Source organism: Aquimarina litoralis (assembly GCF_039523995.1).
GTDB classification, from domain to species: Bacteria; Bacteroidota; Bacteroidia; order Flavobacteriales; family Flavobacteriaceae; genus Aquimarina; species Aquimarina litoralis.
On sequence record NZ_BAAAGE010000003.1, the window covers coordinates 1 to 922,746 of the forward strand.

Here is a 922,746-nt window from a genome sequence, read left to right on the forward strand (position 1 = left end):
GCTCACCTCTTACCATTCCGAACAGAGAAGTTAAGCCCGTTAGCGCCAATGGTACTACAATCGTGGGAGAGTAGGTCGCCGCCTTCCTTGAAAACCCTTCATTATAACAATGAAGGGTTTTTTTATGCGCAAAAGTGAACTATAGATTGTAGAAAACAATTACTTTATCAACGATCAACCAAAAAGCACTCAGACGACATCCTCTAATACAAGCCACAGGAAAACCAGGAAGGATGGGTCTACATTAAGATGCAACACTACAACTCTGACCTGTAGCACCACTTCCATTAGATGGACAACTTGATTGATAACCACCATTTATAGTGGATTGCTCTTGCTTGTTTAATTGAATAGTTAATGGATTGGTCTAGGTTAAATGTTATGGATTTATTTTTGCTAAAAATAAACCCCCAAATTGGTACTTCAATTTGGGGGTTTTTAATAGAGAATATTTAACTAATTAGTCTCTAAGAATGGCTCTGGAAATTACAATTTTTTGTATTTCGCTAGTTCCTTCGTATATCTGAGTGATTTTAGCGTCCCTCATTAGTCGTTCTACATGATATTCTTTTACAAATCCATTTCCTCCATGAACTTGTACAGCTTCCACAGTTACGTCCATGGCCGCCTGTGAAGCAGCTAATTTTGCCATTGCACCTGATAAATCATAATTTTCATGATTGTCCTTATCCATAGCAGCTTTATACACTAGCATTCTTGCAGCTTCTATCTGTACATGCATGTCTGCTAATTTAAAGGCGATCGCTTGGTGATTCATAATCTCAGTACCAAAAGCTTTTCTCACTTTAGCATATTCTTTGGCTAATTCATATGCTCCTTGCGCGATTCCTAATGCTTGAGCTGCGATACCAATACGACCTCCAGCTAGGGTTTTCATCGCAAATTTGAATCCGAATCCATCTTCACCAATACGGTTTTCTTTAGGTACTTTTACATCATTAAAAATTAAGGAGTGTGTATCACTACCTCTTATTCCTAATTTATCTTCTTTAGGTCCTATTTCAAATCCTTCCCATCCTTTTTCTACGATAAAAGCATTGATACCTCTATGTTTCTTTTCTTTGTCTGTTTGGGCTATTACCAAGTAATAATCTGAAGTGCCTCCGTTGGTAATCCAGTTTTTAGTTCCATTAAGAACATAATGATCACCCATGTCTATAGCGGTAGTTCTTTGAGATGTTGCATCACTACCAGCTTCGGGTTCAGATAAACAAAAAGCTCCAATAGATTCTCCAGTAGTTAGTTTGGTTAAATACTTTTCTTTCTGTTCAGGTGTTCCATAAGTATCAAGTCCCCAACATACCAAAGAATTATTTACAGATACGATTACAGAAGATGATGCGTCGATTTTAGATAACTCTTCCATAACAAGAACATAGGATAAAGTATCCATTCCTCCACCACCGTATTCTGGAGATGCCATCATTCCTAAAAATCCAAGTTCTCCCATTTTTTTTACTTGTTCTGTAGGGAATTCTTGTTTATTATCTCTTTCTATTACTCCTGGTAAAAGTTCTGCTTTCGCAAAATCACGAGCAGCATCACGTATCATTAATTGTTCTTCGGATAATTTAAAGTCCATATTTGATCCTTATTTACTGTGCGTGCATAACACGCAAATTCAACATTTCGATGAAAATAAATCGAGATAACCTCAATTTTTTTATTAATTCTACAAATATAAGCTATAATATGATAGTTTTGATGTTTTTTTAATTTTTTGATATTTTCTTTCAAAGGTTTGAATTTTGATTCCATTTTTATTGAATTTAGTGCTGTTTTGAAGCTTTGTTATTCATTTGTCAATAGAAAATATTTTTGAGTTATTATTTTTTTAAATTAAGGGTTTGACCTGTTTAGTTTTTTATATTTGTGAAGTCACTTTAACGTGATCATATATTCAATTTATTAAATGATTTTTTATGAGGCAGCACTAACTCCGTTCTAGGAGTGATTATTAATTATAGAAGTTAGGTTTATAACAGAAACTGTTAGTAAAAATGTGTTTAATAAATTGATGTTAAAAAATGAAAGAACTATTAAAAAAATACGAGAATAAAGCCCCAGAAATTGTTTTTAATTGGAGGGATTCTGAGACAGAAGCAGAAGGTTGGACTGTAATTAACTCCTTAAGAGGTGGTGCCGCTGGTGGTGGTACTAGAATGCGGTTAGGATTAGATATGAATGAAGTACTTTCGCTAGCCAAAACGATGGAAGTTAAATTTACTGTATCAGGTCCTGAAATTGGAGGTGCGAAGTCAGGGATTAATTTTGATCCCAATGATCCAAGGAAAAAAGGAGTTCTGGAAAGATGGTATAAAGCGGTTTCTCCTTTACTAAAAAGTTATTACGGCACTGGGGGAGATCTAAATGTAGATGAAATTCATGAAGTAATTCCAATTACTGAAAATTGTGGTGTTTGGCATCCTCAAGAAGGTGTTTTTAATGGACATTTTCAGCCAACAGAAGCCGATAAGATTAATAGAATTGGACAACTACGTCAAGGAGTGATTAAAGTATTGGAAAATACTGTGTTTTCTCCAGATGTTTCTAGAAAGTATACTGTTGCCGATATGATTACAGGATACGGAGTGTCAGAAGCAGTTCGACATTATTATGATATCTATGGTGGATCTGTTAAAGGAAAAAGAGCTGTAGTACAGGGTTTTGGTAATGTTGGATCCGCTGCAGCGTATTACCTTTCAGAAATGGGGGCCAAAGTTGTTGGTATTATTGATCATGCGGGAGGACTGATTAAAGAAGATGGATTTTCTTTTGAAGAAATCAAGGAATTATACCTTAATAAGAAAGGAAATAAACTATATAGCGAAACACTCATTCCTTTCGAGGAGTTGAATAGTAAAATTTGGTCTTTACAGACGGAGATATTTGCTCCTTGTGCAGCATCCAGATTGATTACTAAAGACCAGATTACTCAAATGATCAATTCTGGTTTAGAAGTAATTTCTTGTGGAGCTAACGTTCCTTTTGCTGATAAAGAAATATTTTTCGGCTCAATTATGGAATATACAGATGAGCAAGTAAGTTTGATTCCAGATTTTATTTCTAATTGTGGAATGGCAAGAGTTTTTGCCTATTTCATGGAAAGAAGAGTATTAATGACAGATGAGGCGATTTTTAATGATACTTCTAAAACCATTAAAGATGCCATTCAGAAAATTTTTAATAAAAATAGTTCTAAAACAAATATTAGTAGAACAGCGTTTGAAATAGCATTCAAACAATTAGTATAATCGTCACATAAATAATTTAAATATATCATGTTAAAATATTTTTTAGGTAATAGTCCAAAATGGTTCAAAATGGTAATGATAGGTTTTTTGCTTATCAATATCGCGGTCTATTTTATAAACCCAACAGTTTGTGCTTGGCTTTTTATTGCTGAATTTATATTCACACTTGCTATGGCATTAAAATGTTATCCTCTGCAATCTGGGGGACTTTTAGCTATAGAAATTTTAGCATTAAACCTTACAACTCCCAAAAATGCTTATCATGAAGTAGACCAGAATCTAGAGGTAGTATTACTACTGGTATTTATGGTAGCTGGGATTTACTTTATGAAGCCTTTACTAATGTATATTTTTAGTAAAGTATTTACAAAGATTAAATCAAAAATGGTACTGTCGGTACTATTTGTTTTTCTAGCTGCGGTATTATCTGCTTTTCTAGATGCATTAACAGTTACTGCAGTTCTGATCAGCGTAGCAGTAGGTTTTTATGGCGTTTATCATAAAATTCACTCGATGCCAGAGTCTGATTTTGATAAAGATGGATCTTTGGACAGAAAGGATTTGAGTGGAGAAACTTTAGAGCAGTTTAGAAGTTTTTTAAGAAGCTTAGTGATGCATGGTGTTGTGGGTACAGCACTTGGTGGTGTTTGTACTTTGGTTGGAGAACCTCAAAACCTACTAATCGGAGAAAGAATGGGATGGGACTTTATAGAGTTTTTCTTAAAAATGGCTCCTATTTCGTTGCCAGTGCTAGTTGCAGGAATCATCACAACGATGGTGCTCGAAACTACAGGTTGGTTTGGCTTTGGTGAAAAATTACCAGAAGTAGCCAGAAGAATTATTGAAAATTATACCGATGAAGAAGATGCGAACAGGTCAGATAAATCAAAATATGGATTAATTGTACAAGGTGTGTCGGCTATATTACTAATTATTGGATTAGCATTGCATTTGGCACCTGTTGGGTTTATTGGTTTAGCGCTGATCATTGTACAAACTGCTTTTATGGGTATTACAGAAGAACATCAGTTAGGAAAAGCGTTCGAAGAAGCATTACCTTTTACAGGATTACTAGTAGTTTTCTTTGTTATTGTGGCAATGATTCATGATCAACACCTATTCTCTCCAATTATCGAATGGGCATTGTCATTAGATCCTGCAAAACAGCCTTCTATGTTTTATGTGGCAAATGGAGTATTATCAATGATCAGTGATAATGTGTTTGTAGCGACAGTATATATTGGTGAAGTTAAGCAAGCTTTTGATAATGGAGCAATCACTAGAGAACAGTTCGAAAAATTAGCAATAGCCATAAATACAGGAACAAATTTACCAAGTGTTGCAACACCTAATGGTCAAGCAGCGTTTTTATTCTTGTTAACCTCTTCCTTGGCTCCGTTAATTGGTTTGTCTTACGGAAGAATGGTGAAAATGGCTTTGCCTTACACGATAATATTAGGTGGAGTAGGATTATTAGGAATAATTTATGTATTATAAGATTTAATAAGAATATACTTAACCTATAGAATTAACGTTAGTATACTAACACTAAATTAACAGAAGGACATATGACCTATTTATTGACGCTCGGTATGTTAGCCCAAAATACCAAAGAAATTGATCCGGAAGCAGAAGAGAAGACACTTTCCATAATTGACTTATTGTTAAGTGGTGGAACTGGTGGAGTAGTTATTATAGCCATTCTCTTTGTGCTTTTGTTTGTTGCAGTTTATATATATTTTGAAAGGATATTTGCTATAAAGGCTGCTTCAAAATATGATGAAAGTTTTATGCATCAGATAAGAGATAATGTAGCTAGTGGTAAAATTGAAGCAGCGAAAATTTTATGTGCTCAAACAAATAACCCGGTTTCAAGATTAACGGAAAAAGGAATTTCCAGAATTGGAAATCCTCTTGAGGATATTAATAAGGCAATAGAAAACGCAGGACGTTTAGAAGTTTATAAGTTAGAAAAGAACGTAAGTATCCTTGCTACTGTAGCAGGAGCAGCACCAATGATTGGGTTTCTAGGTACCGTAATTGGTATGATTTTAGCATTCCATAATTTGGCTTCGAGCTCTGGGAGTGCTGATATGGGATCATTAGCAGAGGGTATTTATACAGCTATGACAACAACGGTTGCAGGGTTGGTAGTGGGTATTGTTGCTTATATTGGATATAATCATTTGGTGGTTAGAACCGATAAGGTTATTCATCAAATGGAAGCAACTACGGTAGATTTCCTTGATTTACTTAACGAACCTGCATAATATGAATTTGCGAGGAAGAAATAAGGTAAGCCCAGAATTTAGTATGTCCTCAATGACGGATATAGTGTTTTTGTTGTTAGTGTTTTTTCTTTTAACATCCCCGACAATTACACCAGAGGCATTAGATCTGATATTACCAAAAGCAAAAGGAAAAAGCTCTAATGTTCAGAATATATCTGTTAGCATAACAAATAAGTTGCAATACTATGTGGATAGTGAAAGAGTAAGTCAAACGAGGTTAGAATCTACATTGAAATCAAAGCTAGCAGGACAAAATGAACCTACTATAATACTAAGAGCAGAAGAAGGAGTGCCTATCGAAAAAGCAGTAGGTGTTATGGATATAGCAAATCGAAATAAATTTAAAGTAATCCTGGCGGTAAAACCAGAATAGTTTTAATGCTGAAATTAGATACTAAACATAAAAAGAAATCTTTCGTTATTACCACGATATTACACGTGTTAATTATACTGCTGTTGTTTTATTTAGGATTAAGTAATATCGATCCTGATCCAGAAGGAGGTATTGCCGTTAATTTTGGGACTACATTAACTGGTTCGGGTAATGTTCAGCCAACGGAGGCAATTAAGTCTTCTCCTAAACAAACCACTCCAGAATCTACACCAGTCGATCCATCTGAACCAGAGCCTGAAACACCTGAGATTACAGAAGAAGTCGTTACCCAAGATGTTGATGATGCTCCAGTGGTAGAGGAAAAACCTAAAAAAGAGCCTAAAAAAAAGGTTGAAAAGCCTAAGGAGAAACCAAAAGACAAACCTTCAGAAGAAAAACCAATAGATAAGCCTGTAAAAAAGCCAGTGGAGAAGGTTGAAGAAAAGAAACCGGATCCTAAACCGGATAAATCTACTTTAGATATCTTGGATAGTTTTGCGAATGGCCCTAAGAGTGATGGTAAAGCAAAAGGAGGAGAAGGAGATGATGGAAAACCTGGAGATAAAGGGAATCCCAACGGGAATCCTTATGCTACCAGCTACTATGGGCAACCTGGTCCAGGAGGAACAGGAGGAGTTGGATATGGTCTTAATGGACGTGGACGTCCTACGAATTCTAAAGTTGTTCAGAAATGTAATGAAGCGGGTAGAGTAGTAGTTAAAATTGTAGTAAATAGACAAGGACGTGTTATACAGGCAATTCCTGGTGTTAAAGGAACTACCAATAGTGCACAATGTCTTTTGGATCCTGCAAAGAAGACTGCGCTTACTTTTAAATGGAAAGCAGACCCTAAAGCTCCTGCAAAACAAATAGGTTTTGTAGAAGTTACCTTTGGTTTAGGAGAATAATTAGTGTTTCCAGATATTCATTTTTTTTAAATAGCAGATATTAAATCTAAAGTATAGAATCATCAACTATAAAGAGACTACAGAATGGATGTTTGCGCAATTACCCATGTATCAACTTCAAGGGGCAAGTGCATACAAAATAGATCTAACTAATATTGTCAAGTTAGCAGCTCATCTAAATAACCCAGAAAATAAGTTTAAGACCGTTCATGTAGCAGGTACCAATGGAAAAGGGTCTACGAGTCATATGTTGGCATCTGTATTACAAGAATCAGGCTATAAGGTAGGTTTGTATACTTCTCCGCATCTAAAGGATTTTAGAGAACGTATACGAATAAATGGTCTTGTGATTGATGAAAATTATGTAGTAGATTTTATTGCTAAGCATAAATCTTATTTAGAAAAAAATCAATTATCCTTTTTCGAAATGACAGTCGGTTTAGCCTTTCAATATTTTTCAGATCAGAAAGTTGATGTGGCGATTATAGAAGTAGGTTTAGGAGGTAGATTGGATTCTACTAATATTATAAGGCCAGAAGTTTCTGTGATTACAAATATAGGCTTGGATCATACCCAGTTCTTAGGAAATACGCTTGCTAAAATAGCTTATGAGAAGGCTGGGGTTATTAAAGAAGGTGTTCCAGTTGTTGTGGGTAGAACTACACCAGAAACTAAAAAAGTGTTTTCGGAAATTGCAAATGAACGCGAGAGTAATATTTTATACGCATACAACTATGCAGGACCTGTATATGAAAGTGACTTAAAAGGAAATTATCAACAAGAAAATATTAAAACTGCGTTGCAAACGATATCCGTTTTAAAAGATAGAGGATGGAGCGTGCAAGTAGAAGCTATTAAATCTGGATTAGCTAATGTAGTAAGAAATACAAATTTGCTTGGCAGATGGCAAATATTAAAAAGCTCTCCCAAAGTAGTGTGCGACACAGCTCATAATCAAGATGGGTTGAAAATTGTGATGGATCAGTTATCTGAAGCAAAATATCAAAAATTACATATGGTATTAGGAGTTGTTTCTGATAAAAATTTAGATGAAATTTTACCATTGTTTCCGAAGCATGCTACCTATTATTTTGCAAAATCTGAAATTAAAAGAGGCTTAGATGAAAAAAAGTTACAAGAACAAGCGTTAAAATTTAAATTAAAAGGAGAAGCATATGATTCTGTGCAATTGGCGTATGATGCTGCTATACAGAATGCTATGAATGAAGATTTGATATATGTAGGAGGTAGTACGTTTGTGGTTTCAGAAATAATTTAATTTTTCTTTTAAAATCTTTTGGTAGACTGCAAAACTGTGTTATATTTGCATCCGCAATCACGAACAAGGGTTGTGAAAAACATAAGGGCAATTAGCTCAGTTGGTTCAGAGCACCTCGTTTACACCGAGGGGGTCGGGGGTTCGAATCCCTCATTGCCCACAAGAAAATCCATTCATTTATGAATGGATTTTTTTATACACAATAGTTGCCTAGAAAAGTAGTTTCTATTTATAAAAACTGTGGATAAAGTTTATGGCTAGAATAACATGTGTTTTAAGTAAATTATAAAATATAAAGATCATATGGAAAGATTTGGACTTACTAAGGAAAATTGGGATCAGTTTGTAGAATGGTTATGGAATTTTATACCTGATTTGATCTCTGCTGTCATTATTTTTTTTGTAGGAGTGTGGGTGATAAATATTTTTAGCAAAGCACTACGTAAATTCTTTCAACAAAAAGACTATGACGAAACATTAGAAAGATTTTTATATGATTTAATTAATATAGGTCTTAAAATTTTATTAGTGGTGTTAGTCGTAACTCAATTAGGAGTTCAGACATCTTCACTTGTAGCGATTTTGGGGGCAGCTGGTTTAGCAATAGGGTTGGCGTTACAAGGATCGCTTTCAAATTTTGCTGGAGGGGTTCTAATTCTGTTTTTCAAGCCATTCAAGATCGGAGATTATATAGAGGCGCAAGGAGTATCTGGTACGGTAAAGGAGATCTCTATATTTACAACGAAAGTAAATACGTTTGGAAATCAGTTAGCTGTTATACCTAATGGTAAGATATCAAATGGAAACATTATTAATTATTCGGCAGAAGAAAGAAGAAGAGGAAAGATAGAAATTGGTGTTTCTTATGAAAGTAATATTAAAGAAGCAAAAGAAATTCTTTTAGATCTTATAAATACTCAAGAAAAGGTGATTAAGGATCCTGCTCCAGAAATTTTTGTTACCGAATTAGGGGATAGCGCTGTAACCTTATCTCTAAGGTTTTGGGCTCTTAATGATGACTTTTGGGAGGTTCATTTTTATACAATTGAAGAGGCTAAGAAAAGATTAGAGGATAAAGGAATATCTATTCCGTTTCCTCAAAGAGATGTGCATTTGTATTCTCATGATAACAGGTCTTAAAGCTGGATAGATATTATTTCCTTAAATAATTTATAAAAAGAGTTAGTGTTTGGTATAAATCGTTAGATTTAGAATTAGTTTGTAAAAAAAAAGAACTAAATGTCTAAATCTTTACTATTTATCCCTGATATTTCTGGGTATGCCCAATTTGTTCAAACTACAGAAATTGAACATAGTCAGCATGTAATTGCAGAGTTGTTAGAGGTGTTAATTAATGCTAATACTCAAAATTTAAGACTAGCGGAAGTAGAAGGGGATGCTTTATTTTTTTATAAAGAAGGAGAAGTGCCTTCCCAAGAAAAGCTATTAGCGCAGATTGAGACTATGTTTACTGCTTTTTATAGTCACCTCAAGTTGTTGGAGAATAATCGCATTTGTCCTTGTAATGCCTGTGCTACTGCACCAAATCTTCAGTTAAAGATTATAGCGCATTGTGGAGATTTGCAATTTATTACTGTTCAGAATAAAAGAAAACCATTTGGTCAAGTTGTAATAGAGGCACATAGATTGTTAAAGAATTCTATCCCTAGTGATAATTATGTTCTTTTAAGTAGAGATTTGTCGCAACAAATAGGGCTTTCGGATGACTATAAAAGTCAATTATTTAATTTTTCGAAAGGAGAAAATGAATATGATGGTAAGAAGATTGATTATTTGTATTCTGAAGTTGATAAACAATATCTTAAACTTACTTCTTATGAGACACCTTATGAAGTGCATTTTGATAAAGCCCCTTTCTTAACAATCCAAAAAAAATATAAAACTTCCGCAGAGAGTTTGTTAGAATATATTACAAATTACAGTTATCGTCATCATTGGGTTAAAGGTGTCGATGAGTTCGAGTATAATCCGGATGAAGTTACTCGTTTAGGAACAGAGCATGTTTGTGTGATCGATGGGAAACGACTCAATTTTACTACAGTAACAAAAGCGGTAGATACTGGTAAATTAATTTATGGAGAATATACAACCGATATTCCTATTATTGATGGGATGTATCAATTTTATACTATCATTCCTGTGTCTCAAAGTTCGTGTGAAATCATAATAGAATTGTATCCTAAAGTGAACTCAATTTTTAAAAAGATGATCCTGTATTTTATAATGAAACGAAGTTTTCAAAAATCAATAAATGAATCTCTTAATAACCTAGAGAATTATATGGCTACAGCATAAGATTAGGTAGCGTCTTAGTGTAGAATATCTAAAACACGTTCTAATTTCATTCCGCGAGATCCTTTGATTAGAACAGTACCTTGCAATTTTTCAAATGTTTCGTTTTGTTGTAAATCTTCAAAAGATCGATATTTCTTAACCCTAGGATCTGTGGTAGATACCTGATAGAAATTTTCGCCAATTAGGAATATAACATCAAAAGATGAGGATGACGCCTTGTCTGCTATTTTTTGATGCTCCTCTTCTGCTGTTTTTCCAAGTTCAAACATGTCTCCAAGAAATACTGTTTTAGGATAGCTTTCTAATTGTTTTAAATTATCAATTGCAGCATTCATGCTTGAAGGGTTGGCATTATAAGCGTCCATGATAATGGTAAAGTCATTTTTAGCAATGATTTGAGATCTATTATTCGATGGAATGTAAGATTCTATAGCTGTCTTGATCAATTTCTCATGTACTTTAAAATAAGAACCGATTGCTATTGCAGCTGCAATATTGGTAAAATTGTAAACTCCGATTAGGTTACTTTGGATTTCTAGATTTTTATAGGCGACACTAACCATGGGATCTGCGTTCTGTAATTGTATTCTAGCGTTACTACTGCCTTGTTGAGAAAAAGTGTAGGTGTTCATACCGCTTGATGCTTTTAGAAGCTTAGGATCTTCTGAATTCAAAAAAACGAGTTTGTCTTTTTCTCGTAGATGTTGATAAAGTTCGGTTTTTCCTTTTAAGACTCCTTCTATTCCTCCGAATCCTTCGAGATGAGCTTTTCCTATATTGGTTATGTATCCAAAGTCTGGCTGTGCTATATTACATAAAAACGCTATCTCTTTTATGTGATTTGCACCCATTTCCACAATTCCAATTTCGGTGTTCTTATCCATAGATAATAAGGTTAAGGGAACGCCAATATGGTTGTTTAAGTTGCCGCTGGTTGCTGTGGTGTTAAATTGTGCAGAGAGAACGCAATTGATCAATTCTTTAGTAGTGGTTTTTCCGTTACTTCCGGTAAGTGCAATTATCGGAATGGCAAGATAGTTTCTGTGATAAGTTGCTAAATGCTGCAATGTCTCTAGTACATCATTAACTACTATAAATTGGTCTGAAGTATGATATTGTTTGTCATCAATTATGGCATAAGATGCTCCTTGCTTAATGGCTTCTTCTGCATATTCATTACCGTTAAAGTTTGCTCCTTTTAAGGCGAAAAAAAGATTGTTTTTTACGATTTTTCTGGTATCCGTGCAAATACCACTACTTTCAAGAAATAATTGATGTATGTTAGAGATGTTCATATTATGAGTAATGTAATTGTATTAAAAAGCCCTGATCAAATGTCAGGGCTTTATATATTTTAACGAACTTTTCTTAAAGTTTCTATCTAGGCTTTCTATGCTTAGGTGTTTTTTTGCTTTTTGCTTTTTCACCTACACGAGACATTGCATTTCGGAATCCAATATAATCCGTAGCCATATCTTGTGGAAAGAATCTTCTCTGAGCAGGGTCTAACCAATATGCTCTATCTTTCCAAGAACCTCCTTTGTAAACTCTTACCTCTTCACTTACAATAGTAGTTCTCTTACTAGATTCGTCATATCTTCTATCTAGCTTAGTACTGTCTGCTGCGCTTGGTTCTACACTGTGGATAGGAGAGTTGTACATTCTTCTATTAGGAATGTTTTCATCTTGGAAACCTTCGTAATATCTTGAAGAACTTTTGTCACCGTCTCTGAAATTACGGTTATCACTTTGTGTAAAGTTAGTTCTTAAATACGTTTCGTTCTCATCAACTGGAGTTTGTAATATTCCTCCTGGTAATACTCTTGCTACAATTTTTCCATTACTTAAAGTATCATATATAATAGAATCTGTAGTAACAATCTTTACAGTTCCGTCAGGATTGATTGCATTTTTAGTGTATACATTTCCTCTGTAGTAGTTAAAATCGTTATACTCATCGTCTACAATTGGTCTGTAGACATCTGCTACCCATTCTGCAACGTTTCCTGCCATGTCATAAAGACCATAGTCATTAGGGTCGTAAGAAGCTACTGGAGCTGTAATATCTGCACCATCATCACTCCATCCAGCAATTCCACCGTAGTCACCATCACCTTGCTTAAAGTTAGCTAATTGGTCTCCACGAGTTCTTCTTTTTCCAGAACGTGTATATTGTCCATCCCATGGGTATTTTTTTCTACCTCTGTAAATATTATAACTTCTTAATTCTACAAGTCCTAAAGCAGCATATTCCCATTCTGCTTCTGTTGGTAGTCTGTATTTTGGAAGTAATAATCCATCTTTACGCTGGATATATAATCCTGTAGAATCATTTCTTTTTTCATATTGCTCTGACTTCTTTCCACCTCTGGTTGCTTCGTCATTACCTCCATAAGTTTGTGAAGGTGCATTTAAATATGTGTCAGTATTAAAAGTGCTTTCAGCAGAAACATCTTCGAAAGGAGCATTTTCTTTTATGACTCTCTCTTCTTCAAGGATTCTTTCGTTAACTCTATCTGTTCTCCACTTACTAAATTCTACTGCTTGAATCCAGTTAACTCCTACAACTGGATAGTTAGCATAAGCTGGGTGACGAAGATAGTTGTTCGTCATCATTTCATTAAATCCTAAACGGTTTCTCCATACTAAAGTATCAGGAAGTGCACCATGATAAATATTTTTATATTTTGGTTCTGTAGGAGGATAAACACCTTTTAACCAATCAAGATATTCCAAATACATAACATTGGTAACCTCTGTTTCATCCATATAAAAGGATTGAACATGTTGTTGTGTAGGAGTGTTGTTCCAATCGTGCATTACATCATCCTGAACTCGTCCCATAGTGAAGGTACCTCCCTCAACAAAAACTAATCCTGGTCCTGTTTCTTGTTCTTTGTAATTTGTGTTTACTTGGAATCCACCGTCTTTGGAATTGTATTTCCAACCAGTGGCTCTAGAACTGCTGCCGTAATCGGTTTTGTTACAACTAAACAGTAAGGTACTAATGGTTAGGGCCATCAGAGACTTAAAAACTAACGCGTTTTTCATAATCTTAAGTTCGTTAAAGTAGAAATTAGGGCTTGCAATATAATAATTAACGTTAAATTTACCCTAATATTTTTAAAATAATATCAAATCTTTGAAAATTTATGTTTTCATGATTGACTTTGGTTTAACGTAATATTTTTGTCTTTATTATTATTTTTGAAGAAAAACAATAATTTTAGAGACACTAAAACGGCGCCAAACCCGTTATACGCTATGATGAAGAAAATTACAATTTTATATGCGCTATTGATTTCTATGTTTATTTCAGCACAGAAATCGATTCACATAGACATAAACTGGAAAGATGTAGAAATAAATACTTCTACTTTTTCATTTACAGTTCCTGGGTTTGATGAGGAAAATTTTGAATACCAGGATGGCTTAGGAGTTCAATTTGTTACTAGATGGGAAGAATCTTCTCCGATAAATGAACGTACAGCAAGGCTGGAGAATGTTGCTTATAAAAGTATTTCTAGACAGGAGTTAAAAGATTTAAATGTTGATTTTATTCCAAGAAAGTTAAGCTACAATATTAGGTCTACTTCGGCTAGGAATAAAAGAGCAGGCTTTTTAAGTGTTTTTCCTATTATAAGAACAGGTAATAGTTTTAAGAAAATAATTTCATTTGATGTTGTTTATCAAATAGGAGGAAGCTCAAGTGCAATTGCCAAGAGCGCTCCTATAACCAATTCGGTATTAGCTACGGGAGAATGGTTTAGATTTTATGTGGATAAAACCGGTGTTTTTAGAATTACTCCAGAATTCTTAGCTAGTTTAGGAATGAATGTTAGTGCTATTAATCCTAGCACAATCAAAATTTATGGTAATGGTGGGCGAATGTTACCATTACTTAATGAAGAAAATAATGAGTTCGATCTTAGGGAAAATGCTATTCAGGTAGTCGGTGGAGAAGATGGTACTTTTTCGGGCAGTGATTACATCTTGTTTTATGGTGAAGGTACCGCAGGGTATTATAGCGAAGAAAATATTACAAATCTAAACTTATATGCAGATAAATCTTATTATTACATAACTACAGGGGGATCTAGTGGAAGAAGGGTCTCTAATTACACAGAACCTACTGGAACGGCCGTTACTCAGATAAATTCTTTTACAGATTACCAGTTTTACGAAGTAGATGAATATAATATAGTGAAAGTTGGTAGAAGGTGGTTTGGAGATAGATTTGATATACAAAGTAATCGTACATATGACTTTGACTTTCCCAATTTAATTACTTCAGAACCTGTTGAACTAAATGTATATGCAGCGGCTACATCGGCTAGAACCTCCAGTATGAGTGTAACAGTGAATGGGACTCAAGAAGCTATTTTGAGTTTTTCCCAGGTCACGGGAACTACTTTAGGTTCTCCTAGGAACATTACTCAAGATATAACATCATCATCAGATAGAATAACAGTTGGATTAAACTATAATAACAACGGTAATCCTTCAGCAATAGGATATCTTGATTTTATTAGCTTGGAGGCTAAAAGAGCTCTTACAGGAACTAATAGTCAGATGTCATTTGTTTATGAAGAAGCTGCTACTTTAACAGGTGTAGGTCAATATAATATTGCTAATGCTTCATCAATATCTCAGGTATGGGATGTTACCAATCCGGAGGCGATTAGTCGAATTTCAAATGATGGTAATGCCGCTACTCTAAGCTTTAAAGCCACAATGGGAGAGGCTAGGCAGTATATATCAGTTGTCCCTACAGATTATTTTAATCCGTTAGCTGACCAGACGAGTAGGGTAAGTAATCAGGATATTAAAGGAACTATATTTTTAAATAATCAAGGTCAATTCGAAGATATTGATTATTTAATTGTAGTGAATAATGATTTAGTGCAATCTGCAAATCGTTTAGCAGATCATCATCGCAATCTTAATAATTATAATGTAAAAGTAGTAACTCTAGACCAAATATATCATGAATTTGGAAGTGGTAAGCAAGATATTTCCGCGATCAGAAATCTTGTACGGTATGTTTATGATAATGCGTCAGATCCAAGTGAACGATTAAAATATGTGTGTCTTTTTGGAGATGCTTCCGTGGATTATAAAGGGATATTGCTTAGAGAAAATTGTCCAGATAGTAATATTGTACCCACCTTTGAAAGTTTAAGTAGTTTTTCATTAGTGAGCTCTTTTGCAACTGACGATTTTTTTGGTTCTATGGATCCTGTAGAAGGAAGAATGATTTCTAGTGATCAATTGGATGTTGCCGTAGGACGAATTTTAGCAGATTCTCCGCAATTGGCAGATGCTATGGTTACTAAAATTATCAACTATGATAATGAGCAATCCTATGGAAGATGGAGGAATTCTGTCCTGTTAATTGCAGATGATGTTGATGAAGATTGGGAGGAAACTATTCAGAGAAATTTAGATGAGCTTGGTGATGATTTAATAGTAAGAAAACCTTACCTAAACCTAACAAAAATATATGCTGATGCTTTTGAACAAGAATCCTCAGCATCAGGGAGTAGATATCCTAAAGTAAATGAAGCAATCTCCACTGCAATAGAAACAGGTGCTGTGGCAATAGATTATTTTGGTCATGGAGGAGAAGATGGCTTGGCAAAAGAATTTATATTTAATAAGTCCGATGCAATAGATTTAGCAAATACAAATCGCCTTCCTATATTTATAACAGTTACTTGCGAATTTACAAAATTTGACAACCCTTGTAGGGATTCTGCAGGGGAGCTTACCTATTGGAATACACAAGGTGGAGCAGTAGGTTTAATTAGTACTACTAGAGATGTAATCGTTACATTTGGTATTTCAGTAAATGATCGATTGTCAGAATTTTTATTTCCTGATGGGTCTGAATATCCCTCAATCGCTGAAGCAGTAAGGCAATTAAAGAATACTTATACAACTAATAGTAGGAGAGTAGTGTTCTTTTTTGGAGACCCTGCTATGAAAATGGCAATTCCTAAACCCAATATTCGTTTAACTGCTATTAACGATGCTCCTGTCACGGGAACAGTAGATACTTTTGAAGCCTTAGCTAGGATGAAAATTTCTGGAGAAGTGGTTAGTGAATCAGGGGTTTTATTATCCGATTATAATGGTGTTTTATCTACTACAATATATGATAAGGATGTGGATAGAGTTACATTGGCCAATGATGGCGTAAGAAATAGTTCGGGAGAAATCATTAAGTTGAACTTTGAAACTCTTGGAGAGATTATTTTTAGAGGTAAAGCATCTATCACAAACGGGTTGTTTGATTTTGAATTTATTGTTCCTAGAGATATAGGGATACCAGTTGATAATGGAAGAATAAGTTTTTATGCATCAAGAAATGGAGCTTTAGAAGATCAAACAGGTTCAGACGAAACCATCTTAGTAGGTGGACTCAATGAAAATGCACCAGAGGATAATGTGGGGCCACAAATTCAATTATTTATGAATGATGAAAGTTTTGTTTCCGGTGGAGTAACTAATGACTCTCCAATATTGATTGCAAAATTAGAAGATGAAAATGGAATAAATACAGCTAGTGGAATTGGACATGATATTTCGGCAATACTAGATGGAGATGAATCTAATCCTTTTATTTTAAATGATTTTTATGAAACAGAAATTGATGATTTTACCAGAGGAGTTGTTAATTTCAAATTAAGAGATCTGGAACCGGGTTTACATACGCTCACATTCAAAGGCTGGGATGTTTATAACAATTCTTCTACACAAGAAATACAATTTGTGGTAGCTGATGCATCAGGTTTTTCACTTAATAATGTATTAAATTATCCAAATCCATTCGTAAGTCATACCGAGTTTTGGTTTGAGCATTCTGGGGCAATAAATGATGTTTTAGAAGTTCAAGTTCAGGTATTTACTGTTTCAGGAAAAGTGATTTGGACCAACAATCAAACCCTGTCCGGTAAAACAAGTTACCGAGAGGACATCCAGTGGAATGGGCGAGATGATTTTGGGGATAAATTAGGAAAAGGAGTATACGTATACAAGATATCTGTAAAATCAACGTTAACAAATCAACGGGTTGAGAAATTTGAAAAACTCGTCATCTTATAATAACTAAATAACTATATATTTGTCTAAATTAATTTTCACATGAGAAAAATCATAATCCTTGGCTTAGTGTTTTTTACACTGTTCAACTACAAGACACAGGCACAAGAAGAACCGAATCGAGCTATAACAACAGCTACGCCATTTCTTTTAATCGCAGCCGATGCCAGAGCAGCTGGTCTAGCTGATCAAGGGGTTGCAACTTCAGCAGATGCGTTTTCACAACAATGGAATCCTGCAAAATATGCGTTTATTGGTAAGCAGCAAGGAGTTGGTATTAACTATACACCTTACCTAAGTAACCTAGTTGATGATATCTTTTTGGGAGGTGTAAATTACTATAACCGTTTTGGGCAAGATGGTAGAAGTGCTGTTGCAGCTAGTTTTAGATATTTTAGTTTAGGAGATATCGAATTTAGACAAGGGCCTAATGATGAACCAAATGTTCAAAAACCAAACGAATTAACATTAGATGTTTCTTATGCATTACAATTAAGTCCAACATTTTCTATGGGTATAGCTGGTCGTTATTTAAGATCAGATTTAAGGTTGCAAGGAGCAGGGCAAGCTGATGCAAGTGCTGCGAGTAGTTTTGGAGTTGATGTAGCTGCTTTTTACCGTAGTGAAGAAATAGCATATAATTCTTTTAATGGTAGATGGAGAGCAGGATTAAACATTTCTAATATCGGACCTAAAATCAAGTATGATGACGCTGGTCAGGAAAATTTTATTCCAACAACTTTTAGATTAGGTGCTGGTTTCGATTTTCTATTAGATGAGTATAACAGAATTACGCCTTCTTTAGAATTTGCTAAACTATTAGTTCCTAGTCCGCAGGATTTTGATGGAGATGGTGATATAGATGCAGAGGATAATGCAGAGTACCAGAGTATTAGTTCTTTTGGAGCAATATTTTCTTCATGGGGAGATGCTGATGGAGGTTTTAGTGAAGAGTTACAAGAATTCACATGGTCTCTAGGAGCTGAGTATGTTTATAAAGATGTATTCTCTTTTAGAGGAGGATATTTTAATGAAGCTGAAGAAAAAGGAGCGCGTAAATTTGTATCTCTAGGTCTTGGATTTAAGTATACTATAGTGAATCTAGACGTGTCTTATTTATTTAATGCTTCTTCCGTACAAAGTCCATTAGAAGGAACACTTCGTTTTGGTCTTTCATTTAATTTTGGAGAAGATTTTTACGACAGATAAAAACTTCAGAAATATTATAAGAAAAAGTATCAGGCTATATGTTTGATACTTTTTTTGTTTATAGTACATTGTGCAATCCTATTAAGGATATTGAAGGATCAGTAATTTATGGTATTGATATTTTTAAAAGAGAGAGAAAAGTGATAACAAGGATTCTTAATTTTGTAATCATTTTTTTGATATCTAATTACTAAAATGTAAAAGTGTGAAAGAAATAGAAATTAAATCAACACTGCAGGTGTTCGACTCTTTCGAGGAACTACCATTAGATGTTCAGAGTTTAATGGAACAATCTTTTAAAATAAGAGATCAAGCATACGCTCCGTATTCTGAATTCTTAGTAGGGGCAGCTTTGCTATTAGAAAATAATGAGATTGTGTTAGGAAATAATCAGGAGAATGCCTGTTATCCTTCTGGTCTATGTGCTGAGAGAGTAGCTATATATGCTGCAGGAGCTAACTTTCCGGGTGTGCCTATTATAAGAATGGCGCTTTCGGCAAAATCCCTTAAACATCAGCTAGTAACACCTACTCCACCTTGTGGAGCTTGTAGGCAAGCGATTGCAGAATATGAAATCAATCAAAAGAAGCCAATTGAGATTTATTTTATGGGAGAGACAGGAAAAGTAGTAAAATCTTACTCTTTAGCTAATTTATTGCCTCTTATTTTTGATAATTCGTATTTATAACGTTTTCGTAGATTTTTATCTAAAAACTGCTTTCTCCTTAGTAATGAATATCTTATTTTTGTTTTTCGCTTAATTGAAAAATTGGCAGAAAAATTCTGTAATTGTTAGAGAGGTCAGTTGTAAAACTGACTTAATTTTGAAATATCATTACATTTTAGATGAAAAAAGTAACCAAAGAAGTTTACCTGAAGTGGTACGAAGATATGCTCTTCTGGAGAAAGTTCGAAGACAAATTAGCACAAGTTTATATCCAACAAAAAGTAAGAGGATTTTTACATTTATATAATGGTCAAGAAGCTATTTTAGCTGGAGCATTACATGCAATGGATCTTACTAAAGATAGAATGATTACTGCATACCGTAATCATGTTCAGCCAATCGGAATGGGTGAAGATCCTAGACGAGTAATGGCCGAATTATATGGTAAAGGAACAGGAACTTCACAAGGAATGGGAGGTTCTATGCATATTTTTTCTAAAGAACACAGATTTTATGGTGGTCATGGTATCGTAGGAGGACAAATACCTTTAGGAGCTGGACTTGCATTTGCAGATAAATACCATAAGAGAGATGCAGTTACTTTAACATTTATGGGAGATGGTGCTACAAGACAAGGATCACTTCATGAAACGTTCAATTTAGCAATGCTTTGGAATTTGCCAGTAGTATTCTGTGTAGAAAATAACGGATACGCTATGGGAACTTCTGTTGAAAGAACTGCAAATCATACAGATATCTGGAAGTTAGGATTAGGTTATGAAATGCCTTGCGGACCAGTAGATGCTATGAATCCAGTAAAAGTAGCGGAAGCTATGGATGAAGCGATTACAAGAGCAAGAACAGGAGGTGGCCCAACGTTTTTAGAACTAAAAACGTATCGTTATAGAGGACATTCTATGAGTGATGCCCAAAAGTATCGTACAAAAGATGAGGTTGCTGAATATCAAAAAATAGATCCAATTACTCAGGTATTGGATGTTATTAAAGAAAAGAAATATGCAACGGATGATGAAATAGCAGCAATTGATAAAGCTGTAAAGGATAAGGTAGCAGAATGTCAAAAGTTTGCTGAGGAATCTGCATTCCCTGAAAAAAACCTTATGTATGATGTTGTTTACGAACAAGACAATTATCCGTTTTTATCACACAAACCACAATAAATTATGGCTACAGTAATTAATATGCCGCGATTGAGCGATACCATGGAAGAAGGAGTGGTTGCGAAGTGGCTTGTTAAAAAAGGAGACAAGATTAGCGAAGGAGATATTCTTGCAGAAATTGAAACTGATAAGGCAACAATGGAATTTGAATCCTTTTACGATGGGATTTTACTTCATATTGGGATAGAAGAAGGAGAAACAGCTCCTGTTGATAAACTATTGGCGATTATAGGAGATGAAGGAGAAGATATTTCAGGATTATTAAACGGAAGTACAACTTCTTCCTCATCGGATGAACCAAAAGAAGAAAAGGTAGAAGAAACAAATACTAGTAGCGAGGCATCTGCTGAAATTCCTGAAGGAGTAGAGGTAATTACTATGCCAAGACTTAGTGATACTATGGAAGAAGGAACAGTGGCTTCTTGGCTTAAAAAAGTTGGAGAAACTGTCGAAGAAGGAGATATTCTAGCAGAGATAGAAACTGATAAAGCTACTATGGAATTTGAATCCTTCTACAATGGTACCTTACTGCATATTGGTATAGAAGAAGGGCAAACAGCACCTGTGGATGCTTTATTAGCCATTATAGGGCCTGCAGGAACTGATGTGTCAGGTATTAAGGATGGAGGTGTTACAAAAGCTTCAGCTCCAACAAAATCTGAAGACGCACCAGCTCCTAAAAAAGAAGAGCCAGTTGCCGCTCCTACAAATAATGCATCATCTGGTGGAAGAATATTTGCTTCTCCTTTAGCTAAAAAGATTGCTGCAGATAAAGGAATTGATTTATCTCAGGTTAAAGGTACAGGAGAGAATGGAAGAATAGTTAAGAAAGATGTTGAATCATTTACTCCTGCTGCTGCACCGACAAGTACTGACAGTGTTAAAGAAACAACTTCCACACCAACAGTACAACCATATGTACCTGCTGGAGAAGAAAGTTTCGAGGAAGTGAAAAATTCTCAGATGCGTAAAGCAATTGCTAGAGGACTTTCTGCTTCAAAGTTCAATGCACCTCACTATTATCTAACTATAGAGGTAGATATGGAAAATGCAATGGCTTCTAGGAAATATATTAATGGATTACCAGATACAAAAGTATCATTTAATGATATGGTTGTAAAGGCATGTGCTATGGCGCTTAGAAAACATCCGCAAGTAAATACACAATGGTCTGATGATGTTACCAAGTATGCAAAGCATATTAGTATCGGAGTTGCAGTTGCGGTACCTGATGGATTGGTAGTGCCTGTATTACCATTTACAGATCAAATGTCACTTACACAAATTGGAGCGAATGTAAAAGATCTAGCTGGTAAAGCAAGAAATAAAAAATTAACTCCTCAGGAAATGAGTGGAAGTACATTCACAGTTTCTAATTTAGGGATGTTCGGTATTCAGGAGTTTACTTCGATCATTAATCAACCTAATTCTGCCATATTATCTGTAGGTACTATTGTAGAGAAACCAGTTGTTAAAGATGGTCAGATTGTAGTAGGTAATACGATGAAGGTAACCTTAGCTTGCGATCATAGAACTGTTGATGGAGCTACAGGAGCACAGTTCTTACAAACCTTGAAACAATATCTGGAAAATCCAGTAACGATGTTAGCATAATTCCAGAAATGGAAATTCATACTATAGATCCTACTTCTTGTGAAGTAGGATTTTTTATTTAATTCATTTCCATTAAAGTAAAATTTTTTCAAATTAATGAAAGCACATATTAGTAATATCCAAAGCAGAACTTTATCAGATAAAACTTTTTCGTTAAAAGAATATACCTTTAACTATCAGCATACAGAAGGTGATATTGTTGAACAACATTTGAGGGAAGTATATGATCATGGAGATGGAGCTTCTGTTCTATTGTATAACCTATCTAAAAATACAGTTGTGTTAACTCGACAATTTAGACTACCAACACTTTTGAATGGGAGTCCATCAGGGATGAGTATAGAAGTGTGTGCGGGATCTTTGGATGGAGATACTCCAGAAGTATGTGCTAAAAAAGAAGCAGCGGAAGAAACAGGTTTTATTATTGAGAAGCTTGAAAAAGCATTTGAAGTATACGCTTCTCCAGCAGTGATGACAGAGATTGCTCATTTGTTTATTGCAGAATATGATGATAACCAAAAAGTAAATAACGGTGGAGGTTTATCAGAAGAACAAGAATATATAGATGTTTTAGAAATTGAATTCGAAAAAGCATTTGGTATGATAGCCTTAGGCGAGATCAAAGATGCAAGAACAGTAATGCTTTTACAATATCTAAAGATAAAAGGTATAATGAAAAGCTAATGCCGGTTAGTTAAGTTCCATTTTTAAGTATATTTAGCAAAAAATAATTCGTTAATCAAAATAAGAACTATAACGAGTATCACAAAAGGATATTAAATTATAGTAATGAAAGAAGTAAAAAAACAGAATATGAAACGTATTGCACTTTTTATAATAGCTATAGTGTTTATTAACTGCAAACAAGTAACTACAGCTCAGTCCAGTGAATCAAAAATTAAAGCTTCAGAAGTAGAAACTATTATGAATTTTTTGGCTAGTGATGAGTTAGAAGGCAGAGATACTGGATCTGAAGGATTGAAAAAAGCAGCAAAGTATATAGAAGATATATTTAAAAATTCTGGTATTAGTCCATATTTCGACACCTATTTACCATCTTTTGATGCGAAAGGAACGGAAACCTATAATGTAGTAGGATATTTAAAAGGTACGGATCCTGATTTGGCGAATGAATTTGTAATAGTTGGAGCTCATTTCGATCATATCGGGAAAGGAAAAGAAGTTAATGGAGATACTATTGCTAATGGAGCTAACGATAATGCTGCAGGAAGTACAGCAGTAATTTCTTTGGCCAAATATTTTGCAGAAGCTAAAGATAATAAACGTAGCGTTTTGTTTGTGTTATTTGGAGCAGAAGAAAAAGGTTTGCTTGGATCAAAGCATTTGGCTAAGGTTTTAAAAGAGAAAAACTTGAATTTGTATACGATGGTAAATTTTGAAATGATTGGAGTACCGTTGAATAACAAATCTTATAAAGCATATATCACAGGATATGAAATATCTAATATGGCTGAGAAAATGAATGAATATGCAGGGAAAGAATTAATAGGGTTTCTTCCTAAAGCTAAAGAGTTTCAGTTATTTCGTAGAAGTGATAACTATCCTTTTCATAAAGAATTTAATGTGCCTTGCCAAACGATTTCAACATTCGACTTCACTAACTATGACTATTACCATCATGTAGATGATGAGGTGTCAGAAATGAATTTTGAATTTATGGCAGAACTTATCAATGATTGCATTCCAGTAATGACAAACATATTGAATTCGAAAACACAGGAGATTAAACTCAAGTAACCCTGAGAAAAATACCTAAACGATTAAGTCTAGATCAAATCGACATGTTTCTATGGCGATTCTATACGACCGCTAAGAAACGATAAAACAACCAGATGAAAAACGTAATAATTACTGGAGCCAGTAGGGGAATAGGATTCGAAATGGCAAAATTGTTCGCAGATGAAGGGCATCAGGTACTTGCACTCTCAAGAAATGAAAAACCTATATCAGCGTTAAACCACAAGAATATTCATGCTTTTTCTTGTGATTTATGTAGTTCCGATGATCTTTTAAAAGTTTCCGGTTATATTAAAGAAAATTGGAATAGCGTAGATATTTTGATCAATAATGCAGGTAAATTGTTGAATAAACCTTTTGCAGAAATTAGTTCCGAAGAATTTGAAGAAGTATATAAAGTAAATGTTTTTGGGGTTGCGGAAATCACACGTTTATTACTGCCTTTTATGAAATCCGGAAGTCATGTTGTAACTGTAAGTAGTATGGGGGGAATTCAGGGAAGTATGAAGTTTCCGGGTTTAGCGGCATACAGTTCTAGCAAGGGAGCGGTTATTACTTTAAGCGAATTATTGGCAGAAGAGTATAAAGAAAGCGGAATAGCATTTAATGTATTAGCACTAGGAGCAGTACAAACAGAAATGTTGGAAGAAGCATTTCCAGGGTATCAAGCACCATTGACGGCAATAGAAATGGCAACTTACATTACCAATTTTGCACTTACCGGAAATAAGTTTTACAATGGTAAGGTAATGCAAGTTTCAAGTTCCACTCCTTAATTCATTACATCTTAAATTTTGATTTTAAGTGTTATTTATTTAAGTAGATTAATTTTTCTATTTTAGAGAAGCTAATTTTCCTTAATAAATGCTCACAAAATCATTTTAAATATGTCTAAAAAAATTGGATTACTTCTGCTATTGGTAATCTTAATTTCCTGTGCAAAAGAAAAATCGAATCTTACCACAGAAATCAGTCAGGATTGGAAGTTTAAAAATACGAGAGATACACTTTGGCTTCCTGCTAATGTTCCTGGTACCGTTCATACCGATTTATTGAAGAACAAGAAAATCGAAGAACCATTTATTGGTAATAATGAAGAGAAACTACAATGGATTTCAGATGAAGACTGGGAATATAGTGCTACATTTCAATTAGACGAAGAACAGTTAAAGAGAAAATATCATCAACTTCAGTTTAAAGGATTAGATACCTATGCTACTGTTTTTTTGAATGATAGTTTATTGATCAATACATATAATGCTTTTAGAACTTGGAATATTGATGTTTCTAATCGAGTTCGGAAAGAGAATACGCTTAGAATTATATTTAAGCATACTGATACGATCGAAAAACAAAAGATGAGTAAACTAGCTTATGAACTTCCGGTATCGGGAAGAGTTTTTACTCGTAAGCCGCAATTTCACTATGGATGGGATTGGGGACCTACGTTCATTACTTCTGGCGTATGGAGGCCAATTATTCTAGAATCTTGGGATGATGTTTTTTTAAATGATTTATATCTCAAACAACAATCCCTTACAGATCAAAAAGCATCGTTGCAAGCAAAGCTGGATCTTACCATAACATCAGAAATTGAGCTTACATATAAGGTCTTTGTAAATGACTCTATTGTTTTACAAAAAGAGATTCCATCAGTGCCAGGTAATCACTTATACGATTTCGATTTTGAGATTTTGAATCCTAAAAGATGGTGGACTCATAATCTAGGAGATCCATATCTATACGATATAAAGCTACAAATAATGGAAGGTAGTAAAGAGATTCTTTCCAAGAGTGTTAAGAAAGGATTACGTACTATAGAATTAATACAAGATCAAGATGGTGTAGGAAGTACTTTTTATTTCAAGTTAAATGACATTCCTGTATTCATGAAAGGAGCCAACTATATTCCTCAGCACATTTTTCAACCAGAAGTAACGACTGAGGATTATCAGCAAATCTTTAAAGATGCTATGGCTGCCAATATGAATATGCTTCGTGTTTGGGGAGGAGGAATTTATGAAGAAGATATTTTCTACGATTTAGCCGATAAAAATGGAATCCTAGTTTGGCAAGATTTTATGTTTGCTTGTGCGATGTATCCTGGTGATGATGAGTTTTTAGAAAATGTGAAGCAAGAAGCTGTAGACAATATCAAAAGATTACGTAATCATTCAAGTATAGCTGTTTGGTGTGGCAATAATGAAAATAATGAAGCTTGGCATAATTGGGGTTGGCAAATCGATAGATCCGAAGAAGAAAAAGAAGAAATATGGAGCAATTATCAAAAGCTTTTTAACGGAGTCTTGCCAGAAGCTGTAGCAAGTTTAACAGATAACTCTTATTGGGAAAGTTCTCCTAAATACGGACGAGCAGATAAAAGATTTAAGCTAGAAGGAAGCGCACATGATTGGGGAGTATGGCATGATGCATTACCTTTTGAAAGATTTGAAGAAGAGATTCCAAGGTTTATGAGCGAATATGGATTTCAATCTTTTCCATCCTATGAAGCAATTAAATATTTTACGCAGTTAGATAGCATCAATATTAATCATTCTAGTTTCCAAACACATCAAAAACATAATAGAGGATTTTCATTAATTAAAGAATATATGGAAAGAGATTTTCCGGTTCCGTCCGATCCAGAAGATTATGTATATGTTAGTCAATTGTTACAAGCGTATGGTATAACGAAAGGTATTCATGCCCATAGAAGAGCAATGGCCTATAATATGGGATCGCTATATTGGCAGTTTAATGATTGTTGGCCAGTAGTGTCATGGTCTGGAATCGATGGATTAGGAAACTGGAAAGCCTTGCATTACAAAGCAAAGAGAAGTTTTGAAAACTTAATACTGTCCTCACAAGTAAAAAATGATTCTTTATATCTACATGTTGTGAATGATCATCTTCATGCCAAAGAAGGAGCTTTAAAGATAACGTTCATGGATTTTGAAGGGAATGTATTGTGGAAAAATAAAGTGAATGTAAAAGCTAAAGCGAATGCCTCAACAAAAGTATTGGAGCAAAAAATACCAAATGAAATTGTAGACCCCAAAAATGTAGTAGTAACAACTGAATTTGATGGTGAAAAAGCTAATTTTTACTTGGTGCGTCCTAAAGATCTAAGATTGCCTGATCATAATGTGCAATTAGAGATAACCAAGGTTTCCGACGGATACGAAATAATAGTTTCATCTTCATCATTACAGAAAGATGTATTTCTGTACACTGATAAGAAAGGACATTTTGAAGATAATTTTTTTGATGTTTTACCCGGAGAAACCAAAAAGCTTTTATTTCAAACTAAAGGTGATATAAAGCTTGAAGATATCAAAATCAAAACATTGAATAATGTTATGAAAACTACATCTGTGTAAGAAATGTATAGGAGGATAAGTCATATAAAAATTCTATTAATTTTCTATCTAATCAGTAGCTGTAGTAAGGCTCAAGATCCTGTAGTGTTTGAGGGTCTTATTCCTCTGCCAAAAGAACAAAAAGTAGGAAAAGGTCATTTTCTGTTTTCTCAAAATACATCCATAAAATATCATCCAGATCTTAAAAAAACTGTAGCGTATTTTAATAAATTGGTTGAAAAAGGAATTGGAAAATCGTTGGAAATACAAACTTCTAAAAATTCGAATTTTGTTTCTTTTGAAATAGATACTACCATCACTAATATAGAAGGTTATCAACTAACCATTTCTGAGAAAGAAGTTTTGATCCGTTCCAAAGATCCTAAAGGTAGTTTCTATGCAATCCAGACGTTACGACAATTATTCCCGCCTTGTTTTGAAAATAATAGTTGTAATACCCCTTTACAATTACCAGTGATTTCAATTTCTGATGCGCCTAGATTTTCGTATCGTGGAATGCATTTAGATGTAGGGCGACACCTTTTTTCTGTTAAGGATATCAAACAATATATAGAGATTCTTTCCTTATTAAAGTTCAATACGTTTCATTGGCATCTTACCGAAGATCAAGGTTGGCGAATCGAAATCAAAAAATATCCGAAGCTGACACAAGTAGGAGCGTATCGAAAGGAGACTTTGGTAGGCCATTATAATGATCAACCACATCAATTTGATGGAAAAAAATATGGAGGATTTTATACACAGGAAGAAGTAAAAGAGATTGTTGCATTTGCGCAAGAACGGAATGTTACGATCATCCCTGAAATCGAAATGCCAGGGCATTCTAAAGCCGCAATTGCAGCATATCCAGAACTTGGTTGTGGAGATAAAAATATAGAAGTTGCCACAAAATGGGGAGTTTTTGAAGATGTGTATTGTCCAACCGAAAAGACATTTACTTTTTTACAAGATGTGTTGGATGAGGTTATGGAACTTTTTCCGAGCGAGTACATTCATATCGGAGGAGATGAAACCCCAAAAGCACAATGGAAAGCTAATGAATATTGTCAGAATCTGATTCAGAAAGAAGGACTTAAAGATGAGTTTGGATTACAAAGTTATTTTATCAAAAGAATTGAAAAATACTTGAATAGTAAAGGAAGAAAAATTATTGGTTGGGATGAAATTCTAGAAGGTGGTTTAGCGCCAAATGCTGTGGTAATGTCCTGGAGAGGTACAGAAGGAGCTATTTCTGCGGTTAAAGAAAAGCATAAAGCTATTTTAACACCATCTTCTCATTGCTACTTTGATTATTATCAAAGTGATAGAACCGATGAACCTCTGGCGATAGGAGGCTATTTGCCGTTAGAGAAAGTATATAGTTTTGAGCCAATTCCAGACGGGATATCAAAAGAAGAAGCAACATACATTATTGGAGCTCAGGGAAATGTTTGGACAGAGTATATGAAAACTTTTGATAAAGTAACTTATATGGCATTTCCTAGAGCTATAGCATTAAGTGAAGTAGTTTGGAGTCCAACTGAAACAAAGAATTATTCCGATTTTATAAATCGATTAGTACCTTTTCAAAAACGATTAGATATGCTAGGTATTCATTATGCAAATCATTTATATGAAATTAATGGAGATATAGATGTTACTAATCAAAATGTAAAGTACTCTTTAGAAACATTTTTTAAGGATAAAACAATTAGATATACTTTAGATGGAACTGATCCGGTTGGAACTTCATTAGTATATAACCAACCTATTTTGATCGAAAAAAATTATACGCTAAAAGCGAATGTCTTTCAAGGAAAAGAGCCTTTAGGAGCTTTATTTACTCAGAATTTTTTGATACATAAAGCGATTGGTGCTGCCGTAATTATGAATACAAAACCACATCCATCATACAATGCTGGTGGTAAAGAGGCTTTAATAAATGGGATAAATGGTAGTAATAATAGGTATGGAGATAAAGAATGGTTAGGATTTTGGGGAGACGACGTGGAAATTACTATAGATCTAAAACAAGTATCAGAAATACATGCAATAAAAACCCGGTTTTATAATGCAAATGGACAGTGGATTTATGCACCCAAAAAGGTTGAAGTTTCCTTCTCTCAGGACAATGTCTCTTATTCCAACGGAGTTTCTAAGGAGTTAGATGTGAAATTTTTAGAAGGATCAATTGTGCCAATTGCAATTGATAACAATATAAAATGTCGTTTTATAAAGATAAAAGTCAAAAATTACGGTGTTATTCCTGAAGGGCTACAAGGAGCAGGAAATAAAGCCTGGACGTTTATTGATGAAATTATTGTAGAATAATAAATAGTATATCATTCTGTGAAAACAATTACAATAGAGATTTGTGCGAATTCCTTTGAGTCTGCTGTGAATGCGGAAAAGGGAGGGGCAGATAGAATTGAACTATGTTCAGAATTGGCAGTGGGAGGAATTACTCCTTCTTATGGTTTGATAAAAAAAACTGTAGAAGAAATTGCTATTCCTATTCATGTATTGATTAGACCCCGGAGCGGAAACTTTACGTATTCAGATACTGAATTCGATATTATGAAAAAAGATATTGTTTTTTGCAAGTCCATAGGTTGCACTGGAATTGTTTCTGGAGTTTTACACGAAGATCATACACTTGATCAAAAAAGGACTGAAGAATTGATTGAGCTTGCTTCACCACTATCTTTTACATTTCATAGAGCCTTTGATTGGATCCCTAATCCAGAAAAGACAATTCGAATTTTAGAAGAGATAGGAGTACATCGAGTTTTAACATCAGGTCAGGAGGTAAAAGCACTGGATGGTATTAATTTACTTGTAAAGCTAAGGGATAAAGTTTCAAAATTAAAGATTTTACCTGGAGGGGGAATTAACGTGGATAATGCTAAAGTTTTTAAAGACAATAATTTCGAAGAAATACATTTATCTGCTATTACTATAAAAAGAGATAAAGTCACTCCTAAACTTAGTATGAATAGTTTAAAACTTTTTGATGATCAGGTGACTGTATTTTCTGACTCACAAAAAATTCAACAGCTTATAAAAACAATTTGTTAAAAGATTGATTATATATTTCGAAATATTTCAATTTAAAGTAGGGTTTGTAATTATTTAACTGTTTTATTATATGTCACACAGTTTAATATTTACTCTTAACTCAAAAAAATGAAAAGAATTTTATTTTGTATGTTATGTGTTCTCTGCATAACAAGTTTGTTTTCACAACAAGAGGTAGGTCCAAGTACAATCGCAAAAGGGAACTACAAAGGAAAAACCAAACCGTTTAAAGATTATCCAACGGTAAATCAATCAAAAGCAAAAGAAACAGTAAAAGAGCTTACGGTTATTTTCAATAACCTTCGAGCTAATGAAAAAGTAAATCAAAATGCTTTGCCGATAGGTCCTGATCCTAAAAGACAGCAGGCATTTGGAATTAATTCTAATAATAATCTTGGAGTTAATTTTGAAGGTACGGATAGGAATGAGTCTGGGGGTTTCTTACCTCCTGATCCCTCAGGCGCGGTTGGTCCTAACCATTATGTTCATGGGGTTAATGTTGCTATAAAAATATTTGATAAAAGTGGAAATGTATTGGCAGGTCCTACATCATTATCAGATTTTTTAGGTTCTGGTAACAATGATGGAGATCCAATAATCATGTATGATCATTTGGCAGATCGATTTTTTGTTAGCCAATTCCGAGTTGCCGATAATGCTTTAATTGTAGCTATTTCAGAAACTCCTGATCCAACGGGTGCTTATAATATGTATGAGTTTCCTTTGGATGCATTTCCTGATTATCCTCATTATGCTATCTGGCCAGATGGATATTATCTTACAGCAAATAAAGGAATAGGTAATACTACATATGTTTTAGATCGTGAAGCTATGATTGCTGGAGACCCGGACGCTCAAATTATTGGATTTGACCTTCCTGGAATTGAAAGAAATCCTAATACGGTTTTTAGCCCTGAACCAGCAAATCTGGTAGGAGGTGATTTTCCAGTAGATGTACCTGGGTATATCGTGTATTTTCAGGATGATGGATGGAGCAATTCAATTACCCAAGATGAATTAAAAATATGGGAAATTGAGATCGATTTTGCTAATCCGTCTAACAGCACAATCTCACAACCTTTAGATATTCCCGTTACTCCTTTTGATAGTGTTTTTGCACCTTTTGGGACGGGAGATGTTGAACAACCAGGAACTTCTCAAAAAATTGATATGATTGGAGGTGTTATATCATATGCAGCGAATTATCGATCTTTTGCAGATCATAATTCTTGGTTGATTACTTTTAATGTGGATGTGGATGGTAATGATACCGCAGGAATTCGTTGGATAGAATTAAGAAATAGCGATACCGAAGGTTGGTCAGTATACCAAGAAGGAACGTATGCTCCAAATGATGGACATAGTAGATTTATGGGGAGTGGATGTATAGATGCTTTAGGAAATATAGGATTAGCGTTTAATATTGCAAGCGCAACATTAGAACCAGGTATTAGATTTACAGGAAGGTCTGTTAATGATCCTTTAGGAGAGATGACATTAGCCGAAGCCATTATAATAGATGGTGCAGGGGTACAAACGATATCTAATAGATTCGGAGATTATTCTCACTTAACAATGGATCCTGACGAACGTACTTTTTGGCATACGGCAGAATATTTTACAGATGATAATTTATGGGCTACCAGAATTGCATCTTTTAGTCTTATTACTGATTTAGCTGATGATGTAGGAGTCAGTGCAATTCTTTCTCCAAGTGATGGTTTGCTCACAAATGCAGAAACGGTGGAGGTAAGTATCAGAAATTATGGTACAGACCCTCAACAAAATATTCCTATAGAATTAAGAGTAGATGGGGTGTTAATAGCAACAGAAACTTTTGCAGGTACAGTAAATCCTAACGAATCGGTTAATTATACGTTTACTGCAACGGTTGATCTATCCAATCAAGGACAGACTTATACTATCCAAGCGAATACTGTATTAACAGGTGATGGAATAGTTCAAAATGATGATACTTCGAAAGAAGTTAGAAGTCTACTAGCGCGAGATGTAGGTATTGTTGATATTACAGCTCCTTCTACAGGAACGGGATTAGGTTTAGAAGATGTAATAGTGGATATCACTAATTTTGGAGGAGAAACTGCTACTAATATAGAAGTGCAATACATTTTAGATGGTGGTACACCGGTTGTAGAGACTTTTGCAGGACCAATAGCGCCATTAGAAACTGCTAGTTATACATTTACAACTCAAGCAGATTTAAGTACCATTAATGTTACTTATGTCATCGATGCAAAAACAAATTTTAGTGGAGATCAAGTAGCAAGTAATGATAGCTTTTCTAAAAGCGTTTCACATACAGTTTGTATACCAACAGCCGGTGGATGTAACGTAGATGGAATTAAACAATTTATTCTAAACACGATTAATGCCGATGACGGGGGTAGTGGGTGTAATACTGAAGGAGGACTTGATGTAACCGGATATTCAGACCGTACTAACCTGTCTACTGTATTATCTAATGTTGATGGAGATAACGAATATATACTACAGGCACAACATAATTGGATAGATGGGGCTGGTGTTGAGGCTCTTTCTGTATGGATTGATTTTAATGATAATTTTATATTTGAACCATCTGAACAGTTGATTGCAGGAGAGTTTTTTCAATCTTTTGGTGTTTTAGAGGACTTTAATTTAGTAATTCCTGTAGGAGCTAATCCAGGGAGTCATATTTTAAGAGCCAAAGCAATGGATACATCGGCAGCTGGAGATGTTAATGATCCCTGTGGTGATTTTGCTTTTGGAGAGGTTCATGATTATACCGTAGAAATTGATCAGACATTAAGTGTGGATGAAAGAGAATTTAACGATGCTCAATTAACGGTGTTAACAAAACCAGATAACAAATTTGAAATTAGTTTGGTTCCACAGAATACACTCGATACTGAAATTTATATCGGAGTATTTAATATGTTAGGACAGCAATTAAAAACAGCTTCTCTTAGCCGAATAGGAAATGAGTATAGAATTAATGTAGATATGGCACAAGCAACAACAGGTCTATATTTCTTTAGAATAGGCGATGGTAGCAATAGATTTGTGAAAACTGTAAAAGTAGCAGTGCAATAATATTTTAGGTTGATTAGAATTTGCGAGCGGTTGTAACAAAATTCATAGGTTGCAACCGCTTTGTTTTTTTAGGACGAAAGTTGGTTTTTAAGATTATGTGATAGTTCTACTTTTTATCCACCCATAATATAGGATATATCCATAACAACAAATCACTAAAATAAATGCAAGCTTAAAGCCAACATGATCAGTTAGTAAACCAAATAGAGGAGGGATAATTGCACCTCCAACAATAGCTGCGCATAATAGTCCCGAAGCTTTTGGTTTTAAATCTCCCAGTCCATCGATTGCCAAAGTAAATATAGTTGGAAACATAATGGAATTAAATAATCCTACTGCCAGAATACTCCACATAGCTATGTAACCACTACTAGCTATTGAAATTAATATCGATATAATTGCCAAAGAAGCAAAAAGTGCTAAAACTTTTCCTGGTTTCATGATTTTGGTAAGATAGGACCCAACAAAGCGACCAATCATAGCACCAGACCAATAAAAGATTACAAAAATTCCAAGTAGTGCTTTTGCATCTGCACCTTCCAAACTTTTAAAGAAAATGGTAGCTACAAAATCTGCGATATTCATCATAGTACTACTCTCTTTAATAAGAGGGACCATATTCATGTCTAGAAAATAATTGACCAAATAACTGCCAATAGCTACTTCTGCGCCTACATAGAAGAATATTCCTAGTACTCCTAGCACTAGTCCCCTTTTAGCAAAAGCCTGTGCATAGGTACCACTGGATGTTTCATTAATTAGTTTTGGGAGTTTTGCGAAGAAAAAGATCCCACTAATAGCAATAATAAATATTGCTAATCCCAAAAAAGGATTTTGAACAGCAGCTGCTTCGGATGCTAGATATGTTTCTTTAGCACTTTCTGATAATTGTGCAATTTCCTCTTTACTTTTGATACTATCACTCAAAATAAATAGTGCTCCTACAGCTGGTGCAATTGCAGTTCCTAAAGAGTTAAATGCTTGGGAAAGATTCAATCTACTCGATGCTCCATCTTCACTACCTAGTACAGCCACAAAAGGATTAGCAGCCACTTGCAAAATGGTCATTCCGCCAGCGAGTATAAAATAAGCTAGCATAAAAATTCCAAAAACTCGATAGGAAGCTGCAGGATAAAATAGTAGACAACCAGTAGCCATCGTTAATAATCCTAAGATAATTCCTTTTTTATACCCAATTTTTGACAGGATATAACTAGCTGGGATTGATAATAAAAAGTAAGCGCCAAAAAAGGCAAATTGTACCAAACCAGCCTGAAAATAGGATAGAGTAAATAGTTCTCTTAATCTTGGAATTAGAGAATCTACCAGCACAGTTATAAAACCCCAAAGAAAAAAGAGTAGGGTTAACAAGATAAAAGAACTACGATATGATGTGTTGTTTGACATGTCTATGGTTTTAAGAGGTATGATAAAATTTAGTAAGTACATTCTCATTAACTCCATTTTGATATTTCATAATAGAAAAACCTTCATGAATGCAATAATGACCAATTTCTCCAGCTTTATTAATAGCTACATAGGCTACTTGAAAATCTTTGTATTTATCATTTTTAGTCACAATACGACGAATCGCTTCTTCACATGCTTTTTGAGGACTCATACCATTACGCATTAATTCTACGATTAGAAAACTCCCAACAGTTTTTAGAACTTCTTCGCCCATTCCTGTAGCCATAGCGCCACCTACTTCATTATCTATAAATAAACCGGATCCAATGATAGGAGAATCACCAACACGACCTTTCATTTTATACGATAAGCCCGATGTGGTACAGGCACCTGCAATATCTCCATTGTTGTCAATCGCTAGCATGCCTATGGTATCGTGATTTTCGATATTAATGATTGGTTTGTATTCTGAAGTTTTTTTCCATTCTTCCCATGCTTTTTTAGATTCTTCGGTGAGTAAGTTTTCTTTGGTAAATCCAGATTGATATCCAAATTCTTCTGCTCCTTCACCGGCAAGCATAACATGTGGAGTATCTTCCATAACTTTTCTGGCTAAAGCGGCAACATTAGTGATATTCTCTACACACAAAACCGCACCGTAATCTCCTTCAGGGTTCATGACACAAGCATCTAATGTTACATTACCTTCTCGATCTGGAGCACCTCCTTTTCCAACAGTTGTATTTATTAGATTTTCCTCTTCTATAGCAACTCCTTCGATAACAGCATCCAACGCAGATTTTCCAGAAGCTAGTGCTTCTCCAGCTTTTGCATTTGCTTTGGTAAAACGCCATGTACATACTGCAATTGGAGTAGAGGCTGTATTTGTCATAATTTCTTTTTCTTTTTGTGGTTGTTCCTCAGATTGTTCTTTACAACTTATTAATGTGGTTCCTAAAGTAATCCCAACACTGGTTAGTGAGGTGTTTTGAATAAATTTTCGTCTTTTCATTAGTTTACAGTGATTTCGTCGGCAAAAATCCAGGCTTTCCCATCATAGTTACTTCCAATATGCCATTCTGGAATGGTTCCAACGGTTTGCGCTTTGATTTTTATAAACTTGGCTTTCCTAGAAATAGAGGAAACATCTATCTTTTTTATAGATACTTCCGCAGAAGGAGTTGGCGATTTTATAAAGGTGTTTTTATCTAATGGATTCCACTGTTTTCCATCTTCAGAGATCCAGAATTCTACTTTTTGTGGATAAAAGATCCAACTTCTTTGATCTTCTAGAAAACCAATGGATATGGTGTTGATATTTTTTATTGATCCTAAATCCAAAGAGGCGATAAGATCTCTATTATGAAAGCCTTGCCATGAACCTGAACGATAATCCATAGCTCCTTTGATACCATTAATTAAAGCATCGGGTCCACCACCATTATAGCGATTGGCATATTCATTCTCGAGTGTTATTTTTAGATTAGGATTAATTTTAAAAAATTCGGTTTCTATAATTGGACTTTTTATCCCTTTTTCTGTTGCGTAAGTTTTTAGGATAGCAGGTTTTGTAATAGTTATTGGAGTACTATATTTACGAAACTCATCATTATCCAATGTAAAAAAGATCTCTGCTTCTTGATTGATACTTTGCAAAGTAATTTGAGATTTCTCTTTAAAAGCAATATCACCTTCTGCTATAAAAGGAGGAGAGGTAATTAAGTGTTCTTCGATTTGTGTTTTTGGGATATCATTGTCATTGGTTCCCCAAGTTGAAGGAGTGTTTGTCATCTCAAACACCAACGAACCTCCATTCATAATATCTTGATGTTTGATGTAGGTATATGGATACTCTTTTCCGTTTAAAGAAGCACTAGCGATATATTTGTTAGCATCGTTGATGTTGTTTGCTACAATAGTAAATTGATTTCCGTTTTCTAATTGTATCGTTCCTTTTTCGAATAATGGAGTACCAATCACATAATAATCACTACCAGGAGTAACTGGATAAAACCCTAAACTACTTAACACATACCAGGCACTCATCTGTCCACAATCTTCATTACCAGAAATCCCATCGGGAGTATTGGTATATAACTTGGTAAGTATCTCGTGTACTTTTTCTTGAGTTTTGTGTGGTTTGTTGATAAAGTTATAGAGGTAAGCTATGTGATGACTAGGTTCATTACCATGTGCATATTGTCCTATCAGTCCGGTAATATCTACTTGATGCGCTCCAGAAGTTTGATCTTTTGCGGTAAAAAGTGCATCCAATTGCTGCTCTAACACTGCTTTGCCACCCATTAGTTCGATGAACCCAGAGATATCTTGAGGCACATAAAAGCTATACTGCCATGAATTTGCTTCGGTATAATTAAAGTTTACTTCATAAGGATCAAAAGGTGTAAACCATGTATTTCTATAACGGCCTCTCATAAATTTGGTAGACGGATCAAAAACGTTTTTATAATATTGAGCACGTTGGGTATAAGTTTTTGCATCGTCAGATTTACCCATTGCTTGAGCCATTTGTGCAATCGTCCAATCATCATACGCGTATTCTAGGGTTTTGGATACCGATTCTGCCTCTTCTTCCACAGGAATAAAACCTCCACTTTTATAAGATGCTAACCCTAATTTGTTTTGAGTAGCACTATGTTTCATCGCTTGTAATGCTTTTTCGGGATCATAATTCGAAATTCCTTTTAGGTAAGCATCAGCAATGACTGGTACAGCGTGATATCCAATCATGCAATGGGTATAGTTACCGGCTAGATCCCAAATTGGCATAATACCACCTTCATCATATTTGGCCAAAAATGTATTGATATAATCATTAGTCCTTTTTTGATCAATGATCGTATACAGAGGATGGGTTGCACGATAGGTATCCCAAAGAGAAAATACCGAGTAGTATTCAAAGTCTTTGGTGTTATGGATGTTGAGATCCATGCCACGATAACGTCCATCCACATCTTGATATAAATTAGGAGCGATCATCGTATGATATAAAGACGTATAAAAATTTGTTTTGTAATCTGTATTAGGACTTTCGATTACTATTTTTTGAAGCTCTTTTTCCCAACTGTCATTAGCTGCTTGTTTGATTTGATCAAAGGTTTTATTGCCAACTTCTGTAGTGAGGTTTTGTAAAGCACCCTCTTCATCAACTGCAGAGATTCCTATACGGATGCTTAATTCTTCAGAGGTTTTGCTATCAAATTCTAAGGCTACTTTAGTTCTATTTTCGTTAAAAGTTTTGTTGGTAATTGGTTTTGAAAATCGCATATGATAAAACAACAATTGTTTTTCTGCCCATGCTTTGGAATGACGATAGCCATTAATTTCTGTATCAGAAATGATGTTTATGTTATGATCGAGTAAAGCATCTCTATGTTCTAGATCCAAAATCACCACTTGTTTTTGAACTTTTGGGAATTTGTATTGGTGTATGCCCGCTCTTTTGGTTACTGTCAAAGCTACATCTATATTGGTAGTGTCTAAATGTACTTGATAAAATCCTGGAGTGGCTTTTTCGTTAGCATGTGAAAAATGTGCTCGATAACCATTTTGACCATCTGCTCCATTATTAAAAACAATCGTATCTGTAGGCATTAATAAGATATCTCCGTAATCCGAAACTCCGGTACCGCTAAGATGTGTATGTGAAAACCCATAGATATAGGAATCTGTATAATGATATCCAGAACAACCATCCCAACCGTCTAGTCGGGTATCAGGGCTTAATTGCATCATCCCAAAGGGCATTGTTGCACCTGGATATGTGTGTCCATGGCCACCTGTACCTATAAATGTATTAACATAACTAGTAAGTGGAACATCACTAGTAGCTGGATGAATGATGGGTTTTTGTGTGCAAGAAAAGAAAAAAGTTATTGAAAGTATTGCAAATACCTTAGAAAAAGACGTCATAAGTTGTGTGAATCTTAACGTTAACGCTTCTAAGGTACTAAAAAACTAATGACGTATTACATCATATAGAGAGCATTCGCTCATGAGGCGAATTTTTATTGTAAATCTGTTAGATATTCTTAAGTTTTAAATACTTATAAAACTGGTGTACAGTAAGTACTTTTTTAAAATCTTCGTTTTGGAAGTACACGATATTACTTAAATCTTTGGATTTTTCGCTAGCAGAAGCATTGGATTGAATCACCTTATTCGCTTGCTTCGAGTATTTAATGATCATTTTTTTGATACGTTCACTGGCATAATTGCTTAGATTTAATTCCTGCTGTAATAAAACGGCTCTTTTTTCTGCTAATTCGTTAAATCTTTTGTCCTCAGCTTCTTTCTTTTTCTTTTCTTCTTTTTTCTGCTCTTTGGTTAGTTCTACTGTTTCCGTCTGAACTTCCAATTGATCTTGCGCCATATTAGAGGAACAGATCATAAGTACTACTAAAAATGTAAAAATTCTCATAACTTTTTCCTTTAAATTTTCCCTTCCAAATGTTAAATCTTGGGTCTCAAAAATATTAATAATTGATTAACAACAAGTTAAAAAGTTAAAATACTCGATAAATGTTAATTTTTTTACGATAAACAACCCTGTTTTTAATGGTTTTATAGGTTTAATTAGGTGGTAAAACCGTAAAAATCAGATAAAAACAAGGATGCTACTTTTGTTTTTTGGAGGTTTTTAACCTTTCAAAAGAAACTTTAGAGGTTCTAAACTTAACTCCATCGATCAGGGTCGAAGAAGTTTTGATGTAAGAAATAACTGTGTCTTTTTCTAAGTTACTAAACTGAATTTCCGTAGTTATTATTGTAATTGAGTCCGAAAAGTTTTTAGGTTGATCTAGAAACCTTATTTTTTCAATGTAGTTACGATTCTTGAGATCGAATAAATAAGCAGTGTCAGTTGCGGTTTTAAATTCCGGATGTTTTTGAATGAGTAGCTGTTTATCCAGGTAGTCTTGTAATTTTTCAGAAACTAGAATCGTGTATGAATCTTCAAGAATATCAAAGGACATTTCTTCTTCGTAAGAATCCATAACAATTTCATCATTGCTCACTTCAGTAGCTTCCATGTTTTTATAAGAGTTGTTGGAACACCCTAGAAGTATAAATGATATGAGAATATACATAAGTTGTTTCATGATTTGATCTTAAATTTTAATTTAACAACTTGTCCTTCGGATCTTCTGGATTCGATAATCTCAATATTTTGCAAGCTCTTTGTTGGGGTAGTTAGCTTATTTATAAATTCTATTTTAGAATATACTTCTATTCCTAATCCCGATGGTAATACTTGGAATATCACGGCATCATCGGCAATCATTTTTGATAATTCCTTCTTTCTATTCTTCCAATTATCCAATTTTCCATTGGCATAATAATGAAGCATTAAAGCATAATCATCTGTACTCACCCTGATATTTTCTTTAGTTATAGTAGATATACTTCTAAAAATGGTATCGGTTTTGTGATAAGGTGATTTAATGACAAAATGAATAAAATCATCTTTGGTTGTCCAGGTAAAACAGCCTAAACTGTCACTTTTTGTATAGTAAGGAGATTGCTCATTATTGAGTACTATAATCTCGATAGGGTTTTTAGTAATCGGTTCATTTCTGTCTCTATCTATAAAACAAAAATTAAAGGTGTTTGATTTTGGGATCAAAAAGTACGCTGAGGTAATAAATAAGATTCCAATAAGAAAGAAAACAATCCATTTCCGTTTTGTAGTTTTCTTTTTGGTATTGTTGGATATAATCTTAGAATTTTGAGTCTTAAAATCATTCCAATTTTCATAGCCACAATATTCAGATAACATATTAAGAATGTCAACTCTTGGGATTTTTTCGGAAGATGTTTTAAAATAATTATAGAATGACTTTTCACTAATACTACTCTTTACTTCTTTCTTTAAGTCTTCTTGAAATAAGATAATATCTTGCCCTTTCCACTCGGTTATATCATTAGTAGAGGCAGAATTATTCTTCAAAAATTGTATTGCTACCTTTTTTTTGAGAAGAGAAAAAACGATATGTTCTTTTGTTTTTTCGATTACAATTTGTTGGAGTATAGTGTTTTAGGTTTTGTAAAATAGTTTACAAAGGTTTTACAAAGGTTCTACAAACATCTCTATTATGATGATACTAGGTTTGTTTTCAGTTTAACAATGTAAAAACAAATAATGATGAAAACAAAGAGAATTAAGAAAATCCAATATGTAACGCTGGGTTTGGGTATGATGATATTAAGTTCATGCAATCAGTATACGAATAGAAGTTATAATGTAACAGAAAGTATCGTGTTAGATACAAATGATAAACTTGCTTTAGAGACAGCAGCTAATGCTGAAAATTATAAAGAAATTATAGAAAATGATTTTAAAAGAGTAGCGCTTTCACCGTTATCTACATTCTCCATAGATGTTGATAAAGCCTCCTACAGTAATATTCGAAGAATGATTAATAATGGCCAAGAGATTCCTGCAGATGCTGTGAAGATCGAAGAAATGATTAATTACTTTAAGTATAGCTATGAACAACCAAAAGATCAACATCCTTTTGCAATTCATACAGAAGAAGTCAATACTCCATGGAATGAAGGTACCCAATTAATAAAAATTGGTATTAAAGGGAAAGAAATCCAGAAAGATGATTTTCCTGCATCCAATCTTGTCTTCTTAATAGATGTTTCTGGATCTATGAACGCTACTAATAAACTTCCTTTATTAAAGAAAGCTTTTAGATTACTTGTGGCACAGCTTAGACCAAAAGATAAGGTGTCGATTGTAGTATATGCGGGAGCTGCTGGTGTGGTTTTAAAACCAACATCTGGTAAAAATAAAGAGAAAATATTAGAAGCACTAGATAATTTAGAAGCGGGTGGATCTACTGCCGGTGGAGAAGGGATTCAGCTTGCCTATAAAATAGCTCAGGAGCATTTTATAAAAAATGGAAACAACAGAGTTATTCTAGCTACTGATGGTGATTTTAATGTGGGAGAAAGTAGTGATGTAGCAATGAAAGAATTAATCGAGGAGCAAAGAAAAACAGGAGTATTTCTTACTTGTTTAGGTTTTGGAATGGGAAACTATAAGGATAGTAAGTTAGAAGTACTTGCAGATACAGGAAATGGAAATCACGCGTATATAGATTCTATGCAAGAAGCACAAAGGGTATTAGGAATAGAATTTGGAGGAACGCTTTACACAATTGCAAAAGATGTAAAAATTCAGGTAGAATTCAACCCTAATAAAGTACAAGCATACCGATTAATAGGATACGAAAATCGTTTGTTACATGATGAAGATTTTATAGATGATACTAAAGATGCGGGTGAATTAGGTAGTGGACATACTGTCACTGCTTTATACGAAGTAATTCCAGTAGGTGTAGAAAGCAAGTATCTTAAAGATATTTCCAATTTGAAGTATACAAAAAAAGAAACTAATAATTCTTATCGGGATGAATTATTCACAGTAAAGTTTCGATATAAAAAACCAAAAGAAGATCAAAGTATAGAAATCATCCATACACATAAAATGGGTTCCGAAAAATTAATGTCCAGTGATTTTGGATTTGCTGCTTCGGTAGCTTGGTATGGAATGAAATTAAGAAACTCTAAATATTTAGAAAATAGAGCAGTGGCCGATATCATTTCACTTGCACAAGAGAACAGAGGAGATGATGAGTTAGGTTATAGAGCGGAATTTATACGGTTAATGAATAGCTATGAAAATTATGAGCAGGAGAAATAGAAATATAGAATCTTGAATTTGGTGATTTTTTGGAGAAAAAAGAAATCATAATTTAAATAAAGCGCATCGAGCAGATGCGCTTTATTTTGTATTTTGCGAAAATGAAGGAAATCTTAGCAAGATACATTCCGGAAAGAGCATTAGACCCAGCATTTGACCTTATCGTAAAATGCAATGTGCATCTTAAAATTGTTAATGAACGAGTTACAAGGCATGGTGATTACAGAAAGACTCCCGATGGTAGGCATCAGATTACTGTAAATGCTTCTCTTAATTCATATCGTTTTTTAATCACTTTAATTCACGAAATAGCTCATTTAGTAGCTTTTGAGAAATACGGGCGTTATATAAAACCTCATGGTATTGAGTGGAAACGTACTTTTCAGCAATTAATGCTTCCGTACATTAATCCGGACATTTTTCCATCAAAATTATTACCTGTTATCGCAAATCATTTTAAAAATCCAAGAGCAAGTAGTGATACTGATGCAAAATTAGCACTTGCGTTAAAACAATATGACCCAGAGAATGATAAAAATTATATCTTTGAAATACCGTTGGGAGGAAAATTCAGATTGTATAATGGAAAAATTTTTCAAAGAGGGAATAAACGCGTAAAACGATACGAGTGTATTGAAATCAGCACAGGTAGGATTTACCTATTTAACCCCAATGCTGAAGTTGAACTATTATAAATGAACTTATGAAAAAAAACTATTATGCTATTTTAATGGCCGGCGGCGTGGGGTCTCGTTTTTGGCCTGTAAGTACCACAGAGTTTCCAAAACAGTTCCACGATATGTTAGGAACTGGAGAAACATTGATTCAAAGAACTTTTAAACGTTTAGAAAAAATTATTCCTACCGAGAATATTTTTATCCTTACCAATGAACGTTACAATGATCTGGTATTAAGTCAACTTCCAAAGGTGACACAAAGACAAGTAGTAACTGAGCCAGCAATGAGAAATACCGCTCCTTGTATTTTATATGCAGCTTTAAAGATTCATAAAGAAAACTCTGATGCTGTGATGGTGGTGGCGCCGAGTGATCATTGGATTGAGGATGAAACAGCATTTACCAATAATTTACAGCAGTGTTTTGAAGCTTGTAGCGCTCAAAATATTTTAATGACATTGGGTATTCAACCTACTTTTCCAAATACTGGATACGGATACATACAGTATCAAGAAGAGGCTAAGCTTATTAAAAAAGTAGCTCAATTTACCGAAAAACCGGATTATGAAACTGCAAAACAGTTTTTGAGTCAAGGAAATTATCTGTGGAATGCAGGAATCTTTATTTGGAGTGCCAATAGTATTTTGAGTGCTTTTAAAGAATTTCAAAAAGAAATGACAGCATTGTTCGAAAAAGGAATGGATGTCTACAATACCAATGAAGAAGGAGATTTTATAGTGAATAATTACCCTCTTGCGGAAAACATATCTATAGACTATGCTATTTTAGAAAATGCTAAGAATGTATATGTACTTCCCGCTACTTTTGATTGGAACGATCTGGGAACTTGGGGCTCTTTGTATGATAAATTAGAAAAAACAGAAAGTAATGATGCGATCGTTAATGCTAGGGTACTTTCGGAAGATGCATCGGGGAATATGATTCGAACGTCGGATGATAAAATAGTTGTTGTTGATGGTCTAAATGATTATATTATTGTGGATAAAAAAGAAGTACTATTAATTTATCCTAAAAAGAAAGAGCAAGACATAAAACAAGTACTGAAAAAAGTTAAAGAGACCTACGGGGAAAAATACGGATAATACGAATGGAAGAAAATACAAATCAGCCCATTAATTCAGATCACGAAGGACACAAAGAATCTGTAAAAAGAGATGCCAAAGGACTTTTTGAAAGTATGAAGCTATTTCTTTCTGGCTTATTGGATATAAGATCTGATACTGATCGGGATCAAACCATAGAAGATGTAAAAAAGGATATACCTTTTAAGGGGCATACGGCTTGGATTTTGATATTTTCAGTATTTGTGGCTTCTATTGGTTTAAATGTTAGTTCTACAGCAGTGGTTATTGGAGCCATGTTAATATCTCCATTAATGGGTCCAATCGTTGGAGTAGGATTGTCAATTGCCATTAATGATATCGATACACTCAAGCGTTCTTTTGTGAATCTAGGAGTAATGGTTGGACTTAGTGTACTTACTGCTACGTTATATTTTGCCTTATCTCCGTTAACAGAATTAACGCCTGAGTTAGAATCGAGAACTGCTCCTACTATTTTAGACGTATTTGTAGCTATATCAGGTGGTTTAGCACTAATTGTGGCTAAATCTAAAAAAGGGACTATGCCTAATGCTATCGCAGGAGTAGCAATAGCTACAGCATTAATGCCTCCTTTGTGTACGGTAGGATATGGGATTGCTGAGCTAAATGCAGGATATGCGTTAGGTGCTTTGTATTTATTTAGTATTAATGCAATTTTTATTGCCTTATCTACTTTTATTGTAGCAAAGTTGTTACGTTTTCCAATGTTGCGTTATGCCAATGCAGCTAAAAGAAAACTTACTGCTAGAATAGCCTCTGCAGTAGCAATTATCATGGTGATACCAGCAATTTGGACCTTTTATAATATCCTTAATGAAACAAATGCCGATCGAGATTATAAAGGGTTTTTAGCTAATGAAATAGAAGCAAATGAAAGTTTATATTTACGCAAGGAGTTTTATGATTATGATAATAAGTCGATCAAGCTATATTTTGATGGAGAGATTGCAGATGCAACTGTTAGCGATTTGCAAAATGAACTTGAAAAATATGAACATATCAGTGACTTTACACTGAAAATCAGTGGTAATAAAGCACGAGGAATCGAACAAATATCAAAAGCGAATGATCGATACATCGTAGAGTTGAATCGATTAGAAACGGAGAATGAAGCCTTGTTGGATAAAGTAGAAGATTTGAAAATTCGTCTAGCTTTGCTTGAAACGCAATTAACAGAGGCGCAAAAAGTAGTTCCCGTAGATATACTTCCTTATAATAATATCGCAAAAGACGCTAAAATTCGTTTCCCAGATCTTTCTGAGTTAGGATATGGAGAAGTGTTACAATCTAATTTCTTAAAAGTAGATACCGTAAAAGTTATCTTCCCGCAATGGAAATTTCAGGTTTCTGATAGCTTGAATACGGTTAGAAATAAGGATTTACGAGAATGGATTACTGTAGAACTAAAGGCGGATACTTTATTGGTGAGGTAATAGCCGATTTTAGGAATAAGTTTAAGCTTACAAAATGATTAGACCAAAAATAATAAGTATTCTACTTATTTTATGTGCGATTTCAATTGTCCACTCCCAAAGTAGTTTACATGTGCCAAGGGAAATACAAAAGGCCTACAAAAATCAAACTAGATCTGTTGATGGTAAACCAGGAAAAAAATATTGGCAAAATTCTGTTGATTATAAAATAAACGTTAAGGTATTTCCGGAGACAAGAATAGTGGAAGGAAGTGAAATTGTGAATTTTATCAATAATAGCCCAGATGAATTATCTGAAATAGTTATACGTTTATATTATGATGTATTTAAAAAAGGAAATAAAAGAGATTCACGTGTAAACCCTAAAGATATAGGAGAAGGTGTGGAGTTAAAAACGATTATCGTTGATGGAGTTAATTATGATCTTGCTAATAGTGATAAAATCAAAAGATATGGCACCAATTTGACTATTAGACTAAGAGAACCTTTAAAGTCAGGTCAAGATTTAAAGATAGAATTTGAATGGCAACAAAAAGTGACATTAACTCTTGACAGAACAGGAGCAAAAGATGATACTTCTTTTTTTGTAGGATATTGGTATCCACAAGTATCCGTTTATGATGATATTTTTGGTTGGGATAGGCTAGATTATACTTTAGATACTGAATTTTATAACAATCTATCTAATTTTGATGTAAATATTACAGTTCCAGATAATTTTCTAGTTTGGGCTACTGGTACGTTGGAGAATGGTGAAAAGGTATTGCCTAATAATATTTACAAAAAATTTTTAAAAGCAAAAGAATCTAAAGAGGTAATAGAAGTTGTTAATGAGAAAGATCTAGAAGGACTAAAACTAAAACATAATACTTGGAACTTTACGGCAAAAGAAGTTACGGACTTTGCCTTTGCGATGAGTGATCATTATTTATGGCATGCAGCTTCGGTAAATGTTGCTGGGAAAGATGTACTAATTAATTCTGCGTTTCCTAAAGGTAAGGCTGAAAAACACAAGAAACTTACTTCTATTCAGCAAAAGGTAATGAAGCACTTTTCTGAAGATGTCCCTGGTATTCCTTATCCTTATCCCGTTTTTTCAACATTCATCGGTCTTAGATATTCTGGAAGTGGTATGGAATTTCCGATGATGGCTAATAATGGTGGTTCTGGGGTGCCGGTTACTGTTCATGAGTTGTTTCATATGTATTTTCCAATGTATGTTAGAATAAACGAGAGACGATTCGCATGGATGGATGAAGGTTGGGCGGACTTTATGGAGAATTTAGTGATTCATAAATTTTTCAATGAAGATAAATCTAATTCTTTTTACTCTCGTTTTAAATTAGTGACACAAGGTACTTTGGGTACTATTGGAGATTTACCAACGGTAACGTCTTCTCAATACACTGGTGATAGTTACGGATATCAAGCCTATAGTTTGCCTTCGCTTACTTACGCTTTGCTATATCAATATTTAGGAGAAGAAAAATTTTTCAAATGCTTTAATTCTTATGTAAAGAGATGGGCAAAGAAGTCACCAACACCATATGATTTCTTTAATACATTTGAGAATGTGAGTGGAGAGGATTTAAGTTTTTTCTGGGAGCCCTGGTATTTTGAAATGGGATATCCTGATGTAGGAATCAAATCATTTGAGGAAGGAAAATTAATTGTGGAGAAAGTAGGATACAAACCAATACCAATAAGTATTGACGTAGTCTATAAAAATTCAAAAAAAAGCTACTCTAAAATTATAGATCTTTCTGTCTGGAAAAATGATAATAGAACTTATGCTATTCCAGTCCCAAATCATGATCAAGTGGAATCAATAGTGTTGAATTCAGATTTTCCTGATTTTAATGAAACAGATAATTTTTTCCCTCCTTTAAAAGATAGCTATGAAGAAAAGGGAGTAAAGAGTTCAATCGTTGGTAATTATTATGTAGAAGATTATAATATAGAATTGAGCATTGCAAAAGAAAATGAGGCTTTAGTTATTTATTCGAATTCTTGGGTATGGCTAAATACAATTCTTATTCCTAAAGATTCAGTTAATTTTAATACTTCGGACAAAACAGGAGTTTTAAAATATCTAGAGGATGTATCAGGTAGGGACGAAATTGAACTTGAGTATCCAAAATATAATTTAAAGCTTAAAGGAATTAAGAAATGATATAATTGCTTGTTTTCTAAAAATCTAAAAATCTAAAAATTGGATGAAATTAATATACTGGATATCAACTTCGCTAATTGCTCTGTTTTTAATGTGGAGCTCATATTCTTATATGTTTAGCAAAGCTACTATTGATGGCGTTAGAGAGTTGGGATTTCCGGATTTTTTTAGAATACAATTAGCGATCCTTAAGATATTAGCAATCCTTATATTAATAATTCCACAAGTTCCGCTTCAGATAAAAGAATGGGCATATGCAGGTATTGGATTATTCTTTATAACTGCAATCGTAGCACATATTGCTCATAAAGACTCTATATTCATCTTGTTAATAAATATAGTTTTTATTGGATTGCTGATACTTTCTCATATGTATTTGCATAAAATCCTAAAAATGTAAATTTTAGTTTTTAAAATCGACACTTTAAAGAGTTGTCATTAGAAAGTAAACGAGAATAGCTCTTATTTGAGTTGTTGTTACAATCCTTTTAATTGTGCGTCTCTAACTTTTTTGAATAGGTTAGAAGAGTATACAAACTCGGTAACGGCTTCGTTATCCGTTCGGAAAATTTGACTTTTATCACCTTCCCATTCTAAATGACCATATCGTAGGAAGACAATCTTTTCTCCAATTTCCATAACAGAATTCATATCATGTGTATTAATGATGGTAGTAATGTCATTTTCTTCAGTAATCTCCTTGATGAGGTTGTCAATAACGATTGCTGTTCTAGGATCCAGACCAGAGTTTGGTTCATCGCAAAACAAGTATTTTGGTCTTGTTACGATTGCCCTTGCAATCGCAACACGTTTCTGCATACCACCACTTATTTCTGAAGGAAGCTTGCTGTTTGCATTTTCTAGATTTACACGTGCTAATACCTCGTTTACACGTACCAGCATTTCTTCCTTTTTTTGTTTTGTAAACATCATCAAAGGAAACATCACATTTTCTTCTACCGTCATAGAATCAAATAATGCACTTCCCTGAAAAACCATTCCCATTTGCTCTCTCAGATCTCTTTGCTGTTGTTCGTTTAGCTCAGAATAAGTAGCACCATCATAACAAATACTTCCTTGCTCTGGAGTAAACAAACCAAGCATACATTTTAAGAAAACTGTTTTACCACTTCCACTAGTACCAATAATTAGATTGGTTTTTCCTCGTTCGAAGGTAGTAGTAATTCCTTTTAAAATTTCTTCTCCATTAAACCCTTTATGTATGTCTTTTACTTCTATCATTAGCTTAATAATAATTGAGTTAGTACATAATTAGCTATAATAATTACTACTGTTGTCCATACGAATGCAGAGGTACTGGCTTTACCCACACCTAAGGCACCACCTTTCATATAATACCCATGAAAAGAAGGGATCGTTGCTAATAAGAAAGCAAAAATGGTTGTTTTTATAAAAGCATATACCAAATGATATGGAATGAACTCTTCTCTAAGTCCTGCTAAAAATTCAGTACCAGATACAAAACCTCCATAAACACCTGCGATATAAGCTCCGAATATCCCCACAAACATAGCTATGGCAATTACAAATGGGTACATAAACATCGCGATAACCTTTGGGAAAACTAAGTAGTTTAGAGAATTAATTCCCATTACCTCCAAAGCATCAATTTGTTCAGTAACTCTCATGGTACCAATACTAGAAGTGATATATGAACCTACTTTACCAGCCATAATCACCGATAAAAAAGTAGGAGCAAATTCTAATATTACCGATTGTCTAGATGCAAAACCAATGAGCTGTTTCGGAATCAAAGGATTGGTGAGATTTAATGCAGTTTGAATCGCAACTACGGCTCCGATAAAGAATGCTAAAAACACTGTAATTCCTAAAGACCCAAGAATAAGGTCATTAATTTCTTTGAAAATCAAATTTTTAAGTACGGACCCTTTAGTCATTCGACTAAAAACGCCTCTTAACATTAAAAAATAGCGACCTATATCGTCGAGATAAAACATAAACTCTTCGTTAGAAGGGCTAAAATAGAAAAAAAAATATCGACAGCATTTAACCTTCTATTAAAGTTTTACTTTTGTGGATATGGTATTTTTGTCATCCAAACAAAAACAAGAAATGATAAGGAAGATTTTTTTAGGTATAATTTTGTTAGTTATCACCATTCAATGCAACACAAAAGAAGCGAATGTGGTAGCTGTTAATTCTGATCAAGCAATTTCTGTACGTCCAAAATTGGTCGTTGGTATTGTAGTAGATCAAATGCGATATGATTATTTAACTCGATTTTATGATCGTTTTGGAGAAGGAGGTTTTAAAAGAATGATAAAAGAAGGATTTAATTGTAAGAATAATCATTTTAATTATATTCCTACGTATACAGGTCCTGGACATGCTTCGGTTTTTACAGGTACTACACCTCAGAATCATGGAATTATTTCGAATAATTGGTATGATAAATTCGGAAAAGCTATGGTGTATTGCGCGAGTGATTCTTTGGTAAGAGCTGTAGGTTCGGATAGTGAGATGGAAAGGATGTCTCCTCGGCGAATGAAAACAACCACATTTGCAGATCAAAACAGGTTACATACACAACTAAAAGGAAAAAGTATTGGGATTGCCATAAAAGATCGAGGAGCAATTTTACCTGCTGGTCATTCAGCAAATGGTGCATATTGGTTTAGAGGAAAGGATGAAGGAAAATGGATTACGAGCACATATTATAGAGATGATTTACCGGATTGGGTGGAAAAATTTAATAATTCGGATGTCGCAGCATCTTACTTAAAGGAATGGAATACTTTGTACGATATTTCTACTTATGAAGAAAGCGGTGATGATGAAAATGATTTTGAAAGAGGTTTTAAAGGAAAAGAAAAAGCTACGTTTCCTTATGATTTAGCACAACTTAAAGATCAAAATGCAGGGTACGATATTATCAAAGGATCTGCATTTGGTAATAGCTTAACCACAGATTTTGCAATTGCCGCATTGGATGGAGAGTCGCTGGGAGCGGATGATATTACTGATGTACTTACTCTTAGTTTTTCTAGTACTGATTATGTTGGACATAATTTTGGAGTAAACTCTAAAGAGGTACAAGACACGTATCTACGTTTAGACAAAGATCTAGAGCGCTTTTTTACAACATTGGATGCTAAAATTGGAAAAGGAAACTACACGATTTTCTTAACTGCAGATCATGGTGCGGTGCATGTGCCCTCATATCTACAAAAAGTAAATATACCTTCTGGTTATTTTGATATGGTTGAAATAGCAACCAGTATTATGGAATTCACCAAGAAAACCTTTAAAGTAAAAGGGTTAATAGAGAAAGTAGCTAATGACCAGGTATTTTTTGCGTATGATGTGTTAGAGAAAAATAATATTGATGCACAGGAATTACAAAAAGCAGTAGCGCATCATATATTACAGTATGATAAGATTGATAAGGTTTTTACCAGAGAGCAATTGCAAACGGGAACATTTACCGAAGGTATTGCTGCACTGATTCAAAAAGGATATAACCAAAAAAGAAGTGGTGATGTAGTATATGTATTGAATCCTTCTACGATTGCATATTCTAGAACAGGTTCTACTCATGGGAGTGGTCTAAATTATGATACACATGCACCATTATTATTTATGGGAAAAGGAATTAAACAAGGAAGTACTACGCAAAAAACGACTATTCCAGATATAGCACCAACCATTTCAACCTTGTTGGGAATTACATTTCCTAATGGAGCTACTGGTGATGTATTATCATTCGTGCTCGATGAAAAATAAAAATACTACTAAAAGATCCCTTATTATCAAGTATAATAAGGGGTTTATTTTTATAATAGAATTCCTTTATTATAGTTTTAATTCCTTAAAAAGATTAACTAATCTTGGATCTGAAGGTCTTGGCGCATCGGCATTTACAATTTTACCTTCTTTGTCGATTAAAATAAACCTTGGAATACCTTTAATGTCGTAGTCCTGTACAAATTTCGAACTCCAACTGTTATCAGCAAATAGTTGAATTCCTGAAAGTTCTTTTTCTTTTATCATAGTCTTCCAGGCATCATGGTCTTTCTTGTTATCTACAGAAATACTAACAAACTTAATTTTCTCATCATATTCTTTTTCGAGTTTTTTTAATGACGGAATTTCTGCTATACAAGGTTTACACCAAGTTGCCCATACATCGATATATACATAATGATCTTTTAAATCAGCAAGGCTTGTAGAACCACCGCTGTAGTTTTCATAATCGAAAGTAGGAGAGTTGTTCCCTTTTGTCAACAATTTGATTTTATTAAAACTTTCTGTAATTCTTCTTTGAAAAGCTGTGTCAGTTGACTTATCCATTAAAGATGTATATATTTTTTCAGACTCCGGATTTCCTGCCGATATATACCATGTCATTTCATCCATAAGACTATTTCTAATATAGTCACTTTTAACATCGGATAGTCCATTGATAAAAGCTTCATAATAGGGAATACTATCTTTAGAAGATTGTTCTCTCTTCTCTCTACCATAATTAGAGGAAACTAGAAACCTATAAGCATTTGAGATTGCATAGTCGCTCTCGTTGCCAAGATCAATACTTGTTAATTCTTCTTTTAATGACTTACTTGTTATGGTATCTAACTTGCTCGAATCGAAATAGTTATAATTTAGATATTCATTTGTATATGCTAAATAATCATAATGATTATATCTTAATTGTTCACTAATAAAATTTGTATCCGCTATTTTGCTATTTGTAAGGAGTTCTGAAAGGTCTTTTTTGAGTGAAAGAATTTTTTGTTTAAAGTCTTTCGGAACCGATTTGTTTAGACTGTCTCTTTTTCCAGTAGTTTCGCTAAATTTTTCTTTTACTAGGTATTTAGTAGCAAGATAACTATTCATACTAGCTGCTTTTCCAGTGTATCGTATAGATTCGTCAAATTCTTTTGTGTCAATAGAAAGATTAAGGTCTTCTCCTTTCTTTAGATAAATTTCAGATGATTCTGAACCAATAGAAAAGCGATAGTATCCATTTTTTGTAATATCTAAAGTATCCATAAAAGTATCATCCTCTAAGATGTTTATTTTTTTAGAAAAATCACTTCCTGAAACGGAGAGTTTATCTGCATTTTTATGAACTACTTTTCCCGAAAAAATAACGTATTCAACGGGGGCGGTTTTTTCTTCAGAACAAGAAGCTAATAAGAAGGCGGTTATAAGAGTATATAGTATTTTAGTTTTCATCTATTATGGATATTTATGGTTTTTACTGATGAGACGGAATCATCAAAGAGTCATTTGATTATTATAAATTTAATTCTCTTAGTTTATTTCATAAAGGTAAGATTTGTTTTTAAAGATAGAATTTAATTCTAAGATCATCTAATATAAAAAGGGATGGAATTCAAATTAATTGTTTGTAGATAGATTCGGCACTATGAACTGCTCCTTCCATATATCCTCCATGTATTGGAGACGTTTCTGTTCCTCCGATGAAAAAACTGTTATTTAAATATCCTTGCTGATAATATGCATGGCCATTATTTTGATGTGGGAAAATAAATTCTGATGCTGGAAAAAGTGTATAGATTTCGTTTTTCCATACCATATCTTCGTATGATAAGTAATTTAGTGCATCATCACCGAATAATTTTTGTAATTGGTTAAATACTTTAGAAATTCTTTCCTCTTTTGAATATTCCGACATTCCATTTTGCAGGAACCCTTTTAAAGCAAAACGATCATTTTCTACATTAGAATGATCATATAATTCTGTAATGGGGCCAACATTACTAAAAACAGTTCCAGAATACTTTTTTTCTTTCCAAAATGGCTTTGTGTATGAAATCCCAAATTTAATAGATTCTCCCATCCATGTGTGGGTTTTGTTTGCGATAGTGTTTAGTTCTATTGGTAGTGGCGGATGTATTTCAATTGAGTTTACTAGAAGCCTTGGTGGGAGTGTAGAGACAACTTTATCGGAGAAATAGGTGTTGTCTTCTGTTTTTATAGAGAACTTATTATGTTCATATTCGATGTTCGCTACTTTCTCGTTAACAAGTAATTCTGTGTTGTCCAGAAAAGATGAGAGTTTATGAATAATAGTGCTAGTTCCATGCTGAATTCTATAACTGGGTTGTTGATTCGTAGGTAATTGAATTTTTTGCGGAGGAGCTGTAGAAAGCGGTTCAAAAAGAGCAATCCCTTCCATAAATTGCTCAAAAATTGGGATTTCTAACTCTTCTAATAATTGTAGTAGTCTTTGATGGTGGTTTCCGAACCAAGTGGCACCCATTTCTATTGGAGTGTTTTTTGCAGAGTCTATAGTTAGTATTCTTCCTCCAACTCTATGATTTGCTTCTAAAACCTTTACAGGAATACCGCTATTTTTTAACCTGTAAGCTAATAACAAACCGGTGAGTCCAGCGCCTATGATAAGTACTTCTGTTTTCATTTTGTAGTGTAAAAATAAAAGAGTAAAACTCCTAAAAATAGGAGTTTTACTTCTAAAATCTGATTATGAATTTAATCATCCATTAAATGTGTGCCGTGAACAACTGCGGCGCCTGCTCGTAATGCAGCAGAAATAAAAGTTGCTTCCGCTAATTCTTCTTGAGTTGCACCTGCCTTAATAGCATTCTTTTTATGAATTTCTAAACAATATGGGCATTGTGTAGTTAGTGCAACCGCAACTGCCATGAGTTCTTTATATTTCACAGGAATTGCTCCTTCTTGTAATGCAATGCTGTCGAAAGCCTGAAAAGCTTTCATAGCTTCTGATGCATTCTTTCCTAGTGTACCTAATTTCTTTAGGTGGTTCATGTCATACATAGCTATTCTTTTAGGGGTTTAGTTTCTTCCTGCGATTACACCTCCATCAGTATCCCAAATAGCTCCTGTTACCCAAGATGCTTGATCCGATAAAAGGAAAGTGATGCTATTAGCTACATCCTGTGCAGTACCATTTCTTCCAATCGGATGAAAGTTATTAAATCCTACTAGTGCTTTTTTAGCTTCGTCAGCACCTCCAAAAACACCATTATAAACTGGAGTTTCTACCACTGCAGGAGATACTGCATTTACTCGGATACCATGATCCGCAAGTTCCATGGCCAGATGCTGTGTTAAAGAATGTAATCCTGCTTTTTGCATTGAGTAGGCAGAAGAAGGTGTGGCTTTTACGGCTTGTTTTGCCCACATAGAACCTACATTTACGATAGATCCTTTATTATTTTCTTTCATTTTTTGAGCAGCGGATTGTGTGATAAAAAAGAATCCTCTGTTTAAATCTTGATATGAATCGTAATCCTCTACCGTGTGATCTAAAAATGCTTTTGGTCCAAAAATACCAGAAGCATTTACTAAATAATCCAAACGATCTAAATTACCAATAGCAGTACGTAATTGTTCTACATTACTATTGTTAGTGATATCTACCTGATGCTTAATGATATTTTCCCCATCCGCAATCTTAGAAGTATTTCTTCCTACTACATGCACTGTAGCACCACCATTGATTAATGATTCTACCGTTGCTTTTCCGATTCCACTTGTTCCACCAATTACTAGTGCTACTTTGTCTTTAAATTGTGTCATTGTATTATATTTAGTTTAATTAATAATTAGACAGACAAGTCTGTCTTTTTGTGTTCAAATTTTTTTATTCTAGAATTTTTTTACATAGCGATAACGAAGCTTCAATAGGCCAAGTGTTTTGATGTAGTTTGCTTTCTGAAATAGCTCCCTCATATAGCAAATATATTTTTCTGGCTAACATCATATTTTCATTATCAGATTCTTGACTATGATTTTCTACAATCAATTCTTTAATGAAGTCTATAAAATCATTCTTTTGTTGCTGAATCTCTTCTCGTACAGTTTCATTTTCTTTTGGCATTTCCGTATAGGTATTTAGACACCAACATCCATTAAAGTCTTTTTGGTCAAAAAACAACTTTAAAAATTCAAATAGTGCGTAGATACGATCTTTACCTGGAGCTGCCTCATTTACAAATGCATTGATATCTTTTGTAAAAGTGACATTTTTGGATTGCAAGTATGCGATACATATATCCTCTTTAGAAGGGAAGTGATTATACAACGTAGCTTTGGCAATGCCAGCTTCTTTTATAATCTCATTGATTCCAGTAAGATTATATCCTTTACTATAGAATAAATTAGAAGCAGTTGTTACGATATGATCCCTAACTTTTGAGTGTCTCATGGTACAAATATATAAAAAAATCACAGAAGTAGACAGACTTGTCTGCTTTTGTGATTTGAGTAACAAGTTTTACACTTGGTAAAAGTTTTAGTGAATAAAAGAATTCAAAAAAAAATGAAGCCTTAATCCAATGCTGTATATCCTTTATATTTTGGTGTAAAAGTTAATGGGTCGTTGGTGTTTATTCTTTGGATGTTAGGTCCTGTTCGATCTCCAAAAGATTCTATACGTCCAGAATTAATTAAGCTAATATGGTCTATTGTGCTAATAGCCCATCCTGGATCTTCATATTTTATTGCTCGTCCTCCTTTTCCCGAATCAACAAAAACCAAATTATCCATATTCAGTTTTTGAACACCCCATAATAGTACCACGCTTCCAAGATCCTTGTTGTTTACATTTACAAAAGTCGAGTTTTTTAATTCTAAAAAGGGACCAGTCGTACTTTCATCATTACCCATTCGTAATAAGGATATTGCATTACCCATTACTTTACTAAAATGACAATTGTCTATTTTGATATATTCCGCATTATAGCGACCTCTATTTTCATTTTCGCCATCCAAGCTAATTGCATTTCCAGAAATATTATGAAATATAGAATTCTTAAAAACAATCGTATCTGCGTACGTATTTTTGTGAGCTCTAAATGCTGTTTTTCTACTTGCATCGAAATTCTTGAATTCGCAGTTGTTTACCTTTAGTTTATAATGAGCAATCATTGGTTTTGAAGAAGTTGTAATTGCAGATTGTGCAATACCATTTTCAGATGCTCCATCGAAAATAACACCATCTACGGAAAGACTTCCTCCGTTATCAATAATAATCAATGGTTTTTGAAATTCATTTTTGTCGTAGGTAAATACTGTCGGCGTTTTACTGTCAGAATTGATAAGAACAATGGACTTATCCAATATCAACGGTTTAGAAAATGTATATGTTCCTGGTTTTAAACGGATCGTATCTCCAGAAGAAGCACTTTTAATGGCCTGGAACAAAACATCATTTTCATTTCCTGATACTTGTACAGCGTTGGAGTTTTTATTGACTATCTGATAGTATTTTTTTTGAGGAGTATACCAAGTAGGACCTACTTCTGTTTTTGTAAAAGGAAGTTTAGGTTTGTAAGACGTGCTTTTTAATAAGCCATCTTCTGGATCTTTAGTAAATTCTAGATTCGCTATTTGAAAACCATTATGGTTAAATGTTTTATCTGAAGATACTACCTGATTTTCAGAAAAGGTAAATGTCCCATATTCAGAAATTGCTTCAAACACTTGTTTTCTATTGGGATGGTAAAAGATGTTATTTGTAAATCGTATATCTATAGGAGGATCGGTTCGCTCATTATCTGCTCCAACTCCAAACTGAATATGATCACACTTTAGAAATTTATTTCCTACAATATCCGTGTTTTCAGCTTTATGGTATCTATTTATTAAAGAGTTAGGTACTCCATTCATTATAGGTAAAGCTCCAAAGAAACGTTTTCCTTTTAGTTCTTGAAAATGATTATTCTTTATAGTATGTCCTGCATTGATAACACGAACACCACCTGTTCCCGGTTTATTGTTTCCAATAAAGAAATTATTTTCTATTAGATTTCTATTTCCGTGTCTAAGTGCTAATACTCCTGCAGATTCATAAAACACATTATTTCTAACAATGTTATCACTAGATTTTAGAGAGACAATTTCTACTTCTCCATCACACTGTTCGAAATAGTTATTTTCTATGATCGTTCTGGATGGACTCAAGGAATATGTAGAGACACCTACTCTTAGCGTTTCTCCTCCGTTGGACCCAAGATTAGGTCTATAGCCAAAATAGTTATGATCAATCTGGTGATGATTCTCAAGACTATTTTTATTGTTTAATCGAACAACTAAGGTAACTCCTGCGTTTAACTTTCCTCCAAAATAACTATGATCTACTCTATTATGCTGACCATGTAAATGGATCCATTCGGATTTGTCAAATCTGTTTTCTGGATTAAAATGATCGATTGCAATTTCTGTTAATCTGCAATAATTAGCCAATTTACCATCATCAGTTTTGAAACTTATTAAGGCATCTTCTTTGGTAAAACCATCTGTAAAAACAAATCCTTTTAAAATTAAATGTTGTCCACCTATTTTTATAGAAGTATTACCTGAAAAAATCACCTTACCTTTTTCTTCTGCCCTAATGAGAATAGGTTTTTCTTCTGTTCCTTCGGCAGAGATTACTAAATGGGCGTCTTTCCAGACACCATTTTTTAAAACGATCTCATCTCCAGGTTTTGCACTTACAATGGTTGCATTAAATTCTTTAACATTGGTTACGGTTTGGTCGTCATTAGAAGCTTTGGTTTTGTTCGTTTCAGAACAAGAATTGATAACCAGAAGCATTGCCATTAAATAACCGTAGAATCCACTTTTTTTCATTTGTTTTTTTTGAAATATTCGTACTAAACATTTCCCACTAAACACTATAATTGTTCAATGCTTCGGTAGAAGTGGATACCTAAAATTGTGTGTGTGAAGGCAATTTAGTTTTAATTTTTATAACTACCAAGTTAGATGATATTTTAACTTAAAATAATGAAAAAACAGAATTACATGATAAGACGGTTCATATTTTATAAGTGATCTTGAAGAATGATCTATTAGCTATTAAGGAGTTATATGGATTTCAAAATTTTGCTAAGCATTTTTTTCCATCTTAGTTTTCGAATAAATGTTCCTTCTGAAGCAGATACTAGAAATGGTTGCTGTGCATTTTTTGCTTTTAAAAAACCTCTGATATAATCAATAATTAGTTTTGGTTTCTTTTTTAATAAAGCCAATTTTATTGAAGCAATTAATGTAATGATAAAGCCATAGCGCATTCTGTAAAAAGCTTCACCTTGTTTGTATTTGGCCTTTGTATTATAAGTGTTACCTGTAGGTTTTAAGTGCTTTACATGTAAAGATGCGTCTGTCTTTATTTCCCAATTATGATACTGTGCTAGTAGCTCATCTATAGTGTCCCAACCCATTGCGGGTTTTAATCCTCCAATAGCATCAAAACAAGCTTTCCTATATGATTTTAGCGCACCACGGATATGATCCTTGTTGGTTAAGTTTTCCAAAACCCATGCATCGTTTTTTTGGATATAACAAAAACCTCCGAACATCCCTGTTTTGGGATTGTTTTTAAAATTAGCAATAAGAGTTTCCAAATAGTTTTTGGGAAAAATAAGATCAGCATCAAATTTAGAAATGATATCGTAGTTACTGTCTAAAGTTTTAAAACCCTGATAAAAAGCATTGATGACTTTGCTTCCTGGCATATGATCTGTAGAGGAGTTCGTATGTACTAAAGAAATATAAGGGTGTTTATCTATAAATTTTTGAACTTTAGCAGAGGTGCCATCGGTAGAATTGTCGTCTACTACGACTATCTTTTTTGGTAGAACTGTTTGGTTTACTAATGATGTTAAGGTTTGACCAATCAAAAGTTCTTCGTTATGTGCTGGTATGACAATATAGATGTTCAAAAGTATCCGAATTGATAAAATCTATTTCCGTTCTGCGTATACAATATAATATCGTGGTGTAAAATACCTTAGTAAAGGTCTAAAACCAATTTTTTTAATTGGATGTGTCCATTTCTTTTTAGCTTTTATCTCCCAACCAGCTTTTTCTAGTAACCAATCGAATTGCCAATCTTCAAACTCATGATAATGTCGATCCCAAGGATCTGTTTTACTTCTATAGGCTGGAGAAAACCAGAGTTTTAATGGTATGGAAGCAACTAATTTGTTGGCTTTAATATCTCTTAAAACATTGAAAGGAGCGATGAGGTGTTCGAAAATTTCGAAAGCAGTGACCACTTCGGCTTCACTGGTCATTACTGCTTTTGTTTCTAGATCAAGATCTTCTCCAGATGTATTACTTACTGTATAACCTTCTTTTTCCATAAATTCTACAAACGGATTGGGAACTCCCAGATCCAGTATCGTAGCAGGAGCAGTTACATGCGCTCTTAAGAATTCTAGTGTTTCTTTGTATCTCTTGTGAGGAAAAGTTCCTTCGTACATCTACTTGCTAATTATAATCTTACTATTGGATGTAAAAATAGACATTTAGCAAGATCCAGATGTTGTTTGTGGTAAATTTTGTTACGAATCAATTGATTTTTAATTGAATCACTGTAGCAATTGATAGCGCTCTTGTTTTCATAAGATTGGCTTTTTCACCTTTAAAGCTTTGATCTATAACACTTGTAAATAAATCCATCCACGTATCAAAATCAATTTTTTGCATTGTCTTTTTTGAGTTTAAGTTTTGATGAATTTGTAAGACGTTTTTTTTATAACTTCCAGTATAGAATAACTGTTGTTCCCAGAAATCAGTGATATGGGGTATGTGATCTTCTAGATTGATTTGAGCAATTTCTGTGAAGAAAACACCAATTTTGTGGTTTTTAATAGCTCGCCGATAAAATTCCCAAAGGATATATTCAATATCCTCGCGACTTTTTATATCATTAATAAAACTCTTGTCCAAAAATACCCTGATTTACTTAAAAAGAACAAAATTACAAGGTATATGGACAAGAATGATGGTTTCAGGTTACATTTTTTGTTTGGATACGATTAAATCTCTTAGTTCTTGTTGTTTTTCTTTTTCGATCATTTTTTGATGTGCAAATGCAAAAATGGCATTCTCAACAACTTCATTTTCCCTTTCGCCAGAGAGAATATAGGATATACTAGTTTTTGAATATTCTTTTTTATTCGGATTATAGATTTTGTTTTGATTTAAATATGCTTGTATTTTTTTTACGTGCTTACTTCCAATAACCTTTAGAATTGCAGCACGCTCCTCTGGTGTGATCATAAATAAGTTGGCTAATGTTTTTGGTATAAGTATCTTTGTGAATATAATGTTATCGTTTTGGTATACAATATTATATAAAATATTGGATATACACAAATAATAGTCAATATTTTGGATAAAAAAGATAAAATTTTAGATAGAGTTATCCTATTTGCAGCACATCTAGGCGTTAGTTTAAGAAGTTTTAGCCTTTCTATAGGGGCAAGCGCGGGTTATTTGCACAGATTACAATCCGCGGATAGTAATATTGGTGGTGATTTTATAGAAAAAATTATACAATTGTATACAGAAATTAATCCAGTTTGGCTGATTACTGGAGAAGGGGATATGCTAAAAGAAGGGCAGATGATGCAAGAATCTGCAGCTTTATATGGTAAAAGTGATTTGTTTAAACAAGTTTTACTCCAATATCTTGATGATAAAGATATTAGAGAAAAACTTGCTGAGATTACTAATAATTTTGATCGTTAGATTGAGAATTGTAAAGGATTTTTAGCACTCCTTTTTAATAAATTTCTTTTGTTTTTATAGCCTCTTCAAGATCTATATTTACTGTGTTTAAACTATTAAAAAACTTCTTTCCGTCTTTTCTTTTTACAGTAATAACGGTCTTCGATTTTTTTTCTTCTCTTTCGGTTACGGTTACCTGTAATCCTTTGATTTTCTTGTAATTTGGGTTTCCTCCTCTTTTTATGATAAAGTTAGTTTTTGGAAATAAAATGTGTCGATAAGTGTTTCGAGAAGGTGCCCCAATGGTAATAATGTCTCCCACAGTCACGGTTTCGGAATTTAGTTTGTTCGAGTCTTGAGCTTGCAGTATGCCTATAGAAAGACATGCAAGGAAAATTAATTTTTTCATGTTTATACGTATTGAGTTAATAATTGAGAAATGTATACTATAAATTTACAGGTATTTAGGTTAACACTAAAACATAAACTATGGTTAAATAATAGTTAATATATTATAATATGATAGTAATACTATTAATTTTGTGTCAAATAGTTTTACTTATGAAATACATACTTCAAGACTTAAAAGTAAATATCAACAATAATATATATTTAAAAGATCCAGAATCTTCTGATTTAGGTAAGAAGATTGTGGAGTTCAGTATTCTTTTAATAAATGATATAGGGTTTGATAGTTTTACCTTCAAAAAACTAGGAGCAAAGATTGGCTCTAATGAAAGCTCTATCTATAGATATTTCGAGAACAAGCATAAACTCTTATTGTATCTTACTTCGTGGTATTGGGGTTGGTTAGAATATCAGTTGGTCTTTACAACGAATAGTATTTCAGACGCCAAAGAAAAACTAACCAAAGCAATTGAAATTATTACCAGAACTACTAAAGAGGATTCTGCATTTTCGCATATCAATGAAGTACTGCTTAATAAAATTGTTATTAACGAATATTCAAAATCGTATCTGACGAAAGAAGTCGATAATGAAAATAAAGAAGGATATTTCTCTATTTATAAAAGACTAATTAATCGTATTAAAGATATGATCATAGAGGTGGATAATACCTATCGTTACCCTACAAGTTTAGCGAGTACTGTAGCTGAAGGTGCTTTACATCAGCATTTTTTAAGAGATCATTTTTCGTCATTAACAGATTGTGATGACCAAATCACCCCTACAACCTATTTTATCGACTTAGTATTTAATTCATTAAATCACACAACTAATGGCTAAAAATATTCTTACCGCTTGGCAACGTCTTATGGGGTTACTAAAGCTGGACAAAAGAGATATTCTACAGATTTTTTATTATGCAATTTTTGCTGGATTGGTAAGTTTATCGCTTCCTTTGGGTATTCAGGCGATTATCAATTTGTTGCAAGGAGCTCAGGTGAGTACATCTTGGGTGATTCTTGTGATTTTGGTAACAGCTGGTGTGCTGTTTGTGGGAATACTGCAGTTTATGCAAATACGTATTATAGAAAATGTGCAGCAAAAAATCTTTACAAGAGCCTCATTTGAGTTTACGTATAGATTTCCAAAAATAAAAATGAGTGAGTTACGAAATTACTATCCGCCCGAATTAGCGAATAGATTTTTTGATACGCTAACCATACAAAAAGGATTATCTAAAATTTTGGTTGATTTCCCAACTGCATTGGTACAGATTGTATTTGGGCTTTTATTACTATCCTTTTACCATCCGTTTTTTATTATATACGGATTACTACTATTGGTGCTAATTTATATTGTATTTAAGTATACTGCTACAAAAGGATTGGAAACAAGTTTAAGTGAATCCAAAAGTAAATACAAAGTAGCACATTGGATACAAGAAGTTGCTAGGTCTATAGTAAGTTTCAAATTATCAGGAAGAACAAGTTTAGCGCTTAGTAAAAATGATAATCTGGTGGCGGATTATTTGGATTCTCGAGAGAGCCATTTCCGAATTTTAGTACTCCAATTTATTCAGATGATAGGTTTTAAAGTATTGGTAACGGCTGGTCTGCTGCTTATTGGTGGAGTACTTGTATTAAATCAGCAAATGAATATCGGACAATTTGTTGCAGCGGAAATCATTATCATTTTAGTGATAAGTTCCGTCGAAAAGTTGATCGTAGGATTAGAATCTTTTTATGATGTTTTAACTTCTCTAGAAAAGATAGGTCAAGTTGTAGACAAAGAATTAGAACCTCAAGAAGGCGAAAAACCTTTTAAAGATGATGAAGGATTTGAGATCGAGTTAGACCATGTTTCTTATGCAGTCCCAGATCGAGATAAAAAAATTATCGATGATATTTCATTAAAAATTACAGAGAGTTGCACCATTCTAATTCAAGGACCTAATGGTTCAGGTAAATCAACACTTTTGCGATTGATTGCCGGATTAATAGAACCAGATAATGGAAGTATCTATATCAATAATATTTCGCTAAAAGGAGTGAATCTCAACTACTATCGTGGATATATAGGGCAATCTTTGATCGAGGAATCTCCTTTTGAAGGAACCATTTTAGAAAATATCACTTTTGGAGATCCAAATATCTCTAGCGAGCAAGTATACTGGGCTTTGGAAAAAGTAGGTTTGCTACAATTTGTAAAAGAACAGCCTAAAGGATTATTAACTATGTTATATCCAGAGGGTAAACAAATACCGTTTACGGTAGCTAAGAAAATAGTATTAGCTCGTGGGATCGTTACGAAACCAAAATTATTAATACTGAAAGATCCTTTAGATCAGTTTAATGAAGCCGAAGCAACCAGAATTATGGACTTTCTGGTAGATCCTGAAAATCCTTGGGCACTAGTGGTTGTAAGTGAGAATACGAAATGGATCTCAAGATGTGGTAGAGTGATTACAGTGGATAATGGTAAAATAATTAGTGAAAAGTAAAAGAGTCATGTTAAATATTTCAAATAAAAAATTGAATAAAACTGTTGATATTTTAGGGTATAAAGCATCACAGAAAGTATTTGGGAAAGACCATTATAAGTACTTTAATAGATTCTTATTAGCTTTTACGATTATAGTATTTATAATTTTATTTTTTCCTTGGACGCAGAATATTTCGGGAACTGGCTATGTTACCACATTAACGCCAGATCAAAGGCCACAAACAATCCAATCACCTATTCCAGGTCGAATAGAAGAATGGTATGTAAAAGAAGGAGATTTTGTAAAAAAGGGCGATACTATTTTACGAATTTCTGAAATTAAGAATGAGTATTTTGATCCAAATCTGGTAGAGAGAACTGGAAAGCAGATCAAAGCGAAATCTATGGCCGTTACTTCTTATGAAGAAAAAGTAAAGGCACTAGGAAATCAGGTAACGGCGCTTACACAAGAACGAGCTTTAAAATTAAAGCAGGCCAATAATAAACTACTACAGTCTAGATTAAAAGTTAAGAGTGATAGTATAGATCTTGAAGCAGCTAAGACGAATATTAGTATTGCAGAGAGACAATATAACCGTACGCTACAATTAGAGAATGAAGGTTTAAAATCGCTAACAGATGTAGAAACGAAACGACTAAAACTTCAGGAGACACAGGCAAAATTAATTTCTCAGGAAAACAAATTACTAGCTAGTAAGAATGATGTGATCAATGCACAGATCGAGATGAACAGAATTCAGGCAGAGTATGCTGAGAAGATTTCAAAATCTCAGAGTGATCGTTTTACGGCACAATCCAGTCAGTTTGATGCTGAAGCGCAGGTGACAAAACTGGAGAACGAGTATACCAATTATGAGATTAGAAATGGCCTTTATTATATTAAAGCACCTCAAAATGGGTATATTAATAAAGCCATTCAATCAGGAATCGGAGAAACATTTAAAGAAGGAGATCGATTGGTAGGGATTATGCCTTCGGATTATGATTTGGCTGTAGAAACTTTTGTAAGACCAATTGATTTACCTTTAGTTCATCTTGGAGAGGAAGTTAGGATACAATTCGACGGTTGGCCGGCTATTATCTTTAGTGGATGGCCCAATGTTTCTTACGGTACATACGGAGGAAAAATTGTAGCCGTAGAAACCTTTATAAGTCCTAACGGAAAGTATAGAGTTTTAATATCACCAGATACCAATGATCATGCTTGGCCTGATGGAATACGGGTAGGTTCTGGAGCCAATACCATTGCTTTATTAGAAGATGTACCTATTTGGTTCGAGCTTTGGAGACAATTAAATGGTTTTCCTCCTAATTATTATCAGCCAGAAGATAAAGTAGCCACTACAGCAAAAAAATAATCTATGAACAAATTTTTGTTACTCAGTTTTCTTTTTGTCTCAGCAACATTGTTTTCGCAAGAGCAAAATCCTTTAATTCTTAATTTCCAAGAGTACTTAGGATTTGTAAAGAAACATCATCCTATTGCGAAGCAAGCGGAACTAACAATTAGTGTAGGTGAAGCAAACTTGTTAAAGTCAAGAGGAGGTTTTGATCCCAAGATCGAAGTTGATTACGATCGTAAAGATTTTAAAGGTTCGGAATATTATGATTTGCTAAATGCTACTTTTAAAGTGCCAACGTGGTATGGGATTGAGTTAAAAGCAAATTTTGAACAGAATGAAGGAATCTTTCTAAATCCTGAAAGAACAGTACCTGATGAAGGACTGTATAGTGCGGGAATTTCAGTACCTATCGCTCAGGGATTGCTCATTAATGAGCGTATGGCCGCCCTTAAAAAAGCGAGGTTGTTTAGAGATCAGACTAAAGCAGATAGAGATATTTTGGTGAATGAGATTTTATATAATGCGTCCTTGGCTTATTTTAACTGGTTGGAAGCTTATAACGAAAAGGAAATTTACCAGAATTTCTTAATCAATGCACAAACTCGTTTTGAAGGAATAAAGAAAAGTGCATTAGCAGGTGATAAAGCCATTATAGATACGGTAGAAGCTAAAATTACGGTGCAGAATCGCCAATTGAGCTTGGAACAGTCTAAGGTAAAGTTGATGAAATCATCCTTAGAGCTTTCTAATTTTTTATGGATCGGAAATAATATCCCTATAGAATTACAACCTAATGTTATACCCGATAATAATGTAGACGCAGTAATTGATCAGACACTGCAAATACAACAAGCTATGATTTCTGAAGTGGATTTAGAAAATCATCCTAAGCTAAGATCTTTAAATTACAAGATTGAAGGATTAGAAGTGGATCGAAGATTAAAAGCAAATAAATTGTTGCCAAAAATCAATTTAGAATACAATTTTTTAACACCGTCACCAGAAGTTGCTAATTCGTTTAATAATGCTGACTATAAAGGAGGAGTGACTTTTGCGTTTCCTTTATTTTTGCGTAAAGAACGAGGTGCTGTAAAGTTAGCGAAGTATAAAATTCAGGACAGTCAATACGAGTTGGCTAGCGTGCAATTACAAATCGAAAATAAAGTTAATGCAATCACAAATGAATTGGATTCCTTTACCACGCAAAATCAACTTATCGCTGATATTGTAAATGATTATACTACTCTTTTAAAAGCGGAAGAGCGCAAATTTAGTTTTGGCGAAAGCTCAGTTTTTTTAATAAATTCCAGAGAAAGTAAATTAATAGACGCTGAGTTAAAACGAAACAAGCTGCAAAATAAATACTTTAGCACCAAGGCTAAATTGTTTAAAAATCTGGCAGTAAACCCAGAGAATTTATAATTTTTATCTTTTTCTGTTCCGTATATCGTAGAGCATCAATGGGTTATCTGTCATTGGTGATTTTTTCTAGAATTATTGAGTTATTTATAATTAAAATATGGGAATATTCCCTATCATTGCAAAATATGGAAAATCGGGTATATTCCCCTATTTTTAAAAAAAACAAGGATCTGTATTTTTAGCGATGGAAAACACCCCATTAAAGTAAATTATAAAGAATACTCAATATGTCGACCGCATTTTCTATGATGGTTACACAAATTGTAAGTGAAAGTAGTGCAGATTCTATTCCCAATCCTGCTCGATCTGGATACTTTTGTAAGCCAAGTAAATTTTTATCAGAATTAATTCGATTTGTGTCCATGATGCAAGTAATGAAAGTAGGAGTAAGTAGTGAAATTGCTTCGATAAAAAATGATCTCGAAATCGCCAATCAATCTCCAGTAATTACCCGATCAGATAACCGATTATATGCGCTGATGGTAAAAGCAATTGATCGAATTCGTAAGGTGTGCGTAGCAGAAGGAACCGCTGCAGAAAATAGTAAAGAAAGAGAATTGGCAGAAACCTACGCATGGTCAGTAGCAGGTTGTAATATGTTCTTGCAATATTCTGAATCTATTGGAGATTGATAATCATATGCCAATCATATTGCTATCTTCATATTTATAAGTTCGTCTAGTTTGATTTTTCAAATCATAGTAATTTGTATTTTTGATCAACATGCTCTAAAAACACTTAGAAATGGATCAAGATGTTGTACTAAGACCTTTAGAAATATCCGATAAATCGGTATTGGCTAAGCTTGCTAATAACAAGAAGATATGGGATAATTTACGAGATTATATACCTTTTCCATATGATGAAAAGGATGCTGAATATTTTATCAATCAAACACTAGAAGAAAATCCGAAACAGAATTTTGGGATCGTCTACCAAGGAGAGCTCTGTGGCGTCATAGGAGCGATTCTACAACAAGATGTATATCGTAAATCAGCAGAGATTGGATACTGGATAGGAGAACCCTTTTGGGGAAATGAAATTGCCACTAGAGCAGTACGTTTAATAACAGCATATGGATTTAATGATTTAAACGTACAAAGGATCTATGCAGCCATTTTTGATTACAATAAAGCTTCTATGAAAGTACTGGAAAAGAATGGATTTCAGAAAGAAGGTATTTTTAAAAATGGCATTTTTAAAAATGGAAAATTATACGATGAACATAGGTTTTTTAAGCTTAAATAAATGTGTTTATTAGTTTCGAGGTAGTTCTTAACCAATGTTTTTTAAATATTTCTAAGTATGATCTATTTAACCATGCTAATTTTTATAAAAGAAGGAAAAGAAAGTGTTTTTCATGAGTTTGAAGATATGGCAATTCCTTTATTGAGTGAATATAATGGGAAACTTATTTATAGAATACGACCTACAAAAGAAACCTTTATATTGTATGAAGAAGAATTACCATACGAGATTCACTTTTTATCATTCCCTTCTGACGAGGATTTTATCAGTTTTGCCAATGACAAACGCAGAAAAGAATTTCTGCATCTCAAAGAGGCTTCTATTAAATCCAGTTTTTTGGTAAAAGGTGAGGAGTTGTAATTATGATTTCACTTGCTTTACAAACTCGATAAAGTAGCTTCTAACGATTTTGCCTTTCGGAACGGAATATAATTTTCATCTGCCTTAGACCAATACTGAAGCGCAGTATCTAAATACTTTTTAGCAGCATTTGGATCTTCCTTTTCAAGAACCAACGCCATTTGATAATAATAAATGGCATCATCATCTTTTTGATCAATCATCTTTTGTAACAATGCTTTAGCCTTGTCTAATTGATTCGTTTTTATATATACATTTACTAAAAATGTCTTTTCAAAAAATAAATTGATAACTCTACCATCATCTTCTTGCAAGATCTTTGTACAAGTTTCGTAATCTTTCGCATGATAAGCAATTATAAGTTTAAAATACATATCATATCCTTTACCGAAAAATTGGTATTGTTTATTACAAAGGGATATCTTTTCAAACTCTAAATAAGGGTCATAGTCTTTAATGATTGCGCCCGATGCGGCCATACATTCATAGTAGTTAACTTTCTCAGGTGAGTATTTTCGGATTTCTTCTAATAGTTCATGAGCTTTGGCAGACTGACCAATAGATTGGTACATATCTACCTTAGCGGTAAAAGTTGAAATTATAACTTGGTTGATTGGAGCTCTTTTTAGACTAAGTTTTTCAATTGTTTCTATTTCATTGAAGGCTTTTTGTATTTGCCCAGACATTCTAAGAAAATGCATTCTTAGAGACATAAATTGTAAGCTATCTGTTAGTGTTGTAGCTTGGTCTATACCTTGGTTTAATCTATCAAACGCTTTTTCTTGCTGTAGGTCTCGGTAGTCTAAATAGGCAAGCCTTCTTTGTATATCGGTACTAAGTGGATCTAAGGTTTCTTGTTCCAGTAGTAATTCTCTAGCCTTATCTAATTCACCTTGTCTTTCATAAATGGTTGTGTACTTTACTTTATCTTGTTCTCTTTCGGGAAATTCAGTGCTTAGTCTGTCCAAGGTAACCTTGGCATCTTCAAATTCCTCATTTTCTAACTGTAAGTTATACATTGTTAAGAGCCCTTTTTCTAAATTTCCATTATCAATAGCTTCTTGTACTAATTCTTTCGCTTTATCAATTCCATATTTGGATTTGTAAAGAGGTAGTAATTGATTGTAAGGACCAAAGTCATAAGGATACATTTTCCTATGAACTTCTTGTAATTTTAAATAAGCATCTGTATTATCGGTAATGCTATATAAAACTCCTTTTGCAGCAAATTGCATTCTCTTTGGTAAAGAAGCTCCATATTTTATAGCATTTTTTATATATATCAAAGCTTCTTCTCTTTTGCCTAAACCATATAATGGATCTCCCACATAATACTGACAATAAGAACAGGTTGGATCTAATTCGATTGCTTTTTTTGCTAACTGTACTACTTTTTGTAAACCTGAAGGATTTTGATAAAATGCAATTCTGGATAATGTATGTTGCTTAAGCGCTTCTTGATTACTTGTTAATAAAGCAGAAGCAGGTAAGTTAACTTCATTTCCTTCAATTGTAAGTGGATTTGGTATATTTTCAAAAATTTGTTCCTTTACCGCATCAATGGTAGCATATGGGTCCTCATTTTTGGCATTGATTGATAGTATACTATTTCCTGTCTTGGTTTCATATAAGTTACCTTTGAGAACGAAGGTATCTCCTTCTTTATCATAGGAAACTCTTATAAAATAGTCGTTTCTGGATTTCTGTGCGATTTTTCTTTGTATACCCACATTAGGAATTTCAAAAGAGTTAAGACCTGCACCGTCATAAAAACTATATAGGGAATAGGGTGAGTAGGAATAAAACTCTGGACGTTGATCTAAATTGAATTCTAGTAGATTGGCAAATGCAACACTCCACCAATCAAGAGTTGTATCTCCTGTTGAATTTTCAAACTGAAAGCAAGCAACTGTCTTTACAGTGTTTAGTTTGGGAATTACAGCTGTGATTTTTTGACCTTTCTCATCCGTAAGTTCAATAACCTCACTCTGGGCAATTGCTTCGCCGTTAAATAGTAATGCTCCGAGTAACACAGCAATGCCTATGTTTCCAATAATCAAAAACTTAGGCCATTTAAGAGATTTAGATCTTAATGAGGGTGTAAGATGACTGCTAAAATAAGCGATAAGGATAATCGCGGGGATTAAGGCAAGCCAAACTAATAAGTACTTATCTACCCAAAATTCACTTAACTCATAACGTTTTGTTATAAATTCTAAAAACTGGAGTAAACCAAAGCCTAATGCGAAGTAAGTTCCTAAATACTGTGGGACTTTACGATCCCATAATTTTTTTGTCCAAGATTTTTTTGTTTCCGTTTCCATATACAAGAACAAAGTTACAAAGATAAGTTGGATAGAAAATAATTGATAAATTCTTTATAAAAATAGTTGGATGAAATATAAAGTTCATAGTTTAGAAATATTAAAAAGTTTTGTACTGATATCTTAATATATCGAGAAAGCAAAAGAGTTTTTATGCAAAAAAAAAAAAGAAATATAATGAAGGCAGAATTTTTAATTCTGCCTTCATTATATAAGGTGTTTAGTACGAATCCTTTATTACTTTGCTAATGTTGATTACTCTGTTATTTGAGTTAAATAGTCTTATAAAGTAAATTCCGTTAGGAAGACTTTTGGGTACATTAAGACTATTAGAAGATCTTATGTTCTCTGTTTTGTGCACTTCTCTACCATATACATCCACAAGTTGTATGCTGAATATTTCAGTATTATTATTAGGTAGTTCGATTGTTAGGTTTGTTGTAAAAGGATTAGGGTATATGGAAACATCGCTAAACTCATCAAACCCTATTCTATTGGATAGACTTTGACTAGCACCAGCACAAATTATTTCGAATTCTCTGATCGACGACCAATTTCCTGTATAGCCAGAGGCACCAGTAATGGTAAGCTTTACATATCGTACAGATTGTGTAGAAAAACTTCTATGAATTAGAGTGCCACCAGATGTGTTATTAGAAGCATCAGTTAACACAGAAAAATCTGAAGTCGCAGAACTGCTAGAGCCTTCTACAATAAACTGATAGGCTCTATTATTATATGGATACACATTAATTTCGCCAACTGGGTATTCATCTCCCAGATCTATTACTACATTTTGAGGAAACCCTTCTGCAGACCATCTGTTTTCTGTATTATCATCTATAATGTTGTTTGCAGGATTAGTAGTCTGTTGATTGCTATAAGAAGATACGTTTCCACCTAAACTCAAGTTGCTTCCAGTGGTACATTTTGAAATATCTATTGCATTGCCAAATACTCTAAATTCTAATATACTAATCCATGGTCCAGAATATTCATATGCTCCAAGAACAGTAACTCTAATATATCGAGCCTCAATAGAAGAGATAATATCAGTTACAGGAGCGGAGACTGTTCCTGGTGAAGTATTGTTTCTTCTGTCAATTATTTCAGTAAAAGAGCCATTAGATTCAGTGGCGATTTCTATAAAGTATTGATATGCTCTATCTTGATAAAACACCAATTCTGTTTTCTGGATGCTAAAAATATCACCAAGATCTAATGTAAAGGATTGTGGAAAACCGTTAACGGACCAACGTGAACTGGTAGATCCATCAACAAGATTAGAGGAAATATTACTTCCATCTGGTGTTCCGGTAGCAGTCACAGGTTTGTTTAAAGCTAAATTGGTTTCAGAGGTCACAGGAACTACTGTTATTACAGTCGTATCCATAAACTGACCGTCTTCTGTCGTTACTGTAATAGTGGCTTCTCCTGTATTTATGGTATTGATAAGTCCATCTGCATTGATAGTGGCAATAGCTGTATTACTACTAACATAAGTTATATTTTGATTAGTGGCGTTAGCAGGAGATATGATCGCTGTTATAAATGTTGTACTTCCAACTTCTATAGGACTGTCAATAGGAACAATACTCACCGAATCTACTGGAATATTAGATGTTGTGCCCGATTGTATAATGGTAATTGTTCTGGTTATAGAACCGCCAGTCACGGTTACAATACCCGTTCTTGAAGATGTTTCCGAATTTGCTGTTACGCTAATGTTGGTAATTCCATTATTAACACCAGAAGTAGGACTTACTGAGATCCAAGAACTGTCATCAGAAACCGTCCAATTTACATTCGAAGTAATTGTAAGTTCTTTACTGCTAGCACTAGCATTAAAATTATCTATAGAAGATGTTATCAATATATCTGTCGTTGTGCTATCACAAGAATTTATTGGATTTCCATTAGCATTAACAAAACAAGCACCAACATTTACAGCAATATCATTATCAGTATATGGCGATTGTGAGATAGAAGATCCAGCGTTAGTCCCCAAAATAGTAAATATTTCTCCATTAGTAGATGCAGATAAGTTTGTTGCCGAAAATCCGCTTATTGATGCTCCTAAAGTTGTATTGCTATATACATTTCCAGAATAAGATAAAGAGGAGCCAATAGCCGAAAAATCACCATTATCATCTTCGGTGATAACATCAGTCGTATTGGGTGATCCATTAGAAAAGAAAATAACATTATTAGAAACAATCCCAGTATTGTCGTTGGTACCTTTGTCACCGTTAAAGAATAATGGAGCATTGGTGTTTACTATGGTATTATTAGAAACGGTAATATCTTCAGATTTTTGATAACCATTAGATACACTTGTGGAGTTGCAATTATCTTGAGAATTTGTAGAGCCTCCCATAAATGTAATTCCGTTATTCCATTTTGCCTGATCAATTACTGTAATGCAATCCTGAATGTAGTTATTGCTTATTTCGTGGTCGCTATCTACGATTCTAATTCCGCCTGTTCCGTCAACATTTTCTCCTAAAAAGTAATTGTCTTTTACCGTCGCTCCAGAACCATGGCGTAGTGTTAAAGATCCTCTACATCGTCTAAAAGTATTGTTTTGATAGGTATTATTATCACTTTTGTTGGTGATTATTTCATTTTCACCATCTGCTTCAACAAAGTAGTTGTTACTAACGATGGTTCTACAATCTACATTCTGAAATTCGCTAGTTCCTACTCGGATGGTTTCACTATCGCCAGAATTTGACAGAGAAGGATCTATTTTTTCGTATTTATAAAAATAATTATGGCTTATGGTATGTCCTACAATATCACAGCGATTATTTGCTGCATTGTATTCCAGTTCTACTAAAACTAAGGCTCCAGCGGTAGACTTGTTTAGAAAAGAGCAATACAATACATTGTTATTGTTTCCATATAAAACTACCCATCGATGTTTTACAACAGCTCCATCTTGTTCGGCTTCTGCAGCATCGCCAGGTTCCACGCCTAAACCATCGATGACACAGTTTTGAATAGTGGAATTCTGGGCGTAAGTTGTTCCATTTCTAAACTGTATGAAATTACTAGCTCCGTAACCTCCTTTCCAATGAAACCCTTCGACAATCAGAAAGTTTCCAGCAATATCCATCTGCAATCCATTATTAAAAATTACTCCACCTGGAGTTTCAGCTCTTAAAATAATCGGATCGGAGGAAGTTCCGTTAGCTTTAAAAACTAATCTTTCATCAGAATTATATGTTCCGTTTTTCCAGGTTACTATATCACCAGGAAGTAAACTTAGATTTTTAAATTCATCGATAGAGTTAATGAAGTATTCCTTCGCAAATAGATGCGAGGAAAATAGAAAAAGAATGATTAATATTTTTTTGAACCTTCTTTTGTCAACAGGTAAAATGGCTACAAGGTGTTTTTTTTGTTTGCTAGATAGATAATAAGAGTTGTGATTTTTCATGTGATATTTGTTAAATAGATAGTTGTTTTATCGTGAAGTGCTTGTTGGTGTTAGTTCATATGGGAGTTTTTAAAAAAAAAAGGGGGGTCTTTGAAAAAAATACTGTTGTTTAAATAAACCAAATTGGTCAACCAATTTAAAAATAAATAGATGATATATCAATTTTTTGTGTTTAAAAATCATGAAATATCAAAAAAAAGGTTAATTAATTGAGTAGTTTATTTTCGTTGTAGGTTTTGGTTATACTATATCTCATTTTTATGGTGCGAATATTAGTGCTAGATTTTTTCTGATTCTTGTAAACTTTATTTTTTAGAAGACTACCGACAATACTTAAAAAATTATATACTAATTTTGGAAAGATGAAAGCCGTAGGAATTGAAATTGATAAAAAAAGAGCTATTTGTGTTATCGTGTCTAAAGATGCTAACGGTATATTACAGAATGTGACAGGTAAGACTAAATACATCGAAATAAAGGATGATCATAACAATCAAGAGATACAAGATTTTCTGCAAAAGGTAGAAACTTTTTTTGATGAGGTAGCACCTAACAGTATTGGTATTATTAGTCGACAAACAAAAGGCAAGTTTGCCGCAGCTTCAGTTTCTTTTAAACTAGAAGCACTTATTCAGTGTTATAAAAAAACAGAAATAACTTTTGTTTCTAAACAGACATTAACGGCATATTATAAGAAAAATGAGCTTCCTGTTTCTTATGATAATGCATATCAGGAAAATGCTACTCGCTTGGCAACCTATCTTCTGAGATAGTAATTTTATGAATAAATAGGAAAAATTCCATTTTAAAAGGAAAAATTCCAAATTTTAGATATTTCTTTTTAGATTTGTAACCCAAAACAAAGGTAATGTCAGAAAAATTATATGCTGTTATTGATGTGGAAACTACTGGTAAAGGCATTCATGGAAATCGCATTACAGAAATTTGTATTGTTGTATTAAAGGGAGATACTGTTATAGATAAGTTTACTTCTTTGGTAAATCCTGAGTGTCCAATTCCTCCATTTATTACTGGGTTAACAGGTATCGATAATGATATGGTACGAGATGCTCCAAGATTCCATGAGATTGCTCAGCGTATCATTGAATTGACTACAGGAGCAATTTTTGTAGCACATAATGTAAATTTTGATTATAACGTAATCAAAGAAGAGTTCAAGAATCTAGGGTACTCTTTTGTGCGAAAAAAATTATGTACCGTTCGATTATCCAGAAAACTCATTCCTGGAATGTTTTCCTACAGTCTTGGTAAATTGTGTTCTGCTCTCAATATTCCTCTCGAAGATCGGCATAGGGCTGAAGGCGATACGGATGCTACTGTTGTTTTATTTCAAAGAATTTTAAGCTTAGATCCAGAGTTTAAGGTTATCAATAAGTTTTTAAATGTTCGTTCTAAAGAGGCAACATTACCACCACACCTAAAAGCAGAAAACATTGATCAGTTGCCAGAAGAGACTGGGATATATTTGTTCAAGGATCAAAAAGGGAAAGTAATTTATGCTGGCAAAGCAAAGAATATAAAACAGAGGGTAGTTAGTCATTTTTATGATAAGAAGAATAAAGAATATGCCTTAGGTCAGGAAACCTATACGATCGATTTTGAGGTAACTGGTGATGAATTGGTGGCATTGCTCCTCGAAGCTGAAAAAATTAGAAAACATTATCCTAAATTTAATAAAGCGCAGAAAAAGCCAGTAGCTCCTTATTGTATTATGTATTATACAAATAGGAAAGGAGTAATTCAATTAGCAATTGATAGATCGCATACTTTTGATCACTCTATAGAAATATTTTATACGAGGGCAGAAGCAATCGAAAAATTGGAGCAATTATGCGAGAAGTTTCAATTATGTCCAAGGTATTGCAGTTTACAAACTACCACAGAACGATGCTCACATTATAAGATTAAAAATTGTAAAGGTATCTGTATCGGAGATGAGTCAGTAGCATTGTATAATATGAGGGCTCAGCAAGCATTATCTTCATTAAAAAGAGATCAGAAGAGTTATTTTATTAAAGGGAAGGGTAGAACGTTTAATGAACAAAGTTTTGTGATGATTCAGGATGGTGTCTATAGAGGTTTTGGGTATCTTCAAAATGATGAGCAAATCTTAAATTCAGAAGATTTTGATACTTATTTGCAATTACAAAAACACACCTATCATACTACAAAAATCATAAAAAGTTATTTGAGAAAACACGGAGATAGAAACATTGTCCCTATCTAGATTTAAACATTGTCTTTTAGTTTTTAGAAATTATAACAAAATAATAGCATTTCACTATCAGCTAATTTAGTATTTTGAGAGACTTATTAACTCATAATTCCCTTGTGTCATAAGCCGTTTTGATTAATTAGACTTTAATTAGATGATTATTCGAACACGCTTTTTGATTATTTTAAAAAAATACACTGATGAAAAATATCTTTTTAGTACTTATTTCCTTTTTAGCAATATCCATACATGGTCAGAAAACAATTGATTTTCAATCAAAAGATGGATTAATGATAACGGCAGATTTATATGAAGCATCAGGTAGTGATTCGTTTATTATTCTTTTTCATCAAGCAGGATGGAGTAGAGGAGAGTATATGGAAATAGCTCCTAAACTTACCAAGATAGGGTATAATTGTCTTGCGGTAGATCAACGATCTGGCATGATCGTAAACGAACGATTAAATCATACAGCACGAGAAGCAAAAAAAGAAGGTAAGAAAACTGAATTTATCGATGCGTATCAAGATGTAGAAGCTGCGATTGCCTTTGTAAAAAAAACATATCAACCTAAAAAGTTGATCATTTGGGGAAGCTCTTATTCTTCGTCTCTAGTCTTAAAATATGCTGGTGATCATCCTAATGATGTCAATGGAGTACTGTCATTTTCTCCAGGAGAATATTTTGATAAGAAAAACTATATCTCTAGTAGTGCTGCTAATATTAAATCTCCTGTATTTATTACTTCGGCAAAAAAAGAGAAAAAGAACTGGTCAGGAATTTATGAAGCTATAGTATCAGATAAAAAGCAGTTCTTTCTTCCAGAAACAGATGGTAATCATGGTTCCAGAGCACTATGGGAACGATTTTCTGATAATGAAAGTTATTGGAAGGCTGTAAAGGGTTTTCTAGAAACGATCTAGTATAAATAAAAATGCCTGGTATTTTTTACCAGGCATTTTTATTTGAAATAAAGAAGTTTAGATTAAACCTCTTCCATATATTCTTCTATAGGCGCACAAGTACAGATAAGATTTCTATCTCCGTATGCATCATCCACACGTCTTACTGTTGGCCAGAATTTGTTATCTGCAACATACGCTAATGGATAAGCAGCTTGTTCTCTTGTGTATGGAAAATCCCAAGAATCTGCTGTTAGCATAGCTAAGGTATGTGGTGCATTTTTCATAACGTTATTAGCATCTTCAGAACTCGCTTCTGCAATCTCCTGACGTATACTAATCATAGCGTCACAAAAACGATCTAATTCCGCCTTACTTTCACTTTCTGTAGGTTCTATCATAATAGTTCCTGCTACCGGAAATGAAACTGTAGGTGCATGGAATCCATAATCCATAAGGCGCTTTGCGATATCCGTAACTTCAATGCCATGTGCTTTAAAAGGGCGACAGTCTACAATCATTTCGTGTGCAGCACGTCCTCTCTCACCAGAATACAATGTGCTGTAATGACCATCTAATCGCTCTTTGATATAGTTTGCATTTAAGATAGCGTATTCAGTAGATTCTCTAAGTCCTTTTGCACCAAGCATGGTAATGTATCCATAGGATATTAAACAAGCTAATGCAGATCCCCAAGGCGCTGCAGAGATCGCTGTGATTGCTTGATCGCCACCAGTGGTAATTATAGGATTGCCTGGTAAAAATGGAACCAACTGTTTTGCTACACAAATAGGTCCTACGCCAGGTCCACCACCACCATGTGGAATGGCAAATGTTTTATGTAAGTTTAAGTGACAAACATCTGCTCCAATTGCTCCAGGATTTGTTAATCCTACTTGGGCATTCATATTAGCACCATCCATATATACTTGTCCACCATTATCATGGATAATCTGTGTGATTTCTTTAATAGCTGATTCATATACTCCGTGAGTAGAAGGATAAGTTACCATTAATGCAGAGAGATTGTCTTTGTATTTTTCTGCTTTTTCTCTTAGATCCTCAACATCGATATTTCCTTCTTCGGTAGCTTTTGTAACTACTACTTTCATACCTGCCATTACTGCTGATGCCGGATTGGTTCCATGAGCAGAAGAAGGAATTAGACAAATATTTCTGTGGTGATCACCTCTCGCTTCATGATAGGCACGAATAACCATTAATCCTGCAAACTCTCCTTGTGCACCAGAATTAGGTTGTAAAGAGGTAGCTGCAAAACCAGTGATTTCTGTTAATTGGTCTTCTAACTTTTTTAATACTTCTTGATATCCTTGTGCTTGCTCTACAGGAACCAATGGATGTATATTACCCCATTGTGGATTACTTAAAGGAAGCATCTCCGAAGCGGCATTCAATTTCATGGTACAAGAACCAAGAGGAATCATAGAATGATTCAAAGATAAATCCTTACGCTCAAGCTTTTTGATATAACGCATTAATTCAGTTTCAGAATGGTAAGTATTGAAAACATCATTTGTTAAAAATGGTGTATTTCTTTTTACCGAATCTGGAATGTTAGTTGTGCTATTATCAGAAGTAACATCGATAGTATCTTTTCCTGAAGCTTCTGCAAAAATCGAAACTATGTTATTTAGGTCAGCTAGTGTTGTTGCTTCATTTAATGAGATAGATACTACATTGGTATCTGGATAGTAAAAATTGATACTTTGAGCTTCTGCTATTTGTTTGATTTTATTCGCATCTGCTTCAATTCTAATAGTATCAAAGAAACTAGTATTTAGTTGTTTGTAACCAAGTTTGGTAATAGTATTCGCGAGGGTTGTAGCGGCACTATGTACTTTGGTAGCGATATATTGTAATCCTTCTTTTCCGTGATATACGGCGTACATACCAGCCATTACTGCTAATAGAACCTGCGCGGTACAAATATTAGAAGTCGCTTTATCACGTTTGATATGCTGCTCACGAGTTTGTAAGGCCATACGTAGTGCTCTATTGCCATTCATATCTTGGGTAACCCCAATAATTCTCCCAGGAATATTTCTTTTGTAAGCTTCTCGAGTAGCAAAATAAGCGGCATGGGGTCCTCCATATCCTAATGGAATTCCAAATCGTTGGGTTGTTCCTACTACTACATCTACATCAAAACTACCAGGAGATTTCAAAGAAACAAGACTTAAAACGTCTGCAGCTACAGCTACTTTTATTTCTGACTGATGTGCTTGCTCTACAAATGAAGCATAATCATATACCTGTCCCGATACTCCAGGATATTGCAAGATTGCGCCGTAGAAATCAGTAGAGAAATCAAATTTAGTATGATCACCAATAACCAGTTCAATTCCTAATGGAATCGCTCTTGTTTTTAACAATGAAATAGTTTGTGGTAAGATTTCCTCAGAAACGAAAAATTTATGAACATTTTCTTTTTTCTGAGTTCTGGATCTAACAGCAAATAACATGGTCATTGCTTCTGCTGCTGCGGTACTTTCATCTAGTAACGAGGCATTTGCCAATTCCATACCAGTAAGGTCACAAACCATGGTCTGGTAGTTTAGCAAAGCTTCTAGTCTTCCTTGCGCAATTTCAGCCTGATAAGGAGTATAAGCAGTATACCATCCAGGGTTTTCTAAAATGTTACGCTGTATCACTGCCGGCAAACATGCTTCATGATATCCTAAACCAATATAAGTTTTAAAAACTTTATTCTTCGCAGCTAATTGCTGTATATGAGCAGAATACTCTTGTTCGCTCATAGCTTCATCAAGTTGCAGTGGAGCTTTTAGTAAAATATCATCAGGAACAGTTTCGTAGATCAGTTGATCCATAGATTCTGCCTTGATCATAGATAACATATCATTAAGATCCTTTTCTGAAGGACCTATATGACGTAGTTTAAACGAGTCGGTTTTCATAGCAAAAAACAGTTGAGATTGAAAGCGCAAAAGTACATATTTAATCCATAAAAATTTCACAATTAATTAACCTTACGCTATCAAGTTTTTAACCAACTTAGACGGTTATTAACAGATTCCCCTAAATTTGGAACGTGAAAACCATTAAAAGTATATTTGATTTTTACCTAAACAGCAGTATCCATGTGGCATTAGCTGTAGCGGCATTGGTTAAAATAACTTTTTTGAAGTTCGAAATTTTAGGAGGAGATACTTATGTGTATTTTGCATTTTTTGGATCAATCGTAGCATACAATTTTGTAAAATACGCTTCAATTTCAAGATTGTATCATCGTAGATTAACAAAATCTATGACCAAAATTAGGGCGTTAACCGTTATAAGCAGTATTGTTTTTGTTTATTTTGGGTTTCAATTATCCATAGATACAATAGTATTTATGTTGCCATTTATATTATTGACGATTTTATATACGGTACCTGTTTTTCCAAATAAAAAGAATTTAAGAAGTGTTGCTGGAATTAAAATCTTTATTATCGCGGTTACATGGACAGGAATTACCGTAATAGTGCCTGTATTATACGCAGAAGGGAACTTAGGTTTTGATATGACTATTGAAGCAATACAACGTTTTCTTTTTATTGTAGTAATTATGTTGCCTTTCGAAATAAGGGATCTACAATATGATGCCAAAGAGTTGGAAACGATTCCTCAAAAAATGGGAATTACGAGGACTAAAGTTTTTGGAAGTATTGTCTTAGTAACTTTTTTATTGCTTACCGCATTTAGAGATGAACTAACTTCTACGGAGATTTTAAGTACCGTATTTATAACCATCATTAGTCTGTTGTTTTTATGGGGTACTGATAAAAAACAATCGGAATACTTTTGCTCCTTTTGGGTCGAAAGTATTCCGATGATATGGTTGTTTATATTGGTTCTGATGCAAAGCCTATTCGGCTAATTTTTTTCTTAATTGTTCTTTCATTTTCTCCTTCATAGAAGTTTCCATTACTTGAACATTAGAATTTTTTATCGTTTTTGTGAGCTTTGTATTCCTTTTAGAATATGCTCTGGTTACCTTGCAATACACTAACCTGATATTTAACTTGATGATCTCTAAAAAAGAGGCTTCACCATATTGATTTTTGTCACAGATAAATTTTGCTTGTTCGCAAGATACAAATAAACTATTACTCGTTTTCATTACAATTTTAATCTTATTTTTTGGGGCATTATTAACTTTTTTTATTCCATTTCAGACATTTTTTTCTTTAACTGCTCTTTCATAGAATCCTTAGCCGATTGATTGATACTAATGACTTTAGGATCTTTAAATAATTTTGTTAGTTTCGTATTCTTAGACGAATATTTTCTGCAAGCCTTACAATAAATTAAATGAATATTTAATTTTATTTTTTCCCAAAGTGAGGCTTCCTTATATTGATTTTTATCGCAAATGTGATTTGCATCTTCACAACTTACAAATATTTTGTTTCCAGTACTCATATTATATTAAAACCAGTTTTTTTCTAAGCATTCTGCCATTGCTGTACGTGCTCGGTGAATGATTACCCAGAGGTTAGACGCGGTGATATCAAATTCATTACAGATAGCTTCTGTATCAAATCCTTGAATTGTTTTCATAGAGAAAATACGAGCTTGTTTTTCTGGTAATTTGCCAATACAATTATGTATAGCTACTCCTAATTCTGTATTCTCTATTTTTCCTTCGGCATTTTGATCAAAAGGATCCGCTACTCGCTCTTCGAGCCAATCACCTTCAGTCTCACCATCATTTGTATAATTAATACGTACTTCAGCTTTTCCTTTATTACTATTAATTTTTCGGTAATGATCAATAATCTTTCTTTTAAGAATCGAAATGAGCCATGTGCGTTCACTAGCTTCACCCTTAAAATTTTTCATTGATTTTAGACCTGCAAAAAAGGTCTCCTGCACTAAATCTTGTGCAATCTCTCTATCATCGACCCTTACTATAGTATAATTAAACAAATAATCACTGTATTTATCAATCCACGTATTAGGGTCTATCGTGTTTGTAGGCATATGTTATCGGCTCTTTTTTCCAAAAATATGATAAAAAGTTGAATCTCAAAGAAGTTTGTACTTCCGAATTACTTCAAAAACAGCTTATCTATAGATATATACCTGTAATTGGGTATTTTTTGAAGGAGATGATGAGGTTAAGTTTGCTTAAAACATTTTTAATCAATCCGTCATTTGCTAGATCCTGATTTATTAACGCTGTTTAATAAAATTAACAGGAGTACCATCATTTGCCGGCCAAATAAAAAAAGTAGAAATAATGAAAAAAATTACTTGGTTACTAATACTTCAATTAGGGTTTTTAGTTAGTGTGCAAGCGCAAGAAGTAGAAAAAAACTTTGTTCCCTATTATATAAAGGATGGGAATGTACAATCATTTGAGCGTAAAGGTGCTAAAATAGAAGCCAAAGCAATAGGTTTTGGATACGGAGGGGTGAATCAATATTTGACCATATTTAATAGTAAATATTCAGATGTTAGATTTCGCCCAAATGAACTTCCGAAATTTATTATAGCACTAGACGAAGGAATTGATCCGCTAGATATTGTTATTATCTCTAAGGCAGATGTTGTAAAAAAACGAAAGAAATACAGACGATTTATACAAAAAGGGAACTCTATAGGCGGAGGAAGTAAAGATATTAGCCAGCATTTGGTGATTCCAGAGTTGAGAAAAATAGAAGGTAATTTATATGAAATGATAATGCCAGCTTTAGCTCCTGGCGAGTATGCTTTTCAGCCAATTTATAAAGGTACTGAAGCAAATAATATTATGGGTACTTCTGGAGATGTACGTATTTATTGTTTTGCGATTGAAGAATAATATAAGGTTAATATTCTTATACAATAGTTAAATTGGGAGTGGTTAACCTGAAAAGTCGTTAATGAAATTTTATTACCGAATTGAGTGATGAATCCTCGTAATGTTTGTTTATATACTCAGCCTGAAATGCCCACGATGGCAGATTCATAATAGTTTTTCAGAACTTTTCAGGTTTACTCTTGATAAGCGCTATTTTTTCAGTTTCGATTTTAATATGATCATTTCTAATTTTTAAAAAAGTGATGAGATGTTTTTTTAGAAGCAATCGATCAAATAGGCGACCTATAAAACCATAAGGAGTTTTGTATTCCAAAACATCGATCATTTCGGTTCCAGAAGACGTTTCTTTAAAAATATGCTGATGCTTAAAACTTTTAAAATGACCTTTGATCATTTCATCAATAAAATAAGTAGGATACCTAAGTGATGTTATTTTACTTTGATGTTGTAGGGAGCAACCAAAGTGTTTTCCTTTCCAAGTTACGGTTTCGTATAGATTGATCAAACCTGATGTTTTTCCTGCAATAGCTTTTTCTCTAGTTTTGTGAGCGGATTTCATATGAAGATCTATATTTCTAGCTGCATCAAAGACAGTTGCTATGGGAGCCTTAATCATTGTATGTAATGTAATAACAGTCATAATTATGAAGTAAGTTCTTTGGTTGCTTCAGTAAGATCTGGATATGTAAATTGAAAACCTGCTTCCTGTAATTTTTTTGGAATTACATTTCTGCTTTTTAAAATGAGTTCAGTTTCAGTTTTGATCATACGAGCTCCAATCTCCAAAAGAAATTTTGGTAAAGGCATTCCAATACTTATATTGGTTACCTTTCTTAATGTTTGCATTAGAGTCTTGTTATCAGATGGATTAGGTGCTACGATATTAATCGGGCCTTCCATCTCAGGATTGTCAATAATAAACTCCAAGCTTCTTGCAAAATCAATTTCATGGATCCAACTAAATTTTTGATTTCCTTTTCCTTGTTTGCCTCCAAATCCAATTTTTACAAGATTAAGAATAGGTTGTAAAGCACCTCCCTTTTTTCCCAGTACTATCGAGGTTCTTAGTGCTACTTTTCTAGTTTTTGGAGTATGATGAGAAAAGAATGCATGCTCCCAATTGGTCGCTACGTTTACAGAAAAGCCAGTTCCTATTTCACCATTGATTTCATCCATTTCCATATCCAAAGAATGTCGGTAGATCGTAGCTGTAGAAGAATTTAACCACACTTTTGGAGGATGTGTACAGTTGGTGATTACTTTTCCTAAGACATTGGTTGATTCCACTCTAGAGGAAAGAATCAGATCTTTGTTTTTTTGATGATATCTACAATCTACTGATTTCCCAGTCATATTGATTAAGACATCTGCACCTTCTAATTCGCTTTGCCAATTACCAATGGTTTTTGCATCCCATTGTACATATCGGATATTATTAATCGTTCTGTTTTCTCCACGAGTTAGTATGATGATGGTATCAACTTTATTTTTGAAATATTCTACCAAAATATCTCCTAAAAACCCTGTGCCTGCTGCTATAACTAGTTTTTTCATTCGTATTCTTTTTTTAAAATAATAAAATAGGTAACCAAGCGAGTCTGTATAGAACCCAAGTTGCTGTAAGATAAGAGGGGAGTTTTAGTTTTTTTACTCTCCTGGCATGTTCAATGATCATTAAACTTACCACTATTAGAAATAGAAGAACTTTGATTTCTAAACTTATCAACGCTATTTGATATAAAAATAATAATGAAATTAGTACTAAAGAGCCTAATAAAGAAACTGTAATCATATGACATAAGTATGTATGAATTTTTCTTTTAATGCATAACATTATAATGCCACCTTGCCATATTAACTGCCCCGTACACATTACTATTTCTTTGGATAATTTATCATTACTAATCAATTCTGGCAATTCTTTGGCATAATAGAACAATGTGATGGTTGATATAATAGTTGCGATCACGATATAGCTCCATTGATATATGATTTTAATTGTCATCCTTAATATACCTTATTTTTCAGCTGTTACGATGTAATATCCAAAACTTTGCATATGCAAACCAGAAAGCAGAGCAAACAAAGAGCCTTTTAGGTTTTTCCAGCTTTGTACTTTTAGATTTTCTTTTCTGATCAGTTTTTTGAATATAAATCCAGTAATCGCAAATGGCACATGGAGTACTGAAGGAGCAACTCTAAAGGATACATCTTCTATAGTTACTTTTTTGAATCCAATACGTTCTAATGACTTTTTTACATTTAGAATACTTCCTAATCCTTCTAAACTCCATCCTTTGCACAGTTGTTTATAACAATAATGGCTTCCCATACATAATTGATCTTTTTCTTTCTTAAGAAAAGCATCTGCAATCACCAGTTTACCACCTGGTTTAATAATTCTATACGCTTCAGAGAGCGCAGTATCACTATGACCAGAATGGCAAAAGCTTTCTATAGCGTAAGCACTGTCAAAACTGTTATCAGCAAAAGAAGTATGATTATAATTTTCCTGTAAAATAAGTCCATTCATTTTATGGAGTCTCTTATTTCCTTCAGTTACCTGAAAAGAAGAAAGTGTTACACCTAGCATATGTAGTCTTGGGTATTTTCTGAGTCCATATTTCATAGTGCCTCCTATGCCACAACCAAGATCCGCCACAAGACCTTTTTGCTTATTAAAATGTAATCGCTTAAAAACTTGATTATTCATCTCATTAAGCATAGTGTCTCTTTTAAAAAGAGTAGTTTTAAAAGGAATATAATACCCAAAATGCATATTGAAATCTTTGCTCCAGAATTCATAATCTTCGGTAGCTTCGTTATAAAGTTCTATAAGTTTTTCTTTGTTTGATTTTTGAAATCTAATTTTATGTAAAAGAGGGATTGTAGTGTTCATAATGAAATGTTTAATCGTTAGACGTTTGGACTTTGTGGTTTGATCACCTGAGTTACTACTGGAATCTTTTGTTTAGATTTTTTTCTTCCTCTAAAGAATAAATACATATTTAAGAATAACATGAGTCCTAAATAAATAGAGAATCCACCTATTTTGAAACTTAATATTTCTATGAGGTTTTGATAGGTGTCATTAAAACGGTAATTATCAATTTTTAGAATTAATAAAGCCCAACCAATATTTAATAAATAGAACCCAACTTCAAAAAGGCGATTGGTTGCAAGAGCGATATCATCTTTACCTTTGAAAATATCAATCATAAAGGTTTTTCCATTTCTAAAAAGTGTTTTAGAAACAAAATAAGTAAGGGTAATTGCAATTGGTAAGTAGATGATATATCCAATAAAAATTTTAGATGTTTCCATAAAGTAGTTTTTATAATTATTTAATGTTCTTAATAAATTTTGTGATCCAGAATAGATTGAAATAATGCAGCACTGCTAGTATGCAAACTATGATTGCTGTATTTTTAGAAAGACTCTCGATCATTTGTGAAATTGAAATGACCGTAGTCCAATCTGATAATGTAATTACGGCGTATCCAATATTAATTAGATAGTATCCTATTAGTAGTACATTGTTTACACGTAAACAAAAATCTTTGTCATCAGGAACTAGATGTGCTACAAAAATGTTTCCGTTTCGATAGCAAATCAATCCTACTTTTATAATGATAAAGACCATAATTAACAAGTATATGCCATATGTAATTAGATTTAAATTCACTTTTAGTTTTTTTTTACTAATTACAGTATGCGGGTCTAAATTCAATTTGCTCTACATACTTCTTTATCTTATAAGTTACATAGACAAAATAAGAAGCGATACTCATCGGGATTACTGAAAAGAAAAACAATCCAAATAGGCTTTCGAAGTTTTGGTTGAAAACGAAAAATGTTATCCAATACAAAGCAAAAAAAGACCAATAACTAACTATTAATTTTTTGGATATGCTATTCAGTTTTTTCCAATGCGCCAGAATGGAACATGCTAGAATAAACTGTATAATCCCAAGAGGAATCTGTGCTAATAATCCTAGATAAACCGTTATGTAAAGCAATAATGTGATAATAAAACTCCATTTGTTAATGTTATGTATCGTTTTCATAATTCTAATAGTTTTAAAGTTTCAATAATTTTTGAAACATATTTTGAAAAAGAAAAGGAATTGCTTCCTCTCTATTGTTTAAAGTATGTTTCTGTTATTTATTTAATCAGTTTCATTAATGTCTTAGTAATCCAATTAGATTCTTGATTTACAATTTTGTTCATCATCGTATCTGCACTATCTGCCAGTTCATAGAGCGATTTGGTTTGCTTAATCAATTCTTCTGTTTTTTTAGAGCCATCATTTTCAATTCCAGATACTTCTCTTAGTACTTTGATCACAGGCTTTATTTCACGTCTGCTTCGCTCTTTAGCTACTTGTCTAGCGAGTTCCTGTACATCTTTTTCGGATACGAAATACTCTTTACGTTCTCCTGGTTTACTTTCTTTAAATACAATACCCCAATCCATTAATTGACGCAAGTTCATGCTCGTATTCCCTCTAGAGATATGTAACTCTTCCATAATGTCCTCCATAGAGAGTGGTTCTGGGGATATCCATAACAAAGCATGAATTTGTGCCATGGCTTTGTTGATGCCCCAAAGAGTTCCTAAAGCTCCCCAAGTAGAAATAAATTTATCTTTTGCTTCATTGTAATTCATAGGACAAATATATAAAATATTTTAAACTTTCAGTAATTTTTGAAATTTTAATTTTTATAGACATATTAAAACCTCTAAAAATTTAAGAGTTAAGAGGTCACTATTAAATAACTATTAGCTCTTATTGATTGATTTTGTTCGATATGTAATTAATAGCATCTTCAATATTGGTTACTTTATTGTTATATACAGAATCTGTTAGAGCTCCTATTACAATATCTAATATTTCTAGTAAATCTCTTTTTAATCCATAATCTAGATAGTAATCTTTAAGATTATAATGTACTTCAATATTTCTCTCCTCATAAGCGGATTTGATTGACTTTACAATCCAATTATTTAGTTTCAGCTTTTGAGAATTCTTTGATTCTTTAAACCTTTTCATTTCATCTTTGAATTCTTCTATGATTGAAATATTAGGAAGCAGATGGCTTGCTTTTGATAATTTATCACCTGTTATTTGTTTTCCAATTTCAATTTCATTCAATCCTATTTTCTCTATATCTTGCGGGGTTAGAGAATAATTAGAATAGAAAGGGTTATTCTCAAAGGAATTCGATAACAGTGCTTGATAACTAACAAAAATATTGACTCTATACTCTAATGCTTTTTTTGCTACTTCAATTAATTCATCATAATTATTGAAAAAGGGCTCAATACAATCTATCCATATAGACTTAAAATCGAAAAAATAAAAATTGATTCTGTAATCAGCTAGAGCGGAATGACTTTTTAATAGTTGTAGTAGAAAATTACTTTTATTGTTTATAGAGTTTAGAAATAATAGTTTATCATCGAACATCTTTTTTCGAGTACTATCTAGTTCAAATACAATTTTATTTTTTTCGTTGGTTTCGCAAGTAGCATGATAACAGTAATCAGAATTGGTTAAAATACTAACAAACGAAGGTCTGATTGAAGGTACGTCCTTAGACCAGTACCCTGATGAAGAATAACTAATTGAATTTTTTAAAATATTAATAGAAAATAGAACTTTGTCAATTGCTTTTTTGTAACTGGCAGGAACTTTGTTTGATAAATCAAAATATAAATCTTCCATTAAATATTCAACTGGTACCATTGCATTACAGGTTGAATCTTCGCAATCATTTTTGTTAAAAATATCTTTTTCAGAATGAAATAGTTCTCTTCTTTCAAAAAAACTTCTATATTCTTCAGAATTGTTATTTGAATGAGGAGTTGTTAAAAATTTATCTTTTTGCGGATTATAAAACTTCACATCAAATATTTCAATGGGATCATTCTTGAATTCTATACCTTCAATTTTAAAAAAATGATAACCTCTTCTTTTATCTTGTTTTAAAAAGAATAATAAATAATTAATTCTTTTCTCTAGATTAAGCTTTTGAAATTCAGATTCTACATAATTATCATAATCTTGTGTGTTTGAGAATTCATTTCTGTTCTTTTCATAAATGAACCTGTTCTTCCCATATGGATTTAGGATTGTGTTTTTTAGTAAAGTTTTTATAAAATAAATGGAGTAACCTTTTATTTGTAAAAGGTCAATTATTGAATTAGAAAGAAATTTTAAGTCTGACTTTGTATCCTGTAAAGTCTTGTTAGAGTATAATAATTTCCATAACTTCTCTATTAAAAGTTCAGATAAGCTATTTGAATTAAAGCCTATTTTCTTTAGCTCTTCAATTTTTATTAATAAAGGTGGTCTATCATCTTTAAATTGCTGAATTGAAGTTTTAAATGATTTAACCTTTGTTGTTAATTCAGAGTTTCCTCTTAAAATTAGGTTTTCTTTTTTAAAATAGTCATGTTCACTATACTTTAAGAGCTTTTTGGCATTTATTCCGTTGTTGTATTTCAGATGTTTCTCAATCTTATTAAGTAATGATATTTGGGATATAAACTTAGGTTCCTCAACTAATATTAATTTTCTATTAGTTGTGAATAGGAAATCCCAAAAATGCCAGAAGTACTCCACTTTTCGAATTACTTCTGGCTTATAATTTTCACCTATGCTTTTGTCTAATGAATAAAATTTCATTTTTAAGAAATCAATCCTGCACGCTTTAATAAAGCTTCGGGTTTTGGTTCTTGTCCTCTAAAACGCTTATATAAGGTCATTGGATTTTCTGTACCTCCTTTAGAGAGTACATGGTCCTTAAACTTAGTTGCTACTTCTTTATCAAAGATTCCTCGTTCTTTAAAATAGTCAAAAGCATCTGCGTCTAATACTTCTGCCCATTTATACGAATAATATCCTGCAGAATATCCTCCTTGGAAGATATGTGAAAAGGCAGTACTCATACAATTTTCTGCTACATCAGGATATAAAGACGTGCCTTCAAAAGCCTTTTTCTCATGTGTTTTTACATCTTTAATTTCACTAGGATCGTTGGCATGCCATGACATGTCTAATAGCCCAAAGCTTAATTGGCGTAACGTAGCTAACCCTTCCATAAAAGTGGATGATTCCTTTATTTTTTGAACCAATTCCATCGGAATGACTTCTCCTGTTTCATAATGTTTAGCGAATAGTTCTAAGGCTTCTTTCTCATAACACCAGTTCTCCAAAACCTGACTTGGTAACTCTACAAAATCCCAATAAACACTGGTTCCTGATAATCCAGGATATATGGTGTTTGCCAGCATTCCGTGTAATGCGTGTCCAAATTCATGAAATAAGGTAGTAACTTCATTAAAGGTTAATAACGATGGCTTACTAGGTGTTGGTTTTGTAAAATTGCAAACTATAGAGATATGTGGTCTTATATTTTTTCCATCTTTTCTCATTTGCGGTTTATAAGATGTCATCCATGCACCATTTCGTTTTCCAGCTCTTGGATGAAAATCTGCGTAAAATACTGCAATAAAATTACCTTCGGTATCTTTTACATGATAGGTTTTTACTTCTTCGTGGTATTTGTCTACTTCATTAGTCTCTTCAAATTGTAATCCAAATAAGTTAGAAGATATCTGGAAAACTCCATCAATTACATTTTCTAATTTAAAATAAGGTTTTAATTTTTCATCATCTAGATCAAAAAGCTTTTGCTTTAGTTTTTCCGAATAATAGGCACCATCCCATTTTTGTAATTGGTCGATACCATCCAATTCTTTTGCAAAATTTTCTAGTTGCTTGAATTCTCTTTCTGCTGCTGGTTTCGCTTTTTCTAATATCTCATTTAAAAAGGAGAATACTTTTTCTGGAGTTTCGGCCATGCGTTCTTCTAAAACGTAGGCAGCATGGGACGAATATCCAAGAATTTCTGCACGTTGATGTCTTAATTTTGCAATTTTTAAAACAATTTTTTGATTGTCTAGCTCGTCATTATGGAAACCCTTAGATGCAAATGCCAGAGACATTTTTTTTCTTAACTCTCTATTATTGGCATATGTCATAAAAGGAATATAACTAGGGTAGTCTAAGGTGATTAACCATCCTTCTTTTTCCTTGGATTCGGCAAGCGCTTTTGCAGCTTCTTTGGCTCCTTCCGGTAAACCGGAAAGATCAGCTTCATCGGTTAATAGCATTTCAAATCTATTTGTCTCCGCTAGTATATTTTCACCGAATTTTAAACTTAATTGAGAAAGTTCTTTGTCAATTTCTCTTAGTTGTTCCTTTTTATCATCAGGAAGATTGGCACCATTTCTAGAGAACGATTTGTATCTTTTTTCTAATAATGTGGTTTGTTCTGCAGAAAGATCAAGGTTACTTTTATTTAAATAAACCGTTTCAATTCTCTTAAAAAGATCCGTGTTTAAAGCAATATCATTTCTAAACTCTGATAATAGAGGAGAAGCTTCTTGTGCTATTTTTTGAATCTCCTCATTAGTTTCGGCACTGTTTAAGTTAAAAAATATGCTTGTAACACGATCTAGGAGTTCACCACTATATTCTAATTTTTCTATAGTGTTTGAAAACGATGGTGTTTCAGAGTTTGTTACTATAGTATCTACTTCTTCTTTTGCGATGGATATAGCATTTTTAATTGCAGGTAAATAGTATTCTGATTTTATTTGGGAAAAAGGAGCTAGGTCAAAAGATTTTAATAAAGGATTTTTCATGTGTTTTTTAATATTGTTTTAGTAATCAAAACGGAACTTACGATACAAATGTATTTTGTTATGTTGTACAAGTAATGTTAAGTGTCGTTTCGTAATCTAATATTCTATTATTTAAAATAAAGCGTGTCTTTATCGAAAAAAGATGTCTTTTATCGATAATTAACAATCTAATTCAATCGATTTTTGCTACAAAGATATGGGATAGAATTAAATTTGTTTAGGTTTATTAGTAATGGTCTGAACAAAGTAATAAACACATTATTGTAATCAGGGGTATGGATGTCAATAATATTCTTTGTAAAGATCAAATATTAAAAGAGTTGCATGAAATGTAGCTCTTTTTTTTGTTAATAAACTATCAAAATCTACTATTTTAATAGAGAATTCTTCAAAATGTCTGGTTTTTCTATAAGAAAAATTCAAAAAAAAGTAAAATTTAAACTTTTTATCGGCAAAATATGTAATTTATCGAAATTGTTAATAAGTTTTGAGAGATAATTATTGCGTAATTAAAGTAAGGGTTTACCTTTGTACTAGGTTTTAAGAGTATGGTCTTACGATGAATTTTTTGTGTAATATATTTAAGTTGGTTAATAAATATTGTTATATTCTATTGTAAGACCTGATATTGGAAGAGCCGCTGAGGAGCGGCTCTTTTTTTTATACTCTGTTTTATGTACTACTTATTAATCTGCTTAGCGCCTTCGATTACTTTTTGCTTTAATCCTTCTTTATAGACTAGTATTTTGTCTAATACACATTTGTCTGATGCGCCGATAATTTGTGCGGCAAGAATTCCCGCATTCATAGCGCCATCAAGGGCTACAGTTGCTACAGGAACTCCTCCAGGCATTTGAAGAATCGATAATACAGAATCCCATCCATCGATAGAATTTCTTGATTTTACAGGAACTCCTATTACAGGAAGAGGAGATAGAGATGCTACCATACCTGGTAGATGTGCAGCTCCTCCAGCACCTGCAATGATAACAGATATTCCACGAGTATGAGCATTTTTACCGTAATCAAATAATTTTTCAGGAGTACGATGAGCAGAAACAATATCTACTTCAACTTCGATATCAAAACCTTTAAGAATTTCAATTGCTTTTTCCATTACGGGCATATCACTTGTACTTCCCATAATGATTCCTACTTTGCTCATATAATTGTTTTTGATTTTAATTAATATTTGATGTTTTTAATCTAAGCATACATATGCTTTCGAATTACAAAAAACCAATTTTTTAGCGTATTTATTCGCTTATCACTCTTATAGTATTTTTTACTTTTTCGGCTATTTTTCTGGCTTCTGAAATATCTTCATTTACAATAGTAACATGTCCCATTTTTCTGAAAGGTCTTGTTTTCTTTTTACCATAGATATGAGGAGTAACTCCATCCATATTCATAATGGTCTCAATATTTTCATAGACTACATTCCCCGAAAATCCTTCAGCACCAACAAGATTTACCATAATTCCTGCTACTTTACTTTCTGTAGCTCCTAGAGGTAAATCTAAAATAGCTCTTATATGTTGCTCAAATTGATTTGTATAACTTGCTTCAATACTGTAGTGTCCACTATTATGTGGTCTAGGGGCTACTTCATTAACTAAGATTTCATCATCTTTAGTTTGAAACATTTCTACAGCCAGTAGCCCTACGTGTTCAAAAGCTTCCGAAACTTGTGTTGCTATTGTTCTAGCTTTTTCCGCAATTTCATTGTCTATTCTAGCTGGGCAAATAACATATTCTACTTGGTTTGCTTCTGGATGAAACTCCATTTCTACTACAGGATACGTTTTAATTTCTCCTTTGGGGTTACGAACAACAATTACCGCTAGTTCATTTTTGAAATCAATCAACTTTTCTGCGATACATTCATTATCAGGTAGTTTGGCAATATCTGCTCCAGTTCTAATAATAGAAACACCTTTACCATCATAGCCACCTTGCGTACTTTTCCAGACAAAAGGAAGTTTTACCTTCCCATTAGTAATGCCTTCTGCCAAGTGCGCTTTATTAGAAAATTGTACAAATGGAGCAGTTGGTATTTCCTGTTTTTTATAAAAAAGCTTTTGCCTGCCTTTGTTTTGTATTTTTTCTAAAGTAGCAGCATTAGGATATACTTTTGTGCCTTCTTTTTCTAATTGGGCTAATGCTTTGGTATTTACTGTTTCAATTTCAAAAGTGAGTACATCTACTTTTTTTCCAAAATTGTAAACAGTATTATAATCCATTAAGTCTCCTTGCTGAAAATGATCACAAGCAATTCTACAAGGGGCATCGGGGTTGGGGTCAAGAACATAAGTGCAAATATCATATTTCCGGGTTTCATACAGCATCATCTTACCTAATTGGCCACCACCCAGAATACCTAGCTTAAATTCTGACGAAAAATAGTTTGTCATTGTTTTGGAGTATCTAAAAATTGCCTTAGGCAACAAAAATAAATTTTTAATAAGTAAAAACCTTAATATTATACAGTAAATGCAGTAGATAACTAATATAAGTGTTGTTTGTAATCACTATCTTTGCGCCTTTAAAAACAAAAAGGCCACCGTGATAATCTAATACTATGACGATTACACTGCACGATTTAAAATTTACACCTTTTATTGCCGAAGATGAAATCTCAGCAGCAATAGATGCATTATCTCTTAATCTTTCTAATGATTTATCGGATAAGAAACCACTTTTTTTAGGGGTGTTAAATGGTGCGTTTATGTTTGTTTCTGAGGTATTGAAACGATTTAATCATGAGTGCGAGATAAGTTTTGTAAAATTAGCCTCTTATGATGGTATTCAGACAACTTCTGAAGTATCTAGACTTATTGGTTTACAGGAAGATGTTTCTGATAGAACTGTTGTTATTCTAGAAGATATAATTGATACAGGTCATACCATAGAGGAATTGATCAGCATATTGAAAAGTAAAGGTTGTACCGATATAAAAATTGCTACCTTATTTTTTAAACCAGAGGCATATACCAAAGAAATTCATATAGACTATATTGGGATTGAGATCCCAAATCGATTTATTGTAGGATACGGATTAGATTATAATGGTCTGGGACGAAATCTTACAGAAGTTTACCAATTAAAACAAGACAACATGACAAATTTAGTGTTATTCGGACCTCCAGGAGCAGGAAAAGGAACACAAGCAGAAGTTTTAAAAGAAAAATACAATCTAGTACATATTTCTACGGGAGATGTATTTAGATACAACATAAAAAATGCTACAGAATTAGGTACATTGGCAAAATCATATATTGATAAAGGTCAGTTGGTTCCTGATGAGGTTACTATCGATATGCTAAATGCTGAAGTGGATAAAAACCCTCAAGCAAAAGGATTTATTTTTGATGGTTTTCCAAGAACAGAAGCGCAGGCTGATTCCTTAGCAGAACTATTAACTTCTAAAGGATCAGAAGTTAGTGCTATGGTCGCATTAGAAGTGGATGATGAAGTATTGGTACAACGCTTATTAGAGCGTGGAAAAACATCCGGACGTCCTGATGATGCCGATGAAGGAGTGATTAGAAATCGTATTAAAGTATATTATAACGAAACTGCGATTCTTAAAAACTACTACCAAAAACAAGATAAATATTATGGAGTAGATGGAGTAGGAGGAATTGAAGAAATCACTGAGCGTCTTAGTTCGGTAATCGATACTTTATAATTAAGAAAGTTTATGATATGGTCAAAAAACTAGTAAGGTTTTTTGACCTGTTCAGAAAGTACCAGAAAACAAATCATTGGATACGCTTCCAATTGATCTAAAAAGATATCACGTAGGATGACAGAAGGGAATTTTGTAGATTATGTAAAGTTGCATGTAACTTCAGGAAATGGAGGTAAAGGATCCGTGCATTTACATAGAGAAAAGTATATCACCAAAGGAGGACCAGATGGAGGAGATGGAGGTCGAGGTGGTCATATCATTATTAGAGCAAATGCTAATATGTGGACTCTGTATCATCTAAAGTTTAAAAGACATTTTAGAGCGGAGCATGGAGGACACGGAAGTAAAAATAGAAGTACAGGAGCCGATGGAGGAGATGTTTTTATAGATGTCCCTTTAGGTACTGTAATAAGAGATACAGAAACACAGAATATTCTTCATGAAATTACGGAAGCAGGACAAGAAATTATCATTGCCGAAGGAGGAATGGGAGGAAGAGGAAACTGGCATTTTAAGAGTTCTATAAATCAAACACCTCGATACGCACAACCAGGTGTGGAGGGACAGCAGCATGATATTACGCTAGAATTAAAAATTTTAGCGGATGTAGGATTGGTAGGTTTTCCGAATGCAGGAAAATCAACATTGTTGTCTGTGATTACATCTGCAAAACCTAAAATTGCAGATTATGAGTTTACCACATTAAAGCCAAATCTTGGTATCGTAGAATACAGAGACTTCCAGACCTTTGTGATGGCTGATATTCCTGGGATTATAGAAGGGGCAGCGGAAGGAAAAGGAATCGGGCATCGTTTCTTAAGGCATATAGAACGTAATTCTACTTTATTGTTTTTAATACCTGCTGATGCAAAGGATATTAAGGAGCAATACGAAATACTATTAGATGAATTACGAAGATACAATCCTGATCTATTAGATAAAGAGCGATTAATAGCTATATCAAAATGTGATATGCTCGATGATGAATTAAAAGCAGAGTTGCGAGCTGAGCTAGATGAACAGTTAGAAATTCCTTATCTGTTTATTTCTTCGGTTGCCCAGCAAGGTTTACAAGAGCTTAAAGATAAGTTATGGCAAATGCTTAACTAATCTATACGTATACTTTTTACATAACATTATTGTTGTTTCTTATTGTAAAATTAGTTTTGTAGCAATATCAAATTTTTCCATTTTAAGAAAATATATTCCTTTGGAATATCCATTTAGGTCAACAGTTTTACCGTTACCATTTTTTACTTCTTTTCCAGTGATATCATATACAATCCAATTTGTGCTTTTAGGTAAGTTGTAATCGCCAGTACTTGGATTTGGGAAAATTTTGTTGGATATATCATTAGACTCTTCGACGGATAAAGTATTGGTGTAAAAATCCCATTCGTTGATTCTTTGTTCCGATACTCTAAATTCATCAAACCATACGTAAAAATCTTTGTCCTTAGGAGCGTAATCGTCATAATCAGAACCTCCTAAGAAGGTGGAAATGAGAATATGATTAATAGTTATGTTTTCTCTGTTTTCTGAAGGGTTTCTGTAGTAATTGAAATAGTCAGAACCAACGAAATCATAATTCACACCATCTACCCAACCTTCAAAAAGGCCATCATTACCATTTGGACTACTTTCCAATACGTAATGTAGTTCGATATTGTGCCATCCTTGTGCTTTCAGATAGTTTTCATATTCAAACGAACAAATGTTATCACCATCTACCACTCGATCTCCCCAAAAGCGTAATTCATTTTCATCTTCATTAGCAGCATCATCAGCAGGTTCTTGTTCTCCAGGAAGCTCCATATAAAACTGAATTCCACCTCCTTTTCGAAACATAATTCTACCTTTCCATCGATTTCTATCTCTTTCTCCATCAGGAGTATTTGGATCTGATCCACCTAAGCTTGGGAGCTTTCCGCCACATAAACTAAAGTCAAAATCATCGCTAAATTTAATCCAGTACGAAAGATATAAATCCGAAGATTCATAATAATTATCTTTAAAGGTATTCATTAATGGAATTCTAGTGTCTATTCCAGAATTCCCTGTTTTTAATAAGCCTTTTGGGTACTTTACTTTTAAAGAAACACCTCCTGGATCGATACTATTTTCATAATCTACGGATGCTCTGTCTTGTGTATCATCTTTTTGACCATTTACTAGCTGACCGTCGTAAAAACCAATTCCGTTAGAAGTGGGGAAGTCATCCTTTAGTTCATTTTCTGTGTATGTATCTCCAACTCGCAAATGATCAAAGCTAATATGGTATTCATCAGTTGCTAATAATTGATCTGGAGCAAGTACTATATTTCTTTCTGAGGTAACCTTTATGGTTTCGTACTTAAGTGCCCCAATTCTTAATTGAGTATTACTATTACCTAAGGGCAAATTAAAATTACCACTTTCATCAGTTTTAGTGTAATTAGACACATTATTAGCATCACAGACTAAAGCATTTTCTACTGGATTTCCTGATTGATCTTTTACAGTTCCTGATAATTGAGCACGTACGCAAGTAACAGATATAATAAATACTAGGAGATATGTCAATCTCTTTTTCATGAGGTTAAGAGTTTGCTAAATAATAGTATAGCTCTATAATATTTACTTTACTATTATTTATGGTTTACGTTGGTTATACTGCAAACCTAACGTAAAAAGCAAATCTTTGTTCTGTTTACTAAAATTTTTTTACGAAAATTTACTTAAAAAATAATTTATTGGTTTTTCTAGAAGTTCTTCCTAGTTGTTATTTACTATTTTTTGGAATCGCTTGGAATTGGAGGAGGGCCTTCTGGTACAATAGCTTCATAAACTTCATCTCCTTTACGTTCTTTATATTCAGCTTTTACCTTTTCTAAAGCTTTTGGATCTTCGTAAAGATCGGTCATAGTCATTGCCATTGCTTTTGATGCATACAACATTCCTTTATGTCCAATACTCATTCCACCACAAGCAACAACAGCCCACGAATGCCATGGGGTATCTTTAGGAGCTGTAGTAACTCCAAGATTGATATTCGGAACATTCCAGCTAACATCTCCAACATCTGTGGAACCACCACCAGGATGTTCTTTCGTTTCTTCCAGCGGATTAATAGCACTATCCATACCTACTTGTTCTTTCTTGGTAACCTCTTGAATTTTTTTACCAAAAGCAATTTCTTCATCTGTATAAGTGATTGGCCCTAAAAGTTCTAAGTTCTGTTGCATCAATTTTCCACCTTCACGATTAACTAAGACTTCATAAATTCCTGAAATTAGAGAGATTTTATAATCTACATTCGCCATAATCGCAGCTCCTTCTGCCATTTTTTTAACACGCTCATATACTGGCATCATTCCGGAACGTTTAGTGTCTCTTACTCGCATCCATAATCTAGAATAATCGGGTACTACATTTACTACTTGACCTCCATCCTGAATATGGTAATGCATTCTCACGGTTGGTTTTACATGTTCGCGGTAATAGTTGATACCTGTCGTATAAAGTTCTAATGCGTCTGAAGCACTTCTACCGTTCCATGGATCGGCAGAAGCATGTGCTGCCTGCCCAAAAAATTCGACTTTAAAATCTACCAATGCCAGAGAACTTTGAACATCAGCTTTTGTAGAAGCTGATGGATGCCAACTAATATTAGCATCAACACCATCCCATAAGCCTTCTCTAACCATCCAGATTTTCCCGAAGTACTTTTCTTCACTCGGAGTTCCAAAAAACTTAACAGTTCCTTTAATTTTTCCAGATTCTATTAATTCTTTTACTGCAATTGCAGCTCCTAAACTTCCTGCACCAAACAGGTTGTGTCCACATCCGTGACCAGCACCTCCTTCCGTTAATGCAGCTTTTGTAGGTTGTGCTTTTTGAGATATTCCTGGTAATGCATCAAACTCTCCAAGTACACTAATTACTGGTTTTCCTGAACCATAAGAAGCTACAAAGGCAGTTGGCATTCCTGCCACACCTCGTTCTACTTTGAAACCTTGTTTTTCTGCATAATCGGCCAGTAACTTTGATGATTGATTTTCCTCGAAAGCAGTTTCTGCTAATGCCCAAATTTGATCGCTGATAGCAATTAATTCTTTTTGATGCTTTTCTACAGAAGCCATAATAGCTTGTTTAGTAGATGATAACTTTTTTTGGCTATATATTGGAGTAAACGCTAATACAGAACAAAATAATAGATTTATGAAGTTGAATGATTTCATATGATAATCTGAATTGAATGAGTTTGCTTGTGATATGAGTTATAAAAATAAGACTTTTTTATGGTTTCAATCCTATATAAAGGATTACCTGTAATAAGCTGGCTTTAAAGATTTAAATGTATTTGTATAAAACGCTTACGGTACAACCACATGTACTTAAAAACGATTACTAACTTACTACTTACGAATACTCATTTGTTAACATTTCTTAACGTTAATTACAATAGATTTAACCCAAGATAAAGTAATAGAATAGATATTAAGTTGTTATCCATACTTAAGAATTAATAATAAATCAATTTTTAAAATGAAGATTAAAACCCCATTTAATTTTTTAGCTCTTATTCTTATCATAACTTTTGTTTCTTGCGATAATTTGGTTGTAAAGAAAAATCCAAATGCAGGAAAAAATGACAAGTTAATTGCACAGGCTGATATACCTGTAGAAGAAAATAAAAATCTTACCATCAATGAGATTTTATCGTTTGATATTGCTTTTACTCAATTAAATGAAATCGTAAAATCTTCAGAATTTTCTGAGAAATTCAAAGGAGAAAAATCATTTACTGTTTTTGCACCTTTAAATGGGGCATTCTCTAAACTTCCAAAGGGAACGTTAGAGGATCTTAAAAAAGAAGAAAACAAAGAAAGCTTAGCAGCTATTTTAAATTGTCATATTATACCAGGTACGATAAACGAACAAGATATTATCAAAGCGATTAATGAAGGAGGCGGAAGTGTGAAATTAAGAACTCTTGGAGGAAACAAATTAATAGCTAGTAGAAAAAGAGGAAAGATATACTTGATCGATAAAAATGGAAATGCTGGAAGATTGATGAAAACAGATATTGAAGCCACAAACGGAATGATTCATACCCTTGAAACAGTTATGCTTCCGAAAAAATAAAAGACCATAATTTAATGTGTTTGTTTAAAACCGGGAAACCTCACAATAGATAGAGTTGTGAGGTTTTTTTTTGTTTTACGATTATTTTACTTTTTTATAAATATCGCTTCCGCAATCGAAGCAAGTTCCTTTTCCTTTTGTCAGTTTAAGTAAATCTCCCTCTAGTAGAAATATATTGTATGTTCCTTTTTTACTAAATGTTATGTATTGATTTAAATAATCTCTTGTTATCGGATGGTATTTTTCTTTAGAGGTTAATTCACCATTTTTGAAAAACTTAACTGTTTTATCCTTTTCGAAAACAATTTGTTCTTTTCTTTTGATTTCTAAAGGGAATAGAGTGTTAGTTCTTGTTTCCCATTTCCATGACCCTACTAATTCGTTTATTTTAATCGTTTTTCTTTTTTCTTTAATTGTTTTGATACGGTCAATCGCATACATGGAAAAGTAAGAATTAGGAAATCTCTTAGCAAAATTTAAATAAGATGTAATTATTGCTGAGTCTTTAGTTTTTAATAAGTTGTTTTTTAACGGTGAAATGTATTTTGCTATTGATTCATTTCTTAATGAATCTAAGGAAATATCTTTCGTTATTATTTTTTCAAAGTGAATACTAGGGAGATTTTTTAAAGAGTCTATTTGTTGTTGTAATTGTTTAACTTGATTTGTAAGTTCTAAATTTTGATTTTCTAAGATCTTTGTTTTATCCGTGCAAGAGATTAATAAAGTTAAAGCAAAAGGAATGATAAGAAATTTCATAACTTAATTTTTTGTACGTATCGTACTTTTCCACAAATAACATTCCTAAATTCAAGTTTGTTTAATTTTTTTTGAAGTTTTACTAACCAAAAGTGATAAGGGTGTTATAAGTTTTGATGTTAAGAGTTTATAAAGTTCTTCGATCTGATCCGATTAATAATTCTAGAACTACCAAAGCCAGAATGATGAGAGCCTCCAGACCAAAATAAAAGAATCCCCATAGAGTCATCTGATCATAATAAAAGATAACCGTCCCTACAGTGATAAAGAAATAGGTTAGATTAGCAAATGCGATTATTTTTACGAAAAATCGGTATTTTAAAGGGTTTAAGAAATAGCAAGCGGTAGAATATAGGAGCAGTACGATTGCTATTACGGCCAAAAAATGAAGTGCTTTTAGCGGAATTCCTATAAACTGTCGTATAGCAGGAAGTACAATGGATAAAAACATTAAAGTTAATAATGCGCCTATTCCATCAACTAAAAATAATAGTTTAGGATTTTTCCTAAAAAATGGAACTAATGATGACAAAATATAGCTCATTAATTGATATGTTTTTTAACTATACAATTTACCAAAAGCAATTAGTTTAGATAGCGTAGAAATCCTCGTAGTAGCAAGTTTTATTTCTGCTTTAACTTTTACCAACACTAAATGAATAGGTAGCTACAATATCACCATTTATTCTAAGATGTGTGTCATAACGTCCTTTATTTTTAAAAGTACAAGTGAAAGATGTGATGTTATTTTTGTTTTGAGTATTGTAGATATGAATTTTTTTTTCTTCTGATCTCGAGTAATAAACCAATTCAATATGATCTTTTTTAATCTTCCGTGAAGATTTGAAACTAAAAATGACTTCGGTATTTTTAGGTATAGCTGTATCTAATTTATTTGGCGAAACGGGCTGTATATCGTTTGCAAAAGCTTCTCCATATACTAACGGGGCACTTACAAATGAAGAGACTTTTATCGTATCATCTAATAGCCATTCTTGATGTATTGGAAAATGATTTTTGGCAAAAAATACTGGATCAGTTAAGAAATAGCCATCATTGTAAGAAGCTACAAAAACACCATATTCATCGAGGTAGCCACTAGACCAAGTAGCATCACATAAATACCATTTGTTATGTAGCCGAACAGCATTCCAAGAATGATTAGGCATTTCTAATTTTTTGATATTAGAGGCAACAGACCTGCCATAACCATCAATAATTTCACAAGAAATGTCGACCAAATTGCAAAGTTCTTTAACCAAATATGCATATCCTGTACACATGGTTTTCTTTTTGTTTACTAATTTCTTGAATACTTTTTTCTTGTATTGATGATTCCATTTCATAAATGAAACGGAATCATTTCGAAACTTCTTTCTTTTTCTGCTTACTTGGGAGAACTGTGCTTGATCTCCTTTTATATTTTGACACACCCATGTGTATATCGCTCGAAATTTCTCTACCTCGGTAGGTAATTCATTAGTAAGTTGATACGCTAATAACGGAAGATTTTCTAATGAAGCTCCTTTGTAAGAAAAAGCAATCTTATCCGCTTTGGTAAAGTCTACAGATTTAAAATCCGAAACTTGGGAAAATACATCGCAAGCAATTAAAAGAAAGAGTGTAGTGCTAAGAAAAAATTTCATGTGGATACTTAAATTAATCTTTTGTAGAACTATATAATTTTTTCACAGCTACTTTTCCCATCAGTACACAACCATCTGGTTTTAGATTTACATTAAGTGCAATATTATTGCCGGACGTGTTATCTTGAATTTTTACTTTTTTTGACGTAAAACCAATATAACTAAATACCAGAACATCTCCTTTTTTTAGCAATACCGGAAATTCAAAATTACCATCAAAATCTGTTGATATACCGATGGCAGTTCCTTCTAATAGGATATTAGCACCTGGTAATGGATTTCCACTTTCGGAAACAATACCCTTAACTATAATCGAATTGTCATTAATAGCACTTTGAAGTTTTGAAGTATTATTAATTGAGTTTCTTGTTTGATTATCTATGTTTTGAGCATGAGTTTTGGCAAAAGAAAATAATGCCATAAAAGCTATAGTGATTGCTCCCAAAACATTAAACTGGCTTTTTCTAGATTCCGTGTAAGTAGTTAATTGGTGTTTCTTAAATCGACCACAAATGTTATTCGAGGTGTGGTTTCTAAAGTAGTTTGCAATTTCTACAGAAGTCATACCGGAGAAATCTATTACTTCTTTAGTACAATGATTACAAAACCCGCCTTTATCTGTTGGAGAAAAGTTCTGGAAATTCTGATGGCATGGCTCTTTGATGTTTACAGTAAATTGATTCATAATCTTATTCTTTTTAGTTTATACATCAAACTTAGACCCTTTGTTTTGTATATAAAATGTAGAATTAGGGAACACAACTATTAGATTGGTAAAAGTTACTTTTTAAAGAGTGAAGAAGAGTTATGTTGGCGGTTAAATGAGTTAATCTCTATTTGTATTGTAAATCTTTGGTTGTATACGTCTTATCATAAAGTAACCAACAATTAAACCAATAAATGAAAAAATGATGTCATTAATATCATAGACATTATTGCCTCCAAGGTTATGAATTTTTAGTTCTTGAGTTATCACATATACTCCAGCTAGTATAGTTGCTAGTACATAAAGTTTGTAGATGGAGATTTTTGTTTTTTCAGGGAGTATACGGAAATTAATATAAAGACCTATTCCTGTTAGTAGGAATGTCCCTATGATTGCTTCAAAGAAATTGGGTAATGAAAGTAACACGATTTTAATCCAGTTATAGGTGCTGCTATTTAAAACAGTTGGTCGAATGAATTTGAGTATAATAAACAGGAAGACTAGTATGGTTTGAATTCTCGCTAGTTTCAATAAATCGGTCATGAAAATAATTTTGTTGATGCTTACTGGTCCATTAAATACATGAAATGTTACTCATCTATACTCTATTGCATAAAATGATTATTAATTCTTTAGAGGGGTATTCATCCAGTAGTTGGATAATATTTCGGGAGAGATAACAGATTTACTTTTAAAGATTGGTTTGGTTTTTATCATAAATAAGCTGTCGCGTATTGGTTTTGTATCCATGGATAATTCTTGTACAAAAAACTCTCTGTACTGATGGAAAGAAACTGATTCTCTTTCGTTGATGAGGTTTCCTTCTAAATCTCTGATGTTTTTAATTTCTATAGCGATTGCTCTATTGCTTTGCTTTTTTTGCTTGCTAATAAGCTTGGTGCCGAAAACTAATTTTCTCTTTTTAGGATATATATTGATGTTTTTTTGTAGTACCCGAATACTGTCTATTTGTAGTTTAGTTCCATAATACCATAGGCTATAATTTCTTTTTCTAAGAGCCTCTCTTGAAAAAGGTCTTTTATTAAGAACAATTTCGAAACGTTTTTGCATTTGATTTACAGATACTTTTTCAGGGAAAAATTTTGGAGGATATGATGTTTCAAATGTATTATCAAACGAAATATAACTTGGATACATTTTTTCAAAACGTTCTTGATATTCTATAATGATTTCATAGAGTAATTTTCCAGATGTTTTTTCCGTTGTATTTTTTTCTTCATCTTCAGGTTTAGATGAGTCAAAAACTGCATATATCATCTTATAGATTTTGAAATCTCCTTTGCTGATATAGATTTTTCCAGAAACCTTTATGTTTTGCTGGGTTTTGGAAATACCAATGGTATATAATGGTATATTATCAATAGAAGTAGAGGGAAGTATTTTAAATCTATGGTTCTTTATAAAGTTTCTATTGAATCTATTCACAAAATCATAAGTATTTATGCGATAGTTTCGGAGTGCATCATGTAATCTTAAGAGTGTATATTCATTTCCGCCTTGTCCATTCAATGTTGCGTTGTTGGATATAATTTTATCTCTATTTACATAATTATAGGGTTTGGCGGCAATAGTATCAATGGGAAAGTCTAAATTATTTTTGTATTCGAATATTTTTATTTTGGTTTCTTGTAAATCATCAGATTCAAAACCTTTATCAAAAACTTCTAAAATGGCTTCATTTAAATTTATATACGATTGATCTTTTATTTGGTAATCTCTATAATAGCCTACATATGAAAAAGGAGAAAATGGATAATTTTCTGGTATCTTTTCTATGGCTAGTCGTACAATTCTATTTGCTCCATATCGTTTTATCTTTTTGGTATTCGTTACAACGACTTCTTCCAATTCTTCAATTTTCTGAACTAATGATATGACATTAACTTGTTCAGATTTGAGTTGAGATAATAGTATGTTTTTAGAAATATATCCTATTGAAGATACAACTAGCGTATCGCTTATGTTTTGAATGTTCGTAGGAATCTTAAATCCACCATCTGCATTTGAAATTAGACCTTGAGATTTATTTTTGATTCTAATGGTTGCAAAAGAAATCGGTTCTTTGGTTTTAGAATCGACTAATTTTCCTTGTATAAATTCACTTTGTTGTCCAAATACTATAATCGATTGAAAAATAAATAAAAAGATATATGGTTTTGGTGTCAGTTTTGAAAACAAAGACATACCGTTTTTGATTGAATTTGATTAGATGAATTGTAAAACGTATTAAAAATAAAGTTTAATTATTTGTTTTACAATTGCATATGTTAAAATAACAATTCTGTAACATAATTGAAGTAATAGTAGTACTATTTAAAATTTTACGTTTTTACTAATTCAAAAACGGTAATTTCTGGTCGTACATTAAATCGTACCTGATATAAATGTCCGATGGCTCTGTTGATGTATAGTTTTCTTCCATCCTTAAGATCGATCTCTCCAGCATCGTATTTTTTATTCTTAACTGGAAGTAGAGGTGGTTTTAGAAAAGGTGGTTTGCATTGCCCTCCATGGGTATGGCCAGATAATATCCATCCTTCATAATTATTCCAAACATCCAAATCACAAACATCCGGATTGTGGCAAAGTGTGATATTAGCTTCGTTTTGGTTTTGTTGTGATAATATTTGTTTTGGGTTAAAATTTAATCCCCAATAATCATCAATTCCTATAATGTTTAGCTCGTTTATTTTTTCCGAGTTATTGCTTAAAATTTGAATTCCAGCTTGTTCGAGTTGGTTGGTAATTTGATCTGCAACATCTTGTTCCGACCATTCATCTCCATAATCATGATTGCCAAGAACTCCGTATGTTCCAATTTTTCCTCGAACTGTGTACTTCAAAACTTCGTCTAATTGTGCAAATTGTTGTTCATTTTCGTAGCTAACATAATCACCTGTATACACCACAAAATCTGGATTAAGTTTTTGAGCTTTGATAAAAGATTCAATGATGTATTGATAATCAAATTCATTTCCGACATGTACGTCACTAATTTGCATTAGTGTTTTTCCGATAAATTGATCTGGAAGATTTTTCACAGGCATTTTTCTATGAACAAATTCTAACCAAAAAGGTTCTATTTGCCAAGTGTAAAAACCAGCTGCTATCGCAATTCCAGTAGTTCCTAATATTCCTTTTTTTACAAACTTTCTTCTATTCATACAATTTTTTGAGAAAAATAGCTTAGGGATACTAATTCAATAAACAACAGTGGATTGATTTATTTTTAGACCAGTTATTTATAGAATTGACCTAAAAATACAATTCTTTTATCTGTTGAATAAATTTTTAGGTTGAATGACATCCACTCGTACTATTTTATCATTCTCAAAAGTGAAAATTTCAACAATGTTTTGGCCAACCTTATCAGATTCATCAAGCCAAACCTTGTCATGTAGAATTACTTTATCATCTATTTCCACTAGGTGTTGTATTTCAGATATTACATTGGGATGGTTTTTAAAATGATTTTCTCTATTTGTTTTCAAATTTTCTCTTCCATGTATCCTTATATCAGATTCAACAAAAATCTTTACATTTTGATCAAATCCAAGTACATATTTTTCAGCGTTTTTTTCGTTAACGGCATCAATTATAGAAACAATCGTTTTACTATTCTTTCCTGAAATTTCATAAGCGGGTTTTGAATTATTATTACAACCGATAAAGCATAGACAGAATAGTACGGATAGTATTTTAATGGTGTTCATAATTCTCTTTATTTTTTGTTCTTTTTATTCCACTCCTCCCAGTTTTTAGATTCTTTTCGCCAAAGTGGTTTTGCTTCTATATCTAAAGAGTGTTCGGGATACAAAACGTACCAAGTTGTTGCAGTATATCGATCAGTGCCACCGCCAACAATAGAATCTTTGAGATAATTGGTCATGAAGTTGGTAGCATAGCCGTTAGTTCCTGAAATTTTTGTCCAATGGTTTTGTGTTCTGAATCGAAGTTTAAGAGAATCGTTATCAATTGCTGGAGCTTGCCCAATAATGGTATTTATTTGTGCAAAAACTTCTTTTCCTTCGAAAATGGTTAAAAAGGTTGCATCCGCAATATGTTCGACCCGATTACCACCCCAACCAATTCTAACGGGATACCCTAATCGTACCGCATCGATTAGTTTTGATTTATCTCCGTAAATGACATTACCACTTTCATCATTTTGAAAAACCTTTAGCCAACCAGCATTAGATTTTTCAGTAGAATTACAAGAACAGCATAGGATATATATTAAGCAAAGAATTTTTACTAAGTGATTTGTTGTTTTCATTTTGAACAATTTTTATTAGCATTTCTTTTAATAAGATGATATATCCTATGGAGGTGTTCATCCGATATAATGGGTAACCAGTCCTTAATGTACGACTAATTTTTACGGTATATTAAATTCTTACTTAACAATTATTTGTAAATGTATAATTAAGTATGTGTATTTAGTGAACTTTTACCCGTAATCCTTTAGAATGGCTGCTAAATTCTGGAGCGTACATACTTTGAATGGTAGTGATACCGTTGGAGAAATCCCCTTTATTATTGACACGCAAATCATATTCAAACACATGTACTCCCTTTGGTAAATAATCAAAGAAGAAATTGGTAGATGCATCTTTGGTACTTTCATAATAACCCAATCCATCCTGCCATTTGTATTTAGAGATAACATTGGTAGGTTCTAATCCAGATGCTCGCATATCTTTCATATGTACAAACTCGAAGTTATTTTTGACATTGAGCTCTACACGCACAGTGATTAGGTTGCCTACCTTAAGTTGTTCGCTACTTGTAATTCTTTTTAAAATCGTTCCTTCGGTAGTATTTTGTTTAAGAAAAAGTTCTTTTTTGATCATAATCTTATCTTCTTTTGGACCGGTAATTTTATCGAGATCTTCAAAATATTGCCAATAATATCCTCCGTACTGCGGCACAGCACTTTTGTTTTGTACCGTTATATGGTCCATTGTATTAGTGATCTCTTCTGCATTCCATTGTATTTTACTATATCCGGTACCTGCTTCAATTGTGTTCATTGGGAGCAATTCAGTTTTATTTAATGTTGTTCCAAATGAAATTTCAGCGTTTTTTTCTACAGATAACCAATCACTACCTTGTAATAGTAGGGCATAAATGGCTTCTGTAGTCGCTTTAGTGGTACTCCAACTTTCTAGTTGTTTCTTTTTTAGTAACCAAGTTTTTAATTCATTAATATTATTAGTGTTACCGGTAATTTCAGAAAAAGCTTCTATTATCAATGCTTGCAATTCTATAGGAGATTGATACCAATACCAACCAGATTTGTTTTCTTTCCAGTACATTCCATTTTCTTTAGATATTACTGCGTTTTCTTCTAATGTTTTAATAATGTTTTTGGCGATTTTGGAGTCACCATATCTATATAGTATTAATGCTAGCATAGTTTTTTCAAATAGACTTTTTTGCATCCATTTGTTTTGCTCTTTGGGAATATGTTTCCTGTAAATACTATCGATTTTTTTGCTTATTGGATATTTTTCATTCCAAAAGCTTCGTGCATAGAAATAGTGAAGATCACTTCTGGAAAAAGCGTATGTGCTGTCGATACGTAGTTGCTGCTTATAATTTTCCAAGTATTTACTGTCTAGATAAGCAATTGCTTTTTTTGCAATGACATTAGAAGTGTAGGCATGTTCTGTATCTATTTGTAGTTTTTTAAGATGTCCCAATCCAGATACAATATGTCTGGTAATATACTGATTTGTATTACCGCCACTAAACCATGGAAATCCTCCAGATGTATCTTGCATGCCTTTTAGTTTGTCCAAAATAGTTTCTTGTTTTGTGGTGATTTTGACAAGATCAAATAATTCTGCTAATCTTGTTTGTTGTTCTTTTTCATTTTTAGAATTTCTGAGCCACGGCGTTTCCTGAATCAATATGCTTTTTAACTCTTGATTCTTTTCTAGATCAGATACTAATTTTCCATTTGCTTTCCAGCTGTCAAATACTTTTTTAATTTTCGGATTGCTGTTCAAGATATGACTAGCGATCTCATTGCTATAATATTTGGCAAAGGTTTGCTCTGCACATTCGTATGGATATTCCATTAGATAGGGCAATGATTTTATGGCAAACCAGGTAGGGTTGGTCGTATATTCTAAGGTGATCTGGTGGTTTTGCCTGGTAACAGAAGGTTGATCTATCATTTTAGGAAATCCAAAAGTCTTTTGTTCTGCGGGACGTACCCACATAGGAATACTTTCTGTCACTAACATTCTATTGGTTAAAACTGGAATCACACTTTCTTCTCCATCACTAAATTTACCAGCTTTTGCTATAATCTTGTAGCGAATAGCTTGTACGGATTTTGGGATGTATAATTTCCAACTTACAGAAGTATTTCCTCTAGCATCTATAGCAAAGTTTTGTACAGTATTGTTATCTAGAAAAAGTGTTTTTAAATCGTTTTGAGAAATTTCATCAATTAGGGTTAGAGATGCCAGTCCTTTCATTTTCTTAATGTCCATATTAGCAATTTTAGCTGATATAGTTACAGTATCGCCTTCTCTTAGAAAACGAGGAATATTAGGAACAATGCTTAGTTGTTTTTGGGTAATTACTTCGCTTTGAATTAATTTCGTATTTAGTTGTTTGTCATAAGCAAATGCCTGAAATTTCCATCGAGTCAATGCTTCCGGAGAAGTAAAACTAAAACTCACGTTTCCTTTTTTATCGGTTTGTAATTGTGGAAAGAAGAAGGCTGTTTCTTTCAAGTTTCTTCTGGGTATCACTTTTTGTAATGCCTCTACACCTTTTTTAGTAGTGATAATGATAACACCATTAGCGGCTTTACTTCCATAGATGGCTTTGGCCGCACCACCTTTTAATACTTGCATATCTATAATGTCCTCGGTGTTTAGCGATTGACGACCTTTTAGAAAGGGTTTTCCATCTAAAATGATTAACACTTTTTCTTTATCTTTTACAGAAGCATATCCTCGTATTTTTATAGAGGAAGAAGATCCAAGGACTCCTATTGCTGATGTAATTTCTACCCCTGCAACTTTACCATTCAATACGCGATCAAATTCACCACTAATCTCTTCTGAAGTTATTGAAGAAACGGTATAGTTCAATGAGGCTGTTCGTCGTCTTATTCCTTGAGCAGTTACCACAACTTCTTCTAATTCAGAAGGATCTTCTCTCATTACTATTGTAGCCTTGTTATTAAGGACTTTAATTTCTGATGTGGCAAAACCCAGATAGGAAAATATAAGAATGTCGTTTTTTTTAACCTTTATAGTAAATAACCCGTCAAAATCTGTTTGTGTTCCTCGAGTGGTTCCTTTAATAGCTATATTTACTCCTGGTAATGGAAGCCCTAAATTATTTACTACAATTCCAGTAATCTTACCACCTTTTATTTTTAATTGTTTGCCTACTTTAGGTTTTGCTAATTCGGAATGATAGCTAATGGTACCTAGATAATTTCTTTGACCTCGTTCTGGATTAGAAAAATGAAATCCAAAGGTGTTGATTGAATTGTATGTAAAATCTACTGGTTTATAGTGTTTTATCTGTAGATTTTTTATCCTTGTAATAGCATTGCGAAAGGAAGTTCGAGTATTTATTTTAGGGGCGTCATTATAATAATCAGGTTCTTCTCCTAATATTTTTATATCACCTTCCCACTCGTGACTAAGGAAGGTGTCCAAAGACATATCATACATAGAAGTCAGTATTTCTGCAGAAGAAGCTTTGTTGTTATTATTTAAAATTTTAAGCTTCCATGTTTCATTAGCACCTGGCTGTAGTTTATTTCTAAAAGTTTCTAGTTCTATTGATAAATGATCATTTCGTTTTTTTAGGGGAAAGTGATATTGAAACTTATCTGTCCAGATACAGTTGTATTTTATGAATGAAACCTGTATATGAACTTCCTGTTTGTTCTGTTTTAGATCGATAGGTATGTCATACTGACCATTGATAATTTCTACGACATCTTTAAAAATCACTTTGTGTTTTTGGTAGACTTCTACATGAACAAATAAAGATTTTGCAGCAGTTCTTAATTCTATGTTTAGGATGTTTTTAGTCTCTACTTGACTGTCATTTATTTTAAAATCAAAAATTTGATTATCTGCAAGGTATTTTTCTTTTGGATTGGTTAGTGTAAATTGTTGTTCTGCAGTAATTTCATGCCCAAACTCATCTTTAGTATGAAATTTAGCAATGTATTTTCCTCCTTTCCAATTTTTTATATTACCTAATGTTATTTTATCGTCTTTCTCAGTATTTATGGTATAGGTTTTTATAATATCCTTATCGTTATGCGTATCGAGGTCTTCGGTTTTATATACATCGTTCGGAAAGAATTTAACAAATGTATCTTTTGGAATTTGTTGAATATCTGGTGAGTTCCAGGGTCTTTTACGTAAAATTCTGTTTGGATGTTTTAGTTTATAAATGGATACTGTTCCTTTATAACCTATAGGATAATTGTTCAGATTTTTGATGCTAACATAAAGTGCGTTATCTGTTTTATCTGATGATAAGTTCTGATTCATAAGGATATTAGCTTCTAAGCTATGGTAGCCTATTCTAATACCTTGCGTTTCATTTCTCGTTTCACCATTGATATCAGTAATCTCAGCAATTATGTTATAATTATATATGAGGTTAGATACTGATTTAGTTGTAGAATTGATTGAAGGAATAAAAGAGATAACAAAATTACCTTGCGAATTTGTCGTTGTACTTCCTGTGATCACAACTTCTTCTCGATCGTCGGGGAATTGATAATTTTTTTCTCTGGTAATAGTGTAATTTACTTTGGTATTTGATATTGCTGCTCCTAAAAAAGCTTTAGCTACTCCTTTAATTTTTACAGAATCATTTAGTGTATAGGTTTCGGTTATTTTATCAAATGTAATTTCAAACCTAGGACGCTTATATTCCTCAACTCTAAATGTATGTTCTTCTACTTCAAAATTATACATATCCTCCCAGAACTTAGAGTCCTCTTCATAATCTTCATCCATTTCTATAGTGAATTCTCCGTTTAGTCTATTTTTAGGTAACGTAAATTCACCATGTACAGAACCGAACTCGTTCGTTTTAAGACGTAGTTCTTTAACTTTGTTATTATTGGCATCATATAATGTGACGATTACAAATTCTCCAGCAACCGGGCTAGATTTTTTCTTTTTTCGTTGTGTTAGAACTCCTTTGAAATATACTTTTTGTCCGGGGCGATAAATACTTCGATCCGTGAATATTTTAGCTTTAGCTTCTAAATCATTTGAATAATCATTATAATAGGAGGAAGACACATATCGGCGATTTATGGATGTTTCTACAAAAAGAGAATCACTACCTTTTGATACAAATGTATTTAATTGGTGCGATTTTTTTTCTAAACGGATGCTTGCGATTCCTTTTTTATTGGTGGTGAGTTTTCTAAAAAAGGGACTTTCTAATCTATTGTCTTTTAATAAGATTGTTGCTTTTTCTATGGGTGATCCACTATTTCGATCTACGACCATATAACTGTTTTTTTGAGCAGTAGAAGATGGTATCAAAGCCAATGGAGTAACTTGGATATAATTAATACCATAGATATCATTTTTGAAATCTGTATCGGGATTTTTTCTAACGATAATAAGATATTTTCCTAATGTTAATTCAGGTAAAATCACCTCGGTTGATTTTTCTATGTGATACTGATCCTTTGGTAAATTATATACCTTTTTTTTAACAGGAATGTGATTTTTGGTAAAATCTGTGATTAAAGAATCAATATCATAGTAGCTATCTTTTATGGATTGATAAGAAAAAGGTACTTTATAAAATGAAATATGGATGCTATCGATATCTTTATATTTAATGAGAGCTCTACTTTTTTTATTTGGCATAAGAAAATTTTCTGTGGTAATTTTTAAACTTGAATTGGTAATTAATTCTTTAAGTTTTTTTGCTTCAATTCCTGGAGGGGTATTCGGTGCTTCTTTTAGAATCTGATCACATATTTCTATAGCTTTCGTATTGTAATCCGGACGAAAATAGATATGCATATTATTTTTATAATACTTTGCTAAATCTAAGAGTATCGGTGTTCTAGATATTCCTGTGTATTGTGATTGTAAATTTTTTAATGCATCGAAATATAATTTGTTTTGAGAATTATTTTTTTGTTTAACAAATTTTAAACGATCTAAAGCTGTATGAATAAGTGATAAAGAATCTTTTCTTAGTAAGTGTGTTTTTTCAATACTTTGATATAATTTCAAAGTGTTTTTTATGAATGAAAATTCATTCTCATTACCAATTTCTTTAGTGCTAAAAACGGTGGGGATACTATAATAATCGGGTAGGATAGGAGCAAGATCCTTTTTTGTATGGGAATAGTTGTTTGAATTATAAAAACCAATAGCTCTATTGGCTAAAAGATCATATAGTGTATTACGGTATTTTTGGTCATTATCTCCAAGTTTTAAAATTTCTGGAAATATGGCGTCATTAATTATTAAAAGTTGCTCTGGTTGTTTTAGAGAGTTTTGATAGTGTGTGTGTATTTGTTTGTTTAATGTGTTGATATCCCAAGTTCTATAATCTAAGGATATAATTGTGTCAGTACTAGTTCGGTTTCTGATTTTATATGCATTGCTGTCTAAATAGTTTTCTAAACTTTTAGCAAGAATAGACTCTAGAATATTTTTAGTAGGGAATTTTGTTTTCTTTATCTCAGAAAGTAACATTTCATATACATTACTTTCCGCATTTTCCTCCAATAGAAGTTTATACTTAGCTTGGTATAAAAATGATTTGATGATTTGCGATTGGTTGTCTTCTCGCTGTGCTAGTTTACGTATTTGATCAATTTCTTTGTACGCAGATCTCGTTTTGCCTTCAATTTCTAGGTTTTCAATTTTTGCCCATACTTTATTGTACTTATATTGAGCACTACTGCTGATTGTAAGAAAGAAAAGTAGGAAGAAGATGTAGTATGGATTTCTCATAGTAGTTAGTTTACTACGAAGTACATAAATCAATACAGCTTATACCATCAAAAATGAGTGAATGAGGTATTTGAATTAGGGAAGTGATATATATTAAACATTCTCTTCTTAATACATATGGAAGAAGAGAATGTTTAATATAGAATACAATATTCTTTATTCCTCATAGATATCGAATTCTGCCGAAATAGCTTTCATTAATTCTCCATCTTCGAAATCACTGTCAGACATTTTAGAGAGCTTTTCTAAGTAGAGGTCGAATTGTCCATTTTTAAAAATGGTTAGCATTTTACCTCCTTCTTTACAACTAGCTGCATGCCATACGTTTGGAGGGACAGTTATGGTATCTCCAGTTTTTGCGATAACGGTCTCATCATCAAAAATTAATTCTACTTCACCTTCGAGAATGTAAAATACTTCTGTCATAATTTTATGATGATGTCTTGCTAGGTAGAAACCAGGTTTTAAGGTGTCTTCCACAAAGCATAACTCACCGTTTGTTCTATCTGAAGAAAGTTTGATAAAACAGTGATCCTGGGAATAGTTATAGTTTTCTCCTTGTCCGTTTCTAATAATTTCTTTGTCTTTCATTTATGAATATTTTTAGTGAAACCAAATTCGTTTTAATGTGTTTTCTTTTTTCTGGATTAAATGGAGTATAAAACCAGCGATATGTAATAGTAATAAAAGGAACATCATTTTAGCAATGATATGATGCGATAGCATAATCGGATGAAATCCATCTGCACTGATTTCGGGTAAATCTTTCCAATTTCCGGATTGTAAAGAAGGTACTATTCCTTCCAAAACGAGTGATAGGAATCCAGATGTACACATCCAAATAATAACAAGATAGAAACCATAATAAACACCTTTTCTTAGTTTTTCTCTGAATGATTTAGTTGGATACAAGTTCTTAGGTTTAGTATCGCTGAATAATGCAATGATTCTAATAATCGTTAATAAAAACACCAAACTTCCCATTGAGAAATGCAATTGATATAGGAAGTATTTTTCTGTACTTACGGATAGTTGTTCCATTTTAATCCCTGTAAAGATGAGTCCAAAAATTAATACTGTAGAAACCCAATGAATCCATACGGTTCGAGTGCTATATGTAGAAAGTGATGTGTCCATCGTCTTTTAATTTTTGGTTATAGACTGCTTATCAAATAAACTTTACCATTATACATGGGTTGTAAGTGATATGTTGGATTTTGACTTATCACATCCAAAAAGTGCTGTGTTTCTTTCATGTCTGCATTATCTACATAAACCAAAGTATCTTTATGGAAATTAGGTGCTAACATTCGGAATAGTGGTAGATAGAGATCTTTCCAACCATCTAAAACCAAAAGATCTATGGGTGTTGTGTGATCTTTTAATGTTTTCATAGCATCTCCAATTTTTACGTTAATAAGGTGATCTACTTCGGCTTTTTTAAAAGTTGTGATAGCTTTTTGAGCTTTGGACTCAATGAGTTCTGTAGTTATAATAGAACCATCAGTTTCCATAGCACCTAATGCTAAGTATAAGGTTGATATTCCGAAAGAGGTACCAAATTCTACAATATTTTTATAATTGTTTTTTATGATAAGTTGTGTTAGATCTTCGCCTTGCTCTTTGGAAATTGAAAGATATAGATCTTTAAAATCCTCGGGTTGTAAAGGTCTGATCACACCTTTTGAAACAGCCTTTATCATTTTGAAAAAATCACCTCTAGAATCGAGAAATAATTCATTTATCACTGAGTTGGTTTTTTCTTTGTTCATATTCATTTCCATAGTATCTTGTTTTAAAGGATAAAGACTGTTTTTAGGGATGTTTGTATACGTTAAGTTTAGTTCTGTTTTAGTTTAGGGTAATTGTAAAGGAAGCTCCTGGTTGAAATTCGAATCCTTCTCCAATTTCAACTACTAAAATATTATTAGCGTCAATTCTTAGGTTCACCGAACTGTTACTAGAAGAAAATCCTTTAACGTTTTGTGCTTCATCAAAAGTTAAATAGTATCTGTCGAATGTATCAGGTTCTAAGGTTCTAAATAAAGGTCCATAATTTGGATCATTAGCCTCAGCTACTAGTTCAAAAGAAATACTGTTTTGATCGATATCAATATCATACAACCCTAGTAAGTACGCTGGAAATTCAGTAGCATCACTTATATTGGCGGTTGCTTCTAAGGATCCTGCTGGTTGCATGAAAAGATCTTCAATAGCGGTTTCGACTCCTGAAGTGATAGTAGCAGATTGAAATGTGTTTGCCACTGTAACGCTCACTCCAGTATTGATAGGAGGTGCATTATTATCATCATCACTATCGCAAGAAATGAAGAATGAGGTTGATACTATTGCTATACATAGAAATAGGGTTTTTTGCTTTAAAATTTTCATAGTAAAGGTTTTAAAAGGTTTACGTTTGTTTTGAAATATTTGAATAGTAAAAGGGAATCCTGATTTAGAATTTCCCGTTTTCGTTTTTCCAATCTGATTTTGGTGGTATGGTAGTAATTACATCCCAATGCTCTACGATAAGACCATTTTCTAGTCTAAACAGATCGTAAAATGCAGTAGGATCTCCTTTACCAAATTTCCCTTCGCTAACAACTAATACGAAATCACCTTCAGCTAAAGTCATATGTACTTTATCGTATTCCATAACCAAACTGTTTTTAGCAAAGTATTCCATAGCTTCTCCAAAACCCTTTAATCCATCTGCCACTGCAGAATTGTGTTGTAAGTATTTTTCTGGATTGATATAGGAGGTTATCTTTTCATTTTGGTGATTGAGCAATACATCATTTATAAAGTTTTTTACGATAGCTTTATTAGCTGCAGTTTTATCACGATCACTAATTTCTGATGTCCCGTCTAATTGTGTTCTTCCACTTGGATTTGGTGGAGTAATAGGAGCTAGGTTGTCCCAATGTTCTACGATTTTACCGTTTTCGAATCTGAAGATGTCAAAACCTACTTTTGGACCAAAAAAGTCATATTCGGTATGTGTGAATATATAGTCACCATCTTCAAAAGCTCTAACCACTTTTGCTTTAAATCCACCTTCTGGAGCATGTTTCATTACTTCGCCAAAACCTGCTAATCCATCTGCTACATCTAGATTATGCTGGATGTATTTCTGCGGATTGATATAAGAAATTGGTGTTTGATCTCCAGTATTAAAACTGTTTAAAAGTGCTATAACCTTTTCTTTGTTACTAATATGTGCTGTTAATGATTCATAACGACCCATGAACATACTGGATTGGTCCATTTTGGACATAAATTCTTTGGCTGTTGGATCTGCCATAAAATCATTGATGGAAGCATCGGACGCTTCTTTAGTAGTCCAATATACTGCTACAGCTTGCTTTCCTTGTTCATTTACGCCAGTAAGTCTTTGTAGAAAACCATCTCTTTTTCCTGTGAAATCTGCTTCTACTTTTTGATTTAAGATATCGAAACTATCTATATCCGTATTTGGTTTTAGATTAAAAGTCATTACTTCTACAAACTCACTTTTATCCGCGTTGAAAGTCTTATCCATACCATAACGCTCCATTTTCATCGTAGATCCATTGATCATTTTTGCGTAATCCGCAACAGATGGATCACTCATGAATTTTTTCATCGAGGCGTCGGCGTCTTTTTGGTTTTCCCAAAAGACAATGACTACATACTCTCCTTTTTCATTAATTCCACTTTGTCTTTTGATAAAACCAGATTGTTTGCTGGTAAAGTTTGCTTCAATTTGTGCATCTCTGGTTTTAAAATCTAATGGATCTACTGTTCCGTTAATTCCAAAAGTAGTTACTTCCATAATGGTTTTTACTTCTTTTGACGTTCCTTTTTTTTCTGAACATTGGCTAAATAAAACAGCCAATAGAACTATCGAGGTAAGGTTGATTGCGTGTTTCATGTTACTGTATTTGATAATAATTAAAAGTTATCATCAAAATTAATTTACAGATACAAGAGTTAGATGGTGAATTTGATCCTAAATAGTGTAAAAATCGGAAAAATGTTAACGATGTGATTTTCTGAAGATTTCTGGTGAGGTTCCGACGTGTTTTTTGAAGTATTTAAAAAAATTAGCAGGATCATCGAAACCAGATGTATATGCAATTTCTTTTATGGGTTCATCAGAACCGATAAGAAGTCTTTTGATCTGGATAATCGCAATCTCATCAATAAAAGTTTTAGCAGGTTTGTTCAATATAGCATTCACGATATTGTTGATGGTTTTTGTAGAACATCCCATCTTATCAGCATAATACATCACTTTTTTATGTTGAAAGCAATGCTCTTCCACTAATTGTTGAAAGGATAAAAACTCTGCTAAGTATTTTTTCTTTCCTAATAGCTGTTCATTTTTGAATTTAGTTCTAGACAGTTTTGTAATTACCATATGCAAGGCACTACGAGTTATACTAATAGAGTACTCATCTTTGATCTTATATTCTAATTGCATTTGATTAATCAAAGTGGAAAAATCGGAAAATGCAATATCATTAGGGTCTAGTTGAATTTTAGGAAAGCTAAGCAGTTCATTAAATAATTGAAACGATTTTATTGCTTCTAATTTGCTAAGATGACTGATAACAAATTCTTCTGTAAAGATTAATAAGAAGCCTTTCACATTAGGGCTTTTAAAAAACTTTTGAATTTGATCTTTTCTTATTAAAAGTATCGTACCTTTTTGATATGGATAGTCTACAAAATCAACTGTATGAAATCCTTCTCCTTCAGTAATGAAAAGAATAATATAGAATTTAACGAGATGGTTTTTACAAATATCATGATCTAGTTTTCTTGTTAATAGTTCTTCGATCTGAACAATTTCAAAATACGATTTTGGATTCGTTTTGTTGTCAAATTTTATATGTTTTATGTCATTCTTCATTTTGAAATTTCAAATAAACATTATAACCATTCAGCATCAACCCCCATTTTTTTAAGGTCTGGAATTATATGTTCCTTTGCATAGCAAAGAGTTACTTTTTTCAGATTTGGAAATTTTGTAACGTCTTCAATATTTTCAATGTCCCAATAATCTTCCCATCCTTCGGCAAATCGTATCAGATTTAGGTAGATATCATTACCGCCATCTTGGTAGATTTCAGTTACTTCTGAGGCTAATCGTTTAGGGATCGGTAAATCCCTGAAATATTGAGTTACCTCTTCAATAGGATCATACCCTTCTTCTTCGAGATCAATTTCTCTTTTGGAATACCATAGTACAAATTCAAATAGGTCAAATTTAGGTTGTATAAATTCTTTGGAATACATCAATTCTTGAACGATCGCTAGTTTGAATCCAAAATCTGTAAAGATAATTTCTTCTTCATCTAGTTTTCTAATAATGTATTTGTCTTTAGGTATTTGTTTTATACTTGTACCTTGATAGCTTTTAATTTCAATGGCTTCAATAGAACCTTGATCGGTACTAAACCAAACACTAATATCATTTAAGACTAAAGCACCAGAAGTATCTCCTTCAAATAGCTGTACTCTTTTATTCTTATGCTCTTTGTAGTAGGAAATAGCATCTTGGTTTTCAAAAAGAAAACTACCTATGAAAAGTTGTTTAGGGCTAAAATCAAAATCTTCTTTTTGTAGTTCCAGATAGATGCTATCTATGTGTTGTTGATCTTTTGAGTATCCTAGAATACCAAGATCATCCCAAGTATAAATAGTATTGTATTTTTTTTTGTGAACCCGATATGGAACTTTTAATATTTCGTGTAAACTTTCAAAAGATATAGGGAAACTAACAGAGATATTGTTAATCAAAAAGCTATTCTCAATCAATTTAATATTAATCATGGTATTGATTTATAAAGGAATTTAAAAGCTTATAGTGGATTGTAATATTTAATTTCCCAGTTTTTATCTTGTAGATCTAAATATTGATAATGTATTTCATCCGTCTTATCAAATTCACCATCTTTATTTTTGTCTTGTACTGTTTTAATATACAACCTGTTTTTAGAAGTAAGTATTTTCCAATTTATTAATTCCTCATAATCTGGAGTCAATTTTATAAAATCAGAACCATCAATCTTGCTAATGTACAAAGAGGTAATATCCTGATGATTTAATTTTTGATCCTTATTGGTATCTTGATCAATTACTTTATAGAGTAGATATTTTGATTTTGTTCTGTCGAAAACTTCTTTTAAAAATCTTACGGATGTTATGATGAGTGTTTTCTCGGTAAGTGGAATCATTTTTTCCGAATCTATATGTTGGAATTTTAAATTCGTAAGTTTTCCCGTTATTTCATAGTTTGAATGTCTTGATAAAACAAAATTTGTATTTTCATAATTTGACCTGAAGGAGATTTTAGATCTCGATCCATATACTTTCAGATACCCTATTGGGTGTATCAAATAATTAGTACTATCTATCTGAACTGGAAGATCGGCAGCTTCAATTAGTGTAGAGTCTTTTTTTAATTCTGTCGTTTCTTTATTTGGATCAGTATCATAAACTACTCTGGGTTTTTTATCATTTCCGCAGCTTGCAAATACTATTATCGAAAATAAAAGTAATATTGTTTTGTTCATTTTTTTAATCTTGAATATTAATCTATTTGAACTCGAACACCTTCTGAATGACTACTAAATTCTGGTGCATACATACTCTGAATAGTGGTAATTCCATTGGAGAAATTCCCTTTATTGTTCACGCGAAGATCATATTCAAATATGTAAACTCCTTTTGGTAAATAGTCAAAGAAGAAATTAGTAGATGCGTCTTTCGTGCTTTCATAATATCCTAGTCCATCTTGATATTTGTATTGTGATAGTACATTTATTGGCTCTAATCCAGAAGCACGCATATCTTTCATGTGCACAAATTCCATTGCTCGATCGGATCGCAACTCAATACGTACTCTTACTAAGTCACCAAGTTGTAGTTTAGTTTTTTCGGTAATCTCTGTAATCTCTTCTCCGCGATCAGTGTTTTTCTTTAAGAATAGTTTTTTCTTAAGTTTTAGTGGAGTTTCTGCTGAGGTGATTTTATCTAGATTTTCGAAGTATTGCCAGTATAAAGCTCCCCAAGCGATTCCTTTTCCTTTTTTGGTGATTTTGGCAGTAGCCATATCCTTTTGGATTTCACTACCGTTCCAAGAGGTTTTAAAATATCCGGTTCCAGCTTCTACTTTTACATCTTCGATCTTACTAGGATCAATCTTTTGATTTCCAAGCACGATTTCTACCATATCTGTTACAGATAACCAATCACTACCTTGTAATAGTAACGCATATACAGCTTCGGTAGTAGCTTTTGTAGTTTTCCATTGATTGGTTTGTTTATTTTTTAATAACCAAATCTTTAGGTTGTCAACGATTTCCGTTTTTTTAGGTTCTTGCTCAATTTCAGAAAAAACTTCGATCATCAATGCTTGTGTTTCGATGGGTGCTTGATACCAGTACCAACTACCTACATTAGATTTCCAGTACATTCCTAATTCTTCATTAGTAATACTTTTTTCATCTAGAGATCTGATGATTTTTGTAGCAGTGATAGAGTCATTATTTCTATGTAAGATCAGCGCTAATAGTCCTTGAGGATATAAACCTCTTTTTAACCAATATTTTTTAGCCTGACCTAGATAATACTCCCAAGCTTCGTTGGTATTGTTATTTCTTTTGATATCAGAAAAGAAGCTACGCATATAGAGATAGTGCATTTGGGTATAACTCAAATGATCTTTATTGATATCAACCTTATGTTTTTTGCAATATCTTTTTAGCTCTTCATATTCATCTACAAACTCTTGATCTAGATAGCGAACTGCTTTTTGTATCATTCCTCTGGTTTTACTGTCGTATTGCGTAACACCAAGTTTTTTAAGATGCCCAAACCCTGAAGCAATATGCTGTGTGATGAATCTGTTTTCTCTTCCACCTTTAAACCAAGGAAAACCACCAGACCCATATTGCATTTGTTGTAGTTTATTAATAGCGCGTTTCAGCTCATTATTCATCTTATTAAGATCAAAAAGTAAAGCTATTCGTTTCTTTTGTTCACTTTCGCTCTGCGCATCTCGTAGCCAAGGTGTCTCTTGGATGATTAATGATTTTAATTCCTGATTCTTTTCTAAGTTGCTTTCTAAAGCATCTGTGTTTTTCCATTGATTAAAGACTTCTTGAATTCTAGGATTAGAATTGGCAATATGACTTGCCAAAGAGTTAGCATAATATCTAGAAAACGTTTGTTCTGCACATTCATAAGGATATTCCATTAAATAGGGTAAGGCTTGCACTGCATACCAAGCTGGATTAGAAGTCATTTCTAACGTAAGCTTATGATTCTTTAAGGTATTAGAAGTGTTATCCTTTAACTTGTCTAACGTAAATGTCTTAGTTTGATCAGATCGAATCCACATTGGCAATGTTTCTGTAACCATCATTCGATTGGATAGTACAGGTAATACATTTTGTTCTCCATCAGAAAATTCACCTGCTTTTGCTATGATTTTGTATTGTACTGTTTGTACATTATCCGGAATTTTTAATTCCCAAGAAATATTGGTGTTTCCCGCAGCTTTTACAGCAAATTCCTGTCTGATATTGTTGTTTTGTAAGTCGGTATCTATTGATTTTCCAGTGAGTGCATCGGTAAGTTGTAACTCTATAATACCACTCAGATCTTTGGTGGAAATATTAGATACTTTAGAACTCAGAATGATTTGATCTCCTTCTCGCAAAAACCTTGGTGGATTGGGTAAGATCATTAATTCTTTTTGTGTAACTGTTTCTAGTAATTGCGTTCCCGCATTTAACGTTTTGGTATGTGCTAATAACTGTACTTTCCATTTTGTTAATGCTTCTGGAGTCGTAAAATTAAAACTTATATTTCCTTCATTATCAGTAGTTAACTGTGGAAAGAAAAATGCTGTTTCTTGAAGGTTTTTACGAATTTTTACTCCTTCTAAAGAAGAGTCATCTTCTGTCTTTTTTCCTTGATTTTTGTTTTCAGCTCTGCTTAATGAATCAGCCTTGTTCTCTTCTTTGGCTGCGCTGCCCATCACAACAGATTCTTCTAATTCAGCTTCATCTGCTACCATTTCCATAGCGGCTGCAGGAGCGGGAGCACTTAAGTTAGACATTCTGCTCCTTTTTTGCGATTTAACCAAGCCATAATTATAAGAGTTTCCAAAATATAACCCAAACCAATTAAGCTGGTCATAGTATTGACTGGTAAAGCTAGTTTTCCAGAGTTTGTGAGGGTAGATATTAAATTTCCCTTTAGTAAAACTCTTATTAGCATTACGCTGAGAATACGAGTAGAATGCTGGTCTATTGATAGGGCTGAAATACCATTGGTGTGGTTTAAATTGATCCAACGATGCATCGTACATACTAGCTAATAGTTCTGCAGATACTTTATCTCCTTTAGGTCCTTTGATAGTAAAACTCCAGGTTTCTTGCTGTCCAGGTTGTAGTTTGTCTCTGAAAGTTTTAGTTTCTATAGATAACTGCGTTGATTCATAAGGTACGGTAATAGGTATAGTACCACTCTGATATGCGTTATAGTTGGCAAAACTGTACGAAATAGCAAATCCTCCAAGATCAGTTTTGCTTACTGGAATTTTAATCGTTTTACTATTGTTAGAAAGTTTAATAATTCTGGTATCAACTTCTTGTTTGTTTTTTTCGATATCTAAGGTTACTACGATATCTTCAGAAGCAGAACTGATTTTTAATAAAACATCATCTCCAATGGCGTATGTATTCTTATCTGTAGTAATTTCGAAGAGTTTATTGTCTGCAATAGATTTTTCGGATTGATCGAATACATTGATATAGGTAATATCTTTTACTTCTTGTCCAAATTTGTCTTTGGTTTTAAGCTCTATGATATATTTACCTGTTTCCCATTTTTTTAAGTTTCTAAGCGCTATTTCTGCGGTTCCTTTGGTCTTGTCTTTTGTTTCTTTCGTATCGTATGATGCTTCTAAAACTTGATTACTTTTTTTCCAGTTTCTAAAATCATCTTCATCCTGGAAGGCATCATGGGGGAATAGTTTTTTAAATTCTTCTTTAGTACTACTTTTATAATCAGGTGCTTTCCACGGGCGCACTCTTAATGGACATTCTGGAGCTTGTAATTTGAATATTGCAATATTTCCACTATTTTCAACAAGTTCTCCGTTTAGATTTCTTGTGGATACGGATAAAAATTGATCTTTTTTAGTTTTATCAATTTCCGAACTAATGTTTAAAGAGGCTATCAAAGCATGGTATCCTACATTTACATAGGTTGTAGTACTTCTGGTTTCTCCATTGATATCAGTGACATCGGCGGTTACTTTATATGTAAAAGTAGGTTGATTTTCTTTAGAAACACTTTTGTCAGGTAATGCTGCAAAAGTTATTTTATATTCACCATTATCATTTGTTTTTGTTTCTCCGTGGGTAATTTCTTGTTCTTCGGATCCGTATGAAGGGAACCAATAACACCAACGAGGATATTGCACCTGTCTATATACGCGATATACCACTTTGGCATCGGTAATATTACTGCCTGCATATGCAGTTGCGGTTCCTGTTAAATGGATACTATCATTTACTTTGTAGGTTTCGGTTACAGGATTAAATTTTGTTTCAAACTTAGGTCTTTTATATTCCTCAACAGATATATACGTGCTGTTATAGCTATCCGTTTGAATTGTGTAATTACCTTTTAATCCTGATGAAGGTAAAATAAACTCTCCTGCAAATGATCCATATTCATTAGTAGTGAAATTAAGAAGTTTTACTTCTTGTCCATTCATGTCTATAAGTTTTGCAAAAGTGGCTCTGTTTGCTACAACTTTATGCTTTTCATTTCCAGCAGAAGACATCATTATTCCTTTAAAATAAACTGTCTGTCCCGGTCGGTAAATACTTCTATCTGTAAATAGAAATGTAGTATATCGCGTAGTATTGTCAGATTCAGAATCACCACCATAATGGTTTAGGTACAAACCATTAAAATAAGCAGTATCTTCTCCTTTGGTAACTGTGGCTAATACATTATAATAATATCCTTCTTGGGTAAAAAAAGCTTCTCCGTTATCATTGGTACTAAGCTTTTTGTTTAATTGGTTTCTTCTTCTATCAGAAGTAAGTTTAATAGAAGCATTCGCAATTGGAGTTCCGTTGGTTCTGTCTATTACCTGAAGTTTTGTAGCCTTGTTCGTTTTGCTTTCTACAAGAGTTAAGTCAGTTACCTGAAGATTACCAAAAGAGAAAGACGTATTAACACTAAGATCTTTAGAGGTAGATCCAACAATCATATAAGATCCTTGAGGCAATACTGGAACGTTAATCTCTATAGTATGATTCTGATAATCCTTTTCGTCTATCAGCTTAGAATTCAATGAAGTTACAGTAGATAACTTGTTTAAAAAAGATATTTTTTCTTTGCTTTGGTAAAGCTTGTTAAAGAATTTTAGTTCACTTCTATTAATTTTTAAAACTCTAAAATAGACCTGATCTAGATTTTTGTAATTGATTAGAAGTTTAGAAGGCTTATTTATCGGTATATAGCTTTCTAATGTTATACTATTAATATTTGGATCCAGAATTTGTTCTTTGAGGTAAGCACAATTATTAGCTCCTCTGGATTCTGGGTGTTTAGAAATAGCATTATCACATATTTCTATTGCTTTTTGTAATGTCCAACGATGTGTTTCATTTTCTTGAGGTATGTATGTAGCTGCCTGTGTCTTATATAAATCGGCAATCTCATAATTGTATAAGGTAACTGCAGGAAATTGTTGGTGTTTTTCTTTTTCTGATAATAATGTGGTTAGCAGTAGTTTTTGTTTGTTGCTATAAATAGCATGTTCATACACGAATTTTAGACGTTCGATATTTACCTCGATCAAAGCATCTGGTTTCTTATCTCTTTTATGAAAATTGATAAGGTTTTGATATATTTTTAAAGCATGAAATTGTAGTGATAAAGAATCTTTTGTTTCTAGTTTTATTAAAGAAAATTGTTGGTGATCTTTTAAATAGTCTGGAGAATCGATTTCAAAAGCATACGCTGGTTTAGTAATACTTGTTTCAGAGGTCTTGTAAAATGCTAATGCATTATGAGATAAAAAATCAAAAAGAGTAGGGCGGTATATTTTAGAATCTCCCGATAGTTCTAAGATATCGTTAAACCGTATTAAATCTGTTTGTTGGGCTAGTAAGCCATTATCCAAGGATTTTTGATAATAGAAATGAATTTCTGCAAACAACGTTTCTAAATCCCAAGTTCTAAAATCTTCTTTATCTACTTTTTCGGCAGTTTTAGTTCTGTTATAAAATTGCCATCTATGTTGCTGAAAATATTGCCAATATAAATTAGCTAAGATGCTTTCTAGTATGTTTTTACTAGGAAATTTGCTGTTTGCAATTTCTTTTTTGAACTCTTTGATAATATTTAATTGTGCGTTTTCTTCTAAAACCAAAAGGTATTTGGCTTTATAAATCAGCGCTTTTGTAATCTGATTTGTATTGTTAGCTTTTTTGGCTTTACTATGTATAGCTTCTACAATTTCTAATGCGGATTTAGGTAGTCCATCTTTATCAAAGCTTTCTACTTTTTTCCAATCATCTTGGTAGTTATTATTGTTTTGAGCCATTGTATAATTTAGGTTTATTATAACGAGTATGAAAACAAGAATGATTCGTTCTTTCATCTGTTTGATTTTTTGTGTTTATTAAAACTCATTGCAAGTCCTATACCATTTCATGATAATGTGAAAACTTACGGATAGTAAATAACTTTATAAAGCTACATAATTGCAACGATAAATTAGGGAAAAGCTTATGTGGTTTAGTGTACTATTTAATTTGTTGAGTTTTGAGATTTTGTAAACTGCTGATTTTTAAAGGTTGATGTCAAATTAAATAATGAATTAATGAAGAAGGATGTTTAGGGTGTGCTAACTTATTTATGCTGTTTAATTATCGATTCATTTTTGCTAATGATATCTTTTGGTAATTGCAAAACATAATTATTGATTTCGGTAATTTCTTATTTTATGAGTATCTTTAAGAAGATTGTAAGGTTGATTTTTCCCCACTTCGTAAAAAAACTTTGATCAAATAGAAAAGACACTAATTTATTTCAATTACTATAAACCAAATTTTCAATTATGAAGGGCATTATTATTTTTTTGTTAGTCGTTATCACTCTGGTAATGGGGTATAATCAATATCATAAATACCAAAGGTTTCACCCTAAGAATGTAGCCTATATGTCTAAGGATACTGTAGATAATTCTTATCACGATCCGCAAGTTGTTATGAATTATTATGAAACTATCGAAATACTGAATGGATATATAATCTCACAATGGTCCACAAACCGCATAGATGTAAGGAATCCGAAAAAAGACAATTCAGCCACACGATATGCTATTAACGAATATCAAAAGAAATTAGGAAAGGTGAAATATTACGAAGCTATCCTTATGCAATCAACAGTGTATAAATCTAAAGGATTATCTAATGATGAAATAAAATTGCTAGAGCAGAATCAATTATCACAAGAAGATATAGCAGAGTACAATAGAAAGGAAGCATTTTATGATTTATTTCAAAAAACAGTTTTGCAAAAAACATTAAAAACGGGAGATCGAGGTCCATGGGTGTATGAAATGCAAAAGCGCTTGGTTGCTAGTGGGTATACGATTGCGGTTGATGGGAATTTTAAAATAGAAACAGAAACAGCGCTAAAAGATTTTGAATATAAACATGAACTATTTCCGGATGGAATATTGGATGTTTTAACTCTTCGGGAACTTTTAAAATTACCAGAAGAAGCCACTAGACCCTTATTGGCTACGCAATAATTTTACAGTAAAATCTGAAATTGATACAATCTACTCGTTATTTTAAAGTTAGTTTCTTTAATAATTAAAAGTAGGTTGTATCTTTACTTTTTAGAATTAAGAATACTATTATGCGCGTACATTTTATTGCGATAGGAGGTAGTGCTATGCACAACCTTGCTATGGCGTTGCATCAAAAAGGATATAAAGTTACAGGAAGTGATGATGTGATTTTTGAACCTTCGAAATCACGATTAGCTAAGCATGGTTTGCTGCCTGAAACTTTTGGTTGGTTTCCTGAAAAAATCACTAAAGAAATTGATGCTATTATTTTAGGAATGCACGCAAAAGAAGATAATCCAGAATTGCTGGAAGCTCAAGAACTAGGTTTGAAGATATATTCTTATCCAGAGTTTTTGTATGAACAGTCTAAGAATAAAACTCGTGTTGTGATTGGTGGTTCTCATGGTAAGACTACTATTACATCTATGATTTTACATGTTCTACACTACCATGATAAGGAAGTAGACTATATGGTAGGAGCACAACTAGAAGGTTTTGATACGATGGTACACCTAACGGAAGAGAATGATTTTATGGTGTTAGAGGGTGATGAGTATCTGTCCTCTCCGATAGATAGAAGACCCAAATTTCATTTATACAAACCAAATATTGCATTACTAAGTGGTATTGCATGGGATCATATTAATGTGTTTCCAACTTTTGATAATTACGTAGAGCAGTTTCAGATTTTTGTGGATAGTATCGTACGCGGTGGAAGTATTAATTATAATGAAGAAGATCCTGAGGTGGTTAAAGTAGTTGAGCATTCTGAAAATCAAATTAGGAAAATACCTTATACTACACCAGATTATCGAGTAGAAAATGGAGAAACCTTATTAAATACACCGGAGGGGGAAATGCCTATCGAGGTGTTTGGAGCCCATAACTTAAGTAATTTAGCGGGAGCAAAGTGGATTTGTCAACATATGGGTATTGATGAAGATGAATTCTATGAGGCGATTGCATCATTTACTGGTGCTTCTAAAAGACTAGAAAAAATAGCAGAGAGTAATGCTGCGGTTGCATATAAAGATTTTGCTCATAGTCCTTCTAAAGTTAGTGCTACTACAAAAGCAGTAAAAGAACAATATCAAGACAGACAACTAATAGCTTGTCTAGAGTTACATACGTATAGCAGTCTAAATGCAGAGTTTTTAAAAGAATACGAGGGAGCGTTGGATGCAGCAGATCAGGCAATAGTTTTTTATTCGCCTCATGCTGTGAAAATAAAACAGCTAGAAGAAGTATCCGAAGAACAAATTGCTACAGCATTTAACAGAAAAGATTTGTTGATTTATACAAATCCTGAAGAGTTTAAGGAATATCTGCAACAAAAGGATTTTGCTAATTCTGCACTATTGCTTATGAGTAGCGGTAATTATGGTGGATTAGATTTCGATGAGGTAAAGGAGTTGATATAATATTTTTTTCAATATAATTTATGAAGCATCACATGTATTTGTGATGCTTTTTTTGTTATTCTAAAATAAAAACTTACAGACTTTCTGTTGATTGTTTTATGGTTATGGTTAGTATATCACTAAGCCCTTTATTTTCTTCGATTGTACCATCATTACTAAAGGTGTCCCCTACAGCTATAATCGAACCATTACTTAGTTCTGCCACATCATAAATGTAATCGAACTGAGACCCTCCGGTACTTATTTGCCAAACAATATCTTGATTAGAGTCTAGTTTGATAATCCAGCCGTCTATTTGCCCTTGATTTTCGGAAACATCTCCATCTTCGCTCCGCGATGATCCCGCAATTAAATAACCTCTATCAGCCGTATTGATAATTTTTTCTGCTGTATCAAAATTACTACCTCCAATAGTTTTTTCAGAAATCAAATCTCCAGATGGCGAAATTTTTACTAACCAAATATCCGTAACACCTTTGTTAGCTGAAACATCAATATCTGAGCTTTTGGTAGCCCCAACAATTAAATAATTCCCATCATTCGCTTTAGTGATACTAAATCCATTATCAATATTACTTCCGCCAAAAGACTTTTGCCATTCTAAAATTCCTGTATTTGAGATTTTAATAACCCAGAAATCATAAAAACCTTTGTTGTTAGTAATGTCTAAATCATCACTGTCGGATTCGCCAACAATAATATAACCTCCATCATCCGTTTGGATTACATCTTTTGGAGTTTCTGAAAAACCACCACCAAAATGTTTACTCCATTCTAATATCCCATCTTCAGTAATCTTAATTGCCCAATAATTGCCTCCTGCATGTCTGTTGTTAGTAGTTTTCGTTGTGTCACCTTCACCATTCGATCCCACAACATCTAGTTCTCCAACCAGTACATATCCACCTTCACTTGATTTAATTAGAGATGTTCCAAAATCCTCACCAGAATAGCCAAAGGATTTTTGCCAAATAATTGATCCGGTAGAAGATAACTTAAGGATCCAGTAGTCTTTATCACCTTCATTATTAGTAGCATCTCCATCGTTACTTGTACTATACCCTAATACAACTAAACTTCCGTCTTGATTTTCTACTAAATCATAACCTCTGTCGTCACCCGTTCCTCCGTAGGTTTTGCTCCATTGCAATTCGTTTAACCCATCGTATTTTAATAGATAGAAGTCAGCATCTTCTCCTTCCTTATCAGTTATGTCTTGGTCATTGCTTAATGTATATCCCAAAACAATATAACCTCCATCTTGAGTAGCTTTAATTGCTTGTGCACTATCATTATTACTTCCTCCGTAAGTTTTGACTTTATCCAATATACCTACATTTATATTGTTATCGGTAACGGAATCTTTATCATCATTAGAACAATTTATAACGATAAATGATATAAGTAAGATCAATGAAATATTTAATGTTCTTGTCATGGCTACAGTTCTTTTCTTTATGAGATCTTTTGATATATGTAGATTTGGAACTCTTATTTATGGTTTTAAAAGTCTTAAGAATTATGTAAACTCAATTTAGTGTTTAGAACTTTAATAAATTAGGTTTAGTATACGTTAGAAGTAATATTTTAATCTAATGGTATTCTTAAGTTCATAGAACTTATATTGAAAAGGAATTGAATGGTAGTTGAAACCTTTAGAGAATAAGGAATCTGAAGAGATGTTTAAAAATTATTTTGGAATAAACCATTAACAAAATCAGCAATACTGATCTGGTTATTTTTGATCAATTCATGTTTTGCATTTTCTATGTCAGCTGGTATTTTATCTTGACTTAATTTAAATTTACCTTCCCAATGTTGTACTTCAATCTCAAAACAATGAATATACGGAACCAAACGGTCCATTCTAGGGTCTTCTTTTGATAGTTTAAAACCGTCATTAGAATTTTCTAAAAAGTCGGTCATTATTACCATTGATTCTTTAATTAATTCTGGATCTTTGATCGTCTTTACTATACCTGCTGCGTGTGTAATGATGTAATTCCAGGTAGGTAATTGCTTGGTGGTATAGATCGTTGGAGAAATATAGGTTTGAGGTCCTTGGAAAATAGCTGTGACTGGATAGTTATTTTGCAATAAAGCTACATGTGGATTGTTGGCATCTATATGGCCTACAAGAGTATCTCCTTTCAGAATTAATGGTGCGTGAGTAATGTATGGTGTTTTGTCTTTAGCAGATACTAAGGTAGCAAAGGGATATGCTTTCGCTACACTTTTAATATTCTCTACATTATAGTCTTGATGATGTTTTGGTGGATACACAGACTATACGTTAAATTGTTGTAAATGATGATCTAAATGCTTGTATTGCATTTTTCCCCATTGATCTTTTGTAAAGGTTCCGAACATAGGATGTGGATCCCATTCAGATATAGTTCTCTTTTCTGAGAATTCATTAATCAATTCTAGTAATATCTTTTTTTCTTCTTCAAAAACTTTGCTATCTACTACTTTTAATTTAGGGTGCGTAGGTAAATTTTTTTTCCAAGGTTTGTCGTTATACAAGGATTTTTTAAAAAATATCTTTGCTAATAAATTTGGTTTTACCGTTGGATGCTCCTTCTTGAGTGCAATTTTTAAAGGAAACTGACAATGAAATAACATTTGAGAAATATCCATTCTGCCCCAATTTGGAGCACTTTCTGTAGATAATTTCTGTATTCTACCTTCTATTTCATTTTTTACGGGTTCATCAAAAAGAGATTTCATCTTTTGGCATATTTAGGGTGTACATATCAAAAATAATAGAATTATTTTAAATATGATCCATAAAAATGCTAAGCTATTGACAAAATAACTTCAAAGATTTATTCGTAAAAATGAATGATTTAATTAACCAACCTTTTCGAAGACAAGCTTAAGAATTCCTTCCAAATCTCCATTTGCAGATATGTCTGAAGGTGTTCCAAGATTTATCATTAAAGGTTGATTTTTAATTTTTCCCATTAAAAAATATTGGAAAGTAGTACCAGATTTAAATTTAAAACCTTTCAATTCAGATCCAAACGAAGTAAATGTCACAGCAGTTTTAGAAGAGTTATCTGCTCCAAAAGCATCAATAGTAGCATCGAATACTGCAGTTAGCATATCATCACTGTAATAATCCCATTTAATAGAGGTTCCATTGCACGCTTGTAATTCAAATTCTGATTGTGCTTGACATCCTCGTGGCACTTGTATGTGGTTTCCTACTAAATTTAGGAAGCTTATACGTTTTCTATCTTGTCCATAAAAACTAATAGTAGCTAATAGTAATGCGAAGGTAATAATGTTCTTCATAAATAGGTTAATTTGAAGTTGTTAAATTCTCTTTTTTTAGATTATGGGTGTTCAAATATAGTAAAAGTTTCATTTTCAAACAAATATATATAAAGAGAATCTTTAAATATCGACAGGGTAGACAATTTTTATTTTTGTAAATTATAGAATAATATCTTGTATTTGAGAAGGATAGTTTATAGATAAGTATTGGAAATTTTAGGGAATAATGCTTCTAAAAAAAAATATATGATTGAAGATAATGCTTCATTTTCGATTAGAAAATGGAATGAAAATGATCGTCCAAGAGAAAAATTATTGGTTAAAGGGAAGAATTCTTTAAGTGATTCAGAGTTAATAGCAATTTTGATTGGCTCAGGGAATAAAGAAGAAAGTGCTGTAGCATTAAGCAAAAGGATTTTGGCAAGTGTGGACAATCAGATTAATGCACTAGGTAAGCTCTCGGTAAAACAGCTTATGAATTTTAAGGGAATTGGAGAAGCTAAAGCAATATCGATTGTTGCGGGTTTAGAATTAGGGAGGAGAAGAAAAGAAGAGAGTGTTTCAATTATACCTAAAATAAACTCTAGTATAGATGTGTTTCATATAATGAATCCGATTATCGGGGATTTAGAACATGAAGAATTTTGGGTTTTGTTTCTTAATAATGCCAATAAGGTTTTGCAAAAGAAGCAAATAAGTATAGGAGGTAAGACAGGGACTTTGGTAGATCCAAGAATTGTATTTAGATCGGCGCTAGAATTTAATGCGACCGCAATTATATTAACACATAATCACCCTAGTGGGGCTTTAGTGCCTAGCGAATCGGATAAAGTCTTAACGCAAAAACTGAAACAAGCAGGACTGAGTTTAGATATTAAACTATTGGATCACTTAATAATTACAGAAAAGGATTATTTTAGCTTCGCAGATCAAGCTATACTATAATAATATGCTATTAATCCATGTTTATAAGATAACACCTAGAGTATTATATACTTTTAAGCATATCTGTAAGAGAATTTTGGGTTTAGAAGTTGATTTTACTTCCAAAATAGAATCTTTTATTGCTCACGATGGTCCCAAGTTATCTTATGGTAAACAACCCTTGGGAAAGGAACTTTATTTTCAAAGTGTAGATTTACTTTTTGAGCATGGTTTTAACGAAGTAGAAATACAGGTAATATCTTGGGAAGATACTCAGTGTTTTTTTTCGGTTAAACACCAAAGTACTGCTTTGCCATTTGATATATTCGCAGCAACTTTTTATTTGTTGACACGATATGAAGAGTATTTGCCTCATGTAAAAGATGAACTCGGAAGATTTGCTGCAACAGAAAGTATTGCATATCAAAATGGGTTTTTACAAGAACCTGTTGTTGATATTTGGGCACTGAAATTTAAAAAAATTCTAAAGGAAAAATACCCAGATATTGGATTTAAAGAAAAGGAGTTCAAGATGCAACCTATTATTTATGTGAGTCAGACTTTTGCTTATTGGCAAAAAGGGATTTTAAGATCTGTAGGTGGTGGTATTAGAGACCTATGGCAGCTAAAAGTTAATGAGGTTACCGATAGGATAAAAGTAATATTGGGTATTAAAAAAGATCCGTATAATACGTTTGATTTTGTAATTGATTTGCAAAAGAATATACAGAGAAAATGTCTTATGTTTTTTGGTTTAGGGGATTATACGAATTTTGAAAAAAATATCAATCATAGTAATCCAGAACATAAGAAAGTTATTAAGCATGTATCGGATTATTTGGATGTCGGTTTGAAAGTTTCATATGATGCTATTGCCGACTTAGAAATATTAAAGCAAGAAAAATCAAGAATAGAGAATATTGTGAATAGACAATTGCGGTCTTCATTATGTTCTTTTTATAAAATTAAACTTCCTGAAGCCTATCGAAACTTTATTGAGTTAGAAATTCAAGAAGACTATTCAATGGGGTATCCAGGGCATGCTGGTTTTAGAGCTGGAACTTGTACACCCTTTTTGTTTTATGACTTAGATTATGAAGTGCAAACCCCTTTGGTAATCTATTCTTTTTGCATCACTCCTAAAAGTTTTGAGGATACTGATAACGAGTATGCGGTTAAACAAGAAATTATAGATTATTTAGAAAAGGTGGAAAAAGTAAATGGCTTATTTATTCCTGTCTTTAGTAATGGTTTATTTGGAGATCTTAATGAGCAACCATTTTGGAAATCAATTTTTAAATTTATTTGGACTAGGGATGAAACTAACAAAAATTGATCACATATTTTTTGATCTTGATCATACTCTTTGGGATTTTGATAAAAACTCGACCTTAGCATTTCAAAAGATGTTTGATAAATTCAATATTGGAATAGATATTTATCAGTTTTTGAGTGTTTATCAACCTATTAACTTACAATACTGGAAATTATATAGAGAAGAAAAAGTTACTAAACAAGAGTTGCGTAGAGGACGTTTAATAAAAGCTTTTAGTGCTTTTAATATATCTTTTCCAATACAAGTGATAGATCAGTTGTCTGAAGACTATATAAGTTTTCTTCCTTTAAATAATTATTTGATAGAAGGAGCTGTGGAGTTGTTGACTTATTTACACCCAAACTATCATTTGCATATTATAACGAACGGCTTTAGAGAGGTGCAAAACACCAAGCTATCTAATTCTAACATAGCACAATATTTCAAAACTGTAACGAACAGTGAGGATGTAGGTGTTAAAAAACCAAACCCAATTATATTTGAGCATGCGATAGCTATTTCTGGCGCGAATATTGGTAATAGTTTGATGATTGGAGATAACTATGAAGCAGATATTTTGGGAGCAGAATCTTTGGGGATCAGGTCTATATGTTTCAACTATCATCGGGAACAAATACCTCAGAATATATTGCAAGTTTCTTCATTAAATGAAATAAAAAATTACATTTAGTAATAAATATTTGTATATTTTCGTTACATACTAAACAACTCCCCCAGATGAAAACAAAAAAAACTTATGCATTGCTGCTGTTTTTCAGCGCAATATTGTCAACCGTTTCCTGTGTTGAAGAGCTAGATTTTGAACAACTAGAAGATGTTGTTTTAACCCCAGTCTTTGAGGCGGATTTTATTTATTCAGAATTTGATATTGAGGAATATATTCCCGACGGACTTCCTCCCGATACGGAATTTACAATACCTCCTGAAGTTGTTAGGGATACTGCAAATTACGATTTGGTAGGGACTGATTTTGCAGTTGATAATCTAGATAGAGTCGAATTAACAATCGAAGTTCGAAACACTATTGAACGAGAGTTTACACTCCAATTTCAGTTTTTAACCCAAAATGGACAACCAATCAATGATCAGTTTTATTCCATATTAGTACGTCCAGGATTAGGGCCTGGAACAGAACCGGTCGTTTCTCCACAACCAGGAGACCCAAACAATCCTATTGAACTAAGTCAACAAGATCTGAATCAATTATCTTCTGCACAAAAAATTGCAACAGAAATTATTGTACCTACATTAAACACGGACTTAAGAGGTGTTTTACATATCAGATCAAAAGCCAGTTATTATGTAAATTATGAATTATGAGAATCTTATTATGCCTTTTCTTAGGTTTATTGGGATGCTCAGTATATTCTCAAAATAAAGAAACCTTATACGATTTTACCGATCTGCCACAATCGCTTATGCTTAATCCAGGAGCAGAAGTGAATTTTAAGTATCATGTCGGAGTTCCTTTTTTATCACAAATTCACCTAAATGTGGGCTTTAGAGGAGCCTCGATCTATGATGTTTTTGCGGACGACGGGAGAGATATTAATGACAAAATAGAGAACACGATTAATACACTAACGAGTAAGGATTACTTTACCTTAACCCAGCAATTAGAACTGTTAAGTTTTGGTTGGCGTAGCAAAAAAAACAAAGACTTGTATTACTCGGGAGGATTGTATCAAGAACTTGATCTGATTGTATATTTCCCTAAAGACTTTGCTGTATTAGCGTATCAGGGAAATCAAGATTTTATAAATATTCCCTTTAGATTTTCAAATGTGAGTGCTACTGGAGAATTATTGACAGTTTATCATTTTGGTTATAATAAAAAGGTAAACAAGAAACTAACTTTTGGTGCTAGGGCAAAGTTATATTCGAGCATATTTAATTTCAGAAGTACAAAAAATCGTGGAACATTTACTACAATCGAGACTCCACAAGGTAATAACATCTATCAACATGTAATTAGCAATGCTGATGTAAGCCTCCAAACTGCCGGTTATGCTTCACTTCGAGATATTGAATCAGAGGATAATGCAGATGGTGCAAGCCAAGTTGTAAATAAGTTTCTTGGTAGAGCACTTCTTGGAGGAAACTTGGGAGTAGGTGTAGATCTAGGGTTTACTTATCGCTTAGAGGATCAATGGACACTTACAGGTAGTATGACCGATTTGGGAATGATCTTCTATACCAAAGATGTAGAGACCTATAGAGCTAGGGGTAATTTTGTTTTTGAGGGATTAGAGACCCCCATTACAGATGATAATGGGCAAGATATATTGAATGAATTAGAAGAAGCGATACCTATTGATACGCTAAATACGAGTTATGCCGCATTAAGACCATTAAAACTAAATAGTTCTATTAAGTATTCGTTTAATAGATATGATGATGGAACTTGTAATTGTGCGATAGAAGGTGAGGGGCCTTTATATCAAGATGCATTTGGATTACAAGTATTTTCGCAGTTTAGGCCTAAGAGACCTCAATATGCAGCATCATTATTTTATTACAAACGATTATCCAGTTTTCTAAGAACAAAATTGACGTATACTGTTGATGATTATTCTTATAAAAATATTGGTTTTTTAATGTCTACTCATTTTAATAAAATTAATTTTTATATTTCGGCAAATAATCTTTTAGAATATTCTAATCTGGCGGATGCAAGGGGTGCATCTATACAATTAGGATTTAATGTAATAATGTAATGAATATAACACGTGTTTTCTTTTTTGGGTTTGCTTTATTCTTAATGAATAATTTATGTGCTCAAAACTCGGTGAATGATTATAAATATGTAATTGTACCAGAAGGTTATGTCTTTTTGGGAAAAAATGATGATTATCAATTAAATTCTTTAACCAAGTTTTTGTTTGAAAAATATGGATTTACCGCTTTTATTCGAGGTGAAGATTTACCTGAGGATTTAAAAACAAATGGTTGCAAAGGCTTAAGAGCAGATGTAAGGAGAAATTCTGGGTTATTGAAGACTAAGCTTATCGTAGATTTAATAGATTGTAACGGTATTGTAGTTTTTAGTACTAAGGAAGGTACTAGTAGAGAAAAAGAATATAAAAAGGCTTACCATGAGGCTTTGAGAAAGGCCTTTAAAGATATTCAAGCTTTAAATTATAAGTATAGTGGTAAAAAAGATAATACCATAGCTGTAAGTGTACCGCAATCCAATACAACAACAGAAGTAAAAAGTTCTATGGCTACTAAGTCTGCATTAGAAGATATGGATACGCCAATAAAAGAGCAGAGTAATAAAGGAGAGGTCAATCAAAAAAATGATGTATCTACTGATAAAACTATTTCCTTAATGTATAATGATGAAATATATCTTTTAAATAAGAGAGAATTTGGTTTTGAGTTATCACAGAAAAAAGGCGAGTCTATAGTTTCTTTAGGTAAAATTTTAAAATCAAGCAGAAAAAACGATTATATTGTAAATGCCGGAGACTTAAGTGGTAGCGGTTATTTTGATGCTTTTGGTAATTTTATTTTAGATAGAATTAATCCTGCTACCGATAAATTGATTACAGATACTTTTGCCCGCCAATAGAAAGGTTAGTAATTGTATTTATCTTTCCAGCGTGATTTAAGAAATGATCTAAAACTGTTTTCTCGTTGATTGTTGCCAGGTTCGTAGAGTTTTGTGTTTTCCAGTGACTCTGGAAGGAATTCTTGGTTTACAAAATTATTGGCATGATCATGAGCATATTTATAATCTTCGCCATATCCCAATTCTTTCATTAACTTAGTGGGAGCATTTCTTATGTGTAGCGGAACAGGCAAATCTCCGGTTTGTCTGACTAATTGCTGTGCTTTATTAATCGCCATATAAGAAGCGTTACTTTTGGGAGAAGTTGCTAGATAAACAGCACATTGACTTAGGATGATTCTGGCTTCTGGGTATCCGACTGTTGTAACTGCCTGAAAAGTATTATTAGCCATGATCAGTGCTGTTGGATTTGCATTTCCAATATCTTCTGAGGCTAGAATGATCATTCTACGAGCTAAAAATTTAAGATCTTCTCCTCCTTCAATCATTCTAGCTAACCAATACACAGATGCATTTGGGTCACTACCTCTTACTGATTTAATAAATGCGGAAATAATATCATAGTGTTGTTCTCCAGTTTTATCATATCTAACAGTGTTTTGCTGGACTAACTTAAGAACTAAATCATTTGTGATAACAATCTTATCATTTTCCTGACTACTAACAATAAGTTCGAAAATGTTTAATAGTTTTCTTGCATCGCCACCACTTAAACGTAATAAAGCATCCGTTTCTTTGAGTACAATGTCTTTTGATGATATAATCTCATCTTGGGCCATTGCTCTAGCCAGGAGTGCTTCTAATTCTTTTTTTTCAAAAGGTTTTAAAACATATACTTGACACCTAGAGAGTAAAGCTGGTATTACTTCAAAACTAGGGTTTTCTGTTGTAGCTCCTATTAGTGTTACCCATCCCTTTTCAACTGCTCCGAGTAAGGAATCTTGTTGTGATTTACTAAAACGATGAATTTCATCAATAAAGAGAATGGGGTTTTTTGAAGTGAATAAGCCACCACTTTGTTTCGCTTTATCAATTACCTCTCTCACTTCCTTTACACCACTATTAATCGCGCTAAGTGTATAAAATGGACGATCAGATTCGCTAGCAATAATATTAGCTAGTGTTGTTTTTCCGACTCCTGGAGGTCCCCAAAATATTAGAGAAGGAATGATGCCTTTCTTTATCTGTTTGGTTAACGAACCATCATCGCCAATCAAATGTTCTTGACTTAAATATTCTTCTAAAGACCGAGGACGTATTCTTTCAGCTAGAGGTTTATTCATAATTACAAATGTAATAAATGGTCTTTGTTTTCATCATGATCTATATAAAAATTAAGTTACTGACAATTTAGCGGTATATGGTCTTTGGAAGATTTTTTGATATATTTTACAAAGCTATGAGAAAAAGAGATCAATTTGTTTTTAGTACAGGAGTAGTTGGATATCCCTTGTTGTTTGTATTGCTAATATGGATAGTTTTCTGGTTTGAAGTAAGATTCGGTTTTGATTTTAATAACTTTGGGATTTATCCACGAACGTTAGTAGGGCTGAGAGGAGTTTTGTTATCTCCGTTTATTCACGGAGATTTGTCACATTTATGGCATAATACATTGCCATTACTTATTTTATCTGCATCACTTTTCTTTTTTTATCCTAGAAACTCTTGGAAAGTTATTCTCATAGGAGGTCTTTTGACAGGTCTTTTAACATGGATGTTAGGTCGTACAGCAAATCATATAGGTGCCAGCGGATTAATTTATATGCTCTTTGGGTTTTTATTCTTAAAAGGTATAATAGCTAAGCATTATAGATTAATTGCATTATCATTTGTTGTTGTTTTTATATATGGTAGTATGATATGGTATACATTTCCTATCGATCCAAAGATTTCATGGGAAGGACATTTGTCAGGGCTAATAGTTGGCTTTGTTTTGGCTTTTGGTATAAAAAAAGGAATAGCAATACCCCAAAAATATAATTGGGAAAAAGAAGATTTTGATCCCGAAGAGGATGATTTTCTAAGACATTTTGACGAGGATGGTAATTTTATAGAATGTTTACCAGAGCCTGATTTTCAAGAAAACATTGAAATTATTTATAATTATAAGCCTTCTGATTCTAATAATTCTGAAGAAGAATAACAGTTTTTATATAATCATAATCGCTGTCTAATAGCTTCATATAAAAATACTCCACAGGCCACAGAAACATTTAGTGATGCTATTTCTCCGTACATTGGAAGTTTAGCCATATGGTCAGCAATTTTCAAAACGGAATTTGATATACCTTTTCCTTCGCTTCCCATTACAATAGCAGTTGGTGTTTTAAGATCTATGTCATAAATTGGAACCGCTGCTTTCTCACTTGCAGCAACGATCTGTATACCTGAACCCTGTAGGTAAAACATAGCGTCTTTAATATGATCTACTTTGCAGATTGGAATTTTAAAAATCGCACCAGTTGATGTTTTTACAGTATCTGCGCTTACTGGAGCACCTCCTTTTTTTTGAATAATTATTCCATGAACGCCAGTGCATTCTGCAGTTCTGATAATAGCTCCAAAATTTCGAACATCAGAAAGCTGATCAAGGATTAAAAATAGCGGAGTTTCACCAGATTCAATTATTTGCATTGTAAGGTTTTCTAGATCATGAAACTCAATAGGGGAGATGTATGCCACTACTCCTTGGTGATTTTTACGAGTAAGTTTATTTAACTTTTCTACAGGGACTTGGGAAAAAGAAAGTTTTTCTTTCTTTAGTAAGTTCATCAATTCTCTAGATAGTTCACCCTGTAAACCTTTTTGAATAAAAATTTTATCAATAGTTTTTCCTGAGTTAATTGCCTCTATTATTGTCCTAATTCCAAAAATTAATGATTCATTTTTCATGTTCGGTAAATGTAATATAAAAAAACATCCCAATGATATAACATTGGGATGTTTAATTTCTACTATAGGAATTTTATATTTTTCTATAAATTTCCAATGTTTATATAACTTGTTACACCAGTTACTGCATCAGTTGATTTTTCAAAAGTTGCAATTGGAGTACGAGTACTAGCAGCTGATCCAGCAGGTATAACTCCACTAACAACAGTTAATCTTCCATCAGGTAAGGTAAATAATACATTAAAGTTTATGTCTTCCGTTGGAGATGCACTAAAGATCGTGTAATATACATCATAAATTCCGTCAGCTCTCCCTGTTGTTTGGAATAAATCTGATTCGAAACGACTTCCAGTTCCAGAACTTTCAAAGATACTAGTAAAAGCTCTGTCTATCACTTCTAGATCTAAATCATTTACAGCAGGATTATCCCAATCGAATAAAATATTCAATCCACCTGCAGCAGGCAATGTGTCAGGGTATAAGCCCAAACTTAAAACATTTGATGAAATAGTGTAAGTTGTATCAGGAACTAATTCGTCTAAAAGGATACCTATAAGTTCTATACTAACAGCATCAGCAATACCATCAATAGTTGATCCATCTATAACACTGTCATCAGGAGACAATGTAATAGAACCAGTACCAGTTGTAGCACCTGCATCAATTTCAGCTGTTCCAGTAGTAAAGTTTCCGTTATCCAGAGTAGCTCTAGCAGTTACGGTAACTGCTGAATTAAATGATTGTGGTAAAGTAACGGTAAAATCAACTACATTACCTTCACCAGTAATGGTGATGTCAGAAGCAATTGTAGCATCTAAATTAATAACTTCTTTAGTTAAAGGGTCTCCAATCCCAGCTGTTATAGGATCATCATCTTCACATGCAGTGAATAAAAGACCAAAGACTGCAATTGCTAGTATATATTTTAAATTGTATAATTTCATAATTCTAGGATTTTATAATTTTTGTGCTTCAAAAGCTCTGGCACCAAAAGTAAATCGAGCACCATCAGAAATTCTTTCAATAGAAGTATCTACTGTAGTTGTAATTACTCCTACGCAAGAGAAAAAGAAACCACTTTCTGTTTCAATACTAGTAGGATTAAATCCATTATTTCCAGTGTCTGCAGTATCAAACGCAGGCTGATCTTCAATAATTATCTCACCACTAGTTGGATTTACTTGCATTACAATGTTGAATGGCTCTCCAGTATCAGGGTCAAAAGAATTGTATGGGTTTTGCATTATTACAGTATTTGGATCTTCACCAGCTACTATCTCAAATGTATTACCTCCGTTACAAAAAGTTAATCCACAATCTAAAAGTTCATAAGTTCCTAAAGCTTCTTCTAAAACAAATGGACAAGATACAAATGTTTGTAAGCTATAGGCTTGTCTCTGTCCAATTTCCACCAATAAATCTGGCTGAAGATTTTCTTGAAGTACAATAGTCCCATCAGTACTTGTTGTTTTTCCTGTAAAATCAAAACGATCACCAGGTAAAATATCTGTAATGTCTAAACCAAGAGCAGTTGCAATTTCTGGTGCTCCAATTTGGAAGTCAGCAGGAAATGTATCAGTCATGAAAATTGAAACAAATTCAGATGCTGTACCTCCACTAACTCTTCTTACCATAAACTCATGGCTAGCTACCAGATCAGATGTGGCTCTTAAAGTACCTCCATAAGTTGATGTTTCTATAGCGGTAACATCGATTACAGGGTTTTCTATATCAACAAGAACGAATGCACCGTTCTGCTGCTCTGCCAGAGGAAATTTCTCATTGTCCTCACAATTTGTCATAGTAAATGCTACTAGACAAACTATTAATATTTTATATATATTTTTCATTGCTATCAATTTTTAGTTTATAAATCCTGCAGGATTAGTATCCCAGAATATTTGTTCTGTACGCTCCTTTTGAACAGCATTACTGTTGTTGTTAATATAGTTTGCTGGGTATAGAGCACTACGATAATAATCACCTGGATTAGGATCTAAAGTTGGCTGATAATTACTTGGGAAACCAGTTCTACGGTATCCATTGTATATTTCTAGACCATTACCAAAAGCAGCGATCTGATATTCTTTCATTAGGATATCAAGTCTTTCGCTAGGACCAGCAGCATCATATGCGTCTAGTACTACTGTTACATAGGCACTGATGTCAACTGCTGTAGGAGCAAATGTGCTTCCTACTGTAGAAGGATCAAAATTCACTACTTTATTGATAGAAGTACGAATACCACTTTCCAAAAATGCTCTAGCATCTCCACTTGTACCTAACTCTAATTGAGCTTCTGCTTTAATGAAATCTACATAAGATGAAAGAAGAATAGGTGTGATTCCCGCTCCTAAAGCTCCATCTTCACCTTCGTTTTGTACGCTACCTGCATCATCAACGTCAAATGCACCACCTACAGGGTAAACACCATAAACAGTTCTTTTCTCATTATCAGGTGGAATACCAGCATTATCTCCGTGATCTCTACCCCAATATCCTCTTCCAGGATCAGCAGTACAGAATGGCATACCAATATTGTTATCATAAATAGATGTCTCAGTTCCATAGTGACCAGGAGCGGATTGTACAAGACATCCTAACGTAAAGATATCTTCGTCATTAGCATTGTCATCTTGTCTGTAGAAATAGTATCTTAATCTTGGATCATCCCCAGCACCTTTCTCTTCGATCATAGACCACATAAGGTAATTAGACATATATCCTACAGCACCAACTTCATAATATCTATTATATCCAGGGTGTCTAGAATTTGGATTAATTCTATTAGTACCATAGTTAAATTGCCAATCTTCTGCTGGAGTATCGATTAAATCGTTCTCCGCTAAAAGAGCATTAATCGCAGACACAACATCAACTCCAAGAGCTGTACTGTTTTTTCTTGCGTTGTTATAAATTCTTAACTTCAATGTTTTAGCAGCAGTAATCCACTTTGCTTGTGAGTCTTCATCAGTATCACCTTCATTTCCTGCAGCATAATATAAATCGTCGCTAGGGAAAGTAGTAGGAGCTGTTGCTAAAATAGCAATAGCCTCATCTAATTCTGCTAATGCAGCCTGATAGATAGAAACTTGATCATCTACACCTGGATTTTGATTTCCGTTTCCTTGCAATGCTTCAGTAAAAGGAACGTCACCAAATAAATCAACAAGAGTAACTAAAACATATGCTTTCATTACTTTAGAAGCTCCTAATTGATAAGTTAAACCTTGTTCCTCAGCAACTGGTTCTAAAGCTTGAATGTCATTTAATACACCAGCATACGCAGAGGTCCAAATTCCATTAAAGCTAATAGGAGCAAAAGCATTTGCGTATTGATTTCCACCTCCCATTTGGAAAGATCTCGTAACCTGAGATGTAAATGAAGCATCACCTGCTACATTTTGAACAAAATTATTAAAACCAAGCTGGATGCCGTTAAATAATTGATCTGGATCTAATTGGTCTTCACCCACTTGAGTAGGGTCTGCTAAAAGATCTAATTCTGCAGTCTCACAAGACATTAGTCCCGCAAAAACAAGAATAGATACTATAATTAATTTTAAATTTATTTTTTTCATTTCCTTTTAATTTTTTAGAATGTAAGATTTAAACTAAAACCAAATCTTTTTGCTGTTGGACCTGTTAAGTAATCGAATCCTTGTCCATTACCAACACCTAAACTTGTTACTTCAGGGTCAAAGTTTAAACCGTCAGGGAAATTGATTGCTTTGTACCACATGTTTTGTCCAATAATTCTAACTGATAAACTTCCGAACGGAGTTTTTTCCAAATATTTTTTAGGGAAGTCATAACTTAGAGAGATCTCACGTAATCTGATTGTACTTGCATCATAAATAGCTTGCTCGTCAATAAAGAATCCAGAATTCACAAAACCATAATCAGTAGCTGCAATCTGCGTAGTGTTTGGAGCACCGTCAGCAGTCACACCAGGTAATATAAAAGTTTGTGTTCTGTCAAAATCAGTATCAGTTGTTAAACCTCTTGATAATAATGCTGATGCAGTTGTAGAAAAGATGTCTCCTCCATGAGTATATTCTACTTGAGCAGCAAGAGAGAAATTCTTGTACGAAAATTCATTGATTATTGTAGTTCTCCAATCAGCATTAGGATCACCAATTATTTTTAGATCATTATCAACAAGATAGTTTCCGTCAGACCCAACAATAAAGTTTCCATTTGCATCTCTTGAGATAGATGTTCCAACGATAACACCATAAGCTTCACCAGTGATAGCTGCATTTCCTTGATTACCAAAACCAGCAAATATTTCAATACTTCCAGGTTCTCCACCGTTATCTTCTACAATGTTTTCATTGATTGTATACTGACCTGAGATATCCCATCTAAATCCATTTTCATCTTTTGGTCTGATTGGGTTTAAGTTGAATCCTACTTCAATACCTTCATTCGATACTTCACCAATGTTATCCGCTGTTACTGTAAATCCAGTAGATGGGTCTAACTGTCTTGCTTGTAAGATAAGATCTTCAGAAATTCTTCTATATACAGAAACATCAAATCCAATTCTGTTATCAAAAAGCTTAGCTTCTAAACCAGCTTCAAGCTCTGTTTGTAATTCTGGTTTAAGATCTGGATTTCCTAATTGATTAGATATATTCAGAGTGTTAGTTGTTCCACCAGTAGGGCTGTCAAAAACATTTGTACCACTTCCTAAACCTACTACAGTAGAATAAGCTGCAGGGAAACCTGCTGAAGATCCATATCCTAAACGTACTTTAAGATAGTTAATAGCGTTAGTTTCTTTTAATGCTCCTATAGCTGATGTTGGAACGAAAGATAAACTAGCTGATGGATAGAAAATAGATCTGTTTCCGCTTGGTAAAGAAGAGAACCAGTCATTTCTTCCTTGAAGGTTAAGATATAAATAATCTTCGTAACCAAAATTGATACTTGCATAAGCTCCAACGATATTAAATTCATTGAAACCTGTAAATCCTATTTGTTCCTCAAAATTCTGGTGAGTAAATAGTCCGTAAATATTTTGTTGACTACTATTAACACCATTTACTTCAATTCGTTCTTGTCTTGGGTTAAGACCGATTGTACTGTTGATGTTAAAACTATCACCGATGTTTTTGTCTATATTTAAACTTAAAGTATGATCCCATACAGTACTTTCAATATTTACATCATTAAGACTTCCTCCAACAACTTGTTGTCCACCTTTATTAGCTCTTCTCTGATTTAACTGATTGTATCCATCGATAGTAACACGGTAAGACAAGTTCATCCAATCATTTATTTCGTAATTTGTAGTAACATTTCCGAAAAATCTTCTAATTCTTTCTTCATCTTCGATATTGTTAAGCGTCCATAGTGGATTCTGGATGTCATTACCAGCTCTATAGAAAACAGAAGAATTATCTAAAGGATTTTCGAAAGGTAATCCGAATAAATCAACACTACGAGGTGTATAAAGAACGTTTGCGAATAAGGAAGCTCCTGCTGGATTACTTCCAAAACCTACAGCTGTTGGTGGTACAAGACGGTCGGTTCTAACATAGTTCATAGATGTGTTGATAGAGAATTTGTTAGATAACTTTAAAGATCCACCAACACTAAAGTTAATTCTTTTGTATTCGTTTGTTTCAACAAAACCTTGATCATCAGTATGACCAAATGAAATATTAATATTTCCATTCTCACCAGATGAAGTAGCAGAAACAGTGTTTGTAATTACAGATCCCGTCTTAAAGAATCTTTCTACACTTTCATAAGGGCGATATTCATATCTAGCACCTTGAAATTCAGGAAATGCAGTAGCAAGAGCGTCTCTGTCATATGGGTGAGGCACTGTACCATCAGCAGCAATTCCTTGTTGACCTCTGGCGTTGAAATTAGGACCCCAGTTACTAAAAGCTTGAGAATAGTTCTGATAAAAACCATTCCCATAAGAGTTCTGGTAATCAGGTAAATTAGCAATTTCGTTAGCGAAGAACGATGTGTTTACTGATATTTCAAACTTCTTATTAGCGTCAGAGCTAGAACCAGTTTTAGTAGTTATCAAAACCACACCGTTTCTACCTGCTTGTCCATATAAAGTAGTTGCACTTAATCCTTTAAGTACTGAAATTTCTTTAATGTTATTAGGGTCGATATCTAAAAAACGACTCGATGCCGCTGCTCCACCCTGTACGAAGTTACTTGTATTGTTTGTATCTGAATTAAAAGGAATACCATCAACAACAAAAAGAGGTTGGTTACTTCCATTAATAGATGAATAACCTCTAATTATAATGTTAGTACCAGATCCTGAAAGACCTGAAGTTTGCTGTATGTTAACCCCAGGAGCTTTACCTGTAAGAGCTCTTACCACATCAGTTTGTGGTTTCGAAGAAATATCTTCAGAAGCAATAGTAGCTACGGCATAACCAAGAGCTTTCTTTTCTCTCTTAATCCCTTGTGCTGTTACAACTACTTCTTCTAAGGTAGCAGCATCTTCTTCTAATTTAACGTTAATTACACTATTGTCACCAACAATAGCTTCTTTTGTTGTAAATCCTAGATAACTGAAAGCAAGTACAGATCCTCTACTAGCCTGAATGGTATAATTACCATCAAAATCAGATTGAGTACCCTTACTAGTACCTTTTACAACGATGTTTACCCCTGGAAGCGGCAACCCACTATTGTCGGTCACATTACCTGAGATCGTTTTTTCTTGTGCAAACGTTAGTTGCACTACAAACGCCAGCAATAGCGTTAGAATTCCTCTAAACTTTGTTCTCATTTTATAATTTATTTGAATTAGCCAATGCCAAAAATCATAATAATATCTTAATTAAACAACTTTTATTTAGTTAAAAATTAAATTATTGTTCAGGTCAAGTTAATATAATGTGAAATCCTACTATAACGTTGTAGTTCTGTGATTGGGCATTTTTGAAGTTCGTTTTTTGTTTCATAAATAGCTTGTAAAAATAATGATTTTTGGATGTGGTTTTTGGCCTAAATCTTTTGTTTTGAGTTTGTTATAGTTTGTGTTTGTTCTTTAGGTTTTTCCGGTAGGACTGGGTTTAAGAGTTTTGAATGATTTGTGGTTGAAATGTTAAAATGTTGGATTTTTATAAATTAATTATTTCTAGATGATTTTAGAATAATGAGTGTGTGATTTCTTTGTTTTGGTATTTAAGAGGCTTTTTTCTTGAAGGTTTGTCTTTTAGAATTTAGCATTTAGGCTAAGATGTACTTTGGTGTTTGAAAACTCGAAGTTAGTGTCACTATTTTTTCCGTTGGCGAAAATTATTCTGAATAAACCAGTTTTTGTATTTAAGCCTAATCCAAAACCAAAGCTGGTTAAATTGTCTGAAATGTTGTTTGTTTCATCTTCAAAGTAGGAGTAGTCGGTTATTGTATGTATGTATATATTGTTTGATAGAATGTATCTGTATTCCGTAGAAAAAACGTTGAATAATGAAGCGTTAATACTGTTTTCTTCAAAGCCTCGAATAGAATTGATTCCACCAAACCTATAAAGCTCGTTAAATAAAAGGTCGTCAGAAAAAATTGTAGCCGAACTGTTTTTTATAAAAATATTATTTCTAGTGTTTAGCTTGAAGATGTATTCGATGTTAATAGTTCCTTTTATTTGGTTAGTTTTTAAATCTTCAGTTTTGCGTGTTCCATATTCTACTTCTATGTTGTAGTTGTTTTTTATAGGAAATAGAGTGTTGTTTTGTCTTTTTGTGTGGTTGAAGCTTATTCCAAAAAAGTTAGAGGAATAGTTTTCTATGTTTAAACTGGGCTGTGGTTCATCGAGAAGATTGTCTGAAGAAACTGATTTGTATCCTAGCGATATGTTGTTTTTGTCATCTATTAAATAATTAAGTTTTAACCTTTGTTCGGTAATCAGAAAGCTAGAGTCTTTTTTGAAAATATCAAGACCAGCTTCAATACCAATAGGAGATTTGAATAGATAGGGTAGGAATAAATTGGCTTGGAATCTTTGTTGTTCATTTCCGTCACTCTTATATATTAGGTTTAACCTTTCTCCAAAATTAAGGTTGTTTATCAGATTCAAATTTAAATATCCATTTAATTCAAGGTTGTTGGATTCGGAGTCGTTCGAAAACCCAAGGAATCCATCAAAGCTATTAGCCGATTTCTTTTCTAGATATAGATAGATTTTGGTGGAATCTTTTTCAAATAATATTTCAGGAGGTTTTATGTTCTTGCTGAAGCCGAGATTGTCGATTGCTTGTGATTTCTTTAAAACATCATTTTTGTTAAAGACATCTCCCTTTTTTATTTTGCTGTTATATTTCAAAAATGAATTTGGAAATTTGGTGTATCCCTTTATAATTATATCGTCGATTTTTCTTTCAACTCCTATTTTGCTCACTAGGGTAGCAAAAACTTTTTGTTTCTTTTTTTTTATTTCGGTTAAGTAAAGGTTGGTAAATGTGTTTCCTTGGTTTACAAGATAGTTGGTCAAAAATTGTAGTGTTTTTTCAGTTTTGTTGATGGGGATAATAAATTCTGTGGTAGTAGTATTTTTGGAGATCTCTTCTATTATTTTTAAGGGTAATGTTTCATTGTCATATTTTATAATAAGTTCGGTGTATTTTTGGTTAAGTTTAAAACTACTTAGAAATGTGGTGTCTGAGGTTTTTGTGATGCCTCCCCATTCTGCGTCAAGGTAACCTGTTTTTAATAGTTTTTTGTGTAAGTTGTTAGTTTCAGTTTGTAAATCAATATAGTTGTCGAATGTTTTGTTGTAAGAAATGCTATCAATCTTTGCTGTTTCGATAGAATCTTGCCCTTTTATCTGAAGGGTAATTGATGAATTTTGTCCATTACAAAAAGAATGTATACATATATTAAGGACGAAGATGTAAAAATATAAGGTTTTCAAACTGCAATTTAATACTGCTAAAATAACGGAAAATACAGGTATTTCTTACGGTTTAATCCTATCATTTTAAATGTATTTGAAAATTAATGCATTAGGATTTGAATTGCTAAAAAATATTTCTACCTTTGCAGCCCTCTATAAAGAGGTAATTTAAAATTATTTTAATAATAGTGTAAAGCAAATTATGCCAACAATTTCACAATTAGTAAGAAAAGGTAGAGCCAAAATAACTAAGAAGAGTAAATCGGCTGCTTTGGATTCGTGCCCGCAACGTCGCGGTGTTTGTACGCGTGTTTATACTACTACACCAAAAAAACCAAATTCAGCAATGAGAAAAGTTGCTCGTGTTAGGTTAACTAATGGTAAGGAAGTAAACGCATACATCGGAGGTGAGGGTCACAATCTACAGGAGCACTCGATAGTATTAGTTAGAGGTGGAAGGGTAAAAGATTTACCAGGAGTTAGATATCACATTGTTCGTGGAGCTTTAGACACCGCTGGTGTTGAAGGTAGAACGCAACGTAGATCTAAATATGGTGCAAAACGCCCTAAAAAGTAATTAAAAAACTTTAAGAAGAAGACATGAGAAAAAGAAAGGCTAAAAAAAGACCTATTTTACCTGATCCACGTTTTAATGATCAATTAGTGACTCGTTTCGTTAATATGATGATGTGGGATGGTAAGAAATCGGTTGCTTTCAAAATTTTCTATGATGCGATTGATATCGTAGAAGAGAAAAAACAAAACGAAGAAAAAACAGCTTTGGAAATGTGGAAAGATGCGTTATCAAACGTAATGCCACATGTAGAAGTAAGAAGTCGTCGTGTTGGAGGAGCTACTTTCCAAATTCCTAATCCAATCAGACCAGACAGAAAGATATCAACTGCGATGAAATGGTTGATTCAGTTTGCTCGTAAGAGAAATGAAAAGTCTATGGCACAGAAACTTGCTGCAGAGATTATTGCTGCAGAAAAAGAAGAAGGTGCTGCGGTTAAGAAAAGAGTAGATACCCATAAGATGGCTGAAGCAAATAAAGCATTCTCACACTTTAGATTTTAATCACGAACAGAAATGGCTAGAGATTTAAAATATACAAGAAATATTGGTATTGCTGCACATATTGATGCAGGAAAAACTACAACTACAGAGCGTATCTTATATTACACAGGTGTAAGTCATAAGATCGGTGAGGTGCACGACGGTGCTGCTACTATGGACTGGATGGAGCAAGAGCAGGAAAGAGGTATTACAATTACTTCTGCTGCGACCACTTGTGAGTGGAAGTTTCCGACAGAAAATGGTCAGGCTGTTGCAGATACAAAAGGATATCATTTTAATATCATCGATACTCCGGGACACGTTGATTTTACGGTAGAAGTTAACCGTTCTTTACGTGTTCTTGATGGGTTAGTTTTCTTATTTAGTGCTGTTGATGGTGTTGAGCCTCAATCAGAAACTAACTGGAGACTAGCAGATAATTATAAAGTACCGCGTATCGGATTTGTAAATAAAATGGATCGTCAAGGGTCTAATTTTATGGCAGTGTGTCAACAAGTGAAAGATATGCTAGGTTCTAATGCAGTTCCTATTGTAATGAATATTGGTGATGAAGCTGATTTCAAAGGAATTGTGGATTTAGTAAAGAATCGTGCTATTGTATGGCATGATGAAACACAAGGGTCTACTTTTGATGTGATCGATATTCCAGAAGAATTAAAAGAAGAAGCGGCAGAGTTAAGAGGAAAACTTATAGAAGAAGTTGCTGCTTATGATGAAGAGCTTCTTGAAAAATTCATGGAAGATGAGGATTCAATTACAGAAGAAGAAGTTCATGCTGCTTTAAGAGCTGCAGTAATGGATATGTCTATCATTCCGATGATTTGTGGTTCTGCTTTTAAGAATAAAGGAGTTCAGTTTTTATTAGATGCAGTATGTCGTTACTTGCCTTCTCCAACGGATAAAGAAGGTATTGTAGGGATTAATCCAAATACTGATCAAGAAGAGTTACGTAAGCCAGATGTTAAGGAACCGTTTGCTGCGTTAGCATTTAAGATTGCTACAGATCCTTTCGTAGGGCGTTTAGCATTCTTCCGCGCATATTCAGGGCGTTTAGATGCTGGTTCTTATATCTTGAACAATCGTTCAGGTAAGAAAGAGCGTATTTCTCGTATCTATCAGATGCATTCTAATAAGCAAAATGCAATAGAATATATTGAAGCTGGAGATATTGGAGCTGCAGTAGGTTTTAAAGATATCAAAACAGGTGATACGATGTCGGATGAGAAGAATCCTATCGTTTTAGAATCAATGGATTTCCCTGATCCTGTAATTGGTATTGCTGTTGAGCCAAAAACTAAAGCTGATGTGGATAAGTTAGGTTTGTCTTTAGCTAAGTTAGCAGAAGAAGATCCAACATTTACAGTAAGAACGGATGAGGCTTCAGGACAGACAATTATTTCTGGAATGGGAGAGCTTCATTTAGATATTATCGTTGACCGTTTGAAGAGAGAGTTCAAAGTAGAAGTTAATCAAGGTCAGCCACAAGTAGAGTACAAAGAAGCTATTACACAACGTGCAGAGCACAGAGAGGTTTATAAGAAGCAGTCTGGTGGACGTGGTAAGTTTGCGGATATTGTATTTACATTAGAACCTGCAGAAGAAGGAAAAGTAGGATTAGAGTTTGTTTCCGAGATTAAAGGAGGTAACGTTCCTAAGGAATTTGTTCCTTCTGTAGAGAAAGGATTTAAAATGGCAATGCAAAATGGACCGCTTGCGGGTTATGAAGTAGATGCTATGAAAGTTACTCTTACAGACGGTTCTTATCACGATGTGGATTCTGATCAGTTATCATTCGAATTGGCTGCTAAGCTTGGTTTTAAAGCAGCGGCAAAAGCAGCTAAAGCTGTGGTGATGGAACCTATCATGAAACTAGAGGTTATTACTCCAGAAGAAAACATGGGTGATATCGTAGGTGATTTGAATAGACGTAGAGGTCAGGTAAGTGATATGGGTGATAGAGCAGGTGCTAAAACGGTTAAGGCTACAGTACCACTTTCTGAAATGTTTGGATATGTAACAACATTAAGAACTTTATCATCTGGTAGAGCGACATCTACAATGGAATTTTCTCACTATGCTGAGACTCCTTCGAATATATCAGAAGAAGTGATTGCAGCAGCAAAAGGAGTTAACGCTTAATTTTACAGAAATGAGTCAAAAAATTAGAATAAAATTAAAATCTTACGATCATAATTTAGTAGATAAGTCTGCTGAAAAGATTGTTAAGACTGTTAAGAGTACTGGAGCTGTGGTGACTGGACCAATTCCATTACCAACACATAAAAAGATCTTTACTGTTTTAAGATCTCCACACGTAAATAAGAAGTCGAGAGAGCAATTTCAGTTAAGTTCTTATAAAAGACTTTTAGATATTTATAGTTCTTCTTCAAAAACGATCGATGCGTTAATGAAGTTAGAATTACCTAGTGGAGTTGAAGTGGAAATCAAAGTTTGATAAAACTTCCAGTAAGAAAGTCTTACATGAAATGTCCCAAGCTGCGTGCGAGGGAAAAACGGCAAAAATACATTCAGGGTTGAAGTATTTTGACCCTGTTTTTTTGCAAAATTTTAAATAAGTATACTAATTAATAATTAATAAATATGTCTGGGTTAATAGGAAAAAAGATCGGTATGACCAGCATCTTCGACGAGAATGGAAAAAACATTCCATGTACAGTGATCGAAGCTGGACCATGCGTGGTTACCCAAGTCAGAACTGAAGAAGTGGATGGTTATGAGGCTATTCAATTAGGTTTCGATGACAAAGCAGACAAAAATGCTACGAAAGCGGCTTTAGGTCACTTTAAAAAAGCAGGAACTGTTGCTAAGCGCGAAGTTGTGGAATTCCAAGGTTTTGATGAGGAGTACAAATTAGGTGATACAATCACTGTAGAGCACTTCGTAGAAGGAGAGTTCGTGGATGTAACAGGAACTTCAAAAGGAAAAGGTTTCCAAGGAGTTGTAAAGAGACACGGTTTTGGTGGTGTTGGACAAGCAACACATGGTCAGCATAACCGTTTAAGAGCTCCTGGTTCAATCGGAGCTGCATCGTATCCTGCAAGAGTGTTTAAAGGAATGCGTATGGCAGGAAGAATGGGTGGAGATAAAGTAAAGGTTCAAAACTTGAAAGTGTTAAAAGTAGTAGCTGAAAAGAATCTACTAGTTGTGAAAGGTTGTGTGCCTGGACATAAAAACGCTTACGTAACTATTCAGAAGTAATGAAGGTAGCAGTAATTGATATTAACGGAAAAGAAACAGGTAGAAAGGTAGATCTTTCTGATGCTGTTTTTGGTATAGAGCCTAATGATCACGCTGTTTATTTAGATGTTAAGCAGTACTTGGCGAATCAACGTCAAGGAACGCATAAAGCTAAAGAACGTGCTGAGATCGCAGGTAGTACAAGAAAAATTAAGAAACAAAAGGGAACCGGTACGGCTAGAGCAGGTAGTATTAAGTCTCCAATTTTCAAAGGTGGAGGTAGAATATTCGGACCTAGACCACGTAATTATTCTTTTAAATTAAATAAGAATTTAAAAAGATTAGCACGTAAATCTGCGCTAAGTATAAAGGCAAATGATAAGGCGATTACAGTGGTAGAGGACTTCACTTTTGATACAATTAAAACAAAGAATTTTACTGCAGTTTTAAAGTCGTTAGGGCTGGAGGATAAAAAATCTTTATTTGTGTTGGGAGAGTCAAATAAAAATGTATATTTGTCGTCACGTAATTTAAAAAGCTCTGAAGTTATAACTTATTCAGAATTAAGTACTTACAAAATACTTAATGCTAAGAATGTTGTTCTTTTAGAGGGTTCTTTGAAAGGAATTGAAACGAATTTAAGTAAATAGAAGCCATGAGTATCTTAATAAAACCTATTATTACGGAAAAGGCTACTGCAGATAGTGAGGTTTATAATCGCTATGGATTTGTGGTAGATAGAAATGCGAATAAGGTAGAGATCAAAAAAGCAGTAGAAGCTGCTTATGGAGTATCTGTTACTAAAGTTCGAACTATTAATGTCCGTCCAGATCGTAAAACTCGTTATACAAAAACGGGAATGATCACTGGTAAAACAAAAGCTATTAAAAAAGCTATTGTACAGGTGGCGGAAGGTGATGTAATTGATTTATATAGTAATCTTTAAGACTAAAAAATGTCAGTAAGAAAATTGAAACCAATTACCCCAGGTCAGCGTTTTAGAGTAGTTAATGGGTTTGATGCCATTACTACTGATAAGCCGGAGAAAAGTTTATTAGCTCCGAAAAAAAGATCAGGCGGTAGAAACAATCAAGGAAAAATGACCATGCGCTACAAAGGTGGAGGTCATAAGAAAAGGTATCGTATTATCGATTTTAAAAGAGGCAAGCAAGGAATTCCTGCTACTGTTGCTACTATCGAATATGATCCGAACAGAACTGCTTTTATAGCGCTTTTAAACTACCAAGATGGTGAGAAGCGTTATATTATCGCTCAGAATGGGCTGCAAGTGGGTCAGAACGTAGTTTCTGGTAACAATGTTGCTCCAGAAATTGGGAACGCAATGCCACTTAGCGATATCCCTCTAGGTACTATTATTTCTTGTATAGAATTGAGACCAGGTCAAGGTGCTGTAATGGCACGTAGTGCTGGTTCTTTTGCTCAGCTTATGGCGAGAGATGGTAAGTTTGCTACAGTAAAATTACCTTCTGGCGAAGTGAGAATGGTGTTAGTAAATTGTATGGCTACTGTCGGAGCAATTTCTAACAGTGATCACCAATTAGTTGTTGGTGGTAAAGCGGGTAGAGGAAGATGGTTAGGTCGTCGTCCTAGAACTAGACCTGTAGCAATGAACCCTGTTGATCATCCAATGGGTGGTGGTGAAGGACGCTCTTCTGGAGGTCACCCACGTTCTAGAAAAGGTCTTCCTGCTAAAGGATTTAGAACCCGTTCTAAGACAAAAGCGAGTAATAAGTATATTGTAGAACGTAGAAAGAAATAATAAGATATGGCACGTTCATTAAAAAAAGGACCTTACATTCACTACAAGTTAGAGAAGAAAGTTGCAGCGAATGTTGAGGCTAATAAGAAAACTGTTATCAAGACTTGGTCAAGAGCTTCTATGATTTCTCCTGATTTTGTTGGTCAGACGATCGCAGTTCACAATGGTCGCCAGTTTGTTCCTGTGTACATTACAGAAAATATGGTAGGTCATAAATTAGGAGAGTTTTCGCCAACACGTTCTTTCAGAGGGCACGCTGGTGCTAAAAATAAAGGTAAAAAATAATTTAAGCTATGGGAGTTCGTAAAAGAGAAATGGCAGAAAGAATTAAGGAAGAGAAAAAGCAGATTGCTTTTGCTAAACTTAATAACTGTCCTACGTCACCTCGCAAAATGCGTTTAGTAGCAGATTTAGTTCGTGGTGAAAAGGTAGAAAGAGCGCTTCATATTCTTAGATTTAGTCAAAAAGAAGCTGCACGTCGTTTAGAAAAGTTATTGCTTTCTGCAATAGCAAACTGGCAAGCAAAAAATGAAGACGCAAACATTGAAGATGCTGATCTTTTCGTAAAAGAGATTCGTGTAGATGGTGGAAGTATGTTAAAAAGATTACGTCCAGCACCGCAGGGTCGTGCACACAGAATAAGAAAACGCTCTAATCACGTTACAATCGTGGTTGCGGCAAAAAATAATACACAAAGCTAATATAAATAGTATGGGACAGAAGACAAATCCAATCGGAAATCGCCTTGGTATCATTAGAGGATGGGAATCCAACTGGTACGGAGGTAATGACTACGGTGATAAATTAGCCGAAGACGATAAGATTAGAAAGTACGTACACGCACGTTTATCTAAAGCTAGTGTATCTAGAGTAATTATCGAGCGTACGCTTAAACTTGTAACCGTTACTATCACTACTGCTAGACCTGGTATTATTATCGGAAAAGGTGGTCAAGAGGTAGACAAGTTAAAAGAAGAGCTTAAGAAGATTACAGATAAGGAAGTTCAGATTAATATTTTTGAAATCAAGAGACCAGAACTTGATGCGTTTTTAGTAGGATCTAGTGTTGCTAGACAGATAGAGAGTCGTATCTCTTATCGTAGAGCAATAAAGATGGCTATTGCGGCTGCAATGAGAATGAATGCTGAAGGTATCAAAATTCAAATTTCAGGAAGATTAAATGGTGCTGAAATGGCACGTTCAGAGTCTTATAAAGACGGAAGAATTCCTTTATCAACATTTAGAGCTGACATAGATTATGCTTTGGTAGAAGCGCACACTACTTATGGTAGATTGGGTGTAAAAGTATGGATTATGAAAGGCGAAGTATATGGTAAGAGAGAGCTTTCTCCTTTAGTAGGTCTTTCTAAGAAACAAGGAAAAGGAGGCGACAGAGGAGCCGGACGAGGTGGAAATAATAAATCACGTCGTAGAAAGTAATTTTTTAAAGTAAATTAACAATGTTACAGCCTAAAAGAACAAAATTCCGTAAGCAGCAAAAAGGACGTATGAAAGGTCTTTCTCAAAGAGGTCATACGCTTTCTAATGGAACTTTCGGAATCAAAGCATTAGATTCAAGTTTTGTAACCGCTAGACAAATAGAAGCAGCTCGTATTTCTGCTACTCGTTATATGAAAAGAGAAGGTTCTCTGTGGATTAAAATTTTCCCAGACAAGCCTATTACAAAGAAACCTCTTGAAGTACGTATGGGTAAAGGAAAAGGTGCTGTAGAATATTGGGCAGCAGTTGTAAAACCAGGAAGAATCTTGTTTGAGATAAGTGGTGTTCCTCATGATGTGGCTAAAGAAGCATTACGCTTAGCCGCTCAGAAATTACCAGTTAAAACTAAGTTTATCGTAGCTAGAGATTATCAAGCTTAATAATTGAAGATTATGAAACAATCACAAGTAAAAGAATCGTCGACAGCTGAATTACAAGAGGAACTTGGAAAATATCGAAAAGAATATTCAGATTTAAAAATGGCTCACGCTATGTCTCCATTAGAAAATCCTTTACAAATCCGTAAGGTTAGAAGATCTATTGCGAGAATGGAAACAGAGCTTACTAAAAGAGAATTAAACGGTTAATTCTGCTGAAAGATGGAAAAAAGAAACTTAAGAAAAGAACGTATAGGTGTAGTTACTAGTAACAAAATGCAGAAATCAATTGTGGTTTCTGAGGTTAAAAAAGTGAAACACCCGATGTACGGAAAGTTCGTGTTAAAAACAAAGAAATATGTTGCACACGACGAGAAAAATGACTGCAATATTGGTGATACTGTAAAGATCATGGAAACAAGACCTATGAGTAGAACCAAATGCTGGAGATTAGTAGAAGTAATTGAAAGAGCTAAGTAATTATGGTACAACAAGAGTCTAGATTAAAAGTAGCAGACAACACAGGTGGCAAAGAAGTTTTAGTTATCCGTGTTTTAGGTGGTACAAAAAGAAGATACGCCTCTGTAGGAGACAAGATCGTTGTCAGTGTTAAAGAAGCAACTCCAAATGGAAATATCAAAAAAGGAGCGGTTTCAACTGCAGTTGTAGTTCGTACCAAAAAAGAAGTGCGCAGACCAGATGGTTCTTATATTCGTTTCGATGATAATGCATGTGTTCTTTTGAACCCTGCTGGAGAAATGAGAGGAACACGTGTGTTTGGTCCTGTAGCGAGAGAACTTCGTGACAAGCAGTTTATGAAGATTGTATCACTAGCGCCAGAAGTGCTTTAATAGTATTGCAGACATGACAAAACTAAAAATTAAATCAGGAGATACAGTAAAGGTTATTGCTGGAGACAATAAGGGTCAGCAAGGAACTGTACAAAAGGTATTGAAAGATAAGAACAAGGCAATTGTTGAAGGTGTAAACCTTGTTTCAAAACACAAAAAGCCTAGTGCTGCTAATCCACAAGGTGGTATAGTAAAGCAAGAAGCACCAATTCATATTTCCAATTTATCATTGTTAACATCTAATGGTGAGACTACAAGAGTTGGATATAGAATGGAAGGAGATAAGAAAGTGAGATTTTCTAAAAAATCTAATGAAGTAATATAGTTATGGCTTATATCCCAAGACTTAAACAAGAGTATAAAGACAGAATCGTGTCAGCTCTTACAGAAGAATTTAGTTACGGTAATGTAATGGAAGTACCAAAACTTAAAAAAATAGTTTTAAGCAGAGGTATTGGTGCAGCTGTAGCAGATAAAAAGTTAATCGATTACGCTGTAGATGAATTAACAACAATTACAGGGCAAAAAGCTGTAGCTACAATTTCTAAGAAGGATGTTGCTTCTTTCAAATTACGTAAAGGAATGCCAATAGGTGCTAAAGTTACGTTAAGAGGAGAAAGAATGTATGAGTTTTTAGATCGTTTGATTACTTCAGCTTTACCACGTGTAAGAGATTTTAATGGTATTAAAGCAACTGGTTTTGATGGTAGAGGTAATTACTCTTTAGGTATTACTGAGCAGATCATTTTCCCGGAGATTGATATTGATAAGGTGAATAAAATTTCAGGAATGAATATCACTTTCGAAACTTCTGCGAATACTGATAAAGAAGCAAAATCATTGTTAACTGAACTAGGTTTACCTTTTAAAAAGAATTAATTATGGCTAAAGAATCAATGAAAGCCCGTGAGGTGAAGAGAGCTAAAACGGTTGCTAAATATGCTGAAAAGCGCAAGGCTTTAAAAGAAGCTGGAGATTATGAAGCATTACAAAAATTACCGAAAAACGCTTCGCCAATCCGTATGCACAATCGTTGTAAGTTAACAGGAAGACCAAAAGGATATATGCGTCAGTTTGGAATTTCTCGTGTTACTTTCAGAGAAATGGCAAATAAAGGATTAATTCCAGGTGTAACTAAAGCTAGTTGGTAATAACAAAAAATTAATTGGTCTAAGGTTCGGTTAAGAAATAATTGAAAACCAAGATCATAAATATTAAATAATGAATACAGATCCTATTGCAGATTATTTAACTAGAATTCGTAATGCAAATAGCGCTCAACATAGAGTAGTTGAGATTCCTGCATCGAAAGTTAAAAAAGAGATTACTAAGATATTATTCGATCAAGGATATATCTTAAGTTACAAATTTGAGGATAATACAACACAAGGTAGTATTAAGATTGCTCTTAAATACGATAAGTTAACAAAAGAGCCTGTGATTAAAGAATTACAAAGAATCAGTAAGCCTGGTTTACGTAAATACGCAGGATCTAAAGAAATACCGAGAATTCTTAATGGATTAGGTATTGCTATTGTTTCTACTTCTCACGGTGTAATGACTGGTAAGCAAGCTAAGCGAGAGAATGTAGGTGGAGAAGTACTTTGTTACGTATACTAACAGTAAAAAAAGACAAAAGAAATGTCAAGAATAGGAAAAAATCCAGTAACTATTCCGTCTGGTGTCACTGTAGAAGTGACAGGTAATGTTGTTACTGTTAAAGGAAAATTAGGAGAGCTTTCACAAGAGATTGATAGTATTGATGTGAAAGTAGAAGAAGGTCAGGTTGTTCTAGAAAGACCTAGTGATGCTAAAGATCATAGGGCGAAGCACGGATTATACAGAGCTTTAATCAACAATATGGTACAGGGTGTTTCAGAAGGTTTTACGAAAGAGCTAGAATTGGTAGGGGTAGGATATAGAGCTTCTAATCAAGGACAGAAATTAGATTTAGCTTTAGGTTTTTCTCATAACATCGTGATAGATGTTGCACCAGAGGTAAAAATCGAAACAATATCTGAAAAAGGTAAAAACCCGATCGTAAAATTAACTTCTCATGACAAACAATTGGTAGGTCAGGTAGCCGCTAAGATTAGAGGATTCCGTAAGCCAGAACCGTATAAAGGAAAAGGAGTTAAGTTCGTAGGAGAGCAATTAAGAAGAAAAGCAGGTAAATCTGCATAATAACGAAGTTATGGCATTCTCAAAAGATTTAAGAAGATTAAAAATCAGAAAGCGAATCCGCGGAACAGTAAGCGGAACAGAACAACGTCCTAGATTATCTGTTTTTAGAAGTAATAAAGAGATCTATGCACAGATCATAGATGATGTAACTGGTAAGACTATTAGTGCTGCTTCTTCAAGAGATAAGGATATAGCGGCTGCATCAGGAAGCAAAGCAGAAAAAGCTGGCTTAGTTGGTAAAGCTCTAGCAGAAAAAGCTAAGAAAGCAGGTGTAGAAACCGTATCTTTTGATAGAGGTGGATATTTATACCATGGAAGAGTTAAATCATTAGCTGAAGGAGCTAGAGAAGGAGGACTTAAATTCTAAGAAATTATGTATCAAAAATATAAAAACGCAGAATTAGTAAAGCCAAGTGGACTTGAATTAAAAGATCGTTTAGTTGGTGTACAACGTGTTACTAAAGTAACAAAAGGAGGTAGAGCATTTGGATTCTCTGCTATCGTTGTTGTAGGAGACGAAAACGGTGTTGTAGGTCATGGTTTAGGTAAGTCTAAAGAAGTTGCTGAAGCTATTGCTAAAGCAGTAGAAGATGCTAAGAAGAATCTAGTACGTATACCATTAAATAAAGGAACTTTACCTCACGAACAAAAAGGGAAGTACGGTGGAGCAAGAGTATTATTAATGCCTGCTGCAACAGGTACAGGAGTTATTGCCGGTGGAGCGATCCGTGCGGTATTAGAATCTGTTGGTGTGCATGATGTACTTTCTAAAAATCAAGGATCATCTAATCCTCATAATGTGGTGAAAGCAACTTTCGATGCTTTGTTACAAATGAGAAGTGCAGAACAAGTTGCTAAGCAACGAGGTGTTTCACTTGAAAAAGTATTTAAAGGATAATAAATTAGGAACGATGGCAAAGATTAAAATTACTAAAGTAAAAAGCGCGATAAACCGTACTCAGAGACAGAAAAGAACTCTAGAGGCTTTAGGTCTTAAAAAGATCGGTCAGGTTGTTGAGCACGATGACACTCCTAATATCCTAGGGATGGTAAATAAAGTTAAACATTTAGTTTCAGTAGAAACAAAATAATATAAGCACATGGATTTAAGTAACTTAAAACCTGCTGCAGGTTCAGTAAAAAATAACAGCAAGCGATTAGGTCGTGGTCAAGGTTCTGGAAAAGGTGGAACAGCTGCTCGTGGTCACAAGGGAGCTAAGTCTCGTTCTGGTTACTCTAGAAAGATTGGTTTCGAAGGAGGGCAGATGCCTCTTCAAAGACGTGTGCCTAAGTTTGGTTTTACTAATATTAATAGAAAAGAATATCAGGGAATCAATTTAGATACACTTCAGAAACTAGTTGACGCTGGTAAGATAACTGATACTGTAGATCTAGACGTGATATTGGAAACACGTTTAGCGGGAAAAAATGATTTGGTTAAGATACTGGGAAGAGGTGAGCTGAAAGCAAAACTAAAGGTTTCAGCACATAAATTTACAGCCACTGCAAAAGCTGCAATTGAAGCAGCAGGTGGTGAAGCGGTAACCTTATAAAAGATATTTCATGAAATTTATTGATACAATAAAAAACGTTTGGAAAATCGAAGAGCTAAAAAATAGAATCCTAGTAACATTAGGATTGCTTTTAGTATATCGATTTGGAGCACAGGTTGTGCTTCCTGGAGTAGATGCTGCGGAGCTAGCTAATCTAGGAACGCAAACTCAAGATGGTTTACTAGGTTTACTTAATGCCTTTACAGGAGGAGCATTTGCAAATGCTTCTGTATTTGCCTTAGGTATTATGCCTTATATCTCTGCGTCGATTGTGGTTCAGTTGATGGGGATAGCTATTCCTTATCTCCAAAAATTACAAAAAGAAGGTGAAAGTGGTAGAAAGAAAATTAACCAGATAACTAGATGGTTGACTATTGCAATTACTTTGGTACAAGGTCCAGGTTATATTTATAACTTATTTGCAACACTTCCGCCAACAGCTTTTAGTACAGAAATAAGTCAAACTGTTTTTGTTGTATCATCTGTTATTATCTTAACTACTGGATGTATTTTCGCAATGTGGTTGGGAGAAAAAATCACTGATAAAGGTATTGGTAATGGTATTTCTTTATTAATCATGGTTGGTATCATAGCAACTTTACCACAATCTTTTGTTCAGAACTTTATTTCAAGAACTTCTGGAGAAGGTGGTGATATCATTATGGTATTGATTGAATTAGTGATTTGGTTTGTTATTATCCTGGCTTCGGTGCTATTAGTTATGGCCGTTCGCCAAATTCCAGTGCAGTATGCTAGAAGAACTGCTAGTGGAGGATATGAGAAGAATGTTTTCGGATCTAGACAGTATATTCCATTGAAGTTAAATGCTTCTGGTGTAATGCCTATTATATTTGCTCAGGCAATTATGTTTATTCCTGCTGCAGTTGCTGGACTTTCTGAGTCTGAGACTTCACAAGGAATTGCGGCTGCGTTCAGTGATATTTTTGGGTTTTGGTATAATGTAGTATTTGGTTTGTTAATTATAATTTTTACATATTTCTATACTGCTATTACCGTACCAACGAACAAGATGGCTGATGATTTAAAAAGAAGCGGTGGTTTCATTCCAGGTATCAGACCAGGTAGTGAAACAGCAGAGTATTTAGATAAAATAATGTCTCAGATAACATTACCAGGATCTATATTTCTAGCTTTGATTGCTGTTTTCCCTGCTATTGCAGTTAAGTTATTAGGTGTTCAACAAGGATGGGCACTGTTTTTCGGAGGAACCTCCTTACTAATTATGGTGGGAGTAGCAATCGATACAATGCAACAGGTTAATTCATATTTGTTAAACAGACATTATGATGGATTAATGAAAACTGGTAAAAATAGAAAAGCGGTAGCATAATGGCAAAACAACCAGCAATAGAACAAGATGGAAGTATTATAGAAGCATTGTCTAATGCAATGTTTCGTGTGGAATTAGAAAATGGTCACGTGGTGACAGCTCATATCTCTGGTAAAATGCGTATGCATTATATTAAATTACTACCAGGTGATAAAGTGAAATTGGAAATGAGTCCTTATGATTTATCAAAGGCTCGTATAACATACAGATACTAATAATTTTAAGAATATTAGTTAATTAAGATTTTTTGTGTACTTTTGCAGGCTGAAAATCTTGTTAACGAGACCTTCTGAAATGCTAATACGTATTTTCAGGATTTAAACACAAAGAGATGAAAGTTAGAGCATCAATAAAAAAGAGAAGTGCCGAGTGCAAGATTGTGCGTAGAAAAGGCCGACTTTACGTAATTAATAAAAAGAATCCTAGATTTAAACAAAGACAAGGGTAATTATGGCAAGAATTGCAGGGGTAGATATACCTAAACAAAAGCGAGGAGTTATAGCATTAACCTATATCTTCGGAATCGGTAGAAGTAGAGCTAAAGAGATATTAGCTACTGCCAAAGTAGACGAGAGTATTAAAGTTTCTGACTGGGATGATGATCAAATTGGTCGTATTCGTGAAGCTGTAGGAGCCTATACCATTGAAGGAGAATTACGTTCTGAAGTACAACTGAATATTAAGCGTCTTATGGATATTGGATGCTATAGGGGTATACGTCACAGAGCTGGGTTACCACTTAGAGGACAACGTACAAAGAACAATTCTAGAACACGTAAAGGAAGAAGAAAAACAGTTGCTAATAAGAAAAAAGCAACTAAATAATAAGTAGTATGGCAAAGTCAACTTCGAAAAAACGTAAAGTAATCGTTGAATCTATAGGAGAAGCTCATGTAACGGCATCTTTTAACAACATTATTATTTCGTTAACTAATAAAAAAGGAGACGTTATTTCTTGGTCTTCAGCTGGTAAAATGGGATTCAGAGGTTCTAAAAAGAACACACCATATGCTGCACAGTTAGCTGCAGAAGATGCTGCTAAAGTGGCTATAGAAGCTGGATTAAAGAAAGTAAAAGTTTACGTTAAAGGTCCTGGAAACGGTAGAGAGTCAGCAATACGTTCTATTCATAATTCTGGAATAGAGGTTTCGGAAATTATCGATGTAACTCCAATGCCTCATAATGGTTGTCGTCCTCCTAAAAGACGTAGAGTATAAGTAAAAGTGTCCCGAGTTCATTCGGGATCTCTTTTATTAATATATTATAAATCAAAGTAAGTCTAAGAAGAGGAAAAACAATTATCGAAGGAAAGAGACCTTAATTCATAATTACCTCTCAAAATTTAAGTAAAAATCAAATGGCAAGATATACTGGTCCAAAAACTAAAATCGCTCGTAAATTTGGTGAAGCGATCTTCGGAGACGATAAGTCGTTCGAAAAAAGAAATTATCCTCCTGGTCAACATGGAAATAACAGACGTAGAGGAAAGAAAAGTGAATATGCTATCCAATTAATGGAAAAGCAAAAAGCTAAGTATACATATGGAATATTAGAACGTCAGTTCAGAAACATGTTCGAAAAAGCAACAAGGTCACAAGGAATTACTGGTGAGGTTTTACTTCAATTATGTGAATCTCGTCTAGATAATGTTGCTTTTAGAATGGGATTGGCAAATTCTCGTAGAGGAGCTAGACAATTAGTTTCTCATAGACACATTACTGTTAATGGAGAGTTAGTAAATATTCCTTCTTACCGTTTAAAGCCTGGCGATGTAGTAGGGGTAAGAGAAAAATCAAAATCTTTAGAAGTTATTCAAAATTCATTAGCTAACAATAGCAAAGTGTATGAGTGGATTACTTTTAATAATGACACAAAAGAAGGTACTTTTGTATCTGTGCCGGCAAGAATTCAAATTCCGGAAAATATCAACGAACAATTCATCGTCGAATTATATTCGAAGTAATAAATAACTCTTAGAAGAAACAATAATATGGCAATATTAAATTTTCAGAAGCCCGATAAAGTTATCATGATCGACTCTAGCGAGTTTGATGGTAAGTTTGAATTTAGACCATTAGAACCTGGATACGGACTGACAGTTGGTAACGCTTTGCGAAGAGTTTTGCTATCTTCTTTAGAGGGATTCGCTATAACTTCATTGAGAATAGAAGGAGTAGATCATGAGTTTTCTACAATTTCTGGAGTTGTAGAGGATGTAACTGAGATTATTCTAAACCTAAAACAAGTTCGTTTTAAACGTCAGATTGAAGATATAGATAATGAGTCAGTAACAATTTCTATTTCTGGTCAAGAGCAATTAACAGCTGGAGATTTTCAGAAATTTATTTCAGGTTTTCAAGTTCTTAATCCGGACTTAGTAATCTGTAATATGGATAAGAAAGTTGCTCTTAATCTTGAGATTACTATAGAAAAAGGAAGAGGATATGTGCCAGCTGAAGAAAACAAAAAGGCAAATGCTCCTATTGGAACAATCTTTACTGATTCAATCTATACGCCAATCAAAAATGTAAAGTATAGTATTGAGAATTATCGTGTGGAACAAAAAACAGATTACGAAAAGTTAGTTTTCGAAATTGTTACAGATGGTTCTATACACCCTAAAGATGCTTTAACTGAAGCTGCTAAAATCTTGATTCACCACTTTATGTTATTCTCAGATGAGCGTATCACGTTAGAAGCTGACGAAATTGCTCAGACTGAAACATATGATGAGGAATCATTACATATGAGACAGTTATTAAAAACTAAATTAATCGATATGGATCTTTCTGTGAGAGCATTAAATTGCTTGAAAGCAGCAGAAGTTGATACATTAGGAGATTTAGTTTCTTACAACAAAAATGATTTAATGAAGTTCCGTAATTTCGGAAAGAAATCTTTAACAGAGCTTGAAGAGCTTGTAAATGTTAAAGGTCTTAATTTCGGTATGGATCTTTCTAAATACAAATTAGATAAAGACTAACACATCATATTTTGCTCTCTGCACGAGGTAGATTGAGCAAGATGATGCTAAATTTTTAATGTCATGAGACACGGAAAAAAAGTAAACCACTTAGGTAGAAAAACTGCACATCGCAAGGCAATGCTTGCAAACATGGCTTGTTCTCTTATCGAGCATAAAAGAATAAACACTACAGTTGCAAAAGCTAAAGCTTTAAAACAGTTTGTTGAGCCATTAGTAACTAAATCTAAAGAAGATACTACGCACAACCGTAGAATCGTATTCAGTAAATTACGTAATAAGTATGCAGTTGCTGAATTGTTTAGAGATGTAGCAGCAAAAGTTGGAGACAGACCTGGAGGATACACTAGAATTATCAAGTTAGGGAATCGTCTTGGAGATAACGCTGATATGGCAATGATAGAATTAGTGGATTACAACGAATTGTATAACGCTGGTAAACCTGCTAAAAAGAAATCTACTCGTAGAGGTAGAAGCAAAAAAGCAAGTGCTCCTGCAGCGCCTGCACCAGAAGCTACTAATTCAGAAGAAGAATAAATGATTAGTATTAATCACACATAATAGAAAAGGATAAACGTTCTGTCGTTTATCCTTTTTTTTTGAATTTTTGTAAAAACTTAAATCCTAAGAAAAGGGAATCGTAATATTAAATAATTATAAAGGATGAAATATCAATCTCGAAAAAAGGCAATCGTTTTATTAGCAGATGGTACTATTTTTTATGGAAAAGCAGTTGGAAGAGAAGGAACTGCATTTGGAGAAGTATGTTTTAATACTGGTATGACAGGATACCAAGAGATTTTTACAGATCCTTCCTATTTTGGTCAATTAATGGTAGCTACCAACGCGCATATTGGTAACTACGGGACACAAAAAGAAGAGGTTGAGTCTGACTCTATTAAAATTGCAGGATTAATCGTAAAGAATTTTAGTTACGAATTTTCTCGTGATCGTGCAGATAGTTCCTTACAAGATTTTTTAGAGGAGAATAATCTTTTAGCTATATCTGATGTGGATACAAGAGCACTAGTAAGTTATATCAGAGATAACGGAGCCATGAATGCACTGATTTCTACAGAAATTGATGATATCGAGGGGTTGAAAAAAAGATTAGCTGAAGTTCCTGATATGAATGGATTGGAACTCGCATCACAAGTATCAACAAAAGAGCCTTATTATTTTGGTAATCCTGATGCTACTTATAAGATCTCTGCTTTGGATATAGGAGTTAAGAAAAATATTCTACGTAATCTTTCTGAAAGAGATGCGTATATAAAAGTATTCCCTTATAATGCTACTTTTGAAGAAATGAGTGAATGGGGACCAGATGGTTATTTCTTATCTAATGGTCCTGGAGATCCTGAACCTTTATCCCAAGCCATTGCTACGGCAAAGGAAATAATCAGTAAAGACTTGCCGTTATTCGGAATATGTCTAGGACACCAAGTTATTGCATTAGCTAACGGAATTGGTACCTATAAAATGCATAATGGGCATAGAGGAATTAATCATCCGGTAAAAAACTTAATTACAGGAAAAGGAGAAATTACTTCACAAAATCATGGTTTTGCAATCAATAGAGAAGAAACAGAGGCAAATCCAGAAATTGAAATTACTCATGTTCATCTTAATGATGATACTGTGGCAGGTATAAGAATGAAAAATAAAAATTGTTTTTCTGTACAATATCACCCAGAAGCAAGTCCAGGTCCTAATGATTCCGTTTATCTATTTGATCAGTTTATAAATAATATTAAAAACGCAAAAGTAGAGGCTTAAAAAAACATAATTTTTGCAAAACCAAAGGATAATATGTAATAAGTTGATCTATAACGTTATAGTTGATAACTTGTTGTGTTTACTGGTGTTTAAGCAATAAATTAAGAGGTTTTCTGAGGTATTTAAACTAACTCGTTTTGTATATTGCGAAGAATTAAAATTATCCAACAAAAACAAATCAAGAAATGAGTGTAATTATCAATATTCACGCCAGACAAATTTTAGATTCACGTGGTAACCCAACTGTAGAAGTTGACGTGATAACCGAAAATGGTGTATTAGGAAGAGCGGCTGTTCCATCTGGTGCATCTACAGGAGAACATGAAGCGGTAGAGCTAAGAGATGGTGGTAGTGACTATATGGGTAAAGGAGTAAAAAAAGCTGTTGAAAATGTAAATACCATAATCGCAGAAGAATTACTTGGTTTTTCAGTGTTTGATCAGAATTTATTAGATCAGACTATGATCAAATTAGATGGAACTCCTAACAAATCCAAATTAGGAGCGAATGCGATCCTTGGTGTTTCTTTGGCTGCTGCAAAAGCTGCTGCTAATGAGTTAAATATGCCATTATATAGATATGTAGGAGGGGTGAGTGCTAATACATTACCAGTTCCTATGATGAATATCATTAATGGAGGATCTCATAGTGATGCACCAATTGCTTTTCAAGAGTTTATGGTAATGCCAGTAAAAGCTGAAAACTTTACACATGCTATGCAAATGGGAACCGAGATTTTTCATAACCTGAAAAAAGTTCTTCATGATAGAGGATTAAGCACAGCTGTGGGAGATGAAGGTGGTTTTGCTCCTACATTAGATGGTACCGAAGACGCTTTAGATTCTATAGCACTTGCGGTAGAAAAAGCTGGGTATAAGTTTGGAGATGAAGTAATGGTAGCATTAGATTGTGCAGCGGCAGAATTTTATGTAGATGGGAAGTATGATTATACCAAGTTTGAAGGGAAGTCTGGAGTAATTCGAACTAGCGAAGAACAAGCTGATTATTTAGCTTCTTTAACTGAAAAATATCCAATTATCTCTATTGAGGATGGTATGGACGAGAATGACTGGGATGGATGGAAATATTTAACAGAAAAAGTTGGTGATAAGGTTCAGTTAGTGGGAGATGATTTGTTTGTAACAAATGTAGAACGTCTGTCTAGAGGAATCGAGAATGGTATAGCGAATTCAATTTTGATAAAAGTGAATCAAATAGGAACGCTTACTGAAACTATTGCAGCAGTAAATATGGCACATAATGCTGGATATACTTCTGTGATGTCACATAGATCAGGAGAAACTGAGGATAATACCATTGCTGATTTAGCAGTTGCTTTAAATACGGGACAGATAAAAACAGGTTCAGCATCTAGAAGTGATAGAATGGCTAAATACAATCAATTACTTCGAATAGAAGAAGAATTGGGTATGGTAGCGTATTATCCAAAAGAAAAAGCATTTAAAGTCAAAAAATAAATGTACTAAACAGCTCACCATTAAGGTGAGCTTTTTTTTTATATGTAAATCAATAAAAAATTAGGTAATATCCTTTAAGTAATCTTTTTCATATTCGTAAAAGTTATACTTATTTTCCTTAGTCCTAATAATTACGTATTGGACTTTTTATGGTAATGGAGTGTGTTATGATTAATGAATTATATGATTATTGAAAGTTATATGAAAAATAACTTCAAAAATGATATTTCCTGTGCAAAATTGATAGTGCGATTAATAATATATTAACACTATATTTTGTAATTTAGCAACCCTTATTATAACAGCAAAATTCTAAATAATAACAATGTCAAAAAAAGCTATTTTAGAAATCGACGGTAACAAATATGAGTTCCCTATAATCGAAGGAACTGAAAAAGAATTAGGAATAGATATCAAAACTCTCAGAGGTGCTACAGGAGGTATCACTACAATAGATCCAGGATATAAAAACACAGGAAGTTGTGAGAGTGCAATAACTTTTCTAGATGGAGAAAAAGGAATTTTAAGATACCGAGGATATTCTATAGAAGAATTAGCAGAAAAAGCTGATTTTTTAGAAGTAGCTTATTTGTTGATTTTTGGTGATTTACCAACTGCAGAGCAATTAGATAAATTCGATAAAGACATTAAAGAAGAGTCTCACATAGATGAAGACATGAAAAGAATCTTAGATGGATTCCCTAAAAGTGCTCATCCAATGGGCGTGCTTTCTTCTTTAACAAGTGCATTAATTGCTTTTAATCCTGGATCAGTAGATGTAGATTCAGAAGAAGCAATGTATGGTGCAATTGTAAAAATAATGGCTAAGTTTCCTGTCCTAGCTTCATGGACGATGAGAAAGCGAAAAAGTCTTCCTTTAGATTATGGAGATAGTTCTTTAGGGTATGTAGAGAATTTGAGCAAAATGATGTTTTCTAGACCAAATAAGACATATGAAGCTAATAAAATTGTAAATGATGCACTAGATAAGCTATTAATTTTGCATGCAGATCATGAACAAAACTGTTCGACATCTACGGTGAGAATTGTAGGTTCTTCTCACGCAGGTTTATTTGCTTCCTTGTCAGCGGGTATTTCTGCTTTATGGGGTCCATTACATGGAGGAGCTAATCAAGCGGTTATAGAAATGCTAGAAGCAATTAGAGAAGATGGAGGAGATACTGCAAAGTATATCGCTAAAGCGAAAGATAAAGAAGATCCATTCCGTTTAATGGGATTTGGACATAGGGTATATAAAAACTTTGATCCTAGAGCAAAAATTATAAAGGTTGCTGCGGAAGAAGTATTAGGAGATCTAGGGATAGAAGATCCTGTTTTAGATATCGCTAAAGGGCTTGCAAAAGTAGCCTTAGAAGATGAATACTTCGTTAAAAGAAAGCTTTATCCGAATGTAGATTTCTATTCTGGGATTATCTATAGAGCTTTAGGTATACCTACAGAAATGTTTACAGTTATGTTTGCTTTAGGTAGACTTCCAGGTTGGATTGCACAGTGGAGAGAAATGCGTCTTCGTAAAGAACCAATTGGAAGACCAAGACAAATATATACAGGAGAAACTTACAGAGCGTTTAAATCGGTTTCTGAGAGATAAAGAATACTATATGTATTAAAAAGGGTATTGAAAAAATCAATACCCTTTTTTTTATGGATTTATTAAAATATAGCTTATGAGTAGATAGAATTTTAGAATTTCTTAAAAAGTTGATATTTTTTTGAATAAAATTAGTTTCTACATAATCCCTCTTCCTATATTTGTTTAACATGTAGAGTTGATCTATACTATGAGTTTTACCTTAAATTTATTCCATTGAAATTAAACGTAAAAAACGAAACTTCGAGGCTTAGAGCTGTTGTTTTAGGAACCGCTGTAAGTAATGGTGCTGTTCCCAAAGTCGAGGAAGCATATGACCCAAAATCTATAGAGCATATAAAAGCGGGTACTTATCCCAAAGAAGAAGATATGGTGGCAGAAATGACAGCCGTAGCTAACGTTTTTGAAAAGTATGATGTAAAGGTTTTCAGACCTCAGATAATAGAAAATTATAACCAAATTTTTGCACGTGATATTGCTTTAGTAATTGAGGATAAATTTGTAAAATCCAATATCCTTCCAGATAGAGAAAAAGAGATTCAGGCTATCCAATACGTTATTGATGAAATTGCACCAGATAAAGTTTATAAAGCTCCATCAGATGATATTCATTTTGAAGGAGGTGATATTATGCTTCATAATGATCATATTTTTATTGGAACGTATAAAGGAGAAGATTACAGTGATTGTATTGTTGCAAGGACAAATATGAAAGGAGTTTCTTATATCCAATCACTTTTCCCTAATAAAATAGTTAAAGAATTTGATCTCAATAAGTCTATGGACGATCCAAGGGATAATGCATTACACTTAGATTGCTGTTTTCAACCCGTTGGTAAAAATAAAGCTATTATACATAAAGAAGGCTTTAGAAACTTAAATGACTATCAATATTTAGTGGATCTTTTTGGAAATGAAAATCTATTTCATATCGATAAAAATGAAATGTACCACATGAACTCTAATATATTTTCCATTTCTGAAGATGTTGTAATTTCTGAAAAAGGCTTTACAAGATTGAACTCTTGGTTACGAAGTTTAAACATAACGGTAGAAGAAGTTCCTTATTCCGAAATAGCGAAACAAGAAGGATTACTTAGATGTTCTACGATGCCATTAATCAGGGATTAAATGGCAGAGAATTATATAACAACTTTTGTAAAAAGATGAAACAAGTTACAAATACCATAGTAATGATTCGTCCTGTTAGATTTAGGATGAATGAACAAACAGCCGTTAATAATTATTATCAGAAGAACTCAGACAATAAAATAGACGTTAACAAGAATGCTCAAGAAGAATTCGATGCTTTTGTTGGAAAACTGAGATCAGTTGGTGTAAATGTTATCGTTATCGAAGATAAATTGGAAAATGATACTCCAGATTCTATTTTTCCAAATAATTGGGTGTCTTTTCATGAAAATGGAGATATTGGTTTATATCCAATGTTTGCTGTGAATAGACGTAGAGAAAGGCGCTCAGAAATATTAGATGCTGTAGAGAATGAAGGTTTCGAAATTAAAAATGTTGTTGATTATACCTCTGCAGAAGAGGATGATGTTTTTCTTGAAGGTACAGGAAGTATTGTTTTAGATAGAGAAAACAGGAAAGCATATTGTGCTTTATCTCCGCGAGCAGATGAAGATTTATTCATAGAGTTTTGTGAAGACTTTGAGTATACTCCCGTAATTTTTACAGCGTATCAAACGGTAGAAGGAGAAAGATTGGCTATTTATCATACGAATGTAATGATGGGTATTGGTGAGACTTTTGCAGTAGTTTGCCTAGATTGTATAGATGACAAAAAGGAACGTAAAAACTTAGTAAACCATCTGAAAAACGACGGAAAAGAAATTGTAAAAATCATTGAAGAACAAGTAAATCAGTTTGCCGGAAATATGCTTCAAGTTGTTGGAGCAAAAGAGCAAAGATATTTAGTGATGTCTTCTTCGGCATTCCACAGTCTAACTCAAAATCAAATAACAACCATAGAAAAGCATTGTGAAATCCTTCATAGTAATTTGGAAACTATCGAAAAATTAGGTGGAGGAAGTGCTCGTTGTATGATGGCTGAAGTATTTCTTCCAGAAAAATAATGAAATTTATCTCCAGTTATTTGTCTATTCATATAGGCTAGAAAAAACATAAAAAAATATAGAAAAAGGTGATGTAATATCTTTTAGTTATTTTTGAGTATTGTAAAAATGATTAAATGCTCTCGAAAAAAACAAAATATGGCTTAAAAGCTTTGACCTATATCGCCAGAAAAAAATGTGAGCATCCGGTTTTGATATCCGAAATAGCCAAAAGTGAAAATATTTCGCAAAAGTTTTTAGAAAGTATATTACTAACTTTGCGTAAAAATGGAATTCTAGGATCTAAAAAAGGGAAAGGTGGTGGATATTATTTAATTAAGCCGCCTAAAGAAATTTCAATGGCCGCCGTCATTAGAGTGTTAGAAGGTCCTATTGCGATGCTACCATGTGTGAGCTTAAATTTCTACGAAAAATGTGATGATTGTCCAGATGAAGATGCATGCACGGTTCATAAACTGATGATAGAGGTAAGAGATAATACTTTAAAAGTTTTAGAAAACAAGAATTTAAATGATTTTATAGAATAAAAAAAGAGTGGTTTATTGATTTTCAGTAACCCTAATAAAATTATAAGGTCCTTGAATCTTACCCCAAACCTGCTTTCCTTCCTTGTCATATCCTCGATCCCAAGAAGATATTTTTTTGCTACTTATCACGATATTACTGGTAGTATATAGGATTTTTTTACTAAAACTACTAGAACAGGAATTCTTAGAAGTTTTTCCTTGATAAATGGTGGATGTCTTTTTTTTGAAATAAACGTCGCAACCTTCTCTAACAGTTAGACTATCAGTTGTTAATTGATCAAAAAGCGATGGATTTTTCCAACCGTTAATATATTTTTTTTGATTTGGAATTATATAGCTAGTACTACTTAAGGTAATACTGTCTACTCGTTTGATGTTGATAATTCTCTGATTGTAAATAGCAGTACTTTTTTCTTCACTAAATAGTTCTTGATAGAACCAATAGCCAGATTGATGTTTCCATATAGGAGTATTGATAAGACAAACTGCTGCATATCCAGATTCTTCCTTAGCCTGTTTTTTCGAAGAAAATTTACCTGTTAAAATCCGCACAAAACCTTCTAGTTCTGGATCGGTTACAACGTTGGTATTACAGTTGTATAAGAGGATTAGTGTGATAAGAAAAAGGAGTAATTTCCGCATTTGCCTTTTTTTCAAAAATACTAATATTTATAAGAAAAAACGCATTTTATCGATTTAAATTGCATTTTATCTATGTTGTCTTGCATTTTGAGAGCAGATGTTTCGTATCATTCCGCCGAAAATGAAGTAATGAAAAGGAACCATAGTGTACCAATACAATCGTCCCCATATACCTCTTGGTCTAAAGGTAGCAGTTTGATGAAGTATGTTGTTTTGATCGATATCAAATTCTAACCAAGCTTCTCCTGGCACTTTCATTTCTGCGAATAGTAGTAAACGTTTTTCGGTTTTGTCTGCAACAAGTACTCTCCAAAAATCTAAGGCATCTCCCGAATTAATTTTATCTGGATTTGTTCTTCCTCTTCGTAATCCGACTCCTCCAAAAAACTTATCAATATGACCTCTTATTTTCCACATCCAATCTCCATAGTACCAACCCGTCTCCCCACCAATTGCCCATATTCTTTCTATAACAAGTTCTGGATCTTTTATTTTTATCTTTTTTTTGTCTTTTAAACACCCTTTTCTGGGTACCGTAACATATTTTTGGATGTCTTGATTAAATCGACCACTTATCATGGAATCTTTCCAACTCGATACAACCTGATTCTGCTCTATTTTTATAAATGCAAGTTCTAGAGCTTTGGTATACGTCATAGGTTCTATACCTAATATTTTTTGTAATCGCTTATCATTAGCAACCACCGGAATACTCATACTATCTACTAGGTTTAGTGCGAGTTTATAGGATGTGGAAGTCACAAAATATAGCCAATACGAAGAAAGCTTAGGAGTCATCACCGGTAAGGTGAAAATAAATAGTTTAATACCTCTAACCTTAGCGTATAATTGAAGCATTTGTTTGTATGTAATAACATTTGGGCCGCTAATGTCAAAGGATTGGTTATAGCATTCAGAATTTCCAAGTACGCCAGTCATAAAACTTAATACGTCTCTTATAGCTATAGGATGTGTTTTGGTGTTTACCCATTTTGGAGTAATCATGATAGGAAGTTTTTCACAGAGATCTCGAATGATTTCAAAGGAAGAACTTCCAGAACCAACAATGATTCCAGAACGTAAAACTGTTAAATTAAAATCGCCTTTATATAATGTTTCTTCCACATTTTTTCTAGACCATAAATGCTTAGATAGGTTTTTTTCATTAACTATTCCACTTAAATATATTACCTGTTTAATATGGGTGTTTTTAACTAAAACGTTAAAATTTTGAGCAGAGATTTCTTCTTTCTTATCAAAATCTGAGGTAGAAGAACTCATAGAATGGATAAGATAATAAGCTACATCGATCTTGTGTGGTAGTTTGCTTGGATCTGGACGCTCTAGAAAATCTATTTCAACAATAGAGATTTTATCGGCCATTTCATTATCAACAGAAAATCTATCTCGATCTCTTACACAACAGATTACGTTATGACCAGCATCTAAAAGTAAGGGCAATAACCTCATGCCAATATACCCATTGGCTCCAGTAAGTAATATTTGCATTTTTTTTGATTTGGAATTGCTTAGCGCATTACTAAAAATGTGTTTTTTCTTTTACTACAAGATACGAATTGATATCGATAGAACTGGTAGAACCTGATATTTCTTTTATCTTTGCAGCCTGATTTTGAGATCAAATACAATGAATAAAATGACATTACAGCAAATCATTTCAGAACAGGTAAAAGCCGCCATAAAGAAACTGTACAACGCAGATTTAGAATCTGTAGAATTGCAAGGAACTAGGAAAGAGTTTGAAGGAGATATAACCGTAGTAGTTTTTCCTATGCTTCGTGTGGTAAAAGGTAATCCAGTTCAAATAGGGGAGGCCATAGGTGCATATCTTGTCGAAAACGTTGAAGATATTACTTCTTTTAATGTGGTAAAAGGATTTTTAAATCTGGTAATTGCAGACTCATATTACCTAAAATTCTTTAAGGATGTTAAGGATAAAGAAAACTATGGTTTCGTAAATCCAAAAGAAGGAGATAAAGCTGTAATGGTAGAGTATTCTTCTCCTAATACCAATAAACCTTTACATTTAGGGCATGTCAGAAATAACTTATTGGGATATGCAGTAGCCGAAATTATAAAAGCTAGCGGTAAAAGGGTGTACAAAACACAAATTATCAATGACCGTGGGATTCATATTTGCAAAAGTATGGTTGCATGGCAAAAATTTGGTAATGAAGAAACTCCACAATCTACCGGTTTAAAAGGTGATAAATTAGTAGGTAATTATTATGTGAAATTTGACAAAGAATATAAAAATCAGATTGCTACACTAGTAGATGAAGGAAAATCAGAAGAAGAAGCTAAAAAAGAAGCACCAATATTAATTGAAGCCCAAGAAATGCTACGTAAGTGGGAAGCTGGAGATACAGAAGTTGTAGATCTTTGGAAGACCATGAATAATTGGGTATATGATGGCTTCGAACAAACGTATAAAGCCTTAGGCGTTGATTTTGATAGTTATTATTATGAAAGTAACACCTATTTACTAGGTAAAGATAATATTGAAGAAGGTCTAGCAAAAGGAGTGTTCTTTAAAAAAGACGATGGTTCTGTTTGGTGTGATCTTACCGATGAAGGTCTCGATGAAAAACTAGTATTACGAAGTGATGGTACGGCAGTGTATATGACTCAGGATATAGGTACAGCAATTCAGCGAGTAAAGGATAATCCAGATATTGGAGGGATGATCTACACGGTAGGAAATGAGCAAGATTATCATTTCAAAGTTCTCTTTTTGATTCTTAAGAAATTAGGATATGACTGGTCTGATAATTTGCATCATTTAAGTTACGGAATGGTAGATTTACCAAGCGGTAAGATGAAAAGTAGAGAAGGTACTGTGGTAGATGCAGATGATCTAATAGTAGAAATGACCGAAACAGCAGGTGAAATTTCTAAGGAATTAGGGAAATTAGATGGGTATAGCGAAGAAGAAAAAAATAATGTTTACAATACTATCGGTTTAGGAGCATTAAAATATTTTATCTTAAAAGTAGACCCTAAAAAAAGAATTCTTTTTGATCCAGCAGAGTCGGTAGATTTTCAAGGGAATACAGGGCCTTTTATACAATATACCTATGCTAGGATTCAGGCCATTCTTCGCAAAGCAGATTTTAATTGGAAAGAGGAAGTTAGTAATATAGCTCTAACAAGCAGAGAGAAAGAACTTCTTAAATTATTAGAGGTGTATCCCGAAATTATTCAGAATGCAGCTAAGGATCTTAGTCCTGCGGTGATCGCAAATTATACTTACGATTTGGTAAAGGCGTACAACTCCTTCTTTCAAAATGTGTCTATTTTTGGAGCGGATTCCGATGCAGAAAAGATATTCAGAGTACAACTTTCTGGAGCAGTAGGAGAGACCATTAAATCTGCGTTTGGATTGTTAGGGATAAGTGTTCCAGAACGCATGTAAATAGGAATTTATGATGTATGGTGCTTAGGTAATCTGATACAAAATGTACTTCCTTGCCCAAGCTTACTTTCTACTTCTAGAGTTCCATGATTAAGTAATATTAATTCATTACATATTTTTAATCCTAACCCTGTTCCCGATTCATTATTGGTTCCTTTAGTGGTTAAGGTAATATCAGAAAACAGTTTGGTTATGTTTTCTTTTGGTATTCCAACACCAGTATCTTTGAAATAAATACTTACTGAGTCCTTTTGCTCTTTTTTATTTATAGTTAGAGAATCACCTGCTTTGCAAAATTTAACTGCATTTGCAATAATATTTTGAGCTACAATCGTGCACATATCTTTATCTGCAAATACTTTGGTGAAATCAGTAATATTATTAATAAGTTTTACTCCTTTTTGAGAAGCACGAGAAGTAAAGAATACAATTTTATCATTGATGATTTCGGTAAAGTCAAAGTCCTTTGGAGTAGCTTTGAGCTCTTTCATTTGTGATTTTGACCAATTTAAAAGGTTGTTTAATAATATTGAAGTCTGATGCGTACTATTAGCCAAGATGGGAATGATTTCTTTAAATTCAGTTTCCGAGATAACATCATCTTTTAATAAGTTAAGGGTTTTATCTAAACCGTGAATTTCATTTTTTAAATCATGTGATACTATAGAGAATAATTTATTTTTTACCTGGTTCGATTGGTTTAGTTTCTTTATATATTTTGCTCTTTGTATGCGTGCTTTGATGATTCCTATGATGAAAATAAAAGCAACTATAAACGCTGCAATGGCAAGGTATGTGTAGATTTTTTGTTTAAATAGTTCTTCCTTAGCTTCTTGTTTTTCTCTTTTTTGTTTATCTAAGGATGCTTGTTGTTTCTTCTCATTTTCCAATCTACTTTTTACAATGTCAATTTGTTGTGTGGTTTCTTTTAGTGTGTGTTTTTGATATAGATCTTTATACTGTTTTTGCCATTTGTAAGCATTTAAAAAGTCGCCTCTTGCAGAATCTAGAACAGCATATAGGTCATAAGAGTTAAGAAGTAGTGGTGTAGAATTCATTTTTTCTGATTCTTCTTTTGCAGAAGAAATATAATTTTCTGCTTCTTCAAACTTCTGTGTATTAATAGCAATTTCACCTAAGGATAATTTTGTTCTAATCAGTCTTTCTTTATAGGCAACTTTACCTCCAATGAAAAGAGCAGATTCATAATATTTTTTAGCTTTTTGATAATCTTTTTTGATAAATGATATTCTTCCTAATGCACTATAACTTTCGGCTATTCCGTAGCTGTAGTTTTCCTTTTTATTCATTTCTAAGGATTTATTAGAAAAATATAAAGCACTATCTAATTTGTTTTCTTTTATATAAATAATTGCTATGTTATGAAGAGTAGAACCTACAGTATTAGAACCTGTTTTCTTTTTTAACTCCAAAGATTGTCTGTAATATTTTTTAGCAGGCTCAAAGTTTTTCAAATGCGCATATACGTTGCCGATATTGTTTATGGTGGTGGCTAATTTTAAACTATCTTTTAGTTCCTCATAATACGAATGCGCTTCCAAAAGATGGATTAAGCTTTTTTCTGCATTTCCAAGCCTCTGTTCGATAACAGCTTTGTTGTTTTGAGTAATGGCTAGTCCTCTTGTGTAATTTATCCTTCCATAATATAAAAAGGCTTGATCGTAACAACGCAAAGCTTCAAAAAGTTGATCGGTTTGGTTATAGATATTGGCTTTTTCATTGTAAAGTTTTCCGACACCTTTATCATACTTTATTTGTTGAGAGATGTGTATAATGCTGTCGGAATATCTTAGACCTTCTTCAAATTTTTCCTTTAGGCTTAAATCATAGATTAAGTCAGCAGCCAGGTCAATATTTGAAGAATCAGCGATAGAATTTGTTACATTCACAATACTATCCAACTTTTGGTGTTGGCCGTAGGTATGTAAATACAGAAATAGCGCTACAAACGCTAGATAGTAAGTAGTAGGTTTCATAATAAAATTTAAGGCACTTAAAAATTACAATATTTTTGGGGACTTTATATTTTTTTTAACAAAAAATTTTATTCCTAAGTCATTTTTCTTATTTTTATGGAGACTGACGTTTTACCCCAAAAGATTAGAAGAACACTTCTGTTTATTTCATGAATTACCTAATATCAAGAGCTACCGATACTGATTTACCATTAATGCAACGACTGTTTTATCAAACAGTAACGATGTATGGTTCGAAAATTTTCACTAAAGCCGAAGTGAAAATATATTCCCGTCTTGCATTGGATAAAAACCATTGGATTCAAAAATTTAAAGATGATTTTATTTATAATGCCAAGCTTAATGGAGAGATAATAGGGTCATTTACTCTTAACAAAAATGGAGATATAGAATACATTTTCGTTCATCAAAACTATCAAGGAAGAGGGATTGCTAAAAAGCTATATCAAAAATTAGAAGAAGTGGCAAAAGATGCTGGAGTAGAAATGCTTACGACACCAATAAACCTCAATACAAAAGCTTTTTTCGAGAAAAACAACTTTAGAATTATTAAGAACATTGAAAAAGTAGCTGGAGGTGATGATATAGTAAGTTACAGTGGAATAAAACATCTTTAAAAACTAAGGCGAAAAAAAGCGTTTGGAGTTACTCCAAGTCCAAATTCCTGTATTTCTTCAATCTGATTCGCATCGTTTAACGAATAGTATTGATTAAATGTATTTTCTTGGTCCAAAACATTCCATAAGGAAACACCTGTTAATCCACTTACATAGTTGTTGATTTTAAACCTGTACGTGGCAGACAAATCAACTCTTATATAGTTATTAAGTCTTGAGCTATTTGGAGCTTCATACGTTATAGTGTCTTGCATATCATTGTTTGCAAAATCTGGTAGAGTGTTTGGTTTTCCACTATGCCAATTGATACCTGCGGATATTTTTAGATTATTTCTATTGTAGGCAGCGGCAAAGTTAATATTGTGTCTTATATCTATATTATTAGCAAAATTAGATGGGATCAAATTATTAAAAGAATAAGTGTTGTCTGCATAGGAATAACTAAGCCAGGTGCTAAAATTTTTAAATCGTTTATTGATTAGAAAATCTATTCCCAAAACTTCATAAGCGCCATGGTCATCAGAAAATTCGAATTGATTTTGAAAACCTTGACTTCGGGTAATGATACCAGATACTTCTTTACGATATATATCTGTAGATATCAGCCAATTGTCATGGTTATAACTAAGTCCTACTGAAATTTGGTTACTTTTTAAAACAGGAATGTTATTATCATTGGATAGCACCCATCTCCTGTTTTCAATACCTAAAAAGTCATTTTGGAGATCAATGATTTGAGAGGTAGATTGACTTTTAATTTCTCCTAAGATCTCTAATGTAAAATGATTAGAAAATCTCTTATAAAAATTTATTCTTGGTTCTAAGATGTACTTATCAAATTTTTCTAGATAATTAAGGCGAGCTCCTAAATTACCGTATAAAGATCCATCTTTTGAACGGTATGCAATTTCTGAAAATATACTATGAGTTCGTATTACTTCTTTAGTCAGATTCCTAAATGTAGGATTATTAAGATCTTGTAAATAGGTAATACCAGTTTCATTAAATTGATATCCATTTTTTAAATTGAGATTGGTACTCACCTTTAATTCAGTATTCAATTTTAAACCATTTTCTAGTACATCATTTTCCTGAAGTAAGCGTTGATTATTTTGTATATCTGAGTTGATGGTTTCTAATTGATAATTGGTTCCGTAGAGCAGCAATTCTGTTTTGAATGTATCACTCCAGTTTCTTTGATATAAAAGACCACTAACCAAATTATTCTGTTTAGCACTACTTTCTCGAGAAATATCCATTTGGTTATCAAAAGAATTTTCTTGGAAAACTAGATTGTTTCTCATGACTAGTCCATTAATTTTGATCAGGTCCTTATCAGATAGTTGATACAACCACCTAAGACTTATGTCATAAAAAGAGAATCTTTGCCCAGAATTACCATTACTAATCACTTCTGAATTTTGAAAAGCTTTGTCAAAATATTGATCATAAGTAGGAGTTTCTAAAATATCATTGATAGAGTGTCGAATAGCAAATTGAACCGAAGATTTTTTGCCAATTGGAGTATCAATGTAGGTGTCCGCACTAATTAGGTTTAATCCAATACTAGCATCTAATTCTTTATTTATTTTATCTGAGGTATTCATGGCAATAACACTAGATACTCCATCTCCATATCTGGCGCTAGAGCCATTTTTAAAAACTTGTACATTCTTTGTTAAAAATGGATTAAAAGCAGATATTAAACCAAAAAAATGGCTGGATTGATACATTTTAATTCCGTCCCAAAGGATTAGGTTTTGATCATTTGTTCCTCCCCTTACATTAATGTCTGAAACAGTTTCATTTACACTTAAAACACCAGGAAGAGCTTGGATAGTTTGTAGTAAATCAGGTTCTACAAGACCCGGAAGAATTCCAAAATCATTATAATCAATTTGTATAGAACCGTCTAATTGTTTGTCAATACCCTTGATCAAATAATCATTGATGACAATTTCATTTAGATATTCAAATTTAGGTGTAAGAGTGATCTTTTTACAAGGTTGATTAATAAAATTAAAAGCCGAAATTGTGACAGGTGCATATCCTAAAAAACTGATAGTTATTTTTTCATTTGGAAAATCTACTAAAAGCGAAAATTTTCCTTTGGAGTTACTAATAACAGAATTTTTTGAACTTAGGATAGATGCGTCAGCTATGACTTGTTGTTCAGTATTGTAGATGATCCCACAGATATTTTGAGGAATAAATTGTACAGTAACAGTTTTGTTGGATAGTTTAGTATACTCAAAAGGAGTATTTTTTTTTAAATAAAGTAATATTTCTTCGAAAGAGAGATTTTGATCAGGTTTCTTAATAAATATATTTTCTAGCTCCTTATTTACATAGGAGAAATCAAACCCATACAGTTGCTGTATATCGGTTAAAATATAAGTAAGCGGATATTTATCTTTTTTAGTTTGAGAATAACCAGAAAAAAGAATAAAAAATATCAGAACAATAGAAACGAGGATTTTGGGTCGAATCACTCTTTGTATAAAGTTACAGTTTTATTATTAATCACATATTTCAAACGCATTGGAATCGTAATAGATTTTAATGCTGTTTGAATATCTGAATGTACAAAATTACCTGTAAATATTATACTTGGATCTATATTTTTTGTTTTTATAACAACTCCATATTGCCATTCTAGCTCTTTTAAAACTTTTGAATAAGAAACTCTATAGAAATAACTTTTATTATTAAACCATTGTGGTTCAAAATCTGCTATTTTTAATTTATTCACAACTTTTGAGTCATAAACAATAGCATCATGTTCTCTCAGATATTTTGTTTCGTTATTAATGGTTACACTTACAACACCTTCATAACAAATTACCTCTAGAAACTGCTCCCGTTGTTTAATATTAAATCTTGTACCAATAACACTAATAGTCCCTAGCGAAGTATTAACATCAAACTTTTGACCTTCAGAAACATCAAAATAAGCTTCGCCTTGGAGATGTAATTGTCGTTTGTTTTTCCAGTTTTTTTCATCGTAGGTAATAGACGATGTTGCATTTAGTTTTACTAAAGATTTATCAGGAAGCTGAATATCTTTTTTCTGACTAGCGATAGTTTCTACAGTCGTATTTCTGTCGGCAGTAAAAAATGAAAAATATAAACCTAGTCCAACAACAAAAATCGCTGCAATTCTCAAAAATAGTTTTAAATTTTTCTTAGTAGAATTGGAAGTGTTCGACTTTTTTGTAGAAAGACCTTCTTTTAATTTCGACAAGTTATCCGAAACCACATATTCAGGAGCACTAAAGCTCTTTGCAGTTTCGGCAATTTTTACGTAAGAATCATAGGCGTCCAATTTTTTGAACGCCTCTAATTCTTCTTTAGTGAGTTGCTCGTTGTCCAACCACTTTTTTATAAGATCTTCCTTTTTCATAACAAGATTCTTAATACTATAACAATTGATAGAACTAAATTCCTACCTTAATCTATTATTTTTTTTAAATTCCTTCTATTTCTGTTCTTAATTTTTCTAGAGCAGTATAAATTCTCTTTTCTACAGCTTTTCTAGATATTCCTAAAAGTTCTGCAATTTCTTTATGTCTTTTTCCCTCAACTCTATTTAATAAAAAAGCTACACGTTGCGCTTCAGTAAGTTTAGAGAGCGCATTTTGATATTTTAAAAGGTATTCTTTTTCTTCTAAAATGAATTCAGGGCTTTCATTTGTCCTGTCTTTTTTTTCAGATAATTGATATTTTAATTTTACTTTATCGTGTTTTATCTGATTTAAAGTTAGGTTGTTGGCCACAGTGAACAAAAAGCTTTTAGCTTTGTCCATAGAAACATTTCCACAATTATCCCAGAGTTTCATAAATGCTTCTTGTACTTGATCTTTTGGGTTAACTTGCGAACCATATTTATAATAGATAAAATCATGGAGGTTTTTAGAGTATTTTGTAAAAAGTTCAGAGAATAACCTTTCCTCACAAATATCCTGAAACAAAGATTTAGGCATTTTTATTTTTTTTCAAATGTAAAAAAAATATGAAGTTGGTGGGAATTTGATCTTTGAAATTGTTATAGTAGTGAATATAAAAAAGAATAGAGTATGGGGATTTTAAGAAAAAATTTTTTAGCAGTTATAGCGAGTTTTGTGCTATTATCCATATCAACTTCTTGTCAAGAAGAAGAGCTGGAAGTGGTAGACCCCAATATTGATAATACGATACCTCAGAACTCTCAATTAGCTGGGCTCATGAGAAATATAGTCACGCATGATGGTTCTTATGATGATGTTGTAGATGGGGGTAATTGTTTTAGTGTTAATCTACCATATTCAATAACCCAGAATGGTCAGCCATTAATAATTGATTCGATTGAGGATTATAGTTCATTGAGTGATTCAGATGATATACAAATTCAATTTCCAATTAAAATAACAAGGGCGGATCATGTTGTAGAAACAATTGAAAATCAAAACAACTTGGATAAATTAGCAAATACTTGTCAAATACGAGATGAAGATATAGAGTGTGTCGATTTTGTATATCCTTTTATATTTGCAACCTTTGATTCAAATAATAATATTATTGCCACAACAGAAATGTTTCACGATGCCCAAGTATTTGGGTTTATGGAAGGTTTAAACGAAAATACAGTGGTATCTATAAATTATCCTATTCAATTACTTCTCAGTAATGGTGAATTTCTCCAGATTGCTCATAATACCGATTTGCTGTCAGGTATTGAGGCCTTTCAACAATCATGTGAAGAAAATGATGGGTAATTTTGTTTATTTTTTTAACTAAAAGATTAAACAAAAAGTTAAAAAAGTATTAAAATCAATTTTTGAAGTAGCAATTTTCCAGAACCAGTTGTTTCATCATCGAACAAATAATTAAAAATAAAAACCAATAACATGAAAAATTATTTCAAGAAGGCTTTTTTCGTATTGTGCTTAATTTCTATCGTTTCCTGTAGCGATGATGATGACACAATTTTTATACCACCTTCGAATACTATCGCAGATTTAGTTGCAGCTAATGCAGATTATAGCTCTTTATTAGCAGCGCTTGAAAGAACAGATTTAGATGTTACACTTAATAGTACTTCAGGAACTTTTACCGTTTTTGCTCCTGATAATGATGCTTTTGATGATTTTCTAGATGGGACGCCTTTAAATGATGTTCCTGTAGAAACATTAAGACAGATTTTATTAAATCATGTACTATCAACGTCCGTAACTTCGACACAACTTTCTACGGGATATGTAAATAATTTGGCAATAGAGTCAAGTTCTGAAGCTAATCTAAGTATGTATATTAATACTTCGGGAGGGGTAACAGTAAATGGCGTATCCACAGTTGTGAATGCTGATGTGATGGCTTCCAATGGAGTTATTCACTTTGTAGATGAGGTTATTCCATTACCAACAGTAGCTACTTTTGCTTCAGTAGACCCTACTTTTTCAACTTTATTAACAGCAATTACGGATTTAACTCCAGATACAGATTACGCAGCTACATTAAGCGGAACTGCCTCTTCACCTTTTACGATTTTTGCACCTACCAATGCTGCTTTTGACGATTTATTAGAAAGATTTGGATTAACAGACTTTTCTTCGCTAACAGCTGCTCAATTAGAAATTGTAATTAATTATCATGTTCTTGCAGAAGCTAATGTACGAGCAGCAGATCTTCCTGGAATTCCTGATGGGATTACACCTGCAACATTACAGGGAGAAACTATTTTATTAAACTTAGATGGAGGAACTTTTTTAAGAGACAAAACAGGAGTGGATTCCGAAGTGATAGCTACAAATGTTCAAGCGTCTAACGGAGTTATACACGCAATAGATAAAGTCTTACTTCCGGCAGCGGCTCTTGATGCATTGGGTAGAAGTTTTACAGCAGTCACCTATAACAACGGTGAGGAGGGTGATTTTTCATCTTTGTATGCGGCTTTAAGACAAACAGGACTTAATGACGCTTTGGATAATGCTATGATGCGCACAGTTTTTGCGCCTACGAACGATTCGTTTACAGCTTTCTTGGATGGTACACCTCTTGCAGATGTTCCTAATGAGGTTTTAACTCAAATATTACTGAATCACGTAGTTTCAGGAAAATTATTATCGACGGACTTATCTACATCATATGCAAATACTCTTGCAACTTATGGCGATACAGATGATAATTTAAGTATATACATAAACACTAGTAGTGGTGTAGTATTAAATGGAGGTATTGATAACGGTGGAGCAAGTGTAACAACTGCTAACGTAGAAACAAGAAATGGTGTAATTCACGTAGTAGATAATGTGATTGGTTTACCGAATATCGTAACTTTTGCAGCGGCAGATCCAAGATTCTCTACTTTAGTTTCTGCCTTAACCACATTAACACCTTCTACTGATTATGTAGCAATACTAAGTACCGATAATGGAACAGATCCTGCTCCTTTTACAGTGTTCGCTCCTATTAATGACGCATTCAATGGTATTTTATTACCACCAAATGAAGAAGATTTAGCTGCAATTTTGAACCATCATGTAGTTGGTGGGGCTAATGTTAGGTCTTCAGACTTGATGGATGGTGCTGTAACAACATTAAATGGGGATGTAACAATTGATGCATCTGCGCCAAGCGTAACTGGAGGTAGTAATTCTAGCGCTAGTAACATAATAGTAGTTGATGTACAAGCGGCTAATGGTATAATTCATGCAATTGATCAAGTGTTATTACCACAAAACTAGTCGGATACTCAATAGAGAATTCTTAATTACCCCAAGATAAATATTACCCTTATGAAGGGCATTTAGAGATTGATCTTTTACTTAATTCATAACTAAATGCCCTTTTTTATACACTCATTTTAATATTAACTAATTTAAATTAAAACCTATGAAAACGTTAATCAAAAGATTATCGGTACCCTTGTTGTGCCTTTTTGTAATCAATGTTTTTATCTCATGTAAAACAGATAACGAAGAACTAAACGAATCAGATCCAGGTCTAATTGAATTTGAAGAGTCAAAAATTATTGGTTTCGATGAAATAGAAGAAATGACTCAAAATATTATCGATGGCGAATTGTTAGAGCCTGAGAATGAAGAAGAAGCTTTTGGTCTTTCTAAAAATTCTGTATTCGATATAAGTAGAGAAAGACGCGTATATGATTTCTCTGCAACAATCGAAAGTGGAGCTGGTGCAGGAACTAGTATTGAAGGAGAACTTCGCCTAAACTTCACTTTGTACCATGCCAGTTTTACCATTGTTCGAGGGAATTTAGTATTACCAGACGGAACTAGAGCAAGAACAAGAGGAGCGATCATAAGTGATGGTATTGTTTATCTAATTATAAATCCACCGGGAAGGGATTTGATTTTTGGAATTGGTAGAGTCGATGAAGAAGGAAATTTGGAAGGTGGATTTAGAATCTTTGGAAATGGAATAGGAAGAGGAGAATGGACTGCAGAATTGATCAAAATAATTTTTCCCGATAAAACAATAGTAGAATTAATAGTTGAAGATGGTAGATTTACTTCTTTGGTAGGAGCATTACAAGCTACAGATTTAGTAACACCTTTATCAGGAGAAGGACCATTTACTGTTTTTGCTCCCACTGATGAAGCGTTTGCTGCGTTGGATGAAGTTCCCGAATTAGAAGTTTTAAGACAGGTGCTGTTATATCATGTAGCGAGTGGTAGGTTAAATACACCACAGTTATTAGCACAAGAAATAATTGAAACATTACAAGGAGAAAACGTAAAAGTTAGTCTTGATGAAAATAATGAAATAGTAATTAATGATACTGTTAAACTACTTTCTGCTAATATTGGAGGGTCTAATGGTGTGATTCAGGTTATAGATGCAGTATTAATACCACCATCGTTTCAGCCGTTACCAAGTATCGTGGAGATTGCCGTGAGCACTCCAGAGTTGTCAACTTTAGTAGGAGCGCTGCAAGCAGCAGATCTTGTTGATACTTTAAATGGAGAAGGACCTTTTACTGTATTTGCTCCAACCAATGATGCATTTGCAGCTTTAGAATCCATCCCTAGTGGAGAAGCTCTTACAGAAGTTCTTTTATATCATGTTGCTGCTGGTAAGTTTACTGCAGAAGATTTAATCACTGGTCAGACAGTAACAACGATTCAGGGAGATGAAGTGACTATTGAAATGATTGATGGAGAGGTATTTCTAAATGGATCTATCAAAGTTATAATTGCTGATGTTGAGGCTTCCAATGGTATTGTTCATGTTATCGACGGAGTTTTGCTGCCTCCTGCAGATCTACAATCAATTGTAGAGATTGCTGTGAGCACTCCAGAGTTGTCAACTTTAGTAGGAGCACTGCAAGCAGCAGATCTTGTTGATACTTTAAATGGAGATGGACCTTTTACAGTATTTGCTCCAACTAATGATGCATTTGCTGCTTTAGAAGCGATTCCCGGTGGCGAAGCTTTAACAGAAGTTCTGTTATATCATGTTGCAGCAGGAAAGTTTACTGCCGAAGATTTATTAGCTGGTCAAACCGTAACTACCGTGCAGGGAGAAGAAGTAACCATAGAAATGATTGACGGAGAGGTGTTCCTAAATGAGTCCATTAAAGTGTTATTGGCAGATATAGAAGCTTCAAATGGAATTGTACACGTAATTAGTGAAGTTTTAATTCCATCATCATTACATTAAAAGAAACAGACACTTGAGTTAGCCAAAAATAATTGTCTGAAGAGCTATTAGAGAGAAAATTTAACGTCTTTCTAATAGCTTTTTCTTTTTTTAAAATTAATTCTAGGATGATGTAGAATTCTATATTAACCATTCTTCATAAATACACTTCAAATCACTAAATTTGCACCATTCTGCTAAAAAAGTAGATGTTGAAAAATTAGAATAAAGTATATGTTTGATAATTTAAGTGATAAGTTAGATAAAGCGTTACATATTTTAAAAGGTCACGGTCAGATTACTGAAGTAAATGTTGCTGAGACACTTAAAGAAGTACGTAGAGCATTAGTAGATGCTGATGTTAATTATAAAATTGCTAAAGATTTTACTGCAACTGTAAAGGAAAAAGCTTTAGGTCAAAACGTGCTTAAATCGCTTAAGCCTGGTCAATTAATGGTTAAACTTGTAAAAGATGAGTTAACTGAATTGATGGGGGGTGATGTAGCTGGAGTCAATCTCTCTGGAAATCCTTCTGTGATTTTAATGTCAGGTTTACAAGGTTCTGGTAAAACAACATTTTCTGGAAAACTAGCAAATTATTTAAAGAATAAAAAAACTAAGAAACCACTTTTAGTAGCTTGTGATGTATATAGACCAGCGGCGATAGACCAATTGCATATTGTTGGAGAACAAATTAATGTAGAGGTTTTTAGTGATAGAGGTAATTCGGACCCCGTTGCTATCGCAAAAGCAGGTGTTGCTCATGCTAAGGCTAATGGATTTAATGTAGTTATAATTGATACTGCAGGTCGTTTGGCGGTAGATGAGGTGATGATGACAGAGATTGCAAATATTCATAAAGCAGTCACTCCGAATGAAACACTGTTTGTTGTAGATTCGATGACAGGTCAGGACGCTGTGAATACTGCTAAAGCATTTAATGATCTATTGAATTTTGATGGTGTAATCCTTACAAAACTTGATGGTGATACCAGAGGTGGAGCAGCTATTTCTATAAAATCTGTCGTAAACAAACCAATAAAATTTATTGGTACCGGTGAGAAAATGGAAGCTATTGATGTTTTCTATCCTTCGAGAATGGCAGATCGTATATTGGGAATGGGAGATGTAGTTTCTTTAGTGGAAAGGGCACAGGAGCAATTTGATGAAGAGGAAGCAAGAAAACTACAAAAGAAAATTGCTAAAAATCAATTCGGCTTTGATGACTTTCTAAAACAAATCCAGCAGGTAAAGAAAATGGGGAATATGAAAGATTTGGTAGGGATGATTCCTGGGGCTGGTAAAATGATGAAAAATGTAGATATAGATGATGATGCTTTTAAACATATCGAAGCGATTATTCATTCCATGACACCTGAGGAGCGTACAAAGCCTCAGATCATTAACGCGAGTAGAAAAAAGCGTATTGGAAAAGGTTCTGGTACGTCGGTTCAACAGGTAAATCAACTACTTAAGCAGTTTGATCAAATGAGTAAAATGATGAAGATGATGCAAGGTGGAGGCGGAAAGCGTATGATGCAGATGATGGGTAAGATGAGATAACTTTTATAAATCAATTAATAATTTTAAATATAGAGTAGGGGCTTTTACTATGGAAGTTTTAGACGGAAAAAAAATAAGTAACGATATAAAAAATGAAATCGCTGCGGAAGTTCAAAAAATGAAAGATCGTGGTGAAAAAGTTCCTCATTTAGCGGCTGTTTTAGTTGGTAATGATGGGGCAAGTTTAACTTATGTAGGTAGTAAGGTTAGAGCTTGTGAAAGAATTGGTTTTGAATCTACTTTAGTTAAAATGCCAAGTACAACAAGTGAAGTAGAGTTGCTTGCAAAAATTAAAGAATTAAATGAGAACTCAGATATTGATGGGTTTATAGTTCAATTACCTTTACCGCCTCAAATAGATACGCAAAAAGTTCTTTTAGCAGTAGATCCAGATAAAGATGTGGATGGTTTTCATCCAATGAATTTTGGAAAAATGGCTTTAGATATGTCAACTTTTATACCAGCTACACCGTTTGGTATATTGGAGCTGTTAGAACGATATAATGTGGATACTAAAGGGAAGCATACAGTTGTAATTGGAAGAAGCCATATAGTAGGTAGGCCTATGAGTATCCTTATGGGAAGAAAAGGTTGGCCAGGTAACTCCACAGTTACACTTACTCATAGTCATACTAAAAACATTACTCAGATCATTTCTCAAGCTGATATTGTGATTTCTGCTTTAGGTGTTCCTAACTTTTTAAAAGCAGAAATGGTTAAAGATGATGCTGTTATTATTGATGTAGGTATTACCAGAGTTGCAGATGATTCTAGAGAAAAAGGATATAAAATTGTAGGTGATGTGGATTATGAAAACGTAAGTAAGAAAGCTTCATATATTACTCCTGTGCCTGGAGGTGTGGGACCTATGACAATTGCGATGTTGCTTAAAAATACATTGTTAGCAAGAGAAAGACATAGAAAGTAAATATTTCATTTCATTTTTCTTCTTTAACTACTGAAAAAAGTACAAGAAATAGAAAATTAAAAAAAACTCTGGTATAATTATACCAGAGTTTTTTTAGTACTAATGTTTAGGTTATAAATTTGATTTTATAAAAGCTAAAATTATTGGTTGATTTAGTTAAACTGAATCAAATGTAAAAAATAAGAGAGATGTCATTTTTGACATCTCTCTTATTTTTTACATTTATTATTGGTGATAATAAATTATAATTATGTGATTATAATATTATAAAATCTGTATGGAGTTCAAATTAGTATTTACCAAATTCCTCTACTCCTATATTGTCAAGATCCTCCACTTGGTTGTTATACCCATTCTTTTGATATCCTAAATCTAAAGATAAAGTATATGAAGGAACGTTTATACCTTCGTCAGTTTTGATAGTTTTGAAATCTAAGATATCCTGATGCTTTTCATACAATTGGTTTTTAGTAAATTGCCCTTTTCCTCTTCCTTTAGGAGCATTTGGATCTTCTCTCCAATCTTTACCATAAGCAACAACACAGTAATATTCACCTTCTGGAATGTTTCTAATAAATTGTGTTTGATTGCTATTTACATATACTATTCTTATAACCTCGTCATCCTTGGCAGTCTTACCCATTTTAACAAGCTTAACCACAACGTCTGTGTTTTCTCCTATTTGTAACTTAAGGTAATTGTCTAACTTATAATCGTATTCACCTTTAAAGTTAAATGATTTAGGTGTAGCTCCAGACTTATAAGTTTTTCTTTCCCAGCTAGAAAATTTGTTCTCTCTGACAGCTTTGGAAGAAGCAGCTACAGCTCTTGTGTTAGAGCCAGCATTGCTGCCATTAGATGCTGTTTTTGATTCTATAGGATTGTATGCTGTTTCCGAACTATTAAGTGTTCTTTTATTTGCTTCCTCTAATGCCTTTTGTGTTTCTGCTAATTCAGCAAGTCTTCTTCTCTCAGCAGCACTTTTGTTCTGATTTGCAGCAGCGGCAGCAGCGGCAGCGGCAGCGGCGTCAGCTTCTGCTTGTCTTTGTAATCTTTCTGCTTCCGCAATTGCTTTCCTAGCAGCTTCTGCAGCGGCAATTTTTGCGGCTTCTGCTTTACGGATTGCTTCTTCTGCTGCAAGTTTAGCAGCTCTTTTCTTAGCTTCTGCAGCTTTAGCAGCTCTTTCTGCTTCAGCAATACTATTATCTTCTGCTAATAATTTAGTAAGTACAAAACCATTACCGTTTTTGTGCTGTACAGTACTCCAGTCACCATATCCAGAACTAATAACATATACTTGTGTTCCTTGTGGTATTTCTGCGATAATATCGAAGTTCGCTCCAGGTCCAGTTCTTAATTCTAGCTTTGCAGTAGACATTAAATAGCGGTCTAATGACTTTATCTGAGCGAAAGTCGAAGAAGTCATCACCAATAACAAAATAAATGTAAAAATTGATTTCATAATCTTTCTGTGTTTACATAATTAAAATTCAAAAATAAAGCAGATTAGGGTCTAATAATCTTTTTGTTGCTTTTATTTCGGGTTTACTCTATAATATTAAAAATTTATTCAAATTCATGTTCAAAAATGCGTTCTCAAAAAAGATGCCAAACTTATTTTGGTGACATTTAGAAATTGTTAACGATTTGTAATTACGTTAAAATTATTTCAATTTTTAAAGAACAATTTAGTTTTTATAATTCTGATTTTCAGTTGTTTACACATCTTTTTCTGTAGTGTAAGTTTAAACTTGGTAATTAATTGCCTGAAATGAAAACTATTAAACTATAAACAAAAGTAAGTTATTAATCTGAAAAACGCAACTAGTTTTCACTTTATTTACATAAAATTATACTTTTTTTTTATTCGATTTGTGTTTTTCAACGAGTTTTTTGTGTATTACATCTGATTTATGTTGATTTTATTGGGCTTAAAGTCGGTTCGTGTTTTTTAGTAGTTCGTGATAATATTTATTGGCTTTTTTTAAAGATACTAGTGAAGTTGAAAATTTAAATTTTCACAATACTTTAACATAATTAATTATGCTTGCATAGTTTTTTTTGAAATTTGAGCAGATTGAATTTCACTTTTATCCGATTTATTATTTTGATAATTAAATAGTTATATGTTTTCTACTGCTCTTTCTTATTAAATCGAAAATTGTCTTTGAATTCTTGAAAAATGGTGTTTCATTTCATCTATTATGGTTTTACCACGAGGATATTTTGAAGTTTATTTGGTGTATTTTTTGCCCATATTTATTCACGGTCAGAAATTGCTGACGGTTTTTTTATGTACGATTTTAGTGAGAATTTGATTTTTATTCCAGAGAATTTGTTGTTATGCAATGAGAATATGCTTAGTGAGTATTCTTTATTAATTCAGGGAATTTTTTCTGAAAACGTTTTAATCTAGGTACTGAAATATTTTGAATATATCTGTTGTAAGGATTTCTTTTTTCATAATCCTGATGGTATTCTTCGGCTTTCCAGAATTTTTGAAAAGGTATGATTTCTGCGGCAATTTTTCTATTGATACTTTTGCTTAAAAAATCTTTCTTTTTTATAATAATATCCTTCTGAGTATCATTTTGATAAAATATAATGGATCTGTATTGAGAACCTCTGTCTGGACCTTGACCATTTATTTGAGTTACATTTTGAGATCCAAAATAGACATCTACTAGGGTTGCAAAAGAAACTATTTTAGGATTATATAATACTTCTACAGCTTCTGCATGACCAGTGCGACCTGTATTGCTTGATTCGTATGTAGGGTTTTCTGTGTGTCCACCGGAATATCCAGAAATAACTTCTTCTACACCAGTTACGCTTTCATAGATTGCTTCAACACACCAAAAACATCCACTGGCAAAATAGGCTCGTTCCAAACCATTAATTGGTTCTACTTGAACAGGTGTTATATTTTGTGTTTCTACGTTTGCTATGTTGTTTTTGGTTTGACTGGTTCCTTGGCAGCCAAACAGTAAAATTGAAATAGTAATAGTGCTATATAATAATGTCTTCATAATAATAGTTTTGCCATTAGTAGTCTTAGTTTTAAAAGAAACCTTTCAGAATATGTATGTAGCAAAATTAATTAGATTCCGAGTAATGAGGTCTTAAAGAAGTTTTAAATAAAAGAAGGCTATCATATTGATAGCCTTCTTTTACCAAGTTTTGTTCGGTTTTTTAACCGTTCATGGATATTAAAAACTCATCATTATTTCTCGTTTGCTTAAAGCGTTCATTAATGAATTCCATAGCTTCTACAGGATTCATGTCTGCTAGATATTTTCTCATTACCCACATTCTTTGAATTGTACTTTCGTCTAATAAAATATCATCTCGACGCGTACTTGAAGAGGTAAGGTCAATTGCAGGGAATATTCTTCTATTAGAAATTTTACGATCTAATTGTAATTCCATATTACCGGTACCTTTGAATTCTTCAAAAATAACTTCATCCATTTTAGATCCGGTTTCGGTTAAAGCTGTTGCAATGATTGTTAATGATCCTCCATTCTCTATATTTCTGGCAGCTCCAAAGAATCGTTTTGGTTTGTGTAAAGCATTAGCATCTACACCACCACTTAGGATTTTACCAGAAGCTGGCTGTACTGTATTGTATGCTCTTGCTAGACGCGTAATAGAGTCTAATAGTATTACAACATCATGGCCGCATTCTACTAATCTTTTAGCTTTTTCTAGAACGATATTGGCGATTTTAACATGTTCATGAGCTTCTTTGTCAAAAGTGGAGGCAATTACTTCTCCTCTTACATTTCGTTGCATGTCTGTAACTTCTTCCGGGCGCTCATCAATTAGTAGTATCATTTGATACACTTCAGGGTGATTTGCTGCGATTGCATTTGCAACATCCTTTAATAACATGGTTTTACCAGTTTTAGGTTGCGATACAATCATACCGCGTTGTCCTTTTCCGATTGGTGAGAATAAATCCATGATTCTTGTAGAGATAGTACTTTGCTTCTCTGCGATTTTGAATTTCTCTTGAGGGAAAAGAGGGGTAAGGTGTTCAAAAGATACTCTATCTCTTACTACCTGCGGATCAAGTCCGTTGATTTTGTTTACTTTTATTAGAGGAAAATATTTTTCTCCTTCCTTTGGAGGTCTTACTTGTCCTAATACGGTATCACCTGTTTTTAATCCAAAAAGTCTTATTTGAGATTGAGATACATAAATATCATCAGGAGAAGAAAGGTAGTTGTAATCACTAGATCTTAAAAAACCATAACCATCTTGCATGATGTCCAGAACTCCTTCACTCTGAATAATTGCATCAAATTCATAATCAGGTTCTTTGTAGCGATTTCTGTTATCTCTATTTCCATTATCCCTGTTTCCGTTATTTTCTTTTTTATTATTGTTGTTATTATTACGGTTTTTGTTTTGGGATTTATCGTTATTCCTATTTCTATTGTCTTTTCTTTCTTCTTTTCGCTCTTCCTTTTTGTCTTCTTGTTTTTTATCCTCCTGCTTTTTCTGAGGTTTTTTGTTTACAACAGGTTGTTTGTTACTTTGATTTGTATCTCTTGCTTCTTTTTTAGGAGTAGTGTTTTTTTCCTGAGCGCCTGTTGCTTCTTTTGTAGCAGTTGTATCTGGTGCTTGAGTTTTTTTTGTGCGAGGTCTTTTTTGACGAGTAGCTGGCTTAGGTTTAGCTTTTTCCGTTTTAGCCGAAGTATCTTCTGTAATGACCTCTTTTACCTTATTAGGGTTAGCTGCTTGGTAATCTAATATTTGATATACCAAGTCTAATTTTTTCATGCTGCGAAACTTAGGTACATTTAAACTTTTCGCAATTTCCTGTAGCTCAGGAAGCTTTTTCGCTTTTAATTCAGAAATCTCTAACATTTAAGTTTGTTATATAATTTAAGGTTCTGGTATTAAATTTTCTAAAGAAGAATTCTAGGAAAATTTTATTATGAAGGTAAGTAACCTAATTAAGAATGGGTTACATCAATTGTGATGCAAGTATACGACTTTATTTTTGATTTTTTACACATATTTATAAAAAGAAACTCTTATTTTTGCTTTTCCAAAAGAAGAAGGGGTAATGATACAACGAATTCAATCCATATATTTACTATTAGTAGCGTTAATAGCTAGTGTAGTTTCTACATTGGTACCTTACGGATTTGATCAAGATAAAAATCAATTATTAGCAAAAGATAATCTTTTGGTGTTAGGAATGTTTGCTGGATCTGCGGTTTTAGCAGTGGTGAGTATTTTTTTGTTTAAAAATAGACAGCTTCAATTTGTTTTGGGGCGAATCAATATCTTATTAAACTTTATTTTACTAGGAGTATTTGTTTATTGGTCGCTAACATTATCTGGAGAAACATTGGTTTCAGAGAAAGGTATTGGGATGTTACTTCCTATTATTTCTATCGTTTTATTAGTGGTAGCCAATAAGGCTATTAAAAAGGATGAAAATCTCGTAAAATCAGTAGACCGATTACGATAAACCTAAAATCTTAGTAGTATTAGTGCGTTAGAACCCGGAGTATGCCAACTTCGGGTTCTTATTTTTTACCAAGTTCGATTACTTCTAGATTTTCTATTTTATCCTGATCGATAGTAAAACGCAACATTGTTCTTACTTTATGGAAACCGTGTTTTCCTGCAGCTCCAGGATTCATATGTAATACTCCATTTGTTTTATCAGGAATTACCTTTAATATATGAGAGTGGCCACATATAAATAAGTCAGGAGGATTGTTTTGTATTTCTTTTCTGGTATTGCTGTTATATTTTGGTGGATAGCCGCCAATATGGGTTATCCATACAGATACTTTTTCGCAATGAAATCGTTGATGTAAAGGAAAGCTTACTCTTGCTTTATCATTATCTATATTTCCATATACCGCTCTAAGCGGTTTTATATTTTCAATTGCATCCGTCACACTCAAGTCTCCTATGTCTCCTGCATGCCAAACTTCGTCTGCTTGTTCTACATAGTGCAAGATCCGGTCATCTATATAACTATGAGTGTCACTTAGTAAAAGTATTTTTTTCAAATTGATGTATTGGTTTGGTTTATTATCCTATAAATAATCACAAATATGATCATAGAATTAATCTCTTTATATGAAGTATATTTGCGATCATATTAAGAACAAAAATAGAATAAAGCTTTGAGATATTTTTTAGAACTTTCTTATAAAGGAACTTCTTATCATGGTTGGCAAAGACAACCTAATGCAATTTCTATACAAGAGGTGTTAGAAAGTTCTTTGTCCTTATTATTAAAAGCAAAAATAGAGATTGTTGGAGCAGGAAGAACGGATGCAGGTGTTCATGCAAAACAGATTATGGCGCATTTTGATTATGAAAATGATATTGATGTAGACCAATTATGTTATAAGCTTAATTCTCTTCTTCCCAAAGATATTGCAATTCAAAAGATATATTTGGTGCAAGAAGAGGTGCATGCTAGGTTCGATGCTATGAGTAGGTCATATGAGTACATTATTACTTTAGAAAAAGATCCTTTCAGTATAAATCATGCTTACTATCTCAAAAAAGATTTAGATGTAGATTTAATGAATAAAGCTGCTAAATTACTGTTAAACTATACGAACTTTAAATGTTTTAGTAAGTCCAAAACCGATGTAAAAACGTATAATTGTACTATTACAAATGCTGTTTGGGAAAGAAATGGCAGTTTGTTGATTTTCAAGATTACGGCTAATCGTTTTCTCCGAAATATGGTTAGAGCTGTCGTAGGAACTCTTGTAGAAATAGGAGAGCATAAACTAAATCTTGAAGATTTAAAAGAAATTATAAAAAGTGAAAATCGTAGTGAAGCTGGATATTCTGTACCAGCTCATGGATTATATTTAACAAAAGTAGCATATCCCAACACTATATACTTAACACAATAATGGCTGGAAAAAGCGTAAAAGCATTTGATTTTAAATTATTCAGAAGATTGATAGGGTATACAAACCCTTATCGATTTACCTTTTATTTCGTAGCGCTATCTGCAATATTGTTGTCAGGATTTGCTATACTAAGACCACTTTTGCTACAAAAAGCGATTGATAAAAGTTTTATTCCTAAAGATGGTAATTTAATCTTGTTTTATATTAGTTTGATGCTTGGAGTATTGCTGTTAGAAGTAGTGTTTCAATTTCTGTTTATTTATTTCGCTAACTGGTTAGGGCAAGAAGTTATTAGAGATATAAGGGTAAAACTTTTTGATCATATGTTGAGTTTTAAAAAACAATATTATGATCAATCTGCTGTGGGAAGATTAGTTACTCGTGCGGTTAGTGATATAGAAACCATTGCAAGTATTTTTAGCCAAGGACTTTTCATGATTATTAGTGATCTGCTTAAAATGTTTGTGATTCTTTGTTTCATGATTTATTACAGTTGGCAACTTACATTAATTGTTCTTGCTGTATTACCTTTTATTGTTTTTGCTACCAGAGTTTTCCAAAGAAAAATGAAAACAGCGTTTGAGGAAGTAAGAACGCAAGTTTCTAATCTTAATTCTTTTGTACAAGAGCGAATAACAGGAATGAAGATTGTTCAGCTTTTTACCAGAGAAGAAATAGAGTATAATAGTTTTAAAGAGATTAATGAAAAGCATAAAAAAGGTTGGATAAAAACCGTGTGGTATAATTCTATCTTTTTTCCAATTGCCGAAATGTCGAGTTCTATTACTACTGGATTGATCGTATGGTATGGAGGTTTAAAAGCTGCACAAGGAGATGTGATTACCTTGGGTGTGGTGATTGCTTTTATAGAGCTCTCACAGATGCTTTTTAGACCTCTGAGACAAATTGCAGATAAGTTTAATACACTGCAAATGGGTATGGTAGCGGCAAATAGAGTATTTGCAATTCTAGATACCGAATCTAAGATCAATGATTTTGGACAAATAGAGCTTGAAACAATAAAAGGAGCAATTGATTTTGAAGATGTAAGGTTTAGTTATTTAGAGAATGAAGAGGTTTTAAAAGGAATCTCGTTTTCAGTAAAACCAGGAGAAACCGTAGCGATTGTAGGAGCTACTGGTGCTGGGAAGTCTACTATTATCAATCTACTAAATCGGTTTTATGAAATAGATAATGGAGTTATTTCCATTGATAACACAAACATTCATGATATTGATTTAAAATCTTTAAGAAATCATATTGCAGTAGTATTACAAGACGTGTTTTTATTTGCAGATACTATTTTAAATAATATTACACTAAACAACCCTACTATTTCAGAAGAAAGGGTCGTAAAAGCTGCTAAAGAGATAGGGATCCACGATTTTATAAAAAGTCTTCCGAATGGATATCATTATAATGTAAAAGAAAGAGGTGTAATGCTTTCTTCTGGGCAAAGACAATTAATTTCTTTTCTTAGAGCGTATGTAACCAATCCTGGAATTTTAGTATTGGATGAAGCTACTTCTTCTATAGATTCACATAGTGAACAGCTTATCCAAGATGCAACAGATAAAATTACCCAGGGAAGAACCTCGATAGTAATTGCTCATCGACTAGCTACCATCAAAAATGCAGACAAAATTATTGTAATGGATAGCGGTAAAATTGTAGAACAAGGAAATCATAACGAACTTTTGGAAGTAGAGAATGGATATTATAGAAATCTCTACGACGTACAGTTTAGTGAAATGAGAGAGGTTTAATTAATTAACCCATTTGCTTCCAGAATTTTAGATGCTAATGCGCTAATTATTCCAATTCCCATTACAAGTAAACCTATTAATAGAAACCCAACAAAACCTTTAATTAGAACTCTCCAATAGCTTAGGTTATATAGGTTTTTGAATAAGAAGGTTGCATAAACAAGTTGTATTAATAAAAATATGGAACTAGTCTCTTCTACATAGTCCCCAAAACAAAAAGTAATAATGTAGGGTATAAAAGTAAGTATAGTAATATGAGCTATGAGGTATGCATTGATTACGTTGTGTTCTAGAAAATTATACCTCCTGTATTTTCTGAAGATAAAGCGAGACATGAGCGAAAACATAGGTATTAGGATGAAATATCCCAGCGTTGGAAATTTTTCTACTGTTTCTATTAAAAATTCTACCACTTCAGAATTTTTATCACTTTTATCTATTTCTGGAGTGATGTCAAATGCTTTCTCTTTAATAAAGGTTAAAAGAGTAGATAGAGTAAGAGATAATAACAGATATGATGGTAAGTTTAAATGCTTTTTTCTAACTCCATTGATATAGTCATTAATAACAATGTGAGGTTTTATTGTTAAGTCCTTAATGGTTTTTATAAGTGTGTTATCGATATTTAGATATACTTCTGTTATTTCAGAAATTAAATTTTTGTAGGTAATTCTTTTTGTAATCTTTTTAGCACCACAGTGAGAGCAAAAATTTACTTTTTCAACATTGTGCCCACAGTTCTTGCAATTAGAAATTGTAACAGTTTTATCCATTTATTTCTTAGGTGATTTTTAAATATTTAATGTTTTTAAATAGAAGAGGTTCCGTCGATTGGCATTACCCCTGTTTGTATCATGATGAAAGCAACAACTATGGAGAAAATAACAAATAGTATGCTCATGATTACAAAAAATAACAGTGTTTTTAAGATAATCTTTTTCCAACTTAAATCATATAGTTTCTTTAAAACATATGCGATATAGAATATAGAAGTAGGGAACTGTATCCATAACACCAGATAAAGATTCTCAACAGTTAAAAGTATAGGTAAGGTTATGAAACTTATCACCATAGTAATATGAGAATAGGCGTATAGATGAATAACCAGGTGTTCTGTAAGATTATACTTTTTGTAATTTAAAAAAACAAGCCTCGATATTAAGGCTAATATCGGAATTGTTAGGAATGAGGTAATAGATTGGTATTCAAAAGAAATATCAGAGGCTATTTTACTTACTTCCATTTGTTCTTCAGAAACCATTGTTTTTGCAAAGATATCCTCCATATATTTTTTTAGAATGAAAGTGTATAAACTGGCGATGGTAAGAGAAATTGCGAAATAACTAAAAACATTTATATACCTTTTTCTAAGTCCATTAATAAAACCATCAATTACATCCTTTGGTTTTGTGAAAAGATGAACGAATGTTCTAATAAAAGAATTGTCTAAATTTAAAAAGCGGTCACTAAATTCCTGAGTTAGATTTTTAAAAGTAATTCTCTTTGTAATTTTTTTGGCACCGCATTCTGGACAAAAGGCAAAGTTGTTGATTTCGAAGCCACAGTTCTTACAATAATTAAGATTACTAAGTTTGCTGTCCATCTATTGTAGATCTTTCTTTATTTTTTCAATCAATTCTTCTGGTGTTTTAAAGATGACAAATTCACCATTTTTTATATAAGATATCTGACCCGTTTCTTCACTTACAATAATAGCTAACCCATCTGTTTTTTCGGTAATTCCTATGGCAGCTCGGTGTCTTAATCCAAATCGTAAAGGGATGTCTCTATCATTTGATACCGGTAATATTACTCGAGTTGCAACAATTCTATTGTCTTCTATAATCATAGCTCCATCGTGTAATGGGCTATTTTTATAAAAAATACTTTCTATAATTGGTGTTTTTACTAATATATCGAGTTCATCACCTGTGTTTTTAACAAAGTCTAAAGCAGTATTTCTTTTAATTACGATCAATGCACCGGTAAAGGTGTCTCCCATTTTCTGACAGGCTCTTACAATAGCCCCCACATCCGTTACACTATCTTCTGGCGTGTCTCTTATGAATTTTAACTGTCGCAAAAATTTTCTTCTTCTACCAAAGTTTGTAGATCCAATCATAAGTAGAAATTTTCGAATCTCTTGCTGAAAAACAACAATCAACGCGAACATTCCTACGCCAATAAACTCGCCTAAAACACTACTAAGCATCTCCATTGCCAGAAACTGAGTTAGTTTCCAAACAAGATAGATCATTACGATTCCTATAAAAATATTAATAGCGGCAGTACCTTTAACCAATTTATACATATAGTAGAGTAGCAGTGCTACCAACACGATATCCAGGATATCTAATATTCTAACATTGATTAAATCCAAAGGCGGTCTTTTTGTAAAAATAGAAAAATTAGCGAAACTCTGTTTCAGATCTTTTATTCAAAATGATTAATCCGTAAAATTATTGTATTTGTTTACTAGATTTACACATTCCATAGCTTCTTTTACATCATGAACTCTTAAGATAGAAGCTCCTTTTAACAAAGCAATGGTATTTAGAGAAGTAGTCCCATTTAAGGATTCGGAAGGAGTACTGTTCAGAGTTTTATATATCATCGATTTTCGAGAGACACCTGCTAGAATAGGAAGCCCTTGTAGCTGTAGTAGTTCTAATTTATTCAGCAGTTCAAAATTCTGATCAATATCTTTAGCAAAACCAAAGCCAGGATCTATAATAATATCGTTGATACCCGCTAGTCTTGCTTCTGCTACTTTCTGAGAAAAATAAAACTGAACTTCTTTCACCAAATCCGAATATTGATTTAATGATTTCATAGTTTGTGGGGTGCCCTTCATATGCATCAAAATATATGGTACTTTTAATTGACCAACAGTGCGAATCATATCCGTATCAAGATTACCTGCTGAGATATCATTTATAATTGCCGCTCCGGCATCAATACATTTTGTGGCGATACTACTTCTAAAAGTGTCAATGGATAAAATGGCATTTGGAAATTTAGAAAGAATTAAAGTTACAATAGGTAAGATTCTTTTCTCTTCTTCATCAACAGAAATATGATCTGCTCCTGGTCTGGAAGAATAAGCGCCAAGATCAATAAATGTAGCTCCTTCATGCAGCATTTTTTCTACCTGCAATAAAATTTGTGATTCATCTTTATATTTTCCTCCATCATAAAAAGAATCTGGAGTTAGGTTTAAAATTCCCATTACTTTCGGGGAACTGAGATCAATTAAAGACCCTTTGCAATTGATAGTCATTAGATTTTAAAAAGTGTTGATTAGGCAATCGATTATAAGATGGTAAAGATAATTCCTTTGTTCATTAATAATATTTATTTGTTTCTCAGATATAGTTTTTGCGGATATATAATCGCCATGTAACAAGAAATTACGAATACTAGTTATTTTATCCTTTCCAAAAGAGTTGTTATGATTTTCTATCTTCTCTCTAATTTCTTTAACTTTTTTTCTTGAGTAGTCAGGAGGATAACCATTTGGAAATGTTAGCATGATTTTGAAACTGTTGTGGAGGCTTTTATTTTGATTGTTTTGTCCCCAGAAACCTTCAATGAAATTCCATAATAAACCAACTTGAAAATATATATTATTGATTTTCATTATTTCTAAGACTTTCTCTAAAAAGACGTGGTTTTTAGAATCAATTTGTTTTAACAAATAGAAAGTACTAACAATTTTCTCTAAGCTTTTTTGAGATAAATTATGATTTGTGTCAAAGTTGTCAATTCTCCATGGCTCTATAAGTCCAGCTCCTGCGCCGCCATCAATGATATAATTGATTGCATTTCCTATTTGTGTAGGAGGGTAAAGAACTAATCTAATTGCTAATTCGATATCTCTTCCAATGTGTATTTCATTAGGAACTGGATCAAGAGTGATTAAATAATGAGCTTCTCGATTTATAGTTGTGATATTTGTGTTTTTGTCTAAACCATTTCGCATGACAAAATTTTGAAAAATGTCAATCCATTTAGGTGAAAGTTTTTGAATTTCCGAGCCGTTAATTATTAATAACCTAATTATGGAATCATCTAGCTTAATCTCAGTAATTAGTTCTGTTTTGGTGAAATTTCTGTTTATAATTGGAAATATCAGAACTCTATCGCCACTTTTTAAGTTTGAACGATACATATTATATGATTTTGTACGATCAATTTTTTTAATTGCCATATTAAAGCGAAATTTACGCAAAATTCAACAGTTATATGCAAGATACGTCTACCCAATATGACGCAATAATCACCAAATGTCGTGATTTGTTTACTAAGAAAATGAAAGATTATGGAAGTGCCTGGAGAATCTTAAGATTACCATCTCTTACAGATCAAATTTTTATAAAAGCGCAACGAATTCGTGGATTACAGGAAAATGAAGAAAGAAAAGTAGATGAAGGAGAAGTTTCAGAGTTTATTGGGATCATTAACTACAGCTTAATGGCTTTGATTCAATTAGAAAAGGGAGTGGTAGATCAGCCAGATTTATCTGTAGGTTTGGCGACAGAATTATACGATAAGCATATCAATATTACTAAAACATTGATGATGAATAAGAATCATGATTATGGCGAGGCTTGGCGTGATATGAGAGTAAGTTCACTTACCGATCTAATCTTACAAAAACTATTAAGAGTAAAACAAATCGAAGACAATAAAGGTAAAACTATAGTGAGCGAAGGGATTGATGCAAATTATCAGGATATGATTAATTATGCCGTATTTGCTATGATTCATTTGGGTGAAGCAAATTAATTTTTGATTTTATAAAATACTGTTAAACTAAAAATAACAAGGTATAAACCCTTTATCTTGTTCGCGATAACTTATAATCTCCATATTAATGATGAAAATACTAGTTGGTTTTTCCAGAATATTTGTAGCAGCACTTTTCTTATTTTCAGGATTTATTAAGCTAAATGACCCACTTGGGTTCTCTTATAAATTGCAAGAATATTTCAGTGAAGGCGTTTTAAATATGGAGTTTTTGATTCCGATTGCGTTATTACTAGCAGTGTTTCTATGTATTTTTGAAATTATTGTCGGAATCACCTTATTACTCGGATATTTACCAAAGTTTACGGTTTGGTCGTTATTAGGCATGATCGTTTTCTTTACATTTCTTACGTTCTATTCAGCATATTTCAATAAGGTAACAGATTGTGGATGTTTTGGAGATGCACTTCCATTAACTCCTTGGGAATCTTTTACGAAAGACGTGATTCTCTTAGTATTCATTCTTATTTTGTTTTTTGGAAGGAAATATATTACGCCTATTCTTCCAGAGAATTCACATAAGTGGATCGTATTTGTATCCTTTACAGCTTGTTTGGCATTTGCGTATCATGTACTAATGCATTTACCAACTTTTGATTTTAGAGCATATAAAATTGGAACTAATATAGAAGAAGGAATGTCAGTGCCCGAAGGAGCTCCTGAGGCAGAATTTGAATATTCATGGAAGTTCGATGTAAATGGAAAAGAAGAAATCATCAAAACTAGTGGAGAATATCCTCAGGTAGATGGTAAATATATTGGGGTAGAAACTAAAATGATTGAGGAAGGATACATTCCACCAATTCATGATTTTGCGATAGAAAAGGATGGAAATGATTACACAGCCGAGTTTTTAGAAAAGGAAAATGTGATTCTTATCGTAATGTACAATCTTTCTAAGAGTGAAGGAGAAGGAATGAGTGTTATCAAGGGATTAACAGATAAAGCAATGGCTCAAGGTTATGATGTGATAGGGCTTACCGCCTCATCTCCTGAAGCAGTGGCACAGAAAAAAGAAACCTATAATCTTAATTTCGATTTTTATAGTACCGATGAGACAGCGTTAAAAACAATTCTAAGATCCAATCCTGGAATTGTAAAGTTGAACAAAGGAACTATTACCGAAAAACTAAATTGGAATGATGCCGATCAGCTGATTTTGGATAAAGTAACACCTTCCAAACCTAGAATAAACAAAGAGCTAAAGTCTAAATTAGATAGTATTGCTAAACTAGATCAGAAGTTTAGGAAATTAATGCAAGCTAAAACAGTTGAAGAACGTGATAGTATTGCGAAGTTGGTAGGAGCTACAGAGGAAGAAGCTTTGAGTGATTATTGGTTCCAACAAAATAAAATTGATTCTTCAAATACGGTGTATATAGAGGGAGTATTTAAACAATATGGGTATCCCGGTAAATCTCTTGTAGGCGAACCTACAAATAAAGCCGCTTGGTATGTAATTCAACATTCTGATAAAATAGATAAATACCTTCCTTTAATTAAAGAAGCTGGTGAAAAAGAAGAAATTCCTTTTAGACTTGTAGCAATGATGGAAGACCGATATTTGATGGGTAAAGGAGAAGAGCAAGTATATGGTACACAAGGAATGACATTTAATTCTGATACCAATAAACCAATTGATATTATCTGGCCCATAAAAGATGCGGAAAGTGTGAATGAAAGAAGAGTAAAAGCAGGATATAATACTACAATTGAAGAGTACGCAAAGCTCTTGTATGGCGATACTTTTGAATATAAAGTTTATACCTTAGAAGAAGTAGAGCAGTTAAAGCAAAAGTCGAACTAATATGATTTCGTACTTCTATAAATTAGGGTATGCATTACTTACTTTATTAGGAGTGATAACAGTAATCTTTCTTTTATTTACAATTCTTCCTGGTGATCCTGCTCAGATGATGATGGGGCAAAACGAAAATCAGGAACAGTTAGATATTATCAATAAGAAATATGGCTTTGATTTGCCATTGACAACACAATACCGATACTATCTAAATGATCTGTCTCCTATTTCTTTTCATAGTGCTCAAAAGGATGACTTTTCCTATTTCGATACAAAAAAGTATGTTGGAACATCTTTATTAAACATCGGTAATGTACACATGGTTCTGAAATACCCCTATTTAAGAGAGTCTTTTCAGAAAAACGGAAAAAAGGTAAGTCAAGTCATTAAAGAAACCTTACCTAATACAGTGGTTTTAGCTGTTTCTGCAATTTTTATAGCTATTTTATTGGGGATTACCATGGGTATTATTAGTGCGTTGACCAAAGATCAATGGCCAGATCGATTATTGCAATTGGTTAGTACAATCGGTATGAGTGTTCCTTCTTTTTTTAGTGCTATTATTTTTGCTTGGTTGTTTGGTTATGTGTTACATGAATATACCAATTTAAATATGACAGGTAGTTTGTATGAGGTAGATGATTTTGGAGAAGGAACGTATATTCAATGGAAAAACTTACTATTACCAGCAATCGTACTGGGAGTTCGTCCATTGGCAGTAGTAACTCAATTAATGAGGAATTCTTTATTAGAAGTAATGAGTCAGGATTATATAAGAACTGCTAAAGCAAAAGGTTTATCCCTATTTCAGATTATCCGAAAGCATGCATTGAAGAATGCGTTAAATCCTGTAGTGACAGCCATCTCTGGATGGTTTGCATCCATGTTAGCAGGAGCTGTTTTTGTAGAATATATTTTTGGATGGAATGGATTAGGGAAAGAAATTGTAGATGCCCTAAATACTTCGGATCTTCCAATAATTATGGGTTCGGTTATTGTAATTTCTTCTGTATTCATTCTAATCAATATATTTGTAGACGTTATCTATAAATGGTTAGATCCCAGAATTAGAGCATAACGATAGTGTTAAAAATGTAACCAAATAAAAACCACACAAATAAATTAAAATTAATGAGAGCAAAAATTGTAGCAGGAAACTGGAAAATGAATAAAAACCTTGCCGATACTGGAGTTTTACTTTCTGAGTTAAAAGAAAAACTAAACACATCAACAGAAGCCCAAGTAATAGTGGCACCAACTTTTACGAATCTTTATTATGCTTTTGAAGAATTAAAAGGATCCAATATTGGAGTGGCAGCACAAAATATGCATCAGGCAGAAAGTGGAGCCTTTACTGGAGAGATTTCTGTAGATATGCTAAGTAGTATTGGAGTAAAGACTGTTATTTTAGGTCATAGCGAAAGAAGAGCGTATTTTGGAGAAACGGATGAATTGTTAGCCGAAAAAGTTACGACTGCTTTAAAACATGGTATGACAATTATATTTTGTTTTGGAGAAGAATTGGAAGAACGTAAAAGTGATAATCATTTTAATGTTGTCGAAAGCCAGTTAAAGAATGCGTTATTTAAGTTAGATAGTGAAGCTTGGAAACAAATAGTATTAGCATACGAACCTGTTTGGGCAATCGGAACAGGTGAAACCGCAAGCCCAGAGCAAGCACAAGAAATGCATGCGTTTATACGCAAAACAATTGCAGAAGCATATACAACAGAGATTGCAGAAGAAGTTTCTATATTATACGGTGGTAGTGTGAAACCCAATAATGCCAAAGAAATTTTTGCTAAACCAGATGTTGATGGTGGTTTAATAGGAGGAGCTTCATTAGATGCAGAAAGTTTCTCTGCGATCGCAACTTCTTTTTAAACACTAAATATTATTATAAAACAGGAAGGTATTCGCTAAAACGAATGCCTTTTTTGTTGCACAAAAGATTAACTTTGCGCTTTAATTTTTAGTATATGACAGTACCAGTATATATAGGGTATTACTTTACCATACAGCCATTACAACCTGCTACCGAGATTTTGATCGCAGAGTTAGGTTATGCAGGTTTTGAAAGTTTTGTGGAAACAGAAAATGGAGTGGAAGCATTTATTCAAAAACCAGAGTGGAATGAACATATTTTAGATAACATCCATATTCTAAATTCGGATGAATTCGAGATTACTTATACAACCAAAGAAATAGAACAGGTAAACTGGAATAAAGAATGGGAAAAGAATTTTAATCCCATTGTAGTGGATGATATTTGTGGTGTTAGAGCTCCGTTTCATGAAAAGTCGGATGTGATATATGATATCGTCATAGAACCTAAAATGTCATTTGGAACAGGGCATCACGAGACTACACATATGATGATCCAACATTTACTGAAAGCTGATTTAGAAAATCAAAAAGTGTTGGATATGGGTTGTGGTACAGGTGTTTTGGCAATTTTAGCAGAGATGCGTGGTGCACAACCTATCGATGCAATTGATATAGACAATTGGTGTTATTTGAATACTGTAGAAAATGTAGAACGAAATCATTGTAGACATATTACAGCATACGAAGGAGATGTTTCCTTGTTAGATGATAAAAGATATGATGTAGTTATAGCAAATATTAATAGAAACATATTATTAAAAGATATATCTAGTTATGCAAAAACACTAAAATCCAAAGGACAACTTTTTTTAAGCGGTTTTTATAGCGAAGATTTAGAGCTAATTACTAAAGAATGCAATGCAAATAATTTAGAGTTTGTAAATAGTTTGGATAGAAACAATTGGATAGCAGCTTGTTACAAGTTAAAATAATCTAATATACGATTCGTTTTTCTGTATGAAATAGTATATTTGTATAAAAATAAGGAGATGAGCACACAAGAAAAGGTTTTAGAAGAAGTTTTAGAAAAAACCACAGAACAAAATAATAATGAAATTGTTCTCTATAATGATGATGTAAATACTTTTGATCATGTTATAGAAACTCTGATTTATACGTGTGAGCATACACCAGTTCAGGCAGAACAATGCGCAATGTTGGTACATTATAAAGGAAAATGTACGGTAAAAACTGGTGCTTATGAAGAATTAGTGCCTAGATGTTCAAAGCTTCTCCAAGCTGGTTTAAGTGCAGAAATTGTTTAAGAAAACATATTTGTAAGAATATTCGCTCAATAAATTTTGTTATTGAGCGATTTTTTTTACTCAAAAATTAAAATTGAGGTAAAAACTTAATTATAGTAAGGTTTTTATGTGTTTTTGTAATTGTGTCATTCGTCGAAAAAAACATTTTTAATTGATAAAAATTTAATTATTTTGTTGTTTTTTAAGGGATAATTCAATGAATTAACTTTTTTAAAAGAAAAAATGTGATATCTTTGAATCGGAAAAATTGTACGCCCCAAAACTTTCTTATTGATTTTTAAGCTAGCGCAATTCGTTGGTTTTGCTTGTACTTCCCAAAATAATATATACAAACTCAACACATTTTTACAATGAAAAGAATTAAATTCTTGGCACTTTGTGCTATCGCTGCAGGTCTTATCACTTCATGTCAAAAACAAGACCTTTCTAATGAAATCGAAACTGAAAACAAAGAAGTATCAAAAGAAGTTAAATTACATCTAGAAGCTATTGGAGTAAATGCTGCGGATGCGATCATGCAGACAAGGACACTTTTAGATGGTTCTCAGGTAACAGGAGTTAGATCAGGAGACTATTTTTCTACGATAGAGGATCTGATGAAAACACCAACTTTAGCTACTGGAGAAGGAAATACAAAACAATATAGAACAAATAACTTAGTTACAGGTTCTAATAGAACTATCGATATTATAGGTTATACCGGTGGTGGAGGTTTCGGACTTACCAGTAAAGAAAGGACTGGTCTGCAATGGGCGGTAAATAATTTTAATAGGTTAAATATCTCTATAAGCTTTAGACTTACCTTCGGAACAGATTATCAGTCAAAAGATATGGTAGTGTATCATGATCCTAATGAAGAAGCTGCTGGCGAGCAAGGTGGAGTGGCTGGATTTCCAGATGCACAAGGAAGGCCAAACTTTGGAGTTGCGATTTATGGTTTATCGGGATATTCCAATAATGTAAATGAGCATGTGATTACACACGAAATAGGACATTCTATAGGTTTCCGTCATACAGATTGGTTTAGTCGTCAGAGTTGTGGGCAGTCTGGAGAGAGTGCTGGATCTGATGGAGCTATTCATATACCAGGAACGCCAACAGGTTATGACTCAACTTCTATTATGTTAGCCTGTTTTAGTACAAGCGCTACTGGGGAGTTTAATAGTAATGATATCACTGCATTGAATTATTTATATTAAGATCTTATTTCTATTTTATATTCTGATAATCAGAACATAAAAGTTATAAAAACCCAACTTTGGTTGGGTTTTTTGTATTTGTACTATTAAATAATCCCAATGTAACAGGAAGTAAATGACATATAATCTTTAGGCATTTTGAGAAAAAAGTAAAGAAAAGATGGTGTTAATAAAATTTTAACACTAATTAGTTAAAAATTTATAAGTTGTAAGAAAAAACCTTCTGTTTTAAACAAAGTGTTTTTTTATTTACATTTCTTTAACATTAGCGAAAATATAATAGTTAGCTAACTTGTACTGTTAACTTTTTGTAAAATTTTGATTACACTTTATCGATTTTATTGTGTGTGTTGAGGATGAGGTATTATTGTATTTTATGCAACTTTGTTGCGTTTAATCTATTGTTTTTGTAAATTCACCGAGAATCGTTCAAAGTATTAACTGATATATCCAAAAAATTATCATATCTTCAACCCGCTTTAAATTTAAAAAGATTCAAAGCTTATTAAATTAATAGCAGTAAAATAGGTTTATTGATAAAGTTTATTTTACAAAAAAAGTAACTACACAAACTCAACTTTTTTAAAATGAAAAAAATCAAAGTATTAGCGCTTTGCGCTATCGTGGCTGGTGTAATCACCTCTTGCCAAAAAGACGAAATTACTAATGACGCTCAACCAGAAGCTTTAGAATTAAGTAAAGATCTTCAAGATAAAATGTTGGCTGCTGGTGTTAATCCATCAAATGCTTTTATTAAGGATATGGTAAATCCACTAACGGGAGATTCTGATCAAATGGTGGTATCTGGAGATATCACAATGTTTCTGAATACTCTTGAGTCTGATGGATATGCATTGGGAGATACCGAGGATGGGAACAAACAATATAGAACTAATAACCTTGTATCTTCCGGTAACAGAACTATCGATATTTTAGGTTTCACAGGTTCTTGTTGTGCATTATCAAGTAGAATGCAAACAGGTCTTCAGTGGGCTGTAAATAATTACAACAGAATCAATACTACATTAAATTTCAGATTAACATTTGGAACGAATTTCCAAGCTGCTGATATGGTAGTATATGATAACGGACAAGGTGGACAAGGTGGTTCTGCAGGATTCCCAGAAGGAGGAAGACCATTCAAGTTTATCCAAATTTTAAGCGGTATGGCTAATGCAAGTAATAACGTAAATGAGCACGTTATCGGACATGAGATAGGACATGCTTTAGGTTTCAGACACACAGACTACGCTCGTAGAAGATGTGGTGGAGCTAACGAAGGAACTGCTGGAGTTGGAGCAATTAATATTCCTGGAACACCTTCTGCTAATCAGTGGGGGCAGAGTGGTTTAGACTCTGGTTCTTTAATGATTTCTTGTTTCGACGGAAGCGAGGATGGAGAATTTTCTAACTTCGATATCGTTGCCTTAGAATTCTTATATTAAGAAGAAATTAAACCCTATTAAATATAGGTAAATAAAAAGCTTTGAATCCATATTGGAGAAACCATCTCGATACTGTTGAGGTGGTTTTTTTATTTCCTATTTATAAGTTTCTTAGATTATCAAGTAGATAGTATACAACTCAATATATGTTTGATATTAGAGTTTTTTATTTCTTAAACTATTAAGAATGGATAGCAATACCTCTTATAGTTGTTTCTTTTAATGATTTTAAGTCAAGATATTGGTTGTGAAAGAAGCTTCTAGAAATCGATTCTAAAGGATAAATTTGGTGTTATCCCGGCGGATATTGTATTGACTTCTTGTAACAAAAAATCATTGTTGTCATCAAATCTAATATTGTAAGTTCGATTTAGGGTGTTTTCTTTATCGTATAAGTTGAATAAAGAGAAACCAATCTTACTTCTCCAAGTATCATTTTTGGATAACTTGAATTTATATGAAGCAGAGAAATCCAATCTATGATATGTATTCAGTCGTTCGCTATTCGTCTCTTCATAATCAATGAATAGAAATCCATTATCTTCTGTAATTCCTGATGCAGGTGTGTACGGTCTTCCATTTCTAATAGTCCATCCAAGAGAGAATTCAAAATTATTCCATTGATAACTATGAATCCAAGAAAGATAATGTCGAACATCAAAATTTCCAGGAAAATAGTCACCATTGTTTACATTTTCGAACTTGAAATCCTGATTGGTATAGGAATAACCAATCCAAGTTCGATAATCACGTATTCTCTTTTTAACTAAAAGGTCAACTCCAAATGCTTTGCTTTCTCCTGTTTCTAGTTCTAATACTCCATTAAAACCATTAGCAAATGATGTTAAACCTTCAGTAGATTTAAAATATCCTTCAATATCAATGTACCAATCATTTTTGTTAATAGTGAAACCTCCAGATATTTGATCACTACTTAACATGGATACAAATTCTGAATCTGCTAATAGCCAAATTTGATTATCAAGGTTGAAGTCGTTAGGTAAATAATTTGACACTTGACTTATTACTTGATTTCGTCTTTCTGCCGCTACTTTCGTGATAATATTCTCTGATAGATTAAACTCTAAGTTAAGTCTGGGTTCCCAATATGTTTTATCCAAAACTGAAAAATAATTGCCTCTTATTCCTGCACTTAATTTAAATTTCTCATTTAGATTTAATTTATATTCTCCAAAAACAGCGTGTGTAATATTACCATCACTTTCGTCAAAAGTAAAATTATCTGCAGAGTAGTCCGCATTGTAGGTAACAGCATTAGTGGAAAAATCATAACCAAAAAGAAAATTATTCTTTGCGTTTATGATCCAATTAGTATGGATCGAAGCTCCTGCATCTCTTATGGTATTTGTTTCTTCAATGTTATTTTCGAAAAACAAAAAGCCATCTCTTGTAGCTCTAACTTCTCGCAATCCCTTATAATTAAAGTCATAATTTGAGAAATAGATATTAGCAGAATGGGAAAAGTTTTTATTCCAGAATTTTTCCCATTTTATATTTGCACCTTGATTTACAAATTCTAAATTATCTTTTTGGTTTTCATCAAATGGTTCGTTAAAACCTTGTATGTTTTTTATATTTAGTGTGTAATCTAGATTGTTATTGGTGAAAATAGTACTAATGGTTAGTTTGTTATTTTGTTCGCTGTTTTCGGATAAGTCTAAAATTGCTTTAATCGTAAGATCTGTGAAATAGAATACATTTTCATTTTCTACAGTTTCCTGATCAAAATTTTGATTGTCAACAAAGAAACGTATACTTTGAAATGCTCTATCTGAATAGCTTCTAAACGTTGGGGTCTCAATAAGATCCGTGAACGCTCTACGGGCGGATATAACAACACCAAAGCCATCGTCTATAGGGGCTTCAAAATATGCGTCTATATTTGTCATATTGATGCCAATACCAAAACCTAAATCCTTTGGAATTTCGTTTTTTGATTCTATGTCTACTACCCCAGAAATTCTATTTCCATATTTAGCTTCCGTGCTACTTCTGAAAAGTTTGATATTTTCGGTTATATAAGGATTAAAAATAGAAAGTAAATCAAAAAAATGACCAGAACTATACATTTTAATACCATCCCAAAGAACAAGGTTGTGATCTGGAGTACCTCCTCTTATATGAAGGCCTGAGGCAGTTTCTGTGGGACTCTGAACTCCAGGTAAAAACTGTAATGTTTGTAAAATATCGGGTTCAACTAATCTAGGTAGAATGCCTAGTTTACTAGGATTGATGTTTATCGCGCTATTTGCACCTTGTCTAGATATTCCAGAAGTTACGTATTCAGTGATTACTACTTCTCCTAATTGAAAATCATCTTCTGTCAAAAAGATTCTCAAACAATCTTTGTTTTCCAATTCTTTTGCTGGAAAACGTTTGTTTTTATAGCCTAAAAAACGAATTTCAATGGTGTCGTTTGGTTTTATTAAATGAAATTGAAAGTATCCCTTGTGGTTGGTAGAAATAGTCTTAGATTGACTTTTATTAATGATTGAGACTTCCTCAATAGCTTTTCGTCTTTTTGTATCTAATACATATCCGCAAATAGTTATGAATCCCTCTTTGTTTTTCTTTCGTATAGCGTAATACCTATCATTAATTTTTTCAAAAAAAATTGATGTTTGGTTCTCTAGGTTTTCTAATAGTTTCTCTAATGAATTTCTATTTGATAGGGTAATAAGTTCATTTTTAACGATTTCAGGATTGAAAGAAAACTTGATATTATAAAACTGTTCAATATCTTTCAGAACTGTTTCTAAAGGAATATTATCATAGTCAGGTAGCTCAGTTTTTTGTGAAAAAGAGGGTAGGTGTATGAGGACTAAGAGAGAAAAAAAAATCGATTTCATTTATTCTTTAACGAGAACTATGTTGTTTTCGTTGTTAAAAGTATATGAAATTTCCATAGGAACAAAGATTGTTTTTAAAGCTATCTCAATATTTTTGTGACTATAACTTCCAGTAAAGCGTTGATTTAAATTAATTTTTTTTGTATCAAACGAAATATTGAATTGATTTTCTAAGGATTGGATTACCTGTTTTAATGGAGTATTGGTAAATGTAGTTTCTCCAGATAACCAGCTTGGAAGCGAGGTTTCTGTTTCCCAATTTTCCACAACAGTATTTGTAATTCTAAATGCTTTGCCTTTGACGAGGATTGCTGAATCAGAATCTTTAGCTCCTATAGCTTTTACTTTACCTTCATGACAAATAACTTCAAAAAAATCTTTTTGTGTATTAACATTAAATTGGGTTCCTAAAACCTGAACACTTCCAGATTCTGATATCACTGTAAACTTAGATCCTTTTTTTACTTTAAAAAAAGCTTCTCCTAGTAAAACTACCTTTCTATTTTCTTTCCACTCAGACTCTTTATAGGATAATTTTGATTTAGAATTTAGTATTACTTCTGATCCGTCTAGAAGTTGAACAGTCATCTGTTCTCCGTAATTTGTTTTATAAACAGTAGAGCGATTGAAGAAAAAGAAAAGACCAAGAAGAACCAATAAGGTCGCAGCGATACCGTAAGTCCACTTCGGAAGGAAAGAAATTACTTTACTAGTATCCGTGGTATTAAGCATCTCTTCCTTTATCTTTTTTAAATTTCTGTCTTTGTCATAAACAGGAGACTTCAACATACCAACCCTATCAATAATAACTTTGTATTTTTGATATTCTTCAGAATTTTCAAATTCCATTTTTTCTTTAGGGTCGAGGTCATTATTGAGCCATCTTGCTAAGAATGTTTCGTCTGAATATGGATTTTGCATTTGTTTTTTTGTTCTTCGTTTATGCTTTCTAAATAATTAACAGTCTTAAGCTGTATAACCCTACATATATTTATAAAATATCTCCTAACTTTTCTCGTAAGCTTACCAGAGCATAATGTATTCTTTTTTCTATTGCCTTTACGGAAACCCCAGTTATTTCTGCAATTTCTTTGTATGATTTTTTGTCAATTCTTGATAATAAAAAAGTTTCTCTCTGTTTTTCAGGAAGATTATCAATGGCTTTTTTTAATTTGGCCATAAATTCCTTTTCTTCAATTATAAACTGCGGATCTTGATCATTTAATTCAGTGTGCGGTTTTTGTTCATATTTTAGAACCACTTTCTTGTGCGCAATATGATTTAATAAATTATTATTCGCTACTGTAAACAAATAAGATTTTGCTTTGTAAAAAACAACTTTTTTACAATTCTTCCACAATTTTACAAAAGCATCTTGAATGATATCTTCTGCCAAATTGAGATCACCGCACTTATAATAAATAATATTGCGCAGAGACTCGGAACAATCATCGAAGATTAGTTCAAAATTCTTTTCCTCACAAACCGATTTCTTTTCCATAAGAATTCTCGAAGATATTTATTTTATCTTCATATTAAAAAAAAGTAAAACTTATTTTGTTTATTTACACAGTTAAACAGTTATAATATTAATTTAAATATCACGTGTTTTTTGTAGTTAAACTAAAAAATAATAATAATGTTATATGGTTGTTGATTTAATCTTACCCAATCATATAAAATCTAGTACTTTCTTCAAATTATTCGAGTATAAAATTAATGTTTAAAAAAATTAGGGTTTCTCCTAGTTTGGCTGTTTACTATAAAAATAACTCAACAAAGTTTATAAAATGAAAAAAATTATTTTTCTAGTCATTGCTTGTTCTTTTTCTTATTTAAGTAATGCACAATTTAATTCCAATGCCCCTTGGATGAAAGAGCTTGAAGCTCAAAAAAAATCTAAACGAACTAATGAACCTCTAAAATTTCAGGAAATTGTCGATGCTTTTAATGAGTATTGGAAAGACAAAGATTATACAAAAAAAGGATCTGGATACAAACCATTTAAAAGATGGGAAGACTTTTGGAAGGACTGTTTGAATGATGATGGAACGTTAATGTCTGCAAAACAAATATGGGATGCGGGATTACAAAAAAATGCTTCATACAATAGAAAAGTAGATCAGAGCAATTGGATTGCTTTAGGTCCAGATGATTTTATTGATCGATCTTTTTCTAGTTCTAATATAGGTCGAGTTAATACGATTATAGTAGATCCGATAGATTCAAATACCTATTACGCAGGTACACCTGCAGGAGGGATATGGAAGTCATTAGATGCTGGAGCGAGTTGGGTTCCATTATCAGATGAACTTCCTCAGATAGGAGTTTCAGCAATTGCTATAGACCCTGTAGATAATAATATCATTTATATAGGAACTGGTGATGACGATGCTAATGATACCGTAAGTGTAGGTTTGTTGAAATCAACCGATGGCGGTCAAACATGGGAGACAACAGGTTTGAATTTTGATATTTCAAGAGCTGAAAATATCAATGAGATTTATTTAGATCCAACAGATAGAACTAAAGTATTTGTTTCTACCAGTGATGGTTTTTATAAATCAACAGATAGCGGAGCTAATTTTATTCGTACGTTGGGTGCGAACTTAAATGATGCTAAATTAAAGCCTGGTGATTCTAATGTTATATATGCGGTTTCTGATTCTAGGGTTTATAAGTCTACTAATAATGGAGATTCTTTTTCTATTATAACTAATGGTTTGCCTAGTTCATCCACAAGATTAGCGATAGATGTTACTCCCGCTAATTCTGATTATGTGTATATACTTAGTGCAGGAGATAATTCTTCTTTTCAGGGGGTTTATAGATCTACTGATAGTGGAGATTCTTATACAAAATCATCGTCTTTATCAACTAACGTTTTTGGGGCAGGACAAGCATGGTATGATATGGCAATTGCCGTTTCGGATACAAATGCAGATGAGATATATACCGGAGAATTGGATATTTGGAAATCTACTGATGGTGGTGTGAGTTTTACTCAGGTAAATCAGTGGTTTTCTAGAACACCATCATATACACATGCTGACATACATTTTTTAAGATTCTTTGAAGGTGATTTGTATTGCGGAAGTGATGGAGGTATTTTTAAATCAACCAATGGAGGAACAACTTTTTCTGATTTAACCGAAAAAATGCAAATTGGACAGTTTTATAAAATAGCGGTTTCTAAATCAAATGGTAAGTCTAAAAAAATGGCTGGAGGTTTACAAGATAATGGAAGTTTTGGATTAACCGGCTCTGGAGAATGGAATGTGTATGGAGGAGGAGATGGTATGGATGCAGCAATAGACCCTAATGACGATGATAAGTATTATGGTTTTATGCAACGAGGACAAAATCTTTGGATTTCTAATAATGGTGGTTTAAGCCAAGTTGCTCGTGTAAGTGAACCAGATCCTAAAACAAGTCCTAATGATACTCAAGAGTTTTTTGGTAATTGGATTACCCCTCTTAAAGTAAATAAAGAAGGTGAGGTCTACGCTGGTTATAATGCAGTTTTTAGATTAGATCAAGATAAATTTGTTCAGGTATCACCTAAGTTAAGTTCATCAACAGGTATCGCTAAGTTTGAAATTGATCCTTCTAATTCGGATATTATGTATGCTGCAATTAGTAATACTTTGCGAAAAAGTACTGATAGAGGAGTTACTTTTAATGTTGTTGAAAGTTTTACTAGGTCAATTACTTCTATTATTGTCCATAGTGCCGATAGTAATATCGTATATGCAACCACTTCAGGTACTTCTGGTAAAGTGTATCAATCCGTAAATGGAGGTCTTGATTTTACTGATATAACAGGAGATTTACCAAATGTGCCAAAGCTTGTGATAAAGCATCAAGGAGGACACTCTGCTAATCCATTGTTTATTGGTACTACCACAGGTGTGTATAGAACAGATGACACCACACCTGGAGTATGGGAAGTTTTTGATAAAAATTTACCAAATGTTCCTGTTAGGGATCTAGAGATTAATATAAATGATGCTAATATTACAGCAGCGACTTATGGTCGAGGAGTTTGGCAATCAGAAATACCGGTAGAGTTGGTTGATAATGATGTTCGTTTACTTGCAATCAACACTTCTAGTATAGAAATAAATTGTGGTGATATTGCTCCATCTATAGAAGTTCAAAATAATGGTTTAAATGTAATTTCTTCTCTTGATATAGAATATATTGTAGACGGTAACTCTAATACTACATCTTGGACTGGGAATATTAATTCTAATGAAACACAAATGATTGAGTTACCTCAATTGAATGTGGATCTTGGAGTGCATACTCTTAATATAATAACTTCTACCGCAGGAGATGCTAACGCAGGAAATAATTCTTTATCCAGTGTTTTTATAACAAATAAAGAAGCAAGTATAGAGGTTAATGATTTTGAGAATTCAGGAGACGATGTTTTGATTGTTGGAGGTTCTTGGGAACGTGGAGTACCTACAGGGACAAATCTTAATACAGCTGCATCAGGACAAAATGTATATGGAACCAACTTGGATGGGGACTATGCGAATTCAAGTACTAGTTACCTAGTCTCTAATTGTTATGATCTTTCTTCTGTGGAAAATCCTGTGCTTAAGTTTAATATGGCGTTTGATATAGAATTAGATTGGGATTTTATTAATGTAGAATATTCTCTTGATGGAGGTTTGAGTTGGACCATATTAGGATCCGCAAATGACCCTAATTGGTATAATAGTGATACACTACCAAATGCTAGCAATTGTAATAATTGTCCTGGTGCACAATGGACAGGGACTGATGCTACAATGAAAGAATATAGTTATGATCTTGCAGCTTTTATAAATGAGCCAAGCTTTTTGTTTAGATTTAATTTTGTTACAGATCAAGCAGTAACTCAGGAAGGTGTTATTATTGATGATTTGGTAATCGAAGGTAATTTCTTAAGTGTAGAAGATGTTGTGAACAGACCAGCGTTAAGTCTATTCCCAAATCCGTCTACTGGTGTTTTCAATATACAGTGGAGAAATGCTGCTAATATTTCTTATACAGTTACGGATTTAACAGGAAAAGTAATCGCGTCTCAAAAAGAATTAACTTCTTCGGATAATTCAGCTCAAATCGATTTATCTAACTATGCTAGAGGAATGTATTTTCTTAACGTTAATCTAGACGGTGTAGAAGAGACTCAAAAGCTCATTAAGAACTAGAAATTCTTTCTGTTAGATATCTTTGTATGCTATCTAACTAAAAGAGAGAATGGTTTAATATAAAAGAAAGCTGTCAGCAATTTATTGCAGACAGCTTTCTTAGTTTTAATAATCAATACTACTAAACGAAAATTGATCTAACGATCAGTTTTCGTTTAGTAAACAAACATACCCCAAATAGAGTATAGCATACACTTTTCGTAGTGTACCAAAAAGTAAACTGATAAAAAGCCCCAGAAGGGACACCACTCGGTTTTATAATGATGAGTATGTATAATACTATCCTTAGTAATCCATAACCAATTAGTAAAATGCTCCAATACTTAACTAGTTTTGGAGAGTAATTTTTTCTTTTCAAGTAAACGTATAAGAAGGGAGATGTTAGGATTGCTATTATCAAAAAAGGATAGAATATACCTACGAATGAATATTCAATACTTCTTATGATACTGGGAATAAAACTCACAATTAATAAGGTTTCATATAGTTTGTTAGTTAATATTTGTCGGTTAGTTATCATTGTGCTAGTTTTTTAAAAATTTTGAAAATGAAGTTTGTAGTTGATAGTAGGTACTCAAAATTGATGGTCTCATAAGTATCTTTTGGAGTATGAATAAAAGGTGTTGTATCTCTTTTAACATATTCTTCAGAAATTCCAACAGTATTAAAACCCTCATCTATAAATGATTTATGATCAGAAGAGCTTACTGAGGTACTATAAATAGGGATGTGGTATTTCTTAGCATATCGTTCATATAGCTTTTTAAGCTTCTTAGAGGGGAGTTCTATTTCAATTCCATAGTTTTGATCCTTGTCCCATCCCATCATATCTATAGTGTGTACAGAATGTATCTTTCTATTCGTTTTTTTTAGCATTTTTGCGTAAGCTTTACTGCCGACTTCTCCATCCTCCTCTTGGTCGAATAAAACGATAATAAAGTTGATGTTTCTTTTTTTTAGTTTTGCGAGTTTATACGCAATGGCTATGCTCAAAGCTATTCCAGTAGCATTATCAATAGCGCCAGGACAATTACGTTCAGAATCATAGTGTCCTCCAAATAGTAGGTATTCATTGCTATCTGTAGTAGCGGGTAATACTGCAGCAACGTTAATTCCTTGTACGGGTGGTAAACATAAATCAAGTAACGGATTTCCGTTTGAGGTGCGGTAATAATGATTTTCAAGTTGCCAGTCTATCGAAGATAAATAATCAGATAGATAATTTGCAGTGATGTCACGCTCTTTGGGAGATGCTCGTTGGTTTAAATAGGTTTTGTCTTTAATAGGAGTCTTTCCTGTTAATTTTTGTAAGATCTCCATTTGCATTGAGGTGATGTCTTTCTCTGGTACTAGTTGATTTTGAGAATTAGATAAAAAAGGAGTTAATAGTAGACCAACGACACTGAGTTTTTTTAATAAATAATTCATTTACATTTGTTTAAGTGTTTCTCAAATCTATATGGAATCATTCTTTTGAACTAAGTTTTATGATCAATATAGATTTGTATACTGCACACTATATAAATTTATGGGTGCAGGCATATCTATGTTTTTTTATAGCGTGTTGGTCATTGTTTTAATAGTGTTTATCCATTAAATTAGTTGAGATCATCAAAAAAAAATACATTTGGATTATGTCTAAGAATTGTAGAGAATATTTTCATGTCATACTTGTTGGAACTGTTATTCTCATTTCTGTCATTGGAATGGTTCGATTCAAAAGACTAGAAGAACTTTCGGGATTACCAATTCATGATCATTATTTTTATGTGTTTCAACTTATCTTTTTGCTTACTGTTGGATACATTGTAATACGTTGGTTTTTTAATTTGTGGAAACAATATCAAATACTTAAGAATGATAAGAACGAGGCTGAATTAATGCTATTGAAGAGTAAAGTAGACCCTCATTTTTTCTTTAATACTTTAAATAATCTTTATGGTCTGGCTATAGAGAAATCTGATAAAACTCCTGAGGTAATCTTAAAATTGTCGGAAATAATGCGTTATACTATTTACGAAGGAGCAGAAGCTGTTGTTTCTATACAAAAGGAAGTAACGTATTTAGAACAGTATATTGAGATTCACTTATTGAGATATAAAAAAGACGTAACTATTTCTTTTAAAAAAGAAATAAGTGATGATCAACTAAAGATAGCTCCATTGTTATTTATAATGTTATTAGAAAATGCTATTAAGCATGGTGTGGAGAGTATGATTACAAATGCATACATTAAAATAAATTTAAAAGTAAAAAGTAATGTAGTGTCTTTTCAAATAGAAAATAATTTTAAGTCAAATATTCAAAATAAAAATGAAGACGGTATAGGTTTAAAAAACTTAAAGAAAAGACTTCAATTGTTATATCATAATAAACATCAATTAATACTTCATAGTAATAATGATGTTTTTAATGCAATGTTAGAGATAAAGCTATGATTAGGTATATGATTTTGGATGATGAGCCTATTGCGCATCGGATTATTGAAGGTTTTGCAAATAAACTCCCAATGTTGCATAATGTTGGCAGTGCATATAACGCATTCGAAGCACTTTCTCTTTTAGAAGAAAACAAAACAGATCTTTTGTTTTTGGACATTAATATGCCAGAGCTAAGCGGCTTCGAGTTCTTAAAAACACTTTCTCGTCCTCCGAAAATTATTGTTACCTCTGCTTACAAAGAATTTGCACTAGAAGGATACGAGTTGGATGTGGTAGATTATTTATTAAAACCTTTTGCATTTGAACGGTTTATAAAAGCCGTTAATAAAGTAATTCTTTTGGAAAAGAATGAAATACCGGTAGAAAGCTCGGAAAGGAATCAATATATATTTATCAAATCAGGTAAGAAACAAATTAAAATATCTTTATATGATATTCTTTTTATCGAAGCTGCTGGAAACTACTGTAAAGTATTTCTGGAAAATCAAATAATTCTTACCTTATATAAAATATCAACCTTCGAAAAAGAGTTACCCGACAATTTTTTAAGAGTACATCATTCATTTATCGTATCAAAAGAAAAGATCCAAATTATAGAGGGCAATCAAATTAAAATCACAGATCATAACATTCCTATTGGGCAAACTTATAGAAGTACTGTGAATAAAATGTTATCGAGATAGAAGAAAGCATTCTGGAGATTAAAAAATATAAAGAGGCTGTGTTTAGCAGCCTCTAATAAGTTTAGAAATTATTATTAATTTAAGGTAGCAATAGGAGCAGTATATCCACCTTTACTTACAGATCCATCAGTAGCGGTACTGTTACCTCTTAATAACAATATTCCTGCTACGTGTGGTGAAGCCATTGAAGTACCTGAGATTCTATTAAACTGACCATTTAACCAAGTAGACCAAACAGCTGTTCCTGGAGCCCAACGATCAACACTTCTTCCGAAGTTTGAACCAGAGGCAGGAGCATCTGTATTTGTCATATTACCTACAACCCAAGTATTAGGGGTTTGTAATAATTTTGGAGAATAAAACTGAGTATCATCATTGCTATTACCCGCAGATGTGGCTCCATAGGTTGTACGCTCTAAGTTTCTAAATGCATCATCTATTGCCTGAGAGGTAAATCGACTATTGAAACCTACACTAAAATTCCAGGTTTCGCCAGCATTTGCGTTATCGGCAACATAATCTACTCCTTGAATCAAACCATCGACAGTACCATTTCCATTAGCATCCAGAACTCGAACAGAAACTACAGTTGCGCCGTATGCTACACCAATAACTCCCGAGCCATTATTTCTGGCAGCAACAGTTCCAGCTACATGTGTTCCATGTCCGTCTTCATCTACCCAAGACCCACCAACAAAACTTATGCTTTGATTCGTATCGATAGTTAAATCGCTATGAGGAGCTATACCACTATCTATTATCCAGCATGTTTTTCCGACACCATTTCCTCTACCTACTCGATTTATACCCCATGGTAAAAACTCTCCATTACTCAGCTGTGAGTCATTAGTTACAGCTTTGTTTTGTACCGTTGGAGGAAGATTACTCACCGGTTTACCTGATTTAAAATCTGTTTTTAGTATATAATTAGGTTCTACGTAGGCAACTGCGGGATCTTCTCTCAGTAATTTCACCTCTTCTTCGGATAAGTTTTTAGCAGTAAAACCTTGGATTGCTTTTGAGTAAGTATTTTTGATATTCTTAGCCGAAATCCCTTGTCTGGATACTATTCTGTTGGATTTGTTTTCTATTTCCACAGTTTTGCCAGAAATTGATTGATCGGGATGATATATGATAATATATTCTCCAGGTATAGCTTGATCAGCTCCTATATCATTTACGATGTCAATTTCTGATGCTGTATCGTTAAAGGTTTCTTCATTTTTTTCACAACTGTAAAATAGAAATGAAAAAATGGTAATTGTGCTTAAAATTCTAAATCTAATTTTCATGATTTTGAGTTTTGTGTTAAGGTTTAATTTAAGAGTATGATGAGCAATTAGTTTTTGTGCCCATCTGTATTATAAACGTTCCAAAAATGAAAATCCCTAATGAAAAACTGACTTATTGTATAAGCGGAATATTCCGCTGTATAAAAAGTTGAAAACACTAAATAAACAACAGAAATAAATTCAATAATTTTGATAAAAGAGGAGTTGTTTTTTCAGTGTTTTTGTGAATAAATGGAATTTTTACCATGAAAATAAAGGATGTGTTGATAAAATTTTAGCGGGTAGGGGTAGGTTAAATTTCAAAAAAAGATCGTATTTCTTTACTGTTGCATTTACTTTTGTTTGTTTTAGGTTTATTTTTGTGTATTAATATAATCTGTTTCCCACTCTCTATTTGGCTTGTCACCACAAAACACCCTGAATCCTTATTATCCAAGTGTTGTAAAACTATTTTTTGTTTGTATAGTTTTACTGAAGTTAATTTTCGTTGAAAAAATGATTCAAGAATTAATGCAAGATCGAATAATTGTAAATAGAATTGATTTAAAAGAGTCAATTTATGTTTATAGTAAAATTTCTCCAGAAGTTAAACGGGGTGGGCCTCCATTATATATTAATAAAAAAACAGGAGAATATAAGTTCTTATTTGTAGCAGATTTAAATAATGGGCATGACGATTTAAGAGAATATTTTTTCAATATTACATAACTGCCGAAGCTCAATAAAATGATGAATGATCACAACAAAAATAGTTTAGGACCAAAAGCGGTTGGATTTTTTATAATAGCGTCATTGACATATTATTTGCTAAAAACCATATTTCTCTAAGGTTCTATAAAGAAAAATCAAAAAAAAATGGGTAACGTTTTACTTTAATACGATACTTATAATAAAAGTTAGTCACTATTAGACACCTTAACTAATCTCATTTATGAAAATTAAAATATATTATATATTATTCTTTTATCTACCATTTACTTTATGTTTAAATGCTCAATCCTTTTATCTCACAAAAGAAAATGAAAAAATTTTCTCTGATGAAGTCTATGAAGGTCCTTTCTCTAGTCAATCTAAATTAAAATTTAAAGAAGAAGGTGGTTATATAAGTTTTGAGAATATCCAAGGAAAATATGATGATAAGCAAGATGTTTTTTTCTTCTTGAAAAAATATAAATCAAAATCTATTTTAAATAAGAAAAACGTCATTAGATACTTATTGATGGCTCAAATTACTTAAGGAGAAATTAAAATATATGAATCATTAGTTCCTGCTGGTGATCAGTCAAAAACAGTATGGCTCATTGAAAAAGGAACTAATTCTGATCAAATTCATGAAGATGGACTTATATATAAAAAAAGAAAGTTATTTGATAAACTAACAGAATTTTCAATAAACGAACCTTATCTTAAAGAAAAAATTAATAGTCCTAAATTTTCCAAATCATTAAAAAACATACGCGCAGTGGTGCAAAGCTTTAACATTGAAAAACATCTAAAAGCTAATAAGAGTGAAAGTAAGTCGGATAGTAAAATAGTTTTTTTTAGAGATGGTAGTAAGCAAAATAAAATGCCTGCCAAATTTTTGGTAAATGGAAAAGCTTTTGTTTTGGATAAAAAAGAAAAAATAGAAATAATGTTACCATCTGATTCAGAAAGTTTAGTTGAAATCACTAATGCCGACGAAAAAGTACAGAAACTAATCAACCCGAATATTAACTATCCTTTATATTATGAAATTAGTCTGAACAAAAAGAATGTTGGGGATATAGTGCGTAGAAATCCAAATAGCTCATTTATAAAAACTCGACTTAAAACTATCAAACTAATAAGATATTAATTTTAGCTAAATATCCTAAAAACACAATCAAGAGTTTTCTGTAGAATAGTTATAATAGAAAATTCAACTAAGTGAACTTTGATAACAAGATTGTTAATTGGTAATTATAAGAAAATTTGAAAGCATTCTTAATCATATTTATTTTAATAGTAGTTCTAATTGTATATTTTATTCGGTATCTAAATAAGAACCGTTGTCCCAATTGCAAGGCAAGCTTTTTCTACTATAATACTATAGAGCAAAAAGATTTAGGCTATGATCCAAATTATAATTACGTAAGAGTCAGTCAACAAACTTACAAATGCTTAAAATGTAAACATACCTGGAAAGAAATAACTAAACATGATGAAAGGAATGCATTCTAGCGTAAATAGTAGGAGCAATGATTAGAGTTATTTACTGTGTCATCTCCAACTTTCACGACCATATGAATATACGATGTCATCTACTTAAAACCATTCTTCGACAAAAAGAGTATTAAGTTAATTTACTATTTGGTTTGTAAAATACAGAATTATAAATCTGTGTATTTAAATAAAATTGTATTTAATATTTGTATCATGTTTGGTTTTGAGTATTCGTTGTTTATATCATTTCTGTTTATGAAATTACAGAAATACCAATTTTTCTAGTAAACCGACTTTTTAATTAAAAATTTGATCCATACTCATGATCTGTTCATCTTTAATACTTTCTGCTATGTGCACATAGATCATTCAGAATGTCCTAATAGTTTTTGTAGTACTTCCACACGTCCACCTTACATGAGATAGATAGTCGCAAAAGTGTGCTTAGATGAATGAAAATAGATTCTCTTTGAATATTATTAATATTGGCAGATTACCTTTGGTGTTCCTTTAAGTTCCGTAGTCTAAATGAAAAGCCACAAATCATAGATTTGCATTTTTTTGTTTGTATTTTGATTCTTGAATAAGTTTAAATTTTATACAAACAAAAAAAGCTCACCATTCGGTGAGCTTTCATTCTTAAGTGACCTCGGCAGGATTCAAACCTGCAACCTCTTGAGCCGTAATCAAGTGCACTATTCAGTTATGCTACGAGGCCTTTTTTGCGGGTGCAAATATATGTGAAAATTATAAATTAAAAAACTATTTTAAAATTTCTTTTTTAAAATTTTCAGTGATTTTATAAGCTTCTTGTAAATCATGATCCTGCACCAAAAGCTCACTCGAATTTTGAAAAGTTCCAAAACCTGCTAATCTTGCAGATTCATCATGATTTTTAGTTATGGTAGCAATGCCTGCCTCATTTAGTAAAAAAGCTAACCTGTTTGTAAGAATAGATGTTCCGGTATATAATTTCACATATGTTCCCATAATGTTATATTTTTAAATGTTTTAATTAGTGGGATACAATATGCATCCCACTCTTAGATTTTACTCTTTAGATGTTTTTTGTGACATCATTTTTTTTGCTAAGTCCGCGCCAATTAATGATTGTAATAGGTTAGCGTCCTTATCTGATTTTCCTCCATCCTGAATATAAATTTCAGGTAGTTTTAGGTCTTTTAATTGCTTGGCAACATTCACAGAAGTTTTGTACTCCCATTCAGCTCGTTCCTGTGGGGTAAGCCCGGCATTTACTAGCTTTGCATTCTCGTAAGACTGTGCGTCTGCCATTGTTTTCTGAGTTTTCGCTTTAAATTGTGCTACTTCATAGTTTTTTCGCTCTTCAATAAGATTGAATTCAGCTACTTTAGCCTTTGTTTCTGCTTCGATGGTTTTCTGAATTTGCTCTTTTTCTAAACGAGCTCTTTCTGCAGCTTTTTCAGCTTCTCCACGAGCAATCTCTTTTTGCGCTCTATAAAATTCGCGTTCTGCCTGCTGTTTTTCTAATTGTGTTTGTGCTACTTCTTCTTTCTGTAACTGAAGACGTTTGTCAAATTCAGGCTCCCAGTCGATTTCGGTTACAACTGCTTGTACAACCGTTAAACCATATCCTCTTAATGAGTTGCCTTTTTCACGAACAGGCTCTCCGTTATGATACTTTATGCGAAATCTTTTTTGTTTCGATTCTTTATTAGGGATCGTTCTTACGGTAGTGCTATCTCCGATAGTTTCTCTGGTTTCTGTAGCAATAAACTCTTCCAAAACATACATTCCATTTTCTAACTGATCTTTAAAATACCGATCAAAATCAGATGCTTGTCCAGATATATAATCTTGTGCATCCATTAGTTTACAGGTATTCTTAATAGACTGATCTATGTTAGGGATAATTCTGGATCTGATTAAGTTTTTCTCCGTTTTGTTACGATCTGCCACAGATAAAAATTGATCTTCGTCTGCGGTGTTGATACTAATCACCACCGATGTAGCGATTCTCGCTTTTACCGCATCGCTAAATGCCCAATATTTTGCTTTGTCTACGTTGGCGTATTTGCTTTGCTCACCCAACTCGTTTTTCTTGTTAGGGATGACGTATTTAATAGGTAATTCAAACTGAATAGGGATCAATCTTCCCCACATCTTAGTGTTGATTCCCTGATTAACTACTGCTTTTTGACTTCCCCAAGGATATTGCACTGCATACGCAGTTCCTGGTTCTGCATAGAAAAACATCCCAGAGATAACACTCATACATAATCCAATAAGGATCATAGCAATGTTTCTTTGTCTAGTGAATTTGTGTAATAATTTTGATTCTTTAAAAAATGGTTTGATGATGAAAATAGTAACTCCAATAATAACCATTATGATTCCTAAATATGTAAGCATAGTAATGACTTTTTAAACTGTTAGTTATTTATAATTAATCAAAAAGAAAGACTATAGTTTACATGATTTCTAGGTTTTTAAATTGAAAATAATTGTTATCGTATTGTTGTACATTTTTAAAATATAGTATTAGAAGTTTATAAAAAAATATTTTGGAAGAAATCTATGAAAGTGAATATTTTTTGTAATCTAAAAAAAGGTTTATGTTTTAATATGTAATTGTATTCTCTTTAATATTGTTTTAAAGTATAACTTAAAGTAGGTATTTTGATAAATAATTGTAAGAATTGAAGGCTCTTTTTTGAGATGGTTTTATAATCCAAGAGGCTTTTGATAATTTTTGAGGCTCTTTTTTCGATTTTCATTATTTTGCAACTATGAACATAAAAGAACTGATAAGAGATATTCCTGACTTTCCTAAACCAGGAATTATATTTAAAGATATTACTCCTTTACTAGCTAATTCTGAAGCGTTGGTCTATGTAGCAGATCAACTTGCTGAATTGATTCCTACTAATGCTAAAGTAGATAAAGTAATTGGTATCGAAGCTAGAGGTTTTATTTTAGGCGGAATGATTGCGCAACGATTAGGTGCTGGATTTGTGCCGGTTCGTAAAAAAGGGAAATTACCGTCAGATACTTATAGTAAGAGTTATGGGTTAGAATATGGAGAAGATGTTTTAGAAATCCATCAGGATGCTATCAAAAAAGGAGAACGTATATTAATTCATGATGATGTGTTGGCAACTGGTGGAACGGCAAAAGCTGTTTGTGAATTGGTAGAACAACTAGGAGGCGAAATCGTACAGTGTAATTTTATTATGGAATTAAGCTTTCTAAATGGAAAAGATAAACTTGATTATCCTATAGCTTCGGTATTACAATATTAGCAGAAGGGACAAATAACAAGAGTCTTTACCGTGTTAAAGACTCTTGTTATTTTTGTGTTGTTCATTAAAAAATTATTTTTTGGTAATCGCAATGATGGCGCCATCTTTTGCTTTATCTCCATATAGGCTAACGGCAATATTAGATTTTAGGAAATCTACTTCTTCCAACTTATCGGCTTTGGCTAATTCATCCAACGTTTTGAAGTCTGCTTCTTCTCCATCTATAATGATTAATTTCTCGATATCTGGATCATCTACAAAACTGTACTTCTTAGATTTTCCAAAATTCGCAGGGAACTGCTGATTGTTAAAAAATATATTCCCATCTTCATCTTCGTTAAAATCAAAAGAATTCATGATTTGATCTTTTAATTTTCCAATGTTAAAATGTCTCCCATTGAAGAATATTGAATCCCCTTCCTGGTCAAAATCAAAATTGAATCTGAAATTTTGGTTTTTTAAAATACTGTCCAAATCAATAGTTTGATGATTAAAACCAATTTGATTTCTCCAGGAGTTAATATCAAACATTCCTGAATTTGTTATGTACAAATTACCATTTTTATATCCAAGTTCTACATCAGATATGGGTTCTGATGAGGAAGAGGAATATTTACTTTTCGCATTTCCCTTTTTTAAAACGATGCTTAAACTAGTAATTTCATCTTGCTCATTAAACTGTATCTTTTCGATAATTAACTCAATACCACTTTCAGAAAAAAAGTCCTTTAGGTCTTCTAGCTCCTTTTCAGTGGTGTCTTTATTAATTGTTGCAATAATCTCATTAGGTTGCAAAGTATATTGAGCGGAGTCTGTAGGTAGTTTGGATGTAAATGCTGTTAAGGAAAGTATACCTAGTATACCCATTCCTAAAAAGATCCATTTTTTCATACTAAATATTATTTTTCGGGTTTCGATTTTTAATTGAAATGAATTCGATTATAAATACGAAAACGGAATAAAGATGTTGCAAAAAAGATCTTTTATTGTCGTGTAAATTTCTGAAAGTAAGATTTATAAAGCTCTTTTTGTGACATATAATCTCCACCCAAAAATAAGTAGCTGAAGTTTAGAGGCTTTACTTAGATCTAAACTTTTTTTTGTAAAGCTAGGGAGTAATATTTTGTTAACTCTAGCTAAAAAAATAAAGAATGGTTTTGTCATATCAATAAATCATAAGGTATGAAGAAAATCTTTCAGATATAAAAGTAAGCAATTTTGAAGGATTAGATAATTTAAAAAAAACTCACTTGATTTCAAGTGAGTTTTTGATATATATTGCAATATGGATGTGTTACTTGGTTATGATTTCTACTACACCATTTTCAGCTTCAACACCGAATTTTTTTAGTGCTTTTTCGCCTTTATAAACGTTGACAGACTTAATTTTATTTTTATTCAAGCTGCCTAATAGACTTTGGTTTGCTTTTTTTCCGTTAATAAATATTATCGGTTTTTTGCCATCGTCAGTAGAGCCAAATCGAATATCATCATTATCTATATGAATATCCAGACCAGTTTCTTTCTTATAGTTCTTTTTGGCATATTTCTTTGTGGTAATCTGAATAACTCCATCTTCCGCTTTTTTTCCGTATTTCTCAATGCTTTTTTTGCCTTTAAGTACTTCTACAGTAGCGATATCATCAGATTTTAGTTTTTTGACATCTTTTTGACTAGCTTTTTTACCATCTATGTAATAAAGAGGTTTCTTTTTAGAATTACCATCAAACTTAAAGGTGGTTTCATGACTGTCAGAATGGAAATGAATACCATCTTCATCATCATTACTTTTAATTATGAAACTATTTTCACCTTTCTTTTTGGATAGTTTGTGTTTAGATTCTTCATTGATAATGAAATAGCTTTGTCCTTCATCATCTGATTGTATTTCTATACTTTGAATATCAACATGTTTGCTTTTGCCGTCTTTGCTGATCCAAATATTCTTGTTTCCAGACTGACCAATATTGATCTTTTCTTCCTTACTGTCATAGGACAATACCAAAGGATTGATAGGTTTGTCATCGGAAACAGAAAAATTAGCATTGCTTTTACTAGAGGTTACTTCTATGCTAATGCTCGTGATTTCGTTACCACTATTTCTTTCGATATCGCTAAAACTTACTTTTACATCGTACTCGTTTTTTAAAATACGCTTTACTCTCTCTAGTTCTTCTTTTGTAGACGTTTTATTAATAACAAACTCGATAGTGTTTTTCTTTTTGATTTTTGAAACCTGCGATTCGACGATCTTGTTGTTCTGTGAATTAATTTTTGGTTTTTTAGTTTTCTGCACAGTATTTACCTGTTGTTTTGTAAGAGAATTTTTGGCAGGATACTTTTTTTCTGATGGAGTTGGAACCTCTTCCTTTTTTGGAAATTCAAGTTCTTTTTCTTCTTTAGTGATATCAGATGCCGAAGAAATATTGACATCAGAACTAATAACTTCTTCAGGAGTATCGGCCTGATCGATATATCGTATTTCGGTTTTGGTATTAAAACTCCATAAAAATAGACTTAGTAATGGAAGGATGATAGTGGTTTTCCATAAGTTCCTGTGATTCGATTCTTTTTTGTTTAACATAACGATTCGTTTTTTGATTAATGATTGATAAAAATTATTTGTGATTGATGAATAATTAGTAGCTGATACTTTGACTAATGTTAATTGATAGTCCTTTATAGAAGAAAGGTCTCTGGTAGCTTCTTGATCTGCAATAAACTCCAGGTTTTGTTGTAAACTTTTTTTGTATAACCATGAAAGAGGGTTCATCCATTGAAATATTACAAATAAATTGATGAGTAAGATATCAATGCTATGGTATTGTGCGGCATGGATTTTTTCATGTTTCAAGATCATTTCTAATTCTTTAGAATCATGTAGTAAGGGGTTGAAAATAATGTATTTGAAAAAGGAAAACGGTGCGATATCTTCTTTGGTTTTTACAAAAGAAAACCCCTCATCTTGACAATTACGGCTTTTATTTAAAATTTTGCGCAATGAAAAAAGTTGAATTGCAAAACGAACTAATAGTATTGATGTAGTTACCAGATAGATAACTAAAAGAACGGACCACCAATCAAGAATTGAAGATGTTGCTGCAACTTGTGCAGGAGTATCGTTGCTGTATTCAATAAAATGAAAATTGGGTTGCTCTATAAATTTTATTTGGGTAAACTCTAAGAAAGGTAATAAGATTGCTCCAAGTACTCCTGCTATCAAAAAATGTCTATTTGCAGAAAAGAAAGTGTCTTTTCTTAGTAAAAAGAAATAGACAGCGTAGAACAATGAAAGTATAATACTCGATTTAAGTAAGTAAAATAGAAACGCTTCCATAGCTTTATTTTTTTTGTTCAATTACATTTAAAATCTCTCTTAGTTCTTCTGCAGTGATTTTTTCTTCTTTGGCAAAAAAGGAAACCATGTTTTTGTAAGAGTTGTTGAAGTACTGAGTCATTGCTTTACCTACAAAGTTGTTTCTGTAAGCTTCTTTAGTTATTACTGGATAGTATTGATGTGTTTTTCCAAAAGCTTTGTGATCGATATATCCTTTTTCTTCAAGATTTCGAATAATCGTAGAAACTGTATTATAATGTACTGTGTTGTTTAATTCAGCTTGTACTTCTTTTGCAAATGCTTTTTCTAGCTTCCATAAAGCTTGCATAATTTCTTCCTCTTTATTGGTGAGTTTTTCCATAGTCTCATTTATTTGAGTTCAAATATATAACTACAAATCTAGTTTCACAACTATTTTTATAGTTATTTAACTATTTTTATAGTTTTCAATTGATTTCAAGGTGTTTGATTTGTTAAAAAAACGCTGTAACATTTACTAGATATGATATACTTATTCTATATTCGCAATCAAATTAATAGCATATGATTCAGAGTATACTTTTTGTGGTAATTGGTTTTGTTTTACTCGTGGTAGGAGGAGAGTATCTAGTGCGTTCTTCAGTAGCATTATCGTTTCGATTAAAGTTGTCGAAGATGGTTATTGGACTTACTGTGGTATCGTTTGCTACTTCTGCACCGGAGTTATTGGTGAGTTTGCAAGCTGCCTTGGGCGGATCTGCAGATCTTTCTCTTAGTAATGTAATAGGATCTAATATTGCTAATATTGGTTTGGTTCTAGGGATAACTGCATTAATTGGTCCTTTGGCAATTGATAAGGATTTTTATAAGTTTAACTGGCCAGTTATGGTGTTATTGTCTTTAGTGTTATACTTCTTTCTCGACAATGATGGTGTACTTACTAGAATAGAAGGTGGTGTATTGTTGGGTTCTTTGTTGGTATATATGTTTTTGTTGATAAAAAGAGCGAGAAAGCAGGCCGATAGCTCCGTTGAAGATGTGGATGATTCTTTAGAAAGTGTTTCTAATTTTAAAATGATACTTTGGTTGTTGATAGGTGGTGTTGCTTTGTATTTTGGTTCCGAATTGTTAGTAGAAGGAGCAAAGGATATTGCTACTAGAATGGGAGTGAGTGAGGCGGTTATTGGACTTACTATGGTAGCTGTTGGAACTAGTGTGCCAGAATTGGCAGCATCTGTGATTGCCGCATTAAAACAGGAAAAAGCAATCTCATTAGGAAATCTTATTGGGTCCAATATTTTTAATATTGCTTCGGTATTAGGTGTGACTTCTTTAATTCAACCTATTTCTGTTACGGATACTCGGTTGATGAATATTGATATTTTTTGGATGTTAGGTTTCGCTATGATATTATTACCGCTTGCTTTTATTCCCAAGAAAATGGTTCTGGGTAGGCCTAAAGGATTCTTGATTTTTGCGGGCTACTGTGTTTTTATAGCCTTAGTTTTTATAGGTTAGTTTTAGAAATAAACATCATATTAGTGAAGTTTACTTTAAAAAAGAGGTTTCCTATAGATTGTTTTAGCTGTTATTACAAATTAAATCATGAACGTATTATTTTATCTTGCTTGTATATAAGTTTTCTTTTGTGTTAACTTTTCAAAAGGTAAAGGTAAAGAGTAGGCTTTGTTATAGTTAATAGGAAAGAAACTCGTACTTTCTTTGTTTTGGATTGTGTATTTAATATATAAAAAAACAGCCTTCAATTACGAAGGCTGTTTTTGCGTTTAACAACTTTAGTTAGTTACTATCTTTATGTTATGCTGTAACTGGTATTTCAGCAGTTTTTACAGTCTTAACAATTCTTGCTGCAATTTTGTATGGATCTCCATTAGAAGCTGGACGACGATCTTCTAACCAACCTTTCCATCCTTTTTCTACAGTAATGATAGGAATTCTAATAGATGCTCCTCTATCGGATACTCCATAAGAGAATTCATGTATCGACTGTGTTTCGTGTTCTCCAGTAAGTCTTTGGTCATTAAACTCTCCATAAACTGCTATATGCTCTGCAGTAACAGGTCTGAATGCTTCACAAATTGCTTCGTAAACCTCTTTAGAACCACAAGTTCTTAAAATCTCGTTAGAGAAGTTTGCGTGCATACCAGAACCGTTCCAGTCACCTTTGATTGGTTTTGGGTGGTACTCAATGTAGTATCCATACTTTTCCGTTAATCGGTCTAGTAAATATCTAGCTACCCAGATTTCATCTCCTGCTTTCTTAGCTCCTTTAGAGAATAATTGAAATTCCCACTGTCCACTTGCAACCTCCTGGTTAATACCTTCGAAGTTAAGGCCTGCATCGATACATAAATCAGCATGCTCTTCTACGAAATCTCTTCCGTGAGTATTTTTTCCTCCTACAGAACAATAGTACATTCCCTGAGGACCTGGATATCCACCTACAGGAAACCCTAGAGGTAACTGAGTAGTTTTATCCATAATAAAGTATTCTTGTTCGAAACCAAACCAGAAATCGTTATCATCATCATCAATAGTCGCTCTTGCATTTGATTCGTGAGGTGTTCCGTCAGCATTTAAAACCTCAGTCATTACTAAATATCCATTTCTTCTTGTTGGATCTGGATAAATAGCAACAGGCTTTAATAAACAATCAGAAGATCCTCCTTCTGCTTGCTTTGTAGAACTACCATCAAATGACCAAGTTGGGCAATCTTCTAACTTCCCACTAAAATCTTCTTCAATTTTTGTTTTACTTCTTAGATTAGCAGTTGGTTTATAACCATCTAACCAAATGTATTCTAATTTAGCTTTACTCATAATTAACACTTTATAAATTGAACTCTTAAAGGTTTCAAAATTAGTTTTATTTTGTGATAACCGAAAAAAAATAGGGGGTCAAATGTATTTTTTTTATTAATTTTTATCAACACCCTACTTTTTTATAGGGTATTTTAGTTTTATTTTAATTTTTATGGAGCATTTTTTTGATTTTAGCAATGAAAACTTCCTTTATATTTGCAAATAAATTTTCTTGATTATGGCAACACTTAGATTCGAAGCATTAAAAGAAACCTTAAATCGTAAATCGGTAATAGTTACAGAAACCGAAAGAAGATCTGTACTGTTTGGTGAAAACGTTTTTAATCAGGCAACTATGCTTCAGTATCTAACCAAAGATGCATACAACAGTGTCATGGATGCTATTAATAATGGTGCTAAAATTGATAGGCAAATAGCAGATCAAATTGCATCAGCTATGAAAGAGTGGTCTTTATCTAAAGGTGTTACACATTACACACATTGGTTTCAGCCGCTTACTGGTGCCACCGCAGAAAAACATGATGCATTTTTTGAAACCATAGGAGATGGTCATGGAATTGAAAAATTTGGAGGAGGTCAATTAGTGCAACAAGAACCTGATGCGTCTTCATTTCCACATGGTGGTATTCGAAATACATTCGAAGCTAGAGGATATACTGCTTGGGATCCATCATCTCCAGCGTTTATATATGGTACAACACTTTGTATTCCTACAGTTTTTGTGGCTTACACTGGAGAAGCTTTGGATTATAAAACACCATTGTTAAGAGCTTTGCACGCTGTAGATCAGGCTGCAACTGGGATTGCTAAATATTTTGATAAAAACGTAAAAAAAGTGAATGCCTCTCTAGGATGGGAGCAAGAGTATTTTTTAATTGATAAAGCTTTGGTAGAATCAAGACCAGATCTTGTAATGACAGGAAGAACCTTGTTAGGACATTCTTCTGCAAAAGGACAACAATTAGATGATCATTATTTTGGCAGTATTCCAACGAGAGCACTGAATTTTATGAAGGACCTTGAGGTGGAATGTATGCTTCTTGGAATTCCAGTAAAAACAAGACATAACGAAGTAGCTCCAAATCAATTTGAATTGGCTCCGATTTATGAAGAAACAAATCTTGCTGTGGATCATAATTCATTGTTGATGGATATCATGGAAAAAGTAGCTGCTAGACATCATCTAAAAGTATTATTACATGAAAAACCATTTGCAGGAGTAAATGGATCTGGAAAACATAACAATTGGTCTTTGGGCACGGATACTGGAGTCAATTTGTTAAGTCCTGGAAAAACACCGATGAGTAATTTACAGTTTTTAACTTTTTTTATCAATACAATCAAGGCAATCAATGAGTATGAAGAACTAATGAGGGCTGGTATTGCTTCTGCAAGTAATGATCATAGATTGGGGGCTAACGAAGCTCCACCTGCAATCATGTCCGTGTTTATTGGTGAACAGCTTACTTCCGTACTTAAGGATTTAGAAGGAGTAACCGATGGGAAATTGTCTCCAAAAGAGAAAACAGACTTAAAATTAAACGTAGTTGGTAAAATTCCGGAAATTTTACTTGATAATACCGATCGCAATAGAACATCACCTTTCGCTTTCACAGGAAACAAATTTGAGTTTAGAGCAGTAGGGTCTAAAGCTAATTGTGCGAATCCTATGACAATTCTAAATACCATTGTAGCGAAACAATTGGTGGATTTTAAAAAGGAAGTAGATCTTTTAATTGATAAAAAAAGCCTTAAAAAAGACGAAGCAATTTTTAATGTATTAAGAGAGTATATCAAAACATCTAAGGATATTCTTTTTGAAGGAAATGGTTACGGAAAAGATTGGGAGAAAGAAGCTAAAAAAAGAGGGCTAAGTAATAATAAAACTACACCACAAGCACTAAAGGTAAAGATTTCTAAAAAAACACTTGATCTTTTCGAAAAGATGAGTGTGATGAATAAAATAGAAGCCGAGGCTAGATATGAAATCGAAATAGAAGAGTATGTAATGCATATACAAATCGAAGGCAGAGTGTTAGGCGATATTGCTCGAAATCATATCATTCCAACAGCGATTAAGTATCAAAACATGCTTATCAATAATGTTTCTGGATTAAAAAACCTATATGGTAATGATTTCAAGAAATATGGAAAAGAACAAATGGATATTATCGAAAAGATTTCTGAGCATATAGGTGTTATTAATATGAAGGTGAATGAAATGATTGACGAAAGGCGTAAAGCAAATGCTTTAGGAAATCTCGAGAAAAAGGCAATTGGTTATTGTGAAAAAGTAAAGCCTTTGTTTGATCAAATTCGATATAACTGTGATGAATTAGAGCTGTTAGTAGATGATGAGTTATGGCCTTTAACTAAGTACAGAGAGCTTTTATTCATTAGATAGGTAAGAATTTACTGACCAAGAAGCTTTTTTGTTTTATTTTTAACAAAAAATTAATATCTGTTAAAACCTTGAAAAAATCGCATAAAACTCTGTATATTATGGGTTTTCCGTAATGCATTTTGTCGAATTCTTACTAATATTATAAAAATCCCCTTAATGTTTTCATAAATTTGTTTCATTCCTAGAAAATATAAGGACTCTCCCTTTTTAGGAATATCTCCCCAGATTTTTCATTGAAAACCAGTTTTTAGATAGTTTAAGAGATTATCTAAGGATTAATCATGCGCCCCAAAATAATAAGTTGAATTATTAATCAAATTTAATATATTTTACGTATGAAAAAAGTAATTTTTAGTCTAGCAGCTTTATTAAGCGCGTCAGTGATGGTGGCACAGTCAAACACCAGTAGTGTTGATCAATCAGGTGATGCCAATGCAGCAAATATTACGCAAGTTGGTTTAGCAAACACTAACACCACTACTCAATTGGGATCAGGTAACAGCGCAGAAGCCATTCAGGGTAGTGAAGCATTTGCTTCTAGAAACGGAGTTGTTACTCAAATGCAAACAGGTGATAAGAATACTGCATTTGCTCAGCACGAAGAAGATAGAAATGAAGTGTATCAGGTTCAGATTGGAAACGGTAACTCTGCTTCTGCTACTCAAAACCTTTTAAATTTCGGAGGAGATAACCTTTCTGAACAACTTCAAGAAGGAAATGGTAACACTGCTACTATTTCTCAAGAAGGAGCAGGATTTTTTGGTGATGGATCTTTAAATTATGCTGGTCAAGGACAATTTGGAGACGCAAACACTGCTACAACTTCTCAAGGTGGAGAAGAGAACTTCAGTTTAATCATTCAGTCTGGTTCTTTCAATACAGCTTCTATGGCGCAAGTAGGAGATGTAAACTTAGCAGATCAAAGACAAACAGGAGAAGCTAACTCAGCTGCTGGAGAGCAGTGGGGAACAAGCAATACTTTAATTCAGTCTCAAACTGGAGGAGGTAATATCGCAACTTCTCTTCAAGGAAGTAGCTTCTTTGACTCTAGAGGAGGTATCGTAGATCAATTACAAGAAGGTGATGAGAACGAAGCATTTGCTCAGCACGAAGAAGATAACAACTTTATCATCCAAACTCAGATTGGTGATGGGAACTCTGTTTCTGCTTCTCAAAACTTAGCTTTCTTTGGTGGAGAAAATACAGCAAGCCAATTCCAATTAGGAAACGGAAACGTTGCTACAGCTACTCAAGAAGGAGATTTCGGTCTTTTCGGAGAAAGTAACTTAGTTTTACAAGGACAAATTGGTGATGAGAACACAGCTATCTCTTCTCAAAACGGAGCTAGTAATGTTAGTGATATTTTCCAGTTAGGAGATTCTAACTTTGCACAAGATACTCAGTTTGGACAAAGCAATACTACTTTTGTAACTCAAACAGGAGAGTCTCATAGTAGCATTATTCTTCAAAGTGGAACTGGAAACGCAGCTGTTGTAACTCAGTCTGGTTCTGGAGAACTATAAGAAATATTTTAATATATTTGAAAGGGTTATGCTAACTAAGGTTAGCATAACTCTTTTACTACTTTTAAAACCCTTTACTGATGAAAAAATATTTCGCATATTGTTTAGTGATAGTATCCTTACTTTTAAATGGGAATATCTACGCTCAGAATAACGATGATCAGGATGAGTCATTGGTAGAGAGCCAAGAACGATTCATTACATTAAACCAATTACAAAATAACTCAGTTGTGCAAGCTCAAAGAGAAAGCTTTATGAATAATAACTCTGTTTTTATTCAGCAAGTGGGTACAAACAATCAGGTTTTTTCAACCATAACAGCGCAAACTTCTGATATTCGACTGAATCAGAATGGAGAACAAAACTTGATTGATATTAATGAAACTTCTAAGGATATCGAAAAGTTTATTACTCAAAATGGTAATAACAATCGTGTTATTGATTTTTCTTTTAATCCAGAAGTTTCTACCAATTTAGAAATTCTTCAAGATGGAGATAATCTTTCATTTGAAAAGTTTGGTAGTAACGAATTATCAAATAATCTAAAATTTAAAATGACTGGAAATGCTCGTACGATTATCGTAAGAAGTTTTTAAGGTACTAAAAAGCGGTTTGTTTTATGCGTTTTAAACTGGCTGTAATATTTCTATTTGTATTCCAATTTGTTAGTAGTCAGTTTACTAATACTGATGTTGTTGCTAAACTAAAGACTGAAAGAATTGACGATATTATTTCCGTAAATGCGGAAGCAACCAACGCTACCGAAGTATACAAAAGTTTAAAATATACATTTTCAATTTTTAGAACTGATACCACAAAAACTGTTTCCAAAAGTAATCAAGAAGAAAGATTTACATTAGAAGCTAATGAACAAAAAAGTCTTACTACTACTACAATAGGTGTAGACGAGAAAGACAAGATTGTGATGCTTTTGTTAATCTATGAAGAAGATAAGATTGTAGGCAAAGCTCGAATTGCCTTTAATGAAAAAGATCAAAAAAAAGAAAAAGAAGAAGAATACGTTGAGGATGATGGTATTGTTTTAAAAGGGATTGTTATCGAAGAAACCAAAACCAAACCTGGAAAGGATTTTTATGATTTCTTCTATACGTCCTATACCTTAAATAGAATCAACGGTTCTAAGATAGTCGGAGTTTACGAAAAACTTAGTTTTGGTAGAAGTACCATCATTCAAGTAAAAATAGAAGATAAAGTCATTCATGAATTTTTAGGTAAACCAGATATCGAATATTTGGAGCAAATGTCAAAGATTTCGATTCGAAGAGTTTATAAATATTTCAAAGATTTAAAGAAACAGAAAAGAGATATTTTTCAGTATTAATAATTACTTATAAAAATGAAGTCAATAATAGTCACTATAATACTTGTCTTTTGCTCGTATCAATACAGCATAGGGCAAGACTTGGTTTATAGACCTAAAAATCCAGCTTTTGGAGGTGATACTTTTAATTATCAATGGTTGTTGAGTTCTGCGGAAGCTCAAAATACATTTACAGATGAAAGTGATTCTGATGGTGATAATAGATCGGAATTGGAGAGGTTTACCGAAAGTTTAAACAATCAGTTACTTAGTCAGATATCCAGAACTTTATTTAATGAGCAGTTCGGGCAAGAAGGTCTTACCGAAGGTACTTTTAGTTTTGGAACACTGTTTATAGAGATTTTTCCATCTGGAGAAGGTTTGGTAATTAATATTTTAGACACAAGTACTGGAGATCAATCCCAAGTAATAATTCCTAATTAAATTTTAATGTATCACAAGTTTTATCAAGTAATTCTAGTAATTACTTGTGTCATATTGTTATCCGGATGTGGAACATATTTTAACCAACCCATCACGGTAGAACAAGCAAGAATAGGGGAAGACACAAAATTCACTCAAACACTCAGAGATTTACCGGTACCAAAAGAACCTGTGGTTGTAGGGGTCTATAAGTTCAGGGATCAAACAGGACAGTATAAACCTACGGAAGCTGGGAGTACTTTTAGTACTGCAGTTACTCAAGGTGCAACTACCATATTGGTAAAGGCATTGGAAGATTCTAAATGGTTTGTGCCTATCGAACGAGAGAATCTAAGTAACTTACTGAATGAACGTAATATTATTCGTTCTACCAGAAAAGAATACCGAAAAAATAAAAACACGAATGAGCCACAATTGCCTCCACTTTTATATGCAGGTATTATTTTAGAAGGAGGGATTGTTTCTTATGATTCTAATATTATTACTGGCGGATTAGGAGCAAGATACTTTGGGGTTGGTGGATCTACTCAATACAGACAAGATAGAATTACTATTTATTTAAGAGCTGTTTCTACATCTAATGGAAAAATCTTAAAAACTGTATATGTTTCTAAAACAATTTTGTCACAGGCGTTGGATGCTAGTTTCTTTAGATATGTGAAGTTTAGTAGATTGTTAGAAGCGGAAACAGGATTTACTAAAAACGAACCAGGTCAGATAGCAGTTTCTGAAGCTATAGAGAAAGCTGTAGAATCTTTGGTTATTGAAGGTATCGAAGATAGATTATGGAGTCCAGCAGCCGATCAACAAGAGGTAAATGAGCTTTTGGTAGACTACAATGCAGAAAAAAATGAAGCACAAAATACAGGGCTTTATGAACGTTATTTTAAGGAAAGACGTGGAAAAAAATCACTTTTTGTAAACGGAGGATTGGCATTAATAAGTGGTGATTACAACAATGCGGATTTATCGTATTCTGCCCGAGTAGGAGGTAAATGGTATTTTAATCCATATATCAATGCTAATGCCAGCTTAAGTAAATTTCAATTGAGAAATGAAGAAGCGTTCTCCGAAGGGTTTAATGCGATCGATATCAATGCTGAATTAACACTCTTACCTTTTGAAAAGCTTACACCTTTCTTCTTCGGAGGTTTTGGAAATGTAAATTCGGATGATTTTGATCGAACATTTTTCAAATTTCAATATGGAGGTGGAATAGAATATTTAGTTACTGATCAAATAGGAGTAGCGTTTAATGCTACTCATAATCTTGTTTTAGGAGATAAATTAGATAATGTATCACAAGGTAAAAGAGATGATCAGTATTTTAATTTCTCTTTGGGACTCAATTGGTATTTTAAAAGTCCCTTAAAAATGGATAAAGAGTTACGTAAACAAAAACGTAGAGAAGAAAAAGAACTTAGGAAGTTAAAAAAAAGAAACAGACAAGTAATTGAAAATGGTGAGGTTCCTAAAGGATAATGCCTAAAACTCTTATGAAAATGAAAAGATATTTTATAAAATTAATATTAGTTTTTACTGCGGTATTAGTGAATTCCTGTAGTGAAGATACTATCGATTTAGAAGGTTTAGGATCAGTGCGTGGACGAGTAGTGGCTGTGGGTACCAACGAACCATTAGAAAATGTGAAAATTTCAACAAATCCATCTTCTAGTACAGTTTTTACAGATGAAAATGGAGAATATTTAATAGAGAATATTCCTTCTGGTGATTATTCGTTAGCAGCGCAGCGGGATGGACTTTTGGCTCAATTTGAGGCAATATCTATCATTGCGGATCGAGAATTGGAAATCGTTTTTGAAATGGATATAGAAACCGCCGGGAATAGACCGCCTGATGCAGCTGTTCTAGATACTCCAGCAGACAACGCTGTAGATCAACCGGTAGAAGTTACACTGGTTTGGACTGGTGCAGATCCAGATGAAGATTCACTTACATATACAGTAACTTTGAGAAATGACGAAAATACAGATGTCGAGATATTCGAAAATATTACGGATACAACTTATGTGCTTACCGATCTTCAGTATAACGTAAAATACTTTTGGCAAGTAAGTAGTAGTGATGGAATTAATGATCCTGTAAATAGTAATACTTTTGCTTTTGAAACAGCAAGTCCTCCTAATAATCGAATTATTTATACTAGATCCGTAGGAGATAATAGTGTTATTTATTCTGCAAATGAGCAAGGTGATACAGAAATTCAATTAACTTCTGAAGCTAACAACAGTTTTAGACCTAGACGCCATGTTGCTACTGGAAAAATAGCATTCTTGCAGTCAGTAGGCTCAGATACACATTTATTTGTTATGAATGAGGACGGAACTCAAGTTTCTCAGGTAACTTCTCAGGTATCAGTTGCTGGATTTGATTTAGGCGAGATTGATTTTTCATGGTCCGATAATGGTGCAAGGTTATTATTTCCTAATCAAGATAAATTATATAGTATTGATGTTGATGGTAGTGGGTTAACCCTTTTATACCAGACATCTGATGGAGATCTAATTACAGAAGTAGATAAAAATGATAATAATGGAGTGATTGCTTTAAAAACTAATAATTTAGATGGCTATGAGGTGGAGATATTTACAATTAATGCAGCTGGAATGGTTCTTGAAACTATTTTAACTGGAGTCTCTGGAGCCGCTGGTAGTATTAATCTTTCCGTTGATGGTACAAAATTATTGTATAATCAAGATATTTCAGGTTTTGAGAGTAGTGATTACAGACAACTAGATTCTCATTTGTTTATCTATGATTTTGGCGATAGTTCGCGTTTAGATATTTCTATTCAGAAACCATCGGGGACTAATGATTTAGACGCACGATTTTCTCCAAACGAAGCTGCGGTGATTTTTGTGAATACATCTAATGATGGGATATCACAAAGAAATATTCAAACCATGACAATTCTGGAAATTGCTAATAGAGCAGATCTTATACTTAACGCTTCTATGGCAGATTGGGAATAATCTTAATATCTTACAGAAAATACGAGAATTGCGATTTACTTCTAATAAATCGCAATTCTTAGTGCCAAAATCGAAATTAATTCGATTATCTTTGCCCTTTACTAGTGGTATAATATAATAATAATGAGTCAAGAAGTAAGTAAACGCTACGCTCAGCGAGGTGTTTCGGCATCTAAAGAAGATGTTCATAGTGCAATAAAGAATATCGATAAAGGTCTTTTTCCACAAGCATTTTGTAAAATCGTTCCTGATTATCTTACAGCGGATGAAGACTATTGTTTAATTATGCATGCGGATGGAGCTGGTACAAAATCTTCTCTTGCTTATATGTATTGGAAAGAAACGGGAGATGTTTCTGTTTGGAAGGGGATAGCACAAGATGCATTAATAATGAATATAGACGATTTATTATGTGTAGGTGCTACAGATAATATCATGTTGTCTTCTACCATTGGTAGAAATAAAAACTTAATTCCTGGAGAAGTAATTTCTGCAATTATTAATGGAACAGAAGAGTTGTTAGAGGAACTTAAAAGCTTTGGAGTTACAATTCATTCTACAGGTGGAGAAACTGCTGATGTGGGTGATTTGGTGAGAACAATTATCGTAGACTCCACAGTAACCGCAAGGATGAAACGTAAAGATGTTATTGATAATGCGAATATTAAGGCTGGTGATGTGATTGTAGGCCTTGCATCTTTTGGTCAGGCTACTTATGAAAAGGAATATAATGGTGGAATGGGTAGTAATGGTCTTACTTCAGCAAGACACGATGTGTTTCATAAGGTGTTAGCAGAGAAATATCCAGAAAGCTTTGATGCTGCAGTTCCTTCTGAGCTTGTGTATTCAGGAAAAACGAAGCTTACGGATGCAGTAGAAAATGCTCCCATAGACGCAGGTAAACTTGTATTGTCTCCTACTAGAACTTATGCACCAATTATAAAAAAGATATTATCTAAATTTGATAGTGATACGATTCATGGAATGGTACATTGCAGTGGAGGAGCGCAAACTAAGATTTTACATTTTGTAGAAAACCTTCATATTATCAAAGATAATTTATTTGATGTTCCTCCTTTGTTTCAGTTAATACAAGAAAATTCTGGAACTGATTGGAAAGAGATGTATCAAGTGTTCAATATGGGGCATCGAATGGAATTGTATGTTTCTCCTGAAATTGCAGATGAAATTATTACTATTTCTAAAAGTTTTGATGTCGATGCTAAGATTGTAGGTCGAGTAGAAGAAGCTACATCCAAAAAACTTACTATACAGAGTGAGTTTGGTGAGTTTATGTATAGCTAAATAAGCCCTTTTGTTTTCTGAGCATATTTTTCCCTTAGCAATTGTAGTTTTGGGTGTATGTAACGTTTGCAAAATGGTTTTTCAGGATTATTAGTATAATAGTTAAGAAGTTCTTCTCTTGATGCTTGAAATGATTGAAATTTTAAGATTTGGGTAATCAACTTATTATCAAAATCGGGATTTAGTTTTGAGATAATAGCAGCTAAGATTTCTTTTTCAAGATCATTAAAATAATAAATTGCACTTCTGTATTTTTTTCTGAAACTATGATTAGAAGTACTTTTATGAGTATGTAAATGGATTTCTATTAAATCATGTAGCTTGATTATTTGTGGATCATAGGTTACGACAACTGCTTCAGAAAAATAATTATTTTTATCAGTGCTGGCAATATAGCCTTGTTCTACTGTTATGATTCCACGTAAGGACTGAAAAACAGCTTCTGTGCACCAATGACATCCACCTCCAAAACCAATTTTTACATAACTCATAATTGTAAAAATCGTAATTAAATCCTTTATTCGTACTTTTTAATTAGTTAAATAGTTGTGGGAAATCCAATAATTAAAATAAAGAAAGATGCTGCGGATATTGTATTTGAGGTATGCGCATTTATAGGATTGGGAGTTTTGTTATTACTTCCGATTATCTATAATGCTGATCTACCGGATCAAATTCCAACACATTTTAATGCAAAAGGTGAGCCTGATAATTATAGTTCTAAGACTACAATTTGGGTGTTGCCAGTAATCGGTTTGTTAATGGTAGTAGGTCTTTATATTCTTAATAGGTTCCCTCAGAAGTTTAATTACCCTTCGAAAATATTAGAAGATTCAGCTCCCAGGTATTATAAAATAACCACTAGATTAATCAGAATAATTAATTTAATCATAGCTTGGTCTTTTGCTTATATTTTATATGGTTCTATACAGGTTGCGATTGGTGTTTATGATGGTTTAGGGAATTGGTTTTAGCCAGTATTTATTGGTGCTTTACTTGGTGTGATGATATATTTTATTTTGAAATCTAGGAAAATTACTAATTGATTTTCAGGAGCTCGAAACATTTGTTCAAGCTCCCGAGAATGTAAACTTTGATCTACAAGGTATTATCCCAGTTCTTTGTTAAATTGAATTGTTTCTGATTCGTTGTCCTCTTCTTTTGTTTCTATGAGTTCAATTGCGTTATCATCATTGAATTTGCCTTCTTTTTTCTGATAGAAGATTGGTACGGGAATCATTGCGACCATAATAATAAATAATACTAAGACAGTTCGTCTTATTACTTTTTTAAATCTTTTCATTTTTAAAATAGTATAAACCACTAGCAGGTACGATAGTGGGATTAATGATATTTGAAATAAAGGATTAGGTGTTTTGGAAGACCTATATTTTAAACAAAAAGACTTTCTTCTTCAGAAGAATAAGTAGGGATGTGGAATAATAAATGATACTTAATTTCCGATGAAATTATCGTATCAAGTTTTTTATACATGATCGAAGCAATAGTTTCATGGTGCTTCGAAATTGAACTTAGTGTGGAGGTAGTAATGAAATAGGGAGACTCATTAAACGCATTCCCAAAAGAAATTACTTTAACTAAGCTTTGCTGATCAGAAACAACAAGTTCAACATTTTCTTGAAAAGAAATAGGTGATGTATAATTAGAATATCCTCCAATGCCCCAAAAGAGCAGAAGAGTCATAAACCAACTAAAAATCAGCTTTTTGTTGTATGTATTATTGTTTCGAGTCATATAAGTTGTAAAAATACAATTTTTTGAGTTACAAGATTGTTGTTTAGATTCAGAAAATGCGTATGACCTTTGCTCAAAAAAATGTACTTTTGTAAATTCCACGGACAGGACAGATAGAATTATGATTGATAAATTAAATATCGTTAAGCAGCGATTTGATGAGGTGAATGATTTGATCATTCAGCCAGATATTATTGCAGATCAAAAAAGATATATAAAGCTTAATAAAGAATATAAAGATCTCAAGGCATTAATGGATGAAAGAGATCGGTATATTGAGTTAACGGACAATAAGAAGGAAGCTGAAGAAATTATTTCAGATGGCAGTGATCCAGAAATGGTAGAAATGGCTAAAATGCAGTTAGATGAGGCTAAAGAGGAGCTACCTGCTTTAGAAGAGAAAATTCGTTTTATGCTTGTTCCTAAAGATCCAGAAGATGCTAAAAATTGTGTGGTCGAAATTCGAGCGGGTACAGGTGGTGATGAGGCGAGTATTTTTGCGGGAGACTTGTTTAGAATGTATACGAAATATTGCGAAGGAAAAGGATGGAGTACTAGTGTAGTGGATCTTAGCGAAGGAACAAGTGGTGGATACAAGGAGATTATTTTTGAAGTAAACGGAGAAGATGCATATGGAACCATGAAATTTGAAGCAGGAGTGCATCGTGTACAAAGAGTTCCACAAACAGAAACGCAGGGTCGAGTGCATACCAGCGCAGCTACTGTAATGGTATTGCCAGAAGCCGAAGAGTTTGATGTAGAATTAGATATGACAGAAGTGAGGATCGAACGAACAACTTCTACAGGGCCAGGAGGACAGTCAGTGAATACCACATATTCTGCGATTAAGTTACATCATGAGCCTACAGGAATGATCGTAAGTTGTCAGGATCAGAAATCATCTCACAAGAATTTAGAAAAAGCACTAAAAGTACTTAGATCAAGATTGTATGAGTTAGAACTTGCTAAAAAGCAAGCTGCAGATTCTGAAAAGCGTAAAAGTATGGTGTCTTCTGGAGACCGTTCTGCTAAAATTAGGACCTATAACTATCCGCAAGGTCGTGTGACAGATCATCGTATTGGATTAACCTTGTATGATTTGGGTAATATTATAAATGGAGATATTCAGAAAATTATAGATGAACTCCAGCTAGTAGAAAATACAGAGAAATTAAAAGAATCCAACGAAGTTTTTTAATCTTGGTTTGACTATAAAGGCTAGAGAAAAGGATTTCTTTAAGAGAACAAAAAAGAGGAAAGTTTTAAAACGTTCCTCTTTTTTATATAATGTACTTGGTTAGTTATTTTAACGTGTATGACTTTGGTGCTTCTTCTACTTTTTTTGCTCTGATTACAAAATAAAGACCAACTAAAATAAAAGGTATACTTAGCCATTGTCCTGTAGATAGAGCATCTCCTAGGGCATCTTCAAAACCACCTTGACTCTTTTTAACACTCTCTACGATAAATCGAACAATAAATATCAACATCATATACATACCAAAAAGGAATCCTCTATTATTTCTTTTATCGGTTTTCCAATAAATAAACCAAAGAATAAAGGATACAAATATATATCCAAAAGCTTCGTATAATTGAGCAGGATGTCTATAAGGAATGGCCTCTAAAAGGTTTGCGAATTTAGGATTATTTACCACTGCAGAATAGGCCTCATTTACATTCTTAATTCCAGTTTCTCTTATCACTTCTGCTTTACTTAGACCATCACGAATAAATTTTACACCAAATGGCGAATCTCCAGAAGGTTCTCCTATAATTTCTGAATTAAAGAAGTTTCCTAAACGCACAAAAATACCTCCAAATGCTGCAGGAATAGTTACTCTATCCATTATCCATAATGGGTGTTTTTTTAAGACGTTTTTAGAGTAATAATACATAGCAATGATAAAGGCGATGGCAGCACCATGACTTGCGAGTCCTCTAAAACCAATGAATTCAAACGCAGGATTAAACTTAAAGGGTAAAATGATTTCAAGAAGATTGTTTCTGTAGTAGTCCCAATCATAGAAAAAAACATGACCAAGCCTAGCTCCTAATAGTGTTCCTATAACTGCATAAATGAATACAGAATCTAGTTTTTCCATAGAAATCTTTTCACGGATGTATATTTTTTTCATCAAATACCATCCTAAAGAAAAAGCCACTACAAACATTAGACTGTAGAAACGAACAACAAAAAAACCAAGATCCAATCCTTCAATCGGATTCCAAACTATTTTAGAGAATATCATATAGAAATCTATTTTTCTAGGGTAAATATAGGTATTTAATTAAAGTCAAGATTATAATTGAAATAATATTGAGTTAAACTATGATATCATTGAGTTAACTTTTCTCTTCACAGCAGGAATCAGGAACAGGGTCATATCCACTTCCTCCCCAAGGATGGCAACTAAAGATACGTTTTATAGCAAGCTTCCCACCTTTGATTAATCCGTGTTTTTGAAGCGCTTCCAAGCTGTAATGAGAGCATGTTGGTTGGTAACGACAAGTAGCAGGTGTTAATGGAGAGATGAAATTTTGATAAAACTTAATCAATCCAATAAATGGAGCTGTCAAAATTTTTCGCAACGTTACCCTAGAGCTCAAAATATATTAATTAAGTGTAAAACTGGTACCTTCTCGACCATCTTTTAACTGGATCCCCATTGCTAGCAATTCATCTCTGATTTTATCACTAGTAGCAAAATCTTTATTTGCTCTAGCCTCAGCTCTTAAGTTGATTAACAATTCTACTGTACTAGAAAGCTTGTCACTAATGCCTGAAGATGCTTCATTAATATTTACTAGTCCCAAGACATCGAAAACAAATTCATTTATTTTTGTGCTAAGATTTTCATGGTCCTCCTTAGAGATAGTAGCGTTTTCTTCTTTTACAGAATTGATGAATTTTACCGCCTCAAATAGTTTAGCTATTAAAATAGGGCTGTTAAAATCATCATTCATTGCGTCGTAACATTCTTTTATCCAATTTTGAACGTCAAAACCAGTGGTGTTATCACTAATCTTTGTGTTTTCTAAGGTTTTAATGGATTCCATTAATTTGTAGAAACCCTTTTCGGAAGCTTCTAAAGCATCATTAGAAAAATCTAAAATACTTCGGTAGTGAGCTTGTAACATAAAAAAGCGCGCTACTGTTGGAGCAAAAGCTTTATTCAATTTATCACTCTCACCATTAAATATTTCTGCTGGAGATAGAATGTTTCCAGTGGATTTTGACATTTTTTTACCATCCAAAGTCAACATGTTAGCATGCATCCAGTAATTTACTGGTGTTACTCCACAAGCTGCTTCTCCTTGAGCAATTTCGCATTCGTGATGCGGGAATTTAAGATCCATTCCTCCACCATGAATATCGAATTTTTCGCCTAAGTATTTTGTGCTCATTACGGTACATTCTAAGTGCCATCCAGGGAAACCGTCTCCCCAAGGTGATGGCCATCTCATGATATGCTTAGGTTCTGCTTTTTTCCATAATGCAAAATCCTGTGGATTTTTCTTATCACTCTGAGCGGTTAATTCTCGAGTATTAGCAATCATATCTTCTAGATTACGACCACTTAATTTTCCGTATTGATTAGTTTCGTTAAATTTCTTTACATTAAAATATACAGATCCATTCACTACATAAGCAAATCCGTTATCAATGATGGTTTTGATAATCTCAATTTGTTCTACAATATGACCTGTAGCAGTTGGTTCTATACTTGGCGGAATGTTGTTGAACTTTGCTAAAATATTATGAAAATCTAAAGTGTAACGTTGCACAATTTCCATGGGTTCTAGCTGTTCTAAACGTGCTTTTTTAGCAACTTTATCTTCACCTTCATCAGCATCATTTTCTAAATGACCAGCATCTGTGATATTACGCACATAACGTACTTTATATCCCAAGTGTTTTAGATATCTGTAGACTAAATCAAAAGAAATAAATGTGCGACAATTTCCTAAATGTACATTACTATAAACAGTAGGCCCACAAACATACATGCCTATGTTGCCTTCTGTAATTGGAATAAATACCTCTTTCTGACTAGAAAGAGAATTATAAATTTTAAGTTCCTGAGTTTTGTACAACGGAGTTGCTGCCATAATTTTGATTGTGCTTATTGTAATTAATTAATAAAGGTGGATTAAAATCTAGTTTCTAATTTAATGTAGTCTAAAAATTCTCTACGAACAGATTCTTCTTTAAACTTACCTCCGAATTCGCTGGTAACCGTACTACTTTCGATATCTCTAATTCCTCTGGAGTTTACGCATAAGTGTTTTGCATCTATTACGCAAGCGACATCTTTAGTGTTTAGTACTACTTGAAGATCCTGTACTATTTGCATTGTCAAACGTTCTTGAACCTGTGGTCTTTTTGCATAATAATCCACGATACGATTCATTTTTGATAGGCCAACAACAGTACCGTTAGAGATATAAGCTACATGTGCTCTTCCTATAATAGGTAACAAATGATGTTCGCAAGTAGAATAAACTGTAATGTTTTTTTCAACAAGCATTTCACCATATTTGTAGTTATTGTCAAAAGTAGAGGCTTCTGGTTTTCGCTGTGGGTGTAAACCAGAGAAAATTTCATTTACGAACATTTTTGCAACGCGTTGTGGAGTTCCACTTAGACTATCATCATTAAGATCTAATCCTAAGGTTTCCATAATGTGTTTTACATCTTCTCTAATCAAAGCGATTTTTTCTTTATCACTTAATTTAAAAGCATCTTCTCTTAGAGGTGTAGTTGCGCTAGTAGCTACATGATTATCACCTAGCGCTTCAATAGCTTCAAGGGCCTTGTCTATCTTCACAAGTTCAAATTTTTGTTATTACTTCAAGAATTATAATCGTACACTTGTGTTTGCAAATGTTTATTATCTAAAAATTGAAAGAGGATAACTTATACTTACAATTTTAAGGTATTCTTTTTTTAATTTCCTACATTTTATAATCAAGTTGAATTCTAAAAAATGTAATTCAAATAAAATCAATTATAAAACAGGCTGCAAAGATACAATTTTGTCTTTTTACTTAGTAAAAGCTATGTTAACAATTATAAATATTCTCGTCGTTTTCTACACACTTTCTTAAAAATTAGTAAATTTAATTCCTACACAAGAAAATGTACTAACCTACGTTATATAAAATATGTCAAAATTACTACCTCAAATCTTATTTTATTTTACGCTATTTGGCCTTTGTGGTCAATATACAAATGCTCAGGATTTTGATACTGCCTGTCAGAATTCTCAACCCTTTTGTTCTGATGAATCATTAGAACTTACTTTTCCTAATACAACTGGTGATATCAGTGGGCTAGGAGAAGTTGGGTGTTTAAATACTACTCCAAACCCTTCTTGGTATTTTATTCTCATAGATGAACCTGGAGAATTAGTCTTTGATATTCGTCAATGGGTAGATGCTGATGGAGATAGTCGTTTAGATCGAGATGAACGACAGCTTGATGTTGATTTTATCGCTTGGGGTCCATTTCAGACATCTTTTATTATCGACTGTGAAGATCAGCTTTCTCGTGGGTGTGACCTTAATGGGGATGGAGAGAATATACGACCCGCAGAGTGCGTGAATAATGCAGATGAGCCGGATTTTTATATTAATGATGAGGATAATACAAATATTGTAGATTGTAGTTATGCAAGAACCTCAGATGATAATTTTATTGAAACTTTTACAATTCCTGACGCCCAAACAGGGGAGTTTTATATTGTACTAATCACTAATTTCGCGGATGAATCAGGAGTAATTCAATTAGAGCAGACCAATCTTGGTGAAGATGGAGCAGGAACTACAGATTGTAGTGTGTTAGAGCCTGGGATACCGCAAGATAGAATTGCTACATGTGGAGAATTTCCATTAACAATAGAAGGTAGGTTTCCAGCAAGTACGGGGCCTCCTGCAGTTCCAGCGGCGGTAACATTTCAATGGGCCAGAGCGGATTTAGGAGATACTAATTTTGTGGATATACCTGGAGCGACACTTCCTTTTTATGATAACGTTACTTCAAATGGGATTTATCAATTGAGAGGTTTTGATTCAAATGGTATCGAAGTTCCGGATTCACCGGATCAGGTATCTGTATTGGATGTTTCTCAAATTGCTTTTCAGGTAGATTATACAATAACAGAAGAATCTTTTTCAGGGTTTTATACACTCACTGCAGAAGTATCTACTGATCCCATAGTAGAGGCAGAAGGTTTTACAAACTTTGAATATAGATTGGATTGGGATGTAGATATGGATGGTACTTTTGTTGAGTATAGAGCCTATCAGTCTTCACCGGTTTTTGAACAAGTTCCTCCCGGAGATTATCGAATCGTTGCTAGATATGCAAATTGTCCGGATAATGAAAGAACTTCTGTAGATATTATGATTTTAGGATATCCTAAATATTTTACACCAAATGGAGACAGTGTAAATGACACTTGGAATTTGATTAATCCAGAGGATCAACCTACTCCTGCATTAGTATATATTTTTGATAGACATGGTAAATTATTAAAACAACTTAATCCAACCGGACCTGGTTGGGATGGAACCTATAATGGAAATTTAATGCCTTCTTCTCAATATTGGTTTAGGGTAGAGTTCAATGAGCAATCAGATAGAGATCCTAATAGAGCAAGAAAAACATTTGCGGGTAGTTTTTCTCTAATTCGATAATGAATTTGATATGAAATAATAAAAAAGGAGTTGAATAAAATCAACTCCTTTTTTATTGCGACTCTATATTTGTTTTTATAGATTTAAACTTAGTGTAAAAGTAAGGTTGTCTCTATAGCTGTCAACTGATGCAAAATTTGTAAACGAAGAATTCGGATAAAATTGCTGATTTCTTTCCTGTTCTGAATAATCATAGGCAACATCGAATTTAACTTTTCCAAAATTATATCCAATACCAAGAGATAAACCAGTTCTTTCACCAAGAATTAATTCATCTTTATATGGGCTTTCTTCATAACTGTATCCACCTCTGAAGCTCCAGTTGCCATTTCGTAATTCACCACCGATTCTTAGAGTAGATGCTCCTTGTAAGGTGTTTTCAATTTCTCTATTTAAATCTGAAAAATCATCAAAGCCATCTGAATCAAATTCAGTGGATCCATAGTCTTTGTAGGAGTAATCTAAACTGATCAGACCTCGTTTTCCAAACAAAATAGCAACACTTCCAGTTGCTCTTGCTGGGGTTCGTAATTGATATTCTGGAAAAATGTTAATTACATTAGGGTCTATTAATGCTCTTCCGTCTGCATTGCTAAAAGTTTCTACTCTTTGTGTAGTTTCTTCTTCTATGTAATACCAAGTAGGAGATTCAAAAGACGCGCCTAATCTTAAACGATTAGATACCTTTAAGATTCCTCCAACTTGTGCAGAAAATCCAGCTCCTAATGTAGATAGTCTATTTGTAAATATAACTTCATTTATAGAACTTCCGGCATTGTTATTACCTTCGAAAAACTCAGTAACTCTATCATAGTTGATGAAATGAGAATTTAAGTTAACACCAATGTAGAATCTTTCATGTATTTGTGCTCCAGCATTTATAGTAAATTTACCATTAAGACCTGTGCTTTCGTAATAATATTCTTGATCGAAAAAACCGGGTGATATATTCGAGAAATAAGCGGTGTTATTTGGGTCGCTTGAGTCGTTTGGTTCAATTATAAACGAGTTGTAGCCTAGAAATGCCTGTTGAGCGCCAAAACCTTCGGTTTCTCCTAAAAAACCATATACTCCATCAATAGTTTCTCCAGGAGCTACCGCAATTAGATTAAGAGGAATGCCTTGTGCTTGATCCGTAAAAAAGCGATCAATTGAATTATTACTTCTTCCAAAAGCAAATAATTCTTCTGCAAAATCTGTAGTTTGGTCATATGCTAATCCTAATGATATTCTATTAATTTTAGAGGATTCATTTCTGTTGTTGTAAACAAAAACAGCTCCTAATTGATTGAAATTAAGGTTGGACGACGACGACTGGCTAAAACCATCAAAATAACTAGCGTCATTTTGGACGTTAGAAGATGAAATAGTTATGGATCCGGACGAATTCAAAAAAACAGCAGAGCCGGCAGGATTTATTTGAAGAGCAGAAAGGTCGCCACCTAAGGCTCCAAATGCTCCACTCATCCCTCTAAAACGAGCTGTTCCTAAGATTTCTTGTTGCGAATACCTAGCTGCGTCGGTGATATCCTGTGCATTTATAAAAGAGAAGGATAGTATGCTTATAAATAAAAATATCTTTTTCATATATTTAATTAAATAGATAAGAGAATCTCTAGATTATTTAAAAATAGGAGATCTAGCGATTAAGATATCTATAGAAATCATATAGATATCTTAATCGAATAACCTGTGTTAATTTATAATGTATTTATGCGTTAAGAATAAGGTTGTGTCAATGGATTTGTTAGAATTATCTTCTTCCTCCACGACTTCTTCCTCCTCGGCTTCCACCTCTTGATCCACTACTTCTAGAACCACCACTACTACGGTAAGAACCAGAACTACGACTACTTCTAGATGAACCTGAGTAGCTTCTGGAGCTCCTAGAACTTCCGCTATAAGATCTTGATCGCGAACTACTTCTGTTAGGGCTTACAGATCTGGATCTTGAATAATTTCCATTATTGGAGGATCTAGTTCTTCCAGAGTATGTTGATGTTCTAGAACGTCTGTTGTTATCGGCAGATATTCTTCTCCTATTATTGTAGGAGCTTCTGTTATTATAAGTTCTGCTTCTGGATCTGTTATTAAACGATCTAGATCTTGAATTATAAGCGCTTCGACTTCTAAAATTACTAGCGTAAGCATTTCTAAAACCACGATTTCTAAATCCTCTATTATACGCTATTCTGTTACGTCCGTAAAAACCATATCCGTAGTTGTAATATGGAGGGCACCAGAATCCGCCGCCATACCAGTATGGGTTACCCCATCCGAATCCAGCATTCCAACCCCATCCAGCATTCCAACCCCATCCGGCATTCCATCCCCATCCAAATCCAGGACCCCAACCGGCGTTCCAACCCCAGTTATTCCATCCCCATCCAAATCCAGGACCCCAAGCATTCCAGCCCCAGTTGTTCCATCCTGTATTAACAATGTTAATAGATACTTCGTCATAATTACTGCCCCATGCAGGTTGACCACCTTCATAGTTTAAAGCAACATTCGTAGAATCAGCAGGATTATAATTATCACTAGAGTAGGAATCTACATCGGTAAAAATCGCATCTTGTTCAATCGCATTGTCAATCTGAGCAGATTTTTCTGAAAAATAATTAGAATAATAATTTGAATTAGATTGTGGTGTAGTTTCAGTTGGTCGAGGTTCATAGTTTCTTTGGCTTCTTGCTTCACCATAAATACCATCTTCATACGATACATATTCATACGAGCCACAAGATGTCAACATAAGAATAGAGACCGCTAGGAAAGTCCCCAGAGCTCCATTTTTTTGAAAATAATTTTTAAGTCGCATATCTCCTTATTTTATTGTTGAACAATACAAATTTAGTTAGTTTTGCGCTAACTATTTTTTATTTAACAAAGTCACAACATTTGTGCCAAATAGCAAGTTATGAGCAAAAATCTAACGAAACGCAGTGAAGATTATTCTAAATGGTATAACGAATTAGTCGTAAAGGCTGATTTAGCTGAGAATTCGGCGGTAAGAGGATGTATGGTAATTAAACCTTATGGATATGCTATTTGGGAGAAAATGCAGGCTGAATTGGATAAGAAATTCAAAGAAACGGGTCATCAAAATGCATATTTTCCACTTTTTGTACCTAAAAGTCTCTTTGAAGCTGAAGAAAAAAATGCGGAAGGATTTGCAAAAGAGTGCGCTGTTGTAACCCATTATAGATTGAAAACAGATCCCGATGATGCTTCAAAATTAATAGTGGATCCAAACGCAAAATTAGAAGAAGAACTTATAGTACGTCCTACTTCTGAAGCTATAATTTGGAATACCTACAAAGGTTGGATACAATCTTATCGCGATTTGCCAATATTGGTGAATCAGTGGGCTAATGTTGTGAGATGGGAGATGAGAACACGTTTGTTTTTAAGAACTGCAGAGTTTTTGTGGCAAGAAGGACATACGGCTCATGAAACAAGACAAGAAGCAATTGCGGAAACAGAACAAATGAATAATGTATATGCTGATTTTGTTGAAAACTTTATGGCAATTCCGGTTGTAAAAGGAAGGAAGACAGAGAGCGAACGTTTTGCAGGGGCTGAAGATACTTATTGTATCGAAGCCTTAATGCAAGATGGTAAAGCATTACAGGCAGGAACCTCTCACTTCTTGGGGCAAAACTTTGCGAAAGCTTTTGATGTGAAATTTACTTCTAAAGAAGGAAAGCAAGATTATGTTTGGGCAACTTCCTGGGGAGTTTCCACAAGATTAATGGGAGCGTTGATTATGACACATAGTGATGATAATGGATTGGTTCTACCTCCTAATTTAGCACCGATTCAAGTAGTTATTGTGCCTATATATAAAGGAGAGGAGCAGTTAAACCAGATTTCGGAGGTAGCGGATCAGTTAGTTGAAGATTTAAGGGCTAAAGGTATTTCAGTAAAATTTGATAATCGAGATACACATAGACCAGGAGCAAAGTTTGCACAGTATGAGTTACAAGGAGTTCCTTTACGTATTGCGATAGGACCTAAGGATTTAGAAAAAGGAACTGTGGAGCTTGCTCGTAGAGACACATTGTCGAAACAGTTTATACAGAAGGATGATGTTGTTAACACTATCGAAACTTTATTGGTAGAAATTCAGGAAAGTTTACATCTAAAAGCAACTCAGTATAGAGATAGTCATATTACTGAAGTAAATTCTTTTGAAGAGTTTAAAGAAGTTTTAGAGAATAAGGGAGGGTTTATATCTGCTCATTGGGATGGTGCAGCAGAAACCGAACAAAAGATCAAAGAGCTAACAAAAGCTACTATACGTTGTATTCCGTTTGATGCGAAAGAAGAAAATGGTGTTTGTGTGTATAGCGGAAACCCTTCTAAAGTAAGGGTGTTATTCGCAAAAGCATATTAATTTTAGAAAAAAATAAAATAACACTTGCGCCATTAAAAAATAGTTGTATTTTTGCATCCGCAATTAGGCAAACAACTATGGCCCGTTCGTCTATCGGCTAGGACGCCAGGTTTTCATCCTGGTAAGAGGGGTTCGATTCCCCTACGGGCTACGAATAAAAAAATAATTGCAAGTTTAGAGTGAAAGCTATAAATTTGCAATCCTTGAAAAAGGAAAATGGCCCGTTCGTCTATCGGCTAGGACGCCAGGTTTTCATCCTGGTAAGAGGGGTTCGATTCCCCTACGGGCTACGAATTTTTAGAAGAAAGAATTTTAATAGAGAAAAGATGGCAAATCATAAGTCAGCATTAAAAAGAATTAGAAATAGTGAGACTAAGCGTCTTAGAAATAAGTATCAGCATAAAACTACACGTAATGCTATAAAGAAATTACGTGAAGCTGATAAGAAAGAGGCTGAAGCGTTATTTCCTTCTGTAGTTTCTATGATTGATAGATTGGCTAAGCGTAATATCATTCATGATAACAAGGCGGCTAATTTGAAATCAAAATTAGCGAAGCACGTAGCAGCTCTTTAATATAAAGAGAATTCTTAAAAAGAAATTGTAGCCTCTTCATTTTTTGAAGAGGCTTTTCGTTTTATATGATCAAAAACGTAACCAGATTTTAAGAACTATCGTCTTAATTAGAAAAGATAAGAAATGAATTCTAAGTTTTTATATTTTCTGGAGTTAGCTTCTCGATGGTACGTTTTTATGTTGCTTACTACATATGGATTAGGGAAGTTAATAGGTGGTCAATTCCACAGAAAAGGTAATTTGCCAGATGAGATAGCGAATATTCCATTATCAGAAGTTGGTGGTTTTGATTTAGCATGGTCTTTTATGGGGTATTCATATGCTTATATCTTATTTATAGGTGTTTCCCAACTGATCGGAGCGAGTTTATTGTTGTTTGAAAGAACTAAATTGTATGGTGTTTTTGTTTTGATTCCTATTTTGTTAAATATTATAGTATTCGATGCGATCTTTTTTGATACCTATGGTGCAATGGCAAGCGCAGTACTGTACTTTCTTTTACTTGTTTTGGTGTTGGTGTTGAATAAGGAAAGATTGATTAAAATTATTGGTTTAATTGGTTTGCGTCAATCTTTGGTGGTAAAACAACATTGGTTAGAAACAGTTGGTTTTGTTGTTTTATTAGTGCTGTTGTTTTTTGGGGTTGATCAATTTTTTGTAAATGTCTTAGGGCATTAGTTGTTCTTATTCTTCTCTTCAATCCATCTAGACATGAATTCGGTACTTCGCATTGTGTGATATTGTAACATCGAGCCAATAAAATTTGAAGCACGATGATTGTCTAGGTTTTTTTGAATGCTTTCAATACTTTTTATGAAAGGTGTGCTTAGGTTGTCTTTGTTAAATCGTGTATTTATGATTTCAATTCCATTTTGTTGTGCTTGATACCAAATGTTTTTGTTGTTGTATAGTGTTACAGCTGCTTTAGCAAACTCCTCAGGATTGTCTTTAATAAAACCATTCCAGTCTGTATCGTGGTTAAGCATTCCTTCGGATCCTATTTGTGTGGTAATACTTGGTGTACCACAAAGCATAGCTTCTGCAAGTTTGCCTTTGATTCCTGCTCCAAAACGTAATGGTGCTAGACATACTTTTGCTTTTTTCATAACTTCTTTAGAGTCTTTTGTCCATCCTTTTATAAGGAAGCCTTGCTTTTCGTTATGTAGTTGTGTTGCTTTTGGAGGTGGATAAGCACCGTAGATATGCAATTCGGCAGTTGGTAACTCCTTTTTTATTAGGGGCCAAATGGTTTCTTTTAAATATAAAACACTGTCCCAGTTGGGTTCGTGACGAAAATTCCCAATGGTGATAAAATGATTTCTATCTTCGTAAGAAGGCCAGTTTTTTTTAGATTCAATATGTATTGGATCCAATAAGAAGGGTAAATAGTATACTATATTTTGTGGAATTTCAAATTCTGTTTTTAAGATATCTATTTCGGTATCTGAAATAATAAGCGATTGATCACATCTATATATACTTGCAATTTCTCTTTTCGTAATATCGCTTTTCTTTACATCGAAGAAGTTAAACTCTTTTTTGTTCTTAAATAGTTCTTGTCTGGATTTTCTTAGGCTATGTAAATCTTCTGTATTTAATATTTTAAGTGCTTCTGGAAGTTGTTTGGATACTCTCCATCCAAATTGTTCTTCGGTCATAAATCTATCGAATAAAACAATATTTGGTTGTAAGGGGAGTAAGAAATCATCAAAGCTATTATTGTTGATGAGAATTGTAGCTTTTTTTACCCCAAGACTTTCTATATCGTGCATATGCTCACATTCTGAAGCTGTACTAGCAAAGGTGATGTTCCATTTATGAGATAAGAATAGTTGTATTAGTTGGAGCATTCTCACGCCAGCTGCTGATGAATTAGGCTCGGGCCATACACTTCCAATAATTAGTATCTTATTCATTGTCTTCTTGTAATTATAATTGTAGAGTTTGCGTTTTGATTAAAAAAAGAAAAGCCTCAGGAATTCTGAGGCTTTTTGTATTTGTTGAAAAATGGACTTAAGATAATTTAGAGAATAAAGCTTCCATTTTTTCTTTTTCTTCTTGTGCTAATGCTTGGTCTACCAATATACGTCCACTGTGCTCATCGGTAATAATCTTCTTACGAGAAGCAATTTCCATTTGTACTTGTGGAGGAATAGTGAAAAATGAACCTCCAGATGCTCCACGCTCGATAGGTACAACTGCTAGTCCATTTTTTACATTTTTTCTAATTCTTTTGTAAGCAGAAACAAGTCTTTCTTCTATGTTGTTTTGAAAATCTTCTGATTTAGCTATTAATGCTTGTTCTTCTTTTTCAGTTTCAGCTAAGATTGCATCAAGCTCCCCTTTCTTATGGGCAAGGTGCTTATTTCTTTCAGTAAGGCGTTCTTTTGTCTGATCAATAATTTCGTTTTTCTGAACGATCTGAGCTTTAAATTCCTTGATGTGCTTTTCAGACAATTGAATTTCTAATTCCTGAAATTCTATTTCCTTGCTTAGAGAATTATATTCACGGTTGTTACGAACATTCTTTTGTTGTTCACCGTATTTTTTGATTAAGGATTTTGCTTCTTCGATTAGATTTTTCTTCGACTTAATGCCATCATCTATGTTTTCAAGATCTGTATTTAGTTTTTCTAATCTCTTATTTAATCCGGCTACTTCATCTTCAAGATCTTCTACCTCTAATGGAAGTTCTCCACGTACATTTCTGATCTCATCAACTCTAGAGTCAATTAATTGCAAATCATATAGTGCTCTTAATTTTTGCTCAACAGTAACTTCTTTCTTTGCCATATTTTATATGTATTGAATTGGATTGGTGTTTTTATCCGATAAAATGATTGCAAAATTACTGATTTTTTTTCTAAGATAGCTAACAATTAAGTTTTTTGTGTACTGTTCGCTTTCATAATGACCAATATCTGCAAGAATCAATTTGTTTTCAGCTTCATAAAATTGATGATATTTGAGATCAGCGGTGATAAAGATATCCGCTCCTGCGGATTGTGCGTTTCTTATCGCAAAACTACCGCTACCACCTAAAACAGCAACTTTTTTTATAGGTTTTCCTAGTAGTTTAGAGTGTCTTACACATCCCGTTTTGAAAGTAGTTTTTATGTGTTTTAAAAAAGCTATTTCTTCCATCTCTTCTTTTAATTCTCCGATCATACCCATTCCGATATGTTGGTTTGTATTCTCTAATGTGGTTATCTCATATGCAACTTCTTCATAAGAATGATTATTAAAAAGAGTTTTTAGAATTTCGCCTTCACAATGTTTCGGATATGTTATTTGGATTTGGGTTTCTTTTTCTTGGTGTGTTTCTCCTAATTCACCTATTGATGGATTAGCATTCTCTAAGGCTCTAAAAGTTCCTATTCCTTCAGAAGAAAAGCTGCAATTATCATAGTTTCCAATTGTTCCTGCTCCTGCTTCAAATAATTTAGATTTTAATGCGTTTGCTTCTTTTATTGGTGCAAAAGTGATTAGTTTTTTGATCGTACCTTTTTGCGGAATAAGAATTTTCCTGTTAATGAGTTGTAATTGTTCGCAAATCATATCATTAACACCTTGTAATGCATTATCAAGGGCTGTGTGAATTGCAAAAATTGCAATATCATGTTTGATCGCTTTCATTACTACTCGCTCTACATAATTATTACCATTGAATTTTTTGATTCCTTTAAAAACGATCGGATGAAAACTAACAATCAGATTACAATTTTTTTCAATGGCTTCGTCAATAATTATTTCTAAAGTATCAAGCGTAACTAAGACACCGGTTACTTCTGTGTTTTTGTCTCCTACTAATAACCCTACATTGTCGAAATCTTCGGCATAGCTAGTAGGAGCCATGTTTTCAAGGTGTTGTATTACCTCTTTTATTTGCATCAAAATATGTTTTTAAATATCTATTATGGAATGTAAAAAAACTTTTAAGAATAATCAAAGTTTCAATGGTGTTTTAATTTTATCCGCTAAGAAATGTTTTTCATTTATAGGAACTTACCAAAAGTTTTGTAACGCCTAATTTCGTTTTATACATTTGCCAATATTGCTTTATTAATAGAATCGTTACATTTTTCCTTTTGAACTTTTTAAGAAAAATACTTTTACCGATTGTTCCGATATACTTTGTTGTTACCTGGTTGAGGAATAAATTATATGATTATAGGATTAAGAAATCTACCAGTTATGATTTTCCTGTCATAGCTGTGGGAAATTTAAGTGTTGGAGGAACTGGTAAGTCGCCAATGGTAGAATATCTTATCAGGTTATTAAAAGATAAGGCGGTGCTCGCTACTTTGAGTAGAGGTTATAAACGGGAGACAAAGGGTTTTCAGTTAGTAAAAACTTCTGCTACTGCTAAAGATGTTGGAGATGAACCATTGCAGTTTAAAAAGAAATTTTCTGAGGTGTTAGTTGCTGTTGATGCAGATCGACGTAATGGAATTGCTAACATAAAAAAACAAGTACCCAATCCAGAAGTTATTTTATTAGATGATGCTTATCAGCATCGTAAGGTAAAAGCGGGTATGTATATTTTGCTTAGCTCCTATTATGATTTGTATTGTGATGATATTGTGTTGCCAACTGGTAACTTAAGAGAGCCCCGGAGTGGGGCGGATAGAGCAGATGTAATAGTTGTTACAAAATGTCCTAATCATCTTAATAATAAAGAACAAATAGCAATTAAAGATAAACTGAAAGTTAAACCTTCGCAACTGGTTCTGTTTTCAACTATACATTATGGAGGTTTTATTATGAATACTTCGGATACGAAGTCTATACAAAATATGAAAAACACTCCTTTTACACTTGTAACAGGAATAGCTAATCCTAAACCGCTTATAAAATATTATTCTGAATTGGGATTAGAGTTTACTCATATTAATTATCCAGATCATCATAATTTTTCGGAACAAGATATCAATAGTTTAAAAGCACATCCTTTTATTATAACTACAGAAAAGGATTATGTAAGGTTGGTATCACACATTTCTTCAGAATCTCTTTGGTATCAACCTATAGAGATGCAGTTTATTAATGATCAGGAGAAGTTTGATGATTATATCATTTCCTTCATAAAAAAATGAGACCTTCTATAAGATCTCATTTTATATATTTTGGCTAACTCAACAACAGAGAAAAAGGTTTCTATGCTATGTTGGTAATATCAATAGATGTGCCAAACTTTAAGTTGCAGTTTGTTTTTGAGATAATGCTTTGTGTAATTTTGTAAAGAACTCTTCTGTTTTATAAGGTTTGGGAATAATATCATTAAAACCATTATTATAAAACTCATCTAAATTATCGTCTAATGTTACTGCTGTAAGCGCTACGATAGGAATCTTAGTATTAAATTCTCTAATTTGTTTTGTTGCTTCGATTCCACTTATGCCTGGCATATGTATATCCATCAGGATTAAATCAAAATCTTTATCTTTTGTCTTATTAATAGCAATATTTCCATTGTCTGCTACATCACAAATCATCTTATTTTTTTCTAAGATTTTTCTAGTAATGAGTTGATTTATCTTATTGTCTTCTACTACCAAAACTTTTTTGTCAACCATTATATTGTAGTCAATCTTCTTAGCTTCTTCTTGGTAGTTGGAAACAACGTCTTCAAATACCTCGAATTTTAAGTCAAAATGAAATCTTGATCCTTGTCCTAATTCACTTTCCAATTTAATTTCACTATCCATTAACGAAAGTAGATTTTTAACGATGGAGAGTCCTAAACCAGTACCTCCAAATTTTCTATTAATTTGAACAGATCCTTGTGTAAAATTTTCAAAAATACTCTGTTGTTTTTTATCGGAGATACCAACACCATTATCCTTAATTTCAAAATTTAAGAACACTTTATTTTCAATGCGGTTGATCATTTTTACAGTAATCCAAATATCTCCATTCTGAGTGAACTTAATGGAATTTCCTATCAGATTGATTAGGATCTGAGAAATTTTTAATGGATCACCTTTCAGCTTGGCTGGGATTGATTTGTCAAATTCGTAGTGTAGTTTATTATTTCTGTCTTTGGCGGATTTGCCAAGAGCTATCAATACGTCGTTAATTCTCTTTTGTAGATTAAATGAAGTGTTTTCGATCTCTACTTTGTTAGCTTCTAGTTTGTTGAGATCAAGTATGTTGTTTATTAAAGATAATAGGTATTCTCCAGAAAACTTTAAAGAGTTTAAATGCTCTTTTTGATTAGGAGTAGGACTCTCTTCTAATAATAAATGTGTTAACCCTGTAACTGCATATAGCGGAGTTCTGAGCTCATGTGTAATAGTTGATAAGAATTGAACTTTAGCTTCGCTAGCTCTTTCCGCATTTTCTTTTGCTAAGATTAATTCGGTGTTTTTATTCTGTAAAAGCTCGTTTGCTCTCGCTCTTAAATTATTGTTTTTATATAAGGAAAGAGTAAGTAGAGATAGAATAGTAATTAAGGCGATACTTAAAATAGTAGTTAGTCTTCCTAGTTTTAAAGATTTTTGCTGTTGTTTGTTCTCTTCTTTAAGCTCTTCTATTTCAAATTTTTCATCTTCAATATTAAATTTGGCTCTTGCGTCTTGCGCAATGATTTCCTTATTGACGTTAAAAAGAGAATCTTTGAATCTTTCATGAGATCTTAGGTTAATTAATGATGTTTCAAATTCTCCTTTTTCCTGAAAAATTCTACTATTTAGTTCTAAGCTTTCGGATTGTATTTCTAAAAAGCCCATTTTTGCTCCTATGTTCATAGCGAGCTCATTTGTGCTCACTGCATCATCTAATAATCCAAGCATCATTTGAGCTTTAGCTTTTCCAATATAAAGTTTGGCTTTATAGTAGGATTGCTGTAAGGATTCTATCTTTGGTAAACCATTGTTGAAATAATTTATAGCTGATTCTGGTTCATTCATCTCCAACGACAATAGTCCAAAATTTATTTGTATCGGTCCTTCTAATTCCTTTAGACTATTTTTTTCGGTTAAAGAAGCAGATAAATCAAGATGTTTTTTGGCATTTTCGAATTCTTTCAACTTGGTAAGAATAGATCCGCATACATTATAAGAATTCGCTAGTGCAATTTCATTTTCGAGTTTAGTTTGTATTTCTATTGCTTTTTTTATTTGTTCTTTGGCGCTGTTTAAATCACCTAATTCTAAATATAATTCAGCAAGTACTCGATTAGTTTGGGCTATATATTGAATGTCCTGACTTTCTATAGCAAGTTCTTTAGCTTTACTTATGTTTTGTAAAGCGTTTGCTAATTTATCAGTGTTTATTGCTTCAGAAGCATTGATGAGATAATTTTCAATAGAGTCTTTTATTGCAATATTTTTCTCTGTTTCTTCGGATTGCGAATACGCATAGAAACAACAATTGAATAAAAATATAAGTATAAAATGTTTGATTTGGTAAGGCATTTTCCTTGTTATAACTCAACTAATATAGTTATTTCTTAGAAATGTTAATAATTAAATCAATTATTCTATTGCTATATCCTATTTCGTTATCATACCAGCCAATAATTTTTACCATTTTTCCAATAACAGATGTCATTAGAGAGTCAAATACACAAGAATGTGAGTTGCCAAGAATATCTACTGATACAATAGGGTCTTCTGTATAAGCTAATATCCCTTTAAGATCAGATTGAGCCGCTTTTTTAAAAGCGGTATTAATTTCTTCTATAGAGGTTTCTTTTTTTACATTAAAGGTGATATCCGTCAGGGATCCATCTGGAACAGGTACTCTTATTCCGCATCCACCAATTACATCACTCAGATCAGGAAAAACTTTGGTAAGGGCTTTAGCAGCACCAGTTGTTGTAGGGACTATGGATTGACTTGCGGCTCGGGCGCGTCTAAGATCTCTATGCGGTTGATCATGTAGGCTTTGATCGGTGGTGTAACTGTGAATTGTTGTAATATATGCTTGTTCAATTCCACAAAGCTCATTTATTACCTTAATCATCGGTGCAGCGTTATTTGTAGTGCAAGATGCATTGGAAATAATCGTTTCTGTGCCATCTATTAAATCATCATTTACTCCAAGTACGATCGTTTTTACAGAATCTTCTAAAGGAGGTGCGGATAGTATAACTTTTTTGGCACCAGCAGTTACATGTTCCATTGCCAATTCCCTTGTCTTAAATTTACCAGTGGCTTCAACTACTATATCTACATTGTAATCTTTCCAATTACAATCAGCAGGTTGTGTTGCGTTTAATAAAGGAATGGACAAATCATCTACTATAATATGACCATTATTATGAGAAACGTTTTCTTGTAACACTCCGTGAATACTATCATATTTGAGTAAATGACTAAGAGTTTTGCTGTCTGCAAGGTCATTTATAACTACAACATCAATGTTAGGGTTCTTAAGCAATAGTCTAAACAGGTTACGACCAATTCTCCCGAATCCATTAATGGCTATTCTTATAGGTATATTCATTAATTCTTAAGTAAAGAAAAGATATTATTAGGTAAGATGTTTTTGTGCCTTGTAGGAAGATCGAACTAGTGCTCCACTTTCTACATGCCTGAACCCCATTTCTAATCCTATCTGTTCATATTTTTTGAATTGATCAGGAGTTATGAACTGTTTTACCGGTAAGTGCTTTTTACTAGGTTGTAAGTATTGTCCAATAGTTACAATATCTAAGTTTACAGCTCTTAAGTCTTTTAGAACTTGGATTACTTCTTCTTCTGTTTCTCCTAGTCCTAACATTATCCCACTTTTGGTACGATTAATACCGTTGTCTTTTAGGTATTTTAAAACTTGTAAACTTTGTTCGTACTTAGCTTGTATACGCACCTCTCTAGTTAACCTTTTTACCGTTTCCATATTATGAGAAACAACTTCTGGCTTAACATTTACAATACGATCAATGTTTTTTGTTTTTCCTTGAAAATCAGGAATTAGAGTTTCTAAAGTTGTATGTGGGTTAAGTCTTCGAATTGCCTGAATAGTCTCAGCCCATATAATTGATCCTCCATCTGCTAAATCGTCTCTATCCACAGATGTAATCACTGCGTGTTTGATATCCATTAGTTTAATAGAGCGGGCAACTTTTTCTGGCTCTTCCCAATCGACAGTCTCTGGTCTTCCAGTTTTTACACCACAAAATCCACAAGAGCGAGTGCAAATATTACCAAGTATCATAAAAGTAGCTGTTCCTTCGCTCCAACATTCTCCCATATTCGGGCAGCTACCAGAAGTACAGATGGTATGTAAATTATATTTATCTACAAGTCCTCTAAGTTCGGTATACTTTTTTCCAGTAGGCAATTTTACACGTAGCCATTTTGGTTTTCCTTTGGGTGGTGCTACTGCGGTCACTTCATTATTCATACTAAGCAATATTTTAAGCAAAAATACGAAGAAAGCTTCTATAAAAATAAGGTTTTTGATTTTCTTGGGACTTTACTAATGAAGATTCAAAAGGACATGAAATAGTAAGTGCAGACAGGAAATTTGTAAGAAATCACCGTGTTCTCAAAAAAAAAGCATACAATTATTGAGTATATTTTCTGTTAATAGTATATTAAGGATTAAAATCTTCTCAATTTTTTGCAAAAGGGAATTTTTGAAAAAAAAAGAGAGAATTTTTCAACTAACTAATTGCCGAAAATTATGGTCTTTGAAAATATTGTAAATTTCTGTAAATCAATGTTTTAAATCAATAATGGTTTGATTTTGTAGGAATAAAAAGGGATTTATTCGTATTAAAATTGCGGTAAAACCGTAATTTTAATGAGGTTTTTATAGCTTAATATAAATTCTTTTCCTATTTTTGATGTACATAATTTTTAGTAGAAATACTTTAGGTCATGGTTAAAATTAGCTTAACCCCATTTTTTAGTCATTAAAAAAAAGTTAAAAAACCAATTAAAAATGTCAAAAGAAGAATTAGAACAACAGAAACAACTGAAAAAAAACAGAAAGCGAGTAGAAAAATGGTTAATTAGTAATCAAAAATTTATTAATATAACCGGAATCGAAAAAGAGATATCAGCTCCTAAAGGACTGGTTCAGAAGTTTATTAAGTATGATAAAAAAATCAATGATAAATGGATAGAGCCTTTACACGGAGTTTTAAAGAAAATTTCCACTTTTAGTTTACGATAAAAAGGGAATTGTTTACTCTCATAATAATGAAAAGAATTAATCACTGTTAAAAATGGATTAATTCTTTTTTTTATTTGTGATGATTTCTGCCAAAAGCTTTCTAGCTCTTAACAGTTTTACTTTTACGTTGTTCATAGGCTCATCTAAAACTTCTGAAATTTCTTTATAACTTAATTCTTGGAAGTATCTTAAGTTAATAACCTCTTGGTAATGAGGTTTAAGTTGTTTGATAAACCTAAGTAGTTGAGCGAGATTTTGCTCGGTAATCAACTTGTCCTCTGGAGTAGGAGCATCATCGATTATTTTATAAACCGAATCATCAACATCTGTGGTAGTTTTCGATCGTATGGAAGCGTTCTTTTTTCTGAGTAAATCAATATGAATGTTTTTAGAAATCTGGATTAGCCATGTCTTAAAATTGTACTCTTCTTTAAAAGTATCAATTTTATCAAAAGCTTTAGAGAAGCTCTGTATGGTTATATCTTCAGACTCATACTCATTATTTGTTCTTTTAAGTTGAAAATTGAATACATCATTCCAAAAAGTATCCAATAAATAATTAAAGGATGCTTGCTTTCCTTCTTTAGCTTTTTTAATATGCTCTAGTAATTCTATTGATTCGTTTTTCAATGAAGTGGTTTTGAAAAGAAGTGCTTTGTTATTTATTTAGCATGTTCAGTTTCATTGCAATTAGCATATTGATCTGGTGTTTTACCGCAAAGAGAACAAGACTCACCTTCCTTATTCAGAAAAGGACTTTGACTAGCGCATGTTCCGGCAAATTTTCCGTCTTTCTTCGCCCATAATTTAATAGCAATCCCAGCAAAAGCAACTAATAAAAGTGCTACGGTAAGTAATACTAATTTCATAATTAAATATGTTCCTTAATTTGGTACAAAGATACGAAGAAAAACAGCTTAAAATGAGAATTTAAGAAAATTAGAAGTGCTATTTTTATAAGGATTTTGCTATTTAATAATATTTACTTCGGTTTCTAAAGAAATATCAAATTTTTGCCGTACAGTTTCTTTTATTTTTAAGGATAGTTCTAATATTTCTTTTCCAGTAGCATTATTGTGATTTACTAATACAAGGGCCTGTTTACTATGAACTCCTGCGTCTCCCCAGCGTTTTCCTTTAAAGCCACTTTGCTCTATAAGCCAACCGGCAGGTACCTTAATATGTTCTTCATCAACTTTATACGAAGGAATAGTAGGGTAGGTGTTTTGTAAAACCGTAAAAGCGGTAGAAGAAATCACTGGATTTTTGAAAAAACTACCACTATTTCCAATTTCTTTCGGATCCGGAAGTTTACTTTTTCTAATGCTTATGACTGCTTCAGCGATATCTTTAATTGTAGGTTTGGTACAATTTTTATCCTTTAACGCTGCCTCTATTGCTCCATAACTAGTGTTTAAGAGATGTTGAGCTGTAGTTAATTCAAAAGTTACTTTAGTGATTATATAAGTTCCTTTCAATTCATTTTTAAAAACAGAGTTTCTGTAGCCAAAATTACAATCTTGTTTTGTAAAGATTCTTTTTTCTTTTGTTTTAGTATGAATAGCCTCACAGCTCACGAAGTTATCTTTTAATTCTACTCCATATGCTCCTATATTCTGAATCGGAGCACTACCTACATATCCAGGAATTAAGGAGAGGTTTTCAAGTCCTCCGTATCCCTTATTGATACAGAATTGCACAAAATCATGCCAGTTTTCCCCAGCATTAGCAGATACTAAAACCGTGTTATCGGTTTTTTCTGTAACAGAAATACCAGATATGGAAATGTGTAGTACAGTTGCGTCGATATCTCGAGTGAGTAACATATTGCTTCCTCCACTAAGAATAAAAATGTCTTCATCTTTACAAAGAGTCAATGCTTCATAAAGGTCCTCTTCCGAGTTTATCGAAATGAACTTTTTTGCCCTAACGTCTATTCCGAATGTGTTGTACTTTTTAAGAGATTTCTGATATTCTATCTTCAAAAAATAAGAATTTTAAAGTTGTATGAATTTTAATGATGTGAAAGATATAAATATTTATAATTTTATAAACTAATTTTTTCTTCTGTTGGTACAAAAGATTTCTTATCCATATATTTTTCCAATCCCAGTTTTAGAATATTCACAGCTTTTTTTAAATCTCTCCTGTTAAGTACATATGCAATTCTTACCTGATTTAACCCTTGATTTGGGCTAGAATAGAATCCCGAAGCAGGTGCTAACATTACCGTTTCATTATTTACATGAAATTCATCTAGTAACCATTTAGCAAAATCATCGGCGTCTTTAATGGGTAATTCGACAATACAGTAAAAAGCTCCACGAGGAGTAGCTACTTGTATACCTGGAATACTCTTAAGACTTTCAACTAGAGTATCTCTGCGCTCCTTATATTTTGCTACCGTTTCTTTATAATATGATTCTGGTGCTTCCAAAGCAGCTTCACTAGCTATTTGTGCCAATGTTGGTGGGCTTAATCTAGCTTGCGCGAATTTCATAGCTGTCTGCATCACATCTTTATTTTTACTTACCAAACAACCTATGCGAGCTCCACACATACTATATCGCTTAGAAACAGAGTCTACTACAATAGCATGATCCTTAAGTGATCTTTCTTGCAGAATTGAATAATGCTCTGAGTCATCATACACGAATTCTCTGTATACTTCATCTGAAATTAGAAATAAATCATATTTTATTGCTAATGCTGCTAAATCTTTTATTTCTTCCTTGCTGTATAAATATCCTGTTGGATTACCTGGATTACAAATTAAAATAGCTTTGGTTTTTGGTGTAATAAGTTTTTCAAACTCCTGAATAGGAGGTAAGGCAAAACCATTTTCTATTTTAGAGATTACAGGTACAACTGTAACTGTTGATTGTGTAGAAAAACTATAATAATTGGCATAAAAAGGTTCTGGAACAATAATTTCATCTCCCGGATCGGTAATACTACCCATCGTAAAAATTAATGCTTCACTACCACCAGTGGTGATCAGAATATCTTCTGATGATATTGTAATATCGTGTTTTGCATAATAACCAGCTAGTTTATTTCGAAAACTTTCAAAACCGGCTGAATGACTGTAAGCAAGAACATCTAAATTGTGTTCTCTGACCGCTTTCATTGCTTCTATAGGTGTTTTAATATCTGGTTGACCTATGTTAAGATGGAAAATATGTTTCCCTTCTTTTACCGCTTTTTCTGCAAAAGGAGCTAGTTTTCGAATCGGTGATTCGGGCATCGCTTTTCCTTTACTTGATATTACAGGCATTCTTTTTAAATTTATAAAGTAAAATAGCGGTAAATTTCTTAAATTATTTAGGATTTAAGTTAATTATTATCAGGAATTTTCAAGTATTTTTCTATATTTAGTGGAATGAAGATTTTATACTGGGATTTTTATCATTTTCTTAAAGAGAAGGCCCTTATTCTACTTTTACTTATTCCTTTTATAGCACAGGCTCAAGATGGTTTTAGACTACCGGAAGGTGAGACCAGTGATAAAATTAAATTTGAACTGGCTAATAATCTCATCATTATACCTGTAGAGCTTAATGGAGTACAGTTGTATTTTATATTAGATACAGGTGTAGGTTCAACAATACTTTTTAGTATAGATAAAAGGGAGTCGTTAGAATTAAAGAACGCTTCTAAAATTTATCTAAGAGGATTGGGAAATGAGGCGCCAGCAGAAGCAATTAAATCTACAAATAACTTATTAAAAATAGGTAATGCTTACAGTGATAATCATACGATTTATATGATTTTTGACGAATCTATAAACTTTTCACCTTTGATGGGATTTCCTGTTCATGGAATTATAGGCTATGATTTCTTTAAAAGATTTATTTTAAATATAAGTTATTCAAAAGAAATTATTAAAGTATATGATCCAGTATCTTACAGATATAAGAAGTGTAAGAAATGTTATCGTACAGACTTGGGATTAGATAGCAGCGGCAAAAGACCAATGATTAAAGCAAAATACAAGACTGATAAGGGGTTAGTAGATGTTAATCTTTTATTAGATTCAGGGTCAAGTTCCGCCTTGTGGCTATTCGAGAATCCTGAAATTGGTTTAGCTGTTCCAGAAGATTCATTTGATGATTTTCTCGGAAAAGGTTTTAATGGAGATATTTATGGAAAAAAGACGAAGGTAGAAGGATTGAATATTGGAAATTTTGAAATAAAACAAGTAACAGCTTCTTTTCCTGATTCTTTATATATTCAGGGCATTTCTCTTAAAAAAAGACAAGGCTCTATTGGAGGCGGTATTTTAAAAAGGTTTGATATGATAGTTGATTATCCTAATAAGAAAATCACCTACAAAAAGAATAAATTCTTTAATAAACCTTTTTACTATAATATGAGCGGAATTACTATTCAACACAATGGAGTTAGAATAGCTAAGAATTATAATATTCGAAGAAGTCCATCAAGGCCCTCTTTGGATTTTGTTACTAAGAAGAACGGTAAAATTTCCGTAAATGTTTTTAAAGCTGATGTAAGTTCATTTGTCTATTCTTTAGAACCTGAATATAAAATTACGGAGGTACGGCCCGGTTCACCAGCTGCTGTAGTTGGTTTAATGAAAGGAGATAGTGTGTTAGAAGTTAATGGAAAGAAAGCTAGCCTATATCAGTTATCTGATCTTAATGATTTGTTTTATTCTGAGGAAGGGAAAAGAATAAGTATTAAAGTCGAACGATTAGGCATAGAAATGAAGTTTACTTTTAGACTTAAAAAAGTAATATAAAAAAGGCTTTACTGATCGTAAAGCCTTTTTAGTGATTAATAGATATAATTTTTAATTTTTCTTTTCTAGTACACTTTTGGTGTCATCCAATACTCTTCCTGTTATTCTAATAGCTTTTGTAGATTCTTCAGCATTTGAATATACAGTTATTAATTTACGAATTGGACCAACACGTTTGGTGTCATATTTTACTTCAATAACTCCATTTTCTCCTGGAGCAATTGGATCTTCCGGTTTTTTTGGAATAGTGCATCCACAACTAGAATATACTCTAGAAATAATTAGGGGAGCATTTCCGGTGTTTGTAAATTCAAACTGGCGAACACCATCACTACCCTTAGTAATTTCACCATAATCAATTACTTCTGATTTAAATTCGATTTTTGCTTTGGCATCCTGAGCGTTTAGGGTTATTCCCAGAAAACCAATAAATAAAATCATCATTACATTTCTCATAACGTAGGTTTTTATAATATGTAAAAGTAGTTACTTTTTATCCAACTTCAAAATTGCAAAAGACTTTCAAGTTGTCGTATATAATAATTACTTTTGCACTCTAAAATCCAAAAATCGGACCAAACTATGGCGTTAGCAGGAAAATATGATGCAAAATCAGTAGAAGAAAAGTGGTATAACTACTGGATGGAGAATAATTATTTCCATTCTGAAGTTGATGAAAGAGAAGCGTACACGATTGTTATTCCTCCGCCAAACGTCACAGGTGTATTGCATATGGGACATATGCTAAATAATACGATACAGGATGTTTTGATTCGAAGAGCTCGTCTGAAAGGGTATAATGCATGTTGGGTGCCAGGAACAGATCATGCTTCGATTGCTACTGAAGCTAAAGTCGTGGCTAAACTAAAAGAGCAGGGAATTAATAAAAATGATCTTACTAGAGAAGAATTCTTAGAGCATGCTTGGGAATGGACACATAAACATGGCGGAATTATATTAGAGCAGTTAAAAAAACTTGGAGCCTCTTGTGATTGGGAGCGAACTGCTTTTACTATGGATGACAATTTGTCGCAATCCGTAATCAAAGTATTTGTGGATTTATTTAATAAAGGACTTATCTATCGTGGATATCGAATGGTTAATTGGGATCCAGAAGCAAAAACAACACTATCCGATGAAGAGGTTATTTATGAAGAAAAACAAGGAAATCTTTATTATTTAAACTATAAAATAGAAGGAAGTGATGATGTGTTAACAATTGCGACTACTCGACCAGAAACTATTATGGGAGATACTGCAATTTGTATCAATCCAAATGATGAAAGATTTACACATCTAAAAGGTAAAAAAGCAATAGTACCTATCGCTAATAGAACAATTCCGATCATAGAAGATGAATATGTAGATATGGAATTTGGTACAGGATGTCTTAAGGTGACACCTGCTCATGATCAGAATGATAAAGTTTTAGGAGATAAACATTCTCTAGAAGTAATTGATATTTTTAATGATGATGCAACTTTAAATTCTTTTGGACTTCATTATGAAGGAAAAGATCGATTTGTAGTTAGAAAGGAGATTGTAAAAGAACTAGAGCAGCTAGGAGTGCTTGAAAAAGTAGAAACACACCTTAATAAAGTAGGAACAAGTGAACGTACCAAAGCTGTTATCGAGCCTAAACTTAGTGATCAGTGGTTTTTAAAAATGGAAGGTTTGGCTAAACCTGCTTTAGATGCTGTTCTAAATAAAGATGTTAATCTGGTTCCAGAAAAGTTTATCAATACCTATCGCCATTGGATGGAGAATGTTAGAGATTGGAATATCTCAAGACAATTATGGTGGGGACATCAAATTCCGGCATATTTCTATGGATATGGAAAAGAAGATTTTGTAGTCGCTGAAACCAAACAAGAAGCTCTTGTATTAGCGAAAGAAAAAACAGGAAACACTGGATTAACAGAAGATGACTTACAGCAAGATCCTGATGCATTAGATACCTGGTTCTCTTCTTGGTTATGGCCAATGAGTGTGTTTAACGGAATTTTAGAACCAGAAAATGAAGAAATAAATTATTATTATCCAACAAATGATTTAGTTACTGGTCCTGATATTATTTTCTTTTGGGTAGCCAGAATGATTGTTGCGGGGTATCATTATAAAGAACAAAAACCTTTTTCTAATGTTTATTTTACTGGAATTGTAAGAGATAAACAAAGACGTAAAATGTCAAAGCAATTGGGTAATTCTCCAGATGCTTTAAAGTTAATTGATGAATATGGAGCGGACGGAGTTCGTGTAGGACTATTACTTAGTGCACCGGCAGGAAACGATTTGATGTTTGATGAAGACCTTTGTGATCAGGGAAGAAAATCATTTGTAAATAAGATCTATAGTTCTTTTAATTTAGTTAGTGGATGGGAAGTGGATAGTTCTATCGAACAACCAGAAGCTTCTAAAGTGGCTATACAATGGTATAAGTCTAAATTTCAAAAGGCATTAGTAGAATTAGAGGATGCGTACACCAAGTATCGAATTAGCGATGCGTTAATGATTACGTATAAATTGATTAGAGATGATTTTAGTAGTTGGTTATTAGAAATGGTGAAACCGGCTTATCAAAGTCCTATTGATGCTAAAACTTATAAGGAGATTATTGAGATTTTTGAGGATAATCTAAAAATCTCGCATCCGTTTGTACCTTTTATTTCAGAAGAGATTTGGCAACAAATAGCTGACAGAACTAAAGAGGAAGCATTGATTGTTTCTAGTTGGCCTATTATTACTTCGGTTGATGAAGAGTTGATTGCGGCCTTTGATTTTGCGAGTGATGTGATTTCTGGTATTAGAACTATACGTAAAGAAAAGAATATTTCTTTTAAAGAAACTATAGAATTATCAGTTTTAAATAGTGAAAATAGTACAAAAACTTTTGATTCTGTAATTTCTAAACTTGGTAACATCGAGGCATTATCTTATGTAGATGCTAAAGTAGATGGGGCTCTTTCTTTTAGAGTAAAATCAAATGAATATTTTATTCCTATTTCTGGTGCGGTAAACGTAGAGGATGAGATTAAGAAATTAACAGAAGAACTAGCATATACTGAAGGGTTTTTAAAATCTGTACAGAAAAAACTTCAGAATGAGCGTTTTGTTAATAATGCTCCAGAGAAGGTGATTGCTAATGAACGTAAAAAAGAGGCGGATGCAGAAGCTAAAATAGCTACCTTAAAGGCAAGTCTTTCAGGACTTCAATAGTAGGGATTAGCGGTATGTATATCATAGAAAAAGGCTTTGATGTTATATCAAAGCCTTTTTTATACATCTGTAATATGCTTATTGACTAGTTCTATATATTTAAATTTTGCTTCTTCTGAAGTAAGGTTTTTTACCTGAAAGAGCGCATTGAGTTTGAAGGCGTTTCTTAATTCGCTATCTCCAGATGGTGTGTAAAAACCTTCTGTATGGGTTGCGTGTTTATAGTATGCGTAAAAATGAAGCATTACATCAGGAGGTAATTCAATTTTTGTGTTACAGGCTTTCTCAAAAGCCTTTTGGAAAGCAATATTTAATTCCTCGCTGGTCATACTTATACATTGGCGATAATACTTTCGCCACCTCTTACTTTTTGATTTAAGGAAACGTTTACTTCTGTTCCTACAGGTAGATAAACATCTACTCTGGATCCAAATTTTATAAAACCACTATCGGATCCCTGTACAACTTTTTCGCCTTCCTCTGCATAATTTACAATTCTTTTTGCAAGTGCGCCAGCAATCTGTCTATAAAGCACTTCTACAAAATTGTTTTTTACCACTACAGTCGTGCGTTCATTTTCTTCAGACGCTTTTGGATGCCAGGCAACAAGGTATTTTCCAGGATGGTATTTACTAAATGCTACTTTTCCATTAATCGGGTGTCTAGTTACATGAACGTTTATAGGAGACATAAAGATCGATACCTGTAGTCTATTTTCTTTAAAGTATTCCTTTTCGAATACTTCTTCAATGACAACCACTTTTCCATCTACCGGAGCAACAACTGTATTGTCATTAATATCCGTATGTCTTTTTGGATTTCGAAAAAATTGCAGTATTAATATTAAAAACACTAATGTTACTGCAAATATGGCAATAATCCATTGGTCTATTTGAATTGCAACATAAGATGCTGCATTAATGCCTAGAAAAAGTACTATGGCTACTGCTATGATTTTATAACCTTCTTTATGAAACATGGTTTAATATTTGTAAAAATGCGTATAAAAATGGACTTGCAAATATAATACTATCTAAACGATCAAAAATACCACCATGACCTGGCATTATTGAACCGCTATCTTTTACTCCAGCTTGTCTTTTGAACTTAGATTGTATAAGGTCTCCTAGTGTACCAAAAATACTCATTATTATGCTTATAATCAACCAAAGATAGATAGATAAGGTGTCAGAGAATATAGCAATTAAATAACCAGCTATTAGTGTGAAAATGAAACCGCCGATAAAACCTTCAATTGTTTTTTTAGGAGATATTCGTTCTAGTAATTTATGTTTTCCAAAGTTTTTCCCAACTAAATAGGCAAAAGTATCATTAGTCCATATCATTAGTAAAGGCCCCACAATCATAATTGGGTTGTATATACCATCATAAGAGGGTATAAGAGTAAGGAAAACAATGGACGTAATAAGATAAAATATACTTGTAAAATATTTTCTTTTCTCGAACATAGGAATGATCCTAATGGTGATAAGATCTCTAACCAAGAATAGTTGAGTTATTATGGTAAGCCCCAAAACAATTAAAGGGACCCATATTGGAATTTTCAAAGCAGGAATATGAAATAATAAAAGAAAACCAATAAACACAAGATATAACCAAGTGTTTTTTAAATGAATTAATTTTTGAAATTCATATAAGCAGATAATCCCAAAGATTACGAATACTCCAATGAAGGTATATTGAGAAACGAAAATAGAAATTAATAATAACGAGATATATAAAAAACCCGATAAAGACCTTGTGAGTATTTCCTTCATATTATAAATCTTCCAACAGCAGCAAATATAGATTTTTTGAGCTACTTCCGTAACTTAAGAAGTCTTTTTCTTTTTGCGGTTCGAAGTTTTTTATGGTAGTGATATTAGAAGGAATAGCATTTTTATTTTTCTCTTTTATTCCTTTTAAACCTTCGCCAATACTATTAACTAATTGACTTGTTGATGCTAGTATTATAAAATCATCTGGTAATTCTGTTAGTTTCTTTTCTCTAAGCTGATTAGAGGAAACTAGAATTGCGCCACTATCTGCAATCAAATATTCACAAGTGGCGAAAAAAAATGAAGCGGGCGATTTCTTGATATAATTGAGGTTAAATCCTGAAAATTTATGTTCTAATCCAATATCAAAACAGCAAACATCTTTTTCATACCAATCATTTTCTAAAAGGATCTTGTCAAAAGAATCAAGAACTTCATCATCACTATCGCAATAAAGGAATTTACCACCATTCCTTTTAAAATTTATCATAAAGCTTTCATCAACAGGTAGGTTGATTTCAGGCATATATTTACTGCGATCTTCAGCATGTCGCTCCTTACTCTTTTGGTCTGATTTAGATTTCGAGGAAAATAATCTTCTAAATAGACTCATTTTTAGATGTGATAGGGGATTTACGGGTTAACATTACTTTCAAAGATAAAAAAATCTTAACCTAATACTCTTATTAGATTAAGATTTTTTTAATTTACTTGTAAAAAAACGATCTCTTTCTAAGAAGGTTCAATGATCGTTTCTTCTTTTTTGTCGAACGGACGTTTACCAAAAATTTTCTCTAGGTTGTCCTTAAAAATAACTTCTTTCTCTAACAATACTTCTGCTAGTTCGGTAAGTTTATCCTTGTTTTTTTCTAACAATTCAATAGCACGCTGATATTGCTCTTCAATGATGTTTGAAATTTCTTTATCAATCAACTCGCTAGTTTGCTCACTATAAGGTTTTGTGAAACCATATTCGTTTTGACCTGAAGAGTCATAATATGTAAGGTTTCCTATTTTATCATTAAGTCCATAAATAGTAACCATGGCTCTGGCTTGTTTTGTAACCTTTTCTAAATCACTTAACGCACCTGTAGAAATTTCATTGAAGATAACTTTTTCAGCAGCACGTCCTCCTAAAGTTGCACACATTTCATCTAGCATTTGATTTGGTCTTACGATCAATCTTTCCTCAGGTAGATACCATGCAGCTCCTAGCGATTGTCCTCTCGGCACAATGGTTACTTTTACTAAAGGTGCAGCATGTTCTAACATCCAGCTTACTGTAGCATGTCCCGCTTCATGAAATGCAATTGCGCGTTTTTCCGCTGGAGTAATAATTTTATTCTTCTTTTCTAAACCACCAACAATTCTATCTACTGCATCTAGGAAGTCTTGTTTGCCAACAGCTTTATTTCCTTTACGAGCAGCTATAAGGGCTGCTTCGTTACAAACATTCGCAATATCCGCTCCAGAAAATCCTGGAGTTTGTTTAGACAAAAAGTCTGTGTCTAATTCATCTTCCTTTTTAAGAGGTTTAAGATGAACTTCAAAAATTTCTTTACGCTCTCGAACATCTGGAAGATCTACATAAATCTGTCTATCGAATCGACCAGCACGCATTAACGCCTTATCTAATACATCTGCACGGTTGGTAGCAGCAATTACAATTACATTAGTATTGGTTCCGAAACCGTCCATTTCGGTAAGAAGTTGATTCAACGTGTTTTCTCTTTCGTCGTTAGATCCCGAGAAATTACTTTTACCTCTAGCTCTACCAATGGCATCTATTTCATCAATAAAAATGATAGCTGGTGATTTTTCTTTGGCTTGCTTAAATAAGTCACGTACTCTCGACGCACCGACACCCACAAACATTTCTACAAAGTCAGAACCAGATAATGAGAAGAAAGGTACTTTAGCTTCACCGGCAACGGCTTTTGCTAATAATGTTTTTCCTGTTCCTGGAGGTCCTACTAATAATGCTCCTTTTGGAATTTTTCCCCCAAGAGAGGTGTATTTTTCAGGGTTTTTAAGGAAATCAACGATTTCTTGTACTTCTTCTTTTGCTCCTTCTAATCCAGCTACATTTTCGAATGAAACTTTAACGTCTGTATTTTGATCAAAAAGTTTTGCTTTGGATTTACCAATATTGAATATCTGACCACCAGCGCCTCCACCAGCACCTCCACTCATTCTTCTCATGATAAATATCCAAACACCAATGATTAAAGCAAACGGAAGTAAAGTGATAAATATATCTCCCCACATATTACTTTCTGTATCATATCCTACTTCCGTGGAAAGATTGTTCTCACTTTTTATCCTAGAAATTTCATTCTCAAAATTTTGAAGATCACCGAATTCAAATTCATAATCAGGATCATTTGGGCTTGCTGGCAAAAATGAATTTCTTTTGTTCTTCGTGTGTTTATCTTGATTTTTTGCCTCCTGTGTAAGATATACTCTGGCAAGTCTTCGATTAGTAATAATAACTATTTTCTCTACTTCTCCATTACTCAAGAAATTATTAAAATCAGAAGTGGATGTTTCTGGAGCGGATCCCATACTTCCTCCACCTAAAAAATTTAATGCTAAAAATCCAACGATTATTACACCATAAATCCAATATGCGCTAAACTTTGGTTTTTTATTCGAGTCCATTTTTTTATTGTCTTTAGCCATTTACGCCTTTTTTAATAGTTTGTTTCGATAGTTGTTGTTTTCGCATCTCCCCATAAACTCTCTATGTCATAAAATTCTCTGATGTGTTTTTGGAAAACATGGACAACTACATTTACATAATCAATCAATACCCACTCTGCATTTTCTCCACCTTCTACGTGCCAAGGTTTATCTTTTATAGATTTGCTTACCGTTTTTTGAATGGAATTAACAATGGCATTGACCTGAGTATTAGAAGTACCGTTGCAAATAACAAAATAACTACAAACTGTATTTTCAATTTCTCTTAAGTCTAAAATGGTAATATCATTACCCTTTACTTCTTCAATACCTTTGATTATATGAGTTATTAGTTGATCAGTACCGATTTCTTTTTTAGTCATGCATTTTTTTTAATTTGTGTAAAGTTATTACTTTTTATGTTTATATGTTTGCATTTGCAGACATTTGTAAAAAATTTCACACTGTTATTTATGCATATAATCAAAGTTGATGCCATTGACTCTACAAATATTTTTCTTCGAGATATGAATCGAGAAAAGTCTTTGGATAAACCTGTTTGTGTTGTAGCACATGAGCAGCTACAAGGCAAGGGTCAGATGGGGACTACTTGGCAAAGTAATCCGGGAGAAAACCTTACCTGCAGTGTGTTTATGCCTATTAATGACCTAGATATTGTTCATCAATTTTATGTATCTATGGTGGTTTCTATTAGTGTTTACGAAACTTTAGAATCTTTATTACTGCCAAAACTGTCTATAAAATGGCCAAACGACATTCTGTCAGATAGGTCCAAGATATGTGGTATATTGATAGAGAATATGGTTAATAATGGCAGGCTAAAAGGTGTGATTGTTGGTATTGGAATTAATGTGAATCAGCAGCATTTTGATAATCTTCCTCTGGCATCATCCTTAAAACAAATTCTAGGTAAACATTTTGAGCTAGATGAAGTGTTGTCTATTCTTTTGGAAAAGTTACAAAGTAGATTTGCAATACTAACTCCAGCTAATTTTTCATTTATTAAAAAAACATACGAGTCGTTGTTGTTTAGAAAAAATAAACCCTCAACATTTATGGATGTCAAGGGTAATTCGTTTGTGGGTATTATTAAAGATATAACTACAGCCGGAAAACTTCAAATTCTTTTAGAAGATGAAATTATTCGAAGTTTTGATCTTAAAGAAGTAAAGCTTCTTTATTGATCAACAATCTTAAAACTATAATTTACCTATGTTTTCGCTTAGCGTATTGATAAAATTTTGAATAGGATTTTTTATCATCATTCCCATCATAGCGTTAAATTGCCCTTCAAATACTAATTGAGTAGTGCTTTTTCCTTCTCCTACATCAGTAATATTAGCAGTAAGTGTAAAAGGGAGTTTGTCGCTAGCCGCTCCAAGAACAACAGTTGTAGGAGCAGTGTTACTTTTTTGTTCTAATACGATTTCTGGCATTCCTTTTAATTGAAAAAGAAATCTTGAATCGTTTAATTTTTCGAATTTTTGTTTGCTTTCTGGCATAAGTTCTTCAAAATTTTCAACTTTCGTCAAAAAATCAAAAACTTCTTGTTGAGTTTTTTCTACAGTAACTGTAGGGCTTTCTAGATTCATCGAGATTAAAAATTTATTGATTCCACTCTGCTGGATTTACTCTCCAGTTTTGTAGTGTTTTTTGTTGTTCTTCTGTAATGTAGTTTGTGTCCAAAGCTTGTTCCAGAAGATTTTCATAATTACTTAAGGTGTGCAAAGATAATGCCGCATCTTCAAAGTTCTGAGATGCTATATCAAAACCATAGTTGAAAATAGCTACCATTCCTTTAACATTGGCATTTACCTCTTTAAGAGCTTTTACTGCATTTAAACTACTTTTTCCTGTGCTGATAAGGTCTTCAACTACTACCACATTTTTGCCAGACGGCACAATTCCTTCAATTTGATTTTTTCTACCATGTTTTTTAGCCTCAGGTCGAACGTAGATGAATGGAAGGTTTAAGTAATCAGCTACAAGCATTCCTATTCCTATTGCTCCTGTAGCAACCCCAGCAATAACATCTGGTTTTCCGTATTTTTCTTCAATAAACTTTGCAAGATGTTCTCTTAAAAAGTTACGAATAACAGGATAAGAAAGAGTCACACGATTATCACAATAGATAGGAGATTTCCATCCAGAAGCCCATGTAAAAGGTTCTTGTGGTTGTAATTTAATTGCATTAATTTGCAATAGTAGTTCAGCAGTTTTTTTTGCTGTATTTTTGTCAAAAATCATAGTTGCAAATGTATAAAGTTTTTGTGAATAATACGCCTATTATTCTGTCCACAAAAAAGGGAATTGAGGATTATAAAACAATTCATATTAAAGATGTGGAATTTCCTGAAATTATTAGAGATATTTTGCATAAAGAAGATAAAGGTAGAGAGGCAAAATATCATTTCTATCATAAAAGTGAAGAAAAACTTTTGGAACATTTGTATGCAAAACTTCCAGTAGTTGTCGCAGGAGGAGGAAAGGTATATAATTCTAAAAAAGAGGTTTTATTTATTCATAGAAATGGGAAGTGGGATTTACCGAAAGGTAAAGCAGAGAAGAAAGAAGATATGGAAACTACCGCCATTAGAGAAGTAGAAGAGGAAACCGGAGTTACAGGATTAGAGATTACCAAATTCTTGTACAAAACCTATCACATCTTTAAAAGGAACGGAGAATTTAGACTTAAAGTTACTTATTGGTTTGAGATGAAAACTGAATATGATGGAGTCCTAACACCCCAAAAGAATGAAGGTATTATGAAAGTGAAGTGGAAAGATGCTAAAAAAGCGAAAAAGGCTTTAAAGGATTCTTACGCAAATATCAAACAATTGTTTTCTCACGAATACTTATCATAAAATAATAATCAATATATGAGAGGCTGTTTTACACATATATTGTTTTTTTTTATGATACATGTGTTTGCTCAATCTCATAAAGAATATACTCCGATTATAGAAGATTTTAATAAGGATGGTGTTAAAGATACTTTGTATGCGATTTATGATGGGGGAAGTAATTTTGGGGGAACAGATGTAAAACTTATTAATGGTAAAAATGCTGAGACCTATGAGCTTAGTAATTTTGGTTGTTTTTGTGCTATGACGACATTGCATTGGATTCCAGATGCGTTACAGAAACCTGAAAATCAATCGTTCTTGTCAGCTATTCAAAAAAGATTGTTTCCAATAGTACAAGAAGTTGCTGACCCTTCTTTAGAATGGATAATCAAAGGAAAATCTTCCAATCGAAAATTGTCTAAAAATAAATATTTTGACCTTATTATTTATCCAGATATCCCTTGGAATAGTGCTCCAATAGTTATTCCTAAAGATAATTACAGTATGATTTTGGATAAAGATATGATTAATATACTTTTTTCTGAAGAAATAAAATTATCTGAAAACAATATTCCAGAAGTAAAAAAAGGTTTTTTGTCTTATTGTGGAGGATGTCATCAAATGAACGAATCTTCTCCAAAGTTAGTAACTAAAAATGATCTGTATGAGGTTTTTAAAACATCGCATGGAGTTTATGTAAGGAAAAAAGATTTACAAAAATGGATTTTGGTAAATGAGATTAATCTAACCGGGAGTGTTGGTAAATTAAGATGGGATTCTATTAAAAAAGTAGTATTGATAGATGCTTATTTAGTAATCCAGTTTTCTGGTGCTCCAGATTATTTTGATACAATATTTGTGGGTAATATCGAAACAGGAATGATTGGAAGGTTAAAATACCTGTACAGAGATAATACCAAAGATTATCAGAATATATTGGTTAAAGATCAAATGATTCGCTACGTGGATGAAGAGGAAGAAGAATCCTTTTTTCTAAATGCTAAAGAGGTTTTTGAAGAGTTGGATAGTTTAGAGGAATAATGATATTTGAGTTACTATTTTATGTGTTCTAATTTATACTAGAAAAGAGAACTATTTTTGAAGAATTTCTTTTTTTTCTACTAAAACGCTTTGTTCTTTAATTTGAATTTCTTGGCTGATTTTATCCAATAATACGCTAAAATCATTCTGATTGATAATGCTATTTTTTCGATTAGGAAAAATCTCTTCCATGGGGATTTTACGATTAAGATCAATAGTGAATTCATAAAAATTAGTAAGTAATTCTCCTTTTGTGTTTAAAATAGGTACATCTAATACAATCGGTTCATTATCACTGTTAGTATAGCTTGATACGATCCAAGGATTGCTAGATTTAAGAACATTAAGATCTCTCTTTAATGTAATTTTAGCGCTAGGGATCCGTTTTTTATTGGTATACCATATGTTGTTAATGGCATTGTATGCGTCATAGGTTTCTTTTGCAGTTTTTACAGCACCTAAACTATCTAATGTAGATTTGATAATTTCTGTAGCTGCTTGATTAAACGGTTTTTCTGAATGCAAAGTTTTCATTCCTATGTGTATTCCAAGTAAATTTGAATATACGTCTTCAACGGAAAAACTTGAGAATTTTTCTGATATGAGAGGAACTGTTGATGCTCCAAACCAAGTCGAGATTTCGTGCCATAAAGAAAGGTCATATGTTATTTTTCCTGCTAATAGAATGCAATCATCATCATTAAGCTCTTCGGGGATGTTTAAATATAAGGTCTTTCTTCCTGCTTCGTTTCTAAGTGGTAAAATTACTTCTCCTTTCCCTTTACTATCTATAATTAAAGTATATAAATAGCGCGTCCAATCAAGTTGATCTCGTAAGTGCCCAAAATCAATAAATCCTCCCTTAGTACTATAAATAGTACCCGTGCCCTCTTTTTTATATCCCATATAATGATGTTCGTTCAAATCATCAATACTAATTACTTGGTCAATCGAAATGAAAGGGATTCCCCATATTTTTAAATCATAACCGAAAGCACAACAAGCTCTAATGATTCTTGGAGGAGTTTTGTTAAGATTTACTTCTTCTTGGATTCTTTGTGCACTTACATGTAATGGGGTGACTACAAAACTTACTACTATCAGGAGTTTCATATATAGCAGTAATGTTGTTTTACGGGTTGCAAACTTCATAGAACTATATAGTATACATTATAGATTATTGCGTTTCAGCATATCAGGATAAAGTTCATCTTCGACCCACATGAAGTTAGGGAATATCCGCATTATTTTCTCATAACATAGTTTGGCTTGTTGTATTTGATTTGTAGCTTCATATGCTTGTCCTAACATAGTCATAGTATTTATATACATCCAATTATTTACGACTAATCCTTGTTTTTCGAAGCTTTCGACCGCTTTTATATAGTATTTAATTGCTTTTCCTTTATCACCTCCAAAAGCTGATGGGCGATAATACATGGAGTTGCCTTTTTCAATATTTCCTTGGATGTTCTCTGGATCTAGTTTAATAGACTTATCTATATATCTCATACTTTTTGGACCTAAGTAAATAGCTTTCAAGCTTGTGATGCCAATAGTAAATGCAATATAGGCTCCTTTGTAAGCAAGTAAAGTTGGGTTTTCTGGATATTCTTTTAGTAGTTTATCAATGATTTTTTCTGATTTGTCGATGTATTCTTCGGCAGTATCATCTTTTTCAGCACCGATTAACCAAGCTGTATAACCATAGTAATAATTAATAAGTTCCATTTGTTCTTCAAAATTATTTGGATCTACATTGTTTTCACATGAATGCATTAATTGGAACCACTTATCCATTTTACCTCTCGAATACGCTTTATAAATCGGGTCTCGGTAAGGACTTTGTGAAAAGCTTACTTGTATCGAAAACAGTAAAGAAATGATCGTAATTATAGATCTTGTAATATATTTCTGTCTTTCCATATTAGTTTTTTCTGTTTGTTATTGATAAGCCCTTTAATTATAATTAGAAGAAATATAATGTGTTGTGGAAATGCTAAAAGTATGTTTTGAATCACTGATTGCTGGCTAGCCAACATTACAAAAAATCGAATACATACAATACCGACAAGATATGCAGTTAACCACCAGAAACCCATGTATAGATACACGACAAATGGTGCTATGGTGGTTAATACTCCAAAAATAATTGTAACCAAAATACTATTTCCGAAGAACTGAAATATGTTTTTTATGAATCCTTCAATTGCTTCATCTAATCCAACATACATTCTACAAGAAATATCATTGTCTCCCAGTCGTGTATCGCTGGCAAGTCCTTTTTGTTTAAAAAGTCTTATGATGGCTATATCTTCTACTTTATTGGATTTATATCTTTTATGAGGCCATATTTTTTTATAAGTATCTGCTTTAAACATCATAAATTGTCCATTAGCAGCAGAAAAAATTTTGTTCTTTGATCTTCTAATTAAATAAATAGGAAGTATACTTAATAAAACCCAGTTCATTAGTGGTACCGAGACTTTTTCTCCAAAGGATTTTACTATTTGCTTTGGAAATATTGATAGTAAGTGTAATTTGTGTTTCTGAAGATAGCCAATACTACGTTTGATTACGCCTTTTTTTACACTTACATCTGCATCTAAAAATAGTAATATATCGCCGGTTGCGGCTTTTGCTAGTTGATGACATGCATAATTCTTACCTAACCAACCTTTTGGAAGTATATCTCCATTTATGAGTTTAATATTAGGTGTAAGCTCAGTCCAATGTTTAATGATGCTTTCGGTTTTATCAGTGGAATTGTCGTTATAAACGATGATTTCTAGCATTCCATATTCAAATGTAGATAATTGTTCTAATAATCTGCCAATATTATCTTCTTCATTACGAGCAGGTATTAAGATTGAAATTGAGGGTACAGATATTAATGTAGTTGTCTTCGGCAGGTAAGCAAATGAAAGGTAATTAACAAATGCTACTAGCAATCTGATAATCATTAAGGTTATTAAAAAGCAACAAAAATAAATCATTTCACACCTTGTTTTGTAAAACACGCTTTTGCAAAACTATTAAATTCTTGTTCTATATCTTCTGCATTCATAGATGTATTTATAGTTTGTGTTTTATAATAAACATATATATCAGGTTTTAATTTGGTTCCGTATTTGATTAAATTTATATTATACACTAGTTGATAGTCATTGTTTGCGTTTTTTAGAATATGAGTTAGTAATCCTTTTTCAAAAGTAAACTCTCGTGTATAAATACTTTGTATTTTTCCTTGTGGAAAGAATAAAAATAGGTTCTCTTTATCCTGTAACATTTCAACAGCATAATCGAGGCTTTCAATGCTTGATTTTTTGCCCTTACTAATGGAACTAGCACCAATCTTAGTTAATATCATATTTTTTTTTAATTCTTTTTCTAACATCATAAAGTTAAATCTTCGTTTGAAAACTTCAAGATTTAACAAGATGTGTATAAAGCCATCATAAAAAGAGAAATGATTACTAATCATAAGTATAGGGAGTCCTCTTTCCTCATACTGTCCCATGTATTTAACCTTTCCAAAAAAAAATCCAATTAGTACTTTTGTATAATACTTAGAAATTTTCACCCAGAATTTACTATGATTAGCTCGTATCATTTACTATTATAAATATGGTGAATAACTAAAACGATAAAGAATCCGAATTGGATAAAGAATAGCCAACGTGCGGGTCTATTATTTGTATTGATGTTAAATTTTTGAACAGCCCAATTAAATAACAGCGCTAATAAAAACCAAGCGATATAGTTATTTATAGGTGGGTTGTTTTCTGAAAACACCCACATATCTATTAAAGGAGCTACCATTTCAAGTAAGATATCGTATAGCACCATTAATGATGCAGCACCCGCAATAATTAAAGTGTTTTTGGAGGTGTATTTAGAAATAATACCATTAGAAGCGTAAGTCAAAAAAATCCAGTTAAGTCCAATGATAATGGGGACATTAAATACCTTGATGCCAAGTCCCTTGCCATAGGTGTAAATCCCAAATAATTTACCAGTAGTTACACCAAAAATTTCGGCAGAAATACTTAGAATAAAAATACTTGTTAAAACTATAATTGTTTTTGTATTCCACTGTTTGTGATGATAAAAGACAGCCGAAAAAACTAATATTAATGTATATGGTGTAATCTGTATAAAAAGATTGTTAGTAATAGGAGTGAAATATAATATCAAGCCTACACAATAAAAAACTATGAAAGTTATTGGTAGTCCGTCGTTAACTATATATTTGATCGCCCGATTCATTCGCTAACTTTGTTGATGTTTTTCTCTTTATTGTTTACGATAAAAGTATTTTTTTCTAACGCAAGATTAGTCAATTTATCAATTCCAAAATCTATCAAAGCAAGCTTCATACCTTTTTTATCCTTTTTTTGATTTTGTTTCAAAAATCTGAGTTAATACTAATGGTAATAAAAGCAATGAAAAATTATAAAACATATCCTCTAGAGGAATAGAAAGTATACGAATACCTAGAATTGCATCAGGGTTATAATCAAAAACAGCTTGTTCAATTCCTGTGCCTGTCAAGATTCCATTTATAATGAAAAATGGGATTAGTAAAATGGGATATATTGCTAAATAGTACTGTACTATTTCTTTGGCAAAAAAGTAACTGAATAAAAGAACTACTGGTAAAACGAGAAAATTAACAAAAGTATATGTACGACCTATGTTTAATAAAGAGGTTATTACTGATGCTATTACGATCAGAAAGATCAAAATTTTTGTCCATTTCTCACTTAATTTGAATTTTGGAAAATGAAATTTTACTGCATAAAATGAGAATGCACAAGCATAAGGAATAGCAATAAAGAACAAATATTCTTCTAAAGGGAGTTTGTTGATATAGATCCCCGAATTATACATTGGATTAAAAAACCAGCACCCTATATGAGTAAAAATAATATCCCAGAATACAAAAAGTACCATTGTTATTAAAATAGCAGGAAGCAAATATCTCCAACGCTTATAAAGCATAAGGTTTTTCTCAAAACTTAACGCCAGAGGTCCTGCAAGGGAAATGGTGAGAATAATTAAGTAGAGAGACATAGTTTTTGATTTTAATGATTTCTATGCCAGTTTAAGTTTGTTGCTCATATAAATAGATACCAATGTCCATATTTTTGATCTGTTTGGTATTCGAATTCGTTCGGTAAGCAATTTCTCTACAGGAGTATATTCTATTTTTGTTGTAAGCTTAGTATAATACAAATAGGCTGCATACACTCCGTTTTTTGAATTATCTGGTAGTTCCTTAATCCCTTCTAAAGCAATTTTAAAATCTTCATTTATGTATTCAATGATTTTTTTCTTTATGTTTTCAGTTAATTCATTATCCTTTAATATAGGAAAGTAAATTCGGTGTAATTGATTTATATCTTCGTTGATGTCTCTAAGGAAATTTACTTTCTGAAAAGCTGAACCTAAGCTCATAGCTGCAGGTTTTAATGCTTGGTACCTTTCTTCATCACCATTGACAAAAACTTTGAGACACATTAATCCAACTACATCTGCAGACCCGTATATGTACGTCTTAATCTCATCATCAGTAAACTCTTTTTTAGACAAATCACTACGCATGCTTTTTAGAAAGGCTTGAATTAGTTCATCATCAATATTATATTTCCGAACGGTAATTTGAAATGAATTTAATATTGGATTAAGACTTATTCCTTGGTTATAAGCACGATAGTAATCTTGTTCAAAATTGGAAAACAAAGTTTCTTTATCATAATCATGAAATGTATCAACAATTTCATCTGCAAAACGTACAAAACCATAAATACTAAATATGCTATCTCTTATTGATTTATCAAACAGTTTAATACCCATTGAGAATGAAGTACTATAGTTTTGTGTAACAATTTTGCTACACTTAAATGATACATCGTCAAATAAATCCTTCATCTACTCTTTTTTAATTTTTTAGTGTAGTTCCATGTTGATGAAATAGCATTTTTTCATTATTCCAACCAACAACTCTTCACTCTTTTATTATTAATTCCGCAAACTATTTAAGTATTAGAATTTATTCATTCTTAAAGGTTGTTACTTAGTATTTTGATAGGTTACTATTCTCCGCAAAAGTAATCATCTTTTTCAAACTACTCTATTTTTTAAATCTGCAATTAAACTATGCAGAAAAAACAGCTATAATCCGTTATAATTTAAATATTTTAAATCGTCAAAACGCATACATAATAATTTGGAAGTGATGTTAAAAATGAAATAATTAAAAGTAATGTAACAGAAAAGCTCTGAGGATGACTTATATTATAATCTCTATAAGTAAATCTACAATTTGAAATACTACTATCAATTACAATATAGACGAATATATCGTGCTTTTAAAGATTTTGGTACAGAGCCGGTTATTGGATATCCTATTATAGCTTTTCTTTTTGGCTGGATGTCTCTAAGTTTTTTTGATCGAGTTTTATATGCAAATTACATCTATATTTTTATAGCAACAATATTTGCATATAGTCTTACGAATGCCAATCATATAGAATTTCTTAAACAGCATTTTTTGGCTGCTGAATATAGGAAAATCATGATTCTTAATAATCTTATAAAGGTTATTCCGTTTGCGCTTTTGTTGGTTATTAAGGGGTTTTTTATTGAGGTATTTGTATTATGTGTAATAGGTTTTTTAATTTCTTTTCTTAAAAAAGGAAAACGACAAACTATAATAATACCTACTCCTTTTGGAAAAGAGCCTACAGAATTTATCATTGGTTTTCGAAAAACATTTTGGGTTTTCCCGTTGGTTTATGGTTTGGCAGGTATAGCAATGTATAAGGAGAATTATAACCTTGGAATCTTTGCTTTAGTTCTAGTTTTGTTGGTATGTTCTGGGTATTATACAAAACCTGATCCCGCGTATTATATTTGGATATATGATAAAAATCCAAAAGAGTTTTTAAAACACAAAGTTATGCTGGCTTGGAAGAATAGTTTGCTACTGGTTCTTCCCATTTTAATTGTATTAGTTGTTTTTTATGCTAAAGAAACTCATCTTACATTGCTGTTTTTATTAGTAGGTTGGTTGTATTTGATAATGTATGTTTTTATGAAATATGCTTTTGAATATTATGGATTAGGTATATTTCAGGGAATTGTGGGAGCATTATGTTTGTTGTTTCCACCAATAATGATCATCACGATACCATATTTTTATAAAGAAGCTTTACGTAATTTAAATCAATCATTAAAATGATATCTATCAAGTCTTTATCAAAAAACTATAATGATAATGAAGTATTAAAGGATATAAATCTGTCTTTTAATCCAGGAGAGATTCATGGAATAGTTGGAGAAAATGGTGCTGGTAAGACTACACTTTTTAAAGCTATTGCTGGTATCGAAAGTTTTGAAGGAGTTATTGGGTATTCCAAGGGGAATCTTAAAAACGTGATGGGTTTTTTGCAAACAGATCCCTATTTTCTATCTAAGATTACAGGTAAAGAGTATTTAAGATTACTATGTAAAGCTAGAAGTCAAAAAGAGATTGCTATAAGTGAAAAAAATATTTTTGATTTACCATTAGATCAATATGCCGAAACCTATTCTACGGGTATGCAAAAGAAATTGGCATTAACAGGAATTTTAATGCAAAAAAATGATGTTTATATTCTAGATGAACCATTTAATGGTGTTGATATTCATAGCAATACTATTATTAATCAGATATTATTAAAGTTAAAGGAGCTTAATAAGATTATAATCTTGTCATCACATATTTTTTCTACATTATATGATACCTGTGATTATTTACATTACTTAAAAAACGGGAGTATTCTTAGAAGTGCTGATAAATCAGAATTTCAAACTATTGAAAAAGAAATGCAAGGGGCTGGTATTCAGTATAAAATAGATAAGCTTAACTTAAAATAGCCAGTTTCTTATTTGCTAATTCGGTAAATAGGATATCGCATATGTGCTTTTTCATAATTATTAGATTGTTTATGGATCCATTCTAATTGTGCGTACCAATTTTTTGCAAATACAGTATCTTTTTTCTTTTCTTCAAACTGTTGCTTTAAAGTACTATCATTCTCCAATAATTCCAATGCTTTATCTTCCCATACATATGGTGAGAACCCTTCCTTTTGTTGTAGAATAGTATCAAAGAAATTCCAATTAAAGAAAGAATCTGGAGCTTCAGGTTCTAAGGTTTCTAAAATATATCTAAATCCTTTCTGATCTGTAAAAACAATATGATCACCTTCTTTGAATAAGATGGTTTCGACACTTTTGCGAACTTTTGTATTATAATGAAGATAATGTCCTTCATATGGAGCTTTTCTACTTTTGTAGTCGTCAATATGATATACTTCAACAGATATTGTGCTGTCTTTTTCTAAGGTTTTATATGAAATCTGATTAAGATCTAATTTTTCTATAATTGGCCACCATCCTTTTGGAATTACATAGGCTTTTGGTGTTTTGATTGTTGTAGTAGGACTAAAATAATTTTGGTAACGAACTTCTTTAGTATAGGGTTTGTCATCGTAATATTTTAATCGTTTTGCACCCGTAACTTTACTCTCAATATAAGCACTTTCATATCCCTTGAATTTAAAATAAGTAGCTTTCGTTGTGTCTACTTTCCAATTTACTGTATACGTTTCTTGTTTAGGTAAATTGCTAAATGCCTTGGATCGTAAATCTTTTATTTTTTCACCGTCTTTTTCAGTAATGTCAATCATAGATCTCATAAGTTCATAAGTACCTTCGACTCTAGGTTTATATGGTTTAAGCATATGAGTTTCTACCATCATTCCTAGGGTGTTCCACAATGTGGTGTATCCAGTGGAATATCTTGGAGAATCCATAAATTGAGTCCAACCCTTATCTGGAGTAGTACCCCAAACATTTACATAAGGTGTAATGTCCCATTGTTTTTCTTTTAGAAGTGTTTCTAATTGTGGGTGCATCTCTTTGTTTAGATAAGCTCCTAACTCCCCATTTAATTTATTGTGTTGGGTGAAAAGATGTGTTAGCGTGTATTGATAATCGGCTCCATTACTAACATGATTATCTATGAAAACATCAGGTTGTACTAGATGGAATATTTTAGCAAAAGTTTGAGCATTTTTAGTGTCACTTTTGATAAAATCTCGATTCAAATCATAGTTTCTCGAATTTCCTCTGAACCCATATGCTTTTGGGCCGTTTTGATTAGTTCTTGTTCCGGTGTTACGATTCAAAGCACCACCAATATTATAAATAGGAATAGTAACTAAGACGGTGTTTTTAGGAGATTCAATAGTTCCATTTACTATGTCTCTAAAAAGCATCATGGTGGCATCAATACCATCACTTTCTCCAGGATGAATACCGTTATTTATCACTAGAATGCGTTTATGTTGTCTTATTTTTTCAAAATCGAATATCGCTTCCGGGTTTAAAGTAACTATATGCAAAGGATTTCTACTATCCGTCATTCCGATTTTCTGTATGTTGATCTCTGGATAAGCTTTTGCAAGATTTTTATAGTAGGTAATCACTTCTTGATACGTTGGTGTTTCGGTACCATTACTTTTTTCAAAGTTTGTCTTAAAATCGAAGTCTTTTAGGGAGTTTTCTTTGGAAGTGTTACAAGATATAATAGTTAGAATACTGATAATGAGTGTGATGATTCGCATGTGTAGTGTGAGTTAGGCATAAATATACTAAGTTTTACTTTTTTTTGATCTTCTATAACGTTTTAGTTTATTTCTTTCTTCAGATAGCTCTAGATTTTACTTGTTGGGATGTAAAATAACTGTATTTTTGCACCCTCAAAATAAACGGATTATGACTGAGTTTGTACGAAAAAGAGTAGCGAACGCCAAAAATGATATTCTATCTGGATTAACTGTAGCCTTAGCTTTGGTTCCAGAAGCAGTTGCCTTTGCCTTTGTAGCAGGTGTGGACCCCTTAGTTGGTTTGTATGCAGCATTTATGATTGGGTTAATTACTTCTGTTTTTGGAGGTCGTCCTGGTATGATTTCTGGTGCTACAGGAGCATTAGCGGTAGTTATGGTTAACTTAGTTGCCGAAGGGAATGCTATGGGAGCAGAAGGAGAGCAGTTAGGCTTGTATTATCTTTTTGCTACCGTTATTTTGATGGGAATCATTCAAATGTTAGCGGGTGTTTTTAAACTTGGTAAGTTTGTTCGTTTGATACCACATCCTGTAATGATGGGATTCGTAAATGGTTTGGCAATCGTTATTTTCCTTTCTCAGTTGGGAATGTTTAAAGAGTTTGTAGGAGGAGAAAAGGTTTGGATGCAAGGATCCGAATTATTCTTAATGTTAGGGTTAGTAGGATTAACAATGCTAATCATATGGGGATTGCCTAAGATTAAAGCAACAGCCAAATTACCAGAAGCATTGATCGGAATTTTAGTAGTGTCGGCTATTGTAATTTTTGGTAAGTTAGATGTGGCAACTGTAGGTAGTTTTATTAGAGATGGAGGAGGAGAAGGTCTTAAAGGAGGATTACCTCAGTTTCAGTTTGATATTTTTGATAAAGTTCCAATGAATATAGAGACTTTGAAGTTTATTGGTCCTTATGCATTAATCTTAGCAGCTATTGGACTAATAGAATCTCTAATGACTCTGAATCTTATTGATGAATTAACAGAAACTCGTGGAAATTCTAATAGAGAGTGTCTTGCTCAAGGAGGAGCGAACATCATCACAGGTCTTTTTGGAGGTATGGGTGGTTGTGCTATGATCGGGCAATCGATTATTAATATCAAAGGAGGAGGACGTACTCGTTTATCTGGTATTGTAGCGGCAGTAACCTTATTAATGTTTATTTTGTTTGCTTCTGGATTGATAGAGCAAGTGCCTATCGCGGCCTTAGTAGGTGTAATGTTTATGGTGGTTATCGGTACTTTTGCATGGTCTAGTTTTAGAATATTGAATAAGATTCCTTTAACCGATGCTATCGTTTTAATTGCAGTATCATCGCTTACTGTTTTCTTTGATTTGGCAGTAGCTGTAATAGCTGGTGTGATTATGTCTGCATTGGCATTTGCCTGGGAAAATGCTAAAAAGATTCGAGCTCGTAAACATATTAAAGAAGATGGTACAAAGGTATATGAGATATGGGGGCCATTGTTTTTTGGAAGTATTCAGGCATTTAACTCTAAATTTGATGTAGCCAACGACCCAGAAAATGTGGAAATTGATTTTATAGAATCTAGGGTTAGTGACCACTCTGCTTTGGAAGCAATTTTTAATCTTGTGGGTAAATACGAAGAAGCTGGTAAAAAAGTTAGAATTAAACATCTTAGTGAAGAATGCCAAGCATTAATGATTAAAGCGTCTCCAAGATTAGCAAATGTGATAGAGCACGATATTGATGATCCAAGATATCATGTAATGGCCAAGGCAATGAAGTAGGCTATAGTTTGTTAAACCCTCTCCAAAAGATATAAGTGTTCGTTTAGGATTTCATTTGGATCTTCTAATGGGGTATTTGGGGTGTAGATTTTAGATAATTTACATTCATCAGTATGTTCTACTAACCGATATCCTTCAATTTGAGTGTAGTACGATGTGGGTATTGTTTGATGGGCAAAAGAATCATTAGTGTTATTATGACTATCAAAATAGTGTAATAGTCTTTTGTAAACATCTGTATGTTCAATTTCGGGAATGTAGGATACACTACCTACCACATCACCACTTGACTGTATATTTTTAAAAACCGTAAAAAGTTTATCTGTTACTTTTCGATCTAAAAAAAATAACACTCCTTCTAATACAATGAATATAGGTTGTTGGTTGATGAATTTATTTAATTCTGTAATCATGGTTTCTTCAGAATCATGATTAAAATCAAAACTGATGTAGGTTGTATTACGTTCAGGTAATTTTCCTTCTTCGGTCCAAACTTCTATCTGATTCTTTTTGTATTCGATGATATCTTTCTTGTCTATTTCGATAGTATGCACATCAGCGCCTAATAAAAATTGATACATACTAAAACCTGCACCAAAATTAATTAGAACTCCTCCTTTGTTTTTAGAGAAAAAAGATTGTAAGCTTTCATGAAAAAATCTATTTCGTAAGCTATGAAGGATGGATTCATTTGTAGATACGCTATCTAGAATTTCTGGAATAATAGCCTCTGTTTTCGGGTTATTCCATAGTTTGGCATAAATATCCTTACTTACACTTTCGTGATAAGAACGATACGTAGATACGATAAAAGCTGTTTCATGAATTTGCATTCATAAATGTAAGCTTTTTGAATTTTAATTAAAAAAATAAACACCACTATATCAAGCAAGAAAATAGTGGTGTTTTAATGTGTATATATTCAAAGAAATTATGGCAATAATCCAGTGATTTGTGTAGTATCCACCATGATGGTGTCTTTTCGCTTTTTGTCATTACTATTCGCTAATCTTGTTGTCTTCGTACTATCAGTGATAAAACCATTTTTTATCATTAACGCCTTGTAAAAATCCTTTTTTGTTTCTCTAGTACTTGTTTTTACCTCTTTAACTTTAATGTCAAAATTATTAACAGCAATTAATGTTTGATAAAAATCTACTTTGGTATTCTGTACATTACTTATTTCCTTGTTGATTGTATTTAATGAAGTAATTTCTTGAGCATTCATAGTAGAAAAAGAAAGTAAAACAAATAAGGAAAGAATAATGCTTTTCATAGGATCGGGGCTTAGCGATTGTACTACTTGATTTGTACCAAATTTACAATCAAATAGTTATGAAATAAAATGATTTCACATCTTTTAGATAAAGAGGTCTTTTGTATCGATAAAAAACACAGTTTTTACGGTTTTACCGTAAAAACTGTGTTGACTTTTGTTAGAAAAAAGGGTTTTTGATAGTTTTTTTATTGTTAAAACTTCTTGATTTTTATTGTTTTATGAGATTTTGAAAATGTAAAATAGATGGGTAATGTTTTTTAAGATTGAGTTGCTTTGTAGCTTATGGCTTACATTTAATTTTGGTTTTTCTAATCTATCTTTAGCAAGATAGTTATACAAAGGATAATTTATTAAAATCGGAGCCTAGAATTATATGATCATTTACTTCGAGCCAGTTATCTAAAATAGATGCATAAATACTTCTAAAATCGACGGTATATTTGATATCTCCATTATTATCAAGGTCAGATAGATTTGGTAATTCATTATAAATACCAGCTTTTTTAAGAGATCCACTCATTATCATTACATTATTTGCTGCACCATGATCTGTTCCTCTACTGCCATTTTGTTTTACTCTACGTCCAAATTCTGAAAAGGTAAGTATTAATGTGTCTTTAAATTTATTGTTCTTTTTTAGATCCTTTACCAGAGCACTAACAGCGTTTGCATATATACCCAGTAATCGATCTTGACTATTTACTTGATTAACATGACTGTCAAAACCTCCCAGCGAACTATAGTATACTCTTGTTTTTAATCCGGATATGATAAAATCAGCAATGGTCTTTAAATTCCGCGCGAATGCTGACTGCGGATATGTTACTTTAGATTCGTAAATTTTGGAAGTTTCATAAATATAAGAAGCAGAAGAGTACGTTTCTAACATGGTTTTATAAAGATAACCTTGGTTGTCCTCATGTAACATGTCTTCTTGAGTATTATTAATCAATTGATTGAAGAAAGGCTCTCTGGTAGTACGATGTAACTGTTTCGGATCCGAAACTGCGATACCATTTAATGTGTTACCTTTCATAGCAAGAGATAAAGAATTATCAACTTCTATTGCTTGATACGGATGCTGGCAATTAGCATCGAGATATCTGCCTACCCAACCAGAAGATAAATACTGGTTAGTATCACTAGCCGTTTGCCAGATGTCCGTACTTCTAAAATGAGATCTGTTGGGATTAGGATATCCTACATTGTTTATGATACAAACATCACCTTCATCATATAACTCTTTTATGGGTTGTAAAGCACTATTGAAAGCTAGATCATCGTTTATTTTTAAAGTCTCACTTTGCTTTTTGGCGATAGTAGGTCTTAAGCGATGATAGATATCATTCTGTATTGGAATGATGCTGTTTAATCCGTCATTACCACCTGATAATTGAATAATGATTACATTTTTATATCCAGATAATTGTTCTGGTGTTAAAAACTCCATTCCTTTTAAAAATGATGGAACTAATGTGATTCCAGATGCGAAAACGGATTGTTTTAAAAAGTTTCTTCTGTCCATAATTTCAAAGTTTTAACAAAGTTGGTATTCTGGTAAGCTCATCAGTTCTATGATAAAATTCTTGGTGTTTCTTTCGTCAATGGTAGAGATTACTTCTTGGGCACCTTTAGATAAATTGGGTTGAAGTACATAGTCTATCAATTGTTGTCTGGATTTTTGTTCTATAGCATCTAGAAAAGGTTCCCAATGAGGAGTAGCTTTCACTCTTTTCTGCATTTGTGACCTCATTTTGTTATAATACTTCTCTTTCATCATTGTTGTCATCTCGCTATCAGCAGTGTCATTTATTTCAATAACACCATTATTGAGTGCAACAGAGGCTAGTTTTAATCGGAGCATAAGTGTAGAGTTATCTATCCAGGATTTTCCACCTTTCCATCCTGCAACATTGGGTGGGAAAAATAATACTTGATTCAATTTTCGCTGCAGGTATAATAATACCTTTGGATTCTTGTAGTGTATGTTAAAAGGTTTACTAAGTCCAACGATTAATTCTATCGGGGATTTTATTTTGGCTCCTATATTTTCATGATCGTAAAACCAGTCACTTTCCAAAATACCTCTTAATAAAGCTTCTATGTTATAATTTGTTTCATAGAAAATAGAACTAAGTTTCTCTAGACGAGTTGGGTTTATATGTTCATTTACGAGGAACTTGTATATTTTTTTTGTAACGTATTTTGCCGTTTGCTTTTGTTCTAGAAGAATTTTTATAACATCTTCTCCTTTGAAATTCCCTGTTTTTCCTAGAATAGTTTTAGAGCCAAAGTCATGATGTTTTTGTCTAAAAACAAAAGTCCCTTGTTTATTAAAATTCCATCCAGTAAAAGCTCTTGCAGCTTCTTTTATATCTTTTTCGGTATATCCATTATCTCTGCCAAGTGTAAATAACTCCATAACTTCTCGAGCAAAGTTTTCATTTGGATTGTTCTTTCTGTTTTGTCTGTTGTTTAGGAATAGTAACATCGCTGGAGATTTAGAAACCTCCAATAGCATATCCCCAAAACTTTCCAGAGCATTTTTTCTGATTACATTATTTAAGTGTAGCGCTGCTCTTGGAGTTTTTAATCGAACAGCAAAATGATTGTGAAAAAACAAAGTCATTTTCTCTCTCAATACTTGTTTGCTCTCTGCTAATTGCCGTAGCCATAGTAAGTTGAGATCTAGCATTTTTTGATTACGAAGCTTTCGTAATTCCTTGCGTTCCTCGCGTGATAAGTTTCTTGGATCTTTTTGTAGAATACCAAAGTCAAGAGATAAATTTGTTATCCCACTACTTTCAGAAAACAAGTGATCTACAATTTCTTCTTTAGAAAAAGTTCTTGCACGTTTTAATTCAGAAGGAGAAATTCCAAAACCAGTACGCCAATAAAGATGTTGTATTTGTTTATCTCTTAGAAAAGAACTCATAATCAAAGTGTTTCTACTTTGACTATCAATTTTAGAAAAGGTTTAAAATGCGAACTTTCTATTCTTAATTGCAGTTAATTTCGCTTAATTCTGCAGTTTCACTTGTAGCATCACTCAGAGAAACATTTTCTGTAAAAAGTACGAATCGATCAAGTGCGTGAAAAGAAGATCTTGCAGATACTTCCATCATGTATGTTCCTGGAGTATCAAAAGTTACAAAAATATCATGTGCGTCATTATCACTTGTAGATGCTTGCCATTTCCATTGATCTGCTGGACCACTCTTGTAGATTTTGAACCACCCATCTTTGCTAGAACCATTAGGATTTGGTGTTTGACCTGTATCTCCTGGATAGACAATACTTTCATTGCGTTGACCAAAAAAGGCAGAGGCATCAGGAAATCGTAACCAAGAATCGTTATGTTCGGATCCAGAAGTCCCATTCGTAATTCTTGATCTCCAAATAAATCTATAGGTTCCTGTGGTAGTAATGTTTATGTTATAAGTTAACAAACCATTTCCAGGAGCATTTAGAAATTGATCTCCTTTCCATACTAAATAACTAGTACCTGAAAAACCAGCTACAGAGTTTTCGTTATTCCAATCATTAATATTGTTGATACTTTCAAATTCTGCAACCACTAAACCATCCTTTTCTTCAAAAATGAAATTAGTCGCATTTTCGCAGCTAATAGGCGGTTCTATAGTGTTGTCATTTTCATCATCATCCGTACTACATGCGAAAAACGTTATGGACATTAAAAGTAGAGTGATACTAAGTTTTTTGTAGGTTTTCATAGCTAATTGATTGGGATTTTAGATTTGGGATTATGTTGTTTGGTGTGTTATTTTCTTTTGTATACTACTGTTTCAGGAACCAAGCCAGTTACGTCACCTCCGTTTCGGATAACATCTCTTACGATAGAAGAGGAGATATAGCTTTTTCCTGAGGAGGTTAGTAAAAATACAGTTTCAATTTCAGACATTTTTCTATTGGTGTGAGCAATTGCTTTTTCAAATTCGAAATCTGCAGGGTTTCTAAGTCCTCTAAGAATAAAGTTCGCATTTTGTTGTTTGCAGAACTCTACGGTAAGACCTTTATACGTCATTACTTTTATCTTTGGTTCATCTTTAAAAGCGTCTTCTATAAAACGTTTTCTTTCTTCTAAAGAGAACATGTATTTTTTTTCAGCATTTACTCCAATTGCCAATATAACTTCGTCAAAAAGAGTTAATCCTCTTTCGATAATATCATAATGCCCTAGCGTTATAGGGTCAAACGATCCCGGAAAAACAGCTCTTCTCATAAGTGACTTGTGATTATTTGGTATAAATATAGGTAAAGTTGAAATTAGTTCGATGCAGAATCAATGTTTCTTCCGTTATTTTCTGGTTATCGCTTCTTCTATAGTATTGGTTAATAGGTCTTGTATACTTATTCCAGCAGCGATTGATTGCTGAGGTAAAATGCTTGCTTCGCTAAAACCAGGATTTGTATTCATTTCTATAAAATGAGGCTCTCCATTATGAAATATATATTCGCTTCTAGAAAAACCACTCATTTTTAAAATTTGATATATTTTTAAGGCTAGATTCTTTACCTTTTCTTCATCTTCTTTACTTAATCTTGCTGGAGTAATTTCTTGAGATTTACCTAAATATTTAGCTTCATAGTCAAAGAAATCATTTTCTGAAACAATTTCTGTAATTGGTAAAACTACGTCTTTTCCTTGGTAAGTAATTACACCTACCGAAACTTCTGTTCCACTAAGAAAAGATTCAATAATAATCTCATCATCTTCTTTATAAGCTACATCAATAGCAGGAAGTAATTCTTCTTCGGTGTTTACTTTAGAAACTCCATAACTACTTCCAGCCTTATTTGCTTTTACAAAACAGGGTAAACCAACGGTATCAATAATTTCACTTGTGCTGATTTTATCTCCTTTATTTAAGAAATAATTTTTGGCGGTAGGAATTCCATAAGGTTGTAAAGTGCTAATACAGTCTCTTTTATTAAAGGTGAGTGCTGCTTGATAAAAATCACAAGCCGTTTGTGGTATTCCAATTAATTCAAAATAAGCTTGTAGTAAACCATCTTCTCCAGGAGTTCCATGTACAATGTTAAAAGCAGCATCAAAAATAATTTTAGTGCCATTCAGATTTAGGGAAAAATCATTTCGATCAATGGTGGTTTTTTGATCATTGTCATCAACGTAGTACCAAGAATCTTTGGTAATATGAATTTTGTACGGTTCATAAAGGTCTCTGTTCAAGTGCTTATAAACTACATTTCCACTTTTGATAGAAATATCAAATTCGCTGGAGTAACCTCCCATAAGGATGGCAATATTTTTCTTCATTGGATATGGTTTGCAAACAAAAATATCATTTATCCAACAACAAAAGCTAAAAAGTTTCCGTTTTTATATCTTTGCCGAAACTATCATCAGATACATGGATTTTTTTAAAGGACTTTTAAGGTTTATTTGGAGTAAAGCATTTCTTATTCAATTAGTGATCGCTGTCGCAATGACTGCTATTTTATGTTTTATAGCATTGAAATGGTTAGATAGTTCTACAAATCACGATCAGAGAATTGTAGTTCCAAGTTTAAGTAAAAAAACACTCGATGAGGTGAAAGAGCTTGTCGAATCCAAAGATTTGAGATTCGAAGTGCAAGATTCTGCTAATTTTAATCCTGATTATCCGCGTTATTCTGTAATTGAGCAGAATCCTCCTGCAGGAAATATGGTAAAAGAAAATAGAAAGATCTATGTAACCCTAAACCCATCGGGATATCGAAAAGTAGAAGTACCTGATGTTATTAGAAAAACCAGAAGGCAGGTAGAACCAAGACTAGTGGCTCTTGGCTTTAAAATAGGATCTATTACTTTTAAACCAGATCCTTCTGATCAGGTACTAGAGCTTAGGTACAAAGGCAAAAGGTTGAAGCCAGGAGATAAAATAATGAAGACTTCTACCATTGATCTTGTCGTAGGTGACCAAAGTGGTAATTTGCGACTTAATCCATAAATAAAACTTCTAAAAAATAACACCTTTTGGAATCAGATCCAGATATAGACGATTTAGGACCTAATGAAGACGAATTGTATGAACATCATCGTTTTGTAGCAGGAGCAGGTCAAGTACCACTTAGGGTAGATAAATTTTTGATGAATTTTGTTGAGAATGCTACCCGAAATAAGATTCAACAAGCAGCCAAAGCAGGAAGTGTTTTTGTCAATGATATTCCAGTAAAATCAAATCATAAGGTAAAGCCTAATGATGTGGTAAGAGTGTTATTTGCTCATCCACCTTATGAGAATTTGCTAACACCAGAGGATATTCCATTGAATATTGTTTATGAAGATGATGCTCTACTAGTAGTGAATAAACCTGCAGGAATGGTAGTACATCCTGGTCATGGAAATTACTCCGGAACTTTAATTAATGCCTTGATTTATCATTTTGATAATTTGCCTAATAATAGCAGTGAGCGTCCAGGTTTGGTGCACCGAATTGATAAGGATACCAGTGGTTTATTGGTGATTGCTAAAACTGAAGATGCTATGACGCATTTAGCGAAACAGTTTTTTGATAAAACCTCAGAAAGAGAATATGTGGCAATTGTTTGGGGGAATCTAAAAGAAGATGAAGGCACTATTGTAGGTAATATTGGTCGTCACCCTAAAAATAGACTTCAAAATACTGTTTTTGAGGGCGATGAAGCAGAAAAAGGAAAACCTGCAGTAACACATTACAAAGTTATCGAACGTTTGGGATATGTTACAATGGTTTCTTGTAGATTAGAAACAGGAAGAACACATCAGATACGTGTGCATATGAAGCATATTGGTCATACACTATTTAATGATGAACGATATGGTGGTGAAAAAATCTTAAAGGGTACGACTTTTTCTAAGTATAAACAGTTTGTAGAAAATTGTTTCAAAATATTACCCAGACAGGCATTGCACGCAAGAACTTTGGGGTTCGTACATCCCGTTACTGGTGAAAAAATGCACTTCGAAAGCTCCGTGCCTGATGATATGCAACAATGTGTAGAACGTTGGAGAAATTATGCTAAAAATCAGCTAACTAAAGAATAAATTTGTCTTTATTGAAATAAATTGGGAAATGCTCATTTATTAATAGTATATTGGTGCTTTAATTATTTATAATGAACAAAGGAACAGTAAAATTTTTTAATGACTCCAAAGGATTTGGATTTATTACAGAAGAAGGATCTAATCAAGATCGTTTTGTACACATTTCGGGCTTAATCGATGAAATTCGTGAAGGTGATGAAGTAGAGTATGAACTTAAAGAAGGTAAAAAAGGAATGAACGCGGTAAACGTGAGAGTATTATAATATATACATTTTGACTTTTTTAAAGAACAAGCCCGTCTGATAAAGACGGGCTTTTATGATTTCAGTAACTTTTTTTGATTATATAAAGTTAAGAACAGAATCGTTTAACCGCTCTAATGATTTTATCAGCGCGTTTTAGATTTTGTCTTTTAATATGTGTATAAGTTCTATCTAGATAAAATTGCGCTGTTGAGTTATCCTTAAATGCTTTTCTTGCTAAGTACAAATCCAAGGCAACATTTAGATCATCCGTGGTATATTCAACACCAGTATATTGCTGAAGTAATTGCAAATACATAAAACCATATTCTTCTGTAGGTTCAATCATAGTGCCTTCTCCAAAATCATTCCAAGTAATAAGTTGAATGAAATCTGCAATTTCATGATGTGTGTAATTAAGTGTTTCAGCAAAGGTTTGTCCTTCGTTGTGATCAATGCTCCATAAATTAATCCCTTCGGACCATCCACCTTCTACATAATAGCTTTTAAAACCTGGATAAGTGGATCCAACTACAGTTAAATTTTCCGTATTATAATGATTATAATAATGTTCATGAGCTAATAAATGATCTTTATCTACCCATAAAAACTCTCCAGTGGCGTTCTGTCCAACTCTATTATTAGCTGCCCACAAGGTTAAAAAGTCTGGACGATTATCAGTGGGTAATATATCAAAAATAGTATCCCAATCTTGTTGGCTGGTAATATGATGTGGCCCAAAAACAAATAAGAGATTTTTATCATTATATTTTATATAATTAGGACTTGTAAAATAAGTGTCATTAATATAAGCAAAATCTTCTTGTGCAGCTTCTATTGTACTAGTAGATAATCCTTGTTCATATGCTTGTTGTGCGACTCTGTCTTCATACATAATAGAAAAGTCAAAATCTAAATCTTCCATCATGTCGATGAAGCTTTCTGTAGCGCTTTTAATTTTTTCATAATCGTAGAGATCCTTACTACCATACCAGTCAAATATAACACCATCAATTCCTGCTAATTTCATCATTAAAAAATGATATTCATGTAAGTCCGGGTCGCTAGAGGAATACGGGCCAATGACGGGGTAAAAATAGGAAGCTATTTCTCGTTTTCCGTTATTATCTATGATATCAGGATTTTTATTAGTCATTGTCCAGTGTTTTCCCCAGTAGCCATCATAGTCCTTGCTCTGGAACCAAGGCATGTAATGCATATATACCTTTTTAGGGTTTTCTTTTGTAACATCCATACCAGAGATGTCTTTAACAAGTCCTTTTCTTTCTAGCTCGATAATTTCTAATTCTTCTTCTAATACTTTTTTTAGTTGAGCATCCGTGTACGTAGTATCTTGAACGGCTAGAGGAATTGCATTTTCCTCTATTTCGACAATCGGTAGTTCTTCTTTTTCACAAGAATAGATTAAAATGGTTAAGATAATGCATAGAAATGCTTTAGTTGTTGTTTGTAGATTCATATCATATAGGTTGTTTAAAATTATTCAATACTAATAACTGAGTTGAGTTAAGAATAAGATAATTGGTGAAACGTAGATTGAGAATATCAATCAAACCATATATGACTGTTGTGTTTAGTAGAGTGAATTACGTTATTGACGTAGTAAATATAGGGGATTATTTCTGTTAAAAATATTAAAGTTTCTATTTTTATGTGTTAATTTGTTTATTAACAGCATGTTAAAATGTTTCTATAAGAAGTGTTTACGCATATTATAATAAGAGATATCAATGCTTCGATAAGGAAGAATTACTCCAGTTGATTTTATTTATTGTGGTACTATTGTATTTTTGAAAAAACGAAATTCACTTCATGAGGCACGTCAAAGTATAATAAACAATGATGAGTTTTATGTCTAACACTAGCCTTTAGCGGAGTGTAACTTATAAAGTAATATTGTAAACACATGAAAATTGTAGTATCACCAGCAAAGTCTTTAGATTTTGAAACCGCATTACCTACTAAAAAATATACAGAACCTTCTTTTTTGGTCGAAGCTGAAAAATTAAATACTGTTCTGCAGAAGAAATCACCAAAAAAATTGTCTGATCTAATGAGCATTAGTGATAAGTTGGCACAGTTGAATTGGCAGCGAAATCAGGATTGGAGCCTTCCGTTTACTCAAGAAAATGCAAGACCAGCGGTATATGCTTTTAATGGAGATGTATATACTGGATTAGATGGCTATACTATCCCAGAAGATAAATTGGACATACTACAAGATAAATTAAGAATCCTTTCTGGTTTATATGGTATACTAAAGCCGTTAGACTTGATTCAACCATATCGTTTAGAAATGGGGACAAAACTAAAGGTAGGTCGTAGTAATAATCTATATGAGTTTTGGAAGAAACAGCTTACAGAGCGGTTAAATAATGAATTGCAAGATGATGAATTATTTGTAAATCTAGCGAGTAATGAATATTTCAGTGCGATTGATAAGAAAGCGCTGAAAGTACCTGTGATCACACCTCAGTTTAAAGATTGGAAAGGGGATAAATTAAAAATGATCAGTTTCTTTGCTAAAAAAGCAAGAGGAATGATGGTTCGTTATATTGTAGATACTGGAGCGGAAACTATAGAAGACTTAAAAGGTTTTAATTATGATGGTTATGGTTTTAGTGATGAGTATACAACAAAACCTAATGAATTGGTTTTTGTAAGGTAATTCCAATGTTCTTATTTTGCTTTTATATTCGATATTAGAATAAATTTCTAAATGCTCCTAATTTTAGTATCTTAAGCCTTCAATATTTTAGGCTTTTTTGGATGCAAAAAATCATTAATTCTCTAGATTGGATTGGAGAAAAAATTGGAACTCTTGTCAGTTGGGTTGCGGTTCTATTGGCGGTTTTGGTAGGATTAGATGTCGTTATGCGATATGTTTTTCAGTTCACGTTCATTTGGATGATCGAAACCGAAATTTATCTCTTCGGAATGCTTTTTCTAATAGGTTCTGCTTATACGTTTAAACATGGGAAACATGTTAGAGTAGACGTTTTTTACACTAGATTCTCTGAAAAAGGAAAAGCATGGATAGACCTTTTAGGAGGGGTGTGTTTATTAATTCCTTGGTGTTATGTAGTGATTGTTTCTTCTTGGTATTATGGATTGTCATCTTTTATGATCAATGAAGGGTCTCCCCAACCAGGTGGATTACCGGCTTTGTATGTGCTAAAATTTTGTATCACCTTAGGATTTGTTTTTTTATTGTTACAGGGAGTTTCTGAAATGCTAAAATCTATTCGGATAATTTTTAAGAGAGAGATCTAATGGAGTTTTTAGCGGTTGTTTTATTTGTAATCATATTCATTTTAATTCTTAAAGGATATCCTGTAGCTTTTACTTTAGGTGGGATTTCTGTTGCTTTTGCTTTTGGTGTTTCAATTTTTGCGCCAGAACAGTTTACCATGTCTACATTTTATTTATTGCCTTCTAGAATTATGGGGGTAGTTAATAATTATGTGTTAATGGCAGTTCCACTGTTTATTTTTATGGGAATTATGTTGGAAAAATCTGGACTCGCTCAAAGTCTTTTAGAAACCATGGCGATGATGTTCGGTAGAGTTAGAGGAGGACTAGCAATATCCGTAGTAATTGTGGGTGCATTATTAGCTGCATCAACAGGAATTGTAGGTGCTACAGTAGTAACTATGGGTTTAATAAGTCTTCCAACTATGTTAAAAAGAGGTTATAAAACAGAGCTTGCTGTCGGAGTTATAGCTTCTTCGGGAACTTTGGGGCAAATCATTCCGCCGTCTATAGTCTTAGTACTATTAGCAGACACTATTAATAGCTCTTCAAGAGGAGCTGCTTCTGTAGATGTGGGAACTTTGTTTTCTGCGGCCTTATTACCTGGCCTGATACTAGTTGGATTATATATCATCTATATTTTAATAAAATCATTTGTTCATAAGAACGACGCACCGAGTATTCCAGCAGAAGAGATTGCGGAGTTTAAAGGAACTCGTTTTGGTTCCAAAGTTGTTAAGGTGTTATTGTTACCTTTACTATTAATTGTTATTGTACTGGGGTCCATATTTAGTGGTATAGCATCTCCTACAGAAGCTTCTGCAATTGGAGCTTTGGGAGCAACGACTTTAACGATTATTCAGAAAAAGTTTTCATTTAAAATATTAAAAGAAGTAGCTCAAGAAACTACACGTCTTACATCGATGGTGTTTTTTATATTACTTGGAGCTACTACATTTACATTAGTTTTTAGAACTTTAGGAGGAGATCGATACTTGCAAGAATTGATTATTTCGTCTCAGTTGACACCCTTAATGTTTCTATTATTAGTAATGCTGGTTATTTTTATCGCTGGTTTCTTTATTGATTTCATAGAGATCGTTTTTATTATTGTGCCAGTGGTAACACCTGTTTTTAATGCTTTGGATATGAATATGCTTTGGGTGGGAATTTTGATGGCATTGAATTTACAAACCTCATTTTTAACACCTCCATTTGGTTTTGCATTGTTTTATCTTAAGGGAGTCGCGCCAGATACAGTAAAAACAAGTCAAATATATAGAGGGATAGTTCCTTTTATTCTTATACAACTTTTAATAGTAGGCTTGGTATTATTTTTTCCAGAGATTATTTTTAATGGTAATTAATTAGAATAACTAAAATCATGAGTTTATATAAGATACGGAGAGATAGATTTTTGAAAGCATTCATATATGGTATTTTAATGATGTTTTTTTTGTCTTGTTTAGGAGAACCTCCTGCGAGTATGACCAATCCGACATCTTACGATACTACAAAACCAGATAAAATATTCCATTGGAAGATGACTACAACTTGGCCACCTAATTTTCCAGTGGTTGGAGAAGTTGCAGAAAAGTATGCAGAATGGGTAGATGAGTTATCTAATGGTCAAATTAAAATTAAAGTATATGGAGGAGGAGAATTAGTGCCTCCTTTAGAGGCTTTTGATGCTGTTTCCCAAGGTACTATCGAAATGGGGTGTGGAGCATCGTATTATTGGGCTGGCAAAACTCCAGCCGCTCAGTTTTTTGCAGCAGTTCCTTTTGGGATGAATAGTCAGCAGATTACTTCTTGGCTAGAGGTAGGAGGAGGATATGAACTTTGGAAAAAAACATATGCACAGTTTAATTTGGTTCCTTTTATGGGAGGAAATACAGGGGTGCAAATGGGAGGGTGGTTTAATAGAGAAATTAACTCAGTCGAAGATTTTAAAGGGTTAAAGATGCGTTTGCCAGGTATTGGGGGTAAAGTGTTAGAAAAAGCTGGAGGAGCACCAATTTTGGTAGCTGGTAGCGAAATTTATACGAGTTTAGAACGAGGAGTTATTGATGCTACGGAATGGATCGGACCTTATCATGATTATAAAATGGGATTTCATAAAATTTCAAAATATTATTATACCCCAGGTTGGCATGAAACAGGTTCTCAATTAGAATTTTTTATTAATAAAAATTTACATGACGGATTGCCACCAAATCTTCAAGCTGTTTTACAGGCTGCTGCAAAACGAGCTCAGGTCTGGGTATTGTCAGAGTTTGATAAACAAAATGGGATCTATCTGGATAAATTAGTGAATGAAGAAGGTGTAGAAATTAGAGAGTTTTCTAAAGAAACCTTAGATGCTTTAAGAGGTTTTACCGAGGAAGCCATTCAGGAAATGATCGGAGATGATCCTTTATCCAAAGAGGTCTATGAAAGCTATTCCAACTTCCAGAATAGGATTGCTAAATGGTCTGAAGTAACCGAAAAAGCATACTATAATAAAATACAGAAATAGGTAGACTGCTAGGTATTATTATGGTTTAGCATGAATAAGCATTATTTAGAACAAATCTTTCGGTATTTTGCAAGAATATTTGAAGGAAATTTCTTATTTTAAAGCAATTGATTTAGGAACAAAAAAGGTCGTTGTTTTCAGATAAATTCCTAATCATGTAAGCCCCAAATTTTAAGATTGCTATGAATAAGAGAAACTTATTAGTGGTCCCCCTTATGTTTTTAGGCCACTATATGACTTCATACGCTGTCCCAGATTTTTTTTCAGATTTTCCTATTGAAAATTATGAAAGAAAGAGTTTAGTTCCTGGAGATAATGATGATGATAGTATTTTAGATGGAGATGATGATGATGATGATAATGACGGAATTTTAGATGTAGAAGAAATTGCCGCTTGTAATAATAATTTATCTTTTGAATTTTATGATAGTGTTCCTTCTGGGAATACAGTGAATAATATTCCTACTACTGGAGCATTTGCAGTAGGTTTGGTAAATTCTTTCGATGTAGATGCGTTAGTCGCTTCTTTAGGACAGACTAATGATACCTATGGAATACGTTATAAAGGGACTATCACCATTACTACACCTGGTAATTATACATTCTATACCAATTCTGATGATGGATCTAGCCTTAGTATAGATGGTACGCTAGTTGTAGATAATGATGGATTGCATGCAGCTCAAGAGAGAAATGGTGTGATTAATTTAACGGCTGGTGAACACACTATTACTGTTTTGTTTTTTGAAAATTTTGGACAGGAGATTTTAGAAGTACAATATGAAGGTCCAGGAATAGCCAGGCAAGATGTTCCTTTTTCAATTCTTGGATGTGATCCAGATATCGATAACGATGGTTTGCCAAATGTTTTTGATACGGATAGTGATGGAGATGGCTGTCCTGATGCACTTGAAGGGGATGGAAGTTTTAACCAACTCGATTTAGATGTTGATGGTAGTTTTGGAGATAACGTAGATACTAATGGAGTTCCCATTGTAAATGGTATGACTACCGAACAATTAAATGTTTCATCTTATCGAAGTTATGTACTATCGGTAAAATGTGGACCGGATAACGACCTTGATGGATTAGCTGATGGGGTCGATTTGGATGACGATAATGATGGTATTCTGGATTTCGATGAAGCTATATCTTGTATAAATACGTTGAGTTATGAATATTATGATTTGGTCCCATCCGGAAATACAGTAAATAATATTCCTACTTCGGGAGCAGATGCAACAGGAACGTTTACTTCTTTTGATGTAGACGCTTTGATAGCTTCTCTTGGAGTTTCTAATGAAACTTTTAGTATTCGTTATACAGGATTACTTAATATTAATACCGCTGGGGCATATACTTTTTATATCTCCTCAGATGATGGATCTAGCTTTTCTTTAGATGGCAATTTGGTAGTAATAAATGATGGTTTGCATGGAGTAACCACTCGAAGCGGTACAGTAGATTTGAGTATAGGAGCTCATTTTTTTACTGCATTATTTTTTGAGAATTCAGGAGGAGAGTTTTTACGAATAGAATATGAAGGACCAGGAATTCCAATACAAGATGTTCCGTTTTCCAGTATTGCCTGTAATTTAGATACTGATGGCGATGGAGATTCAAATTTTTTTGATACCGATAGTGACAATGATACTTGTTTAGATGCCATTGAAGCAGATGGTTCCTTTACAATTTCCGATGTTGATATTGCTACTGGTATGCTTGCCGGAAATGTCGATGCAAATGGAATACCACTATCAGCATCACCAGGAGGACAATCAAATAATGTAGCTGTGATCACCGCTGGTAACGTATCAGAAAATACTTTTGATGCTATAAATAGACAGGTTTTTGTAGGAAGTGCAACGTTTTTTAGTATATCGGTTAATGAGGTTAATGGAAGTTCAAATTTTCAATGGCAAATGAGAACTTCTACTTCTGATCCATTTACAGATCTTAGTAATGGAGGTGCTTCACCTTCATATTCAGGAGTCAATACGGCAACCTTAACTATTTCTGATATTCCATTGAGCTTGAATAACGCAGAATTCAGAGTTGTTTTTTCAAATGAAAATACGGATTGTATAGAGGTGAATTCCACGATAGGAAGTTTGTCTGTTAGATCAAGAACAGTAATCACAAATAGAAAGATTACTTACCGAGTTAGAGGAAACTAAAAAATGACATGAAATTGCCCAATCAACCGAAATACCTAGAAAATTGTTTTTACAAAATACAGGAATAAGTATTTCTGTTAATTCAACGTATGAATTTGCTGTAAACGTTTAAGGGGTAACAGAAAGAAATAGTTGGTTAATAATGACTACAAAAATTAATTATTTCAGGGATTCTGTTTAAAATGTATTGGAAGTGTTCACTCGAATCGATATCTTCGCAGCGAATGTTCGCTAAATATTATTTAAACACAAAATTTTTATTATGCAAATCAAAAAGGTTTTAGTTGCTAATCGAGGGGAAATTGCCATCAGAATTTTCAGAGCTTGTACAGAGATTGGTTTACAAACCGTAGGAGTTTATACCTATGAGGATAGATATTCTTTACATAGATATAAGGCTGATGAGGCCTATCAAATCGGTGCGGATAATGAACCTTTAAAACCGTATTTAAATATTGAAGCAATTATACAAGTTGCTAAAAATAATAATGTAGATGCGATACATCCAGGATATGGATTCTTATCAGAAAATGCAGATTTTGCACAACGATGTAAGGAGAATGATATCATTTTTATTGGTCCTAAGGTATCCGTGCTACGATCTTTAGGAGATAAAATTATGGCAAAAGAAGTTGCCATCGCTAATGATATCCCAATTATTCAAAGTAATAAAGAAGATCTTACGGATATTAAGATAGCAGTTAAAGAAGCAAAGAGGATTGGTTTTCCTGTAATGCTTAAAGCCGCTTCTGGTGGAGGAGGTCGTGGTATGCGTGTAATCCGAAGTGTGGAAGAGTTAGAAAAAGCCTATCCAGAATCACAAAGAGAGGCATTAAATGCTTTTGGAGATGATACTGTTTTTTTAGAAAAATTTGTAGAAAATCCTAAGCATATCGAGATACAGATTGTAGCAGACCATCACGGAAATATGGTACATCTTTTTGAACGTGATTGTTCAGTACAAAGACGTTATCAAAAAGTAATTGAATATGCTCCTTCCTATGGAGTGTCTCAAGATATATTGGATAATCTTTATCAATATGCACTAACGATATGTAAAGCTGTAGATTATAATAATATAGGTACCGTAGAGTTTTTGGTAGATGATGACGGTAGTATTTATTTTATTGAAGTAAATCCAAGAGTACAGGTAGAACATACCGTTACAGAGATTGTGACGGGTGTAGATTTAATTAAAACACAGATTTTTATTGCTGGAGGATATCAACTTTCGGATAAGCAAATTAAGATCGAAAGTCAGGAAAGCCTTAAAGTAAATGGCTATGCTGTACAATGTAGAATTACAACAGAGGATCCAGAAAACGATTTTAAACCTGATTACGGAACTATCACTACGTACAGAAGTGCTTCTGGATTTGGTATTCGTTTAGATGCAGGAAGTGTTTATCAAGGTGTTACCATCTCTCCTTTCTTTGATTCTATGCTAGTAAAGGTTTCGGCAAACAGTAGAACCTTGGATGGAGCTTGTAGAAAAATGCGAAGAGCACTATCAGAATTTAGGATTAGAGGGGTGAAAACCAATATGCCTTTCCTTGATAATATTCTTAATCATACTACATTTAGAAAAGGAGCAGTTACTGTTAATTTTATCAGAGATACCAAAGAGCTTTTTAAAATTAAAGAGTCTCGTAACAGAGCGACAAAGCTGGCAAACTTTTTAGGAGATATCATTGTTAATGGAAATCCAGATGTGAAAAAAATGGACCCATCCAAAACCTTCGTTACTCCTCATATTCCTGAATTTGATAAAAAAGCAGCCTATCAAAAAGGTACAAAAGACCTGCTTACAGAATTAGGTCCTGAGAAATTTGCGGAATGGTTAAAAAATGAAAAGAAAGTTCATTTTACAGATACTACCATGAGGGATGCGCATCAAAGTTTGTTAGCTACTCGAATGCGAACGTATGACATGCTTAAAGTCGCAGAAGGATTTGCAAAGAACCATCCAGAAGTGTTTAGTATGGAAGTTTGGGGAGGTGCTACATTTGATGTATGTCTTCGATTTTTAAGAGAAAATCCGTGGGAACGTTTACGCTCACTGAGAGAAGCAATGCCAAACCTATTATTGCAAATGCTTATTAGAGGATCTAACGGAGTTGGATATACTGCCTACCCAGATAATCTAATTGGTAAATTCGTAGAGCAATCTTGGGAGAATGGAGTAGATGTTTTTAGAATCTTTGATTCATTAAACTGGATGAAATCCATTGCACCTTGTATAGAACATGTAAGAACACGTACACAAGGGTTAGCAGAAGGATCTTTATGTTATACGGGTGATATTCTAGACCCAAAACGTACCAAGTATACTTTAGAATACTATTTGCAATTAGCGAAAGATATAGAAAATGCAGGAGCACACATATTAGGAATAAAAGATATGGCAGGTTTACTAAAACCTTATGCTGCCTACGAATTAGTTTCAGCATTAAAGTCTGAAATTAATATTCCGATACATTTACATACGCATGATACTTCTTCGGTACAATCAGCAACATATCTTAAAGCGATTGAGGCTGGAGTAGATGTGGTAGATGTAGCTTTAGGAGGATTATCAGGATTAACAGCGCAGCCTAATTTCAATGCAGTTATGGAAATGTTGAAGTTCCATGATCGTGAGAATCCGATGAATATGTCTAAATTGAATGAGTATTCAAATTATTGGGAAGCGGTTCGAGAATATTACTATGTTTTTGAATCTGGTTTAAAAGCGGGTACTGGTGAAGTATATCAACATGAAATTCCTGGTGGACAGTATTCTAATCTGAAGCCACAAGCACAAGGTTTAGGACTGGCAGATCGTTTTCATGAAATTACCAAAATGTATGGAGAGGTAAATGAACTCTTTGGTGATATTGTAAAAGTGACTCCAAGTTCTAAAGTTGTTGGGGATATGGCGCAATATTTAGTAAGTAATAATTTAACCATAGAAGATGTAAAAGAGAGAGGTGAAACGATTTCTTTCCCGCAATCTGTGGTAAGTTTGTTTAAAGGAGAATTAGGGCAGCCAGAAGGAGGTTTTCCAAAGGAGCTTCAGAAGTCTATACTAAAGGATCAAAAGCCATTTACCAATAGGCCAAATGCACATCTCGAACCTGTTGATTTCGAAACAGAGTTTAAGGATTTTGTAAAAGTCTTTAAAAAAGGAATGGGAAGGGAGCTTGATATTACAGATTTTCTTTCCTATAAATTATATCCAAAAGTATTTACAGGAGCTTACAATCACCATTTACAATATGGTAATGTAATGAATATTCCTACCAAAAATTTCTTCTATGGAATGACTCCAGGAGAAGAAATTATTATAGAATTAGATAAAGGTAAAATCCTGTTGTTTGAATTGATTTCTATTGGAGAGCCTCAGGACAATGGAATGGTTACAGTCTTTTTTAAAGTAAATGGGCAAACCCGAAATGTTGAAATAAAGGACAATTCTATTAAAGTAGATAAAATAGTTCACGTCAAGGTTGATAAAGCGGACGGAAAACAAATCGGAGCTCCATTACAAGGATCTTTATCATCAGTATTGGTGAAAACTGGACAAGAAATAAAGAAAAACGACCCATTGTTTATTATTGAAGCTATGAAAATGGAAACTACTATTACTGCAAATGAGGATGCAGTAGTAAAGAAAATAGTGCTTAAATCAGGAACGATGGTAGAAGCCGATGATTTAGTGATTACTTTAAAATAAAGAATAATCCTATTTATATGTATAAAAAAAGTCTTTCAGGTTTCTGAAAGACTTTTTTTAGCTAAAGATGGATGCTAATCTTTTATAATCTGTTTTATTGTATTTCCTTTTTCTCCTTCAATATTCATAAAATATATTCCAGAATTTAATTCAGAGATATCAAATATGGTATTACGAGTTTCGAATACTTTTTTACCTGTGATATCGTATATCTCCGCTTTTTTTATGGTAATAGAAATGTTTAAAGGTCCTGAAGTTGGGATTGGGTATACTTGTAATTTATCAATAATCAATTCTTCATCTTCATTACCAAGACTTGCTACCAAATAACAAGAAGATCTCTGAGTACATCCATCTAATGTAATATCCACTGCATAATTTCCATCTTGTGTTGCTGTAAAAGATTGATTCGTCTCACCTGATAAAGGAGTGTTGTTATCACAATTAATCCATTGATAGGTAGCACCGGATGTAGTTGCAGTTAAAGTTGGACTAAGAGAATCATCTACGGAAGCATCAGGTAATTCAAACACCTCTACACTATCAGAAGCAGTATCGGTACATCCATTTGCATTGGTGAAGCTATAGGTAATATTTTGATTTCCTGTTCCTGCGGTAGTAGGATTAAATGAATAAGTGGTTCCATTACCGTCATCAGTTACTCCATTACCTGAATACGTTCCTCCACTAGGAGTTCCACCACCTAATCCTGTTTGTATTCCTGTATCGATACATAGATCAGAAGGAGCTGTAAAGGATACTGTTGGTAATTCAAACACCTCTACAATATCAGAAGCAGTATCAGTACATCCATTTGTATTGGTGAAGCTATAGGTAATATTTTGATTTCCTGTTCCTGCGGTAGTAGGATTAAATGAATAAGTGGTTCCATTACCGTCATCAGTTACTCCATTACCGGAATATGTTCCTCCACTAGGAGTTCCACCACCTAGTCCTGTTTGTATTCCAGCATCAACACATAAATCAGCAGGAGCTGTAAAGGATACTGTTGGTAATTCAAACACCTCTACAATATCAGAAGCAGTATCAGTACATCCATTTGTATTGGTGAAGCTATAGGTAATATTTTGATTTCCTGTTCCTGCGGTAGTAGGATTAAATGAATAAGTGGTTCCATTACCGTCATCAGTTACTCCATTACCGGAATATGTTCCTCCACTAGGAGCCCCACCACCCAATCCTGTTTGTATTCCAGCATCGATACATAAATCAGCAGGAGCTGTAAAGGATACTGTTGGCAGATCAAATACTTCTACACTATCAGAAGCAGTATCAGTACATCCATTTGCATTGGTAAAGCTATAAGTAATATTTTGATTTCCCGTTCCTGCGGTAGTAGGGTTAAATGAATAAGAGGTTCCATTACCGTCATCAGTTACTCCATTACCGGAATATGTTCCTCCACTAGGAGTTCCACCACCCAATCCTGTTTGTATTCCAGCATCGATACATAGATCAGCAGGAGCAATAAAGGATACTGTAGGCAGATCAAATACTTCTACACTATCAGAAGCAGTATCAGTACATCCATTTACATTGGTAAAGCTATAAGTAATATTTTGATTTCCCGTTCCTGCGGTAGTAGGATTAAATGAATAAGAGGTTCCATTACCGTCATCAGTTACTCCATTACCGGAATATGTTCCTCCACTAGGAGTTCCACCACCTAGTCCTGTTTGTATTCCAGCATCGATACATAAATCAGCAGGAGCAATAAAGGATACTGTTGGTAATTCAAACACCTCTACACTATCAGAAGCAGTATCAGTACATCCATTTGCATTGGTAAAGCTATAAGTAATATTTTGATTTCCTGTTCCTGCGGTAGTAGGATTAAATGAATAAGAGGTTCCATTACCGTCATCAGTTACTCCATTACCGGAATATGTTCCTCCACTAGGAGTTCCACCACCCAATCCTGTTTGTATTCCAGCATCGATACATAGATCAGCAGGAGCAATAAAGGATACTGTAGGCAGATCAAATACTTCTACACTATCAGAAGCAGTATCAGTACATCCATTTGCATTGGTAAAGCTATAAGTAATATTTTGATTTCCCGTTCCTGCGGTAGTAGGATTAAATGAATAAGAGGTTCCATTACCGTCATCAGTTACTCCATTACCGGAATATGTTCCTCCACTAGGAGTTCCACCACCTAGTCCTGTTTGTATTCCAGCATCAACACATAAATCAGCAGGAGCTGTAAAGGATACTATTGGTAATTCAAATACTTCTATAGAATCGTTTGCACTAGAACTGCAGGTTCCTGAACTGGTATATGTTATACTATGTGTTCCTATTCCTGCGGTAGTAGGATTAAAAGAATAGGTAGTTCCGTTTCCATCATCAGTTACACCGTTCCCAGAATATGTTCCTCCACTAGGAGTTCCGCCACCTAATCCTGTTAGTATACCTGCATCAATACAAATGTCTGCAGGAGCATTAAAAGTAACGATATCGTCTGGAGTAACAACAACATTAGTATTTCCACAAGCACCAGGTACAACACATAAACCACCTTCACCTCTTACAAAATATGTAGTATTCGCTGCAGATGGTGTTACTATAAAAGTTGATGAGGTGGTTGTTCCTATCTCGGTTCCACCACAAGATCCTGTATAAACATGCCATTCTGTGGCATCATTAAGATTTCCATTGATCGTTAAAGTTGTAGATTCACCATTGCAAATTGTTGTAGGACTATAGGTTACCATTGGGACATCTGGATCGGTACAAGGAATGGCAGTAAGATTTACTAGAAATAGTAAATCAGTAGCATCTGATAAAGCACTTCCGCCAGAAAATCTTTGGCCATCAGTGTAATCTGGAGTAGATTCATTGTCATATGCGATAAGACCTGATCCATTCGAAATATCGAATGTATACTTTTCACCGGATATTAATACTATGTTTTGAGAGGAGAAATCAAGCATAGAATAATCAGTAGATGATAAAAAAGGACTTGTGGATTGATTGGTTAATGTTCCTAGAACCGTTCCGCTATAACCTTCTCCCTCATAAATAGTAACATCCACTAAGTCACTTGTAAAGGTTAGAATCCCGATAGAACTTAAAATCCCGTTACAAGAAGCTGTAAAACTTTGTCCTACTTGACCAGAAGTCGCATTTATCAATTGGTCATCATCGTTTTCCGTAGAACACTGGCTATGAGCATGATGTAATATGAATAATAATAAGAAAAAGAATATGTTTTTTTTCACTTTAAAAATATTTAGGGCATACCTCTTTTAGAGTTGTCAACACCTTGTTTAAAAGTTATTAACAATACGAATTAAGGGCTATGTTCTTTAAAAGCACTTACTCTTATGACTCTGAGATTGTTAAATGTTTACGGTGTAAATATAGATAATTATTTTTTGTTGATAACTTTAACCTTTTGGAGTTTCGTTTTAAAACGTTGTTTTGGATACTAAAAAGTGATTTTTAGTTGGTTCGTAATGTCTCTTAAATTAATTTTTAAAGCCTTCAAAATGTTAGTTAGAAATACCTGAGTTTTCTATTTTTGCGGCATGCCGTATTTCTTAATTATAGCGTTGCAGATTTTTTGTATTTATCACGTAGTTAAAAATAGACGAGAGTATTATTGGTACTTTCTAATTTTGTTTCTACCTGTAATAGGTAGTGTCATCTATTTGATTACTCAAGTTTTTAATAAGAAAGATTTGGATAAAGTACAAAATGAATTTGTAAATGTAATCAATCCAACAAAAAAGGTTAATGACCTTAGAAAACAGGTAGAATTTGCAGATACTTTTCAGAATCGAATAAATCTCGGTGATGCATTATATGAAATGGGGGATTATAGGGGCGGTATTGGAGAATATGAAATAGCTTTAAAAGGTAATTATGCATCAGATCTAGGAGTAGTTAAAAAGCTATTGGAAGGGTATTATCGAACAAATGAATATCAAAAAGTTATTTTTTGCGCTGAGTATGTCTCCGAAAGATCTGATTTTAAGGGGTCTAGAAGTCAATTTTTATACGGTTTAGCACTAGAGGAGGAAGGGAGATCTGAAGAAGCAGAGAAGAATCTTAAACCAATAGATCAACGTTATTCTAATTATGAGGAGCGTTATATATTGGCTAAATTCCTTTTGGAAAAAGGAAAAGATACGGATGCAAAGGAAATCTTATCTGAAATTATTTTAGAATCTCAGCATATGTCAAAACCGAATCGTAATAGATATCGTGGAGTGATAAATGAGGTAAAAAAAATGATTAAATCAATTTAGATATATTATAAGGATCATTTATTAGGTAAAGACTGATATTAAGATCATGTTATATTATTTTTTTAGTTGATATTTCCCCCATATTTATTTGTGTTTATCTTAAAAATAAGTTTACTTAGTGCTGAGAACAAAGGATTTATGTTGTATCCTTATTTTCTTTTTTAACTCAAGGTTGTCTAAAAGCAACCAAAGTAAACATTAATTTTAACTCATAAGTTATGATCAAAACACTCTTAAACCTTAACGGGGTAGAAAAAATCAGTAGAGAAGACCAAAAATCTATTAAAGCAGGTGGTTCCAGAGGAACTTGTTATCCTTTCTTTCATTTAGGAAGTTGTCGATTCGACTGTAGTTGTCCTAATACTACAGCTAGACAACCTTCAGGGGCAAGTCAATATTGTCTATTAAACTATCCAGCTATTATCTTTAACGCTCGTCAGTGTGGAGGAGGATCTGGTGGAGGTGGTCCAGTTTACGCTTAATTCAAATCAAGATATCATAAAAAGCTGTAATGGAAACATTATGGCTTTTTATGATTACCTTACAAATACCTTTGCATTTCATAAAAACTTTCTATTTTTACAGAAATCAAAGTCCCCCGAGAGTCTTGAAAATCAAACCTATTCAAATATCCCTGTTCTTAATACTCATATTGGGTGGATTGTTTGGACTAATGTTTTTAAGTCAAAAAGGAGGAATCCAAAAAGAACAGATTCAAGAAGACGGGTTTTCTTTTGAAGGTTTATCCTTAAAATATCCTACCTACAAAACATTTTTAGCTTTAGAAAAAGACTCTTCTCTTACCAAAGAAGATATACTAAAAGTAACTGAGATCGTTACTCCTGTAGCTGACGAAGGAGACTTAGAAGAAAACATTTCTCCTGAAATTGTTGCTAAAAAAGATAGTATTCAGCGTCCTGATTTTTCTAAAATAGATACTACTCAGATTGAAAGGATTCAGTACCCTGCCAGCAATCCTGATTTTGCTAAAGAATTACAAACTAAACTTTCTTCGAGATCTTGTCGAATCATTCATTATGGAGATTCACAAATTGAAGGAGACCGGATAACGGGATACATCAGGAATAGATTACAAGGAATGTATGGTGGTAGCGGACCAGGTTTTATTCCGGTTAAACCTGTTTATAATCAAATTGCAGCCATTGTAAAACCAAGTGAGAATTGGTATAGGTATGCCAGGTTTGATCCTACACAAGAGAAGTTTAAGCATCGTAAATACGGAGCTTATATGTCTGTATCAAGATTTACAAAGCATCTTGAAAAGCTTCCGGATAGTATTGTGTTAGATTCCATGCCAATTGTAAAAGCATCTGTTGTGATTGGTAAATCTAAGAAAGCTTATGCTAAATTTAGAAGGTTTACGAATATTGGCTTACACTATGGAAACTGTAACTACCCAATAAAAATTTCAGTATACAATAATGATAAGCTAATTCAACAAGATAGTTTGAAAGCGGATGGTAAGTATCATAAATATAGAATCAAGACCAATACTACTCCAAGTAATTTAAAAATTGAATTGGAAGGTAAGATAAGTGCAGATTTTTATGGACTTACATTGGACGGAGGCTCAAAAGTACAAATGGATAATGTAGCTATGCGAGGTTCTTCCGGAACCATTTTTTCTAGTACAAATGCTTCTGCATATGGACAAATGGCAAGAAACTTAAATCCCAAAATCATAATTATGCAGTATGGAGGGAATACAATGCCATACCTTAAAGATTCTACAAAAGTGGATAGCTATGCAAAATCCATGGTAAATCAGATTAATTGGTTAAGACGTAGGACAAAGAATGCTAGTTTTATATTTATAGGTCCTACAGATATGTGCCTTCCTGTTAATGGTAAAATGGAAACTTATCCATTATTACCTTATCTGAATGAAAAACTCATACAGACTTGTTCGGAGAATAATGTTGCCTATTGGAGTATGTATGATGCAATGGGAGGAAAGGGATCTATGCCTTTTTGGGTAGAAGAGAAGTTAACTGCTAATGACTACATGCATTTTACATGGAAAGGAACTAAAATTATTTCCGAATTATTTTTTACCGCTTTGTATCTAGATCTTAAAGAAGAACTGAATGATGAAACATAAAATAGTATGTTTTTATGTGTTTTTATGTAGTTCCTTGGTCTTGGGACAGGATTACACTTTGGATACCATTCAGAATAGATATTCCTTTATCAATTGGAAAGCCAATCAGATTAAGTTTGTAGAAAACGCTCCTTCGTTTGCGAAGCTATTTCGAAAACTAGATACCATTGCTAAAGGAAAAGAAGAAAATGTTCATATTTTTCATATCGGAGGCTCTCATATTCAAGCAGATATTTATTCCAATAGATTAAGGACATATTTACAACATATGAGTCCTACTGCCAAAGGACAAAGGGGGTTTATTTTTCCATATAAAATAGCGCATACCAACAATCCAAGTAACTATAATGTAGAGTATGACGGAAACTGGACTGGATACCGTTGTTCCATCAAAAAAGATAGTGTGGCTTGGGGAATGTCTGGTGTAACAGCAGTCTTCAAGGATTCTGTTGCTAATATTAAAATAAAGGCGAATCATAGAGGGTATGATGCGCAACAATATGATTTTAATAGGATTCGAATCTTCTATGATAACTGGAGTGAGGATTATGAAATTCACTTTAAAGAAGAAGGTTTAATAGCAGACACCAAAGTAAACAAAGAAGCTCATTTTGTAGAGTACGTACTGACGCAAACACTAGAAGAATTAGAGTTTTGCGTGCAAAGAATAGGAAATCCAGAAAACCCAGAGTTTTTAATGATGGGGATGGAGCTTATGAATGATAATCCTGGAGTACAGTACACAACAATTGGAGTTAATGGTGCTAGTTTTAGCTATTATGATCGCTGTAAGTTCTTTAATGATCAGTTGATGTTGTATACTCCTGATTTATTTATTGTTTCGGTCGGAACTAATGATGCTTACCATCCAGATTTTGATCCAGAAGAATATACGATGTATTACGAGAATCTTATTTTGAACGTACAAAAAGCCAATCCTGATTGTGCTGTTTTGTTAACTGTGCCTAATGATTCTTATTACAAAAGGAAATATCCAAATCCTAGAACAAGGGTAATGCAAAAAATTATCTATAAATTGGCCGAGAAACATAAAATGGCTGTTTGGGATTTTTATGAAATAATGGGAGGATTTAATTCTTCCAGAGATTGGTATCAGCATAAACTGATGCCAAAAGACAGAATACATTTTACACAATTGGGATATAGAATTAAAGCAGATTTATTATTACAGGCTCTTACTAATTCATGGGAAAAAGAATTACAGTTAGCTCCTAATTCTGTTTTGAATCAAATTATTAATGAATAGATTAGTAGATATTTTTTCTTTTTCGGAGGATTTTCCTTTGATATTTACACAAGCAGATTTCTGGATTTTCTTTGCAGTGATCTATTTCCTGTATGCAATTATTTACAGTAAAAAGAATTTACGAAGTGCTTATTTGTTTGCGATAAGCTTACTTTTTTATTACAAAACCAGTGGTTTGTTTATTGGTATTTTGCTTTTTAGTACTGTAAATGATTTCTTTTTAGGAAAGGCTATATATCACAGTAAATCAATTATAGTTAAAAAACTACTGGTAGCGGTTAGTGTAATTATTAATCTTAGTACCCTTTGTTATTTTAAGTATGCGTATTTCTTTACAGAATCCTATAATACCCTTTTTAATACAGACTATGAGGTAATTAATTATTTAGCACAATTTGCTAATTCATGGGCGAATGCAGATTATTTTACCGTGGATACTATCATTTTACCAGTAGGAATCTCTTTTTACACCTTCCAAACGATTAGTTACAGTGTAGACATATACAGAAAACAAATAGAACCTTTGAAATCGATCATTGATTTTGGATTTTTTGTAAGTTTCTTTCCTCAGTTAGTGGCGGGACCAATCGTTAGAGCTGCAGATTTTGTTCCTCAAATCAGAAAGGAAATTTCAATTACTAAAGAAGAATTTGGTAATGCAACTTTTATGATCCTAAAAGGATTGATTAAAAAGATGTTGTTTGCGGATTTTATTGCCATGAATTTTATGGATCGGGTGTTTGATGTACCGGATATGTTTTCTGGATTTACAAATATCATGGCAATGATCGGATATTCTTTGCAGATTTATGGAGATTTTTCTGGTTACACAGATATTGCTATTGGATTGGCTTTACTAATGGGGTATAAATTGCCTGTTAATTTTAACTCTCCTTATAAGGCTATTCATTGTGGGGATTTTTGGAGGCGCTGGCATATATCCTTATCAAGTTGGTTGAAAGACTATTTATATATTCCTATAGGAGGAAATCGTAATGGAAGTATTTTTTCTTACGTTTTTATCATTGTATTTACCTTTTTAGGAGCTTTTGCATTTGCGGATTTTGGGGTTGCTATTATTTCCACAGCCTTCATAGGTTTTTTATTAATCATAACAGTGTTTTCTTCTAAAGTAGCATGGCATTTTAATAGGAATGTAAATATCATGATTACAATGTTGGTTGGAGGCCTGTGGCATGGTGCTTCTTGGAAATTTGTTATTTGGGGAGGTCTTAATGGTATTGGAATTGTAACCTATAAATATTGGCGTAAAATTAGCCCGTATGAGAATTCTACAGCTTGGTATGCGTTATTGTGGAGAATTGCATTAACATTTGCATTTATAACTTTTACTAGAATTTACTTTAGAGGAAATAGTATGGATCATATAGATCGTTTCTATCAGGCAGTAATGACCAATATGGATTGGGGGAACGCTCTAGCGGTATTATGGGAGTATAGATTGGTTTTTATCGTAATGCTCATAGGATATATTACCCATTGGTTACCCTATAAAACAAAAGATTGGATATTAGACCAGTTTGTAAAAAGTAATATTGTTATCAAAGGTCTTATTGCTACAATCGTAGCAATCATATGTTATCAAACTTATGCAGCCGATTTTCAACCGTTTATTTATTTTCAGTTTTAATTTTAATTTTAAAGTACGATTTAAAAGTTGTCAAAAAAGAACTTCATTTCCATCAGCATAAAATTATGTAAGCGTGTTTCATCATATTCATCCATACGAGCCATTTTTTCCCAAAGATGCTACTAAATTGATAGTAGGGACATTGCCACCACCGAGATTTACAACAGGAGAATTAAATGAAAGAGATGTTGATTTCTGTTATGGAAGTAGTAATGGATTGTTATGGCCTGTACTAGATAAGATTTTTGATCTAAATTTAAAATTTGAAACGACTCATGAAGCTGCAGAACAGCGTAGAAACTTTTTGACTTCAAGAGGTATAGGAGTTTGTGATATTGTGGGTAGCTGTGTTCGTGAAAAAGTAGACGCTTCGGATTTAGGAATGAAAAATCCAAAACTGAGAGATATTGTGTCTTATTTAAAACAGTATCCCAAAATAGAGATGCTTATATTTACAGGAGGTAACAGTAAAAATGGACCAGAATATTTTTTTAGAAAACATTTGAAAGATTATAACCTTAGGTTAGAGGTAATATCTAACGAAGTTCCTAGAATTCATAGGTTTCAGTTAGATAATCATTTTATAAAGACTGTTTCATTAACAGCTCCTTCAGGTACTGCAAATCGCGCCATCGGTAGCCTACAGCTTTATAAAGACTTAAAAAGTAATGACCCAAAATTTAATACTATTGATTTTCGAGTGATGCAATATCGTGAGTTCTTTTAAGATAATATTATTTTTGATAGCAATAATGCCCAATAATAGTATAATCAAATAAACAATCAGCTAGTACTTGTCCATCGCCAATGTTATGTACGATGAGATAACGTTTTTGGTCACTGGATTTTTTATCTACAACCAAGCCGATATGCGTGAGTCCGCCACCTAAACTCCAACAAACGATATCTCCAGGAAGGTAATCCTCGGATTTATTGGAAATGGATTTTACGGTACCAAATCTGGAAAAAAACCTCATAAGATTAGGAACTCTTCTATGATCTATATTTTTATCGGTTTTAGATAATCCCCAGTTTTTTGGATAGATGCTAAAATTTGATTTCATATCCTCGTGCACCTCTTTTTGTAGGTCGATTCCTAGTTTACGATAAGCTCTTATAACTACATCGGTGCATACGCCTTTATCACTAGGTACATCGCCATTAGGATAGGAAATGGAGAAATAAGAAGGGTCGTACGTAACTTTTTGTTCTGTTAATGTTAAGGTAGCATCAGATAACTTTTTGTAAAAATCTTCTTGGCCTGTTATGATATTACATAACGTACAAGTGATTAAGAATAGAATAAGTTTATGCATGAAATATTATTTTGAGTTTATTAACGTTATTAATGTTTTATTATTAAGAAAAATCTTGCATTATCAAAGATTAATTCTTTTTTTTGAGGCCAGATTAAAAATAAATGAATTGTTTCAAAATACAAACAAACATTTATTTTCGTCCCCCTAGTCTGCATCTGAAATAATACCTCTTAGCGAAGGTGACTAAAAGTAGTTACTAGGATATTTCGTTATGAGAATTCATCATTTATTTGTTTTTATATTTCTGCTAGCAGGCTATTCCTATGGGCAACAGCTTGACATAGATTTTTCTAGGAATGGTTTGTTAGTATTTAAAGAACTTGGATCAGAATCATCTCATATCATTGATTTCGATGTCGTTGCCGAAAGCAAGATTAATGTCTTATACGAGGCAGACTCCAAAAAGCATTTGGTTCGTTTATATAAAAACGGTAAGAAGGATACTGATTTTTCAGCTAGAACAGGTAGTTTTAATAATGAATATACAATACCTGTAGCAATTGATTCTAAAGAAGACGGAAGTGTATTGGTGCTATCTAATTTTTGGAATGGTCATAGCTGGATGGTTTCCGTAAATGAGTTTTATGAAGATGGAATGATGAATATTGGTTTTGGTAGTAGCGGATTCTATAAAAAGAATATTATGGATAATTTTGATGATAATTATGGTCAATATATCCATGCTTCTTCTACAGACGAAATAATTGTTGTGGCCAAGGTGCAGCATTTTAATATTAATACTGCTGCTAAAAAAGAAAAGATTGGGATTCTTAAGCTTTCGGGTGTTGGGGAGACATTATCAGCTGGGTTATATGATGATCATGATTTTACGCTCAATTGTTCTGCAATGGATAATGATCAATTGTTATTAGCATATTCTGAATCTATAGATGGTGGACAAGAACAAGCCACCTATTTGGCGAGTCTAGATAGTGATCAGATGGCTTATAATAAGTTAGATTGTATTACTATCGAAGAGAATTATCAATCCTTTGATCAAATTATACTATGTAATGAAAAGTTATATACCTCTCAAATGGAAGATGATTCGGAAGGTGTATATCATATTCGTAAATACGATGTAGATGGTACCCCTGATACCTCATTTTATGATAGCGGAAAGATGAGCTACAGTGCGGATATTTATAACACTAATTTTGTTGTAAATAAAAAAGGAGAAGTGTTTATTATTTCCACAAGCTTGGATAATGAACTTGAAATACTTATCAAAAAATTATTAGATACCGGTGAAGTAGATCCTAGCTATGGTATAAATGGTGAAACTTCGATCTATCTTAAGTATCCTATTTTTGATTTAGGAAAGATGCATTTAGATGATAAAGATGAATTGTATATCTCTGGTTCTATGCGAATTGATGGAGGATCTTATGGTTTTATATCAAAACTTAAACTTAATATTCAGCAATTAAAAAGAGAGAAATTAGAAAAATTCTTAGATAACTTATTCAAAAAAGAATAGCAAAGCTATTTAGATAGCTCTTCTAATCGTTCTCTCTCTGTTTTACTTAGTTTATCAATACCTTGATCATTTATTTTTTCTAATAAATCATTGAGCTCTTTTTCCTTTTCAACTTTGCTAACGTTATATCGATCATCTACATCTAATAAGCCTTCTGGTTTTTTCTGAATATCTTTTTTAAAAGCTAAAAATCCTGGTTTAAACCATTTAATGAATATGAAAATCAAAATAATGGCGATTATTAGTGGTATAGATATAAAACTCATCAGTTATGATGTTGTTATAAAAGTTCTTGGATTTGTCTCAATGTATTTAGGATTAAAAATATAGAAAAATATAGTATGTTATAAGTTTTGTACCATATTATCGTATTTGCTTAATAAAATCTTCCACCGCATCAGCGCCATTTTGGGTTAGATGTTTAATAAAAGCAGATCCAATAATGGCACCTTTTGCTGTTTTAGTAGCTTGTAAAAAGGTTTCATTATTACTAATTCCAAATCCTACTATTTGTGGATTTTTTAATTGAAGCCCTTCGATTCTTTCAAAATATTCTTGTTGTACATTACCAAAAGTGTTTTTTGCACCTGTAGTACTTGCAGAACTTACCATATAAATAAACCCATTAGAAACACTATCTATAAAACGAATACGTTCTTCAGAAGTTTGTGGAGTAATAAGAAATACATTGATTAATCCATATTTTTCAAAGATTTCTTGATATTGTTCATGATACTCAGCAACGGGTAAATCTGGAATGATTAAACCATCAATTCCTATTTCCTGGCATTTTGCGCAGAATGCCTCTACACCATATTGCATCATTGGATTAAAATATCCCATGATGATTAACGGAATGGAAACAGTTTCTCGAATATCTTCTAACTGTTCGAAAAGTAATTTGGTGGTCATTCCATTTTTTAAAGCTTCTGTAGAGCTTTCTTGGATGGTTGGACCGTCTGCTAAAGGATCACTAAAAGGCAATCCAATTTCAATCATATCTACACCACTTTTTTCTAAATCTTGAATGATTTTTTTTGTGTCATGTAATGATGGGTGTCCTGCAGTAAAGTATATAGATAATAGCTTTTTGTCTTGTGCTAAAGCTGTGTTTATTCTGTTCATGTTTTTTAATATTGAGTATTTAGTATAAAGTGTTGAGTAAAAATGACTTTGATATTAAATACAAACTGTTAATTTTCTTAGATGGTTTATCTTTATTTTGTCATCCCAGCGTAGGCTGGGATCTATTCTGTATATTTAATTATACCAATCGGAAGCCAAATCATTCCAAGAAAGATTGTCTTCTGCTTATAAGATTAATTTTCCATTGTCTTTTCCAAGTTTTTAATCTTTTTTCTCTTATAATAGCATCATTTACATACTGATGAGTTTCAAAGTAAACCAATGTATTCAGGTTATACTTCTTTGTAAAGCCGTAAATCAATTTGTTTTTATGCTCAAAAACTCTTCTTTCAAGATTGTTAGTCATCCCTATATAAAGTGTTCCGTTTTTCTTGTTTGAAAGAATATATACAGCATATTGATGTTCTGGTTTTAGCATTTTGTTTTAGTATGGATTCCAGCTTACGCTGGAATGACAATTTCTTAATTTTCTTATATAGTTATATTATTTTATTGAGTATTAAACTATAAAATATGGAAGAAACGAAGTATTCCAGACATTAGAATTTTCAAACTAACGACTAAATACTCATTGCTAATTTTACAATTTAAAATAATCGATATACGTGTTTAGATCTTTATCACCTCTTCCGGATAAACTAATTACTACAATATCGTCTGGTTTGAATTTTTTATCGTTAAAAATCGCTAAGGCATGTGATGTTTCAATAGCCGGAATTATTCCTTCTAACTGAGATAATTCTAAACCAGCGGTCATTGCATCATCATCGGTTACCGAAAAGAACTCTCCACGTCCTGATTTGTACAAATGCGAATGTAATGGCCCAACTCCTGGATAATCCAATCCTGCAGAAATAGAATAAGGTTCGGTGATTTGTCCATCAGGAGTTTGCATTAGTAAGGTTTTACATCCATGAATGATTCCTTCTTTACCTAATTGCGAAGTTGCAGCACTTTCGCCACTGTTCACTCCTTTTCCTGCAGCTTCTACCGCTATGATACCAACACTCGGTTCATCCAGGAAATGATAGTAAGTTCCGGCAGCATTACTTCCTCCTCCAATACAGGCTACAACATAATCTGGATTTTCTCTACCTTCTTTTTCTTTTAACTGCCATTTGATTTCTTCAGAAATAATAGACTGAAAACGAGTTACCATATCAGGGTAGGGATGAGGTCCAATAGCAGAACCTATAATATAGTGGGTGTCTACTGGATTATTAATCCAATCTCTAATAGCTTCGTTAGTAGCGTCTTTTAAAGTTTTACTACCTGATTTTGCTGGTCGCACTTCTGCACCTAACATTTTCATGCGTGCTACATTCGGAGCTTGACGTTTGATATCAATTTCTCCCATATATACGATACACTCGATACCCATCAAAGCACAAACAGTTGCTGTAGCTACACCATGTTGTCCGGCTCCTGTTTCTGCAATAATTCTGTTCTTACCTAATTTTTTGGCAACAAGGATCTGACCAATCGTATTATTTACCTTATGTGCTCCTGTATGATTCAGGTCTTCGCGTTTAAGGTACACTTTGGTATTATGTTTTTCCGAAAGTCGTTTCGCATAATACAAAGGTGATGGTCTACCCACATAATCGCGTAATAGTTGATCGAACTCTTCTTTAAAAGAAGGTTCGTTCATAATGTCTAAATACGTAGATCGTAATTCTTCTACATTTGGATATAGCATTTCTGGGATGTATGCTCCACCAAAATCTCCGTAATATCCTTTTTCATTTACTTGATAGCTCATTTTATTTTTTGTTTTTATGTTTTAGGCGTGACCTTCGCTCTTCTTAGGTCGGGCTATCCGTTGCAATTCCTCGTTTTATTTTTCCCTGTTTATACTTCGACAAGCTCAGTATGACAATCAGAGAAAAACAAATCTCCGGGATTTACACTGCTATCCCTCACGCATTCTATTTAATTCTTCTTTAAAAATCTTTAATTCCTCAATGTTTTTCAATCCTGGTGCTGTTTCAAATTTACTATTTACATCAATGGCATAAATAGGTAAATCTGTTTTTAGAATTTCTTTTACTTTTTCAACCTCATCTAATCCAATACCACCACTTAAAATAAAAGGTGTTTTGGATGGATAGTTGTTTAAAACACTCCAGTCAAATGTATATCCATTGCCTCCTTTTTCTTTGCCTTTGGTGTCAAAAAGGAAATACTCTACAATACCTTCATAAGGTTGTAGTATTTCAAAATCAAATTGATCTTTGATTGAGAAAACTTTCCATACTTCGAAATTATAAGGCTCAAAACCAACTTCAATTCCATTTTCGACAATCGGTAATGACAATTCCACTTCTTTTAGTGCTTTGCAGTATTCTGGACTTTCATTGCCATGAAGTTGTATAGCTTTTAATCCATATTTAGCTATTTTTAAAACAACTTGGTTTAAAGGCTCGTCTACAAAAACTCCTGTTTTTTTTATTTCAGTAGGTAACTTTGGAATTTTTCCATCAAAATTTCTGGGTGATTTTTCATAGAAAATAAAGCCCAAATAGTCTGGCTGTAATGCAGCAACTGCTGACATATTTTCCTGATATTTCATTCCGCAGACTTTTAACTTCATGATTGCAATGCTTTTAAGAATTCTATAGCACTCTGACCTGGATTTTCTGTTTTCATAAAGTTTTCACCAATAAGAAAACCTTTGTAATCATATTGCTGTAAATCTTTGATAGCTTCGATACTACTAATACCACTTTCTGAAACTTTTACAAAATCATCAGGAATATGTTTGCTAAGTTCTTTGCTTACATCCGTACTAACTTCAAAAGTTTTAAGGTTACGATTATTAACTCCAAGCATATCTAGAGAAGGCATGATAGATTTTTCTAATTCTTCTAAATTATGCACTTCTAATAATACATCTAGTGATAATTTTTTAGCAAATTCAGAAAGTGATTTTATTTCATCTCTCGATAGTACTGCAGCGATTAATAAGATGACATCTGCGCCATATGCTTTGGCTTCTAGTAACTGATATTCATCAATAATAAACTCTTTACGTAATAAAGGCATCGATGCGGACGCTCTTGCAAGTATTAAATCATCTAAAGATCCTCCAAAATATTTTCCATCCGTAAGTACTGACATTCCACATACGCCAGCGGTTTCATATCCAATAGCCACGTCTTGTACACTAACCTTTTGATTAATGACAGCTTTTGAAGGCGATCTACGTTTATGTTCTGCAATAATTCCAGTATCACTGTTGAGTAGAGCCTCAGCAAGCGAGTTTCCTTGTCTATTAAATAATACTGAATTTTCTAGTTGTTGAACTGGTATGATACTTTTTCTAAGTTCAACTTCTTTGTGTTTATCGGCAACTATTTTATCTAGTATGTTCATTGTGTTGTTGATAGTTGATCGTTTTTGGTTAATAGTTTTTTGTTGATGGTTGATAGTTAATTGTTACTGGTTAATAGTTATCGATTGATAGGTCATTTATTTTTTAAAGTCTCATAATAGTTAATAAAACCATTTAATAACTTTTTGCAACTTATGATTTGATCCAATATTTCCTGATGTGATTTTTCAGTACAATATTCTTGATCTAATGCAAGATATAATTGTGTTTCTAATTCATATAATGATCCTCTTGAAATATGAAAAAAATGAATACTATCTTTTGGAGTTTTTCTTCCACAACCTTCTGCTATATTTGAAGGTATCGAAATTGCACATCTTCTCATTTGATTAGTTAGACCATAAGTCTCGTCTTTTGGGAATAGTTTGGTCATTTTATAAATAGTATTCACTAATAGTCTAGTTTCTTTCCACACTTTTAATTCTGTATATTCCATTTATAAACTATCAACTATTAACCAATAACTAACAACTTAACTCCTGTACTTTTTTTAAGGCTGTTAATCCTTTTCCTGACAGCAACGATTCTTTTGCTTTTTCGAAGCCTTCTTTAGGTCGTAATCCTTCTACAGTGGCGATTGCCATACCAGCATTGGCGCAAACTACATCATTCTGTGCTTGGGTACCCTTACCACTTAAAATGTTCATGAAAATAGCAGCAGATTCCTCAATGGAATCGCCCCCAACAATATCTTCCATTTGTAAAGCTTTTACCCCGAAATCTTCTGGAGTAAGCATTCCTTCGGTATTATTAGAAATTGTTTTAGTACTTCCAGTAAGTGAAATTTCGTCATATCCATCTAGTGCATGAATAATGGTAAAGTTTTTATCTGTATTTTGATATAGATATCCGTACATTCTTGCCAGTTCAAGGTTAAAAACTCCAACGATTTGATTCTTTGGAAATGCCGGGTTAACCATTGGTCCTAACATATTAAAGAACGTTTTTACTCCCAATTCTCTTCGTATCGGAGCTACATTTTTCATGGCAGGATGAAATAAGGGAGCGTGTAGTACACAAATTCCAGCTTCATCGATACTTCTTTTCAAAAAGTCTTTGTCATTACTAAACTTAATTCCTAGATGTTCCATCACATTGGAGCTACCACATTTTGAAGAAACTCCATAATTACCATGTTTAGTAACTTTGATTCCTGCACCTGCAGAAACAAAAGAGGACAGTGTAGAAATATTAAAAGTGTCTTTTCCATCACCTCCAGTACCACATAGATCTATAGGGTTATATTCGCTAAGATCTATTGCGATACATAGTTCTAATAGTGCATCTCTAAAACCTTCTAATTCTTCTACAGTAATGCTACGCATCATATACACAGTAAGGAAAGATGCAATTTGACTTTGATTATAAGCTCCTTGAGAGATATTTACAAGAACTTGTTTAGCTTCTTCTTTAGTGATTGTTTCGTGATTGATTAATCTATTTAGTAATGCTTTCATTGTGTGTTTTGATTTTGTACTTCTTTTTTTTGTGTCAGATACTAATTATTAATCCAATTTTCTAACATCTTTTTTCCATCGGGAGTAAGCACTGATTCTGGATGAAATTGAACACCTCTAACGTCTAATTCTTTATGTCGGATAGACATAATTTGTCCATTTTCGTCAAACGAAGTAGCTTCTAGGCAAGAAGGTAGGTCTTCATCCGATACTACCCAAGAATGATATCTACCAACATCAAAAGAGTCATTGAGTCCTTCAAAAATCACTTCGTCAGATACCGTAAGTTTTACTTTTGTAGCGACCCCATGATATACATCATCTAGATTAATAAGACTTCCTCCAAAAACTTCTCCAATTGCTTGTTGTCCGAGACATACTCCAAAAATACTTTTCGAATCCGCATAGGTTTTAATGATGTCCTTTAGCAACCCAGCTTCATCTGGAATACCAGGACCTGGAGATAGTAATATCTTATCAAAAGCAGCTACTTCCTCGATATGTAGTTGGTCATTTCGTTTTACTACCACCTTGCAACCTAGATCTTCTAAATAATGAACTAGGTTATACACGAATGAGTCGTAGTTATCTATTACTAATACTTTTTTCATTTTTTAAGTAAGAGTTTGTAAGCTCTTTATATTTCTTCAGCAAGTTTTAATGCTTTGGTTAATGCTCCTAGTTTATTATATACTTCTTGTAGTTCGTTTTCTTCGTTGGATTCGTTTACCAACCCCGCACCCGCTTGCCAATGTAATGTGTGATTTTTACTCAAAAATGTACGAATCATAATAGCGTGATTAAAGTTTCCGGAGAAATCCATGAATCCAATAGCGCCTCCGTAAAAGTCTCTGTTCACGGTTTCATATTTTTCGATAAGTTGCATTGCCATATGTTTTGGTGCGCCACTTAAAGTCCCTGCAGGAAAGGTATCTGCAACTACTTGCATCGTTGTGGTATCTTTGTGTTTTTTACCGGTAACTTTACTAACTAAATGGATCACATGAGAGTAAAATTGTACTTCTCTATAGGTCTCAACTGTTACCTCACTCCCGTTACGGCTTAAATCATTTCGTGCTAAATCTACCAGCATTACATGTTCTGCATTTTCCTTTTCGTCAGAAGAAAGTTTTTTTGCTAGTTCAGCATCTTGCTCGTCATTACCAGTTCGTTTAAATGTTCCGGCAATAGGATGTATCTCGGCAATTTCGTCTTTTACCACTAATTGTGCTTCTGGAGAGCTTCCAAAAATTTTAAAATCACCATAGTCAAAGTAGAATAGGTATGGAGATGGGTTGATACTTCTTAATGCTCGATAAACATTAAATTCATCTCCTTTAAATTTTTGAGAAAAACGTTTCGACAATACTAATTGAAAAACATCTCCTCGTTGGCAATGTTTTTTAGCCAGCGCTACATGTTCCTTATATTGCTCATCATCCAGATTAGAAGTGGTTTCATCAACAGTACTAAAGTTGTAGGAAGCGAAGTTTTTTACATTTAAAAGAGATTCTATTTCTGCAATATTACTTTCTGATTCATAACAATGTGCAAAGATGTAGGCTTCATTATTAAAATGATTAATAGCAATAATATTTTGATAAACCGTGTATTGCATATCCGGTATGTCTAAAGCACCTTCTTTTTTTGTAATACTGATATTCTCAAAATAGCGAACGGCATCATAAGCGATATATCCGAATAATCCATTATTAATGAATTTAAAATCGCTTTTAGAAGTTTTGAATTGCTGTCCGAAATTTTCAATAACCAAAGGGATGTTTGTTTCTTCTGTAATAGCGGTTTCTATATGGGTTTTATCGGGGAAAGATTGATAGATGGTTTCGTTTTCTATTTTGATGTTAGCAATTGGATTACAACAGATATAGGAAAAACTATTTTCATTTCCTCTGTAATCACTACTTTCCAAAAGCAAACTGTTAGGAAATCGATCTCTGATTTTTAGATAAACGCTTACCGGTGTTATGGTATCAGCCAGAATTTGTTTGAAATGTGTGGTTAATGTATAACTCATTTTAAATTTTGATATTTATATTTTAGAATACCCTTTGATTATGCCAATAAAAAAAGGCTTGTCGTGATTTGACAAGCCTTTGATATGTTTACTTAACTATATGACAGGAGCTATCTCACGACGTTTTCGTTATAAGACAACCACCACCAAGTATTTGTTAAGATTAAATTCATTTTCTATTTAATTGGTTCAAATATATAAATTAATTATAATTCAAAAAATAAAAAATTACATTTTTAAGTTTACTGCTAATTCGAACTCATCGTTAATAGCCTTGTCTCCTAAGTTATCAAAGAAACTACCAGATCCATATTTAATATCATATTTAGTTCTATCTATGCTAAGTGTAGTACTTGCAGAGCTTCCTTTTACAGCAAGATCAAAGGTTATCGGATTGGTTTTTCCTTTGATAGTAAGGTCACCAGCTATTTTATATCCATTTGCTATTTTTGTCGCTTTTTTAATAACTAATTTGGCTGTCGCGTAATTGTTTACTCCAAAAAAGTCATCAGAACTTAAATGACCTTCAAGTTTTTCTTTTCCTTTTCCAGCTTCGAGATCTGTTACCTGAATAGAAGTCATGTCTACTAAAAACTCTCCTCCTGATAATTGCTTGTTTTCGAAACTTAGAAATCCACTTGAGAAATTAAGGGTTCCTGTGTGTTTACCAGTGATCTTTTTTCCTGTCCATTCTATAGTGCTTTCAGCAACATTGATCTTTTTTTGTTGCGCAATTGAAGATGCTGTAATAAATACAATAGATGCGAAAATTACTAATTTAAGTTTGGTTTTCATGATTTTGAAATATTAGTGATTATTAAATTGTGATTACTTGTTTAACTTCTTAGTTTGTTTAATAATGTATTAAAGGTAATTAATTCTTGTTCTGTAAGATTAGAAGTGATGTTTTGTTCTAACCCTTCTACAGCAATACTAGTTTGATCTAAAAAACTAATACCAAGAGGTGTAATAGTGATCTCTACCTTTCTTCTGTTTGATGTGCAGGTAGTTCTATTTACGTAACCTTTAGATATCAATTTGTCGACTAGTCTGGTTGTGTTACTCATTTTACTTACCATGCGTTCTTGAATTGTCGATAGATTAGATGGTTTTCCTTTCTGTCCTTTCAGGATTCGTAAAACATTAAATTGTTGGATAGAGATATCAAATGGTTTTAAAACTGCATGAATCTGATCATTAATAATACTATTCGTGTAAAATAAATTGATCACTGCTTTTTTTGATAGCGGTAAGGATTCATTTGTCTTTATGATATCTTCAATTTTCATTTGTATATACAATTATTGTCTATACAAATGTATGAGTTTTACCTTTTAAGAAAATTAAAAGAGATACTAATTCTTTGTTAAAATTATTATGAATACAATGGTAAATATTATTATTGTCAACTTAACTTAAGTTCTAGAATCCTAAAATTATCTATATGAATTATTTAAACCTTGTTAATTTCCTTTTAGGTAATGACACGTTTTAATATTTTAGTATAATGCGAAAATTGATCTTATATATAGGATTAGCGGTATTCTTATCGAATTGTAAAGGAGAACAACAGATAGCTATTGAGGCTTCTAATGTTTTTTCTGACAAAGGGGTAGAGATACCTGTGTACGATTTTGAAAACTTCGAACATCTTCTGAATATTAATGATGGGAAAACCCGTGTCATTAATTTTTGGGCAACGTGGTGTAAACCTTGTGTAGCTGAGCTTCCTTATTTCGAGCTTATTAATAGTAGATATCCTAATAAAGAGGTAGAAGTAATACTAGTAAGTTTAGATTTACCTAATCATGTAGAGTCTAAACTGATTCCTTTCGTTAAAAAACAACGCATACAAAGTAAAATAGTATTATTGGATGATCCAGATGCTAATACCTGGATTCCTAAAGTAAATGAAAATTGGTCAGGTTCTATCCCTGCAACCATAATATATAAAGGTAATACTTCAAATTTTTATGAACGCTCTTTTACGTATGACGAATTAGAGAGAGAACTTAAAAAAATATTATGATAATATTTTTGGGCTTGGATATCAGAAAAACTTAATAACACAAACAAAATGAAAACTTTAAAAATTTTAGTGGTAGTAGTCCTAGTAATAGCAGTAAGTGCATTTGCTATTGATAAAGTTAATGTAAATGAAGCGGATAAAGGCTATGCAATAGGTGATACTGCTACGGATTTTAAATTAAAAAATATTGATGATAAGATGGTTTCTTTAGAGGATTATAAAGATGCCAAAGGGTTTATCGTTATTTTTACGTGTAACCATTGTCCTTATTCTGTTGCTTATGAAGATAGAATTATCGAGTTAGATAAGAAATTCAAGACAAAAGGATATCCTGTTATCGCTATCAATCCTAATAATCCTAAAGCTTATCCAACAGATAGTTTTGACGAAATGAAGGTACGCGCAAAAGAAAAAGGATTTACATTTCCTTACTTATTTGACGATGGTCAAAAGATCTATCCACAATATGGAGCTACGAAAACACCCCATGTTTATATCTTAGAAAAAACAGGAACTGGTAATTTAGTGCGTTATATTGGTGCGATTGATAACAATTATAAAGATGCTGCAGCGGCAGATGAAAAGTATGTCGAAGATGCAGTAAATGCTTTGCTAAAGGGAGAAAAAATTCCTGTAGAAACTACCAAAGCAATTGGTTGTAGCATTAAAGCTTAATTAGGGAAAAGCCGATATAATTGCGATTAATATTCTCGTAGAATTCATCTTGGTGACTTATATTTGTAAAGAATTACTAATCTTTACGTACAATTAAATAAACGAAACTATACAATGGCCGAAGATATAACTCAAGATCAATGGGAAGATCTTATTGCTAAAGACGATAATGCAGTAATTTTGGATGTTAGAACCGAAGAAGAAGTAGAAGATGGTTTTATTCCAAATATGCTAAATATAGACATAAGAAAAGGGCAAGGTTTTTTGGATGAGATCGAAAAATTGGACAAATCAAAAAATTATTATGTCTACTGCAGATCTGGAGGTCGTAGCGCTCAGGCGTGTACGCTAATGAATCAAATGGGATTCGAAACTACATATAACTTACTTGGCGGGTTTATGAATTGGGATGGTGAAGTTGCTGAATAAAAATCACTCATACGTATGAAAATTAAAACAATAGCCACCGCATTGATCTTTTCGATATTACTTATTAATTGTAAAGATCAAAATAAGGATACAGCAATAGTAGAGCTTATAACCGTAGAGGAAATGGATTCCTTGTTAGAAATGGAGAAAGTGCAGCTAGTGGATGTAAGAACTCCTCAGGAATATGCTGATGGACATATCGAAGGTGCTATTAATATTGATTTTACCGATGAGAATTTTGAAACTTTATTATCCGAAGTTGATAAGTCTAAACCTGTAGCTGTATATTGTGGTCGTGGAGGTAGAAGTGGTAAATGTTCGGCTTATATGAAAAAGGCAGGATTTACTAAGATCTATGACCTCGACGGTGGTATTACCGAATGGAAATATAAAGGAAAACCTGTTACAAAATAACAAATAGAAAATAGAAAAAGGTTGCTAATTTTAGCAACCTTTTTTATTAAAGATCAAATTATTGAACAGCTTTTGCTACGTCTATTTTTCCGTATCCATATCGATTACTTCTATTAGGATAATATTCTCCAGCTTTTTGCATTTTTTCTAGAATTTCCTGCCTACTTAGATTTGGATTTTTTGCCCAAACTAAAGCTGCGATTCCTGCAGTAGTAGCCGTTGCGATAGAAGATCCTCCAACTACATTTCTTAAATCAGAGCTAAATCCTAAAACAGGCATAGTTCTATTAGAATCTGCATCTCTTTGCATAGCTACTGTAAAGTCTATCTTTTTTCCATCATGACAAATCGAACATCTTTTTCCGTTTTCTTTTATTCCCGTTACAGCAACGGTCTCTTTCATACTCGCTGGAAAAATAACAGCATACCAGTTTGTAAAAGTTGTTGATGTCCCTCCTGCAGCCACAATCATTTTATCTTTTGAATAAGCGTATTTTACAGCATCTTTTATATTTCTTACAGTCCAAACCCAGCCAATGGACATGGAAATAATCTTAACATCTGGCATATCTGCTAGTTCTTTTAGTGCTTTGCTAACCGCTTTTCTTTCTTTTCTGCTTTCCAGAAGTACATCTCCAGTTCCTCGATATACAACAAGATCACAGTTATAAGCCACTCCTACAGGCATGGCGTTATCGTTTCGCGGAGATGCAATAGCAGCCGACATTGCTGTTCCATGTCCACAATCATCAAAGACAGAATCATCAAATGTTCCAAATTGTTTAACTGTTCGCCCGTTAGAAAATCCATCATTAAAATCACTACCCAAAAATTTTTGTGATTGAGAAATTCCTGAATCGATTACTCCTACCGTAATTCCGCGTCCAGTACTATATTCCCAAGCTTCAGGAATGTTATGAATGTCGAATGTCCACGGCACCCATGAATTAGGAGAAATAACCCGATAGTCTTCTGGGTTAACGGTTCTTCCTTCAAAAGCACATCCAAAGTTTTTTTCTTCTGGATCTGGTAAGAAATAGTTGTATTCACTCGGTTCTATATAACGAATGTGGGATGCTTTTTTAATATTTTCAAGAGTCTCTTTTTTTGTAATCAGGACTTCAATATAGTTTAAGATTTCATCATCATGTTTTAAGGATTTGGAAATTCTCTGCTCTTCTGTCTGATCTACGATTTCTAAAATTTTTGATTTGATATTAATGAGTCTGGTAGAACGGTTGTTAGAAAAGCTTTCACCCTCATTTCCGTAACCAATATTTAAATACCCTCCACTATGTACTAAGGCACTCCACAAAATGTCAGTTGGGGTTTTGGTCCAATCGAGATCCCCATTTTTCTTGAGTTGATCAGAAATATAATTATTTATTTCTTCTATAGAATGTAATTTTTGATTAGAGTTATTTTCTTGAATTTCTGTAATGTCGTCTTTTGAACATGATAAGAATACGATAACCACAGAGATTAGTAAAGTTATTTTTTTCATCAGTATGAAGTTTATGAGTTTGCATTTGTGTGGTTATCTGTGGTGGTGGAGTTGGTTTTTAATTTTGTTAGGTCACCTCCTTTCTTTTTTATAAAGCCTAACCAATGGTTGCGATATTGATTAGGCTTTAGTGGTCTGTAAATGAATTGTTATTGTTTTATAAAATTGATAGTATTTGAAATCCTGGAATTAGATATTTTTATAAAATAGTGTCCAGCAGATATATCAGAGATCTCGGTATCAATATTTAGATCCACAACTCCAGTATTTGAACTTTTATAAGTGATAGTTTTTATTTTTTTGCCAGTTAGATCATAGATTTTGATTACTGATTTCTCATTTTTTACAGAAGGGAATTGTAGTGTTGTACCATTTCCATCAGTAGGATTTGGATATAAAGTTATTTTGTTGTTATCCAGTTTTGTATCATCTAAAATGTTCGGATTCTGTCGAGAAAGAGAGCTGATGGTTACGTCTAGATTTCCTGGTAATGACCAATTGCCTGCGCCATCGCGAACCAAACTTTTTATTTTTCCGTTTCTTCTTCTAATATCTTTTGTTACTGAAGATCCTGCTGTAATGGTTTGTGTATTATCAACTCTAAATTTGTACACCTTTAGATCATCAAACTCCATACTAGTTTTGTTGGTTCTAAGAGATATAGAACTCCCATTTTTAATAGGTGATGTGTCTGTCCAACGTAATAATGATTTATTATTTTTAAAGACTTCTATAACTCCAAATGCTGGACTGTAGGTGATCTTATAGTTTACCCAATTATTATCTAAAACCACATTTCCAATGGCTCTAAAGTTTAATTGATTGTTGATAGTTTCATAAATTCTTACTTTATTATCTTCACCACTAAACCATATTAGGTAGGAGTTTCCTCTTTGAGTTTGTGTAACATCATCAGCCATAATGTGAATTCCAAATTTTCTTGGACCACTGGTAGAAATAGTTTTAGCAGAGAATTCGTATAAATATGGTAAGCCTGAGTTTTGTGATAAGAAGGTATTTAATTTTGTATTATCAGAAGAGGTATTGGATTGGCGTAGATGCCCATCACTAATATCCCAATTTCCAGCTCCTATTGTATATCCAGAGTACAACACATTAAAATTATCATTAAAAAACCCATTACCGCGATTAGCATACCAGTTATCACCATATTTTTCTAGAGCTTGATAAAACTTCCTTGTTACTGCTATATTATCATTATCGTTAAAATTTGCTGTAAAATCATCAGATTGTGTGTTACCTCCAGAAGCGCTGATAGTGGTAGTTGGCGCTTCGGTATCCGTCTCGTCACCATTATCACCTCCGCTATCTCCGGAGCAATTTCCTAAACTATTTAGAAGAGCAGTCACATATGCATCAGCAAATCGATCTCTCCATGTATCATTCAACAATTTGTTTTTATCCGAAGAATCTACAAAACCAATCTCATTTAGAATTCCTATCGCGTTGTTTTTGTTTAGCACTCCTAAAGTATAGCCTAAATAAGGACGATCTTCTGAAGATCTTCGGTCAAACCATTGTCCCTTGGAGACCATTTGATCTTGAACTTCTCTAGAAAAACGGCTATTACTAGCGTTTGGTGTGTTACTTGATTTTGACCAAAAGGTTTCAGTTCCGGTTCCCCCACCACCATTACAGTGAATACTGATAAAACGATCAGCGTTCCAACTGTTTGCCATAACTCTTCGTTGTGATACAGAAACCCACCCGTTTCTAGTGGATCTGGTCATTCGAACTGTCCAATTGCCACAACTGTTCTGTAATTTAGTGCGTAATTTTAGTCCTACTGCTAACGCGGTGGCATGTTCGGTTTCCGTTCTTCCATCTGGATCAGCGCCTGTTGAAGTATATCCATGACCAGGATCTATAACAACTACCTGAGACTGTGTTTCGGAAGAAAAAAGGATAATAATAATGAATAGAAATATAGTCTTTAAAATATACGATTTGTTTTTCATGAGCTTAGTTTTTAATAATAAGGTCAGCAATAAAAATTCTTCCAGTTTTTTCATCAGAAAAAGCAATTCTTTTTCCATCTGGTGATACATCTCCCCATGTTGCAACAATATCATCAGTAGCAATGGTTAAATTAGTTTTGATAGAAGAGTCTTTTGAAATGTGATATAAATCAGAAGCAGAAATCTCATGTCCATCATTACTTTTATCTTCAAATGTGATAATTCCGCTGCTGTCACTAAGCCAAGATGTTGCTATTCCAACTCCTAAGAGTTTTCTTTTCTCGTTACCATAAATTGAATATATATAGATATTTGGACCTTCATGTACAGCTACAAATTTTTGATTTGGAGAAACTACAGGATGATAGAACTGACCATTTTCTTTCGTTATTACCCATGGTTTTCCATTCAATCCTTCTTTGGCTTCCAGTTTTAATGTTTCGGAGTTGATATATACCATTAAGTTTTTGCCTGATCTTGCTTGCATGGATGGATTGGTATTATCTGGATGCACATCATTCAGAATTGTTTCTTTGCTCGTTTCTAGGTGCAAGCTTTTTATTTTTAAGTTTTTTGAGAAGCTTCCTTCTTGTTTTTCTCTGAATACAACACTTCGTCCATCAGGAGACCAATTGGCAAGATATCCAATGCCTTTCCCTTTTTTTATCCTGTTCAGACTATTGTTGTTGGTTAGGTCAATGACGTAAAGAGAGGTGTAATACTGATTGGTTATTAGTAGTTTTTGTCCGTCTGGAGACCAGATTGGAGTACTGTATCTTCCTTCCGGAGATATCGCAGTAATATTACTTAACTGTGATTGAGCGTTGATAGTAAATCCTACCTGTAATAGATAGAAAATTACCATTATTATCATATGATTTGTTTTCATTTTAAAAATTTTGTTTTTTATAAAATTGACAGGATTTGAAATTCAAGTATTCTTATGGTTAGATTAAAATACTTTTGCCAGTTTTTGGAGTTTGATTCAATATTTTATTAAGAGATCTTTTCTCTTTTAAACTTGGTTTTTTGAGACCATATTCAAGAGTTATTTACATAAATTGTTTGTTAATTTTCATAATGATGATAGTGTTTAAGTTTGTGTTCTAGAGATAGTTTTGTAAGAAAAAGGACTCAGACTCGTTGTTAACCAGATGAGTAGAGCCCTTTTTACACACTTACAAAAAACTTACCTTTTGATTACCGAGATTGTTTTAGATGACCGATCGTCCTTTACTCGTATGAAGTAATTTCCATTTGTTAATGGAATAAAGTAACTACTTAGGTCAATTTCTTGGTTTTCAGTTTCTTCAATGTTTTCTCTAACAGATGTTATAACTCGCCCAGTAATATCTATAATGGAAATAGAAATAGGAGAATTGTATGATGATAGATTGGTCAACTTAATATCATTACCATTGGTAGGATTTGGATATACCTGAATGTTGCTTTCTAAATACGTATCATCCTTAATGAGAGAATTTTGTTTAGTCAGTGAACTAATGGTTACATCTAAATTACCAGGTTGAGACCAATTTCCAGCAGCATCTCTAACCAAGCTTTTGATTTTACCATTTTGTCGTCTAATATCTTTTGTGATTCCAGAACCAGCGGTAATCAATGTACTTGCATCGGCTCTAAATTTATACACCTTTAAGTCATCAAATTCCATGATGGTCTTATTTGTTCTTAGAGAAATGGTACTACCGTTTTTAATTGGAGAAGTATCTGTCCATTTAAGTATGGATTTGTTATTTTTAAATACTTCGATGACTCCAAATGCTGGACTATAGGTTATCTTATAATTTGCCCATTTGTTATCTAATGTAACATCATCAATCGCTCTGAAATTAAGTTGATTATTTACGGTTTCATAAATTCTAACTTTGTTATCTTCTCCACTAAACCATATCAAATAAGAATTTCCTCGTTGGCTTTGGTCTGGATTGTCTGCCATGATATGAATACCGAATTTTCTTGGTCCGGAAGTTGATATGGTTTTTGCAGAGAATTCATATAAGTAGGGGAGTCCAGAGTTCTGCGATAAAAATGTATTTAATTTTGTGTTGTCAGAAGCGGTATTAGATTGACGTAAATGTCCATTATTAATACTCCAGTTCCCTTCTCCATAGGTATAGCCAGAGTATAATACATTAAAATTGTCATTAAAAAATCCATTACCACGATTAGCGTACCAATTAGTACCATATTGTTCTAATGCCTGATAAAATCTTCTTGTAACAGCAACATTATCAGAATCATTATAATTAGCTGTAAAATCTCCTGATTGTGTATTACCTCCAGAAGCACTAATTGCAGTAGTTGGAGCTTGAGTATCCGCTTGTGATCCGAAAGAATTTTGAGATCTATAAATAAAGTTTTGTCTGGGTTGCCCTGCATCTACAAAAGATCCAGGAGTAGAAGCATTTCCTCCAGCGGCTCTCCATTCAAAATGGATATGATCACCAGTAGATCCGCCGGTGGTTCCTTCTAAAGCAATTACTTGTCCTTTCTGTACGGATTGTCCTTGGCTTACCAGCAGTGTTTTGTTATGCGCATAGTAGGTTCGTGTTCCATCACTATGCCTTATAATTACCAATCTTCCATAACCACTCGATAAACTACCACTGATTCCAGAGAAAGAAACTACTCCAGCTGCAGAAGCTCTTACATTATCATCGCTAGATAAAGATGTTGCGAAATCTATGGCATGATATCCATGATGTCCACCAGGTGTAAAAAAACCACACTCTCCTACTGGGCTATGAGAACCTGTCGGTCCCGGAGTTCCATGTCTAGATACACAATTCTCCTCTCCAAAATCCCAAGGTAAATAATATGATAATGCGGATTTGTTACTATTCTGTTGCTTGCCTGTTTTTACCTTGCTTTTCCAGCCTACTATATCAATATGTTTTCCTTTGCTTTTAAGTATAACTTCATTCTTTTTTGTTTGGATATTATACTCATAAACAATATCAGATACACCATGTAGATAGTCTGGTTTGGACGATGTCGTAGATCCAGAGAATATGAATGTATTTCTATTGGGGGCAAGTAATGGAGTTCTGGTGTATGCAAAAGGGATATTGACTTTCTGTAATTCTTTAGTTGCTATATCATAAATAAAAATACCTTCATGTTCTTCTGCGGCATCCAAATACATTGCTTCCACAAATATTTTATTTGGATCATTAGTCCATGCAATCGGTTTGAAAGCCTTTTCCTGTCTATTTTTATTCACTTTGCTCAATAGAGTGGTTTGAATATTGGTTTTTAGATTAACTTTATGTAGTCGAAATGCACCTCCAATTTGTTCCCGTTCCATATATATCCATAGGTTTGGATTAAATGGACTTTGTAATCCTTGAAAAAAATCATAATCAGGAGTTATCTGAAATTTAGAGTTGATAGCATGGTGTCGGTAGATTATATGATCAATCTGAGCTGTTGGGAATAATTGATTATTACTGAGTCTTAGAGCGCTAATTTTCTCATTTTGTTTCTTACTATAAATCTGGTTGTCTTGTTTTAGAATAAGTTCTTGAGCATGTGATAGTGATATCAGCCACAGTAAAACCAAGAAGGTTTTTAGTGTAGTGTTTTTCATTGTATTTAGAGTAGTTAGTTTTCGAATGGAAAATTAGAAACTCTTCTATTTAAAAAAATGGGTACAAGTGCTCATTTTTATGATTGAAACATAATCCTAATAAAAATTAATGATATATATCCTTTAGCCTCATGGTATATTTAAAAAGCGCATTACTACCAGTTATTTGTAACTTTTTACAAATATTCTGGCGATGATTTTTAATGGTTTTTTCACTTTTAAATAAGTCTAAAGCAATTTCCTTGTTGGTTTTACCAAGTGCTACTTGATTGAGTATTTTGACTTCAGTTTTTGATAATTGCTGATAAGACTTATCAGATACACTCGGAATCGGATTTCCTTCTTCTTTCCACCAGGGTTCTCTAAATAATTTGCTTACATATGGTTTATTTTGAATAGCTCTTCCAGCACATTTAGTAATGTTTTGTACTGTTTCTGCTTTGTATAGAATCCATTTAATTTCCAAAGTTTTAAGTTCTTTAATTAACCAGTCTTCTAAGGTAAAAGCCATAATAATAATTCTAGTCTTCCTAGAGTGTAATCGGGTATATTTGGCCAGTTCGATTCCAGATTTATTAGAGTTTAAAGTAGCATCTATGACGATAAAATCGGGTTGATTATTAACAATAACTTTTCTGGTGTTTTCTAAGTCTGATATATCTTCATATAGCTTAAATTTCATGTCTTTTGGGGCTTCTAACATGGCTTTGATGCCTAATCTTTTGAGTGGGTCATCATATGCCACAACAACGCTAAATTCTTGCATAGCTTTGATGGGTTTAGGGTGTGACATCAACAATAGACATGGTTCGGTTTCATCTATTGTCGAAAAAAATAATAAATACTACTAGAGAGCTACTACAAAAGCTAATTGGGCGAATGTTTTTGCTGGTACGTAAAAGACATATTTTTTATTAAAAGAAAATTTTGGGTGTGGTTGGCACTTTTCATTTGGGTTACGTTTGTGTGTGACTTTATAAAGTTAAATCTTATTTTGTTTTGAAATTCACTTTGATATCACTTTTCGATATAACGTTATCTTTTTTAGCTAAATACCTTTTGGGAATAAAAAGTGAAAATTACAAATCCTATCCTAAATCATAGAAGCTGAAAAAGTGATTATCCTAGTGTTTTGGTAGGTTTTATAGGGAAGCGTGTTTTTGTCATTTATTTAAAAATAAGTAGGTTTTAACTTACCTATTTTACAAAACTTGTTTGATGAAGTAGAAAGGTTTTCGGTTCGTTTTAGTTACTTTGTACTAGTAAATTTTAATTCCAAATTCCTAAAATCAAACTTTTTTAATAAAAATAGTTTGATTTTTTAAGTTTCACACATGAGATTACTAAGAATTATACAATTCATAATGCTAGCCAAAGTAATTTTTATCTGCATTGTTACAGTATATCCTAAAGTTGTCTTAAGACAAGTACTTTTTATCATTTATTTAACCTAATAATTATTTGAAAATAAGTAAATTAAAAATAAAAAAGATGAAAAAAATACTACTTGTTTTAATTGTAATGTTCGGTATAAATACAATGTATTCCAAGCCTTTTGTGGATATAACAATACCTATAGATTTTTCTAATGATAAAACTCCTGCTATAATACTCAAAGCTACAGCGGCAGATCAGTATATATCTATCGTTTCGGATATAAAAGAACCAATGGTTATTAAGATTATGGATGCATCTGGTTTTATTAGAATCGAAAAAAAGCTTCATCTGGATAGAGATATTGATATTTCTTTATTGTTAGAAGGTCTTTATGTCATGAAAGTTTCTGTTGGAAATCGAATAGAGCTCAAAAGATTTTATAAAGGCAAAGATGGTGTAGATATTAGGTGAAGTTACAGTTTAGTCAACGATAAAAGGAATTTAAAAAATAAAAACTCCCATAATCATTAGTGATTTGGGAGTTTTTTGTGGACTTAGATGAAGTGATTTTATATTTTTTTTGAGATCAGATGTTGTTTGATCGTTTTGTGTCTACATTTAAGAGACGTTGGATTTTGGATGGATGGATCAAAGAATACTTAAGAATATGTCCAAGAATAAAGGGAAGTATAAATACAACAATAATGTTGGTTAAGAAAATTACCAAGAGGAGAAAGAATGAAAGTACTTGGGAAGTAAAGATTAAGGTCTAAACTATTTAGTTTGATTTAATGGTGAATTTCATGAACTTCTGTTGATTACCGTGTTTATAACTATTTAACAGTTTAATTCCCCATACTAAATAAATAGTTTACTTTTAGATAGTTAAATAAACTTGGGAAAATGATATTTGGCTATGCAAGAGTAAGTACGGAAGAACAATCATTGGATCTCCAATTGGATGCTTTATTGAAAGATGGTGTCAGTGAAAAAAATATTTACACTGATAAAGTATCAGGTATCAAATCAGAGAGAAAGAACTTATCGAAACTACTCAAGCATTTAAGAGAAGGCGATACATTAGTCGTTTGGAAGTTAGACAGATTAGTTAGAAGCCTAATCCATCTTACAAATCTGATGAATGATTTTGAACATAGAGGAATTAAGTTTCGCTCTATAACTGAACCTTTTATAGACACCACTCAGGATTCACCCCATAACATGTTTATAACGAATATTTTCGGTGCGTTAGCTCAACTCGAAAGGGATATTATCATTGAGCGCACTAAGGCAGGATTAGAATCTGCTCGCAGACGTGGTAAGATATTAGGAGCACCCAAAGGAATCAGCGAAAAAAATAAACAAAGAGCCGAGTTATGCGCTTATTACTTTAGAGAAGGTAAATTAAGTGTTAGTGAAATTTGTGAGAGAGTTGGAGTGTCCAGAGCTACATATTACAAGTATCTTGATTTCAAAGGACTTAGTAATAAGAAGAGGAAATATCAAAGTAATAAGATTAAATAAAGAATAATTTAGATGGAAAAATATAATGCAGTTGTAACTTATTCAACCATAAGAAATGGGCACAGAAGAGGAAGATTAATTAAAGTGGTCTATAATGATGAGAATATTTCAAACGAAGAAATAATTGAACTTGCTGATAAAAAAATCATAGAAGATAGTAACCATGTAGGGTTTACTATTGAATCATCGGGTTCTATTCATTCAAGAGATAAAGTAAACTAAACTCTTAACAAACCAAGAACTAATTAGAGTATGAAAGATATTCCACATATTGCAATAGAGTTTCCAAGCTACTTTCCAAAAGATTTTAGTAATCTTTTGTTGGATGGAATTGAACATGAATATTTAGATCTTAGAATTGAAAGGAAAGAACCAACAGTTTGGGCAGCTATTGAATGGATGGTACCAGGAATAATTGCAGTTTATATTTTGAAACCATATTTTGAATCATTCCTAAAAGAAGCCGGAAAAGATCATTATTTACTCTTAAAGAAAAAACTTAATGATATTCTTTCAAAAACTAAAGAGATGAAAGTTAATACTCTTACTTCAACAGGAACAACAAATAAACTTGACAATTCAAATACACAGTCCAAGGCAATATCTGTATTTATTCAAACAGAAAAAGGAGTAATGATTAAACTTCTTTACGATAATGAACTTGACTTAACAACATGGCAAGAAGCAACTAATGATTTCTTAGGGTTTATAATGGAACATTATGAAGAATCTAAAACAGATCCTTTAACAGAGTATTTAAATAAAACTGATATTAACAGAAACACAACTATTTACGCAATTATTGACAAGACAAGCAAAGACTGGATTTTAATTGATAATATCGGAGAATACGAAAGGAAAAAAAGAAACCAATAAAGTTTAAAATAAAGATGAACAACGAAATTATTACCTGGATAATTCAAGGAGTATTTTTATTAGTATATGTAATTATATTTTTTATACAGAAATCTCAAATAGAATCTTCTAAGCAAATTAATGCTTCTATGAAAAATTTCATGGATATTTTTAAAATAGATGAACTAAAAAAATACGTTCAACTCAAAGAAGAGCGAATTAATATGCAGGTTAAAGATTTTGTATCAAATAGTCAAGAATTAAAAAGAATTGCTTTTGAGGCTACTAACGAAAATATTGAGCCTTTAAAAAAAATGTATTTTGATCAAATGGGTGAAGAACATAATGAACTTATTCTGTTTGCCATTGCTGCGATCAAAAGTCAACCAGAAGAAGAAAGACAAAGCCTAATTGAAAGAGGGCTTCCAAAAACAAAAAGATATTTTTTAAAAATGTTAGACGATATTAATAATGATGTTATTTAACTAATCAAAAGTTCAATAAAACGATGGGAGAAAGCCTAACTATTTTCGATATGGTCAATATGAAAATTAAACAGCATGAAAATGGTTTTAGTCTATGGATGCTTGAACCATGTGATGATGGAGAGCTGCGCGAAAAATGTTTAATTGATGGTTCTTTAGTTAAAGAATCTGGAGAAATAAAATTAAATAATAAAGAGCATAGAATGTTTCAGCCTATTTATCATGAAAATGATAGTTCTATTAAAATCAAAAAGTTCAAATAAACGATGAATATAAAATAATGTCAGTAGCTGGTTCTAATGAAAAGAAGTTTGCTAAAGTTTTAAATGATAAAATAAATGCGCAGCTTAAAGGAAAATTAAATTTTAAATCAGAAGATGGAGGAGTTTCGATAAGTGTAGATAATTCTCTTGTTTCCGATGAATGGATTGTAATGTTTGAAATTGATTCTGCAAATATGGCTAAGTTGATAGCTGGTCAATACACTTTACTTAATATTTTAGCAAGAGATAATGAAAAGACAAAAGGTAAAAAGCTATTATTTGTAATTGTACATTATTATAAAAACTACAATTCAGAAAGAACTTCTAAAAATCTTTCATTAATCAACAGCTCTTATTATAATGGATCCGGAATTCCTTTTAGGGCGTTTTCTAGTAGAGAGTTTTATGAATATATTGATGATTGTAATACAGAAAAAGAATTGATAGAGAAATTAACCAAAGTTCAACAAAACGATAAATAATCTAACAAATCATAATGGCAATTAAATCATTCCACTACATTCCTGCTGATTTCCCGAATGGGAAAGAACCAGTGATTAAAAAAATTATTCAAATGATTTTTGAGAATGTTGATAATTATGAAGAGTTTCAATTACATCTTTTACGAGATAAAATTGGATTAGATGATAATGAAAAAAGGCAGTTCAACGAATTATTGTCAATATTACGTAATGAACTCATCAAAAGTGATCGTATAGAAATTGTTCGAGGCACTCTTTTTAGAATGTTACCTGAAAAACCTAATAACGACCAACCTACTGTACAAATTGAAAACTTTATAAGTGGCAATAATCTTGGAATCCAGTCTAACAAAGGCAATGTTAGTGACTCAATGAATCAAAACCCAAGATCAAATAAATATCCACTACTTCAATATCTATTTTGGCTAGCAGTAATAATTGGTACCGTTATTACTATTTACAATACTTTTTTTAATAATAAATAAAAGTTCAATAAAACGATGGGAATATAAGGGACATATGCCATTTATTTCATTGTTGCGTACAAAACAAAAAAATGTACTCGAAAAAAGACAGAATTAAAGTTGAAAAGCAAATAATCGATTTTGCCAAATTAGATTCAAATATTATTGATTGTGCAATCGTTGGTTCTAAATCTGTAGGTAATGATGACAAATGGTCTGACATTGATTTGGCATTTGGATATGAAATCGATGCAGATATAAATCAAATATTGAGATATTGGAGCAAAATAATGTTTGAAAGTTTCGGTGCTAACAAACTATTTGACATGTCTTACAAAGAGTCTCTTTACAGGGTTTTCCTTCTGCCAAATGCTTTACAAGTAGATTTGTCCTTTACGCCAAGTGATCATTTTGGAGCGATAACGGATAATTTTAAACTAATTTTTGGTAACCAGAGAAAAAGAGAATTTAAATCACTTCCAGAAATTAATTCTATTGCTGGATATACAATTTTATTTGCATTAAAGACAAGGACTTCCATTGAAAGGGAAAAATATTGGCAGGCGCAATATTACTTAACCAAATGCCGGGAAAATACGATGATACTTAAATGCCTTAAAGAAAATCTTAATTCATTTGACGGAAGAAGTTTTGATGAATTAACACCTAGTTTTTTAAACCAAATTCAGAATACAATGATTAACGAACCAAACAAACGAAATCTAGAAAATGCCTTAAAGTCTATGATACACATACTGATCAAAGAATTGTCCACCGTTGACAGTTTAAACTATAAATTTATTAACGAATTAGAAATAATTGGCAAATAGGTACAGTATACAACAATTTGTGTAATGCATATGCTTTCTTCAAAATCTAATGCACCATACAAAAGATGTTATAAAAGTTCAGTAAAACGATGAAAGGAATTATAGGAAAAAATATTAGTTGTAATTTTAGTACTTATAGCCAAAGATGGTTATTCCTGTACATGTACTCCCGTTAAAATTAAAGAAAAATTTAATAATTCTAATTTAATCTTTACAGGAGAAGTTGTTGCAATAAGTCATGTTGAAGTAATGGATTCAATTCCAATACCATTCGAAGATAAATTTAGAGTACGAAGATTTCCTTGGAAGGTTTATAGATTTAAAGTTAACGAATTGATTAAAGGAGATTGTGATAATGATTTTATTGAAATAAAAGTATCCGTCGGAAATTCCTGTTCTAAACATTTTTCATTAAATGAAAGAAGTCTGGTGTTTTCGAACCCATCCAGTTATGGATATCGTATAGCAGATAAAACTGAATTCCAAACATCTAGTGCTTGTAGTGGGACGGATACATTGAAAAATATAAAACGTAAAGATTTTAGAAAACTAAGAAGACTTGGAAAATCATTTTTAAAAAGAGATAAAAGTTTACTTAAATGATGGGAATACAACTTTTTATATAACAGTTAAAAACTCAGTTACTAGATAAAATGAATCAGTTTTACATAAGGGTTTGTGGAGTGTTTGGAATCATTGGAGGATTGATTTTATTTGCTGGAGATATGCTTCTGTATTATGACTCAATTAGTATGAGCCTAAAGCGGAATATGGGTAATGCTTCTGATTTAAGAATCATTGCAAGTGGTGTATGCGCTTTATTTGCGACGTGGTTTTATATGATTGGATTAGCTCAGGTTTATGTTGCTTTTAAACCAACTAAACCCATTTATAAAACAGGAGTTCTGATTTTTTTTGGATGCATCTTAATAGCATTTGGAATAGTTCATGGAGCTTTTCTTACAATTGCAACCACTTCAAAATTAGCGATTGAGCATCATCTTGATTTAAAACAAGCTGCACTGCTTTCGGAAAGAATAAACGAAATAATGAGATTAATTGTTTATCCTTTTGTTGCGGTTTTGTCTTTTCTATTTATTTATCCAGTTTGGAAAAGGAGAACCTTATATCCAAGAGGGATACTATTCTTTTTTCCGCTTATTCCATTTTTAGTAGAAGACCTGGTTACTAAATATTTGCCAAACCACATTTGGATTATAGTTAAAGGTGGGTATTTAAACATAATATTGACATTATTTTTTATTGCATCTAGCATAGCTTTATGGAATATAGAGGAGTTTAAATCAAAAGCTTAATAAAAACGATAAATGAAGTAAATTATATGACTCAAAATATAAATATGGCTGTCTTAATTGATGGTGATAATATTCCTTCAGCGAATGTTAAAGAAATGATGGAAGAGATCACTAAATATGGCAATCCAACAATTAAAAGAATTTATGGTGATTGGACAAGACCTGGATTGACAAAATGGAAAAACTTGCTGTTGGAAAATGCAATTACTCCAGTTCAACAATACGGATACACAACTGGGAAAAATGCAACTGACTCTGCAATGATTATTGATGCGATGGACATTTTATATAGCGGAAAAGTCGAAGGGTTTTGTCTAGTCTCAAGCGATAGCGATTTTACTCGATTAGCTACTAGACTACGAGAGGCAGGGATGTTAGTTATTGGAATTGGAGAAAAAAAGACTCCAAGTCCATTTATTGTGGCTTGCGATAAGTTTATTTATATAGAAATCTTGAGAAAACAAACTGAAGATAAAGCGGAGTCCAAGGAAACGAATAACGCTATTGTAGATAAAATTACTAATAAAGAGATCAGCCTGATTTCTTCTTCAATTAACGATTTGTCAGATGAAGATGGATGGGCTTTTCTGGGAGATGTAGGAAGTTTGATTCAGAAAAAACGCCCAAATTTTGACTCAAGGAATTATGGTTTTGAAAAACTTACACCACTTATTAAATCGATTAAAAAATTTGAAATAGAACAGCGTGAAAATCCAAAAGGTCGAAGTAAATTGATTTACGTTAAAATTAAAGAACAGAAAACCGCAAAAAGTAAGAAAATATAGTCGTTTTTTGAAGGGCAAAACTTTTAACCAAAACAACAAATTGAAAGTTTAAATAGCTTATGAGAATAATATTTTGGATTCTTTATGTTTTGACAATAGCTGGGTTAATTATTTCTTTGATAATGATCGCAGCTGGTAATAGACCTTGCTCTGGCGATGGTTGTATGATTCAGTTTTTATACATTATAGGGACACCACTTTTGGTAATTTTTTTGATATTATTTTTCTTTATGACAAGAACGATTATAAAACAATGGAAAGCTAAAATTCAATAAAATAATGACTATTCCTAAAAAGGTTTTGAATCTCCAGAAATACAAAATCCTGCCATAAAGTAGGATTTTAGTGAAGCTGCAGGCCTTTCAAGTTTGCCAAATCCCCTGAGTGCACAAAAAAACCACCCGTAGGTGGTTTTTGAATGTGGAGTCCATGAGACGAAGTTCGAACTTTTTGATTGAGGATATTAGCTTGATTATTTCGAAATCAAAGTGTTTTTCTAATAAGTTAATTACAATAAAACTTGAGTGATTATTAATTTTATTTCAATACCAAGTAATCTTAAATGATAATATTTTTTATTTCTTTTAAGCACTTTTCTATTTTTTTCAATCGGTGTGAAATTTAAATGTAAATTATTTGAGTTAATACGATGATTAATCAACTTGGTTATGTTTTATGCAAGTAGAATCCAAGTTGTATTTAAGTAAAATGTCGTTTTATATAAAGCAGTATATCTTTTTAGCAAACAGCTTTGTTTTTTTCATTTTAATTTTACTAAAACTTTTAAAACATTTAAAAATGAAAACTTTAAAAAAGACTTTGGAAGATATAGACAATGTGAAACTTCTCACTAAGAAGCAACAAAAGGATATTAAAGCGAGTTCGTCAGGTATAAGCTACTATTATAGAGAGTGTGCCTATTATATCAATGGTCCTGTTTTTTGTTCTTTTAGAGGAAAACGATTTCATAGTCACAGTTATGGTTCGAGCTATGGATGTTTCTATGGTGGGAGAGATCAAGAAATCGCTTGTTATTAAATAAAGCGTTCAGATTCAAATATTCTAAAGTTTAAGATTTTTGACTATTGTTTAAATATTTTAGTTTCATGGATGGACTTATAATTATCCAATAATTTAATTCGTAAACATGGGTTTAAGCGGAATCGCATTAAAGTTTGCGAGGTTTGAAAAACAGGTTTGCCCCCCGCCCCTTATAAGATTGTTGGGTATGATATAGTTCATCCTTGTTCAGCTATTGATTAAATTAGGAATAGTTGACTTTAACAGCGTAGTAATATTAACTGTGGTTAATGAATTTAATCCTTATTAAAATTCTGTGTTATTTTTTCTCGAGAAAAATTAATATAATTTATGATCACATTTGGAAAATTAATTAAAATAATTACTTCTAAGATATTCGGCAAAGTATTTAATAAGAGGAGGTTAAAAGATTTTTAAGAGCGATAATGGTAAAAACAGTTTGTCTTAATTAAATATAAAGGTGTAGATAGTTTCAGTTAGATTAAACAAAAACTTTTTAAAACATCAATACTAACATAAAAAATTATAATAATGTACAAGAAAATTATTTTTTTAATTATATGCTCGGTATTATATTCCAATATTTGGGCGCAGAATAGCTTGACCGCTTATCCGGAGGTTATTCAAAATAACGGAAATGGTAGTCAGAATTGGGGTGACAATGTTACCTTAAGAGCTTTTAAAATCGATGGTAGTCCTGCTCAACTAATATATGATAATGAATTCAGAGATAAAGGGTTTGGTGTTAAAGGTGCTAGATGGGAACAGATAGATTTTTATAGAGATTATCAAGGGCGTAGAGTTAATGCAAGTGAGTCTATAAGAGTTGATTTTAATGGTCCTGTTACTGATGTAATTCTAAGGATCGGCATGTTAGGATTAAACGAAGGGTTTAATGGACTCGATGAGACGGGAAAATGGATAGCCTATGGTGCTAATGGAAGTATAGTTGCTACTGGGATTTTTGGTCCGGATGATAGTGATTTAGGTCCAGGAAATAAAGAAGGAGGAACTTATGGGACTTATCCTTTTTCTATCAATTCGAATTCTCGCATTTATTCTATAGCGATTGAGGCAACAGCGTTTGGTTACGGATCGGGAGAACCTAAATATGTTAACAGATACGATAACGAAAGTGGTAATAAAGAGAACAATTCTGATTTTAATCTTGTAGGGGTTTCATACAAAAGGTTAAATACTGCAAATAGACCTCCGATTGCAAATGGTGATGGAGAAATTGCTGGAGATCCAAATTTTACAACAACTTTGGGAGAAACACTTCTTATTCCTATTTCTAGATTGTTAGCTAATGATACTGATCCAGATGGAGATAGTTTAAGATTGATATCAGTACAAAGTGAAAGAGGAGGAAATGTTGAAATTAGAGGAAATAACGTTGCTTTTACAGGAACCGTTGTAGCACCAGGAGCATTATTTAGATATACAATAGGAGATGGTAGAGGTGGAAGAGACACAACTAGTGTTTTATTAAACGTATTACCTGTATCAACCCAAGTTAATGCTATTGACGATAATTTTGAAATTAAAGAGGATATAGGGCTGACTTCTATATCTTATGATAAGATTTTAGAAAATGATACTGGTAATAATATTAACATTAAGAGTTTTAATTTTAACAATTTTCCTGGAACAATAAGAAATTTAGCTGGACAACGAAGAATTGAATTCAAAACAAGATTAGACTTTAGTGGTAATATCAGCATACCATATAGGATTAGTAATGATAGTCAAGAAGATCAAGCTAACATTGTTATTAGAGTAATTGATATTAATGATTCTGCAGTTCGAATTGTTCAAGATGGTCCATTTACTACCATGGTAAATAGCACATTAAGAATACCTACTAATTCTTTAATTAGTAATGATCAAACTTCAACCACTCAGGGGAATATAGAATTAGAAAGCGTACAGAATGCAGTAAATGGTACTGTTAATATGAATAATGGAGAAGTAATTTTTAAATCAAATCAAGACTTTGTTGGAAGAGCTTCTTTTACTTACACAATTATTACTAGAGGGTTTAATAATACTATTACAGCGAGAAGAAAATCTAATCCTATCATAGTAAATGTAATTTCTAATTCTAATGAGGTAAGTATCAATCAAAATGCAGTTTTCTTGTCGAAAACTGGGGATCTTAAAACTCTTCAGGTTAATAAAACATTAGATCGATCTAATGTTTTGATAGAGAACTGCGATAGCCAGCAACATTCTTGGAAGGTTACAGATTTAGGAAATGGGTTTCATAAAATTTTAAACATATATTCTGGAAAAGCGCTGGAGTCATATAGACCTTCTCCTGGCAACGGTGATAATGTAACAGTTTTCACGTCTAATAATAAAAGCTGGCAACAATGGAAAATAATAGATGTAGGAAATGGGTTTTATAAAATTAGAGGTAGATATAATCCACGCTTTTTAACTAATAGTAATGGAAACGCAGTATTATTAAATCAAAATAATAATGATAGTCAGTTATGGAGATTAAGACTACCGAGCCAAGTATTATGTGATCAAGAAGATTCCAATAGGCCTCCTGTCGCCAATGGTGACGGTGAAATTGCAGGCGATCCAAACTATACACTAACTTTAGGTGAAACTCTTCTTATTCCTATTTCTAGGTTATTAGCTAACGACACTGATCCTGATGGAGATGTTATTAAACTTGTATCTGTACAGAGTGAAAGAGGTGGAACTGCAGAAATAAGAGATAATAATGTGGCGTTTAAGGGTACAGGAGCTTTTCCTGGAGCCTTATTTAGGTATACTATTGACGACGGTAGAGGTGGTAGAGACACTACAAGCGTCTTGTTAAATGTGCTTCCTGGTTCTCCTACAGATGAAGATTTTAGTTTACATGCAGAAGATCTAGATCTTAACAATACTAATAAACCACAACAATGGGGAGATTGTGTAACATTACTAGCAAGAAATCAGAATAATAAGTTAGTTCAGATAACACGAAATAGAAAAAGACTCGGTATAATGGGAGGTAGATCTAATACACAACTAGATTTTGACGGAGCAACCAGTAAAACTGAGGAGTTTTTAGTGAATTTTGGTAGTGAAGTTAGGAAGATTTCTTTTGTTCTAGGAAATCTTGAAAAAGATGAGTACGGAGGTTTTGATGAGACAGGTTTGTGGATTTTACTCGATAGTAATGATAAGGAGATTGCAAGAGGACTAATTGCTCCTGACAAAGGTGAAAAAGTAGGAAAGGGTATTTATAAATTTAATACTAAGGTTAGCAGAGGAGCTAGTAAATTAATTCTTAGGTCCACAGCATACGGGAATGGTCTGAATAATAGGGTAGATAATAATTCTGATTTCAGCTTAATGTCGATTAATTACTCTACTGGTAAAGAGAGTTGTAGCGTATTGGATAAAGAACCTTTAAGTAATGTGGGATTACTAATTTATCCGACAATAGTTGATGATATTTTAAATATAGAAATTCAGGGAGATGTTAGTCAGAATTCCTTATTACAAGTCTACAATGTTAATGGAAGTCTTCTACAAGAGTTGAAAATTGGAGGAAAATCGAATATTACATTGGATTTTCAAAAAAGGCAATCTGGAATGTATTTTGTAAAGTTAGTTGATTTTAATAACAATGAAAGAACTTATCGTATTTTGAAGAATTAAAAGTTCGACAAATATTAGTATTTGTATAATGTAAGATTTTTTCTGAACTGGATGGTCCTGAGCTATTTTTAAATTAGCTCAGTTCTTCTTTAAATTTTTACCTCAAAAAATCTAATCTTTACTTAATAATTACAAAATAGAAAATAATATGATTTAATAAGCCTGATGAGTTATCATGATGGGGTAGTTTAGTTTTGATTTGCGTAAAGCTGAATTGTGGAAACATTATTCAGCTTTTTTTATGGAATAAAGTCATTAGTTTTTAAATGGTGTATTTATTTCGAAATCTCATCGCAATTAGTAATTGTAATTTTAGTTATAAATAACATTAACTTATTAATTATGAAAAATTTATTTTTATTATTTATTGTAAGTGCATTCATATTCTCTTGTCAACAAGATGAAATTGAAGAACAAATTGTACAAGAAGAAAACCAATCTAAGCTTTATGATCCGGTTCAAGGGCGCAAATATTGGGTTGGGTATGGTTACGATTTAATAACTGATATTCAAAGAGAACCTGCTCTTGATATCAGTGATGAACACGTTACCCGTAGTTTTAATCCCAGAAGAGGAACTACTGTCGATGTGAATATAATTTCTAATAAAGAAGATATTACCAAAACGTTAGCTAAAATGGATGAAGTTAACTTTGGGGTTAATGAAATTCCTGTTACTGCCGGAGGTGTGTCAGGAACATTTAGCTTTTCTGTTGGGATCAAAAAAAGTCTTACAGAAGTAATCACTAAAAGTAAAAAACATGTTTTTGCCGTTGTGAGGATTACTAGACCAATTAAAGAATTTACCTACACCAGAGGTGTGCCTAGATTAAATGATGATGCTTTAGAAGGTTTGGATAGATATGGACCAAGATTTTTTGTAGAGAATTATGGTTCTAATTATGTTCAAAAAAATGTTTATGGAGCTGATCTTGTTTATATTTATAGATTAGATTTTAGTAGTGTATCTGAAAATAAAGTTAAAGATGTTATAAGGAATTTCCAAGTTGGTTTTGCTCCTTACTTTTCTTTTGGTACCAGTAGTTCATTATCATCGTCTGAGATCAGAGAAATTCAGAACTCTATAACTGATGTAACGATTCTTTCAAACTTAAATGGTTTTGCCCCAAGAATAGTTAAGAATGAGAAACAGGCAGAAAGAGAAATGGATAGATTAGAAGCATACCTAAAATCTCCACAAGGAAGAAAAGAAAACCCACTGCTAGCAACCTATACCAAATCTTATGAAAAAGTAGCAGATTTCAATTTTGGGGAGAAAAGAAGAATGAAAGGCGCATTTGTAAAGGCGGCTAAGTGTCATCAAAAATTACAGCAATGGCTTTCAGAAGAAGCGAAGGTTTCATTTGTAAGAAAAAGTACCCTTACTCCATCGATAGCAGCTCAGGCTGATAACGCTTTGAGAACTATAAGAGTTCAAATAGAAAAAGCTACTAATTGCGAGCAAGGATCTCGCGCTCCAAGATTTAACGAATTCAAGAGCATTCAATTAGAACCAGAATTAAGAAGAGCCTTTGAACTTTAAATAAAACCTACCAGTCAACCGGTGAAGATAGTTTTTCATCGGTTGATTAGTATTTATTTTTTAAATCTTTTATCGGTTTATATAATTGCCCCTACACACTTTTTTAATTTAAGGCTAAGAATTCATCAGCCTATTTAAAACTAATTAACTATGAAAAAATTCAGTTTAATAATATTAGGAGTCTTGATATCCATCTCTTGTGAGACAGACAATTTAGAAGATTATGAAAATGTAGTGCTAATTGAGGAAAATATAGATGAAGCAAAAGGTGCGGTTATTAGTTCACAGTTTAACAACAAGACATTAAAATCTCCATCTGGCAGAGTTTTTTATGCAGGAATTGGTTATAGCCCTAGCCGTGATAAAGTATATAATAAAATAGCTTTTAAAACTAAGGATCTCGTGAATAGGGTAAGTAATGAAGGGCATCAAGGTACTACTGCTGAGATTAGTGTTATCAAAACATATAAAGAACTTAAGACTTTTGTAAAATCGTATAAATTAGAATTTGGAGAAGGTGTTGAATTTTTTAGTGAAAACGGAGAGTCTCGTAATTTAGATCGGTTATCTCAAGACTTGACCATAAGAGAAAATGCTATGACTGTCATAGCAAAAATAAGAATCACCGATACCAGACGCTATGATGCCTTGGTAAATCCGGATTTTACTCCTCAAGCGTTAGAAATGGTTCAAAAAGGCAAAATCAGAGAGTTTTTTCGGGAGTATGGTTCCATGTATATAGATAAACAGCGTTTAGGGGGAGATGTCTTTTATTACTTCACATTTCGTAATAGTAACTTTCGTAGTGATAGGGTTACTCCTATGGAAACTGAAATAGCTAATTTGTTTTCTAACTTAGTGTACGACGCATCTGGTAATGTAACTTTTACAGATGAAAAAGTGATTAGAGATAATCTAATCAAAAGAGGTTTTATAACTAATATAAAAGGTTTTAGGCCTAAGCAGGTTAAAAATGTTCAAGACTTTAGAAGAGAACAAATACGTGTTAAACGTTATCTAAACGGGAGACCTTCTGCTGCTGCTACCGTTGATCTAAAATTAAGGTCATACGCTTCAATTTTAGCCAATGTTCCAAATGGTAATGAATTATTACCACTATTCAATCGAGAACTAAAATGTAAAAACGATTTAGATCGATGGGAACGATTCGAGCAGGAAATCAAGTTTATCAGATTAAACACCTCCAATTCTACTTTGCGTTCTCAGGCTACTCAGGCATTAAATGAAATCAGAACAAACATAAATAGATCAACTAATTGTAACAATTCTGTTACTCCATCAGAAACCAGATATCAATCAATTAAAATTGCCTACTCCGATGAGATCATATAATAAATCTATCGCCATAAACTATCAAAAAGTTCTACTTTACATCTCGAAGACTTCATTGGTTTTAATTTTTGGCTTACTTGTTCTTATGTTTTTCTCCTGTGAGCAAGAACAAATAGAAGATACAATAATTGAAAGTAATGAAGAAGAACAAGAGAGTACTGAGAATTTTTCTCAAAAAGGAGCGTTTTACTATCAAGGTTTTAAGTATTATGCAGGCACAGGATATGATCCTTTAAATGATGATTATTATCCACCGGCCATAAATGGTATTAAAAACAGCTTGGCTAAGCAGGCAATAAACAAGACCAAGGTAGAGGTTAAGATCATTGAGAACAAAGAAGATTATGATGCATTTACCAGACAGACTACTCAACGAAGAGCTTCTGTTTTTACAATTTTTAACTTTAGAGGAAAACAGCGAGTTTTAGAGAATAAAATAGGTTTTGATAATAATCACGTAACCGCTGTTGTAAGGATCAATGTACAAAGCTTTAAATATAGCGTTACCAAAGGTTCACCAAAATTTAACAGAGAGACTAACAAATTATTAGTTGATGGTAAATTTGATCGATTTTTTAGAAAACACGGAGGTAGTTATATTGATAGCCAAACGTATGGTGGCGATGTGTACTATATATATAAATACAATACTACAAATTATACTAAAGAACAGAAGTCTAATTACAAACGCAGTTTAGAGAGTAGTTTCAGAGCGATGTTTAATATTAATGGCGGGGGTGCCACTAACGAGCAGCAACAGGTAATTAATTCGAATAGATTGTCAATAAAAACGTTTACAAATGTAAAAAATTTCACACCTTCAAATACTATAACGAATGTAAACGCAGCTCTTAGAGAGGCACAGAAGGTAAAACAACATATCAACAGAAGACCGCAGGATGCTGCAGGTATAGGATGGCGTTTAAAATCTTATGCGGGATTAATATTAAGAGATACAGAGGCATTCAAACCAAGTGTTCGTAATCGTCTAGTACAAGAGTTCGATAAGGCGGCCAAATGTTTTGCTAATAGAGTCGGTTGGAGATCCCTTCGCTATGAGATCCAGAAACAAAAAGAAACTGACCCGACTGGTAACTTGTTTAGAAATTATGATGCTGCCATAAATTATGCGAATGGAAAAATAACAGCTGCTCAACTGTGTCAAACTATAGGTACTGCCCCTGCTCCTGCGGAAATTATTAATAAATATTATACTCCTTCATTTAATACACGGATACGTTCAGATCTACCAGACTCTTATTGGAGAAGAACGGATTCCTATATTGTAGGTTACTCGAAACCTGAAACTTTCAGAGTTTTTGATAGAGCAGATTTAGGGATAGGAACCATTGTAGTACAAATGCCTTCTGGTGATAATAGATATTTAACATATGATAATAATGGACTAACAGGCAAAGATAGCGGTCTGGATGGCAATAACTTTTTTAAGTTAACAAAATCATCTAATGATGGGTATTTTATAAATTTTAGATATGAACCATCAAGATACATTTATATGGAGCCAAGAATTTTGAATAGTACTCCGTATTTCTTCCCTAGATCGAATAATAAAGATCAGGCCACTAGATTGTATTTTGTAAGATAATTCAAAAATAAATCAACATGAAAAATATTAAAATAACAACTAATTACTATTTGGTAATTATAACAATATTCTTCTTATTTTCCTCCTGTGAGCAGGAACGAATTGAGGATACTACTTTAGAGAGTAATGAAGAAGAACAAGAGAGTACTGAGAACTTTTCTCAGAAAGGAGCATTTTACTATCAAGGTTTTAAATATTATGCAGGTACGGGATATGATCCTTTAAACGATGATTATTATCCACCCGCCATAAATGGTATTAAAAATAGCTTGGCTAAGCAGGCTATAAACAAGACCAAGGTAGAGGTTAAGATCATTGAGAATAAAGAAGATTATGATGCATTTACCAGACAAACTACTCAACGAAGAGCCTCTGTTTTTACTATTTTTAACTTTCGAGGAAAGCAAAAAGTGTTGGAAAACAAAATAGGCTTTAGTCGAAATCACGTAACCGCTATTGTAAGGATCAATGTTCAAAGTTTTAAATATAATGTCACCAAGGGTTCACCTAGATTTAACAGGGAAACCAACAAATTACTAATCGATGGTAAATTTGATCGATTCTTCAGAAAACACGGAGGCAGTTATATTGACAGCCAAACGTATGGAGGAGATGTATATTACATTTATAAATACAATACTACTAACTATACCAAAGAACAAAAGTCCAATTACAAGCGTAGTTTAGAGAACAGTTTTAGGGCAATGTTTAACATTAATGGTATCGGTGTCTCCAATGAGCAGCAACAAGTTATTAACTCTAATAGATTGTCAATAAAAACATTTACTAATGTAAAAAATTTCACACCTTCTAACACGATAACTAATGTAAACGCTGCTCTTAGAGAAGCACAGAAGGTAAAGCAACATATCAATAGAAGACCTCAGGATGCTGCTGGTATAGGATGGCGTTTAAAGTCTTATGCCGGATTAATATTAAGAGATACAGAGGCATTTAAACCAAGTGTTCGTAATCGTTTAATACAGAAATTTGAAAATGCGGCTAAATGTTACCAAAATAGAATTGAATGGCGAGGTTTACGTAGTGAAATTCTTAAACTAAAGGACGGAGATCCTGCCGGAACACTTTTTAGAAATTATGACGCAGCTCTCAATTACGTTGATTCTAGAATATCACAAGCTCAGTTATGTCAAAATCTTAATGAGCCTGCACCCGCACCGGTAGATTTAATTAATAGATATGCTACCAACATGCGAAGAGTTATTATGAGATCCGTAAATTATGAAGACTCTTGGATGCATCAGACTTCTAATTATATAGAAGGATGGATGCCACATCCTAGAGCAAATTATGGTCCATCGGTTTTCAGAATGTACGAGCATAGTTTTGGTAAAGTTTTTATTCACATGCCTGGTAGTGACCACAGATTAGTTACCTTAAAAAGCAATGATAAAATCAATGGATCTGACAGCCATCTAACTGATAGAAATTTATTTGACATTCGCATACAGGGAGATGGTAGTTTTAAGTTGTTTTATCAAGGAAGATCACTAACAACAATACCATATCAAAGAGAATATCGTTACAAACCAATGGGAAGCTCGGAGTGGAAAAAGGAATTCCATAAAGCATACTCTTATAGGTTTTATCCAGATTATCCAAATCATAGAATATATATAGTACCACAATAAAATCATAATTTAATATCGAAAATACTGTATCTGCCAGTACCAACACTGGCAGATATTTTTATTTATAACTTTTAAAACCTTAAAAAATGAAAATGAACAATAAATTTTTATTATTAAAACTTTTATTAACCATCACAATAAGTATTCATGCACAATGGAATCAAATTAGTAATGGCGGGGGTGGAGCTTTCCAAGATATTCATTTTGATCAGAACAATCCTAACAAATTATGGTTGTGCAGTGATGTTGATGGTATTTATCAAACTAATATTAATGATATAAATTGGGAGTATAAAGGAGAAACGCTAAAACATGCTTTTTCATTTAAAGTTAAAACGAGTAGAGGTATCAAAAGGGTTTTTCATGGTGGAATCTATGGAGCGCATTATTCTGACGATGATGGTGGTAATTGGAGTTTTATAGAAGAAACTCGGGGGAGACCTATAGGTACCATAGCACTAAGTTCTCAAGGAGGTCTGCGAAATCGTATCATAGTATTAGCAGAAAGCTGGAATAATAAGGATAGCCAAGTAAAAGGACCAAACATTAATCCAGTTAAACCAGTTTATTCACCAGTAGGTAGAAGATCCATTTTTATATCAACTAATGGTGGTGAATCTTTTGAAGAAGTTCAATATGAGGATCAAGAAGGATATAAACAGGTTTATAGTGCATATATAGCCGATAATGGAAATATTTATTTAGGTGCTGCTTCTGGTGTATATGTAGGAAAACGCCAGAGAAATGGAGAATATAATTTTTCAAGAATTAAAAATCCTAATCAAGCACTCCCAAGAGTAGGTAATGGAGTAAATTCACAATCTAAATCTGAGGGTGGGTGTACAGGTCTTTCACTAAGTCAAGATGGTAAAAGAATCTTTGCATCTTATCAAACAGAGTCAAAAAAAAGATTAAATAGAGATGGATCGTTAACACAAGACAAATTTCCTACTTGGAATGTTTTTACAATAAAGACTAGAGATATAAACAATAATAATCCTAGATGGCAAAAAATATCTATAGATATGGAAAATAATACTCAGTTTCCTGTTGCTGAATTTGCTCCATGGGGAGAACCAGTTGTGAGCCCGCATACCAATCAAAAAAAATCTTATAAGATTATGTGTGGAGTGAGTTACGATACATTTGGTGGTTTACAGCGTCAAGGTCTCTGGGAAGCAACGATAAATGTAAGAAACGATAATATAGTTGGGCAAACAAGATGGAATAAAATAATTGATAGAAACTTTAATCAAAGTTATGGTCCTAATAGCAATGGAAGAAATTTTTCCTTTAACATTGGCTGGGAAGATAGGGGTCTGGTAGTTAGAGGCTATGAATATGCGCCCAAAACTAGCCTTAGATCAAGAAAACTAATAGCACTTACAGGAGGACAAAATCTTTTTCTTGGTAATGCAAGTATAGCAGACTTCCCATATTCTAGTAACAGTTGGAAAAATATCTATACTATACAAAATACTAATGATGATTATAATCATACATATTCTAATGTAGGAGTTACAAACACCGTAGTTCAAGATATAGATCAACATAAGAATTATATGATTCAATTAGGGCCAGATCACGGGCCAATGCATTCATTTGACTCTGGAAGATCGTGGACCATTGAAGGTTTTCCTAAAATTAGAAAAGGAAAAATCACCAATTCTACAGGAGGGGCCGTCTTAGATATCAAGGGAGATACCTACGTCGTTTTAGATGCGAGATTTGGTTTCGGAGCGCCGCCAAAAGATAAAGGAATTTTGTTCGCATATAGACATAGAGGGAGAGAGATTAATGAGTTAAGCCAAGAGGATAAATGGGTTAAAATTGGCGGTGGAACTAGTAGAAGTTCATTACCCAATGAGAACCCCAACTTTAATGGATATAATGATCTGCCACAAAGAAGATTGCGAGAAATAGTTCAATCTCCACATAATAGTAAGCGCGTTTTTTTATCTCTTGCTGGAGAAAAACGATTTAGAAATAATAAGGGTTATGATGGTGCTTTAAATGGTGGAATCTACATGACAGAAGACTTTCAAAAATTGTATGACGGTAACTCATCATTTAAATGGAAAAAAATAAGCCCGGATTCGAATTTTTATGATCAGGAAGATTTTACAAGACTTGCTGTTGACCCTACAAATGAAAAATTTATATGGACAATGGCATCGAGATCGAGATCATTGGTTAGAGGTGAAAGAATGAATAATGGGAATTATATTTTTGAACAGTGGAATCCTTCTAAATTTATTACAGACCCTAAAAATGATAGAAATAGGATACCAAATCCAAATATTGGATATAAAATGTCAGATTTTACATCTTTTGTAGGGACGGATGGAAAAACTTGGGGTGTGATTGCTAGAGTTGAACAAAAAAGAGGATCTGATGGCCTATCATTTAGTGATAAAAAGGTTACGCAATTATATTTAAATAGAGATTTAAAAAGGTATTGGAATGATGTCGATAGATGGGAAAAATTAGATTTATCTGTTGAGACAGTTTTGGAGGATTTAAGACCTGCTTCTTATTTAGATAATCAGGAACTATATCAATTTCAGGGATTAGTAGCCAATAAAAAACATATTATAGTAGCCTTATCAATTTTTAATAAAAGAAGAGGATTAGGTTTTTTTAAACTAGATATTGACTCTAACGGAAACTTTTCAAAATGGGAAGATTGGACTGGTTTTAATGAGAAATCAATGTATTTAAGTAGAGTAGAGGAAGCCAAAATAGAAACTCTAAACAATGAGAGTTATTATATCTGTGCTACTAGAGGAGCTGGTTCTTGGTCAAAAAAGATTTTAGATACTAAAAAAGGGTCTAAAAAAGAAAAAAGCATCAAAGAAGAAACTAAGAATACAGTTTTTCCCAATCCATTCATTAATAGCCTTAGAATCAAATCTGATTACGTCGGTCAAAGAGCAAAATTGATAGAGCTTTCTGGTAGGATAGTAAGGGAATTTGTTTTTAAGGATAATCTTACTAATATAGAAACGAAAGAATTGAAAAATGGTGTTTATATTCTAAAATTTGAGAATGGAGAATCCATTAAACTAATTAAAAAACAGTAAGAAATTAAAGTCAGTTATCTATTCTTGGTAACTGACTTTGTAAGAAAAATCTATCAAAACAATAATAAAGAAGAATTTTGTGAGAGTTTTTAAGGCATTTACCTTAGAATAAATAAAGTTAAATAGTAATTGTTATGTTACATATTAAAAAAATTACTCTGTTAGATATGTAAAATCGAATTTGTTAAACTCTTCAAAGGTTTTGAGATGGCGGTCTGAGTTAGTAAATAAATCAGCTGGCAGTTTTACCGAGTTCATACCGAGTTAATAAATAACGTCTTATAACAATTGTTAAAAAATCAATTTTTAAAATCTTTTGTCATTTTTTATAAAAAGAATATTCTGTTTAGATATTAATTTAGTAGAGTTACTAAACAATTATAAATAACGGAGACTAAATTATGGGGAATTTAATAGCTTTTTTTATATTTTAATTGTTAGAAGTTTTCTTGCTTCAAGAAATAAAAATATAAAAGTAAAAGTTTTAGTTTGTCTTTGGTTTTTTTGATTCAAAGAGACATTTTGCGCTAGAATTAAATAATAGCATCTACTGATAAGAAATCCAAGGTAGACTTTTAAAAGTTTGGGGTTTTCTTTGAGTAATTTAGCATTGTTGAGGTTGAAATATTCTCAAATATTTAAAAGCGTGTTTCTCAGATCTTGTGCTGATTAATGTTATTTTTCTGGAAAGAAAATTTCATTCTAAGTAGTGTTAAACTTATTTTTTGTTTAAGTAATCTCTGGGGACAGAAATTTACTAGATTTTAAAACTAAGTTATTGTGGAATATTTTTTTAAATTACAATTAACAATATTGTCATTGGCACTTATTATCTCTTTCGGATTATTTTTATTTTTTAACTCAAAATTAAAGGTAAGAAGGAAGGGTTTCATCTCTAGAGAAGAAACTTTTGAGAAAGATTTTTTTATATATAGTTATTATGATATTTTGATCAATCACCTAATTGTCGGAATATTACTTTTATTCTATCATCAGAATTTAAAAATTATAACTTTTTTAGTTTTATTTAATCTGCTAATGTCCTTGGTAATGTACTATAAAATTGGTAAACTTTTTCAAATAAGAAGAGATTTTTTATTCTTTATAGCTTCTACTTTTCTTTTCTTTCAGGTATGTGCTATTCTTTCGGGCAATTTAGTTTTAATCAAATTCGAAATTAATTTTCTAATCAACTTTTTGGCCTTATACTCACTAAGCCTATTAGTTTATGGAATAGCTAAATATTGTTATAATAATTATAATTCTCTAAATAAGTCAGTTGAGGATTATGTGTTATTGAAAAAGGATCCAATAATTCAGAAATATTTGTTAACACAAAACGGTTTGTTTTCCACAAGAGGATTGAAGCCTATGAGGTTTGGAAACAGAAATGCTAAGGTGGAATTAACATTGGTACTAAGTTTTAATCAAACCCTAAGCGGTTACTATTTACAAGAGTGTGTAAAACTTCTTGATAATAATCCAAGAAAGTTTAGGTTATCTATCGTATATCTTATTGCTAATATTAATACAGAGGGAAAAGATATTGATGAAAAAGTTGTAGATTCCTTTATCTATTGCTATAAGACTGAAGGTGAGCAAGAAGCAATACTAAAACAGAAAAAATGGTTTTCTGATAACAGTATGAAAATACTGGGAGAAGTTGGGAATGACATAAAATACAATTTTAATGATATTCATAAGAGTAACTATGATTGGTGTTTTAATAATGAGGTGTTAAAATCAACTCCATTATTGTTGATAAATGGTTTTATAAAGCCTAGTAGGTATGGTATACAGGAATTGAGCTATTTCATAAATTATTTTGAAGAGTTTAGAATTCCTAGCTTCTATACTGACGATTATTAAGCAATAGACTGGAAATAATTATAGCCATCATTTTTTTTAAAATGGTGGCTTTTTTTAATAAATAGGTTTTTAGTAAATAATATAAATTTAAACAAAATTTATTGAGTTTTTTCCTTGGCAAATAACTGGTTAGTTTATTGTTTGTCATTATTTATTCGTAAATTATAGAAAACCAATTTTGTATAAATCCAGAAGTGTAATAAAATCAATGTGTTACGAAATGTTTAATTCTTAAGAAATGAGAAATTTTTGTTGCTTACTGATTATACTCTTTTTAAATAAGAAAAATCTTGTCGCTCAAGAATATGAGTATCAAAAAACTATTGATAGTCTGCTCTTACAGATAAAAAATAATGCTAACGTCGAGGTAAAGAATTCTTTGACGTATAAAATTGCCCAGAATTACTATTATATTGGGAACAATGATCTCTCGAAATTATATTTGGATTCGGTTCTTCTTAGTTCAAAAGATAATCGACTAAAATATAGAAGCTTTGTTCTATTACAAGACATTCATAGAAAGAATAATAATATAAAAAAGAGGTTAGAAGTATTAAAAGAACTCTTAAGCGTATCTAATAAAATTGATACAGAGCATTCTGTTGACGCAAATACCCGTGTCGCATCATATTTTTCTGAGTTTATGAAAATTGATTCTGCGGAATTCTATATAAATAAAATAAAAGGAAACGCATTAAAAGTTAAAAATGATACTATTTCCAGTTTTTTTTATGAAGAAATGGGAATATTGCAAAGTATAAAGGGTGAGCACGAGCTAGCTTTAGAGAACTATTTAACTTCATTAGAAATCAGAGAAAATAATAATCTTTCAGGTATCCCTAGGTTATATAACAACATAGCTATAGAATTTCAAAATAGCTCTCAATTTGAACAAAGCAATGAGTATTTAAAAAAGGCATTAAGACTCGGAAATAATGAAAACCCAGACTTGGTCGCGTCCTGTTATTATAATATGGGTGTAAATTTTCAAGAATTAGGAGAACAGGAGAAAGCTTTTCAGGCCTTTAGTAAAGTAACAGGGTATGAAATTCGATCAACTAATATGTTGAATGCAAAGGCGGCGAGCTTTTATAACATTGGTTATTATTATCAATTAAAGAATCAAATAGATTCTTCAAAATTAAATTCCTACAGAGCATTGGATATTGTTAATGATACAAAAAATGATTATTTAAAACTTTTAATTCTACAAGATCTATCAAACAGTTATCTATTAGAAAATAAGCTTGACAGTGCAAAGGTTTTTTTAAACTCTACTTTTAGTATCATCAAGGAAAATGGATATGATGACCAAAAGGCATATGCGTTTCATTTATTAGCAAAAATAGACTCTATTGGTAAGGATTATAAAGCATCATTAATAAGTTATAAAGAAGCTATAAGAATAAAAGATAGCTTAAGTAATATAAAAAATTCTGATAAAATTAAAGAACTACAAGTTCAATTTGCAACCTTAGAGAAAGAAAAAGAAATTGAATCATTAAATAATGAGAACAACGCAAAGGAGTTAAGTTTAGCCAAACAGAAGTTGCAAACGTTTGTTTTAATGGTTGCCGTGTCTTTCTCTTTCTGCATTCTTCTAATAATTATATATCGATATCTGCTTAAAAGAAAAAATAACAGAGTTCTTCAGAAAAAAAATGATGAAATAGAAATCAAAAACCAGAATTTAATCAGAAGAGGAAAAGAATTAGAGCGATCGATAAAAGACAAAGAAGTTTTATTGAAAGAGATTTTTCACAGAGTAAAAAATAATTTACAATTAGTTTCCAGCATGCTTAATCTCCAAGCGGAAAACTACAATAATTATATGGTGAATGATTTTGTTTCTCGAAGTCAAGATAGAATTTTGTCAATGTCACTAGTTCATCAAATACTATATAAAGGTAAGGATATTGATAATGTTAATTTTAAACAGTATCTATCAGGTTTAATGGAAGCGATTAAATCTTCATTTGATTTCACTGATTCTGATATAAAATTTATTATATCTTCTGACGATGAGTTTTACGATATTGATGTAGCAATACCTTTAGGTATAATAATTAATGAACTAGTTCATAATTCAATGAAATATGCATTCCTTGAAACTAAAGAAGGAAAGATTGAAATATTGTCCGAAAAAACTGAAGACGGGAAAACCAAAATTACAGTTTCAGACGATGGTCCTGGTTTTTCAAAATCTGATACGGAACAGGAATCATATGGCTTACGTTTGGTCAATTTGTTAGTGAGACAGATTAAGGGTAAGATTAATTTCTCTAGTGTTTCGGGAACTAGGGCAGAAATTATTTTTTAAAATTTATCCTATGAAAAAAAAAAAAATACTTATTGTTGAAGATGAATTAATAATAGCAACTGACTTAGAAAGAATAATAAAGAAGAAAGGTTGGGAACCTTTGCAGATTTGTACCAATGTAAAGGATGCTATACATAGTATAGATAATAATGAACCAGACTTGGTTCTAATTGATATTAATTTAGATGGTCTTGAAGACGGTACTGAGGTAGCCAAGCATTTACTAAAAAAAGATACCGTTCCTTATATTTTCATAACTTCTCTTACTGATCAGGTAACGGTGGATAATGTGAAAATAACTAGACCAATGGGTTTTATTGTAAAACCTTTTAAACCTGAATCTGTTATGTCTTTAATTGATATTACATTTCATAATCATCAGCATAGAAAAATAGATCCTATAAGAAATTCCTCAACTCTCAAAAGTGATGTTCCATTTAAATTAAGGGTTGTTACAGAATATATTTCTGAGAATCTTGATAAGAAAATTTCGATTGAAGAATTAGCAGATTTAACAGAGTGGCAGTTTCACCATTTCATAAGAAACTTCAAAAAATATGTTGGTATAACACCTTACCAATATATTTTGCACTCCAAAATTGATAGAGCAAAGACTTACCTGACAGAAACTGACTTACCTATTTCTAATATAGCGTATGATCTTGGTTTTCAAAGTCATTCAAGTTTTTCAGTTAATTTTTTAAAAATAGTAGAAGTTACAGCAGAGGAGTATCGAAGGCAGCATCTAAATTCTTAAGATGATACCACTTCAATTATACAATTTTTGCTTCTAACAGTATACTCGGCACTACGAATCCCTAGCAATTCAGCATAAACATAAATTTATTAATCAACTAAAACTATTGAATCATGAAAAACTATTTATTTTCGGTATTAATAATTTTAATATATATTCAACTAGGGTTTTCCCAGAATTGGAAATGGGAAAATGTCAATTTGCAGGGGATGGGATTTGTTACAGGTATAGAAGCGCATCCTGAGCATGCAAACATTATTTATGCTAAAACTGATGTTGGAGGTGTGTTTAGATGGAAGAATTCTACCAATGAATGGATACCGTTAATGGATGGTAAAAATATAGGTAATAATATTTCAAGTATTTCTCTAGATAGAAGAAATAAAAATATAGTATATGCTAATGTAGGGCATAAAGAGCGGGGTGTTTTATATAAATCAATAGATTTTGGGAAAAACTGGAAACCTTTGCCCTTAAATGTATATGTAGAAGGTAATGGTAGATGGAGACAAACCGGAGAAAGATTAAGTGCTCTTGGAAATTTCCTGCTATTTTCATCCATTAGAGATGGTCTTTGGAGATCTACTAATGGAGGCAATAGCTGGACTCAGGTCACAAATGACAAACTGCCATTTGGGGTAGATGCTGGCCAGTCATTTTCTGTGATACACCCGAACAATCCAAAGGTTGCCTATGTTGGTATTCAAGGACATGGGGTCTATAAAACCATTAATAGGGGCGTTGATTGGAACTTAATAAAAGGAGGACCAGATATAAGGTTTAAACCTATAAGAGGAACGGTTTCAAACTCTGGAGTATTATACATTACTTATGCAACAGGACCAGCTTCTAATAGTGAAGGAAAAGTTTATAAATATAATGGAACAGGAACTCTTTTTGATATTACTCCCGAAGTAAGAATTAATAAAGGTTTTGCTGGAATTTCGGTTAACCCAAAGAATGAAAACGATGTTATAACATTTCAATGGGATTTTGGAACTAGAAATGGGATTCATCATAGTACCGATGGAGGGAGAACCTGGAAAGCACTTCCTTTTGATTCTAAATATGTAACCACTCCGGCATATTACCCTTCATGGAGTAGTTTTACAAATGCAGGACAAATAATGATAGATCCTGTAATTTCTAATAGAGCGTGGTTAACTACAGGCTTTGCAGTATATCAAACCAATAATTTTAGAGAAAATAACCCTAGCTGGAAAGTTGTAAACAAAAACTTAGAAGAATTTGTATGTATTTCACTAACTGCACCTCCGAATCAGGATAAAGAATTGATATTGGGAGTAGCTGATATGATAGGGATGCCATTAACCAAATTTAATCAAGTTCCTGATAGTAAGTTTTATGAGGATGAATTTGGGGTAATGAGTCATACGACATATTGCACGTCAAAACCCAATAACATTGCATATGTTGGCAGTACTCAGTATGGATCATTAGAATCAAGAACAGGAATTTCTACTGATGGAGGTAAGACTTGGAAACCATTTGAGTCTATTCCTAAAAATATGCAGAACGGAAATATTGCATTTTCATCAAAAAATCCAAATATCTTGGTCTGGGCTCCGATGAGTCAATCAAATTTGGGGCTTGTCTCAGATAAATGGCAAGTAGATGTTCATTATACAAAAAATCAGGGTAAAACTTGGAAAAAAAGCAAAGGTCTGCCTAAAAGAGTAGAATCCTTAAGACAATTCTGGTTTGGTAGTCAAAGTTTAATCGCGGATCCCTTAAATGGTAATATTTTTTATCTATACGATAGGAGGAATATATATAGAAGCACCGATGGAGGAGAAAATTGGATGATCGTTGGAAATGTTCCTGTCGATTATTATCGTGTAATACTTAAGGCAAACCCATCTAATGGAAACCTTTACTTTATAAATAAAGATGGAGGCTTATTATATAAATCTGTAGATAAAGGGCAAAATTGGACAGTTCAGTCTGGGATTCAAAATTGTACAAACTTTGCGTTTGGTAAAAATTCCAGTAACGGGGGTAATCATATTTTGTATGCAGTAGGAGAAGTTGACGGAAAAATGGATTTATATCAACTTCAAAACAATAATTCAGATTGGACTTCATTGAATTCATCCAACAGATTACCGATGGGTTTAATAAAAACAATGGATGCTAGCAAAAATCAGTACGGGAAGATTTATTTGGGTACAGGAGGAAGAGGTGCATTTGTCGGCAATTTATCTGGATCAGAGAATGGTAACCAAAGAACATTTGGTAATCGTGGAGAAAATTGGGTAATTAGAAACCAATCCAAAGTAGAATTTGAAAATTTTGATATAGGAGGACAGGGTGTTTCATATTATGATGTTGATGAAGCCAATAATGGTGGAAAGTATAGAAATACTCAAGTAGACATTGAAAGTAATCATTCAGGGCATAATATAGGATGGATTAATAATAATGAATGGTTAGAATATTCTGTGGATGTCAAAAAAGGAAAGTATGACTTGATAATTGATGCTGCTTCTGGGCATTCTAATCCTGGTAAAATCAAGGTAATATTAGATAATAGAACTCTTGGATTATTTGATATAAAGAACACGGGAGGATGGCAGGTTTATAAAAAATTTATAGTTAAGGGAATAAATTTGAACGAGTCTTTTAATAATGTACTTAGATTTGAAATAATAGGTGGAAACTTTAATGTTGATAAGTTTAAGTTTGTTAATTCAGTTATTAGTAAAAAAGTAACTTTTAGAGTAGCTGGTTCTACTGGTGAAGAAAGGTTTCAGGTTTATGCAAATGATCAAAAGATTGGAAATAGAATTCAAGCAACTAGAAACTTTAAAGAATATTCTTTTAATGTTGAGTCTGTTGAAAAATTAAGAGTTCATTTTGTGAACGACGGATTTTTACCAAATGGAAGAAATAAAAATCTTCGAGTCGATTATTTAGAAGTTGATGGTGAAAAGTATGAATCTGAGGAACAAATAAAAAATACTGGTTCATGGAACAAAGATTCTAGACGCTGTGGAGGAAAAAAATCTGAGTGGTTACATTGTAACGGATATATTCAATATGATTTGAGTAATAGAAATCAAATTAATACCACAATATATTCATCAGGTTTATCAATGAAAATCTTCCCTAATCCTGTTTCTGATATGTTGAATGTAGAATTCCAAGAATTTCCTGACAATAACGAATCATTAGCTACTGTAAAAATCTTAGATATAAATGGTAAAACTCTTTTTAGTAAAAAATGTATCATTGATAAGACAGATCATAAAATAGATGTTTCAAATTTGAAAGATGGTCTATACTTCCTTAAAGTTTCTTATGGGAAAAATATAGTAAGAACAAAATTCTATAAGCTTAAAAAATAGGATTGTTTATTTTTTTTTTTTTAAAAATAAACAAAAATAGAAAAAAGCTAGCATTTTTATTAAACTAAATTCATAGTTGAATATTTAAATTTGTTAAGAATAAATTTTAAAATTTTTTATTATGAAAAGATTTAAGAAAACAAATTTGCTAGTTTTGATCCTTACAATTGCTACTATCTTTGCTTGTGATAGACAAGAAGAAATACAAGAAGATTCTTCAGAAGTTCTAGAAAATAAAATTTTAACTTCTAACGAAGTAATTAATTTTAACGGAAATTTGCATGGGGGGTATTTAGTAACAGATGAAATGGCAGTAGATAGAATATACGAAAACGGAGTAGAGCAAGGTGCTATCATAACAATACCCATAAATACTAAAAGTACTGAGTCTAAAGGATTATTTGCATATTATGACAGTGAGACTGAGAGTTTAGATTTTCAAGTAATTGGTATAAAATATTCAAATTCCTTTATCCAGAAAGCAAGAGAACTTAATTATACTTTTGACACCAGTAAAAGTGATAAACAACTTGAAGCTGAAGGGATAGTCTTGGATGCTGAATATAACTATTATGATTTAAACGGTACGTTAGTCGCTAAACAAACCTTTAGTAATAATAGAATGAATATGCAGAAAAGAGTTCAACTGAGTCCAGAGGCAGCAAGAGCATTTTGTATTTTTACCTGTGTGATTAATAGAATGTCAACTAGAGAAAAAATAGCTTGTGGTTTTACATTAGTTAGTTGTTATTCTCAAAATTACGCTGCTTGTGTTAGAGGATTAATTAGATGCGCAGTTTCTGCTGCACTAAACCAGCCGTATTGCTCTTATAGATGTAGGTAACAAAATCATTTTAGCGAAATATAAGAAATCCTTGTGGTTTTTGGATTAGTTAAAACTATAATTTAAACACTAAAGAGTAGCAACTCTTTAGTGTTTAGTTTAGTAAGATTTGATTTATACCTATCTTACCTATTAATTTTCTTTGGAGTCAATATCCTAGGTGACAAATGTTGTATTTCGGTATTATTAAGTAAGAGTATAATTTTCTTATACTTATTGTGCTCTATTATTTAGTAGTGCTTAAAAATCCTTTTTTAAGAATCTATCGATTCTTTCAATTATGGCATTTTGATACGGATCACATCCTGCAACTCCACTACAATAATATTATTCTTAATTATAATTTTGATACTAATAACTTCAGTATTGCAATCTCCCGCAAGAATGATACATAAGCTGTTGCCTTGAAAATTTTTCCTATTACAAAATACTTTAGTATAGGCTGTTGTACATTGATTTATAACTTGGGTTTTCTATCAAAGTCACCTAAATTTTCATAATTGGATGACGCCTAAGGACGAATAAACTATCTTAGTTCGATCTACTATACAAAGTCCATTTAAAAAGACAAAAAATAGTCTCTTTCTAGGTGATCTTTTCATTACACTTTAGAATTAAGTGTAAAACTATTTCAGATCGAGATACTTTTATCTGATATGATTTTTTAAATAAATATGAAATAATATTCTTTTTTATAAAACAGAGTCAATATTTATAAATCCGCAAAATTTAATTTAAAATAATTTTACATTAAATTTTTAACCAACTTAAAATATTCTTTTGAAAAATTATACTACGTTAAATTTGTTAGTGTGTCTTTTTATTTTGGCAAATTTTGTTTCGGGACAAACCAATATTCAATCGTCTTCTTTTATTGGAGGTGATTTAGATGATGACCGGGTTTATGGAAGTAAATTTTTGAAAGACGGAACTATTATTTTAGCAGCAAATATTAGTAACACTAATTTTATCGGGATTACCCCAAAATTTTTGAATGGAGCAAATGAAAATTCTTCTGGAGCTATTATTAGATTATCAAATGACGGAAGGAGAGTTCTGTCTGTTACGAAGATAGCATCATATATAACCGACATATCCATAGATAGTAGCGAAAGATTGTATATAGCGGCTTACGGAAACTCGCAAGCATTAATATTAGACAAAAATGCTAGTAAAATTTTATGGTCAAAGAAATTTGATAAAAGAGTACATAGAATAGATGTTGGGAATAATGGTAGATTTGTTGTTTTGACAAGTAATGCTCCTCATGATGATAAAAAGGTTTCTGGAGCAAGTATTTATTCTTTTGATAATCAATGGGGCCAAGTTGGTAAATGGGGTTCAGTATCACAATATACTAATGACGTTTGTATTGATGAAACTTCAAAAACTATAATAGGAATTGGTTTTAAGAATATCAGAGCTGCAGATCAATCAGGAAGTAACCCAGTTGATGTTTCGGTTTATAGAGGTTGGTCTTATAATGGAAACTTAAAATATACTGGCTACGACTGGAATGGAAAAAGAGGTAATGCTAATTGGATAAATAGACCTCGAAACAATATGGCTGATACTAGAGGGGCTAGATGTGAGATGGGTAAAGATGGTAAATTGTATATGTCATTTGCAGCAGACGGAGGGAATCATATTTTTAGACACGATCCCTTTGATATAAATAAAACAGTAAATATTGTAGGAGGGGACAGATATCATGTTTTTTCTAATACAGGTACAGAGAAAAAAACCTTTTTTGGGAGATATGAGGCTTCTACAGGAAAATATTTAAAAGGTCAGCAGTTTTGTGCTCGAAGTAGTTCTGGTAGAGGGAATACGGCTCACCCTGAGTTTGGAGATATAGCTGCAGATTCTGAAGGTCGTGTTTTTTTGACAGGTACTAGTGCTTCCGGATTACCATTAACATTAGACCCTTTGCCAGGAGGTTATTCAGGTGGACCTTTTGTACTTGTAATGAGCCCTGATTTCAAAACTAGAGAATTAGTAACGAGGTCAGCAGAACATTTTTCAAGTAGAGGACACTCAATTGATTTTTTAGGTAACAAGATATTAATGGGCGGGTATATTAATTCAAAAAAAGGAAGAAAGCTCGCTACTGTTTCAGCTATCGATAATTCTGCTAATGGTAATGACGGCTTCTTTACCTTGTTTTCTACTTCATCCGATATTGATCCGAATATTTCACCTTCTGCTTCCATTACTTCTCCAACGTCTGGTTCTACATTTAATTTAAGCGAAGACATAATTATCCGTTGTAATGCTTCAGACTCGGATGGTACTATAGATAAGGTTGTTTTTTATGTTAATGGAAATAAGATTGGAGAAGATACTACATTTCCATTCAATATTACTTGGCGTTCTAATACTTCTGGACAATATGTTTTAAGTGCAAAGGCGATAGATAATGATGGTGCTTTTACTACTTCTGCAGAAGTAGTTATTTCTGTAACCAATGATACAGCAGTTCAGTCTCCGTACTTGGGTACGCCTATATCCGTTCCTGGAGTTGTGGAGATGGAGAATTATGATCTAGGTGGAAAAGGTGTGTCGTACAATGATACAGATGCTGCTAACCTAGGTGGAAATTACAGAAATGATGGTGTTGATATTGATGTTGCAGAAAATGGAGGATATGGCATTGGTTGGATCAGGAAAGGAGAGTGGTTAGAATATACTGTTGATGTGAAGAGGTCAGGATTATATAAGATAGAAGCTCGCGTTGCTTCAGCTACTAATTCAGGATCATTTTATTTAGATTTTGGTGGCTCTCGAACATCTACTATTTCAGTTCCTAATACAGGAGGCTGGAGTTCTTGGCGTACAATTTCATTAAGTAATTTTACCTTATCCTCAAAACTTCTTGAATGGAAGTATTATTTAGTAAAATAAGCAATCCAAATCATCTTTTATATATTCTAATGAATAAAATGGATTAAAATAGATGTACATTGATGTTAAACACGATTAATCATGTCAAAAATTGAAAATGAAACTTTCCAACTATTAAAGGAAGTTTTTACTGATTTAGGTTGGAAACCCAATATTTATGAAAATGAAATGGTTTGTAAACTCCATTGTAATTTATCAAGTTTGAGCGTTGAACTTAACGCAGTAATTTCGGCTGATATAGCTCAGTTTTTTATTTTAATTGATAGCTCTATAAATATACCTAATAATAAAAAGACTATTGCTTCGGAATACTTATTAAGGGTAAACTATGAATTAGGTGCAATTACTTTTGATATGGACTTTGATACTGGAGATGTGAGATGTAAAGCCGCAATTGATTTTAAAAATGGATCAATATCAAAAATGCTAATGCAAAACACCATTCTCACAGGTCTTAAAACAGCTGACATTTATTTTCCTGGTTTACATAAAGTTATTCTAGGCAATTTTGATAGCTCTGGTATAAAGGAAATTATACGCAATCAAGAACAAACTATACATAACAAAAAATAAAAAAACCAAACTATGAGCAATATTATTTTTGAACAACTTACAGAACAACATAATAACTTAAAATTATGGAAAGAATATGGTCTATCTTTAACTAAGGAAAAAAGTTTTAGGGGTAAAATAATTACAACTGAATTGAAAAAGATTAATTCCGAAGATAGACCGACTCAAGAAAAACAAAAAAAAGCGCTCAAGAAATTATTAGAGATAAATTTTAAAAAATGGGTAGAAAAATTCGAATTATTTGAAGAAATAAATTTCCGTTTTGGTTATATAAGCTCCATTCATATTAAGGAAAAAGTTATTGAAGAATTAAAAGCTTTGACATCTGAAGGCTTATTGGAATTTCCATTCGCACTCAATTTAGATGATTATTTATTTGACCAAGATGAATTAGAAGAACTAATAGAATCAAGCTATGTGAAAAATGTTAACAAACTTGATTTTTCACGTTGCCAACTTGATTTAGATATGCTCAAACACCTTGTAAATGCAGATCTTCCCAACTTAGAAGAGCTTGTCTTGTCTGACAATGATATTGGTGATAAGGGTATAGAAATTATAGTAAATTCAACATCACTTAAAAAACTTAAAACTCTAGATATTTCAATAAACAAAATAAGAAATAGTGGATTAATCACTCTTTTTAATTCTAAGAGTTTACCATATTTAAAAAATATAATATTAAATAATAATTCGATAACCGATGAAGATGTTATTACAATTACCCAAAGTAAATCATTGGAAAAAATTAATTCATTAAGTTTTGAATGTTGCCATATTAGTGATAAAGGAGTTCAAGCGTTGGCTAATTGCGAAGGGTTAAGTAGCTTAATTTCTCTAAATTTAAAAGAAAATAATATTGACGACAAAGGTTTAATTGCTTTAGCAAATTCTAACTTTTTAAATCAACTACAAGAATTAAATTTATCAACCAACGGAATAATAACGGACGAAGCCATAAAAGTTTTATCCAGTTCAGCAAATTTTAAGAACTTGAAATCTTTAAATCTAGATAGCAGTGAGATTAGTGATGAAGGATTAAAACATCTATCTTCATCAAATTCATTGCCAAGTTTGACTAATCTAGAGTTTTCGTTTACAGGGCTGACTGATAAAGGAGTAAGTTACCTTATCAACTCAGATTCTTTTAGAAATCTCGAATGTTTGAAAATTGCCTATACAGACATCAGTGATGAAGGTATAAAAAAACTAGAAAATTCGAATAAATTTTCAGCACACTATAGAACAATAACAGAAATATGATGTCTTATCATCGGGAGGATGTCAGGTTTCCCATCAAGATCACCTAAATTTTCTTAATCAATTTCTATTAATAGCCTTGTCTGAAAGTCATAATTGGATGACGCCTAAGGACGAATAAACTATCTTAGTTCGATCTACTATACAAAGTCCATTTAAAAAGACAAAAAATAGTCTCTTTCTAGGAGATCTTTTCATTACACTTTAGAATTAAGTGTAAAACTATTTCAGATCGAGATACTTTTATCTGATATGATTTTTTAAATAAATATGAAATAATATTCTTTTTTATAAAACAGAGTCAATATTTATAAATCCGTAAAATTTAATTTAAAATAATTTTAGATTAAATTTTTAACCAACTTAAAATATTCTTATGAAAAATTATACTACGTTAAATTTGTTAGTGTGTCTTTTTATTTTGGTAAATTTTGTTTCGGGACAAACCAATATTCAATCGTCTTCTTTTATTGGAGGTGATTTAGATGATGACCGGGTTTATGGAACTAAATTTTTGAAAGACGGAACTATTATTTTAGCGGCAAATATTAGTAACACTAATTTTATCGGGATTACCCCAAAATTTTTGAATGGAGCAAATGAAAATTCTTCTGGAGCTATTATTAGATTATCAAATGACGGAAGGAGAGTTCTGTCTGTTACGAAGATAGCATCATATATAACCGACATATCCATAGATAGTAGCGAAAGATTGTATATAGCGGCTTACGGAAACTCGCAAGCATTAATATTAGACAAAAATGCTAGTAAAATTTTATGGTCAAAGAAATTTGATAAAAGAGTACATAGAATAGATGTTGGGAATAATGGTAGATTTGTTGTTTTGACAAGTAATGCTCCTCATGATGATAAAAAGGTTTCTGGAGCAAGTATTTATTCTTTTGATAATCAATGGGGCCAAGTTGGTAAATGGGGTTCAGTATCACAATATACTAATGACGTTTGTATTGATGAAACTTCAAAAACTATAATAGGAATTGGTTTTAAGAATATCAGAGCTGCAGATCAATCAGGAAGTAACCCAGTTGATGTTTCGGTTTATAGAGGTTGGTCTTATAATGGAAACTTAAAATATACTGGCTACGACTGGAATGGAAAAAGAGGTAATGCTAATTGGATAAATAGACCTCGAAACAATATGGCTGATACTAGAGGGGCTAGATGTGAGATGGGTAAAGATGGTAAATTGTATATGTCATTTGCAGCAGACGGAGGGAATCATATTTTTAGACACGATCCCTTTGATATAAATAAAACAGTAAATATTGTAGGAGGGGACAGATATCATGTTTTTTCTAATACAGGTACAGAGAAAAAAACCTTTTTTGGGAGATATGAGGCTTCTACAGGAAAATATTTAAAAGGTCAGCAGTTTTGTGCTCGAAGTAGTTCTGGTAGAGGGAATACGGCTCACCCTGAGTTTGGAGATATAGCTGCAGATTCTGAAGGTCGTGTTTTTTTGACAGGTACTAGTGCTTCCGGATTACCATTAACATTAGACCCTTTGCCAGGAGGTTATTCAGGTGGACCTTTTGTACTTGTAATGAGCCCTGATTTCAAAACTAGAGAATTAGTAACGAGGTCAGCAGAACATTTTTCAAGTAGAGGACACTCAATTGATTTTTTAGGTAACAAGATATTAATGGGCGGGTATATTAATTCAAAAAAAGGAAGAAAGCTCGCTACTGTTTCAGCTATCGATAATTCTGCTAATGGTAATGACGGCTTCTTTACCTTGTTTTCTACTTCATCCGATATTGATCCGAATATTTCACCTTCTGCTTCCATTACTTCTCCAACGTCTGGTTCTACATTTAATTTAAGCGAAGACATAATTATCCGTTGTAATGCTTCAGACTCGGATGGTACTATAGATAAGGTTGTTTTTTATGTTAATGGAAATAAGATTGGAGAAGATACTACATTTCCATTCAATATTACTTGGCGTTCTAATACTTCTGGACAATATGTTTTAAGTGCAAAGGCGATAGATAATGATGGTGCTTTTACTACTTCTGCAGAAGTAGTTATTTCTGTAACCAATGATACAGCAGTTCAGTCTCCGTACTTGGGTACGCCTATATCCGTTCCCGGAGTTGTGGAGATGGAGAATTATGATCTAGGTGGAAAAGGTGTGTCGTACAATGATACAGATGCTGCTAACCTAGGTGGAAATTACAGAAATGATGGTGTTGATATTGATGTTGCAGAAAATGGAGGATATGGCATTGGTTGGATCAGGAAAGGAGAGTGGTTAGAATATACTGTTAATGTGAAGAGGTCAGGATTATATAAGATAGAAGCTCGCGTTGCTTCAGCTACTAATTCAGGATCATTTTATTTAGATTTTGGTGGCTCTCGAACATCTACTATTTCAGTTCCTAATACAGGAGGCTGGAGTTCTTGGCGTACAATTTCATTAAATAATATTACCTTATCCCCCGGAGAAAAAGTGCTTCGTTTTTATGCTGTGGGTCGTTCTTTTAATATAGATAAGATAAGGATTAGCATAGATTCTGCTTCAGACCAACAACCTTTTAAGGAAATAATTGCTATTCCTGGTGTTGTGGAGATGGAGAATTATGATTTGGGAGGACAAAACATTTCTTATTACGATAAGGATCAATTAAATCAAGGGGGATCATATAGGAATGATAGAGTAGATATTAGTGTTTCTGGTGCCGGGCATAATATAGGTTGGATAGAGGCTGGCGAATGGTTAGAATATAGCGTTAATATTACTCAGAGATCACTATATGATGTTCGAGCTCGTGTTGCATCTGGTAGGGATTCCGGGTCCTTTCAGCTAGAGATAGATGGTAATCCGGTTGTGGTTTTTAATGATGTTCCCAACACAGGTGGCTGGAACAAGTACACAAATCTAACAAGACGTACTATAATGTTGGATAGGGGAATACACATTATTAGGTTTTATGCTAAGGGAAGCGCGTTTAATGTAGATAAGCTAGTATTTTCAACAGCTAGTCGATATGCTGAACAAGATAATCCTGAACCTGCTTTTAGAGATATTTTTAAAGACTCAAATATTCAAGTATATCCCAATCCATTTAAAACTTATCTTCATATAGAATCCGGATCAGAAAAGGTTGGTAGTGTAAATATTTTTGATTTTTTAGGCAAGAAGGTTTATACAATAGATAATGAGGTAGATCAAATAGACTTGGGTAATTTAAAGTCTGGATTATATATGGCTCATATCATTTTGAAATCAGGAAAAAGAAAGATTATTAGAATCGCAAAAAAATAGTAATATGAAAACAATTTCTTTAACGCTTATAAATGTGCTTATGCTGTTCTTAGTTTTATCATGTGAGACTGAAACAGAGGAACTAGGTGTCGCACAAAATAAAACAAATTCAAATAATTTTATTTCGGGGTTTGAAGGTTCCTTTTTATTAAACCAGTCGTGTTCTGTTAGTGGATCTGATATTTTAACATTGACTACCAAAATTAAAGGAAATGATCTATTAATCGTTGAATTTGATGGGATTACTGTTGAACAAAAGTTTGAATTATCAAACACCTCTGAGCCGACAATTGAATATGTTGGTGATAACTATCAAGTCCAGGGCTTCATCGAAAATAATCAAGTAAAGTTCAAAGTTCAATATTTTAATATAGAATACTGCTCAATTGATTTTACGTTAGATGAACTTTTTTCCTTTAAGGGGAGTTACGAACTTTTCTCTGTGAAAACAAACAGATTATTAAAGATAAACTTAGGAAACTTGATTAATGGAACAGTTGTACTTACATCCATAAATGATTTGAGTACATATGATTTCTTTAAAATAGGAAGTAATGAAATTAATTTTTCCAACAACGATTTTGCTATTAGAGGGAAAATAATTGACGGTTCTCCTTTCATTTATGCTATTGATGCAGGTGGCGATAAATATTACACGAAATTAGACCTGCCCAAAGAACTTGGTTTGAGAGGTTCTAATAATAAATTCGTAAGTTCTGAAAATGGTAGAAAGCCTATGTTTGCAAATCGAAATAGACTTTTATCTTGGGAAAATTTTGAGATAGTTGAATTAGGAGGAAATAGAATAGCATTAAGAGCGAATAACGGAAGATATGTAAGTTTCAGTACGGGACATATTAGAGCAAATAAAACTTCAATAGGGCTCACAGAAGTATTTACTGTGTTAAGAGTTAACAATTCATCTGCTAAAGTAGCTCTATTAGCTAACAATGGAAGATATATAAGTACTGAAAACGGATTTAGAGGAATGACGGCTAACAGATCAGCGATAGGTCCTTGGGAAACTTTTATTCCTGTAAAAAAATAGTTTCTTCATTGATGGTAAGAGAGTTTGTTTGATTTGTTAATCTATAATTCTAAGTATTATTTTTTATTTATTATATAAAAAGAGCATATACTAGGAATCACGGAATTTTATCTAAATGAAATAAAAAAGACCTTCTTTCTTTGTTTAGAAAAGATTGTATGGAGTATGATTGTTAAAACTTATTGCTCTATTAGATTAAGTCAATTGTCTGATTTGACTTACTTCTTGTCAAATCTTGATCCTAATTCGTAATCATACAATGTAATAAAGATTAGAATAAAAATTTTAGAAGAATTACAATCGCAAAATTGTTAATTATTTTCATAGGAATTAAATGACAATTTAGTTTTAATTGGTAATTTGGTTTAATCTCTAGGTAATAATTTATTTATTTATCTAGGGATTTTTCTTAATAGCTCGGATTTTCTACTTTCAACCAGTACCTAAATCTGGGAGGAGGTCATTAGAACGTCACACTTTTCTGAATAATTAAAGTCATTATTAAAAAAAACCTCTTTTTATTTGATAAGAAAGTGCGACAGCAATACCTTTTTTTTGTACTTAAGAATTATAAATGATTAATACTACACATTTTACTCAGACATTCTAGTTTAAGATGTTAAATCTATTAAGGAAAATTATATCATCGATGAAAATAATATAATTTTTGAGAGTACATTTTCTGGAATTGTTGATTATTTAATTGTAGAAGAAGCACATTTAACATAAGTGATAGAAGAGAAGACTGTAAAAGGAACACATAATCAAAACCTAGTACCTCTTAGTTTTGTTTTTGAAGCTAAACAAGCCTCAAATGCTATTGTTTACTTAGTTGGTGATTTTATATTAATGGATGGATTTATAAATGATTATTTTTTATCCAAGCTTGCTTAATTAAATGATGACCCAACAAAAATATTATTTTTATGAGATTTTAATCAATATCGTGGAGGATCTGGTAAAAAATTGTTGTCTTGTCTACACTAAAAATGAGTTACATACTTTTTACTTTAATCACAAAAAAAAATGGAATTTATATTCTTCTGAGACTTTTATAAAATTTATATCTTTTCTATTAAAAAATCATATTGTGAAATTATTTTCTTTTTTAGAAAATAAGCATATTGATGAGCATTCATTTTTTGTAATGTCAAATGTGACATTAAAGGATATAGCGTTTCATAATTTTGATCATGGCTATCTAAGTCATTATAGTGCATTAGAAAAATTTGGATTTGTAAATGCTTCTAAGAGATCTGTCTATTTAACTTGTGATTTCAAGTTTTATAGAGAAAAAGGATTTAGAATATTTGTTGATAACAAGACAATATTTAAAATGGTATGTATCAAAGAAAAATCAAAGAATTCTGAAATAGGTATAATCAGAAAACCTGAGATTTCTAGATATCCTTTTACAGATCTCGAGCGAACCTTAATAGATTGTATTGTATATCCACAGTTTTCTGGTGGTTTGCTCATTGTTCAAGAGGTTTTCGAAAAAGCAAAATATTTCATAGATATTAAAAAAATCATTCAGTATGTTGATGTAATGAATATTGATTTTCCGATTTATCAATTAATAGGTTATTTACTAACAAGGTCAGGTGGTAATATAAAAAATATACACTTTTTGGAGAAAAAGATATCATTATTTGATTATTATGTCAAATATTGCTCTAACGAGAGGGAATATTGCCCAAAATGGAAAGTTTATTATCCTAAATTCAATTTTTAAACTGATCTAATGCCTTTTGAAATTACACATTATAAAATCCGTGAACCTAAATTTAAAGGGTATTTAGGATTTTTTTCCTTGATCCTTCTGTAGATTTCATATGTAAGTCTATTATGTGTCAACTTATTTCAGGGAAAGGCCTAATATTCTATGAAAGTCAATTTTTCAACATAAGCCACTTTATTTATAAAGCGCGTGTATTCTTTTAATTGTATTATTATAGGTAAGAAATAAAATGTCAAAAAGTCTATCTGTAAATTAATAAAAATGATATGAAAAATGAGCCTAAAATTAGTCAGATTTGTTATATACACAAAAGATTAATAATATTCATTTTATTCGCTTTTACTTTTTTAATAGGTTCTGCGCAGCGACCATACAAAACGCTATATGTAGATGCCAGTCAACCTAATGATTCTGGAAATGGTTTAAGTTGGCGTACTGCCAAGAAAACCATTCACGGAGTAAAAAGAGAGATTAGAAAATACAATCGAAAAATGAAAGGTGATATAGAAGTAATCATTAAAGGAGGCACCTATTACACAGGTAGAAATACTTTTCTTTTTGGAGAACCCGATTCTGGGTTTAATGGGCATCAGATAATATATCGCAATGCAGATAACGAGAAGGTGGTTTTTTCCGGAGGAAGAAGGTTAAATTTGAGATGGAAACGTTACAATAATAATTTTTATTATGCACGAAAAAATTATCAATCTAATTTAAGGACTTTATATGTAAATGGTAAAAGATCTCAGATAGCCCGAACACCCTTTACAGCAAAACAAGCAAAAGCTGTTATCAAAAGAGATGCAAGTGGCAAAATTATAGCGGAACAATGTTTTTTTAAAATTCCTATACAATATCTTCCCGCTTGGAGCGGTCACCATCCAGTAGAAATGATGATTAATCATTATTGGACTTTTAGACATTTTAGGATTAGAAAAGTAGTACGTGTTGGTCAAGAAGCACATATATATCCTAGAAATCCAGATCTAAATTTTAAAAGGTTTAACAACATCTTTCTAAAAGGAGAATTTTCTTTCTCTTTTATAAACTCTGGAAATTTTTTCCATCAGGGGCAGTTTTATGATGCAGATGGTGATAATATAAACTACTCTCCTAGAGTTAATGAAAATATTAATAGTGCTGTTGTTATAGCGCCTGTTCTAGAACAAATATTGAAACTACAAGGAAGTAAAAGCAAACCGGTACATGATATTTCTTTCTATGGAATTAATTTTAATCATTCTAATTATGAAAAGATTAATCAAAGTGATATTGTAGGTGGTCAAGCAGGGGTATTGGAAGACGGAGTACTTCCAGCGGCTGTACATTTGGAGAATGCAAATCATATAACATTTGAAAAATGCGTTTTCGAAAAATTAGCAGCAGATGCATTATCTTTAAACAGAAACGTCTCACAATGTAATATTATAGGTAATTACATTGGTGATATTGGAGGTGGAGGTATTTCTATTTTTAATGGTACGCAATCTAAAGGACTACATAATAGTTTTGAATTCGAAGGATTAGTACATACAAATATCATCGCTCAAAACCTTATAGAAGGTATTGGAATAGATTATCCAGGCTCAGTTGGCATATGGATGGTTTATGGTAGCTGGAACCTTATAAAAAATAACACCTTGAGACATCTTCCATATTCCGGTATTTCAATAGGATGGGGATGGGGGCAGCATAATGCAGCTCCGATCCAAGGTAATAGAGTGGCTTCTAATCATATTCACAATGTGATGGGGCAGTTGGTAGATGGTGGTGGTATATATACTTTGGATGATCAAGACGATAATACCGGAAATCGGTTAGAAATTTTTGAAAATTATATTCATAATCTTCACAGAAGTGGATTAGGAAATAAACGATCTCCAATAGTAGGATTATATTTAGATCAAGGGTCTAATAGTATAGCGGTACAGCATAATGTTTATCAAGCTATTCCAGATAATGGATCTGTTCCTGATCCGTGGTTTCATAGTTTAGTTTTCAATCAATCTGATATTAACAATCTAAACATGTCTATTCCACAAATTATTGCCCATCCAAATACCGATTTGATATACGATAAAGAAAATACTTCTGATCCTTACGTGCGTAACCATGCAGGAAGACATCGCGAATATCATCAAATTGCATCTCCTAAAATGAAAAAATCTGTTAATGTAGCTCTTAATGCAACTGTTACAGCATCTTCATCATTAGGGAATAACGACAATTTTAATCCTCAAAAAGGAGTGGATGGTAATATAAATACAATATGGCATACCAGTAACAATAGTAATGGTAATACTTGGTATCAGATAGATTTGCATCGTAAATACCCAATTAATAGAGTAGTTATTACTGCTAGACAAAATATGAATCAGCCTGAGGCGCGGTCTTTCTTTAGAGTACTCGCTTCTAACGATCCTAAATTTAGAAATCATGTAGTATTAGGAAATGTTGGAGCAGTTCCTTTTGATAATAAAGGGAAAGCTTACTTTAATGTTAATAATAGAGTATTTAGATATCTCAGAATTGTAAAAAGACCGGGAAAACCACTTTTTAATTTTGCAGAGTTAGAGGTGTTTTCGAATATAAAAAGAACGAATGTCGCTACGAATGCCCGATCATATGCATCTTCAGTTTTCAATAATAATTATAACTTCTATCCTAATAGAGCATTTGATGATGATATTAATTCTATATGGGCAAGCAATGGTAATGATAAGTCTCCTACTATAGGTTTAGATATGTATAGAAAATATCCTATAAGCCGCATAGAGCTTGTTGCTCGCAAGGATATTAATCAAGCGATATCTAGATCTAATTTTGAAGTTAGAGCGTCTAATGATCATAGTTTTTCTACCTATGAGGTAATTGGAAAAATTGGTAATAAACCCTTCCCCCACAAGGGCAAATGGGCTATTAACGTTTCCAGCACTAAACCTTATCGATTAATCAGGGTTGTTAAAACTGATGGAAAACACTTTAATATAGCAGAGTTAAACGTGTTTACTGATGGGTCAGTAAATAATGGATCTTCTGCTAATCAGGTAAGAAATGAAAAAACATCAGATTCTTATATCTCAGAAAAGGAGGTATTAAAAATATATCCAGTACCATCAAAATCTTTTGTATATCTAGATTTTAAAAGCAATGACACTATTCGAAAAGTCGTTTTACGTGATTATTTAGGAAGAATTGTAAAAGAGTTTCCTTCTTCTACGAATAAAATTGATATCTCAAATATGAACCAAGGATTATATTTTCTAGAGGTGTTTACTACAAATGGTAAGACATTTAAAAAGAAAATTTTAAAACAATAAATGTGATATATAAATTGTAGTCTTCTCTTTTTTAGGGGGCCTCTAAATTCGATGAGTTAATTTTACTTAGTTGAGACTTACAGAAAAATTTAAATTTTTCTGTAAGTCTGGGTATAAATTCTACTGGAGATTTTTTTTAAGCGATTTATGCGGGTAATTGTAATATAGTCTTCTCTTCAATGTTTACTTATTTTTTGTAATTGATAAATGTCCTCAAAGTAATACACATCTAATAATTTAGAATCCCTTTTCTTTTTCTAATTCTCTCGTGTTTCGGTTATTGTCTTTTTCAAAATAAGATATACTAATATTAATAATCAATACTTTACAATTTCAGTTATTAATTATATTGAAGATTGTTGCTTTACAACCACCTATCAAGACATCACTCATAAAATCCTATACTCTTCGACATTGGTTGAGTACTTCAGGGACTTCTTAAGACTGTTTAATACACTTAATAATACTTTTTTTACGTTTCGCCTGAGCTTAAGTTTCTTATTGCAATGAACCTGTAGTACACTTTTTCGATTCCAAACCAAGCCTTCACGACGGATCTTATTAAAGTATTCATCAAAACCTTTGGTGGCGATAGTTATGGACAAGCTTATTTAGCTTATCAATTACCTAACTATCGTACTTCATACTCTGATAATACTAAATCGATCTGGTTAGTCTAACAATATAGCAAGCACGGACAATAGAAATATGATAATGCTCGATTAGATATTTTGTGTGATATTAGATGTCAGAAGGCTTTAGAACTTTTTTGAAAGTATATCTTTTAACATGATAATATCAATACTTACATCAGTATACATTTGCTTGAGTTTTCGATTTTCTTCTTCTAACTCTTTTAGTCTTTTTTAATTGATTGGATTCCATACCACGATACTTCTTTCTCTAGTAGTATATGGTATTTTTGTCAGCACCTAATTTTCTGGTAATATCAGGAATACTACTGTCTTGTTCATTTTTCTTTAAGATTTTGACAATCTGGCTCTCGCTAAATTTATTAATTTTAAATATTATATTTACTAGGGAAGACTACAAATATGGGAAGGCTATGATTTTAAGGCTAGTAACAAACGAGTATAAAAGTAGAATTAAAATGAATGAATTATTATACAAAAGCAATAATTACTTAACTAGCATTATAAATAACAATTCCCGTACTTTTTTTTATTAAAAGGTAATTTACCGTACAATTAGGAGCAACTTGTTATCGCCTTAGAATTTGCGGTAATGATAAAAAACCTATAAAAATGCTTGGCAAGAAATCTTAATAATAAGTAGAAATTTTTGTTTTGATTCTTTATCACTTTTTTAAAATGACTAGTCCTAAAAAAACCGTGCTGAGACAAGGCACGGTTTTTAATTTACAAAATCACGTTGCATTCAAGGCAAATCCGTGATTTTTCTATTGTACTGGCCTATAGTTTTATATTAAATTATCTTCCATATAACTGCCTAAGACCTCTTCTATCTTGTTGAAAGAAAGTTCCTTTGTCCGAAATACTTAAGCAAGCTCTCATGATCGACGTTTGAGAATTTCCACTACGATCTGTACCAGGGATGTATATGGCGCCAGGCTGAATACCAGATAATGAATCCTCATCTATTATACTACCGCAAGAACTTCGTGTTTTATAATCAGAATGCCTTAATCCGAAACAGTGACCTAATTCGTGCATTAAAATAGTAGTAATCGTACCGTCGTTAACGTTACGGAGTAAAGCATAATTAACACGAACTCTTTTAAATGGGTTTCCTCTATTAGGAAACCCAGCATCTGCAGCGGCTGGTATGTTGCTATTAACTCTTACTATAATATCTTTACCTCCTTCTGTATTACCGAAACTTAAATTTAGCTTAATCTTTAAATCAAGCTTATTGTAATTATTTACAGCTCTCCTTAAAGTTCTTTTTAATTTTTCTGGCAACTTAAGACCTCGAACGGAGATGTTCCTTCTCCCTTGATTAGGTACTCTAACCAAATTTCTGGTCCTATATAGTTTTTGACCTTCTATATCATCAATTGAGGGTAGATCCTCGATGGTTTTAATGTCATTTATTGAGAAGAAAATATCTCCTGCCAGATAGCCTTCAGTAATGTTTCCTTCGCCATCATCATAACTATGATCTTCTATAACATTGATATTTACACCTTGTTTTGCTAATTTTTCTAAGACATAATGAGGTATCTTTGTTTGTGAGTTGTTGTTATCAATGTCTTCCCTTTCACAGGAAAACATTAGAATTGTCAATAATGTTAGTGTTATAATCTTAATTAACTTCATGATTCTTCTGTTTAGTTAAACAATTAGTTTGTATAATAAGTTATCGATAATTAAAAATTTCGATTATCAAAAAAATGCTTAGGTAGATAAAAAAGTGACTATAATAATCTTCTTATCTATAAATGTTTTAGTATTTATGAAAATCAATTATAGTAAAATTCACATCCTTTAAAGAATTAAAGATGTCTTGTTATTTTATAACAAAATATTAATACGCTGTTTTTATTGAGAGATGTCCAACATCGCCATGATGATGAATTAATTTAGAAAAATAATTCTGAAAATGGCACTATTTTGAAAGGTGATGTAAGTAATAGCATTTCCACATGCGTCATGAGTTCCTATCTTCTTATGGATATAAGTGTTAGAGTAAAGAAATTAAAGGGGTATTCATCTCGAGACCTACAATGTGAGTTCCTTAAATCAAACAAACAATATTGGAATAGATGCTTTTGGTCATTGTACCTTAAGTACAGGTAAATTACCAATAAAATGGTTTAGAAATATCTTGAATATCATAAGGAATAAGCTCAATCCAGAATAGGGATTTTAATATTAAAATAATGAGGAGGGGATATTTTTCTTTTATTAAATATTTTTCGATTTAAAACTATGCGTCCGTAACGGGTTCTTTTATGTCTGTTGTAATAGGTTTTAAGAGTTATAATAATCTAAAAAAATACCTGACAATTAATAAACAAAAAAATCAAAGGTGGAACTGCTACAAATCTTTATTATAATTCATCAGAATGATAGGCCTATGCAATTGTTATTATTGTTATAGGGTGTTTTTATATTTCATTCCACTTTTTAGAAACAAATTCTGGTATCTCAATTCCTTTTCTTTTTACCGTGTCGATATAAAGCCCTAGTAATTCTGATTCAGAAACCACAATTCCAGTTTCCAAATTTTTCATAATATGTTTTAATAATATTTTCTTACCATAAACTTCAAGAAAATGGGAATTGATTCCTAAGACCTCTCCAGCTACCACTTCCCTAAAATATTTAATATTTTGTTCCAACGCCACCATTCCACTATTATTTTCTTTCATATATTTAGCAGTCAGCCCAAGTGAGGAAAACAGATTCCAAGTTGCTTGGTCGAATTTTTCAACATAAAATTGAACATTCATATGGTTCATATGGTCACAATTCCACGGATATACGGTTCCTTGATAAGTTCTAATCATTTTTGTTTTTCGGTTTTCTTAAATTAAAGATACTGTATTTGTTAGTCATTTTTCGTAATTTAAAAAAGATAACTGATAAGATTGAATTTCAGGAATAAAATTCAGCTACTATTCTTATACAGAAATATGTTTGTAATGAAAGTAAAAAAGTGTTAGTTTCAAAGTCTGTAAGACAAGAAAGTATGTTAAATGAAGTTTTTTAATAATTTTTATTTGAGTGAGCATATTCCTAGAGCAAATTTTGTCGGCGGTCAAAAGCATTATTAGATTTAAACTTTCTTTATAAATATACTTCACAATTTTGTACAGATAGTGGTTAAAAGAGCACTTATGCTCTATTTTTCTTTAATTTGGATTTACTTGGTTTTAATAGAATATCATACGAAACCACAAGCTTTGTGAGCACGTCAGTCTGTTATTGAAAATTGTGTGTTTTTTAGACTATTTTATGACGGAGGACTGTCATGACACTATACAATTATCTGGACACTTCAGTTATTTCTAAAGTCTGTTTTTAAAGAGGTTTTTATTCATTTATTGGTTCCGTAAATAGGTTTAGGTAGGTCAGTAATCGTTCACAGGCTATATATCCTGCGTATGTCAGGATACATGTATCTAAAGAAACTCGTATTTAGAAGTTAAAATAAGGTAAGCTAAATCTAGTTTATCTAAATTTATAAAAAATTAAAAGCTCGTATAATGATTATTATTACATATGCTGCCTTTTTCGTTTTTCTTTCCCGTAAGAGTTTTTGCGTTGGCTTATAAGCCTTTTTGAATTTCTAGTTTTGAGTGATGCGTTGGAAAAAATACAAGTTTGCTTACAAAATCGTAGGCTATTACAATGCTCGATTTAGAAACTCAATTATTGGTTTTACTTCTCTATAGTTATTTATTATTCCAGTTACTGTATTTTCAGATGTTATTTCCTTATCGGTTAGTTTTCTCATTGTGTAAAAGCCCTTCATTCGGAAATATTCAAGAGCTGGACTTTCTTTATCAAATCCTTTTGGAACTGTTTTTAATTCCAATGGCGATTCTATACCGTTCGGAAATGTCTTTCTAAAGGAAGTTGAATTTAATATACTTTTCCAATCCTTTAAATTGGATTCAATTTCTCTACGGAATTTATTTAATGTTGGTGTCTGTGGCATATAAACTCCTCCACCTACAAATGAATTACCTGGCTCTAAATGTAAATAATAACTTGCGTGTTCAGATTTTTTTCCATCAGGATTAAAATTGGCAAAGTAATTTGTTTTGTACGGCGACTTATCGTTTGAAAATCGAATGTCACGATTTATCCGTTTAATACACTTTTTAGCTTGTAAATCCTGTTTCTCTATTTCTGCATCTATGGATTCCAATGCATTTATGATTTCTGAAACAAAGTTTTCAAAATCTGTTCTTGAAGCCTTGTAGTCTTTCTGGTTTTCCTTGAACCACTCTGTCGAGTTATTTTTTTTCAGTTTTCTTAAAAAAGCGAGTGTTTTATCTTGTAACATAATTTTTAATTTTGGATGGTTTCTATCTCGTTTATTGCTAAACGTGTGCATTGCATAATTATATCTTGCATATCTGCACCTTTACTGTTAATTGGGTCTATTGCCGCAACCAAATTTGCGCGAAGTTCATATAGCTTTTCCTTTGATTCTTTTTCGGCTGACTTAACCATTTTGATTTTCAGCAATTCAGATTGTTTGGTTTGTTTCGGGTTGTAAATACCTGCCAATTCAGAACATTGATGGCACGTTCCATTTTTATTGATTAAAGCGCAGCGATTGTCAAAAATTTCAACCATCAATTTTCTACCATTAAAGAGCAGGTGTTTTACAACGCCTTCTGATTTATCTAAAATAGCTGCTATTTCCTGACGAGAAAATGAATAAATATCCTTCAATATAATGGCTATTTGCTCTTCAATGGTCAATGTTTTTGAAATACAGGTAAAACAAAAATCAATATGCTCTTTCAATTCGTAACGTCCTTTATAGGATGTCTTATTAGTCATTTCAAAAAGTTGTTGAATGTATTCGGTCGACATTGCCAATGATTTAGCTTGGTCTTGTGCGTTGGGCAACCAGCGTTTTCTTTTCTTTAGAAAATCATATGCAAGATTTGTTGCAATTTGAAATACCCAGGTTTTAAAAGAAGAATTACCTTTAAATGTTGAAATCTTATCAAATGCTTTCACAAATGCGTCGTGTGTAATGTCTTCGGTATCATTCCTGTCAGTCAACAAACGATAAAGATAAGATTTCAACTGCGGTTGAAATTCTGCAAAGAGACTTTGGAAAGCATTAATGTCGCCTTCCAAAGCATTTTCTAAGATTTTGTTTTGATTGTCCATAGTTTAAAATTTAACGTATCTATCATCTATTGCTACAAACTTTGCATAAATCAATGCCGCCCCAGCCATTGCAGTATCTCTAAAAATTCCTATAAACTGAACAAAATCGCCTTCAATCGCTTTTGGTATATGAATTAGAAGTACAAAAAGTATAAGCTCTAAAGCTGATAGTACTGATGCCAATTTATCAAATTTTTTAAATATGGCAGCTAGTGTAAATGCTATAAGACATAAACCTGAAAAGTAAATCCAAAAAACTTTAAATGGTAAGTAATCTGGAATGTAGTCTATTGTGAATTCTGTTGGTCCAAAATGTAAGAACCCAAAAATTGCGAATGGAAGGATGAATAACCATTTTCCTAAATTTAGTATTGATTTCATAATTGTTTGTTTTTTAAATTACACTCGCGGTTCCGAAATCCACGTCCACTATATGACTGTTCAGTGCAGCACCAGCGTCAGAAACTAAAAAGGCAGCGACCTTTGCCGTACCCATGGTAGAAAGTGTACTTTTTAACAAACTTGATTTAGGCATTTGCTCTGCCATCATTTCGGCTGGGATTCCCATCGTCTTAGCATTTTGAGCAGTAGTTTCTTGAATGGTTCTCGTGTCAGGCATCGCAGTTGGGTTAATACAGGTCACTTTAATACCAGACATACCAAATTCTGATGCCAGTACTCTTGTCAATCCCTCAATTCCTGCGCAGGCTGCTGTAATTCCTGACATAAAAGGTGCTTTTAGTCTTGAAAGACTTGCGGTTAGCATTAGAATTGTTCCTTTAGTTTCGGTTTTTTGTATAAACCTTGCACCAATTCGAGCCGTCAAAAATTGTGAACCTAAAACGGTTTCAAGTGGTTTCATAAAAGTTTCAAAAGGTAAAGTTGTCGAGGGTGTTCCATATCCGCCTTCTTCGGCTCTGATTCCAATACCGTTGAAAACAATATCAAGTTTACCTTCTTTATCAATAATTTGTTGTAAGAAGTTTTCAATCTCATTTTCATTAGTCGCATCCACTTGGAATGTTTTAGCGCGTTGTCCTGAGTTTGCCGAAAGGAAATCAACATTTGCATTAATCTCATCTGAAAGTGATTTCACTTCATTCAAGTTTCTTCCTGAAACGTAAACAAATGCTCCTTCTTTTGCCATTTCTATGGCTACTTCGCGAGCGATTGCTCCATTGGCAGCAAATATTGCTGCTACCTTGTTTTGTAATTTCATAATTTGTTGTTTTTAATGGTTCATACTCTTTAGACTTTTGAGCAAACCAAAACGGTCGGGATTTTTGAAATTATTTTTTATACGTGCTATATCGGTAAATAAATTGGAAGAAGTTTTATGGCATTTAGATCGAACTTTAACCTTAATGATTTGTAATAAAAATACCAATTTTCAGTAAACATTTATGTGTGCGAGAATCGATTTTTTACTAGTTTATTTTGCTTGGATTTTTATGTCATAATTTATTAAACTAATACTAGTAATGAGATAAAAAGTGATTTTCTTAAAAAATGTAATTTATTCAAAAACACTGCAAGCATTTTAAAAATTTTTAAATACAAGCCTATTTACATTTGCATTCGAAATTTTAAAACCTATTAAAAATGAAAAAAAAATTAATGTTAATCGCTGTTGCAGCAATGACCATTCTACAATCTTGTAATAATGATGATTTAAATGATCAGGTTGAGTTGCAAGGTGAAGAAACAGAAAAAGAATTACAAGAAAAAGCCAATAATTCAATTCCATTGCCTGTAATAGAGCCGTTTAACCCAGAGAGTTGTACTAGAGAATTAGGATGCCCCGGAGGAGCTACTATCTCTGTAGGTAATGTAGATAATCAAGAGGATATACATTATATTTTACTGAATGAGAATGATGAATTTTTACCAAAGTTCGGGGATAATATTAAAGATAAAAGGACTTGGCGAGGAACAACTGATTTTTTAAATGTACCTGATGGGGAGTACAAAATAATTTCAGTTGGAAATTATGAGGATTTATGGGATTATGAAAAAGGTGAGGATGTTCCTACGAGTGATCCTGTTTATGTGACAGTAGATTGTGGAGCTAACCCTAATCATCATCCTGTTATTCACGGAACAATTTATGCTAGCCCTAATGTTGGAGAAACAGAGATTGTCGATGTCTTTGAGAGAGGAGTCTCGGATCCAGATGGTGACGATTTAGTAATTGGTGATGATTTTTTTGGTCACTATGTGCCGCATTATCCAAAAACAGTTGATGTACAATTAGTTGAGAATAAGTTAGTAATAAAGAGAATTGCCAAGGGACCGTATAAAATAGTTTATTATACAGTAAGAGACGGTAGAGGAGGTATCACTCAAGGTAAGATTTTTGTTCAAGGAAGAGGAAGTACAAACGGAAATAACATTTAGTTAATAAATATTCTATAATCTTAAAGGTCGTCTTTTATTTGAGTTAATATTTAGTTAGTAACCTGAGAATCTCATATAGTTATTATATAATTTCTAGTTGATTCTCAGGTTTTACATGTTCATAAATTAGTTGTATAAATTTAGTTTTAAATTTCTTATATTCAGGGAATAATTTAAAAATGATGAGATATAGATATATATCATGTATGATAATTTTTTGGACAGGTATTGTCTGTTCTCAAGAGAGATTGGACAGGAATAATATTCAGGATAGTGTTAAATATTGGGTAAGCAAGATTGAATACTACAATAACATTCAAAGTGATTCTTCTAATTTTTTTATAAAAAAAACTATTCTTCACGAAAAAGAGCTTGTCTTAGAGGATAAGCATAAGTTATATCAAGAGTTAGATCGTTATTACGCAATAAAAGATCAACATAAAAAAAGAAGATTTGTAATCGAAAAAGGGATTGGCATTGCCAAGAAGTTAGACGATCCAAATTTATTATTTCATTCTTTAAGTTCATTAGGATCAATGTATACCTCCTTAAGACTAAAGGACTCTGCTTTGATTTTTTTTAATAGAGCAGACTCTTTACTGTCGAACAATATTGATCCAAACTACAAGTTTAAACATTTGGTCAGTAAAGGTCTTTTATATAGTAGAAATGGAAACTTAGAAAAAGGACTGAATAATTACCTAGAAGCTTTAAATTTTATAAAAGAAAAAAAAGACTCTGATCCTAGCTTGGCTTTGTTGTATAATAATATAGGATCTACTTATTTTAGACTAGATAAGAATAACGAAGCAATTGATTATTTTTATAAATCGTATAAGTACAGCAAGAAATCGGGTCAATATAAATTGATTTCAATGAATCTTTACAATATAAGTAGCGTTCTAATCGAGCTTGAGGATTCATTGCATATCGCAAAAAAAAGATTAAAGGAAGCTCTGGTATATGCAGAAAAATCTAAAAGTGATTTATTAGTAGCGAAAATTTATAATAATAATGCCGTAATCTATGAATATGAAAAGGACTATAATTCTGCAATCGTAAATAATAAATTAGCAATTGAGGTATACAAGTCTCTGGATGATCTAAATAGCATTTCTTTAACATTACAAAATTTAACTCTCAACTATGTTTCAAAAAGGAACTTAGATAGAGCAAATTTTTACACGGATTCAGTACTAAAATTTGTAGAATCTAATAGCCTAGTTTTTGAAAAGCCATATGCGTATGAGTTAAAATCAAGTGTCGATTCAATTACCGGAAATTATGAGTCATCTTTAAAATATTATAAAAAATATATTTTTATCAGAGACAGTTTAAATGATATTAAAAACACTGATAAATTAAAAGTACTTCAAACCAAGTTTGCAACTTTAGAAAAAGACAAGAAGATCGCAAGTCTAAAAGGTCTAAAACAATCTAATGAAATTAAATTAGCTCAACAAAAACTTGAAAAATATATATTACTTGCGACGATTGGTATGGTACTGATCATTTCATTTTTTGTGTTTGTGAGTTATATAGAAAAGAGAAAAATGGCGGTATTGTTAATTGATAAAGGGCTAGAGATCAATGATAAGAACCAAAGTTTAATTGCTCAAAGTATATCATTGGAGCAAACCATAAGAGATAAAGAAACACTACTTCAGGAAATCTATCACAGAGTGAAAAATAATCTTCAGTTAGTATCAAGTATGTTAAATCTACAAGCAGAAAAGTATGACAGTGAGGTTATCGATGGGTTTGTGTCTTGTAGTCAAGATAGAATCCTGTCAGTTTCTCTGGTACATCAAATTATGTATGAAGGAGATAATATCGAAAAAATTGATTTTCACAAATATTTAGAACGTTTAATGGCTATGATAGTTTACTCTCCTGATGATAAGATTAGTAGACTTAATTATAAAATTAACGCAGAGGGCCATTTTTACGGTATAGACATTGCAATTCCCTTAGGGATAATTATTAATGAGCTTATTCATAATTCTATAAATTTTGCATTTATCGATAAAGAAGATCCAGAAATTATTATCAAAGCAGAGCAAATCATAGATGATAAAAAGGTAAAAATTACCATACAAGATAATGGTGAATTTAACCAAGAAATAAGTAATAAATCTTGTTCAGGCAAACTTCAATTAGTCAATATATTGATACAACAAATTAAAGGAACAATTCTTTTTAATAACATTGATGGAACAGAGGCTACTATTGAGTTTGCAGTTTAATCTTATTTTAAATAAATGCTCTTTCTAATGATATTATTAAGAGGAACTTTATAGATTAATCGTATCCATCCGTCTAAACGCATCTTGATTTGATTCTGTTCTAGGTATATTTTTGCTAAAAAAAACAGATATGTCTAAATCCTCAGTATGAATAGGATGAGTAATTTATTATCTCTTTACCAAAGTTCAGGTCAAAGTAAAAAAGCATTTGCCAAATCATATGGCTTAACAGAAGGGAAGTTATATTATTGTGTTAAGAAGTTTTCAAAAGAAAATATTACAACTTCAGTAGTTACTTCTTCTGTAACGGTTGGGCAAACCACATCTTGTATACCATTCATTCAGGTTCTAGTTTTGTGGTATGCAAAAAGAAACTACCAAGAGAAAGAAAGAGATGTACTCCATATTAAAGAACTGGCGAAAAAGTTCTTTGAGTTTAAAAGAATATGGCGAAAAACGCGGTATCAATTATGGTATTATGAAATACTGGAATAGACAGTTTAGGATTGAATTTCCAGAATCCAAAAAAACAATTTCAAAAAAGAAGCCTATTTTTATTCCTGTTGAAGTTTCTAACCCCATTAAGAAAGAAGTTGTTTCCAAAACAGTACCCATTGAGGTTCATTATCCTAATGGAGTTTTTCTACAATGCTCTTCTGATATCTGTAAAAAAGAACTGAAAACCCTAATTACTCTTTTCTAATGTTTGGACTTACTACGACTCATCGGTTTTATTTGTGCAGTAAGCCAGCTGATATGAGAAAGGGATTTAACGGTCTTTGTGGTTTGATACAAAATGATCTATCTACATCACCTACCGATGGTTCTGTGTATATTTTCATCAATAAAACCCGTCATAAGGTGAAGCTACTTCATTGGAGTGGCAGTAGTTTTATTATGTATTACAAGCGATTGGAGTCTGGTACTTTTGAGATTCCTTATTGCGATCAGAAAGCAGGTAGTATTTCTCTTAGCTATTTACAATTGGTTTTGCTTATTGATGGAGTTTCCATAACTGATATCAGTAGAAGAAAACGTTATAAATCAGTACTTGAAAATGTATGATTTAATTTTACATATCCTAAGGTTTAAGTATTTTTACAATACGGAAATTACCCCAAACAATTCTTTATCTAACGATCAGTTTTTCTCCAAGAAGCATATGATAGTCTAGTAAAAGAGCATCAAAAACTACAATTTGATTATCAATATCTACAACAGCAATTATCTGAGTTAAAACGAATGATTTTTGGCAGTAAAAGTGAACATACATTTCTTCAGATACCGGACAATTAGATTTATTTGTTGAGCAATTGGAAGTTTCCAATACTACACCTGAATCTATCGAAGTAAAGTATAAAAGAGAGAAGCAATTAATAGAAAAACAACAACCTATTCGCAGCTCACTTCCATCGCACTTACCCCGAATAGAGGAGATTATAGAACCTAGTAAAGTTTCTCCTAATTCCAAAAAGATTGGAGAAGAAGTTGCCGAAATATTAGAATATAACCCTTCTAGTATTTTTGTTAGAAGAATTGTTCGTTCTAAGTATATAATACTAGAAGATAATACAATAGTAATTGGCTCACTGCCATCATTTCCAATTCCAAAAGGAAATGCTGGGGCTGGATTACTGGCCCATATCATGGTTAGTAAATTTGTTCACCATTTACCTTTTTATAGACAACTACAAATATTTAAAAGTCAACAATTTAATATTAGCAAAGGAACACTATGCAATTGGTTTAATGCAACTACTAAACTACTAGAATCTTTATATGACACATTGCAAAAAGAGCTTTTACAAAGTAATTACCTTCAGATAGATGAATCACCAATTGGAGTTCAGGATACTAATAAAAAAGAAAAACTTCATATGGGGTATCATTGGGTACATCACGCTCCATTAGAACGATTGGTCTTATTTAAGCATGCTCCCAACAGATCAAGAAATGTACCAGAAGATATATTATAGTACTCCCCATTTTTAAGACAGCAAGTTAAGATGTAACTTTAATATCGATATTCGCTGCTATCTCAAACGATACTTAAAGACTTAAGAATCTATTATAAAGAATGGAAACCCAAGGAATATCTATTTGAAGGCGCAAAAGGTGGTAAATACTCAACAGAAAGTGTGGCAAAAATTGTTAGAAGAGCTAGTACCAAGTCTGGTATCTTACGAAAAATAACTCCACAAATGCTAAGGCATTCTTTTGCAACCCATCTTTTAGAAGATGGAACGGATATTAGATATATTCAAACATTATTAGGGCATAATAGCACAAAAACAACCGAAATCTACACACAAGTTGCCCTAAAAAATTTTCAATCAATTAGAAATCCACTAGATTTGGAAAAAATATAATGGAAATATGTGTACCGGTGCACATATTTCCATGTTATCTGTGCATTTTAGGAATCCGAAAAGTAGAACGAAAGCAACAAACGGTTAACCACACCATGACTTGAGTATTTTTGTGATGGTTAGTGTCTAATCGAGGAAAAAGCGATAAGAAAAACCAAAATTGAGGAGGATTACGGAGCAGTAACGTGCTAAAAAATCGCTTTTTTGGCTGATCAGCTTCTGACGAAAAAAAGTTCAGGTCCATTTAGTAAGGTCCATTACTAATCCAATGATTGCAAGGTGATCGCAAGAAGAAAAAATAAAATTGACGGAATAATTACGCAAGTAATATCACCTTGCTTGGCATGTTTGCTAAGGTTAGCGACTGAAAAAATAAACGCACGATAACAAGATATATGTGCCATAGCAGCAAAGTGATCAATCGAAAAGTTGTTGTATTTTTGGTAAGGCACAATGCTTGCAGAATGGAAAAGTTAGCAACCAATGCGCAGAAAAATCGAAAATCAAGGTAACAATTTACTCTGCTACGACACATATATTAAACGTTGTGTGTCATACCCAAGCAAAACGTAAACTGAATTTAAAAACGATTAAAAAAACAGAAATCTAAATGTTCATTATAAACTTGACCTATAAAGCCGAACTTGAAAAAATTGACCAATTTCTCAATGACCATATTGATTTTTTGAATGAACAATATGAATTGGGAAATTTTCTTGCTTCAGGTCGAAAAATACCAAGAACAGGTGGAATAATATTATCAAATATCGAATCTAAATCTGAATTGGAGAAAATTATACAAAAAGATCCTTTCAAGAAAAATGAGTTAGCGGATTATGAACTGACTGAATTCGTGCCAAGCAAAACTTGTGAGGAATTGAAATTCTTGATGGAATAAAGAAGTACGAACACACAACAATGTGTATAAGTAATAGCGGTTTAAATGATAAAACGAAAGACAAGATATAAAACAAGGGTCAGTGCAAAACCGAAAGGTTCGTGAGTAGAAATCCGCTACTACTCGTACACTAACCGTTGTAGTTAATTAAAGTAAATTAAACATGAGTTACGATTTAGATTTTTGGAAATACAAAAAAGACACATACTTGAACAATCAAGAGGTTTATGAAAAATGTTCTGAAGAAAAATTTGTAGAAGGTTTAGAAGATTTACCAATCGATTCAATTCTAAAAGACGTTCAAACCGAATTTACTGATTGGAAAATGGAGGAAAGTAATATTGATTATGAAAACCCTAAAGGAAATGGAGCTTTTCAAATATTCAACACAAAGAAATTTGTTCGATTTGACTGTTACGGAATGGAAGGAGAAGATATGAATCGAATTATCGATGTGATGGATAAATATGATTGTCCTCTTTATGATCCACAAGTAACTCAAAGATTTGACGGAAAATAGAACTAACTACAACACTGTATATGTTTAATTACGCGCAAAGCCTACGCTACAGCCTTTAACTAAACATATACGTTACCTGCAAGGCTAAAAGACCGAACACGATAACAAAATTTGACTGTGAAATTTGAACAAGTTAAGACAATTCATAGAAAACTACACTTCACTTCCGACAGACGAATGGAAGCAAATTTCTGTTTGCTTTGAGAAACGAGTGATTAAGAAAGGTGAGATTGTTTTAGAAGAAGGTAAAGTGTGTCAACACCTCTACTTTTTGGAAAGTGGACTACTTCATTTTTATATCAACAAAGACGGAAATAATTTCACAAAGTTTTTTACCGAAGCACCTTATTTTTTTCACTTCTCAAGCAAGTTTTAATTCTCAAAAACCAGCAAACGAAAATATTCAATCCATTGAAAAATCAGTTGTTTGGCAAATTTCATATCGGCATACTAATGATTTGTATAAACTGAAAAGTTGGACATACTTTGCGAGAAAAATAATCCAAGAAGTACAGTTTTTTACCGAAGAGATTTTAGAAGAACTTCAAACAGAAACAGCAGAATTTCGCTACAAAAAAATGCTTGAAAACGAACCTGAACTTTTGAAACGAATACCATTAAAAATTTTGGCTTCTTATTTGGGTATTGCACCACAGTCTTTAAGCAGAATTAGAAAAAAATTGACGACTTAACATACAATAGGTGCAGTAGTTTCTCATTTTTCAGACAGAACTTTGCAAAAAGTTTCAATAAAATTCCTGAAAATGAAGCAAAGTAATCATCATTTTAGTTTTACAATTTCTGTAAACACCACAAAAGCCAAAGTTTGGCAGACACTTATTGACGTTCAAAATTGGCACGAGTGGGACACCGAACTTATTGAAGCAAGCCTTGAGGGCATTTTTGAAAAAGGTGTAAAGGGAACTATGATACCTAAAACAGGACCAAAACTGAAATTTTACATTTCCGAACTAATCCCTAATCAATCATATACTATCAATACAATAATGCCGGTTGGAGAATTGGTAATTAAGCGTAGTTTGACAGAAACAAACAACGAAGTTCATTTTACGGACGATATTGCATTTACAGGGTTTCTGAAATATGTTTTTGGGTTTATGCTTGGCAGTAAATTCAGAAAGGTATTGCCAGAAGTGATGAATAACTTTAAAAGAATAGCAGAAAGAAAATGAGAACAATATTTCTTTTATGTTTGGTTTGTACGTTTTCAAAGTTGCAAGCACAAACAACTGAACCTAAATTGCCTATTGGAAATATCAGATTAAGTTTTTTAATTTTTCCATCGTTTACCATATTGCTAACTTTGGAAATGCGGACTTTGGACAAATTAACCATTCAGTTAGAAACAAATTTTATAAAGACTCACGGTGTGAACTTAAAGTATTTTATCAGTCAAAGAATGGATGGACATTTTGTATTTGTTGGAAATGCATTTTTAGAAAGTGATTTTTTGCGAAAAGAGAAAAACATAACTTTCCTACCTTATGCAGGTTATGGATACGCTTACAGATTTGGAAAATCAAAGGCTTGGACCTTTGACAGCCGTTTAGGCATAGGCCGAACAATAAATGCAGACAATAACCTAATTCTTCCTGTTTTAAAAACAGGTATTGGACGAACCTTTTAAAAAGTAAAAGTGATAGCACTAAAAATAGTTTACATAGCAAACATCATTGTTGCAGGTTGGATAAGCGTTACTTCGTTAATAAGTCCGCAAAAAGCTGCGTTGACAATTTTTCAAAATGCTTACCAGCCGACAGAAATTATAAGACTTGTTGGTTGTTTGTGGTTAGCCATAGCAATTTTATCAATTTTTGGACTTTGGCGACCAATTTCGTTTTCGCCCATTCTATTAGTTCAATTAATTTATAAGGGAACTTGGCTTTTAGTAGTTGCATTGCCAGCAATTATAAATAATCAACTTTATCCATCAGGAATGGCGTTGTTTTTTCTAACTTGGGTATTAGTATTACCTTTTGTTATCCCGTGGACCGAGTGGACAAAGTAAATTGACCGAGAAGATGCCCAGCAGGTAACAAAGTGTATAAGCAATAGCGGTTTAAGTGCTAAATCGAAGCTCAATTGTTTAAATTAAACTATATTGCTATCGGAAAAGCAGTTGTTTTTAAATCCTATACTACTCATAAACAGACAGTTAGGTACAAGGAGAAAAATGAGTAACAATATCTCGAAAATTAAAAACGACGTACAATACAGAAATTCTGAAGCTTGGAAAAAGCTATGTGAATATGTAGATATTGTTGCTAAAGATGGCTCTGATGAATTTTCTCCAAGAGACTATTTAGGAGATGAATTATTTGCACAAATATATACTCTACCTGAAACTATTGGTAAACTAAAAAAAAGTGAAGAAAGTTTGGCTTTATGGAAGTAATCTTAAAAGAATTCCTCCTGAAATTGGACAAATGGAATCATTAGAATATTTTGCCCCGTATACTTCATACGACCTAAAGTGGTTTCCATATGAACTTACCAAATCCAAGAATTTAAAGGACAGTAGAATAAGTACAAGAGCATTTTTTGGGAATTTTAAAAATAGAAAGCCGTTTCCCAAGCTAGACCATAATCCTGTGAAGTATGAAGGAGAAAAAGTCAAATGTAGTGTTTGTGATAAAAGTATGTCCTATGATGAGACAAATCAATTATGGATAACACTAAGAATTGGAACGAATACCTTCTTCTCTCATACCCTTAGAAATGAACAGTACAGAATCTTGTTCTTCGAAAGCTATTATCATTCCTGCTTTGGATGGGTTGGATATCCAAATTTCTATATTATGTTTGCATTAAGTAGTTCGTTAAATTTTAAGTTGTATGCTCATTCTGTAGATATACGGAAAATTTTTGATACGCTCTGCAATTTGGTTAGTAATAATCTATAGAGTAACCCTACCAATGGCTCAGTATATATTTTTATCAATAAGCTTAGCAATAAGACCAAGTTGTAGCACTGGCAAGAAGGTGGTTTTGAATTACCCATTCATGATGCTACTACAGCTAGCTTTACTTTGGATTATTCTTAATTGGTTTTATTGAAGGATGGAGTGTCTACTACCAATATTAAGCGAAGAAAAAGATATAAACAAACACGAAAACAGATTGTAATTTAGCAGTTGTCTATTATTATTATGTGTTTTGACCTATCAAGATTTACTTGCTGGATATGAATCTCAAAAGAAGACCATAGCTTCTTTACAGCAACAGCTAGCAAGTCTCTATAAAATTGTTAATGGTTTTAAATAAGAACGTTTTTTACTAGTCAAAGTATATTCGTTCCAATAATAGACCTAAATTTATCTATAATCAAAACAAAGCGTGGTGTTTAGGTAAAAACATAACACCAATATACTCAGAGCTAGAAAAACCAATGCAAAAACGGTTACGTGGAAGGATTTAATAGAAAGTTTAGAGAAGATATGTTAGATGCTTATCTATTACAGAGTCTTAAGCAATTTCATTTGATAACCGATAAAACAATCACCGATTATAATCACAATCATCCTTATGAATCCTTCAGAGGAAAGAGCTCTAGGTATATTTGTAAAAAGAAAAATCCCATTGTCAGCTTAAACCGGCAATGGGATCAATAATGAATTTATTTTTAAATTATAGAATGTCTTAAGAATTATAAGTTTACATTTCTTTAAATACTAATTTGAGCGTCATTTGATAATCGGTGCTCATTCCGTTTTTAAGCTGAGCCGGTATCATATCTGGTAATTTTAGATTAGTAACATCAATATTTTTCAACTCTGCTTCTAGTTCAGGTAATGAAGATCTTAAGTTGTTGGCTATATAAGCCCTGCCATTAGAATCAACTGTAAGATTGTAATTAGAGTACATTTCATTTATTTGATTATCATTAATTATTTTATTTAAAATTTCTTTATCAATTAATGAAAATAGTAAGGCATTAATTTCTTTGTTTACACATTCCTGTATGCTATCATTATCGGTTAGGCTTATACATTTTTGAGTTTTTGGGTAAACTATACCTTGAGATTTTTCAGTATCATTATTCGCTGCTATATTAGCAAGGCTTTCACCCTCGAAGTGTAAATCGTAGCCTACTATCTTATTAGTGTTAATATCATAGTCTACTTGTTTTAGTTCTTCTTCGATAACAAATGTCTTTTTAAACTGACCGATACAGCCTGTTTCACTTTCTTTTTCATAGTATTGAGTACCGTATGACACATCTACTGTCAATTTTTTACTAGGTAATTTTTCCATTTTATACTCTTGTCCGGGTTTTAGATAGGCAGCCCTTATATAATTTTTAGAATCCATAGGACGTATACGTACAATAATCTCATTCGGGTGACTAGATCTTAGATTTAAATAATTCTTATTGTTTTTTTCTATGACGGGGTCTTTTAGTAGACAAGATGATTCTTTACTTAAATCTATTAATGATCCAAAATTTTGATTTTGATTGTTTAGAAAATTATTCGTATAAGGCGTTACTAGATGTATACATAAGAGTAATACAAATGACCGGACAAATTAATAGATATTTAAACTTGTTGATTTTTTTTGATTTTCTTTTTAGTATCATTTTTATTCTATTTTTAATTAAACGTGTATTATAAAAGTTGTTTGTAAATTTTATTCCTTTAGAGTCAAATGCCTTATTAAGTAAGAGTTGTATGTATATATTTTTTTCGAACTTAAACACTGTTTCTTGGTCTGCAATGAATTCATGTATCTCTGCTAACCTTGATTGGTATATCTTTATTATTGGGTTCCACCAAAAGATGATTTTAATTATTTCGATATATATAAGATCAAGAGAATGTTTTCCTCTAACGTGTGCAATTTCGTGCTTTAATATTTTCTTCTTTTCATAACCATGAACCTGATCACCTAGACAAATAGTATTAAAAAAGGAAAAGGCCTCCTTACTATTAGGAATAACAACTACTCGCATATTCTTTACTTTCTGGTATGTTTTTAGCCTCATTAGCTTACTTATTCTTTTTAGAAAAAAGATTAAATTTATAAGTATACCAATGATATAGATCACTAATATCCAATTAATAGCTTTTTTTTGAGAGTGGTTTGTGTCTTGAATCATAGTCTCAAGTGTATAAGGCTGATCACTTGTATTGTGAGTGATAAGATGTTCCACTTGATTGATATAATTAGCTACAGGTATTTTAGTTTCAAAAATTGGGGGTATTTCTACAAAAGGTAAAATCAGAGAAATTGATACCGTGACTAGCAGATAATAACGATTCCATTTAAAAAATGTCTCTCTAGCAAAAAAAATGTCGTAAATAAATATAAATAAAAGATGAAGAATTACGATATGTAATGTATAATGTAACATAATTATTGTGTTTTTATTTCTTTTAAAATTTCCTCCAATTCATTAATGTCCATTTCTTTATTTTTTATAAAAAAAGAAACCAAGCTTTTTACGGATCCATTAAAATAGTTGTCGGTTAGCTTATGTAAGGATTGTGATGTATATTCTACTTTTTTCAGAACAGGAAAGTATATATACCCCTTTCCCTCTGGGTAATGGGATACAAATTCTTTGCTTTCAAGAATTCTGACAATGGTAGAGACTGTATTGTAAGCAGGTTTAGGCTTGCCTAAATCTTCAATTATGGACTTGATAGTTGCGGTTTTCTGTTTCCATAAAATACGCATAATTTGCTCTTCGGCTTTAGTAAGATGAATCATTTAACTATGGTTTTAGTTGAAGCAAATATATATCTTAATCCATACAACTAAAAACTTAGTTAAAAAGTAAAGTCTTTAATTCTAAAGTAGTGTCACTTTGTTTAAAAATAGTAGGGATTATTAGTAGTTGAAGATTAGTGTTTAGTTTGTATCTTTTTGATATAGTTGTTTTTATGTTATGATTAAATATTAAGCAAAAAAAAAGTTAGGTAAGAATATTTTGATTTTATTTTAGGGTAAAAGTTAAAGGTTAAATAAAATTAAGACTCCTAGGTTCTATTTTCTGAAGGTTTGTTGTTTAATCAATATATAACATAAAAATATAACATAATGAAAAATTTATTCAACTTAACAGTAACAGTATTGGCAACTTTTCTATTTTTCTCCTGTTCATCAGATGATCTAAATTTGGAGAATCAAGGTACAGAGGATTTTAAAACTGAGTCTTCAATAACAAATGCTTCGATAATAGAAGTTTTAAGGCAAAATGAAAGATTAACTACATTGGTAGAAATCTTAGAAGAAACAGAATTCTCTGAAGCTTTGTCGGGTAATGATAACTTTACAATTTTTGCTCCTACTAATGAAGCATTTTCTTCTTTAGAAGGTGATCTGGATTTAGAAAGTTTAATCGAAACTTTATCGTATCATGCCATTCTCGGAAATTTCGATTCTAATTCCTTATTAGAGCTAGACTCACTAGAAACTCTTCAGGGTACAGATATAGAAATTAATATTAACGAAGTAAATGAAATAATAATTAACAACAGCGTAAAGATAATTACGACAGATATTCAAGCAACTAATGGAGTAGTCCATATTATAGATCAGGTTCTCGTTCCGAATTTTTCAGATGATGAGCAGTCTTTAGTAGATGCTATTGCATCTGTACAGGATTTATCAAAGTTTTCAGCTTTATTAAGTTCAGAGGGTTTTAATGAATTCGTAGAGGCTGAGGAATCTTTAACCATTTTTGCCCCATCCAATGAAGCTTTTGAAACTTTGGAAGAAATTCCTTCAGGTAATGAATTATCCAACATTTTACAATATCATATTGTTAGAGGTAAATTAGCGACGGAGGATCTAGTTTCAAAACAAACAATCCTAACAACTCAAGGAGATGTTCTATTTGTGGAGCAACAAGAAGGAAGTTTGGTTATTAAGGGAGAAATAGAAATTTTAACTACAGAAATAGAGACATCCTCAGTCATAGTGTATAAGATAGATAGTGTTTTAATCCCTAACGGTGTTCAGACTATATCTGGAATTATTAGTACTACATCAGAACTTTCAACATTAAGTGAGATTTTAAGCGCTACTGACTTTAATAGAATATTAAATGAGGAAAGTTCTTTTACTATTTTTGCACCTACTAATAAGGCTTTTGAGTCACTAAATGAACTACCGTCTAATGTAGATTTAGCTGAAATTTTACTTTATCATGTTGTAGCAGGTTCTTTTGAAATTGAGCAGTTGGTATCAGCAGGTGTTTTCTCAACAATTCAGGGACAGGAAATTAAAATAGAAAGAGTAGGAGATGATGTAATTTTAAATGATAAAATTAAAATTGTTGTAGAAGATGTTGTGGCTTCAAACGGAAGGATAAACATTATTGATAATATACTTTTACTTCCATAATAAAAAGTAATTGATCATAATTAAGCTTGTATAAAGGACCTAGAAATAGGTGCTTTATTATTGTAGTTATTCTATTATTTTGAACAGATGGTCTTGATGGACTACATGTTAAATATTCATAATACCATAACTATAATAAAATGTATTATATAATGAGAAATAATCAAAATTTGTTTTTCCGATATATATATATAATAAAAAAAACCTATAAAAGCGACATTGTATGAGTTATGTCGTTTAATACATAGGGTAGCGATTATAAGTTTTGTAACATAAATATTCAAAACTTCTTATTCTAAGAAAGTTAATACCCCAAGGCTTGCCTCGTGAGTAAAACGCAAACAGTTGGAAAACCAAGCAATCCTTTGAATGCTCTGTGAGCTTGCTCCGGATATTTTTACTTTTTTCAAAAAAAAATCAAAATGACTTCAATAAGAGCTGATAATTGATGCAAATTATATTTTAGCATTTATCTTTTAGCATTTATCTTTTAGCATAAATGAATAAATAAGTACTTAGATTTTTATTATAAATAATATTTTTAGATTTAATATCTACTCTGTATATCGTTGATCGCGAAGATGTCTGTAATGCTTTTATAAAATAATATCACTAATGCTAAAAACAGAGCAATTATCATCAACTAAATCCTTAGTTAGGAAACTAATTTTGACCAAAATAATTAATTGTGCTTTAATTATATCGATAATTACAGCACGTAAATAAATCAACTTAAAAATTTTATTATGGTTAATTACACAAAATTATTTAGAATTATGACCTTCTTGCTAGTGATGTCATTGGTTATAACATCTTGTGAGAAGAATGAAGAAGTGCAATCCCCGCAGATCCAAGAGGTAAGTGATGAAGTGATTGAAAATGATGCAGATTTTATTGCTTTAAGAGATTTGCTGTTAAACAATGTGGACTTAATTAAAAATTCAATGATTGAAGAGGGTGTTACCCTAACTGAGTTCAAAAATGTTGTTATTGAAGATGATCAAGCAAAAATGCAAGAGTTTTTTGAGGCAAATCAAAAGGAAATTTCACAAAATTTTATTTTGGCAAAAACTCATTATGAAAGTTTAGTTGCAAAATATCCAATTGTAGCGCAAGAAGTAAATAATGCTGTAGATTATAGCAATATGTCTAAACAAGACAGAATCAGTATGTTTGATGGCATTGATAAATCTAACTTTTTAAGTACTTCGTCTGCTGCCAAAAATGACAGAAGACAGTGTAGCTGGCGATACTATACTTGTTTGATATCTATTGGCGCACCTGCTTTCGCTTGTGTTGTAGGTGCTGGCTCTACCGGTGTTGGTTTAGTTATTTCATATTCTTGTATTATAGGCTTTGGTGCCGGGGCAATATTATGTGCTGATTCATTCTGTTGGCCTTTTTAGTCTGAGTAGATAACTTAGATAACAGAAAATTATAAAAGTTTGTAATTGTGGAATTTGTTTGAGATTTCATTAGTTTAGCGACCCTAAATCAATATTATTGATTTAGGGTTTTTTAGTTGAGAGATTCCAGTATAAAGAGACTAGCCTCTTTAATAAAATCTAAAAAAAATTAACCAAAATTTTATGGTTTTTTTTGGACTCGTTAGTAGGTTTTTATTGTTTTACGAATCAGGAATGTCTAATATAAAAGTTACCAAAAAGATGTAACAGATGTATCTAAACAGAATACAAATTGGTTTCATTCAAAAACCAAGATGTGAATATACTTCTTCTTTTAACGCTAAGAGACTTAAGATAGTTTCGGTGCTGCAAATAAACTTGGATTATTACGGTTTTAACAAAAAAGCGAAAGAATATTACTATCAATCGAAGAGGTAAATTGTAAAAATGATTGTCCACTTTACGTAATAATGATATGATTTAAGCGTCATTCAGAATTTATTTCGGAATCTCATTATATTCATAAACAGCTATTTGAGATGAGAACCTAAAACAAGCCTGTCTTCCTCAGGTAGATTCATGTTGACGACAACAATTTATTACACTTTACAGGTGTTCAATTATAAAAAGTATAAATATAGTATTATTGGCAATTTTTGGTATAATTTAAAAAACAAATATGTTAAAATCAAATTAAGACAAATAAGTGGAAAACGTATAAGCTAAACTCAAATTCTATTGCTAAATTGCCTGTAAAGCATAAAAAAATGATGGTCATTCAATCTTGCTAAAAAGATTATAACCTTTTGAGATATCAACGCTTTAAAATACTTTTCTTGAAAGCACTAAAACTAGAAATTACAATTACAATATATCCGTTTTATGTGAGAGCTTCGGATTATCTATAAACAAAGCCTAGTGCTTATGAAATAGTCAATATAACTAAATAATAACGTTTCTAAAAGATTTATGTTTAGTTATTCCTCTTTAATAAATCGAATTATCAAACTTTTCTTTTTCTCATTACGAGGTAAGATTTTCAAAAAATAAGAACCTGAGTTTAATGTTTTTAAATATTCAGTAAAATCAATTGGATCATTGTTGGCAGCATTTCTTTTTTTGATTTCAATTGATTTTAAGATTCTCCCTGTATAATCTATAATAATGGCATTAGCTCCTTCCTTAAAACTATAGTTAGAACAACTAAGCTTTAAGTTTGCTCCATTAGTTGGATTAGGATATAACGTACAAGAGTTTATATTTTCACTAGTTTTATATGATATAATATCTTCTGTTTTTCCTCGGTTTGAACTACTAAAATCAATAAATCCGCGGCAATGTAACCATTCAGAAAAGCCTTTGCCACAAGCTTTTGTGCTTTTATTCCACGCGCCGGTATTAATTGGTCTTGATTCTGATTGAATTATCGTATTTTTAAGTTTTATATAATCAACTCTTAGGTCATAATTAGGGCGATCGTTGTCGAATCTAATCTTAATATTGCCGTTAGGCAGGTCTCTAGTATAATTGTAATTTTGCCATTTATCAGATACAGTCCAAGTTTGTAATACTTTATTATTCACTAAAAGACTCATTTTTTCTTTGCCAAATTTACCTTTGGCTCTTATGTCTAAATTATTCTCTGAGCTTCCTAAACCGATTTTTAATGTCGGGCTACTGAATGTAGTATTTTCTTTAGAACTAAAACTGAAAAGATTATTATTTTTTTCTATTCGAGTTATAATTAAAGTTATAACCCCATTTGTGTCAGAATTTATTAAATCTGACAACTTTGTACTTTTTAATTCTAGAATCTCTCTAATACCGTTCCTACTTTTAATTTTGCCTAAAAAAATAGTTTTAGTATTATCAACTCCTCCGCCAGAATTGTTATTACTATTATAAATTCCACCACCGGATAAAATGTTTCCAGGAGCATTATCATAATTAATCTCATTACGATTAGAGAGTTGATCTTTTTTGTTACCTTCTGCCCAAAATTCATTTAATTTATTTTCACCATAAGAACTTAATTCTTTTAGCCCGAAAACATTAAATTCCCACTCTTGAATTAATCTCTGGTTTTTTGTGGATATTTCTATATTCAACTCAGAAAAATTTACCTTCCGATCAATATCGGAAATATCAAACCTAAGATAAATTTTATTATCAAATATGCCGGGATGTTCTCTTGATTGTAGATCAGAATCACCCCCAAAATTATTCTTCGATTTATTAGCTGCTTTTATCGTGGCATCTGCACCTTTTCCATAAGATGTACTTCTTGAAAGATTATAGACCGAAACTATTACATCATCTTGGGTGGTATATTCTCCATCGTTAGCACTTAATCTAAATTTATATTCTCCGCTTTTGGCGAAATTAATTTTTGGATTAATTTCATTAGAGTCAAAATTCACTTCATTTCCCGAAAGTTGTTTCCAATTGTATTCAACAAAACAGTTTTGATTGGGTTGTCCATCATCATTAACAATTCCTTTAAGAAAAAAAATCTCATTAATAGTAATGCTTTCATCCTTTCCTGCATTAACTACAGGAGGCTTATTAGATGAGGAAGAAGGGTAGCCAACATAGAGAGGAAACCCGCTTCCTCCGATCCCATAATCTGCTTCGCCTTTAACTAGCTTTCTAGAAATATTTCCTCTTTTTTCTAAAATCAGGTTTGAGTAGGGATTGTTATTAAAATTTGCCTCTCTGATTCCGGAGAATGAAACTGAAGAATTTTCTGAAACAAACAAAAAGTCATCACTAGCAGGTCCGTTTGAGTAAATAAGCCCTCCTAGTACCTCTGTTTTACCTCCATTTATAGTTTTGATTTTTGTTCCTCTGGTTTCGGTTTTCAGTCCTAATATCCATAGATTAGAATTATTATTTAAAATATTTACACCTCTTTCGGTAAACTCTGAATTAAATTGCCTGGCCCATACATTTTGATTTTTAAATGTAACATCTGTTAATACCACATCTTCTAAAAATAGGTCTGCACCCCCTGATGTTTTATATCCTTCAGGTCGCATAATGGTGTTTTTAATAATTAGAGTTCTCTTTGCTTGATGATTAACCCCATTGGCAATTGCTTTAAATCGCTCAATAATCAAAGGTTGGTTACCACCAATAATATTAAATCTACCAGTTCCTGCAATAAGCCCTTCTGTACCGATAAATCTTTTCACAGTTTTAGGAATGGTTACATTCTTGTTCATTATATAACGTCCATTTCTGAATGATGAAACTGGTACAAAAATAGTGGAAGCACCAGAGTTTAATGCTTTTTGAATGGCATCACTATCGTCTTCTCGGTCATTACTGTTTGCTCCGTAATCATCTATGTTGACCCATTTTCTTATGGGCTCAGAGGGTATTCTTGGGGTTTCTTTTATTGTTAAATTTAGAGATTTTTCTATGTTATTACATAGTTTTATCGGGTTTTTAGAAACAAACTCATCAATGTTTTTTTCTGATATAGTAATCACTGGTGTAGTTCCTTGAAATTCATAACTCAAGGAATTTTTATAGCCGGAAGTTTTAACATTTCTTATAAATATTTCATTCCCATATAAGATAGCTGGTTTTTTAGACGCATTACCCTTACCTCTAAGCTCAGAATCTATTATTGTTACATAGGAACCTTGATTCTTAGTTTTAATTGCAGTCACCTCATTGAAACTTTTCAAATTTCTGATATTTATAACTTGTTGTTTTATGAATAAACCAACTTTATTCTGATTTTTTATACTTAAGTTTTCAAAAGTTATACTATTTACATTAAAATTTGTTTCGATAGCAGTGTCGAAACCTAGTATTTCAACATCCTTAACTAATAAAGGTCCTATTTCATTTGTGTAGGCAAAATCTAATCCAATTTTTCCTTGTCTGTCTTCAGATACTATATTTACATCAAAAATCCCACCTTGATTATTAGCTTTGAATTGAATTCCAATTGCTCCAGGATTGTTTTTACCTACGTTTATAGTAATATTACGAATAGCATTTCGAAATCTTTGAGCAGCACCAAGTCCTGTCCATATTACTGATCTGGGTTTACTGGTATTTTGATAGCGTGGAGAATTATTTTTCAATTTAATTATAGTACCGTTCTTATTTTCTCCTTGCATAATCGTGTATCTACAAGATTGTTCTGTACCACAATTAATGTCATTATTAGAGACCCTTGGCCATTCAATTCTATCCGATACTATATAGACACCCTTTGGAAAATATATTATGAACTGACCATCAGGATGATCTCGAAATGCTTTATTAATTGCATTAGTATTATCTGTTACGCCATCACCCTTTGCAAAGTAAGGAGACTTTGTGATATCAATTACCCCAGAATCTGATGGAAATTTGATATCCTCTTGCGAGAAAAGAAAATTGAAATTGAATACAGAAATTAGTATAAGGAATATTACTGTCTTAATCATCACTACAAAATTTAGTTCTATAAATTTAGTGAGGAATAATCTTTGTGAATTTACAAGAAAAGCTACCTATTTATAATAATTGATTTTAATAACCCTCAACCTGTGTAAATATGTAGTTAGTTGTTTTTTAGCACTATATTGAAAATAGAGGCAGTTTTCAGAAAACAAAAAATACATGTAATTATTAATTTCAGCATATTAATCAACTTTAAAAACAACAATCATGAAATTATTTAAATTCACACAATTTGTTATCTTATTATTAACAATTACATTGTTTACAAGTAATTGCACAAAAGATGAAATAGACTCTACAGAGCTAAACTCCTCTAAGGCATCTTCATTAATTAAGAAAATAAGCGGAGAACTTAAATTTTTAACAAAAGCCCCTCGATCCGTAGAATTAAATGAATTGGTGTCCGACGATCATTTATTTGTTTTCTTAGAAAAAACTAATCATCGCCTAACGAAAGATTTGAAGCTTGATTTATCTAAACCTGGGGACTATTTTCCTGATTCAGTTCCTGATAATTTGCAAAATTGGAAAACATTGAACCCTGGTATAGTAAAAAAAGGGACTAAAGTTCATTCTGTCTACTTTCATTATGATAACGAGACATACAATCAATCTTTGAATGTACAAGACTATTTTAACTGCAAAGGGCAGTACCAAGTGAATGGAAAAATAACATTTAACAGACCTATATTAGGAATAATTATGAGAGCTTCTGGAGGGAAGAAAAACAATAGTCTTATTAATAGTGATAAAGAGGTAGGTCTTCCTAGGGTTGATTATTGTGAGCATAATTTTAGACATTTTCCCGGTATTAATGTAGCTGATGGGTGTAAATCCGATAGGTTTGTTTTAAGCCAAGATCGCAGAACATTAACTGTAAAGAACAATACAGACGTTCATCATGACAATTATAGAGTAATATTATTGGCAGAATAAAAATAAGAAGTTTATATTTTTTGTCCCGATATTGAAATCCACTTAATTAATGATTAAAAATAACTTTTATAATGATCACCAATAATTAAGTGGGTTTTTATAAACCTATGCTTTCTTTTGATAGTATCCTTTACTATTATAATCTACATCTTAAAACCTGACCAAATGAAAATTGCTTTTTACACTTTTTTTGCTTTTACGTTATTATTCACTTATATAAATTCGAAAACTAAGATTAGTATTTCTGATTATATAGAGATACCACCTTCACCAAGTCAATTACCAATAGTTTTACCTATCGAGGTGTTAGGTAAGGAAGGTGTGATTGAAGAAGTTCAAATTCATCTAACTGCCAATCAGGCTTCAGTCGGATCAAAACTTTGGTTGTTAGTAAATAATTTAAGTTATCAGGGGAAGTCAAGTATAAAGGTCAATGAGGGAAATTGGATTTCTTTAAACCATAAAACTGCAGAAGTATATGACAAAGAAATGGCTTATGGAGGAATGGCACACGGTGCTATGAATACGATTCGATTAAAGGTGCCAATTAAAGGTTTAAAAAAGGGGATAAACAAAATCAAATTTCGTTTTAATAGATCTGACGGTATATCCATAGGTTACAGAGTAGTAAGATTAAATATATTGGATAAAAATGGTCGTAATATATTAGATAAAAGTGTTTTTAAATTTGATATTCCGAAAGACTGGAAAAAGCCAATAGGAAGTTCTGTGGAAAATGGTAGGAATTTATGGTTTAATAGAAACAACCTTTGGAATCATTATGATCTGAGAGACAAACACGGCTTTTGGTACGGTCATAAATTACCTGTTAAGCGAAAGATCTTAGCGAAATGTACAGACTGCCACACAAGGGATGGAAGGGATTTAGAAATGTTTAGTTATTCAAATAAATCGATAATAGAAAGAGCCAAATTCCATGGTTTAACAGAAAAAGAAGGGAAAGACATTGCCGCTTATATTAGAAGCTTATCAAAAAAAGATGGAGTTAATAGGTATGGTAGACCATGGAATCCACCATATCAACCAGGACCGGTTTTAAAGAATAAACCAATTGAAAGATGGGCCGCAGGAGCGGGTTTAGGGTGGGTCTTAGAAAATGATGATCAGATGGTGCCCTATTTATTTGGTAAGAATATATCAAAATATTCTGTAAAGGATTATTTTGATTCGGATAAAATGGACGACCGTACTACAATACCACTTTCTATTCAGTTACCAGACTGGAAACACTGGCTTCCAATTGTTCATCCTATGGATGCTTTTTCTAAGAGTAACTTTATCCATAATCAAGGAACAAAACCATTAGAAGCAACAAAGAACTTTTTGGATTGGCTTAAAACTAATAAGGAGAACACAGCAGAAATAAAGAAAAATTTTATAGAAAAACATGCAAGATGGTATAATACCTTTAGGTTTTTTATACAGGATGGAGCAAAAAAACCTAGACATTGGAGAACAAGATTCAATGATAGTCCTGCATTAAAACATTTGACTGCGGGAATTCACGGGGAGATAGCATCGACAAGTTTAGCAAGGTTTATGGCTGTTAAAAACTTTGAAATAATGAACGAGTATGGTTTGCAGGATAAAGCACATTGGTTCGTGTTAAAAGAAGATCAGCCTGGAGAGCGTCAATGGCCTTCAATAAGGTACAATGTGTTCGAAGTTCCTCCTCATTTTACAGGCGTTTCTTATGATGGAGATAGTAATAGTTTTGAGGGTCAAACAAAAGCTGCTGGTATTTATGAATCAACAAATTGGTACAATCTTCAGTTTGTTTTAAATGGTGGGAATGGTTTTGTTAGAGGGGTTCAGCCATCTGATTTTAATTACCTCAACGAATTTATAGCAAAGAATTCTATAACTTCTGGTAGGGATGAACCTGTTCGTTATTTCTCAACAATTAATCAAATGTATCAAATAAGAAGCTGGAGTGGTAATCTTGGAACTAAACAGATAGGAAGTTATCACCCTAGAGAAAAAGGTTTTAGGATAAGGAATCAAGGGCCCTTTAATTTTATAGGTATACATCATCAAAATCAAATGTGGTATGGTAAGGGAAATCCTGAAAAAATATTGGAACCATTAACTAAAATTCATCCCAAGCTTGATAAATGGGTAATTGATGCTTTGATACAGCAGTTTTTAGTGGAGGTTAGAAAACCAAAGAATGGATTAGATAGATGGGACCGTAATCAAGATGATATTTGGGATAAAAAAGAATTACAATACATGTTAGATAGAAAGAATATAGTTAAAATACGTGATCTAAGAAAAGTAGGGCTCTATCAAGGTCATTTTGCTGCAAAAATGTATTATACAATTACACGCTTAAAAAAAACAAAAGTAGATTGCAATCTTTTAAACAAGCTTATCAATTGGTGTCATAGGGCATGGCCTAATGTGAAACAAGTAGGTAATACCAGCATACCTTTTGGTTTTAAGGGATTGTTGGATAGAAATTGTGGTCAGGAAAATTGCGAGAACAACTTTAATCTTGATAGTAATATTTTTAGAATAAGAACAAAGTATAATAAATGTGTTACGGTTAATAACCAAAATAATATAGTTGTTCAAAGAAGTTGTACAGATCATAGTAATAATGAATGGAAACTTGAAAAAGTAGGGAGTAGTTTCCGACTAAAAAATATATTTTCTGGAAAATATTTAGATATCATTAATCCAGATAATAGTAGTTTCTTAAGGGTTTCTGATACTAAGAATTCTAATCAACTATGGTCAATTACTAAAAATAAAAATTGTTCTTTTGAATTAAGAAATATAAAGACAAGTAAATTTATGAGTCTAGAAAGTGAAGCAATAAAAAATGGGATTAGATTAGAAATTTTAAATAAAAATCAAATTTCAAAATCACCAAATAAAGAGTTTTATCTTGAGTTGATTAATCAGCAAAAATCTAATATTATTGATGAAGAAAATTTTAAAATACCTGAATTAAAAATTTATCCCAATCCTGCTAAAGAATCTTTAAATATAGCATTTTCTAATTTTAACGAAGAAATTCGCATTGAAATATACACTATTAACGGTAAACTAATAGATACAGTTACCAGTAAAAGTAAATTATCAAGGATTAATACGGGTAGACTTAAATCAGGTATTTATATTCTGAAAATAAAAGGAGAGAATATTAATGAAACTTCTAAATTCATCAAATTATAATTCTATTTCAAATGATTATCACTCAAAATATGGGTTTGAATTTATTAATAAGAAAATTTTATTTATTAATACCTTTTAGTATTCTATTGTCTATAGAAAATATAAATGCGCAAAATCAGGAACAATTGGATTTTCGTGATCCAAGCGAATGGCCATTTACTAAACACTCAATATGGAATATGCCTATAGGTAGTGATGCTAATTACAAAGATGCGAAATTCCAAAATGCGCGTTATGTTGGGATTGACACCCAACATATTATTATAACTAATAACAATGATCCTATATATAAGGCAATAGATAGCCCTACTTGGGGACCAGGTCGTTGCTCTGGATCTGAATACTTGGGTTTTGATGTGCCATTTCCAAAAGAAAAAATCATTCACGATGCAGGTAACAGTCCTTATGGAAATACTCCAAATGCCAATTTTGTAATAATCTATCCTGATGGGGAAACAGCCTTAGAAGGTAGTAAGATTGCACGTTGTAAAAAAAATGGAAAAGTTTATTTTTCCACATTCATGAAATACCCTAATAACAGAAAAAGAATTAATATTAAAAAAAATGATGGGGTAAAAGGAGTAAGAGGTCAAGGAGCTACAAAAATGTCAGCATTAGGAGGTACAATAAGATTAGGCGAGCTTACAGGAAAGAAACCATTACGACATGTAATAAAAATTAATCCATGGGCAGCCAAATACTGTCATTACTCGTCAAAGATTCCAGGATATAAATGGCCAGCTACAAAAGCTGATAATTATGCTGGAAATTCAAGTCATCCACAAGCTTACAATAAAAAAGCAGATCCTGATATAGTCATGGGGTCATTATTCGCTATTCCTCCAAATTTAAAACCTCAAGACATCAATATTAAAACAGAACCCGGTAAAATACTGTTCAAAGCTCTTCAAGACTATGGGATGTACTTTACGGAAAATGCAGCGTGGGATGCTTGGAATATTATAGCTGAGGAAGGTGTTCAAGAAGAAGTAGAACATAAGTATAATATTGACTTGGCAAGTACTAATGGTATCTGGAAAGATGAAGTGAATAAACTAATGAGAGCATTACACGTAATAACCAATAATTCTCCCAATAGCATAGGCGGAGGTGGAATACCCAGAAGAACATTAGCACCTGATTTCAAAAACTTGAGTAAAGTTATCATAAGAGCTAAAGGAAAATCAGGAAAGGAGAATATGAGGCTTATTGTAGGAGATAAGGTCTTAAAAAAATGGATTAACGTAAAAAAGAGTTATAAAAATTATTTTTACAAAGGAGTATTACCTTGCAATAGTAATACAGTGAAGGTTGAATATTATGGAGACGATGGGCCACATAAAGAGTTAATAGTTGATTATCTAAAAATAGATAATACAATTTTTCAGTCTGAAAAGATGGAAATCAACACAGGGGCTTGGGATAATGATAGTAGAACTTGTGGTAAAAGTTACAGTGAAAAAATTCACTGTAACGGATTTATAGAGTATAAATTAAGAGATACGAATTTTACTAGCATTACTATTAGAGCAAAGGGAAAATCAGGAAAGGAGAACATGAGGCTTTTGGTAGGAGATAGGGTGTTAAAAAAATGGACTAATATAAAAAACAGTTACAATAATTATTTTTACAAAGGAGTATTACCTTGCAATAATAATACAGTAAAGGTTGAATATTACGGAGACGATGGACCACAGAATGATTTAATTGTTGATTATCTAAAAATAGATAATACAATTTTTCAGTCTGAAAATATGGACACAAATACAGGGGCTTGGGATAATGATAGTAGAACTTGCGGTAAGAGCTATAGCGAAATAATTCATTGTAATGGTTATATAGAATTCAAAACTATTAATAAAGCTAAATCTGATACTGATAATGATTTTGATTTAATAAGATTGCAAGACGAGTACGATATTAAATTATTTCCTAATCCATTATACGAAGGTAATGATCTAGGTATAAATCTTGTATGTAACGAAGATAACGAAGCTTTTAAAGTTGAAATTTTTACTTTATCAGGTAAAAAAATATTTAGCAGTAAATTGAAATATCCACAAGAGGAAAAATATGTAATACCAAGACATGTTTTTTCTTCTGAAGGAATCTTTATTATAAAGTTTACGAACATAAAGAATGTTGAAAAACCTATTATTAAAAAGATTTTAGTTAAATAATTTTTTTAATTACTTATTTTCAACACATAAAGAACTCCCTCTGGGATTCAAGTTGTAAACTTCCCTTTTTTAGAGAAGGTTAAAAGTCTTTGGCTCAGTTTCTAGATAGGATGTTGCTCGATTCTAATTTATTAATGCGATATGGAAACCTTCTTTAATAAAGTTAGGGTTACTCTATTTAGCATTTAATATCGACGTCGGGATAAGTACTTTTTGGTAAGTAGTCTTTTTCTTTGTAATTACAAACCTTTGTATTAAGGTACAGAATAATTTAGTACAATATTTGTGTCTTGAAGTTTTTAAAACACTATTGCTAAAAAGATTTCATTTAAGGTAAACTTTTTTTGTTTGAATGTGTGCGTTTTCTTCAATTCTTATTATATAAAATCCTTTTGAAAATTTACTGACATCTATAGAGTTTTTATAATTGTTTGTTTTTTCTGAAAAAACCAGAACTCCATGAATATTCATGATTTGAACAATCCGATTTTTTATCATATAATTAAAATCTACGTGTAAAATTTTTATTGTTGGGTCATAATAAGAATTGAACGTATTTTCACGCGCCAAGTTGCTTTTTTTCCTGTTATCATTTTGACTAAAGTCAATATATCCTGCACAATGTAAATACTCAGAAAACTTACCATTACCACAACCATTATCCCAAGCGCCAGTATTTAGTTCTCTCGACTCAGCCTCAATTTTATTACCCAATGTTCTAAGCCAATTAATTCTTAAATACCTGCCAGAGCCATAATCATTTTCAAATGTAACCTTTATACCTAGATTATTAGAACTAGATTCGTCATTAACCAAAGCGTAGTAATTCTGAAAATTCTTACCATTACCTGATTCATTTAGCTTAACTTTTTTTATAATTTTTTCATCTTTACTGATACCCATTATAATATTTTCACCGTAGCACTTAGCTCTAACTTCAATCAAATAATTAGAAAATAAACTTACATTTCTACCTCTAAGATATGCTATTAACCAATTAAACGAATTTCTTTTCTTGCCATTAGTATACATAAGAAAAGAATCGGTTTGCCAAATATGCTTTTTCTTATAACCCCAGAAAGTGATACCTTTTATGGCAGGATGTTCCCAAAAAATCCTAAAATGAGAAGCTAGAACTTTCTTTTGAAGGATATCATTCTTTTGGTTTAAATCAAATTCTGTTATGTAGATTGGTAGATCATTATGCTCTAAATAATCTAAAGATTTTTTGACTATAGATGGGGGGACAGTTTCTAAAAAATGTGCTTGAACCCCTATGCCGTCAATCAAGTTGCTTTGTTTTAATAAATCAACTACTTTGTTATATTCAATTATTCTTTCATCTCCTTTCAGAATTCTGTTTTCATTAATAATAAGTCTACATTCTTTTGGGGCATATTTTCTGGCAATAGAAAACATAGTTTTTATCCAAGTATAATTTTCAGTTCCTCCTAAAGCTTCCATTATTATTGCAGGTGGAGGATTGTCGATTGGTTCATTAACAACCTCGGCCATTTCTGTTTTCGGATATCTATTAAAGAAATCTTGAATCCATTCCTCTAATTCAGCTTTAATTTCTTCCTTAGGAAGATCTAATAGCCATAATGGAGTAGTAGATTCAGACCAAAATAAAAATGCATGTTGTTTAAAAGGTATATTATTAGAGATACAGTAATTATAAATTTCATCTAGTGTAGTCCAATCATATTTGTCTCTTTCGATTTCTACTAAACCATGTTTTCCTGCATTTTCTGGGGTAGCTTGATTCCAGAAGTTTTTAAAATAAGAATCATCTTCCATTCCATTATTAGCATAACCTCTCAAAATATTTCCAATAAACTTTTCTTCGTTTTCTAAAATTTGAGAATGTGACTTTAGGGATAGAAAAGTGAGGGTAATAAGAACAATAAATTTTAACATTGTGTACGGAGTTAATTTACATAAAATTAAAGTTTTTGGTTTGATTCACGTTTACGAAAATTGCGCATACATTAAAAAGTAAACGCTGAGAGTGGAATTAAATAAAAAAGCATTTTTAATAAAGCACACACAAATATCAAGGATGCTGAGATACATGACAACATTAATTTTGCCCTTTGTTAACTAATTTTATGACAATTTATGAATATTAAAAAAATACTTTTTTCGTTTCTGTTTTTTATAATAGGTTTAAATTTTTATGGTCAAACCTTATTATATAAGAACAATAATCAATTAATGAGTTTTGATTCTTTTACTGGAGAAACAAGGCAAAAACTATCTGTTGACCTTGTCAACTCGGTACAAGTATCAATTGATTCAAAAATTTACTCAAGTGATTTTTTAAAATTAAAAAAGTCTAAAACTATAGAAACAGTTTTTTTTATGGGATTGAAAAATCCCTATAATGAAAAGGAGTGGATTTACATTGAGAGACCAAGATTTGGCAAAGGATTTTCTTTAAAATCAAAAAATTTGCTAACTAACGAAGTAACGATGCTATATGCCAATAGTAAACAAGGTATAATTGGTGAGAATGGATATTCTGAAGGTGTTATCAATGAAAGAAAACTAGCCTTTATTCCTGTTGGTTGGACGAATAATAAAGATGAAATATATGTTGAGTTTAGATTTTTTAATTCTGCTTTTGAGCACGAGGGGATTGGAATATTTAATCTCAGGACAAAAAAAATAAGAAAAATTGATTTGCCGTTTACATATCATCAAACACCTTTAGTATCTCCTGATAGAGAAAAGTTATACTTTGCGGCCTCGTTGCAAAAGAACGATAATAGAGTACATGGTCATTCTAATTGGCTGTTAGAATTTGATTTGCGAAATAACAAATTAAAGTCAATTTTGAAGGATAATAAAAGTGTAATAAACTTAATAGGGTGGAAAGGTAGTGTATCAAAAAGGTCTCAAGTAAGTATTTATAACAAAGCGCCAAGTACAGTATATCATTTACCTTGGCAAGATGGATTAGAAAATGTTGTGTCAAGACATGGAACGCCTCCTCCTCCTCCCGGGCATAACCCTAGCAGGGCTTGGACGGGACGCCCATTTACGGGACAACATGGGCAATTAGCCACAGATTATGCTACAAACCCTTCTGGTGACGAGATAGTAGCAGCCTCAGGTAAAGGAAGGGTTGTTTATGCTCAAATAGATGGGAGTTTAACATCAGGTTTTGGTAGGCTGGTAATTATAGAACATCCAGATGGCGAAGAGACATATTACGCCCACAATAAGAGATTTTTAGTTTCTGTAGGACAACAAGTTGAGAGTGGTCAGCCAATTGCAATCGAAGGAACTTCAGGTGGATCTACGGGAGACCATATACACTTTGAGTGGAGAACCAATGGAGGGGGGCTTCGATTACAGAGAACATTTCAGGACGGAGGTCATCCAAGAAGAAATTTTTGGTATAGGGCAAATAGAGGTCAAAACCCTTCTTCAGATAACGAATCTCCAGTTACATCAATGACTGCTGTGGGAGGTTCAATACAAAGTGATGATTTTACTATTAATTTCAGTGATAGTGACAACATAGGTGTAACGGGTCGCTATTATCAGGTTTTAGAGAAGTATGGAGACACTTATTTGGCAAATCGCGGTAATGGTTTTTTTAATGACAACTATGGTTCATTTTATAGTGGATATCAAAAGATAGGAGGGTCGTGGAGTATTTCTAATAATCATTTGTTACAATCGGATATTTCTTTAGATAATACCAATCTGAGCTCATTTTTGTCACAAACATCATTAAGGCCTTATTTATATGAGTTTGATGCTCGCATTTTGTCTACAAGCGGTCCTAGGAAGTTTGGTTTACATATTATGGCATCAGATGTGCGACAATCACAGCGAGGTAATTCTTATTTAATTTGGTTTAGTGGAGAGGATAATAAAGTACGAATTTACGAGACTATTAATAATAGACTTTATTTTAGAGCCATAGGTGACGTATCATTAAACAATCTTTATGCAAATTATAAGATAGAATATAACCCTTTAGATGGCAGAGTCAATGTTTTTAGAAACAACAAGCAGGTTTTGTCTTGGCAGGATACTACGCCAATTAAAACGGGAAGTGGGATTTCTTATAGGACCAATTCTACCAGAGTAGAGTTTGATGACTTAAAGGTTTACAAACAAAGGAGTAGTAGTGCCAAGATTACAGTTGGTTCTTCTAATATAAATGATGCGCGTACCAGAAATGTTAAGATAAAAAGTTTAGCAAGAGATAAAGCAGGTAATTGGTCTAAGAGAGGTAATTTAGATGTTGTAGTTACGACAAACAGGAGTCAATCTACAAATCTTTCTACAACTCCAGAAGAACTAAGAAGATCAGCTTTAGGTTTTACTGTTTATCCAAACCCTATTAACGGGTCAAATTTTTATATACAACACAAAGGGGATGTAGATTCAGATCTTGATGTAACCATATTAGATCTTACTGGTAAAAAAGTTTTAGAGAGACATTTTGATTATCATTTACAAGATGTCGAATTAATAGATTTAAGTAAGGAAGCATCTTTATTAAAATCAGGACAATATTTTATAAAAATTACTACAGATGATACACAAGAGATCATAAGTGTAATTAAAAAGTAATAACTCAAAATTTAATATAGTTGCTAACATTCAAATAATATGAAATCGATTTTAACTAGAATAACATTTAGTTTGCTCTCTTTATTTATTTACAAGGGATTTTCTCAAAACCAAATAACGGATATATATTCCATAAATTTTTCAGACGAGTTAACATTTCCAAAATGGTCTCCTAATGGATCTAAAATTTTGTGTACTGACCATCATAATTCTAAATTATATATAATTGATTTAAAGTCTGAAGAGGTAACAATGATAAAAGAAAAGGAGGGAATCGGTTACATGGCGAATTGGTCTGCTGATGGAGATAAAATTATTTATAGAGATAAACCACTAAATGGATATTTTTCGGATTCTAAGGCAAAAAGCTTAAGCTTAACAGATGGAGCGGTAAGAAATGAAATTAATATAAATCCGCAAAATACTAAAGTAATGAATCAAAAGAATAAGAATTTACAAATTTATATTAATCCCGAAACACTTCAATTAGAAGCAAAAAATACTGATACCAATGTTGTTAGGAAGATTTCAAATGAGGTAGGACAATACTATCACTGTTTAGTCTCTCCTTCTGGAAACAAGGTAGTAGTTCATGAGGGTTCTTCAATCTATCTATACCACATATACGATAAAAAGAAAAGAGAATATTTAGGTGAGGGTATTGCAACCTCTTGGTTGAAAGATGACAAAGGAATAATAACATTTGAAGATAAAAGTTCAGACGGACATAATATTACTGCCTCAGAACTTTATATGATTTCATTAAAAGATAAAAAAAAGGTTCAATTAACGAGAACAAAAGACAGGATAGAAATGAACGCTGACGTATCACCTGATGGAAAAAAGATTGTTTTTTCAGATGAAAAGACTGGTAAGTTATTTGTTGGTAATTTAAAATATAGATTATGATTTTTAGAAAAAATATATATACTCTTGTTCTTTTAATGTCTTTTTTCTACTTCAATTCTATAGCACAAGTTATAGTTATAGATCCGGGCCATGGTTATGCAGTTGATGGTTCTAATCCAGATGGTAGGACAGATATTGAGCACTCAACAGCTTTAGCAGTTGGACTTAAACTTAAAGAAAAAATTGAAAGTAGATGTAATGGATGGACAGTTAGATTAACTAGATCAACTAGAAATGGTCATTTGAGCTTAGGTCAAAGAAGAGCTATTTCAAATAATTGGAATGCAGATAGGTTTATAAGTATACATTGTAATGCTGGAGGCGGAACAGGGACCGAGACCTTTTGGTGTAATAGGAGTAATTCGTCAGCTTCGTCGAATTCTAGGTTTTCCAGGGACATACAAAACCATATGGTAAATATTGGTAAGTGGACAGACCGAAGGTCAGTAGAAGATGCTTCTTTTATTTTTCATCTAGGTGTTTTGACTAATAATAATGCAATAGGTGTTTTGAATGAAATAGGTTTTGTGGATTCGCCTGACGCTAATAAATTATTAAGCAATAATTGGAGAGACACTTTTGCAGAAGCATATTTAAAAGCTTTAGAAAGTGATTTAGAAAGAACCTGTGTACTAGAAAATTCAGATTATGAATCTCCAGTTACATCAATGACTGCTGTGGGAGGTTCAATACAAAGTGATGATTTTACTGTTAATTTCAGTGATAGTGATAACATAGGTGTAACGGGTCGCTATTATCAGGTTTTAGAGAAGTATGGAGATACTTATTTGGCAAATCGCGGTAATGGTTTTTTTAATGACAACTATGGTTCATTTTATAGTGGATATCAAAAGATAGGAGGGTCGTGGAGTATTTCTAATAATCATTTGTTACAATCGGATATTTCTTTAGATAATACCAATCTGAGCTCATTTTTGTCACAAACATCATTAAGACCTTATTTATATGAGTTTGATGCTCGCATTTTGTCTACAAGCGGTCCTAGGAAGTTTGGTTTACATATTATGGCATCAGATGTGCGACAATCACAGCGAGGTAATTCTTATTTAATTTGGTTTAGTGGAGAGGATAATAAAGTACGAATTTACGAGACTATTAATAATAGACTTTATTTTAGAGCCATAGGTGACGTATCATTAAACAATCTTTATGCAAATTATAAGATAGAATATAACCCTTTAGATGGCAGAGTCAATGTTTTTAGAAACAACAAGCAGGTTTTGTCTTGGCAAGATAGTACACCAATTAAAACGGGAAGTGGGATTTCTTATAGAACCAATTCTACCAGAGTAGAGTTTGATGACTTAAAGGTTTACAAACAAAGGAGTAGTAGTGCCAAGGTTACAGTTGGTTCTTCTAATATAAATGATGCGCGTACCAGAAATGTTAAGATAAAAAGTTTAGCAAGAGATAAAGCAGGTAATTGGTCTAAGAGAGGTAATTTAGATGTTGTAGTTACGACAAACAGGAGTCAATCTACAAATCTTTCTATAACTCCAGAAGAACTAAGAAGATCAGCTTTAGGTTTTACTATTTATCCAAACCCTATTAACGGGTCAAATTTTTATATACAAAATAAAGGGGATGTAGATTCAGATCTTGATGTAACCATATTAAATCTTACTGGTAAAAAAGTTTTAGAGAGACATTTTGATTATCATTTACAAAATGTCGAATTAATAGATTTAAGTAAGGAAGCATCTTTATTAAAATCAGGACAATATTTTATAAAAATTACTACAGATGATACACAAGAGATCATAAGTGTAATTAAAAAATAAAAATTTTTGGATAATTATTGGGAGAGGGTATGTGTATTGATTAGAATATTTTAATCATAATGACTTTAGAAATCTTATAAAGGATTAAGCTAGTAGTGATTGGTGTGGTCTTTATTAAAATTAATATTTAGAATTCATTTGAGATCTTCAGAAGATACTTATACTGTTTTGCATATAGATGTTATTGCAATATCGTTTTTTTTGGGATTTTGAAAGTTTTCCTTACCCCTTCCTCTTATCTTATATACTACATCTCCAGAACCTAAAAGCATAAAATAAAGACAACTATTTTAAAACAAGTGTAATAATGATAAAATTGTATGTGTATTAATAATCTAAATTCGCACTCTAATTTTGTTAATTTAAAATACACACACAATGAAAAATCATTTCATTAATTTATTTTTGGTAACGACCATATTGTTTAGTTGTCAGAAAGAAGATATTGATATAACTGAGGAAACAGGAGATGCCAAAATTGAATACTTAGCTAAAAATTTCTATGAACCACAGGACGAAAACAAAATTCATGAAATAGTTAATGCTTACAATGAATTGAATTATGAAGAGATGAAAAAATTCATCAATTATTCATACACTAACGATACTGAAAAAGGAATGTCTGTAGAAGATGCAGCACTAAAAAAATCGTTTATGTTAGAATTGAATGAGCTTTCTTACTCTAGAGCTGGGAAATCTTTAGCATTAGTCGATGATCAAAACGCTGATGCATTTTTTGAAGAATTAAGCCAAAAAGAAAAATATAAAACGTTCTTTGAAAATCAAGATAATGATGTTTCATCAAAAACAGCTAGATGCTATGGTGGAAATTGGTATAGGTCAAAAACACTTCCTTGGGTAGGAAATAGTGTCTATTATATCAATTGGCCTGTTTATGCTAATAGTCGAGTAAATTTTCAAGGAACTTCTTCTGATTGCGACTATTTATTCAAATCACAACCTTATAATATTTATTATAAAACAGGAGCAATTGTTGCACAAACACCGGCAGCTGCAAACGTATTCGCTTATGGAGGAGAACTAAGAGTGCCTTGTAGAGAACCTCAAATAAACTCGCGAGAAGCTCAATTAGAATTTTTATTAGGATTTGGTAGAGTTGCCAGATATTATTCATTTAATGGAGGTTGGAATACATTCGCAAGTCATGTTAAAATATCATTGGTAAGAAGATAAAGGTGCATCTTTATTTACCTACAAGTATATGGAACTTTATAGGTATGAACCAACTAAGTAAATATACTCTTAGCATTATATTTGTATCTGTTCTTATTTTGTCATATACCGTATATACATATCACATTACAAACGTGCGTGGTTAATGGTTAACGCAAGATATTTTTTAAAGTCACGCTGTCTACGTTCTTTATGATAATTAAAAAGCACAAATCGACTAATGGGGATATTGATAAGCCCTGTTAGTATGCTTTGTATGTACTGCCTTTTTTATCAGAATTGACTCTCTCAATGGGATGTCAGCTTAAACGAATCTTAATATGAAATAGCTCATGTATGCGCTTTGGATAATAAGATTATTGGATAAAGAGATGAATGTTAATCTGTCAAATTGATTTTCTGCAATTAAGAATATATCAAGTTATTTTCAATTTAAATTGATAGACTATATTCTTAATCAGGAGTTTACTTTTAAGCATTTTTATAAAATCAATGGCATTATTTATAAATGCCCTACACATATATTTTATTTATTTGCGTTGCTAAAATTATCTTAAAATCTGTAATCATGAAAAAAATAATATTAATATTCTCAATTAGCCTTTGTTTGATTTATTGCTCGACAGAAGAAATAGAATTTACCCATAATTCAGAAAGCAAAGTAACAACAAAACTGAGTTCGCTAGGTATTACATCACTAATTTTAATTGATGCTGAAACTGATACTGAACTTTTTCCTATAGGCGAATCTACTATCTTAGATTTAAGTAAACTGCCTAAATCTCTTAATATTAAGGCATTGACTACAGATAATGTCAGGAGTGTTAAATTTGAACTTAGAACTAGTTCAAGTTTTATTAAAATAGAGAATACAAAGCCATATGCTCTTTTTGGAGATAACCCAAGGGGTGATTTTAATGGTGGACTTTTGGCGCCAAATAGTGATGGAGATAATATTATAATCGTTACTCCTTTTGCTGGCAGAAATGCTACAGGACAATCAGGTACATCTCTAAGATTAAATTTAAATTTTATAAATCAAAATTCTTCACAATTGAAGATTACTTCATTATTTCTAGTTGATGCAGATAATAATGATATTTTATTTCCAATAGGGGAATCTACTTTGATTGATTTATCAAGATTACCGCAAAATTTGTCTATAAAAGCGAATACTTCTCCAGATCAAGTTGGTAGTGTAGTGTTTGAACTTGATGCTATACCTAATTTTAGAAATATAGAAAATACAGCTCCTTATTTATTATTTGGAGATTCCCCTAGAGGTAATTTTATTGGAGGAAACCTTCCTTTAAGCTCGACTGCTAATGGTAATAATATTATTAGTGTTACTCCGTATTCTTCACGCAATGGTGAAGGGACAAAAGGAGAAACATCAAGAATCCAATTAAATGTAATTAATTAAAATGGGAAAATGGGTACAATTGTGAACGATGTAATTCAACTGTCTACACCAAAAGGCAAATAACCTTGTAGCCGTCGTTGCAGTAAATGTTTTTGAGACCGAATCTACTACAGCAGCAACTTTATTCCACAAACTTTAGTTATAAACTTAAAGTTTTTGCAATGTTCTAGGAGATTTAGACCAGTAAGAAAGGAACAAATAGTATTTGGTTCTGAGAAATTTTTGGTCTGAATCAAAAAAAACAACATGGGCATTTCGTCAGAAAGTACATTTATTTATTAAAAGTAGAGAACGATACCCATTAGAAGATGAAGCTCATGTTGATGAGTTCGAGATAGGTTTATTTCAAAGCTAAGAAAAAGAAAGGAGTAAAAGTGATAAGAAAATGAAGATTGTGATTTCTTTTGAGCATAGCGATGGTAAATCAGAAAAGGGCTATGCTAAAATTATAGTCGATTATAGCCTCAAATCCTTAAAATCATTGTTTGATACTAGTACAAAAAATGGCGTAAGTATATTAGTCGATGGTTTGTCCCGTTATAATCCAATCAAAGAAGAATATCCTGATTTGAAACAAACTTTATCAAATAAATGAAAGAACTTTAAAAACTGGTTGAGAGGAGTACATTCTTATTGTAATAAGGAATATCTGCAAAAATATATCTATGAATTCAACTAAAGATAAATTCGCCTAATTGTTGGAGAAGTTCCAAATATTGAAAAATAAGTCGTACTTCTCCAAGAGAATTTGGAATGGAGTCTTATGCATCTTCAAACGGCAACAATGACACAATGATAAATAATATAATTAATGATAGAATAATTAATCACAGATAGATAAAATTGGGAACAAAACAATTTATATAAAAATAAAACCTAACGCCAAGAATATATAAAATAGAAGGATTTTTACTGATTTTAAGGGCTTTGGCTGGTTTCAAACTTTTGTTCTACGTAAAATTTAGTACTTCAAAACCGCTTCCTAATTATACTAAACATTGTGCGCAATATAAAAAAATAAATACTTAAATAAAAAAGAAATTATATGTCAGCTTTATATAGCATTTTAGTCAAAGAAATGGAAAACAAAAAAATAATTCTGGATATCAAAGTGATTCATCCAGATAGCATGGTGATTCCTGCTTCTCCTGGATTCGCATTGTCAATCATTCACAGTCGAGCAGAAAGAAATTCTCCCATTTCAGAAGAAGTTTCTCTTGATTTAATTTTAAATAAAAATTGGATGGCAAAGTATGCTCGTGGTTTTATTTTGGATGTAGATGTAGAGATAGAAAACTACCCAGGTGATGAGATGATACGTGACTATGCCAACCAGTACTGGGAAAATGTAAATAATTGGTTAAGAGGTGATATGACTGTGCTAGTATCAGACTCAGAATGGTTACACCATCTTCAGGTTGGTGACAAATGGGAGACAGCTTCATTTGATCCAACCGAACACTATGAAAGTTGTGATCCGATTATTTCTGAAGATACTTCTATTAAAATTCAAGCTTCAACTACTTACGATATTGAAAATGGTCTGATGCCAATGTGGAAATATATGGCTAGCGGTTACGCTTTAGCTTCAGAGTCTGATATTTTTGAGATACCAAAATACCCTGTCAATTCATATATAACGGATCCAGATGGTCAACCCAAAGATGGACAAGATATCATGGATTATGTTAAGGATAATATAGGAGAAATGTTTGTTTCACGTAATGAGATTGGTGTTTTGATGCGAAAGAAGGGTTTTCAAAATGACTTAGTACTCTTATCATGTAGAAGTAATTCGTATGGATATGGAGGTGCTTTAGACTTACTAGAAGACCTTACTAAGGTGGTTTTTAACAATAAGAAAAAAAGACTTCCTGAACCTCTTTCTTATCGTAAAATTCTTCAATACAGTGATCCTGTTATTATTGGTTCTAATATTACAGGTGTGAGTATAGAATATTCAGTTCTAATTTTTAACCGCGAATATCCCATTGAATTAGCCGATAAAAGAGAGGCTTTTAACCTTCTAATTCGACCGTTTGAAGATGAATTGAGATTCCCTCCTGATAATGGCTTGCCGATGATGATGACCTTAAAAGAAGTGATGGTGAAAGATAAGCTAGGAGGCTATGTATTAGATCCTAATGAGTCAATTATTGATCAATTTATCAGTGATTATGAAATCATTGAGATGCCTGATTTGAAATTTCCAGATCTTGATTCGCTTAGCAGAAAAGAGGTCGTTCAGAAATTTCAGTTCAATGCATGGCCAATAGTAAAAATTAGAATCACAGTGTGCAATCCAAAATTGCTAGAAGGTTATTCTTCAAAAATTCCTTTTGCTTATGGATTCTAGCGGTTATATGAATAGAACATAGCACAATAGAGAATATGGAGCGTGGATGACTGAAAGGATCCATGCTCCATATCCGGGTCGTAGCTGCCAATTAGAATGAACGAAAATTGAACCTAAACAATAAAAAATTTGTGACTGTTGAAAATGAAAGAGAATTATCATCAGATGAAACGATTTTTTTACTACTCACAAAAGGAAAAGACAATTACTAGAAAATATATAGGAAGGATAATCTTGGAAGGACTGATTATAGGAAAACAGGCTCAAGATTTAAAAATAGAACTTTTTTATTATTGCCTGACAATTGATGGTGAACTAAAAGTAGTAGAATGAAAAGGATTGATTTCAGAAACTAAAAATGAGAAACTGACATTGGAATTTGAATATAATTGGCTGAATGGTGATCTATCTGGAAGGAAATCGGAATATATAGAAATTGATTAAAAGACTAGCCACAACAATACTGATACACAATACTATCTGGGACGCTGATTTTTCCTACTTTTGGTAAAATCAATAATGAACGCGAAAAATATTATTCTTTCTGAAGAAGATGCTTCTGAAATACCTTCTGTGGTAAGAGAATATTATTATGTTCATATTTATTTGTATAGTAAGTAAAAAGATTGTTTTTACCCTAAATAATGGCAGCTTCTACAAAATTACATAGTTTCATAATCGTACAATTAAAGATCTTACAATGATTACGAATAAGTCTACTGTTTTTTTAAGATCTAGGAAGTTTTATTGTATCAATGATACTTGTCAGTTAAAGGTTTTTACCGAACGATTTTCTAAACATTTTTTCTCTACAAAGGAAGTGTATCTAGATAAGAAAAAGCTGCCTTGGATCTTGTTATTGAATCTGGAGACAAGCCTTCTGAGAGGATTGCAAAACTCCTTGAGTTTCCAATTAGTGACACTACACATTTAAGGATTTTAGAAAAGGAGAAAATATCTTTACATAATACCCCTGGAATTTTGGGATTTGATGATTAGGCATTTAAAAAACGAGATCTACATGAAACCATCCTGGTGAACTTGGAAAACAGAGGAAATGTTGACTTATTAACAGATAGAGAAGCTTCTACATTATCAAATTGGTTAGCGAAACACCTAGAGATTGAAATTATTAGCCAAGATCGATAAGATAAATATATTCAGGGAAGCTACCCAAGGAGCACCAAATGCTACTCAGGTAACGGATCGTTGGCATTTACTAAAAAATCTAAGGGAAGCAATTACCAAAATTATGTGTTGAGAATATAATAGATTAGGTAAACTTTCCGACCCAATTAAATCTTCTGCTCCAAAAAAAATAAAACCACCATTACCACCAAACAAACCACAGAATACTAAATCTAAATGGAGGTTTTTAGAAGTAAAAAGGATGCAAAAAGAAGGGTTCGCTATCAGGGCTCTCACAAGAAACCTTAACATGCATAGGCAAACAGTTAAAAAATATTTTGATAATGAAGAACTTTCAAGAAGAGTTTATAAGGAGAGACATATTATAACATATCATTTTAAATATATCAAATCTAGAATGGAACAAGAACCAGATCTTTTGTTAACAACGCTTTGGAAAGAACTTAAACAGCGAGGATATACAGATGCATATCGTACTTTATCCGAAGCACTTCTTTTCTATAGTATATGAACTAGTAAAAAGGCAAAACAGAAAAAGTTGCACGAAAACAAATTATATTTCTTCAAACTATCGAAAACAGCCTTTCTGTTTTTGAAAGACGAAAATAAGCTTTCCGAGATACAACAAAATCTGATACAAAAACTATGTGTTAAATCCTAAGAACTAGCAACTACTTTGACTCTAACAAGAATATTTAAAAGGATGATGAAGGAAAAGGCAGAGTATAATTTAGATAATTGAATAAAATCAGCAATCGATTCTAATATAAAAGAAATCCAATCCTTTGCAATGGGATTGAAGTCGGATTACAACGCTGTCAAAAACCCTATCGCACTATGTTGGAGCAATGGACCAGTTGAAGGAAGTGTAAACAAACTTAAAACCATAAAAAGACAAATGCACGGTAGAGGAAGTTTTCAATTATTAAAGAAGAGATTAATCCTAAATACATCTTAACCACCAAAAGTGGGGAACAACCTGCTGATTATCCTAATAATTGTCGAATTAGTCAGCAGATAAGACTATTTGATTTTACAGGTGGTGGTAATTTAGGGTTGTCATTGAGTTTAAAGTTTGGTAAAAATATACCTTACCTCAAAAAAAACTGTACAAATGAAATAAATTACCTGATCATAATATCCAAAAACAGGAAGAATTACTCCTAGGATATCAAGAAAAAATCACAACGGAGTCAATCGGACTTTTACATAAAATTTAATTTTGATTGCAGAAAAATGTATATTGAGAAAAATATATTTCTTAATTTCAAATGAATATACATATAGATATTACTAAAGACATAATAAATCAGTTTGTAGAACCCTTAAGTACTAAGGTAATAGATGATGAAATAACCTTTAATAATACCTTAGGTAAAGGACAAATTGAAAGACGAAACTTTAATGATAAGATTGAGCTTTTAAAATTCAGTTTTCAATTAAGCATACCGATTACCTTAACTTCTTCCAACCCCACTGATAGCGAGTACCTATTAATAAATATTAACCTATCTAAGTTTGGGGTACATAAAAAAGTAAATGATACCAGTATTTCAGTTCAAAGAAATTTACCAATTGGTATTTTATTTTATACCCCTAATATTGAAGTTTCTTCCACCTCTGCTACTAAAATGCCTTTTGAGATAGTACTCTTAAAATTTAAAAAATCATTTCTTTCAGAAATAGATTATGGTAATCTTACCATTTTAACTAACACAACAAAAGTATTGGTGTACGAGGATTTGGATATTGACTCAGAATCTTGTCTCAGAATAATTTTAAATCAAGAGAGTAGTAAACTAAAAGCATATTCCAAGATTCTTGAATTGCTTGATATCAATTTTCAAAAATTAGCAAAAAGGGAGGTAGAAGATAAGTATGAAGAATTACATCCGTTAGATTTAAAAGGATTATTTACTGCTGCGACACTTTTGAGAGACCCTATCATGGATAAAACATTTTCTATTGATGAATTGTCAGAGGTTGCCAATATGGGTAAAACTAAATTCAAAATGCTCTTTAAGCAAGTTTTTGGTTTACCCCCTATTTCATACAAACAAAAAATTAAGATGGAATATGCAAAAGAAAAGCTTAGCTCAAAAGAAATGTCCGCCAGTGAAATCAGTTACCAAATAGGCTACTCGCACCCATCTAAATTCACCATAGCTTATAAAAAATACTTCGGGGTATTACCCTCTTCCATATAATTTGGCTTGTGGAGTAAGCCAAACGACCTGATAGGATAATTGAAACCTACTTATTGCCAGATCTTTGTGAAAAAACAAAGATTATGAAGGTATTTATCACAGGAGGCTCAGGTTTTGTAGGGCAAAATATCATACCTATCCTCATTAAAAATGGGCACGAGATTTTTGCAATTTGTAGAAGTGAAAAATCGGCTAAAAAAGTCCAAACTCTTGGTGCAAAGGCAGTTTTAGATGATTTGACTTCGATGTCAACCAATACTGCAGAAGCATTAAAAAAATGTGATTGTGTATTGCACTCAGCCGCTCATATGGATTTGACCTATGACAAGGAGCCATTTTACAAAATCAATGTTGAAGCTACCAAAAAACTTTTACAATTATCAAAAGATAATGGTATTCAAAAGTTCGTCTATATCAGTGCTGCACCTGTTATACCGGGTTCACCTATCATTAACTGTACGGAAGCCGAAGCTAAGAAAGGACTACCATCAGCTTTATACCCAAAAACCAAAGCCATTGCAGAAAGAGCAGTTTTAGCTTCTAATACCAATGATTTTAAGACTATTTCGCTTAGGCCACCAGCGATTTGGGGTCCAAACAATCATCACTATGAAGATTTAATGTCGAACGTGGCAAGTGGTAAATGGCGATGGATTGGTGGAGGCAATCAAATTCTATCTACTATACATGTGAAAAATCTGGCTAATGCAATTATAGCTGCCTTTGATTCTGAAAAAGGTGGAGAAGCATATTTCGTGACTGATGGAGATAGAAGGTCAATGCGTACTACGTTTACGTCAATTTTAAAAGCTGAAGGATTAGACCCAGGATCTAAAGAAATACCACGTAGTGTCGCAGTTATTTTGTCTCACTTATTTGGAGGTATTTGGAAAATATTGGGATTAAAATCAAGACCACCTGTTATGCCACTTATGATTCGGTTAATGGCTACCGAATTCTCAGTTAATGACAGTAAAGCAAGAAAGCAATTGGGCTATACAAATGCCATATCGTTTCAACAAGGCGTTCAAGAATTAACTCAATAAAAACGAATATAATGAAAATATTAAGTTTATTAATAGCAACACTTTTACTATCTGTTAATGCTTTTTCCCAAGTAGAAGCAGATGATGTTATCGGTCAATTTTGGACTGAAAATAAAGAAGGTAAAATACAGATTTATAAAGAAAATAATAAGTACCTTGGGAAAATCATTTGGAGAAAAGATGCTCGTCTTGATATTGAAAATCCTGAAGAATCTCTTAGAAATAGAAGTGTTATCGGAATTGTTTTTATGAAAGATTTTGTTTTTGATGATGATAAATGGGGCGATGGTAAAATCTATTCTATAGATAATGGGAATACATATTCAAGTAAGATGTGGCTTGAAGAAGATAAAGATATCTTGAAACTTAGAGGCTTTGTTGGAATCTCTTTACTTGGCAAGACTGCTACATTAATCAGGGTCAAAGAGTAAACACCTTAAGCAAGGTATGGTGATAACATTTAGAAAAATAATAAAGCGAGTGGTTATATATATTTTCGGTTCTCTTTCAATACTATTATTAATTGGTATCGTGATTGGTTATTATTTTTCAGAAAAAGGATATTCTGGTCAAATATCGTCACATTTTGATGGGAGTAAATTTTTTAATCCAAATGGAAAAAGTGGTAACGGTATAAAAGAAGTATTCAAACTTATTCATTCTCGTAAACCTACAAAATGGATAGAAAACTATGAAACGTTTACTAGAGATACATTAATCAATGATAATCTTACTGATAGTCTTAGATTAGTATTCGTAAATCATAGCACATTTCTGATACAGGTAGATTCAGTTAATATTCTAATTGACCCTATCTGGTCAGATAGATGCAGTCCTATACAGTGGATGGGACCTAAAAGAAACAGACCCCCAGGAATAACTTTTAATAGCCTACCAAAAATAGACGTAGTACTAATAAGTCATAATCATTATGACCATTTAGATAAAAATACGGTCCTAAAACTACAACAAAAATTCACCCCACAGTTCATTGTTCCATTAGGAGTGTCACATTTTTTTAGAAGATTAGGTATTGAGAATGTAACTGAAATTGATTGGAATAAAAATATGAATGTAAATAATTTAAAAATTACTGCAATGCCTGCAGTACATTTTTCGAGTAGAGGTCTTTTTGATAGAGATAAAACACTATGGTGTGGTTTTATGGTTGAAGGTTCTAAAACGATTTACTATGCAGGTGATACTGCATACGATGATACTATTTTTAAAACCATAGGTGAAACTTTTCCTAATATCGATGTAGCTATAATTCCAATTGGTGCTTATAAACCAAATTGGTTTATGGCGCCCATTCATACAAGTCCTAATGAAGCTGTTCAGATACATTTAGACATTAAATCAAAAAAGGCTATAGCTACTCATTTTGGGACTTTTGCCTTAGCAGACGAAGGACAGGGAGAGGCTGGTGATGATTTAAGAAAAGCATTAGAGTATTATAAAATTCCAAGAGAACAATTCTTATTACCAGACGAGGGTGTTTTCTATACTTATTAAATGATATAAAGTTTATCTGTTAATAAAGATAACACGACAAACGTATCCATCCCTCTAAGTGCATTTCGATTTGATTTTGTTCAAGGCATATTTTTGCTAAAAACAGATTTGTCTAAAATCTCTATATCTAAGGAGATGCGCAAGCTAGTATAGCTGTATCAATTTCAGGTCAAATTCAAAAGGCATTCGCTCAATCTCGTGGTTTAACAGAATACAAATTATATTATTCGGTTAAGAAATTTTCAAAAGAAAGTACAAAGCTTTAGGAATTACTTCTTATTTCATACTTTTTTAAATGACCAATACAGAATCTTCTTCGAAGGTTATTATCATCTTTACTTCAGATGGTTGGAGGATCAAATTCTCATTTGATGTTTACTTTAAGTAGTTTGCTAAATTTTAAGCTGTATGCTCATGCTGTAGATATGAGAAAAAGTTTGCGTGCCATGAACATTATTTATTACATGAATACTGTATAATTTCCCCTATGTTTAGGACAGAATATTAAAAAAATAAGATGTTAATGATGTCGGAAGAGAGGGCTGGGGAGTGTAAACTTATAATTCTTAAGACAATCTATAATTTAAAAATATAGTCATTACTGATCCCATTGTTGGTTTAAACCAACAATGGGATTTTTCTTTTTCCAAATTCCCTAGGGCTTTCTCCACCTAAGGATTCATGTGGATGATTATTATTGTAATCGGTAATAGTTTCATCGGATATCATTTGAAACTGCTTTCGACTATGGAATAGATAAGCATCTAAGACATCTTCTCTAAATGTTCTATTAAATCTTTCTATGTAACCGTTTGCATTGGTTTTCCTGGTTCTGAATATATTGGTGTTATGTTTTTGTCTAAACACCATGTTTTGTATTGATTAGAGATAAAATCAGGTCCATTATCGGTACGAATATACTTTGGCTCTCTATAAAATATAGTTAATGGCTCTTCCATTACCATCCATATTTAACCGGATATTTCGATGTTTCATTACATAGTTGCTAAATTTCATTGCAGTAAACTTGCTACCTTGGTCAGTAGATGAAATTAATGGGAAAGCGTAGTGCAGAAAAACCGCATGCTGCGTTTGACATTGCGGGAGCTGGAAACAAAAAAAGGATAAATACGCCAGTTCTCGACCCTAACTGTGAGAGATTTGTGGTGAAATTCCTCTTATTTACCCGACTGATGGGTTATCTAATTTGATTACTAATGATCTGGAGAGCAACCTTACCAATGGTTCGGTCTACATTTTTATTAATAAGCTTCACAATAAGGCTAAGTTATTGCACTGGCAAGGAGGTGGTTTTGTGTTCTATTATAAACGTTTAGAACAAAGTAGTTCTTAATTGCCTATTTATTATGACTTCACAGCTAGCTTTGCTTTAGATTATTAAACTTTTTTATATCTATTGGAACAAGCACATATGTTATAGCTAATTTCTCATTTCCTACTTTTTTTTAAAACATCTTATCCTGAATTATTCATTTTTTTATTGAAATATAAATCTCTAATAAGCAGGTTAATATCTGCTTTTACTCGGTCAATAATCCAATCTTTTTTTTCACTATCTATACCTTCTAAAATTTCGTAATTATCTAAATTAAAATCCTGTAATACATCTTCTAAAAATTCAATTTTTATTTCATTCATTCTTTTTTGGTTTTTAAGATCAAATGTACCTATCTTGGAAATGGCACTATCTAAACGATTTTTTGTTACATAGCTGCGTATTTCGATTATTAAGAAAGATAGTTCAACCGACTGAGAGTTTGTATTTGTCGTAAAACTCCACTTTTTCGCTAAGTGAAATTTCTTTTCTTCTTCGAATTTTTTGTTCTTTATTTTAATTATTGGTCTTTCATCTGAGTTGGTAAGAAGATCATACTGTTTAACTACTATTCCCTCAATCGTATTATCAATTATACTAGGTAAGTTTAGATCATCAGGTATTCTAGAATTAATTAATTTATCAAAATTTAAGGCATCCGACAATTTCCCGATAAATAATGGTTTTAAGAATGGAACATCGTGAGTGTAAAAATATTTTATACATTTTTTGTAAGACAAATAGTATTTAGTATCGGATACGATGGCTATATCAAATGCAGCAAAACTGATCGAAGGATTATAATAAACACCAGTTTGTATAGCTTGAACTCTTTTGTCTGGTACAACATCGATATGTGGATATGAGCCTCCAAAAAGTTCTCCGTATATGATATATTTAGTAGCTTTGTAATGCAAGCTTAGCTCTTCGAATAGTGCAAGAACTTTATTCTCCATTTGTTTGACGACTATTTGAAAGCCAAAAAAATCACTTTTCCAACTAAGGAGTTCTTTTCTTTTAGCAAATTTAAGTTCTCTATTTTCATAAATGAAACTAAAATTAGCACCGTGAATTTTTTCTGTAACTACCCAATCAACTTTGTTAAAACATTTGAAATCCTTATCATTAAAACTCTTCAAGTTTTTAACTATTTTTTCATAACTAGAAAAATCATTTTTCATTTAATTATTTTTTTTGATGAAAACACTATTCTCCAAAACCTATTAACTTTACGGTTTTTGTTTTAATATCGACATGAAAAATTACTTCTCCTCCCTTCAAGAAATATTCATCTTTTACACCTATTCTCTTGACTTTATAGATTATTCTCCACATGGACGATTTGAAATTTTTATTACCTCCTCCGAATAATAATAAATTTTCGAATTTAACAAGATTGTAATTTTCTCGTTTTAGATGAAGTTTGTCAAAATACTTATCTCCTATTTTTATTGCTTGTTTATAATCTAACATTTGAATTTGAATCTTTGGTTTTTCTGATGAGATTTTGTCGTTTTTAAACTTTTGACCTTTGATGGTTTGATTTAGAAATGCTTTGTTTGTTATAGTTCTAGTTTGCCTTGCATTGTCATATTTTACTAATAAGTTTTCAATAGAATTTGAGTGATTTTTTTGGGAAGCGGTTGATAGTAAACCCAAAGTGCTGATTGTTAACATTTTGTAAAAATTGTTCATATTCTGCATTTTATTTAGAACTCTAATTAGAGAAAATTGGTTATGTTTTAGTTTATTATCACTATAATTATCTATTCTCAATTATATTGTTTTTGTAAACTGTTGAGATTTGACGTATTTCACAAAAGTTATGATCTCCTCCCAATAGCTCGGATTTTCTACTTTCAACCAGTACCTAAATCTGGGAGGAGGTCAAGTTGAATTGTGGTTTTAGTAATAATTTGACCTGTTTTTGGTTGATAATTTATTTTATAAAATGAGTCATTCAAATTGTGTTATATGAATTAATATTATTTTGATATTACTTTTGCTTGATTCAAATAGTTTTCATTGACATCTGTTTTGATTGATAATATGGTAATTAGATCTATTATTAGTCTATCGAATAGTTTTTCCTCAAAATATCTTCGATTGAGTTAGTAAATAAATTCATTTAGATATATTTGCACATATTTATCTTTAATAATTTTCAAGTAAGTTTTGTTTTTCATTGCTTATAGTTATATGTACCCACTTCAACGTTTCTTTATCTGATTTCTCACTGATATGTAGTTCTACAAAATCAGTGATATCTATATATGAGGTACTCTTGTTAGTAAAAATAATACTTTGTTAATTTAAAGATTCTTTAACGGTGTAACCTTGGCCATTAGCCTTGTGATCTGTCAATATTTTTGCTTTAATACGACATTGACGATCTTTTTTATCGGTCTTAGGATCTTCTAAAGGAGTGTATTCTCCCATAATTATTACGTTTTACTTTTCCACTGCACCATGACCTCTTTTTCCTTTTTTTGTTACTCTATGTAAGAAGATTCAACCGTAAAATAATCTTCATACATTTCGATCTTACCTTCTAAAGTATATCAAACATACCTGTTTCCAATTGCTTTACGAAGTTTATGAATCATCGTCCAAACAGGTTCATGTCTTTTTAAACCGAGCTGTTTCTGGATTTATTTGCAAGAAAATTTTTATTTGGAAGTACTCATCAAAAATAGCATAGTCTTATATCATATAATAAAATGCAGATTAGAATTTTGCATATTAGTACTAATTCTCAAAGATGTCAAAAGCTCAACAAGATTTGCATTCATAGCTCCAAACAGATTTTATCCAATAAGGCCTGTCATGACTTTATCGTTGGCATTTAAATCTTATCTTGCCCCTTTATTGCTTGAAACGATACGATAAGTTTCTTCATTATCGAAATAAGTATTTCTAATCAATTAATAGTAATTATAGATATTCAAAAAAATGTTGCGTAGTTTGTTTTAGTTTAAAACCCAGTAAATTAATTTCACTGGTTTTTTTAATTTTAACTATCATTTAAAGCATAATATTTTGGCTATCACCAATTTTATAGTCATTATTCGTTTAATAAGCTACATTTAGTATACCTCGATCCACATAATAGAATTTCCAATATCCTCCTGATCCGTCAATCCAGTTATCCAACCAAAAATGGTTGTAACCGTTTTCATTCCCAGATATTTTGTATGCTTTAATTGCTCTACGATCTCTATACCAGTCTAATGATTTATTTGGTTTACATCTTTCTGGACCAGAAGTGTGCTGTTTTAAAAAAAAAGCATATCCATTACCAAAAATTGTAGCTTTACCTTTTTCATCTATACAGACAGCAGTTTCTTCATCGATACCTATACCTTTTCCATAAATATCCCAATCTTGGTATATGCGTGCTAGAAAGGTTATATGTCTACCTCTTCTATCTGGATCGTTGTAGTGGGTATCTGTGATAACATTATTCAAAAAAGGATTCTTAATAAAATTGTGTTTTTGTAATGTCAAATATGAGTCATATGGATTTTTTAGTGCTGTTTGGGACGTAATAGTTCCTTTTTCGGCATCAAAATAAATTCCACCCTGTATTACACAACCAGCGCTGGTGCCTCCGATTACAACTTTTTTTTCATTCCGTAGATAGTTCAAGGCGTCTTCTACTTTTGTATCTTTCCAGTAACTTACGTAGTTATTTTGATCTCCACCGGCTATAAAAACAGCCTCAGCATTTCGGATGGTAGATTCAACCAATTCATTATTGGCCATTGTCTTTGAGTTTATTAATAGAGTTTCTACCGAGTTAACCTTACCTAGGTTAAAAATATATTGGTTGTACGCATCCGTTCCATTGGCACGAAGTACTACAATATCTCCTCCTCCAGATTTATTTATCATCCAAGATATTGCTTCATCGACATCGGGCCCGCCCCCCATAAGAAGGGTTCCCCCAGAAGTTTCTGAAATCACATCATCAGGATCTCCAACTATACCAATCGAAGCAGGAGATAATTCTTTTTTTATATTATTTCTAGTTTTAGAGTTTTCAATAGAAAGGTATATTGAGCTTTCCTCTTTTTCACATGATAGATGTAATAAGCAGATTGAAAGTGTTGTAATTAAAATTAGGTGTCTCATAATAATAATTGATAAAACTCCAATAATACTACCATTATTGGAGTTTTATTACATTTTATAGTTTAACTGTAAATATTATCTTTTAATAAATTGTTTAGTGAAATTACCCACTTTTAAAAGATAGGCGCCACTATTTAATTTAGTTAAATCAATTAGTATTTCGCTGTAATTAGATTCTGTACTTTTCTTCATTCTTTTAACAGAAAAATTAGTTATTTCCATTCCATTAAGATTAAAAATTTGTACGTAATTTTCATTTAAAGTATTAGTGTCTAACTCTATAATAAGTTTATCCAAAACAGGATTAGGATAAATTTTAACTGGCTTACCTTTTAAGTTTTCTGCAGACATAAATGACATATTCCTTGAACTTGTTACAAAATTAAACCAATCTAGGTTTGCTATACCTTGCTTATTTTCTATACCCACAAAGTATATATCTTTTAGACCTTTTAAAATTTGCGCTTTGTCAATTGGTATAGGAATTTCAAAAACTTGATATCTACTCCAATTGTTTGTGTTAGGTACATTGAATTTAAGAATTTCAGGACCATTACTTGCATTGGCTCTAAGCGAAATTCTTCTATTGCTAAGTGCACAAGCTAACTTTACTTTAATAGATGAAACATCAGCTTGCGAAAAATTAAGATTAGAGAATTTAATCCAGTCTCCTGAGTCAAAATAGGATACAGCATTTGAACCGATAGTCACTCCTTTAGAGTCTGTCGCATTTTCAAATTGTATTCTCGAAAAAGCATTAATATTAGAAGTTTCTTCTCTTTTAAATTTAAACCAATCAATATTTGCTATTCCTGGACTTGTACCTACTCCTCGTAAGTATATGTCATGTACTCCTGTTATATTTGAGTTTATAGCAGTACTTTGAACCTGATAGATTGGGAAACCACCTGTTCTATTAACATTAAACACACCAAGTATAGGACCATTAACGTTATCTATTCTAATTTCAAATGTTCTATTTGTGTTATTAGAAGAAATAAAGGTCTCAAATCCTTTAGGAGATTGATCGCCAAAGTCAACATTATTGTATTTGATCCAGTCTCCGCCACTAAAATAGCCTATGACATTTGATCCTACTTGAATTCCTGAGTATTGATCTGTACTCTCTGCTTCGATCTTTTCATATGCATCACGTGAGATAGACTCATTGGCTTCCACATTGACTCTAATCGTATCTATAAAGTTTCCATCTAATGTTTTAACCTGAATATTTGTACTACCTTCTTTTAACGCAGTAAAAGTAAAGTCTGAATTGATTTTAACAATATTGTCGTTACCTATTACCCAAGTAACTTGTTGATTTGAGGCGTTTGTTGGTATAACTCTATAATCTATGTTAAAAACATTCCCTTCATCTATCGTTAAATTTGTTCTGAGAATATCAACCCCGCTAACAGAAACATTATCTGAATCAGTTTTCTTTATATATATCACCCAATCATTATTAGTATTATTTGGTGCTGTTCCTATTGATACTCTATTACCTCCAGTTACTGACCTTTTAGAGCCATTTTTAAGATTGCCTCCTTCTCTAGGGTCATACCACTTTATACTAAACTCTCCTGAAGGTAAATTAATTTCAGAACTACCTCCTGATTTAAGATATAGAATATACTCATTATTGTTTTTTGATAAGCACCAACCTCGCGATACAATATTGTCAGATGCCTTAAATAGATTGTATTTAATATTGTTATTCTTGAAGAATAACTTTGCATTTCTCAAATATTTCCAATAATCACTGTATTCTCTATAGTTCTGTACACGTAGATCAAATCCACCACCCATATAAAATTCAACGCCCGCTGCACCAGCAGTTATTGATGCCCAGATGGCATCTTTTCTAAAAGCATTTTTATTTACTAGTTCTTTGGTATAAGGCTCGTCATATGATACTACCCATTTTCTCCCTGCTTGTTTTGACTTGTTTATCCAAGAAAGAACTTTATCATGACCATTTTTTTCATCGACATCATCTTGATATGCTATACCGCTATAGCTTGAGTTTCCTAATAATGGTGTAAAAATATCAATAGGAGGGTAGTTATGAATTACAATATGATCGTTATACGGGATTATTTTTTTTAAATAATCAGCAAAACTTTTTCGCTGTGCAGTAGTATTTGGTTTTCCTCTTTGATTATTGAATTTCCATCCATTTTCTTCTCCGATATCCCAAGTAATAGCATTTAGATACCCAAATCTCGCAACAAGTTCTCGATAGTATATCTTTCTACTAATAGCAAAATCACCCCCTTCAGCAAACTCAAAGTAGTTTTGATTTTCTCTTTCGGTAAGTTGAAAGTGCACCATTAGTCCTTTTTTCATCATATGATCAAAAACAAATTGCCATTGATCTAATTTTGAAACATCATAATTATAAAAATTGTCTTTACCTGTCCACGGAAAAGCATTTTTTCCATCTCCATAGGCATTCATTGTAAGAAAATAGTTTGAGTTTATATCTTGATTAGATAAATAATTTACTACTCCTAATATATTTTTTCCTTTTCCATTCTTCCAACTACCATCTGAGTTATTCCAGTCATTTCTATGTGCATCATAAGTTCTATCGGAAGGGGTTCCGTCAAAATCATTGTATTCTAGAAATACTTCTGGTGAATTAGCTCCGAATTTTAGAAAGTACTCACCATTGTTCCATTTCAGAAAATGCTGGTTTGCATAAGAGAGTTTACCTTTAGATCTAAAATCTTTACCATTTTTATTAGTGTTATTGATTTGAAAAGTTCCAGAGTTTCCGTGAAAAGATGTAGGACTACCAGCATTAGGGTCAAGACTAGCAGCTATATTTTTACCTTTTTTAAAGGATACAGTATACTGGTAAGTTCCAGTCTCTTGAGGTAGAAAATGACATCTCCATTTATTACCTGTAGATGAACTTGTATTTTTGGCATTACCATCTGCAGCAAAATATCCTGGAACGACATATGTTTTATTGGAAGGACTTTTAAAGGTTACATTTAATCTATAATCTGCAAAAGTTTCTTTTTTTTCATTAGTATTTGGTCCATTCCAGGTAAGAGTTATTTTATGAAATTTTCTTTTTTCTCCTGCTATAGTTGCTGATACATTTTCATTCGAATCGGTTAAAGCATTGAGTACGGCATTTATATAAAGATGGTCGGCAGGGTTGTCAGTTGTATTGTTGGTAACAGCTATTACTATATTATGATTTTTAAATACAAAAACTTTATTTCCTCTCCAACCAGAAGCGTTAATGACATCTTCATTTACTTCATTAAACCTATTTTTTGCTAACCACCAACCATAAGAGTAATTTCCTTTAAGAATATTAGTAATGTCGATTTGGTTCCACTGAGTGTTTGGTCCTTGGCTTAAATTGGCTGATAAGTTATTAGGGATTTTAGAGGTATAAAGATCATCTACAAAGCTTTTTGATATAATTTGCTCACCGTTCCAAGTACCATTTGATTTTACTAACCATCCTATTCTGGCTAAATCTCGGGCACTCAGATCCCATCCGCCTCCCCATCCACTCATTATTCCATTGAAACCTACTCCATCCTGATTGCCTATAAAGTTAAATAAAGCTAGGTTTATTGATTCCTTTCGTGAAATATTGTTGAACACTTGATTTCTTAATACAGAACCATAAAAATCTACAGCATTATTATTATAAGCATAATTTTGTCCAGGTTGGTGAGGAGATAAACCATAGTCGCTAGTCATACTGAGAAACTGTTTATATGTAGCTAATGGGTTAGTTGGATTATTAGAGTTAGGAACATTTTGTTCCAAATTAACTCTTCCCATCTGCATTGCACGGGCAAATATTAGGGATGTAATGCTTTTACCTATAGAGTAAGTTTTAATTTTTTTGTTAATACTGCCAGAGCTGTAAATTAGCTTTCCATCTTTAATTACAACAACATTTCCTTTTTTAGGAATAGATTGCATATTGGCATTTAATTTGGATTGGTCTACACCAACTGAGTTAGGACTAGCTGTTTCCCACGATTGTCCTGGAAAAGTTTGCGCTAGTATTATAGGAATACTTATAAAATAAAATATTAAATAGGTTATAAGTATTGTAAACTTTTTTGCGTAAAACATACTTGAAATTTTTTTAATATGATTTGTAAAAAATATCGGCCACCAGAAAGATGATTTACTATACTTTCAAAGTAGCCGATTCCTAGCTGAGATAAATGTCAATTCTCTAGTTTGCGCCCAACTTAACTTGAGCAATTGTTTTTAATTCATTAAAAACTCTAAGTACATATAAACCTTTTGAAAGAGGCTTAAATCTAATCTGACTTTGATTATCGTTGAGATTTCCAGTTTCAATGATTCTTCCTGTTATATCATATAATTTCCAGTTCATTTTAGATGTTACTGAAACCGGAAGGGAAATATTTGTGGTATTTTCAACCAATGGATTTGGATAAACTTCTATTGGCATTAAATCTAATTCTCTGTTTTGATTTAGTTCGGAGGACTTACCATTATGTTTGATTGTAGTTTGTTGCAAACTTACATTTGGATCATAAACAAATTTTAAATGTAAATGACGAGAACGATTATCATAAAAGTAAGATGTTTTATTTACTTGTTCTAATTCTCTAAGTGTTCTTACTTTATTAAGGGCAGTTTGATTTTCTTCTGGATTTCCAAGTAATACTGTCACATTAGAAGAGATGTTCTTTAAAGTTATAGTACTACTTGAAGATGGTTGTAGTTCCATACTTACTTGAAATTCTTTTGACCAAGCTTTGTCATTATTTGCAACATATTTAGAATCGCCGAAGATATGAGAGAATTGATTTTTTTTGCTTCTTCCTAAACCTTCTTTACCACCTCTTGTTTTTATGCTATGTCTACTACTAACTAAGGTTAAATTAGAAAAATCATTACTTTTTCTTCCCGAAGCTTCAAAATAAGCAACATTATAATCCTCTCTGGGACAAATATAAGCACGCCATTCTTTCTTATAAATACATTTATTAGATTTAAGCTTAGATTTTAAAGAAACAATAAAGGAATCTGAATGTCCTGTTAAGCTACCGTCTTTATCTTCAAAGCCTCCGCCTACTTCACTATTTCTATACCAAAAAGGTTTTACTACGTTTATCTGTTTAATGTTTTCAGTAAAAGAATTAGAAAGCATTTCTTTATCAGCACCAACTACTGCTGCATATCTTTGGTCTATGATAGTAACATTTTTAGCACTTGGTCTTTTAGGACCCCCGTGTGCTATCAATTGAATTGCCCCACTGACATGATAAACTCCTTGTGTAGGAGCTTCACCTCCAATTTCGTTATCACTTTGACCTACTATGATTGAATCTTCTAATAGATTTTGCATAAGCATATGTCCCGTATTATTGTCTGCAGACATACAATTTCTCAGAATTGCGGTTTTACCTTCTATCCAAGTTCCGGATAGAGAGTTTTTATAAACTGTAAAATTTTCAAAAAGACGTTCACCCTTACTGCTGCGATCGTTACTAAATATTCCATAACCTCTAGTAGTTGGACCGTAAACATCTAAACCTCTATTAAAACTTGAATTAGAATGGGCAACATTATCCCTAAAAACTATAGGCTCTGTTATAGAATTGACAATTTGATTAATTTCGTTAGAGTTGAAGCTGTGATCATAAAAGAAACCCATACCTTGAACAGTACCGGCAGCATGATTTCCAACTAGTTCATTTAAAGGGTTTTTAAGCCAAAAAGTTCCTGGTCTATGCTCACTTTGATTAGATCTAGCAACAGTATGATTAGGAAAGGCAAAGTCTTTTACTTCTAATCTTTTGGTTAAAATACCTAAGTTGTAATAAAAGCTATTTCCTGTTTCTGTTCCATCTTCTGCAGGAACAAATGTATGAGATAGAATATTGTAAGCAACATTACGCTCTACTAATACATTATTCGTTCTATGAACAACTATACCTCTGTGGTAACTATTATGTACACTATTGTGCTTTGCGTAATTATTTACTTTAGTGCCACTAAAATGCCAGTGAATTGGATATCTTGCCTTTTCGCCAACTTGTCCCATTTGATATAGTTCTACTCCTTCTATACGTGCATTTGATCTAGGCATAACCATAATATGTCCTCCCATTCTGCTATTTCTACTATCGTCGCTTCCTTTAATCACTATATTTCTGGTTAATAGACCAACTTCGGCTCTCTCATCTAAAGTTTTGCCTTCATATTGCTGTAATTTTCCATAATGATCATATTTCAAAGCAGGAGTAAAGTTTACTGTTTTTCCATTTATATTTGTAATAGTCAGCTTTTCAGCTTCTTCAGGATCAAAAGAACTTGAAGCAATAACGATTTTATCCCCAGCTTTCCATCCTTTTGGTTCGTCTTTGAGTAATAAACTATTTTGTCCTTTTAATGCATTTTTGTTAATCTGAGACCAATCGAGATACCTAGCACTAATACCATGTAGTTCCAGAGTACCTCCATTCATTGGCATTATAAACCTTGAATTATGTTGATCTCCCGATTTTTTGGGTCCATTTAGCGTTATAATAGCTTTGTTTCTATATGGATTTTGTACTGTCCCAATTTCTAGAACACCACCATCTATTAATATTGTTTTAGCTGTTAAATTTAAATTTTCACCTTGCTTAAACATTAATTTACCTTTAATAATGATGTTACCAAGATTTGGCGTTGATACGTCTAATAGAATAGTCTTCCCTTGAGGAATAGTTATATTTTCGTTTGTTTTAGGCACATCACCATTCCAAGTTTCTGGATCTGACCATAATTGTTGTGCATTGATACCTACGGAAAACAGCAGAAATAAAATGTAAATCTGCTTGAAAGACCATCGTCTTTTGGAGTTGTTTGCATTCATGAATAAATGTTTTAAATGTTAAAAAAATGATTTGGTATATTTCTATGACTAATTTTATCCTTAGCTTTTACTAAAGGGATTAACTATTTAAATAAAATCCCTATTTCTGTTTTTCTTATGCTATCAAGAATAACATCTATTTCTCTTATATTTTTGATCATATCTACCGATTACTTTCATAATTACATGTAGATTTATGTTTTATGAAGGTTTCTTTTTACAACTTTATAGCTATATTTTTAATCTTATCTATACCTTTTCATTCATAGCCTATTTAATTCATTGAATTTTGAACATTTCATTGAATGGTCTAATACTTCTTAAGTTTTAACTTTAATAATTTCGAAACTATAAAGTTTTATGAAATCTTGTGTTTGATTCTTAAAAGTTGCAAATAAAATCAAACTCCATATGCTTATATTAAATAAGTAATTTACTGTTTGATATACTAATTATAGTTACAAAATTAAACAGCCCAATTAGTAATCCTTTTCCAATAAAAGCCTTGGTTTTAAAAAAAATGATAGAATATAAACTTGGGGAGCGATTGATTTCGGGTGATTATATTGTTAAATACAATAAATCGATAGAAACAAAAGCAGCACTATTTAAATGTTGATGCTGCTTTTGTTAGTGTTAGAATAATTCAAAATAAATATATTAATCTTAATGCATTTTTCAATAACAATTGTTAGAGATCCAGCTTCTAATAATATTTATTTTGTTTTTTAATAGTTGTGACATTGGACTATGATTATGGGTGTTGTGTAAAATTGTTGTAAAAGATCCTAAAGCATTTATTGCAGACAAGCAGTTTTGACTGCGAAACATGTTTTGTAAATTTAAATTTGATTGATTTGCTTGATTTGTTAAGTTGTTAATTTGTTGACTATTACCAAATCCAGCGTTAATTTGCTTTAGGTTATCTCTTGTTAAATGGTTTACACCTTCAATATTCTTTAAGTTTTTCATAATAATTGCTTTAATTAATATTAGCCGTTTTTGTAGACCAAATTGCTTTTCCTGTACCAGATCTAAGTACGATATTACCGTCGTTTTGTAAGATTAGTTTAACATTATTATTACCCCCAGTTGAGGATGACCATGTAGGTCGATTATTTGTGTTGTATAAAACTAAATTACCATTACGTTGCATAACCAATCTGTTTGAAGAGGTACCTGCGGTTTTACTTTGCCAAACTATTTTACTGTCTCTAAAAGCAACAAGATTACCATTTGACAAAATTCGGAAATATGTTCTTCCATCTTTTGAATTTAAAAACTGACCTTTACGCAGTACCCTGCCCGTTTCAAGAATATCATTAAAGTACATTCTTCTTACACCTTCGATATCTTTTGGAGATAAAGCTCTCCTATTGACATTGTAAATTGATCCATTTTTTCTGGTAATCGTAGGCTGCCCATTTTTACTAAAAAAATAAGGTCCATACATCATAATGCTACCTATGTCGAAAGGCGAATATTCGTTACCATCAGCATTGAAGATTTGTGGATACGAAAAGAAGTTAAATCTTGCATTATCTTGAATATTATTAAAGTTTATGGTAATAAATTTATCTCTATCCTTTCTGCTTTGCTCGTGCCATAACCCTACAGCGTGTCCTATTTCATGAATAGTATTACCGGTTGAGCAAGCAGCAGAAAGAGTAATAAATTGTTGTCCACCTATCATTCCAACGCTAGAGGAACACCCTGACCCGCTTCTAAAAGTTACATAATTAGGCTGATTACTTCTTCTTACAAATTTTATCTTAGTTTTTTGCTCCCAATGTTTGATGGCATCAAAGATCCTCTGCTTATTTGTAAGGGTTGACTGGATATTGTAAAATACGACGCCTCTGGGCCATCTGTTTTTAGTTCTGCCTGTAGCTTTTTGGTTTACTTTTTTTACTGGGATTATAATATCTCCATCTAAAATATAATTATCTTCTATTCGTTCAACTTTAAGATTTTTGCCATTATAAGTTATAGTTTCAATTGTTCCGAATTTTTCGGGAAATGCAATTTCGGAATTTTTATTTGATACAGTCTGTAAGTTATCTGTATTTTCTGTAGTATAGGAATCAATTGGTTCGCTTTCACATGAAGTAAACGTTACAAATGACAGAAATAAGATTTTTACTAAAACACGTTTCATAATAGTTTAATTTTTATTTATTATAAATCATAAATTTTCAATATTTTAGATAAGCTTCCCTCTTCTCATTGACCAAATAACTGTACCGGAACTAGAAATAATAACCATATCTCCATTATTTAAGAGAGCTAGCCTACTGTTAGGATACCCGTTAGTTCCTGAAGCCCAAGTTGGTCTATTATTGATGTTATAAAGAACTAAATTACCATCACGCTGCATTACAAGTCTATTAGATGTAGTCTTATTTGTTCTTGTTGACCACACGGCTTTCCCATCTCTATACATAACCACATTTCCGTCATTCTGCATTTTTAGATAATTTCTTCCATCTCTAGAATTTCTAAAGTTCCCTTTGTTTAATTTGTTACCAGCAGTTAGAAGATTGTTAAAATACATTCTACGTACGCCTTCTTTATCTTTCTGAGACAAAATTCTACTATTTGCATTGTAAAGTGATCCGTCTTTTTTAGTTATTGTTGGCTTACCGTTTATGCTGAATGCAAATGGATTATACATCATTATACTGCCAAAATCGAAAGCTGTATACTCATTTCCTTCTCCATTGAAAAATTCATCATAACGTGTAAATTGAGATCTTGTGATAATATCTGAAGGTAAATTTTCCCAAAGAATGTTCACATACTTATCTCTGTCTTTTCTATTTTGTTCGTGATATAAACCTACCGTATGTCCAATCTCGTGTATTACACTAGCTGTAGAACAAGAATTGCCTAAAGTGATAAATTGTGGAACACTAATCATTCCTACATTAGATGAACATCCAGAACCCTGTCTGAATGTTACGTAGTTTGGTTGATTAGTTCGCTTCACAAAACGAATTCTAGTATTTTTTTCCCAATGCTCAATGGCTGCTGTTACACGATCTTTATTGAATAAATTCGGATCTATAACATAATAAACAACTCCACCGGGCCACCTAGACTTAGTTGTACCGGTAGATTTAGATTGATCAGAAACTTCGCTAATAGGTATTATTATATCTCCATCTAGAATATAATTGTCTTCTTTTTTTATAACGGTTAAGGTCTTACCATCATAATTAATAGTTTCTATAGATTCGTTTATATCTGTGCTAGAATTTGTATTTTCGGTTAAGTCGTCCGTCAAATCCTTTTCACAGGATATTAGAGAAAAAATTAAAATTGTAAATAGTGTTGAAAACTTAAAGTAATTTTTCATTTTGAGTGATTCTTGAATGTTATTGATTAATACATTGAAAATTACATTTTCTTCTTTATGTTGTTTTTATGATTTAAATCTCCATTTTAATAAAAATGACATAAATAATCGTTTTAATAAATTAATAGGGGATCATCTATTTGTATAAAAAGCCGATGTCTTTGCAAGGGAAGTAATTCATTTTAGAATCTAATTTGCTAGAGGTTTTATTTTTAAAACTTTTTAGTTTTTTAGTAAAGTGATATTGAAGCTTATAAGATAGGTTGTTTTCAATAATGAAGAGTGTGATGTAAGAGGTTTAAATTTAACCTGAATTATAAGTTCCATTATAGTATCAATAATTAATTAACTCCCTCTCTTTTTGCAAATTTTTGTTGTTTATAATCATATGTCTTTACAGTTTATAATTTTAGCCTACAGTTGTAAATAAAAAAATCCATACGAATTCACTTATATTATTTGGTGAAATTTTTTCTTTGGTATCCTGAGAGTTGGATTTATCTAATTGTCTAGAAATGAAGGTAGATGGTCATGAATGACACAATGATGTAGAAGTAAATAAATCTCAAACAAATGAAATTAGTGCAAAACTTAATCTACCTGAGGATATAACTCCTAACTTTTGGGATTAAGATGAAATCGCATTTATTTGGCAGAGTGGTTATTAAAGAAGAGGATGGTGTTAGTTTTAATCCTGAGGATACTTTAATAAGAACTGAATTCGCAACGCTAATTAGTTTGATTATTAAACCTCGTGTAGATCCTACAGGACCCTTCAGGGTTTTTAGTGATGTAGTAGGTCACTGGGCTGCAGAAAGTATTCATCATGCTGCAAACTCCTGATATTTAATAGGTTATAATGATGGAACTTTTAGACTTAATAATAAAATTAGCAAGTTAGAAATGACCATAGCGATATCTAATGGTCTTGGATTGTCTAATGGACGTCCTTGGCAGACACAATATTTATTAGACGCAGATCTGATTCCTGAATGGGCTTTACAATCCGTGCAAAATGAAATTTTTAATGGGTTGGTAATTAATTATACGAAATGGTCAAATTTTGATCCCTATTGCGATACTGCAAAAGAGGATACTACTATGATATTTTTTCAAACATTAAACATACTTGGTAGAGCCCCGATATCATATAATACGTACATACATGATTAATTACTTAACTTCTTTAATATTAATGAGTTTTAAAAAAAATCATTTTATATAAAGCCACAGCAATTTTGGTAAAATGAAATCTGGAATTAGCTCCTAAATTTGCAAAAAATTTAAAATCATAAATTTATGTTAAACAAAAGCGGGAATTTAATTTTTGGAATAGGTATGAGTCTTTTCATTACATTTTTTTCTTCTTGTGAGAAAGAAGACCTAAGTGAGATATCGAATGGTGAATTAGGTTTAGAGTCAAATATTGAAAAAGAATCTTTTTTAAGCTGCAGTTGGGAAAATGCAGATTTAATAGATGGCAAAGGAATGTATCATAGTGATTCACAAAGGAAATGGCCCAATGCTACAGTTAAATATGTGATATCACAACAATATTTGGACGTGGATAATGCACGACCCCAAGAAATGGTTAGGACCTTGAAAAGAGCAATGAATGAGTGGACTAATAAAACTGGAATTAGGTTCCAAGAGGTTAATCCAAATACCACCTCTAGAAATGATTATACACTTGTTAAAGAATCAGCTGGAAGCAGTTCAACTCTTGGTTATGCGCCTGGATTACTTCCAATGGAACTGAAAATAAGATACAATGCCCCTTTCGGTGTTTACTTACATGAATTAGGACATGCCATTGGTCTTTATCACGAGCAACAAAGACCGGATAGAGATCGATATGTCACTGTCCACCCAAATTTAATTAATAATCAGTTATATAAGATTCCTTCTAGACAATATGTAGTTCATACTCCTTTTGATTTCAACAGTGTGATGTTGTATTCATCGTCTGGGTATTATGGTGATTACAACATGGTAAGGGCTGATAATGGTCAACCTTTTGTTTCTAACGGGTACTCTAACGGAGTTTTATCTCAGGGAGATATTGACGCGGTAAAGGCTATGTATTTTTCTAGTTTGCCAGAGGATGTCTCTTCAAATTATTGGGCCTATAATGAAATAGCCTTTATGTGGCAAAATGGTTATATAAGAGGCAGTGATGGAGTTAACTATAGGCCTAATAATAATTTAACTCGGGCTCAGTTTGCTTCTTTGATTAGCAGTATTATTAATCCGCCTGCTATAAGAGGAGATAGAAATTTTACGGATGTGCCTTCTAATCATTGGGCCAAAGCAGCTATATCCAAGGCTGTAAGAGGTGGATATTTATCCGGTTACAATGATGGTTCGTTTAAACCAAATAGGAATGTATCAAAACTAGAAATGACAATTGCTTTAGCTAATGGTCTTCGATTATCAGGTGGTAATAGTAATCATTTACTTTCATTTTCAGACCGTTCACAAATTCCATCTTGGGCTAGAGCCTCTATTCAGAATGCAACAGCGAATAAACTTGTAGTTAATTATCCTAATAAATCTTATTTCAGACCAAATAATAGTGCTACAAGAGCGGATGCGGCTATGATATTTTATCAGACACTAGTAAGATTAGGTAAGGCTCCTCGTAGAAATAATCCTTATATAGTACTACCGTAATTAATGCTCTGATTTCGGATTACGTAGTGACCTAAGAGCTTTATGCTCTTAGGTTTTTTATTTGAAGAAGCTAAAAATCAAAGGCGATGTCTAAAAAATGGATTAGAACCAAGGATAAAGAATATACTTTTTTTATTGGTAAAGAAAAAATTGGGGCTATGACTCTTTCTGTCAATTCCTTGAATATAAATGCATTTTTTACCATAAACCAAGACAGATATCTGATTAGAAAAAAAGGGTTTTGGCAACGAAATATAATCGTGTGTAATCAACGTGGGGAAACGGTAATTAGAGTGTATCCCGATAAAATGTTTGCTCACTATTTTAAATTAGAGTATTGTTCAAAAACTATTGAGTTAATTATTAGAAATAATCCTCTGTCAGAATGGGTTGTAATTGAGAATGGTAACGAATTGATAACCTATAGTTTAATGAGATGTTATGGTGAAAAAGGAATTAAAATCTAAGCCAAAACATACAATAAAGATTATATTCTTGATTTTTTATTATGATTCTTATTTCTCCCTATTGCGAATGATAATATGGGAAAGGAATTCATGTTTAGTAAAGATAGAACATACCAAATTACTAGTGATTTTTAACTCTTATTAATTTTAACAAAGATCATTTTAAGATAACTTTTTAATATCACCAAAATTGAAGTGGATAGAAAGTTTAAGAATAAATTGGTGAAAACCCAGAGGTTTCTTTCTGTTGTAGAATGTTTGTTTTTAAAAAGATGCTAATAAATTGACTTGATTTACACTCCTTTCCATTCATTATAAGGCCTTGTCTATTATTGAAATTAGTAATTAGCTATTTTTATATTAAATTCCTACAACTCATTAAAACGATGATGTTTCTGTTGTAAAAGATTGATTTTTATTATTTATGATTGTTAGATGATGTTTTACGATTTTGAAACTTTTCTACAACCAAAATAAGAAGAACCGAAAGGCCAAATAGGGGAAATACTATAGCCAATAGAGCTATAACAAAAATGACGACGGGAGAAACCACAAAGCTCTTAGGCACTTTAGGAACCATCCATTTTCCAGCAGGTTTTCTGGAGAAATAAGAAAATATAGCAGTAATACTTGAAATTGTCAAAAGGATAGCGCTAAATAACATCAACCACCAATTCCAAGGACCAAATTGTCCTTGATGAAAAGCCATTACCCACATTCGACCACGCATTAATACGCCAACCTCATTCCAATTTTGATGTAAACTCAAATTGCCCGTATATTGATTAAAATGAAATTTTTGTTGTAGACTAAGGTCAGGATAGTAAGTGTTTCCTACGCTATAGACACCATTAGGCCCTTTCGGAAAATCAATCCGAACTTCTCCAGACAGGTTTAGTGTTTTAGCCTTCGCAACGATCTTATCTAACGATATTTTCTTATCATTTGAAGGCTCTTCTATTCCAATCCCCATCCAGGATTTGGGAAATCCAGTTCCAGTGACCTTTTGTACTGTCTTAAAATTACTTCCTACTACCTCAGTCCAAGGGAAGGCTCCAGCTAATACCAGTAATAATAGCCCGGATATCCAAAAAGCTGTTATTGCGTGCAAGTCACGGAGAAGTACTTGTTTTCCTTTTTTCCATCTTGGGATGAAGAACCCTTGCAATCTCCAGTTTCTAGCAGGCCACCAAATAAATATACCAGTTAGTAGAAGCACGACCATCCAACTGGCAATAAGTTCAACTACCAACGTCCCTGTAGAACTAAGTAATAATTCACCATGCAGTTTCCTTACCGTATACATAAGACCATCAGTAGCAGTTATTCTTCCGGTTGGCTCATTGGTGTAAGGATTTATATAGATACTTTTTTTATGTCCAAATCTTCCGGAAATAAACTCTGTTGCCTGTGTATTTTTAGTGGAAACCAACATTGCATTATGAGATTTTCCTAAGATGGAATCTGCTACTCTTTTCTGTGCTTCGTAACTGAAACTGGTATGTAGAGGTTTTACCGCCTTAATAGGCTCGCGAGTTGGTTTTTCATAAATATCTTTAAAAAGATAAATACATCCGGTTATCGCCAATAAAATTATAAAAGGCGCTGAAACTAGACCAGCAATGACGTGCCATTTCCAAAGCCATTGATTAAGTTTTTTGTTTTTCATGGTTTTATGATTTAAAACTACTGCACATTATATGTTCAGTAGGCTTTGAATTACTTCTAAGAGATTAAAGGTGCACTTTTATCCCGACATGAAATGACCTTGGGTTTCCAATCGTAAAACTGTTTTCATTGCGAAATCGATTATACGAAGCCCTTGCAGAATAAAGGTCATCAAATATATTTAAGAGATGCCCCCATACTTCTAAATTTTTATATCGATAGGTAGCCCTTAGATTAAAGATATTATGTCCATCATAAGTAGCTGTCCCTGTAGTTCCATCCTCATTTTCGACTTGATTTTCAAAACTAGTATTGTATTTACCTATAAGTTCGTGTTCGGCTGTGACACTAAAATCTTCAAAGGGTCGGTATGTGATTAACGATGTTCCTAATAAATTAGGTGCAGTTTCTCTATCGGTGTCTGAGTAGTCTATTCCTGCATCAAAGAATGTTACATATCGATGAAATGCATAACTACCGTTATGGGTAATTGATAATTTTTGAGTAGGAGAATAGGTTAGACCATATTCGATACCGTAAGAACGTGTTTTACCAGCATTTGTGTTAAAAAAAGCATCATCGTCATCACGTAAGGTAATCAAGGTGTTTTTACCTTCTAACAGATAAATAGCTGTGTCAAAATTCCATTGCTCATTTAGGTTAAAATAGCCTCCGATTTCATAATTATCATAGGTACTGGGCTTAATATCCCTAAGTTCATTTCTATTGCGATAAAGTGTTGATACTTGTGGAGGCGTAAATCCTTGTGAATAATTAATATATAGTCCAATACCACTTTCAAAATTATAGTTCATTCCTAATTTTGGAGCCCAATTTTCATAATCATCTGTCGAAGACGGAACTCCTACTTCTGGAGTGCGATTTAGATAATTGTATTCAAAACGATCATAGCGTAAGGCAGCAGTAACTTTTAACCGCTTTATGGGTTCAATTTCGTATTGAAAAAATCCTGCATAGTTAAGAATATCTGCCTCGTAATTAAGGATGAAATCACCTTCTCTAATATTAAAATCTATATTACGCCCAGATTCAATATCTACAATAACATCTGTTCTTTTGGATGTATAGTCTTGGGGAGAGTAATCCACTGTACCACCAATAATAAGCGACGAATTATTAACGTTTAGCGCAACTTTATGCTGTACTAAAGCCATGTAACTTTTAAATTGATTTGAGTTTACCTCTCCAGAACCAAAACCAGTCAATGATCCCATTTCACGAAATTGACGTATACGAAACGAAGGATTTTGATCCATTCTATTATCTCTCAATACCGCATTAAAAGTTGTCTTATGAGTGTCATTCCAATTTGCCGTTAAAGTGCTTCTCAATCTAAACGCCAGCGCATCTCTTTCTGTAAAAGTCTGATCACTTTCAAAATTACCTCCAAAATAATCATCTTCTGTCAATGATCCAGACATATCAGAGCGATAGTCTATCAAATCAAATACGTTAGTCCACTCAAATTTTGATGATAAAGTGTACACTGTTTTAAAGGTTAAAGCAAATTTTTCATAATCACTATGCTCAATTGGCCCATTATTACGATTCACAAAATGCGAACCTAGATAAAAGCCAAATTTATCACTAGCCTGGTCTGAAACTTCAAAATCATAACGGCTCAAACCGATATCATTAATTTGGTATCCTAACGTTGCGGAAAATTCTGGAGATGGAGTTTTTGTTATAAAATTAAAACTTCCTCCAATGGATTCGCTACCATATATACTCGAGGCAGGACCTTTTAAAACCTCAATACGGCTATATGAAATATCATTCATTTCTAATAGTGCATTATGGTTGAATACTGATGTTGGCCTTACTTGTAATCCATCTTCTAAATAAAGAAACAATGCTCTTGTTGAAATTGGAGAACGAACAGCCATAAAGTGCTGTTCATTACTTGCTGCTCTTGAGGTAGACATAAAAACTCCTGATACCTGATTAACTAATTGGTCAATTCCAAAAGCTTTGGTCTCCTTTATGGATTGGCTATTTACAATCCCAATTGCTGCGGGAACCTCAGAGCGGAACTGTTTTTCTCGGCTAGCCGAGACCACCACTTCACTGAGTAATGAATAATTATCGATAAGTTTTATCTCTAATATAGTAGATTTTTTACTGACCTCTGCAGATAAGGTTTGGGGCGTGTAACCCAAAAGAGAAACATATAATTTATAGATCCCCTCTTTTAGCTTTATGGTGAAACGCCCTTGACTGTCTGTGGTAGCACCTTTGTTAATTTCAAGGACGGTAACATTAACATCCTTAAGTGGGATGCCATTTTGAGTTGTAATGATTCCTTCAATTTGCTGAGCTAAACATAGTTGAGTACTTAAACAAAATAAAACTATTACTAATTTATGAATTTTCATTATCTGATTTAATTTAGTATTTGTATAAAATTTATATAATTAAATGAAGTATAATTTAAAGTCAGATGACTTCTTTAGTTGTGTAGTACTGCGCGAAGCTAAATAAAAAAAGCAGAAGGTTTTGATAATTCTAATTTGAAACTAGACTTAGTATCATTTTTTTGATAATGATGTTTTTTTATGAAAAATTAAAATTGTGGATGAATACTATCTTTAAAGGAAATAAAATTTAAAAACATGAAATTTTTTACTTTACTACTGCTATTGGTGTGTTTTTCTATGAATTCACAGGGGATTAATGCTGTTAATGCGAGTTCTTCGCTATGGCCAAAAAAGAATGTCATTGACAGAAATAAAAATACGGTATGGAGCAGTAAAATCCAACCCTCACCAACCAATAAACAATGGATATCTATCCAGTTTAATAAAGCAAAGAAAATAAATTTTGTTAAGCTTAGTCCGAGATATATAAATGGTTTGGCTTACGGTTTTCCAAAATCTTTTGTAATACGTTATAGGAATAACTCGAGATGGATAAATATAAGAACAGAGAATAATTTTCCTAGAGCCAGACGAGGTGATTTTATAATTTTACCACTATCTAAAACAATAACTACAAACTCTATACAAATACTAGCGACGGTATTAGGTAATGATAATGAAGGTAATAACGTTTTTCAATTAGCTGAGTTTAATGGAGGGTTTCACCAACATTTTCAGTCTAGATTTAAATATATAGGTGGTAATTCCCCATTTAAATCAAGAGGTACAAATGAAATCAGAAATGTGGGATCAAGCAATTTTAATCCTAATAAGCTCAATGTATGGCATTATGATATTAGAAAACCTTTAATGAATAACATAAATGCTCCTAACTATTATTCTCCTTCTATTGTAAAAAACGGTAAGACGTGGAACATATATTATGGAGGTTTTGATTTCGCTAATTATGATCAGGATAACATATATCTCACTACGTCCAATGATGATTTTTTATCGTTCAAGGGTAAAAGTCATGTTATAAGTAATGTAAATTATAGGCATGCTAATAATTGCTCTGTAATCAAACAAGGTAATTCTGATTGGAAAATGTTATATACAGCATATCCTTTAAATGGAAAGAACAAGCCTCATTATGGTACATCAACCAATGGTGGTCGATGGGTCTTTAATAAACCTATTACAATGAGTAATTATCCAAGATGGGCTCAAACAAATTCTGATGGAGGAAATGTTTTATATTTTGAAAATGGAACCTACCATTTATATTTTACTGATTATAATTACCCGGATGCAGATTTTAGAGTTCATCATGCTACAAGTACTAATTTTATAGATTATAAATATAAAGGGGTGGCTAAAAATATTGATCGAATTGCTACTGATATGAAAGCATTCAGGTTCAATAATAGAAAGTATTATTTACTTGGTACACACAGAAATATTTCTAATGTACAGCTAACTGTTAGTACTAATTTAAACTCTTTTGATAAGCCATTTGTCTTCGAAAGAACCTTACCCACGTCTAATTTTCCAAAGGATAAGAACATCGCAACTTTAGGTTTTGTTACTAACGGTAACAGATTGTATGGATATATGTATGGTTCATCGTTTAAAAATTCTTTAACAGATAATAAGATTTATGCTAATTGGCTTCAGAAGAAGGTTATCTTCCAGAATAAACACGTTAGGTGGGGTGATCAGGCAGATGCATATGGACCGAATAGAGTAGAGTTATATATGAATACCCAGATAGAGACCGGTAATTTTTATATCTATGATAGTGATGGAACCACACTATTGTACAAAAGCCCTTTGGTAACAATGAAATCAGGTGATATTTGGCATTATTTAAACAATAATAAATCATCCGATTTGATAGTTGATTATGCTGATGATATATTAGAAGATGGTTTTGATTTATTAGAACCTTCTATTAATCATTATGTTACTAATAACTCAGTTTATTTAGAAACTAATGAAGACATTCAGAAGATAGAAATTTATGGTATCACAGGATCGCTATTGAAATCCGTGGAAAACAATGACAAGTATATTAACATTGATGGATTAAATACAGGTATTTATATTCTAAAGGTATATACAGATAGTAATTCACATACGCTAAAATTTATTATAGACAAGTAAAACTCTTATTAACCTAAAAATAAAGAATAATATGTTACGTAATTCAATTATTTATTGTTTGCTGAGCATTTCTATGTTTTCTCTGAAAGCTCAGGATATCAGTAAATTTATACATGTAGACCAATTTGGTTATTTACCAGATATGGAAAAAGTAGCTGTTCTAAGTAATCCTAAAATAGGATTTAATAGCCATCTTACTTATCAAGCGCCTTCTGATATCGAAATTAGAGATGCAAAAAATGATCGTATAATAATGACTGTCAAACCAAAAAAATGGCAAGGAGGTCAAACACATGATCAATCCGGAGATCAGGGTTGGTGGGTTGATTTCAGTTCACTAACCGAAGAAGGAGATTATTACATTATAGATACTAAAAGAAATCAAAGATCAGCAGTTTTTAGCATTAATAAAAACGTATATAATAGGGTGATGCGAGCAGCAGGTCGTATGTTTTATTATAATAGATGTAATAGTCCTAAAGAGGAGCCTTATGCAGAAGGATGGGCTGATAGAGATAATTTTTCTCAGGATAGAAGAGCTAGGTTTGTTTTTGATCAATCTAATGTTAACAAAGAAAAAGATCTTTCAGGCGGGTGGTTTGATGCAGGAGATTACAACAAGTACGTCACTTTTGCTAGTAGAGCTATTCATGACTTATTATCTGCCTATGAAGAGAATCCGAAGGCCTTTTCTGACAATTGGAATATTCCTGAATCTGGAAATGGTATTCCCGATATTATAGATGAAATAAAATGGGAGTTAGATTGGTTGAAAAAAATGAACAATCCGGATGGGAGTACAATCATAAAAATTGGAAGTATAAAAAACTCAAGAGGAGAAGTTGAAAATAAAAAATCTCCCCCAAGTGCTAATAATGACCTTAGATATTATGGACCTACCTGCACATCTGCCTCTATTGCGATAGCAAGTATGTTTTCTCACGCAAGTAAAGTTCTGTCTAAATTCAATTCGTTAAAACCTTATGCAAATGATCTAAGGAGAAGAGCTGTTGTTTCATATGACTATGTGACATCAAAAGTTATTAATAATCGATTAGAGACTAATTGTGATGATCAAACAATTAGAGCAGGTGATGCAGATCGCACTGTTGAAAGACAAAAAGAAGAATATCTAATAGCTTCAATTTATCTTTATGAAGCTACATCCAGCAATAAGTATAATAAATACATAAAAGAAAATGTACCTAAACTTAAGACTATAAAGGGAGGTTCGTGGGATTCCTATAAAAGAGATTTGCACGATGCATTGATTCTTTATTCACAATTGTCAAATGCAGATCAAGAAATATCCTCATCAATTTTAGAAACATTACGAAAAAAAGTAATATTTAACGGTGAAGGTTATTTTGGATTTAACAAACGTGATCTGTATAGGGCATTTCAACCTAATAGATCTTATCATTGGGGGTCAAATAATCCCAAGGCGGGTTATGCCACTGTTAATCAGCAAGTAATCAATAGTAAAATATTTTCATCAGACAATTCTAAATTCGAAAATTATATAAGTGAGGTTATACATTATTTTCATGGTGTTAATCCTTTGGGTTTAGTGTATTTGTCAAACATGTATAGTTATGAAGCAGAAAGAAGTGTAAACCAAATAGTTCATACTTGGTTTGCTGATGGAACGGATTACGATCATGCTCTTGATAGTAAATATGGTCCTCCTCCAGGTTTTGTCACAGGTGGGGCAAATAAAGATTTCACATTACCACGTTTTACTCCTCCCTACGGTCAACCAGCACAAAAAAGCTACTTGGACTATAATGATAAATATCCTAATCAAGCCTATGAGGTCTCAGAGCCAGCAATTTACTATCAAACTTCTTACATTAGGATGTTGGCTAACAGAGTAACAGTAGAAGAAGATGATCAGAAAAATAATATAACAATTAGAGCAATTGGAAAATCTGGAAAAGAAAGGATGAGTTTATTAGTAGATAATAAAGTTTTGAAAACTTGGTCCGTTTCAAAAAATTGGAAAAACTACGTGTTTAATGGAACTCTGCCAAATGGGGAGATAAAAGTAAGATTTGATAATGATATAAACGAATCTGACCTTAGAGTAGATTATGTAAAGTTTGATAGTACAATTGTTCAATCAGAATCAAGAGCTATTAATACCGGTGCTTGGGACAAAAAAACTAAAAGTTGTGGTGAAAGCTTTTCTGAATGGTTACATTGTGAAGGTTATATCAGTTTTGGGAATCCAATTAATAATTCTAATAGGAGTAAATTGATAATTAAAGCAAAGGGTGACACAGGAGAGGAGTTATTAGCAGTATTAGTAAATAATAAATTAAAGAAAGATATCAGCCTATCCAATGAATTTAACTTCTATGAAGTTTCTGGTATTAAGACGAGCGATGGATTAAAATTAGCATTAAAGAATGACAATGGCCCTCGAAATGTATTAATTGATTACATAATTAATGACAATGTATTAATCCAAGCAGAAAGTAGAAATGTTAATACCGGATCTTGGAATTCTAATCTTAATAAATGTGGAGTACCTAATTCAGAATGGTTACATTGTAATGGATTTATAGATTTTGGTAATAGTCGTGAAAGGAGTGAACAATCTTTTGAAAGTGGGAATAACAGTCCATTTTTGGAAACCGAATCAAAAGTGTTATTTACTCTTTTTCCTAATCCATCAGATGGGAAAAGACTAATATTAGAAATCAATAAGAAAATAGTAGATCCAATTAATGTTTCAATTTTCGATGTTCTAGGTAAGAAAATAATAGACTTTAAAATGGAGACAAAATTCCATGATGGTAACAAACTCGATATATCTAATTATTTTAAAGGTTTAGATTCAAGTCAATACTTCCTTAAAATTCAATATGGAAAAAATAGTCAAACACTTCCGTTAGTTATTAATAACTAATTATAATAAACTAATACAAAAAACTCTCGTTTTAACGAGAGTTTTTTGTATTAGTTATATGTAGTTTTAAATTCATAATTTTCAATTCGGAACTTATGCATAATTTGATAAATCCAAGAAAGATCTTTTCTATGCCATATGTATTTTTAGTTAGTGCTATTTTGATTATATGAATTTCGTTTTGTGTGCTATATTTAAACGACTACAAACGTTTAAAAGAGTGTAATATATGCCCATCACATATCTTAAACATTTCCTGAAAAGTATTTCCAAAAGAATTTACTCCAGCTCTTCAAAAAATTTCTTCAAAGTCAATCCATGGATATCAAGTATTCGAATTAAGGATTCGATCGTAAAATTATGACCCGCCTCAACTCGCCAATAAGTCTTGCGCGGCAGATGATGATCTGTGGCAAAAGTTTCATAACTGGTATAGCCAGCTTTTAGTCGCAATAACTTTACCTGTTTACCTATACGTTGAATTTGATCTGGTTTGTTTATATCATTCTTAGCTCCAATTTTATACTTTTTACCAGTACCTAAATTTGTGAGGAGATTACAATAGCAATGTTTTTTAAATAATAACTGATTAAAATCATTATTTCTACAATAATGATTTTTTCTGAAAAACTAGAATAACCTAGAATAACTATTTTGCATATAATACTTACTAAAATACTCAATATAAAAACTTATTGTCAAAAATCAATGTATCTATAATAATTTTACTTGAGGAAATTCTAACTGTTTAAAAGAGCTAATGAAATATGTATGATAACAAATTACCAAGATTTTTAATTTCTCAAATTGGAGTTAAAAAAGGAACGTATCAAGATTACAGAAAATGGGTAACCTGCACTTTGTACTCTAGTGTCGCAGAGTTTATATGTTTAGATTATGTCGGTGCATTTAGTACAACAAATATAAATATGACATTTTATTTCAAAAGAGAAACATGGATAGGATCACTTACTGTTAACAATTGTGATATATACGAAATGGATCCTTTAAAATTGCTCGAAGAAGCCTGGGATTATTATTCAAATTATCTTGAATGGTTGGATACACAAATAAACTCGTTCGATAAAACAATTTCAAATTAAATTGATATGTAACTATATTTAAAAAGGTTAATATTATAATTCAGGATGATTATCAAATATAAAATACTCTTTACTCTAATATTTAGCTGCTTATTTAGCGTACAAAGTTTTAGCAAAGAAGTAAAGAAACCGTTAAAAGTTGGAATAATAGGTTTAACACATACACACGTACATTGGATTTTTGGTAGTGAATCAAGAGGAGACATTAAAATTGAAGGCATTGTTGAACCTAATCAAAAACTTGCTAAAAATTATTCTGATCAATATAATTTCTCTTTGGATATTGTTTATTCTTCAATTGAAGAAATGTTTAATGAAGTAAATCCCGAAGCAGTGACAGCGTTTGGAACAATCTACGAACATTTAGAAGTAGTAGAAGCCGCTGCACCTAGAGGAATACACGTGATGGTTGAAAAACCTCTTGCTGTAAATATGGAGCACGCATTAAAGATGAAAAGTTTAGCAAAAAAACACAACATCCATTTACTTACTAATTATGAAACCACTTGGTATCCAACTACTCATAAGGCCTACCAATTAGCCAAGAATGAAAATTTTATTGGGGATATTAGAAAAATTATGGTGAATGACGGACATAAAGGACCTAAAAAAATAGGTCTAAATGAAGAATTCTTGCAATGGCTAACAGATCCTATACAAAACGGTGGAGGAGCTGAAACCGATTTTGGTTGCTATGGTGTGAACATTTTAACTTGGTTTATGGATGGAAAACGTCCTGAAAGTATAACAGCAATATTAAGGCAATTCCAACCAGAAAATAATCCAAAAGTAAATGATGAATCCATTATTTTACTTAATTACGATAATAGTTTGGCTATTATACAAGGTTCTTGGAATTGGCCAATTGGACGAAAAGATATGGAAATTTATGGCGAAAATGGTGTAATCTATGCTGATAATAGAAATGATCTTCGGATACGTATATCAAAAGGTTATGACAAATATGAAGAACAAGTGATGCATTTAAAAGAACGAAATGCTCCTTATGATGATCCCTTTGCACTTTTAGGTGCGGTAATAAGAAATGAAGTGCAACTTAATGAGTATGACTTAAACTCCATAGAAAACAATATACTTGTTGTAGAGATTTTAGACGCTGCAAAAAAAAGTGCTAAATTGAATAAAACTATTTATATGGATAAATAGCAATTGAAAAAAAATGAATATAAGACACATAATATTTGTAGTTATTACTATAGTTCAGTTTAAAACTTTTTCACAAAATCCTAAACCAAATCCAGAAACCACCATTCTGTATGATAAAGCTCGTTTTACAGTACTAAACCCTGCATTAATTAGAATGGAGTGGGATAACGAAAAGAGGTTCGAAGACAGAGCTTCTTTTACGGTTATAAACAGAAATACAAAAGCACCTAAATATAGTGTTAAAGATTCCAACGGTTGGTTGATAATCAAAACTGATTATATAAAACTTCAATACAAAAAGAACTCTGGAAAGTTTTCAGCATTGAATTTGAAAATTTCTTTTACAATTAATAAAAAAGAATTGACTTGGAAACCAGGTCTGAAAAATGAAGGAAATCTATTAGGTACAACACGTACCTTAGATGGTTGCAATGGAGAGAATACTTGGAATGGAGAATCAATTGTGCTTGAAGAAGGTATTATTTCAAAAGATGGATGGTATATGTTAGATGATTCTAACAATTTTCTGTTTGACAATACTGAATGGAACTGGGTTTCAGAAAAGAAAAATGCATCTGAACAAGATTGGTACTTTTTTGTCTATGGATATGATTATAAAAAAGCACTTAAAAATTTTACTACAATAGCGGGTAAAATTCCGATACCTCCAAGATATGCATTTGGATATTGGTGGTCTCGCTACTGGGCATATTCTGATAGAGAATTTAAAGATTTGATTGCGGATTTCAGAAGATATCAAATACCAATAGATATTTTGATTATAGATATGGACTGGCATCTCACTCATGGAGGATTAAAAGATATTAAAAATCCTAAAAAAGACCCGTTCGGAGAATTATTAGGATGGACTGGTTATACTTGGAACAAGGCTTTATTCCCGGAACCTCAAAAATTCATAGAATGGACTAATCAAGAAAAACTAAAAACAGCTCTCAATCTACACCCTGCTTCTGGTATTGCTCCTTTGGAAACTCAATATGAAAATTTTGCAAAACTTTATGGGTTTGATTCAACTAACAAAGATTGGATTCCATTTAGAATGGGAGAAAAAAAATGGGCAAAGACTTATTTTAATTCAATTCTAAAGCCTTACGAAAAATGGGGTGTAGATTTTTGGTGGATTGATTGGCAACAATTTCCTACCAGCAAAGTAATTAAAGACCTAAATAATACTTGGTGGCTCAATTATACTTTTTTTTCTAGTATGGCTGATAGAACGAATACACGTTCATTGCTTTTTCATAGATGGGGTGGTTTAGGTAATCATCGATATCAGATTGGTTTTTCGGGTGATTACAAAATTTCTTGGGAGTCCTTAAAATATCAATCTTATTTTACAAATACTGCTTCCAATGTCGGTTATTCTTATTGGAGTCATGATATAGGTGGACATTCATCAGGTAAATTAGATGATAATGCTGAATTATACACACGATGGTTACAATATGGTGTTTTCAGTCCAATTCTACGAACTCATAGCGCTAAAATATCTTCAATAGAGCGAAGGTTTTGGATGTATCCAAATGAATTTCCTCATATGTTAGAATTAATTAATCTTAGATATGCATTAGCTCCATATATTTATACTATGGCCAGAAAAACCTTTGACGATGGTATCTCGATATGTAGACCAATGTACTATGATTATTCTAAAAATGAAAATGCTTATTTATTTAAATACCAATATATGTTTGGGGATCAAATGCTTTTTTCTCCAATTTCCGAACCTGTAGGATCAGATCTAATTGTTGATCAAGATATTTGGCTTCCGGAAGGAATTTGGTATCAATGGTCAACAGGAGAACGTCTTAATGGAGAAAGGGTTATTCAAAAAAACTTTATGTTAAAAGAATTACCTCTTTATATAAAAGAAGGATCAATCATACCAATGTATCCTAAAATATCTAATCTGCAAGAAGTTCCAAATCACTTGATATTAAGAGTGTTTCCTGGTAAAGAAGGCTATTTCAATTTATACGAAGATCAAGGAGATAATGAAAACTATAAATCAAATGCTTTTTCTTTTACTAAAATTTCCCAAACTGAAAAAGAAATATCAAAAACAATAATTATTGAACCTGCTACAGGGACCTACAAAGGGATGCCAGAATTAAGAAGTTATGAAATTCAATTACCTATAAGTTTCCCTCCTGCAGAGGTTGTAGTAAATGATGAGGAATATAAATATTCTATTGACGATTCCTCCAATAGTTGGAGGTATGATGGAAATGAATTAAGTACTAGTATCTTTATACCTGAACAGTCTCTTTCTAAAAGGATAGAGATAAAGGTTACCTATGATAAATTTTATTTAAATAAAAAAAGACTTCTCTATGGGAAAAAAGGAGCTTTCAAAAGATTACAGGAAGTTGTAAGGTTAATGAAAATTGAGATAGCAAGAGAAAACTGGTGGGCACTACTCTCAGATAAAGTATTTGCTTCTGAACAAGTTCCGATTCAAATAAATTATTCCCCAAATACCATTATTGATCAGCTAGAGTTTTTTGAAAAAAATTTTAATGAGATTTTAAATGATATGCGGATGCATAGTGATGCACGAAAAGAAATTACAGATGAAATACTTATTCCCTTAGAGAAATATTAAATGGGGAAGTATCTATTTCTCAAAATTAACCACTTCCTATTGCACAAAGAGCTATTTTTTAATGTAAAAGCCTATGTTTTTTAGGAAGCTGATAAAATAAATACTAAAACGGGTAATTATATATAAGTTTACACTAAAACCTAATTAAATTAGTTTAAAATAGTATGTAATTGCTTAATAACTATCAGATTGTCATAGCCCTTCAACTCTATAATTAGAATGTTTTTTTATTAAAATAGATGGTTGTGTCTAAGTAAATTCATTAAGAATTGATACTGTATTATACTTAAATTCTGAACTTGATCAAAAAAGATTTCTGGATTGATTAAATTAGAAGATAATGACTAATATTTATTCGTTATACTCTTGGTAATACATTTTAAGCTTAAAGATTGTCATTCGCTATGATAAGCTGTGTTAATAATGTTTTTGATCTTCCATGAATAGAGAAGATGTTCGACTAGTAAAAATAGAGGGATTAATTTGTTATTTAAGCAAATGTTTAGGAATGTTCTTTTTTAATATAAATATTTAAATTTTGTCTTTTAAACTACTTTATTTTGACTTTAAATTTATTAGCTCGATAGTTTATTTCTATTAAATTTTATGGTTGGTAATTACATCGATAAAAAACTTCTACTCAGGTATTTTTTTGATTTAAAAAAAACTGAGTAGAAGTTTTTTATCGTAATTAATTGTATTTTGATATATTCTTATTAAATAATTTTTTCTCAATTCATTAATCCGTTATGATAAGATTGGTTATTCAAGCTAGAAATATTTATAAATAGAAGTTTTCGCATTAAAAACTATTAACAAGGCACTTATTGTATAGAAATATAGCTCTTAAATACATTTTTAATCATTGTCTTACTTTTTGAAAAGAAGTTGTAGCTTTAAATTTTAAAAATAGCAATAAGTTGAATATAAAATTCTTCATTGATAAATAACGCTATAAACTCTTGCACTTTCCGTGTTTTAAAGATGTATCATTTTTCTTTTGCAAACTATAACAATCAAAACGCTTTATTCTAATAACTATTAAGTCAATTTATTTTCTATTTATCTTACAATTTTAGATGCGGTATTTTTGATCAAAAAAAGCCTTTATAAACAATTTTAGAGTCGTTAAAAACCTCCTTTAAAAAAGTTTTACTACACCCTAACATCTGTCAGCTATTATTAAACCTCATTTTTTCTGTTTTTTGAAACAGGGGAGTAAAAGTTGTGCAATGAATTCTATTTCTAGTTCAATAACTTTACTTAAGTTTTAATACCAAAGGATCCTAAAGGTTATTGAAATATGTATTAGGTACTATAAGAAGTTTAATGATTGAGAAATATTAAAAAATCGCTTTTTCAGTAATTCTGACAACTACCATAAATAGGTGAAATTATTTTCGTACCGCTTGATTAGCTTGTTTTGCCCGCGGATGCTACAAAGATTTTTTTTTACGTCACGCGGAACACAAAAGGTACGTGGATTTTTAAATGTAATTTCTCAGTTTTAGCTTCTTTAATTATTAAAAACATATCAAAATGACATTAAGAGAAATTGAATCAGAGAGGCATGAATATTTTGTCGACTACGAAAAAGTATGGAAAATCATCGAAAAATATAATTGGACTCGAGAGGTTGAAGACAAGATCAAAGGAGCGCATATTGACACCCTTATTTGTACACTTAATCTGTATGAAGAGTATATAAATAGCAAGCCTCCTGTGGTAGATGAGGATTTTCTTGAGAGAAGGCTTACCATTGATGCTTTTAGAATAGGAAAACTTGCAGGATATGGAACAAGTACAATCAAAAAACACCTTCAGAAGTTGAAGGATTTAGATGTACTACAGATCGAACTGCCAATACCAGGACCTACAAAAGGCTATTACGATATTCATGTAAATTCATCTTACATCTTTATTGCAGAACCCATGGGGCTTATACTTACCAAGTAAAACAGCCTTGTAGTTTGTAGTATTACATTATTAATTTTTTAAAAACCATTATTATGAAACAACATCGTTTATTCGTCAACTATCGATTACTTTGGAGAGAAATACAAGACTCCAATAAGTTTGAACCAGTTCACAGTTGGTTATTGAGAAGAGGAAATAGTTATGTCCTTTATCAGCTTTGTAACCGCTACAAAAACCTCTTAAATCAATATATTAAAGAAGGTAAAACTATTGACGTGGATAACTTGCCTTTACTTTACATTGGTTCTTCTGATATATACAAAAAATCGCCATATCGAATGAAATCTATTACCAATGGTTTACAGACTTTAATGCGCCACACATATTGGCATTTAATTACTATTAAACCTATTTTCAATGAGTCAAAATTTGCGGTAACTATACCTTTGCGATATTTTTTCTCATTAAGCCAAACAAATCCTAATGCACCTTTAGAAGAGGAAGAATTGAGGAGATATAGGAGGTTTTAAAATGTTAAATTACGATATCGTAATTTATTTAGTATATTCGTGTGAAGTCTTGAATAAAATCAAAAATAATGCTCGATCCACAATCCGACAAACAAGAAAGTTTGCAAGAGTTGTTATCTGAAAAATTGTTCAGATCAGAACACCTTTCTTTTGTAACCAATAGACAAGTGCACCATTGGAAAGAAATTGGGTTGATAGATGATCATAGAGAGTATGCTGCCAGTGGAATGAAGAGTAGTTTTAGCTTTTATGAAGCTTTATGGATCAGAGTTATTACTGAAATCCGAGCCTTTCGGATTAGTAATTTGACCATTAAAGAAATAAAAAAGTATCTATTTAATGGTTTTAGAGAAAATTCAGTAAACATAAAGGAGGAGCGTATTTTATTCGAAACAATTATTCAGGATATTATTAGTAAGAATCAAGTTATGTTTTTAGTGTTTCTGAATGATAATACAATAAAAATCTTGGATAGAGCGACTTTTATTGGGGAGATATATGATAATAATATTGGTCATCATTTTTCTTTGAGATTAGATACTTTAATTTGGAAAATGTTATCATTATTTGTTTTCGAACCAAAAATAGAACAGATTATTCAACAATATAAAAACACGAACATGGAGTAGTTAGAAATACGGCCGCTACAAGCCGAAAGAGTACAAACCCACCTTATGACCGACGATGCAATCGGAGTAAGGCTATGGAAAACTAGAATGTTAAAGGATAATGAAGTAAGGAAGAAAAAAGAAAAGGTTTCAAGAGTTCAAAGAATGACAGCAGAAAGACTAAGGACTTTTAAAGGATTTGAAACCTACACGGATCAGAAAGCAAAAGAGGCGATTCAACAATTAGAAAATTTTGCCAAAATTATTATTAGGTACATAACCAAGAGAGAAAAGTAATGAAGGATTTATCAATGTTTAATGGCTTTGCCAAGAAAGGAAGTTCAACTGTATTTAAAGCAGATGGAAAAGCGGTGATTTATACCAGAGTTTCTTCAAAAGATCAAATGGATAATGGAGCTAGTTTGGAAACTCAAAAAGTGTACTGCGAACTATTAGCAAAACGCAAAGGAATTGTAATTGCATCCTATTTTGGAGGGACTTATGAATCCGCCAAAAGCGATGAACGTAAAGAATTCACTAAAATGTTGAATTATGTTAAACGTAAAAAGGATATATCTTACATTATTGTCTATTCATACGAACGCTTTTCGAGAACAGGTGCTAATGGAGCTTATATTAGCGATCAATTAAAGAAACAAGGTATTGTTACCTTATCAGCCACTCAAGACTTAGATCCTTGGTCTTCTTCTGGTGAATTTCAACAGAATATGTTTTATCTCTGGGGACAGTTTGATAATAATCAAAGAAGAGATAAATGTGTTACAGGAATGCAAAGTAAAGTGCGCAAAGGGTATTGGATAGGTGCAACTCCTTTCGGATACACCAATTTAAATCCAGGTAATGGTAAAATACCAAATCATGTAGTAAATGAAGAAGGAAAATTATTGCGAAAAGCTTTTCTATGGAAAGCGGAACACAATATGGCACATACAGAGATTGCAAAAAGACTCAAAGATAAAGGATTAAATGTTACAGATAAAAAGCTTAGTAAATATTTTAGAAATCCTTTTTACTGCGGTGTTATTGTAAATTCTATAGTTCCAGGAGAAGTAATTGAGGGGAAACATGAAGCAATGATCTCAAAAGAAACGTTTCTAAAAATACATAATCTATTGCAATCAAGAGAAGATGGAGTTAAATATACTTTAGATGATGAAAACCTTCCTTTAAAAATGTTTGTTCGATCATCTACTTGCAATACTCCATACACCGGTTATATTGTCAGAAAAAAAGGATTATATTATTATAAAAACAGAAGAAAAGGAAGCAAGGAAAATAAGAGTGCTAAAATTATGCACCAGAAATTTAAAGAACTATTAACCACCTTTTCATTTAGAGATACAAAATATATTCCTCCGTTTAAAGAAATTTTGACCTACACATTTTATGAAATGAATAAAGAACGGTTAGAAGATATTAAAAGAAAGGAAAATGAATTAAAACAACTTCAAACAAAATTGGATAGAATAGAAGAACGATTTGTTTTTGAGGAAATTTCAAAAGATCAGTATGATAAATTCAGAAGTAAATTAGAGCAGGAAAAATATCAAATTGAAGAAGAAGTCCAAAAAAATGATTTTAAGAGTTCGAACCTTGAAAAAGCATTGGATTTAGGGTTGCAGTATTCTTGTAATCTCCCATTATTATGGGAATCTGGGGATATTGAAACCAAAAGAGCTATTCAGTTTATGGTATTTCCTAATGGAATCTTGTATGACTTCAAAAATGATGCATTTCGAACCCCCAGAGTGAATTTAATTTTTGATTCAATTAATTTGTTATCAAGTAGTTGTGGTGTAAATAAAAAAGAGAATCTTCATTTTCAAAACGAAGATTCTCTTTTGGTGGAGTCGGAGGGATTCGAACCCTCGTCCAAACAAGTAATACAACAGCTTTCTACACGCTTAGTCCTTGTTTAATTTTCGTCGATAAGAAAGACCAAAGACCGCCAACCTATCGCTTATTCTTACTTAAATTTCGAAATTATATCAAGACACTATAATTTCTAGGTTTACTTTTACGATACCTCAAAACCAATCGCCGTAAACCAAGGCTCTTGAGAGGTATCCTGCTTGTTCGCCTAGCGAACCGAGGCACTATCTTACTATAATTCAGATTATGCAGCTAGGGCGTAGTTATTCTCGCCGTTTAAAAAAGATGAAACATGATATTTACGAGCTATATTCCAGCGCTCGACGTGCTTACCACTCCATTAATCTCGCTGTCAAAACCAGTCGACCCCGATAACTTATATAATGCATTCATTTAAAGTTAAATTGATCCAATAAACTTCATTTGAATACCAAAATGGTTGGCAAAGATAATCATATTTGTCATATCTTAGCCGCGCTTTTACATAAACAAATTACATACCAAAGCTATATGACTACATTTGGAATCATCAGAGAACGAAAAAACCCGCCAGATCGTCGCGTAGTCTTCTCTCCGCAAGGTCTTAATGACACAATGACCAAGTTTCCAGAAGCTTCTTTTAAAGTAGAAAGTTCTGATATTAGAATCTTTTCTGATGAAGCGTATAGATCAGCTGGTTTTGATGTTACAGAGGATATCAGTGATTGCGAAGTATTGTTAGGTGTAAAAGAAGTTCCCATTGATGCGTTGATCCCTAATAGAAAGTATTTTTTCTTTTCTCATACCATAAAAAAACAACCTTATAATCGTAAATTATTGAAAGCAATTCTGGATAAGAACATAGAATTGTATGATCATGAGGTAGTAGTGAATCAAGGAGGATGGAGATTAATTGGTTTTGGTAGATATGCTGGAATCGTTGGTGCTTTTAATGGGTTTAGAGCTTTTGGGTTGAAAAATGAAAGTTTTACTCTTCCCAAAGCTGAAACATTACCAGATCAAAAAGCACTTGAGGAAGAACTGTCTAAGATCAAGTTGCCCAATATCAAAATTGTATTGACCGGAAAAGGAAAAGTTGGAGGTGGAGTGAAAGAAATTTTGGATGCGATGAAAATCAAAGAAGTTTCTGCAGAAGAATATATAGTAAATGATTTTGAAGAACCAGTTTATACGCAAATAGATGTCTTGGATTACAATAAACGCAAAGACGGAACAGTAATCAATAAGCAAGATTTTTATGATAATCCACAGGAGTATGTTAGTGATTTTATGAAGTTTGCCAAGGTTAGTGATATATACATGGCGGGTCATTTCTTTGGAGATGGAGCTCCTTTTATCTATACTAGAGAAGATGCAAAATCAAAAGATTTTAATATAAAAGTAGTAGCAGATATTTCTTGCGATATTGATGGACCAGTAGCAACTACTATAAGATCCTCTACAATCGCAGATCCAATTTATGGATATCATGCCCAAAGAGAAGAAGAAATCGATTTTAAAGATCCTGAAGCTATTGTGGTGATGGCAGTAGATAATTTACCTTGTGAGTTACCAAAAGATGCTAGTGAAGGATTTGGAAACATGTTTTTAGAACATGTAATACCAGCCTTTTTTAATGATGATAAGGATGGTGTTTTAGAACGAGCGCGTATGACGCAGAATGGTAAATTAACACCGAGATACCAATATTTGCAAGAATACGTAGACGGTAGAGAATAAATAAATCAAGCTTAAATAAAAAACAATGACAACTCAAGAACTTGTAGATCAAATCTGGAAAAAGAAATCGTTTCTATGTATTGGTCTTGATGTGGACCTTAATAAAGTACCTTCATATCTGTTGGAAACAGAAGATCCAATTTTTGAGTTTAATAAGAAGATTATAGACGCCACACATCATTTAGCAGTAGCATATAAGCCAAATACCGCTTTTTATGAGGCTTATGGGTTAAAAGGTTGGAAATCTTTAGAAAAAACGATTCAATATCTCAATACGAATCATCCCGAGATTTTTACGATTGCAGATGCAAAACGAGGAGATATAGGAAATACAAGTGCTATGTATGCCAAAGCTTTTTTTGAAGACTTGGCTTTTGACTCTGTTACCGTTGCTCCGTATATGGGAAAGGATTCAATAGAACCGTTTTTGTCGTTTAAAGGAAAGCATACAATTATGTTAGCATTAACGTCTAATCAAGGAGCGTTTGATTTTCAGACAAAAACAATAGGAGGAATTGAATTGTATAAAAAAGTACTGGAAACTTCTAAAGAATGGCAAAATTCTAAGAACTTGATGTATGTGGTTGGAGCAACTAAAGCTGAGTTTATAGGAGAAATAAGAAAAATTGTTCCTAATAGTTTTTTATTAGTACCTGGCGTAGGAGCACAAGGAGGAAATTTACAGGATGTATGTAAATATGGAATTAATGATCAGATTGGATTATTAATTAATTCATCAAGAGGTATTATTTACGCTTCTAAAGAGTCAGATTTTGATGTAGTTGCTGCAGAAAAAGCAAAAGAATTACAGCAACAAATGGAAGAGATACTAAAGGCTCAATCTTAAAAAAGGAAATTAAACCTAAATTCAATTTCCTTTTCTAGTTACATTTTAAAAATCGATTAACGTCTATTGGCTTTAAACACTTGTTTTGCATAACCGATAAGTCCGTATGCAATAAAAACAACAAAAAATGCTAAGCAACAATAGATGATAATGTTGAGTATTATTGAATTCATAGCCCCAAATATTTAAATTAAAACTCTTTCTTACAATTTACTTGTTTTTTGTAAGAATTCCTAATTTAAGCTGTTGTTAATTAAGTGTTTGTGGTTTTTTGAAGATTGTGTTTTGTGGAAATAAGTTTAAGTAGATAGTTATGATTTATAAAGATCAATTACATAGGAATATCGAACTATTAAATACACCCAAAAGAATAATTTCTTTGGTTCCTTCGCAAACCGAACTATTGGTAGCATTAGGATTACAGGACTGTATAGTAGGTGTTACGAAGTTCTGTGTGCATCCAATACATATTAGAAAAGATACTTTTGTAGTAGGAGGAACGAAAAAGATTCATTTGGATAAAATTGAAGAATTAAATCCTGACATTATCCTTTGTAATAAAGAAGAAAATACCAAAGAAATAGTAGAGGTATTAGAAACAAAATATACAGTTCATGTATCCGATATTAGTACTATGGATGAAGCGATAGAACTAATTTATCAATACGGGAATATCTTTAATACTCAAGAAGCAGCTAAGCATTTAGTTTCTAAGATTCTTGAAGAACAAAAGGATTTTTTAGAATTTATCAAGTACAAACCGCAGAAAAAAGTTGCTTATTTTATTTGGAGAAAACCTTGGATGGTAGCTGGAAAAGGAACATTTATTCATCATTTACTAGAGTTGAATGAATTTGTCAATTTCTATGGAAACGAAGAAAGATATCCTGAAATATCAGAAGAGGAATTAACGTCTTTAAAAAATATTGATTTGATTTTATTATCATCAGAACCTTTTCCTTTTTCTGAAAATCATAAACAAGAAGTGGAAAAAATGATACCAGATGCCAAAGTTGTATTGGTAGATGGAGAATATTTTTCGTGGTATGGATCAAGACTTACCTCGGCTTTTAAGTATTTTAAAAGCCTTCATTGATCAATAATTCTTGAACAATCCATTAAATACTGTTAATACTCTGCAAATAGTGACTAATAAGTACTTATCTTTACGTCGTCAGTTAGTATATGCTCAATTATTCTATATATCGCCATAATACGAACCCTAAATGGGTAACCTTTGTTCATGGAGCAGGAGGAAGTTCTTCTATATGGTATAAACAAGTTAGAGAATTTAGAAAGCACTATAATGTATTGCTTTTGGATCTAAGAGGTCATGGTAATTCCAAACCTGCTATTAAAGATGCGTTTAATTCTAAATATACTTTCGATTCTATTACCGATGATATTGTAGAGGTAATTAATAAGGAAGAAATTAAATCATCACATTTTATTGGAATATCTTTAGGTACTATATTAATTAGAAATCTAGCCGAAAAACATCCTGATCGTGTAGAAAGTATGATTATGGGTGGAGCGATTATGAAACTCAACTTCAGATCACAGGTATTAATGAAGCTTGGAATTGTTTTTAAATCGGTAGTTCCTTATATGTTCTTATATAAGTTTTTTGCTTTTATTATCATGCCCAAAAAGAACCATAAAGAATCAAGAGTTCTTTTCGTAAATGAGGCTAAAAAACTATATCAGAAAGAATTTGTTCGTTGGTTTAGATTAACTTCAGAAATTAATCCTTTACTAAGATTCTTTAGATCTAAAGACATTAAAATACCTACCTTATATGTAATGGGAGAAGAAGACTATTTATTTCTGCCATCTATAAAGAAAGTCGTTTCGATGCACCAATTTTCTAATCTTTTTGTGGTAAAAGATTCGGGTCATGTAGTAAACGTAGAACAACCCGAGGTTTTTAATGAAGAATCCTTAGCCTTTTTACATCAATTTAGTAAATAGGAGATAAGTAATTAAGATTGTTGATGGTCTAATTTTTTGATTTCTATCAAAAGCTTATTTGCCTCCTCATTTAAGTTATCACTCTTTTCTTTATCTTTTAAGGCAACGATATAGGAGCTTTTCATTAAACGACAATAGCGTTTTTGTAATTTTTCGAGATCAGATTTATCCTTAGACCAATAAAACATTTTTCTTTCCTTTACTTTTAATGCAAAAATATTAGCTCTAAACAAAAATGATTCTTAAGACTAAGTTAAGTTTATTTAATACAATACTAAAAAAAGGATCGAGCAAATAAAATTACACGATCCTTTTTTTATGGCTAATCAAATAAATTATACTAATACCCGTCGTTTTGCTCTAAATTAGGATTAATGTTTATTTCTCTTTGTGGTATAGGTAATACCAATCGATTATCATCGAAAGGTATCTCTCCAACAGAAATTTCTAATCTTTTAAAATCGTGTAGTTTGTGACCTTCAAAAGACAATTCACGTAATCTTTCCAAAATAATGTCGACATAAGTAACATCAGGTAATATGAATGCATTTGATCGATTTCTTACAATATTTACGTCGTTTAGTGGAGTTGCCCCGATTGTTGTGTTAAGAATAAAATTAGACTCAGCTCTGATTAAATACATTTCTGGTAATCTAATAAACGGAATGTTCGAATTTCCAAATATCCATTTAAAGGAAGCTATCCCAGATCCAGTCTCCGAATCAATATAAAAATAACCAGCTCTTGCATCATTAAAATCATCAAAGATTCTAAAAAAAGCATCTTCTATGGAGATATCGGGATTTCCTGGTCTTCCTCCAAATCTATCAGTTGCCCAAAATGTATTCATACTATTTGTGCCATCAGAATCAGTCACCTGCCAAGCAAAAATATCTTCGGTAGAATTATCATCATTGTTATATGCATCATTAAGATTTTCAGTAAGTACATAGCGTCCTGATTGAATTACTTCATTGGACAGGTCTCTTGCTTTTTCATAATTGCCAATTTGTAAATATATTCTAGCTAACAATGATTTGGCAGCAAGTGAAGAAGCGAACACACCGTTAGTCTCTGGTAATAATACGATAGCGTCTTCTAGATCGTTTATAATAAAATCATATACTTCTCCAATTGTATTTCTAGATGGGTAAGTAATATCTTCAAGTTGGAGAACAGGTTCTCTCATAATTGGAACACCTGGCTCATCATTATTAATGCTATTGTTATTGTGCTTAGAGAAAAAACGAAGTAAATCAAAATAGGTAACTGCTCTTAAGAATTTAGCTTGGCCTTCAACAGAATTCTTTCTATCCAGATTCTCAAAAACATCTAAATTATCCAACACAATATTTGCTTGGTTGCTAATATCATATCCATTTAACCATAAATTAGTTACGAAAGTGTTGTTAGTGTTTATGGCTTTGTTGTTAAATTCACTAGGATCGGTAAAAGTACCATTCCATTTTAATTCTTGATCATTGACAAGTAATTCGGCAATAGTGTATAATTGGCCACCATAACTTGCACCTTGTCCTGCCTGGGCATAGGTCCCGATTAGTATGTTTATTACTTTCTCGGGAGTGTCAAAGGCATTTTCTGATGTTAGTGATTGCTCAGGTTCTGTATCCAGTCTGTTCTCGCAACTAATGTTAGCGAAAATTATAGTTAGGATGAATATGGTTTTTATATATCGTTTCATTTCTTTCTTAACTTTTTGGTTATAATAATAGGTTTTAATCACTTGTTAAAACTCTATGCTAACACCTAACGAGTATGTTTTTGCAGGTGGAGCAGAGTAGAAGGAAATACCAGTTCTTACTCCAGAATTTCCATTAAAATCTGCTGTTGATTCAGGATCATATCCATCATAATCTGTAATAGTAAATAGATTAAGACCACTAAAATAGAATCTTACTTTTTCCAAAAAGAATTTTTTGGAGAAGATCGGATTGATAGTGTATCCTAAGGTAATATTTCTTAGTCTAATAAAATCAGCTTCTTGGAGATAACGAGTAGAATCTGCTTGTCCATTATCTTGATTTAGTCTGGCTTGTGGAACATCCGTAATATCACCAGGATTTTGCCATCTGTCTAATTGATCTATAGTTTGGTTGTCAAAGAATTTACCATTTCCAGACGAGAATTTACCAGCTTGATCGAAGATGGACGCTCCAAACTCACCTTGGAAGGTAAATTGAAAATCAAATCCATTAACTTTTAAGGTGTTTGTAAGGCCAACTTGATATTCTGGAAAAGGATTGCCAGTTACTATCCTGTTGGCATTTGATAGATTATTGGTTGTTGATTTATCCAGTGATCCATCTGCATTTAAGGTGTTTGTGTAAAATAATGCATCTCCGTTAGCAGGATCTACTCCAGCATATTCGTAAAGATAGAATGAAGATAAAGTTTCTCCTTCTCGGATAATATTAACTCCATCTATAATATCTCCACTTGGGAGATTAGTAACTTCATTTGTATTTTTGGTAAAGAGTGTGCCTATATTCCAAGTAATTGATGGTTTAGAAATAATTCTTGCATTAAGACTAACTTCAATTCCTTTATTTACTATTTCTCCAATATTTCTAACAGTAGAAGTAAAACCAGAAGTACCTGGTATTGGTTGGTTGAATAATAAATCATTAGTAGTTTTATTGTAATAATCAAATTCTCCAGAAATAAGATTATTAAACAAACCAAAATCAACACCTAAATCATATTGAGTTGTTTTTTCCCAACGTAATTCATCGTCTCCTATCTGTATAGGGGATACACCAAGTCTTTCGTTATACGTGGTAACACCAAAAAGATCTTTGCTTGCAAAATCTCCGATCTCTGCATTTCCGGTAATACCCCAACTTCCTCTTAATTTTAAATTGCTTAAGAAGTAAGAGCTATTTAAAAACCTTTCATTACTAACTATCCATGCGGCAGAGGCTGCAGGAAACCATCCGAATTGTGAATCTTGGCCAAATCTAGAGGAACCGTCTCGACGTATACTTAAGTTTAAAAGATATTTTTCGGCGATAGAAAAACGGGATCTTGCAAAATAGGATAGAAAGTTATATTTGGTTTTGTTCGATCCGCCATTCGTTATTAAAACAGCATTATCTAAAGTTTGTAAATCGTCTGACGGAAAGCCTTGTCCTATTGAGAATTGACTTCTTCGATTAGTTTCTTCAAAACTCCCTCCAAGTGTTGCAGAAAAATCCACAGCATCACCAAGATTACGTTTGTAGGTTAGGTAATTTGTTAGAATATACCTTTCTGTGATAGCATTACTTACGGTACCAACACCTCCTGCAGAAGCGAACTCAGTTAAACTCCCTGAGAATCTTTCGGCATTTTGATTGTTAGAATCATAACCAACTTCTGATTTAAATCTTAAATAATCATTGATATAGAAATCGCCGTACATATTTGCTGTGGTTCTCCAAATATTGGTGACAAATCTTCCGGTTTGCTCCTGTCCTAAGAAATTTTGAAATAAAGTAGAATTACCATCTACATTCGCTGTTCCATCTTCCAAAAGGGCAGGTGTAAGGGGTGATTGTGCAATGGATTGGAGTGGAGATATAAAGGCATTGTCATTAGATAGACGATCAATTGTTACTTTTGAGAGATTTACATTAACTCCAATTTTTGATTTTGCAGTAATATCTGCATCAACTTTAGCTCTTAAAGTATATCTATCTAGTTCATTTCCAAGGATGATTCCTTCTGTTTTGTTGTATGAAGTAGAAACAAAATAGGTTAGGCTTTTAGTTCCTCCAGAAGCGGATAGATCTATATCCTGAGTAATACCTTCTACCAATGCTAGGTCTTGCCAATCGGTGTCTACTTCGTTATTTCTCCAATCTCTTCCTAAAGATAATTGATCAAATCTACTTTCAATTTCGCTTAATGAAAGTCCACTATTCAATGCAGCTTCTGTGTAGAAATCAACATACTGCTCTGCATTTAAGTATTCTCTTTTGTTGGTCGCAAAGTTCCATCCAGAAGCAGTGTTTAGAGTAACTTTAGTCTTTTCTGCTTTCCCTTTTTTGGTAGTAATAATAATAACTCCATTGGTTCCTCTAGCTCCATATATGGCGGCTGATGATGCATCTTTAAGGAAGTCTATAGATTCAATATCATTTGGATTAAGACCAATTAACGGATTGATCGGAGAATTGTTGATTGACTCATCATCATTAATTAAGGGTACTCCGTCCAAAACATACAATGGCTCTTGAGACGCACCTACTGTAGAGACACCCCTAACTCTTACTTTTATTCCCGATTCAACTCTTCCAGAGAGTTGTGTAATTTGAACACCAGTAACCTTACTGGTCATCAACGATTGGACACTTGGAGTATTAATATCAGCTATTCCATCAGCTTTTATACTCGCTACACTCGTTGTGATTTGTTTTTTAGAGGAGCTTCCATATCCGATTATTACAACCTGATCAAGTCCTTCAACGTTATCTTTGAGTGTTACATTGATTGCTAAAGACGAGGTGATTATAATTTCTTGAGTTTCGAAACCTACATAAGAAAAAATAAGTATATCACCTATATTAGCTTCGATGGAGTAGTTACCATCAAAATCAGTTTGTACACCATTATCGGTATTCTTAACTAAAATATTTGTTCCGGGAAGTGGAATTCCTGAAGGGTCTGTAACCATTCCGGTCACTGTTTTCTCTTGGGCCTGAATAAGTCCAGAGCACACGAACATAGCTATAGCTATGCTAAGCTTGATTAAGTTTTTCATTGAGGGCATTTTAAAATCGGAGGCGAAATTAAATTAATCTCTCAATAAAAAAAGTCTTACAACGTGGTTATGCCTTAAAAATGATGGTTAAGTTTTGAGAATACTTAAAACACTTCAAGAGAAGGGTTTCCGTATTCTTATAAAAAAATATTATTATTTGTTATTAAATCTATAAATTAAATAAAAAGCTGAATTTTTGTGAAAAATTTCAAAAATCGTTGAAAACCATACAAGGTTAGATAAAGTGTACTAAATGTAAGGTTATTCTTTCTATATTTTATTTACCATCCTGAAGCGCAAAAACTTTTCTAAGTAAATCGGTTGTTCTGGAGCTCAGTTTAGTCCTAATCTCACCTTCTTCTACAGCAATCATGGTATAAACACCGTTTAATGCTTCACCTGTCACGTAATCTGTAAGATCTGGGTTTACCTTGTTCTTAAATGGAATACTGTTATACTTATTAATAATATTAGACCAAACTCTATCCGCACCTACTTTAGAGAGTGAACTTTTTATGACAGGATTAAATTTTGAATATAAGGCAGTTTTTGTAGTTCCTTTAAGATATTGAGTAGCAGCATCCTGATTACCAAGTAAAATTTGTTTAGCATCATTAAATGTAATTTGCTTTACGGCATTTACAAAAATAGGAGTAGCTTCTTTTACTGCATCTTCTGCAGCTCTATTTAATACTTTTAAACCTTCATCGGCTAAATTGTCTAAACCAATATCTCTTAATGATTTGTCCACTTTTTTTAGCTCATCAGGTAATACAATCTTTACCAATTCATTTCTGAAAAAACCATCTTTTTGCGTAAGTTTTGTTACTTGTTTGTCGATCCCTTTATCTAACGCTTGTCTTAAACCATTTCCGATATCAACATTACTCAGGCCAATACCTCCTGTGGTTTCTTGCGGAAGGCTTTCTATTACTTGCTGCAATTCTGCGCAACTGGTAAATTGAAATATAACGAGTACTAGCAAAAATCTTTTCATCTGTTTTGTATTTAGGTTTTTTTAATCAAAGGAAGAGTTTCTTTTCTGGACAAATTAAATGTCATTAATCATTTCTTATATTATTGTTAGATTTGAGCAGATATCCTTTATTATGAATTCAAAGTTAATTTTTTTCGCTCTATCTCTTCTGATTATTTCTTGTAAAAATAAAGAAGATTCGACAAAAGGAACATCTTCGCGATATAATGACGCTCTACAATATATCACTGTATTAGGAATCGCACAAGATGGAGGATATCCGCATATTAATAATACTAATGAATTTGAAGCTGTAACTTCAGGTTCAATTAAAAAGGAATTGGTAGTTTCTTTAGGGATAATCGATAAGGAAGCGAAGAAAAAGTTTTTGATCGAGGCAACTCCTGATCTGCCAGAACAATTGGCAATATTAGATGCACATTTTCTAGATCAAGATCCTATTATTAATGGTGTATTTCTTACGCATGCGCATATCGGACATTATACAGGTCTTATGTATTTCGGTAGAGAAGCAATGGGAGCAAAAGATATTAATGTTTTTGCTATGCCTAAAATGAAATCTTTTTTAGAATCAAATGGGCCGTGGTCTCAATTGGTAACATTAGATAATATTAGAATACAGGCTTTGAAGGATAGGGAACCTTTGAAGGTTACAAATGAGATTAATGTCACTCCATTTACAGTACCTCATAGAGATGAATTTTCTGAAACGGTAGGGTATAAAATATCGGGTCCAACAAAGACGGCATTATTTATTCCAGATATCAATAAATGGTCTCTTTGGGAAAATAATATTGTGGATGAGGTGAAAAAGGTGGACTATGCGTTTTTGGATGCTACTTTTTACAAGGATGGAGAAATTCCGAGACCTATGTCCGAGGTTCCTCATCCATTTATCCAAGAAACCATAGAGTTGTTCAATAATGAGGTTGAAGAAATAAAATCAAAAATTATATTTATTCATTTTAATCACTCTAACCTTCTAATAAATCCAGAAAATAAGGATAGAAAAAAGTTAGAAGAAGAAGGATATCGTTTTGCTAATACAGGAGATGTATTCGGTTTATGAGAAAATGACTGTTTTGTTATTATAAACCAATACTTTTCTTTCTATATGGTGTTTGATAGCTCGTGATAGAACTATTTTTTCCAGATCTCTACCTTTTAGAATAAAATCCTGAACATTATGGATGTGTGATACACGAACTACTTCCTGCTCGATAATAGGACCTTCATCCAGATCTGAAGTGACATAATGGCTAGTAGCGCCAATAATTTTTACACCACGTTCATAAGCAGAATGATAGGGTTTGGCTCCTGGAAATGCTGGTAAAAAAGAATGGTGGATATTTATAATCCTATTCGTAAATTGATTTACAAAGTTTTCTGAAAGTATTTGCATATATCTCGCTAAAACAATGAAATCTACTTTATGCTCTTTAAGTAATGCCAATTGTTCGGCTTCGGCTTCAGCTTTATTTGTTTTATTAACAGGAATATGCTTAAATGGAATTTTAAAACTATCAGCAATTGGTTTTAGATCAAGATGATTACTAATGATAATGGGTATTTTTACTTTAAGCTCTCCAGAAGCATGTCTACTCAAAATATCATACAAACAGTGGTCATATTTAGAAACAAAAAGAGCCATTTTAGGCTTTTTTTCTGCGTTATACATTTCCCAATGCATGTTATAATTATCAGCAACCACTTTATTAAATGATTCTTTGAATAATGCTAACTTTTCTTCATCTTGGTCAAATTCACATTCTAACCTCATGAAAAACTCACCTAACTCTCTATCTACATGTTGCTCTATGTAGACAGTGTTTCCTTTTTTTGCTAAAATAAAATTGGTGACTGTGGCAATGATTCCTTTTTTGTCTAAACAGTGAATAAGTAGGGTGGTTTTTTTCATTTGTTTTAAATGTGGCAGATTGGTTTAAGTTTATTCAAGATATAAACATACTATTTAGTAGGTGAAATTTGTAATAATCTCCTACAAATTTAAAATGAGTAAAACCTTTTTAGATATTTTAAAATATATTACTGTTTTTTCTGAATTATTGGTAATAAAAAAGGCTAATTTATCTAATCAGCCTTTTTAAATTATTAAGATATAGAAGTTTATTTTATGTCTTCTACTACATTGTTAATTAAAGTTCTTAAATGATCTTTATGCGCTTTTGATAACTTATCTCCAGATCCATTAGAAATCATTGATCGAATTCTTTTTAAGTTGTATAAGGCCATAGATTTAGATGCGTATGTGTACTTTGGGCCTCTAGGTGTATTGGACGCAATAATATTGATAAGTCTTTTAGTATATTCTAACTGCAGGTTTTGTCTAAATGTATTAATTGATCCTGCAGCATCTACCTGGAAAATAGCATTGTTTAAATCTGTCATATACTCAGATAAAACATACTTATTTCCGTATAATTCTGAATCTGTGATACGTTGTAAAGTATTTGGGTGCAGAATATGATCTAAAACTCTTTTCTGAAGACCAAGTGTAAGATCATGAATTTTAGGATCTTCTGGGCCACCGAAAAAGTTATATCCTCTTCGTTGCATTGCGATATAATTATATAGATCATTAGGAGCACTATAAGCATCAGGAGCAAAGACATGTTTTTTCAGCGCATTCATTGCTCTTTTCTGATCTTCATAACTTACAGGAGTAAACGGTTTAGCATTTGGATCTTGACCAACCATACTTCTATCAACATATACACCTCCAATAAATCTAGAAATGACATTTCCAGCACTAGCATATTGACCTCTTAGGATGTAAAATGCTTGACGCAGTTCTTGATAGGAAGCTCCTTTTCTACTAAATTTCAGTTTAATTTTATTCATCATTTCATTCACTAATTCTATTCGGTTAATAGAATAAGTAATTTGATCATTAGACATATCTCCAATCATCACCCTTGGATCAATAGCCTTACCTGGAGAACGCATATCATCGGCATCATTACCAAAAATTAGTTCTGGTCTATGTGATTGACTTGCTATTTTTTCTAATTCATTCTGAGATGTTACTGGAGTATATCCGAATTGAATCGCCCAATCGTCATAAGGTCCAACGGTGGTAGAAAAATATGCACCTTGTTTTGTAGGATCATTGGTAACATTTATGGCAGTGTAGTCCATTACTGATCCAGTAAGACACTTTCCTTTTATCAATTCTGGATTACTAAGTTCTTCCGGAGAAAATAACTGACTAGCTTTCATATTATGATTTAAGCCTAAAGTATGTCCTACTTCATGCATGATAAGCTCTTTCATTGCCTCCTTCTTCATACCTTCCATTTCATTGTCACTAGCACCAAAAGCAGTTAGTGCTGCTTGACCAAATAATGAATTTTCCTGCATTACATGTCCGTAAGAACAATACATATGTTTATTCTTTACCATGGTTGGATAATTTTCTTCTTCCGAATAACTGCTAGCAGATAGGTTAAAAAGACGATCATACATGACACGATTGGTATGATAAACATATTCGAGCATGATATCTGCTCCTAAGATTTCACCAGTTCTTGGATTAACGAAACTAGGTCCGTAACCTCCAAAAGGAGGTCTTGGTGAAGAAGTCCATCTAAGAACATTGTATCTTATATCTCCAGCATCCCAATCTGCATCATCTGGCTGTACTTTAACGACCATAGCATTTTTAAAACCAGCCTTTTCAAAAGAATGATTCCATTCTAAAACAGCTTCTTTAATCGTTTCTCTAAACTCTACAGGAGTTGTGTTTTCTATCCACCAAGTAATCGGTGTTACTGGCTCTGAAAGTGCAAGGTTAGGGTCTTTTTTTACAAGACTCCAACGATGTATAAGATCTCTGTACGGCGTCGCACTTGCAGAGGTCATATCAGTTACTTGTGTAAAGAAATACCCTATTCTTGGATCGTCAAACCGTGGTTCATAATCATTTTCTGGCATAGCTATTAAGCTATGCTCTACCTTAATAGTTACGTTTCTACCGTCAGTCACTGCAGAAGATCCTCCATTAAGAACATTCGGTTTAGAATAAACATAATGAGTGTTGATATTTAAATTCTCTGGGTAGTTTTTAATCGTTTTGATTTTGGTTTTTTCCTTACTAAGAGAACCTACTTTAAATGAGAAAGGAGATTGTCCCGGAAAATTAGGCATTTTAATCTGCTCAAAAGTTTCTTTAAGGAAAAGGTTGTCCGATTTTATAAGATAAAAACCTTTTTCATCATCCTGCGCTTCAATTTTTAAACTAGCCATAATTCCTTCACTAATATTAGCGTTGGAGGCTTTTGATAAAGCACTGCTCTCATCAAAATAGAAAGACGCATTTTGAGTTACAAATTCAATCTTATTAAAATGTTTTTCAATTTTAAAAACCTTATTATTCATGTAGGATCCTCTAAAAGCACCTGCTTCTAAAACTCCATCAGAAATCTGACTGAAATAAATGAATTCTTTTCCAATCTGATCTTTTTTGATCAGCATTTGGGTACTCCCGTCTATGGTATCTCTATACACGGTAAATAAACCTTCGATTTTTTTACTCTTTTTGGTAAGATCTTCAATTGATTTTTCTTTAGAATCCTTTTTAGGAGTATCAATTTGTTCAGTATCTCCTTTTTTTGATTTTTTCTTTTTCTTACGTTGTGCATCTGCATTTTGGATCCCCAACCCTAATGCAAAAGCGAGCGATAAGATGATTAATTTGTTTTTTGATGATGAAATTTTCATTTTAAAAAAGTATTTGTTCAATAATCGGGGAAGATATCACTTTCTCTATATAGTTTGAAATTCTTTAACAATAGTGTTAACATTTTATTAATGAGTTTTACCATCAATTAAAATAAGTTTTTGTCGTAATCCATAAAAATAAATAGATGTAACTTTGAATGAAAATTAATGAAACGACAAATAGGGTTAAATAAATTATATAATTCTAAAAAAATATTCGTTTTCAATGCGTATTTCGTAAATTAGCAGCGCTAAAAATCCTTTTTATTATCAATGGAACAAATTGCACCTTATAAACCAAAGAATAAAGTTAGAATTGTAACTGCAGCATCTCTTTTTGATGGTCATGATGCCGCTATAAATATTATGCGTAGAATTATTCAATCCACAGGAGTTGAAGTAATTCATTTAGGTCATGATAGAAGTGTAGAGGAAGTAGTGAACTGCGCAATACAGGAAGATGCTAATGCGATTGCGATGACTTCCTATCAGGGAGGTCATAACGAATACTTTAAATATATGTATGATTTGCTAAAAGAAAAAGGAGCATCTCATATCAAAATATTTGGAGGAGGAGGAGGAGTGATCCTACCGGAAGAAATTAAGGATTTGATGGAGTACGGAATCACACGTATTTATTCTCCAGATGATGGTCGTGAGTTAGGATTGCAAGGTATGATTAATGATTTGGTACAGCAATCTGATTTTCCTATTGGAGATAGTCTTAATGGAGAAGCAGATCATCTTGTAGATAAAGAGATTGGAGCTATTGCTCGAGTAATTTCTTCTGCAGAAAATTTTCCTGAAATCGCTAAAAAGACTTTAGATCAAATACACGAGAAAAATAAAACATCCAAAACCCCAGTTCTTGGTATTACTGGAACTGGTGGAGCAGGAAAATCTTCTCTGGTGGATGAGCTAGTTCGTCGTTTTTTAATTGATTTTCCGAATAAAACCATTGGACTTATTTCTGTAGATCCTTCGAAAAGAAAAACCGGTGGAGCTTTATTAGGAGATCGAATTCGTATGAATGCAATTAGCTCTCCAAGAGTATATATGCGTTCATTAGCCACACGACAATCCAATCTTGCATTATCAAAATATGTAGCAGAAGCTATTGAAGTTTTAAAAGCTTCTGAGTTTGATTTGATCATATTAGAAACCTCAGGGATTGGACAATCTGATACCGAAATTCTAGAGCATAGTGATACTTCTTTATACGTAATGACGCCAGAGTTCGGAGCTGCTACACAGTTAGAAAAAATCGACATGCTTGATTTTGCAGATCTTGTAGCTATTAACAAGTTTGATAAAAGAGGTTCTTTAGATGCATTAAGAGACGTAAAAAAACAATATATGCGTAATCATCAGTTGTGGGATGTTCCACAAGATGATTTACCAGTATACGGAACTATTGCCTCTCAGTTCAATGACCCTGGAATGAATACCTTATACAAGGCAATCATGGATAAGGTAGTGGAGAAAACTGGTGCAGATCTACAATCGGATTTTCATATTTCTAAGGAAATGTCCGAAAAGATTTTTGTTATTCCGCCAAGTAGAACACGTTACCTGTCTGAGATTTCAGAAAATAATAGAGCCTATGACAAAACGGTAAGCACTCAGGTAGAAGTAGCGCAAAAGTTATATGGTATTTATAAGACGATTTGTAGCGTTGTAAATCTAGATTTTATAGACCTGTCCAAAAATGGTATTGATGATGAGATATTAAGAAAGGCAAAAAACGAGGATAATGAAGATTTCTTAAAATTATTATTGGCAGAGTTTGATAGAGTAAAGCTAAATCTTGATCCTCATAATTGGGAAACCATTATTGGTTGGGCAGCTAAAGTTCAAAAATATAAAGATCCTATTTATACTTTTAAAGTTAGAGATAAGGAAATAAAGATCGAAACACATACAGAATCCCTATCGCATAGTCAGATTCCAAAGGTGGCTTTGCCAAAGTATCAAGCTTGGGGAGATATTCTAAAATGGTGTTTGCAAGAAAACGTTCCAGGAGAATTTCCTTTTGCTTCTGGTTTATATCCGTTTAAACGTACTGGAGAAGATCCAACACGTATGTTTGCTGGAGAAGGAGGACCAGAACGAACCAATAGACGTTTTCATTATGTGAGTTTGGGAATGCCAGCAAAACGTTTGTCAACAGCTTTCGATTCGGTTACGCTTTACGGAAACGATCCTGATCATAGACCTGATATCTATGGTAAGATTGGTAATGCCGGAGTTTCTATCTGTTGCTTGGATGATGCTAAGAAACTATATTCTGGTTTTGATCTTACGCATGCGATGACTTCTGTAAGCATGACGATTAATGGACCAGCTCCAATGTTGTTAGGATTCTTTATGAATGCTGCAATTGATCAGAATTGTGAAAAATATATCAAAGAAAATAATCTTGAAGCTGAGGTAGAAGCAAAGATTAAGAAAATATACAAGGACAAAGGCGTAGAAAGACCTGCTTACCAAGGTGATCTTCCGGAAGGAAATGATGGATTAGGACTAATGTTATTAGGTGTTACTGGAGATCAGGTGTTACCTGCAGATGTCTATCAAGAAATTAAAGCAACTACCTTAAATACGGTTCGTGGTACAGTACAAGCGGATATTTTAAAAGAAGATCAAGCACAAAATACGTGTATTTTTTCTACAGAATTTGCTTTACGACTGATGGGAGACGTACAGGAATATTTTATCGACAAACAAGTACGTAACTTCTATTCTGTTTCTATATCCGGATATCATATTGCAGAAGCAGGAGCAAATCCAATTACACAATTAGCTTTAACATTAGCGAATGGATTTACATATGTAGAATACTATCTAAGTAGAGGAATGGATATCAATAAATTTGGACCAAATTTATCTTTCTTTTTCTCTAATGGAATTGATCCAGAGTATGCGGTTATTGGAAGAGTAGCCCGTAAGATTTGGGCAAAAGCACTGAAGCATAAATATGGAGCTAATTCTAGAGCACAGATGCTTAAATATCATATCCAAACTTCTGGGCGATCATTGCATGCTCAGGAAATTGATTTTAATGATATTCGTACTACGTTGCAGGCGTTATATGCCATTTATGATAATTGTAACTCATTGCATACCAATGCATATGATGAGGCTATCACAACACCTACAGAGGAATCGGTACGAAGAGCCATGGCCATACAGCTGATCATCAATAAAGAATTAGGGTTAGCTAAGAATGAAAATCCGATTCAAGGATCTTTTATTATCGAAGAACTAACAGATTTGGTAGAAGAAGCTGTGCTTACAGAATTCGATAGAATAACAGAAAGAGGTGGTGTTTTAGGAGCCATGGAAACCATGTATCAGCGCAGTAAGATACAAGAAGAAAGCTTGTATTATGAAACTTTAAAACATACAGGAGAATTCCCAATTATCGGTGTGAATACCTTTTTAAGTTCTAAAGGTTCTCCTACGGTAACTCCAGGAGAAGTAATTAGAGCTACCGAAGAAGAAAAACAGTATCAAATTACGATGCTTAATGAATTACATAAAGGCAATACAACTGATACCGCAGAACTGCTAAAAGACTTACAACATAAAGCGGTGAATAATCAAAACATATTTGAAGCGCTTATGGAGGTTTGTAAGAAATGTTCTTTAGGTCAAATTACTTCTGCCTTATTCGAAGTGGGAGGACAGTATCGAAGAAATATGTAAGCAGACTCTTGCTTTTGCTTTCGCAAAAGCTTAGAGGTCGCTTACCCCAAACTTGTTTTGGGATCTATACCTTATTAAGTGAAAATAAGTTAAAATCCCGTTTTATAACGGGATTTTTCTTTTCTTATAGTTTTTTATCTTTAAAGAAACACAACTCATCATGAAAAAATTACTTCTGATATTTTTTATTTGTAGTAGCACTTTTGGGCAACAAAAATCGTTAAAAGCACTAGTTGGCGGAACATTAATAGATGGTTTTGGAGCCACTCCAATTAAAAATAGTGTCATTCTTATTGAAGGAGATAAGATTAAGGAAATAGGTACGATAGCAACTTTAAAAGTGCCAAAAGGAACAGAAGTCATTTCTACCGAAGGAATGTCTGTTTTACCGGGATTGTGGGATATGCATGTACATACAATGATTAATGGTCATGCGGATTATACCTATTGGGACAAAACGTATCCACCATTATTAGAAGATGTAATTATGCCAGCATCTGCTGAGCAATTATTAATGGCAGGCGTAACAAGCGCCAGAGATTTGGGAGGTCCGCTAAAGGAAAGTTTATCTGTTAGGGATCGCATAAATAAAGGAGAGATTCCAGGAGCAACACTTTATGTCTCTGGACCATTTATACAAAAAAAGCCGTATCCAGGAACGGAAGCATTTCGATGGGGAATTAATGGAGTTGAGGATGCCAAAAAGAAAATTAAAAAGCTAGTAGATGCTGGTGTGGATTGTATTAAGTTAATTGATCAGGATCAAATGACAAGCGCAGAAGTCAAAGCAGTCATAGATACAGCACATAAGTATAAGTTAAAAGTAGTAGCGCATGGACATCGTCCTGATGAAATAAAAACCGGACTTAAAATGGGTGCAGATTGTTTCGAACATACAGGTTTGTCATCAGCCCCAAGATATCCGGATGATGTTATGAATGCTATAAGAGAACGCACAGCGCAAATGAATTTGGGACCGCTCTTTTGGTGTCCTACGGTAGAAGGATTATACAATTATGAATATGTACGAGATCATGGGGAACACTTAGATAATGATTCATGGCACAGAGGGTTACACGATACTATAATTGCAGATATAAAAAGTAGCTTTAAACATAAAGATCGCCTACCTTATTTTCAATTAACACCATTAAGAAAGCCTACCCTAGAAACCAAAATTAAACAATTAATGGATGCGGGTGTGGTATTAATGATTGGAACTGATAGTGGAATTCCTATGAAATTTCATAGCCAATCTACTTGGAATGAATTAGATGTGTGGGTAAACGAATTTGGAATTGATCCCATGTATGCTATTAAAGCAGCTACCTATTGGCCATCTGTTTGGATGGGAGTTTCCGACAAGGTAGGAACGATTACCGAAGGAAAGTATGCTGATATCATTGCTGTAAAAGGAGATGTGTTAAGACATGTAAGTTTGCTTCAGGATGTAGATGTGATTATAAAACATGGAAAAAGGTATAAGTAATGTTTAGATGGATCATATTAATATCGTTGTTATTGGTAAACGTAAATTGCTTCGCACAAAATTATGAAACTGGGAAAGTGATAGATTCTGTTTTGGTTTCAGGAAAAACACAAGAAACGTTTACGCTGTATTTGCCGAATTCATTTGATGCAACCAAAGAATCTCCGATTGTTTTTATTTTTGATCCAGGAGCAGAAGGAAAAAGAGGTATTCAACCTTTTATTGAAGCTGCAGAAAATTATGGATATATCTTGGTTTGTTCTAATCATACTAGAAACGGTCCGTATGATAGAAATTTTGATATTACCAATCGTTTGTTTGATTTCGTATTTGCTAATTTTAAGATCAAGAAAAATGAAATGTACTTATCAGGATTTTCTGGAGGTTCCCGTTTAGCTTCTGCCATTGCTGTATTAACGAATCAAGTAGCTGGTGTAGTGGGATGTGGTGCGGGTTTTTCATTGGAACCTTCACATTTACCTAGTACTCAAAATTTTTCGTATGCCGGTGTTTGTGGAGATCGAGATATGAACTATCAGGAAATGATAAGAGCAAAAGGATATTTATTGCAGTTAAATTTCTCTAACACATTAATTACCTATGATGGGAATCATAGTTGGACACCTTCAAATCAAATTCTCAGGGCATTTGATTGGTTAGAAATTCAGGCACATTTAAAAGGAATAAAGAAAAAAGAAGCTCCCGAAATTTATAAAAGCTATCAAAAGATATACAGAGAGGCTCAGGAATTCGAAAAAAAAGGAGATTTATTATATGCTATTGAAAATTATGAACGAGCACTGATTACCTTTAACTCATTTTACAATTTAGATAGCGTTTCGAACAAACTAAAAGCAATTCATAAAAGTAAAGCGTACAAAAATAAACTCAAATCAGTATCCAAAGCATTTGATAAGGAAACTACCTTAACGAAAAAGTTTACGACACGTCTTTTTGAGGGTTATAAAAATCCAAATAACATAGAATTCTCTTGGTGGGAAAAAGAATTAGGGAAACTAAAAAAGTTAGACGAGGATGATGATCCAGAAATGAAAAAAATGTTAGAGAGATTGAGATTTCAGATTTTTGCAGTTGCGTATTCTATGAATAATCCAAATTTATACCAATCTAATACGAAGCAAAAGGAATTAGCGGATAAAATCAGAGGATTGATTTATCCAAAAAAGTGAGGATTAGAAATTATAGGGTCATCATCCAATGACGCTGCAACTTTTTGAATTTCTTTACTTCTTTTCTTAAAAGTCTAACAAAGTCCTTTCCATTACTATGAGAACGTTCCAGTCGTTCACAGTTTTTGTATAGTTTGTTCGTTAGGTTTTCTAAAAGGTTTGCATGTTTTAGACGATCATCCTGAAAAACTTGATTTTCAACATCCATAATTCTAGGAACCAAAGAATCAGAATCTTTTACGATATCACCTGTAAAGTAAATAAATGGATTTTCATTACCGTTTTTTTCTAAGGGAGCTAAATCATAAGCTAAATATTTAGAAACACTTTTAGATAGTATAAGTATTTCCAAAGCTTTTTTGTAAAGAATTATATTTTCGGGGCGTCTCTCCATTCTACTATCAAAATTAAGTGTATTTACAAGGATATTGCTTTTTAGTTTAAAGCAGAATGATTATTTTGCTTTAAATATTAAAGTTTTTCATTTAGAAAAGTTAAAATAATAATGGACGATACAAATTGGAAAATTCTACAGCTATTACAAGAGAATGCTAGATTGTCAAATGCGGAGATCGGAAGAAATGTAGGACTAAGTTCTCCCGCAGTTGCAGAGCGAATAAAAAAAATGGAAGACTTAGGAATTATAGAAGGATATACCACAAAAGTTTCTTACGCTAAAACTGGTTATCAATTAAAAGCAATCATAACAATCAGAGCTTTTATGGGACGCCTTAAACCTTTTTTGTCAAAGATATCAGAATTCAAAGAAGTGCTTAATTGTTATAGAATAACTGGTAATGAAAATATCATTATGGAAGTAGTGTTGGAAGATCAGGTTCATCTTCAAGGGTTTATTGATAGATTGATTACATATGGTGAGGCCAAAACACATATTATTCTATCGAATGTGGTCGAAAACAACCCTATTCTGAACAGAAAGGACGATAAATAGATTAAATCTTATCTTTAAGACGTTATGTATGTCACTTTAGAATATTATGTTACCGCCATTGTATGTTTGATTACAGCTTTTGTAATTCAAAGAATTTATCATAAAGAAAAGTTCAAAAATCAATCTTCTATTTCCATCATTGGTATTAAATGGTTCGGTTTAGCAATATTCCTTTGGGGTTTTGGAGCCCTGATTAACATATCCCTAATAGAAGTATCTCAAATAAACCCAACACATAAACTTGTCATTTATGTAGGAGTTCTAATTTCTTTGGCAAATTCATTAAGTATTCTACTTTCATTACCATCCATAGAACATCACAAGGAGCGCAATATAGTGGTTCGATTGGTTCAGCGTTTTTCCGAAAAAGAGTTTGTCACTTTGTTTAGTGGAATATTAATAATGATTGCCTTTGTATTTATAGTAACTTCTTACAGTAATACAGAGATTAGTAATAATTTTATTTGGCTTATCGATATTCCTATTTCTTTAATTGTTGCATTTGCATTGTTAAATGAGCTTAATAAAGCTTTCGCAAATCGTAATATGAAGTTTATGGTAGTACCTTGCTTTTTACTTTTTGTTTTGATTGTTATAGCGGTTACGCAAAGAATCATTCCTCAGGATAAAGCATTAGAACTTCTAGACCAGAAATTTTGGAGTTTGTTAGGAGTTATAACAGGATTGTCATTTAAGTTTCTATTTATATTACTATTTTCTATTTTATTATACAGTTGGAAGTTTCTTTCCGAAAAAGAATTAAAACAAAATGAAGTAGAGTTACTTAATAAAGAAAAAGAGATTTTACTAAAGGAACAGCAGAAGTTGATATTGGCTAATGAAAGTCATTTAGATACTATTGCAAGATTACAAGAACGTATAAAGGAAAGTGATTTTGAAATCAATTCTTTAAAAGAATCTACAAAAATTACATTGTCTGATCGACAAAAAGAAGTTTTAGGAAATTTAGGTGTTTGCGGAGAAGGTAAATCTTATACTGAAATTGCGGAAGCTATGAATATTAGTTTAGATGGTTTTCAAACTCATATTTATCAGATTAAAAAAGTGCTTAAAATTAGTGGAGCAGATGGAAAAGAACAACTTATTGCTTTCGCCAAGGCAAACCAACTTTTACAATATGCTAGTATAGATAATGATACTAGTGATTAAGTATGTGCTTACGTACTTATAGTAGCTAATTTGATCAATGCGTAATCTTTTCTCATAGATAGTTTTATTCAATCTTCGTCCGAAATCAAAAAATCGGTCAGATGAAAAAAAATATATTGGGATGTCTTTGTTTTCTGGGATACCTAAAAGGAACAGCGCAAGAACTTCAATCTTTTGATCAAAAGATTAATACAGGATTTAAAAATATGACAGATTGGTTTGTGGATGCAATTTTTGCTGAAATTCCAATCACATCGGAGGTAGGTACTCCTTGGGTGTTAGTTGTGCTTTTAATGGGTGCTTCATATTTTACTATTTATTTTAAAGGAATCAATTTTAGGAGTTTTTGGACTTCTATTCGTATTATAAGAGGAAAATATGATGCACTTGAAAATTCAGAAATACTGGAAGTATCAGAATCTGTGCATACAACAGATGGAGATCAACCTGATACCGTTAGGGCAGAAGGAGAAATTGGAGAGGTAAGTCATTTTCAGGCATTAACAGCTGCTTTATCAGCTACCGTAGGATTAGGTAATATTGCAGGTGTAGCTATTGCATTATCAATCGGTGGAGCAGGAGCTACTTTCTGGATGATATTAGTTGGTTTTTTAGGAATGGCATCTAAGTTTGTAGAATGTACGTTGGGAGTTGCGTATAGAGAAGTTACAGAAGATGGTACTGTTTATGGTGGTCCAATGTATTATCTAAGTAAAGGTCTTAGAGAAAAAGGATTTTCTAAATTAGGAAAGGTTTTAGCAGCAATTTTTGCAATTATGTGCGTTGGCGGCTCTTTTGGTGGAGGAAATATGTTTCAAGCGAATCAAGCTTTCAAGTTATTCGAACATGTAACCGGAGCAGAAAACAGTTTCTTTTATGGAAAAGGATGGCTTTTCGGTTTAATCATGGCAATTTTAGTAGCTATTGTAATTATAGGAGGAATTAAGAAAATTGCCAAAGTAACAGATAAAATTGTACCTGCAATGGTTGTAGTCTATGTACTCGCTGTTATTACGATAATAGTAATCAATTATCAAATAGTTCCAGAAGCTTTCATGTCTATAATTGATGGTGCTTTTAGTACAAAAGGGGTAACTGGTGGAATGGTAGGAGTTATGATACAAGGGTTTAGACGAGCTGCTTTTTCTAATGAAGCTGGTATTGGATCTGCATCCATTGCTCATGCAGCAGTTAAAACAAAATATGCAGCAAGCGAAGGATTGGTGGCCTTACTAGAACCATTTATTGATACAGTTGTGATTTGTACAATGACCGCATTGGTTTTAATTATAACTGGTCAAATTAATGTTGGAGCTGAAATATCTGATGAGCAAGGTGTCTTGCTAACTGCAAATGCGTTAGAAAGTGGTATTTCATGGTTTCCTTATTTGCTAAGTTTTGCAGTGATACTCTTCGCTTTTTCATCAATGATTTCTTGGTCGTATTATGGTTATCAAGCTTGGTCCTATTTATTTGGAAGAAAAAAATATGTGTCTTATATCTACAAAACTATATTTTGTATTTGTGTAATTATTGGCTCTGCAGCTAGTCTAAACGCTGTAACTGATTTTTCGGATGCCATGATTTTTTCGATGTTAGTTCCTAATATGATTGGATTATTTATTCTAACTCCAAAGGTAGCAACTGAGCTAAGGAAGTATAAGAAGGCAATTGCTAATAGTAATTAGCTAAGTCAATGTTTTCTAAATTTTGGCACAAGGTTTGATGTATTATAAGTGTGTAAAATTTATCGAAATCTTGTGTGAGGACATTGGTTTTTAGAACCAAAGAGAGTACGGGAAAAGGATAGGAAAAACGCTCGAGCAAAACTCTGAGCGTTTTTTTATTTAATTTTTCTATTTTAGATATTTCAAAAGCCTAACTATGGAAAAACTACAGGAATATTTTGAAATAGCGATTGATAAAGTTGTTTTTTTCGCTCCCAAAATTATTGCAGCAGCTTTAGTGTTTTGGATCGGTTTTAAACTTATTAAAAAACTACTAAAGTTATTAGACAAAACGCTGGAGAAGACTGGAATTTCCGACACAATGCGCCCTTTTTTGTTGTCTATTATCTCTGTAATCTTAAAAATAGCTATCGTTTTTGCTATTGTTACCATTCTTGGAGTGGATCTTTCAGGATTATTGGCAATTCTCGCCGCAGTTGGATTTGCAATCGGAATGTCTTTACAAGGCAGCTTAGGAAATTTTGCTTCAGGAATATTAATTATGTTTTTAAAACCTTATGAGGCTGGAGATTGGATACAGGTAGGAGATTCTTTTGGGAAAGTACAAGAAATAGGAATCTTTAGTACAATTGTAGTAACGCCAGGAGATAAAGTTTTGATTATTCCAAATGCTAAAATAACGGACGATGTAGTTGCTAACTATTCTAAAAGGGGAGTTGTACGATTAGAGATTACCGTTACGATGCCGTATAATGAAGATTTCTCTAAGGTAAAAAGGGTAATAGAAAACGCTATTAATCCTATTGATAAAATTTTGGATACTCCAAAAACTGAAATAGGAATAGAAAACTTTGATTCTCATAATATTCTAATTGCTGTGCGTCCTTATGTGAAACCCGATGATTTCTGGGAAGTAACATTTATTACGCATCAAGAAATCAAAAAAGCTTTTAGTGAGCATGATATCCAAGTTGCGTACTCAGAAGGAGTAGAATTAGGAAAGATTGGAGCATAAAGTGCTATTGTTTTGGTAAAGAAGAACATACATAAAGGAATGGCATTTTTTTTGTAGCCAATATGATAGCGTAAACTTTCTAATATGAAATGTATTTCTACCAAAATTTGGTCATTTTTTATATTTATTTGTATCGTAACATCTACGTCCGGTCAGAATAGCTTAAAACTTAGAAAAGGCGTAGTCACCGACTCTATAGCAGTGCCTGAAACGGAAGGAGTTTACAGTATATATCTACCAAAATCTTTTGACCTTAATAAACCATGGCCTATTCTATTTGGTTTTGATAATAATGAAAATATAAGTGCTTTAACACATTTGTTTAAGAATGCAGCTGAAGAATTTGGATATATAGTAGCCATTTCTAATTATGGTAACAAGTTAAGTGAGAGTGATAAATCAAGTTATATACCTGTTTTTGTAAAACACATTATATCGCTTTTCCCTATCCAAGAAAAAAGAATGTATGCATTAGGTGTTGGCGATAATGCTTCTTTAAATACTTCATTGCCATTATTTTATGAACAGTTTAGTGGAGTAATCGCGATTAACGATAGTTTTGATTATCATCAGAAATTACGTAGAAATAGGAACTTCTCTTATTTTGGAATTGTTAATACCCATAATTTTAGATACCAAGACTTTTTCTTATACAATAAGTATTTAGATAGGAAAGGAATCTCTTCGTCATTATATACATATGAAGGAAATATGAAATTACCCTCTCAAGATATTGTACATAGGACATTACCTTTTTTCACTATAGACGCCATGAGAAAAGGAAATATTCCTGTTGATTCTTTATGGATTAATATGTTATACAAAAAAGATAAAGAGAACATATTTGAATTAAAAGAAAAAGGAGATTACTTAGAAGCGTATGATGAATTAACTAGAATGCAGAAGAAATTTCAAACTTTTGTAGATACTGACGAATTGAAAAATGAGCAGAAGGAAATTAAGAAAATAAAAGCCTACAAAACAGAGAAAAGAATTAAATCTAGGAATAAAAACAAAGAAATGTATTTAAGAGAATCATTGGTTTTCGATTTGGAAGAAGATATAGGTTTGAATGCATATAATAATCTTGGATGGTGGCAATATAAAATGGAGGAATTCGATAAACTATCTAGTACTAAAGAGCCATATACAACGGCTATGGTAGTAAGAATAAAAGGTTTTTTACAAAATATAGTAACTAATTATAAAAAGGAGCTTTCTAAAAGTAAAAGAGAAATCGATAGGAAAATATTCTTGAATATTTTAAGTACTATCATTGACAAAGATGATTTTGACTCCTACAAAACTATTATTGCTTTGAGTGCTATAGACGAAGATAATGAAACTGCAATCTTCTATTTAGAAAAAATGCTACAGCAGGGCTATAAAGAGATGGACAGTTTATACAATATAGAAGGCACTTTGACACTTAGAATTTCTAAGGAGTACAATAGGGTTATTAAAAAGTACTTAGGTTCCTCAAGATTTCATTCTTATTAATACTTGAAATACTGTAAAAAATGTATTTCATCGTAATTAATCAACACTTAATCGTGTTTTTGTTAATAACTTTTTGTTTGATTACGGTTTTGAAGTAGAAAAACTATTATCTTTATAATGCGTAAAATATTAAAGATGTGTATGATACAAATTAACATATCAAGAAATATGACGATATGGATTTGAAATATTAATTTGGAATACGCATTGGGATAAATTAAGTGTGAGGACATTAGTCTAAAGACCCCAAATCTAAAAACTAAAGAGAGTACATAATTTGACCCATAAGAGAAAGCGATCTATTTGTAGATCGCTTTTGTTTTATAACTATATCTGTATTTAGTAAAAAATGGAGGTAGAAGAAGAAATATCCCTCTTTTAAATAAATAAGACGATATGAGAAATCGTTAAAAACATGTATTTTTGTGTATTTCATCGATTTTTTGTGTTTTTTATCGTTTAAAATTTTGTATTAACAATTTTTTTACAATATATTTACATAAGCTTAAAAACATAACGGTGTATGGCCAGAATTAACATTTTTAAGCTGTATGACGATACAGGTTTGAAATATTAGTTTGGAATACATCAGGGCATATTAAGTGTGAGGACATTAGTCTGAAAGACCCCAAATCTTGAAGCTAAAGAGAGTACGTAATTAGCCCTAAAATTGATGAAAGCGTTTCCCGAGGGAAGCGCTTTTATATTTTCTAATACTTTTTAGCTTACTTAGAAATTATTAAATGTGGGATATTTTTTAAGTCCCAGTTAATTACCAATCCTCTTGCTAATGATTTTGCTATTTCCTTACCATATAAATGTTCGGACAAATACAAGGCAGCCTCAAAACTTTTAGCACCACCAGCCGAAGTGATATATTTTCCATCATGTACAAATAGAATATCTTTTCTGATATCCAGATCAGGAAACATATTTTTCATTTTATTGATATCGCTTGGGAAGGTAGTTGAAACTTTATCTTTTAATAATCCAGCTTTTGCTAGTACAAAAGCACCGTCGCAGTGGGACGTCATATATAAGGCTGTTTTATCTACTTTTTTTACAAAGTTGATCATAGCAGTATCTTGTAGATCTGTATCGAGATGATGTTCAGCACTGGGTACTACTAATATATCAATCCTTGGAATAGAATCTTGAACGTAATTGTAATCCGGAATAATTTTTACACCTTCAAAAGTAGTTATAGGTTTATCAGTATTAGCAACCGTAAACACATTCATTTGTTTGATGTTTTCTCGATATTGCGTATGCTGGAAAATATCAAAAGGAGCTGTAAATTCCGTATTGTAGGTACCATCCATAATTAAAAAACCTACATTATATCTGTTAGGCATTAATTTTGGAAATGTTTTTTGTCTTTGTCCAGTTTCCTTGAATTTTTTCACATCCATTGGGGATTGCTCGGGCTTGTCAGTTTTACAGCTGAATAATATGATAATTAACGAGATATGAATTAAGTACTTCATCGGAATAAATTATATTTTGTGTGTTCTTTTAGCAGTGTTCTTTAATGATATTGTGGTTTAAAAATATTGAATCTATAGGTTTTATTAGTAATTAAGTTTTTTTAAGGAGTGCTGTTTTTTCTTTTCCAATTTTATATTTCACAATAAACAATAAAAGCGTTCCTAAAGCGGCAATACTACCCATAAATAACCATGCGTTGTTATAACCATAATTATTAATGAATTGCATTCCGGTATTATGTCCCAATATATGTGCTAAAGAAAATGACATGCTATAAAAGCCCATATAATCTCCTTGTTTTCCCTTTTTAGAACGGTCTAGAGCAAAAGCGTTGCCAAAGGGAAATGAAATCATCTCGCCAAGAGTAGCTATGATCATACCAATAATAACAATTCCAGCCCAAGGAGTGATGACTAATAATAGGAAACTTATACCTGTTAGAATAAATCCATGAATAACATTTTTTATTTTGGATAATGAGGTAGATTCTAAATAAGCAATTAAGGGCATTTCGAAAATGAAAATTAGAATTCCATTCATAGCCAGTATGAGGCCAATACTTTTTTCTGATAAAAAATGAACTTCTTTATAATATAAAGGTATGGTAGAAAAGTATTGAACAAAAATAAATCCAAACAATGTTAAGGCTATTAGAAATAGCATATAAATTCCATCACTTGCTGCGGGAGTAGGGTTTTCTATGACAATTTCTTTATCAATTACTCTGGCTTTTTTAGGATGTAAAGTTTTGATCATAATAAGTCCTGCGATGATACAAGTAATTCCATCTACCCAAAACAATCCTGAATATCCTAAGGTAACTATTAAAAATCCTCCAAGAGCTGGGGCCATAGAAAATCCAAGGTTTATCGCAAGTCGTATAAATGTTAATGATCGAGTTTTGTTTTCTGGTTTACTATATGCACTAAGTGCTACGAAAAATGCTGGTCTTGCGGCATCTGCAACCGTAATTAAAATAAAAAAACTAATACAAATACTCAAAAAGCTCGAAAAATACTGTACAACGAAGAAAGAAATCCCAGTTAGCAGCAGAGATCCTAAAATTACTTTGTAATAACCAATTCGATCACTTAATTTCCCTCCAATCCAGGCACCTAATAGAGAACCTAAACCATAACAACTCATAACCCATCCAATCTCTTGTAGTGTAAAACATAAATCATCAGAAAGGTATAAAGACAAAAATGGGATGACCATAGCTCCCATTCTATTGATCAGTGTTATCAAGGCTAACCACCAGACTTCTTTGGATAATCCAGAGAAGGTATCTATATAGTTTAGAAACAGTTTTTTCACGATATGGTTAGTTGATTTGTTTAGAACCGGTAAAAGTAGCTTTTTGTCGAAAAATTGGATACAATTTTAGAGAATATTAACTTGTTTATTGTGAATGCTTTGTACTTTTGCAAAAAATAAGGGGACAGTGTACAGATTATCTTTTTTACTAATGCTATGCTTTAGCCATTTAGCGGCTCAAGATTCTACAGCAATAAAAAAAATATTAGCTTTTCAAGAAGGATTGAATAAGAAGTTCGCTTCAGAAGAAAAATCACCATTAACACCAAAGGATTTTAAAACATTTAAGGCATTAGAGTTCTTCAAAATTGATACAAACTATAGCATAAAAGCAAAGTTTGTAAGGACACCCTATGAAACTCCTTTTATTATGAAGACTACTACGAATAGAGAACCAATTTATGTGAAATATGGTGAAGCTCAATTTGTTTTAGAAGACAAAAAACAAAAACTTAATATTTATCAAAATCAAGGGTTAAAAACACAACCTGAGTACGAAAATTATCTTTTTTTACCTTTTACAGATTTAACGAATGGTGAAAGCTCATATGATGGAGGACGTTTTATAGATCTTACTATCCCAGAAGGTGATACAATAATAATCGATTTTAATACAGCATATAATCCTTATTGCGCTTACAGCGCTAGATATTCTTGCCCTATTCCTCCAGAAGAAAATCATTTAGATATAGAAATCCCAGTTGGTGTCAAAAAGTATAGTACCGTCGAAGAAAATAAATAAAAAAAGCACTCTGATATCAGAGTGCTTTTAGCATAAACAAACAATATATTAAACTATAATATATTAGAACTTATAGATTGCTCCAAGAACAAAAGAAGAAAGACTACTTGTAGCTTCTAAGTCTTTGTCAAGAAAAGCATCTTCAGATGAATCAAGTCTGAATTCTGGTTTAAAAGTTAGGTTACCAATATCATAACTTCCAGTTAGAGTGATAGCAGTTACATCAACATCATCAACACCATCTGTATCTACAAATGTATTAAAATACTCTCCTCTTAAACCAAGGGCGAAACTGTCAACTAATTGAAATTGAGGATATATTGCAGCTCCGTAGAATCCTGATCCATCTGTATCTAAATATGTACCGTTAAAACCTAGGTAAAATTTATCAGATACATCCCATCCTGTTGTTAAATCAACTTGAAACGTAGGTTCTGATGGTCCAGGTTCTCCTTCATTTCCATATCTAAAATTTAAATAAGCACTTCCACTATCTGCAGAATATCCTACTTGTGCTCCAACGATGTATGTGTCAAACGGATTATTTTCGGTATAATCTGTTGGATTCATAATTGCAACCATTGCAGACCATTGATCGCTTAGCGCAAAGTCGGCTTTTAATCCTGTATGAGAAAAAGGACCGTTAGTAAACATGTAAGAAGTGGAATAGTTAAAGTTTCCTGTAGGAGAAATTACTTCATATCCTAAATAGGTGTTGAAGTTCCCTACAGTAAGTTTAAATTTTTCCGTTACATTCCAGTATACATACAATTGATTTACGATATTAGAAGAACCTACTGAATTGAATACAGCGTCTTCACCTCTAGGACCATATACTAAATCAGCAACAAACCCTACTTTTTCTCCTTCATATCCTAAAATAACATTAGCCATACCAAGAGCAAATCCAGATTCATTTGCAAATGAAGTTCCTGGTGCTTGAAAAGGATCTGGTGTGTCTGGATTATTGTCTAAGTCAAGAGTATTAGGAGCACCAATATTGGTTCTAAAATATCCATCTACAGATCCATTAACAGAAAAATTATCGAACCATTTTTTTTCTTCTTCCTGTGCAATCGCAGAAAAACTAATAAGCGCTAGAGAAAAAAGGCATACTTTTTTAAAAAGTGTTGTTACGGTTTTTGTTTTCATAATAAACATTAATTGGTATTAATTTGTTTTTAATTGGAGCTGTAAAACTATGTTAAAACAAATTTATCCCAATAAAAAAAGGGGTATCCACCCCCATTTTTACGTTTTTACTATTTTATGCCCCTTAAAAATTAGACATTATCGTTTGTGAGTCGATTTTTTAAGAATTTGAAAGTGTTGTTTTTTGTAAAGATGTTAAATAAGTAAATAATCTTCACTAATTGTTAAATTAAGTTATATAAAAGTTAATGAGGATATAATAAGAAAAGCTTATCAAGTACTGATAAGCTCTTTTATATTAGTAAGGATTTTTTTTAATTCAAAGCTTGATTACCATGCTCGCCAGTTCGAATTCTGTAGGTATTTTGTATTTCCGAAATAAATACCTTTCCATCTCCAATTTCTCCAGTTTTTGCGGCATCAATTATGGTTTGTATTGTTTTTTCTGCAAATTCATCTGAAACTACTACCGATAGATATCTTCTTTGGATATCAGACGTACTATAACTAATACCTCTGTATAAATGCCCTTTTTTTTCATTACCAACACCCGTAACATCCCAATAAGTAAAAAAGTTTACCTCTATATCATGCAAGGCATCTCTTACTTCTTTAAATCTTGATTTACGAATGATTGCTTCTATTTTTTTCATTGGTTATAATGGTGTTGGTTATTATTTAAAATGATACTTTAAAATTATGATTTTGATAGAATATTGGTTGTTATTTTACGATCCACATACCTAAAAATACTAAAAGAAACCCTATCACAAAAGAACCAAGCGTATACACTGCGAAGTTCATAAAGTCTCCGGATCGTAAAAGCATATGATTTTCATACGCGAAAGTGGAAAATGTTGTAAACCCTCCACAGAAACCAGTAGCAAGTAATAAAACAGTGTTTTGTGATAATACATTGTTCTTTAAGGCAAGCCCAAGAATAATTCCTATAAGAAAACTACCTAGTATATTGGCAATAAAAGTCCCATAGGGTATTCCGCTAGTTTCATTATTTAGGTATTTACTAATAAGAAATCTTGCTACGCTACCTGTACCTCCTCCTATAAACACGAGCAGTATCTGTTTCATTTATATGTTATTATACTTTTGTTTTACTACTTTATCAAAAGGGTTTATTGCACAGGGATATATATTTCCGTTATCCATTCAGCTGGATTTGGTTGTAAATCTGGGCCTGACCTATAAACTTCAAAAGCAGGAGATTCGGTCGATGGAACTAAACCACTTTTCTGTATATACTGATTCGCAGCTTCCCACGCTTCTTTTAAATTCTTATAATCTCCTTTTAAAGTAGTTTTTACAACTTGTTGGCGGGGGAGTGACCCACATAAGATATTACTATCAGCTGGAGTAATTACTTCTTCTCTTACCGGAACTCCTGAAGAATATATAGCAGTTCCTAAAGCTTCATTATATTCATTAAATACCGTAAGAGGCATTCCGGTTTGTGGTAAGTTGTTCTGTCGTACATATGCCAAAACCGAGGATAACATTTGTGCTGATTTATCGGGAATCTCATCGATTGAAGATGCTGTTGCGTTATACATATAAAAACCACCTCTGTGCTCTGTTACACCATCCACATTAATAGAATATTCTTCCATTTTTTTCTGAGTATAGGTGTCCAGTTTATCTAAGCCTTTTTTATACATAGGTCTTAAACTTTCGGATACCGTGCTATCTCTAGTCATCCAAAATAGCTTTTCCATAAAACCTTGTTCTCCTTTCATTCCCCAGGTTACTTTGGTTTTTTGGTTTTCCAATTTTTCAAATTTCCAATAAACATCATTGGTAATTTGATCAACCACAGGTAGTACTATTGTTAGCTTTTGATCTATACTCGAAAAAGGAGCAGATTTTACAGTTTTCATCCCTCCATCTTCTTGTGATTCACTTTTCCAACTATAAGAAGCTCCTACACCGCTAGTTTGATTAGAATATTCTATAATTAGATCATCAGAATCAGTCATCCAAGGATTCCACTGTTCCCATGTTTTATAATCGTTAACCGTGTTAAAAAGCAATTCATCCGGAGAATTAATTACTTTACTTTCTTCTAATTGAAATGTTCCATCTATCATTGCTATGTAAGCCCCACCACCAACAACTACAATAAGAAGAAGAAAAAATAAATATTTTATGATTTTCATGTTAGTTAGTTTAGAAAATTTGAGTAGCTAAGATAATCAATTTTTGAAATGGGTTTTAGTGTAAAGGTTTTCAGAGTGTTATGCTTTTTTATTATTTGAGTGAAGTATAGAAATGTTCTTTGTAGGTTACTTAAAAATGTGATTTTTTTTATTTCGTTACATTTGCTGGAAACAATAAACATAAACAAATGATAATTAAACGTATAATCTATTTTATGCTAATTAGCGTATTGCTAATTGGATGTAAAAATGATCCAAGCATTCAGGATCAGATCAATCAACAACAAGCCGAACAAACTTCAGAACAAGAAGTTGAAGATAAGAAGTTCGATTATGTTGTTGAGCAATTTGCAGACCTTAAGATTTTAAGATATCAAATACCTGGATGGGAAAATCTTACACTAAAAGAGCAGAAGTTAGTATACTATCTTACACAAGCAGGATTGAGCGGTAGAGATATCATGTGGGATCAAAACTATCGTCATAATTTAAAGATTCGTAAGGCACTTGAAAATGTATATACTTCTTATAATGGAGATAAAACTAGCAAAGATTGGATCTCTTTCGAAACATATTTAAAAAGAGTTTGGTTTTCTAATGGTATCCACCATCACTATAGTAATGATAAAATAAAACCTGAGTTTAGTAAGGAATATTTAACTACTCTTCTGGAAGCAACGAAAACAGAGTTGAGTGAGGATGCGCTTACAGTTATTTTTGATGATAGTGATGCTAAAAAAGTGAATCAGGCAAAAGGTATAGATAATGTGGCATTATCTGCTGTTAACTTTTATGGTCCAGGTGTTACTAACGAAGATGTTACTTCTTTTTATGGAAAAATGAAATCACCCGATCCCAAAAAACCATTGTCTTATGGTTTAAATTCTCAATTGGTAAAAGAAAATGGAGAATTAAAAGAAAGGGTATATAAATCTGGCGGTTTGTATGGTGCAGCTATTGATGAAATTATCAAGTGGTTAGAAAAAGCAAAAGAAGTAGCAGAGAATAAGGCACAAGGTGATGCGCTGGGATTACTAATTGAGTATTACAAGACTGGAGATTTACAAATCTGGGACGATTATAATGTAGCTTGGACAGCAGCTACTGATGGAAATATCGACTACATTAATAGTTTTATAGAAGTGTATAATGATCCACTTGGATATAGAGGTTCTTACGAAACTATTGTTCAGATAAAGGATTTCGATATGTCAAAAAAAATGGCGGTTTTATCTGAGAATGCACAATGGTTTGAGGATAATTCTCCATTGATGGATGAACATAAAAAAGACAGTGTTGTAGGTGTAACTTATAAGGTGGTAACGGTAGCAGGAGAAGCAGGAGATGCATCGCCAAGTACTCCAATTGGAGTGAATCTGCCGAATGCTAATTGGATTAGAGCAGCAATTGGATCTAAATCCGTTTCCTTAGGGAATATAATTAATGCCTATAACAATGCTGGTGGATCAGGACGTCTTAAAGAGTTTGTTCATGATGAAGAAGAATATGAGTTAGAAGAAAAATATGGACAATTAGCAGATAAACTACATACCGCTTTACACGAGGTGGTAGGGCATGCATCTGGTCAATTAAATCCTGGTGTTGGAGAAACTAAGGAAACTCTAAAAAACTACGCTTCAACTATGGAAGAAGGAAGAGCAGATTTAGTAGGATTATATTATTTAATGGATCCTAAACTACAGGAGCTGGGATTAGTTGAAGACTGGGAAAAAGTTGGAAAAGCAGCATATGATGGCTACATCCGTAATGGACTTATGACTCAATTAATACGTCTTAATTTGGGAGATGATGTAGAAGAAGCACATATGCGTAACCGTCAGTGGGTAAGTGCATGGGCTTATGAACAAGGAACTAAAGACAATGTTATAGAAAAAGTAAGTAAAGACGGGAAAACGTATTATAATATTAATGATTATACTAAGCTGCGTGAAATTTTTGGACGTTTGCTCCGCGAAACACAGCGTATTAAGTCTGAAGGTGATTTCAAAGCTGCCGAGGAGTTAGTAGAAGGTTACGGAGTAAAAGTTGATCAAGCAATTCATACAGAGATTCTAAGAAGAAATGAGCAATTTACATCCGCTCCTTACAGTGGTTTTGTAAATCCTGTCTTAGTACCTGAAATGGATGAAAATGGAGAAATTACTAAAATAAATGTTACACAGCCTAAGGATTTTGTAACACAAATGTTAGAATATAGTAAGTCATTTGGATTCTTACCAGAAGTAAATTAGTAAAAAACATTTGGTATAAAATAAAACGCCTTCTGATCAGAATCAGAAGGCGTTTTTTAATGCTACATTTTAAGAAGCAATATCAAGTACTCCAATTTTAGATAATTGTTTTGTTACTAAAACTTTACTTTCATTATCAAGGTTACAGTCAATTTTATGAATAGGTAAAGGATGATCTTCGGCAATTAATCTATCCAGAAATGGTTCACATTGTATAGGCATGGATAATTTCAGATCATAGAATTTCACATTAATTTTGGTATTTAAAGATGTTATTCTAAATTTATTTTTTTCGCGGATTTTAATCGTTGAATTTTCATTAATCTTATCAATGTTTATCATTTGCTTCAACTGTCCTTGCGCAATGGCTTTTTGTCTGCTGTAGAAATCATCTAAAATCTCTTCGTCATGTTGTAGATTTTCTATTAGAGCTGTAACAACCTGTTTTATTTCTTCAAGCTCTTTACTTTTTTCTTTCCCATCCATTAAATGGAATTTCGTGAATTTTCTTAATGGTAAGTTATTTTTAGATTTTTCTATAAGAACCTCTGCCAAATGTTCTGCCCATGTTTTGCCTACAATTCCGGTAGTAATATGCCCAGAATTTTCATCGGTACAATAAGCATCATGAACTATACCTCTTGGGATGTATAATACATCACCCTTGTCTAGAGTAAATTCATCGATTACTTTACCAGGAACAAACGTTTCTTTATCAAAAGGAATTGTTTTATCTGCCAACGGAATTGGCTCATCATAAATACGCCAATGTTTGGAGCCTTCGAATTGAAAAATAAATACATCATGCGTATCATAATGAGTAGAAAAGCCTTGCGACTTTTTTGGTGTAAGGTAAACATTGGTTTGAATACGATGTTTGAAAAAGGTTTCTAACTCATTGGTCAGTTTTCGCAAACTATAAATTTTATTTTGTAAACCGGACATTACTAAGGTACTTCCATTTTCAAAAGCGTTGGAAAATTTTAGTGGATCTATAATATCAGATCCCTTAATTGTGTATTCTTTAGGATCTGGTTTTTCAGTTTTGGAATGATCAGCTAATCGAAAATCAGGATGATGATTAGTTAATGAAAATAAGATGGTGTCAAGATCATTTACTGATAACAAATCATCAAAAAAGCGTTTGCTTCTATTCTTAATAATTAGATGTTTTTTTTCGTAATAATCTTTAAAGAAAACATCAGGTGTGATAGGATATAATATTTCTTGTAAATTCATTGTATTGACTTTTATGGATAAGTAATTAACTAGTGTTTATATATTCATTGTAAAATGAAAAGAGCAGGAGTGAAGTGAAATTATACAAATGAGCAATAATGTTTTAACTATTTTGATGAGCAATTTCTTATGCTTCCGCTTTACCGATATAACGCTAGAGATTGATGATTTTATCATAATATTGTGTTTAGTGTTATGATAAAGTTATAGTAGATTATAAAATGAAAAAATACCCAATTAAGGGTATTTTATTTTGGTGTAACTCCAAGCATTGAATGATTAAATTAATCAGAATCAACACAATTAACTCCTGCAGCAACTGCATCACCACTATTACTATCTGTACAGACAGAACTATCCGAGGTACAAGATGTAGCAACGGCAAGTGATGATACTACGAGAGCTGAGTAAAATGTCCTTCTAAAATTGTAGTTTTTAGAAGCATTTTCGATTTCGAAATCAGAAAGTTTCAATTTAGTCATAATAACGTATTTTAAAGTTTGGGTTGAAATTAAAAACCAAGAACTCATCAAAAAATACCCAGTTAAAGGTATTTTCTGGAGATGTTGGTTATAAATGCCTCTGGAGATTTAGTTTTTAGTATAGCTTAGTGTATTGGAGTCTCCACTACTGATGGTTCCATTAAATGTATTTACAGTACTACCATTATCTCTAACCGTAATTGTATAAGAAGTAGTACTTCCACTAAAAATATTTACATAGAACTGATAAGTTCCGGAAGGACCACCATTAGCCCAGGTAATATTTTCTGAATTTCCACCAGTACAGTTCCCGGTACAGTCCACGTCTAAAGCTCCACCTGAGTTTGATTGTGGATTATTAAAAGACAGTGTTTCTCCATTAGGATCTCTAACATAAAGATCAAGATCTGCACTTCCTGACCAGGTAAGATTAAACCTAGGACTACCATCCTGACCTGCAAGCCCGCCGCAATCCGATGCATCTACCAAACCTTGACAAGATGGTTCATCACAATTTCCGCAAAGCATAGCCACATCCCTAATATTTGCTCGAGAAATATTTCCAGCGGATGTTTGTGCAAATTCATAACACTTGATATCATGACATACTTGCGAAAGATCGGCACAAATTCCTTGATTAATTAAAAAATCAAAGTTTCCTGTACCTGCGGTAGCTCCATTGGTATTGATTGGAACAAAATAAATAGGACCAGTGGTTCCAAAACGCATACCCACAGCATTGACATTACCATTAGGAGCGTTAAAAGAAATTGCATTTGTCATAGACTGTCCAGAAGCTATGGGAACGATACTAGAGGATCCACTTCTAATGGTAATAGATTCATCAATCTCAACAGTACTTGGATCCACTATAAATGAACCAGCAGGTAATACCAAATTGTCATTCATTAGGTTAGCGATTTGCGTTGGATCAGAAATACCAGGATTTCCAGAATCTCCGTTATCTTCACTACAACTGTAGCAAAATAGTATTCCAATAAGTGTGAGTAAATAAAAATTTTTCATTTGAAAAGGTGTTTTTTGTTTAAACCAAAACTACCTTTCGAACAGATACAAAAAAATACCCGTAATAGGGTATTTTGATGTTGTCGCTACCTCATTTTTTTATCGTTATTCATTCTTTGCGAAGTTTATTTCGGCTTTATAACCAAATTGTACATTAAAAAAGTTAGCACTAGCATTCAGGTCTCTTCGACCTTCTTCGTATTTCATTCTCAAAAAAAATGCGTTATCACTTTGTGGTACAAAAAAGTATACTTCAGAATGAACACTAAAAGTATCGAAATTGACGATATTGTTTTCCGTTATATTATTATTCTGATATCTATTGAAATATATGGAAGCGTTTATTCCAAAATTGGAAAAACGTTCAACTTGTATTTCCGTGCCATATCCTAAACCTAAAGTGATGGTGTTTTCCAAGTCTTCTGAATTTTCTTCGGAAGTTTCAGTGAGTCTAAGACTTCCTTTCCCTTTCGCTAGAATTTTATAAGGAAATTTTTTGCCTAACCTGACTTCATATATATCAATTTCAGTTTCTGCAGTTAAAAATGATTTTTGTATTAGATCTAAGGAATTTATGACAGGAAGATTAACTTCTCTATCATCATTGTCGAATCTAGAATAGCTAACTCCAGCTTTAAATTTTTTAAATAAATAGTGAAAGCGTCCAAGATTAAATGGGTTGAGAAAAAATGTACTATTGCCTTCGAAACTTACAATACCATTAGACGATTCATCTATTAATCCTAAAAAATCTGTATAAACCCTGAAATCTATGATAGATTTTAAATTGTTATTGATAAAAATTTTATGTTGTGAGGAGTCTTTGTGCGAAGAAAGATTGATCAATTCATTTTCTATGATATATCGTTTCCCGTTTTGATAATCATAAGTTATAAAGTCTATAAGTTTTATGTATACTCCTTCCCTTTTATTGCTCCAAAGTTTAGTTTTGTTTTTATAAGAATTAAAGCTATAGATATTAGTTGGGGATTTGTTATAAAAAAACAAAGTCTGATCATTTTTAGGGAAAACTTTGATATTGAACATTTCACCATCTTTAATTTCGATAATAACTTTTTTAATATCTATAGTTTCTGAATTTATTTCAGATGTTACAGAAACATCAGATTGATATAATTCAATTTCTGTAGTATCGACTAATTTAAAAATTCCGAAGTACTCATTTTTCTCAATATTGTAATTGTTTTTTAGTAGTTCTATGAATTCAGATGAACTTTTGTTTTGATCTGCTAGTTGTGATATTTCTTCTTCAGCGCTCTGTGCTATCGCAATAAAATTATAGCATAATATTGCGATGGTTACAATAGATTTTGTTTTCATGATTTGAAATAATTAGGAGTTAATGATTCCTAAAATTATTTCGAAATATCAAGGGAGAAAATACCCATAAAAGGGTATTTTTTTAGTTTTCAATAGGTCTTAGACCTTAGAAATCATATTTTTTCTCGATAGCATAGCGTAATAATTCTCCTTTTCCTTTAAGTCCTAATTTACGGATGATGTTTTTTCTGTGTGTTTCTACAGTTGATACAGAATTAAAACGTATAGCAGCAATTTCAGATGAGGTTTTTCCTTGTCCGATTAGGGTAAGAATTTCTCGCTCGCTTTTAGATAGCACTTGTTTTTTTACTTGTTGAATTGTATTTTCTGAAAAAAAAGTGGGGTCTATAGAAGCATCATAATAGGTGTTTCCTTTAGTCACTTCATGGATGGCAGTAAGTACTTCTTCTAAAGGAGAGTTTTTTAATAAATACCCAGAAGCACCTGCTGCAACCATTTGTCTTACAGCATCTTCCTGATCAAACATAGAGAAAGCGATAATCTTGGTGTGCGGTAATTCTTTTTTGATGATTTTAGTTGCAGCAATACCATCTACTTTCGGCATTCTAATATCCATTAATACAACTTTAGGTTGCTTTCTTCTTACAATGGATAATAATTCTTCGCCATCATTGGCCATACCAACAATACTGATTCCTTCTTCATATTTTAATAATAAATCAATACCATCAATTAATGATTGATGATCTTCTGCAATGGCTACTGTGATCATATGGGTATGTTTATGATGATGTTTGTTCCTTTTCCTATAGTAGAGTCAATTTCAAAAGTACCTTCCAGATGTTCAATACGTTTCTCTATACTTTTTAACCCCATTCCATCTTTTTCCGGTAATACTTTTGCATCGAATCCTTTTCCGTTATCCTCCACAATAATATTTAATAAAGAATCATGGTTAGTAAGAGAAATATTAATTTCTGAGGCCTTGGCATGCTTAATGGTATTGGTAATCAATTCCTGGATCATTCTAAAAATTGAAATTTCTAACGCATTGTCCAAGCGTTCCTCTAATCCATAATCCTGCACTTCTATTTGCAGCTGATCTCCGTTGGAAGCTTTTGTGGCTAATTTTTTGATCGCAGGAAGCAATCCTTGATTTGCCATAACTCCGCTATTTTTTTCATGAGCAATAGTTCGTACTTTCTGATAGGCTTCGTCTAGCAAATTATTGGTTTTACTGTAGAGCTCTTCTACATTTTCTACATTAGGATTGTTTCTATTGTTTTTTAAATGATCGAAATGAAGTTTTACAGTCGCTAGAGTGCTACCTAGGTTATCGTGCAGATCATTCGCTAAGCGCTGCCGTTCTTTTTCTTGTCCAGAAATCATGGCGTCGATCGCTGTTAGTTCTTGTTCTTTAAGCAGTTTTTCGGTTTTTTGAATTTCAATTTCTCGTTCTTGCTCGGCGATTCGTTGTTTGCGTTTGGTGTTACGATATACAAGAATTGCAATAATACTTCCCAAAAAAAGAGAACCTCCTAACCCAATTGCTATGTTTTGATTTCGTTTCTTTTGTTGCTGTTCGATTAGGATCTGTTTTTCTTTTTCGGCGGTTTGAAGTTGTTTGTTAAGTTTGATATTATCCGAAGTATTTTTTTGATAATCCAGTTCATGTTCTAATTGAACAGATCGTGTGAATTTTGTGTAGGATTCTCGATAGCTTAGAAAAGCTTTTTGAGCCATGGAGTCAATTCTAAATAGATTCTTATTTTTTTTTAATGCATTAAAAGAATCAACATATTTTTCGGCTAAACCCTTATAGTTCTCTGATATATATTTTGATATAAAAACTTGACTCCTAAGTTTATCTGAAATATCGATATGTTCTTCGGCCATTTTAATATATTTCAAACCATCTTCATTGTAGTTATTAGAATTGTATAATTCTGCCAATTTATAACAAGTTCTAAACCTAATGTATTTTAAAAAAGGAAAGTCCATAGATTCTTTTAAAGCTTTTAAATGAAGTTTTTTGGACTCTTCCATTTTTCCTTGTCTTCCTAAGTTGATTGCTTTTAAAGAAAGGAAGAGTGGTCTAATTCTATGATTTTTTTTTAACAATTTGATTTGTTGTTCGAGTTTATCTATTTCAGCAGATACTTCTCTTTCGTTTTTGTTAGTACTTTCCAATTTAAAGTAGATATAATGTAAATAATACCAAGAGTGTAAAATTGGAGTTTTTGCAAGACTTTTGAGTTCTAATAAGTATTTTTCATATTGTCTACTAGTTAGAACAAACTCATAGTGATAAAATTCAAGTATACCTAACAAGGTAAGTATTCTTAAATTAAGGTTCTTTTTTTCTTTAGCCAATCGGTAAGCCTCAAAAAAGTAAGTAAACGATGTTCCTTCATTGGGATTGTGAAATAATTCATTATATCCAAACGAAAGATTATTAAAAATTAAAAGAAGCTTGTCTTTAGTATTTAGATTTATTTGATATCCAACCGAAGTGGAGTCTTGTATTTCCTGGCCTTGATTGTATAGTATTAGATTTAATGTTTTTAAACTTTCTTTTAATCGCAAATCTTCAATTTTTTCTATTAATCTATCTGCATTCTCATACTCTAAGTTAATAATGTTATTAATGATCAACTCATGGGTTTGCCTATTACTTGAAAATGAATAAACGGTTGTTGAAAGAAAACAACAACCGTATAGAGCAATAAAAAAGAATAATTTTATCATTTATCACTATCTTATTTTAACAGTGCCTCTTGGACAAATTCCTCCTGAATGAGACATAAGTAAACTAACAGGTCCATCCGATTGAGTTTTTGGTTTTGGACATACTTCTGGATATTGATCTCCATCTTGAAGAATCCCTTCTCTATAATAAAATTCTGAATCAAAAACATTGTTTTTTAATGCTTCGCCATTTTCATGAATCTTCTTTAATCTTCTATCAAAATGTAAAAAATTATTTTTGTCAACTTTTATGCCATTTTCATTACCGCCATTTTGATGGATAAAATTCATATATTCAATATCTGGATCTGCAGTTTTTAACGCTTGGACTTCTATTAGAAAAACTAGAACTTTTTGTATTGTTGGCATTGGACTTTCTTCATCAGCATTTGGATCTTGAGGAGGTTGGTAATCTTTAGATTCAGGTCGCTTAAGATCAGAAATATTAATGTTTAATATTCCTTTATAGTTAATTGTTTTGAATTCTATTTCTTGTATATAATATCCTTCTTCCGCTTCTGTGGTAGTAAATTTTCCATAAATTCCAAAAAGAGTTCCATAAAGTTGGCTTCCATATAGAAATTGAAAGTTCTCGTTGTCAGTAAGATCAACATTTCCGATGTGTAAGTTTGACATATTTTAAATATTTGGTTGATAGTTATTATTTAGGTGCAAGAGGAAGTCCAATACCGTACAGATTGGAATTGCCCCATCGATCTAAAACATTTTTGTTAATTGCATTTAACAATTGTTCTGGACTAGCTCTACGTCTGTAACTATTGATCCTTCTATTGTTGTGAAATTTTGAAATTGTTAAAGCGAATATACCTGCTACAAATGGAGCGGAGGCACTTGTTCCAGTACAAGTTTTATAGTTTTTTTCTCCATTTTCAGATAACCAAGTTGAATAAACATCTACTCCAGGTGCTACAAAGCCTAAAGGGAGTCTTGGATACACTCCAACATTACTTTTGTTGTATAATTTGTAACATTTGTCAATTGCTCCTACCGCAATTACAGAATGCGAAGCAGCAGGGTTTGATATTATATGAGTTGTGCCAGAAGAATGATCACTATTGTTACCAGCTGCTGCGATCATAACTATTCTTTTTTTCTCTGCTTTTTCAAATAAATCAGACTGAACAGCATTACTGATGTCGTATAATTTGGAGGTTAATGACATTGATATAATGTTGCATTCATTTTTTATAGCCCAGTCTATAGCACAAAGTAAGTTAGATAAAAAACCTTCTCCATTATGATCCAACACTTTGCCAACATATAATTTCGCCTCTGGTGCAACACCATATCTTCGACCATTGGAATCCACTCCTCCCACAATAATACCAGCACAATGTGTACCGTGACCGTTTGTGTCAGAAAAATCACTTTCATTATCAATCCATGATTTTCCATCCGCAATCTTTTCTTTTAAATCTGGATGTTTTTTATCTATTCCTGTGTCAAGTATAGCTATTGAAACTTGCTTTCCATTAAAATGAGAGTCAAGTTTAATTTCGCCCATTCTAATTCCATATGTCATTTTGGTATTTTGGTCATCTTGAGCTAAGATTTCTTCTGAGGTCTGTTGATTAGAATTTTGAATTTTTAAGTCTGGAATGATTAAAAGGTTGGAATGTTTATTGGAGGATTTAAATTCCTCATCAGATAGTTTGACGATACCAACACCAGTTTTTTTAATTATGATGACTTTTTTTTCAGAAAGAACATTGTCGATACTTTTTTTTTGACTTAAAATTTTATCATAACTTATAGTTTCATAATTGAGTTCGCTACGTTTGATGTTTTTTTCTATCCTATTGGCATTATGATCATTTTGGGATAAAATAATGTATCTGCCATTAGGACTGGGTTCTTGAGAAGAAGAATCATATTTTTCTTTTAGCTCTAGGAACTTTTCAGCTCTTTTTTTCCAATAATTCATAATGACTAAAAATTAAATATTAACTGCTTGAACAAAGGTTTGTTTTATAGCATAACTTTCCCATACCCAATACCCGGTATTTTTCTAAAATTCTTTAGAAAAAACCAAAAAAGCATTTACTAGTGATCAAATGATCCTAGATAATAAAAATTACTATTTAATTGAAAACTAGGGGTATAGTTTGTTATTCTGGTCTTAAATACGTTTTTAACGCAAAAAGCAGCAAAATAAAGATAATAAAACCGATGAGAATAAAAATACTGCCTTTGTAATATTTGCGATGTAGTTGTAAGTCTTTTCTATAGCTAATAATCATCAAAACAATAAAAGCAACTACAAAACATCCTGCAAAAATCAACTGACCAGTACTAAACATAAATTGTTATTTTTACCGCAAAGATAACTTATAGAAGAATCACTTGAAATACACCATCACAAAATTTTGACAAAAGCAGATGATTAATGGTAGGTTCTAAAGAACTTCTAAAACAATAGTGTAAAAACATGAAAGATAAAATTGCAGCTGTACAAGAATTTCATACAGCATTCGAGATTGGATATAAAAATGAACCTATCGCAGATTTAGGAGAAGCGAAAAACACCCTTCGTTTTAATTTAATGAAAGAAGAGAATGAAGAATATTTTGAGGCGGCTCAAAATAACGATTTGGTAGAAGTGGCGGATGCCTTGGGAGATATGTTGTATATCTTATGTGGTACGATTATAGAGCACGGCATGCAGCATAAAATAGAAGAGGTTTTTGAGGAGATTCAACGTAGTAATATGAGTAAATTAGGAGAAGATGGTAGGCCCATCTATCGGGAAGATGGTAAAGTACTCAAAGGGCCTAATTATTTTAAACCAAACATTAAAGAAATTTTAGATAAATAAGATATTACTGCTACACTAAAACAGGTTCTATAATGATATAAAATCGGTTTTAGTGTAGCAGTAATCAAAGTTCTATTTTATGACTATTTTTTTGGTTATTGTATAATCATTTGTTGTTATTTTTAATATATACATACCTTTTAGCATAGATAGATTGATAGTATTTTGTTCTTTGTTGGCACTAAAAGACAAAATGTTTTTTCCTAAGGTGTCGTATATATATATTGTTGCATCAGTTGTTAATCCTTCTACAGTCAGCACGTCTCGTGCTGGATTTGGATATAAATGAATTGTGTTTTTCTCAAATTCTGTTGTGCTTAGTGTATTCCCCCAAACTTCTCCTAAGTTATTTCCCCATAGATATTCCGCTAATTCAGGATGATCGATAAAGGGATTTCTGTTTTGTTGGAATGAGTAATAGATGACATCATTTCTGTTACGTTCGAAATCATCTACAGGATCATCTCGATGCCATTGTAATAAGGTAGATTGTACCCCAAGGAAAGGAGTGTTATCACCAAGAGGAAGTACAGTTTCTGTTAATTCTAAATCTACGTAACCATCTAACCCTTCATAACGAACAGCCATATAAAATAGCATTCTCGCAACATCTCCTTTTACAGCATCTCTTGGCTCAAAAGAATATTCATTTGTATCTCTTTTAGATCCTGTGTCATTTCCAGATTGATCCTCTACTATTTCACAATTGGTACAATTATTAAATGCTCTGTTATTTCGACTTACATTGGTTACTATATCTAGCGGTCTCAATGCGTGGACATCCGTTCCTGGTCCTATTTCGGTTCCAAAATCTCCTCTAGATTTAGCCCAAACGTGTTCTCTGATCCATCCATTCGTGTTAAAAGGGTTAAATCTGTCATTACCATCCATGCTTACTCCAGAATAGATAAGGATCACATTATCAGGATTGTTTGGGTCTTTATCAGTCTCTTTCAGAATATCCCAAACATCTGTTTCTGAAGCTGTGTACGGAAATTCTATATGGTTGTCTATGATTTGATTTAATTTAGATTTAAGATTCGTACCACTATGGTTGACTGCTGTATCATAGTATCCATTAGGTATTTGGGAAATGAGAATTTGAAACGAACAAAGAAAAGTAAAGGTTAGAAATTTATGTAATGGTTGTAGTTTTTTCATTTTGGGCATTTTTTAGGTTTCAATAGTGATTGATTTGTTAAACTGTATTTGTATTACAATAGTATGTTTATCGCATTAATCTATCCTTTATAATCAGATAAGCGTCGGCTAGTACAACGAAATCATAAAAAAGTCCGGAAAATAATCCCGGACTTTTTTATGATTAGTATATAATTATTCTGTTATACTTTTGCTCTCCATCCAAATGGATCAGCAGCTTGGTTATACTGAATATCCATTAATGCTTTCTTAAAATAGGATGCATAGGAGTTTTCTTGTTTTTCTAATTCGTAATGTTCTCCTTTATAACCAAAAGCTTTTACAGGGCTTACTACAGCAGCAGTACCAGCTCCAAATATTTCCTTTAGGCTGCCATTTTTAAAAGCTTCTACGATTTCACTAACTTTTATAGGTCTTACATCTACATTATACCCTTGTTTTTCTGCTAATGCAATCAAACTTTTACGCGTTATACCATCAAGAATTCTATCACTCGTTGGAGCGGTTAATAAGGTGTCGTTAATTCTAAAGAATACATTCATAGTACCTGCTTCTTCTACATATTCATGTGTATTAGAATCTGTCCAGATAATTTGCTGATATCCTTGTTCTTTAGCTAATTTAGTTGGGTAGAACTGTCCAGCATAATTTCCAGCTGCTTTGGCATACCCAAATCCTCCGTTTGCAGAACGGCTAAATTTTTCAGCTACTAAAACACTTACATCTCCACTATAGTATGATTGAGCTGGAGAACAAATGATCATAAATCGATATTCATCAGCTTCAGAAGCAGAAACACTAGGTTGTGTAGCAATAACAAACGGGCGAATATATAATGAGTTCCCAAAACCAGATTGTATCCACTCATTATCTAAACGTAATAAAGTATGTAATCCATCAAAGAAGTATTCCTCAGGAAATTCTGGCATTGCTAATCGCTCAGCAGATTTATTAATTCTTTTGAAATTTTCATCTGGTCTAAACAAAAAAGTATCTCCATTATCATCTTTATAAGCTTTCATTCCTTCGAAAACAGCTTGTCCGTAATGAAATACACGCGCAGAAGGATCTAGTGTTAGAGGTCCATAGGGGACTATTTTTGGTGTTTGCCATTCGCCGTTGACGTAATCGCAAATAAACATGTGATCTGTAAAGACTTTACCAAAAGCTAAGTTTTTAAAATCTACTTGCCCAATTTTTGACTCTTGTACTTTGGTGATTTCAATCTCCTGCGGAACTGCATTTCTCATCCGATAATTATTTATAAGGTTGTGAAAGTTTGATTATAAACTACTATAGTATACAGTATGATAAGTCCGAAACTCATGACGATTCTTACAGTAGTTCAAATTTTAAACAAAAATACCCTTTTCTTATAAATTAAGAATTTTAAAAATGTTTAATTTTGCTAAACATTATTAATAATAACACATTATGAAAAAAATCGCACTATTTTTTGCAGGATTATCATGTCTAGTAGCTTGTAATTCGGTTCAAAACGAAAAAGAATCTTTTGCAATGCAGGATATAAAAATAAGCGAGTACAATACTTTTGGGGGAGAAGTTTCTTCTAATACTGTTTTATATAAAGACGCAATAACCGAAAAATATGAGAACCTTAAAGAAGGTGATACTATTGATATTGCTTTTTCGAGTACCGTAAATGATGTGTGTAAAGCAAAAGGATGCTGGATGAAAGTAGCCTTAACCAATGATCAGGAAACTATGGTGAAGTTTAAAGACTATGGTTTTTTTGTGCCGAAAGATATAGAAAATGATACCATCATTGTACAAGGAAGAGCATATGTTTCGGAAACTTCGGTAGAAGAATTAAAACATTTAGCATCCGATGCCGGAAAATCCGAAGCCGAAATTGCGGCAATAACTAGTCCTAAAAAGACCTATTCTTTTATGGCAGATGGCGTTTTGGTAAAACAATAATGGAGAAAAAACTCAAGAGAGAGATTATTAAAACTTCAGATGGCTCAACGACCATCCATTTTCCAGAATTGGATGAACACTATCATTCTAAACATGGTGCTATTAGTGAAGCAAAACATGTGTTTATAAAGAGTGGATTTGATCATCTTCTGGCTTCTAGGCAGTTTTTTGAATTGAAAATTCTGGAAATAGGTTTTGGAACTGGACTTAATGCGTTTATTACATATTTAGAGGCATTAAAGAAAGGACAACAAATTCAGTATACAGGAGTGGAGGCGTATCCAGTATTGGAAGAAGAAATACAACTCCTTAATTATGTGAATGAACTTAACGCTGAGGATTACCAGGCTATTTTTGATAGTTTGCATCAATCATCTTGGGAAAAGATGAACTCAATTTCTGATTCTTTTTTTCTAATAAAACGTCAACAGCTATTCGAAGATATTGAAGATAAAGATGCTTTTGACTTGATTTATTTTGATGCATTTGGGGCAAGAGTACAGCCTGATTTATGGGATGTAACCATTTTCAAGAAAATGTATAAAGCCCTATTGCCTAATGGAGTACTAGTAACTTATGCTGCAAAAGGAAGTGTAAGAAGAGCAATGCAAGAAGTCGGTTTTACGGTTGAACGACTTCCAGGTCCTCCTGGTAAAAGAGAAATGCTAAGAGCTTCAAAAATTTTTTAAATACCAAGTTTTTCGTAGAAATAAGAAGGTTTTAACTACTTTGTTAAACCTATAATAAAGGGATAGGTTTTGTTAAAATCACATACTATTTTGCAATTCATAATAGCAGTAATGAGTCTTTTTTTGAAGATATTTGTCTTGTGTCGTAAACGGCATCTTTGATCTTATTGATTTCAAAGCGGCTAAAATTAATATAACAAACATTAAGAAACTTAAAAATTACTTCGCCCTAGAGAATATTTAAAATTCTTAAAAAGAGAACAGATCGATAAAAGATGTTCTTCATTTTATAATGAATAATTTATAAAATAATTATTAAAAATTTAAACGTGTGAAAGTTTTAATTACGGGTGCTACTGGACTGGTTGGTCAGGAAATTGTTAAGTTATGTCATCAATCAAATATGGATGTACAGTACTTAACAACAAGTAAAAGTAAACTTACATCTCAGCATAATTATAAAGGATATTATTGGAATCCGAGTGCAGGAGAAATAGATCTTGATTGTTTTAAAGATGTCGAGGTAATTATACATTTAGTTGGTGCTACAGTGGCTAAGCGCTGGACCAAAAGCTATAAGCAAGAAATACTCGATAGCCGTACCGTCACTACTTCTTTACTTATTGATTCTTTACAAAAGATAAAGCATTCTGTTCGTCAAATTGTATCGGCAAGTGCTATTGGCATCTATCCAGATTCTTTTCAGAATTATTATATGGAGGATTCTAAAGAAGTGGATACAGGTTTCTTGGGAGAGGTAGTACAAGAATGGGAATCTGCAGTTTTGGATTTTGAAACCTTGGATGTCGAAGTAACGTTGCTAAGAATCGGACTTGTGCTATCATCTAAGGGAGGAGCTTTTCCGAAGATAGTAAAACCAATTAAACAAGGAATAGGAGCTGTTTTCGGAAACGGAAAACAATGGCAAAGCTGGATACACGTGGAAGACTTAGCCCGATTGTTTCTATATGCTGTAGAAGAAGAAATATATGGATTGTATAATGCTGTGGCTCCGAATCCAGTTTCCAATCATAAGTTAACACATACTATTGCCAATAGATTAGACAAGAAAATAGTATTACCAGGTATTCCACGTTTTGTAATGAAACTTGTTCTAGGAGAAATGCATGTATTACTATTTGGAAGCCAGCGAGTATGCTGTGATAAAATAATGAAGAGTGGTTTTAATTTTATGTATGATAATATTACGCACGCCGTAGAAGATTTAATCTAAATATTAATTTTAAGAAGTCTTTTTACATGGCTTTTGATTCTTTTGTATAAGGGTAAATAACAGATAAAATAAAGGCTAACATATAGTTTATGTTAGCCTTTATTTTATTATAATGTTGGAATGTCCAATATTAAGCTTTGTTTGCTTTTAAGCTTACTTTTAATTCTATATCGTCTAAGATAAACTTATCTCCTAGGTTTTCGAAAACAGATTTAGAACCATAGTTTACACCCCAATCAGTACGATTAATGGTAAATACTTCACTATTTAAGGTCATTGTGTCTCCTTCTACAGTGGTAGTTGCAGGAAAAGAAATATTTTTCTTGATTCCTTTAATAGTTAAATTTCCTTCGATCATAGATTTACCATCTTTTTCAGTGATACCAGTAACTTCAAAAGAAGCATTAGGGAATTTAGCTACATTAAAAAAGTGATCTTCTTTTCCTTCACCTTCACCTTTAAGGTGACCTTCTAAACCTGCTTTTTGCTTTCCTTCTAAATCAGTTACATTGATAGAAGTCATATCGATTACGAAAGAACCACTTTGAATTTTTCCATCCTGTGTTTTTACTTTTCCTTTTGCTATACTAATGGTACCAGTATGATTTTCGGTAGGTTTTTTTCCAACCCAATCAATAGTACTAGCGGCGTTATCTACAACAAAAGTGATGGCTTCTGCTGGAGCTTCTTTTACTTCTTCAGCAGCAGTAGCTTCAGTTTCATTTTTTTTCTCTCCTTTACAAGATATTGCAGAAACAATAATTACAGCAATTGCAAGTAGATTCACTAATTTAGTTTTCATAATAATGTTAGTTTATAAGTTTTAGAGATCAAAATTATTTTTTTCGAAAATGAATACTCTTAAATATATACTAAAATATTCCTGTGACATTATGACATTAATTCAAAAATGGCAGTACTTTTGCATCTTCAGAAAATAAACTTATAAAAGGTACTAGTTACATGAGTAAGAAAAATAAAAATACAGAAGAGGTAAAAGATCAGGTAGAAGAGGTACTTGACACAACAATAGAGGAAACTGAAGTGGAAGAAGTAGAAGAAAAAGATGCAGAAACTCAATTAAAAGAGGATCTTGAAAAGGAAAAAGATAAATTTTTAAGACTTTTTGCTGAGTTTGAAAATTATAAAAAACGTACTTCCAAAGAGCGCGTAGAGTTATTTAAAACTGCTGGTCAGGATATTATGCAATCTATGTTGCCAGTACTTGATGATTTTGATCGTGCCATGAAGGAAATTGAAAAGTCTGAAGACAAGGATCTTTTAAAAGGTGTAGAACTAATACATAATAAATTGAAGGAAACCTTAAAAGGTAAAGGGCTAACAGAGGTGGAAGTAGGTGCTGGAGATGCTTTTAATGCAGATGATCATGAGGCAATTACACAAATTCCTGCTCCGAGTGATGAGCTGAAAGGAAAAATTGTAGATGTTATAGAAAAAGGATATAAATTAGGAGATAAGGTAATTCGTTTTCCTAAGGTGGTAACCGGACAATAATAGAGAGATGAAAGAAGATTTTTATGATATTTTAGGTATTAGTAAGAATGCTACGGAAGCTGAGATAAAGAAAGCATACCGTAAAAAAGCTATAGAATATCATCCGGATAAAAACCCTGGAGATGCCACGGCAGAAGAAAAGTTTAAGAAAGCTGCTGAGGCGTATGAGGTTTTAAGCGATCCTGATAAGAAAGCACGATATGATCAGTTCGGACACCAAGCTTTTGAAGGCGGAGGTGGCTTTGGAGGTGGCGGAATGAATATGGATGATATATTCAGTCAGTTCGGAGATATTTTCGGTGGCGGAGGTTTTGGCGGCTTCGGTGGTTTCGGAGGTGGCGGTGGAAGACAACGCCGAGTAAAAGGAAGTAATCTTCGCATTAGAGTAAAACTTACTTTAGAAGAAATAGCTAATGGTGTAGAGAAAAAAATCAAGGTAAAACGAAAAATTCAAGCACCTGGAGTTACCTATAAAACTTGTTCTACATGTAATGGTAGCGGTCAGGTTACAAGAATTACCAACACGATATTAGGTAGAATGCAAACTTCTACTACCTGTTCTACCTGTGGTGGATCTGGACAGATTATAGATCATAGACCTGCAGATGCAGATGGTCAGGGTCTTAAAGTGTCTGAAGAAACTGTAAGTATTAAAATTCCAGCTGGAGTGGAAGATGGAATGCAGCTAAAGGTGTCAGGTAAAGGAAATGAAGCCCCAGGAAATGGTATTGCTGGAGATTTATTGGTAGCAATCGAAGAACAGGAACATCCACAACTGCAACGTGAAGGGGATAATCTTCACTACGATCTTTACATCAGTTTTTCAGAAGCTGCTCTAGGAGCGTCTAGAGAAATTGATACAGTTTCAGGAAAAGTTCGTATTAAAATCGAAGAAGGAGTGCAGAGTGGTAAGATATTACGTCTTAGAGGAAAAGGTATTCCAAGTATAAATGGCTATGGAAAAGGTGATCTATTGGTACATGTAAATGTATGGACTCCTAAGACCCTTAATAAAGAACAAAGAGAGTTTTTCGAAAAAATGGCACAGGATGATCACTTTAAACCAAGTCCTGATAGTAAAGACAAGTCATTTTTCGAAAAAGTTAAAGATATGTTTTCTTAAAAAGGAAATTCAAAAAATATGAGAAGAATCATTTCGAAATGCTAATTTTTGTTTAATAAAAATTTGTATATTTGAGACATCACTAGCGCATTTAGTGATAATTTTTCTTTTTCATAGCAATTTTTTTCCCATCCTTAATACTCGTATTTAGGGTGGGTTTTGTTTTTAGATGAAAGAATCATCATGATTTTACCTTTTATAAGCCATGATTAGATGGTATTAAACAATATGTAGGTGTATAATAGGTTTATGTAGGAGATTTATTTCATTTCATCAATATTTTGACTTAATTAGCATAGTTTTTAATTCTTTTACACAAATCAAATTATTTATATGTCTAATCTTTTAGAGGTACAAGAAGCATCAAAACGATTTGGAGATTTTATAGCTCTTAATAACGTTTCTGTTACCGTACCTAAAGGAAGTATTTTTGGTTTACTAGGACCAAATGGAGCTGGAAAAACCACGCTTATTAGAATCATCAATCAAATAACACTTCCGGATACAGGAAAGGTGTTTTTAGATGGAGACCCTTTGCAATCTCATCATATTAAAGATATTGGGTATCTGCCAGAAGAACGAGGATTGTATAAATCAATGAAAGTCGGAGAGCAAGCACTATATCTTGCTCAATTAAAAGGATTAAGTAAAAAAGAAGCAAAAGAACGATTAAAGTATTGGTTCGATAAATTTGATATTTCTCATTGGTGGAATAAGAAAATACAGGAATTGTCTAAAGGAATGGCGCAGAAGGTACAGTTTATAGTAACTGTCTTGCACAGACCAAAACTGTTAATTTTTGACGAACCGTTTAGCGGATTTGATCCTATAAATGCAAATGTAATTAAAGATGAGATTCTTCAATTACGGGATGAAGGAGCAACGGTGATTTTTTCTACCCATAGAATGGAAAGCGTCGAAGAATTATGTGATCATATTGCATTGATTCACAAGTCTAATAAAATATTGGAAGGTAAAGTTTCAGATATTAAGAAAGCGTATAAATCAAATACCTTTGAAGTTGGGTTGTTATCGGACAATATGTTGGAGTTAGAAAAAACTTTACAAAACAAGTTTAATACCGAACCTGCAGATTTTAAAGCTATAGATGAGCAATTAAAACTCAAAATTTCTTTGGATAAACAAGTAGCACCCAATGAACTTTTAAGCTTTTTAACAGAAAAAGCTCAGGTAGTTAGATTTAATGAGGTGATACCAAGCGTAAACGAAATATTCATTAAAACCATCACAGAAAATGAGTAGTAATTTACAGTTGATTATTAAAAGAGAATTTATATCTCGAGTTAGAAATAGAACCTTTGTCATAATGACTTTTTTAAGCCCATTAATTGTTGTGGGAATGGTCGGTTTAATTGGATGGTTAACAACGTTAAATAGTGATGAAGTAAAAGAGGTTGTAGTAGTAGATGAAACCAAGCTGTTTATACAAGATTTTCAAAATACAAAAGAGGTAGCCTATTTAGATTATAGCAATTTTGATCTTGATGTTGCTAAAGATTCGGTGATATCTAAAAAGCTGTATGGTCTGCTATATATTCCAAACAAAACTTCTAATGATGATCTGGCCAAGTCTATTCAGTTTTATGCAGAAGAATCGCCTAATTTTTCTGTTTTAAATAAGATCGAAAGAATCATTTCCAATAAACTAACCGAACAGAATTATAAAAATGAAGGTCTTAACTTGGCGGTTATAGAGAGATCGAAAGCAAAAATTAATATTCAGATAGAAAACTTTTCAGGAGAGAAGACTTCAAAAATGTCTAATTATGTAAAAATGGCTTTTGGAGGTTTGGCAGGGTATTTATTAATGATGTTCATTATCATCTACGGAAATATGGTAATGAGGTCTGTGATAGAGGAGAAAACAAATAGGATTATAGAAATCATTATATCTTCTGTAAAGCCTATGCAGTTAATGTTGGGTAAAATTTTAGGAACTTCTTTTGCTGGGATATTACAATTTTTGATTTGGGTATTATTAGGTGGAATATTGTTAATAATAGCTACCTCTTTATTTGGAATTGATCCACAACCAGCAGGAGTTGATCCTTCGGTAGCATTAGAAGCTAGTAATCAAGAGGAGATTCAGTTATTAATTCAAGATATCTTAAAGCTGCCTTTAGTTACCTTAGTGTTATCATTCTTTATATACTTTGTAGGAGGGTATTTTCTATATAGTTCTATATATGCAGCAATTGGAGCAGCAGTAGATAGTGAGACTGATTCGCAACAATTTATGTTGCCAATCATATTACCACTTATGTTGGGTATTTATGTCGGCTTTTTTGCGGTTATAGAAAATCCTCATGGAACAGTTTCAACGGTTTTTTCTATGATTCCACTAACTTCTCCGATAGTAATGTTAATGCGAATTCCTTTTGGAGTTCCTTGGTGGCAAATATTAGTGTCTATCTCGTTATTAATTGGAAGTATTATTTTTATGGTATGGTTTGCTGGTAAAATATATAGAATAGGTATTTTGATGTATGGCAAAAAACCAAGCTATAAGGAGTTATTTAAATGGTTGAAGTATTAATATGATACAAGAGGAAATAACAGATCAAGTTAAAGAAGTAATTCAGGAAGATGTTTGGGGAAACATCAAGAAGTTTCTGGATTATGAAATCATTCATATTGGTCCAGACGACCATTCGATTATACTTACAGTAGGTCTGTTACTCTTTGTAATCTTGATCCTCGTTGTTACTACAGTATCATTAAGACTTATTCGGAAAATTGTTACTAGGAAACTGAGAAAAGAAGATAAATTAAAATTTGAATCGGTTTTTTCGTTTTCTAAGTATTTTATTTATGTTATTGTTGTTCTGATCACTCTAGATAGTATTGGTTTAAACATTACGGCTATTTTTGCAGCCTCGGCAGCGTTACTAGTAGGAGTTGGTCTAGCATTGCAAACATTAATTCAGGATGTAATATCAGGTATTTTTATTCTGATTGATCAAACAGTTCACGTCGGTGACATTATTGAATTAGAAGGTAAAGTAGGAAGAGTAGAAGATATCAAACTAAGAACTACAAGGGCAGTAACCATAGATAACAAGGTGCTGATTATTCCGAATCACAAGTATCTTACGTCTACATTATATAATTGGACACAAAATGGTAAAATCACTAGAGAATCGGTAGAGATTGGAGTGGCTTATGGAAGCGATGTCAATTTGGTAAAAGAATTACTGCTAAAAATCGCGGTCGAAAATGATAAGATTTTGCAATATCCAGAACCTTTAGTTTTATTTACTAACTTCGGAGATAGCTCTTTAAATTTTAAGCTTATTTTTACAATGAATGATAGTTTTCAGGCTGCCGTTCCTAAAAGTGAAATAAGATTCGAAATTGATCGTTTGTTTAGAGAAAATAATATAAGTATCCCATTCCCACAACGAGAAGTAACGATCTTAAACCCTAGCAAAGAGTAATATAAAGTTTTATGAGGTAAAAAATGAATTATAAAAGTCTACTTGTGCCCTTTATTTTGATCTGTTGTGCTATTCAAATAGTACAATCACAAGATACAAATCTGGCTAGAGTAGAATATGCATACATTCCTCAGTCCAAAAGTGATAATAGTTATAATAGTCTAAGGGTTTCAGGGAATTATCCTATTAAAATGAATGAAAAGGGTACGTACTTGGTATTGGCCTTTCAGTATCGATTGAATAATCTACAACTTAAGGACGATATCGTAGTAGATACTCAAGGTCTACAGGAGTTTCATACATTTGGATTTGAGCTAGGATATACCTTTAAGATGAAGAATGATTGGAGATTTGGAGCAAAATTAGGAACCAGACTTTCTTCCAATTTAGAAGCTTCGGGTGTGGATAGTGACGATTTTAGATATGTAGGTTCTGTCTATTTCGTAAAGAGCTATGGAAATAAAAAAGCAATAAACTCTTCAAGATTGGTGCTTGGGCTTAGATACGCCTCTCCGGCGAGCATTAATTTTCCATTACCAATCATTAACTATTCAAAACGCTTTCATCCAAATTGGTCCTATTCGTTAGGTACACCTAAGACAAGTATTAAATATTTTTTTAATGATAAGAATACGTTACAGGCATTTATAGGTTTGGATCGTTTTTATGGTAATATACAGAATAACAGAGCGTTTGTGGATGAAAATGGAGATACGAAACTTGCAGAAAATGCTTCGATGTTACTTATAAATAGTGCTTTGGGTTATGAGTATTATTTTACGGAACATTTATTGCTATTTGCATATGGTGGATATACATTAAGCAATGAAATCCGCCTTAGAGATAAAAATCAAGAAAATGTATTAGTTCTCAATGATAGAAATACGTTCTATATGCGAGGAGGAATTAAATTAAAATTATAATGGCGAAAATATTAGTTATAGAAGACGAAGCTGCAATCAGAAGAGTGCTTGTAAAAATATTATCTGAAGAAAATGATAAATATGAAGTTTTTGAGGCAGAAGATGGATTAGCAGGTATTGATATGATCAAAAGTGATGATTATGATTTGGTTTTATGTGATATCAAGATGCCTAAAATGGATGGAGTAGAGGTATTGGAAGCTGCAAAAAAAATAAAACCAGAAGTACCTATGGTAATGATTTCTGGTCATGGAGATTTAGACACAGCGGTGAATACAATGCGTTTAGGAGCTTTTGATTATATTTCGAAACCGCCAGATTTAAATAGACTACTTAACACGGTTCGTAACGCATTGGATAGAAAGGAACTGGTAGTAGAAAATAAAATGCTTAAGAAAAAGGTGTCTAAGAATTATGAAATGATAGGAGAATCTCCAGCTATTACAGACATCAAAAATATGATCGAAAAAGTCGCTGCTACCGATGCTAGAGTGTTGATTACAGGTCCTAATGGAACTGGAAAAGAACTCGTAGCACATTGGATACATCAAAAAAGTGATCGTTCTAAAGGACAAATGATCGAAGTTAATTGTGCGGCAATTCCTGGTGAACTTATCGAGAGTGAATTATTTGGTCATGTAAAAGGTGCATTTACTTCGGCTAATAAAGATAGAGCTGGTAAATTTGAAGCAGCAAATGGCGGTACTATTTTTCTAGATGAAATTGGTGATATGAGCCTTTCTGCACAAGCAAAAGTATTGAGAGCTTTACAAGAAAATAAAATACAGCGTGTAGGTAGTGATAAAGACATTAAGGTAGACGTAAGAGTAGTGGCTGCAACAAATAAGGATCTGAAAAAAGAAATTGCGGATAACAAGTTTAGAGAAGATCTTTACCATCGTCTGGCCGTTATCCTTGTGAAAGTGCCTGCACTAAATGATAGAAGAGAAGATATTCCGCTTTTGGTAGATTACTTTACAAAGAAGATAGCAGGCGAACAAGGTTCTCCGGCGAAAACATTTTCTGATAAAGCTATTAAGCAATTACAACAATATGATTGGACAGGTAATATTAGAGAACTTAGAAATGTTGTTGAACGACTTATTATTTTAGGAGGAAACGAAGTAAGCGAGGAAGATGTTAAACTTTTTGCTGCAAAGTAAGGAGAATCATTATCTTGCGACTTATCTCTAATATATTTGCCCCTAATGAAGAGAGTTCTTTTTATCATTTTACTATTTGCTAGCTTTTTATCAAATGCGCAATACGAACCCAGTGCGATTAATTATGGTTTGGTGGCTATCAAAAGTTTCGGTTCTGTAGAAGAGGTTGGATTGGGAGCACGTTTGGAATATGCTCCTAATTGCTATACCACTTATATGGGAGAATATAATAGATTGTTTTCTATTGGTGCTAGTGATGAGGTAGAAGGGTATAATGAATTGGCAATTGGAGTAAATCTGATTCTGTTTAATTGGTACCCAACCACAATAACAGCAGGTTTCGGCTATATTGGTAATGATTCTAGTGTTTTCGAAGAAATTGAAGATGATGCGTTAATAGCATTTAGAAGTGGGGATTTTAATCATGGAGCTCAGATAAAGCTAAGAGCTTTGCACCAGATATCAATTCCGATACATATTTTTGCAGAATTAAACATTAAAAGTCTCGGAAGAAGATACGATACATTTCTTATCGGATTTAGCTATGATTTCGACGCTAGATAAACTACGTTTAGTTTGACGTTAAATTATCAATTTGGGATACTTCTTATGTGTCTATTCTGGCTAGAATTATTGTGCTTAGGACTTTTCTTTTTTTCAACAATCCAAAACTTTAGTATCTTACAAAAGATAATACAAATCATACTATGAATACGATCAATCACGAAGATTTTAAAGTTTCTCAATCAATAGAATTGTCTAACGTTCCTACTACGTTTGATCTTGGAGCGGATAAAAAGAAAATAGAAAAAGAATTAGAAGAGGTTCGGGAAAAGTTAGGGGACTTTCAGGATACCATTTATGCACATGATAAATATGCCATCCTAATATGTTTACAAGGAATGGATACTGCTGGTAAAGACAGTCTTATTCGTGAAGTTTTTAAGGACTTTAATACCAGAGGTATTGTAGTTCATAGTTTTAAAGTTCCTACAGAACTAGAACTTGGTCATGATTATTTATGGAGGCATTATATAGCCTTGCCACAACGAGGTAAGTTTTCAGTCTTTAATAGGACTCACTACGAGAATGTATTGGTAACCCGAGTACATCCAGAATATATTATGAGTGAAAAACTTCCAAATGTTAACTCGGTAGATGATATTGATGATGCATTTTGGGAAAAGAGATTTGAGCAAATTAGAAACTTTGAAAAGCATATTGCTGAAAATGGCACCTTGATTTATAAATTTTATTTACACTTGTCAAAAGACGAACAAAAAAATAGATTACTCAGAAGGCTAGAAAAGAAGGAAAAGAACTGGAAGTTTTCTGCTGGAGATCTTAAAGAAAGAAAACTATGGGATCAATATCAGTCTTGCTATCAGGATGCAATTAATAAAACATCCCTTCCACATGCTCCATGGTATATAATTCCTGCAGATGATAAGCCAACTGCGCGATATATTGTGGCAAAAACACTTTATGATACGCTTACTAAGTTTGAAGATATTAAAGAACCAGAATTGGACGATGAAACAAAATCCAATTTATCATTATATAAAGAACAATTAGAAAACGAATAGTTGATCATTTAGAAAGATAAATAATTTATATAAAATACCTCAGTGAAAAAGATAGTCCTTATACTTTGTGCATTTTTTTTCTATACGTCCTACGGACAAGAGAAAGTTAATAAAGAAGATTCGATAACCATTAAAAATTTTTATAATTCATCATTATTAAAAGGTAAGAGTTATTCTTGGCTGGATTATTTGTCTAATCAAATTGGCCCTAGATTATCAGGATCTTTAAATGCACAGAAAGCCGTGGAATGGACAGAGGCTGAACTAAAGGAAATAGGCTTAGATAAAGTATGGCTACAGTCGGTAATGGTTCCAAAATGGACAAGAGGTGTTACCGAGTTTGCTTATATCGAAACACAACCAGGTCAAACTACCAATGTACCTATTTGTGCTCTGGGAGGTTCTGTACCAACTCCAATAGGAGGTGTGAAAGCAGAAATTGTGGAAGTACAAGAGTTAGAAGATCTTCGAAAATTAGGGACTGATAAAATAGAAGGAAAAATCGTTTTCTATAACCGTCCGATGCAGGCAGATTTAATTAATACTTTTGAAGCTTATGGAGGATGTGTTGATCAGAGATATTCTGGAGCTGCTGAAGCTGCTAAATTTGGAGCGGTTGGAGTAATTGTTCGCTCTCTGAATCTAAGGTTAGATGATTTTCCTCATACAGGAACGATGAGTTACGGTAATTTAACAGACTTAGAGAAAATACCGGCGGCTGCTATCAGTACAAATGGTGCTGAGTTATTGCATTCAATGTTAACGCTAAATCCAAAAATCAAGTTTTTGTTTAATATGAACTGTAGAACATGGAAGGATGTGGAATCTTTTAATGTAATTGGAGAAATTACCGGAAGTGAATTTCCAAATGAATATATGGTTGTAGGTGGTCATTTGGATTCATGGGATTTAGGAGATGGTTCACATGATGATGGTGCTGGTGTGGTGCAATCTATGGAAGTATTACGTTTATTCAAAGAAACAGGATATAAACCCAAGAGATCTATTAGAGTAGTTTTATTTATGAACGAAGAAAATGGATTACGAGGAGGTAAAAAATATGCTAAGGTAGCAGAGACTAAAGGAGAAAATCATGTTTTTGCGCTGGAAAGTGATGCTGGAGGTTTTACTCCCAGAGGTTTTTCATTTGATTGTAATATGGATAATTATACTCAGATTCAAAGTTGGAAACCACTTTTTGAACCTTATTTGATACATTATTTTGCAAAAGGTGGAAGTGGTGCAGATATTGGACCATTAAAGAAGGATGGAGTTGTTTTAGCTGGCTTACGTCCAGATTCCCAAAGATACTTCGATTATCATCATGCTAAAAATGATACGTTTGATGCCATAAACAAAAGAGAATTAGAGCTAGGTGCTGCTACCATGGCAAGTTTAGTTTATCTATTCGATAAATACGGAGTAAAATAAGTAATAAGTATTTTGGCTTAACGTAACCTTTAATTCTCAGTGTTTTAAAGCGTAATTCACTTGTACTTTTTTATTCTTTAAAAAATAAGAGAAGATTTTAGTAATGTTACCGATTAGCTAGGGAATTCATTTCTAATAATATTCTAATTCATTTAAGTAGTATCCTGTCTTTATGATCAACTTGCTATTATAATATTCCTGTAGCGTATAATTCTATGTTAGTATGTTTTTGTTCAATAAAACACATGTAAAAAGGGGAATATTTCTATTAATTGGACGTAATAATGTAAAAATATTATGTTTTTGATCTAGCTGTTTTTTCAAAATTCCAATATACTGTAAGTTGTTTCTTGTTTAAAAAATTAACGATTTTAAGAATATTTTTATAGGAAAACATGTGTAAAATTGTTTTTTTGTTAAATAGGTTTATGGTTTTACCATTGAGAAAGTTATTTTTTTTTATAAAAAAATGATTTTTTCAAAATTATTTTAGCTTAAAAATCTTAGTATCTTCTTAACAAAGTGTTTTTTTTCATTTTTCTGTAAGTTAAGAGCTAAGTATGCTATACCACTTTTTTCCCCTAAAACAGCATGCTATAGAACTGTCTATGAATACTGTCTATGTTTATATGAAGACATGTTAAGAGGTAGTAAAGGTATCAATGCTCATACTTTTACCTCGGAGTTGTTATAACTTTGAATATCGTTTCGATGGTAATCAGATGTTAATAGTAAAAAAATGAAAATCAAATCTGATAACGTAAAACATCGATGAACGGAATGATTTAAAATAACACACATTGTGTCATATATCTTCCCTAAAAGATGGTGATGCAATTTTAATGACATTGAACTTAAACTAAACTAACTATGCACAAACTCACAACTAAAGAGATATTATTATCTCAAGCGCTATTGTATCTAATAGGATACTTCTGATCTCAATAACGAAGCATACATTCTATAGCTGATTTCTCAAAATGATTTTAGACTAATCGGATATTAAGAACATATAATATTCAGGTAGAATAATTTTAAATTTTAAAATTGGTTAACCAATTCTATTGAATATTAAATTAAAACCAACAAATTCTTTCTAAACCATATCACTTACTAATTAGTCCCAAAAGAAAATTGATTTCACAGCTAGTTTTGTCGTTTCGGTAATGGTAACAAAAAACTTAAAACCTAATCTAAAAACACAATTCTTAAAACTACACTTACAATGAAAAATTTAATTAAAATGGGCACAGTACTCCTACTGTGTTTATTTTGCACACACTTATCCGCACAATTTAATTACGGAGAAGCATTGCAAAAGTCTTTGCTTTTTTATGAAACCCAACAGTCTGGGGTGTTACCCGATTGGAATAGAATAAGTTGGAGGTCTGATTCAGGAATCAATGATGGAGCAGATGTAGGACTTGATCTAACAGGAGGGTGGAATGATGCAGGAGATCATGTAAAATTTGGTTTCCCAATGGCATTTTCCGTCACTGCACTTAATTGGGGGTTTCTAGAGTATAAAGATGGGTATGATGCAGCCAATCAAACCGAGCATTTCAAAAGAAATATTAAATGGGTAACGGATTACTTTATTAAATGTCATCCTTCTCCCAATGTTTTTTATGCTCAAGTGGCAGATAGTAAATCACAGGATCATAATTTTTGGATGCCAGCCGAGATGGTGGATGTGCATCCTATGTATGGACAACGAAAATCCTACGCATTAACAACAGCTAATCCAGGTACGGAAGTAGCTTGCGAGACTGCTGCGGCTTTAGCATCTGCAAGTATTATATTCAAGGATAGTGATCCAGCATATAGTGCAACCTTGCTAAGTCATGCTATCGAATTATATGAGTTTGGAGATACCTATAGAGGATTATATACTTCAGAAGGAAATATCCCAGCAGTGGGGACGTACACATCTGGAAACTTTCAGGATGAATTAACTTGGGGTGCACTTTGGTTATATAAAGCTACTGGAGACCAGAAATATCTGGATAAAGCAGAAGCAGAATATACACAGCCAGATTTTTTATGGAGTTTGGTTTGGGAGGATAAATCCTATGGTAATATGGTTTTATTATCCATTATTACTGGAAAAGATATTTACAAAACAGATGCAGAACGTCATTTGGATTGGTGGCAAGAAGGTAATGGAGGAGTAAACTATTCTCCAGGAGGTCAGGCTCACTTAACTCAGTGGGGATCTTTACGTCATGCTATGAATGCTTCGTTAACAGCATTAATATATAGCGATAACGTAAATACTCCAAAAAGCAATCAATACAAAAACTTTGCGATTAATCAGGTGAATTATGCGTTGGGTGATAATCCGAATAATAGAAGTTTGGTAACAGGTTTCGGTGTAAACCCTCCAACAAAACCGCATCACAGAGGACAACACTCAAGTTGGTCAAGAAGTAGTGCTAATCCTGTTGAGTCTCGACATACAATGTACGGAGCATTAATGGGAGGGCCTGCTAAACCAGATGACTTTTTCGAAGAAGATAGAGATGATTTTCAGGCTAATGAAGTAGCAACTGATTACAATGCTTGTTATCAGGGAGTATTAGCAAGAATGGTTATGGAATTTGGTGGATCACCATTACCTAATTTTCCACAGCCAGAAACTCCAGGATTAGAGTTTGCAAACGAAGTTAAACTCAATAACGATCAAGCAAAATTTACAGAGGTTGCTATCTGGCTTAACAACCGTTCTGGATGGCCAGCAAGAGTTCCGAATACTCTTAAAGCTCGCTACTTTGTAGATATTTCAGAAGGTATCGCGGCTGGATATGCTGCTAGTGATTATGAACTAACAGCTAGAGGAGCTGGAGGCACAACAATTAACGGTCTACAAGAATGGGATGCTACAAGTAATATTTACTATGCAGAAATAGAGGTGGATCAAGATCAGATGCCATTCCCAGGAGGTCAAGGAGAGTATAGAAGCGAAATACAATTAAGAATTTCTCTCCCTACAAGTGCACCAGAAAGTGCATGGGATGCATCCAATGATTTTTCGTATCAAGGACTAAATAATACTTTAAAAATTTCTGATAACGTACCAATCTATGCAGATGGCGTATTGGTTGGAGGAAAAGAACCAAATGGTGGAGAAATACCAACTGCTTCTTTTACCGCAACTCCAGAATCTGGAACAGCACCGTTAGAGGTTTCGTTTGACGCTTCTTCTTCTTCGGATCCTAACGGAGATGCGTTAACATACAACTGGGATTTCGGAAATGGACAGACTTCATCAGTGGTAGATCCACTTATTACCTATACAGCAATAGGTTCATATTTAGTGACATTAACTGTTAGTGATGGACAAAATACATCTTCAGAATTTACTAGAACCATTACCGTATTAGATGGTAATATTGCTCCTGTAGCAGATTTTACTGCTACGCCAACATCTGGTGTTGCACCAGTATCTGTTAATTTTGATGCATCCACATCTACAGATGAGAACGGAGATTCACTAACCTATATATGGGATTTTGGAGATGGAGAATCTGGTGCTGGTGTAACCATTACACATGAATATGCAGCAATTGGAGAGTATGAAGCGAAACTAACTGTTAGTGATGGAAGTAAAGAAGATAGTAAAACAATTACAATAACTGTTACAGATGGCAGTCCGATTGCTTCTTTTACAGTAAGTACAGATTCAGGAGTTGCTCCTTTGGATGTTACTTTTGATGCTTCAGGATCAGTAGACCCAACAGGTGGTAGCTTGGCATATAGTTGGGATTTAGGTAATGGACAGACCGCTTCTACGGTAAGCACGTCTACTACTTACACACAAATAGGCCAGGTTACAGTTACTTTAACTGTAACAAATGCAGCAGGCGATACAGATGTTGCTACGCAAACTATTAATGTTACTGATGGAAGTACAAGTTGTGCTTTTGATACACCGATTGCAACGCCGTTACAAAATATTAATGATAGATATACCAATGTATTTGTCTTAGGTGAAGGTGGTCCAAGTTTAAGTAATTTTAGAGAGTTCTCTATTAATTGGGACTTGCAAAATGATGGATTGTATGAATTCGCAATGAATACAACAGATGGACAACCAAATTGGTACATAGATCTTAGAGACAATCTTACCCAGACCTTTAACTCCGCTAGTCCTGATGCTGTTCTTGCAGGTACTGGAATCCCAGGTTTTGATGGTGCTTATTGGGTGACAATTGACGAAGGAAGTTTTGTTATGGTTTCTAAAACTGCAGGATATACAATTTACTTTACAAACTCTGATGTAGAACCACAATGTGGTACTGTTACTCCAGTTGTAGTTGACGGAGGAACAATTACAGGAGGACCATTTACATTTACCGTTGGAGATGGTGTTGCAGATAATGTATCTGGAATAACTTTAGCTGGAGCTGAAGGAACCAATAGTACTTGGGTAATCACCGATGATTTAAACAATATTTTAGGATTACCACCAACATTAGCAGACGTAGAAGGAGTAGATTTTGATGGCGCTGGTACAGGAGTTTGTTTGATATGGCATTTAAGTTTCGAAGATGGATTACAAGGAGCAACTGTAGGTAATAATGCAGCGGATCTTATAGGAGATTTCGATCTTTCGAATTCAATAACGGTTACTAGAAATCCAGTGGCTACTCCTGTAGTTGATGGAGGAACAATTACTGGAGGACCGTTTACATTTACGGTTGGAGATGGTATTGCGGATAACGTATCTGGAATAACTTTAGCTGGAGCTGAAGGAACGAATAGTACTTGGGTAATCACCGATGATTTAAACAATATTTTAGGATTACCACCAACATTAGCAGACGTAGAAGGAGTAGATTTTGATGGCGCTGGTACAGGAGTTTGTTTAATATGGCATTTAAGTTTCGAAGATGGATTGCAAGGAGCAGCTGTAGGTAACAATGCAGCGGATCTTGTAGGAGATTTTGACCTTTCGAATTCAATTACTGTAACTAGAAATCCAGTAGTAACTCCAGTTGTTGATGGAGGAACAATTACTGGAGGACCGTTTACATTTACGGTTGGAGATGGTATTGCGGATAACGTATCTGGAATAACTTTAGCTGGAGCTGAAGGAACGAATAGTACTTGGGTAATTACTGATGATCTAAACAATATTTTAGGATTACCATCAACATTAGCGGACGTAGAAGGAGTAGATTTTGATGGCGCTGGTACAGGAGTTTGTTTAATATGGCATTTAAGCTTCGAAGATGGATTGCAAGGAGCAGCTGTAGGTAACAATGCAGCGGATCTTATAGGAGATTTTGACCTTTCGAATTCAATTACTGTAACTAGAAATCCGGCTTCAAATGGGAATGATTGTTCTTTCGAAACACCAATTTCAACAGCTTTACCAAGTATTGATAACAGATATTCTCATGTTCATGTATTAGGAACTGGAGGTCCAAGCTTAAGCAATTTTAGAGAATTCTCTATTAATTGGGATTTACAAAATACAGGATTATATGTATTCGCAATGAATACGAACGATGGACAACCAAATTGGTATGTAGATCTTAGAAGTAATTTGACCTATAACTTTAGCTCTGCAAATCCTGAAGCAAGTCTATCAGGAACAGGAATAAATGGATTGGATGGAGATTATTGGGTTACTGTAAATGAAACTGATTTTGTAATGGTTGCTAAAACAGGAGGATTTACGATATACTTTAGTAATTCTGCTATCGCTCCAGATTGCGATAATAGTGGAGGTAATACTGACCCTGTGGCGGATATTTCAGCAACTCCTATTTCAGGTGATGCACCATTGCTAGTAACGTTTGATGCTACGGCTTCTTCTGACCCAGATGGAGATGCATTAAGTTACGCATGGGATTTTGGTGATGGAAATACAGCAAATGGAGTAACAGTTGAAAATACATTTACTGCTATTGGAACGTATTCAGTAACCTTGGTGGTAGATGATGGAAATGGAGGAACGGACCAAGCTGTTATTACCATTAATGTTACGGATGGTGATATTATCATTACTCCTCCTTCAGATAATGCATACATCAATAGATTTATAGAGTTACGAAATGAGTTCTATGATCCTGCTAACGGATACTTTAGTGCGGACGGTTCTCCACATCATTCTATAGAAACATTAATTGTAGAGGCGCCAGATTATGGTCATGAATCTACAAGTGAATTGTATTCCTATTGGTTATGGTTAGAGGTTATGAACGGAAGAATAACTAAAGATTGGGCACCATTAAGTAACGTATGGGACAAAATAGAACAGTTTATTATTCCTACAACCGCTGATCAGCCTAGCAATGCTGCTTATAACCCTTCTTCTCCTGCAGCATTTGCAGCAGAATTCCCGTTACCAAGTGATTATCCAGCTCCGTTAGAGTTTAACGCGCCTGTAGGAGTAGATCCTGTTTCTGCGGATTTAACAGCAACCTATGGACCAGATGTATACCAAATGCACTGGTTATTGGATAATGATAATTTTTATGGATATGGTAATAGAGGAGATGGAGTAAGTACACCATCTTATATAAATACATTCCAAAGAGGAGAGCAAGAATCTGTATATGAGACAATACCACATCCGTCTTGGGAGTCATTTGATTGGGGTGGATCAGATGGTTTCTTACCATTATTTGTAGAAGATCAGAATTATGCGCAACAATGGAGATATACAAGTGCTCCAGATGCAGATGCTAGAGCAGTACAAGCAATGTTTTGGGCACAATTATACGCCAAAGAACAAGGAGCTAGTTTAGGAAGCTTAGACTTAGATAAAGCTACCAAAATGGGAGATTATTTGAGAATAGCCATGTTTGATAAATATTTTAAGCCCTTAGGAGTACAAAGTGCTTCTAGTGGAGCGGGGTCTGGATATGACAGTGCACATTACTTAATGTCGTGGTACATGTCTTGGGGTGGTTCGGCAGATCCTGCTTCGCAATGGGCATTTAGAATAAGTTCTAGTCATTGTCATTTTGGATATCAAAATCCGATGGCTGCATATGCATTAACGCAAGTGAATGAACTAAAACCTCAATCTCAAAATGGAGAAAGAGACTGGAATGAAAGTTTAACTAGACAAATGGAGTTCTATACTTGGTTACAGTCTAAAGAAGGTGCAATCGCTGGTGGTGCTACTAATAGCTGGAATGGTGATTATAGTGTATATCCTTCAGGTAAATCTACATTCTATGGAATGGCGTACGACAAAGATCCAGTATATCATGATCCAGGAAGTGGAACTTGGTTTGGATGGCAAGCTTGGTCAATGGAAAGAGTAGCTGAGTATTACTATATTACCAATGATCCAATGGCCAAAAACTTAATGGATAAATGGGTTGCTTGGGTAAAAAGTGAAGTAAAACTTATCGGTACCGATGATTTCGAAATTCCAGCTACATTAGAGTGGACTGGAGAGCCTGATACTTGGGACGCTGATAGTCCAGGAAGTAACAATAATTTAAGTGTTACCGTTACGGATTATGGAAAAGATCTGGGAGTTGCTGCTTCAATGGCTAAGGCATTAATTTATTATGCTGCAGCTACTCAGAAACATGCTACTTTTGACACAGACGCTAGAGACCTTGCTAAAGAAGTACTTGATAGAATGTGGAATACCTATAGAGATGATAAAGGAGTTTCTTCTCCTGAAGATAGAGGTGATTTTGCAAGAATCTTCGAGCAAGAAGTATATGTTCCAAATGGTTTTACAGGAACTATGCCTAATGGCGATATGATCGAACCAGGTGTTTCATTCTTGGATATAAGATCTGATTATAAAAATGATCCAGAATTTGATAGACTTCAAACAGCTTATAATGCTGGAGAAGAATATACACAACGTTACCATAGAAGTTGGGCTCAGATAGAAGTTGCTTTGGCTAATGCTGAGTTTGGATTCTTCTTTTCAGATCAAGAACCAGGAACTAAGGCTCCAGAAGAAGTGCTTAAAGTAACAGCGACTCCAAATCCAGCCTCAGAGTTTATCAATATCACAACTAATTTTGATATGAAAAATACTAGAGTTAGAATAATTGATATTGCTGGAAATGTGGTAAGAACAGAATCGCTAGTGAATAAACAAAAGTCTACTAGACTTTCAGTAAATGAATTACCTACTGGAATGTATATCTTAGAAATTTATGATATCATTTCAGGAGATAAATTCAGAGATAAAATTATTAAAAATTAAAGTCCAAAACGAGAGAGGTATTATGTGCCTCTCTCTACTTTTTTTGCCCTTTATAAAAGAAGAAGATATAATGATAGCTATTTATTTTAATCAATTTGGTGAAGAAATTGGTTATCACTATATCTACACTTCTAAAATCTAAATACATAATCAATAAAGATATTTTAGAATATTAGAATTTACTGATAAAATCAGCCACTTAACTTTTATCAATAGTAAAATAAGATGTTACTAATAAGTATCACTCCGTGTTCTGAAAAACTCTAGATGATCAAATTTCATCTCAGATCAAAAACAATAAAAAACTAACTACAAATGAAACGATTTATAAACTATACGATAGCACTGCTATTGCTTTTGGGCAATGTGTCAGGTGTCTATGCACAACAACAAAACTGGCTTTCGGTTTCTGGGAATAAATTATTCGATTCCACAGGAAAGGAAGTAAGACTTACTGGGGTAAATTGGTTCGGTTTTGAAACACAAACCTATTTTCCTCATGGAATTTGGAGTCGTGATATGAAAAGCGTACTCCAACAAATCAAAGATTTAGGATTCAACACTATTAGAGTACCATGGTCTAATGAAATGCTAAATCCAAGTTCTACTATTAGTATTAATTCGTACGGAGCCGATGCGTATACTGGGATATCTCCTATGAATGAGGAAGAATCACAAATCACCAAACCAATAGAACTCATGGATATTTTGGTACAGTGGTGTCAGGATAATGATATTAAAATTGTATTGGATAATCATTCCAGAGCAGCCGATGGATACTTAATAGAAGATCTTTGGTATACGAATGAATATTCAGAACAAAGATGGATTAATGATTGGCTATTCATGGCTGAGCGTTATAAAAACTATTCGGCTGTGGTAGGTATGGATTTAAATAATGAGCCTCATGGATCTTCTTGGGGTAATAGCAATCCAGCTACCGATTGGAATAAAGCTGCAGAACGATGTGGAAATGCGATTTTGGAAGTAAATCCTAATGTGTTAATCATTGTAGAAGGCGTTGGTGAGTTTGAAGGAAATTCCTATTGGTGGGGAGGACAGTTAATGGGAGCAAGACAATATCCTGTACAATTATCAAACCCTTCGAAATTAATGTATTCTGCTCATGAATATGGACCAGAAGTGGCACCTCAAGATTGGTTTGAAGCAGCTTCATTTCCTCAGAATATGCCACCAATATGGACAGAAAATTTTCATTATTTATATGAAGAAGAAACATCACCATTATTTATTGGAGAGTTTGGAATTAAAGATCAAGATGCCTTCGGAGGGGTAGCTTTTACTTGGTTTACAGAATGGGTTGATTTTATGGGAAGTATATATTCCTGGACATTTTGGACGATGAACCCAAATTCTGGAGATACGGGTGGAATATTACAAGATGATTGGACTACTGTAAATGAATGGAAAATGGATGTGCTTCGACCACACTTCGCACCATTTATTCCAAATGTTATTGGGGGCACAGGTAATTTACCACCTTCTGCTAGTTTTACAAATGATCTTAGTTCTGGTAATGCACCATTAACAGTACAATTTGATGCTTCTCAATCTTCAGATCCCGATGGTGATACACTATCGTATTCTTGGAATTTTGGGGATGGAACCACAGCTACTGGTGTTAGCATTTCACATGTTTTTGACACACCTGGTAGCTATCAGGTAAGTTTAACAGTTAGTGATGGTTCTTTGAATGATACAACTAGTAAAACTATAACTGTAAATGATGATACTACTCCAGTAATTACAGCAAGTATTTCGGTAGATAGTAATTCTGGAATAGCTCCTGCGACAATTACTTTTGATGGATCAGGTTCTACATCATCAGATGGAAGCAGTTTATCATACAACTGGGATTTTGGTGATGGTACTTCTGGTACTGGGTTTATTGTAAGTCATGATTACACAACAGCAGGGGATTACATTGCTATCTTAACAGTAACAAACACTGATGGAATTTCGGATACGGATCAATTAACGATAACCATAACAGGATCAGGTAATGGAGGTGATTGTACATTCGGTGCTCCATTAGCAAATCCGCTACCAACCATTGCTAATAATTCTTATTCTAATATTTACGTATTGGGATCTGGAGGTCCAGACTTAAGCAATGTGACTAATTTTACAATCAACTGGGATCTACAAAATAATGGATTATGGCAATTCTCTATGAATACCAATAATGGAGTTCCAAGTTGGTGGAATGATCTTAAAAACAATGTAACTAGTCAAAATTTTAATTCAGCACAGCCAAGTATAACACTTTCTGGAACTGGATTTGCAAATCTTGATGGGGCGTATTACGCAACACAAGATGGTCAAAATTTTGCTCTAGTAGCTCAGGATAAAACCTACACCATCTATTTTAGTAATAGTGATACGGCACCTAATTGTACAGATCAATTAAGAAAGCCTGAAGAAGATACTACTATTGAAATCAAAGCTTATCCAAATCCTGTCTCTGATAAATTAATAATATCATCAAAGAGTATTCTTAAAACCAATCAGGTAGATATTGTTGATGTAACAGGGAAAGTACTGAAAAAGGTTTCTTTAAACAAAAACATGAATACTGACTTTATTGAAGTAGATCTGGTAGATTTAAAATCAGGGATTTACTTTTTGAAAATCAGAAACCAAAAAGAAACAATCACAAAACAGATTATAAAACAATAATAAAATCATCAAAGGAAAGAGATTATTACCTTCCTTAACTCTTTAGTCTCTTTCCTTTTTTATAGCATTCAAAAACAGCTTTTTTTTAATAAAAAGTACAACAAAACAATTCAAAAAACTCACAACTTATTATGGGACCAACACCAAAAAATAAGTGTGGATGGCTCGCGTATTTTAAAAATGTACGTAAAACGCTTTTTTACACAATAGGAGTTCTCATTTTATCTGGTCTGGTAGCACTATCTTCATTCAATATGATGTACGATGGTACTGCCGGTCCGGAAATGACAACACAAACCTGGCCTGCAGGAACTTTTCTTGCCAACTTTCCGGAAGGGGATAGAATTAATACCTACCACCGCAATTACTTAATGATTAATGGACAGGCAGGAACGGGAGTTTGGGATATCTCTAATCCTACGGCTCCAAAAAGAGTTCAGTTTAGTGATGCAGCAAATAATGGGCATCGATGGTGGAAACTAGATGGCGATCTTTTTTATAGAGAATATTCTGTGCCAGAAGTGGAGGGTACAGGTTATAAATATTTAGATCTTTCTGATATGTTAGATCGTAAGCCTGTTACTTCTTCGGATATACTGTATACTGTACAAGATGGACAATCTAACTATGATAATTTAGAAACATTTCCACATACAATTAATGGCAGTCGAGTATTCGACATGCGATCAGGAGATCAGGTAGATGATATACCTGTTTCGGTCTCACTACCAGATGTAGTAGTGCGTGTAGGGAATTATGTCTTTTATGCTCCTCAAACTGGTGATATTAGTGTTTTCGATTTTGGAAACCCTGATGACATTAAGTTTTTAGGATCTTTTGGTGGAGATATTCCACATGAACAATATAGCACGGGAATTCAACTTTGGAGAAACTATCTGGTTTTCATGAGTGGGAACCAAGGTCCTGATGCATTAGTAGGTTTTGATATTAGTGATCCTACAAATGTAAAAAGAGGATTTAGCTTGCATTCTGATCAGATTACTTTAGGTCGATACATGATCTTTCAGGATGAATATGGTTTTTCTGGAAGATTTGACAGAGGTGTGAAGTTCAATTTTGAAACGATGGAAATTGAACAAGAGTTTATACCTCCTTCTAGTGATGAAACGCTACAGTTTATAGACAATCAATGGATGCCAATCGGGCATATTTTGGTAGCTAGTGGAGATGATAAGACATCGATTTTTGCACACCAAGATGGTTTAGATACTAAAGCCCCTTCTGTTGGGCATCATTTCCCAGTAGCAGGAGCAATTAATCAGCCTGTTACCACAACTGTTGGTTTTGTAATTAACGAAACTCTAAATGATCTTACCCTTAATGATCAAACGATTCAGGTAAGTCCGTTAGGTGGTCAGCCGATTAAAGGAGATATAACAACTACCTCTTATCAAGTTATTAATTATGCTCCAAAAGAAAAGTTATTACCTAATACTACGTATGAAGTAAAGTTTGTGGAAGATGGAATAAAAGATGCTGTTGGTAACGGAATGGAAGAATACATATTTTATTTCACTACAGGAGGAGATTCTTCTAACCAATCGCCAGAAGTTACTAATATAGAATTGAATATTCCATCACCAATAATTGTGGGTACTAATTTAGAGTTTACCGTAAATGCCACAGATCCCGACGGTAATTCATTGAACTACCGATGGGATTTTGGTGATGGTTCTCCTAAAACAGATTGGATAGGGAATACTACAAATCACATTTTTACCGAAGCAGGAAATTACACTGTTCAGGTACAGGTTTCTGATAATAATGGTGGATTTGCAGTAGCATCTCAGTCAATAGTGGTGACCAATAATATAGCAGGTAGTGGACCAAAGCAATCAAGTCCAATTATAGTGGATGAGGATAATAGAATTGTATGGTCTGTCAATCCAGATAATAATTCAGTTACACTTATAAATGCCGATAATTTTTCGATTATAGACGAAGTTACTGTAGGAGAAGATCCAATAAATATAGCACTGGATACTAATAATAATGCTTGGGTCACCTGTAGAGATTCGGATGAACTCTATATTCTAAATAATCAAGGTATTCTTATAAAGAAAATAGCTTTAGATAGAGGATCTAGACCTTATGGTATTGTATTTACTCCAGATGGCACGCGTGGTTTTGTTTCTGCTTTTGGATCAGGAGAATTGATAGAGGTTAGCGCTGCCACAAATACTCTTACATCTTCAATAGCTATAGGAAATACGCCAAGAGCACTTGCTATAACAGGTGATGGCGAAAAACTATTAGTAACAAGATTTATATCACCAGATCAAGAAGGTCAAATATGGGAAGTAGATCTATCTACTTTTACTCTTCAAAATACCATTGGGTTAGCATTGGATGACTTTACAGTGGATAATGGTAATGAAGGTAGAGGATTGCCTAATTATATTGCTGGAATTAGTATTCATCCAGATAACAATACAGCTTGGTCTGTAGCAAAAAAAGATAATACATTACGAGGTTTAGCTAGAGATGGAAAAACATTAACTTTTGATAATGTGGTACGAACTGCAATATCACCACTTAATCTAACGACCAGCACCGAGATCCTTCAGAATAGGTTAGATATTGATAACCATGGTCAGCCTTCTTCAGCATTGTTTAGTCCTACAGGAAATTATCTTTTTATCACGATGCAAGGTAATAACCGAATCGTAGTTATTGATCCTAAAACTGGTTTAGAACTAAATAAAAAAGATGTAGGTAAAGCACCTCAGGGAATGGTGTTTGATCAAACTACGAATCGATTATTTGTGAAGAACTTCATGGATCGTACGGTTACCGTATTTGATGCGGATCAAATGGTTACACAAGGAACAACGCTCTTAGAAGAAATAGCAACAATTCATACGGTTACTCTAGAATTATTAAGTGCTGAGGTTCTTAAAGGGAAGCAAATATTTTATGATGCTGCCGACATCAGAATGGGAACAGATGGTTATGTAAGTTGTGCTAGTTGTCATATCGATGGAACCCAAGATGGAAGAATCTGGGATTTTACAGATCGTGGAGAGGGACTTCGTAATACTATTTCTTTGGTTGGTCGCTCTGGAACTGGTCATGGAAGAGTGCATTGGAGTGCCAACTTTGATGAGATTCAAGATTTTGAGAATGATATTCGTTTTCATTTCAAAGGACAAGGATTTATCGATAATGCAACTTTTAATGAAGGTACTACAGCATTAACTTTAGGAAGTCCAAAAGCTGGTAAATCTCCTGATTTAGATGCTTTAGCAGCATATATAGAATCTTTAAATCAATTTGACCCAAGTCCATACCGAAATCAAGATGGTTCCTTGACCGCCGATGCAGTAGCTGGAAAATCAATTTTCACAGACCTACAATGTATGTCATGTCATGGTGGCGATAGTTTTACAGATAGTCCATCTGGAAAATTACACGATGTAGGGACTATTATTGCTACAAGCGGGAATCGTTTAGAAAAATCATTGCTAGGGATAGACGTTCCAACGTTAAAAGATGTTTGGGCTACTGCACCATATCTGCATGATGGGGCTGCTCCAACAATTAGAGATGTACTAACGACCTATAATCCAAATGACGCACACGGAGCGGTATCTGCATTGAGTGCTAGTGAAATTGATCAACTAGAAGCATATATCAAGCAGATTGATGGTTCAGAGTCTGCGATAGCAGGAACTCAACTATTAGAAATATCTTCTCCAATTGATGGAGCTCAAATTGATACCTCAGATGCTGTAAGACTTGCTGTAAATACGAATATTACAGATGTTTCTAAAATCGAATATTATATAGATGATGATTTAATAGGAAGTGTAACAACCTCGCCTTATGAAATGGATTGGAACCCTGTGATTTGGAAAACGTATAGAATAACAGCAAAGGTTTTCTATAATGCGGGCAAAACAGCTTCGATTACACCAGAAATTGAAGTAAACTACAAGAATACGATCAAAGTGATGTTTGTGGTAGGAGATAAGGATAATCTTTCTAATGAAGATCAACGTATAAAATCCAGATTGGAACAAAAGTTAGGATTTGCAATTACGTTATTCTCTGATGAAGAAGCTACCAGTCCTCAATCTGCTAATCCTTTTGATTTAGTATTAATTTCCTCTTCTGTAGATCCTAGAGAACTAGGGAATGATCTGGAAGGTGCACGTGTGCCATTAATGACATGGAATCCTTTCATGTATGGAAAACTAAGAATGACTTCAGGACCATTAAATTCTGGCTTCGGAATTACCTCTGAAGGGTTTTCTAAGGTTACCATTGCAGATACAGATCATCCAATGGCAGCTGATGCTGATGCGCAAACTGCTTTATATGGAATCACTCAGAGTTTACCATTCGGAAACCCATCTGATGAAGCTATTATCGTGGCAAAGGCAGGAACGCAACCAATTTTGTTCGGATACGAAGCCAGCATTTCAATTCCATCCAGAAGAACAGCATTTCCATTAAGAGATCAGTTCATGCATTTACTAACAGAGCAAGGGCTTAAAATGTTTGATGCTGCTGTTATCTGGACACTACATGGTGGTGATGCTACTACTCCAATTGGGCCATTGCCAGATATCTTCTTTACATCTCCAGTAGATGGGCAAATGGTGAATGCTCCAATAACCATCAATTTTGAAACAGAAGGCTGGGAATTACCATCACAGCAATATAAACTTCGATTTAAAATAGATGGTCAGGATAGAGGACTAATTGATGCCGAAGGTCCTCATGCAGATGGAACAGCTTTATCGGAAGGTCCTCATGAATTAACCTTGCAAATGGAGCGAAGTGATAACTCCGTTACAGATTTGGGAGAAACAATTACCGTAATTGTTACCAAAGATCAATTACCTCAAGATCCTACTGTAATGATACAATCTCCATCTGATGGTGGATTGGTAGGTCCAGATTTTGAAATAGAATTTACCACATTCTTATGGGATATCGCTCCTAATGGTCAGCATATTAAATATTTTATTGATAATATTGAACAAGGTTCGGTGTATACAGTGGCACCAATTGCCGTAACAAATCTTACTGAAGGAGAACATACTGTAAAACTAGTAAGAGCTGCTACAGATGGAGAAATAGTTGGTGATCCTACCGAGATTACGATTACTGTAGATGAAAGATTTGGAGATTTACCAGATACAGATTTCAGTGTAGAATATCGTGATAATAGTTCAGGAGTTGCTACTGTAGAATTAAAACCAGTATTCCAAATTGTAAATGAATCTAATCAAAGTGTTTCGTTAGATGATTTCAAAATAAGATATTGGTTTACTCCAGAACATGATATTCCGATGAACTTTAATATTGACTATTCACAACCTATTGGTGTTAATGGTACTTTTGGAATTCAGGATAGTGAGCATTATCTAGAAGTAGGTTTCTCTGCATCATCAGGTAATATCAATGCAAATGATAAGTCTGGACAGATACAAACCAGATTACATCACGCAGGATTCCAAACACATAATCAGAGTAACGATTTCTCTTACGATGGATCTAAAACTTCGTTAAAACCACATGTGCTGGTAACGTTGTACTATCAAGGAGTATTAGTTTGGGGATTAGAACCAATTTCGGGAGACAATACCAATAGAAGTCCTAATGCAGTGATAACGAATAATGTTAGTTCTGGAGAAGCTCCATTAGCTGTTAGTTTTGATGCTAGTAATTCTACTGATCCAGATGGTGATATACTTTCTTACAGTTGGGATTTTGGAAATGGAGATACAGCTACAGCTACAGGAGTAACTACTTCATATACATATCAACAGGTTGGAACCTATCAAGTGGTACTTACAGTAGATGATGGCAATGGAAAGACAGATACCGATACTCAGACAATAGAAGTACAAAGTACCTTACCTGGATTAGAAGCTAATTTTACGGCTACACCAGTTTCTGGTGATGTTCCATTACTAGTAAGTTTTGATGCTTCAAGTTCTGTTTTCCCTTCAGGAGCTAGCATTGATTATTTATGGGATTTTGGAGATGGTAATACTAGTAATTTAAAAAACCCTTCGCATACCTATACTTTAGCTGGATCTTATGCTGCTACTTTAACCATTAGTGATGGAGTACAATCAGACACATCGATACCAACGACAATTACTGTTTTGGAAGGAAATGTAGCTCCTGAGGCAAGTTTTGATACTTCTGTAACAACAGGAATAGCTCCATTGATCGTAGCTATGGATGCATCAGCATCTTCAGATGCCAATGGAGATATTTTAGAGTATGTATGGGATTTTGGTGATGGTTCTACCGGAAATGGTGAAACTGTAAATCATACGTATACGATAGAAGGAGTATATGCAATTACATTGACGGTGAGTGATGGTTCTTTGTCAGATAGCGTAGCACAAACTATTACCATTACCCAACCATCATCTGGTAATGATTGTAGTTTTGGAGCACCAATGAGTACCGCATTACCAACCTTAGCTAATATTTCTTATGATAAAGTTTATGTGCTAGGTCAGAATGGTCCAGATTTGAGTAACGTAACCAATTTTACAGTCAATTGGGATTTACAAAATAATGGATTATGGCAACTTTCTATGAGCACAAATAATGGAAATCCAGGATGGTGGATAGATTTGAAAGCTGCTATTACCAGCCAAACATTTGAGCAAGTGGGGCCTGATATTGTTTTGTCCGGAACTGGAATATCAAATTTTGATGGTGCTTATCTGGTAACCATGGATGGAGATAATTTTGTTCTGGTCTCTAAAAGTGGAGAATATACCATTTATTTTACGAATCAGAGTGACATTCCTGACTGTCAAAATAAAGAAAATGATCCTTCATTGTCAGAACAATCTTTAAGTGTAACTGCTTTTCCAAATCCGGTAACAGATTATCTAATATTAGATAGTAATTACAGTTTTAAAGATGCCTTCATTCGTGTCGTAGATATCAGTGGAAAAACAATATCATCCAGATATGTTCAAGACGATATAAAAGAAATGAAACTAGACATGACTTCAGTTCAGTCAGGTATGTATTTTATTCAGATTCAAGTAGATAAAAAAACAATAATTAAACAGATTGCCAAATAAATGTGAAACTGTTGGGTGTCAAATTCTTCATAGACATCCAACAGTTATCTAAAACATCAAATTAAAGAAGTAAAAGTGATCGTTGATCCAGGACTAAAAAGGGGAATGTCTTGTGATTAAGTGATGCTGTGTTGATAGTTGGAGTACAAAAGATACAATTCAAAAAACAACAAATTTAAAAACTCAACTAATCTATTTTAAGATGAAAACTAACATTAGCACAATAACATTTCTATGCTTACTATTTTTTGGTATGGAATCGTTTTCGCAAAGAATGCCATCATCAGACTTTGTCTATACAGATGGTGAGAAATTTATGCTAGACGGAAGGCCCTACTATTTTTCTGGGGCCAATGTATATGACTTTTTTACTTATGGTTCTTCTAGCGGTGATATCGAAACACAATTTATGGACAAAGATCGCATTGATGAACATATGCGAAGGTTATATGAAAATGGAGTGAGAGTAGTACGACTATGGGGTTTTAGCCACGAGGATTGGCATGGATTCGAACCTCAAAAAGGAGTCTACAGTGAAGGACAATTTTCACTATTTGATTATGTGATCAAATCTGCAGAAGCAAATGGAATTAAACTGATCGTGGCTTTAGAAAATTACTGGAATGATTACGGAGGCATCAAAGATCGACTCAAATGGGAAGGTATCGAGGTAGAAGGAGCAGGAACGCATGATCAAGGACAGTTCTTTACAAATGCCTCTGCTATTCAAGGGTATAAAGATTATGTAGAATATTTTCTTACTCGTGTTAATCACTACGATGGTGTAGAATATAGAAATGATCCTACAATTCTTGCTTGGGAGTTGATGAATGAACCAAGATATCAAGGATTTGGAGATGATGTAACTTCGGATGTATTGAGAGCTTGGGTAGATGATATGGGAGCTTTTATAAAAGCTATTGACTCTAATCACTTATTGAGTACTGGTTTAGAAGCGCATGGAACTCGCTATGGATTTGGTGGAGATGAAGGAAATGATTTTATCAAAATTCATCAATCACCTTATATAGATTTTGCTTCTGCACATCCCTATATTCGTGAGAGTTGGTCCAATTTTACATTAGAAGAAACCTTAAAACTAGTCTGTGATTGGGCTGATGAATCCCATCAAATTCTAAAGAAACCATTATACATCGGAGAATTTAATGTTGAAATTCAAGAGCGATACGAATGGTGGGAAGAAATGTATGGATTCATCGAACAAAAAAAGATTGGTGCTAGTGCGTTTTGGTGGTTTCCAGATAACAATACACCAAGGGATAAATTCGGAGTTTTTGAAGGAGATGTAGAAGTGGCTATTTATAAAGAACATTCGCTTAAAATGGAAGCAATGTCTGGGGGAGAAGCTATTTATTTATCATTAATGTCTCCAAAATCTGGTGATAAATATGTTTCAGGAAGTACAGTTCATATAGAAGCCAACTTATTAAATGAAAGTAATAATGTTCTTAAGGTAGAATTTTTTAGTAATGGAGAATTAGTAGGTGAAGATACAACAGCACCTTATGAATTAGATGTAACTGGATTGCCAGATGGAAATTATCAAATTACATCTGTAGCGACAGGAATTAACGGTGTTACCAAAACATCAACTCCAAGAAACATTCAAATTGGTGGAGATGGCATTCTAACATTGGAGTATAAGGATGCTTCAGAAGGAGCAGTTACGAATATTATCAAACCACATTTTAGAATTTTTAATAATTCTTCGGAAGATGTTGCATACGCTGATCTAAGTATTCGCTACTGGTTTGAAACAGAAACAGATTTACCGCTGAATTTCTTTGTGGATTATGCAATGATTGGTAGTACTAATGTAAAAGGGCAAATCGTAAATACCGAAGGAAATAATCATTATGTAGAGATTACCTTTGATCCAGCAGCAGGTATGCTAGGAAGAAGTGATGGTTCTGGTAGAATGGAGCCTAAAATAGCCAATAGCAATTGGTCAGATACGGATCAATCTAATGATTACTCATATGACGGCACCAAAAAAGAGTTTGCGCCGTGGGATCAAGTAGCATTATATCTCAATGGAAAGTTAGTTAGTGGGATCGAACCTGGAGGAAGTAATGCTCCCGTAGCAAGAGTAACTGCAACACCAGTTTCAGGCTTTGCGCCATTGTTAGTAGATTTTGATGCTTTAGCTTCTAGCGATCCTAATGGTGACACACTATCGTATGCTTGGGATTTTGGAAATGGAGATACCGCAGTTGGAGTGACTACATCTTATGAATTTACACAAATAGGAGATCAATTAGTAACACTTACCGTAACTGATCCTGATGGAAACTCTAATAGTACTACAATAACAATAGAAGTACTAGATGCTAATCAAGCTCCGATAGCTCAATTTACATCAGATGTTGATCTTGGAATTGCACCATTATTGGTAGGTTTTGATGCGTCTGGGTCTTCCGATCCTGATAATGATGTATTAACGTATTCATGGGATTTTGGAAATGGTGAAACAGCTACTGGAATTACTACCGATTTTGAATTTATAAATCCAGGAGTCTATGAAGTCAAGCTTACAGTAAGTGATGGGAAATTAGAGGATATGATTACCAAATCAATAACCGTTTCCGATGGAAGCCTTATTGTTGACTTTGTAGCAGATAATCAATCAGGGTCTGCTCCTTTGATAGTAAGTTTCGACGCATCAGCATCTTCTGACCCATTAGGGAATCCACTTTCATACACTTGGGATTTTGGAGACGGTACTACCGGAAATGGAGTTAGTATTACACATACATTTGATAGCATTGGAACATATCTAGTTTCATTAACGATCGATAATGGTGTTGGACAAACAGCTACAAAATCGCTAGAAATTTCTGTTACTGATGCACCTAGTGGTGATTTAGTACTAGAATATATTGATGGAGGGAGAGGAAATGCAACGGATAATATGATCAATCCACATCTCAGAATAGTAAATAATGGAAGTCAATCGGTATCTTTTGAAGAGCTAAGCATTAGATATTGGTTTACTTCAGAAGGTAATAATGATCTCAATTTTTGGTGTGATTGGGCACAACTAGGAACTAATGTTGTGAATGGTACTTTTGGTCAGGATAGAGGTATGGATTATTTAGAAATTACTTTTGATATCGGTGCTGGAGTATTAGATCCTTCTCAAAATTCAGGACCTATTCAAACTCGTTTTGCCAAAGCAAACTGGAGTGCCTTTAATGAATCAGATGATTATTCATATCAATCTGCTGGAACAGCGTATACGTCAAATCAAAATATAACCCTTTATAGCAATAATAACTTGGTTTGGGGTGTAGAACCATCCTCTTCCTTAGTGGCATTAAGAATCTTTGATGAGATTAAGGTATTTCCAAATCCAACAAAAGATTTTGTCAACCTTTCGGGTCTTGAATCTCTTAAGAATCCAGAATATAAGCTGACTGATTTTGTTGGAAACGTCATCAAAACAGAAAAACTAAAAGAGCAACAAAAGCAAGTGTCTATCTCATTTCAAGGATTGCATCAAGGAATTTATGTTCTTGAAATAAAAGATACAGAAAGCAATCAAACCATTCGAAAGAAAATTTTTGTAAACAGATAACTCTGATATCAGGTATTTCAGGAAAAATTATGAAGAATAGGAACAATTAAAAGCTTCCTAAGATTGTCTTCTCTTGTCATAATTTTTTCTGGAATACTTAACGAATTCTTTAATAAACAATACGATTACTAAAACTATAACGTCGGAAAGCTAGAGTAGAACTAACTTTCAGGCAACTAAACTCAACTAACAGTCATGAAAAATTTTAAAACTCTCTTAAGGAGGTATGTTTTGGTGTTTTTAATCGCCATCGTATCTTCTGTAAATGCTAAAAACATTTACGTATCGAAAAACGGGAATGATTCTAATCCCGGAACACAAGCCAAACCCTACAAAACTATTTCAAAAGCATCTTCAGTTGCGCAACCAGGTGATGTTATTGTTATTGGAGGAGGTACCTATGAAGAAGTCATCAGACCAGCCAGGTCAGGTCAAGCGGGTCAACCGATTACATATACTTCAAAACAAGGAGAAAAAGTGATTATCAGTGCCATGCAAGCACTTAGCGGTTGGCAAAAGGACAATGGAGCTATCTACAAAATCAAAATAAACTGGGATTTAGGACAAGAAAACTTTGTTCTAAATGGTAATACAGCAATGGATTTAGCAAGGTGGCCTAATAATACAGATGGAGATCCTTTTACATTAAATTCTCGTAGAAATGATGGAGGTAGTGGAAGCAATGTCGTTAACGGAGCTTTTTTAACATCTTCACAAATTCCTAATATTAATTGGTCAGGAGGATCTGTTTTCTTTTATGGTGATAAACCTGGATCAGGGTGGATTGCCTGGAAAGCATTTATTAATAGTAGTTCCTCAGGAAGGGTGAATTTTACACTTGATAAAAATCCTGCATGGATTAGAACCTTTCATGCTCCAGCTGATAAAGGAGATTTCTATTTAGAAGGAGTAAAAGGAGCTTTAGATTATCAAAACGAATGGTGGTTTAATAAGCAAACAAAGGAACTATTTGTGCAAATGCCTGGTGGACGGGCACCAGTTAATGGGGTTGTGCAAATGAGAAGAAGAACAACAACCGTAGATCTAAGTGGTAGAAGTTTTATTCATATCAGAAACCTCGCTGTTTTTGGAGGATCGATCAATATGCCTAGAAATTCAAACAATAATGTGATTTATGGTGTTTCTTCTTTCTACGGAAATCATACACAAGGAGTTCAAAAAGGTTTTTCCGCCAATAAACAAAGCGTGTTGATGGAGGGAAATAATAATACTATAGAGCGTTGTGAGATAGCTTTTGGAGCTGCCAATGGTATTAAAGTAAGTGGAGATAAAAATAGAATTCTTAATTCTAGAATTCATGATTTTAATTATATCGGATCTTATGATGCACCTATAAATGCGAGAGGTGGAAAAAATACACTTTTCAAAGGAAACACAATTTTTAGAGCCGGAAGAGATGGTATTCAATTCTTTAATAATAGAAGTGAGTTTGCCTATAATGATGTATACAGGTCAAACTTAATTAATGATGATTGTGCTTTACTGTACACGGTAGGTGGACCGCATTATGGAGAGATTCATCATAATTGGTTTCATGATAGTGAAGGTAGAGGAAAATTAAGAAAAGCTGCAGCCATATATTTGGATAATGATGCAGAAGCATTTTCGGTACATCATAATGTAGTATGGAATGTAGAGTGGACTGGAGTCCAGATTAATTGGAATGGTAAAGACATTGATATTTTTAATAATACTTTAGTTAAGACAGAAGGAGGAGCAATGGGAGCTTGGCATAAGCCAGGAACAGCGTTTTCGAATGTAAAAGTTTGGAATAATATTGCCGATGTTAGAACTGAAGATGACCCTTCTACACAGGAAGACGAAGGTACTTTTGAAAGAGATGCGGATAAACAAAATAATGTAATTACTAAATTAGGATATACGAACTACAACGGAAATGATTTTACGTTAAGGTCAAACTCCCCAGCCGTAAATGCTGGTAGAAGAATATCTGGTATAACAGATGGTTTTGTAGGATCTGCACCAGATGCCGGGGCATATGAATATGGAGGAACAAAATGGGTTCCAGGAATCAACTGGAATGCAGATTTAGGTCCTACAGGAAATGGATGCTATGGACTACCAGGAGAAGATTGTAATGTTAGTACTACTCCTGATGAGGTTACTTTTGTAAATCCAGCAATGACTATTCAACCACAAACTTCCTACGATTTTAAAGTGAATTATAGTGCTTCCACGAATAGAGAAATTGTGGTAGAATTTTGGTCGTCAACTGGCTGGTTAGGTCAGCAGATGGTTACGGTGAATGCAGGAACAGGAACAGCAAATGTTACTGTTGATTTAGCCTCTGCACCAACTCCAGGTACTGGATATATCTACAAAGCACATATAAGACCAGTAGGAACTACTTGGCAAGAAGCTATCGATAGAGATCAGGTGGAAAATGTAACTGTTGCGAATCAAACATTTACAGATAAGGTTTCCTTTAGCAATGCACCAACTACTATTGTACAAGCTACTTCATATTCATTTGATATTAATTATGAAGCTTCGACCACCAGAGATATCATCGTAGAGTTTTGGTCATCTACAGGTTGGATTGCACAACAAAATGAGCAAGTTGCTAAAGGTTCAGGTACAAAAACAATTACTGTTAACCTACCTAGTTTGCCTGCACCAGGAAGTGGATACGTTTATAAAGTTCATATTCGACCATTAAATTCATCTTGGCAAGATGCTATTGCTAGAGATCAGGTAAATAATGTGACAGTAAATGCTCGTTTTACTCAGTTGATTCCAAATGGTATTTATCATATAGAATCTCCTCAAAATAATGAAAGATTATTAGCACGTGCTCTAGAGAGTCATAGTGCTAGAATGCATAAGCCAGCAAATTTTGATGATCAGAAATGGGAGATTAATCATGTGAGTGATAATTCATATACGATTAGGAATGTGGGGACTAATAGATATTTAGAAGTTCCTTATGCTCGTTGCGAAAATGGAACCAATGTTGCCACATGGACCGATGATGTAGATTCACATAAGAAATGGAAAATCGTTACGAATGGCAACGGTATTTATGGGATAAAACCAATGCATTGTCTATCGAGAGGTTTGGATAGAGCAGGAGGAGCAGTTGGAGCAAATGCTATTATCTGGAATTATAGTAGTACTAATGCAAATCAAAAGTGGAAGATTTTATCTGTTGGAAACAGACAGGATCCGACAACAGATAATTCATTATTAGCGGTATATCCAAATCCATCCAAAGAATCTATTACTATTCTAGGAGTTGAGGATAATGATATTGTTACCATTTATGATATCACTGGTAAGACAATTAAGAAAGCGAAACTAACTTCTGCAGATGAATTGATATCCATTTCAGACATGGAATCTGGAGTCTATATCTTGTCTGTCTTCGGAAAGAGTAAAACACAATTTGTAAAAGAATAAATCAGCTAATTAGATTAATTTATAATAATCAAACCATGAAAATTAAATTTTTAATTGGCTTTCTCTGGGTAGTTTTTACCCAGAGTTTACTTGCCAAAGACTATTATGTCGCAACTAACGGGAATGATAGTAATAATGGTTCTTTAGGTAGTCCTTTCAAAACTTTTGCTAAAGCAGTTTCAGTAATGAAAGCTGGTGATGTTTGTATTATAAAAGGAGGAGTGTATACAGAGCCTTTAGTAATTAATAAAAAAGGAACCCCAAATAATTATATCACCTTTAAAGCTGCAGATGGAGAAAATGTAAAAATCAAGGCAACAAAGTTTATAAATGGATGGCAATTACATGCAGGTAATATTTATAAAGCTTCTGTTAATATGACTATTGAAGAAAGGTTTAGGAATGTGTACCATAATCAACAATATATGGATTTGGCTCGATGGCCAAATAATGTTGATAATAATAGATTTACGGTAGATTGTAAGTTTGTTGATAATGGAGGTAGTAATTATTTCAGTGTTTCAGGGATACCAAGCTTCGATTGGACAGGCGGATTAGTGTATTATATAGGAGGACATTCTGGTACAAGTTGGACGAGAAGAATTACTCGTAGTACCGGAAATAGAATTGAACATGCAGGAGTAAATATTAATAAATGGCCATTCAATCCTCATAACCCGACAATTGTAAGAAATGGACATAGAGGGCAATTGTATTTATTTAATAAGTTAGAAGCCTTAGATTATGCCAGAGAATGGTATTATGATACTGCTACTAAAACGCTTTATTTTCAGCCAGCTAATGGTAAAAAACCTGCTAATAATACTGTAGAGTATGCTACTCGTAAATTTATTGCTGAAATAAAAGGGGATTATGTAAAAATTCAGGGTATTGAGTTTTTTGGAGGAAGTGTAAAGATCAATGGACGTTCTAATATCTTTGAGAGTAATAAAGTAATCCATGGTAGCGAAGGTTTTGACAACATAAATAGTACGAGTGCAGGAGTAGGTGAATCCTCAATTGAAGTGTTGGGACCAAATACCATTATAAGAAATTGTACTGTTAATCATAGTTCTGCAAATGGAATTTCGGTTCAGAGTTGGGCAAATGCTCATAATTCTATTATCGAGAAAAATACTATTTCTAATATCGATTATTTAGGAATTCATGCAACACCAATTAGAACAAGAGCTAATAATGTAAAAGTTTTAAAGAATAAAATAATCAACTCAGGACGAGATGGAATGTACGTTAGTGGAGATAACTGCGAAGTTGCTTATAACGATGTGTCGAGAGCGCAGTTAATTAATGCTGATTCTGGAGTTTTTTATACGGTTGGTGACGATAGACGAAAAGGAACTGAAATCCATCATAATTGGTTTCATGATTCAAAACCACCTTCATATGCTGGAAATAAAGCTGCAGGTATTTACCTAGATAATAATAGTAAAGGATATGTTGTCCATCATAATGTAGTTTGGAATGTATCCTGGACCGGTTATCAGGTAAACTGGAATAATGAGCATTTAGACTTTTTTCATAACACTATCTGGAATGCAGGAGAAGCAATGGGTTCATGGGTAAATGGTTATCCACAAAGTAATAATAGAGTTTATAATAATTATTCTAATAAAGAGGGATGGCATGAAGCGCCAGGATTTGATTACAAGAATAATATTATAAGTGCTACTTCTCCATTTGAGAATGCAAATGGTCTAAATTTTATGCCAAAATCTAATGGATCTGTAGTCAATAGTGGAAGAGTGATAGCAGGATTCGAAAAAGCTTATAAAGGTTCTGCGCCAGATATTGGAGCTTACGAACGAGGAGGAACGAGATGGACCGCAGGAATTGATGCAGTAGAAGATACAGGAGAAGGAGATACAGAAAATGATCAAATAGCATTTATCAATCCTACCACTACAATTGCTTCTCAAACTTCCTATGATTTTGAAATACAATACAGTGCAGATACTAATAGAGATATTGTGGTACAATTTTGGTCAGCTACCCAATGGTTAGGTCAAAAGAGAATTACTGTAGGAAGTGGTTCTGATAGAGTCACAATCACCGTAGAATTGCCTACTGCGCCTAATCCAGGGACTGGCTATATCTATAAAACAGATATTAGACCTGTAGGAGCTAGTTGGCAAGAGGCAATTGATACAGATCAGGTTAATAATGTCACTGTCCAAGGTCAAACATTTGAAGATAAAATATCTTTTAGTAATTCTCCGAATAGTATGGTGCAGGCCACTTCTTATACTTTAGATGTAAACTATGAGGCTTCTTCTAATAGAGAAATTGTAATGTCTTTTTGGTCAGCTACCGGATGGATTGCAGCGCAAGAGGAAGTTGTAGCAAAAGGAATTGGATCTAAAGCAATTACAATCGATCTTCCGAATATGCCACAACCTAGCCCAGGATATTTATTTAAGGTTCATATTAGACCAGTAGGAACTGGTTGGCAAGATGCATTAGATACTGATCAGACAAATGATATTACGATTACTAAGCTTTTTATGCAGTTAATCCCAAATGGTATTTACCATATTGAATCTCCTCAGAATAATGAAAGATTACTAGCTCGTGCCTTAGAAAGCCATAGTGCGAGAATGCATAAGCCCGCAAATTTTGATGATCAGAAATGGGAGATTAAACATGTGAGTGGTAATTCATATACCATTAGAAACGTGGGGACTAACAGATATTTAGAAGTTCCTTATGCTCGTTGTGAAAATGGAAGTAATGTGGGTACTTGGATCAATGATGTAGATTCTCATAAGAAATGGAAAATCGTTAAGAATGGTAACGATATTTATGGAATAAAACCAATGCATTGTCTATCGAGAGGTTTGGACAGAGCAGGAGGAGCAGTTGGAGCAAATGCTATTATTTGGAATTATAGTAGTACCAATGCAAATCAAAAGTGGAAGATTTTATCTGTTGGAAACAGACAAGATCCGACATCCGATAATTCATTATTAGCAGTATATCCGAATCCATCCAAAGAATCAATTGCTATTCTAGGAGTTGAGGCTAATGATATTGTCACTATTTATGATATCACCGGTAAAACAATTAAGAAAGCGAAACTAACTTCTGTAGATGAATTGATATCTATTTCAGACATGGAATCTGGAGTTTATATCTTATCTGTCTTCGGAAAGAGTAAAACACAATTTGTAAAAGAGTAACATACTCTGAGAACTATTCAATTCAAAGAAAACATTCCTTATGCGGTTATCAAGAATATGGTAAGCGCGTAAGGTGATGTTAGCGAACTAAACCGATTGATATTTTGGATCAAAATTTTTAGGGGAAATTATCTATATCTAGAATAAAAGAACCTTGATATAGTACTAAATTATATAATGGTCTCAAAATATCCAACGAATTCTTTTTGAATCCTAGCGATTAATAAAATAGAAAAACAACTTTTAAATGTAGTTTATACATTTAAAAACCAAAAACTACTCAAAACCATGAAAACTAACCAAAAACTTCAATTCATATTGCAAAAATATGTTTTGATATTATTCTTAACACTAGCATCATCGTTATGTGCTAAGAATATTTATGTTTCCAAGAATGGAAACGATAATAATCCCGGAACCCAAACTAAACCATATAAGACGATTGCAAAAGCTTCTTCGGTTGCTCAGGCAGGAGATGTGGTGATCATTGGAGGAGGAACGTATGAAGAATTGTTACAACCTGCACGATCTGGAACAGCAGGGAATCCAATAATATACCGATCCAAAACAGGAGAAAAGGTAATCATAACAGCAATGCAAGCTGTTAACAATTGGACTAAAGACCAAGGAAAGATCTATAAGGCACAAGTTTCTTGGGATTTAGGACAAGATAACATGACACTACACAATGATAAGCTCATGGATCTGGCTAGATGGCCAAACAATCTGACCCAAAACCTATTCGACCGTGATTATTTACCGGCTTGTAATAGAGGTGCCGCAGGTGGTGGAAAAACTTGGTTAAATTATAATGGGAGTCAATCCAATGGGCATGCAACAAGTATTCCTCATGCTGGTAAATGGGAAAATGGAGGTTCGATTCACTTTTATGGTGGAGCAGGGTTTTTAGCCTGGACGGATTATGTTACCAATTCCTCTTCTAGTAGAGTGGATTTTAAATTACAGAGAGCTCAAAACTGGATTCAATTAAGACATAATCCAGGGTATACTGGACATGGGATCAAAAAAGGAGAGTTTTTTCTTCAAGGTATAAAAGAGGCTTTGGATTATAAAAATGAGTGGTTTTATGATAAAAAAAATAAAACACTTTATGTTCAAATTGAAGGTGGAGGAGTACCAGCAAACAATTCTATTCGTTTTAGGAGAAGAACACAAACTATAAATCTAAATAAAAATTACATTCATATTGAAGGAATTGCTGTCTTTGGCGGTTCCATTGATATTAGTGGTAGTAATAATAAGTTGTATGCGGTTTCAAGTTTTTATGGTAATCATACCTTAGGTGTTATCAATGGATTTGACTCTAGACGACAAAGTGTTTTGATAACAGGTAATAAGAATCTTATCGAAAAATGTGAAATTGCTTGGGGAGCAGGAAATGGAGTTTATGATAAAGGGGATGATAATAGACTTTTGAATTCTTATGTTCATGATTTTAATTATTTAGGTAACTATGATTGTGTGCTAAATACTCGTGGAGCGAAACGAGGAAAATATAGAAACAATACCCTAACTAGAGCGGGTAAAGATGTAATTCAGGCATATGTTGATGGCGGAGAATTTGCATATAATGATATTAGTAATAATAACTTTATCGCTGATGATGGAGGATTACTTTATACGACTAACGCAAGAGCTGCTAAATCATCTATTCATCATAATACTTTTCATGACTCTAAAGCTCGAACAGGTCGATTTAAAGGAGCAGGAATTTATTTGGATAATGATTCTAAAAATTGGGATGTCCACCATAATGTTGTATGGAACACTAAATGGACCAACATACAGATTAATTGGGATGGTACAAACCTCAATATTTTCAATAACACCTTTGCTAAAGGTTCTGCAACCATGGGAGCATGGCACAAACCAGGTACTCAATTCAGTAATGTAAAAGTTTGGAATAACATTACAGATAAAGAAGCTACAGATCAAGATGGAAATCAAGAAACGGAAAGTACTTGGGAGCCACAGTCCGATAAGCAGAATAACTTAGTAAGCAGAAATTCTTTTAAAAACTATAATAATAATGATTATACTTTAAAATCAGGAGCTCAAGCAATTGATTACGGAAGAGTGATTAGTGGGTATACAGATGGTTACCAAGGGAATAAACCAGATGTAGGAGCTTATGAGTTTGGTGTGCCACCATTTAGAACAGGAATTAACTGGAATCCGGATTTAGGTCCTACAGGAAATGGATGCTATGGACTACCAGGAGAAGATTGTAACGTAAGTACCACTCCAGATGAGGTTGCTTTTGTAAATCCGGCAACGACTATTCAACCACAAACTTCTTATGATTTTAAAGTGAATTATAGTGCTTCTACCAATAGAGAAATTGTGGTAGAATTTTGGTCATCAACTGGCTGGTTAGGTCAGCAGATGGTTACGGTGAATGCAGGTACAGGAACAGCAAACGTCACAGTTAATTTAGCATCTGCACCAACTCCAGGTACTGGATATATCTACAAAGCACATATTAGACCAGTAGGTACTACTTGGCAAGAAGCTATCAATAGAGATCAGGTCGAAAATGTAACCGTTGCTAATCAAACATTTGTAGATAAGGTATCTTTTAGTAATGCACCAACTACTATTGTACAAGCTACTTCATATTCATTTGATATTAATTATGAAGCTTCTACTACCAGAGATATTATCGTAGAGTTTTGGTCATCTACAGGTTGGATTGCACAGCAAAATGAGCAAGTTGCTAAAGGTTCGGGTACAAAAACGATTACTGTTAACCTACCTAGTTTTCCGGCACCAGGAAGCGGATATGTTTATAAAGTTCATATCAGACCATTAAATTCCTCTTGGCAAGATGCTATTGCGAGAGATCAGGTAAATAATGTGACAGTAAATGCTCGTTTTACTCAGTTGATTCCAAATGGTATTTACCATATCGAATCTCCTCAAAATAATGAAAGATTATTAGCACGTGCTCTAGAGAGTCATAGTGCTAGAATGCATAAACCAGCAAATTTTGATGATCAGAAATGGGAGATCAAGCATGTTAGCGATAATTCATATACGATTAGAAACGTGGGTGCTAATAGATATTTAGAAGTTCCTTATGCTCGTTGCGAAAATGGGACCAATGTTGCCACTTGGACGGATGATGTAGATTCTCATAAGAAATGGAAAATTGTTACCAATGGCAATAATATTTATGGGATAAAACCGATGCATTGTCTATCGAGAGGTTTGGATAGAGCAGGAGGAGCAGTTGGAGCGAACGCTATTATCTGGAATTATAGTAGTACTAATGCAAATCAAAAGTGGAAAATTCTCTCTATCGGAAATAGACAGGATCCGACATCAGATGATTCATTATTAAAAGTATATCCAAATCCATCCAAAGAATCGATTGCTATTCGAGGAGTTCAGGTTAATGATATTGTTACCATTTATGATATCACCGGTAAAACAATTAAGAAAGCGAAACTTACTTCTGTAGATGAATTGATATCAATTTCAGATATGGAATCTGGGGTTTATATCTTATCTGTCTTCGGAAAGAGTAAAACACAATTTGTAAAAGAGTAAATCAACTAAAATAATTTCAGAACAAATAACAATGGGGGATGAGTCCTTCCAAATCCCCCTTTTTCAATTCTTAAAATATTTTGTGAACAATAAACAAATAAGTTAAATAAAAGTTAAAAAATCAATTCAATTTAGTAGGATTATGATACTCAACAACTCATTTTAGGTAAAAATAGAATAGAATGACATAATGATTAACTATCGAATTCTAGACAAAGAGTAACGAATTCTATTTGTAAAATATCGTTTAATAAATTCTTAAAAAAAACAGAAATTTTTGGTCCTTTAACTCAAGAACTTTTTAAAACGTTTAATACGTGTTAAAAGCTGTTAACCGAATGGTTATGTGGGTTTTAACGTTGGAATTTAACGTAATAAAATCCGTTCTTTGAGGTCTTACATAAACTCATACATATTTAAAAACTACACACGCAAAAAACAATTTGAAATTATGAAATTAACCAAGCTTAATGCTTTCTTAGCATTGTTATTCTTAGGATTTTTAGTCCAAGGACAGACCCCAGAAGGAGAATTAAAACGGTGGCATAAAGTCACATTGACATTTAACGGACCTAATACGTCCGAAACAGCAAGTCCCAATCCATTTTCAGATTATCGTTTGGATGTAACATTTACACATCAGGGAAGTAATGCAAGTTATACGGTACCAGGATATTTTGCAGCTTGTGGAAACGCAGAAAATAATAGTTGTAATTCAGGAAACAAGTGGAGAGTACACTTTGCTCCTGATAGAACTGGTACATGGAATTGGTCCGCTTCCTTTAAATCTGGTTCTAATGTAGCCATAAATGGAGGAGGCTCTAATGCTGGATTCATGAATGGAGATACTGGATCTTTTAACGTAGCAGAATCAAACAAGTCTGGAAGAGACTTTAGAAGTAAAGATCTTGGAAGATTAAAATACATAGGTGAACACTACCTAAAGCATGTTGGATCAAATCCAACTAGTCCTAACGGACCTTGGTTCGTAAAGGCAGGGGCAGATTCACCAGAAAATGCATTCAATTATGTTGATTTTGATGCTACACCAAGTTTTAATAATAACCTAAATAAAATAGGAAATAAAACTTGGCAACCACACCAAAGAGATTACGTAGCCGCTGATGCTTCTGCATATACTTGGGGAAATGGTAAAGGAACCGAAATCTTAGGGATGATCAATTACCTTTCTAGCGAAGGAGCTAACGTTGTTTCTTTCCTAACCTGGAATACTTCAGGTGATGGTGGAGCAGTTTTTCCTCATGTATTAAAAGTTTCTGAACAAGAGTATGGAAATACTTCCAGAGCGCAGCAATGGAATAAAGTACATCACGATAGATTTGATGTGTCTAAAATGGCACAGTGGGAAAAAGTGATGGAGTATGCAGATAAAAAAGGAGTATATCTGCACTTTAAAACCATGGAGACAGAAAATGATAATAAGATGGATGGTGATAATTTCGGTAGAGAAAGAAAATTATACTATCGAGAATTAATTGCTAGATTTAGCCATCATTTGGCATTAAATTGGAACCTAACAGAAGAAACAACGTTAAAGGATCAAGTTGCAAAAGCCACTGCTACTTATATCAAAAATATTGATCCATATGATCATAATATTGTAATCCATACATATCCAAATCAGCAAGATCAACGATATAATCCATTATTAGGAAACAACTCTGATTTAACAGGAGCTTCTATCCAAACAGGAAAAAACAACGTTCATAATGACGTAAGAAGATGGTTAGAAAAATCCAGAAATTCTGGTAAAAAATGGGTGGTTGCTAATGATGAGCAAGGACCAGCATCTACAGGAGTTAGAATTTCGGATAAGGAAGTAAGACATAGAATCCTTTGGGCTACTTTAATGGCAGGAGGAACAGGAGTAGAGTATTACAGCGGTTATACCAATGATGACGGTGATATTAATGGTAATGACCAGAGAAAAAGAGGTAATAAATATAAAGAAGGTGGTTACGCTCTTAATTTCTTTAATCGTTACCTACAATCTAATATGGTAAATATGGTAAGTTCTGATGGAGTAACATCAGATAGCAATGATTACGTATTTGCTAAGGCAGGAAGTGTATATGCGGTTTATAGACCTAATGGTGGATCTACAGGATTAAATTTACCAGGAGGTAATAATAAATATGATGTACAATGGTACAACCCTCGTTCAGGTGGAAATTTATCTGCGAAGCAAACTTTAGGTAACAATTTAGTTGCTCCAGATAATAATGACTGGGTAGCATTAGTAACTAGTAAAGATGGTGATAATAATGGAGGAGGAAATTGTGGTACAATTTCTATGCAGGCTATTACAGATTTTCCTACACTTTCGGTTGCTGGTTTTTCACCTGCCTACAAAGATAATGCCCGAAATGCTCTAGCAATTAATGCTGCACAATACAAGGATAAGTTTGCTGCTGCAGAAGCTACTTTTAATGGAGATTCTGGAACTTATGATATCAATTTAGCTACACTTACAGAAATTGATGGAGAATCAACATATAGAGTTTCTGTTAATGGAACACGTATTGGTGAATTTGTAAACCCAACAACCAGCACGGATTATACTGCATCAGGTACAACTTTTACAGGTATTCAGGTTACTAAAGGTGATAAAATTAGAGTAGAATTTAACTCCCATACCAATGGTACCATACCAGAAGGTAATAGCACTGCATATTCTAGAGGAAGATGGACAGCTTTAAACTTCACTTGTACCGACAATGGTGGTGATGGAGGCGACGGCGGAGACGGCGGTGGCGATGGAGATAACTGTATCCCAACGGAACAAAATGGAATCGTAGCCGTAGAAGCGGAGAAGTTTGAAAGCCAAACTAAAGTAGCTGATAGAAAATGGTATGTATTAGATGGTAGTGGGGCTTCAACTCCTACACCAGACCCGGATCCAGATCACTCTAATGGAGCTAGTGGGGGCGGATACTTAGAAATTTTACCAGATACGCGAGTAACTCATAGTGATCCATTAGTAAATGGAGTAAGTTTTTCTAATACTCCTGGACAAGTAGCGATCATCGATTACAAAGTTAAGTTTACGAGTGCAGGAAGATATTTTGTGTGGGTTAGAGCGCATTCTACTGGATCCGAAGATAATGGAATTCATGTAGGTTTAAATGGAAACTGGCCATCATCAGGTGCCAGAATGCAATGGTGTGCTGGTAAAAACCAATGGACTTGGGAAAGCAAGCAAAGAACCAATGCAAATCACTGTGGAGAAGCACAAAAGATCTATTTAGACATTCCTTCCGCAGGAGTGCATACAATCTCTTTCTCTATGAGAGAAGATGGTTTCGAAATGGATAAATTTGTATTATCAAAAGCATATAATAAGCCATCAGGTGCAGGACCAGATGTATTCTATACAGATTGCCAGGATCAAAATACAGCTCCTCAAGTTTCTGTAACATCTCCTGCCAATGGAGCAAGCTATGATATAGGTCAAACAATTCCATTAGTGGCAAATGCTTCTGATAGTGATGGATCTATTGCAAAAGTTGAGTTTTATATCAATAACAACTTAACAGCTACAGAGCAAGTTGCTCCTTATGAAACATCAACAACCATTAATGCTGCAGGTAACTACACAATTACTGCAAAAGCAACTGATAATGATGGAGCGACAAAAACATCTTCTCCAATAACGATTACTGTTAAAGATGATTCTACTCCACCAACTGATGCAATCGATATTCCTGGTTCTTTTGAAGCAGAAGATTTCGAATTAAAATCAGGAAGTGTGCGAATAGAAAATACTCCAAATAGTACTGGTAAAAATCTTGGGTTTATTAATAATGGAGATTTCGTATCATACAACGTGAATGTTGATGCAACTAGCGAATACACTTTTGATTTCTATGCTTCTAGTAAAGGAACAGGTGGTACTGTGGATATTATTGAAGCAGGAGCAGTTGTAGGATCTGTATCAATTCCAGTGAATGGGCAATGGCACGATTACAAGAAGTATTCTACTTCAGTGTCTCTTTCTTCGGGAGAAAAAGAATTGAGATTCGTATTCAAAGGAGGAGAAGGATATCTATATAATGTAGATAAAGTGGTTGCTACAAAAATACAACCAGTAGAGCAAACCGTAACGCTTACACCAATACATGATGCATACATGCAAGGATCAACAAGATTCAATAACGATATGGTTCGTGTAGAATCAAATAAGAGAACAGGATATTTAATGTTCGACCTTTCTTCTATCAACGGAACCATTACCAAAGCAGATCTTAAGTTCACTGTATATTCTGATCCTGGAAATGGTAACATTAGTATAACTAAAGGGAACAGCAATAACTGGACAGAAGGTAATTTGTCAAATTCAAACAAGCCTGGAAAAGGAACTCAGTTAGGATCTCTAAATGCTAATTTCCCTGAAGGCAGCACAAAGACGATTCCACTAAAAACTGGACAGATATCAGGAAATAGACTTTCGTTGATTATTGATGCGCTTTCAGGAAATGATTTTGCTTTTGCATCCAAAGAAAATGGATCTGTATCGAAACCTCAGTTAGTAATTACATATACCACAAATAGAGATGATGGACAGGTAGAAGATGATATTACATTATATCCAAATCCAGTTGTAGATGTAATCAATATTTCTGGTTCTACTGCTGGAAAGACAATCAAAGTATTTAATACCGTAGGTGTTCTTGTAAAAGAAGTATCATTAACAGATGGTCAAAATACTGTTGATATGAGCAACTTGTCATCTGGATATTACATCATAAATATCTTAGAAGCAGGTAAAACGAATAAGGTTCTTTCTGCTAAGAAAGTATTAAAACGTTAATCAAATTCTTTCATCTTTTATTAGATCAAAATAAAATGTAAAGAGAAAAAATAGGAAAATAGGCGGTCATTTTGAGACCGCCTTTTCCTCTAATGTATTATGAGTATAAATGGTGAAAAGTTTTAAATTTTTTACCTCAAAATATTTAGACTTCTCGTGTTATGCAATCTGAAAAAGATTGGGTTTTGATCTAAAAAATAAAACGATTTTAATCATGGAAAAAAATAACAAATCAATCATATTCTTATTGTTATGTATGCTAACAGTAAGTGTTTTTGCACAACCAACACCTCCAAATGGAAAGAAGTGGGAAAAAATAGACATTATGTCTGATGAATTTAATGGTTCTTCATTAAATACTAATAAATGGGCAATAAATAGTCCTCAATGGGAAGGTAGAAAACCGGCCAGATTTGAAACATCATCAGTTTCTGTTGGTAGCGGAAACCTTAAGATTTCAGCTTCTAAAAAGACCAATCCATTCAATGGTTGGACTCATAACGGAGGTCTTGTTAGATCCTTAACAAAAAATACATACGGATATTACGAAACCCGAATGAAAGGTAATAAAACCTTTATGTCATCTACCTTTTGGCTTATTAATCAACGAAATGAAGGTAGTGGATGTAATCTTCGTGTAACAGAGTTAGATATTACAGAGACGGTTGGTGTTAATTCTAATGGAGCAAATTGGGTGAATAATATGATCACCAATATGAATTCCAATACACATAGCAGAAATACAAATTGTAATAATACACCTGTTGGACAGCAGGGAAACAAAGCTCCATTGGGAGAAGCTTCTTGGAAGAATTATCATACTTATGGAGTTTGGTGGAAAAGTAAAAGTGAGATTTTATTTTATCTAGATGGTCAGTTTGTTGGGCAAATAAAGCCACCAGCAGATTTTAATCTTCCAATGTATTTACGTATGGTAGTCGAGACTTACGATTGGAATCCACCAAAAAATGGTCAGGATGGAATGAATGATTCTCTAGAAAATCGTACTACATACTATGATTGGGTACGTTCTTACCGATTAGTCGATGATTCAAATCCAAATACTCCTCCAACAGTTAATGTTACGGCACCTACAAATGGTGCAAGTTATCAGGTAGGTCAAACGATACCTCTAAAAGCGAATGCGTCCGATAGTGATGGATCTGTCTCCAAAGTGGAATTTTTTGTAAATAATAGTTTAACAGCGACAGAGCAAGTTGCTCCATATGAAACAACAACTGTTATTAATACAGTAGGCAGCTACACTATAACGGCAAAGGCTACTGATAATGATGGTGCTGTAAAAACTTCTCAGCCAATTACCATCACTGTTAAAGATGATTCCACTCCACCAACTGATGCAATTGCGATACCAGGTTCTTTTGAAGTGGAAGATTTTGAAGCTAAATCAGGTAGCGTAAGAATAGAAAATACTCCAGGTACCAATTCTGGTAAGAATTTAGGATATATAAAGAATAATGATTTTACAACCTATAAAGTAAAAGTTAATGGAACTAGCCAATATACCGTAGATGTTTATGCTTCTAGTCAAGGGGTTGGTGGTAAAGTTGATATTTTAGAATCGGGAAATCTAGTTGGTTCGGTAAATATTCCTGTTAATGGACAATGGCATGACTATAAGAAGTACTCCACAACAGTTTCTCTTTCTTCTGGGGAAAAAACCTTAAGATTATCGTTTAAGGGAGGTGCTGGTTATTTGTATAATATCGATAAGGTTGTAACTACAAAAATTCAATCTGTTGAGCAAACAGTAACATTGAGTCCGATACATGATGCGTATATGCAAGGATCTACTCGATATAATAATAATATGGTGCGTATAGAATCAAATAAGAGAACCGGATTCCTAATGTTTGATCTTTCTTCCATTAATGGAACGATTACAAAAGCTGATCTAAAATTTACCATATTTTCTGACCCAGGAAATGGTAACATTGCTATCAATAAAGGAAATAGTAGCAACTGGACTGAAGCTAATTTATCCAATTCTAATAAGCCAGAAAAAGGAACACAATTAGGTTCATTAAACGCTAATTTCCAAATTGGAGCTACGAAAACAATACCTTTAAAGACTGCTCAAATTTCAGGGAATAGACTTTCATTAATTGTAAGTGCACTTTCAGGAAATGATTTTGCTTTTGCTTCCAAAGAGAATGGATCTGTTAGCAAACCACAATTAGTAATTACATATACTGTCAACCGTGATAATAATGATGCAAATGAAATTGTATCACTATATCCAAATCCTGTAATCAATAGCATTAATTTTTCTCAAGAAATGACAGGAAAGACGATTAAGGTCTTTAATGTTCAAGGATTATTAGTAAAAGAGAAATTGATGAAAGAGGGAGAGAATTTTATGGACGTGAGTAGTTTGTCATCTGGATATTATATCGTTAATATTTTAGAAGCAGGAAAGACAAATAAGAATATTAAGTCTATAAAAATAATCAAACAATAATTTAGGGTGCTAAAAACAAATATTGAATAACTATCAATAGAGTTCTAACACAAACTCAGCCAGGAGAAACTGTCTTTTTCGTTAAAGGCAGTTTCTCTTCTTAATTTTAGAATAACATAAAAAATGTTCTTGTAGGATTTTTTTTCAAAAACTAAAAAAGATCTTATCACTCTCTTAACAAATCAAAAAAAACATAATATAAAAGCCAAAAACAGAGTTAATAATGACTTATCAAACCACACAAATTATATAATCACAAATCATTCAAAACATGAAAAAAAACTTACTAAGCTTATTGGTAATCTTTTTAGGATTACAAGGAACACAAGTCGTCGCACAATTTAATTATGGAGAAGCATTACAGAAATCAATTTTATTTTATGAATCCCAACAGTCTGGAGTATTGCCGGATTGGAATAGAGTAAGTTGGAGAAGTGATGCTGGAGTAAATGATGGTCAAGATGTAGGATTAGATCTTACTGGTGGATGGTTCGATGCTGGAGATCATATAAAATTTGGATTTCCTATGGCATTTTCAGTTACAGCATTAAACTGGGGATTTTTAGAATACAAAGATGGATATGACGCGGTAAATCAAACAGAACATTTTAAAAGAAATATTAAGTGGGTAACCGATTACTTTATTAAATGTCATCCAACAAAATTTGAGTTTTATGCTCAGGTTTCTAAAAAAGGACAAGATCATAGTTTCTGGATGCCAGCAGAAATGATAGATGTTCACCCACAATACGGCCAAAGAGAATCTTTTAAACTAGATACGAGCCATCCTGGAACAGAAGTAGTTTGTGAAACAGCTGCTGCATTAGCTTCGGCGAGTATAATTTTTAAAGATAGCGATCCAACCTATAGTGCTACATTATTACAGCACGCCAAAGATTTATATGAATTCGGTGAAACGTATAAAGGTAAATATACCGAAGAAGGTGGTATTCCTGCTGTAGGAACCTATTCTTCTGGTGGATACGAAGATGAATTAACATGGGGAGCCCTTTGGTTGTATAAAGCAACAGGAGATAATACATACCTACAAAAAGCAGAAGCTACCTATGGAGAACCTGATTACTTATGGAGTCTTGTATGGGACGATAAAAGATATGGTAATATGGTATTGTTAGCAGAGCTTACAGGGAAGCAACAATATATTGATAATACAGAAAGGCATTTGCAATTTTGGATTGATAATAATAATGGTATCACATACTCTCCAGGAGGTCAGGCACATTTAACGCAATGGGGATCTCTACGTCATTCTATGAATGCAGCATTAACAGCTTTGATTTTTGTGAATAATGTAAATACTCCTAATAATCAAGACTATTATGATTTTGCTGTAAGTCAGGTAAAGTATGCTTTGGGAGATAATCCAAACAACCGAAGTTTAGTAACTGGATTTGGAGTAAATCCACCAACTAAGCCACACCATAGAGGTCAACATTCTAGTTGGACTCGAAGTGAGTCTATCCCAGAAGAATCTAGACACACTTTGTGGGGTGCATTAATGGGAGGACCTGGAAACCCTGATGATGTATTTGTTGAGAATCGTTCAGATTTTCAGGCAAATGAGGTAGCTTGTGATTACAATGCTTGTTACCAGGGTGTATTAGCAAAAATGGTCATGGATTTCGGAGGATCGGAATTACCAAATTTCCCAACAGAAGAAGCCTCTGGAGTAGAGTTTTTAAATGAAACTAAAATCAATAGCGAATCTGGGAGGTTTACAGAATTAGCAATTTGGTTAAATAATAGATCGGCTTGGCCAGCTCGAGTTCCAGGAAGTCTAACAGCTAGATATTTTATCGATATCACGGAAGGAATTAATGCGGGATACGCTCCAGAGGATTATGAAATCACAGGAAGAGGAAATGGTGGAGCAACAGGTGGATTGCAAGCTTGGGATCCAGATAACAATATTTATTATGTAGAGGTAGCGATTGATAGTGACCAAATGCCTTTCCCAGGTGGTCAAGGAGAACATAGAAAAGAAATTCAGGTAAGAGTATCCGTACCTAATAATGCTGCCGAAAGCTCTTGGGATCCTACCAACGATTTTTCTTATGATGGTCTAAGTAGTACCCTGATAGAATCTGAGAGAGTACCAATTTATGCAGATGGAGTTTTGGTTTGGGGTATCGAACCGTCGAGATCATTGTCTGTAGATGAACTTGAAACATTAGGATTTCAATTATATCCTAATCCAGTAAAGAATGAGCTTTATCTTTCTGGAGATTTATCAAAAATTCAGAATTCAACAATTGTTATTTCTGGAATTACTGGTGCCACAGTAAAGTCTGTAAAAGTGTCTGATGTTACTGCAAATCAAATTTCAATACCAACATGGGATTTGTCTTCGGGAATGTACTTTATCAGTTTAACAAGCACTAATGGAAGTACAGTCACTTCTAAATTTATGAAAAACTAATTTATAAAACTACAACAGTTTGATAAAGAAAAAGGTGCTTGAGAAAGCACCTTTTTTTGTGCTTAAAGTTCCGTTAATCATACAATATTCCAAAAAGGAATCTCCTTATCTTTGACAACTTAATTTGTATTCATGTTGCAACAATACACAAAAGAGTTTAATTATAACCTTCGGTTAGCAGCTCCAGTAATGCTAGGTATGCTTGGGCATACTTTTGTGGGATTGATAGACAATATCATGGTAGGTCAATTAGGTACTGCAGAATTAGCAGCTGTATCTTTAGGTAATAGTTTTATGTTTATAGCAATGTCTCTTGGAATAGGGTTTTCTACTGCTATTACTCCGTTAATTGCCGAGGCTGATGGTGAGAACAATTTTGCAAGTGGAAAGCTCGCCTTTAAGCATGGACTATTTTTATGTACTACACTTGGAATTATCCTGTTTTTAGGAATTCTTGTTGCCAAACCCTTAATGTATTACATGGAACAGCCTATAGAGGTTGTAGAATTGGCGATTCCCTATTTAGATTTAGTAGCAGTTTCATTAATACCCTTGATTGTTTTTCAGGCATTCAAACAATTTTCTGATGGATTATCCATGACCAAGTATCCAATGTATGCAACATTAATCGCCAATATTGTAAATATATTTTTAAACTACTTATTAATATTTGGAAAATTTGGTTTACCGCAAATGGGTATCGTTGGTGCAGCCATAGGAACTTTGGTTTCCAGATTGATAATGGTTGTGTTTTTATGGTTCTTTTTAAAAAGAAGAGAAAAATCTAAAGCTTATGTTACCAATGTTAAGCTCTTTGTCCTTCAAAGTAATATGCTCAAAAAGATACTTACGTTAGGGTTTCCTTCTGCGTTGCAGATGTTTTTTGAAGTTGGAATTTTTACATCGGCGATTTGGATTTCTGGGATATTAGGTAAAAATCCACAAGCAGCAAATCAAATAGCGCTAAACCTGTCTGCTATGACTTTTATGGTTGCTATGGGACTAAGTGTCGCAGCCATGGTACGAGTAGGTAATCAAAAAGGACTGCAACAATATAGAGAGTTAAGAAGAATTGCTTTTTCGATCTTTCTACTTACATTTTTTATCGAGATTATTTTTGCCTTGTGTTTTATTATTTTTAATAATATGCTACCAGAAATTTACTTGGATGTAGATGATATGGAAAACCTTGTGGATAATACAGAAGTAATGACTATTGCCGCCAAACTTTTATTGATTGCTGCTTTGTTTCAAATATCTGATGGAATCCAAGTAGCAGTACTAGGAGCATTGAGAGGATTGCAAGATGTAACAATGCCAACAGCTATTACATTTTTTGCTTATTGGGTGATTGGTTTTCCAGTTAGTTTTTATCTTGGGTTGTATACAGAATATAAAAGTGTAGGAATTTGGATTGGCCTATTGGCAGGTCTAACAACATCGGCTTTATTACTTTATGCACGTTTTCATTATTTGAGTAAAGATTTGATAATTAAAAAGGATAATTCATAACAGTTTTGGAATCTTTTTTGTCACTTACAATATAGATAGTTTTGGTTCGTTTCTTTTTTTGGACTAGTTTTTGTTACTTGTCAAAGTATATTTCATATTAAGAAATATTTAACTATATTTCGAATATATCTAAACCTGAAAAGAAAAGAGATGAACAGCCCAAAATCTAACCTTTACCTTTTATTGATTACCATTGCTATGATTAGTGTTACTTCTAATGCAATAGCCCAAAATTTAATTCCTAATCCAAGTTTTGAAGAAACTAATCCTTCAGTAAAAAAGATGAAGCATGCCATGAGAAATTTTGGTATTCTTTCAGATTGGAAAACCTTAACAAATACACCAGATGCCCATCATCCAGCAGTAAGCGAAATGAAATTTACTCACAAGGCACCTGGTTTTCTAGAACAGTTTGGCCCTCAGGAACCAAGATCGGGTGAGGCAAAAGTAGGTTTATATATAACTAGTAATAATACTAAAGAATCTATAGTAACTAAACTAAAAAGTCCTTTAAAAGCTGGTAAATATTATTATTTTCATATGTATGTTTCTTTAGGCGAAGGTGCTATCACTAATTCTTGTACATCATCTATTGGATCTTATTTTACTGCTAGAATGCCAAGATTTACTGAAACATCGGAATACAAACTGCATATAGAGTCTTCGGAGATGATTTGTGATACGAAAAATTGGACAAAGGTATGTGGAGTGTATAAAGCAAAGGGAACTGAAAAGTATATCTCAATTGGATATTTTTCTGATAATCCAAATGGGAAATCATTAAGATCTGGAAGTACATTCAGTGATGCTTATTATTATATTGATGATGTGGAGCTAAGAGAGATGCAAGATGTACGAGGAGTTAATGTAGATGCTATTTGTGATATGGCGTTAGATTTCTCAGATATCGAATATTTAATTGGAGAAAGTGAAGTATATGAGGAAATCAAAGCTGCTTTAGATTCATATCTGCAGTACTTGAAAGTATTCAAGTTTAATAGCATAAAAATAGTAGGTCATGCCAATGATTCGGAAATAGAATTCGAAAATGAGATCCTATCATCTGCTCGTGCAGGTTTTGTAAAAGACTATTTAATAGCCAATGGCATCGATGAGACTTTAATAACCTATGAAGGTGTTAGCAATACCCAGCCTAGAGAAGAAGAAGGTGTTGATAATAATGAGTTAGGATCCAATGCTAGAGTACAAATTATTATCGAATAATAAGTATTAGAAAGATATTTAAAAAGAGGTGAATTCTAATTTATAGATTTACCTCTTTTTGTTTTTGTTACTTTATCTGTAAACTTTGTAGCTTTGCTGAATATAATTTAAGTGTATATGAGTCTTCCAAAATTCTTATTAGGTGATAATACTGATTATCCCAATGCTATATTTGTAATCCATACGGAGTTTCCAAGGTTTGTGATCAATTTAGAAAACGATGAGGTCGAGTGGTTCGAAGAATTTGATAAAAGCGATGAGAAAGAGCTTGAGAGTGAAGCTGAGAATTTATTCCAGGCTGCTAATGATTTTTATGATCGTGAGATCGAACGATACGAAGAATAGGATTATAAAATCATATATTTATCAAATAAATAACCAACTGTTCTTATGGATGAAATCATACAACTAGATAAAGATCTTTTTTTATATCTGAACAACTTAGGCACGCCGCTTTGGGATGGATTTTGGTTATTTATGACCGAAAAGCTTTATCAAATTCCATTGTACGTATTACTCTTGTATTTTTTCTATAAATATTTTGGAATAAAAGGAACCATAATTACACTCGTAATTGTGGCTGCATTGATTACAGCATCGGACCAATTATCTAACTTGTTTAAAAATGTATTATTTATGAGACCAAGGCCTTGTAGAGCGGAAGGTGTTGGAGAGTTTACAAGATTTATTGCAGAAAGATGCGGAAGACATGGTTATTTTTCGGCGCATGCAGCAAGTTCTATGGCATTAGCATTTTTTACAGGCTTGGCACTACAAAAAAGGCTTAAATATATCTTCCCATTTATGGTTGTTTGGTCGATTGTTGTAAGCTATAGCAGAATTTATGTTGGAGTACACTATCCAGGGGATATCATAACAGGAATGGCTATCGGTATTCTTCTAGGACTTGGAGCATATAAATTACATATATTTTTAGTAGCAAAATACGGCACCCAATAACACGCCTATTTTATAATTATTTTTTGAGGTTTTTTATTTTCGAGAGATAAAAAGTATAAGCCAGATTGTAATGAAGAAGTGTTTATGGAATTTGCGTTTCCTTCTTTTATTTTTTTACCATTACTATCAGAAAGTATCCAAGGTTTAGAGTTGTTTGTAAAATATAATATTTCAGAAGCAGGATTTGGATAAAAAGAAAGTTTGGTTGTCTCAAGGTTATCTACGGATAGTGCTTCCGTGCATTCTGATGGAGTAGAGAATTGTTTTCCAGTATTATAATCTATGTTTAAGTCTATTGGAATATTTTCAAAAGTTAATTCTTCTCCCAAAACTGAGGTAATTCTTAAATTCATAGGAGAAGCAATACCTTCGGTTTCGATAAAGAAATTAAATAACTCACGGTTTACCGATTTCCATGTATTATCAGGTAATTGATATTCCATTTTGGTTATAGCATGCTTAATATCTCTAAATTGTATTGCTGTCCAATATATACTGGAACCTTCCTTAAAATTAATTTTTATGGATTCGTTATTCGTGATATCGCAAGGCACAAATTTCCAGGATATTGGTACTCTTCCATCTACGATGTCGGCGATCATACCAAAAGCCTGTTCTGTCATATCCACATCTCCTTCAACACATTCTGGGCATCGGTCTACAACTTTTAGTTTTACGCTGCCTTTTGCTCCAGTTACTTCGATGCAAGCTCCACACGCATTACTACTATTATAGTTAATGGTATTTAGTGCACAATGCATATAATCTCCTGTTGCTACAGGCAAAGAACAATTTCCAAAAATACCACCATCAACACCATCGTAGTAGGTACCTTCTCCTGTATGAACTGTATCATTACAGTCTTGTGCGCTTAGATTGAACGTACAGATAAATGCAAGGCTATATATGAGTAATATGTAGGTTTTCATAAGTGAAGTTTTAAGTTGGTATATTTATGTATGTATCATTACGCAGAAAAACAGGTATTAGTATATTTTTCACCACAATTTTTACCGATTAAATAATATTACATATGAATTTTAGTCGATTTTAGACTTTCTAAAATCTATAAAGAACAATAGGATCATTATAACCATTAATAACGAAAAAGGGAGCGAAGTAATAATTAGTAGCTTTTGCATTGCGGTCAAGACGTTAATGTCTTCTTTTGCATTTCCTAATAGTATGATGCCAATAGCAAATATAGTAAGTACAATACTCCATAATAAACGATGTTTTTTAGAAGGATTTTGTTTGCCTTGATCAGTAAACATGCTAAGCACAAAAACTGCTGAGTCTAAGGATGTAACTAAAAAGCTAATAAGCAGCAGTATAACTGTGGTATTGATGAATCCTTGAAAAGTATAATTTTCAAAAAAAACAAAAATAGAACTAAAGACATTGTCAAACTCTCCCTGATAGAAATCAAGATTGTCTACTATTTGAAATGCAGATTCACCAAATACGGTAAACCAGAAAAAAGTTCCTAATGATGGTACAAGCAAAACACCTATAATTAATTCTCGTAGTGTTCTTCCTCTAGAAATTCTAGCAATAAAAATACCAGTAAAAGGAGCCCAAGCAAGCCAAAAGGCCCAATAGTAATAGGTCCAATCCGTAAGAAAGCTTTCTCCTGGATCATAAACTCCATATGCAATACTTAAAGGAATAAAATCAACTATATAATGGAAAAGCGAATAACAAAATTGAGAGAGAATAGCTACTATATCACTCTGAGTAAAAACAAAAATCAACAAAGCAAAAGTAATATAGATATTCCAAGTGGAAATCACTTTTATTCCTTTGTTCACGCCTTTAAAAACGGATATGAATGCCAAACCAGAAATTAGGATTAGTAAGAGGATTGTAATTTTAGAATCAAAATTTGTCTGCAATAAATGATCAAGCCCTCCTTTTATTTGAGTAGTTCCTAATCCGATTGCCGCTACCAGTCCAAATACGGTCGTTAATATTGCAAGAATATCAATCCCCTTAAACACCAAGTTTTGAGCGTTTTTAGAAACGATGATACCTTCTAATGAACTAAAAGCGCTACTAGATAGTACTTTTTTAGATCTCACAAAAAGATAATATCCAATAACAATCGCAAAAACTGCATAAAACGCCCATGCCGTAAAACCCCATTGATAAAAGGTATACTCTAACGCTATGTTTTCTAACGTAGTGTTAGTGTAAATAGGGGCATAGCATCTCATAAATACAGGTTCTTGGACCGCTCTTAATAATATCCCAGATCCCATTCCAGCACTATACAACATGGATATCCAAGCAAGTCTAGAAAATTGTGGCCTGTCTTGATCCTGCCCTAAACGACGTTTGCCCCATGGTGAGACTGCTAACACTAGTAAGAGTAAAACTGTTCCTAGCCCTAACCATAAATAAAAACCACCAAACCATTTTCTTATGAAAATCGAAGTAGTTTCAATTTGTATATAGACTTCCTCAGTGAATATGTAAAGAAAGAAGGAAAAAAATAAAAGAATGCCTAATGAGATTTTTAATAAACTACTCGAAGTATACTTAGACATCAGAAGTAATATTAGTGTTACTTTTTTAAATTATTTTTCTAAATGTACAGGTTTTAATTTTTATAAATTGAAAGTTTGAGGAAAACACCCCATTTTTTTGAAGATTATTTGCAAAGATTTTAATTTTTTTATTTTAACTTGTAATAGTCATTTACACATTAATATAGTGAGAGAAATTCATGTGAAATACTTAGCTGACAGTTGTTTAAGTTTTTTGATATGAAATTAGGATAAGATATTCAGTAGTACCATAACCAACTAATTCTTATAGACTATGAAAAGAGTAATTGTTGACTACAAAAAGCTTAATAAAGACATTGTAAATCTTTTAGTAGAAAAGTTTCCGGATGGCTATTCAGATAAAGATATAATATCTTTCAAAAACCATCATAATGATACCATAGAAGCGGTAGAAGTAAAAACCATTGACACTATTTATTTAGTAAAAATTAGTGAGCGCTTAGCAGGAGTTATGCAAGATTATGAAGAAAATACTTCCGATTCTGAAATTCCAACATCAGTGACAAAAGAACAAGTAGGAGAGGTGGATCTTGATGATTAACTTATCTAGTTCTAAGGGTTTTATGATTATTAGGAGTTTTTATGCTTGTCCAATAAATATTTGGCCGCAGTAAAAGGAGTAATCTGGTGCTTTTGTATAGCATCCAACTGATCAGATAAAGCCTTTTTAATTTCTGGGTGATTATAAAAAGAACTTTTTAGTTGCTCTTCAATAGTTTGCAGTAGCCAAAATTTATTTTGTTCGGTTCGATTTTTTTCGAAATATCCATTACTAGCAGAAATTTCTAAATAGTTTAGAACTAACTCCCAAACTTCTTCTATACCGTTTTTTGTTAATGCACTACAAGTAAGTACTTGAGGAGTCCAGGCATTTTCTCCAATGGGATAGAGGTGTAAAGCTTTTTTAAATTGATTTTTGGCCTCTCTGGCGCGTTTTACATTATCTCCATCAGCCTTGTTAATAACAATAGCATCAGCCATTTCGATAATACCTCGTTTGATGCCTTGCAATTCATCTCCAGCTCCTGCAAGTTTTAATAATAAAAAGAAATCAACCATACTATGCACGGCTGTTTCGCTTTGCCCAACCCCAACCGTCTCAATAATAATCACATCATATCCAGCAGCTTCGCATAAAATAATGGATTCTCGTGTTTTCTGAGCTACACCACCTAATGAATTTCCAGAAGGAGAGGGTCTTATAAACGCTTCTTTGGATCTGACCAAAGATTCCATTCTTGTTTTATCTCCTAAAATACTGCCACCAGAAATAGTACTGCTTGGATCTACAGCTAATACAGCTACTTTCTTACCTTTTTCAATAAGTACATTCCCTAATGCTTCTATAAATGTGCTTTTCCCAACTCCTGGAACTCCTGTAATACCAATTCTAATTGATTTATTGGCATGTGGAAGACATTTTTCAATCAGTTCTTGCGTTTTTGCACTATGCTTTTGTTGGGTGCTTTCTACTAAGGTAATACCTTTACTAAGAGCAGCGGTGTTTTGTGTAATGATCCCTTCAAAAATATCGGAAATTGAAATCTCTTTTTGTTGTAGTTTTCTAAATCGATCAATGGCACTTTTATTAGTGCTATGGGGTAGTTTCGAAGACTTATCACGATGTTCCATTTGATCTCAATTAAAAAGCGGCAAAGTAACAAATGTATGAATTCATTTCAGTTAATTGTAGTATTTCTAAAGTAATCTAAAGATATACAATTACTCAGATTTTATAGGTATAGCAATACTAGTTTGATCCCAAACTAAAAACATTATAGTAAAGTTGTTTGCTTCCTGAAAATAAATAGAAAATTGCTCTACTATATTTAGCAAATGTTGTACTGGTACCTCGATAGTCAATATATCTTCTTCTGGATTTCTTGCTGGTTCTCCATTGATTAGATCCACTCCCCATTTGTATTGATCTTTATTAAAAATAACTTTCCAAGATTCTTTTCCCGGTATTGTCCATAGGGTATAGGTGCCTGCTTCTAATTCAGAACCATCTACTAGTATGTTTTTATCCGTAGTAAAAGTAGTGGCTTCATTCGCGCCCGTTCTCCAAACTTGATCAAATGGTACTAGATCTCCAAAGATTACCCTTCCCTTTTTGAAGGGGCGGTTATAGAATACAGTAAAAGTATTATCCTTACTAATGTGTGTGATGGTATCTTCTGGACTGTGCTTTTTGGTATTGAGTTTAAGAATAAACACAATGATTACAGAGAGACTGATAATTCCAATTAATAAAATGAATGATCTTTTCTGAAATATAGACATACACTTTTTTAATTTTAAAGATACCTCTTTTTATATATGCAAATACATATATTTCTTACTTTTGATTCCTTACTTCATATATATGGTAGAAAAATCCTATAAAAAATTTACTGAAGATATTGAGTTTACCAATGATACTTATGTAATTGTTGGTTCTGGTGTTGGTGGATTAACAACTGCAGTTTTTTTGGCAAAAGCAGGTAAGAAAGTAGTGGTATTAGAACAGCATTATACACCAGGTGGTTTTACTCATACCTTCAAAAGAAGAAAAGGATTAGTTTGGGATGTAGGTGTTCACTATGTTGGGAATATGGAAGAAAATTCTGGATTGCGTAGGATATTTAATTATTTATCCGATAACAAACTGGAATGGGATGCCATGGGAGATCCATATGATGTTGCATACATAGGAGATCGTAAGTTTGAATTTGTTGCTGGGAAGGAAAATTTTAGGAAAAAATTTCATGAATATTTTCCAAATGATCAGTCGGCAATTGATAAATATTTGCAATTGTTAGAGAAGTCTACTAAAAAAAATCTTTTATATTTTGCGCAAAAAGCTTTCCCTAGTCTATTAAGTATTAGTCTAGGTCCTTTGTTTAGAAGAATTCAACGTCCGATTTCTAGTAAAACTACCTATGAAGTACTGAGTAGTATCACAGATAATCAAGAATTAATTGCGGCCTTATGTGCACAATGTGGTAACTATGGATTGTCGCCAAAGGAAAGTAGTTTTGCTTCGCATTGTATTGTGATAAATCATTTTATGGAAGGAGGTTATTATCCAAGAGGAGGAGCTAATAGAATTCATGAGACCATTATAGAAAATTTAGCATCTTTAGGGGTTCCTGTGTATATTAAAGCCAATGTAGAAAAGATCATCACAAAAGGAAAAGCAGTAAAAGGACTATTGATTAATGGAAAAGAGTATCCTTGTAAAAAAGTAATAAGTAACGCAGGTGCTCGTAATACTTTTTTACATTTATTAGATCCATCAGCAGTTAATAAAAAGCATGTCCATTTTAAAAACGTACAAGCTTCTACCTGTCATTTATGTTTATATATAGGATTGAACAAAAGTGATCTTGATCTGAAGCTTCCCAAATATAACATATGGTGGTATGAAAATAAGGATACTGATCAGATTCTAAATGATAAAAATAATCTTTCTAACGATAAGTTATCCTTTGCTTATATCTCATTCCCTTCTGCAAAAGATAGTGCCTGGTCAAAAGAGCATCCAGATCAAGCAACTATTCAGTTGATTGGACGCGCATGGTATCCGGATTTTAAGAGCTATGAAGATAAGCCCTGGCTAAATCGTGGTGATGCATATGATCAGATTAAAGAAGATTTTAAAGACAAAGGATTACGATTGTTATTTGAGTTATTTCCACAATTAGAACAACATATTATTCATGCAGAGGTTTCGACTCCAGTTTCGACCCGAAAATTTAGTAACTATAAAGAAGGAGAGATTTATGGGGTTACACATGCTCCAGAACGATATAAGACAAAAGTTTTAAGACCTAGAACTCATATTAAAGGACTGTATCTAACTGGGCAAGATATCACATTGGTAGGTGTAGGTGGTGCAATGGGAAGTGGAATTCTAACGTCTACTACTATTATAAAGTGGAATATGAGTAAACAATTTAAAGAGATAGCGGCAAAGTACTAGATACTATATTCCTTTCATTACCTTCATAAAATTCATAGCGTTTACTGCATATGCATTTCTTTGAGTAACCAAAAGATCTAGAACTGACTTCGGAAGCGGTTTTGATTCTAAAAAATTGTCAATCTGCTTAATTATTGCATTGGTATGATCAACATTACTCTTCATAAGATTCATCACACTTTCTAATTCATTTGAGTTTGTGTAGTTGTAATTAATAGAGTTATACATTTGTTTGATAATTTGTGATTAAAATGATGTTGTTGTTAGAGTAGTCTTTGATTTCTTTAAAAACTTACTAGAATTTTATTTTTTTATTAATGTTTTGAAAATCAGTACTTTTTATTTTTTTCGTTTTTTTATCTTTAATTTTGCAACATATTAATCAGTGATCTCGTCTTTAGAAGAGAATAGTAATTAGAACAGTTTTAAAGAAGTAATCACTAACCAAAATTCAAGTAAGTTTGTTACAGAGCGAGCTAATAGAACAGTGTAGAGCTAACGACCGTAAAGCGCAGATGAAGCTTTATAATAAATACTGTGATGGTATGTATTATGTTGCTTTGCGATTTCTTAAAGATCCTTTCGAGGCTGAAGAAGCAATGCAGGAGTCTTTTATAAAGGCCTTTATGAAATTACATCAGTTTACAGGTGATGTAACCTTTGGTGCGTGGCTAAAAAGAATAGTGATTAACAAAAGTATTGATATGCTGAAGGCGAAAAAAATGAATATGGTTGCTATCAATGAACAAGTGATGTCTACGGTAGAAGAACAGGATGATTGGTCTGTTTCTGATGGAACTACTGTAGAGGAAGTGAAAAACGCAATTGAAAGATTGCCAGAAAAGTATAAGTATGCCGTAATGCTATTTTTAATAGAGGGATACGATCATAAAGAGATAAGTGAAATATTAGATATTACTCCAGTTGCTTCTAGAACTTTAGTACATAGAGGAAAGAAACAACTTCAGGATCAACTAAAACATTTAAGAGATGGGACAGGATATTAGAGAATTGCTTAAGCAAGATAATCGGATTCCTTCTGAACGTTTAACAGAAGGTCATCAGGATCGTTTTTTAGCTAGATTAGAAGAAGAACTTCCTAAAAGAGCAAGAAAGTTTAACTATGGTTGGTTAAAAATTGCTGCAAGCGTAGTTGTGATCTTATCAGTCTCGATGCTAGCGTTCAATGAGTTTGGAAAAAACGGAGGTAATAATACTCAGATTGTAAATGCTGATAATTCAGAAGTAAAAAATGCTACCGTGGTTTTGAGTAAGCAGACGTCTTCACTAGCCGAGATGTTTCCTGAGTATGAAAAAACAGAGAATTATTTACTAACAGGAATAAAATTTCAATTATCTCAAATTAATGTAGATGATACTAATAGAGACTTAGTAGAAAGTTTTATGAAACGATTAGAAAAATTAAATACGGAGTATCTGGATCTTAATAAGGAATTGATAGAAGTAGGTCCTAACGTACAAAGTGCCGAGGCAATGATAGAAAATTTGACACTTAGATTATCTCTCTTAAATAGACTAAAAGACAAACTAAAAGAATTAGAAAAAATTGAGAATGAAAATTACATTGATATACAAGCTTAATCTTTTTGCACTTAGCGTAACATGTTTTTCCGGTGTGTTTGCTCAGGAAAGACTACCAAAACTTAGTGAAAAGTTTGTAGTAAATGAGGATGTTACTATCCATTTAAATACTAGTCATACAGAAATTGTTTTCGAAGGCTGGAATAAAAACACAGTCGAAGTCGAAGCGTATATCGAAGGAGATGACATTAATGAGAATAATAAAGAACGTTTTCTTCAGAACTGGAAGATAGAAGCTTTAGGTAATAGCAGAGAGATTAAGATCAATTCGTTGACAGGAAACTTTTGGTCAGGAAATATATCTTCTACCAACAATGCTCCTACTCAACCAGAGTATAATAGGTTGGAACCAGTAATTTCGGATATGCTAAGACCCATTCTGAAAAATATAGAAAATAATCCAATGCCTAGCGCTCTTTCTGAAAACTTAGCAAGTATGAATTTCGATACAAACAAGTTTAAAGAAAATGAAGAGAAATATATCCAACAATGGGGAGATCAAATCAAGGAAAAGTTTGGAGATAATTATGAGAGTGTTGTCAAAAATTGGACAAATGAACTAAATAAAAACGCACAACAAATTCAACCCAATTCCAACTTGAATTCACAAGATTGGGCTGGAGAAGAGTTTGCTAGAAAAATGCAAGCATGGGCTTCTCAATTCTCGGGAGATTTAGAAATTACACAACGTAATGGTTCCAATGTAACTGTCTATAGATATAGTTCTAGAATGAATAATTCTTCAAGAACAGTACATAGAATAGTAAAGATAAAAATGCCTAAAGAAGCTTTGCTGAAACTGAATATCAGACATGGAAATGTACAATTGGCTGAAAAGACAACGAATATGATTGCTTCATTATCTCATACCAGTTTACAAGGAGATATAATAGATGGAGATCGTACTTTTATTAGAACATCTTATTCTCCTATATCCATTAAACAATGGAATAATGGAAGATTAGCGGTAAACTATGTGAAGAATTGTAGAATTCAAAAGGCCAAAAATCTCAGAGTTAATGCAGATTCGAGCAATTTGTTTATTCAGGAGTTAGAAGATAATGCTGCAATATCTGGTAGTTTTGGAGCAATTACAGTTGCTAATCTTTCAGCATCTTTTTCGACTTTGGATCTAGCAGTGGAGAATAGTGACTTCAAATTAAAACTACCTGAAGCTGCCTTTAATATCGCTTATAGTGGAGTGCAAAGTAGAATTTCATTACCAAAAACAATGGAAGTTAATGCGCGAAGAAATTTTGGGAATGTATTTGTAAATGGTTTTAATCAGACTAGAGATACAGATAAAGTTATCACTATTAACTCTAAATATAGCGATATCATACTGCAATAATTTTATTATAATGTGTTAATTGTTTAAAAGCTCTGCTAATATAAATTGGCAGGGCTTTTTTGATTAGATGTCAATTATCAACTATGTAAACTAAAAGAATCTGTTATTTAATGGTGTTTAAAGGGAAAATATCTGTTAATAAACGGTGATAAACGAGCGTTGGTCGTTAAAAAATAACGTAATCTGTTCGATTATGCTAAATAATTGGTTATCAAAATACAGCAATTCAGTACTTGGAAATTTCCTTAATATAATGTTAAATGAATTTGTATTTAGATTGAATTATTAATAATTTTTTAAGAAATCTATAACAATAAAAATATACATAATTGTCTTTTTAACTATATAATATGTATTTAATCTATGATTCTTACAGTTTAATAATTATTAAACAACTGATTGTTAGTTATTTAATTTTTAAATCCTACGCAAAAATACTATTTTGTGTCATTGATCGAAAATCGAAATCATTTGATCTAAAAGTTGCTCAAATTTTTCCATTAACGGTAATTAAACAATATTATTGTATGGTAATCACGTAAAAAGTTTACCGTTAAATTTCCAGACAATGAGGGCTTTTGTAATTATTTTATCATTCTTTTTCTTTAGTAATGTAAGTGCGTCCAATGAAGATAACTTGCAAATTACTAAGGACGGTTTTATTGTAGTTGTAGTAGATTTTAAAGAAGGTGATAAAATAAAATTGTTTGAAGTAGAGACTGGAGATCATATTTTGTCTAAAACTAGAGGTCAGGTTGATTTAAGTTTATTGCCTTTAGGGAAGTACTTGTTAGAAAACAATGAAGGAAAATCTGTTGTGATTGAAAGAACAGATGAAGATATTGTGATTGAAGAATTAGGTACTGAATATATGGTGGAAAGGGATAGTGAACGAATGGCTGCAACTGAAATCACAGTGGAGGAAGAATTAGAAGATATTTATTACCGTTCTGAAGTGAATCCATTAGCAGTTTCAAGAGAAGGTGATGTGTTTACGGTTTTGGATTTTGTAGAAGGAGATACCATCAAATTATTTGAGGTGGTTGATAAAATTCATGTATTAACTAAAACAACTAAAATTGTAGATTTAACTCAATTGTCAGTTGGAAAATATATTTTAGAAAACGATAGAGGTCAGTCTATCATCATTGAGAAATATGATATGCAGATGGAATATACCGACATTGTAGCTTATAATTAAGATTTACTTTATTTATATAAAATAAGTAGAATTTGGGGAAGACCTATCAGAAATGATAGGTCTTTATAATTTATGGTCATTTTAGTTTTCTTTTTTGTCTAGGTTTTTTGTCATCGTAAAACCAGTGAACAATCCCATACCTGCCATAAAGAAAATCGTACCAGGATATGCCACTTCTCCGTGAACTCCCAAAGAGTAATGTAAAATACCAGCAATAAAGATTCCTGATCCTATACCCATTAGTAATAATGAAAAATTAAGAATAAAGACTTTCCATACAGGAGTTACTCTTTTTTCTTTACTGCTGTAGAAAATAGAAGCATCGGCCCCTTTTTCGATTAATGACATGCGCTCTTTGTTTCTAGCAGCTATAAACAAATAGAAAATACCAAAAATACATCCAAATATAGATAGTGGTATTAGTGCTTCAATAAAACTCATAATTTTTAGATTTAATAAATTTAACTTAACTGTTCGTTTTTCATTATGACGGCACTTCCTAAACTATGGTTACAAAAAAATAAGAAAAAAATATTTTGTATATTTTTTGTAACCGAAAAAGATTCTTATTCGTCTTATGAATAAATGAACCATCAATCAGATCAATATTATATCAACCAAGTATTAGAAGGAGATGCAAATTCCTATGGAATACTGGTGCAACGTTATCAAAGTTTGGTATATACAGTGGTATATAGAATGGTTAAGAATAAAGAAGAGGCAGAAGAAATAGCGCAAGATACTTTTGTGAAAGCTTACCAATCATTGGTTAATTACCGTGGAGAATCAAAGTTTTCTACTTGGCTTTACACTATAGCATATCGCAAAAGCCTTGATGCGATTAAGGTAAAAAAACGGTTTGTATCCACAGAGTTAATCGAAGAGATTAGCGAAGGAGAAATAGGAATGGTAAATGACGCATTAAATTATTTGCAAACCAAAGAAAGAAAGAAAATAATAGCTGATAGCATTCTTAAACTGCCAGAAGAAGAGGCTGCAATTGTAACGTTATACTATTTTGAAGAAAAAAGTGTAAAAGAAATAAAAGAAATTGTAGGCTTAACCGAAGAAAATATTAAAATAAAACTGTACCGAAGTAGAAAAAAGTTATATTCGGTACTTAGACATTATGTTTCACCAGAAATGAATACTAGGAATGGAAGAGCAATATAATGACATAGGAAGATTAGTAAAGGAAGCCGGAAACGAATCTCCATCCTTGGATTTTTTGCAAAATGTAATGCAAGAAGTAAAAACTATTCCAGTACATGAACCTTTGGTGTATCAGCCGTTAATTTCCAAAAAAGCTTGGATGTTTATCGGCATGGTAGTATTCAGTATATTGGCAATTCTTCTATATTTTTCTGAAGGAAATTCTCTTTTTGATAATGTAAATGGTTCTTTAATAAGTTTACCAAAAATAGAAAATCCATTTTCAGGCTTTAAATTCCATAATACTACGATGTACGGAATCATTTTTCTAGCTATTTTATTGGCTATACAAATCACCGTAATCAAAAGAAGAATGGATAAATCGTATTCTGTTTAGAACTTTTTAGTGTTGTAAACCAAAAATATTTTTTAAAAATCAATACATTCTTTATTTTACCTACGCTTTAGTTAGCTTAAAGTATGAAAAAAAGAATATGTATTATTGGAGCAGGTCCTAGTGGAATTACAGCACTAAAAAATTTGAAGGATAAAGATCTTGAGGTTGTAGTATATGATCGCAATCTAGATGTGGGTGGTAATTGGATCTTTTCTGAGAATATAAGTCATTCTAGTGTTTTCGAAACTACACATATCATTAGCTCCAAGACCTTATCACAATACGAGGATTTTACTTTTGATGATTTTGATGCCACAGTAGCGGATTATCCCTCACATGATGAATTAAGAAGATATTTTCAGGCGTATGCCAAACATTTTAATTTGTATCCTTTTATAGAATTTGAAACTGAAGTAAAATATTGTAAAAGAATAAATGAAACGCAATGGAATATTTCGATTGTTCAAAACGGAAAAGAACGATTAGAAAAGTTTACAGATTTAGTAGTTTGTAACGGGCATCATTCTGTTCCTAGAATTCCAGATTATCCAGGAAAGTTTTCTGGTGATTTTATCCATTCTCATGCTTACAAAAAGGCTGCTCCTTTTACAAATAAAAGAGTTCTTGTTATTGGTGGTGGTAATTCGGCCTGCGATGTAGCAGTAGAAACAAGTAGAGTAAGTAAAACTACAGCGATTAGCTGGCGAAGAGGTTACCGTATTATTCCTAAGTTCTTTTTTGGGTTGCCTTCAGATGTTGTAGGAGCAAGATCAGCGTGGCTTCCATTGAGGATCAGAAGTTGGTTTAATGATATCTTACTAAAAATAATGCTTGGTAGTAATAAATTGTATGGACTACAAGAAGTTAAAACTAAATTCGGAGCAACACATCCAACAATTAATGATGAGCTTTTGTACAAATTAAGACACGGAAAAGTGCATCCAAAAGTAGATATTGATAGTGTAGATGGGCAAACAGTATCTTTTAAAGATGGAACTAAAGAAGATTTTGATACTATTATTGCATGTACAGGATATATATTAAAGCATCCGTTTTTTGATTCTTCATTTATTGATTATAGTTCAGGAGCTGTTCCCTTGTATTTAAAGATGTTTCATGAAACGTATCATAATTTGTTTTTTGTAGGAATGTTTCAACCTTTAGGGTGTATCTGGCCTGGATCAGAATTACAAAGTAAATTACTAGCTAACTATTTAACAGGAACATGGAAAATGCCTTCGAATATCAGTAAGCTATGTAAAAAAGAAATTACCCATCCACATTACAGACAAATTGATACTCCTAGGCATACCATAACAGTCGATTATCATAAGTTTAGGAAAGCATTACTAAAACAATTACCTAAAAATTGGATTCATAAAACACCAAAAACACAAAAAGCTTATCATGATTGAAACTCCATTTTCTAAATTTATAAATACTCTCTCGCAAAATTTTGTTCCAGTAGTTAATGCACAGTTTTCCAAAAAAGACTATGCTCCTATAGATTTATCATTAGATAATCCATCTCTAAAGGTAATAGACGTTTCTTCTTCTGCTGCATTCGATATATATATAAATGAATATTTAAAGACACGCAATGCATTAGTTGCTTTTGGTGGGTATAATGAAAAAAGAGGGATTTATAATAGGAGTGAACATTTTAATCAACAAGATCCTGAAACCGAAAGAAATATTCATTTAGGATTAGATGTTTGGTGTGATGCGGGTACAGATGTGTTAGCTCCTTTAGAAGGAAAGGTTCACAGTTTTAAGAATAATCAAAACTTTGGTGACTATGGTCCAACGATTATTTTAGAGCATACGATTCAATCTATTACCTTTTATACTTTATATGGTCACTTAAGTGAAAAATCGATAGAAGATCTCACTATCGGTCAAAGTTTCAAAAAAGGAGAAGTGATTGCACAATTAGGCTCTGCAGAAGTTAATGGTGACTATGCCCCTCATTTACATTTTCAAATTATAAAAGATATTGAGGATAAGAAAGGGGATTATCCAGGCGTATCTAATAAAATAGATCTAGACTTCTATCTAGAGAATTGCCCCGATCCCAATTTGTTGTTAAAGATCTAATACTTCTATATGCCACAATTCGCAGTTTTGAGTTCGATTTGGCCAATAAACTACCTGAAAAGTATGTAAATGCTTTGTTAATTATTTTTTCAATTTTTTAGATCTATGATGATTTGTAGGAAGAAATTTGTGTTTTTAAACGATTAAACAATGTCGTTAAACAGTTTTATTTCGTTTTTTGTTTTTTAAATAATTGAAAATCAGTTATTTGTATTTTTTTTAACAATATTTTTGTATTTGAACGAAAATTCGAGCTATTTGATCTAAAAGTCTGATTTCTAGTTGGTGGCACAGATATTTTGAACTATACTTGTATGGTAAAGCCGTAATAACTTAACTTTAAAGCCCCCGAATAAAATGAAAGTTACAGCCCTAATATTCAGTCTATTTTTATCACTAACGATTTTTGCAAACGAAGATAATAAGCTTACTGTTCAGCAGGATGGTATGACGATCGAAGTTCTTAATTTCGAAGATGGAGACAAGCTTAAATTATTTGAATTAGAGTCTGGTGATCATATCTTATCTAAATCATACTCTTTTATTGATTTAAGTCAATTACCAATAGGATCTTATTTGTTAGAGAATAACGAAGGAAAGTCTGTAATCATTGACCGTCAGGAAGAAGAGCTTATTATAGATGGAGCAGTTATTACTATAGAAGAAGATTTTGTAGTGGAGGCTGATAGTGAATTGGTAAGTGAAGAGGCTGTAAGTGTAGAGGAGGAGTTTATCAATACATATGTAAATAAGAATGATAACTTATTAGCTATTGAAAGAAATGGGGATGTTATCGAAGTGATAGATTTCGAAGATGGGGATAAGTTAAAGTTATTTGAAGTAAAAGATACAGTACACGTATTGTCAAAAACTACTAACGTAATCGATTTAAGTCAATTACCTGTAGGATTATATGTTTTAGAAAATAGTAAAGGAGCTTCTGTAATCGTTGAAAAGTTTACAGAAAGTCAAAATACACTTACAGATTTGTAAAAATCTGTAAAAGTGGGGGGAAACAGGATCTAGGATCCATTAATTAAAGCGGATTGATTTTCAGTCCGCTTTGATTTTTTATAAAGGTTTTAAGTTTGTTATTCGTTTATTATTTCTTTTAAGATGTAGGAGTTTCCCTCTCCATGTGTAAACACCCCAGTAATTTGTTCTTGATTGTTAATATGGTTTATCAGCTCTGAACATAAATCTCCACAGTTTATAGAAATAGTGGAGTTGGTTAAATAAAAGTTGTTTTCCTGATCTAGTTCCACCCAATTTAGAAACGTATCGTTATTAGTATGTAAAGTTAACTGTATTCTGAATTCAGTATCCAAAAGTACCGGTTGCTTTGATAGTACTTCAATTAACTCTATTTTAATACTAGAACCGTCCTGAGGTGGATCAGATATTTGAGTTTTCTTTACTAAAAGATCATGTATAAAACCAAGTTCATACTGAAATCCTTGAATTCCTTCATAACTACTTAAAAATTCTTCTTGCCCAATTTGATCTCCTTCTTGGATTAAGTTAATTACTCCAAGATCTCCAAAAAAGGTGATAAAACCTGTGTCTAAATAATGGTTTACTCGAATTGAGGTGATTTCCATATGTTCATCGTCATCTTTACATGTGATTGTAGTTAACGATATGATTAGTAAAAGAGTTAGCTTTTTCATGATTGATTGTTTGTTATAAGATTCAAAATTGCCCAGATGGTTGCGGGGATGATCTGCTATAAATATTTCCAAAACATAAAAATAATACATAGAATTATGATGTATTGTTTTTTTATGTATATTTGAACTATGTATTCAAAAGAACTTTTAAAAGGAACATTGTCGGTAATCATTCTTAATCTTTTATCAGAAAAAGGAAGAATGTACGGGTATGAGATTTTTCAACAGGTAAAGGAAAGGTCTGATGGTAAAATATTGTTGAAAGATGGGTCTTTGTATCCAGCACTTCAAAAAATGCGAAAAGATGGTCTATTGTCTTGTGAGGAAGAATATGTGGGTAAAAGAGTGCGAAAGTATTACTTGTTGACCACTAAAGGAGAAGAAGAAAAAGTGAACTATCTCGAGGAGTTAAAGGACTTTATGGAGACCCTGAATAAGGTAATTTTTCCAAAACTAGATGTCATATGAGATTAGATGAAGAGCAGGAAAAAAGAATCGAAGAATTTGTAGACAAGCAAGACTTTAGGTTGGTATCTCTAAGAGATGATATTCTTGATCATCTATGCTGTGTAGTAGAGAGTGATCTTAGAGCAGGAAAAACATTCGATCAGTCATTAAAGGACGCTGTGTTTGATCTGGCACCGAATGGATTGATTGATTTAGAAAAGAAAACATTTTTTTTATTAAACTCAAAACGAATTATTATGATGAAAAAACTGATGTATTTAATTGGATTTATTGGATCACTGACGTTAACAACAGGGATCGTATTTAAACTACTATGGTACCCAGGTGCTAACATGTTATTGATGACAGGTTTTTTAGTATTGTTATTAATTTTTGTTCCTATAGTAACTATAGATAGGTATAAAGTAACAATCGCAAAAAATCTATCAGAACGATTAAAAATCATTCTTGGTTGCGTTTCAGCCGTTGTTGTTGGTCTGGCAGGTCTATTTAAAGTAATGCATTGGATGGGAGCAGAGGTGTTATTGCTGGCAGGAGGACTTATTTTTGCAGTGGGATACCTTCCATTTTTATTCTTTACGATGTATAAAAAATCTTTGGCTTAGAAATTAGCTTCAAAAAAAAACTCCCTTAGATATCATTTCTAAGGGAGTTTTTTCTTTATTGTTTAATACTTACTTATTCATTCACAAGTACCCATTCTCCTTTTTCGATTAATGGGATTGCTTGTTTGTATTTTACAGTTTTATTTTCTCCACTCATCACGTGTTTGATAGTAACTTTATCATTACGCCCTATTTTTGGTTGGTCGCGTGTAATAGTTTCTGTTACTTGTGGACGTTGTTGAGTTTGTCCTGCCGCTCTGTTTTGCGCAGCACGTTCATCCATATTGGGAATTTCTTCTTTAGAAATTTCTAATTTTTCCTTTTTACGTACCTGTCGAGCTTCAGAAATATCTTGTGTATTACCAGTTGGTAATTCTCCTTTGAATAAGAATGAGATCACATCTTTATTTACATCTTCAATCATCGCTTTAAACAATTCAAAAGCTTCGAACTTGTAGATTAACAAAGGATCTTTTTGTTCGTGTACTGCCAACTGAACACTTTGTTTTAATTCATCCATCTTACGAAGATGTGTTTTCCAAGCATCATCGATAATGGCTAAAGTGATATTCTTTTCAAAGTCTGTTATTAGTTGCTTTCCTTCACTTTCATATGCTTTTTCTAGATTGGTAGCAACGTTTAGACTTTTAACGCCATCTGTAAAAGGAACTAAAATACGTTCATAATTGCTTGATGGGTCTTCATATACTTGTTTGATCACTGGATAAGCTGCTTCCGCATTACGCTTCATCTTATCCTGATAGTGTTCATAAGCTGCTTTGTAAACTTCTCCAGCAATCTTCTGGGTATCCATTTTTTCAAATTCGTTAGCACTTATAGGGCTACTCATAGAAAAATAACGTATCAGTTCAAATTCAAAGTTCTTATAATCTTGAGCGTTCTTGTTAGATTCTGTAATCACCTCTGCAGTATCATAAATCATATTGGCAAGATCTACTCTTAAGCGCTCTCCAAATAAGGCGTGGTAACGTCGTTTGTATACTACTTCACGCTGAGCGTTCATTACATCATCATATTCTAATAATCTCTTACGTACACCAAAGTTATTTTCCTCTACTTTTTTCTGTGCTCTCTCAATAGATTTAGAAATCATAGAATGTTGGATTACTTCACCTTCTTTTAATCCCATTCTATCCATCATCTTTGCGATACGTTCAGAACCGAATAAACGCATTAGATTGTCTTCTAGAGATACATAAAACTGAGAGCTTCCTGGATCTCCCTGACGCCCAGCACGACCACGTAACTGTCTGTCTACTCGTCTAGAGTCATGGCGTTCCGTGCCAATAATTGCTAAACCTCCAGCAGCTTTTACATCGTCGGTTAATTTAATATCCGTTCCACGACCAGCCATATTTGTAGCGATAGTAACTACTCCTGGGTTTCCTGCTTCTGCAACAATGTCAGCTTCTTTTTTATGAAGTTTCGCATTTAATACATTGTGGGGTACTTTACGAATGGTAAGCATTCTACCTAGCAATTCAGAAATTTCTACAGAAGTAGTACCAATTAATACTGGTCTTCCTGCTCTTGCTAACTCAGTAACTTCATCAATCACTGCGTTATATTTCTCACGTTTTGTTTTATATACTAAGTCTTCTTTGTCTTTTCTCGCAATTGGTCGGTTTGTTGGAATTTCTACTACATCAAGTTTGTAAATTTCCCAAAGTTCTCCTGCTTCTGTAACTGCTGTTCCTGTCATACCAGATAGCTTACCATACATTCTAAAGTAGTTTTGCAAAGTAACTGTAGCAAAAGTCTGTGTAGCATCTTCAATTTTTACATTTTCTTTGGCTTCTATTGCTTGATGTAATCCATCACTATATCGACGACCATCCATAATACGACCAGTCTGCTCATCTACGATTTTTACTTTGTTATCCATAACCACATATTCTACATCTTTTTCGAATAATGAATATGCCTTTAGTAATTGTCGTAAAGTATGAATACGCTCGCTTTTTACGCTGTAGTCTCTAAACAGATCTTCTTTCTTTTCAGCTTCTTCTTCTTTAGAAAGACCTAGGTTTTCTATTTTAGCAATTTCCATTCCGATCTGCGGAAGTACGAAGAAATCTGGATCATCCTTACCAGAAAGATATTCAACACCTTTATCGGTAAGATCTATTTGATTATTTTTTTCCTCAATCACGTAGTACAGATCAGCATCAATTTTGTGCATCTCGCGATTGTTGTCTTGCATATAGAAATTCTCAGTTTTTTGAAGTAGCATTTTTACTCCTTCTTCACTTAAGAACTTGATCAAAGCTTTATTCTTAGGAATCCCTCTATAAACTTGTAAAAGTTTAAAACCACCATCTTTTGTGTTACCTTCCTTGATTAACTTTTTAGCTTCGGCTAGAACAGAGGTTAAATATTTTTGTTGTACAGAAACAATATCTGCAATTTTTGGTTTTAGTTCGTTAAATTCGTGAATATCTCCTTTCGGAATAGGTCCAGAAATAATTAGAGGAGTACGAGCATCATCGATTAATACAGAATCTACCTCGTCAATAATAGCATAATTATGCGGTCTTTGTACCAAATCTTCCGGTGCGTGAGACATGTTATCTCTTAGGTAGTCAAAACCAAACTCATTATTAGTCCCATAGGTAATATCTGCATTGTAAGCAGCTCTTCGTTCTGCAGAATTTGGTCTGTGATTATCAATACAGTCTACCGTTAGGCCATGGAACTGAAAGATCGGTGCCATCCATTCACTATCACGTCGTGCTAGGTAATCATTTACCGTTACTAAGTGTACACCATTACCAGACAATGCATTTAAATATACTGGTAAGGTAGCTACTAACGTTTTACCTTCTCCAGTTTGCATTTCTGCTACTTTTCCTTCGTGTAAAGCGATACCACCAATTAACTGCACATCATAGTGAATCATATCCCATTTCACTTCTTTACCGGCAGCATCCCAACTAGTAGACCAGATAGCTTGATCTCCGTCTAAGGTGATATGATCTCTAGTTCCTGATAGTTCTCTGTCGTATGCAGTTGCTTCAACGGTTATCGTTTCATTTTCTGCGAATCTTTTAGCAGTTTCTTTAACCACAGCAAAAGCTTCTGGTAAAATGGTATTTAATGCTTTTTCGGTCGCTTCGTAGGCATCTTTCTTTAGTTTATCAATCTCTCCATAGATATCTTCTTTTCTATCGATATCTTCTGTAGCATCTGCTTCTTCTTTTAGAGAGTCTATTTTAGCATTGATATCCGCACGAGCATCGTTAATAAACTTTTTGAACTCTACAGTTTTTTCGCGTAGTTCATTGTCGGAAAGAGCAGCTATACCGCCTGCTGCTTTTTTTATTAATTCAACTTTCGGTTGAATTTCTTTTATATCTTTTTTGGATTTATCTCCAACGAATACTTTTAATACAGAATCTAAAACTCCCATGATTGATTTATGGTTATGTGTTTATTTTGAGATATACAATAAGATTCAATTTGTTACATCATCTAATAGTATTTTAACTACTATTTAGGTTTGTTGAATTTGTGGTAATCTCTGTGCCTTACAGGCAATATTATACAATGCTTCACAGGGCTTTGGTAAGCCTAGGGAAGGGCGTAATTTACGCAAAAAAAAAGCCTCTTGCGAGACTTTTAGTACTATTTAAATATTTTTTTAATATTCATCCTCATTCCAAAGATAATCTTCGTCGGTAGGATAATCTGGCCATATCTCTTCTATAGAATCATACGAATCTCCTTCATCTTCAATCGATTGTAGGTTTTCCACAACCTCCAGCGGTGCTCCCGTACGAATTGCATAGTCAATTAACTCATCTTTGGTTGCTGGCCAAGGTGCATCACTTAAATAAGATGCTAATTCTAAAGTCCAATACATATGCTGCTGGTATTAATTTTTTTGCAAAAATAATTTTTTAGTTTAAAAAGTCAAGTAAAAAATTAATTATTTAAACAATAATTATAAGAACGTGATTTTTTGGGTATTACCCTTGATTTATTTTTAAAGCTGTAGAGCATTTAAGAATCTTTTTGAGGAATCCATTTTATCTCTTCTGCTTGTAAATCGTGTGACAACTTTCGTGCCAGTACAAACAGATAGTCAGATAGTCGGTTTAAGTATTGTAAAGTAGTCTCTTCAAAAGGTGATATTTCATATAAAGCAGTTGCTAAACGCTCTGCTCTTCTGCATACACAGCGTGCAATGTGACAGAATGACACGGTTTGGTGTCCTCCAGGTAAAACAAAATGTGTCATTGGTGGTAAAGATTCGTTCATACGATCCATTTCAGTTTCTAAGAGCGTAATGTCTTCAGGAGAAATAGTAGGGATGTTTAGTCTTTTCTTTCCGCTCTTTAAAATAGCTTTCTCAGGATCGGTAGCTAAAACAGCTCCTACAGTAAATAACCTATCCTGAATTTTTACTAATATATTTTTACTGAGTTCGTCAATTTTCTGATCTCTGATAAGTCCTATATGAGAATTTAGTTCATCTACAGTCCCATAACTGTCAATACGAATATGATGTTTTGGAACTCTAGTACCACCAAAAAGCGCTGTTGTACCTTTATCTCCTGTTTTTGTGTATATTTTCATCTGTTTTTTCTTGATTTTCCTTTTTATAATTCGAAATATCTTGCTTAGCTTTTTTAACATTAAGGTAAACAAATACTGCTCCGATACCTACTGCGATCCAAAACCATGGAAAACTCATTTCTTTTTCTTCTTAAAATAATTTTTCCTAAAATCTCTACCGTCTCGTTGGTATAGTTTTCTTTTGTTTCTGGCAGAATTCCAGCGAACAATGAAAAATAATACTGCAATTCCAATAACAAGCAATACCAATTGGGTTTCTTCAGAAAGTGATTCAAGCATGGTTCGATGTTTTGTGGTAAAAGTAGTAAAATAGTAGTGAGTATTCTAGTAGTTGAGTAAGTGAGTATTGCAGTGAGTAATTAACGGTTTATTTTGATGGTTTTTTTATAGAATCAGCCTGCTAAATTCCAAATCTCAAAAACTAATCAACTCACATACTATTTTAGTACATTTGTATCGCTATGGAATTCTCATCAAAATTATTGGAAAATGCAGTGTATGAAATGTCTCAATTGCCTGGTATAGGTAAACGAACTGCGTTGAGATTAGTTTTACATCTATTACGTCAACCAGAAACCCAAACGCAACATTTAGTAAAAGCTTTAGGAACCCTAAGAGAAGATGTAAAGTTCTGTAAAAAATGTCATAGTATTAGCGATGTAGAAATCTGTGATATTTGTAGTAACCCAAATAGAATTCAGGATATTGTATGTGTTGTAGAGGATATTCGGGATGTTATGGCAATAGAAAGTACTGGACAGTATAGAGGATTATATCATGTTTTGGGAGGGAAAATTAGTCCAATGGATGGGATCGGTCCTCAGGACCTTAAAATTCATACTTTAGTTGAAAAGGTAAAATCAGGTCAGGTGAATGAATTGATTTTTGCGCTTAGTGCTACCATGGAAGGTGATACGACTAATTTTTATATTTATAAACAATTAGAGGGGGTAGAGGTTAAAATAGCTACCATTGCTCGGGGAATAGGTGTGAATGACGAACTAGAATATGCAGATGAAGTGACATTGGGTCGAAGTATCATAAATCGAATTCCTTTCGAAAACGCTTTGAAGAGTTCTTAATATATTACCTAATTAAAAAAATATCTCCTGGAACTATCAGTTATCATTCTTAATTACAATGTACGTCATTTTTTAGAGCTCTGTGTTCTTAGTGTACAGGAGGCTGCAAAAGATCTAGATGCAGAAATTATTGTTATTGATAATAATTCTCCGGATAATAGTTGTGAAGTAATAAAAGAGCGCTTTCCCAATGTTATACTTGTAGAGAATAAAGAAAACGTAGGCTTTGCCAAAGCAAACAATCAAGGTGTGGCTATAGCTAAGGGAGAATATATATGCATTCTTAATCCAGATACGGTAGTCGCTGAAGATACATTTTCTAATATTCTGTCGAGTTCAAAGAAACTGTTTCATATGGGAATGGTGGGACCTAGATTAATTGATGGAACGGGTAGTTTTTTGCCAGAGAGTAAACGTAATGTACCTTCTCCTTTAACATCGTTTAGACGTCTGTTTGGAATTAAGCTAGGTAAGGTTAAAAATTATTATGCTGATCATATATCCGAGACTGATATTGGTGATGTAGATATACTCGTAGGAGCATTTATCTTGGTTAAAAAAACTGTCTATGAATCTGTGTCTGGCTTTGATGAGGATTATTTTATGTATGGGGAGGATATTGATCTTTCTTATAAAATTAAGAGAAAGGGGTTGGAGAACTATTATATAGGTTCGATCCCTGTGATTCATTACAAAGGAGAAAGTACAGATCGAAATGCTGAGTATATAAAACGTTTTTACGGAGCAATGCGATTATTTTATCGAAAACACTTTAAGAGTAATTGGTTTTTAGATACAATAGTTTCGGTGGGCATTAGACTTACTTCCATAGTACAATCTTTTAAAAATTACCATAAAGAAAAGGAGATAACTGAAAGTTATTATTTGGTATCTGATAATGAGGAGATAAGAGAGCGACTCATAAACGTTTTACAAAAAGAAGTGCAATTTACTTCTTTGGAATCTGCTCGTGATTTGGGATATAGTAATAACGAACTTATCTTTGACAATGATTTTGTAAGCTTTGGAGAGATTATTGAAGAAATGCAACAATTAAAGAATTTGAATATAACCTTTAAGATCATTCCCAAGGGATGTGATTTTATGTTAGGAAGTGATTTTAGTGATGGAAAAGGAGAGGTAATCACTTTTTAAATAAACTTTAATAAAGAAAAAATAATCTAAGAGCTTTAATTTTATTAATTTCGCAAAAAATATAACTAATAAATACCTTTGATTAAGAATATGGCAAAATTTGAGCTTAAACTTCCGAAGATGGGTGAAAGTGTTGCAGAAGCAACGATAACAACTTGGTTAAAAGAGGTTGGTGATACTATCGAAATGGACGATGCAGTATTGGAGATTGCAACGGATAAAGTGGATAGTGAAGTACCTTGTGAAGTAGAAGGAGTATTGGTTGAAAAACTTTTTGAAGTTGATGATGTAGTAAAAGTTGGTCAAACAATTGCCATTATAGAGACAGAGGGAGAAGGTAGTGTTGATGTGTCTCCAGCAGAAACTCCTAAAGAAGTTGCAGCTCCAGAAGCAGCGGCAGCGGTTATAGAAAATGATATTGCAGTGGTGAAAGAAGCGGTTACTGTAAATGCAACTGCTGACTATTCTGAAAGTTCTAAGTTTTATTCGCCATTAGTAAAAAATATAGCTTCTGCAGAAGGTATTTCGGTGGCAGAATTAGAAAGTATATCAGGAACTGGTAAAGATGGTAGGGTAACGAAGAATGATATTTTACAATATGTTGAAGATCGAAAAGCTGGAAAAACAACTCCTGTAGCTGCAGCACCTAAAACTGAAGTTGTCAAAGAAGTTGCTCCAGCTCCAAAGAAAGAAACTCCAAAAGCAACTCCAGTGGTGGCTTCTGGAGATGATGAAATTATCGAGATGACCAGAATGGGTAAATTGATTTCTCATCACATGGTAGCATCCGTGCAGACTTCAGCACATGTACAGTCATTTATTGAAGCTGATGTTACAAATATTTGGAATTGGAGAAATAAAGTAAAAGGTGACTTTATGAAGAGGGAAGGAGAAAAACTAACGTTTACTCCTATATTTATGGAAGCTGTTGCTAAGGCAATTCGAGATTTCCCATTAATTAATATTTCAGTTTCAGGAGATTCTATTATCAAAAAGAAGAATATTAATTTAGGAATGGCGGCTGCCTTACCAGATGGAAACCTTATCGTACCAGTTATCAAAAATGCAGATCAGTTGAATCTGGTAGGGATGACAAAAGCTGTAAACGACTTAGCGAATCGTGCAAGAAACAATGCGCTAAAGCCAGATGATATTCAGGATGGGACTTATACGGTAACCAACGTGGGTACTTTTGGCAGCATTATGGGAACTCCTATTATTAATCAACCTCAAGTAGCTATTTTAGCGTTAGGAGCTATTCGTAAAGTACCTGCAGTAATAGAAACACCTGATGGAGATTTTATTGGTATCCGCTATAAAATGTTCTTATCTCACTCGTATGATCATAGAGTAGTAAATGGAGCATTAGGAGGACAGTTTGTGCAAAGAGTGAAAGATTATTTAGAAGCATTTGATGCAAATAGAGAGTTCTAAAGAATTTTTTAAATAAAATATTAGATAAAACCATACTACACCAAGTGTGGTTTTTTTATTTCACTGAAAACGGTGTGGTACTACAATTGGATTTTGTTCAAATTTGTTTTCCTGATAGTAGAGATAATAATCGTGATGAGAAACACTATTCTGAGGAAAGTAAATCAACCCATGTTTCTGGTATTAACACTTATGTTCAGTGCTAATATACTTTTGGGGCAAGAGACATTGCTTATAGAAGGCAAAGGTATCTGGGTTCGTGAGACGCCTAAAACAGGCAAAGTTGTCATGAAACTAAATGAAGGAGATGTTTGTGTGGTTCTACAAAAATCAGATGCACAAGTAATCAGAGGTAGGAGAGATTTTTGGTATTACATAGATTTTAACGGTAAAAAAGGATGGGTTTTTGGTTCGCAAACCTCTATAAAACAAAAAGCTTCTGTACACAATTTTCAGCCTTTTTTAAAATACTTTTTAGAGATCTCTTTTTTTAACAAGGATATCAATAATCTTATAAAAGATAAATCGCCTAAAGTAACTCAGTTCGTAAAAAAAGAAATAGGTGTACATCGACTTTTTAATCCAGGTTCAACCTGCGTATTGGATAGCTTTGAATCTTATATACCTTTATTTCTTCCGATAGGTCCTCTTACATTATTTGAAAATCAACCACCTAAAGATGGTTTTTGTGATAATAGTAAAGAAGCAGATGGAGTGTATTACAGTAAAATAGATGAATTTCCTACCTTTTACGATATGGGAAAAGATACTGCAGGACAAATTGATATTCCAAAAAAATATCATGACAGTGAGAAAATTAAGGTAGATATTTTAAAAGACAAAAGCATTATCAAAACTATGTATTTTATAACGGCAGATGATAATTGGTGGCTTGTTTTGATGGATGATTGCGACTGTTCGGCTTAGTTTTGATAAGAGTATGATCTGGAGAAGGTTCCTTATATAAGTATGCTTTTGTTAATTTGTTGTAACAAAAGCGCTACAATGTGCACTAATTATATAGATAGTAGTTCTTAACGCTAAATTTTTATAGTATGGATATTAATGAAGCAGTGAAGTTTTTTAAGAATCTTATTACTGAAACAGAGGATGCATCTGAAGTGAAAACATATAAGAAGTTTGTGAATGTATTGTCGCAATTAGCGTCTAGAGATCTTTCTAATGAGCAATTGGATGGTATACATGACAAGCTAGAAACTATTGTCATTGAAGTTAAAAGGGAAGAAAGAAAAAAATATTTTAAAAAGAAACTTTCCGAGTTCATCAAATATGTTAAAGAACAACTTTCCCTGATTTCTAGTGAGCATTATATGACGATTTTCATGAGTATAGGAATGTTATTAGGAATGAGTATGGGGATGGTTTTTGGACTCGTTTTTGGATCTGATAAGTCAAACGGTCTGGTTTTTGGCATGAGCTTCGGTATGCCAATCGGAATGTCTATTGGTTTAGCAATTGGTGCTGCTATGGATCAAAAAGCTAAAAAAGAGGGCAAAGTTTTGAGTGTTAAGTGTGAGTAAGAAATTTGCCTATATAACAGATGTGCACTTAGACGAGGAGTTTCCAAAGTCTAAAGGTGTAGATGCTAGAAAAAACTGGGAAAAAGTCCTTGAGGATATATCCAAAAGAGGCATTACACAAATTGTCATAGGTGGAGACATAGGAGCAAGGGATTCTCTATCTTGGTTTTTTAAATCGTTAGAACCATATGATTGGTTCATTTCATTAGGAAATCACGATAGTTTTTCTTCAATATTTCCTTATTGGAAAGAACAACAAGTTGTTGCTGTTGATACTTCTTTTTATAGTATAGAAACAGATTTCTTTAAATATATCTTCTTAGATTCGAGTAAAGAAATAGTAGATCAGGAACAACTGGATTGGTTTCAAAAGGAATCAATAATTTCAAAAAAGATTGTACTATTTGTTCATCATCCTATTCTGCCCGTTTCCACACTCACGGATAAAAAGTTTTTTCTTGAAGGAAGAGAAAAAATACGATCAATATTACATCAAATTCCTAATGATGTTTTTATCTTTTCTGGTCACTATCATATGCAGGATAATCGTTTGGATAAGAATATTAATCAATATATTACTCCTGCAGTATCCTATCAAGTAGAAAAAGATCCTGATGAGGTAAAAATTAATAATGATTCATTTGGGTATAGAATCATTGAATTAGAAAAGGATCAATTATTTGCTGAAGTTATTTTATTTTAGGATTAGCGAATAATTAAATAATTTTTAATCTTTATGGATCTATTTTAAAAATATGTACAAAGGACTAAAAGCTTCATCAATAATAATATCCGATAACATATTTCCATCAATATCAAATTCAAAAATACCAGCCTTAAATGTTTGATCAGCATAGGTAAGGTAAGTTGAAATCAGGACAGTATTTTTGTCAAAATCAAAAACACTATCAATTATCGAAATACCTGCAATATTATTGTTTGATTTGTAATCATTAAATGCGACAAAAAAGTCGATGACTTTGTTTGTTTTCGTTTCTAGATTATAAACGGCAGGGTAATATGCATAAGGACCTGGTTGTGCAAGCGGTTGAAGGTAGTAGACACTATTTTCTTTATACAATCCGTAATCAATTCCTTCTATACCAGCTTCTATGGTGTATTCTTTGGTTAATTCCATGTCGTTTAAAGTATATAAGCCAAAAGTAAAAGAAAACCCATGTCTTAGAAATAGATTTCCAGAATTATCAGTGGATATAAATTGAACTTGGGAGTCAAACTTCAGTGTTTTTACGATTGTATTATCAATTGTGTTTAATACAGATACATAATGCGAAGTATCTAAGTTTTCTGTTAGTGAATAGGCTATGATTAACCTATTTTGAGAGTATAATAAGCCATACACCCAATCAGCCTTGCCTATTAGAATATCAACTTCTGTAGAAGTAGCAATATCTTCAGCTCTAATATACAGGTCATTTGATATTAATGGTTTTTCGTATGCAGTAAATATGGTACTACCAGAATTTTCATTTAAAAAAACAGACTCTCCATCTGATGGATCAAAGAAATTTTCTCTGGTGATAATATTGTTTGTATTTATATCTTTAATCCAAAGTGATTGCAGTTGGTAAAAAGAAAGTAGATTTTCTTTAAAATTTACAGCATTGAAAAAAGGTGGAGTTTGATCCGTAATATTTTTTAATTCACCAGATTGTGATTCTTTACTAAAATCATATTGAAATGTATTCTCGTTAGTATCTCTTCCAATAACTAAAAAAGAAGATATATCCTGTAGATCATCAACAGTGTCCTCATCAGGATTATCAATAGTGTCTTCTTCCATACTGTTATTATCGTTGTCCGAACTACAGGATAATGAAACTATTGTAATTAAGCTAAGTACTAATTTTAGTGAGAAATTTTTTATCATTTTTAGTTTAATTTATTTGCGCAAATATATAATTTTTAAAGGTTAGAAAGTTTTATGGTGGTTGAAAACGTTATTCCATTTTTTTACAACTTGATTTCACTTATTCCAGTAAATTATATGTGACATCTTTTTTTTATAAGTCTTTGCTCTTCGGTAAAAGTAAGAAGGAATTATAAGTTGTTATCAGGTCATTGAATTATAAATAATCAATTATTTGCTGAAGTTGTTCTATTTTAGGAAAATATAAAAAGGCCTAAAGTCTTCTTCGATCAAAATGTTTGATAACATATTTCCGTTAAAATCAAATAAAAAGATACTAGCTTTAGTTGTGGAAGAATTACCTGTAGCAGTCGTTATATTAGCTGAAACTAAGACTGTATTATTGTTTACATCAAAGGCTCCATTTATTACAGAAATATTAGCAATGTTATTGTTCTGAGCATAAGCTTCTATAGCAGGTAAGATGTTAATGCTATTACTAGTGTTGGTTTCAATATTAAAAATTGAAGGTAAAAAGGTTATAGCGCTAGGTTGAGGAAAACCTTGTAAATAAAATAAGGTATTGTCCCGAAATAATCCATCATTAACTCCTGTGAAGAATGTGTCAGACGAGTATTCCCCTAATAATTCCATTGTGTTTAATGTGTAAACTTTAAGTTCCATTGTTGAAGAAGAGCTGGGATATCCTAATACTAAATCTTTCGTATTATCAGTAGTCATAAACTGAACAGTAGCATCAAATTGGAGTGTTTTTACAATAGAATTGTTAGCAGTGTTAAGTACAGAAACGTAATATGATGTTTCTTGATTCTCTGATACAAAATATGAGATCACTAAATGATTTTGAGAATATAAAATACCGGTTACTCGATCAGCTTTTGCAATTGGTATATCTACTTGAGTATTATCAAAAATATTTTTTGATCGAATGTACATATCATTAGACCTATCATTTTTCGATATGCCGAAAATATATGGGTGCTCGAATATGTATGTAAAAAAGCTGATTCTCCATTGGAACCATCGAAGATGATTTCTACTGTAGTAACGTTATCAGTTCTTATATTTTTGAATGATGTAGATTGAGGTGCAGCAAAACAAAGCACATCTTCTTTTAAGTCTACAGAATTAAAATTAGCGGGAATTTGCTCATCTGCCAAATTGATTAGTTCGCCAGATTGAGATTCTCTTTGATAGTCATACAGAAATCCATTGTCATTATCTTTTTTACCAACAATAATAAAACTAGGCATTTGCTGTTGGGTGTTATTTTCGGTATCATCAGAACCGCAAGACGAAAGCGTTATTGTAATTAAACCAGTAAGAATTCTTAGTGCGAAATTTCGAATCATGAAAAGTTGTCTTTTTTAGGCAAAAATAGGGGTTTTCTTGAAAAAACTTTTTTAGAATAAAGAAGTTCGTTTTACTTTTATTTCTCCTTTCTTTTCTTTCAGTTTTAAGATTTCAATAAACTCATCAAAATCATCAATTGGATAAAATAATCTTTTGTTTGTTTTGGCAAAAGGTAGCTCAATATTCTCTCTCGTATATCCTTGATCTTTCATTTTTCTCCAAAAAACTGGAGATAGTAAATTATTTTTACCGTTGATGTCCACCTCTAAAAATTTCACTTCTTTTTCTTTTAACTTTTGGATTAAAGTATTGCAAGTTTTACAATCTTGAGATATAAATACAAAAAGGTTATGTTTTGATACCGTTCGAGGAGGAACCGCATTCGGTTTTTCTTGGGAACTTATATAGGCAGTCTGAAATAGAATGACTAAATAGGTTACAAGATTAATGGTGTTTTTAAGAGTTTTGATCATTCCCTTAGTATTATAACAAGTGAGTAAAAAATAAACTTATTCTCAAAATTAATTAGCCTCTAAATAAGAAAAATCGATCTTTCATTTTTTCAATCTCTGAATTCTTATTTGTGATAATATAATCAATAGCCTCTTTCGTAAAATGTTGGCCTTTTTCTGTTAAAGAAACAATGTCATTTTTAATTGTGATCATATTGTTTTTTAGCGCTAAATCTAAAACTGATTTTGATCGTACTTTTTGCCAGTTAATATGATCATTAAGATGTTTTACATGTCTTTCGTTTTCGTCGTCAACATGGTTGCCTAGATGTAGCAGAAAGGTTAGTAAAGAAACTTCAATTCGTTGTTGTCGTTGTCTGTATAGAACGGAGAAATATCCTCGATTTGGAGCGAATAGGTAAACTATTAGGAATATGATACCGAGTATAGTAGTCATAGAGCCAGATATAGAAGCATCTAAACCGTGTGCTAACCAATATCCTGAAATTGCTGCGGTTATACCAAAAATACAGGCTAGCAATATCATTTTTTTTAAGTCATTTGTAAGTAGGTACGCCGTTGCGGCAGGAGCAATCATAAAAGCTATTACCAAAATCGCTCCGACAGCATCAAAAGCTCCAACTGTAGTTATGGACGCAACAGTCATTAATCCATAATGCATAACTACTGGAGATAATCCCAAAGCAGCGGCTAGTCCGGCATCAAATGTGCTCACTTTTAATTCTTTGAAAAAAGCAAAAAGTAAGAGACAAGTACTCAAGAGGATAGAGCCAATAATCCAAAGAGATTTAGGTCCCATATCCATTCCCTGTATCGTCAGTCTATCAAAAGGAGCAAAAGCGAGTTCTCCTAAAAGAACAGCATCTATATCTAAATGCACGTCGTTCGCATTTTGTGCTATCATGATCACTCCGATACTAAATAATGCAGGAAAAACTAAGCCAATAGCTGTGTCTTCTTTAACTAAACCTGTCTTTTGAATAAACTCTACTAAAACTACTGTAAGAACACCACTTAATGCAGCAAGAAATATTAGTAGCGGCGATGATAAATCGTGAGTGATAAAAAAACCGATAACAATACCAGGTAATATAGAGTGACTTATTGCATCTGTAATCAATGCCATTTTACGTAAAACTAAAAATGTGCCAGGAATTGCACAGGCAATGGCAACCAGACAAGCAATTAACTGTATTTCGATCTGGGCGCTACTCATCGTTCATAGGTGTTATTTGGTTATAAAGATTAGCCGCAGTTTTATATCCAGATGTTGTTAGAGACCACATGTTTCCTTCAATTTTCACAAGGTTTTTGTTCTCAAGTTTTTGTAATGATCTTTTAGTAAATCCCTGAAAGTTATTCAATATTTTAATCGCATGAGGATGTGATATGTCTTCATGGTCTTTTGCAATATTATACATGAAAGATAAGGTTTTGTGTAACTCCAAATCATTTCTGTTCTTCCTAAATCGAATTTCTCTAAATAAAAGACCTCTTCCAGGAGAAAATATAAAGGAGACTAATACAAATACTGCTGCTACAAGTACTATCACAGGTCCTGTAGATAAGTTATTATGACTAGCGCTTATTGCTGTTCCGATGACACCTGATGAGGCTCCAAAAATGGCAGCAAGAATTACCATAATCGAAAGGCTATTAGTCCATTGTCTAGCGGCTGCGGCAGGAGCAAGAATCATAGCGCTCATGAGCACTACACCTACGGTTTGTAATCCTAAAACAATTGCAATTACAATAAAGGTGGTAATTAAAATATCCAGAAATTTAATATCAAAACCTAATGTTTTGGTATAATCTGGATCAAAAAGAGATAATTTAAGTTCTTTCCAGAAAAGTAATAGAACAACAAGGCAAATCCCAGTAATTAAAGACATTACCCATACATCACTTACTAACAATGTAGCAGCTTGACCAAAAAGATAGTTTTCCAATCCTGCTTGATTCGCATTTGGTAACTTTTGTATAAAAGTAAGTAACAACATTCCAAAACCGAAAAAGAGAGAAAGAATTAATCCTAAAGCGGTATCCGATTTTAGATGTGTTTTTTTGATAATACCTCGAATCCAAAAACTACCAATTAACCCGCTGATTAAGGCACCTATCAAAAATGCATTACTATTTTTTGTTCCAACAATTAAGAATGCTAAAGCTATACCAGGCAATGCAGCATGTGAGATGGCATCTCCTAATAAGCTCTGTTTTCGCAGTACAGCAAAACTTCCAAGCATACCGCAAATTGCTCCTAAAACCGCAGTACCCAAAGTAATCGTTCTTAAGGTGTAGTCTGTAAAAACAAGTTCTATATATTCTAAAACATCCATTTTATGTATGCATTGCTTCAAACAAATTAAGCGTTATTGTTGTACGCTTACCTTGTAATTAATTCCGTAGGTTTTGGTAAGGTTATCGTCATTAAAAATATCCTTAACAGGTCCAGTAGCTATTTTCTTTACATTTAAGAAAGTCACCCAGTCGAAATATTCTGGAACGGTTTGTAAATCGTGATGAACTACAATTACTGTTTTTCCTGCTTTTCTTAGTTCTTTAAGGATGTTTATAATTGCTTTTTCTGTTGTGGCGTCAACTCCTTGAAAAGGTTCATCCATAAAATAAATAGAAGCATTTTGAACAAGTGCTCTAGCTAAAAATATGCGTTGTTGTTGCCCGCCAGAAAGTTGACTAATTTGTCTACTTTTAAAAGCTAACATTCCCACTTTTTCCAGTGCTTCTAGAGCTGCTTTTTTTTGTTTCTGCCCAGGTCTTTTTATCCATCCTAAACTTCCATAAGTCCCCATCATTACTACATCCAAAGCTGTTGTGGGAAAATCCCAATCAACACTTCCTTTTTGCGGGACATATGCAACTAAGGATCGTTGTTTTTGATAGGGTTTTGCGTATATTTTTACACTTCCTGCAATAGGTTTTATAATATCTAAAACAGATTTTATTAAAGTTGATTTTCCAGCACCGTTGGGGCCTACAATAGCCATAAGAACTCCTTCAGGTATTGTCAAATCAATATCCCATAAAACAGGTTTGTAATTATAAGCTACTGTTAGGTCATCTATTTGTACGGCAATTTTTTCTTCCATTATTTCAAAGCATTTACAATGGTATTTACATTGTGTTCAAACATTCCTATATACGTTCCTTCTTTTGTGCCTTCTGTTCCTAAGGCATCGGAGTATAAGGTTCCTCCAATAGATACTTCATGATCCTTGGATGTTACAGCTGCTTGTAGTGCTTCAATAGTTCTTTTAGGAACAGAGCTTTCAACAAAAATAGCTTTCACTTTATTCTCAATGATAAAATTTGCTAATCTCTGAACATCCTGAACTCCTGCCTCTGTAGCTGTAGATAAGCCTTGTAACCCTACTACATTAAATTTATACTCCTTTCCGAAATAACTAAAAGCATCATGCGCTGTAACCAGTATCCTTTTCTCTTCTGGTAAAGAATCAACGGTGTTTTTGATATTCTTAGCTAATTCATCTAGTTGTTTTAAATAAGCGTTTCCGTTAGCCTCAAAAGTCTCAGCATTTTTTGGGTCTAATTCTTTCAATTTTTGAATAGCAAAAGAAGTAACTTGTTTCCAACGATTAATACTAAACCAAATGTGTGGATCATAGTTGGATGCAAAATAATCAGACCCTATTAAAGTGTTTTTATCCAAAACTTCTCCTAAGGCAATAGTTTTGGTGTTTTGATTTCCCATTTTTTCAAATACCTCTACTAGTTTTCCTTCAAGATGTAAACCATTGTAAAATATAGCATCAGCATTAACTAATTTATTTACATCACCTTCGCTAGCCTTATACAAGTGTGGATCTACTCCAGACCCCATAAGTCCTTCTACAGAGATTACATCTTTTCCAATATTTGTGATTAAATCAGTTATCATCGTTGTCGTAGTCACTACTTGTAGTTTTGAATTGTTTTTTTTATTCTCTTTTTTACAAGAAAAAGCCGTGAATATTAAGGTGAGAAGAACTGCAATATGTTTTGTCATTTTTCTAATTTTAAGTTGTTATCAATGCAAGACATTTGATAGCTAATAAATACTAAGTTTAAAAAGAAAAAACTTTCCTATCAACAAAAGGAATGGGCTATTAGCCACTTTAATTGTATTAGGTTTAGTATTTTTGTTTAATTATATACGCAAAACTAAAAAAGTTAGTCATGACTAACAAAGCAAATTTGAATAATTTAACAAAAAGCGAAGAGGATTACTTAAAAGCTCTTTTTCAGTTGTTAATAGAAGATAATTCAGAAAAGGTAGGTAATAATCAATTAGCAGAATACCTTAAGGTTTCGCCTGCTTCTACTAATAACATGATAAAAAAGTTGAAAACTAAGAATTATGTTGTTAGTGAAAAATATGGAAAACTAGAGCTTACTGATGAAGGACGCGCAATCGCAGTTAGGTTAATACGAAAGCATAGACTATGGGAAACCTTTTTGTATAATTATCTTAATTTTAGTTGGGATGAGGTACATGAAGTAGCTGAGCAATTAGAGCATATCAAATCATACAAGTTAATTGACGAGTTGGATCGTTTTATGGATTTCCCAGAGAAAGATCCTCATGGAGAGTTAATTCCTAATGCAAAAGGGGAGTATAAGGTAATTCCGAAAATAACATTATCATCCTTAGCAGAAGGAGATGTCTGCCAACTTGTGGCTGTGAATGATGGTTCGGTAAATTTCTTGCGATTTGTTTCAGAAATTGGATTAGCGCTAAGTAGTGAAATAAAAGTTCTTGAAGTACGAGAATTTGATAAATCTATTCGTATTCAGTTTAATGATACAGTAGAAACGGTAACACGTAAATTTGCGGATAATGTCTTTGTGAAAGTTGTCTAATACAATAATAAATGTTAAAAAAACGAGACTACTGTAGATTATAATTTATTACCTGTTATCTTTGGAGTACACAATCAATTTATGGAGCTTAAATTAAAGAAACCGATCTGTTTTTTTGATCTGGAAACGACCGGTATAAACATATCTAAAGATCGAATTGTTGAAATTTCTATTCTCAAGGTTTTTCCTAATGGCAATAAGGAGAGTAAAACTTGGTTAGTGAATCCTGAAATGCCAATTCCTCCTGAAACTACAGAAGTTCATGGGATTACAGACGAGAAAGTAGCTAATGAACCGACCTTTAAACAGTTAGCGAGTAAGGTTAGTGATATGATAAAGGGTTGTGATCTAGGAGGTTTTAACTCCAATCGTTTTGATATTCCTCTGTTGGCAGAAGAGTTATTGCGAGCAGATGTAGATTTTGATATGAAAAATACTGTTGCCGTCGATGTACAAACTATTTTTCATAAAATGGAAAAACGAACTTTAGAAGCAGCTTACAAATTTTACTGTGATAAGGAATTAAAGGATGCGCACTCTGCTGAAGCTGATACGAATGCTACTTATGAGGTTCTAAAAGCACAATTAGATAGGTATCCCGAATTAGAAAATGACACAAAGTTTTTAGCAGAATTTAGTGCTAGAAAACAATTTGCAGATTTTGCAGGTTTTATTGCATACGACAAAGAAGGAAGAGAAATATTCTCTTTTGGAAAGCACAAAGGTAAATTGGTAGAAAAAGTAATGGAAGATGAGCCTGGTTATTTTGGATGGTTGCAAAATGCCGATTTTCCATTGTATACAAAGAAGGTGCTTACCGCTGTACGACTACGTAAACTAAATAATAGTCTTAAATTATAATAACCAAATCAATTTATGAAGCTTATTTGTATAGGTCGTAATTATACAGACCATATTGAGGAGTTGGAAAATGAAAAACCAACAGATCCTGTAGTTTTTTTGAAACCAGACACCTCAATTCTCTTAAAAAAACAACCTTTTTTTATTCCAGATTTCTCAAATGATATTCATCATGAAGTAGAAATTCTTGTAAAAATTAAGAAGTTAGGGAAGTATATCGACAAGAAGTTTGCGCATAAATATTATGATGAAATTAGTCTGGGAATTGATTTTACTGCCAGAGATTTGCAGAGTCAACTAAAGGCGAAAGGATTACCTTGGGAAAAAGCAAAAGCTTTTGATGGAGCAGCAGTTATTGGGCAATGGGTATCTAAAGAAAATTTTTCTGATGTAGATGATATTAATTTCCGTCTAGAGAAAAATGATACAATTGTTCAAGACGGGAATACCAAATTAATGCTTTGGAAAATTAATGAGTTGATAGTATATGTATCTCAATTTTTTACTTTGAAGATTGGTGATATCATTTTTACAGGTACTCCAGCAGGAGTGGGATCCGTGAAAACAAATGATAATTTAACTGGTTTTATTGAAGATCAAGAAATGTTTTCAATAAAAGTGAAGTGATTTCAAGATTACTTGTAAGTTATAATGCAGACTGTAATTTTTTGGGACTCATGTACTCGAAATATCGCTTTCGTACCTTAAATTTTTCATCTAAAAATATAATAGCGGGTAAGGAAAAAGCAGTATTTTTTCTAGAAGCCAAAAGAGTAGGGATTTCATGAATGGCATTTCTCTCTGTTAAACTGTTTTTGTTTGTAAATGTAGCGCCGTCAAATGCGATAGTATCTGTGCTTTCTGCATTCATTTTTACCGCATAATATTCTTCATTTATTTTCTGAATTATTTCAGGTTTTGTAAATGAAACTCTATCCATTTTTTTGCAGTACGAACACCAATCTGCATAGAAGTTGATGAGCACTTTTTTAGGTTTTGTGCTTAAAGAATCATCTAATTGTTCAAAGGTAATCCAATTAATTGTTTGTTTCTCTTGAGCTACTATTTCATAGTTCATTATGATCATCAATAAAAAAGTAAGTACTACACTATGTTTCATAATTAGTCAAGTTTTCCAAATTTAATTCCGATAAAAAATGTTCTAGGGTTTCCAGGACCGTAGATGTAATCTGAATCTCTCAATGGTCCGATGTCAAAATCATCTTGATAGCTGTTGAATATATTTTTTACTCCTCCGCTAAAAGTCATCTGAAAATTTTCAGAAACGTCAGTATGATACTCAGCTTTTAAGTTCATATCTAAAAATGAATTTGTATCAACCAAGTTTAAAAATCCAGATTCGCTTACAACTCTAGGTACCGTCATTCTTCCGGTGTAAGTTCCGGTAATATCTATGTTAAATTTTTTATTTGGAATCCAAGAAGCATTAAGATAGCCATATGAATTAGGGTTTCTTACAAATTCATCTACAACTATATCTGTTTCGCCTGTAACAGAACCATCTGTTTCAAAAAGAATTTGATCTTCATCATATGCGGATTTCTGAATGGTTCCTCCGAATTGAAATTGCCATTTTTTCGATGGAGATATTCCAATTTCAAAATTTGTTCCAAATACTTTTGCTCCAGATCCATTTCTTACTTCTTCTAGTATAGATCCGTTTTCTAATACAGCACCAGTGCTTACTAATGTAAAAGGATCTCTAAGGTCTGTGAAGAACCCTTCTAGTAGAAAGTCCGTTTGGATTTTATTGAAGTTCTTAGAGTAGTTTAAAGAAGCAGTAAAAGCATTTGAAAATTCTGTATCCAAATCCTCTGATAGTATCACGAATTGTGGTTCTCCTCCAACAGATGAGATGTGTAGGTCTTCATTAAAAGCCTGAGGAGCTCTAAATCCGCGAGCATAACCACCTCGAAATTTTAAAGAATTAAGGATGCTATAAGATATAGTTATACGAGGGCTAAGTACAGTTCTGTCAATAGATACATTTCGAGAAATTCCTCCGATATTATAATTACCGTCCACATCTACATGATCTAATCTTGTACCAATCAAAGCGGTTAGCTTGTCGTTAGGTTTCCATTCATACTGAGCGTAAGAACCTATAGTATGAACCTGTTGATCGATCAATCGGTTATATCCGGTAATGATATCTTCAGTATCACTTATATTGTATTCTACACCTGCTGTAATAATATCATTGTTTTTTAAATTTTGAGTAAACTGAACGCCAGTAAGTAAGGCAATGTCTTTTGTTGTTCCATACGAGTTCAGTGCAAGAATACTATCCTGTCTTGTTCGAGAGCCTCCTAATCCGCCATAGTAACTGTCTCTTTCTGTGTATTGCCCAGAACTGTAAATAGAAAAGTTGTTCGTTTCTTTTTTGTTTTTTACCTCATAAGTGATCCCTCCAATAAAGGTATTGTGATCTAGTTCTTCGGTGATATCTGTAAAATGTGGGGCAAGATCAAGCCGATCACCACCACGTCGATATTCTTGGATGGTTGTTAGATCCAGTGAAATCTTACTTCTTTCATTTGTTTTTAGAAATGTTTTTAGACCAAATGTAGTGTTTTGAAGCGTGGTTAATTCTGTAAAACCATCTCCATTTGCATCAAATTCTTCTCGATCTCTATAGAGCCCGAAAACTGTAATCCCAGACATTAAATCATCACTTACTAGAGAAGAGTTAAAATTTAGAGTGCGATCTGGAGTATCACCGTTTACTAGTCCTAAATAGGTTCCAACTTCCCAAGTGTTTAGTATAGGGTCTTTGGTGATGATATTAATAGTTCCGGCAATTGCATTTGAACCATATAATGCGGATCCTCCACTTCTAATTACTTCAATACGATCGACAATATTGGTTGGTATTTGTTCTAATCCATAGACGCTATTTAGTGCACTAAATACAGCTCTACTATTAATAAGTACTTGTGTGTAGCTGCCATCTAAACCATTTAGTCTTACTTGAGTAAAACCACAGTTTTGACAATTGTTCTCCACGCGTACACCTGGAGAGAAGTTTAATCCTTCTGATATAGATATAGATTGAGTAGCTTCTAGAAGTTTTGGACTCAAAACATTAACAACTACAGGAGCTTTCTGTTTATTAACTCGATTCCTAGTAGCACTTACTACGACTTGATCAAGGTTTAGTCGATCCTCGATAAGTGAGATTGTTTTGGATTGATTATTGGAATCTATAGTGATAGTTTCTGATGAGGTTTGGAATCCGAGTAGACTAGTGATTATAGAATAATTTCCAAAAGGTATTTGTTTTATTTCGAAAAGACCATTTTCATCAGAATAAACTACGGTTTTAAAGGAAGAACCAGATATTTCAATTGTAGCATACGGAATAGGAGTTTTTTCGTTCACAACAACTCCTTCTAAGTTTCCTGTTTGACTAAGGATTAATGAGGTTTTTAATAGAACTAAAAGAAATAAAAAGGATTTCATTTTTTGATTAACGTGAATTTTTATTAGATTTAGCAAATATATAAAGTTAGTTATGACTAACAAATTGTTTTAACTAATTATAAAGATTGTTTTAGTTTAGGGTAAAATGTTGTTTTTCATATCTAGAAAAAGTATATTATAATAGTTGAAAGGGTGAATGATTCTTTATGGTTTGTGATTTGATTTTAGAATAATCAATGAAATATTTTACTTTAAAGAATGGAGATATTATCTTTACAAGAACACGAGTTGATTTTAAAAGGCAATAAAGCTATATATGATTAACTGATTTTAAGAAAACACGATAATTATAATCAATAAGATTTAAATACATGAGCAAAGGTTACAGCTTAGAAAGTGTAAATGAGTTATCTGGTGGGGATGATGAATTTATAACAGTATTAGTGCAAACGTTTTTAGAAGAAATACCACCAGATTTGGAAGGTATGGGGCAAGCAGTTAAAGATAATGATCCGAAAACTGCATATCAATTTGCACATAAGATGAAACCAAACCTTCAATTATTTGGAATTGATCTTTTAAAAGAAATAAAACAGGTTGAGGCTTGGTCTAAGTCTGGTATGGAAAAATCAGAAATTGAGACTATTTTAAATCATATCGTAACTACGGTGAATAATGCAATTAATGACCTGAAAGTTGATTTTCAATAACTATGCTTGCAGAAATAATAACTATTGGCGATGAAATCCTCATAGGTCAAGTAATAGATTCCAATTCAGCTTTTATTGGTAAAGAATTAAATAAAATTGGAATTGATGTATATCAAATTACTTCAATTCAAGATGATAAGCAACATATTCTTAACGCTTTTGAAGCTGCTAAAAATAGAGTAGATGTTGTTCTAATTACAGGTGGTTTGGGACCTACTAAAGATGATATCACAAAACATACTATTTGCGAATACTTTGGTGATAAGCTAATTCAAGATGACACTGTTCTTCTTCATATTGAAGAGCTTTTTGCTAAGTATATAAATACTCCGGTAACTGATATTAATAGAATGCAAGCACTGGTTCCGAGTACGTCAACTGTATTGATGAATAGTTATGGAACGGCGCCAGGAATTTGGTTAGAAAAGGATGATACAGTATTTGTATCTATGCCAGGAGTTCCTTTTGAGATGAAAAATCTTATGAAGGATCATGTGTTGCCTAAACTTCAGGAGAAATTTGATAGACCTTTTATACTGCATAAAACAGTCCTTACTTATGGTATGGGAGAAAGTGCTATTGCAAAAAAGATTGAGCAATGGGAAGATGATTTGCCTTCTTTTATAAAGTTAGCATACCTTCCTAATCTAGGTAGAGTAAGATTACGTCTTTCTGCTCGTGGGTCGGATGAATTAGTATTATCAAATGCTATAGAAGAGAACATTAAGAGCTTACATAAGTTAATCGGTGATATTATTGTGGGGTATGAAAGCGAAGATTCTATTGAAAGTCTAATTGGTAAAAAACTGGTTGAAAAAGGTAAGTATCTTGCGGTAGCAGAAAGTTGTACAGGTGGTAGAATTGCTCAGTCGTTAACCGCTGGTACTGGTGCCTCCGCTTTTTTTAAAGGCGCAGCCGTAACGTACGCTACACATTCGAAATCTGATATTTTGGGAGTTAGTGAGACCTTAATCGATAAGTATACTGTTACTAGTAATCAAGTGGCGGAGGCAATGGCAATAGGTGTTAAAAATAAATTTAAAGCAGATTATAGTATTGCCACAACCGGAAATGCTGGTCCTGCCAAAGGAGATGGTAATGTCGAAGTTGGTACTGTTTTTATTGCTATTTCTACACCAGATAAGACTTTTTCGGAAAAATTTGTATTCAGTAATCTAAGAGAGCGAACGATTGGTAAAGCTGTAAATAAGGCTTTGGAGTTAATGCTGAAGGAATTAGATTAGAGTTATCTATTTAAAACTTCTTTTTTACTCCAGAGTATAGCATCCTCTAGATTTCTAAAATTGTAAAAAGGTTTTTTTGCAAAATGTTTCTCGATTTCTGTAGATATTTCATTCACCTCATTATAGATTACTACACCATATCCTTTAAAGTTTTCCATATAGGTAAAAGGGCAATCTAAATAATCAGTAGGAATAATAGAGTGCGAATGAATTCTGTTAGAGATATAGGTAAACGGTTTCCTATCACCATAATGCTTTTGTATGGTAGGCATTAAATCCTGAAGCTTACTTAGTGTAATAGTAACCCCTTCGTTAATTTCTGCAATGATGTATTCTTCATAAAAGTAATATGTCCCTAATGTGTGGTTGAATTTTTCTATTAAAAGATCTTTGGATTGAGTTTTCATGACTTTATTTTCTTGTTAGTCATACATCTGTCGAAAGATATTGAGTTTAATTACTTGTTAGTCAGTATTTTGTGATGTTTTTAAGGATTTCAAACATTATAGTTGTTTTACATTGAGAAAACTTTAAGGAGGCTAATCAGATGGTATTCTTGACTACTATAGCAAAAGAAAATACTTTAGTATTGCTTAATTACTATCAATTAATGGTTGGATGAGTGTTTCTTTCCATTGCAATGCATCATTTAGGTTGTCAAAGATGGCTGTCTCGTTATCAAGGAAAGATTGCTCTAATGTTGCTATTTTAGTGTTGATGGAATTATATGTTACGACACCGTACCCAATAAAATTAGGAAAGAGTTTGGAAGATTTAAAATGACCAGTAGGTACAAAAGAAAAAGAATTCTTTCTATTAGATATGTATACAAAAGGAATCGTAGTTCCGTAATAGGATCGTAATAGATCAAATAGAGCTGAACAATTTTCAAAAGTTAGTGTTACTCCTTCTTTTATTTCTGAAATAATATGGTTTTTATAAAAATAAAATATACCAATATCAAGTTCATGCTTATGAATAAGCTTTCTGTTAAAATCGTAAGTCATGTTCTAGAGTGTAGTTTCCAATTACACAAGAAAGATACTTTATTGTTAATAAATATGCAATTTATTTAAATGATTAATAATTTTAGATGGTTCTTGATACAGATTTTCTAAATAGCAAGGTGCTGGGGAAAAATTATTTTTTAGCTATAAGTTGATCGCTCCAATGTACTGCATCTTTTAAATTGTCAAAAACTTTAGTGGGTACCTCTAGAAAGGACTGTTCTAGAGTTGCAATTTTTGTATTAATAGCGTCGTAGGTTACTACTGCATACCCTTTTACATATGGGAGATATTTTTTAGCTTCAAAATGAACAGTGGGTTGCAGAGAGTATGAATGTATTCTATTGGAGATATAGACAAAAGGATTATCGAATGAGTAATACTTTTTTGTAAATTCATCAGATATCTTTAGAACAATATCTAATTCAATTTTAGTTCCTTCGTCGATTTCTGAAATCATAAAGTTGTCGTAGTAGTAAAAAACTCCAACTCCATTGACTATATGTTTTTGTAGCAGTCTATCTTTTAGTGAGTTGTGCATGGTGATTTAAATCAAATGAAAGACTAAATATACAATACAAGACGCTAAAAACTTATTTTTAATTGATTGTGTTTTATGTTTCTAATCATGAAATAAAAAAAGCGGATCCTAAGATCCGCTTGTTTACTACTCAATTACCCCATATCAAGTAGTTAGTTACAGTTATGAAAACTAACTGGTGTAAAAGTAATAGCTATCGGCGATTTACTATATACGTAAAAACCCCCGTTTTTAATTTTGAGTATTAAAAGTGATATAAATTAAAAGTGATGAACTCTAAAAATAGCATTAAATTTGACCTCTTTTTATGGGTTTATGGAGTGATGGGAATGAAATTTAAAAAAAGAGAAAAAAAACATAATAGTATTATTGGTGGTTCGGTAAATAATTCGTTAATTTGCACCCTGTTTTGAAATAATACCAAAATTACGAAGAGATGTCAAGAGTTTGCGAGCTTACAGGTAAAAAAGCAATGGTGGGAAATAATGTTTCTCACGCAATGAATAAAACAAAACGTAAATTCAACGCGAATTTAATTAAGAAGCGTTTTTATATTCCTGAAGAAGATAGATGGGTAACACTTAAAGTGTCTACTGCAGCTTTGAAAAATATAAATAAGAACGGTATTGCTGCTGTTTTAAAAGAAGCAAGAGCTAAAGGTTTCTTAACAAAATAAATCAGCTTTTAAAAAAATATTACAATGGCAAAGAAAGGTAATAGAGTTCAGGTAATCTTAGAATGTACAGAGCATAAAGCTTCTGGTCAGCCAGGTACTTCAAGGTATATTACAACAAAAAATAAAAAGAACACTCCTGATAGAATGGAAATAAAGAAATTTAATCCAATTCTTAAGAGAATGACTGTTCATAAAGAAATAAAATAATAACATGGCAAAGAAATCAGTAGCATCGTTACAGACAGGATCTAAGAGATTAACCAAAGCTATTAAGATGGTTAAATCTCCAAAAACAGGAGCTTATACTTTTGTAGAGTCAATTATGGCACCTGATGCAGTAAATGACTTTTTCAAGAAAAAGTAATTTGTAAGAAAATATTTTAAAAAGAAGCCGTTTCAATTTTATTGGAATGGCTCTTTCTTTTTATATTTATAGAAGTTTGTGGTATAGTTATATTTTTTAATTTATAGTATTCTGAATACAACACATGAGTTTGTTTAAAAAAATATTCTCTTCAGAGAAAAAAGAAACCCTAGATAAAGGGTTAGAAAAATCTAAAACTAGTTTTTTTTCTAAATTAAGTAAAGCTGTAGCTGGGAAGTCTAAAGTAGATGATGATGTCTTAGATAATTTAGAAGAAGTTTTGGTTACTAGCGATGTTGGTGTAAAAACGACTATTAAAGTAATCGAAAGAATTGAAAACAGAGTTGCTAAAGATAAATATTTAGGAACAGAAGAATTAAATAAAATTCTTAGAGAGGAAATTGCAGGCTTGCTTTCTGAAACAAATTCGGGAGAAGCATCGGATTTTGAAATACCGGATGTTAAAAAGCCGTATGTGTTAATGGTGGTAGGAGTTAATGGTGTGGGAAAAACCACCACCATTGGTAAACTTGCCTATCAGTTTAATAAAAAAGGATTAAAAGTGGTTTTAGGTGCTGCGGATACCTTTAGAGCTGCAGCTATCGATCAGTTACAGGTATGGGCAGATCGAGTAAATGTTCCAATTGTAAAGCAAGATATGGGAAGTGATCCAGCGTCTGTTGCATTTGATACATTGCAGTCTGGAGTAAATCAGGATGCAGATGTTATCATTATTGATACAGCAGGTCGATTGCATAATAAAATAAACCTGATGAACGAGCTGACCAAAGTAAAGCGTGTGATGCAAAAGGTGGTTGGTGATGCACCGCATGACGTATTGCTAGTTTTAGATGGTTCAACAGGGCAAAATGCTTTTGAACAGGCAAAACAATTTACTGCTGCCACCGAAGTTACTTCATTGGCTGTTACTAAACTAGATGGTACTGCTAAGGGTGGTGTAGTAATCGGTATTAGTGATCAGTTTCAGATCCCTGTAAAATATATTGGGGTAGGAGAAGGAATAGAAGATCTACAAGTATTTAATAAGTATGAATTTGTAGATTCTTTCTTTAAGTAGGACAGATTTACTTGTTACAAAATAGTTAAAAGGGACATTGTTATAGATTACAATGTCCCTTTTTGTTATTTTGAGATGATATTTCCGTAAACACACAAACTCATGATGTATAGAATAATAAGTCTTCTTATCACAATTTCTCTTTTTTCTTCTTGTAAAAAAGAAACTACTCCAGAAGTAATTACTAAACAACCTAGGTTAACATGGCAACCTTATGATGAATCTGAAGATATAAAGGCAACGCTTGATTTAGAACAGTCACGTATGCATCTAAAACTGGTTAACTCCAAAGTATTAGATAAAAACCAGATTTGGAGGCCGTTAGAATCGGAATTGGATTATTTTTCTGAAGAAGATTATAATGCTTTAAAACCTCTTATTTTAGAGAAGGATATTCCTTCTTTACAAACAAGTATAAAACAAGGAAAGCTTACTTATGAGAAATTAGTGCTTTTTTACTTGTACCGAATTAGAAAATATGAAAGTGATAATCAGCTTTCTCTCAATGGTATTATTGCACTTAATCCTTTGGTCGTTGAGCAAGCAAGAGAATTAGATAAAATGGATACATCTAATATAGATATTCACTCTGTTTATGGTATACCCATTTTGCTTAAAGATAATATCAATGCCAAAGGTATGCCTACAACAGCAGGTGCTGTTGCTTTACAAAACAATAATGCTGAAAACGCTTTTATTGCTAATCGTTTGTTAGAAAAAAAAGCTTTGTTACTGGGTAAGGCAAATCTAAGTGAGTGGGCGTATTTTTTCTGTTCTGGTTGTCCAGTAGGATATAGTGCAATTGGCGGGCAAACAATGAATCCATATGGAAGAATGATTTTTGAATCAGGTGGTTCCAGTTCGGGAAGTGGGGTTACAGTTGCGGCTAATTTTTGTGTAGCAGCTATTGGAACAGAGACTAGTGGTTCTATATTATCGCCATCGAGTCAAAACTCGGTAGTAGGATTAAAGCCTACGATTGGAGTTTTTAGTAGAAGTGGAATTGTGCCTATTTCCAGTACATTAGATACTCCAGGTCCAATGACAAAATCAGTGATTGATAATGTGATTTTATACAATGCACTCGTAGGTAAGGATACTACAGATAGTGCTTCTATTCAGGCAAAAACGGTTTCCTTGCCAAAAATTACAAATACCAACTTAGCAGGAAAAAAAATTGGTGTTTTGAAATCCTATCTTACAGATTCCCTCTATACTAGAGCAGTAGAAAAAATTAAAAATTCAGGAGCAGAAATAGTTGAGTTAGAACCTGAGAACACACCACTTCCTGGTTTCTTAACGATTTTAAATATCGACATGAAACATGATCTACCACAATATATAGCTAAGTATGCAAGCGATAATATTGCGACGAAAACTATCGAAGATATTATTGCATTTAATTTACAAGACTCATTGATAAGAATGCCATATGGTCAAGCATTGTTAGAGGGAATTGTGAGTGATAGTACTACAACGAAAGAGTTGAAAACGATCAAGGAGAATTTACAAAGTGTTTCTAGAAGTTATTTCGATACACATATAGATACTCATAATTTGGATGCAATTTTATCTATAAATAATTATCATGCAGGATATGCTGCTGTGGCCAAATATCCTGCTATAACGGTTCCGATGGGATATACTGATAAAGGAGAACCTAAGAGTTTAACTTTTATTGCAAAGTCATTTTCTGAACATAAACTGTTAGCATTGGCATTTGCGTATGAACAAATTTCCAAAGAACGTCGGGCACCAATAAAGTATAATTAATTAATCAGTTTATTAATTTTAATCCATAAATCATTATCAAAACTAGAAGGACCTAATAGTGTTTCTCCTGTATCATCTCCCATACGAACGATTACAAGATTCTGACTAGGTACTACATATAGTTTTTGATCGTCTTTGCCTAAACCAGCAAAAAGATCATCTGGAGCATCTGGCATAAGCTCTCCCGGAAATTCGGTTTCGAATGAAGGTGCTCGAAAACTTGTTTTTCCGTTGAGCCACCATAGGTATCCGTATGAAGGGTTAAGATTTTGAGAACTACTGGTCATTTCTGTAAAATAAGCTAGATCTGTAAGAATAGGAGTGTTTTCCCAAGTTCCTTTATTTAAGTTTAATAAGCCAAAACGAGCCATGCTTCTGGCTGTGCTGTAATAAACATTAGCATACCCAAGACTTAACCATGTGCCATTCATTCCTATGTTGTTTTTGATTTTAGTGTCAAAATAGTCCGTGTATTCAATTCCTGTGGCTCCTGTAATAATATCCGATAATAGGGTATAAGCAGCATTATGATAGTACCAAAAGGACCCAGCTTCATTTAGATATGTTAAACAGTTAGGATCGGTACAATTTTGATTGGCTACATTATAGTCTAAACCAGTAGTCATGGTCAGGTGGTTCTTTACACTGATATTATTTTCTTGATCAGATGTAATTGTTGCCCATTGATCACCCAAGTAGGTATTAGACGATTGTTCTATGTTTAATAATCCTTCTTGCTGTGCTAATCCTATCATAAATGATGTCAGGGTTTTTCCAGCAGAGTACCAAGGGTTATTATCTGTAGCTGTGGCACCATTAAAATACTGTTCTATTACTATCTTACCATCTTTTAGAATAATAAAAGCCTTTGTGTTTTTTTCTTCAAGGAAATTGTAAAGATCCATTTCAGCATCGGAATTCCAGCCAAGATCTGATATGGATACCGTTTCCCATTCTTCAGAATCAATAGGTGGGAAATATAAAGAACCTTGATCTGGATTAGGATCTGGATTTTCAATGAACATTTCTTCCGAATCACTTGAACAAGAAAAAATACAAGAAAATGCCAGAAAAAGGATAGGGGATATCTTTTTCTTCATAGCGTATTTTGGTTATATATGTAGATTTAGACGCTACAATATACAAAAGGTTTAAATTATTTATTGTTTTCAGAAGAGAGTTGTTGCAATTATATACTAAACTTTAGTTATTCATTGTATCTTTGCACACCTTTAATAGAACCGGTTAGATTGATTCAAACGATATGAGAACAAAGACTTTAAAGAAGAATAAGATCAATGTAGTGACATTAGGTTGTAGTAAGAATGTGTATGATAGCGAAGTTCTTATGGGACAGCTTAAGGCAAACAACAAAGAAGTTGTTCATGAAGAAGAAGGAAATGTAGTAGTGATCAATACATGTGGTTTTATTGCCAATGCAAAAGAAGAATCTGTAAATACTATTTTAGAGTATGTACAGAAAAAAGATCAAGGTATTGTAGATAAAGTTTTTGTTACCGGTTGTTTATCGGAAAGATATAAGCCTGATTTAGAAGAAGAGATTCCTGATGTAGATCAGTATTTTGGTACTACTGAACTTCCTGGGTTATTAAAAGCCTTGGGAGCGGATTATAAGCATGAATTAATTGGGGAGAGATTGACAACAACGCCTAAAAATTATGCTTATTTAAAAATAGCAGAAGGATGCGATCGTCCTTGTTCTTTTTGTGCAATTCCTTTAATGAGAGGTAAGCACAAATCCACTCCTATAGAGGAATTAGTAACCGAAGCAGAAAAACTTGCGGCCGATGGTGTAAAAGAACTAGTCCTAATAGCACAAGATCTAACATATTATGGATTAGATCTTTATAAAGAAAGGAGATTAGCAGATTTACTACGCGCTTTAGTCAACGTAGATGGTATAGAATGGATTCGATTACATTATGCATTTCCAACAGGTTTTCCAATGGAAGTTTTGGAAGTAATGAGAGAAGAACCTAAAATATGTAATTATATTGATATTCCGTTACAGCATATTGCAGATCCAATTCTGAAATCTATGCGAAGAGGCACTACCAAAGCGAAAACGACTAAATTACTTAAAGAGTTTAGAGCAGCGGTACCTGAGATGGCTATCAGAACGACTTTAATTGTAGGATATCCAGGAGAAACACAAGAAGATTTCGAAACGTTGCGAGATTGGGTAAAAGAAATGCGTTTTGAACGACTAGGTTGTTTTACGTATTCTCATGAAGAAAATACACATGCATATAACTTGGAAGATGATGTTCCTGAAGAAGTAAAAATGGATCGTGCTAATGAAATTATGGAGATTCAATCTCAAATTTCCTGGGAGCTTAATCAGGAAAAAATAGGACAAGAGTTTAAAGTAGTTATCGATAGAAAAGAAGGGAAGTATTTTGTTGGTAGAACAGAATTTGATTCTCCAGATGTAGATAACGAAGTATTAATAGATGCTTCTAAGTTTTATCTAAAAACAGGGGAATATACGACTGTTAAGATATATGATGCTGAGGATTTTGATTTGTATGGAGAAGTGGTAGTTTAGTTATCTACTATTGGTTTGTAGTCTCCATCAAATATAACTTTCCAGGTTTTACCTTTGTCCTTACTTTGACTCCATATTTGTCGAACTGTTTTGTCTTCATTTTGTTGCCAAGTTATTTTATTAGATAGGGTGTTATTTTTTTGTAAGTTGATTGTGTTTTCTAAAATCATCTTACCATCGTTTAGATTTCCAATAATATGAAGTGTTAGTCCGGAATTATCTACCCAAAATTGCTCCCATTGATTTGTTCTAGGGTTATATTTATTTAAACTGGTTCCCTTAAACTTGGATGTTGTAGCATGATAGGTTTCTTTGATAACCTTGTTATCAATAATTGCTTCTATTTTACTTTTTCCTACTATTGTGTCAGTATTGTGCTTGTATACATTCCATTCTCCAATCCAAAAATTGAACTCAGCGTACTTATGATCGATACTGTTCTGAGAAGAAATTAGCGAAAATGATAATAGGAAGAATATAGAAATTATTTGTTTTAACATTTCCAAGAGCTTTTGAGGAGTGTGATTTAAAGATAAAAAAAATCGAGGATAATTTCTATCCTCGATTCTGTTGCGTAAATGCTCTTTAATATTTTCTTGGCTAATTCAAATCTAAAGAGAACTTTATGTCTTTATTTTATTAAGGGACAAAGTTTTATAATAAACGCTTTATTTTCAATTTAATTTTATTTCGAGCGCAAAAGTATTTAAAAAAGAGACATAAATTGTTGAATTTCAGCTTACAGGAAGAGTTTCAGTGTTCGTAACAAAAAATTAAAGTCGATTTTTCGCAATCTATTGATTATCAGTGGTAAAATATCCGCAATAAAGTGTTGAAAATGTTGATATCGGTATATTGTTTTTGGCTTTTTGTTAGAATAAGTTCAATACAGCTTTTACTTTAAAAAAATGCATAATTAACAATTTGATAATATTTGGACGTCATTTTTATATGATCATTATTTCTTTTCTAATTCCATGTTGAATTTATTATTTGCCTAAAATGACTTAGCTAAGAATAGAACCCCTTTGTCTTATAAACAAAATAAGGCTTACAACTAAATGTAAACCTCGTTTCGAATTAATGTATAATCATCACAAGATTATATGGTTTCGAATAGTTCTTGTATTGGTTTTCGAACTTTCTTACTATGTTGGGTCATATCTTCTTCAGAACGATATCCTATGGTGGCAATTACGGCAGCAGATAACCCCTTCTCCGATAGATTTAGAATATTATCATATCCTTCTGGACTAAAACCTTCCATAGGACAAGCATCGATTTTTAACTCTGCACAAGCTACCAATAAATTACCAAGACCTATATAAGTTTGCTTAGCTGTCCAAGCTTTCATTATCTCATCAGGTAATTCGGTGATTTTTGATTTCATAAAGTCTCCATAATCCTTTAGATCCTCTAGGTTTAAATTCTGGATATCTGCTTTTAGTTTTAAATAATCATCGATTACTTGGTTATCTACATTTGTATAATTACAAAAAACAATAAGTTGAGAAGCGTCCACAATTTGTGATTGCCCCCAAGATTCTGGTTGTAATTTTTTTCGAATTTCTGGATCTTCTATGATCAATACCTTATAAGCTTGTAATCCGTAAGAGGAGGCAGCTAAAGAAATTGTTTTTTTGATATTTTCTAAGTCTGATTTTGAAACTTTTTTTTCGGGATCAAACTTTTTGGTGGCATATCGCCATTCTAGATTTTGTATTAGTTGCATAACTTTATAATTTAGTGTGTGATTGGTACTTCCATTACTAATATTTTAGAAGCACTTTTAGATTCAATTTTAATTTCATTCGTATCCCATATACCTAATCCATCTCTTCGTTCCAATTCCTGTTTTTCTATCGTAATGTTACCTTCAAGAACAAAAATATAAACCCCATTTTTATTATTTTTCAATGTGTAATTTTCGGTATGGTCTTCGTTAAATTGACCTAAATGAAACCAAGCATTTTGATGTATCCATACACCATCATCATCATCATTTGGAGACAAGATTTGGTATAAATTGTCTTTTATATCCTCATTATTTAGGGTAATTTGGTCGTATCTTGGAGTTACATTTCTTTGGTTAGGAGTAATCCAAATTTGTAAAAATTTCACTTCTTTATCGGAGTTCTTATTGTACTCACTATGAAATATCCCTGTTCCAGCACTCATGACTTGTATGTCTCCTTTTTTGATAACAGTAGTATTTCCCATGCTGTCTTTATGCTCTAAGGCTCCTTCTAAAGGAATAGATATGATCTCCATATTATCGTGTGGATGTTTTCCAAAACCCATTCCGGCAGATACTATATCATCATTAAGTACTCTTAACGCTCCAAAGCTCATCCTTTCTGGATTGTAGTAGTTTCCAAAGCTAAAAGAATGATGAGAGTTTAACCACCCTAAATTAGCTGTTCCTCTTGTTTCTGATTTATGCATGATCGTTTTCATAATATATCCTTTCATTTTATATTCTACACAAATTTCATCTTTTAAAGATGTAATTGGAATATAAGAATACGTAAGAACCTTGTAAAAATCCGATCTTATCTATTTTTTTTAAAAGTAGTCGGAGAGTGACCTGTGCATTTTTTAAAGAAATTACTAAAATTAGCAGGTTCGGTGAATCCTAATCCATAACCGATTTCCTTTGTAGAGTTTTCTGAAAAAGTTAAAAGCCGTTTTGCCTCAATAATAATTCTAGATTGTAAATATTCTTTAGCGGTTTTTCCGATTAGTGATTTTATAGTTCTATTAAGATGATCTGGAGTTACATGTAATGCTTCTGCATACTGTTGTACTTTATGCCACTTAGCAAACTGTTGTTCTACTAAATCTCTATAAGATGTTAAAATTAGTGATCCTGTTTGTAATTGCTGTGGGTCCTTGGGATGGGTACTACAAATATTGTTGCTATAGATTAAGAATAACTTTATCCATGCACCGATTGCGGCTAACCTAAATTTCGAATCAGAATTAAAGGTTTCAAAAATTTCTTGAGTATACTGGTTTAACTGGTTAAATTGGATTTTATTTAAGGAAAGGGGAGGAGTGTACCCATAATCTTGGAATAGATTAATGTCCTCTATGAATCGATAATCAATATTGTTTTTCACCAAAAATTGTCTGGAAAAAGTGATTACCCAACCAAATGATTTTTCTAGTTCAATCATTTGATGTACTTGTCCCGGACTTAGAAAAAATACTTGATGATTTTCTAATAAAAATTCATTAAAGTCGATAATATGGGTTCCTTTTGCTTTAAAAACTAATAAGATAATATAGAAATCATGTCTATGTGGTGAATCAACTAAACCATTTTTTAAATCATATATCTCCTCCATTCTTTTTATATCAAAAGTCATTTGATTATCCACGGTCTCGTTCAGTTGATATGTCTTAATAGAGTTCAAATATTTTAAATAAAAAGTTCAGTATTAATATACAGGTTTTACTGTTCTTTCGGTTTAGGTTTATAGGTTATTTAAGATAATTATAGTTTTTTAAGAATCTTTTCAAATTCTTACCGTCTATAAATAAAAAAGGGAAAGCTATTATGCTTTCCCTCATCGAAGTAATTATACTTCTATATTTTGGTTAATTCTATTATAAAAGAGAATCTTTTTAATTATTGGTTTCCACCTGTAATTTCTTCTCCATCTTCTCCATCAGTTGTTTCTTCTGTGTCAGTTGTAGTATCTTCGTTGAATACTGAGTCTTCAAAAGATTCGTTTTCACATGCAACAAAAATTGAAGCTAATACTAATAAAAATGCGATTTTTTTCATGTCTGTTTTGTTTTAATTTATTTTGAGGATATTTTTTGTTTTAGTTTCCTAAACCGTAGCTACTGTCTTCGTGTATATCGTTGATCTCTACGTCTTCATTTTCAGAAACTTCGATTTCAGTATCTGCATTGAACACTTCGTCTTCTACGGATGAGCTTTCACATGATGCTACTACTAAAGCTATCATAACTAGAAATGGGAATTTTTTAATCATTTTAATAAAAGTTTTTTATGTTTTGTGATATGTTGTTATCTGCTTTTTTAAAAACCGGGGCAAATGTATTCAAAAAACCTATTCGAAATCATAAAATTATCTTAACAGCCCTTTATTCATAGTGATTTCGATGAAAATCTAGTGTCTAGTTTTTAATAAAAACGAGGATAATTTTAAAATTCGTTATTGCTTTGAAATGAAATGATGAATTATGTGCAATTTTTTGATGTTTCTATTAAGAATCAGATAAAAATGAAAAACCTCTTTAATTAACAATTTGATAATATAGAGTCCTTAAAGGATGTTAATTTTGAATTATTGTTAGTTAAAAAACATTTTTAATGATAATTATTTAAAGTATTTAAGATTTTGTAAAACTCTAATTAGATAATTTATTCCCTTATTATTGAGTCGTTAATTAAGAGTTTTGATAAAATATTTCAATAGTAGATATGAATACACTGTATTTTATACCTTGTTTATCCAGAAAAACGTCAATCATTAGACTTTTTTATAAAAAAGTTGACTTTTAGAATATTGACATGACTATGTAGAAAGAGTAATATTGGCTTAAGAATTCACATGGATTTTTATGGCAAAACTTACATAGCCTTCTCCAAAATAGTGATCATTTTATTCCCAATACCAGCATTAAATGGATGAATACTGGATTTTAATAAGGTCAATGTATCATAGTAACCTCCATAAACTTTCATCTTAGCGTTTACATTAGCTCCTTTGTTGATTAAAAAGTCAGTAATCATCCGGAGGTTTTTTGGCGCTTTCTGCCTCCACATTTCTACACCATTACTAGCAGTATAGTGAAGTAAAGTAGCTTGATGTCCATAATTAGATCTTTTGGATATTATATGTGGATAAGCTTGTATCGTATGTTTAAGAGCATTAAAATCTCCATTGATGAGTTGATTTACCGCATTTTCAAAAATTACATCGTAACGAATATTTGATTGCTCAACTGTTTCCCAGTTCTTAAAACCGTATTCACTAGCAATAGTTCTTTTGCAATCATCAATAGTGAAATTGATTGTTTTTAAGTCTTCTATCGATATGCCTAAATATTTAGAATGATAATTGTTTATTTCTGTATAAATAATATTTTCTTGAGCTATAATACCTTCTAACATTCGATCAGCAATTTTAGACAAATGCCTTTTGATCAATGAATATTTATTGAACTCTAAAAGAAGCGAACCATAAAAGGATTCAATACTCATTATTTATATAGTTATCTGCGTAAGATATTTCATTTATACTCTTACTATAATATCCGATTCTGTTGGTGCTTTACTTTTTTGGTTATTATCTTAATCTTTTACTTTTTTAGTTTTTTCATTTAATAGTATAGGCGTTCCATATCCAAGTTCTTCTAATTTCTTTAGCTGTGTTTTTGCATCACCAACAACTAAGTATATCATTTTATTAGGATCAAGATATTTATTAGCTAATGATTTAATCTGATCTACTGTCATCTCATTTACGATAGCTTCTCGTTTAGTTATATAGTCTTTAGCATATCCTAAAGTACTTATATTAGTAAGCATATTTAATTTGGCACCTAGGGTTTCGAATGCTCTTGCATTACTTTTTATAAGTGAGCTTTTTGTTATTTCTAGATCATTTTCATTGTAATCTTTACCATAGTTTTCTAAAATCTCTTTTACCAAACTACTAGATTCATAGGTGACATTAGAACGTACACCACTAGAAATTGAAAAAGATCCAGGTATTATAGTTCCAGAAAATCGAGATCCTATTCCATAGGTATACCCTTTTCCTTCTCTTAATTGTTGCGTAAGTTGAGATGCGAATCCACCACCACCAAGTCGGTAGTTCATAATTGTAGCAGGATAAAAATCTTTATCTGTGGCAGCCATTGCCGGATATCCAAAACGTATCATGGATTGTTTCGCTCCTGGCACATCATAAAAGTAAACGCGAGACCTTTCTGGAGCGGTTGGAGTATTTAGCTCTGGAAATACCACTTTTTTAACATCCCAGTTTTTATTCAATTCTGATAACGAAGCGCTTACTTGATCTTTAGAAATATCTCCCGCTAGATGAATTTTTGTAACCGATGGAGAAATATTGGAATTGTAATAACTTTTTAGATCTTCTACTGTAATTTCTTTTATTGTCTTTTCTGATCCTAAATTATTACAGGAGAGAATATGATCTTTACCATAGATTAGTTTCGCAAATTCATTAGTAGCGATACTTCTCGGACTTGCTTTTTGCTGTTGCAATTGGCTGCTGATGTCTTGTTTTATCAGTTCAAATTCTTTTTCATCCCATCTCGGTTCAAGAATAATCTCTTGAACCAATTTTATGGTTTTATCGTAGTTTTTGGATAAAGTACTACCACTAATACTAATATTTTGATCCGTAGCATACATATTTATTATAGCTCCAAGACTTTCTATTTCATTTTCTAATTGTTCAGTGGTTTTGTTTTTAGTTCCTTTCATCATTAATCGAGCAAGCATGTTTGAAACTCCTACTTTATTAGCTTGTTCAAGTAATAAACCACCTTTAATATCTATTCTAAACTGAACCAAAGGAACTTCATCGTTTTGAATTCCATATACTTTGAGTCCTGAGGTCAAATTATCTTCCCAAACTTCAGGAATTGTTACTTTAGGTGTTTCTCCATAAGGTGGTTCCTGAGATCGATCAAAACTAGACGGAGTTTTTTCGTAGGTAGCTGCTATGCTAGGATCAAAATTTTCTTCTGCTCCTTCTACTATTTTTTCTTCCACTATTTTTGCAAGTGTAGAGTTTGTAAGAATTAGGTCAGTTTGTCCAATAGGAACAAAACTTGTTGCTACAAAGTGTTTTCCTTTTATATATTGGTTATACACTCGCATTACATCATCGGTAGTAACGGCAAGTATGTTTTTTACATCCTGATTTATAAATCCAGGATCTCCTGCAAAAATTTCATATTGTGCTAGTTGAAACCCTTTTCCTAACACACTAGATAAACCATTGTAAAAGTTTGTCTCTTGTCCCGCTTTAATTCGATCCAAATCTTTCTGTGAGATTCCTTCAGCTTCAAATTTTGTAAAAGCTTCTTGTACAGCTTGTTCGATATCATTCAAGTTTACTTTTTCGAACCCTCGTATTTGTAATCTAAATTCACCAGCCAATTCTGATCCAAAATGAAACATAGTTACATTCGGAGCCAACTGTTTGTCATCAATTATTATTTGGTTAAAAGGTGCTTTCTTTCCTTCAGATAAATAGCTTGATAACACTTGTAATGCATAAGAATCTGGATGATACTGATGTACTGCAGGCCAAGTCATTGTCAATTGAGGAAGTCTTGCAAAATTATCCTCGTAATATAGTTTTTTAGTTTCTGAAAGCGTTACAGGCTGTTTTTTTAAGGGAGTAATATCTTCTCCACGTTTAATCTCATCAAAATATTTGTGTACCCATTCTTTTGCTTGTGTTGTATCAAAATCTCCAGCTATAGTAAGTGTTACATTATTAGGGACATACCATTTGTTATAGAAGTCTTTCACATCTTGTAAAGTGGCATTTTGAAGATCTTCTAACGAGCCAATTACTTGCCAGTTATATGGATGCCCTTTTGGGAAAAGGTTTTTACCTATGACATAGGAAACATGTCCATAAGGACGATTGTCAATGCTTTGTCGTTTTTCATTTTTTACTACTTGTTTTTCTTTGGCTAATACAGGATCAGTAACAGTATTAATAAAGAAACCTAATTTATCCGCTTCAGCCCAGATCATTTTTTCTAGCGCATCTTTTGGAACTGTTTGGAAATAATTTGTTCTATCCCTACTGGTAGATCCGTTAGCTCCAGAACCTCCAATTCTTGCACTCATTTTGTCCAATCCTCCTTTTCCAAGGTTTTCTGATTCTAGAAATAACAAGTGTTCAAACAAGTGTGCGAAACCTGTTCTTCCTTCTATTTCTCTTGCTGAACCAACATGGGCTGTTAACGCTACTGCAACTACGGGATCAGAACGATCAACATGAAAGATAACCTGTAATCCATTATCCAAAGTAAATTTCTCGAAATCTACTTTAAATTCTTTTGTTTCTTTAGCAACCTGATCTTCGGTAACAGGAGTGTCTTTTTTGCAAGAAAAGATAAGGGTGGTACATATAAAAACCCATAATAAAGATTTAGTTGTTTTCATAATTGATGAATTTACGCTTGTTTATTTTTTTTTGGAGTTGAATCATTCAAAATAATGAGCTTTTGCCATATTTTTCTACTCAATCCAGTTGTTAAAATTTCTATTTCATTTGCAGCATGTACTACTGTTTCTTCTGGAAGACTTTGTGAGTACAAAGCTGCTACTTTACCTACTAATGCTGTCGCTTCTGAGCAATAGTCTAAATACCTCTGGAGCTCAAACCTTGTTAAAGTCCTTTTTGGAGAATTTTCAGTGGATGTATTATTACTATCAGTTAGGTTAGGATCTTTAGTGAGTTGATGCATATCGATAACATGAGCAATTCCTCTCAATTCATTGAGTGCTTTTAATGCTCTTTTGGTTTTTAACTTAGATTCTAAGGAAATCAGAAAGAAGATTGCCGCTCCTATCAAAATAATATCATTAAATATTGCTTCAGATAATGAAACAATATTACCTAAAGTTGTATTTTCAATTTCCCAATTAATATAGGTAATGCTATATACTAGTCCACCTAATCCTACTAGAATAACCAGATATGCAAAAATTCTTAAAGATATATTCGGTTTTGAGATCCATTCTATATTCTGTTTACTATCTAGTGCTACATGCAAAAAGTTGTGGCATACTTTTTCTAAACCTGAATTAGGAAATCTATCACGAATACGTTTTTCTAGTAAAGAAATCGTATCGATGATTTTTTCAGGTTGTAATTGCACATTTTTTTCCATTTATTTAATTAGGTAGGAAGCCTTTTTATAATAAACTTTATCTGTCCTCTATGATTAGATTCATGTTCACATACATGAAACCATTTTGCATAATTATTAGTAGGTTGATTACTAAAAAAAGGTTCGGATTTCATGATCCATGAATCATCTCTTTTTGCAAATTCTTTTTTGGTGATCTCTCTTACTTCTTTAAGCGTTTGGAGATAATAATTAATTGGATTTCCTTTAATTATTTCTCTTCCTTTTTTGCCTAAACCACTTGCGATATCCCATTCTTTTTTAATGTCCTCATCCCATTTACCCCAAGGAATTTCATCAAAAGTATTAAGTTGATAGTATCTTTCTGTAGCTGCTAGATGTAATAACATAGCACCAATAGAATTAGATTGTTCATCTATTTGAAAATCTAATTGTTCTATGGTAAGATCTTTTACGGTTCTGATAACCCAAGCTCTCATCATAGTCATGGTTGATAATAGAGTACCAATCTGAGGAGAGTACCCTTTCTGAGGACCGACTAAGTAGATGTTATCCGTGGTGTCCGGAAGAACTACTTCATTTGTAAAACTCATCAATGGAGTAGCAGCGATACCTGCTGCTAATATTGATGATCCTTTAATGAATTTTCTTCTAGTAGTAGTATTTGATTCCTTCATCATCTTTCAGTTTTTTTATGAATCTCGATTAATAATACTTAATTTTAATTTCTGTTGACTGGAAATCCACGATCCCTCATTAACGCTTCTATGTTAGCTTCTCGACCACGAAATAGCTTATAGGCTTCTGCAGGATCCGTAGCGTTACGAGGAGCAAAAAGATACTTTACTAGTTTTGTTGCCATATCCTTATCATAAAAGCCATCAGGAGCTTCTGCAAATGCCTCAGCGGCATCAGCTGTAAGAACATCTGCCCACATATATCCATAATAGGCTGTAGCATATCCCTCTCCAGAAAATACATGTCCAAAATGAGGAGTACGATGACGCATTACCAGTTCTTTAGGCATTTTTAGTTCGGATAAAGTTTCTTTTTCAAACGCATCTACATCAATATTAGTTGGATCAGCTAAGTGAAATTTCATATCCATCAAAGCGGAAGCTAGATATTCGGTAGTGGCAAAACCTTGATTAAAGGTAGCTGCTTTTTTAACTTTTTCAACTAGTTCTTTTGGCATAGGTTGGCCAGTTTTATAGTGCACTAAATATGTATTGATAACTTTATCTGTAGCTAACCAACGCTCTAATAATTGTGATTGAAATTCTGTGTAATCACGTACACCTCCATTTAATGTAGGATATCTCACTTCAGAAGAGAAAAAGTGTAGTGCATGACCGAACTCATGAAAAAATGTTTCTGCGTCGTCCCAAGAAACTAATACAGGCTCTCCAGGAGCAGGTTTTACAAAATTAGAGTTATTAGAAGCTAAAACAGTCTTTTTTCCATCAAAAGTAGTATGACTTCTATAAGTTGTAGCCCAAGCTCCAGAACGTTTTCCTGTTCTTGCAAAAGGATCTAAATACCACAGACCAATATGCTCTCCAGAGGATTTATCGTTTACCTCCCAAACATTTACATCTTCATGGAAAACAGGAATACTTCCTTCTGCAACTGGAGTGAATTTGTAATTGAATAATTCTCCTGCCACAAAGAACATCGCTTCCCTGAGTTTGTCTAATTGTAGATATTGTTTTACTTCGTCAGAATCAAGATCATACTTTTGTTTTCTTACTTTTTCTGCATAATATCTATAATCCCAAGGTTCTATAGTAATATTATTTTTATTGTTATCAGCAATGGTTTGCATGTCTGATACTTCTTCTTTAACTCGTGCAATGGCAGCCGGCCATACCTCATTCATTAGCTTCATTGCATTTTCGGGGTTTTTTGCCATACGGTTTTGTAATCTCCAATCCGCATAATTATCATACCCTAACAATCCAACACGCTCTTTTCGAAGCTGTAATATTTTTGCAATATTCTTATTGTTATCTTTTTCATCTCCATTATCACCGCGAGAATAATAATTTTTCCAAACTTGCTCTCGTAACTTTCTTTCGGTAGAATATTTTAGAAAAGGATCCATTGAAGATCTAGTATTCGTAACTGCATACATGTTTTGCTTTCCTCTATCATTAGCAGCTTTTTCATAAGCTTTAGTTAAGGGGGCGGATAATCCTCCTAATTGATCTTTGGATAAGTAGGTTATATACCCTTCTTCATCTGCTAAAATATTATTAGAAAAGTTGGTGTATAACTCTGATAATTCTTTATTAATGGCAGCGTACCTTTTCTTTTTGTCTTCATCTAATTCGGCTCCATTCATAGCAAATTGCTCATAAATTAACTGTGTTACTCTTTGTTGATCGTCTTCTAATGGTTCCTTTTGTGAATTATCATATACTGATTTTATTCGTTGGAATAATATCTTGTTTTGTGAGATTTTAGATCGAAAATCTGATAATTTTGGAGCCATTTCCTTTTGAATTTCTCTAAATTCAGGAGAGGATAGATTACTACTTAAAATACCATAGTAAGTAAAAACCCTGTTGAGTTCTTTTCCTGACTTTTCGAATGGTACAATCGTATTCTCAAAAGTCGGATTTTCTTGGTTTGTAGTGATAGCATCAATATCTGCCAGATTTAGTTCCATTCCTTTTTCTAAAGCTGGTTTGATATCTGAAATTTTGACTTTGTCAAACGCAGGAACTCCTCCATAGGGTCCTGTCCATTCTTTTAATAAAATATTTTCCGTAGCAGTAGCAGTAGTTTCAGATTTTAAATTTTCCACACTTTCTTTCTTTTTATTACAACTAGTAGTTATGATCAGGGAACAGATCAATAACTTAAATATTTTTGAGATGTGTTGAGCGTTCATAAGTTGAATGTATTGAGTAAGCAGTATATACTAAATTCTGAATTTATTGTTGTTAGTTAAGAATATAGCATTCACAAAAAATAGTTTTCCATTTTCCCAAAAGGATCTAAATAGTGGGTTATCCACCATATAAATAATGCTTCCTCTTCCCATTCTGGCCTCTCCAAAAACTAATGAATTTTTAAGTCCTTTTAATGCGTCTTTCCCAGAAAAACCAGATACGCTTGTGGGTTCTTGTATGTACGCAACATTATATCCATTTTGTAAAAATTTATAGGAGCTACTTCCTAGCTTAAGGCTAAAATAAGTGTCACTATATCCAAACGCTAATGGATGTGATGGATCCACTGTTGTTTTATAAATACTTCCTGTAATAAAATTTTTAACACTTTCTCGCTCACGTTTATCATAAGGAATTAGATTTCCTAAAGAATCTTTTTTCTTTTCTTTTGGTTTATTGCGCTTTAGATCAAACCCGTCTTTATTGGCAAAAGTACTTACTGCATTTCCTATTGCAATCACTTTTCCTCCACTTCGAATCCAGCTTTTTAATTTATTCATAGCACTTTCGTCTAGATATCCTCCGTAATAACCATTAGGTAGTACTAATACATCATACTTGTCTAAATCTACTCTTTTAAAGTAATCCGTGTCAATAGAGGTAATAGGATATTGAAGTTGTTTTTCAAAGAAATGCCAAATTTCTCCATAACTAAGAGAAGATGTATAATTTCCTTTTAGTACCGCAATACTTGCTTTATTAATCAATTTTACATCTGGAGAACCAAAATCGACACCAGTAGTAGCGAAGCTAGTTGCAGTACCGTGTAATTTTCGATTATGCTTGTTTGCGATGTCGACAACAGTTTTATCATAATCTTTTGTTTTACGATTATCACTTTTAGTTATGATAAGACTTCCTTTTTTAAATTTTACTCCTTTATTAGTGAAGTCTTTCTCGCTAAATCTTACTTTAATTTTATTTCGTAGAAGTTCTGCTAAGAAAGCAGCATCATCCATACTGTTCCACTTAGCAATATATCCAGCACCAGAAGCATTAGTATTATTATTAACTGTAATAGTTGATTTAGTGGCATTAGCCGATATTAATGAGGTGGAAGCAATTGCTTCTAAACCATAAGCATGTGGGATGCTCCAAGCGGTAATATCATAGGTAAGAGGATCACTTAAATTTGCATTTGGTTCAAATAATACTTTTACCATTTTACCTTTTGGTTGATCTGTACTTACAACTAAAGCTCCTTTTGCATCTATACTGCCTTGTTTATTTTCTCTAAAATTGAAACCAGATATTTTTGTACTATTTGTATATCCATATTTAATTTCATGTTTGTCTAATAACTCAGTTAAAGCATTGATTTTATCTGTTGTCCCATTCAATACATAGCTTTTATATTTAAGCGAAGCGTTATTAAAGAATTTTTTAAACTCTATATTTAGTTTTTCTGCATTTTTGGAAGATATTTCTACAGTCGATAATCCTGTTGTGGTATGATGTAATGCACGATCTTTTAAGGTTAGAACGTATCCTTCGTCTGTTTGGATTCCTAATCCAGCACGTCCATGTCCCGCTTGCTCGTAAGTCATCCCAATAGCTCCCATAAATGTAGGATAGGTGTCTCCATAACTAGGATATAATAGGTCAAAACGTTCTCTTGTAAAAAACAACCAACCCTCAGCATCAAAATACTTTGCATGATTTTTTCCTATCTGAGTCTGGAAATCACGCTGCCATGGAGTTATGATCTCATGGAACGGTTCTGCTGCTGGAGCAAAATAATAAGGTTCATTAATTCCTTGTTCATGGAAATCTACATGAACATGAGGCATCCATTTGTTATAAGCATTTAGCCTGCTGTAAGATTCTACTTGTGTAGCCCATGCCCAATCTCTATTCAAATCAAAAAGATAATGATTAGGTCTTCCGCCTGGCCAAGGTTCATTATGCTCCGTTGCGTTTTGGTCAATATTGTAAGGAGTTGCTTTTGATTGATTATACCAATTAGCATATCGATCTCTACCATCTGGATTTACACATGGATCTATAATAACCACCGTATTTTGTAACCAATCTTTTTTTGTGGTTATTAATTCATAAATGGTTGTCATAGCAGCTTCTGTGCTTGAAGCTTCATTTCCATGTACATTATAACTCAACCAAACTATCGCAACTTTTGGTGTGCTATTACCACTAACAATTCCTGTGTTTTTAAGATGGTCTAATCTTATGTTTTCTATGTTTGATTGATTCTCTTTGCTAGTTACAATAGCATAGGTTAGAGGTCTTCTCTCATTAGTTTTTCCGTACGTGTGATACGTAACCAAATCAGAGTTGTCAGCAACATGATTAAAATAATTAGTAACATCTGCATGACGTGTAAATTGACTTCCAATTTCATAACCAAGAAATTGTGCTGGCGATTGAAGTGTGTTTTGAGCATATGCCCAAGAAGAAACAATAAATAGAAGTGTGAAGAGTGTTTTTTTCATTGATGAGTTTTTAATTTTGGTAAAATACCGCCTTAAATTTAGGATATATATTGTATTAACTAAAATTTAGTATTTAAGATATCCTTATTCTTAATATTTCTGTTTTCAAAAGTAATGTGTTCTGGTAAATTCTGTTTTTACTATTAAAAAAAATATAAAATAATCGATGCAATAACAATCTCTTGTATATTTATCGATCAAAAAAGAACACCCTATGCCAAGTGACTGTATTCCGTTTAGAAAAACAAATTACTTTTCTTCATTTATTTGTGATTACTTAGACGAAAAAGCCGAGCTAAAAGAGTTTTATCATAGATTTCCTAAATTAGAAAGTTTTGAGGCTCAGATTTTAGAAAAACAACAGTCATTTTCTGATCAAAATCGTTCCGTTTTACAACAATCTTTTATTGCTCAATATAAAGATTTTAAAGTGTCTTCGAGTACTAAAGAGAATTTAGATAAGTTATCTGATCACAATACATTTACAGTTACTACTGGGCATCAATTAAACCTGTTTACAGGTCCTTTGTATTTCTTATATAAAATTGTTTCGACAATTAACCTATCCAATGTTCTAAAAGAAAGATATCCTAGTTATGACTTCGTGCCAGTATATTGGATGGCTACTGAAGATCATGATTTTGATGAGATTAATTATTTTAATTTCAAAGGAAAAAAGATTCAATGGAATCGACCAGATGGAGGAGCTGTCGGAGTTTTTGAGACTGAAGGTTTAGATAAAGTTTTTGAAATTTTTTCGGCCGAATTAGGATCTGGTCGGAATGCAGAAAAGTTGAGGTTTTTATTCCAGAAAGCATATTTAAATCATCATAATTTGGCGGATGCAACTAGATATTTGGCAAATGAATTATTTGGAGAATATGGATTAGTTATTGTAGATGGAGATGATAAAGAATTGAAACGACTTTTTATTCCTTTTGTACAAAAAGAACTGGAAGAACAAGTTTCTTACAAGAATGTTTTACCAAAAGCTGAAAAGTTAGCTGCGAAAGGATATAAAGTACAAGTAAACCCTCGCGAAATTAATTTGTTTTATCTCTCTAAAGGTGTTCGGGAAAGAGTTATTGAAAAGGAAGGGGCTTATTATGTAAATGATACTGATATTGTTTGGAGTAAAGATGAAATATTACAAAAGCTTCAGGATACTCCAGAACAGTTTAGTCCTAATGTGATGATGAGACCACTATATCAAGAAGTTATTTTACCAAACCTTTGTTATATCGGTGGAGGTGGAGAATTAGCATATTGGTTAGAGCTCAAGGATTATTTCGATACTGTTCAGATTCCATTCCCAATGTTATTGTTGCGTAATTCTGTATTAATGCAAACAGCAAAACAATCTGCGAAAATTGAAAAATTAGCTGTAACCACCACAGAATTGTTTTTAAAACAGCATGAACTTATTAATAGAAAAGTACGACAAATATCTAATATAGATATCAATTTTGATCCGCAGCGTAATCATTTAAAGGAGCAGTTTAAAGCAATGTATGAGTTAGCAGAGCAAACGGATGTTACCTTCAAGAATGCTATAAAAGCGCAAGAAGTAAAACAACTTAAGGGATTGGATATGTTAGAAAAGAGATTGCTAAAAGCTCAGCGATTAAAGCTAAAAGATCATGTGGGTAGATTAACCAGTATCCAAAATGAATTATTTCCTAACCAGAGTTTGCAAGAACGTACTACAAATTTTTCTGAAATGTATTTAGAATACGGAGAGGAACTAATTCCAATGTTATTGAAATGTTTGGATCCTTTAAAAGGAGAGTTTACAGTGATAACAAATTAGGTTGCTTATCATATTTTTATTTAAAATGGGGGACTACACTTTCTCCTAGCTCTTCTATTACATCACTCGCAGGTCTGGATCCGTATTTTAGATTAATAATTACATGATTGACTCCAGAGGATTCTAAAGTTTTTAGATGTTCTATAGCGTAAGATACTCCTGATTGAAATCCCAGATGAATTCCCTTTGGAGTTGCTTTTGGATCCTCTAATAAATCAATATATAGAGATTGCATGTAAGGTTTCCAAGGTTGTTCGTTTTTTTCTAAAGCGTTTAACCAATCAGACATAGTACGTTGTAAGAAAGCAAAATCTCTCGGATAGTATAACCAACCATCTGTATTTTTTGCAATCCAATCTAGAGACTGTCCAGAATGACCGGTTACTAAAATTGGAGTCGTATACTCTGATTTTGGAAGTAAATCAATTCTGCCATCCATTACACCATAATGTCTAGATTGATGTAATGGAAAATCATTTTGTAATGCTTTTATATATTGAAAACTATCACGAAACAGTTCGCTCTTTTCATGTAGTTTATAGTTAAATGCTGGGTATTCTATAGGCCGATCGCCTGATGCAGTACCAACGATAATTCTTCCTTTAGATAGGTGTTGTAAACTTTGGATGGATTTTGCTGTATGAATTGGATGTCGCAAAGGAAGAATTATACTGCCTGTAGCAAGCATAATATCTTTAGTCTGATTCATAATGTGAGTCATATAGATCCAGGGATCATATAATTGTCCTGCATCACCAAAAGAAGGATCATGAAATGGAACATCACGGAACCATAGTGCTTTAAAACCAAGTTCTTCAGCTCTTTTTGCAAGTTTTTCTTGGTTCTCCATTTTTGCTATTGCTCCCTGATACGATTCTAGTGGGAATACTAATCCTAAGCTTAACTTATTTTTGGAAGCTATTTTTTGTAACGACTCCATATTTCTAGGATAAAACTGAATTGGTAATTGCTATTAATTCTTCTATTTTATTGGAGTCATATGCATCAGGATGCGCTTGCGAAAAAATACCTTTATCATTATCAAAATATTTGCCAGAACTATTGCTGTGCTCATCAGAAATAGCTAGACTACATAAGATATTTACACCTTTTTCTGGAGGAGCCCAATGGGTTCCATAAGCTTCTTGAACCATACGAGTATTAAGCAATGAACCAGGATTTACCGCAATAATATTAATATCGCTGTATTCCTTGGCAAGATAGAAACTCCACATAGTCAATGCAAGCTTACTTTCTGCATAAGCTTCTTGTTCCGATAATGCTATAGAATTGGATAGCGCTTCAAGTTGAACGGATGATTGCGCGGCAGAACTAAGATTGATGATTCTTGGCGAAGTACCTTTTTGTAAAAGTGGAATTAGTTTTTTGGTAAGGAGAAAAGGAGCTAGGTAATTTACTACAAATCTAATGTCTATGCCATTTTCATTATGTGATATTTTACTTTTAAAAACCCCAGCATTATTAATCAATACATCAATATGTGATACTTCTTTCTCAATTTCAAATACCATTTTTTCTACGCTATCCAAATCGGAAAGATCTGCTAAAAACCCATTTGTATTTTTATTACCTGTACTTTCTTGAATTTCTAGAATTGTATTTTCTAGTTTTTGTGCGTTCCTGCCATGTACAAAAACGCTATGTCCTTGTTTGGCTAGTTCGATAGCTGTTAATTTTCCAATTCCGTCTGTACTACCTGTGATAAATATGGTTTTCATAAGAATGATTTATTTTGAAATTTGCTTTGCAAGACCTTCTTTGTATTTGATATAAAAGTTAAGCTCCAATAACCTTAATACTTCCATTGGTTTTTATATAAAGAAGTACCTCTTGGTTATTTTTGTTGTTAAGAGTATGAATGGCTTTATCTGTTGAATTAAAGTAACTTCCAGCATCTAAAACTTTTGTTTCTTTACTTCTAGGCATTAAATAGTTCAATTCTCCTTTAATAAGTACCGAGTGCAAAACAGAACCATTACTTTCTATTTGTCCATTAAAATTTCCTGGCAGTTTTATAAAAATACCTCTCATATGCTCTTCAAATTTACTATCCCATAAAAAGCTGATTTTTGCATTGCTAGAAGAAGATATCCAATTAGATTGGTGATGATCTAACCAAACTATATTAGTAATATCAATATTTACAGGTCGTTCACCACTGTCAAAAGCTTCTTCCACCGGTTTTACTAAATAAGGTCCGTTATCAATTTCTACCAAAGCGATATTTTCAGTTCCTTTTGCAGAAGTGATATGTGCTTCTCCTTTAGGTTGTGTCCAGAAACTTCCAGGTTGCATCCACATATTTTCTGCTTTAGGGTCGTCATTATGGATACTCCCTTTGATAACAACTGCTCTATACGTAACATTATGAATATGCGGTGGAGATGAAAAACCGTCTACAAATTTAGCAAGAAATCCTGTCGGCACCTCTCCTTTACGGTCACCCCAAATAGTTCCTGCCTGTGGACTTTGATCCCCACGAGCTGGATTTAGTTTTTTCCAGACAATTTCTGTACTTAAAAGAACTTTATTCGTTATGTTTTCTTCAGGTTTACTGTCTTTTTGTGCTACCTTGTCTTTAGAGTTATTACAAGAGATTGTAACGATGGTGACCAGTAAAATCAGAATTGTGGTGATTTTATTCATTTTATTTTCTTTAGAGAATCTAAGATTGATTGATCTATGCAATATGGGTCATTTCATGCAGGGTAAATTCTTCTACAGCACCATTAGTTGCTTCCATATATGCTGTTAGGTGAGAATTATTCATATGTTGTTGCCATAATTCTCTATTTTCCCAGTTCTCATAAAATAAGAATAAGTTCTCATTTTCATTATCCTGATGTAAGTCGTAGTTGATACAACCTTTTTCTGCTTGGGTAATATCTATAAGTTTTAGTAATTCAGTTTTTACTAAATCTCTTTTCTCTTCCTTCGCAAGAATTTTTGCAACAATGGTAAGTTTTTGTGTTGTCATTTTTTTTAATTTTAGTTGTTTTTATGCTAAGCTAAATCGTCTTTTGCTTCTATCAGAAAATGATGGCTTATAGCACCTGATGTTCTGGCTTCTAGATGTGGAACATATTCAGGATCTTTCATAAAGTTAGTAGCCGCTTCTTTAGAAGGCCATTCTAAAATGATCCTTAGTGCTGCATTTTGTGCTTCACCCTCTATTTGTTCGTGAGAAGTTGTTCTTGCTAAATATTTTCCACCATGTTTTTTAACAATGTCTCCAGACACGGAAACATAATCTGAAACCCATTCATTATTGGTTGGAGTTACATCTAATACAGAATAATATGCCATGATTTTATTTTTTATGTTAGTTTAATAGGGTGATGATTTCCTCTTCTGGCAATCTAGATTTTGGAGTTTTGTTCGGAATGTTAAAGTCTGACTCATCACGATAACCTAGAGCTACCACTGCTACTGAAGTAAACCCTTTTTTACGTAAATCGAATTCTTCGTCTAATGCTTTTAGATCCACACCTTCCATAGGAAGAGCATCTATACCTAATGTTGCTGCTCCAAGTAAAAAATTACCGATATTTAGGTATACTTGTTTTTCTAGCCAATGCTGAAAATCTTTCACATCGTAGCGATGAATATCAGCAAAAATATTTCTAGCGTTGTATACATTTTGTTTGATCTCATCATTCGGAAATCGTTTGTCTTGATTTTCTTGTTGCAATAGGTGCTGCATATATTCTTCATCAGCACTAGTTCTCGAACAAAATAAAACAACATGGGAAGCCTTTAAGATTTTTGGTTCATTAAAATGAAAAAATCCTTGTGCTCCTTTAGCAATTCTGCTTTTTCCTGCTTCTGTATTGGCTATTACAAAATGCCAAGGTTGAATATTTGTACTAGATGGACTATATCTTAGTAGCGCTTTTAATTGTTCGAAATTATCTTTAGAAATTTTTTTGTTTGGGTCAAAACTCTTAGTTGAGTATCTCCAATTAAGTATTTTCTTTATATCCATTTTATTACTATAAAAATTATAGTAGCAAAACTAACTATAGTTTAATATCTTTGCAATAACGGTCAAAAATGATAGTATAAGAAAATGAAAGAATCTGCACCAAAAATGTTAAAATTTAAGGGTAAAGAATACCCTTGTTGTGCCAGCTTAACTATGGGGATCATAGGAGGAAAGTGGAAAACAGTAATATTGTTTCATTTGCTCGAGGGTACACTTAGATATAGTGAGTTACGAAAGGAGATGCCAACAGTTACGGAACGTACTTTAAGTCTTCAGTTAAAAGCATTGGAAGAAGATGGGTTAATTCATAGGAAAGTATATACTTCTAAACCTCCATTAAAGGTAGAATATTCCTTAACAGATTTTGGTAAAACTTTAACACCATTAATTCAGTCGATAGCTAATTGGGGAGATTTCGTTTTAGAAAATTATGCAGATTAAAAACTTTGATCTAAGAACTTAGCTCTTTTGAGAAATATATTCTTCTGTGTCCTTCAGGGAAGTTATTAATTTCTCCTATTGGCTGGTACCCATTTTTTAGGTAAAACCCTTCTGCTTGGAAGTCAAAAGTGTTAACCATAGCGGTTTTTACACCTTTTGTTTTAGCGAGATGTTCTACATGGCCTAGTAAACGAGATCCAATTCCATTTTTTCTATGTGATTCTTTTACCCATAGTATTTTAATTTCTAATCCATTCCAGTATCCAATACCGCCTAAAATTCCACCTATTTCTTCTCCGTCTGAATTTGTAGCTACAAATTCCAAAGGAGTCCACATCTCTGAAAGAGCAGCAACTTTGCTAAGGTTATATGAATTAAGTCCATCAACTATGGTTTTTATATTTTCTTTATTACAGGGGTTGATGGTAAATTCTGGTATCATTTGTTTTTTTCTAAGAAATCGTGCGCAATGTAATAAGTTTTAATAGATAAACTTTAATTTAATATTATAAGTTTAGAATCATATCAATTAGAACATTATTGCTTGGAATTTCCAGTTTTTTACGTAATCGGTATCGTGCTTTTCGAACACCTTCTTGTGTGATATTTAGAATGGTAGCAATTTCCTTAGAGGATAGGTTCATTTTAAGCAGGGCCATAAGACGTAATTCATTGGTGGTAACATTAGGGTACTGGTTTTTAATTTTGCTGTAGAAATCTTTATGAATTTGTTCAAAATGTTTTTTGAAGTGATCCCAGTGATGATCATCTTTAAAATCGAAGTTTATAATCTGAAGTACTTTTTGATAATTGTATTGTGCATTTTGATCTTCAGCAAATCTCATAACTTCTACTTCTTCTTTTAAGTGCTCTAAAACTTTATTCTTTTTTACAAGACGAAGAGAGTTGGTGGTTAGCTCCTTATTCTTAGTATCTAATTCTGTGCTTAATAATGCTTTTTCGAGACAACTAAGTTTAAATTTTTTTCTAAAAAAGAATACGAAAATTCCGAGTGTCAAAACTCCAATTCCAAGACCCAAGGTCAATAATAGATTTTGGGATTTTGCATATTCATTTTTTTTCTCTAATTCATGAATTTTAAGTTCCTTTTTGTTTGTTTGAAATTGAGTTTCTAGTACTCTAGCTTGCGCCTTTTTTTCTATGGAATCTAACGAGTCCTTAATTTTTGATAAGTTTTTGTAGTATTGATAAGCAGCTACACTATTGTTCGATTTTTCTGCTAATAATGCTAGCGTTTTATTTGCTTCTTTTTCAGCGTTGAGGTCTAAAGCTATCTTTGCAGATCGTAGTGATTTTTCTGCATAATAATTGGCAGAGTCTAGTTGATTTAGTTGTAATAATGATTTCGCAATATAATTTTGAGTGCTTGCTTTTTGAATATGATCCCCCTTATTGCTGAAGTTTTGTAATGCTCGTTTTAGGTGTAAAAGTCCTTTATTGTAGCGTTTCATATGGTAATAAGTGTTGCCAATATCCGATTCTATTAACGCAATTGTTTTTGGACTTTCTATTCTAAATGATAAAGATTTTTGGAAGTAACTTAATGCTTTAGTATAATTACCCAAACCCTTATAACTAATTCCTATATTTCTTAGAGTTGCACTTAAATGGGTTTTGTTTCCAGTTTCTCTTATAACAGGTAGTGATTCCTCTAAGTATTGCAATGCTTTATGGTACTCTTCTTGTTTTATTAATATATTGCTAATCTTAAAGTAGGTACGGGCGACACCTGACTTATTTTTTAATTTTTCATATAATTGATTTGCTTTTATATAATATTCTAATGCTTTCTTTTGGTATTTCATTAGGCTGTATGAAACCCCTGTATTTTCAATGGATTTTATATAAGAGATAGAATCATTTAATGATATGAATATGTTGCCAGCTTCGTTGAAGCTTTCAATAGCATCATAGTATTGATTTAAATGATTATGAACTACACCAATTTGATGAAATGCAGAAGCTTGCCCCCAAGAATGACCTATTTCTTGGTTGATTTTCAAAGCTTTCTCAAAATGAACTAATGCAGAATCATATTCTTTTTGATAATAATATACTACCCCAAGACAGTTGTAAGAACCGGCCATGCCTCGCGGTTTGTTAATATTTTGAGCTATTTTTAAAGCTGCTCTAATTTGTTTTTTGGCTAATAATGAATTCGAAGTAGCGTATTGTATTCCAATATCATTAAAGGCTTTGATTAAAGTAGTGTCGGGAGTATTTTTATTCTTTGTTATTCGATATAGGCTATCTACTATTTTTTGATTTTGCGCTGAAGCATTAGTATAAACTAATATCACTAAACAGAGTATGCTTCTTGCACGAAAAAACTTCATTATCTAGGGTATGGAGGTTAAAAGAGGGGCAAAAATAATTTATTGTTCAAAAACTTGATGGTCGTTAACACATAGGTAATGTAATCTTAAAATTAAGATTCTTATTGAACACAGCTGTTGGCTTTTAGCTTAATTTGTTATGATTAAAAAAGTAGATAGAAAAGAGTGCCTGGTAAATAGAATACTAGCGTTGTGCATAACAGTTTTTCATCGTGGTTTTTTTGAGGTCTAACTTTTTAATACATATGTGTTATATCATTTATAAACGCAAAACCTTAACTAGATTAGGGGTAATATTACGGATTAAATAATTTTAATTAGATAATAACGTTATGATAACAAACACCAATCCTCATGAAATTATATACTCTTTTTACAGCCTTATTGTTGATGTTAACTATAAACCTTTTTGCTCAGGAAAAGGTATTAGTGTTTACTAAAACTAATGGTTTTACACATCCCTCAATTGGTGCTGGAATTACAATGATTCGAGAACTAGGAAATGATAATGGTTTGTGGACCACTGATGATACTGATGATGCAAATGCTTTCACTGATGCTAATTTATCCCAATATGCAGCGGTTATTTGGTGTAATACGAGTGGGAATAATTTATTGAATGCTTCTCAACGGGAAGCTTTTGAAAATTTTATAGCCTCTGGTGGTGGTTTCCTGGGGATTCATGCTGCGACCGATACGTATAGAGATCGAAGCTGGCCTTTTTATAATGAGCTCGTTGGTGGTATTGTACAATCTGGACCGAATCATACCAGTAATAATTTTAATGCAGATATGACTATTGTAAATTCTCATCCTTCTGTAGATTTTCTTGGGAATGTTGGTGATATTTGGAATAAATCTGAGGAATATTATTACTGGAGAAATAATGGTGGGCAGTTGTTTAATGGTAATATCGATGTATTAATGGTTGAATCTACAGGTTCCAATGATTATGATGAGGCTAGACCCATTTCCTGGTATAAAGAATACGGTGGAGGAAGATCTTTTTATACAGCTTTAGGGCATAATTCGAGTGATTATACAAACAACACAAATTTTATAAAGCATGTAGAGGAAGGTATAAAATATGTTATTGGCAATACGTTAAGTGTTGGTGGTCCAGAACAAGAAATACCCCTTCAGATTGCCCCAAACCCAGTTCAAGACGTTATGCGACTTTCTACTTCAGGAATGCTTAGTTCTAAATCACTAATGATTTATAATATAAATGGAAAACTTGTTTATCAAAGTGAAATTCCTGCAGAAGTTCCCTATACAGATATTAACCTCGAAAAATTAGCTAGCGGTTTATATATAGGAAGTCTCATATCTAATAATGAACAAAGCACTTTTAAATTTGTAAAAAGGAATTAGAATATCATCTAAATAAATTAATTCCATACCTCATTCTGTAACCATGGAATACTGGTTTTCAGGATGTCTTTGTATTCACAGGCTTTGATATGAGTATTCCCTTCAGCCTCTACAAAGGTGATATTGCACCCAAGTGCTTTGGCTTCAGTTATTCTTTTTCGTACTTTTTTGATAGGGAAGAATTTATCTTTGGTTCCCTGAATTACATATATAGGAATCTCTAATTTTTCTTCTACCTTGCAGTTCGACCCCATTAAAATCATTGCAGAAAAAATATCCTTGTAATCGTTGGCGTACTTCCAGCCAGCCATGGCACCATTGCTGTATCCTACTAATACTATTTTATTTGGGTCTACAGGCCAATTTTCTTTAGCCAAATCTATAAAATCCAAGATTCTTTTTTCTAGATAATCTAGTGTCCAAGTACGCCAAGCACCAGAAGGACTAAAAACGAAACCTCCAGCATCTTGTAAGCCTGGAGTTACTAGGCAATTACTAAATTTTGTGTAGTTTTTGCTACCTACACCTCCATGGAGTACAATAAATAAAGGTACTTTTTCTCTTTCTTTAATTTTTGGGATTGTTAAATCATACTTCCATTCAGATTCTTTGTCGTTTACCTTTATAGTACTAATTCGATTACCTGGTGTTAATGGAATTGCTTTAAACGAAGTAGCATCAATACTACTTACGTAATTTGCTTTTCCTCTGCTATCCAGTCCACTTTTACATGATGTACTGGTAATAAAAACAATACAACAAAAAATGTAGTATAAGATTGAAGATTTCATAGTTTTTCTATAAATATACTAACTATGTCGTTATTTTTTTAATCAATTAACGAGGTCTTTATAAAATAATACAGGAAGTTGAAAATTATATCAAATAGGATTTCGGAGGTTGTAATTTAATTTTATTTTTGCCTATGCAAAATAACGTACTCATTTTAGATTTCGGATCACAGTATACTCAACTAATTGCTCGAAGAGTTAGAGAATTAAATATTTATTGTGAAATCCACCCGTATAACAAATTACCAGAAAATTTATCAGATTTTAAAGCAGTGGTCCTTTCAGGATCTCCTTTTTCTGTAAGAGGAGAAGATGCTCCACATCCTGATTTATCTGAGATAAGAGGGAAAAAGCCTTTATTAGCAGTTTGTTATGGGGCCCAGTACTTAGCTCATTTTAGTGGCGGAGAAGTAGCACCTTCTAATACCAGAGAATATGGAAGAGCTAATTTATCTTTTATAAAAGGCGGAGAAGAGTTTTTTAATGGTATTTCAGTAGGATCGCAAGTATGGATGAGTCATAGTGATACTATAAAATCTTTACCTACAGGAGCTGTTTTGTTGGCAAGTACAGGAGATGTAACAAATGCTGCATATAAAATTGAAAATGAAGAAACTTATGCTATCCAGTTTCATCCAGAAGTATATCATTCCACCGATGGCAAACAATTATTAGATAATTTTCTAATAGGAATTGCGAAAATTCAACCAAACTGGACACCAAACTCTTTCGTAGATACAACAGTAAGTGAATTAAAAGAGAAATTAGGTAATGATAAAGTAGTACTTGGATTAAGTGGAGGAGTAGACTCTACGGTTGCTGCGGTGCTATTACATAAAGCTATCGGAAGTAATCTTTACTGTATTTTTGTAAATAACGGTTTACTTCGTAAAAATGAGTTTGCTTCTGTATTACAACAATACGAAGGAATGGGGCTTAATGTAAAAGGAGTAGATGCTTCGGCACGTTTTTTGGAAGCTCTAGCAGGAGAAAGTGATCCAGAAGGAAAACGAAAAATAATAGGAAGAGTTTTTATAGAAGTGTTTGATGATGAAGCAAACCAGATAGAAGATGCTAAGTGGTTGGGGCAAGGTACAATTTACCCAGATGTTATAGAGTCTGTATCTGTTAATGGAGGACCATCAGCAACGATAAAATCTCATCATAATGTTGGAGGATTGCCAGATTTTATGAAACTAAAAGTTGTAGAACCTCTGAAAATGTTGTTTAAAGATGAAGTAAGAAGAGTTGGAGGGTCTATGGGACTTGATCCAGAACTCCTAGGACGACATCCATTTCCTGGACCTGGATTAGCAATTAGAATATTAGGAGACATAACTCCAGAAAAAGTTAGTATTTTGCAAGAGGTTGATGCTATTTTTATAAATGGCTTAAAAGAAAACGGACTTTATGATAAAGTTTGGCAAGCTGGAGCAATTTTATTGCCAGTGCAAAGTGTTGGGGTAATGGGAGATGAAAGAACATATGAAAAATGTGTGGCGCTTAGAGCCGTAGAAAGTACAGATGGTATGACTGCAGATTGGGTTAATTTGCCCTATGAGTTTTTGCAAAAAACCTCAAATGAGATAATAAATAAGGTAAAAGGCGTTAATAGAGTAGTATATGATATTAGCTCTAAGCCGCCAGCGACTATCGAGTGGGAGTAATATAATAGATCCTTAGGGGATTAGGTTCATTAAAAATAAATCGAATGAAAAAAGTATTGTTGTTCTTTTTTATGATTTTTATAACCACTGTTGGTTTTTCTCAACAGTATAAAAGTCACAAAGTTGTTCAAGGAGAAAATGTATATAGAATTGCAAAAAGATATAATACAACTCCAGAAGCAATTTATAAGATAAACCCAACTGCAAAAGAGGGTGTTAAAGAAGGACAAATTCTAGCAATTCCTGTTGTTGATGATCAAGAATATCAAATTCACATTGTAGGAGAAGGGGATACCGTATTTAATCTGTCCAAAAAATATAATACAACTCAAGAAGCTATTTACAATTTAAACCCTGATGCAGTAAACGGGATTAATCTAGGTCAAATTCTAAGAGTTGCTGTTTTGGAGAAAAAAGAAAATACCGAAGTTTCAGCTGAAGTTAGTGATCCTGTTTTGGATAGTATTCAGCCTTTAGAAGAAATAAAGCAAATAATTAGATTTAAAACTCACAAGGTTAGAAGAAAAGAAACCTTATTTGGGATATCTCAGAAGTACAATATTACAGTAGATGATATAAAAAAACATAATAAACGATTGTACTCGGAGCAAATTCGTAAAAGAGATAAACTAAGAATCCCTGTATTTGCAGAACAAACTGTAGTTTCTAGGGAAGTTCCAAAAGATAGTTTAAGTTCTAGAGTTTCTACAACAACTAAATATATTGTTGAGCCTAAAGATACTCGATATAGTATTGCAAGGAGACATGGTATTACTGTAGGAGAACTTAACCAGTTAAACCCAGGAATGGATCCTAATTTTCCTATTGGAATGGAAATCACAGTACCTACTATGATTTTCGTACCATTAAAGGAAGTAATCGATTTAGATAAATTTGAGTTGTATGAAGTGAAACCCAAAGAAACAGTTTATAGTATACTCCGACGTACAGAGATTACTGCAGATTCATTATTTAAAATGAATCCGTATTTACGAGATGGATTAAAATCAGGGATGATACTAACACTTCCTAAGAGAGATTCCATGGACTCTTTGGCGATAGATTTTCCAGAGAAAAAGATTGTTCCATTAGAGAATATGCTATCTAATTTTAAAACAAAAAAGATTGCTATAATGCTACCTTTTGGACTGGATACTTTAGATTTGGAAGCAAGACAACAGACGGAAGATTTCTTGAAAACCAGAGATGCTAGAGGAGCCAGAGTTGCCTTGGACTTTTATAAAGGAGTTCAAATGGCTATAGATTCTGCTAAAACGAAAGGTCTAAGTATTGATGCAACAGTGTATGATACTCAAAGAAATAAAAATACTACCCATATAAAAAGATTAATTGATCAAAATAATTTTGATGAACTAGATGTTGTTATTGGGCCTTTGTATCAGGCAAATGTAGAGGCTGTTGCTGCAGAGTTAAAAAAGTATGAAACTCCTGTTATTTCTCCGATTTCCAATCGAGAATCAAAATTATACAGTAATTTCTTTCAAACTATTCCGACAGATGTAATGCTTCAGGATAAAATGATAAATTATGTAGCTAAAGACCCTACTGATAAGAATATTGTTATTATCGTGCAGCAAGGAAAGAAGAAAGGAGAGCCAATGAAAGCGAAACATCAAGAAATAAAGGATAAATTAATAGCCAAGTTTCCAGATGCAAAAATAGCTAGAATAGAAGAGGGTAATTATGTATATCCAGTCCACCTTAATAAAGTATTAGCTAAAAATAAACCGAATTGGGTTTTTCTAGAGTCTGATGATGTGGCTATGATAAGTAATGTGACTCCGCAGCTTAATGCGAAAGCGGAAAGTCATCAAATAACAATGTTCACAACAGATAAGAATAATGCTTTTGATGATGATAATATCAAAAATGAACATTTGTCAAAGTTGCATTTGCATTACCCTTCAATAGATAAAGAGTTTGATAATTATGATGAGGAATCAATGACTCCTTTTGTAGCTAGGTATAAAAAAGAATTTGAAACTATTCCTAGTAAATATACTGTACGTGGTTTTGATATTACATATGATATTTTGATGCGATTGGGATCTGCGGATGATTTATATCACGCAGCTACTTTTGAAGGAACCACGGAGTATGTTGAAAATAAATTTAATTACGCGAAAAAGCTTTTAGGAGGTTATTATAACAAGGCTTCATACATCATTAAATTTGATGATGAATTAAAATTAACAGTTATCGAATAAAAATTATTTGATCAATAATTAATTTTCTAGAGGTTTTTAGAATCATTTTTTTTATTTTTAGATGCTATTTACAAAGTATTGTTAAAACATATTTGATACTTTGCACCTAAACTTTGATTAAACTTGCAATTAATTTTAGTCGTGGTACGGAAATTGATATAGTGATTATGGCAATTTTGATAAATCAAAGTTTACACAAAATTTAGATAAATTGTTTCAATTGGGATAGATATAAGATTTTATATCTGAAAACAAATTAGAATCTATTTAAACATACATATACAATACTTAGCCCCGTATTGTATTTTTGGGTGTTTTTGTGGAAAAATAACAACTTTAGCCGGGCATAATTATTGCAATTATGGGTAAATTTTTTACTATTCTCTTAGTTTTATTTTTTGCTAGTCATGGATATGTAGAGCGTTTTTCCTATGCGGAAAAAAGTAAGTTGGAATGGTCAGATTTTAGAGGGGAACCTAAAATGAACAGTAGCTTTGATGCTAGTGTAAATACCGGAATAACTTACCAATGGTCTATAAGTAAGGATTATGGGAAGATTGAATTAAAATATGAAGTGGACAGTTTCTGTTATCCATCTTTATCATGGGTAAAGAGAGGTCAGTTAACTAAATACTTACTAGAACATGAACAGCTGCATTTTGATATCTCAGAGTTGCATGCCAGAATTATGCGCAAAAAATTAAAGGAATATAAACCAGGTAAGAATGTTCGTAAAGATCTAAATAAAATGTACAAAAGAGTCGAGCGTATGAGGATTAATATGCAAGAACTCTATGATATAGAAACCGAACATTCTAAGAATAAGGTGAATCAAGAAAAATGGGAGAAAAAGGTTAAAAACCTAATGTGGTATTATAGAGCGTATTCTAAGTAAATACCCAATGTTTTACCTTTATGAATTCTCAAACTCAAAAAGACTTTTTAATCAAACTAGCGCATACCAAAATGCCTTTTGGTAAATATAAGGATCGATATCTCATTGATTTGCCCGAATACTATATCGTTTGGTATCATAATAAAGGATTCCCTAAAGGAACACTGGGAGAGCAAATGCAAACAGTTTATGAATTGAAGCTAAACGGACTCGAATACCTAGTTAGAAATATCCAAAAAATGTAATCTGAAATTTGATTTCACCTGATTAAACATTAGTTAAAGTCAAATACACTTCTCTTTAAGCTGAATAAATTTAATTTTTAAGTTGTAATTTACCTTAAAAATTACAATTATGAATCATAAAACAAAGCATCTAGGTTTTGCTTTTTTAATAGTACTTTTTCTTGCTCAATGTACTATACTCTATGGACAAAAACCTATTACCTGGGTAAACAAAAAAAATGTTACCGTAAAAAATAAGTATATCTCTAAATTCCAAGGAGGTTTATTATGGGATGCTGGAGCCACCTCTAATAAGGTATTAGCCTTAAATAGTGATGGATGGATGACTGCAGTACTGCAGAAACCTAAACAATCTAAAATTATTGGTTTAACTAAAGTTGCTAAAATAGCCAATTGGGAAACAGTAACGTACGGTATACGATTTAAATCTGGAAAAGCAATTATTGTCGAAGGAGATAAAGTTGTCCTCGAAACCGGTAGAAAATGCAAAAAGGGTGATATTGTAAAAATAGAAAAAGTAGGTACAACCATCAGTTATAAAATAAATGATGAGCTGTTATATACATCTAAAAAAGATGTTTCTCATAATCTAAGAGTTAAAGTAACGTTCTTTTCTACTGGTGTTGGTTTTTTGAATGGAAAAACTAAAAACTTCATATCTAGAAATGCTACTTCTGCCCAAAACGCACCAAAAAAACTAGAGCCTGGAGAAGTTTTAATGTCATCGTATATGGGAGGATTAGGGAGTACTATTGGAATCAAAGGGATTAATTCGACTACCCTAGAGGCAATTAATGCAGAAAATAATAAAGAAGATAAGGTGATCGCTCTGTCTTTAGAAAAATTAAGCCAAGCAGATTTTAATATTATTTGCGAAAAACTTAAATGGGTAAAAAAGGTTAGTATTTGGCGCTCAGAAAAGAGCGGTGTAAAAAAAATGACTGCTCTTAAAAAATTAGCTAATTTAGAAGAAGTTTATTTTTTTAATGGTAAACCAAAACTTCCTAAAATTGATCTGGCTATATTTAGTAAATTAGCTCAATTAAAAAAGATCGCAGCAATTAAATTTACTCGTTTTGATAATTATGAATTATTAAAAAACCTTCCTAATCTGGAAATATTGGAATTGAATTATGCCGATTTGGAAAGTATAGAATTTTTAAAAGATCTTTCGAATTTAAGGGAACTTACTATATCTGGATATTACGATACTTTTACGGACTTAGAGCCTGTAGGCTATCTTAAAAAATTAGAAAAGCTTAATATTCGTGATAACGAAAAAATCAATAATCTAGATCCTTTACTTAAGTGTACAAATCTAAAAGAGATTGAAGTGAGTCGTTTTTGCCCTCGAAACGAAATAGAAAAATTAAAAAAAACATTCCCAAATATTAAAGGAAAAATTTTCGGATCTTCCGAGAAGTTTTAATTTCTAAAGTAAACTCCAAAATAAAATAGGAACATATTTATAAATATGTTCCTATTTTTTGTTCTATAAAAAAAATCTAAGTTTATGAAGCAGTTTCTGTTACCTTTTCAAAAATATCAACATCAACCTGGTTTCTAGTTAAATCTTCAAAAGTCTCTCGCTTGCGAATCAAATGTGCTTTGTTATTATGCCAAAGTACTTCTGCAGGTCTAAAACGAGAATTGTAATTACTAGCCATAGAGAAACAATAGGCTCCTGCGTTTTTAAAGGCAATAACATCACCTTCTGTAATTTCTGGAATTCTTCTATTTGTTGCAAAAGTATCTGTCTCACAGATGTAACCTACTACAGAGTAAAAACGCTCCCTTCCATTAGGATTAGAAATGTTTATGATTTCGTGATAAGAGTTGTAAAACATTGGTCTGATTAAGTGATTAAAACCACTATCAATGCCTGCAAAAACTGTTGAGGTCGTCTGCTTTACCACATTTACTTCAGCAAGAAAATAACCAGACTCACTTACCAAGAACTTACCAGGCTCAAAACCTAGTATTAATTCTTTTCCATATTCCTTACAGAAAGAATTAAAACGTTTAGTTAGTTTCTTACCAAACTCTTCTATATTAGTTTCGATATCACCTTCTTTGTAAGGTACTTTAAAACCACTTCCAAAATCTATAAAATCCAGATTTTTAAAGTGTTTAGCAGTTTCAAATAAGATCTCGCTAGCATAAAGAAAAACGTCAATATCTAAAATATCACTACCTGTATGCATATGGATACCATTAATATTCATGCCAGTATTCTCTACAATTCTTAGGATATGAGGAATTTGATGTATGGAAATTCCAAATTTGCTATCGATATGACCAACAGAAATTTTACTATTCCCACCAGCCATTACATGCGGGTTAATTCGAATACAAACAGGTACATCTGGATGTTTTGTTCCGAATTGTTCTAAGATTGATAAGTTGTCTATATTAATCTGAACTCCCATTGAAGAAACTTGTTCAATTTCTTCTAGAGATACTCCGTTTGGAGTAAATATGATGTTAGCAGGAGCTACACCAGCTGCAAGTCCAAGTTTTACTTCTTGAATTGATACTGTGTCTAATCCAGCGCCTAACGAATTCATTAACTTAAGTATCGCAATATTAGATAACGCTTTGACAGCATAGTTAAGTTTCAAATGTTTCACCTGTTTAAAAGCACTAGTAAGACGCTCATACTGTGAAACAATTTTTTCGGAGTCATACACATATACTGGACTCCCAAACTCTTTTGCGATTGCTAATAAATTTGTGTTTTCCATTTTACTTTAATTTGGCTTACGAAATTACCATTTTTACTAGAGATTATCTCTAGGCGGCGCGTAATTAGTATAAAATTATGTAAACCTAAAAAAAAACGATGCTAAATAACGAATTTTCGATTTTTGAACAGATATTATACACAAGCTAGTTGTTTATTTAGTATTTTTAAAAGAAAAAATGCTAGCACTCTTTCCTTTACAGTTAGTCGTATATCCAGGAGAGCGTTTACCACTTCATATCTTCGAACAACGATATCAACAATTGATTGCAGATTGCGAAGAAGATGGAATTTCTTTTGGTGTACCCACTTTTATAGATAAAAAACTGGAGTATGGTACAGAAGTTACTTTGCAAAAAGTAGAGAAAAGATATCCAAACGGAGCCAGTGATGTGGTATGTGTTGGAACCAGAGTTTTTAGAATTAAAAGCTTCTATCCTCAATTGCCAGGTAAACTATATGCAGGAGGAGATGTTGAGTATTTAGAAGATAATGAAAATGGGGTAGAAGAGTTACAAGAAGAATTATTAAAGAATATTGCGATTTTATATATCGAACTTACCATCGAAAAACCACCAATTTTTAATATTCCATTTGTAAGTTATCAAGTAGCTCATAAAGTCGGTTTGGCACTACATCAAGAATATCATTTATTAAAGCTCAGAAGCGAATTTGAACGCCTTAATTATTTAATAGGACATCTTAAAGTTACAATTCCTGTTGTTAGAGAAATGAATAGAGCTAAAGAAGTCATTAAAATGAATGGACATTTTAAGAATTTTGACCCATTGGATTTTGATGATTTTAAACTTTAAAGAAATCTAAATTCATTTTCGAAGAATTTTCGAGGCTATTTTTTGGGATAACATAATACCAGTTTCTATATAACTTTTTTTACCAGAAAAGATTGGCACAGTAACTTCACTTTTCCTATTTTTGGGACTCCTATAGAAAAGGTAAAAAATAAGACTATGAACTTACACGAATATCAGGGTAAAGAGATATTAAGTAGCTTTGGAGTGCGTATCCAGCGAGGTATTGTTGCACAAAATGCTAAAGAAGCAGTAGCTGCTGCAAAACAATTAACTGCTGAAACAGGTACTGGTTGGCACGTAATAAAAGCTCAAGTACACGCTGGAGGTAGAGGAAAAGGTGGAGGTGTAAAACTTGCTAAAAATCTTCAAGAAGTTGAAGAAATAGCAGGTCAAATCATCGGCATGAACTTAATTACACCGCAAACTTCTGCTGAAGGAAAAAAAGTACATCAAGTATTGATTGCAGAAGATGTATATTATCCAGGTGATAGTGAACCAGATGAGTTTTACATGTCTGTATTACTAAATCGTACTACAGGAAGAAATATGATTATGTATTCTACCGAAGGTGGAATGGATATCGAAACTGTTGCAGAAGAAACTCCTCATTTAATATTTACAGAAGAAATAGATCCTGCTGTTGGATTATTACCATTTCAGGCTAGACGTGTAGCTTTTAATCTTGGATTAAGTGGTGCTGCATTTAAGGAAATGACAAAGTTTGTGATGGCTTTATATACTGCTTATGTAAAATCAGATTCTTCATTATTCGAAATTAATCCAGTATTAAAAACGAGTGATGATAAAATCATGGCGGTAGACGCAAAAGTAACTATCGATGATAATGCTTTATATCGTCACAAGAACTATGTAGACATGCGTGACATCCGTGAGGAGAATCCAATAGAAGTAGAAGCTAACGAAGTTGGTCTAAACTACGTGGATCTAGATGGTAATGTGGGTTGTATGGTAAATGGTGCAGGACTTGCAATGGCTACTATGGATTTGATCAAACAAGCTGGTGGAGAACCTGCTAATTTCTTAGATGTTGGAGGTACAGCAGATGCCAAGCGTGTAGAAGAAGCTTTTAGAATTATTCTTAAAGATCCTAATGTAAAAGCAATATTGATCAACATTTTTGGAGGAATTGTTCGTTGTGATAGAGTAGCACAAGGTGTGGTAGACGCCTATAAAAATATGGGTGATGCAATCAATGTACCGATTATTGTTCGTTTACAAGGAACCAATGCAGATATCGCAAAAGAATTAATAGATAATAGTGGATTGGATGTACAGAGTGCTGTATTATTCCAAGAAGCAGCTGACAAAGTTCAGGCTGTATTAGCATAAATATTATACTAAATAGTTTACAATAAAAAGAAGCGATCCAATGCATTGGATCGCTTCTTTTTACTTTACAGAAACCTATGATTGATGAAATAAGAAATATTGTAACTAAACTAGATATGAAACCTCATCCTGAAGGAGGGTTTTATAAAGAAACCTATCGTAGTGATGGAGTTATTCCAAAAGATGTTTTGGAAGATAAATTTTCTGGAGCTCGTAACTATTGTACAGGGATTTATTTCTTATTAACATCGGAGAATTTTTCTGCTTTTCATCGTATACAACAAGATGAAATGTGGCATTTTTATGGAGGTAGTTCTTTATACGTACATGTTATTGATGCTAACGGATTATATACACGTCATGCTGTGGGAATGAATCTTTATGAAGGAGAGAAACCTCAGTTAGTAGTTCCAGCAGGTTGTTGGTTTGCGTCTAGTGTAAAAGAAAAGAATCATTATTCTTTTGTGGGGTGTACGGTTTCTCCAGGATTTGATTTTGAAGATTTTGAATTAGCCGAAAGAAACAAATTAATACAAGAATTTCCAGCTCATAAAGAAACTATTACCAAGTATACTAGAGCTTAAACTTTGTGCCATCAATTTACTTAAATTAATGGTAAAGGAATGTAAAAACTATTGAAAGGCATTTTAATTATGTACTTTTAATAATTAATTTAAAAACAAAATAGACTTTTAATACTTGTACGATTATACAGAACTGAAGGTTAGGTGTTTGAAAGTCTTAAAAATATTAGAATAAAAGATATGATACCAGAAATAGAGAAATCATTAAATGATCAAGTACGTTATGAGGCTACCGCTTCTGCTCAATATCTGTCTATGGCATGTTGGGCAGATGTAAATGGATATAATGGCATTGCAGACTTCTTTTATACTCAATCCGAAGAAGAGCGAGTTCATATGACAAAATTGGTAAAGTTTATTAATGAAAGAAGTGGACAGGCTGTAATTCCTGCAATTGAAAAGCCTAGAGATGATTTCAAGTCATTAAGAGAGTTATTCGAGATTTTTCTTGAAAGTGAAGAGTTTGTCACCGCGCAAATTAATAATGTTATTTTTCAATGCTTAGAGCATAAAGACTATAACGTGCATAATTTTATGCAATGGTATGTGGCAGAGCAATTAGAGGAAGAAGCTGTAGCAAGAACTCTTTTAGATAAACTAAAAATTATTGGAGAAGATAAATCTGGGCATTATTTGTTCGATAGAGATATCAATACTTTTCAAATTGGTGATAAGCAAGAAGAGTAGTAATATTACTGATTGTTAATAACTTAATAAACAAAAATTATAGATTCTTTTTGTAAGAGTCTTTTTTTCATATTTTTGCACTTTATTTAGATTCAATAAAAATTAGTAAGTCGTGCAAAGTTCCGGAATTCCATCTTTATATTCGCCATGTGCCTCAATGAATTGTGGAGTAAGTTGTGGTGGTAAGAAGAAAAAATGTTGTAAGAAATATAAGAAGAAAGGAAAAACAAATTGTAAAAGATGTCCTAAGCTATAACAGATAGTACTAAGGTACAACAAGCTCTACAAATACAAAAAACACATTAGTTTTGATAAGCACGCAATTTGCGTGCTTTTTTGTGTTATAGATTTAAAAAAGAAAGTTATTTTTTTCATTATTTCTAGGAGACCTATTTCGTTAATCTTTAATAATCGTTAAAAATTGAGTTTAAAAGAGTAGTTTTTAGTAATCTTTTTTAGATTTGTAGATCTCCCAATCTATAGAACTTGATACTATATTTAATAAAAATATTCATGATCAAGTATGCAGTTTTATTAGGTTTGTTTTTTTCGATATCAATAAACGGACAAGAAGGTCAGTTTAGTAAATTGATTGAAACTTTTTCAGAACCTCAGAAAAATATTCCCCAAGATTTAGCTTTACAATATTTCGATTTCACACCCACAGAAAGAGCAAGTAATCTTTTAACGGGAAAAGTAATCGTTCGTACAAAATCATATATCATCGTATCTACGATTTTGAAATGTAATATAGGTGCCAATTGTGAACAATCATCATTAACATCATTTACTCCAGAAGGAAAGCGTATAGCTACTATTGCTTATGAAAGAGTTGTTGCCGATTGTTCTTTCAATGATGCCAGAACTTCCGTTTTTGTATCGGATGACTTACTCGTCTTTAGAGAAAAAAGAGAAAAGTTAGATTGTATTGGCGATGGAAAACAAGTTGGTCTCAAAGAGTGGTTGGAGTTTCAGCCTATAAAAAAAGATGGTAGCTTTTCAAAATCTTATACAGATATTAAGGCAATTGAAAGAGATAATTACATATTTTCTCATCGCATTTTTAAAAAAGAAGAGCTTGACTTTAAAACAGAAGAAGAATTAGCGATTATTAAAAACGAGATTTTTGCATCTCATGGATACATGTTTACCAAGAAGAAATGGCAAGATTATTTTGAGTCTAAATCTTGGTATATGCCTACAAATAAAGATGCAGCTGATAAACTTACCGACATAGAAAAAAGTAATGTAGCACTTATTTTAAGTATTAAGCAATGAGGATTACTGGTATTATTGCATCCTTGTTATTGTCTGCTATGTGTTATGGTCAGACCAAAACCATTCATGTATTCGTAGCTTTGTGTGATAATGCTAATCAGGGTATTGTACCAGTTCCAGAACGCATAGGAAATGGACAGGACCCTAAAAACAATTTATATTGGGGAGCTGGTTATGGTGTTAAGACTTTTTTTAAAGTAAAAACCAAGGATTGGACATTAATTAGAAAAATAACAGCTAAGGATGCTAATATTTTAGAAAGATTATTATTCAAGCATGCTACAAAAGATGTCTATTTATTAGCAGATGCCTATGATGGTGCAAAAATAAAAACAAGTATAGAGGATTTTCTAAAATCATCGAATGGGCAATTACCATTAGCAATAGAAGAGAATAGTCATACCTTACATTTTGGAGGAAATGCTGATCTTTTGGCATATGTAGGTCATGATGGTTTAATGGATTTTGATGTTGCAATCAATTATGAAAATTTATCTAGTGGTAGTAAAAAAGATGTAATCATCCTTGCATGTTTTAGCAAGGCTTATTTTTCTCCCGAGATTAAAAAAGCAAAAGCAAATCCTATTTTGTGGACTACTCATTTAATGGCTCCCGAAGCATATACTCTAAAAGCTGCCATCGATGGATGGATTTTTAATGAATCTGGTAAGCAAATAGATGAACGAGCAGCGCAATCCTATCATAAATATCAGAAATGTGGTATAAGAGGAGCGAGAAATTTGTTTACCACTGGTTTTTGATTTTGTATTCCACTAGAAACCATTTTTTTAGATTCCCTTTTTTCAGGGTGTAATTGGATTCTATTTTACTATATTTTTGATTAAAATCGAATAGTAGGTGAATCATGTTTTTATGATTCCTCTTTTTTTTACCTATATTTCTATAATGAATATTGTTATTCAATACTCATTTTATACCTAAACAACAATGGCGGATAATCAAAAGTATATAAATGAATTGCTTCAGAAACTGGCGATATTGTCCAGAAAGCAGGAAGAATTTCGAAGAGAAATACTAAATCTTAAACAGGAAATTCTAGATCTTAAAAATGCTGAAGATCAAGCAAAACAAATAGCTACATCCGATAGCAAAAACTTAAGTCAAGTACAACCGTTAGAAAGTCGACCTCAAAATATTTCTGAAAGTAAAGAGGAAAAAAAGCCAGCACCTTTATCAACACCACAACCTAAAAGTGTACTAAATCCGATTAGTAAACCTAAAGAAAAATCAAATTGGGAAAAATTTGTGGGAGAAAACCTCATTAGTAAAATTGGAGTTATTATTCTTATAATAGGTGTAGCTATAGGGGGTAAATATTCTATAGAGAATGATCTTATTAGTCCGCTTACACGAATTATATTAGGGTATTGTACAGGTATAGCTTTGATCGCTATTGGAATGAAACTCAAAAGAAAGTATGAAAACTTTAGTGCTGTTTTAGTAAGTGGTGCTATGACAATACTGTATTTTATAACGTTTTTGGCTTATAGTCTATATGATCTTATTCCACAATTGTTTGCGTTTGCCCTAATGGTATTATTCACAATTTTTACAGTATTCGCAGCTATACAATATAACAGACAAGTAATCGCCCATATTGGTTTGGTTGGTGCCTATGCAGTACCTTTTTTGCTTAGTGATGGATCAGGAAGGGTTGCCATTCTATTTAGTTATGTGACTATTATCAATATTGGAATCTTAATACTTTCTTTTAAAAAATATTGGAAGTCCCTTTATTATTCTTCCTTTTTACTTACTTGGCTAATATATTTTAGCTGGTATGCAGTGAAGTATGAAACCAGCATTCATTTCGCATTAGCGTTTACATTCTTATTCGTATTTTTTATCATCTTCTATCTCATATTCCTTTTGTATAAATTGAATAGAAAAGAAAAATTTGGTACTACAGATGTATTACTACAATTGGCTAATGCCTTTATTTTTTATGGAATAGGTTGTTCCATACTGAGTGATCATGAGGTTGGTAAAGAGTTATTAGGATTGTTTACGATAGGAAATGCGCTTATACATTTTGTAGTTAGTGTGATGATATACAGATTAAAATTAGCCGATCGAAATCTGTTTTATTTTGTGTCTGGTTTAGTACTGGTTTTCATTAGTATCGCTTTTCCTGTGCAGTTAGATGGAAATTGGGTGACTTTATTATGGGCAACAGAAGCAGTATTGCTTTTCTGGATAGGTAGAACTCAAAGAGTGCCGATTTATGAAAAATTAGCATATCCTGTTATTGCTCTTACTTTTTTTAGTTTGTTACAAGATTGGTGGAGGTATTATGCAGAATATTCATATGATAATACTGAAATTATAACTACACCTATTTTTAATATTTCTGTACTTACATCTTTATTGTGTGCAGCTTCTTTTGGGTACATACTTTTTCTGCATCGTAATGATTCATATCCTTTTCAATGGTTAAAATATAAAACTTGGTATCAGTTGATTTCTCTATGGATTTCTGCAATGTTTTTATTTGTTGTGTATATGACATTTTTCTTAGAGATTATAGATTATTACGAGACTTTAGCATTCGATAAACAAGATTTTATGGGAGTTTGGCTTATAAATTATACGTTAGCTTTTCTTTCTATCATATCATTTTTAAATATCGCAAAGTTTAAAAACATGATTTTTGGTTACATTAATATTGCTCTTAATTTGTTTGCACTATTAATGTTCCTTACTTCAGGGCTATATCTGCTTAGTGAACTAAGGAATGTTTATCTGGATCCATCATTACTGGAATCTGGAGAAGCGAGTTCGTTTTATATAGGAATTCGTTATATCTCATTAGTTTTCTGTGCCATACTATTGTGGACTTTATATACATACGCTAGACAACGGTTCTTAAAGACGTCGTTGATAGTATTAATAGATGTTGTTCTACAAATATCTATCATATGGATTTTGAGTAGCGAACTAATTCATTGGTTAGATATGGCTGGATATACATCTTCTGATAAGTTAGGATTAAGTATACTTTGGGGGATATACTCTTTATTCCTTATAGTTATGGGGTTCTGGAAGAAAATAAAGCATATGCGTGTAATGGCATTTATATTATTCGGAATCACACTTGTTAAACTATTCTTATATGATATCGCACATCTAAATACTATTTCTAAAACGATTGTCTTTGTATCCTTAGGGATTCTGTTGTTGATCATTTCTTTCTTATACAATAAATACAAACATATTATTACTGATGAGGTTAAAGATTAGTTTAGTTCTAGGGGTATTAGTTTTCTCCTGTGTTCAGCTTTATGCGCAGATAGATGAATATAATTATAAACGAGAATTATTAGGAGTTTCTGAGGATTGGCATTCCATTATGATACAAGATGAAATGTATGCAAAGCTCTCTTCAAACCTTTCCGATATAAGAATTTATGGCATTACCTCTTCAAAAGATACTATTGAAGCTCCTTATATTTTGAAGAAGAATGAACCTAAAACTATTCATAAGAAAGTTGATTTTGAAATATTAAATACGGCTACAACTGTCAATGGAACTTTTATTACTTATAAAGTGCCAATAGATCAGATAATTAACCAGATACGTTTAGATTTTGATCAAACTAATTTTGATACAAGATTATCGGTTGAAGGAAGTCAAGATTTAAACTCATGGTTTACTGTAGTAGATGATTATCGTGTTTTATCAATTAATAATGAATTGACTTCTTATAATTTTACTACTGTAAAGTTCTCGAATTCAAAATACCATTACTACAGGATATTTGTTCAAGGAAATGATGTTCCTAAAATTATCGGTGCTCAGATAAATTTTAAAGAAACAAAAACAGGTGATTACAATGTGTACAGAAATAAGTCTTTAAAAATAAAAGAGGAGAAAGGAAATAAAACAACGGTAATTGATATTGCGCTAGACACTCCAGTACCTGTTAATAAGGTAAAAATAAAAGTAAATAATACCTTTGATTACTACAGGCCTGTTAAGCTAGAATATATTTCTGATAGTACAAAAAATGAAAATGGTTGGAGGTATCGTTACAGCAGGTTAACTTCTGGAGTAATTAATTCCATAGAAGAAAATGAATTTGATTTTAGAAGTGAGATTGGACAGCGATTCCGAATTACAATTAGTAATTATGATAATCAACCTTTGGATATTCAGGCTGTCGAGATATCGGGAGTAAGTCATGAATTGATTGCTAGATTTACTACTCCAGCAACATATCATCTTACTTATGGAAATGAATCTTCTAATATGCCATCCTATGATCTCAAGTATTTGACTGAAAAAATTCCTATTGATTTAAAAAGTTTAAGATTAGGAGAAGAAAGAAGTATTCCAAAAATATCGGAAGAACAGGTGGAGCCTCTCTTTACAAATAAGGCTTGGCTTTGGGGAATTATGTTGGTAGTTATTCTCATATTAGGTAGTTTCACACTAATGATGATGAAAAAGAAGTAAGCGATTTTAGTAGTATTTATAGGAAATCTGAAAAAATATATATGTTTTTTGAAAAAAATGTCCAAATACTTCTAATCACTTCGTCATAGCACCATATAAACCATAAATAAATAAAATTATGAAACAATTTGTGTTCCTTTTTAAAGGTGGAGATGAAGTTTGGGATTCCAAAACTGAAGAAGAACAAAATGCCCACATGGGCGAATGGATGGAGTGGATCGGAAAAATTTCTGAACAAGAAAAATATGCTGGAGGAGAGCGTTTATATCCGGCAGTAAAAACCATTCATCCAGGAGGTACAAAAGTAACTGATAGATTTCTTGTGGAGGCCAAAGAAATAATTGGAGGTTATATTGTAGTAAAGGCAGCATCGATGGAAGAAGCAACCGAAATGGCAAAAGGTTGTCCTGGATTACAATGGGAGTCCTCGGTAGAAGTAAGAGAAGTTTGGCCAGACGAAGCCTAAAATAGATATCATATGAAAGAGTTTTTAATGCTTATAAGAGGAGGCCAGGAAGAATATCAATCTGCATCACCTAATCAGATGCAAAAACATATGGAGCACTGGCAGAAATGGATGGCGGGACTAGCTAATGAAGATAGGTTAGTAGGAGGCCAACCCTTAGCAAATGAAGGAAATACTTTAACAGGTAGTAAAAAAGCATTTACCGATCGTCCATTTGCGGAAGGAAAGGAATTGGTAGGTGGATATCTACTAATAAAAGCTGAATCACTAGCGGAAGCTACAAAAATTGCTAAAGGATGTCCAAGTTTTGAGTATGATTGTAGTGTCGAAGTGCGAGAAATAGCTCCAGTAGGATAATACCCGTTTTTTTGGAATCAAAAGAAAACATACATGATACCTTAAACCATCTTTTCAGACAAGAGTCTGGAAAGATGGTTGCTGTTTTAGTAAAGATTTTTGGTATAGAAAATTTGGAAATTGCAGAAGATGTAGTGCAAGATGCCTTGGTAAGTGCTCTAGAGACTTGGAAGTTTAGAGGAATACCAGATAATCCAAAAGCTTGGTTGTATAGGACTGCCCGAAATAAGGCTATTGATATTATTAGAAGAAAAAAGCATAGTAAAACTATTGATTTTTCAGATCCAGAAAGAAAGCTGCTAACCTCTGAATATACTCTAAGTAGTACGATGGACAATTTTTGGAAAGAGAAATATATAAAAGATGATTTCTTAGCAATGATGTATGCGTGCTGTCATCCAGATATTTCTCCGGAAAATCAAATCACTTTTATATTAAAATCCCTTTGTGGATTTAGTACTAAAGAAGTTGCAAAATCTTTTCTTACTTCTGAAGATACTATTTCCAAGAGAATATATCGCACAAAGGAACATTTTAGGAAATATAAAATACGTCCTGAGATTCCTCCATCCGAAGAGATTACCTCTAAAACTACAGTAGTGTTGAATACCATTTATCTAATATTTAATGAAGGGTATAACTCTACGCATCATGATCAATTAATCAGAAAAGATATTATCTCTCAGGCCCTATGGTTATGTAAGTCTTTGCTGGATACGAAACTCACACGATTACCAGAAGTTTATGCTTTAATGGCATTAATGCTTTTTCATACAGCACGATTAGATAGCCGACTTAGTGATCAGGGAGAATTGATATTACTTTCCGATCAAGATAGAACCATATGGAATAAAGAATTAATTGCGCAAGGAAGCCGATATTTAAATCAATCAGCTTTTGGCGAATCTTTATCTACCTATCATTTAGAAGCAGCAATTGCTTATAAGCATTGTATAGCTAAGAGCTATGAAACTACGGATTGGAAAGAAATATTAAAGTACTATGATCTTTTATTAAAGATTAAGAGCGACCCAATTGTTTCTCTTAATCGGTGTTTGGTTATCTTAGAATTGTATGGTGCAGAAGAAGCGCTAAAAGCCATAAAATCCATTAAAGATCATAAATTATTAGAAAAATATTACTTATACCATGCAACTCTGGGAGATATTCATCAACGGTTGATACAACCAAATATTGCTGTGAGATGTTATCAAAAAGCAATGAAGCTCACCCAATCTGACGCAGAAAAACGACTATTAAAGTATAAAATAGGTAAAATATTGAACTAAATCTTCTTAAGTAAAATTATTGGCAATCTTTCATAGATTCGTAATAACTTCTATATTCTTCGTAGGTAACTTTTTTTCTTCCTTTTTCTAGAGTAATTGTATTTTGGTTCGAAAAGTCAGAGTAGGGTAATACTTTTTTCGGAAATCCATCAATTACTATTTCAAAATAGCTGTTGTCCGAAATTTTACTGGTATTTATTTCTATAGAGAACTTTCCGTCGTAATCAGTAAACGCGTAGGCGCAAGAAGAGTCTGATATTTGTAGTTTTACCACTGCAATAGGTACAATAGATCCATCGGGTTTCTGCACTGTTCCTTCAATTTTTTGAAGTCCTCCAGAAACAGTAGGAGTATCTGGAACTTGAGACAGAACTTGTGATTGTTCTTTTGTTCTTGTGTTAGCTGCAAGATCTTCAATTGTCCAATTGTCCAATTTTTTACCTTTTTTGTATTCTCCTTTTACGATCACACCAGAAGCATCCTGTCTCCAATAATCCCCATGTTTTTTTCCGTTTTTGTAGTTAATTTTCTCCTTGGACCCTCCTTTCGTGACATTCCATAAACCTTCTTTTAAGCCTTTTTCGTAATAACCCTCTTCTGTAAAAGTAAAACCATTATCAGAATTATAATAATATCCATTTCTTACATTATCCTCATAATTCTCTATGGTAGACAGATCTAAAGTTCCTTTCTTTCTAAATATTAAAAAGTGAACCCATTCTCCATGTTTCTTTCCTTTTTGATATTCGATTTTATGGATACCTATTAGTTTTTTGTCTTTAAATTCTCTTACGTAATATTTACCATGAAGTTCATTTTCCTCTTCAGGGTTTAATAAGTCATTATATTCTTTTTTTGTTAACTCTATATATCCACCTTCTACAGGTGTTTGAGCATAAATACCAAGATGAAATATTACGGATAAAATTAGTAAGGTTAGAAGTTTTTTCATGATTAGTGCGTTCAATTATGTGATTTTCCCGTGATCACTAAAGTTAATTTTTTTTTACTGTTATTTCAAATAAACCCTACACATAAAATAGGATTCTTCTACTTAGAGATCAAAAACAATACCAATTTGTTACCTATTGTATACGAAAAAGCCTATCATATTAGATAGGCTTTTAAAACAATTATGTAATTTTCCAATTTGTTTGCTTTCCCTTATTTCTATATCAGATAAGAAAAGTTATCTTCTTATAGCATAACCACAAGAGGAAGGCAATTCTTTTATAAAATTCATCATAATCTTAAAACTAAATCTAAAGTGCGTGTGTAAAAATCTCATAGTCCTTTCTTTTATTATTAAACGCTCGATAATTTAGATACCCTACCTTTTCTTAAATTAAATATCTATATAAATGACATAATAGAGTTATGAATTTTGTTTAAGTTATGACTATTAGGTTTAATATGAGAGACTTGTTTAAAAGGGTTTTAAGTTTTTTTTTGATGAGTACAGATTTTTTTTAAGAGTTGTAACAATTAAAAGAGAATTTCATCAAAGAGAAAATAAATGCTAGAAGAAGCTGTTACATCTTAAACAGTGTTAATTGAGAATGTAAATTAAGCGACCATCCATATGATCAGCAACTTTTCCATAAGCAATTAAAGATGCTCCCAAGGTCCAGCGTTTGGATTTTCCAATACTGTACCAAAAGGAGTATCGCTGATATAGCCAGTTGCCTTGTATATTTTTTGGACGTGTCAAGTAAAAACCAAAAGACTGTAAAAAGTAAAAGTTGCCAATAGAAAATTGATGTCCTGCGGTAATAGCCGAAGAAAAAGCAGAATCATTAATTCCTCTTTGTTTGGCAATTTCTTGATCAGAAAAGTCATACCAAAGCTCTACTCCAGCATTGAGTCCGTTAATGCCTGATAAAGGTTTTAGAATTCCGCCAGTTAATCCGATTAAAAGATGATTAGAAGCCTCAGCATCTCTATCGGAAGATCTAAGACTTGCAAACGAACCTATATAGTAATCTAAGGAGGTTTCATAAGATCGCAATGATTCGGGTTTTCTTTTTAAAGGAGTGTCATTAATAATTCTATCAATTCCTATAGAAAAGGTGGGGAAATTCATTCCTTTATTAGGTTGTTTTTGTCCTCCATTAGAAATATGATTATAATTAGCTGATAGGTTGATCGCATATTTATTATTAATATGATAATTAAGGTTAAGTGATAAAGCAAGAAAAAAACTCAAGTTTGTACTAAATAGTACATTGTCAGGATTTGTTTCTTCATCAAAAATGGTATCAAGATAGGTAGCTCCAACCGACCCTCTTAACGAAAAACGTAAAGGTCCTTTATAGGTGAAATAGGGTTCTACAAAATAAATAAGGTTGTAAGAACTGCCAAGAATATCCGGATTGTTATAATTAAAATAAGCAAAAGAAAAACCAGATCTGCCATAACAAAAGCAAGTTTTCCATGCTTTGTCACTAGTCTTTAACCAACTATATTCTAATTGAATTCCATATGGGTTGGTTTGTGAAATTGGTTTTAATTCAGGAGAATGAGCAATGATAAAACCATAATGGGACTTTAAGCCATAAAAAGTAGGATTAATTTGTGCATTCATAAAACCATAAATACATAAAATAACTATGGTTGTTATTATCTTTTTCATTGTGAGTCAACTAGCTATTAAATTTACTGAAAATTACACGGTATTAAAATCGAATTCTTAAATTTATTGAAATGTTCATATACCTATAGAACCATATTAATCTAGGAAAATCTTGAAACCAATACATACTATCGAAGATGTTATCATCAATTTAGATGATATTATAGCAATATCAAAGACAAAAAATGACCCTTTAGGGTATTTTGCAGCATTGTATAGAAGAGTTACTATTAGAGTGAAAGAAGGAATTGAAGCTGGTTTTTTTGATGATGGAGCGAGAATGGAATTATTAGATGTAGTCTTTGCCAAAAGATATATTGATGCTTATTTCTCTTATCTGAGGTTAGAGGAGGTAACCGATTCCTGGAAAATAGCTTTTGAGGTATCCCAAGATTATTGGCCTATTGTAATACAACACTTGCTAGTCGGTATTAATGCGCATATAAATTTGGATTTGGGTATCGCTGCTGCCGAAATTTCTAAGGGAAAAAATATTAATGATCTTAAAGGGGATTTTGATAAAATAAACGAGATCCTATCATCGTTAGTTATAGAAGTTGAAAAAGACCTATCAGAAATATGGCCAACGTTTAGAAAAATACTTAAGCTTTTTGGCAATGTAGATAATTTTCTAATTGATTTTAGTATGGAGTTGGCTAGAGACGGTGCATGGGAATTTGCTAAGGAATTAGCAATGACTTCTGAAGAAACTTTCGATCAAAGAATTATCGACAGAGACCAAAAAATAAAAGAGAAAGCATTTATTATTACCAATCCAGGTTGGACTGTTCGAGTGATTTTGGGTATCATGAGAATTGCTGAAAGCGGATCAGTTGCAGATAAAATTCAAAAGTTGATAGCTTGATATTACGAAAATTTTCGTTAGAATCTGTGTGATTTATCTTTCAAAATAATAATACAAAATGCTAATTATCATTTTATACAAGTATAAAAATTCAAATCATAAAATTATTTCCCTCAAATCATCTTAAAAGCTTCTTAAGTTTTAATTTTTCATTACCATTTTAGCCAAATAATCAACGAAAACGTTTGCGTTTTAAATTTTACTGTGATCCCTTGTGGAATCTAATATGAAGCGAATGTAGTACTTTTTTATATTAGCAAAAAACAAACGATTTATTTGATGATTTAATATTGTTTAATTTGTTTTGTTAAGGTATTCGTAATTATGTTTCTAATTTAGTTGCATTCTTTTTAACTAAATATCATATTATGAGAACACAAATCAACTTTCTAAACTTTTTGCTCTTACTATTATTTGCGTTTGGTTGTGAGACTGAAGATGAGTTAATCGAAGAAGGTGTAAATACCACAGATGCTACAGAGAATGCAATTGAAGGAAAAGCTGGACCTTGGGTAAGACAGTTTACTGATAACTTCAATAGTAATGGAAATTTAAATAAGTGGCAAAGAACACATAATCGAACGGATTATAATTCTAGTATCTGTCACTACAGGAATTGGAATTCCGAAATTGCAAGCCTAGATGGTAGAAGTTGTCTTTGTCTACAAGCCTATCGAGTAAATAGTAATCGTTATGAGTCTGGACATGTAAAGTCTTATTTCGATTTTCATCCAGGAAATAATCAAGAATATCGATTACGAGCTAGTATTAAGCTCATTGCTAGAGAAGGTAATAATTATAAAGGGTTTGCCGATACTTATGGTGTATGGCCTGCATTTTGGACAGTGAATGAAACCAATTGGCCTACACGTGGAGAAATTGATATTATGGAAGGGTATTCCTTCGGTAATCGTGCAGATTTTGGTAGTAATTTGTTTTATGGTAGCAATGTTGGTCAGAACCAACTTGGAACCAATGCCACAAGAGAATACAGTGTCAGTGAAGGGTGGCATACTTACGAACAACGTTGGATTAATAGGAACGGAAACATTACTGTTAAAATCTATGTAGACGGAAGTCTTAAAGCAAACTATACCAATAGTGTGGATAATGATCTTAGATTACAGAATTTTAGAGATCACAATATTATCCTTAATCTTAATATCGGATCAGATGCAAGATTTGGAATTTTTAATAATTCTCAAATTAATGTTTTCTGGAATACCTACATGTTCGTGGATTATGTAAGATTGGATAGAAGAACAATTTAGCAGTTGTAAAGACTATATATTTTGATGCTTACATGAGCTGTTTCAGATGTATTTTGAGGCAGCTTTTATGTATTTGTCCTTGAGATAGTAGGTTTTGATGTAAGAAAAGCCTAAAAAAGATATACTATTAAATTTTGGATACTTCCACTAATGTTAGATTTGTACACAATTACATTTTTTCTTACTCTCTATTCTAACTGGCTCCATATCCAAAAGAGAGTTTTATATATACCATTTTTAGGCTTTTCGCTATATTTTGATTTTGGCTAATTCAAAAAATATAACTCTTACTATATGTATCAAAAGTAGTGACTAATAAAATCTGCAAAAAGAGGAAAAAAGCTAATTTTAAAGGGGTATCTTACCCTTTTTTAAAATTCAATTTGTTTCAGGACTATCTATAGAACCCAATATACAAGAGTTTTTTTATGAGTGGATTGTAAATGGAAAGAGAATACGGGTTTTAAAATATTTCCTATACATTAGGCAGGTAATTTTTTACAAAAAAAGCATGTAGCAGAATAGATTCATTGATGAAGTAATTAGTTAATTTTACAAAGCATACAAACAAATAAATATTTACTAATTATTATGTCTAAGTATCAAGTAATCATTGACGAGTTATATAGAAATCAACAGGTTTTTGAAGCACTTTTTAAAAAGGTTTCTAAGGAAGCATATCTGTGGAAAGATAGACCAAATCGCTGGTGTTTATTAGAAATTGTATGCCATTTATATGATGAAGAACGAGAGGACTTCAGAGCGAGGACTCAACATATATTAGAAACTCCAGAAAATGAATTTATTCCAATTGATCCAGAAGGATGGGTGCAACAAAGAGATTATATTAATAAAGAATATGATGCTGTATTAGGTGATTTTTTACGGGAACGAAGTATTTCCATTAATTGGCTAAGTACTTTACAAAATCCAAAGTGGGATAATATAACAATTCATCCTGAGTTCGGGGAGATGACAGCTTATCAATTTTTAACAAATTGGCTAGCACATGATTATTTACATCTTAGGCAGATTACAAATCTAAAGCTAGACTACCTTAAGGTAAATACAGAAGAAAATTTTGCCTATGCTGAAGGGATTTAATCTTTTTAAAAAGATTTTGAAAAATAAACCCCAACACCATCACCTGTAAATTGCGGTACCAGAGCCAAATCATCTGTTTTCTTAAAAGGATTCCAAGAAAACAAATGTTCATAATGATATACTAATCTAGTGGTTAAAATTCCTATACCCGCACCGACTAATACATCAGATAAATAGTGTTTATTATTCATCATTCGTAAACTACCTGTAGTAACAGCAAAAAGGTACCCACTATAAGCTAATAATGGACTAGAATCTATGAATTCCTCGTATAAAACCGCAGCAGATACAAAAGCCATTGAGGTATGTCCTGATGGAAATGAGTTTAATTGCGAAGGATCTCCAGGTCTTGCCTTGTCAACTTCCTTTTTTAGAATGGTGGTAGCAGCACTCGTAACTAAGGTAGAAATTAATAAATTTTTTGTTTGATCAAACCAATGATTTCTAGCCTCTACACCAAAAATATCTGCAGCATACATCTGAACTATGGGAGCATACCTGGTATAATCATCTATATTCAAATAAAAGTCATCTCCGGTATATCCTCTGATGTCCCTTTGCAATGATTCTTCAAAATCACTTGTCGTTAATAAAAGTCCTGAAGCAATTAAGGTAAAAGGGATGATCCTTTTAGTAAATAAATTTCTTTTTGGTTTATTCTGTTCTACTTGATCGTTAGTAATAGTAAGATCAGCAAGGTCTGCTGTAGGTAATTCCGTAAACTGTGCTTGTGCCGTATGGATACATAGGCATATCAATAGTAGGTATATACTAATTTTCATAGGCTTTTTTTGGGGGTTAGGTAGCTTTGGGGAAAGCTTTTCTAAATATACTATTTAAATATTAAAATAATGTTAAATAACGACTCTTATACAAACGTTTTTTTTCGAAATTATTGTTTTCACGAAGTGTTAAAATATTTAAATCCAGTGTTTAAGCTGGTTTTGCAGATTTTTAGAGGTATTTAGGTAAATCATTTAGATTGATAAAAAACAACCATGATGCTCAAAGAAATATTTTACATTATCAGTTTTATAGGATTCCTTTAAAAAAGGCTTATATTTGCACGCAATTAAATCTTAATTGCTATGACAGCACACGAATCCAAAATCGTTGGCGAAGGACTTACGTATGACGATGTACTTTTAGTCCCTGCCTTTTCGGAAATACTGCCCCGAGAAGTAAATATTCAAACAAAGTTTACTAGAAATATTACGATCAATATTCCAATAGTTTCTGCTGCTATGGATACAGTAACTGAAAGCCGAATGGCCATTGCCATGGCTCAAGAAGGCGGAATTGGAGTGCTTCATAAGAATATGACTATTCAGGAGCAAGCCATGAAAGTTCGTAAGGTGAAAAGAGCAGAAAGTGGAATGATTATTGATCCTGTTACTTTGCCTTTGGATGCTAAAGTTATCGACGCTAAAAATAACATGCGCGAGCATAGTATTGGCGGTATTCCTATTGTAGATGCTGATAATAAGTTATTAGGAATCGTGACCAACAGGGATTTACGTTTTGAAAAAAATGATGAAAGACCTATTTCTGAGGTAATGACCAGTAAAAACTTGGTTACGGTAGGAGAAGGAACTTCTCTTCAGGAAGCTGAGGTGATCTTACAGGACAATAAGATAGAAAAATTACCTGTAGTTAATGATGATAATACTTTAGTAGGATTAATCACTTTTAGAGATATTACTAAGCTAACATTAAAGCCTATTGCAAATAAAGATGGTTTTGGACGTCTTAGAGTTGCAGCAGCCATCGGAGTAACAGGAGATGCTGTAGAACGTGCGGAAGCATTGGTTAAAGCAGGGGTAGATGCTGTAGTAATTGACACTGCTCATGGTCATACTAAAGGTGTGGTGTCTGTTTTGAAAGATGTAAAAAAGAATTTTCCTGATTTAGATGTAATTGTTGGTAATATAGCTACTGGCGAGGCAGCAAAATATTTAGTAGAGGCTGGTGCCGATGCGGTAAAGGTAGGGATTGGACCAGGATCAATTTGTACTACTCGAGTTGTAGCAGGTGTTGGATTTCCACAATTTTCTGCTGTGTTGGAAGTGGCTGCAGCTATAAAAGGATCTGGAGTTCCAGTTATTGCAGATGGTGGAATTAGATATACTGGTGATATTCCAAAAGCAATTGCCGCAGGAGCAGATACAGTAATGTTAGGTTCTTTGTTAGCAGGTACTAAAGAATCTCCTGGAGAAACTATCATCTACGAAGGAAGAAAATTCAAATCGTATCGTGGAATGGGGTCTGTAGAGGCAATGAAAAAAGGATCAAAAGATCGGTACTTCCAAGATGTTGAAGATGATATCAAAAAATTGGTTCCAGAAGGAATTGTTGGAAGAGTTGCATATAAAGGGGAACTTTTCGAAAGTATTCACCAGTTTGTAGGAGGACTACGCGCTGGTATGGGATATTGCGGATCTAAAGATATCGAAACGCTGCAGAATACAGGACGTTTTGTGAAAATTACAGCAAGTGGAATTCATGAGAGTCATCCACATGATGTAACGATTACCAAAGAAGCTCCGAATTATAGTAGGTAAACTCTTTAGAAAAAGATCATATAAAAAAAGGCTTCGATCATTCGAAGCCTTTTTTTATAATTGCCAATGGACTATTGTACCGGTATCCCTAATTTAGTCATTACTGTTTTTGTAAGATCAAATTTTGGATCTACATAGGCTAATCCACTACTAGTAATTGTTAATACCTGAGTATATCCTTCAGCCTTAGCCACTTCTTCTAAAGCTTTACCTATTTTAGAATATAAAGGTTGTAATAATTTATTTTGTTCTAATTGAACTAGTTGTGCTCCATTTTGACGGAATTTAGCAATGTCATTTTCTAAAGCAATAATTTCTTCTTGCTTTGTTTTCTTCATTGGTTCAGTCATTGTGGCAACACCTTCCTGATATGCTTTTACTTTTGCCTGATAATCATCCGCTTTTACCTTAAGATCTGCTTCTAGTTTTGCATTATATGCCTTCAAATCTTCCTGCACTTTAGTAAGTTCTGGCATTTTAGAAAGAATAAAATCACTATCAATAGTACCTACTTTTGATTGAGCGAATGCCTGAACACTAATAAATAATAAAAGGACTGGAAATAATATGTTTTTCATTGTGATATTTTTAATTCTTGTTTTTTAAAGTTTTGCAAATATATAAGGTCTAGGGCAATATACGTGCCAAGACAAATATTTTTTAAAAATCTACTCTTGATAAAGCTGTCCACGATGAGGTTTTAGAGCATCTCTAACGGGTTTCATTTCGGAATCAGTAACAACCATGAAAGCGATACTATGAAATTCGTTAATCTCCTGAAAACCTGTGATATTAAGAGATAGTTTCTCAATAGAAATATATTCTTTTAAATGTATAACGTGGTGCTCTGCAGTTTTTTGAGCACTAGGACCTCTAAAATCCCATATAAGTTTTAATTTTCTTTCCAAAAGATAAAAGTTATTGTTTGCTGGTAGATAATTCAGTTACATTTTGTTGCGAAGATACTACATGAATATGAAAATAATTACACTAGAATAAATGAAGTTTCCGGACAGATAGTCCTTAAGTTTTAGATAAAGAAGAAATCAGTTTGGATGTGTATATTTTGATCGTTATTTTAGTATTACAGTTGAAAACTACTATAGATATCAGGAATTATTAATTTTTTAGATTGTTTTCATACGATATAGGCATCATATACGTTACAACAAATAGCTTGTAAAACACGTTAATATTGTTATTTTTGTCCGATTGGGGACTTTATTTTTAAGAACTATGCACAAAAAATCTATCATACTTTTTTTCGGAGTAATTTTTAGTACCATACTATACGGCCAGGAGAAAGATCAAGTACTTCTAACTATTAATAAATCACCAGTTTACAGATCAGAATTTAAAAGAGTATATCTTAAGAATATCGATTTAGTAAAAGATGAATCCCAAAAAGATATTGATGAATACCTAGAATTATTTATAAATTATAAGCTAAAACTAGAAGAAGCAAGATCTCAAGGGCTTGATAAAAAAGAGTCTTACGTCAAAGAATTAGCAGGGTATAAAAAGCAACTCTCGGCAAGTTATTTAACGGATACTAAGGCATCTGATGCGTTAGTAAAAGAAGCGTACGATCGTTTACGGCAAAGAGTTAATGCAAGTCATATTCTGGTCCAGGTGAAACCAGACGCACTTCCAAATGATACCTTGGTAGCTTATGAAAAAATAATTGAAGCAAGAAATAAGATTATAAATGGTGAAGATTTTAAGAAAGTAGCGGTTGCCTATAGTCAAGATCCTTCGGTTAAAAAAAATGGAGGCGATTTAGGATGGTTTTCTGCATTCCGAATGGTTTATCCTTTTGAAGATGCTGCTTTTACAACAGAAGTTGGAAAGGTATCGAAACCTTTTAGAACTCGTTTTGGTTACCATATTGTAAAAGTTAATAATAAAGAAAAATCACTGGGAGAAGTAACGGTAGCTCATATTATGGTTTCGTTTAATAAAGACAAAACCGAAGAGCAGGCGGAAAAAAGAATTAAGGAAATACAGATGCAGCTACAAGATAAAGCTTCTTTTGAATCTTTAGCAAAACAATATAGTGATGATCGTAATACTGCTATAAACGGGGGCAAGATCAATAGATTTGGGCAAGGAGCTCTAAATTCAGAGAGTTTCGAAAAGGTTGCTTTTGGTTTAAAAGAAAAAGGAGAGTTATCAGAACCTGTAAAAACAAAATATGGTTGGCATATTGTTAAGTTAATAGAGAAACATCCACCTAAGACATTCGAAGAGCTAAAAGGAGAACTTACCCAAAGAGTGAAAAAAGACAGCAGATCTAAGCTAATAACAGAATCATTTATCAATACTCTTAAAGAAAAATATGGTTTAGAGAAAAATGAGAAAGCATTAAGCTATTTTAAAAAAATAATTCCATCTACAAGTTTTAAGGAAAAATGGAATTTCTCGGAAGATGATTCTAATCTGAAAAAGAACTTGTTTAAAATTGGAGATCAAAATTTTACCTATCTGGATTTTGCAAGATTTATCCAAAATAAAGGTACCCGTAAGTCGAATACAAAAGAAGTGGCTGTTTTAGTAGACAGAATATATGAAGATTATGAATCTGCTATGTTGCTTCAATACTATGAAGAGAATTTAGAGCAAGATAATCAGGATTTTGCTAATGTGATTTCTGAATATAGAGATGGATTGTTGTTATTTGATTTAATGGAAACTAAAATATGGAATGCTGCTAAAACCGATTCTATTGGCTTACAGAAGTATTATGATTCGAGAAAAAACAACTATATCCAGAATGAGAGTTACAAAATAATGAAAGCTTCTTCCACCAATAAAGAACTCATTACCAAAGTAGAAAAGCTCTTGAAAAAAGGAAAAGATGTTAACACTATAAAAAAAGAGGTAAATACATCAGCGACCAATAAGGTATTATTTACAGAACAAATAGTAGAAAAAGAAATAGATGATTTAGCAAGCAAATTTTCGGGAAAATCTGGAGAGGTAGTAAGCGCAACAGAAGATAATTACATTACCCTAATTAAGGTTTTGGAAGTAATACCATCAAGAACCAAGACTTTCGAAGAAACAAAAGGAAAGGTAATTAATGATTTTCAGGAAGATTTAGAAAAGCAGTGGTTAAATGAACTAAGAGGAAAATATTCAGTAGAGCTAAATGAGAAAACTCTTAAGAAAATTAAAAAAGAACTGTCAATCTAAATGCGATATTCTTCGATCATCATAATGCTTGTTACCTTTATGTCTTGTGGTAAAATGGATCACGCGACAAATAGAGAAGTGGTGGCCCGAGTAAACGAAACATACCTTTATAAAGACGATATAAAAGATCTTGTTCCCAAGGAGACTTTAAAAGAAGATAGCATCAATATCATAAATAATTATATCAATATTTGGGCTACAAGACAGTTATTTATTGATCAGTCGAAAAGAAATTTAACAGAGAGTGAATTGCAAGAATTTGATAACCTTGTAGAGGACTATAAGAGTACGTTATATATAAACGCATATAAAGATGCGGTCATTAATAAATCTATTAATATGGAGGTTACAGATGACGATATGACCTCTTATTATTCAGAAAATATAGAAAATTTTGTACTTAATGAAGAGTTAGTAAAATTACGTTACTTACATTTGCCTCCAGATTATAATAATATTGTTGCAACGCAAACACGTTTTAATCGTTTTAATGATGAAGATCGAGATGAATTGCTAGATAAAAAGCTAGAGTTTGTAACATCTTCATTCAATGATTCTATATGGGTTCAGTTTGATCAGGTGTTAAATAAAATACCAATTCTTAAAAACCAGGATAGGAATAAGATTTTAAAAAACGGTAAATATGTGCAGTTACGGGATTCGTTGGGAGTATATATGATTAAAATGAAAGAAGTGCTTACCAAAAAAGAAACAGCACCTTTGGAATATATAAGACCAACGATACGACAGATTATTCTCAACAAAAGAAAGAGGGAGTTGATAAAAAAATTAGAAAAGGATATTACGAAAGATGCTATTAAAAACAAACAATTTGAAATCTATAATTAAAAATAGTATTTGTCTATCAATACTATTGATGGCAAATGCAAGTATAAAGATTTATTCGCAGGAGATTATTGAAGATGAGAAAAAAGAAGAAATAGCTCAAGAAGATACTACCGATAAGTCTTTTCAGAAAATTAAGATCGATGGAGTAGCCGCTGTTATTGGTGAGTATGTAATACTGGAGAGCGATATTACCATTGCATATCAACAATTATTAAGTGAAGGAGTATCTGCGGCAGATGTAAGTCGTTGTGAATTAGCAGGAAGTTTGTTCGAAAATAAATTGTACGCACATCATGCAGTACAAGACAGTGTTTTAGTAACCGATGCGGAGATAAATTCCATGGTTGATCAGCAGATAAATTATATGACAACTCAATTGGGTACACTGGATAAGGTGCTGAAGTTTTATAAAAAGGATAGTGAAGCAGATTTTAGAAAAGAACTTTTTGAAGTTAACAAAGGAAATCGTTTGGCTGAACAAATGAGATCTAAAATTATAGAAAGTATAGAAATTACTCCGGAAGAAGTAAGAGAATTTTTTGATGAAATCCCAGATGAAGAAAGACCCTTATTTGGTACAGAATTGGAGCTAGCCCAGATCGTAATAGAACCACAAATTCCAGATGAAGAAGAACAGAAGGTAATCGATAGATTAAAACAATTTAGAACAGATATTTTAGAAAACGGAAGTAGTTTCGCTACAAAAGCGGTATTATATTCCCAAGATCCTGGATCTAAATCTAAAGGAGGAAAATATACCTTAAATAGACAAACTCCTTTCGCAAAAGAATTTAAGGATGTAGCATTTAGTTTACAGGAAGGCGAAGTGAGTGAACCTTTTAAAACTGATTTTGGTTGGCATATCATACAATTGGATAAGATAAGAGGAGAAGAGATAGATGTTAGGCATATTCTATTAATTCCGGATGTAACCAGAGAAAGTGTAGAAGTAGCGCAAAAATTAGTAGACTCTGTTAGAACAGCGGTAGTATCTGGATCAATTGGCTTTAAAGAAGCTGCTAGAAAATTCAGTGATGAAAAAGAAACGAAAGAAGATGGTGGACAATTATTAAATCCAACAACGGGAGATACTCGTTTTGAACTTACCAAAATTGATCCTATATTGTACGATCAAGTATCAAAACTAAAAACCAATGAGGTTTCATTGGTGATTCCTGATCAAGATCGTCAAGGGCGTAAAAAATTTAAATTAATAACGGTTTTAAATCGTTATGACGAACATATTGCAGATTATGCTAAAGATTATCTTAAGATTCAAGAATTAGCACTTAGAAAAAAGCAAATTGAGGCCATACGAGAATGGCAGGATGAAAAAATTAATGATACCTACATAAAAATTAATGGCGATTACAGAGACTGTGAGTTTAGCGGTAACTGGTTAAAAAAAGAAAAATAATATGTCTGACGTTGCAGCAGTAGAAAAACTGGTAAGCAAACATACCGAACTCAAAAAAGAAATTGCAAAAGTTATTATTGGCCAAGAAGAAGTAATCGATCAGATTCTTATTTCCATATTTTCTGGAGGTCATGCCCTTTTAATAGGAGTGCCAGGACTGGCAAAAACTTTGATGGTTAATACTATCTCAAAAGCTCTAGGATTAGATTTTAAAAGAATTCAATTTACTCCAGACTTAATGCCAAGTGATATCTTAGGAAGTGAAATTTTGGATGAGTCTAGACATTTTAAATTTATCAAAGGCCCAGTTTTTTCTAATATTATACTTGCTGACGAGATCAATAGAACACCACCAAAAACGCAAGCAGCTCTTTTAGAGGCAATGCAGGAAAGAGCGGTAACAGTCGCAGGGCATCATTATAAATTAGATTTACCATATTTTGTGTTAGCTACACAGAATCCAATCGAGCAAGAGGGGACTTATCCACTTCCGGAAGCTCAATTGGATAGATTTATGTTCGCAATAGAATTAAAATATCCAAGTTTTCAGGAAGAAGTAGAGGTTGTTAAAAGTACAACAGGTGATACTAAGGTGACTATCAATCCTTTATTTACTTCTCAAGAGATTATAGATTTCCAACAGTTAATCAGACGTATACCTGTAGCTGACAATGTAGTAGAGTATGCTGTGAAAATGGTTTCAAAAACAAGACCAAAAGAAGATACAGCAACTGATTTAGTAAAAAGTTATATTGATTGGGGAGCAGGACCAAGAGCTTCTCAGAATCTTATATTAGCTGCAAAAGCTAATGCCGCGGTTAGAGGAAAATTTTCTCCAGATATAGAAGATGTACAAGCGGTAGCTATGGGGATATTGCGCCATCGTATGATTAAGAATTACAAAGCAGAAGCCGAGGGAGTAAGTATTGAAGATATTATAAGAAGTTTGTTTTAGATTCTTAACTAAAAATTGCTCGGCCAATGAATAAAATAGCTCTGCTATTAACGTAATTTCCGATTGGTGTCAATGCTCAACAATATTGCAAATTGTGTGAGGATGTTCTCTCCAAAAGTACCACATATAAAAAATTAGAGAGGCAGGTCTACATGGTTAATTGCAGGACCCACTATTGAAAAGAGGGCAGTGTACATCGTTAAAACTTTTCAGAACTTTTCCAATAGAATTGATAGTGTTTTAGGGGATAACCTCTTAATAGATGAATTGAAACAAAATTTTAAAACTCCTCTAAGTACCACTGAAAAAAAGTATCATTTTAAGTTGAAAGAAATTAGTGGGCGTTTTCTGCCAAAATATATTATTCAAGATAGTGTAGTAAATTATGATAGGGTGGTGAAAGGTTTTTTAACTTGGAAATATGGTAATTCTTGGAGAAAAAATGAATTTGATTTTAAGTTTTAGCTATTGACTTCAATCTAATTTTATAAAGATATCATTAGAATATATTAAAAAGCCCGTTAAGCAGGTAACGGGCTTTTTGCTATTATGAACAATTGAATCTTACGGGAATGGATACTTGGGGAAAAACCATTTCCTAATTTTTTCAATTTGAAGGTGCGAAAATAAAAGGTATAGGGGAATATTCCCTTTTTTTAACTTTTTTTTAATTCATTTTAAGTCTTTGTATAGAAACATGCTCGTGTTTTGCTAAAAAGTAAAGAGAAAATAAAGATATATCTTCTTTTTAGAAAGCATAGACTTTTACTATACATAAAGAATTTACTTACAAATTGAATTTTTATCATCTTTTTTAAACCTTTTCTCCTATGGATAGTCTAAGTAGTGAACGTTCGAAATAATTTAGTTTAATAAAAAAAATAGATAGATGAAGAATATTGTAACCTGCATGATTTTGTTTTTGGGAGTTTTTGTAGCCAAAGCACAATCAGAAGAAGTAACAGATAGAAGAGAAGGTCATAGACAACATAGAGAATTGAGAAAAGAATTCCATGAAAGTTTATCAGAGGATCAGAAGATGCAATTAGAACAGCAGAAAGAAATGCATATAGGACATAGAAAAGCTATGAGAGCAACCTATAACGAAGAGCAAATAGCAATTGTAGAGAATGAAGATCTTTCTAGAAAAGGAAAACATAAAGCTTTGAAACCTACTTTAACGGACAAGCAAAAGGCTTTAGAAGAGTCTCAGAAGAAAGAAATGAAAGAAGCCAAAAGTAAGTTTGAGGCAACATTAAATAAAGAGCAGTTGGAGACTTATAAGAAAATGAAAAGGAAGAGAGGAAAAAGAGGAAGAAAAGGAGGTCATGGGAAGGAACGTAAAAATGATGATCAATAATTTATAAAGTGCAAGAATAAAAAAGTGAAGTTGGTATAACTTCACTTTTTTTGTGTTTTTAGGATAAAATTGATGGTTTTAGGAGTAATAATTTATCAACTTACTATAACGTTTTCGTAATTCTAAGAAATGAGACGTAAAATATTAGATGTTTTTTTAGTTGATTGCTATTTTAACCCCACTATAATTAATGATTTATATGAATAGACGCTATATTTTTTTTAATAATGTAAAAAAATATCATAGGAGCTTTTCATTTCATAAAAATCCTTTAAAATTTGTATTTTCGTCGGACTTGTCATTTCATAAATTTTAACAATTTAAGATTTAGTTTCACGAGTACGAAAAGTATAATGAAAAATCTGCAGTAAAGGGTTTTCTTTATAAAATAGTAGCATTCGTTTTTAATGAATCGATATAATTTTTGTGTTTAGCTTTTATAGTTAAAAAGAGGTGATAAAGTAAACATAAAATGTAAGGATTGTATCTATTTCTCTAAGGAGCATACAGTTTTCAAAGATGCTATTAAAGAATCAAAATTGTGATACTTTTTAGGAGTAACGTGAAAATTTTATTTATATCCTAAGCATTTTAGATTAAACCAGGAAAGAATTCTATTTTAAATTGTATGAACACTTATAATGATTACATCAAAGAGATTGAAGAAAGAAAATCTCAAGGTTTACATCCAAAACCAATTGATGGAGCTGAGTTATTAAGCGAGATTATTTCGCAAATCAAGGATAAAGATAATTCTCATCGAGAAGATTCTCTAAAGTTTTTTATTTATAATACATTACCAGGTACAACAAGTGCAGCTGGTGTAAAAGCAAAATTTCTTAAAGAAATTATTCTAGGCGAAACGGTGGTTGAAGAAATTTCACCTGCTTTTGCTTTTGAGCAATTATCTCATATGAAAGGAGGACCTTCTGTAGAAGTTCTTCTAGATTTAGCATTAGGATCTGATTCCTCAATTGCCGATGAAGCGGCTAAAGTTCTAAAAACTCAAGTATTCTTGTACGAAGCTGATACAGAGCGTTTAGAAGAGGCTATGAAATTAGGAAGCGCAATTGCTAAAGACATTATAGAAAGTTATGCAAAAGCAGAATTCTTTACAAAATTACCTGAAGTAGAGGAGAAAATTGAAGTTGTAACCTACATAGCTGGAGTTGGAGATATTTCTACGGATTTACTTTCTCCTGGTGCAGATGCGCATTCTAGATCGGATCGTGAATTACACGGACAATCTATGTTTGAGCATAATAAGGATATGCAGAATGAACTATTAGCATTACAAAAGCAACATCCAGATAAGCGTGTAATGTTAATTGCCGAAAAAGGAACGATGGGAGTTGGATCTTCTCGTATGTCTGGTGTAAATAACGTGGCATTATGGACAGGTATTCCTTCGAGTCCTTATGTGCCTTTTATTAACATTGCTCCAGTAATAGCAGGAACTAATGGTATTGCTCCAATCTTCTTAACCACCGTTGGTGTAACAGGAGGTATTGGTATAGATCTTAAAAACTGGGTAAAGCAAAAAGATGAAAATGGAAACACTATTGTAGATGAAGATGGTGATCCAATTTTAAAAGAAGTATATTCTGTTAAAACAGGTACTGTTTTAACCATTAATACGAAAGAAAAGAAATTATACAATGGTGATAAAGAATTAAAAGATATTTCTACTGCCTTAACTCCTCAGAAAATGGAGTTTATCAAAGCAGGAGGTTCTTATGCTGTTGTTTTCGGTAAAAAATTACAAACTTTTGCATGTAAAGCTTTAGGTATTGAGGTGCCTCAAGTATATGCACCTTCTAAAGAGATTTCTATAGAAGGACAAGGGTTAACCGCTGTAGAAAAGATTTTTAATAGAAATGCGGTAGGAAATACTCCAGGAGTTACGTTACATGCAGGATCAAATACCCGTGTTGAAGTTAATATTGTGGGATCTCAGGATACTACAGGTTTAATGACTTCTCAAGAGTTAGAAATGATGGCTGCTACGGTAATTTCACCTATTGTAGATGCTGGATATCAATCAGGATGTCATACAGCTTCCGTTTGGGATGATAAGTCAAAGGCTAATATTCCTAGATTAATGAAGTTTATGAATGACTTTGGTCTCATTACAGGGCGTGATCCAAAAGGAGTATATCATGCAATGACCGATGTGATACATAAAGTGTTAAATGATATCGCTGTAGATGATTGGGATGTAATCATTGGTGGTGATTCTCATACAAGAATGGCTAAAGGTGTTGCTTTTGGTGCAGATTCTGGTACTGTAGCACTAGCATTAGCTACAGGTGAAGCTACTATGCCAATTCCTGAGTCAGTAAAAGTAACATTTAAAGGAGATATGGTTCCTTATATGGATTTCCGTGATGTGGTTCATGCTACACAACAGCAAATGCTAGATCAATTTGATGGTGAGAATGTATTCCAAGGAAGAATTATTGAAGTACATATTGGTACGCTAACTTCTGATCAAGCATTTACATTTACAGATTGGACTGCAGAAATGAAAGCTAAAGCTTCAATTTGTGTGTCAGAAGATGAAACATTAATTGAATCATTAATCATCTCTAGAGATCGTATACAAATTATGATCGATAAGGGAATGGATAATGAGAAGCAAGTATTACAAGGTTTAGTAGACAAAGCAAACAATCGTATTGCAGAAATTGAATCAGGAAATAGACCAGCCTTAAGACCAGATGCTGATGCTAAATATTATGCAGAAGTAGTTATTGACTTAGATAAGATTGTGGAGCCAATGATTGCAGATCCAGATGTAAATAATGAAGATGTTTCTAAGCGTTATACGCATGATAATATCCAACCATTATCTTTCTATGGCGGAACAAAGAAAGTTGATTTAGGTTTTGTAGGATCTTGTATGATTCACAAAGGTGATATGAAGATTTTGGCACAGATGCTAAAAAATATAGAAGCACAACAAGGTGAAGTTAAATTTAATGCGCCATTAGTAGTTGCGCCTCCAACATACAATATCGTAGATGAGCTAAAAGCAGAAGGAGATTGGGATGTATTAGCTAAATATTCAGGTTTTGTATTTGATGATGCTGCGCCCAAAGCTGCAGCACGTACCAAATATGAAAATGTATTGTATTTAGAGCGTCCAGGATGTAACTTATGTATGGGTAATCAGGAGAAAGCAGAACCAGGAGACACAGTAATGGCAACATCTACACGTTTGTTCCAAGGTCGTGTTGTTAGAGACTCAAAAGAGAAAAAAGGAGAGTCTTTATTATCATCAACACCTGTAGTAGTGTTATCTTCAATTTTAGGAAGAACTCCAACATTAGAAGAATATCAAGCAGCTGTTAAAGGGATTATATTAACGAAGTTCAAGCCTTCTCAAAAACAATTAGTGGTATAATAGCTTATACATGAATATAACAAAAGCCTTATTATGAAAATAGTAAGGCTTTTTTTGTGATAAATGATTTTCTGTTATACTTCTATTAAGTTAATTTTTTAACTAATATTCTTCAGTAGAATAAATACTCTTTTTATAATCATTCTATTTTCATAATACCATTTCGTAGTCCTGCTATATTTCGTATCTTCAATACCTAATTTAAAATTAACGGAAATATATAGTAGTCTTATGGCATTCGATATTAATATGATTAAAAAGGTGTATGCTCAAGTTGCTGAAAGAGTAGACGCTGCCCGTGAGGTAACGGGTAAACCTTTAACATTAGCAGAGAAAATTTTGTATTCACATCTTTGGGATGGTAAGGCTAAAAGTGCCTTTACCAGAGGTAAAGATTATGTAGATTTTGCACCAGACCGTATAGCATGTCAGGATGCAACTGCACAGATGGCATTACTACAGTTCATGCAAGCTGGAAAGAAAAAGGTGGCTGTACCAACTACAGTACATTGTGATCATCTGATTCAAGCAAAAGTAGGGGCTACAGTAGATTTACAAACTGCTTTAAATAATAGTAACGAGGTTTTTAATTTTTTAGAGTCTGTATCTAATAAATATGGTATAGGTTTCTGGAAACCTGGAGCAGGAATTATTCATCAGGTGGTATTAGAAAATTATGCCTTTCCTGGCGGAATGATGATTGGTACGGATTCTCATACTGTAAATGCAGGAGGATTAGGAATGGTTGCCATAGGTGTTGGAGGAGCAGATGCTGTAGATGTGATGGCGGGAATGGCTTGGGAACTTAAATTTCCAAAACTAATCGGAGTGCGATTAACTGGTAAATTATCAGGATGGACAGCTCCAAAAGATGTAATTTTAAAAGTAGCAGAAATCCTTACTGTAAAAGGAGGAACAGGAGCTATTGTAGAATATTTTGGGCCTGGTGCAACGGCAATGTCTTGTACTGGTAAAGGAACTATTTGTAATATGGGTGCGGAGATAGGTGCTACAACATCTACTTTTGGATACGATGAGTCTATGGAACGCTACTTAAGAGCTACCGATAGAGCAGATGTTGCTGATGCTGCCAATGAAGTGAAAGAATATCTCACTGCAGATCCAGAAGTATATGCAAATCCAGAGCAATATTTTGATCAAGTGATAGATATCAATCTTTCCGAATTAGGACCGTTATTGAATGGACCTTTTACACCAGACTTATCTACCGAAGTAGGTTCTGCAATGACAGAAAAAGCCACTGCTAATGATTGGCCGCTAAAAGTAGAGTGGGGATTGATTGGTTCTTGTACAAATTCTTCTTACGAAGATTTATCAAGAGCATCTTCCATTGCACAGCAAGCGTTAGATAAGGGATTAAAAACAAAAGCAGAGTTTGGAATTAACCCAGGTTCTGAACAAGTACGTTTTACAGCAGAAAGAGATGGTATTCTTGATGTATTTGAAAAATTAGATGCTAAGATTTTTACGAATGCTTGTGGACCTTGTATCGGACAATGGGGAAGATATGAAGATCCAAAGAACGCTCCTAAAAATAGTATTGTCCATTCTTTTAATAGAAACTTCGCAAAACGTGCTGATGGAAATCCAAATACACACGCTTTTGTAGCTTCTCCAGAGCTTACCGCGGCAATTGCCATTGCAGGTCGCTTAGACTTTAATCCTCTTACTGATAAGTTAATCAATGAAAATGGAGAAGAAGTAATGTTAGACGAACCAACAGGATGGGAATTACCACCAAAAGGGTTCGAAGTAGAAGAAAATGGATATCTAGAACCAGTTGCAGATGGAAGCGGAGTAGAAGTGGTTGTAGATCCAAATTCAGAACGTTTAGAATTATTAACTCCTTTTGAACCGATTGGAGACGATGTCAAAGGAGCTAAACTATTGATCAAAGCTTTTGGAAAGTGTACTACCGATCATATTTCGATGGCTGGACCTTGGTTACGTTATAGAGGGCATTTAGATAACATATCTAATAACTGTTTGATTGGAGCTGTAAATGCCTATAACAAGAAGACAAACTTTGTGAAAAACCAGTTAACAGGAGAATATGATGGAGTTCCTACGGTACAAAGAGCGTACAAAGCAGCGGGTGTTCCAACGATTGTTGTTGGAGATCATAACTATGGAGAAGGTTCTTCACGTGAGCATGCAGCAATGGAGCCAAGACATTTAGGTGTAGTAGCTGTTATTGTAAAATCATTTGCTCGTATTCACGAAACCAACCTGAAAAAACAAGGAATGTTAGGACTTACTTTTGTAAATGAAAGTGATTATGATAAAATCCAGGAAGATGATACGATTAACTTCTTAGATTTAGATGCTTTTGCGCCTGGAAAGACATTAAATCTAGAGTTTGTACATTCAGACGGATCTAAAGATGTAATCGAAGTAAATCATACCTACAATGATTCGCAAATCGAATGGTTTAAAGAAGGGTCTGCATTGAATTTAATAAAGAAGCAGAACGCTTAAAGATATAATCAAATAGAATTTATTTAATCTCCCGAAGATCATTCTTCGGGAGATTTTATTTTATAAAGCTTTGTAATTTTATAAATTTGCGTATATGATACGCCAAAATATTAAAGTAGCAGTAGATGCCGTAGTCTTTGGATATAAAGAGAAGACATTGCAGGTGCTGTTGATCAAAAGAAATATAGATCCTTTTAAAGATTCTTGGGCTTTGCCAGGTGGTTTGGTTCTCGAAAGCGAAAGCTTGGAAGAAGCGGTAGAAAGAGAACTAAAAGAAGAAACCAATGCAACTGTAGATTATCTAGAACAATTATACTCTTTTGGAAAACCAGGTAGAGATCCTAGAAATAGAGTAGTCAGCGTAACGTATTTTGGATTAGTGAAACCAGAACATCATACGATCAAAGCGGATACAGATGCTAGTGATGTTGCATGGTTTGATATCAATGAACTTCCTGAGTTAGCTTTTGATCATGCTACTATCCTAGATATGGCCCAAAAACGATTACAAAATAAACTTACCTATGAACCCATCGGTTTCGATTTGCTGGCGGATAAATTTTTGTTTTCGGACCTTGAAAAACTCTACATGACTATCTTAGATAAACAAATCGATCGTAGAAACTTTCGCAAAAAGATTTTAAGTTTTGGGATCTTAGAAGAATTAGCCGAAAAAGTATCCGAAGGAAGAGGAAGACCTGCAAACCTCTTTAAATTCAATCAAAAACAATACTTCAAACTAAAAGAGGAAGGTTTTCTTTTTGATATAAAATAATCCAACAGTTTTTAATGATTAGATAGGTTCCTTCCCTCGGAAGGGAAGGTGGTTTTATAAAACAAACTTGTTTTTAGAAAAAACGGGAGGGTTATTAATTCTTGAAATTAAAATGCATTAAAAAACCTTTTATTGTATTTTTTACGCAAAATATTTTGTAGATATGTTTTTCTATTTTAAATTTGCGTAAAAATAACACAATTATGAAGTTTTTACATTTAGATTCATCATTTACACCTTTCGGAAAGTCAATTGAGTTTAACGCGTTTGTTTTTAATGGAGGGGAACCACATATCAAAATCTCAGAAGACAATGTTGGTAATGAGGTAACGATCACCCATCGATTAAATTCCTTTAATGATGTGGGATTGTTATTGGTAGCTACAGATGCATTACGAAGAATGGATGTAAAAGAGGTTAAGGTGTTGATTCCTTATTTTCCAGCAGCAAGACAAGATAGAGTGATGGTTTCTGGTGAAGCATTGAGTGTAAAGGTGTATGCGGATATTATAAATGCTCAGAATTATAGTGAAGTAATGGTTTTTGATCCACATTCAGAGGTGACACCAGCATTATTGAATAATGTAAAGGTGATTCAGAATTATGAGTTTGTAAAACAGTGTTTGAGGCATATCAATGAAGAAGTATTATTGATTTCTCCAGATGGAGGAGCGTTAAAAAAGATCTATAAAGTATCTGAGTATTTAGGAGGTGTCGAAGTAATAGAATGTTCTAAGAAAAGAGATGTAAAAACGGGAAAGTTGTCGGGATTTAGAGTGTATGAAGAAGATTTGAAAGAAAAACATTGTGTGATTGTGGATGATATCTGTGATGGAGGAGGAACTTTTTTAGGATTAGCAACTGCTTTACAAGAAAAGAATGCAGGGAAATTAAGTTTGATTGTAAGTCATGGAATTTTTAGTAGAGGTTTTGAAGAACTAAAGAAATCTTTTAATACAGTTTTTACCACCAATTCTTTCAAGGATGTCGATGAAGATGGAGTAGTTCAGTTTCCAGTGGTTAAATAATTGAAGCTAATATCAAACAGTCATCCTGAGCTTGTTGAAGGGTTTGACAATGAAAAAAAGAATAAAATAAAATATAATATAATATAACCATGAACCTAATCACAGCACCATCTACAATAGAACTTGATAAAAACTTCAGCGTTTTTTTAGCAGGAAGTATCGAAGTTGGTGTTGCCAAAAGATGGCAAGACATAGTGATTCAAGAATTATCTAATGAAAAAGTAACCTTACTCAACCCAAGAAGGGATAGTTGGGATCAAAGTTGGAAACAGACTATCGATGATCCGGTATTTAATAAACAGGTAAACTGGGAGTTAGAAGCATTAGAAAAATCGGATATGATCATTATGTACTTTGATAAAAATACAAAGTCTCCTATTACCTTATTGGAATTAGGATTGTTTGCCAAAATTGGAAAATTAATCGTTTGTTGTCCTGATGGATTTTGGAGAAAAGGAAATGTAGATATCGTTTGTGAACGATATGGAGTACAACAAGTAATGAGTTTAAACGAATTGGTACGTGAAATAAAAGAAAGAATACAATGAAGTATACGATACAAAATATACAGGAACAGTTTAATAAAGGGAAAAGCCTAAAGTATCTATTCTTTTGGGGACATACTCCTAATAAAGATGGTAGTATCGGTAAAAGCTGTTTTAGTCAGTGGTGGAATAATGCTTTTGAGGTAGAAGAAGTACGCTATAAAACAGCAGAACATTGGATGATGGCCAAGAAAGCCATTTTGTTTAATGATGAGACAATGTTACAAAAAATCATTGACTGTAATCATCCTATGGAAGCTAAACAATTTGGTAGAAAAGTGAAAAATTTTGATCCAGAGATTTGGAATCAGCATAAATATGAGATTGTGAAAGAAGGAAACTTCCATAAGTTTTCGCAGAATGAAGAAATGAAACAATTTTTACTGGATACAAAGAACAGAATCATTATAGAAGCAAGTCCAAGAGATAGAATATGGGGAATTGGAATGGGACAAGCTAATGAAAAAGCACAAAACCCCAATTTATGGAGAGGACAAAACCTGTTAGGTTTTGCACTGATGGAGGTAAGAGATGAATTAAATGAAGAAAGTTAAAGTATAATAATAATTTGTCCTATTGAAATTTCAACGTAAAAAACGAAGTGAACGCAGCGTAAAATTAAATTTTTGTGGCGTCAGAATAAAAATGTAAAAACTTGTTTTTCTGTGAAAACTTAAAGTTCAAGTAACTCAAAAAGGTTTTAATTTAATTTAGAGAAGAGAACGATGTTTTTAGTTGAAATTTCATAAGACTAGACTTTTTTGTTTCTTTTTTCGGCAATGGAAAAAAGAAAATAATAATAGATAAAATGAAACTTGAATTAAAAAAATATAGAGAACAAGAATCATACTGGCCACAAGAAGGGTATCATATTATGGCACAGTATGACGATGAGAAAATTATAGTGTATCAATCTTATAGACCTGAAATAGGAAATTTTGCAGTGAAAAATCAATTTTTTGGCGGTGCTTTCAGTCTGGAAAGAATGACATGGATAAAACCTAATTTTCTTTGGATGATGTATCGCAATGGTTGGGGAACTAAAGAAGGGCAGGAAGTAGTCTTAGCGATTCATTTAAAAAGAACAGCTTTTGAGAAGTATTTAGAGAATGCTGTGTATTCATCTTTTAAACCTGATTTGTACGAATCGTATGAATTATGGCAAAAAGATGTAGCCAAATCCAATGTTCGATTGCAATGGGATCCTGACCATAATCCATATGGAGCCAAATTAGAAAGAAGAGCCATCCAAATAGGATTAAGAAAGGAATTTATAAGATCCTTTGCCAAAGATGATATTCTAGAGATCGAGGATATTTCAGACTTTGTTAAAGAACAATATGAGTTTGTAAAATCAGGAGATTTAGAGCAATTAGTGACGCCTTTGGAAAAACCAATGCTTTTTGAGAATGAGGAATTAAACAAGTATTTGAAATTGAAATAAAGAATTGAAGATGGGAAGAGTTCAGGAAATACGAGCAAACTATGATAGAGAAATAATTACAGTGTATCAGGCATATAGTAAAGCGATTGCCTTACCTGCAATTCAGAATAATAAGTTCGAAGCTCCATTTTCTTTTCATAGAATGACTTGGATAAAACCTTCCTATTTATGGTTAATGGCTAGAAGTAATTGGGGAACAAAATCCAATCAAGAATATATCCTTGCCATAAAAATAACAAGAGCAGGTTGGGAGAAAGCATTGTCATTAGGAGTGTTAACGGATCCGGATATAGCTATTTATAAAAGTGGATCGGTATGGAAACAAGCGTTTGAAAATGCGAAAGTGCATATTCAATGGGATCCTGAAAGAACGCTGAAAGGAGCCAAAATGGACATACGATCCATACAAGTTGGAATTGGTAGAGATCTGATCAAAGAATATAATGAAGAATGGATCCAGGAAATAGTGGATTTAACTCCCTTGACACGAAAAATAAAAGATCTGATTAAAAAAGGAAAATATAAAGAAGCGAAAAGACTAGTTCCGGATGAGAAAGTGTATGTAGTATCGGAAAGTATACAACAGAACATAGGAATTAGGTAAACAGAATAGTAGAAATGAAAACAATGTTAGAACATATAAAAGGAGGAATATTTGGAATAGCTGTTGGTGATGCGCTGGGAGTACCTTATGAGTTTTTGGATCGTGATCAAATGGATAAGAGACCTGCTCGAGATATGATTGGTTATGGTACTCATAACCAACCGCCAGGAACTTGGTCAGATGATAGCTCACTAACATTTTGCCTAATGGATAGTTTATGTAATGGATATGATTTAGAGGATATTGCATCTAAGTCTGCGGCTTGGTTTTATGAGAATTTATGGACGCCTAGAGGTTTTGTGTTTGATATTGGGATTACAACTAAAAACGCGATTTATCAATACAAAAGAGGAATGAGACCTGATTTATGTGGTGGATTAGATGAATACTCCAACGGTAATGGATCTTTAATGCGAATTTTACCATTAGCTTATTATTTGAAGAGAGAAGAAGATATTGAAATTAGGTATGATGTGATTAAAAGAGTGTCTTCTATTACACATGGACATTTGCGCTCGGTTTTTTCATGTTTTATCTATGTTGAGTATGCTTTATTGCTTCTAAATGGACTAGATAAGTTTGAAGCATATGAAAATATAAAGCAACTCATACTAGATTTTGCTAAGCAAAATGATTTCAATCCAAAAGAAATTTCCCTTTTCTCAAGAATATTGGAAGAGGATATTTCAAAACAAGATCGATTTAATATCAAAGGTACAGGATACGTGTTGAGATCCCTTGAGGCAAGTTTTTGGTGTTTACTTACTTCAAATTCATTTGAAGAAGCAGTTTTGAAAGGAATCAATTTAGGAGAAGATACTGATACTACTGCTGCTATCACAGGTGGTTTAGCAGGAATATACTTTGGATATGATGCAATACCAGAAACCTGGAAATTTCAATTAGCTAGATTTGAAGATATCGAAAGTCTTATAGAACGATTTAATTATTGTTTAGAAAATAGAAGTTAATTGAAGATATGATATTTGTCCTACTGAAATTTCAACGTAAAAAATGAAGTAAGCGAAACGTAAAATTAAATTTTTGTAAGACCTGAATGAAAATGAAAAAAAACTGTTTTCCTGTGAAAACTCCAAGTTCAAATAGTTCAAAAATGGTTTTAATTTAATTTAGAGAAGAGAACGATATTTTTAGTGGAAGTTTCATAAGACTAGACTTTTTTGTTTCTTTTTTTGGTAATGAAAAAAAGAAAAATAAGAATAAAAAATGAAAACAATAACCTATATAAAAGGAGATGTTACGGTTCCACAAGCCAAAGGAACGAAACTAATTGTCCATATCTGCAACAATATTGGTGGTTGGGGTAAAGGTTTTGTAGTAGCAATATCAAAACGATGGCCAGAACCAGAAAAAGCCTTTAGAGAATGGTATAAAAACCGAGCAAAAAATGATTTTCAGTTAGGAGCTATTCAAGTTGTACAAGTTTCTGATGACAAATATATAGGTAATATGATAGCTCAAGAAGGAATCAAAACCGCTAGAAGTAAAGGAGTTCCTATCCGATACGAAGCTGTGCAGCAATGTTTAGAGAAAATAGTAGTCGAAGCAAAAGAACTAAATGCAAGTATTCATATGCCAAGAATTGGTTGTGGATTGGCTGGTGGCAAATGGGAAAGAATAGAAGCTATAATTGAAGAAACCTTATTGAAGAATGACTTAGATGTGTATGTCTATGATTTTGGTTAAAATTTAAACGAATAAAGCTATGTATACTTTAGATAAAATACCTTTTTTTCAGGAAATAGAAGGAAGTAATAATATTCTTTTAGCAGGAATGGGTGGTGGTTTTGATATTTACGCAGCAATACCACTGTACTTTAGTCTAATAAAACAAGGCAAAAAAGTAACGATTGCTAATTATTCATTTACCAGATTAAATGATACTTCATCAGAATCAGTATTTCCATTTTGTTACAAGATAAGTCCAGGAGATCAGATTTATGCTTTCCCAAGATACTTTCCAGAGAAATATTTAAAGTTATGGTTTCATCTACAGGGAATTTTGGTGGATATCTATGCGTTTGAAAGAACTGCAGTACAACCCTTAAAAGATGCTTATCAGTTTTTAGTAGATAAACATGAAATAGATACTGTAATTCTTGTAGATGGAGGAACTGATTGTTTAATGTTTGGAGATGAAGAAGGATTAGGGACTCCTCAAGAAGATATTTGTTCTATGGCAGCAGTATTTCAGACCAAAGTTGATAAGAAATTATTATTGAGTGTAGGATTTGGTGTGGATCATTATCATGGAGTTTCACATTATAGATTTCTAGAAAATCTGGCAGAATTAGATAGAGAACAGGCTTATTTGGGGTCTTTTCAGGTATTAAATTCTATGACCGAAGGTCAAAAATATAAAGAAGCTATTGATTTTGTAGATAGTAAAATGAAAGGAATGGAAAGCATTGTTTCCAATTCCATTATAAGTGCTCTAGAAGGAAATTATGGAGATTATCACAGAACATCAAGAACCAAAGGAAGCGAATTATGGATCAATCCATTAATGACTATTTATTGGAGTTTTAAGTTAGAAAATGTGATGAAGAAGAATACCTATTATGAATATATAAAAAACACAAATACAGTAGGAGAATTTAGAGCCAAGCTAGCTGACTATAGAAGAACGCTAGTGGACTATAGAGAAAAACGACAGATCCCTATTTAGAAATGAAACTAAAAGTACTACAAGCAGATATTACAACTTTTGAAGTAGATGCAATTGTCAACGCAGCCAATACCTCTTTATTAGGAGGTGGTGGTGTAGATGGAGCTATACATAGAAAAGGAGGAGTAGAGATTTTAGAAGCTTGTAGAAAAATCAGAGCAACACAAGGAAAGTGTAATCCAGGAGAAGCAGTTATTACTACTGCCGGTAATCTTATTGCGAAGTATGTTATTCATACTGTTGGACCAGTTTGGAATAATGGAGGAAAAGATAAAGAAGAGACTTTATCTAAATGTTATAGTAATTCACTTCGATTGGCAGTAGAGCATAATTGTAAAACGATTGCTTTTCCAAATATCAGTACAGGAATTTATAAGTTTCCAAAAGAACTGGCCGCCAATATAGCTATTCATACGGTAACAAATGACCCAAATCTGACACATATGAAAGAATTACTATTTGTGTGTTACGATGAGTTGAATTTTAGAATATATCAGAAAGTTCTAGAAGTGAACTAGCTTTTTTTATAAATAATCCTATAGCTAATGTTGTCATCCTAAGCTTGTCGAAGGGTTTTTAGGCAAAGAAAATAAGAACAACAGAAAAATGAAAACAAAAACTTTATACAGACCCGTTGGATTAAAAGAATTAGAGCTAATTCATCATAGTAACTGGAAGCAGTTTCCACCAAGATTGAATTGGCAACCTATCTTTTATCCTGTGATGAACGAAGCGTATGCTATAGAAATCGCTACTAAATGGAATTTGGATGATGAAGGTTCTGGATATTCGGGTTTTGTAACAGCGTTTGATATGAATGCAGAGTTTATTAAAAAATATAAGATTGAAAATGTAGGAGGACCGATTCATAACGAATTATGGGTTCCTGCAGAAGAGTTAGAAGAATTTAATGATCATATAGTAAGTAGGAGAAATTAGGATAACAAAAGCATATTTTGGAAAGAAATATGTCCATCCTGAAAATGAAGAATTAAAAAGAATGATTAGAACACATGAAAACAAATAATAAGCAAATAAGTAAGTTTTTAAGCCTTATCCTTAGGCATAATCCTGGAAAAATAGGATTAGTACTAGATGAAAATGGATGGGCAGATGTAAATGAGTTACTAGAAAAAGCGAATAAAGATCGTCATCAACTTACTCCAGAAATATTAAAAGAAGTTGTTGAAACAAATGATAAAAAACGATTTGCTTTTAATGATGGTGAAACCAAAATCAGAGCGAATCAGGGGCATTCGATTAAGGTGGATTTGGAGTATACTCCCATAGAACCACCAGAGTTCTTATATCATGGAACGGTAGGTAAATTTAGAGAAGCCATTAAGAAACAAGGCTTACTAAAAATGAGTCGACATCATGTTCATTTGAGTGAAGAAAGAGAAACTGCTACACGTGTAGGAGCAAGAAGAGGTGTTCCTATCATATTATCCATACGATCAGGAGAAATGTATAGAAATGGAATCGAATTCTATCAATCAGATAATGGAGTTTGGTTAACGGATACCGTACCTCCAGAATATATTGAGTTTTGATGATTAGCAAAAAAGATAGATTTTTAGGAGCAATGTATCTTGGTGCAATTGGAGATGCTTATGGAAGTGCATTTGAAAATGCTTCAAGAACAGTAATAGACCAGAATACATATTATCTGTTTGGGCAACCTAAACCGGGATTGCCCAAATGGATGATCACTGATGATACTCAATTAACTGTCATTACTTGCGAAGCACTATTGGAAGATGTTACATTAAGACCAGAAATTTTATCTCGTTATTTTGTGAACTATTTTTCTAAAGGAAGGATAAAGGGGATAGGAGCATCTACATTAAAAGCTTTTCAAGAACTTCAGATAGGCGCGGATTGGAGTCAAACCGGAAGAAGGGGAGAGTATGCCGCAGGAAATGGAGCAGCTATGCGAATTGCACCTTTAGCTTTTTTTGACAATATACCCAGAAATAGAATCGAAGAGATTTGTTCTATTACTCATAGAAATTCAGAAGCTTATATTGGAGCGTTGGCAGTTGTTGTTTCCATTCAGATGATATTAAGTGGTTTTTGGAAGGAGAATACTAGTTTGTTAAAATTGGTAGGGAACCAATTACCTAGCTCGAATGTAAAGAATAGAATTTTAGAGTTATTTAAGTTAGAAGATACTGTTTCAATTCAGGAAGTAGCAAAAACTTTTGGAAGTGATGGATATGTTGTAAACTCTGTTCCACTTTGCATTTTTGCAGCATCGAGAATAAAAGATTTGGAAATCGATTTTATTTTTAATGAGATCATTGAATCTAAAGGTGATACAGATACTAACTGCGCTATTACAGGTCAAATATGTGGAGCCTACTTGGGAATTGATAACGTACCAGTTTCTTTTAAAAAGAAATTACAAGAATTACCAGAGTATGATTGGTTTAATTTTCATATTGGTGAACTAGCAAATAAAATGATGTAAATTATGAGAACACTTGTAATTGGAGATATACACGGAGGTTATAAAGCATTGCTTCAAGTTTTAGAACGTGCCAACGTAACAAAAGAAGATACATTGATTTTTTTAGGAGATTATGTAGATGGTTGGAGTCAATCTGCAGAAACGATTCAATACCTTATAGAGTTAAGCGAAAAACAACAATGCATTTTTATAAAAGGGAATCACGATGTTTGGTGTCACGAGTGGTTATTGAATCCAGAAATTGAAAACCATATATGGTTTCGTAACGGAGGTAAAGAAACAATTACATCATATTTAACTAATAATTTTGATACAATAGCACACTTAGAGTTTTACAAAACTCTAAAGAATTATTATGTCGATAAGAAAAATCGATTATTCATTCATGCAGGGTTTTCTTCTATGAAAGGACCTGCTAATGAAGTTTATCTTACAAATTATCGATGGGATAGGACTTTATGGGAGATGGCAATCGTTATGGATAAAAGAGTGAAAAAACATTCATCATTATATCCTAATCGATTAAAGTTGTATTCAGAAATATATATAGGTCATACACCAACTCTTCATTATGATACGGATGTTCCTATGCAAGGTATTAATGTATGGAACATTGATACGGGTGCTGCATTCACCGGAAAACTAACCATTTTAGATATCGATACCAAAGAATTCTGGCAGAGCGATCCATTACCAAACCTATACCCAGACGAAAAAGGACGTAATTAGCTCATTATCTTCTTAAGGTAAAATGACTTCTATAGGTTTCGGATCCATCTTTCAGTTCCGCTACGAACCAATAATCGGTTCCTGGCATGGGTATGCCATTGTATATTCCATCCCATCCTTGTCCATTAGGATCTATTTGTGCAAGCAGTCTTCCGTATCGATCAAAAATAAATAGCTCCATATCTGGTACATTATTATCAGAAATAACATTCCAAAAATCATTAAAACCGTCATTATTGGGAGTAAAAAAAGCCGGAAAACCAATCACAAGAATAGTGGCTGTAAGTTCGCCACATCCATCTGTATTTCTAACCGTGACTGTATGAGTACCCAAAGAAACATTAGGAAACAGGTTGCTGTCTTGATAAAACCCATTATCTAAAGAGAATTCATAAGGACCACTACCACCTGTTACCGCAGCAATAATGTCATTTTCACTAGAAAAAAGGCCATTAGTAAGACTAAGAGATAGCGACTCAGGTCCTTCGGTAAAAGCAACAATTACAGAAGCTTCACCAAAACAAGTACCACCGGTACTACTCGTATATTCAACCAAATATTCTCCGGGATTTTCAGCAATGAATGAGGAAGCGGTGGCAGTAGGAATAATAACTCCATCTAGGCTCCAAACAAAAGAAAAAAGAGAAGGATCCAGATTTGTTTCTAAAACTGGAAACGATTCACCATTAACAGGCTCTCCAGTCTCATCAATACATATCGGTGAAGGAGTATCGAATACTACTTGCGGACAAAAACAGTCTGGTGCCGAGACAGTTTCTGTAATCGAACAAGTACTTACAATTGAGGAGGTAGCGGTGATAACAACATCTGTATCAAATGGGATATCAAAAATGATATTATTGGTCATATCTACGGTTCCTGAAGAGGCAGTAACCGAAATATTAGCTCCTGTCTGATAGGTAATTTCATAAGTGCCATTACTACATTGCGTAGTAATTGCAGAGATGGTAGGTAAGGAGACAGCTTGTACAGTAACTTCTGCACTGTCATTACCACATCCGTTTCCAGAATCGATGGTATAGGTATAAACTCCATTAGGGTCTGTCCCAGGAGTAAATACACCAGTACCACTACTAAGTGTTGGTGACCAAGTTCCTCCAGTGTCTGGTGTTCCTCCAAGAATAGTAAAGAGGTCAATGGGAACATCTGTTTCGCATACATCTAATGCTCCAGGCTCTCCCGCATTTGGCGCACTGATTAATGTTACAGTTACATTGGCAGAGTCATCAGGACAGTTGGTTCCAGTAACCGTATAAGTATAAACTCCAGGAGGATCTACAGCAGGATCAAAAACTCCGGTTCCACTTGCTAATGGCGGTGTCCAAGTACCACCAATGGTAGGAGTAATTCCAGTAAGTTGCGTATATAAATCAATTGGTGGACTAGTCGGACAAATATCCAAAAAACCATCCTCACCAGCATTCGGAGAATCGGTTCCTGTAACTGTCACATCATCTGTTAAAGTTATTTGTTCACCATCACAATTGGTATATACTATTTCAGCAGTATAGGTAGTATTCGTGTTTGGACAAACGCTGATAGTGGAGGTATCACCAATTTCCATTCCCAAAGAATCAAACCAAGAAATTTCATAATTAGGATTTCCATTTGGGGTAAATCTCCAAGCTTCGTTACTGATATCAAAAGGGCCATCGGAGGTATTTCTACCAGGAGGAACAAAAGCCACAGTTCCTGGATTATTTTGTATTCCAATGACTGCATTTCCATTATTCCAAGAAGTACAAAAAGGTTTATCCTCTACGTAAACTTCAATCACATTGGTAGTTTCGTAAAGTACCATCTGAAAGGTTGAAGTTAAACTATTACAACTAGCACTAAAATGAGCTACAGAAGAATAGGAGACGACCAATGTTCTACAAGGAGATGTTCCTAATAATTCCCATCCAATTTCGGGTGAAGTACTTAAAATAGATGGATCGATATCATGAGCAACACCAAAAATATTCGCTTCACCTAGAGTTGGATTCATATTTTCAGGAAGGTCTTCATTAAATTGCCATTCATTATCTCGATCTAGAGCATTCACTTCGAGTCTGATAACCCCATTTGAACCTACTTGAATTTGATTGTAGGTATCTCCAAAAAAACAAAAATTGAAAGGCAAATCAATAACATCAGACCAGATGTCATCTACCCCTAGGCTTATAGGATTTGCAAGTCCTGTATAAGGAAATGAAGGTGCATATGGTACAGAAGCTATTTCGTAACTGGTAGTGATTCCTGTTTCTAAAAAAGAGGCTGTTAAGTCAACACATAAATTGTTGCAATCCGTAATTTGATCTGGTCCGGCATCTAAATTTGGACACCCAGGAGCTTGACTGTAAACAGCAAAAAAACAAAGTAAAAAGCTAGTGGTAATAGCTAATTTTAGGGTATAGGTTTTCATGAAGAGGAGTGGTTTTAAGATGATATTTAGTTTTGTTGGTGAAAACTTTAATCAATCGGAGCGGAAATAGAGAAATATCATTGGTTTAAATTTGTTTTATGAGTAATTAAGTATTTGCCTCTTTTGAAAGGGGTAAATACCAAGTTCTAGTAAAAAAAATCATGTATGCTGCATATCCAACGACAGTAAATCCAGTTCTAAATCTGTAATATTCATCAAATAGATACGTTGACAAATCAGATTCCTAAAACGAGAATATTTAGAATAAAAGGGACGCATTCTATCATATTCTCCTATGCATATTCAGCTAACGTTCATTGGAAAGAGTTTAGTGTGTAAGTCGTTTCTGCTATGGATTGTAAGGTTTTTCGAAGTTTTGATATGTTTCGAGTACGAAGTATTTTTTGATGCCAAGAAAAGTGCTATTTGTCTGATTTTGAAAGCTTACTTGAAGGAATTGTAGGATGTGAACTTTTTTCTATTTAAGTCTAAATTAACTTTTTTAACACGAAATTAATGGTTGACCAATAAGTGTGAGAATTTTTTCAAACTAAAGTAATCATAAAAAGATTTGTATAGTTTTAAAACTTACTTAGCAGTTGCTCTGATGATTACCAACTCATGAAAAATATAAGTTTAACTGAAAACAGGGTAGTCCTAAATTAAAATAATAAAGACTTTTATCTTTTTAAAATATAATATATGATAGAAATGAAGCAATTAGTGAACGTGGCAGATAAAAGGAGCATAAGGGTTGCTTTGGTATGGTTTCTATGTATTATTATATCTAATAGTATAAATGCACAGGATATGGAAGATTTTGTAGAATATGATTCTTTTATAATCGTTGAGAAACCTCGGGAAAAGTATAAAGGTATTTACAAGGATGGAATACCATATGAAGGATATTTTCCTAAAGGAGATTCAGAGTTTCCAAGAGTAGATTATTACGAAAAAGGAAAGCTTAAATTTCAATATTCATTGGATATTTATCAAATGACATTAAATGAGGAATCTGCAGAAATAGAAGCTACTGCAGAAATGACCGAGGAAGAGTACAATAAGTACCTTAAGAATCGGTATAAACCAAGACTAAATATAAAATCAACCTATAAAAATGAAAAAATAGTTAATGGGTATCGTTATGAAGAAATAAAGTCAGGTTTATTGACAAGAAAAATAAAAAATGCTAAAACCATTGCATTATTTGTAGATGTTTTTGCAATGCACTTTTATCAAAGAATTAAAATCATTTTAGATGGTGATCGGATATATATAAAGTCACCAACTATGGAAATGTCAGAAGAAAACCTAGAACTACAGCTCTATAGAGAAGATAATACTTGGATTACCAAACAGGAATTAAATCAGGAAGCAATTGGATTATATTATTTTGTTATTGGAGAACCAAAAAAACTGCTTTCTAATACTACATTTTTTATATACAATCAGGAAGGGAATACCTATAGTTACGGCTATAAGGAATTTGAAAATATTATGGGGAATGGGATGAATCTAATGGATATCAATAGTATGTATTTTAGTAATCCTAAAATGTTTCACACAAAAGATATGCAGATGTTTTTTGAAGATTTTATAAACTTATATACTATTCAAATGGCAAAGGAAGAGGTAAGACCAGAAGAACCGGAAATATACAAAGGTTATATATATACTGATGAAAATGCCGAGATTATAAAGGGAATTCGATTTTTTGAGAATAAAGGAGATACGTATTACGAAAAATATGGAAAGGGTGATATATTGGAGCATAAAAAAGTAAGCTTGCTTGATTTTCAACATATATTCAAAACGTATTTAGAAAATAACCGTTAACTACATGATTTGTCACCTGATATTTATAAAAATATCACTAAATATTTCGGTAATTTAAAATTAAAAACTATATTTGCGTATAATTAACGCAAAATAAAATAATATGAATCCACTATTATTGACAGACGGTTACAAATTAGGTCACAAAGAACAATATCCAGAAGGAACTACTTTAGTGTATTCTAATTGGACTCCAAGAAAAAGTAGAATTAACGGAATTGATCATGTTGTTTTTTTCGGTCTACAATATTTTATAAAAGAGTACCTTATTAAACGATTTAATCAGGATTTTTTCAACTTATCTAAGGAAGAAGTAGTTTCGGAATATAAAAAATATGTAGATAATTATTTAGGTGTTGATTACGACGTTTCGCACATCGGAAAGCTTCACGATTTAGGATATTTACCAATAGAAATAAAAGCGCTGCCAGAAGGGACAGAAGTGCCCATTCGCGTTCCCATGTTTACCTTGGTAAATACGAAACCTGAATTTTTTTGGTTAACAAATTACTTAGAAACATTACTTTCTAGCATTATTTGGCAACCTTGTACTTCTGCTACTATAGCCAAACAGTATCAAAAAATTCTCAGCAAATATGCTATAGAAACCGATAAAGAAAATTTAGAATTTATTACATGGCAAGGACACGATTTTTCAATGCGTGGAATGTCTGGTACTGAATCTGCTATTATCAGTGGGATGGGACATGCTCTTTCTTTTTCGGGAAGTGATACCTTACCAGTTGCTAAAGCTTATGAATTATATTACAATGCGGATGTAACAAAAGAATTGGTGATAGGTAGTGTAAATGCAACTGAACATAGTGTAATGTGCGCAGGAAGTAAAGACGATGAAATCGGAACGTTTAGAAGACTTTTAAAAACATATCCTACAGGAATATTATCAGTAGTTTCAGATACCTGGGATTTATGGAAAGTTCTTACAGAATATCTCCCTAAATTAAAAAATGAAATATTAACTCGTGATGGAAAACTTGTAATTCGTCCTGATTCTGGAGATCCTGTAGATATTATTTGCGGATGTGAGCATGAAAATGAGATTATTGCAAAAGGAGTTGTCGAATTACTTTGGGATGAGTTTGGAGGTACTATTAATGCACAAGGGTATAAGGTGTTGAATCCTAAAATAGGAGCGATTTATGGAGATAGTATTACTATAGATAGAGCTACCCAGATTTGTGAACGTCTTAAAGAAAAAGGGTTCGCTTCTACTAATGTAGTTCTCGGAATCGGAAGTTTTACTTATCAATATAATACCAGAGATACTTTTGGTTTTGCAATGAAGGCAACCTATGTAGAAGTAAACGGAGAAGGAAGAGAAATTTTTAAAGATCCTATTACTGATGATGGTACTAAAAAATCGGCAAAAGGATTAGTACAATTATATGAGTCTGAAGGGCAAATTCATCTCAAAGATCAATGTTCTTTAGAAGAAGAAAAGCTAGGATTACTGAAAACTGTTTTTAAAGATGGTAAGTTGATTGTTGATGATAACCTTTCTACTATCCGAGAGCGTATAAAGTAAAAAAAAATAGATTTCAATTAAAAGACTCCCAAAAAATAAATTTGGGAGTTTTTTTGTGAATGAGTTTAGGGTTTTATGCTAAACACCTGTTATATTATTAAGGAGAACATACGTTTTTAGCACGATATATTTTGTTAATTTTTTGTAAGGATTGGTTTTGGATTACGACGTCTATTTTAATATCAATGCTTTGATACGTAACTAACTTATAAAAACACAACATCATGAGTGCAATTTGGTTTTTTGAGGATGCCAATCTCTTTAAGGTATTATGTCCTCATAAATTTAAAAATTACAAGAAAGATCACGATTTCGACGCCTACAAAAAAAGTGATTATATCTATTTTGAAGAAGACTCTGCTAACAAAGTGTATCTTATTGAAAAAGGAAAAGTAAAAATCGGATATTACTCCGAAGATGGAAATGAAGTTGTAAAAGCAATCTTAACTCGAGGAGAGCTTTTTGGGGAAAAAGCTATTTTAGGAGAAGATCGAAGAACAGAATTTGCTCAATCCATTGATAATACTACTTCTATTTGTCCTATTGGGGTGCAAACAATGCATGATTTAATGAGAGACAATCAAACATTTAGTCTAAAGATATACAAGTTTATTGGATTGCGATTTAAGCGTTTAGAAAGACGTTTGCAGCTTCTTCTATTTAAAGACACTAAAACAAGGTTGTTAGAATTTTTAAATGAGCTTAAAGAAGACTTTGGCTATTGTTGTCCAGATACTGGAGATACTGTTATTCATCATCCTTATACACAAAGAGATATAGCTAATCTTATAGGTACCTCTAGGCCCACTTTAAACATTCTTATGAATGAATTAAAAGAATCTAATAAAATTGATTTTAATAGAAAGGAAATCCGCTTAAAAATTGTTGCGTAATGTTAGCTACCTAACATTTTAAAATGTTTTATGAATTTACTTTTACAGTAATAATAATTATAAAACAAAAAGCAATGTTTAAAAAACTGATAATAGGTATGCTAGCGGTAGGATTGATCGCAGTTTCCTGTAATGAGGATGATGACACCATACAAGTAGCAAACGCCGGAGAGATTTCTGGGGGTCCGTTTGAATTTGATGTAGATGGAGAACCAGACATGGTTTCCGGAATCACCTTAGACGATACAAACGCCTTTGGAACAGGAAGTACTTGGATTGTTACAGATGACCAAGGACTTATCCTGGGTCTACCACCTACATTAGCAGCTGTAGAAGGAGTAAATTTTGATAGTGCCGGTGCCGGAACATGTTTGATATGGTATGCTAGGTACAATGGTGAAATCTCTGGATTAGAAATGGGAATGAATGCTAATGATGTTACTGGAGATTTTGATCTTTCAAATTCTATTACAGTAATTCGTAATCAGGTGGCAAATGCAGGATCTATAGAAGGTGGTCCTTTTGAATTTGATGTGGATGGAGAAGCAGATATGGTTTCCGGAATTACTTTAGATGATACCAATGCTTTCGGATCAGGAAGTACTTGGGTTATTACAGATGATCTTGGAAATATTCTTGGGTTGCCACCAACATTAATGGCTGTAGAAGGAGTGGATTTTGATGGTGCAGGCGCCGGAACTTGTTTGATCTGGTATGCACGATATGAAGGAGATATTTCTGGATTAGAAATGGGAATGAATGCTAACGATGTAACTGGAGATTTTGATCTCTCTAATGCGATCACAGTGGTACGTAACCAGGTGGTGAACGCAGGGACAATTTCTGGAGGCCCATATGAATTCGATGTGGATGGAGAGCCTGATATGGTGTCCGGAATTACCTTAGACAGTTCGAATGCATTTGGAGATAATGGTACTTGGATTATTACAGATGATCTTGGAAATATTCTTGGGTTGCCACCAACATTAATGGATGTAGAAGGAGTAAACTTTGATAATGCTGGTGCAGGAACTTGTTTAATCTGGTATGCAAGGTATAATGGTACTGTAACTGGATTAGAAATGGGAATGAATGCCAATAATGTTACTGGAGATTTTGATCTTTCAAATTCTATTACGGTTGTTCGTAATCAAGTGGTAAATGCAGGAACACTTTCTGGAGGTCCTTATGAATTTGATGTAGATGGAGAAACCGATAACGTATCTGGAATTACCTTAGATGATACAAATGCATTTGGAGATAACAGCACTTGGATTATCACAGATGATCAAGGAAATATTTTAGGATTGCCACCAACATTAATGGCGGTAGAAGGAGTAGATTTTGATGCAGCAGGTCCTGGCGTATGTCTAATTTGGTATGCAAGATATAATGGTACAGTAACAGGATTAGAAATGGGAATGAATGCTAATAATGTTATGGGAGATTTTGATCTTTCTAATTCCATTACTGTGACTCGTAACCAAGTAGTAAATGCAGGAACAATTTCTGGAGGGCCATACACATTTACTGTAGATGGAATGCCAGATACAGTATCTGGAATTACCTTAGATGATACAAATGCTTTTGGAGATAATAGCACTTGGATTATCACAGATGATCAAGGGAATATTTTAGGACTTCCTGGGACATTAGCGGCAGTAGAAGGAGTAGATTTTGATGCAGCAGGAGTTGGAGTATGTTTAATCTGGTATGCAAGATATAATGGAACGGTTACTGGATTAGAGATGGGAATGAATGCTAATGATGTTATGGGGGATTTTGATTTATCAAACTCGATCACTGTAACAAGAAACTAAATACGTTCAGAAAAAGAAAAATGTAATATTGAAGATAATGTGAACTTAACGTTGCATCTCTTCTCTTAAGAAGCGTAACACAATAGTTCATTGTTGTTTTTTTGTTAGTTTTAAAGCGCGGTCTCTGGCTGCGCTTTATTAATTTATATACTTTTGTAAGGAAAGATTCGATCTTAGACCAATTCTAAAAAATAGCACATATTATATCCTATGAAGTTTGATAAAAAGAAAATATCCAATATAATTTTTGTAATCATATTATTGCTTTTTTTTATTCCTAATACCAGGGGAATGATGCAAATTTTTCTTACCAGAATATTTTCTTTTAGCCCTAGTATAGTGGCTGTAGAAGATCGAACACAAGTAGCTTCTTTTGATTGGAAATTACATGGTGTAAATACCGAATCGATGAATTTTAATAGTGCTGAAGGAAAAGTGATATTGTTAAATTATTGGGCAACATGGTGTCCTCCTTGTATTGCAGAGATGCCATCACTTCAGGAACTATATAACGATTATAAAGATAAAGTGGTTTTCGTTTTTCTTACCGAAGACGATGATCCCGAATTGAATAAGTTTATGAGTGATAAGAGTTATAATTATCCTATTTATAGATCATTATCAGCACATCCAAAGCCTTTTGAGCATAAACCAATACCTGGAACATACCTTATTGATAAAAAGGGAAATATTGTAATTCACAAAGTGGGTGCAGCAGATTGGAATACTGAAAAAGTAAGAGCTACGATAGATAAGATCCTATCAGAATAATTATTTTTTAAAGTATTTAAAAGGAACGAATAACATACCAAAACACTCTCCTTTATCTTTTCCTAAGTGTTTGTGATGTATTTTATGAGCTCTACGTACACCTCTTGCATACCAATGATTGGCATTACGAAATAGTTTAAATCGTTGATGGATAAAAATATCATGTACGAAAAAATAAGCAATGCCATAAGCCAAAATACCTAAACCGATAGCTTCACCCATCCAGAAAGTAACAGGATCGTGGAGCATAATACAAGACATGCTGATTACAGCGTAAAAAACAAAGAATAGATCATTACGTTCCCACCAAGTATTATGGTTTTTGTGGTGGTGATCTTTGTGCAAAGACCATAAAAAACCATGCATAACGTATTTATGTGTAAACCATGCCATAAATTCCATTGCACAGAAAGTACCAACAAAAATTAGTATCCAGATAAGAATATTCATAACATATAGTTTTGTTCAAAAAAATGCCACTAAATTAAGTTCATTCTATAGTCGAAATAGGATTTAGCTAATAATCCAAATTTTTGATAATTTGGAACTCTTATTCTCGTGTTTTTTATTTCTACTGATGGAGTCGATTCTAATTTATTAAGTAGTTTTTTATAATAAATGTAGGCTGTATACACACCAAATTTGGCCTCTACCGGTAATTTCATAATACCTTCGAACCCTTTATCAAAATCTTCCTGAATTTCTTCAATGATCCTAGATTTAGAAACTTCATCTAGTCTTGTTAAATCTGTATTTGGGAAATACGTGCGACTTAATTCTTCAAAATCAGCTTTTAAGTCCCTTAAAAAATTGACTTTCTGAAAAGCAGATCCCAAATGCATTGCGCTTTCTTTTAGCTCGTCATACTTTTGCTGGTCTCCTTTTACGAAAACTTTTAAACACATAAGTCCAACTACATCTGCAGAACCATAGATGTACTCTTCGTATTCAGAAGTGGTTAAATAGTCTGTCTTGTGTAAGTCTAAACGCATACTTTTCATAAATGCTTCATATAATTCCGGTTCTATATTATATTCATGTACCGTTTTCTGAAATGCATTGAGAATAGGATTCAGGCTTATTTTGTTTTCAATAGCTTTATACATTTCCATTTCAAAATCATTAAATAAAGTCTCTTTGTCATAATCATGAAAGCTATCTACTATTTCATCAGCAAATCTTACAAACCCATAAATGTTGTAAATATCTTGTCTGATGGAATCTGATAGCATTTTAGAAGCCAATGAAAAAGATGTGCTATAAGAGTTAGTAACCAACTTACTGCAACTGTAAGAAACGGAGTCAAATAAAGCTTTCATAGAAGGTAGTTTTAGTTTAATTTTTAGATAAGAAAAAATTAATATTAGGTCTATTTATAATGATAAAATGAAGTGCGTAATGTAGTTATCATACCACCTGCAATTTAGGTTGTTTAGAAAGTTTACATTGCGATTCTATTAATCCTGCTACTAGTTTACCAGAAATTAGTGATGGTGGTACTCCTGGTCCAGGAACAGTTAGTTGTCCGGTAAAAAATAAATTTTGTACTTTTTTACTTTTCAACTTAGGTCTAAGAAATGCGGTTTGCATTAGGGTATTTGCCATACCATACGCATTTCCTTTGTACGAGTTATATTCTTTAATAAAATCCTTTACACAAAAAGACTCTTTAAAGATAATATTATTTTGAACGCTCTGTTTCGTTAAATTTTCAAAGCGTGTTATAATTTTATTAAAATATTTTTCTCTTAAGGCTGCAGTATCTTCGATTCCAGGAGCTAAGGGAATTAGGAAAAAACCATTTTCCATTCCTTCTGGTGCAGTACCGCTGTCAGATACAGAAGTGAAATTTGCATAAAACAAAGGGTTCTCTGGCCACTTAGGGTGATCATAAATATCCTTAGCATGAACATCAAAATCAGTATCAAAAAATAAATTATGATGTTCGATGTTTTTTAACCTTTTATCAAAACCTACATAAAATAGTAGAGACGAAGGCGCAAAGGTCTTTCGTTCCCAATACTTTTCTGAGTACTGTCTGTATTTTTCATCAAGAAGTGTTTCTCCATGATGATAATCTGCTCCACATAAAACGATATCTGCATTAATAGTTGAAGAATTAACAACTACACCAGTAGCATTGCCATTATCAACTAGTATTTTGCTTACGGGAGCATCAGTATGGATAGTAACACCTAGAGATTCTGCAAGTTTCTTCATTCCTAGTATAACCTGATACATTCCACCTTTGGGATGCCAAGTTCCTAATCCAAAATCAGCATAGTTCATAAAACTGTAAAAAGCAGGAGTGTCACTAGGTTTTGCACCAAGAAATAGAACTGGAAATTCTAAGATTTGTATCAGTTTCTTATTGCTAAATTCTTTTCTTACTTCTTTAGAAATAGTACTAAAAAACTGACCAACTTTTTTAATCGTTTCTTTAGTTACTAGCTCTATTGGTGATACACCAGGTCTATAAACCAAGTTTTTTATAGCGATATCATAATTACTCCTAGCTGCGTCAATAAATTTTTTGAGTTTTGCAGCACTTCCTTTTTCTTCTTTTTCGAAAGCTGCGTATATTTTTTCAAGGGTATCTTCTATGGAAATACTTTCTCCATCTTCAAAAAACACTCGATATGCAGGATCCAGTTTATCTAGTTTGTAATAGTCAGATGCTGAGGTGTTAAAATCGTTAAAGAATTTTTCAAAAACATCTGGCATCCAGTACCAAGAAGGACCAATATCAAATGTAAAACCTTCTTTCTTTAATTGTCGTGCTCTACCACCAACAGTATTATTTTTCTCATAAATAGAAACCTCATACCCTAATTGTGCTAGATAACAAGATGCAGAAAGAGACGAAAAGCCAGAGCCTATTATTACTACTTTTGGCGTCATATTGGTTGGTTTATTTGGTAGATTATTATAATTCTTTAATTAAATCTGTTATGGATGAAAAATAGCGATGGTTGGGAGCACTAGTTTTCGAAATATGCATGGTTTGCTTTCCTAACATCCAGAATTCACTTTCTCTTTTGGTACAAACCACTTCATTAAATTTTTGGACGTAGTCTTCAATTTTATCTTTTTCTGGTCTTACGGTAAAATATGATAAGAATGTAGTGTTCTCATGGAACGTAAGCATATTAGGTAAACTATCTAAAGGTATACTTGGTCCCAAATAGATCGCTTTATATCCTTTTAAAAGAATTTCATAATTAATATATAATAAGCCTAATTCATGAATTTCATTTTCTGGTAAAAACAATATAAACGCTTTATCAGTCTGAGAAGCTTTAGAGTATTGTAATTTCTCAATATTGATAAGCAATTTCTGTTTAATCAAATTTGTAATAAAATGTTCATGAGACGGACTAATAGTATTTGTTTGCCATAACAAACCTATTTCTGTCAATAATGGTATAAATACATCAGTGAATATTTGACGAAAAGTTCTTTTCTCAGCTAATTGCTCATATGTGCCTAAAAACAGCTGTAGATCATAATTGAGCATAGCTATTTTAAGAGAGTTGATGGCTTGATTTTTGGTACTAGTATCGGAAACTATACGTCTTACATATTCGTCAATTTCTTCATTATTTAATTTTGAAACTCGCGATATTTTGTACCCACTATTCACTAAATACGTAACATTAAGGAGTTTCTGTAAACTTTTTAAACTATATGTGCGGATGTTAGTCTCAGTTCGATTTGGAGATAGTAAATTGTATCTTTTTTCCCATATTCTTATGGTATGCGCTTTTACTCCGCATAAGTTTTCCAAATCTTTAATACTAAAATTTTGCTTTATGTTGTTCACCTTTTTATTCAAATAGTTAAACAAATTTAAACAAAAATCTAGCTACTTCGTAAATAGTCCTTGTTAAAATATTAACGATTATTGTTAAAAAAAAGAAAGAAATGCATTATCGGTGATGGGATGCTTAAAAAAATAGATGAGTTAAATCATTTTTATAGAAGACTATTTTTTTTAAAAAGAGTATTTAATTAGCTGAAAAATAGTTTTTTTATGATTATTAAGTTTTGATGATTTTAATGATGGTTTAATAAATTATAGATTCGTAATTTTTCATTTAATTGGTTTTAAAAAAAAAATCAGGCAAGGGTTTGTACTCTTGCCCGATCAATACTTTTAATTATTTTTCCAGGTAATTCATTGGATCTACATTTTTCCCATGATGACGTACTTCGTAATGAAGATGAGGTCCTGTAGAAAGTCCAGTGTTACCACTTTTTCCTATAATTTCTCCAATATTTACCTGCTGATTTTCTTGTACATTAAAGCTATCTAAGTGCGCATACCAGGTTTCGAAACCGTCGGAATGTGAAATAACAATTAAATTACCCCAATTGCCTTCTTTTTTTGCAACTTTTACTATTCCGTTCGCTGTGGCTACAATAGGTGTTCCGATTTTTGCTCTAATATCAATCCCTTTGTGGACTTTGTTTTTTTTCAGTAGTGGATGATCAAACTTTTTCCCATAAACGGCAGTAATATGATCTTTGGATCCGTTTTTAACAGGAAAGATTGAAGGAGGTATTTCTACAGTTAGCTCTTCTTTGATAATTTGTTCTAGTACATTCGAAGTGTCTAATTCTGGTTTTATAAAGGCCGTTAGCAGGATAAACAAAACAGGTGTAAGTAAAATGTATCGGATGATTTTTTTTGGATTAGAATCGGTTTTTGTGATCATATCTATTCGTTTTTTGATTAATGAATGATTAAAATAATTGTGTAATTTTGAATTAGGTGTACTGCTCAAGTTTTTAATTAATAATTCCAAGTACTCGGATTTTTTTACCTGTTTACGTACTACATATTTGTCTGCCTGAAATTCATGAACGGATTGTAATGTCCCTCTAAATACATAAGTAAAGGGGTTGAACCAAAATATGGCAAGATATAGCTCAGCAAGCATTAAATCTAAGGTATGGTACAGCACGATATGAGCTTTTTCATGTTCAAGAATTGGGATTTCGATAGTTTGAATTTGATCTTTTGGGATAAAGATCCATTTGAAACTGGAGAATACGTATGAAGCGTCGGTAACGATTACTGAATAGTTTTTATTTAAAAGTATTTTAGACTTTTGTTTTAATTGAAGTAGTTTAATTATGGATAATAATAATTTTAAGACACAAAAAACAGTTCCAATGAGATATAAAATAGCCATGATAAATAGAATATTACTCTTTTGGGTTGTAAAAGTGTTTTCTTCATAATTTCCTTCTTTGATAATACGTTCAAAAGACACGTATTCTTCGAAGTTTGGTATGATAATAGCCTCTGGAACTGTTTCAAATTGTATATAACTTAGTAAAGGAATTCCTAATGATAGTGGAATAATAGATAGTAGTACGACTCTATTAATGTTATGAAATGTTAGCTTTCTAAAAAATAAATGATATGAAATATACAATACGGTAAAACAAAAACTTGACTGTATAAGATAGATGATAAGACTATTCATTTTGTTTTTTTAATAGTTCGATTTTGTCTTCTATCAATTGTTTCATTTCCTCTAATTCTGAAACGTTTAGATCTTCATCCTTTGTAAAAAACAAAGCAAATTTGCTTACAGAACCGCTAAAAAAGTTCTTTACCACGCCCTTAAAGTGGCTTTTAAAATATTGTTCCTTACTTATGAGAGGATAATATTCTTTAATTCTTCCGTATACATTAAAGCTGATGAATTTTTTGGTAACCAGAGTACGTATTACCGTGGATATAGTGGTATAAGCTGGTTTGGGTTCTGGAAATTGCTCCACGATATCTTTTAGGAAAGCTTTTTCGAGCTTCCAAAGGTATTTCATAACCTGTTCTTCTGCCTTTGTTAAATCCTTCATAGGGTAAATATAACTATATTTTTAGTAATAAAACTATAAAATTAGTAATAAAACTATTTTTATAGTAATACTTGTGTTTAAACTTTGTTATTTGGGTGATTTGAATTACTTGCTATTTAGTATTTGTATCTTATTTTATAAGTTGTGCGGATTTATTTTTTTAGATAAAAAATAGGGATTGTAAATCGGAGGAGTAAAGTAGTGTCTCAATTCGGAATAAAAAGTGCCCAGAGCGGGAGTCGAACCCGCACGCCCTAATGGACACATGGCCCTCAACCATGCCTGTCTACCAATTCCAGCACCTGGGCATTAAGAAATTACAATATAGTATAAAACTAAAAAAGTATCACAAGAGATTGTGATACTTTTTAGTGACCGGGCTGGGGCTCGAACCCAGGACCCTCTCCTTAAAAGGGAGATGCTCTACCAACTGAGCTACCCGGTCATTGATAATATAATATCATAATTTTTTAAGAACTTAAGATGAGGACAATTTAATAATAAATTGTTGATCTAATCTTTATTGTGACCGGGCTGGGGCTCGAACCCAGGACCCTCTCCTTAAAAGGGAGATGCTCTACCAACTGAGCTACCCGGTCATTACATTCTTTTCCTGAATGCGGGTGCAAATATACTATCATTAATTTATTTTTCAAGAAGAATTTAATATAAATTTACATTTTATTTTAAATGCCCTTTTTTAAAGGGATAAATAACCTAAAATTTTGTTCATGAATATTGTCTTATTAGGATATATGGGATGTGGTAAATCATCTATTGCCAAAGCTTTAGCTGGTAAACTAAAAATGAATAGTATTGATTTGGATGATTATATAGAGGATCAAGAAAATAAAACAATTACCCAGATTTTTGCGGATCAAGGAGAGATTTATTTTAGAAAAAGAGAGAATAAGTATTTAAAACAGCTTTTAGAAACGCATACAAATCATATTATTTCGCTGGGAGGAGGTACCCCTTGTTTTGCTGGTAATATGGATCTTCTAAAAGACAATAATCACAATAAAAGTGTTTATTTGAAAACTTCGTTAGAAGAATTGGTAGATCGTTTATTTCTAGAAAAAGAGAAGAGGCCTTTAATAGCACACATAACGTTAAAAGAGGATCTAAAAGATTTTATTAGAAAACATCTGTTTGAACGTTCGTTTTATTACAACCAAGCAGCTTATATAGTTTCAACAGATGAAAAAACAGTTGAAGAAATAGCACTAGAAATAGAATCAACCTTATTCTAGTGTAGCTATATCGTTATTTCCAAAAGTAACATTAACATGTTCATGTAATGATGTGGATAAAGAAATTCCTTTAAAGTCAGCTTTAATTGGATATTTTTTGTGATTTCGATTTATCAGAACAGCAGTTTTAAATCTGGTTAAAGGAACATCTAAAAAGTGTTTTACTCCATAGACCAAAGCAGTACCGGAATTAAGAACGTCATCTGCGAGAACTAAAGCTTTGTTTTTATATTCGGACGGCGAAAGCGAAGTTTCTACGGTATTTTGAGGAGCTGATTTATCCATGGTAACTTTACACAGTATTACTTGGATGTCAGAGATTTCTTCTAATAAAGACTTTAATCGTTGTGCAAAAATATAGCCATTATCTGCTATCCCAGCAATTACAATTTCTTTTTCACTAACATTGGTCTCATAGATTTGATAAGCTATTCGCTTTATCTTATGCTGAATTTGTTCGTGAGTAAGGATAATATTGTTTTTGGTTTGCATAAGGATATATTCTATTATTTTGCCGAATTAGATCTCAAATATAAAAAACAGTTCGCTATCCTTTCTAGGAAGAATAGAATTATAACAGTTTTCTAGGGTTTTAATTTTAAAATGTGATGAAAACAAAGAAATGTATTCTTGCTTAGTTCCCCCAAAAGGAGGACCAGATTGTTCAAAAATACGATCAAATAAAACTCCTACTAATTTTCCATTATCTTTTAGTAATGATTTCATTTTAGAAACGTACGTTTCTCTTTGCTTAGGTAATAATGCGCAGAAAAATGTTTGTTCTATTATCAAATCAAATTGATTTTCAACTTCAAAAAAATCATTGTATATGATATGTTCTTTGGGAAAGTCTGGATTGTTTCTTTGAAATAGATCTAATGTTTCTTCTACAAAATCTAGTATATAGACATTTTTGAAACCTCTGGAATGTAAGTAGATGGCTTCATAAGCATTTCCACATCCTGGGATTAGTATTTTTAGATCTTTGCTTTTCAGTTGATCAATATATGTTGTAATAGGAGGTGAGGCATGGCCAATGTCCCATCCGGTATTATTTTGCTTATATTTTTGAGTCCAAAAAGCTATGTCTAATTTCATTCTTCGCTATCGTTATCTGATGGTCCTTCGAACCAATCATCAATATCTCTTCTATCCTTCTTGGTAGGTCTACCGGCTCCTTTTTTTCGGTAATAATCTTTGGAATAATTTAAAAGATCCAATTTTTGCAACGCTTCTTCAGGAGTAACGTCTTTACGATATATGTCGACAAGTTTAGCACCTAGTCGGCTTTTTGGTGTGTCTAAAACGATAAGTTCATAATTTACTTGATTCTTGCGAACAGTAATCTTATCTGTAGGATATATTTCTCTAGATGGTTTTATAAGGTCTCCATTTACACGAACTTTTCCTTCTTTACAAGCTTTGGTTGCTATGCTTCTCGTTTTGTAATAACGTATACACCATAAATATTTATCAACTCGCATAAAAAATGATTAAAAATGCGTTTATCTCTAATAATAGTAGAACAAAAGTACAAGAAAATTGTATCTTGCGCCTTCAAAAAAAGCAATCAGATGAATATGAAAAGATATATTCTCGTTATAGCGGCAGTTATCGGGACTTTATATGCATGTAGTAATGATGATGATAATGGAGTTACAGTTGTTCCGCCTAGAGATCGAGCAGAACAACAAGCCAATGAAGCTCCAATTATGGAAGAATATCTGAAAACTCACTTTTTCAGATTTGTAGATAATGATGCAAATCCAGATTTTCAAATTATTCAATTTGATACTATTGCTGGAGATAATAGTGCACAAACTTCTATATGGGATTCAGGACTTTTGAAGGAAAAAGTTATAACTAGAGAAGATGTTGATTATACTTTATACTACATCAGTCATAATGTTATGAATGAACAAAGTGAGAAAAGAAATCCTACTTTTGCAGACTCCACATTTTTAACATATAGAGGTGAACTTTTTTATGACTACGAGGATGATGATGGAGATGGTATTCCTAATGATGGAGATGTAGATGCAGATGGAGATGGAGAACCAGACATGGTAGATGAAACTGAAACGAAGACTGACAGTGATGGAGATGGAATTGCAGATGATAGTGATGTTGATAATAATCCAGGCGAACCTGATTCTGATGGTGATGGTATAATCGATGAGAATGACCCAGTTGATAATAATAATAACGACAGAAAGGTTTTTGATAGCGCAATTACGCCTATTTGGTTTGATTTGGTTGCTGTTTTGGACGGTTTTCGAGAAGCTACAGTAGAATTTAAAGGAGCTACTGATTTTACTCAAAATGGTGATGGTACGGTAAGTTTTAGCCAAGATTTTGGTAATTTTACTGTTTTTATGCCTTCTGGATTAGCTTATTTTTCGCAACCGCAAAATGGAATTCCGCAATATGCGCCGTTAATTTTTACAGTTCAATTATATAGTAGTATTGAAACAGATCATGATAATGATGGAATACCTTCTTATTTAGAAGATCTTGATGGAGATAGGTTGGTTTTTGATCCAGATGATGATACGGATAGTAATGGTTTTTCTAATTATTTAGATCCGGATGATGATGGTGATGGTACCTTAACTATTGACGAAGATCTAGAGCCTGATACAGACTTAACTGTGGATAGAGATGGAGATGGAGATCCGACAAATGATATAGGAGATGGAGATCCAACAAACGATGATACCGATGGAGATGGAATTCCAAACTATCTGGATACCGATGATACAGCTTCAAGAGAAGATTAAATAAAAAAACTCCGGTTACTAACCGGAGTTTTTTTATTCTTATTTCGTTTCTTAATCAATTAAAGATCTAATGCTAAACTAAGTATAAATTGATTAGGTCTAGAATCTACTCTAATTGTTTGTCCGGTGTTTTCATCAATAGATTGTGCTTGGTTTTCAGAAATACCTCTTTCGTATCTAAGATCAATATTAAGACGTTTTATCTGCAAGCCGACTCCAAATTGTACTCCAACTGTAAATTCATTTTTAACATCACTTAAACGAACATCTTCAAGGTTGTTATCTATGATATATTGTAAAGACGGACCACCAAAAACATGTAAAGGGCCTAAGAGATATACTCCAGCTAGAATGGGTAAATCTAATTTTTTTAGATCATAATCTAGTTCACGATTATTGAAAGAATAAGAGCTATTGTTTTGTGTATACTGCAGCTCTGGCTTAAGATAAAAATTATCGGTTATATCTCCTCTTAGAAATACACCGATATGATAACCTACACGATCATCCGCGTTTTCGGAAAGTAAATTATTTCCAGCATTAGTAAGATCTGTAAATTCAATCTTACCGTTATCTCCATAATTGAGACCTGCTTTTACCCCAAAATTTAATCCTTTGTCCTGACCAATAATTGTAAATGAACTAAAAAGAATTAATAACACTAATACATTTTTCATTTTAAATGAGTTTTAAAAGATGAATAAATAACTAACTATTTTTTTGGTTGTGGTCAGTGTTTCTAGTATAACGAAAATAGAAACGTATTATTCTTAATAGTAATCAAAAAGCCTTCCACTTTTGATGGAAGGCTTTTTATTATGAATTATGGAAGAAAATATCTTCTTTATTTTCTTTTAATTACTTTTTCAACTGCATTTACAATAGCTTCGGCATTTAGCCCATATTTAGCCATTAGTTGATCAGGAGTACCACTTTCTCCAAAGGTATCATTAGTAGCAATAAACTCCTGAGGAACTGGGTGATTCTGAGCTAGTACTCTAGAAACACTTTCTCCAAGTCCACCAAGATAGTTGTGCTCTTCTGCAGTAACAACACAACCTGTCTTTTTTACAGAATTTAATATCGCTTCGTCATCAAGAGGTTTAATGGTATGAATATTAATTACTTCCACACTAATTCCTTTTGCTTCTAGTGTTTCGGCTGCTAATAAAGATTCCCATACCAAATGACCAGTAGCAACTATGGTAACATCACTACCTTCTTGTAAGTGTACAGCTTTTCCGATTTCAAATTTTTGATCTTCTGGAGTGAAATTTGCAACTTTTGGTCTTCCAAAACGCAAATATACAGGTCCTTCATATTCTGCAATTGCTATGGTAGCGGCTTTAGTTTGGTTGTAATCACAAGGATTGATAACGACCATTCCCGGTAGCATTTTCATTAAACCTATATCCTCCAAAATCTGATGTGTAGCACCATCTTCTCCAAGTGTCAATCCTGCATGAGATGCACAGATTTTTACGTTTTTTCCACTATACGCAATAGATTGTCTTATTTGATCATATACACGACCTGTAGAAAAATTAGCAAATGTTCCTGTAAAAGGAATTTTTCCACCTATCGTTAATCCAGCAGCAATTCCCATCATATTAGCCTCTGCAATTCCAATCTGAAAAAAACGATCCGGATTGTTAGCTATAAATGCATCCATTTTTAGAGAACCAATAAGATCTGCACACAATGCAACAACATTCTCATTTGTTTTTCCAAGTACTTCAAGCCCCGCTCCAAAACCTGAACGAGTATCTTTTTTTCCTGTATCTATATATTTTTTCATGAATAGTTTTTTTGAGTGATTCGTTATAAGAATCACTTATATCTTAATAGTCTCCTAAAGTTTCAGGATTTTGTGCTAAACCAATTTCTAGTTGTTCATCATTCGGAGCTTTTCCATGCCAGGCGTGTGTGTGCATCATAAAATCAACACCATTCCCCATCACAGTATGCATTAATACGCAAACAGGTTTTCCTTTGCCTGTTCTGCTTTTTGCTTCTTTTAAGCCATCGACAACAGCTGTGATATTATTTCCTTCTTTAATTTCCATAACATCCCATCCAAAAGCCTCAAATTTAGCTTTAAGACTTCCTAAGGCTAATACATCATCAGTTGATCCATCAATTTGCTGACCATTTAAATCAATAGTAGAAACTAAATTGTCTACTTTTTTTCCAGCAGCATACATGGCAGCTTCCCAAATTTGACCTTCTTGTAATTCACCATCACCGTGAAGGCTATAGACAATATGATTGTCGTTGTTTAATTTTTTGGCTTGTGCAGCACCTATAGCTACAGACATTCCTTGACCAAGAGATCCTGAAGCTATTCGAATTCCTGGAAGTCCTTCGTGAGTGGTTGGATGCCCTTGAAGTCTACTATCGATCAATCTAAAGGTGTTTAGCTCCTCTACTGGAAAATATCCACTACGAGCTAACACGCTATAATAAACAGGCGAAATATGTCCATTGGATAAGAAAAATAGATCTTCTCCTATACCATCCATATCGAAACCGTCTTTTCTGTCAAGAATTTCTTGGTAAAGAGCTACAAAGAATTCTGTACATCCCAGAGAACCACCTGGGTGCCCTGAGTTTACTTTGTGAACTTGACGTAAAATGTCTCTACGTACCTGAGTCACAAAATCTTCTAATTGTTGTGTTTTTGGCATTGCTATGCTGATTAGCTTTATGATTAAGGCGCAAAAATACAGGTTTTGAGTACTGTAGCAAAATGTGTATGCAGCTTTTAATTAAGATCCTATTGTTAATAACGAAAACTTTTCGAAAATGAGACTTTATCAAAGTAGTTTTAGTTAGTTATCTTTGCGCTCTACGAAATAGAAATTATGCAATTCGACCTATTATCAACAGATCCACAAAGCAAAGCAAGAGCTGGAAAAGTAACAACAGAGCACGGAGTAATTGAAACTCCAATTTTTATGCCTGTTGGTACCGTAGCTACAGTAAAAGGAGTGCATCAACGAGAATTGAAAAATGATATCAATCCAGATATTATTTTAGGAAATACCTATCATCTATATTTAAGGCCGCAAACACCTATTCTAGAGAAAGCAGGTGGTCTGCATAAATTTATGAATTGGGATAGAAATATTCTGACGGATAGTGGAGGATATCAGGTGTATTCGTTATCAGCGAATCGTAAAATCAAGGAAGAAGGCGTAAAGTTTAAATCACATATCGATGGTTCTTATCATGTTTTTACTCCCGAAAATGTAATGGAGATTCAACGAACCATAGGGGCAGATATCATAATGGCTTTTGATGAGTGTACTCCATATCCTTGTGATTATAATTATGCGAAAAGAAGTATGCATATGACACACAGGTGGTTAGATCGATGTATGCAACATCTGGAAAAAGTTCCAGTTAAATATGGATATGATCAGACTTTTTTTCCTATAGTGCAAGGAAGTACCTATAAAGATCTAAGAAGACAGTCTGCTGAGTATATCGCTAATGCTGGAGCTGAAGGAAATGCAATTGGCGGTTTATCCGTTGGAGAGCCCGCAGAAGAAATGTATGCAATGACAGAAGTAGTAACCGAAATATTACCAGAAGATAAGCCTAGATATTTAATGGGAGTAGGTACTCCTATAAATATTTTAGAAAATATAGCACTAGGTGTAGATATGTTTGATTGTGTAATGCCAACCCGAAACGGAAGAAATGGAATGTTGTTTACAGCGCATGGTACCATAAATATTAAAAATAAAAAGTGGGAAGATGATTTTTCTCCCATAGATGAAATGGGAATTACTTATGTAGATACAGAATATTCCAAAGCATATCTAAGACACCTATTCACGGTCAACGAAATGTTAGGAAGACAAATTGCTACAATTCATAATTTAGGATTTTATTTATGGTTGGTTCGCGAGGCTAGAAAACATATCTTAGCTGGCGATTTTTATACATGGAAAAATATGATGGTAAAACAAATGGATAAAAGATTGTAGTTTGAAAATATTAGATTGGTACATACTTAAGAGATATTTAGGAACATTTTTTACAATGATCCTACTGTTCATTCCTATTGGTATTATTGTGGATCTTTCTGAGAAAATCGATAATATGTTGGAGCATAAGGTGCCATTCGCTGCGGTGGTTTCTTATTATCTTGATTTTACTGTTTACTTCGCTAACCTTTTATTTCCTTTATTCGTTTTTTTATCAGTAATCTGGTTTACTTCCAAACTGGCTAACAAAACAGAAATTATTGCTTTTTTAAGTTCTGGAGTATCATTTTGGAGATTTCTTAGACCATATATGATTGGAGCAATTCTCATTTGTTTAGGAGCATTAGCGATGGGACTTTTTTTAGCACCAAAAGCTAGTCAGGGATTTAACGAATTCAAATATTCTTATTTAAAGAAAGGTAAAAAAGTTCAGGAAACCCGAAATGTATATCGACAGTTAAATGATAGTATATTTTTATATGCTAATGATTTTAAACCTCTTAAGAAAAAAGCAACCAATTTTACTTTAGAATATTTTGACGGTAATAGATTAGTTACAAAAATATCTGCTAGAACCATTACTTATATCGAGAAAGATAGTATATATGAATTAAGGGATTTTGTGAAACGAACTATTCTTGAGAACGAAGACATTATCGAAAAGGCGAGAAAAAAAGATACTGTGTTACCTTTTAATATAGATGAATTTACTCCAGTGACCTATGTGGCAGAAACGCTAGACTATATGCAGTTAAGTAAGTTTATAGAAAAGGAGACTAAAAGAGGCTCTTCGGATATCAATAGATACAAAGTAGTGGCCTACAAAAGATGGAGTATTCCTGTTTCGGCATTTATATTAACTGTCATTGGAGTAGCAGTTTCTTCTATGAAAAGAAGAGGAGGAATGGGAATAAATCTAGCGGTCGGAATTTCATTGGCTTTTGTGTTTATCTTTTTTGATAAAGTTCTTGGAACTTTGGCAAATCAATCAGATTTTCCACCTCTAGTAGCAGTATGGTTTCCAAACGTTTCTTTCGGAATATTAGCAATCTATTTATTGTATAATGCCAAACGCTAAACTTCAAAATTATTTACATTTTCATTTTATTGTTTTCGTCTGGGGATTTACCGCAATACTTGGAGAACTAATTACCATTGAAGCTTTACCGCTGGTTTGGTATAGAATGTTAATGGCTTCAGGTTTTATTTACCTATTTATTCTTTTTAGGAAAGTTTCACTTAGGGTATCAAAAAAACTCTTAATGATTTTAAGTATTGCAGGTGTGATTATAGCATTACATTGGATCACATTTTTTGCAGCCATAAAAGCATCGAATGTTTCCATCACATTGGCAGTATTATCTACTGGTGCCTTTTTTACCTCAATTTTAGAACCAATATTTTATAAGAGAAAGTTGATCTGGTATGAAGTGGTTTTTGGATTGATGGTAATTGGTGGATTATATATCATATTTAATGTAGAAGGAGATTATGTCCTTGGAATTATGTATGCAATCTGTTCTGCATTCTTATCGTCAGTATTTTCATTAATTAATGGAAAAATAGCGCAGAAATATTCACCATCCATGATCTCGTTTTATGAATTGTTAAGCGGTGTTGGATTTATAACAATCTATCTTTTTGCTATTTCTTTTTTGGGAACGGAAGGAGAAGGATTTTCTAGATCATTCTTTCAACTATCTACTACAGATTGGATATATCTTATCATATTAGCTTCTGTATGTACTGCATATGCCTTTATTGGTTCGGTGCAAGTAATGAAGTATTTGAGTCCGTATACTGTTATGTTAACCATTAATTTGGAGCCTGTCTATGGTATCGTACTCGCTTATCTAATTTTTGGTGATGCAGAAAAAATGAATCCAGGATTTTACTACGGAGCACTAATAATTTTGGGGACTGTGGTGCTAAATGGAATTTTTAAGAATCTAAAAAAAATAAAAATACAAAAGTCTTAATACTAGTTTAGGAAGTATTGTTTTATATTTGTCTGCTAACCCTAGTTAAAAAAAACAAAATATATTCTTGATATGGAATATTTAGAATTTGAACTCCCCATAAAAGAACTCGAAGAACAATTTCAAAAAGCCTGTGCTATTGGAGAAGAAAGTGATGTTGATGTTACCGATACGTGCAAGCAAATTGAGAAGAAGTTAAATGAGACTAAAAAGGAAATTTACAAGAATCTTACTGCTTGGCAAAGAGTACAGTTATCGAGACATCCTTCTAGGCCTTATACCTTAGACTATATCAATGCGATATGCGGTGATTCCTTCTTGGAACTACATGGTGATCGAACTGTAAAGGATGACAAAGCGATGATTGGTGGTTTAGGTAAAATTGGTGATCAAAGTTTTATGTTCATTGGCCAACAAAAAGGTTTTAATACCAAAACCAGACAATATAGAAATTTTGGTATGGCGAATCCAGAAGGGTACAGAAAGGCTTTGCGTTTGATGAAAAGTGCAGAGAAATTTGGTATTCCTGTGGTAAGCTTCATTGATACCCCAGGTGCATATCCTGGTTTGGAAGCAGAAGAAAGAGGGCAAGGTGAAGCAATTGCAAGAAATATCTTGGAAATGACACGACTTAAAGTTCCTATTATAGTTATAATCATTGGCGAAGGTGCTAGTGGAGGAGCTTTAGGAATTGGAGTAGGAGATAAAGTATTGATGCTAGAAAATTCTTGGTATTCTGTTATTTCTCCAGAGAACTGTTCTTCTATACTATGGAGAAGCTGGGAACAAAAAGAAATTGCAGCAGAAGCCTTAAAATTAACTGCCAAGGATAGTGTAAAACTGAAAGTGGTTGATGAAATAGTTAGAGAGCCTCTTGGAGGAGCTCATAGCAATAGAGAAGAAACTTTTAAAGCAGTACGCGATAAAATAATATCATCTTTAGAGGAGATGAAAAACTTATCACCAGAAGAATTGGTAGAAAAGCGTATGGATAAATATGCAAATATGGGAGTCTTTAAAGGCTAACCCCTATTAAATCACTTGACAAAAAAATCTGAAGTTTTTGACTTCGGATTTTTTTGTGCTTATTAACAATATAATTAAGTTATTAACAGTTCAATTGTTGATGACTGGTGGACATTCATTACCTTTGTAAAAGGTCCATCTCTTTACAATTTTTTTACATTCGTGGTTATGGAAAAAGTACAGCAAACTCAGCAATCTAATTACGGTCGGGGGAACGTTATATCGCTGGAAAAAGGAAAAATACCTCCTCAAGCAGTTGATTTAGAAGAAGTTGTGCTTGGGGCGATGATGATTGATAAGAAGGGAGTTGATGAAATTATCGATATTCTAAATCCAGAAGTATTCTATAAAGAATCGCATAAATACATTTTTGAAGCAGTCTTTAAACTATTCGAAAATTCTGAACCAATCGACTTATTAACGGTTTCGAGTCAATTAAAGAAGGATGGAAAATTAGAATTAGCAGGAGGGGAATTTTATCTTATTCAACTCACTCAAAAGGTAGCCTCTTCGGCACATATCGAGTTTCATGCTCGTATAATTTTGCAAAAATATATTCAAAGAAGTTTGATTAAAATATCAAATGAAATAATCGAAGAGTCTTATGATGAGACTACAGATGTTTTTGATCTTTTGGATATGGCAGAATCCAGATTATATGAAGTTACCCAAGGGAATATCAAAAGATCTACAGAAAGTGCTCAGAGTTTGGTAATTCAGGCTAAGAAAAAAATTCAAGAGATTTCTAATAAAGAGGGAATGAGTGGTGTTCCTTCTGGTTTTGATAAGTTAGACAAACTTACTTCTGGATGGCAACCAAGTGATTTGATAATCGTTGCTGCACGTCCTGGTATGGGTAAAACAGCGTTAACCTTATCGATGGCACGTAATATGGCCGTTGGAGCAAATACTCCGGTAGCATTCTTTTCTTTGGAGATGTCATCTGTACAGCTTATAACACGTTTGATCTCTTCGGAAACTGGACTTTCTTCAGAAAAACTTAGAACTGGTAAGTTAGAAAAGCATGAATGGGAACAGTTAAATGTAAAAGTAAAAGACTTAGAAAAAGCACCACTTTTTATTGATGATACACCATCACTTTCGATTTTTGATTTAAGGGCAAAGGCAAGACGATTGTCTTCTCAGCATGGTATTAAAATGATCATCATCGATTACTTGCAGTTAATGACAGCTGGTGGGAGTGGAAAAAATGGTAACCGTGAACAGGAAATCTCTACCATTTCTCGAAACCTGAAAGCTTTGGCAAAAGAATTGAATATCCCTGTGATTGCACTTTCGCAGTTATCTCGTGCTGTTGAAACCCGTGGAGGTAGTAAACGACCGCTTTTAAGTGACTTGAGGGAATCTGGAGCAATTGAGCAGGATGCTGATATTGTTGCCTTTATATTTAGACCAGAATATTATAAAATCGATGAGTGGGATGATGAAGAAAGATCACCTACACAAGGACAAGGAGAGTTCATTGTAGCAAAACACCGTAATGGTGGTTTAGAAAATATTAGGTTAAAATTCATTGGTCACTTAGGTAAATTTGATAACTTAGATGATTTTAGTACTCCTTTTGAGTTCCATTCTAAAATGAATGACGGTAAAGAAGAAGATGATCCTTTTAGTACAAGTCATCTTCCAAGCGCCGACGAAGCTTTTGGGAGTAGCATAAATGACTCTAATGATGATGACGATGTACCTTTCTAAAATGAATTGTAAGCTATTAGTTTACAGTTTTTTATTCTTTTTTACTTTTCAATCATATGCTTCTTATGTATTGATTCCTATGGATGCTGAAAGTCAGCAAAACCACCTAAAGGCCTATGGTATTACTTATTGGACTCTTAGTAAAGATTTAAAAGTAAAATGGTTACTTAATTATAGAGGTGGTTCTTTTTTATTACCCGATACAGAAGATATCAAAAAAGAATGTACCATAAGAGGAATTTCTTATGAAGTATTAAGTAATACAAAAACAGAAGAGATTTTAGAAGAAATCAGCAGCCCTTCCAAGAATATGGAAGCCGTAGTCTTAGAAAAAGCACCTAAGATTGCTGTATATTCTCCAAAAGGAAATCAACCTTGGGATGATGCAGTAACTATGGTATTGACTTTTGCTGAAATTCCATATGAAACGGTCTACGATAAAGAAGTTTTAGAAGATAACCTGATCTTATATGATTGGTTACATTTACATCATGAAGATTTTACGGGGCAATATGGTAAATTTTATGCTACCTATAGAGCATATCCTTGGTATATTAAAGAAAAGGCTGCTGCAGAGAAATTAGCGGCAGACTTAGGGTATGATAAGGTTTCAGAAGAAAAGTTAGCGGTAGCATTAAAGATAAGAGATTACGTTGTTGGTGGTGGTTTTATGTTTGCAATGTGTAGTGCCACCGATAGTTTTGAAATAGCTATCGCAGCAGAAGGAGTTGATATTTGCGAACCAATGTTTGATGGAGATCCTAGCGAGCCAGGGTATCAAGCAAAAATTGATTTTTCTAAAACTTTTGCTTTTAAAGATTTTACTCTAGAAAGAAGTCCAAATGTATATGAGTTTTCGTCCATAGATATGACTAGGAAAAGACGTATTCCTAAGCGAACAGATTATTTTACATTAATGGATTTTTCAGCAAAATGGGATCCTATACCTACAATGCTTTGTCAAAATCATACAGCGCTAGTTAAAGGATTTATGGGGCAAACTACTGCCTACGATCCTACAGAAATAAAATCCAATGTGCTCATTCTAGGAGAAAATAAAACAAATAATGAGGCAAGATATATCCATGGAATCAAAGGAAAAGGATTTTTTACGTTCTATGGAGGACACGATCCAGAGGATTACCAACATAGAGTAGGAGATCCGAAAACAGAACTAGAATTACACCCTAACTCTCCTGGATATCGTTTGATTCTTAATAATGTACTCTTTCCAGCAGCTAAGAAAAAGAAACAGAAAACCTGATTTTTATTTTTTCTAGACATTGTACTGATTCTTTTCGTTATTACATTTTCACTGAATACAGTGTATGACCAACTATGTGGTGTTATTAGTTTTATCCCTGTTTTGTACAATATAGTATTGTCTATACATATTTTTAACAGGAGAATAAAAGAATCAGCACAATGAAAAAAAGATCATTTTCAAATTGTATCCTAGGAATTACATTAGTAGTCAACAGTTTTATAACCCAGATAGTAGCACAAACCCAAGTAGGGCAAGATGTGGATGGAGAAGCAGCTAGCGATACTTCTGGCAGATCAGTTTCATTGAGTTCTAATGGAAATATATTAGCAGTTGGAGCAACAGATAATGACGGTAATGGTTCCAATTCGGGTCAGGTACGTGTTTTCGAAAATGTAAATGATGTGTGGACACAAATAGGAGATGATATTGATGGAGAGGAAGCAGGTTTCAAATCAGGAAGATCCATAAGTTTAAGTGGTGACGGAACTAGAGTTGCTATTGGAGGATCAAATTCTGGACAAGTTAGGGTATTTGAACGAAGCAGTAATACTTGGATACAGTTAGGGCAAGATATCGATGAGGAAGCGGGTGATGAAACTATTAGAAATGTCAAGTTTAGTCAAGACGGTACAACATTAGTTGTTGGAGCATGGACAGATGTAGTAAATACAGTAAATGCAGGTAGAGCAAGAGTCTATAGATTGGATAATACCAATAATTGGGTGCAATTAGGTGCAGATATTTATGGAGAATCCGAAGGCGATGCTGCTGGTTCTATTAGTATTAATGCAGATGGAACCATCATAGCTATTGGAGCGCAAGGGAATGACGGCAATGGTAATCGTGCTGGACATGCTAGAGTGTATCAATGGACAAACAATACTAATTGGGTACAACTTGGGCAAGATCTTGATGGAGAAGAGCCTGGAGATGCTTTTGGAAATAAACTAGCTTTGAATGCTTCAGGAACAATTATAGCTATGGGAGCCGAATTTCATGACGCGTCTGGAAATCCTGGAGATTACTACGGTCAGGTAAGAGTTTTTGAATGGGATGGAAATGGTAGTTGGGTACAGAAAGGTTCAGAAATTATAGGTGATCGATATAGCCAATCTGGACATTCTCTGACTATTAATGACGAAGGAAATATTTTAGCTATTGGAGCACCTTCTGATAATAATGGAGCAGGTAGTGGTGCCGGATATGTAAGATTATATAAATGGGATGATGAAGATACTCAATGGAGAAGAATTGGTTCAGAAATCAGAGGTGAAAGAGCATTAGATGGAGCAGGTTCTTCAGTAGCATTAAATTCTGATGGAAGTTTTGTTGCAGTAGGAGCTACAGGGAATGACGATAATGGCAATAGATCCGGAAATACCAGAGTGTTTTCAGTGGATGTTGTTTCTCCTTTAGGATATAATGTTAGTATTGATCAAAGTTTAATTGAGCCGTCAAATGAAACTAACGTAAGCTTTACATTTATGAATGCCGAAATAGGAGCTTCTTATATGTATAGTTTTAGTAGTTCAGGTGATGGAAATGTTGATACTATCAATGGTTCAGGAACTATTTCTCAAAGTAATGAAACAGTTTCAGGTATTGATTTGAGCAGTTTATTGGAAGGAACTATCACTTTGCGTGTACGTTTAATTGATCCTACAGGGAATCGGGGAACTTACGTTACTAGCACCTTACTAAAGGATGATCTGCTTAATACCCAGGAATTTGATGCATTGAGAATTGCAGTCTATCCTAATCCCACCAATGGGGAAATAGTTGTAAATACTAAAGTTAATCATATTGATGTATATAATCTTCTTGGCCAAAAAGTTTTTGAAACAGAACAGAACCGTTTTGATATTTCTTTTCTAGAATCTGGAGTATATGTTATCAAAATAGCAACAGATCTGGGAAGTCTGGAGAAAAAAATTAGTAGACGTTAGTTTTTAAGAGTAATTTATTTTAGTAATTTAATAGAAGAAAAATGAACTTAAAATAGTGCTTTTTAGAATTTTAACTTTATGGTAAAAAAAGTAATCATGATAATTGCGGTTGTATTTGTTACAATAGGAGCTCTCTGTATTTATGGAGTATATCGTTTTTTTAATCCTTTTGGTAACGAGGTAAATAAAGAATTGTCTGATTCTTATTACTACACTAGAGATAACAAAGGAATTATTTATAGTCCTATGGGTAATTGGTTCGAACTTGGAAAAGATGAAATGCAGGTAGATATGAGTTCATTTCAAGTATTGGGAAGAGATTATGCCAAAGATAAAAATCATGCATATTTTAAATCAAGAGCAATTAATAATGATATAGATCTTGCATCTTTTCGAGTGCAATTAGGGTATACCCCTATGGATAAAAATCATGTATATATATTAAACGATAATTACTATCATATTGGTCAAGAAGATAAAAAAGCGCTGAAGATCTTAGAAGGGGCAGATGCAAATACGTTTACTCAGATAAGTTTCGATTTTGCCAAGGATAAAAATTTTGTATATCAGAACTATATAAAAAGAGATTCTTTGGATGTTGCATCTTTTCAGGAGATCAATAGTCGTTTTTGTAAAGATAATAATGGAGTGTATTATTATTCTTATGGCGATCCATTACGAAAGATCGAAGAAGCGAATATTAATGAAATCGTTTCTTTAACGAATTATTATATCCGAGATAATAGAAACGTATATTTTTATGTGGGGTATAAGGATACAGGAAGGTTTGATCAAGTGGTGTCAATTCCTTTTAAAGATCCCGAAAGTATTGCTTTTTTTGAAGATGTAGAACTTATTAAAATAGATGCCAATGTCTACTACCGAGGAGAGGTAATTGACAATGCAGATGTAGCTACTTTCGAAGAGGTAAAGCATGGGTATACAAAAGATAAGAATTATGTTTTTTTTCTCGGAAAGATTATGGAAGGAGCCGATGCTAAAACATTTAAATATAATTCGAGAACGTATACTTTTTCTGATAAGAATCATACATATGAAATGGGTAAGATTTTAAAAAAGTAGAATAACACGGATGATTATTGTAAGGTTGATTTTAAAAACCGACTACAACTTCTTAAATAATAACCTTACACTCAAAAAATGAAAAAAACAATAGTATTTTTACTAGCACTTGGAGTTTTATTTTCTTGTAAAGAAGCTCCAAAAGAAGAAAAAGAAGTTATCGTCGAGGAGAAAGTAGAAGAGGTCGTTACTGATCGATCTGGAGATTTTCCAAAAGATATTGCAGCAGTATTTAAAGCTCATGGGGGAATTCAAGCTTTTGATAAACAAAACACTTTAATTTTTGAACTTTCTAAGCCAGAGGGGAATGAGAAACACACTACGGATCTTAAGACCAGACACGCACGCATAGAAACAAATAAATTTGCTTTAGGTTTTGATGGAAATGAAGCTTGGATAGAACAGGACTCTACTTATTTTAAAGGAAACCCTCGATTTTATCATAATTTGATGTTTTACTTCTATGCTATGCCATTTGTATTAGGTGATGATGGTATTTCTTATGAAAAAGTAGAAGATCTCAAAGTAGAAGATAAGACATATCCAGGTTATAAGATTTCTTATGGCGATGGAGTAGGAGATTCTCCAAAAGATAATTACTTTATCTATTACGATGCAGCATCCCACCAAATGAAATATTTAGGGTACACAGTAACTTTCTTTAGTAAAGAAAGTAGTGAAAAAGTAAGTCTCATAGAATATTCTGATTGGACAGACGTTAATGGGCTATTATTACCAAAGACACTAAAATGGAGAGCTTACGATGATGGTGTAGTAGGAGATATAAAAAGTGAAAGAGCTTTTGTAAATGCAATTGCAAGCGAAGAAAAATTAGATACTTCCCTGTTTAGTAAACCAAAAGAATAATTTCTGAAAATTTAATTCTTAAGAAACGTTATAATAAACTCTGTTAGCAATGTGTTGACAGAGTTTTTTTGATGTAAAGAACTTTTTTTGATAAAAATGAAAAGGAGATTTTTATAATTTGATAATTTTTGGAATTAATTACAGCTAATAATTGTGAAATATATAATAATCAAAAGATTTTTAACAAGATGTCTAAGAGTAGGTTTTAATACAATTATTAGAATTAACTAATTTTATATCCTTTATCTAATTCGATTTACGAAAACGATATAGTAACACATGCAAAACTAATTTTATGTATAAAGAACTTACCACAAGTAATAGGATTTTGATGGGGCCTGGACCTTCAGACGCACATCCAAGAGTACTTAAAGCGATGTCAACACCTCTAATTGGTCATCTAGATCCTGAGTTTGTAACAATCATGGATGAAGTCAAAACGATGGTACAAGATACTTTTATGACTAAAAACCATATGACATTTGTAGTATCTGCTCCAGGAAGTGCGGGTATGGAAACGTGTTTGGTAAATTTATTAGAACCAGGAGATGAAGCTATTATCTGTATCAATGGAGTTTTTGGAGGAAGAATGGCAGACATTGCTGAAAGGTGTGGAGCTACTGTACATAAAGTAGAAGTTTCATGGGGAACGGCGGTTTCACCTGATGATATCAAAAAAGCTTTAGATGTCTGTAAACAACCAAAACTAGTAGCGCTAGTTCATGCGGAGACTTCTACCGGAGTGTTACAGCCTTTGAAAGAAATAAGCGACTTGGTTCATAATGCAGGTGGATTATTGATGGTGGATGCGGTAACTTCTTACTGTGGTATGGAATTGAAAGTAGATGATTGGAATATTGATGCAATTTATACTGGGACACAGAAAAATTTGAGTGCGCCTCCAGGATTATCTCCTGTTAGTTTTTCGGATAAAGCTGTGAAAGCTTTAGAAAATCGAAAAACTAAAGTGCAAAGTTGGTTTTTAGATTTAAGTATGGTTAAAAATTATTGGGGAGGTGCCAAAAGAGCCTATCATCATACAGCTCCCGTTTCTTCTGTTTATGCATTAAGAGAAGCACTTAGGATTGTTTTAGAAGAAGGTTTAGAGAATCGATGGAAAAGGCATAAAGATGTACATCAAGTGTTGAAAACAAAATTGGAAAACTTAGGGTTTAACTATTTGGTAGAAGAATCTTACAGACTTCCGAATCTAAATGCGGTTTATCTACCCGAAGGTAATGATGAAGCTATAATTCGTAGGAAATTATTAGATCATTATAATATAGAAGTTGGAGGAGGATTAGGAGCTTTTGCTGGTAAAATATGGCGAATAGGAATTATGGGAGAAAGTTGTACACTTAATCACGTAAACATGCTTATCAGTGCTTTAGAAGATATGAAAGAGTTTAGCTCTTAATTTACATACATTCAGGGAGTTGGTTTTCACTGAATACTGGGTATGATTTAGTGTAGAGATTTGCAAAATTTGTAGTAATAATATAATAAACAAATTATTTTAATCTCTTAATACCTTAATTGTATGAGTTCTATAAGTGATGATCAAATGGTCATGGAAATCTTAAACTTTTTTTATCCTAGAAATAAGATATCAGAGTATGATGTAACTGATAGTTTGGGGGATTTGGCAGCAGAAATGTATGCAGAAGCTTTAGAAGCATCAGCCGCAATGCATTTAGTTCCAAGACCCACATATACACCATCGCTCTCCTGGTTAGTAAAAGAAGGAGTAAAAACATTTTGGAGATCCAGAGGAGAAGATGAAATTTATGAATCCGTAAGAGTCACCGTCGCACTGAAATATAAGAGTAAATTCAGTATGACGAAGATGGTAATTTAAAAAAAAGAGGCACAATTAAGTGCCTCTTTTTAATAATATATTTAAAATTACTTGCTATACTTACCACTATAGCGTTTCCATAGTTTAGTTTGGTGGCTTTCTAAACTAACATCTCTTCCTTGGATAAAAGCTTTTTCTAATTGGTTGGTACGCATATCTAAAGCATCGCCAATGCTTATAAATAAAGTAGCATCTTTACCTACTTCCAACGTTCCTGCCATATCATCAATTCCTAAAATTTTAGCGCTATTACCTGTAATTAACTGCACTGCTTTTTCTTTTTCTAATCCATGAGCAGCAACAGTTCCAGCCTGGAAAGGAAGGTTACGTGCATTGGCACGTTCCATCTGACCACTATTCTGCAATGCTACTAATACACCTGCATCAACTAATAGCTTAGCATTTTTATATGGTAAATCATAGTCGTCATCTTCATAATTTGGTGTGGAGTGTGTTCTGGTCAATAGTACAGGAATGTTTTGTTGTTTTAGTTGGCTAGCTACTTTGTAGGCTTCATCTCCGCCAACAATTACTACTTTTTGCAGTTGCTGTTCTTTTGCAAAACGTAGTACATCTAAAATAGCTTTTTCGGTACCAACGTGTACAAATAAGGTTTGTGTTCCGTCAAATATTCTTTGCATTGCCAGATGAGGTAAGTTTTCGTCTCCTACCTTGGATTTTATAGTTGCTTTTGCTTGAGTAACAAAATCGGTAAGTGTAGTTACCTGCTCCTGGTATTTTTTATTGGGTTTAAAACCAGGATCTTCTCCTAGCCACCATCTACCTCTGGTAAAAGGATTTGGCCAATTCATATGAATCCCATCATCTGTTTTAATAGCGGCATCTTCCCAGTTCCAAGCATCTAATTGTACAATAGAAGAAGTACCAGAAATCCATCCGCCACGTGGTGTTGTTTGGGCAATCAATACACCATTAGGACGCATACTTTCTACAATCTTACTTTCTGCATTATAGGCAATAATACTTCTGATATGAGGATTAAAACCTCCAATCTCGCTATCATCATCGGTAGCACGCACGGCTCCGATTTCTACCAATCCTAGCGTAGAATTGGGTGCTATAAATCCTGGATATACATGCTTACCGGTAGCATCAATTACTTTTCCTTTGGTGGCAATACTACCATTGGTACCAACATTTGTAATTTTGCCATTTTCGAAAATAATGATACTATTGGTAATCACTTCTCCATTACCAATATGAGCTGTAGCTCCAGTAATCGTAATTGCTTCGGTTTGATTTTTTGCCGGAGTTTGTTGTGCAGTTACATTTCCAAATGCAACGATTAACAACAAGAATATATATGATAAGTTTTTCATTTTGTAATCGGTGTTTAGTGAATGTGTTCTACAGTATCGCAGTGAAAATGTTGTTTTTCCTTTTTCTTAGGCGGTTGTGTCTTTAATCCACTATTTTTTGCTTGTAATAACATGGTAGATAACTCATTTCTTTCATTAGCAATAGATCTGCGCATGGCTTTATCTTTTTCTAAATCGAAATAAGTAGCTCCTTCGATCAACGTTTTTTCTGCCTTGGCATAGATAGAAAGTGGGTGATCGGTCCATAAAACTACATCCGCATCTTTTCCTACCTTAATACTTCCCACGCGATCATCAATATGTAACATCTTTGCAGGGTTTAATGTTACAAATTTCCAAGCTTCTTCTTCGCTAACACCTCCGTATTTTACGGATTTAGCAGCTTCCTGATTTAAACGTCTCGACATTTCGCCATCATCACTGTTAATGGCTACCAGAACTCCTTGGTTATGCATAATCGTAGCATTGTATGGAATTGCGTCATTTACTTCATACTTATACGCCCACCAATCGGAGAAAGTAGATCCTGCAACACCATGTGTCGCCATCTTATCTGCCACTTTATAGCCTTCGAGAATGTGGGTAAAGGTGTTGATTCTGAAATTAAATTTTTCAGCTACTTTCATCAACATATTGATTTCACTTTGTACATAGGAGTGGCAACTGATAAAACGTTTTCCATTAAGAATCTCTAATAGGGTTTCCATTTCGATATCCTTACGATATGGTTTTCCGCTATTTTTTTGTTGCTCATATCGTTTAGCACGAGTAAAATAATCGATGTATAATTGCTCTACACCCATACGTGTTTGTGGGAAACGAACTCGTTCTGCATCTCCCCAGTTACTTTGTTTTACATTTTCACCAAGTGCAAACTTTATAAATTTGGGAGTGTTACTATAAATCAGGTTTTCTGCATTTTCTCCCCATTTTAGTTTAATGATAGCGGATCTACCACCAATTGGGTTTGCGGATCCGTGTAATATTTGTATAGAGGTTACACCACCAGCAAGGTTTCTGTAGATATTGATATCATCTGGTGATACCACATCTTCTATAGTTACCTCTGCCGTAGAGTTATGTCCAGCTTCGTTAATAGCTGCTGCAGCAATGTGAGAATGCTCATCTACAATACCACTGGTAAGATGCTTTCCTGTAGCATCGATAACTTTAGCATTTCCTGCACTTAGGTTTTTACCAATGGCAGCAATCTTTCCATTTTTAATGAGAACATCTGTTTCTTTTAGAATCCCTTCGCTTTCATTGGTCCAAACAGTAGCGTTTTTGAAAAGTATATTTTCAGACTTTGGCAATGCTGCATTACCGTATGCAATGTTAGGATAGGTAACAGGTACTAGTTTTGGAGCTTCTTTAGCCGCTTCAGGTTTCTTTTTAGAAGCTTCTTTAGCTTCTCCTGGTTTTTGCTTTGCAGTAAAAGATGTTTCGCTACCATTAGGAAGTACTGCTTTTCCAGTCCAAAATTTTGGATTTTTATTAATGGCACCAACAATACGGGTATATTGGGTTTTACTAGTGTCAGCATCAGTAAAAGTCAGCGTTATCCAATCATTGGTATAGGTAATTTTACTTCCCAGTTTTGTTTCTCCGAGTTTAACTTCTGCCTTTGGTTTTGTAGGCTTTCCAGTTATGGAAACATCATAAGTCTTTCCAGCTACCGATAATTCATATGAACCTGTAATATCTGTAGTGTTCATATCATTCACAATATTTTTATGACCTTGTACCCAGTTTTCATAAATAATATTGTCCTTAGAAAATAGTTCCTTACTAGTAATTAAAAAATTGGCATGAGCTCCTTTTTTAAGTGTTCCTAGTACATTTCCTTTTCCTAAAATTTGAGCAGGAATTGTAGTTAAAGCTGCTAACGCGGTTTTTTTATCTAATCCATGTTTCAGTGCTTTTTCTAATCTTGTAGAGAGATCACTAATCTTTTTTAGTTTATGGGTAGTTAACGAAAACTGAACTCCATTTTTTTGCAGAACAGATGGATTGGAAGGCGCTTGGTTCCAATGACGCATATCACCCAGACTTACTAGATTTGCCATATACGGATCCGATACATCATAGGCATCCGGAAAATCAAGAGGAATAATATATTTGGCATTGGTAGCTTTTACTTTGTCTATTCGAGCGTATTCATCACCACCACCAACAATTATATACTGTATGTTAAATTCATCTCCGATTTTATCTGCTCTAAAACCATTGATTCTACTACCAGCTTCAAAAATCTGTGGTAGGCTTTTATTGTTATTTAATGCCTCTAGAGATAAATCTTTATAGTCAACATTGTTATTAGCATACCATTTTGCATCTAAATATACTTGTCTAAGCAAAGCCATAGATCCCATTAACGAGGTAGGATATATCTGTTTACTTTTATTACTTTTTGAAAAAGAAAGTAATTGAGAAGAAGCATCACTTAACAATCGATCTCCTTCAGTTCCTTCATTATTAAGAGCTACTAATAATCCAGTTCCTCGGATAATTCCATCGGGTATATGAGTATTTACGGTTCCAAAACCTGCTTTTATAAACTCATCGGCTTTCTTTTTGTCATATTTAAATTCATGTAACGGATTTGTCTCAGGACGAATATGATCATTCCAGTAATATCCCTCTCTGGTGGCATCGTATTGAGGACTACCGCCAAAAGGATTCCCTTGTCTTTTTGGTTTTTGGATTCCAAAGTTGGTAAAAGGATCAATAAAAGATGCATAGATATGCTTTCCTTTTAGATCGATCACAATACTATTTTTTGGAATAGATAATCCAGAACCTACTTGAGTAATTTTTCCTTTCTGGATAATAAGCATACCATTTTGTATCTCGGATTCTGGAGAAGTGTGAATAGTAGCATTAGTAAACACCGTATAATTAGAATTAGATGTTTTTACACCGTCATTTTTTGGGAAGTATTCTTGCGCATGAAGAATCGACCCCATCAATATCACCAAGAGTGATAAAAATAGTTTTTTCATAGAGTTTGCGTAATAATGAATTGGTCTAAAAGTAACCGTTACTGCGGAAAGACCTTACTAATTAGTATTATTTTAACAGTTAAAGGATGTATGTAATCTCATTAAGTAATATTGAAAACTATAATTTGTCTTTATAATAGTTTACTAACAAGGCAACTACATAGCTGTAGGTGTCAATTCCTTTAGGTTGATTGTTTGCCTTAAGATAGCTGTCATAAGTACTTTTAAAAATAGGTTCTAGAGGGTTTTGATATTGCAGCCAAAATTCGTTCACCTCTTGATAATTTTTTCGGATACCGGGTCTTAATTTTTCGATAAGACAAAATGCTTTCTGTTCATCTCGTAAGTACAGATCATTCAGACAAAATTTTAGCGCAAAAGTAGTTCCACTATAGTTAAAATAAGGATCATCATAGTTCATAGTAGTTAAAGCCGCAAGAAAATTTGCTTCATTTTCTTTAGCAAACCCCAGTTGGTGAGCTTCTTCATGACAGCTAGTAGTTGGAGATTTATAATCTAGGATCAAACCATTCACTTGTGCTTCATTGGTTATAGGATTAAGGTAACCGCTAAATCCCATATATGTTAAAGGAACACTTAGTAATGATTTTTTAATACTCTTTGGCGAATATTTCAAGTTTGGAACCACTTCGTTGATTTGTTCATATGCAGGAATTGTTTTTTCAAATATTTCAGCTTTACTGTATGGCATTACTATGGATAATGAATCATTAGGCTCTAAACGTTTATGAATAGTATTGGCCTGTTTAATTAGCTTTTCTGATACAGATAACAGTTCTGCCTCCGTATATTGATCATCGATGCCTAAAATCTCATGCATTGGTAATCTGTAATAGTTAATTCCCCATAATAAGTGAAAAGCAGCATATACTACGGATAAGGTAGCACCTACATCTATAAGAACAGTTTTCCATTGTACTTTTTTTCTAAAAACTCTTTTAAACAAAAAGCGGATTAGGAGTATAATTAAAATACTATATCCGATGTCTCCAAAAGAAAAAGGAATCCAACCAAAGGTAAATCGTAAAGCCTTTGATATGTAAACATACAATCCATTGCTGTAAAATCGATCAATAAACTCAGGAAAGAAAGAAAGGATTTTAAGGAGGATAAACTGTACGGGTAATAGAATGGTAAGATATAATTTTGTTTTTGATTGCATGAATTATAAATATCAGATTGTAAATCTACAACATTTCACAAAGCATTTGAATTAAGATTATCATAATGTACATTTGTCAAAAAACACAGAATACACATGAATTTAGAAATAAGAAACCTGGAGCCAAAGGAGCTTTGGAATAAATTTGCGGATCTAAATGCCGTTCCTAGACCTTCTAAAAAAGAAGAACGCGTTATCGAATTTATGAAAACGTTCGGAGAGTCTCTAGGGCTTGTGGTAGAAATAGATAAGGTAGGGAATGTTCTGATTAAAAAGCCTGCTACACCAGGAATGGAGAATCGAAAAACTGTGGTGATGCAATCACACCTAGATATGGTGCACCAAAAAAATGCTGATACCGCTTTTGATTTTGATACACAAGGAATCGAAATGTATGTAGATGGAGACTGGGTACGTGCAAAAGGAACAACCTTAGGAGCAGATAATGGGTTAGGTGTAGCTACTATTATGGCTATTTTAGAATCAAAAGAGATTGTACATCCACCGATAGAAGCATTATTTACCATCGATGAAGAGACTGGAATGACGGGTGCCATGGGATTACAACCGAATTGGTTACAAGGTGATATTCTTTTAAACTTGGATACTGAAGAAGATGATGAAATAGGAGTAGGTTGTGCAGGTGGAATTGATGTTACCGCAGAAAGAACATACAAGGAAGAGACCACTCCAGAAGGAACTACCGCTTTTAGAATTTCGGTAACCGGTTTAAATGGAGGACACTCAGGAATGGATATTCATAAAGGCTTAGGAAATGCTAATAAGATCATGAATAGATTACTATTTGATGGTTTTGAAAATTTTGGACTCAGAATCCATGAAATAAAAGGAGGAAGTCTTCGTAATGCAATTCCTAGAGAAAGTTTTGCTACTGTAGTTGTAGATACGATACAGTCGGAAGCTTTTCAATTTGAAACATCTATTTTAATTACTACGATACAAAAAGAACTTGCTCTAGTAGATCCCAATTTATCAATAGAATTAGAACAAATAGAAGCACCAAATAGTGTGATGGAATTAGGTGTTCAGGAAGGTGTTTTAAAATCTTTATATGCCGCACATAATGGAGTGTATGCAATGAGCTTATCAATTCCTGATCTAGTGGAAACATCTAATAATATTGCAAAAGTAACTATTGGTAGTGGAGCTATTAAAATTGAATGTTTAACCAGAAGCAGTGTAGAGTCTTCGAAATTAGATATGGTTAATAAACTAAGAGCTACTTTTGAATTGATAGGGTGTGAAGTAACCACCGATGGAGATTATCCAGGATGGGCACCAAATATGGATTCTGCCATTTTAAAAGTTATGGATGAACTGTATCAAAAAATAAATGGAGAAAAAGCACATATTGCAGCTTGTCATGCCGGTTTGGAATGTGGTATTCTGGGACAAAATTATCCAGATATGGATATGATTTCATTTGGCCCTACTATTTTAGGAGCGCATTCTCCCGATGAAAGAGCGAGTATTTCTTCTGCACAGAAATATTGGAATTTTGTAAAGCAGATTTTAGAAAGTATTCCCGAAAAATAATAATAAGGATACTATAAAAATTAAAAAATCCCATATCATCAGATATGGGATTTTTTTACACTTTATTATATTCTAGTGACCATGACCGTCATCTTTAGAATGAGCTTGAGGAGCTGTAGTTTTATCTACAATGCTTTCTAATTCAAGTTCGAAAATTAAATCTGTATTAGGAGGAATTGGATTTCTTCCTCTTTCTCCGTATCCTAAATGAGAAGGAATAAATATTACTGCTCTATCTCCAACTTTCATTTGTTGAACTCCTTCTTTGAAACCGGCGATCATTTGAGCTTCAGGAGAATAAGGCATTTCTATTGGAGCGTATCCCATAGGATGTTTAGCTCTACGACCATTCGGATCATAGATTCCCATTTCTTTTTCTACATCGATCATGTTCGTGTCAAATACTCTTCCGTCTGTAAAGAAACCAGCATAATATAATTTTACAACATCTGTTGGTTTTGGTTTAGGGCCATCACCTTCTTTTAAGAATAGAATTTCCAAACCACTTTCTAGTTTGGTTGCTTTTTGTTTTAACCCTTCATATTTTGCAGCTGCCTTTTTACTATTTTCTTTGATTAAGCGTTCCTTAGCCAATTTTTCTTCTTCTAGTACTTTTAGTTTATCCTCGAATGCTACTTTAGTATCGAATGCTTTAGCGTCCTTACCTTTTCTGATGATATTTACTTGTTCCATTCTTACTTCAGAAACAGGTTTATCTCCAGGCCTTTTTGTCTCCACAACACCAATGCTATCTACGATATCTTGTCCTGAAACGATTTCACCAAAAACGGTGTGTTTTCCATTTAACCAAGGAGTTTCTTTTAATGTAATAAAAAATTGACTTCCGTTGGTAGCAGGACCAGAGTTCGCCATTGATAAAATTCCTTTAGACTTATGTGTTAAAGAATCTACAAACTCATCTGGAAACTTATATCCTGGATCACCAGTTCCTGTACCTAATGGGTCTCCTGTTTGGATCATAAAATCTTTAATCACTCTATGGAAAATGATTCCATTATAATATTTTTTTCCTTTGTAAATACTATCTACCATAGTATTTGTTCCTTCGGCAAGGGATATAAAATTTGCTACTGTCATTGGAGTAGCATCGTAATATAATTTTGCAACGGTTGTACCTTTATTTGTAATGATTTCTGCATAGATACCATCCCCAAGTTCTGGATATTTTTCTTTGCAATTAGTTAGAGTTAAAGCGACAATCGCTAAAAATAAAAGACTTAATTTTTTCATTTTTTTAGTTAAGGTTTAATTTTCTTTTGTTGACTGTTTTGTGATTTTGTTGAGAGTTACTCTGGATACTAACGGAATATTTGTCCCAATCTTATGATCATCCCCATAATATCCATATGCTTGATAAGAAGGAAATAAGAAAACAACTGTTTCTCCTTCTTTCATGAGTTTTAATCCTTCTCTTAATCCAAAAAAGAGATCTTCCTGATCGATAGCATAATTTACAGTATCTAATTCTTTTTGACTATAGATAACTTCTCCATTTAAATTTTTAACGTCGTAGGTAAAATTTACAATGTCTCCAAATTTAGCAGTAAGTGTTGATATGGTGTCTTTTTTCTCATAATAATACCAAAAACCACCATCCGATGTGATATAATTGCGAGAAGTATCTTGTTGGATTATTTTCTGAATTTTAGCTTCTTCGCCCGCTATAAGTTCCTTGTTTCTGTTAATCGATTCATTGATAAAAGATCCCGAGGAAACACTAATAGGCTTTCTGGCTTCTGGAGCTTTACAAGAGAAAAATAAGGTGAGTAAGCTTACTAAAAGAAAAAAATGTCTCATGAATTTAGGGCATTTTTATAAGATGGTAATATACTAATAAATTTCTCAACCGTGTCTTGAAGTGAGAGATTACTTTTTCCACCAGCAGCATTATGATGACCACCACCTTCAAAGTGATTTCTCGAAAATTCATTTACGGAAAAATCACCTTTAGAACGAAGAGAGATCTTTATAATATTTTCACCTTTATTTTCTATAAAAATTAATGCGAGTTTGATGCCTTCTATGGATAGTCCCATGTTTACAAATCCTTCAGTATCTCCTTTTTTGAAATTGTGATCATCTAATTCCTTTTGCGATAGTGTAATATAGGCAGCTTTGTATTCTGGTAACACTTTTAAATTTTTTAAGGCTACCCCTCTTAATTGTAATCTAGAATAGGTGTTACTGTCATAAATTAATTCATGGATTTCAGTATTGTTAGCTCCACGATCTATTAAATCAGCAATTATTTTATGAGTTGTACTAGTAGTTGATCGAAAACGAAAAGAACCCGTATCAGTCATGATTCCGATATAAATACAAGTCGCAATATCAGCAGTAATTTTGTCTACATCTCCTAAATTATCGATAAAGTGATAGATCATTTGACAAGTAGAACTCATCATAACATCACTATAGGTATAGACAGCATAATCATCTGGTTGTTGGTGATGATCGATCATGATATACGTAGTGTCGGTTGTTTTTAGCAAGCTTTCCATATTGCCAGTTCTGGAAAAATGGTTGAAATCTAAAGTGAAAATGATATCAGCTTCTTTTATCTTTTCGGTTGCGACTTCAGTATCGCTATCATATTTAATAATGGTAGACTCGCCTGGAATCCATTTTAGAAAGTTTGGATAATCATTTGGAGTTATTACGATAGCCTTGTGTCCCAAACCAGATAGATAGTGATAGAGCGCTAGTGTTGATCCTATTGCATCTCCATCTGGATTTTTATGTGGAATAATTACGATGTTTTTGGAAGTACTTAAAAGAGTTTTTACTTCCTTAAATTCACTTGTGTTCATAGGTGTGCGAAGATACTATTTATTAATAATATGGTAATAATGGAATACTTACTTTTACCGTACGTTAACTCTTTTATACAATGAAATACTTAGTATGTTATGTCTTTTTTTCTCTGTATGCTATTAGCATTGGTTATAGCCAGATTAATGAAGAAAAAAGAAAAGAAGATTTTGTGATTGCTTTTGGTAGTTGTAATAAACAAAGTTTACCACAACCTCTTTGGAACGAAATTTTAAAGAATAAACCAGATTTATTTATTTGGGGTGGAGATAATATTTACGGAGATTCTGATGATATGTCTAAAATTAAAAATCATTACAAACTTCAAAACAGTAATCTTGACTATCAACTATTAAAAAATAGTGTACCTATCATGGCTACTTGGGATGATCATGATTATGGGAAAAATGATGCAGGAGGAGAGTGGAAAATGAAACGCGAAAGTCAACAGTTGTTTTTAGATTTTTTAGAAGTTGGAAAAGAAGATAAGAGGAGAAATCAAGAAGGAATATATACTTCCAAAACTTTTAAAACGTCTAAAGGGAGTGTAAAGGTTATTATTTTGGATACGAGGTATTTCCGATCTCCGCTATTAAAAGACCCAGCAGGTAAGAAACGTTATATTCCGCATGATGGCAATAACGAAACAGTATTAGGAGAAAAGCAATGGAAATGGCTAGAAGAAGAATTGAAGACTACCAAAGTTGATTTTCATGTCATTGTAAGTAGTATCCAGTTTTTGTCAGGTGAACACGGTTGGGAGTGTTGGAGTAATTTTCCAAATGAAGTAACTAGGTTAGAACAATTAATAGTAGCGCTAAAAGTTAAAAATTGTGTACTATTATCTGGTGATCGTCACATATCAGAATTTTCAAAAAAGGAATTATCAGATTTAGGATATCCTATTGTCGATTTTACATCCAGTGGACTTACTCATTCATATTTGGGTTTTAATGGTGAACCTAATCAATTTAGAGTAGGAGATGTTATTCATACACCTAGTTTCGGTATCTTAAAATTTAATTTCGAAACAAAGGTAATTACCATGCAGATGAGAGGAAAGGATAATAAAGTGCTACAAGAAATACAACAACAGTACCTATTGGATTAATTGTTTTTATGATGGAGTAGGATAAAGTTCTTACTTTCTGAGAATATTTCTTGTTTTTGAAGCTTTTATATATACTTTTGCACAAAATTTTATAATTGGCTATATAGTCGAAATTTAAAAAAGCAACATTTTCTTTTTTTTGGAAAATGATATAAAAACAAAATTTTAAAAATGGCAACAAATAGAACTTTTACAATGCTTAAACCGGATGCGGTAAGAAAAGGATACATCGGTGCGATCCTTGAACAAATAACTGCTTCTGGCTTCAGAATTGTAGCAATGAAATTAACGCAATTAACTACTGACGATGCAAAAGCTTTTTATGCTGTGCATAGTGAGCGTCCTTTTTATGGAGAGTTAGTGGAGTATATGACAAGTGGTCCAATTGTAGCAGCAATTCTTGAAAAAGAAAATGCGGTAGAAGATTTTAGAACCTTAATCGGAGCTACAAATCCAGAAGAAGCTGCAGAGGGTACTATTCGTAAAAAATATGCTACTTCTATCAGTGAAAATGCTGTACATGGTAGTGATAGTGACGAGAATGCTGCTATCGAAGGAGCTTTTCATTTCTCAGGAAGAGAGCAGTTCTAAGAAGCATAGAATTAATCGATATACTAGAAACCATTCTGATACATTCAGGATGGTTTTTTTATGCATCAATTTATGAAGTTAAAGCCGTAGAATTCTATGGATTTAGACTTCATGTTAGAACTATACTATAGGTGGTTTTGGTTCATTATTTTTTGTTGATTCATAAAAGGAATTTCAATAGTAACAATGGTTCCTCTTTTTATCAAAGAATCGATATGTAAAGTCCCAGATAGTTCTTGTATTCGACTTTTGATATTTGTTAAGCCTATTCCAAATGGTTTTTTAGAAAGGTCAAACCCTTTGCCATTATCCTCAAAAATAATACTTACCTGATCACCAATAGGATTAATTTGAATTCCAATCTTATCAGCATTAGCATGTTTAAGAGTATTGGTGATGAGTTCCTGAAAAATGGAAAATAATTCATTATGAAATCTCACATCCATCTGATTAATATAATCTTCTTTATACGTAGAAATATCTATGATTAAATTACTGGATGTGCTGATTTTATCTGTGTATTCGCCTAATAGTTCTGTGAAATTACTGTCTGCAATTTTTTTAGGGATAAGATCATGTGAAAGCACTCTAACTTCTTGATATGTATCTTCAATTTGTTTATATACTTGCTTCAGACCAGAAGAATTATTTTTGATTGAGCTAACCTGTAGTTTGATAGCAGCCAAATTTCCTCCTATTCTGTCATGAAGTGTCTGTGCAATTCTCTTTCTTTCTTTGAACTGAACATTGATAGAATTTTGAATAAGTCTTAAGCCATGATTTTTGATCAAAGCTTCTACCTTTTGTTCTGCCAATTCCTTTTGGTTTTTATTCAATAAGTTTTGACTTTTTAGTTTTTGATAGTAAAGCACAAATAATCCTATTAAGAGAATTACGACGATTACAAATGCAATGAGTATGGTGTGTTTTTGTGATTGTTGTCTATTTATTTCTAATTCTCTTAGCTCTTTGTCTTTTTTTAAGATAGATATTTCGTTCTCTTTCTTAAGAGTTTCGTATTGCACTTCTAGTTTAGAAAGCTCTTCATCTTTTTGCAGCTGATTTACCGAGTCATTAAGTTTGTTTTCCTTTTCAGTATACTCCAAAGCACCTTTATAGTTCTTCTGGAGTATAGCAATCTCTTTAAGCTTTTGATATGCTAATATCTGTTGTTGGAAATATTCTCTATCCTTAGCCAGTTCCAATACATCTTGGTAGTTTTTTGACGCCTTACTATATTGTTTTTTCGCTATAAAAATTTCTCCAATATTGATCTTATTATTGAGCATTATCAAAGGATATGCATATTCTTCAGCTATTTTTAGGGATTTTTCGAAATAACTTAATGCTGTTTGATCCTCATACATATCTAGATAGATACTTCCGATATTAAGTAAGGTTATAGCAATACTTCTGTGGTGAGTTTTTTCGCTATAAATATGTAAGGCTTTATTCTGATAGAAAAGTGCTTTTTCAAAATTACCCATATCCAAATGACAAATGGCTATAGAAACATATAAGTCGGGGTTTGGGTTTTCATTACCAAGTATCATAGCATTATAAATTTCTAAAGCCTTATCAAAATCACCTTTCATTCTGTAGGTAATTCCTAGATTTAGAAGCAGTTTTTGTTCAATATCTGGATCATCAATCAACTTTACAGTTTCTAAACCTTTTAGGGCCCATTTTTTACTATCATCAAGTAAACCTTTATCTCTGGAAGCATTAGAAAGAATTAAGTGAAACCAGTTAGTTAATGATACTCCAATAGAGTCTTGTCTTTTCTCAGTTAATGCAACTCCTTTTTTTGCATAAAATATGGCGGAGTCAGAGGTGTAAGAGTAATAATGATAATGACTTAAATTTTTATAGGCTAAAACCTTATGATATTCATTTTGCGTTCTGCTTAAAACCTCATGGCTAATTAAAAAAGCTTTTCTTTTGTCTTCTCCTTCTGTATTAGAATAATCTCTAGCTTTTTCTAATAGTTGATAATCATAATCTATGTCTTTAGATTTTTTATTTGTTTCAATCTGAGCATGAGTTACGAAACAGATACTACATAAAATTAGTAGAAAACTAAACTTAGACAACGGGAACATTTAAAAAAATTAACTAAAAAAATAATAGTGTTTTCTCATTCCGGGATGAAGCTATGAAACACTTGTGTAAAGCGATTATTCTTTATTTTTTCCCAAAACGAACTCTAAAAATAGCATATTTATTGTTCTAATAAATATCTTTCCTACTAAAATAACTTAAAAGTGATTGATGTTATTTATTTAAAATCTCCAAGCTATAAAGCTTTAAAAGATATTCTAGTATCTATCGAATCAAAATATATAATGATCATTCATTCTTTTGATTATTATATAAGATAACTTTGGGAATTTTATTTTCACTGAATCCCGTGATTTCTGCATCTTATTTATTATCTACTATTGAAGTCTAATTAAAAAATATGTTTTAATGAGTATTATTTCTAAAATCGTATTAAATGTTCGTGCTAGTAATACGAATACAGAATCATTGGAATTAAGTAAAATAATTGATTCCACAGAAATTCCAACGGATAACCTATCAGAAAATGATGTAGAACAAATTTTAGATCTAATTTTATCTCTATTAGAAGAATCTAGAAATAAAATTTTGGAAGAATATACCTATGTATATGAGTTTGAATATCAATTTTATGACGACAAAGATGAATTGATTCTTGCTAAAAGTGCTTATTCCTATTTTGATGAACTGATAGAAAAGGCAGTCTCATTTGAAGCTCTCCATAATAAATTATGGCAGTTTATAGATAGATCCTACTATAAAGAAAATGATGCACGATTCTGGAGAGATAGTGAAACTCCTGTGGGTATTACCACAGCCTCTTTATTGGCTTTGTCTGATAAAAAATATATAGAAAATTATATAAATTTTCTACGTACTAATGATATGGATCATGAAGTAGATCAATACGGAGATGTTAATACTATTATCGAAAAATACGGAGTTTGTGAAGAAACTCTATCATTAGCAATAGCTAGAGCTTGTAGTGCTTGTGGTCAACATGGATCTGAACAATTTGAAGAGCTCTTAGAAGACAACTTTTTAGAGTATATAAAATCAAACTTTGATCTTTTTCTACAAAAATTAGAAGAAGAATATCAGTTTAAAGAGATTTGGTTTATGGATCTAGATTACGATGAATTTTGGAATCCGGGAAATATGGAAACCGATTGGATAGATATGATTTTAAAGATTCTTAATGAAGACCAAACGGAAAAACTTAGATTGTTTTTTAAGGAGCGCTTATAAATACTACCAAAGAATTCTAAAGCTTAGGTTAGGTGTGATTCCTAAAGAGGTAATGTCATCATTAATAAAACGGTTGTCTAAAGAATTAGTGGTTCTAAACTCTCTGTTTAACAGGTTTTCTCTATCATAAAGGTTTAAGATAGAAAGTCCAAGTCTGTAATTGATGGGTGAAGTTGATTTTAGTTTGAAATCGTAGATCGCGGAAAAATCAAGTCGATGATAGATCGGTAAATTATTTCCATTGATTTCTCCGAAATCTAATACTACGAGCTCTCCGCTTTCGTCAACTCCGTCTACATTGGTGAAAGCCTTTCCAGTATGCCATAACCAGCCTAACGAAAACTGGAAGTTATTGATTTTATAAAAGTGAGACCATTTTATGGTATGCTCGATATTCCAATTGCCAGGAAAAGACTCATTATTATTGATATCATCAAATTTATTTGTAGTATTTATATAGGAATAACTTACCCAAGTTTTGTAATTATTAAAATGCTTTTTTAAGAACACATCGATTCCATAAACAGTACTTTCACCATTATGATAAGTATTATCAATAGGGTTTATAAAACCAGCGGTTAGAGAAGTTATATCATCAATTTGTTTATAATATCCATCAACATCAAAATACCATTTATTCTTTTTAAAACTGCTTCCCAAGGTAAACTGATAACTGGTAATAATAGGAAACTGTTCTTTATTGGCTAAAGTCCATACCTGATTTTCTAAGGACAAATCACTAACAATAGACTCTCTGATTTGACTTACCGCTTGACTTCTATATTCGGCAGTTGCATTTATTTCCCAGAATTTTGAGAGATTTTTTTGTAAGAAAATTCTGGGTTCCACAAAGGATTTTTCTAATTCCGAGTAATTGTTAAATCGAAGACCAGCAGAAAGATAAAAGCTATTAGGAATCTCATATTTGTACTCGCCATAAATACTATGTGTATTTAGTGAACGATTATCCTGATCTAAAATTAACTCATAAGTGGGCGTAGTAGTAACAAAAGCATACCTAATTTTATTATTAGCATACTGATAACCTCCTAAAAGTTTTTGATAATCCGATATGTTATATGAAAAGTCAAGTGCTGCGCCCAATTCTTTAACACTATTCTTTTTACTTTCAGTTTCTGTTATGTTTCCAGAATCTCTAGTTATGAATTCATAATTCAGCAAGTAACTGGTAAAATAACTACTTGCTTTCATACCTAAATTAGGGTTCCATTGGTGTTTCCAACTAATATTGTATCCCTCGTTTTCGGTGACTAAATTATCATTAAACGACATCGAAGTATCACTCCTCTTAAAATCCAGATCATTTTTACTATAAATAGCGTTTGCCTCAATTTTATCAGCCTCAGAAATCTTCGCGATCAGATTTGCATTGTAATCCGCATAGAAAAAATCATTTTTCGCATCGTTTAGCTCTACAGTCTCGGCAATTGTGGTATTCTGAAAGACTCTATCTGCAAACTGTTTATATGTAAATGTTTCGAAAACATCAGTGTAAGACCTTCTCCCAGATACTTGTAACGAAACTTTATCTTTTATAATAGGAGTATGAATGACGGCATCGGCATTAATCATATTAAAACCTGCACCACCCGAAAAGCGTTCAGCTACCTTATCCTCAGTTTTAATGTCTATAATCCCAGAAATTCTATCTCCATATTTCGCACTAACTCCGCTTTTAGAAAAATCAACCTCTTTTACTACATATGGATTGAAAGCGGATAACATCCCGAAAAAATGTCCTTGATGATAGGTTTTTATGCCGTTCCAAAGTACTAAATTTTGATTAGGAGCACTTCCACGAACATATATTCCAGAAGCTGTTTCAAAAGGGCTATTAACACCTGGCGTTTGTTGGATGCTCTGTAAAATATCGGGTTCTGTTAAACCAGGTAAAATCTCAATATCTTTAAGATCTATATTAATTACTCTTTTATCCTGGGTAATTCCCTTAGTGAGATATTCCTGAATAATAACTTCATCCAATGTTTCAATGGCATGGATCAGATAAATGGTATTACAATCTTGGCGAATAAACTCTGATGAATTAATTACTTTTTGCCGAAATCCTGGAGCACTTATAAGTACTGGAGTATTAAAAGGGACTTCGGTACTTTCGAAGTACCCTTTTTCATCGGTAGTAATATTTGTTCTCGAGGCCTTTACAAATACCCGTATCTTTTCTAAAGGTTCATTGTTTTCATCAAAAATATATCCGCATATAGAGTGTGTGTCTTTTTTGGAATAAGTCCGCACAGTGATAAAATTATTCCCTGTAATTTCAAACTTTAATTGCGTTTGCTTTTCTAATCGACCGATCACTTCTTCTATAGTAGTGTCTTTTGTAGTTCTAAAGGAGACTTTCTTTTGTGTTAGAATAGCATCTAAGTAAGAGAATTTTACTTGATATTGTTCTTCTAATAAAAGTAGTGCAGCCGAAAGGTCTACGTTATCCGCATCAATAATGTAAGAAGCTTTTTCTTGCGAAAAAGCTGATATACCTAATAAAAGTATGTAAACATAAAAAAGTCTGGTCATGCTCTTAATTGTCTAATACCACGGTTTTATTGTCTTGCAATAGTTGGTATTGCAAACCTAAGGTACTAAAAACCGTTTTAAGAGCAACATCGATATCATTGTTAGGAAAAGTTCCTGTGTAAATGATAGATGTATCTAACTGTTTTGTTTCGATGTTGATATTATATTGTTCTTCTAATTCTTTAAAAACATATTTTACTGGTACGCTTCTAAATGAACTGATATTGTTAATCCAAGAAGGTTCTAATGCTTCAAAAACCCAATTTTCGGATGCAGATTTCGCAATTTTTCTGTATCCTTTTCCTGCTGTAAGAATTATTTGTTCTTGACCACTTTGGACACGCACTTTCCCTTCAAAACACACAGCTTTAAAAAGGGAGGCTTGTGAATCTACACTAAACTCGGTTCCCAAAACTGTTACGTTGCCGTTTGCTGTATTTACTGTGAAAGTGCTTCCTTTTTTAACTTTAAAATAGGCTTCACCGTCTAAAGAAACAGTCCTATTGTTTTCCCAGTCATTTTTATCAAAACTAACTTCTGATTTTGCGTTTAAAATCATTTCAGAACCATCTGGCAAAGTTACCGCTAACTGTTCTCCATAAGAACTACTTATAGAATCATTGGTATTGAAAAAGAAAAGACCAAAAATAATTGCAATTGATGCCGCAACAGCTGCATAAGGCCAAAGTTTGATAACAGGATTTTGATCACTGTCGATAGAAGTTTGTTTACCAGATTTGATAGTATTCAGTGCTGTATCTATATCATATTCAGATAAGTCTAAGGCGTCAGCACCTGCTTTTATCTTTGCGTAGTGCTTATATTCTGGATGCGATTGAAACTCATGAAGTTCCTCCGGAGAAAGCTCTCCGTTAATCCATCTGGATAAGAATATATCATCATTTTTATTATCTAACATAATCTGCCTTTATATATAAAAAACGTTCTATTTATTAATTACCCTACCCCTTGCTAATATTTTTTTTAATTTTTAACAATTGCCCTCATTTATAATTTAGATGTTACCAATCTTTTTTCTTAAACTTAATAAAGCTTTGTGCATTAATTTTTCAATAGCCTTTACGGATACATTAGATAACTCAGCAATTTCTCTATAAGTTTTTTTATCAATTCTGCTTAAAAGGAAAACTTCTCTTTGTCTTTCTGGTAAATCAGCGATAGCATTCTTCAGTTTCTCCATATATTCCTTTTCTAACATCACAAATTCCGGAGACTCATTAGTAACATCAGTTTTACGCTGAGTTATATAATTCTGATGTTTAAACTTTACTTGTTGATGCCTAGCAATACTAATTCCTAGGTTGGTGGCTATAGTATAAACATAACTTTTTGCTTTGTCTAAAGGTACTTTAGCACAATTGTTCCATAATTTAATAAAAGAATCTTGAACAATATCTTCCGCCTGATCTAAATCACCAAACTTATAATACAGATAACTTCTCAAAAGTTTTGCATGACTTTTGAAAAAATGATCAAAGGCTTGTTCGTCACAAGTAGAGTTTTTACTATCAGACATTTGGGGATTCATTTGTTGTCAAAACTAGATTTTTTTCTGGTATCAAAAAAAAGAAATTTTAAAAAAAATAAAAAAAGAGGGGTGGGGTAGTTTTGGTATTGGGCGTTTTACTAGTGTTATAACAAACATCTCAATTGAGCATAACTTATTATTTACTTAAAAAATTAACATGAAAAATCTTAGAATTTTTAGCTTACTTATGTTTGGGCTTATGATTGCCTTTTCTTCTTGTGAACAAGAAGATGATAATCAAAACGCTGAATGTCCTCAGTTATCTTTTGGACAGGATGGGAAAAAACTAGTTGCTGATTTTGAAGGAATTGAAGACCTTGATACCTACGAATGGTTTGTAGATGGGGAATTGGTAGAGACCGAAAGTCAGCAAAATGAAAGAGATAATACTTTAGACCTTTCTTCATATAATCCTGGTGCCTATAATGTTTGTATTAAAGCAGAAACACCAGATTGTCCTGAAGGAATAGAATTTTGTAGAGAAATTACAATCGAAGAAGAAATGAATGGATGTCCAGATCTAAAATTTACTAGAGATGGGGAATATTTATTTGCGGATTTTGAGGGAATAGAAACCTTAGAATTTTATGCATGGAAGGTGACAGGTGAAAATCTTGAAAACGGTGAGATCATCGAAAACGAAGGAACAAGTAATCAAGGAGATAATAAGTTCTCTTTAGAAAATTTAGAAGAAGGAACTTATACTGTATGTTTAATTTCTGAAAGCCCTACTTGTACAAGCACAGAATATTGTGAAGAGATCACAATAGAAGGTGATGGAGATGGACAAGGATCATGTCCTGATCTAACTTTAAGTTCAGAAGGAAGTATTGTAGTTGCTTCTATATCAGGAACAGACGATATCCAATCATTCAATTGGTTTGTTAATAATGAGCCATTAGCAGCAGAAGATCTTCAAATTCAAGGAACTACAATAACTTTAGATCTTAGTGATTACAATCCAGGTTCTTATGAAGTATGTGTAAAGTTTGAATCCAATGATTGTTCTCAGGGAATCGAAGCATGTGTTTCAGCTCAAGTAACAGATGATAATAATGGTGGTGGAGATGATGGTTGTCCTGACCTTTCTTTTATAGAAGAAGGACCATTTATGTTTGCAAGCTTTGCAGGAATAGATCAATTAGATGTATACGAATGGTTTGTAGATGGAGTATTGGTGGAAACTGAAGATCTTCAAAGTCAAGATAGAGACAATAAGCTAGATTTGTCTTCTTACAACCCTGGTACTTACAGAGTTTGTATTAAAGCAGAAACAAATGACTGTCCTAACGGAACAGAGTTCTGTAGAGATGTTGTAATTCCAGAACCACAGCCTGTAGATTGTACTATTTTTAAATTAGAATATTTCGAAACCAATAGTGCAGAATTTGTAAATGCAAACGGAGTAATTTTGTTTGGTCTAGATGATAACTCCGTAGTTTGGGAAATAGATGGGAATCAAGTTACACCAACTACTGCCACAGGACATTTCTTAATCCTTAAGGATCATCTTCAGCAGCCAGGAAGATATGAGATTTGTTATAAAGCAGAATCTTCTGAATGTGGAAGCTTACAAGAGTGTATCGAAATTGATTTTCAGGGGCTTTAATTTATATATGAAGTGATGGTTTATTAAGTTCAGTCAGTTGAATAAATAATCACTTATTTTTAGGAAGAGACCGTTTTTACGGTCTCTTTTTTTATTCTTAAATCTTTTTAATACCCAATAGTAATAGGGCTTTAGGTTAGTTTTTAAGGTTTTTATGACAAATTTTTAACTTTTTTTAAAGTAGGGGGTAGGGTATTGGTTTCGGACCGCGTTTCATTATTGTAAAGCAAGTAAAAGCTTCTAAATAATTAATATAAAATAACCCCTAAAATTACAACAATGAAAAAACTTAGTATTTGGTGTGTAATGATTTTTACACTACTTGTGGGATTTACCTCTTGTGAAGAAATTGAAGAATTAGAAAATTGTCCAGATGTGACGATTAATGTAGACAATGTTGCTGGTAGTGCCGTTTATCGTTTTGCCGCACAATTAGATGGCATCCAAGATGTAGAACTTACTTGGTCTATTAATGGAGAAGATGTAGCAAGTGGAAATTTAGATGATATTGCAAGTCAGATTTTTGAATATCAGTTTGAAGAAGGGACGTATACTGTTTGTGTAAGAGTAGCTAGTGATGCGTGTCCTATCGAAGTTTGTAAAGAGATTGAGGTAGACATAGATGAAACAAACCCTTGTCCAGATTTATTCTTTGAAACAAGACAATTGGATAGGTCAAACAGCTATAAGTTTATTGCAGATTTTCCTGGTATTGAAGAAACTAATTACGAATGGTTTATCAATGGAGAAGTAGTAGTGACGGATGGTCAAAATGCGGATAATTATTTATTCTGGGATTTTGAGGAAGTTGGAACTTATGAAGTGTGTATCAAAACAGAAACGCCAGATTGTCCAGAAGGAACTTCTTATTGTAAAGTAATTGAAGTCCAAGAAGTAGACGAAAGATGTCCAGAACTGTTCTTCATTGCGGAACAAGATGGAGATAATCCAGCATATTATTTTCAAGTAGAGTTTGAAGGAGCTGATCAGATAGAATGGTTAGGTTGGTATATCAATGGGGAGTTTGTAGAAGATTCTAATAATGGAGACAACAATAGATTCTATTATCAATTCGAGCCAGGAAGATATGAGGTATGTTTAAAAACCGAAACTCCAGAATGCCCACAAGGAACATCATATTGTAAAGTTATCGAAATAGAAGGAGATGCTGTTTGTCCAGAGTTATTTTTCGAAGCAGAACAGGACGGAGATAATCCTGCATACTATTTCTATCCAGGAGCATTTGACGGAATAGAAGAGTATCCAATAAGCTGGTCGGTTAATAATGAATTTGTTGGTACAACTCAGAGTCATGATGAACCATTTTACTATCAGTTTGCTCCCGGAAGTTATGAGGTTTGTGCCGCAGTAGAAACGCCAAATTGCCCACAGGGAGTAACTTTCTGTAAAGTGATCGAAATAGAAGAAACTGGAACCAACTGCCCAAATTTATTTTTCACAGTAGATCAAGAAGGAGATACACCGGGATATAATTTTAGAGCAGAGTTCGAAGGAATGGGTGATATTTCATACGAATGGATCATCAATGGAGATGTTGTAGACAGAGAAATTGTAGATAGTAATGAAAGAGATGATTATCTATACTACCAGTTTGGATCAGGGACATACGAGATATGTATTATAGCGGAAACTCCAGATTGTCCAAACGGAACTATATTTTGTAAAACAATAGCCATAGAATAGTTAAGTCAGTTAGGTTGGATTAATTAGGTTGATTCCCTGGAAGTAAGATCATTCTTCCAGGGAATTTTGTATATACCAAACAGATGTGTTAGATTGTGAATCTAATAAACTAAATAATTTTTATTTAAATTGGGGTAGGGTATACTGATTTTCAGACGTTTTACCTTATGTAAAGAGAAATATTTTGAGAAAAATTCATACATATAACTTAAGGTTGTTACTAATAAGCTTCGCTGTATTGTTATCAGGATGTGTAAATGATGATTCTTTTTTTCCTGAAGAAAACAATAATAACGTAGTATCCAGTACTTCCTTGGTTACAGTGCTTACTAATTTTGGTTCCGACAATTCGTTTATATCAGAGAATGAGCAGTGTTTCCGATTTGTCTATCCTATTACGCTGGGTTATAATACAGATTCAACTATCACCATAGATAGTTATGACGGATTAGTGGATGTAATTGCTAGTCAAGGACCAAATTTTAATATAACTGGTTTACAATTTCCTGTTTCTATTGTGTTCAAAAATACAGATGTAACCGTTAGTTTAAGTAATGAAGCTTCACTGTTTAATGTTTTGTCAGAATGTGAGTTTGATACTGTAAGAGATGATTTTGACCAGTTTTTTAATAGTTGTTTCAAGTTTGATTATCCAATCACAATGTTGGATAACGGAGGTGTTGAAATAGAAATATCGTCTGATGAAGCATTTCAAACATTTTATCAAAGTCAAGGAGCTCTATATCAACCTAATTTCAAATTTCCTATTACTCTTTTAGTAGGAGCTAATTTAGAACGTACCACTATTGATACTTATTTTGGATATTATAGAATCATTAGTACTTGTGAAACTCGTTGTCCACAATTAGATTTTACATCCGAACTTACAGATACATTTAATCTAGGATATAGGTTTGAAGCAAGTTTTCCTGATATAGAGACGATAGGTACCTATGAATGGTTTATAGATGGACAATTTATAGAGGTAGATGGACCAAATGTTCAGGGCGATAATCTCTTATTACGAGATTTTGATGGTCCAGGTACTTATGTCGTTTGTATTAAAGCAGAAACACCAGAATGTCCAGAAGGAATTGAAGTTTGTAAAAATATAGAGGTTGCTGAGTTTTGCCCGGATTTAAATTTTAGTTTTGAACAAGAGCAAGGTACATTACAGTATAATTTTACCGCTAGTTTTACAGGTATAGAAGAGTTAACTTACGAATGGTTTGTAGATAATGAGGTAGTAGAACAAGATGGCGGTGGTAATGGAGATAACGTTTTTGTTACAGAATTAACTCCTGGAGTACATCAGGTATGTATAAAAACCACTACACCATCATGTCCAAATGGCGCTGAGGAATGTAGGGAAATTCTTGTGGATCCAATTTGTCCTAATTTGTTTTTTAGTTTCGAACAAGAGGGGAATACGAATGGTTACAACTTTACAGCAGATTTTCAGGATATTGGTAATGTAAATTATCAATGGGAAATCGATGGGCAGATTCAGGAGCAGGATGGAGGTCCAACTGGAGATAATATATTCTTCTTTCAGTTTGATCCTGGAACCTATGTGGTGTGTATAACAGCTGAAACAGAAACATGTCCTCAAGGGACACAATTCTGTGAAGAAATAGTTATTGAATAAGGATTTTTCTTAGCAAAAGAGATATCAGAATAACAAAAATACGAGACTAAAATTTAAGATGTAATAAGAATTGTATTCGCAAATTATTAAATAGATAATTATTTGTAAATAAAGGTTTTATGATTTTTTTTGAAAGCTCTTTTCGTAACTTTGTCCGAAAGTAAAGGAAATGAGATATCATACAAGAAAGATCGTTAAACCTGGCGATCTAAATCCAAATAACACCTTATTTGGAGGAAGATTATTAGAGTGGATCGATGAAGAAGCTGCTTTATATGCAGTGATTCAATTAGAAAGCAATCGCGTAGTTACCAAGTATATGTCGGAAATTAATTTTGTGAGTTCCGCCTTACAAGGGGATATTGTAGAAATAGGAATGGATGTGGTAAAATTTGGAAGATCTTCATTAGTTCTAAAATGTGAGGTGCGTAACAAGTTGACTCGCAAAACAATTATTCAAGTGGATAATATCACTATGGTATACCTAGATGAAAATGGAAAACCTGCACCACACGGAAAGACCAAAATAGAATACGTTAGAGATAGATTAGCATTAAACTAGTACTACTTTATTAAATTCTTTGAATAGATTTTAGCAAGAATAAAAATTTATAAGAGTAGTATTCGAAAGAATGGAATTATGATCTAAAGCGTACACAGAAGTAACTCGAAAAGAGAACTTCTGTTTACATTTATTTATTGAGTTTACGGATTGCTATAATATGCTTCGCATTCTGGAGACAGGTCATAGAACTATGTTCCTGGTTTTATGACGGTTTTCATAGTTAATACCTTCACTAATTACTTTTTTAAGTATAGTAATTCTTTTTGAGTTTAAAATGCTTTGCAACATCATAAAATGATTTATTTTATCAATACTAAATATTAATACAACAAATAATGAATTTGTTCCTTATCTAAAAGGTGAATAATGATAGTTTAGTAATACTTTATGATAAAGATAGTTCTAGTTATCTGAGAACAAGTTTTTTAATTAATGAACGTCCCAAAGCTTCATTAAGATTGCTAATAATCTTTTCTTTTCCATAGCTTAATTCTTCTCTAAGTACCGAAGAAGTAAGTTCAACATATAGGGTTTCTCGATCTAGCCTAATTTCGCGTGTGTATTTTGTAATAGCAGGACCCATAATTTGCTCCCAAACATCTTTTACTTCTACCTTATCTAATCCTTTTTGAAGTCTATTTTCGCTAACAAACTCCTTAAGTACATCACTAATGCTAAGATGGTCATTCTGTCTTCTATTCATTACAATTCAATCTTTGTATAGGGTTTATAAAAATAACGATTTCCGGCTTCATTCTGGATAATCATTTGATCGTTTTTTGCTGAAAGCAGTGCTTCTTTCCACTGAGATAATGGAGTTTTATAATGCATCCAAATACTATCGTTTTCTATGGTTATAATAAAGGATTCGCTATCTTTTGTGGTAATAAAATTACCATTTAATTGTGGTTGCACTTTTTTTCGTATACCCTTTTTATCTTTTACTTCAAAAAAGTCAACCATCTGACTAAAATTGTACTGTTTTTCTATACCTTCTGCAGTAATGACCTTTTCAATTTCCCAATACCCAGAAATATTAGATATTGTTTCTTCTGGATCCTGTTTTGCACAGGAAACAAATATTAGAATTAATAGGCATATACTGTTCTTCAACATTGATTCTGTTAGTTTAAATTAAGATTCTAACTTTATTATTTTATAAGATTGCGATATTTTTTTCACCACATTTTCGGTACGATCCGCATGCGTATCACTGATAAATAGTTGTCCGAAATTTTGGTCATCTACTAATTGAATAATATGTTCAACTCTTTTTTCGTCTAGTTTATCAAAAATATCATCCAATAAAAGCAAAGGGTTTACTTTGCTTTGTTTTTTAATGAAATCAAATTGGGCTAATTTTAGAGCGATCAAAAATGATTTTTGTTGCCCTTGACTACCAAATTTCTTGATAGGATGTCCCTCTATCTCAAAAATCAAATCATCTTTATGGACTCCTACACTCGTGTATTGTAACATTCTATCTTTAGAAAGATGTTGTTCTAAGAGAGTAAGTAAATTGTTTTCTGCTAATTTACTTTGATATCTTAAAGATACAGCTTCTTTCCCTGAGCTAATAGCTTCATACCTACTAATAAAAATGGGGATGAACGTTTCCAAAAACTCAGTTCTTTTGTTGTAAATTACACTTCCTAATTCATCGAGCTGCTGATTATAAATTTCTAGTGTAGTAGGATCAAAAGTATTGTTAGCGGCGAAATATTTTAAAAGTGAGTTTCGTTGAGAAACTACTTTAGAGTATTTAAGTAATATTGATAAATATGCGGTATCACTTTGTGATATGACACCATCAATAAATTTACGACGCGTATCGCTACCTTCAGTAATAAGATCTCGATCAGCAGGAGAGATAATTACTAATGGTAAGAAACCAATATGCTCGCTAAATGTATCATAAGCCTTTCCATTTCTCTTGATTACTTTTTTCTGACTTTTTTTTGCACTAACGATTACTTTTTCTTCTCGGTCCAATTTTTCATACAACCCTTCTACCACAAAAAAATCCGTTCCATGTTTAATGTTTTGACTTGTTATCGGGTTAAAATAGCTTTTACCAAAGGATAAATGATATATCGCATCTAGGATATTCGTTTTTCCAACGCCATTATGTCCGACTAAGCAATTAATCTTAGTGTCAAAATCGAAATTAACGGATTCAAAATTTTTATAATTAATTAAAGAAAGGGATTTTAGAATCATAAACCACTGATCGTCAGCAAGTAGTGACTTTTTTGAAATTCTCAAATAAGAAGTGCAAAATATTAAAAAATAACAAATATTTTCGCTTTTAATTATGAATAAAAATTTTATTTTTGCCCTTCATTAAATAATATTTATGGCAACTTATAAGAAACGAGGATACAAACCAAAAAATAAAGCAGAAGAAGTAGAGCAATTAGAAGATCACTCTACAACTGCTGAGGTATTCAATACGCTTGATGAAGGTGCTTCCCGGACTGAAGAATGGGTTGCTGCCAATCAAAAATATATATTTATCATTGTTGGGGCTATTGCTGTTGTTGTATTAGGATATTTAGGATATCAAAAGTACATACAGGAACCAAAAGAATTAGAAGCGTCTAACGAGATGTTTAAAGCACAACAGTATTTTGATAATGCGGTTAATGGTAATACTACTGTAAGTGATTCTTTATATACATTAGCCTTAAACGGAGGAGAGGGTAAATATGGATTTTTAGAAATCATTGAAAATTATGGAGGTACCAAAGCTGCTAATTTAGCTAATTACTACGCTGGATTTTCATACCTTAATATGAATAAGTATCAAGAAGCAATTGATCATTTAGATAAGTTTAAGAGCGATGACGAAATGCTGGGACCTCTTGCTTTAGGAGGAATTGGTGATGCTTTTGCTCAATTAGATCAAATGGGTGAAGCTTTATCTTACTATGAAAAAGCTGCGAATGCAAAAACAAATGACTTTACAACTCCAAAGTTTTTATTGAAATCTGCAATAACGGCTATTTCATTAGGAAAACCAGATGTGGCAGTTACTTATTTAGAAAGAATCAAAGAAGAGTTTTCTAAGAGTGTAGAAGCAAATCAGGCGGATGTTCATTTAGGAAGAGCTCAAGGAATGCTTAAGTAGTTTATAGTTGACGGTTTTTAGTTCTTAGTTCTAGGATAAAGTTTTAAAAACTATCAACTAATAACAATAAACAGTCAACTAAATATGGCTACAGAAAATAAAAATTTATCTCAATACGATAAAGCTACAATCCCAAACGCGAAAAACTTTCGGTTTGGGATTGTTGTTTCAGAATGGAATGAAACAATTACAGAAGGTCTTTTTCAAGGAGCTTTTGATGCACTAATTGATTGTGGTGCCATCAAAGAAAATATTGTTCGATGGAATGTGCCTGGTAGTTTTGAACTGATTTACGGCTGTAAAAAAATGCAGCAATCCTATGATATGTTGGATGGTGTGATTGCGATCGGAAGCGTTATCCAAGGAGAAACAAAACATTTTGATTTTGTATGTGATGGCGTTACCCAAGGAATCAAAGACCTAAATATACAGAGTGATATTCCAGTTATCTTTTGTGTTTTAACCGATAATACGATGCAGCAGTCCATAGATAGATCCGGAGGCAAGCACGGTAATAAGGGAACCGAAGCTGCTATTGCTGCTATAAAAATGGCTCAATTGCGTAAAGACGCAAAATTCTAACACATCATTTTATTGTTGATTTTTAATATTCTTACCAAAATTTTAAAAGCGGCACTATAGTTGCTCTTTGATATATTCGATGTTATTGTAATGCTAAAAGCTTTAGATTGCTATGCATTTTAAGTATATTTGGATAATATAAAAAGAAAGGAGCAACACGTGAAATTAAGTATCCCTAAAAGAAAAACAAATCGAAGATATAACTATACTCCTAGATATTATAAGGGTAAGAGTGAAGGAAATATCTATGATTTCGAAAATAGAATTACTAAATATCGCGATACACGAAATGCTATTGATTTTGGTTCTCAATGGAGTGAAGATAGAAAAGCAAGTCGTAATAGAGGAAATAGAGAATTTAATAAACGAGTAATTCTTATTGCCTTAGTGTTGACTTTCATTTTTTTATATTTAATTGATTTTGATTTATCCATATTTACTGCCGGACAATAAATGTCAGATATTATCCAACTATTACCGGATCACGTAGCAAACCAAATAGCTGCGGGAGAAGTAGTGCAACGACCAGCCTCTGTAGTCAAAGAATTATTAGAAAATGCTATTGATGCAAAGGCTTCACATATCAAACTAATTATTAAAGAAGCTGGAAAAACGCTCATCCAAGTGATTGATGATGGTATGGGAATGAGTGTAACCGACGCCAGATTAAGTTTTGAGCGTCATGCTACTTCCAAAATAAAAAATGCTGAAGATCTTTTTCAGTTAAATACCAAAGGGTTTAGAGGAGAAGCATTGGCTTCTATAGCGGCTATCGCCCATGTGGAGTTAAAGACCAAGCAAGAAAAAGATGAGGTAGGGACAGAAATAAGAATAGAAGGAAGCGAAGTAGTGTCACAAGAAGTTTGTGTAACTCCGAAAGGGACTTCGATTAGCGTTAAGAATCTATTTTATAATATCCCGGCAAGACGTAATTTTCTAAAGTCAAATGCAGTAGAGTTACGTCATATTATCGATGAATTTCATAGGGTTGCTATGGTGCATGCAGATATTAAGTTTGATATGTACCACAATGGTAGTGAGGTTTTTAGTCTACCTGTCACAAATTATCGACAGCGAATCGTACATATTTTTGGAGCGAAAACGAATGAAAAATTAGTTCCTGTAGAGGAAGAAACAGATTTAGTAAAAATTACTGGTTTTGTGTGTAAACCTGAATTTGCTAAACGTACGCGAGGAGAACAGTTTTTCTTTGTAAATAATCGTTTTATTAAAAGCGCTTACCTCAATCATGGTGTAAATTCCGCATTTGAAGGTTTGCTAAAAGAAAAAACACACCCAAGCTATTTTATATATCTTACTGTAGATCCTAAATCTATAGATATTAATATTCACCCTACAAAGACCGAAATTAAGTTCGATGATGAGCATGCATTGTATGCTATGTTACGTTCTACGATAAAACATAGTTTGGGACAGTTTAATGTAGCACCAATATTAGATTTTAATAGAGATGCTTCTATGGATACTCCATATGAGTATAAAAGTAAGATGATAAAGACACCAACTATAGAGGTAGATAGAAGTTTTAATCCATTTAAAGATGATCAGAAAGAAAGTTCATCGTCTTCTTCTAAAAGTTATACAAGTTTTAAGAAAGAATCTGCTGGAAGTTGGGAGAATTTATATACTGGTTTAGAAACTCCAGAGACTTCTTCGAAACCTTTAGAGAATGATTTTACCTCTATGGAATTTGAAAGCTCTGAAGTAACAGGCTCTTTGTTTAATGCGGATCAGGAGGCAGAGTTAGAACACCATATTACCTATCAGCTAAGAAGAAAGTATATCGTTACGACTATCAAAAGTGGTATGGTGATTATACATCAGAATCGAGCACATTATAGAGTGCTATATGAAGAGGTGTTGCGAAACATCACCATGGCAAGTGCAGTTAGTCAGCAATTACTATTTCCTTTAAAATTATCTTTTTCTAAGCAAGAGATGCAAATTTTAAAAGAAGTACGAGAGCATTTAGAAAATACAGGTTTTGTATTTGGCGAAATTACAGATACGGATGTGTCTATTTCTGGTATACCTACTGCAACCACTGAGAGTGAAGTTTCGGTATTATTAGAAAAGCTAATTAATGATATAGAACAGGAAGTACCAGATAGTGGTTTTTCATTAACCGATCTTTTGGTCAGATCAATTTCTGGAAGTATTGCTGTTAAAACAGGAATAGCGCTTCCTAAAGAACAGCAGCAATATATTGCAAATAGTCTTTTTGCTTGTACAGAACCAACAATTACACCCGATAACAAGCCAACCTTCATCACGTTAACGGTCGATGATATTGATAAAAAATTTTAAAAATATATGAGAGGGATATCACCAGCAGTAAAGCATATTCTAATTATAAATGTACTCTTTTGGATTGGTACATTATCTATAGCAAGAGGGGCATTGTTCGAAAATCTTTTTGCCTATCATTTCGTAACTAGCGATTTGTTTAAGCCTTGGCAGATTTTAACACATATGTTTATGCATGCAGGATATGTCCAAACTCCTGGAGGAGGAGAAAGTATATATTTTCAGCATATTCTGTTTAATATGTTTGGGTTATGGATGTTTGGAACTCCTGTAGAGCGTTTTTTAGGAACAAAGAGATTTGTGTTTTTTTACATTTCAGCAGGTTTGGGAGCCCTTTTTATTCATGCAGGATGGGATTATTTTCAGTTTCAAGCAGAATTATCCAATTTAATTAATGCAGGATATAGTAAAGAGTCAATTATAGAATTGTTGAATAATGGTAGATATAGTCCGCAATGGGAGCAGGTTTTAGGAGAAAAGGGGCTTCAAAACTTAGCAGGAAATTATATTGGTACTCTAGTAGGTGCTTCTGGTGCTTTGATGGGTGTATTGGTAGCATTCGGAGTTTTGTTCCCAGAAACTCCTTTGATGTTGTTGTTTCTTCCGGTGCCTATTAAAGCAAAATATTTTATTCCTGGTATTCTCTTGCTAGATTTGTTTTCAATGTTATCAGGATATTCAATTTTTAGTCCTTCGAATACGGCATATTTAGCACACTTAGGAGGAGCATTATTTGGATTTGTGATGGTATGGTATTGGAAAAAGAATTCGTTTAATCAAAATCGTTGGAACTAATGTCACAGATAGACGATTTAAAATTGAAATTTAGGAACTTTTCAATAGTTGAAAAGTTAATAGTAATTAATGTAATTGTATTCGTTAGTTTTTACCTTATTAATACATTTGCGTATCTCTTTGAAGCGTCCAGCGATTTTCTAATGGATTGGTTTGTTTTTCCTAAGGAATTAGGTGAGTTTATACTCAAGCCTTGGTCTATTATTACCTACGCTTTCCTGCATAGTGGGTTTTGGCATCTAGCATCTAATATGATTATTCTCTATTTTTCTGGAAGATATTTTGTTTCGTATCTTACAGAAAAAAGAGTTTTAACTGTTTATTTCCTTGGAGCAATTTTCGGAGCATTACTATATATGTTATCTTATAATGTATTTCCTGTGTTCTCCGAAGTTGGTAGTTCTGTGTTGTTAGGAGCGTCTGCTTCAGTAATGGCAATATTAATTGCTGTAGCGAGTTATATACCTCATATGTCCGTTCGTTTAATGTTTATTGGTAGTGTAAAATTCTGGTGGATTGCTGCTTTTTTTGTGGTTTTGGATATTATTCAAATACCAGCAGGTAATGCAGGAGGACATATAGCGCATCTTGGAGGAGCGTTATTTGGATATCTATATGCTATTCAGCTTAAAAAAGGAAATGACATTGGTAGTGGTTTCGAAAAATTTATGGATGCTGTAGTTTCCATGTTTAAACCTAAAAAGAAAAGTCCCTTAAAAACAGTGCATAAAGCTAAAAAAACAAAAAAATCTAAAACACAGGTAACAAATTCATCATCAAAAAATAAAAACCCTAATCAGGAAGAAATCGATGCTATACTAGATAAAATAAGCAGAAGCGGTTATGATAGCCTTACCAAACAAGAAAAAGATTTCTTGTTTAAAGCAGGGAAAGATTAATTATGAGAAAGGTAGTTAATAAGATTATATTCTTTATTAATTCTTTGGTGGCTTTCGCTCTGCTAATGTCTTATTTACTTCCTTATGTATCCCCACAGACCTTTCCCTTATTATCTGTTCTAAGCCTAGCAGTACCTATCTTAATAGTGGTTAACGTATTGTTCTTTTTATACTGGGCAATATTGTTTAAGCGTAAGATGTTGTTATCATTAATAGTTTTATTGTTAGGGATTTCACATGTTACTTCCTTATATAGATTAAGAGGTAAAAGCTTAGCCGAAGATACCAAGGATGCCCTTTCGTTATTAACTTTTAATGTTCATGTATTTAATAGATTTAAATGGATAGATTCTGAAGAGATCCCTAAAGATATTTCTGAGTTTATTAAAAAAGAGAATCCAGATATTTTTTGTGTACAGGAATTTTATAACAATCCAAACATAGATTTTAAGCAATATCCTTACAAATACGATTACTTTCATCATCGAAGTCAAGAATTAGCATTGGTAATATTTTCTAAATACCCTTTTGTGAAGAAGGGATCCTTAAATTTTGAGAATACTGCTAATAATGTAATTTTTGCGGATGTAGTCACTCCAACGGATACGGTAAGAGTTTATAATGTTCATTTGCAGTCACATGGTATTAGCTCTAAGACCGATGACCTTACAAAGGCAGACTCTCAAAAGTTACTAAAACGGATTCAGACTTCTTTTAAAAAGCAGCAAAGTCAAACAGAGCAGTTAATTGCGCATTTAAAATCATCTCCTTATAGAAATATTGTGATGGGTGATTTTAATAATACTGCTTATTCCTATATTTATGACAAGATCAAATCTGAAGATTTACAAGACACTTTTAAGGAAGCTGGTCGTGGGTTTGGAAAAACATTTAACTTTGAGTTATTTCCTGCTAGAATTGATTTTATTCTAGTGCCAGATGACGCAGAAGTGATCAGTTTTAAAAGTTATGATGTAGAACTTTCCGATCATTACCCTATATCTTCAAAAATTAGTTTGTAGTTTATAGAGAGTAATTAGTTTTCTAAGATTTTATGAAAATATTACAACTATTGCTCGTTCTTGTATAGAAAACAAATCAATTCAATTCAGGTAGTTAGTTTCCTAAACGGACAGCCTGATTTTCCATACTTTTCTCCCAGTCATCTGCAAATACCGCATGACCATTTTTAACCATTTTTCTCATAGTTTCTTTTACAGCTTCTTGTATAGGGGCAGGAAATGTATAAAGTTTCTTATTGATTTTTGTAATTCGGCCATCCGCAATTTCACTATTTTGATGTTTGATCGTTATTCTTCGTTTGTTATGATATGCTAAAATTCGTACTCTACCATCCACATAGTTGTTCTCAGTCGTTGTGCCGTATACAACGATTGGATCCACTGATCCGTCTCCATCATAATCAAATAATTGCGAGTATTGATTCCAGAAACCGATGGAAGTTTCCCATTGATTATCAATTTCTCCTTTTATTGTAGATCTCTTCTTGAATTTGTTATTGTCCACTCTAACGCTCATTGCGTAAACATTATCATATAGCGTATCGTTTTTCTCAGTTACATTTTTAACATGATCGGTTAGAAGAAAATAATATACTCCAGATTTATCATTATAGGAATATGCTTGATATAGATCATTAGAAATACCTAATTGAATTTGTCTGTTTGTATTAAACTTAGCATTCATCTCTTTCTTAGGTAATTTTCTTACTAAAAAAGTATCGATGGCTATCGAACTATATTTTTCTATTGGAAGGGCATTTGCAGCTGCTGTAGCATCCGATTTTGAAGTGTTTTCATCAGCTTCTTTTTTTTTGTTTCCACAAGAAATAATAAATAAGATGGTAACAACTAGTAAAAATTTATTCATAGATATAAGGGGGATTAATAAAATTGATTACAATTTATTCTGTATTAAAATTAAAAAATATTTTCTAATTATAGCCTTATATCATCTGGCAATCAACTAAATCTGTAATAATATGCCATAATAGAGCAATGCCAAAGATTCTAGTTCTGTTGAAAAATAATAAAATGCTGTAGAAAATTATAGCGTATGTATTATGTAAAAAATGAAATCCAACACTGCATCGATTAGGATCAAAAATTGGATCTGCTGCCAAATGATCTAGGTCTATCAGCATTGCGGAAAGAAAAATAAAATACACTGATTTCCATTTTTTAGGATAAAAAATAAAAGCAATCCCTAAAGGGATCATAAAATGAAAACCATAATGTATCATAAAACGATACATCAATGAATCATTTGATTTTCTAAATATGTAATAGCATTGGTCCCTTCATTGAATAATAAATCCAAAATTGAAAGGTTAGAGATAAATCCATGTTTTTCAGAAAATACCTGGATGTACGATGATAATGTATGGAGCTTGTCTTTTTTGGCATTTACAAGATTCCTTTGGTCGGTTAAATCACTGTATTCTTTTAGAAAAGTTGCTGTTTTAGAATAGTTTACCTCCAATTGTAAACAATCGCTAACTGCTTCCATGCACTCATAATTAAAATCTAAAAGATAATCTTTCTTTTTTTCAAAAAGAGAAGCTAGTTCATCTTCATAATACTCGAAAAAAGGAGAGGTTCTATATGCTGTTTGTATGGATTTCCAATGTAGTGACTGCCATTGAAATTCATTTTCTATTCTTACATCTTTATACAATTGTTTACCATTACCGTGTTTGCCAGTGTGTTTGATCGGTATGGTTAATAGTAGTTTACCATTTGCTCCATAAATATACGTTCTATTGCGATACGTTTGTTTTTGGTAGTTATCATGGTTTTCAAAAATAATAGTATCATTTTGAGACATGGCAGCGTACTGCGCAATAGATCCAAAATACATAGGATGTAGTAGAACAGTTTTCAAGGTTGTGAACTTAAGTTTTCTTAATAAATGATCAGTAGGGTTGTTAGTAGCAATTATGATGCTTTTTTTCTTTTTCTATACTGACTAAATCCAATCCAGCCCACTAATGCAATTAAGAAATAATAGAAATAAGAAACGGGTTCTCCATTACCTCCAACAGTTGTAAACAAACGTTTCCATCTTATTTTATTTAAAAATCCGTTAGCGTTACTATCCCAGCTCATCCATACGAATACTGGTTTCCCTACCACATGATTCGCAGGGACATACCCCCAAGTTCTACTATCTTCACTGTTATGACGGTTGTCTCCCATCATCCAATAATAATCTTGTTTAAAGGTGTAGCTATCTATAGGGTTTCCGTTAAGTAGTATTTGAGATCCTTTTACGGTTAGTTTATTCTCAATTCCCATTTCAGAACCTTCATAAACTTCTATAATTCTTCGGTATAACGAAAAACTCTTTAGATCTATTTTTACCGTTTTTCCCTCTTCAGGAATATAGATAGGGCCAAAGTTGTCGTTATTCCAGTTAACTTTTCCGTTATTAGGAAAGATATTAGGATCTTTTTCTCCTTTTGGTTGTATTCTCCTTTTTAATTCAGAAACTCCTGGCTTATTTTTGAACTTTTCAGCATTTTCCTTTGTCAAGAACACAAAAGGACGCTGCAGGTTTCCGTCAAAACCAATTTCACCAGGTTTTATTTTATAACGGTCATATAATACATCTTGGGTAAAATCACCTCCTTTTTTCTTAAAAGAATAAGTAAACTGAATATCCGCTCGATCTGGTAATTCGGTTTGTTTTCCATTTATATGTACATATCCATCCACTACCGATAAAGAATCACCAGGCACTCCTACGCATCGTTTTACGTAATTAGACTTTTTATCGATAGGTTTATAAACATGAATTCCAGAAGGGTCTCTAAAGAATCTTACTGTGTCCACTGGCCAGCTGAATACTACAATATCATTACGTTTAATTTTCTGAAAACCTGGTAGTCTAAAATATGGATATTGAATATCGCTATTGTAGGATTTAGTTTTTACCAATGGTATCGTATCATGCACCATAGGAAATGAAACGGATGTCATAGGTGTTCTGGCACCGTAATGAAATTTACTTACGAATAAGAAGTCTCCTACTAATAAAGTTCTTTCTAAGGAACCGGTTGGAATGGTATAAGGTTGCATGAAATAGGTGTGTACCAGAGTAGCTGCTACAACCGCAAATAGAATAGAACTAATCCATTCTCCCGTTCCCGTTTTGGGTTTCAAGTCTCTTTCCGGAATGTGAGTTACATCGAGCATATAATTCACATAATAGATGTAAAATCCTAAAGTAGCTATTACCAATATCGTGTCTGCGGTAGTGTTTTTTCCAAAACTCCTGATGGTTTCCACCCAGATAACAGGTAACATAATTACATTAATTACAGGAATAAACAATAAAATTACCCACCACAAAGGACGATTAATTATTTTCATTAGTACCACAGCATTGTAAACAGGTACCCCTGCTTCCCAAACTTTCCTTCCTGCTTTAACATATAATTTCCATGTTCCCAAGAAGTGTATTACTTGGATAACAAAGAAAAAAATTAACCATTCCGATAGTGTCATTCTATGTGTTTTTTTAGTATAAGTATAAGTAACACAAAAAGTGTTACACTTTTTATTAGTTTAGTTTATATTCCTAAAACGTCTTTCATTCCATAAACACCCGTTTTACCGACAAGCCATTCTGCTGCAATTACGGCGCCTAAAGCAAATCCCTGACGATTATGAGCGGTATGTTTAATTTCAATATCATCAACGGCAGAGGTGTAGGTTACAGTATGTGTTCCTGGAACATTTTCTATTCTTTTTGCAACGATAGGAATTGTTTTGTCATCGCCTTGGTCTAATTGCCAATTAGTTTTAGCACTATTTTCGATGATTCCTTCTGCTAATGTTATTGCGGTACCACTTGGTGCATCAAGCTTTTGAGTATGATGAATTTCTTCCATATGAATATTGTATCCTTCTACAGGATGCATCATCTTGGCAAGTTTTTTATTCAATTCAAAAAAAAGATTTACCCCAAGACTATAATTGGAGGCATAAATAAAGCCACCATTTTTTTCTTTACATAAGCTGATAATTTCATCATAATGATCTAACCAACCAGTAGTTCCAGAAACGATTGGAACACCAGCTGCAAAACATTTGGTGATATTATCAACGGCGGCCGAAGGAATGCTGAAATCAATAGCGATATCGGCAACAGAGATATCATACTCTGTATCATCTTTGTCTACGGTAAGTACAATGTTATGACCTCTTTCGGTCGCAATTTTTTCAATGGTTTTCCCCATCTTACCATATCCTAAAAGAGCAATATTCATATTTTTGGTGGTTGTATTCTAATTAAAATCTAAAAACTATAATTTAATGACATTCCATAACTAGGGGTGTAATCAAATTCGTTAATATTTATTTTGGGTTGAAAAGTCAGGTCTTTTGAAACATTAAATTGTTGCAAATGCGCAGTAACATTAGCATCTATAATATTTAATACATATAGGCCCGCGGTAATTAGTATTGATAATTCCTGATCTCTCCTAAATCTACGTTGTCGATCAATTAACTGCTCATCGGTTAGGACACTTAATCTATTGCTGGGATCATCAGGGATTCCTGCCAACCTTCCTTTATAAAAATCTCGTGCTTCTGTATATTGATCATTATTAAAGGTGTAAAAGTAGATACCAGCTCCTAAGGCTCCATACACAATAGGAATTTTCCAATACTTTCCAGTATATGCTTGACCTAAACCTGGTAATACCGCAGAATAAAAAGCAGCTCTTGCGGGAGCAAGAGGTTCATAAGGTTTAATCTTTTTATTTCTTTTTCTCTTTTTTTTAACAGCAACTTCTTCAGTAACTACTTTTAGCTCTTCGTTTTCATTATTATCTTCTTCTTGAGCGAAAATGTTATGAACAAAACAGCATAAGAATAAAACGATATAAATGGATTTAATTTTCACTATCAATAAGTTTCTTTAGGCGTTTAAAATCTTCTTCAGAAGAAAAAGGGATGATTAATTTCCCTCGTCCATTACTGGAAACTTTAACATCTATTTTAGCTCCAAAATATTCCGAAAAATCTTTGATCCCTTTCAAAATATATTGTGGCGCTTTTTGTTCAGTTTTTTCAGTAGCAGGTTTTTCTTCTTTATTGTTTAAAGACCTAACTAATTTTTCAGTGTTACGAACCGATAAAGAATCTCCAATAATTTTTTCGTAGATATCTAACTGTTGTTGTTTGCTTTCTACATTAATTAAAGCTCTTCCGTGTCCCATTGAGATAAACCCATCTCTAATACCAGTTTGTACAATAGGATCTAATTTTAACAGTCTTAGGTAATTAGCAATAGTTGATCTCTTTTTACCAACACGATCACTTAATTGTTCTTGAGTTAACTTAATTTCGTCTATTAATCTTTGATATGATAATGCAATCTCTATGGGATCTAAATCCTGACGCTGAATGTTTTCAACCAGTGCCATAGTAAGAGATTCCTGATCGTCGGCAATACGTATATAAGCAGGTATCGTTTTAAGTCCTACTAGTTTAGAAGCACGAAAACGTCTTTCACCACTGACTAGCTGGTATTTGTCAAAGTCTAATTTACGAACTGTTATTGGCTGAATTACGCCAATTTCTTTGATGGAGGTAGCTAGCTCCTGAAGTGTTTCGTCATTAAAACTTGTACGTGGTTGGAAAGGATTTACATCAATACTTCCCAAGTCTAATTCTATAATATTTCCAACAACTTTATCAGCATTTTTATCTTCTGCTGATTTTATATCATTTTCAGGATCTTTCAATAAAGCTGATAATCCTCTTCCTAAAGCCTGTTTTTTCGTTGCCTTCGCCATAAATCCTTAACTATTTTTCTTTATAATCTCGTGCGCCAAACTTAAATAATTACTAGCTCCTTTACTAGCAGCATCATAATTAATTATACTCTCACCATAACTTGGGGCTTCACTTAAACGTATATTTCTCTGAATGATTGTTTTAAACACCATTTCATTGAAATGCTTCTGTACTTCTTCAACTACTTGATTAGATAAACGTAATCTAGAATCATACATAGTTAATAACAATCCTTCGATATCAAGTTGTTCATTATGAATTTTTTGAACACTCTTGATTGTGTTTAATAATTTGCCTAATCCCTCAAGCGCAAAATATTCACATTGGATAGGAATAATTACCGAATCTGAAGCTGTAAGTGCATTTAGCGTTAAAAGTCCTAATGAAGGAGCGCAATCGATTAAAATATAATCATATTCCGACTTTAGGTCATTTACAGCTTTTTTCAGCATATATTCTCTTTCATCCTTATCCACCAATTCAATTTCAATAGCAACCAGATCAATATGAGCTGGTATAATATCTACATTCGGAGAAGTGGTTTCTAATATAGCTTCAGAAGGATTGATTGTATGCTCGAGGATTTGATAAGTTCCTTTTTCGATACTTTCAACATCTAAACCTAATCCAGATGTAGCATTCGCTTGTGGATCGGCGTCTATTAGTAACACTTTTTTCTCTAGTACTCCTAGAGAAGCTGCTAAATTTACAGAGGTGGTTGTTTTACCAACACCACCCTTTTGATTGGCAATCGCTATTATTTTACCCATAGGGGGAGATTTGGATTTTAAGCGATAAAAATACAATTAATTATACATTATAAAAATGAAAAATGTTAACAGTGTTTAATAAAAAAGGTCGTCAGTTGTAACTGACGACCTTATAGAGCATTAATAAGTATTTTTTAAATTTTTTGATTGATTCCTTATTTATTCAAATTAAGACTATAACCTAATTTAAAAAAATATGACTGAATTGGATAATTACTGTCTATGTTTTCTAGAAAATCACCTATATTTTCATAACCAGCTCTAAATTGAATCGATGATTTTGTAGAAATTAAGAAATCAGCTCCGATCTCAAGTCCGAATCCCGAAGTGGATCCCACAATGTTTGTTGGTCCATCACTATAAAGAAATTCTTGGTCTCCATCCTCATTAATTCTTAAATATGCATCATCTTTATTAAGTATTCTGCTGTTTATATAATAAACTCCTAGAACTGGGTTGATTTTTTTTCTAGTTTCGAATAGAAAATATTGAGCCCCCAGTTTTATATTTAATAGCTTAAGATTAACCCGTGTTGTTTCAAAATTTCTTGAAAAAATATTACTGCGTACATATTCTCCATCAGTATTTATTTCATTATAGTTTAGGCCAATATTGAATGATAAATGAGAATTGAAGAAATTTGGATTGTAAGAATATTCTAATCCTAAAACGGGATTAGATGAGCTAGCAAAATCTCTGCCTCTTAAATTTGGAGCACTTTCCTTAATAGATGCAAAATTATATCCTACAGAGATGTTTATTGACTGTATTGCTTTTCTTCCTATTCTTTCAGAAACAAAACCTAACTCATTCACACAATTATTATAAGCTTTAAAAGTTTTTGCAAGACCTTTTAAACTAAATTTGGTTGAATTAATTTCTTTGGAAATATCGTTACAATCGTTAAATTCCAAATTTAAAATTCCTATAAATTCTTTAAAAATGAAATTTTTATTATTACTAATTCTTTTTTGAACTTTAAGTTCTTTTAAATCTGACTTTTTTGATTTTAAAAAAAAATGATTATTCTTATTTTCATCTCTATAAAATAGAAGATCTGCTTTTCCTTCAATTAGAACTTCCATAAAAACAGTTCTTAAGTTTAAGGTTTGTGAGGTTACTTTTTTATTAATTTTATCAAAAGTGTAAAAATTAACTTGATTAGAAGTAAAAGATACTAACTCATCATTTTCTGATGTTTTGTACCAAATTTTATTCTCATTTACTTTTCGAATAAATTGAATTAGTCCTTTTTTTTCTTGTCCATTTTTGAGCACAATAACTCCTGGCTCAAATTTGTTTTGACCAAAGCTCATTATACTTGTTAAAAAGATGATAAGAATTGTAATATTGTTTTTCATGTTATTTTGTTTGTCGTTTCTTTTTAGTGTAACTAGGGTTAATTTTGTTACCTCAAAAACTGATATTTTTATTTAGAAATAGAAAAACAAAAAGGCCATCAGTTGTAACTGACGACCTTGTGGATGATTAATAGGTGAAATTTATTTTTTTTCTGGCATCAATACTCCCAATATATATCCAGCATCGACATATTTTTTGGCAACATCCTGAATGTCTTTTATTGTTAATTTCTCAACAGCCTCCGTATAACTTTCTTTGCTTTCAAATGGGATTTTATTGTAATCGGCATTTTGTAAGTTAGACAGCCAAAAAGAATTTTGTTTGCTACTTTCTTTGTAATCCAATAATCTAGATTCTTTGATTTTTGCTAAATCTTTTGCTGTAGGGCCATCTTTAATGACTTTCTTAACTTCTGCTATGGCAGCATCTGTAAGTTTTTTTACATTTTCAGGACCGCAAGGGAAAGATATAGAAAAACGATATCCACTATATCCACCAGAAGGTCCTATTTTGTACATATTGCCTCTGGCACCAACACCATAAACTCCACCTTCTTCTTCACGCAGTTTTTCGATTAATTTAATACTAAGAATTTCTCCTAAAGCAGCAATAGAAAGACTTTCCGATTTATTATACGGGGTTTCTCCTCTCCAAATAATGTTTACCATACTTTTAGGATCAGTTCCTTTGTAGATTGTTTTTTCGTGCGCACCAGAAAGTGGCCTAAAATCACTTGTTTTATAGGTTTCTTCTTTTCCGGTATCCGGTAAACTTCCTATATATTTCTCTGCATATGACTTTAATTTTTCTTCATCAATGTTTCCGACAAAGTAAAAATTAAAACCTCCAGCTCCAGCAAATCGTTCTTTATATTTCTGATAAGCTAAATCGTAATTTGTAGCATCTAATTTTTCTGCAGTTGGAAATCCTATATACCTTGGATTTTTTCCAAATTGGAACTTTCCAAATTCTTCGCGGAAATAGTTTTGAGGATTAGACAAGTAATTTGCCAAAAAACCTTTTGTTTTTGCTTGATCTGATCTAAAAGCTTTTTCATCCTTGTTTACATCTGTAAAGTATAGATGTACTTGTTGGAATAGGGTTTCCAAATCTTTTGGTGTTGTTGATCCATTAAAACCTTCGGATAATGAGCTAATATAAGGGCGTACTCTGGCAATTTTACCAGCCATTACCTTATTCATGTCGTTTAGTGATAACCCTCCTAATCCTGTTTGAGCAATACTTCCTAGTCCATGAGCTATTTGAAGATAATCTTCTGTAGAGAATAGAGAGCTCCCTCCATAACTAAATGCAGAAAACAGAATTTCATCATTTTTAAAATCTGTTTTTTTATAGATGATTTTAGCACCATTATTTAGCGTTAGTGTGGTCGCATCTAATTCCTTATTGTAATCCGAAGAAACTATTTTTCCAGGAGTAGGCACTTTTTCTAATAAATTTTCTCTAACCTTTTTGTCTTTATAATCTTCAATAGGAGCATTCTTTACCTCTTCAAGAAGGCTTAATATTTCTTCTTTAGTAACTTTCTTTAGTCCTTCTTTTTCAGGACCTGTCATGACAACAGCTCGATTGTCATCATGTATGAAGTTTTTAATGAGACTATTTGCTTCCTTTAATGTAATTGTAGGTAGCTGCTCCATCGTATACTTATACTCCCATTCAATTCCAGGAATAGGTTCCTGTACCAAAAAGTTGTTTATATACTCTCCCACAATTCTGCCTGATTCTCTTTTGTCTCTATCTTTAAACTGTTTTTCCCAACGAGCAACGATATCCTTTTTTGCACGTTCTAACTCTCCTTGTTTAAATCCATATTCTTGAACGCGCTTATTTTCTTGTAAAATAACCTTTAGCGCATTTAATTGTCCAGTTTCTGGAGTCATGGCAAATGATTGATATGCTTTGCGGTTGCGAGCAAAAGTTCCACTATGACTACTAAAAGCAAATACAAAAGGCGGGTTAGGAGTGTTACGTAATTCATCCAAACGATTATTCATCATTTGACTAAAGATGGATTTAATCAATTGATTTCTGTAATCATTTTCATTAGACATTGGAGTACTTAACTCCTTATCTTTATACATGATTCTAACAATAGAATTAGAGGCTTCTTTGTCAGAAGCAACAGCTATTAGCGTTTCTTCGTGGTTAGGAGTATCAAAAACTTCTCTTTTTGGAGGATTCTTAGGCATCTTTATGCCACCAAAATGATCCTTTATTTTCTTCTCTAATGTAGCAACATCTAGATCTCCCACAGCAACAACTGCCATTAAATCTGGTCTATACCAATCTTTATAAAAACTTCTTACGTCTTCGTATTTAAAATTTTCTAGGACCTCTTTAGTTCCGATAGGTAAACGTTCAGAATATTTAGAGTTATATGCTATAATTGGTAGGTATTGCTTAAGCATACGTTCATCAGCTCCTTTTCCTATTCTATATTCCTCTAAAACTACACCTCTCTCATCGTCTATACCTTCTTCTGTAAGCTCTGCATTGTGTGCCCAATCTTCTATAATCTGAAATCCTTTTTCTAACTTTTCTGGATCATCACTTGGGATAGGTAAGATATAAACTGTTTGGTCAAAACTAGTATATGCATTTAGGTCTGCACCGAATTTTACTCCAATAGTTTGTAGATAGTCTACCAAATCATTTTTCTTGAAGTTTTTGGTGCCATTAAAGTTCATATGTTCCATAAAATGAGCTAATCCTAGTTGCTTTTCATTTTCTAGAATGGAACCAGCATTTACAACAAGTCTCAATTCTACTTTATCTTCTGGTTTGCCGTTGTTTCTTATATAATAAGTTAGGCCATTTTCTAATTTTCCAACTTTCACATCAGGGTCAACTGGAATTTTAGCATTGTTTTTAAGTTGAGCAGAGGTTTTTAGTTCTTTATCCGCTGTCGTTTGTGCAATTCCCAAGAGCGGTAAACACCATAGAAATACTCCTAAGAATACATTAAAGATTTTTTTTCTAGTCATAGATGATTTGTAAAATATGAATTAATTTGTTTCAGTAATTGTCTAAAAATAGGAAAACTTTTATAATTCAACTATTATTTTAGTTGAATGTTTTGGTGATAACTATTTCCAGATAGAGTATATGAAATATATGTTTTCCAATCTAAAGTAGTATTAGAATTATATGATTCCATAAGTAAGTGTCGTTATACTGCAATTTGTTACCCTCTTTTGTAAATAAAAAAACTGGATATCATTTTCATGGTATCCAGTTTATATAAGATTTTAAAATCTTTGTAGGGATTTATTTATTCTTTTTAGCACGAATTGCTGCTTCGAGCATATCCCACATTTGTTCAGGAACTTGATCTAATAAGTTAAATTGACCTGCACCTTTCAACCATTCACCGCCATCTAATGTGATGACTTCACCATTTACATATGCCGAGAAATCAGAAACTAAATAGGCAGCAAGGTTTGCTAATTCTTGATGTTCTCCAAGACGTTGTAGAGGTACCTTTTTGGATAAATCAAATTTATCTTTCATGTCACCTGGTAATAATCGATCCCAAGCACCTTTGGTAGGGAAGGGGCCTGGTGCAATAGCATTAAATCTCATTCCGTATTTTGCCCATTCTACTGCCAAAGATCTTGTCATAGCAAGAACTCCAGCTTTGGCGGTTGCACTTGGTACAACATAAGCAGATCCTGTCCAAGCGTACGTAGTAACAATGTTCAGTACATTAGTATTCTCATATTTTGTGTCAATCCAGTGTTTACCAAAGGCAAGGGTACAGTTTTTAGTTCCTTTTAAAACAATATCTATGATGGTGTCAAAAGCATTGGCTGAAAGACGCTCTGTAGGAGAAATGAAGTTTCCCGCAGCATTGTTTAAAAGAATGTCAACGGTTCCAAAAGCTTCAATAACCTGATTCTTCATGTTTTCTACCTGATCATAATGTCTTACATCACATTGCAGGGGTAGACAAATTCCTCCTGTCTCTGCTTCGAGCTCTTTTGCTGTTCCTTCTAATTTTTCTAGATTACGTGATGTAATGGCAACTTTAGCTCCAAGTTCCATAAAATACTTGGTCATAGATTTTCCAAGTCCACTACCGCCACCAGTAACAACAATATTTTTTCCTTCTAGCGCTCCATCTCGAAGCATTTTATCCGTATAGCTCATATATCTTTGAATTATTATATCATAATTTTGCTGAAAGTTACGATTTATATTTAAAGTATTATGCATGCATAATACTTTAAATGTGATAACATCTTAATTTAAATACAGTTTAAACAAATATATCATAAATAAAGGAGCAAACCTTTGATAGATCTTAAATCTTTTATTGTAAAATTTGGTTGCTATCATCATAGCTGTACCATTCAAAAGTAGGGGGTATCTACATCAAAATCTAGGCTATTTTTTTTGCACTTTGATGTTAATATTATTGCATCATCTGATTTACCATTACTCTTCTTTTTCCAGAGGCTAATAATGGAATTTCAGAAACATATTCCACTTTTATAATAGCATCGTCACCTAAATACTTTTTGAAATCGGCAATAAGTTCGTTTTCTTTTTCAAAATTTTGTAGTGCATTTAGTTTTAGTGTATAGTGTTTCTGGTTTGTTTGAATTAATTGGCATTGGGCTAGCTGTAAATATTTGTTTACGATGAGAACAATGTTGAATGTAATGATTTCGCCATCTGTATTAGTAATAGCATCAATTTTTCTTCCGGTTATTTGGGTAAGTACTTTTTTGTTATCAATCTCTTCTATCATTCCTAAATCTCCAGTATCATAACGAATCATTGGATTGTATTGATTAAAAAGATCTGTAATTACAATTCTTCCAAGTGCACCATTTTGTTGTTGTTCGTCATTTTCTAGATTTAGTATTTCTAGATAATAACTAGCTTCATTAATAATAAAATAATTTTTATTATTAGGCTGTTGTGCAATAATGCCGTTTTCTATATTAGAATATCTGGAAATAGGAGTTATACCGAAATATTTGCTTGTAGATTCTTTAGTGTATTCGTTGAGTTTTTCTGATATCGTAATGATAGATTTTACAGCATTAGAACGAAAGTTTGGATTTGTGCTATCCAAATGTTTACATATCTTTTCAAAAGCAGATACATATCCCAACAAGCATATATTACCTTTTCCTTTTTGTATGTTTTTTAAAAGATTTTCCATAAAAGAAGGTGTAAGATCAAAAACATCAATAGGTACAATGTTTTGCGCAAAGTTGATAAAGGATTTTTTCTTTTCGAAAGCATTCCATAATCTAAAAAAGAATAATTTGTCTCCAATATTGTATCCAGCTTTCTCCCAAAAGTATAGATTATCCGAAGTGTTACGGATGGTTTTTGATATGTCCTGGTGAACAGTAAAAGGAGTTCCGGTAGAACCACTTGTAGAAACGGTTCTCTTTTTCTCATTTTGAAAAGATTCGGATTGGAATGCTTTGAAATTTTCTCTAAAGATATTTTTGTTTATCACAGGAAATTCTGTGATCTGCGGTTTCATATTTTTGTAATAAGGTACAGTATTGATAGCATGTTGCAGGATAGCATCTAAATATTCTTTTTTTCTTTTAGTAGATGTTTTAGAATTAACATTTTCTAGTAAAGATTGTATATCCTGAAAATTTGACTTTTTTTTACTTCCAGTTAGCGTGTCAATGGTCCAGAATAAAAAGTTACGTAGGTTGTTTAACATAATAATATTGGGCAGTTAGAATGGGGCAGGAGATTTTTTAAGAAAATAATATTAAGCTTCTTCTAAAATTTCTTTGAATATTGGATTTTTCAGATACCCTCCGTAGATAATGTCTGGTGTTATTAAAGAATTGTTATCATTTCCTTCTACTAAGATAGGTCCTTTTTTTCCTATCGCAATATCCCAACCAATGATACGATCAGGGATGAGTGTAATCGCTCTTAATACTAACTCTTTCGATTCTTCAAAATAGGGGATTTGAAAATCATTGAATATGATATTGGAGTCAGGATGTTTGATTAACTGCTTTCCTCCATGTTTCATCAGTTGATGGCTTTTTCCTTTTAGTTTTCCTTCTTTTAGATCTACAGAAACACATATTCCACCTGCACTACTGTTATCTATAAAACTGCCTCCACTTCCAAATCTCATAAAAGCAGATAGGATATGTTTTTCTCCATTTTTGTCAATATAAGTCGTGAAACGAATAGTATTAATACTATGCTGATATATCATATTGATTTTAGGATGTTGTACGATTATTTTTTGGTGAACGAAGTTATCATTAACTATTTCCTCATAGTATTTTGTTACCTGATTGTGGAGGTTACTTCTATTAATAAGAAAGCATCCTTTTCCTCCCATTCCTGTGTTAGATTTCAGAAATAATCCGTTGATTTCATTTTGGTTGAATTGAGACTCAAAAAATTGAATTAGTTTATCTTTTGAATCAATTTGATTTGGTTGTGAATTAAGGTAAAATTCATTCTTATGATTATAGCTCACCAACTGAGGAACAGGGAAATTGTTTTCCTCCATAAATAAAGCAAAAGAAAGCTTGTTTCTTAAGAGTTTAGAAAATTGAATCCGATGAAGTTTTTTGGATAATGTTATTTTATCTACTTCTTTACTACTCAAATAATCTTTATAGTTTGAAACATCTTTTCGATATAAAAATTTTCCAAAATAGAAATAAGGTATTTCTTTCTTAACAACCCAGAAATGTAATGACTCTTTTAGGATGCGATAAATGCTTTTCCTGTTTTCATCATTAATAATAACAGATACTCTTCTTATGAAAAGGTTAAGTTTCTTTTTCATCTTATCAATAAAATGGGGAATAATTCGATAAACTTTGTTTATAGAACGAACTTTGAACTATTTTATTTAGTAAATAAATAATTATTTTTAAAATAGTTTTTAACCCTATTTTACTCCGTAAAACTTCATGTTAATATGGCATAGTATACCATATTTTTAATTTCCAAAAACACGTTTAGTCCATTAAAATTAGATTATTAATTACAGTAGTCTCTATTTGATTTTTTTAATAAAATTACTCGAAAGTAGAAATTAGTATATCGAGAATTGTAATTGCTGCATCACTAATTTTGGTTCCTGGTCCAAAAATAGCTACGGCTCCTTCTTGAAATAAGAAATCGTAATCATCTGGCGGAATTACTCCTCCAACTATTACCATTATATCTTCTCTACCATGGTTTTTCAATTCTTCAATAATTTGTGGAACTAATGTTTTATGTCCACCAGCTAAAGAAGAAACCCCAACAATATGCACATCATTTTCCACAGCTTGTTTAGCAGCTTCAGCAGGAGTTTGGAATAAGGGGCCTATATCTACATCAAAACCAACATCTGCATAACTAGTTGCTACCACTTTAGCACCACGATCATGGCCATCTTGCCCCATTTTTGCAATCATAATTCTGGGTCTTCTTCCTTCTAATTCAGAGAATTGATTAGCAAGTTGTCTTGCTTTATTAAAAGACTCATCATTTTTTATTTCCTTAGCATACACTCCTGTAAACGATTTTATTTCGGCTTTATATCTTCCAAATTCTTTTTCTAATGCGTCACTAATTTCTCCCAAAGTGGCTCTCAGTCTAGCTGCATTTACAGCTAATTGCAATAAATTTTGCTTATCATCTTTGGCAGCAAGCGCTAGTTGATGTAGTGCTTCTTGTACAGCTTTTTCGTCTCTTGATTCTTTTACCTTGTTTAGACCTGCTATTTGCTGGTTTCTTACCGCATTATTGTCAACTTTCAGTGTAGCAATATGTTCTTCTTCTTCCAGTTGGTATTTGTTTACTCCAACAATTACATCTTGCTGACTATCTATTTTGGCTTGTTTGCGCGCCGCAGCTTCTTCGATACGCATTTTAGGAATTCCTGCTTCTATGGCTTTAGTCATTCCTCCAAGTTCTTCTACTTCTTCAATGAGTTTCCAAGCTTTTTCTGCAATCTCATTGGTCAAAGATTCTACGTAATAACTTCCTGCCCATGGATCTACAGTTCTGTTTATTTGCGTTTCTTTTTGTAGATATATTTGTGTGTTTCTAGCAATTCTAGCGGAGAAATCTGTAGGTAGCGCTATAGCTTCATCTAATGCATTTGTATGAAGGCTCTGTGTACCACCAAAAGCAGCAGCACTTGCTTCTATACAGGTCCTGGCAACGTTATTAAAAGGATCTTGTGCTGTAAGACTCCAACCACTTGTTTGACAGTGTGTTCTTAGCATTAAAGATTTTGGATTTTTTGGGGTAAACTGTTTGATTAATTTAGCCCAAAGCATGCGAGCGGCACGCATTTTTGCAATTTCCATGAAATGGTTCATTCCGATTGCCCAAAAGAAGGATAATCTAGGAGCAAAAGAGTCTACATCTAGTCCGGCTTCAATTCCTTTTCGAACGTATTCCAATCCATCAGCTAGGGTATAGGCAAGTTCAATATCACAAGTAGCTCCTGCTTCTTGCATATGATATCCAGAAATACTTATTGGATTAAATTTAGGCATGTTTTTAGAGCAATATTTAAAAATATCACTTATGATTCTCATCGATGGTGTAGGAGGATATATATAGGTGTTTCGAACCATAAACTCCTTTAAAATATCATTTTGAATAGTTCCGGATAATAACTTTTGATCAACTCCTTGTTCTTCTGCGGCAACAATGTAGAAAGCCATAATAGGAAGTACAGCGCCATTCATAGTCATGGACACAGACATTTTATCCAACGGGATTTGATCAAAAAGTACTTTCATGTCCTCTACCGTATCAATGGCTACTCCTGCCATTCCTACATCACCAAACACTCTTTCATGATCACTGTCATAACCACGATGTGTGGCTAGATCAAAAGCAACAGATAGTCCTTTTTGTCCTGCGGCTAAGTTTCTTCTATAGAATGCATTACTTTCCTCGGCAGTAGAAAACCCAGCATACTGGCGTATTGTCCATGGTCTTCTTACATACATAGTAGAATATGGACCGCGTAAATATGGAGGAATTCCTGCTGCAAAATCGAGATGAGTTAGCTCTTCAATATCTTCTTTGCGATACGTAGGTTTTATTGAAATTCCCTCAGCTGTGGTGAAAGAGGGATTGTTAATTTTAGAATTCTGTTGAGAAGGTTCTTTATTTATTATAATGTTTTGAATATTCTTCCTTGCCATTTTAAAATTTCATTTTTTCGATATATTCATCAAAATGTTCTTCCAAAAGAGTGATTGATTTGATCATTCATATAGCTCGCCAGTAAAGTAATACATCTAATAATACTACGTAAAATAGAAATCAACAAGATACATTTGAGAAAATATACTTTTCTTTTTATTAAAGAATAACCATTAATAAAAATGTAAAATTACGGTTTTATTAATGATCTATTTTGAAAAATGCGAAATTAATTGATGGTTTATAAAGAAATTTATCAAAAAAATTAACCGAATGCTTTTTCGATTACCATGAGTATGGAATAGTAAATATCAAAAGCAATGAATTTCTTTATTTCATCAGCTTTGAACCGATCATCTGGGATATAATAAATTCGTTGTGCAATAAGTGAAGTACTCACATTTCCATCTTGCTCTAGGGTGCTTATGATGTTTTGAAAGTCATCACTATTACTATTGTTTTTTAGGCATTGGATCAATCCTCCTCTATAATTAAAGATTAAAATTTCTTCTTCGCCTTGATTTGGAGTTGTGCTTGGAGACGTTTTTTTTGTAGCTTCCTGATTTTCGTATTCGCTTAGTTTTACCCAAATAGAATTAGGGTCACTTGATTTCTTTTTAAATGTACGAGCTAATTGTATTGAGTTATCAGATGGTAGTTTTCTAAGATCTAAAGAAAGACTAGCTACTTCTGCTAAAAATGTTCGATACGTTTTGATGGAATCATTACCGAAGTTGTAATGCTCAAATAAATCTTTTTCAAAAGAATTGAAAGCCTTGCTGTACAAACCACTGGAATCAACAGTTAAACAATTGATACCACTTTGAGCGTGACTTATAACTGTAAAAAATAAAAATGCTATTATAGCGATTCTAGATCTAATCATTTGGGGCATCGATTAAGATTTAGTTTTGTTAATTGTTTACTGCTTAAATGTTAATATACACGAAAGTTAACAATAAATTCTTAATTATTAGCGTTATATTAGGTTTTTCTCAATTTTTTCACACAATCGCCTGCTAATAATTGGGTTTATTAATGTTTTTCTTACGTTTTTTTCTTGGAACACTTGTTTTTGTAAAGGAGGTATGATTTCATCTGGATTTTTAAATGTATTCGCTCCAGTTAAAATAATTTCCTCTTTATCAAAAAGCTCCTGTTCTTTATCTGCACTTTCTTTTATCTTCTTCTGAATAGTTCCAGTTTTTAGTTGACTCAAATAACCTCCACCTTCTTCTATATTCTTAAATAAAGCAAGTGCTTTTTCGGCTAATTGATTTGTTAAACTTTCGATATAATACGATCCTGATGAAGGATTATTTACGATATCAAAATAACTTTCGCTTTTCAAAATCAATAATTGATTTAGTGCAATTCTTGTACCAAAATCATTTTCTAGATTATAGATTTCATCATATCTTACATTGTGTATGACATCTGCTCCACCTAAAACAGCGCTCATGCACTCTGTTGTAGTACGAAGCATATTAACATTATAATCTAAAATTGTTTTATTTCTGTGTGAAGGATGTGCGAATATATAACATTTTTTTAACATATTATATTCTCCTGCTAAAGAATCCCATAAAACTCTTAAAGCCTGTATTTTTGCTATTTCGAAAAAGTAATTTCCACCAACGGCCACTTTAAAAATAACAGGTGTGTTTTTAAAAGGGTTATGGCTTTTATCTTGAAAATAATTTAAGTATTCATTTACATGTGCTAATCCATAAGCTAACTGTTGAATCATTGTAGCTCCAGCATTTTGAAACATACTTAAATGAACACTGATACAACTTTTTAATGAAGTTCCTTTTTCTAAAACTTTTTCTAATACATCATGATCCTCTTTTAGGCTTGTATACCAGTTCCCTGTTTTGCTTAAGTTTCCGATAATATCAGTAAGAACAAAAACATCAAGGGCTGATTTGCTAACAATCGCATTGAATTTTTCTATGTATTCAACAGATAAAAAAGTGGTTTCGATGTAAATAGTGATATCAGACTTAATATTTGATAATAATATTTGAGGATCTATTTTTTCTGAAAGAATATTAAAATAAATGGTTTCCGCACCTTTTTTTATAGCTTCATGAGCACTGTCATTTCCATCTGTAGCATCTTTGACCTCAATTTTTAGAGAATTTTTCCAAGTAGATGGATTTAAATTATCGATTGAAATGTTACTGATATCTTCTTTATTGTAGAAAGGTTTAACATCAATTCCTTCATATGATTTATAAATCAGTGCCTCATTATAGTCTGCTCCTTTAAGATCGAACTGAATTTTTTGTTTCCATTCTTTTGTAGAAACTTTATCAAATTGTTCAAACAAAGTTTTAGTCATCTTTCTTTTTTTTAGGGATACTGTCTTCGTATTCAATAATGTAAATTTCTTCATTGTCTTTCTTCATGAAGTACTCTTCTCTTGCGAATTTTTCAAGTTCGGTACTATCTTTCAGAATTTTTATATCCTTTTGATCTTTGACAATTTCCTTTTTGTAATATTCTTTATTTTCTTTTAACTCCTTGATTTCTTGATCTAATTCGCGATGGATTAACCATGAATTGGTATCCAAAAACAATATCCAAATCACAAATACCAAAACAATCAACACATATTTATTAAAAAATATGGCAAATACAGGTATCAATGCAGGAGTATTCCTAAGCTTTTCGAAATATTGCTTTAGCTTCAATTTGGATTAAATCATTAATTGGTTATAAAGGTACAAAAGTTAATTCAAGCGTTCTTTTACTATTGTTCTTACAATATCTATAGCAACGTTATTATAATTATTATTTGGTATAATTAGATCCGCAAATTCTTTAGTAGGATCAATAAATTGTTGGTGCATAGGTTTTAAGGTGTTTTGATACCTGTCTAGAACTTCTTCCATATCACGACCTCTTTCTGCAATATCTCTTTTTAAACGTCTTATCAATCGTTCATCACTATCAGTTTGAACATATATTTTAATATCAAACATCTCGCGAATTTTTGGATTGGTAAGAATTAAAATCCCTTCTACGATGATTACTTTACTAGGTTTTGTAAGAACCGTGTCTTTGGTTCTATTATGTTCTACAAAGGAATATACGGGTTGTTCTATCGTTTCTCCTTTTCTTAAAGCTGTAAGATGTTCTCCTAATAAATCGAAGTCTATAGATTGCGGATGATCAAAGTTTATCTTAGTTCTTTCTTCGTATCTAAGGTGACTAGTATCCTTATAATAAGAATCTTGAGAGATTACACAGACTTCGTTTTCAGGTAGTTCGTTGACAATTTGTTTTACCACGGTTGTTTTACCACAACCAGTTCCTCCTGCAATACCAATAATTAACATTCCCAATATTTTTTTGCAAATTTAGAAATAGTTATTGAGTTATTATACGTTTAACTTGTAGAGTTTTTTCGGGATTTATCCGAAACCTGAATTTCGTTTTATGACGGATGGTAGATTACTCCAGAAGATGAATTTGTTTTTGCACCTGTTACCGAACTTAAGCAATTTGCCTCATTTCGTTCTCGTAATACTCCCATAAATGCAAATATTAAGGCTTCTTTAAAATCAATAATAGCTTTGGTAGGAGTAATTACTTTACAAAAGCTATGAGTTTTGTTTTCTAAAGTTTCTATTAAAAAATCATTTTTAGCACCTCCACCCGTAATCAGAAGTGTTGAACCTTGTTTATTGGTTTGTTTGACAGCATTAGCAATTTGTTCGGCTATATGGTGTATCGAAGTATGTAGTAAATTTTCGGTGGCGTCCTGAGTGTTTTTAATGATGGGAAGCATCTTTTCTTGAAACCATTCAAAACCAAGAGATTTAGGATACGACCTTTTATAGTAGTCTAGTTCGTTTAGAGATTTCAGTAATTCTTCGTTTAAAGATCCGTTTCTGGATAGATTTCCTTTATCATCATACTCTAGTTGAATGGTTCCACAAATATAATTTAATAACATATTCGCTGGAGAAATATCATATGCGATTCTTTTCTGGTGTAATTCAAAAGAAATATTGGCAATTCCTCCAAGATTTAAACAGAAATCATATTCATGAAATAATAATAAATCTCCGATTGGTACTAAAGGAGCTCCTTGGCCACCGAGTGCTACGTCATTTGTCCTGAAATCACAAATTACTTTTTGCCCACTTGCATTGGCAATATGTTGCCCAGAACCAATTTGATAAGTAATTCCAATTTCTGGCTGATGAAAAACCGTGTGTCCATGGCTAGCAATAAAATCTGGATCTAGATCATAACGCTCAGTAAATATCTTTACTTGTTTACCTAACCATGCACCATATTCATTATGAAAAGCAAAAAGCTCAACAGGATTTAAGTTGATAGAATTCTTGAGTTTTTGTTTGAGTTCCGGAGAATAGGAAACATCAGATGATTTTTCTATGGAAAAAGACCATCCTTTTGTGTTTTTTGTAAAGTGACAATAAGCAATATCTAAACCATCTAAAGATGTGCCAGACATGAGTCCAATTACTTTATATGTTGAAGGGGTTGTAGGCATTTGTGATCGCAAAATAGAACATTTTGATTAATATTTTGACCGATATATAGGATTTGCATGAACAAAAATTTACAAAAACGTCTAATTTGTTTGTGAAGGAATCTTTTAGTTGTATTTATTGATATATTGAAGATCTAATTTTTCTGGATTGATTTCTACGATAGCTTTTTTGTAATAGAAATCGATAATTTCATTTTCCAGATATCGTTTGATTTGATCCACACTCTTCTTTTTATAAATAGAGAATACATATCCGGCTTGCGCTTTTTTGAATTCAGTAATTAATTCATCTGGATTTTCAACAACATTAATTCCTTTATAAGTATCGAACTTTTTTTTCATCCATCTGTGACTCGCTAATCTAATCAAACTTTTCTGTCGTTCACTGCTTAAAAATTCTATTTCTTTTATATTGGTGGAGTCTGTTTTTTTTATCCGATCTACTGAAGTCTTTGCTTTTATGAATTGTCTTTCGAGTTTGAAATCAATCCTTTTCATATCCCTTTTTAGTTTCTCAACTACATCATAAAGTGCTCCGTTATACATAATAACGAACTCTTCATAATCGTAAAGGGCATCTAGGAATACAATGGCTTTTCTTTTATAAACCCTAGGAAAAGCTTGACTTTTAGCGTCCTTGAAAAGCTCATTAATTCCAGTTTGTATTTCTTCGGGTATGCCAGAAAACTTAGGTCCATTTTTAATAGTTCGAAGTTGTTCGGTTATCTGTAGTCGTGTTCCCTTAAAAACTTTAGACTTGTACTTAAATCTATATCGATTAGGAGAAAGATCTTCTATATCTTGATTGTAAGCACTAATGCTTATAAAAAGTAATACAAAAAATAAAGAAGATTTCATCTATTCTTATTTTACCATTTTGCTCATAAAAACTTAGAAGTAAGTTTTTATGGTTTACAAAGATAGTAACGTAAACTTTAGGAATATTGTTATCCTTTGTTGAAAAATGGAAGTTTAAAAATAAATAGTATTTTTTTATCGTTGTACAGCCTTTACTTCTTCTACGGTAACCATCTTACTTTGTTTGTTTCCCCAGCTATTCATAATATAGTTCATAACATCCGCAATTTCTTCATCTTCCAATCCTAAAGATGTCATAGCGCTATTGTATGTTTCGCCATTTACAGTTATAGGTCCGTTCAGACCATATTTTATAGAATGGATACTTTTTTCTCTTTTATTTGTTAACCAATCCGAGCCTGCTAGTGGTGGAAAAACTTTTGGAGTACCTTTTCCATCTGGTAAATGACATTGCATACAAAAATCAGTATATATTTCTTCACCTCGTTTGATACTCTTCGAAAGATCAGTTTCCTGAGAATCCGGAATTACAGTATATTTTACAGTATTATTATGCTGTTTTGCTAGTACCGAAATACAACAGATGAGTGAAACTATTTCTAAAATTATTATTTGTTTGATTCGTTTTTTCATGTAAAAAAATATCAGATATTACTTAGGAACTATTTTTATAATTCCTTTATTCTCAACTGCTACATAAATGTATCCATCAGGGCCTTGACGTACATTACGTACACGACCTATACCATCAAGTAATTTTTTTCTGCCAATTACTTTGTTTTTATCTAGCTCTACCAATTCTAGATATTGAAATTTAAGAGATCCAACTAATAGACCATTTTTCCAATTGGGATATATGTCACTAGTAACAAAGTCCATTCCACTTGGTGCGATAGAAGGAACCCAATAGTATACAGGTTGTTCCATACCTTCTTTACTCGTAATATCTGTTATAGAAGTTCCACTATAATTAATTCCATAGGTAATTACTGGCCATCCGTAATTTAAACCTTTTTCTATGATGTTAATTTCATCACCTCCTCTAGGACCATGTTCATGAACCCAAATTTTTCCGGTGGTGGGATGAATTGCCATTCCTTGTGGATTTCTGTGTCCAAAAGAAAATATAGCCTTTTTTGATGTTTCGTCGTTTACAAAAGGGTTATCATTTGGGATGCTTCCATTATCTTGTAATCTATATATTTTTCCACCATCTCTAGTAATGTCTTGAGGATTCTCGTCCCTATTACCACGATCTCCAATACTAAAGTATACATATCCATCATCGTCAAATTCTATTCTGGATCCAAAATGGTGACCACGAGTGGTATTAGGAGCACCTTTATATAAAGTTTCTATAGATGCTAGTTGATCATTTTGCAGTTTAGCTCTTATCAAAGCTGTGTTTCCACCTTTTTCAGAACCTTCTTTAGAAGAATATGTAATATATAACCAACCATTTTTGCTATACTCTGGATGTAACTCTATATCTAGTAATCCACCTTGATTTCGATTATATACTTCGGGAACATTGCCAATAGTTTTTTTAATCCCATCTTTATAATGAATCAGTTCTCCTTTTTTTTCGGTTATAAGCATACTACCATCAGGAAGCCAGGCCATGCCCCAAGGAATTTCTAAATCAGGAACAATGATTTCTGTAGTATAATTATTTGGGTCAGGATCAATTGTAATATCATTTTTCTTTTCTTGAGCACAAGAGAGAAGAGTGGATAGAATAACGGTTTTAAGTATTAAAAAGTTTCTCATCATAATGTCTTGTGTTTACGATAGAAAAGTACAAATATTTTTTATTTATAATCTATATTTTATGTTAATGCCACCGTATATATTAAACGGTAATCCTGGGTAGAAATATCTAGGGGCATTGCCGCCAAATCCACGGGCATTAATTTGTAATTGCGATGTGTAATTATTATCCAATATATTATTAGCTCCTAAAAAAATATCATAAAAAATGTGTGATCCAATCTGATTTTGATATCCTATTTTACCATGTAGTAATTCATAGCCATCACTGTAAACGGTATTAGCATCATTAGCAGGTATCTGTCCAACTTGTTGGAAATTAAGATTACCATAGATGCCTTTTTTTGTGACATAATCTAATCCAATATTCACTACATGCGAAGGCACTCCTGTTAGATCATTTCCAGAGAAATCATTATCGAGATCTATAAATTCATCAAACTGGAAATCATTGATAGTACCATTGAAGGAAAGAAGCAACTGCTTTTGTTTAGATTGGTATAGTTGATAATTTATTGATCCTTCTATACCATTATGCGTTGTTTTACCAGCATTAATGGCGAAGAAATTATCTTCTTCCGTTCTGCGAGAAACCAATAAGTCTCTTACTCGTAATGAATAGATAGAAAAAGTACCATATAGTTTATTGTCAAATAATTGGTATCGGGTTCCTATTTCATAATTCCAGCCTATCTCAGGTTTTATATTTGCATTAAATTCTCCATCGGGCAGTAAGGTTTCTGCGCTGGTGGGTGTAGAAAAACCGTGTGCAATATTTCCAAAAATGATAACGCTATTAGTTAGCTCATAATTAGCACCTATTTTCGGAGATAAAATAGGATCGAAATCAAAATCTCCAGAACTATCCTCATTGTTAGTAAACAAATCTTTAATTTCAAAAAACGTTTGATTTAAATGAACCCCTAAATTAAAGGTCAGTTTGGGAGTGAACTCCAAATTAGATTCTAGGAAAAGATTGTAATAATTTCTTTTTTCATCTAGATCAGAGAGTCGTTCGCCTAATACACTTCCGGTTCCAATAGGGAAGTCTTCATATAGGTTTTCAAAGGTTTTACTATTGTAATTGTCAAAGAATAGTTCACCTCCAATAGTCCAGTTGAAATTTTTTCTAATGATTTTTGAATCACCAACAATACGAGTTCGTATCCCAAATGTATTTGATTTTTCTTTTAGAATATTAAAAGGCCTTGGTTCGAAATTATTTCTAAAAGAAGAAAATACACTGGTGTGATGCGAAAAAGAAGTATGATAGTCATGCGTCCAGTTAATACCTAAGATTCCATAAGCAACATCTTCGAAAGCTTGAGATCTGCCCCAAGTAAAAGCTGCTTGTCTAGGATTAGTGAGAAATGTTTCTTCATCTAAAGAACTTGGAATTCCAGCTTTTAAATCTATATAACTCGCTATGAGAGAAAGATGATTCTTTTTTCCAGCTTCTAATGAAGAGGTAACAGTAAGTGTATTTCTATGATACGTATTGTTTGCACGATAACCATCGGATCTATTGTTACTATAAATAACATTCAAGTTGGATACCTTTCCACCAACTTTTACAGTGGCAACGTTTCTTTGTAAACCATAACTGCCAATAGTACTAGAAATGGAGGATTCTACTGGAGTATTTAATGAAAAATCTGGATGCAGTAAGATGGTACCTCCTAATCCAACACCATAACTACTGGAAGAAGGACCTTTATGTATATCAATTCTTGAAATTGCTCCTAACTCTAAATCTTCAATCGCTGACTCTCCATTACCATCTGTTAATGGGATGTCGCCAAAATACGTTCTAATATTAGCAGTACCGAAAAGATTTCTAGCACCAATACCTCTTATCGTTATTCTATTTGTATTTAAAGTTCCGTGCTGCATAAATACACCGGGCACTTTATTAAGAATGGGATGTAGTTCAAGATTATTACCTCTATTAATTTGTTGTTTATTTATAATGCTTATGGCTTCTATTGCATTTTTTTGTTGTAATGGAATTGATAAACTATTTATCAAAACCTCTTGGAGTTTGTTGACTTTTGGAGCTAAGGAAATTACGATAGTCCCATTTTCAGAAATAGTTATCTGTTTGGATTCATATCCAGGATGAGAAAATTCTAAGGTTCCATTACTAAGTATATCAAATTTTCCTTTTTCATCAGAAAAGTATTGCTTTCCAGTTTTAAGAACTAGTATAGTTACATTATTAATAGGTGTTAATGACGTTTCATCTCTAATGATACCAGAGATGTTAGATTGAGAATGTAAAGAGTTAATGCAGCAAAAGATGAGAAGAACGAGTGTTTTTTTCAAAGGATCAATTTTTGATCAAATATCGGAAACAAATTATGGAGGACTTCTTAAAAATAACTTATAATTGCAGCGGGATAAAAAATGGAAAATCATAAAAAAAATTATTGGATGTTTAAAAAAACTATTTTCTTATTGTTAATAGCTGTGAGTAGTGTTTCGTTCGCTCAACGAATTAAGATTGATAAAAAGAAGTTAGCGTTTCTAAAAAATGAAACTAAGGTAGCTGTAAAACTTACATTTCCAGAAGATCTTATTATTTACAGCCTTCATCCTGAGAAGGAGTTTATAGAGAATATGAAAAAGAAATATGATCGAAAAGATAATGGTAATGGTGATAAGTGGTACCAAACATATCAAACGGCCAAAAAAGAAACTTGGAGAGATGCTTTTCTAGCAGGGTTACATGAGAGATTAAAAACGTATAGTGATTTGGAATTTGTTACGAATGATCAAGAAACGAATTATACGTTAATCATAGAAGCAGATTGGATATATACGGGTTATGGTGGATCCGCTAGTGTAGGAAGAGAAGAAGGTAAATTAGAAACAACATTGAGATTTGTGAAGACGTCAGAATCGGATTCTGAAGTGTACGCTACTCAGGCGCCAAAGGTTATAGGGAATTATGCTTATGGAGAATTTGGTGATATAGAAAGAATAAGAGAGTGTTATAATAAACTAGGATATCTTTTATCATTGCAATTAAAAAGAGTTCTGAAATAAAATATCAAAAAATAGTAGGTTTTAATAAAAGAGTTTATTTATATTTGCACCCGCAAAAAGGATAACCTTATCGGGGTGTAGCGTAGCCCGGTTATCGCGCCGCGTTTGGGACGCGGAGGTCGCAGGTTCGAATCCTGCCACCCCGACAAAATCCAATCACTAATACAGTGATTGGATTTTTTTATTCTATCGTGTAGGATACTTATTTCTAATTCAAAATTAAGAAGATAACTAGCTTAAGAACTTTCTATTTTGCTTCCAATAAATAAGTTAGCTGTTTTCTGTTACTACAATACGTTTTCAAATAAGAATGTATATAAATGACATGTTTTATAAAATTTAAAGTTTTTCGAGTAATATAAATGATCATTTTTGGAACGATTAGTTCCATGAAAAACGCATTTTTGGGTTAAAATGATTAAAAAGTGGATTTTTCCCTCAATCATTCGATAATAAAAAAGGGTTTTTTCCCCTAAATTTTGTTAAAATTACAAATTTATTACTAGTAAATTTCGTTTAATGTGTAGTACAATACTTCTTCTTTTGTGTTAAAGTGAGTTAAAAAATGTATTAAAAGCATAAAAATCGGATAAAACGCACAATTTTTTAACAGAACGTAATTTAATTGCGGTTTTGCCGTATTCAACTAATTCGTGTTTGAAGTACTTTTACAATGTGCTGGTAATCAGAGCTCAATACTAGCAGAAAAGTAATTTAATCTTCAGGAAGCCCCAGAAGAAAGTATGAACTAAATAGAGAACATTTATATCAATTTTAAACAACAACCGTTCTCTTTTACTTTATAAGTTTTTATTAATAAAATACTTATAGAGTTTTAAATTATAAAAATACGATGATTAAAACTGGAATTATTATCCCTGCTTATAATGAGTACTATAGGCTAGAAAAAGAGAAATTTTGCAACTTTTTAAAAAACAATGAAAATTATTACTTATGTTTTGTAAATGATGGAAGCACTGACAACACTTCATATATGCTTCATCAACTTAAAGAAACGAACAAAGAGAAAATCTATGTAATTGATTTAGAACAAAATCAAGGAAAAGCTACCGCAGTACAAACAGGTGCTAATTTCCTTAATTCTCTTCCTTTTATTGATAACGTAGCATTCTTAGATGCTGATTTATCTACTTCTCTAGAAGAACTTGATAATCTAACGAAAAAACTAAATAGTCAACAAAACTTAACCATGGTTTTTGGTTCTAGAAAAGGAGGTGATTCTGATGGAATCCAAAGGAGTATGGTTAGAAGCTTATTATCTAGTTTTGTGGGTTTTTTCATACAGTTTATTCTTCAATTACCTATTAAAGATACCCAATGTGGCGCCAAAGTTTTCAAGAAAGAGATTATAGCAAATATCTACAACAAGAAGTTTATTAGTAAGTGGTTGTTTGATATCGAGATCTTTTTAAGATTAAAGAAACAAGTTGGTGTAAAGGATCTGATGAACACTATTAGCGAGGAACCACTAGATAATTGGGTAGAAGTTGAAGGATCCAAAATAACTTTTAGAGATTCGATCCTTATTCCTCTTAATTTATTATTCATTTGGGCTAATTATTTCAGCTTTAAGAAAAGAAAGAAAACTACTGTTGCAGAACCAGTATATATAACACAAAATCAAATGTCTATGGCTAAATAACTACTTTATTTCCTTATAAAATAGAGGGTTCGTTTATAGCCCTTTCAGAAACTACTTAAAACAAAATAACCAAACAAATTCAAGCATCTATACTCCTTATCTTATGATAAATAAGCATGAGGAGTATAAAGCATATCAATCCCCGATTCGATGAAAAAAATAATACTATCTATAGTAACATGTGTTTTGATGAATTTTACCTACGGGCAACAACCTTTTGATTGTAACGAGGCAAAGTTTTATCAAGTAATTTCAGGATCTCTTAGATCCTATGATCCCGTAACAGGAACCTATTCGGACCCTTTACATACAACACCCAGTTATAATGCTGGAGGATATAATGTTGTAGATGATTTTTTATACGCAATACGAAGTAGCGACCGACATTTATTAAGAATTGGAATGGATCAGGTTGTTGATCTAGGAGCAGTAGCCCCTAATGGAGGAGTAGAATTTGGTGGAGGCTATGCGGCAGATGTGGATGATCAAGGTAATCTTTGGGTATTTCAGAATAATCTGGGAAGACAGAGCTTCCATAAAATTATTAATCTTCACACCTATGACGGTTCTAGCGCACCTACTTTTGAGATCGTAGTAGCTAATCAAGCATCACCAAATACATGTGCAGATATTGTATTTATTAATGGGAATCTATATGGTGGTAGTAAAGGAGATGTCTATAAATGGGATTTATCTTCTTCGACTCCAGTATTTAGTTCTAAAACAGTGACTGATTTGCCTAATCATACTTTTGGAGCATGTTATACAGATACAAGTAATAGATTATATGTGTCTAGTAATAAAGGTGGGTTGCATTTAGTAAATGACTACGAAGGAGCTTCTCCATATGCAACATTGCTTAATAATACAGATGTAACCAATCAGAATGATGGGTTTAAATGTGCAGCTGGTGTTTCACCGATCGATGCTGATGGAGATGAGGTGCTAGATCCTTTTGATAAAGATACTGACGGAGATGGTATTCCTGATGTAGTAGAAGGAGGAGGGATTGATCCTTATGGGGATGATGATGGAGATAATATTTTTAATTATTTAGATTCAGACTTCGGAAATACTTGTAATGGAGGTGTTTCGGTGGCATTTGATATTGATAGGGATGGGATTCCAAATGTATTGGATTTAGATAGTGATAACGACGGTATTTACGATATTGTAGAAGCTGGTTTGGGAAGTTATGATACTAATGGAGATGGTCAATTTAATAGTCAGGATGCTAGTTATCAGGATTCTGATTTGGATGGTATTGCGGATATAGTAGATGTAGATCAAACAGGTGTTGTGTTTTATCCAGATGATGCTGATGGTGATTTAATCTACGATCCCTATGATATTGACTCCGATCAAGATGGAATTATTGATCTTGTTGAAGGTCAGAACAGTCAAAGTTTTATCGGTTTATCAGGATTAGATCAAGATAGAGATGGAATTGATGATGCTTTTGATCCTGATCAGGGTGGTACTCCGCAAGGGTATCAAAATACAGATAATACTGATACACCTGATTTTCTAGATACAGATTCTAATAATGACGGGATTTTAGATACTGTTGATGCCTATGATACCAATAGTGATGGTACGGCAGACACAATTTTGGCTAATAATGATAACGATCAAGATGGATTAGATGATAATTTTGATATTACCGATACAGTTTTTGATTCTTCTAATGGAGGACAAAACCCGGCGAGTTATCCAATCGCAAGCATTGGTGAAAGGTATCAATATAAGGGCACATATGGCGTATTTGGAGTGCCTGATTATTTAGTATCCGATATTAATGTTGATACGGATATTTTGACCAAAATAGATAATGCATTACCAGAGGCAAATTCGGTACCTAATAGAAATCCAAATTATATCTACGGAGGATATGATACAGATATTATTGTGCAACAATCTACTAGTGTAGCGATAACCTTTATTAGTGAAAATACAGATAATAATAATGTTTTAGGTTATTATACATATGATATCAATGCACCATTGACCAAAGCACCTTCTCCAGAAGATATTACAGTAATAATACCTAATGCATCAGCTACTGGAAGTGGTGGTGGATTAGAGATGGGAAATACCGTTGATTTAGGAACTTTCTCCGCCAATACAGGTATTGGATGGGTGTTATTAACGGATGCATGGAATACTAATATGCTAAATGAGGGGTTATGGCAATTGTATTCTCAATCAGAGTTTAATCCAGAGTGCGACGAATCCCTACAACCACATAATGTATTATTAAAAGATACATCTAAAGAGGTAATTATTTTAGGTTTTGAAGATATAAGAAGAGATTATTCTGAAACGGATAATGATTTTAACGACTTACTGTTTTGTATTACAACGGGTCAATATTCATCTATTAAAACGAATAATATTCCAGAGTTAGAAGAAGAAGGAGAAGTGTCTTCTGGTAATGATGGCGGTCTAGAAAGTAATGGAGATTTAGCAAGTTTAATAGCTAAAAGAAACTTTGCTAGGTCAAAAACTAATAAGGTTTATAATAAAAAAGAATTACAGAAAAAATTTAAGAAAGGGCGTTCTTATAAAACAGCCAAAAATGGTACAGATTTAAGTAAATATTTCCCAGAAGCAGGAGTAACCGGAGTAGAAAGTTCTTATGTGTCTACACCAGATGATTTAATAGGAATTACGAATGCTTCTTCTGTCTTTTCTATAGATTATTATTTAGAAGATAGCAGAGTAGGTGTAGGATTAGCAACATCTACAGAAGGATCTGTATATGATCACTCTAAAACTATTTGTGATCGATTAAATGGTTCTACTTTGGAAGATATTAGAACAATCAATGTTCGAAATTTCGAATTGGTAAATACTAAAATACGCAGAGCTTCTGGCGAATTAGAACAAGCATTGCATTTTTCAGTTCGCTTAGACGAATATCAGAATGAGCTTTATAGCCTTTGGAATATTGACCAATATCCAGAAGGAGACTTTCTAAATTTTCAGATTTGGGGAGGTTCAATTCCTCAGGTTGTTAATATTGCTAATTCTATATTGGATAAACTTCAAGTAGAAAAAGGACTTGGAAAAACCTTTATCCCTGCAAGTATTCCTGAAGTATTTGTTCAAAAAGGATTTTATAAAGATGGAAAATTAGTATTAGATATCATTAATAAGAATCAGGCATCTACATTTGATTTTAGAGGAAATAAACGAGTAACAGAATTATCGAATGAAGAATTAATGACAACTTCTGTTTCCTTGTCCGGAGCCTATGAGGAGCGTATTACTATAGAAACGGGACATTTATTTGATATAGGATTCTCAATAATGGTTAATGACAAAACAGATGCTCTGTATCTTGCTGATGGTCCATGGGGATTAGATTATAATACCGATGGTGCTAACATCAATGAATTTAATATTAAAACAGCTAACAATAATTCAGACAATACTGAAGATTATAATGTAGAAAGAGCTATATCAGTTAGTGGAGAGGTAAAAGAAACTATGAATATTTTTAGAAATATTTTGGGTGGAGACCGTACGCTAGATGTTACATCGTATGATGCATTACAATTCGATATGAGTACTAACAATGATATTGAAGTAGTTATAGTAACCAAAGATCTTGTAGATTGGAATGATAGGATGCGATATACAATCAAGTCCGATGATGGGAATGGAATGCAAACGATTACTTTCTCTCAGTTTGTAAATGGCCAAGGTGTTGGTGCTGAGATAACAGATATAAGAAGCATAGTGTTCTCTGTACAGGGAAATTATAAGGATTTCGAATCATTTAATATCAATATTAGTGATGTAGCATTTACCAATGCAGAAGTGCTAGGTGTAGAAGATCATGAAATGGAAGAAGAAGCAAATGGTGTTATGAATTATCCGAATCCATTCCGCGTTTCAACATCAATTAGAGTACCCGAAACGTTAACAGGTAATGTTAAAATATCCGTAATAGATGTATTAGGAAAAATAGTGCAAGAAGAACGAGAAATTCCGGTGAACGCATCTAAAACAATCACCTTTAGACCTAAAAATTTAAGTCCTGGAGTATATAGATATATTATTCTAGGAGACCAATCAACCAGATATGTTGGCAGTTTTATAATCTACTGATAAATAAGCATCGTATTTTTTAAAGATTACCTGTTCTAAGAATTGATATACTTAGGATAGGTAATCTTTTTTATTCAGTTTTATTGGTTTGTTTTAAGGGTTTTGTAAGGCTATTGATTTTAGTTATTTTTGAATCCAAACATAATACAACTCAATTGATGAAAAATATTCTTGCTTTTGCTGGTTCCAACAGCAGTACTTCAATTAATCAACAACTTATCGAATATGTTTCTTCTGAAATTACCGAACATAAAATCAAAATACTGAAATTGGTTAACTATCCGGTACCAATGTATAGTGAAGACGAGGAAAGAGAAAAAGGTTTTCCAGGGATGGCTCTAGGGATAAAGCAGGAGATCTCAGAAGCAGACGCACTAATCATTTCTGTAAATGAACACAATGGTAGCTTAAGTGCTTTTTTTAAGAATATTATCGATTGGTTATCTAGAATAGATCGCAATTTTTTAGCAGGTAAAAAAATATTACTTATGAGTACTTCTCCAGGACAACGTGGAGGCTTAACAGCATTAGAATATGCAAAAAGTGTATTTCCGAGGTTCGGAGGAGAGATTATAGAAAGTTTTAGTTTTCCTTCTTTTCATGCTAATTTTTCCGCAGAAGAAAAGACAATTAAGGATGAAACACTTTTGTTGGGATTAAAAGAAGTTCTAAGTACTTTTGCGCATCAGATAAATAATTAGTGCGAACTACCAAAACATATACTTTAGATAATCCATCACAGTTTAAAAGTAAACTATTACAATGGGCGCAACAATTTGATGAAATTATATGGCTAGATTCTAATAACTATATCCAACAGCATTCTAGTTATGATGCAATACTAGCGATAGATGCTTTTACCTCTATTAATACAGACTATTATTCCTGCTTTGATAAGTTAAAAGAATATCAGGAGCAAACAGCAGATTGGATTTTCGGTTATTTATCCTATGACTTAAAAAATGATACAGAGAATTTAGTCTCAAAGAATCCTGATAACTTAGAATTTCCTGATTTATATTTTTTTCAACCTAAAAAGATATTCTTACTAAAAGGAAATGAATTAGAAGTTCAGTATCTAAGAATGGTAGATGATGAAATAGAAGAGGATAGAAAACTAATCGATACATTTCCAACTACCATTAAAGTGTCTGATGAGGATAACCCTTGTGGAAAGATTAAAATTAGTTTAAGAATCACTAAAGATGTATACCGACAGAAAATTGAACAAATGCTTCAGCATATTCATCGTGGAGATATCTATGAAGCAAATTTTTGTCAGGAGTTTTTTGCCGAAAATAGTTGTATTGCTCCTTTAGAGACATATTATCATCTCAATCAAATTTCTAAACCACCATTTGCTACTTTTTTTAAGAGAAACCATCAATACTTGCTTTCTGCTTCTCCAGAACGTTATTTAAGAAAAAGCGGCAATAAAATTATATCACAGCCTATAAAAGGTACTGCAAAACGTTCACAAGATCAGGAACAGGATCAAGAACTGATACAAATGCTTCAGAATGATCCCAAAGAACGTTCTGAGAATGTGATGATTGTAGATTTGGTAAGAAATGATCTATCCAGAACTGCTGTAAAAGGTTCGGTAAAAGTAGAAGAACTCTGCAAAATCTATACTTTTCCGCAGGTACATCAAATGATTTCTACCGTAGTTTCAGAAGTTGATAATACCACTTCTGCAGTTGATGTGATAAGAACCACTTTTCCAATGGGAAGTATGACAGGCGCTCCGAAAATATCGGCAATGAAAATTATCGAAGCATTAGAAGAGTCTAAAAGAGGTTTGTATAGTGGTGCAGTTGGTTATTTTACACCGGAGAATGATTTTGATTTTAATGTGGTGATAAGGAGTATCTTGTACAACGAAGAAAATCAATATATTTCTTATACTGTTGGTGGTGCCATTACAGCAAAATCAGATCCCGATAAAGAATATGAAGAGTGCTTGGTAAAAGCAAAGGCAATGCGCGAAGTACTAGAAGGTATATAACGAGTTGGTATGACAACTATTTAAATAAGGTTTTTTCTAAAACTTTTCCTTACGTCAATGATGACTTCTTTAACCTCATTGGCAGTCATATCTTTTATTCTTGCAATTTCCTCGAAATTGAGTTTTCCAAAAACGAATAGGTCAATTATCTTGGAGGTTTCTAGAGGTAACCAGCTATAAAATTTACCGAGTAATTTTTGCTTCTTATTCTCCGAAGAATCTTCTGATGCAATTAGCTTTAAAATTGCAGAATCTGTATCGTCATAAATGAATAGCTGCTTGTTTTCCTGGTTTTGATGATACGAAATGTCATTAAGCTCATCAGTCATTATTAGTTCATTATCACCTGTAGAGGTATAATATTCTTCTAATTTGTTTAATTCTTCTTTTAAAAAGTAATTAGTGCTAATAGATCTTTGGTGCCAACCTTCTTTCTGATATAATTCATCTATGAGGTGATCTGCAATTCTAAATAACTGCAACTCCAGAGATAGTTTGTCCATAGCAATATCTAATTGATCATCATGATATAGTTTTACGATAGCATCGTCTATAAGACCACTAGAGCAGTACATGTTTCTTGGTAAAATTCCAGTGCTTTCTGCAATATATATGCGATGTTTAACGTATGGATGAAGATGAGGTACTACAGCTAATAATTTTTTACCGAACTCTTCCGTACGAGTATCTTCATAATATTTAGGCATTTCATCAATTCTATTCATGATTTGTGTATTTAAGAGTTCCTTAAAAATAATAAAAAGCTGTGTCAAAATGTGTTAAAACTCTGAATTTCAGTAGTTAAAGAAGTGTTTAATAAGAGTTGTTGAACCTTTTCAAAATCGTATATTTGATATTAATATGCAGGTTGTTATTTTAAAATATGTAAAACGCTCATCTCGAAAGTATTCGGTCTAAAAATCAAAAACAACTATATAAATACTTGAAACAAAAATTCAAAGATCATATCAAAAATCGATTACCTTTTCTACAAAAAAGTAAGTTACTTATTGCCTGTAGTGGAGGATTAGATAGTATAGTATTAGCTTATCTATGTCATGTAAATAATTTTGAAATTGGAATTGCTCACTGCAATTTTGGTTTAAGAGGAGTAGAGAGCGATGAAGATGAAAATTTTGTATCTACAATAGCTGAGAAATTCCAAGTTCCGTTTTTTGTAACCAACTTTGAAACAGAAAAATATGGACAAGACAATAAGCTATCTACACAAATGGCTGCCAGAGAGCTACGGTATCAGTGGTTTGAAACCTTGTTGAGCTCGCATAAATATGATTATGTACTAACTGCTCATCATAAAGATGATAATCTAGAGACTTTTTTAATAAACCTATCTCGAGGTACGGGAATTGACGGACTTACTGGTATTCCTGAAATTAATAGAAATTACGTAAGACCACTTTTACCATTTTCTAGAAATCAAATCATGGAATTTGCTACCAAAAATGAAATAGAATGGAGAGAAGACAGTAGTAATAGTGATACCAAATATCTGAGGAATAAATTAAGACATAATGTAATCCCAGAACTTATTTCTATTAATCCAAGTTTTTTGAACAATTTTGAAAACACATTAGATTATCTAAAGCATGCACAGGATTTTATTAGGAGTCAAATGTATCGTATTCGAAAAGAAGTTTTTGAATATGGAGAATTAGACACAATTAAGATTGCCATACATAAACTTCAGAAATACGATAATCCTAAAAAGTACTTGTACTTTTTATTAAAGGAATATGGTTTTACTGCTTGGGATGATATAATCCGAATGTTAAATGCGCAATCGGGGAAACAAATTTTTTCTTCAACACATCGTTTAGTGAAAAATAGAGAATATTTGTTGCTTTGTCCAATTATTGAAGACGTTCCGGATCGAGTATATCATATTCCTGAAGAAGAAAATAGGATTATGATTCCATCTGGAATGATTCATTTAAAAGAAGTTTCAGAGCTTTGCGATACAGATTTGAAGACTATTTTTGTAGATAAAGAAAAGTTAAAGTATCCCTTAATTGTAAGAAAATGGAAAGAAGGCGACTATTTTTACCCTTTAGGCATGAAAGGTAAAAAGAAGTTGAGTAAGTATTTTAAGGACGAAAAATTATCTTTACTGGCCAAAGAAAGAGTCTGGTTATTATGTTCTGGAGAAGAGATTGTATGGGTGATTAATTATAGAGCAGATAACAGATTTAAAATAAACCCCGAAACAAAACAATTACTAAAAGTAACAATTACCTAGATGAGGAATATTTTACTACTATTTACAGCATTATTATTTTCAACAACTTTATTTTCACAAATATTTGAACCAATAAAATGGGAGAGTAATGTAATTAAAGAATCGGAAGATATTTATGTTTTACAGTTCGAAGCCAAACTAGATAAAGGTTGGCATATATATTCGCAGAAGGAAGTAGAAACGGATGATATTGCTCCAACGGCTACCGAGTTTACCTTTTATAATGTAGAAAAAAAGTATGAGCTGATAGGAGAAACTACTGAGCCAGAAGGTATCCAGAAATACGATAAGGTATTTGAAATGGAGATCAAATACTTTGAAGATAAAGTATTGTTTACTCAAAAAATAAAACGCTTAGACCCTTCTTTAGAATCAGTAAAAGCTGAGGTGTTCTTTGGAGCTTGTGATGATGAGAAATGCTTGCCTCCTGAAACGATGGAATTTTTATTAAACTTCTCTAATGAAATTAAAAGAGATTCAAGTTCCGCTAACATTTCTCAAATTTTCGAACCTATTAAGTGGAAAAGCAGTGTAGAACAAGAATCCAAAAATATTTATGTACTACAGTTCGAAGCCAAATTAGATAAAGGCTGGCATATCTATTCACAAAAGGAAGTAGAAACAGATGATATCGCTCCAACGGCTACCGAGTTTACTTTTTATAATGAAGAAAAAAAATACGAGCTAATAGGAGAGACTACTGAACCAGAAGGTATTCAGAAATATGATAAGGTATTTGAAATGGAGATCAAATACTTTGAAGATAAAGTATTGTTTACCCAAAAAATAAAACGTTTAGATCTGTCATTAGAAAAAGTTAAAGCAGAAGTTTTTTTTGGTATATGTGATGATGAAAGGTGTTTAGCACCTGAGGTTGTAGAGTTTAATTTGAATTTATCTAATAATAGTACTTCAGATTCTAGTACGTCTGTGATTTCGTCTGAGGATTTGGTGAAATCCAAAGCTCTTAATGTGGACATAAAAGGATGGAATAAATTTCCCAAAGAAGATGTTAAGGATCAGAGTTATTTAAAAATATTTGTACTTGGCTTTTTGGGTGGTTTAATAGCATTACTAACTCCATGTGTATTTCCAATGATTCCTTTAACAGTTTCATTTTTTACTAAAGGAGCTAAAAATCGTAAAAAAGGTATGATGAATGCCATTCTTTATGGATTTTTTATCTTCGGAATCTATTTGTTATTGAGTTTGCCTTTTCATCTTTTAGATTCGTTAGACCCGGAAATTTTAAATAATATATCTACCAATGTTACACTTAACGTAATATTCTTCGTAATTTTTATAGTATTTGCTATTTCCTTCTTTGGATATTTTGAGATTACATTACCCGCTTCTTGGAGCAATAAAATGGATAGTAAAGCTACAAGTGTTGGGGGTGTTTTAGGGATATTCTTTATGGCCCTAACACTAGCGCTAGTCTCATTTTCTTGTACTGGACCTATTCTAGGTTCTTTGCTCGGAGGTTCGCTTAGTAGTGATGGAGGAGCGGTACAACTAAGTTTCGGTATGGGTGGTTTTGGTTTGGCTTTAGCATTACCGTTTGCTTTATTTGCATTATTTCCAAATTGGTTAAATAATTTACCAAAAAGTGGGGGGTGGTTAAATTCGGTTAAAGTTGTTTTAGGTTTCATAGAACTTGCTCTGGCATTTAAGTTTTTATCAAATGCAGATTTGGTAGAGCATTGGGGGATTTTGAAACGAGAAATATTTATTGGACTATGGATTGTAATCGGATTAGGTTTAGGTTTATATCTTTTTGGAAAAATTCGTTTTCGTCATGATGGACCAATCCAAAAATTAAATTTAACTCGTATCGTTATTGGAGTTGCAACTTTTGCTTTTGTTGTATACTTAGTGCCAGGACTTACGAATACTAAATATGCAAATTTAAAATTACTCAGTGGTTTCCCTCCACCATTGTTTTACAGTATTTATGAAAAAGAAACGCATGGTCCTCTAGGATTAAATGCTTATACAGATTTTGAAAAAGGTGTTGCAGCAGCAAAAAAGCATAGTAAGCCTATCATGATTGATTTTACAGGATGGGCTTGCGTAAATTGCAGAAAGATGGAGGAGCAAGTTTGGAGTAATCCTGAAATTACAAAAATTCTTAAAGATGATTATGTTTTAATTTCACTATATGTTGATGATAGAGAAAAGTTGAAAAAAGAAGATAGATTTAAATTTCTTAAATCTTCAGGTAATATAAAATCTATCAATACAGTTGGTGATAAGTGGGCAACTTTTCAAACGTTAAACTTCCAAAATAATTCTCAACCTTATTATGTATTACTGGATTCTGAAATGAATCTTTTAAATACAACAACTGCTTACACCCCAGACGAGAATGAATACCTAAAATGGTTACAAGAGGGAATTACAAATTTTGCAAAAAAATAGATTCTTTATAGTGTTATAAATAATTATTATAAGAATATTGTAAGGATACTGTTAGTTATCGACTTTATTGTAAAACAAAGAGTAACTAACAGGTCTATGGAAAATATTAACTTATCTCAGTGTTTCCCTTTTATAGAAAAAGAGCTCGAAGAGCAAATAATGTCTTTTGGGCATTTTAAAAGTATTCCAAAAGGAGAATATGTCGTAAGACAAGGAAGTTATCTCAATTTTTTACCGATCATTTTAGATGGTTTGATAAAGATGTATGCAGAAGAAGATGAAGTAGAATTTCTGTTGTACTACATACATCCTAACCACTGTTGTATCTTAAGTTTTAATCACTTGTTTAGCCAGGAGGCGGTTCGTTTTTCAGCAAAAACAGAAGAAGATACTACCGTTCTTTGTATTCCAATAAACAAAGTAAAAGAATGGTTTGTGCAGTACCCATCTTTTACTCAAATTATTTTAAAAGATTTTCAACGTAATTATGAAGATCTATTGCATACTACAAAACAAGTCGTATGTTATAAAATCGAAGAACGTTTGATAAATTATTTAAACGAAAAGGCAAAGTTTCAGAATTGCAATATGATTCTAATGTCTCATAAAGAAATTGCTGCCGATTTAGGAACATCAAGAGAAGTAGTTTCTAGAATAACAAAGAAACTACAAGCTCAAAATATATTAGTACAACATAAACGACATATAGAATTGACAAAAGGTATTTATTGTCAAAACTAAAAATCGTTCTTTAAAACACCAACACCAAAACATCGCAAATAGCGATGTTTTGGTGTTGGTGTTTTTGTTGTTTAAATATTTGATATACAGATGTTTAAATAACATTTATTTAACGTTTAGCGGTGACTTTTATCACCGTTATCCACTTTGATGTGATTATATATTTGCTTCAGATTGATGAACAAAAAAATATATATCATGAAAAGAAATTTTATCTATTTAATTATTGGATTATTTACTTTCATCTCTTGTAGTGAAGATGATGATATTGTAATTCCACCAGACGGAGAAACTGATGGCGAGAACATTCAGGTTGTTTTTAATGAGATTCGTTATCAAGGAACAGACTTGATAGAAATCTTTAATCAAGGAAATCAAGAAGCAGATTTGAGTGACTATTGGTTATGTCTTGGTCCTGGAACTTATGAACAAATTGGTGCTCTTACACCAGAAAGTGGTACTATAAATATTCCAGCAGGAGGGTATTTAGTATTATCTTACGAGCTTCCAGATAATTCAGGTGGTTTAGGATTATACTCGTCTAATGCGTTTACAGATGCCGATGCGCTAGTAGACTTTGTGCAGTATGGAGCAGGTGGGACGGCTAGAGAAAATGTTGCCGTTGCTGCTGGTATTTGGACAGCAGGTGATTTCATACCTACTGTGACTAATCCAGATAACAGTATTGTATTTGATGGAGAAGGAAATGGATCTTCTAATTGGGCTGAAACATCTACGGTAACCTTTGGCGCAGAAAATGTTCTTACGATGCCTGATAATACTATACGTTCTATTGTGATAAATGAAGTAAATTATGCAGAAGATAAATTGATCGAATTATGGAATAATGGAACAGTCGCTGTTGATATTTCTTCCTACTGGTTATGTCTTGGACCTGGGCAATATCTTCAATTGCAGAATGCATCTATTACTAGTGGAGATACAAATTTAGATCCAGGAGAATTCGTGGTGGTAAATTGGGATGAGTTAACCAATAGCGAAGGATTGGGTTTATATGCTAATAATTCTTTTACCAGTGCGGATGCTATTATGGATTTCGTTCAATGGGGAGCTGCAGGTAGTGCTAGAGAAAATGTAGCCGTTTCTGCCGGTATTTGGACAGCAGGAGATTTTGTGCCAGAAGTAAGATTACCAAGTTATAGTATTGAATATGATGGAGAAGGGGATGCTGCAAGTGACTGGGAAGAAAGAGTAAATCCAACATTTGGATTAGGAAATGCAACTGTGATTGAAACAACAACATTTTCTGTAACCATTACAAATACCATTAATTATTTGAATGTACATACATTTACAACTCCCGTGGGAGCATCCACTCCAGGACCTCTAACCACTAATGGAGCACAATATCAAATTTCATTCCAAGCAGTTCCAGGAACTAAGTTTACACCAGTAACTATGATGGGTAATAGTAATGATTGGTTCTTAGCACCAACAGATCTTAATGGAATAGACTTGTTTCCTAATGGTCAGGCATTAAATGGTGTAGATATAGCAAGTCAACTATCATTATATGATTTAGGTACTGAAGCAGATAATGATCCAGCCACTTTTCCTCCAGCAGGAGCTAATGTAGGGCCAGCGGATGCAAATCCTCTAGTTAGATTAGTTGATGGTAGAGATACAGGTGACATCTATATGACTGCTATTTTGGATTATACCAATGGAGATGGTAATTCTGCAGGCACATTTACGTTAACGATTACGGCTATCAATACACCAAACGCTGCTATGGATCCAAGTTCGGATAATGGTTTTGTAATCACACCTGGAATAGTAGTGTTACATGCACAACCAGAACCGTTATTTACAATTGGTGAAGAAGATAGAGGTGTTGGACTGGAAGGTATTGCAGAAGATGGTATGCCAGGTGCGTTATATAATTGGTTTACAGAAACTGGATCTCAAGGAACACCTTTACGACTTTCTTCATCACTAACACCTTTCTCTCCGGCTTTCATCTATGCATTTAACACAAATAGAGATCCTTGGTTTGTACAAGGAGAAGCTACAAGTGTAGATAATGGTTTGGAAGAAATTGCTGAAGATGGAGATAGATCAATAGCATACAATTATATGAAGGACTTCGGAATTCCAGTAGCGTTAAGTAATGAATCTGGACCGATCATGCCTGGAGGATCTCAGACTTTTACAATAGAAGTACCAAGAGGTCAGGATTATAAATTTGGTTTTGGGACCATGTTTGTAAAATCAAACGATTGGGTAGTAAGTTATAACAATGCTGGTTTACCTTTATTCTTAGAAGATGGAGTAACACCATATTCTGGAACAGATTTAAGTACTAAAACGTATTTGTATGATGCTGGTACCGAAGTAGATCAACCAGTAGGTTTTGGAATGGATCAAGTAATGAATCAATCAGGGCCAAATACTGGAAATGATGATACTAATAATATTGTAAGAAGAGTATCAGATTTAGAAGATGTACAATTCGGAAAAGGAGTTATTAGTAGTCCGCCAGGAGTAACTTGGACAGGTGATCCAAGAGGAGGATATAATATCATAGAGATTAATATCCAACCACAGTAGAATAACTAAGAACACTGTATTTGGGGATAAAGTAAGTTCTTAGTAGATGAGCCTTCAGTAATAACTGGAGGCTCATTGGTTTATATATTCATATTGATTGTTAAAATCTCCTTAAATAGATGTTTGTCAGCATTCCATTTTTTTATCTTCCAGCTTCAACTAAACTCAAGCATATGCGATCAACTAGAATACCATTATTATTTATTTTAAGTTTTTTATTTTTTATTACTTCCTGTACCGAACAAAATGATTCTAAGAAGGTTGAAAAAACAGCAGAACAGACGGTAACTACCAAAGAAGAGGAATATCAAGTTAAAAATCATTACACCAAGAAGGAAGTAGATATCGTAATGAGAGATGGTACTAAACTTCATACGACTATTTATTCTCCTAAGGATACTAGTAAGAAGTATCCAATTCTTATGCAAAGAACTCCTTATAGCTCTAGACCTTATGGAGAAAATGAATTTAGATCTAAGATTGGACCTAACGAATTTTTGATGAAAGAGGGTAATATTATCGTTTATCAGGATGTAAGAGGAAGATGGATGAGTGAAGGTGTTTATGATAATATGAGAGCTTATATTCCAAACAAGAAGGATAAGGAATTTGATGAAGCTAGTGATACCTATGATACTATTGATTGGTTAGTAAAAAATGTAGAAAATAATAATGGAAAAGTAGGTGTATGGGGAATTTCATACCCTGGTTTTTATGCTACGTATTCATTATTAGATTCGCATCCAGCGCTAAAAGCAGTATCTCCACAAGCTTGTATAGGAGATTTCTTCTTTGATGATTTTCATCATAACGGTGCTTATTTGTTAAGTTATTGGAGAGCTACTGCCGTATTTGGTTACGAAAAGACAGAGCCAGTAAAAGAAAGTTGGTATACATTCCCAGAACTGAATACCAAAGATCAATATCAGTTCTTCTTAGATGCAGGACCACTGAGTACATTAGATCAATACTATAAGGAAGATAATGTTTTTTGGACGCAATTAAAAGAACATCCGAATTACGATGAGTTTTGGCAAAAAAGAGGCATTATTCAGCATCTTAAGGATATAAAACCTGCAGTTATGGTAGTTGGTGGATTATTTGATGCAGAAGACTTATACGGTCCGTTTGAAACGTATGAGAAAATCGAGAAAAATAGTAGCAATTATAACATTATGGTTTTTGGTCCTTGGAGTCATGGAGATTGGGCGCGAAATAAAAAGAGACAAGCAATAGGAAATGTATATTTCGGCGATGATATATCGTTAAACTTTCAACAAAATATAGAGACAAAATTCTTTAATCATTTTCTTAAAGGAGCTGGTGATGAAAATAGTGGTTTGACTGAGATTCAGATTTTTGATACCGGTAAAAAAGAATGGAATACCTATGATAGTTGGCCACCAAAAAATATAGAAAAGAAAGTTTTATACCTAAATAATAATAGCTTAACCGAAAATAAAGGTAATGGAGCACAAGAGTTTATCAGTGATCCTAAAAAGCCTGTACCGTATACAGAAGATATCAAAATGGTTTTTACACCTAGAAAATATATGACAGATGATCAGAGATTTGCGGCAAGAAGGCCTGATGTATTAGTTTATGAAACACCTGTGCTTACTGAAGATATGACGTTGTCAGGAGAGATTTTAGCTAAATTAAAAGTAGCAACTACGGGAACTGCCGCGGATTGGGTAGTGAAAATTATAGATGTATATCCTCCAGATGCAGAAGACACAGAAGAGACTCAAAAGTATCTTAAAATGTCTAATTATCATATGATGGTAAGAAGTGAAGTGCTAAGAGGAAGATTTAGAAATAGCTTTAGTAAACCAGAAGCTTTTACTCCGAACAAAAAAACAGATGTTTCGATAAAACTTCAGGATATACATCACACGTTTTTGAAGGGTCATAAAATTCAGATTCAGGTACAGAGCACTTGGTTTCCGTTCATTGACTTAAATCCTCAAACGTATGTTCCTAATATATTTAAAGCGAAATCATCAGATTTTAAAAAACAAACTCATACCGTATATGATGATTCTTCCATAGAATTTTCTATTTTGAAGTAAATTAGTAACCATCAAAATATCCCCCAGGAAAATGAACAGAACAAAATTCACTTTGTTGTCTTGTTCCTTCTTATTCATAACTTTCAGTTGTAAAGACGAAGGTAACAAGGTTGTATCCGAAATCTCTAATGAGCAAAAGATAGAAATACATTCTCAAAAACTAAATGATTGGTTTGAGTCACAATTTCAGGAAGAAGTAGCAGAATCTCCGATGATGCAAACGTATTTAGGATTGAAAACAGAAGATTATGGAAAGTGGGATGATGTTTCTTCTAAGAAATTGGTGCATGATCTTGAAAAAGCAAAAAGAAGACTTAGATACCTTAATGATTCGGTGGATGTTACAGCTCTAAATAAATCTACGAGTTTGAGTTATCGTTTGATGAAACAAGATCTAAAAAATGCTATAGATGATTTTCAATATAGGTTTTATGATTATCCGGTGAATCAAATGCATGGGATGCAAGCGGAAATCCCAGCTTTTCTGATCAATATGCATCAAATAGAGAGTAGAAGTGATGCGGAAGCCTATATTTCCCGACTTAAGGGAATGGATGAGTTATTTGCACAACAAATAGAGAATATTAAAATCAGAGAGAAGAATGGTATTGTTCCGCCAAAGTTTGTTTTTGCAAAAGTGTTAAACGACTGTCGTAATTTAATTACCGGAATGCCCTTTGATGAATCTAATAAAGAGAGCACCTTACTCTCAGATTTTAAAGATAAAGTAGCTAAAATAGAAATAGCAGAAGAAGATAAGACGGTTTTAATAGCTGAAGCAGAAAAAGCATTAAAAGAAGATGTAAAAACTGCATATGATAAACTAATTGCTCTCCTAGAAGATCAACAGCAAAGAGCTACGGTAGATGATGGAGCATGGAAATTTCCAAAGGGGAGTGCGTTTTATAATAATGCATTGAAACGGACTACCACCACTAATATGACTGCCGATGAAATTCATCAATTAGGATTAGATGAGGTTGCTAGAATACACAAAGAAATGAAGGATATCATGACGCAGGTTAAGTATGAAGGTTCCTTACAAGATTTTTTTAAGTATATGAAGGAAGATGAGAAATTCTATTATTCTAATGATAAAGAAGGTAAGGCTAAATACTTGGAAAGAGCAGTTGGATTAATAAATAATATGAAATCTAGATTAGATGAACTCTTTATTACAAAACCAAAAGCTGATATTGTTGTAAAAGCTGTAGAACCTTTTAGAGAAAAAAGTGCCGGAAAAGCCTTTTATCAGCGAGGGACACCAGATGGTTCCAGACCTGGAACATATTATGCAAATCTTTATGATATGGAAGCTATGCCGATATATCAAATGGAAGCACTAGCATATCACGAAGGTATTCCAGGACATCATATGCAAATTTCAATAGCTCAGGAGTTACAGGATATTCCGAAGTTTAGAAAATTTGGAGGATATACTGCTTACATAGAAGGTTGGGGGCTTTATAATGAGTTCTTACCAAAAGAGATAGGATTGTATAATGATCCATATTCAGATTTCGGTAGATTAGCTATGGAACTGTGGAGAGCTTGTAGATTAGTTGTAGATACAGGAATACATGCTAAGAAATGGACAAGAGAAGAAGGTATAAAATATTATACCGATAATACTCCGAATGCAGAGAGTGACGCCGTTAAAATGGTAGAACGACATATCGTAATGCCTGGTCAGGCTACAGCATACAAGATAGGAATGAATAAGATTCTGGAATTAAGAGAGAATGCAAGAACAGCATTAGGAAATGATAATTTCGATATTAGAGAGTTTCATGATGTCTTACTCACGAATGGTGCTGTACCACTTACCATTTTGGAAGAGCTGGTTAATGAGTGGATAACCTCTAAAAAGAATACCAATACACTTCAAGAAAACTCGTAATAAATCTAAAATAGTATAGATTTTGGAAAACAGCCTTTCTCATCAGGAAAGGCTGTTTTTTTATATAATCGTTTCTTTTTTACGGTAAAACTATAAAAATATGTAAGAATAAGACTACATTATTTTGTTGTTTGACTTTTTTTTGTGTATTTTGTTGAAAATAAGTAGCATTTCATCTGATTTAAGCCCCAAAGTAAATAGTATGAATAAAGCAACCTTTACCGTATTAGTTTTCTGTTTTACAAGTTTTTTTTGCTTTTCGCAAAAAGAACTTACTGGAATTGATCTTTCCGAAATTAAGACATTAAAAGATTCTTTGTCTTTCAATGATAAAGTAACTAAACTTCAGCAATTTGTTAATGAAGATCGTCTTGATATAGCAGAACCTTTAGCCAATCAATTGATTGATATTGCAAATGATATCGAATATACCAGAGGATTAGGTTTAGTATATAGATTAAAAGGAGTACTGAATAATGAATTAAATAGATATCTGGAATCTAACGAAAGCTTTGAAAAAGCAACATTCAATTTTCAAAAAATTGAAGATAAGAATGGGTTAGCCATGGTAAGTAATGATAGGTATATCATAGAACGTAATAAAGGTAATATTGAAGAGGCAGCTAATCATCTGTTAGATGCTAAATTACAGAGAGAACAACTAAATGATAGTATTGGACTTACTGCAGTATATAATAACCTAGCAATTATTTATAAAGAGTTAAATGATATCCCGAATGCTGAGAAGTTTTATCTTAAATCCATGAAGATGGCTAGAAGACTTAAACTTAAAGGTGTTGGTTTAACGATTAATAACTTAGCTTTACTTCATACCGAAGGCGGGAAATTAGAAGAAGCTAAAGTACTATTAAAAGAAGCATTAGAGATTAATAAAGCAGAAAATGATTTAAGACATACTGCACAGTCTTATAGCATTATGGCAAAGGTAGCCATGTATGGTAAAGAATATGAAAAAGCGAAAAGATTCTATGATACCACACAATGTGTCGGAACCCAAGCTAATTTTAAGCTTATTGTTCATAATGCAAAACAACAATTAGGAATCATAGCTTTAGAACAAAACGAGTTCAAAAAAGCAGAGGAATATCTGAAAGTAGCAAGAGAAGACCTTATAAAATCTAATGTTACTTCTCTAATTCTTAAGAATTACAAATATTCTTTTAAACTAGATTCTACAAGAGGAAATCTGCTAGGAGCGATTGCTTGGCAAAAGAAATATCAGGAACTTTCTGATAAGCGTATGAATGATCTAACAACCAAAAAAGTAGAGAATACAAAGTCTAGATATGAAGCACAGTTAGAGCAGCTTAGATTACAAGACGAAAAGGAAAAAAAAGAGCAACAAACCAAAGAGCAATTATTTAAATATAGATTAATGACATTTATTAGTCTAGCGGTAATAGCAGTAATTCTAGTGTTTATGATCTTGATAATTAAAACCAGAAAAGAAAGGAAAAGATATATCAAAGAACTTAATGAGTCTAATCAGGTTAAAAATAAGCTGTTTTCGATTATATCACACGATTTGAAAAACGAAATACACGGTTTGGAAAGTAGTTTAAATTTAATGAAGGAAGATGTAATTTCTACGGAAGAATTTAAAGAAATTGTACCATTATTGGCTAATAGAACACACCAAACATCTATTTTGTTGAATAATCTGTTGAATTGGTCTAAGTCGCAAATGAAAGAATTGAATCCTAAACCAACAACTTTTGATATTACTGAAGTTATCAGTAATAAGTTCACGTTTTTTAGACCTAAAGCAGAGAAAAAAGATATTCAACTGATTAATCAGTTAGGATCAGCTAAGATTTTTGCGGATAAGGATATGTTTGGCATTGTAGCGCAAAACTTAATTGCTAATGCCATTAAATTTTGTAATTCTGGAGATTCTATTGCATTGACAGCGAGAGAAAAAGAAGACTTTTATGAGATTTGTTTTGAAGATACGGGAGTAGGTATTGATCCAGAAAATTTAAATAAGCTATTTGCAGAAGATACTTTTACAACTAATGGAACGGAGAATGAAACAGGAACTGGTCTTGGGCTCCGAATCTGTAAAGAACTAATAGAACTTAATAGAGGCAGGATAGAGGTAGAAAGTATACCGGGAAAAGGAAGTACTTTTTGTGTGCAATTACCTAAAGCTGCCTAATACTTATATTTCTGATATAAGGTAAAGATCTATCTTGTTATCTCAATTACAAAAGGGGCTAATATCTGTCTGTTTTAGACATATACAAATAGTATATTGAATATCTATTATAAACATATTACCCATTTAATAGCTTTTATGAGCTTTGTATTTGTGCTTCGTGGACAGGATGATATCAATAATCATTTGTGGTATCAAGGTCATATCGAGGGAACAGAAGAACTTCATAAAGCTCAACAATTTCTGAATCATTTGGTAGCTGTTAAGAAAATAGACAGTGCACTTTTCTTTTCAAAACAAGTGATATCTGCAGCACATAAGTATAAAGATTCGGTGGTTTTAAGTGATGCTTTTATCAATCAAGGAGAAGCATATAGTCAACAAAATGAATATTATTATGCTGGGCAAAGTTATAAAGAGGCGATAAAAATTCTAAAGAAATTAAAAGACAAAGGACGTTTAGCGAAAGCCTATAAAAATCTTTATTTTTTAGAGTATTATAGTGATAACTTAACAGTTGCAGCCGAACATTTACTGGAATCTCAGACATATTATACAGAAGTAAACGATAAGAATGGTATCGCTACTGTGAATAATTATCTAGGCGATTTATATGCTAAATTAGACGATTTTGATTTGGCAGAGCAATATTATAACAAAGCTATTGCTCAAATGGAAAATATAAAGAATAAAAAGGGAATTGGTCTTTTTATGAATAATTTGTCGTTTCTGTACATCAATAATAAAATGCCAGAAAAGGCAAAAAATATAGTTGATGTAGCTTTAGATATTAATAAGAATGATAGTTTACCAGTATACACAATTTATTCCTACTATATTCTTGCGAAAATAGCACTTTATGAAAAAGAATATACCACTTCAGAGAAGTACTACGATACCGTTTTAAGTATAGGCTCTAAAACTAAGCATTTCGCATTAACGATACCTTTGATAATCTCGAAACAACAAATGGCAAAAATAGCTCTAGAAACGAAACGTTATCAAGAAGCGGAAGTCCTATTAAATAATGCCAGAGAAGAGTTTTTGTCCATAAAAGATATTGATCCAACGGAGCATTTATTGGCCAATTATAAAATAGCTGCCGAATTAGATTCAGTTCAAGGTAATATCTATAAAGTCCTTGCTTGGCAGAAAAAGTCTCAAGAGCTTTCTGAAAAAAAGAGAATTAAAATTTCTGCAGAGAAAATACAAAGAGCAGAGAAAAGACATAAAGCGGAAATCGAACATTTAAAAATGATCGATGAAAATGAAAGAAAAGAAAGAGATAATGAAGCAAAGTTATTTAAGTACAAAACTTTTGCATTAGGATTGATTTCAGTTTTAATTGCTGTCTTAGCCTTCCTGATGATAATTTTTAAAACAAGAAAAGATCGCAAAAAGTTAATCTCTCAATTAAACCATTCGAATGAAACAAAAAACAAGTTGTTTTCTATCATCTCTCATGATTTGAAAAATGAAATTCTAGGTTTAGATGGAAGTCTAAATCTGTTAAAAGATAATGCGATTTCCAACCAAGAATTCAAGGAGATCATTCCAATTTTGGCTAATAGAACGCATCAAACTTCTATTCTTTTAAATAATTTATTGAACTGGTCGAAATCGCAAATGAAAGAGCTTAATGCAAAGCCAGTTAGTTTTGATATTAATGAAGTGATAGAGGATAAGTTTACTTTTTTTACTCCCAAAGCCGATAAAAAGGATATCAAATTGATCAATAGATTAGATCCTACCATGATTTTTGCGGATAAAGATATGTTTGGTATTGTTGCGCAGAATTTGATTGCAAATGCTATTAAATTTTGCAATCCTGGTGATTCTATAGCTTTAGTTTCTAAAGAGAAAGAAGACCATTACGAGATTTGTTTTGAAGATACTGGAATAGGTATTGACCCATCTAATCTTCATAAATTATTTGCCGAAGATACATTTACTACCAAAGGAACTGGCAATGAAAGTGGAACAGGCCTAGGGCTCAGAATCTGTAAAGAGCTGATAGAACTTAATAGAGGTAAGATACAAGTAGAAAGTGTTTTAGGAAAGGGAAGTGTTTTTTGTGTTACCTTACCCAAAGCGGCCTAATCTTATTTATCCATTAAACTTCTAAACTGATAAAAGAAACGTTCTATTAGACGTAGATCTTCTGTTATTATTTCTACAGAACCACGCATTTCCTGTTGGAAAGGAATCTTTTTATTATAAGTGGTAACTAACTCTTTAGGCAGTTTTACATCGATAAGATATAATCCATCTTTATCTGGTAACATGGATATATAATCTACTTTACCTTGTAGCATACCGAATTCATCATCCGGAAAATTTTCTAGTTTAATATTGGCTTTTTGGCCAATTTTAATTTTACCAGAATTTTGAGTGGGGGCTTTTATTTTGGCAACATAAGATAATGAATCCTGAATAGGGATTACTATAAATACAATATCTCCTGCAGTTACATTTTCATTTTCGAATCGATAATTAGAAAAAGAAACTCTACCTTCTATATCTGATTGCAATAAATAACGAAGTTCCCAATCTTTAATACTTTTCTTTAGTTGATCAAAAGACTGTATTACTTTATTTCGTAGATTGATTTCTTCTCGTTGTTGATTAAACTCTGTTCCCTTCGAGTTTTTTTGTACTGTACTGATTTGCTCTTTTATTTGGGAAAGTTGATTGGTATAATTTTTATAATTATTCTCAAATTGTGAGTATTCAATCTTTGATTGCTCATATTCTTGTTGAGAAATACTTCCTTTATCAAACAATTCTTGTTGCCTATCAAAAGTCTTTTTTCTTAAATTTAAAGTTCTTTGCTCAACTCTTTTCTGATTTAAAATACTTTCTTGCCTTCGGTAAAGTTCGGACAGAGATATCTGATTTGCTAAGTTTTCACCAGAAAACGGTTTTAGTTCTTTGTTTAGAATGTACTCGATATAGTTGTTTTCGAAAGTAGCATAACTAGTCTGAATGTCACCAAGTTCTAATAGTGGAGGCATTTTTTCAAAAGGAAATTTAATCTGTTGGTTATTGATTTTGATGGTGTCAATCACCCTTTTAAGACTAAAAACGTCAAGGTAGTTCGCTGTGTTTCTTAAAATAGCCAAGGGAGTTTTTTCTGGAACAGTATCACCTTCCTTAACTAAGATTGCTTGTATTTTTTCACTTACATTTGCCTGTTCCTTTTGCAAAGGGACATCGGTTGTAATAACTGCTTGTGCAGGAATCGTATCCGGATATTTAAGCATCCAGGAAAGAAAAAGTAATAGTAATATTAGCATTAGAATAAGAAGGTTTCCCCATCGAATCATCCAATGGGGTACACGAGTTAGAATTTCCTGAACTTCCTCACTTCTTAATTGTATGTCATCTAAATTATCTGGCATTTTATTTTCCTAATTCTAATTGATTTTTAACTAAATTATAATAGCTTCCTTTTTCTTTAATTAAGGATTCATGATTTCCTACTTCTATAATCTCTCCTTTGTCTAATACTACGATTTGATCAGCATTTTTAACGGTACTTAATCTATGAGCTATCACCATCACCGTTTTATCTTTAAAGAAGGTATCCAGTTTTTCCATGATAACTTTTTCATTATTGGCATCCAATGCAGATGTCGCTTCATCAAAGAATAAGAATTTTGGATTTTTGTATACCGCTCTTGCAATAAATAAACGCTGTTTTTGTCCAGTGCTGAGACCAACACCTTCCATCCCAATTTTAGTATTGTATGATAGTGGCAACGACTCTACAAACTCTTTGATATTTGCCACATCTACTGCGTGTGCTAATTTTTTCTTGTCTACATAATCTTCGCCAACGGCAATATTGTTGGCAATAGTATCATTAAAAATATATCCTTCTTGCATCACAACACCAAATTGATCTCTCCAGGCTTTTTGTGATACGTTATTTAAATCATGAGTGCCTATAAAGATTTGACCTTCATCTGGTTCATAAAACTTTAGAAGAAGTTTCATTAGTGTAGTTTTACCACTACCACTAACACCTACAACTGCAGTAATTTTATTGGCAGGAATCGATAAATCCAAATTTTGTAGCACAGGCTTATCTGAACCAACATATCTAAAACTTAATTTTTTGATTTCAAAACCAGAATTTTCAGGCACCTCTCTTATCTTTTCATCACCAGACTTTTCTTCATCTTCTTTGTTGTGAATTTCACCCAAACGCTCTAAAGAAATTTGTGCATCTTGTAATTCTCTTAAGAAATTGATTAATTGAGTAATAGGAGCGTTTAATTGTCCTACAATAGAAGTAATGGCTAACATCATCCCTAATGTAATATCCCCGTCGATAACAAGAACGGCCGAAAGAACAGTAATCAAAATATTTTTTAGTTCATTAATAAATGCAGAACCAACACTCTGATATTGCTCTAGTGCAAGATTTTCTATGGATATTTTAAATAGTTTGGCTTGTACAAATTCCCAATTCCATCGTTTTCTTTTCTCGGCATTATGCAATTTTATTTCTTGCATCCCATTTACCAATTCGATCACCTTACTTTGTTCTTCACTAATCTGAGAGAAACGTTTATAGTCTAATTTTTTACGTTTTTTGAAGAAAATAAGTATCCAGGCAAAATAGATAGCACTACCTACAGCAAAAACAGAAAATATGGAGAAACTGTAGTAAATAAGAACAATACTAAATACAATTAGGTTTACCATGGAGAACAACACATTTAACGAAGACATGGTAAGTATTTGTTCTATCCTTTTATGATCGTTAATTCTTTGTAATAAATCTCCTGTCATTTTTACATCAAAATAGGAGATGGGCAGATTCATTAATTTTATAAAGAAATCAGATATTAGCGAGATATTAATTCTAGTACTTAGATGCAACAAGATCCAACTTCTTAGTACATCGATCAACGTACGACCTATAAATAGAGATAACTGTGCTATTAATACAAGGTATACAAAATTAATATCTTCATTTTCAATACCGACATCAACAATACTCTGTGTAAGAAATGGAGTTATTAATTGGAGTAAACTTCCAGCTGTTAATCCAAGTATTAGTTGAAAGATGAATTTTTTATATTTAAAAACGTATTTTGAAATGAATTTGAATCCGAATTCTTCGTCTTCCTCATCTATATTATCATTATAAAATTTTGGTGTAGGTTCTACCAATAATGCAACACCTTCTTCGGTCGTTTGATCGGCATTATTACCAATCCAAGCTTTGATAAACTCTTCTTGTGTATATGTAATCAGACCGTGAGCAGGATCTGATACGTAAATTTTCATTCCATTTTTTTTGGTAGATTTCACTTTGTAAACCACCACGTAATGAACCTTATTCCAATGAACGATACAAGGTAGGGGAACCTCTAACAATTGATTTAGAGAAAGTTTCACACCCAAAGATCTAAATCCAATACTTTCCACCGCTTCACTTAGTCCAAGTAAAGAACTCCCTTCTCTAGTGGTTTCGCTTAGAGATCTCAGTTTCTGAGTATTCAGTACTTTTCCGTAATGTTTTGCTATGATTTTTATACAAGTAGGTCCACAATCTTTTGATTCGGCTTGTTTGTAAAAAGGAAATTTTGGCATTAAAAATTCTAATTATGAGTGATGAGTTGTGTTACAAAGAAAAGTAAATCTTTTCGATTTTGCTATCAAACTGATCTGAGTTCCTAAATTATATCTATATATTAGTTTATGTAACATAGGATTTGTTACCCACCTAAAATGATTTTTTAATATTGCATGGGTGTGATTATAGGTTTTTATGCTAATTGAGATACTTTAATATCTTCGGGTTCAAGTATTTCCAGTAACAATGTTTTTTCAAGTACAAAAGAGAGCATTTTTGTTTTAAAATCGATAAAACCTTCTCCAAATTGCTTAATGAAATCTTGGTCTTTGTGCAACTCATCATGTAATTCCTGAACAGAAACGGGTTCTAGGAAATATAGTAAAATGCTATGCCAGCCCTCAAGATACTTTTTGTCTTTTTTTCCACTATACGGAATAGTAAATTCTATGGTCATAGGATCGGCATCAAAATCTATGACACAATCTTTGTTTAATGAAAACTTGGTATTTAGTAGTTCTTCTGCAGTTATATTTTCTACAAAATCATAGAAATCAAAGATTTTTTGTAATCTTGGTACTTCGATTTCATTATCAAAACCTTCATTAGGAAAAAGTTTGTGAAGTTTATTTTTTAGATGTTTATAATATTCAGGGAAATGATATTGGAGCCTTGCTTCAATTTGTTCACAAGCAAAAACAGATTTTTTGGCAAAACCAATACAGTGAATAAACTTAGAGATAAGTGGAATGGTACTGAAATCTATAATTTCTACAAAGTTTGGTTGGACATCTTCAAATAAGTATTGTACTTGTAAGTTATTCTTCTCAGCAATAGCGTAACCTAGTTGTTGCTCAAAAATAGTATTAAAAATTCCAACATCTATATTATTGAAGTGATGTTGATTGCCTTCTATTAAAAGTTTAGCTTTTTCATGAAGTTCTTTGAAGAACTCAAGTTTTTTACCTCCTATAAAGCCTGCATTATGAGCTAAAATGTTACCATTTTTGTAATAACTTTTGATTAATTCATCAGGAATGGTTTCAAAATTAGAAAGCATATACCTGAATGTCTTTCCATATCCAGGAAAATTAGTTTCTACATTCTGGGTAATGATATCGTATTGGTCATCATCATATGGAATTTTGTCCCAAATAAAAATATCATTGTCTAGATGAATAAAAGGTTCGTTTTGATCTGCACAAGTAACAAGTTTACCAAAAGCCCATAATTTTGGATGATGATGGTTGATTTTTTCCAGATTTGTATGAATGTTTGAGTATGGTAATTCTAAAAGACCATTAAACAATTCTTTTCCTCTATTATCGGTAAACAGTTCGTTTTTGTCATAAAACCTATTGATCGTTAATGCACTTAGTGCAAAGCTGTAAAAGGCATATTTTTGATTTGGCCAACCTCCATTAAATCGTGCATTTGCATCATCAGAGTTGTGGTAGGTTGGTTTGGTCCAGAAACTTTGAATTATTTTCATGATATGTGTGAGTTTAAAAAGAGGGTGTTTCAGACACCCTCTATGAATAAAGTAAGATAATTAGATCTTAATAACTTGGCTTACACCAGCTATTTAAATCAGAATCATAGTACAGGTACTGTCCATTAATCCAGGATCCATGAGGAGGATACATTTTACCAGAAGGACAACTAGGTACGGACCAGTTATCGTAACCACCAGTAATCTGCTTAGCCTCTTTTCGGCCTAAGATCTCACCTTTAATCTTCTTTAAAATTTCCGATTTTTTCATCTTTTAAATGATTTAAAATTAATAATGATTTGATAGTATACTATACCTATATAATACGCCTAAATGGCAAAATGTTACCAAGAGAAAATCTACTTAAACGTTGTAGTGTTAATAAGTTATGAAATATGTTGTTTTTTTAACATGTTTTCAATCAAAATCATTATGATTTGAGTGGTATTTTGTGAGATTGAAATTATTTGAGGCAACACGCTGATTACATGTTCTTCTAGTGAGAAACCTTTTTTAATTTAAAAAGTAAATAGGAAGAGTTAAATTTTAAAATTTAAGGAGCTATAATCTATGTTTTATAGGTTTGTATTGTTTTTTAAGAGTATTGCATTGTAAAATTTTAGCATTTTTTACTTTTATTTATTGCTTTCCAGTTCTCTACTCCAATAAATATTTTTTTTAATCACTTTAGCAGGTATGCCAGCAGCGACACAATTTTTAGGAATGTCCTTGGTTACAATTGCTCCTAAGCTAACTATACTATCATCCCCAATGGTTACTCCCTTAAGTATGGTAGCTTTGGCACCAACCCAAACGTGATTACCAATAAAAATACTTTTAGCGTGATTTACTCTCTTATTAGTTTGTAGATCAAATATGCCATGAGAATCACTAGTACGAATCGAAATGTTGTCAGAGAACATACATTCTTTTCCAATGATAACTTTTAGATTTGGTTCAGTGACCGCTATATGGGCTTGCTCTATTGTTGTAAAATCACCAATATTCAATACGCAATCAGTGTGTTCCATCCATAATATAGCACTATTTATCCTGCAGTTTGCTCCAATTTCTAAGAAGTGATTATCTCCCTGAATTTTAATAAAAACGTTATAAATGATACTATTTTCTTTGATTACAATCGTATTGTTATTTCCGTTAATATTTATGTTATGGTTAAGAAGCTGACCTTTATTTTCAATTTTATTGTTTTCACCCTTAATAGCTCGTATAGTATGACTATTGTTTTTTTTACGACGTTTATTTAAAAAATGTAGCATTGTTTTGTTTTTTGTCTAAACTTCTAATTTTTTATCAAAAAAGGAGTACTCATAAAGCACTCCTTTTTAAAATACATGCGCGTTTTTACTAATTAGCGCAAACTCAACTTGGTGGTGGCAATTCCTTTTTCATTCTGGATTTGTACCAAATATAATCCTCTTGCTAGTTCTCCTATTTCAAAATTAGTTCCAGCCTCAAAGTCACCTTCAAACTTTTTTGCAAGTGCTCCGGTGATATTATATACAAATACTTTTTGTACAGATTCATTGATGCTAAAAGCTGTTTTTGCAGGATTCGGATATGCATTAAAACTAAGAATGTTGTCAATATCAGGAGTACTTAAACTTTTTTGTTCGTTAGCATATACTTTAAATTCTCCTGGTTGTAAACTGATGACTGCATTTACATCGGTAACCTCGATAGAGGCTCCGGTATCATCTAATAAATCATACCAAGTACCAGTTTCCTGAAAGCTTGGATTAATAGAAAGCGTATTTACTCCAAAGTTTCCAATAATCGTTACATATTTTATCTCATCACCCGTGGCCGTATCATCTGTTAAATGAATTTTCTTATCTGCAGTTGATGATCCTGATAAGGTAAAGTTATCGGTTTTAAATATTTTCTCATTCAGTTTTAGGTTGATTAACTTAGCATATATGTCGTATACATCAGTTCTATCTGCAACATTTAAGTAATCCCATCGGATTGGCTTAGGGTTTGTTCTACATCCATTATCAATGGATCCGTCTTCACATCGATTGATACTAAAACCATATCCTAGTTCTCCAAATTGCCATATCATTTTTGGACCAGGAACCGTAAAGTAAAACGCTCCTGCAAGCTCTACTCTGTCTAATGCAGTAGATAAGTCTGTAACATCATATGTAGGAGCATTGGTGTTATTACCAAATTGAACATTTTTATACATTAATCGCTCTTCATCATGGCTTTCCATATATGAAATTGCAGAAGGACCGTCAAAACCTTTTACTGCATAGGATACGCCTGAAAAATTGGATTTACCATTATCATGGTAGCCCATTGTAGACTCATTGTAAGGATCGGTTTGTTTGTTCCAAAGTAGTATACCTTTACCTTCATTAGCTCGATAATCAGCCCATTCCTTTTCCTCGGCTATACCTCCTAAATGTTCAAAAATGACATAAAAATCAGGATCAACATCCCATTGATAATCAGCGTATTCTTTTAGAATATCAACTCTATCTTGTTGAAAGGCATTAGTACAAGCATCGTTAGAGGCTGTACAGTTTTGAGTAAATCCTTTGGTTAGATCCCATCTAAAACCATCTACATTATATTCTTCAATCCAATACTCAACAGTTCTTTTTACATAATCTTGTGTAGCTTGTTTACTATGATCAAAATCATTAAACACACTAAAAGAATGTGTTGCTGTCTGGTTGAAGAAAGGGCTATCTGCACTGGCTTGTCCTCCATAACCGCCACCAGATGTATTCCACATTCTATAATATGGATTTTGACCTGTAGCATGGTTATATACTACATCTAAAATTACAGCAATTCCTCTAGCGTGACACTCATCTACAAATTGTTTAAACGCTGTAGGAGTACCATAGTATTTATCTAAAGCCATATGAAAAGAAGGGTTATATCCCCAACTAATGTTTCCGTCAAATTCTGAAATAGGCATTAATTCTATGGCGTTGATACCTAAGTCTTGTAAATAGTCTAGTCTATTTTTTACGGCATCAAAAGTATGTAAATTGTCGAAGTCACGGATTAATAGTTCATAAATAACTAAATCTGTTACTTCTGGTTTTTGGAAATTTGTATTTTGCCATACATATTCAGCTTCACCCGTTTTAAACCATGAAACAGCGTCATTTGTTTTTCCTGTTGGATAGCTCGGTAAATCAGGGAAAGTAGCATTGTCGATAAAAGCATCATTAAATTCTGATAGTATCAGAGTAGAGTAGGGGTCTGCAACCGAAATGGATGCATCTACCACATACTGATAGAGTATATCCGAATTATTGGGCATATCTATCGTGATCCAGAATCTATCCTGCGCACTGTCTTTATTTAATAAATAGGTGTTGTCTAAACTCCAGTCATTACCATTAAAGTTACCTTTAATATGGACATAATCTTTTCCTGGAGCAAAAAACACAAATGTAGCAGAGGTACCATCTAAGTTTAATCCGTCCTCCATTCCGGCAGGAACTGCGGCTTCTGTGACTACAGGTGTTGTAATTGCTGAGAATGTTTCTGATAGTGAATTAGATGTTCCAGTTTCTGTAGCTACAAGTTCAAAATCAACACCTTCTGTGATTGTATAATTGTTTGTGTAATTTGTAATACCTGTTTGCGTATCTACTGACATTCCATTAGCAAATAGTTCAAAATCTGCATTAACAGTAGTAGTAGCAGAAATAGCCAAACTACTACCGCTATCAATAATACTAACAGCATCTGTTGGGGTATTTAAAGTAAGTTGAAAAATCCCAACTTCGAATAGATTGTCCTGAGTTTTATTGTCTCCAGTTCCGTCCTGAGCTTTTGCTAACATTCCAATTCTCCCTATTCCTGTAGCTCCGTAAAACGTAGTAGGAGTTAAGGTGATAGAGTAGGTTCCGTCTCCATTAGCTGTAAATACTTGTGGAGTTGTAGTGTTTGATGAATCTGTCCAATCTCCATTGTTAGGAGCATTGCCAACAAAATTATCATTAAGATCAAAATACCATGCCCATAAGTAAAGATCGGTACTTCCCCAAAGGCTAAGATCAATTCCAGAAACTGTAATGGTAATCTCATCATCTTCATTAAACGCTGCAGGGTTTACAGTAAATGTGGCATTCTGTTGTTGCGCTTGAGTTGTTATTAGTCCCAGAAAGAAAATAAATAATAAAGTAAATTTTTTCATGACGTTATGTTTTTAAAGTAAAAAGGCTGTTATACAGATAACAGCCTTTTTATAATATTTGTTAAACTACTGAGGAGTTAACGTATATGTATAGTTGTTAGGATTGCTTAGATCTAAAGTAACTAAGTAGGTTCCTGCAGTATCTACACTAAGGTTTCCACCGTTAAATCCTAATTGACCATCTTCCGCACCAGTACCAAAATTATCCTGTGGATCATCCCAATTATCGTTAGCTCTAAACTTGAACTCATCTACGGTAAGATCGATAATAATACTCCAGGTTCTAGACGCAGCATCATAAGTTAAATCAGTATCACTTCCCCATCCAGTTGGAGTAGCAGCACCGATGATACCCCATACTTGTCTTCTTGCAGACCAAGTAATGTTTTCAGGATCAGTAAAATCAGCATCTATTTTGTAATAACCAGCTTCTGCTACTCTCATATTAGATTCTCCATCTTGTACTAAAATTCCAGAAGTACCACTTCCATCAGCATCTCCATAATCACCATCAAAACTTGTGTTTGTTGGTAAGATTTTAAACTCTGGGCTAGGATTATTTAAGAAAACATATCCTTGGAATGCAGTAGCTCCAAATTCTGCAGCTTCAATGGTTGGTAAAGTTGCAGCAGGAGTCCAATCATCTCCATAACCACCTGCATTAAGGAAGTTTCCGATCACAAAAAGTTTAGGAGCCTCTGTAGTAAATGGAGTTACTACCACTATTCTAGATTCAGAAACTTGAGGATCTCCAGTTCCTACAGTAGCAACTACTCTTACTTCTACACTTGAAGGTTCCTGAGGAGGTAATCCTAAAGCTAATGCCGCATTGTTAAAAGAATCAACAGATACTGGGATCTGTAGAGAATTACCACTACCTAATTCTTGTGCATTAGCAAACTGATTTCCTTCCGCATCTACCTCAATCGTATAGTTGGTTGCAGAGTCGAAGTTGAAATCTGCATCTGTAAATGTAAACCTTTCGGCCAATAGGTCTTTGGTTTCAAAAGTAAATACATAAGAAGCACCAGCTTCTGGCGCTGTTATTACAGGCGCCTCAGCTAATTCAAAAATTGGTCTATCTTCTATGTTATCGTCACTTGTACATCCTATAAATAGAGTACTTATTACAGCTAATGTTAAAAATATTTTTTTCATTTTTATTTAATTTTTTTAGTAACCAGGATTTTGAGTTATGTTTGGATTTGCTACCAATTCTGTAGAAGGAATTGGGAAAAGACTAACGTGTGGAGGTAATGGAGAACCGTTATTGGCTCCATTTTTAAATGGCCATAAGAAAGTACCTCCAGTAAATTTATTAAAACGTATTAGGTCGGTTCTTCTTTGACCTTCCCAATACAATTCTCTACCTCTTTCATCAAGAATAAAATCTAGAGTAAGGTCTCCAGTACTTACATTTCCAGCAGTACTACCGTAAGCTCGTTCTCTTAATTGATTAATGTATCCAACAGCTTCTGTAGGAGTACCTCCAGCACCACCTCTAGTTACAGCTTCAGCATAATTTAAATATACTTCACCAAGTCTAAACATATGGAAGTCAGCATCTACATGAGTCCCTGTTCCATCAGATCCAGGTTGTAAATCTACTCCCACGTTTCTCCATTTTTGAATAGCGTATCCATCCGCATAACTGGAAAGTGTAGCAATATCAAGAGTTTGACCATTCGTGTAGAATTTACCTCTCGAATCGTTCCAAACTGGTTGTGTAGCAATTGATATCGCCATTGCAGGAGCGGGAACTACAGTTCCATTATTGGTGATAACACCAGTAAGGAAATCATATATGTATGCCTCATTAGCATCAAAAGCCGGGTTTGTATTGTTTTCATCAGATCCCAAATATTCGAAATCTCCATCTGCATCAAATGCTTTTAAAGTACCAGCATCGTCTGCTAATAATCTTAAATCGTTATCGTATTCGTAGATTTCAAAGGAACCGCTGCTGCTACCAAAAAGATCGACAAATACTGAAGTCGTTCGGATTCCAAACCATCCTCCATCGATTCCAAAAGCTCTAGGTCTAATATCACCTCCAATAGGAGCATGCGTTAAAAATGTAGTTCCACCAAAAGATTGAGTGTTGATTCCATCAAAAGCAACACTAAAAATGCTTTCAGTTTGTGATCCATTAATGTTATTATCCGCTAAAAACAATTTTTGATAATCATCTACAAGGCTATAGCCAGCTGCTAAAATTCTATTCGTATATGTTAAACTTTCCGTATATCTTTCTGTTCCAGTATATACTTCTGCATTAAGATACAGTTTAGATAACAGCATCCATACAGCTGCCTGATCGGCTCTTGGATACGAATTAGTCCCAGGAGCAGGCATTTCAGATTCGATAGCTAATAGTTCTGATTCTACAAAATCAAAAGCTTCTTGTCTCGTAATTTGCGGTGGAATATATCCAACAACAGGATCTGCCTCTGTAAAGAAAGCGATATTTCCAAACATATCTATTAAGTGATAATGACTTAAAGCTCTTAAAAATCTGGCTTCAGCTCTGAATTGTTGGATTTCGGCTCTCAATGCAGCAGAAACTCCTCTGGCATTTAGTTTGTCATCTGTAGTTTGTCTTAAAAATTCATTTACCGAAGAGACCTGAAAGTTAGCTCTGTCGTAAAATGCTCTTACAAAAGCATTACTCGAAGTCCACTGACCAAAGTTTAAAACAGGTAAATCTGGATCTCCCCATGCAATAACAGCTTCATCGGTTGGCAATTCTTGTAATTGCCAGAACCCTCTTAAATATTGACCAAAACCAGCGTCTATACCAGAAATATCACTATTACCAGGCCCTAACTGTCCACTAACAGCCAATCCCGAATAAAGTTTTCCTAGGGATTGCAAATATGCTTCATCAGAACTAAAGAACTCATCCGTAGTTTGGTTCTGATCATCATTAACTTCTACATCTAGGTCATCGGTACATGATCCCATAGACAATAGGAACGCGCAAATACCAATGTGTACTAAGTTTTTAAATTTTATCTTCATTGCATTCATTTTTTAAAAGTCTAAATTAACTCCGAATTGGTAAGTTCTAGGTCTTGGATAGATTGTTTGATCGAAACCGCTACTAATTTCTGGATCAATACCTGTGTAATCTGTAATGATAAGTACATTGTTAACAGTTCCAAATAGCTTCATATCTATATTCTCGTAATTCAAGAAATTTTTAAAAGTATATCCTAAAGAAATGTTATCTAATTTTAGGAAAGAAGCATCCTGAATATAATAATCAGAAGAAAATCTATCAACACCACCGTCAAAGAAGTTTGTTTGTAATAGATCCGTAGTAGTATTAGATAATGTATTTTGGAAATTCAAGATTCTTCTACCATTACTTCCTGCATCTACAAAGTTGTAGTTGTAGTTACCAACACTTCCTCTCCAGAACATACTAAAATTCCAGTTTTTATAATCCAAAATCGTGTTAAATCCATAGAAGAAATCAGCTGCAGGCTTTCTGTAGATATACTTATCTTTTTCATTAATGATATTGTCATTATTTCTATCTACGTAAGCTCCTTCCACTGGTACTCCATTCGCATCATACACTTGTTCAAAAACCCAATAAGAGTTCGGAGCAAAACCAACAGTCTGAATATTAATATTACTTCCTACAAAGCCAGTATTAAAGAATCCTTCAAAATTTGGATTATCTACAGCAAATAATTCTGTAACCTCACCTCGTTGGAAAGTAATATTACCCCCAATTTGCCATCTTAAATTATCATTTTGTATAGGAACTATATTTAAAGAAAGTTCTAATCCTTCATTGGTTAAGTTTCCTAAATTTACATCATCCTGATTTGATAAACTACCACTAGGAAGAGCCGCTACGAATAAAAGATCATCAGTTTCTTTTCTATACAAATCAACTGATCCAGAAATTCTACCATCATATAATCCATAATCCAAACCAACATTATATTGGGTAGTAGTTTCCCATGTTAAATCTGGATTGTACGGTAATGCCAATCCAGTAGATACAAAAATTGGAGTCCCATCAGCTTCTTGACCGATTTGGTATTGTGATTGTGGATCACTTGTTAAAATTCTTGCAAGTGACGGTGTTGCATCACCAATACTCTGCTGTGGTGTTACCCCATAACTCACTCTAAATTTCAATTGAGAGATTAGATTAGAATTTTTTAAGAAATTTTCGTTATGCGCATTCCAAGAAAATGCTCCGGATGGACTGTTAGTCCATTGATTTTGTAATCCAGAGAATCTAGAAGTAGCATCTCGTCTAAAACTTCCAGTAAAGATATACTTATCAGCAATCGAAATGGTTGCTCTACCAAAGAAACCAAGTAAAACTTCTCTTGGATTGTTAAATGGATTGTCTATTTCAATTAGATCAAAACCTCTGCTGAAATTACTTCCGCTATCCAAAAACTTTTGGTAAGAATAACCTGCTGTTACATCGAATATAGTATTCAACGCTTCAGAGTCTTTACGATAGTTTAGATAGAAATCAAATAATAAGTTTTCTCTTTTTTGTAAAGATCTGCTAAAACTATCATTTCCAGTTCTAGCAGCGTTAGCAACGGACTCAGCAGATGTTGTGTTTTCTGTTTTTGATGTTGCTATTTCATAACCAACATTCATGTTAGCTCTTAATTCTGGTAAAAAGTGAAATTTATAATCTATCTCTAAGTTTCCTAAACTTCTAAATACAAGACCTCTGCTGTCGCTTTGCTCAAGTGCTGCTACTGGGTTTTGTCCAGCTAAAGCGATTGGGTTTCCACTAGAATCTAACCATTGAAAGTAATTTCCAAAATCGTTGTCTTGGAAAACAGGTTGAGTCGGATCAAATCCAAGCGCCGCACCAATATTTGTTGTAGCATAAGTGTAATCTTCAACTGCAGTTTTGATATTACTATTAATTTTTAGATGGTTGTCGAAGAATTTCGTACGAATATTAGCGGATAGAGATGTTCGATCTAATTGATCTGTTTTAATCAATCCTTCTTCGCTTAGTAATCCTAAAGATATTCTGTAGTTGATCCAGTCATAACCACTCGACAAACTAATATTGTGGTTGGTAGATACAGCATTTTGAAGAATTTCATCTTGCCAATCTGTATTTTCTGTCCCTAATAAGTCAATTTGTGCTTGTGATCCGTTAGCAGTTACATACTCTCTAAATTGATCTGCATCTAAAGCTTCAATTTTATCTACGATTTCGGAAAAAGTAACGTTACCGTTATAATTAAATTTTAATTTCCCATCTGTATTTGTTCCCTTCTTTGTAGTAATGATAATCACACCATTAGAAGCTCTAAATCCATAAATTGCTGTCGCCGAAGCATCTTTAAGTACCGTAAATGATTCAATATCATTAGGGTTAATGGAGTTTAAGTTGTTTCTTGTTCCCCCAGGTCCAGGATCTAAAGGAATACCATCAACAATGATAAGTGGGTTATTAGAAGCGTTTAAAGAGGAACCACCTCTAATTCTAATTGTAGATCCTTCTCCAGGAGCTCCGCCATTATCAATCACCGTAACCCCAGCAGTACGACCTTTAATCAATTGATCAGGTGAAGCATTTACACCCTGATTAAAATCATCTGCAGTTACAGTACTTACGGAACCAGTTAGGTCTTTCTTACGTACCGAACCATAACCAATAACTACTACTTGTTCTAGTTCAGCAGCGTCTTCTTGTAAAACAACATCAATTCTATTGTTTCCAACATATGTAAATTCTTGTGCAACGAAACCAACATAAGAGAATTCAATAATATCTCCATTGTTTATACTTTTAAGAGAATAGTTACCATCAAAATCTGATGATGTCCCATTTGTTGTCCCCTTAATTATGATATTCACACCGGGAATCGGTTGACCATTTCCAGCATCAGTTACAGTACCGGTGACTGTCGACTGTGCAAAAAAGCTCATTGGTATCAACCACAATAAAAACAATGCGCTTTTAGTAAATGTTTTCATATAATATTAAATTAGTTTTTAATTGTTTTTAGCCTTATATTTTCACTTTCTGAGAACCAATGTATGTAAAATCTGTGTTAAATTTCAGGTACGGTGTAGCCGTAACCTTACGAAAACGTTTGCGTGTGGATAACTTTTAAAATTCTGTTAAAATTTTAAGGGTAATTGTGATCATATCGCATATTTTCGCATTAAAATTTAGCTTTTAATAAAAATTCAAGGGAAATGAAGCAAAAAGTTACGTTAAAACAAATAGCAAAAGAGCTCGATGTATCCATCTCTACAGTGTCAAAAGCATTAAAAGATAGCGTAGAAATTAGTCTCGATACTCGACAAAAGGTAAAAGCTTTCGCTAAGTTGTATAATTACAAACCTAACAACATTGCGCTGAGTCTAAAAAACCGAAAAACCAAGACTATAGGAGTGATTATTCCAGAGATTGTTCATCATTTTTTTACCACTGTTATTGGAGGGGTAGAAAAGGTTGCAAATGAAAAAGGATATAATGTAATCATTTGTTCGTCTAATAATTCCTTTGATAAAGAGGTGATCAATTTAGAAATGCTAGCCAGTGGTAGTGCAGATGGATTTATCTTATCTGTGGCAAAGGAAACACAACAAAAGAAGGACTATCATCATATCGAAGAGACGATGAGTCAAGGAATGCCAGTAGTGCTTTTTGATAGAATTATAGATGAACTCGTTTGTGATAAGGTGATTATAGATGATGGTAAGGGAGCGCAAACGGCTACAAATCATCTACTTTCTTTGGGCTGTAAAAAAATTGCAATTATTACAACTGTGGATTATATCAGTGTTGGAAAACTTAGAACTAACGGATATTTAAGAGCGCTTCGAGCATACGATATTACTGCTAGAGAAGATTATATCTTAAAGATAGAAGATATAGATAACTGCGAATCTGAAATATCTAGCTTTTTGAAAGATAAAGAGGTAGATGCAATTTTTGCTGTGAATGAATTATTTGCGGTTACAGCAGCAAGAGTTTTACACGAACAAGGTAAAAAAGTCCCGGATGACGTTTCTATAGTTGGATTCACCGATGGCATTTTGTCTAAACATTTTATTCCAAGTTTAACGACTATCAGTCAGCATGGAGAAGAGATGGGGATTAGAGCTGCGAAGTTGCTTATTGATAAGCTAGAAGGAGAAGATGACGTTCCTGAAGAATATAAAACCGTTATTATAGATACTAGCTTAATCCAAAGACAATCAACAAAAAAATAACACACTAAAATTATTTTATTTAAAATAATATAATATATTTGACCTCTATCAGAACTTATATTTTCACTTTCTACTAACATAAGTTTTGATAAGTGTACGCGCTTATCATAGTAATTATTAAAGATTTACTTAATGAACAAGCGTAAGCTAAGTTTCTGGGAAATATGGAACATGAGTTTCGGTTTCTTAGGAATACAAATGGGTTTTGCTTTACAAAATGCAAATGCCAGTAGGATACTTCAGATTTTCGGAGCTGATGTTCATGAATTATCATGGTTTTGGGTTGTAGCACCTTTGACAGGGTTGATTGTGCAACCTATTATTGGATATTACAGTGATAAAACATGGACACGTTTAGGTCGAAGAAGGCCTTTTTTCCTTACAGGAGCAATTCTTGCATCCATAGGGTTGCTGCTAATGCCTAATGCAGATATGTTCACCGCGTTCTTACCTTCATTATGGGTTGGTGCCGGGATGTTAATGATCATGGATGCTTCTTTTAATGTTGCTATGGAGCCTTTCCGGGCTCTTGTTGCCGATAATCTTCCATCCGATCAGCGAACTCTTGGTTTTAGTGTTCAAACTATTTTAATTGGTATTGGAGCAGTTATTGGATCTTGGTTACCTTATGTGATGGCAAACTGGTTAGGTATTTCTAATGAAGCACAAATCGGAGAAGTTCCTTTTCATCTACTTTTATCTTTTATTATTGGGGCAGCAGTATTAATAGGAAGTATACTATTAACTGTTTTTACTACAAAAGAATATTCTCCAGAAGAATTAGCAGCATTTGAAAATGATGAAGAAGGTTTAGAGGAAGAACAATCTTCCTTAATGAACATTTTTTCGGATTTTAGAAAAATGCCATTGACTATGAAACAATTGAGCGGTGTTCAGTTTTTTTCTTGGTTTGGTCTTTTTGGAATGTGGGTTTTTTCCACACCTGCTATAGCACATCATATCTATGATTTACCACTTAGTGATCATAGCAGTGAGGCTTATCAAAATGCTGGAGATTGGGTTGGAGTATTATTTGGGGTTTATAATGCTGTTTCCGCAGTGTTCGCATTCTTTTTACCATACATAGCGTTAAAAATAGGTAGAAAACTAACTCATGCTGTATCTTTGATAATCGGTGGCTTAGGTCTTATTTCCATTTATCTAGCTCCAAACGAAGATTGGTTGATACTTTCTATGGTTGGTATTGGAATTGCTTGGGCAAGTATTTTAGCAATGCCTTATGCAATACTAGCGGGTTCTATTCCTGCGAAAAAAATGGGAGTTTATATGGGGATATTTAACTTCTTTATTGTACTGCCTCAGATTATAAACGCAATTATAGGAGGACCTGTAGTTAAATATTTTTATGGAGGAAATCCAATTTATGCTTTAGTAATTAGTGGTGTGTCTTTTATTATCGCAGCATTATTAGTTATTAGGGTAAGAGATGTTGACGATACTTTAATTAATACAAAAAGTTAAAAAGAATGACGAAAAAAGCATTCATATTTGATCTTGATGGTGTCATTGTAGACACTGCAAAATACCATTTTCTGGCATGGCAAAATTTAGCCAATACACTAGGTATATCTTTTTCTGAAGAACAGAATGAACAATTGAAAGGAGTTAGCCGAATAAAATCCTTAGAGAAAATTTTAGAATGGGGAAATAAAACAATTTCAGAAGAAGAGTTTACGACCTTAATGGCTAAAAAGAATGAGGAGTATCTAAATTATATAGAAACGATGGATACCTCTGAAATTCTGCCCGATGTTCCTAGAGTTTTAGAATATCTTTTAACCGAAGAACAAGCTATAGCTCTGGGTTCTGCCAGTAAAAATGCAAGAGTGATTCTTGATAAGGTATTATTAAAAGAGAAGTTTCATGCTATCGTGGATGGTACCGATGTAACCAAAGCAAAGCCAGATCCTGAAGTATTTTTGATTGGGGCACAAAAGTTAGGAGTAGCACCTAAAAATTGTGTTGTTTTCGAAGATTCTGTAGCAGGTATTCAAGCAGCTAATATAGCCAATATGATAAGTATTGGTATTGGAGATCCAAAGGTGTTACACGAAGCAGATTATGTATTTAAAGATTTTACTGAAATAAAAGAAGAATTCATTAACCAATTAGTTACAACCGAAAAATAATGAGAATAATTTGAGAAATTTCCTTGGGATCATAAATACTCGGGTAGTTTTTCAAACAACTAAAAATTAAAAAAGAGAACCGATGAATCAGGATTATATTAAACCAGATAACTGGTCGATAATTGAAGAAGGATTTGATGTAGAAAGAGTTAAATCCTCAGAAAGTCTTTTTAGTATTGGTAACGGAGCCATGGGGCAACGTGCAAATTTTGAAGAGACGTATACAGGCCCTACTTTTCAGGGAAGTTACATTGCAGGAGTATATTATCCTGATAAAACCCGAGTTGGTTGGTGGAAAAACGGATATCCAGAGTATTTTGCTAAAGTTTTAAATGCTCCGAATTGGATTGGAATTGATGTAGAAATCAATGGAGAGAAACTTGATCTTCATAGGTGTAAAGTTGTATCAGATTTCCGCAGAGAGTTAAATATGAAAGAAGGTTGGTACCAACGTTCTTTTAAAGCTATTCTTAGAAATAATACAGAAGTATCTGTAAAGTCTACTCGTTTCCTTAGTCTGGATTTAGATGAAGTAGGAGCGATCAAGTATGAAGTTACTCCATTAAATGAGGAAGCAGTTATCAGTTTCAAACCTTATATAGATGCTGGAATCACCAATGAAGATAGTAACTGGGATGATAAATTTTGGGATACTTATGAGGTGTCTCATAAAGGAAATGCTGCTTTTATTTCATCTAAAACAATGAAAACGGAATTCCATGTTTGTACAGGAATGTTAAATCAGTTGTTTTTAGACGGAGAGTTGCAGGATGTTTACCCAGTTGTAGAAACTAATAAAACCCTAGCTAGTTTAGGGTATGTAGTAACCGCTAAACAAGGAAAAACTGCTGTTTTATGTAAGTTCGGTGGGTATACGGTATCTCTGAATCATAAGAAAGAAGATATTGCTTCTGCTAGTGGAGCGGTACTTAAGCAAGCTTCAGAATCAGGGTTTGATGCACTTTTGGATTTACAAAAGAAAGCTTGGTCTCGCATATGGGAAATGGCAGATATTGTTATAGATGGAGATGTGAAAGCTCAGCAAGGAATACGTTTTAACATTTTTCAACTAAACCAAACATATCTGGGAAAAGATGCTCGTTTAAATATTGGTCCAAAAGGATTTACTGGAGAAAAGTATGGAGGAAGTACCTACTGGGATACTGAAGCATACTGTATCCCTTTCTATATGGCCACAAAAAATCAGCAAGTTGCTCGTAGCTTACTAAAGTACAGATATAATCACCTGGAAAAAGCCATAGAAAATGCTGAAAAACTAGGTTTTACAAACGGCGCTGCTTTGTATCCAATGGTTACTATGAATGGAGAAGAGTGCCATAACGAATGGGAGATCACTTTCGAAGAGATTCATAGAAATGGAGCGATGACATTTGCAATCTATAACTACCTGCGTTATACAGGTGATTACAGTTACATTCCTGAAATGGGACTGGAAGTGATGATAGGGGTAGCAAGATTTTGGCATCAGAGAGCAACATTTTCTACTGATAAAGAAAAATATGTTATTCTTGGAGTAACAGGACCAAATGAATATGAAAATAACATCAATAACAATTGGTATACAAATTACTTAGCGAAATGGTGTATTGAGTATTGTGTAGAAAATATCGAAAAGGTAAAGTCAGATTATAAAACTGATTACGATAGGATTATTGCCAAAACAAAGCTTGATCAAAAAGAAATTGATCAAATGCTAGAAGTAGCAGAAAAGATGTATTTCCCATATTCAGAAAAACATCAAGTATATCTTCAGCAAGATGGTTTCTTGGATAAAGAGTTAATTACCGTTGAAAATCTAGATAAATCTCAACGTCCTATTAACCAAAAATGGAGTTGGGATAGAATCTTAAGATCTCCTTACATCAAGCAGGCAGATACATTGCAAGGTTTTTATATGTTTGAAGATCATTTTACCAAAGATGAGTTAGAACGTCATTTTGACTTCTACGAACCTTTTACAGTGCATGAATCTTCACTTTCGCCTTGTGTTCATAGTATACAAGCAGCGGCTTTAGATAGAATGGATCAAGCTTATACATTTTATCTTAGAACATCAAGATTAGATCTTGATGACTACAATAAAGAAGTAGAAGAAGGATTACATATTACAAGCATGGCAGGTACCTGGATGAGTATCGTTGAAGGTTTTGGTGGTCTAAGAGTTAAAAATGACACATTATCTTTTGCGCCTAGAATTCCAAAAGAATGGAAAGGATATACTTTTAATGTTAATTTTAGAGGAAGTATCTTAAAAGTAAACGTTTCTCAAGATGGTACTACCTTTAATCTTGAAGGAGAAAAAGACCTGTTGATATATGTAGATGGTAAGGAGTTTACCATTTCTCCAAACAGTTTAATGAGTGTTTAACTCATTTATTTAAATGAATTAGTGATACCCCAAAAGCGAAAGTTTTTGGGGTATTTAATTCAATTCTTTATTAAGATAGGGATCCTAATTAAATAATACAAATCAAAAATTTACACCATGAAGAACATTCTAACCATGCTCTTTGGGTTAATCGTTTCATTAACCTTCGGGCAAATAGAAAAAATAGAGCCTCCATTTTGGTGGAGTGATATGAAATCTAGCCAACTACAGCTAATGTGCTATGGTAAAAATATAGCAGAACATGATGTTGAGAGCAAAACAGTAACTATTACCGAAGCTACCAAAACAGAGAATCCTAATTATCTTTTTGTTACCATAGAGACTAAAGGAGTCGAGCCAGGTGAAGTAATTTTAGATTTTACAAAAAACAAGAAGATTGTTTTCTCACAGCCGTATGAATTAAAACAAAGAAGAGAAGGTTCTGCTGACCGAAAAGGATTTGATAGTAGTGATGTTATGTATTTGATCATGCCAGATCGATTTGCAAATGGAAACCCGTCTAATGATTCACATAAAGATACCGTAGAAAAGGCAGATCGGTCTAAACCAGGTGGAAGACATGGAGGAGACATCCAAGGTATTATTGATCATTTGGATTACCTTAATGAGCTTGGGGCTACAGCGATTTGGAGTACACCTTTATTAGAAGATAATGAGCCTATATATTCATATCACACCTATGCACAGAGTGATCTTTATAAAATTGACCCTAGATATGGTACAAATGACGACTATAAAAGATTAGCAACCGAAATGCATAAATTAGATATGAAGCTAATTATGGATTATGTTACGAATCATTGGGGTTCAAAACATTGGATGATCAAAGATTTACCTACAAAAGATTGGATTCACCAGTGGCCAGAGGGTTTTAGAAGAAGTAACTATCGAATGACCACTCAATTTGATATCAATGCTTCTAAAATAGATGCTAAAGGATGTATGGATGGGTGGTTCGACACGACTATGCCAGATATGAATCAGAGTAATCCATTACTTCTTCAATATATTACGCAGAATGCCATTTGGTGGATAGAATATGCAGATTTAGATGGGTTTAGAGTAGATACTTATTCATACAATGATAAAGAAGGAATTGCTAAATGGACGAAAGCAATTATGGACGAGTATCCTAATTTCAATATTGTTGGTGAGGTATGGATGCATGATCAGGCACAAATGGCGTATTGGCAAAAGGATAGTAAAATAGGAGCTATCGACAACTTCAATTCTCACCTTCCATCAGTAATGGATTTTACTTTGCATGATGCCATTATGGTTATGTTTCACGAAGAAGGAAATTCTTGGGATAAAGGAATGATAAGAGCGTATGAAAATTTTACAAATGACTTTTTGTATCCGGATATTAATAATATTCTACTTTTTGCAGGTAATCATGATACCAATAGAATCAATGAAATATATCAGAGTGATATTAGTAAGTACAAGATGGCCATGAGTCTTATTTTCACTACTAGAGGTATCCCTCAGATCTATTATGGAGATGAGATAGGCATGTTAGGAAACCGAGATAAAAAAGGAGATGGTGATATTCGTAGAGACTTCCCTGGAGGTTGGCCAGATGATAAAAGAAGTGCATTTGTGTCTGAAGGGGAAAAACAGAAGACGGCTGGTAGAACTAAGGATGAAGAAGCCTTTCATGCCTTTACAAAAAAGGTACTGAATTGGAGAAAAAATAGCGAAGCTATACATAAAGGGAAACTCTTACAATATATCCCTTTTGACAACGTGTATGTTTATTTTAGGTATACCGAAAAGGAACGTGTTATGGTGATTATTAATAATAATTCTGAAGATCAAAAGCTTGATATTAAAAGATTTAAAGAAGGTTTAGAAAATCACAAAGTAGGGAAAGATATTATTACGGACAATACTATTGATTTGACCGAAAATATAGAGATACCTTCCAGAACATCCATGATACTTACATTACAATAATAAATCAAAATCAAACTAGAACAAATGAGAAGAATAATCTTAGGTCTTTTATTAGCAGGTATTGTAACTTCTTGCGGAAAGACGAAAAAGAAAGAAACCGTTGCAGAGGTCACAGAAACTATTACCGAGGAAGTAAAAGAGGAACTAGCACCAATAAGTAATGCAATGATGGAGAATGCTGTCATATATGAAGCTAACATAAGACAATATTCAGAAGAAGGGTCTTTTAAAGCTTTTACTAAAGACATTCCAACATTAAAAAATCTTGGAGTAAAAGTATTATGGGTAATGCCAATATATCCAATATCAACGACCAAAAGTAAAGGTCCGCTAGGAAGCTATTATGCTATTTCGGATTATACAAAAGTAAATCCTGAATTTGGAACTTTAGAAGATTTTAGAGATTTAGTAAAGACAGCTCATGATAATGGTATCTATGTAATATTGGATTGGGTTGCTAATCATACTGGTTGGGATCATGTTTGGTTAAAAGAACATCCAGAATTTTATACTAAAGATGATAAAGGTGAAATAACACATACGGTAGGAACTGATTGGACTGATGTAGCAGACCTTAATTACGATAATCAGGAGATGAGAGCAGAAATGGTAAAAGCTATGCAATATTGGTTAAAAGAAGAAGGAGTAGATGGTTTTCGTTGTGACGTAGCCGGAATGGTGCCTGTTGATTTTTGGGATGCTACTGTGGTTGAACTAAAGAAAATAAAACCAGTATTTATGTTAGCGGAAGGATGGGAGCCAGAATTGATGGAGAACGCATTCGATATGGGATATGGATGGGATACACATCATGTAATGAATCATATCGCAAAGGGAGAGAATACTGTAGCGGATTGGGACAAGAGAATGAAACAAGTAGATTCTATGTATGCTGCAGATGATATATTAATGAATTTTACTTCCAATCATGATGAAAACTCGTGGAATGGTACTGTGCAGGAAAGAATGGGAGATGCTAAAGAACTATTTGCAGCACTATCCTATGTAGCACCGGGAATGCCATTAATATATTCTGGACAAGAATATGATATGGATAAACGATTGTTATTCTTTGAAAAAGATACCATTATTAAAAAGAAAGGAGTGTTTTACCCATTATACGAAAAACTAGGTAAGCTAAAAAATGAAAATACAGCATTACACGGAGGAAAAAGTGCTGCTTCTTATGAAAGAATAAAAACTTCTGCTGATGATAAAGTTTTAGTATTTAAACGTGAAAAGGAAAACAATAAAGTGATTTTTGTGGCAAACATGACAAAACAACCTGTGAAGTTTACTGCAGAATATGAAGGAGAGTTTAAAGAATATCTTTCTGGTGAGTCTATAAAGGGTACAAAAGGGCAAGAATATGACTTAGATCCATGGCAATACTTAATTTTAATTGAGTAGTTAAGCTAGATAAAAGGAATTGTAAAAGCAGTGTTTTAGAAACACTGCTTTTTTGTTTTTAAATAATGATGGTGTTAAGGTTTCTAAATTGTAATCTAGTATACTTTATAAATATGAATTTGAAATGAAGATTATGAATTGATCATTTTTATTGAGTTATGTTATTTTATGATTAATTAAGGGAATTTTCCCTTTATTTAAAGGTGTTTCCTCAATAAAATGAAACAGTATTTCTATAATTTAGAGATTGAGATTTAGCTAAATCAATTATTTCTAACCATTAAACTTCATTTTAATTATGAAAACTCTTAAAACACTTTTATTCATTTGTTTTTTCGCTTTTAATTTTTCAGGGATCAATGCGCAAATTAAAATTGGTCAAGGGGTTACATCTCCTAATGATTGGGTTGATTACAACACGACGGGAATATATGTAGATGTTGATACCAAATCTTGTGGTTTTACTACGACACCTCATTATTTAGTAACCTTGGAATCCATAAGTAATAAAGGATTCCATTGGTATATTTCTGGGGTTCCTTCAATTTATAATACTACACCAACTGGTTTTAGAGTATATCTGAGATGGACAGATGCTCCATCCGATTTGCCTACTGTCGGATCTCTTAATTTTCCTAATCCTTTAAGAGCAAGTACGGCTCAGGATAGAGATTGGGTGATTCGTTGGACTGCTATAGAAATGCAAGATTGCTCACCATCTAGATTAGATAGTAGTGCAGTAAATACTATTTTTTCTGGTGCTTTTGGAAAAGATGGCGATATCTTACCCAAAGATAATAATGGGGGTGCGGTAAATAGTACTCCAGAGAATAATCTTAAAATATTTCCAAATCCTAGTAGTAATATTCTTAATGTAGAATACAAAGGAAGAATTGAAAAACACGAAATTTATAATTTAAACTTTCAATTATTAGGAACATATCATTCTAATACAATCGATATTAAGAAGTTTCCAAAAGGAAATTACTTATTAAAAACCTATACCTCTCAAGATGGAATAGTTACTAAACAATTTGTGAAGTAAAAATTTTATAAAGTTTATAATTTTAAGTTTAAAATTTTAAGGAACGGTTTATGAATGTAAGCCGTTTTTTGATTTTGTATGAATTATAAAGGAAATATACTCATGTTTATACAATTTTGAAATTTTACTTATTCCTTAACATTTTAGATATAAATATGTTAAAACCGTACCTTTTTTGTCAGCAATTACTGAATTTATTAACCGAAAACGTTTTAGATTTTGAGCAAATTAGGTTATTGTGATCAATAACAATAGATTTGGCTTCAATGATGGAAAAAGTGAAAAATATTGCGGTTCTAACTTCTGGAGGAGATGCTCCAGGAATGAACGCTGCCATTAGAGCAGTTGTTCGTGCATGTAGTTATTATGAGGTTGAATGTTTTGGTGTGTATAAAGGTTATGAAGGTCTTATACATAACGAAATGGAAAAACTAAATGCGCGTTCGGTAAGAAATATTATAAATAAAGGAGGAACTTTTCTAAAATCAGCACGTTCCAATGACTTCAGGACAGAAGAAGGTAGAAAAAAAGCCCATGATAATCTTATCAAAAACAGCATAGATGCTCTTATAGTAATAGGAGGTGATGGAAGTTTTACTGGAGCTTTAAAATTATCAGAAGAGTTCAATTTTCCGGTAGTAGGTATTCCAGGTACTATAGACAACGATATTAATGGAACAGATTATACAATTGGATATGATACTGCACTAAATACCGTTGTAGAAGCAATCGATAAAATACGAGATACGGCAAGTTCGCATAACAGATTATTTTTGATTGAAGTTATGGGAAGAGATGCAGGAGATATTGCTCTAAATGCAGGAATTGGAGCAGGAGCAGAGGAAATACTAATTCCTGAAGAAGATATGGGGATTGATAGACTTATAGAGTCCCTTAGAAAAAGTAAAAAAACAGGAAAGACATCTAGTATCATAGTAGTTGCTGAGGGAGATAAGTCCGGAAAGAATATTTTCGAATTAGGAGAATATGTAGAAGAAAATTTGGAAGATTATGAAGTTAGAGTTTCAGTACTAGGTCATATACAAAGAGGTGGTGCGCCAAGCTGTTATGATCGAGTTTTGGCAAGCAAATTAGGAGTGGGCGCCGTAGAAACTTTATTAGAGGGAAAAAGCCAGGTAATGATCGGAATTGTACACAAACAGGTTACAATTGTACCGCTTACCACAGCTTTAGGGAAAAGAACACATAAACATGATAGATTAATAAAAGTAGCTGATATAACTTCAGTTTAAATATAACCACGTTTTAAATCAAAAACAACTAAATTATTAAGTATGAGTACGTTAAAAATTGGAATTAACGGTTTCGGTAGAATTGGAAGAATTGCCTTTAGAATTGCTTCTAAACGCGAGAATGTAGAAATAGTAGCTATTAACGATTTGTTAGATGTAAATCACCTGGCTTATTTGTTAGAGTACGATTCCGTTCACGGAAAGTATGATGGTACTATAGCAGTAGAAGATGGGAAGTTAGTGGTAGATGGTAAAGCAATTCGTGTTACTGCAGAAAGAAACCCTGAAGATTTAAAGTGGGATGAAGCTGGAGTAGAAGTAGTAATGGATTGTACAGGTATTTTCACCACTTTAGATAAAGCAGATGCTCATTTAAAAGCAGGTGCTAAAAAGGTAGTGATTTCTGCACCTTCTGCTGATGCACCAATGTTTGTAATGGGAGTAAATCATAAAGATGTTAAACCAACAGATACTATTGTTTCTAATGCATCTTGTACAACAAATTGTTTAGCTCCTTTAGCTAAAGTAATCAATGATAACTTTGGTATAGAAGAAGGATTAATGACTACAGTGCACGCAGCTACAGCTACACAAGCAGTGGTAGATGCTCCTTCTAAAAAGAACTTTAGATTAGGAAGATCTTCTCTAAATAACATTATACCTTCATCAACTGGAGCTGCAAAAGCAGTTGGTAAGGTAATTCCGGAATTAAATGGGAAACTTACAGGAATGGCATTCAGAGTTCCAACGGCTGATGTTTCTGTAGTAGATCTTACTGTAAGAACCAAGAAATCTGTATCTTATGATGAGCTTAAGGCTGTAGTGAAAGAGGCTTCAGAAAATGAATTAAAAGGAGTACTGGCATATACAGATGAAGATGTGGTATCACAAGATTTTGTTGGAGAAGATCATACTTCTACTTTCGATGCGGGAGCAGGAATTGCTTTAAACGACAATTTCTTTAAGTTGGTATCTTGGTATGATAACGAATATGGATACTCATCTAAATTAGTTGATCTTTCATCCTACGTAGGAAACCTATAAGGAGTAATACATTATATTGCCCTGATTTCTAAGTGTTATTAGGGCTTTTTTCTTAGATATACATACACACACAACAAATTTTTTTTAAATGATTTTAATAGCTGATGGTGGTTCTACTAAGTGCGATTGGATTCTCCTTGATGATGTAGGGGAAATCGTGTTTAAAACGCGTACAGAAGGATTAAATCCTGCTGTATTTGAAAAGTCTTTGTTAGAAAAGCGAGTTCGGGCTAATGCCGAGTTAACCGAACATAGTACAACAATTGAGGCCGTTCACTTTTATGGAGCAGGATGTGGTACGGAGAAACCAGCTGCCATGCTAAAAAAAGTGTTTGAAAACTTTTTTGTCAATGCAGATGTTATTGTAAGAGAAGATATGGTAGCAGCCGTGTATGCTGCAACTACAGAACCTGGAATTGTGTGTATTTTAGGAACAGGTTCTAACAGCTGTTATTTCGATGGTGATAATATACACATGGCTGTAGATTCATTAGGTTATATTTTAATGGATGAAGCAAGTGGGAACTATTTTGGAAAACGGCTTATAAGAGATTATTATTACAAAAGGATGCCTCCGGAGGTGGCAGGAGAGTTTGAAAAACGTTTCGATCTCTCTTCTGATACTATAAAAGAAAATTTATACAAAAAAGAGAATCCTAATACCTATCTAGCGTCATTTGCAGAGTTTATTTTTACAAGTGAACGTAACGGATATTTTTATAAAATTATTACAGAAGGAATTCAGGAATTTGTGGAAACAAGGGTTTTGTGTTTCCCTGAAGCACAAAATGTACCAGTACACTTCATTGGATCTATTGCACATTTCAGTGAGGATATTATCCGAGCAGCGGTATGGCCTTATCATTTAACGGTTGGTAATATCGTAAGAAGACCAATTGATGGTATTATAGATTATTACCGCAATGATGTGATTCAGAAAAATCCAAATAACGTTTAGCTAATATAAGGTTACGTTGAAGAAAATTAAAAGAAGGAGAAATTAATGGTAATGTTCTAAAATTATCAGATTTTCTCCTTTTTCCATTTTCCATAAGCTGGCTACAAAAAAGTAAGACCCTTCAAAATCCTCGTAATCACAACCTACAAAATAATCATCATCATCTTTGATTATTTTTTCGCAGATATGTTTTTTCATTTCATTATGCCAAAAACTGTCATTCTCTTCTTGATCAATCCAATCTATTACATCCCTTTCGGAAATAATTCCTAGTTGTGTTTTGTTGTCCGAAATTAGTTTTTCAACCTCTTTTTCCTTAAGATATTTAACAAACTTTTTACTAATGGTCTCTTCCTTCCAAATTCTTTTGGAATCCCAGTTCATTAAATACTTTATGTTTTCCTTTGTTGTTTTCACTCTTCTTTTTTGGGGAATAATTCTGGGTAAAAGTATATATTTTATTTATTAAAATTGTAATTTAAGGTAATTCTTGTTCCTTTTTCGGGTGTACTACTTATAAATATTCGACCATCTATATAGTTCATTCGCTCTTTCATAAAAAATAGACCCATTCCGCCTTCGGCATTGTTTTTTGGCTTATCTGGTATTTTACTTAAATCAAATCCTTTACCGTTATCTTCAATACTTATACTTAAAACGGATTCTGAGCTATTTATTGTAATGAGTATATATTCGGAATTAGCATATTTAATAGCATTATTTACTGCCTCTTGTGTTACCCTATATAAATTGGTTTCCACTAATGAATCAAAACGAATATCTGTGTCAGATGTGTCTTCAAGAATGATGTTTTTGCTGGTTAGTTTGGTTAATTCTTTTGCCATTTTCTGAAGGGCAATACTAATACCATAATCTTTTAATTCTGGAGGTGTAAGATTAAAGGTGGCAGTTCTAATTCCAAGAATCAGATCTTTTGATAATTTCTTTAATCCTTCAATTTTTTGATTTGTTTTCTCTACATTCTCCGTATTAATCGATTCTATATTAAATTTTAATGCAGTAAGCATTTGGCCAATACTATCATGAATTTCTTTGGCAATTCGTTTTCTTTCCTCTTCTTGTGCTTCTACTATCTGACTGGCATTTGATTTTTGTAATTCCTCTTTTTGTCGATATTCTAAATCTGTTAACCTTTTAATTTCTAATTGAGCTTCTTTTCTTTTAGAAATATCAGAACAAAGAACCAACCTCTCGCTATTACCAGATTCCTTAAATACATTAAGGATTGAAATATCTAACCACATTTTTTGACCTTCGCTCGTGGTAAATTCAAATTCTTCATTAAAAACACCACCTTTGTTTTGTGCAATGAGAAGCAAAAGTCTATTGGTCTGTAATTCGCTTAATTTCATAAGTTCGACAAGGTTTTTTTGATCTACTTTTTGATCTACATTTAGAACTTTTCGAAATCGTTCACCTAAATTTTTAATAAATCCTTGTTCATTTACTCTGGCGTATAGTAATGTTTGATCTAATGCTTTAGTTAGAGAGATAAGTTCTTGTACATTTTCATTTTGAATTTTCCTCAGTTTTTCGGCATTTTTTGCCATATCAGTTGCATCTTTCTGGGAGATCAGTAGATCAAATATGGTCTTTTTAATACTTAGTGCTACAGGTCTAAATAATAGGAAAAACTCAAATACTAAGATTAAAATAATCAAACCAAATAGTAAATATTCTATCTGTTTAAGGCTTGAAATTTTTTCTTGTGCGTCTTTTTCATATCTAAAAACAATAGCATCCATTTGTTTTAGGAAAAGTGGCTCGTTGAAGATAACACTATTTAGATATGGGGTTAACATTTCATTGTTAACGGAATCATTTTGGGCTAATGAAACTATTTGTAAGCTGTTTTCATAAATAGTTTCGAAATAGGGTTGTAGAACCAAGAACATACGTTTAATTTCCGTACTATCATTTTTACCTTTAGGAATTGAATCATTATAGCGTCTTAATCTCTCGTGGGATGTTTTCCAAAGACTAATGGTTGCTTCTAGATCATTCAAATATCTTTTTTTTGATATAGAATTGGTAGCGTTACTAAGTAGTAATAGTTCTTTAGTAAGCTTTTGGCTTAACATTCTTTGTCTACCTGAAATATTAATGATTTTAGAATCATCAATCTGAGAATTAAGATAGCGTTGAATAAAAAATTGGCCACCAATAGTAAAAATAGCAATGGCACCTAGTGCAATAATATAGATTTTACTAAGGCGATTAAATGTTTGAAGATCTAATGACTCTAATTTATTCAATTTAAAAAAATTAACTGATCGCTTTTTGTATCAATTGCAGTCCTTTTTCGGTATATGATAACTGCAAAGCCGCTTCCTGTCCTCGTTCAGACATTTTTTTCCATGTTTTTTGCAATATATCTATGACTTTTTCGTCAGAATGCTTTTCGAAAAAGTCGGTATAGTAGAACTCTAAAAAAACCAAACAAATTACATCTTCTAAGATTTGGGTTCCTTCATCTTTTTTGAGTTTCTTTTTCTGTATTAAAAATGAAACTCTATCTATCATTTCTTGATCATACCCAACTTCTGACATGATTTCAGAAGTCTTAGCTGCATGAAACTTTTTCAGTTCTTCTCTCCATTTTAAATAGCCAACACGGTCCATTGGATACTGGTTTCGTGGTATTTCCCAGCGACATATATGTTGAGCTCTAGCTGCTATTTCTAATGCTTCAGAAGGGTTCTTTTCGAACTTAGAAAGTGTAGCACTCATTCTTTGTCCATAAATTAACTCTTTTGCTACCTGTTCCTTATTAACATTTTCAATATTCGGATCTTGAGCATTTAATTTATCGATAAGCGAAAAAACTTGGTCTAATTTTGTGGTTGGCATAAAAGTAAACTATGATTAGAATACTTGCTAATGTAAGGCTTTTATAAGAAATATAATATTGATTATTCTTCAAAACCGATAAATACGGTTCCGTCCTCTACCTTAACAGGGTATGTAGCAATGGCAGCTAAATCACCATTTAAATTTTCACCACTTTCTAAAGAAAATGTTTTTTTATGCATCGGGCAAGCAACTTTCGGTATTCCTGAGTGATCTCCAATCATTCCTCTACTAAGAACCATTTCCATTTTGTGAGGACACACATTTTGACACGCATACCATGCATTTTTTCTTTCAAAATTAAAGACAGCAATCTGTTTTCCTTTGTATTTAACGCAAGCACCTCCGTTTTTTGGGAAATCTTCTACTTTAGCTGCTTCAAACCAAACTTTTACACTCTCTAAACTAGTAGTCTTGTATATTTCTAAAATTTCTTCCATACTCTTACTATTTTGCATACTTGTTAGACTCATTTCCTGGATAGTCTACTTCCAATGTTGCGGCATTTTTTGATCTCTTAATGGAACGAATACCAAGTTGTCATCGGTATCATCACTATTTACAAAATGATTGAAACGTTTCATGATTTCTTCATCCTGTATGGCTTGAGTCCATTCACATTGGAAAGAATCAACCAGCTTTGCCATTTCATTTTCAAGTTCTTCCGCTAATTGTAGTTTATCGTCTACAACAACTTCTTTTAAATACTCAATTCCACCTTCTAAATTGTCTAACCACTTTGCAGTTCTTTCTAGTGGAGCTGCAGTTCTGATGTAATACATCAAGAATCTGTCGATGTATTTGATTACAGTTTCATTATCTATTTGTTCTGCTAATAATTCTGCGTGTCTAGGATTCGCTCCACCGTTTCCACAAACGTATAAATTCCATCCTCCTTCTACTGCGATGACACCAAAATCTTTACATCTCGCTTCGGCACATTCTCTAATGCATCCAGATACACCTCCTTTTATTTTGTGAGGAGATCGTAATCCTTTATAACGTTCTTCTAATTCTATAGCGAAGCTTACACTTTCATCCATTCCGTATCTGCACCAAGTAGATCCAACACAACTTTTTACTGTTCTAAGAGATTTACCGTATGCATGTCCACTTTCAAAACCATGATCTATTAAATCTTTCCAGATTAACGGTAATTGATCCAATCTAGCTCCAAAAAAGTCTACTCGTTGACCACCTGTAATTTTTGTATATAAATCGTATTTTTTTCCAACTTCTCCAAGAACAATAAGTTTTTCTGGAGTAATTTCTCCTCCGGGAATTCTAGGTACTACAGAATACGTTCCATTTCGTTGAATGTTTGCTAGAAAACGATCATTAGAATCTTGAATTGCTATTTCTTCATTGGCTGTATCGGCATATAAACTCGCCATAATAGACGCAATTACAGGTTTACACACTTCACATCCATCACTTTTACCATATGCATTCAGTACTTCATCATAAGTTCTATAACCTTTTACTTTAATAATATCATAAAGTTCTTGTCTGTTATAATCAAAATGTTCGCAGATGTTGTCTTTTACTTCTTTTCCTAATGAAGTCAAGGTAGCATTTACTAAATCTTTTACCATTGGTTTACATCCACCACATCCTGTTCCAGCTTTTGTACATGAAATTACTTCTCCAAGGTCATTAGCTTCTCCACTTTCAATAGCACCACATATTTGTCCTTTGGTAACACTCTCGCAAGAACAAATCTGAGCATCATCGGGTAGATCCATTACATCACCTAAAAGAGCACCTCCATCAGCACCTCTGCTTCCTAAGATAAGATCTTCCGGCTCTTCAGGAAGTTTTAAACCATTAATATAAATTTGAAAAAGAGAATTATAATCTGAAGAATCTCCAACTAAAATACCACCTAATAGTTTAGTCCCATCTTTAGAGACGTTGATTTTCTTGTAAACTCCTTTGCGTTTATTTTCATAGGTAATCTCATCTATTTCTTTTTTCGCTTCATTTAGCGCATCTCCAAAACTAGCAACCTCGGTACCAATCAATTTTAATTGAGTAGACATATCAATATATTCTGGCATTTCGCTAGTGCCGCCGGTAATTTGATCAACAGCAATTTCTGCCATATCATAACCAGGAGCTACCAATCCATAAATCATACTATTTAATAAGGCGCATTCTCCTATGGCATAAATGGATTCATCCGAAGTCTGCATTTGTTGGTTTACTACAATTCCTCCTCTGGTTCCTACTGCTAATCCAGCTTCTTTTGCGACTTCATCACGAGGTCTTATACCAGCAGAAACCACTAACATATCTACTTTTAATTCGGTATCATCTATATATTGTAGTCCTTCAATCGCTTTTTTACCTTGTATAAACTTTGTTTGTTTAGATAGGTGTACTTGCAATCCTAAGCTTTCTATTTTAGCTTGTAGCATATCACTTGCTCCTTTATCCAATTGTCTTGGCATTAATCTAGGAGCAAATTCTACCACATGTGCATTTAGTCCAAGGTTTTTTACTGCATTGGCAGCTTCTAAACCTAATAACCCTCCACCAAGAACTGCGGCTTCTGTTTTGCCTTGAGCTTTTAATTTTTTTGCGTATGCTTCTGTAGCTTCTAAATCTTCAATTGTTCGATATACAAAAACACCTTCTTTATCAACACCTTCAATCGGAGGAACGAAAGCGGAAGATCCAGTGGCTAAAACGAGATAGTCATAGGAATAAGTATCACCACGATGATTGGCTACTGTTTTGTGTTCTCTATTGATTTCAGTAATCATTTCTGAAATATGAAGATCTATGTTATTTTCTTCATACCAACTGGCTGTTGACATACTTAGGTCTTCAGCAGTTTTACCATCGTAAAATTCACTTAAATGTACTCTGTCGTAAGCTCGTCTTGGTTCTTCCCCAAATACGATTAACTTATAATCATTAAACTTTTCTGAGGCTACAAACTTTTCGCAAAACTTATAACCTACCATTCCGTTACCTATTACTACAACCTTCTTCATTAGTTACGTATTTAAAATTCAAAATTAAGTATTAATACGTATTTAATTAATAAGAATTACGTAATTATATATGTTTGTCATTGAGAAATTCGAAATAATGCATAAAAAAACCTGCAAAATATAATTGCAGGTTTTCATAAATAAACTAAAATTGGTTGATTTATTCTTTTGATTTATTCCATTTAAATAAGTTTGGGTTTACCGTTAACATTACCCATCCCCAATTTTGTATACTATCAGCTTCTCCACCAGCTCTTGCATTGGCAAAATCGTCATTAAGAAAAGACTGTGAATATCCTATGTTCAATTTAGCGTATGAAGTAATTTTTTGTGTAAACACTAAATCTACTGATGTGCCATATGAACTAGCTTCATATGGAGTTCCATTAAATGCAGCATCTTCTAAACCTGAGAAATAATGTGCTTTTGTTAGTAATGTTGATTTTTCACCTAGTTTAAATACAGCTTTAACATTAAGATCTAGTAATCCACCATTGTTTGCATGACGACCTACGTAGAAGAAGTCTTGAAAACCGTTAAACTTGTGATTGGTTCCGAAAAGCGGAAAAAATGCTTCTGTTTTATCTGCAGTATCAGGATCGTTACCACTTAGAATTTCAGCTCCTATTCCAAATAAAGTTTTACCTGGTTTATAAGTCAAATTTAACATCGCTTGGTAAGCACCAATACTCACTGTTTCTGTAAAGTCTCCAAACTGATAATAAAAACTACCGTCTAAACCAAATGCACCTTTTTTATATTTACTGTAAACCCCAGTGGTATGTCGGGAGATAAATCGGTCTATGGCAGCTCCAGTTCCATCAAGAGCTTGAAACTGATTGTTTAAGAAAAGAAAACTTCCTGAAAATGATTCACTGAACTTATTATTTAAGTGTAAAAACTGTAATGATTTATACTGAAACACAGGTTGTCCAGCGCCTGAAGGTTGGAAAACATTACCAAAATTGCTAATTCCGTTTTGGTTAAATGCAAAACCAACATCTAATTTTAAGCTAGAGTTTTTGTAACGTATCAAAGCTGCATCGTGGGTCCTTTGTTGATCAGCCCATCCAAGAGCTCCTAAAATTCTCTGGTCGTCATAGCTTAAGAATTGACGTCCTACTTTTGTAGACCATCCGCCACCAAGAGAAAGTAATGCCCAGGCACGGTTTACTCTAAATCCACCATTTCCTTGGTCATCAGCAGTAGAAAGTTGAGGTCTATCACCCCATACACTTGTACCTTGTAAATCTAAAAAAGTTGTGATTTTGGAATCGCTATATTTAACTAGTAAGGCAGAACGTTGTGATACGAAGGCAGATCCTTCCACATCTTCTGGTGCAACATCTTGAAAACCATGACGATATTCGAATCGAGGTCGAACCATAGCATCTACACTTAACTCTTGCGCTTCTCCCTTAAATACCATCACCGTTAATAGTATGGTAAAGAATAATTTGTTTTTCATCTCTTAAGTTTTTGTTTAATGTGTGTTATAAATTGTTCACACCATTGCTAAGTTTTTTCAATTAATCCTATTAGCTGATATATTAATTGAATTCTTCAAAACTAAGTATTAATACGTATATTCTTTGTGTTTTTTAGATAAAAATACTTATTTTTATTTCAAAGATTGTCAATTTCTAGAAGCGTTTTTTGAATTATTCATATCTTTGGCTCGTAGAAGGGCGTATTGATACGTGAATTATAGTAATCACAAATTAAGTATTTAGTTAAAATGGTAAGTATTGTATTAGTAGATGATCATTTTTTGGTTAGAGATGGAATTCGTTCTCTTTTAGAAGATGAGCAACAATATAAGGTTATCGGAGAGGCTTCTAATGGTAAAGATGCAATAGATTTGGTACAATCTCTAAATCCAGATATAGTAATTTGTGATATCAGAATGCCTGAAATGTCTGGGATAGAAACTGTAGAGAAGCTAACTGAATTGTCCGTAGCTTCTAAATCCATTATGCTATCAATGCATGACTCGGATGAGTATATTTTGCAATCTATCAATGCTGGTGCAGATGGTTATTTGCTAAAAGATGCAGGAAAAGAGGAGTTTTTAAAGGCCTTGTCTACTGTTAGCAAAGGAAATAAGTATTTTAGCGGTGATGTCTCTTCTATATTAGTTAAGAATTTACTTAATAAAGGTAGTGCTAAAAAAGAAGATCAAATAGAGGAAGAGTCGGATGTAAAGGTGAAGCAAGCAAAGAATAACCCTTTTGATTTAACAAAAAGAGAAAATCAAATTTTGAAATTGGCTGTCTCTGGTATGACTAACAAGGATATCGCCTCGGAATTAGAAATTAGTAAGAGAACGACAGAAGTACATCGTTTTAATCTTATGAAAAAAATGGGAGTCAAAAATGTATTAGAACTTAGTAAAAAAGCCAGAGAATTTGATATGATTCCCTGACTTTGGGAAGCTAATCCACTAATCGTTTGCTATTCCTTCGTATAAACCAGTGATTTTATTAAAGGATTTTGTTAACTGATTCGTTGTTGCAAACATTTCTTGTAAGGGGAACTCGCCATTAAGTAATCCTCTTTGATTCGTTTGAAATTTTTCCCAATAAGACATTACTACTCCTAATTCTTCCTCTATCTCTGTACTATTGTAATTGCTTATCAGTAATTCTCCGATAGTGGTATCGAATTTTTGGTAAGTTTCACTAAGTATTTTTTTAAATTCGGAGCCATCATTTTTAAACATGGTTGCGGCGGTATAGTAAAGACATAGTCTTTGTGATAGCATACGTTGTCTACCTGAAATGTTTATAGTTTTTGCAAAATCTTTATTTTTATTTTGGAAAAATTGGTTATTGTAGTTATAGCTGTTTTCTATACTAATAACTACATCATTACATGCTTTTAATAGATCTGTATTTGTTTTTACAATACGTAAAGAGTTTTGCACATCGGGCGGACTAGCGATAATAGCTTTAAAATCGTTCCATAAAGTTTGTACTTTTTTTAACGATAATTTTGTTGATGAACTTGTTGCATTTGTAGTAAGTATTTGTAGTTGCTTCTCAAATATAAACTTGCTGGAGTTCAACTCTTTCTTAATAGAAGGATCGTTAATTCCTTTAGCCATTAACAAATATGCTTTCGAAATTTTTTGTGATAACATACGTTGTTTTCCGGATACATTAATCGCTTTAGCATAAGTTATAGATCCAAAGCTATTAGATTGAGCATTTATTGTGACGCACGTGATTAAGAAAATAAAAATGACGGGCAAGGTTTTAATAGTTCTTTTTTTCATAAATAATTTTTTAAGAAATTATACTTTTTAGTGCTATAGTATGGTATGAACTTGGGTAAATTAATACTTACAAACTAAGAAGAAAGTGTTTATGTTTTTGAAGTAATTTAGTACGAAAATACTTATTTTTTTTTGAGAATACCAAATATTTGGTACGTAGTTTTTTTTGTGCAAAACGGGATTTCTTCTAAATATGGATAAACCGTATTAAAAATACTGTAATACAGTTAATAAGTTGATATTCAAAACATTACAATTTCAGTAGTTTTAAGTGGAGTTCATATTTCTATTTTTGACCTATTCAGATTATCAATAATTCAATCTACAACTATCTAATTTGAGAAATACGTAATTAATGCAATAAATACGTATTTTTTTTCCTTAAAACTTTTTTAGTAAGTATTAATACTTAATTTTGTTGTATTCTATTAGCTGAATTTCAAAAATCAAATTATGAAAACAATGAATTTTAAAATAGGGATCTTCTTAACTGCATTGGTTATGTTGTCCTGTGGAGGAGAAAAGAAGAAAGAAATAGCTTCAAGTGGGGAAGAAGCCAAGGAAGAGTCATCTAAACTAACTATAGAAAAACCTCAACTAACTTTTGGTTTTATAAAGTTAACGGATATGGCACCTTTAGCAATCGCAAAAGAAAAAGGTTTTTTCGAGGATGAGGGGCTTTTTGTCTCAGTAGAAGCTCAGTCTAACTGGAAAAATGTATTAGATCGTGTGATCGACGGGCAATTAGATGGGTCTCATATGTTGGCAGGTCAGCCAATTGCAGCTGGTGCTGGTTTTGGAAGACAAGCGGAGTTGGTGACACCTTTTTCCATGGATTTAAATGGAAATGGAATCACAGTTTCTAACGATGTTTGGTCTAAGATGAAGCCAAATGTGCCTAAAGGGGAAGATGGAAAGCCGATACATCCTATTTCTGCGGAAGCTTTAAAACCTGTTATAGAGTCTTATAAGAATGAAGGAAAAGCTTTTAAAATGGGGATGGTATTTCCTGTTTCTACTCATAATTATGAAATACGCTATTGGTTAGCAGCTGCAGGAATTAATCCTGGTATGTACTCTAAAGATAATATTCAAGGTCAGATAGATGCTGAGGTTCTTTTATCTGTTACACCACCACCACAGATGCCAGCTACTTTAGAGGCGGGTACTATATATGGATATTGTGTAGGAGAACCATGGAATCAACAAGCGGTATTTAAAGGTATTGGAGTGCCGGTAACTACAAATTACGATATCTGGAAAAATAATCCAGAAAAGGTGTTTGTGATGACTAAAAAATTCGTTGAGCAATACCCTAACACCGCTACAGCTGTAACAAAGGCTTTGATAAGAGCGGGTAAATGGTTAGATACTCCAGGTAATAGAAAAGAGGCTGTAAAAATATTATCAATGCCAGAATATGTTGGTGCTGATGAGGCAGTTTTAGCAAATTCTATGACAGGAACATTTGAATTTGAAAAAGGTGATAAAAGAGAGATGCCAGATTTTAATGTGTTCTATAGATACGATGCAACGTATCCATTCTATTCTGATGGGATATGGTTTTTAACTCAAATGAGACGTTGGGGGCAAATTCCAGAAAGTAAGCCAGCAGAGTGGTATGATAAAACAATAAAAGATATTTATCGTCCTGATATTTGGACTAAAGCGGCTAATTTGTTAGTAGCGGAAGGGTATTTAGAGGCTTCTGAATTACCAAAAACAGATGGTTATAAACCAGCTACTACAGATTTTATAGATGGTAATAAATTCGATGCGAAAGATCCTATTGGATACATTAATAGCTTCGGTATTGGGAATAAAGAGAATGTAGAAGGTGTTTCAAGCATTGAGAAATAAAAGAGAGAACTCTCTTTTATTTCTTCTTCTTCTCTCAGAAAAAGTAAGTTGAATAATACGAAACAATCAAGTAATCTCTGACACAAAGCATAATTTGAAGATAGTAGTTGGGGAGCAATAAATTAAATGACATGAAAGATAGATCTATTCATATTCTGAATTTTGTAGGATTAGGGTTTTTTGAACCGGCTATTAGATTAGCGGCAGGAGAGGAAACCAAGAAGAATTTAATTGCTTTGTTAAAAAAAGTTTTCTTACCTGTTTTGTCGGTAGGATTGTTTTTGATTTTATGGCATGCTGGAGCTACTTATTTATACAATGTAGAAAAAGATTTTAAAATAGAAAGAGCGCAAGAAGCGTCGGGTGATGCTGGAGTTACTCTAGAGTTGCAGAGAATTGAATCTGGAGAGTCTTCTATTAATTCTTTGCCATCTCCGGGAGCGGTTTTGGATGCGTTTAAGACATTATTGGCAGATCATAGAAGTATAACAGCGAAAAAAGCAGCTTTTAAAGAAAAAGTAGCAGCTACGAATGCGAAGCGAGAAGAACAAGGATTAGATCCGATAAAATACACAGGAAGACCGTCATTTGTAGATCAGATATTTACAAGTTTGAAAACAGTGTTTGCTGGATTCTTTTTAGCATTATTTTTAGCAGTTCCTGTAGGGATTATATTGGGGCTAAGTAGTACGTTAAGATCCTCGTTTAATTGGTTGATTCAAATATTTAAACCAGTTTCTCCGGTGGTTTGGTTTTTATTGGTGTATATGATCGTAAAAACTATGACTTTGAGTTATAATGGAGATGTGTCTTTTATAATTTCTTTTATAGCAGTTGGGTTATGTGCCATGTGGGCAACATTAGTGAATACTACTTTAGGAGTTTCAACGGTGGATAAAGACTATATAAATGTTGCAAAGGTTTTAAACTTGGGAGTAGGGCAAAAAGTATTTAAAATTGTTTTGCCTTCATCTTTTCCTTTGATATTTACTGGTCTTAGAATAACTGTTTCTGTTGCATGGATGGTATTAATCGCAATTGAATTACTTTCTCAAAGTCCTGGTTTAGGAACTTTTGTATGGGAAGAATTTCAGAACGGTGCAAATGATTCAAATGCTAAAATAATAGCAGCAATGTTTGTAATCGGAATCATTGGATTCTTATTAGATAGATTAATGTTTACAGTACAGAAATTTGTAACTTTTACAGAAGAAGCTGCTGCTTAAAATATATAGTATGGCATACATAGAATTAAGAAATGTTTCTAAGTCATTTGGTACTGGAAAGGATCGTACGGAAGTATTATCTAATATTAATTTAGAGATAGAAGAAGGCGAGTTTGTGGCTATTGTTGGTTTTACAGGCAGTGGAAAAACAACTTTAATAAATCTAATATCAGGTTTATTAATGCCGGATGAAGGAGAGGTGTTATTTAAAGGTAAGCCTGTGACAGGGCCTAGCCACGAAAGAGGTGTTATTTTTCAGAATTATTCTTTATTACCTTGGTTGAACGTTAGAAATAATGTTGGAATGGCGGTAAAAGAAGCGTTTAAAAAGATGTCTAGAAAAGACCGAAATAAACGTGTGGAAGATTATGTGGAGATGGTGAATCTTTCACCAGCAATAGGAAAACTTCCAAAAGAGCTTTCTGGAGGAATGCGACAAAGAGTTTCTGTAACTAGAGCTTTGTCTATGAGTCCAGAGGTAATACTAATGGATGAGCCATTGAGTGCCTTGGATGCTTTAACAAGAGGAAATCTTCAAAAAGAAATTTTGAAGATTTGGAATAAGGACAAAAAAACTGCATTATTAATTACTAATGATGTTGATGAAGGGATATTGATGGCAGATAGGATCATTCCGCTGAAGCCTGGTCCTAAGGCAACTTTGGGTCCAGAATATAAAATAAATCTGGAGCGTCCGAGAGATAAAACAGCTCTTAATCATAATGAAGAGTATAAAAAGCTTCGTAATGGTATTATGGAATATTTGATTCAAATTGGAGAACAAAGAGCTTCTAAGAAAAGTGCTGATTATGTGTTGCCAGATATAAAACCGGTAATCAAGCCCAAACCTTTTAAGAGATTAAGTTTTAGTTAATAAAAACAGATGAAGCATGGAGACAGTTGAAAAGTTAGGAATTAGAAGATCTGATAATGGGTTGTTTGAGGATAAGTATATGTTAGATATATCTCAATTAACTAAGATTTATCCAACTCCAAAAGGAGATTATGTTGTGCTTGATGATCTGGATTTAAAAGTGAAACATGAAGAGTTTATTTCTATTATTGGTCATTCGGGTTGTGGAAAATCAACCTTATTGACAATGATAGCAGGTTTAAATCCTATTTCTAGAGGTACAATAATAGCTAATAATGAAACGGTTAGAGGGCCAGGTCCGGATAGAGGTGTTATTTTTCAATCGCCAAGTTTATTGCCATGGATGACAGCATATGATAATGTGATGTTAGGTGTTAAGCAGGTTTTTGCTCATGGTACGAAAAAGGATAGAGATGATATTGTAAAATATTATCTATCCAAGGTGGGATTAGAAGATGCTATGTATAAAAAAGCAAAAGAATTATCTCAAGGAATGCAACAAAGAGTTGGAATCGCAAGAGCTTTCGCTTTAAAGCCTAAAGTCTTGTTATTAGATGAACCCTTTGGAATGTTAGATTCCCTGACAAGAGGTGAATTGCAGGATGTTCTCATAGAAGTTTGGAATCAGGAAAAAATAACCGCAATTATGATTACACATGATGTTGATGAATCTATATTTTTAGCAGACAGAGTAATTATGATGACTAGTGGGCCAAGAGCTAAGGTAGGAGATATTTTAGAAATTGATTTTGAACGTCCACGTTTAAGAAAAGATGTTTTAGAGCATCCAGATTATTATAAATATAGAGAACATTTGATTGATTTCTTAGAGCATTAGAAGTTAGAAAATAGATACTATTTTTTAAATCTCGTACTGTTCCTAATATATAGGAAATAGTACGAGGTTTTTTATTTTATGAGTATTTCGCAAACAATGAATAGGTTTTTTAGGATTATAATTAATGTTATTCCATTAATTTTTTTGGATCTTAAATTATCAAAAAGATAATTTATCATGGTTTTTTTTTGTTAAAACATAATTATTTATGTTTAACCCTATTTTTTTAGGGGTTAAATTGTTTTTATATATGTTTTATATATAGATTTGTATTGTTTTTAAGGGGGTATAAACATAAAAATATATTTAATTTTTAATTTAACCCTTAAAAAAAGGGGGTTAATTTAGATTTTTTTGAAAATAAAAGAAGAATATGAATATTGAAGAATTAATTACTGCGTCAATTACTGAATTTTTAGATGTAGAAGTGCATAGAGATACCGGAAATCTTGATTTTTCGTCTAAAATAGAAATAGTAAAGAAACGTATTACGAATAAGGTGAAAAATAGTCCTGATTCTTACGGTATGGTGAATGGATTGAAAGGATATGAGTACGAAATGTTTTTTAGTAGTAATCCAAATGATATGATTAAAATTGATGGATGGATTCCGATAGATACAGATAGAATTGAAAAAGCAGATAAAATAGAGGAGTATATAGAAATAGGTCTTCTAAGAAAGATAGGAAGCTCCTTAAGTTGATTCTATTGTTATAAAGATATATTGCTGATTGGCTAGCTTTAAATAAATTATGAACCCAAAAAAAATGAATTATGAATGTTAATGAATTAATCACTGAAGCTATTACAGAGTTTTTAGATGTGGAAGTAAATGGTGAAACAGAAAATTTGAATTTTGCATCAAAGATCGAAATCGTTAAAAATAGAATTACTGATAAAGTAAAAAACAGTCCACATGTTTATGGTCTTGCAAAAGATGCAGAGGAGTATGAATATGAGATGTTTTTTAGCAGTAATCCTAATGACATGATTAAAATTGATGGTTGGATGCCAATCGATACTAAAAAAATAGAATTGGCAGATAAGATTACAGAATATATAGAAATCGGTTTGCTTAGGAGAATAGAAAAAGCTGCGTAAGCTTTAACGTTATAGTTCACAACTTTTTGTGAAAAAGTATAGGAAATAGACTTTGTTTAAGTAATATTGGCGTGTAAAACTAATGTTGTTATAAACAAAGTTTATTTTTTTTAAGTATTTTTATAATACTTTATTAAGTAAGGATACTATTTTTCATTTATATCAAAAAAAAACACATTATAAAATAATATTGGATGTAATCCGTAAAACTTAGTGTTTGAAACCTTAAAGATCTAGTAGCTTTAAGTGTTTCTTGTGTTGCCGGTTATGAGGAGTCATGACCGGCTTTTTTTATGCTAATTAAATCGTTTTCTGTATATAGGTGTTATTGAGATTAGCAATGCTATTGGTATGATGATATATATCCAATAGGGAATGGGAAATGGATCTCCTTTAGCGTACGAATGAAGACCTGATAAATAATAATTTACCCCAAAGAAAGTCATGATTAAGCTGCTAAGTGCAAATAAATTACAGACGTTAAAAATATAGATATAATTTTTTTGAAAAATAATTCTAAGGTGTAAGACGAACGAGTAGATAATAATGCTAATCAAAGCCCAAGTTTCTTTAGGGTCCCATCCCCAGTATCTTCCCCAGGATTCATTTGCCCAGATGCCTCCTAAAAAAGTGCCTATAGTTAGCATGTATAGACCAATTGTGCTAGTAAGTTGATTTGTATTGGTGAGCTTGTGTATGGTTTTTTGGGCGTTAGTGGTATTCCAAAAAACTTGAGAGCACATGATTAATAAGGTAATTAATGAAAGTAATGATCCAAGTGCTAGAAAACCATAACTTGCGGTTATTACTGCAACGTGTATGAGTAGCCAATAAGATTTTAGTACAGGAACTAAGTTGGTGATTTCTGGATTCATCAAACTTCCATGGGCTATTCCAATCAAACAAATCGCAAGTATAGAAGCTGCTGCAGGCGCAAAAGAACTATTTTTTTGAAAAATAAATCCTGCTAACATTCCAATCCATGCTATAAAAATAGTAGCTTCATAACCATTGCTCCACGGAGCATGATTAGAGATGTACCATCTGATTATAATTCCTGAACCATGTGTAATAAAAATTATAAATATGGAGATCAATATAATTTTGATAAGTTTTTTAAGGATTGTATTTTGATCTTTAAATATTTGCCAGAAACTTAAAATTATCAATAAAGTGCCTAGTAAGGTATATCCTATAAGGCACCATAAAAATATTGGGTTGTTGTTAAACCAAATTTCAGTATTTATCTTGTTTTCTGATAGGATGATTGAAGTTCCATTCTCTTCCTGAAATTGCTTTATAAGTTCAATCGTTTCGTTGGGTTTTGTCCAATCATTAGTTTTAATAGCATTAGAAAGATTTTCAAAGTAAGTAGGTATGATTTTGTCAAAGAAAAGTTGATCTTCTTTTTGAAAGTTGCTATCTGTATCTATTGGACAGAGCCATTTTTGATTTGAATCATTTTTGTCTGGAAAAATTTTTAAGAATTGACCATTAAAAATCCCCCAGATGATGTTTATACGTTCGTCAATTTTGATAATGTCTTTATCAAAAGCAGAACGTTTTCCAGGTGCTTTGGTGTAGGCTTTGTTAACTAAATGTTTTAATTTATAGTTTCCTTGAAAGTCAAAGAACTGAGAAACACTGCTGTGTCCTGAATTGTTGATTTTAATCAAATGGTTTAATTCATGTATCGCTTTTTTTTCAATTTTTATGAGTTCTAATAATTGCCATGAATCTGGTTTATATTGCATGCCAATAAATACTTGAGTAGGGGAGAGCTTTTTTTTATTATGTTTCTTATCTAGATATATAAACTCACTTTTGCCATAGATTTTTCTTAATAGTTCTAGGGATAATGTGCTTATTGGCTTTATTCTGCCTTGGAAATCTTGGATTTGTATTTTGGCAATTTTTTCAGCGTGAATTTCGTTAACAAGTTGTCGATCAATCAGCTCGTGTGTTGTTAGGTTGTGCAGTTGTTGCCCTTCTATTGATAGTGTAGTGGCAAATAAAAAAAGTATAAAGCTATAGATAAACTTATTTTTCACGTAATAGTTTTAATATGAATCCAAAGTATGATGTTTTCCAGCATAAGCTCAGCAGCATTCCCAATCCTAGTAGGCTATATCCGATATAGGTGATTAGTGTTCCCCAATAGTCATGATTAACAGATAAAATGGTCCCGCTTTCATCAGGTAAGTAAGCAGATTGAAAAAATCTAAAACCTTTATGATTTAGAACATTATTCATGAAAATGGTATAGTCAAACATGTTGTTTTTTTCTTGAATTTGTAGGTTGCTATAAAAGGCTGATGGGCTGTCTGATCCAGGATAGCGTTCCAAAATAAAATCTTTGAGATATATAGAAAATGGAAGTTGTATGGGTTTGGATCCGTATCGGATATTTAGATGAATACCATTTATGAAAACAGTCTGGTATGGGTTCATATAACCTGGACCGCCAAATATTGTAGTTTCTAGCTGTTTTTCATCTGATGTGATTAATAATTTAATAGCAGCTTCTGGATTTTTCTTGTCAGCAGTTCTTTCCTTGGACGTAACTGTTAGATATTTGTTTTCTATTACTTCGTTAAAGACTAAAGGAATTTTATTGATTTCGCTAAGCGCTTTAAATTGTAACGGAACTAAACTATCTTTTGGATACGAGCTTGCTTTGTTAAGTATCATAGAGAAATAGTCGGTTTCTTTAGGAAAAGAAATTTTCCAAATATCATTTTTCTTAGTAATAAAAATATCTTCAGGTTGTTTGTTCTCGTTTTCGAAAGAGATAGGGATCCCATAAATACTAGTACGGTCACCTTTTTTTACATAAAAATCTTTCCGTTCTTCTTTGTCCGCAATTACGATATGCAAGTATGTTGCTCCTGAAGTACTATCTTTAACTACATAATGCGCTCTGGGAATATATTCTTGAAGTTTTATATTCACTTTTTTATTGTCAAAAACGTAATTATTATTAATGTTGTTGAAGCCAATTTCGCTCATGTGTATTGGTTTGCTAATGTAGCTTTGATCAAAGGTATCGTTACTGGCTTTAATTTGTAAATAGCTATCAATCGAGATCATACGGTCGCTAGCGGTTTCTTCTTTAATTGTTATTAAAGCTTCGTAACCTCTGTATCGAGTTACTCCTGCTCCTAAAATGATGATGATAAAAGCAATATGAAACATGAAAATTGGAGCTTTTTCTAGGCTAAAAAGATTGTATTTTGAGATATTTCCAATAAAGTTAATAGCAAGTAGTAAAACAAGAATCTCAAACCATTTTGCATTGTATACTAAGGCTTTAGCTGTTTCTGTGCTGTAGTCATTTTCTATGAAAGTAGCTGTTGCCATTGAAATAGCAAATACAAGTAATAATAGCGCACTTGTACGGTTCGAGAAAAGTATCTTTAAAAGATGGTTCAATATTTATTTTTCTTTAGATGTTTTTTAAGCGCTAATATTTGTGGGTAATAAAGGATAATGTTTTGTCACTCCTGCATTCCCAGGTTAACCCAAGCTTTGATAGTTTCAATAGTACAACTGTCGATCTTTGTTTCTTTTCTGTAGGGCATAGCGATATAGCCTTGAGCATGAGTAATCGAGCCAACGAGTTGTCCACTTTCTCCCATCTTTTTTAAACTTTGGTAATCAAAAATCTTTACTCTAGATGCTTTTTCTTTATACACATCAGAGGCATGGCATTTAAAACATTGAATTTCGATAATGGAAGCGATATGTTCATTATAGGTTATGTTTTCTGGAATATCACATTCTTCTTTAGGTTCGCCTTTGCAAGAAATTAATGAAATTAATAATACTAAAATTGATACCTGTTTAATAAAATTGGAGAAGTTCATCTTCTGTGTTTTTGTGGTTACTAGTGCAATGTCAATTTATTTTGTTGTGTATTTCTTTTTCATTTTCAGCCATTCTTCTTCACTTAGCGGAAGATGTTTCTTTTTGTCAGAAAACGGGTCTATTCCTCCTTTTAGGTAGGCATGAATCTGATTTAGAGGTATGGTGTCTTTGATTTTTTCAGCAACCTTATAAATGTGATTTCCATGAAAATCATGGCATTGAAGACAAGTGCTCCATTCCTTATTAGCTATCAATGTGTCATGGGGTACATCAATAGGGTCGTTTTTTACCTCTAGGTCATAATGACAGTTTACGCAAAACGTAGCATCTGCAAGAACAACTCTTGTTTCATTATGTTCTCTATGACAGGTTTCACATTCAGTAGCATTAATATTTGTAATAGCTTCTTTAAATCGGGGTTCTAGAAATCTATGAGTTGGATGGCGATCATTTGGTCGGTCATGACACTCCATGCACTTTTTATTGTCTACATTTTCGGTACCGAAGTCTGCCATGGTTTTGCGTGCTCCAAAAGTATACGATATGTTTGATTGTAACTGCTGTAGTAGATTTCCTTTTGCATCGGTATGGCATGCATTACATGATAATCCTTCATGACCAGTATTCATAGGTCCTAAACTCAGATATTCTTCTGATTGTTTTAGGGGTAGAACAATGTAAATGATAATTCCAATTGCGATTCCTATTAAAGAGCCAATTCGTTGTCTTTTTCTTAATGGATTTTTTTTGAACATAAACTAATTAATCCTTTATGAAGCTGATGCTTACATTATTGCTTTTTGGAAAGCTTATGCAGGTTAGTATATCACCATTGGCAACTTCTTCGTCTGATAACAGGTGACCGTCGATCATCTTTACTTCTCCTTTGATACATTTTGCTTTGCAACTACTGCACATACCTGATCTGCAGGAATAAGGGAGTAGTATGTTTTCTGATAAGGCTGCTTGTAATATGGTTTTGTCTCCAGCAACACTTATTTCGTGCTTCTTTTTTTCGTCATATATAATTACGTTGCTAATAAGGTCTTTCGCATTACTCGATGTAATGAAATTAGCATTAAAAGCTTCGAGTTTAATTTGGTTTCTTTGAATTCCGTGGTGTGCTAATATTTCTTTTGCTTTATCCATGAAACCTTGAGGTCCGCACATCATGTATTTTCCTAAATTATAAGTCAGGTCATGATTGTGAATAATTTCTGTAATTAGTTCTTCATTAAGAAGATCTTGATGGTAATTTGCTTGATCAGAAGTGCTTTTTTCTAGTATATGCTCAACCTTTAGACGTTTTGGGTGATTCTCGCTAAGATCTTCTAATGCTTTTTTGAAGATGATAGACTCTTCATTTTTATTAGCGTAAATTAGTAAGATATTCGATAAAGGTTCTTTTTCTATTACTGTTTTGATAATAGAAAAAATTGGAGTAATACCGCTTCCACCGGCAAAAAACACATAATGATGTTTTGCATTTTTGTCTGGTTCTATAAAAAAACTTCCAGCTGGTTTTTCGATCTCTATTTTTTGTCCTGCGGCTAATTGTTCGCATATGTAGTTAGATACTAAACCTTTTTGTACTTTTTTAACAGTAATTCTTAGGAATTTGTCTGTAAATGGACTGCTGCTAAAGGAATAGGCTCTTTTTTCAATTTTATTTTTGATGGGGATTTTGACAGTAAGAAATTGACCAGCTTTATATTTTATTTTATTAAAGAAACCACCTTTGTTAAGGATTACACTTACAGCATCATCGGTTTCGTGAATTATTTCTTTTACAGTTAATTGCATAAGATCTTATTTTATTATTCATAATAGAATACAACGCCCACATGAAAAACTACTAAAAATGTAATGACTACAGATAAGAGAACATGTGTAACCATCCAGGATTTGAAAATCCACTCTTTTTGGCTTTTGATAATATCAAGATTAATAGTGCCTAGTATCATATTTATGAAAAAAATATAGGAGAGTAAGGCAAGATATCCATAGCCAAATTCTAACGCGTGTATATAAAAGAATATCGGAGATAATACACCAATCCATTTATGTAATAAGGTAAAACGGATAGAGTGTTTCATCAGTTTTTTTGATGTCCTGGTCAAGGTGAGTATCCATTGGAAAACTATAAAAGCTCCAACAAATACTCCGGACCAGCGTTTATATCGTTCATTTAGTTGAAGTTCATAAAGCCATTGCCACTTTATATCTAGTGCAAACTGAAGTATATAAAGAGCAAATAAAACAAACCCAATTAATACGAAGCTATATGATTTCTTCACTGTGTTTACGATATTTTTTAATTGGCAGCTAAACCTTCGGTTGTTTTATTTTTGTCTGTATCGGCTAATAATAGTTTTTCGAGACTATGATAAGAAGCTAATTTTCTTACACTATCTATGAAAACTTCAGCTGTAGGAAGGTAAAAACCTTTAGAAGGCCATTGATTCCCAATTTGAGGTTTTGTGCTGTCAATTTTAAAAGCTGCTATTTCTTCTAAATATGCGTTATAAATCGCTTTTGTTCCATTTCTGTAGGCGTTAATAACTCCTATTGCTTCCTTATAAGACAGAGAATCTGAAGGATATTGCCAGGTCGTTGCGCCCATGACATCGCCTAATTTCCAATCCGTTTTTGTAGTGCTTTTATGATCATTATGACAGTTTACACATGGTGCTGCCACAGCAAGATCAGCAAACATAGAGGTATAAAGTTTTTGATCTTCTTCGTAAAAATGTTGTGGTTTTTGATCTGCTTTAATTTTTTTGAAAAGCTCTGCTTGTTTTCCCTGAAACTTATTAGACGCGTTGATCGGAAAATCAGAGCCTAGATATAATCCTAGAGGAACATCACTTTTTCTTATGTCTGAGGAGATTCCTCGCAAGAATAATGCAGGTAGAGGTCCAGCTTCAACTTCATCGTCTTGCCAATCCTCGTCAAATTTTAATCCTTGTTTTTTGCCTGCACCTACAATTCCTTTCGTATATAGTGTTCTGGTAATATCGTTTTCTTCGGCAACAAGTGTAAGGATATCTGCGACTGCGAATACTTTATCCGAAGGTCCGTTTTCTGAAGAAGTTTCTTCAGGAACTCCACCACATGATTGCGTTAAGAATATGATAGAGCTTATCATTGAGAAAAAGATTCCCTTTGTTTTTAGATGATTCATTGTGTTGTGTTTTAATGTTGGTAATTTCTATTGTAAGGCTATGCTACTTCTCCGTATGCTGCAGTTTTCATAACTGATGCCATAACTCCATATGTTTCTGCCCAAGCTGCTTCTACTTCTGGAGTAAAGTCATCTCCAAGGCCAACAGATAGTGTGCTAAGTAGTGCGGCTCCTACAGTATCGTAATGAGAAGATTCTACTTTGTAGTCCACGTGTCTTTTTCCTAAATCTTGTAAAATAGGTATAAGTCTGTCTAAATTAGTTAATCCTGCTACAGCTGAAGATAGCATAGTCATAAGCTTGTTTCCTTGACCTTTCATCGCTTCTGCGTCATTCGCTGGGAATATCTTCTTTAGTTCAGGATCTAGTTCGAATAATTTATTGTAAAAAATTTCTGCTGCGGTCTCTGCTATTGGAGCGACTTTACTAAACGAGGTTTGTACCAATTCAATTGTGCTTTTTTCCATGATTACATTTTTTAAGTGAAATTTTAGACGATGTTATTAAGTATTAGTACTTAATTATTTCTCAAATATATCTGAACTAAGCAATAAATACAAATGAGTATAATTCAATAAATTGAATATTTAGATGTTTATTTTGTTTTAAATTAGTTTAAAAATAATTAATTATTAATATTTTAACTTATTTTATTAAGAATTATCTAATATGTCTTTTGCAAAATGAGACTTGTGTAAAAATAAGTGTTAATACGTATAAGTTGTAGTTTTGTTATAATCGTAATATTCAGTGGTTTTTTTGTAAAAATGATAATTTATGATTTTAGAAATACAATGTTTTTTCTTAGGTGATTTTAGTTTTTTTATATTTTAAAAGCCTTTAAGTGTGCTGTAAACCAAGTTTTGTGTTGAAAATTGCTGAATCAATGAACCACTTTTTTTTAAATATCATTTTTTATCAGTTATCTTTTATGGATTTCATAATTAACAAGTGTATTCTTATATATAGATGTCGATTCTGATTTTAATTTAAGTAATAATACTTAATTTTGTGTTTCTATATAATTTTAACAAAAACTCTTTATGGCGTTTAAATCGTATAAAACTACTTGTTCGTATTGTGGTGTTGGTTGTGGAATAATAGCAAAGAAAGATGCAAAGGGTGTGATTACTGTAGAAGGAGACCCGGACCATCCGGTAAATAGGGGTATGTTATGCTCTAAGGGGATGAATTTGCATCATGTAGTTCAGGATAAGAGTGATAGAATTCTATATCCTCAAATGCGATGGAGTAAAGGACATGAACTTCAGCGAGTATCATGGGATAAAGCTTTAGACAGAGCGGTGGCAGTTTTTAATACCATTATAGATAAATACGGGCCCGATAGTGTAGGCTTTTACGTTTCTGGACAATGTCTTACTGAAGAGTATTATTTGGTAAATAAACTGACCAAAGGATTTATAGGAACCAATAATATTGATACAAATTCGAGATTATGTATGAGTTCTGCGGTAGTAGGATATAAACAAGCACTTGGAGAAGATAGTGTACCTATTGCCTATGAAGATATAGAACTGGCAGATTGTTTTATGATAGCTGGAGCTAATCCGGCTTGGTGTCATCCAATTTTATTTAGAAGAATTGAAGCTCATAAAGAGAAGAATCCTAATACTAAAATTATAGTAGTAGATCCAAGAAAAACACAGTCTTGTGATATCGCTGATTTACACTTGCAAATTATCCCTGGTACCGATGTTGTCTTATATAATGCTATAGCTAAAAGATTAATCGATCGTAGAAAGATAGATAAAAGTTTTATAGCGAATCACACAGATAATTTTGATCAATTGAAAGAATCTTTGCAATCCACCTCTTTAACCGAGGCAGCTAAGATATGTGGAGTAACGGTTGCGGATATTAAAAAAGCTGCTTCTTATATTAGTAATGCCAAGGGGTTTATTACGCTATGGGCAATGGGATTAAATCAAAGTTCAATTGGTGTTAATAAGAATAACGCATTATTAAATCTGTCATTACTTACAGGGCATATTGGCAAACCAGGATCAGGGCCATTTTCACTAACTGGTCAACCTAATGCAATGGGTGGTAGAGAAGTAGGAGGTATGGCTAATTTGCTTGCTGCACATAAGGATTTAGCTAATCAAGAACATAGAACAGAAGTTGCTAATTTTTGGGGAGGAAAAGAAATTTCTGGAAAACCTGGATTAACAGCTACAGAAATGTTTGATGCTTTAGAAAGCGGCAAATTGAAAGCAGTATGGGTAATCTGTACAAACCCATTGGTAAGTCTTCCTAACGTTAACAAAGTAGAAAAAGCACTAAAAAATGCAAAATTCGTCGTAGTCCAAGATATATCATATCGTTCCGAAACCTTAGAATATGCTGATCTCATTTTGCCAGCGGCAGGTTGGGCAGAGAAAGAAGGTACCATGACTAATAGTGAACGTCGTATTACATATTTAAATAAAGTAGTAGATCCTCCTGGTGAAGCATTGCCTGATGCTGAAATTCTTTGGAAGTTTGCTCAACGAATGGGATATAGAGGGTTTGATTATACTTCTGCGGAAGAAGTGTATAAAGAACACTGTCAGTTGACTAAGGGTACTAATATTGATATTACCGGGTTGAGCTATGAAAGATTAAAAAATGAAGGTAGTTTTCAATGGCCTGTACCAGAAAGTAATCACTCGGGAACTGCACGTCTTTTTGAAAATAAAAAATTTTATACTGATACAGGAAATGCAAAATTTGTAGTACCTAGATTTACAAAACCGACTTCAGAATTGTTAACAGAAAAGTACCCTTTAATATTAACAACGGGAAGAGTTCGTGATCAATGGCATACGAGGACTAAAACAGGAAAAGTAAATAGACTTTTAACGCATATTCCTCATCCTTTTTTAGAGATCAACCAAGTAGATGCTTTTCTTCGTAATATAAATGATGGTGATATAGCAGTGGTTGAGAGTAAACGAGGTAAGGTTCAGGTAAAAGTAAAGGTAAGTGATACGATTGGAAAAGGAGTTGTATTTCTTCCGATGCATTGGGGGAAAGTATTAGGGAATGATTATGGTAGAGCAAATAATTTGACTACCAGTATTATAGATCCCATCTCAAAGGAGCCGGATTTTAAATTTTCCGCAGTACAGGTGTCTAAATTTGTAAAGGAAAAGCAGAAAATCTGCATTATTGGAGCTGGTACTGCTGCATATCGTTTTATTCAGACATATAGAGAGCATAATAAGGAAGATGATATCATAGTTTTTTCCAAGGAACCGTATCCTTTTTATAATCGTGTGTTACTTCCGGAATATGTGAGTGAAGAGTTGACATGGGAGCAATTACAAAAAATGAGAGAAGGGAGCATGGAATCTCTAAATGTAACCTTGTCCACAAGTAATCCAATTACCGAAATTAATAGAGAAGAGAAATATTTAATCGATAGTAAAGGCGATAAACACAATTATGATATCGTTTTGATGGCTACAGGAAGTAGAGCATTTGTGCCTAAAGAAGTCCCAATTCACCTGCCAGGAAGATTTACCATGCGTGATAGAGGAGATGCAGATAAATTAAAAAAGTACCTTGATGATAGCGGCTTGCCAGAAAATGAGCAACATGTTACAATTGTAGGAGGAGGTTTATTAGGACTTGAATTAGCAGCAGCATTAAGAAAAAAAGATGTAAAAATTACCATTGTACAAAGAGGTAATAGATTAATGGAACGCCAGTTAGATATCGTAGCGAGTCGTCTACTCGCGGAAGATGTACGAGAAAAAGGTATTCAAATTCATTTTGATAACGAAGTAGATACAGTCTTCAATCAGGATTCTGGAGCCTTATTGGTAAATCTAAAGTCTGGTAAATCATTTAGTTGTAATGCGGTGGTATACTCTATAGGTACTATTCCGAATATAGATTTAGCGAAGGCTGTAGGAATAGATTGCAGACGCGGAATATTAGTAAATCAATATTTACAATCTAATGATCCTAATATTTTTGCTGTCGGAGAGATTGCAGAATTCGAAGGGAATTTGTTCGGAATTACAGCGGCTGCGGAGCAGCAAGCAGATATTGTAGCTAAATACCTGTTAGGAGATTTTAGCGCAATTTACAGAGGATCTGTATTTATGAATATTTTGAAGTTCGAAGATTTAGACTTGTGTAGTATTGGTAATATAGATATGCCAAAAGATGATCCATCGTATGAAGAAGTGATATTTATGGATGTTGGTAAAAGGTTTTATAAAAAATGTATTGTTAAAAATGACTGGTTAGTAGGAGCTATTTTGATGGGAGATAAAAGCGAGTTTGCTGATTTTAAAAGGCTCATCGAAGAAAAAATCGAACTCTCCGAAAAAAGAGAAGAATTACTTCGATCTTCGCAACCAGATGAACCGGTACTGGGTAAATTAATTTGTTCTTGTAGTCAGGTTGGAGAAGGTAATTTAGAAGAGGCGATAAAATCAGGATGTGAGGATTTCTCTGAACTATGTATTAAAACAGGAGCAGGATTAGGTTGTGGTAGTTGTAAACCAGAAGTAAAAGAAGTGTTGAATAATGTAATGCAATTAGCTTAGTATGGAAGATTTTATGCATAGAGTAAATATAAAAGGTGGAATTTTATCACCAAGTGAATTGCAACGAATTATCCTATATGCAGAGGATTTAGGATTAGATACCTTTCATTTTGGATCTAGACAAGATATTATTTTTCCATCTAAAGATCAAAATGGAAAATTAGTAGAGGAAAAAGAATCTTTTAAACCAGATTTTTTCGCACCAGAGGTAGAGCAAAATATAAGTTGCTCCTATGTGTCTATTGATATATTTAATTCTACCGTTTGGCTTCGAGGTACTACCTATCTCTATATTTTAGAGCAATTTAGATACAAACCAACACTAAAGATTAATATTTCGGATCCTCAGCAACAGATGGTTTCGTTGTTTTCTGGAGATCTTAACTTTATTGCTTCCACACATGAAGATTATTGGTATTTGTTTTTGAAATTACCAGGATGGGAACAGGTTTATTATCCAGTATTGATCTATACTTGGGATATAGCGAAAGTAGCTGAAGAAATTGAAAAGATTTATAAAAAGGTAAATAATATCGATGAGTTATTTCAGTTTTTAAATGAAAGCATTGATACAAATAATAGAACTATAGAAAAGCCTTTAAGCGTTGGTTTTAAACCATTTCCTTATTATGAAGGAATGAATAAAATGGGGATCAATCAGTATTGGTTGGGATTGTATTGGAGGAACAATAAATATGATCTCAAGTTTTTAAAAGCGTTATGTGAATTTTGTATAGAGTATCGTATCGGGAAAATATGTTTAACTCCGTGGAAGTCATTTATTATCAAAGGAATTCCAAAAGAATGTAAGTTGGCATTAGAAAAGCTTTTAGGACAATTTGGTATAAATGTAAGGCATTCTGCTTTAGAGTTAAATTGGCATTTACCAGTAGGAAGTCAGAAAGCATTGGATCTAAAGAAATTTTTGGTCATGAATTTTGATCAAAACGATATTAGTACCTACGGGATGACTTTTGCCATCAGTATACGTAGAAAACAAAAAAGATATTTTACCTCAGTTGTTATTGAAGAAAATAAAACTCCGGATGCTGTAAAAGATTTTGTGATTAGGCCTACGTACAATGTTTTGTATGCTAAAAAATTTGATCCTAATACAAGAAAATATATTGTGTATGCGCAAGATATAGATCAAATGGATCTACCAGGAATTTTATTAGAGTTGACTAGAACCTATTTTCAAAATTTGGGAGAAGGAGATGATGAAAGCTATACAGGAAGTCCTGCTAAAAAAGAAAAAACAGAGATAGAGGTTTATCAATGTAAGCATTGTCAGACTATATATGACCCATCTATCGGGGATACGGTTTCGGGTATTTTATCTGGTACAGATTTTTCAGAACTTCCTGAAACGTATCAATGTCCATTATGTGATGCTCCAAAAGAAGATTTTGAAAAAATGACTTTAGAGGTGGTGTAATACTTTGTCGAGGAAAGTAAGTCTTTGTCTATAATTGATTCCTCTTTATGTTATTTATTATGGAAATTTCTGTTGGGAACGTCAATATCTTCCTGAATATATAAATCTGTAATAGATCTTACTTGACCAGAAAATTGAGCATGTCTATATTTAAGCTCTAAACTGTCTTTAGAAAGATATGTTATTTGAAAGAATTTATAATTTTTGTCGATATTCAATAGTTCTGGAAGTTGATCACTGGTTACTTTAATAAAGTAATGTCCTTTTTTATTTTGAATGATCTCCCAATCTGCCTTTAACGAAGGCCCACAATCTTTTTGAGTGTCGTTATTATCTTTAACGGTCATATTAGGAAAATAAGTATTCCTGTAGGTTAGAAAACAACCAGCCATATTCATTCGAGTTCCATCATTATATCGTTTGGCAATTTTCCATGTTTTACCAGAGGTTCCGGAAACTAATTCTATGGCATTTTCTGGTATTTGATAAGGTGTTTTTGGTTCATCAGCGCAAGAATTCAAGCTCACCCCAAAAGAAAGTAATAGTACTACTAAGAAAAATTTATTCATGTTCTGTTGTTAAAAATTTTATAGTGATTTCATAGGTATGCTTTCATCAAATTCTATTCCTATTTTTTATAAATATCTAAGCACCTTTTATAAATATATCTAATTTTTATAACTAAGTTCGCAAATACCTTTTTTGTTACCCATGAAAGCAGCTACTGTAAGAGAACTTAAAATAGAATTAGAGAATTCTTCTCCACAAGAATTAGTAGCACTATGTTTACGTTTGTCCAAATTTAAAAAGGAAAACAAAGAACTATTGACTTATTTACTTTATGAAGCTTCAGATGAAAGAAATTACATTTTAGAAGTACAAAAAGAAATATCCAATGAATTCGATCTTATTAATACTAAGAATTATTACTACATAAAGAAAAGTGTTCGTAAAATATTAAGGATCAGCAAAAAATATATAAGATATTCCGGTAAGAAAGATACAGAAGTTGAGATAATGATTCATTTCTGTACAGAGCTAAAACAAATTCAACCTTCTATTTTTAACAATAAAGTTCTTTCAGGTATTTTTAGTAGACAAATAGCAAGTATACGAAAGGTTATAACTACATTACATGAGGATTTACAATACGATTATAATCAATTATTAGATTCTTTACTTGATGAAGAATAGTGGTTCTCTAGCCTTTTATCAATCTCAAAATATAATCTAGCTGAGCATCTTTCCCTTTTATTAAGTCATCTACAGAAATTGATATCGCTCTATCAGGGATTACTCCAGAACCATTAGGAACATTTTTATCTTTTACGTAATGTTTTATTTTTTCCATAGACATTATCATCATTATTTTGGAATTAGGTAGTTCATAATAAACTGGGAATTGACCAATATGGGAATAATAACCACCTCCTGTTTCTTCTCCAACCAAAAGTATATCGGGATCATTTTTAGCTAAAAGAGCTAACGCAGAACCAGCAGAAAAGGTAGTACCGCTTGCAAGAACATAGGTTTTACCTTTAAATCTATTTTTATCTGGTACCATTATAGTTTCTAGGTCATCAAAATCTAATTTCCAACCATCTGAAGTAGGATGATGATAAAACTTGTCTTTTAAGAATTCTTTTTCACCAAATGTTCTGGTTGCATAGGATTTTTCAGGTATTTCTAAAGAGGAAACAAACGTACTTGTTCTTTGTTTGAATAGTTTATTGGTAACTAAAGAAAATAGATGCACTGAATTAGGTCGGAAACCTCCATCATTCTGGCGTATGTCAATAATTAAATGCTTTATTTTTTTCTTATTGATCTCTTTAAAGAGTTTTATTAAACGAGATTTGAAAGCACTAATGTCTACTCCAAAAGAATTGACAACCAGAACAGCAGTTTTTAAATCTTTTTTGTAATAAACAAAAGGTTCTTTATTATTAATATGTTTAGAGAAAAAAGCTACTTTATCCTTAGCATTATGATAGTTAGAGAAATAGGAGTTTCGATTAATATTTCTATGTTTCACATTTACAAAAGATTCTGCAGGAAGTGTGATAACTTTTTCAGTACCACTTGGTTCTAAATATTTGATGGTATACTCTTTCTGTAATCCATATTCATAGATATAGAATAGGCCAAATTTTAATTCAATATTCCTATATTTTCTAGTTAGATTATGACCGTCACTAGGAGCGTATTTTTTTAAATCGTCTAAAATTTTAACGGTAGAGATATCATTAATATGGGTTATTTTGGAACCTATAGGAATTCCAAAATCATCTGTGTCTACGTAAAAATCTGACTGTATAATTTTTACAATCACAGGAAAATAATACTGAGTGCTTTTTACCGTATTTGGTGCAAATAGCATTAAATGACCATCTTTTACCTGATCGGTTATATACTGCATCTTCTTAAACAATTCGATATCAGTAATCTCTTCAGAGAATGAGTCTTGTGCATAATCTACTATAGAATCAAATGTTACTTCATTAATATAATCATACAAACCAGGATGTCCTTTTTTAAGAATATTTTGGAAGATCTTAAAATCCTCTTTTGCTTTCGTTAATGTAATTTTTTTTTGAGCAAAAAGCGAGGTAGATAATAGAATAAAAGATACAATGTACCCAATATGATTCATATGATAAATTTTATGTATACTACGTTAAAGACACTTCTTGAAAAAAGATGTGACATTTTGTTTTCCGACTGTGTAAAAATAATAAATATGCTTTGTGAATATTATAGTACAGCACAAAAAAAAACAGGTGCTTAAGGGACACCTGTTTTTCGTTATTACTTTTGAGCTGATTTTAATTTAACTTTCGTAACTGCTTTTTGATTTTTTTGATAGCGGATTCAATCGATTTTTCAGGTTCAATTACGTTGTACTCTCCCCAAAACTCGGGATCTGAAAATCCTGATGCTTCATCACTAATAACAACAGAAGATTTTAAACGATCCTTGAATTTAAGGTTTTCATTATCTGGATTCTTTTTCCAATCCGTAACAGCCATTTCTATATTTAATTTGTAGGTAGAGTTAAATAGTTTCTTTTTCCAGTTTACTTTAAATACTAAATCAATTTTTCCATAACCGTAGTACCATTTGCCGTTTTTCTCCCTATAATTCATATTGTAGGTGGCAACTGTTGGATATACTTTGGCTCTAGATGGTTTTTTTCTAACAAAAAGTTTACTGGCCTCTTCTCTGTCTTCAAGATTTAAACTGAATTCAGCTTTGGTTAATGCCAAGGTTTCAGAATCAATATACAGTTTTCCATAATAATAGAGATCTTTTATATAAGGCTTTTGTTTAAAGTCTAGTACATAAATATAGCGATCATTGATATTAGTTGAATTGCCAAAAGTAAAATCATATATTTTTAAAATATCCTCTGTAAAAAGAAGATCAGGATTTTTCATTACATCTATAAATAGAGTACTAGATGGACCTCCTTGGAGCTTAAGTGTAAGTGTGTCTAGTCTTTTATAATCTGCACTTTTTCTTGCTTTATATAGTTTAATTACATCGTTTTTATCAGAAGAATAGGGTTTTTTATAAACATCTACTACGGCTTCAGAAAGTGATACATATTTCCTTCTTCTTTTTATAGTTTCTCTATAGAATGCGGTCATAATGGTGTTATCATTTTGATAATTTGTGCCGCGTTTTTTCATAACAGCTTTTATCAGAGCTTCTGGATCTCTTGGATCGATGTTAACTGCTGTTAATTCTGTTATAGTAGCAGTTAGCTCAATTTTAGTTTTATTTCCTTTTAACGAAGAAAGGGAGACTATTTTGTCTTTATAACCTAAAAAAGAAACAGTAATATTTGTACTCGAGCTGTTCTTTGGAACTTTTAATAAAAATTCACCTTCGGCATTTGTAATTGTAGATATATTAGTTCCATTTAATGAAACAGTAGCTGATACTAAAACATCATTAGATTGTTGGTCTACTACAATTCCTTTATATTCATCATAAGTATTACCCGCTTGGACGCCTGTGTCTTGAAAAAAGCTAAACGCTTGAAGCTGATGGATATGTCCTACTATTAAAAATAAACTAAGCAAATAGAAAAGATGCTTTTTGCTTAAAAAAGTATTTTTTTTATTCATAACAAATTTATTCAGTTAATAATTTCATTCTTAAGTATTGGAGGTAGAATGCTAATTATACAATATACTAAAATTACCAATGAGATTTTGACTATAATAGTTAAAAATGAGCCAATTATATATTTTTAAGATCTTTATGAACTTTTCGAAAACATCGATATTTCCCGGTTAGACGGAAACAGTTGGTTTTCATTTCAAAAAATAATCAAATAATTAAAAATAAGTTCTAATGATATCCACTATGATCTCCAAACCAGTTTTTGAGTTTTATGTTTAAAATTTCTGTAGTAAAAGGTTTTGTGATATAATCATCCAGACCTTTTGCTATAAATCGTTCGGCGTCTCCTGGTAAAGCATTAGAAGTAATAGCGATAACTGGAGGTACTTTTTTATATCCTTGTCTGATTAATTTACAGGTTTCTACACCATCCAATTCTGGAAGATTAATATCCATTAATATAAGATCATAAGTATCTTCTTCAAACATTTCTATGGCTTTTCTTCCCGTTTTAGCAACATCTGCTGTACAACCAAGATATTTAAGTATTTGTTTGGATACAAGTATGTTAGTATCAGAATCCTCTACTAATAAAATATGAAGATTAAATTTTTGATCTTTACTCTTATCAAAAGCCTTATCGACATCTGGAATAATAGCTTCGGATATTTTTGTTTTAAAGGTGAACCAAAAATTACTCCCTTTTCCTAATTCACTACTTACTCCAAGTTTTCCATTAAGTAAATCAACAAGTTTTTTACTGATAGTAAGCCCTAATCCAGTTCCTTCTCCGACAAGTAGCTCATTATTATGTACTTGACTGAATCTTTTAAAAAGTGATGCCTGATCACGTTTACTAATTCCAATTCCAGAATCTATAACTTCTATCTTTATGGTAAGATCATCATTCTTTTTGTTTATCAAAGAAGATTTTACTCTAATCGTTCCTTCATTGGTGAATTTTACCGCATTACCTATTAAGTTAGATATAACTTGCGTAAGCCTTTTATCATCTGCATAAATTTGCTCAGGTAGTTCGTCTGAATATTCTGACACTATATTGATTCCTTTAGCCTTACTATTGGCTAAAAACAAATCAACATTTTGGTTAATTAATTTTTTAAAGTTAATGGCTTTTGGTGAAAGGGTAAACTTTCCTGCTTCCATTTTGGATAGATCAAGAATCTGATTTAATATATCCAGAAGATTTAGAGAAGATTGATGTATGGTGGTTACATATTCCTTTTGTAAATCATTTAATGAAGTATTTTTAAAAAGCAAATCAATCATTCCAATAACTCCAACCATAGGAGTTCTGATTTCATGACTCATGTTTGCTAAGAAATCTTGTTTGAATTTAGAGGCTTGTAAAATCTGCTTATTTTTCTCTTTTAATTTATCCAAATTGCGACCACCGAACATGGCAAATAATCCAAGAAAAAATGGGGCCGTATCTATAATATAGTGAATAGGATAATTTTTCTGTACGAAAATGATTGCTTCCCAAGAAAATTCTTGTCCTAATTTTACAATATCTATAGAAGTTGCAAGTATCGGAAACATACATCCAAACAGTACTCCATAAAGAGCATATTTAGCTGCTTCAGATTTTAACCACGATTTTTGACTCATAGATGGTTTATTGACGACAATCTTATGTTAGTTAATCATCCGATAAGGATAGTTTGGGGCCTTAATGGGATATGTGGTTAAATATAGTGGTTTTTTTATAAATGGATGAAAATATTGATTGATAGAGACTTAACCACCAATACTAATCATACTTCTATTTTGGGTATGTAACGCTGGGTTTTCTAGTTTTTCTGAGGTGTCCATTCCACCTCGGGATTTAAATTTATGCTGCAAAGCATTTTCAATGATTGGAGCAAGAGGTTTTTTATCTCTTAGGGGCTGTAATAAGGAGAATTCATTTCCAGAAAACAAGCAATTTTTCAATTTCCCATCTGCAGTGAGGCGAATACGATTGCACGTATCGCAAAAAGGATTAGTTACAGAACTAATGACAGCAAATTGACCTTGGTAATTATTAATTTTATAATTTTTGGAAGTATCATTTGGAAGATCTTCTAATCTAGAGAGTTGTAATGGGAATGCATAATGTACTTTATCTAAAATATCCTGAAGAGACACTAACTTTTCCATATTCCATTGATTCCCGTCAAATGGCATAAACTCTATAAAGCGAACAGTAATATTTTGATCTTTTGTAAGATTAATGAAATCTATAATCTCATCGTCATTGAAATTCTTAATAAGAACAACGTTTAGTTTTATTGCAAAACCTTCGTTATGAAATAACTGTATTGTATTCCAGACTTTGTCAAATTCATTCCTTCTTGTTATTTTCTGAAATTTATTTTTTTGCAAAGAATCAATACTAATGGTTATAGTTTTAATATTATTTTTTTTCAAAAGAGGAATAAAACGATCTGCAAATACACCATTTGTCGTAATTCCAATTTCTACAGGTAGACTAGCGAGGCGTTCTAATATGATCGAAAAATCTTTTCTAACCATAGGTTCACCACCAGTTAATCTTATTTTCGTTACACCAAAATCAACAAACCCTTTTGCAATTTCATAAATCTCATCTGAGGTCATTAAATGTTTTTTGGGAGTTAGCGGAATTCCATTGGCAGGCATACAATAAGTGCATCTAAGATTACACTTTTCTGTTAATGAAATTCTGAGGTACGTATGCTTACGCCCAAAATTATCCGTTAATATGTTCTTATTATTTGTACTCAAATCTTCTGTATTAATTTCCATAGTGTTTAGCTCCTTTCAATACACGGAAAGTATGCAAAAGGGCAGGAAATATGGCTTCCATTGATTCTTTTGCTCCATTAGTAGAGCCTGGTAATGCTAGCACAATCGCTTCTCCAATAACTCCAGCAACACTTCTAGAAAGCATGGCATAAGGCATACGATTTTGGCCGTAGTTTCTAATGGCTTCTTCGATTCCTGGAATTCTTCTGTCTATTAATGGGCTGATAGCTTCTGGTGTAACATCTCTTGGAGATAATCCCGTACCGCCAGTAAAGATGATAAGGTCATTACCTGCGTTATGCAATTCTTTTACTTGTTTTTGTATTTCATCTTTTTCATCTGGGATGATAATATATTTTTCTATAGTCACTCCACATTCTTCTAGTTTCTGAATAATAGCTTTACCAGCTTTATCTTCTTTTTCACCAGCGGAAATAGAATCCGAACATACTACAACCCCTGCGGTATAAGGATCTCCATTATCCTTATAACTAGATTTACCTCCTTTTTTGCTAAGAAGCTTAATTTCTTTAATTTCTACGTTTTTATCTACTGGTTTAAGCATATCATACATAGTAAGGGCCACCACAGATGCACCATGCATTGCCTCAACTTCGACACCGGTTTTGTAGATAGTTTTAACTGTCATTTCAATAACAATCTCAAGGTTATTTATTTTGTAATCTACACCGGTATATTCAATAGGTAGTGGATGACAGTCAGGTATGATGTCACTTGTTTTTTTTACAGCAAATAAACCAGCGGTTTTAGCCATTTCAAAAACATCTCCCTTAGGAATGGACTTGGATATAATGGCTTCTATTGTTTCTGTAGTACCAACTTTTACAATAGCTTGGGCTGTTGCAATTCTTAGGGTATTGTTTTTATGTGTAATATCTACCATTTCTAATTATTAACTTTCCAGGTATGAGTTTCATCTTCAAAAATCTCTTTCCCAAATATTGGCACTTCTTTTTTTATAGTATCTACTACGTATTCTAATGCTTGAAATGTTACTTTTCTATGTGGTGCCGAAACAAATACGAAAAGACATATTTCTCCTGCTTTTACTTTTCCCAGACTATGGTAAATATGCATACAAGTAAGATCAAATTTATCAAAGGTAGCTTCTCTAATTTCATGGAACTTGTTTTCAGCCATTTCTTGATAAGCAGTATAATCAATTGCTTGTACCATTTTGTCTTCTATCTCATCGGCACGTACCTGACCCAGAAAAATATTATGAGCACCAATAGTAGTTTTTGTTTGATGTTTTTCTATGGAATTAGCGATAAAACTGGGACTAATTGGTCCTTCTACAAATACATTTTTTCTTTTTTTCATTAGTATTTTTTATTCTTTTTTTATTGGAATGTACCGTTTAGTTTTGTCAGATTAACCACCAGCAAAAGGAGGTAGTAATGCAATTTCGGAATTAGCATTTAGAAGCGTAGAATGATCCGAAATTTCTTTATCAATAGCTATATTAAAGGATAGATCCTTCAATTTATGATATTTGTTATTTAGCTTATGAATTAGTTGTTCCACAGTACTTCCCGATTGCAAGGAAATCTCTTCTTCATTACAATTTGTGGCTTCAGCTATCATCCCAAAGTATAAAATCTTTAATTCCATTGTATAGCTTCTTGATATTGTTGTTGTGTATTTATGTTTTCTAAAAATGGTCTCATATCATTCCTTATTGGTATGTTTTTAACCTTTAGTACTTCCATAGTTCTATACAGACTTAAACGGTTCTTCTGGATACTTTCGAAAAAAGTAGGTAATACGGTGGATTTATATAAGGATACCAAGGGTGTATTTTCATAGGTAATGACATCATAATTCGAATCACTTTTTAAAACCAGCTCTTGTAAAACAGACGGAGTGATAAAAGGAATATCACAACTCAAAATCAGATTTTGAGAAGTTAAGGTATTCTTTAAACCAGTATAGATGCCTCCTACGGGTCCTAAATTGGGGTAGCTATCTGAAATACAAGGATATCCAAATATTTCATAATCTTTATTTTTAGTAATGATGAGTATCTTATTGGTAATAGTTTCCACGGCTCCGATGATGTAAGAAATGAAAGGTTTTCCTAAGTGAAGTTTCAAACCTTTTTCTTCTCCCATGCGACTGCTTTTTCCACCTGCTAATATAATTCCAGTGATATCTGTATCCTTAGATAAAGTCATAACTGTAATGATTTTAATTGCTCATCTAGAAAATCCCAACAATTTTTATTAATGTTTTCAAACGCAAGGATCATTTTTAATCCGTACTCTGTAATTTCAGTTCCGCCACCGCCACTCCCTCCAGTATTTGTTTTGATAACCGGAGTTGAAGCATTTTTATTAATAGAATCTACTAAGTTCCAAGCCTTTTTATAAGACATACCTAAAGATTTAGCAGCTTTAGAAACAGAACCTTCAGAAGCGATAGCTTTCAAGATTTTTATTCTTCCTTCTCCAAGGAAAACTCCTTCTTTACCTTCTATCCAGATTCTACTTTTTATTTGATACATCTCCACCGTTGTTTCCTGCAAGATATAACGAAAAAAGTGAAGAAAAGATACTTTCAGAAATTTTTATGATTTTCTCAAAATAGATAAGATTTCAAACGAACTATTGAATAATAACAGCTTTTTATCTCAAAAAAGATAAGAATTCTATTTAGGTAAAATAATTGTTTCTACTAAATCCCCTTTGGAGATTGTATTCATATTTTCAGGAATATAGACTAACGCATTGGCTATTGCATACGTTAATAACATAGCAGAACTTTGCCCTTCGAGAATTTCGACGGTTTTACCAGAGACTTTTGCTTTCAGAAATTGTGCTCTGTCTCCTTTCTTACTAAAATCCTTTGTAATAGCTTTAGTAGTTCTTTTTAAACCTTCAGATGTTATCCCCATTATTTTTCTAATTGTGGGGAGAACATATATGTAGAAGCAGGTGAGGGAAGAAGCAGGATTACCAGGTAATGCATATACTAAAGTATCCGAATTACGACCAAAAAATAGGGGCTTGCCAGGTTTTTGTTTAATCTTGTAAAATAATTCGACGATTTGTAACTCGGCTAATACATCTTTTACAAAGTCATAATCCCCTACAGAAATTCCTCCACTTATTAGAACTATTTCATGATTTGTAATTGCTTCTTTTACAGTGTTTTTTGTACTTTCATAATCATCTTGTACAGTATAGTTCTGAATTTTTTTAACATTCAACCGTTTCAGTGCTACTTCTAGTTGTACAGAATTACTTTCATAGATTTGACCTTCTTGTAGGGGAAGTCCAGGAGTGACTAATTCATTACCAGTGGTTATTATAGCAATGCTAGGCGAAGTAAATACCTGAACTTCGGTAATACCTAACCCTGCTAAATAGCCAATACCTGCGGGAGTTAATTGCGTTCCCTTTTTTAAAGCAACTTCGCCTTCTTTAATTTGTTCTCCAGTAGGTCTTATATTGCTATTACTTAGCACCTGATCTTCGATCGATATATGATTTCCGGATCTATGCACTTTTTCCTGCATAATTACTGTTTCAGCATCATTAGGTACTCTAGCTCCGGTAAAAATTCGTACTCCTTGTCCGGGAGATAAAGAGTAATTAATATTACTGCCAGCTGGTACTTCTCCGATTATTTCATATGAGTTGTTATTATGCAACGATAGAGCGTATCCATCCATTGCTGATTGTCGAAAAGGAGGCATGTTTATAGGAGAAACAACATCATCACTAAGGACAAAACCATCAGCATTTTTTAATAAAACAGTAGCCTTTTTTGGAGTATAAGTTACATTAGAAACTATAGATAGTGCTTCAGTTACAGAAATCATGTGCAAATATTTTCTGTAAAAATATTGCTTTGTGTGAAGTAAACCTAAATTTAAATAATAGAGATAAAATAAAAAAAACACGGTCCAAAGGACCGTGCTATCATAAAACCTTACTTTTTTATGATTGATTTAACCTTTAAAAACAATTTTTCTTAGTTTATATCCTTCTACTTTGATAAAATAGGTTTTTGGATCTCTGTAGTTATGGATATACTCATCTATTTTTCCATTGTCTAATAGCCTTCCTGTTAAGGTGTAAAGGCTGTAAGTAAGACCAATAGGTACTTCTTTAATATCTTTAAATGTTTCTAGACCTGTACTTTGCTGGCAAGTAGAATCGGCTAGAAATCTATCTATGAAAGTGATTCTTCCTTTCTTTTCTCCTTCTAAGGTTACAGTTGCTGATTCATCAACATCTAATATTCCGTTTCCCGAAATGTCTCCTAATATGATTAAGCATGCATTTCTAATTTTAATTCTTACACCATTTTCGATGTGTAAACTCTCTGTAATAAAGATTACACCTTCTTCTGTGTTTTCGTCTAATCCGTTAATAACGGTGTTCTCTGTAACTGACATTAATTTGTATGAAATGTCAATTTTTACGTTTGCAAATGCCACACTTGCAAAAAGTAGGGTAACTAGGGGTAATATTCTTTTCATAAGGTTCAGTTTTTTGGGTTAAACTGCAATTAAAAAAGTAAGAATTATCTCACTTATGACGTATTTTTATCGTTGTAAAACACTTATTTAACGACAAGATACAACTTTTTATGTGAAAACCGTAATTTTTATAACTAAAATATTGATTTTGGAAACCTGGTTTTTATAAAAAATCTCATTTAGCCTGTAAACACAGGTGTTTCAACAAATGTTAAAATTTATATTTTTATTAACATATTGAGCGTTAGTTTATTACTTTTTCGCTATTTGAGAAAGTGTGGAGGTAATTTTAAAATTTAAAAGTAATTTTTAAGGTAACGGGAGATTTCAGAATTTTTAGTTCTACATTTGAATAAGATGAAAAACCAACTTTTGTTATATTTCCAAGCTTTTAGTATCTGGTTTAAAAGCCTAATTAGAGAATCAGCAAATAATATCATTAGTATTATTTTTATAGGATTTCTATACCTTGCGTTATGGCATTTTCCTCAAACAGTAGATTTGTTGCTGATTTTAAACCAAACAGAAACCTTTTTATTAGAAGTTCCTTTATATTTTAGTTTACTTTCAATATCGGCATTTATTATATGGAATATTCCTAAATACTTTTACTATCATAATTATAAGGATATTTCTATCCGTAATCTTATAGGTTTTATTCCTAATCAGCATTATAAATTTCAGGATAGGAGTGAATCTGCAAGTTACTCTTATACTACAAGAATTCATATGAGAAAAACATTACCTAGGATTCTTGGGATTTTATTATTGGCGATATCTGCATTAAGTATTCTTAATGCGATGGAATTATTTGGATTAGAAAATACATATACCAAGTTTTTAGATCCAACAAGTATGTTACTATTAGTAATTTTCTTGTTGTTACTATTATCAGAACCTAGGTTATATACTTTATTGAAGAATTTTCTCAATAAAATAGCAAATACTACAATTGTATTTTTTTGTATTTCTATTGGACTAATGATTTTAATTATTTCCTTGGGAACGCTAAATACTCAAGCGGAAAAGGATCTAGGAAAGTTGTTTCTTGCTAATTGTGCTTTGACTTTATTGTTTTTTTCTTTGTCTTTTAATAGTTATAAATTCCTTAAAAATTTTCCAAAGAAGTTATTCTATGGAACTATCTTGGTAAGTGGCTTTTTGATATTAATTTCTTTCTTTATTTTCAATTTTTACCCAAAATGGGCTACTGGAGTAAATCCATTATCGATAATGGTTTTATCGCTGTTGAGTCTTTTTATGATTTGTTTTATTTTAATTTTAGTAGGAAAAAAGATTAGATTACCTCTTTTGTCTCTTATTACCATTCTCTGTATTTTTTCTTCAAGGTTTTTTACAGATAACTCGGATCATTATCAACTAGAAATAAAGAAAACCACTGTAGACAGGGCTTCGTTAGATACGTATATTTATCATTGGCTAAAAAGTAGGAAGGATGATATTTTAAATACCGATAATAAGTTTCCAATTATCATGGTATCATCAGAAGGAGGAGGTTCGAGAGCAGGACTTTGGTCATTTCTAACCCACAGTTATTTATATGAGAAATCAGAAGGTGCTTATTTTGATAGAAACCTACTTTCGTTAACAGGTGCTTCAGGAGGAAGTGTTGGGAATGCTATGTTTTTTGCTGAAGCTCGTAATGCTAGTATATCAAATCGTAAAGCAGATTTTAAAATTCAATCTGATATTGAGAATGCTAATTTAAGCTATAAAGCAAGTATAATATATAAGGACAATTACCTCTCTGCTGCATTATTATCATTATTAGGAAGAGATTTATTCAAAGAAGTAACAAGTTTGTTTAATTTTAAAAATAGAGGGCAATTATTAGAAGATCAATGGATTCGAGCTCATGGGCAATTTTTTTCAGATGAAAAAGGGAACCTAATTCTTAGCAAAGAATTTTTATCTTTTTATAAAGGAGTAATTTCTAAAAATAGTAAAACATCAGAGGCTAAGATTCCACCTTTGTTATTGATTAATACAACACATACGCAAACTGGAAATTATAATATAATTAGTCCAGTAAGGTATGCTCATCTAAGATCATTAGAAGGGATGAATGATTTTATAGATACAGTACAATCTAGTTATCCAAATGGATCTATAGATCTTTCGACTGCTATGAGGATTAATGCAAGTTTTCCTTTTGTTACTCCAGTAGGTGAGGTAAGAAAAAAAGACGGAATGAATAAAACGACATCTGATCAGTATGCAGATGCTGGATATTATGATAATATAGGAGGTAGAGTATCAAAAGGTATCGAAGAAGTGCTTATAGAAGTTTTAAGAGATTCTTTTCCTGAGTTGATTGAAAAAGTAAAAATAAAGCATGTCTTAATTACTAATAGCGAAGAGCGTAAAATAACAAAAACAAGTAGTCAGTTAACAGCGCCTTTAACGACCTTACAGAATGTGAGATATGGTCATACGCGTGAAATAATGGAAAGATTGGGAGATGATTATATTGTAGAGTTGAAACCAACGGAGATTATACCATCTACAGATTTGGAAGATTCTGTTTCTAAACGTAAAAAAGAAGAAAAGATAAAACCCGTATTACCTTTAGGAAGGTACTTGTCTAAAATAGCGATAAGATCTATGGAGGCTAGATTAGATACAATTAAATCAGATTTGGATTTAATTTTAAAATAAATAAGTCATTTGTCATTTTTTTTTGTACTTTTGTCATGTAAAAAATGTAATGTATGAGCGCAGTATCACCTTTAGATTATGATAGTCTAGAAAGTCAGGGGTTGTTGAGATATTTAAATATTAATATCCCTCTACGAAATGTATATGATTTTATAGAATTATCGCGAAACGGAATAGATAAAAGAGCATTGTTACATCTTGCTAAAACTATAGATTTTGATCTTAGTGAGCTTGCGCATGTCCTACATGTTTCTGAACGTACCATACAACGATACGAATTAAAAAAGAAACTTAGCACAGAAGCTAGTGCAAAAGCATTACAATTGGCAAAACTTTATGCAAGAGGAGAGAGTATCTTTGGAGATTTAGAACGTTTTAAAAGATGGATGGAACTTCCGAATGTTGCATTAGCTACTAAAAGGCCAAAGGAATTGCTTGATACTACATTTGGATTTCAGTTATTAAACGAAGAATTAATTCGTATTGAGCATGGAATTTTTGCATAATGTTAGTATATAGAATTGCGAAACAAAAATACATTCGTGACCTTACCGGAATAGGTGCTAAAACAGTTGGAGGTAGATGGAATCCAAAAGGGGTTGCGGTTTTGTATACAAGCACAAGCTCTTCACTTTCGGTTTTAGAGGTATTAGCTCACCTTCCTGCGGCTTACTTTCCAGATAATATGGCTTTAGCTACTATCGAGGTGCCTAACGAATTAATATCTACCATTGATATAAAGGAATTACCCAAGGATTGGAATAAAATACCTCCATCTACAGGTATTCAACATTTTGCTATGAATTGGATATCAGAGAATAAATACTTGGGTTTAAAAGTACCAAGTATCATTGTGCCAAGAGAGCAAAATCTATTGATTAATCCATTACATCCAAACTTTGATTTAGTAAAATTAATAGAAATCGAACCTTTCGATTTTGATTCTAGATTATTAAAATCTGTTTTCTAACAGACGATCAGTCAATCTGGAAAGAAAAGATAAATTATCGAATTGTTAATATAAAGTTAACATATTGGTAATGATTTATTTTTTTTTCTGTAAATCAATACATTATGTTTAGTGATGAATGTTATGGTTCGTTAAATTTTGTAAAGAATTTCCTTCATTTTTACAATTTATCTAACTTGCATGATTCAAAATAAGTAACAAATCCTCAATTTTTACGTCATATTTTGAATAACTAAACTTAATTCGCTAATAAAATGTATACAAAAATGAGAAAAGTGTATTTTTTGGTCGCACTCTCAATTGCTTTCGTCAGTTGCAAGAATGAATCCAAAAAAGAAGAAGAAGGGCAAGATGAAACTATTGCAAAAATAGAAAAGATTCCAGGGATTGTCTTAGATAACATGGATGCTTCTGTGAGTCCAAAAGAAGATTTCTATAATTATGTAAATGGAAATTGGATGAAGAATACCGAAATCCCTGAAGATAGAACCAGATGGGGAGGTTTCGGAGTCTTAAGGAAAAAAACTGATTACGATGTATTGGATATTTTAGCTAAAGCGAAAGCTAGCGGAAAATATGCGGCAGGGACAGATCAATACAAAGCAATATTGATTTATGAATCCATTATGGATACAATTGCAAGAGATAAAGCTGGTATCACCCCATTAAAATCCACTTTAGATAAAATTGCAGCAATTAAGAATTTAAAAGATCTACAAACAGTATTAGCTTTAGAAACTCCTGTTTCTGCACCTTTCGCTGGTTTAGTGTCGTTTCCAAATTTGAGTAATAGTACCGTTAATGCTCCTTATATATCTCCAGGAGGTTTAGGACTTCCTGATCGTGATTATTATTTGGATCAGGACGAAAAATCTAAAGAAATAAGAGGACAATATTTAGATCATATCACCAGAATGTTACAATATATTGGTGAGACTGAAAAGCAAGCACGTAAAAATGCGGAAACGATATTATTAATTGAAACCAAATTGGCAGAACCACGTTTGGATAAGATAGAAAGTAGAGACACAAGAAACTTTAACAACCCTAGATCGATGGAGCAATTAACGGAAATGACTCCCGCTATCGATTGGAATAAATTAATGAAGGATTTAGAGGTAAAGAAAGAATTAGATTCTGTGATCGTTATGCAGCCTAAGTATATGGTAGCATTACAAAATGTTCTTGCTAATACTAGCATAGAAGATCTTAAGACTGTGATGCGTTGGTCTACTTTTAATAATGCTGCAGGGTCACTTTCTACAGAGATTGAAAAGGCAAATTGGGACTTTTATAGCAAAACATTAAATGGTGCAATAAAACAAAGACCATTAGAAGAAAGAGCTTTGGCTAGGGTAAATGGTTCAGTAGGCGAGGCTATTGGTCAATTATATGTAGATGAAAAGTTTCCACCAGAGGCAAAAGCTAAGGCCGAAAAAATGATCGCTAATGTTATTAAAGCTTATCAAAAAAGAATTGAAGTTCTAGATTGGATGAGTGACAGTACAAAAACAAAAGCTATTCAGAAATTAGATAAGTTTACGGTTAAAATAGGATATCCTGATGAGTGGGAAGACTACTCTACTTTAGATGTAAAAGATGGAAATTCTTATTTCGAAAATATAATTGCAGTTTCCAAGTGGAGTTTCAAAAAGAATATTGAAGAAATTGGAGAGCCTGTAGATAAATCAGAATGGGGAATGTCTCCACAAACAGTAAATGCTTATTTTAATCCATTGTTTAATGAGATTGTTTTCCCAGCTGCAATATTACAACCACCTTTTTATAATTATACAGCTGATGAAGCGGTAAATTATGGAGGGATTGGAGCTGTAATTGGTCATGAGATATCACATGCCTTTGACGATTCTGGTGCTCGCTTTGATGCCGAAGGAAATCTTTCAAACTGGTGGACAGACGGTGATCTTAAAAAGTTTACAGAGCGAGGATCGGCTCTAGCGGAACAATATAGTGCTATCGAAGTTTTAGATAGTGTTTTTATCAATGGTAAATTTACACTTGGTGAAAATATCGGTGATTTAGGAGGTGTTTTAGGTGCTTATGATGGTTTACAAATGCACTTAGAAGAAAATGGAAGACCCGAAGATATTGATGGGTTTACTCCAGAACAAAGATTCTTTATGTCTTGGGCTACCGTGTGGAGAACAAAGATTAGAGAAGATGCTCTAAGAACTCAAATTAAAACAGATCCTCATTCACCAGGAACGACTAGAGCAATACAACCTTTATTAAATGTACAAGCATTTTATGATGCTTTTGATATTAAAGAAGGAGATAGTATGTACTTGGCTCCAGAAAAGAGAGTGAGTATTTGGTAACATACCAAAAAATGATATTAATAAAAGCCCTGGTTTTCCAGGGCTTTTACTTTTTATAGATTGTTATGGATTTAGTTTATTGTTCTTCAAACCAACCGGCATAACCATTGTAACTTGAAGATGCAATAGCAAATTCATTATTGCTACCACCAGAAATAGCGAATCTACTTAGACGAATACTTCCTCCAGAGAAGGTGCTATTTGGATTGGACGGTGGTGTAAAACGATATAATGCACTGTGCTTTTCTATATTATTTTGTTTTATTCGTATCCACATCCATCCAAATTCATTTGCATGCACGGTTAATTGCATAGGACCATCTTCAGCATAAATATTTTGACTTGATACTACATTAGAATGAAACCTAGCGGAGGTAAAAGGAGTAACTTTTGTTTTACCAAAAATCCCTTGTTTACGATATAAAAGACTTAATCCTTGTCCAACGCCATCTAATCGAATATCAGATCTTCCCGTGGCAATAATATTAGAATTTCGTTCGGATCTGTCTAAACTTTCGATATTTACCGTTGTAGAAATTGTTAAGTCAACCCATTGTGTGGTATGTGCAACGGTTCTGGTAGAAAAATCTAAGGTTCTTTGTAATCCGTTACTAAAGAGTGTACCTGAATTAAATTCGAATCCCCGGAAGTTTTTCGATTGACTTTCTTCAGAATCTAACACTCCTTTTGTTGTAATCATAACATCGTGATCCAATTCAAGGAGTTGCAGATCTTCTGCGGTTTCGTTTTCCTCACAAGAAAATAAAAGACCAGCGACGATCATCATTAAAATTTTAATTTTTAATTTTTTCATATTGTAAAATGATTTAAGATGAATTAAAAAAGAATCGACGTCGTTTCGATTGCTAAACTATAAGGGTATTTACTAATTACGAAAGACAGTATACGCAGATTTATAAATTTACATCTCTTGTGTTATCATTTGTTCTTATAAAAATATTTCAGGTAATCTACTTTATTTTTTAACCAAAGTTTTGTGTATAATGTTCTTACCTATTTGAAAACGATAATGATACGAACCTCTGGATAGGTTAGGATTTTCCGACCTATAGATGTTTTTCTCTTTCTCAGAATTAAAAGGTAGTAAAGTAGAATAGTATATTAAAATTCCTTCGGTGTTATAAATTTCTAATGTAATTACTTCGTTTATATCTGTGCTTTTGCTTTCTACATATACATGAGATTCTATCGGATTGGGATATACTAGTATTTGATTTCCATGATAGTCATCACTTTCAGAGCACAAATGAAAAGAATCGATATTGTTAGTTTCATCTTTTTCCAGTATTAAATTTTCAGGGTCTATAAAGGCTATGAGATAACAAAAATTATTAGGTATATCATCATAGTATGGAGGAATAAAAATTTGTTGCCCAATGCTTACTGTAATTTCTTGATTACCCTTCATTTCGGGAATTTGTCTTTTAGTAAGTAATATGTCTGAAGGATCAAAAATTGAATCTCTTGAAAGATAATAATTAATGACGCTTGTTTCATCAGTAGAAATTTTACTAGTGTTTTTTACCAGAGTTGTGGCACTTAATTTTACATTATTACGAGATGATCCTGAAGTTATAGAAGCATATTTTTGTGTTACTTTTAGATCAGGAGGAACCGGTAATACCTGGAATAACTCAGTTTTTTGTGCTACTGTTATAAATTGTGATTCTTTTTGGTCGAAATAAGAAAGATGTAATTGTAAATCGTTAAAACCTAATTGTTTTAAGTTTAAGGTTTCTCCTCGAAAAAGGTGGTGATGAAATGAATCACATTCCTCATCTCCACTTAGAATAACTACTTCGTCACAAGGTTCTATGATAATCGGACGTAATGAGCCACCTCTTCTTTGATCGCATTGATAACAAGGTGCGTATTCAATCTTTAAACGAGGTCTTGGATAAGAAGATTGGTTGTAAATATTTAAATCAAAGGTTACGATATCATCGGTAAAAAATGTTTCGGGAATTTCTTCTTCAAATGACAATTGGAAAATCTGTTTTTGAGAACCTAAAAGATCTGGATTATCTGAGATAGTAATTGCTATTGGAATATAATAATCAATTTCCTGAGAAATAATAGTTTTCGAAAAAAGTAAAGATAATAAGAGGTAAAAGATTTTTTGCATGAGATAGTTTTAATGCAAAAATAGTTTATGAAAAGAGCTATTATATAGCTTAGCACCGCAAATTTATGAATTTGAGGTATCCATATCTTCCTCTTTATTAAATTGTTTAATATAATAGGAAGGTGTAAGATTGGTTTTTTTTCTAAAGGCTTTGGTAAATGTGTTTGGACTTTTATATCCTATTTCTTCCGAAATAGCAGTGATCGTATAGGCTCTAAATTTAGAATCATTTTTTAGTCGTTTTAACACGTAGTCAATCCGTATATTATTTAAGTATTCTACAAAAGATTGTTTTTTGTATTCATTAAGAGCTTTCGATAGATAAGAAGTATTAGTACCAATTTTTTTTGCAGTACTATATAAATTACAATCTTTTTGTATAAAAAAATCAGAGTTTTCTAATTTCTCTAGTTTTTGCAATATTTCGATTACCTGATCATCTTTTATAGATAATTCTGGTTCTAGGACTTTAGATTTGGTTTTCTCCTCTTTTCGTATTTCAGTCTCATGAAGTTTCAATAAAATTTCTTCAAACCTCTTTTTATTTGAAATTGTATTTCTTCGATATAACAGAAAAGAAATAACTAAAGTTATAATTAGAACAACACTAATGGAAATAAAGAAATTTTTTATAGTAGTGTTTTGTTTGTTTTTAGTTTTAATTGTATTTATCTGGTTTTTGTGTGTTTGAAAATCGTTTTTTTGGATAATATCCCGAGCTTTAAGTTGATCATTCGTCTTTATTTTCTGTATCTTATTTAGATTCTTTCTGAGCATTAATTGTTTTATAGTGTCGTTTGAGTTTTCCGCTATATGAATAGCTAGCTCATACATCTTATCTATATTATGAACATTAGAAATGCCATTAACTTGCTCAAAATTAATCTCTAAAAGTTTTAATGCTTCTTTTTCTTTTTTTAAATCAAAAAGACATTTAGCTAAATTGTAGTTTGCCATGAGGTAGTTAGAGAACTTTTTGCTCTCATAGGTATTGAAAATAGATAAGCCTTTTTCAAAATATTGCTTTGCCTTTTCTAATTCATCTTTCTTATAATATAAAAGACCTTTGTTGACATAGAAGTCTCCTATAAAACTTTTAAACTTGTACGTTGTAGCTAAGTTTATGCCGTCTTCAATAGTTTTCCCGGACGTGTCGAACTGATCTAATTCAAGTTCACAGAAACTTTTATTAAGTAACATAGACAAATGGGCGTTTTTATATTTTCCCGTTTTTTCTTTACTTAATTTAGCCAATAAAACCTTAGCGTTTTCTATTTCAAATAAAGCTTCTTCATAACGTTTTAACCTGGTTTTTACATTGGCAATGTTTAAAACTAAAGTTAATTGCTTCTCTGTTTTTTTCGCTGGGCTATACAAAGTATCTGATTTTTTTATCAATTCTTTAGCGTTTGTATAAAAAACTGATGCATTATCAAGATCTCCTAAATCAAAAAATATACTACCTAATTGGCTGTTATTGTTGATGATGTTTTTTGTATGTCTTTGGTTTTTTGCTGTTTTAAGCGCTTGATAATAATAAGAAATCGATTGTTGGTATTCTGATAGATTGTAATAAATAAAGCCAAGTCTTGAATGACAAGAATGCTGAATTTTTAGATTATTTTCGTTAATGCCACGTTTTAAAAAAAGTTGATATCCTTTTATTGCGCAAAGAGTGTCTTGGTTTATTTTATAAGTGTTTCTTATAAATTTCGATACAAGTGCTAATGAATCTTCTTCGAGAATAAATTGTTGAATTTCTAAAGGTAATACAACATCATTTTGCCGATTACAGATTGATGCTTGTGAAGAAGAATCAATTTGTTGTGCAATACTTCCAAAACAGCATAATAATCCCCAGAAAACAATATTTTTCTTAATTTTTCTTAACATCTAGCACCCCAAATTAAATAATATGTAAAAATCCGTTAAATATATTCATTTAACCAAATTTAGAATACGATTTAATACAATATTAAAAAAAGAAAAATATGTCAATGCCTTTATATTAAGAAGTACCCTAAATATAATCTTCTTGTAAGCCAATGAAATCAGAGTATGAATTACCGTTCTTTTATTTCATTCATTAATAAAAAAGCATCATTTACAAATTCTTTTTCCAAGAATAATGTAAAATAATTTGAGGTAGATATGATTTCAAATATTGGAATACCTTCATATGCTAAAAGCTTAAATATATAGAAATAAAGACCAATAGATTTAGAACTATCATCCGGAAGGGCGATTGACATTGATGATAAATCATCTTTTACGGAAATGCAAGTTTCATCTTTAAAATGATCTTCTACAATATCTTTTAGAGACGATGAAACTAAAATATTACTTTCCTGAAAATTGCTGGAATAGGTAAAATATGTTTTGGTCATATCTTTTACCGTATTTAAAAGATTCGATTGACTGGTAAGTATCGTATTGGAATTAAGAAAAGCATACTCAGTAATACCAGATCTTACTACAATATCACCTAAATTCCCAAGATTATCTGAGTTTTTAATTCTTTTTGGATGATATCTACGTAAAGCCATTACGATAGACCCTGCTTTTACCGGCTTTCTCATTTCTTTTTCTACCTGCGGTAATAAATCAGTAGCCAAAGAACTAAAATTAATAATATCTCTGGATAGTGCATCTTCTAAAAAAGGTTGATGTCTAAGAATATTATGTACACAATCTGTTATTGTTTTCATTTTGTTAGATATTTAACACAATGTGTAAATATAGACTTTTTTTATTAAAATATTTATTCTGTATGAACTATTGTTTAATTATGCAGTGAAAAATTATATGCAATGAAGATTTTAAAGTTTGGAGGAACATCTGTTGGATCGGTAGAAAATTTACATAGAGTAAAGCAAATTCTTTCTAAAGATAATGATCAGAAGATCGTAGTATGTTCAGCAATGTCAGGTGTAACGGATCAATTGGTGAATTTAGTTTCTTATATAAAGTTAAAAGATGCTGAAGCAGTTACCCGAAACTTACACAGATTAGAAAACAAGCATTTAGATGTTATTGATGCATTAATTGAAGATGCTGGTTTAAGAAGTGAGATGAAGGATAGGGTTTCTTTAATGATTACTGAAATGTTAGAGTTCTCTAATCAGGAATATACAGAAGTTTTAAATGCAAAAGTTTTGACGTTTGGAGAAACTTTATTGACGTATATTTTTTCAAACTTTCTTTCTACAAATGGAGTTGCAAATAGATTGATAGCAGCAAAGGAATTTATGTATGTGGATAACGTAGATAATCCTAATATTACTAAAGTTGCTCAAAAATTAGAACAAGTGTTAGGTTCCGAAGATTCTCAAGATATTTACATTACACAAGGTTTTGTATGTAGAGATCATTTAGGGCAAATAGGTACACTAAAACGTGGAGGTAGTGATTACACGGCTACGATTATTGGAGCTGCACTAAATGCCGAAGAAGTTCAGATCTGGACAGATATAGACGGATTACATAATAATGATCCTCGATACGTAGAAGGAACAAATCCTATATCCCATCTTACTTATAATGAAGCTGCAGAATTAGCATATTTCGGAGCTAAAATATTGCATCCTCAAACTGTTTCTCCTGTAGTTAATAAGAACATTCCTGTTTTACTAAAAAACACTTTTGATCCAGAGGCTTCAGGAACCGTAATATCAAATAAAACTTACAGAAAAGGTTTAAAAGCTATTTCTGCAAAAGATGGAATTACTGCGATTAAGATCAAATCCAACCGAATGTTGATGGCTCATGGATACTTAAGAAGAATTTTTGAAGTATTTGATAATTATCATACATCTATTGATATGATTACAACTTCGGAGATAGCAATTTCTTTAACGATTGATGATACTACATACATAGACGAGATTGTAAAAGAAATAGAAAGCTATGCCGAGATAACTGTAGAACAAGATCACAGTATTATTTGTGTTGTAGGGGAGTCTGTTATTAATGATAAAAATTCTCACAAGCTTTTTGAGATATTAAATTATATTCCTGTTAGAATGATTTCTTATGGAGGAAGTAATAATAATATTTCAATCCTTGTAGAAACCAAAGATAAAATACCAACCCTTAGGTTTTTAAATGAAAAGTTGTTTCTGTCTCATCAGGAAGCAATGATTTAAATTGTTTGTTATGTTATATGATGAGTATTAGTGAAAATATAGTTAGAATATTAACTATCAATAATTAGCTATAATCAAAATTATTGTTTTTGATAAATCCCAATTAACTAACCATTAATTGGGATTTTTTTGTTATTAATTTTAGGGTAATTGGCATGCTAACTGTTTTATATATGAACTTAACTAAGAATGTAAACCAAACCGAGATGCTAAAGAGAATAATAGAAAAATACCGCCTAGAAATAGTCCTATTTGTTTTTTATTCAATCGTCACTTTTACTTTCGTGAAAGTATTTTTAATACGTTGATTTTTTTTGATAAACGATATTTTTAAATAATTAGATTACACCTGATTTATATTAGATAAAAATGTGTTATTATATGGCGCTATAGCCATAATTAAAAGGAGATACTTTTAAATTAAACTTTTCATTTTCAAGAATTTTTTAAAGAATGTTACATTTTGAGGTAACATTTGTCGACCGAAAGACACAAACTAATAGGAATTGTGTCATATAGGAGACCATAAACTCCTTGATTAATATAAGAGAATATGCTTATAAAGGTTTTCGGAAGTGCTGTATTTGGGATAGAAGCAACAACTATTACCGTCGAAGTTAACATCGATAAAGGAATTGGATATCATTTAGTAGGGCTTCCAGATAATGCTATTAAAGAAAGCAGTTATAGAATAGCCGCAGCACTTCAGAATAATGAATATAAATTACCTGGAAAAAAAATTACAATTAACATGGCTCCTGCCGACTTACGAAAAGAAGGTTCGGCATATGATTTAACACTGGCTATTGGAATTTTAGCTGCTAGTTCTCAGATTAAAGGGATTGATATATCTGAATATCTTATCATGGGAGAGCTTTCTTTAGATGGAAGTCTTCAGCCAATAAAAGGAGCATTGCCTATCGCGATAAAAGCCAGAGAGGAAGGATTTAAAGGTTTTATCTTGCCCAAGCAAAATGCTAAGGAAGCAGCTATAGTGGACAATCTACAAGTTTTTGGTGTGGATACTATTAAAGAAGTTATTGATTTTTTTGATGGCGCAGGAACATTAGAGCAAACATTTGTCGATACCAGAACAGAATTTTATAAAGAATTGGATAATCCGGAGTTTGATTTCGCAGATGTTAAAGGTCAAGAAAGTATTAAAAGATGTATGGAGATTGCAGCTGCTGGTGGTCATAATATCATTTTAGTAGGACCTCCAGGAAGTGGTAAAACCATGCTTAGTAAAAGACTACCTAGTATTTTGCCTCCGATGTCACTTCAGGAAGCGTTGGAGACCACAAAAATTCATAGTGTAGTCGGAAGAATAAAAGATAATATAGGTTTGATGGCTCAAAGACCATTTCGTAGTCCGCATCATACAATATCCAATGTTGCGTTAGTAGGAGGAGGTAGTTATCCACAACCGGGAGAAATTTCATTATCTCATAATGGGGTTTTGTTTTTAGATGAACTTCCGGAATTTAAGAGAGAAGTTTTGGAAGTGATGCGCCAACCCTTAGAAGATAGAGAAGTAACCATTTCTAGAGCCAAATTTACAGTTACCTATCCATCAAGTTTTATGTTAGTCGCAAGTATGAACCCTAGTCCTGGAGGATATTTTAATGATCCAGATGCACCTGTTACTTCATCTCCTGCCGAGATGCAAAGATATCTCAGTAAGATATCTGGTCCTTTATTAGATCGTATCGATATTCACATAGAAGTTACTCCTGTACCTTTTGATAAATTAAGTGAGGATAGAAAAGGTGAGAGTAGTGTGGATATTA

At 32.8% G+C, this 922,746-nt stretch carries 781 protein-coding genes, 8 tRNA genes, 1 rRNA gene, 1 other RNA gene and 4 pseudogenes (1 of these 795 only partly in view); 438 read left to right on the top strand and 357 right to left on the bottom strand.

Annotated features, from left to right (window positions below; all coding sequences use genetic code 11):
- Positions 1-87, top strand: a 5S ribosomal RNA gene (gene rrf / locus ABD077_RS14370); the annotation flags it as partial.
- 373 nt (positions 88-460) lie between these two features.
- Here the strand turns inward: rrf and ABD077_RS14375 are convergent.
- Entirely contained in the window at positions 461-1,603 is a 1,143-nt protein-coding gene (locus ABD077_RS14375) for an acyl-CoA dehydrogenase (RefSeq protein WP_299901161.1), read from the bottom strand.
- A 445-nt stretch (positions 1,604-2,048) separates the two neighbouring features.
- Between ABD077_RS14375 and ABD077_RS14380 the strand changes: the two genes are divergently transcribed.
- The 9 genes from ABD077_RS14380 (at position 2,049) to ABD077_RS14420 (ending at position 10,442) form a co-directional block, all read left to right on the top strand.
- A complete protein-coding gene (locus ABD077_RS14380; protein WP_343912994.1) occupies positions 2,049-3,275 on the top strand; it encodes a Glu/Leu/Phe/Val dehydrogenase dimerization domain-containing protein in 1,227 nt (408 codons plus the stop codon).
- Between the two features lie 27 nt (positions 3,276-3,302).
- Positions 3,303-4,772: a sodium/proton antiporter NhaB gene (gene nhaB, locus ABD077_RS14385; protein WP_299608689.1), complete on the top strand. Its 1,470-nt coding sequence runs from the start codon at positions 3,303-3,305 to the stop codon at positions 4,770-4,772.
- Between the two features lie 71 nt (positions 4,773-4,843).
- Positions 4,844-5,545, top strand: a complete 702-nt coding sequence (locus ABD077_RS14390) for a MotA/TolQ/ExbB proton channel family protein (protein WP_425545868.1) — start codon at positions 4,844-4,846, stop codon at positions 5,543-5,545.
- Position 5,546: 1 nt separating this feature from the next.
- Positions 5,547-5,939, top strand: a complete 393-nt coding sequence (locus ABD077_RS14395) for an ExbD/TolR family protein (RefSeq protein WP_299608688.1) — start codon at positions 5,547-5,549, stop codon at positions 5,937-5,939.
- A 5-nt stretch (positions 5,940-5,944) separates the two neighbouring features.
- Positions 5,945-6,847, top strand: coding sequence for an energy transducer TonB (locus tag ABD077_RS14400; protein WP_343912995.1), 903 nt, complete (start codon positions 5,945-5,947; stop codon positions 6,845-6,847).
- Positions 6,848-6,953: 106 nt separating this feature from the next.
- Positions 6,954-8,126, top strand: coding sequence for a bifunctional folylpolyglutamate synthase/dihydrofolate synthase (locus tag ABD077_RS14405; protein WP_343912996.1), 1,173 nt, complete (start codon positions 6,954-6,956; stop codon positions 8,124-8,126).
- Positions 8,127-8,211: 85 nt separating this feature from the next.
- Positions 8,212-8,286, top strand: a tRNA-Val gene (locus tag ABD077_RS14410).
- A 143-nt stretch (positions 8,287-8,429) separates the two neighbouring features.
- Positions 8,430-9,266, top strand: a complete 837-nt coding sequence (locus ABD077_RS14415; RefSeq protein WP_343912997.1) for a mechanosensitive ion channel family protein — start codon at positions 8,430-8,432, stop codon at positions 9,264-9,266.
- Positions 9,267-9,365: 99 nt separating this feature from the next.
- The gene (locus tag ABD077_RS14420; protein WP_343912998.1) at positions 9,366-10,442 is read left to right on the top strand and encodes a DUF2652 domain-containing protein; all 1,077 of its coding nucleotides are present in this window, start codon (positions 9,366-9,368) and stop codon (positions 10,440-10,442) included.
- 14 nt (positions 10,443-10,456) lie between these two features.
- On the opposite strand, the gene ABD077_RS14425 is transcribed toward ABD077_RS14420, so the two are convergent.
- Positions 10,457-11,737, bottom strand: coding sequence for a UDP-N-acetylmuramoyl-tripeptide--D-alanyl-D-alanine ligase (locus ABD077_RS14425; RefSeq protein ID WP_343912999.1), 1,281 nt, complete (start codon positions 11,735-11,737; stop codon positions 10,457-10,459).
- A gap of 82 nt (positions 11,738-11,819) precedes the next feature.
- Positions 11,820-13,493 (bottom strand): gliding motility lipoprotein GldJ, encoded by a 1,674-nt coding sequence (gldJ, locus tag ABD077_RS14430; RefSeq protein ID WP_299608675.1) that lies wholly within the window; start codon positions 13,491-13,493, stop codon positions 11,820-11,822.
- Positions 13,494-13,706: 213 nt separating this feature from the next.
- On the opposite strand from gldJ, the gene porU reads away from it, so the two are divergent.
- From porU to ABD077_RS14490, 12 genes are all read left to right on the top strand, one after another.
- Entirely contained in the window at positions 13,707-17,549 is a 3,843-nt protein-coding gene (gene porU / locus ABD077_RS14435) for a type IX secretion system sortase PorU (RefSeq protein ID WP_343913000.1), read from the top strand.
- A 39-nt stretch (positions 17,550-17,588) separates the two neighbouring features.
- The gene (porV, locus tag ABD077_RS14440) at positions 17,589-18,755 is read left to right on the top strand and encodes a type IX secretion system outer membrane channel protein PorV (RefSeq protein ID WP_343913001.1); all 1,167 of its coding nucleotides are present in this window, start codon (positions 17,589-17,591) and stop codon (positions 18,753-18,755) included.
- 205 nt (positions 18,756-18,960) lie between these two features.
- Complete coding sequence (locus ABD077_RS14445; RefSeq protein WP_343913002.1) at positions 18,961-19,443, top strand: cytidine deaminase; 483 nt, start codon at positions 18,961-18,963, stop codon at positions 19,441-19,443.
- Between the two features lie 158 nt (positions 19,444-19,601).
- Positions 19,602-20,603, top strand: coding sequence for a pyruvate dehydrogenase (acetyl-transferring) E1 component subunit alpha (gene pdhA, locus ABD077_RS14450; protein ID WP_343913003.1), 1,002 nt, complete (start codon positions 19,602-19,604; stop codon positions 20,601-20,603).
- Positions 20,604-20,606: 3 nt separating this feature from the next.
- Complete coding sequence (locus tag ABD077_RS14455; protein WP_343913004.1) at positions 20,607-22,217, top strand: pyruvate dehydrogenase complex dihydrolipoamide acetyltransferase; 1,611 nt, start codon at positions 20,607-20,609, stop codon at positions 22,215-22,217.
- Positions 22,218-22,313: 96 nt separating this feature from the next.
- Entirely contained in the window at positions 22,314-22,901 is a 588-nt protein-coding gene (locus tag ABD077_RS14460; RefSeq protein WP_343913005.1) for an NUDIX domain-containing protein, read from the top strand.
- Between the two features lie 129 nt (positions 22,902-23,030).
- Entirely contained in the window at positions 23,031-23,975 is a 945-nt protein-coding gene (locus tag ABD077_RS14465; RefSeq protein ID WP_343913006.1) for a M28 family metallopeptidase, read from the top strand.
- Positions 23,976-24,070: 95 nt separating this feature from the next.
- A complete protein-coding gene (locus ABD077_RS14470) occupies positions 24,071-24,751 on the top strand; it encodes an SDR family NAD(P)-dependent oxidoreductase (protein WP_343913007.1) in 681 nt (226 codons plus the stop codon).
- Between the two features lie 111 nt (positions 24,752-24,862).
- Positions 24,863-27,355 (top strand): beta-mannosidase, encoded by a 2,493-nt coding sequence (locus ABD077_RS14475; RefSeq protein WP_343913009.1) that lies wholly within the window; start codon positions 24,863-24,865, stop codon positions 27,353-27,355.
- Positions 27,356-27,358: 3 nt separating this feature from the next.
- Positions 27,359-29,665 (top strand): glycoside hydrolase family 20 protein, encoded by a 2,307-nt coding sequence (locus tag ABD077_RS14480; protein WP_343913010.1) that lies wholly within the window; start codon positions 27,359-27,361, stop codon positions 29,663-29,665.
- Positions 29,666-29,683: 18 nt separating this feature from the next.
- Complete coding sequence (locus ABD077_RS14485; protein WP_343913011.1) at positions 29,684-30,412, top strand: copper homeostasis protein CutC; 729 nt, start codon at positions 29,684-29,686, stop codon at positions 30,410-30,412.
- 108 nt (positions 30,413-30,520) lie between these two features.
- Positions 30,521-33,505, top strand: a complete 2,985-nt coding sequence (locus ABD077_RS14490) for a GEVED domain-containing protein (RefSeq protein WP_343913012.1) — start codon at positions 30,521-30,523, stop codon at positions 33,503-33,505.
- 93 nt (positions 33,506-33,598) lie between these two features.
- Here the strand turns inward: ABD077_RS14490 and ABD077_RS14495 are convergent, their stop codons facing one another.
- From ABD077_RS14495 to ABD077_RS14520, 6 genes are all read right to left on the bottom strand, one after another.
- Positions 33,599-34,912, bottom strand: a complete 1,314-nt coding sequence (locus tag ABD077_RS14495; protein ID WP_343913013.1) for a sugar MFS transporter — start codon at positions 34,910-34,912, stop codon at positions 33,599-33,601.
- A gap of 10 nt (positions 34,913-34,922) precedes the next feature.
- Complete coding sequence (locus tag ABD077_RS14500) at positions 34,923-35,927, bottom strand: isoaspartyl peptidase/L-asparaginase family protein (protein ID WP_343913014.1); 1,005 nt, start codon at positions 35,925-35,927, stop codon at positions 34,923-34,925.
- Complete coding sequence (locus ABD077_RS14505) at positions 35,927-38,848, bottom strand: GH92 family glycosyl hydrolase (RefSeq protein ID WP_343913015.1); 2,922 nt, start codon at positions 38,846-38,848, stop codon at positions 35,927-35,929. The genes ABD077_RS14500 and ABD077_RS14505 overlap by 1 nt, the downstream gene beginning before the upstream one ends.
- Before the next feature lie 109 nt (positions 38,849-38,957).
- Positions 38,958-39,356: a hypothetical protein gene (locus ABD077_RS14510; RefSeq protein WP_343913016.1), complete on the bottom strand. Its 399-nt coding sequence runs from the start codon at positions 39,354-39,356 to the stop codon at positions 38,958-38,960.
- Between the two features lie 196 nt (positions 39,357-39,552).
- The gene (locus ABD077_RS14515; protein ID WP_343913017.1) at positions 39,553-40,035 is read right to left on the bottom strand and encodes a hypothetical protein; all 483 of its coding nucleotides are present in this window, start codon (positions 40,033-40,035) and stop codon (positions 39,553-39,555) included.
- Positions 40,032-40,883 carry a hypothetical protein gene (locus ABD077_RS14520; protein WP_343913018.1) on the bottom strand — a complete coding sequence of 284 codons (852 nt, stop codon included), beginning with the start codon at positions 40,881-40,883 and terminating at the stop codon, positions 40,032-40,034. Before ABD077_RS14520 ends, ABD077_RS14515 begins: the two co-directional genes overlap by 4 nt.
- Positions 40,884-41,078: 195 nt before the next feature.
- Between ABD077_RS14520 and ABD077_RS14525 the strand changes: the two genes are divergently transcribed.
- The 6 genes from ABD077_RS14525 (at position 41,079) to ABD077_RS14550 (ending at position 48,454) form a co-directional block, all read left to right on the top strand.
- A complete protein-coding gene (locus ABD077_RS14525) occupies positions 41,079-42,647 on the top strand; it encodes a vWA domain-containing protein (protein WP_343913019.1) in 1,569 nt (522 codons plus the stop codon).
- 101 nt (positions 42,648-42,748) lie between these two features.
- Positions 42,749-43,342, top strand: a complete 594-nt coding sequence (locus tag ABD077_RS14530) for a SprT-like domain-containing protein (protein ID WP_343913020.1) — start codon at positions 42,749-42,751, stop codon at positions 43,340-43,342.
- An 8-nt stretch (positions 43,343-43,350) separates the two neighbouring features.
- On the top strand, positions 43,351-44,427 hold the full coding sequence (locus ABD077_RS14535) for a mannose-1-phosphate guanylyltransferase (protein WP_343913022.1): 1,077 nt from the start codon (positions 43,351-43,353) through the stop codon (positions 44,425-44,427).
- 5 nt (positions 44,428-44,432) lie between these two features.
- Positions 44,433-45,881: a DUF389 domain-containing protein gene (locus tag ABD077_RS14540; RefSeq protein WP_343913023.1), complete on the top strand. Its 1,449-nt coding sequence runs from the start codon at positions 44,433-44,435 to the stop codon at positions 45,879-45,881.
- A 112-nt stretch (positions 45,882-45,993) separates the two neighbouring features.
- Positions 45,994-48,054 carry a M1 family metallopeptidase gene (locus ABD077_RS14545; RefSeq protein ID WP_343913024.1) on the top strand — a complete coding sequence of 687 codons (2,061 nt, stop codon included), beginning with the start codon at positions 45,994-45,996 and terminating at the stop codon, positions 48,052-48,054.
- A 43-nt stretch (positions 48,055-48,097) separates the two neighbouring features.
- Positions 48,098-48,454 carry a DoxX family protein gene (locus ABD077_RS14550; RefSeq protein WP_343913025.1) on the top strand — a complete coding sequence of 119 codons (357 nt, stop codon included), beginning with the start codon at positions 48,098-48,100 and terminating at the stop codon, positions 48,452-48,454.
- A 77-nt stretch (positions 48,455-48,531) separates the two neighbouring features.
- Here the strand turns inward: ABD077_RS14550 and ABD077_RS14555 are convergent, their stop codons facing one another.
- Positions 48,532-49,296 carry an ABC transporter ATP-binding protein gene (locus ABD077_RS14555; protein WP_343913026.1) on the bottom strand — a complete coding sequence of 255 codons (765 nt, stop codon included), beginning with the start codon at positions 49,294-49,296 and terminating at the stop codon, positions 48,532-48,534.
- On the bottom strand, positions 49,296-50,033 hold the full coding sequence (locus ABD077_RS14560) for an MlaE family ABC transporter permease (RefSeq protein ID WP_299608611.1): 738 nt from the start codon (positions 50,031-50,033) through the stop codon (positions 49,296-49,298). The genes ABD077_RS14555 and ABD077_RS14560 overlap by 1 nt, the downstream gene beginning before the upstream one ends.
- 115 nt (positions 50,034-50,148) lie before the next feature.
- Between ABD077_RS14560 and pafA the strand changes: the two genes are divergently transcribed.
- Positions 50,149-51,819 (top strand): alkaline phosphatase PafA, encoded by a 1,671-nt coding sequence (gene pafA, locus ABD077_RS14565; protein WP_343913027.1) that lies wholly within the window; start codon positions 50,149-50,151, stop codon positions 51,817-51,819.
- Positions 51,820-51,888: 69 nt separating this feature from the next.
- On the opposite strand, the gene ABD077_RS14570 is transcribed toward pafA, so the two are convergent.
- The 10 genes from ABD077_RS14570 to ABD077_RS14615 all read right to left on the bottom strand — a co-directional run bounded on the left by ABD077_RS14570 (position 51,889) and on the right by ABD077_RS14615 (position 61,119).
- Positions 51,889-53,274, bottom strand: a complete 1,386-nt coding sequence (locus tag ABD077_RS14570; RefSeq protein WP_343913028.1) for a TlpA family protein disulfide reductase — start codon at positions 53,272-53,274, stop codon at positions 51,889-51,891.
- 160 nt (positions 53,275-53,434) lie between these two features.
- On the bottom strand, positions 53,435-54,484 hold the full coding sequence (locus tag ABD077_RS14575; protein ID WP_343913029.1) for a flavin monoamine oxidase family protein: 1,050 nt from the start codon (positions 54,482-54,484) through the stop codon (positions 53,435-53,437).
- Between the two features lie 71 nt (positions 54,485-54,555).
- On the bottom strand, positions 54,556-54,861 hold the full coding sequence (locus ABD077_RS14580) for a carboxymuconolactone decarboxylase family protein (protein WP_343913030.1): 306 nt from the start codon (positions 54,859-54,861) through the stop codon (positions 54,556-54,558).
- An 18-nt stretch (positions 54,862-54,879) separates the two neighbouring features.
- On the bottom strand, positions 54,880-55,626 hold the full coding sequence (locus tag ABD077_RS14585; RefSeq protein WP_343913031.1) for an SDR family NAD(P)-dependent oxidoreductase: 747 nt from the start codon (positions 55,624-55,626) through the stop codon (positions 54,880-54,882).
- 64 nt (positions 55,627-55,690) lie between these two features.
- Positions 55,691-56,254, bottom strand: a complete 564-nt coding sequence (locus ABD077_RS14590; protein WP_343913032.1) for a TetR/AcrR family transcriptional regulator — start codon at positions 56,252-56,254, stop codon at positions 55,691-55,693.
- 122 nt (positions 56,255-56,376) lie between these two features.
- Positions 56,377-58,680 carry a chondroitinase-B domain-containing protein gene (locus ABD077_RS14595; protein WP_343913033.1) on the bottom strand — a complete coding sequence of 768 codons (2,304 nt, stop codon included), beginning with the start codon at positions 58,678-58,680 and terminating at the stop codon, positions 56,377-56,379.
- A 236-nt stretch (positions 58,681-58,916) separates the two neighbouring features.
- Complete coding sequence (locus ABD077_RS14600) at positions 58,917-59,774, bottom strand: glycosyltransferase family 2 protein (RefSeq protein ID WP_343913034.1); 858 nt, start codon at positions 59,772-59,774, stop codon at positions 58,917-58,919.
- A 21-nt stretch (positions 59,775-59,795) separates the two neighbouring features.
- Positions 59,796-60,317, bottom strand: coding sequence for a class I SAM-dependent methyltransferase (locus ABD077_RS14605; protein WP_299901059.1), 522 nt, complete (start codon positions 60,315-60,317; stop codon positions 59,796-59,798).
- A gap of 88 nt (positions 60,318-60,405) precedes the next feature.
- On the bottom strand, positions 60,406-60,786 hold the full coding sequence (locus tag ABD077_RS14610) for a group III truncated hemoglobin (protein ID WP_299608586.1): 381 nt from the start codon (positions 60,784-60,786) through the stop codon (positions 60,406-60,408).
- Between the two features lie 66 nt (positions 60,787-60,852).
- The gene (locus ABD077_RS14615) at positions 60,853-61,119 is read right to left on the bottom strand and encodes a recombinase family protein (protein ID WP_299608585.1); all 267 of its coding nucleotides are present in this window, start codon (positions 61,117-61,119) and stop codon (positions 60,853-60,855) included.
- A gap of 111 nt (positions 61,120-61,230) precedes the next feature.
- Here ABD077_RS14615 and ABD077_RS14620 point away from each other — a divergent pair, with 111 nt between their 5' ends.
- On the top strand, positions 61,231-61,590 hold the full coding sequence (locus ABD077_RS14620; protein ID WP_343913035.1) for a hypothetical protein: 360 nt from the start codon (positions 61,231-61,233) through the stop codon (positions 61,588-61,590).
- Positions 61,591-61,624: 34 nt separating this feature from the next.
- Here ABD077_RS14620 and ABD077_RS14625 read toward each other — a convergent pair whose 3' ends face one another.
- Entirely contained in the window at positions 61,625-61,978 is a 354-nt protein-coding gene (locus tag ABD077_RS14625) for a hypothetical protein (protein ID WP_343913036.1), read from the bottom strand.
- 152 nt (positions 61,979-62,130) lie between these two features.
- Between ABD077_RS14625 and ABD077_RS14630 the strand changes: the two genes are divergently transcribed.
- From ABD077_RS14630 to ABD077_RS14660, 7 genes are all read left to right on the top strand, one after another.
- Complete coding sequence (locus ABD077_RS14630; RefSeq protein WP_343913037.1) at positions 62,131-62,817, top strand: TetR/AcrR family transcriptional regulator; 687 nt, start codon at positions 62,131-62,133, stop codon at positions 62,815-62,817.
- Positions 62,810-64,477 carry a peptidase domain-containing ABC transporter gene (locus tag ABD077_RS14635; RefSeq protein ID WP_299608573.1) on the top strand — a complete coding sequence of 556 codons (1,668 nt, stop codon included), beginning with the start codon at positions 62,810-62,812 and terminating at the stop codon, positions 64,475-64,477. The genes ABD077_RS14630 and ABD077_RS14635 overlap by 8 nt, the downstream gene beginning before the upstream one ends.
- 7 nt (positions 64,478-64,484) lie before the next feature.
- Entirely contained in the window at positions 64,485-65,837 is a 1,353-nt protein-coding gene (locus ABD077_RS14640) for an HlyD family secretion protein (protein WP_299608570.1), read from the top strand.
- Positions 65,838-65,840: 3 nt separating this feature from the next.
- Positions 65,841-67,244 carry a TolC family protein gene (locus tag ABD077_RS14645; RefSeq protein ID WP_343913039.1) on the top strand — a complete coding sequence of 468 codons (1,404 nt, stop codon included), beginning with the start codon at positions 65,841-65,843 and terminating at the stop codon, positions 67,242-67,244.
- 227 nt (positions 67,245-67,471) lie between these two features.
- Positions 67,472-67,876: a hypothetical protein gene (locus tag ABD077_RS14650; protein ID WP_343913040.1), complete on the top strand. Its 405-nt coding sequence runs from the start codon at positions 67,472-67,474 to the stop codon at positions 67,874-67,876.
- Between the two features lie 112 nt (positions 67,877-67,988).
- Complete coding sequence (locus ABD077_RS14655; protein WP_343913041.1) at positions 67,989-68,492, top strand: GNAT family N-acetyltransferase; 504 nt, start codon at positions 67,989-67,991, stop codon at positions 68,490-68,492.
- 57 nt (positions 68,493-68,549) lie between these two features.
- Positions 68,550-68,852: a hypothetical protein gene (locus tag ABD077_RS14660; protein ID WP_343913042.1), complete on the top strand. Its 303-nt coding sequence runs from the start codon at positions 68,550-68,552 to the stop codon at positions 68,850-68,852.
- A gap of 17 nt (positions 68,853-68,869) precedes the next feature.
- Here the strand turns inward: ABD077_RS14660 and ABD077_RS14665 are convergent, their stop codons facing one another.
- Both ABD077_RS14665 and ABD077_RS14670 read right to left on the bottom strand, forming a co-directional pair.
- Entirely contained in the window at positions 68,870-71,176 is a 2,307-nt protein-coding gene (locus tag ABD077_RS14665) for a tetratricopeptide repeat protein (protein WP_343913043.1), read from the bottom strand.
- A gap of 220 nt (positions 71,177-71,396) precedes the next feature.
- Complete coding sequence (locus ABD077_RS14670) at positions 71,397-74,618, bottom strand: chondroitinase-B domain-containing protein (RefSeq protein ID WP_343913044.1); 3,222 nt, start codon at positions 74,616-74,618, stop codon at positions 71,397-71,399.
- A gap of 362 nt (positions 74,619-74,980) precedes the next feature.
- On the opposite strand from ABD077_RS14670, the gene ABD077_RS14675 reads away from it, so the two are divergent.
- The 3 genes from ABD077_RS14675 to ABD077_RS14685 all read left to right on the top strand — a co-directional run bounded on the left by ABD077_RS14675 (position 74,981) and on the right by ABD077_RS14685 (position 77,777).
- Positions 74,981-75,391 (top strand): DUF3010 family protein, encoded by a 411-nt coding sequence (locus ABD077_RS14675; protein WP_343913045.1) that lies wholly within the window; start codon positions 74,981-74,983, stop codon positions 75,389-75,391.
- Positions 75,392-75,486: 95 nt separating this feature from the next.
- Complete coding sequence (locus ABD077_RS14680) at positions 75,487-76,866, top strand: exonuclease domain-containing protein (RefSeq protein ID WP_343913046.1); 1,380 nt, start codon at positions 75,487-75,489, stop codon at positions 76,864-76,866.
- Between the two features lie 188 nt (positions 76,867-77,054).
- Positions 77,055-77,777: an alpha/beta hydrolase gene (locus ABD077_RS14685; protein ID WP_343913047.1), complete on the top strand. Its 723-nt coding sequence runs from the start codon at positions 77,055-77,057 to the stop codon at positions 77,775-77,777.
- Between the two features lie 62 nt (positions 77,778-77,839).
- Here the strand turns inward: ABD077_RS14685 and gcvP are convergent, their stop codons facing one another.
- Positions 77,840-80,692: an aminomethyl-transferring glycine dehydrogenase gene (gene gcvP, locus ABD077_RS14690; RefSeq protein ID WP_343913048.1), complete on the bottom strand. Its 2,853-nt coding sequence runs from the start codon at positions 80,690-80,692 to the stop codon at positions 77,840-77,842.
- A 134-nt stretch (positions 80,693-80,826) separates the two neighbouring features.
- Here gcvP and ABD077_RS14695 point away from each other — a divergent pair, with 134 nt between their 5' ends.
- Complete coding sequence (locus ABD077_RS14695; protein WP_343913049.1) at positions 80,827-81,654, top strand: UbiA prenyltransferase family protein; 828 nt, start codon at positions 80,827-80,829, stop codon at positions 81,652-81,654.
- Here ABD077_RS14695 and ABD077_RS14700 read toward each other — a convergent pair.
- The 3 genes from ABD077_RS14700 to ABD077_RS14710 are packed head-to-tail and all read right to left on the bottom strand — an operon-like array spanning position 81,643 to position 82,760.
- Entirely contained in the window at positions 81,643-81,897 is a 255-nt protein-coding gene (locus ABD077_RS14700; protein WP_299901021.1) for a hypothetical protein, read from the bottom strand. The two genes, ABD077_RS14695 and ABD077_RS14700, sit on opposite strands and share 12 nt — an antisense overlap.
- Positions 81,898-81,938: 41 nt before the next feature.
- Entirely contained in the window at positions 81,939-82,199 is a 261-nt protein-coding gene (locus ABD077_RS14705; RefSeq protein ID WP_299608543.1) for a hypothetical protein, read from the bottom strand.
- Positions 82,200-82,205: 6 nt separating this feature from the next.
- Positions 82,206-82,760, bottom strand: a complete 555-nt coding sequence (locus ABD077_RS14710; protein ID WP_027392615.1) for a sigma-70 family RNA polymerase sigma factor — start codon at positions 82,758-82,760, stop codon at positions 82,206-82,208.
- Between the two features lie 259 nt (positions 82,761-83,019).
- Here ABD077_RS14710 and ABD077_RS14715 point away from each other — a divergent pair, with 259 nt between their 5' ends.
- Positions 83,020-83,583, top strand: coding sequence for a hypothetical protein (locus ABD077_RS14715; RefSeq protein ID WP_343913050.1), 564 nt, complete (start codon positions 83,020-83,022; stop codon positions 83,581-83,583).
- A gap of 157 nt (positions 83,584-83,740) precedes the next feature.
- On the opposite strand, the gene ABD077_RS14720 is transcribed toward ABD077_RS14715, so the two are convergent.
- From ABD077_RS14720 to ABD077_RS14775, 12 genes are all read right to left on the bottom strand, one after another.
- A complete protein-coding gene (locus tag ABD077_RS14720) occupies positions 83,741-84,223 on the bottom strand; it encodes an SRPBCC family protein (protein ID WP_343913051.1) in 483 nt (160 codons plus the stop codon).
- Positions 84,224-84,225: 2 nt separating this feature from the next.
- The gene (locus tag ABD077_RS14725; protein ID WP_343913052.1) at positions 84,226-85,137 is read right to left on the bottom strand and encodes a TIGR01777 family oxidoreductase; all 912 of its coding nucleotides are present in this window, start codon (positions 85,135-85,137) and stop codon (positions 84,226-84,228) included.
- A gap of 13 nt (positions 85,138-85,150) precedes the next feature.
- Positions 85,151-85,588: a hypothetical protein gene (locus ABD077_RS14730; RefSeq protein WP_343913053.1), complete on the bottom strand. Its 438-nt coding sequence runs from the start codon at positions 85,586-85,588 to the stop codon at positions 85,151-85,153.
- A gap of 12 nt (positions 85,589-85,600) precedes the next feature.
- On the bottom strand, positions 85,601-86,482 hold the full coding sequence (locus ABD077_RS14735; RefSeq protein ID WP_343913054.1) for a class I SAM-dependent methyltransferase: 882 nt from the start codon (positions 86,480-86,482) through the stop codon (positions 85,601-85,603).
- A gap of 17 nt (positions 86,483-86,499) precedes the next feature.
- On the bottom strand, positions 86,500-86,907 hold the full coding sequence (locus tag ABD077_RS14740; RefSeq protein WP_343913055.1) for a hypothetical protein: 408 nt from the start codon (positions 86,905-86,907) through the stop codon (positions 86,500-86,502).
- A gap of 16 nt (positions 86,908-86,923) precedes the next feature.
- Positions 86,924-87,268, bottom strand: a complete 345-nt coding sequence (locus ABD077_RS14745; RefSeq protein ID WP_343913056.1) for a hypothetical protein — start codon at positions 87,266-87,268, stop codon at positions 86,924-86,926.
- 16 nt (positions 87,269-87,284) lie between these two features.
- Complete coding sequence (locus ABD077_RS14750) at positions 87,285-87,650, bottom strand: hypothetical protein (protein WP_343913057.1); 366 nt, start codon at positions 87,648-87,650, stop codon at positions 87,285-87,287.
- A gap of 98 nt (positions 87,651-87,748) precedes the next feature.
- Positions 87,749-88,252 carry a GbsR/MarR family transcriptional regulator gene (locus tag ABD077_RS14755; protein WP_219009096.1) on the bottom strand — a complete coding sequence of 168 codons (504 nt, stop codon included), beginning with the start codon at positions 88,250-88,252 and terminating at the stop codon, positions 87,749-87,751.
- Between the two features lie 121 nt (positions 88,253-88,373).
- Positions 88,374-90,275: a hypothetical protein gene (locus ABD077_RS14760; RefSeq protein WP_343913058.1), complete on the bottom strand. Its 1,902-nt coding sequence runs from the start codon at positions 90,273-90,275 to the stop codon at positions 88,374-88,376.
- Positions 90,276-90,277: 2 nt separating this feature from the next.
- Positions 90,278-92,299, bottom strand: coding sequence for a M3 family metallopeptidase (locus ABD077_RS14765; RefSeq protein ID WP_343913059.1), 2,022 nt, complete (start codon positions 92,297-92,299; stop codon positions 90,278-90,280).
- Positions 92,300-92,978: 679 nt separating this feature from the next.
- The gene (gene purE, locus ABD077_RS14770; protein ID WP_299608518.1) at positions 92,979-93,464 is read right to left on the bottom strand and encodes a 5-(carboxyamino)imidazole ribonucleotide mutase; all 486 of its coding nucleotides are present in this window, start codon (positions 93,462-93,464) and stop codon (positions 92,979-92,981) included.
- A 91-nt stretch (positions 93,465-93,555) separates the two neighbouring features.
- A complete protein-coding gene (locus ABD077_RS14775) occupies positions 93,556-94,713 on the bottom strand; it encodes a 5-(carboxyamino)imidazole ribonucleotide synthase (RefSeq protein WP_343913060.1) in 1,158 nt (385 codons plus the stop codon).
- A 167-nt stretch (positions 94,714-94,880) separates the two neighbouring features.
- On the opposite strand from ABD077_RS14775, the gene ABD077_RS14780 reads away from it, so the two are divergent.
- A complete protein-coding gene (locus ABD077_RS14780; protein WP_343913061.1) occupies positions 94,881-95,990 on the top strand; it encodes an adenylate kinase in 1,110 nt (369 codons plus the stop codon).
- 117 nt (positions 95,991-96,107) lie between these two features.
- A complete protein-coding gene (gene obgE / locus ABD077_RS14785; protein ID WP_343913062.1) occupies positions 96,108-97,103 on the top strand; it encodes a GTPase ObgE in 996 nt (331 codons plus the stop codon).
- A gap of 39 nt (positions 97,104-97,142) precedes the next feature.
- Here obgE and ABD077_RS14790 read toward each other — a convergent pair whose 3' ends face one another.
- Together ABD077_RS14790 and ABD077_RS14795 are read right to left on the bottom strand one after the other, a co-directional pair.
- On the bottom strand, positions 97,143-98,567 hold the full coding sequence (locus tag ABD077_RS14790) for a polysaccharide lyase (protein ID WP_343913063.1): 1,425 nt from the start codon (positions 98,565-98,567) through the stop codon (positions 97,143-97,145).
- Between the two features lie 194 nt (positions 98,568-98,761).
- Complete coding sequence (locus ABD077_RS14795) at positions 98,762-100,213, bottom strand: amidohydrolase (protein WP_343913065.1); 1,452 nt, start codon at positions 100,211-100,213, stop codon at positions 98,762-98,764.
- A gap of 307 nt (positions 100,214-100,520) precedes the next feature.
- On the opposite strand from ABD077_RS14795, the gene ABD077_RS14800 reads away from it, so the two are divergent.
- Complete coding sequence (locus ABD077_RS14800) at positions 100,521-101,120, top strand: fasciclin domain-containing protein (protein WP_299608504.1); 600 nt, start codon at positions 100,521-100,523, stop codon at positions 101,118-101,120.
- A gap of 81 nt (positions 101,121-101,201) precedes the next feature.
- Here the strand turns inward: ABD077_RS14800 and ABD077_RS14805 are convergent, their stop codons facing one another.
- From ABD077_RS14805 to ABD077_RS14895, 19 genes are all read right to left on the bottom strand, one after another.
- Complete coding sequence (locus ABD077_RS14805) at positions 101,202-101,879, bottom strand: hypothetical protein (protein WP_343913066.1); 678 nt, start codon at positions 101,877-101,879, stop codon at positions 101,202-101,204.
- A gap of 127 nt (positions 101,880-102,006) precedes the next feature.
- Positions 102,007-102,423: a hypothetical protein gene (locus ABD077_RS14810; RefSeq protein WP_343913067.1), complete on the bottom strand. Its 417-nt coding sequence runs from the start codon at positions 102,421-102,423 to the stop codon at positions 102,007-102,009.
- A 91-nt stretch (positions 102,424-102,514) separates the two neighbouring features.
- On the bottom strand, positions 102,515-103,525 hold the full coding sequence (locus ABD077_RS14815) for a transglutaminase domain-containing protein (RefSeq protein ID WP_343913068.1): 1,011 nt from the start codon (positions 103,523-103,525) through the stop codon (positions 102,515-102,517).
- Between the two features lie 13 nt (positions 103,526-103,538).
- On the bottom strand, positions 103,539-104,210 hold the full coding sequence (locus tag ABD077_RS14820; protein ID WP_343913069.1) for a carboxypeptidase-like regulatory domain-containing protein: 672 nt from the start codon (positions 104,208-104,210) through the stop codon (positions 103,539-103,541).
- A gap of 141 nt (positions 104,211-104,351) precedes the next feature.
- Positions 104,352-104,774 carry a hypothetical protein gene (locus ABD077_RS14825; RefSeq protein WP_343913070.1) on the bottom strand — a complete coding sequence of 141 codons (423 nt, stop codon included), beginning with the start codon at positions 104,772-104,774 and terminating at the stop codon, positions 104,352-104,354.
- Positions 104,775-104,855: 81 nt separating this feature from the next.
- Positions 104,856-106,436 carry a carboxypeptidase-like regulatory domain-containing protein gene (locus tag ABD077_RS14830; RefSeq protein ID WP_343913071.1) on the bottom strand — a complete coding sequence of 527 codons (1,581 nt, stop codon included), beginning with the start codon at positions 106,434-106,436 and terminating at the stop codon, positions 104,856-104,858.
- A gap of 137 nt (positions 106,437-106,573) precedes the next feature.
- On the bottom strand, positions 106,574-107,416 hold the full coding sequence (locus tag ABD077_RS14835) for a metallophosphoesterase (protein ID WP_343913072.1): 843 nt from the start codon (positions 107,414-107,416) through the stop codon (positions 106,574-106,576).
- A 108-nt stretch (positions 107,417-107,524) separates the two neighbouring features.
- Entirely contained in the window at positions 107,525-107,965 is a 441-nt protein-coding gene (locus ABD077_RS14840) for a nuclear transport factor 2 family protein (protein WP_343913073.1), read from the bottom strand.
- A gap of 8 nt (positions 107,966-107,973) precedes the next feature.
- Complete coding sequence (locus tag ABD077_RS14845) at positions 107,974-108,528, bottom strand: hypothetical protein (protein ID WP_343913074.1); 555 nt, start codon at positions 108,526-108,528, stop codon at positions 107,974-107,976.
- A 163-nt stretch (positions 108,529-108,691) separates the two neighbouring features.
- The gene (locus ABD077_RS14850) at positions 108,692-115,249 is read right to left on the bottom strand and encodes an alpha-2-macroglobulin family protein (RefSeq protein WP_343913075.1); all 6,558 of its coding nucleotides are present in this window, start codon (positions 115,247-115,249) and stop codon (positions 108,692-108,694) included.
- Positions 115,250-115,405: 156 nt separating this feature from the next.
- Complete coding sequence (locus ABD077_RS14855; protein WP_343913076.1) at positions 115,406-115,840, bottom strand: cupin domain-containing protein; 435 nt, start codon at positions 115,838-115,840, stop codon at positions 115,406-115,408.
- 12 nt (positions 115,841-115,852) lie between these two features.
- Complete coding sequence (locus tag ABD077_RS14860) at positions 115,853-116,386, bottom strand: cytochrome b (protein WP_343913077.1); 534 nt, start codon at positions 116,384-116,386, stop codon at positions 115,853-115,855.
- Positions 116,387-116,403: 17 nt separating this feature from the next.
- Positions 116,404-117,033, bottom strand: a complete 630-nt coding sequence (locus ABD077_RS14865; RefSeq protein WP_343913078.1) for an O-methyltransferase — start codon at positions 117,031-117,033, stop codon at positions 116,404-116,406.
- A 67-nt stretch (positions 117,034-117,100) separates the two neighbouring features.
- Positions 117,101-117,640 carry a hypothetical protein gene (locus tag ABD077_RS14870; protein WP_343913079.1) on the bottom strand — a complete coding sequence of 180 codons (540 nt, stop codon included), beginning with the start codon at positions 117,638-117,640 and terminating at the stop codon, positions 117,101-117,103.
- 64 nt (positions 117,641-117,704) lie between these two features.
- A complete protein-coding gene (locus ABD077_RS14875; RefSeq protein ID WP_343913080.1) occupies positions 117,705-119,162 on the bottom strand; it encodes a nuclear transport factor 2 family protein in 1,458 nt (485 codons plus the stop codon).
- Positions 119,163-119,267: 105 nt separating this feature from the next.
- Positions 119,268-120,146 carry an AraC family transcriptional regulator gene (locus ABD077_RS14880; protein WP_343913081.1) on the bottom strand — a complete coding sequence of 293 codons (879 nt, stop codon included), beginning with the start codon at positions 120,144-120,146 and terminating at the stop codon, positions 119,268-119,270.
- 20 nt (positions 120,147-120,166) lie between these two features.
- A complete protein-coding gene (locus ABD077_RS14885) occupies positions 120,167-121,069 on the bottom strand; it encodes a DUF6892 domain-containing protein (protein WP_343913082.1) in 903 nt (300 codons plus the stop codon).
- Positions 121,070-121,098: 29 nt separating this feature from the next.
- Positions 121,099-121,812: a hypothetical protein gene (locus tag ABD077_RS14890; RefSeq protein WP_343913083.1), complete on the bottom strand. Its 714-nt coding sequence runs from the start codon at positions 121,810-121,812 to the stop codon at positions 121,099-121,101.
- A gap of 17 nt (positions 121,813-121,829) precedes the next feature.
- A complete protein-coding gene (locus ABD077_RS14895) occupies positions 121,830-127,934 on the bottom strand; it encodes an alpha-2-macroglobulin family protein (protein WP_343913084.1) in 6,105 nt (2,034 codons plus the stop codon).
- 459 nt (positions 127,935-128,393) lie between these two features.
- Here ABD077_RS14895 and ABD077_RS14900 point away from each other — a divergent pair, with 459 nt between their 5' ends.
- Positions 128,394-129,092: a peptidoglycan-binding domain-containing protein gene (locus tag ABD077_RS14900; protein ID WP_343913085.1), complete on the top strand. Its 699-nt coding sequence runs from the start codon at positions 128,394-128,396 to the stop codon at positions 129,090-129,092.
- A gap of 110 nt (positions 129,093-129,202) precedes the next feature.
- On the top strand, positions 129,203-130,555 hold the full coding sequence (locus tag ABD077_RS14905) for a UDP-N-acetylmuramate--L-alanine ligase (RefSeq protein ID WP_343913086.1): 1,353 nt from the start codon (positions 129,203-129,205) through the stop codon (positions 130,553-130,555).
- Between the two features lie 73 nt (positions 130,556-130,628).
- Here the strand turns inward: ABD077_RS14905 and ABD077_RS14910 are convergent, their stop codons facing one another.
- The 4 genes from ABD077_RS14910 to ABD077_RS14925 form a co-directional block, all read right to left on the bottom strand.
- A complete protein-coding gene (locus ABD077_RS14910; protein WP_343913087.1) occupies positions 130,629-131,993 on the bottom strand; it encodes a hypothetical protein in 1,365 nt (454 codons plus the stop codon).
- A 245-nt stretch (positions 131,994-132,238) separates the two neighbouring features.
- A complete protein-coding gene (locus tag ABD077_RS14915; protein WP_343913088.1) occupies positions 132,239-132,838 on the bottom strand; it encodes an FMN-binding negative transcriptional regulator in 600 nt (199 codons plus the stop codon).
- A 3-nt stretch (positions 132,839-132,841) separates the two neighbouring features.
- Positions 132,842-133,285, bottom strand: a complete 444-nt coding sequence (locus ABD077_RS14920) for a DUF1569 domain-containing protein (protein WP_343913089.1) — start codon at positions 133,283-133,285, stop codon at positions 132,842-132,844.
- Positions 133,286-133,408: 123 nt separating this feature from the next.
- The gene (locus tag ABD077_RS14925) at positions 133,409-133,855 is read right to left on the bottom strand and encodes a hypothetical protein (RefSeq protein ID WP_343913090.1); all 447 of its coding nucleotides are present in this window, start codon (positions 133,853-133,855) and stop codon (positions 133,409-133,411) included.
- A 228-nt stretch (positions 133,856-134,083) separates the two neighbouring features.
- On the opposite strand from ABD077_RS14925, the gene radC reads away from it, so the two are divergent.
- The 6 genes from radC to ABD077_RS14955 all read left to right on the top strand — a co-directional run bounded on the left by radC (position 134,084) and on the right by ABD077_RS14955 (position 139,671).
- Positions 134,084-134,782, top strand: coding sequence for a RadC family protein (gene radC / locus ABD077_RS14930; protein ID WP_343913091.1), 699 nt, complete (start codon positions 134,084-134,086; stop codon positions 134,780-134,782).
- 4 nt (positions 134,783-134,786) lie between these two features.
- Positions 134,787-136,097, top strand: coding sequence for a polysaccharide deacetylase family protein (locus ABD077_RS14935; protein ID WP_343913092.1), 1,311 nt, complete (start codon positions 134,787-134,789; stop codon positions 136,095-136,097).
- Positions 136,078-136,767, top strand: coding sequence for a YjjG family noncanonical pyrimidine nucleotidase (locus ABD077_RS14940; protein WP_343913093.1), 690 nt, complete (start codon positions 136,078-136,080; stop codon positions 136,765-136,767). Before ABD077_RS14935 ends, ABD077_RS14940 begins: the two co-directional genes overlap by 20 nt.
- Before the next feature lie 47 nt (positions 136,768-136,814).
- A complete protein-coding gene (locus ABD077_RS14945; protein WP_343913094.1) occupies positions 136,815-137,417 on the top strand; it encodes a hypothetical protein in 603 nt (200 codons plus the stop codon).
- Entirely contained in the window at positions 137,414-138,814 is a 1,401-nt protein-coding gene (locus ABD077_RS14950; RefSeq protein WP_343913095.1) for a DUF5723 family protein, read from the top strand. Before ABD077_RS14945 ends, ABD077_RS14950 begins: the two co-directional genes overlap by 4 nt.
- A 71-nt stretch (positions 138,815-138,885) precedes the next feature.
- Positions 138,886-139,671 (top strand): hypothetical protein, encoded by a 786-nt coding sequence (locus ABD077_RS14955; RefSeq protein ID WP_343913096.1) that lies wholly within the window; start codon positions 138,886-138,888, stop codon positions 139,669-139,671.
- A gap of 5 nt (positions 139,672-139,676) precedes the next feature.
- Here the strand turns inward: ABD077_RS14955 and ABD077_RS14960 are convergent, their stop codons facing one another.
- Entirely contained in the window at positions 139,677-140,954 is a 1,278-nt protein-coding gene (locus tag ABD077_RS14960) for a replication-associated recombination protein A (RefSeq protein ID WP_343913097.1), read from the bottom strand.
- A 116-nt stretch (positions 140,955-141,070) separates the two neighbouring features.
- Here ABD077_RS14960 and ABD077_RS14965 point away from each other — a divergent pair, with 116 nt between their 5' ends.
- Complete coding sequence (locus ABD077_RS14965) at positions 141,071-141,814, top strand: rhomboid family intramembrane serine protease (RefSeq protein ID WP_343913098.1); 744 nt, start codon at positions 141,071-141,073, stop codon at positions 141,812-141,814.
- A gap of 14 nt (positions 141,815-141,828) precedes the next feature.
- Here the strand turns inward: ABD077_RS14965 and rlmB are convergent, their stop codons facing one another.
- The 6 genes from rlmB to ABD077_RS14995 form a co-directional block, all read right to left on the bottom strand.
- Positions 141,829-142,563: a 23S rRNA (guanosine(2251)-2'-O)-methyltransferase RlmB gene (rlmB, locus tag ABD077_RS14970; RefSeq protein WP_343913099.1), complete on the bottom strand. Its 735-nt coding sequence runs from the start codon at positions 142,561-142,563 to the stop codon at positions 141,829-141,831.
- Positions 142,564-142,646: 83 nt separating this feature from the next.
- Positions 142,647-143,507 (bottom strand): hypothetical protein, encoded by an 861-nt coding sequence (locus tag ABD077_RS14975; protein WP_343913100.1) that lies wholly within the window; start codon positions 143,505-143,507, stop codon positions 142,647-142,649.
- A gap of 12 nt (positions 143,508-143,519) precedes the next feature.
- A complete protein-coding gene (locus ABD077_RS14980; RefSeq protein ID WP_343913101.1) occupies positions 143,520-144,413 on the bottom strand; it encodes a hypothetical protein in 894 nt (297 codons plus the stop codon).
- Between the two features lie 12 nt (positions 144,414-144,425).
- Positions 144,426-146,144: a SusD/RagB family nutrient-binding outer membrane lipoprotein gene (locus ABD077_RS14985; RefSeq protein ID WP_343913102.1), complete on the bottom strand. Its 1,719-nt coding sequence runs from the start codon at positions 146,142-146,144 to the stop codon at positions 144,426-144,428.
- 14 nt (positions 146,145-146,158) lie between these two features.
- On the bottom strand, positions 146,159-149,338 hold the full coding sequence (locus ABD077_RS14990; protein ID WP_343913103.1) for a SusC/RagA family TonB-linked outer membrane protein: 3,180 nt from the start codon (positions 149,336-149,338) through the stop codon (positions 146,159-146,161).
- Between the two features lie 429 nt (positions 149,339-149,767).
- A complete protein-coding gene (locus ABD077_RS14995; protein ID WP_343913104.1) occupies positions 149,768-151,462 on the bottom strand; it encodes a POTRA domain-containing protein in 1,695 nt (564 codons plus the stop codon).
- Between the two features lie 184 nt (positions 151,463-151,646).
- On the opposite strand from ABD077_RS14995, the gene rpsL reads away from it, so the two are divergent.
- The 38 genes from rpsL (at position 151,647) to ABD077_RS15185 (ending at position 175,790) form a co-directional block, all read left to right on the top strand.
- Positions 151,647-152,021 carry a 30S ribosomal protein S12 gene (gene rpsL / locus ABD077_RS15000; protein ID WP_024770883.1) on the top strand — a complete coding sequence of 125 codons (375 nt, stop codon included), beginning with the start codon at positions 151,647-151,649 and terminating at the stop codon, positions 152,019-152,021.
- A gap of 23 nt (positions 152,022-152,044) precedes the next feature.
- Positions 152,045-152,521 (top strand): 30S ribosomal protein S7, encoded by a 477-nt coding sequence (gene rpsG / locus ABD077_RS15005; RefSeq protein ID WP_219009333.1) that lies wholly within the window; start codon positions 152,045-152,047, stop codon positions 152,519-152,521.
- A 12-nt stretch (positions 152,522-152,533) separates the two neighbouring features.
- Complete coding sequence (gene fusA, locus ABD077_RS15010; protein ID WP_343913105.1) at positions 152,534-154,660, top strand: elongation factor G; 2,127 nt, start codon at positions 152,534-152,536, stop codon at positions 154,658-154,660.
- A gap of 10 nt (positions 154,661-154,670) precedes the next feature.
- Positions 154,671-154,976, top strand: coding sequence for a 30S ribosomal protein S10 (gene rpsJ, locus ABD077_RS15015; protein ID WP_010181931.1), 306 nt, complete (start codon positions 154,671-154,673; stop codon positions 154,974-154,976).
- A 146-nt stretch (positions 154,977-155,122) separates the two neighbouring features.
- Positions 155,123-155,740 carry a 50S ribosomal protein L3 gene (gene rplC, locus ABD077_RS15020; RefSeq protein WP_299608399.1) on the top strand — a complete coding sequence of 206 codons (618 nt, stop codon included), beginning with the start codon at positions 155,123-155,125 and terminating at the stop codon, positions 155,738-155,740.
- The gene (gene rplD / locus ABD077_RS15025) at positions 155,740-156,369 is read left to right on the top strand and encodes a 50S ribosomal protein L4 (protein WP_343913106.1); all 630 of its coding nucleotides are present in this window, start codon (positions 155,740-155,742) and stop codon (positions 156,367-156,369) included. Before rplC ends, rplD begins: the two co-directional genes overlap by 1 nt.
- 5 nt (positions 156,370-156,374) lie before the next feature.
- Positions 156,375-156,665 carry a 50S ribosomal protein L23 gene (gene rplW / locus ABD077_RS15030; protein ID WP_299900880.1) on the top strand — a complete coding sequence of 97 codons (291 nt, stop codon included), beginning with the start codon at positions 156,375-156,377 and terminating at the stop codon, positions 156,663-156,665.
- A gap of 9 nt (positions 156,666-156,674) precedes the next feature.
- Complete coding sequence (gene rplB, locus ABD077_RS15035) at positions 156,675-157,499, top strand: 50S ribosomal protein L2 (protein WP_343913107.1); 825 nt, start codon at positions 156,675-156,677, stop codon at positions 157,497-157,499.
- Positions 157,500-157,505: 6 nt separating this feature from the next.
- The gene (gene rpsS / locus ABD077_RS15040; protein WP_027392549.1) at positions 157,506-157,784 is read left to right on the top strand and encodes a 30S ribosomal protein S19; all 279 of its coding nucleotides are present in this window, start codon (positions 157,506-157,508) and stop codon (positions 157,782-157,784) included.
- An 8-nt stretch (positions 157,785-157,792) separates the two neighbouring features.
- Positions 157,793-158,200 (top strand): 50S ribosomal protein L22, encoded by a 408-nt coding sequence (rplV, locus tag ABD077_RS15045; RefSeq protein ID WP_343913108.1) that lies wholly within the window; start codon positions 157,793-157,795, stop codon positions 158,198-158,200.
- A 10-nt stretch (positions 158,201-158,210) separates the two neighbouring features.
- Positions 158,211-158,939 carry a 30S ribosomal protein S3 gene (gene rpsC / locus ABD077_RS15050; RefSeq protein WP_027392547.1) on the top strand — a complete coding sequence of 243 codons (729 nt, stop codon included), beginning with the start codon at positions 158,211-158,213 and terminating at the stop codon, positions 158,937-158,939.
- Positions 158,940-158,959: 20 nt separating this feature from the next.
- The gene (gene rplP, locus ABD077_RS15055) at positions 158,960-159,379 is read left to right on the top strand and encodes a 50S ribosomal protein L16 (protein ID WP_299608388.1); all 420 of its coding nucleotides are present in this window, start codon (positions 158,960-158,962) and stop codon (positions 159,377-159,379) included.
- Positions 159,380-159,391: 12 nt separating this feature from the next.
- Positions 159,392-159,586 (top strand): 50S ribosomal protein L29, encoded by a 195-nt coding sequence (rpmC, locus tag ABD077_RS15060; protein WP_299608386.1) that lies wholly within the window; start codon positions 159,392-159,394, stop codon positions 159,584-159,586.
- A gap of 12 nt (positions 159,587-159,598) precedes the next feature.
- On the top strand, positions 159,599-159,856 hold the full coding sequence (rpsQ, locus tag ABD077_RS15065) for a 30S ribosomal protein S17 (protein WP_025741866.1): 258 nt from the start codon (positions 159,599-159,601) through the stop codon (positions 159,854-159,856).
- 2 nt (positions 159,857-159,858) lie between these two features.
- The gene (gene rplN, locus ABD077_RS15070) at positions 159,859-160,227 is read left to right on the top strand and encodes a 50S ribosomal protein L14 (protein ID WP_027392543.1); all 369 of its coding nucleotides are present in this window, start codon (positions 159,859-159,861) and stop codon (positions 160,225-160,227) included.
- Positions 160,228-160,240: 13 nt separating this feature from the next.
- Complete coding sequence (gene rplX, locus ABD077_RS15075; protein WP_219009323.1) at positions 160,241-160,552, top strand: 50S ribosomal protein L24; 312 nt, start codon at positions 160,241-160,243, stop codon at positions 160,550-160,552.
- A gap of 2 nt (positions 160,553-160,554) precedes the next feature.
- Complete coding sequence (gene rplE / locus ABD077_RS15080) at positions 160,555-161,106, top strand: 50S ribosomal protein L5 (protein ID WP_219009322.1); 552 nt, start codon at positions 160,555-160,557, stop codon at positions 161,104-161,106.
- A gap of 2 nt (positions 161,107-161,108) precedes the next feature.
- A complete protein-coding gene (gene rpsN, locus ABD077_RS15085) occupies positions 161,109-161,378 on the top strand; it encodes a 30S ribosomal protein S14 (RefSeq protein ID WP_140597674.1) in 270 nt (89 codons plus the stop codon).
- A gap of 70 nt (positions 161,379-161,448) precedes the next feature.
- Positions 161,449-161,847 carry a 30S ribosomal protein S8 gene (gene rpsH / locus ABD077_RS15090; RefSeq protein WP_219009320.1) on the top strand — a complete coding sequence of 133 codons (399 nt, stop codon included), beginning with the start codon at positions 161,449-161,451 and terminating at the stop codon, positions 161,845-161,847.
- A gap of 21 nt (positions 161,848-161,868) precedes the next feature.
- On the top strand, positions 161,869-162,411 hold the full coding sequence (gene rplF / locus ABD077_RS15095; RefSeq protein ID WP_299608378.1) for a 50S ribosomal protein L6: 543 nt from the start codon (positions 161,869-161,871) through the stop codon (positions 162,409-162,411).
- Positions 162,412-162,421: 10 nt separating this feature from the next.
- Complete coding sequence (gene rplR, locus ABD077_RS15100; RefSeq protein WP_219009318.1) at positions 162,422-162,778, top strand: 50S ribosomal protein L18; 357 nt, start codon at positions 162,422-162,424, stop codon at positions 162,776-162,778.
- Positions 162,779-162,784: 6 nt separating this feature from the next.
- Positions 162,785-163,309, top strand: a complete 525-nt coding sequence (gene rpsE, locus ABD077_RS15105; protein ID WP_219009317.1) for a 30S ribosomal protein S5 — start codon at positions 162,785-162,787, stop codon at positions 163,307-163,309.
- Positions 163,310-163,322: 13 nt separating this feature from the next.
- The gene (rpmD, locus tag ABD077_RS15110; RefSeq protein ID WP_027392536.1) at positions 163,323-163,502 is read left to right on the top strand and encodes a 50S ribosomal protein L30; all 180 of its coding nucleotides are present in this window, start codon (positions 163,323-163,325) and stop codon (positions 163,500-163,502) included.
- Positions 163,503-163,511: 9 nt separating this feature from the next.
- Positions 163,512-163,964 carry a 50S ribosomal protein L15 gene (gene rplO, locus ABD077_RS15115; RefSeq protein WP_219009316.1) on the top strand — a complete coding sequence of 151 codons (453 nt, stop codon included), beginning with the start codon at positions 163,512-163,514 and terminating at the stop codon, positions 163,962-163,964.
- Between the two features lie 10 nt (positions 163,965-163,974).
- Positions 163,975-165,315 (top strand): preprotein translocase subunit SecY, encoded by a 1,341-nt coding sequence (gene secY, locus ABD077_RS15120; RefSeq protein ID WP_299900874.1) that lies wholly within the window; start codon positions 163,975-163,977, stop codon positions 165,313-165,315.
- Entirely contained in the window at positions 165,315-165,530 is a 216-nt protein-coding gene (gene infA, locus ABD077_RS15125; RefSeq protein ID WP_010181908.1) for a translation initiation factor IF-1, read from the top strand. Before secY ends, infA begins: the two co-directional genes overlap by 1 nt.
- A 116-nt stretch (positions 165,531-165,646) precedes the next feature.
- Positions 165,647-165,763, top strand: coding sequence for a type B 50S ribosomal protein L36 (gene ykgO / locus ABD077_RS15130; RefSeq protein ID WP_013621733.1), 117 nt, complete (start codon positions 165,647-165,649; stop codon positions 165,761-165,763).
- 2 nt (positions 165,764-165,765) lie between these two features.
- Positions 165,766-166,140 (top strand): 30S ribosomal protein S13, encoded by a 375-nt coding sequence (gene rpsM, locus ABD077_RS15135; protein WP_073316874.1) that lies wholly within the window; start codon positions 165,766-165,768, stop codon positions 166,138-166,140.
- A gap of 8 nt (positions 166,141-166,148) precedes the next feature.
- Positions 166,149-166,532 carry a 30S ribosomal protein S11 gene (gene rpsK, locus ABD077_RS15140; protein WP_299608368.1) on the top strand — a complete coding sequence of 128 codons (384 nt, stop codon included), beginning with the start codon at positions 166,149-166,151 and terminating at the stop codon, positions 166,530-166,532.
- Positions 166,533-166,672: 140 nt separating this feature from the next.
- Complete coding sequence (rpsD, locus tag ABD077_RS15145) at positions 166,673-167,278, top strand: 30S ribosomal protein S4 (protein ID WP_219009313.1); 606 nt, start codon at positions 166,673-166,675, stop codon at positions 167,276-167,278.
- A gap of 27 nt (positions 167,279-167,305) precedes the next feature.
- Positions 167,306-168,298: a DNA-directed RNA polymerase subunit alpha gene (locus tag ABD077_RS15150; protein WP_027392530.1), complete on the top strand. Its 993-nt coding sequence runs from the start codon at positions 167,306-167,308 to the stop codon at positions 168,296-168,298.
- Positions 168,299-168,361: 63 nt separating this feature from the next.
- Positions 168,362-168,835, top strand: coding sequence for a 50S ribosomal protein L17 (gene rplQ, locus ABD077_RS15155; RefSeq protein WP_219009311.1), 474 nt, complete (start codon positions 168,362-168,364; stop codon positions 168,833-168,835).
- Positions 168,836-168,961: 126 nt separating this feature from the next.
- Positions 168,962-170,077 (top strand): glutamine-hydrolyzing carbamoyl-phosphate synthase small subunit, encoded by a 1,116-nt coding sequence (gene carA, locus ABD077_RS15160; protein WP_299608359.1) that lies wholly within the window; start codon positions 168,962-168,964, stop codon positions 170,075-170,077.
- A 185-nt stretch (positions 170,078-170,262) separates the two neighbouring features.
- On the top strand, positions 170,263-171,555 hold the full coding sequence (eno, locus tag ABD077_RS15165) for a phosphopyruvate hydratase (protein WP_343913110.1): 1,293 nt from the start codon (positions 170,263-170,265) through the stop codon (positions 171,553-171,555).
- A 325-nt stretch (positions 171,556-171,880) separates the two neighbouring features.
- Entirely contained in the window at positions 171,881-173,167 is a 1,287-nt protein-coding gene (locus tag ABD077_RS15170) for a citrate synthase (protein ID WP_299608355.1), read from the top strand.
- 216 nt (positions 173,168-173,383) lie between these two features.
- Positions 173,384-174,298: a dimethylarginine dimethylaminohydrolase family protein gene (locus tag ABD077_RS15175; RefSeq protein WP_343913111.1), complete on the top strand. Its 915-nt coding sequence runs from the start codon at positions 173,384-173,386 to the stop codon at positions 174,296-174,298.
- A 35-nt stretch (positions 174,299-174,333) separates the two neighbouring features.
- On the top strand, positions 174,334-175,263 hold the full coding sequence (ctlX, locus tag ABD077_RS15180; RefSeq protein ID WP_343913112.1) for a citrulline utilization hydrolase CtlX: 930 nt from the start codon (positions 174,334-174,336) through the stop codon (positions 175,261-175,263).
- 116 nt (positions 175,264-175,379) lie between these two features.
- Entirely contained in the window at positions 175,380-175,790 is a 411-nt protein-coding gene (locus ABD077_RS15185) for an RrF2 family transcriptional regulator (RefSeq protein ID WP_343913113.1), read from the top strand.
- A gap of 12 nt (positions 175,791-175,802) precedes the next feature.
- Here ABD077_RS15185 and ABD077_RS15190 read toward each other — a convergent pair whose 3' ends face one another.
- A complete protein-coding gene (locus tag ABD077_RS15190; RefSeq protein ID WP_343913114.1) occupies positions 175,803-176,432 on the bottom strand; it encodes a chromophore lyase CpcT/CpeT in 630 nt (209 codons plus the stop codon).
- A 66-nt stretch (positions 176,433-176,498) separates the two neighbouring features.
- Entirely contained in the window at positions 176,499-177,941 is a 1,443-nt protein-coding gene (locus tag ABD077_RS15195; protein WP_343913115.1) for an SDR family oxidoreductase, read from the bottom strand.
- 148 nt (positions 177,942-178,089) lie between these two features.
- Between ABD077_RS15195 and argS the strand changes: the two genes are divergently transcribed.
- Positions 178,090-179,868 (top strand): arginine--tRNA ligase, encoded by a 1,779-nt coding sequence (gene argS / locus ABD077_RS15200; protein WP_343913116.1) that lies wholly within the window; start codon positions 178,090-178,092, stop codon positions 179,866-179,868.
- A gap of 8 nt (positions 179,869-179,876) precedes the next feature.
- Here argS and ABD077_RS15205 read toward each other — a convergent pair whose 3' ends face one another.
- A complete protein-coding gene (locus ABD077_RS15205) occupies positions 179,877-181,865 on the bottom strand; it encodes an ATP-binding protein (RefSeq protein ID WP_343913117.1) in 1,989 nt (662 codons plus the stop codon).
- A 149-nt stretch (positions 181,866-182,014) separates the two neighbouring features.
- Here ABD077_RS15205 and ABD077_RS15210 point away from each other — a divergent pair, with 149 nt between their 5' ends.
- Entirely contained in the window at positions 182,015-182,482 is a 468-nt protein-coding gene (locus ABD077_RS15210; RefSeq protein WP_343913118.1) for a GNAT family N-acetyltransferase, read from the top strand.
- On the opposite strand, the gene ABD077_RS15215 is transcribed toward ABD077_RS15210, so the two are convergent.
- From ABD077_RS15215 to ABD077_RS15225, 3 genes are all read right to left on the bottom strand, one after another.
- Positions 182,479-184,974, bottom strand: coding sequence for a TonB-dependent receptor plug domain-containing protein (locus tag ABD077_RS15215; RefSeq protein ID WP_343913119.1), 2,496 nt, complete (start codon positions 184,972-184,974; stop codon positions 182,479-182,481). The two genes, ABD077_RS15210 and ABD077_RS15215, sit on opposite strands and share 4 nt — an antisense overlap.
- Positions 184,971-185,885: a FecR family protein gene (locus tag ABD077_RS15220; RefSeq protein ID WP_343913120.1), complete on the bottom strand. Its 915-nt coding sequence runs from the start codon at positions 185,883-185,885 to the stop codon at positions 184,971-184,973. The genes ABD077_RS15215 and ABD077_RS15220 overlap by 4 nt, the downstream gene beginning before the upstream one ends.
- Before the next feature lie 64 nt (positions 185,886-185,949).
- Entirely contained in the window at positions 185,950-186,465 is a 516-nt protein-coding gene (locus tag ABD077_RS15225) for an RNA polymerase sigma factor (protein ID WP_343913121.1), read from the bottom strand.
- 93 nt (positions 186,466-186,558) lie between these two features.
- Between ABD077_RS15225 and ABD077_RS15230 the strand changes: the two genes are divergently transcribed.
- The 5 genes from ABD077_RS15230 (at position 186,559) to ABD077_RS15250 (ending at position 193,613) form a co-directional block, all read left to right on the top strand.
- The gene (locus ABD077_RS15230) at positions 186,559-187,236 is read left to right on the top strand and encodes a hypothetical protein (RefSeq protein ID WP_343913122.1); all 678 of its coding nucleotides are present in this window, start codon (positions 186,559-186,561) and stop codon (positions 187,234-187,236) included.
- A gap of 132 nt (positions 187,237-187,368) precedes the next feature.
- Positions 187,369-189,204, top strand: a complete 1,836-nt coding sequence (locus ABD077_RS15235; RefSeq protein ID WP_343913123.1) for a fasciclin domain-containing protein — start codon at positions 187,369-187,371, stop codon at positions 189,202-189,204.
- A 148-nt stretch (positions 189,205-189,352) separates the two neighbouring features.
- Positions 189,353-191,143, top strand: a complete 1,791-nt coding sequence (locus ABD077_RS15240) for a fasciclin domain-containing protein (protein WP_343913124.1) — start codon at positions 189,353-189,355, stop codon at positions 191,141-191,143.
- A 213-nt stretch (positions 191,144-191,356) separates the two neighbouring features.
- Positions 191,357-192,685 carry a signal recognition particle protein gene (gene ffh, locus ABD077_RS15245; protein WP_343913125.1) on the top strand — a complete coding sequence of 443 codons (1,329 nt, stop codon included), beginning with the start codon at positions 191,357-191,359 and terminating at the stop codon, positions 192,683-192,685.
- Between the two features lie 49 nt (positions 192,686-192,734).
- On the top strand, positions 192,735-193,613 hold the full coding sequence (locus tag ABD077_RS15250; RefSeq protein ID WP_343913126.1) for a bifunctional 5,10-methylenetetrahydrofolate dehydrogenase/5,10-methenyltetrahydrofolate cyclohydrolase: 879 nt from the start codon (positions 192,735-192,737) through the stop codon (positions 193,611-193,613).
- Between the two features lie 289 nt (positions 193,614-193,902).
- Here ABD077_RS15250 and ABD077_RS15255 read toward each other — a convergent pair whose 3' ends face one another.
- From ABD077_RS15255 to rho, 3 genes are all read right to left on the bottom strand, one after another.
- Positions 193,903-195,075, bottom strand: a complete 1,173-nt coding sequence (locus tag ABD077_RS15255) for an SH3 domain-containing protein (protein ID WP_343913127.1) — start codon at positions 195,073-195,075, stop codon at positions 193,903-193,905.
- Between the two features lie 898 nt (positions 195,076-195,973).
- The gene (gene msrA / locus ABD077_RS15260; RefSeq protein WP_343913129.1) at positions 195,974-196,642 is read right to left on the bottom strand and encodes a peptide-methionine (S)-S-oxide reductase MsrA; all 669 of its coding nucleotides are present in this window, start codon (positions 196,640-196,642) and stop codon (positions 195,974-195,976) included.
- 163 nt (positions 196,643-196,805) lie between these two features.
- Positions 196,806-198,488 carry a transcription termination factor Rho gene (rho, locus tag ABD077_RS15265; RefSeq protein ID WP_343913130.1) on the bottom strand — a complete coding sequence of 561 codons (1,683 nt, stop codon included), beginning with the start codon at positions 198,486-198,488 and terminating at the stop codon, positions 196,806-196,808.
- A 202-nt stretch (positions 198,489-198,690) separates the two neighbouring features.
- Here rho and ABD077_RS15270 point away from each other — a divergent pair, with 202 nt between their 5' ends.
- Positions 198,691-199,101, top strand: coding sequence for a DUF4293 domain-containing protein (locus tag ABD077_RS15270; protein WP_343913131.1), 411 nt, complete (start codon positions 198,691-198,693; stop codon positions 199,099-199,101).
- A 58-nt stretch (positions 199,102-199,159) separates the two neighbouring features.
- Here the strand turns inward: ABD077_RS15270 and ABD077_RS15275 are convergent, their stop codons facing one another.
- Positions 199,160-199,654 carry a metallophosphoesterase family protein gene (locus ABD077_RS15275; RefSeq protein ID WP_343913132.1) on the bottom strand — a complete coding sequence of 165 codons (495 nt, stop codon included), beginning with the start codon at positions 199,652-199,654 and terminating at the stop codon, positions 199,160-199,162.
- Positions 199,655-199,771: 117 nt separating this feature from the next.
- On the opposite strand from ABD077_RS15275, the gene truA reads away from it, so the two are divergent.
- Positions 199,772-200,521: a tRNA pseudouridine(38-40) synthase TruA gene (gene truA, locus ABD077_RS15280; RefSeq protein WP_343913133.1), complete on the top strand. Its 750-nt coding sequence runs from the start codon at positions 199,772-199,774 to the stop codon at positions 200,519-200,521.
- Positions 200,521-202,287, top strand: coding sequence for an ABC transporter ATP-binding protein (locus tag ABD077_RS15285; protein WP_343913134.1), 1,767 nt, complete (start codon positions 200,521-200,523; stop codon positions 202,285-202,287). Before truA ends, ABD077_RS15285 begins: the two co-directional genes overlap by 1 nt.
- Here the strand turns inward: ABD077_RS15285 and ABD077_RS15290 are convergent.
- The 5 genes from ABD077_RS15290 to ABD077_RS15310 form a co-directional block, all read right to left on the bottom strand.
- Positions 202,284-203,060, bottom strand: a complete 777-nt coding sequence (locus ABD077_RS15290) for a DUF3667 domain-containing protein (protein ID WP_343913135.1) — start codon at positions 203,058-203,060, stop codon at positions 202,284-202,286. The two genes, ABD077_RS15285 and ABD077_RS15290, sit on opposite strands and share 4 nt — an antisense overlap.
- Positions 203,061-203,095: 35 nt before the next feature.
- Entirely contained in the window at positions 203,096-203,890 is a 795-nt protein-coding gene (locus ABD077_RS15295; protein WP_343913136.1) for a DUF3667 domain-containing protein, read from the bottom strand.
- A complete protein-coding gene (gene cdaA / locus ABD077_RS15300) occupies positions 203,891-204,667 on the bottom strand; it encodes a diadenylate cyclase CdaA (RefSeq protein WP_299608262.1) in 777 nt (258 codons plus the stop codon).
- A gap of 66 nt (positions 204,668-204,733) precedes the next feature.
- Entirely contained in the window at positions 204,734-205,567 is an 834-nt protein-coding gene (gene folP / locus ABD077_RS15305; RefSeq protein WP_343913137.1) for a dihydropteroate synthase, read from the bottom strand.
- A 6-nt stretch (positions 205,568-205,573) separates the two neighbouring features.
- Positions 205,574-206,497, bottom strand: a complete 924-nt coding sequence (locus ABD077_RS15310; protein WP_343913138.1) for a hypothetical protein — start codon at positions 206,495-206,497, stop codon at positions 205,574-205,576.
- A 35-nt stretch (positions 206,498-206,532) separates the two neighbouring features.
- On the opposite strand from ABD077_RS15310, the gene ABD077_RS15315 reads away from it, so the two are divergent.
- From ABD077_RS15315 to ABD077_RS15350, 8 genes are all read left to right on the top strand, one after another.
- On the top strand, positions 206,533-207,075 hold the full coding sequence (locus tag ABD077_RS15315) for a DUF1599 domain-containing protein (protein WP_343913139.1): 543 nt from the start codon (positions 206,533-206,535) through the stop codon (positions 207,073-207,075).
- A gap of 88 nt (positions 207,076-207,163) precedes the next feature.
- On the top strand, positions 207,164-208,903 hold the full coding sequence (locus ABD077_RS15320; RefSeq protein WP_343913140.1) for a BT_3928 family protein: 1,740 nt from the start codon (positions 207,164-207,166) through the stop codon (positions 208,901-208,903).
- A 1-nt stretch (position 208,904) separates the two neighbouring features.
- Positions 208,905-209,975 carry an ABC transporter permease gene (locus ABD077_RS15325; protein WP_343913141.1) on the top strand — a complete coding sequence of 357 codons (1,071 nt, stop codon included), beginning with the start codon at positions 208,905-208,907 and terminating at the stop codon, positions 209,973-209,975.
- A gap of 53 nt (positions 209,976-210,028) precedes the next feature.
- Positions 210,029-210,781, top strand: coding sequence for a triose-phosphate isomerase (tpiA, locus tag ABD077_RS15330; RefSeq protein ID WP_343913142.1), 753 nt, complete (start codon positions 210,029-210,031; stop codon positions 210,779-210,781).
- Positions 210,782-210,876: 95 nt separating this feature from the next.
- Complete coding sequence (gene prmA / locus ABD077_RS15335; protein WP_343913143.1) at positions 210,877-211,716, top strand: 50S ribosomal protein L11 methyltransferase; 840 nt, start codon at positions 210,877-210,879, stop codon at positions 211,714-211,716.
- A gap of 57 nt (positions 211,717-211,773) precedes the next feature.
- On the top strand, positions 211,774-212,049 hold the full coding sequence (locus ABD077_RS15340) for an ATP-dependent Clp protease adaptor ClpS (RefSeq protein ID WP_299608246.1): 276 nt from the start codon (positions 211,774-211,776) through the stop codon (positions 212,047-212,049).
- A gap of 350 nt (positions 212,050-212,399) precedes the next feature.
- Positions 212,400-213,248 (top strand): M57 family metalloprotease, encoded by an 849-nt coding sequence (locus ABD077_RS15345; RefSeq protein ID WP_343913144.1) that lies wholly within the window; start codon positions 212,400-212,402, stop codon positions 213,246-213,248.
- A 587-nt stretch (positions 213,249-213,835) separates the two neighbouring features.
- Complete coding sequence (locus ABD077_RS15350) at positions 213,836-214,693, top strand: M57 family metalloprotease (protein WP_343913145.1); 858 nt, start codon at positions 213,836-213,838, stop codon at positions 214,691-214,693.
- Positions 214,694-214,953: 260 nt separating this feature from the next.
- Here ABD077_RS15350 and ABD077_RS15355 read toward each other — a convergent pair whose 3' ends face one another.
- The 3 genes from ABD077_RS15355 to ABD077_RS15365 all read right to left on the bottom strand — a co-directional run bounded on the left by ABD077_RS15355 (position 214,954) and on the right by ABD077_RS15365 (position 219,064).
- Entirely contained in the window at positions 214,954-217,563 is a 2,610-nt protein-coding gene (locus ABD077_RS15355) for a TonB-dependent receptor domain-containing protein (protein WP_343913146.1), read from the bottom strand.
- Complete coding sequence (locus ABD077_RS15360; protein ID WP_343913147.1) at positions 217,564-218,484, bottom strand: FecR family protein; 921 nt, start codon at positions 218,482-218,484, stop codon at positions 217,564-217,566. It lies immediately after the preceding gene.
- Positions 218,485-218,554: 70 nt separating this feature from the next.
- Positions 218,555-219,064, bottom strand: a complete 510-nt coding sequence (locus ABD077_RS15365) for an RNA polymerase sigma factor (RefSeq protein ID WP_343913148.1) — start codon at positions 219,062-219,064, stop codon at positions 218,555-218,557.
- Between the two features lie 289 nt (positions 219,065-219,353).
- Between ABD077_RS15365 and ABD077_RS15370 the strand changes: the two genes are divergently transcribed.
- On the top strand, positions 219,354-222,767 hold the full coding sequence (locus tag ABD077_RS15370; RefSeq protein ID WP_343913149.1) for a T9SS type A sorting domain-containing protein: 3,414 nt from the start codon (positions 219,354-219,356) through the stop codon (positions 222,765-222,767).
- Between the two features lie 516 nt (positions 222,768-223,283).
- Here the strand turns inward: ABD077_RS15370 and ABD077_RS15375 are convergent.
- Entirely contained in the window at positions 223,284-224,195 is a 912-nt protein-coding gene (locus ABD077_RS15375; protein ID WP_343913150.1) for a M28 family metallopeptidase, read from the bottom strand.
- A 206-nt stretch (positions 224,196-224,401) separates the two neighbouring features.
- Between ABD077_RS15375 and ABD077_RS15380 the strand changes: the two genes are divergently transcribed.
- Entirely contained in the window at positions 224,402-225,205 is an 804-nt protein-coding gene (locus ABD077_RS15380; protein ID WP_343913151.1) for a sensor histidine kinase, read from the top strand.
- Complete coding sequence (locus tag ABD077_RS15385; protein WP_343913152.1) at positions 225,202-225,891, top strand: LytR/AlgR family response regulator transcription factor; 690 nt, start codon at positions 225,202-225,204, stop codon at positions 225,889-225,891. The genes ABD077_RS15380 and ABD077_RS15385 overlap by 4 nt, the downstream gene beginning before the upstream one ends.
- 74 nt (positions 225,892-225,965) lie before the next feature.
- Here the strand turns inward: ABD077_RS15385 and ABD077_RS15390 are convergent, their stop codons facing one another.
- Positions 225,966-227,183: a S8 family peptidase gene (locus tag ABD077_RS15390; protein ID WP_343913153.1), complete on the bottom strand. Its 1,218-nt coding sequence runs from the start codon at positions 227,181-227,183 to the stop codon at positions 225,966-225,968.
- A gap of 495 nt (positions 227,184-227,678) precedes the next feature.
- On the opposite strand from ABD077_RS15390, the gene ABD077_RS15395 reads away from it, so the two are divergent.
- The 3 genes from ABD077_RS15395 (at position 227,679) to ABD077_RS15405 (ending at position 229,020) form a co-directional block, all read left to right on the top strand.
- Positions 227,679-227,891, top strand: a complete 213-nt coding sequence (locus ABD077_RS15395; RefSeq protein WP_343913154.1) for a hypothetical protein — start codon at positions 227,679-227,681, stop codon at positions 227,889-227,891.
- A 223-nt stretch (positions 227,892-228,114) separates the two neighbouring features.
- Complete coding sequence (locus ABD077_RS15400; RefSeq protein ID WP_343913155.1) at positions 228,115-228,420, top strand: hypothetical protein; 306 nt, start codon at positions 228,115-228,117, stop codon at positions 228,418-228,420.
- 228 nt (positions 228,421-228,648) lie between these two features.
- Positions 228,649-229,020, top strand: a complete 372-nt coding sequence (locus ABD077_RS15405; RefSeq protein ID WP_343913156.1) for a hypothetical protein — start codon at positions 228,649-228,651, stop codon at positions 229,018-229,020.
- Positions 229,021-230,011: 991 nt separating this feature from the next.
- Here the strand turns inward: ABD077_RS15405 and ABD077_RS15410 are convergent.
- The 3 genes from ABD077_RS15410 to ABD077_RS15420 all read right to left on the bottom strand — a co-directional run bounded on the left by ABD077_RS15410 (position 230,012) and on the right by ABD077_RS15420 (position 231,758).
- Positions 230,012-230,085: transfer RNA gene (locus ABD077_RS15410), tRNA-Arg, on the bottom strand.
- Between the two features lie 44 nt (positions 230,086-230,129).
- Positions 230,130-230,357: a putative signal transducing protein gene (locus ABD077_RS15415; protein WP_299900790.1), complete on the bottom strand. Its 228-nt coding sequence runs from the start codon at positions 230,355-230,357 to the stop codon at positions 230,130-230,132.
- A gap of 60 nt (positions 230,358-230,417) precedes the next feature.
- Positions 230,418-231,758 (bottom strand): SPFH domain-containing protein, encoded by a 1,341-nt coding sequence (locus ABD077_RS15420; protein WP_343913157.1) that lies wholly within the window; start codon positions 231,756-231,758, stop codon positions 230,418-230,420.
- Positions 231,759-232,135: 377 nt separating this feature from the next.
- On the opposite strand from ABD077_RS15420, the gene ABD077_RS15425 reads away from it, so the two are divergent.
- Positions 232,136-232,648, top strand: a complete 513-nt coding sequence (locus tag ABD077_RS15425; RefSeq protein ID WP_299900784.1) for an adenine phosphoribosyltransferase — start codon at positions 232,136-232,138, stop codon at positions 232,646-232,648.
- Between the two features lie 72 nt (positions 232,649-232,720).
- On the opposite strand, the gene ABD077_RS15430 is transcribed toward ABD077_RS15425, so the two are convergent.
- From ABD077_RS15430 to ABD077_RS15440, 3 genes are all read right to left on the bottom strand, one after another.
- Positions 232,721-233,539, bottom strand: a complete 819-nt coding sequence (locus tag ABD077_RS15430) for a hypothetical protein (RefSeq protein WP_343913158.1) — start codon at positions 233,537-233,539, stop codon at positions 232,721-232,723.
- A 403-nt stretch (positions 233,540-233,942) separates the two neighbouring features.
- The gene (locus tag ABD077_RS15435; RefSeq protein ID WP_343913159.1) at positions 233,943-235,985 is read right to left on the bottom strand and encodes a M56 family metallopeptidase; all 2,043 of its coding nucleotides are present in this window, start codon (positions 235,983-235,985) and stop codon (positions 233,943-233,945) included.
- Between the two features lie 4 nt (positions 235,986-235,989).
- Positions 235,990-236,346 (bottom strand): BlaI/MecI/CopY family transcriptional regulator, encoded by a 357-nt coding sequence (locus ABD077_RS15440; RefSeq protein WP_299900773.1) that lies wholly within the window; start codon positions 236,344-236,346, stop codon positions 235,990-235,992.
- A 182-nt stretch (positions 236,347-236,528) separates the two neighbouring features.
- Here ABD077_RS15440 and ABD077_RS15445 point away from each other — a divergent pair, with 182 nt between their 5' ends.
- Positions 236,529-237,482: a calcium/sodium antiporter gene (locus tag ABD077_RS15445; protein ID WP_343913160.1), complete on the top strand. Its 954-nt coding sequence runs from the start codon at positions 236,529-236,531 to the stop codon at positions 237,480-237,482.
- 300 nt (positions 237,483-237,782) lie between these two features.
- Here the strand turns inward: ABD077_RS15445 and ABD077_RS15450 are convergent, their stop codons facing one another.
- Complete coding sequence (locus tag ABD077_RS15450; RefSeq protein ID WP_219011252.1) at positions 237,783-238,805, bottom strand: glutamine synthetase beta-grasp domain-containing protein; 1,023 nt, start codon at positions 238,803-238,805, stop codon at positions 237,783-237,785.
- 220 nt (positions 238,806-239,025) lie between these two features.
- Between ABD077_RS15450 and ABD077_RS15455 the strand changes: the two genes are divergently transcribed.
- The 8 genes from ABD077_RS15455 to ABD077_RS15490 all read left to right on the top strand — a co-directional run bounded on the left by ABD077_RS15455 (position 239,026) and on the right by ABD077_RS15490 (position 248,798).
- Positions 239,026-241,212, top strand: coding sequence for a glutamine synthetase III family protein (locus tag ABD077_RS15455; RefSeq protein WP_343913161.1), 2,187 nt, complete (start codon positions 239,026-239,028; stop codon positions 241,210-241,212).
- Positions 241,213-241,547: 335 nt separating this feature from the next.
- Positions 241,548-242,735: a hypothetical protein gene (locus tag ABD077_RS15460; protein WP_343913162.1), complete on the top strand. Its 1,188-nt coding sequence runs from the start codon at positions 241,548-241,550 to the stop codon at positions 242,733-242,735.
- Positions 242,736-242,815: 80 nt separating this feature from the next.
- Entirely contained in the window at positions 242,816-243,331 is a 516-nt protein-coding gene (locus tag ABD077_RS15465) for a hypothetical protein (protein ID WP_343913163.1), read from the top strand.
- 23 nt (positions 243,332-243,354) lie between these two features.
- Positions 243,355-244,077: a CsgE family curli-type amyloid fiber assembly protein gene (locus ABD077_RS15470; RefSeq protein WP_343913164.1), complete on the top strand. Its 723-nt coding sequence runs from the start codon at positions 243,355-243,357 to the stop codon at positions 244,075-244,077.
- Positions 244,078-244,092: 15 nt separating this feature from the next.
- Positions 244,093-244,500: a curli production assembly/transport component CsgF gene (locus ABD077_RS15475; RefSeq protein WP_343913165.1), complete on the top strand. Its 408-nt coding sequence runs from the start codon at positions 244,093-244,095 to the stop codon at positions 244,498-244,500.
- 6 nt (positions 244,501-244,506) lie between these two features.
- Positions 244,507-245,982 (top strand): CsgG/HfaB family protein, encoded by a 1,476-nt coding sequence (locus ABD077_RS15480; protein ID WP_343913166.1) that lies wholly within the window; start codon positions 244,507-244,509, stop codon positions 245,980-245,982.
- A 20-nt stretch (positions 245,983-246,002) separates the two neighbouring features.
- Positions 246,003-247,493, top strand: a complete 1,491-nt coding sequence (locus ABD077_RS15485) for a carboxypeptidase regulatory-like domain-containing protein (protein WP_343913167.1) — start codon at positions 246,003-246,005, stop codon at positions 247,491-247,493.
- A gap of 123 nt (positions 247,494-247,616) precedes the next feature.
- Positions 247,617-248,798, top strand: coding sequence for an AIR synthase related protein (locus ABD077_RS15490; RefSeq protein ID WP_343913168.1), 1,182 nt, complete (start codon positions 247,617-247,619; stop codon positions 248,796-248,798).
- Here ABD077_RS15490 and ABD077_RS15495 read toward each other — a convergent pair.
- Positions 248,795-249,289: a peptide-methionine (S)-S-oxide reductase gene (locus tag ABD077_RS15495; protein ID WP_343913169.1), complete on the bottom strand. Its 495-nt coding sequence runs from the start codon at positions 249,287-249,289 to the stop codon at positions 248,795-248,797. The two genes, ABD077_RS15490 and ABD077_RS15495, sit on opposite strands and share 4 nt — an antisense overlap.
- 57 nt (positions 249,290-249,346) lie before the next feature.
- On the opposite strand from ABD077_RS15495, the gene ABD077_RS15500 reads away from it, so the two are divergent.
- Complete coding sequence (locus ABD077_RS15500) at positions 249,347-249,772, top strand: DUF1648 domain-containing protein (protein ID WP_343913170.1); 426 nt, start codon at positions 249,347-249,349, stop codon at positions 249,770-249,772.
- Between the two features lie 134 nt (positions 249,773-249,906).
- On the opposite strand, the gene ABD077_RS15505 is transcribed toward ABD077_RS15500, so the two are convergent.
- Together ABD077_RS15505 and ABD077_RS15510 are read right to left on the bottom strand one after the other, a co-directional pair.
- Complete coding sequence (locus ABD077_RS15505; RefSeq protein WP_343913171.1) at positions 249,907-250,101, bottom strand: hypothetical protein; 195 nt, start codon at positions 250,099-250,101, stop codon at positions 249,907-249,909.
- 89 nt (positions 250,102-250,190) lie between these two features.
- Positions 250,191-250,553, bottom strand: a complete 363-nt coding sequence (locus ABD077_RS15510) for a hypothetical protein (protein ID WP_343913172.1) — start codon at positions 250,551-250,553, stop codon at positions 250,191-250,193.
- A 121-nt stretch (positions 250,554-250,674) separates the two neighbouring features.
- Here ABD077_RS15510 and prfA point away from each other — a divergent pair, with 121 nt between their 5' ends.
- Positions 250,675-251,751: a peptide chain release factor 1 gene (gene prfA / locus ABD077_RS15515; RefSeq protein WP_343913173.1), complete on the top strand. Its 1,077-nt coding sequence runs from the start codon at positions 250,675-250,677 to the stop codon at positions 251,749-251,751.
- Positions 251,752-251,854: 103 nt separating this feature from the next.
- On the opposite strand, the gene lgt is transcribed toward prfA, so the two are convergent.
- The 4 genes from lgt to folE all read right to left on the bottom strand — a co-directional run bounded on the left by lgt (position 251,855) and on the right by folE (position 255,385).
- Positions 251,855-252,805 (bottom strand): prolipoprotein diacylglyceryl transferase, encoded by a 951-nt coding sequence (gene lgt / locus ABD077_RS15520; RefSeq protein ID WP_343913174.1) that lies wholly within the window; start codon positions 252,803-252,805, stop codon positions 251,855-251,857.
- 94 nt (positions 252,806-252,899) lie between these two features.
- Positions 252,900-253,145, bottom strand: a complete 246-nt coding sequence (gene yidD, locus ABD077_RS15525) for a membrane protein insertion efficiency factor YidD (protein ID WP_343913816.1) — start codon at positions 253,143-253,145, stop codon at positions 252,900-252,902.
- 24 nt (positions 253,146-253,169) lie between these two features.
- Positions 253,170-254,666 carry a cysteine--tRNA ligase gene (cysS, locus tag ABD077_RS15530; RefSeq protein WP_343913175.1) on the bottom strand — a complete coding sequence of 499 codons (1,497 nt, stop codon included), beginning with the start codon at positions 254,664-254,666 and terminating at the stop codon, positions 253,170-253,172.
- Positions 254,667-254,707: 41 nt separating this feature from the next.
- Positions 254,708-255,385, bottom strand: a complete 678-nt coding sequence (gene folE / locus ABD077_RS15535; RefSeq protein ID WP_343913176.1) for a GTP cyclohydrolase I FolE — start codon at positions 255,383-255,385, stop codon at positions 254,708-254,710.
- A gap of 337 nt (positions 255,386-255,722) precedes the next feature.
- On the opposite strand from folE, the gene ABD077_RS15540 reads away from it, so the two are divergent.
- Positions 255,723-257,255, top strand: a complete 1,533-nt coding sequence (locus ABD077_RS15540; RefSeq protein WP_343913177.1) for a T9SS type B sorting domain-containing protein — start codon at positions 255,723-255,725, stop codon at positions 257,253-257,255.
- Between the two features lie 75 nt (positions 257,256-257,330).
- Here the strand turns inward: ABD077_RS15540 and ABD077_RS15545 are convergent, their stop codons facing one another.
- Together ABD077_RS15545 and ABD077_RS15550 are read right to left on the bottom strand one after the other, a co-directional pair.
- Positions 257,331-258,842 carry an OmpP1/FadL family transporter gene (locus ABD077_RS15545; protein WP_343913178.1) on the bottom strand — a complete coding sequence of 504 codons (1,512 nt, stop codon included), beginning with the start codon at positions 258,840-258,842 and terminating at the stop codon, positions 257,331-257,333.
- A 166-nt stretch (positions 258,843-259,008) separates the two neighbouring features.
- Positions 259,009-260,076, bottom strand: a complete 1,068-nt coding sequence (locus tag ABD077_RS15550; RefSeq protein ID WP_343913179.1) for a hypothetical protein — start codon at positions 260,074-260,076, stop codon at positions 259,009-259,011.
- A 99-nt stretch (positions 260,077-260,175) separates the two neighbouring features.
- Here ABD077_RS15550 and proS point away from each other — a divergent pair, with 99 nt between their 5' ends.
- The 5 genes from proS to ABD077_RS15575 all read left to right on the top strand — a co-directional run bounded on the left by proS (position 260,176) and on the right by ABD077_RS15575 (position 262,907).
- Positions 260,176-261,654: a proline--tRNA ligase gene (gene proS, locus ABD077_RS15555; protein ID WP_343913180.1), complete on the top strand. Its 1,479-nt coding sequence runs from the start codon at positions 260,176-260,178 to the stop codon at positions 261,652-261,654.
- 79 nt (positions 261,655-261,733) lie between these two features.
- Positions 261,734-261,805 (top strand) — tRNA-Glu (locus ABD077_RS15560).
- A 67-nt stretch (positions 261,806-261,872) separates the two neighbouring features.
- Positions 261,873-261,944: transfer RNA gene (locus ABD077_RS15565), tRNA-Glu, on the top strand.
- Between the two features lie 36 nt (positions 261,945-261,980).
- Positions 261,981-262,229: a 30S ribosomal protein S20 gene (rpsT, locus tag ABD077_RS15570; protein ID WP_299611094.1), complete on the top strand. Its 249-nt coding sequence runs from the start codon at positions 261,981-261,983 to the stop codon at positions 262,227-262,229.
- A 123-nt stretch (positions 262,230-262,352) separates the two neighbouring features.
- Positions 262,353-262,907, top strand: a complete 555-nt coding sequence (locus tag ABD077_RS15575; protein ID WP_343913181.1) for a hypothetical protein — start codon at positions 262,353-262,355, stop codon at positions 262,905-262,907.
- Here ABD077_RS15575 and ABD077_RS15580 read toward each other — a convergent pair.
- The 3 genes from ABD077_RS15580 to ABD077_RS15590 all read right to left on the bottom strand — a co-directional run bounded on the left by ABD077_RS15580 (position 262,904) and on the right by ABD077_RS15590 (position 266,120).
- Positions 262,904-264,145, bottom strand: coding sequence for a glycosyltransferase (locus ABD077_RS15580; RefSeq protein WP_343913182.1), 1,242 nt, complete (start codon positions 264,143-264,145; stop codon positions 262,904-262,906). The two genes, ABD077_RS15575 and ABD077_RS15580, sit on opposite strands and share 4 nt — an antisense overlap.
- 97 nt (positions 264,146-264,242) lie before the next feature.
- On the bottom strand, positions 264,243-265,022 hold the full coding sequence (locus tag ABD077_RS15585) for a zinc ribbon domain-containing protein (RefSeq protein WP_299903308.1): 780 nt from the start codon (positions 265,020-265,022) through the stop codon (positions 264,243-264,245).
- A gap of 3 nt (positions 265,023-265,025) precedes the next feature.
- On the bottom strand, positions 265,026-266,120 hold the full coding sequence (locus ABD077_RS15590; protein WP_343913183.1) for a Nif3-like dinuclear metal center hexameric protein: 1,095 nt from the start codon (positions 266,118-266,120) through the stop codon (positions 265,026-265,028).
- A 197-nt stretch (positions 266,121-266,317) separates the two neighbouring features.
- On the opposite strand from ABD077_RS15590, the gene lpxK reads away from it, so the two are divergent.
- The gene (gene lpxK / locus ABD077_RS15595; protein ID WP_343913184.1) at positions 266,318-267,325 is read left to right on the top strand and encodes a tetraacyldisaccharide 4'-kinase; all 1,008 of its coding nucleotides are present in this window, start codon (positions 266,318-266,320) and stop codon (positions 267,323-267,325) included.
- A 99-nt stretch (positions 267,326-267,424) separates the two neighbouring features.
- Here lpxK and ABD077_RS15600 read toward each other — a convergent pair whose 3' ends face one another.
- From ABD077_RS15600 to lipA, 3 genes are read right to left on the bottom strand one after another with little or no spacing between them, the layout of a single operon-like run.
- Entirely contained in the window at positions 267,425-269,647 is a 2,223-nt protein-coding gene (locus ABD077_RS15600; RefSeq protein WP_343913185.1) for a response regulator, read from the bottom strand.
- A gap of 28 nt (positions 269,648-269,675) precedes the next feature.
- On the bottom strand, positions 269,676-270,680 hold the full coding sequence (gene gap / locus ABD077_RS15605) for a type I glyceraldehyde-3-phosphate dehydrogenase (protein ID WP_343913187.1): 1,005 nt from the start codon (positions 270,678-270,680) through the stop codon (positions 269,676-269,678).
- 27 nt (positions 270,681-270,707) lie between these two features.
- Complete coding sequence (gene lipA, locus ABD077_RS15610; protein ID WP_299903294.1) at positions 270,708-271,580, bottom strand: lipoyl synthase; 873 nt, start codon at positions 271,578-271,580, stop codon at positions 270,708-270,710.
- A 543-nt stretch (positions 271,581-272,123) separates the two neighbouring features.
- On the opposite strand from lipA, the gene ABD077_RS15615 reads away from it, so the two are divergent.
- Positions 272,124-272,357: a hypothetical protein gene (locus ABD077_RS15615; RefSeq protein ID WP_299611068.1), complete on the top strand. Its 234-nt coding sequence runs from the start codon at positions 272,124-272,126 to the stop codon at positions 272,355-272,357.
- A gap of 57 nt (positions 272,358-272,414) precedes the next feature.
- On the opposite strand, the gene ABD077_RS15620 is transcribed toward ABD077_RS15615, so the two are convergent.
- From ABD077_RS15620 to ABD077_RS15635, 4 genes are all read right to left on the bottom strand, one after another.
- Positions 272,415-272,987, bottom strand: coding sequence for an RNA polymerase sigma factor (locus tag ABD077_RS15620; RefSeq protein WP_343913188.1), 573 nt, complete (start codon positions 272,985-272,987; stop codon positions 272,415-272,417).
- A 32-nt stretch (positions 272,988-273,019) separates the two neighbouring features.
- Positions 273,020-273,226 (bottom strand): membrane or secreted protein, encoded by a 207-nt coding sequence (locus ABD077_RS15625; RefSeq protein WP_299611062.1) that lies wholly within the window; start codon positions 273,224-273,226, stop codon positions 273,020-273,022.
- Between the two features lie 99 nt (positions 273,227-273,325).
- Positions 273,326-274,342 (bottom strand): UDP-N-acetylmuramate dehydrogenase, encoded by a 1,017-nt coding sequence (gene murB / locus ABD077_RS15630; RefSeq protein WP_343913189.1) that lies wholly within the window; start codon positions 274,340-274,342, stop codon positions 273,326-273,328.
- Positions 274,343-274,404: 62 nt separating this feature from the next.
- Positions 274,405-275,634: a pyridoxal phosphate-dependent aminotransferase gene (locus ABD077_RS15635; RefSeq protein WP_343913190.1), complete on the bottom strand. Its 1,230-nt coding sequence runs from the start codon at positions 275,632-275,634 to the stop codon at positions 274,405-274,407.
- 105 nt (positions 275,635-275,739) lie between these two features.
- Between ABD077_RS15635 and ABD077_RS15640 the strand changes: the two genes are divergently transcribed.
- On the top strand, positions 275,740-277,119 hold the full coding sequence (locus ABD077_RS15640; RefSeq protein WP_343913191.1) for an aspartyl protease family protein: 1,380 nt from the start codon (positions 275,740-275,742) through the stop codon (positions 277,117-277,119).
- Between the two features lie 51 nt (positions 277,120-277,170).
- Here the strand turns inward: ABD077_RS15640 and ABD077_RS15645 are convergent, their stop codons facing one another.
- Complete coding sequence (locus tag ABD077_RS15645) at positions 277,171-277,575, bottom strand: DUF1573 domain-containing protein (RefSeq protein WP_343913192.1); 405 nt, start codon at positions 277,573-277,575, stop codon at positions 277,171-277,173.
- A gap of 126 nt (positions 277,576-277,701) precedes the next feature.
- Here ABD077_RS15645 and ABD077_RS15650 point away from each other — a divergent pair, with 126 nt between their 5' ends.
- Positions 277,702-280,335, top strand: coding sequence for a valine--tRNA ligase (locus ABD077_RS15650; protein WP_343913193.1), 2,634 nt, complete (start codon positions 277,702-277,704; stop codon positions 280,333-280,335).
- 59 nt (positions 280,336-280,394) lie between these two features.
- On the opposite strand, the gene ABD077_RS15655 is transcribed toward ABD077_RS15650, so the two are convergent.
- The 6 genes from ABD077_RS15655 to rsfS form a co-directional block, all read right to left on the bottom strand.
- Positions 280,395-280,664 (bottom strand): acyl-CoA-binding protein, encoded by a 270-nt coding sequence (locus tag ABD077_RS15655; protein WP_343913194.1) that lies wholly within the window; start codon positions 280,662-280,664, stop codon positions 280,395-280,397.
- A gap of 2 nt (positions 280,665-280,666) precedes the next feature.
- Positions 280,667-281,314: a phosphatidylserine decarboxylase family protein gene (locus ABD077_RS15660; protein WP_299611043.1), complete on the bottom strand. Its 648-nt coding sequence runs from the start codon at positions 281,312-281,314 to the stop codon at positions 280,667-280,669.
- Complete coding sequence (locus ABD077_RS15665; RefSeq protein WP_343913195.1) at positions 281,304-282,113, bottom strand: phosphatidate cytidylyltransferase; 810 nt, start codon at positions 282,111-282,113, stop codon at positions 281,304-281,306. The genes ABD077_RS15660 and ABD077_RS15665 overlap by 11 nt, the downstream gene beginning before the upstream one ends.
- A gap of 1 nt (position 282,114) precedes the next feature.
- On the bottom strand, positions 282,115-282,726 hold the full coding sequence (locus tag ABD077_RS15670) for an LUD domain-containing protein (protein ID WP_299611039.1): 612 nt from the start codon (positions 282,724-282,726) through the stop codon (positions 282,115-282,117).
- A gap of 119 nt (positions 282,727-282,845) precedes the next feature.
- On the bottom strand, positions 282,846-284,795 hold the full coding sequence (gene ftsH / locus ABD077_RS15675) for an ATP-dependent zinc metalloprotease FtsH (RefSeq protein WP_343913196.1): 1,950 nt from the start codon (positions 284,793-284,795) through the stop codon (positions 282,846-282,848).
- Between the two features lie 11 nt (positions 284,796-284,806).
- Positions 284,807-285,178 carry a ribosome silencing factor gene (gene rsfS, locus ABD077_RS15680; RefSeq protein ID WP_299611034.1) on the bottom strand — a complete coding sequence of 124 codons (372 nt, stop codon included), beginning with the start codon at positions 285,176-285,178 and terminating at the stop codon, positions 284,807-284,809.
- 90 nt (positions 285,179-285,268) lie between these two features.
- On the opposite strand from rsfS, the gene ABD077_RS15685 reads away from it, so the two are divergent.
- Positions 285,269-286,000 (top strand): biotin--[acetyl-CoA-carboxylase] ligase, encoded by a 732-nt coding sequence (locus ABD077_RS15685; protein WP_343913197.1) that lies wholly within the window; start codon positions 285,269-285,271, stop codon positions 285,998-286,000.
- Positions 286,001-286,015: 15 nt separating this feature from the next.
- Here ABD077_RS15685 and ABD077_RS15690 read toward each other — a convergent pair whose 3' ends face one another.
- Entirely contained in the window at positions 286,016-286,408 is a 393-nt protein-coding gene (locus tag ABD077_RS15690; protein WP_343913198.1) for an SRPBCC family protein, read from the bottom strand.
- A gap of 13 nt (positions 286,409-286,421) precedes the next feature.
- The gene (gene pyrE, locus ABD077_RS15695; protein ID WP_343913199.1) at positions 286,422-287,063 is read right to left on the bottom strand and encodes an orotate phosphoribosyltransferase; all 642 of its coding nucleotides are present in this window, start codon (positions 287,061-287,063) and stop codon (positions 286,422-286,424) included.
- Between the two features lie 8 nt (positions 287,064-287,071).
- On the opposite strand from pyrE, the gene ABD077_RS15700 reads away from it, so the two are divergent.
- The gene (locus ABD077_RS15700; RefSeq protein WP_343913200.1) at positions 287,072-287,680 is read left to right on the top strand and encodes an NUDIX hydrolase; all 609 of its coding nucleotides are present in this window, start codon (positions 287,072-287,074) and stop codon (positions 287,678-287,680) included.
- A gap of 51 nt (positions 287,681-287,731) precedes the next feature.
- Positions 287,732-288,703 carry a hypothetical protein gene (locus ABD077_RS15705; RefSeq protein ID WP_343913201.1) on the top strand — a complete coding sequence of 324 codons (972 nt, stop codon included), beginning with the start codon at positions 287,732-287,734 and terminating at the stop codon, positions 288,701-288,703.
- A 51-nt stretch (positions 288,704-288,754) separates the two neighbouring features.
- Here the strand turns inward: ABD077_RS15705 and ABD077_RS15710 are convergent, their stop codons facing one another.
- The 7 genes from ABD077_RS15710 to ABD077_RS15740 all read right to left on the bottom strand — a co-directional run bounded on the left by ABD077_RS15710 (position 288,755) and on the right by ABD077_RS15740 (position 294,637).
- On the bottom strand, positions 288,755-289,816 hold the full coding sequence (locus tag ABD077_RS15710; RefSeq protein ID WP_343913202.1) for a DUF4056 domain-containing protein: 1,062 nt from the start codon (positions 289,814-289,816) through the stop codon (positions 288,755-288,757).
- Between the two features lie 57 nt (positions 289,817-289,873).
- Positions 289,874-290,629 carry a tetratricopeptide repeat protein gene (locus ABD077_RS15715; RefSeq protein WP_343913203.1) on the bottom strand — a complete coding sequence of 252 codons (756 nt, stop codon included), beginning with the start codon at positions 290,627-290,629 and terminating at the stop codon, positions 289,874-289,876.
- Entirely contained in the window at positions 290,596-291,699 is a 1,104-nt protein-coding gene (locus ABD077_RS15720) for a glycosyltransferase family 2 protein (protein ID WP_343913204.1), read from the bottom strand. The genes ABD077_RS15715 and ABD077_RS15720 overlap by 34 nt, the downstream gene beginning before the upstream one ends.
- Complete coding sequence (locus ABD077_RS15725) at positions 291,696-292,316, bottom strand: 1-acyl-sn-glycerol-3-phosphate acyltransferase (RefSeq protein ID WP_343913205.1); 621 nt, start codon at positions 292,314-292,316, stop codon at positions 291,696-291,698. The genes ABD077_RS15720 and ABD077_RS15725 overlap by 4 nt, the downstream gene beginning before the upstream one ends.
- Positions 292,313-292,972: a carotenoid biosynthesis protein gene (locus ABD077_RS15730; RefSeq protein WP_343913206.1), complete on the bottom strand. Its 660-nt coding sequence runs from the start codon at positions 292,970-292,972 to the stop codon at positions 292,313-292,315. The genes ABD077_RS15725 and ABD077_RS15730 overlap by 4 nt, the downstream gene beginning before the upstream one ends.
- 117 nt (positions 292,973-293,089) lie before the next feature.
- Complete coding sequence (locus ABD077_RS15735; protein WP_343913207.1) at positions 293,090-293,779, bottom strand: lycopene cyclase domain-containing protein; 690 nt, start codon at positions 293,777-293,779, stop codon at positions 293,090-293,092.
- Positions 293,780-293,800: 21 nt separating this feature from the next.
- A complete protein-coding gene (locus tag ABD077_RS15740; RefSeq protein ID WP_343913208.1) occupies positions 293,801-294,637 on the bottom strand; it encodes a phytoene/squalene synthase family protein in 837 nt (278 codons plus the stop codon).
- 394 nt (positions 294,638-295,031) lie between these two features.
- Between ABD077_RS15740 and ABD077_RS15745 the strand changes: the two genes are divergently transcribed.
- Both ABD077_RS15745 and ABD077_RS15750 read left to right on the top strand, forming a co-directional pair.
- Entirely contained in the window at positions 295,032-295,949 is a 918-nt protein-coding gene (locus tag ABD077_RS15745) for a hypothetical protein (RefSeq protein WP_343913209.1), read from the top strand.
- The gene (locus tag ABD077_RS15750; protein WP_343913210.1) at positions 295,946-296,626 is read left to right on the top strand and encodes an ABC transporter ATP-binding protein; all 681 of its coding nucleotides are present in this window, start codon (positions 295,946-295,948) and stop codon (positions 296,624-296,626) included. The genes ABD077_RS15745 and ABD077_RS15750 overlap by 4 nt, the downstream gene beginning before the upstream one ends.
- 8 nt (positions 296,627-296,634) lie before the next feature.
- Here the strand turns inward: ABD077_RS15750 and ABD077_RS15755 are convergent, their stop codons facing one another.
- Positions 296,635-298,380 carry a M14 family metallopeptidase gene (locus tag ABD077_RS15755; protein WP_343913211.1) on the bottom strand — a complete coding sequence of 582 codons (1,746 nt, stop codon included), beginning with the start codon at positions 298,378-298,380 and terminating at the stop codon, positions 296,635-296,637.
- 151 nt (positions 298,381-298,531) lie between these two features.
- Between ABD077_RS15755 and ABD077_RS15760 the strand changes: the two genes are divergently transcribed.
- Positions 298,532-300,130, top strand: a complete 1,599-nt coding sequence (locus ABD077_RS15760) for a SulP family inorganic anion transporter (RefSeq protein ID WP_343913212.1) — start codon at positions 298,532-298,534, stop codon at positions 300,128-300,130.
- 11 nt (positions 300,131-300,141) lie between these two features.
- On the opposite strand, the gene ABD077_RS15765 is transcribed toward ABD077_RS15760, so the two are convergent.
- The 7 genes from ABD077_RS15765 to ABD077_RS15795 all read right to left on the bottom strand — a co-directional run bounded on the left by ABD077_RS15765 (position 300,142) and on the right by ABD077_RS15795 (position 306,708).
- Complete coding sequence (locus ABD077_RS15765; protein ID WP_299903271.1) at positions 300,142-300,963, bottom strand: class I SAM-dependent methyltransferase; 822 nt, start codon at positions 300,961-300,963, stop codon at positions 300,142-300,144.
- Between the two features lie 98 nt (positions 300,964-301,061).
- Complete coding sequence (locus ABD077_RS15770) at positions 301,062-301,406, bottom strand: hypothetical protein (protein ID WP_343913213.1); 345 nt, start codon at positions 301,404-301,406, stop codon at positions 301,062-301,064.
- Positions 301,407-301,740: 334 nt separating this feature from the next.
- Positions 301,741-302,934: a DUF1501 domain-containing protein gene (locus ABD077_RS15775; protein WP_343913214.1), complete on the bottom strand. Its 1,194-nt coding sequence runs from the start codon at positions 302,932-302,934 to the stop codon at positions 301,741-301,743.
- Between the two features lie 12 nt (positions 302,935-302,946).
- A complete protein-coding gene (locus tag ABD077_RS15780; RefSeq protein ID WP_343913215.1) occupies positions 302,947-304,344 on the bottom strand; it encodes a DUF1800 domain-containing protein in 1,398 nt (465 codons plus the stop codon).
- 64 nt (positions 304,345-304,408) lie between these two features.
- Positions 304,409-305,143 carry a hypothetical protein gene (locus ABD077_RS15785; RefSeq protein WP_299610989.1) on the bottom strand — a complete coding sequence of 245 codons (735 nt, stop codon included), beginning with the start codon at positions 305,141-305,143 and terminating at the stop codon, positions 304,409-304,411.
- 47 nt (positions 305,144-305,190) lie between these two features.
- The gene (coaD, locus tag ABD077_RS15790) at positions 305,191-305,652 is read right to left on the bottom strand and encodes a pantetheine-phosphate adenylyltransferase (RefSeq protein ID WP_343913216.1); all 462 of its coding nucleotides are present in this window, start codon (positions 305,650-305,652) and stop codon (positions 305,191-305,193) included.
- Positions 305,653-305,727: 75 nt separating this feature from the next.
- On the bottom strand, positions 305,728-306,708 hold the full coding sequence (locus ABD077_RS15795) for a D-alanine--D-alanine ligase (RefSeq protein WP_343913217.1): 981 nt from the start codon (positions 306,706-306,708) through the stop codon (positions 305,728-305,730).
- Between the two features lie 94 nt (positions 306,709-306,802).
- On the opposite strand from ABD077_RS15795, the gene ABD077_RS15800 reads away from it, so the two are divergent.
- The 3 genes from ABD077_RS15800 (at position 306,803) to ABD077_RS15810 (ending at position 308,720) form a co-directional block, all read left to right on the top strand.
- Positions 306,803-307,381 carry a PASTA domain-containing protein gene (locus ABD077_RS15800; RefSeq protein WP_299610982.1) on the top strand — a complete coding sequence of 193 codons (579 nt, stop codon included), beginning with the start codon at positions 306,803-306,805 and terminating at the stop codon, positions 307,379-307,381.
- A 26-nt stretch (positions 307,382-307,407) separates the two neighbouring features.
- Complete coding sequence (locus tag ABD077_RS15805; protein WP_343913218.1) at positions 307,408-308,457, top strand: RluA family pseudouridine synthase; 1,050 nt, start codon at positions 307,408-307,410, stop codon at positions 308,455-308,457.
- Positions 308,458-308,528: 71 nt separating this feature from the next.
- Positions 308,529-308,720, top strand: coding sequence for a cold-shock protein (locus ABD077_RS15810; protein ID WP_299610976.1), 192 nt, complete (start codon positions 308,529-308,531; stop codon positions 308,718-308,720).
- A gap of 88 nt (positions 308,721-308,808) precedes the next feature.
- Here the strand turns inward: ABD077_RS15810 and ABD077_RS15815 are convergent, their stop codons facing one another.
- Positions 308,809-310,179, bottom strand: coding sequence for a glycoside hydrolase family 99 protein (locus ABD077_RS15815; protein ID WP_343913219.1), 1,371 nt, complete (start codon positions 310,177-310,179; stop codon positions 308,809-308,811).
- A 447-nt stretch (positions 310,180-310,626) separates the two neighbouring features.
- On the opposite strand from ABD077_RS15815, the gene yaaA reads away from it, so the two are divergent.
- The 6 genes from yaaA (at position 310,627) to ABD077_RS15845 (ending at position 320,382) form a co-directional block, all read left to right on the top strand.
- Positions 310,627-311,388: a peroxide stress protein YaaA gene (yaaA, locus tag ABD077_RS15820; RefSeq protein ID WP_343913220.1), complete on the top strand. Its 762-nt coding sequence runs from the start codon at positions 310,627-310,629 to the stop codon at positions 311,386-311,388.
- Between the two features lie 101 nt (positions 311,389-311,489).
- Positions 311,490-311,993, top strand: a complete 504-nt coding sequence (locus ABD077_RS15825) for a TRAP transporter small permease subunit (protein ID WP_343913221.1) — start codon at positions 311,490-311,492, stop codon at positions 311,991-311,993.
- Entirely contained in the window at positions 311,993-313,339 is a 1,347-nt protein-coding gene (locus ABD077_RS15830; RefSeq protein ID WP_343913222.1) for a TRAP transporter large permease, read from the top strand. The genes ABD077_RS15825 and ABD077_RS15830 overlap by 1 nt, the downstream gene beginning before the upstream one ends.
- Before the next feature lie 17 nt (positions 313,340-313,356).
- The gene (locus ABD077_RS15835) at positions 313,357-314,490 is read left to right on the top strand and encodes a TRAP transporter substrate-binding protein (RefSeq protein WP_343913223.1); all 1,134 of its coding nucleotides are present in this window, start codon (positions 313,357-313,359) and stop codon (positions 314,488-314,490) included.
- A gap of 182 nt (positions 314,491-314,672) precedes the next feature.
- Positions 314,673-316,667 carry a PA14 domain-containing protein gene (locus ABD077_RS15840; RefSeq protein ID WP_343913224.1) on the top strand — a complete coding sequence of 665 codons (1,995 nt, stop codon included), beginning with the start codon at positions 314,673-314,675 and terminating at the stop codon, positions 316,665-316,667.
- A 262-nt stretch (positions 316,668-316,929) separates the two neighbouring features.
- On the top strand, positions 316,930-320,382 hold the full coding sequence (locus tag ABD077_RS15845) for a pyruvate carboxylase (RefSeq protein ID WP_343913225.1): 3,453 nt from the start codon (positions 316,930-316,932) through the stop codon (positions 320,380-320,382).
- A gap of 74 nt (positions 320,383-320,456) precedes the next feature.
- Here ABD077_RS15845 and ABD077_RS15850 read toward each other — a convergent pair whose 3' ends face one another.
- Positions 320,457-323,627 carry a T9SS type A sorting domain-containing protein gene (locus ABD077_RS15850; protein ID WP_343913226.1) on the bottom strand — a complete coding sequence of 1,057 codons (3,171 nt, stop codon included), beginning with the start codon at positions 323,625-323,627 and terminating at the stop codon, positions 320,457-320,459.
- 462 nt (positions 323,628-324,089) lie between these two features.
- Here ABD077_RS15850 and ABD077_RS15855 point away from each other — a divergent pair, with 462 nt between their 5' ends.
- The 6 genes from ABD077_RS15855 (at position 324,090) to ABD077_RS15880 (ending at position 330,426) form a co-directional block, all read left to right on the top strand.
- Positions 324,090-324,659 carry a hypothetical protein gene (locus ABD077_RS15855; RefSeq protein ID WP_343913227.1) on the top strand — a complete coding sequence of 190 codons (570 nt, stop codon included), beginning with the start codon at positions 324,090-324,092 and terminating at the stop codon, positions 324,657-324,659.
- A 218-nt stretch (positions 324,660-324,877) separates the two neighbouring features.
- Positions 324,878-325,141, top strand: coding sequence for a hypothetical protein (locus tag ABD077_RS15860; RefSeq protein WP_343913228.1), 264 nt, complete (start codon positions 324,878-324,880; stop codon positions 325,139-325,141).
- 125 nt (positions 325,142-325,266) lie between these two features.
- The gene (locus ABD077_RS15865) at positions 325,267-326,781 is read left to right on the top strand and encodes an SGNH/GDSL hydrolase family protein (RefSeq protein WP_343913229.1); all 1,515 of its coding nucleotides are present in this window, start codon (positions 325,267-325,269) and stop codon (positions 326,779-326,781) included.
- A complete protein-coding gene (locus tag ABD077_RS15870; protein WP_343913230.1) occupies positions 326,768-328,048 on the top strand; it encodes a GDSL-type esterase/lipase family protein in 1,281 nt (426 codons plus the stop codon). The genes ABD077_RS15865 and ABD077_RS15870 overlap by 14 nt, the downstream gene beginning before the upstream one ends.
- Positions 328,041-329,699, top strand: a complete 1,659-nt coding sequence (locus ABD077_RS15875; protein ID WP_343913231.1) for an MBOAT family O-acyltransferase — start codon at positions 328,041-328,043, stop codon at positions 329,697-329,699. Before ABD077_RS15870 ends, ABD077_RS15875 begins: the two co-directional genes overlap by 8 nt.
- 73 nt (positions 329,700-329,772) lie before the next feature.
- Positions 329,773-330,426 (top strand): uracil-DNA glycosylase family protein, encoded by a 654-nt coding sequence (locus ABD077_RS15880; protein WP_343913232.1) that lies wholly within the window; start codon positions 329,773-329,775, stop codon positions 330,424-330,426.
- 7 nt (positions 330,427-330,433) lie between these two features.
- Here the strand turns inward: ABD077_RS15880 and ABD077_RS15885 are convergent, their stop codons facing one another.
- Positions 330,434-331,015, bottom strand: coding sequence for a DUF1287 domain-containing protein (locus tag ABD077_RS15885; protein ID WP_343913233.1), 582 nt, complete (start codon positions 331,013-331,015; stop codon positions 330,434-330,436).
- Positions 331,016-331,229: 214 nt separating this feature from the next.
- On the opposite strand from ABD077_RS15885, the gene ABD077_RS15890 reads away from it, so the two are divergent.
- Positions 331,230-332,498 (top strand): hypothetical protein, encoded by a 1,269-nt coding sequence (locus ABD077_RS15890; protein WP_343913234.1) that lies wholly within the window; start codon positions 331,230-331,232, stop codon positions 332,496-332,498.
- A gap of 5 nt (positions 332,499-332,503) precedes the next feature.
- Here the strand turns inward: ABD077_RS15890 and ABD077_RS15895 are convergent, their stop codons facing one another.
- From ABD077_RS15895 to ABD077_RS15950, 12 genes are all read right to left on the bottom strand, one after another.
- Positions 332,504-332,764: a DUF6576 domain-containing protein gene (locus ABD077_RS15895; RefSeq protein WP_343913235.1), complete on the bottom strand. Its 261-nt coding sequence runs from the start codon at positions 332,762-332,764 to the stop codon at positions 332,504-332,506.
- Positions 332,765-332,861: 97 nt separating this feature from the next.
- The gene (gene trpA, locus ABD077_RS15900; RefSeq protein WP_343913236.1) at positions 332,862-333,623 is read right to left on the bottom strand and encodes a tryptophan synthase subunit alpha; all 762 of its coding nucleotides are present in this window, start codon (positions 333,621-333,623) and stop codon (positions 332,862-332,864) included.
- A gap of 160 nt (positions 333,624-333,783) precedes the next feature.
- Positions 333,784-334,062: a GIY-YIG nuclease family protein gene (locus ABD077_RS15905; RefSeq protein ID WP_343913237.1), complete on the bottom strand. Its 279-nt coding sequence runs from the start codon at positions 334,060-334,062 to the stop codon at positions 333,784-333,786.
- 162 nt (positions 334,063-334,224) lie between these two features.
- Positions 334,225-335,406, bottom strand: coding sequence for a tryptophan synthase subunit beta (trpB, locus tag ABD077_RS15910; protein WP_219010584.1), 1,182 nt, complete (start codon positions 335,404-335,406; stop codon positions 334,225-334,227).
- 150 nt (positions 335,407-335,556) lie between these two features.
- The gene (locus ABD077_RS15915; protein ID WP_343913238.1) at positions 335,557-336,237 is read right to left on the bottom strand and encodes a phosphoribosylanthranilate isomerase; all 681 of its coding nucleotides are present in this window, start codon (positions 336,235-336,237) and stop codon (positions 335,557-335,559) included.
- On the bottom strand, positions 336,234-337,019 hold the full coding sequence (gene trpC / locus ABD077_RS15920; protein WP_343913239.1) for an indole-3-glycerol phosphate synthase TrpC: 786 nt from the start codon (positions 337,017-337,019) through the stop codon (positions 336,234-336,236). The genes ABD077_RS15915 and trpC overlap by 4 nt, the downstream gene beginning before the upstream one ends.
- A 92-nt stretch (positions 337,020-337,111) precedes the next feature.
- Complete coding sequence (locus ABD077_RS15925) at positions 337,112-337,474, bottom strand: four helix bundle protein (RefSeq protein ID WP_299606429.1); 363 nt, start codon at positions 337,472-337,474, stop codon at positions 337,112-337,114.
- Positions 337,475-337,502: 28 nt separating this feature from the next.
- A complete protein-coding gene (trpD, locus tag ABD077_RS15930) occupies positions 337,503-338,495 on the bottom strand; it encodes an anthranilate phosphoribosyltransferase (protein WP_343913240.1) in 993 nt (330 codons plus the stop codon).
- Between the two features lie 41 nt (positions 338,496-338,536).
- Entirely contained in the window at positions 338,537-339,106 is a 570-nt protein-coding gene (locus ABD077_RS15935; RefSeq protein WP_343913241.1) for an anthranilate synthase component II, read from the bottom strand.
- A 26-nt stretch (positions 339,107-339,132) separates the two neighbouring features.
- Complete coding sequence (locus ABD077_RS15940; RefSeq protein WP_343913243.1) at positions 339,133-340,530, bottom strand: anthranilate synthase component I family protein; 1,398 nt, start codon at positions 340,528-340,530, stop codon at positions 339,133-339,135.
- A 228-nt stretch (positions 340,531-340,758) separates the two neighbouring features.
- Positions 340,759-341,325, bottom strand: a complete 567-nt coding sequence (locus ABD077_RS15945) for a YceI family protein (protein ID WP_343913245.1) — start codon at positions 341,323-341,325, stop codon at positions 340,759-340,761.
- Between the two features lie 41 nt (positions 341,326-341,366).
- A complete protein-coding gene (locus ABD077_RS15950; protein WP_343913246.1) occupies positions 341,367-341,819 on the bottom strand; it encodes a MarR family winged helix-turn-helix transcriptional regulator in 453 nt (150 codons plus the stop codon).
- A gap of 218 nt (positions 341,820-342,037) precedes the next feature.
- Between ABD077_RS15950 and ABD077_RS15955 the strand changes: the two genes are divergently transcribed.
- The 4 genes from ABD077_RS15955 to ABD077_RS15970 all read left to right on the top strand — a co-directional run bounded on the left by ABD077_RS15955 (position 342,038) and on the right by ABD077_RS15970 (position 344,077).
- Entirely contained in the window at positions 342,038-342,559 is a 522-nt protein-coding gene (locus ABD077_RS15955; RefSeq protein WP_343913247.1) for a TlpA family protein disulfide reductase, read from the top strand.
- A 48-nt stretch (positions 342,560-342,607) separates the two neighbouring features.
- Positions 342,608-343,234, top strand: coding sequence for a thioredoxin family protein (locus ABD077_RS15960; RefSeq protein WP_343913248.1), 627 nt, complete (start codon positions 342,608-342,610; stop codon positions 343,232-343,234).
- Positions 343,235-343,348: 114 nt separating this feature from the next.
- Positions 343,349-343,663: a rhodanese-like domain-containing protein gene (locus tag ABD077_RS15965; protein ID WP_299606447.1), complete on the top strand. Its 315-nt coding sequence runs from the start codon at positions 343,349-343,351 to the stop codon at positions 343,661-343,663.
- A gap of 15 nt (positions 343,664-343,678) precedes the next feature.
- The gene (locus ABD077_RS15970; RefSeq protein ID WP_343913249.1) at positions 343,679-344,077 is read left to right on the top strand and encodes a rhodanese-like domain-containing protein; all 399 of its coding nucleotides are present in this window, start codon (positions 343,679-343,681) and stop codon (positions 344,075-344,077) included.
- Between the two features lie 58 nt (positions 344,078-344,135).
- Here ABD077_RS15970 and ABD077_RS15975 read toward each other — a convergent pair whose 3' ends face one another.
- The 5 genes from ABD077_RS15975 to ABD077_RS15995 form a co-directional block, all read right to left on the bottom strand.
- Positions 344,136-345,581: a S8 family peptidase gene (locus ABD077_RS15975; protein ID WP_343913250.1), complete on the bottom strand. Its 1,446-nt coding sequence runs from the start codon at positions 345,579-345,581 to the stop codon at positions 344,136-344,138.
- Positions 345,582-345,730: 149 nt separating this feature from the next.
- A complete protein-coding gene (locus ABD077_RS15980; RefSeq protein ID WP_343913251.1) occupies positions 345,731-347,560 on the bottom strand; it encodes an N-acetylmuramoyl-L-alanine amidase in 1,830 nt (609 codons plus the stop codon).
- 4 nt (positions 347,561-347,564) lie between these two features.
- Positions 347,565-348,449 carry a TolB family protein gene (locus tag ABD077_RS15985; RefSeq protein ID WP_343913252.1) on the bottom strand — a complete coding sequence of 295 codons (885 nt, stop codon included), beginning with the start codon at positions 348,447-348,449 and terminating at the stop codon, positions 347,565-347,567.
- A 300-nt stretch (positions 348,450-348,749) separates the two neighbouring features.
- Positions 348,750-351,170 carry a peptidoglycan DD-metalloendopeptidase family protein gene (locus tag ABD077_RS15990; RefSeq protein ID WP_343913253.1) on the bottom strand — a complete coding sequence of 807 codons (2,421 nt, stop codon included), beginning with the start codon at positions 351,168-351,170 and terminating at the stop codon, positions 348,750-348,752.
- A gap of 106 nt (positions 351,171-351,276) precedes the next feature.
- Positions 351,277-351,936, bottom strand: a complete 660-nt coding sequence (locus tag ABD077_RS15995) for a LuxR C-terminal-related transcriptional regulator (protein WP_343913254.1) — start codon at positions 351,934-351,936, stop codon at positions 351,277-351,279.
- Between the two features lie 725 nt (positions 351,937-352,661).
- Here ABD077_RS15995 and ABD077_RS16000 point away from each other — a divergent pair.
- The 32 genes from ABD077_RS16000 (at position 352,662) to ABD077_RS16155 (ending at position 396,787) form a co-directional block, all read left to right on the top strand.
- Positions 352,662-353,018 carry a T9SS type A sorting domain-containing protein gene (locus ABD077_RS16000; RefSeq protein WP_343913255.1) on the top strand — a complete coding sequence of 119 codons (357 nt, stop codon included), beginning with the start codon at positions 352,662-352,664 and terminating at the stop codon, positions 353,016-353,018.
- 432 nt (positions 353,019-353,450) lie between these two features.
- The gene (locus tag ABD077_RS16005) at positions 353,451-354,071 is read left to right on the top strand and encodes a recombinase family protein (RefSeq protein ID WP_343913256.1); all 621 of its coding nucleotides are present in this window, start codon (positions 353,451-353,453) and stop codon (positions 354,069-354,071) included.
- Between the two features lie 12 nt (positions 354,072-354,083).
- The gene (locus ABD077_RS16010) at positions 354,084-354,293 is read left to right on the top strand and encodes a hypothetical protein (protein ID WP_343913257.1); all 210 of its coding nucleotides are present in this window, start codon (positions 354,084-354,086) and stop codon (positions 354,291-354,293) included.
- Between the two features lie 30 nt (positions 354,294-354,323).
- Positions 354,324-354,947, top strand: coding sequence for a hypothetical protein (locus tag ABD077_RS16015; RefSeq protein ID WP_343913258.1), 624 nt, complete (start codon positions 354,324-354,326; stop codon positions 354,945-354,947).
- A gap of 128 nt (positions 354,948-355,075) precedes the next feature.
- A complete protein-coding gene (locus ABD077_RS16020; RefSeq protein ID WP_343913259.1) occupies positions 355,076-355,411 on the top strand; it encodes a hypothetical protein in 336 nt (111 codons plus the stop codon).
- A gap of 23 nt (positions 355,412-355,434) precedes the next feature.
- Entirely contained in the window at positions 355,435-355,674 is a 240-nt protein-coding gene (locus ABD077_RS16025; protein WP_343913260.1) for a hypothetical protein, read from the top strand.
- Between the two features lie 17 nt (positions 355,675-355,691).
- The gene (locus ABD077_RS16030; RefSeq protein ID WP_343913261.1) at positions 355,692-356,156 is read left to right on the top strand and encodes a hypothetical protein; all 465 of its coding nucleotides are present in this window, start codon (positions 355,692-355,694) and stop codon (positions 356,154-356,156) included.
- A 14-nt stretch (positions 356,157-356,170) separates the two neighbouring features.
- The gene (locus tag ABD077_RS16035) at positions 356,171-356,641 is read left to right on the top strand and encodes a hypothetical protein (RefSeq protein ID WP_343913262.1); all 471 of its coding nucleotides are present in this window, start codon (positions 356,171-356,173) and stop codon (positions 356,639-356,641) included.
- A 71-nt stretch (positions 356,642-356,712) separates the two neighbouring features.
- Positions 356,713-357,450: a hypothetical protein gene (locus tag ABD077_RS16040; protein ID WP_343913263.1), complete on the top strand. Its 738-nt coding sequence runs from the start codon at positions 356,713-356,715 to the stop codon at positions 357,448-357,450.
- Positions 357,451-357,699: 249 nt separating this feature from the next.
- A complete protein-coding gene (locus tag ABD077_RS16045) occupies positions 357,700-358,053 on the top strand; it encodes a hypothetical protein (protein ID WP_343913264.1) in 354 nt (117 codons plus the stop codon).
- Between the two features lie 50 nt (positions 358,054-358,103).
- Positions 358,104-358,766, top strand: a complete 663-nt coding sequence (locus ABD077_RS16050) for a DUF6796 family protein (RefSeq protein ID WP_343913265.1) — start codon at positions 358,104-358,106, stop codon at positions 358,764-358,766.
- 44 nt (positions 358,767-358,810) lie between these two features.
- On the top strand, positions 358,811-359,551 hold the full coding sequence (locus ABD077_RS16055; protein ID WP_343913266.1) for an NYN domain-containing protein: 741 nt from the start codon (positions 358,811-358,813) through the stop codon (positions 359,549-359,551).
- 798 nt (positions 359,552-360,349) lie between these two features.
- Positions 360,350-360,589, top strand: coding sequence for a hypothetical protein (locus ABD077_RS16060; protein ID WP_343913267.1), 240 nt, complete (start codon positions 360,350-360,352; stop codon positions 360,587-360,589).
- Positions 360,590-361,123: 534 nt separating this feature from the next.
- Positions 361,124-364,258: an Ig-like domain-containing protein gene (locus tag ABD077_RS16065; RefSeq protein WP_343913268.1), complete on the top strand. Its 3,135-nt coding sequence runs from the start codon at positions 361,124-361,126 to the stop codon at positions 364,256-364,258.
- A 342-nt stretch (positions 364,259-364,600) separates the two neighbouring features.
- A complete protein-coding gene (locus ABD077_RS16070; protein ID WP_343913269.1) occupies positions 364,601-365,800 on the top strand; it encodes a hypothetical protein in 1,200 nt (399 codons plus the stop codon).
- 150 nt (positions 365,801-365,950) lie between these two features.
- Complete coding sequence (locus tag ABD077_RS16075; RefSeq protein ID WP_343913270.1) at positions 365,951-367,153, top strand: hypothetical protein; 1,203 nt, start codon at positions 365,951-365,953, stop codon at positions 367,151-367,153.
- Positions 367,140-368,759: a hypothetical protein gene (locus tag ABD077_RS16080; protein ID WP_343913271.1), complete on the top strand. Its 1,620-nt coding sequence runs from the start codon at positions 367,140-367,142 to the stop codon at positions 368,757-368,759. The genes ABD077_RS16075 and ABD077_RS16080 overlap by 14 nt, the downstream gene beginning before the upstream one ends.
- Before the next feature lie 17 nt (positions 368,760-368,776).
- A complete protein-coding gene (locus ABD077_RS16085) occupies positions 368,777-370,411 on the top strand; it encodes a hypothetical protein (RefSeq protein ID WP_343913272.1) in 1,635 nt (544 codons plus the stop codon).
- Between the two features lie 92 nt (positions 370,412-370,503).
- A complete protein-coding gene (locus ABD077_RS16090) occupies positions 370,504-373,494 on the top strand; it encodes a T9SS type A sorting domain-containing protein (RefSeq protein ID WP_343913273.1) in 2,991 nt (996 codons plus the stop codon).
- Positions 373,495-374,544: 1,050 nt separating this feature from the next.
- Positions 374,545-375,363, top strand: coding sequence for a hypothetical protein (locus ABD077_RS16095; protein WP_343913274.1), 819 nt, complete (start codon positions 374,545-374,547; stop codon positions 375,361-375,363).
- 238 nt (positions 375,364-375,601) lie between these two features.
- Entirely contained in the window at positions 375,602-377,683 is a 2,082-nt protein-coding gene (locus tag ABD077_RS16100; protein WP_343913275.1) for a histidine kinase dimerization/phosphoacceptor domain -containing protein, read from the top strand.
- A 10-nt stretch (positions 377,684-377,693) separates the two neighbouring features.
- Positions 377,694-378,440, top strand: a complete 747-nt coding sequence (locus ABD077_RS16105; RefSeq protein ID WP_343913276.1) for a helix-turn-helix domain-containing protein — start codon at positions 377,694-377,696, stop codon at positions 378,438-378,440.
- A 113-nt stretch (positions 378,441-378,553) separates the two neighbouring features.
- Positions 378,554-381,808 carry a T9SS type A sorting domain-containing protein gene (locus tag ABD077_RS16110; protein ID WP_343913277.1) on the top strand — a complete coding sequence of 1,085 codons (3,255 nt, stop codon included), beginning with the start codon at positions 378,554-378,556 and terminating at the stop codon, positions 381,806-381,808.
- Between the two features lie 121 nt (positions 381,809-381,929).
- A complete protein-coding gene (locus ABD077_RS16115; protein WP_343913278.1) occupies positions 381,930-382,652 on the top strand; it encodes a hypothetical protein in 723 nt (240 codons plus the stop codon).
- 780 nt (positions 382,653-383,432) lie between these two features.
- Positions 383,433-385,556, top strand: coding sequence for an Ig-like domain-containing protein (locus tag ABD077_RS16120; protein ID WP_343913279.1), 2,124 nt, complete (start codon positions 383,433-383,435; stop codon positions 385,554-385,556).
- A gap of 81 nt (positions 385,557-385,637) precedes the next feature.
- On the top strand, positions 385,638-386,129 hold the full coding sequence (locus ABD077_RS16125) for a type III secretion system chaperone family protein (RefSeq protein ID WP_343913280.1): 492 nt from the start codon (positions 385,638-385,640) through the stop codon (positions 386,127-386,129).
- Positions 386,130-386,141: 12 nt separating this feature from the next.
- Positions 386,142-387,392, top strand: coding sequence for a leucine-rich repeat domain-containing protein (locus ABD077_RS16130; protein ID WP_343913281.1), 1,251 nt, complete (start codon positions 386,142-386,144; stop codon positions 387,390-387,392).
- A gap of 373 nt (positions 387,393-387,765) precedes the next feature.
- Positions 387,766-390,678, top strand: a complete 2,913-nt coding sequence (locus ABD077_RS16135) for a carbohydrate-binding protein (protein ID WP_343913282.1) — start codon at positions 387,766-387,768, stop codon at positions 390,676-390,678.
- Positions 390,679-390,682: 4 nt separating this feature from the next.
- The gene (locus tag ABD077_RS16140) at positions 390,683-391,726 is read left to right on the top strand and encodes a DUF7910 domain-containing protein (RefSeq protein ID WP_343913283.1); all 1,044 of its coding nucleotides are present in this window, start codon (positions 390,683-390,685) and stop codon (positions 391,724-391,726) included.
- 729 nt (positions 391,727-392,455) lie between these two features.
- Positions 392,456-392,620: a hypothetical protein gene (locus ABD077_RS16145; RefSeq protein ID WP_343913284.1), complete on the top strand. Its 165-nt coding sequence runs from the start codon at positions 392,456-392,458 to the stop codon at positions 392,618-392,620.
- A 196-nt stretch (positions 392,621-392,816) separates the two neighbouring features.
- Complete coding sequence (locus tag ABD077_RS16150; RefSeq protein WP_343913285.1) at positions 392,817-393,461, top strand: type IV toxin-antitoxin system AbiEi family antitoxin domain-containing protein; 645 nt, start codon at positions 392,817-392,819, stop codon at positions 393,459-393,461.
- A 272-nt stretch (positions 393,462-393,733) separates the two neighbouring features.
- Positions 393,734-396,787 carry a discoidin domain-containing protein gene (locus tag ABD077_RS16155; RefSeq protein ID WP_343913286.1) on the top strand — a complete coding sequence of 1,018 codons (3,054 nt, stop codon included), beginning with the start codon at positions 393,734-393,736 and terminating at the stop codon, positions 396,785-396,787.
- Positions 396,788-398,238: 1,451 nt separating this feature from the next.
- Here ABD077_RS16155 and ABD077_RS16160 read toward each other — a convergent pair.
- A complete protein-coding gene (locus ABD077_RS16160) occupies positions 398,239-399,087 on the bottom strand; it encodes a M57 family metalloprotease (protein ID WP_343913287.1) in 849 nt (282 codons plus the stop codon).
- A gap of 333 nt (positions 399,088-399,420) precedes the next feature.
- Between ABD077_RS16160 and ABD077_RS25220 the strand changes: the two genes are divergently transcribed.
- The gene (locus ABD077_RS25220; RefSeq protein ID WP_425545869.1) at positions 399,421-399,567 is read left to right on the top strand and encodes a transposase; all 147 of its coding nucleotides are present in this window, start codon (positions 399,421-399,423) and stop codon (positions 399,565-399,567) included.
- Between the two features lie 311 nt (positions 399,568-399,878).
- Here ABD077_RS25220 and ABD077_RS16165 read toward each other — a convergent pair whose 3' ends face one another.
- The 5 genes from ABD077_RS16165 to ABD077_RS16185 form a co-directional block, all read right to left on the bottom strand.
- Positions 399,879-400,280: an acyl-CoA thioesterase gene (locus tag ABD077_RS16165; RefSeq protein WP_343913288.1), complete on the bottom strand. Its 402-nt coding sequence runs from the start codon at positions 400,278-400,280 to the stop codon at positions 399,879-399,881.
- Positions 400,281-401,119: 839 nt separating this feature from the next.
- A complete protein-coding gene (locus ABD077_RS16170) occupies positions 401,120-401,785 on the bottom strand; it encodes a DUF2461 domain-containing protein (RefSeq protein WP_343913289.1) in 666 nt (221 codons plus the stop codon).
- Between the two features lie 5 nt (positions 401,786-401,790).
- Positions 401,791-402,630: an RNA polymerase sigma factor gene (locus tag ABD077_RS16175; protein WP_343913290.1), complete on the bottom strand. Its 840-nt coding sequence runs from the start codon at positions 402,628-402,630 to the stop codon at positions 401,791-401,793.
- Positions 402,631-402,633: 3 nt separating this feature from the next.
- The gene (locus ABD077_RS16180) at positions 402,634-403,011 is read right to left on the bottom strand and encodes a hypothetical protein (protein ID WP_343913291.1); all 378 of its coding nucleotides are present in this window, start codon (positions 403,009-403,011) and stop codon (positions 402,634-402,636) included.
- A 13-nt stretch (positions 403,012-403,024) separates the two neighbouring features.
- Positions 403,025-403,849 (bottom strand): SDR family NAD(P)-dependent oxidoreductase, encoded by an 825-nt coding sequence (locus ABD077_RS16185; RefSeq protein WP_343913292.1) that lies wholly within the window; start codon positions 403,847-403,849, stop codon positions 403,025-403,027.
- Between the two features lie 383 nt (positions 403,850-404,232).
- On the opposite strand from ABD077_RS16185, the gene ABD077_RS16190 reads away from it, so the two are divergent.
- The 16 genes and pseudogenes from ABD077_RS16190 (at position 404,233) to ABD077_RS25230 (ending at position 414,692) form a co-directional block, all read left to right on the top strand.
- Positions 404,233-405,027 carry a hypothetical protein gene (locus ABD077_RS16190; RefSeq protein ID WP_343913293.1) on the top strand — a complete coding sequence of 265 codons (795 nt, stop codon included), beginning with the start codon at positions 404,233-404,235 and terminating at the stop codon, positions 405,025-405,027.
- A gap of 206 nt (positions 405,028-405,233) precedes the next feature.
- Complete coding sequence (locus ABD077_RS16195) at positions 405,234-407,273, top strand: tetratricopeptide repeat-containing sensor histidine kinase (RefSeq protein ID WP_343913294.1); 2,040 nt, start codon at positions 405,234-405,236, stop codon at positions 407,271-407,273.
- A gap of 156 nt (positions 407,274-407,429) precedes the next feature.
- Positions 407,430-407,525: pseudogene (locus ABD077_RS25225) on the top strand (hypothetical protein); the annotation flags it as partial.
- A 109-nt stretch (positions 407,526-407,634) separates the two neighbouring features.
- Positions 407,635-407,976 carry an IS66 family insertion sequence element accessory protein TnpA gene (tnpA, locus tag ABD077_RS16200; protein WP_343913295.1) on the top strand — a complete coding sequence of 114 codons (342 nt, stop codon included), beginning with the start codon at positions 407,635-407,637 and terminating at the stop codon, positions 407,974-407,976.
- A complete protein-coding gene (gene tnpB, locus ABD077_RS16205; RefSeq protein WP_343913296.1) occupies positions 407,976-408,338 on the top strand; it encodes an IS66 family insertion sequence element accessory protein TnpB in 363 nt (120 codons plus the stop codon). The genes tnpA and tnpB (ABD077_RS16205) overlap by 1 nt, the downstream gene beginning before the upstream one ends.
- A gap of 248 nt (positions 408,339-408,586) precedes the next feature.
- Entirely contained in the window at positions 408,587-409,249 is a 663-nt protein-coding gene (locus ABD077_RS16210; RefSeq protein WP_343913297.1) for an IS66 family transposase, read from the top strand.
- A gap of 45 nt (positions 409,250-409,294) precedes the next feature.
- Positions 409,295-409,642 (top strand): annotated as a pseudogene (locus ABD077_RS16215) (tyrosine-type recombinase/integrase); the annotation flags it as partial.
- A gap of 610 nt (positions 409,643-410,252) precedes the next feature.
- A complete protein-coding gene (locus ABD077_RS16220) occupies positions 410,253-410,540 on the top strand; it encodes a YciI family protein (RefSeq protein WP_343913298.1) in 288 nt (95 codons plus the stop codon).
- Positions 410,541-410,703: 163 nt separating this feature from the next.
- Complete coding sequence (locus ABD077_RS16225; protein ID WP_343913299.1) at positions 410,704-411,060, top strand: hypothetical protein; 357 nt, start codon at positions 410,704-410,706, stop codon at positions 411,058-411,060.
- A gap of 278 nt (positions 411,061-411,338) precedes the next feature.
- Positions 411,339-411,752, top strand: coding sequence for a Crp/Fnr family transcriptional regulator (locus ABD077_RS16230; RefSeq protein WP_343913300.1), 414 nt, complete (start codon positions 411,339-411,341; stop codon positions 411,750-411,752).
- 72 nt (positions 411,753-411,824) lie between these two features.
- Positions 411,825-412,253: an SRPBCC family protein gene (locus ABD077_RS16235; RefSeq protein ID WP_343913301.1), complete on the top strand. Its 429-nt coding sequence runs from the start codon at positions 411,825-411,827 to the stop codon at positions 412,251-412,253.
- A complete protein-coding gene (locus ABD077_RS16240; protein ID WP_343913302.1) occupies positions 412,250-412,708 on the top strand; it encodes a hypothetical protein in 459 nt (152 codons plus the stop codon). The genes ABD077_RS16235 and ABD077_RS16240 overlap by 4 nt, the downstream gene beginning before the upstream one ends.
- A gap of 9 nt (positions 412,709-412,717) precedes the next feature.
- Entirely contained in the window at positions 412,718-413,089 is a 372-nt protein-coding gene (locus ABD077_RS16245; RefSeq protein WP_343913303.1) for a hypothetical protein, read from the top strand.
- A gap of 165 nt (positions 413,090-413,254) precedes the next feature.
- The gene (locus ABD077_RS16250) at positions 413,255-413,476 is read left to right on the top strand and encodes a hypothetical protein (protein WP_343913304.1); all 222 of its coding nucleotides are present in this window, start codon (positions 413,255-413,257) and stop codon (positions 413,474-413,476) included.
- Positions 413,448-413,984 (top strand): hypothetical protein, encoded by a 537-nt coding sequence (locus ABD077_RS16255; RefSeq protein WP_343913305.1) that lies wholly within the window; start codon positions 413,448-413,450, stop codon positions 413,982-413,984. Before ABD077_RS16250 ends, ABD077_RS16255 begins: the two co-directional genes overlap by 29 nt.
- A 501-nt stretch (positions 413,985-414,485) precedes the next feature.
- On the top strand, positions 414,486-414,692 hold the full coding sequence (locus tag ABD077_RS25230; protein ID WP_425545870.1) for an integrase core domain-containing protein: 207 nt from the start codon (positions 414,486-414,488) through the stop codon (positions 414,690-414,692).
- Between the two features lie 43 nt (positions 414,693-414,735).
- On the opposite strand, the gene ABD077_RS16260 is transcribed toward ABD077_RS25230, so the two are convergent.
- The 3 genes from ABD077_RS16260 to ABD077_RS16270 form a co-directional block, all read right to left on the bottom strand.
- Positions 414,736-415,392, bottom strand: a complete 657-nt coding sequence (locus tag ABD077_RS16260) for a hypothetical protein (RefSeq protein WP_343913306.1) — start codon at positions 415,390-415,392, stop codon at positions 414,736-414,738.
- A 157-nt stretch (positions 415,393-415,549) separates the two neighbouring features.
- Positions 415,550-416,434, bottom strand: a complete 885-nt coding sequence (locus tag ABD077_RS16265) for a M56 family metallopeptidase (protein WP_343913307.1) — start codon at positions 416,432-416,434, stop codon at positions 415,550-415,552.
- Between the two features lie 2 nt (positions 416,435-416,436).
- Positions 416,437-416,793: a BlaI/MecI/CopY family transcriptional regulator gene (locus tag ABD077_RS16270; RefSeq protein ID WP_343913308.1), complete on the bottom strand. Its 357-nt coding sequence runs from the start codon at positions 416,791-416,793 to the stop codon at positions 416,437-416,439.
- Positions 416,794-417,123: 330 nt separating this feature from the next.
- On the opposite strand from ABD077_RS16270, the gene ABD077_RS16275 reads away from it, so the two are divergent.
- Both ABD077_RS16275 and ABD077_RS16280 read left to right on the top strand, forming a co-directional pair.
- Entirely contained in the window at positions 417,124-418,431 is a 1,308-nt protein-coding gene (locus ABD077_RS16275) for a fasciclin domain-containing protein (protein ID WP_343913309.1), read from the top strand.
- Between the two features lie 746 nt (positions 418,432-419,177).
- Positions 419,178-419,837 carry a hypothetical protein gene (locus ABD077_RS16280; protein ID WP_343913310.1) on the top strand — a complete coding sequence of 220 codons (660 nt, stop codon included), beginning with the start codon at positions 419,178-419,180 and terminating at the stop codon, positions 419,835-419,837.
- Positions 419,838-420,814: 977 nt separating this feature from the next.
- On the opposite strand, the gene ABD077_RS16285 is transcribed toward ABD077_RS16280, so the two are convergent.
- Positions 420,815-424,285 carry a glycosyl hydrolase family 28-related protein gene (locus ABD077_RS16285; protein WP_343913311.1) on the bottom strand — a complete coding sequence of 1,157 codons (3,471 nt, stop codon included), beginning with the start codon at positions 424,283-424,285 and terminating at the stop codon, positions 420,815-420,817.
- A 223-nt stretch (positions 424,286-424,508) separates the two neighbouring features.
- Between ABD077_RS16285 and ABD077_RS16290 the strand changes: the two genes are divergently transcribed.
- The 3 genes from ABD077_RS16290 to ABD077_RS16300 all read left to right on the top strand — a co-directional run bounded on the left by ABD077_RS16290 (position 424,509) and on the right by ABD077_RS16300 (position 430,621).
- Complete coding sequence (locus ABD077_RS16290; RefSeq protein ID WP_343913312.1) at positions 424,509-425,237, top strand: hypothetical protein; 729 nt, start codon at positions 424,509-424,511, stop codon at positions 425,235-425,237.
- A gap of 165 nt (positions 425,238-425,402) precedes the next feature.
- Positions 425,403-428,441 (top strand): T9SS type A sorting domain-containing protein, encoded by a 3,039-nt coding sequence (locus ABD077_RS16295; RefSeq protein ID WP_343913313.1) that lies wholly within the window; start codon positions 425,403-425,405, stop codon positions 428,439-428,441.
- Between the two features lie 35 nt (positions 428,442-428,476).
- On the top strand, positions 428,477-430,621 hold the full coding sequence (locus ABD077_RS16300; protein ID WP_343913314.1) for a carbohydrate-binding domain-containing protein: 2,145 nt from the start codon (positions 428,477-428,479) through the stop codon (positions 430,619-430,621).
- Between the two features lie 324 nt (positions 430,622-430,945).
- Here the strand turns inward: ABD077_RS16300 and ABD077_RS16305 are convergent, their stop codons facing one another.
- Positions 430,946-432,541 carry an endo-1,4-beta-xylanase gene (locus tag ABD077_RS16305; RefSeq protein WP_343913315.1) on the bottom strand — a complete coding sequence of 532 codons (1,596 nt, stop codon included), beginning with the start codon at positions 432,539-432,541 and terminating at the stop codon, positions 430,946-430,948.
- A 297-nt stretch (positions 432,542-432,838) separates the two neighbouring features.
- Between ABD077_RS16305 and ABD077_RS16310 the strand changes: the two genes are divergently transcribed.
- From ABD077_RS16310 to ABD077_RS16375, 15 genes are all read left to right on the top strand, one after another.
- The gene (locus ABD077_RS16310) at positions 432,839-435,217 is read left to right on the top strand and encodes a peptidoglycan DD-metalloendopeptidase family protein (RefSeq protein WP_343913316.1); all 2,379 of its coding nucleotides are present in this window, start codon (positions 432,839-432,841) and stop codon (positions 435,215-435,217) included.
- A gap of 39 nt (positions 435,218-435,256) precedes the next feature.
- A complete protein-coding gene (locus ABD077_RS16315; protein WP_343913317.1) occupies positions 435,257-436,126 on the top strand; it encodes a TolB family protein in 870 nt (289 codons plus the stop codon).
- Entirely contained in the window at positions 436,123-437,928 is a 1,806-nt protein-coding gene (locus tag ABD077_RS16320; protein WP_343913318.1) for an N-acetylmuramoyl-L-alanine amidase, read from the top strand. The genes ABD077_RS16315 and ABD077_RS16320 overlap by 4 nt, the downstream gene beginning before the upstream one ends.
- A 378-nt stretch (positions 437,929-438,306) precedes the next feature.
- Complete coding sequence (locus tag ABD077_RS16325) at positions 438,307-439,122, top strand: hypothetical protein (protein ID WP_343913319.1); 816 nt, start codon at positions 438,307-438,309, stop codon at positions 439,120-439,122.
- A 568-nt stretch (positions 439,123-439,690) separates the two neighbouring features.
- Positions 439,691-440,545: a hypothetical protein gene (locus ABD077_RS16330; RefSeq protein ID WP_343913320.1), complete on the top strand. Its 855-nt coding sequence runs from the start codon at positions 439,691-439,693 to the stop codon at positions 440,543-440,545.
- 385 nt (positions 440,546-440,930) lie between these two features.
- The gene (locus tag ABD077_RS16335) at positions 440,931-441,140 is read left to right on the top strand and encodes a hypothetical protein (RefSeq protein ID WP_343913322.1); all 210 of its coding nucleotides are present in this window, start codon (positions 440,931-440,933) and stop codon (positions 441,138-441,140) included.
- A 450-nt stretch (positions 441,141-441,590) separates the two neighbouring features.
- Complete coding sequence (locus ABD077_RS16340) at positions 441,591-442,901, top strand: hypothetical protein (RefSeq protein ID WP_343913323.1); 1,311 nt, start codon at positions 441,591-441,593, stop codon at positions 442,899-442,901.
- Between the two features lie 165 nt (positions 442,902-443,066).
- Positions 443,067-443,234 (top strand): avidin-fold protein, encoded by a 168-nt coding sequence (locus ABD077_RS25265; protein WP_486303262.1) that lies wholly within the window; start codon positions 443,067-443,069, stop codon positions 443,232-443,234.
- Between the two features lie 790 nt (positions 443,235-444,024).
- Complete coding sequence (locus ABD077_RS16345; RefSeq protein ID WP_343913324.1) at positions 444,025-444,162, top strand: hypothetical protein; 138 nt, start codon at positions 444,025-444,027, stop codon at positions 444,160-444,162.
- Between the two features lie 177 nt (positions 444,163-444,339).
- The gene (locus ABD077_RS16350) at positions 444,340-444,561 is read left to right on the top strand and encodes a hypothetical protein (protein ID WP_343913325.1); all 222 of its coding nucleotides are present in this window, start codon (positions 444,340-444,342) and stop codon (positions 444,559-444,561) included.
- Positions 444,562-444,804: 243 nt separating this feature from the next.
- Complete coding sequence (locus tag ABD077_RS16355) at positions 444,805-445,008, top strand: transposase (protein ID WP_343913817.1); 204 nt, start codon at positions 444,805-444,807, stop codon at positions 445,006-445,008.
- Between the two features lie 313 nt (positions 445,009-445,321).
- A complete protein-coding gene (locus tag ABD077_RS16360; RefSeq protein ID WP_343913326.1) occupies positions 445,322-446,257 on the top strand; it encodes a helix-turn-helix domain-containing protein in 936 nt (311 codons plus the stop codon).
- Positions 446,258-446,340: 83 nt separating this feature from the next.
- Positions 446,341-447,303: an NAD-dependent epimerase/dehydratase family protein gene (locus ABD077_RS16365; protein ID WP_343913327.1), complete on the top strand. Its 963-nt coding sequence runs from the start codon at positions 446,341-446,343 to the stop codon at positions 447,301-447,303.
- An 11-nt stretch (positions 447,304-447,314) separates the two neighbouring features.
- Complete coding sequence (locus ABD077_RS16370) at positions 447,315-447,734, top strand: DUF2147 domain-containing protein (protein WP_343913328.1); 420 nt, start codon at positions 447,315-447,317, stop codon at positions 447,732-447,734.
- A 49-nt stretch (positions 447,735-447,783) separates the two neighbouring features.
- Positions 447,784-448,818, top strand: a complete 1,035-nt coding sequence (locus ABD077_RS16375) for an MBL fold metallo-hydrolase (protein WP_343913329.1) — start codon at positions 447,784-447,786, stop codon at positions 448,816-448,818.
- A 618-nt stretch (positions 448,819-449,436) separates the two neighbouring features.
- On the opposite strand, the gene ABD077_RS16380 is transcribed toward ABD077_RS16375, so the two are convergent.
- On the bottom strand, positions 449,437-449,688 hold the full coding sequence (locus ABD077_RS16380) for an integrase core domain-containing protein (RefSeq protein ID WP_343913330.1): 252 nt from the start codon (positions 449,686-449,688) through the stop codon (positions 449,437-449,439).
- 310 nt (positions 449,689-449,998) lie between these two features.
- On the opposite strand from ABD077_RS16380, the gene tnpB (ABD077_RS25235) reads away from it, so the two are divergent.
- Positions 449,999-450,172, top strand: coding sequence for an IS66 family insertion sequence element accessory protein TnpB (gene tnpB, locus ABD077_RS25235; protein ID WP_425545887.1), 174 nt, complete (start codon positions 449,999-450,001; stop codon positions 450,170-450,172).
- A 122-nt stretch (positions 450,173-450,294) separates the two neighbouring features.
- Here tnpB (ABD077_RS25235) and ABD077_RS16385 read toward each other — a convergent pair whose 3' ends face one another.
- From ABD077_RS16385 to ABD077_RS16425, 10 genes and pseudogenes are all read right to left on the bottom strand, one after another.
- Positions 450,295-451,335: an RNA ligase family protein gene (locus ABD077_RS16385; protein ID WP_343913331.1), complete on the bottom strand. Its 1,041-nt coding sequence runs from the start codon at positions 451,333-451,335 to the stop codon at positions 450,295-450,297.
- A 25-nt stretch (positions 451,336-451,360) separates the two neighbouring features.
- On the bottom strand, positions 451,361-451,849 hold the full coding sequence (locus tag ABD077_RS16390; protein WP_343913332.1) for a hypothetical protein: 489 nt from the start codon (positions 451,847-451,849) through the stop codon (positions 451,361-451,363).
- Between the two features lie 356 nt (positions 451,850-452,205).
- Positions 452,206-452,449 (bottom strand): annotated as a pseudogene (locus ABD077_RS25240) (IS1595 family transposase); the annotation flags it as partial.
- A 12-nt stretch (positions 452,450-452,461) separates the two neighbouring features.
- Entirely contained in the window at positions 452,462-452,593 is a 132-nt protein-coding gene (locus ABD077_RS25245) for a hypothetical protein (protein WP_425545871.1), read from the bottom strand.
- Between the two features lie 633 nt (positions 452,594-453,226).
- On the bottom strand, positions 453,227-454,288 hold the full coding sequence (locus ABD077_RS16400; RefSeq protein ID WP_343913333.1) for a Type 1 glutamine amidotransferase-like domain-containing protein: 1,062 nt from the start codon (positions 454,286-454,288) through the stop codon (positions 453,227-453,229).
- 75 nt (positions 454,289-454,363) lie between these two features.
- A complete protein-coding gene (locus tag ABD077_RS16405) occupies positions 454,364-458,404 on the bottom strand; it encodes a carbohydrate-binding protein (RefSeq protein WP_343913334.1) in 4,041 nt (1,346 codons plus the stop codon).
- A 106-nt stretch (positions 458,405-458,510) separates the two neighbouring features.
- Complete coding sequence (locus tag ABD077_RS16410; protein WP_343913335.1) at positions 458,511-461,171, bottom strand: G8 domain-containing protein; 2,661 nt, start codon at positions 461,169-461,171, stop codon at positions 458,511-458,513.
- Between the two features lie 678 nt (positions 461,172-461,849).
- Complete coding sequence (locus ABD077_RS16415; RefSeq protein ID WP_343913336.1) at positions 461,850-462,143, bottom strand: hypothetical protein; 294 nt, start codon at positions 462,141-462,143, stop codon at positions 461,850-461,852.
- A 10-nt stretch (positions 462,144-462,153) separates the two neighbouring features.
- Complete coding sequence (locus ABD077_RS16420; protein WP_343913337.1) at positions 462,154-463,329, bottom strand: M12 family metallopeptidase; 1,176 nt, start codon at positions 463,327-463,329, stop codon at positions 462,154-462,156.
- Between the two features lie 45 nt (positions 463,330-463,374).
- A complete protein-coding gene (locus ABD077_RS16425; protein WP_343913338.1) occupies positions 463,375-464,529 on the bottom strand; it encodes a M12 family metallopeptidase in 1,155 nt (384 codons plus the stop codon).
- Between the two features lie 633 nt (positions 464,530-465,162).
- Here ABD077_RS16425 and ABD077_RS16430 point away from each other — a divergent pair.
- The 4 genes from ABD077_RS16430 to ABD077_RS16445 all read left to right on the top strand — a co-directional run bounded on the left by ABD077_RS16430 (position 465,163) and on the right by ABD077_RS16445 (position 467,669).
- Positions 465,163-465,372 carry a hypothetical protein gene (locus tag ABD077_RS16430; protein WP_343913339.1) on the top strand — a complete coding sequence of 70 codons (210 nt, stop codon included), beginning with the start codon at positions 465,163-465,165 and terminating at the stop codon, positions 465,370-465,372.
- A 60-nt stretch (positions 465,373-465,432) separates the two neighbouring features.
- Positions 465,433-465,702, top strand: coding sequence for a hypothetical protein (locus tag ABD077_RS16435; protein ID WP_343913340.1), 270 nt, complete (start codon positions 465,433-465,435; stop codon positions 465,700-465,702).
- Between the two features lie 126 nt (positions 465,703-465,828).
- Entirely contained in the window at positions 465,829-467,202 is a 1,374-nt protein-coding gene (locus tag ABD077_RS16440) for an S-layer homology domain-containing protein (protein WP_343913341.1), read from the top strand.
- Positions 467,203-467,288: 86 nt separating this feature from the next.
- Positions 467,289-467,669 carry a hypothetical protein gene (locus ABD077_RS16445; protein ID WP_343913342.1) on the top strand — a complete coding sequence of 127 codons (381 nt, stop codon included), beginning with the start codon at positions 467,289-467,291 and terminating at the stop codon, positions 467,667-467,669.
- A 418-nt stretch (positions 467,670-468,087) separates the two neighbouring features.
- Here the strand turns inward: ABD077_RS16445 and ABD077_RS16450 are convergent, their stop codons facing one another.
- On the bottom strand, positions 468,088-469,338 hold the full coding sequence (locus ABD077_RS16450) for a PepSY-associated TM helix domain-containing protein (RefSeq protein WP_343913343.1): 1,251 nt from the start codon (positions 469,336-469,338) through the stop codon (positions 468,088-468,090).
- A 64-nt stretch (positions 469,339-469,402) separates the two neighbouring features.
- Positions 469,403-471,733 carry a TonB-dependent receptor gene (locus ABD077_RS16455; RefSeq protein WP_343913344.1) on the bottom strand — a complete coding sequence of 777 codons (2,331 nt, stop codon included), beginning with the start codon at positions 471,731-471,733 and terminating at the stop codon, positions 469,403-469,405.
- A 237-nt stretch (positions 471,734-471,970) separates the two neighbouring features.
- Between ABD077_RS16455 and ABD077_RS16460 the strand changes: the two genes are divergently transcribed.
- The 10 genes and pseudogenes from ABD077_RS16460 to ABD077_RS16505 all read left to right on the top strand — a co-directional run.
- Complete coding sequence (locus tag ABD077_RS16460) at positions 471,971-473,881, top strand: discoidin domain-containing protein (protein WP_343913345.1); 1,911 nt, start codon at positions 471,971-471,973, stop codon at positions 473,879-473,881.
- 31 nt (positions 473,882-473,912) lie between these two features.
- A complete protein-coding gene (locus ABD077_RS16465) occupies positions 473,913-476,795 on the top strand; it encodes a glycoside hydrolase family 9 protein (RefSeq protein WP_343913346.1) in 2,883 nt (960 codons plus the stop codon).
- A gap of 767 nt (positions 476,796-477,562) precedes the next feature.
- A complete protein-coding gene (locus ABD077_RS16470; RefSeq protein WP_343913347.1) occupies positions 477,563-477,898 on the top strand; it encodes a hypothetical protein in 336 nt (111 codons plus the stop codon).
- 45 nt (positions 477,899-477,943) lie between these two features.
- Complete coding sequence (locus ABD077_RS16475; RefSeq protein ID WP_343913348.1) at positions 477,944-479,065, top strand: Gfo/Idh/MocA family protein; 1,122 nt, start codon at positions 477,944-477,946, stop codon at positions 479,063-479,065.
- A 13-nt stretch (positions 479,066-479,078) separates the two neighbouring features.
- Positions 479,079-481,691 (top strand): glycoside hydrolase family 31 protein, encoded by a 2,613-nt coding sequence (locus tag ABD077_RS16480; RefSeq protein WP_343913349.1) that lies wholly within the window; start codon positions 479,079-479,081, stop codon positions 481,689-481,691.
- Positions 481,692-483,230: 1,539 nt separating this feature from the next.
- Entirely contained in the window at positions 483,231-483,647 is a 417-nt protein-coding gene (locus tag ABD077_RS16485; protein ID WP_343913350.1) for a hypothetical protein, read from the top strand.
- 53 nt (positions 483,648-483,700) lie between these two features.
- Positions 483,701-484,138 (top strand): hypothetical protein, encoded by a 438-nt coding sequence (locus ABD077_RS16490; RefSeq protein ID WP_343913351.1) that lies wholly within the window; start codon positions 483,701-483,703, stop codon positions 484,136-484,138.
- Between the two features lie 68 nt (positions 484,139-484,206).
- Positions 484,207-484,767, top strand: coding sequence for a hypothetical protein (locus ABD077_RS16495; RefSeq protein WP_343913352.1), 561 nt, complete (start codon positions 484,207-484,209; stop codon positions 484,765-484,767).
- Positions 484,768-484,812: 45 nt separating this feature from the next.
- Positions 484,813-485,043, top strand: a complete 231-nt coding sequence (locus tag ABD077_RS16500) for a hypothetical protein (protein ID WP_343913353.1) — start codon at positions 484,813-484,815, stop codon at positions 485,041-485,043.
- A 107-nt stretch (positions 485,044-485,150) separates the two neighbouring features.
- Positions 485,151-485,831 (top strand): annotated as a pseudogene (locus ABD077_RS16505) (recombinase family protein); the annotation flags it as partial.
- A gap of 778 nt (positions 485,832-486,609) precedes the next feature.
- Here the strand turns inward: ABD077_RS16505 and ssrA are convergent.
- Positions 486,610-487,009, bottom strand: a transfer-messenger RNA (tmRNA) gene (gene ssrA, locus ABD077_RS16510).
- 140 nt (positions 487,010-487,149) lie between these two features.
- Here ssrA and ABD077_RS16515 point away from each other — a divergent pair.
- The 4 genes from ABD077_RS16515 to ABD077_RS16530 all read left to right on the top strand — a co-directional run bounded on the left by ABD077_RS16515 (position 487,150) and on the right by ABD077_RS16530 (position 491,176).
- Positions 487,150-488,358: an NAD(P)-dependent oxidoreductase gene (locus ABD077_RS16515; protein ID WP_343913354.1), complete on the top strand. Its 1,209-nt coding sequence runs from the start codon at positions 487,150-487,152 to the stop codon at positions 488,356-488,358.
- Positions 488,359-488,383: 25 nt separating this feature from the next.
- Positions 488,384-489,205, top strand: coding sequence for an orotidine-5'-phosphate decarboxylase (pyrF, locus tag ABD077_RS16520; protein WP_343913355.1), 822 nt, complete (start codon positions 488,384-488,386; stop codon positions 489,203-489,205).
- Between the two features lie 313 nt (positions 489,206-489,518).
- A complete protein-coding gene (locus ABD077_RS16525; RefSeq protein ID WP_343913356.1) occupies positions 489,519-490,301 on the top strand; it encodes an ABC transporter substrate-binding protein in 783 nt (260 codons plus the stop codon).
- Between the two features lie 89 nt (positions 490,302-490,390).
- Positions 490,391-491,176: an alpha/beta fold hydrolase gene (locus tag ABD077_RS16530; protein ID WP_343913357.1), complete on the top strand. Its 786-nt coding sequence runs from the start codon at positions 490,391-490,393 to the stop codon at positions 491,174-491,176.
- 11 nt (positions 491,177-491,187) lie between these two features.
- Here the strand turns inward: ABD077_RS16530 and ABD077_RS16535 are convergent, their stop codons facing one another.
- From ABD077_RS16535 to ABD077_RS16550, 4 genes are all read right to left on the bottom strand, one after another.
- The gene (locus ABD077_RS16535; protein ID WP_343913358.1) at positions 491,188-491,409 is read right to left on the bottom strand and encodes a Lacal_2735 family protein; all 222 of its coding nucleotides are present in this window, start codon (positions 491,407-491,409) and stop codon (positions 491,188-491,190) included.
- 107 nt (positions 491,410-491,516) lie between these two features.
- Complete coding sequence (locus tag ABD077_RS16540) at positions 491,517-492,878, bottom strand: RagB/SusD family nutrient uptake outer membrane protein (protein ID WP_343913359.1); 1,362 nt, start codon at positions 492,876-492,878, stop codon at positions 491,517-491,519.
- A 45-nt stretch (positions 492,879-492,923) separates the two neighbouring features.
- Complete coding sequence (locus ABD077_RS16545; protein ID WP_343913360.1) at positions 492,924-495,938, bottom strand: SusC/RagA family TonB-linked outer membrane protein; 3,015 nt, start codon at positions 495,936-495,938, stop codon at positions 492,924-492,926.
- 277 nt (positions 495,939-496,215) lie between these two features.
- The gene (locus tag ABD077_RS16550; protein ID WP_343913361.1) at positions 496,216-496,935 is read right to left on the bottom strand and encodes a DUF4197 domain-containing protein; all 720 of its coding nucleotides are present in this window, start codon (positions 496,933-496,935) and stop codon (positions 496,216-496,218) included.
- A gap of 112 nt (positions 496,936-497,047) precedes the next feature.
- Between ABD077_RS16550 and ABD077_RS16555 the strand changes: the two genes are divergently transcribed.
- Complete coding sequence (locus ABD077_RS16555) at positions 497,048-498,004, top strand: MBL fold metallo-hydrolase (RefSeq protein WP_343913362.1); 957 nt, start codon at positions 497,048-497,050, stop codon at positions 498,002-498,004.
- On the opposite strand, the gene purU is transcribed toward ABD077_RS16555, so the two are convergent.
- Together purU and ABD077_RS16565 are read right to left on the bottom strand one after the other, a co-directional pair.
- On the bottom strand, positions 497,999-498,853 hold the full coding sequence (gene purU, locus ABD077_RS16560) for a formyltetrahydrofolate deformylase (protein WP_343913363.1): 855 nt from the start codon (positions 498,851-498,853) through the stop codon (positions 497,999-498,001). The two genes, ABD077_RS16555 and purU, sit on opposite strands and share 6 nt — an antisense overlap.
- 209 nt (positions 498,854-499,062) lie before the next feature.
- Positions 499,063-501,675 carry a zinc-dependent metalloprotease gene (locus ABD077_RS16565; protein ID WP_343913364.1) on the bottom strand — a complete coding sequence of 871 codons (2,613 nt, stop codon included), beginning with the start codon at positions 501,673-501,675 and terminating at the stop codon, positions 499,063-499,065.
- A 273-nt stretch (positions 501,676-501,948) separates the two neighbouring features.
- Between ABD077_RS16565 and ABD077_RS16570 the strand changes: the two genes are divergently transcribed.
- From ABD077_RS16570 to ABD077_RS16580, 3 genes are all read left to right on the top strand, one after another.
- Positions 501,949-505,383, top strand: a complete 3,435-nt coding sequence (locus tag ABD077_RS16570) for a methylmalonyl-CoA mutase family protein (protein WP_343913365.1) — start codon at positions 501,949-501,951, stop codon at positions 505,381-505,383.
- 160 nt (positions 505,384-505,543) lie between these two features.
- Positions 505,544-506,872 carry an amidohydrolase family protein gene (locus ABD077_RS16575; RefSeq protein WP_343913366.1) on the top strand — a complete coding sequence of 443 codons (1,329 nt, stop codon included), beginning with the start codon at positions 505,544-505,546 and terminating at the stop codon, positions 506,870-506,872.
- Positions 506,872-508,062 carry a hypothetical protein gene (locus tag ABD077_RS16580; RefSeq protein ID WP_343913368.1) on the top strand — a complete coding sequence of 397 codons (1,191 nt, stop codon included), beginning with the start codon at positions 506,872-506,874 and terminating at the stop codon, positions 508,060-508,062. The genes ABD077_RS16575 and ABD077_RS16580 overlap by 1 nt, the downstream gene beginning before the upstream one ends.
- Positions 508,063-508,072: 10 nt before the next feature.
- Here the strand turns inward: ABD077_RS16580 and ABD077_RS16585 are convergent, their stop codons facing one another.
- On the bottom strand, positions 508,073-508,414 hold the full coding sequence (locus ABD077_RS16585; RefSeq protein WP_343913369.1) for a hypothetical protein: 342 nt from the start codon (positions 508,412-508,414) through the stop codon (positions 508,073-508,075).
- Positions 508,415-508,567: 153 nt separating this feature from the next.
- On the opposite strand from ABD077_RS16585, the gene ABD077_RS16590 reads away from it, so the two are divergent.
- The 5 genes from ABD077_RS16590 (at position 508,568) to ABD077_RS16610 (ending at position 514,387) form a co-directional block, all read left to right on the top strand.
- Positions 508,568-509,014, top strand: coding sequence for an Lrp/AsnC family transcriptional regulator (locus ABD077_RS16590; RefSeq protein ID WP_425545874.1), 447 nt, complete (start codon positions 508,568-508,570; stop codon positions 509,012-509,014).
- Between the two features lie 24 nt (positions 509,015-509,038).
- Positions 509,039-510,184 carry a helix-turn-helix transcriptional regulator gene (locus tag ABD077_RS16595; RefSeq protein WP_343913370.1) on the top strand — a complete coding sequence of 382 codons (1,146 nt, stop codon included), beginning with the start codon at positions 509,039-509,041 and terminating at the stop codon, positions 510,182-510,184.
- Positions 510,185-510,285: 101 nt separating this feature from the next.
- On the top strand, positions 510,286-511,872 hold the full coding sequence (locus ABD077_RS16600) for an alanine/glycine:cation symporter family protein (RefSeq protein WP_343913371.1): 1,587 nt from the start codon (positions 510,286-510,288) through the stop codon (positions 511,870-511,872).
- A gap of 196 nt (positions 511,873-512,068) precedes the next feature.
- Positions 512,069-512,887, top strand: coding sequence for a mechanosensitive ion channel family protein (locus ABD077_RS16605; protein ID WP_343913372.1), 819 nt, complete (start codon positions 512,069-512,071; stop codon positions 512,885-512,887).
- Positions 512,888-512,971: 84 nt separating this feature from the next.
- Entirely contained in the window at positions 512,972-514,387 is a 1,416-nt protein-coding gene (locus tag ABD077_RS16610; RefSeq protein WP_343913373.1) for a hypothetical protein, read from the top strand.
- 725 nt (positions 514,388-515,112) lie between these two features.
- Here the strand turns inward: ABD077_RS16610 and ABD077_RS16615 are convergent.
- Both ABD077_RS16615 and ABD077_RS16620 read right to left on the bottom strand, forming a co-directional pair.
- Positions 515,113-515,799 carry a DJ-1/PfpI family protein gene (locus tag ABD077_RS16615; protein ID WP_343913818.1) on the bottom strand — a complete coding sequence of 229 codons (687 nt, stop codon included), beginning with the start codon at positions 515,797-515,799 and terminating at the stop codon, positions 515,113-515,115.
- Between the two features lie 166 nt (positions 515,800-515,965).
- The gene (locus ABD077_RS16620; protein ID WP_343913374.1) at positions 515,966-517,192 is read right to left on the bottom strand and encodes an MDR family MFS transporter; all 1,227 of its coding nucleotides are present in this window, start codon (positions 517,190-517,192) and stop codon (positions 515,966-515,968) included.
- 127 nt (positions 517,193-517,319) lie between these two features.
- Between ABD077_RS16620 and ABD077_RS16625 the strand changes: the two genes are divergently transcribed.
- Positions 517,320-517,934, top strand: coding sequence for a DUF1684 domain-containing protein (locus ABD077_RS16625; protein ID WP_343913375.1), 615 nt, complete (start codon positions 517,320-517,322; stop codon positions 517,932-517,934).
- A 63-nt stretch (positions 517,935-517,997) separates the two neighbouring features.
- Here ABD077_RS16625 and ABD077_RS16630 read toward each other — a convergent pair whose 3' ends face one another.
- The 4 genes from ABD077_RS16630 to ABD077_RS16645 all read right to left on the bottom strand — a co-directional run bounded on the left by ABD077_RS16630 (position 517,998) and on the right by ABD077_RS16645 (position 521,257).
- Positions 517,998-519,086 carry an outer membrane beta-barrel protein gene (locus ABD077_RS16630; protein ID WP_343913376.1) on the bottom strand — a complete coding sequence of 363 codons (1,089 nt, stop codon included), beginning with the start codon at positions 519,084-519,086 and terminating at the stop codon, positions 517,998-518,000.
- A 314-nt stretch (positions 519,087-519,400) separates the two neighbouring features.
- Positions 519,401-519,739: a P-II family nitrogen regulator gene (locus ABD077_RS16635; RefSeq protein ID WP_299606531.1), complete on the bottom strand. Its 339-nt coding sequence runs from the start codon at positions 519,737-519,739 to the stop codon at positions 519,401-519,403.
- A gap of 70 nt (positions 519,740-519,809) precedes the next feature.
- On the bottom strand, positions 519,810-520,175 hold the full coding sequence (crcB, locus tag ABD077_RS16640) for a fluoride efflux transporter CrcB (protein WP_343913377.1): 366 nt from the start codon (positions 520,173-520,175) through the stop codon (positions 519,810-519,812).
- A 44-nt stretch (positions 520,176-520,219) separates the two neighbouring features.
- Positions 520,220-521,257, bottom strand: coding sequence for an SRPBCC family protein (locus ABD077_RS16645; RefSeq protein WP_343913378.1), 1,038 nt, complete (start codon positions 521,255-521,257; stop codon positions 520,220-520,222).
- A gap of 188 nt (positions 521,258-521,445) precedes the next feature.
- Between ABD077_RS16645 and ABD077_RS16650 the strand changes: the two genes are divergently transcribed.
- Positions 521,446-523,509 (top strand): dipeptidyl-peptidase 3 family protein, encoded by a 2,064-nt coding sequence (locus tag ABD077_RS16650; RefSeq protein WP_343913379.1) that lies wholly within the window; start codon positions 521,446-521,448, stop codon positions 523,507-523,509.
- Positions 523,510-523,578: 69 nt separating this feature from the next.
- On the opposite strand, the gene ABD077_RS16655 is transcribed toward ABD077_RS16650, so the two are convergent.
- The 9 genes from ABD077_RS16655 to ABD077_RS16695 form a co-directional block, all read right to left on the bottom strand.
- Positions 523,579-524,748 carry a cupin domain-containing protein gene (locus ABD077_RS16655; protein WP_343913380.1) on the bottom strand — a complete coding sequence of 390 codons (1,170 nt, stop codon included), beginning with the start codon at positions 524,746-524,748 and terminating at the stop codon, positions 523,579-523,581.
- 284 nt (positions 524,749-525,032) lie between these two features.
- On the bottom strand, positions 525,033-525,230 hold the full coding sequence (locus ABD077_RS16660) for a hypothetical protein (RefSeq protein ID WP_343913381.1): 198 nt from the start codon (positions 525,228-525,230) through the stop codon (positions 525,033-525,035).
- 108 nt (positions 525,231-525,338) lie between these two features.
- Complete coding sequence (locus tag ABD077_RS16665; protein WP_343913382.1) at positions 525,339-526,256, bottom strand: YfaP family protein; 918 nt, start codon at positions 526,254-526,256, stop codon at positions 525,339-525,341.
- Positions 526,257-526,361: 105 nt separating this feature from the next.
- Positions 526,362-527,597 carry a hypothetical protein gene (locus ABD077_RS16670; RefSeq protein WP_343913383.1) on the bottom strand — a complete coding sequence of 412 codons (1,236 nt, stop codon included), beginning with the start codon at positions 527,595-527,597 and terminating at the stop codon, positions 526,362-526,364.
- A gap of 106 nt (positions 527,598-527,703) precedes the next feature.
- Positions 527,704-528,330 carry a response regulator gene (locus tag ABD077_RS16675; RefSeq protein WP_343913384.1) on the bottom strand — a complete coding sequence of 209 codons (627 nt, stop codon included), beginning with the start codon at positions 528,328-528,330 and terminating at the stop codon, positions 527,704-527,706.
- Positions 528,327-530,213, bottom strand: coding sequence for a sensor histidine kinase (locus ABD077_RS16680; RefSeq protein WP_343913385.1), 1,887 nt, complete (start codon positions 530,211-530,213; stop codon positions 528,327-528,329). The genes ABD077_RS16675 and ABD077_RS16680 overlap by 4 nt, the downstream gene beginning before the upstream one ends.
- Before the next feature lie 99 nt (positions 530,214-530,312).
- Complete coding sequence (locus ABD077_RS16685; protein ID WP_343913387.1) at positions 530,313-530,942, bottom strand: hypothetical protein; 630 nt, start codon at positions 530,940-530,942, stop codon at positions 530,313-530,315.
- Between the two features lie 25 nt (positions 530,943-530,967).
- Positions 530,968-532,251 carry a S8 family peptidase gene (locus ABD077_RS16690; protein WP_343913388.1) on the bottom strand — a complete coding sequence of 428 codons (1,284 nt, stop codon included), beginning with the start codon at positions 532,249-532,251 and terminating at the stop codon, positions 530,968-530,970.
- 184 nt (positions 532,252-532,435) lie between these two features.
- On the bottom strand, positions 532,436-532,627 hold the full coding sequence (locus ABD077_RS16695; RefSeq protein WP_299606567.1) for a hypothetical protein: 192 nt from the start codon (positions 532,625-532,627) through the stop codon (positions 532,436-532,438).
- 128 nt (positions 532,628-532,755) lie between these two features.
- Between ABD077_RS16695 and ABD077_RS16700 the strand changes: the two genes are divergently transcribed.
- The gene (locus ABD077_RS16700; protein ID WP_343913389.1) at positions 532,756-533,142 is read left to right on the top strand and encodes a pyrophosphohydrolase domain-containing protein; all 387 of its coding nucleotides are present in this window, start codon (positions 532,756-532,758) and stop codon (positions 533,140-533,142) included.
- 72 nt (positions 533,143-533,214) lie between these two features.
- Here ABD077_RS16700 and ABD077_RS16705 read toward each other — a convergent pair whose 3' ends face one another.
- A complete protein-coding gene (locus tag ABD077_RS16705; RefSeq protein ID WP_343913390.1) occupies positions 533,215-534,303 on the bottom strand; it encodes an endonuclease in 1,089 nt (362 codons plus the stop codon).
- Between the two features lie 182 nt (positions 534,304-534,485).
- A complete protein-coding gene (locus ABD077_RS16710) occupies positions 534,486-535,553 on the bottom strand; it encodes a branched-chain amino acid aminotransferase (RefSeq protein ID WP_343913391.1) in 1,068 nt (355 codons plus the stop codon).
- Positions 535,554-535,737: 184 nt separating this feature from the next.
- On the opposite strand from ABD077_RS16710, the gene ABD077_RS16715 reads away from it, so the two are divergent.
- The 3 genes from ABD077_RS16715 to ABD077_RS16725 all read left to right on the top strand — a co-directional run bounded on the left by ABD077_RS16715 (position 535,738) and on the right by ABD077_RS16725 (position 538,167).
- Positions 535,738-536,244 (top strand): DUF4920 domain-containing protein, encoded by a 507-nt coding sequence (locus ABD077_RS16715; RefSeq protein WP_343913392.1) that lies wholly within the window; start codon positions 535,738-535,740, stop codon positions 536,242-536,244.
- Complete coding sequence (gene mnmC2 / locus ABD077_RS16720; protein ID WP_343913393.1) at positions 536,244-536,933, top strand: tRNA (5-methylaminomethyl-2-thiouridine)(34)-methyltransferase MnmC2; 690 nt, start codon at positions 536,244-536,246, stop codon at positions 536,931-536,933. The genes ABD077_RS16715 and mnmC2 overlap by 1 nt, the downstream gene beginning before the upstream one ends.
- 331 nt (positions 536,934-537,264) lie before the next feature.
- Positions 537,265-538,167: a TIGR01777 family oxidoreductase gene (locus ABD077_RS16725; protein WP_343913394.1), complete on the top strand. Its 903-nt coding sequence runs from the start codon at positions 537,265-537,267 to the stop codon at positions 538,165-538,167.
- A gap of 130 nt (positions 538,168-538,297) precedes the next feature.
- Here the strand turns inward: ABD077_RS16725 and ABD077_RS16730 are convergent, their stop codons facing one another.
- On the bottom strand, positions 538,298-538,969 hold the full coding sequence (locus tag ABD077_RS16730; protein ID WP_343913395.1) for a YceI family protein: 672 nt from the start codon (positions 538,967-538,969) through the stop codon (positions 538,298-538,300).
- A gap of 161 nt (positions 538,970-539,130) precedes the next feature.
- Between ABD077_RS16730 and ABD077_RS16735 the strand changes: the two genes are divergently transcribed.
- The 24 genes from ABD077_RS16735 (at position 539,131) to ABD077_RS16850 (ending at position 594,606) form a co-directional block, all read left to right on the top strand.
- Positions 539,131-539,682, top strand: a complete 552-nt coding sequence (locus tag ABD077_RS16735) for a nucleotide exchange factor GrpE (protein WP_343913396.1) — start codon at positions 539,131-539,133, stop codon at positions 539,680-539,682.
- 7 nt (positions 539,683-539,689) lie between these two features.
- Positions 539,690-540,805, top strand: coding sequence for a molecular chaperone DnaJ (dnaJ, locus tag ABD077_RS16740; protein WP_343913397.1), 1,116 nt, complete (start codon positions 539,690-539,692; stop codon positions 540,803-540,805).
- Positions 540,806-541,138: 333 nt separating this feature from the next.
- A complete protein-coding gene (locus ABD077_RS16745) occupies positions 541,139-542,068 on the top strand; it encodes an ABC transporter ATP-binding protein (protein ID WP_343913398.1) in 930 nt (309 codons plus the stop codon).
- Positions 542,061-543,362: an ABC transporter permease gene (locus ABD077_RS16750; protein WP_343913399.1), complete on the top strand. Its 1,302-nt coding sequence runs from the start codon at positions 542,061-542,063 to the stop codon at positions 543,360-543,362. Before ABD077_RS16745 ends, ABD077_RS16750 begins: the two co-directional genes overlap by 8 nt.
- Position 543,363: 1 nt before the next feature.
- Entirely contained in the window at positions 543,364-544,263 is a 900-nt protein-coding gene (locus tag ABD077_RS16755) for a mechanosensitive ion channel family protein (RefSeq protein ID WP_343913400.1), read from the top strand.
- Positions 544,264-544,286: 23 nt separating this feature from the next.
- The gene (locus ABD077_RS16760; RefSeq protein WP_343913401.1) at positions 544,287-545,186 is read left to right on the top strand and encodes a DUF6268 family outer membrane beta-barrel protein; all 900 of its coding nucleotides are present in this window, start codon (positions 544,287-544,289) and stop codon (positions 545,184-545,186) included.
- Positions 545,186-546,349, top strand: coding sequence for a sigma-54-dependent transcriptional regulator (locus ABD077_RS16765; protein WP_299898828.1), 1,164 nt, complete (start codon positions 545,186-545,188; stop codon positions 546,347-546,349). The genes ABD077_RS16760 and ABD077_RS16765 overlap by 1 nt, the downstream gene beginning before the upstream one ends.
- 45 nt (positions 546,350-546,394) lie before the next feature.
- Positions 546,395-546,913 carry a hypothetical protein gene (locus ABD077_RS16770; protein WP_343913402.1) on the top strand — a complete coding sequence of 173 codons (519 nt, stop codon included), beginning with the start codon at positions 546,395-546,397 and terminating at the stop codon, positions 546,911-546,913.
- A 143-nt stretch (positions 546,914-547,056) separates the two neighbouring features.
- Entirely contained in the window at positions 547,057-547,935 is an 879-nt protein-coding gene (locus ABD077_RS16775) for a PPK2 family polyphosphate kinase (RefSeq protein WP_343913403.1), read from the top strand.
- Positions 547,936-547,977: 42 nt separating this feature from the next.
- Positions 547,978-549,366: a M20/M25/M40 family metallo-hydrolase gene (locus ABD077_RS16780; RefSeq protein WP_425545875.1), complete on the top strand. Its 1,389-nt coding sequence runs from the start codon at positions 547,978-547,980 to the stop codon at positions 549,364-549,366.
- A 1,225-nt stretch (positions 549,367-550,591) separates the two neighbouring features.
- Positions 550,592-557,560 (top strand): glycoside hydrolase family 48 protein, encoded by a 6,969-nt coding sequence (locus ABD077_RS16785; protein ID WP_343913404.1) that lies wholly within the window; start codon positions 550,592-550,594, stop codon positions 557,558-557,560.
- 315 nt (positions 557,561-557,875) lie between these two features.
- Entirely contained in the window at positions 557,876-560,260 is a 2,385-nt protein-coding gene (locus tag ABD077_RS16790; RefSeq protein WP_343913405.1) for a cellulase family glycosylhydrolase, read from the top strand.
- A gap of 131 nt (positions 560,261-560,391) precedes the next feature.
- Positions 560,392-567,348: a PKD domain-containing protein gene (locus ABD077_RS16795; RefSeq protein ID WP_343913406.1), complete on the top strand. Its 6,957-nt coding sequence runs from the start codon at positions 560,392-560,394 to the stop codon at positions 567,346-567,348.
- 202 nt (positions 567,349-567,550) lie between these two features.
- Positions 567,551-570,946: a PKD domain-containing protein gene (locus tag ABD077_RS16800; protein ID WP_343913407.1), complete on the top strand. Its 3,396-nt coding sequence runs from the start codon at positions 567,551-567,553 to the stop codon at positions 570,944-570,946.
- A 195-nt stretch (positions 570,947-571,141) separates the two neighbouring features.
- Positions 571,142-574,387, top strand: a complete 3,246-nt coding sequence (locus ABD077_RS16805) for an RICIN domain-containing protein (RefSeq protein WP_343913408.1) — start codon at positions 571,142-571,144, stop codon at positions 574,385-574,387.
- 35 nt (positions 574,388-574,422) lie between these two features.
- Entirely contained in the window at positions 574,423-577,584 is a 3,162-nt protein-coding gene (locus ABD077_RS16810; RefSeq protein ID WP_343913409.1) for an RICIN domain-containing protein, read from the top strand.
- 288 nt (positions 577,585-577,872) lie between these two features.
- Complete coding sequence (locus ABD077_RS16815) at positions 577,873-581,157, top strand: RICIN domain-containing protein (RefSeq protein ID WP_343913410.1); 3,285 nt, start codon at positions 577,873-577,875, stop codon at positions 581,155-581,157.
- Positions 581,158-581,608: 451 nt separating this feature from the next.
- Positions 581,609-585,988: a carbohydrate-binding protein gene (locus ABD077_RS16820; RefSeq protein WP_343913411.1), complete on the top strand. Its 4,380-nt coding sequence runs from the start codon at positions 581,609-581,611 to the stop codon at positions 585,986-585,988.
- Between the two features lie 214 nt (positions 585,989-586,202).
- Positions 586,203-588,470 (top strand): carbohydrate-binding protein, encoded by a 2,268-nt coding sequence (locus ABD077_RS16825; RefSeq protein WP_343913412.1) that lies wholly within the window; start codon positions 586,203-586,205, stop codon positions 588,468-588,470.
- Positions 588,471-588,741: 271 nt separating this feature from the next.
- The gene (locus tag ABD077_RS16830; RefSeq protein WP_343913413.1) at positions 588,742-590,910 is read left to right on the top strand and encodes a glycoside hydrolase family 9 protein; all 2,169 of its coding nucleotides are present in this window, start codon (positions 588,742-588,744) and stop codon (positions 590,908-590,910) included.
- Between the two features lie 132 nt (positions 590,911-591,042).
- Entirely contained in the window at positions 591,043-592,422 is a 1,380-nt protein-coding gene (locus ABD077_RS16835; RefSeq protein ID WP_343913414.1) for an MATE family efflux transporter, read from the top strand.
- Positions 592,423-592,572: 150 nt separating this feature from the next.
- Complete coding sequence (locus ABD077_RS16840; protein WP_343913415.1) at positions 592,573-593,646, top strand: OmpA family protein; 1,074 nt, start codon at positions 592,573-592,575, stop codon at positions 593,644-593,646.
- Positions 593,647-593,763: 117 nt separating this feature from the next.
- A complete protein-coding gene (locus tag ABD077_RS16845; protein WP_343913416.1) occupies positions 593,764-593,991 on the top strand; it encodes a hypothetical protein in 228 nt (75 codons plus the stop codon).
- 45 nt (positions 593,992-594,036) lie between these two features.
- Positions 594,037-594,606: a phosphatase PAP2 family protein gene (locus tag ABD077_RS16850; protein ID WP_343913417.1), complete on the top strand. Its 570-nt coding sequence runs from the start codon at positions 594,037-594,039 to the stop codon at positions 594,604-594,606.
- 5 nt (positions 594,607-594,611) lie between these two features.
- Here ABD077_RS16850 and ABD077_RS16855 read toward each other — a convergent pair whose 3' ends face one another.
- Together ABD077_RS16855 and ABD077_RS16860 are read right to left on the bottom strand one after the other, a co-directional pair.
- Entirely contained in the window at positions 594,612-595,535 is a 924-nt protein-coding gene (locus ABD077_RS16855; RefSeq protein WP_343913418.1) for an expansin EXLX1 family cellulose-binding protein, read from the bottom strand.
- 111 nt (positions 595,536-595,646) lie between these two features.
- A complete protein-coding gene (locus ABD077_RS16860; RefSeq protein ID WP_343913420.1) occupies positions 595,647-597,155 on the bottom strand; it encodes a BCCT family transporter in 1,509 nt (502 codons plus the stop codon).
- A gap of 274 nt (positions 597,156-597,429) precedes the next feature.
- On the opposite strand from ABD077_RS16860, the gene ABD077_RS16865 reads away from it, so the two are divergent.
- On the top strand, positions 597,430-597,717 hold the full coding sequence (locus ABD077_RS16865) for a hypothetical protein (protein WP_299606640.1): 288 nt from the start codon (positions 597,430-597,432) through the stop codon (positions 597,715-597,717).
- 29 nt (positions 597,718-597,746) lie between these two features.
- On the opposite strand, the gene meaB is transcribed toward ABD077_RS16865, so the two are convergent.
- Positions 597,747-598,808 (bottom strand): methylmalonyl Co-A mutase-associated GTPase MeaB, encoded by a 1,062-nt coding sequence (meaB, locus tag ABD077_RS16870; RefSeq protein WP_299898858.1) that lies wholly within the window; start codon positions 598,806-598,808, stop codon positions 597,747-597,749.
- Positions 598,809-598,898: 90 nt separating this feature from the next.
- Positions 598,899-599,459: a DUF2911 domain-containing protein gene (locus ABD077_RS16875; RefSeq protein WP_343913421.1), complete on the bottom strand. Its 561-nt coding sequence runs from the start codon at positions 599,457-599,459 to the stop codon at positions 598,899-598,901.
- Positions 599,460-599,541: 82 nt separating this feature from the next.
- Here ABD077_RS16875 and ABD077_RS16880 point away from each other — a divergent pair, with 82 nt between their 5' ends.
- The gene (locus ABD077_RS16880; protein WP_343913422.1) at positions 599,542-601,140 is read left to right on the top strand and encodes a phytoene desaturase family protein; all 1,599 of its coding nucleotides are present in this window, start codon (positions 599,542-599,544) and stop codon (positions 601,138-601,140) included.
- Between the two features lie 3 nt (positions 601,141-601,143).
- Here the strand turns inward: ABD077_RS16880 and ABD077_RS16885 are convergent, their stop codons facing one another.
- Positions 601,144-601,368, bottom strand: coding sequence for a hypothetical protein (locus ABD077_RS16885; RefSeq protein ID WP_343913423.1), 225 nt, complete (start codon positions 601,366-601,368; stop codon positions 601,144-601,146).
- A gap of 287 nt (positions 601,369-601,655) precedes the next feature.
- On the opposite strand from ABD077_RS16885, the gene ABD077_RS16890 reads away from it, so the two are divergent.
- From ABD077_RS16890 to ABD077_RS16905, 4 genes are all read left to right on the top strand, one after another.
- The gene (locus ABD077_RS16890) at positions 601,656-602,147 is read left to right on the top strand and encodes an RNA polymerase sigma factor (protein WP_425545888.1); all 492 of its coding nucleotides are present in this window, start codon (positions 601,656-601,658) and stop codon (positions 602,145-602,147) included.
- Positions 602,131-602,742 (top strand): hypothetical protein, encoded by a 612-nt coding sequence (locus ABD077_RS16895; protein WP_343913424.1) that lies wholly within the window; start codon positions 602,131-602,133, stop codon positions 602,740-602,742. Before ABD077_RS16890 ends, ABD077_RS16895 begins: the two co-directional genes overlap by 17 nt.
- Positions 602,714-604,093 carry a hypothetical protein gene (locus ABD077_RS16900; RefSeq protein ID WP_343913425.1) on the top strand — a complete coding sequence of 460 codons (1,380 nt, stop codon included), beginning with the start codon at positions 602,714-602,716 and terminating at the stop codon, positions 604,091-604,093. Before ABD077_RS16895 ends, ABD077_RS16900 begins: the two co-directional genes overlap by 29 nt.
- A 568-nt stretch (positions 604,094-604,661) precedes the next feature.
- Positions 604,662-605,294, top strand: a complete 633-nt coding sequence (locus tag ABD077_RS16905) for a hypothetical protein (protein WP_343913426.1) — start codon at positions 604,662-604,664, stop codon at positions 605,292-605,294.
- A gap of 81 nt (positions 605,295-605,375) precedes the next feature.
- Here ABD077_RS16905 and ABD077_RS16910 read toward each other — a convergent pair whose 3' ends face one another.
- The gene (locus ABD077_RS16910) at positions 605,376-605,735 is read right to left on the bottom strand and encodes a DUF6249 domain-containing protein (protein WP_343913427.1); all 360 of its coding nucleotides are present in this window, start codon (positions 605,733-605,735) and stop codon (positions 605,376-605,378) included.
- A 144-nt stretch (positions 605,736-605,879) separates the two neighbouring features.
- On the opposite strand from ABD077_RS16910, the gene ABD077_RS16915 reads away from it, so the two are divergent.
- From ABD077_RS16915 to ABD077_RS16935, 5 genes are all read left to right on the top strand, one after another.
- Entirely contained in the window at positions 605,880-606,467 is a 588-nt protein-coding gene (locus ABD077_RS16915; RefSeq protein ID WP_343913428.1) for an RNA polymerase sigma factor, read from the top strand.
- Positions 606,451-606,843 carry a hypothetical protein gene (locus ABD077_RS16920; protein WP_343913429.1) on the top strand — a complete coding sequence of 131 codons (393 nt, stop codon included), beginning with the start codon at positions 606,451-606,453 and terminating at the stop codon, positions 606,841-606,843. The genes ABD077_RS16915 and ABD077_RS16920 overlap by 17 nt, the downstream gene beginning before the upstream one ends.
- Positions 606,844-606,926: 83 nt before the next feature.
- Positions 606,927-608,258, top strand: a complete 1,332-nt coding sequence (locus tag ABD077_RS16925; protein ID WP_343913430.1) for a flavin-containing monooxygenase — start codon at positions 606,927-606,929, stop codon at positions 608,256-608,258.
- Positions 608,251-608,940: a peptidoglycan DD-metalloendopeptidase family protein gene (locus tag ABD077_RS16930; protein ID WP_343913431.1), complete on the top strand. Its 690-nt coding sequence runs from the start codon at positions 608,251-608,253 to the stop codon at positions 608,938-608,940. The genes ABD077_RS16925 and ABD077_RS16930 overlap by 8 nt, the downstream gene beginning before the upstream one ends.
- Before the next feature lie 357 nt (positions 608,941-609,297).
- Positions 609,298-609,933 carry a hypothetical protein gene (locus tag ABD077_RS16935; RefSeq protein WP_343913432.1) on the top strand — a complete coding sequence of 212 codons (636 nt, stop codon included), beginning with the start codon at positions 609,298-609,300 and terminating at the stop codon, positions 609,931-609,933.
- Positions 609,934-610,031: 98 nt separating this feature from the next.
- On the opposite strand, the gene ABD077_RS16940 is transcribed toward ABD077_RS16935, so the two are convergent.
- Entirely contained in the window at positions 610,032-610,610 is a 579-nt protein-coding gene (locus ABD077_RS16940; protein ID WP_343913433.1) for a DUF4377 domain-containing protein, read from the bottom strand.
- Positions 610,611-610,739: 129 nt separating this feature from the next.
- Between ABD077_RS16940 and ABD077_RS16945 the strand changes: the two genes are divergently transcribed.
- Positions 610,740-611,078 (top strand): PadR family transcriptional regulator, encoded by a 339-nt coding sequence (locus ABD077_RS16945; RefSeq protein ID WP_299606680.1) that lies wholly within the window; start codon positions 610,740-610,742, stop codon positions 611,076-611,078.
- Complete coding sequence (locus ABD077_RS16950) at positions 611,075-611,683, top strand: hypothetical protein (protein WP_343913434.1); 609 nt, start codon at positions 611,075-611,077, stop codon at positions 611,681-611,683. Before ABD077_RS16945 ends, ABD077_RS16950 begins: the two co-directional genes overlap by 4 nt.
- A gap of 73 nt (positions 611,684-611,756) precedes the next feature.
- On the opposite strand, the gene secA is transcribed toward ABD077_RS16950, so the two are convergent.
- The 4 genes from secA to ABD077_RS16970 form a co-directional block, all read right to left on the bottom strand.
- Positions 611,757-615,113, bottom strand: coding sequence for a preprotein translocase subunit SecA (gene secA, locus ABD077_RS16955; protein ID WP_343913435.1), 3,357 nt, complete (start codon positions 615,111-615,113; stop codon positions 611,757-611,759).
- Between the two features lie 231 nt (positions 615,114-615,344).
- The gene (locus tag ABD077_RS16960) at positions 615,345-615,566 is read right to left on the bottom strand and encodes a DUF2795 domain-containing protein (protein WP_006989959.1); all 222 of its coding nucleotides are present in this window, start codon (positions 615,564-615,566) and stop codon (positions 615,345-615,347) included.
- Between the two features lie 140 nt (positions 615,567-615,706).
- Complete coding sequence (locus ABD077_RS16965; protein WP_343913436.1) at positions 615,707-616,282, bottom strand: cob(I)yrinic acid a,c-diamide adenosyltransferase; 576 nt, start codon at positions 616,280-616,282, stop codon at positions 615,707-615,709.
- Between the two features lie 114 nt (positions 616,283-616,396).
- Entirely contained in the window at positions 616,397-616,561 is a 165-nt protein-coding gene (locus tag ABD077_RS16970; protein WP_299898887.1) for a hypothetical protein, read from the bottom strand.
- Positions 616,562-616,743: 182 nt separating this feature from the next.
- Here ABD077_RS16970 and recR point away from each other — a divergent pair, with 182 nt between their 5' ends.
- The 6 genes from recR to ABD077_RS17000 all read left to right on the top strand — a co-directional run bounded on the left by recR (position 616,744) and on the right by ABD077_RS17000 (position 622,197).
- Entirely contained in the window at positions 616,744-617,364 is a 621-nt protein-coding gene (gene recR, locus ABD077_RS16975) for a recombination mediator RecR (RefSeq protein WP_343913437.1), read from the top strand.
- Positions 617,365-617,409: 45 nt separating this feature from the next.
- A complete protein-coding gene (locus ABD077_RS16980) occupies positions 617,410-618,519 on the top strand; it encodes a glycosyltransferase family 2 protein (protein WP_343913820.1) in 1,110 nt (369 codons plus the stop codon).
- A gap of 90 nt (positions 618,520-618,609) precedes the next feature.
- Positions 618,610-619,953 (top strand): dihydrolipoamide acetyltransferase family protein, encoded by a 1,344-nt coding sequence (locus ABD077_RS16985; protein ID WP_343913438.1) that lies wholly within the window; start codon positions 618,610-618,612, stop codon positions 619,951-619,953.
- Between the two features lie 135 nt (positions 619,954-620,088).
- Positions 620,089-620,880, top strand: coding sequence for an SH3 domain-containing protein (locus tag ABD077_RS16990; protein ID WP_343913439.1), 792 nt, complete (start codon positions 620,089-620,091; stop codon positions 620,878-620,880).
- Positions 620,881-621,008: 128 nt separating this feature from the next.
- Complete coding sequence (locus ABD077_RS16995; protein WP_343913440.1) at positions 621,009-621,494, top strand: hypothetical protein; 486 nt, start codon at positions 621,009-621,011, stop codon at positions 621,492-621,494.
- Entirely contained in the window at positions 621,487-622,197 is a 711-nt protein-coding gene (locus ABD077_RS17000; protein ID WP_343913441.1) for a metallophosphoesterase family protein, read from the top strand. Before ABD077_RS16995 ends, ABD077_RS17000 begins: the two co-directional genes overlap by 8 nt.
- A gap of 39 nt (positions 622,198-622,236) precedes the next feature.
- On the opposite strand, the gene ABD077_RS17005 is transcribed toward ABD077_RS17000, so the two are convergent.
- The 8 genes from ABD077_RS17005 to ABD077_RS17040 all read right to left on the bottom strand — a co-directional run bounded on the left by ABD077_RS17005 (position 622,237) and on the right by ABD077_RS17040 (position 629,238).
- Positions 622,237-623,385 carry a hypothetical protein gene (locus ABD077_RS17005; RefSeq protein WP_343913442.1) on the bottom strand — a complete coding sequence of 383 codons (1,149 nt, stop codon included), beginning with the start codon at positions 623,383-623,385 and terminating at the stop codon, positions 622,237-622,239.
- A 228-nt stretch (positions 623,386-623,613) separates the two neighbouring features.
- A complete protein-coding gene (locus ABD077_RS17010) occupies positions 623,614-624,321 on the bottom strand; it encodes a hypothetical protein (RefSeq protein WP_343913443.1) in 708 nt (235 codons plus the stop codon).
- Positions 624,279-624,737, bottom strand: a complete 459-nt coding sequence (locus tag ABD077_RS17015; RefSeq protein WP_343913444.1) for a hypothetical protein — start codon at positions 624,735-624,737, stop codon at positions 624,279-624,281. The genes ABD077_RS17010 and ABD077_RS17015 overlap by 43 nt, the downstream gene beginning before the upstream one ends.
- 51 nt (positions 624,738-624,788) lie before the next feature.
- Complete coding sequence (locus tag ABD077_RS17020) at positions 624,789-625,211, bottom strand: hypothetical protein (RefSeq protein ID WP_343913445.1); 423 nt, start codon at positions 625,209-625,211, stop codon at positions 624,789-624,791.
- A gap of 52 nt (positions 625,212-625,263) precedes the next feature.
- Complete coding sequence (locus tag ABD077_RS17025; protein WP_343913446.1) at positions 625,264-626,427, bottom strand: metal ABC transporter permease; 1,164 nt, start codon at positions 626,425-626,427, stop codon at positions 625,264-625,266.
- Entirely contained in the window at positions 626,420-627,550 is a 1,131-nt protein-coding gene (locus ABD077_RS17030) for a metal ABC transporter permease (protein ID WP_343913447.1), read from the bottom strand. The genes ABD077_RS17025 and ABD077_RS17030 overlap by 8 nt, the downstream gene beginning before the upstream one ends.
- Positions 627,551-627,583: 33 nt before the next feature.
- Positions 627,584-628,321, bottom strand: coding sequence for a metal ABC transporter ATP-binding protein (locus ABD077_RS17035; RefSeq protein WP_343913448.1), 738 nt, complete (start codon positions 628,319-628,321; stop codon positions 627,584-627,586).
- Complete coding sequence (locus ABD077_RS17040) at positions 628,321-629,238, bottom strand: metal ABC transporter solute-binding protein, Zn/Mn family (RefSeq protein WP_343913449.1); 918 nt, start codon at positions 629,236-629,238, stop codon at positions 628,321-628,323. Before ABD077_RS17040 ends, ABD077_RS17035 begins: the two co-directional genes overlap by 1 nt.
- Before the next feature lie 170 nt (positions 629,239-629,408).
- Between ABD077_RS17040 and ABD077_RS17045 the strand changes: the two genes are divergently transcribed.
- The 3 genes from ABD077_RS17045 to ABD077_RS17055 all read left to right on the top strand — a co-directional run bounded on the left by ABD077_RS17045 (position 629,409) and on the right by ABD077_RS17055 (position 631,580).
- On the top strand, positions 629,409-630,092 hold the full coding sequence (locus ABD077_RS17045; RefSeq protein ID WP_343913450.1) for a metal-dependent transcriptional regulator: 684 nt from the start codon (positions 629,409-629,411) through the stop codon (positions 630,090-630,092).
- 81 nt (positions 630,093-630,173) lie between these two features.
- Entirely contained in the window at positions 630,174-630,953 is a 780-nt protein-coding gene (locus ABD077_RS17050; protein ID WP_299606722.1) for a 3'-5' exonuclease, read from the top strand.
- Positions 630,954-630,968: 15 nt separating this feature from the next.
- On the top strand, positions 630,969-631,580 hold the full coding sequence (locus ABD077_RS17055; protein ID WP_343913451.1) for a fumarylacetoacetate hydrolase family protein: 612 nt from the start codon (positions 630,969-630,971) through the stop codon (positions 631,578-631,580).
- Positions 631,581-631,599: 19 nt separating this feature from the next.
- Here the strand turns inward: ABD077_RS17055 and ABD077_RS17060 are convergent, their stop codons facing one another.
- Both ABD077_RS17060 and ABD077_RS17065 read right to left on the bottom strand, forming a co-directional pair.
- Entirely contained in the window at positions 631,600-632,073 is a 474-nt protein-coding gene (locus ABD077_RS17060; RefSeq protein ID WP_343913452.1) for a thioredoxin family protein, read from the bottom strand.
- Positions 632,074-632,075: 2 nt separating this feature from the next.
- On the bottom strand, positions 632,076-634,436 hold the full coding sequence (locus ABD077_RS17065) for a TonB-dependent receptor (RefSeq protein ID WP_343913453.1): 2,361 nt from the start codon (positions 634,434-634,436) through the stop codon (positions 632,076-632,078).
- Between the two features lie 332 nt (positions 634,437-634,768).
- Here ABD077_RS17065 and ABD077_RS17070 point away from each other — a divergent pair, with 332 nt between their 5' ends.
- The gene (locus ABD077_RS17070) at positions 634,769-635,107 is read left to right on the top strand and encodes an Hpt domain-containing protein (RefSeq protein WP_343913454.1); all 339 of its coding nucleotides are present in this window, start codon (positions 634,769-634,771) and stop codon (positions 635,105-635,107) included.
- Between the two features lie 2 nt (positions 635,108-635,109).
- Positions 635,110-636,351, top strand: a complete 1,242-nt coding sequence (locus ABD077_RS17075) for a CinA family nicotinamide mononucleotide deamidase-related protein (RefSeq protein WP_343913455.1) — start codon at positions 635,110-635,112, stop codon at positions 636,349-636,351.
- A gap of 2 nt (positions 636,352-636,353) precedes the next feature.
- On the opposite strand, the gene ABD077_RS17080 is transcribed toward ABD077_RS17075, so the two are convergent.
- The 3 genes from ABD077_RS17080 to ABD077_RS17090 form a co-directional block, all read right to left on the bottom strand.
- Entirely contained in the window at positions 636,354-636,758 is a 405-nt protein-coding gene (locus ABD077_RS17080) for a hypothetical protein (RefSeq protein WP_343913457.1), read from the bottom strand.
- Positions 636,759-636,944: 186 nt separating this feature from the next.
- A complete protein-coding gene (locus tag ABD077_RS17085; RefSeq protein ID WP_343913458.1) occupies positions 636,945-637,358 on the bottom strand; it encodes a hypothetical protein in 414 nt (137 codons plus the stop codon).
- A 133-nt stretch (positions 637,359-637,491) separates the two neighbouring features.
- On the bottom strand, positions 637,492-637,899 hold the full coding sequence (locus ABD077_RS17090; RefSeq protein WP_343913459.1) for a hypothetical protein: 408 nt from the start codon (positions 637,897-637,899) through the stop codon (positions 637,492-637,494).
- 436 nt (positions 637,900-638,335) lie between these two features.
- Between ABD077_RS17090 and rpmB the strand changes: the two genes are divergently transcribed.
- From rpmB to ABD077_RS17115, 5 genes are all read left to right on the top strand, one after another.
- Entirely contained in the window at positions 638,336-638,575 is a 240-nt protein-coding gene (gene rpmB, locus ABD077_RS17095) for a 50S ribosomal protein L28 (RefSeq protein WP_118461811.1), read from the top strand.
- A 24-nt stretch (positions 638,576-638,599) separates the two neighbouring features.
- Positions 638,600-638,782: a 50S ribosomal protein L33 gene (gene rpmG, locus ABD077_RS17100; protein WP_069675060.1), complete on the top strand. Its 183-nt coding sequence runs from the start codon at positions 638,600-638,602 to the stop codon at positions 638,780-638,782.
- Positions 638,783-638,786: 4 nt separating this feature from the next.
- The gene (locus tag ABD077_RS17105) at positions 638,787-638,939 is read left to right on the top strand and encodes a DUF4295 domain-containing protein (protein ID WP_219007908.1); all 153 of its coding nucleotides are present in this window, start codon (positions 638,787-638,789) and stop codon (positions 638,937-638,939) included.
- Positions 638,940-639,063: 124 nt separating this feature from the next.
- A complete protein-coding gene (gene ftsY / locus ABD077_RS17110; protein WP_343913462.1) occupies positions 639,064-640,017 on the top strand; it encodes a signal recognition particle-docking protein FtsY in 954 nt (317 codons plus the stop codon).
- A gap of 102 nt (positions 640,018-640,119) precedes the next feature.
- Positions 640,120-641,790 (top strand): amidase family protein, encoded by a 1,671-nt coding sequence (locus ABD077_RS17115; RefSeq protein ID WP_343913464.1) that lies wholly within the window; start codon positions 640,120-640,122, stop codon positions 641,788-641,790.
- Here ABD077_RS17115 and ABD077_RS17120 read toward each other — a convergent pair.
- Complete coding sequence (locus ABD077_RS17120; RefSeq protein WP_343913466.1) at positions 641,787-642,890, bottom strand: serine hydrolase domain-containing protein; 1,104 nt, start codon at positions 642,888-642,890, stop codon at positions 641,787-641,789. The two genes, ABD077_RS17115 and ABD077_RS17120, sit on opposite strands and share 4 nt — an antisense overlap.
- Before the next feature lie 164 nt (positions 642,891-643,054).
- On the opposite strand from ABD077_RS17120, the gene rimO reads away from it, so the two are divergent.
- Complete coding sequence (gene rimO / locus ABD077_RS17125; protein ID WP_343913467.1) at positions 643,055-644,359, top strand: 30S ribosomal protein S12 methylthiotransferase RimO; 1,305 nt, start codon at positions 643,055-643,057, stop codon at positions 644,357-644,359.
- On the opposite strand, the gene ABD077_RS17130 is transcribed toward rimO, so the two are convergent.
- The 12 genes from ABD077_RS17130 to ABD077_RS17185 all read right to left on the bottom strand — a co-directional run bounded on the left by ABD077_RS17130 (position 644,356) and on the right by ABD077_RS17185 (position 658,673).
- Complete coding sequence (locus ABD077_RS17130; RefSeq protein ID WP_343913468.1) at positions 644,356-644,859, bottom strand: hypothetical protein; 504 nt, start codon at positions 644,857-644,859, stop codon at positions 644,356-644,358. The two genes, rimO and ABD077_RS17130, sit on opposite strands and share 4 nt — an antisense overlap.
- 602 nt (positions 644,860-645,461) lie before the next feature.
- Positions 645,462-646,091, bottom strand: coding sequence for an NAD(P)H-dependent oxidoreductase (locus ABD077_RS17135; protein WP_343913469.1), 630 nt, complete (start codon positions 646,089-646,091; stop codon positions 645,462-645,464).
- A gap of 11 nt (positions 646,092-646,102) precedes the next feature.
- A complete protein-coding gene (locus ABD077_RS17140; protein ID WP_343913471.1) occupies positions 646,103-646,816 on the bottom strand; it encodes a pirin family protein in 714 nt (237 codons plus the stop codon).
- A 95-nt stretch (positions 646,817-646,911) separates the two neighbouring features.
- On the bottom strand, positions 646,912-647,778 hold the full coding sequence (locus ABD077_RS17145) for a helix-turn-helix domain-containing protein (RefSeq protein WP_343913473.1): 867 nt from the start codon (positions 647,776-647,778) through the stop codon (positions 646,912-646,914).
- 215 nt (positions 647,779-647,993) lie between these two features.
- Positions 647,994-648,152 carry a hypothetical protein gene (locus tag ABD077_RS17150; protein WP_343913474.1) on the bottom strand — a complete coding sequence of 53 codons (159 nt, stop codon included), beginning with the start codon at positions 648,150-648,152 and terminating at the stop codon, positions 647,994-647,996.
- Positions 648,153-648,192: 40 nt separating this feature from the next.
- Complete coding sequence (locus tag ABD077_RS17155) at positions 648,193-648,366, bottom strand: hypothetical protein (protein ID WP_343913476.1); 174 nt, start codon at positions 648,364-648,366, stop codon at positions 648,193-648,195.
- Positions 648,367-648,968: 602 nt separating this feature from the next.
- The gene (locus ABD077_RS17160; RefSeq protein WP_343913477.1) at positions 648,969-649,601 is read right to left on the bottom strand and encodes a hypothetical protein; all 633 of its coding nucleotides are present in this window, start codon (positions 649,599-649,601) and stop codon (positions 648,969-648,971) included.
- A 90-nt stretch (positions 649,602-649,691) separates the two neighbouring features.
- Positions 649,692-652,556, bottom strand: coding sequence for a M16 family metallopeptidase (locus ABD077_RS17165; protein WP_343913478.1), 2,865 nt, complete (start codon positions 652,554-652,556; stop codon positions 649,692-649,694).
- 11 nt (positions 652,557-652,567) lie between these two features.
- A complete protein-coding gene (locus ABD077_RS17170) occupies positions 652,568-653,287 on the bottom strand; it encodes a hypothetical protein (protein ID WP_343913479.1) in 720 nt (239 codons plus the stop codon).
- A gap of 8 nt (positions 653,288-653,295) precedes the next feature.
- Positions 653,296-653,946: a DinB family protein gene (locus ABD077_RS17175; protein ID WP_343913480.1), complete on the bottom strand. Its 651-nt coding sequence runs from the start codon at positions 653,944-653,946 to the stop codon at positions 653,296-653,298.
- Between the two features lie 41 nt (positions 653,947-653,987).
- Positions 653,988-656,162 (bottom strand): M3 family metallopeptidase, encoded by a 2,175-nt coding sequence (locus tag ABD077_RS17180; RefSeq protein WP_343913481.1) that lies wholly within the window; start codon positions 656,160-656,162, stop codon positions 653,988-653,990.
- Positions 656,163-656,192: 30 nt separating this feature from the next.
- Positions 656,193-658,673, bottom strand: a complete 2,481-nt coding sequence (locus tag ABD077_RS17185; RefSeq protein ID WP_343913482.1) for a M14 family metallopeptidase — start codon at positions 658,671-658,673, stop codon at positions 656,193-656,195.
- Positions 658,674-658,887: 214 nt separating this feature from the next.
- Between ABD077_RS17185 and bshC the strand changes: the two genes are divergently transcribed.
- Positions 658,888-660,483 carry a bacillithiol biosynthesis cysteine-adding enzyme BshC gene (gene bshC, locus ABD077_RS17190; RefSeq protein ID WP_343913483.1) on the top strand — a complete coding sequence of 532 codons (1,596 nt, stop codon included), beginning with the start codon at positions 658,888-658,890 and terminating at the stop codon, positions 660,481-660,483.
- Between the two features lie 16 nt (positions 660,484-660,499).
- Here bshC and ABD077_RS17195 read toward each other — a convergent pair whose 3' ends face one another.
- Genes ABD077_RS17195 through nfsB form a run of 6 tightly spaced genes read right to left on the bottom strand, consistent with a single transcriptional unit; the run spans position 660,500 to position 664,489 of the window.
- The gene (locus tag ABD077_RS17195) at positions 660,500-661,423 is read right to left on the bottom strand and encodes an LLM class oxidoreductase (RefSeq protein WP_343913484.1); all 924 of its coding nucleotides are present in this window, start codon (positions 661,421-661,423) and stop codon (positions 660,500-660,502) included.
- 4 nt (positions 661,424-661,427) lie between these two features.
- A complete protein-coding gene (locus tag ABD077_RS17200) occupies positions 661,428-662,222 on the bottom strand; it encodes an SDR family NAD(P)-dependent oxidoreductase (protein WP_343913485.1) in 795 nt (264 codons plus the stop codon).
- A gap of 58 nt (positions 662,223-662,280) precedes the next feature.
- Positions 662,281-663,150: a DUF4437 domain-containing protein gene (locus tag ABD077_RS17205; protein ID WP_343913486.1), complete on the bottom strand. Its 870-nt coding sequence runs from the start codon at positions 663,148-663,150 to the stop codon at positions 662,281-662,283.
- A 34-nt stretch (positions 663,151-663,184) separates the two neighbouring features.
- On the bottom strand, positions 663,185-663,481 hold the full coding sequence (locus tag ABD077_RS17210; protein ID WP_343913487.1) for a putative quinol monooxygenase: 297 nt from the start codon (positions 663,479-663,481) through the stop codon (positions 663,185-663,187).
- A 26-nt stretch (positions 663,482-663,507) separates the two neighbouring features.
- The gene (locus ABD077_RS17215; protein WP_343913488.1) at positions 663,508-663,810 is read right to left on the bottom strand and encodes a DUF1330 domain-containing protein; all 303 of its coding nucleotides are present in this window, start codon (positions 663,808-663,810) and stop codon (positions 663,508-663,510) included.
- Positions 663,811-663,826: 16 nt separating this feature from the next.
- Positions 663,827-664,489, bottom strand: a complete 663-nt coding sequence (gene nfsB, locus ABD077_RS17220; protein ID WP_343913489.1) for an oxygen-insensitive NAD(P)H nitroreductase — start codon at positions 664,487-664,489, stop codon at positions 663,827-663,829.
- Between the two features lie 105 nt (positions 664,490-664,594).
- On the opposite strand from nfsB, the gene ABD077_RS17225 reads away from it, so the two are divergent.
- Positions 664,595-664,930, top strand: coding sequence for a winged helix-turn-helix transcriptional regulator (locus tag ABD077_RS17225; RefSeq protein WP_343913821.1), 336 nt, complete (start codon positions 664,595-664,597; stop codon positions 664,928-664,930).
- 10 nt (positions 664,931-664,940) lie between these two features.
- On the opposite strand, the gene ABD077_RS17230 is transcribed toward ABD077_RS17225, so the two are convergent.
- The gene (locus ABD077_RS17230) at positions 664,941-665,372 is read right to left on the bottom strand and encodes a GNAT family N-acetyltransferase (RefSeq protein ID WP_343913490.1); all 432 of its coding nucleotides are present in this window, start codon (positions 665,370-665,372) and stop codon (positions 664,941-664,943) included.
- A 64-nt stretch (positions 665,373-665,436) separates the two neighbouring features.
- Positions 665,437-667,287 (bottom strand): tetratricopeptide repeat protein, encoded by a 1,851-nt coding sequence (locus ABD077_RS17235; RefSeq protein ID WP_343913491.1) that lies wholly within the window; start codon positions 667,285-667,287, stop codon positions 665,437-665,439.
- Positions 667,288-667,641: 354 nt separating this feature from the next.
- On the opposite strand from ABD077_RS17235, the gene ABD077_RS17240 reads away from it, so the two are divergent.
- The gene (locus ABD077_RS17240) at positions 667,642-668,661 is read left to right on the top strand and encodes a ThuA domain-containing protein (RefSeq protein ID WP_343913492.1); all 1,020 of its coding nucleotides are present in this window, start codon (positions 667,642-667,644) and stop codon (positions 668,659-668,661) included.
- 17 nt (positions 668,662-668,678) lie between these two features.
- Here ABD077_RS17240 and ABD077_RS17245 read toward each other — a convergent pair whose 3' ends face one another.
- Positions 668,679-669,452, bottom strand: coding sequence for a dienelactone hydrolase family protein (locus tag ABD077_RS17245; RefSeq protein WP_343913493.1), 774 nt, complete (start codon positions 669,450-669,452; stop codon positions 668,679-668,681).
- A gap of 134 nt (positions 669,453-669,586) precedes the next feature.
- On the opposite strand from ABD077_RS17245, the gene guaA reads away from it, so the two are divergent.
- The 5 genes from guaA to ABD077_RS17270 all read left to right on the top strand — a co-directional run bounded on the left by guaA (position 669,587) and on the right by ABD077_RS17270 (position 675,916).
- Positions 669,587-671,119 (top strand): glutamine-hydrolyzing GMP synthase, encoded by a 1,533-nt coding sequence (guaA, locus tag ABD077_RS17250; protein ID WP_343913494.1) that lies wholly within the window; start codon positions 669,587-669,589, stop codon positions 671,117-671,119.
- A gap of 44 nt (positions 671,120-671,163) precedes the next feature.
- Positions 671,164-673,347, top strand: coding sequence for a LysM peptidoglycan-binding domain-containing protein (locus tag ABD077_RS17255; RefSeq protein ID WP_343913495.1), 2,184 nt, complete (start codon positions 671,164-671,166; stop codon positions 673,345-673,347).
- A 361-nt stretch (positions 673,348-673,708) separates the two neighbouring features.
- Positions 673,709-674,242, top strand: a complete 534-nt coding sequence (locus tag ABD077_RS17260; protein WP_299606814.1) for a DUF922 domain-containing protein — start codon at positions 673,709-673,711, stop codon at positions 674,240-674,242.
- A gap of 20 nt (positions 674,243-674,262) precedes the next feature.
- Positions 674,263-674,487 (top strand): DUF3820 family protein, encoded by a 225-nt coding sequence (locus tag ABD077_RS17265; RefSeq protein ID WP_343913496.1) that lies wholly within the window; start codon positions 674,263-674,265, stop codon positions 674,485-674,487.
- Between the two features lie 109 nt (positions 674,488-674,596).
- The gene (locus ABD077_RS17270) at positions 674,597-675,916 is read left to right on the top strand and encodes a leucine-rich repeat domain-containing protein (RefSeq protein ID WP_343913497.1); all 1,320 of its coding nucleotides are present in this window, start codon (positions 674,597-674,599) and stop codon (positions 675,914-675,916) included.
- An 82-nt stretch (positions 675,917-675,998) separates the two neighbouring features.
- Here the strand turns inward: ABD077_RS17270 and lysA are convergent, their stop codons facing one another.
- Positions 675,999-677,231, bottom strand: coding sequence for a diaminopimelate decarboxylase (gene lysA, locus ABD077_RS17275; RefSeq protein WP_343913498.1), 1,233 nt, complete (start codon positions 677,229-677,231; stop codon positions 675,999-676,001).
- A gap of 178 nt (positions 677,232-677,409) precedes the next feature.
- Here lysA and ABD077_RS17280 point away from each other — a divergent pair, with 178 nt between their 5' ends.
- From ABD077_RS17280 to ABD077_RS17330, 11 genes are all read left to right on the top strand, one after another.
- A complete protein-coding gene (locus tag ABD077_RS17280; protein ID WP_343913499.1) occupies positions 677,410-678,045 on the top strand; it encodes an LON peptidase substrate-binding domain-containing protein in 636 nt (211 codons plus the stop codon).
- 156 nt (positions 678,046-678,201) lie between these two features.
- Complete coding sequence (gene sucC / locus ABD077_RS17285; protein ID WP_299898970.1) at positions 678,202-679,395, top strand: ADP-forming succinate--CoA ligase subunit beta; 1,194 nt, start codon at positions 678,202-678,204, stop codon at positions 679,393-679,395.
- A gap of 77 nt (positions 679,396-679,472) precedes the next feature.
- Entirely contained in the window at positions 679,473-679,979 is a 507-nt protein-coding gene (locus ABD077_RS17290) for a cupin domain-containing protein (RefSeq protein ID WP_343913500.1), read from the top strand.
- Positions 679,980-680,159: 180 nt separating this feature from the next.
- On the top strand, positions 680,160-680,666 hold the full coding sequence (locus ABD077_RS17295) for a ferritin (protein WP_343913501.1): 507 nt from the start codon (positions 680,160-680,162) through the stop codon (positions 680,664-680,666).
- Between the two features lie 513 nt (positions 680,667-681,179).
- Complete coding sequence (locus ABD077_RS17300; RefSeq protein WP_343913502.1) at positions 681,180-681,944, top strand: YARHG domain-containing protein; 765 nt, start codon at positions 681,180-681,182, stop codon at positions 681,942-681,944.
- A complete protein-coding gene (locus ABD077_RS17305) occupies positions 681,941-682,705 on the top strand; it encodes a hypothetical protein (RefSeq protein ID WP_343913503.1) in 765 nt (254 codons plus the stop codon). Before ABD077_RS17300 ends, ABD077_RS17305 begins: the two co-directional genes overlap by 4 nt.
- Before the next feature lie 187 nt (positions 682,706-682,892).
- Entirely contained in the window at positions 682,893-685,205 is a 2,313-nt protein-coding gene (locus ABD077_RS17310) for a DUF2339 domain-containing protein (RefSeq protein WP_343913504.1), read from the top strand.
- Entirely contained in the window at positions 685,189-686,421 is a 1,233-nt protein-coding gene (locus ABD077_RS17315) for a DUF3999 family protein (RefSeq protein WP_343913505.1), read from the top strand. Before ABD077_RS17310 ends, ABD077_RS17315 begins: the two co-directional genes overlap by 17 nt.
- A gap of 118 nt (positions 686,422-686,539) precedes the next feature.
- Positions 686,540-686,887, top strand: coding sequence for a YciI family protein (locus ABD077_RS17320; RefSeq protein ID WP_343913506.1), 348 nt, complete (start codon positions 686,540-686,542; stop codon positions 686,885-686,887).
- Positions 686,888-686,899: 12 nt separating this feature from the next.
- Entirely contained in the window at positions 686,900-687,244 is a 345-nt protein-coding gene (locus ABD077_RS17325) for a YciI family protein (protein ID WP_343913507.1), read from the top strand.
- A gap of 11 nt (positions 687,245-687,255) precedes the next feature.
- Entirely contained in the window at positions 687,256-688,533 is a 1,278-nt protein-coding gene (locus ABD077_RS17330) for an RNA polymerase sigma factor (RefSeq protein WP_343913508.1), read from the top strand.
- A 16-nt stretch (positions 688,534-688,549) separates the two neighbouring features.
- On the opposite strand, the gene ABD077_RS17335 is transcribed toward ABD077_RS17330, so the two are convergent.
- On the bottom strand, positions 688,550-689,485 hold the full coding sequence (locus tag ABD077_RS17335; RefSeq protein ID WP_343913509.1) for a toxin-antitoxin system YwqK family antitoxin: 936 nt from the start codon (positions 689,483-689,485) through the stop codon (positions 688,550-688,552).
- Between the two features lie 597 nt (positions 689,486-690,082).
- Entirely contained in the window at positions 690,083-691,165 is a 1,083-nt protein-coding gene (locus tag ABD077_RS17340; protein WP_343913510.1) for an acyloxyacyl hydrolase, read from the bottom strand.
- A 112-nt stretch (positions 691,166-691,277) separates the two neighbouring features.
- Here ABD077_RS17340 and ABD077_RS17345 point away from each other — a divergent pair, with 112 nt between their 5' ends.
- The 3 genes from ABD077_RS17345 (at position 691,278) to ABD077_RS17355 (ending at position 694,405) form a co-directional block, all read left to right on the top strand.
- Complete coding sequence (locus ABD077_RS17345) at positions 691,278-692,030, top strand: DUF5995 family protein (RefSeq protein WP_343913511.1); 753 nt, start codon at positions 691,278-691,280, stop codon at positions 692,028-692,030.
- 368 nt (positions 692,031-692,398) lie between these two features.
- Positions 692,399-693,301 carry a glycoside hydrolase family 16 protein gene (locus ABD077_RS17350; protein ID WP_343913512.1) on the top strand — a complete coding sequence of 301 codons (903 nt, stop codon included), beginning with the start codon at positions 692,399-692,401 and terminating at the stop codon, positions 693,299-693,301.
- 591 nt (positions 693,302-693,892) lie between these two features.
- A complete protein-coding gene (locus ABD077_RS17355; RefSeq protein ID WP_343913513.1) occupies positions 693,893-694,405 on the top strand; it encodes a DinB family protein in 513 nt (170 codons plus the stop codon).
- 5 nt (positions 694,406-694,410) lie between these two features.
- On the opposite strand, the gene ABD077_RS17360 is transcribed toward ABD077_RS17355, so the two are convergent.
- Positions 694,411-695,187: a phosphatase PAP2 family protein gene (locus ABD077_RS17360; protein WP_343913514.1), complete on the bottom strand. Its 777-nt coding sequence runs from the start codon at positions 695,185-695,187 to the stop codon at positions 694,411-694,413.
- Positions 695,188-695,493: 306 nt separating this feature from the next.
- On the opposite strand from ABD077_RS17360, the gene guaB reads away from it, so the two are divergent.
- Positions 695,494-696,966: an IMP dehydrogenase gene (gene guaB, locus ABD077_RS17365; RefSeq protein ID WP_299899004.1), complete on the top strand. Its 1,473-nt coding sequence runs from the start codon at positions 695,494-695,496 to the stop codon at positions 696,964-696,966.
- Between the two features lie 71 nt (positions 696,967-697,037).
- On the opposite strand, the gene ABD077_RS17370 is transcribed toward guaB, so the two are convergent.
- Positions 697,038-697,544, bottom strand: a complete 507-nt coding sequence (locus ABD077_RS17370; RefSeq protein WP_343913515.1) for an OmpH/Skp family outer membrane protein — start codon at positions 697,542-697,544, stop codon at positions 697,038-697,040.
- Positions 697,545-697,634: 90 nt separating this feature from the next.
- Positions 697,635-697,874 carry a hypothetical protein gene (locus ABD077_RS17375; RefSeq protein WP_343913516.1) on the bottom strand — a complete coding sequence of 80 codons (240 nt, stop codon included), beginning with the start codon at positions 697,872-697,874 and terminating at the stop codon, positions 697,635-697,637.
- A gap of 328 nt (positions 697,875-698,202) precedes the next feature.
- Between ABD077_RS17375 and ABD077_RS17380 the strand changes: the two genes are divergently transcribed.
- From ABD077_RS17380 to ABD077_RS17480, 21 genes are all read left to right on the top strand, one after another.
- Positions 698,203-700,161: a peptidylprolyl isomerase gene (locus tag ABD077_RS17380; protein WP_343913517.1), complete on the top strand. Its 1,959-nt coding sequence runs from the start codon at positions 698,203-698,205 to the stop codon at positions 700,159-700,161.
- On the top strand, positions 700,162-701,010 hold the full coding sequence (locus ABD077_RS17385) for a peptidyl-prolyl cis-trans isomerase (RefSeq protein ID WP_343913518.1): 849 nt from the start codon (positions 700,162-700,164) through the stop codon (positions 701,008-701,010).
- The gene (locus ABD077_RS17390; protein ID WP_425545877.1) at positions 700,973-702,427 is read left to right on the top strand and encodes a peptidylprolyl isomerase; all 1,455 of its coding nucleotides are present in this window, start codon (positions 700,973-700,975) and stop codon (positions 702,425-702,427) included. The genes ABD077_RS17385 and ABD077_RS17390 overlap by 38 nt, the downstream gene beginning before the upstream one ends.
- 1 nt (position 702,428) lies before the next feature.
- Positions 702,429-703,382: an AAA family ATPase gene (locus ABD077_RS17395; RefSeq protein ID WP_343913520.1), complete on the top strand. Its 954-nt coding sequence runs from the start codon at positions 702,429-702,431 to the stop codon at positions 703,380-703,382.
- A gap of 889 nt (positions 703,383-704,271) precedes the next feature.
- On the top strand, positions 704,272-704,742 hold the full coding sequence (locus ABD077_RS17400) for a hypothetical protein (RefSeq protein WP_343913521.1): 471 nt from the start codon (positions 704,272-704,274) through the stop codon (positions 704,740-704,742).
- Positions 704,743-705,370: 628 nt separating this feature from the next.
- Positions 705,371-708,148 carry a bifunctional aconitate hydratase 2/2-methylisocitrate dehydratase gene (locus ABD077_RS17405; RefSeq protein ID WP_343913522.1) on the top strand — a complete coding sequence of 926 codons (2,778 nt, stop codon included), beginning with the start codon at positions 705,371-705,373 and terminating at the stop codon, positions 708,146-708,148.
- Between the two features lie 231 nt (positions 708,149-708,379).
- Positions 708,380-710,647, top strand: coding sequence for an aconitate hydratase (locus ABD077_RS17410; RefSeq protein WP_343913523.1), 2,268 nt, complete (start codon positions 708,380-708,382; stop codon positions 710,645-710,647).
- A 94-nt stretch (positions 710,648-710,741) separates the two neighbouring features.
- Entirely contained in the window at positions 710,742-711,422 is a 681-nt protein-coding gene (locus ABD077_RS17415; protein ID WP_343913524.1) for an NUDIX hydrolase, read from the top strand.
- 203 nt (positions 711,423-711,625) lie between these two features.
- A complete protein-coding gene (gene prs, locus ABD077_RS17420) occupies positions 711,626-712,450 on the top strand; it encodes a ribose-phosphate diphosphokinase (protein WP_343913525.1) in 825 nt (274 codons plus the stop codon).
- An 89-nt stretch (positions 712,451-712,539) separates the two neighbouring features.
- Positions 712,540-712,998, top strand: coding sequence for a nucleoside 2-deoxyribosyltransferase domain-containing protein (locus ABD077_RS17425; protein ID WP_343913526.1), 459 nt, complete (start codon positions 712,540-712,542; stop codon positions 712,996-712,998).
- On the top strand, positions 712,995-713,549 hold the full coding sequence (gene ybiA, locus ABD077_RS17430; RefSeq protein WP_343913527.1) for a riboflavin biosynthesis intermediates N-glycosidase: 555 nt from the start codon (positions 712,995-712,997) through the stop codon (positions 713,547-713,549). Before ABD077_RS17425 ends, ybiA begins: the two co-directional genes overlap by 4 nt.
- Positions 713,550-713,803: 254 nt before the next feature.
- Positions 713,804-714,439 carry a DUF4291 domain-containing protein gene (locus ABD077_RS17435; protein ID WP_343913528.1) on the top strand — a complete coding sequence of 212 codons (636 nt, stop codon included), beginning with the start codon at positions 713,804-713,806 and terminating at the stop codon, positions 714,437-714,439.
- A gap of 10 nt (positions 714,440-714,449) precedes the next feature.
- Complete coding sequence (locus ABD077_RS17440) at positions 714,450-715,043, top strand: DUF4291 domain-containing protein (RefSeq protein ID WP_343913529.1); 594 nt, start codon at positions 714,450-714,452, stop codon at positions 715,041-715,043.
- Positions 715,044-715,057: 14 nt separating this feature from the next.
- Positions 715,058-716,014, top strand: coding sequence for an ADP-ribosylglycohydrolase family protein (locus ABD077_RS17445; RefSeq protein WP_343913530.1), 957 nt, complete (start codon positions 715,058-715,060; stop codon positions 716,012-716,014).
- A gap of 256 nt (positions 716,015-716,270) precedes the next feature.
- Positions 716,271-716,750: a macro domain-containing protein gene (locus tag ABD077_RS17450; protein WP_343913531.1), complete on the top strand. Its 480-nt coding sequence runs from the start codon at positions 716,271-716,273 to the stop codon at positions 716,748-716,750.
- Positions 716,751-716,769: 19 nt separating this feature from the next.
- The gene (locus ABD077_RS17455; protein ID WP_343913532.1) at positions 716,770-717,732 is read left to right on the top strand and encodes a DUF1152 domain-containing protein; all 963 of its coding nucleotides are present in this window, start codon (positions 716,770-716,772) and stop codon (positions 717,730-717,732) included.
- A 2-nt stretch (positions 717,733-717,734) separates the two neighbouring features.
- Entirely contained in the window at positions 717,735-718,250 is a 516-nt protein-coding gene (locus ABD077_RS17460) for an O-acetyl-ADP-ribose deacetylase (RefSeq protein ID WP_343913533.1), read from the top strand.
- Between the two features lie 88 nt (positions 718,251-718,338).
- A complete protein-coding gene (locus tag ABD077_RS17465) occupies positions 718,339-718,671 on the top strand; it encodes an ADP-ribosylation/crystallin J1 (RefSeq protein WP_343913534.1) in 333 nt (110 codons plus the stop codon).
- 74 nt (positions 718,672-718,745) lie between these two features.
- On the top strand, positions 718,746-719,285 hold the full coding sequence (locus ABD077_RS17470) for an RNA 2'-phosphotransferase (RefSeq protein ID WP_343913535.1): 540 nt from the start codon (positions 718,746-718,748) through the stop codon (positions 719,283-719,285).
- The gene (locus tag ABD077_RS17475) at positions 719,285-720,205 is read left to right on the top strand and encodes an ADP-ribosylglycohydrolase family protein (protein WP_343913536.1); all 921 of its coding nucleotides are present in this window, start codon (positions 719,285-719,287) and stop codon (positions 720,203-720,205) included. Before ABD077_RS17470 ends, ABD077_RS17475 begins: the two co-directional genes overlap by 1 nt.
- Positions 720,206-720,934 carry a metallophosphoesterase family protein gene (locus ABD077_RS17480; RefSeq protein WP_343913822.1) on the top strand — a complete coding sequence of 243 codons (729 nt, stop codon included), beginning with the start codon at positions 720,206-720,208 and terminating at the stop codon, positions 720,932-720,934.
- A 4-nt stretch (positions 720,935-720,938) separates the two neighbouring features.
- On the opposite strand, the gene ABD077_RS17485 is transcribed toward ABD077_RS17480, so the two are convergent.
- Positions 720,939-723,362, bottom strand: coding sequence for a T9SS type B sorting domain-containing protein (locus ABD077_RS17485; protein WP_343913537.1), 2,424 nt, complete (start codon positions 723,360-723,362; stop codon positions 720,939-720,941).
- 711 nt (positions 723,363-724,073) lie between these two features.
- On the opposite strand from ABD077_RS17485, the gene ABD077_RS17490 reads away from it, so the two are divergent.
- The 5 genes from ABD077_RS17490 (at position 724,074) to ABD077_RS17510 (ending at position 730,228) form a co-directional block, all read left to right on the top strand.
- Complete coding sequence (locus tag ABD077_RS17490) at positions 724,074-725,198, top strand: hypothetical protein (RefSeq protein ID WP_343913538.1); 1,125 nt, start codon at positions 724,074-724,076, stop codon at positions 725,196-725,198.
- Positions 725,199-725,301: 103 nt separating this feature from the next.
- Positions 725,302-726,744, top strand: coding sequence for a nicotinate phosphoribosyltransferase (locus tag ABD077_RS17495; protein WP_343913539.1), 1,443 nt, complete (start codon positions 725,302-725,304; stop codon positions 726,742-726,744).
- A 224-nt stretch (positions 726,745-726,968) separates the two neighbouring features.
- Positions 726,969-727,637 (top strand): Crp/Fnr family transcriptional regulator, encoded by a 669-nt coding sequence (locus tag ABD077_RS17500; protein ID WP_343913540.1) that lies wholly within the window; start codon positions 726,969-726,971, stop codon positions 727,635-727,637.
- 74 nt (positions 727,638-727,711) lie between these two features.
- Positions 727,712-729,457: a hypothetical protein gene (locus tag ABD077_RS17505; protein WP_343913541.1), complete on the top strand. Its 1,746-nt coding sequence runs from the start codon at positions 727,712-727,714 to the stop codon at positions 729,455-729,457.
- 291 nt (positions 729,458-729,748) lie between these two features.
- A complete protein-coding gene (locus ABD077_RS17510; RefSeq protein ID WP_343913542.1) occupies positions 729,749-730,228 on the top strand; it encodes a TlpA family protein disulfide reductase in 480 nt (159 codons plus the stop codon).
- Here the strand turns inward: ABD077_RS17510 and ABD077_RS17515 are convergent, their stop codons facing one another.
- The 9 genes from ABD077_RS17515 to ABD077_RS17555 all read right to left on the bottom strand — a co-directional run bounded on the left by ABD077_RS17515 (position 730,229) and on the right by ABD077_RS17555 (position 736,698).
- On the bottom strand, positions 730,229-730,678 hold the full coding sequence (locus ABD077_RS17515; RefSeq protein WP_343913543.1) for a sterol desaturase family protein: 450 nt from the start codon (positions 730,676-730,678) through the stop codon (positions 730,229-730,231).
- 29 nt (positions 730,679-730,707) lie between these two features.
- Positions 730,708-731,547, bottom strand: coding sequence for a phytoene/squalene synthase family protein (locus ABD077_RS17520; RefSeq protein WP_343913544.1), 840 nt, complete (start codon positions 731,545-731,547; stop codon positions 730,708-730,710).
- Positions 731,548-731,635: 88 nt separating this feature from the next.
- Entirely contained in the window at positions 731,636-733,129 is a 1,494-nt protein-coding gene (locus ABD077_RS17525) for a phytoene desaturase family protein (RefSeq protein ID WP_343913545.1), read from the bottom strand.
- A 25-nt stretch (positions 733,130-733,154) separates the two neighbouring features.
- Positions 733,155-734,051 (bottom strand): MerR family transcriptional regulator, encoded by an 897-nt coding sequence (locus tag ABD077_RS17530; RefSeq protein WP_343913546.1) that lies wholly within the window; start codon positions 734,049-734,051, stop codon positions 733,155-733,157.
- 337 nt (positions 734,052-734,388) lie between these two features.
- Positions 734,389-735,723 carry a peptidoglycan DD-metalloendopeptidase family protein gene (locus ABD077_RS17535; RefSeq protein ID WP_343913547.1) on the bottom strand — a complete coding sequence of 445 codons (1,335 nt, stop codon included), beginning with the start codon at positions 735,721-735,723 and terminating at the stop codon, positions 734,389-734,391.
- On the bottom strand, positions 735,716-736,099 hold the full coding sequence (locus ABD077_RS17540) for a BlaI/MecI/CopY family transcriptional regulator (RefSeq protein WP_343913548.1): 384 nt from the start codon (positions 736,097-736,099) through the stop codon (positions 735,716-735,718). The genes ABD077_RS17535 and ABD077_RS17540 overlap by 8 nt, the downstream gene beginning before the upstream one ends.
- A gap of 224 nt (positions 736,100-736,323) precedes the next feature.
- Positions 736,324-736,407, bottom strand: a tRNA-Leu gene (locus ABD077_RS17545).
- A gap of 64 nt (positions 736,408-736,471) precedes the next feature.
- Positions 736,472-736,544 (bottom strand) — tRNA-Lys (locus tag ABD077_RS17550).
- An 81-nt stretch (positions 736,545-736,625) separates the two neighbouring features.
- Positions 736,626-736,698: transfer RNA gene (locus ABD077_RS17555), tRNA-Lys, on the bottom strand.
- Between the two features lie 132 nt (positions 736,699-736,830).
- On the opposite strand from ABD077_RS17555, the gene ABD077_RS17560 reads away from it, so the two are divergent.
- On the top strand, positions 736,831-737,352 hold the full coding sequence (locus tag ABD077_RS17560) for a shikimate kinase (protein WP_343913549.1): 522 nt from the start codon (positions 736,831-736,833) through the stop codon (positions 737,350-737,352).
- Here ABD077_RS17560 and ABD077_RS17565 read toward each other — a convergent pair.
- Genes ABD077_RS17565 through ABD077_RS17575 form a run of 3 tightly spaced genes read right to left on the bottom strand, consistent with a single transcriptional unit; the run spans position 737,344 to position 738,836 of the window.
- Positions 737,344-737,844, bottom strand: a complete 501-nt coding sequence (locus tag ABD077_RS17565) for a phosphoribosyltransferase family protein (RefSeq protein ID WP_343913550.1) — start codon at positions 737,842-737,844, stop codon at positions 737,344-737,346. The two genes, ABD077_RS17560 and ABD077_RS17565, sit on opposite strands and share 9 nt — an antisense overlap.
- A 27-nt stretch (positions 737,845-737,871) precedes the next feature.
- The gene (locus ABD077_RS17570) at positions 737,872-738,450 is read right to left on the bottom strand and encodes a methyltransferase domain-containing protein (RefSeq protein ID WP_343913551.1); all 579 of its coding nucleotides are present in this window, start codon (positions 738,448-738,450) and stop codon (positions 737,872-737,874) included.
- The gene (locus ABD077_RS17575) at positions 738,447-738,836 is read right to left on the bottom strand and encodes an RNA-binding S4 domain-containing protein (RefSeq protein ID WP_343913552.1); all 390 of its coding nucleotides are present in this window, start codon (positions 738,834-738,836) and stop codon (positions 738,447-738,449) included. The genes ABD077_RS17570 and ABD077_RS17575 overlap by 4 nt, the downstream gene beginning before the upstream one ends.
- 96 nt (positions 738,837-738,932) lie before the next feature.
- On the opposite strand from ABD077_RS17575, the gene ABD077_RS17580 reads away from it, so the two are divergent.
- Positions 738,933-740,132 carry an FKBP-type peptidyl-prolyl cis-trans isomerase gene (locus tag ABD077_RS17580; RefSeq protein ID WP_343913553.1) on the top strand — a complete coding sequence of 400 codons (1,200 nt, stop codon included), beginning with the start codon at positions 738,933-738,935 and terminating at the stop codon, positions 740,130-740,132.
- Between the two features lie 59 nt (positions 740,133-740,191).
- Here ABD077_RS17580 and ABD077_RS17585 read toward each other — a convergent pair whose 3' ends face one another.
- The 3 genes from ABD077_RS17585 to ABD077_RS17595 form a co-directional block, all read right to left on the bottom strand.
- Positions 740,192-740,809 (bottom strand): porin family protein, encoded by a 618-nt coding sequence (locus tag ABD077_RS17585; protein ID WP_343913554.1) that lies wholly within the window; start codon positions 740,807-740,809, stop codon positions 740,192-740,194.
- Between the two features lie 167 nt (positions 740,810-740,976).
- Positions 740,977-741,930: a transketolase family protein gene (locus ABD077_RS17590; RefSeq protein ID WP_343913555.1), complete on the bottom strand. Its 954-nt coding sequence runs from the start codon at positions 741,928-741,930 to the stop codon at positions 740,977-740,979.
- A gap of 43 nt (positions 741,931-741,973) precedes the next feature.
- Positions 741,974-742,819, bottom strand: coding sequence for a transketolase (locus tag ABD077_RS17595; RefSeq protein WP_343913556.1), 846 nt, complete (start codon positions 742,817-742,819; stop codon positions 741,974-741,976).
- A gap of 177 nt (positions 742,820-742,996) precedes the next feature.
- On the opposite strand from ABD077_RS17595, the gene tgt reads away from it, so the two are divergent.
- From tgt to ABD077_RS17650, 11 genes are all read left to right on the top strand, one after another.
- Entirely contained in the window at positions 742,997-744,127 is a 1,131-nt protein-coding gene (tgt, locus tag ABD077_RS17600; protein WP_343913557.1) for a tRNA guanosine(34) transglycosylase Tgt, read from the top strand.
- Position 744,128: 1 nt separating this feature from the next.
- The gene (locus ABD077_RS17605; RefSeq protein WP_343913558.1) at positions 744,129-745,205 is read left to right on the top strand and encodes an LptF/LptG family permease; all 1,077 of its coding nucleotides are present in this window, start codon (positions 744,129-744,131) and stop codon (positions 745,203-745,205) included.
- Positions 745,192-746,106 carry a DMT family transporter gene (locus ABD077_RS17610; protein ID WP_343913560.1) on the top strand — a complete coding sequence of 305 codons (915 nt, stop codon included), beginning with the start codon at positions 745,192-745,194 and terminating at the stop codon, positions 746,104-746,106. The genes ABD077_RS17605 and ABD077_RS17610 overlap by 14 nt, the downstream gene beginning before the upstream one ends.
- Before the next feature lie 72 nt (positions 746,107-746,178).
- Complete coding sequence (locus tag ABD077_RS17615) at positions 746,179-747,132, top strand: acetyl-CoA carboxylase carboxyltransferase subunit alpha (protein ID WP_299606927.1); 954 nt, start codon at positions 746,179-746,181, stop codon at positions 747,130-747,132.
- 168 nt (positions 747,133-747,300) lie between these two features.
- A complete protein-coding gene (gene dnaB, locus ABD077_RS17620; protein WP_299606928.1) occupies positions 747,301-748,848 on the top strand; it encodes a replicative DNA helicase in 1,548 nt (515 codons plus the stop codon).
- A 79-nt stretch (positions 748,849-748,927) separates the two neighbouring features.
- Positions 748,928-750,112, top strand: a complete 1,185-nt coding sequence (locus tag ABD077_RS17625; protein ID WP_343913823.1) for an asparagine synthetase B — start codon at positions 748,928-748,930, stop codon at positions 750,110-750,112.
- 161 nt (positions 750,113-750,273) lie between these two features.
- The gene (locus ABD077_RS17630) at positions 750,274-752,061 is read left to right on the top strand and encodes a T9SS type A sorting domain-containing protein (RefSeq protein WP_343913561.1); all 1,788 of its coding nucleotides are present in this window, start codon (positions 750,274-750,276) and stop codon (positions 752,059-752,061) included.
- Between the two features lie 96 nt (positions 752,062-752,157).
- Positions 752,158-753,144, top strand: a complete 987-nt coding sequence (locus tag ABD077_RS17635) for a DKNYY domain-containing protein (RefSeq protein ID WP_343913562.1) — start codon at positions 752,158-752,160, stop codon at positions 753,142-753,144.
- A gap of 78 nt (positions 753,145-753,222) precedes the next feature.
- A complete protein-coding gene (locus ABD077_RS17640; protein ID WP_343913563.1) occupies positions 753,223-754,011 on the top strand; it encodes a DUF6503 family protein in 789 nt (262 codons plus the stop codon).
- Positions 754,012-754,306: 295 nt separating this feature from the next.
- Complete coding sequence (locus ABD077_RS17645) at positions 754,307-755,428, top strand: pyridoxal-phosphate-dependent aminotransferase family protein (RefSeq protein ID WP_343913564.1); 1,122 nt, start codon at positions 754,307-754,309, stop codon at positions 755,426-755,428.
- A 123-nt stretch (positions 755,429-755,551) separates the two neighbouring features.
- Positions 755,552-755,869, top strand: a complete 318-nt coding sequence (locus ABD077_RS17650) for a hypothetical protein (RefSeq protein WP_343913565.1) — start codon at positions 755,552-755,554, stop codon at positions 755,867-755,869.
- A 47-nt stretch (positions 755,870-755,916) separates the two neighbouring features.
- Here the strand turns inward: ABD077_RS17650 and ABD077_RS17655 are convergent, their stop codons facing one another.
- From ABD077_RS17655 to ABD077_RS17665, 3 genes are all read right to left on the bottom strand, one after another.
- Entirely contained in the window at positions 755,917-757,209 is a 1,293-nt protein-coding gene (locus tag ABD077_RS17655; RefSeq protein ID WP_343913566.1) for an amidohydrolase family protein, read from the bottom strand.
- Between the two features lie 14 nt (positions 757,210-757,223).
- Positions 757,224-760,211 carry an amidohydrolase family protein gene (locus ABD077_RS17660; RefSeq protein WP_343913567.1) on the bottom strand — a complete coding sequence of 996 codons (2,988 nt, stop codon included), beginning with the start codon at positions 760,209-760,211 and terminating at the stop codon, positions 757,224-757,226.
- A 118-nt stretch (positions 760,212-760,329) separates the two neighbouring features.
- Positions 760,330-761,394, bottom strand: a complete 1,065-nt coding sequence (locus tag ABD077_RS17665; protein ID WP_343913568.1) for a DUF3810 domain-containing protein — start codon at positions 761,392-761,394, stop codon at positions 760,330-760,332.
- 96 nt (positions 761,395-761,490) lie between these two features.
- Between ABD077_RS17665 and ABD077_RS17670 the strand changes: the two genes are divergently transcribed.
- A complete protein-coding gene (locus ABD077_RS17670) occupies positions 761,491-762,951 on the top strand; it encodes an aminoacyl-histidine dipeptidase (protein ID WP_343913569.1) in 1,461 nt (486 codons plus the stop codon).
- Between the two features lie 72 nt (positions 762,952-763,023).
- Here ABD077_RS17670 and ABD077_RS17675 read toward each other — a convergent pair whose 3' ends face one another.
- The 3 genes from ABD077_RS17675 to ABD077_RS17685 are packed head-to-tail and all read right to left on the bottom strand — an operon-like array spanning position 763,024 to position 765,782.
- The gene (locus ABD077_RS17675; RefSeq protein WP_343913570.1) at positions 763,024-764,202 is read right to left on the bottom strand and encodes a peptidylprolyl isomerase; all 1,179 of its coding nucleotides are present in this window, start codon (positions 764,200-764,202) and stop codon (positions 763,024-763,026) included.
- A 15-nt stretch (positions 764,203-764,217) separates the two neighbouring features.
- Positions 764,218-764,769, bottom strand: a complete 552-nt coding sequence (gldI, locus tag ABD077_RS17680; RefSeq protein ID WP_343913571.1) for a gliding motility-associated peptidyl-prolyl isomerase GldI — start codon at positions 764,767-764,769, stop codon at positions 764,218-764,220.
- Positions 764,766-765,782: a DHH family phosphoesterase gene (locus ABD077_RS17685; protein ID WP_343913572.1), complete on the bottom strand. Its 1,017-nt coding sequence runs from the start codon at positions 765,780-765,782 to the stop codon at positions 764,766-764,768. The genes gldI and ABD077_RS17685 overlap by 4 nt, the downstream gene beginning before the upstream one ends.
- 80 nt (positions 765,783-765,862) lie before the next feature.
- Between ABD077_RS17685 and ABD077_RS17690 the strand changes: the two genes are divergently transcribed.
- Both ABD077_RS17690 and ABD077_RS17695 read left to right on the top strand, forming a co-directional pair.
- A complete protein-coding gene (locus ABD077_RS17690) occupies positions 765,863-766,894 on the top strand; it encodes an alkaline phosphatase D family protein (RefSeq protein WP_343913573.1) in 1,032 nt (343 codons plus the stop codon).
- 171 nt (positions 766,895-767,065) lie between these two features.
- Positions 767,066-767,485 (top strand): nucleoside-diphosphate kinase, encoded by a 420-nt coding sequence (locus tag ABD077_RS17695; protein WP_219006915.1) that lies wholly within the window; start codon positions 767,066-767,068, stop codon positions 767,483-767,485.
- Positions 767,486-767,610: 125 nt separating this feature from the next.
- Here ABD077_RS17695 and ABD077_RS17700 read toward each other — a convergent pair whose 3' ends face one another.
- Entirely contained in the window at positions 767,611-769,578 is a 1,968-nt protein-coding gene (locus ABD077_RS17700; RefSeq protein ID WP_343913574.1) for a tetratricopeptide repeat-containing sensor histidine kinase, read from the bottom strand.
- A gap of 376 nt (positions 769,579-769,954) precedes the next feature.
- Here ABD077_RS17700 and ABD077_RS17705 point away from each other — a divergent pair, with 376 nt between their 5' ends.
- Positions 769,955-770,794 (top strand): hypothetical protein, encoded by an 840-nt coding sequence (locus ABD077_RS17705; RefSeq protein WP_343913575.1) that lies wholly within the window; start codon positions 769,955-769,957, stop codon positions 770,792-770,794.
- A gap of 3 nt (positions 770,795-770,797) precedes the next feature.
- Here the strand turns inward: ABD077_RS17705 and ABD077_RS17710 are convergent, their stop codons facing one another.
- The 3 genes from ABD077_RS17710 to ABD077_RS17720 all read right to left on the bottom strand — a co-directional run bounded on the left by ABD077_RS17710 (position 770,798) and on the right by ABD077_RS17720 (position 774,887).
- Positions 770,798-773,350 (bottom strand): TonB-dependent receptor, encoded by a 2,553-nt coding sequence (locus ABD077_RS17710; RefSeq protein WP_343913576.1) that lies wholly within the window; start codon positions 773,348-773,350, stop codon positions 770,798-770,800.
- A 4-nt stretch (positions 773,351-773,354) separates the two neighbouring features.
- Positions 773,355-774,269 (bottom strand): FecR family protein, encoded by a 915-nt coding sequence (locus ABD077_RS17715; RefSeq protein WP_343913577.1) that lies wholly within the window; start codon positions 774,267-774,269, stop codon positions 773,355-773,357.
- 96 nt (positions 774,270-774,365) lie between these two features.
- Positions 774,366-774,887, bottom strand: a complete 522-nt coding sequence (locus ABD077_RS17720) for an RNA polymerase sigma factor (RefSeq protein WP_343913578.1) — start codon at positions 774,885-774,887, stop codon at positions 774,366-774,368.
- Positions 774,888-775,056: 169 nt separating this feature from the next.
- On the opposite strand from ABD077_RS17720, the gene ABD077_RS17725 reads away from it, so the two are divergent.
- From ABD077_RS17725 to ABD077_RS17740, 4 genes are all read left to right on the top strand, one after another.
- Positions 775,057-776,508 carry a hypothetical protein gene (locus tag ABD077_RS17725; RefSeq protein WP_343913579.1) on the top strand — a complete coding sequence of 484 codons (1,452 nt, stop codon included), beginning with the start codon at positions 775,057-775,059 and terminating at the stop codon, positions 776,506-776,508.
- A 279-nt stretch (positions 776,509-776,787) separates the two neighbouring features.
- Positions 776,788-778,212, top strand: coding sequence for a hypothetical protein (locus ABD077_RS17730; RefSeq protein ID WP_343913580.1), 1,425 nt, complete (start codon positions 776,788-776,790; stop codon positions 778,210-778,212).
- A 184-nt stretch (positions 778,213-778,396) separates the two neighbouring features.
- A complete protein-coding gene (locus ABD077_RS17735) occupies positions 778,397-779,860 on the top strand; it encodes a hypothetical protein (RefSeq protein ID WP_343913581.1) in 1,464 nt (487 codons plus the stop codon).
- A gap of 169 nt (positions 779,861-780,029) precedes the next feature.
- Positions 780,030-780,422: an acyl-CoA thioesterase gene (locus ABD077_RS17740; RefSeq protein ID WP_299606967.1), complete on the top strand. Its 393-nt coding sequence runs from the start codon at positions 780,030-780,032 to the stop codon at positions 780,420-780,422.
- Positions 780,423-780,831: 409 nt separating this feature from the next.
- Here ABD077_RS17740 and ABD077_RS17745 read toward each other — a convergent pair whose 3' ends face one another.
- Genes ABD077_RS17745 through recF form a run of 3 tightly spaced genes read right to left on the bottom strand, consistent with a single transcriptional unit; the run spans position 780,832 to position 782,645 of the window.
- Positions 780,832-781,128 carry a DciA family protein gene (locus ABD077_RS17745; protein WP_343913582.1) on the bottom strand — a complete coding sequence of 99 codons (297 nt, stop codon included), beginning with the start codon at positions 781,126-781,128 and terminating at the stop codon, positions 780,832-780,834.
- Positions 781,128-781,541 carry a hypothetical protein gene (locus ABD077_RS17750; protein WP_343913583.1) on the bottom strand — a complete coding sequence of 138 codons (414 nt, stop codon included), beginning with the start codon at positions 781,539-781,541 and terminating at the stop codon, positions 781,128-781,130. Before ABD077_RS17750 ends, ABD077_RS17745 begins: the two co-directional genes overlap by 1 nt.
- An 18-nt stretch (positions 781,542-781,559) precedes the next feature.
- Entirely contained in the window at positions 781,560-782,645 is a 1,086-nt protein-coding gene (recF, locus tag ABD077_RS17755) for a DNA replication/repair protein RecF (RefSeq protein WP_343913824.1), read from the bottom strand.
- A gap of 136 nt (positions 782,646-782,781) precedes the next feature.
- On the opposite strand from recF, the gene ABD077_RS17760 reads away from it, so the two are divergent.
- The 7 genes from ABD077_RS17760 to ABD077_RS17790 all read left to right on the top strand — a co-directional run bounded on the left by ABD077_RS17760 (position 782,782) and on the right by ABD077_RS17790 (position 789,181).
- Positions 782,782-783,555 (top strand): tetratricopeptide repeat protein, encoded by a 774-nt coding sequence (locus ABD077_RS17760; RefSeq protein WP_343913584.1) that lies wholly within the window; start codon positions 782,782-782,784, stop codon positions 783,553-783,555.
- A gap of 84 nt (positions 783,556-783,639) precedes the next feature.
- A complete protein-coding gene (gene ribH, locus ABD077_RS17765) occupies positions 783,640-784,137 on the top strand; it encodes a 6,7-dimethyl-8-ribityllumazine synthase (protein WP_343913585.1) in 498 nt (165 codons plus the stop codon).
- Between the two features lie 159 nt (positions 784,138-784,296).
- Positions 784,297-784,590 carry a hypothetical protein gene (locus tag ABD077_RS17770; protein ID WP_343913586.1) on the top strand — a complete coding sequence of 98 codons (294 nt, stop codon included), beginning with the start codon at positions 784,297-784,299 and terminating at the stop codon, positions 784,588-784,590.
- Entirely contained in the window at positions 784,591-786,465 is a 1,875-nt protein-coding gene (gene mutL, locus ABD077_RS17775; RefSeq protein ID WP_343913587.1) for a DNA mismatch repair endonuclease MutL, read from the top strand.
- Positions 786,466-786,471: 6 nt separating this feature from the next.
- On the top strand, positions 786,472-787,260 hold the full coding sequence (locus tag ABD077_RS17780) for a rhomboid family intramembrane serine protease (RefSeq protein ID WP_343913588.1): 789 nt from the start codon (positions 786,472-786,474) through the stop codon (positions 787,258-787,260).
- Positions 787,260-788,159: a rhomboid family intramembrane serine protease gene (locus tag ABD077_RS17785; protein ID WP_343913589.1), complete on the top strand. Its 900-nt coding sequence runs from the start codon at positions 787,260-787,262 to the stop codon at positions 788,157-788,159. Before ABD077_RS17780 ends, ABD077_RS17785 begins: the two co-directional genes overlap by 1 nt.
- A gap of 2 nt (positions 788,160-788,161) precedes the next feature.
- Positions 788,162-789,181 carry an endonuclease/exonuclease/phosphatase family protein gene (locus tag ABD077_RS17790; RefSeq protein ID WP_343913590.1) on the top strand — a complete coding sequence of 340 codons (1,020 nt, stop codon included), beginning with the start codon at positions 788,162-788,164 and terminating at the stop codon, positions 789,179-789,181.
- Positions 789,182-789,275: 94 nt separating this feature from the next.
- Here the strand turns inward: ABD077_RS17790 and ABD077_RS17795 are convergent, their stop codons facing one another.
- The 23 genes from ABD077_RS17795 to ABD077_RS17905 form a co-directional block, all read right to left on the bottom strand.
- On the bottom strand, positions 789,276-790,049 hold the full coding sequence (locus tag ABD077_RS17795) for a M949_RS01915 family surface polysaccharide biosynthesis protein (protein WP_343913591.1): 774 nt from the start codon (positions 790,047-790,049) through the stop codon (positions 789,276-789,278).
- A gap of 76 nt (positions 790,050-790,125) precedes the next feature.
- On the bottom strand, positions 790,126-790,434 hold the full coding sequence (locus tag ABD077_RS17800) for a DUF6122 family protein (RefSeq protein ID WP_343913592.1): 309 nt from the start codon (positions 790,432-790,434) through the stop codon (positions 790,126-790,128).
- Positions 790,434-791,063: a WbqC family protein gene (locus ABD077_RS17805; RefSeq protein ID WP_343913593.1), complete on the bottom strand. Its 630-nt coding sequence runs from the start codon at positions 791,061-791,063 to the stop codon at positions 790,434-790,436. Before ABD077_RS17805 ends, ABD077_RS17800 begins: the two co-directional genes overlap by 1 nt.
- 53 nt (positions 791,064-791,116) lie before the next feature.
- Positions 791,117-792,688 (bottom strand): signal peptidase I, encoded by a 1,572-nt coding sequence (gene lepB / locus ABD077_RS17810; RefSeq protein ID WP_343913594.1) that lies wholly within the window; start codon positions 792,686-792,688, stop codon positions 791,117-791,119.
- Between the two features lie 65 nt (positions 792,689-792,753).
- The gene (gene dapB / locus ABD077_RS17815) at positions 792,754-793,452 is read right to left on the bottom strand and encodes a 4-hydroxy-tetrahydrodipicolinate reductase (RefSeq protein WP_343913595.1); all 699 of its coding nucleotides are present in this window, start codon (positions 793,450-793,452) and stop codon (positions 792,754-792,756) included.
- A 29-nt stretch (positions 793,453-793,481) separates the two neighbouring features.
- On the bottom strand, positions 793,482-794,093 hold the full coding sequence (locus tag ABD077_RS17820; protein ID WP_343913596.1) for a DUF5683 domain-containing protein: 612 nt from the start codon (positions 794,091-794,093) through the stop codon (positions 793,482-793,484).
- Positions 794,083-794,988, bottom strand: coding sequence for a ParB/RepB/Spo0J family partition protein (locus ABD077_RS17825; RefSeq protein WP_343913597.1), 906 nt, complete (start codon positions 794,986-794,988; stop codon positions 794,083-794,085). Before ABD077_RS17825 ends, ABD077_RS17820 begins: the two co-directional genes overlap by 11 nt.
- Before the next feature lie 6 nt (positions 794,989-794,994).
- Positions 794,995-795,759 (bottom strand): ParA family protein, encoded by a 765-nt coding sequence (locus tag ABD077_RS17830; RefSeq protein WP_343913598.1) that lies wholly within the window; start codon positions 795,757-795,759, stop codon positions 794,995-794,997.
- Positions 795,760-795,914: 155 nt separating this feature from the next.
- The gene (locus ABD077_RS17835) at positions 795,915-797,120 is read right to left on the bottom strand and encodes a hypothetical protein (RefSeq protein WP_343913599.1); all 1,206 of its coding nucleotides are present in this window, start codon (positions 797,118-797,120) and stop codon (positions 795,915-795,917) included.
- 141 nt (positions 797,121-797,261) lie between these two features.
- Positions 797,262-800,129 (bottom strand): M16 family metallopeptidase, encoded by a 2,868-nt coding sequence (locus ABD077_RS17840; protein WP_343913600.1) that lies wholly within the window; start codon positions 800,127-800,129, stop codon positions 797,262-797,264.
- Between the two features lie 283 nt (positions 800,130-800,412).
- Positions 800,413-801,294, bottom strand: coding sequence for an SDR family oxidoreductase (locus tag ABD077_RS17845; protein WP_343913601.1), 882 nt, complete (start codon positions 801,292-801,294; stop codon positions 800,413-800,415).
- 265 nt (positions 801,295-801,559) lie between these two features.
- Entirely contained in the window at positions 801,560-802,843 is a 1,284-nt protein-coding gene (locus tag ABD077_RS17850) for a phenylacetate--CoA ligase family protein (RefSeq protein ID WP_343913602.1), read from the bottom strand.
- A gap of 51 nt (positions 802,844-802,894) precedes the next feature.
- Positions 802,895-803,944, bottom strand: a complete 1,050-nt coding sequence (locus tag ABD077_RS17855; protein ID WP_343913603.1) for a sugar-transfer associated ATP-grasp domain-containing protein — start codon at positions 803,942-803,944, stop codon at positions 802,895-802,897.
- A gap of 235 nt (positions 803,945-804,179) precedes the next feature.
- On the bottom strand, positions 804,180-806,315 hold the full coding sequence (gene scpA / locus ABD077_RS17860; RefSeq protein WP_343913604.1) for a methylmalonyl-CoA mutase: 2,136 nt from the start codon (positions 806,313-806,315) through the stop codon (positions 804,180-804,182).
- A 266-nt stretch (positions 806,316-806,581) separates the two neighbouring features.
- Positions 806,582-807,202 (bottom strand): hypothetical protein, encoded by a 621-nt coding sequence (locus ABD077_RS17865; protein WP_343913605.1) that lies wholly within the window; start codon positions 807,200-807,202, stop codon positions 806,582-806,584.
- Positions 807,203-807,295: 93 nt separating this feature from the next.
- Positions 807,296-808,663, bottom strand: a complete 1,368-nt coding sequence (locus ABD077_RS17870; RefSeq protein ID WP_343913606.1) for a methylmalonyl-CoA mutase subunit beta — start codon at positions 808,661-808,663, stop codon at positions 807,296-807,298.
- A complete protein-coding gene (locus ABD077_RS17875) occupies positions 808,656-809,015 on the bottom strand; it encodes an FtsB family cell division protein (protein WP_425545881.1) in 360 nt (119 codons plus the stop codon). Before ABD077_RS17875 ends, ABD077_RS17870 begins: the two co-directional genes overlap by 8 nt.
- Positions 809,016-809,054: 39 nt before the next feature.
- A complete protein-coding gene (gene udk / locus ABD077_RS17880; protein WP_299607013.1) occupies positions 809,055-809,663 on the bottom strand; it encodes a uridine kinase in 609 nt (202 codons plus the stop codon).
- A gap of 98 nt (positions 809,664-809,761) precedes the next feature.
- Positions 809,762-810,859, bottom strand: a complete 1,098-nt coding sequence (locus ABD077_RS17885; RefSeq protein ID WP_343913607.1) for an anhydro-N-acetylmuramic acid kinase — start codon at positions 810,857-810,859, stop codon at positions 809,762-809,764.
- Between the two features lie 93 nt (positions 810,860-810,952).
- Entirely contained in the window at positions 810,953-811,705 is a 753-nt protein-coding gene (locus ABD077_RS17890; protein WP_343913608.1) for a hypothetical protein, read from the bottom strand.
- Between the two features lie 135 nt (positions 811,706-811,840).
- Complete coding sequence (locus ABD077_RS17895; protein ID WP_343913609.1) at positions 811,841-812,299, bottom strand: c-type cytochrome; 459 nt, start codon at positions 812,297-812,299, stop codon at positions 811,841-811,843.
- Between the two features lie 18 nt (positions 812,300-812,317).
- Positions 812,318-813,436 (bottom strand): PQQ-dependent sugar dehydrogenase, encoded by a 1,119-nt coding sequence (locus ABD077_RS17900; protein WP_425545889.1) that lies wholly within the window; start codon positions 813,434-813,436, stop codon positions 812,318-812,320.
- A gap of 45 nt (positions 813,437-813,481) precedes the next feature.
- Positions 813,482-815,761, bottom strand: a complete 2,280-nt coding sequence (locus tag ABD077_RS17905; RefSeq protein WP_343913611.1) for a TonB-dependent receptor domain-containing protein — start codon at positions 815,759-815,761, stop codon at positions 813,482-813,484.
- A gap of 81 nt (positions 815,762-815,842) precedes the next feature.
- On the opposite strand from ABD077_RS17905, the gene ABD077_RS17910 reads away from it, so the two are divergent.
- From ABD077_RS17910 to pabB, 6 genes are all read left to right on the top strand, one after another.
- Positions 815,843-816,484, top strand: a complete 642-nt coding sequence (locus ABD077_RS17910) for a hypothetical protein (RefSeq protein WP_343913612.1) — start codon at positions 815,843-815,845, stop codon at positions 816,482-816,484.
- 71 nt (positions 816,485-816,555) lie between these two features.
- Positions 816,556-816,630, top strand: a tRNA-Pro gene (locus ABD077_RS17915).
- 707 nt (positions 816,631-817,337) lie between these two features.
- On the top strand, positions 817,338-818,147 hold the full coding sequence (locus ABD077_RS17920; protein ID WP_343913613.1) for a glycosyltransferase: 810 nt from the start codon (positions 817,338-817,340) through the stop codon (positions 818,145-818,147).
- A 150-nt stretch (positions 818,148-818,297) separates the two neighbouring features.
- A complete protein-coding gene (locus tag ABD077_RS17925) occupies positions 818,298-822,263 on the top strand; it encodes a DUF4114 domain-containing protein (protein ID WP_343913614.1) in 3,966 nt (1,321 codons plus the stop codon).
- A gap of 158 nt (positions 822,264-822,421) precedes the next feature.
- Complete coding sequence (locus ABD077_RS17930; protein WP_343913615.1) at positions 822,422-822,964, top strand: NADPH-dependent FMN reductase; 543 nt, start codon at positions 822,422-822,424, stop codon at positions 822,962-822,964.
- Positions 822,964-824,271, top strand: a complete 1,308-nt coding sequence (gene pabB, locus ABD077_RS17935; protein ID WP_343913616.1) for an aminodeoxychorismate synthase component I — start codon at positions 822,964-822,966, stop codon at positions 824,269-824,271. Before ABD077_RS17930 ends, pabB begins: the two co-directional genes overlap by 1 nt.
- Positions 824,272-824,291: 20 nt before the next feature.
- Here the strand turns inward: pabB and ABD077_RS17940 are convergent, their stop codons facing one another.
- Positions 824,292-824,996, bottom strand: a complete 705-nt coding sequence (locus ABD077_RS17940) for a hypothetical protein (protein WP_343913617.1) — start codon at positions 824,994-824,996, stop codon at positions 824,292-824,294.
- 218 nt (positions 824,997-825,214) lie between these two features.
- On the opposite strand from ABD077_RS17940, the gene tilS reads away from it, so the two are divergent.
- The 8 genes from tilS to ABD077_RS17980 all read left to right on the top strand — a co-directional run bounded on the left by tilS (position 825,215) and on the right by ABD077_RS17980 (position 840,512).
- Complete coding sequence (tilS, locus tag ABD077_RS17945) at positions 825,215-826,528, top strand: tRNA lysidine(34) synthetase TilS (RefSeq protein WP_343913618.1); 1,314 nt, start codon at positions 825,215-825,217, stop codon at positions 826,526-826,528.
- Entirely contained in the window at positions 826,529-828,949 is a 2,421-nt protein-coding gene (locus ABD077_RS17950) for a protein-disulfide reductase DsbD family protein (RefSeq protein WP_343913619.1), read from the top strand. It begins immediately after the preceding gene.
- Positions 828,950-829,045: 96 nt separating this feature from the next.
- On the top strand, positions 829,046-829,690 hold the full coding sequence (locus ABD077_RS17955; protein WP_299607034.1) for a Crp/Fnr family transcriptional regulator: 645 nt from the start codon (positions 829,046-829,048) through the stop codon (positions 829,688-829,690).
- Between the two features lie 198 nt (positions 829,691-829,888).
- Positions 829,889-832,261, top strand: a complete 2,373-nt coding sequence (locus ABD077_RS17960) for a spondin domain-containing protein (protein ID WP_343913621.1) — start codon at positions 829,889-829,891, stop codon at positions 832,259-832,261.
- 173 nt (positions 832,262-832,434) lie between these two features.
- Positions 832,435-834,333, top strand: coding sequence for a CocE/NonD family hydrolase (locus ABD077_RS17965; RefSeq protein ID WP_343913622.1), 1,899 nt, complete (start codon positions 832,435-832,437; stop codon positions 834,331-834,333).
- 31 nt (positions 834,334-834,364) lie between these two features.
- Positions 834,365-836,233 (top strand): DUF885 domain-containing protein, encoded by a 1,869-nt coding sequence (locus ABD077_RS17970; protein WP_343913623.1) that lies wholly within the window; start codon positions 834,365-834,367, stop codon positions 836,231-836,233.
- Between the two features lie 202 nt (positions 836,234-836,435).
- Positions 836,436-838,412, top strand: coding sequence for a tetratricopeptide repeat-containing sensor histidine kinase (locus tag ABD077_RS17975; protein WP_343913624.1), 1,977 nt, complete (start codon positions 836,436-836,438; stop codon positions 838,410-838,412).
- Between the two features lie 138 nt (positions 838,413-838,550).
- Positions 838,551-840,512, top strand: a complete 1,962-nt coding sequence (locus tag ABD077_RS17980) for an ATP-binding protein (protein ID WP_343913625.1) — start codon at positions 838,551-838,553, stop codon at positions 840,510-840,512.
- Between the two features lie 2 nt (positions 840,513-840,514).
- Here the strand turns inward: ABD077_RS17980 and ABD077_RS17985 are convergent, their stop codons facing one another.
- The 9 genes from ABD077_RS17985 to ABD077_RS18025 form a co-directional block, all read right to left on the bottom strand.
- Entirely contained in the window at positions 840,515-841,813 is a 1,299-nt protein-coding gene (locus ABD077_RS17985) for an HlyD family secretion protein (protein WP_343913626.1), read from the bottom strand.
- 1 nt (position 841,814) lies between these two features.
- Entirely contained in the window at positions 841,815-844,019 is a 2,205-nt protein-coding gene (locus ABD077_RS17990; RefSeq protein ID WP_343913627.1) for a peptidase domain-containing ABC transporter, read from the bottom strand.
- Positions 844,020-844,195: 176 nt separating this feature from the next.
- Positions 844,196-845,494 (bottom strand): DUF6734 family protein, encoded by a 1,299-nt coding sequence (locus tag ABD077_RS17995; protein ID WP_343913628.1) that lies wholly within the window; start codon positions 845,492-845,494, stop codon positions 844,196-844,198.
- Positions 845,495-845,561: 67 nt separating this feature from the next.
- The gene (locus ABD077_RS18000) at positions 845,562-845,765 is read right to left on the bottom strand and encodes a hypothetical protein (protein WP_343913629.1); all 204 of its coding nucleotides are present in this window, start codon (positions 845,763-845,765) and stop codon (positions 845,562-845,564) included.
- 365 nt (positions 845,766-846,130) lie between these two features.
- A complete protein-coding gene (locus ABD077_RS18005; RefSeq protein ID WP_343913630.1) occupies positions 846,131-846,775 on the bottom strand; it encodes an acyltransferase in 645 nt (214 codons plus the stop codon).
- Between the two features lie 92 nt (positions 846,776-846,867).
- The gene (locus tag ABD077_RS18010) at positions 846,868-849,684 is read right to left on the bottom strand and encodes an alpha-amylase family glycosyl hydrolase (RefSeq protein ID WP_343913631.1); all 2,817 of its coding nucleotides are present in this window, start codon (positions 849,682-849,684) and stop codon (positions 846,868-846,870) included.
- A 66-nt stretch (positions 849,685-849,750) separates the two neighbouring features.
- Positions 849,751-850,842 (bottom strand): SusE domain-containing protein, encoded by a 1,092-nt coding sequence (locus ABD077_RS18015; protein WP_343913632.1) that lies wholly within the window; start codon positions 850,840-850,842, stop codon positions 849,751-849,753.
- Positions 850,843-850,857: 15 nt separating this feature from the next.
- Positions 850,858-852,705: a RagB/SusD family nutrient uptake outer membrane protein gene (locus ABD077_RS18020; RefSeq protein WP_343913633.1), complete on the bottom strand. Its 1,848-nt coding sequence runs from the start codon at positions 852,703-852,705 to the stop codon at positions 850,858-850,860.
- Positions 852,706-852,717: 12 nt separating this feature from the next.
- The gene (locus ABD077_RS18025) at positions 852,718-855,669 is read right to left on the bottom strand and encodes a SusC/RagA family TonB-linked outer membrane protein (RefSeq protein WP_343913634.1); all 2,952 of its coding nucleotides are present in this window, start codon (positions 855,667-855,669) and stop codon (positions 852,718-852,720) included.
- 225 nt (positions 855,670-855,894) lie between these two features.
- Here ABD077_RS18025 and ABD077_RS18030 point away from each other — a divergent pair, with 225 nt between their 5' ends.
- From ABD077_RS18030 to ABD077_RS18075, 10 genes are all read left to right on the top strand, one after another.
- A complete protein-coding gene (locus ABD077_RS18030) occupies positions 855,895-856,917 on the top strand; it encodes a LacI family DNA-binding transcriptional regulator (protein WP_343913635.1) in 1,023 nt (340 codons plus the stop codon).
- A gap of 132 nt (positions 856,918-857,049) precedes the next feature.
- Positions 857,050-858,399: an MFS transporter gene (locus ABD077_RS18035; RefSeq protein WP_343913636.1), complete on the top strand. Its 1,350-nt coding sequence runs from the start codon at positions 857,050-857,052 to the stop codon at positions 858,397-858,399.
- A 5-nt stretch (positions 858,400-858,404) separates the two neighbouring features.
- On the top strand, positions 858,405-859,067 hold the full coding sequence (gene pgmB / locus ABD077_RS18040) for a beta-phosphoglucomutase (protein ID WP_299607050.1): 663 nt from the start codon (positions 858,405-858,407) through the stop codon (positions 859,065-859,067).
- A gap of 82 nt (positions 859,068-859,149) precedes the next feature.
- Positions 859,150-861,456: a glycoside hydrolase family 65 protein gene (locus tag ABD077_RS18045; protein WP_343913637.1), complete on the top strand. Its 2,307-nt coding sequence runs from the start codon at positions 859,150-859,152 to the stop codon at positions 861,454-861,456.
- A gap of 117 nt (positions 861,457-861,573) precedes the next feature.
- The gene (locus ABD077_RS18050; protein ID WP_343913638.1) at positions 861,574-863,436 is read left to right on the top strand and encodes a glycoside hydrolase family 13 protein; all 1,863 of its coding nucleotides are present in this window, start codon (positions 861,574-861,576) and stop codon (positions 863,434-863,436) included.
- 24 nt (positions 863,437-863,460) lie between these two features.
- Positions 863,461-864,846 carry an alpha-amylase family glycosyl hydrolase gene (locus ABD077_RS18055; RefSeq protein WP_343913639.1) on the top strand — a complete coding sequence of 462 codons (1,386 nt, stop codon included), beginning with the start codon at positions 863,461-863,463 and terminating at the stop codon, positions 864,844-864,846.
- A gap of 298 nt (positions 864,847-865,144) precedes the next feature.
- On the top strand, positions 865,145-865,891 hold the full coding sequence (locus tag ABD077_RS18060; protein WP_343913640.1) for a T9SS type A sorting domain-containing protein: 747 nt from the start codon (positions 865,145-865,147) through the stop codon (positions 865,889-865,891).
- A 266-nt stretch (positions 865,892-866,157) separates the two neighbouring features.
- Positions 866,158-867,144: a 6-phosphofructokinase gene (gene pfkA, locus ABD077_RS18065; RefSeq protein WP_343913641.1), complete on the top strand. Its 987-nt coding sequence runs from the start codon at positions 866,158-866,160 to the stop codon at positions 867,142-867,144.
- A gap of 42 nt (positions 867,145-867,186) precedes the next feature.
- Complete coding sequence (gene gap / locus ABD077_RS18070) at positions 867,187-868,188, top strand: type I glyceraldehyde-3-phosphate dehydrogenase (protein WP_343913642.1); 1,002 nt, start codon at positions 867,187-867,189, stop codon at positions 868,186-868,188.
- A gap of 88 nt (positions 868,189-868,276) precedes the next feature.
- Positions 868,277-869,146, top strand: coding sequence for a BadF/BadG/BcrA/BcrD ATPase family protein (locus ABD077_RS18075; RefSeq protein WP_299607057.1), 870 nt, complete (start codon positions 868,277-868,279; stop codon positions 869,144-869,146).
- A gap of 42 nt (positions 869,147-869,188) precedes the next feature.
- Here ABD077_RS18075 and ABD077_RS18080 read toward each other — a convergent pair whose 3' ends face one another.
- The 6 genes from ABD077_RS18080 to ABD077_RS18105 form a co-directional block, all read right to left on the bottom strand.
- A complete protein-coding gene (locus ABD077_RS18080; protein ID WP_299899180.1) occupies positions 869,189-869,563 on the bottom strand; it encodes a hypothetical protein in 375 nt (124 codons plus the stop codon).
- A 41-nt stretch (positions 869,564-869,604) separates the two neighbouring features.
- Positions 869,605-871,422, bottom strand: coding sequence for a sensor histidine kinase (locus ABD077_RS18085; RefSeq protein WP_343913643.1), 1,818 nt, complete (start codon positions 871,420-871,422; stop codon positions 869,605-869,607).
- Between the two features lie 10 nt (positions 871,423-871,432).
- A complete protein-coding gene (locus ABD077_RS18090) occupies positions 871,433-872,017 on the bottom strand; it encodes a DUF4202 domain-containing protein (protein ID WP_343913644.1) in 585 nt (194 codons plus the stop codon).
- 62 nt (positions 872,018-872,079) lie between these two features.
- Entirely contained in the window at positions 872,080-872,457 is a 378-nt protein-coding gene (nirD, locus tag ABD077_RS18095; RefSeq protein WP_299607061.1) for a nitrite reductase small subunit NirD, read from the bottom strand.
- 45 nt (positions 872,458-872,502) lie between these two features.
- Complete coding sequence (gene nirB / locus ABD077_RS18100; protein WP_343913645.1) at positions 872,503-875,019, bottom strand: nitrite reductase large subunit NirB; 2,517 nt, start codon at positions 875,017-875,019, stop codon at positions 872,503-872,505.
- 160 nt (positions 875,020-875,179) lie between these two features.
- Positions 875,180-876,487 (bottom strand): alginate export family protein, encoded by a 1,308-nt coding sequence (locus ABD077_RS18105; RefSeq protein WP_343913646.1) that lies wholly within the window; start codon positions 876,485-876,487, stop codon positions 875,180-875,182.
- A 270-nt stretch (positions 876,488-876,757) separates the two neighbouring features.
- On the opposite strand from ABD077_RS18105, the gene ABD077_RS18110 reads away from it, so the two are divergent.
- On the top strand, positions 876,758-877,444 hold the full coding sequence (locus ABD077_RS18110; RefSeq protein WP_343913647.1) for a response regulator: 687 nt from the start codon (positions 876,758-876,760) through the stop codon (positions 877,442-877,444).
- A gap of 18 nt (positions 877,445-877,462) precedes the next feature.
- Here ABD077_RS18110 and ABD077_RS18115 read toward each other — a convergent pair whose 3' ends face one another.
- Positions 877,463-878,296, bottom strand: a complete 834-nt coding sequence (locus ABD077_RS18115; protein WP_343913648.1) for a type IV pili methyl-accepting chemotaxis transducer N-terminal domain-containing protein — start codon at positions 878,294-878,296, stop codon at positions 877,463-877,465.
- A 453-nt stretch (positions 878,297-878,749) separates the two neighbouring features.
- Between ABD077_RS18115 and ABD077_RS18120 the strand changes: the two genes are divergently transcribed.
- From ABD077_RS18120 to ABD077_RS18145, 6 genes are all read left to right on the top strand, one after another.
- The gene (locus tag ABD077_RS18120) at positions 878,750-880,156 is read left to right on the top strand and encodes a CmpA/NrtA family ABC transporter substrate-binding protein (RefSeq protein WP_343913649.1); all 1,407 of its coding nucleotides are present in this window, start codon (positions 878,750-878,752) and stop codon (positions 880,154-880,156) included.
- 131 nt (positions 880,157-880,287) lie between these two features.
- Positions 880,288-881,382 (top strand): ABC transporter permease, encoded by a 1,095-nt coding sequence (locus ABD077_RS18125; RefSeq protein WP_299607067.1) that lies wholly within the window; start codon positions 880,288-880,290, stop codon positions 881,380-881,382.
- A 10-nt stretch (positions 881,383-881,392) separates the two neighbouring features.
- Positions 881,393-882,256, top strand: a complete 864-nt coding sequence (locus ABD077_RS18130) for an ABC transporter ATP-binding protein (protein ID WP_343913650.1) — start codon at positions 881,393-881,395, stop codon at positions 882,254-882,256.
- A 16-nt stretch (positions 882,257-882,272) separates the two neighbouring features.
- Complete coding sequence (locus tag ABD077_RS18135; RefSeq protein ID WP_299607069.1) at positions 882,273-883,094, top strand: ABC transporter ATP-binding protein; 822 nt, start codon at positions 882,273-882,275, stop codon at positions 883,092-883,094.
- A gap of 373 nt (positions 883,095-883,467) precedes the next feature.
- Entirely contained in the window at positions 883,468-883,797 is a 330-nt protein-coding gene (locus ABD077_RS18140; RefSeq protein WP_299607070.1) for a hypothetical protein, read from the top strand.
- A gap of 71 nt (positions 883,798-883,868) precedes the next feature.
- A complete protein-coding gene (locus tag ABD077_RS18145) occupies positions 883,869-884,195 on the top strand; it encodes a hypothetical protein (protein ID WP_343913651.1) in 327 nt (108 codons plus the stop codon).
- 296 nt (positions 884,196-884,491) lie between these two features.
- On the opposite strand, the gene ABD077_RS18150 is transcribed toward ABD077_RS18145, so the two are convergent.
- From ABD077_RS18150 to ABD077_RS18185, 8 genes are all read right to left on the bottom strand, one after another.
- Complete coding sequence (locus tag ABD077_RS18150; RefSeq protein ID WP_343913652.1) at positions 884,492-886,246, bottom strand: cytochrome c biogenesis protein; 1,755 nt, start codon at positions 886,244-886,246, stop codon at positions 884,492-884,494.
- Entirely contained in the window at positions 886,236-887,555 is a 1,320-nt protein-coding gene (locus ABD077_RS18155; RefSeq protein WP_343913653.1) for a cytochrome c biogenesis ResB family protein, read from the bottom strand. Before ABD077_RS18155 ends, ABD077_RS18150 begins: the two co-directional genes overlap by 11 nt.
- Positions 887,556-887,692: 137 nt before the next feature.
- Positions 887,693-888,061, bottom strand: a complete 369-nt coding sequence (locus ABD077_RS18160; RefSeq protein WP_343913654.1) for a hypothetical protein — start codon at positions 888,059-888,061, stop codon at positions 887,693-887,695.
- 36 nt (positions 888,062-888,097) lie between these two features.
- On the bottom strand, positions 888,098-888,817 hold the full coding sequence (locus tag ABD077_RS18165) for a cytochrome c3 family protein (protein ID WP_343913655.1): 720 nt from the start codon (positions 888,815-888,817) through the stop codon (positions 888,098-888,100).
- Between the two features lie 7 nt (positions 888,818-888,824).
- Entirely contained in the window at positions 888,825-889,865 is a 1,041-nt protein-coding gene (locus tag ABD077_RS18170) for a 2Fe-2S iron-sulfur cluster-binding protein (protein WP_343913656.1), read from the bottom strand.
- A 14-nt stretch (positions 889,866-889,879) separates the two neighbouring features.
- Positions 889,880-890,359, bottom strand: a complete 480-nt coding sequence (locus ABD077_RS18175) for a hypothetical protein (RefSeq protein WP_343913657.1) — start codon at positions 890,357-890,359, stop codon at positions 889,880-889,882.
- 17 nt (positions 890,360-890,376) lie between these two features.
- Positions 890,377-891,246 (bottom strand): c-type heme family protein, encoded by an 870-nt coding sequence (locus tag ABD077_RS18180; protein ID WP_343913658.1) that lies wholly within the window; start codon positions 891,244-891,246, stop codon positions 890,377-890,379.
- 38 nt (positions 891,247-891,284) lie between these two features.
- Entirely contained in the window at positions 891,285-891,713 is a 429-nt protein-coding gene (locus ABD077_RS18185) for a globin family protein (RefSeq protein ID WP_299607079.1), read from the bottom strand.
- 576 nt (positions 891,714-892,289) lie between these two features.
- Here ABD077_RS18185 and ABD077_RS18190 point away from each other — a divergent pair.
- Together ABD077_RS18190 and ABD077_RS18195 are read left to right on the top strand one after the other, a co-directional pair.
- Positions 892,290-895,808 (top strand): molybdopterin-dependent oxidoreductase, encoded by a 3,519-nt coding sequence (locus ABD077_RS18190; protein ID WP_343913659.1) that lies wholly within the window; start codon positions 892,290-892,292, stop codon positions 895,806-895,808.
- A gap of 1 nt (position 895,809) precedes the next feature.
- On the top strand, positions 895,810-897,246 hold the full coding sequence (locus ABD077_RS18195) for a rubredoxin (protein ID WP_343913660.1): 1,437 nt from the start codon (positions 895,810-895,812) through the stop codon (positions 897,244-897,246).
- A 50-nt stretch (positions 897,247-897,296) separates the two neighbouring features.
- Here ABD077_RS18195 and ABD077_RS18200 read toward each other — a convergent pair whose 3' ends face one another.
- Positions 897,297-897,815, bottom strand: coding sequence for a hypothetical protein (locus ABD077_RS18200; RefSeq protein ID WP_343913661.1), 519 nt, complete (start codon positions 897,813-897,815; stop codon positions 897,297-897,299).
- A 142-nt stretch (positions 897,816-897,957) separates the two neighbouring features.
- On the opposite strand from ABD077_RS18200, the gene ABD077_RS18205 reads away from it, so the two are divergent.
- Complete coding sequence (locus tag ABD077_RS18205; protein WP_343913662.1) at positions 897,958-898,440, top strand: hypothetical protein; 483 nt, start codon at positions 897,958-897,960, stop codon at positions 898,438-898,440.
- Between the two features lie 7 nt (positions 898,441-898,447).
- Here ABD077_RS18205 and ABD077_RS18210 read toward each other — a convergent pair whose 3' ends face one another.
- The 11 genes from ABD077_RS18210 to ABD077_RS18260 form a co-directional block, all read right to left on the bottom strand.
- Positions 898,448-899,899 (bottom strand): S41 family peptidase, encoded by a 1,452-nt coding sequence (locus ABD077_RS18210; RefSeq protein ID WP_343913663.1) that lies wholly within the window; start codon positions 899,897-899,899, stop codon positions 898,448-898,450.
- A gap of 172 nt (positions 899,900-900,071) precedes the next feature.
- The gene (locus ABD077_RS18215) at positions 900,072-901,379 is read right to left on the bottom strand and encodes a carboxypeptidase-like regulatory domain-containing protein (protein ID WP_343913664.1); all 1,308 of its coding nucleotides are present in this window, start codon (positions 901,377-901,379) and stop codon (positions 900,072-900,074) included.
- Positions 901,380-901,605: 226 nt separating this feature from the next.
- Positions 901,606-903,009, bottom strand: a complete 1,404-nt coding sequence (locus ABD077_RS18220) for an ATP-binding protein (protein WP_343913665.1) — start codon at positions 903,007-903,009, stop codon at positions 901,606-901,608.
- A 129-nt stretch (positions 903,010-903,138) separates the two neighbouring features.
- Positions 903,139-904,167, bottom strand: a complete 1,029-nt coding sequence (gene moaA / locus ABD077_RS18225) for a GTP 3',8-cyclase MoaA (RefSeq protein ID WP_343913666.1) — start codon at positions 904,165-904,167, stop codon at positions 903,139-903,141.
- Positions 904,157-905,071 carry a bifunctional molybdenum cofactor biosynthesis protein MoaC/MoaB gene (moaCB, locus tag ABD077_RS18230; protein WP_343913667.1) on the bottom strand — a complete coding sequence of 305 codons (915 nt, stop codon included), beginning with the start codon at positions 905,069-905,071 and terminating at the stop codon, positions 904,157-904,159. The genes moaA and moaCB overlap by 11 nt, the downstream gene beginning before the upstream one ends.
- Before the next feature lie 2 nt (positions 905,072-905,073).
- On the bottom strand, positions 905,074-905,511 hold the full coding sequence (locus tag ABD077_RS18235; protein ID WP_343913668.1) for a molybdenum cofactor biosynthesis protein MoaE: 438 nt from the start codon (positions 905,509-905,511) through the stop codon (positions 905,074-905,076).
- 51 nt (positions 905,512-905,562) lie between these two features.
- Complete coding sequence (locus ABD077_RS18240; RefSeq protein ID WP_343913669.1) at positions 905,563-905,802, bottom strand: MoaD/ThiS family protein; 240 nt, start codon at positions 905,800-905,802, stop codon at positions 905,563-905,565.
- Positions 905,793-906,365 (bottom strand): molybdenum cofactor guanylyltransferase, encoded by a 573-nt coding sequence (gene mobA, locus ABD077_RS18245; protein WP_343913670.1) that lies wholly within the window; start codon positions 906,363-906,365, stop codon positions 905,793-905,795. Before mobA ends, ABD077_RS18240 begins: the two co-directional genes overlap by 10 nt.
- Entirely contained in the window at positions 906,362-906,694 is a 333-nt protein-coding gene (locus ABD077_RS18250) for a winged helix-turn-helix domain-containing protein (protein ID WP_299607104.1), read from the bottom strand. Before ABD077_RS18250 ends, mobA begins: the two co-directional genes overlap by 4 nt.
- Positions 906,695-906,838: 144 nt before the next feature.
- Positions 906,839-908,014 (bottom strand): molybdopterin molybdotransferase MoeA, encoded by a 1,176-nt coding sequence (locus ABD077_RS18255; RefSeq protein WP_343913671.1) that lies wholly within the window; start codon positions 908,012-908,014, stop codon positions 906,839-906,841.
- Positions 908,015-908,143: 129 nt separating this feature from the next.
- Positions 908,144-908,677, bottom strand: coding sequence for a hypothetical protein (locus ABD077_RS18260; protein ID WP_343913673.1), 534 nt, complete (start codon positions 908,675-908,677; stop codon positions 908,144-908,146).
- A gap of 357 nt (positions 908,678-909,034) precedes the next feature.
- On the opposite strand from ABD077_RS18260, the gene ABD077_RS18265 reads away from it, so the two are divergent.
- The 4 genes from ABD077_RS18265 to ABD077_RS18280 all read left to right on the top strand — a co-directional run bounded on the left by ABD077_RS18265 (position 909,035) and on the right by ABD077_RS18280 (position 914,665).
- Positions 909,035-911,356 carry a hypothetical protein gene (locus tag ABD077_RS18265; protein WP_343913674.1) on the top strand — a complete coding sequence of 774 codons (2,322 nt, stop codon included), beginning with the start codon at positions 909,035-909,037 and terminating at the stop codon, positions 911,354-911,356.
- Between the two features lie 53 nt (positions 911,357-911,409).
- Positions 911,410-911,862 (top strand): type II RES/Xre toxin-antitoxin system antitoxin, encoded by a 453-nt coding sequence (gene parS, locus ABD077_RS18270; protein ID WP_299607110.1) that lies wholly within the window; start codon positions 911,410-911,412, stop codon positions 911,860-911,862.
- Positions 911,862-912,326, top strand: coding sequence for an RES family NAD+ phosphorylase (locus tag ABD077_RS18275; RefSeq protein WP_343913676.1), 465 nt, complete (start codon positions 911,862-911,864; stop codon positions 912,324-912,326). The genes parS and ABD077_RS18275 overlap by 1 nt, the downstream gene beginning before the upstream one ends.
- Positions 912,327-912,592: 266 nt before the next feature.
- Positions 912,593-914,665 carry a M13 family metallopeptidase gene (locus ABD077_RS18280; protein ID WP_343913678.1) on the top strand — a complete coding sequence of 691 codons (2,073 nt, stop codon included), beginning with the start codon at positions 912,593-912,595 and terminating at the stop codon, positions 914,663-914,665.
- Positions 914,666-914,741: 76 nt separating this feature from the next.
- On the opposite strand, the gene ABD077_RS18285 is transcribed toward ABD077_RS18280, so the two are convergent.
- From ABD077_RS18285 to ABD077_RS18300, 4 genes are all read right to left on the bottom strand, one after another.
- Positions 914,742-915,479, bottom strand: coding sequence for a hypothetical protein (locus tag ABD077_RS18285; protein WP_343913680.1), 738 nt, complete (start codon positions 915,477-915,479; stop codon positions 914,742-914,744).
- 162 nt (positions 915,480-915,641) lie between these two features.
- Positions 915,642-916,811, bottom strand: a complete 1,170-nt coding sequence (locus ABD077_RS18290; RefSeq protein ID WP_343913681.1) for a CARDB domain-containing protein — start codon at positions 916,809-916,811, stop codon at positions 915,642-915,644.
- Positions 916,812-916,874: 63 nt separating this feature from the next.
- Positions 916,875-918,704 (bottom strand): helix-turn-helix domain-containing protein, encoded by a 1,830-nt coding sequence (locus ABD077_RS18295; protein ID WP_343913682.1) that lies wholly within the window; start codon positions 918,702-918,704, stop codon positions 916,875-916,877.
- A gap of 170 nt (positions 918,705-918,874) precedes the next feature.
- On the bottom strand, positions 918,875-919,519 hold the full coding sequence (locus tag ABD077_RS18300) for a hypothetical protein (protein WP_343913683.1): 645 nt from the start codon (positions 919,517-919,519) through the stop codon (positions 918,875-918,877).
- Positions 919,520-919,621: 102 nt separating this feature from the next.
- On the opposite strand from ABD077_RS18300, the gene ABD077_RS18305 reads away from it, so the two are divergent.
- Positions 919,622-920,956, top strand: a complete 1,335-nt coding sequence (locus ABD077_RS18305) for an aspartate kinase (protein WP_343913684.1) — start codon at positions 919,622-919,624, stop codon at positions 920,954-920,956.
- 553 nt (positions 920,957-921,509) lie between these two features.
- Positions 921,510-922,746, top strand: partial view of a YifB family Mg chelatase-like AAA ATPase gene (locus ABD077_RS18310; RefSeq protein WP_343913685.1) — the 5' portion only. The gene runs 302 nt beyond the window's last position; 1,237 of the gene's 1,539 nt are visible here — the first part of the coding sequence; it begins with the start codon at positions 921,510-921,512; the stop codon falls past the right edge of the window.

What these genes read in the sequence shown, in the direction of transcription:
- ABD077_RS15235 (WP_343913123.1), top strand. Translation starts at nt 187,369, where the DNA reads ATGAAAAATTATTTCAAGAAGGCTTTTTTCGTATTGTGCTTAATTTCT.
- ABD077_RS15150 (WP_027392530.1), top strand. Translation starts at nt 167,306, where the DNA reads ATGGCAATATTAAATTTTCAGAAGCCCGATAAAGTTATCATGATCGAC.
- ABD077_RS16330 (WP_343913320.1), top strand. Translation starts at nt 439,691, where the DNA reads ATGAAAAAAATAATATTAATATTCTCAATTAGCCTTTGTTTGATTTAT.
- ABD077_RS15480 (WP_343913166.1), top strand. Translation starts at nt 244,507, where the DNA reads ATGTATCACAAGTTTTATCAAGTAATTCTAGTAATTACTTGTGTCATA.
- ABD077_RS14990 (WP_343913103.1), bottom strand. Translation starts at nt 149,338, where the DNA reads ATGAGAACAAAGTTTAGAGGAATTCTAACGCTATTGCTGGCGTTTGTA.
- ABD077_RS14795 (WP_343913065.1), bottom strand. Translation starts at nt 100,213, where the DNA reads ATGAAATCATTCAACTTCATAAATCTATTATTTTGTTCTGTATTAGCG.
- recR (WP_343913437.1), top strand. Translation starts at nt 616,744, where the DNA reads ATGGAATTCTCATCAAAATTATTGGAAAATGCAGTGTATGAAATGTCT.
- ABD077_RS17650 (WP_343913565.1), top strand. Translation starts at nt 755,552, where the DNA reads ATGAGTTCTATAAGTGATGATCAAATGGTCATGGAAATCTTAAACTTT.
- rimO (WP_343913467.1), top strand. Translation starts at nt 643,055, where the DNA reads ATGAGAACAAAGACTTTAAAGAAGAATAAGATCAATGTAGTGACATTA.
- yaaA (WP_343913220.1), top strand. Translation starts at nt 310,627, where the DNA reads ATGAAAATTGTAGTATCACCAGCAAAGTCTTTAGATTTTGAAACCGCA.
- ABD077_RS16825 (WP_343913412.1), top strand. Translation starts at nt 586,203, where the DNA reads ATGGAAAAAAATAACAAATCAATCATATTCTTATTGTTATGTATGCTA.
- rpsL (WP_024770883.1), top strand. Translation starts at nt 151,647, where the DNA reads ATGCCAACAATTTCACAATTAGTAAGAAAAGGTAGAGCCAAAATAACT.
- ABD077_RS15785 (WP_299610989.1), bottom strand. Translation starts at nt 305,143, where the DNA reads ATGAAAACCTACAAAAAACTTAGTATCACTCTACTTTTAATGTCCATA.
- ABD077_RS16365 (WP_343913327.1), top strand. Translation starts at nt 446,341, where the DNA reads ATGAAGGTATTTATCACAGGAGGCTCAGGTTTTGTAGGGCAAAATATC.
- ABD077_RS18140 (WP_299607070.1), top strand. Translation starts at nt 883,468, where the DNA reads ATGAATATTGAAGAATTAATTACTGCGTCAATTACTGAATTTTTAGAT.
- ABD077_RS16990 (WP_343913439.1), top strand. Translation starts at nt 620,089, where the DNA reads ATGAGAAACACTATTCTGAGGAAAGTAAATCAACCCATGTTTCTGGTA.
- ABD077_RS16815 (WP_343913410.1), top strand. Translation starts at nt 577,873, where the DNA reads ATGAAAACTAACCAAAAACTTCAATTCATATTGCAAAAATATGTTTTG.
- ABD077_RS17675 (WP_343913570.1), bottom strand. Translation starts at nt 764,202, where the DNA reads ATGAAAAAATTAAGTCTTTTATTTTTAGCGATTGTCGCTTTAACTCTA.
- ABD077_RS15445 (WP_343913160.1), top strand. Translation starts at nt 236,529, where the DNA reads ATGATTCAGAGTATACTTTTTGTGGTAATTGGTTTTGTTTTACTCGTG.
- ABD077_RS14585 (WP_343913031.1), bottom strand. Translation starts at nt 55,626, where the DNA reads ATGACACAATTTAAAGACAAAGTAGCACTAGTAATTGGTGGAACAAGT.
- ABD077_RS16165 (WP_343913288.1), bottom strand. Translation starts at nt 400,280, where the DNA reads ATGATTAGAACTTATCAAGGAACCGTATATCCGTGGAATTGTGACCAT.
- ABD077_RS14590 (WP_343913032.1), bottom strand. Translation starts at nt 56,254, where the DNA reads ATGAGACACTCAAAAGTTAGGGATCATATCGTAACAACTGCTTCTAAT.
- ABD077_RS17400 (WP_343913521.1), top strand. Translation starts at nt 704,272, where the DNA reads ATGAAGAATATTGTAACCTGCATGATTTTGTTTTTGGGAGTTTTTGTA.
- ABD077_RS16895 (WP_343913424.1), top strand. Translation starts at nt 602,131, where the DNA reads ATGGGACAGGATATTAGAGAATTGCTTAAGCAAGATAATCGGATTCCT.
- rpsM (WP_073316874.1), top strand. Translation starts at nt 165,766, where the DNA reads ATGGCAAGAATTGCAGGGGTAGATATACCTAAACAAAAGCGAGGAGTT.
- rsfS (WP_299611034.1), bottom strand. Translation starts at nt 285,178, where the DNA reads ATGACTAAAAAAGAAATCGGTACTGATCAACTAATAACTCATATAATC.
- ABD077_RS17780 (WP_343913588.1), top strand. Translation starts at nt 786,472, where the DNA reads ATGAGAGGGATATCACCAGCAGTAAAGCATATTCTAATTATAAATGTA.
- ABD077_RS14505 (WP_343913015.1), bottom strand. Translation starts at nt 38,848, where the DNA reads ATGACGTCTTTTTCTAAGGTATTTGCAATACTTTCAATAACTTTTTTC.
- rpmB (WP_118461811.1), top strand. Translation starts at nt 638,336, where the DNA reads ATGTCAAGAGTTTGCGAGCTTACAGGTAAAAAAGCAATGGTGGGAAAT.
- ABD077_RS15600 (WP_343913185.1), bottom strand. Translation starts at nt 269,647, where the DNA reads ATGCCTTACCAAATCAAACATTTTATACTTATATTTTTATTCAATTGT.
- secA (WP_343913435.1), bottom strand. Translation starts at nt 615,113, where the DNA reads ATGGGAGTTTTAGATTCTGTATTAAAAGTATTCGTTGGAGATAAATCC.
- ABD077_RS14950 (WP_343913095.1), top strand. Translation starts at nt 137,414, where the DNA reads ATGAGAATCTTATTATGCCTTTTCTTAGGTTTATTGGGATGCTCAGTA.
- ABD077_RS14480 (WP_343913010.1), top strand. Translation starts at nt 27,359, where the DNA reads ATGTATAGGAGGATAAGTCATATAAAAATTCTATTAATTTTCTATCTA.
- ABD077_RS16860 (WP_343913420.1), bottom strand. Translation starts at nt 597,155, where the DNA reads ATGTCTAAGTATACTTCGAGTAGTTTATTAAAAATCTCATTAGGCATT.
- ABD077_RS16810 (WP_343913409.1), top strand. Translation starts at nt 574,423, where the DNA reads ATGAAAATTAAATTTTTAATTGGCTTTCTCTGGGTAGTTTTTACCCAG.
- ABD077_RS15370 (WP_343913149.1), top strand. Translation starts at nt 219,354, where the DNA reads ATGAAAAAAATTATTTTTCTAGTCATTGCTTGTTCTTTTTCTTATTTA.
- ABD077_RS16900 (WP_343913425.1), top strand. Translation starts at nt 602,714, where the DNA reads ATGAAAATTACATTGATATACAAGCTTAATCTTTTTGCACTTAGCGTA.
- ABD077_RS18030 (WP_343913635.1), top strand. Translation starts at nt 855,895, where the DNA reads ATGAAGCAAAAAGTTACGTTAAAACAAATAGCAAAAGAGCTCGATGTA.
- ABD077_RS16540 (WP_343913359.1), bottom strand. Translation starts at nt 492,878, where the DNA reads ATGAAACGATATATAAAAACCATATTCATCCTAACTATAATTTTCGCT.
- ABD077_RS17910 (WP_343913612.1), top strand. Translation starts at nt 815,843, where the DNA reads ATGGAAAATCATAAAAAAAATTATTGGATGTTTAAAAAAACTATTTTC.
- mobA (WP_343913670.1), bottom strand. Translation starts at nt 906,365, where the DNA reads ATGACTTTATCTAAGGATACAGATATCACTGGAATTATATTAGCAGGT.
- ABD077_RS15425 (WP_299900784.1), top strand. Translation starts at nt 232,136, where the DNA reads ATGAACATAAAAGAACTGATAAGAGATATTCCTGACTTTCCTAAACCA.
- ABD077_RS18110 (WP_343913647.1), top strand. Translation starts at nt 876,758, where the DNA reads ATGGTAAGTATTGTATTAGTAGATGATCATTTTTTGGTTAGAGATGGA.
- ABD077_RS15385 (WP_343913152.1), top strand. Translation starts at nt 225,202, where the DNA reads ATGATTAGGTATATGATTTTGGATGATGAGCCTATTGCGCATCGGATT.
- rplE (WP_219009322.1), top strand. Translation starts at nt 160,555, where the DNA reads ATGGCTTATATCCCAAGACTTAAACAAGAGTATAAAGACAGAATCGTG.
- ABD077_RS15810 (WP_299610976.1), top strand. Translation starts at nt 308,529, where the DNA reads ATGAACAAAGGAACAGTAAAATTTTTTAATGACTCCAAAGGATTTGGA.
- udk (WP_299607013.1), bottom strand. Translation starts at nt 809,663, where the DNA reads ATGTTAATTATTGGTATTGCAGGAGGAACTGGTTGTGGTAAAACAACC.
- ABD077_RS17470 (WP_343913535.1), top strand. Translation starts at nt 718,746, where the DNA reads ATGAAAACAAATAATAAGCAAATAAGTAAGTTTTTAAGCCTTATCCTT.
- ABD077_RS18180 (WP_343913658.1), bottom strand. Translation starts at nt 891,246, where the DNA reads ATGAATCATCTAAAAACAAAGGGAATCTTTTTCTCAATGATAAGCTCT.
- ABD077_RS16760 (WP_343913401.1), top strand. Translation starts at nt 544,287, where the DNA reads ATGAATTATAAAAGTCTACTTGTGCCCTTTATTTTGATCTGTTGTGCT.
- ABD077_RS18200 (WP_343913661.1), bottom strand. Translation starts at nt 897,815, where the DNA reads ATGAATAAATTTTTCTTAGTAGTACTATTACTTTCTTTTGGGGTGAGC.
- tnpA (WP_343913295.1), top strand. Translation starts at nt 407,635, where the DNA reads ATGCAAAAAGAAACTACCAAGAGAAAGAAAGAGATGTACTCCATATTA.
- ABD077_RS15740 (WP_343913208.1), bottom strand. Translation starts at nt 294,637, where the DNA reads ATGAAGGATTTATTTGACGATGTATCATTTAAGTGTAGCAAAATTGTT.
- ABD077_RS16335 (WP_343913322.1), top strand. Translation starts at nt 440,931, where the DNA reads ATGAAGATTGTGATTTCTTTTGAGCATAGCGATGGTAAATCAGAAAAG.
- ABD077_RS16110 (WP_343913277.1), top strand. Translation starts at nt 378,554, where the DNA reads ATGAAAAACTATTTATTTTCGGTATTAATAATTTTAATATATATTCAA.
- ABD077_RS17745 (WP_343913582.1), bottom strand. Translation starts at nt 781,128, where the DNA reads ATGAATAGAAGACAGAATGACCATCTTAGCATTAGTGATGTACTTAAG.
- ABD077_RS18215 (WP_343913664.1), bottom strand. Translation starts at nt 901,379, where the DNA reads ATGAATAAAAAAAATACTTTTTTAAGCAAAAAGCATCTTTTCTATTTG.
- ABD077_RS17505 (WP_343913541.1), top strand. Translation starts at nt 727,712, where the DNA reads ATGTTTAAAAAACTGATAATAGGTATGCTAGCGGTAGGATTGATCGCA.
- ABD077_RS17900 (WP_425545889.1), bottom strand. Translation starts at nt 813,436, where the DNA reads ATGAGAAACTTTTTAATACTTAAAACCGTTATTCTATCCACTCTTCTC.
- ABD077_RS14660 (WP_343913042.1), top strand. Translation starts at nt 68,550, where the DNA reads ATGATCTATTTAACCATGCTAATTTTTATAAAAGAAGGAAAAGAAAGT.
- gap (WP_343913642.1), top strand. Translation starts at nt 867,187, where the DNA reads ATGAGTACGTTAAAAATTGGAATTAACGGTTTCGGTAGAATTGGAAGA.
- ABD077_RS17245 (WP_343913493.1), bottom strand. Translation starts at nt 669,452, where the DNA reads ATGAAATCTTCAATCTTATACTACATTTTTTGTTGTATTGTTTTTATT.
- ABD077_RS14530 (WP_343913020.1), top strand. Translation starts at nt 42,749, where the DNA reads ATGAAGGAAATCTTAGCAAGATACATTCCGGAAAGAGCATTAGACCCA.
- ABD077_RS15395 (WP_343913154.1), top strand. Translation starts at nt 227,679, where the DNA reads ATGATTCAAGAATTAATGCAAGATCGAATAATTGTAAATAGAATTGAT.
- gldI (WP_343913571.1), bottom strand. Translation starts at nt 764,769, where the DNA reads ATGAGACATTTTTTTCTTTTAGTAAGCTTACTCACCTTATTTTTCTCT.
- rplR (WP_219009318.1), top strand. Translation starts at nt 162,422, where the DNA reads ATGGCATTCTCAAAAGATTTAAGAAGATTAAAAATCAGAAAGCGAATC.
- ABD077_RS16265 (WP_343913307.1), bottom strand. Translation starts at nt 416,434, where the DNA reads ATGTTACATTATACATTACATATCGTAATTCTTCATCTTTTATTTATA.
- ABD077_RS14730 (WP_343913053.1), bottom strand. Translation starts at nt 85,588, where the DNA reads ATGACAATTAAAATCATATATCAATGGAGCTATATCGTGATCGCAACT.
- ABD077_RS15635 (WP_343913190.1), bottom strand. Translation starts at nt 275,634, where the DNA reads ATGCCTGTAATATCAAGTAAAGGAAAAGCGATGCCCGAATCACCGATT.
- ABD077_RS17415 (WP_343913524.1), top strand. Translation starts at nt 710,742, where the DNA reads ATGATACGCCAAAATATTAAAGTAGCAGTAGATGCCGTAGTCTTTGGA.
- ABD077_RS15715 (WP_343913203.1), bottom strand. Translation starts at nt 290,629, where the DNA reads ATGGAAAGACAGAAATATATTACAAGATCTATAATTACGATCATTTCT.
- ABD077_RS15845 (WP_343913225.1), top strand. Translation starts at nt 316,930, where the DNA reads ATGCAAATCAAAAAGGTTTTAGTTGCTAATCGAGGGGAAATTGCCATC.
- nirD (WP_299607061.1), bottom strand. Translation starts at nt 872,457, where the DNA reads ATGGAAGAAATTTTAGAAATATACAAGACTACTAGTTTAGAGAGTGTA.
- ABD077_RS17150 (WP_343913474.1), bottom strand. Translation starts at nt 648,152, where the DNA reads ATGAAAAAAATCGCATTTTTATTAGTATTAGCTTCAATTTTTGTTGCA.
- ABD077_RS16590 (WP_425545874.1), top strand. Translation starts at nt 508,568, where the DNA reads ATGGACGATACAAATTGGAAAATTCTACAGCTATTACAAGAGAATGCT.
- ABD077_RS14985 (WP_343913102.1), bottom strand. Translation starts at nt 146,144, where the DNA reads ATGAAAAAAATAAATTTAAAATTAATTATAGTATCTATTCTTGTTTTT.
- ABD077_RS14630 (WP_343913037.1), top strand. Translation starts at nt 62,131, where the DNA reads ATGAAATACATACTTCAAGACTTAAAAGTAAATATCAACAATAATATA.
- ABD077_RS17315 (WP_343913505.1), top strand. Translation starts at nt 685,189, where the DNA reads ATGAGGTTAAAGATTAGTTTAGTTCTAGGGGTATTAGTTTTCTCCTGT.
- ABD077_RS17800 (WP_343913592.1), bottom strand. Translation starts at nt 790,434, where the DNA reads ATGTATCGTTTTATGATACATTATGGTTTTCATTTTATGATCCCTTTA.
- ABD077_RS17385 (WP_343913518.1), top strand. Translation starts at nt 700,162, where the DNA reads ATGCGATATTCTTCGATCATCATAATGCTTGTTACCTTTATGTCTTGT.
- ABD077_RS14895 (WP_343913084.1), bottom strand. Translation starts at nt 127,934, where the DNA reads ATGAAAGAACGAATCATTCTTGTTTTCATACTCGTTATAATAAACCTA.
- gcvP (WP_343913048.1), bottom strand. Translation starts at nt 80,692, where the DNA reads ATGAAAACCGACTCGTTTAAACTACGTCATATAGGTCCTTCAGAAAAG.
- ABD077_RS17865 (WP_343913605.1), bottom strand. Translation starts at nt 807,202, where the DNA reads ATGATTAGATCTAGAATCGCTATAATAGCATTTTTATTTTTTACAGTT.
- ABD077_RS15885 (WP_343913233.1), bottom strand. Translation starts at nt 331,015, where the DNA reads ATGCATAAACTTATTCTATTCTTAATCACTTGTACGTTATGTAATATC.
- cysS (WP_343913175.1), bottom strand. Translation starts at nt 254,666, where the DNA reads ATGGCAGCAACTCCGTTGTACAAAACTCAGGAACTTAAAATTTATAAT.
- rplX (WP_219009323.1), top strand. Translation starts at nt 160,241, where the DNA reads ATGACAAAACTAAAAATTAAATCAGGAGATACAGTAAAGGTTATTGCT.
- rplV (WP_343913108.1), top strand. Translation starts at nt 157,793, where the DNA reads ATGGGAGTTCGTAAAAGAGAAATGGCAGAAAGAATTAAGGAAGAGAAA.
- ABD077_RS16925 (WP_343913430.1), top strand. Translation starts at nt 606,927, where the DNA reads ATGAAAAAAAGAATATGTATTATTGGAGCAGGTCCTAGTGGAATTACA.
- ABD077_RS16420 (WP_343913337.1), bottom strand. Translation starts at nt 463,329, where the DNA reads ATGAAACGTGTTTTAGTAAAAATCTTATTTCTGTCATTTGTAACGTTT.
- ABD077_RS17325 (WP_343913507.1), top strand. Translation starts at nt 686,900, where the DNA reads ATGAAAGAGTTTTTAATGCTTATAAGAGGAGGCCAGGAAGAATATCAA.
- ABD077_RS16000 (WP_343913255.1), top strand. Translation starts at nt 352,662, where the DNA reads ATGAAAAAAATACTACTTGTTTTAATTGTAATGTTCGGTATAAATACA.
- ABD077_RS17610 (WP_343913560.1), top strand. Translation starts at nt 745,192, where the DNA reads ATGCCAAACGCTAAACTTCAAAATTATTTACATTTTCATTTTATTGTT.
- ABD077_RS16655 (WP_343913380.1), bottom strand. Translation starts at nt 524,748, where the DNA reads ATGAATTTACAAGAAATATTATATCCTATCACACCTGATGTTTTCTTT.
- ABD077_RS18305 (WP_343913684.1), top strand. Translation starts at nt 919,622, where the DNA reads ATGAAGATTTTAAAGTTTGGAGGAACATCTGTTGGATCGGTAGAAAAT.
- ABD077_RS16475 (WP_343913348.1), top strand. Translation starts at nt 477,944, where the DNA reads ATGATTATCAAATATAAAATACTCTTTACTCTAATATTTAGCTGCTTA.
- ABD077_RS18035 (WP_343913636.1), top strand. Translation starts at nt 857,050, where the DNA reads ATGAACAAGCGTAAGCTAAGTTTCTGGGAAATATGGAACATGAGTTTC.
- ABD077_RS17750 (WP_343913583.1), bottom strand. Translation starts at nt 781,541, where the DNA reads ATGTTGAAGAACAGTATATGCCTATTAATTCTAATATTTGTTTCCTGT.
- pgmB (WP_299607050.1), top strand. Translation starts at nt 858,405, where the DNA reads ATGACGAAAAAAGCATTCATATTTGATCTTGATGGTGTCATTGTAGAC.
- ABD077_RS17055 (WP_343913451.1), top strand. Translation starts at nt 630,969, where the DNA reads ATGAAGCTTATTTGTATAGGTCGTAATTATACAGACCATATTGAGGAG.
- ABD077_RS16290 (WP_343913312.1), top strand. Translation starts at nt 424,509, where the DNA reads ATGAAATTATTTAAATTCACACAATTTGTTATCTTATTATTAACAATT.
- ABD077_RS14665 (WP_343913043.1), bottom strand. Translation starts at nt 71,176, where the DNA reads ATGGAAACGGAAACAAAAAAATCTTGGACAAAAAAATTATGGGATCGT.
- ABD077_RS16875 (WP_343913421.1), bottom strand. Translation starts at nt 599,459, where the DNA reads ATGTCTATATTTCAGAAAAGATCATTCATTTTATTAATTGGAATTATC.
- ABD077_RS17320 (WP_343913506.1), top strand. Translation starts at nt 686,540, where the DNA reads ATGAAACAATTTGTGTTCCTTTTTAAAGGTGGAGATGAAGTTTGGGAT.
- ABD077_RS16100 (WP_343913275.1), top strand. Translation starts at nt 375,602, where the DNA reads ATGAGAAATTTTTGTTGCTTACTGATTATACTCTTTTTAAATAAGAAA.
- ABD077_RS16920 (WP_343913429.1), top strand. Translation starts at nt 606,451, where the DNA reads ATGGAAGAGCAATATAATGACATAGGAAGATTAGTAAAGGAAGCCGGA.
- ABD077_RS16610 (WP_343913373.1), top strand. Translation starts at nt 512,972, where the DNA reads ATGAAATGTATTTCTACCAAAATTTGGTCATTTTTTATATTTATTTGT.
- ABD077_RS16600 (WP_343913371.1), top strand. Translation starts at nt 510,286, where the DNA reads ATGAAAAAAAATATATTGGGATGTCTTTGTTTTCTGGGATACCTAAAA.
- ABD077_RS15940 (WP_343913243.1), bottom strand. Translation starts at nt 340,530, where the DNA reads ATGAGTTATACATTAACCACACATTTCAAACAAATTCTGGCTGATACC.
- ABD077_RS15365 (WP_343913148.1), bottom strand. Translation starts at nt 219,064, where the DNA reads ATGGAAAAGAAATCGGTTTGTGAGGAAAAGAATTTTGAACTAATCTTC.
- ABD077_RS15720 (WP_343913204.1), bottom strand. Translation starts at nt 291,699, where the DNA reads ATGATTTATTTTTGTTGCTTTTTAATAACCTTAATGATTATCAGATTG.
- ABD077_RS17965 (WP_343913622.1), top strand. Translation starts at nt 832,435, where the DNA reads ATGCGATCAACTAGAATACCATTATTATTTATTTTAAGTTTTTTATTT.
- ABD077_RS17890 (WP_343913608.1), bottom strand. Translation starts at nt 811,705, where the DNA reads ATGAAATCTTCTTTATTTTTTGTATTACTTTTTATAAGCATTAGTGCT.
- ABD077_RS16630 (WP_343913376.1), bottom strand. Translation starts at nt 519,086, where the DNA reads ATGAAAACAAAAACCGTAACAACACTTTTTAAAAAAGTATGCCTTTTT.
- ABD077_RS18275 (WP_343913676.1), top strand. Translation starts at nt 911,862, where the DNA reads ATGTTAGTATATAGAATTGCGAAACAAAAATACATTCGTGACCTTACC.
- ABD077_RS16045 (WP_343913264.1), top strand. Translation starts at nt 357,700, where the DNA reads ATGGATTCAATTCCAATACCATTCGAAGATAAATTTAGAGTACGAAGA.
- ABD077_RS17225 (WP_343913821.1), top strand. Translation starts at nt 664,595, where the DNA reads ATGTTAAAATTTAAGGGTAAAGAATACCCTTGTTGTGCCAGCTTAACT.
- ABD077_RS15665 (WP_343913195.1), bottom strand. Translation starts at nt 282,113, where the DNA reads ATGAAGGAAATACTCACAAGGTCTTTATCGGGTTTTTTATATATCTCG.
- ABD077_RS14650 (WP_343913040.1), top strand. Translation starts at nt 67,472, where the DNA reads ATGTCGACCGCATTTTCTATGATGGTTACACAAATTGTAAGTGAAAGT.
- moaCB (WP_343913667.1), bottom strand. Translation starts at nt 905,071, where the DNA reads ATGGTAGATATTACACATAAAAACAATACCCTAAGAATTGCAACAGCC.
- ABD077_RS17425 (WP_343913526.1), top strand. Translation starts at nt 712,540, where the DNA reads ATGAACCTAATCACAGCACCATCTACAATAGAACTTGATAAAAACTTC.
- ABD077_RS18190 (WP_343913659.1), top strand. Translation starts at nt 892,290, where the DNA reads ATGGCGTTTAAATCGTATAAAACTACTTGTTCGTATTGTGGTGTTGGT.
- ABD077_RS17240 (WP_343913492.1), top strand. Translation starts at nt 667,642, where the DNA reads ATGAAATTATATACTCTTTTTACAGCCTTATTGTTGATGTTAACTATA.
- ABD077_RS15585 (WP_299903308.1), bottom strand. Translation starts at nt 265,022, where the DNA reads ATGGCAAAGAAAGAAGTTACTGTTGAGCAAAAATTAAGAGCACTATAT.
- carA (WP_299608359.1), top strand. Translation starts at nt 168,962, where the DNA reads ATGAAATATCAATCTCGAAAAAAGGCAATCGTTTTATTAGCAGATGGT.
- ABD077_RS14865 (WP_343913078.1), bottom strand. Translation starts at nt 117,033, where the DNA reads ATGGAAATGAATATGAACAAAGAAAAAACCAACTCAGTGATAAATGAA.
- ABD077_RS16665 (WP_343913382.1), bottom strand. Translation starts at nt 526,256, where the DNA reads ATGAAAAATTTTTATTTACTCACACTTATTGGAATACTATTTTGCTAC.
- ABD077_RS15795 (WP_343913217.1), bottom strand. Translation starts at nt 306,708, where the DNA reads ATGAAGAAAAATATTGCCATCCTTATGGGAGGTTACTCCAGCGAATTT.
- ABD077_RS18050 (WP_343913638.1), top strand. Translation starts at nt 861,574, where the DNA reads ATGAAGAACATTCTAACCATGCTCTTTGGGTTAATCGTTTCATTAACC.
- ABD077_RS18115 (WP_343913648.1), bottom strand. Translation starts at nt 878,296, where the DNA reads ATGAAAAAAAGAACTATTAAAACCTTGCCCGTCATTTTTATTTTCTTA.
- ABD077_RS17995 (WP_343913628.1), bottom strand. Translation starts at nt 845,494, where the DNA reads ATGAAAATAATTCAAAGTTTCTGGACCAAACCAACCTACCACAACTCT.
- ABD077_RS14805 (WP_343913066.1), bottom strand. Translation starts at nt 101,879, where the DNA reads ATGAAATTTCTTATCATTCCTTTTGCTTTAACTTTATTAATCTCTTGC.
- ABD077_RS15685 (WP_343913197.1), top strand. Translation starts at nt 285,269, where the DNA reads ATGCATATAATCAAAGTTGATGCCATTGACTCTACAAATATTTTTCTT.
- rho (WP_343913130.1), bottom strand. Translation starts at nt 198,488, where the DNA reads ATGTTAGAGATTTCTGAATTAAAAGCGAAAAAGCTTCCTGAGCTACAG.
- ABD077_RS16960 (WP_006989959.1), bottom strand. Translation starts at nt 615,566, where the DNA reads ATGTATTGGACTTTAGAATTAGCATCTTATTTAAGTGATGCACCTTGG.
- ABD077_RS16865 (WP_299606640.1), top strand. Translation starts at nt 597,430, where the DNA reads ATGAAAAGAGTAATTGTTGACTACAAAAAGCTTAATAAAGACATTGTA.
- ABD077_RS14975 (WP_343913100.1), bottom strand. Translation starts at nt 143,507, where the DNA reads ATGAAATTATACAATTTAAAATATATACTAGCAATTGCAGTCTTTGGT.
- ABD077_RS16460 (WP_343913345.1), top strand. Translation starts at nt 471,971, where the DNA reads ATGAAATTTTTTACTTTACTACTGCTATTGGTGTGTTTTTCTATGAAT.
- ABD077_RS14980 (WP_343913101.1), bottom strand. Translation starts at nt 144,413, where the DNA reads ATGAAAAATATATATAAAATATTAATAGTTTGTCTAGTAGCATTTACT.
- ABD077_RS14655 (WP_343913041.1), top strand. Translation starts at nt 67,989, where the DNA reads ATGGATCAAGATGTTGTACTAAGACCTTTAGAAATATCCGATAAATCG.
- ABD077_RS16685 (WP_343913387.1), bottom strand. Translation starts at nt 530,942, where the DNA reads ATGTCAAACTTACACATCGGAAATGTTGATCTTACTGACAACGAGAAC.
- ABD077_RS15205 (WP_343913117.1), bottom strand. Translation starts at nt 181,865, where the DNA reads ATGAAACCTACTACTTACTATCTAGCGTTTGTAGCGCTATTTCTGTAT.
- ABD077_RS16440 (WP_343913341.1), top strand. Translation starts at nt 465,829, where the DNA reads ATGTTAAACAAAAGCGGGAATTTAATTTTTGGAATAGGTATGAGTCTT.
- rpsH (WP_219009320.1), top strand. Translation starts at nt 161,449, where the DNA reads ATGAATACAGATCCTATTGCAGATTATTTAACTAGAATTCGTAATGCA.
- ABD077_RS16785 (WP_343913404.1), top strand. Translation starts at nt 550,592, where the DNA reads ATGAAAAATTTAATTAAAATGGGCACAGTACTCCTACTGTGTTTATTT.
- ABD077_RS18250 (WP_299607104.1), bottom strand. Translation starts at nt 906,694, where the DNA reads ATGTATCAAATAAAAAGTAGAATCTGGATAGAAGGTAAAGAAGGAGTT.
- ABD077_RS18125 (WP_299607067.1), top strand. Translation starts at nt 880,288, where the DNA reads ATGAAAGATAGATCTATTCATATTCTGAATTTTGTAGGATTAGGGTTT.
- ABD077_RS16930 (WP_343913431.1), top strand. Translation starts at nt 608,251, where the DNA reads ATGATTGAAACTCCATTTTCTAAATTTATAAATACTCTCTCGCAAAAT.
- dnaJ (WP_343913397.1), top strand. Translation starts at nt 539,690, where the DNA reads ATGAAAGAAGATTTTTATGATATTTTAGGTATTAGTAAGAATGCTACG.
- ABD077_RS18145 (WP_343913651.1), top strand. Translation starts at nt 883,869, where the DNA reads ATGAATGTTAATGAATTAATCACTGAAGCTATTACAGAGTTTTTAGAT.
- ABD077_RS17930 (WP_343913615.1), top strand. Translation starts at nt 822,422, where the DNA reads ATGAAAAATATTCTTGCTTTTGCTGGTTCCAACAGCAGTACTTCAATT.
- ABD077_RS16525 (WP_343913356.1), top strand. Translation starts at nt 489,519, where the DNA reads ATGATTTATAAAGATCAATTACATAGGAATATCGAACTATTAAATACA.
- fusA (WP_343913105.1), top strand. Translation starts at nt 152,534, where the DNA reads ATGGCTAGAGATTTAAAATATACAAGAAATATTGGTATTGCTGCACAT.
- nirB (WP_343913645.1), bottom strand. Translation starts at nt 875,019, where the DNA reads ATGAAGAAGGTTGTAGTAATAGGTAACGGAATGGTAGGTTATAAGTTT.
- sucC (WP_299898970.1), top strand. Translation starts at nt 678,202, where the DNA reads ATGAACTTACACGAATATCAGGGTAAAGAGATATTAAGTAGCTTTGGA.
- ABD077_RS18130 (WP_343913650.1), top strand. Translation starts at nt 881,393, where the DNA reads ATGGCATACATAGAATTAAGAAATGTTTCTAAGTCATTTGGTACTGGA.
- ABD077_RS17685 (WP_343913572.1), bottom strand. Translation starts at nt 765,782, where the DNA reads ATGAACACAAGTGAATTTAAGGAAGTAAAAACTCTTTTAAGTACTTCC.
- ABD077_RS15645 (WP_343913192.1), bottom strand. Translation starts at nt 277,575, where the DNA reads ATGAGAAATGTAATGATGATTTTATTTATTGGTTTTCTGGGAATAACC.
- ABD077_RS15765 (WP_299903271.1), bottom strand. Translation starts at nt 300,963, where the DNA reads ATGCAAATTCATGAAACAGCTTTTATCGTATCTACGTATCGTTCTTAT.
- ABD077_RS15455 (WP_343913161.1), top strand. Translation starts at nt 239,026, where the DNA reads ATGGCAACACTTAGATTCGAAGCATTAAAAGAAACCTTAAATCGTAAA.
- ABD077_RS17725 (WP_343913579.1), top strand. Translation starts at nt 775,057, where the DNA reads ATGAAAAATCTTAGAATTTTTAGCTTACTTATGTTTGGGCTTATGATT.
- ABD077_RS17020 (WP_343913445.1), bottom strand. Translation starts at nt 625,211, where the DNA reads ATGATCAAAACTCTTAAAAACACCATTAATCTTGTAACCTATTTAGTC.
- ABD077_RS15670 (WP_299611039.1), bottom strand. Translation starts at nt 282,726, where the DNA reads ATGAGTCTATTTAGAAGATTATTTTCCTCGAAATCTAAATCAGACCAA.
- ABD077_RS14925 (WP_343913090.1), bottom strand. Translation starts at nt 133,855, where the DNA reads ATGAAGAACATTATTACCTTCGCATTACTATTAGCTACTATTAGTTTT.
- ABD077_RS14420 (WP_343912998.1), top strand. Translation starts at nt 9,366, where the DNA reads ATGTCTAAATCTTTACTATTTATCCCTGATATTTCTGGGTATGCCCAA.
- ABD077_RS16490 (WP_343913351.1), top strand. Translation starts at nt 483,701, where the DNA reads ATGAAACAACATCGTTTATTCGTCAACTATCGATTACTTTGGAGAGAA.
- ABD077_RS16130 (WP_343913281.1), top strand. Translation starts at nt 386,142, where the DNA reads ATGAGCAATATTATTTTTGAACAACTTACAGAACAACATAATAACTTA.
- ABD077_RS25245 (WP_425545871.1), bottom strand. Translation starts at nt 452,593, where the DNA reads ATGGGAGAATACACTCCTTTAGAAGATCCTAAGACCGATAAAAAAGAT.
- ABD077_RS17130 (WP_343913468.1), bottom strand. Translation starts at nt 644,859, where the DNA reads ATGTTAAAACAAATAATTTCTATATTCTTCCTATTATCATTTTCGCTA.
- ABD077_RS17290 (WP_343913500.1), top strand. Translation starts at nt 679,473, where the DNA reads ATGATTGATGAAATAAGAAATATTGTAACTAAACTAGATATGAAACCT.
- ABD077_RS17185 (WP_343913482.1), bottom strand. Translation starts at nt 658,673, where the DNA reads ATGAAAAAAACACTCTTCACACTTCTATTTATTGTTTCTTCTTGGGCA.
- ABD077_RS17140 (WP_343913471.1), bottom strand. Translation starts at nt 646,816, where the DNA reads ATGAAAACGATCATGCATAAATCAGAAACAAGAGGAACAGCTAATTTA.
- bshC (WP_343913483.1), top strand. Translation starts at nt 658,888, where the DNA reads ATGCCAAGTGACTGTATTCCGTTTAGAAAAACAAATTACTTTTCTTCA.
- ABD077_RS15540 (WP_343913177.1), top strand. Translation starts at nt 255,723, where the DNA reads ATGTCAAAATTACTACCTCAAATCTTATTTTATTTTACGCTATTTGGC.
- ABD077_RS16940 (WP_343913433.1), bottom strand. Translation starts at nt 610,610, where the DNA reads ATGAAAAAGCTAACTCTTTTACTAATCATATCGTTAACTACAATCACA.
- ABD077_RS16820 (WP_343913411.1), top strand. Translation starts at nt 581,609, where the DNA reads ATGAAATTAACCAAGCTTAATGCTTTCTTAGCATTGTTATTCTTAGGA.
- ABD077_RS14945 (WP_343913094.1), top strand. Translation starts at nt 136,815, where the DNA reads ATGAAAACAAAAAAAACTTATGCATTGCTGCTGTTTTTCAGCGCAATA.
- ABD077_RS18235 (WP_343913668.1), bottom strand. Translation starts at nt 905,511, where the DNA reads ATGAAAAAAAGAAAAAATGTATTTGTAGAAGGACCAATTAGTCCCAGT.
- ABD077_RS25265 (WP_486303262.1), top strand. Translation starts at nt 443,067, where the DNA reads ATGAAACGATTTTTTTACTACTCACAAAAGGAAAAGACAATTACTAGA.
- ABD077_RS14615 (WP_299608585.1), bottom strand. Translation starts at nt 61,119, where the DNA reads ATGATCACACCAGAGGAGCGTGCTGCAATTCTAAAGGTTATTGGAAGT.
- ABD077_RS16650 (WP_343913379.1), top strand. Translation starts at nt 521,446, where the DNA reads ATGATAATTAAACGTATAATCTATTTTATGCTAATTAGCGTATTGCTA.
- ABD077_RS16020 (WP_343913259.1), top strand. Translation starts at nt 355,076, where the DNA reads ATGAAAAATTTCATGGATATTTTTAAAATAGATGAACTAAAAAAATAC.
- rplP (WP_299608388.1), top strand. Translation starts at nt 158,960, where the DNA reads ATGTTACAGCCTAAAAGAACAAAATTCCGTAAGCAGCAAAAAGGACGT.
- ABD077_RS15195 (WP_343913115.1), bottom strand. Translation starts at nt 177,941, where the DNA reads ATGCAAATATTACTTACTGGAGCCAATGGGTATATTGGCATGAGGTTA.
- ABD077_RS16030 (WP_343913261.1), top strand. Translation starts at nt 355,692, where the DNA reads ATGTCAGTAGCTGGTTCTAATGAAAAGAAGTTTGCTAAAGTTTTAAAT.
- ABD077_RS17280 (WP_343913499.1), top strand. Translation starts at nt 677,410, where the DNA reads ATGCTAGCACTCTTTCCTTTACAGTTAGTCGTATATCCAGGAGAGCGT.
- ABD077_RS16370 (WP_343913328.1), top strand. Translation starts at nt 447,315, where the DNA reads ATGAAAATATTAAGTTTATTAATAGCAACACTTTTACTATCTGTTAAT.
- ABD077_RS17825 (WP_343913597.1), bottom strand. Translation starts at nt 794,988, where the DNA reads ATGGCGAAGGCAACGAAAAAACAGGCTTTAGGAAGAGGATTATCAGCT.
- ABD077_RS17940 (WP_343913617.1), bottom strand. Translation starts at nt 824,996, where the DNA reads ATGAATAGAATTGATGAAATGCCTAAATATTATGAAGATACTCGTACG.
- ABD077_RS14670 (WP_343913044.1), bottom strand. Translation starts at nt 74,618, where the DNA reads ATGAAAAATCACAACTCTTATTATCTATCTAGCAAACAAAAAAAACAC.
- ABD077_RS15225 (WP_343913121.1), bottom strand. Translation starts at nt 186,465, where the DNA reads ATGCCTAAATCTTTGTTTCAGGATATTTGTGAGGAAAGGTTATTCTCT.
- ABD077_RS15355 (WP_343913146.1), bottom strand. Translation starts at nt 217,563, where the DNA reads ATGAAATCGATTTTTTTTTCTCTCTTAGTCCTCATACACCTACCCTCT.
- rplD (WP_343913106.1), top strand. Translation starts at nt 155,740, where the DNA reads ATGAAGGTAGCAGTAATTGATATTAACGGAAAAGAAACAGGTAGAAAG.
- ABD077_RS15615 (WP_299611068.1), top strand. Translation starts at nt 272,124, where the DNA reads ATGTCAAAAGAAGAATTAGAACAACAGAAACAACTGAAAAAAAACAGA.
- ABD077_RS16480 (WP_343913349.1), top strand. Translation starts at nt 479,079, where the DNA reads ATGAATATAAGACACATAATATTTGTAGTTATTACTATAGTTCAGTTT.
- ABD077_RS14675 (WP_343913045.1), top strand. Translation starts at nt 74,981, where the DNA reads ATGAAAGCCGTAGGAATTGAAATTGATAAAAAAAGAGCTATTTGTGTT.
- ABD077_RS16470 (WP_343913347.1), top strand. Translation starts at nt 477,563, where the DNA reads ATGTATGATAACAAATTACCAAGATTTTTAATTTCTCAAATTGGAGTT.
- ABD077_RS17475 (WP_343913536.1), top strand. Translation starts at nt 719,285, where the DNA reads ATGATTAGCAAAAAAGATAGATTTTTAGGAGCAATGTATCTTGGTGCA.
- ABD077_RS18090 (WP_343913644.1), bottom strand. Translation starts at nt 872,017, where the DNA reads ATGCCAACCACAAAATTAGACCAAGTTTTTTCGCTTATCGATAAATTA.
- ABD077_RS15800 (WP_299610982.1), top strand. Translation starts at nt 306,803, where the DNA reads ATGGATTTTTTTAAAGGACTTTTAAGGTTTATTTGGAGTAAAGCATTT.
- ABD077_RS16275 (WP_343913309.1), top strand. Translation starts at nt 417,124, where the DNA reads ATGAAAAATTTATTCAACTTAACAGTAACAGTATTGGCAACTTTTCTA.
- ABD077_RS18195 (WP_343913660.1), top strand. Translation starts at nt 895,810, where the DNA reads ATGGAAGATTTTATGCATAGAGTAAATATAAAAGGTGGAATTTTATCA.
- ABD077_RS18055 (WP_343913639.1), top strand. Translation starts at nt 863,461, where the DNA reads ATGAGAAGAATAATCTTAGGTCTTTTATTAGCAGGTATTGTAACTTCT.
- ABD077_RS17500 (WP_343913540.1), top strand. Translation starts at nt 726,969, where the DNA reads ATGAGTGCAATTTGGTTTTTTGAGGATGCCAATCTCTTTAAGGTATTA.
- ABD077_RS15295 (WP_343913136.1), bottom strand. Translation starts at nt 203,890, where the DNA reads ATGGACAGCAAACTTAGTAATCTTAATTATTGTAAGAACTGTGGCTTC.
- ABD077_RS16580 (WP_343913368.1), top strand. Translation starts at nt 506,872, where the DNA reads ATGTTTAGATGGATCATATTAATATCGTTGTTATTGGTAAACGTAAAT.
- rpsK (WP_299608368.1), top strand. Translation starts at nt 166,149, where the DNA reads ATGGCAAAGTCAACTTCGAAAAAACGTAAAGTAATCGTTGAATCTATA.
- ABD077_RS15590 (WP_343913183.1), bottom strand. Translation starts at nt 266,120, where the DNA reads ATGCAAATAAAAGAGGTAATACAACACCTTGAAAACATGGCTCCTACT.
- mnmC2 (WP_343913393.1), top strand. Translation starts at nt 536,244, where the DNA reads ATGGAGAAAAAACTCAAGAGAGAGATTATTAAAACTTCAGATGGCTCA.
- ABD077_RS17305 (WP_343913503.1), top strand. Translation starts at nt 681,941, where the DNA reads ATGAGGATTACTGGTATTATTGCATCCTTGTTATTGTCTGCTATGTGT.
- ABD077_RS14880 (WP_343913081.1), bottom strand. Translation starts at nt 120,146, where the DNA reads ATGAAGAATGACATAAAACATATAAAATTTGACAACAAAACGAATCCA.
- ABD077_RS18300 (WP_343913683.1), bottom strand. Translation starts at nt 919,519, where the DNA reads ATGAAAACAATAACAGATTGTGTACATAATATTCTTAGACATCAACCT.
- ABD077_RS15390 (WP_343913153.1), bottom strand. Translation starts at nt 227,183, where the DNA reads ATGAAAATTAGATTTAGAATTTTAAGCACAATTACCATTTTTTCATTT.
- ABD077_RS16790 (WP_343913405.1), top strand. Translation starts at nt 557,876, where the DNA reads ATGAAACGATTTATAAACTATACGATAGCACTGCTATTGCTTTTGGGC.
- msrA (WP_343913129.1), bottom strand. Translation starts at nt 196,642, where the DNA reads ATGAAGACATTATTATATAGCACTATTACTATTTCAATTTTACTGTTT.
- ABD077_RS18220 (WP_343913665.1), bottom strand. Translation starts at nt 903,009, where the DNA reads ATGAGTCAAAAATCGTGGTTAAAATCTGAAGCAGCTAAATATGCTCTT.
- ftsY (WP_343913462.1), top strand. Translation starts at nt 639,064, where the DNA reads ATGAGTTTGTTTAAAAAAATATTCTCTTCAGAGAAAAAAGAAACCCTA.
- ABD077_RS16965 (WP_343913436.1), bottom strand. Translation starts at nt 616,282, where the DNA reads ATGAAAATATACACAAAAACAGGAGATAAAGGTACAACAGCGCTTTTT.
- ABD077_RS17575 (WP_343913552.1), bottom strand. Translation starts at nt 738,836, where the DNA reads ATGCGAGTTGATAAATATTTATGGTGTATACGTTATTACAAAACGAGA.
- ABD077_RS17380 (WP_343913517.1), top strand. Translation starts at nt 698,203, where the DNA reads ATGCACAAAAAATCTATCATACTTTTTTTCGGAGTAATTTTTAGTACC.
- ABD077_RS17710 (WP_343913576.1), bottom strand. Translation starts at nt 773,350, where the DNA reads ATGACCAGACTTTTTTATGTTTACATACTTTTATTAGGTATATCAGCT.
- prmA (WP_343913143.1), top strand. Translation starts at nt 210,877, where the DNA reads ATGACAGTACCAGTATATATAGGGTATTACTTTACCATACAGCCATTA.
- ABD077_RS16565 (WP_343913364.1), bottom strand. Translation starts at nt 501,675, where the DNA reads ATGAAAATTTCATCATCAAAAAACAAATTAATCATCTTATCGCTCGCT.
- ABD077_RS15220 (WP_343913120.1), bottom strand. Translation starts at nt 185,885, where the DNA reads ATGAAAAAGGAAGATCTTATAAAAAAGTGGTTGGACAACGAGCAACTC.
- ABD077_RS17495 (WP_343913539.1), top strand. Translation starts at nt 725,302, where the DNA reads ATGAATCCACTATTATTGACAGACGGTTACAAATTAGGTCACAAAGAA.
- ABD077_RS15580 (WP_343913182.1), bottom strand. Translation starts at nt 264,145, where the DNA reads ATGAATAAGATACTAATTATTGGAAGTGTATGGCCCGAGCCTAATTCA.
- ABD077_RS16465 (WP_343913346.1), top strand. Translation starts at nt 473,913, where the DNA reads ATGTTACGTAATTCAATTATTTATTGTTTGCTGAGCATTTCTATGTTT.
- ABD077_RS17645 (WP_343913564.1), top strand. Translation starts at nt 754,307, where the DNA reads ATGTATAAAGAACTTACCACAAGTAATAGGATTTTGATGGGGCCTGGA.
- rpsE (WP_219009317.1), top strand. Translation starts at nt 162,785, where the DNA reads ATGTATCAAAAATATAAAAACGCAGAATTAGTAAAGCCAAGTGGACTT.
- ABD077_RS17270 (WP_343913497.1), top strand. Translation starts at nt 674,597, where the DNA reads ATGAATCATAAAACAAAGCATCTAGGTTTTGCTTTTTTAATAGTACTT.
- ABD077_RS15955 (WP_343913247.1), top strand. Translation starts at nt 342,038, where the DNA reads ATGCGAAAATTGATCTTATATATAGGATTAGCGGTATTCTTATCGAAT.
- ABD077_RS17010 (WP_343913443.1), bottom strand. Translation starts at nt 624,321, where the DNA reads ATGTACATTCGATCAAAAAATATTTTTGATAATACTCAAGTAGATATA.
- ABD077_RS17715 (WP_343913577.1), bottom strand. Translation starts at nt 774,269, where the DNA reads ATGTTAGATAATAAAAATGATGATATATTCTTATCCAGATGGATTAAC.
- ABD077_RS15440 (WP_299900773.1), bottom strand. Translation starts at nt 236,346, where the DNA reads ATGGAAAAACTCACCAATAAAGAGGAAGAAATTATGCAAGCTTTATGG.
- ABD077_RS17970 (WP_343913623.1), top strand. Translation starts at nt 834,365, where the DNA reads ATGAACAGAACAAAATTCACTTTGTTGTCTTGTTCCTTCTTATTCATA.
- ABD077_RS15760 (WP_343913212.1), top strand. Translation starts at nt 298,532, where the DNA reads ATGACTGAGTTTGTACGAAAAAGAGTAGCGAACGCCAAAAATGATATT.
- ABD077_RS16670 (WP_343913383.1), bottom strand. Translation starts at nt 527,597, where the DNA reads ATGAAAACAAAATCTATTGTAACCATCGCAATATTATGCTATAATTTT.
- ABD077_RS18155 (WP_343913653.1), bottom strand. Translation starts at nt 887,555, where the DNA reads ATGGCAACAGCTACTTTCATAGAAAATGACTACAGCACAGAAACAGCT.
- ABD077_RS17925 (WP_343913614.1), top strand. Translation starts at nt 818,298, where the DNA reads ATGAAAAAAATAATACTATCTATAGTAACATGTGTTTTGATGAATTTT.
- ribH (WP_343913585.1), top strand. Translation starts at nt 783,640, where the DNA reads ATGGCTACAGAAAATAAAAATTTATCTCAATACGATAAAGCTACAATC.
- ABD077_RS14715 (WP_343913050.1), top strand. Translation starts at nt 83,020, where the DNA reads ATGAAAAAAATTACTTGGTTACTAATACTTCAATTAGGGTTTTTAGTT.
- ABD077_RS14460 (WP_343913005.1), top strand. Translation starts at nt 22,314, where the DNA reads ATGAAAGCACATATTAGTAATATCCAAAGCAGAACTTTATCAGATAAA.
- ABD077_RS18015 (WP_343913632.1), bottom strand. Translation starts at nt 850,842, where the DNA reads ATGAAAAAAATATTTTTAACATTAGCTGTAATAAGTACTCTATTTATA.
- ABD077_RS14540 (WP_343913023.1), top strand. Translation starts at nt 44,433, where the DNA reads ATGGAAGAAAATACAAATCAGCCCATTAATTCAGATCACGAAGGACAC.
- ABD077_RS16605 (WP_343913372.1), top strand. Translation starts at nt 512,069, where the DNA reads ATGGAAAAACTACAGGAATATTTTGAAATAGCGATTGATAAAGTTGTT.
- ABD077_RS17105 (WP_219007908.1), top strand. Translation starts at nt 638,787, where the DNA reads ATGGCAAAGAAATCAGTAGCATCGTTACAGACAGGATCTAAGAGATTA.
- rplN (WP_027392543.1), top strand. Translation starts at nt 159,859, where the DNA reads ATGGTACAACAAGAGTCTAGATTAAAAGTAGCAGACAACACAGGTGGC.
- ABD077_RS16080 (WP_343913271.1), top strand. Translation starts at nt 367,140, where the DNA reads ATGAGATCATATAATAAATCTATCGCCATAAACTATCAAAAAGTTCTA.
- ABD077_RS14875 (WP_343913080.1), bottom strand. Translation starts at nt 119,162, where the DNA reads ATGAAACACGCAATCAACCTTACCTCGATAGTTCTATTGGCTGTTTTA.
- ABD077_RS17625 (WP_343913823.1), top strand. Translation starts at nt 748,928, where the DNA reads ATGGATGCTGAAAGTCAGCAAAACCACCTAAAGGCCTATGGTATTACT.
- ABD077_RS14735 (WP_343913054.1), bottom strand. Translation starts at nt 86,482, where the DNA reads ATGAACACTACAATCCCTCTTTTACATAAAATTAGATTTCAAAAATCA.
- ABD077_RS17390 (WP_425545877.1), top strand. Translation starts at nt 700,973, where the DNA reads ATGCTATTAAAAACAAACAATTTGAAATCTATAATTAAAAATAGTATT.
- ABD077_RS17590 (WP_343913555.1), bottom strand. Translation starts at nt 741,930, where the DNA reads ATGAAAAAATATATAGATACAGGAAAAAAAGATACTCGTTCAGGTTTT.
- ABD077_RS15415 (WP_299900790.1), bottom strand. Translation starts at nt 230,357, where the DNA reads ATGGGAACATATGTGAAATTATATACCGGAACATCTATTCTTACAAAC.
- ABD077_RS17255 (WP_343913495.1), top strand. Translation starts at nt 671,164, where the DNA reads ATGAAAAAAGTATTGTTGTTCTTTTTTATGATTTTTATAACCACTGTT.
- ABD077_RS15925 (WP_299606429.1), bottom strand. Translation starts at nt 337,474, where the DNA reads ATGGAATATACAGAATTAAAAGTGTGGAAAGAAACTAGACTATTAGTG.
- ABD077_RS16270 (WP_343913308.1), bottom strand. Translation starts at nt 416,793, where the DNA reads ATGATTCATCTTACTAAAGCCGAAGAGCAAATTATGCGTATTTTATGG.
- ABD077_RS17705 (WP_343913575.1), top strand. Translation starts at nt 769,955, where the DNA reads ATGAGTATTATTTCTAAAATCGTATTAAATGTTCGTGCTAGTAATACG.
- ABD077_RS17440 (WP_343913529.1), top strand. Translation starts at nt 714,450, where the DNA reads ATGGGAAGAGTTCAGGAAATACGAGCAAACTATGATAGAGAAATAATT.
- ABD077_RS14625 (WP_343913036.1), bottom strand. Translation starts at nt 61,978, where the DNA reads ATGAAAAAATTAATTTTCCTTGCATGTCTTTCTATAGGCATACTGCAA.
- ABD077_RS17835 (WP_343913599.1), bottom strand. Translation starts at nt 797,120, where the DNA reads ATGAAAAACAATATTACAATTCTTATCATCTTTTTAACAAGTATAATG.
- ABD077_RS18265 (WP_343913674.1), top strand. Translation starts at nt 909,035, where the DNA reads ATGAAAAACCAACTTTTGTTATATTTCCAAGCTTTTAGTATCTGGTTT.
- ABD077_RS15290 (WP_343913135.1), bottom strand. Translation starts at nt 203,060, where the DNA reads ATGGATAAAACTGTTACAATTTCTAATTGCAAGAACTGTGGGCACAAT.
- ABD077_RS16320 (WP_343913318.1), top strand. Translation starts at nt 436,123, where the DNA reads ATGATTTTTAGAAAAAATATATATACTCTTGTTCTTTTAATGTCTTTT.
- ABD077_RS17515 (WP_343913543.1), bottom strand. Translation starts at nt 730,678, where the DNA reads ATGAATATTCTTATCTGGATACTAATTTTTGTTGGTACTTTCTGTGCA.
- ABD077_RS17585 (WP_343913554.1), bottom strand. Translation starts at nt 740,809, where the DNA reads ATGAAAAATGTATTAGTGTTATTAATTCTTTTTAGTTCATTTACAATT.
- pyrE (WP_343913199.1), bottom strand. Translation starts at nt 287,063, where the DNA reads ATGATTTTTGACAAAAATACAGCAAAAAAAACTGCTGAACTACTATTG.
- ABD077_RS16390 (WP_343913332.1), bottom strand. Translation starts at nt 451,849, where the DNA reads ATGAACAATTTTTACAAAATGTTAACAATCAGCACTTTGGGTTTACTA.
- ABD077_RS14400 (WP_343912995.1), top strand. Translation starts at nt 5,945, where the DNA reads ATGCTGAAATTAGATACTAAACATAAAAAGAAATCTTTCGTTATTACC.
- ABD077_RS17660 (WP_343913567.1), bottom strand. Translation starts at nt 760,211, where the DNA reads ATGAAAAAACTATTTTTATCACTCTTGGTGATATTGATGGGGTCGATT.
- ABD077_RS15510 (WP_343913172.1), bottom strand. Translation starts at nt 250,553, where the DNA reads ATGACTCGAAACAATAATACATACAACAAAAAGCTGATTTTTAGTTGG.
- ABD077_RS16325 (WP_343913319.1), top strand. Translation starts at nt 438,307, where the DNA reads ATGAAAAATCATTTCATTAATTTATTTTTGGTAACGACCATATTGTTT.
- ABD077_RS15650 (WP_343913193.1), top strand. Translation starts at nt 277,702, where the DNA reads ATGGCGTTAGCAGGAAAATATGATGCAAAATCAGTAGAAGAAAAGTGG.
- ABD077_RS16645 (WP_343913378.1), bottom strand. Translation starts at nt 521,257, where the DNA reads ATGAAAATCATAAAATATTTATTTTTTCTTCTTCTTATTGTAGTTGTT.
- ABD077_RS17960 (WP_343913621.1), top strand. Translation starts at nt 829,889, where the DNA reads ATGAAAAGAAATTTTATCTATTTAATTATTGGATTATTTACTTTCATC.
- ABD077_RS16995 (WP_343913440.1), top strand. Translation starts at nt 621,009, where the DNA reads ATGGATATTAATGAAGCAGTGAAGTTTTTTAAGAATCTTATTACTGAA.
- ABD077_RS17485 (WP_343913537.1), bottom strand. Translation starts at nt 723,362, where the DNA reads ATGAAAACCTATACCCTAAAATTAGCTATTACCACTAGCTTTTTACTT.
- ABD077_RS17790 (WP_343913590.1), top strand. Translation starts at nt 788,162, where the DNA reads ATGAGAAAGGTAGTTAATAAGATTATATTCTTTATTAATTCTTTGGTG.
- ABD077_RS15710 (WP_343913202.1), bottom strand. Translation starts at nt 289,816, where the DNA reads ATGAAACTCCTGATAGTAGTAAGTTTTGTAGTCACCCCATTACATGTA.
- lgt (WP_343913174.1), bottom strand. Translation starts at nt 252,805, where the DNA reads ATGATATTCTCTAAAATAGTTTGGAATCCGATTGAAGGATTGGATCTT.
- ABD077_RS14595 (WP_343913033.1), bottom strand. Translation starts at nt 58,680, where the DNA reads ATGAAAAAAAGTGGATTCTACGGTTATTTAATGGCAATGCTTCTGGTT.
- ABD077_RS15975 (WP_343913250.1), bottom strand. Translation starts at nt 345,581, where the DNA reads ATGAAAAAAATAACTTTACTAATCTCTGTGGTTATCGTATTCTTATCA.
- guaA (WP_343913494.1), top strand. Translation starts at nt 669,587, where the DNA reads ATGCAAAATAACGTACTCATTTTAGATTTCGGATCACAGTATACTCAA.
- trpB (WP_219010584.1), bottom strand. Translation starts at nt 335,406, where the DNA reads ATGAGCTATCAAGTAAATGAAAAAGGATATTACGGAGATTTTGGTGGA.
- ABD077_RS16890 (WP_425545888.1), top strand. Translation starts at nt 601,656, where the DNA reads ATGAAGCTTTATAATAAATACTGTGATGGTATGTATTATGTTGCTTTG.
- ABD077_RS15490 (WP_343913168.1), top strand. Translation starts at nt 247,617, where the DNA reads ATGAGTCAAGAAGTAAGTAAACGCTACGCTCAGCGAGGTGTTTCGGCA.
- ABD077_RS17075 (WP_343913455.1), top strand. Translation starts at nt 635,110, where the DNA reads ATGCTTGCAGAAATAATAACTATTGGCGATGAAATCCTCATAGGTCAA.
- purU (WP_343913363.1), bottom strand. Translation starts at nt 498,853, where the DNA reads ATGAAAAAAACCACCCTACTTATTCACTGTTTAGACAAAAAAGGAATC.
- ABD077_RS17080 (WP_343913457.1), bottom strand. Translation starts at nt 636,758, where the DNA reads ATGAAAACTCAATCCAAAGATCTTTTAATAGAAAAATTCAACCACACA.
- ABD077_RS18005 (WP_343913630.1), bottom strand. Translation starts at nt 846,775, where the DNA reads ATGCTACATTTTTTAAATAAACGTCGTAAAAAAAACAATAGTCATACT.
- ABD077_RS15420 (WP_343913157.1), bottom strand. Translation starts at nt 231,758, where the DNA reads ATGCTTACATATTTAGGAATCATAATGGTTATTATTGGAGTTACTATT.
- ABD077_RS16800 (WP_343913407.1), top strand. Translation starts at nt 567,551, where the DNA reads ATGAAAACTAACATTAGCACAATAACATTTCTATGCTTACTATTTTTT.
- ABD077_RS16380 (WP_343913330.1), bottom strand. Translation starts at nt 449,688, where the DNA reads ATGGTGTTTAGACAAAAACATAACACCAATATATTCAGAACCAGGAAA.
- ABD077_RS15980 (WP_343913251.1), bottom strand. Translation starts at nt 347,560, where the DNA reads ATGAAAAACAAATCGTATATTTTAAAGACTATATTTCTATTCATTATT.
- ABD077_RS14755 (WP_219009096.1), bottom strand. Translation starts at nt 88,252, where the DNA reads ATGAATTACAATGAAGCAAAAGATAAATTTATTTCTACTTGGGGAGCT.
- ABD077_RS16435 (WP_343913340.1), top strand. Translation starts at nt 465,433, where the DNA reads ATGACCATAGCGATATCTAATGGTCTTGGATTGTCTAATGGACGTCCT.
- ABD077_RS16250 (WP_343913304.1), top strand. Translation starts at nt 413,255, where the DNA reads ATGAGTAACAATATCTCGAAAATTAAAAACGACGTACAATACAGAAAT.
- lysA (WP_343913498.1), bottom strand. Translation starts at nt 677,231, where the DNA reads ATGGAAAACACAAATTTATTAGCAATCGCAAAAGAGTTTGGGAGTCCA.
- ABD077_RS15990 (WP_343913253.1), bottom strand. Translation starts at nt 351,170, where the DNA reads ATGAAAAACACTACACTAAAAACCTTCTTGGTTTTACTGTGGCTGATA.
- ABD077_RS17070 (WP_343913454.1), top strand. Translation starts at nt 634,769, where the DNA reads ATGAGCAAAGGTTACAGCTTAGAAAGTGTAAATGAGTTATCTGGTGGG.
- ABD077_RS17535 (WP_343913547.1), bottom strand. Translation starts at nt 735,723, where the DNA reads ATGAATAGTCTTATCATCTATCTTATACAGTCAAGTTTTTGTTTTACC.
- ABD077_RS17160 (WP_343913477.1), bottom strand. Translation starts at nt 649,601, where the DNA reads ATGAGTATTGAATCCTTTTATGGTTCGCTTCTTTTAGAGTTCAATAAA.
- ABD077_RS17005 (WP_343913442.1), bottom strand. Translation starts at nt 623,385, where the DNA reads ATGATAAAAAATTTCTCACTAAAATTAGTACTTAGCTTAATTACAATA.
- ABD077_RS17830 (WP_343913598.1), bottom strand. Translation starts at nt 795,759, where the DNA reads ATGGGTAAAATAATAGCGATTGCCAATCAAAAGGGTGGTGTTGGTAAA.
- ABD077_RS17135 (WP_343913469.1), bottom strand. Translation starts at nt 646,091, where the DNA reads ATGCAACTAATACAAAATCTAGAATGGCGATATGCCACCAAAAAGTTT.
- ABD077_RS15860 (WP_343913228.1), top strand. Translation starts at nt 324,878, where the DNA reads ATGATCAAAACACTCTTAAACCTTAACGGGGTAGAAAAAATCAGTAGA.
- ABD077_RS17895 (WP_343913609.1), bottom strand. Translation starts at nt 812,299, where the DNA reads ATGAAAAAACGAATCAAACAAATAATAATTTTAGAAATAGTTTCACTC.
- ABD077_RS16830 (WP_343913413.1), top strand. Translation starts at nt 588,742, where the DNA reads ATGAAAAAAAACTTACTAAGCTTATTGGTAATCTTTTTAGGATTACAA.
- ABD077_RS14720 (WP_343913051.1), bottom strand. Translation starts at nt 84,223, where the DNA reads ATGACTGTTATTACATTACATACAATGATTAAGGCTCCCATAGCAACT.
- ABD077_RS14710 (WP_027392615.1), bottom strand. Translation starts at nt 82,760, where the DNA reads ATGCCTACAAACACGATAGACCCTAATACGTGGATTGATAAATACAGT.
- ABD077_RS15725 (WP_343913205.1), bottom strand. Translation starts at nt 292,316, where the DNA reads ATGATACGAGCTAATCATAGTAAATTCTGGGTGAAAATTTCTAAGTAT.
- ABD077_RS15250 (WP_343913126.1), top strand. Translation starts at nt 192,735, where the DNA reads ATGGAAGTTTTAGACGGAAAAAAAATAAGTAACGATATAAAAAATGAA.
- lipA (WP_299903294.1), bottom strand. Translation starts at nt 271,580, where the DNA reads ATGAATAATGAAGTGACCGCAGTAGCACCACCCAAAGGAAAACCAAAA.
- ABD077_RS16175 (WP_343913290.1), bottom strand. Translation starts at nt 402,630, where the DNA reads ATGGACAATCAAAACAAAATCTTAGAAAATGCTTTGGAAGGCGACATT.
- ABD077_RS16885 (WP_343913423.1), bottom strand. Translation starts at nt 601,368, where the DNA reads ATGTATAACTCTATTAATTACAACTACACAAACTCAAATGAATTAGAA.
- mutL (WP_343913587.1), top strand. Translation starts at nt 784,591, where the DNA reads ATGTCAGATATTATCCAACTATTACCGGATCACGTAGCAAACCAAATA.
- ABD077_RS16675 (WP_343913384.1), bottom strand. Translation starts at nt 528,330, where the DNA reads ATGATCACAGTAGCCATTGCAGAAGATCATCAATCATTAATTGATGGT.
- ABD077_RS14920 (WP_343913089.1), bottom strand. Translation starts at nt 133,285, where the DNA reads ATGAAATCTCTTTTTGATGAACCCGTAAAAAATGAAATAGAAGGTAGA.
- ABD077_RS14535 (WP_343913022.1), top strand. Translation starts at nt 43,351, where the DNA reads ATGAAAAAAAACTATTATGCTATTTTAATGGCCGGCGGCGTGGGGTCT.
- ABD077_RS14825 (WP_343913070.1), bottom strand. Translation starts at nt 104,774, where the DNA reads ATGACCGATTTATTGAAACTAGCGAGAATTCAAACCATACTAGTCTTC.
- ABD077_RS17760 (WP_343913584.1), top strand. Translation starts at nt 782,782, where the DNA reads ATGGCAACTTATAAGAAACGAGGATACAAACCAAAAAATAAAGCAGAA.
- ABD077_RS16765 (WP_299898828.1), top strand. Translation starts at nt 545,186, where the DNA reads ATGGCGAAAATATTAGTTATAGAAGACGAAGCTGCAATCAGAAGAGTG.
- ABD077_RS15700 (WP_343913200.1), top strand. Translation starts at nt 287,072, where the DNA reads ATGTATAAAGTTTTTGTGAATAATACGCCTATTATTCTGTCCACAAAA.
- ABD077_RS15840 (WP_343913224.1), top strand. Translation starts at nt 314,673, where the DNA reads ATGAATAAGAGAAACTTATTAGTGGTCCCCCTTATGTTTTTAGGCCAC.
- ABD077_RS14965 (WP_343913098.1), top strand. Translation starts at nt 141,071, where the DNA reads ATGAGAAAAAGAGATCAATTTGTTTTTAGTACAGGAGTAGTTGGATAT.
- ABD077_RS14780 (WP_343913061.1), top strand. Translation starts at nt 94,881, where the DNA reads ATGACGATTACACTGCACGATTTAAAATTTACACCTTTTATTGCCGAA.
- ABD077_RS15890 (WP_343913234.1), top strand. Translation starts at nt 331,230, where the DNA reads ATGAGAATTCATCATTTATTTGTTTTTATATTTCTGCTAGCAGGCTAT.
- ABD077_RS17720 (WP_343913578.1), bottom strand. Translation starts at nt 774,887, where the DNA reads ATGTCTGATAGTAAAAACTCTACTTGTGACGAACAAGCCTTTGATCAT.
- ABD077_RS16180 (WP_343913291.1), bottom strand. Translation starts at nt 403,011, where the DNA reads ATGAAATCAATACTAAATTTAGGAAAATGGTTATTCATCCTTCCATTC.
- ABD077_RS17920 (WP_343913613.1), top strand. Translation starts at nt 817,338, where the DNA reads ATGATTAAAACTGGAATTATTATCCCTGCTTATAATGAGTACTATAGG.
- ABD077_RS16160 (WP_343913287.1), bottom strand. Translation starts at nt 399,087, where the DNA reads ATGAAGTTAATTAAGATTATAACACTAACATTATTGACAATTCTAATG.
- ABD077_RS17090 (WP_343913459.1), bottom strand. Translation starts at nt 637,899, where the DNA reads ATGCACAACTCACTAAAAGATAGACTGCTACAAAAACATATAGTCAAT.
- ABD077_RS17580 (WP_343913553.1), top strand. Translation starts at nt 738,933, where the DNA reads ATGAAAAGATATATTCTCGTTATAGCGGCAGTTATCGGGACTTTATAT.
- trpC (WP_343913239.1), bottom strand. Translation starts at nt 337,019, where the DNA reads ATGAACATACTAGATAAAATAGTTGCCGATAAACACAAAGAAGTTGAA.
- ABD077_RS15550 (WP_343913179.1), bottom strand. Translation starts at nt 260,076, where the DNA reads ATGCGACTTAAAAATTATTTTCAAAAAAATGGAGCTCTGGGGACTTTC.
- ABD077_RS15285 (WP_343913134.1), top strand. Translation starts at nt 200,521, where the DNA reads ATGGCTGGAAAAAGCGTAAAAGCATTTGATTTTAAATTATTCAGAAGA.
- ABD077_RS16515 (WP_343913354.1), top strand. Translation starts at nt 487,150, where the DNA reads ATGACTACATTTGGAATCATCAGAGAACGAAAAAACCCGCCAGATCGT.
- ABD077_RS14765 (WP_343913059.1), bottom strand. Translation starts at nt 92,299, where the DNA reads ATGAAAAATCCTTTATTAAAATCTTTTGACCTAGCTCCTTTTTCCCAA.
- ABD077_RS15835 (WP_343913223.1), top strand. Translation starts at nt 313,357, where the DNA reads ATGAGTTTATATAAGATACGGAGAGATAGATTTTTGAAAGCATTCATA.
- ABD077_RS16735 (WP_343913396.1), top strand. Translation starts at nt 539,131, where the DNA reads ATGAGTAAGAAAAATAAAAATACAGAAGAGGTAAAAGATCAGGTAGAA.
- ABD077_RS15315 (WP_343913139.1), top strand. Translation starts at nt 206,533, where the DNA reads ATGCAAGATACGTCTACCCAATATGACGCAATAATCACCAAATGTCGT.
- ABD077_RS17630 (WP_343913561.1), top strand. Translation starts at nt 750,274, where the DNA reads ATGAAAAAAAGATCATTTTCAAATTGTATCCTAGGAATTACATTAGTA.
- ABD077_RS15775 (WP_343913214.1), bottom strand. Translation starts at nt 302,934, where the DNA reads ATGGACAGAAGAAACTTTTTAAAACAATCCGTTTTCGCATCTGGAATC.
- ctlX (WP_343913112.1), top strand. Translation starts at nt 174,334, where the DNA reads ATGAAACAAGTTACAAATACCATAGTAATGATTCGTCCTGTTAGATTT.
- ABD077_RS14555 (WP_343913026.1), bottom strand. Translation starts at nt 49,296, where the DNA reads ATGATAGAAGTAAAAGACATACATAAAGGGTTTAATGGAGAAGAAATT.
- ABD077_RS16835 (WP_343913414.1), top strand. Translation starts at nt 591,043, where the DNA reads ATGTTGCAACAATACACAAAAGAGTTTAATTATAACCTTCGGTTAGCA.
- ABD077_RS14840 (WP_343913073.1), bottom strand. Translation starts at nt 107,965, where the DNA reads ATGAACACCATTAAAATACTATCCGTACTATTCTGTCTATGCTTTATC.
- ABD077_RS16985 (WP_343913438.1), top strand. Translation starts at nt 618,610, where the DNA reads ATGGCAAAATTTGAGCTTAAACTTCCGAAGATGGGTGAAAGTGTTGCA.
- ABD077_RS17980 (WP_343913625.1), top strand. Translation starts at nt 838,551, where the DNA reads ATGAGCTTTGTATTTGTGCTTCGTGGACAGGATGATATCAATAATCAT.
- ABD077_RS16260 (WP_343913306.1), bottom strand. Translation starts at nt 415,392, where the DNA reads ATGGATTCTAAAAATTATATAAGGGCTGCCTATCTAAAACCCGGACAA.
- ABD077_RS17310 (WP_343913504.1), top strand. Translation starts at nt 682,893, where the DNA reads ATGGCGGATAATCAAAAGTATATAAATGAATTGCTTCAGAAACTGGCG.
- ABD077_RS14490 (WP_343913012.1), top strand. Translation starts at nt 30,521, where the DNA reads ATGAAAAGAATTTTATTTTGTATGTTATGTGTTCTCTGCATAACAAGT.
- ABD077_RS16105 (WP_343913276.1), top strand. Translation starts at nt 377,694, where the DNA reads ATGAAAAAAAAAAAAATACTTATTGTTGAAGATGAATTAATAATAGCA.
- ABD077_RS16405 (WP_343913334.1), bottom strand. Translation starts at nt 458,404, where the DNA reads ATGTTTTACGCAAAAAAGTTTACAATACTTATAACCTATTTAATATTT.
- ABD077_RS18205 (WP_343913662.1), top strand. Translation starts at nt 897,958, where the DNA reads ATGAAAGCAGCTACTGTAAGAGAACTTAAAATAGAATTAGAGAATTCT.
- ABD077_RS15660 (WP_299611043.1), bottom strand. Translation starts at nt 281,314, where the DNA reads ATGTTTCATAAAGAAGGTTATAAAATCATAGCAGTAGCCATAGTACTT.
- ABD077_RS14510 (WP_343913016.1), bottom strand. Translation starts at nt 39,356, where the DNA reads ATGAGAATTTTTACATTTTTAGTAGTACTTATGATCTGTTCCTCTAAT.
- ABD077_RS16085 (WP_343913272.1), top strand. Translation starts at nt 368,777, where the DNA reads ATGAAAAATATTAAAATAACAACTAATTACTATTTGGTAATTATAACA.
- ABD077_RS16025 (WP_343913260.1), top strand. Translation starts at nt 355,435, where the DNA reads ATGGGAGAAAGCCTAACTATTTTCGATATGGTCAATATGAAAATTAAA.
- ABD077_RS15905 (WP_343913237.1), bottom strand. Translation starts at nt 334,062, where the DNA reads ATGCTAAAACCAGAACATCAATATGCTGTATATATTCTTTCAAACAAG.
- ABD077_RS16660 (WP_343913381.1), bottom strand. Translation starts at nt 525,230, where the DNA reads ATGACTAAATTGAAACTTTCTGATTTCGAAATCGAAAATGCTTCTAAA.
- pafA (WP_343913027.1), top strand. Translation starts at nt 50,149, where the DNA reads ATGATAAGGAAGATTTTTTTAGGTATAATTTTGTTAGTTATCACCATT.
- ABD077_RS17025 (WP_343913446.1), bottom strand. Translation starts at nt 626,427, where the DNA reads ATGAGTAGCGCCCAGATCGAAATACAGTTAATTGCTTGTCTGGTTGCC.
- ABD077_RS17370 (WP_343913515.1), bottom strand. Translation starts at nt 697,544, where the DNA reads ATGAAAAACATATTATTTCCAGTCCTTTTATTATTTATTAGTGTTCAG.
- ABD077_RS18295 (WP_343913682.1), bottom strand. Translation starts at nt 918,704, where the DNA reads ATGTTAAGAAAAATTAAGAAAAATATTGTTTTCTGGGGATTATTATGC.
- ABD077_RS14570 (WP_343913028.1), bottom strand. Translation starts at nt 53,274, where the DNA reads ATGAAAACTAAAATACTATATACTCTTATAACCGCCTTCTTATTAGCT.
- ABD077_RS15935 (WP_343913241.1), bottom strand. Translation starts at nt 339,106, where the DNA reads ATGAAAAAAGTATTAGTAATAGATAACTACGACTCATTCGTGTATAAC.
- ABD077_RS17350 (WP_343913512.1), top strand. Translation starts at nt 692,399, where the DNA reads ATGAGAACACAAATCAACTTTCTAAACTTTTTGCTCTTACTATTATTT.
- ABD077_RS17045 (WP_343913450.1), top strand. Translation starts at nt 629,409, where the DNA reads ATGACTAACAAAGCAAATTTGAATAATTTAACAAAAAGCGAAGAGGAT.
- ABD077_RS15170 (WP_299608355.1), top strand. Translation starts at nt 171,881, where the DNA reads ATGTCAAAAAAAGCTATTTTAGAAATCGACGGTAACAAATATGAGTTC.
- ABD077_RS14860 (WP_343913077.1), bottom strand. Translation starts at nt 116,386, where the DNA reads ATGGACACATCACTTTCTACATATAGCACTCGAACCGTATGGATTCAT.
- ABD077_RS17235 (WP_343913491.1), bottom strand. Translation starts at nt 667,287, where the DNA reads ATGAAGTTTTTTCGTGCAAGAAGCATACTCTGTTTAGTGATATTAGTT.
- ABD077_RS14470 (WP_343913007.1), top strand. Translation starts at nt 24,071, where the DNA reads ATGAAAAACGTAATAATTACTGGAGCCAGTAGGGGAATAGGATTCGAA.
- ABD077_RS17465 (WP_343913534.1), top strand. Translation starts at nt 718,339, where the DNA reads ATGAAAACAAAAACTTTATACAGACCCGTTGGATTAAAAGAATTAGAG.
- ykgO (WP_013621733.1), top strand. Translation starts at nt 165,647, where the DNA reads ATGAAAGTTAGAGCATCAATAAAAAAGAGAAGTGCCGAGTGCAAGATT.
- parS (WP_299607110.1), top strand. Translation starts at nt 911,410, where the DNA reads ATGAGCGCAGTATCACCTTTAGATTATGATAGTCTAGAAAGTCAGGGG.
- ABD077_RS14560 (WP_299608611.1), bottom strand. Translation starts at nt 50,033, where the DNA reads ATGTTTTATCTCGACGATATAGGTCGCTATTTTTTAATGTTAAGAGGC.
- ABD077_RS15360 (WP_343913147.1), bottom strand. Translation starts at nt 218,484, where the DNA reads ATGCAAAATCCATATTCAGACGAAACATTCTTAGCAAGATGGCTCAAT.
- ABD077_RS15255 (WP_343913127.1), bottom strand. Translation starts at nt 195,075, where the DNA reads ATGAAATCAATTTTTACATTTATTTTGTTATTGGTGATGACTTCTTCG.
- ABD077_RS14845 (WP_343913074.1), bottom strand. Translation starts at nt 108,528, where the DNA reads ATGAAAACAACAAATCACTTAGTAAAAATTCTTTGCTTAATATATATC.
- ABD077_RS16075 (WP_343913270.1), top strand. Translation starts at nt 365,951, where the DNA reads ATGAAAAAATTCAGTTTAATAATATTAGGAGTCTTGATATCCATCTCT.
- ABD077_RS15430 (WP_343913158.1), bottom strand. Translation starts at nt 233,539, where the DNA reads ATGAAAAAATGGATCTTTTTAGGAATGGGTATACTAGGTATACTTTCC.
- ABD077_RS15815 (WP_343913219.1), bottom strand. Translation starts at nt 310,179, where the DNA reads ATGAATCTACAAACAACAACTAAAGCATTTCTATGCATTATCTTAACC.
- porU (WP_343913000.1), top strand. Translation starts at nt 13,707, where the DNA reads ATGATGAAGAAAATTACAATTTTATATGCGCTATTGATTTCTATGTTT.
- ABD077_RS16715 (WP_343913392.1), top strand. Translation starts at nt 535,738, where the DNA reads ATGAAAAAAATCGCACTATTTTTTGCAGGATTATCATGTCTAGTAGCT.
- ABD077_RS16880 (WP_343913422.1), top strand. Translation starts at nt 599,542, where the DNA reads ATGGTAGAAAAATCCTATAAAAAATTTACTGAAGATATTGAGTTTACC.
- ABD077_RS16455 (WP_343913344.1), bottom strand. Translation starts at nt 471,733, where the DNA reads ATGAAAATTCATAAATTAGTAATAGTTTTATTTTGTTTAAGTACTCAA.
- ABD077_RS16430 (WP_343913339.1), top strand. Translation starts at nt 465,163, where the DNA reads ATGAAATCGCATTTATTTGGCAGAGTGGTTATTAAAGAAGAGGATGGT.
- ABD077_RS16730 (WP_343913395.1), bottom strand. Translation starts at nt 538,969, where the DNA reads ATGAAAACTAAATTAGTGAATCTACTTGCAATTGCTGTAATTATTGTT.
- ABD077_RS17740 (WP_299606967.1), top strand. Translation starts at nt 780,030, where the DNA reads ATGAGATATCATACAAGAAAGATCGTTAAACCTGGCGATCTAAATCCA.
- ABD077_RS15450 (WP_219011252.1), bottom strand. Translation starts at nt 238,805, where the DNA reads ATGAGTAAAGCTAAATTAGAATACATTTGGTTAGATGGTTATAAACCA.
- ABD077_RS14685 (WP_343913047.1), top strand. Translation starts at nt 77,055, where the DNA reads ATGAAAAATATCTTTTTAGTACTTATTTCCTTTTTAGCAATATCCATA.
- ABD077_RS17215 (WP_343913488.1), bottom strand. Translation starts at nt 663,810, where the DNA reads ATGGCATATTATTCTGTATTAGATGTAACTCCAACCAATAATGAATGG.
- ABD077_RS14810 (WP_343913067.1), bottom strand. Translation starts at nt 102,423, where the DNA reads ATGAGCTATATTTTGTCATCATTAGTTCCATTTTTTAGGAAAAATCCT.
- ABD077_RS17035 (WP_343913448.1), bottom strand. Translation starts at nt 628,321, where the DNA reads ATGGAAGAAAAAATTGCCGTACAAATAGATGACCTAACAGTAGCTTAT.
- ABD077_RS17175 (WP_343913480.1), bottom strand. Translation starts at nt 653,946, where the DNA reads ATGATGAAGGAATCAAATACTACTACTAGAAGAAAATTCATTAAAGGA.
- ABD077_RS14820 (WP_343913069.1), bottom strand. Translation starts at nt 104,210, where the DNA reads ATGAATCAATTTACTGTAAACATCAAAGAGCCATGCCATCAGAATTTC.
- ABD077_RS16840 (WP_343913415.1), top strand. Translation starts at nt 592,573, where the DNA reads ATGAACAGCCCAAAATCTAACCTTTACCTTTTATTGATTACCATTGCT.
- ABD077_RS15730 (WP_343913206.1), bottom strand. Translation starts at nt 292,972, where the DNA reads ATGAATCGGGCGATCAAATATATAGTTAACGACGGACTACCAATAACT.
- ABD077_RS14725 (WP_343913052.1), bottom strand. Translation starts at nt 85,137, where the DNA reads ATGAAAAAACTAGTTATAGCAGCAGGCACAGGGTTTTTAGGAGATATT.
- ABD077_RS15915 (WP_343913238.1), bottom strand. Translation starts at nt 336,237, where the DNA reads ATGAAGTTAAAAGTCTGCGGAATGAAATATCAGGAAAATATGTCAGCA.
- ABD077_RS17615 (WP_299606927.1), top strand. Translation starts at nt 746,179, where the DNA reads ATGGAATATTTAGAATTTGAACTCCCCATAAAAGAACTCGAAGAACAA.
- ABD077_RS18000 (WP_343913629.1), bottom strand. Translation starts at nt 845,765, where the DNA reads ATGAAAAAATCGGAAATTTTAAAGAAGATTAAAGGTGAGATCTTAGGC.
- ABD077_RS14375 (WP_299901161.1), bottom strand. Translation starts at nt 1,603, where the DNA reads ATGGACTTTAAATTATCCGAAGAACAATTAATGATACGTGATGCTGCT.
- ABD077_RS17030 (WP_343913447.1), bottom strand. Translation starts at nt 627,550, where the DNA reads ATGGATGTTTTAGAATATATAGAACTTGTTTTTACAGACTACACCTTA.
- ABD077_RS16140 (WP_343913283.1), top strand. Translation starts at nt 390,683, where the DNA reads ATGAAAACAATTTCTTTAACGCTTATAAATGTGCTTATGCTGTTCTTA.
- ABD077_RS18135 (WP_299607069.1), top strand. Translation starts at nt 882,273, where the DNA reads ATGGAGACAGTTGAAAAGTTAGGAATTAGAAGATCTGATAATGGGTTG.
- ABD077_RS17410 (WP_343913523.1), top strand. Translation starts at nt 708,380, where the DNA reads ATGGCATTCGATATTAATATGATTAAAAAGGTGTATGCTCAAGTTGCT.
- ABD077_RS15460 (WP_343913162.1), top strand. Translation starts at nt 241,548, where the DNA reads ATGAAAAAAGTAATTTTTAGTCTAGCAGCTTTATTAAGCGCGTCAGTG.
- lepB (WP_343913594.1), bottom strand. Translation starts at nt 792,688, where the DNA reads ATGACACTATCGGAATGGTTAATTTTTTTCTTTGTTATCCAAGTAATA.
- ftsH (WP_343913196.1), bottom strand. Translation starts at nt 284,795, where the DNA reads ATGGCTAAAGACAATAAAAAAATGGACTCGAATAAAAAACCAAAGTTT.
- ABD077_RS16915 (WP_343913428.1), top strand. Translation starts at nt 605,880, where the DNA reads ATGAACCATCAATCAGATCAATATTATATCAACCAAGTATTAGAAGGA.
- ABD077_RS15625 (WP_299611062.1), bottom strand. Translation starts at nt 273,226, where the DNA reads ATGAAATTAGTATTACTTACCGTAGCACTTTTATTAGTTGCTTTTGCT.
- ABD077_RS17455 (WP_343913532.1), top strand. Translation starts at nt 716,770, where the DNA reads ATGTATACTTTAGATAAAATACCTTTTTTTCAGGAAATAGAAGGAAGT.
- ABD077_RS15375 (WP_343913150.1), bottom strand. Translation starts at nt 224,195, where the DNA reads ATGAATTATTTATTAAAAAAACTCAGTGTCGTTGGTCTACTATTAACT.
- ABD077_RS16775 (WP_343913403.1), top strand. Translation starts at nt 547,057, where the DNA reads ATGAATACGATCAATCACGAAGATTTTAAAGTTTCTCAATCAATAGAA.
- ABD077_RS15770 (WP_343913213.1), bottom strand. Translation starts at nt 301,406, where the DNA reads ATGAAAAGCATTATTCTTTCCTTATTTGTTTTACTTTCTTTTTCTACT.
- ABD077_RS15465 (WP_343913163.1), top strand. Translation starts at nt 242,816, where the DNA reads ATGAAAAAATATTTCGCATATTGTTTAGTGATAGTATCCTTACTTTTA.
- ABD077_RS16295 (WP_343913313.1), top strand. Translation starts at nt 425,403, where the DNA reads ATGAAAATTGCTTTTTACACTTTTTTTGCTTTTACGTTATTATTCACT.
- ABD077_RS16310 (WP_343913316.1), top strand. Translation starts at nt 432,839, where the DNA reads ATGAGTTTTGATTCTTTTACTGGAGAAACAAGGCAAAAACTATCTGTT.
- ABD077_RS16850 (WP_343913417.1), top strand. Translation starts at nt 594,037, where the DNA reads ATGGATGAAATCATACAACTAGATAAAGATCTTTTTTTATATCTGAAC.
- ABD077_RS14425 (WP_343912999.1), bottom strand. Translation starts at nt 11,737, where the DNA reads ATGAACATCTCTAACATACATCAATTATTTCTTGAAAGTAGTGGTATT.
- rpsD (WP_219009313.1), top strand. Translation starts at nt 166,673, where the DNA reads ATGGCAAGATATACTGGTCCAAAAACTAAAATCGCTCGTAAATTTGGT.
- ABD077_RS18010 (WP_343913631.1), bottom strand. Translation starts at nt 849,684, where the DNA reads ATGAAAAAATTTACTTTATTATTTATTTTCTTTCTGGGACTAATAACA.
- ABD077_RS16695 (WP_299606567.1), bottom strand. Translation starts at nt 532,627, where the DNA reads ATGTTTAGTACTGGTCAGTTGATTTTTGCAGGATGTTTTGTAGTTGCT.
- ABD077_RS16340 (WP_343913323.1), top strand. Translation starts at nt 441,591, where the DNA reads ATGTCAGCTTTATATAGCATTTTAGTCAAAGAAATGGAAAACAAAAAA.
- ABD077_RS17490 (WP_343913538.1), top strand. Translation starts at nt 724,074, where the DNA reads ATGAAGCAATTAGTGAACGTGGCAGATAAAAGGAGCATAAGGGTTGCT.
- ABD077_RS14635 (WP_299608573.1), top strand. Translation starts at nt 62,810, where the DNA reads ATGGCTAAAAATATTCTTACCGCTTGGCAACGTCTTATGGGGTTACTA.
- ABD077_RS14835 (WP_343913072.1), bottom strand. Translation starts at nt 107,416, where the DNA reads ATGAATAGAAGAAAGTTTGTAAAAAAAGGAATATTAGGAACTACTGGA.
- ABD077_RS15965 (WP_299606447.1), top strand. Translation starts at nt 343,349, where the DNA reads ATGGCCGAAGATATAACTCAAGATCAATGGGAAGATCTTATTGCTAAA.
- ABD077_RS16710 (WP_343913391.1), bottom strand. Translation starts at nt 535,553, where the DNA reads ATGAGAAATGCAGTTCCGCAGGAGATTGAAATCACCAAAGTACAAGAG.
- ABD077_RS18075 (WP_299607057.1), top strand. Translation starts at nt 868,277, where the DNA reads ATGATTTTAATAGCTGATGGTGGTTCTACTAAGTGCGATTGGATTCTC.
- infA (WP_010181908.1), top strand. Translation starts at nt 165,315, where the DNA reads ATGGCAAAACAACCAGCAATAGAACAAGATGGAAGTATTATAGAAGCA.
- ABD077_RS16155 (WP_343913286.1), top strand. Translation starts at nt 393,734, where the DNA reads ATGAAAAATGAGCCTAAAATTAGTCAGATTTGTTATATACACAAAAGA.
- ABD077_RS16550 (WP_343913361.1), bottom strand. Translation starts at nt 496,935, where the DNA reads ATGAAAAGATTTTTGCTAGTACTCGTTATATTTCAATTTACCAGTTGC.
- ABD077_RS16350 (WP_343913325.1), top strand. Translation starts at nt 444,340, where the DNA reads ATGCATAGGCAAACAGTTAAAAAATATTTTGATAATGAAGAACTTTCA.
- ABD077_RS16770 (WP_343913402.1), top strand. Translation starts at nt 546,395, where the DNA reads ATGAAGAGAGTTCTTTTTATCATTTTACTATTTGCTAGCTTTTTATCA.
- ABD077_RS17985 (WP_343913626.1), bottom strand. Translation starts at nt 841,813, where the DNA reads ATGCCAGATAATTTAGATGACATACAATTAAGAAGTGAGGAAGTTCAG.
- ABD077_RS14935 (WP_343913092.1), top strand. Translation starts at nt 134,787, where the DNA reads ATGCTATTAATCCATGTTTATAAGATAACACCTAGAGTATTATATACT.
- ABD077_RS16970 (WP_299898887.1), bottom strand. Translation starts at nt 616,561, where the DNA reads ATGCTTGAATCACTTTCTGAAGAAACCCAATTGGTATTGCTTGTTATT.
- ABD077_RS14790 (WP_343913063.1), bottom strand. Translation starts at nt 98,567, where the DNA reads ATGAAAAAGAGATTGACATATCTCCTAGTATTTATTATATCTGTTACT.
- ABD077_RS16360 (WP_343913326.1), top strand. Translation starts at nt 445,322, where the DNA reads ATGAATATACATATAGATATTACTAAAGACATAATAAATCAGTTTGTA.
- ABD077_RS17435 (WP_343913528.1), top strand. Translation starts at nt 713,804, where the DNA reads ATGAAACTTGAATTAAAAAAATATAGAGAACAAGAATCATACTGGCCA.
- ABD077_RS17300 (WP_343913502.1), top strand. Translation starts at nt 681,180, where the DNA reads ATGATCAAGTATGCAGTTTTATTAGGTTTGTTTTTTTCGATATCAATA.
- ABD077_RS17510 (WP_343913542.1), top strand. Translation starts at nt 729,749, where the DNA reads ATGATGCAAATTTTTCTTACCAGAATATTTTCTTTTAGCCCTAGTATA.
- ABD077_RS16530 (WP_343913357.1), top strand. Translation starts at nt 490,391, where the DNA reads ATGCTCAATTATTCTATATATCGCCATAATACGAACCCTAAATGGGTA.
- ABD077_RS16425 (WP_343913338.1), bottom strand. Translation starts at nt 464,529, where the DNA reads ATGAAAAATTACTTTAAGTTTTCAACACTATTTACAATTTTAATTTTT.
- trpA (WP_343913236.1), bottom strand. Translation starts at nt 333,623, where the DNA reads ATGAACAGAATAAACACAGCTTTAGCACAAGACAAAAAGCTATTATCT.
- ABD077_RS15830 (WP_343913222.1), top strand. Translation starts at nt 311,993, where the DNA reads ATGGAGTTTTTAGCGGTTGTTTTATTTGTAATCATATTCATTTTAATT.
- ABD077_RS14575 (WP_343913029.1), bottom strand. Translation starts at nt 54,484, where the DNA reads ATGAAAACAGAAGTACTTATCATAGGCGCTGGACTCACCGGTTTGTTA.
- ABD077_RS16690 (WP_343913388.1), bottom strand. Translation starts at nt 532,251, where the DNA reads ATGAATTATTGGAAAAAAAGAGCTGAAAAGTTCCTAGAGCTAAAAGAA.
- ABD077_RS17050 (WP_299606722.1), top strand. Translation starts at nt 630,174, where the DNA reads ATGGAGCTTAAATTAAAGAAACCGATCTGTTTTTTTGATCTGGAAACG.
- dnaB (WP_299606928.1), top strand. Translation starts at nt 747,301, where the DNA reads ATGGAAAAAGTACAGCAAACTCAGCAATCTAATTACGGTCGGGGGAAC.
- ABD077_RS17665 (WP_343913568.1), bottom strand. Translation starts at nt 761,394, where the DNA reads ATGCAATCAAAAACAAAATTATATCTTACCATTCTATTACCCGTACAG.
- ABD077_RS15400 (WP_343913155.1), top strand. Translation starts at nt 228,115, where the DNA reads ATGAAAATTAAAATATATTATATATTATTCTTTTATCTACCATTTACT.
- ABD077_RS14750 (WP_343913057.1), bottom strand. Translation starts at nt 87,650, where the DNA reads ATGAAAACGATACATAACATTAACAAATGGAGTTTTATTATCACATTA.
- ABD077_RS14905 (WP_343913086.1), top strand. Translation starts at nt 129,203, where the DNA reads ATGCGCGTACATTTTATTGCGATAGGAGGTAGTGCTATGCACAACCTT.
- ABD077_RS16185 (WP_343913292.1), bottom strand. Translation starts at nt 403,849, where the DNA reads ATGAAATTACAAAACAAGGTAGCAGCAATATTTGCTGCCAATGGAGCA.
- ABD077_RS18020 (WP_343913633.1), bottom strand. Translation starts at nt 852,705, where the DNA reads ATGAAGATAAAATTTAAAAACTTAGTACACATTGGTATTTGCGCGTTC.
- ABD077_RS17155 (WP_343913476.1), bottom strand. Translation starts at nt 648,366, where the DNA reads ATGATTAAAAAATTCCCATTTCTAGTTATGATAGCTTTAGTAGTAGCA.
- ABD077_RS17855 (WP_343913603.1), bottom strand. Translation starts at nt 803,944, where the DNA reads ATGAAAAAGAAACTTAACCTTTTCATAAGAAGAGTATCTGTTATTATT.
- ABD077_RS15945 (WP_343913245.1), bottom strand. Translation starts at nt 341,325, where the DNA reads ATGAAAACCAAACTTAAATTAGTAATTTTCGCATCTATTGTATTTATT.
- rplF (WP_299608378.1), top strand. Translation starts at nt 161,869, where the DNA reads ATGTCAAGAATAGGAAAAAATCCAGTAACTATTCCGTCTGGTGTCACT.
- radC (WP_343913091.1), top strand. Translation starts at nt 134,084, where the DNA reads ATGATTGAAGATAATGCTTCATTTTCGATTAGAAAATGGAATGAAAAT.
- ABD077_RS16795 (WP_343913406.1), top strand. Translation starts at nt 560,392, where the DNA reads ATGGGACCAACACCAAAAAATAAGTGTGGATGGCTCGCGTATTTTAAA.
- ABD077_RS16240 (WP_343913302.1), top strand. Translation starts at nt 412,250, where the DNA reads ATGAGAACAATATTTCTTTTATGTTTGGTTTGTACGTTTTCAAAGTTG.
- ABD077_RS15340 (WP_299608246.1), top strand. Translation starts at nt 211,774, where the DNA reads ATGAGCACACAAGAAAAGGTTTTAGAAGAAGTTTTAGAAAAAACCACA.
- ABD077_RS15325 (WP_343913141.1), top strand. Translation starts at nt 208,905, where the DNA reads ATGATTTCGTACTTCTATAAATTAGGGTATGCATTACTTACTTTATTA.
- ABD077_RS18285 (WP_343913680.1), bottom strand. Translation starts at nt 915,479, where the DNA reads ATGAAAAAATTAAAAATTAAAATTTTAATGATGATCGTCGCTGGTCTT.
- ABD077_RS17850 (WP_343913602.1), bottom strand. Translation starts at nt 802,843, where the DNA reads ATGTTAAACAACCTACGTAACTTTTTATTCTGGACCATTGACACGCTA.
- ABD077_RS17565 (WP_343913550.1), bottom strand. Translation starts at nt 737,844, where the DNA reads ATGCAAACCAAAAACAATATTATCCTTACTCACGAACAAATTCAGCAT.
- pfkA (WP_343913641.1), top strand. Translation starts at nt 866,158, where the DNA reads ATGATGGAAAAAGTGAAAAATATTGCGGTTCTAACTTCTGGAGGAGAT.
- ABD077_RS14800 (WP_299608504.1), top strand. Translation starts at nt 100,521, where the DNA reads ATGAAGATTAAAACCCCATTTAATTTTTTAGCTCTTATTCTTATCATA.
- ABD077_RS17840 (WP_343913600.1), bottom strand. Translation starts at nt 800,129, where the DNA reads ATGACTAGAAAAAAAATCTTTAATGTATTCTTAGGAGTATTTCTATGG.
- ABD077_RS17450 (WP_343913531.1), top strand. Translation starts at nt 716,271, where the DNA reads ATGAAAACAATAACCTATATAAAAGGAGATGTTACGGTTCCACAAGCC.
- ABD077_RS25220 (WP_425545869.1), top strand. Translation starts at nt 399,421, where the DNA reads ATGAGTTCCTATCTTCTTATGGATATAAGTGTTAGAGTAAAGAAATTA.
- ABD077_RS16705 (WP_343913390.1), bottom strand. Translation starts at nt 534,303, where the DNA reads ATGAAAAAACTACAACCATTACATAAATTTCTAACCTTTACTTTTCTT.
- ABD077_RS14775 (WP_343913060.1), bottom strand. Translation starts at nt 94,713, where the DNA reads ATGACAAACTATTTTTCGTCAGAATTTAAGCTAGGTATTCTGGGTGGT.
- ABD077_RS16495 (WP_343913352.1), top strand. Translation starts at nt 484,207, where the DNA reads ATGCTCGATCCACAATCCGACAAACAAGAAAGTTTGCAAGAGTTGTTA.
- ABD077_RS15210 (WP_343913118.1), top strand. Translation starts at nt 182,015, where the DNA reads ATGAATTACCTAATATCAAGAGCTACCGATACTGATTTACCATTAATG.
- ABD077_RS15995 (WP_343913254.1), bottom strand. Translation starts at nt 351,936, where the DNA reads ATGCAAGAATTTAGCGTTGTTGTGGCATATGATGACCCACTCAAAAGA.
- ABD077_RS15505 (WP_343913171.1), bottom strand. Translation starts at nt 250,101, where the DNA reads ATGAAAAGATTTAAAAAAGTAATAAGACGAACTGTCTTAGTATTATTT.
- ABD077_RS15435 (WP_343913159.1), bottom strand. Translation starts at nt 235,985, where the DNA reads ATGGAAGCGTTTCTATTTTACTTACTTAAATCGAGTATTATACTTTCA.
- ABD077_RS17295 (WP_343913501.1), top strand. Translation starts at nt 680,160, where the DNA reads ATGATACCAGAAATAGAGAAATCATTAAATGATCAAGTACGTTATGAG.
- rpmC (WP_299608386.1), top strand. Translation starts at nt 159,392, where the DNA reads ATGAAACAATCACAAGTAAAAGAATCGTCGACAGCTGAATTACAAGAG.
- ABD077_RS16090 (WP_343913273.1), top strand. Translation starts at nt 370,504, where the DNA reads ATGAACAATAAATTTTTATTATTAAAACTTTTATTAACCATCACAATA.
- rpsS (WP_027392549.1), top strand. Translation starts at nt 157,506, where the DNA reads ATGGCACGTTCATTAAAAAAAGGACCTTACATTCACTACAAGTTAGAG.
- rplO (WP_219009316.1), top strand. Translation starts at nt 163,512, where the DNA reads ATGGATTTAAGTAACTTAAAACCTGCTGCAGGTTCAGTAAAAAATAAC.
- ABD077_RS16935 (WP_343913432.1), top strand. Translation starts at nt 609,298, where the DNA reads ATGAAAGTTACAGCCCTAATATTCAGTCTATTTTTATCACTAACGATT.
- ABD077_RS15470 (WP_343913164.1), top strand. Translation starts at nt 243,355, where the DNA reads ATGCGTTTTAAACTGGCTGTAATATTTCTATTTGTATTCCAATTTGTT.
- ABD077_RS14890 (WP_343913083.1), bottom strand. Translation starts at nt 121,812, where the DNA reads ATGAACAAAACAATATTACTTTTATTTTCGATAATAGTATTTGCAAGC.
- ABD077_RS14815 (WP_343913068.1), bottom strand. Translation starts at nt 103,525, where the DNA reads ATGAAATTTTTTCTTAGCACTACACTCTTTCTTTTAATTGCTTGCGAT.
- ABD077_RS14760 (WP_343913058.1), bottom strand. Translation starts at nt 90,275, where the DNA reads ATGAAATTTTATTCATTAGACAAAAGCATAGGTGAAAATTATAAGCCA.
- ABD077_RS14960 (WP_343913097.1), bottom strand. Translation starts at nt 140,954, where the DNA reads ATGAATAAACCTCTAGCTGAAAGAATACGTCCTCGGTCTTTAGAAGAA.
- ABD077_RS16635 (WP_299606531.1), bottom strand. Translation starts at nt 519,739, where the DNA reads ATGAAAAAAATAGAAGCAATCATTCGTAAATCAAGATTTAAAGAAGTA.
- ABD077_RS14500 (WP_343913014.1), bottom strand. Translation starts at nt 35,927, where the DNA reads ATGAAAAGACGAAAATTTATTCAAAACACCTCACTAACCAGTGTTGGG.
- argS (WP_343913116.1), top strand. Translation starts at nt 178,090, where the DNA reads ATGACATTACAGCAAATCATTTCAGAACAGGTAAAAGCCGCCATAAAG.
- ABD077_RS16615 (WP_343913818.1), bottom strand. Translation starts at nt 515,799, where the DNA reads ATGGATGTGAAAAAATTCAAGGAAACTGGACAAAGACAAAAAACATTT.
- ABD077_RS16135 (WP_343913282.1), top strand. Translation starts at nt 387,766, where the DNA reads ATGAAAAATTATACTACGTTAAATTTGTTAGTGTGTCTTTTTATTTTG.
- ABD077_RS16400 (WP_343913333.1), bottom strand. Translation starts at nt 454,288, where the DNA reads ATGAGACACCTAATTTTAATTACAACACTTTCAATCTGCTTATTACAT.
- ABD077_RS16050 (WP_343913265.1), top strand. Translation starts at nt 358,104, where the DNA reads ATGAATCAGTTTTACATAAGGGTTTGTGGAGTGTTTGGAATCATTGGA.
- ABD077_RS17265 (WP_343913496.1), top strand. Translation starts at nt 674,263, where the DNA reads ATGAATTCTCAAACTCAAAAAGACTTTTTAATCAAACTAGCGCATACC.
- rpsC (WP_027392547.1), top strand. Translation starts at nt 158,211, where the DNA reads ATGGGACAGAAGACAAATCCAATCGGAAATCGCCTTGGTATCATTAGA.
- ABD077_RS16570 (WP_343913365.1), top strand. Translation starts at nt 501,949, where the DNA reads ATGGAACAAATTGCACCTTATAAACCAAAGAATAAAGTTAGAATTGTA.
- ABD077_RS14415 (WP_343912997.1), top strand. Translation starts at nt 8,430, where the DNA reads ATGGAAAGATTTGGACTTACTAAGGAAAATTGGGATCAGTTTGTAGAA.
- prs (WP_343913525.1), top strand. Translation starts at nt 711,626, where the DNA reads ATGAAGTTTTTACATTTAGATTCATCATTTACACCTTTCGGAAAGTCA.
- ABD077_RS14515 (WP_343913017.1), bottom strand. Translation starts at nt 40,035, where the DNA reads ATGAAACAACTTATGTATATTCTCATATCATTTATACTTCTAGGGTGT.
- recF (WP_343913824.1), bottom strand. Translation starts at nt 782,645, where the DNA reads ATGATTCTAAAATCCCTTTCTTTAATTAATTATAAAAATTTTGAATCC.
- ABD077_RS14850 (WP_343913075.1), bottom strand. Translation starts at nt 115,249, where the DNA reads ATGAGAAATCCATACTACATCTTCTTCCTACTTTTCTTTCTTACAATC.
- ABD077_RS16450 (WP_343913343.1), bottom strand. Translation starts at nt 469,338, where the DNA reads ATGAAAAACAAAAAACTTAATCAATGGCTTTGGAAATGGCACGTCATT.
- ABD077_RS14495 (WP_343913013.1), bottom strand. Translation starts at nt 34,912, where the DNA reads ATGTCAAACAACACATCATATCGTAGTTCTTTTATCTTGTTAACCCTA.
- ABD077_RS15950 (WP_343913246.1), bottom strand. Translation starts at nt 341,819, where the DNA reads ATGAAAATTGAAGATATCATAAAGACAAATGAATCCTTACCGCTATCA.
- prfA (WP_343913173.1), top strand. Translation starts at nt 250,675, where the DNA reads ATGATTGATAAATTAAATATCGTTAAGCAGCGATTTGATGAGGTGAAT.
- ABD077_RS17040 (WP_343913449.1), bottom strand. Translation starts at nt 629,238, where the DNA reads ATGACAAAACATATTGCAGTTCTTCTCACCTTAATATTCACGGCTTTT.
- ABD077_RS17205 (WP_343913486.1), bottom strand. Translation starts at nt 663,150, where the DNA reads ATGAATAAAATCACCACAATTCTGATTTTACTGGTCACCATCGTTACA.
- ffh (WP_343913125.1), top strand. Translation starts at nt 191,357, where the DNA reads ATGTTTGATAATTTAAGTGATAAGTTAGATAAAGCGTTACATATTTTA.
- ABD077_RS14395 (WP_299608688.1), top strand. Translation starts at nt 5,547, where the DNA reads ATGAATTTGCGAGGAAGAAATAAGGTAAGCCCAGAATTTAGTATGTCC.
- ABD077_RS15270 (WP_343913131.1), top strand. Translation starts at nt 198,691, where the DNA reads ATGATACAACGAATTCAATCCATATATTTACTATTAGTAGCGTTAATA.
- ABD077_RS15825 (WP_343913221.1), top strand. Translation starts at nt 311,490, where the DNA reads ATGCAAAAAATCATTAATTCTCTAGATTGGATTGGAGAAAAAATTGGA.
- ABD077_RS16805 (WP_343913408.1), top strand. Translation starts at nt 571,142, where the DNA reads ATGAAAAATTTTAAAACTCTCTTAAGGAGGTATGTTTTGGTGTTTTTA.
- ABD077_RS17950 (WP_343913619.1), top strand. Translation starts at nt 826,529, where the DNA reads ATGAGGAATATTTTACTACTATTTACAGCATTATTATTTTCAACAACT.
- ABD077_RS17015 (WP_343913444.1), bottom strand. Translation starts at nt 624,737, where the DNA reads ATGATTCGAAATTTCGCACTAAGAATTCTTACTGGTTTAATTACAATA.
- ABD077_RS17870 (WP_343913606.1), bottom strand. Translation starts at nt 808,663, where the DNA reads ATGACTAAAACTTTGTTTGAACAATTTGATAAAGTTTCTACAAAAGAA.
- ABD077_RS16755 (WP_343913400.1), top strand. Translation starts at nt 543,364, where the DNA reads ATGATACAAGAGGAAATAACAGATCAAGTTAAAGAAGTAATTCAGGAA.
- ABD077_RS14855 (WP_343913076.1), bottom strand. Translation starts at nt 115,840, where the DNA reads ATGAAAGACAAAGAAATTATTAGAAACGGACAAGGAGAAAACTATAAC.
- ABD077_RS16065 (WP_343913268.1), top strand. Translation starts at nt 361,124, where the DNA reads ATGTACAAGAAAATTATTTTTTTAATTATATGCTCGGTATTATATTCC.
- ABD077_RS16220 (WP_343913298.1), top strand. Translation starts at nt 410,253, where the DNA reads ATGTTCATTATAAACTTGACCTATAAAGCCGAACTTGAAAAAATTGAC.
- ABD077_RS14605 (WP_299901059.1), bottom strand. Translation starts at nt 60,317, where the DNA reads ATGTACGAAGGAACTTTTCCTCACAAGAGATACAAAGAAACACTAGAA.
- ABD077_RS16700 (WP_343913389.1), top strand. Translation starts at nt 532,756, where the DNA reads ATGAAAGATAAAATTGCAGCTGTACAAGAATTTCATACAGCATTCGAG.
- ABD077_RS16410 (WP_343913335.1), bottom strand. Translation starts at nt 461,171, where the DNA reads ATGAATGCAAACAACTCCAAAAGACGATGGTCTTTCAAGCAGATTTAC.
- ABD077_RS15380 (WP_343913151.1), top strand. Translation starts at nt 224,402, where the DNA reads ATGTCTAAGAATTGTAGAGAATATTTTCATGTCATACTTGTTGGAACT.
- ABD077_RS17525 (WP_343913545.1), bottom strand. Translation starts at nt 733,129, where the DNA reads ATGACGCCAAAAGTAGTAATAATAGGCTCTGGCTTTTCGTCTCTTTCT.
- ABD077_RS15690 (WP_343913198.1), bottom strand. Translation starts at nt 286,408, where the DNA reads ATGAATCTAGAAAGCCCTACAGTTACTGTAGAAAAAACTCAACAAGAA.
- ABD077_RS15485 (WP_343913167.1), top strand. Translation starts at nt 246,003, where the DNA reads ATGAAAAGATATTTTATAAAATTAATATTAGTTTTTACTGCGGTATTA.
- ABD077_RS14940 (WP_343913093.1), top strand. Translation starts at nt 136,078, where the DNA reads ATGAAACTAACAAAAATTGATCACATATTTTTTGATCTTGATCATACT.
- ABD077_RS14830 (WP_343913071.1), bottom strand. Translation starts at nt 106,436, where the DNA reads ATGTCTTTGTTTTCAAAACTGACACCAAAACCATATATCTTTTTATTT.
- ABD077_RS17795 (WP_343913591.1), bottom strand. Translation starts at nt 790,049, where the DNA reads ATGAATAAATTTTTACTAGTTGTTACCATCTTATTTATTATTTCTTGT.
- ABD077_RS15240 (WP_343913124.1), top strand. Translation starts at nt 189,353, where the DNA reads ATGAAAACGTTAATCAAAAGATTATCGGTACCCTTGTTGTGCCTTTTT.
- porV (WP_343913001.1), top strand. Translation starts at nt 17,589, where the DNA reads ATGAGAAAAATCATAATCCTTGGCTTAGTGTTTTTTACACTGTTCAAC.
- ABD077_RS18025 (WP_343913634.1), bottom strand. Translation starts at nt 855,669, where the DNA reads ATGAAAACATTTACTAAAAGCGCATTGTTTTTATTGTGGTTGATACCA.
- trpD (WP_343913240.1), bottom strand. Translation starts at nt 338,495, where the DNA reads ATGAAAGCATTACTAAATAGATTAATCAATCACGAAACAATCACTAAA.
- ABD077_RS16845 (WP_343913416.1), top strand. Translation starts at nt 593,764, where the DNA reads ATGAGTCTTCCAAAATTCTTATTAGGTGATAATACTGATTATCCCAAT.
- ABD077_RS15495 (WP_343913169.1), bottom strand. Translation starts at nt 249,289, where the DNA reads ATGAGTTATGTAAAAATTGGTTTTGGAGGTGGATGTCATTGGTGCACA.
- ABD077_RS16070 (WP_343913269.1), top strand. Translation starts at nt 364,601, where the DNA reads ATGAAAAATTTATTTTTATTATTTATTGTAAGTGCATTCATATTCTCT.
- ABD077_RS15545 (WP_343913178.1), bottom strand. Translation starts at nt 258,842, where the DNA reads ATGAAAAAGATATTTTTATTTATAAGCATACTATCCTTCTCTTTTATA.
- ABD077_RS16415 (WP_343913336.1), bottom strand. Translation starts at nt 462,143, where the DNA reads ATGAAAAACTTAAAGAATATTGAAGGTGTAAACCATTTAACAAGAGAT.
- ABD077_RS18105 (WP_343913646.1), bottom strand. Translation starts at nt 876,487, where the DNA reads ATGAAAAACAAATTATTCTTTACCATACTATTAACGGTGATGGTATTT.
- ABD077_RS17180 (WP_343913481.1), bottom strand. Translation starts at nt 656,162, where the DNA reads ATGAACGCTCAACACATCTCAAAAATATTTAAGTTATTGATCTGTTCC.
- ABD077_RS16305 (WP_343913315.1), bottom strand. Translation starts at nt 432,541, where the DNA reads ATGTTAAAATTTATTGTTCTTATTACCCTCACTTTTCTATCCCTAAAG.
- ABD077_RS14390 (WP_425545868.1), top strand. Translation starts at nt 4,844, where the DNA reads ATGACCTATTTATTGACGCTCGGTATGTTAGCCCAAAATACCAAAGAA.
- rpsN (WP_140597674.1), top strand. Translation starts at nt 161,109, where the DNA reads ATGGCTAAAGAATCAATGAAAGCCCGTGAGGTGAAGAGAGCTAAAACG.
- dapB (WP_343913595.1), bottom strand. Translation starts at nt 793,452, where the DNA reads ATGAATATTGCTCTTTTAGGATATGGTAAGATGGGGAAAACCATTGAA.
- ABD077_RS17065 (WP_343913453.1), bottom strand. Translation starts at nt 634,436, where the DNA reads ATGAAATCCTTTTTATTTCTTTTAGTTCTATTAAAAACCTCATTAATC.
- pdhA (WP_343913003.1), top strand. Translation starts at nt 19,602, where the DNA reads ATGAAAAAAGTAACCAAAGAAGTTTACCTGAAGTGGTACGAAGATATG.
- ABD077_RS15735 (WP_343913207.1), bottom strand. Translation starts at nt 293,779, where the DNA reads ATGTCTCTCTACTTAATTATTCTCACCATTTCCCTTGCAGGACCTCTG.
- ABD077_RS15780 (WP_343913215.1), bottom strand. Translation starts at nt 304,344, where the DNA reads ATGAGTTCTTTTCTAAGAGATAAACAAATACAACATCTTTATTGGCGT.
- ABD077_RS14465 (WP_343913006.1), top strand. Translation starts at nt 23,031, where the DNA reads ATGAAACGTATTGCACTTTTTATAATAGCTATAGTGTTTATTAACTGC.
- ABD077_RS17355 (WP_343913513.1), top strand. Translation starts at nt 693,893, where the DNA reads ATGTCTAAGTATCAAGTAATCATTGACGAGTTATATAGAAATCAACAG.
- ABD077_RS16485 (WP_343913350.1), top strand. Translation starts at nt 483,231, where the DNA reads ATGACATTAAGAGAAATTGAATCAGAGAGGCATGAATATTTTGTCGAC.
- ABD077_RS18240 (WP_343913669.1), bottom strand. Translation starts at nt 905,802, where the DNA reads ATGGAATTAAAGATTTTATACTTTGGGATGATAGCTGAAGCCACAAAT.
- ABD077_RS15655 (WP_343913194.1), bottom strand. Translation starts at nt 280,664, where the DNA reads ATGACCAGCGAGGAATTAAATATTGCTTTCCAAAAGGCTTTTGAGAAA.
- ABD077_RS16945 (WP_299606680.1), top strand. Translation starts at nt 610,740, where the DNA reads ATGTATTCAAAAGAACTTTTAAAAGGAACATTGTCGGTAATCATTCTT.
- ABD077_RS17540 (WP_343913548.1), bottom strand. Translation starts at nt 736,099, where the DNA reads ATGAAGGATTTAACAAAGGCAGAAGAACAGGTTATGAAATACCTTTGG.
- ABD077_RS16060 (WP_343913267.1), top strand. Translation starts at nt 360,350, where the DNA reads ATGAAAACTTTAAAAAAGACTTTGGAAGATATAGACAATGTGAAACTT.
- moaA (WP_343913666.1), bottom strand. Translation starts at nt 904,167, where the DNA reads ATGGAAATTAATACAGAAGATTTGAGTACAAATAATAAGAACATATTA.
- ABD077_RS14705 (WP_299608543.1), bottom strand. Translation starts at nt 82,199, where the DNA reads ATGAGTACTGGAAACAAAATATTTGTAAGTTGTGAAGATGCAAATCAC.
- ABD077_RS16095 (WP_343913274.1), top strand. Translation starts at nt 374,545, where the DNA reads ATGTACTATAAAATTGGTAAACTTTTTCAAATAAGAAGAGATTTTTTA.
- tpiA (WP_343913142.1), top strand. Translation starts at nt 210,029, where the DNA reads ATGAGAGCAAAAATTGTAGCAGGAAACTGGAAAATGAATAAAAACCTT.
- ABD077_RS15705 (WP_343913201.1), top strand. Translation starts at nt 287,732, where the DNA reads ATGATACATGTGTTTGCTCAATCTCATAAAGAATATACTCCGATTATA.
- ABD077_RS15190 (WP_343913114.1), bottom strand. Translation starts at nt 176,432, where the DNA reads ATGCGGAAATTACTCCTTTTTCTTATCACACTAATCCTCTTATACAAC.
- ybiA (WP_343913527.1), top strand. Translation starts at nt 712,995, where the DNA reads ATGAAGTATACGATACAAAATATACAGGAACAGTTTAATAAAGGGAAA.
- ABD077_RS16005 (WP_343913256.1), top strand. Translation starts at nt 353,451, where the DNA reads ATGATATTTGGCTATGCAAGAGTAAGTACGGAAGAACAATCATTGGAT.
- ABD077_RS17395 (WP_343913520.1), top strand. Translation starts at nt 702,429, where the DNA reads ATGTCTGACGTTGCAGCAGTAGAAAAACTGGTAAGCAAACATACCGAA.
- ABD077_RS16950 (WP_343913434.1), top strand. Translation starts at nt 611,075, where the DNA reads ATGAGATTAGATGAAGAGCAGGAAAAAAGAATCGAAGAATTTGTAGAC.
- ABD077_RS15230 (WP_343913122.1), top strand. Translation starts at nt 186,559, where the DNA reads ATGGGGATTTTAAGAAAAAATTTTTTAGCAGTTATAGCGAGTTTTGTG.
- proS (WP_343913180.1), top strand. Translation starts at nt 260,176, where the DNA reads ATGAGCAAAAATCTAACGAAACGCAGTGAAGATTATTCTAAATGGTAT.
- ABD077_RS16855 (WP_343913418.1), bottom strand. Translation starts at nt 595,535, where the DNA reads ATGAAAACCTACATATTACTCATATATAGCCTTGCATTTATCTGTACG.
- ABD077_RS17260 (WP_299606814.1), top strand. Translation starts at nt 673,709, where the DNA reads ATGGGTAAATTTTTTACTATTCTCTTAGTTTTATTTTTTGCTAGTCAT.
- ABD077_RS16280 (WP_343913310.1), top strand. Translation starts at nt 419,178, where the DNA reads ATGGTTAATTACACAAAATTATTTAGAATTATGACCTTCTTGCTAGTG.
- pyrF (WP_343913355.1), top strand. Translation starts at nt 488,384, where the DNA reads ATGACAACTCAAGAACTTGTAGATCAAATCTGGAAAAAGAAATCGTTT.
- rpmG (WP_069675060.1), top strand. Translation starts at nt 638,600, where the DNA reads ATGGCAAAGAAAGGTAATAGAGTTCAGGTAATCTTAGAATGTACAGAG.
- ABD077_RS17085 (WP_343913458.1), bottom strand. Translation starts at nt 637,358, where the DNA reads ATGACTTACGATTTTAACAGAAAGCTTATTCATAAGCATGAACTTGAT.
- ABD077_RS17460 (WP_343913533.1), top strand. Translation starts at nt 717,735, where the DNA reads ATGAAACTAAAAGTACTACAAGCAGATATTACAACTTTTGAAGTAGAT.
- ABD077_RS15575 (WP_343913181.1), top strand. Translation starts at nt 262,353, where the DNA reads ATGAATTCTAAGTTTTTATATTTTCTGGAGTTAGCTTCTCGATGGTAC.
- ABD077_RS17200 (WP_343913485.1), bottom strand. Translation starts at nt 662,222, where the DNA reads ATGAAAACCATATTTATCACAGGTAGTACAGACGGAATTGGAAAATTA.
- ABD077_RS17360 (WP_343913514.1), bottom strand. Translation starts at nt 695,187, where the DNA reads ATGAAAATTAGTATATACCTACTATTGATATGCCTATGTATCCATACG.
- ABD077_RS17340 (WP_343913510.1), bottom strand. Translation starts at nt 691,165, where the DNA reads ATGAAAAAGATAATAACAACCATAGTTATTTTATGTATTTATGGTTTT.
- ABD077_RS17635 (WP_343913562.1), top strand. Translation starts at nt 752,158, where the DNA reads ATGATAATTGCGGTTGTATTTGTTACAATAGGAGCTCTCTGTATTTAT.
- ABD077_RS16545 (WP_343913360.1), bottom strand. Translation starts at nt 495,938, where the DNA reads ATGAAAAACTTAATCAAGCTTAGCATAGCTATAGCTATGTTCGTGTGC.
- ABD077_RS17445 (WP_343913530.1), top strand. Translation starts at nt 715,058, where the DNA reads ATGAAAACAATGTTAGAACATATAAAAGGAGGAATATTTGGAATAGCT.
- ABD077_RS14475 (WP_343913009.1), top strand. Translation starts at nt 24,863, where the DNA reads ATGTCTAAAAAAATTGGATTACTTCTGCTATTGGTAATCTTAATTTCC.
- rpsG (WP_219009333.1), top strand. Translation starts at nt 152,045, where the DNA reads ATGAGAAAAAGAAAGGCTAAAAAAAGACCTATTTTACCTGATCCACGT.
- ABD077_RS16285 (WP_343913311.1), bottom strand. Translation starts at nt 424,285, where the DNA reads ATGATTAAGACAGTAATATTCCTTATACTAATTTCTGTATTCAATTTC.
- coaD (WP_343913216.1), bottom strand. Translation starts at nt 305,652, where the DNA reads ATGAGAAGAGCTGTTTTTCCGGGATCGTTTGACCCTATAACGCTAGGG.
- ABD077_RS17165 (WP_343913478.1), bottom strand. Translation starts at nt 652,556, where the DNA reads ATGAAAACAACTAAATCTTTATTATGGGTTTTTATATGTACCACCCTT.
- ABD077_RS18290 (WP_343913681.1), bottom strand. Translation starts at nt 916,811, where the DNA reads ATGCAAAAAATCTTTTACCTCTTATTATCTTTACTTTTTTCGAAAACT.
- ABD077_RS14870 (WP_343913079.1), bottom strand. Translation starts at nt 117,640, where the DNA reads ATGAAAATTTTAAAGCAAAAAACCCTATTTCTATGTATAGCAATAGTA.
- ABD077_RS17405 (WP_343913522.1), top strand. Translation starts at nt 705,371, where the DNA reads ATGAACACTTATAATGATTACATCAAAGAGATTGAAGAAAGAAAATCT.
- ABD077_RS16595 (WP_343913370.1), top strand. Translation starts at nt 509,039, where the DNA reads ATGTATGTCACTTTAGAATATTATGTTACCGCCATTGTATGTTTGATT.
- ABD077_RS15475 (WP_343913165.1), top strand. Translation starts at nt 244,093, where the DNA reads ATGAAGTCAATAATAGTCACTATAATACTTGTCTTTTGCTCGTATCAA.
- ABD077_RS16225 (WP_343913299.1), top strand. Translation starts at nt 410,704, where the DNA reads ATGAGTTACGATTTAGATTTTTGGAAATACAAAAAAGACACATACTTG.
- ABD077_RS14550 (WP_343913025.1), top strand. Translation starts at nt 48,098, where the DNA reads ATGAAATTAATATACTGGATATCAACTTCGCTAATTGCTCTGTTTTTA.
- ABD077_RS17195 (WP_343913484.1), bottom strand. Translation starts at nt 661,423, where the DNA reads ATGGAGTCGTTACAAAAAATAGCTTCCAAAAATAAGTTAAGCTTAGGA.
- ABD077_RS17955 (WP_299607034.1), top strand. Translation starts at nt 829,046, where the DNA reads ATGGAAAATATTAACTTATCTCAGTGTTTCCCTTTTATAGAAAAAGAG.
- ABD077_RS17655 (WP_343913566.1), bottom strand. Translation starts at nt 757,209, where the DNA reads ATGAAAAACTTATCATATATATTCTTGTTGTTAATCGTTGCATTTGGA.
- rpmD (WP_027392536.1), top strand. Translation starts at nt 163,323, where the DNA reads ATGGCAAAGATTAAAATTACTAAAGTAAAAAGCGCGATAAACCGTACT.
- ABD077_RS18165 (WP_343913655.1), bottom strand. Translation starts at nt 888,817, where the DNA reads ATGTTCAAAAAAAATCCATTAAGAAAAAGACAACGAATTGGCTCTTTA.
- guaB (WP_299899004.1), top strand. Translation starts at nt 695,494, where the DNA reads ATGACAGCACACGAATCCAAAATCGTTGGCGAAGGACTTACGTATGAC.
- ABD077_RS16170 (WP_343913289.1), bottom strand. Translation starts at nt 401,785, where the DNA reads ATGTTACAAGATAAAACACTCGCTTTTTTAAGAAAACTGAAAAAAAAT.
- ABD077_RS14885 (WP_343913082.1), bottom strand. Translation starts at nt 121,069, where the DNA reads ATGATTAATATTAAATTGATTGAGAATAGCTTTTTGATTAACAATATC.
- purE (WP_299608518.1), bottom strand. Translation starts at nt 93,464, where the DNA reads ATGAGCAAAGTAGGAATCATTATGGGAAGTACAAGTGATATGCCCGTA.
- gap (WP_343913187.1), bottom strand. Translation starts at nt 270,680, where the DNA reads ATGAATATACCTATAAGAATAGCCATTAATGGATTCGGGAGAATTGGT.
- ABD077_RS15320 (WP_343913140.1), top strand. Translation starts at nt 207,164, where the DNA reads ATGATGAAAATACTAGTTGGTTTTTCCAGAATATTTGTAGCAGCACTT.
- ABD077_RS14380 (WP_343912994.1), top strand. Translation starts at nt 2,049, where the DNA reads ATGAAAGAACTATTAAAAAAATACGAGAATAAAGCCCCAGAAATTGTT.
- ABD077_RS15345 (WP_343913144.1), top strand. Translation starts at nt 212,400, where the DNA reads ATGAAAAGAATTAAATTCTTGGCACTTTGTGCTATCGCTGCAGGTCTT.
- scpA (WP_343913604.1), bottom strand. Translation starts at nt 806,315, where the DNA reads ATGGCAAGGAAGAATATTCAAAACATTATAATAAATAAAGAACCTTCT.
- ABD077_RS15310 (WP_343913138.1), bottom strand. Translation starts at nt 206,497, where the DNA reads ATGGCAATTAAAAAAATTGATCGTACAAAATCATATAATATGTATCGT.
- ABD077_RS14740 (WP_343913055.1), bottom strand. Translation starts at nt 86,907, where the DNA reads ATGGAAACATCTAAAATTTTTATTGGATATATCATCTACTTACCAATT.
- ABD077_RS15350 (WP_343913145.1), top strand. Translation starts at nt 213,836, where the DNA reads ATGAAAAAAATCAAAGTATTAGCGCTTTGCGCTATCGTGGCTGGTGTA.
- rplB (WP_343913107.1), top strand. Translation starts at nt 156,675, where the DNA reads ATGTCAGTAAGAAAATTGAAACCAATTACCCCAGGTCAGCGTTTTAGA.
- ABD077_RS16445 (WP_343913342.1), top strand. Translation starts at nt 467,289, where the DNA reads ATGTCTAAAAAATGGATTAGAACCAAGGATAAAGAATATACTTTTTTT.
- folP (WP_343913137.1), bottom strand. Translation starts at nt 205,567, where the DNA reads ATGACTATCAATTGCAAAGGGTCTTTAATTGATCTCAGTTCCCCGAAA.
- rlmB (WP_343913099.1), bottom strand. Translation starts at nt 142,563, where the DNA reads ATGAAAAATGAATCATTAATTTTTGGAATTAGGACAATAATAGAGGCA.
- rplW (WP_299900880.1), top strand. Translation starts at nt 156,375, where the DNA reads ATGAGTATCTTAATAAAACCTATTATTACGGAAAAGGCTACTGCAGAT.
- ABD077_RS17570 (WP_343913551.1), bottom strand. Translation starts at nt 738,450, where the DNA reads ATGAAATTAGACATAGCTTTTTGGACTCAAAAATATAAGCAAAATAAT.
- ABD077_RS18060 (WP_343913640.1), top strand. Translation starts at nt 865,145, where the DNA reads ATGAAAACTCTTAAAACACTTTTATTCATTTGTTTTTTCGCTTTTAAT.
- ABD077_RS16125 (WP_343913280.1), top strand. Translation starts at nt 385,638, where the DNA reads ATGTCAAAAATTGAAAATGAAACTTTCCAACTATTAAAGGAAGTTTTT.
- ABD077_RS15640 (WP_343913191.1), top strand. Translation starts at nt 275,740, where the DNA reads ATGAAGATTTTATACTGGGATTTTTATCATTTTCTTAAAGAGAAGGCC.
- ABD077_RS17520 (WP_343913544.1), bottom strand. Translation starts at nt 731,547, where the DNA reads ATGAAAGCTTTATTTGACTCCGTTTCTTACAGTTGCAGTAAGTTGGTT.
- ABD077_RS17060 (WP_343913452.1), bottom strand. Translation starts at nt 632,073, where the DNA reads ATGAAACATAGTGTAGTACTTACTTTTTTATTGATGATCATAATGAAC.
- ABD077_RS16190 (WP_343913293.1), top strand. Translation starts at nt 404,233, where the DNA reads ATGAAAAAAAAATTAATGTTAATCGCTGTTGCAGCAATGACCATTCTA.
- ABD077_RS15870 (WP_343913230.1), top strand. Translation starts at nt 326,768, where the DNA reads ATGATGAAACATAAAATAGTATGTTTTTATGTGTTTTTATGTAGTTCC.
- ABD077_RS17845 (WP_343913601.1), bottom strand. Translation starts at nt 801,294, where the DNA reads ATGAGCTATACGGATAAAATGCTTCGAGATGGAGCGCTAGAAGGAAAA.
- ABD077_RS16750 (WP_343913399.1), top strand. Translation starts at nt 542,061, where the DNA reads ATGAGTAGTAATTTACAGTTGATTATTAAAAGAGAATTTATATCTCGA.
- ABD077_RS18280 (WP_343913678.1), top strand. Translation starts at nt 912,593, where the DNA reads ATGAGAAAAGTGTATTTTTTGGTCGCACTCTCAATTGCTTTCGTCAGT.
- ABD077_RS14680 (WP_343913046.1), top strand. Translation starts at nt 75,487, where the DNA reads ATGTCAGAAAAATTATATGCTGTTATTGATGTGGAAACTACTGGTAAA.
- ABD077_RS15875 (WP_343913231.1), top strand. Translation starts at nt 328,041, where the DNA reads ATGAATAGATTAGTAGATATTTTTTCTTTTTCGGAGGATTTTCCTTTG.
- ABD077_RS16500 (WP_343913353.1), top strand. Translation starts at nt 484,813, where the DNA reads ATGACCGACGATGCAATCGGAGTAAGGCTATGGAAAACTAGAATGTTA.
- ABD077_RS14645 (WP_343913039.1), top strand. Translation starts at nt 65,841, where the DNA reads ATGAACAAATTTTTGTTACTCAGTTTTCTTTTTGTCTCAGCAACATTG.
- eno (WP_343913110.1), top strand. Translation starts at nt 170,263, where the DNA reads ATGAGTGTAATTATCAATATTCACGCCAGACAAATTTTAGATTCACGT.
- ABD077_RS17670 (WP_343913569.1), top strand. Translation starts at nt 761,491, where the DNA reads ATGAATTTAGAAATAAGAAACCTGGAGCCAAAGGAGCTTTGGAATAAA.
- crcB (WP_343913377.1), bottom strand. Translation starts at nt 520,175, where the DNA reads ATGAAACAGATACTGCTCGTGTTTATAGGAGGAGGTACAGGTAGCGTA.
- rpsT (WP_299611094.1), top strand. Translation starts at nt 261,981, where the DNA reads ATGGCAAATCATAAGTCAGCATTAAAAAGAATTAGAAATAGTGAGACT.
- ABD077_RS18185 (WP_299607079.1), bottom strand. Translation starts at nt 891,713, where the DNA reads ATGGAAAAAAGCACAATTGAATTGGTACAAACCTCGTTTAGTAAAGTC.
- ABD077_RS16575 (WP_343913366.1), top strand. Translation starts at nt 505,544, where the DNA reads ATGAAAAAATTACTTCTGATATTTTTTATTTGTAGTAGCACTTTTGGG.
- ABD077_RS17560 (WP_343913549.1), top strand. Translation starts at nt 736,831, where the DNA reads ATGAATATTGTCTTATTAGGATATATGGGATGTGGTAAATCATCTATT.
- tnpB (WP_343913296.1), top strand. Translation starts at nt 407,976, where the DNA reads ATGTTTGGACTTACTACGACTCATCGGTTTTATTTGTGCAGTAAGCCA.
- ABD077_RS16905 (WP_343913426.1), top strand. Translation starts at nt 604,662, where the DNA reads ATGAGGGCTTTTGTAATTATTTTATCATTCTTTTTCTTTAGTAATGTA.
- ABD077_RS17695 (WP_219006915.1), top strand. Translation starts at nt 767,066, where the DNA reads ATGGCAACAAATAGAACTTTTACAATGCTTAAACCGGATGCGGTAAGA.
- rpsQ (WP_025741866.1), top strand. Translation starts at nt 159,599, where the DNA reads ATGGAAAAAAGAAACTTAAGAAAAGAACGTATAGGTGTAGTTACTAGT.
- ABD077_RS17210 (WP_343913487.1), bottom strand. Translation starts at nt 663,481, where the DNA reads ATGACAACACAAAAACTTACCATTGTTGCAAAAATTCTTGCGAAGGAA.
- ABD077_RS16115 (WP_343913278.1), top strand. Translation starts at nt 381,930, where the DNA reads ATGAAAAGATTTAAGAAAACAAATTTGCTAGTTTTGATCCTTACAATT.
- ABD077_RS17990 (WP_343913627.1), bottom strand. Translation starts at nt 844,019, where the DNA reads ATGCCAAAATTTCCTTTTTACAAACAAGCCGAATCAAAAGATTGTGGA.
- ABD077_RS15985 (WP_343913252.1), bottom strand. Translation starts at nt 348,449, where the DNA reads ATGAAAACAAATCATATGATAATAATGGTAATTTTCTATCTATTACAG.
- ABD077_RS16315 (WP_343913317.1), top strand. Translation starts at nt 435,257, where the DNA reads ATGAAATCGATTTTAACTAGAATAACATTTAGTTTGCTCTCTTTATTT.
- secY (WP_299900874.1), top strand. Translation starts at nt 163,975, where the DNA reads ATGAAATTTATTGATACAATAAAAAACGTTTGGAAAATCGAAGAGCTA.
- ABD077_RS14900 (WP_343913085.1), top strand. Translation starts at nt 128,394, where the DNA reads ATGAAGGGCATTATTATTTTTTTGTTAGTCGTTATCACTCTGGTAATG.
- obgE (WP_343913062.1), top strand. Translation starts at nt 96,108, where the DNA reads ATGACAGAAGGGAATTTTGTAGATTATGTAAAGTTGCATGTAACTTCA.
- ABD077_RS16015 (WP_343913258.1), top strand. Translation starts at nt 354,324, where the DNA reads ATGAAAGATATTCCACATATTGCAATAGAGTTTCCAAGCTACTTTCCA.
- ABD077_RS16555 (WP_343913362.1), top strand. Translation starts at nt 497,048, where the DNA reads ATGAATTCAAAGTTAATTTTTTTCGCTCTATCTCTTCTGATTATTTCT.
- ABD077_RS14455 (WP_343913004.1), top strand. Translation starts at nt 20,607, where the DNA reads ATGGCTACAGTAATTAATATGCCGCGATTGAGCGATACCATGGAAGAA.
- ABD077_RS17230 (WP_343913490.1), bottom strand. Translation starts at nt 665,372, where the DNA reads ATGATACCAGAATTTACCATCAACCCCTGTAATAAAGAAAATATAAAA.
- tgt (WP_343913557.1), top strand. Translation starts at nt 742,997, where the DNA reads ATGCAATTCGACCTATTATCAACAGATCCACAAAGCAAAGCAAGAGCT.
- ABD077_RS15895 (WP_343913235.1), bottom strand. Translation starts at nt 332,764, where the DNA reads ATGAGTTTTATATCTATACCACTAATAATCGCCATTATTTTGATTTTC.
- ABD077_RS18255 (WP_343913671.1), bottom strand. Translation starts at nt 908,014, where the DNA reads ATGATTTCTGTAACTGAAGCACTATCTATAGTTTCTAATGTAACTTAT.
- ABD077_RS14405 (WP_343912996.1), top strand. Translation starts at nt 6,954, where the DNA reads ATGTATCAACTTCAAGGGGCAAGTGCATACAAAATAGATCTAACTAAT.
- ABD077_RS16235 (WP_343913301.1), top strand. Translation starts at nt 411,825, where the DNA reads ATGAAGCAAAGTAATCATCATTTTAGTTTTACAATTTCTGTAAACACC.
- ABD077_RS16035 (WP_343913262.1), top strand. Translation starts at nt 356,171, where the DNA reads ATGGCAATTAAATCATTCCACTACATTCCTGCTGATTTCCCGAATGGG.
- rpsJ (WP_010181931.1), top strand. Translation starts at nt 154,671, where the DNA reads ATGAGTCAAAAAATTAGAATAAAATTAAAATCTTACGATCATAATTTA.
- ABD077_RS17335 (WP_343913509.1), bottom strand. Translation starts at nt 689,485, where the DNA reads ATGAAAAAACTTCTAACCTTACTAATTTTATCCGTAATATTTCATCTT.
- ABD077_RS14525 (WP_343913019.1), top strand. Translation starts at nt 41,079, where the DNA reads ATGAAAACAAAGAGAATTAAGAAAATCCAATATGTAACGCTGGGTTTG.
- gldJ (WP_299608675.1), bottom strand. Translation starts at nt 13,493, where the DNA reads ATGAAAAACGCGTTAGTTTTTAAGTCTCTGATGGCCCTAACCATTAGT.
- ABD077_RS18045 (WP_343913637.1), top strand. Translation starts at nt 859,150, where the DNA reads ATGAATCAGGATTATATTAAACCAGATAACTGGTCGATAATTGAAGAA.
- rplC (WP_299608399.1), top strand. Translation starts at nt 155,123, where the DNA reads ATGTCTGGGTTAATAGGAAAAAAGATCGGTATGACCAGCATCTTCGAC.
- meaB (WP_299898858.1), bottom strand. Translation starts at nt 598,808, where the DNA reads ATGGAACATCGTGATAAGTCTTCGAAACTACCCCATAGCACTAATAAA.
- ABD077_RS16010 (WP_343913257.1), top strand. Translation starts at nt 354,084, where the DNA reads ATGGAAAAATATAATGCAGTTGTAACTTATTCAACCATAAGAAATGGG.
- ABD077_RS15750 (WP_343913210.1), top strand. Translation starts at nt 295,946, where the DNA reads ATGATATCTATCAAGTCTTTATCAAAAAACTATAATGATAATGAAGTA.
- ABD077_RS17115 (WP_343913464.1), top strand. Translation starts at nt 640,120, where the DNA reads ATGATGTATAGAATAATAAGTCTTCTTATCACAATTTCTCTTTTTTCT.
- ABD077_RS15755 (WP_343913211.1), bottom strand. Translation starts at nt 298,380, where the DNA reads ATGCGAATCATCACACTCATTATCAGTATTCTAACTATTATATCTTGT.
- nhaB (WP_299608689.1), top strand. Translation starts at nt 3,303, where the DNA reads ATGTTAAAATATTTTTTAGGTAATAGTCCAAAATGGTTCAAAATGGTA.
- ABD077_RS17120 (WP_343913466.1), bottom strand. Translation starts at nt 642,890, where the DNA reads ATGAAGAAAAAGATATCCCCTATCCTTTTTCTGGCATTTTCTTGTATT.
- ABD077_RS15185 (WP_343913113.1), top strand. Translation starts at nt 175,380, where the DNA reads ATGCTCTCGAAAAAAACAAAATATGGCTTAAAAGCTTTGACCTATATC.
- ABD077_RS18210 (WP_343913663.1), bottom strand. Translation starts at nt 899,899, where the DNA reads ATGAATCATATTGGGTACATTGTATCTTTTATTCTATTATCTACCTCG.
- ABD077_RS14700 (WP_299901021.1), bottom strand. Translation starts at nt 81,897, where the DNA reads ATGAAAACGAGTAATAGTTTATTTGTATCTTGCGAACAAGCAAAATTT.
- ABD077_RS15970 (WP_343913249.1), top strand. Translation starts at nt 343,679, where the DNA reads ATGAAAATTAAAACAATAGCCACCGCATTGATCTTTTCGATATTACTT.
- ABD077_RS18260 (WP_343913673.1), bottom strand. Translation starts at nt 908,677, where the DNA reads ATGAAAAGAATATTACCCCTAGTTACCCTACTTTTTGCAAGTGTGGCA.
- ABD077_RS16040 (WP_343913263.1), top strand. Translation starts at nt 356,713, where the DNA reads ATGTACTCGAAAAAAGACAGAATTAAAGTTGAAAAGCAAATAATCGAT.
- ABD077_RS14640 (WP_299608570.1), top strand. Translation starts at nt 64,485, where the DNA reads ATGTTAAATATTTCAAATAAAAAATTGAATAAAACTGTTGATATTTTA.
- ABD077_RS16385 (WP_343913331.1), bottom strand. Translation starts at nt 451,335, where the DNA reads ATGAAAAATGATTTTTCTAGTTATGAAAAAATAGTTAAAAACTTGAAG.
- ABD077_RS16195 (WP_343913294.1), top strand. Translation starts at nt 405,234, where the DNA reads ATGATAATTTTTTGGACAGGTATTGTCTGTTCTCAAGAGAGATTGGAC.
- ABD077_RS16910 (WP_343913427.1), bottom strand. Translation starts at nt 605,735, where the DNA reads ATGAGTTTTATTGAAGCACTAATACCACTATCTATATTTGGATGTATT.
- ABD077_RS18160 (WP_343913654.1), bottom strand. Translation starts at nt 888,061, where the DNA reads ATGAACTTCTCCAATTTTATTAAACAGGTATCAATTTTAGTATTATTA.
- rplQ (WP_219009311.1), top strand. Translation starts at nt 168,362, where the DNA reads ATGAGACACGGAAAAAAAGTAAACCACTTAGGTAGAAAAACTGCACAT.
- ABD077_RS17595 (WP_343913556.1), bottom strand. Translation starts at nt 742,819, where the DNA reads ATGCCAAAAACACAACAATTAGAAGATTTTGTGACTCAGGTACGTAGA.
- ABD077_RS14580 (WP_343913030.1), bottom strand. Translation starts at nt 54,861, where the DNA reads ATGTATGACATGAACCACCTAAAGAAATTAGGTACACTAGGAAAGAAT.
- ABD077_RS17975 (WP_343913624.1), top strand. Translation starts at nt 836,436, where the DNA reads ATGAATAAAGCAACCTTTACCGTATTAGTTTTCTGTTTTACAAGTTTT.
- ABD077_RS18170 (WP_343913656.1), bottom strand. Translation starts at nt 889,865, where the DNA reads ATGCAATTAACTGTAAAAGAAATAATTCACGAAACCGATGATGCTGTA.
- ABD077_RS17690 (WP_343913573.1), top strand. Translation starts at nt 765,863, where the DNA reads ATGAAATACTTAGTATGTTATGTCTTTTTTTCTCTGTATGCTATTAGC.
- ABD077_RS17170 (WP_343913479.1), bottom strand. Translation starts at nt 653,287, where the DNA reads ATGGAAAAAAATGTGCAATTACAACCTGAAAAAATCATCGATACGATT.
- ABD077_RS16055 (WP_343913266.1), top strand. Translation starts at nt 358,811, where the DNA reads ATGGCTGTCTTAATTGATGGTGATAATATTCCTTCAGCGAATGTTAAA.
- nfsB (WP_343913489.1), bottom strand. Translation starts at nt 664,489, where the DNA reads ATGGATATAAAGAAAATACTTAATTGGAGATACTCAACTAAGAGTTTT.
- ABD077_RS16745 (WP_343913398.1), top strand. Translation starts at nt 541,139, where the DNA reads ATGTCTAATCTTTTAGAGGTACAAGAAGCATCAAAACGATTTGGAGAT.
- ABD077_RS17730 (WP_343913580.1), top strand. Translation starts at nt 776,788, where the DNA reads ATGAAAAAACTTAGTATTTGGTGTGTAATGATTTTTACACTACTTGTG.
- ABD077_RS18120 (WP_343913649.1), top strand. Translation starts at nt 878,750, where the DNA reads ATGAAAACAATGAATTTTAAAATAGGGATCTTCTTAACTGCATTGGTT.
- ABD077_RS17640 (WP_343913563.1), top strand. Translation starts at nt 753,223, where the DNA reads ATGAAAAAAACAATAGTATTTTTACTAGCACTTGGAGTTTTATTTTCT.
- ABD077_RS14910 (WP_343913087.1), bottom strand. Translation starts at nt 131,993, where the DNA reads ATGACAAGAACATTAAATATTTCATTGATCTTACTTATATCATTTATC.
- ABD077_RS17785 (WP_343913589.1), top strand. Translation starts at nt 787,260, where the DNA reads ATGTCACAGATAGACGATTTAAAATTGAAATTTAGGAACTTTTCAATA.
- ABD077_RS15960 (WP_343913248.1), top strand. Translation starts at nt 342,608, where the DNA reads ATGAAAACTTTAAAAATTTTAGTGGTAGTAGTCCTAGTAATAGCAGTA.